A 922,746-nucleotide genomic window follows, 5' to 3' on the forward strand; every position below is an offset into this window, starting at 1 on the left:
GACGCCGTCGGTGCGGTCGTAGACCGGGCGCAGGACGTCGCAGGCCCAGCGGATGTCGTACGTCGTGATCGCGCGCACGGCCTCCTCGAGGTCGACGCCCCGGGCGGCGAGGTCGCGGTTCTGTTCGGCGTATTCGTCGGCGTTCCCCACCGCCTTGGCAAAGATCGTCGGGTTGCTGGTCACCCCGACGACATGCTTGTCGGCGACGAGGTCGGCGAGGTTGCCGGTGGAGAGGCGGCCACGCGAGACGTCGTCGATCCAGACGGCCACGCCCGCGTCGGACAGTGCGGCAAGTCGGTCGTTCATCGAGTCTCCTTAGCTGTGTGGGTGTCGGGCCTCAGCCGCGAACCGCCGCCAGGCTCTCCCTGGCGGCCTGCGCCACCGTGCCCGCCGTAAACCCGAACTCCTCGAACAGGGTCTGGTAGTCCGCCGACGCCCCGAAGTGCTCGATCGAGACAATCCGGCCGGCGTCGCCGGCGAAGCGGTACCACGGCTGTGCGATGCCGGCCTCGACGCACACCCGGGCGCGCACCGTCGGCGGGAGCACTGTGTCCCGGTAGGACTGGTCCTGCGCGTCGAACCACTCCACGCACGGCATCGAGACGACCCGCGCGGCGACGCCCTCCTCGGCGAGAAGCTCGCGGGCGGCCACCGCCATCTGCACCTCGGAGCCGGTCGCGATCAGGATCACGTCGGGCACCGCGTCGCCCGGTGCGTCGATCAGGACGTAGCCGCCGCGGCCGACCTCGCTGGCCGGTGCGAACCCGCTGCCCTCCGAACGGTCGAAGGTCGGGAGGTTCTGCCGGGACAGCGCGAACCCCTTGGGGCTCTCGGGCCGGGAGAGGGCGAACTGCCACGCCGCCGCGGTCTCGTTGGCGTCACCGGGCCGGACCACGTCCAGGCCCGGAATCGCGCGCAGCGCGGCGAGGTGCTCGATCGGCTGGTGGGTGGGCCCGTCCTCGCCCAGACCGATCGAGTCGTGCGTCCAGACGTAGATGACCGGCAGCTGCATCAGCGCCGCCAGCCGCACCGACGGGCGCATGTAGTCGCTGAACACCAGGAACGTCGCGCCGTAGGGGCGGGTGCCGCCGTGCAGGGCGATGCCGTTGAGGATCGCGCCCATGCCGTGCTCGCGGATGCCGAAGTGCAGCACCCGGCCGTACCAGTCGCCGGCGAACTCCTTGGTGGCGTACTCCGGCGGGATGAACGACGGCTCGCCGTCGGGCGTGGAGTTGTTGGACTCCGCGAGGTCGGCCGAGCCGCCCCACAGCTCCGGCAGCACCGGGGCGAGCGCGGAGATCACCGCACCGGACGCCTTGCGGGTGGCGACGGCCTTGCCCGCCTCGAACGTCGGGATCCGGTCGGTCCAGCCCTCTGGCAGCCGGCGCTCGCGCATCCGGTCCAGCAGCTGGGCACGCTCGGGGTTCTTGGTCCGCCAGGCCGAGAAGGTGGTGGTCCAGTCCCGGTGCGCCTGCCCGCCGCGCTCGCGCAGCTTGCGTACGTGGTCGAGAACCTCGTCCTCCACCACGAACGTCTTGTCCGGGTCGAAGCCGAGGATCCGCTTGGTCGCGGCCACCTCGTCGCCGCCGAGCGCGGCGCCGTGCGCCTTGCCGGTGTTCTGGGCGTGCGGCGCGGGCCAGGCGATGATGGTGCGCAGGACGATCAGCGACGGACGGTCGGTCTCGGCGATCGCCTTCTCGTAGGCGCCGTACAGCGCCTGGACGTCCTCGACGTACTCGTCGGTACGCTTCCACTCCACGGTCTGCACGTGCCAGCCGTAGGCCTCGTAGCGCTCGGCGACGTTCTCCGACAGGGCGATCGTGGTGTCGTCCTCGATGGAGATCTTGTTCTCGTCGTACAGCGCGATGAGGTTGCCGAGCTTCTGGTGGCCGGCCAGCGAGCTGACCTCGTGGCTGATGCCCTCCTCGATGTCACCGTCACTGACGATCGTGAAGATCCGGTGGTCGAACGGGCTCGTGCCGGCCGGGGCGTCCGGGTCGAGCAGGCCGCGCTCGCGGCGGGCGGCCATGGCCATGCCCACGGCGTTGCCCAGGCCCTGGCCCAGCGGACCGGTCGTGGTCTCCACCCCGGCGGTGTGCCCGTGCTCGGGGTGACCCGGGGTGCGGCTGCCCCACTTGCGAAAGTGCTTGAGGTCTTCCAGGTCGAGCAGGCCGGCGAAGAAGAGCTGGATGTACAGCGTGAGGCTGGTGTGGCCGGCGGAGAGCACGAACCGGTCGCGGGCGACCCAGTCGGGGTCTGCGGGGTCGTAGCGCATCAGCCGCTGGAAGAGGAGGTACGCCGCGGGCGCCAGGCTCATCGCGGTGCCGGGGTGGCCGTTGCCGGATTTCTCGACCGCGTCCATGGCGAGCGCGCGGATCGTGTCCACGGCCCGCTTGTCCACGTCGGTCCAGTCGAGGGGGGCAGGTGCGTCGCTGGAAGTCATACGGCTGATCGACTCCTGTCAGAAGATGCGGAAGCCATCGTTTGCGAGCCTACCCACGTGCGGATCTGCTCGCGCGGCGGTGCCGCCCACCGCGTGGGCCGGGATCGATCCGGTATCGACCGGGGATCGATCCGGAAGCGATCCGGGATCACCGGGGGCGATCTCGGGGGGATCATCGGGGCGCGGTGCGGCGCAGTCGTGGGGCGTACCCCGTCCGGGCCGCCGGAACCGTGCCGCCCGCGGGAAGTGTCCGGACTGTGGGGGTATGCGTCCCCGGTAACGCGGCACCGTAAGCCCGGGGAGGGCCCGCCGGGGAACGGCTCCTAGACTTGCCGCGATCGTGCGGCCGGATCGTCCGGCCGACAGGTACTCCCGGTGACGAGGTGTTCGTGGCGGCAGTCGACTCCGGCCCCATCGCTTCCGGCCCCACCACCTCGGGGCGGCGCACCTCGGGCCACCGAACCGCCGGGCCGAACGCGGGACACGGACATAGCGCCCCGCCGGGCCGGGCGCACTGGCGGGACGTCGTGGCGGCATACGTCGCGCTCACCAAGCCCCGCATCATCGAGCTTCTCCTCGTCACCACCGTGCCGGTGATGTTCCTCGCCCAGCGAGGTGTCCCGCCGCTCGGCCTGGTGCTCGCCACGATGGTCGGCGGCATCGCCGCCGCGGGCAGCGCCAACACCCTCAACTGCGTCCTCGACCGCGACATCGACGAGCGGATGCGCCGCACCCGCCGGCGGCCCCTGCCCCGTCACGCGGTGGGCCCGCGCAACGCCGCGATCTTCGGCCTCGTGCTCGGCCTGGTCGCGACCCTGTGGCTGGGCTTCGTCGTCAACTGGCTGTCGGCCGGGCTCGCGCTGGCCGCGAACGCGTTCTACATCCTCGTCTACACGCTGGTGCTGAAGCGGCGTACGTCACAGAACATCGTGTGGGGCGGCATCGCCGGCTGCTTCCCGGTGGTGATCGGGTGGACGGCGGTGCGCGGCTCGCTCGACTGGGCACCGCTGGCCCTGGTGCTGGTGGTGTTCTTCTGGACGCCGCCGCACACGTGGACGCTGGCGATGCGCTACCGCGAGGACTACGCCGAGGCCGGTGTGCCGATGCTGCCGGTGGTCGCCACCGAACGCGCGGTCGCCTGGCAGGTGGTGGCCTACTCCGCCGCCACCGTGGCGGCCTCCCTGGCCCTGTGGCCGATCGCGCCGACCGGCTGGCTGTATCCCGTGGCCGCCGCCGTGCTGGGCGCCGTGGTCATGGTGGAGGCGTTCGCGCTGGTACGCCGGGTGGCGCGCGGCCAGTCCGGTCCGGCGCTGAGGCCGATGCGCTTCTTCCACTGGTCCAACCTCTACCTCGCGCTGTTGTTCGTGGCGGTCGCGCTGGACCCGCTGGTGACGCGCTGAGCCCGTCGGTTCCGCGGTACTGATTCGCGGGCCTGACCGTTCCCGAACACTCCCGTCACGCGTGCGTTTCGGCTGCGTAGGCTGGAGGCCGGTCGTCGCGCGCCGGGTGCGACGAGGCGGTAAACGGGCAGTGAGGAGTGCACCGCACAGATGGCTGGTTCGGCAGCGCACGGTCCACGAGACGATTCCCACGACGGCCCCGGGGGCACTTCCCAGGACAGCCCGCGAAACGACGTCGGGGTCGCCCTCGACCTGGACGGCCTGCCGTCCCGCCACCTCGACTGGCCCGACTGCCGTAACGCGCGAGACCTCGGGGGTTTGCCGACCACCGACGGCCGGGCGATCCGGCACCGCGCGTTGATCCGCACCGACAGCCCGCACCGCCTCACGGACCAGGGCGTGGCCGCCGTCCACGAGTACGGCGTGAGCCGGGTCGTCGACCTGCGCCGGGACGCCGAGTGCGAGCGGTCGCCGAGCCCGTTCCACGGTACGCCGCTGCACTGCCACGTACCCGTGCAGAACCCCGCCGACCCCGACCACGAGTGGCTCACCCTCGCCGAGATCTACGTCGCGATGCTCGACCTGCGGCCGCAGTTGTTCGCGACGGCCGTGGCCGCGATCGCCGACGCCCCGCCCGGCGGCGTCGTGGTGCACTGTGCCGGCGGCAAGGACCGCACCGGGATGGTGGTCGCGATGGCGCTGCACCTCGCCGGGGTGGAGACGGCCACCATCGCCGCCGACTACGCCCTGACCGAGGGCCGGCTCGCGGAGGAGAACGCCGCCACCCTCGCGGCCGTCAGCGACCCGCGGGTGCGGGAGATCATGCGCGGGCTCCAGCCGACGCCGCCGGAGGTCATGCTCACCACGCTGGGGCACCTGGACAGCAGGTACGGCGGAGTCGCGAACTACCTCGACCGCGGCGGGTTCGGAGCCGACCGGGCACAGGTGTTGCGGGACCGACTGGTCGGCTGACTCTGGTCATCCCGCCCGGCCGGCGCCGCCCGGAGGGTCAGCGGGCGGCCCGCTCCTCGTTCGCGCAGCGGGTGGCGGGGTCGCCGCAGCACTGCTGCAGCCCGGCCAGCGGGTGGTGTTCGACCGGCGTTCCCCGGCGTACGGTCGCCCACGCGATCAGCCCGCCGGCGGCGCACACCACCGCCGCGATCACCATCGCCCGCACGTAACCCGGCCCGAGCGGACCGCCGCCCATGCTCACGCCGGCGGCTGGCGGCAGGATCGCCACCGCCAGCAGCCCGGCGGTGCGCGCCACCGCGTTGTTGACACCGGACGCCGTGCCCACCCGGGCCTCCGACACCGAGGCGAGCACGGTCGAGGTCAGCGGCGCCACGGTGATCGACAGGCCCAGCCCGAACACCACGACCGACGGCAGCACCACCGTCCAGTACGACGCACCAGGCACGATCCTGGCCATCAGCGCCAGGCCGGCCGCGGCGGCCAGCGGCCCGATCGTCATCGGCAGCCGGGGCCCGATGCGTTGCGCGAGGTCGCCGATCCTGGGGGAGAGCAGCAGCATCAGCACTGTCAACGGCAGGTTGGCAACGCCCGCGGCCAGCGCGGAGTAGCCGAGGGACTGCTGCAGTTGCAGCGCCAGCAGGAACAACGCGCCGCCCAGCGCGGCGTACACCGCGAGCGTGGTGAGGTTGGCGCCGGTGAACTGCCGGGAACCGAAGATGTCCAACGGGAGCAGCGGATCTGGGGAGCGCCGCTCCACCAGCGGGAACCCGACCAGGCCCGCGACGCCGAGGGTCAGCGCGACGACGGTCGCCGGAACCCAGCCGCGGGCGGGCACCTCGATCAGCGTGAACGTCAGGCCGGCGAGCCCCGCCGTCACGCAGACCGTGCCGAGCACGTCCAGCCGGTGGGACGTGGGCGCGCCACGGCTCTCCGGCACGTGTCGTACGGTCAGCGCCAGCGCGACCACGGCGATCGGAAGGTTGATCAGGAACACCCACCGCCAGGACGCCGCGACCACCAGCCAGCCGCCGACGAACGGGCCGACCGCCGCGGCGACGCCGGTGAGCCCGGCCCAGGCGCCCACCGCCCGGCCACGGTCGTCCGGGTGGATCGAGGCGTCGATCAGGGACAGGCTGCCAGGGACGAGCAGGGCGCCGCCGACGCCCTGGGCGAGCCGGGCCGCCACGAGCACCGGCCCGGTGGGCGCCAGCCCGCAGGCCAGCGAGGCCAGCGTGAACACGACCAGACCGAGCGTGAACACCCGCCGCCGGCCGTACCGGTCGCCGAGGACCCCGCCGAGCAACAGCAGGGCACTGAGGGTGAGCAGGTAGCCGTCCAGCACCCACTGCTGGACCAGCAGCCCGCCGCCGAGGGACCGTCCGATGGCGGGCAGCGCGATGGTGACCACGGTGCCGTCCAGCAGGGCCATGCCGGAGCCGAGGATCGCGGCGGTCAGCACCCACCGTCCGGTGGGGGAGGCGAGGGACACCCGGTGACCGTCGGTGGTGGCTCCGGAACTGCCGGAGCTGCCGCCGGGGGCGGTACTGCTCATGGTGTCGAGCCTACGGAACCCGAATGTGGCCGCGACGGGCCAACTGGGTATGATTCCTCCGCGACGGCGTCCGCCGTCTCTCCTGTGGGCGAGCCGCCCGCATGGTCGCCCTCCGAGCGTTGTTCCGTTTCCGCCTGCCAGGCCCATCTCGCGTGCCGGCCGGGCGTGCGCGCACCGCGGACCGGAAGTCGCGGCCGCAGTCATTTCACGGAGCTGTCCTTCTTCATGCCCCAGTACTCCGAGGCGGAACACTCCCGCCGCGTACGTCGTACCACCTCTGATTTCAGCAGTGCCTCCCGTTCCTCCGGCTCTTCCTTCGGTTCCGGCCGTTCCGCCGGCGCCTCCCGTTCCTCCGGCACCTCGGGCGCCAACGGGCCGCGCCGTCGTGGTGACGCAGCGCCCGCGGGCCGTTCCCGGGGCCGGGCCACCCGCCCGCCGCGCGGTGGGCGGCCCACCTCCGCGCCCGCCCAGGACGGACTGGACGCGTACGAGCGCGAGCTCGACGCCGCCCTGGACGCCGCCGCCGTCACCGAGCCCGCCGACCTGCTCGGGAGCTTCGCCGACACCGGCCTGCCCGAGAAGCTGGTCGAGGCGCTCTCCCGGCGGGGAATCGACCGCCCGTTCGCCATCCAGGCGCGCACCCTGCCCGACACCCTGGCGGGCCGCGACGTGCTGGGCCGCGCCCAGACCGGCTCGGGCAAGACGCTGGCGTTCGGTCTGCCGATGCTCGCCCGGCTGAGTGCCGGCGTCGACACCCGTCGTCCGGGGACGCCCCGCGGCCTGGTCCTGGTGCCGACCCGGGAGCTCGCCCAGCAGGTCGCCGACGTCCTGACCCCGCTCGCCCGGCGGCTCAACGCCTCGCTCACCACCGTGTACGGCGGCGCCTCCATGCGGCGCCAGGTGATGGCGCTGCGCGGCGGTGTCGACATCGTGGTCGCCACCCCCGGCCGGCTGATCGACCTGATCGAGCAGGGCGAGTGCTCGCTCGGCGAGGTCGAGGTCACCGTGCTGGACGAGGCCGACTACATGGCCGACCTCGGGTTCCTGCCCGCGGTCACCAAGCTGCTGGACATGACGCCCGCCGGCGGGCAGCGGATGCTGTTCTCGGCCACGCTGGACCGCGGTGTGAGCCGGCTGGTCCGTATGTACCTCACCGACCCGGCCGTGCACGCCGTCGCGCCGGCCGCGGCGCCGGTGGAGTCGGTCGAGCACCGGGTCTTCACGCTGCGCCCGGACGACAAGGTGGCGGTGGCCGCGGAGATCGCCGGCCGCCCGGGCCGGACGCTGTTCTTCGTCCGCACCAAGCACGGCGCCGACCGGCTGGTCCGCCAGCTCGGCCACGCGGGCGTCGACGCGGCCGCCATCCACGGCAACCTCAAGCAGGGTGCGCGGCGACGGGCCCTTTCCGGGTTCGCCTCCGGAGCGCCCCGGGTGCTGATCGCCACCGATGTGGCTGCCCGCGGCATCCACGTCGACGACGTGGACCTCGTGGTGCACTACGACCCGTCCGCCGACCACAAGGACTACCTCCACCGGTCCGGCCGTACGGCCCGCGCCGGCGCATCCGGCATGGTCATCTCGCTGGTCCAGCCCGATCAGCGGCGCGACGTCGCCAAGCTGCACAAGCTGGCGAAGGTCACGCCCAACGCGGTGGACGTCGGGCCCGGCCACGAGGCCGTCCGGGACGTCGCCACCTCGGGTACGCCGATCGTGGTGACCCGGCCCGCGCCGGTCGAACCCTCCGGTGCGCGGGGCGGGCACAGCCGCGGCGGGCGGGGCGGTTCCGGCGGACGCCGGCCGCGTCGTCCCGGTGCCGGCCGGCCCGGCCGTACCGACCACGGTGGCCGCCGGGGCGAGGGGCGCACCAGCCGCGCCTCCTGACCCATCCGCCCCGAGGGGCACAAGCAGTACGAGGACCCGCGGTGGCCAGGTGCCACCGCGGGTCCTCGGTGTATGCGGGGTTTGCCGCCTACTGCGGGTCTGTCGCGGAACGCAGAGGGCTGGTCAGGCCCGCCGGCCGGGCCGGTGCGACGCCGCCGACGGTGAGCGCCCCGGACCTCTCCGACGCCTCCCGGGCCCCGGGTACCTCGTCCGCGGTCGCCGCCGGTCCGCGCGTACCGACGAGCAGCCAGGTCGCGACCGCGAGCGTGAGCGCCGCGCCGCCGACGTGGATGCCGACCAGCGCGGCGGGCAGGCCGGTGAAGTACTGCACGAACCCGACCGCTCCCTGGCCCACCTCGACCAGCAGCAGGGCGAGTGCGGCCCGCCGGGCACGAGCCGGTGCGCCGGTGGCCCATACCGCCGCCAGCATCCCGACCGTCAGGCCGATCAGGAGGAGCACCACGTCGGCGTGCACCTGGCTCACGGCGGCCGGATCCAGGCCGTTGCGCCGGGCCTGCAGGTCACCGGCGTGCGGCCCGCTCCCGGTGACCACCGTGCCGAGGTAGAGCACCGCGACCGCGGTGGCGAACAGGCCGTACACCAGGCCCCGGACCGGCCGGGGGACGGTCGGCGCCATCGGCCCGCCGGGTTCGCGGGTGCGCCGGGCGAGCACCACGGCCACCGCCACCAGCGCCGGGGACACCATGAAGTGCGCGCCCACCACCCACGGGTTCAGGTGGGTCAGCACGGTGATGCCGCCCACGACGGCCTGGGCGGGAATGCCGAGCAGCAGGATCCCGGACAGCCACCGCAGGTCGCGGCGGCGCGGCAGGTAGCGCATGGCGGCGAGCCAGGTCAGTCCCACCACGATGGCCAGGACGAACGTCAACAGCCGGTTGCCGAACTCGATCGCGCCGTGCCAGCCGAGCTCGGGGTGGGCGACGAACGAGGTGTCGGTGCACCTCGGCCAGGTGGGGCAGCCGAGCCCCGAGCCGGTCAGCCGGACGGCGCCGCCGGTGACCACGATGCCGAGGTTGGCGACCAGCGAGGCGACGGCCAGACCGCGGATGTGACCGAGAGTGGGACGAGGGACCTGCACGCGCCAAGGGTAAGCGGCCACTCCCGGACGCCTGTCGGCTCCCCTCGAGCACCCGGGCCCGCCGAGGCCGGGATGTCCGGCATGGGCAGCTCGGGCGGGAATCACCGGATCGGGGCCCGGCTCACTCCCAGCGGAACGTACGCGAGGTGGCCAGCGCCGCCGCGAGCAGCCAGGCGGCCAGAATGCCCACGGAGCCCGCCACGGCACCCCAGGAAGGGCCCGCGGAAGCGCCGGCCACGCCGGCGACACCGAACGTGTGCCGCAGCCCCTCGGCCAGCGCCGCCGAGGGCAGCCAGCCGATCAGCGGCTGGATCGCGGCCGGATAGGACGCCACCGGCACCAGCGTCGCGCCGCACACCACCAGCAGCAGGTAGACGAGGTTGGCCCCGGCCAGGGTCGCCTCCGCCCGCAGCGTGCCGGCCATCAGCAGTCCCAGGGCGGCGAACGCGCTCGTACCCGCGACCACCAGGACGACGACCGCGCCGACCGTGCCGGCCCCGAGGTCGGGCCGCCAGCCCAGGGCGTACGCCACGGCGCCGATCAGGACGACCTGCACGACCTCCACCAGCAGGACCGCGAGCACTTTCCCGGCCAGCAGCCCGGTGCGGGGCAGGGGAGAGACGCCGAGCCGTTTGAGCACGCCGTACCTGCGCTCGAAGGCGGTGGCTATGGCCAGGCTGGTGAAGGCCGTGGACATCACCGCCAGGCCGATGACCCCGGGCGCGAGGACGTCGATGCGCCGCTGCGGGCCGAGGGACAGCCCGGGTGCGAGCGTTCCGGCGGCCAGCAGCAGCAGGGGAATGACCAGGGCGAGGACGACCTGTTCGCCGTTGCGGAACAGCAGCCGCGCCTCCATCAGGCCCTGGGCGAGCACCATCCGGGGCAGGGACGCCGCGCCGGGGCGGGGGGCGAAGGTGGCGGCACTCACGCGCGCAGCTCCCGTCCGGTGAGTTCGAGGAAGACGTCCTCGAGAGTGTGGCGTTCGACGGCGAGGTCGTCGGCGAGGACGCCGTTGGCGGCACACCAGGCGGTGACGGTGGCCAGCAGTTGGGGGTCGATCTCACCGAGGACGAGGTAGCTGCCGGGCGCGGGTTCGCGGACCTCGCTCCCGACGGGCAGGGCGGCCCGCAGCGACCGTACGTCCAGACCCATCGGCCCGCGGAAGCGCAGCGAGTTGGCGGCGCCGCGCGAGGTCAGCTCCGCGGGGGAGCCGGAGGCGATCACCCGGCCGTGGTCGATGACGTACACCTGGTCGGCGAGGCGCTCGGCCTCCTCCATGTAGTGCGTGGTGAGGACCAGCGACACGCCGTCGCGGCGAAGCTCCTCGACCAGGTCCCAGGTGGACCGCCGGGCGAGCGGGTCGAGTCCGGCGGTGGGCTCGTCCAGTACGACGAGCTCGGGGCGGCCGACCAGGGCGGTGGCCAGGGCCAGGCGCTGCTTCTGCCCGCCGGACAGCCGGCGGTACGGCGTACGGCCGCAGCTGCCGAGGTCGAGCCGGTCCACCAGCAGGTCGACGTCCAGGGGGTGCGCGTGCAGCCGGGCGACGTGCCGGATCATCTCCCTGGCCCGTGCGCCGGACCACGCGCCGCCCTCCTGGAGCATCACGCCGAGGCGGGGCATCAGCGCCCGCCGGTCGGCCACCGGGTCCAGGCCGAGAACGCTCACCCGGCCACGGTCGGGGCGGCGGTAGCCCTCGGCCGTCTCGATCGTGGAGGTCTTGCCGGCGCCGTTGGGGCCGAGGATGGCGGTGACGCTGCCCTGCCGGACGGTGAGGCTCAGCCCGTCCACCGCGGTGACGGCGGAACCACCCCGCCCGTAGCGCACCACGAGGTCCTCGATCTCGATCACCAGATCGCCCACTCTGGGAGTCTAGGTCTGTCACCTGGAAGGTCCGACCGCCGGGACTGGCGCGGGATCGGCGCCGGATCGGCGCGGGTGAAACGTCCGGTTCGTACCCGAACGGGGCCCGATGTGACCAACGTCGCAGCCGGATCCGAGCGCCACGCCCGGGGACTTAGGGCCGCCTCACTAGCCTGCTCGGACGAATAACAGCACAATGGCGTTGTGAAAAACACCCGGACGACTCCGGTGGCTCCGGCCCCGCCGGCGCCGCACTCCGCACCCCCGGGCACAGCGCCCGCAGGGGTGAGTGGTGCTGCGCATGCGGACGCCGAGTCCGGGCATGAATCCACCCGGGAACGGGTTGCCCGGGTGATCCTCGAGCGCGGACCGCAGACGGCGGCCGCGCTGGCCGACCAGCTGGGCGTCACCCCGGCGGCGATCCGCCGCCACCTGGACGCGATGGTGGCCGAGGGCGTCGTGGCGGCCCGTGAGCAGCGGATTCGCGGACCTCGCGGTCGCGGTCGCCCGGCCAAGGTCTTCGCCATCACCGACGAGGGCCGCAGCGCGTTCCACCAGGCCTACGACGACCTGGCGGTCAGCGCACTGCGTTACATCCGCGAGACCGGCGGGGAGGACGCGCTGGAAGCATTTGCCCGGCGGCTCGTCGGCCGGCTCGAGGAGCGCTACCGCTCGGTCGCCACGTCCTTTCCCGCCGACGAGGGAACAACCGCGCTCGCCGAGGCGCTGTCGGAGGACGGGTACGCTGCCTCGGTCGAGCCGGCGGGTGCGGGCGAGCAGCTGTGCCAGCACCACTGCCCGGTGGCCCACGTGGCCGAACAGTTCCCGCAGTTGTGCGAGGCGGAGACGGAGGTGTTCTCCCGGCTGCTCGGGCGACACGTCCAGCGCCTCGCCACCATCGCGCACGGGGACGGCGTGTGCACGACCCACGTACCCCGTCCCGGAGGGGCCGGCCGGCCCGACGCGCCGCAGGCTCCCGAGCGCACCACGAACCCGCACCAGACGAACGACCGCACGACCCACAGTGTTCGATCCCGGACTGGGAGGAATTCTTCATGAGCACGACCGCGCATCCCGAACTCGAGGGGCTGGGCCGCTACCAGTACGGCTGGGCCGACTCCGACGCCGCGGGCGCGACCGCCAGGCGCGGCCTGTCCGAGGATGTCGTGCGCGAGATCTCCGCGCTCAAGGACGAACCCGAGTGGATGCTCGACCTGCGGATGCGGGGACTGAAGTTCTTCTATCGCAAGCCGATGCCCACCTGGGGCGCCGACCTGTCGACGATCAACTTCGACAGCATCAAGTACTTCGTGCGGTCGACGGAGAAGCAGGCGACCACCTGGGACGAGCTGCCGGACGACATCAAGAACACCTACGACAAGCTGGGCATCCCCGAAGCGGAGAAGCAGCGGCTGATCGCCGGTGTCGCGGCGCAGTACGAGTCCGAGGTCGTCTACCACAAGATCCGCGAGGACCTCGAGGAACAGGGCGTCATCTTCGTCGACACCGACACCGGGCTGCGTGAGTACCCGGAGCTGTTCAAGGAGTACTTCGGCACGGTGATCCCGGCCGGCGACAACAAGTTCGCCGCGCTCAACACCGCTGTCTGGAGCGGCGGCAGCTTCATCTACGTGCCGCCGGGCGTGCACGTGGAGATCCCGCTGCAGGCGTACTTCCGCATCAACACCGAGAACATGGGTCAGTTCGAGCGGACGCTGATCATCGTCGACGAGGGTGCCTACGTGCACTACGTCGAGGGCTGCACCGCGCCGATCTACTCCACCGACTCGCTGCACTCCGCGGTGGTCGAGATCATCGTGAAGAAGAACGCCCGCTGCCGTTACACCACGATCCAGAACTGGTCCAACAACGTCTACAACCTCGTCACCAAGCGGGCGACCGCGGCCGAGGGCGCGACGATGGAGTGGGTCGACGGCAACCTCGGCTCGAAGATCACGATGAAGTACCCCGCGATCTACCTCATGGGCGAGCACGCCAAGGGCGAGACGCTCTCCATCGCGTTCGCGGGCGAGGGACAGCACCAGGACGCGGGCGCCAAGATGGTGCACTGCGCGCCGCGTACGTCCTCCTCGATCATCTCCAAGTCGGTGGCCCGCGGCGGTGGCCGCACCTCCTACCGCGGCCTGGTCGAGGTGCAGGACGGCGCCGACCACTCCAAGAGCACGGTGAAGTGCGACGCGCTGCTGGTCGACCAGGTGAGCCGGTCCGACACCTATCCCTACGTCGACGTACGCGAGGACGACGTGGAGATGGCGCACGAGGCCACGGTCTCCAAGGTGACCGACGACCAGCTCTTCTACCTCATGAGCCGCGGGCTCAACGAGGACGAGGCGATGGCGATGATCGTGCGCGGCTTCGTGGAGCCGATCGCGCGTGAGCTGCCGATGGAGTACGCCCTGGAGATGAACCGGCTGATCGAGCTGCAGATGGAGGGGTCCGTCGGCTGATCCCCGAGGTGGAGGTGCGACCGGCGGCGGCTTCGGCCGCCTCGGCCGCACCGCCCCGCGCCGACGACCTGTTGGTACGACGAGAAGGTGAGAGCGACACCCGACATGCCCGATCACGACCAGACCCACACCGGTGCCGAGGCCGCGCAGGAACGCGCAGCCGTGGCCTCCCAGGTGCTCTCGCCCGACACCGGTGCCGCCGCCGGCCCGCCGCCGACCCCCGCGGGCTCGGCCGGTCAGGCGCACTCCCACGGCGCCGGCGCGGACGCCCAACCGGCGTCCCACCTGCACCCGGAAGGCTCCTTCGACCTGGCCGACCACCCGGTTCCGACGGGCCGGGAGGAGGTGTGGCGGTTCACCCCGCTGAAGCGGCTGCGCGGCCTCGCCGACGGTTCGGTGGAGGCCACCGGCAAGGTGGTCGTGGACGTCTCCGCGGGCCCGGAGGTGCGGGTGGAGACCGTGGGCCGCGACGACCGGCGGCTCGGTTCGGTGCACAAGCCCGGTGACCGGGTGAGCGCCCAGGCGTGGACGTCGTTCGGCCAGGCCACCGTGGTGACGGTCCCGGCCGAGGCGCGGCCGGCGGACCCCGTGGTGGTGACCGTGCGCGGCGAGGCGGTCGAGGGTGCGAGCTACGGCCACACCTTCGTCGACGTCCAGCCGTACGCCGAGGCGGTCGTGGTCCTCGACCACGTGGGCTCGGCGACCTACGCCCACAACGTCGAACTCTCCGCCGGCGACGGCGCCAAGGTGACGCTGGTGTCGGTGCAGGACTGGGCCGACGACGCCGTGCACGCCGGGCACCAGGCGCTGCGGATCGGCCGGGACGCCCACGTGCGGCACGTCGTGGTGACCTTCGGCGGCGACCTCGTACGCCTGCACACCCATCTCTCCTATGCCGGTCCGGGCGGTGAGGTCGAGGCGCTCGGCCTGTACTTCGCCGACGCCGACCAGCACCTGGAGCACCGGCTGTTCGTCGACCACAACCAGCCGCACACCCGCAGCAACGTCGAGTACAAGGGCGCGCTGCAGGGCGCGGGCGCGCACACCGTGTGGGTCGGCGACGTGCTGATCCGCAAGGTGGCCGAGGGAATCCAGACGTACGAGCACAACCGCAACCTGATGTTGACAGACGGCTGCCGGGCCGACTCCGTACCCAACCTGGAGATCGAGACCGGTGAGATCGAGGGCGCGGGACACGCCAGCGCCACCGGCCGGTTCGACGACGAGCAGCTGTTCTACCTCCAGTCGCGCGGTGTTCCGGCCGACGAGGCTCGCCGGCTGGTCGTGCACGGCTTCTTCGCCGACCTCATCCGGCACATCGGCGTCCCCGAGCTGCGCGAGCGGCTGATGGGCCACGTCGAGGAGGAGCTCGAGCGCAGCGTCGGGCTGCCGCCGGCCTCCTCCACCGCGGTGCCCGCGTCGGCCGGTGCCGGGCAGGAGGTGGGAGCGTGACCGACTACCTGCGCGCCTGCCCGCTGGCCGACCTGCCCGAGACCGGTGCGGTGCCCGTCGTCGTCGACGGCGTGCCCGTCGCGGTCGTACGTAGCAGCGAGGGCGACGTCCACGCGATCCACGACGTCTGCTCCCACGCGGAGGTGGCGCTGTCGGAGGGAGAGGTCGAGGACGGCGAGATCGAGTGCTGGCTGCACGGCTCGCGGTTCGACCTGAACTCCGGCGCCCCGACCGGACTGCCGGCCACCGAGCCGGTGCCGGTCTACCCCGTGAAGATCGACGGCGACGACGTGCTGGTCGACGTCCACCACCCGCTGAACTCCCAAGCCTGACCCCGCAAGAACTGGAGCCTGAATCCGTGAGCACCCTCGAGATCCGCGACCTGCACGTCTCCGTCGAGACCGAGGCCGGCCCGAAGGAGATCCTGCGCGGGGTCAACCTGACCGTGAGGTCGGGGGAGACCCACGCGATCATGGGTCCCAACGGCTCGGGCAAGTCGACGCTGGCCTACTCCATCGCCGGCCACCCGAAGTACCAGATCACCCGTGGCTCGGTCACCCTGGACGGTGAGGACGTGCTGTCCCTGAGCGTGGACGAGCGGGCCCGCGCCGGCCTCTTCCTCGCCATGCAGTACCCCGTCGAGGTGGCCGGGGTGTCCGTGGCCAACTTCCTGCGTACGGCCAAGACCGCCGTCGACGGCAAGGCGCCCAACCTCCGCAGCTGGGTGAAGGACGTCAACGGCGCCCTGGAGAAGCTCGGTATGGGTACGGACTTCGCCCAGCGCAACGTCAACGAGGGCTTCTCCGGCGGTGAGAAGAAGCGCCACGAGATCGCGCAGCTGGAGCTGCTCGACCCGAAGTTCGCGATCCTGGACGAGACCGACTCGGGTCTCGACATCGACGCGCTGAAGGTCGTCTCCGACGGCGTCAACCGCTTCCACGGCAAGGGTGACAAGGGTGTCCTGCTGATCACCCACTACACCCGCATCCTGCGCTACATCACCCCCGACCACGTGCACGTCTTCGTCGACGGCCGGGTCGCGGAGGAGGGCGGCCCCGAGCTCGCCGAGAAGCTCGAGGCCGAGGGCTACGCGAGCTACCAGAAGGCGGGCTCGTCGTCGTGACCGCCGACCGGACCGGCCTGGACGTGGAGCGGATCCGCAAGGACTTCCCGATCCTCGAGCGGGTCATGCCCGGTGGCCGGCCGCTGGTCTACCTCGACAGCGGGGCCACCTCGCACAAGCCGCGCCAGGTGCTCGACGCCGAGCGGGGCTTCTACGAGCAGCACAACGCCGCGGTGCACCGGGGCGCGCACCGGCTCGCCGAGGAGGCGACCGACCTCTACGAGTCCGCGCGCGCCCGGATCGCCGCGTTCGTCGGTGCCGGCGTGGACGAGGTGGTGTTCACCAAGAACTCCACCGAGGGCATCAACCTCGTGGCGTACGCGATGAGCAACGCCGCCACCTCCGGGCCGGAGGCGGAGCGCTTCCGGATCGGGCCGGGCGACGAGGTCGTCGTCACCGAGATGGAACACCACGCCAACCTCGTGCCCTGGCAGGAGCTCTGCCGGCGCACCGGCGCCACGCTGCGGTGGTTCGGCCTCACCGACGAGGGCCGGCTGGACCTGTCCGGCCTCGACGAGCTGATCAACGAGCGCACCAGGCTGGTGGCGCTCACCCACCAGTCCAACGTGCTCGGCACGGTCAACCCGCTCGACCTGATCGTGCGCCGTGCGCACTCGGTCGGCGCGCTGGTCGTGCTGGACGCCGCGCAGTCGGTGCCGCACCAGCCGGTCGACTTCGCCGGCCTGGACGTGGACTTCCTGGTGTTCTCCGGCCACAAGATGCTCGGGCCCACCGGCATCGGCGTTCTGGTCGGCCGCAACGAGCTGCTGGCCGCGATGCCGCCGTTCCTCACCGGCGGGTCGATGATCGAGGTGGTGCGGATGGAGGGGACGACGTTCGCCGCGCCGCCGCAGCGGTTCGAGGCCGGCGTACCCAACATCGCGCAGGCGATCGGGCTGGGCGCCGCGGTCGACTACCTCCAGGCCGTGGGCATGGAGGCGGTCGAGGCGCACGAACGCGACCTCACGGCGTACGCGCTGGAACGCCTGCCGGCGATCCCCGGTGTGCGGATCATCGGGCCGCCCACCGCGGAGGCACGCGGCGGCGCGGTGTCCTTCGTCGTCGACGAGATCCACCCGCACGACGTCGGGCAGGTGCTCGACGAGCTCGGCATCATGGTGCGCGTCGGGCACCACTGCGCCTGGCCGATCGTGCGCCGCTACCGGATTCCGGCCACCACCCGGGCGACGTTCTACCTCTACAACAACCGCGCCGAGATCGACGTGCTCGCCGACGGGATCGAGCAGGTGCGGCGGTTCTTCGGCGTCGCCGACACCAGCGTGGGGACGAGCGGACGGTCCGGCGCGACCACCACGAGCTGACCAGCAGAGGAACGACAGGACGGTGCTGACCTGATGCAGGTCGAGGCGTTGTACCAGGACATCATCCTGGACCACTACAAGAACCCGCACGGCAAGGGCCTGCGGGAGCCGTTCGAGGCCGAGGTCTACCACGTCAATCCCACCTGCGGTGACGAGGTGACACTGCGGGTGCACCTGGAGGGCGAGGGTGCCGACGCGCGGGTCGCGGACGTGTCGTACGACAGCATGGGATGCTCGATCAGCCAGGCGTCGGCGTCGGTGATGTACGACCTGGTGCACGGCAAGACTGTCAAGGAAGCCTTGCGGCTGCACGACGAGTTCCTCACGCTGATGCAGTCCAAGGGGCAGCTCGAACCCGACGAGGACGTGCTGGAGGACGGCATCGCGTTCGCCGGCGTGTCCAAGTACCCCGCCCGGATCAAGTGCGCGTTGCTGTCCTGGATGGCCTGGAAGGACGCGACCGCGAAGGCCCAGGTCGACCAGCCGAACGGTGCGGGCACGCTGGACGTGTCCGGCACCACGACGGCGGCCGGCGCCGAAGACCACCCAGGCGACCACACAGGCGACGAGGACAACGACGAGAAGGGAGCTGGCCGATGAGCGAGGCCGTGAAGACGAGCGAGGACGACCTGCTCGAGGCGATGAAGGACGTCGTCGACCCGGAACTTGGCATCAATGTCGTCGACCTCGGCCTGGTCTACGGCGTGAGCCTGGACGACGAGGGCGTGGCGACCATCGACATGACCCTCACCTCGGCCGCGTGCCCGCTGACCGACGTGATCGAGGACCAGACGCAGGTCGCCCTCGACGGGATCGTGCAGGCGTTCCGGATCAACTGGGTCTGGATGCCGCCGTGGGGCCCGGACAAGATCACCGACGAGGGTCGGGAACAGCTGCGTGCCCTCGGCTTCAACGTCTGAGCCGGCCTCCGGGCATGATCCCGGACCTGCTTCCGGCGCAGGGGAAACCACCCGCGAGCTGACGATCGGGCCGGCGCGGCTCGACCGTTGGCTGGCGGGTTTTCTCACCCGGCACGGCGGCCCGGCCGACAGGTCGGTCGAGGTGCCGGCCGACGGCACTTCGGTGACGGTGTACGCCGCTGACGGCGCTCGGGTGGAGGTCGCCGTACCCTTCCCGCCGCTCGCTCCACAGGTCGGTTCCCAGCCCCCGCTTCCGTACGCGGGACTGGTCGCGCACGTGACCCGGGACCGAACGGTGGGCGTGGTGCTGGTGCGGATGGGCGGGTACGCCGCCGGGGTGTTCGACGGCGAGGTGCTGCGTACGTCGAAGGTCGGTTCGCGCCTGGTGCAGGGCCGCACCGCCGCCGGCGGCTGGTCACAGCAACGCTTCGCCCGGCGCCGGGAGAAGCAGGCCCGGGAGGCGTTCGCCGCGGCGGCGGACGTGGCGGCCCGGGTGGTACTCCCGCACCTGTCCGACCTCGCCGCCGTGGTCGTCGGCGGTGACCGGCGGGCCGTGGGTCAGGTGCTGCAGGACCACAGACTGGCGCCGCTGCGCGACCTGGTGACCGGCCCGCACCTGGACGTGCCCGACCCGAAGCTCGCCGTGCTGCGCTCGACGCCGGAGCGGTTCCGTGCCGTACGGCTGCGGCTCTCCGAGCCGGCTGGTCCGGCTCAGGCAGCTCAGCCGGACCAGCCCGCCTGAACCCGCCGCGCCGGGCTACCGCGCCCGCGCGGGAGCGTCGGTCGTACGCCCGGCGTTCTCGCGATAACGTGCGCAGGCGTCGGCGATCAACGTCACCGAGTCGGCGTCGGCCGGGTCCGGCGAGCAGATCAGCTCCGACACGCCTTCGGCCTCCCAGGCGGCGAACGCCGCGGCCACATCGTCCACGTCGCCGCGGATCAGCCGCTCCGGCTTCTCCTCGGCGTTGGCGGCCGTCGGCGCGGCCACCTGCACACCTGCGGTGCGGGCCAGCGTTGCCGGGTCGCGGTCGACGTCGCGGCAGGCCTGGTCGAGCGCGGCGTTGGCCTGGCGGAAGCGGTCGCCGGGCAGCCCGAACCACGCGAGGTTCCACAGGTCGGCGTACTGCGCGGCCAGGCCGAGCATCCTCGGCCGCACGCCCGCGACCAGCACCGGCGGCACCGGCCGGTCGGGTCGGTCGCGCACGGGCGCGTCCTGCACCCGGTGGTACTCACCGCCGAAGGTGGCCCGCCCGGTGCGCAGCATCGTGGTGATGATCTGAAGAGCCTCGTCGAACCGGCCCACCCGGTGGTCGAAGGGCAGGTCGAACGCCTGGAACTCCGGCTCGTGCCAGCCCGCACCGAGCCCGAGGACCAGCCGGCCGCCGCTGACCTCCTGCAGGGTGTCGGCCATCCGGGCCAGTACGCCTGGCGGACGGAACGCCGTGCACAGGACCAGCGCGCCCAGGCGGACGGTCGAGGTGGCCTCGGCCAGCGCGGTGAGCATGGTCCAGGCCTCCCACGGAGAACCCGCACCGTCGTCGGTGGAGTCACCGACGAGGTGGTCGTAGACCCAGATCGAGTCCAGGCCCTGCGCCTCGGCCCGGACGGCGAGGTCGCGGATGCCGGGGTAGCCGCGCGGTACTCCGGGCTCCTGCTCGTCACCGATCGGGAGAATCAGACCTACGTGCACGCCGGCTCCTCTCACCGCCCGCGGGGCTTCGCGGAGTACGCGCTCGCAGGTTATCCGCTGCCGGGGTCGCGAGCGAGACACGCGACCCGGCCGGTTCGAGCGAGCCGCCGCGTACGGCCCGGCAGGAGGCGGTCGCCGCAGGTGATGTTCATCGCTGGAAACGATGGCGGTAATGCCGCCAAGTGGGATAATCGCTCGCAATTCAGGACCACGCGACCTACGCACCGCCGGAAGGGTGAGGTCAACGAATCGCGACGAGTCGCCGAACGAGCCGGTCGGGACGTCCGTGACCCCCGAGACGTCCATGCCATCCGGGCGACGCCGCGGTGTACAGTCCATCGACCGCGCCGTCACGATCCTGCGGTGCTTCGACACCGCGCATCCCGAGCTCGGCATCAGCGACCTGGCACGCCGAACCGGCCTGTCGACGAGCACCACTCACCGGCTGCTCAGCGCGCTGCAGGACAACGGTCTCGTACGCCAGTCCCGCGACCGCCGCTACGCACTCGGCCCGCTGCTGCTGCGGCTGGCCAGGGTCGGCGCCGCGCCGGCCAGTGTGCTCGACGCCGCTCGCCCGGTGATGACCCGGCTGCGCGACGAGGTGGACGAGACGGTCGGCCTGCATGTGCTCCTGCCCACCCGCGAACGCGCGGTCATCGACCAGGTGGAGAGCCGCCAGCCGCTGCGGCGCACCTACACCGAGTTCGGCGCACCGATCCCGTTGCCGCTCGGTGCGCCCGGCAAGGTGCTGCTCGCCGCCCTGCCGTACGACGTGCAGGAGGCGGTGCTCGCCCGGCCGGTCACGGCACCGGCAGCCGGCACCTCACCGGACGGCCTGGCCACCCCCGCCAACTCCTCCAACTCCTCCAACTCTGCCGAGCCGGACGTGCTGCGCAAGCAACTGGTCGGCATCCGCCGGCGCAACGTCGCGTTCTCCCGGGCCGAGCGCACGTCCGGCATCCGCACGGTCGCCGCGGCCGTCTTCGACGGTGCCGACCTGCCGGTCGCCTCGCTCAGCGTGTCCGCGCCGGCCGGGCGGATGCCGGAGGAACGGATGGAGGAGTACGCCCCGCTGGTCGTCGCCGCCGCGTGGTCGATCTCCGAACAACTCGGCGCCACCCGGGAGGGCGTCGCGGCCTACCTCACCAGGGCGGAGCCGCCACCCACCTGAGCCTGCCTGCCCTGCTGACAACGGGAGGGCGTCATCGGCGCGGCCGGTCGGCTGTGTCGTCGGGGTCGTCGGGGTGGTCGGGGTCGTCGTCGACACCGCGGGCGGCCAGTGCCTCACCGATCGCGTCGGCCCGCTTGAGCAACCGGATGACCAGCGGGACGACCAGCGCCGCCGGGTTGCGTTCCAGGCCGCGCGCCCGCTGCGCCTCCCGGGTCTCGGCGAAGGTCTGGGCGACCAGGGGTACGCAACGCACCGTCAGCGCGAGCACCAGCGCCACCCGGGCCGGGCTCACTCCCACCCGCCGCAGCGGCCGCAGGCACGCCTCGAACGCGTCCAGCATCGCCGACACCCGGGTGGTCAGGGTGACCAGCGCGGCCAGCGTGACCATCAGCAGCAGCTGCCCGACGACCAGCACCGCCCGATGCGGCCCGGCGGTCACCCACTGGAACGCCAGCAGCGGCAGCGCGAACCACAGCACCGGCCGCAGCTGGGCGAGGCCGACCCGCCAGGGGATTCGGGCGAGCCCGGCGGCCAGCAACGTCACCGCGAACGCCAGCGCGAGGTTGGGCACGGTGGTGATCCGGAGTACGCCTACCGCGGCCACCGCCAGGCCGGCGAGTTTCGCGCCGGCGGGCGCGCGGTGCAGCAGCGAGCCGCCCGGCTGGTACAGCCCGAGCCCGGACGCCGAGGCGCCCGCGGCCGAGGACGCGCTCACGCCAGCAGCTCCTCGTACGCCGCGACCGCGGTGTCCGGGTCGGTGTCGGCGGCCACCCGGCCCTCGTGCAGCACCAGCACCCGGTCGAACCCGGCCAGCAGCTGCAGGTGGTGGGTGACCAGGACGACCCGCTGGGGGAGCGAGGCCAGCAACTCGGTGACCATCCGCGCGTTGCGCAGGTCGAGCAGCGTGGTCGGCTCGTCGCAGACCAGCGTGCCGGGCTCGGTGACCAGGACGCCGGCCAGCGCAAGCAGCTGGGTCTGCCCGCCGGAGAGCAGGTGGGCCGGGTGGTCGGCGTACTCCGTGAGTCCGTACGCCGAAAGCGCCGCCTCCACCCGCTCGGCGATCTGCGCCCGGGACAACCCCGACCGGCGCAGCCCGAACGCGACGTCCTCGGCCACCGTGGGCATCACCACCTGGGCGTCCGGGTCGGTGAACACGAACCCGACCCGGCGGCGGACCTCGCGGCCTGCCGTCCGCGTGTCGTAGCCGTCCACCAGCACCTGCCCGCGGCTCGGCAGCACCAGGCCGTTGAGCAGCCGCGCGAACGTCGACTTGCCCGAGCCGTTGGCGCCGACCACGCCGATGCGCCGCTCGGACAGTTCGAGGTCGAGCCCGGACAGCACGGTCCGCGAGCCGTACCGGTGGGAGACGCCGCGAAGCTCGATCACGGCCGGCCCCCGGTGGGCGTGCCGGCGGGCACCTTGGCCACCAGCGCCGCGAGGCCCATCCCGCCGCCGACGGCGACCGCGGCCAGCCCGAGGTCGGGACCGTCGGCCCGCACCATCCGCGAGAACAACCGCACCAGGACCACCGCGCCGCTCGCACCCCACGGATGGCCGAGCGCCAGCGCGCCGCCGTCGGGGCAGATCCGCTCCGGGTCCAGGTCGAGGGCGTCGGCGCAGGCGAGCACCTGCCCGGCGAACGCCTCCACGAACTCGATCGCGCCGATGTCGCCGAGCTTGAGCCCCTGCCGGTCCAGCAGCGCGCGTACGGCGGACACCGGTCCCAGACCGGGCCGGCCGGGATCGGTGCCGGTGCACACCCAGTCGACCAGCCGCAGTCCGGGCCAACCGTGGGCAGCGCGCACGCGTTCGGAGACGACCGCCACCGCGGCCGCCCCGTCGTTGACGCCGCAGGAGTTGCCGGCCGTGACGGTCCCGCCCTCGCCGATCGGAACGAACGCCGGCCGCAGCCGGGCCAGCCGGGTCACGTCCAGCCCGGCCCGGGGACGGTCGTCGCGGTCGCACCCGGCCAGCGGGACAATCTCGGCGGCGAACCGCCCGGCCGCCGCGGCCGCGACCGCCCGGGCGTGGCTGCGCGCGGCGTAGGCGTCCTGGCGTTCCCGCCCCACCCCGGCTTCGCGGGCCACCAGGTCGGCGGCCGCGCCCATGTCCGGGTCGGCGTACGGCGGGGGAGCGAACGGTGCTCGGTCGTACGGGCGTGGTGCTTTGCCCGGGGTGTCCGGCCGCCACGCCCGCACCGGCGCCGTGGACGCGCTCTCCACCCCGCCTGCGAGGTACAGGTCGCCCAGGCCCGCACGCACCTGACCGGCCGCCAGCGTCACCGCCTCCAGGCCGCTGCCGCACTGGCGGTCGACCGTCAGGCCGGGCACGCCCGGGCCGAGCCCGGCACGCAGCGCTGCCACCCGGGCGACGTTGCCGCCGGGGCCCATCGTGTTGCCGAGGATCACGTCGGCGACCCGGCTGCTCTGCTCGGTGCTCTGCTCGGCGCTCGGCTCGGCGTCCCGCGCAGGGTCCGGCTCGGCGCGGATCCCGAGGTCGGCCAGCAGCGCCCGCAGCACCGGTGCGGCGAGTTCGTCGGCGGACAACTGGGCGAGCCCGCGGCCGGCGGTGGCCAGCGGCGTGCGCCGGGCGGCCACCAGGACCGGGGCGCAGCCGGCGAGCGGGTTCACGACAGCACCCGGGCGCCGAGCGTTCCGTCGCGCAGGCTGGCGCCGACCTCGGCCCGCGCCACCTTGCCGCCGGGGGTACGGGGGAGCCGGTCCACGGCGTACCAGAGCCGTGGCCGGTCCGTGGCCGGCAGGCCTGCCGCCGCGGCCGCTCGTAGCTCGGCGAGCGTGGCCGCGTGGTCCGGCCGGGGCTCGACGACGGCGGCGACGACCTGGCCCAGCCGATCGTGCGGCGTGCCGACGCAGGCCACCTCGGCCACGCCGGGCACCTGCCGCAGCACGTGCTCGACCGCCTCGGCCACGACGGTCGCACCACCGGTGGTGATCGCCGCGTCGCCGCGGCCGTGCACCGACAGTGTTCCGTCGTCGTGGCGTACGCCGTGGTCGCCGACCGTGGCGAACCCGTCGGAGTCGCGGTCCAGCCCGAGCGCGAGGTAGGGGCCGCGGGCCCAGATCACGCCGTCGCGGACGTCGACCTCCACCTCGGGGAATGGCCGCAACCTGTCCGGTGGCAGGCCCGGCCTGCGGATGGCGACGAAGGAGAGCTCGGCCGCGCCGTAGTAGTCGACGACCTCCACTTCCGCAGCCGCGGCCGCCGCGCGTACGCCGGGGTCGAGGTGGGCGCCCCCGCACACGACGGTGCGCAACCGGCCGGCCGGGTCGAGCCGGTCCAGGAGTTCGGTGAGCATGCTCGGCACCAGGTGCACGGCGGTGCAGGCTTCGCAGGCCCGGGCCGCGTCGGCGGGCGACCACGACGGCAGGGCGTGCACTGCGGCGCCCATGGTCAGCGCGTGCAGGGCGCCGTACAGGAACAGGCTTCCGGACAGCCGGCCGGGCACCAGTACCGTGTCGTGCGCACCGACGCCGGTGAGCGCGGAGAACGTCGGGAAGCTGAAGGTCCACGACCGGCGGGTACGCGCCACCGGCCGGGGAGTGCCGGTGCTGCCGGAGGTGAACACCACCAGGCTCACGGCACTGCCGTGCCGGTCCACCAGCGCGCGGGCGGCGTCCGTGGCCGGCTTGCGTACGGCGTCCGGCCAGTCCGCGTCGGCGACCACGGCGGCCGCCTCCAGGAGGTCGGCCGCGAGTACGCCGGCCAGCAGGTCGGCCGGGTCCGGCTCGGCGCAGAGGACCGCGTGCCCGGCGGCGACCCCGGCGGCGGCCAGCGCCTCCGCCCGGCGTTCGGCGCGAGCCGCCAGTTCGCCGTAGCTGACCGTCCCGGACGCACCGACCAGCGCCGACCGGTCCGGCTCGGCGGCCGCCCGGCGGCGTACGTCGCGGGAGATGGGCATCGAGGCGAACGTTATCGCCGGGCTCGGCGCCCGGACCCGGTCGGCTTCTCGCCCGCGGGATCGGCGGTCTCGTCCGCGGGGTCGTCCGTGCCGTCCATGCCGTCCATGCCGCGCTCCGCCTCTGCCGTACCGAGCGTCGGGTAGCCCGCGTGGACACCGCGGGCGACCAGCGTCGCGAGCACCGCCTTGATCAGGTCGCCGGGCAGGAACACCGCCGCCGCGACCAGCGTGGCGACCAGCCCGGTCGTGCCCGACCGCCACGCCTGCACCGGGATGCCGACGGCGTACACCACCACGATCCCGCCGACGACGTTGGCGACCAGCCCGGCAGGCAGGTTGTACGCCCGGTAGCGGGGGAGCAGGTGCTCGGTCAGCCATCCGGTCACCCAGGCGCCCAGCGGGAAACCGACGAAGTAGCCCGCCGACGCGCCGGCCAGCACGCCGAGACCGCCCCGGCCGCCGGCCAGCAGCGGCAGCCCGGCGAGGACGAGCGCGCAGAACGTCAGCGTGGCCAGCAGACCGCGGCGCGCACCGAGGATCGACCCGGCCAGCATCGGCCCGAGCGACTGCGCGGTGATCGGTACGGCGCTGCCGAACAGCGTGATCGACCCCGGCAGCCCGAGCGCCGCGATCATGGCCGCGAACAGCGCGATCAGCGCCAGGTCACGGGTCGGTAGCCGGCGGACGGGTGCCGGTGCTGCCATGGTGAAACTCCTCGTGGTTCGGTCGGGCCCGGCTCGGGGCCGCATCGAGGGTATGCGGCCCGCCCGCGAGTCCGACCTGCCCGCACCACCAAGGTCAGGCCGTGCCGGTTGGTGTGACCCCACAACGGACCCCGCGGCCGTGGCCCGGAGCCGTGACCCCGAGCGGGGGCCCGTAACCGGGTCGCGGGCACCCGGGACCGCCCTCTACACTGGCGGGCATGCTCATCCGGATTGCGTGACTGGACACTCCGTTGCCCACGTGCCCCCTGTGTCCGTTCGACTCCGGAGTGTTCTCTCGTGATCACCGTCAGCAATCTCGAACTCCGCGCCGGCGCGCGTCTTCTCCTCGCCGGCCTCTCCTTCCGCGTCGCCGCCGGCGACCGGGTGGGCCTGGTCGGCCGTAACGGCGCCGGCAAGACCACCCTCACCCGGATCCTCGCCGGCGAGGGCCAACCGGCCGCCGGCACCGTCACCCGGTCCGGCACGGTCGGCTACCTCCCGCAGGACCCCCGTACCGGAGACCTCGACATCACCGCCCGCGACCGCGTGCTGTCCGCGCGCGGCCTGGACCAGGTGGTCGACCAGCTGCGCAGCGCCGAGCTGGAGATGGCCGGCGTCGGCGCCGGCAGCGGCGGTGGCACCGACCGCGCGATGCGGAAGTACGCCCGGGCCGAGGAGGAGTTCCTCGCCCGCGGCGGGTACGCCGCCGAGTCCGAGGCGGCCCAGGTCACCGCGAGCCTGGGCCTTCCCGAACGCGTTCTGGCCCAGCCGCTGCGTACCCTCTCCGGCGGTCAGCGGCGCCGGATCGAGCTGGCCCGGATCCTGTTCTCCGGCTCCGACACCCTGCTCCTCGACGAGCCGACCAACCACCTCGACGCCGACTCCGTCACCTGGCTGCGGGAGTACCTCCGGTCGTACAAGGGCGGCCTGGTGGTGATCAGCCACGACGTCGGCCTGCTCGAGGCGACTGTCAACCGCGTCTTTCACCTGGACGCCAACCGCGCCGAGCTGGACGTCTACAACGTCGGCTGGCGCACCTACCTCGAGCAGCGCGAGACTGACGACCGGCGGCGCAGGCGCGAACGCACCAACACCGAACGCAAGGCGAACGCGCTGATGGCCCAGGCGGACAAGATGCGGGCCAAGGCGACGAAGGCGACCGCGGCGAAGAACATGGCCCGCCGGGCCGAGCGGATGGTCTCCGGGCTGGAGGCCGAGCGCAAGGCCGACCGGGTGGCCAGGATCCGGCTGCCCGAGCCCGCTCCCTGTGGCAAGACGCCGTTGACAGCGCGCGAGCTGTCGAAGTCGTACGGCTCGCTGGAGGTGTTCAGCGACGTCGACCTGGCCGTGGACAAGGGCAGCCGGGTGGTCGTCCTCGGGCTGAACGGCGCGGGGAAGACGACCCTGCTCCGGGTCCTGTCCGGGGTCGAGCCGTCCGACACCGGCGAGGTGGTGCCGGGCCACGGCCTCCGGCTCGGCTACTACGCCCAGGAACACGAGACGCTCGACACCAGTCGTACCGTCCGGGAGAACATGCTGGCCGAGGCGCCCCACCTCACCGACACCGAGGCGCGCAAGGTGCTCGGCTCGTTCCTGTTCTCCGGCGACGACGTGGACAAGCCGGCCGGGGTGCTCTCCGGTGGGGAGAAGACCCGGCTGGCGCTGGCCAGGCTGGTGTGTTCGAGCGCCAACGTCCTGCTGCTGGACGAGCCGACGAACAACCTCGACCCGGTGTCGCGGGAGGAGATCCTGGGCGCGATCCGGTCGTACAAGGGTGCGATCGTGCTCGTCACCCACGACGAGGGCGCGGTGGCAGCGCTCGAACCCGAACGCGTCCTGCTGCTCCCCGACGGCGTCGAGGACCTGTGGAACGCCGACTACGCCGACCTGGTCTCGCTCGCCTGAGCCTGGGCTGCGTCTCGTCCCCCCGCGCCTTCCGTGGGGGACGAGACGCCCGATTTCCGTACCGATTTCAACGATTCGAACGACATCCGCCGGATTGCGAATCGGTAATCGGGCCGATCAGGTCTTGCCGACGCGCATGGTCCGGCCGATCATCGGGCATTGGTGGGTTGATCGAATGCCGTGCGGCTCTGCCATGTGAGCCCAGGGCAACCGCCAACTCGCCAGCGGAGGCAAGCGTGGTCGAGACATTGAAGAAGGGCGTTCGGGTCACCGGACCACAGCGGGACAAGCTCGCCGCGGATCTGAGACGAAAGTACGACGGAGGAAAGAGCATCCGTACGATCGCCCAGGAGACCGGCCGGTCCTACGGGTTCGTGCACCGGTTGCTGAGCGAGTCCGGGGTACGGCTCCGCAGCAGGGGCGGAGCGACCCGGGCCAAGAAGGTGCGGGCCTGAAGCCGCGCCGCCGTACGCCCCCCGTCAGACGCGAGGAGCACACGTACGGAGGCAGGCCACGGCCTTGGGACCGCGGGGGTCACCAGGGAGCTGGGCCGGTCGCTGCGAGATCATGACGCCCTGACGAACGAACCCCCTGGCCGGGAAGACATTCTCCGGCCAGGGGGTTCACCTGTGCGGACCGGTCGCCGACGAAGGGAAACCGCGCCTTGAGCATGCACGGTGGTGGCTGGGGCACCATGCGTTCCTTCACCCGGGACCGGTCGGCCGCCCGCCGGCGGCTTGCACCCGGGACGATCCGGCGGATCGTGTCGTTCGCCCGGCCCTACACCGGGTTCGTCGTCTCGCTGACGCTGCTGCTGGCCGTGGACGCCGCCGCGGGTGCGGTCACCCCGCTGATCTTCCGGGAGATCATCAACGAGGGCGTGCTCGGCAAGGACTCCGGACTGGTGGTCCGGCTGGCCCTGGTGGTCGCGGGCATCGCGATCCTGACCGGCGCCCTGGGCCTGGTCGAGCGCTACTGCGGCTCCAGGATCGGCGAGGGCCTGATCTTCGACATGCGTTCGCGGGTGTTCGCGCACATCCAGCGGATGCCGCTGGCGTTCTTCACCCGTACCCAGACCGGCGCCCTGGTGTCCCGGCTCAACAACGACGTCCTCGGCGCGCAGCAGGCGTTCACCTCCACGCTGTCCAACGTCGTGAGCAACCTGCTCACCGCGGTGTTCACGCTGAGCGCGATGTTCGTGCTGTCCTGGCAGATCACCCTGGTCTCCCTGGTCATGCTGCCGCTGTTCCTGCTGCCGGCGCGCTGGCTGGGCCGCAAGCTGCAGGCGATCACCCGGGAGTCCTACGACCTCAACGCGCAGATGAACGCGATGCTGACCGAGCGGCTCGGCGTGTCCGGCGCCCTGCTGGTGAAGCTGTTCGGCCGGCACGAGGTGGAGGACGAGGCGTTCGGGCAGCGGGCCGCTCGGGTGCGCGACATCGGCGTCACCCAGGCGATGTACAGCCGGGTGTTCTTCACCGCGCTGATGCTGGTCGCCTCGCTGTCGGTGGCGCTGGTCTACGGCTGGGGCGGCGTCCAGGCCGTGGCCGGTGCGCTGAGTGTCGGAACGCTGGTCGCGCTGACGGCGTACCTCACCCGGCTGTACGGCCCGCTCACCGCACTGTCCAACGTCCACGTCGACATCATGACCGCGCTGGTGAGCTTCGAGCGGGTGTTCGAGGTGCTCGACCTGGAGCCGCTGGTGAAGAACCTCCCCGGCGCCCGCGAGCTGCCGGCGGACGTGCCGGCGAGCGTCGAGTTCGACCGGGTGAGCTTCGAGTACCCACGCGCCGCGGACGTGTCCTTGGCGTCGCTGGAGACCGTCGCCGTCCTCGACCAGACCGCGTCCACCCAGGTGCTGCACGAGGTGTCGGTGCGGGCGGAGGCCGGCCGGCTGGTGGCGCTGGTCGGGCAGTCCGGTGCGGGCAAGACGACGATGACCCACCTGGTCACCCGGATGTACGACGTCACCGCGGGGGCGCTGCGCGTGGGCGGGATCGACGTACGCGACCTCACGCTGGAGTCGCTGCGGGACGCGATCGGCGTGGTCACCCAGGACCCGCACATGTTCCACGACACCATCCGGGCCAACCTGCTGTACGCAAAGCCGGACGCCACCGACGACGAGCTCGTCGAGGTACTGCGGGCCGCGCAGATCTGGACGCTCGTCGGCGGACTGGCCGACGGGCTGGACACCGTGGTGGGCGAACGTGGCTACCGCCTGTCCGGCGGGGAGAAGCAGCGGCTGGCGATCGCCCGGCTGTTGCTCAAGGCGCCCCGGATCGTCGTCCTGGACGAGGCGACGGCGCACCTGGACTCGGAGTCGGAGGCCGCGGTGCAGAAGGCACTGGCGACAGCGCTGGCCGGCCGGACGTCGCTGGTGATCGCGCACCGGCTGTCGACGGTACGCGACGCCGACCTCATCGTCGTGCTGGACGAGGGCCGGATCGCCGAGCGCGGCACGCACGAAGAGCTGCTGGCCGCCGGTGGGCTCTACGCCGAGCTCTACCGAACCCAGTTCCGTCCTCAGGCGGAGGCGCAGGGAACGCTGTAGCGCGGGCGACCGTCGGCAGCTGCCGGCGGAGCGCTTCTCAGATCGCGCGGGTGGCGCCGCCGTCGACGGATACAGTCGTGCCGGTCATGTACGACGCCACCGGGGCCAGCACGAACGCCGCCACCCGGCCGAACTCCAGCGCCGCGCCGTACCGCCGCAGCGGGATCTCCGCCTCCCGCCGGCGGCGGTAGGCCTCCGGGTCCGGGCTCTGGTCGGCGATCTCGCGGGTGCGCTCGGTGTCGAAGCTGCCCGGCAGCAGGGCGTTGACGCGGACGCCTGCCGGCCCGAGCTCGTCGGCGAGGGTCTTGGCCAGCCCGGCGAGCCCGGGGCGCAGGCCGTTGGAGATCGCCAGCCCCGGGATCGGCGAACGCACCGAACTCGACAGGACGAACGCGATCGAGCCGCCGTCGCGGCAGGCCGTGGCGACCGAGCGGGCCAGCCGCAGGCCACCGAGGAACACCGACTCGAACGCCGACCGCCACTGCTCGTCCCCGGCGTCCATCGCGGTGCCGGGTGCGGGGCCGCCGACGCTGATGAGCGCGCCGTCGAGACGTCCCCACTTGGCCATCGCGGTGGCGACGAGGCGTTCGGCCGAGGCGGGTTCAGCGTTGTCGGCCGCGACGCCGACGGCACGCGCGGTGCCCAGGCTCGCGGCCGCGCGCTGCACGCCCTCCTCGCTGCGCGCGGAGATCACCACGTAGGCACCCTCCGCGACCAGCACCTCCGCCGCTGCCCGGCCCAGTCCACGACTCGCACCACTGAGGAGGAACACTCGGTCCCGTACGCCAAGATCCACGATGCCTCATCTTTCCTCATGACGGTCACGCCATGCGCACTGACACGCTGGGTGGTCCGACCAGTGTGCTGATCCCGGAGCATTGGGCCGGGGTCCGTCACGCCGGGTGCGCTTCGGGGCGGCGGCGGGGGAGGGTCCGCTGCGGCCGGTCGCCGAAACGTCGGTGTTCTCGCGTACGGTCGGTGGCATGTCTGGCGGGATGTCCGGCGAAGACCGCTCCGTGGGCGCGTGGCTGCGTACGGCCGGCGCGGTCACCGTCCTCACCGGCGCCGGGATCTCCACCGACTCCGGCATCCCGGACTTCCGCGGCCCGAACGGCGTGTGGACCCGCGACCCGAAAGCCGAGCGCCTGTCCACCCTGCAGGACTACCTCGCCGATCCGGAAGTACGCGCCGAGGCCTGGCGACGGCGACTCGACCACCCGGCCTGGTCGGCGCGTCCCAACTCCGCCCACGAGGCGCTGGCCCGGCTGGAGGACGCGGACCTCGTGACCGCGGTCGTCACGCAGAACATCGACGGCCTGCACCAGCGCGCGGGATCGCGGCGGGTGATCGAGATCCACGGCACGATCTGGTGGGTCACCTGCGTGGACTGCGGACTTCGTACGCCGATGCGCGACGTCCTCGCCCGGGTCGAGGCCGGCGAAGCGGACCCGCGGTGCCTGCGCTGCGGCGGCATCCAGAAGTCGGCCACCATCTCGTTCGGAGAGGCGCTGGACCGCGCGGTGCTGCTGGCCGCGCAGGAGGTGGCGCGCGCCTGTGACCTGCTGCTCGCGATCGGTACGTCGCTGCAGGTCCATCCGGCGGCCGGCCTGTGCGACGTCGCGTTGCGGGCGGGTGCCCGGCTGGTCGTGGTCAACGCCCAGCCCACGCCGTACGACGAGGTGGCCTCGGCGGTCCTGCGTACTCCCATCGGCGAGGTGCTGCCCCGGCTCGCCGACGAGGCGACCGCTACCGGGATGCCCTGAAAGACGTACTGAGGAAGTCCTGGGACGTCCTGGAACCAGCCTGTCGGAGGCATGCCCTAGGGTTCGACGCGCCTGAACAGATGCAGCAGAAGAGACCCCGGAGCCGGACCCCCTGGGAGCCCCCATGACGCACGCCGTGTCCTCGAGCCGACGCCCGAGGCCCGCGCAGCTTGTGTGGCAGCACGCAGGGATGGGGATGTTCTGCCACTTCGGCATCAACACCTTCTTCGACAAGGAGTGGAGCGACGGCACGCTGCCGGCTTCGGGGTTCGCACCGACCGACCTCGACGCGCGGCAGTGGGTGGACACCGCGGCCGACGCCGGCATGCGTTACGTCGTGCTCACCGCCAAGCACCACGACGGCTTCTGCCTGTGGCCGACCGACACCACCGACTACTCCGTCCGGTCCTCGCCGTGGCGGGGCGGGCGCGGTGACGTCGTCGAGGAGCTCGCCCAGGCGTGCCGCGACGCGGGGCTCGGCCTCGGGCTCTACCTCTCACCGTGGGACCGCAACGCCGCCTGCTATGCCGACCCGGCCGCCTACGACGACTTCTACGTCCGCCAGCTGACCGAGCTCTGCACGAGGTACGGCCCACTGTTCGAGGTGTGGTTCGACGGCGCCGGCTCCGAGGGCCGGGTCTACGACTGGGGCCGGATCATGGACGTGGTCGACGAGCACCAGCCGGACGCGATGGCGTTCAACATGGGCCGCCCCACGATCCGCTGGGTCGGCAACGAGGACGGCCTGGCCGCCGACCCGTGCGACTACGTCGTCTCCGCGGTCGACGGCGACACCGGCAGCGAGGGCGGTGACCGGGCGTGGCTCGGCGAGGGCCGCTACCTGCCGCCGGAGTGCGACGTACCGATCCGGCGGCACTGGTTCTGGCAGACCGACGACCTGGCGACGCTGAAGAGCCTGGAACACCTGCTGGCGATCCACCACCGCTCGGTGGGGCTCGGCGCCGGCCTGCTGCTGAACGTCCCGCCGGACCGCCGCGGGCTGCTGGACGACCACGACCGCGCCCGGCTGGCCGAGTTCGGTGCGGAGCTGCGGCGCCGGTTCGGGTCGGGTCGGCCGGGCGTGCTGACCGCCGAGCCGGACCCGGCGACCGGTCCGGGGACGCCCACCGACGCGGGGACGACGGTGGTCCGGGTCGACCTCGGCGCGCGGACGCCGTTCGACCACGTGGTTCTCGGCGAGGACCTCGCGTCCGGACAGCACGTCACCGGACACGAGGTGCTCGTCGACGGCGAGGTGGTAGCTGCCGGCGGCACCATCGGAGTACGCCGGATCCACGCCTTCGACGAGGTGACCGCCGACCGGCTGGAGCTCCGGCTCACGGGAGCGGGTGCGGCTCTGGCCGGAGTCACCGCGCACCGGACCGGAGCGACCCGGGCGCCGGTCCTGGAGGAGCAGCCGGACATCTCCGCGCAGAAGGTCGACGCGCCGGCGACCTGACCGGCGGAAGTTGCCCAAAACCCGCTGGAGCCGATCGGCAGGGCTCGGCATACTGGGCACGGACGAGAGCCGTCCGCGGGATCGGTGCACGCACCGACCGGGCGGCAGGAGCCCCACAAGGGCACCGACACGAGCAACGACGTGAGCGAGAAGGGTCGACGATGCGGGTCGGACAGCGAGCTACGTGCGCCGAGCTGGGCGCCGAGGTCCGTCTTCGCTGACTCCTCGACCGGCCCTCGGTCCGGCTCGGCGTGAACGCGATTCCCGTTCGCTCCGCCGATCTCCCAAGAACCGAGGACTTCTCGTGCGCACCGTCGACATCCGCCGTACTTTCCTGAACTTCTTCACCGACCGCGACCATCAGGTCGTGCCGTCCTCCTCCCTCGTCACCGACGACCCCTCCATGCTGTTCACCACCGCCGGCATGGTGCAGTTCAAGCCGTACTTCCTCGGCACCTCCACGCCGCCCGGGTCCCGGCTCACCTCGGCGCAGAAGTGTGTGCGGACCGTCGACATCGACGGAATCGGGCATACCGACCGGCACACGACCTTCTTCGAGATGCTCGGCAACTTCTCCTTCGGCTCCTACGGTCCGGACGAGGTGGTGCCGTGGGCGTACGAGTTCCTCACCGAGCGGCTCGGCCTGGACCCCGGCCGGCTGTGGGCGACCGTCTACCGCGACGACAACGAGACACCGGCCCGCTGGCAGCGGCTCGGCATCCCGTCCGAACGCATCCAGCGGCTCGGCATGGCCGACAACTACTGGTCCACCGGCGGGCCCGGGCCGTGCGGGCCGTGCACGGAGATCTTCTACGACCGCGGCCCGGAGTTCGGCCGGGACGGCGGCCCGGCAGCGGGCCCCGACCGGTTCTTCGAGGTCTGGAACCTCGTCTTCATGCGGCACGTGCGCGGCGAGGGCGGCACCGACGACGACTTCCCGATCGTCGGTGACCTGCCGCAGGCGTGCGTGGAGTCGGGGCTGGGAGTCGAGCGGGCGGCGGTGGTGCTGCAGGACGTACCCCACATCCACCGCACCGACGCGCTGCTGCCGGTGCTGTCGAGCGTGCTCGGCCGGGCGTCGGGGTCGCGCACCCGGTCGCCGGAGCTGTCCGCGCGGATCGTCGTCGACCACGTGCGGGCGGCGGCGTTCCTGCTCGCCGACGGCGTACTGCCCGGCCCCGACGGACGCGGTTACGTCCTGCGCCGGCTGGTGCGCCGGGCGGTCCGGCACGTGCGCCTGCTCGGGGTCGACTCGCCCCTGCTCGCCGACCTCGCGGACCAGGTGGTCGACACGCACGTGGAGTCCTGGCCGGAGCTGTCCGGGCACCGTGCGCTGGTCCGGCAGGCGCTCGCGTACGAGGAGGAGGCGTTCGGCCGGACGTTGACGCACGGCACCCGGCTGCTGGACACAGCGATCCGGCGGGCGCGGGCGGAGTCCGGGTCCTCGGGTTCCCCTGAGTCATCCGGGCGGCCCGCGCTGTCCGGGCGTACGGCGTTCGAACTGCACGACACGTACGGGTTTCCGGTCGACCTCACCGTCGAGGTGGCGGCGGAGGCGGGCCTCACGGTCGACACCGACCGGTTCGCGGCGTTGATGGAGGACCAGCGTGAGCGCGCGCGGCAGGCGCGTGCCTCGGCGCCGGGCGACGTCGACGTCCCCTATCGCGCGCTCGCCGAGCGGCACGGGCCGACCCGCTTCGTCGGCTACGACCATCACCAGGCGGACGGCACAGTGCTGGCGCTGGTACGCGAGGGCCGCGAGCTCGCGGTGGCGACCGAGGGGGAGCGGTGCACGCTCGTGCTGGACCGCACGCCGATGTACGCGGAGTCCGGTGGCCAGGTGGGTGACACCGGGACGATCCTCGTGTCGGGTGGGTCGTCGGGGTCGAGTGACGAGGCGCGGCTGCGGGTGCTGGACACCCGGCGCGGACCTGGTGGCCTGCACATTCACGAGGTCGAGGTGGTCCACGGTGAACTCCGGCCGGGTGAGCCGGCGCGGACGACCGTCGATCTGCAGCGGCGGCAGGCGACCGCGCGTTCGCACAGCGCGACGCACGTCCTGCACGCGGTTCTTCGCGAGTACCTCGGCGACCACGCGCGCCAGCAGGGTTCGCTGGTGGCGCCGGGACGGCTGCGGTTCGACGTGTCGCACTTCGCGCCGCTGGACCCCGACCAGGTGCAGGCCGTCGAGGACGAGGTCAACCAGCGCCTGCTGGCCGATCCGGAGGTCCACGTGTGGGAGACCGGCCAGGACGAGGCGCGGGCCGCGGGCGCGATCGCGTTGTTCGGCGAGACCTACGGCGACGTGGTCCGGGTCGTCGACATCGGCGACTTCTCCCGCGAGCTGTGCGGCGGCACCCACGTCGGGCACGCGAGCGCGGCCGGCCCCGTGCGGATCGTGGGTGAGTCCTCGGTCGGTGCCGGGGTGCGCAGGCTGGAGGCGCTGACCGGCGTGGACGCGCTGCGGTACGCAGACCACGAACACCGGCTGCTGGAACAGATCCAGGACCTGCTCGGCGGGTCCGGCCGGTCGGGGTCCGGTCGCTCGGGGTCCGGTGGGCCGGGACGGTCGGCGGACCGGATGCTCGACCAGCTCCGGCGGAGGCTCACCGACCTGGCCGACGCCGAACGCGAACTCGGCCGACGCCGGCGGGCGGACCTGCTGGTGGGTGCGGACCGGCTGCTGAGCCGGCGCCGCGACACCGCGTCCGGCGGCTGGTTGGTGGCGAGCCGGCTGGACGAGTCCGGTGATGGATCCGGCGGAGGCGTGAACCTGGGTGACCCGAACCTGGGTGACCTGGACCTACGCGAACTGGCCCAGGCGGTACTGGAACGCGGCCCGCGGGACCGGCCCGGCGGCGTCGTCCTCGCCCGCGCGCTCGACGGCAAGGCCCAGCTGGTGCTGACGGTCGACCCGTCGTCCGCGGGTCGCGGCACTGCCAAGGAGCTGTTGACACCGGCCGGCCGGGCGATCGGCGGCGGCGCTGGCGGCGACGGTTCGTTCGCGCACGCGGGTGGCCGCGCCGTCGACCGGCTGGACACCGCGCTCGCGCTGGCGGTCGACCGGCTGACCGAGCACCTCGACGGGACCAACGGCGGCTGACCGCTGCCGGGTCCTCTGCGGTTCGGACGAGGTGGGAAGACCTACGGGTGTCACCGGCCCGACAAGTCTTCCCACCTCGTCGCGATCCCAGGAATCGGGAGGAGATCGCGGTCGAGGTGGGCGCACCTGTTCGGGGGAGCGGGCATTCATTCTTCCGCGGAAGAATGCTGGACGCCGTACTGACCGGTTCCCGGCGCGCGGGACCGTCCCGGCCGAAGTGTGGAAGCCGCGGGTGGCCAGCACCTCCGTGATGCTTCACACTTCCGCCTCGACCTGGCCGGCCTCGGCGAAGTGTGAAGACCTCCGGGGCCCATGACCACCGCAGGTCTTCACGCTTCCCCGCGCTGGCCGGGCACCGTCCCCGGCCCCGGCGGTCGAAGGGTCCGGCGTCCCTAGGTTCGGGTTTCCGCGGGAGCCCCGACCCGGACCTCAGCCCGGCGGACCGGTGTGGTTCGGGTCGCCGCGCACCGGGGTGCTGCCGTCCAGGTGCAGGGCCGAGTTGATCAGCGCGATGTGGCTGTACGCCTGCGGGAAGTTGCCCACCATCCGGCGGTGGCGCGGGTCGTACTCCTCCGAGAGCAGGCCGACGTCGTTGCGCAGGTCCAGCAGGCGGCCGAAGAGGTCACGCGCCTCTCGCGTACGCCCGATCATGGCCAGGTCGTCGGCAAGCCAGAACGTGCAGGCGAAGAAGGTGCCCTCGGTGCCCGGCATCCCGTCGCTGCCCGGCCCAACTCCCTCGTTGCCGGGGTAGCGCATCACCAGCCCGTCGCGGGTGAGTTCGCGCTGTACGGCCTCGATGGTGCCCACGACGCGCGGGTCGTCCGGCGGCAGGAAGCCGACCTGCGGGATCAGCAGCAGCGCGGCGTCGACGTCGCGGGACCCGAACGACTGGGTGAAGGTGTTGCGGTCGGCGTCGTATCCCTTCGCGCACACCTCGCGGTGGATCTCGTCCCGGACGGCCCGCCACTTCCCGACTGGGCCGCGCAGCCCGTACTCCTCGACCGCCTTCACCGCGCGGTCCATCGCCACCCAGGCCATCACCTTGGAGTGGGTGAACGGCCGGCGCGGGCCGCGTACCTCCCAGATCCCCTCGTCGCGGTCGTGCCAGTGCTCGCTGAGGTGGGAGATCAGCACCGCCTGCAGCGACCACGACTCCTCGTGCGGGTCGAGTCCGGCCTGCCGGGCCAGCGCGAGGGCGTCGATCACCTCGCCGTAGACGTCCAGCTGGAGTTGGTCGACCGCCTTGTTGCCGACCCTGACCGGGCGGGAGTTCTCGTAGCCGGAAAGCCACGGCAGGTCGTACTCCAGCAGCCGGCGTTCACCGGCCACGCCGTACATGATCTGCAGGTCGGCCGGAGATCCGGCGACCGCGCGCAGCAGCCACTGGCGCCACGCGGCCGCCTCGTCGTCGTACCCGCTGCGGATCAGCGCGGACAGCGTCATGGTGGCGTCGCGCAGCCAGCAGTAGCGGTAGTCCCAGTTGCGGCTGCCGCCGATGTCCTCGGGCAGCGAGGTGGTGGCCGCGGCGACGATGCCGCCGGTCGGCTCGTACGTCAGCGCCTTCAACGTCAGCAGCGAACGCTGCACCGCCTCCCGCCACGGGCCGTCGTAGGTGGACTGCCCCGACCACTCCTTCCACAGCGCCTCGGTGTGGGCGAGTTCCTCGTCGGCGTCGACCGGGGTGGGCGGCGGCAGGTGGGACGGATGCCAGGTGAGCACGAACCGCACCCGGTCGTTCGCACACACGTCGAAGTCGGCGTACGTCGCGAAGTCCCGGCCGTACGTGTGAACGTCGGAGCGCAGCCAGACCGCGTCCGGACCGGCGACCGCGGCGATCTGCTGGTCGATCTTGCGGACCCACGGGATGACGGCGCCGTAGTCGAACCGCAGCCGCAGGCAGCTGCGCATCGGCACCCGCCCGGAGATGCCTTCCACGATCCGAACGATGTCGGGCGCCTGGTGCCGGGGCGGCATGAAGTCGATCACCCGGACCGCGCCCTCGGGGACCTCCCACTCGGTCTCCAGGATCAGCGTGTCGCCGCGGTAGCGCCGCCGCGCCGCGCGCCTCGAGCCGCCGCGGGGCCTGATCGTCCAGTGGCCGTTGTCCTTGTCACCGAGCAGGGCGGCGAAGCACGCGCCGGAGTCGAAGCGGGGGAAGCACAGCCAGTCGATGGAGCCGGACCTGCTGACCAGGGCGGCGGCCTGCATGTCGCCGACGATGGCGTAGTCCTCGATGGGTGCCGCCATGCCCCACGCTCCTCAAGAGCCGTCAGGTGGAACGCCGCGCGCTGTCCTCGTCCTCCAGTGTCGCGCTGCTACCCGAGCGCCCGCGAGTGCCCGTCGGACCGGGCTGGCCGGGGCGGTCGGGCGGCCCGGGGCTTCGCGCCGGGGGTGTACCCCCGGGCGGCGTGCGTCCGGGGGATTGCCGGGGTTGGCGGGGTTCGTTGGGTTCGACCCGCATGTTCCGGAGGCGTTCGCGCAGCCGGCCGTCGTGTGCCTCGTCGTACGCCAGGAAGATCGCGCCGCCGACCGCGATCAGCGCGAACATGTACCACTGGAACGCGTACGCCAGGTGCGGCCCCTCCGACAGTTCCGGCGGCGGCAGCATGTGGGGGAGGTCGGAGCGCTGGGCGGGGATCTGGCGGGCGAGTTCGACGTAGTCGCCGAGCAGGGGGTACGGCACGACCGCCGAGATCGCCGGGACCTGGATGAACCGGACCTGCCCGTCGATCACCTTCTCCTGCCGGTCCGGTGCCTCGCTGGCCCGGACCCGCGCGATCACCGTGACCTCGCCGCTGGGTGGGGTGGGCGCCTTCGGTGCACTGGTGGACCGAAGGCTGGGGATCCAGCCCCGGTTGACCAGGACGGCGTTCCTCGACCCGGCAAGCCGCAGCGGGGTGAGGACGTTGAAGCCGGGCTCGCCCTCCAGGGGGCGGTACCGGACCAGGATCTGGTGCCCGGCGTCGTAGGTGCCGCGGGCCTTCACCTGCGCGTACTCCCTGCCCGGGCCCACCGACCGGCCCGGCGTGAGCACGTCGCCGACGGGGCGAGCGGACACCCCGGAGTTGCTGGTGATCAGGGCGTTCTGTGCGCGGCGCGCCTCCAGGCGGTGCAGCTGCCAGCCGGCGAGTTCGACGCACACGGTGGCAGCGATCACGACCGCGACCATCATGGCGAGCCAGCGTGGCCGCAACAGGAAGCGGTACACGATGAACGACGCTAACCGAACCAGCCCGGCGGCCCTCCCATCGGGGTGGCGGCGGCCGACTTCTGGTGGGGCTGCGGGTGAGGCTTCGGGTGCGGCTGCGGGTGCGGCTGCGGGTGCGGCTGCGGGTAGGGCTTCGGGACGGGAGCGATTGTCGGAGGTGTGTCCTAGGCTGGGCGAATGGTCGCGCAACTACTGGACTCCTTCGGCCGGGTGGCAACCGACCTGCGAGTCTCCCTGACCGATCGCTGCAACCTGCGCTGCACCTACTGCATGCCGGCCGAGGGCCTCGCCTGGCTGCCCGGGCCGGAGCTGCTCACCAACGACGAGGTTGCCCGGCTGGTCGAGGTCGCGGTGTGCCGGCTCGGCGTGCGCGAGGTCCGCTTCACCGGCGGCGAGCCACTGGTCCGGCGCGGCCTGGTCGACATCGTTTCCCGTACGGCACGACTCTCGCCCCGCCCGGAGATCTCGCTGACCAGCAACGGGATCGGGCTCACCCGGCTGGCGGCACCCCTGCGCGAGGCCGGGCTGGACCGGATCAACGTCTCCCTCGACACCCTGAGCCCGGACACCTTCGCCCGGCTGACCCGCCGCGACAGGTGGAACGACGTGGTCGCCGGGCTGGCCGCCGCGGCCGAGGCCGGGCTGACCCCGGTGAAGGTCAACTCCGTGCTGATGCGCGGCACCAACGATCACGAGGCGCCCGACCTGCTGGCCTGGTGCCTGGAGCGTGGGTACGAGCTGCGGTTCATCGAGCAGATGCCGCTGGACGCCCAGCACGGCTGGGACCGGAAGACCATGGTCACCGCCGACGAGATCATCGAGCGGCTGGAGGCGCGGTTCAGCCTGGTGCCCGACGATCCGAGCCGGCGGGGCAGCGCGCCCGCCGAGTCGTTCCTGGTCGACGGCGGCCCGGGCCGGGTCGGAGTGATCGCGTCGGTGACCAGGCCCTTCTGCGGCGACTGCGACCGGGTGCGGCTCACCGCCGACGGACAGGTCCGCAACTGCCTGTTCGCCCGGTCGGAGTCCGACCTGCGCACCGCTCTGCGCGCAGGTGCCGACGACGCCGAACTCGCCCGGCGCTGGCAGGCCGCGATGGCCGGCAAGCTGCCCGGACACGGCATCGACGACCCGAGCTTCCTGCAACCTTCCCGCCCCATGTCCGCCATCGGCGGGTAGCACGCTGCCCCCGCATCCACCCTGGCGGCGTTGTCGTCGTCTCGCGTAGAACCCCGCTACGCGTTCCTCCTCCGCCTGGCCAGGGCGGCGCGGGAACACCGTGCCGGCGCTGCCCCGGCATCCGCGCTGGCGGCGTTGTCGCGGTCATTCGGAGAAGGGTTCCACCTCGCGCAGGAAGCCGCGGGCGGACAGGAAGTCGGACAACTGGGCGCGGTGAAGGTCGCACGCGAGCCAGGTCTTGCGACGTTCCTCGGTGTGAATGCGCGGATTGTTCCACCGCAACGCCCACTCGGCGGGTGCGGTGCACCCCCTGGCCGAACAGATCGGCTCGGGCTCGACGTCGGGCTCGGTCACGACCTCACCTCATCGCGCGACCGCCGCTGCCGAGCAGCCGGGTCGGCATTCCTGGCCCGGGAGGACCGGTGAAGGCCCCGAGCGACCCGACTGCGCGGAGTAGCTGATAGTGGCCACATTCGGCAGATTGGCTCACGCTGAGTCATAATTAACGGTCCGTAGATGACAAGAAGCGATGCCGGGCAGCCACGGGGGAAGCCGCCCGGCATCGCATCACGTCGCACTCCGACGGGGGAAGCGGAGCGCGCAGAACGAGTCTGGCACGAAGGCCCCAGGTAGGTCTAGCCGGTCCTCGCGTTATTTTGCGGCGGGACAGGGTGCTCCGGAGGTGCCGGAAGCTGCAGCCGATGATCAGGCAGGTAGGCAGGTGGCGGGGTCTTGGTGCGCTCCCGACCGGCGTTTGCGATCACGACGGCGACATACGGGAGGATGAACGCGGCCACAATGAGCAGCCATCGGATGATGCCGTGAGTGACGAACGCGCCCACGAAGCAGAGCGTTCGCACCCCCATGGAGATCAGATATCGCACCTCCCGGGACCGGACGTCAGCCTTCAGACTGCGCGGAGCTCCCGAGATCCGGAATACGTCCTGATCCGACTTCTGGCTCATTCCACCTCCCGCACCTGATCCACGGTACGCGTGCCCACCGACAGGTCCCACCGGCAAGCGGCATTCCGATGGCCTCGATGGTCATCCATCGCTCGTCGGTGGACAACTCGGCGGGCCCCGCCGCTGTGCACCTACCCCCTCAAGACCGCCCCGCGAGCGCAAATGTGACACGGGCGGGGACGTGACGGATGTCATGCCCGGACCAGGATCTCCGGCGCAGGCCCGGGCGCCGCCCGACCGGCACCGTGGACTCCGTGCAGACGACACCATCCCGTACGGCACGGTCCCGTACCTCCTCCCGTACGAATTTCTCCCGTACGTCACGCCGGCGTACGGCATCCTCGAGTTCGCCCCCGGCCACGACCGGCATGGCGGTCCACCTGTCCGGACTGGTGAAGAGCTACGGAGAGGTCCACGCCGTGCGCGGTGTGGACCTCGACATCGCACCCGGTGAGGTGGTGGCGCTGCTCGGCCCCAACGGCGCCGGCAAGTCCACCACCGTCGACATGCTGCTCGGGCTGGCCCGGCCCGACCAGGGCTCGGTCGCGGTCTTCGGCGCCGAACCCCAGCAGGCCGTGGCGCAGGGCCACGTGGGCGCGATGCTGCAGGCCGGGTCGCTGCTTCCGGACGCGACCGTCGGCGAGTTGGTCGCGATGTTCGCCGCTCTGCACCGCGCGCCGCTGCCGGTGGAGGAGGCGCTGGAGCGGGCAGGCATCAGCGAACTCGCCGACCGGCCCACCGGCAAGCTGTCCGGCGGCCAGGCCCAGCGGGTGCGGTTCGCCCTGGCGGTCGTACCCGATCCCGACCTGCTCGTCCTGGACGAACCCACCGTCGGGATGGACGTGGAGTCGCGGCGCGCCTTCTGGGCGGCGATGCGCAACCTCACCGCGGCCGGCCGGACCGTGCTGTTCGCCACGCACTACCTCGACGAGGCCGACGACTACGCCGACCGGGTGGTGCTGATGCGGTCCGGCCGGATCATCGCCGACGGGACCGCCGACGCCATCAAGAACCAGGTGAGCGGCCGGCGCATCGGCGCCCGCATCCCGGGCGCGGACCCGGCCCGGCTGCGTGCCCTGCCCGGCGTCTCCGACGTCGCGGTGCACGGTGACCGGGTGACGCTGGACTGCACCGACGCGGACGCCGCGCTGCGCGCGCTGTTGTCGGCGTACGAGCAGGCCAGTGACCTGGAGGTCCGCAGCGTCGACCTCGAGGACGCCGTGGTGGCCCTCACTTCCGCGGCCGACGATCAGAGCGACGAAGCGCGCACCGGCGCAGCCCATGACGACGCAGCCCACAGCCGTACCGACCAGGAGAGCCGGCCATGACCACGCGTTACCTCATGCTGGAGGCGCGCCGCGCCTACCGGAACAAGCGGTTCCTCATCTTCACCCTGGCGATGCCGGTGGTGCTGTTCCTGATCTACGTCCAGATGTACGGCAAGGGGCACATCAACGGCGTGAGCGTCCAGGCGTACCTCATGGTCTCGATGGCGGCGTTCGGCTCGATGAGCGCCGCGATGTCGGCCGGCTCGCGGATCGCACTGGAACGGCAGAGCGGCTGGAACCGCCAGCTGCGGCTGACGCCGCTGAAGCCGCTCTCGTACCTTCTGGCCAAGGCCGCGGTGGCCATGATGGTGGGCGTGCCCGCCGTCGTGTTCGTCTACGGCGCGGGTGCCCTCGTCGCGCATGTCCGGCTCGGCGCGGGGGAGTGGGCGGTGTCGGCCGTCGGGCTGTGGCTGGCACTGATCCCGTTCGCGGTGCTCGGGATCCTCATCGGGTACGTCGCCTCGCCCGACAGCGCCCAGGCCATCTATCCGGCGACCTTCATGGTCCTGTCGCTGTTCGGCGGCATCTTCATCCCGGTCGAGGCGATGCCGAAGCTGATGGCCAACCTCGCGCAGCTGCTTCCGTCGTACTGGCTCGGGATCATCGGCCGCAGCCCGCTCGGCCTGGCCGGGTTCGAGTGGAAGGCGGTGCCCGTGTTGCTGGCCTGGACCGTGGTGCTCACACTGATCGTGGTGCGGCGGTACCGCGTCGACACCGCCCGGGCGTGACGAACGGACCGGATCCGACACCGGCCGAGCCGCTGTCGAACACCTATCGGAAACTAAGGTCGATGAGCGTGACTCCGAACGCCGTGCACGGCGAGGACGCGGCCCCGGACGGCTCCCGGGGGCCCGCGGTCGTGCAGCGGAGCCGCCTGGGGCGGTGGCGGGGCATCTTCGGCGCCGCCCTGTGGCTGGTCTTCCTCGCCTCGCCGGTGTCGACGGCGCTGGGGCGGAGTCCCGCCTGGGAGTGGCAGTTTCTCGTCGTCGTGGTCACCGCGGCGTTCTGTGCCACCTATGTCGCGATCTTCCGGATGGTGCGCCGGGACTCCGACAGCCGGCACGCGATGGTGTGGCTGGTGACCCTCGCGGTGCTCTGCGGCGCGTTCTGCCTGCTGGCCGGCGAGGACGGCATGTTCTGCCTGGTCTACCTCGCCGCGGGTGGAGCCGCCGCGCTCCCGGCGCGCACGTCGGCATTGTGTACCGGGGGATGTGTCGGGCTGACGATCGCGCTGCCGCTGGCCGTGCCGGGGTGGAACATCACCCCGGAGGGCACGATGTCGGTGCTGCTGGGTGCGCTTGCCTCGTCGGCGTTCGTCAGCCTGCTGCGGCGCAACTGGGAGTTGCGCGAGGCCCAGGGCGAGATCGCCCGGCTGGCCGTCGCGGACGAGCGGCTGCGCTTCTCCCGCGACCTGCACGACATCCTCGGGCACAGCCTCACCGTCATCACTGTCAAGGCGGAGTTGGCAGGCCGGCTGGTGGAGCAGGTGCCCGAACGCGCCGCCGTCGAGATCGCCGACGTGGAACGCCTGGCACGGGAGGCGCTGGCCGACGTGCGGGCAACGGTCGCGGGATACCGGGCCACCAGCCTGGCGGCCGAGCTGAGCCAGGCCCGCCACGCACTGGAGTCCGCCGGGATCACCGCCGTGCTCCCGAACTCCGCCGACGAGGTGACCGGCCCGCCGCGTGAGGTGTTCGGGTGGGTGGTGCGCGAGGGCGTGACCAATGTCGTACGGCACAGCGGGGCGGCGACCTGCACCGTACGGCTGACGCCCACGAGTGTGGAGGTCGTCGACGACGGGATCGGGCGGCGTTCCGGCAGGAGTTCGACCGGCAGGGATGGGAACGGCAGGGGCGGGAACGCCCACGCGAAGGCCGGCCCCACGCCGCTGGATCCGCCGCCGTTCAACCTCTCCGACGGCTTCGACGAACCCGCCTCCTCCCACGGGCTGGTCGGCCTGGCCGAACGCGTCCGCGCCGCCGGTGGCGACCTGACCGCCGGCCCGTTGCCCGGTGGCGGGTTCGCGTTGCGGGCGAAGGTACCCGCGTGAGCGAGCAGATCCGGATCCTGCTCGCCGACGACCAGCACCTGGTACGCGGCGCGCTCGCCGCCCTGCTGTCGCTGGAGGCCGACCTGGAGGTGGTCGCCGAGGTGAGCCGCGGCGACGAGGTCGTGGACCGCGCGCGGGAGACCAGACCAGACGTGGCCTTGCTGGACGTGGAGATGCCCGGCGCCGACGGCATCACCGCCACCCGCGACCTGCGGACGGCGCTGCCGGACTGCCGGGTGCTCGTGGTCACGACGTTCGGCCGGCCCGGCTACCTTCGCCGGGCGCTCGCCGCGGGCGCGAGCGGGTTCGTGGTCAAGGACACTCCCGCGTCCCAGCTCGCCGACAGCATCCGGCGGGTGCACCAGGGGCTGCGGGTGGTGGATCCGACGCTGGCGGTGGAGTCGCTCACCGCGGGGGAGAGCCCGCTGACCGCGCGGGAACGCGACGTGCTCCTGGAGACCCGCGGCGGCGGGACGGTGGCCGACATCGCCCGGGCGCTGGTGCTGTCGGAGGGGACGGTACGCAACCACCTGTCCAGCGCCATCGGGAAGACAGGTGCTCGTACGCGCGCCGAGGCGGTCCGGATCGCCGACTCCAACGGCTGGCTGTGAAGGGGCCGACGGCCTCCTAGGAAAGCGTTCCGGCGTACGTGGGAAGGACGATCCGCGACGCCGCCCGGCCGCCGCGGTGGACGGTCTGGTCGCCCGCCGGGCACAGGTCGAACCTCGGATAGTTCGACGACGCGATCTCCACCCGGATCCGGTGCCCGGCCCGGAACGTCATGGCGGTCGACCCGACCGTCACCTCCACCTCCGTACCGTCTCCGGAGGTTCCCCCGGCCGGCGTCGCCACCCGGCGAACCGAGTCGACCACCGACATCGCGGTGCCGTCCGGGTGCACGTCCACGAGCTTCACCGCCACGTCGGCGACCGCTGCCGTCGACTCGAACACCACGTGGGCACGGACCGTGCCGAGCACCGTCAGGTCCTGGCTGAGCACGTCGCCGGTGTAGACGAGGACGTCGGGGCGGCGCTCCACGTCGCGCTGGTCGCGCGGACCGGCCTCGGGGAGTACGGGATGCAGGGTGCGCCCGCCGTTGGTGGGCACCGGGTCGGCCGGGTCGTGGCGGTAGCGGTCGGTGCCGGACTCCTGTGGTGTGGGCCGGTCCAGCCGGCCGTCGGCGGCGAGGTAGAACGCCGTCTCGTGCGCAGGGGGCGGCCAGGCCTCGAGGTCGAGCCACCGGTTGGTGCCCATGACGTGGACCCGTACGCCGTGCGGCACCTCACCACCGGCCAGGCCCGCGCTCAGGAAGCCGGCCTGCTCCTCGTACAGCCCGTTGAAGTCGCCCATGGCGGCGACGCCGAAGTCGAGCTGCCCGGTCGTCCGCCGCAGCATCGACCCGTGCGACCACGGGCCGACGACCAGCCGCTGGCGGTGGGCGGCCCGCCTGTCGCCGCCGGCCAGCAGCGAGTAGCCGGCGATGGTGTTCTCGCAGAACAGGTCGTGCCATCCGGCGAGGTGGTAACCGGCGACGTCGGTGCCGGCCCCGTCGAGGGCGGGGGTGGCGTCGAGCTCGGACCACGGGCCGTCCCCGGCCGCGCCAGATCGATCCCCGGCCGCCCCGCCCGAGCGGTCGGCGGTGCCGCCGGAGCCCAGCCAGCGCTGCCAGTCCGGACTGATCGCGGTCAGGGTCTTCTCGGCCAGGGGGATCGAGGCCGGCCAGGTGTCCAGCGCCTCGATCGACTCCTGGCGTACACCGTCCTCGAGGTTGCTGCCGAGCGCGCCGAGACCCAGCGTCCAGGAGGAGAAGACGCCGAGCTGGAGCGCGCCTCCCTCGTACGCCACTGACCGGATCGAGGGCCCGGCGACCGCCGGAGCGACCACCCGCAGGCCGGCGGGCCGCTCGGCCAGGGCGAGCCACTGGGTGAAGCCGTTGTAGGAGGCGCCGATCATCGCGACCGCGCCGGCCGACCACGGCTGGGTGGCGCACCAGGCGACGGTGCGCGCGCCGTCGTCGCGTTCGGACCGGAACGGCGTGAACTGGCCGGCGGAGTCCCAGCGCCCGCGTACGTCCTGGGTGACGACCGCGAAACCGAGCCGGGCCAGGCCGACCGCGTCGTGCGCGGCCCGGGCGGACGCCCGGCCGTAGGGGGTGCGGACCAGCACCACCGGGTGCTGCTGCCCGTCGTCGGCGACCGTGACGTCGGTCGCCAGCGCGGTCCCGTCGGCGGCGGTGACGGTGGTGTCGAGGGTGAGGACGCGGGAGGCCGAGATCACGTGGCGAGCCTACTTTCGCGGCGCCGGATGGGCGGTGGCTCGGCCGCCTGCGCCGCCTGACTGTCCGGCCCTGGCCGCTCGCCTCGCGCCCGCCTCGCGCCGGCCTCCGGGGTGGCCAACTGGCCGGGTGACATCGAACTGGCGCCGCTTGACGCCGGAACGACGTTGACATGACGTCTTAGTGACGCCATGATGCCGTCATGACGTTGGCCGAACGAGTTCGTGCGCTTCCGCGCCGTTGGCCCGGTTTCGAGTCGATCCGGGGCATTCCGATCCTGTTGCGCCTGTTGCCGTCGGTGAGTCGCCGGCAGTCCGCCCTGCTCGGAGCCGGGGTCCTGCTGGCCGCCGCCCTCCCGGTCGCGGCCATCGCCCTGACCGGCCTGCTCGTGGGCTCCATCCCGGACGCGGTCCGGGGCGGGCTCGAATCCGCCGCCGGCCACCGGACCCTCGACCTGCTCGTCGCCGTCGGCGCAGTGGTCGTGGCGCAGCGCTTCGTCTCCCCGATGCTGGGCGCGGTGTCGATGACGCTCGGCCGGGAGACCGACCGCTACCTGCAGGACCGGGTGCTCGCCGCGGTCGGCCGGCCGGGTGGGATCGCCCACCTGGAGGACCCCGACGTCCTCGCGCACGTGCGCCTGGTCAAGGGGCTCGGCGCCGACGCGCAACGCCCCGGCCTCGCGGTCGAGGGACTCGGGTACGTCCTGCCGTCCTGGCTGCAGGCGCTGGGCTCGGCCGTGGTGCTGTTGATCTTCTCCTGGTGGGTCGGCCTGCTGTGGCTGGTCGTCTGGCCGATCGTGGTGTTCGCGATGCAGCAGGAGTACCTCCGCGTCGGCGAGGTCGGCTACGGCCGCAGTGACGCCCTGCGCCGCGCGGAGTACCTCCGCGACGTCGCGCTCGGACCCGCCGCCGGCAAGGAGGTACGGGTGTGGGGGATGCTCGGCTGGCTGGTCGCCGCGTTCGAACGCGCGTGGTACACAGCGATGGCGCCGGTGTGGAAGGTACGCAGCCCGCGGGGGAACGTGCTGTTCGGTGCCAGCGGGGCGGTGCTGGCGGTCAACGCCGTGTCGTACGGCCTGCTGGCCTGGGCCGCGACCCGAGGTGACCTGTCCGTCGCGGCGGTGGCGATCTACACCCAGGCGCTGGCCGGGGTGAACTCCTACACCGCCTTCGACGACCGCAACGTCTACCTGTCCTACGCGGCGGTGACGGTGCCGAAGGTGCTCGCGCTGGACGGCCGGCTGGGCGGCTCGGGCGGCTACTCCGGCGCGGTGTCCGCAGCACCCGTGTCCGTCACAGAGCCGTCGAAGCCGGCGGCCGCACCGGACCTGCCGCGTACCGACGTCCGGTTCGACGGCGTGACGTTCCAGTACCCACGCAGCGAGCGCACCGCCCTGCGCGGGCTCGACCTCACCATCCAGGCCGGCCGGTCGCTGGCGATCGTGGGGGAGAACGGCGCCGGCAAGACCTCGCTGGTCAAGCTCCTGTGCGGCCTGTACGCACCGACCGATGGGCGGCTGCTGGTGGACGGTCGCGACCTCGCCGAACTGGACCCCGCGGCGTGGCGGGACCAGGTGGCCGTGCTCTTCCAGGACTTCGCGCGCTACCACCTGCCCGTACGCGACAACATCGGGCTCGGCGCGCCGGCGTACGCCCACGACGAGGACCGGCTGCGGCTGGCCGCGCAGAAGGCAGGCGTACTCGACCTGGTGGAGTCGCTGCCGCACGGCTTCGACACCGTGCTGTCGCGGGAGTACACCGGCGGCGTCGACCTGTCCGGCGGCCAGTGGCAGCGGATCGCGCTCGCCCGGGCGATGTTCGCGGTGGAGGCCGGCGCCCGGCTGCTGATCCTGGACGAACCCACCGCCGCGCTGGACGTTCGGGCGGAGGCGGAGCTGTACGAGCGGTTCCTGGAGCTCACCGAGGGCCTGACGACCTGCCTGATCTCGCACCGCTTCTCCACCGTGCGCCGGGCCGACCGGATCGTCGTCCTCGCCGACGGCGGCGTGGTCGAGGACGGCAGCCACGAGGAGCTGATGGACCTCGACGGCCGGTACGCCGAGATGTTCACCCTGCAGGCTTCGCGGTTCCTCGACCATCAGGCCGCGCCGGCCGCGCTGCCGGGCGACGGACAGGGCACCGCCGCCACCGGAGAAGGGATGGAGACCCATGCGTGAGGCACTGCGCGCCTACCGGATGACGATGGCGATCGGGTTCCGGGCGGCACCCTGGCGAGCGACGTTCCAGCTGGTCACCGGCGTGGTCATGGCGCTGGTGCCGGTGGTGCTGGCGTACGGCGCGAAACTCGTGGTGGACGCCGCGCTCGGCCGCGACCTGGGGCTGGGCCTGTGGGCCGCGGGCCTGCTCGCCGGCGTCGTCGCGGTCAGCCTGGTCAACGTCTTCTACTACTGCGACTGCGTGTTCGGCGTGATCGAGCGGGCCCAGGCGTACGCGGAGCGGCGGCTGATGGTGCTGCTCGGCGGGGTGGACGGCCTGGCGCACCACGAGCGGCCGGAGTACCTCGACCAGGTGCAGCGGATCCGCGAGGAGAGCCGGTCCCTCGGCACGATGGTGAACGCCACCGCCGGGATGGGGCGGTCGCTGGTGTCCCTGGCGGCCACCGGGGTGCTCCTCGGCCGGGTGCACCCGGCGCTGCTCGCGCTGCCGCTGGTCTCCGTGGTGTCCATCGTGATCGGCCGGCGGGCCCGCGACCTCGACGTCGCCGCGCAGGAGGTGACCACCGAGCCCGAACGCCTGCGCCGGCACCTGTTCGACGTCGGCACGTCCGCCTCGGCCGGCAAGGAGCTGCGGGTCTTCGGGCTCACCGGCGAGCTGCGCGCCCGTCACAACGAGGTCGCCGGGCGGGTCGTCGCCGAACGCAACCGAGCCACCTGGCGTGGTGCTGTGCTCGGCGCGGTGGACGCTCTGGTGGTGGCCGCGGCGTACGTCGCCGCGATCGCGTTCGTGCTGGTCCTCGCCGTGCGCGGGCAGGCCGGGCCCGGCGACGTGGTGCTGGCCATCGGCCTGGCAGCGCAGCTGACCTGGATCGTGTCCACCGCCGTGGCGTACGGCACGAGCCTCATGCACGTGCTGAAGCTCGGCCGGCGGCTGCTGTGGCTGGAGGACTACGCCGAGGCCGAGGCGTACGTCCCGGCTCATCCGGCGCCGGTGCCGGACCGGCTGCGCGAGGGCATCGAGGTGCGCGACGTGTCGTTCGGCTACCCCGATACCGGCGGGAAGGTGCTCGACCGGTTGTCGCTGCGGCTGCCGGCCGGCAAGGTCGTCGCGCTGGTCGGCGAGAACGGCGCCGGGAAGACCACGTTGGTGAAGATGCTGTGCGACTTCTACCGCCCGGACGCCGGACAGATCCTGGTGGACGGTACGCCGCTGGCCGACTTCACGGTGGAGGAGTGGCGGTCGCGGCTGAGCGCGGCGTTCCAGGACCACGTGCCGTTCGAGTTCACCGCCCGGGAGGCGGTCGGGGTGGCCGACCTGCGCCGGGTCGACGACGACGCGGCCGTGCTGGCCGGGCTGGAGCGGGCCGGCGCGAGCGGCGTACTGACTGCGTTGCCGAACGGCCTGGACACCCAGCTCGGCAAGTCCTGGGACGGCGGCGTCGACCTGTCCGGCGGCCAGTGGCAGCGGCTGGCGCTCGGGCGCGGGCTGATGCGCACCGACCCGCTGCTGGTGGTGTTCGACGAGCCCACCGCCGCGCTGGACCCCCAGACCGAGCACGCGATGTTCGAACGCTTCGCCGCCGCCGCCCGCAGCGGAGCACGCCAGGGCACCGTCACGTTGCTGGTCTCGCACCGGTTCTCGACCGTACGCATGGCCGACCTGATCGTCGTGCTGTCGCGCGGGCGGGTGCTGGAGCAGGGCAGCCACGCCGAGCTGATGGAACACGGCGGGTTGTACGCCGAGCTGTACGACCTGCAGTCGCGCGCCTACCGCTGAGCCGAGTGGCTCCCACCTGCTGCGCCCGCCCAGTCCCCGGGATTGGCCGAGCGCAGCAGGTCGGGCGTGACGTCGGCGAGCGACGCGCATCCGCACAGCGCGAGCGTCTCCTCCAGGTCCGCGCGCATCGTCACCAGCAGGTCGCGTACCCCGGCCGCACCGCCGGTGGCCAGCGCCCACACGGCGGGCCGCCCGACGAACGCCGCGGTGGCGCCGAGGGCCAGCGCGCGGACGACGTCGCGCCCGTTGCGGATCCCGCCGTCGACGTACACCTCCACATCGTCGGGCAGGGCCGCCCGCACCTCGGCCAGGCCACGCGCGGTGGGTACGGCGCCGTCCAGCTGGCGCCCGCCGTGGTTGGACACCCACACCGCGTCCGCGCCCGCGTCGACACAGGCGCGGGCGTCGTCGCCGCGCACGACTCCCTTCACCACCAGCGGCAGCCGGCCGGACACCTCGGCCAACCAGGCGAGGTCGGCGAACGTCACGCCAGGGTCCTGCCACACGCCCTCGTCCCCCCGGGCGCGCAGCTCCGGGACGAGCACGGGCGAGACCTCGGCGGGCGGGAACGCCGTGGACCTCGCCTTCTTCGCGACGTACGGCGTGTCGACGGTCAGCACCAGCGCCCGGGCACCGGCGGCCGCGGCCCGCTCGACCACGGTCGCGGTGAGGTCGCGGTCGCGGAGCACGTACAGCTGAAGCCACCACGGGCCGGCCGCGCCCGCGAGCTCGTCGAACGTCGTGGTGGCCCGGGTGGACAGGGCCAGCAGGGAGCCCGCGTGTGCGGCACCGGTGGCCATGCCGAGCTCCCCGTCGGGATGCACCAGCCGCTGGTAGCCGGTCGGGGCCACCTGGACCGGTGAGCTGACCGGCGTACCCAGCACCGTCGTCGACACGTCCACGCGGCTCACGTCGCGCAGCACCCGCGGCGCCAGCGCCAGCTCGCGCCAGGCGGCCAGGTTGGCGGCCAGCGTCTCCTCCACCCCGGAGCCGGTGGCGATGTAGTCGTACACCTCCGCGGGCAGCGCCGAGCGGGCCGCCTCCTCGAGGTCGCGCGGCTCGACCGGCGGGGCGGTCACGGCGGGAGAAGTGGGCGGCACGGAGGTCATGGGGGCCATTGTCCCGTCCGGAGTCGTCCCCGAACGTCCGAAGTCCCGGTGCTGTCCGGATGGCGACACTGTCCGGATAGCGACGCCCACCGTGCCTGACCCGGTGATCGACACCCGGGCTGCTAGCGTGCCTGGGATCGAAGGACGGCAGCTGACCAGGGAGGCGTACGTGGGTCGATCGGTGCTGGTGACAGGGGGGAACCGCGGCATCGGGCTGGCTGTCGCGCAGGCGTTCCGCGAGGCCGGCGACGACGTCGCGATCACCTATCGCGGCGGTGAGCCCCCGGAGGGCTTCCTGGCGGTGAAGTGCGACGTGACCGAGCCGGAGACGGTGGAGACGGCGTTCGCAGAGGTCGAGGAGAAGCAGGGACCGGTCGAGGTGCTGGTGGCCAACGCCGGCATCACCCGCGACACCCTGCTGATGCGGATGAGCGACGAGGACTGGTCCAGCGTCATCGAGACCAACCTGACCGGCGCCTTCCGCTTCGCCCGGCGGGCCGCCAAGGGCATGCTGCGGATGCGCCGCGGCCGGATCGTCCTGGTGTCGTCGGTGGTCGGGCTGTTCGGCGGCGCCGGCCAGGTCAACTACGCGGCCAGCAAGTCCGGCATGGTCGGCATGGCCCGGTCCATCGCCCGCGAGCTGGGTTCGCGGGGAATCACCGCCAATGTCGTGGCCCCGGGTTTTGTGGAAACCGCCCTGACGGCCGAGCTTTCCGAGGAGCTACAAAAGCAGTACCTCAAGCAGATCCCGCTCGGCCGGTACACCAGCACCGAGGAAGTGGCGCGGGTGATCCGCTGGGTGGCAAGCGACGAGGCGGCATACATCACCGGGGCCGTCATCCCGGTGGACGGCGGACTAGGGATGGGGCACTGAGACATGGGCGGGATCCTCGAGGGCAAGCGCATCCTGGTCGCGGGCGTGACCATGGACACCTCGCTCGGCTACGCGGTCGCGAAGGTCGCGCAGGAGCAGGGCGCGCAGGTGGTCATCACCAACTTCGGCCGGGCGCTGTCGATCACCAGGCGGATCGCCAAGCGGCTGCCGGTCGAGCCGGCGGTGCTCGACCTCGACGTCACCAACGAAGACCACCTGGCCGGGCTGGCCGACGCGCTGCGCGCCCACGTCGACGGGCTGGACGGCGTGGTGCACTCCATCGCGTTCGCTCCGCAGGAGGCCCTCGGCGGCAACTTCCTGAACACCGCCTGGCCGGACGTCGCCACCGCGCTGCAGGTCTCGGCGTACTCGCTGAAGTCGCTCACCACAGCCGCGCTGCCCCTGATGAAGGAGGGGTCGTCGGTGGTCGGGCTCACCTTCGACGCCACGGTGGCCTGGCCGGCGTACGACTGGATGGGGGTGGCGAAGGCCGGGCTGGAGTCCTGCGCCCGCTACCTCGCCCGCGACCTCGGCCCGAAGGGCATCCGGGTCAACCTCGTGTCCGCGGGCTACACCAAGACGATCGCCGCGGGCGGCATCCCCGGCATCGAGAAGGTGGAGAACGTCTGGAGCGAGCGGGCGCCGCTCGGCTGGGACCCGACCGACAGCAACGCCACCGGCCGCGCGGTGGTCGGGCTGTTGTCGGACTTCTTCCCGAAGACGACCGGCGAGATCATCCACGTCGACGGCGGCTACCACGCGATGGGGGCCTGACCGTCCTCGGCGCGTAGGCCGACAGTGCTCAGGTGGGCGCCACGCATGATGCGTGGCGCCCACCGGTGTGTTCGGAGGAGATTCGGAGGAGAACGGAGGCGGTCGCCTCCGTTCTCAGGAGGTGGTCGCCTCAAGCCAGGACCGGGCGATCACCGCGTGCCCCTCGTCGGTGGGGTGTACGCCGTCGGCGGCGAGCTCGGTGGCGTCCTGGCCGGCGGCCGCCTTCGCCATCAGCCCGTCGAGCGGGACCAGCGTCGCGCCGTACTCCATGGCCAGCCGGCGGACGACCTCGAGCTTGGGGTCCAGGTCCTCCCGCCAGCCGTGCTGGCCCGCGGTCACCGGCAGCACGAACGGCTCGACCAGCACCAGCCGGGCGGCCAGCGCGTCGGTGGTCCGGGCCAGGATGTGGTCGTAGTCGCGGGCGAAGTCGTCCGCCGACGTGGGGTCGCCGCTGTCGTAGCGGCGCCAGGTGTCGTTGATCCCGATCAGGATCGACACCACGTCCGGAGTGAGATCCAGGCAGTCCTCCTGCCACCGGGCGCGCAGGTCGCGCACGCGGTTGCCGCTGATGCCGCGGTTGAGAAACCGCACGCCGTCGCCGGGCCGGGTTCGGGAACAGGTCTGCGCGACCTGCCGGGGATAGCCGTTGCCGAGGCTGGTCGGGTCGGAACGGTCGCGGCCGGCGTCGGTGACGCTGTCGCCGATGAACAGAACCGTCGAGTTCGGGGTCAGTACGCTCACGCGTTCGAACCTAGGCCGACTCGCCCCGTTCGGCGGGTCCGGGGTCCGGTCCTGGACTGCAGTCGCACCGCGTCGACCTCGTCGCCGACCCTGGCCACAGGCACGGGTACGCCGGTCAGGGCAGGAGCAGGTTGACGTCGCCGAACTCGTGCCACAGGTAGCCGTTGTCCACGGCGGCGGCATAGCAACGGCGTACGAGATCGGGACCGGCGATCGCCTCCAGCATCAGGAGGTGGGACGCCTGCGGCTCGTGGAAGCCGGTGAGCAGTCCCGACACCACCGCGACCCCGCGTTCGGCGGTGATCACCAGCTCGGTCCAGCCGGACGCTGCCCGCACCCAGGGCCCGTGCGCCGCGGACTCCAGCGCACGCACCACGGTCGTACCGACCGCCACCACCCGGGCGCCTCGCTCGTTGGCGTCGTTCACCACAGCCGCCGTCGCCGCCGGTACCTCGAACCACTCCGCGTACGGCGGTTCGTGGAACTCCGCCGACGCCACGCCGGTGTGCAGGGTGATCGGCACCACGAGGATGCCGCGCGCCACCAGTTCGGTCACCACCTCCGGCGTGAACGGCCGCCCGGCACTGGGCATCTCTGCACTTCCGGGCGTGGTGGCGAACGCGGTCTGGTAGGCGTGCAGCGGCCAGTCCCGGCCGACGTAGCCGTACCGGATCGGCCGGCCGTGCCGGGCGAGATAGGCCGGTACGTCGGGATCGGTGGGTACGGCGTGCCACAGCCGGCCGGACCGGTGCCGCTCGCGGAGTACCAGCGCGGCCTCGCCCGGAAGGTCGATCCGCTGGCCCGGGTGGCCGCCGGGATCCGGGCCGTCGCCGCGACGGAGTTCGACCAGCCACGAACCATCGGCGGCGAGGGTGGAGAAGTGCACGCTCCGCCGGCCGTCCGCCCCGGCGCCGGCCCCGACGGGCAGGTCCACGGCGGCGGGCCGGGTTCCGGACCGGTTGACCACCACGACGTCGCCGGGCTCGAGCAGGTGCGGCAGGTCGACGAACCGGTGGTGGGCGACCTCGTTGGCCGGCCCGTCGCCGGACCCGTCGCCCCGGCCGAGCAGCAGTCGTACGCCGTCCCGGGTCAGGCCGCGAGCCTCCGGCGGCTCGTGCGCCTCGAGTTCGGGCGGGAGAACGAAGTCGACCGTCGGCGCCGGGAGGACGGCGGGGAAGGACCGGGTCGCCTGGACCGCGGTCTTCGTACCGGTGCTCATGCCGCCACCTCGGCGAGCAGGTCGGCTGCCCGGTAGCGGCCGCTGCCGGGGCGCTCGCTGACCAGCCGGACGAACGCCGGCACCACCGTGCCGGGCAGCGGCCGGTCGGAGATGTCCTCACCGGGGAAGGCGTCCTGGTGCATCTGGGTGCGCAGGTCGCCCGGGTCCACCCACCACACACGTACGTCGTCACCTGCCTCGGCGAGCTCGACCGCGAGCACCCGGGACCAGTGCTCCAGCGCCGCCTTGGCCGAGCCGTAACCACCCCAGCCGGGGTAGGCCTCCACGGCCGCGTCGCTGGTGACGTTCAGCACTGCCCCGGACCGCTCGCGCAGCAGCGGCAGCGCCAGTTGGGTGAGCGCCAGCGGGGCGACGGCGCCGATCTCCAGTACCTCCCGGTATGCCGGACCGCCGAGCGACGCCAGCGGCGGCAGCGGGCTGGGGCCGAGCACGCCGGCGTTGTTGACCAGCAGGTCGAGCCCGCCGAGCTCACGGGCGGCCGCCACCAGGTCGGCGCGGTGGGCGGCGTCGCCGACCGAACCGGCGCGGGCCTCGACCCGCGCACCGGGCCCTGCCCGGCTGGTCAGCTCGGCCACGGCGTCGCGCAGCGGGGCGTCGTGGCGGGCGTCGACGACGAGGGACCAGCCGCGGTCGGCGAGCCCGCCGGCGAGGGCGAGCCCGAGGCCGCGGGAGGCTCCGGTGACAAGGGCGACAGGCATGGCGTACCTCCGGATGGAACGGCGGATGGAACGGCGGATGGAACGGCGGATGGAACGGCGGACGGGCAGGTGCTTCCGGCGCTTCTGCGGTGGCCGGGAACCGCGTGCTTCGAGGTGCTGCTCTCGACGTTAGGAGCGCGGGCGGCCCCGGCCATCGGTCACCGGATCGGACCGGTCTGCGTCGATGGACCTAGGACCAGCGGCGGGGCGGTGTGGCCGGTCCCGTGAGCTCTGCCGGCGGGTAGCGTTCGGAACGTGTCCACCTCCGACCAGGGCCCCGACCACGCCGGCAGTACCCGCGACGGCAGCCGCCGGGACGATCTCGAGGCGCTGTCGCGCGCCCTGCTCGCGATCACCGAGCAGACCGCGACCCGCGAGGTGCTGCAGATGATCGTGGAGTCGGCGCGCTCGCTGGTCCGGTCCGAGTACGCCGCGCTGGGGCTGCCGGACGAACGCGGCCGGTTCGCGGAGTTCTACGCCAGCGGGATCAGCCCCGAGCAGTGGCGGGCGATCGGCCCACTCCCGCGAGCGCACGGCCTGCTGAGCGTGATGATGGCGCAGGCCAAGCCCTACCGCGCCGATGACGTCCAGGCCGACCCGCGCTTCTCCGGCTGGCCCGACGCGCACCCGCCGATGCGCGGTTTTCTCGGCGTACCCATCGTCGACCGGGGCGAGATCATGGGCGCCATCTACGTCGCCAACGGGCCGGACACTCCGGTGTTCGGCGACGAGGACGAACGCCTGCTCGGCATCCTCGCCGCGCACGCCGCGATCGCGCTCACCCGCGCCCGGATGTTCGAACGCGACCGCGAGCTCACCCTGGTGGAGGAACGCGCCCGGATCGCCCGCGACCTGCACGACGCTGTGGCGCAGAAGCTGTTCAGCCTGCGCCTCACCGTGGGTGCCGCGGAAGCCCTTACGGTGAAGGGAGATCGCGACCGCGCGCGTGAACAGTTCGCCCGGGTGAAGGAGCTCGCCGGCTCCGCGCTGGACGAGTTGCGGGCCGTGGTGACCGAGCTGCGTCCGCCGGCGGTCCGCGAGGACGGCCTGGTGCCCGCGCTGCGCAAGCACGTCGCGGTGATCTCCCGCGCCCACCCGGTCCGGGTCAGCTTCAACTCCGACTGCGACGGCCGCTGCGAGCTTCCCGGCGAGGTGGAGGACGTGGTGTTCCGGGTGGCCCAGGAGGCGCTGCACAACGCGTTGCGGCACGCCGAGCCGTCGACGGTGGACATCGACCTGAGTACGTCCGGCCACGAGGTGGTGCTGGTCGTCGCCGACGACGGTAAGGGATTCGACGGCGACCCGGCCCGCGTCGGCGGCCACCACCTCGGCCTGGCGTCGATGCGCGAACGCGCCCGGCAGGCGGGCGGACGGCTCCGGGTCGAGTCCCGTCCCGGCGCGGGAACCACACTCCGGCTGGAGGTGCCGCATGAGTGACAGTGCGCCTGGGAGCGCCCAGGACGCCGCCGGGCCGGCCGGGCCGATCCGGGTGCTCGTCGTCGACGACCACCAGGTCGTACGCCACGGACTGCGGACGTTCCTCGACATCCAGGACGACATCGAGGTGGTCGGCGAGGCCGGTGACGGCGGCGCGGCGGTGGAGCTGGCCGAGACCCTGCGGCCGGACCTCATGCTGCTCGACCTGCAACTGCCCGGCGTGGACGGCGTGTCGGCGCTGCGCATGCTGCGTGACCGGGGGAGCACGGTGCGCGTCCTCGTACTCACCTCGTTCACCGAACCCGCGACCGTGGTGCCGGCGCTGCGGGCCGGCGCGTCGGGCTATCTCTTCAAGGACGTCGACCCCGAGGCGCTCGCGCAGGCGATCCGGGCCGTGCACGCCGGCCAGGTGCTCCTCGAACCCGAGGTGGCCGACGCGCTGCTCCGCGGGGACGATCCGGCCGAACGCGCCGGCGGCGCCCTCACCGAACGCGAACGTGAGGTACTGGTCGAGATCGCCCAGGGTCGGTCCAACCGGGAGATCGCCCGCGCGCTGGTGCTCTCGGAGAAGACCGTGAAGACGCACGTGTCGTCCATCCTGGCGAAGCTGGGCCTGGCCGACCGGACCCAGGCGGCGCTGTACGCGGTCCGCCGGGGGCTGGCCTGATCCGCGGGCAGAGGGCGGCCAGGGGCGGGATTTCGCCCGCCTCTAGGCTTGGGCGCGTCCACGTACGTCAGTACGCCTGTACGCCACCCGATCCCAGGAACCCACTCGGATGAAGACGTTCGACGAGTTGTTTGCCGAGCTGGCCGCGAAGGCCGCCACCCGCCCGGAGGGCTCGGGCACGGTCGCGGCGCTGGACGCGGGCGTCCATGCCATCGGCAAGAAGCTCGTCGAGGAGGCGGCGGAGTCCTGGATGGCCGCCGAGCACGAGGGCCGCGAGCGGGCCGCGGAGGAGATCTCCCAGCTGCTCTACCACGCCCAGGTGCTGATGCTCGCCTGCGACCTGAAGCTCGAGGACGTCTACGCGCATCTGTAGGGGTGAGCGGCCCTCACCCCCGACCGACGACCGAGTACCGCCAGGAATCCCAGGATCCGCCCAGGTTTCCTTCCAGGCTTGAGGAAAGAGCGTCCGACATGTTGCGTGTGGCCATTCCGAACAAGGGTCAGCTGGCCGAGCCCGCCGCCCAGATGCTGCGCGAGGCCGGCTACCGCCAGCGCGGCAGCTCCCGCGAGCTGGTGCTGATCGACCCCGACAACCAGATCGAGTTCTACTACCTCCGCCCGCGCGACATCGCGGTCTACGTCGGCGAGGGCACCCTCGACGCCGGCTTCACCGGGCGGGACATGCTGCTGGACTCCGGCGCGCCCGCCGACGAGGTCCTCACCCTCGGCTTCGCCCGGTCGACGTTCCGGCTGGCCGCCCGGCCGGGCACCGCGAAGTCCGTCCACGACCTGGCGGGCCTGCGGATCGCCACGTCGTACGCCGGCCTGATCAGGAGCTACCTCGCCGACAACGGCGTCACCGCGCACGTGACCCACCTCGACGGCGCGGTGGAGACCGCGATCCAGCTCGGCGTCGCCGACGCCATCGCCGACGTCGTGGAGACCGGCGCCACGCTCCGCCAGGCCGGGCTGGAGCTGTTCGGCGACCCGATCCTGCGGTCGGAAGGGGTGCTGATCCGCCGCAACGGCACGGCCGACCCGGAGGGTTTCGACCTCATGGTGCGCCGGCTGCAGGGTGTGCTGGTCGCCCGCGACTACGTGCTCATGGACTACGACATCGCCGCCGACCAGGTGGACGAGGCGTCCAGGATCGCGCCGGGGCTGGAGGGACCGACGGTCTCGCCGCTGCATCGGTCCGGCTGGGTCGCGGTGCGGGTGATGGTGCCGCGCGCGGACGCCCAGCGGTTGATGGACGAGCTGTGGAACGCCGGTGCGCGTGCGATCCTGGTCACCAGCATCCACGCCTGCCGACTGTGAGCGGATCGGGGCACTCGATGTCCGTACGCCAGCCTGATCCGGGCGACGCCGGTGACCGCGGTGGCGACCGCGGTGGTGCTGGTGCCGGCGCCGGGCCGGACGTCCCGCGGCTGCCGCACACCTGGCGTTCCCAGCTGGGCCTGGTGGTCGCGGTGGCGATGGGGGTTCTGCTGGCCGCCGCGGCGGCGGGGCTGTGGATCGCGTTCCCGGCGGAGATCCGCGCGAAGTTCAACTGGCTGCAGACGCTGACCCTGCTGGCGTTCCTCGCCGTGCTGTTGTTCGGGCTGTACCGCCTCGCGCGGATGCGGCTGCGCGCGGACGAGTCCGGGCTGACCATCGTCAACCTCACCAGTACGCACACCCTGGAGTGGGCCCAGGTGGTGCGGGTCAACCTGCGCCGCGGCGACCCCTGGGTGCAGCTCGACCTGGATGACGGGACCACCGTCTCGGTGATGGCCATCCAGTCCGCCGACGGCGACCGGGCGCGGTCGGCGGCCCGGGAGCTAGCCCGCCTGGTCGTCGCGCGCACCAGCACGAGCCGCGACGACTGAACCTCCGGAGCGCTCTCCCGAACTCCTCCCGTTCAACCGTGTCCGGAGCGTGACCGTCGGGCCGGTGGCTCCGGGCCGAGCGGCGTCGTTCTTCACCGCGGGTGTGCGATGGGCTCGTGCCCGCTCGCCGTGGTCCACCGCCGCTACCGGACAGGCGCGATCGAAGTCGGTGTGGGATCCCAGCTTGCGTTCGAACACGCGTTCGATACCCTGGGGATACTGGGTATGGGAGGGCAGCTGGTGAGCGAACGATTCGAGGTACGAGAAACCGAGTACGGCTACGGTATCTGGGACGCGAAGGCGGGCGACTGGTGGATTCGGCGGCTGGACATGACCCAGCGTGACGCCGAGCAGATCGTCGCCGAGCTTCGGCGCGGTGAGGCAGAGCTTTAAGGGCACTGACGGTATCGACGGCGCTGACGGCACTGACCGGTGCCCACGGGTGGAGGTGCGGGCGTGACGCGGGTGGCGGCTGGAACGCTTCCCGCGCCGCCCGCATCGTCGCGTCCGGCGCCGGCGACGGTGTTCGCGGTGGCCGTGGTGCCCGCCCTCGGCGCGCTGGTGCTGTACCTCTTCCGGATCGGCACCCCGGCGCTGTGGCTGGACGAGGCCGCCACCGCCGGTGAGTCCGGCCGATCGCTGTCCGGGCTGCTCAGGTTCCTCGCCGAGCGCGACGCCGGGCTGGGTGCCTACTACCTGTTCATGCACGGCTGGACGTGGTTCGGCGACGGCGAGGCCTGGCTGCGGCTCCCGTCGGTGGTGGCGATGGCGGCGGCGGTCGGGCTGCTGGCCGACCTCGGCCGGCGGTGGTGGGGGAGCGGCGCCGGGATCGCCGCGGGCCTGCTGCTCGCGGTCTCGCCGATGGCGTCGCGGTACGCCCAGGAGGCGCGGCCCTACGCGTTCGCCGTCCTGGCCGCGGCGGCCGCGGCGTGGTGTCTGTGGCGGGCCGCCGAGTCCGGCTCGCGAATCGGGGTGCGGTCGGAGCGGCGTTGGTGGATCGGGTACGCCATCGCGGTCGCCGCGCTCGGGGTCGTGCACGTGGTCGCGCTGGCGGTGCTCACCGCACACCCGTTGCTGCTGCGAGCCGCCTCCGGCCGATCCGGCCGATCCGGCCGATCACCGTGGCGGGCGTACTTCCTCGCCACCGGCGCCGGACTGGTGCTGCCAGCTCTGGTCGCGCTCGCGGCGTTCGGTCAGCGGGCGACGGTCTCCTGGATCCCGCCCACCAGCTGGTCCGCCCTCCTCGACGGCTTCGTCGCGCCGGCCGGGAGCGGTGCGTACCTCCTGCTGCTCGGCGCACTCGCGGTGGCCGGTGTGCTGAGGGCGGTACGCGGCACGCCGCGCGCCGACCGCGGCCGGCTCCTCGCCGCATCGGCGTGCTGGCTGGTTGTCCCGCCGCTGGCGCTGGCCGTGCTCGGCCTGCTCACGCCGGTTTTCCTGCCGCGCTACCTGCTGGGGTGCGCGCCGGCCCTGGCGCTGCTGGCCTCGTCCGCGTTCGCCGCCCCGGACGGTTCGCGGCCGGCGAGTCCGCCGGCAAGGAACGCGACGGCCGTGACGGTCGCGGGAGTCGCTGTGGCCGCCGCCCTCGCCGCCGCGGTCGCGTGGCCCTCGCTCGCGCAGGTACGCGGCGTCACCGGCCACGGGCCCGACATCCGGTCCGCGGCTGGAGTGGTCGCGGCCGGCTGCCGCCCGGGTGACGGGGTGCAGCGCACGGTCTCCACCGTGCAGACGCTGCCGTACTACCTGCGGCACGCCCGGTGCGTCCCGCGCTGGCTGGACGGCCGGCTGCCCGACGACGTACGCCGGGTGTGGGTGGTGCAGCCGGACTGGCAGCACGGTGACTCGTCAGGCGTGACCGGCCTGCGCCACCTGCGGACCGTGGACGTACCCGGCCTGCGCGTCAGCCTGTGGAGCCGGACCAGGCCCGCGGGCTGACCTCCCGGGGTCCGTAGGAGGTCAGGACTCCGGGGCGTCCGGCAGGGTGAGGATCTGGGCACCCTGCTCGGTGACCAGCACGGTGTGCTCGAACTGCGCCGACCGCCGGTGGTCCTTGGTGACGACCGTCCACCCGTCGTCCCACATGTCCCACTCGTGCGTGCCGAGAGTGAGCATCGGCTCGATGGTGAAGGTCATCCCGGCCTCGATCACGGTGTCGAACCGCGGCTCGTCGTAGTGCGGGATGATCAGCCCGGAGTGGAACGCCGTGCCGATGCCGTGGCCGGTGAACTCCTCCACCACGCCGTAGCCGAACCGCCTGGCGTACGACGCGATCACCCGGCCGATCACGTTGACCTGGCGACCGGGGCGAACCGCCTTGATGCCGCGCATCATCGACTCGTGGGTGCGCTCGACCAGCAACCGGCTGTCCTCGTCCACGTCACCGACCAGGAACGTCCCGTTGGTGTCTCCGTGCACGCCGTCGAGGAAGGCGGTGATGTCGACGTTGACAAGATCGCCGTCCTGCAGCGGACGGGAGTCCGGGATCCCGTGGCAGATGACCTCGTTGACCGAGGTGCACAGCGACTTCGGAAAACCGCGGTAACCGAGCGTGGAGGGGTAGGCGCCGGCCGCGCACAGGAACTCGTGCCCGATCTGGTCGAGTTCGTCGGTGGTGACGCCCGGCTTCGCGTGCCGGCCCACCTCCTGCAACGCCTGGGCGGCGAGCCGGCATGCGACCCGCATCCGGGCGACGGTGGCGGCGTCCTTGATCTCCGAGCCGGTGAACGGGCTCGGACCGCTCCGGTCGACGTATTCCGGGCGTTCGATGGTGCCGGGTACGGAACGTCGCGGTGAGATGGTGGCCGGTGCGAGATTGCCCATGATTCCCGGAGTCTACGACGCCTCGGGGCACGCACCGTCAGGAGTTGCCGGGGCCGCCCGGCTGCGGAAAGCTCAGGTCATGAGCACCGAGCAACCGGAATGGTTCTTCTGCCTGCGGCACCACACCGTCGAGCCCGAGGAGGGCTGCAAGGCCGCCGACCGGCTCGGCCCCTACTCCTCGCGGGCCGAGGCGGAGCGGGCGCTGGACAAGGTGGCCGAGCGCAACGAGACCTGGGACAACGACCCCAACTGGTCCGACGACGACGAGGACAAGTGACCGCCGCCGGACGCTGACTCCGCGCTGACCCTCGGCCGAGTCGGCGAAGGAGCCCGCACCCGCGCCGATGGGTGTGCCGATGGGTGTGGTGGCGTGCCAGCAGTCACGCCTCCACACCCAGGCAGCGGATTCAGCCTCGACGCGTTGAGCGGGGCGAACTCGTCGGCCGCACCATCGGCATGGTGGTGTCGGTGTCGACGGGCATGTCGATGGGCATGGCAGTGTCCATCGATGCCGCCCGGGTGCGTCGGCGCGTCGCCATCTTCCGGGTCCCGGTGGTGGTCCGCCGGGCCGTGGTGCGCTTCGCGGTGGCCCGCTTGGCCGTGGTCCGCTTGGCGGCCGCCTTCTTCGCCGGCGCGCGCTTGGCGGTCGACTTCTTCGCGGGCGCCCGCTTCGCCGTCGACTTCTTCGCCGGTGCGCGCTTGGCAGCAGCCTTCTTCGTGGTGCGCTTGGCCGTGGCCTTCTTCGCGGTTGTCCGCTTGGCCGTGGCGCGCTTGGCGGTGGTCTTCTTCGCCGTCGTCTTGCGAGCCGTCGTCTTCTTGGCCGCGGTCTTGCGAGCCGTGGTCTTCTTCGCGGTCGTCCGCTTGGCCGTGGCGCGCTTGGCGGTGGTCTTCTTCGCCGTGGTCCGCTTCGCCGCGGTCCGCTTGGCCGGTGCGCGCTTCGCCGTCGTCCGCTTGGCGGTGGTGCGCTTGGCCGGAGACTTCCTGGCCGTGGTCTTGCGGGCCGCGGTGGTCCGCTTGGCTGTGGTCCGCTTCGCTGTCGTTCGCTTGACCGCCGGCGAGGTCGACTTCCCCGTGACCCGCTTGGTGACCTTGCGCGCGACCGTCGAGGCGGTCCGCTTGGCAGCCGTGGTCCGCTTCGCGATGGACCGGGCCGCGGTCTTTCCTGCTGATGTCGCTGTGGTGGGCACCGCACTGCCTCCCTCTGAGGGGACATCCGGTATCTACCGGACCGTTGCTATGGCAAGGACGTGACCCCGCCATCTGGAGGGGATCTGCAACATTCGGCGGCTTCCCAAACCACGAAGGACACAGCAATTTCTCGACTACCGGTCCCGCACTCGTGCTTTCTTGAGGATTAACGAATTCTGCCCGACAAAGCTTTGCTGTATTTCTCGGCGCGCTCGGGATTCTCGTTCCTCGAACGCCGGTCATCGCATGGTGTGCCGACGTCTGGAGAAGGTGAACTCAGGAACTCGGCCCGGAGATCAGGTCGAGAAGTCTGGCCAGGCGTGAGCGCATTCCCTTGCCGTCCGTACTACCCGCGCTCGCAGCCCGGGTTCCGCCCGCATCACGCGGGCCAGAGGCGGATTCGGCGGCCGCGATGCTGAGCAGATGCTGCGCACTGTCGAAGGAGACCGGTGAACCGGTCGGAGATTTCCACGCCGATTCGGAATTGGCGGCACCGGTCGGATCGTCCGGAGGAAAGCCGAACGTCCCGTCGTCCACAGGTACTGTGTCGGTAATTGTCGAGTCCACGGAAAGGATTTCGTGGGCGAGACCCGCGAGTTCGGTCCGGCCGGTGTCGAGGGCGAAGATGGTCGCCCCCGCGCGGCGTACGTCATGGACGCGTTCGAGCAGGGACTCGGGTGCTGTCTCGGCGACCACGAGCAGGGACTCGCCACGACGGGCGGCGGCCAGTCGGTCCAGCCCGACCGACAGGTGCCGCGGCGCGTTCGGCGGAGGGTTCCAGCGCACCAGGGTGGGCGAGAGTTCGGGGAGTTCGGCGTATCTCGCCTCGTCGTCCAGGTGCGCGGTGAGGTGCCACGGCTCGGCGGCGGGCGGACCGACGAGAAGCAGGCCGCCGGGGCTCCTGGTCGACGTACGCAACGCGGCACCGAACGCCCGGGTGCGGTCCCACCATCGGGTGTCGGCAAGGAGGTCGCGGAGCACTCTCGCCTGCTGAAGGTCCATTGGCTCTAGCGTGCCAGACTGGCGAAGGGGTATCACGCGGTCCGCGCACGCCGCGGCGACCGTGACCGCGGAAGACGACCGTGAACGGCGGAAGGGGAGCCCAGTGAAATACGGCTACAAGGCGTCGGCGGAGCAGTTCGGCACCCGTGAACTACTCGACTACGCGCTGCTGGCCGAGCGACTCGGCCTGGACATCGTGGCGGTCTCCGACCACTTCCAGCCCTGGCGCCATCACGGAGGGCACGCACCGCTGGTGTTCAGCTGGCTCGGCGCCCTGGCCCAGGCCTCGGAGCGCATCACGATGGGGACCAGCGTGCTCACCCCGATCCTGCGTTACCACCCGTCCGTGGTCGCCCAGGGATTCGGGACGATCGACCAGCTCGCGCCCGGCCGCGTCTTCCTCGGCGTGGGCACCGGCGAGGCGATGAACGAAGTACCCGCCACCGGCACGGCGTGGCCGGGCGGCAAGGAGCGGCGCGCCCGGCTGGCCGAGGCCGTGACGCTGATCCGGAAGCTGTGGACCGAGGACCGGGTGACGTTCGAGGGCGACTACTACCGGACCGACAAGGCGTCGGTGTACGAACGCCCCGACGTGCCGCTGCCCATCTACGTCGCCGCGGGCGGCCCGCTGGCCGGCAAGCTCGCCGGCCGCATCGGTGACGGCGTGATCGCCACCAGTGGCAAGCCGCCGGAGCTGTACGAGAACGTCCTCGGTCAGGTGGCCGAGTCGGCCAAGGCGGCCGGCCGCGACCCGGGCAAGTTCCCGCACCAGATCGAGATCAAGGTGTCGTACGACACCGACCTGCAGGCCGCGAAGGAAGCCTGCACCTGGTGGGCGGCGCTGGGGCTGAGCGCGGAGCAGAAGCAGGGCGTCGACGATCCGCTGGAGCTGGAACGCCTCGCCGACGAGGACCCGCTGATCGCGACGAAGCGGTTCATCGTCACCGACGATGCCGACGAGGTGGTCGAGCGGGTCGCGCCGTACGTCGACCTCGGCTTCAGCGAGCTCGTCTTCCACGGGCCCGGCAACGACCAGCGGCGGTTCCTCGAGCTGTTCACCCGGGACGTCCTGCCGAAGCTGCGGGATCGCTGGTCCTGACCGCACATCCGCTCCCGGGAGTGACGCGCGGACCGCGCGGGACGGCTTGGGTATGCGGGTCCGGGTACCCACCCGGACCCGCCGGGTCGTTTCGCCCGTCCCGTCCCGTCGCGCTCGTCCCGTCGCGTCCGCCGGACACGGTTCGGTCGTACAGGCTGATTCCGGTTGACCTTGACACGGTGACAACGTCTTCACTGTGGCGGGGAGGTGGTCCCGATGACCATGTCAGAACGTCGGCCGGGCCAGGAGCACGAACAGGGGCCGGGCCAGGAGCACGAACAGGGGCCGGGCCAGGAGCCGGAGCAGGGGCCGGGCCAGGAGCCGGAGCAGGGGCCGGGCCAGGAGCCGGAGCAGGGGCCGGGCCAGGAGCCGGAGCAGGAGACGTACGCGGCACGGGCCTTCCGGGCGCTGGAGGCCGCCGGCCCGTCGGCGCGGGTGCAGGCGGCGCTGGCGGTGGGCACGAACCCGGAGCCGCGGTTCGTCGGCAGGCTGGTCGAGCGGTGCGCAGTCGAGCCCGAGTTCCACGTACGCGAGATGCTCACCTGGGCGCTCACCCGCCACTCGCCGTCGCTCACGGTGCCGAAGCTCGTCGGCGAACTCCGTTCGGAGCGGGCCCAGGCCCGAAGCCAGGCGTTGCACACGCTGTCCAAGATCGGGGACCGGCAGGCGTGGCCGGCGATCACCCGGGCGCTGCTGACCGACGCCGACGACGAGGTGGCGCGCGCCGCCTGGCGGGCTGCGGTCGTTCTCGTGCCCGAAGGTGAGGAACCCGCCCTGGCCGCGGTGCTGGCGACCCAGCTCGGCCGCGGAGACCGGGAGACGCGGTTGAGCCTCAGCCGGGCGTTGATCGCGCTCGGGGAGGGGACGATGCCGACCCTGCGGGCCGCGATGACGGACTCCGACCCCAGGGTGCGCCAGCACGCGATCGCCACGGAGCGGCTGTGGTGCGACCCGGATGCCGGATTCGAGTTCGCGGTCGAGGAGGCTAAGCGGGTGGCGGTCCTGGGCACGACCAGCCAGGAGGGGTGACGGCAGGGGAGAGTGACAGCGGTGCTGATCGGTGACGTGGCTCGACGATCCGGGGTCAGCGCCCGCATGCTCCGGCACTACGAGTCGCTCGGTCTGGTGCGGCCGACCGGTCGTACGGAGGCCGGCTATCGCGAGTACTCCGGCGAGGACATCCAGCGCATTCTCCATGTCGAGATCCTGCGGTCGCTGGGGCTTTCGCTGCGCGAGGTCGGGCGGGCGCTGGACGATCCCGGCTTCAGGCCCGCCGGGCTGGTCGACGATCTCGTCCGCCGTACGCGGGAACGCATCGCCGCCGAGATGGAGCTCCTCACGCGACTGCGGCGGATCGGCGCCGCGGAACCCGCCGGCTGGGAGGACGTACTCCAGATCGTCGCGCTCCTGCAGGGGCTGGGATCCGACAGCGCCGGTAAGCGCCAGCGCGCGGCCCTGTCCTCGGCCGGGGAGGTTCCGGTGTCGGTGGAGGCTCTGGTCGAGGCGGCGCTCAACGAGCCGGACCCGAACGTCGCCGGCGCCCTTCGATGGGCGCTGGCGCGGTCGGGCGAGGGCGGGGGCGATCGCGCACTGGCGCTGCTGGCCGAGGGACTCGGCTCGCCGGCGGCCGAGGTACGAAAGCGGGCCGTCGAGGCCGTCGCCGAGCTTCCGAACGCCGAGGCGACCGCACTGCTGACGGACGCGCTCACGAACGCCGACCTCACGGTCCGCAGGAGCGCGGCCCTGGCGCTCGGGGCACGCGAAGTGGCCGATGCGGTTCCGACGCTCGTCGACATGATCGTCGAGGAGGCGAACGACGTCGACGCGGCCGACGCGCTGAGCACACTGGCGAGCGATCCGGCGCTGGCGGAGCGGATCGTCGCCAGACTGGTGGACAGCCTCGTCGGGGGTGGGGTCGATTCGCCGGCTCGTCAACGGCTGACGCAGGCGCTCGCGGATATCCCGGGAGACGCGGCGTCACGCGCCCTGGCGGAGCTGTCGTACGACGCGGACCGGGTCGTCGCGCTCACCGCGTCGTACATCCTCAGGCTGCGCGACGAACGGTGACGAGACCCTCGGGTCCCTCCGGCCCGAGCCTGATCGGCGGGCGGGCGGGCGGGCCGGGTCGAGCTGGGCTGGGGGTCAGGCGAAGCCGGCGACGCCGGGCAGCCAGGACTCGCCGTCACAGGTGTCGCAGGGGCGGCGGACCAGGCCGGTCCCGGTGCGGTCGCCGTGCAGCTCGATCGCCGAGCGTTCGACCGTGACGACGCCGGTTCCGCCGCAGCGCGGGCACAACACCCGCACGGGTGCGCCCTCGGGGAGCTCGGTCACGGCTTCGACCTTCCGGGATCTGTGCCGGCCACGTTGGGGACGGGTTCGGCGGTCCGCGTCGCCGCTGACGCCGGCCCGGCACGGGTGACGCCGACGCTGGCGACGACCACCAGCGCGACCGCGAGGAGTTGCCAGCCGCTGAGCCGCTGCCGCAGGACGACGAACCCGACGAGCGCGGCCACCACCGGCTCCAGGCTCATCAGCACCCCGAACGTCCGTGGCGGGATCCGGCGCAGCGCGGCCAGCTCCAGGGAGTACGGCAGCGCCGAGGACAGGACGGCGACGCCGAGCCCGAGGAGGAGCGTGGTCGGCTGCACGAGGTCGGGCCCGGAGGTGAACGCGGCCGCCGGCACGATCGCGACGCTGGCGACGGCGAGCGCGACCGCCAGGGCGTTCGTACCGCCGAGGCGCCGGCCGGCCTGCGCGCCGAGCAGGATGTAGCCGGCCCAGCACACGCCGGCGCCGAGCGCGTACGCGACGCCGACCGGGTCCAGCGGCTCGAACCCGGTCTCGCCCAGCAGGAAAACCCCGGCGCCGGCCAGCCCGACCCAGAGCAGGTCCCGCCCCTGCCGTGACGTCGCCACCGCGAGGCCGAGTGGGCCGAGGAACTCGATGGTCACCGCGGCGCCGAGCGGCAGCCGGGCCACCGCGGAGTAGAAGCAGGTGTTCATCAGCACCAGGACCAGCCCGAACGCGACACCGACGAGCAGGTCACGCCGGTCGAGGTGACGCAGCCGCGGCCGCACCAGTGCCCACACGATGGCGGCGGCGAGGACCATCCGCAGAGTGACCGCGCCGACCGGGCCGACCCGGCCGAGCAGGACCACCGCGAACGCCGCACCCACCTGCAGCGAGACCGCGCTGCCGAGCACCAGGCCCACGGAGCGGGCCTCACCGCCGGGTGCGGGTGAGCCGCCGCGGGTGCCAGGACCGCGGACCTCGGTGACGTCCCGGGTCGCCACCCCTACGCCTGCGGACCCTCGCCGGGCGGGGCGGTGCGTTCGGGTGCCTGCGGCCGGTGGCCCGCGATGACCGCCTCGCGCCAGCCGTTGGTGATCGGCAGCCGCCGGTCGCGACCGAACGCCTTGAACGTGATCTTCGGGCCCGGGGGGTACTGCCGGCGCTTGAACTCCGCGGCGTCCACCATCCGGATGATGCGCTCGACGAGCTCGGGCTCGAAGCCCGCGGCCACGATGTCGGCGGCGCCGGCGTCCTCCTCGACGTAGTCCTCCAGGATCTGGTCGAGCAGGTCGTACGGCGGTAGCGAGTCGGTGTCGCGCTGGCCCGGGCTCAGCTCGGCCGACGGCTCCTTGGTGATGGAGTTCTCCGGGATCGGCGGGGTCTCGCCGAGGTCGAGGGCGGCCTGGTTGCGCCAGCGGGCGAGCGCCCAGACGCGGGTCTTCGGCACGTCCTTCAGCGGTGCGAACGCGCCCACCGCGTCGCCGTACATCGTGGAGTAGCCCACCGCCAGCTCGCTCTTGTTGCCGGTGGCGATGGTCAGGTGGCCCTCCTGGTTGGCGATGCCCATCCAGATCATGCCGCGGATGCGGGCCTGGAGGTTCTCCTGCGCGATCCCTGTCAACTCGAGGTTGTCGGCGAAGGCGGCCACCATCGGCTCGATCGGGATGACGCGGTAGTTGAGGCCGGTGCGGGTGGCGAGGTCGGCGGCGTCGTCGCGGGAGTGGTCGCTGGAGAAGCGGCTGGGGTTGGACACGCCGTATACGTTCTCCGGGCCCAGGGCGTCGCAGGCGATGGTCGCCGCGAGTGCCGAGTCGATGCCGCCGGACACCCCGAGGACGACGCTTTCGTAGCCGTTCTTGTGGATGTAGTCGCGCAGGCCGGTGACGACGGCCGTGTAGATCTCGGCCTCCTCGTCCAGCCGCGGCGCCTCACCGGACGGGGTCGCCTCGTAGCCGGGCAGCGGGGTGTCGCTCACCACCGTGCGCTCGATCCGGATCCCGGCGTACTCGTCGGCTCCCCGGGTGGTCGTGGCGAGGTCCAGGTCGACGGTCAGCAGGCCCTCGGTGAACTGCGGCGCGCGGGTGAGCACCGTGCCGGTCTCGTCGACGACGAGGGAGTCCCCGTCGAAGACCAGCTCGTCCTGGCCGCCGACCAGGTTGACGTAGGCGAGCGGGCACATGGCCTCGCGTGCCCTCCGGGTGACGAGGTTGAGGCGGTCGTCGTCCTTGGCCAGCTCGTACGGCGAGGCGTTGATCGTCAGCAGCAGCCCGGCACCGGCGGCCCGTGCCGCCCGGACCGGCCCGCCCTCCTGCCAGAGGTCCTCACAGATCGTCACCGCGATGTCGACGCCGTGCACGGTCACGACCTGCAGGCTGTCGCCCGGGACGAAGTAGCGGAATTCGTCGAACACGCCGTAGTTGGGCAGGTGGTGCTTGACCGCACGGGCGACGATCCTGCCCCGGTGGATGACCGCGGCGGCGTTCTGCGGCGAGCCCTTCGGCCGGCCGGTGCGTTCGTAGCCGTCCTCGGCCCGGTCGAGGTAGCCGCAGACGACCACGAGGTTGCCGAGCCCGGCCGCGGCGAGCTTGCCGGCGAGCTCTTCCACGGCGGTCCGGCTGGCCTCCACGAACGACGACCGCAGGGCGAGGTCCTCGACGGGATAGCCGGTCAGAGCGGTCTCGGGGAACGCGACCACATGGGCACCCCGGTCGGCGGCGTGCTGTGCCCACCTCTGGATGGCCTCGGCGTTCCCCGCGATGTCCCCGACGGTGACGTTGAGCTGCGCGAGCGCCAGACGGATTTGTGCCACGTTCGAAGCGTAATGGGTGAGAGGTGATCTGACCGAGCCAGCCGGTGCGGCCTCGCACGTTACCGGGCGGACCCAGGCGGTAACGTGCTAACAGCGATCCGGTGGCGGCCGGCACCCCGCAATCCGAGCGGAGATGTGACCAGTGGACAAACAGCAAGAGTTCGTACTCCGTACGCTCGAAGAGCGAGACGTGCGGTTCGTCCGACTGTGGTTCACCGACGTGCTCGGCTTCCTCAAGTCGGTCGCGGTCGCGCCCGCCGAACTGGAGGGGGCGTTCGCGGAGGGAATCGGGTTCGACGGCTCGGCTATCGAGGGTTTCGCCCGTGTCTACGAGGCCGACATGGTGGCCCGTCCGGACCCGTCGACGTTCCAGATCCTGCCCTGGCGGGGCAACTCCCCGGCCACGGCGCGGATGTTCTGCGACATCCTGATGCCGGACGGTTCGCCGTCGTACGCCGACCCGCGCTTCGTGCTCAAGCGCACGCTGAGCCGGGCGGCCGAGCTGGGCTTCACCTTCTACACCCACCCCGAGATCGAGTTCTTCGTCTTCAAGGACCCGCCGGAGAAGGGCCGGGTGCCGTCGCCGGTCGACCGCAGCGGCTACTTCGACCACACCGCGCACGGCATGAGCCAGGACTTCCGCCGCGAGGCGATCACCATGCTGGAGGCGATGGGCATCTCGGTGGAGTTCAGCCACCACGAGGGCGCGCCCGGGCAGCAGGAGATCGACCTGCGCTACGCCGACGCGCTCGCCACCGCCGACAACATCATGACCTTCCGGGTGGTGGTCAAGGAGGTCGCGCTCGGCCAGGGGATCTACGCGTCGTTCATGCCGAAGCCGTTCACGCAGTGGGCGGGGTCGGGCATGCACACGCACATGTCGTTGTTCGAGGGCGACCGCAACGCGTTCTTCGAGTCGGGGTCGGAATATCACCTGTCGAAGGTCGCGCGGTCCTTCATCGCCGGACTGCTCCGCCACGCCGGGGAGATCACCGCGGTCACCAACCAGTGGGTCAACTCCTACAAGCGGCTGTGGGGCGGCGGCGAGGCGCCGGCCTACGTCTGCTGGGGGCACAACAACCGCTCGGCGCTGGTCCGGGTGCCGATGTACAAGCCGGACAAGGGCCAGTCGACCCGGATCGAGTTCCGTTCGCTGGACTCCGCGGCCAACCCCTACCTCGCCTACGCCGTGCTGCTGTCCGCCGGCCTGAAGGGCGTCGAGGAGGGTTACGACCTGCCGGCGGAGGCCGAGGACGACGTGTGGTCGCTGACCGAGGGCGAACGCCGGGCGATGGGCATCGACCCGCTGCCGCAGAGCCTGGACGAGGCCATCCGCACCATGGAGAACAGCGAGCTGGTGGCCGAGACCCTGGGCGAGCACGTCTTCGACTTCTTCCTGCGGAACAAGAAGGCCGAGTGGGAGGAGTACCGCCAGCAGGTGACGGCGTTCGAACGCGACCGGCTCCTCCCGGTGATCTGAGGCACGTTGACGGAGCTGCGAACCCCCGAAGAGGGCCGGCTTCCCGGCGAGGGACAACTGGTGCGGTGGGGGTTCGCCGAGCCGGAGGCGGCCCTGCGCCGCATCGGTGAGCTTCCGGCCGCGCTCGTCCCGGCGCTGGACGCGACCGGCGCGGCCGCCGACCCGGACCAGGCGGTGGCGTTCCTGGTCGACCTGGTGGACGACGAGCGCGAGGGTTCCGCGCTGGTCGCCGCGCTCGTGGACGACGAGACGCTGCGGCGCCGGCTCCTCCGCCTGCTGGGTGCCAGCACGGGGCTCGCCGAGCACCTGATCCGGCACCCCGAACACTGGCGCGACCTCGCCGACCCGAACCTGTCCACCACCCGCCCCACGACCAGGGCGCTGCGCGCCGACCTGCTCACCGCGGTGGGCGCGGACCCGGAGGTGGAGGTGCCGGTCGCGGCCGCCGGCGACCAGGGCACCGCGGACGCCCTGCGGGTGGCCTACCACCGGCTGTTGCTCCGGCTCGCCGTCCGCGACCTCGGCAACGAGGTGCGGGTCGACGACGCGGCCGCCGAACTCGCCGACCTCGCCGCCGCCGCGCTGGAGGCCTCGCTCGCGGTGGCCCGGGCCAGGCTGCCGCACAACGCCACAGCGTGCCGGCTCGCGATCATCGGGATGGGCAAGACCGGTGGGCGGGAGCTCAACTACGTCAGCGACGTGGACGTCCTCTTCGTCGCCGAACCAGCCGAGCAGGCAGGGGAGGGCGACGCGACCCGGACGGCGGCCCAGCTCGCCACCCAGGTGATCCGGATCTGTTCCGAACACAGCGGCGAGGGCACCCTGTGGCCGGTCGACGCCGGGCTGCGGCCCGAGGGCAAGGCAGGCCCGCTGGTCCGGTCGGTGGCGAGCTACGACGCCTACTACCAGCGCTGGGCGAAGACGTGGGAGTTCCAGGCGCTGCTCAAGGCCCGAGCGGTGGCCGGTGACCGCGAACTCGGCGCCCGCTTCCTGGAAGTCGTCGACCCGCTCGTGTGGCGTGCGGCCGAACGCGACGGCTTCGTCGCCGACGTGCAGGCCATGCGGCGCAGGGTGGTCGACCACATCCCGGCCGCACAGCTGGACCGGCAGCTGAAGCTGGGGCCGGGCGGGCTGCGCGACGTGGAGTTCGCGGTTCAGTTGCTGCAGCTGGTGCACGGCCGCTCCGACCCGTCGCTGCGCCGTGCGTCGACTCTGCGGGCGCTGGACGCGCTCACCGCGGGTGGCTACGTCGGCCGCGACGACGGCGCCGCGCTCGCGGAGGCGTACCGCTTCCTGCGTACGCTCGAACACCGGATCCAGCTGTCCCGGCTGCGGCGCACCCACCTGCTTCCCGAGGACGAGCAGGACCTGCGTGCGCTCGGCCGCTCGCTGGGGCTGTGGGCGGAGCCGGTCAAGGAGCTCACCCAGGAGTGGAAGAAGCACGTCCGGGAGGTACGCCGGCTGCACGAGAAGCTCTTCTACCGCCCGCTTCTCGCCGCGGTCGCGCGCATCCCCACCGCCGAGACCCGGCTCACCCCGGATGCCGCCCGGGCCCGGCTCACCGCGCTCGGCTACACCGACTCCGCGGCGGCTCTGCGGCACATCGAGGCGCTGGTGGCCGGTGTCTCCCGGCGGGCGTCCATCCAGCGCACGCTGCTGCCGGTGATGCTGGAGTGGTTTGCCGACGCGCCCGACCCGGACGGCGGGCTGCTGGCCTTCCGCCAGGTGTCGGAGGAGCTGGGGTCCACGCCGTGGTACCTGCGGTTGCTGCGTGACGAGGGCGTCACCGCCGAACGCATGGCCAGAGTGCTGGCCTCCAGCAAGTTCGTCGTCGACCTGCTGCGCCGGGCGCCGGAGGCGGTGGCGATGTTCGGCGACGACCGGGAGCTGCGCCCGCGCACCCGCGAGCAGGTGGAGACCGAGATGCTCGCCGCTGCCGGGAGGTACGACGATCCGGCGACGGCCGCCGCCGCTGTCCGGGCGATCCGGCGCCGGGAGCTGTTGCGGGTGGCCGCGGCGGACGTCCTGGAGATGATCGACGTGGACGCCGTGGGGGAGGCGCTCACCGACATCACCGCCGCCACCCTCAGCGGCGGTCTGGTCGCGGCGGTGCGTTCGGTCGCCGCCCAGGGCCGGCCCACCATCCCCACCCGGCTGGCGGTCGTGGCGATGGGGCGGTTCGGCGGCCACGAGATGAGCTACGGCAGCGACGCCGACGTGATCTTCGTGCACGAGCCGTACGACGGCGCGGACGAGAAGGAGGCCGCCGACGCTGCCACCGCGGTGGTCAGCGAGCTCAGGCGGCTGCTCGCCGCGCCGGCCCCCGACCCGCCCGTCGGGGTGGACGCCGACCTGCGCCCCGAGGGACGGCAGGGCCCGCTGGTGCGCACGCTCGCGTCGTACACCTCCTACTACGCGCGCTGGTCGCACGTCTGGGAGGCGCAGGCCCTGCTGCGGGCCGAATCGGTGTGCGGCGACCCCGGACTGCGCGAGAGGTTCATGGAGCTCGTGGACGGGCTCCGCTGGCCGGACACCGGGCTGACCGACGACGACGAGCGGGAGATCCGCCGGATCAAGGCGCGGGTGGACGCCGAGCGACTGCCCCGCGGCGCGGACCCGACGACGCACACCAAGCTCGGCCGGGGCGGCCTGGCCGACGTGGAGTGGACCGTCCAGCTGCTGCAGCTGCGGCACGGGGCGGAGGTGCCGGGCATGCGCACCACCCGCACCGTGCGGGCGCTGGAGGCGGCCACCGACGCCGGGCTGGTGGCCCGCGAGGACGCCGACGACCTGCTCGCCGCCTGGCGGCTGGCGACCCGCGCCCGCAACGCGATGATGCTGGTGCGCGACCGTCGCTCCGACTCCCTGCCCCGTGACCCCAGCGACCTCGCCGCGGTGTCGCGCCTGCTTGGTTACGAGCCGCTGGAGTCCGGGTTGTTCCTCGAGGACTACCGCCGGATCACCCGGCATGCCCGGTCCGTCGTCGAGCGGATCTTCTGGGAGTGAGCCCCGTGCCGGTGTCGGCCGGCTCGTCACGAGGCGGCCCGGCCGACTCCTCGCCGCGCGCCCAGGTCGGCAAGGTCGGCAAGGTCGGCGGCGAGCTTCCCCGCCGCCCACCCGGCCGGGTTGGACGTCGACACGGCCGCGCTCCGGATGCGGGGGAACAGCTCGGTGACCAGCTGCTGGACGGCGTGGTCGCGGGCCTTCAGTGCCGGTAGCAGCCGGCCGGAGGTGTCGGCGTCGTACTCGGCCATGGAAGTCTGGCTCGCCTCGCCGAGCCGCTGGCCGATCCGGGTCGCGTACGACACCAGGAACGACTGCCGCCAGGAACGGGTGCGGCTGTGACCGCCCGCTCGGGCCGACGGTGACGCCGCGAGCATGGCGCGGTCGGCCTGCAGGAGCAGTGAGGTGAGAAGCAGTTCCACCAGCTGCAGGTCGGCCTCGGCGCCGACGATCGTGACGAATCCCATCTCGGTGCAGGCCACCACGCGGGAGCGGTTGGCTTCGGCGACGAGCTGCGCCAGCAACGCCTTGGCGTTGAGGTAGGGCGCCCGCAGCCAGACCCGGCGGGCGTTCGCGTGGGCCTCAGCCGCGCCGACTGAGGAACCCGCCGAGTCGGCGGCCACCATGGCTTGATCCAGGGAGAACTTCGTCATCAGCGCCTGCGCCTTGCTGCTCAGCGCCTCGGCTTCCTCGGGGAACTCGGTCGACTCGGCCTTGGCGAGCAGCGCCCGGATCCGGTGGAGCACCTTCCCACCGGCGTCGCCGTTCTGACCACGCCCTCCAGCCTCGTGCGCCCCGGACCGGCCGGGTGGGGGAAGCACCGAAGCGAGCGCCGGCGCGGCGTACAGGAAGGTCAGAACCGCCAGCGCCAGCCTGAGCGCCTCCACCCGGTCGAGCCGTCGGCGCATTGCCCACGGTGTCAGCCGGGCGGCGTCGGCCGCCCAGTGGCGCGAAGTCTCCAGCTCCTCCAGCTGGGATCGCCACCGCGGGTCGAGCGTGGACCTGGGATAACGCGCGGCCTGGCTTGCCGCCACGTCGAGCGCAAGCTGCCGGGCCGGGAGGGACAGGCGCCGGGCCGCGAACTCCGCCACGTCCTGTGGCTGCCAGCCACGCTCCCAGAGTCTGCCGACGGCGCCGGTGAGGCAGTCGTCGACCACCCCGTCGATCACCTGTGGGGGCAGGCCCGGATCGGCGAGCTCGCAGGCGGCGTGCTCCCATCGGTAGCGCGCTCCCTCGGCCGCCCGCTGCGCCGTCTCCCACAGCAGCGCCTGTGCCCATGTCGTCAGATCCTGGTGTCGCACGTGACCATCTCCCCGTGAGTGCCGGACCTCGATGTCGTCGAGGGCCGTGAGGATGCCAGGGCCCACCGACAACACCGACAAACGCCGACAACCCTGCCGCAGCCCGCGTAGGGGGAGATCCGCGACCCCGCGGAGGACGCGGAAAGGTCAGTTCGTACGCGCGACCGAACGACGGGCACGCACCCCGGCCGCAAGCTCCCGCAGCACCTCGACCGTGGGCTCCCAGCCCATGCAGGCGTCGGTGATGCTCTGGCCGTACCGAAGCTCGTCGGCCGCACCCTCGACGAGGTTCTGCCGGCCCGGCTCCAGGAAGCTCTCCAGCATGACGCCGACGATTCCGCGCTGGCCGCCGGCGACCTGCGTGGCGACGTCCGCGGCGACGACGGGCTGGCGCAGGTGGTCCTTGCCGCTGTTGCCGTGGCTGGCGTCGACCACCACGTGCTCGCGCAGGTCCGCCTTGGCCAGTCGGCCGAGGGCGTCGGTGACGTTGGAGGCGTCGTAGTTGGGACCGGTCTGCCCGCCGCGCAGGATGACGTGACAGTCGGGGTTGCCGCTGGTGGTGAGGATCGCGGCCACGCCGTCCTCGGTGACGCCGGTGAAAACGTGACTGACCGCGGCGGCGCCGATCGCGTCGATCGCGCCCTGCACGTCGCCGCCGGTGGAGTTCTTGAAGCCCACCGGCATGGACAGGCCGCTGGCGAGGTGCCGGTGCACCTGGCTCTCGGACGTACGCGCGCCGATCGCGCCCCAGCTCACCGTGTCGGCGATGTACTGCGGAATGATCGGGTCGAGGAACTCACAACCCGCCGGCAGACCGGTGGCCAGCACGTCCAGCAGCACCTTCCGAGCGGTACGCAAGCCCTTGTTGACGTTGTAGCTGCCGTCGAGGTCCGGGTCGTTGATCAGGCCCTTCCAGCCGAGCGTCGTACGCGGCTTCTCGAAGTAGACCCGCATCACCACGCACAGGTCCGCGGCCACCTCGGGCACGAACGCCGCCAGGTTCCGGGCGTACTCCAGCCCCGCCTCGGGGTCGTGGATCGAGCACGGGCCCACGACGACGAGCAGCCGGTCGTCCTCGCCGGCCAGGATGCGCGTGACGTCGTCGCGGCCGCGGACCACGACCTGCGCGGACTCGTCCGGGAGCGGGAGTTCGTCGCGCAGCAGCGCGGGGGAGAGCAGGGGACGGGACCGGGTGATCCGGACGTCGCTGAGGGCCCGCGGCGAGCCGGGCACGGCGTCGGAAGCAGGACCTGCGGACGGGGCGGGAGCGGCTGCGGGGGTGGAACTGGCGGGACTGGCGGGACTGGCGGGACTGGCGGGACTGGCTGACCTGGAGGGATTGGCGGGACTGGCAGACACGGCGGTCGTCCTTCCTCGGATCTCTTCGGGAACCGCCCCGCGTCACCTCGGGCCGGCCCCCCTTGGTCGGGGCACGAAAAAAGGGCAGGTCCTCTGCGGACGCTGCCCTGCCGGCTCTGGGTGGTGGATGTCAGCGGATGCGGTCGCCGCCGTGCCCACCCAGGGCCGGCTGGCTAAACCGATAGCACCACTGCATGCGGAGTACCTTAGCCGCCGGCCCCCACGAGCGGCAACGCGGTGTCAGGATCCGATGGCAGGACGCGTCGCATCGGAGGGCAGTCCGGGCGAAGCCGGACAGGTCCGGCAGGCGGTCCGACGCCGGGCCGGCCGAACGGCCGCACAGCCTCACGGCGTGCCTGTGCCGGGACCTTCTCTGCGAGGGCGTTCGAGGTACGACGGGTCCGGTGGCGCGAAGCCGAACTTCCCGTACAGTCCGTGGGCGTTGGCGGTGTGCAGCATCCACCGGAAGTCCGCGCCGGGTCCGTCCTCGACCATGGCCTCGACCAGCCGGGTGCCGAGGCCCTTGCCCCGCAGGCCGGGGAGTACGTACACGTCGGCGAGGTAGGCGAGGGCCACGCCGTCGGAGACCGCCCGCGCGAACCCCACCATCCGCCCGCTCGCCGACTCGTACACGCCGACCACTCGCCAGGCCGAGGCGACCTGGCGGCGAACGTGGTCGCGGCTTCGCCACTTCCCCCAGTAGACCTGGGTGGACAGCACCTCCCACAGGGCGTCCAGGTCGACTCGGCCGGGGTCGTCGTCGAACTCGAACTCGCCGCCAACGCTGCTGTTCACGCTGCCCACGCCATCCACGCCGTTCACCTTAGGCAGGCCCTCCGTTCGGCCGCCTCGGAATTTCTTCCGCGGAAGAATCCCCGGCCGGCGCGGGAAGCTCGCGGCGGCGGTCGACGTCAGCGGTAGCCGCGTGCCTGTAGTTCGTAGAGTTCGGCGTAGTGCCCGCGGGCTGTCATGAGTTCGGCGTGGCTGCCGATCTCGGCGATCCGGCCGGCGTCGAGGACGACAACCAGGTCGGCGGCGGCCACGGTCGAGAAGCGGTGGGTGACCAGCAGGGTGACTGCGCCGCGGCCGCCGGCGGCCCGGGCGGCGGCGGCGTAGCGTTCGAACAGCGCGTGCTCGGTGGCGGCGTCGAGGGCGGCGGTGGGTTCGTCGAGGAGGAGGAGTAGCGGGTCGGTGCGCATCATGGCGCGGGCGATCGCCAGCCGCTGCCACTGTCCGCCGGATAGTTCCACCCCGTCCGGCCAGGACGTGCCGAGCTGGGTGCCCAGACCCTGCGGCAGGGCGGTGAGGACGTCCTCGCCGGCACCCTCGCGCAGCGCGCGGCGTACCTCGCCTTCGTCGTCCACGCTGGTCAGGTCACCGACGCCGATCGACTCCTGTGCGGTGAACTCGACCCGCGCGTAGTCCTGGAACGCGCCGGAGATCCGGGCCCGCCAGGCGGGCAGGTCGAGGTCTGCGAGGTCGGCGCCGTCCACCAGCACCCGGCCGGCGGTCGGGCGGTAAAGCCCGGTCAGCAGCTTCACCAAGGTGGACTTTCCGGCGCCGTTCTCACCGACCAGCGCCACGACGGAGCCCGCGGGAAGGTGCAGGCTGACGTCCCGCAGCGAGGGTTCGGCTGCTTCCGGGTAGGCGTAGGCCAGATCTTCGATCGTGATCCCGTGGCGAAGGCTCGCCGGCGGCGGCTGCGTCCCGGCGTGCGCGGCGCGTACCTCCTGGTCGTAGTCGCGCAGCCACAGGAACCGTCCGGTGGTACGGGTCAGCCGGGAGACGTTGTGGATCGACCACCGCAGGACGTTGGCGGTGCTCTGCAGCCGGCCGACCAGCATCACCGCGAGCACCAGAGCGCTGACCGGCACCTGACCGCGGATCGCGTCGTGCACCATCCAGGCGAGCACGGCGCCGGCGCTGGCGAAGAAGAACGCTTCGCAAGCGGCGTTGACGAGTTCGGTACGCCGGGCCAGGTCGACCGTTGGTGCGCGCCAGCCGGCGACGGCACTGTCCAGCCTGGCTCGCACCACCTCGCGCAGCCCGAACACGCGGACCTCCGCGCCCGGCCCGGCGGTCGTGCTCAGCTCCAGCAGGTGGGTGGCGAGCCGGCCAGGTTCCGCGGACTCCTCCTCAGACCGCGCCTGCCACCGGATGATCCACCGGGTGGCGACGACGCCGGGGACGCCGGCCAGGACGAGCAGGAGCAGCCGGAGGTCGGCGCTCGCGGCGAGCAGCAGGGTCCCGCCGGCGAAGACGACGTTCTTGAAGGTGTTGAGGACGTTGTTGAGGGCCATGCCGAGGGCGCCCTGCTGGTCGCGCAGTGCCTGTAGTTGGTCGAGGTACTTGCTGGATTCCAGGTGGTCGAGGGTGGGGATGGAGGCGGTGATCCGGGCGATCTCGGTGTCGAAGGCGAACCCGACGCGTTCGAACTGCCGGATCCGCGCGTCGCAGCCGGCCATGCCGAGGCCCCAGCTCAGGCCGGTCGAGGCGGCGAACGCCGCGACTGCGACGGCCATTCGTGCCGTGTCGTGGTGGAGTACGCCGTCCACGAACCACGCGAGATAGAGCGGCTGCAGCAGCGAGATGACGCTGCCCAGTGACTCGGCCAGGCAGAGGACGCTCTGCCAGGGGCTGACCCGCACCGACATGGACAGGACCAGCCAGATGCCGCGCAGTGACTTTCTCATCGCGGGTCCACCACCGTCTCGCTCGCGCCGGCCGCGGCGAACCGTGCGGCCTGCAGTGAGAACATCCGGGCGTACGCGCCGCCTGCGGCCATGAGTTCCTCGTGGCTGCCGTCCTCGACGATGCCGGTGCCGGTTCCGGTTCCGGTGCCGGTGCCGGTGCCGGTGCCGGTCGGGTCGGCGGTGGGACCGATCACCACGATCCGGTCGGCGTGGCGCACGCTGGACAGCCGGTGGCTGACCAGCAGGGTGGTCATCCCGCGGGTGACCTCCAGGAACCGGTCGAACAAGGCCGCCTCGGCCCGGACGTCGAGGGCGGCGGTTGGTTCGTCCAGCACGAGGACGCCGGCGCCACCGGCGACCGCGGCCAGTGCGCGGGCCAGCGCCACCCGTTGCCACTGGCCGCCGGACAGGTCGGTGCCTTCGGCGTACTCCGCGCTGAGCACGGTGTCCCAGCCGTGGTCGAGCCGGTCCAGCAACGCGCTGCCGCCGGCGTCGCCCAGCGCACGGGCAAGCACCGCCTCGTCGTCGTGTCGGGTGTGCGCACCGAACCCCACGTTGTCGCGCAGGGGAAGCTGGTAGCGCACGAAGTCCTGGAAGATGACCGCGACCCGGTTGCGGGTCGCCTCCTCCGCCGACGGGTCACCGCCGTCGATGCGGATGGTCCCGGCGTCGGGGGGGTACAGCCCGCACAGCAGCTTGATCAGCGTGGACTTTCCTGCCCCGTTGACGCCGACGACCGCGACCGACTGCCCGGCGGGGATGTGCAGGGACAGCCGATCGAGCGTCGGCTCGGTGCGGCTCGGGTAGTGGAAGGTCACCTCCCGCAGGTCGATCTTCGCGGCCGCGGAACGCACCGACGGAACGGGCTCGGGCTTCGCCGGCTTGACAGGCTCGGCCGGTTTGGCGGTGGGGAAGTGTGGAGGTAGGCCGGACAGTCCGAGCCGTCGGCGCAGCGCGACCAGCATGGTCGCCGTCGATGTGTTGCGGCCCAGAGCGGACTGGTTGTCACCGAGCGGGCCGAACGCCTCCAGCGCGAGCAGTGCCTGCACCACCGTGACCAGCGAGGCCAGCGAGACCGTGCCCGCCGACGCGTCCCGGGCCAACAGGGTGAACACGCCCGCGTTCACCACCAGCGTGATCGCCGAGGCCGCGAGGATCGGCCGCAGATTGTGGTAGCGGTTGCGCCACACGACCGTCATCGCGTCCCGCCAGGCGGTCGAGTAGCGGTGCACCAGCCAGTCGGCCAACCCGAACAACCGGAGCTCTTTCGCCGCCGGCGCGCCCGTCAACAGGTCACGCACGTAGCTCGCCTGCCGCCGCTGGTTGCCCGTCACCTCCAGCAGGTCGTCGAAGATGGTCCCGAGCCAGGCGACGAGCACCTTGGCCATCAGGGCGTACGACCCGGCGGCGAGCAGCGCGGCCCACCAGTTCCAGGTCGCCGCCACCGCCAGGGAGCCCACTCCGCTGAGGCGGGTGGCCAGCAGGTTCCAGGTCTGTTCCACACCCGTGACGAACGTCCAGTCCCGCATGGCCCGCTTGATCGCGTCGAGACGGCCGGCGACCTCCGGGTCCTCCAGGTGCGCGATCCCGTACGGCGCGGTACCGACCTCGGCGACCATGTCGAACACCAGCCGCAGGTAGCGGGCGGAAACCACCTGCGCGACCGCGTTCTCTGCCGCATGGATGAGCGGGCCGATGATGTACGCCGCGGCCGCCGCCGCCAGCCACCACCATGCCCGGTCCGCGGCCGGTGAACCGACGCCGGCCTTCACCGCCGCCGGCAAAGCGCCGACCAGGTGTCCGGTCGCGACGATCCCGAACGTCACGGCAGCCGCGCTGGCCAGCACCAGGAACAGGGCGAGCGCGGAGTGCACCGGCGCGGCGCGCCACAACAACCGAGCGTGCAGGGCGTACCGCCGAGTGGTCTCGGTGTATCGGTGCACGTGTCCCTCCCCGTGTCGGCGACAGTGCCTGCGCCGAACCCGGGCGCCGAAGAAAGCTCGCAGGTACGCCCGGCCGGGTCAAGGATGTGCGGACCTGATCGCCTGGGCTGGCCGGTCCCGGACACCGCTGCTCGATCCGACGACAGGTGCGTACGCAAGAGATCGCGAACGACCGATGAGCCGGCGCCCGCAGGTCGGTCTACTCCGCGAAGAAACGACTCGAACTCTTCACGGAGGCAGGAATCATGACCACGTTCACCCGCACCGTCGACGGCCGGGAGCTTCCCGTGCCGGGCACGTACGCGATCGACGTCATGCACAGCAGTGTCGCGTTCGAGGTGAAGCACCTCGGCTTCTCCAAGGTGCGCGGCCGCTTCACCGACTTCGAGGGAACGATCGCCGTCGCCGAGGAACCGCAGCACTCCTCGGTGGAGGTGACCATCCAGGCCGACAGCGTGGACACCGCCCAGGCGCAGCGGGACGCCCACCTGCGAAGCACCGACTTCTTCGGGGTCGAGGACCATCCCACGTTCACCTTCTCCAGCACCGGCGTGGAGTTCGGTGACGAGTCGCTGCAGGTCCACGGCGATCTCACGATCCACGGCAAGACTCGCCCGGTCGTCCTCGACGCGGAGTTCGACGGAGCCTGTCCGGACCCGATGGGCGACGCGTCCCGGCCCCGCATCGGTTTCTCCGCGGCCACCACCATCGACCGCTACGAGTTCGGCATCACGTTCAACCAGCCGCTGGAGACCGGTGCCCTGCTGCTGAGCAAGCTGATCCGCGTCGAACTCGACGTACAGGCGGTTCGTCGGTGACCCGGCCGGCGTCGGCGAGCGACGGCCGGCGTCGCGTCAGCGCTTGGGCCACTGCCAGGGTGGGTGGTCGAACCGTCCCTGGCCCTCGACCTTGGTCTCGCCAAGGTCCTTGACCAGTTCGATCCTCGTCGCCTTGTCATCCCCGGTGAGCGCGTCGATCAGGGCGCGTGAGTGGCTGACAACCACCACTTGCGTACGCTCCGCACTGGACGCGATCAGGTCCGCCAGCGGCCTGACCAGCTCCGGATGCAGGCTGGTCTCCGGCTCGTTGAGTACGAGCAACGCCGGCAGGCGCGGGGACAGCAGCGCGGCGGTCCACAGCAGGTAGCGCAGTGTCCCGTCGGACAGCTCGGCCGCGCCGAGCGACCGGAGCATCCCGGGCTGGCGAAGCCGGACCTCGAAGCGCGTGCCCTCGATCCCGATCTCCAGCGCACTGCCGGGGAACGCGGCGTCGATCGAGGCGGCGAGTGCGGCCTGGTCGCCGATCTCCAGGATCGTCTGCAGCGCGGCGGCGAGATCGGCGCCGTCGTGGGCGAGTACCGGCGTACGGGTGCCGATGCGTATCTGCCTGGCGGGCGCTCGCTGGTCCGTGCGGATCTGGTCGTAGAACCGCCACGACCGCACCCGCTCGCGAAGCGTGAGCAGCTCCGGCGCGCGCTGCGGGTCGGTGTACTCGCTGAGCATGCTGTCGAACGGCCCCACCGAGTCGGGGAAGGTCGACCACGAGCGGCCGTCGCGGATGCGCAGCATGGTGCCGGCTCGTTCGGCCAGCAGGGTCGCCGGCCGCAGGACTGGCCCGGCCCACACCGCCTCCCGCTTCACCAGCGGGTCCAGCTGGAACGCCGAAAGTGCCGGCTGTGGCAGGCCGAAGTCGATCGCGTACCCGAGGTCGTCGTCGGCGAAGCCCAGACGCAGGGCGACGGGTCCGCGGCGTACCGTTCCCTGCACCGGATGATCGCCGGCACGCACCGCCTTGCCGATCGTCTCCGGCCCGGCCCACAGCGTCGAGGGAAGCCCACCCTCCCGGGCCAGCGCGGCCACGGCGCCGTTACGCGCGGAGTCAGCCAGCAGCCGCAGCGCGCGGTAGAGGCTGGACTTGCCGGTGCCGTTCGCTCCGGTCACCACGGTCAGCTGGTCGAGTTCGACGACCAGGCTGCGCAGCGACCGGTAGTTCTCCACGGCCAGACAGCGAATCACCCCGGCTACGCTACCCAGCCGGCCGGCGGCTCGCCGGGCGCCGGCCGAAGTCGGCGGCGAGAGCAGGAGCCGAGCACTCTTCCGCGGAGGAATCCGCGTGCTTCTCGCTGCCTGACCGCGCCCGCCGAAGCCTGTCGAAGTGTGAAGCGTTGAGGGGGTCAGGGCCACCGTGGAACTTCACGCTTCGACTCGGCTTGATCGGCCCGCAGCCAAGTGTGAAGACCGGTTCCGGTACTCGCGAGTGGGATCCTCTTCAGCATCACGCCCGTCCGGTGGGCTGCCCGAAATCCGCAGTGCTCGTAGAACCTGTGGGCCGCACCATGCCGTTCGGTGAGGAGGTACACCTGCTTCACGTCGATCAGACGCGCCTCCAGGGCTTCGAGCAGCGCGGTGCCGACCCCCTGCCGTTGCAGGTCGGTACGTACGCACATCTGCTGCAGAAGGAAGTGCCTACCTGTGAACCACTGCTCGGTGTGGCCGATCGCGAAGCCGCAGAGGTTCTGGTCGTCCATGCGGCCCAGCATCCCAGAGCCCCGTGAGCCGGTGACCGCTCTCCTCGAGGGCATCTAGAGTGCATCGCATCCGCAGGGATGAGGGGGTCCACGAACTTGGACGACGAAGCGACGTGCTCTCCACTCAACCCGTTCGCTGTTCGAGAGGCCGACCGCGGCGATGCGACCGCGATCGGAGAGATTCATGCTGCCGCGTGGATGGCCGGCTTCGCCCACCTGCTCGACCATGACTACCTGACCGCCGCGGCGGATCGGCGGCGAGGCATGTGGACTGAGTTGATCGGGGATCGGAGGATGCGGCGTTCGACTGTGCTCGTGGCCGTGCCTGAAGCAGACGGTCAGCCGGTCGCGTTCGCCCATATCGGGCCCGCAGGCGTCTGGAACGACGGCAAAGAGCTTTCCACCGACCTCGGGGAGATCTACGGCTTCTACGCGCATCCGTCGGTATGGGGGAGCGGCGTGTCCACGATGCTCATGTCCCACGCGTGGATCAGCCTCGCCGGACAGGCGTTCGCCAAGGTCTGTCTGTGGACGCTCGAGGGCGCCTGCCGCGCTCGCCGGTTCTACGGCAAGTCAGGATTTCGCGAGACCGGTAACGCCAGGGACCACGACTTCGGTGGCGGGAGACAGCTGCGCGAGGTCGAATACGGCAGCTCGCTCGTGGCAGTCGACAAGGAGCGTCATGGGGCCGGCTGAGGGCATGTTCGCGACGGGTAGCACCGTCGTACGTCGCGACGTCTTCCGCGGCAAGGTGTGGACGGCTACACCGTTCCGGGTCGTGAGCGACAGCGATGACATTCTTTCACTGGCCCTCTGGCCTGGGGTGGCCAGGCTCGCTCCCACCCACCAGGCAGCCCTCTCGTCGTCTCGGAGGTACGAGACGGTTCGCGACATCGCGCTTCCCAACCTGGCCTTCGGCAAGTGGGAGTTGACGGCGTGGACCTGGCGGACCAACTCGAAGCTGACCCTCGTGCAGCCGGGTGCCTACTTCAGCGTCAACCTCTTCTTTCGCGAGGCCGGCGAGCTGGTGATGTCGTACGTCAACTTCGAACGTCCTGTCCGGCGTACTCCGATCGGTGTCGACACCTTCGACCTCCTGCTGGATCTGGTCATCGAGCCGGACGGGGCCTGTCGGTGGAAGGACGAAGACGAGTACGAGCAGGCCCGTCGGCTGGGCATCGTCACCGACGACGAGCACCGCCATGTACAGCAGGCCCGTGAGGAGGTACTCGCCTTGTTCGCCCAACGCACGGGGCCGTTCGACGAACGCTGGAAGTCCTGGCGCCGGGAGGCCCACTGGGAGCGGCCGGCCCTGCCCGCCAACGCGACGGACCTGCCCGCCGGGAGAGTGGAGTGAGCAGAGTGACCGACATCTTCGACTTCTCGCCGTTTCCGACGCTCACGAGCAAGGGCGTGGTGCTCCGGGAACTAGACCCCGAGGACGCCGCCGATCTGTTCGTCTGGCGTAGCGATCCGGAGGTTCAGAGGTACAACTCCGAGCCGATGCGGGAAGTGAGGCAAGCCTCGGAGCTGATCGCGGATCTGCGGCGCGAGCACTCAGCACAGAAAGGCATCCACTGGGCGGTCACGCTCTCCGGCGACAACCGTGCCATCGGACTCTTCGGGTTCGTCTCCTGGGAGAGGTTCCACCATCGAGCAGAAGTCGGTTACGACCTCCGTCGAGATCACTGGGGGCGCGGGATCGCAACAGAGGCGCTCGGCGCGATGCTCCGCTTCGGGTTCACCAGGATGCGGCTCAACCGTGTCGAGGCACATACGATCGCCGACAACCACGGCTCGGTACGCCTTCTGCGGCGACTCGGATTCGAGCGAGAAGGCCTACGCCGGGCGTACTCCCTGGAGGAGGACGGCACCTATCACGACGGCGCCATCTACGGCTTGCTCCGGCGTGACCACGAATCATCCGGCCAGTCGTGAGGCTCCCGTCGGCGGGTTGGCGACGATCAGGGCGGCGTGACATGCTCCCGCAGTGCCAGCCGAGCTCACCGCACGCGGCGCGTCGGTGGTCGGGATCGAGGGAAGCCCGCGACTCCTCGAACACGCCGCGGTCCGGCTCGCAGGACGTGCCGAACTCCGTCAGCACGATCTGGAGATGCCGTTGGCGTTCGCCGCCGATGCCAGCTTCGACGGAGCCGTCATGGCACTGGTGGTTCACTACGTGGACGCGCGCCGTCAGCTCCTGGCCGAGCTTGCCCGCGTGCTGCGACCTGGTGGCTGGCTGGTGGTGTCCACGATGCATCCGACCGCCGACTGGAACCGCTTCGGTGGTTCGTACTACGCCGTCGAGAAGGTCGACAGGCCTGTGGCACAAGGGCGTTGCCACACGCACTACTGGCGAATGCCGTTGGAGACCTTCCTCGCCGAGCTGCTCGGCGCCGGATTCGTTCTGGAACGACTTGTCGAACCTCGCCCCGCACCGGAGCTTCGCCAGATCGATCCCGAAGCACACGACAAGCTGCACACCGCTCCGTGTTTCCTCACCGTCAGGCTTCGGCGGCCCTAGACATCCCACGGCTCTAAGCTGTCAAGCGGCGATGGCTTCTTGGGTTGGCCAGGCGGTGGCTTCGTTGTAGCTGGTGCCGTGGGTGAGGCATCCGTGGAGGATGCCGACGAGCCGGTTGGCCAGTGTTCGTAGCGCTTGGTGGTGAGTTGCTCCGCGGTCGCGGTGGCGGTCGTAGAAGGCGCGCGCTCCGGGTGAGGTCGACAGTGCGGCGAAGGCTTGCAGGTAGAGGGCGTCGGCGAGCCGGCGGTTGCGGGCGTGGCGGGCGAGGACGACTCGTCTGGTGCCGGAGGCCTTGGTGATCGGGCTCATGCCGGAGTAGTTCTTTCGTGCCCGGGCGTCGGGGTAGCGGTGGGGGTCGTCTCCGAACTCGGCGAGTACCCGGGCGGCGAGGATCGGCCCGAGGCCAGGCTGGCTCAGGTAGATCTCAGCGTCCGGGTGCCGGCCAAAACCCGCCTTCACCTGCTCCTCCAAGGCAGCGATCTGGCGGACCATCTCGGCCGTGACCGCGACCAGCGCGGACAGGCTGGCCGCGTAGGCATCGACTACCTCCGGCCGGGTGGGCAGCTGCTGGCCGCGCAACGCCGTCGCGATCTGTTCGGCCCGGGCAGCCACGTTGCGTTGCCGACCGGCCCGGGCCAGCAGCCGCTGGATGCGGGCTGGGGTCAACGCCGCACCCTGCTGCGGTGTCGGTGCCGCAGCAAGGACCGCGAGGGCGTCCCGGCAGGCCAGGTCGCCGAAGGCGACCAGCGCGGCGGGGTAGTACTCCCGCAGCATCGACCGCATGGTGTTGGTGTTGCGTTGCCGGGTCCAGATCATCGTCTGGTGCGCCCGGGCAGCGACCTTGATGTGCTCGGCCAGCCCGGAATCACCCGCGACGGGGCGGTGATGTGCTCGGTCCAGGCGGACGATCTCGGCCAGCACGTGCGCATCACCGGGATCTGACTTCGCCCCGGCGGTGCCGTGCCGTTCTCGATAGCGCGCGACCTGCAGCGGGTTGATCGCATAGACGGTGTAGCCGGCCGCGATCAACGCCTGCACCCACGGGCCGCGGTCGGTCTCGATTCCCACCACCACCCGATCCGGCTCGTCCTGCACACCGAGGTGATCTCCCACCAGCCCGTGCAGCGCGGCGATGCCCTCGATTCCCTCAGGCAGGCGGCGCCGGGCCAACACCGTGCCAGCCTCGTCGACCAGCTCAAGGTCGTGATGAGCCTCTGCCCAGTCATCCCCGATGAAGAGCACCGCTGGTATCTCCTCTCCTTCCAGCCATCAGGGCGAGCTTGCGGAGAAGATCCAGGCGACCTAATGGATCAGTGCTCAACCCGGCACGACATCCCACCAGCCCTACGACCTCCTCACCAGCCGCCGGGGGCACGATCTAGGCCTAGACCTGAACGGCCAGGGACTGAAGAGTGCTCACCCGACGGCGGCTCGGCGACCAGCCTCACGCCCAACAGCCCTAGCCTTGGGCGCGAAACGCCGGTCGAACCCCATTAGGGTCTGTCCTGCGGATCAGGGTCGAGTGGTGAGCGGGTCATCCGCGCCCGGTCGGCAAGGCGGAGGAGGAGTCGCGTAGCGGTGTTCTACGCGCGACGACGACAACGCGGCCGGGCGGGATGCGGGGGCACGCGAACCGGCCATGATCCGCAGGACAGACCCTAGGTGCGGGGCTGGCCCGGGGTGCAGCACCGGCCCGAGGTGCAGCGCTGATCGCACCGTAGCCTGCACTGGTGTTCCGGAAGGTCCTCTTTGGGACGGCCGCCGTACTCGTGGGGCTCGTGGTGGTCCTCTTCGCGCCGGTGGCCTGGCTGGCTGTCGACGAGGCGGCGGTGCCACCCCGCTCGGACGTGCCCGCGCTACCGGCCGGCGTGCGGGTCGCCGACGAAGCCGTGAAGTGCGGATCCGGTGGCTGCTGGCGCGAACTGACGCTGACCGGGCCGGCGAACGAGTCACCCTCGCAGATCGCGGCCGACCTTGGCCTGCCGCGGGAAACGTGCGGCCCACGCAGTCTGTTCGACAGGCGTGAGGTCTGCAGGGGTGTCAACGTGGCCGACGGGAAGGTGCGCTTGTACGTCCAGTTCCACCGGCCGTTCTAGCGACACGGTTCTGAGTGCCGCGCTGTCGTCGCAAGCCACCGACGGACCTGCCGGCGGCTGGTGAGCCTGACGATGTCCGCGTTGCCGGCGAGGTCGTCGAGCTTCTGCAGCACGCGTGGCCGCATCTTTCGCCGGTACGTCGCGACGTAGCGCAGGAAACCAAGGTCGACGCGGTTGAACACCCCGTGGGTTCGGTTCTGCCCGTGACCATTCGCGGCCCGGCGAGCGAGCACGCCCCAAAGGCATTCACGAGTGGGGAGGTCCATGAAGATCACCGTGTCGCAAGCGCGAAGCCGTACGTGCAACGTCGTGTTGTAGTTGCCGTCGATGACCCAGGTGGGGAGCCTGACCAACTCGCGCTGTGCCGCTTCGAACTCGTCCATGGGCAGTTGGTTCCACGCGTCGTCGTAGTAGACGGCATCCAGGTGAGTAACCGGCACGCCGAGCGACTGCCCAAGCTGTCGGGCGACGTGGGACTTTCCACTTCCTCCGCAGCCGATCACCGCGACTCTCCTCACGATGTCACAACCAGTCCGGCGTCCGGGAGAGGAAGTGCAAGCTGCCCTTGTCGTCGTGTTCGGTACGGTCGAGCTTCATTCCGATCCGGTCGAGGACACGCATGGACGCCACGTTGGCCGGTCGTACGGTCGCCCACAACCGACGGAGCTGGGCTCTGTCGCATTCGAGGATGACTGCCGACGCTGCCTCCGAGGCGTACCCGCGGCGCTGGCTGTCGTGCCGAACCATGTAGCCCAGCTCCGGTTCGGCGGCGCCGGTGCGGCCGACGAACAGGCCACAGTTGCCGAGTAGACGACCCGTGGACTTCAGTCGTACTCCGTACCAGCAAAGACCAAGGTCACGGTGAGCAGCGATCCGGCGTTCGATCCAGGCCGTCGTCTCGTCGATGTGGCTGAAGGGTCCGCTGCCGATGGTGTGCGTCGCCGGGTCGCTGAAGATCTCGTGCAACTCGGATGCGTCCTCGATCCGGAACCCCTCGAGCTTCAGCCGCTCCGTCGACAGAGTGCCGTCCATGCCGGCGAAGGACCTCGGGATCTCGGCCATTCAGGGAGCCTAGCGAGACTCGACTCGGGTTCGGTCACGAAGATGCGGCCGCGAGAACGGCCGCAGCCACCTCCGCCGGAGGCAGGCGGCCGTCGACGATCGTCGCGCCGAGACGGCGATAGGTGGACTCGACTCCCTTGTTCTCCTCGAACACCGCCGCGAGTTCCTCCGGGTGCTGACCGAACGTGTTGCCGGTACGGGCCTTGAGCCGGCCGCGGAGCGTCTTGAAGTCAGCCACCAGGCAGACGACCAGATCGAACAGGTCCCGCACCTCCGCCTCGTTCTCGGCACTTCCGCACAGGAACGCGGTGCTGTCTCGTGCCCGCGCCGCGAGGGCCTCGACAGCCGCCCGGTCGATCTTCCAGCCGAAGTTGTCCAGCCAGCCGGCCGGCACCGGATAGGGCGGGTCGGTGACGACCTGTCCGCCCGTACGCCCGACCCAGTGGCTGTAGCCCTCCCAGTCGGCGTCGACCGCAAGCGCGCCACGGTCCTTCAGCAACCCGCAGACCGTCGACTTGCCGACCCCTGAGTTGCCGGTAACCCACACCAACGTCACCTGCAGAGGTTCGCACAAGGTGCCTCGAGTAGTCATGCGACGGCGTTCCACTCGAGGCGGCCGAAGATTGATCAGCCGCGCACACGGACGAGGGGCAACTCAGCCATTCCGCGTACGGCGGGCGTGCCCGCTGTCAAGCGCAGATTGTCGGCGTTGGGCCACGGTGGGGTCATCGAGGAGCTCGTCCGTCTCCGGGCCGACGGTGCGCAACGACGATCAAACGCGGCGGCCTTCGGCGCCGGCAGGATGGGGGCATGCCAGCAGCCGACCACTTCCTCGGGTTCGTCGACGTCCTCGCGTCCGTGCTCGACGACCACCACGCCACCGCAGCTGACCTGGCCGCACGCCTGCACCTGTCCCGGTTCCACCTCGATCGGATCGTCTCCTCGGCGGGTGGGGAACCGCCGGCGGCTCTGCGCCGCCGGGTGCTGCTCGAGCGGGCGGCGTACCGCCTGCTGTCCACCGAACTGACGATCCTCGACATCGCGGTCGAGGCCGGCTACGGCTCGCACGAGGCGTTCACCCGGGCCTTCACCCGGGCCTACGGGGTGGGACCGGGCCGGTACCGGGCCCGGCCCACGCGGCTACGCCTCGACGGGCCGAGCAACGTGCACTTCCACCCACCCGGCAGTCTTCGGCTGCCTGCCCAGAAGAAGGTGACCTCGATGGACCTGCTGACCAAGATGGTCGAGCACCACGTCTGGCTCGTCGGCGAGATGGTCGAACGCGCCGCTCGGCTCGATGACGAGCGGCTCGACGCCGTGATCGAACTGTCGGTCGATGAGGACCGGCAGACGATCCGATCCCTGCTGTCACGCCTGGTGGGGCAGATGGGCATGTGGAACGCGGCGATAGCCAACCGGCCATATGACTGGTCGGTCGAGGAGCACGAGTCGGTGGACTCGCTGCGCCGTCGGCTCGCAGAGGAGGGCCCGACCTTCCTGGCGCACGTCGTCGAGGCCACCGATCACGGCAGGCTCGACGACACTTTCGTCGACGCGCTGTGCGAGCCCGCCGAAGTGTTCAGCTACGGCGGCATGATCGCGCACGTCCTGACCTTCGCCGCACACCGGCGCACCCTGGTCGCGCTGGCCCTCGACGCGGCTGGAATCTCCGACCTCGGCTGGGGCGACCCGATGCGCTGGGTCGCGCAAAGCGCCTCCTAGCCGTCAGGTACACACCTGGTACGCATAGCGTCATCGCCAGTTGGCGCAGCGACAGTATGTGACCGCATACACGGCCCCGGGAGTCCCCACCGGGAGCGCGGTGCCTCAAAGCCGAGAAGTTGACACGACCAGCCGCCCGCAGGCAACCGACTGGCATCCGGCGTCAGCACCCCGCCTCGCCGTCGTGGCTGGCCGACACTTCGATGCCGACCTGTGATGCTGACTCCATGGACGAGGTGCTGCGGCAGGCGCTGGAACCGGTGCAACGGGATCTCCAGGGCACTGGCATCAGTTTGCCGTCGGTAGTGGACGGCTGGACAGGGAGCGGCGAGGCGACGGTATTGGATCCGAACGGCATCAGTGCTACCGGCATCTCGGTCGACGGTTCGGCCCCCGAGTTCGAGCGCATCGCGGCGGTCGCTGATCAGATTCAAGAAATCGCGATCGAAGGTCGGTGGGCGCCCACGAACTGGCCGCCGTGCCCGCATCACCCCGATCGCCATCCACTCGTCGTCTCCACACGCGACCGCCAGGCGGTGTGGGTCTGCCCGGCAGACGAGGCGCTGATCGCACCGATCGGCAGGCTGTAGTCCACAAGCTGGCCGCCGGCAAGCTGCCCTACGGACGGGATAGCGAGCCTGGCTCTTCTCGCCGGGCGGCCGTCACCCTGGCTGCGTGGCCATCACGACGATGATCGTCACCGCGATGCCGGCGCCCGCAGCGGTGAGAAGGAGCCATCGGGCCCGTGGGATCGCTCGCGTAAGGAGCGTGACTCCGGCCGCGAGGAGCAGGACAGCGCCGGTCATGGATGTGGTGGCGACGGTCATCGACGGGAGAGCTGCTCGCAGGCAGGCCTTCTTGTCAGTCGTGATCTGTGCGTCCGAACGTGGCTCGCCCTCGTGGTAGAGGCCCTCCTTGAGGTTGAACATCTCCTCCAGGACGGTGCGCGGGCAGCCTTGATTGTCGCCGAGCATGACGTACCTGTTCGCTTGCTCCAGGAACAGGGTTCCCATCGCGACAGCCAGCGCGAGCAGCAGGGCGGCCGCGGTGATGGTCCGCACGCGAGAGTTGAACCGCAAATCCTGGGTCGTGGTCACGGCGAGAGAATGACAGGTCAGCGGGAGGGCGTGCGGCCAAATCGGAACCAGAGCCGATCCGGTTTCTTTCGGATACGAGGATCAGGCGGACGCGGCCGCTTTCAGTGAGAGCGCTGTTGCGGACCCGCGCCGGGGAGTGAGCAGGCGCCGGTACAGATTCGGTACACATGATCATGGAAAACGGCGGCCGACCCGCATTTCGCCACCAGGGGCGAGTGCGGGTCGGCCGCCGTCGTCGGATCCGTCGGCCGGCAGGCCGGGTGGATCAGATGTCGTAGTACAGCTCGAACTCGTGCGGGTGCGGGCGCAGACGCACGGGGTCGATCTCGTTGGTGCGCTTCCAGTCGATCCAGGTCTCGATCAGGTCCGGGGTGAACACGCCACCTTCGAGGAGGTAGTCGTGGTCGACCTCGAGCCGGTCGAGGACCGCCCCCAGGGAACCCGGGACCTGGTTGACCGACGCGTGCTCGTCCGGCGGCAGCTCGTAAAGGTCCTTGTCGATCGGCTCCGGCGGCTCGATCTTGTTGCGGATGCCGTCGACGCCGGCCATCAGCATGGCCGCGAACGCGAGGTACGGGTTGCAGGACGGGTCCGGCACCCGGAACTCGATCCGCTTGGCCTTCGGGCTCGTACCGGTGACGGGGATCCGCACCGCGGCAGACCGGTTGCGCTGGCTGTAGACCAGGTTGACCGGAGCCTCGAAGCCCGGGACCAGCCGGTGGTAGGAGTTGACCGTCGGGTTGGTGAACGCGAGCAGGCTGGGCGCGTGCTTGATCAGCCCGCCGATGTACCACCGGCCCATGTCGGACAGGCCGCCGTAGCCGAGCTCGTCGTAGAACAGTGGCTGGCCGTCCTTCCACAGGCTCTGGTGGCAGTGCATGCCCGAACCGTTGTCACCGAACAGCGGCTTCGGCATGAAGGTCGCGGTGTGGCCGGAGTTCCAGGCGACGTTCTTGATGATGTACTTGAACAGCATCAGGGTGTCGCCCGCGTGCAGCAGCGAGTCGAACTTGTAGTTGATCTCGGCCTGGCCCGCGGTGCCCACCTCGTGGTGCGCGCGCTCGACCTCGATGCCGGACGCCAGCAGCTGGGCGACCATCTTGTCGCGCAGATCGGCGAAGTGGTCGGTCGGGCCGACCGGGAAGTAGCCGCCCTTGTAGCGCGGCTTGTATCCCTTGTTGCCGCCCTCCTGCTCCTTGCCGGTGTTCCACGCACCCTCGATCGAGTCGATGTGGTAGTAACCGGCGTTCTGCTTGGTCTCGAAGCGCACGTCGTCGAAGACGTAGAACTCGGCCTCGGGTCCGAAGTAGGCGGTGTCGGCGATGTTGCTCGCCTTGAGGTAGGCCTCGGCCTTGGCGGCGACGTTGCGCGGGTCGCGGCTGTACGGCTCGTCGGTGAAGGGGTCGACGATCGAGAAGTTGATGGCGATCGTCTTGTGCTCCCGGAACGGGTCGACGAACGCGGTCGCCGGGTCCGGAACCAGCTTCATGTCGGATTCGTGGATGGCCTGGAAGCCGCGGATCGACGACCCGTCGAACATCAGGCCGTTGGCGATGTCGTCTTCGGTGAACGACCCCGCCGGCACGTTGAAGTGCTGCATGACCCCCGGCAGGTCACAGAAGCGAACGTCGATGAACTCGACGCCCTCGTCACGTACGAATGCCAACAGCTCGTCGGCGCTTTCGAACATTCGGCCTCCTCCGTCTCTTGGCAGGCGACGCTAGGAGCTGGCCGTTTCCCTGCCGTATCGCGAATGTTGCGCGCGTGTTACGGCCAGTTTGGCGCACTCGGACCCGGCGCGGGGCACCGACCCTGCACCTCGTCGGGGGCTTCGGAGAGCCGCGCCGAGGGCCTTGTCAGACCCGCAGACAGCCTGGTCGGACCGGCCAACGGTCCCGTAGGACCTGAAGTGTCAGAGGATAACCTCGGGGCATGCCCGAGCAGGAGAGGTCTCGTCGGGGTCCGGTTGCGGCCACGGATCAGCAGTACGCCGGCTACCGGCTGGGCCTGCCCGAGGAGGGCCGCGGCGCGCTGGCCGGCTGGGGTGCGCGGATCACCGCCCTGCTCCTGGACTGGCTGCTGGCCAACCTGGTGGCGATCGCCCTGGTCCGCGACGCGAGCGTCTGGCAGCCGCCGATGACGGCCGTCGATTTCGTCCCGCTGATGGTGTTCGGGGCGGAGATCTGGCTGATGACGGCGTTCGTCGGCGCCAGCATCGGGCAGCGGATGCGGCACCTGGTGGTCGCCCGCCTGGACGGCCGGCCGGTGGGCTTCGCGCGTTCGCTGATCCGTGCGGTGCTCGTCCTGCTCGTGATCCCGCCGCTGGTCGTGGACGCCGACGGCCGCGGCCTGCACGACCGGCTGGCGGGCACCGTCCTGGTCCGCGCGCGCTGAGCCCCGGAAACGCTGAGCCCCGGAGACACCGGGGCGGGGCGCGGCGGGCTACCGCGGGCGGGACGCGCCCGGGGGAAGCTTGGCGTTGCGAGGGAGCGGGCCCTTCGGGATCGGCAGCTGGCTCCGGTTGGCCGACAGCGCCTTCAGCCGGTTGAGCACCTCGGTGACCTCGGCCGGGCGGAGGTTGCGGGGAAGCTTCATGACATGGCCGGACAACCTGCGCAGCGGGACCTGACCCTCACCGTCGCCGACGACCACGTCGTAGATCGGGGTGTCGGGAGCGACCCGGGCGTGCTTGCGCTTCTCGTTGGCGAGCAGGTTGCCGACCCGGTTGGGCGCGCCCTCGGCGACCAGCACGATGCCCGGCCGGCCCACCACCCGGTGTACGACGTCCTGGTTGCGCGTCACCGCGACCGCCGGGTCGACCGTCCAGCCCTTGCGCAGGGTGGACAGGGCGTTCGCCCCCGCACCGAGCTGGCCCTCCAGGCGGGAGTAGGCCGCCTTCTCCACCCGCCGGCCGAAGAAGATCACCGTGAGCAGGACGGCGAACGGAATGCCCGTGACGCCCCACAGGACGGGGTTCTTCAGCACGAAACCGACGGCGACGAACACCACGATCACGGCGAGGAAGATGCCGGCGAGCATCAGCCCGATCCGCGGCTGCACTTCCTTCGTGATCGAGTAGGCGGCGCGGACCTGGGCGACACGGCCTTGTTTGTTCTCGGGAGTCTCGTCGCGCTTGGCCATGGTCGGCTGGTGGGTCCTTCCTCAAGGTGTACGGGGTCGGCTGCCCCGGCACGGGTGGTTGCTCAGGTGGACGACGCCGGCTGCTCCCGGGACTCCAGCGCCTGGCGGTAGAGCCGGCCGGCGCGGTAAGAGGAGCGGACGAGCGGTCCGGACATCACTCCCGCAAAGCCTAGTCCACTCGCCTCCTCGGAGAGTTCGACGAACTCCTCCGGCTTCACCCAGCGCTCGACCGGGTGGTGGCGGATGGAGGGGCGGAGGTACTGAGTGATCGTCAGCAGCTCACAACCCGCGTCCACCAGGTCGCGCATCGCCGCGCTGATCTCGTGGCGTTCCTCGCCCATGCCCAGGATGAGGTTGGACTTGGTGACCAGGCCGTACTCCCTGGCCTGCCGGATGACGTCCAGCGACCGCTCGTACCGGAAACCGGGGCGGATCCGCTTGAAGATCCGGGGCACGGTCTCGACGTTGTGGGCCAGCACCTCCGGCCGGGAGTCGAACACCTCCCGCAGCAGGTCGGGCTTGCCGTTGAAGTCCGGGATGAGGTTTTCCACCCCGGTGTCGGGGTTGAGCTCGTGGATGACCCGCACCGTCTCGGCGTACAGCCAGGCCCCGCCGTCGGGCAGGTCGTCACGGGCTACGCCGGTGATCGTGGCGTAGCGCAGACCCATCTGGCGGACGCTCTCGGCCACCCTGCGGGGCTCGTCGCGGTCCAGGTCGGCCGGCTTGCCGGTGTCGATCTGGCAGAAGTCGCACCGCCGGGTGCACTGGTCGCCGCCGATGAGGAACGTCGCCTCGCGGTCCTCCCAGCACTCGTAGATGTTGGGACAGCCCGCCTCCTGACACACCGTGTGCAGCCCCTCACGTTTGACCAGTGAGCGGAGCTCGGTGTATTCCGGACCCATCCGGGCCCGGGTCTTGATCCATTCGGGCTTCTTCTCGATCGGCGTCTGGCTGTTGCGCGCTTCGAGGCGCAGCAGCTTGCGTCCGTCCGGGGCCAGCGCAGTCACCCCCTCAGCGTACGGTGCGGTGACGGGTCGTCCGGAAGTGCGTGCGTACGCCGCCCTCCTGTGACCCGGGTTTGCTGCCCGGGGTTAGGTTGTGCCTCGTGTCTATGTGTGTAGTCATCGCCTCGGGCAATCCGGTCAAGCGCCGCGCCACGCTCGAAGCAGTCAAGGTCGCCCTTGGTCAGGACGAGGTGGACTCCGTCACGGTCGACGTCGCCTCGGGAGTGGCTCACCAGCCGGTCGGCGACGAGGAGACCCTGCGCGGCGCCCGCAACCGCGCCGAGGCCGCCCGTCAGGAGCGCCCGGACGCCAGCCTGTGGGTCGGGGTCGAGGGTGGTGTGATCGAACGCGACGGTGCCCTGGACTGCATGGCCTGGATCGTCGTCCTCGGTCGCCGTGAGCCCGACGGCCCGGTCATCCGCGGTGAGAGCCGGACCGCGACCTTCACCCTTCCGGCGGAGATCGCCGACCGGGTTCGTGCGGGCGTGGAGCTCGGAGCCGCCACCGACGAGGTGCTGGGCGGCATCGACACCAAGTCCACGACCGGCACGGTCGGCCCGCTCACCGGCGGGGTCATCGACCGGGTGGCGTTCTACGCCCACGCGCTGGTGCTGGCGATGGTGCCGTTCCGGAACGTCGAGCTGACGTTCCCGTCGGCGGAGCCGGTCCTCGACGGACGCCCCGAGTAGACGGCCCCGAGTAGCCGTCAGGCCACCTGGTCGGCGACCGGGGCCAGGGCGTCGGTGAGCCGACGCTCGACGGTGTCGAGCACGTCGGCCACCCCGACCGGGCGGCCGAGTTCGACCGACAGCGAGGTCGTACCCGCGTCGGTGATGCCACACGGCACGAACCGGTCGTACGCCGACAGGTCGCAGTCGCAGTTGAGCGCGAAGCCGTGCATGGTCACGCCCTGGGCCACCCGCAGCCCGATGGCGGCGATCTTGCGGGCGGGACCGCGCTCGTCGGCGGGCACCCACACCCCGCTGCGGCCCTCGATCCGCTCCGTGTGCACGCCGGTGTCGGCGCAGACCGCGATCAGCGCGTCCTCGAGCCGGCGGACGAACGCCACCACGTCGATCGGCTCGGTCAGCCGCACGATCGGGTAGCCGACCAGCTGACCCGGGCCGTGCCAGGTGAGCTTCCCGCCGCGGTCCACGTCGATGACGGGAGTGCCGTCGACCGGGCGCTCGTGCGGCTCGGTCCGCTTGCCGGCGGTGAAGACCGCCTCGTGCTCCAGCAGGAGCACCGTGTCGGGGGCCTGGTCGGCGACGCGCGCGGCATGCAGCTCACGCTGGCGTGCCCAGGCGGTGGTGTAATCGACTGCCTCCGACCCGAAGCCGGCCCGGACGAACCGCAGGGAATCCATGACCGCAGCTTAGAACGCTCGCGGACCTCCACCGCGGAACGGGTCTCGCCGCGACGCGGTTACGCCCGATCACCGCGCCTGATCACCATGGAATCATTGGCCCATCATGCAGGGTGACTTCCGCGTCGACGGATACGACATCGAGGGACTGCTGGGCGCCGGGCCGGCGGGTGAGGTCTGGCTGGCCCGGGAGCTGTCCTCGGGTGCCCAGGCGGCGCTGAAGCGGGTCCGCCCCCGCGACGCCGGCGCGCAGGACGAGGCCGGCCGGATCGTCTCCGCCCTCGAGTCCCTGGACCACCCGCACGTGCTGCGGATCCGGGAGATGCTGCCGTACGAGCGTGAGGTGGTGTTCGTCCTCGACTACGCCGAGGGCGGCAGCCTCGGCCAGTTGCTGCTCGCCCGGCCGACGCTGGACCCGGGTGAGGTCGTCACGGTGGCGACCGCCATGGCCGGCGCGCTGGAAGAGGTGCACCGGCGCGGCGTCGTGCACGGGGACGTGACGCCGGAGAACGTACTCTTCACCGCCGACGCCCGCCCGCTGCTCGCCGACGCCGGGCTGCTGCGACTGGTGGAGGGCGGCGAGGCGGGGACCGTCGGCTACTCCGACCCGGCCGGTCACGACGGAACGCCGCCGACGCCTGCCGGTGACGTCTACGGCCTGGCCGCGGTCTGCTACGCCGCGCTGACCGGGACGACCCCGGAGCCCGGGCTCGGTCACCGCCCGCTGCACCAGGTGGCGCCGGGGGTCCCGTCGGCGCTGGCGCACATCGTCGAGGCGGGCCTGCAGACCCAGCCCGCGCAGCGCCCGGCGATGGCGCAGTTCGGCGCCCAGCTCGCCGCGGCCTGCCCGAGCGTGCCGGTCCGGTTCCCGGCCGGCCTGGGTGGCGAGGACTCCGCGCAGTTCGGGCCGAACCTCGGCCCGGGGACGGGGACCGGGACTGGGACCGGCTTCGGCATCGGCGCCGGCCCGACGGCCGGCCACGCCTCCAAAACGGGCACCGGCTCGGGCTCCGCGGGTGAGGCCGCCGCGGGGTGGGGCGGATGGGATCCGACGCGGGGGAGCGGGACCGGTCCGCGCGCCGGTGCGCCGACTCCGCCACCGGACTTCCCCAGTGCGTACGGCGACACCGACACCGCCACCGGCGGCGCGGGCGATGCGACCACGGCCCAGGACTTCGCCGAGGACGAGTCGACCGGTCGCTCCGGACGTTCCTGGCGCCCCCGCCGGTCCGGTCGCTCCGGGCGGGCCGCGACTCCCGACTCCGAGGACGCCGACGAAGGCGAGGACTCCGAGGAGGCCGACGACACCGGCGACGCCGGGCGTTCCGGCCGGGCTCGGCTGCTGCTGTTGGTCGGCATCCCGCTGCTGCTGGTGGTGGTCGCGGTCTCCGGCGTACTCGGGTGGCGGGCCGTCCGCGAACCCGGCCCCGACCCGACGCCGACCTCGACCATGGCGGCCATGTCGCCGGAAGAGGCCCGGTGGGCGAAGGTGCTGGACGAGCTCGACATCCGCAGGGCCAGGGCGTGGAAGGAGTGGAACCGCGCGCTGCTCGCGCAGGTCTACACGCCCGGGTCGCCGCCGCTGAACGACGACCTCGACAGGATGCGGGACTACGAGCGGAAGGGCGGCGTCACCAGCGTGGACGGCCTTCGCACGCCGATCCGCTCCCTGCACGTGGTGTCGCAGAGTTCGGACCGCGTTGTCGTGGACACCGAGAGCCAGCTGCAGCCCTACCGGATGCGGGTCGACGGCAACTACTATCCGCACGACGGCGGGCCGCCGAAGCGCTTCCGCATCACGCTCGAACGCTCCGGCTCGGGCGGGTGGCTGATCGCCGCCAGTAGGCAGCTCACCGGTACGACGCCTGCCGAGCCGTCCCGCTAGGGTTTCGGCCCACTGACGAGACTGTTCGAGACCGTCCGACCGCGCACGAGAGGCGACCATGGGGGCGCAGTTTCGCGTACAGGGTTACGACCTGGGTGCGCTGATCGGCGCGAGCGCCACCGGTGAGGTGTGGGAGGCCCGCCGCCACGGCACCGGTGAGCAGGTGGCCCTGCGACGGATCCGTCCGCGCACGCCGGACGCGCGGGAGGACGTACGCCGGCTGGCGTCCGTCCTCGACATGATCGACCATCCGCACCTGGTACGGGTCCATGAGGCGCTTCCCCTCGGGGACGAGATCGTCCTGGTACTCGAGCACGCCGACGGCGGCAGCCTCGACCAGCTCCTGCACGGGCGCGGCCGGCTGGATCCCGGCGAGGTGGTCACCACGGCCGCACCGGTCGCCGAGGCCCTCGCCGCGGCGCACGAGCGCGGTCTCCTGCATGGTGACGTGACGCCGGAGGCGATCCTCTACACAGCCGACGGGCGGCCGCTGCTCGCCGACGTGGGCGTACTTGCGCTGGTCGAAGGCGGGGAGTCCCTCGGCACGCACGGCTACACCGATCCCGACGGCCCACCCGGACCGGCGACCAGCCCCGCCGGGGACGTCTACGGGCTGGCCGCGGTCTGCTACACCGCCCTGACCGGTGTGGTCCCGCGGCCGGGTCAGGCCCGCCCGCCGCTGGCCGAGTCGGTCCCGGATGCGCCGTCCGGCCTGGTGCACGCCGTCGGAGCGGGGCTGCAGCCGGTGGCGGCTCGCCGCCCCACCGCCGCGCAGTTCGCCGACCTGCTCTACGCCGCGTGCCCTCCGGCGCCGGTTCGCTTCCCGGTCGGGCTGGTACTCACCGACGCCGACCTCGCGGCGATGACCGGCGCGCCCGCGGCCCCGGACGTCCCGGCAGCGCAGGCGGACGGATCGCCGCCGGCGAGCCCGCCCGGCGAGCGCGTGGCGGCCGAGCACGAGTCGGCCGATCCGGGCGGGTTCACCCTGCCGGGTGCTCCCGGCGGTCCGGACGACGACCTGGACCTGGACGACGACGACCGCGGCCCGCGGATCGGCCTGATCGTCGCGGTGGCGGCCGCCGTGGTGCTGGTCGCCGGTGCGGTCGTCGGCGGGATCGCCTGGGCGAAGCGTTCCGACAACGCTCCGAGCGCCGCGCGGACGGGCGCACCGAGCGCCACGGCGACCACCTCACCGAACCCGAGCGCGACCGGCCGCCAATCCACGAAGCCCTCCACGAAACCCTCGACACAGCCCTCGACGAAGCCGAGCACGTCCGCCCCGCAGGCTCCACCCGGCCCGGCCGGCCCGGCCGGCGCGGAGGCCAGGTGGCGAAACGTGCTCGCCGTCCTGGACGCCCGCCGCGCGCAGGCGTACGCGAAGAACGATCCGGCCGTGCTGGCACGGGTCTACTACCCGGCCGGCTCCGACCTGGCCGCCGACGACCGCACCGAGATCGACAAGTGCGTGCGGGTCGGCTGCCACGTGGAGGGCCTTCGCTTCGCTGTCCGGACGCTGCACGTGGACAGCGAACGCCGCGACCGGGCGGTGCTGCGGGTCGTCGACCAGTTGCAGGCGTACTCCGTGGTGTCCGACGACGGGGAACGCGTGCCCCGCCCGGCCGGCGAGTCCAAGCACCGCCGGATCACGCTCGTACGCACCAGCCAGGACTGGCTGATCTCCCGGATCGAGGAAAGCTGAGCCGACGCCGAGCGCCCGGACGCGCCTGAGCTCAGCGGCGGTGCAGCGCGCTGTCCACCAGCGCGGTGACGTCGGGAGCGGCGAAGGTGAACCCCGCGTCCAGCAGCCGGCGTGGCATCAGCCGCACACTGCCGAGCATCTCCGCGGAGAACTCCCCGAGAGCCGTGCGCAGCGCCACCGCGGGCACCGGCAGCAGCGTCGGCCGGTGCAGCGCCGCGCCGAGCGCCTTGGTGAACTCGGCGTTGGTCGCGGGCTCGGGGATCGTGAGGTTGTACGGACCGCGCGCGTCCGCCCGGTCGACCAGGAACTGCACCGCCGACAGCCAGTCGTCCAGCGCGATCATCGGGAGGTACTGCCGGCCTGACCCGAGCCGCCCGCCCGCACCGAGCCGGAACTGCCGCTCCATCAGCTTGAACACCCCGCCGGAACGATCGAGCACCGGTGACGTACGCAGGTGCACGACGCGGACGCCCGCGCGGTCGGCGGGATCGGTGGCGGCCTCCCAGTCGCGGCACAGCTCGGCGAGGAAGCCGTCGCCCGCGGGGGAGTCCTCGTCCAGCAGCAGGTCGCCGCGGTCCTTGCCGTAGTAGCCGGTGGCGCTTCCGGACACGAACACCGGTGGGTCGGGCAGCTCGGCCAGTGCGCGGGCGAGCGTCGAGGTGGTGCCCAGCCGGCTGGTCCGGATCGTCTGCCGGTACGACGAAGTCCACGGCACCCGGCCCAGGTTGGCTCCGGCGAGGTTGACCACCGCGTCGGCGCCCGCGAGCACCTCGGCGTCGACCTGGCCCCGGTCGGGGTCCCACCGCCTCTGGTCCGCGGCCTGCGGCGGGCGGCGCACCAACTGGGTCACCTCGTGCCCCTCGCCGGTGAGCCGCGTGCGCAACGCCTGTCCGAGGAACCCCGAGCCACCCGCCAGAACGAATCTCATGCGGCCAGCATGCCCTGCGAGGCGGACGGCATGCTCGACCAAGATCAGGTCGCGGACACGCGAGGGGACGCCGAAGACGCGCGTCGGCCCGTCCCCGGTGAGTCCGGGAACGGGCCGACGTGCGTTCTGCTCAGTCGCTACGAACGGAACGCGGTGATCACGCGGAGAGAACTCAGCTGCTGAACTCCGCGGCCACGCTGCCGTCCTCCAGCCGGGTCTTGACCGCGACCAGGAACCTCGCGGCGTCCGCCCCGTCGATCAGCCGGTGGTCGTAGCTCAGCGCGAGGTAGACCATGTGCCGGATGGCGATGGTCTCCCCGAGCGGGGTGTCGACCACGACCGGCCGCTTCACCACCGAGCCGGTGCCCAGGATGGCGACCTGCGGCTGGAAGAAGATCGGCGTGTCGAACAACGCGCCCCGGCTGCCGGTGTTGGTGATGGTGAACGTGCCGCCGGAGATCTCGTTCGGCGTGATCTTGTTGGTGCGGGTGCGCTCGGCCAGGTCGGTGATCCGCTTGGCGAGCCCGGTGACGTTGAGGTCCCCGGCGTCGTGGATGACCGGCACCATCAGGCCGCGCTCGGTGTCGACCGCGATCACGAGGTTCTCGTTGGCGTGGTAGGTCACCTCGCCCTTGTCCAGGTCCAGGCTGGCGTTGAGCTTCGGGTGCTCCTTGAGGGCCTCCAGCGCCGCCTTGGCGAAGAACGGCAGGAAGGACAGCTTGATGCCCTCCCGCTGCTGGAAGCCGCGCTTGGCCCGGTCGCGGATGCGGGCGATGGCCGTCACGTCGACCTCGACCACGGTGGTGAGCTGGGCGGTGTTCTGCAGCGACTCGTGCACTCGCTGGGCGATCACCTTGCGCGGCCGGCTGAGCTTCTCGGTCGTCCCGCGCAGCGGGCTGGGCTGGGCTGGCGCGGACTGGACGGCCGGTGCCGCACCAGGCAGCCCCTGCGCGGCCGCGCTCTCCTGGCTGGCGGCCTGCTCGGCCTCCTGCCGGGCCTTCGCCGCGTCCAGCACGTCCTGCTTGCGGATGCGCCCGCCGACGCCGGAGCCGGTCACCGAGGACAGGTCGACCTGGTGCTCGGCGGCCAGCTTGCGTACCAGCGGAGTGACGTACTGCGCCGATCCCTCCTCGGTGGCCGTGGAGGCGGCGGGACGCTGCGGCTGGGCGGCCGGCTTCTGTGCCGCGGGCTGAGCCGGCTCCTGGCGGGCCGCCGGCTGTTCGGGCTCGCGCCTCGGCTCGGGCTTGGCCTCGGGCTTCGGCTCGGCCTTCGGGGCGGGCTTCTGCTCCGCCTCCGCCGGCTCGCTGGGCTTCGGCGCGGCGTGCCGGGGTGCCGCCGCGGCGCCGGTGGAGATCACGCCCAGCTCGGCGCCGACCTCGACGGTCTCGTCCTCGCCGACCGTGATCTGGACCAGGGTGCCCGCGCTCGGGGCCGGGATCTCGGTGTCGACCTTGTCGGTGGAGACCTCGAGCAGCGGCTCGTCGGCCTCCACCTTGTCGCCGACCTGCTTCAGCCAGCGGGTGACGGTGCCCTCGGTGACGCTCTCGCCGAGCGCGGGCAGGGTGACCGAGGTGCCCTCGGCCGAACCCCCGCCCGAACCGTTCGCGGACACCGGCGCGGGCTCCTGCTCGGCGGCGGCCGGCTCTTCCTGCTCCTGCGCGGGTTCGGGCTCGGCCTCCTGCTCGGCCTGGGCCGAGTCGTGCGCGCCGCCGCCCTCGGCCTGCTCGCCCTCCGAGCCGATGACGGCGAGTTCGGCGCCGACCTCGACGGTCTCGTCCTCACCGACGGTGATCTGCAGCAGAACGCCCGCGCTCGGCGCGGGGATCTCGGTGTCGACCTTGTCCGTGGAGACCTCGAGCAGCGGCTCGTCAGCCTGGACGGTTTCGCCCACCTGCTTCAGCCACCGCGTGACAGTTCCCTCGGTGACGCTCTCCCCTAGGGCGGGAAGGGTGACGGAGACCGGCATGCTTGCTCCTTGTCGTGGTTTGCCGAACCTGGGCCTTGGGGGTGAGGCGCCTCAGCCGTGCACGTGCAGCGGCTTGCCGGCGAGGGCCAGGTGAGCCTCGCCGATCGCTTCGCTCTGGGTCGGGTGCATGTGGACCAGCTGGGCGACCTCCTCGGGGAACGCCTCCCAGTTGTAGATCAGTTGGGCCTCGCCGACGAGTTCGCCGACGCGGGCACCCACCATGTGGATGCCGACGACCGGGCCGTTCTTGGCCCGGACCACCTTCACGAAGCCCTGCGTCTTGAGGATCTGGCTCTTGGGGTTGCCGGCCAGGTCGTAGGTGAACGTCTCGATCCCGTCCGCTCCGTACTTGTCAGCGGCGGCGGACTCGGTGAGGCCCATCGAGGCCACCTCGGGGTCGCAGTAGGTCACCCGCGGGATGCCGGTCTCGTCGATCACCGCCGGGTCGAGCCCCGCGATGTCCTCGGCGATGAAGATGCCCTGCTGGAAGCCGCGGTGGGCCAACTGCAGGCCGAACACGATGTCACCGGCCGCGCGGATGCCCGGGACGGTGGTGCGCAGCCGCTCGTCGACACGGACGAAGCCGCGGTCGATCGCTACGCCGACGTCCTCGTAGCCGAGGTCGGCGATCGCCGGGCCGCGGCCCACGGCGACCAGGAGGAGGTCGGCGTCGTAGGTCTCGCCGGACTCGGCGGTCAGGCGTACGCCCTGGTCGGTGCGTTCGACGCTCTTGTACGGCGTGTTGGTCCTGTAGGTGATGCCGCGCTTGCGGAAGGCGCGTTCGACGGCCTTGGAACTCGCCTCGTCCTCGGCGGCCAGCAGCCGGGGGAGCGCCTCGATGATGGTGACGTCGGCGCCGAAGGAACGCCAGACGCTGGCGAACTCCACACCGATCACGCCGCCGCCGAGCACGATGACCGAGGAGGGTACGTCGGTGAGCTGGAGGGCGTGGTCGCTGGTGATGACGCGTTCGCCGTCGATGTCGAGGCCCGGCAGGGTGCGGGAGTAGGACCCGGTGGCGAGGACGATGTGGGGTGCTTCGTAGCGCGTGCCGTTGACCTGGACGGCGTTGGGCGCGACCAGCCGGCCCGCACCCTCGACGACCGTGACGCCACGGGCCTTGAGCAGTCCGCCGACGCCACGGAACGCGCGGTTGACGACGCCGTCCTTGTACTTGTTGACCCCCGCCATGTCGACGCCCTCGAACGTCGAGCGGATGCCGAAGTCGGCGCCGTCGCGGGCGTTGTCGGCGATCTCGGCGGCGTGCAGGAGCGCCTTGGTGGGGATGCAGCCGCGGTGCAGACAGGTGCCGCCCAGCTTGTCCTTCTCCACGAGCGCGACCCGCATGTCGAGCTCGGCCGCGCGCAGTGCGCACGCGTACCCGCCGCTGCCTCCGCCGAGGATCACAAGGTCGAACGAGGTGCCGGCGTCATTGTCCGCCACGGGGTCCTCCGTGCCGCTGGTCTGATCCTGCCTGCCTGAACCTGTCTGAACGTGGTGTCGGCGGCCCCTGCGCCGGTGTGGGCCGGCCCGGGGTCGTCACGCCAACGTCATCTTTCCACCCTCGGTGCCCAAGTGCCCAAAGGGTCCGTCCCGGCCGCGTCGGCGTGGTATCCGGACCGGCGAATCGTGCGGGTTCGTACGGGCTTGGGCGGGTCTGTGCCCGGGTATGGAACGTCCGTCGGCGGGCTGTCGGCAGCAAGGTGTCAGAGCCTTCCAGACGTCTGGAACCTGCGGCACACTTCGTGCGTTCGATCGACAAGTCAGCGTCCGCTGTGAAGGAGGTCGCGATGCCGCGGTGGTTCCGGTGGCGCGCCGGCTCGCCCCCTGCCCGCGTCCGGGGATCCGGTGCGAGTGAGGACCTCGCCCACCTCACGGAGTTCGCCCGCACCCGCCGCGGCGTCGAGGGTTTCGTCGAGCCGCGGACGACCGTGACGGAGACCACCCTGCTGCTGGTCGCCGACGACGGGGAGTGGACCCGGCGCCGGGTGCCCGACGCCGCGAGGGCACACGAGTTCGCCAACCGGCTGGGCATCCCCAGCTACGACGCGCAGGTGGTCGGCTACCCCCAGCGCATGCGGGCGTGGAACAGCCGGCGGGCGGCCGCGGAGAAGCAGGCGAAGTCCCTCGGACCGACCGCTCCCGGCGAGGCGGGTTAGCCCACCACGCCGGGAGCGCGCCGACGTCGTGCGAGCGCTACGCGCTTCGAACTCCGGCCGGGCTACAGCTCACCCGCCGCCGCGGCCTCGGCCAGGCCGACCAGCGTGCGCACGCTGCTGCCCGTGCCGCCGACCGGGGTGTAACCCCAGGCGGCGCTGTCGTTGTACGACGGTCCGGCGATGTCCAGGTGCGCCCACCGGATCCCCTCGCCGACGAACTCGTTCAGGAAGCTCGCGGCCACCAGGGCGCCGCCCAGCCGGCCGCGGGCGACGTTGGCGAGGTCGGCGACCTTGGAGTCCAGGCTCTCCCGGGTGCCCTCGGGGATGGGCAGCGGCCAGCCCTCCTCACCGGCGCGGCCGGCGGTCCGGCGTACGAACGAGTTGAAGTCCTCGTCGTTGCCCATGATCCCGAACGTCCGGCCGCCGAGCGCGACCATGCAGGCGCCGGTGAGGGTGGCCACGTCGACGATGACGTCGGGCTTGTCCTCGCTGGCCCGGGCGATGGCGTCGGCCAGGACGAGCCGGCCCTCGGCGTCGGTGTTGAGCACCTCCACCGTCTTGCCGCCGTAGATGCGGAGCACGTCGGAGGGCCGCTGGGCGGACCCGGACGGCATGTTCTCAGCCATCGGCGCCCAGGCCGTCACCGCGACCGGGAGCTGCAGGTCGGCGACCGCGGTGACCGCGGCCAGCACCGCCGCCGCACCGGCCATGTCGCTCTTCATGGTGAGCATGCCCTCGTTCGGCTTGAGCGAGATGCCGCCGGTGTCGAACGTGATTCCCTTGCCGACGAAGACCAGGTGCTTCTTGGCGCGGGCCGGCTTGTAGCTCAGCCGGACGACGCGCGGCTCGCGTTCGGAACCCTGGCCGACGCCGAGCGTTCCGCCGTAGCCCTTGGCCTCCAGCGCCTTGCGGTCGAGCACCTCGACGGTGAGCCCGGCCCGCTTGCCGGCCGCCTTGGCCTCGTCCGCGAACACCTCGGGGTAGAGGTCGGACGGCGCGGTGTTGACCCAGTCGCGGGTGAGGTTGACCGCCGCCGCCACCGCCTCGGCTCGTGTCAAGGCGGCCTTGACGGCCTTGTCGCGGGGCTTGCCGGTCAGCACGGTGACCGCGGAGATCGGCGCCGGCCGCTTGTCGGCGTTGGTGCGGTAGCGGTCGAAGGCGTACGACCCGAACAGGGCACCCTCGGCGAGTGCGCCGACGCTCTCGGCGGTTCCGTCGCCCACCGCGAACGCCACGGTGTCCGCCTTGCCGGCCAGCCGGCGTACGACCGCACCGGCGGCCCGGCGCAGCGCCTCGGCCCCGGGCTCCTCACCGCCCAGCCCGACCGCCGCGACCAGGGTGGCGTCCACCCCGGAGGGGGAGGGGAGCAGCGTCACCTCCTCCGCCTTGCCCTTCGCGCCCAGGGAGGCGAGGGTCGAGGCGAGCCGGCCGCCGAACGCCTTGTCGAGCTCGCGCGCTCCGGAGTCGAGCGTCACTTCCTGGTCACCCGGCGCCACGCCGACGACCAGCGCGTCCACCTTCACCGAAGGGGCGGACGCCTTGCGGACGGAGATGCTCGGACTTTTCACACTCACGCTTGATCTCTCCTCGTGCCGATTCGGTGCTGACTCTGGGCTGACTGGGCTGACACGGTGCCGGCTCGTGCGACTGGTTGCCGGTTCCCGTGCGGGTGAACAGTGCGGGTGAACGGATGTGACAACTTCACCAAGCCTGTCCCGGCGGATGCTACGCCGTCCCCGGAGGGCCGGTTCGGTAGGTTCGCGGTCATGAAACGTTCGCCGCTGCACGACCGGCACCAGGCCCTCGGTGCGAAGTTCGCGGAGTTCGGTGGCTGGGAGATGCCGCTGGAGTACGCCGGGGGAGGCGTCCTGCGCGAGCACGCGGCCGTGCGGTCCGCCGCCGGTGTGTTCGACGTGAGCCACCTGGGCAAGGCTCGGGTCAGCGGCCCCGGCGCGGCGGACTACGTCGACTCCACCCTCAGCAACTCCCTGTCCAGGATCGAGCCGGGCAAGGCGCAGTACACCCTGTGTTGCGACGAAGCCTCCGGCGGAGTGGTGGACGACCTCATCGCCTACCTGCGCGGCCCCGACGAGGTGTTCCTCGTGCCGAACGCCGCCAACTGCGCCGAGGTCGTCCGCCGGCTCGCCGCCCAGGCGCCGGGCGGGGTCGAGGTCGTCGACCTGCACGACGACTTCGTGGTGCTCGCCGTCCAGGGCCCGCGCAGCGACGACGTCCTCGCCGCCGCCGGGCTCCCCATCGGGCACGGGTACATGTCGTTCGTGCAGGCCGACTGGCAGGGAGCGCCGGTCACCGTCTGCCGTACCGGCTACACCGGCGAACGCGGGTACGAGCTCGTGGCGCCTGCGCACGCCGGGCCGGAGCTCTGGGACGCGATCCTCGCCGCCGGCGAGGCGTACGACATCGCGGCCTGCGGACTCGGCGCCCGCGACACGCTGCGCACCGAGATGGGCTACCCCCTGCACGGGCAGGACATCTCCCTCGACATCACCCCGGTGCAGGCCCGCCTCGGCTGGGCCGTCGGCTGGAAGAAGCCCGCGTTCTGGGGCCGGTCGGTGCTGTCGGAGGAGCGCGCGGCCGGGCCGGCGCGGCGGCTGCTCGGCCTGGAGGCACGCGGGCGGGGCATTCCGCGGCCGGGCATGTCCGTGGTCGGCGCCGAAGGCTCGCCCGTGGGCGTGGTGACGAGCGGGACGTTCTCCCCGACCCGGCGGGTGGGGATCGGGCTGGCCCTGCTGGACGCCGGGGTGAGCGAGGGCGACGAGGTCGCGGTCGACGTACGTGGCCGGCGGGAGGCCTTCTCGGTCCGCCGCCCGCCCTTCGTCGAGGCCTCTCCCACTGCCTGACAGCGCCTGAGACGCTGGCGGCTATCTCGTTTGCGAGATAGCGTTTCCGGTATGGCGAACGAGCCGTCTCCGTCCTCGCCGTCCACTCCGTCCTCCCGGGCCGGTGACGACGACCTGCCGGTGATGCCCGGTTTCCGGGAGATGGCGCAGCGGCGGCGGGCACTGGCCGAGTCGCTGGTCGACCTGCGCCGCCGGTCCGGGCTGTCCCAGACCCAGGTGGCCGCGCGGATGGGTACGTCCCAGTCGGCGGTCGCCCGGCTGGAGGCCGGCGAGGCCGACGTACGCCTGTCCACCCTGGAGCGCTACGCCGCCGCCGTCGGCCACCGGCTCGACGTCCGGCTCGGCGGCGATGCCCGACCAGTCGCAGAGGCATGACCAGCCGCAGCGGCCAGATCACACCGGAGGAGCCGTCATGAGGGACGACCGGGCGATGACCTTCGACTCCTACGTCGCCGAGCAGTTGTTCGAGCGCCGGGTCGTACTGGCCCGGGGCTTCCTCGACGAGGAGCGCGCGACCCGTACGGCCGCCCAGCTGCTCACCCTGGAGGCGCTGGCCCCCGACCCGATCCAGCTGCACCTGTCCTGCCCGGACGGCACCCTGGGCGCCGCGCTCAGTCTGGCCGACACGGTGCACGTCCTGCGCGCCGAACTCACCGCGGTCGCGGTCGGTGAGGTGAGCGGCCCGGCGGTCGCGGTGTTCGCGGCGGCGCCGGTGCGGATCGCCTACCCCCACGCGCGGTTCCGGCTGGCCGAGCCGAAGGCACCCGAGCGGACCGGCACGGCCACCGAGGTGGACACCTACGCACAGGAGTACCTCCGTCAGCGCGACGACCTGGTGGGCCTGCTGGCGGAGGCGACCGGACGGCAGGCCGAGTCGGTCGCCGCCGACCTGCGGACCGGCCGGTTCCTCACCGCCGAGGAGGCCGTCGGCTACGGCCTCGCCCAGCGGGTGTCCGCCGGCCGATCCGTCCGCTGAGCCGGCGGCAGCTGACCCGTGGACTGCTCCGCCGGCGCCCCGAAGTTCGCTGGTGCGTCGACGTTCACAGGTGCGGTGACGTTCACAGGTGCGTCGAAGTCCACCGGAGCCTCGAACGCCGCCCGCCTGGCCGCCCGGCGCAGGGTGCCGAGCACCACCCGGCCGGCGAGCAGGATCAGGGCGGCGTTCACCACTGCGCGAACACAGTCCCAGCCGAACGACGTGGTGACGTAGAACGCCGCGTAGTGGCGGAGGTTGGTGAGCACCGGCTCGCCCGCGGCGTAGCTCATCCCGGCCGGCAGCGAGGTGGAGAACGGCCAGAAGGACAGGTTGAGCAGCGCGCCGAACGCGAACCCCGCCACGCTCGCGTACCCCGCGAGCAGCACCCGCTCGGCCCGGCCGGACGCACGCGGCAGGAGTCCGGCCGCCAGCCCGACCCAGGCGAGGCCGACCATCTGGAACGGCAGCCACGGACCCACGCCGCCGGTCGCCAGCCCGCTGGCAAGGATCACCACCGAGCCCAGCGCGAACCCGAACCCCGCACCGAACACCCGGGCGGCCAGGATCACCAGGAACAGCGTCGGCTCGAACCCGCCGGTGCCCGGGCTGAGCGCCCTCAGCGCGGTCCCGGCCGCGGAGAGTACGCCGAGCATGGCGACGGCCTTGGCGTCCATGCCGCCCTCGGTCAGCTCGGCCAGCACGACCGCGATGACGAGCGGAAGCAGGACGAGGAAGAGGTACGGCGCGTTCGGGCCGGCGCCCCGAGCCGCGGCGCCTGCGTCGCCGGCACCGGTCAGGAACGGCCAGCCGAAGCCGAGCACGCCGACCAGGCCGGCCACCGCGAGGGCCGCGACCGACCGCGGCCGCAGGCGTACGACCTGGGTCACGGCCTCGGTCGCGCCCTCGGTCACGACGCGGGTTCCAGCGCGGCGGCCACGTCGGCGACGGTGAGCCAGGGCAGCGGCCGCAGGATCTTCGCCACCTGCGGGGCGAACGTCGGCGACGCGGCCACCACCGAACCCACCGGCCCGTCGGCGACCACCTCCCCGTCGGCGAGTACGACCACCCGGGTGGCCACCTCCGCGACGAGTTCGACGTCGTGGGTGGCGAACACCACGCCGTGCCCAGCGGCGGCGAGGTCCCGGACGATCCGCGTCAACCGTGCCTTGGCGGTGTAGTCGAGCCCTCGGGTCGGCTCGTCCAGCAACAGCAGCGGCGGCTGCCCGGTGAGCACGACGGCCAGCACCAGGCACAGCCGCTGCCCCTCGGACAGGTCGCGGGGATGACGGTCGGGGGATACGCCGGGAGCCAGCCGCTCCAGCAGCCGGGCACAACTGCCGGCCGGCGCGTCGAAGTCCCGGTCGGCCTGGGCACACTCCTGCGCCACCGTCTCCGCGTACAGCAGGCTGCCCGGGTCCTGCGGCACCAGCCCGACCGCCCGAGCGATCGCGCGCGGCTTCGCGGTGGCCGGGTCGACCGGGTCCGCCTGGCCGACCTGGACCGTGCCCGCCACCGGACGGACCAGGCCCACCAGCGAGCCGAGCAGCGTGGACTTGCCCGCGCCGTTGCGGCCCATCAGCGCGACCACCTCGCCCGCCGCGACGTCGAGGTCGAGGTCGCGCACCGCGGGCGGCTGGGCCGACCGGCGGCCGCCGTACCGCACGGTCAGCTCGTGCACCGTGGCCACTGTGTCCACCGTGTTCACCGTGTCGGCCGGGGCCTCTCCCGTGGCCGCCGAACGACGGCCGTTCGATGCCGGCTTCCGGGGTACGCCGGCCCGCACCGGCGGGCGCAGTGGCGCGAGGCGTTCGCGGAGCGGACCGGCCATTCGCCGGGCGTCCCGGACGCTGAGGGGGAGGGGTTCCCACCCGGCGAGCCGGCCGAGCGCGACCACCGGCGGCGCGACCGTGGAGCGGGCCATCATCTGCGCGGGCGGGCCGACCTCCAGCGCGTGGCCGGTGCCGTGCACCAGCACCACCCGGTCGGCGTACTGCACGACGCGTTCGAGCCGGTGCTCGGCCAGCAGCACCGTCACCCCGAGGTCGTGCACCAGCCGCTGCAGCGCGGCGAGCACCTCCTCGGCGGCCTGCGGATCCAGTGCCGACGTCGGCTCGTCCAGCACCAGGATCCGGGGATGGGTGGTGAGGACCGCGCCGATGGCGACGCGCTGCTGCTGCCCGCCGGACAGCGAGGCGATCGGCCGGCCGCGTACGCCGGCCAGGCCGAGCAGGTCGAGCGTCTCCTCCACGCGGGTACGCATCACCTCCGGCGGCAGCCCCAGCGACTCCATGCCGTACGCCAGCTCGTCCTCCACCGTGTCGGTGACGAACCCGGCGAGGGGATCCTGGCCGACGACGCCGACCACGTCGGCGAGGTCGCGCGGCCGGTGGGTGCGGGTGTCCCGGCCGTCGACGAGGACGCGCCCGGCCATCGTCCCGCCGGTGAAGTGCGGCACCAGCCCGTTGACCGCCCGCAGCAGCGTGCTCTTGCCGGCACCGGTCTGCCCGACGACCAGGCACAGCTCGCCCTCGGCGACCTCGAAGGTGACGTCCTGTAGCACCGGAGACGCGGCACCGGGATAGCGCACGGTCACCGACTCGAACCTGATCACGCGAGCACCTCCGAGGAAGGGTCGGACGAGCCTGACCGGGTGGACGAGCCCGACGGGCCCGACGGGCCTGACGGGTCTGACGGGCCGATCACCGGCTGCGGCGGCGGCGAGCACCAGGCGGGCAGCAGGCCCAGCAGGGCGCCGGCCGTGGGGAGCACCGGCAGGCCGGGCAGGGTCAGGGGAGAGGCCGAGACGACCACGTCGGGTACGCCGGTGGACGCGGCCCAGGTGAACGCCGCCGCGACGGCCACCCCGCTGGCCGCGACCAGCCACTCCGGCAGCGCCCACGGGTCGGGGCGGTACCGCGTGCGAACGGCCCGCCGCCCGGCCAGCGCCAGCCCGGCCACCGCGGCCGCGCCACCGGCCAGCAGCATCGGCGCTCCGAACAACGGTCCGCCGTCGGCGGCGAGCAACCCGTAGGCTCCCGCGCACAGACCGACCAGGCCGCCGAGGACGAGCGCCGCGGTCACCACCCGGGTGGCCCGCGGCACCTGGCCCACCCGGCCGTACCCGCGTGAGTCCATCGCCGCGGCCAGGGCGAGCGAGCGTTCCAGCGCACCCTCGAGGAGGGGTACGGCGGTGGCGCGCAGCGAGCGCAGACCCCGGTCGGCCCGGCCGCGCAGCCTGCGCGCCGCCCGGGCCCGCGCGGCGTCCCCGACCAACTGGGGGGCGAACGTCATCGCGACCACCACGGCCACGCCCAGCTCGTACAGCGCACCCGGCATCGCGGCCAGCAGCCGCTTCGGGTTGGCCAGCGCGTTCGCGGCGCCGATGCAGGCGAGGACGGCGGCCAGCCGGAGCCCGTCGTACGCCGCGGACGCCAGCGCCTCGGCGGTCACCGCGCCGCCGATCCGGATCCCCTCCAGCCAACCGGGCAGCGGCACCTGCGGCAGCGTGAAGAGCACGGTCCGCCCGGTGACGGCCGCGCCGAACAGCGACTGGAAGACCACCCGGATCGCGATCACCACCAGCCCGAGCCGCAGGAACGCGGCGTACGAACGTGCCCACGGCGCGGAGGTACGACGGGCCGCCACCACGTAACCCGCGACGGCGAGCACCAGCACCAGCAGCAGCGGGTTGGTGGTGCGGCTGGCCGCCGTCGCCAGGCCGAGCGCCCACAGCCACCACGCACCCGGGTGCAGGGTGCGCGGCAGCGTGGGACGGTGGACGGCGCGCATCGGCTCAGGCGCCCTGGTCGGCGTTCCGTCGCCGGCGAAGGAGCAGCAGCCCGCCGCCCAGCAGGACGACGATGACCGCGACCACGGGGAGGACGGGCAGCCCGCCGGAGCCCGCGTCGACGGCGCGGTCGCCGGCACCTTCGCGGGGTTCGCCGGCGCCGGCCTTCTTGCCGGCCGCCTTGGCATCGGTGTGGCTCGCGGGCAGCGCCAGCGCCACGGTCGGCTCCGGCGAGGCGACCGCCGGAGCCTTCTTCACCGGGTCGCCGCAACCAGTGGACGGGAAGCCGTCGATCGCGCAGATCATGCTCTTCTGCTCACGGACGTCGCCGACCGCGGCGAGCACCTGCGCGGACGTCGCCTTGGCGTCCACGAGCGCGCACGCGCCCCGGGCCTTCGCGGGCTGCTGCCCGCCGGGCGCCTCGTCGGCCAGCCCGTAGTCGAGGACGACCCCGACCCGCTTCTTGCCCGCCTGCGCCTTGGTGCCGCCGCACAGCTCGGCGAAGTCGGCGGCCGCCCGCGGCAGCCGGGGCGGCGACTTCTCACCGGACACCGCGAACCGCCAGCCGTCGACCGCGCCGTCCTTCGGGGTGACTGAGCCGGGCCCGACCGAGGCCATCTTCCAGGCGTTGTCCTTCCACTGGAAGAAGCCCCAGTAGCGGTACGCGGACGCCTGTGCGACCCCCGCGCCGAGGGTCGTGGCGAGCAGGCCGGCGGCCAGCACGGTCGCCAGGGTGGTCAGGAGGAAGGCGGCGGCGGAGCGCCGGGCGGCCTTCGGAACGAACCTCATTCGGGTGTCCTCTTCTCATGGTGCGGTCACGGCCATGGGAACCGGGACCACACATGAGAACGCCCCCGGCTACGTGCGGCGTGGAACGCCGGTAGACGAGGGCAGGGCTCGGGTGCGTGACCCGCGCTCCGCCCGCAGACCTCGACGGGTGTCGTGGAGCCGGTCGTCGTCGGCAGGTGCTCCGGCTCGCCGCGGGCACCCGGTGAGTTCGCGCGATCCCGGCTCGGGGTCGAGTCAGGTCGTACGGACGTGCGGGCACGCGGCCTACGGTTGCGGGTCAGCGCCGGATTCGGACCGGCTTTCCCTGCGTGCGGGACCTGGTGGGTCTCGCCCGACGACGTCGTGCAGGACGGAGGCTCTCACGGCCGGCCCGGGAAGTCAAAGATGTCCGGAACTCCGCGAGACGCTCCGTTGGGAGGCCAGTACCGGGTCCTGTGCCGGGTCCTGTGCGGGGTCGCACCGGCCTGGCCGCACGACCGGCCCCGGCCGTGCCCGACCAAGCTGCCCACGACGAACCCCGGGAAACCTCTAAGCTCGGCTTTCATGACCTGGACGTGGCGACTCGAAGATTCCGAGGGCAACCCCGTGGACGCCGGCGAGCTAGCCCGCAGTGAGTTCCCCTCGCAGAGCGACGCCGAGAGCTGGATCGGCGAAACCTGGCGCGAACTCTCCGGAAGTGGTGTCGACCAGGTGACGCTGCTCGAAGCCGGGCGCGAGGTCTACGGCCCGATGAGCCTGCACCCGGCCGACTGAAGTACCGGCGTCCGGGGGACCGACGGCCGGGCTGACCCGAAGGGCCGGAGCCGATCCGGCCCGGACGGTCGTACGGCCCAGGGCCTGTCCTAGATCTTCTCGCCGCCGGGCTTGACCTGCGGCTTGGGCATCCGCAGCCGGCGGATCTGGGTCGAGCGCATGATGCCGTACGACAGCGCGCCGCGGTGGCTGTCGTTGGGGAACTCCTCGCGCAGCTTCTTCTTCAGCCGTCGTCCCAGCAGGAGCAGGTCCAGCGGCACGATGATGATCGCCACCAGCCAGAGGTAGGTCGCCACCACCCGCACCTGCGGCATCGGCAGGGTCATGAAGATGAAGATGACCAGGAAGTACGGCAGGAGGTACTCCGCCGGGGTGCGGCGGGAGTCGACATAGTCGCGGACGAACCTCCGCACCGGTCCCTTGTCCCGGGCCGGGAGGTAACGCTCGTCGCCGGTGGCCATCGCCTGCTGCATCCTGGCCCGCTCGGAGCGGGACTTCTCCCGCTGCTGGCGGACCGCCTCCTTGCGGTCGCGGGGCGCGCTGACCCGGGTCTTGCGGGCCTGCTCGGCTTCGCGGCGCTTGGGCGTGGGGCGTCCCTTGCCGCCGGTGCCGCCGGCCTTCTCGGACGGCGTCGGCTCGGTGGCCGTCTCGGCGGGGGCCTCGGTTGTCGTACGGCGTCGGAACACGCCCACAGAGTAACGGTCCGGCAAATCCGCGCCCAAGCCCGCCCGGGCCGTCACCGGCGGTGCGGTCCCCGGCGGCATCCGACCGTGATCCGACCGCCGGCTCCGCCGGGAATCTGCCAGGAATCTGCGGGGACATCAGCCTGGACATCTGCCGGAGACTCTTCCGAAAACACGCCGGGAAATCCGCTGAGAGACTCCGCCGGGAACTCTTCGCGATCGCGGCTCGTCTAGGGGAAATGTCCGGGGGAGGTGGGGTCGCCCTTGTACGTTCGTCGGCATAGGGTGAACCCACACACGACGCCGTCCCGTGCCATCCGCGGCAGGGAGGCACGACCGGCCTGGAGACGAAGGGGGCGGCCGACCTCGATGGGTATTCTCAACCGCTTCGCGATGATCTTCCGCGCGAAGGCCAACAAGGCGATGGACCGCGCCGAAGACCCGCGCGAGACGCTCGACTACTCCTACACGAAGCAGCTGGAAATGCTCCAGAAGGTCCGGCGTGGTGTGGCTGACGTCGCGACCAGCCGCAAGCGGCTCGAGCTGCAGATGAACCAGCTCAACCAGCAGTCCAGCAAGCTCAAGGACCAGGCGCAGAAGGCGCTGTCGATGGGGCGTGAGGACCTCGCCCGCGAGGCGTTGACCCGGCGGTCCGGCGTCGAGCAGCAGATCGGCGACCTCAGCACGCAGCACGCAACGCTGCAGGGCGAGGAGGAGAAGCTCACCCTCGCGGCGCAGCGCCTGCAGACCAAGGTCGAGGCGTTCCGCACCAAGAAGGAGACCATCAAGGCCACCTACACGGCGGCCGAGGCGCAGACCCGGGTCGGCGAGGCGTTCACCGGCATCTCCGAGGAGATGGGCGACGTCAACCTCGCCGTTCAGCGGGCCGAGGACAAGACGGCCGAGCTGCAGGCCCGTTCCGGTGCGATCGACGAGCTGCTGGCCTCCGGCGCGCTGGACGACGTCACCGGCACCAGCAAGGACGACATCTCCCTGGAGCTGGAGCGCATGGCGTCGGGCAACGACGTCGAGAGCGAGCTGGCCGCGATGAAGGCCCAGCTCGGCGGGGGCTCGACACCGGCCCGGCAGATCGAAGGACAGGCAACTCCGGGCGAGCAGGCGTCGCCGTCCGCGACGCAGCAGTCCGCCCAGCCCGCACCGGACCAGCCACAAAGGCAAGGTGAGGGATCGTGATCGTCCGCATTCTCGGCGAGGGGCAGCTCCGGGTTCCCAACGAGCACCTCGACGCGCTGAACGAGCTCGACGCGCGACTCGAGGCCGCGGTCAACGCCGGGGACGAGGAAGGTTTCCGGGGAGCGCTGACCGCTCTCCTCGAGCAGGTACGCGCGGTGGGCACGAAGCTGCCGGACGACTCGCTGGAGGAGTCCGACCTCTTCCTCCCGCCGGAGGACGCCACGGTCGACGAGGTGAAGGAGCTTCTGGGGGAGGAAGGCCTCATCCCCGGATAGATCGGGTGGTCTCCACCAACCCGACCACAGCAGGTGACTGAACTCATCCGCCACACGCGCGAGCGCCGGGAACATTCTGGTGCTCGCGCGTCGTCGTATGGGTGACCCTTCAAGGAGCGGTGAAACACATGGCTCGCACACGATTCCAACCCGACCGGGGCCTCACGTCGCGGATGGTCCTGGTCATGTTCCTGCTCGGCCTGCTGTACGTCGCGGCCGTCGGCGGGCTCATCGCCGCCGGACTGAACTTCGCCTGGGTGATCATCATCGCCGGCGGGTTCCTGCTGGCGCAGTGGTTCTTCTCCGACAAGATCGCGCTCATGGCGATGGGCGCCCGCGAGGTGTCCCCTGACGAGGCGCCGGAGCTGCACGCGGTGATCGACCGGCTGTGCGCGCTTGCCGACATGCCCAAGCCGCGGGTGGCGATCGCCCCGACCGAGATGCCGAACGCGTTCGCCACCGGCCGCAACCCGAACAAGGCCGTGGTCTGCGTCACCACCGGCATCATGCGCCGGCTCGACCGGACCGAGCTGGAGGCCGTGCTCGCCCACGAGCTGTCGCACGTCGCGCACCGCGACGTCGCGGTGATGACGATCGCGTCGTTCCTCGGCGTGCTCGCCGGGCTGGTCGCGCGGTTCGGGATGTACTCCGGCATGGGCCGCGGCAGCCGGGACAACAACGCCGCGCTGGTGTTCGCGGTGGTCTGGCTGGCCAGCATCGCGGTCTACGTGATCAGCTTCCTGCTGACCCGGGCGCTGTCCCGCTACCGCGAGTTCGCCGCCGACCGGGCCGGTGCCTACCTCACCGGCCAGCCCTCGGCGCTGGCGTCCGCCCTCACCAAGATCTCCGGCGACATCTCCGCGATCCCGACGCGGGACCTGCGCAGGGCCCAGCCGGCCCAGGCGTTCTTCTTCGCCCCGGCCGCGGTGGGCAAGTCGCTGGGCAACCTGCTGTCCACCCACCCCTCGACCGAGCAGCGCCTGGCCCGGCTGGCGCAGGTGAGCGCCGAGCTCGGCAAGCCGATGCTGTAGAAGAAGTGACGCACCACGTGGGCGCCCGCACCTGAGGGGCGCCCACGGCCACGCTCCGAACTCCGCGGAACCGAAAGGCTGCAGGCATGAAGTTCCTCGACGCGATCCTCGGGCGTAGCCAGCCGAAGAGGCCCGACCTCGACCAGCTGTTCGGGCTTCCGCAGGCGGCACTGACGCTGCAGGCAGCTGCGGACTTCCGGCCCACCGGCGTGGGTTCGGTGTGCTACCGCGCCGCCGAGGGCGGGGCGTTCGCGACCACCCAGGCCGACATCCAGGAGCTGCTGGACGCCGACGAGGGGCCGAAGGTCGAGCGGGTCAACGACGACTACGGCTTCACCTGGCTGGTCGTACGCCACGATCCGGAGGACTCCTCCGGCCTGGTCACCGACCTGCACGCGGTCAACTCATCGCTGGAGGCGGCCGGGTTCGGCCCGTCCCTGTTGTGCTCGCTGGTCACGTTCGTCAACGGCGACGGCCGCCGGCTGGCGCTGGTCTACCTCTACAAGCGCGGCGCCTTCTACCCCTTCGCCCCGTTGTCCGGCGAACGCCGGGACAACGCGCTGGAGCTGCAGACCCGTGGGCTGGTGGCCAACGACCTGAAGATCGAGGAAGACCTGTCCCGCTGGTTCCCGGTGTGGGGCGCACCCGGCATGTGAGCCGGGCGCTTGTGAGTCCTCTGACCGCCCGCGGGCGGTCAGAGGAACGCGCCGGAGGGCAGGTACGGCGCGGGCGGGCGCAGGTGGCGCAGGCACAGGTAGCCCTCGGTCCGCAGGGACAGCCCAGCCGCCAGCGCCACGTCGACGGCCCACTCCTGGTCGGCGGTGAGGTAGTCGATACGTACGTCCGCACCTTCGGGTGACACCGCCAGCGCGGCCCACAGCAGCCGCTGGGCGATCTTGCGGTTGGTGGCGGCCAGCTGCACCGGCGACCCGGACGAGTCGACGAAGCAGTAGCCGCTCCCGGTGAACGTGTCCGACACCAGCAGGCCGTACTCCGCGCACAGGAACTCGTGGTCGACGCCGTGCGCGGCGCCGCGTACCCGCCGGTCCACCGAGTCGCAGAGGTCCTGGTCGCCGGGCCCGCCGGTGCGCACGCCGTCCACCACCGGCAGCGCCGAACGGTCGACCGTACCGGCGACCCGGATGGTGGGGTGCAGCGTGAAGCCGGCGAGTCGGTAGCGGCGGGCGGCTCGCGGGTCGGCGGTGGAGATGACGATGCCGCGCAGGCAACCCTGGCTGTAGCCGAGGGCGGCGTCCAGCAACGCCGTGCCGACGCCCGCACCCTGGGCCCGCGGGTGGACGAAGAAGGCCGACAGCCCCCACAGCTTCTCCCGGCGCAGCGACATCGCCACGCCGATCACCTCGCCGCTCCCGCCGTCGGTCTCGATCTCGGCCACCCAGCACCCCTCGGCGTCGTGTCGCAGGAGGTGCTTGGCGCGGCGTTCCCAGCGGCCGCTCCAGTCCGGTGCCGGTGGTCCGGACGGCGGGGCGGGCAGGGCGGCCGGCCTGGTGGCCGCACGGCTGCGCTGCAGCGCCTCGTGGGTCAGCGCGCGCGCCGCCCCGATGTCGTCGTCACGCATCGGCCTGATCAGCACGATGCGACCCTATTACGCGCGATTCGCCACCCCCGGTGGTCGGCGTTCGGGCGGACCACGAAGCACCCCGAAGCGCCCCGAAGCACCCCGAAGCACCCCGAAGCGGTGTGGGCCGCGCCGACCCGGAAGGATGGCGCCCGTGCGCGTGTTGATCGCTCCCGACAAGTTCGCCGGCACCCTCACCGCGGTCGAAGCCGCGCAGGCGATGGCCGCCGGCTGGCACGACCAGGCGCCGGACGACGAGGTGGTGACCGTCCCGATGTCGGACGGCGGGCCGGGCTTCGTCGACGTCCTGTCCGCCGCGCTGGGGGGCGAGCTGCTCGCGGTCACGGTCACCGGCCCACTGGGTGAGCCCACGCCGGCGACCGTCCTGCTGCACGAGAAGACCGCCTACATCGAGACGTCGCAGGCCTGCGGGCTGGACCTGGTTCCACCGGAGCGCCGGGACCCCGAACGCGCCACGACGTACGGCGTGGGCGAACTCGTCGCGGCGGCCCTGGAGTCGGGTGCCCGCCGACTCGTCCTCGGCCTCGGCGGTAGCGGTACCAACGACGCGGGCGCGGGCCTGCTCGCCGCCCTCGGTGCGACCGCGCAGCCGGCGGGCGCCCTGGCCTCCGGAGGTGCGGCCCTGGCCGAGGTGACGGACCTCGACCTGGAGCCCGCCCGGGCGCGGCTGGCCGGTGTCGAGGTCCTCGCCGCCAGCGACGTCGACAACCCCCTGCTGGGGCTGCGGGGCGCGACCAACGTTTTCGGCCCGCAGAAGGGCGTCGCGGAGGAACGCCGGATCCCCCTGGACGCGGCCCTGGAGCGTTTCGCCGACCAGGCCGACCGGTCGCTGGCCGACGCCAAGGGGGCCGGCGCCGCCGGTGGACTCGGCTACGCACTGTTGTTGCTCGGTGGCACCCGGGTGCCCGGCATCGAGACGATCTCGGCCGCCGTGGGGCTGCCGGACCGCGCGCGGGCGGCCGACCTGGTGCTCACGGGGGAGGGGTCCTTCGACTTCCAGTCCGCCAGCGGCAAGGTGGTCTCCGGCGTGGCGTCGGTGGCCGGTGAGGCGATCCGGCCGTGTGTCGTACTGGCCGGGCAGGTGCTGGTCGGGATCCGGGAAATGCGGACGATGGGCGTCGAATCCGCCTATTCGCTGGTCGATCTCGTGGGCCGCGAGCGGGCGCTCGGCGCGCCGCGGGACAGCCTGGTCGACCTGGCCCGGCGGGTGGCGCGAACCTGGTCGCGCTGAGCCCCGATGAGGTCCCGAGGAGCGTCGTACGGTCCGAACTATGCGACCATGGACCGGTGCATCGGAATGTACGGTGCCCCCACAGGCGTTGAGCCTGCGACATCTATCTCCGGGACAACCACGGGAGTCCGAAGGATGACCATTCAGGGCGACGTGACCCAGCAGGACCAGCAGGCCGACGGCGTGGTGCTCACCGACGCGGCCGCGTCGAAGGTCAAGAGCCTCCTCGAGCAGGAGGGTCGGGACGATCTTCGACTGCGACTCGCCGTGCAGCCCGGTGGCTGTTCGGGCCTGCGTTATCAGCTCTTCTTCGACGAGCGCGACCTGGACGGCGACACGGTCCGTGAGTTCGGCGGCGTCGGTGTGGTCGTCGACCGGATGAGCGTTCCCTACCTGCAGGGTGCGGTGATCGACTTCGTCGACACCATCGAGAAGCAGGGCTTCACCATCGACAACCCCAGCGCCACCAGCTCCTGCGCCTGCGGCGACTCCTTCCACTGAGTCGACCCGCGCGACCTGCCCCTGATGGCGGGTCGGCGTAGCAGAGGGCGAAGAAGCATCGACGGCCCCACCGGAGCGGACACTGCGTCCGCCCCGGCGGGGCCGCCGTCGTTGTGCGCCGGCCGCGCCGGGCTCCCGGTGGGTGGGCTCAGCGCTGCTCCGCCGGGCAGTCCTCCGCGTCCAGGAAGATCGGGTTGGTGAACGCCGCCATGCCCTCGAAGACGGTCGGCTGGGGGGAGGTGTGGCGTACCTCCACGCGGACGTACTTCGAGACCGCCGCGGTGGTGGCCCAGGTGATCCGACCGGCCTCGATCCCAGCCTCGACCTCGACCTCAGCTTGACCGTCGACCTCGGCTCGAGAGTCGCCGCTCGAGGCGAGGCCCGAACCCGTCCCGGTGGGCTTCGGCAGCGGAAGTTGGGCGAGGGTGCCCTCGTCGGAGACGAACCGGACGAACCCGCTCTGGACGCCGCGTACCGTCACCACGAGTTCCACCGGTACGTCGGACCCGACCGGCAGTCGCTCACCGATGCCGGCGGTCCGCCCGGCAGCGCTCGCCTCGAACGTCACCTCCACGGCGGCCGACTCCGCGACGTAACTGCGGCCCGCGCGCACGCCGGCGAGGATCGCGTCCCGGGTCAGGTCATCCGCCCACACCACCGTCTGGCCCAGGCCCACCGCATCGTCGTGGGCGTGGGTGTCGCTGCTGCCGACGGCCGGCAGCCAGCGTCCGCCGGCGCCGCTCGCGACCAGCGCCGCGTCCCACTGCCGCAGTGACACCTCGTCGTCGGGAGTCCACGGGCCGTTCCACACCTCCACCGCGTCCACGTCGGCGAAGCCGAACTTCCAGGCGCAGCCGACGTACGGGCAGAACGGATGCGCCGCGATCGCCAGTCCGCCGAACCCATGCAGCCTCCTGGTGACCCGGGGGAGCACGCCGTCGACGGCCCGGAACCGCCAGTCGATCCAGGTGCCCGCAGGCAGGCCCGCCACCACCAGGTGGCCGTTGCGGGTGGTGACCTCCTCGCCGTCGACAACGAGCAGGTCGTCCGGCACGTGGTGGCCCCAGATGCCGTGGGCCGAGGTCGTGTTGTGCTCGGTCGAGACGACGAAGTCCAGCCCGGCCGACCGCGCGGCGGCGACGAGTTCGGCCGGCTCCCGTACGCCGTCGGAGTGGACGGTGTGCGTGTGCAGGTCGCCGCGGTACCACGTCGGCCCGCGGCCGGTCGCCCGCAGCGGGGCGGGGTTCGGGACGAACGGCTGCCCGGGCTCGCCGGGACGCAGCGTCACCTCGACCCGGTAGGCGAGACCCTGCGGTGCGACGGTGTAGGGGCCGAGCGCGATGTGCCAGGTGCCGGGCCGGATCGGTCCCGGCAGGTAGCCGGGGGTGGCGTCGGAGGCGGAGATGACGAACGCGTCGCGTGCGCCGCCGGACCAGCCGCGGAAGCCGGCCGGGTGCTCGACGCGGTGCCCGCGCGGGTCGAAGACGCCGATGTCGAGGGAGTTGCCGGGTACGCCGGACGGTGTGGCGGGCCGGTCGTAGTCGTAGCGGACAGCGAGTTCGGCCACGCCGGGCGGAACGTCGACGGGCAGGTAGACCCAGTCGGGTGCACCGGGTTCCAGCCGGCCCTCGAGGATCTGGGTGAGGTCGTCCCGCCGGGTGGTGGCGGCTTCGGGCTCGGGAGGGGTGTCGGGGGAGAACGTCACGCCTTCGAGTATGGCCGCGCAGTCCTCGGCCTGTCCTGCGGATCATGGCCGGTTCGCGGGGCCCGGGGTTCAGGTGGGCGAGGAGGTACGCCGGCCGAAGCCCGCGATGAACCGGCCGATCCGGGTGGCCGGCACGGAGTCCGGCCGCGACGGCTGCGGATCGGCCGGGAGTTCCTCCGGTCCGGACGCCGACGCGACGCCACCGCGGCGGGCGTGCCGGCGGGCCAGCGTGAGGTAGTGCTCGGCCACCGCGGTCGGCGGCCCGCTGCGCAGCCGCCGGCTGCGTTCCAGCCAGACCTGCGCCTGCCGGGCCGCGGCCACCTCGTCGTGCGGGCGGCGGCGTTCCTCCAGCAACAGGCCGGTCAGCTCGGGGGCAACCAGGACCGCCGAGCCCAGGTGTTGCAGGCACCTGGCCTGGCCGGCGGTGTCGGCGAGCTGGCGGAACCCGGTGAGCGCCCGCTGCCAGCGAACGACCGCCGCCGGCGAGCGGCCCTGCATCCAGGCGGCGACGCCGCGGAGTTCGTGCGTGTACGCCAGGCCGCTCGGGTCGGCGCTGTCGGCGGCGCGGATCTCGGCCAGGTCCAGCCGGTCCAGCGCCCGGTCGGGCAGTCCCTGGCGCAGGTGGACCTCCGCCATCGTCAGCAGCGTCGTCACCTCACCGGACACGTCCCGGACCGGCAGAGCGGCCCAGCACAGGTAGAGCTCCTGCTCGGCGTCGCGCAGTCGTACGCCCGCGGCGGTCGGGTCGTCGGTGGCGGCGGCCAGTGCCAGCAGGTGCAGGGCGGTCTCGTGGTGCCGGCGCGCCTGCAGCGCGGAGGCGTACTTGCGGTTGCGGACCGGCAGCCGGGTGTACGCGGCGCGGGTGAGCTCGGTCTCGGCCTCTGTCAGCCGTCCCGCCTGGCGCAGTGCGGCGGCGTGCCGGATGTCTGAGAGCTGGGCGAGGTCGGGCCGGCGGGACTGTCGGAGTACGCGGACGAACTCCGCGGGCTGTCCTCCCGGGTCGCCGGGCCGGCCGGTTCGGGCGTGCCAGCGGTCCAGGGCGTCGGCGAGGGTGCAGAGGTCGTCGACCAGCCCGGCACCCAACCCGGCACCCGGACCTGTCCCCGGACCGGCCCCCGGACCGGCACCGAAACCGAAACTGCGGCCGAACCCCGCGCCGGATCCTGTCGCCGATGCCGCGTCGAACTCGGGCCCCTCGTCCCGTGGGGCCCCTGCCAGGAGTGCGTGCATCAGCGGCTCCGTCGTCTGGAACCAGCGGGCCGCCGCCGCGGCACCACGGGTGGAGTCCAGCGCGCGCATCCAGGTGCGGGCCGACGTGGCGTAGTGCCGGACGAGTGCCTGCCGGGCCACCGCCGCGCTCGCGGCACCCTCGGCGGAGCTTCCCGGTGCGCGGATCACCGCGCGGATCTCGTCCGGCAGGCGGTACCTCCCGGCCGCGGTCTCCCGGATGAGCCGGCGGTCGCGCAGCTCGGCGACCGGATCGGGTGACGGCTCGACCTGCCCGCCATGGACGGGGTCCTCGCCGCGTTCCAGGATCTGGATCAGGTCGTCCAGGCTGCCGCGTACCGCCTCGATGGCCTCCACGGTGAGCTCGGTGACGGAGAGTTCGGCCAGCGCGCCCAGCAGGAGCCTGCCGCGCCGGGACAGGCTGCCCCCGGTGCGTTCCAGGATCGCGGTCCAGACCGCCTCCATCCCGGGCCGACCGGTCCTGGCGTCGAGCGCGCGGAGCAGCTCGTCCGGCGTCCACGGCCCGCCCGGGCGGACGTACTCCCGGGCGAGGTCGTGTGCCGCCTTGGGCAGGCCGCCGCAGTGGGGGAGTACGCCGTCCAGCCAGCCACCGGGCGGGTCGTTCGGGCCGCCCGCGGCCACCCAGACCGCACGGAGGGCCTCGGTGCCCACGGGCGCCAGCGTCACCACTTCGTACGGCCGTACGACCGCTGCGCCGCCGTCGGGATCGGCATGCTCGGCGTGCTCGGCGTGCCCACCGGACCCGTCGGCCTGGTCCGGCGGACCGGGCTCGGACCCCTCGAACGGCTCGAACAGCTCGGCCAGCCCCGGCCGCCCGACCACGAGCAGCCGGGGTTCGCGCGGCCGCGCCGACAGCACCGGCGCCAGCCACTCCAGCTGTCCGATCGCGGTGAGGTTGTCCAGCACCAGCAGCACCCGGCGTTCGGCGAGTACGCCGTGCAGCCGGCGGGCCGCCTCCGGCAGGTCGGCGTCCGACGTCGGCCCGGTCAGCCCGAACGCCGGCAGCAGGTGGCTCGCCAGGGTCAGCGGGCTGTCCGGCTCCCACGCCCAGCCCCGCAGGTCGAACGGCGCGACCTGGCCGGCCCGGATGGTGCCGCTCTCGAGGAGCGCGTGCACGACGCCGGCGGCCACCGCCGAGGTGCCGGTGCCGGGCTCGCCGACGATCGCGGCGACACCATGCTCACGCAGTGCGCGGACCCCGTGCGCGACGGCGGCGTCCCGGTCGTCCAGCACAGGCCCGGCCCGGTGCCAGGCCGGCCTGATCGGCGTACCCGGAGCGACCAGTGCCGGCTCCCTGCCTCGGCCGGCGGCCTGGGCGCGCCGCCGCTCCAGCACCCGAAGCGCCACGGCGACCAGCACCACGCCGGCGAGCACCACCACCAGCCCGGCCCGCACCGCGCCGTTGAGGTCGGTGCCGAGGGGGCTGGAGTTCCACACGTCGGTGAGGACGTTCACCGCCACGCCGCTGAGCAGGGCCAGGGCGATCGCGCTGGTGCTGCGCAGGAGGAAGTGGAGCGGACCCGAACGCGGGCGGCGCAGCACCCACGGCTCCGGGCCGCCGAGGTCGGTGACGTCGGCGGGGGCGGCGCGTTCGGATTGCCGCACCGGTCCCGGCTGCTGGTAGCCGGGACCGGTCGGCGCACCGCCCGGGCGCCGGCCAGGCCCGCCGGACCCCGCGCCGGACCTGGCGCCGGACCTGGCGCCGGACCCAGCGCTGGTCACTGGGGTAGCGCTCGGCGGCCGGTGGTCGTCGACCGGCGGCGTACTCATCGCGGCACCCCGCTCACCGCGTACGAGCCACTCATCGCAGCACCCCGCCGGTCAGGCCGGGTACGACCCAGCGCCGCCAGGTCAGCAGCAGCAGGATCGACGGCACCGCCGCGGAGACGACCGCCGCCGCCGCGACCGGTCCGGTCGACGTGGCGAACTGCCGGGCCTCGCCCCACAACACCAGGGTGAGCGGGCTGGCGCCCGGGCCGCTGACCAGGAAGCTCACGATGAAGTCGTCCCACACCAGAACGAACTCCACCACCGCCACGGCCACCAGTGCCGGCCCGGTGGTACGCCAGACCCGGGTCGCCCCGGTGCGGTAGCCGGTCAGCCCGCCGAGTGCGTCGGCGTAGCGGCCCTCGTTGCCGGCGGACAGTGCCGCCCGCAGCAGCAGGATCGCGAACGGCAGCCCGGCCGCGGCGTGCATCAGGACCAGCGGCAGGCGGGAGCCGGACAGGCCGACCGCGGTGAACGCCTGGCGCAGCGGACCGACGTACATCTGCACCGGTAGCACCGCCAAGACGCTGAGGACGGCCAGGACGACGGTGAGCGCGCGACCCCGTACGACACCTGCGGCCAGCGCGTGCGCGGGCACCACCGCCACGCTCACCACGAGCAGCGCGGAGCCGGTGGCCACGCCGAGGGTTCCGAGCAGCGCCCCGGGCAGTCCGGCGTTCCACACCTCAGCCAGCGAGGCGAGGCTGAGCAGGTGGCGCGCGGGCTGCCACCAGCCGAGCATGCCCGCGTCGCCCGGAGCGCGGATCGCGGTCGCCAGGAGTACGAACAACGGGAACGCCCACAGCAGGCTGACCGCGATCCCGACGATGGCGCTCAGCCACGGGACGCGCCGCCGCCAGCCGGCCAGCAGTTGGCGCCGCCACCAGGGCGGAGGCGGCTGGGGCACGCCGTGCGGGATGCGCATCCCCTTGCGGGCGCCCAGCGCGGCGGCGGCCACCACGGCGAGCAGGACCAGCGCGATCGCGGCGGGTTCGCCCTGCTCGGTGGCCGACGTGGTGAGCCGCCACCAGCGCACCGACACCACGTCCACCTCGTCCTGCATCGGCACCGGTACCACGATCAGCACCAGGTCGAAGATCCGGGCGGCGGCGACGAGGAGGGTGAGAACGACGACCGCGGTGACCGGGCGGAGCATCCGCCACTGCAGCCGCCACACGCCGTCCAGCCGGCCAGTCGGTCCCTGCAGCCGGGCGCGGCGGATGAGTTCGGGCGGGATCGCCTCCAGCCCGGCCCGGAACAACGAGACCACGAAGCCGAGCCAGGTCCACGCGAACGCCGACACCAGCACCCACCAGACCCACCAGGGGCCGAGCCAGACCGGACTGCCGCCGAAGAGGTACGTCAGCAGGGCGGTGGCCGTGCCGCGTTCGGGCGCGGGGTCGAAGATGATCCGGAACGCCGCGCCGGAGGCCAGCGCGGACAGGCCGAACGGCAGCATGAGTACGTTGACGAAGGCCACCGACCAGCGGCCGAGCCGGCGGCTGAGCAGCGCGATCCAGAAGCCGACGAGCACCAGCCCCAGGGCCACCACCAGCCAGCCGATGGTGTTGAGGAACGCTCGCCGGGAGTCCCCGTCGGCGAACACCTGGGCGAGGTACCCGAGGTGCAGCCGGGGCGACCCGAACGCCGAGCCGGCGGTGAGGAGCGTCGGGACCACCAGCAACGCGACGAGGAGCGCGGCCGCCGCGACGAGCAGGGCGACGTACAACCCGGCGAATCCGCGACCGCCGGGTACGAGCGGGCCGGACATCGGCCGGCTGGTGACCTCCAGCCGCAGGCCCCGGTGACTGTGGATCACCATCAGCCGCCCCCGGTCCCGACGGCGGCGTCGGACGCCCGCTCGCGCTCCTCGGCCAGCCGCATCCGGGCGACGAACCGTTCGACGGCCGCGTCCACGGTCCGGCCCGCGCCGCCGTCACGCTCGGGCGCCACGTCGACGAGGAAGTCCTTCAGCGCTCGCCACATGCCCTCCCGGGACCCGACCGCGCCGAGCTGGTCGGACAGGTCGAAGTGGAAGGTGCCGGTGCGCAACTCGGCCGCGAGCGCGGCGGCCTGCGGGGAGTAGGACGTGGCGGGGGTGTCGTGGTCCGCGGCGATGAAGCCGCCCGTGCTCGCGATCCACGGCAGCGGGGCGCGCGGGTGGGCGAGCCGGCGGAGCAGGTCGACCGCCTCCGGACCGGCCGGCCGGGTGAGCACCATCACGTCGCCACCGGCGACGAGCGGGGCGGGCAGCTCCGGCGACATCCGCGGGAAGCGGAACACCCCGATCCGGCCCGGCCCGTTCTCGCTGTCGTCGGTGGCGAACCGGCGTACGTACGGCTCGGCGTAGTCGGCCACGACCACCATCGCCGCACGGTGGTAGCCGAACACCTCCAGCACCGCCTCGGGGAACTGCCGGACCAGCGACCCGGTCACACCACCGGCCAGCGTCCCGGCCGGGCCCCACAGGTCGGCCAGGCGGCGCAGGCACGTGCGCACGGGTGCGCTGCCCCACAGGGCGGGCCGGTGCGCGGGGTCGCCGGCCAGTCGCTCGTACGTCGACGGCGAGGTGCCGACCAGGACGTTCTCGAAGAAGTCGGTGAGGGACCACCCGTCGGCCACGCCGAGGGCGAGCGGGCACACGCCCGCCGACCGCAGGGTCTGGTTGAGCCGCAACCACTGGGCCCAGGTGCCCGGCGGTCGCAGGCGCAGGCGACGGAACAGGTCGCGGTCGTACCACACCGCCGACTTGTTCGACATCTTGAACGGCAGACCGTACGCCCGGCGGCGCTCGGCGTGCGGTCCGCCCGCGCGCGGGTCGGCGGCGAACAACAGCGACCGCCACACCGGCGCGTACCGCGCGGCGGACCCGGCGGACCCGGCGGGGGAGGCCGGCCACAAGTCGGTGGGGATCGGTGCCAGCGTGTCGAGGTGGCGGCGCAGCTCACCCGGCAGCGGCAGCATCACGAGGTCCAGCCGCCCCGCGCCGCGCGCCGACGGCGCGGTCCCGATGTCGTCCCCGAACGGCACCGGCGTCACGTCGTAGGTCATCGGCCCGAAGCCGGGCAGGTGGTTCAGCCCGGCCAGCACGCTGCGGAACGCCGCCAGCTCACCCGCGCTCCAGCTCACCGCGACGCGCACCGTGGGGCGCTCGCCGAGGACGGTGGACGCGCCGCATCCGGTCGCGGCGCCGGCCAGCGGGGCCAGGGCAGCCGCGCGCAGCAGAGTTCGCCGCGTCGGGACCGGCGACTCAGGCATGGCGGCTGCCGCTGCCGGTGTCCCGGGACTCGCCGCTGCCGACGCGCTCGCCGGCCCGCCCGGACGTCTCGCCGCCGCCCTCGCCGCCGCCCTCGCCGTCGCCCTCGCCGTCGCCCTCGCCGTGCGAGTCCCCGTCCTCGGTTCCGCCGTCCCCGTCTCTGTCCTCGCCTTCGCCCCGCTCGCGATCCGTCGCCCGCTCCGGCGAGTCGCCCGCCGGAGCACTCGCGGGCTGTACGCCAACCGGGTCGGGGTCGAGCAGTCTGGTGCGGGCCGGATCGGTGGTGAGCACCAGCCCGGCCACCTCGTCGAACAGCCCCCTCGGGCCGGGCACACCCGCCGGGTCCAGCCGCAGGCGTTCGAACTCCAGCGCCGCGTCCCACGTGGGCAGGTCGGGGGAGTCCTCCACCACCAGCGCGCACGGCCGCCAGCACAGCGCCAGCGCGAACCCGGCGAGCTGACGCTGGCCCACGGTGAGTTGTTCGGGGTAGCGGCCCAGCAACCGGCGCAGCCCGAGCCGGGTCGCGGTCTCCCGGGCCTGCGCGGCCGCCCGGCGGTGAGCCACCCGCACGGTGGGACAGCTCGCACGGGTGAGGTTCTGCAGCAGAGTCAGCCCGGGTTCAAGTCCGCCCGACGCCGGGACGTAGCGCACCCGGCACTGGTCGTCGTTGCCGGCCCGGTGCCGGCGGCGCCGGTGGTGGTCGTCGGGCTGCTCCAGGGCGTTCACGTCGTCGACGAGCACCCGACCGCCGGTCGGCGCGACCAGCCCGAGAACCACCTCGAGCAGGTCGCGCACCGACTCCTGGTCACGGACGACGGCCGCACGGACGGCACCGACGGGCACGGTCAGCGACCAGGACGCACACACGCCCTCGACGCTGAGATCGTCCAGTCGCAATCCGGCCATGCCGCTCCCCGTACCGACAGCCGACAGATAGCCCACCCGGCAGGCAGGTAGACCACCTTAGGTGATCATGCCCACACCGGTCCCTACCCGAAGATCACCGGAGTCAGGTCGGGGTCGGCGAGGTCGGCGTCCAGCGGGTGCACCGGCCGGACGACGTGCTGGTGGCCCAGCCGGAGCAGGTCCTGGTCGACGCCGCCTGGGGTCAGCGCCAGCACCCAGCCCTTGGCGGCCTGGTAGAGGTCGGGCTGGAGGTAGCCGATCTTCACCGCGGTCAGGTCGTGGTCGGCCGGCTCCAACCCGAGCGCCTGCAGGTGGGCGACGTAGTGGAACGGCTTGCGCCTGCTGGTGAGCACCGCGGACACGCCGCCGGAACACACCACCGCGATGTCGCCGCCCACCTGGTCGTCCCGGGTGACGTGGGTGACCTCGCCGCTCATCGCCACCGGCTCGCCGCCGCCGAAGACCCCGCCGACCTCGACGTCGACCCGCGCGCCGACACCGGCGTCCACGCAGGTGCGTACGGCGTCGGGGGCGACGCAGCTGGCCCAGATCGCGGTGCGCTCACCGGAGGCCAGCGCCGGGGTGGCCAGCAGGTGGCCGAGCAGCCAGGCGACGTCGTTGGACCCACCAGCGGTGGGGTTGTCACCGGAGTCGCTGACGAAGAAGGGCCGCCGGCCGGACTCGAACGCCTGCGCCACACACCAGTCGGCGGGTCCCGCCGGGGCGCAGAACTCGAAGTCGGCCCGGGCGTCCCACCAGGCCCGGGCGATCCGCTCCGCCTGGCCGCCGACCACGTCCTGATCGGTGCCGTACACGACGACGGTCGCCGCCGAGCGCGGCTCGTCCGCCCAGGCGTACCCCACCCACAGCGAGGCGTCCATGATGCCGTCCAGGCGTTCGGCCTCCTCGACCGAGGCGTAGACCGACCGCGCGGGCTCCACCCGGGTGCTGGTCTTCTCGCCCGGGAGCAGCACCGGCACCCGCACCCACGCGCGTACCGGCCGGATCTCCTCGACCAGGCACCGGACGAGGTTGCGTACGGCGCGCTCGCGGGTCTCGACGTAGTCCAGGTGCGGTGCCGTGCGGTAGGCCGTGAGCAGGTCGACGGTCTCCGCGAGGTCCTCCGACACCTGGCCGTGCAGGTCCATCGACGCCGAGATCACGCAGTCCGAACCCACCAGGGACCGGATCCGGTGCGCCAGCGCGGCCTCCGCGTCACGTCGTCCCTCGACCGCCATCGCGCCGTGGATGTCGAAGTAGAACCCGTGCAGCTCACCCTCGTCCAGCGTGGCCCGCAGCCGCTCCAGGATCTCCGCCTCGATCGTGTCGTACACCTCCGGCAGCACCTGACCGCCCGGCAGCGCGGACGCCTGCAGCAGCGGAACGAACTCCACCTCGGGGTGCTCCGGCAGCCGCCAGTCGGTCAGGAACGGGTAGCGGTCGGCGAGCTCCTCACCCCGGCCGACGCGGAAGTCGTCCAGGCCGGTGCGGTGGGTGGTGAACGTGCTCGACTCGGTGGACATGCCGGCGATGGCGATGCGGTAGGTCATGTCGGAGGTTCTACACCAGGGTGGGGACGGCCCGCGTTTCGGAGTACGGCGGTGAGTCCGGGGTCAGTCCAGGGCGTACACCCGGCGGGCGGTGCCGCCGAACACGTCCGCGCGTTCGGCCGGGGCCAGGTGCGCGGTCAGCTCCCGGGCGGCCGCCACCCAGTCGGCGTACGACGAGGCCAGCAGGCACACCGGCCAGTCCGAGCCGAACATCACCCGGTCCGGGCCGAACGCCTCCAGCACCACGTCGACGTAGGACCGCAGGGTGGCGACGTCCCAGGACGCCCAGTCGGCCTCGGTCACCAGCCCGGACAGCTTGCAGGTGACGTTGGGGTGAGCGGCGAGCCGGCGGATCAGCCCGGCCCACGGCTCGTCCCGGCCCGCGGCGATTTCCGGCTTGGAGCAGTGGTCGAGCACGAACGACGCCTCCGGCAGCGCCGCCACCGTCTCCACCGCCGCCGGCAACTGCACCGGCAACGTCAGCAGCTCATAACGCAGCCCGGCGCCCGCCACCGCCGCGAGACCACGCCGGACGTCGGGCCGGGACAGCCAGGCCGGGTCCTCCTCGCCCTGCACCCCGTGCCGGATGGCGCGCAGGTACCGTCCGCCCGGCGCGGCGGCCAGTTCGGCGAGGTCGTCGGCCACGGAGTCCGCGGTGAGATCGACCCAGCCGGTCACCGCGCCCACGAGGTCGCTGCCCTCGGCGAGGGCGAGGAAGTCCCGCGTCTCGTCGACGTCCGGCACCGTCTGCACCAGCACGGTCCGGGTCACCCCGGCCGCCTTCGCATGCGGCGCGAGGTCGGACAGGTGGAACGTCCGGTCGATCGGGGCCATCTCCGGCCCCGCGATCCACGGCTCCGGGCGGACGGACAGGTCCCAGACGTGGTGGTGGGCGTCCACGCCGCCAGGGTCGGCCGCCGCCCCGGCACCGCCGGGAGCGGCCGGGCCGGCGCCGGCGTCAGGCGCCATGCCGATTCACCCCCGCGTCGGCGAGGTCGTCCCACAACGCGTCTGGGACGTCGTACTCCATCATCGCGAGGTTCTCCTCCAGCTCGGCCACGCTCCGGGCGCCGGTGAGGACCGTGGCCACCGCCGGGTGCCACAGCGGGAACTGGATCGCCGCCGCCTTGAGGGGTACGCCGTGCCGCTCGCAGATCCCGGCCAGCTCCTGTGCCCGGGCGATCAGGTGCGCCGGCGCCTCCGCGTAGTTGTACGTCGCACCCGGCCGGGGGTCGGCCAGCAGGCCGGAGTTGTAGACACCACCGATCACGATCGAGGTGTCCCGCTCCAGGCAGGCCGGCAGCAGGTCCTCGGCGCCGGGCTGCTCCAGCAGCGTGTAGCGCCCGGCCAGCAGCACCGCGTCGACGTCGGTCTCGCGCACGAACCGGGTCGGGATGCGGGACTGGTTCATGCCCACGCCGATCGCCCGCACCACGCCCTGGTCGCGCAGCTCGCGGACCGCGGGGTAGGCGACCGTGAGGGCCTCCTCCTCGTGGTCGTCGGGGTCGTGGATGTAGAGGATGTCCACCCTGTCCAGGCCGAGGCGTTCCAGGCTCTCGGTCACCGACCGCAGGATGCCGTCCCGGGTGTAGTCGAACGTCGCCTCCGAAGGGGGTGCGTCGGCGTACCCGTTGGCGTTCGGCCCGCCGTCGCCGTCCGCGCCCTCTATGGGCACGATCAGCCGGCCGACCTTCGTGGACAGGACGTACCCGGAACGGCCGATCCCGGACAGCGCCGCGCCCACCCGGCGCTCGGCCGTCCCGTGGCCGTACAGCGGAGCGGTGTCGAGGTAGTCGAGGCCGGCGTCCAGCGCGGCCGTCACCACCGCGGCCGCGGTTTCGTCCGCGACGGAGGTGAACAACCCACCCAGGGGTGCGGTTCCCAGCCCCAGCCGGGTGACTTCCACGTCGCTCGTGCCCAGCCGGTGCCGCTGCGTGGCCCGCTTGCCCATGCTTCGCCTCGCTTCGCGTTGCTTCGCACACGGCAGGGGCGTGGCGTACGGTCCGACGGCCGCTCGCCGCGATCAGTCGACCGGCCCCGCCCGGCCACGTGGCAAGCTGACTCCGGATCCTAGTGGTCGTCTGACGGTTCGGGTGGCCGCGTGTGCGGCCGTCTCCGGTAGTCCCAAACCCACCCTCCGGACCGCCAAGTCTGAGCAGCCAAGCCCGAGAAACAGCCCCGAGAAGAAGCCCCGAAAAGCCAAGTCCCCAGAACATCCAGAACGAGGAGACCCGGTGGCGAAACTGGTCGCGGTCGACGTACACGACGTGCGGTTCCCGACTTCCCGGGAGCTGCACGGCTCCGACGCCATGAACCCCGACCCCGACTACTCCGCGGCGTACGTCGTCCTGCGCACCAGCGACGGACCCGACGGACACGGCTTCGCCTTCACCATCGGCCGGGGCAACGAGGTGCAGTGCGCGGCGATCCGGGCGCTCGCCCCGGCCCTCGTCGGCAGGGACGTGGAGGAGATCTGCGCCGACCTCGGCCGCGTCTACTTCGACCTCGTGGACGACTCGCAGTTCCGCTGGCTCGGTCCCGAGAAGGGGCTGATGCACATGGCCATCGGCGCAGTCGTCAACGCCGTCTGGGACCTCGCCGGCTGCCGCGCGGGCCTGCCGGTGTGGAAGCTGCTCGCCGAGATGACGCCGGAACAGATCGTCGGCCTGGTCGACTGGCGCTATCTCCGCGACGCGCTCACGCCGGAGGAGGCGCTCGACCTGCTCCGGGCGGCCGAACCCGGCCGCGCCGCCCGCGAGGAACGCCTGCGCGCACGTGGGCTCGCGGCGTACACCACCACGCCGGGCTGGCTCGGGTACGACGACGAGACCGTCGACCGGCTGTCCCGGCAGGCCGTCGCGGACGGGTTCGGCCAGATCAAGCTGAAGGTGGGCCGGGACGTCGACGACGACCGGCGCCGGCTCGGCGTGGCCCGCAGGGCGGTCGGCCCGGACGTCCGGATCGCCGTGGACGCCAACCAGTGCTGGGACGTCGCGGAGGCGGTGCGCTGGGTGGAGCGGCTGCGCGAGTTCGACCTGTGGTGGGTGGAGGAGCCGACCTCACCCGACGACGTGCTCGGCCACGCCGCGATCCGGCGCGAGGTCGCGCCGATCCGGGTGGCGACCGGCGAGCACGCCCAGAACCGCGTCATCGTCAAGCAACTGTTGCAGGCTGGTGCGATCGACGTCCTGCAGCCGGACGCTGCCCGGGTCGGCGGGGTGAACGAGAACGTCGCGATCCTGTTGCTGGCCGCGAAATTCGGCGTACCCGTGTGTCCGCACGCCGGAGGAGTCGGCCTGTGCGAACTCGTCCAGCACCTGGCGATGTTCGACGAGGTGGCCGTCGCCGGGCACCGGCCCGACCGGGTGGTGGAGTACGTCGACCACCTGCACGAGCACTTCGCCGACCCGGTGCGGATCGTGGAAGGCGCCTATGTCGCGCCGACCGCGCCCGGCATGTCGGCGGAGCTCCGCCCGGAGACGCTCGCCGACTACCGCTACCCGGACGGTCCGGTGTGGGCGGGCTCGCCGACACCCGCGGGCACCGTGGGCGACGAGGGCGGCAGCGGGCCCTGGCCCGCCGGCGTCGCGGTCGGCGGCTGAGCGTCCGGAAGCGAACGGCTCTCGCGAGGGCCGCCTGCCGCCACGGGCGGTGAGGATCGTCAGCCGCGTAGCTTGACCACCCGGCCGGAGGATCCGTCGACCAGCGGCCGGTCACCGACCGGCGCGTCCAGATGGACGTCCACGGCGTGCTCCTTGATCACCTGGGCGCAGATCACGTCGCTCCTACCGGGCGGGTCGCGGTGCAGTTTGACCACCACCGCGTCGGCGCGTTCGGTGACCTCGGCGCGCCGCAGGCCGGGCGAGCACGGCGTCGGCAGGGTGTAGTGCACCTTCAGAGTTCGGGCGGTGGGCGTGCCGTCGGCCGCGTCCACCCGGATCAGCGGCTGCCAGTTGTCGTCGGGCGGCCTGGCCGGCGGCATGCCGGGCCGGTCGTCGCCCTTACCGTCCTTCCCGCCCGGTGGCCGGGTCGGGCCGGGGGAGGAGGTCTTCGACGGGGCGGTTGAGGGGGTGGCCGAGGGTGTGGGCTGGGCCGAGGCGGTGGCCGACGGCGTGGGCGAGTCCGGCTGGTCTCCGGACTCGGCGGTCGTACCGGCTCCGCACGAGGTGAGCAGGGCGAGCACGGCCAGAACGGCCAGGGTGGCCGGCATGCCGGCTGTGCGTACGGGACGGACGGGACCCGCGGACGGTGACCTCATGTGTTCCCCCGGGGACGTCGAGGTGCCTGGCTCTGCCGGCGTACCGGCGAGGACCGGTGGTGCCAGATGACCACGGCGAAGCCGCGACCGGGGCGAACACCTGCCCGCCACATGGACGCGGTCCCGCCGCCGCCGGTTCCGGCCGCGGGCCGGGCCCTGGCGACGCGCCGCACCGGGGCTCAGGGGGAGGGGAGGCCTACGGGGAGGCGCCCGGCCCGGCCGGACTCGCGGGGCCGAGCGCGACGCGGACGGGGCCGCCCTCGGTATGGTGAGCTGCCGGTTCGCCGTCCGACCATTCCGTAAGGGGAATTCTTCGTGCCAATCGCGGTTACCGGGTCGATCGCCACCGACCACCTCATGACGTTCGGCGGCAAGTTCCGCGACTCGCTCGTGGTCGACCAGCTGGACAAGATCTCGGTGTCGTTCCTCGCCGACGACCTCGAGGTGCGCCGGGGTGGCGTCGCCGCCAACATCGCGTTCGGCATGGCCTGCCTCGGCCTGGACCCCGTCCTCGTCGGTGCGGTCGGCCACGACTTCGCCGACTACCGCTCGTGGCTGCAGCGGCACGGCGTCGACTGTGGGTCGGTGCACACCAGTGACGAACACCACACCGCGAGATTCGTGTGCACGACCGACTCCGCACACGCCCAGATCGCCACGTTCTACCCCGGCGCGATGAGCGAGGCCAGGAAGATCGAGCTCGCCCCCGTGGCCGAACGCGTCGGTGGGCTCGACCTCGTGGTGGTCGGCGCCAACGACCCCGAGGCGATGCGCCGGCACACCGACGAGTGCCGGGACCGCGGCTACGCGTTCGCCGCCGACCCCTCCCAGCAGCTCGCCTGGTCCGACGGCGAGCTGATCCGTGAGCTGATCGACGGCGCCACGTACTTCCTCTCCAACGAGTACGAATCCGCGCTGACCGAGCAGAAGACCGGCTGGAACACCGAGGAGATCCTGACCCGGGTCGGCGTGGTCGTCACCACGCTCGGATCGGAGGGTGTCCGCATCCACCGCAAGGGCGAGGCGCCCATCCACGTGGGCGTCGCACCCGTGCACGGCCTGGTCGACCCCACCGGCGTCGGCGACGGCTTCCGCGCCGGTTTCCTGGCCTCGGTCGGCTGGGGACTCGACCTCGAGCGGGCCGCGCAGGTCGGCTGCCTGCTCGCCGCGCACGTGATCGAGACTGTCGGCCCGCAGGAGTATCACCTCACCCGGGAGACCTTCCTCGGCCGGCTCGCCGAGGCGTACGGCGACGACGCCGCGGCCGACGTCGAGCCCATGCTCACCCGCGTCCAGGAGCAAATCACCTCTTCCTGAGCCGGCCGGCTGTCCGCCGGGGCGTCCGTCGCTGTGCCCTGATCGGGACCGTCCGCCCGCCGGGAGGGTGCGGACGGTGCGGACAAGTCCTGCGAGTAGGGTTTCTGTCGCTGATACGAGGTTGCGCCGCTGTGCACCCGGTGGGTCTGTGTAATCGCCGGTGCGGAGGGTCTGAGGGAGAAAGGCATCCCGTGAGGTCGAACGCTGGCGAACGCGCTCCGCGCCCGATTCTGCGCAGGGCGTCCGTGGCGTCGCTCGTAGGCATCGCCCTGCTCGTGGTGAGTGGATGCTCCACCGAGCAGTTGGACACCTGGAAGCGGGGCGGCATGCCCCCGCCGGCGAGTGACCGGGCCACCCACACGCTGAGTCTGTGGCAGGGCGCCTGGATCGCCGCGCTCGCGGTCGGCGTGCTGGTCTGGGGCCTGATCATCTGGGCGGTGATCGCCTACCGCCGCCGGGACGACTCCGTTCCGCCGCAGGTCCGTTACCACCTGCCGATCGAGATCCTCTACTCCGCGGTGCCGTTCGTGATCATCGCGGTGCTGTTCTTCTTCACCGTGCGCGACCAGAACGCCATCCTCAAGGTCGACAAGAACGACCCGCCCACCAACGTCGTCAACGTCGTGGGCCAGCAGTGGAGCTGGACGTTCAACTACGAGAACGCTCCCGGTGTCGGCACGGTGTGGGAGACCGGGAACCCCGAGCACCTTCCGACGCTCTACCTGCCCGTGGGGGAGAAGGTCGGTTTCAAGCTCAACTCGCCCGATGTGGTCCATTCGTTCTTCATCCCGGCGTTCCTGTTCAAGATGGACGTCTTCCCGGGCAAGACCAACTACTTCGAGCTGACCCCCACCAAGGAGGGTGAGTTCGCCGGCAAGTGCGCCGAACTCTGCGGCGTCTACCACTCCCGGATGCTGTTCACCGTGCATGTGGTGAGCCAGGAGAAGTACGCCGCGCACCTGCGTCAGCTGAAGGCCAAGGGCCAGACGGGCCTGAACCTCGGCGGCGCGGCCGCACGGACCCAGCAGGGGCTGCAGACGGAAGGCGAGGGAGGGACCAAGTGACCATTCTCAGTGAGCGCCGGCAGGCGTCCGACTTCCCGACCGAGCCGGTACGCCGCCGCAGTACGGGCGCGAAGATCGTGTCGTGGATGACCACCACCGACCACAAGGTGATCGGTCACCTCTACCTCGTCACGTCGTTCGCGTTCTTCCTGGTCGCCGGCCTGATGGCGCTGATCATGCGGTCCGAGCTCGCCCGCCCCGGCATGCAGATCCTCGGCAAGACCAACGGCGAGCTGCTCTACAACCAGCTGTTCACCATGCACGGCACGATCATGCTGCTGCTGTTCGCGACGCCGCTGTTCGTCGGGTTCGCCAACGTGGTCATGCCGCTGCAGATCGGTTCGCCGGACGTCGCGTTCCCGCGGATGAACATGCTCAGCTACTGGATGTTCCTGTTCGGTGGCCTGATCGTGCTGAGCTCGTTCCTGACCCCGTCCGGGGCGCCGGACTTCGGCTGGACGGCGTACACCCCGCTCTCCGACGCGGTGCGGACCCCGGGCGTCGGTGGTGACCTGTGGGTGATGGGGCTCTACATCGCCGGTCTGGGAACCATCCTCGGCTCGGTCAACTTCGTCACCACGATCTTCTGCATGCGGGCGCCGGGCATGACGATGTTCCGGATGCCGATCTTCACCTGGAACGTCCTGGTGACCAGCGTGCTCGCGCTGATCGCGTTCCCGATCCTGGCCGGCGCCCTGCTGATGCTGGAGGCAGACCGGCAGTTCGGTGCCCACGTGTTCGACCCGGGCAACGGCGGTGCGGGTCCGCTGCTGTGGCAGCACCTGTTCTGGTTCTTCGGTCACCCCGAGGTCTACATCATCGCGTTGCCGTTCTTCGGGATCATCACCGAGATCATTCCGGTGTTCAGCCGCAAACCGCTGTTCGGCTACGTCGGCATGGTGATGGCCACCATGGGGATCGCCGCCCTGTCGGTGGCGGTCTGGGCGCACCACATGTTCGTGACCGGCCAGGTCGACCTGCCGTTCTTCTCGTTCATGACGTTCCTCATCGCAGTGCCGACCGGAATGAAGTTCTTCAACTGGATCGGCTCGATGTGGCGCGGCTCGGTCAGTTTCGAGACGCCGATGCTGTGGTCGATCGGCTTCCTGGTGACCTTCCTCTTCGGTGGGCTCACCGGCGTGATCCTCGCCGCCCCGCCGCTGGACTTCCACGTCAGTGACACCTACTTCGTGGTCGCCCACTTCCACTACGTCGTCTTCGGCACCGTGGTGTTCGCGATGTTCGCGGGCTTCTACTTCTGGTGGCCGAAGATGACCGGCCGGATGCTGAACGAAACGCTCGGGAAGATCCACTTCTGGACGCTGTTCTTCGGCTTCCACCTGACCTTCCTGGTCCAGCACTGGCTGGGCGTGGAGGGCATGCCCCGCCGGTACGCCGACTACACCGTCCAGGACGGCTTCGCGACCCTCAACACCGTCTCCACCATCGGCGCCTTCCTGCTGGGGATGTCCACGTTGCCGTTCCTGCTCAACGTGATCTTGTCCTGGAAGGCGCCGAAGGTCGGGGTCGACGACCCGTGGGGCTGGGGCCGTTCGCTCGAGTGGGCCACCTCGTCCCCGCCGCCGCGGCACAACTTCACCTCGATCCCGCGGATCCGCTCCGAAAGCCCGGCGTTCGACGTCCACCACCCGGAGATCGCTCTGCTCGAACTCGCGCAGAACGACCCGCACGGTGTCGCCGACGTGCCCGAGCACAGCGGCCGCGACAGCCAACTCCACTCCAGCTCGCAGCAGAACCGGAAGGACCGCTCGTGAAGGCCGAGGGATACATCTTCGCGATCCTGACCGGATTCTTCATCATCGTCACGCCCATCTACTGGTTCCTGTCCCACGACCCGACCGGGACCAGCGCGCTGGTGATGACCACGCTGCTCGCCGCGCTGGTGGCGTTCTACGTGCTCCTCACGGCCCGCCGGGTGGGCCCGCGGCCGGAGGACCGCAAGGACGCCGAGATCGCGGAGGGGGCCGGCGAGCTCGGCTTCTTCAGCCCGCACAGCTGGTGGCCGCTGGCCTGCGCGGCGTCCCTGTCGGTGATCGTGCTCGGCATCGTCTTCGGCTGGTGGCTCTTCATCATCGGCGCCGGGGTCGGTGCGATGTCCGTGCTCGGCATGGTCTTCGAGTACTACCGCGGGGAGCACGCGCACTGATCACCGCTAGCTGAACGCCGGGTCGTAGCGCGTCCAGCCTGGTCGAGGGGCCGGTCCACCTGGACCGGCCCCTCGTCCTGTGTTCGCTTGATCCGGTTCAGTATTCTTTGTTCGGACACACCTACTCACGTGCAACTTTCCGGGGGATCAGAACGTCTTCCACCCGGAGGTCCCTGCAGGGGGGATCGACCTGACCTGAGTAGGTCCGCCGGGACAGGAGCATTCATGGGGAATCGGGGGCGCATGCGGTCAGCGGTGCGTAGAGCAGGGGTGTTGGCAGCGCTGCTGGCGATGGTGCTGGTGGTCGGATGCCAGTCGAAGTCCACGAGCGAGCCGATCGAGGCGAACGCCAATCCGGGCAAGCACTCGGCGGCGACTCCCAAGAAGACGACCCCGCCGGTCAAGATCGCGCTTTCGGGGAAGAAGTCGGCGAAGGTGGCACTCAGCGACCCGGTGAAGGTCTCCGCCAGTGGAGGCAAGCTCGAGAAGGTCACAGTCACCAGTGAGGGCGTCGACGACCTCCAGGGGACGCTGAACGCCGCCAGGACGGTCTGGACCGCCAAGGCCGGCGCACTCCTGCCCGGCCGGACCTACAAGGTCACGGCGAGCGCGAAGAACGCCCACGGGCGGGCGACCGACCTCAGCCAGAGCTTCACCACCGCGCCGCCGGCCAAGGTACTGGGCACCGACGTCACTCCGCTGAACGGCTACAACGTCGGCGTGGGGATGCCGATCATCGTGAAGTTCACCGAGCCGGTCACGGATCGCGCCGCGGCGCAGAAGCGGCTCGTGCTGGAGACGTCCAAGCCGGTCGAGGGGGCCTGGCACTGGTTCAACGACTCCGAGGTCCACTACCGTCCGAAGACCTACTGGCCGGCGCACACCAACGTGACACTGAAGGTCAACACCAAGGACTTCGACGCCGGCAACGGGGCGTGGGGGATCAGGGACAAGGTCCGCACGTTCAGCATCACCAACTCGGTGGTCACCAAGGTCGACCTCGACCGCACCCACACCGCCAAGGTCTACATCGACGGGAAGCTTGCGCGCACCATCCCGGTGACCGGCGGCAAGAAGGGCTGGCGGACCCGCAGCGGCACCAAGGTGATCCTGGAGAAGCGGGAGAAGGTCCTCTTCAAGAACGAAGCCATCGGGGAGAAGGAGCATTACCGCCTCATCGGTCGGTGGGCGCTCCGACTGACCTGGAGCGGTGAGTTTCTGCACACCGCGCCCTGGTCGGTCCACTCGCAGGGCCACGCAAACACCAGCCACGGCTGTGTGGGGATGAACCTCAAGAACTCCGGATGGCTGTGGCACGTGTCCCACGTAGGTGACCCGGTGGAGGTGTCCAGCAAGGACGGCTCCCCGATGCAGACCACCGGCAACGGGTACGGCGACTGGAACGTCTCCTGGAGCGACTGGAAGGCCGGCAGCGCGCTGTAGTGAGCGAGGCCGAACACGGAGAACGGACCCCACGTCCACGAGGACGTGGGGTCCGTTCCGTGTTCGTGGGACCGGCGATCAGGTGGCGTGAGTGGCACGGACCGCGGTCGTCGCCAGGGTGGTGAAACGCATCGTGAACCGCCCGCCCAGCCCGTCGATGGCAGTACTACGGCCCTCCCGCGCGCAGCACCTGTGCGGCCTTCACGGTGCTGGCCACCTGGTCCACCCGGCGCCGGGCCTGGGCCGCGATCACCGTGTCGAACGTCCGGCCGACCGGCTGCCAGGCCTCGAACGTCGCCACCTCGACCCGCAGCCGCGCGCTGTCGCGAACGCTGCCATCTGCGCATCGCGCTCGACGCCGAGCACGCTGCACCCGACGGCGTGGAACTGGCGAGCCGCGATGCCGGTACCACAGCCGACGTCGAGTACGTCAGGTCCGGGCCTCCCGGCGACGAATTGCGCCACCAGGGCGTCCGGGTAGCCGGGCCGGGCCCGGTCGTGAGTGCCGACCGGGGTGCACCTTCGTGACGCGGCAGCAGGCGTTCGACGCGGCCGAACGCGTGCTGCTGCGCGAGGGACCGAGCGGGCTGACCAGCAGGGCGGTGGCCGACGAGGCGGGCTGCGCCAGGGGCGTGCGGCATCGGCACTTCAGCGACCTGGACGCCTTCCTGGCAGACCTGGTGCTCGACCGGGCCGCACAGCTGGAGACCCGGGCGAACGCTCTGCTGGAGTCGGCGGGCACCGGCACCGTGGCCGGAAACCCCACCAGCGCGCTGATCTGCCTGCTCGGGCCGGTTCCGATGGCGATCATCCCGTTGATCACCTTCCGGGACAGGCTGCGCGCCCGGCTCCGGGAGGCCGGATCGGGCGGAGGTGTCGGGATTCTCGCCCAGGCGCGTGATGCAGGGACCTGCAAACCGGCCCTGAACAGCACTGTGCCGCGGCCACCAGGTGGTGGACCGCGGCACAGGTGCTGAGTGGGCTGGTGTCTGCTCAGTGCTCGGAGCGGGAACTCCCGCCGCCGGCGCCGACCTGCTTCGTACCGTCGGCGTGACCGTTGCCGTCGGCCAGCTCGCGGGCGTGGCCGTTGCCGTTGGCCAGCTCGTGGCCGTGGCCGTTGCCGTGAGCGGCCTCCAGCTCGGCCTTCGTCGGCACCTGCATCTGGTCACTGAAGTAGAAGCGGGACGCACGCGCCCGTAGCTTCCGCCGCCGGAAGTGGGGGTCTGCCACGCCGTGGGCGTCCACCCCCGAACCGACCTCGAGCGGCTCCTGACGGTCGTGGCTGGAGATCGTCCAGGCCTCCTCCGGGTCGAGGGGCGCGTGGATCTCGCTGACCTCGCCGTTGGGGGCCCGCATGACGATGCCCGTCTCCCGGCCGTGGAGCAGCCGCTCCCGGTCCCGGCGCTGCAGGCCGATGCAGGTCCGTTTGGTGATCAGGAACGCGATCACCGGCCCGATGAACACCGCGAAGCGGAGGAACCAGGTGATGGAGTTGATCGACAGGTGGAACGTGGTGGCGATGATGTCGTTACCGCCGCCGATCCACAGCAGGCCGTAGAACGTCATCCCGGCCACACCGAACGCGGTCCGCACCGGCTGGTTGCGGGGCCGGTCCAGCAGGTGGTGCTCGCGTCGGTCACCGGTCACCCAGGACTCGATGAACGGGTAGAGCGCGAGGACGACCGCCATCAGCCCGAGCAGGCCGAAGCCCGGGATGAAGATGTTCCAGCTGATGGTGAAGCCCGCTACGTGGGTCTCCCAGTTGGGCATGATGCGCAGCCCGCCCTCGACCCAGCCCATGTACCAGTCGGGCTGAGTGCCGGCACCGACCTGGGACGGGCTGTACGGCCCGTACACCCAGACCGGGTTCAGCTGGAAGAGCGCGCCCATCAGGGCGGTGACGCCGAAGACGATGAAGAAGAAGCCACCGGCCTTGGCCATGTACACCGGAAGCAGCGGGTAGCCGACGACGTTCTGGTTGGTCCGTCCGGGACCCGGGAACTGGGTGTGCTTGTGGTAGACGACCAGTGCCAGGTGTGCCGTGATGAGCGCCAGGATGACTCCGGGCAGCAGCAGGATGTGCACGGGGTACAGGCGTGGAATCACGACGTCACCCGGGAACGCCCCGCCGAACACGAAGTACGACAGGTATGTGCCGACCACCGGGAACGCCCGCAGCAGACCCTCGATGAACCGCAGACCGGTGCCGGAGAGCAGGTCGTCGGGGAGGGAGTAGCCGGTGAAGCCCTCGACCAGGCCCAGCTGCAGCAGGATGGTGCCGAGCAGCCAGTTGAGCTCCCGCGGCTTGCGGAAGGCGCCGGTGAAGAACGTCCGCAGCATGTGCAGCGTCATGGCGCCGATGAACAGCATCGCCGCCCAGTGGTGGATCTGCCGCATCAGCAGCCCGCCGCGCACGTCGAAGGAGATGTGCAGCGTCGAGGCGAACGCCTCGGACATGTGGACGCCGCGCAACGGCAGGTAGGGGCCGCTGTAGACGACCTCCTGCATGCTCGGCTTGAACCACAGCGTCAGGAAGGTGCCCGACAGCAACAAGATGATGAAGCTGTAGAGCGCGATCTCACCGAGCAGGAACGACCAGTGGTCGGGGAAGACCTTGCGGATGTTCTTCTTGACCAGCTTGGCCAGGCCGATGCGGTCGTCGAGGAACTCCAGTGGCTTGCCGAGGGGGTGTGGTGTCGCGCTGCTCATCCGCGCTCCCAATAACTCGGTCCGACGGGCTCGGTGAAGTCGCTTTGGGCGACCAGGTATCCCTCGGCGTCGACCATGATCGGCAGCTGTGGCAGCGACCGCGCAGCCGGCCCGAAGACGACCCTTCCATTGTCGGCGAGGTTGAACGTCGACTGGTGGCAGGGGCAGAGGACCTGGTGTGTCTGCTGTTCCCACAGGTTAACCGGGCAGCCGACGTGAGTGCACACCTTGGAGTAGCACAGAATGCCGGAAACGCCCCAGTTGCGGCGGTTCGGCAGGGCCCGGATGTCGTTTTCCTTCATCCGGACGACGATCACCGACGACTTCGCCCGGGCGTCCTGGCGTTCGACGCCTTCGGGCACCTTCTCCAGCGTGATGGGTACGCCGTTGACCAACTGGCCGAGCTCGAGGTCCTCGGCCTTGATCGGCTCGAAGGTCACGTCGTTGGCGATCCGGGTGCCGCGCCGCCAGATCGTGTGCGCGGAGGCGTTGCCGGGCAGCGGGCCGAGGTCACGCAACAGCACGATCACGGGCAGCCCGAGCGCGGCCAGCGCACCGATCAGGGAGTTGCGGATCAGCTTGCGGCGGCCGATCCCGCTCTCCTCGGCGCCCTGCCGGACGGTCGCGATGGCCTCGGCGCGCTCCTCGTCGTTCGACTTGGCCGGGTGGCGCTCCTCGACCATCTCGTTGTCGGACATCAGCTTGCGGGCCCACTGGACCGCGCCGATCCCGATCAGCAACAGTGCGAGGCCGAGTGTGCAGCCCATGATGAAGTTGGACGCGCCGAAGCCGAGGAAGGACGCGTCGGTGGGGACGGCGAAGTAGGCGACCACGAAGCCGAGCGTCAGCAGCGTGGCCAGGCCGAACATCGTGGCGACCTGACGCTCCGCGCGCTTGGCGGCGCGCTCGTCTACGTCGGTGGGACGCGGCTCGTGCGCCGGCAGACCGGGATTGGGCACCGGGTGGTCGTACCCGGTGCCGGTCTGGCCGGTCGGGACGGGAACCTCGCCACGAGAGCTCTCGTCGCTCATTTGCCCTGTGCTCCCTTTCCGTTGGTCCGTGCGGTCTTGGCCGCGATCCACACCGCGAGGGCGACGCAGGCGGCCAATCCGGCCAGCCAGGCGGCGATGCCCTCGCTCACCGGGCCCAGGCCGCCGAGGCCGAACCCGCCCTGGCTCGGCTGGTGCTTCAGCTCGTCGAGGTAGGCGATGATCTGCCGCTTGTTCTTCGGGGTGATCACCTGGTCGGAGAACACGGGCATGTTCTGCGGGCCGGTGAGCATGGCCTCATAGATGTGCCTGTTCGTGGTGCTGTCGATGTTGGGGGCGTACTTGCCCCACGTGAGCGCGCCGCCCTTGCCGGCCACGTTGTGACAGGAGGCGCAGTTGGTGCGGAACAGCTCACCGCCCTGGGCGATCTCGGCATCGCTGAGGTCGGACGTGTTGAGGTCCTGCTTGGAGGGCACCGACGGGCCCGGCCCGAGCGAGGCGACGTAGGCCGCCAGCGCGGCGATCTCCTGGTCGCTGAAGGCGACCGGCTTCTTCGGGATCTGGGCGCCCGGCTGCTGGGCCGGCATCCGCCCGGTGGCGACCTGGAAGTCGACCGCGGCGGCGCCGACGCCGATCAGCGGCGGACCGGCGTTGGTCCCCTGCGCGTTCATGCCGTGGCAGGAGGAACAGCTCACCGCGAACAGCTTGCGACCCTGATCGACCTGTGTCGACTGGGCGGCGTCGGCGGACGCCTTCGACGACGGGGAGGCGACGGCGTAGACGCCGCCGAAGACCGTCAATGCCAGGGCCACGACGACCAGACCGGCGAACCGGTTGCGACGTCGCGCGCTGAGGATGGTGCTCAACCGGGGACGAGCCCGGAACCCGACCGTGTGGAACCGGGGGCGACCCCGGACGCCGAAAGGCACGTCTTCCAGCTCCGTCCTACTTGATGAGATAGATGGTCGCGAAGAGTCCGATCCACACGACGTCGACGAAGTGCCAGTAGTACGACACCACGATGGCGCTCACCGCCTGCTCATGCGTGAACCGCTTCGTCATGAACGTACGACCGAGGACCAGCAGGAAGGCGATCAGGCCGCCGGTCACGTGCAGGCCGTGGAAGCCGGTGGTGAGGAAGAACACCGAGCCGTACGCCGTGGAGGAGATCGAGACACCCTCGTGGATCAGCTCGGAGTACTCGTAGGTCTGGCCGCCGATGAAGAACGCACCCATGAGATAGGTGAGGACGAACCACTCCCGCAGGCCCCACTTGGCGGGGTTCAGGATGCTGCCGGCGCGTCCCACCTGGCCGCGCTCGGCGGCGAAGACGCCCATCTGGCAGGTCACCGACGACAGCACAAGCACCGTCGTGTTGACGAACGCGAAGGGGACGTTGAGCTTCGCCGTTTCCTGCGCCCAGAGGTCCGGGGATACCGCCCGAATCGTGAAATATGCCGCGAAGAGCGCGGCGAAGAACATCAGCTCGCTCGCGAGCCACACGATCGTCCCGACGCTGACCATCGAGGGGCGGTTCGGGTGGCCGTGGAAGCGCGCGGTGGGTTCTACGGTTGCTGTCGCCACGTGCGCCATTATGTCGGTCGATCCCCGCCGCCTTCGGGCGGCCCCCGGCGCCCGCGGGTCGGGCAGGCGGAGGCGAGCCGGGTAACATCACCGCCGTACGCCGACAGGCGTCCTGACCGACGCCGCCCGCCAGTGACGAACTCTCGCCGAGGACACCCCGATGAGCGCTGAAGCCACCGCGTCCCAGTCCGGTTCGACAGCCGGCTCGCCCCCGGGCTCCCTCCGGATTCTCGTCTACTCCGACGACCGGACGACCCGCGACAAGGTGAGGTTCGGCATCGGCAAGCGGCCCGAACGCGATCTCCCCCCGGTGGAGTTCGTCGAGTGCGCGACGCAGTACGCCGTCCTCAAGGCGCTCGACGCCGGCGGCATCGACGTCGTCATCCTCGATGGGGAGGCGGTCCCGGCCGGCGGCATGGGCATCGCCCGTCAGCTCAAGGACGAGATCTTCAACTGCCCGCCGATCCTGGTGCTCACCGGACGGGTCCAGGACGCCTGGCTGGCCACCTGGTCGCGGGCCGAGGCGGCGGTGCCCTACCCCATCGACCCGGTGGCACTGTGCCGGGCGACGGTCGCCCTCGCCCGGCAGCGCCTGGCCGCCACGTCCGGTCGATGAGCCGGCCGTCATGGTGCAGCAGCCGGCCCTGACCTGGTCGCGACTCCTCGGCCTGCTCCTGCGCGGGGAGGACCTCACCTCCGAGCAGGCGTCCTGGGCGATGGGCGAGATCCTCGACGGGCAGATCACCCCGGTGCAGGTGGCGGGATTCGCCGTGGCCCTGCGCCTCAAGGGGGAGACCGTCGACGAGGTCGACGGCATGGTCCGTGCGATGTACGCCCACGCCCGCACGATCGAGGTGCCCGGGCGCGCGGTCGACGTGGTGGGTACCGGCGGGGACGGTGCGCACACCGTCAACATCTCCACGATGGCCGCCCTGGTCGCCGCCGGTGCGGGTGCCCGGGTGGCCAAGCACGGCAGTCGCAGCGCCTCGTCCCTGTGTGGTGCGGCCGACCTGCTGGAGTCCCTCGGCATACCGCTGGACCTCCCGCCCGCCCGGGTCGCGGAGATCGCCTCCGAGGTGGGCATCACGTTCTGCTTCGCCCCCCACTTCCACGCCGCGATGCGCCACGCCGCCCAGACCCGGCGCGAGCTCGGCGTGCCCACGACGTTCAACCTCCTCGGGCCGCTGTCCAACCCCGCCCGGCCGCAGGCGCAGGCGGTGGGTGTTGCCGACCCGAGGATGGCGCGGATCGTCGCCGGCGTGTTCGCCGCGCGCGGCGTGGACGCTTTCGTCTTCCGCGGCGACGACGGGCTGGACGAACTCACCACCACGACCACGTCGTCGGTGTGGGTCGTGCGCGCGGGCGAGGTGAACGAGGAGAAGCTGGACCCGGCCGACCTGGGGATCGCCCCGGCGCCGGCGGACGCACTGCGCGGTGGCGACGTGACGTTCAACACAGACGTCTGCCGGCGGGTGCTCGCGGGCGAACGCGGGCCGGTGCGGGACGCGGTGCTCCTGAACGCCGCCGCCGCGCTCGCCGTGCACGAGCCGTCCTCCGAGCCGCTGCTGGACCGGATCCGCGCGGGCTACGCGCGTGCCGTGGGCTCGGTGGACGAGGGACGGGCCGAGGCGACCCTCAAGCGCTGGGTGGCCGCGGCCCGCAGTTAGCCCGCCCTACTCCGGACTTCCCAGGCTGAACGCCGCCTCCAGGTCGTGCTGGGAGTAGGCACGGAACGCGATGTGGGTCTCGGTGGACAGCACGCCCGGCACTTTGTTGAGCCGGTCGGCCACGACGTCGGCCACCTGGTCGTGCTCGCGCACGCGGACCAGCGCGATCAGGTCGATGTCACCGGTGACGGAGTAGACCTCGCTCACGCCGTCGAGCTCGGCGATCTCCTGGGCCACCTCCGGGATGCGCGCGACATCTGCCTGGACGAACACGATGGCGGTGATCAAGGTGCCTCCTCGGGGCGCCTGGGGTCAGGCTGGGATCGGTCGGGGCCGGGCACCTTCATCGGGCCGGCCGGTGGGTCGGCCGCAGGCGCCTGCGGTCCTGGCAGGGTACGACGTCGTCGCGGGCGGCGTACGCGGTGTCCAGCCACTCGGTGTGGGCCTGTGCGCCTCCGACCGGGCAGCTCCACTCGCCGGCGAGCTCGACCAGGCGTACGCCCGGTTGCTCCAGCCAGGCGAGGATCCGCTCGGTCTCCTCGGCGGTCGCGGCCGGGGTCGGCGGAGGTGGCGGCTCGACCGTCTCCGCGGTGGTCACGATCTCGTCCACGCCGGCGCGCGCGGGCGTGCTGCGGGGAACGACACCGGCGGCGGCCAGCCGGCCGTACCGCACGACGTGTGCCTCCCAGCCACCCTCCTCGGTGCGCTTCGCGGCGACCAGCTCGGGACAGCGGGCCAGCGCGCTCATCCGCTGGAAGCGCGCCGCGGCGCGGACGAAGGCGGCCATCCGGTCGCGGTGGACGCTCGCCTCCTCGAATCTCGACTCCACCACCAGCCGGCCGATCCGGCGGGTGGCCGCCTCGATCACGGGGGTGGGATCGGCGGCGACGGCATGCCGGATGGCGTCGACGTGGGTGGCGTACGTCTGTACGTCGACCGCACCGACGCACGGAGCCACGCACCGGTCCATCTCGGCCAGCGCGCACGCGGAGCCCGAGCGCGGGGTGCGGGCGAGCCGCTGGGTGCACTGCCGGATGGGAAACGCCTCGTGGATCGCGGCGACGGCCCGCTCGGCCACCCGCCGCGAGCCGAACGGGCCGAGATAGGTCGCCGCGTCGGCCTTCACCTCACGGACCAGGGACAGCCGCGGGAACGGCTCCACGGTGACCTTGAGCCAGGTCGCGCGCTCGGGGAACCGCGAACGGCGGTTGTATCTCGGCTTGTGCACGGCGATCAGGCGCAGCTCGCGTACCTCCGCCTCCAGCGGGGTGGCGCACTCGATGCCGGTCACCTTTGCCGCGAGGCTCACCATCTCGCCCATCCGCGAGCGGGTCTCCGACGCGGTGAAGTAGGTCCGCACCCGGGTGCGGAGGTCCTTGGACTTGCCGACGTAGAGCACCCGGCCGCGGTCGTCGGTGAAGACGTAGACCCCCGGCGCGTGCGGCAGCTGGTCGGCGAGGTGGCGCTTGCGGCGCTGGGCGGGGGTGACCCGCGAACTGAACGCGGCCAGCTCCTGCAGTGAGTGCACGCCCAGCGGGCCGAGGCGTTCGAACAGCCCGTGCAGCACGTCGACCGTCGCCCGGGCGTCGCCGAGCGCACGGTGCTGGGGAACGGTGCCGGATCGAAAGAAGCGGGCCAGCGTGGCGAGCTTGCAGTTGGGCGCGTCGTCGCGGGTGAGCACCCGCCGGGCCAGGCGCGCGGTGTCCAGGACCTCGAACGACGGCCAGGGCCGGCCGTGCTCCTGCGCGGCGGCCCGGAGGAATCCCACGTCGAACGGCGCGTTGTGCGCGACCAGCACACAGCCGTGCGCGAATTCCAGGAACGCGGGCAGCGCGGCCCCGAGCGGCGGGGCGGAGGACACCATCGAGTCGGTGATGCCGGTGAGCACGGCGATGAACGGCGGGATCGCCGAGCCCGGGTTGACCAGCGTCTGGAACTCCCCGAGCACCTCGCCCGCCCGGACCTTCACCGCACCGATCTCGGTGATCGCTGCCTGCTGCGGCGAACCCCCGGTGGTCTCCAGGTCGACCACACAGAAGGTCACCTCCCGCAACGGGGTGCCGAGCTCGTCGAAGCTCGCCTGGACGGGCAGGGAAGGTTCCGCGACGGTCATGGGCCAGACGCTACGGGCGGCCACCGACAACCGGACGAAACGACGCGCCCCGCGGTCCGGTCAGGCGTGGCCGAGGCGGATCTTGGACTGGCCGTGCGGCCGCTTCTCCCAGTCGGCCATGAACCGCCCGCGCAGGCCGTGCCGCTGGGCCAGCTTCAGCAGCGTCTCGGTGCGGTAGTAGAAGTCCTCGCGCAGCACCTGGTGCTCTCGCCCCTCGGTGCGGTCGAAGGTGAAGTCGAAGAACCCGCGCGGTGCAAGGACACGGCCCACGTGGGCGAAGCACTCCTCGATCACCGGCAGCGGGGAGTGCGAGAAGACGCTGTGTGCGTGCACGACGTTGAAATAGGCGTCGGGCAGGAACTCGAACCTCAGGTCGCGCACCGGCGTGAGGTGCGGGACCTTGTTCTGCAGACCGTCCTCGACCAGCGTCTGCTGGGCGGCGATCAGGATGTCGGGGGAGATGTCGAGCCCGTAGTAGTTGCCGGCGTCGAGGTAGTCGACGAACAGCCGGCCGGCGCGGAGGTTTCCGCAGCCGATCTCGAGCATCCGGTCGCTCGGCCGCAGGCCGTGTTCGACGAGGTAGTCGAACTGCATCCGGCCCAGGGCCAGCCAGCGCGCGTGGGACTTGCTGCCCACCGCGGCCTCGGCGCTGCGGGACGCGTCGGACTTCATCACCGCCCGGTAGTAGTCCACGTGGTCGCGGTTGCGCAGGCGCAGCACCGTGTCCCGGGCGAGCCGCCGGGCATAAGGGGGTACTTTCGCCGGGTTTCGCATGGCGTACCGCAGCTGGTAGAGCAGGTTTTCGCGGTCCTTCGTCGTCACGCTGGCGAAGTTAACCACGCCTGGGCCGAGCGGTCCGAGCCACCTCGCCGTGCGCGCCGCACTCCCCGCCTGCTCCCGCCTGCTCCGGGCCTCACTTCCGCCTCTCTGCCTTACTCCGGCCCTTACTCCGGCCAGGCCGCGGTCGCGGCCGCGCGCCTTGCCCACTGCCGAGCTCCCTCGCCGCCGGGTTCCCACCGGGTGCAGAACGCCTCGAGGGCGTGACACCGCGCGAGCATCACCGCCCGGCGGACGGGCCAGTCGGGCATCGGGCCGCCGTACGCGCCGAAGAACGCACCGAGCAGCGGCGTCCGGTCGGGATGGTGCGTCCGGACGATCCACTCGCACCAGGCCAGGTCCTCGACCGCGGACCCGAGGTGGGCGAACTCCCAGTCGAGCACGGCGGTGACGGTGTGCTCGGCGGGGTCGAGGAGCAGGTTGTTCGGCCCGTAGTCACCGTGCACCAGGACGTATCCGCCGGGCACTTCCGGAACGTCCGTCGGCCGGTCGGACAGGGGCGGCAGGTCGGAAAGCCGGGCCGGGTCGACCGCGTGGATCTCACGCAGGGTGTGCCCGCAGGCGGCGAGTACGGCGGCGGCCCGGTCCGGTGACTCGGCCGGCGCGAGGAGCTCCTGGCCGTGGGTTCCGCCCACGAAGCCGGTCGTCAGCCGGAGATCGCCGGCGTCGACCAGGGGCGGCAGCGGAATCGTGCCGGCCAGCCGGTCGAGCACGACCTGCTCCCGGCGCCGCCGGTCCGGGGCGTCCGGGCCGGCGTACTCCTTGACCACCACCGCTCCGTCGCCGACGGTGCGGTTGGTGTAACCGTGTGGCAGACGTCGCATGCCGGACATTCTCGCCGACGTGTTCCGGCCGGGGGCCGCGCCGGGAGTCGGGCCCGAGTCGGCCGGTGCGCCGATACGCTCGCAGCCGTGAGCAACGGAGCAGCGGCGCCGCAGGACCCGCCCGACGACCTGGGCCGGCCGCTGCCTGAACCCGTGCGACAGCGCGTCGTCGGGATGGCCTCGGACACCCTCGGCGAGCTGACCGCCGACGAGGTGCCTTCTGCACTACGGCCGTTCGCCCGGTTCGCTCCGGGCCGGCGCGCCCGGCTGGCCGCTATCCCCATCGCGGCCGCCGTCGACGCCGACGCCGACTTCCGTGCCCGGGTGGCCGACCGCATCCGGACCCTGGTGCCCGACCTCGCCGCGGCGGTGGCCGAGGGACGCCGCCCGTCCGCGGTCGATCCGATGGACGTGGCCGCCACGGCGTACGTCCTGCGACCGCAGGGCTGGGAGAGCGTCGTCGGTGAGGTACTCGACCAGCTCGAGCGCGAGACCGCCTCGCTGGCCGGTGAGCGCGAGTCCGAGTCGCTCACCCGGTTGCGGGAGCAGGTGGCTGAGGCGCGCGCGGGAGTACGCCAGGAACGCGACCGGCGGCGGCACGAACTCGCCGCGCTCAAGGAGGAGAACGCCACCCTGCGGCGCACCCTGCGTCAGGCGCGCGAGCGTGCGCGGGTGGCGGAGGAGGAGGCGGCCCGGCAGGCGGAGCTGGCCGCCCGGGCCCGGGAGGAGGCCGCTGCCGACAGCGCCCGGGCGGACGCCGAGCTGCGCCGCCTGCGAACCCGCATCGCGGACGCGGAGGCCGCGATCGAGGTCAGCCGCCGTTCCGCACGGGAGGGCCGCGACCTGGCCAGCGTCCGGCTGCGGTTGCTGCTGGACACGTTGGTGGACGCCGCGCAGGGACTGCGCCGCGAGCTCGCACTGCCGCCCACGCAGTCACGCCCCGCCGACTCGGTGCCGGCCAGGGAGGCGGCGGCCGGTGGCCTGCCGTCCGGTCCGGAGGGTGTCATCCCGCTGGAGACGTTGCTCACCGTGCCCCAGGTCCACCTGGTCGTCGACGGCTACAACGTGACCAAGACGGCCTGGCCGACCCTTCCGCTGGAGACCCAGCGGACCCGGCTGGTGACCGCGCTCGGCGGCGTGGCCGCCCGCACCGGCGCCGAGGTGACCTGCGTCTTCGACGGGGCGAAGCTCGCCGTGCCGCCGCCACTGAACACTCCGAGAGGCGTGCGCGTCCGGTTCAGCCCGGCCGGGATCAGCGCCGACGACGTGATCCGCCAACTGGTGGCGGCCGAGCCCGAGGGGCGTCCCGTCGTGGTCGTGTCGAGCGACCGGGAGATCGCGGACGGGGTACGCCGGTCCGGCGCCCGACCGGTCGCCTCGGACGCGTTGGTTCGCCTGCTCGCGCGCTGACCGCGGTGCCGCTCCGAGGGGCTGCTCCCGGGGCGGCCCGAAAGCTGGTCCGAGGGCACTGTCGGTGGTCGTGTCTAACGTTTCCGCCAACGGCGAGGCCGGACGCGAGACAGGCGCCATCAGGTGCCGGGCGAACGGCCGCCGAGAAGACGGACGGAGGGCAGCATGCGGATCCATTGCGATCGCTGCGCGGTGCGGGAGCGTCACTGTGAGGACTGCGTGGTCGCGGTCGTTCTCGGTGGGCCACCCGCGTCGATCGAGCCCGTGGGCGTCGAGCCCGTCGGGCCCGCGCCGGCGGAGGTGGAGCCGGTCGCGGTCGACGCGGCGTGGCTGGAGGCATCGGGAGTCGCCCCGCCGGAGTTCGGCGAGGTGGGGTTCGATCTTGACGAGGCGGACCGGAAGGCCCTGCGGGTGCTGGCCGAATCCGGCCTCTGGTCACCGGACCACCCGCCATGGCTGGCCGGGGAGGAAACACCGCACCGGGGCGGTATGTCGGCCGCCCGGTGACGGTCCGGACGCGGCCGGAAGCGAGGAGTGTGGAAATCGCCACGATCGGCGGCCACCGCGTGGCGACGTGACCGGTCCCGCGGCGCCCTGTTCCCGTGGGACCCGCACGGAACGGGTCGGTCGGATTTGAAACCTCCGGGTGCGGTTCACTACAGTGCCGCCCGAAGTGTCCGTTCTGCGTAAGTCGGCCACCCGGTCGGCGCGGGCACCCGCTTAATCTCCGACGGCCAGACCGGAGGAGAGCCGGGGACCCAGGTTTCCCGGGGTGAATCGGCGGCCTCGGCGGTCACGTGGACCGGCGGGACCACCGTAGGGCGGCTTCCCGGCCCGAACCCGTCAGCTGACCCGGTAGGCGTCTGAGGAGAAGGGGCTCACCGCCCGATGTCCAACCGCCGCACCTGCCCATCCGGGCGCGCGCTGCTCGCCGTCGGCACCGCTGCTGCCGCGCTCGTCGCCGCGGTTCCTGGGGCCAGTTACGCCGAACCCCGCCGCGACATCGGCCAGGTTCGCAAGCAGGTCGACGACCTGTACCAGCAGGCCGAGAAGGCCGCCGAGCAGGCGAACGAGCTGAACGACCAGACGAAGGTCATCGACCGCCGCGTCGGAAAGCTCGACAGCGACGTTGCCCGGCAGCAGAAGCGGCTGGACTCGCTGCGTGGCCAGATCGGCCAGTTCGCCGCCGCCGAATACCGTGCGGGGTCCGTCGACAGCACGGTGCAGCTCCTGGTCGCCAAGGACCCGAAGGAATACATCGCCCAGATGAGCACCGCGCAGGCGTTCGCGGGCCAGCAGGGCGATCTCCTTCTGCAGCTGCAGTCGGAGCAGAAGCGCCTGTCCGAGCAGAAGGCGGCCCGGCAGGCGGAGCTGAACCGCCTCCGCGAGGCCCGCGACACCGCGAAGGCCCGCAAGAAGCAGGCCGATGCCAACGTCGCCGAGGCCAAGTCCGTGCTCAGCCGCCTCACCGCCGCCGAGCGGCGCCGGGTGCAGGCCCGCGAGCAGGCGGCGAGCCGGCCATCCCGCGGGCAGGAGGAGCGCATACCGCTTCCGTCCGGCAGCGGCCGGGGCGCGACCGCACTCGCGTTCGCCCGTGCCCAGCTGGGCGAGCCCTACGTCTTCGGTGCCGCGGGTCCGAGCACCTGGGACTGTTCCGGTCTGACGATGATGGCCTGGCGGCAGGCGGGGGTGTCCCTTCCGCACTCCTCCAGGGCGCAGTACGCCATGTCGGCCAAGGTGTCGCGTTCGCAGCTTCGCCCCGGTGACCTCGTGCTCTTCTACTCCGACATGCACCACATCGGGATCTACGTCGGAAACGGCATAGTCCTCCACGCTCCCCGCCCGGGCAAGAGCGTCGAATACCTCCCGATGCGCTACATGCCGTACGCCGGTGCGGTGCGACCCGGATAAGGTCCCGCACAGACCTCGGTCGGCCCAAAGCTGTTCACTCGCCGCCTCTCCTCGTTCGGCGGGATAGGCGGCGACCTTTTTCCGTACGATGCGGATGTGATCGGCGACTCTGCGCAGCGGGTGCGCCGTCGGCCCGCTCCACGCCGACGGTTCGTTGCCCGGACCCTCGCCGTCCTCGTCGTCGGCGTTCTGCTGCTGTCCGGGGTGTTCGCGTCCGCCGTGGCGGTGCTGACCGGATCGGCCGTTCCGTCCGCGGTCGGCACACTGAACTCCGGCGGATCCGCACATGCTGCCGGCGGTCTCACTCCGGCAGCCCTGCCCACGGTCGCCGCGCGGAGCGGCCACCTCGCCGCCCAGCGCGTCGCGGTGGCAGAGGAACTGCTCGCCCGCCAGGCCGCCGCGATCCGGGCGGACGACCGGCGCGCCTACCTCGCCACGGTCGACCCGCGAGCACGCTCGTACGCCGCGACCGCCGCCCGCACCTTCGACAACCTCCAGCGGATGCGGGTGCGCCAGGTGCGGTTCGGCACACCGGTCGTCGACTCGCGCGGGCTCACGCCGGCCCGGCGGGCCGCGCTCGGACCGTCCGCCTGGGTCGCCTCGGTCGAACTCTCCTTCCGGCTGCAGAGCGGTGACCCCCAGCCGTGGCAGACCACCCTGCGCATGGTGTTCGTGAACCGCGAGGGAGTCGGCTACGTCGCCGGCGACCGGGAAGGGCAGAGCCCCGGCTCGTCGCTGCCGCTGTGGCTGACCGAACGGCTCGACGTCGTCCACGGTGAGCACAGCATGGTGGCGGGATCCGGTCACCGGGACGAGCTTCGCCAATTCGCCCACACCGCCGATCTCGCCGTACGGCGGGTTTCGGAGGTGTGGGGGAGCAGCTGGGACCAGTACGTCGTCGTGCTCGTACCGCCCAGCCAGGCGCAGATGGAACGACTGATCGGGGTCGACTCGCACACCCAGAGCGCGGTGGCGGCGGTGACGACCTCGGTCGGGCGGCCGGATCCGGCCCTCGCATCGCACATCGTGGTCAACCCGCACACGTTCGACCAGATCGGCAGCCTCGGCCGGCTCGTCGTCCTCACCCACGAGGCGACCCACGTCGCTGCACACGCCACAGTGAGCGCCATGCCGGTGTGGCTGTCGGAAGGCTTCGCCGACTACGTGGGCTTCCACCGCTCCGGGCTGCCGTCGCAGGTGATCGCGCACGAGTTCCTGCGCGACGTGCACCGTCGCGGGCCGCCGAGCGCGTTGCCGGGCGGCACGGAGTTCGACCCGCGGGCCAAGGCCCTGGACGAGGCGTACGAGTCGGCGTGGACGGCGTGCCGCTACATCGCGCACCGCTGGGACCAGGCAACGCTGCTGCGGTTCTACGTCGCGATGGACGGTGCCCGGACGAAGGTCGACCAGGAACGCGTCTACCGGCGCGTCCTCGGCACCTCCTCCGACCGGTTCATCCAGGGCTGGCGTGCCTACGTGCGAGAACGCAGCGCCGACGACTGACGGCATACCGACGACCGACCGACCGACGACCGACTGGCTGACGACGGACTGGCTGACGACGGACTGGCTGACCGCTGGGTGACTGACGACGGGGTGAGGGTTGTGGCGAGACCGCGGGCCGCAGGGACGTAGCCGGCCGGGCTCGAAGCGTGCGTTGGGGGGAACGTGCGTCGACGGGGAATCGTGCGGTTGCCGGATTCCGTGCCTCGGCCGGATTCCGAACGTACACAGGAGATCGGGCGCGCCCGGGAGACCGAGCGCCACCGGACGGACGGTTGTCACCCGGAACATGGGCCGGGGCGTCGACCGAAACGTCAACCAGGGCATCCGTCCGGATGTCAACCCGGAATTGACAGGCGATCGGCGATGGTCGCTCTGGTCGCCCTGCTGGCCGGGCTCGTCGTACTGGTCCTGGTCACCACGCCATGGAGTCCGTGGGCTCGCACGAGTGCGCTGCTGCCGACCTCGACCGCGCCGCTGACCGAGGACTTCGACAAGACCGAGATCGCCAGCAGCGTGGCGTTCCAGCAGCTGATAGGTGCACCTGCGTACCTCACCGGAGCGGCCGGGGTGGTGATCTCGGCCTGGCTCGGCCTCACCAGGACCGGCGCCCGGATCGCCGGCGGCCTGCTGCCCCGCGTACGACGGTGGTGGCTTCGGGTGGTGCTGGGGACCTTCGCGGTGACGCTGGCGATCCGGATCCTGGTGCTGCCGTTCGACCTCTGGCTGGAGATCGTCCGCCGGGACAGCGGGGTGTCCACACAGAGCTTCGCCGGCTGGGCGGGGGACACAGCGATCGCCGCCGCGGTGACGTTCGTGGTCACCGCCGCGCTGATGGTCGGGATGCTGGCCCTGGTCCGGAAGTTTCCGCGCTGGTGGTGGGCTCTGGGCTCGGCGATCGGCGCGGGGATGGTGGTGGCCGGCTCGTTCGTCTATCCCGTCCTGGTCGAACCTCTCTACAACCACTTCACCCCGATGCCGCCCGGACAGCTGCGCTCGGCGCTGCTCGACCTGGCCGCCCGCGACCACGTCCCCGTCAACGATGTCCTGGTCGCCGACGAGTCCCGGCGCACCACCCGGCTGAACGCCTACGTCTCGGGGTTCGGCTCCACCCGCCGGATCGTGGTGTACGACACGCTGCTGGCCGACGCCACGCCGGACCAGGTGCGGCTGATCGTCGCGCACGAACTCGGGCACGCCAAGCACAACGACGTGTTGCGGGGGACCGTGGTGGGCGCGGTCGGCGTGGCGTCCGGGATGGTCGCGCTCGCGTTGTTGCTGGACTCCGCCCGGCTGCGCCGCCGGGCCGGTGTCAGGTCGGCCGCGGACCCACGGGTGGTGGCGCTCGTCCTCGCCCTCACCGCGATCGGCATGCAGGCCACCCTGCCGCTGCAGAACGCGATCTCCCGCCGGATCGAGGCCAGCGCGGACGTGCATGCCCTCGACCTCACCCGGGACCCGCGGGGGTACGCCGAGGTGCAGCGCTGGCTCGCGGTGTCGAACCGCAGTGACCTGACTCCCGCGCCGGTGCTGTACGTGTTCTACGCCACGCATCCGACCGCGCCGGAGCGGATCGCGCTGATCCGGTCCTGGTCGCGGCGCCAGGGCTTGCCGGCCGTTCCCGCGATGGCCACCACCGAGTGAGCGCCGAACGACAACCGAGTGTGTACCGGCCGGCGCCCGGACGCCGGATAGGGTCGGTCCCCGTGGCCCGCACTCTGGTGGTGACGAACGACTTCCCGACCCGGCAGGGAGGCATCGAGGCGTTCGTGCTCGCCCTGTGCCAGCGGATGCCGCCGGCGGAGGTGGTCGTCTACACCGCGTCGATGGCCGGTGGCAGGGAGTACGACGCGACCCTGCCGTTCCCGGTGATCCGCGACCGCACCTCGACGCTGCTGCCGACTCCGGGGCTGGCCCGGCGTACCACCCAGGTGCTGCGCTCGGAAGGCTGCGACCGGGTGCTGTTCGGGGCCGCCGCGCCGCTCGGCCTGCTCGCGCCGACGCTGCGACGGGCCGGGGCGAAGCGGATCGTGGGGCTGACCCACGGCCACGAGACGTGGTGGGCGCGGGTGCCGGGTCCGCGCGGGCTGTTCCGCCGGATCGGGCGTTCCACCGACTCGCTCACCTACCTGGGGGAGTACACCCGTTCGGTGCTGGCCCGCGGGCTCGCCCCCGAGGACGCGGCCCGGATGACCCGCCTCACTCCCGGTGTGGACACGGAGACGTTCCGGCCGGGCACCGGCGGGGAGGTGGTCCGCAAGCGGCTCGGCCTTCCCTCCGACCGGCCGGTCGTGGTGTGCGTGGCGCGACTGACCGAGCGCAAGGGCCAGGACACGCTGATCACGGCCTGGCCGCACGTGCTGCGCGAGGTGCCGGGGGCGACGCTGCTCGTCGTCGGCGACGGTCCCTACCGCACCGATCTGGAGCGGCTGGCCGACGAGACCGGCGTACGCGGGGACGTCGTCTTCGCGGGCGCGGTGCCGTGGACGGACATCCCCCCGTACTTCGACGCCGGTGACGTCTTCGCGATGCCGTGCCGCACCCGACTGGCCGGCCTGGAGCCGGAGGGGCTCGGGATCGTGTTCCTGGAGGCGCAGGCCAGCGGGCTGCCGGTGGTCGTCGGCGACTCCGGCGGTGCGCCGGACGCCGTACGCCACGGGGAGACCGGCTACGTCGTGGATCCGTACAACCCGGTCGCGGTGGCGGCGAAGGTCGTCACGCTGCTCAGGGACCCGGCCGCCGCGCGGGCGATGGGGGAGCGGGGCCGCGCGTGGGTTCGGGAGAGCTGGACGTGGGACGCGTCGGTGGCCAGGCTGCGCGGTCTGCTGGGATATCCCGACGCGGGTGCCTGACCGGGTTCGGCTCGCCGCCCGGTCGCCGCGTCGTACGGCGGCGGACCCAGGCTGCCGCTACTCCCGCGGCGATGAGCAGTGACGCGACCGTGCCGAGCGCCGCCGCGGTGCCGTACACGGGTACGCCGTAGCCGAGACAGCTGCCGAGCAGCAGCCCGGCGGCCAGGTGGGCGGCGGTCTGGGTAGCGGTGCGCGCGGGGTCGGCGGTGACCGGGCGGTCCCGGCGCGCCGGGCGGTGCCGGCGTGCACTCACGGTCGCGCCGAGCAGGACGACGGCGACGCTCACGCCGAGGACCAGGGCGGGTACGCCGGACCGGATCGGCCACCCCGGCCCCACCCGCACCGCGGCCCAGCCGGTGACGACCAGCCCGGCGACCCAGACGGCGGCACCCGAACCCACCAGGGCCGCACCCGTGAGCCGGTCCGTACTCACGATGCGGTCCGGTCCCGCCGGCCGGCTTCTCCGCGTGCCACGTCGCGACCAGCCGAGCGCGGCGGCGGCGGCGACCACGAGGAGCGCGAGCGCACCGGCGGTCTGCCCCGACCAGGGCTGTCCGTGCCTGCTCAACGCAGGCCGGTCGTCGGTGAGCGGCGCCCCGCTGTCGGTGAACGGCGTTCCGGCGGCCGAGGCCGCCTCGGCAGTGAGGGGTACGCAGGTACGGGTGGCGGAACGCGCGCCGACCACCGCCAGGATGACCCGGCCGCCGTCCGCCGGCCCCACCCGGCAGGCCGGCCGGTCGAACGCCGCCGCCAGGGTGGTGGCGATCCGGCGTGCGGCAGGCGAGTCGGTGCTGCCTTGCCTGCCTGCACGGCCTGAGCGGCTCTCGCCGCCGCCTCCGCTGCTGACGGCGGCCTGGTCGTACTCCACCGCGACCGTCCCGCCGGGTGCGAGCAGTCGCCGGGCCTGGCCGAACGCCTCGGTGGTCAGCGCGTACGACGAACCCGGCGTACCTGTACCCGGCAGGACGTCCCGGCCCACGGCGGCGGTGACGAGCACCAGGTCGTAGCGGCCGGTCGCCCGGTCGAGATAGGCGCGCGGGTCGGCCAGGTGGACGGTGACCCGCGAGTCGGCGTACGGGTGGTCGGGGTGGCGGTTCCCGGCGAGCCGGACGAGTGCCGGATCGACCTCGACCGCGTCGACGTGCTCGGCGCCGCGGCCGAGCGCGAAGGCCGTCTCGTTGCCGATCCCCGCTCCGAGCACCAGCACCCGCCGCGGGTGGCCGCCGGGCACCAGGTCGAACGCGGCCAGCCTGGCCGGCTCGTCGCGCGCCACCTCCCGGGCCTCGCGCATGTCCGGCAGCCGGACGCCGTTGTGCACCGCCGAGGTCACGTTGGCAAGCGAGGTGCGTTCGGTGACCTTGCCGTACGCCGACCAGGTGGTGCCGGCCGCCATCGCCTGCCCGCCCAGCACCAGCGGCGGCACCGCGAGCACTCCCACGAGGACGACCGGAACCGCCGGGCGCGCCCAGGTGACGGCCGAGGCGAGGGCGAGGAGCAGTGCCCAGCCCACCGGCGGGGTAGCCGCCGAGGACAGTGCCGCGTCGGCGCCGAACCCGAGCAGGCCGCCCAGGCCGAGAACGACCAGGACGCCCGCACCGGTGAGTCGTCCGCGCTGACGGAGGGCTTCGCCGTGCAGTTCTGCGTGACCGGCGGCGGTGATCGCGGCGACCAGGGCGAGAAGGGGTACGGCGACCCGGACCGGCGGCGACGGGAGTACCGGCCACGCGGTGAGGAGGACAACCAGGACCGCGAACCCGACCGGCCCGTACGCGCCCGAAGACAGCGGACCGGGCTGTCGTCCGGACTGCCGGTCGGACCGTCGAGCCGACCGGGCGAACCCGGCCACCGCTCCGAGCAGGCAGGCGGCGCCCACCGCGGTCGGCAGGCGTTCCAGGGTCAGGCCGGACGTGCCGACCCAGCGGGGGAGCCAGACCAGCAACAGGGTGAGCTGGGCACCGGTGAGGACGATGCGTACGCCGCCGCCTCTCATCGGTCCCTCCGCCTCCTCGCCCCCGCCCGGCCGGCGTCCGCGCGATCGGCACGGCCTCCGCCCCGCCCGGCGCGGAGACGAATGTATCCGCACGGCCGGCCGACGGAACCAGGTCGAGGGAACCGGGTTCGCGGCGGCATCACTTCGCGGCATCACTGTGCGGCATCGTGTCGCGGCGCCGGGGTGATGGCGCCCGAGGTGACGGGACCGAGCCGGTAGCGTGCCGACGACGTAGGAACTCCCGCGGAGGTGGGCCGATGCCCCTGGTGGACCTGGCCGACGACACGTTCGTAGTGGCCGAACCGGCGCGGCTGGCGCGGCGGCTGACCGCTCCGGAGTTCTGGCGTGCCTGCTGGCCGTCGGTGCGGCTCGAGCCGTACCACGACCGAGGTGCCGAGGGCGCGCGGTGGTACGTCCGGGGCGAGTTCACCGGCACCGCCGAACTCTGGCTGGAGCCCTGTCGGGACGGCACTGTCGTGCACGTGTTCCTGCGCGCCGATCCGGCGCGCGGGCCGTTGGCCGGGCGGCGGCTGGCGCGGGTGCGGCGGGAGTTCGCCGTGGCGGTGAAGTCGGCGATGTTCGCGGTCAAGGACGAGATGGAGGCGGAGCGGACGGTGGGGGTCGGTTCGCAGCCGCTGCCCGGACCGGCCGAGCACGCGGCCGAACCCGAGCCGGCGATCGAGCCCGAACCCGAGCCGGCGATCGAGCCCGAACCCGAGCCGACGGTCCACTCCGAGTCGCCGGCTGAACAGGCGCGGTCAGCCGAGCTCGCGGGCGACGACCCGCAGGTCGTCGACGAGCCCGACGTACATGTCGTCACGGTCGTGGGCGCGCAGGACCGCCGACGGGTGGATCGTCGCGACGACGGCCGGCCCGGACCTCGCTGAGGAATTGTCCGCGGGGCTCTCGCGGTCGTCGGTGGTTGCCAGGTCCGCCAGGCCCGCCAGGTCCGCGGGCGGCGGCAGCACCTGTCCGCGTTGTCGGCTCACCCGGAACTCCGGACCGAACACCGCCTTCGCGGCCGTCGCGCCGAGGCAGACCAGCACCGGTGGGCGTACGGCGGCGAGTTCGGCAACCAGCCACGGCCTGCACGCGACGATCTCGGTACGCCCGGGGGTCTTGTGCAACCTCCGCTTGTCCCGCTCGGCGGGGATGAACTTGAAGTGCTTCACCGCGTTCGTGACGTACGCGTGCCGCCGGTCGAGGTCGGCGTCGGCGAGCGCGCGTTCGAGCACGCCACCCGCCGGACCGACGAACGGCTCGCCCTGGCGGTCCTCGACGTCACCTGGCTGCTCACCGACCAGCATCACCCTCGCGCGCGGGTCGCCGGCGCCGAACACCGTCTGGGTGGCGTCGCGATACAGGTCGCAGCCCTGGCAGGTCTGCGCCGCGGCACGCAACTCGGCCACGTCGGTGGAGTCGGGAACGTGGTCGGCGGCGGTGCGGACCGTACGGCGGGCCATCCGGGTGGACTACCCGTCCCGGCGCCGGCCAAGCGTGCGGGCCCGTCGCGCCCGAACCCCGGCCAGCCGCCACCGAACGCGACCCTGCCCGGCCGATGCGGGACAGCGTGCCCGAGCGGGCCGGGGTCTGTCGGTGGGCACGGCTAGCCTGACTCGGGTTGCTGGTCGGCGAAAGTGGAGGACAGATGCCCGCATCCCAGGCAGGTACGACGGCACGGATGGTCACGGCGGCGACAGCCTTCCTGTCCGCGCTGACACCGGACCAGCGGGCGGCCGCCACCGCTCCGTTCGACACCGACGACCACCGGACGTGGACCTACCTGCCCGGTCCGCGGCCGGGGCTCGCCCTGGCGGACATGTCCGAGGAGCAGCGCGGCCTGGCGGCCGCACTGCTGGCGACCGGCCTGAGCGACGAGGGCAGCGGCCGGGCGAAGGCGATCATGACGCTGGACGGCATCCTGCGCGACATCGAACGCGAGGCCGGTTCGGAGATGTGGAAGCAGCGCAACTCCGGGTTCTTCTGGGTCCGCGTCCTCGGCGACCCGGCCGGCTCCCGGCCCTGGGCGTGGCGGGTCAACGGCCACCACCTGGGCATCCACTTCGCCGTGGTCGGTGACCAGGTGGCGGCGACTCCGCAGTTCTTCGGCGCCAACCCGGCCATGGTGCTGTCCGGGCCACACACCGGGCTGCGCACACTTCCCGAGTCTGAGGACCTCGGCCGGGCTCTGCTGGCCTCCCTCGATCCCGACCGGCAGGCGCGGGCCGTGGTCGACGCGGAGGCGCCCGACGACATCCTCACCCGCCGTGACCCGGTGGCCGACGCCGGTCGGCTTCCCCGCGGGCTGGCGTACGCCGACATGACCGACCCACAGCGCGGGCACCTCGAGACGTTGGTCCGGCACTACCTCGGCCGGTCGGCCCCGGAGGTGGCCGAGGCGTCCTGGCACGACCTGGAGAAGGCCGGCCTGGAGCGGGTCACTTTCAGCTGGGCGGGTTCGCTGCGGCCGGGCGTCGGCGAGCGGCACTACTACGCCGTGGCCGGCCCGACGTTCGTGCTGGAGTACGACAACACCCAGAACGACGCCAACCACGTCCACACTGTGTGGCGCGACCTGCGCAACGACTGGGGCGAGGACCTGCTGGCCACGCACTACGCCCAGCAGCACCGCTGAGCCGAGTCAGCGACACCGCTGAGCACTGAGCTGACGCCGGCCGGCACCGGCCGACGCCGGGCTGTTAATGGTTCGCGACCGGAACGGCTCGCCAGCACACTGGGCTGACATGGGCCATGTCGACGTGGTGAACGTCCGCTACCAACTGCCCGACGGGCGGCCGCTGCTGACCGACGTGAGTTTCCGCGTCGGCGAGGGAGCGAAGGTCGCCCTGGTCGGAGCGAACGGTTCGGGCAAGACCACCTTGCTCGGCATCGTCGCCGGTGACCTCGAACCCGCCGCCGGTGCGGTGTCCCGCAGCGGCGGCCTCGGGGTGATGCGCCAGTTCGTCGGCACGGGACGGGGCACGGAGACCGTGCGGGACCTGTTGCTGTCGGTGGCCCAGCCGCGGATCCGGGCCGCGGCGGCCAGGCTGGAGCGCGCGGAGCTCGCCATGATGGACCGCGACGACGAGCCGACCCAGGTGGCCTACGCCGCCGCCCTCGCGGAGTGGGCCGACGCCGGAGGGTACGACGCCGAGGTGGTGTGGGACATCTGCTGCACCGAGGCGTTCGGGCTGCCCTACGACCGGGCGTCCTGGCGGCCGGTCACCACCTTGTCCGGCGGCGAGCAGAAGCGGTTGGTGCTCCAGGCCCTCCTGCGTGGACCCGATCAGGTGCTGGTGCTGGACGAGCCGGACAACTACCTCGACGTACCCAGCAAGCGCTGGCTGGAGGGCCGGTTGCGGGAGACCGGCAAGACGGTGCTGTTCGTCTCCCACGACCGCGAACTGCTGGCGGCGACCGCCGAGCGGATCGTCACCTTGGAAGGCGGCCGGGACGGCAACTCCGCCTGGGTTCACGGCGGGGGGTTCCGTTCGTATCACGAGGCTCGCCTGGACCGGCATGCCCGGTTCGACGAGCTCCGGCGCAGGTGGGACGAGGACCGGGCGAAGCTGCAGACCCTGGTCGACACGCTCCGCGCGGCCAAGTCACCCAAGACGCAGGCGGCAGTGAGCAGGCTGGCGCGGTTCGACGCCGCCGGACCCCCGCCCGCCCCGCCACGCCGCCAGGACATCCGGATGCGGCTCACCGGCGGGCGTACCGGCGTTCGTGCGCTGACCTGTGAACGCCTGGCGCTGTCCGGCCTCACGTCGGCGTTCGACCTGGAGGTGTTCTACGGCGAACGGCTAGCGGTGCTCGGCGCCAACGGCACGGGCAAGTCGCACTTCCTGCGGCTGCTCGCCGGGTGGCCACGTGAGGACGCGGTCGCGCACGAGGGAAGCTGGAAGCTCGGCGCCCGGGTCGTACCCGGCCACTTCTCCCAGACCCACGAGCGACCGGACCTGACCGGCCGCACTTTGCTGGAGATCCTCTGGGAGGACCACGCGGTCGCGCTCGCGGCGGCCGCACCCGCGCTGAACCGCTACGAGCTGACCGCGGCCAGGGACCAGCGGTTCGAGACCCTGTCCGGTGGTCAGCAGGCGAGGTTCCAGATCCTGCTTCTGGAGTTCGGGATCCGCCGCGAGGGCGCGCGTACAACCGGGCCCGTGTCCGCGCGGTCGTCCGCGGGTACGTCAGGGGGTGCCCCGGCGGCCACTCCCGCGGGCATGGTCAGGGGCAGGCCAGGGGACCCGCCGGTGGGCACCGACCGCGCGGCCGCCACGATGCTGCTGCTCGACGAGCCGACCGACAACCTCGACGTGGCCTCGGCGGAGGCGCTGGAGTCGGCGATCGGCTCCTTCGGCGGCACGGTGGTCGCGGTGACCCACGACCGGTGGTTCGCCAGGTCGTTCGACCGGTTCGTCGTGTTCTCCGCCGACGGCACGGTCACCGAGGTGCCCGAGCCGGTCTGGGATCATTGACCGAACGCCCGGTCGCGTGGCCGGTTGAGCCCTGCCGGGGCGGGTGCCGGGACCCGGCACCCGCTTTTCGATAACCTGCCAAGGCGGGGACACGTAGCGTTCAGGCGGAGGGCAGGACACAGTGGCAGAGCAGACGAGCTCGAGCGTCACCATCGCGGCGGAGCCGGCGCAGATCATGTCCGTCATCGCCGACTTCGAGTCCTATCCGAGCTGGGCGGCGGCGGTGAAGGAGGCGGAGGTCCTCTCCGTCGACGACCGGAGTGGCCGGCCGGAGCGGGTCCGCTTCGTCCTGAACGCCGGCGCGATCAAGGACGAGTACACCCTCGGCTACACCTGGGACGCCGACCGCGAGGTGCGGTGGACCCTGGTGGAGGGCAAGGTCGTCAAGGCGATGGACGGCGCCTACACCCTGCGCGACAAGGGCCGCGGCAACACGGAGGTCACCTATCGGCTGGCCGTCGACGTCACGTTCCCGATGATCGGCCTGATCAAGCGCAAGGCGGAGAAGGTCATCATCGACACCGCGCTGAAGGAGCTGAAGAAGAAGGTCGAGCAGGGCCAGGACCCACTCTGAGGTAGGTCCGGGCCGTTCCGGTGGCCCGGCCCGCGGTAGGCCGACCGGTGACATCGACGGGTTCGGTGCGTGCGTGACCCGATAACCTCTGCCGGAAGCTCGGGTCCGCTCCTGGTGCCCCGGCCACCCGACGGACCTGCCCGGGAGCATCGCTTCGGCATCAGCAACAGACGGTGAGAGGGGCACACTGGCGTGAGTGACGTGCGCGAGGCCGGTCAGGACAGTCCGGCGAACACGCCGACGGTGGCGAAGGCCGCTTCCGGCGTCGAAGGCTCGTCCGGGCTGACCATCGGAGTGGACGTCGGCGGCACCAAGATCGCCGCCGGGCTGGTCGACGGCACCGGAAAGATCGTCGCCGAAGGTCGCCGGGAGACCCCCGCCACGAGTCCGCCCGAGATCGTCGCCGCGATCGTCGAGGTCGTGAAGGAGCTCCGGAGCCGTGCGGAGGGCCGCGAGGTCGAGGCGATCGGGGTCGGCGCCGCCGGCTTCGTCGACGCCAGCCGCTCCGAGGTGCTGTTCGCGCCCAACCTCGCGTGGCGCAAGGAGCCGTTGAAGGAGGCCGTGCAGGCCCGCACCTCCCTGCCCACCGTGGTGGAGAACGACGCGAACGCCGCCGCCTGGGCGGAGTTCCAGTTCGGCGGTGGACACGACGTCGACGACATGATCCTGCTCACCGTCGGCACCGGGCTCGGCGGCGGGCTCGTCCTCAGCGGCGAGCTCTATCGCGGTGCGTTCGGCGTCGGCGGCGAGGTCGGCCACTTCCGGGTCGTTCCCAACGGCCACCTGTGTGGTTGCGGCAACCGTGGCTGCTGGGAGCAGTACGCCAGCGGTCGCGCTCTGGTGCGGGAGGCCCGCGACTTCGCCCGGTCCAGCCCGTCCCAGGCCGACGCGCTGCTCGAGCTCGCCGGCGGCAAGGCCGACCGCATCGAGGGCCCGATGGTGACCAAGGCCGCGGCAGCCGGGGACACCGCGGCGACCGAACTCGTCCAGGACCTCGGCCGCTGGCTCGGTGAGGGCATCGCCACCCTGGCGGCCGTCCTCGACCCGGCCGTCGTGGTCATCGGCGGTGGCGTCTCCGAGGCGGCCGACCTGCTGCTGGAGCCCGCCCGCAACGGCTTCTGGCGGCAACTCACCGCGCGCGGCCACCGGCCGACCCTGGAGATCCGCCCCGCGGTGCTCGGGAACGAGGCCGGCATCATCGGCGCGGCCGACCTCGCCCGGCGGCGATGATGGCGTTCATCCAGGCGCTGACCGTCGGGGTCGACATCGGCGGGACCAAGGTCGCCGCCGGGGTGGTCGACCCGGAGGGCAACATCCTCGAACGCGTCCGGCGGGACACGCCGTCGACCAGCCCGCAGGCCACCGAGGACACCATCGCCGACGTGGTGGCGGAGTTGCGGAGCCGGTACGAGGTGACCGCCGTCGGCATCGGCGCCGCCGGCTGGATCGACGTGACCGGTGCCTCGGTGCTCTTCTCGCCCCACCTGGCGTGGCGGCACGAACCCCTGCGTGACGCGGTACGCCGCCGGGTCCGGCTGCCGGTGATCATCGAGAACGACGCGAACGCCGCCGCCTGGGCGGAGTGGCGGTTCGGCGCCGGCCAGGGGGAGAGCCACCTGGTCTGCGTGACGCTCGGCACCGGCATCGGCGGCGCGGTGGTGACCGACGGCGTGATGCTGCGCGGGAAGTACGGCGTGGCGGGGGAGTTCGGCCACATGACGATCGTTCCCGGCGGACACCGGTGCGAGTGCGGCAACCGCGGCTGCTGGGAGCAGTACGCCAGCGGCAACTCCCTGGTCCGCGAGGCCCGCGAACTCGCGGCGTCCGGCTCACCGGTGGCGCAGAACCTCCTCGACCGGGTGGGCGGTGACCCGTTGCGGATCACCGGGCCGTCGGTGACCGAGGCGGCCAAGGACGGTGATCCGGTGGCGGTCGAGCTACTGGAGGAGGTCGGCCGCTGGCTCGGAGTGGGGCTGGCCAACCTCGCCGCTGCGTTCGACCCCGGCACGTTCGTGGTCGGCGGCGGAGTGTCCGAGGCCGGCGACCTCTTCCTGGCACCGGCGCGGGACACGTTCAAGCGGTCGCTGACCGGGCGTGGCTTCCGCCCGGAGGCGCAGATCCAGCGCGCGGCTCTGGGCAACGAGGCCGGGCTGGTCGGGGCCGCCGACCTGGCCCGGGAGAACATCCGGCTGTTCCGCCGGCGCCGTCGTCGCCGCCGCCCCGCGAGTGAGCGACTGCGCGAACGCGTCGACAGGCTGGCCGACATCTAGGACGCGGCGTCCAGGAGCCAGTCGTAATCGGGGGCGGATTTCCCTGTGTACGCGGGGAATCCGCGGCCGCGCGGACCCTTCGATCAGTGCTCGACCAGCGCTCGGTCTGGGTGAGACGTACTCCACCGCGCCGGCCCTCTCAGGGGCGGAGGATTCGTCGTTGCGGGTCGGTCCATTCGGGGGGTACGTATTCGGGGTGGCCGTGGGTGCCCATGCGGACGTGCCAGCCTTTGTGGTGGACGGTGGTGTGGTGGTAGCGGCAGAGCAGCACCCCGTTGGCGAGGTCTGTGGGTCCGCCATCGTCCCAGGCGGTCATGTGGTGCGTAATACAGCGCGGTTCTGGAATCTGGCAGCCGGGGAAGTGGCAGTGGCTCCCGTCGCGGATCGCCAGCGCACGCCGTTGATGTTCTTGGAAGAACCGGTCCGAACGGCCCAGGTCGAGGACTTGCCCGTCTCCGCCGAGGACGACGGGGATGAGGTCGGCCTCGCACGCCAACCTGCGCACGGTCGTGGCGGAGATGGGTTTGCCGTCGGTGCCGAGGTAGCGGGCTGACCCGCCGCCTCCGCACTTTGGGCAGCCGTCGTGGGGGTCGATGGGGTCAGTGGGATCGATGGCAGCCCCAAGCCCCGCCACACCCTCCTCGGGTTGAGCGTCGTCCTCCGGGTCCGTTCCGGTACGGGGTTCGGGGTCGGTGTTCGGATGTGGGTGCTGCCCGGGTGATCGCGGTGGGGGTATCCCGTCCGCGAGTGAGCCGGTGCCGGGTGATCGCCGTTTCGATGGTTGCGGTGTCGTCGATGGTTCCGGCACCGGTGCCCTTCAGCATCGCCTCCAGCGGGATGGTGACGGCGACCTGTGGTGGTCTGCCGCCGCGGACGGGTGCGGTCGCGGCGGCGGCGAGCAGGCCGAGGGCTTCGGCGAACGCGTCACCGCGGCGCTGGTCGATCGGCCGCCGGTCCGGCTCGGCACCCTTGACGGGTTCGGCGAGGGGTTCGATGATTTTGCGGAGCAGTTCCATCTCCCACGCCGGCAGGGTGATGTGCACCGACTCCGACTGCGGGATCCCGTTGGGCACATACCGAAGCGACCGTTTCTGCTCGGCCTTTCGGTCCTTGCGTTCCAGCTCCTCCCGCATCCGCCGGTCGTACTCCTCCGGCGCGATCCGTTCCAGCAGTTTCTCGCCCAGCACCCGTAGCTCGTCAGGGTTCGCGAACCGGGCCGTCTCGATCAGGAACTCCTCGGCCCGGTGGCGTTCGTCCAGGCCCACATACTCGGGCAGCTTCTTGATCGCGTCGGCGATCACCTGCGCCTGCCGCACCGACACCACACCAGCAGCGAGAGCCTCCCCGGTCAACCGCGCCTCATTGTCCAGGTCACGGGCCAGGCCGACGGCCGCGGAGGACTCGTGCTGACTCATCCGCTGAGCCGTCCGCAGATACACCGTCGCGTTCGGTGCACCGGTCAACTTGCCGATGTCACAGGCCTCGGCCTGACGCACCAACGCCAACTCCAACGCTTCGAGGCGGGCCTTCCTCGCCCGCACCTGCGCGATCAGCGAACCAACCTCGCCAGCATCCAGGGAGCCCTTCGGCGTCACCCACGCTGAGTCGAGAGCCGGGTCCAACAGGTCGAGCGCAGCCCAAACCCGACCAGCGGCACCACCACCAGTCGAAGAACCCCAGTCACTCGAAGACATGACCCTCTCCTCAGGTTTGTGTGGGGAGGTTGAGGGTGATGCCGCCGAGGCAGAGGTAGATCATGGCGGTGAGGGAGTCTGGGCCTGGGTGTCCGTAGCCGCGGCGTTGGATGACGCGGATTTTGCTGTTGATGCCTTCTGCTCGTGAGTTGGACAGGCCGAGTTCGACGGCTGCGACGGTTTGGTGGAAGTACTTGGTCAGGCGGGTGGCCAGTTGTTGCATCGCGGGGATCTTGGAGCGTATCGCGCGGGTGATCCACCTTCTGAGGTAGCGGCGGGCCTGTTCGGGTGGGATGCGGTAGAGGTCTCGTAGTTGTTCTTTGAGGGTCCAGGCCCGGAAGAGCTGGTAGTTGTGGCGGCGCAGGGCGTTGATCAGGGCGCGGCGTTCGTCGGTGAGGTTCTCAGCGCCAGAGCGCAGCGCTGTCTTCAGCCGCCGCCACGCCTTGGCGGGGGCGTTGACCTGCGCCACGGTGGCCGGCCCTGACCGCTTGGCCGGGGTGGCCGGGGTGGGTGGGACGGCTGGGTTGGCCTGGCGGGCTTTGTCGAGGGCTTCGTTGGCCCATTTGATGACGTGGAAGGGGTCCAGACACACCGTGGCCTGGGGCGCGTTGTCCGCCGCGACGGGCATGTAGATCGGGGAGCCGTCCATGGTGATCGCGGCCAGTTGTTCGCTGCGGTCAGGGCCCAGGGCGGTGAAGAAGTCTTCGAAGGCTTTGCGGGTGCGGTCCTTGGCCACCCACACCACGCGGCCGGTGTCGTGGTCACAGACGATGGTCAGGTAGTGGTGGCCGCGTTTGTAGGAGATCTCGTCCACCCCGATCCGATACAGCCCGTCCAGCCGGTCGGTGGGCAGGTGGTCGGCCACCAGCATTCTCACCGCCCGGTCCACCGCTTCCCACGAACACCGCAGCAGCCGGGCCACGCTCGTCTTGTCCATACGCTGGGCCAGCCAGCCGATCACGTCCTGGAAGTCGCGGGTGTGCCGGGCACCGGGCCGCGCCCACGGCACTGTCTCGGTGCGGATCCCACACGCCGGGCAGGTGATCCGGGCGATGTCGGCTTCCATCCACACCTTGGTGGACCCGAAGTCCAGGTGGCGCCAGCGGCGGCGGGACAGGTCATAGCGGGCCCGGGTCGAGTCCCCGCACTCACACCGGTAGCGGCGGCCCCGCCGGCGGCGAAGACCAAGAACGAGACCGTCGGTGGACAACTCCACCGAGCACACCGATGCCCCGGGCAGACCCAGAATGCGGTTGAATACCGTGGTGACGCGCACGTGCGTTGCTCCAGACGGTTAAGGATTCGACACCCAGAACCTAAGGGCAACCACGTGCGCGTCTTCTCATACCCCGCACCGCACCCCACACGCCAACCCAGCCACACCAACCACCCCTCCCGGCCCGGTCACAAACCCACACCAAGCCGAGGAGAGGGAGACATGATCGAATGCTATCGGCCACTACCGACAACCTCCTTGTTCACAAGGGGTAGTCGACACGAGGGGCGGCGAACGGCGGGCTTTCGCCCGGCGCTCGATCAGCGCTCGATCAGGGTGAGCTCGAACGCATACCGCGCGGCCCGATAGACGTGTGAGCCGTACTCCACCGCCCGGCCCACGTCGTCGTACGCGGTCCGGGTCATGGTGAGCAGAGCGGCGCCCTTGTTCTCGTGCAGGTCCTTCGCCTGTGCGGCCGAGGCGGCGCACGCCCCGATCGTCTGCCGGGCTACGCGGAGCTGGATGCCCGCGCCCCGAAGTACGGCGTACAGCCCGTTCGCCTGCAACTGCTCGGCGGTCACCTCGACCAGCCCGGGCGGGAGATAGTTGGTCATCAGGGCCAGCGGCTCGTCCTGGGCGTACCGCAGCCGGCGGATCCGCAGCACCTCCGCCTCGGCGGGCAGGCCCAGCGCAGCCGCCACGTCCTCCGGCGCCGGGCACAGTCGCAGGTCGCGCACCACCGTCGTGGGGTGCTGGCCGGCGCGGGCCAGGTCGTCGTACAGGCTGGAGAGTTCGATCGACCGGCGTACCTGGGACTGGACCACCTGGGTGCCGACACCGCGCTTGCGGACCAGCAGCCCCTTGTCCACGAGGTACTGGATGGCCTGCCGCATCGTCGGCCGGGACAGCGACAACTGGTCGGCCAGGACGATCTCGTTCGGCAGTTTGGCGCCCGGTGCGAGCCGGCCGGCGACGATCTCCCGCTCGATCTGCTCGGCCACCTGGAAGTACAGCGGCACCGGGCTGCGCCGGTCCACCGTCACCGCGAGTGGCGTCACGCTCGCTCCTAGGCTGGGTCGCTGAGGCTGGAATTACTGAGGCTGGACCTGCTGGTCGGGAGGTCTCTGGCTGGAGGTGAGTCGGTCGGTGTGGCGTCGTGGGCGGTCACTGTCGGCGTCCAGTGTGCCGTACGGCCACCCCGACAGCCTAACGTCATAATGTCCTGACAAACTATTGACACGGTCGTAACAGGAGAGAACACTCTCCCGAGAACTCCCCGGACGAGAGGGCGGGCATGAAGGTCGGACTGGTCGGCGTCGGACGGATCGGGGCGTTACACGCCGGAACCCTGTGTGACCTGCCCGGCATCGACACCGTTCTGGTCGCCGACGCCGATCCCGGCCGGGCGAAGGTCTGCGCGGACCGCTTCGGGCTCACCCCGGTGGGAAGCGTGGACGACCTGTTCGCCGCCCGGCCCGACGGGGTGGTGATCGCCGCACCCACCGCCGCGCACGCCGAGCTCGTGGGCCGGGCCGCCCGGGCCGGGGTCGCGGTGTTCTGCGAGAAGCCGCTCGCGCCCGACGCCGCCGGCACCCGCGCGGTGCTCGCGGAGGTCGAGGCCGCGGGCGTTCCGTTGCAGGTGGGCTTCCAGCGCCGCTTCGACCCCGGCTACCAGGCAGCGAAGGAGCGGCTCCGGTCAGGCGAACTCGGCCGGCTGCACTCGGTGTGGGCCTGCACCCTCGACCCCGCGCCGCCGCCCGCCGCATACCTGCCCACTTCCGGCGGAATCTTCCGCGACTGCGGCGTGCACGACTTCGACGCGGTGCGCTGGGCGACCGGTGCGGAGGTCGTCGAGGTGCACGCCACCGGTGCCAACCGGGGAGCGGGCTTCTTCGCGGCCGCCGACGACGTGGACACCGGCCATGCCCTGCTGACCCTGGACGACGGGACGCTGGCGTCGGTCGCGGTGTCGCGCTACAACGGCGCCGGGTACGACGTACGGCTGGAGCTGCACGGGTCCCTGGGAACGGCGGTCGCCGGGCTGGACGCCCGCGCGCCGCTGGCGTCGGCCGAACCGGGGACGCCAGGGCCGGGCGGTGCGGCGTACGCCAACTTCGCCGAACGTTTCGCTGCCGCCTACGTCGCTGAACTCGCCGCGTTCGCCGACGTCGCCGCCGGCCGGATCTCGTCGCCGTGCGGCGGCGAGGACGCGCTGGAGGCGTTCTACGTCGCGGACGCCGCTGAACTGTCCCGCCGGGAAAACCGTCCCGTGCGGATCGAGGAGGTACGCCGGTGAGCTATGACCTGATCACCATGGGCCGGGTCAGTGTCGACCTGTATCCCAACGACGTGGGTGTGCGCCTGCCAGAGGTGACGTCCTTCGCGAAGTTCCTCGGCGGCAGCGCCACGAACGTCGCGGTGGCCGCCGCCCGGCACGGCCGGCGGTCGGCGGTGATCACGCGAACCGGCGCAGATCCCTTCGGCGACTACATCCACCAGGCGCTGCGCGGCTTCGGTGTGGACGACCGCTTCGTCACGCCGGTGCCGCACCTGCCCACGCCGGTGGTGTTCTGCGAGATCTTCCCGCCGGACGACTTCCCGCTGTACTTCTACCGCTTCCCCAAGGCGCCCGACCTGGAGTTGTACGAGTCGGAGCTGGACCTCGACGCCATCCGCGCCGCAAGGATCTTCTGGGTCACCGGCACCGGCCTGTCCGAGGAGCCCAGCCGGGCCACGACCCTGGCCGCGCTGCGGGCCCGCGAGCATCGTTCGCACACCGTGCTGGACCTCGACTACCGGCCGATGTTCTGGAACGACGTGGAGACCGCGCGGTCGGTGATCGGCGCCGCCGTCGAGCACGCCACGGTCGCGGTCGGCAACCTGGACGAGTGCGAGGTTGCCGTCGGAACCCGTGACCCGGACAAGGCCGCGCAAGCGCTGCTTGACAGGGGCGTCGAGCTCGCGGTGGTGAAGCAGGGACCGCGTGGTGTGCTGGCGCGCACGCGTACCGAGGAGACCGTCGTGCCGCCGGTTCCGGTGGACGTGGTGAACGGCCTCGGTGCCGGTGACGCGTTCGGAGGCGCGTTGTGCCACGGGCTGTTGTCCGGTTGGGACCTGACCCGGGTGATGCGGTTCGCCAACGCCGCCGGGGCGTACGTCGCTGCCCGGCTCGCGTGCGCGGACGCGATGCCCGACGAGGCCGAGGTCGACGCACTGCTGGCGAAGGTCACCCCATGACCGTGAACGTGGAGGCCTTGACCACAAGGCGGTTCACCGACCCCGGGGCGATCGCCCGTGCCTACGCCGGCCGCCGTCGCCGCCCGCTGGTCGGGCCGAGCGGCCGGCTGATGATCGTCGCCGCCGACCACCCCGCGCGCGGAGCCCTGGGCGCGGGCAGGCGCGACCTGGCGATGGCCGACCGGGCCGAGTTGCTCGGCCGGTTGCTGGTCGCGCTCGACCGGCCCGGCGTGGACGGAGTGCTCGCCGCACCGGACGTGATCGAGGACCTGCTGCTGCTCGGCGCGCTGGAGGACAAGGTCGTCATCGGCTCGATGAACCGCGGCGGCCTGCCCGGTGCGGCCTTCGAGGTGGACGACCGCTTCACCGCGTACGACCCGGCGAGTATCGCCCGGCACGGGCTGGACGCGGGCAAGATGCTGTTGCGCATCGACCTGGCCGACCCCGCCACCGCCGCCACGCTGGAGAGCTGCGCACGTGCGGTGAGCGCGCTGGCCGAGCAGGGCCGGATCGCGCTGGTCGAGCCGTTCCTCTCCCGGCGGCGCGAAGGGCGGCTGACCAACGACCTGGGTGGCGAGGCGGTGCTGCGGTCGGCGGTGATCGCCGCCGGTCTCGGGACCACCAGCGCCTACACCTGGCTGAAGCTGCCGGTGGTGGCCGACGCCGAGGAGATGGAACGCGTGGCCGCGGCGACCACCCTGCCGGTGATGCTGCTCGGCGGCGAGGTCGCCGCCGACCCGGACGCGGCGTACGCGCGGTGGGCGAAGGCACTCGCCCTGCCCACGGTGCGCGGGCTGGTCGTGGGGCGCTCCCTGCTCTACCCGCCCGGCGACGACGTGGCCGCCGCGGTCGACACCGCCGTGAGCCTGCTCCCGACGGATCTGGAGGCATCGTGAACCACCACCTACCCGCCGGGTCGCTGGCGGAGGACGGCTGGAGCCTGCGGCTCACGCCCAAGCAGGCCGGCTGGACCTACAGCGGGCTCTACAACCTCGACCTCGCCGCCGGCGCGTCGCACACCTTCTCCACGGGCGAGGAGGAGCTGGTGGTGCTTCCGCTGTCCGGGCAGGACGTACGCGTGGAGTGCGAGGGCGCGGCGTACGACCTGACCGGCCGGGCGGACGTGTTCTCCGGTGTGAGCGACTTCGTCTACGTCCCGCGCGACGCCGAGGTCACCGTGTCCTCGCGTACCGGCGCCCGGGTGGCCCTGCCGTCCGCGCGCTGCGAACGCCGGCTGCCCGTGCGGTACGGCCCGGCCGACCAGGTGCCGGTGGAGCTGCGCGGCGCCGGGCAGTGCAGCCGCGAGGTGCACAACTTCGCCGCCGCGGGCGTCTTCGAGGCCGACAGGCTGATCGCGGTGGAGGTGCTCACTCCCGGCGGCAACTGGTCGTCGTACCCGCCGCACAAGCACGACGAGGACCGGCCCGGGCAGGAGTGCCCGCTGGAGGAGATCTACTACTTCGAGGTCGCCGACGGTCCCACCGGTCCCGGCGTCGCCTACCAGCGCGTCTACGGAACGCCGGAGCGCCCGATCGACGTGCTGGCGGAGGTACGCACTGGCGATGTGGTGACGATCCCACACGGCTGGCACGGACCGTCGATGGCGGTGCCCGGCTACGACCTGTACTACCTGAACGTGATGGCCGGACCCTCGCCCGACCGGGCCTGGCTGATCTGCGACGACCCGGCCCACGGCTGGATCCGCGACACCTGGACCGACCAGCCGGTCGATCCACGGCTGCCGATGACGAACCGATGACGACCCTGATGACGGAACCGACGAAGAACAACGGAGGGTAGCGATGAGCGACGGCGCATCCACGGTCCGGCTGACGGTGGGACAGGCCCTCGTCAGGTTCCTGGCCGCGCAGTGGTCGGAGCGCGACGGTGTGGAACAGCGGTTCTTCGCCGGCTGCTTCGGCATCTTCGGGCACGGCAACGTCGCGGGGGTGGGCCAGGCGCTGGCGCAGGCCGCGCACGCCGACCCCGAGGAGCTGCCGTACTACCAGTCGCGCAACGAGCAGGCGATGGTGCACGCGGCGGTCGGTTTCGCCCGGCTGCGTGACCGGCTGCAGACGTTCGCGTGTACGACGTCCATCGGGCCAGGTGCCACCAACCTGGTGACCGGTGCCGCCCTGGCCACGATCAACCGGATCCCGGTCCTGTTGCTGCCCGGCGACATCTTCGCCACCCGGGTCGCCAACCCGGTGCTGCAGGAGCTGGAGGACCCGCGTTCGTACGACGTCTCCGTCAACGACACCTTGCGCCCGGTGTCGAGGTACTGGGACCGCATCAACCGCCCGGAGCAGCTGATCCCTGCAGCGCTGGCGGCGATGCGAGTGCTGACCGACCCGGCCGAGACCGGTGCGGTGACGCTCGCGCTGCCCCAGGACGTCCAGGCCGAAAGCCACGACTGGCCGGTGGAGTTCTTCGCCCGCAGGGTCTGGCACGTCGCTCGCCCGGTGCCGGAGCCGGCGGCTCTGGACCGCGCCGTGGAACTGATTCGCTCCGCCCGGCGGCCGTTGCTGGTCGCGGGTGGCGGGGTGATCTACTCCGGCGCGACGCAGGCGCTGGCCGACTTCGCCGCGGCGACGGGTGTCCCGGTCGCGGAGACCCAGGCGGGCAAGGGCTCGTTGACGTGGGACCACCCGGCCGCCGTCGGCGCGATCGGCGCGACCGGCACCACCGCGGCCAACGAGTTGGCCGCGCAGGCCGACGTGGTGATCGGGGTCGGCACCCGCTACAGCGACTTCACCACCGCGTCCAGGAGTGTGTTCGCCAACCCCGACGTGCGGTTCGTGAACGTCAACGTGGCGTCCTTCGACGCGGCCAAGCATGCGGGGCTCGCGGTGGTCGCCGATGCCAAGGCGACGTTGACAGCGCTGGGCGAACGCCTGGCCGGCTGGCAGGTCGACCAGGACTACCGCACCCGTACGACCGAACTCGCCGGCAACTGGCAGCGAATCGTCGACGACGCGTACGCCGCGACCGCGCCCACCAACCTCGCCCAGACCGCGGTGCTCGGTGCGGTCAACGAGGCGGCCGGCGAGCGCGGCGTGGTGATCAACGCCGCCGGCAGCATGCCGGGTGAGCTGCACAAGCTGTTCCGCGCCAGGGACCCGAAGCAGTACCACGTGGAGTACGGCTACTCCTGCATGGGTTACGAGATCGCCGCCGGGCTCGGCGTGCGGTTGGCGGCACCGGACCGGGAGGTGATCGTCCTGGTCGGCGACGGCTCCTACCTCATGCTGGCGCAGGAGATCGTCACCGCGGTGCAGGAGAACGTCAAGCTCACCATCGTCCTGGTGCAGAACCACGGCTACGCCTCGATCGGCTCGCTGTCGGAGTCGGTCGGTTCGGAGCGCTTCGCCACCAGCTACCGCTACCGCAACCCGAAGACCGGTGCGCTGGACGGCGACGTGCTTCCGGTCGACCTGGCCGCCAACGCCGCGAGCCTGGGCGCCGACGTCATCCGCGCCGGCAGCCTGGACGAGCTGCGCTCCGCGCTGGCGAAGGCCCGGGAGGCCACCCGCACCACCCTCGTGCACGTGGAGACCGACCCGCTCACCGGTGCTCCCGACTCGCAGGCGTGGTGGGACGTCCCGGTCGCCGAGGTCTCCACGCTGGAGGCGACGCAACGGGCGCGGGCGGAGTACGACAAGAACAAGCCCAGCCAGCGGCAGTACCTGTAGGACGTTCGGCAGAAGGCGTTCGGCAACTACCCAAGAAGAAGGTTCGGTCAATGTCCACCAGCGACTCCACCAGCACCGGCAGCACCACGCCCGGCCCGGCCACGTCCGGGGAGGGCCGCCTCACCGTCGTCGAACACTGGATCGGCGGCGCGCCGACGCCCGGCACCTCGACCCGCCGCGGGCCGGTGTGGAACCCCGCGACCGGCGAGCGGCAGGCCGAGGTGGTGCTGGGCACGCCCACCGACGTCGACCTCGCGGTGCAGACCGCGGCCAAGGCGTTCGCGGGCTGGCAGGAGGTGTCGGTCAGCAAGCGCGCGAAGGTCCTGTTCTCGTTCCGCGAGCTGGTGAACCGGCACGTCGACGACCTGGCCAGGATCGTCACCGCCGAGCACGGCAAGGTGCTCTCCGACGCGCGCGGAGAGGTGCTGCGCGGGCTGGAGGTGGTGGAGTTCGCCTGTGGGATTCCCCAACTGCTGAAGGGCGAGTTCTCCGAGCAGGTCTCCTCCGGGGTGGACGCGTACTCGTTCCGGCAGCCGCTGGGCGTGGTGGCCGGCATCACGCCGTTCAACTTCCCGGTCATGGTGCCGATGTGGATGTTCCCGATCGCGATCGCCTGCGGCAACTCGTTCGTGCTCAAGCCGTCCGAGCGTGACCCGTCGGCGGCCCGGCTGATCGCCGAGCTGTGGCAGCAGGCCGGTCTGCCCGACGGCGTGTTCAACGTCGTGCAGGGTGACAAGGAGGCGGTCGACGCGTTGCTCGAGCACCCCGACGTGGCCGCCGTGTCGTTCGTCGGGTCGACCCCGATCGCGAAGTACGTCCACCAGAACGCCGCGAAGACCGGCAAGCGGGTGCAGGCGCTCGGTGGCGCGAAGAACCACGCGGTCGTGCTGCCCGACGCCGACCTGGACTTCGCCGCGGACCACATCACCGCCGCCGCGTACGGCTCGGCCGGCCAGCGCTGCATGGCGATCTCGGCCGTGGTGGCGGTCGGCGCCGCGGGCGACGCCCTGGTGGAGAAACTGCGCGAGCGCGCCGCGACGGTGAAGGTCGGCCCGGGCGTGGACGACTCCGCCGAGATGGGCCCGGTCGTCACCCCGCAGGCCCGTGACCGGGTGGTCGCGGCCGTCGAGCAGGGTACGGCGGAGGGCGCGAAGCTGGTCGTGGACGGCCGCGGCCTGCGCGTCGACGGGCACGAGGACGGCTTCTTCGTCGGCCCGAACCTCCTCGACCAGGTGACGCCGGCGATGAGCGTCTACCAGGAGGAGATCTTCGGTCCGGTCCTGGTGGTGCTGCGGGCGGAGACGGCGGCCGAGGCGATCGCGGTGGTGAACGCCAACCCGTACGGCAACGGCACCGCGATCTTCACCGACAGCGGCGAGGCGGCGCGGACGTTCCAGCGGCAGGTCACCGTGGGAATGATCGGCGTCAACGTGCCGATCCCGGTCCCGATGGCGTTCTACAGCTTCGGCGGCTGGAAGGACTCGCTGTTCGGCGACCGGCACGTCCACGGCCCCGAGGGTGTCGGCTTCTACACCCGGGGCAAGGCGGTCACCGCCCGGTGGCCGCACGTGGAGCACGTCTCCGACGCGGCGTTCCACTTCCCGACGTCGGGCTGACGTAGAGCGGAGAACCCCACCCGGCAGGCCGGAACGACCGACCTCGGCGTGACCCGCAAGTGCAGCAGTGCAGCAACGCAGCGACGCAGTACGGCGACACCGCAACGCAGCAACGCAGCTACGCAGGTTTCGAAGCGAAGGCCCGGTTGTATCCGACCTTTCGAAGGGGAGGACCGATGAGATTCGTCCGTGGGCTTGGTGTGCTCGCCGTGGCGGCGATGCTCACCCTTGCCGGCTGTTCCAACTCCGCGCCGCAGCAGTCCGGCACCGACGCGGGTGGCGGTGGCGGTGGAGGTGCCGCCGCCGGAGGTGGAGGGGGCAAGGGCGGTGGCGACAAGGGTGGTGCGGCGAAGTCCGACCTCACCGTCGCGGTCGTCACTCACGGCCAGGCCGGCGACGCCTTCTGGGACATCGTGAAGTCCGGTGCCGACCAGGCCGGTAAGGACGAGAACGTCAAGGTCACCTACAACGGGGACGGCGACCCGGCCCGGCAGAGCCAGCTGATCGACAACGCGGTCGCTTCGAAGGTGGACGGACTGGTCGTGTCGATGGCCAACCCGGACGGAGTGAAGGAGAGCGTCCGCCGGGCGGTCAAGGCAGGCATCCCCGTCGTCACGATGAACTCCGGCCTGGAGAAGTACAAGGAGTTCGGCGCGGTCACCCACGTCGGGCAGAGCGAGGAGCTGGCCGGCGAGGCGGCCGGCCGCAAGCTCGCCGAGGCCGGGGTGAAGAAGGCGCTGTGCGTGGTGCACGAAGCCGGCAACGTCGGCCTGGAGGCCCGCTGCGACGGCGTACGCAAGACCCTTGGCGGCACGGTCCGCAATCTTCAGGTGGACGTGTCCAACGTCGCCGACGCACAGAACACCATCAAGGCCCAGCTCCTTGCCGACAAGAGCATCGACGGCGTTCTCACCCTCAACCCGGTGATCGCCAAGGCCGCCATCTCCGCCCGTCAGGAGGCCGGGAGCAAGGCGAAGTTGGCGACGTTCGACGTGTCCTCCGACATCTGCGCGGCGATCGCGCGGGGCGACATGCTGTTCGCGGTCGACCAGCAGCCCTATCTGCAGGGCTATCTGCCGGTGGTGTTCGTGGCGCTGAAGGTCCGCAACGGCAACGACGTCGGCGGCGGGCAGCCGGTCTACTCCGGGCCGGGTTTCGTCACCAAGGCCAACGCCGAGCAGGTGCGGAAGTTCGCAGAACGCGGGACCCGGTGACGCCATGACCACCGAACCCGCACGCACGCGGGGCGCGCGAAGTACCGGGCCCACCGAGCACACCGAGGACCCGACGAGTGCGGTGAGCACGCTCACGCGGGTACTCCGCCGGCCCGAGGTGGGTGCGGCCGTCGCCGCGGTGGCGGTGTTCGTGTTCTTCGCCGCGATGACCCGCACGTTCCTCACTCCGGGCGGCGTCGCCACCTGGCTGGACTCCGCGGCGCTGTTCGGGATCATGGCGATCGCGGTGGCGCTGCTGATGATCGGCGGCGAGTTCGACCTGTCGGCCGGCACGATGGTCGGGTCCACCGGCCTGATCGTGGGCATCCTCACCACGCACTCCGGTGTCAACGTGTGGTTGGCGGTGGTGCTGGCGCTGGCGTTCGCCCTGCTGGTGGGCGCGGGCAACGGCCTGCTGGTGATGCGCACCGGGCTGCCGAGCTTCATCGTCACGCTCGGCACGTTCTTCGTGCTGCAGGGCCTCAACCTCGCGGTCACCAAGCTGCTGATCGGGCAGGTGGCCGTGCAGGGTCTGGACCAGGTGCCGGGCTTCTACGACGTGAAGTGGATCTTCGGCTCGACGGTCGCGGCGTTCGGCACGGTGTTCCAGGTCTCCATCGCCTGGTGGATCGGGCTGACCGCGGTCGCCACGTGGGTACTGCTGAGGACCCGCGCCGGCAACTGGATCTTCGCCGTCGGTGGGGCACAGACCAGCGCCCGCCAGGTCGGCGTACCCGTACTGACCACCAAGGTCGGACTGTTCATGACGACCGCGGCGGCGGGCTGGCTGGCCGGCATGCTGCAGCTGTTCCGTACGTCGACCGTGCAGGCGTCCACCGGGGTCGGCCAGGAGTTCATCTACATCATCTGCGCGGTGGTGGGCGGCTGCCTGCTGACCGGTGGGTACGGCTCGGCCATCGGCGCGGCGCTCGGCGCGCTCATCTACGGCATGACCTACCAGGGCATCGTCTTCGCCCAGTGGGACAACAACTGGCTGAAGACGTTCCTCGGCGTGATGCTGCTGGCGGCGGTGCTCGTCAACACCTACGTACGCAGGCGGGCGGAGGTGAGCCGGTGAACGCCGCGGAGGAACGCGCCACTCCGGCCGCCGCGGGCACACCGCTGCTCGAGGCGGACCGGATCGGCAAGTCGTACGGCAGTGTCGTCGCGCTGCACGAGGTGAGTGCCACCGTGCGGGCCGCCGAGGTGATCTGTGTGCTCGGCGACAACGGAGCGGGCAAGTCCACGCTGATCAAGATCCTGTCCGGCGCGCACGCGCACAGCTCGGGGGAGCTGCGGGTGGACGGCACACCCACGACCTTCGCCAGTCCCCGGCAGGCGCTCGACGCCGGGATCGCCACGGTGTACCAGGACCTCGCGGTGGTGCCGCTGATGCCCGTGTGGCGGAACTTCTTCCTCGGTTCCGAACTCACCAGGGGCAAGGGCCCGTTGCGGCGGCTGGACGTCGGCCGGATGCGGGCGACCACCCGGGAGGAGCTGGCCCGGATGGGGATCCACCTGCGCGACGTCGACCAGCCGATCGGCACGCTGTCCGGCGGCGAGCGGCAGTCGGTCGCGATCGCCCGAGCGGTGTATTTCGGTGCGAGGGTACTCATCCTGGACGAACCCACCGCCGCTCTCGGGGTGAAACAGTCGGGGGTCGTGCTGAAGTACGTCGCCGCCGCCCGGGACGAAGGGCTCGGCGTGGTGTTCATCACGCACAATCCGCACCACGCCTACCTCGTCGGTGACCGCTTTGTGCTGTTGAAGCGGGGGAGGATGGCCGGGAGCCACGCACGCGCGGACCTGGGCGTCGCCGACCTCACCCGGGAGATGGCCGGCGGTGCGGAGCTGGAGGCCTTGAGCCACGAGCTCGACGAGAGGTGACGAGGCAACACCGAGAAACAAACGGCAACACGGCAACACAGAGAAGCAACACGGCAACACCACGAGATACGCAACAAGGAGTTGACACGTATGGACCTGGGACCTCTGACCGGCAGGGTTGCCGGTGCGCCCATCTCCTGGGGAGTGTGCGAGGCGCCGGGCTGGGGCCACGAGCTGCCGGCCTCGCTGGTGCTCGCGCAGATGGCCGAGCTCGGGCTGGCGGCGACCGAGCTCGGTCCCACCGGGTACCTCGGCGCGGACACCGACGCGGTCCGGGCCACGCTGGACGCGCACGGGCTGAGTCTGGTCGGCGGATTCCTGCCGGTGACCCTGCACGTCGGCGCCGAGGTCGACCTGACCGAGGCGGACGCGGCGATCCGCACCCTCGCCGCGGCGGGGTCGGAGGTCGTGGTGCTGGCCGCGGACGCCGGGCCGGCGGGCTACGACAGCAAGGTGGTCCTGGACGAGGACCAGTGGACCCACCTGGTGCACAACCTCGACCGGGTACGGGCCCTGGTCGCCGGACTGGGCATGCGCACGACGCTGCACCCGCACGTGGGCACGGCGATCGAGTCCGCCGAGTCCGTACGCCAGTTGCTGGCGCGCACCGACGTACCGCTGTGCCTGGACACCGGCCACCTCGCCGTCGGCGGGGCGGACCCGCTGGAGCTGGCGAAGTCCGCGCCCGAGCGGGTGGGACACGTGCACCTGAAGGACGTCCGCAACAACGTCGCGGCGCAGTTCAACGCCGGTGCCTTCAGCTGGGTGGACGCCGTACGCCGCGGGCTGTTCGCGCCGCTGGGCGACGGCGACCTCGACATCACCGGTGTGGTGGTCGAGCTGGAACGGGCGGGGTTCACCGGGTGGTACGTCCTCGAGCAGGACACCGCGCTGGGCGGCGCGCCCGCTGCCGGCGAGGGCCCGGTCCACGACGTCCGCCGCAGCATCGAGTACCTCCGCGACGCCGTCGTACCGGCACTGGGCGCGGAGGTGAACCACCGTGGCTGACCGCGAGCTCGACAGAGAACTGCGCGTCGGCGTGATCGGCACCGGGATCATGGGTGCGGACCACGTACGCACCATCGCCACGTCGGTCGCGGGCGCGAGGGTGAGCGCGGTCACCGACCTCGACACCGAGCGGGCGCGGGCCGCGATCGCCGGGATCGACGGTGCGCGCGTACTCTCCGACCCACTCGGCCTGGTGGCCGACGACGAGGTGGACGCGGTGCTCGTCGCCTCCGCCGACGCGACGCACGAGGAGCTGGTCCTCGCCTGTGTGCGGGCGGGCAAGCCGGTGCTGTGCGAGAAGCCGCTCACGCCGACCCCGGACGGCTCGCTGCGCATCGTGGAAGCGGAGGAGAGGGCCGGCCGGCGGCTGGTGAGCGTGGGCTTCATGCGCCGCTACGACCCGGGCTACGTCGATGTCAAGGACAGCTTGCGCGAGGGCAAGGTGGGCGCCCCGCTGCTGCTGCACTGCGTTCACCGCAACGCCTCGTCCCGACCGAACACCCCCAGTTCCGGGCTGATCACCGGCTCGGCCGTGCACGAGTTCGACGTCATCCGCTGGCTGCTGGGCGAGGAGATCACCCAGGTCACGGTGTTCCGGCCGCGCTCGTCCTCCCTGGTCGTCGGCGACACCACCGACCCGCTGCTGGTGCTTCTCACCACGGCCGGCGGGCTGCTGGCCGACGTCGAGGTGTTCGTCAACGCGCAGTACGGCTACGACGTGCGCTGCGAGCTGGTCGGTGAGCTCGGGTCGCTGTACCTCGACGAGCCGGTCCAGGTGCGGCGCCGGGCAGAACGCGCCCGGACGAGCACGGTGTCGCTGGACTGGCGGGACCGGTTCGCCGAGGCCTACCGCCGCGAGCTGCAGGACTGGGTGACCGGTGCGGCTTCGAAGGAGCAGCGCGGGGCGGACGCCTGGGACGGCTACGTCGCTACGGTGGCGGCCGCCGCGGGAGTGGCGGCCCTGGACAGGCCGGGCACCCCGGTGCCGGTGGAGCTGCCGCCACGTCCGGAGCTCTACGCGTTCCGGTGAATCCCGGCTGGTGCGCCGGTGGCGAGAGAGCGACCGGCGCGCCACGGGTCAGGGCGTTCGCGCCGACTCCCGGCCGGCGGCCGGCACGAGAGCCTCGCCGCGGCCTTCGGTGTCCCGAACACGGCGGCGGCGTACGTAGCGACCCGCCTCGACCAGCGCGGTGACCCCCAGCGCGAGCCCGACGCCGAGCACGACGCCCTTGATCGGGTCGTTCTCGAACGCCATCCCGCCGACGTACCCGACGAGTACGGAGTACACCGCCCACGACAGCGCGGCGAGGACGTCGAAGTGGGTGAACCGGCGGCGGGGGTACCCGAGCGCGCCCATCGTGACGGTGACCGCGGTCCGCCCGCCGGGTACGTACCTCGCCACCACCAGCACCAGTCCGCCGCGTTCGGCGAGCGCGTCGGCCGCGCGGTCGAACGCCCTGCGCTGCCTGGACCCCGGCCGTGCCCTGGCGAGCAGCCGGCCGCCCGCGCCGCGGCCGATGGCGTACGAGATGTGGTCGCCGGCGAATGCTCCGGCGGCGGCCGCGAGCACGACCAGCGCGAGGTTCGGCGAACCGCTCGCCGCGGCGAACACCCCCGCGGTGATCACCACGCTCTCGCTCGGCACCGCGGGCAGGAACGCGTCCGTGGCGGCGAGCAGGAACAGCGCGAGGTAGATCCACGGCGAGCTCATCGCGTCGTGGACCACCTGCAGGATCGAGTCGGTCACGGCTGGTCCTGCCCGTCGGTGGTGGACCTGGTCGAGGAACTCATGCGTTCGACCCTTCCGGATGCGGACGCGGCAGAAATCGGCCTGTGGTCGAGCGCGATCTCATCCTTAGGTAGTGGGTGCGGTGTCGATCGGCGGAGGCGCCCGGCCGGACGGCTCACCTAGGCTGCCGAGGTGGACAGGACCGAGGTGGTCGGCGAGCGGGTGCGGCGCTGGGTGGCCCGCGCGTACGATCTGGTCGCGCCGTGGCTGCTCGGTGTCGCCGTGTTCCTGCAGTCGATCGCGACGGTGCGGGACTGGAACGCGCCCCTGGTGCTCGTGCTGACCGCACTGACGGGCGTGGCCGCCTGGATGGCCAGACGGCGTAGGTGGCCGTTGTTCGCCACGACGGCGGCCGGGGTGCTCCTGCTCGGCCTGTGGCCGGGCCTGCTGGTCTCCGCCTACTACGCCGGTACGACCCTGCGCCGCCGCCGCGAGCTGGCGGTGTTCATGGCCGGCTGCCTCGCCGTGCTCCTCCCGGCGTACACCTTCTTCACCGACTTCGGGGTACGGATGGTGGGGTGCCGTCAACCCTGCCTTGGCACCGGTGCGCAGCTGGACGGCCTTGCCAACAAGGGATCCGCACTCCTGTTCGTCGGAATGGGCCTGATGCTGGGGTTGTGGGTGCGGGCGCGCCGGGAGGTGCTCGCGGGACTGCACGAGCGGGCCGAACGGCTGGAACGCGAACAGGCCGCCCGGGCAGAACAGGCGCGCGGGCAGGAGCGGGCCAGGATCGCCCGGGAGATGCACGACGTGGTGGCCCACCGCGTGTCGTTGATGGTCCTGCACGCGGGTGCGCTGGAGGTGAACGCACCGGACGAGCGGACGGCAAGGGCGGCCGAACTCATCCGGGGGACCGGACGGGAGGCGCTGGAGAACCTGCGGGAGGTGCTCGGGGTACTGCGCGCCCCGTCCGGTGGGGCACCGGCTCCGTTCGCGCCGCAACCCGGGCTTGACGACGTGGCCAGGCTGGTCGAGCAGTCGCGGGCAGCGGGCATCGAGGTCACCCGCCGGGACGAGGGCGTGCCGAGGGAGCTGCCGGCGATGGTGGTGAGTACGGCGTACCGGATCGTGCAGGAGGCGCTGACCAACGTGCACAAGCACGCACCCGGCGCGACCGTCGAGGTCGTGGTCGGCTACCGCGACGACGAGGTGGCGGTGACGGTTCGCAACGAGGCGGCCCGGCGACCCGCGGCCGGGCCGAGCGGAGGATTCGGGCTGGTCGGCCTGCGTGAACGCGTCCTCCTGCTGGGCGGCGACTTCCGGGCCGGGCCGACCGGACGCGGTGGATTCGAGGTGTTCGCGCTGCTGCCCGCGCGGGCGTCCCGTACCGACACCGAGCCGGCCATCGCCGAGCCCGCCGACGCCGAGCCGGCCGACGCCGAACCCGACAGGGGAGCAGCGACATGATCCGCGTTCTGGTGGTGGACGACGAGGCGCTGGTTCGGTCCGGGCTGCGGATGATCCTGGAGGCCGCCGACGACGTCGTGGTCGTGGCCGAGGCCAGGGACGGCCGGGCCGCGATCGCCGCCGTCGGCCGGCACCGGCCCGACGTAGTGCTGATGGACGTGCGCATGCCGGAGCTGGACGGCGTACGGGCGGCGGAGGAGATCGGACGCGCGTCGGCACCACCGAGGGTGATCATGCTGACGACGTTCGACCTGGACGAGTACGTCCACGCCGCGTTGCGTGCCGGTGCGGTCGGCTTCCTGCTCAAGGACACCCCGCCGCGTGACCTGGTGGCCGCGGTCCGGACCGTCGCCGCCGGCAACGCGATGCTGGCGCCCGAGGTGACCAGGCGCCTGATCAACTCGTTCGCCGAACGCGGTGCCGGCCGGGCGGAGGCTGCGCGGGAGCGGCTGCGGGTGCTGACCGGACGGGAGCGCGAGGTCGTGAGCGCCGTCGCGCGCGGTCTGTCGAACGCCGAGATCGGCCGGGAGCTCGCGATGAGCGAGGCGACCGTCAAGGCACACGTCAGCAGGTCGCTGGCCAAGCTCGGCCTGGACAACCGAGTGCAGGCCGCGATCCTGGTCCACGACGCGGACCTGACCTGACCTGGGCCCCCGACGAGAACGAGTCCTTGACCTGACCCGGCCTGAGCCGCGCGTTTCGCGGCAGCCTGGTCGGCTACGGTCGACCGGTGACGACGGTGCGACTCATGACCTACAACGTGCACGGCCTGCGCGACGACGTGTCCGCCCTGACGGCGGTGGTCGAGGACCTTCGGCCCGACGTCCTGGTCGTGCAGGAGGCGCCGAAGCTGCTGCGCTGGCGGGCCCGGTGCGCCGGGCTGGCTCGCGCCACCGGCCTGCTCTACGTCGCCGGCGGCCGGACGGCGGGCGGCAACCTGCTGCTGGCCCACCAGCGGACCTTCGTACACGGGCACGCCGAAGAACGCATCCCGCAACGGCTGCGCGACCCGATCCGTGGCGTCGTGTCGGCGACGTTCGCCGTGGGCGGGACCAGGTTCGGCGTGGTGGGCGTGCATCTCAGCCTGGCCGCGGCCGGCCGGGCGCGCGACCTCGACCGGGTGCTGGAGACGGTGCGGTCGTTCGGTGACCTGCCGGTCCTGGTGGCCGGCGACCTGAACGAACACCCCGGCGGGCCGAGCTGGCACGCGCTCACCGGCGCCGGCCTGCACGACGTGGCCGGCGCGGAAACCCCGACGTTCCCGGCGGGCGAACCACGGGCCCGCATCGACGCGGTGTTCGCCTCCGGTGGAAGCGTGCGCGGCCGGGTCGTCGACCTGCCCACCGACGACGAGGGACGCGCCCGGCTGGCCCGTGCCTCCGATCACCTCCCGGTCGTTGTGGACGCCGATCTGGACGCTGCCCTCGACGTCCGGCCCGACGCAACGACGGCACGCAACCCGGACGGAGCCGCATGAGCCACGTGAGTACACCCAACCTGGGCGGGAACGACCTGCTCGCCCGGCGCCGGCTCGGCGCGACCGGGCTCGAGGTGACCCCGGTCTGCCTGGGCTGCGGGGTGCTGGGCGGAATGCCGGGGATCTTCGGGTACGACGTGGCGGCCGAACGCGGTGTCGCGACCGTACGCAGGGCGCTGGCAAGCCCGCTCAACTTCCTCGACACCTCCGCCGGCTACAGCGACGGCGAGAGCGAACGCCGGGTGGGCGCGGCGATCGCCGCGCACGGCGGGCTGCCGCCCGGGTTCGTCCTGGCCACCAAGGTCGATCCGGACCCGAAGACCGGTGACTACTCCGGCGAGCAGGTGCGGCGCAGCGCCGAGCAGAGCCTGGAACGCCTGGGCCTGGACAGCTTCGACCTGCTCTACCTGCACGATCCGGAAGTGATCGGCTTCGAGGCGGCGACGGCGTCCGGGGGAGCGGTGGAGGCGCTGGTCGACCTGGCCGAGCAGGGCGTCGCGCGCCACCTCGGCGTGGCCGGAGGCCCGGTCGACCTGCTGGGCCGGTTCGTGGGCACCGGTGCGTTCGAGGTGGTGCTCACCCACAACCGCTACACGCTGGTGGACCAGTCCGCCCGCGGCCTGCTCGAGCAGGCGAAGGCCGCGGGTGTCGCGGTCGTCAACGCCGCACCCTTCGGCGGCGGCCTGCTGGCCAAGGGCCCGGACGCCCTGCGCAAGTACGCCTACCGCGAGGCCGACGCCGACCTGCTGGCCCGGGTGCGGGCGATGGCCGACGCCTGTGCGGCGTACGACGTGCCACTCGGCGCTGCGGCCCTGCAGTTCTCCCTGCGGCAACCGCTGATCACCTCCACGGTGGTCGGCATCTCCGCGCCCGAACGCGTGGACCAGACCCTCGCCTGGGTGACCTGGCCGATCCCGGACGAGCTGTGGGCATCCCTGGCAACGCTCGCCGAAGCCGGCAGGCCCGGCGACACGGAAGGTGGATCATGACGGACGCGACACCGGTGCGGTTCCCCGCCGGCTTCTCCTGGGGCGTGGCGACCGCGAGCTACCAGATCGAGGGCGCGGTCGAGGCGGACGGACGCCGGCCGTCCATCTGGGACACGTTCTCGCACACGCCGGGCAACGTCAGCGACGGCTCCAGCGGTGACGTCGCCTGCGACCACTACCACCGCTACCGCGAGGACGTCGACCTGATCGCCGGCCTCGGCGTCGGCACGTACCGCTTCTCGCTGGCCTGGCCGCGGCTGCAGCCGGACGGGCGCGGACCGATCAACCAGGCGGGCCTGGACTTCTACCTGCGGCTGCTGGACGCCCTGCAGGAGAAGGGGATCCGGCCGTGGGTGACGCTCTACCACTGGGACCTCCCGCAGACGCTGGAGGACGCCGGGGGCTGGCCCGCGCGGGACACCGCGTACCGGTTCGCCGACTACGCGGTGGCGGTGTACGAACGCCTGCACGACCGGGTCGCGGACTGGACGACGCTCAACGAGCCCTGGTGCTCTGCGTACCTGGGCTACGGCATCGGCCAGCACGCGCCCGGCGTCCGCGACTCCCGTGCCGCCCTGCACGCCGCGCACCACCTGCTGCTGGGTCACGGTCTCGCCGTCCAGGGCATGCGGGCGGCCACCCCGGACACCACCAACAGGTTCGGCATCACGCTCAACCTGTGGCCGGTGTCAGCTGCCACCGACACGCCCACCGACGTGGATGCCGCCCGCCGGGTGGACGGCATCAGCAACCGCGCGTTCCTGGACCCGTTGCTGCGTGGCAGCTACCCCGACGACGTGCTCGCCGACGTCGCGGGCATCACCGACACCGCGCACATCCGGCCCGGCGACACCGAGACGATCGGCACGCCGATCGACGTCCTCGGCATCAACTACTACAGCCCGACGTACGTCCGGGCGCGCGAGTCGGCCGGGCCCGCGGGCAGCACGCCGTGGATCGGCTGCGACGACGTGGAATCGGTCCCGCAGGGTTTCCCCACCACCGACATGGGCTGGGAGATCGAGCCGGACGGCCTGCACCGGCTGCTGGTGCGACTGCGCGACGACTATCCGCCGATCCCGTTGTACGTCACCGAGAACGGCATGGCGGTCGCGGACGTCGTGGACGACGACGGCAAGGTCCACGATCCCGAACGCATCGGCTACCTCGACGGGCACCTGCGCGCCTGCCGGCAGGCGATGGACGAGGGGGTCGACCTGCGCGGCTACTTCGCCTGGACGCTGTACGACAACTTCGAGTGGGCCTTCGGGTACAGCAAGCGGTTCGGCGTGGTCTACCTCGACACCGGCACGCAGGTACGGATCCCGAAGTCGAGCGCCGCGTGGTACGCCCAGGTCGCCCGCACCGGGGAGCTGCCGTGAGCATCGAGGGGGCGCTGGACCCGGTCGCCGACTCGGCGGTGCCGCACGCGGGGCGCTCGGTGGTGGTGGTCGGCGGTGGAGGCGGCATCGGTGGTGCCGTGGCCAGGCGCTTCGCCGCGCTCGGTGCACGGGTGGCGGTCGCCGACGTCGCGCGTTCGGACGTACGCCCGAACGGCGCGGACGGTGCCGACGGACCCGACGCGATCGCGGAGTACGCCGCGGTGGACGTGACGCGGCCGGACGAGCTCGCCGACTTCCTCTCCGGGCTGGAACGCCTGGACGTGCTGGTGAACAGCGCGGGCATCATCCGCCGCCGCGAGGAGTTCCGGATGGAGGTCTTCGAGCGGGTGCTCGACGTCAACCTCACCGGGACGATGCGCGCCTGCGTGGCCGCCCGGCCCCTGCTGGCGAAGTCGGCCGGCTGTGTCGTCAACGTCGCCTCGATGCTGAGCTACTTCGGCGGCCCGCTGGTGCCGGCGTACACCGCCAGCAAGGGCGGCATCGTCGCCCTCACCCGGTCACTCGCGGTCGCGTTCGCCGAGGACGGGATCCGGGTCAACGCCGTCGCACCCGGCTGGATCAGCACCGAACTCACCACCGCGCTCCGCGAGGACCCCGACGCCGAGCGCCGCATCCTCGACCGCACGCCGCTGCGCCGCTGGGGTACGCCCGACGACGTGGCCGGCGTGGTGGAGTTCCTCGCCTCCCCGGCGGCGGGATTCATGACCGGTGCGGTCGTACCCGTTGACGGCGGCTACCTCGTCGCGTGAGTGTCGTCGCGTACCCCAGATCGCGTACCCCGGATCGCGTAACCCCGAGACGTACGTATCGCCGAAGCGAAAGGACCACCCATGAGTGAGGCCAGCACCCACGACGTGGTGTTCGGCAAGGTGACCGAGTCGTTCGGAGTGCAGCCGGAGATCGCGGTCGCCGCGATGCCGGACGACGAGCGGCTCTGGGTCGAGCAGGAGAACGGCGTGTTCTTCCGCCCGCTGCTGTTCAACACCGTGGTCGGCCAGTGGTGCAACCTGCTGCGCGTCACCCGGTCCGGAGTGGTGTCGCGGCACCGTCACCCGGCCGCGGTGTTCGGCTACGTGATCAGGGGGAAGTGGCACTACTATGAGCACGACTGGGTGGCCGAGGCCGGGCACTTCGTGTTCGAGCCGCCCGGTGAGATCCACACCCTCGCGGTGCCGCCGGACTGCGAGGACATGGTGACGTTCTTCAACATCACCGGCGCGATGATCTACCTCGACGAGGACGGGCACCAGATCGGGTACGAGGACGTCTGGACCAAGATCGAGCTGTGCCGCGCCCACTACGAGAAGGTCGGCCTCGGTGCCGACTACGTGGACCAGTTCATCCGCTGATCGGATCAGACGATGGCGCCGTCGTCGTCGTCCGGCGGGCCGCCCTTCATCCGCACCACCAGGGTGACGAACCCGCCGATGAACGCCAGCACGCCGAACGCGGCCGTCCAGCCCGGGAGGTAGCCGCCGACGAACACGGTGAGCAGGAGGAGCGCGGGCCCGCCGAGCATGGCCGCCCAGGCGGCCTTGGTCACCGGATCCAGGTGGGGCAGTGGCGGGGGAGGCGGCGGTACGAAACGCTCCTCGGCCGGGTGCGACCCGGACCGCGCCGGGCGCCGGGCGGCGGGGCCGGACTCCTCGGACGTGCTACCGGGAGCCGGGTCGCTCCCGGGTTTCTCCTGATCGCCGCGGCCGGCTTGTCGCCTGTCGTCGTCGGCAGCCTTGCCGTCGCTGCCGCCGTCCCGGCCGGGCGTCTGGAGGTCCTCGATCGCCGGCCACCGGGGTACGGCATCCTCGGGTACCCGGTCGTACCCGGCCACGATCTCGGCCCAGAGCCGGTCCTCGTCGAAGGTCGTCATCCGGGCCGCGTCGGACCTGCGGTCGCCGTCGCCGGCGCCGGTTCCGGACGGAGCGGCGTCGGCACCGGAACCGTCGGCCACCGAACCGTCGGGGGACGCGTCGCCGTCCGGGACGTCCTGCCCGCCGGCGGCGGTCTCACCTTCACGGATCTTCGCCAGCTGCTCGCCGAGCAGTGCCCTGGCGCGTTCCTGCGCTTCCTCGTCGACGTAGAGCCGGTCACACGGGGTCGGTGGAAGCCGGATCTCGCGGCACGGCTCGGCGACCGGAGGGCACGGGTCGGCGTAGGCGGCCACCCGCGCGCCGGCCAGGATCGCCAGCATGGTGTCGGCGACCTCCGGGGCGAGGTCGGCGATGGCGACGTACGACGGGGCGCGCAGACCGTTGTCCCGCATCGCTACCTCCCGGAGTCGTTCCGAGCTGCCAGGTCCGGGCCTGCGCCGCGCGGTCCCGAAGCGGATCGCCCGGTCGGCTGACCGGACGAGCTCCGCCCGGTCAGGGTCCGGCACAGACGTTCGACGAAACCGGCCGTCTCGGTGAAGATCGTCGGCGCGTCGTAGTCGAGTGTGGCGACATGGTAGCTGTCGGGGAGCGAGTGTTCTTCGATCTCGCGAGAGCCGACCCTGGCGCGCAGCAGTCGCAGGCTCGACCCGTCGACCACATGGTCCTGCGGCGAGCGGAAGACGAGCATCGGCGCCCGGACCGACGGCAGGTCGGCGGCCACCACCCGCCACAGCCGGGTGAGGGAGTGCATCGCGGTCAGCGGGGTGCGGTCGTAGGCGCCCTCGTGGTCGCCGGGCTTGTGGATGTCGCCGCCGATGGCCGGGACCGAGGCGAGGAAGTGACGCAGGACGGGCAGCGCCGGCAGCCGCGGGTCCCGGCTGCGCAACGCCGGATTGACGAGCACGATCCCGTCCACGTCCTCGCCGTACACCTGCGCCAGGCGCAGGGCGAGACAGCCACCCATCGACTGGCCGCCGACGACCACCACCTCGCACTCCTCGCGCAACCGGAGGAAGTCCCGCTCCAGCGCGGCGAACCAGTCCGGCCAGCCGGTGCGGTCGAGGTCGGTCCAGGTGGTGCCGTGACCCGGCAGCCGGGGTACGGCGACCCGGAAGCCGCGTTCGGCGAGATGGGCGGCCCACGGCCGGATCGAGGCGGGCGAGCCGGTGAAGCCATGGGACAGGAGTACGCCGACGGTGCCGGTGCCGGCGTACAACGGTTCGGCGTACGGCTTCACTCGCACAGGCACGCTCCTGGGGGTCGCGCGACGGGACGCTGGAGGTCCGGTCGGAATCGTGTCACGGACTGTTGCTCGGTGCAGACCCGGCCGGTGGTCGGCCCGTAGAGGCGATACCCCGCGTGCGTGCCGGCATTACTCGGCAACTGTCCGGTGACGACCCGGTGGGAGGGTCGGCGTTGCTCCGGGCCCGGACGAGGCCTAGGGTTCTCGGGCAAAGACGGAGGTGGGGTTTGTTCTACTGGTTCCTCAAGGTCTTCGCCCTGGGGCCGTTGCTGAAAACGGTGTTCCGCCCCTGGGTCGAGGGCCTGGAGAACGTCCCCCGCGAAGGTCCAGCCATCTTCGCGAGCAACCACCTGTCGTTTTCCGACTCCGTGTGGCTTCCGCTGGTCCTCCCGAGGCGGATCACGTTCCCGGCCAAGATCGAGTACTTCATCGGTACGGGCATCAAGGGCCGCCTCACCGCTCTGTTCTTCCGCGGAATCGGCCAGGTCCCGATCGACCGCACCGGCGGCCGGGCCAGCCAGGTGGCGCTCGACGCCGGCCACAAGCTCCTGCAGAAGGGCGAGCTGTTCGGGATCTATCCCGAGGGCACCCGCTCGCCCGACGGCCGCCTCTACAAGGGCAAGACCGGCGTGGCCCGGCTGGCGCTGGCCGCCGGCGTCCCGGTCATCCCGGTGGCCATGATCGGCACCGACAAGATGCAGCCGCCGGGCAAGGCGCTGCCGAAGCTGATGCGGCCCGGCGTGCGGATCGGCAAGCCGCTGGACTTCTCCCGCTACGAGGGCATGGAGGAGGACCGGTTCGTCCTGCGCTCGGTGACCGACGAGATCATGTACGAGCTGATGGAGCTGTCCGGCCAGGAATACGTCGACATGTACGCCCAGAAGGCCAAGGACGAGCTCGGCCGGCGGCGCGCCGGCGACGCGGGCGAGCGGTCGGTGGGCTCCTCGGGCGGCAACGGCTCGGGCAGCACCAACTCGGGTGGCACGGGCCAGTCCGGTAGCGGTGGCACGGGCCAGGCGGGCGGCTCCGAGGCTGGCCAGGGCACTGACAAGCCGGGCGCCGACGGCGGCGCCGTCCGCAGGGCGAGCTGAGAGGGTCCGACCATGGGGGCGGGCGACCGGTTGCCGGTGCTGCCGGGATCCGGACGTACGCACGCGAACGCCGGCGCCGACGGCACCGCCTCGCTGTGGAAGGCGCTGGCCGTGCTGCGGTTCGTCGTCCTCGCCCAGGCGCTGGCCGTCAACTTGTTCCGTTGGGAGCGATTCGACCATCCGCTGACCGGGTGGTTCGTCCTCACCGCCATCTCCGCCTGGACGCTGGTCGTCACCTGGGCCTACGACGCCCCCGAACGCCGGCGGTGGCCGCTGCTGTCCGCCGACCTCGCGGTCGCGGTCGGCTCGATCCTGATCACACCGTACGTCCTCAGCCCGGAGATGCTGAACCGCCACGACTTCACGCTGCCGACCTACTGGGTGACGGCTGCCGTGCTGGCCTGGGCGATCAGGTACGGCTGGGTCGGCGGCGTGCTCGCGGCACTGGTGATCTCCCCGGCCGACATCGCCACCCGGGCACACGTCACCTCCACCACCTTCAGCAACCTCTTCCTCCTCCTGCTGGCCGGTGCGATGGTCGGCTACGCCTCCCTGCTCGCCCGCAGCGCCGCGGCCGACCGCGCCCGGGCCACCGAGCTCGCCGCGCGGACCGCCGAGCGGGAACGCCTCGCCCGCGCGGTGCACGACGGCGTGCTTCAGGTCCTCGCGTACGTCCAGCGGCGGGGGAACGAGCTCGGCGGTGAGGCCGGCGACCTCGCCCGCGCCGCCGGCGAGCAGGGCGAACTGCTGCGTGCGCTGGTCAACGGCCAGCCGATGCCTGCGGGGGGTGGGCGCGGGCAGTACGCGCTGTCGGGGCAGCTGTCAGGGCAGGGCGTCCAGGACGTCCGGGCAGAACACTCCGGGCAGGCCGTGGACGAGACGGACACCGGCATGATCGACGTCGGTGGGCGGCTCACCGGCCTCGGCGCGGCGGGCATCTCCGTCGCCACCCCGGCCGACCCGGTGCTGCTCCCGAGCGAGGTCGCCACCGAGCTGGTCGCCGCCGTCCGCGCCGCGCTGGACAACGTCGCCTGCCACGCGCCGGGCGCCAGGACGTTCCTCCTGCTCGAGGACGACGGCGAGGCGGTGACGGTGAGCGTGCGCGACGACGGCCCGGGGATCCCCGCGGGCCGGCTGGACCAGGCCGAGGCCGACGGCCGGATGGGCGTGAGCCGCTCGATCGTGGGCCGGCTGACCGAGCTCGGTGGCACCGCCACGCTCTCCACCACCGCGGGCGGCACCGAGTGGGAGCTTCGGGTGCCCCGCAGTGCCACCGACGTGCCTTCCGGGTCCACCGGACTCCGGTGGGCGCGGCCGGGCTGGCTGGCGGGCAGACGGTCGGCCAAGCCAGCAGCCGAACCAGCAGCCGAACCAGCTGCCGAACCAGCTGCTGAACCAGCTGCCGAACCCGGCGCCGAACGCGATGCCAAAGCGGATATCGGGTGACGAACCCGCCCGCACGTTGCGTAAGGTCAGAACATGATCCGGGTGATGGTGGTCGACGACCATCCGATGTGGCGCGGTGCCGTTTCCAGCGACCTGCAGCAGGCCGGATTCGAGGTCGTCGCGGAGGCCGGCGCCGGTGACGAGGCGTTGCGGCGCGCGGAGGCGACCCGGCCCGACGTGGTGGTGCTCGACCTGCAGATCCCGGTGCTCGGTGGAGTCGAGGTGACCCGCCGGCTCGCCGAGGGCGACTCCCGCACCCGGGTGCTGATCCTTTCCGCCAGCGCAGAGCAGCTGGACGTCCTGGCCGCGGTCAAGGCCGGCGCCGCCGGCTACCTCGTGAAGTCCGCGTCGCGGGAGGAGCTTCTGGACGCGGTACGCCGTACCGCCGCCGGCGACGCCGTCTTCACCCCCGGCCTCGCCGGGCTGGTGCTGGGGGAGTTCCGCCGCCTGTCGGGCGCGTCCCGCGCGGCCGAGCCCGTCGCCCCGCAGCTCACCGAGCGGGAGACCGAGGTGCTGCGGCTGGTGGCCAAGGGCCTGAGCTACAAGGACATCGCCGACCGTCTGGTGCTGTCCCACCGAACCGTGCAGAACCACGTACAGAACACCCTGCGCAAACTTCAGCTGCACAACCGGGTCGAACTCGTCCGGTACGCCCTGGAAAGCGGACTCGACGGCGCCGACGAGACCTGACCAGCGGCCCTGCGAAAGCGCGCGAACCCGGCAGGGCTAGGCTCGACAGGACCTGTTCTTGCAGTCTTGGAAAGGACTGTCAATGCGCGTTGGTGTGCTCACTGGTGGTGGCGACTGCCCAGGACTGAACGCGGTCATCCGGGCCGTCGTCCGCAAGGGAGCGTCCGAGTACGGCTATGAGTTCCTCGGGTTCCGGGACGGCTGGAAGGGCCCACTGGAAAACGTCACCTGCGAACTCGGCATCCCGCAGGTTCGGGGCATCCTCCCGCGCGGCGGCACCATCCTCGGATCGTCGCGGACCAACCCGTTCAAGGTGGACGGCGGCGTCGAGCGGATCAAGGAAAACCTGGCGAGCAACGGCGTCGACGCCCTCGTCGCGATCGGCGGTGAGGACACCCTCGGTGTGGCGACGAAGCTGTCCGAGCTCGGCGTCAACGTCGTCGGCGTGCCGAAGACCATCGACAACGACCTCGGCGCCACCGACTTCACGTTCGGTTTCGACACCGCGGTCAACATCGCGACCGAGGCGATCGACCGGCTGCACACCACGGCCGAGTCGCACCACCGGATCGTCGTGGTGGAGGTCATGGGCCGGCACGCGGGCTGGATCGCGCTGCACTCCGGCCTCGCCGGCGGTGCCAACGTCATCCTCATCCCCGAGGTGCCGTTCGACCTGGAGAAGATCGTCGAGCACGTCGAGAGCCGCTTCCGCACCAACTTCTCGCCGATCATCGTGGTCGCCGAGGGTGCCACGCCGAAGGAGGGCACCCACGCCCTCCACAACGAGGAGCTGGACGCGTTCGGGCACGTCCGCCTCGGCGGTGTGGGTGACATGATCGCCGCGGAGCTGGAGAAGCGCACCGGCAAGGAGGCCCGCGCGGTCGTCCTCGGCCACACCCAGCGCGGCGGCACGCCCACCGCGTTCGACCGCTGGCTGGCCACGCGGTTCGGCCTGCACGCGATCGCCGCGGTGCACGACGGCGACTTCGGCAAGATGGTCGCGCTGCGCGGCACCGACATCGTCCGGGCGCCGCTGGCCGACGCCACCCGCGAGCTGAAGGTCGTCACCCCCGAGCTGTACGCCGAGGCCGGCGTCCTGTTCGGCTGAGGCTCGCCCTCTCGAGATCGTCCTCCGGGGTCGGCGCGTCCGCGCGCCGGCCCCGGTCATACTCTCGTGACGTGAACTCTCTCCAGGCCTGGCGTGCCCTCCCGGCCGCCCAAAAGCCGGAATGGCCCGACGCGGGCGCGGTGCAGGCCGCCGCCGCACAGCTGCGGACGTTCCCCCCGCTGGTCTTCGCCGGCGAGTGTGACTCGCTCAAGGCGCGGCTCGCCGACGTCGCGGCGGGGCGGGCGTTCTTCCTGCAGGGCGGTGACTGCGCGGAGACGTTCAACGGCGTCGGCGCGGACGCGCTGCGCAACAAACTCCGCACGATCCTGCAGATGTCGGTGATCCTCACCTACGCCGGTAGCATGCCGGTGGTCAAGGTCGGCCGGATCGCCGGTCAGTACGCCAAGCCGCGGTCGAAGCCGACCGAGGTGCGCGACGGTGTCGAACTGCCTGCCTACCGCGGCGACGCGGTCAACGGCTTCCCCTTCACCCCCGAGGACCGTACGCCCGATCCGGACCGGTTGGTGCGGATGTACCACTCCTCGGCGGCCACGCTCAACCTCGCCCGGGCGTTCGTCGTCGGTGGCGAGGCCGACCTCCGCCAGGTGCACGCGTGGAACACCGACTTCGTGCGCGACAGCCCGGTCGGTGAACGCTACGACCGGATGGCCCGCGACATCGACCGGGCGATCTCCTTCATGCACGCCTGTGGTGCGGACCCGGCGGAGTTCCATTCCGTCGACTTCTACGCCAGTCACGAGGCCCTGCTGCTCGACTACGAGGAGGCCCTCACCCGGATCGACTCCCGGACCGGCCTGCCGTACGACACCTCCGGCCACTTCCTGTGGATCGGCGAGCGGACCCGTCAGCTCGACGGCGCGCACCTGGAGTTCGCGCGGCACGTCCGCAACCCGATCGGGGTGAAGCTCGGCCCCACCACGACCCCGCAGGACGCGCTCACCCTGATCGAGCGGCTCGATCCCGACCGCGAGCCGGGTCGGCTCACGTTCATCACCCGGATGGGTGCGGGCCGGATCCGCGACGCGCTGCCGGAGCTGGTGGAGAAGGTCACCGCGAGCGGGGCCTCCGTCGCCTGGGTGTGCGACCCGATGCACGGCAACACCTTCGAGGCGCCGAACGGCTACAAGACGCGCCGCTTCGACGACGTGCTGGACGAGGTGGAGGGCTTCTTCGAGGTGCACCGGGCGCTCGGCACCGTGCCGGGCGGGCTGCACGTCGAGCTCACCGGCGACGAGGTGACCGAGTGCGTGGGCGGCGGTCACGCCCTGGCCGAGGCCGACCTGGTGCACCGGTACGAGACCGTGTGCGACCCGCGGCTCAACCGCGCGCAGTCGCTGGAGCTCGCGTTCCTCGTCGCGGAGATGCTGCACCGCGCCTGACGGTCTCGCGTTCGTCGGAACGTACATGGAAACGGCAACCGGGCCGGGCGGTCCCGCAAGGGGGACGCCCGGCCCGAGTTCGTTCAGCGAACGTCGCGAACGGTCGTGGTCAGCTCCACAGCCGGTCGCGGCGGATCTCTGTGTCCCAGACCTCCGACGGTTCGAAGAACCCCGGGAAGGCCGGGTCGAGGTGCTCGCGGAACAGTTCCTCGTTGATGTTGTCGAAGCCCAGGCCCGGCTTGTCCGGCACGGTGATGTGGCCGTCCTCGATCAGCGGGTTGGGCAGCCCGGTCACCAGGTCGTTCCACCACGGCACGTCCACGGCGTGGTGTTCCAGCGCGAGGAAGTTGTGCGTGGCCGCGGCGATGTGCGCACTCGCCAGGGTCGCGATCGGGGAGGCCGCCATGTGCAGCGCCATCGCCACCCCGTGCTCCTCGGCGAGGTCACCGACCCGCTTGGTCTCCAGGATGCCGCCCGACGTGGCCGGGTCGGGGTGGACGATCCGGATCGCCTCGGCCTCCAGCAGCGGCCTGAAGTTCTCCGCGAGGTAGATGTCCTCCCCGGTGCAGGTCGGGGTGGCCAGCGCCGTGGTGAGCTCCCGCCACTGCGCGGTGAACTGCCACGGGACCAGGTCCTCCAACCAGGCAAGCGCGAACGGCTCCAGCGCCCGGCCGACCCGAAGGCAGGAGTCGACGCCGATGTGGCCGAAGTGGTCGACTGCCAGCGGGATGTCGTACCCCACCGCCTCCCGCACGGTCGCGACGTGCTCGGCCAGCAGGTCGACACCCTTGTCGGTCACCCGGATGCCGGTGAACGGGTGCATCGTGGTGGTCTGCTCGCGGGCGCCCGGCGGTGCGATCAGCGCACCGGGCACGTCCCACAGCAGGTTGATGCCCACGTCCATCTTCAGGAACTGGTAGCCCAGCTTGCGCCGGCCGATCAACCGTTCGGCGAGCACCTGCGGGTCGGGGGAGTTCGGGGTGTCGGCGTAGCAGAGCACCCGGTCGCGGAACTTCCCACCTGCCAGGGCGTACGCCGGAACGCCGTACGCCTTGCCGGCAAGGTCCATCAGCGCCATCTCCACGCCGCAGACCCCGCCACCCTGCCGGCCGTGGTGGCCGAACTGCTTGATGGCGCGGAACAACCTGTCGACGTTGCAGGGGTTCTCGCCGATCAGCCGGGCCTTCAGCAGCAGGGCGAAACTGCGGCTGGCACCGTCGCGTACCTCGCCGTACCCGCTGATGCCCTGGTTGGTGTCGATCCGGACGATGGTGGACCGGAACGGCACCCCGACAAGGGACGCGACCCGCAGGTCGGTGATCCTCAGGTCGCTGGGCCGGGAGTGGGTGTTCACCCGGTCCAGCATCCGATCGCTGGTCAGCTCCTGTTCGCGGCCTGTTCCGCCTGTTCCGCCTGCTCCTGCTCCTTGCGCCATCGCTGGAAGTCCTCCTCGATGTGGCTTTCCCACGTGCCGACGTCGATCTCGGCGCTGTTGTAGACCTGCTCTGCCAACCGGAGCTTGCCGAAGACGTCGCGGGTACGGATGTCCGCACTGGACTCGGCGACCATCGCCGCCAGGTGCGGTGGGATGAAGATGAGTCCGCTCGGCGTTCCGAGCACCACGTCGCCGGGGAGCACGGTCGCGTCGCCGATCTTGACCGGGATGTTGATGCCGGCCAGTGTCACGTCCCGGATCGCGGTCGGGTCGACGTCGCGAAAGAAGAAGTTGACACCGCCGTCGAGCTTGCTGATTCCCTGGTAGTCGCGGATTCCGCCGTGGATCACCGCGCCGACACCGGTGCGTGCCGCGACGGCGGTGCTGAGGTTGTCACCGACGACCGTGCCGTCGCGGACCTTGCCGAAGATGTCGGTGACCATCACGTCGCCGGACACCAGGGTGGAGATGATCCAGGAGTTCTGCTTGTCGGGGGTGAGGTGACCCTCGCGGGCACCGGCGGCGACGACGGCACTGTCGAAGTCCGGGCGGTGCGGCAGGAACGCCGAGGTGACTGCCCGGCCGACGAGGATGGTGTCGGGGTGCGTCTGGCGCCAGCCACCGGCGAACTGGCGTTCGTAGCCCTGCCGGCGGAGGACACCCCATGCCTCCTCGGTGGTGGCCAGCCGGAGCTCGTTCAGCACCTCGTTGGGGACCTTCGGCCGCCCGTCCGGAAAACGCTCGCCCTGCCAGGAGGACGTCAGTTCGATCAGGTCCTCGGGAGTGGGTTGGATTCGCATGAGTGAAGGGAACCTCCGCCGTCGGTGGATCTTCGGCGATCGTAGGAGGGGTGCCGGTCGCGAGACAACGCGTACGTCCTGTGCCGGTTACCTGTGCCCGGATGTGGTTGCGGTCGTGGCGACCGGATAGTCAGGACGGTAACTAGGTGAGCGCGGCGAGGTACGGACTCATGTCCATGCCGGGATAGCGGGCGCCGACGTTGGCGACGGTGGACTTGTTCCAGTACGCGTCGCCCACCCGGGGGAAGCCGACGAACTCGCGCTGGCGCGGGGTGGCGTGCTCCAGGAAGTGGTTCATCTCCGGGCTGCCGCCGTCGTGCTGGAACGTCACCTGGCCGCACCACTGGGTGTCCACCCGCTTGAAGCCGATGTTCTGGGCGTACCGCAGGCCTTCGGAGGCGGTGAGCGCGGAACCGCGGTGGAAGGTGTTCATCGAGTAGATCAGCACCGATCCGGCCGGAACGACTACCGGCACCTCGTGTGCGTACAGCTCCTGCGACCCCTCGCGGGTGTGGAAGCGCGGCTCGCGGGGCAGGTCGCGGGTGAACTTCTGCGAGACCACGTAGGTGGGACTGAGGTCCACGGTCACGTCGGTGTAGTAGATGATCGCCGGCAGGTCGACGATCTCCTCGTCCGGCGGCGGGCACACCAGCGTGTTGTTGCCGTAGTCAAGGTGGAGTTGCTGTTCGAAGTCTCGCGTACGCGCGTACTTACCGCCCAGCTGGCCGTGGCTGAGCATCAGCCGGTCGGTGCCGATGACCCTTTCGGCGAACGCGATCAGCTCCGGATGCAGCGTCGTCTCGTTCAGCGCGTCACCGACGAAGGGGAACGTGGCGTGCGTACGCAGCCGTCCGCTCCGCGCGGCGACGGACTCCTCGTACCACCGCGGGTGCCGGGCGTACTCCTCCCACGGCGGCATGTACTCGTGGATGTTCTCGACGGTTGCCCGCACCTGCTCGTCGTCGAGCAGGGGGACGATGACGTACCCGTGCTCCCGCCAGTGCTGGTAGTCCGCTTCGCGAATGGTGCCCATGTACCTGAGGTTCCCTTCGGTGTGCGATTCGTCCACCTTAGGTTTGCGACCGCCGGCCCCGGCCGACCGTGTCTGCTATCGGTCTGCGATCGGGCTGCGATCGGCCGGAGCCGGAGGACCCGGAGGGGTCGGCTACCGTGCTGGTCGTGGCTGAGGTGGAGAACACAGATCGCGACCGTCCGGTGGACCTGCGCAGTGACACCGTGACCACGCCGACGCCGGGAATGCGTGCGGCGATGGCCCGGGCCGACGTCGGGGACGACGTGTACGCCGAGGACCCCACCTGCCGGGCCCTGGAGGAACGCGTCGCCGACCTGCTCGGCACCGAGGCGGCGCTGTTCACCGTCACCGGATCGCTGGCCAACCTGCTCGGCGTACGTGCCCTGGTGAAGCCGGGCGCCGAGGTGCTGTGCGAGGCCCGGGCGCACATCGCCCGTGCCGAGCTGGGCGCCCACGCCGCCGTGTTCGGCGTGACCAGCCGCACCTGGTCCCACCCGCGCGGCCTGGTCGACCTGGCGGCGGTGCGGGAGCTGCTGGCGCCGGACGCCGGGCCTTACTTCGTGTCCACGGCGGCGGTGTCGGTGGAGAACACCCACAACTTCGGCGGCGGCTCGGTCCAGCCGCTGGACTCCCTGCGCGCGCTGCGCGAACTCACCGCGGCGAGTGGTGTCGGCGTGCACCTGGACGGCGCCCGGCTGTGGCACGCCTGCGCCGCGACCGGGGTGGCCCCGGGCACCTACGCCGCCTGCGCCGACCTGGTGTCGGTGGCCCTGTCGAAGGGGCTGGGCGCGCCGGTGGGTTCGCTGCTGGCCGGACCGGCGGCAGCGATCGCCGACGCCCGGGTCTGGCGCAAGCGACTCGGTGCCGGGTGGCGGCAGGCGGGGGTGCTCGCCGCCGCCGGGATGTACGCCCTGGACCACCACCTCGACCGGGTGGCGCAGGACCACGCGAACGCCCGCGCCCTGGCCGACCGGCTGGCCGAGGTCGCGCCCGGCATCGTCGAGCCGACCGGCGTACAGACCAACATCGTGGTGCTCGACCTGGCCGCCGCCGGGATCCGCACCGGCGCGACCGAGGTCGCCGAGCGGGCCCGGGCGGCCGGCGTCCTGGTGTCCGTCCTCGGGCCGACCGCGTTGCGGCTGGTCACCCACCTGGACGTGGACGAGGCCGGCTGCCGGCACGCCGGCGACGTGCTGGCCACCGCCCTGAAGTAAGGGGCCCTCAGGACGAGGGCGAGCCCAGGCGTACGGAGCCGGCACCCTCGCCACGTGGCAGGGCCGGCCTGCGGCCGAGCATCGGCGGCAGTTGGCGTACGGCACTGGCGAGCTCGCGCAGCTCGGCGCCGGCCAGCGCCTGCGCGCCGTCCACCAGGGCGTTCTCCGGGTCGGGGTGCACGTCGATCAGCAGGCCGTCCGCCCCGGCGGCGATCGCGGCCCGGGCCAGCGGCACGATCAGGTCCCTGCGGCCGGCGGCATGGGTCGGGTCGACCACGACCGGGAGGTGGGACAGCCGCTGGACGAGGGGGATCGCCGCCAGGTCGAGGGTGGCGCTGGTCGCGGTCTCGAACGTCCGGATGCCGCGTTCGCAGAGCACGATCTCGCAGTTGCCGCGCTGGGCGACGTACTCCGCTGCCATCAGCCACTCGTCGACACTGGCCTGCAGCCCCCGCTTCAGCAGGATCGGCTTGTTCTGGCGGCCCACGCTGTCCAGCAGCGCGTAGTTCTGCATGTTGGTGGCGCCGATCTGGAGCATGTCGGCGTACGACGCCACCAGGTCGACGTCGGCGGGGTCGATCACCTCGGTGACGACGTACAGCCCGGTGGCTTCGCGGACGTCGGCGAGGATCCGCAGGGCGTCCTTGCCCAGGCCCTGGAAAACTCCGGGAAACGTGCGCGGCTTGTACGCCCCGCCGCGCAGCAGGGTGGCCCCGGCTCCGGCCGCCAGCCGGGCCGCACCGAGGGTCTGCGCGGCACTCTCCACCGCGCACGGGCCGGCGATCAGGGTGAACGTGCCCGGGCCGACCGGCACTTCGCGGCCGCCGGAGCCGACCCAGACGACGGAGCGGTCGGTGCGGGCCTGGCGGTTGACGAGTTTGTACGGTTCGCTGACCCGGAGCACCGTGGTCACGCTCGGCATCCCCGCGAGAGTGAGCTCGGCCATCCGGGAACCATCGCCGATGACCCCGACGATGGTGCGGTCCAGGCCACGGCTCACGAACGCCTTCGCACCCGCCGACTCGATCCGGGCCACCACCGCGGCGAGGTGCTCCGGCGGTGCGCCAGGACTCATCACCACGACCATGTGAGGCGCACCTCCGTCCCCGCACCGGCCATACTCCGGCCGGCGAGAGGGTGAGCGTAACCGGCGGACTCGGCTCCGTTTACCGAAACGTCCGGCATGTGGACGCGGCCGAGGTCTCAATCAGGTTGCGGTTGAGACCGTGGGCTAGTTGGGGCCCGTGGCGGCGCTTTCCTGGTAGGCGTACCGCTCTCCCGACCAGGGGTCGGCGGAGTTGTGGTAGCCGCGCTCCTCCCAGAAGCCGCGCCGCTCCTCGGTGAGGTACTCGATCGCGCGGAGCCACTTCGGGCCCTTCCAGGCGTACAGGTGCGGGAGCACCAAACGGAGCGGCCCGCCGTGCTCGGGGGAGAGGTCCTCGCCGCCCACGCCGGTCGCCAGCAGGGTGCCCTCGGCCTGCAGGTCGGCGAGCCGAAGGTTGGCGGAGTAGCCGTACTGCGCCCAGGCCATGACGTGGCGTACGTCCTCCCGTGGCGGTGCGAGCTCAAGCAGCGCCTGGGTGGGGATGCCCGTCCAGGTCAGGTCGAGCAGGCTGAAACCGTTCACGCAGTGCAGGTCGGCCAGCACGTTCACCCGGGGGAGGGTGGCCAGGGTCGCGAAGTTCAGGATGTGCTCGGTGCCGCTGGCGGTGGCCCCGATGACCCGGAAGTCCCAGCCCTGCGGATCGGTCGAGCGGGGAACCCGGCCGTAGTGCATGACCTTCCACGTGGACACACAACTCTGCCCTGGCGGTACACCCCGGCGGGCGTCGATTCGCGCCAGGCGCTCCGGGGTTACGTCCGCTCCGAAGTGCCGACCCTGCACGCAAACATGGTCGCAGATCACCGCCGCCGGCGTGCGCCGAGGTCGGAACCAGCCCGGAAACGGTCGGTCTCGGGCCACGCACCGTGCGGCGAACGGTGGCGAACAGCGGCGAACGGCGAACAGCAGCGGACGCACGGCGGGGCGGTCGGACCATGCGCCCGACCGCCCCTTCGTCCTCCGCTGTGTGGTTCCTCGCCGACGGGATCGCCGTCCGCGAGGATGTTCGCGGGTTACGCCGTTCGGCTACTCCGGGTGAGTGGGCAGCTTGAACGGACAGAACTGCTTCATCTGCGGACCTGCCCGGTTCTGCGCGATCGACAACGCTTCCGCCGGCGTGGAGTCGCCGAGGAGCACCGCCTGCTGTGCGGCGTCCATGGAGTCCGAGATCTGCGCACCCACCGGCAGCGGCGGCCGCGAGGTGGTGAACTTCACCATGCTCGGGAAGATTCCCTGGTCGCCGGTGACGCTCTTGTCGTTCACCAGGCTCTGCCACGTCGGGATCTTGCTGGCCGACTTGGCGTAGATGCGCTGGCCCTGCTCACCGGCCATGAACTTCATGAACTTCCAGGTGAGGTCCTGGTTCGGTGCGCCCTTGGGCATGGTCAGGGCGAAACCACCGGCCCAGGTCAGCGGCTTGTCGCCCTTCTTCGGCACCGGTAGGTAGGTCACGCCGTAGTCGAGTTTCGGGGCGTACTCGTTGATGCTGCCGACCGACCAGTTGCCGTCGACGGCCATCCCGATGTGGCCGGTGTAGAACGGCGACTGGGTGGGCGGCTGGTTCGGCGGCCGGTAGGTCGCGAGGAACGTCTGCACCCGGGTGTAGTCGAACTCCTTGGCCCAGTCGGCGAAGTCCTGCATGGCCTTGGTCCACCCCGGGCTGTTCAGGGTGAGCTCGCAGGTCTTGTCGTCGAACCACTTCGCCCGGTTGATGATCGCCCAGGTGGCGTGGAACGCCTGGCCGTCCCAGGGGATGAACCCCATCCGGGTGTAGTTGCCCCGCTTGTCCTTCTTGTCCATCTTCTTGCCCAGGGCGATGACCTCGTCGATGGTCGGCGGGCCGTTCTTCGGGTCGAGCACCTCCGGGTCGATGCCGGCGTCGCGCAGGACCGTCTTGTTGTACATCAGTCCGCGCACGTCGGTGTCGAACGGCAGCGCGTACATGTCGCCCTTGTACGTCGCCTCGTCCGCGGCGTACGGGAGGTACTTGCTGCGGAGGTTCTCCCCGTCCTTGTCAATGCGCGGTTGCAGGTCCTCGAACAACCCGACCGAGGCCGCCTGCGCGGTGGTGAACCGGTCGATGATGTAGACGTTCGGCGGGGTGTTGCCGCGCACCGCGGCGATCAGCGCTGCCGAGTCGCCGGTGAACTGTCCCGACTTCGGCACGATCTGCACCTTGACGCCGGGGTTGGCCTTCTCGAACGCGTCGATGACGAGGTTCTGGGCCTTGAGCTCGCGTTCGCCGCCCAGCTGGGTCCACACCAGCAGCTTGCGGTCGGAGGAGCTCCCCGAGCACGCGCCCGCCGTACCGGCCACCAGGAGCATGGCGAGCATGGCGAGGACGACCCTTCGGATACGGCGCGGTCGCGACCTCATGTCTGCCCGTCCTCTCGGAGTCTTCTCGTTCAGCGTCTTCTCGCTCACTTGAAGCTCCCGAGGGTGATGCCGCGGATGAAGTACTTCTGTGCGGCGAAGAAGAGAATCACCAACGGCGCGAGAATCATCAACGACGCCGCCATCAGCAGGTTGAACTGCACGTCGTGGGTGCTGCGGAACGCCTGGATGCCGATGGCCAGCGTCTGCTTGGCCTCGTCCTGGAGGTAGAGCAGTGGTCCCAGGAAGTCGTTCCAGGCGCCGACGGCGGTGAAGATGGCCACCGCCGCGACCGCGGGCCGGGCCATCGGGAACACCACCTGCCACAGGATCCGCGCCTCGCTCGCACCGTCGATGCGCGCCGCGTCCAGGTGCTCACGCGGAATCTGCAGCAGGAACTGCCTGAGCAGGAAGATGAAGAACGCGCTGCCGAGGAAGTTCGGGACCACCAGCGGCAGCAGGGTGTTGATCCAGTGCAGCCAGGCGAACAGGTCGAACGTCGGGATGAGCGCGATCGGGAACGGAATGAACAGCGTGGCGAGGACGACGTAGAACACCTTGTCCCGTCCGCGCCAGTCGATGCAGGAGAAACCGTAGGCGACGATCAGGTTGGAGATGATCGAGCCGATCACGCTGAGCACGGTGATGAGCAGGGAGTTGCCGAAGTACGTCGCGAACGGGAACGCCCTGAACGCCTCGATGTAGTTGCCCCAGTGAAGTACCTTCGGGAACAGCGTCGCGGGCGTGATGCCGAGTTCCTCGTTGGACTTCAGGGACGTGATGATCATCCAGTAGATCGGCAGCAGGAACAGCAGCGACATCGCGACGAGGAAGACGCGGACGCCGATGCGGTCCCCGAGAGTGCGTGCGGTGCGCTCGCGGGCCGACATCACTGGACCGCCGGTGCCGCCGTAGCGCGCACCGGGTGTATCGGTCTGTGTGGTCATGGTGAGTCCTTCGCAGCTTCGGAATTCGTGATGGTGAGCCCGCGGTCAGGAGACGACTTCGTAGTTCACGAAGCGCCGCGAGACCTGGTAGACGAGCAGGGCCAGCACGACCCCGATGAGGAAGAGCGCGACCGCGAGCGCCGACGCGTAGCCGAGATCGGCGTAGCTGAACGCGTTGCGGTACAGGTAGAGCATGTAGAACAGGGTGCCGTTGTTCGGCCCGCCCCCGGTGAGGATGTAGGCCTGGGTGAACACCTGCAGGCCCGCGCTGATCCCGGTGATGAGGTTGAAGAGGATCGACGGGGTGAGCAGCGGCAGGGTGATGCGGAAGAACGACTGGGCCGCACTGGCGCCGTCGATGCGGGCGGCCTCGTACAACGTCTGCGGGATGTTGTTCAGGCCGGCGAGGTAGATCAGCGCGGCGTTGCCCGCACCGAGCTGGGCCATCGCCACGATGACGAGCTTCGCCGTGGTCGGGTCGCCGAGGAAGTCACGCTCCTGGCCGCCGAACAACGAGATGGCCTGGTTGACGATGCCGGTGCCCGGGTTGACCAGCACGATGAAGATGAACGACATCGCGAAGATCGGGGCGAGCGAGGGCAGGTAGAGCGCCGTGCGGTAGACCGCGACCTCGCGGACGCTGCGGTTCATCGCCAGCGCGAGGAGCAGGGCGACGACGAGCCCCACCGGCACCGCCCACCCGGAGTAGAACAGCGTGTTGAGGATCGACGTCCAGGCCAGCGGGTCCTGGAACATCCGGGTGTAGTTGCTGAGTCCGACCCACTGCGGGGTTTGCATGCCGCTGTACTTGGTAAGACTGATGATCAGCGAGTAGAAGATCGGGAAGACCACGAACGCGATGGTCCCCAGGATCCACGGGCTGATGAAGATCAGCCCTTTCTTGAGATTCGCCTTGTCGCGCGGTGTCCAGGCCGACCGCGACGAGGTGGTGCTCCGCTGGCCCGGTGAGCCGGTGTCCAGCGCGTCTTGGGTGCTGACTGACAAGGTGGTGCCTCCGGTGAGTGGGGATGACGCCGAACCGTCGACCTCCTTCCGGACACGCCCCGGCGGGCAATCTGGGAACGTTCCCAGGTGATGATCACGCAGATGCTGGCGCAGATGCTAGGGCACCGGAACGCGTTTACCGACCCGGCCCTGTAACACCTCGGTCTCAAACCGGCAGGTGAGGGGTCTCCGCTGGGAGTCGGCGCCTCGGTGCGAGTTCGGCGGTGTACATAGCGGCCAGAATGAGTCCGCCACCGGCCACCATTCGTCCGGTCAGGGACTCCCCGCCGAACAGCAGCGCGAACGCCGACGCCCACACCGGTTCCATGCACATGATGACCGCGGCCCGGGTCGGCGGCAGGTGTGCCTGCGCCCACGTCTGGGTCACCAGGGCGAAGGCGCCGGCGATCAGCGCCATGTAGAGCAGGGCGAGCCAGTCGCCGGTCCGGTCCGGCACGGTGATCCCGCCCGGAGCGGCGGCGACGCCGCACACCACGGCGATGACGCCGAGCTGCACGACGGACAGGCCGAACGCGTCCCGCTGGTTGGTCCACGCGCCGAGCGCGACGATGTGCAGGGCGTACAGCCCCGCGGACAGCAGGGTCAGCAGCTCGCCGGGCCCGAACGCCAACCCACGCAGGGCAAGTACGGCCAGCCCGGCGGTTGCCAGTGCGACCGCGAGCCAGGTGGCGCGCCCGATCCGGTGGCGGAGCAGCACCCCGGCCAGAACCGGCGTGAGTACGACGTACATCCCGGTGACGAACCCCGACACCGACGCGGAGGTGTGCGCCAGCCCCTCGGTCTGAAGGATCTGGGCCAGTCCGTAGAGCAGGCCGAGCACGGCACCTCGCCGCCACGCGGCGGCACCGAGCCGGGCGAGCGTCGGTGCGGCGAAGACACCCAGCACGACGGCGGCGACGGCGAACCGCACCGCGAGGAAGTCCGGCACCGGAACCCGGGTGACCACGTCCTTGATGAGGAAGAACGTCGAACCCCAGGAGGCGGTGACCGCGAGCAGTCCGAGCACGGCCAGTTTCGGCACCGCACCCGCCGAACCGCTTCCGGACGTCCCGCCGAGTCCGCCGGGTCGATCAGGGTGGGACGACGGCGCGGTGTTGTCCGTGCTGCCGTCGCCGCGGTCTGCGCTACCGGTGCCGCGGTCTGTGCTGCCGGTGCGGCCGCTCACCGCCCCCTCGCACGTTTGAGCGCGGCGATGTCCTCACGGGACGCCTCGACCCCGCCGGGAGTCTCCACGACGACGGGAACGCCCGCGACGGCCGGATGACGCAGCAGTTCCTCGAACGCTTCCGGGCCGATGTGTCCCTGCCCGATGCGTTCGTGCCGGTCGCGGAAACTGCCGCGGGGGTCCTTGGAGTCGTTGGCGTGCACCAGCCGCAGCCGATCGGGGCCGGCCTGCGCGACCAGCCGGTCCAGGGTCTCGGTCGTGCCGCCCGGTGCGTCCAGCGGCGCTCCGGCGGCGAACACGTGGCAGGTGTCCAGGCAGACGCCCAGCCGGGGATGGTCGTCGAGCGCGGCGAGGTAGGCCGGCAGGTCCTCCACCCCCGAGCACAGCGACTGGCCCTGGCCGGCGGTGGGTTCCAGGAGCAGCGGGGGAGCGTCGTCGGGCAACGCGTCCAGGATCGGCAGCAGCGCCTCGCGTGCCTGCCGCATCGCGACCTCGCGGCTGCCCTCGGCGACGCACGAACCGGTGTGCACGACGACACCTTCGGCGCCGATGGCGTACGCGCGGACGAGGTTGTGCGCCACGATGTCGACCGAGCGTTCCAGCGTGGCGGGGGTGGGGGAGCCGAAGTTCACGAGGTACGGCGTGTGCACGAACGCGCGGATCCCGGCATCCGCGCACAGGGAACGGAACGCCTCGTCCTGCTCGGGATCTCCGGCGGCGCGTGCCCAGCCGCGCGGGTTGCCGACGAAGACCTGCAGCGCCTCCGCGCCGATGTCGACGGCCGTACGGAAGGCACCCCTGGCCAGCCCGGCGCCCACCGGAAGGTGGCTGCCGATCGGCGGGACGGGTCGCCGGGCGCGGGCCCGGGGACCCCGCGCGGTCGCGGCGGCGCGGGCCGGTGCGCCCGGGGGAGCTGAGGATGCCACCGGCCCACCATCTCAGACGTCTGCGTCGCTCCGAGTGCCCAGGTCACGCCCCTGGCCCGCATCCCATGCCAGCGTGCGGGTGCGCGCCAGAGTGGAGAAGCCGAGGGTCCGGTAGAGCCGCCGCGGCGCCGGGTACGCGTCGTCGCCGCGCGGACCGACGACCGCCTGCGTGGCGCCCAGGTCCCGAGCCTTCGTCATCACCGCGACGCAGACAGACTGGGACAGACCACGCCGGGCATGCTCCGGGCTCGTGCCGACCGGCTCGAAGAGAACGCTTCGGGAGTGATCGTCGTACCAGCCAAGTGCGAACGCGGCCGGGCTGCCGTCCGGTGCCACGACCACGAGGTCGAGTTCAGGCCGATAGAGGGAGACGGCCTTCATCGCTCTGTACTTGTCGAGCGTGAAGTTGCTCTGCGGCTCCTTGCCGGTCACCGGCAGGCCGAGTAGTTCCCTGATGCGAGCAGGTGCCCAGGCGAGGCGGTGTGCGTCGACGCGGGCGTGCTCTCCGGCTTCCTCGGCAGCCAGGAGGCTGTACCCCGGTGGCAGGGGCAGGCTCGGCAGCTGGTCCAGACCACGATGCTGGAGGAGGAAGAACGGCCCGCCGAGATCGTGAGCGCCGGCCGCGCGAAGCGTGCTCGCCATCGGTGAGTCCGTCACCAGACTGATCGACCCGTGAGGCGCATGCGAGCGGATCCTGTCGAACGCGAGGCGCCGTTCGTCCGGTGACAGGTCGGGAGAGAAGTGCCCCTCGGCCTCCGCCTCATCGTCGTGGTGCCACATCTCGGCGAACCAGCCGTCGCCGTCGAGGGTCGCGTCGGCGGGTGGGGCGCCGTCGCACCCACTGCCGTGCCAGGCCACATTGCCCGGATGCAGCTGCTGGGTAGGGACCCAGGTGCGGGTGACGAGAGCGATACGGGCGTCGAGATCCATGGGCACACCCAAGCAGTCAACCTGTCGTTGGCGCACTCGCGTTGCCGGAGCCGACGTGGAGAGCGGCGTGCCGGCCGGTGGCTCGTGGTCGGCTCAGACGATGTCCAGTACGACGACCGAGCCGACGCGCGCCGGAGCGTTTGCGGCCGGCGTCTGGGTCACCACGACGTTCAGCCCGACGAAGACGGGGTTGCGCTTCACCTGCACCTGGAAACCGGCGTCGGCCAGCTTCTTCTGTGCGTCGGCCACCGGCATCCGGGCCACGGACGGGACGGGTACGAACTCCGGCCCCTTCGACACCGTGACGCGCACTGTGTCGCCGCGGAAGACCCGGCCCGGCTGCGGCTGCTGCCCGATCACCGCGCCGGGCGGCACCTGGTCGGAGAAGGCGTCCGTACGGGTGACCTTCAGCCCCAGCGCGGTGAGTGTGGAGTCGGCCGCGGCGTACGGCATCCCGGCCACCGGCGGCAGGTCGACCGGCTCCCGGCCCTTGCTGACGATCAGCGTCACCTCGCCGTCCCGACGCAGCGGCGTGCCGGCCTCGGGGGAGGTGGAGATGATCCGCCCGGCACCGACGGTGTCGCTGAACGCCGTCTGCACCTCCTCGACCCGCAGCCGGGCCTCACCGAGCAGTTGCCGGGCGCGGTCCTCGGACGTGCCGGTGAGCCGGGGTACGTCGTGCACCTCCGGCCCCAGGGACATCCAGACCTGGACCGGCCCGCCCCGCCAGGTGCGGGCGCGAGGTGCCGGCGCGGCCCGGACGACGTGGCCCTTGCGTACGTTCTCGCTGTAGACCTGGCCGGCGACGACGAACTTCACCCCGGACTCCTCGGCCAGGCCGGGCAGCTTCTTCTGGGCCACGTCGACCACCGGCGGCACCCTGGTGAACGGCCCGATGCCGGCGAGCCAGCTGGTCACCCCGCCGGCCAGCAGGACGGCCGCGACCAGGCCGGCGACGACCGGTGCCCGAAGCCACCACGCCCGCGGTGCCGGAGCCGGCTCGTCGGGATCGGGTACGTCCGCGTTGTCGGCCGGCTGCCCGTCGTCGAGCCGGTCCGGGCGGAGGGCGACCGACGGCGACAACGCGGCCGCCGAGGCCGCGCGGATCTGTTCCAGCGGTGCGATCAGGGTGTGCTCGGCGGCCGGCTGCTCGGGCCGCCGGAACGCCCTGAGGTCCTGGGTCAGCTCCGGGTCGTCCACGCCGTCGCGCAGCGCGGCGCGCGCCCGGCGGACGTGGCGGAGGAAGACCCGGGCGTCGGCGGGCCTCACCGCGGGGTCGCGAGCGGTAGCCCGCAGCACCAGCGCGTCCAGGAACGCCGGGATGTCGGACGCGGACTTCGACGGCTCCGGTACGTCCTTGTTGACGTGCTTGTACGCCACCTGGATCGGCGAGTCGCCCTCGTGCGGCTTGGAGCCGACCAGCATCTCGTACGTCATGATCCCGGCGGCGTAGACGTCCGCGCGCGCGTCGGCGGTGCCGTGGGTCACCTGCTCGGGTGCGAGGTAGGAGACCGTGCCCATCAGCAGGCCGTGGGTGGAGGTGTTGGTGGCCGCGGACACCGCCCGGGCCAGGCCGAAGTCCGCGACCTTCACCACGTCGCCGTGGTCGTCGCGGCCGAGCAGGACGTTCTCGGGCTTGACGTCGCGGTGCACGATGCCCGCCTCGTGGGCCGCGGCGAGCGCCTGCAGCACCTGGTCGAGCAGCTCCAGCGTCCGCTCCGGCGGCATCGGCCCCTCGTCGTACAGCGCGTCCCGCAGGGTGCGGCCGGCGACGTACTCCATCGTGAGGTAGGGCGTGCCGTCGTCGGCGCCCTGGTCGAACACCGCCACCACGTTCGGGTGGGACAGCCGCGCGGCCGACCGAGCCTCGCGCTGGAAACGCCGGACGAAATCGGCGTCCTCGACCAGGCCGGCGTGCAGAATCTTGACGGCGACGGTGCGGTCGAGCCGGGTGTCGACGGCCACGTAGACAGTGGCCATACCGCCTCGTGCGACACGTCGCCCCACGCGGTACCTGCCGTCGAGCAGGCGACCGACCAGGGGATCGCTGACCGTGACGTCCACGCAGGGGCCTCGCTGGGATGGCGGTTGGGACGTCACGAGTGTAAAGACCTCAGGTGAGAAGGGCGGCAGGCCGCGCCGACTGCCCGCAACACCCGGCCTCGCCCGGGCTCGCCCGCCATCGCCCCGTCGCGCCCGTCATCTCCCCACGTTGTGTCGTACGTCACGGCAGTGTTCAGAGCGACTTCGGCGCGATTCGGTGCGACCGGTTGCCGGACCGACAGCATCGGAGTACGACCCGCCTGCAAACGCTCAGCCGTCAGGCGACGGCGGTCAGCATCCCGGTGTGGCCGGTGATCACGAACGCGCCGAACCGGTCGACCTCGGCCTGGATTCGGTCGGACGCGGCGGACCGGAAGTCCGCCCAGGTCAGGCCCTTCGGCAGCGCCCGGGCCTGTCGCCCGCGGGTGCTGTGCAGGTAGGCGAGAACCGGCCCGGCCTCGGGTACGGCGATCTCGTGCCGGTGGTCGTGCACCTCGACCGCGCCGAACACCTCCCGCACCAGCTCGGCACCCCGCTCGAGGTCGAAGCGGGAGTCGCCCCGGTCGTACGGCGGCGGGTCGGAGACGCCCAGGTCCCGCAGGGTGTCCGTCCACAGCCGCGCCCACTGCGGCTTGTCGGCGGCGGCGTTCGTACCGGCCACCAGCCGCCCGCCCGGGCGCAGCACCCGCCGCAGCTCGCGCACCGCGTTCGCCGGGTCGGTCGCGTAGTAGAGCATGTACATCGCCAGCACCGCGCCCACCGAGCCGTCGGCGAACGGCAGCCGGTCGACCTCGCCCACCACCTCCGGGCGCAGCCCGGCCGAGAGGTCGACGGGGACCACCCGCAGGTCGGGCCGGTCCGCGCGCAGCCGGCGGGTCAGCGCGCCGGTGCCCCAGCCCACGTCCAGCACCGGTCCCGGCCCGGGCAGGTCGCGCAGCAGCTCCAGGACAGCCCCGCCGAGATCGAGCCGCGGCCGTTGCCAGGCGTAGATGGAGATGCGGTCGGACAGCCGGGAGGTGTCGGCGTACTCCTCGCCGGTGAGTAACCCCTGGTCGACGGACATCGGTCCAGGGTAGGCCAGACGCTCGCCCGCACAGGCGCTCTTCCTCGCGCGTCCGGGCGATCACGAGGGCGACGCTAGGGTCGGTCGGGTGGAACGAGTCGTGGTGGTGGGAGCCGGGCTGGCCGGGCTGCGCACGGTCGTCGGGCTGCGCGAGCAGGGGTACGCCGGTGAGCTGACCCTGGTCGGTGCGGAGTCGCGGGGACCCTACGACCGGCCGCCGCTGTCGAAGGCGATCCTGTCCGGGAAGTCCGACGACTCGGCGCTGCCGTTCGACCCGGACGAGCTGCGGGTGGACTTCCGTCCCGGCGTACGCGCGACCCGGCTGCGCGGCGACGTCGTGGAGACGGCGGGTCCGGGCGAGGTGTCCGGCCCGGACCTCGACTTCGACGGGCTGGTGCTCGCCACCGGCGCCGAGCCGGTCGTGCTGCCCGGCGAGGGCGCCCGCTACCTGCGTACTCACGACGACGCCCACGCACTGCGGGCGGCGCTGCGGCCGGGAGCGGCCGTCGTCATCGTCGGCGCCGGCTGGATCGGGGCGGAGGTGGCGACCGTCGCCCGGACGGTCGGCTGCCGGGTCACCGTCGTGGAGCAGGCGCCGACCCCGGTCGCGCACGCGTTGCCACCGCAGGTCGGCCGGCACCTGGCGCCGTGGTACGCCGAGGCCGGGGCGGACCTGCTCCTCGACCACCGGGTGGCCGCCGTCGGGCCGAACACCGTCGACTTCGCCGACGGCACCACCCTGCGCGCCGACGTCGTGATCGTCGGTGTGGGGGTGCGACCGGCCACCGGCTGGCTCGCCGACTCCGGACTGGAACTGGACCGGGGCGTGGTGGTCGGCGCCGACCTGGCGGCCGGCCGGCGCGGCGTCTACGCGGTGGGTGACGTCGCCGCCCGCTGGTCGCCGCGGTACGGGGCGCGGGTGCGCGGCGAGCACTGGGACGACGCGCTGCGCGCACCGGCGGTCGCGGTCGCCAACCTGCTCGGCGGAGCGCAGACCTACGACCCGGTCCCTTACGTCTGGAGTGAGCAGTTCGGGCGGATGGTGCAGTACGCCGGGCTTCCCGCCGCGGGACTTCCCGCCTCGACCCCTGCTGCCGGTCCGCCCGGCGCCGAGCCGGACGTGCCGGGCACCCAGCTGGTGTGGCGCGGTGACCCGGCCGCCGACGACCGGTGGTCGGTCTTCTGGCTCGACCAGGACGCCCGGGTGGCGGCCGTCCTGGCCGTCGACCAGCCGCGCGACTTCGTTGCCGGCCGCCGGATCGCCGAATCCGGCGCAGCCGTCGATCCCGCGCTGCTGGCGGACCCAGCGGTTAGCGTCAAGTCGTCCGTGGCAGGCTCTGCAGGGTGAGCAAGAACGAGTCGATCACGCAGACGGAGCCGTCGGAGCGTACCGCGCAGCAGCCGGAGGGGGCTCCGCAGTCGGGCCGGCCGGATCCGGCCGGGCAGGAGAGTCCGGCCGACGTCGACACCCTCGTGCAGGAGTGGCTGAACATCCCCGAGGTGGCCGAGCGCCTCGGCGTCAACGTCAGCCGGGTCCGCCAGTTGCTGCGCGAGGGCGAGCTTCTCGCCGTTGCGCACGGCGAGCGCGGGGCGCTGCACGTGCCCGCGGCGTTCCTCGACGGCGGCCACATCCTGAAGGGCCTCACCGGCACGCTCACCGTCCTGCACGACGGTGGCTTCGACGATGAGGAGACCGTGCGCTGGTTGTTCTCCGTCGACGACGGTCTGGGGACCCGGCCGATCGACGCGCTGGCCGACAACCGCATCAAGGAAGTACGCCGGCACGCGCAGGTGCTCGCGTTCTAGCGGTGCGTCTCGAGACATGCCCACACAGTCGGGTCGCGCCCAGGACCGAGGTGACCGGGCCCGGGAGACACGCAGGCCACGACCTGCAGCAGAGCGCGAAAGGAGTCGCCGATGTCGCAGCTTGACCTGCTGCTCGCCGGTGAGCTCACCCCAGGTGTCTACCGCTGGCCGGCGGCACCGCCCACCGTCAAGGCGAAGGCCGTCGTCGACCAGGAAGGCTGGCACTTCGTCGACCTGGACACCACGACGGTCGTCGACAAGGCCGGCCTGCTGGACGCGGTGGCCAAGAACCTGGGCTTCCCGGCCTACCTCGGCCGCAGCTTCGACGCGTTCGCCGACCTGCTCGCCGAAGTGCGCGACGAGCACGGCGTGGTGTTGTGGTGGCAGGGCTGGGCGGGTCTGGCGGAGCTGAACCCGCAGGCGACCGAACTCGCGCTGGCGGAGTTCGCGACCCGTGCCGCCGACCGGGAGCAGGGCGTGCTGGCCGTGGTGGTCGCCGGTCCGGGCCCGGTGCTCGACGTACCGACCTGGGAGTGACCGGCCGCGGGAGTGGTCCGCGCCGACGCGTCAGCCTGTGCGCTGGGTGGCGGCTCTGGCCAGCCCGGAGAGCGCGGCGCGGGCGTCGTCGGCTGTCAACGGCGCCTTGTCGAGGGCCAGCGACGCTTCCGCGGTGAGCTCGGCGATGAGGCGTTCGACCGCGGCCAGCGCACCGGTGGAGACGATGATCTCGCGGAGTTCGGCGACTCCCTGTGAGTCCAGCTCCGGGTCGCCGAACCAGCGCTGGAAACGTTCCGCCTGGGCGGGGGTCGCGGTCTCCAGGGTCTTGGCGACGAGCGCGGTGCGCTTGCCCTCGCGCAGGTCGTCACCGGCCGGCTTGCCGGTGACCGCCGGGTCGCCGAACACCCCGAGAACGTCGTCGCGCAACTGGAACGCCGCACCCAGCGGCAGGCCGTACGCGGAGTACGCCGCGAGCAGGTCCTCGTCGGCACCGGCGAGCGCACCGCCGAGGTGGAGGGGGCGTTCGATGGTGTACTTCGCGCTCTTGAAGCGCACCACGCGCATCGCCCGCGCCATCGTCGTGTCGGCCGCGGACTGCGTCACCAGGTCGAGGTACTGCCCGGCCATCACCTCGGTGCGCATCGTGTCGAAGTAGCCGAGCGCGGGGATCAGCCGCTCCGGTGGCAACCCGCACTTGCGCAGCATCTCGTCCGCCCAGCACAGGCACAGGTCGCCGAGCAGCAGCGCCCCGCCCAGGCCGAACCGCTCACCCGCTCCCTCCCAGCCGCGTTGGCGGTGCAGGGCGGCGAACTGCCGGTGGATGGAGGGCCGGCCACGCCTGGTGTCGGAGGCGTCCATCAGGTCGTCGTGCACGATCGCGGCGGCCTGCAGCAACTCCAGCGACGCCGCGGCCACCATCATCCGCGGATCGTCGGGGTCGCCGCCGGCACCGCGCCAGCCCCAGTACGCGAACGCCGGCCGGAGCCGCTTGCCGCCCGCGACGAACTCCGCCACGAGATCGCTCTGGATGCGAAGTTCGGCGTCCACGTCGTCCAGTTCGGCGGCCCGCTCGGCGAGGAAGACCTCCAGAGCCCGGTCGACCCCGGCCCGCAGCGCGGCCAGATCGGCCTCGGCACCCGGCGGCATGGGCGGCACAGCAAGATCATCGGCGGGCGGGTCGGGGACCGCACCGGTCTCGGCGTGGTCACGATGCGGCTGGGTGATGTCCGGCACGCGCGCCAGCCTAGACGGGGCCGGGTGCGGCACCGCTAGCCTGGGCGCATGGCTTCTGGACCAGCGTCCACCAGTCCCCGTCCGCCCCGATCCGTCCGTGAGCTGCTCACGGGCGGCGATCGTTCGTTTTCGTTCGAATTCTTCCCGCCCAAGACCGACCAGGGCGAGCAGCAGCTGTGGCGTGCCATCCGCGAGCTCGAGCCACTGGCGCCGACGTTCGTCTCGGTCACCTACGGTGCCGGCGGCAGCACCCGCGACCGCACGGTCCGGATCATCGCCCGGATCGCCAGTGACACGACGCTGACGCCGGTCGCCCATCTCACCTGTGTGGGGCACTCCCGTGCGGAGCTGCGTTCGGTGATCGGTGCGTACGCCGACGCCGGAGTCCGCAACGTCCTGGCGCTGCGCGGCGACCCCGAAGGAGGTCCCAACCAACCCTGGATCCGGCACCCGGAGGGGCTCGACCACGCCGACGAGCTCGTCTCGCTCGTCCGCGAGCTCGGCGACTTCTGCGTGGGTGTGGCGGCGTTCCCCGAGGGGCACCCGGAGGCGGTCAGCCTGGACTCCGACGCGGAGTACCTCGCCGCCAAGGCGGCCGCGGGTGCGGACTTCGCGGTGACGCAGTTCTTCTTCGACGCCGACGACTACTTCGCGCTGCGTGACCGGGCGGAGCGGCTGTCGTGTGACATGCCGCTCATCCCGGGCATCATGCCGGTCACCAACGTCCGGCAGATCCAGCGGTTCGCGGCGTTGTCCGGTGCGGCGTTCCCACCCGCCCTCGCCGAGCGGTTGCTGGCGGTCGAGGACGACCCGGCGACGGTCCGCGCGATCGGGGTGGAGGTCGCCACCGAGCTGTGCCAGAAACTGCTCGACGGAGGAGCACCGGGCCTGCACTTCTACACCCTCAACCGGTCCACGGCGACCCGCGAGATCTACGCCAACGTGGTCGGCCCGGTCGCCCGCGTGTCCTAGGGTCGCTCCCGGGCGATCGCCCGGGAGCGCTCGTCAACCGGTGCTTGCGTACGGCGGACGTCCGTACGCAAGCACCGGTTGACGGCCAATGTGGTCCACGCACCGGCTCACTGCTCGACCCCGATCCGGGGGGACCCTAGGCGCGGCCGATCTCCTGGGCGACCGTCGCGGCTCCGAGCAGCACCAGCGGCACTCCTGGTCCGGGATGCGCCGTCCCACCGACGACGAACAGCCCGCCGACGCCGGTGCGGTTGGCGGGTACGCCGAGGCCGCGCCACGCGCCGCGCCAGGTAGGCCCGTACGACGGGACCGGGGACTCGACCCGGGTGACAACCCGGTCCCGCAGGTCGAGGCCGCGCTCGGCGAGCAGGTCCAGCACCTCCGGCGTACCCTCCCGGGCGCCACCGCCGACCTCACCGCCGACCTCACCGGCAGGGTGCACACTGAGCGCCTGGTGCCCCTCGGGCGCGGCCTCCTCCACGGGGGCGGCACGGACCACGACCGGCGGACCGGCCGAGCCGGGCGCCGGGTGCAGGACGGTCTCGTACGGCAGGGCCGAGCCCGCGTCGGTGCGAACACCGAGCAGCAACCGTGGCCGGGGCGGCGGAACCCGCAGTGAACGCGCGCCGCGCCGCAGCGACCCGGGCGGCCGGTCCAGCATCCGGTCGGTCAGCGTGCGCACGTCGACGTCGGCGACCACCACCTGTGCGGGCAACGTCTCACCGTCGGCCAGGCGTACGCCGGTCACCGAACCCCGCGCGTCACCGGCCGCCTTCGGGTCCGTCGTCACCGCGACGACCTCGGTGCCCAGCCGCACGTTCACCCCGCGCTCGGCCAACCGCTCGCCGAGGGCCGTAGCCAACTCCGTGAAGCCGCCCGGGAAGTACCAGGACCCGAAGGTGCGCTCCACGTAGGCGGCCACAGCGGTGAACGCGGGCGCCCGGGAGGGTGGGACGCCGCCATCGGGCAGTGCGGCGTACTCCAGCACCTGCCGCAGCCTCGGCTCGGCCAGCCGGGCACGTGCGAACCCGCGCAGCGATCGCCCGTACCCCAGCGTCCGCAGCCCGGCGGCACCCAGCGCCCGCCCACCGGTGAACGGCACCTCAAGCGCCCGGGTACGCAGCACCTCCCACACCGGGGTCAGGTCGTCGACGGTGGTCTCCCAGGCCGTGGCCGCGGCCGGGCCCAGAACCGCCTCGAGGGCGTCGCGTTGGCCCGACCGGCTCTCCACCGGCAGGTCGAGGGTCGATCCGTCGGCGAAGACGTGCCGGCGTGGAGTGGACACCGGCAGGAGAGTGCGAACGCGTTCGAGAGGGCGGCCGGACTTGCGGAACAGGTCGCGCATCGTCGCCGGCAGGGTCATCGTCGCCGGCCCGAGGTCCCACCGGAACCCGCTGCGCTCCACGGTCGCCACGGCGCCGCCGAGCCGGTCCGTCGCCTCGCACAGGCAGACGTCGTGGCCCAGCTTGGCCAGCCGGGCCGCCGCCGCGAGTCCGCCGACGCCTCCACCGACCACCACCACCTGTGCCACGTCGCCAGACCCTAGCGTCCGGTGGCGTCAGGGCCGTCCAGGACTCGGGGGATCGTTCGAGACTCGGGGATCGTTTGCGGACTCAGGGTTGCTCGAGGATCTGGTGCCGGCGTTCGCGCCATCGGCGGTAGCCGCGGCGGACCCGTCGGGTCAGCACCAGCGTGAGCAGCCCACCGCCCGCCAGGGTGCCGAGGACCAGCGTGAACGCCGTCCACGGCCAGGTCACCGCGAGGGTCAGGGCGCCCGCCACCGACAGGTCCTCGCCCAGGCTGACCGCGACGTTGCTCGCCGGCTCCGGTGAGGTGTTGACCGCGAACCGCAACCCCGTCTTGACAGCGTGGCTGGCCAGCGCGGTCGTTCCCGCCACGGTCGCCGACAGGGCCTGGTCGAGGTCGCCGGTGTGCCCGGCGATCAGCAGCCCGAGGATCGCGCCGACCGTGGGCCGGATCGCGGTGGAGACGGCGTCCCAGCCGGAGTCGACGTACGGGATCTTGTCGGCCACGAACTCCAACCCGTACAAGCCTGCCGCGGCCAGCAGCACGTCGGTGCGTTCCAGGGCCGCCGGGATGCCCTCGACGCCGAGGAACCGGCCGAACAGGCCGAGGAGCAGGACCGTCGCGTAGGCGTTGACGCCGCTCGCCCAGCCGCTGGTGAACACCAGCGGAAGCAGTTCCACCTCGCTCGTCCTCCCGTCTCGTCGTGTCCCGTGGCGCACCCTCGCCGCCGGCGCCTTCGCGCGGTCGCCTGCCGGGGACGACGTGTCCGCGCCAGGACTCCGCGCCAGGACTCCGCGCCAGGCAAGTGTCACCCACGACCATGGCCGAACGCGGACGCCGGGCCGCCGTGTCGGCGCCGCGTACCCGTGGGGGACTGGTGTCCGGCCCTCAGTGGACACCCGACACAGGAGTGGTGAGTACCTACGTGGGAATGAGTACGACGCCGGATGCTGGCGTCGGCCGGTCCGAGACAGGATCTTTCCAACGCGTTCGGCGGCCGTCAGGGCCGCGAACGCCCGCCACGGCGGTGGTCCTGGGCCCGGACCGATTCGCCGCCGAGGCGGGACGGCGCGGGTGGGCCCCCACGGGGGTGGGGCTCACCCTGCCGGCCGATGCTCCGCCTCCCGTCCGGCCAGCAGCCCTTCGGCCGGCTGTACGTCCGCCGGTCGACCTTCAGCCGGTCGCATTCCCGCCGGCTGCGCTCCCGCCGGGCCGGGCACGCGCGGCGCCACGGGACCGCCGCTCGGCAGGCCGTCCGCGATCACCGGCTCGGGTCGGCTCTCACGTCGCGCGACGGGATCCCGGCCGACCACCGCGGCCGCCGCCATCCCGGCGGCCACACCGGCCCCGACCAGCACCCCACGACTCGACGTCGCCTGGGCGATCACCCCGGCGAGCAGAAGGGCCAGGGCCTGGCCGAGTTGGAGTGCGGTGTTGGCGAGGCCGACCACCCGGCCCCGTGCGCCGGCAGGCACCAGCCCCACGATGGCGGCCTGAAGCTGGGCGACGTGTCCCATCGCCAGGCCGGCCAGCAGCAGCGCGGCCACCACGAGCACCGCCGGCCCCGCCAGTCCCGCCGCCGCGACGCACAGCCCGACCGCGACCGAACCCGGGGCCACCAGGCGTTCCCGTCCCCGCGTCGACATCCGCCCCACCGCGAGCAGGCCGACCGCACTGCCCAGCGGCGGCGCCGCGAGCAGGATGCCCGCGCCCTGGTCGCCGAGCCCGAGTTCGGCGGCGAGCGGCAGGGCGAGGCCCTCGGCGGTGGCCAGGACCGTCGGTCCCAGGAACAGGAGGCAGAACAGGCTCGGCATCCGCGCGGTGTCCCGGACGACTCGCAGGCCCTGCCAGGTGTCGCGCAGGATCGGGTGGCGCGCGCCGCCGGCGGGCCGTGCCGGTGCCGGCCGGGACACGACGAACACCGCCAGCAGCACGGCCGACACGGCGTACGCCAGCGCGTTGACACCCAGCGCCGCGGGCGAGCCGATGAGGACGACGACGAACCCGCCGGCCGCGAAGCCGATCACCTGGACGGCCTGCTGGCTGGTGGCGACCAGAGCGTTTCCGGCGGCGAACCGCTCGGCGGGCAGGACGTCGGCCAGGATCGCCGTCCGCGCGGCTCCGAACGGCACCCGGAAGAACTCCGCGAGCAGGAGCAGGGCGAGCGCCAGCGGGATGTTGTCGCCGAGGAGGGCGATCAGCGCTGTGACCACGGCTCGTACGACGTCACAGGTGATCAGCAGCCCGCGCCGGGGCAGCCGGTCGGCCAGGGTGGACAGCACCGGACCGCCGAGCAGGCCGGGCAGGTAGGTGACGGCGAACGTCACCGCGGCCAGGGCGGCCGACCGGGTGCGTTCGTAGACGAGGGCGGCCAGGGCGAACTTCCCCAGCTGACTGCCGATCCGTGAGGCGACGTCCGCGACGAACAGCCCCGAGAACTCGTGGTTTCGGAGCAGACCGCGGTAGCCGGTCCGGGCCGGCCCGTCAGCACGCCTCACGTTTTGCATCCTGCCGCAACATAGACACCGTGCGTACGACTTTCCTCACAGAAAATCACCAAAGTTCCTCGCTGCCCGGATTCTGCGCTTGGCGGTGGCCCACTGATCTCTGCGCTGTCGGCGTGGTCGGTGGCGTCGTCGGCCCTGGGAATCCGCCTGCCTGGTCGCTGCCGGCCGGGATTGTCGGTGGTCACCGCAAGACTGGCGACATGGCAGTACGTGAGTGTTACACGAGGTCCCGCGCCACCCCGCCCGGATGGCCGTGCCGTGTCCGGTTGACGGCGCCGGCCGGGTGGGTTAACTTCTCTCGTAGGTCGAACGTATGTTCGACCTACCGATTCGGGGGAGCCGAGCGATCTCCCGAGTCGGGTCGCGAAGTCCGACGGGGGAGGCTCGTCCCTGCCCCCGCCGGATCGCCGTTGGCCCCGGGCGGGACGCGCAGGGGCAGGGGAAAGCGTCCCGCCCGGTTCGGCTGCCGGCGAGCTCGGTGCCACGTCGGCGCCCGCGCCGACGAGCAGCAGGCAGGCTCCGTCCCGGCCACGGCCGGGATGCTCTGAGGCAACGGAAGGGCCAACCCATGCGCACACAGTCGAGTCCGTCGTTCCAGGCTCCGCTCGGCCCGAGTGTCTTCGAGGCGCTCGACCGTGCCCGGGCCTCCCTGGCCGAGGCCCGGATGGCCGAGCTCGCGACCGAGCGCTACTCCGCCGCCCACGTCGCCGCCCTGCGCACCGCGGCGGCCGTCCTGGCCGCACGCACGGGGCCGACCGTTCGCCGAGGTCGTCGCGACGCGTGGACGCTGCTGGCCCGGGTCGCCCCGGAGCTCGCCGAGTGGGCGGCGTTCTTCGCCGCCGGCGCCGGCAAGCGCGCGGCCGCCGAGGCCGGACTTCCCAGGGCGGTGACCGACCGGGACGCCGACGATCTGGTCCGCGACGTCGAGCGCTTCATCGCGGTCGTGGAGGCGATGCTGGAGTTGCCGCACCAGCCCTCGCTGCCGCATCAGTCCGACCCAGCCGACGGCGATCGTCTGGGCCGGACGAGCCTGCGGGTCCACGGCCCGGGCGCGGCCGCCTGACCCGGTGACGGCTTCGCGGCCGGGTCCGCACGGCAGCCTAGGCTGGTGACGCCTGTCACCCAGCCCAGAGGAGGGCCGTTTCGTGCCCGAGCGCAGCCTGGACGCCGAAGGTGGTACCGGTCAGCGGGCCGCCGACTCCTTCAGCGGTTCGGCACCCGGACGCCGCCGGTCGCTTCGTGACGAAGTGGTCGGACGCCTGGTCCGAACCGCCCTGGACGACCAGGTGGCCAAGTCCGGTCGGTCCGCCCTCCGGGTGGTCGACGCAGGCGGTGGCACCGGGCACCTCGCGGTCCCCATCGCGCGGATGGGCCACCAGGTCACGGTCGTCGACCCCAGCCCGGACTCCCTCGCCGCGCTCGAACGCCGGGCCGCAGAGGCGCAGGTCACCGAGCGCGTCCAGGCGGTGCAGGGTGACGCGGTGAGTCTGCGGGAGCTTCTCGGCGAGGCGACCACCGATCTGGTGCTCTGCCACAGCGTGCTGGAAGTGGTCGACGACCCGCAGGTGGCCGTGCACGCGATGGCGAGCGTGCTGCGGCCAGGTGGCGCGCTGAGCCTGGTGGCGGCCAACCGCTACGCCGCCGTTCTGGCCAAGGTGCTGAGCGGCCACCTCGACCAGGCGCGGGCGGCACTCGCCGCCGCCGACGACCCGGTGGAGGCCGGCCGGACACCACGTCGCTTCACCCCCGAGCAGCTGCGCGGGCTCGCCGAGAACGCCGGACTCGTGGTGGTCGACGAACGCGGCGTCCGGGTCTTCGCCGATCTGCTGCCGGCCGGCCTGGCCGACGAGCCGGGGGCGACCGCCGCCCTGCTCGATCTCGAGTCCCAGGCCTCGGCACATCCGAAGTTTCGCGTCCTGTCCGCCCAGCTCCACCTGCTTGCCCGCAGGCAGTGATCCCGGCCGACGCGCCTGAAGCCGCCGGCTCGGGTACGGTGTCGGTGGGAAGCATCGCTTCGAACGTCGCCATGCGGACAGAGGTCGTCGTAGCCGACTTTTACCCGCCGGTACCGTCGAACGTGCAAGGTCGGCTACCGTGCCGTTCCGAGCCTGCCTAGACTTTCATCTAGGCTCATTGAAGATCGAACACGGCAGTGTCCCGTTGGAGGTCAGGTGCCTCTCTCTGACCACGAGCAGCGACTGCTCGAGCAGATGGAGCGGGCCCTTGCCGCCGAGGACCCGAAGTTGGCCTCGGCGTTGCGGGGGGTCGATCTGCGCACGCGCCAGCGCCGGCGTGCCGTGATCGGAGCCGCTGTCTTCGTCGTCGGCATGGTGTTGATGCTCGGCGGTGCGATCATGATGACCACCGGGCAGAGCGGGTTCGTCGCGGTGAGCGTGCTCGGCTTCCTGGTCATGCTGGTCTCCGCCTACTACGTCGCCACCAGCCTGCGGCACATGCCCGCGGCCGGCGAGTCACCCAAGGTGGTGCCGCTTCGCGGGCGTGGTCAGCGACCACGCGGCGGACAGGCCAAGCCGAGCGGGCAGGCCAAGCCCAGAGGCCGTCGTCCCAAGCCCAGCGGCACCTTCATGCAACGCGTCGAAGAACGCTGGCGGCGCCGCCGCGAGTCCGGGTTCTGACGTTCGGCCGGCCCCCGACCTTCGGGCCACGACTGAGGCCGCACCCACCTCGGTGACCGACGCTCCGCGGCTGGTGCCCACTCGGACACTGGTGTGCCAGCGGTCGGTGCTCGACGACCCGCGTTCAGGGGCTGGTGCTCAGCGGCTGGTGCCGGCCATCCGGCCGCGTCGCCACCGCCGGGCAAGTCGCGGCCCGAGCGTGTCCACCCGGTCGAGCAGGCCGCTCACCGGGGACCACAGCGCCGGCAGCCGACGCCACAACGAGACCGGGGCCAGCCATGCCCGCAGCCGGCGGGCCAGGGTCACCTGGCCGGACAGCGCCCGGGTCACCGTGACCACCGCCGCGCGCACGTCGCCGACCTCGCCCGGAGACGGGGCGTACCGTCCGCGTTCGACCGCGTCGACCACGGTTCGCAGCGCCTGGTGCGCCGACGCCGGTAGCCGGTCGGCCAGCCGAACCCCGGCCGTACGCGGCGTCGTGGCGTTGTCCCAGGGCACTCCGAGGTCGGCCGTCACGTCGGCGAGCTCCCGCCAGGCGGCCTCGACCAGTCGTTCCGGGCTCCGCTGGGACAACCGGGTCCGGCGAATACCGACCCGCGCCAGCATCGGCATGGCCACGATCAGGAGCGCCGCCAGAACGACCAGCACGGGCAGGACGTCGAACCCCGGGCGGGTCGGCGCGGTGGGTACGGCGTTGATGTGGTCGTTCCGGTTCGGCAACGGCGTCGGCGACGACGACGGGTTGCGGTTCTGCCGCGGGTTCTCGGGGTTGTCGCGCTGGTCGGGGACCGGCGTGCTCGGCGTGGTGGTGTCGGGGACGGTCCACACCGGAGCGACGCCCGTCTGTGACTGCGGAGTCGGCTCGAACCGCACCCATCCGTATCCCGCGAAGTACAGCTCGGGCCAGGCGTGGGAGTCGTGGGAGGTCACCAGCCAGCGCCCGTCGGCCTGCCGGGTGCCCGGCATGTAGCCGACGCTCACCCGCGCGGGGATGTCGAGCGAGCGCGCCATGATGGCCATGGTGGCGGCGAACTGCTCGCAGTAGCCGCGCCGGTCGGCGAGGAACTCGAGCATCGCCGACCCCCCGTGGCCGGGCTGGACCTCGAGGTCGTAGATGAAGTCGTTGCGGAACCAGGTCTGCAGCGCCACCGCCTTGTCGTAGGCGGTCCGCGCCTTCGCGGTCTTGGTCCGGGCCAGCCGCAGGACCTGCTTCGGGATGTTCGGCGGGAGCTTTGTGTAGCGGTCGAACACCGCGGCCGGCGGCGGCCCGGCGTCTCGAAGCTCGGCCGGGGTGTAGTCGACGTTGAGCGTGCGTACGTCGTAGGAGAGCCCGGCCGACTCCTGACCACGGAGCACGATGTCCAAAGTCTCCGGGTCGTACCCCCAGTCGGCCGTCGTCTTCACCGCGGTCGCGGGGTACGGCGTCGGCAGCCACCTCGACTGCAGCGCGTCGGTCACCTGGAACTTCGTCGTCACCAGGGTCTTCGCGACGTTGCTGCGCAGTCCCGGCGGATCGGGGAGCCGCGCGTAGTCCGTCTTGTCGGGGGTGACGTTGCTGACGCTGCGGGGGGAGGGCCGCCAGCGGTCGCCGTCGAACTCGTCCAGCGTGACGAGCTTGATGTAGTCGGGGGAGTTGGATCCGGTGGTGTACGTCATCACCGGGAAGTCCTGCGGACGCTTCAGGTCGCGTTTGAGGTCGACGATGGGGTTGTTCACCTTGATCGTGCGGCTGGCCGGCCCGATCCCGCCGCCCTCCCCGCGCCCCAGCACGCTCTCCGGAAGCGTCGGCACGACCGCTGGTACGACGACCGCGAGCCCGATCACCGCGGCGCTCACTCGCCGGCCGGTCTGGCCGAGCAGGGAGGTCTGCACGGTTTCCTGCGGCCCGGCGACCTCGTCGGCGAGGCCGATCACGCGTCCCCATCTGCCGAGGCGTTCGCGGCCCTCGCCGAGCAGCAGGACGACGTAGCCGATCGCGGCGGGGACGAACGCGAGCGCGGAGATGCCGCCGGAGACGGTGGTGGCCGGGATGCTGTAGACGAGCAGCAGCGGCAGGCCGGCCCACGGGGTCAGCCGGTACGTCGCCGCCAGCAGGTCGACGGCGATCGCGACGAGGCCGATGCCGATCGCGGTCACCATCACCAGGTCGGCGTCGTAGGGGACCGGTGCGGCGTAGCGCACCACGATCAGCAGGCCGTCGTTGATGCGGTGGGCCAGCGCCAGCACCGACTCGCCGGTGGGCAGGAACCCGAACCGCAGGTCGTGGGGTGCGTAGACCAGCACGAACGCCCACCCGAGCGCGGCCAGCTGCCCGAGGGGTACGAGCAGCCGCGGCGTTCCGACCTGGCGGAGGACGAACCCGATCGTGGTGACGAACAGCGCGGCCAGCACGGCCGACCACAGCCACTCGGTGCTGGCGTAGGCGGGGAACAGCGCGAGCGAGGCGAAGACGGTGGCGAGGAAGGCCGTGAGGCTCCGCCGAAGTGCGCTGCTCATGACGCCTGACCTCCCCAGGTCTCCTCACGAGTGATGGTCGGTGTCGTGGCCGCGCCTGGCGGGGCCGCGGAGTCGTTCGCCACCACGGCCGTAGGCCCGGTCGCGGCGGCCGGCGCCGGCGAGTACGTGGGAGACGTGGGCGGCCGGGACTCGGCGGCGGCCTCCTCGCCGAGCACCAGCTGGGCCCAGGCCGCCGGAACGGTCGTGCCGTGCCTGACCACCGTGACCCGCCACCCGCCGCGGCGCAGCATCCGGACGCTCTCGGCGAGTTGTTCGGCCATCGCCTGTGGTGCGCGTTCGTTGCCCGCCGCCCAGGACGGGGTGTCGACGACGATCGCGAACGCCGCACTGGACCGCTGCCGTGCCTGCACCAGTGCCTGGGCCTCGGCGGGGGTGACGACTCCGAGCACCGCCACCAACAGGCCGTGCGAACCGTCGTTGGCCGCCGTCAGGGACGTCTGGGACAGGTGCCCGATCGACGACGGCGCGACCACGGCGAGGGCGTCCAGGATCTGCCCTTCGGACTCCACCGACGGGCCCGACTCACGCGCGGTCGCCAGCACCGAAGCGCCGGCGTCGGTCAGCAGGCGTACGGAGAAGCCGCGGCGCAGCAGGTGCACGCCGACCGAACCGGCCGCGCTCACCGCCCACTCGAACGACGACGTCGCGCCGCTTCCGCGATGGCCGATCCGGCGGGTGTCGAGGAACACGGTGGCGCGGCTCTGCCAGGGTTGCTCCTCCCGCCGCACCATGAGCTCTCCGCGGCGGGCGCTGGACCGCCAGTGCACCCGGCGCAGGTCGTCGCCGTCGCGGTACTCCCGGACGGTGACGTCCTCCTCGCCGTCGGCGGACACCGCGCGCTGGTTGTGCTCACCGTTGCTGGACCACTCGCCGGCCGCCTTCGCCGACGGGAGGGCGTACACCCGCGGCGTGACCAGGAAGACCTCCTGGGACCGGAACGACCGGGACAGCTCCACCAGGCCGAACGGATCGGTGACGCGCAGGGTCAGCGGACCGACCGTGAACCGGCCGCGGGCCTCCGACCGCACGGGGTAGGTGACGTCGCGGCGCCACCGGGCCGACATCCGGTCCAGGACGAACCGCGGCTTGGAACCGAGGAGATAAGGCACCTGGTCCTCGAGGAGGAGCAGGCCGGTGGGCATCCGGCCGACGTTCTCCAGCCGCAGGCGTACGGTGGCCTGCTCGCCGACCTGCACCCGCACGGGTTCGATCGTCCGGGAGGCGGCGATGCGGTAGCGGGTGCGGGTGACCACGAGGACGGTCACCACCGGCATGGCGAGGAGGAACACCGCCACCCGGAGGAGGTCCTTCTGCCCCAGGGCGACGGCGCAGACCGCGGCGGCGACACCCGCGGCCAGGAAAGCCCGGCCGCGGGTGGTGAGGGAAGAGAACCGTCCCCCCATTCGGGTCACCGAGAGCGGCGGTGCGGGTCGGGGACCGGAACGGTCCGCACCAGGTCGGTGACGACCTGCTCCGCCGAACGCCTGGCGATCTGGGCCTCCGCGGCGGGCAGCAGCCGGTGTGCGAGGACCGGGACGGCGAGCGCCTGCAGGTCGTCAGGCAGGACGTACTCCCGGTCGTCGAGCGCGGCCGCCGCCCGGGCCGCCCGGACGAGGTGCAGGGTCGCCCGCGGCGAGGCGCCGAGCCGCAGGTCGGGGGAGTTGCGGGTGGCGGTCACCAGCGCGATGGCGTACTCCTTGACCGCCGGGGAGACGTAGACGCCCTGCACGATGTCGACCAGCTTGGCGACCTCGCGGGCGTCGGTGACCGGCTCCAGGTCGTCCAGCGGCGAGGCCGCCCCGTGCGCGTCGAGCATTTCCAACTCGGCCTGCGGGCTCGGGTAACCCATCGAGACGCGGGCCATGAACCGGTCGCGCTGCGCCTCGGGCAGCGGGTAGGTGCCCTCCATCTCGATGGGGTTCTGCGTCGCGATCACCATGAACGGCGCCTCGAGATGGTAGGTCGTGCCGTCCACGGTGACCTGGCGCTCCTCCATGCACTCCAGCAGCGCCGACTGCGTCTTGGGCGAGGCACGGTTGATCTCGTCACCGACCACGATGTTGGCGAAGATGCCGCCCGGCCGGAACTCGAAGTCGTGCGTCTCCTGGTTGTAGACCGACACGCCCGTCACGTCACTCGGGAGCAGGTCGGGAGTGAACTGCACGCGGCGTACGGAACAGTCGATCGAACGCGCCAGCGCCTTGGCGAGCATCGTCTTGCCCACGCCGGGCACGTCCTCGATGAGCAGATGACCTTCGGCGAGCAGGACCGTGAGCGCTGTCCTGACCACGTCGGGCTTGCCCTCGATCACGCGCTGGACCGCGTCGCGGACGCGGCCCGCGGTCTGTGCGAGATAGGGAAAGTCCGCCGCCGGAGCCCAGCGCGGCTCCTCCGGTCGCCTCGTCGGCTCGAACGTCGGGCCGGTCGACACCATGGCCTCCCTCACCAATGGGGCCGCTGCCGAAGCGGCGTGTTGGTCGAGTGTCTCAGGTTCGGGTCCTGCCGGGGATGGGGGATCGCATCTGATGTCCATGCTTGGCTGGCGTTGCTGATGACGATCCTCCTGTCGGACATCCCGCCGGTCTGAACCGAGCCGGACGACTCCTGGCATCGACCGTACGTCGGCGGAGCCACGGAATCCTCGCTCGGCGAGAAATTCCCAGGCTCCTCTCTTTCTGTCCTCTCTATTGGTGCGTCGTCCGACGTCTCTTCGGGTGCTCCGTCACCTTGACCTGGATACCCGGCTGGTCCCTGACCTTGTCGCGTCACCTGCTCGCGGAACGGACGACGTGCCGGTCGCTCACCACATCGCTCCACCGGGTCACGTACGTCGCTCACCACTCCGCTCCACCGGACCCACCACTCCGCTCCACCGTGTCGCCGAACCGCGTCATGACGCACCTCGTGGTGCACGACATCCCCGTACTTCGCACGCGCGGAACGCGACGCCGGTTCGACAGAAGGCGGCTCGGCAGCCCGGACCGACGGTGCGCCGGGCGACACGCCGAACGACACGCCGAACGACACGCCGACGCTCACCTTCGGATGCCTCCATCCGCTCCACCTGCTCCACCGGTGCCGCTCCACCGCTCCCTTTTCCTCCGCTGTTCGCCAACGCCGCTCTGACCTGCGGAGATGTCGACAGTCATCGAGACGAAGAAGCGCCGCGCCGAGGCAAACGCTGGTTGACGGTGGAGGGTGGTGGGGTAAAGTGGCGCGCAGTGGTGGACAGCGGTACCCAGGAAGCCTCACGGGGAGGTGGCGGCCACGTTTCTCGGCACCCACACCCCGCGTCTGGACGAGAAGGGACGGCTGTTCCTACCGGCCAAGTTTCGGGACGAGCTTGCGGAGGGCCTTGTGGTCACACGGGGACAGGAGCGTTGCCTCTCCGTCTGGCCGCTGGCTGAGTTCGGTCGGCTGACCGAACAGATGCGACAGGCGCCGGTCACCAACAAGGCGGCGCGCGACTACCTCCGGATGCTGTTCGCCGGAGCCTCCGACGAGAAGCCCGACAAGCAGGGGCGGATCACTCTTCCGCCGATGCTGCGGGAGTACGCCGGACTGCGGCGCGACTGCGTCGTGATCGGCGCGATGAACCGCGTCGAGATCTGGGACGCCGAGGCCTGGGGCAGCTACTCCAGCGACCAGGAGCAGGCGTTCTCCGAGCTCAGCGAGGAGGTGCTGCCAGGAATCCTGTGACGTTCCGCCCTGTAACAAGCCCCGTCACATGCCCGTCCACCGGTCGTTCCGGCGGACAGTCCAACCGATCGAGCAAGCAGTGGTCGTGCGGTGAGGTCTCCAGCCCGCTCCCTGCGCCTTCTGACGCACCTTCCCCGGCGCCAGACGGCGGTTTCCCCAGCGAGCGGGCGGGGACCTGGCCGCACGGCGACGACACGCAGCACCAGCAGTGGGGGTCGAGGTGAAGGAACCGGCACGCCGGCACGGCGCGGACCGCTCCGGTCACGTGTCCGGTGCGACCGACCCCGCCGCCCGGTCGTTGCCGCTCGACCCGGGTCAGGAAGCGTTGCGCCCGTTGCTGCGCGCGCGGTTCGTGGCGGCCGGCCTCACCCTTCTCGTCTGCACCGCCGTGTCGTTCGCCCTCTCGACCCTGCTGAGCCTGCCGGGCTGAGAGGACAGAATCTCCATGAACCCACGTGCCGGCGAGCCGACCCACGTCCCCGTCCTCGCGGCACGGGTGGTGGCGCTGCTCGCTCCCGCACTGACCGAGACCGGCTCCGTGGTGGTGGACACCACGCTCGGCCTGGGTGGTCACGCGGAGGCGCTCCTGGAGGAGTGCCCGCAGGCCAGCCTGGTCGGCCTCGACCGCGACCCGCAGGCGCTGGCCGCCGCCGGGAAACGCCTGGAGCGGTTCGGTGACCGGGCGACCTGCGTCCACGCGGTGTACGACCAGCTTCCGGACGTCCTCGCCGACCTCGGTCACCGCCGGGTGCAGGGAGTTCTGTTCGACCTCGGTGTGTCCTCCCTGCAGTTGGACGAGGTGGAGCGCGGATTCGCGTACAGCCGGGACGCGCCGCTGGACATGCGGATGGATCCCACCCGGGGCCCGACCGCCGCCGACGTCCTCAACACCTACTCCGCCGCGGACCTGGCCCGGATCCTTCGGGTGTACGGCGAGGAACGCTTCGCCCGGCGGATCGCCGACGCGGTCGTACGGCAACGTGAGAGCACGCCGCTGACCACCAGCAGGCAGCTGGTCGACCTGCTGCGCTCGGCCATCCCCGGTGCCGACCGGCAGGTCGGCGGCCACCCGGCCAAGCGCACCTTCCAGGCGCTGCGGATCGAGGTCAACGGCGAGATCGCCGCCCTGGAACGCGCGCTGCCGGCCGCGGTGGACCGGCTGGCCGTCGGCGGCCGGGTCGTCGTTCTGGCCTACCACTCGCTGGAGGACCGCCTGGTGAAGCAGACGTTGGGCGCCCTCGCGCGCCCGGACGTCCCGCCGGGCGTCCCGGCAGTACCACCCGGCCACGAAGCCGTACTCCGTCTGCTGACCCGCGGGGCCGAGAAGGCCACGCCGGAAGAGGTGGAGTCGAACCCACGCGCCACGTCGGTGCGGATGCGGGCAGCGGAACGGATTCTTGACAGTCGCCGTACGGCGAGCAGAGGGGGAGCGGCATGAGTGCCCTGGAGAGTCTCAACCGGCCGGTACGGGAGGTGGCTCCGCGGCCACGGCTCCGGGTGGTGCCGAAACCGGAGCCCCAGCAGTCCAGGGCGCCGTTCGTCATCCTCGTCGTGGCGATCCTCAGCGCGGGCCTGCTCGGGCTGCTGTTGCTCAACACCACGGTCCAGCAGGGTTCGTTCACCATCCACGACCTGTCGCGCCGGACGACTCTGCTGGAGGACCGCCAGGCGGCGCTCGAGCAACAGGTCGCGGTGATGCGGGCGCCCGAGCACCTGGCCGGACAGGCCGAACGCCTCGGCATGGTGCCCAACACCAACCCGGTGTTCCTGCGCCTGCGCGACGGGGCCGTGCTCGGCGACGCGGTGCCCGCGAAGGCCCGCGTGACGCCGGCGCCGGCCCCGTCGGCCCCGTCGGCCCGCGCCGGCGGCTCGCCCCAGGTGGCGACCGGCCAGTTAGGCACCCAGTCCGGCGCCCAGCAGAACACTCAGCAGGGCACCCAGCCGGGCCAGGAGAGCACACGGACCGATCCCGGCGCGGGCACGACCGCCGGCCAGGGCACCCAACCGCAGTCCGGAACCAACCAGTCGCAGGCGGAGCAACCGCGGACGGAGCAACCCTCGGGCTCGGCGCCCCTGGTGACGCTGGAGCCGCCGACGTCGGGCGGGGGTGACCAGTGAGCGGAGAGCGTCCGCGCAAACCGTCCGAGCGCGCCACCGGCTCCGGGCGTTCCGGCTCCGGGTCCGGCCGCGGCACCGGTGGCACCTCCGGCGAGCGGCAACCCGGTCGGCCGGCGCGTTCGTCGACCGGTCGGCCCGCGCGCGGTGCCAACCGAGCCGCCACCGGCCGGTCCGGCGGCACCTCGCGTACGGGCGGCACCTCCCGCTCCAGTGGCACCTCGCGTTCCACCGGCACTTCGGGCTCGGCGAGCAGCACGCGCCGGTCGTCCCCGGCGGCGAGCGGTGTGCCTGTACGCCGCCGGCGGCCGGCCACCCAGGCCCGGGTGGTCCGGCCCTCGCCCAAGCGCCCGGGCCGGACCCTGCGGCTCGGGCACACCGAACGCCGGCTCCGTGTGGGTTTCCTGCTGGTCGCGTTCGTGATGTCGGTGTTCGCCGGCCGGCTCGTCCAACTGCAGGGCTTCGACGGCGCGGCGTACGCCAACGCGGCCGTGAAGGAACGCATCAGCCGGGTCACCCTGCACGCGACCCGCGGTGAGATCACCGACGCGACGGGCGTACCCCTCGCCACCACCGTGGACACGCTGGCGGTCACCGCCGACCCGACGATCACCCGGCCCGACGCCGGGCAGATCGCCGAGACGCTCGCTCCGATCCTGAAGGTCGACCAGCAGGAGCTGACGACGAAGCTGCGCACACCGAAGACGAGGTTCGTCTACCTCGCCCGCAAGGTTCCGACGCAGACCTGGAAGAAGGCGCGCGACGCCCTGCGGGCCGAGGGCTTCGGCGGGGTGCTGACCGAGCCCGACCCGATGCGGACCTATCCGTCCGGGCAGGTGGCGGCGAACATCGTCGGGTTCACCGGCTCCGACGGCGGGGGACTGTCCGGACTCGAGTACGCCCTGGACGGCAAGCTGCGCGGCAAGGACGGCCACATGGTCTACGAGCGCGGTCTGAACGGCCAGCAGATCCCCCTCGCGCACAGCTCGGAGGAGGACCCCGTACCCGGCACCAACGTGCAGTTGACGATCAACCGGGACGTCCAGTGGGCGGCCCAGCAGGCGATCGCCGCTCAGGTCAAGGCCACCGAGTCCCGCAGCGGTGACATCGTGGTGATGGACACCCGTACCGGCGAACTCGTAGCGGTCGCCACCGCGCCGACCTTCGACCCCAACCACCCGACGAAGTCGCCTGCCGAGGACCGGGTCAACCGGCCGTTCCAGGAGGTGTACGAGCCGGGCAGTGTGGAGAAGGTGCTCACCGCCGCCGCACTGGTCGACAGCGGCTACGTCACCCCCTCGACGAAGATCCGAGCACCCGGCTCGCTGATCCGCGACGGGCGCAGGATCGGTGACTGGTGGGGGCACGGCACGATCAACCTCACCTTCGCCGGCGCCCTGGCGAGGTCGTCCAACATCGGTGTCGTGCTGGCCGCGGAAGGCATGCCGAAGAAGCTGCAGGCCTCCTACCTCCGCAAGTTCGGGATGGGCAAGCCCACCGCCGTCAGGTACCCGGGCGAGTCGGGAGGCACCATCGGCAAGGCGTCCGACTGGTCCGCGCTTCGCCGGGCGACGATCTCGTTCGGCCAGGGCATGTCGGTGACCGCGGTCCAGTTGACGGCCGCGGTGGCCGCGGTCGCCAACGGCGGCGTCCGGGTCGACCCCAGCCTGGTGAAGGGGTTCGTCGACGACGACGGCAAGCTCACGCCGAACCCCACGCCCAAGCGGACCCGGGTGGTGAGCAAGCAGGCGGCGGCCACCGTGGCCCGGATGATGGAGCAGGTCGTCCAGGGCCCCGACGCGCTGGCCACGAAGGCCGCGATCCCGGGCTACCGGATCGCCGGAAAGACCGGAACCGCCCAGCGCGCGGACTCGAGCTGCGGCTGCTACCGGGGCTACACCGCGTCGTTCGCGGGGTTCGCTCCGGCCGACGACCCCCGCTTCGTGGTCTACGTCGACCTGCAGGACCCCAAGAAGGGCGGCAACAGCGGAAGCGGGCTCGCCGCACCCGTCTTCCACGACATCATGGCGTTCACCCTGCAGAAGTACGGCGTCCCGCCCACCGGCACCAAGTCGCCCGTGCTGCCCCTGTACTGGTGATCACTGGTGACGACAGGTGACCACCGGTGATCACTGGTGGCCGAGCCCCTCACCGGCACTGCCCCGGTCAGGGCACGTGACGTGCCCGCGACGTGGCCGGAGGCGATCACCGGTGTGACGCTGTAACCTCACGCCCCAGACAGTGGCGCGTGGGGGACGCGCGACCGGCCACATCCCGGGCCGCACTGCGCCGGCCCGCCCCGGACAGGGGTGGGCGAAGATTCTCGACATCGAGGGAGGAAACCCCGTGGCCGTCCCCGCCACCGGCGCGGTGACCCCGCGTCCGACACGTCCGCTCCGCCGGACGCTGCCGGAGGTCGTCTCCTTCCTCTCCGCGATGCCGGGGGCCGAGCTGGCGCCGGCCGAGGTGTCGTACGCCGAGCGCTCCGACGCCGGATGGGCCGACGTGGTGATCACCGGCATCAGCCAGGACTCGCGCGCGGTCGTACCCGGCGACCTGTACGTCGCCCGGCCTGGCGACCGCTCCCACGGAGCGACGTACGCCCGGACGGCCGCGGACGGCGGCGCCGTGGCCGCCCTGACCGACCCGGCCGGCCGGGGCCGGTGCGAGGAGGCCGGGCTGGCGACGCTCGTGGTGCCCGACCCGCGGGCAGTGGTGGGTGAGCTGTCCGCCTGGGTGTACGGCAACCCCTCCCGTGACCTGCTGATGCTCGGGATCACCGGCACCAACGGCAAGACCACCACGGCGTTCCTGCTGGAGGCCGCCCTTCGGTACGCCGGACGGCGGACGGGGCTGCTCGGCACCACCGGCACCCGCATCGGCGCCGAGACCCTGCCCAGCGCCCGGACCACTCCGGAGGCGCCGGACCTGCAGGCGCTTCTTGCGGTGATGCTCGAGCGCGGCGTGCAGGCGGTGTCGATGGAGGTGTCCAGCCACGCGCTCGTCCACGGCCGGGTGGACGGGACGATCTACGACGTGGCCGGGTTCACCAACCTCAGCCAGGACCACCTGGAGTTCCACGGCGACCTGGAGTCCTACTTCAGGGCCAAGGCGAGCCTGTTCACCCCCGCGCACGCCCGCGTCGGCGTGGTCAACCTGGACGACGAGCACGGGCGGCGGCTGGTCCGCGAGGCGCCGATCGAGGTGGTGACGTACTCCGCGGCCGGTGACCCGGCGGCCGACTGGCGGGCCGAGGAGGTCGAGCCGGCCACCGACGGCGGCAGCGCCTTCCGGGTACGCGGCCCCGGCGGGATCGACGTCGCCGTCTCGTTGTCGCTGCCCGGGGACTTCAACGTCGCCAACGCCCTGCTGGCGACCGCCGTGCTCGCCACCGCGGGGCTGTATCCCGAGGAGTTCCTCCCGGCGTTCGCCGAGGTGGCCCTGCCCGGCCGGATGGAACGCGTGACCGCCGCCCAGGACTTCGTGGTCCTGGTCGACTACGCCCACACCCCGGACGCGATCGCCCGGGCACTGGACACCATGCGGGCGCGCACACCCGGCCGGCTGGTCACGGTGCTGGGCTGCGGCGGGGACCGCGACCGGGGCAAGCGGCCGCTGATGGGCGCCACCGCTGCCCGGCACGCCGACCTCATCGTGATCACCGACGACAACCCGCGCTCGGAGGACCCGGCGGCGATCCGGGCGGCCGCTCTCGCCGGTGCCCGGGAGGTGCCCGCCGCCGACCGCGGCGAGGTGCGCGAGGTCGCCGACCGGCGGGAGGCGATCCGTTACGCACTTGGGGCCGCTCGGCCCGGCGACACCGTGCTCGTCCTGGGCAAGGGTCACGAGCAGGGCCAGGAGATCGCCGGGGTGGTGCACCCCTTCGACGACCGGTTCGTCGTCACGGAGGAACTGGCGCGGATGTCCGGCCGCCACGGCGTCGCCCTGGCCGCAGGGCACGAAGCCGGTCAGGGAGCCGGTCACGAGGCCGGTCAGGAAGGGGCGCAGCGATGATCACGATGACGTTGGCGGAGATCGCGGCCGCGGTCGGCGGGGAGCTGCACGAGGCCGACCCCGACTCGACCGTCACCGGGGGAGTGGCCGCCGACACCCGGAAGCTCTCGCCGCGCGGGCTGTTCGTCGCCGACGGGCGCGGGCACGACTTCGCCGCCGAAGCCGTCCACAAGGGGGCCGCGGCGGTGCTGAGCAGCCGGCCGCTGCCGGGCCTGCCGTGCGTGGTGGCCCCGCCCGCGCAGGGCCACCGGGATGCCTCCGTCGCGGCCGCTGGCCGGCTGGCCCGGCACGTGCTCGACCGGCTTCCCGACCTCACCCTGGTGGCGGTCACCGGTTCGGCGGGCAAGACCACGACCAAGGACCTGCTCGGGCAACTGCTCGCCGGAGCCGGTGAGACGGTGGCGCCGGAGGGGTCGCTGAACGACGAGCTGGGCATGCCGCTGACCGTCCTGCGCGCGGACGAGCAGACCCGCTACCTCGTGCTCGAGATGGGCGCGAAGAGGGTCGGGCACATTCGCTACCTCACCGAGCTGGCGCCGCCCGACATCTCCGTCGTACTCAACGTCGGCCTCGCCCACGTCGGCGAGTTCGGCGGCAAGGAGATGACGGCCAAGGCCAAGGGCGAGCTGGTGGAGGCCCTCGGCGAGGATGGCGTCGCGGTCCTCAACGCCGACGACCCGCTGGTCGCCGCGATGGCCGGGCGAAACCGCGGCCGTACCGTCCTGGTGGGCGAGGGGCCCGACGCCACCGTCCGTGCCGAGGGTGTACGCCTCGACGACGCCGGCCGCGCGGCGTTCGAGCTGGTGACCGCGGCCGGGAGCGCCAAGGTGGCGCTCGGCCTGGTCGGGCGGCACCACGTCGCCAACGCGCTGGCGGTGGCCGCCGTCGGCCTCGCGGTCGGCCTGGACGTCGCCGCGGTCGCCGAGAGCCTGTCGGCCGCGGTGGCGCTGTCGCGCTGGCGGATGGAGGTGAGCGTCCGCTCCGACGGCGTGACCATCGTCAACGACGCCTACAACGCCAACCCGGACTCCATGCGGGCGGCGCTGGAGACGTTGCCGGTGCTGGCGAGGGGCGGCCGCTCGTGGGCCGTGCTGGGTGAGATGCTCGAACTCGGGGAGGCCGCGGACGAGGCCCACGAGGGGATCGGCAGACTTACGGTGCGGCTGGGTGTGTCCCGGCTGCTGGTGGTGGGCGCGGGCGCCCGTGCGATCGAGCGCGGAGCCCGGTCCGAGGGATATTCGGGAGAGGAGTCGGTCTTCGTGCCGGACACCGATCAGGCGCTCGCGCTGCTGCGGCGGGAGCTCCGTGCCGGTGACGTCGTACTCGTCAAGTCCTCGCGAGACGCCGGGTTGCGTCATCTTGGTGACACCCTGAGTGAGGATGCGGGCAGCCGTGCGGGCGGCCTGGGAACCGGGACCGTGGAGGGCGGCGCGTGAAGGCAATCCTCCTCGCCGGTGGGGTCTCGCTGCTGATCTCGCTGCTGGGCACCCCTGTCGCGATCCGGATGCTCGCCGCCCGGGGGTACGGCCAGATCATCCGCGACGACGGACCGACGTCGCACCACACCAAACGGGGTACGCCCACGATGGGCGGCGTCGTGATCATCGTCGCCGCGGTGCTCGGCTATTTCGCCGCGCACCTGTTCGTCTGGCGGCTGCCGTCCGCGTCCGGCGCGCTGGTGCTGATGCTGATGGTCGGGCTCGGCCTCGTCGGGTTCCTGGACGACTACCTCAAGGTGTCCCGGCAGCGCAGCCTGGGCCTTCGGGCCAAGACCAAGCTCGCCGGGCAGACGTCCGTCGCGGTGATCTTCGCCATCCTGGCGCTGCAGTTCCCGGACGAGCGCAACGTCAGGCCGGGTTCGACGTTCATCTCCTTCATCCGCGACATCAGGGTCCCCTGGCTGGAGCTCGGCTCGATCGTCTTCGTGCTGTGGGTGCTCTTTCTGATCGCGGCGACGTCCAACGGCGTCAACCTCACCGACGGCCTGGACGGCCTGGCCACGGGCGCCTCGGTGATGGTGTTCGCGGCGTACACCCTGATCTGCGTCTGGCAGTTCAACCAGGCGTGCTTCAACCAGCCGGCCGCGAAGTGCTACGAGGTCCGTGACCCGTACGACCTGGCGGTGGTGGCGTTCGCCGTCACCGCGGCCTGTTTCGGCTTCCTGTGGTGGAACGCCTCACCGGCCAAGATCATCATGGGCGACACCGGCTCGCTGGCACTGGGCGGCGGGGTGGCCGCGATGGCGGTCTTCACCCGCACCGAGCTGCTGCTGATCGCCATCGGCGGCCTCTTCCTCATCGAGGTGGCCTCGGTGATGCTGCAGACGGGCTTCTTCAAGTTCACCCGATGGCGCACCGGCACCCCGCGCCGGATCTTCCGGATGGCCCCGATCCACCACCACTTCGAGCTGAAGGGCTGGAACGAGGTCACCATCGTGATCCGGTTCTGGATCATCTGCGGGATCTGTGTGGCGGGCGCGATCGGGATCTTCTACGCCGAGTGGGTGTCCGGCGCATGAGCACGCCTGACGCCCCCGCGGGTCCGGACTGGCTGGACACCGCCGACCGGCACTCGCCCTGGCCGCAGCTGTCCGCCCTCGTCACCGGGATCGGCGTGTCCGGCTACTCCGCCGCCGCCGGCCTGCTGGGCGTCGGCGCGCGGGTGGCCGTGGTGGACGAGCGCGACGGGGACGACGAACGCGAACGCGCCACGATCCTTGAGACACTCGGCGCCGACGTCCGGCTCGGGCCCGGCTCGACCGACGCCATCCCCGGCTCGTTCGGCTCCTCCCGGTCCGGCCTGCCCGACGTCGTGGTGACCTCGCCCGGCTGGCGGCCCGACGCCCCGATCCTGGCCCAGGCGGCGGCCGCCGGCGTCCCGATTCTCGGCGAGGTCGACCTCGCGCTGCGCCTGCGCGACCCCGAGCACGCCGCACCCTGGCTCACCCTCACCGGCACCAACGGCAAGACGACCACGGTGGGGATGCTGGCCTCGATCCTGTCCGCCGCCGGGCTGCGGACCGCGGCGGTCGGCAACATCGGCGCACCGGTCGTGGACGCCGTGCTCGACCCCGAGCCGTACGACGTCCTCGCCGTGGAGCTGTCCAGCTTCCAGCTGCACTGGTCGCGCCGGCTGTGGCCGCGGGCGGCGGCCGTGCTGAACGTCGCACCCGACCACCTCGACTGGCACGGCACCCTGGACCGCTACGCCGCCGACAAGGGCAAGATCTACGAAGGCTGCGAGATCGCCTGCGTCTACAACGTCGCCGACGCCGCCACCGAGGAGCTGGTCCGGGCGGCCGACGTAGTGGAGGGCTGCCGCGCGGTCGGCTTCAGCGCCGGCATCCCGGCCGCCGGCATGCTCGGCGTGGTCGACGGGGTGCTCGCCGACCGGGCCTTCGTCGAGCAGCGCCGCACCTCCGCCGCCGAGCTGTGCAACGTCCGCGACCTCCCGTCGGCGGCGCCGCACAACGTCGCCAACGCGCTGGCTGCGGCGGCACTGGCCCGCGCGCACGGCGTCCGGCCGGGCGCGGTCCGGGCCGGGCTGACCGACTTCACGTTGGAGCCGCACCGCATCCAGCGGGTCGCGGACGTGGACGGGATCCCCTACGTCGACGACTCCAAGGCGACCAACGCGCACGCCGCGCTGGCCTCGCTGCTGTCGTACGACTCGGTGGTCTGGGTCGCGGGCGGGCTTGCCAAGGGCCAGGATTTCGACGACCTGGTACACGCCGTGAAGGACCGGCTGCGGGCCGTCGTCCTGCTGGGCCGCGACCGGAGACTGATCTTCGAGGCACTCTCGCGACACGCGCCCGAGGTCCCCGTCGTGGAGGTCGCCGACGGCGAGACTGAGGTAATGGATCGCGTCGTGGCGCACGCGCGGCACCTGGCCCGGCCAGGCGACACCGTGCTCCTCGCGCCCGGGTGCGCGTCCTTCGACCTCTTCGCGAGCTACGGCGCGCGCGGTGACGCGTTCAGCGCGGCGGCGCGGCGGCTCGCCGGAGGTGCACCGCACAGCAGCTGAACGGGAGGCCGCGCTTGCGCACAGGGACGGGAGTCTCGTGACCACCGCCGAGGAGACCGGGGACGCCCGGGCGGAGCGCCGGTCGAGCTGGCTGGCCGACCTGCGGGGACTGCTGGACCGGCCGCTGACGTCGTACCACCTGATCTTCGGGGTGAGCGGGCTGCTGCTGGCCCTGGGCATCGCGATGGTCCTGTCGGCGTCCAGCTACGACTCGCTGGAGACCTACGGCAACTCCTACACGATGGCCGTGCGCCAGCTGATGTGGGTGGCCGCCGGCATACCGCTCGCGTTCGTCGCCACCAGGCTGCCGCTGCGGCTGCTGCGGGCGTTCACGTACCCCATGATGATCGTGGCGTTCGTCCTGCTGGCGCTGACCTTCACCCCGATGGGTGTGGAGGTCAACGGCAACCGCAACTGGCTGTCGTTCGGCGGGCCGTTCATGCTGCAGCCCAGCGAGGCGGCCAAGCTCGCGCTGGTGCTGTGGGGCGCCGACGTCCTGGCCCGCAAGGAGAAGCTGCTCCAGCACTGGAAACACCTGGTCATCCCGTTCGTGCCCGGGGCGGGGCTGGTGCTCGCCCTGGTGCTCGGGCAACGCGACCTCGGCACGTCGCTGGTGCTGTTCTCGCTGGTGCTGGTGCTGCTGTTCGTGGTGGGTACGCCGCTGCGCTACTTCGCGATGTTCGTCGCCGTCGTGGGCGTACTCGTCACGTTCCTCGCCATCAACAGCGCGTACCGCATGCGCCGGCTGGTGAGCTTCCTGGACCCCTTCGCCGACTACAGCAACACCGGCTGGCAGGCAGCGCACTCCCTGTTCGGCCTCGGCACCGGAGGGTGGTGGGGCGTCGGAATCGGCAACAGCCGGGAGAAATGGGGCTGGCTGCCCGAGGCGCACACCGACTTCATCTACGCCGTGATCGGGGAGGAGCTCGGCCTGGTGGGCACCCTCGTGGTGCTCGGAATGTTCCTCACCCTCGCCTATGTCGGCATCCGGGTCGCCCTGCGCACCGAGGACACGTTCACCCGTCTCGCCACGGCCGGGATCGTGGGATGGATCACCGCCCAGGCACTGGTCAACATGGGCGCCGTCCTGGGTCTGCTACCCATCACCGGCATACCCCTGCCGCTGGTGTCATACGGTGGGTCCGCCATGCTTCCGACTCTGTTCGCCCTCGGGCTGCTCGTGTCGTTCGCGCGGCGTGAGCCGGCCGCTCGCGCCGCGCTCGACGAGCGGGCCGCCAACCGGGCGGCGTCCAGGGCAGCCGCGCGTGCCCGGCGGAAGAGTTCGGCCCGCAACGACGAAGGGTGAGTCTGTGCACGTTGTTCTCGCCGGCGGTGGTAGTGCCGGCCATATCAGCCCGGCACTTGCCCTCGCCGCCGCGCTCCGGCGCACCGACCCCGAGGTGGGCCTCACCTTTCTCGGTACGGAGGAGGGCCTGGAGGCTCGGCTGATCCCGGCCGCGGGCTACGACCTGGCCATGATTCCCCGGGTGCCGCTGCCCCGCGAGCTCACTCCGCGGCTGCTCACCGTGCCCGGCCGGCTGGCCGGTGCCGTGCGGGCCTCGGCCGCGGTGATCGAACGCACCGGCGCGCAGGTGGTGGTCGGTCTGGGCGGCTACGTCGCGATGCCGGCCTACCTCGCCGCCCGGCGGATGAAGCTGCCGGTCGTGGTGCACGAGCAGAACGCCCGCCCGGGGATTGCCAACCGGTTCGCGGCCCGGTTCGTCACCTCCGAGGTGGCGGTGAGCTTCCCGGCGACGCCGCTGCGGCACGCGAAGTTCGTGGGGCTGCCGATCCGGCGGGAGATCGCCGCCCTGGACCGGCCCGCTCTGCGCGCCCGGGCCCGGGCGGAGTTCGGGCTGGACCCCGAGCGTCCGACCCTGCTGGTTACCGGCGGGTCCCAGGGCGCCCAGCGGCTCAACCAGGCCGTCTCCCAGGCCGCGCCGGCGCTGGCCGCCGCCGGGGTCCAGGTGCTGCACGCCACCGGGCCGCGCAACACCGTCGAGGTGCCCCCGCCGGGACCGGGCGACCCGCCGTACGTCGTGGTTCCGTACATCGAGCGGATGGACCTGGCCTATGCTGCCGCCGACCTCGCGGTCGCCCGGGCCGGTGCCAACACCGTGACCGAGCTCGCCGCGGTCGGGCTGCCCGCCGTGTTCGTCCCGTACGCGGTCGGTAACGGCGAGCAGCGACTCAATGCACAACCCGTGGTGGACGCCGGCGGCGGCCTGCTCGTCGACGACGCCGACCTCACCCCCGACTGGGTGCGCGAGCACGTGGTCGGGCTCGCGACAGACCCCGCCCGGCTGACCGCGATGGCCAAGGTCGCCCAGGACCTCATGCCGGCCGACGCCGACGAACGGCTGGCCGACATGGTCCGGGCGGCGGCCGCGCGTTCACAGGGCAAAGCCGGAAAGGTTGGCCGATGATCGTTCCTCCTCCCTCGGAGCTGATCCCCGCGGAGAAGCTCGGCCGTGTCCACTTCGTGGGGATCGGCGGGGCCGGCCTGTCCGGTATCGCGCGCATCATGATCGCCCGGGGCATCACCGTCACCGGCAGCGACGCCAAGGACTCCCGTACCCTCACCGCCCTGCGCGCCCTCGGCGCCACCTGCTACGTCGGGCACGACCCCGCCTACGTCGCCGACGTGGACACCGTGGTGGTGTCCACCGCGATCAAGGAGAACAACCCCGAGGTCGTGGAGGCCCGGCGGCGCGGGCTGCTGCTGTACTCCCGGGCAGCCGCGCTGTCGGCGGTGATGGAGGGCCGCCGGGTGGCGGCGGTGTCCGGCGCGCATGGCAAGACCACCACGTCGTCGATGCTCGCGGTCGCGCTCCAGCACTGCGGTGCGGACCCGTCGTTCGCGATCGGGGGCAACTTCAACGACACCGGCACCAACGCCCACGACGGCACCGGCGACATCTTCGTGGTGGAGGCGGACGAGTCCGACCGGGCGTTCCTGCAGTACTCACCCGAGGTGGCGGTGGTGACCAACGTCGACCCCGACCACCTCGACATGTACGACTCACCGGAGGACTACCACCGGGCCTTCGACGCCTTCGTGGACCGGATCGTGCCGGGCGGGTGCCTGGTCGCCTGCGTCGACGATCCGGGTGCGCGCCGGCTCGCCGAGGCGTCACGCGCCCGCGGGGTCGACGTACACACCTACGGCGAGGCCGAGGACGCCGACATCCGGATCGACAACGTCCATCTGCAGCCACTCAGCTCCAGCTTCGAGGTCGTCGTGCAGGGTCGTCGGGAGGGCACCATCGACGTGCACGTCGCCGGCCGGCACCACACCTGGAACGCCGCCGCCGCGTACGCCGCCGGGCTGGCGCTCGGCTTCCCGTCCGGTGAGCTTCGCGAGGGACTGTCGAGCTACGCCGGCACCCGGCGCCGGTTCGAGTACAAGGGCATGGTCGGCGGCGTACGCGTCTATGACGACTACGGCCACCACCCGACCGAGATGCTGGTCAACCTGCGTGCCGCGCGCGGGGCGGTGGGGGACGGGCGGGTCGTCGTCTGCTTCCGCCCCCTTCGGCACACCCGGACGCAGTTCTTCTACCGCGAACTCGGCGAGGCCCTCGGGCTGGCAGACGAGGTGGTCGTGATGGATCCCACCGGCGACGACCCGATCCCGGGCGTCACCGGCGCGCTGATCATCCCGCACATCCCGCTCCCGCCGGAGCGGATCGTGTACGAGCGATCCTGGTCGGCGGCCCCGGTGCGGGTGGCCGAGCGGGTGCAGCCCGGCGACCTGGTTCTCACCCTCGGTGCACCCGACGTCGCACTGATCGGCCCGGAGGTCCTCGAGATCGTGGGCGACCGGCTGGCGGCGGAGAGCGAGCCGGGAGCGCGCTGATGCCGACGGGGGTCTCGGGGGTCTCACGTAATTCGGCACGCGGTTCGGCACGCGGCTCGACACGTAGTTCGGGTCGCAGTTCGGCGCGCGGTTCTGCATCCAGGTTCGGCCGTCGGCGTTGGACGCGCAGGCTGCTGCGGATGCGACCGTTCTTCGTCCTGGTCGCGATCCTGCTCGTCGTCGGCGCGGGCGTGTGGGCGGTCGCCCTCTCCAGCCTGCTGGACACCCGGTCGGTCGCCGTGCAGGGCCTGACCTCCGCATCCGGACTCACCCCGGAACAGGTGCGGTCCGCGGCCGCGGTGCCGCTGCACAGGCCGCTGGCCCGGGTCGACCTCGCGGCCGTGCGCACCCGGATCGTGGCCCAGTTGCCGCCGGTCAAGGACGCGGAGGTGACCCGCTCGTGGCCGCACGAGGTGACGGTGCGGGTCGCGGAGCGCAAGGCCGTCGCCGTATGGCAGGAGGGATCGGCGTACCACCTGGTCGACGCCGAGGGCGTTCCGTTCCGCGCGGTGCCGGACGCGGCCGGGTCCTATCCACTGGTGCGGTTGCGGGCAGGGAACCCGAGCCCGGCAAGGGCGGACGAGTTGCGCGTGGCCGGTGCCCGGGTGGCCGCGGCGCTGCCCAAGTCGCTTCTGCGCAGCCTCGACACGATCGAGGTGAAGACTCCGGACGCGGTGACGTTGCGGATGAGGGGCGGAGTGACGGTCGTGTGGGGGAACGCCGAGAAGTCCAGGCTGAAGGCCCGCGTCCTCGCAGAACTCCTTCCCCGCAAGGCGAAGGTCTACGACGTGAGCGTGCCCAGCTTCCCGACCACCCGGGCCTGAGCACCGGCCGAGCACTGCCTCCGCACCGCATGGGGGCGCCGCCCGAACTCCGCCGCGTACGTCTCGCGAGTCGCCGTCGGCGGGCACTTGACGGGCGCGTGACGAGAGCGGTGGGCGAGTGGTGAGGTGACCGATTTTCGACCGGCGTACCGAAGAACTCGCCGGCTCGGCGTGTTGCGTTGAATTCGTCCGTGACCGCTCCGTACCTTCATGTCAGGCCGAGGTTGACATAACTATAACCCTCTACTTGAGCGTGAGGGTTGATGGTTGGGGTTGCCTTTCCGGGCCGGGGAAGAATGTCTACCGAGAGGGCGAGCGTCGTGGCGGCACCGCAGAACTACCTAGCGGTCATCAAGGTCGTCGGTATCGGCGGCGGAGGTGTCAACGCGGTCAACCGGATGATCGAGGTCGGCCTCAAGGGCGTCGAGTTCATCGCGATCAACACCGACGCGCAGGCGCTCCTGATGAGCGATGCCGACGTCAAGCTGGACATCGGGCGGGAGCTGACCCGCGGTCTGGGAGCGGGCGCGCAGCCCGACGTCGGCAACAAGGCGGCCGAGGACCACGCCGAGGACATCGAAGAGGTAATCAAGGGCGCCGACATGGTGTTCGTCACCGCCGGCGAGGGCGGCGGCACCGGCACCGGCGGCGCGCCCGTCGTCGCGCGGATCGCGCGGTCGCTCGGCGCGCTCACCATCGGCGTCGTGACCCGCCCGTTCGCCTTCGAGGGCAAGAAGCGGGCGAGCCAGGCCGAGGAGGGCATCAACGCCCTGCGCGACGAGGTCGACACCCTCATCGTCATCCCCAACGACCGGTTGCTGTCGATCAGCGACCGGCAGGTGAGCGTGCTGGACGCGTTCAAGCAGGCCGATCAGGTGCTGCTCCAAGGTGTGTCCGGCATCACCGACCTGATCACCACGCCCGGCCTGATCAACCTCGACTTCGCCGACGTCAAGAGCGTGATGTCCAACGCCGGTTCGGCGTTGATGGGCATCGGCTCCGCGCGGGGGGAGAACCGCTCCGTCGCCGCGGCCGAGATGGCGATATCCAGTCCGTTGCTCGAGGCTTCCATCGACGGTGCGCACGGCGTCCTGCTGTCCATCGCCGGTGGCTCCGACCTCGGGCTGTTCGAGATCAACGAGGCCGCCCAGCTGGTCTCCAGCGCCGCGCACGCGGAGTCCAACATCATCTTCGGTGCGGTCATCGACGACGGTCTCGGCGACGAGGTGCGCGTCACCGTCATCGCCGCCGGCTTCGACGGCGGCATGCCCCGCCGCCGCGGTGCGCAGGAGGCTTCCGCGGGCAACGGTGCGCCCCAGGCCGCCCCGCCGCCCCCCGCGGGGCGCCGTCCCGGTGAGCTCGGCCGGCCGCAGTCCGCGCCGGTGGGTGAACAGGCGCCGCAGGGCACGCCGGCCGGCACGGGCTTCTCCGGCAACGCCGGCTCCGACCAGCCGGCGTACGGTCAGCCGGCCCCCGGCCAGTCGTTCCCGCCGGCCACACCCTCGTCGACGCCGCCGGCAGCCACTCCGGCGCAGTCGTCCCCGGCACCTCAGTCGCAGCCGGCACAGTCGCCGGGCTCCTCGTCGAGCCAGTCCGACCTCGCCGCGCAGACCCAGGAGCTTCGTCAGCGTCTGCTCGGCGGCGGCCGCACGGGCGGCGAGTCCGGCGCGGGTGGCGCTTCGGGTGGTGCGGCCAACGGCTCCACTCCGCAGAGCCCTCCGCCTTCGCCGGCCTCGACTCCGCGGCCGGCCCGTCGCCCGATCGACGACGACGAGCTCGACGTACCAGACTTCCTGAAGTGAGAGGGCGGTCGGTTCTCCACGGACCGGGTGCGGGCGGTTGAGCCCGGGCAGCGACGAGCGCCGGGCTCAGCTCGCCGCCAACCTCGCCGCTGTCCGCGCCCAGATCGAGCGAGCCTGCGAACGTGCGGGTCGGTCACCGGAGGACGTGACGCTGATCGCGGTCACCAAGACCTTCCCGGCCGACGACGTACGCCTGCTCGCCGAGCTCGGTGTCCGTGACTTCGGCGAGAACCGCCACCAGGAGGCGAAGGACAAGGTGGCCGCGGTGGCGGACCCGACGCTGACCTGGCACTTCGTCGGGCAGCTTCAGGCCAACAAGGCACGTGCGGTGGCGGAGTACGCCGCGGTGGTCCACTCCGTCGACCGGGTTCGGCTGGTCACCGCGCTGCGGCGGGCGGCGGCCGCCCGCGAGCACCCGCTGCGGTGCCTGGTGCAGGTCGACCTCGGCGACGTCGAGCACCCCGGTGGTGCCGGCGGGCGTGGCGGGGTGCCACCGGACCAGGTCGCCGAGGTGGCCGACGCCGTGGCGGCTGCGCCGGGTCTGGTCCTCGGCGGGGTGATGGCGGTCGCGCCGCTGGGTGCGCCACCGGGCCAGGCGTTCGCCCGGTTGGCCGAGACCGCTGCCGAGGTACGCGAGAAGTATCCGGAGGCCACCTGGGTCTCCGCCGGAATGAGCGCGGATCTCGAGGACGCCATCGCTCACGGCGCGACACACGTACGGCTTGGGCGTCGGTTACTAGGTGAGCGCGGTTACGACAGGTAGCGTCGACGCCGGACGGGGCTGCATGCTCGGCCCGGCGCAGCTGACAGCAGAAGGCGAGAGGTCACATGGCAGGCGCGATGCGCAAGGTCGCGGTGTACCTCGGTCTCGTAGAAGACCAGGGCCGTTACGAAGAGGACTACGACGGAGCCTACGAGGGCGACTACATCGACGACGGTGACGACCGCGACACCCGGGAAGCTCGGGGCACCCGTCCTGCTGCCCAGTCGCCGGCCGAGACCGACGAGGACAAGGGCGGCACCGTGGCAGCATTTCCCGACCGACGTCAGGTCCAGGTGGCACCGGAGGTGGAGATGTCACGGATCACGACGCTGCACCCGCGCACCTACAACGACGCCCGGTTGATCGGTGAGCACTTCCGCGACGGTACGCCGGTGATCATGAACCTCACCGGGATGGACGACTCCGACGCCAAGCGGCTGGTCGACTTCGCCGCCGGTCTGATCTTCGGGCTGCGGGGGAGCATCGAACGCGTGACGGCGAAGGTCTTCCTGCTCTCCCCGGCCAACGTGAAGGTCCGGGCCGAGGACAAGGAGCGCATGGCCGAGGCGGGTTTCTTCAACCAGAGCTGAGGCGTGCCCAGGACCCTCCGGTCGCACGAGCGCCCGTGCGATCTCAGGGGTCTGCCCGGGCGATCCCCGAGGGTCGGCCCGGCCGCGGTGGCGAGCCGGCGGGATAGGCTCGAGATCCGGCGGCAAGGCCACCCCAAGGAGTGTGCGTGCAGATCATCGGCGAGATCCTGTACTCCGTACTTTGGATCTTCCTCGTGTTGCTTTTCGTCCGACTGGTGGTGGACTGGGTGCAGTTCTTCGCCCGGTCCTGGGAGCCACACGGGTTCCTGCTCGTCATTCTCGAGGGCGTCTACACCGTCACCGACCCGCCGCTGAAGGCGCTCCGCAAGGTCATTCCGCCCCTTCGGCTGGGCGGCTTCGCGCTGGACCTGTCGTTCCTGCTGCTGATCGTGATCATCTACGTCCTGCAGGCTCTGGTCCTGGCGATCTTCGGTCGGTGATCATCGGCCGGGCCGCGTACCATCGTCCGACGCCACCCGATGATCTGTTCGGTCGGTGACCAGATCATGCCGAACAGGTAGTTTCCGGAGCCCCCTCGGTCTTTGTCACCCAAACCGGGTACGGTTGCTCCGATATCCACGTAAGTCGAGCCCTGCGAGCCTGAGGTGAGGTCATGCCGTTGACACCCGAGGACGTGCGCAACAAGCGCTTCACGCCCGTCCGTTTGCGGGAGGGTTACGACATGGGAGAGGTGGATCAGTTCCTCGACGAAGTCGAGTCCGAACTCGAGCGCCTCAACCACGAGAACGAAGACCTTCGGCAGAAGCTCTCCTCCGCGCAGCGTGGCGACGGAGACCGTGACCGCGGCCGTGACAGCGGCTACGGCAAGCCCGAGCAGCCCGAGCCGCAGCCCCCCGTCCGGCAGGCGACTCCGCAGCCGGGGCCCTCCAGCATCGCCGAGGCGTCCAGCGCCGCGGCCCGCCTGCTGGAGATCGCCACCCAGAACGCCGACCAGCTCGTCGCGGAGAGCAAGGAGCAGGGCAACCGCATCCTGAGCGACGCCCGGGCACGGGCCGAGCGACTGGAGAACGAAGCCCGCGGGCTGGCCAGCAGGCTGGAGTCCGAAGCGCGGTCGAAGTCGGAGCAGCTCGACCGGGACACCGCCGAGCGCCGCACCCAGCTCTTCGGCCAGCTGGAGAAGGAGAAGACCCGGCTGCAGCGTGAGGTCGACGAGCTGCGCACCTACGAGCGGCAGTACCGCAGCCGCCTGAAGGCCTACTTCGAGAGCCAGCTGCGGGTGCTCGCGGGCCAGGGAAACCTGGAGAACGGCCTGGAGTCCGGCAACGGCCCGCGGTCGATCAACTCCCACAAGCCGGCGCTCGCGAACGGCGGCGACCGGGAGGAGCGCGGCGAGCGTGAGCGCGGTGGACGCGGTGACCGGATGAACTCCGGTGGCGGCACGCCTCGCCTCAACGCCCTGCTCGAGGACGACGACGAGTCCTCGCTGTAGCGCACCTTTCACGCACGAACCGAAGGCCCCCGGGACTCCTCCCGGGGGCCTTCGGCGTTCTCCGGCGAGTGCCGGTTGCGACCACGGGAACCGGGCCCGGCCGCCCGGTTGGCCCGTTCCGTCGGCCCGTTCCCGTCGGCCCGGAGTCTCCCGACCGCTTTCGTACGTCTCGTCCGGGCTCGGCCGGCCTGGACCCGCCTCGACCGGTCTGTGCGGGCCTCGGTCGACGCGGCCGGCCTCGGCCGTCTGGCGGGAACGCGTGCATACTCAGCGGACGCGTGCACACTTGCAGCATGTGCGGGACGGTCTCGTCGTACGTACGCCGGGCGGAGGTCGACGTGGTGGAGCAGGCAGGCGACACGGGCGAGGAGACGGGCGTGCCGGCCCGCGGGCGGCCGGGCGCGCCGACCACGAAGGCGACGTCGGCGAAGAAGGCGGCATCGGCGAAGAAGGCTCCTGCGCGGAAGGCCGCGTCCGCGAAGAAAGCCACGTCCGCGAAGAAAGCGACCTCCGCGAAGAAGACCACCACCTCGGGAAGGAAGGCGCCGGCGAAGAAGACCACCTCGGCCGAGAGGGCGGCACCGGGGCCTGAGGCGGGTACGCCCGGTGAGCAGGTCGCACCCCCGGCGCCGGCCGAGCCTGAGCCGACCGACCTCGCCGGGCGCGCCGCGCGGCTGGTGGTCCGTCCGGACGAGGAGCCGTGGACACCGGCCGAGCTGGACGGGGTCTACCAGGAGCTGACCGGCGACGTCGCCCGCCTGGAGGAGGAGCTGCACTCCGCCGCCGACGACATCGCCGACCTGCTGCGCGACAGCGGAGACGGCGCCGGTGACGACGAGGCCGACACCGGCTCGAAGACCTTCGAACGCGAGCACGAGATCTCCCTCGCCAACAACACCAGGGACATGCTCGCCCAGACCCACCGGGCGCTGGCCAGAATCGACGACGGCACCTACGGCGTGTGCGAGGGCTGCGGCCAACCCATCGGCAAGGCTCGGTTGCTGGCGTTCCCTCGTGCGACACTGTGCGTGTCATGCAAACAGAGGGAAGAGCGTCGCTGAACGACGCCGACACAGCAGACCGCCGCCTTCGTCGCCGCCAGCTCGGGCTCTTCGCCGCTGTGGCGCTCGTCGTGCTGGCCGTCGACGTCGTGACCAAGATCATCATCATGTCCCAGCTGGCCGACCGGGAACCCATCCGCCTGGCCGGCGGGTTGCTGACCCTGGTGCTGGTCCGGAACTCCGGAGCCGCCTTCGGCCTGGCCGAGGGCTACACGATCATCCTGTCCCTGGTGGCGCTGGCCGTCGTGGTGGTCGTGCTCCGGCTGTCCCGCACGCTCCGGAGCACTCCGTGGGCGATCGCGCTCGGACTTCTGCTGGGTGGAGCGTTCGGCAACCTCACCGACCGGATCTTCCGGGAGCCGGGTTTCCTGCGCGGCCACGTGGTCGACTTCCTGGCGCTGCCGCACTGGCCGGTGTTCAACGTCGCCGACGCCTCGATCTGCGCGGCTGCCGCGCTGATCATCGTGCTGGCGATGCGGGGCCGCCGCTGGGACGGCACCATCGAGGAGTCCGGCAGCCGCCGAGCCGAATCCGAGAAGCCGGACGGTAGCGCCCGGCAGGCGCACGAGCCGCCCGGCTCGCCCGGGGTGGCCGCCGACCAGCCGGCGCTGAGGAAGGCGGAGTGAGCGCGACGGCCGCCACCGGAGCGGCGGACCGGCGCGGGCTGCCGGTGCCGGAGGGACTGGAGGGCGAGCGCCTTGACGCTGCTCTGGGACGACTCTTCGGGCTGTCCCGGACCAAGGCCGCCGAACTCGTCGAGAACGGCCTGGTCCGGGTCGACGGCGAGGCGGTGCCGAAGTCGGAGCGGGTGAGCGCGGGTGCCTGGCTGGAGGTCGAGCTTCCCCGGCCGCAGGAGCCGGTCGCGCCCGTCCGGGTCGAGGGGATGCGGATCGTCCACGACGACGCGGACATCGTGGTCGTCGACAAGCCGATCGGCGTGGCGGCGCATCCCAGTCCGGGGTGGCGGGGCCCGACCGTGATCGGCCACCTGGCCGCCGCCGGCTTCCGGATCACCACGTCGGGTGCGGCCGAACGCCAGGGTGTGGTGCACCGGCTCGACGTCGGCACCAGCGGCCTGATGGTGGTGGCGAAGTCCGAACACGCCTACACCGTCCTGAAGCGGGCCTTCAAGGAACGCGAGGTGGAGAAGATCTACCACGCGCTCGTCCAGGGCCACCCGGACCCGAGTCGCGGCACGGTGGACGCGCCGATCGACCGGCACCCGACCCACGACTACAAGTGGGCGGTCGTCGCCCACGGCAAGCCGTCGGTGACCCACTACGAGACGCTGGAGGCGCTGCGGCACGCGTCGCTGCTGGAGGTGCACCTGGAGACCGGGCGTACCCACCAGATCCGGGTGCACATGAGCGCGATCCGGCATCCGTGTGTCGGGGACCTGACCTACGGCGCGGACCCGGTGCTGGCCGGTCGGCTGGGGCTCACCCGGCAGTGGCTGCACGCGGCGCGGCTGGGGTTCGAGCACCCGGCGACAGGGGAGTGGGCGACGTTCGAGTCGCCGTACCCCGACGATCTCGAGCAGGCACTGGAGCGCGCCCGTCAGGACTCCGAACGTCCCAGGTGACGAGACGATCGTCTCGCCATGTTGAACGCCGCCCGGCGCGCTACGTAGCGTGGACGGGTGCACCGATCCGTGACGGACCAGCCGGTCGCCGCCCTGACCGCCCGCCCCCTGCCGGCGTCGCTACCCGAGGCCCGGGCCGCGATCGACGAGGTGGACGCCGCCCTGGCCGCCCTGCTGGAGTACCGCGCCGGGCTGACCGAGCGGGTCCAGCAACTGAAGCCGGTCGGCGGAAGCGCCGGGCGTGATCCCGACCGAGAGACGGAGATCGTCACCGGCATGGCCCGGCGGGCGCCCAGGCTGGGCGCGGAGCGTCTCCGCCGGATCATGACGGCGGTGATCGAGGAGTCCCTCGATCTTGCCGAGCGTGGCGCCTCGACGACTCGTTGATCACCGTCGGCGACCGGTCGCGGCCGCTAACAGAGGTTGATCACGAACTCTTCGGCGGGGCGCCGTTGCCCTTACGTGCAAGGGCAATAGAGTCGGACTCTCACTTGTTGGCGAAGCGCCGCCGCCCTTCCCCCGGCCGGCGCCCAACGCCTTCGGCGTCGGCGCAGACAGGAGGCGCTTCTCTCTGATGTCGGACTCGTTCGTCCACCTGCACGTCCACACCGAGTACTCCATGCTCGACGGCGCGGCGAAGCTCAAGGACATGTTCGCCGAGGCCCAGCGGCTCCAGATGCCGGCCGTCGCGATCACCGACCACGGCAACCTGCACGGGGCGTACGACTTCTACACGCGGGCGACGGCGGCGGGGATCACGCCGATCATCGGTCTGGAGGCCTACGTCGCCCCGACCTCCCGCTTCCACAAGGCGCCGGTCCGCTGGGGCCAGCAGCACCAGAAGGGCGACGACGTCTCCGGCGCCGGTGCGTTCACCCACATGACGATCTGGGCGCGGGACGCGGTCGGCCTGCACAACCTGTTCAAGCTGCAGACCAGGGCGTCGATGGAGGGCTTCTTCCGCAAGCCCCGGATCGACCGGGAGCTGCTCGCGGAGCACAGCCAGGGCCTGATGGCCACCACCGGCTGCCCGTCGGGGGAGATCTCCACCCGCATCCGGCTCGGCCAGGAGAAGGAGGCGCTGGACGCCGCGGCGGACTTCGGCGACATCTTCGGCCGGGAGAACTACTTCGTCGAGTTGATGGACCACGGCATCGACATCGACAAGCGGGCCCGGGCCGGCCTGGAGAAGATCGCGGGCGAGCTCGGCCTGCAGTACGTCGTCACCAACGACTCCCACTACACCTACGAGCACGAGTCGACCGCGCACGCCGCGCTGCTGTGCGTGCAGACCGCGTCCACCCTGGCCGCGCCGACCTTCCAGTTCGAGGGGTCGGGCTACTACCTCAAGCCCGCGGACGAGATGCGGGCGCTGGACGACTCCGAGGCCTGGCAGTCCGGTTGCCGCACGACCCTCGCGATCGCGGAGCGGGTCGACTCCACGGGGATGTTCGAGTTCCGCAACCTGATGCCGCGGTTCGACGTTCCGGAGGGCCACACCGAGGAGTCGTGGCTGCGCGAGGAGACCTGGCGGGGCATGGACCGCCGGTTCACGCAAGGGTACGACGAGACCTACCGCCAACAGGTGGAGTTCGAGCTCGGGATCATCCTGCAGATGGGGTTCCCGTCGTACTTCCTGGTCGTCGCGGACTTCATCATGTGGGCCAAGAACAACGGCATCGCGGTGGGCCCGGGCCGTGGTTCCGCCGCGGGCAGCATGGTGGCGTACGCACTCGGCATCACCGACGTCGACCCGCTCCGGCACGGCCTGCTGTTCGAGCGGTTCCTCAACCCCGAACGCGTCTCGATGCCCGACATCGACATCGACTTCGACGAGCGCCGGCGGGGCGAGGTCATCCGCTACGTCACCGAGAAGTACGGCGAGGACAAGGTCGCCCAGATCGCGACGTTCGGAACGATCAAGGCGAAGGCCGCGATCAAGGACTCCTCCCGGGTCCTCGGTTACCCCTATGCGCTCGGTGACAAGATCACCAAGGCGATGCCGGCGGCGGTGATGGGCAAGGACATCCCGCTCACCGGGATCTTCGACTCGGCCCACCCCCGCTACAGCGAGGCGGGTGAGGTCCGGTCGCTCTACGACCAGGACCACGACGTCAAGAAGGTCATCGACACCGCGAAGGGCCTGGAGGGCCTGATCCGCCAGACCGGCGTGCACGCGGCCGGCGTGATCATGTCGGCCGAGCCGCTGGCCGACCACGTGCCGCTGATGAAGCGCGAGGCCGACGGTGCGGTGATCACGCAGTTCGACTACCCGACCTGCGAGACGCTCGGCCTGCTGAAGATGGACTTCCTCGGGCTGCGCAACCTCACCATCATGGACGACGCGGTCCGCAACATCGAGATGAGCCGCGGCGAGCGGATCAACCTGCTCGAGCTCCCACTGGACGACAAGCCCACGTACGAGCTGCTCAGCCGCGGCGACACGCTCGGGATCTTCCAGATGGACGGCGGCGGGATGCGCTCCCTCCTGCGGCTGATGCGGCCGGACAACTTCGAGGACATCTCCGCGGCCAGCGCGCTCTACCGGCCCGGCCCGATGGGCGCCAACTCCCACACCAACTACGCGCTCCGCAAGAACGGCCAGCAGGAGATCACGCCGATCCACCCCGAGCTGGGGGAAGCCTGCGAGGAGATCCTCGGCCCGACGTACGGCCTGATCGTCTACCAGGAGCAGGTGCAGCGGCTCGCCCAGAAGGTCGCCGGCTACTCCCTGGGCCAGGCCGACCTGCTCCGCAAGGCGATGGGCAAGAAGAAGAAGGAGGTCCTGGACAAGGAGTTCGGGCCCTTCAGCGAGGGCATGCACTCCCGCGGCTACACCGACGCGGCCGTCAAGACGCTGTGGGACATCCTCGTCCCGTTCTCCGACTACGCGTTCAACAAGGCGCACACCGCCGCGTACGGCCTGGTGTCCTACTGGACCGCCTATCTCAAGGCCAACTACCCGGCCGAGTACATGGCCGCCCTCCTCACCTCGGTGCAGGACGACAAGGACAAGATGGCCATCTACCTGAACGCCTGCCGGCGTTCGGGCATCAAGGTGCTGCCACCCGACGTGAACGAGTCCGCGGCCAACTTCACGCCGATCGGCACCGACATCCGGTTCGGGCTGACCGCGATCCGCAACGTCGGCGCCAACGTCGTCGAGGCGATCATCGCCGCGCGCGAGGCGAAGGGCCGGTTCGCCGACGCGAGCGACTTCATGGCCAAGGTGCCCGCCACCGTGTGCAACAAGCGGGTGCTGGAGTCACTGTCCAAGGCGGGCGCGTTCGACTCGCTCGGCCACCGCAGGCGCGCGCTGGTCGCCTGGCACGAGGACGCGGTGGAGTACTACATCGACCAGAAGCGCCAGGAGGCGATCGGCCAAGACTCGCTGTTCGGTTTCGGCGGCGACGACCAGGCCGACGTGGCCGCGCTGATGTCGCCGCAGGTGCCCGAGATCGGGGAGTGGGACAAGCAGACCCTGCTCGCGCACGAGCGGGAGATGCTCGGGCTGTACGTCTCCGACCACCCGCTCTTCGGCATCGAGCACGTGCTGACGAACGCCTCCGACTGCACCATCGGCACCCTGCTCGCCGACGAGGACCGACCCGACGGCTCCATCGTCACCGTCGGCGGGTTGATCACCTCGATCACCCGGAAGATGACCAAGCGGGGCGACCCGTGGGCCATCGTCACCCTGGAGGACCTCGAGGGTGGCATCGACGTGATGTTCTTCCCGTCGACCTACCAGCTCACCGCCCTGCAGCTCACCGAGGACGCCGTGGTGGTCGTGAAGGGCCGGCTGGACCGGCGCGACGACGTGCCGCAGCTGATCGCGATGGAGCTGTCCGTACCCGACATCAGCAGCGACCAGCAGACCGGGCCGTTCGCGATCTCGCTGGCCCGGGAGCGGTGCACGCCGCCGGTGGTCGACCGGCTCAAGGAGATCTTCTCCACCCATCCGGGGATGACTCAGATCCACCTGCACCTGCGGTCGGAGACCAAGACGATGGTGATGAGGCTGGAGGACCGCTGGCGCGTCACGCCGTCGACGGCGCTGATGGGCGACCTCAAGGCACTGCTCGGGCCGGGGTGTGTCCGTTCCTGAGACTGCCGGTACGCCCCGGCACCCAGCGCTGACCGGGCGCCGGGGGAGCGTGCGTAGGATCTGGGGCGGTGAACACCACGTACCCGCCTGACGCAACCTCTCCCGGCCCTCGGACTCCGCCCGACCGGGCGCCCGGTGCCGGGCGCGCGTTCTGGGTGATCGCCGTCGTGCTGGTCGCGGCGGGAGCGATCGCCGGGCTGGTGTGGGCGTGGACGGCCCCGTCGCCGCACGTGGCGATGACCATGACCGAGCTCGGCCCCTTCCCGAACGACGAGGAGGAGGCCGCCCGGCTGGTCTCGATGGACGGTTGGTACGCCGCGCTCGGCGCCGGCACCTCTCTGGTCCTCGGGACCGTGCTGGCCACGCTGTTCCTGCGGCACGGCCTGGTCACGGTGGCCGGACTCCTCGTGGGCAGCGTGCTGGCGGCGTTGGCCGCGGTCGTCGTCGGCAGCCTGGTGGCCAACGGCTCGCTGATCTGGTCCTGGGATCCGCACGCCTCGCCGGGCACCCCGCTGTCGGCGCCGCTCACGTTGCACGCGTACGGCGTGCTGGTGAGCTGGCCACTGGCCGCGCTGGCCCCCGTCATCCCCCTTGTCTGGCTGGGTTCTGGCCGGGACGGAGAGCCGTCCCGAGTTATCCACAGCCGGCGCGGCCGGAGCCGGACTCCCGAAGCGCCGATGCGCTAGTTTGGCGTCCGAATCGGCCACGTTCGTCCGGCCGAGTACTTCTCTGCACAGCTCCAGCCAAGGTCTCGCGGCCTCAGTTCCGTGACCTCGGTTCCGTCACCTCCGGGGGTGCCCATCATGTCCGACGACCGCACGCCACCTCGCGATCCCGACCGCCCGGGTCCGCCCGGCGCGGGCGGGCCATCGCCTCAGTGGCGGCCCACCGGCCGGCCGCCGGCACCGCAGCAGGGGCAACAGTCGCCGCGCGGACCGCATCCGGGTTACCAGGGACAGCCGGGTCCTCAGGGGCAGCAGGGACAGCAGCCGCCGCGCGGGCCGCAGCAGGGTCAGTACGGCCAGCCGGGTCCCCTGGGGCAGCAGCCTCGCGGACCGCAGCAGGGTCAGTACGCCCAGCAGGGTCAGTACGCCCAGCAGCCGCCGGGTGCACCCCAGCCTGGTCAGGGCGGACCGGGCCGGCAGGCCCCATACGGCCAGCAGGCCGGTGCCGCTGATGCCGCTGGTGGGTACGCCGGCGGCGGGCAGGGCGGCGGCGGTGTTCCGTGGACGCCGAGCGCCCAGGGTGGGCCGGGTGGACCCGAGGTGGCCGAGCAGGACCGCCGTGGTGGCGGTGGCCGCCGGTGGCTGATCGCGGTGCTCGCGGCGGTGCTCGTTCTCGCGGTCGGCGGCGGTGCGTGGGCGTTCTCCCGCATCGGTGGCGGTGGAACGCAGCCGGAGGAGGTGCTGCCGGGCAACGCGGTCGCCTACTTCCGCATCGACCTCGACCCGTCGGTGCAGCAGAAGGCCGCGATCTTCAACGTCGTCCGCAAGTTCCCCGACGCGCGTAAGCGAGTGGGCGAGGGCGACGACCTCCGCAAGGCGCTGTTCGACGCGATCAAGAAGGATGACGCGGATCTGCGCGACGCCGACTACGCCAAGGACGTCGAGCCGTGGCTCGGTGACCGGGCCGGGGTGGCAGTGCTGCCCGGCGCCGACGGCAAGGACACCGAGACAGTCGCCGCGATCCAGATCAAGGACGAGGACAAGGCCCGGGTCGGCATCAAGAAGCTCGGCAAAGACGACGACAAGAGCGGCTACGCGTTCGTCGACGACTACATGCTGGTGGCCGACTCCCAGTCCCGCGCCGACGCGCTGGCCTCCTCGGTGAAGGACAACCCGCTGTCGGCCAACGAGACGTACAAGGGCGACGTCGGCGAGGTCGACAAGGGCGTCCTGTCGTTCTGGGCCGACCTGCCCAAGCTGAGCCGGCTGTCCGGCGGGCAGACCGCGCAGCTGCCCAGGATGTCGACCCAGGGCCGCCTGGTCGGTGGCCTGAGCTTCACCAGCGACTCCGTCCAGCTGGTGGCCAAGACGCGTGGCGCGAAGCTCCCGTCCCTGCAGGGAACCGGCATCAAGCTGGGTGAGCTGCCCTCGAGCACCGTCGCGGCGTTGTCGGTCTCCGGAGCGGGTCCCGCGCTGGAAAAGAGCTGGCCCGACCTTCGCAGGACTCTGGAGGCCAGCGGCCAGGCCGCGCAGCTGGACTCCTTCGTCCAGGCGGCGCAGAGCCAGTTCGGGATCCGGATTCCGGCCGACCTGAACACCCTGCTGGGCAAGGAGTTCACCCTCGCCATGGACGAGCGCGGCATGGAACGCCTGACCGCGCAGGGGTCGTCGAGCCAGGACGGTTCGCCGCAGCTTCCGCTGGTCGGCTTCCGATCCACCACCGACGTCGCCAAGGCCAGGCAGCTGCTGCCGAAGATCGACCAGCTGCTCGGCGCGACCGGTGCCGGCGTTCAGCTGGGGAAGGCCACCGGTTCGGACCAGGTCGCCCTCGCGACCAGCCAGGCCTACGCCGACGAACTCGTCAAGGGCGGCGACCTCGGCAGCGACGACACCTTCACCAAGGCCGTGGAGGGCGCCGACAAGGCGCAGTTCGGTGCGTTCGTCGACCTGAACAAGCTGGAGAAGCTCTACCTCCCCAGCATGCCGGCGAACGACCGGGCCAACCTGCGGGTGCTGAAGGCGGTCGGCATGTCCGGCACCACCAGCGCCGACGGCGGCACCTTCACCCTCCGGGTGCTGGTCGACTGAGTTCTGCCGTACGGAAGTTCTGCCGTACTGACGTTCTGCATGTACGAAGGGACTCGCGGGCTGCACAGGGCGCCCGCGGGTCCCTTCTCGTTTCAGGCTTCTCGTTCTTCCGGTTCTCGTTTCCCGGCTGACCGCGATCAGGTGGCGATCTGGGCCGTGGCGGCCGCGCACTGCTCCACCAGATCGGCGGGTGCGAGCTCGACCTGCAGGCCGCGCCGGCCGGCGGACACGTACACCGTCGGATGGTCCTTGACGCTGGTGTCGACGACGGTGCGCAGCCGGCGACGCTGGCCGAGCGGGCTGATCCCGCCGACCACGTAACCGGTGGCCCTCTCCGCGGCCGCCGGCTCGGCCAGCTGCGCACGCTTGCCGCCGAGCGCGGCGGCGAACGCCTTGAGGTCCAGCGACGCGCTCACCGGCACCACCGCCACGGCGAGTTCGTCGTCGACCTGGGCGAGCAGCGTCTTGAACAGCCGTTCCGGCGGGACGCCGAGCGCCTGGGCCGCCTCCAGCCCGTAGTGCGGCCGTTCCTTGGTGGCCTTGCTGGCCTTGGTGGCCTTGCCGGACCGGCCGGCCTCGGTGTGTTCGTGGTCGTAGGGGTGGACGGTGTGCGCCACGCCAGCCCGCTGCAGCGCCACCACCGCGGGCGTTCCCTGAGGGGTCTTCTTCTTCGCCACGGCTCCCACCTTTTCAGACGGCAGCCGAAGCCACCGCCGGGAGCAGTGCGGCCAGCCGGTCCAGCCGGCGGAGTACCTGCGCGGGCTCCTCCGCGGGCAGGAAGAACAGCACCCGGTGCACTCCGAGGTCCGCGAACCCCGCCAGCTCGGCCGGGTCCTCGTCGAACGTGGTCGCCGTGACCGTCGGCTCGGGACGGCCCGCGTCGGCCGCGAGCTCGCGCAGGGTCTGCACCCCCGGGGCGAGATCGTCCGGGCCGGCTCCGAACGGCGCCAGCCAGCCGTCGGCGTGGTCGACCACCCGGCCCAGCGTGGTCGGCCCCCAGCCGCCGAGCAGGATCGGCGGATGGGGCCGCTGAACCGGCTTCGGCCAGGAGAAGATCGGGTCGAAGTCGACGAACTCGCCGTGGAACTCCGCCTGCTCCCGCGTCCAGATCTCCCGGATGGCGAGCAGGCGCTCGCGCAGCAGGCGGACACGGGTCCGAGGGTCGGTGCCGTGGTTGCGCATCTCCTCGCGGTTCCACCCCGCGCCGGCGCCGAACTCGATCCGGCCGCCGGACAGGTGGTCGAGCGTGGCGAACTGCTTGGCCAGCACGATCTGGTCGTGCTGCGCGACCAGGCTCACCGCCGTGCCCAGCCGCAGGGAGGTGGTGACGGCCGCGGCGGTGGCCAGGGTGGAAACGGGGTCCAGGACGCGGTAGTAGTCGCGGGGGAGCTCACCGCCACCCTCGTACGGCGTCTCCCGCGAGGCGGGGATGTGGGTGTGTTCGGGGACGAAGAGCGACTCGAACCCGCGTTCCTCGACCGCACGAGCCAGGCTCGCCGGGTCGATCGTCTCGTCCGTCATGGAGCTGAATGTCCCGATCTGCACGACTCGACGCTAAAGCCCGACATCGGTGTGAGAGTCAAGACCGGATCAAGGCCGGACTCCGGCCGGAGGAAGGCCCGGACTCGGTCCGGAGGCGGGTCGCGGGCCGATCACCCTTCGCCGCTGCCACTCGGCGCAGGTCCTAGACTCGGTGAGGTGATCCGTCGCATCGACCTGCGCGGCCGCGCCGCAACCAGCGCCGGCCTCGACTACAGCGCTCTCGTCCCGCGTGCTCCGTTCGACGTGGAGGCGGCCGTGGAGGCCGTCCGCCCGACGCTCGCCGACGTACGCCATCGTGGGGTCGAGGCGCTGCGCGACTACGCCGCGCGATGGGACGACGTGGAGCTCACCGACATCCGGGTGCCGAAGGCCGCCCTGGAGCAGTCCCTGCGCGACCTCGATCCCGACGTACGAGCGGCGTTCGAGGAGTCCATCCGCCGGCTCCGCGCGGTCAGCGAGGCCGAGCTGGAGCGCGACTCCGAGGTCCGGGTCGTCCCCGGCGGCACCGTGTCCCAGCGCCTCGTGCCGTTCCGCCGGGTCGGCGTCTACATCCCCGGCGGGGTCGCTCCGCTGGCGTCCAGCGTGGTGATGAACGTCGTGCCCGCCCAGGTCGCCGGCGTGGAGTCGGTGGCCCTGGCGTCCTCGCCACAGAAGGAGTTCGGCGGCCTGCCGCACCCGACGGTGCTGGCCGTGGCCGCGCTGCTCGGTGTGGACGAGGTCTACGCCGCCGGTGGTGTGGCCGCGGTGGCGATGTTCGCGTACGGCGTGCCGGCCGGGGTCGGCGCCGACGACAGCCGGCTGCTGTGCCGCCCGGTCGACTTCGTGGCCGGCCCGGGCCGGATCACCACCACGGCCGCCAAGCGCCTGGTCAAGGGAACCGTCGGCATCGACTCCGAGGCCGGACCGACCGAGATCGCGATCCTGGCCGACGACTCCGCCGATCCCGCCTACGTCGCGGCCGACCTGATCAGCCAGGCCGAGCACGACACCGTGGCCGCGAGCGTCCTGGTCACGCCGAGCGAGGACCTCGCCGCGGCGGTGGAGGGCGAGCTCGCCCACCAGGTGCCGGCCACCAAGCACGTCCAGCGCATCACCGAGGCACTGAGTGGTGAGCAGTCCGGCATCGTCCTGGTCGACGACCTCGAGCAGGGACTCGCGGTCGTCGACGCCTACGCCGCCGAGCACCTGGAGATCCACACCGAGAACGCCCGGGAGTGGGCCGGGCGGGTACGCAACGCCGGCGCGATCTTCGTCGGGCCCTGGTCTCCGGTTTCCCTGGGGGACTACTGCGCCGGGTCCAACCACGTGCTCCCGACCGGTGGCTGCGCCTGCCACTCCTCCGGGCTGTCGGTGCGCAGCTACCTCAAGGCGGTGCACGTCGTCGACTACGACCAGGCCGCGCTGCGCGACGTGGCCGGGCACGTCACCGCCCTCGCCGAGGCGGAGGATCTTCCCGCGCACGGCCAGGCCGTCCGGGCGCGGTTCGGATCCGCGTCCGACGGGTATGCCTGATGGCCCGCCGCCCCACCGGCGAGCACGCTGCGGCCCACCTCGACGAATCGAGCCAGTCATGACCAGACCGGTACACCCCGGGCGGCCGGACGATCCGGCATCCCTGGACCAGGATCTACGCGATCTCGCGCTGGCGGCCGCGAACGCGGGCTCGCACGCGATCCTGCGCGAGCTGCGCGGCGGCGAGCTGCGGATCGACACCAAGGCACACGCCGCCGACTTCGTGACCACCGCCGACAAGGCCGCCGAGAGCGCGATCCTGCGGCTGGTCAGCGCCGCCCGTCCCCGCGACGCGGTGCTGGCCGAGGAGTCCGGCGTGCACGAGGGCGACAGCGGCGTGCGCTGGCTGGTCGACCCGCTGGACGGGACGATGAACTTCGTCCACCGCCGCCGCGACTACGCCGTGTCGGTAGGGGTCGAACGTGACGGGCGGATCGTGGCCGGCGCGGTCGTCCGGCCCGCCGACGGCGACTGGGCGGCAGCCGGTGGTGCGGAGGTGTTCGGCCGGGACGGCACGCCCCGGGTGTCCTCGGCCGTCGAACTGTCCGACTCCATAGTCGGGATCGGCCTGCCGGGCGTGCTGGACCACCGCGCCCGGGTGCACACGTTCCTCGGCGAGCTGATGCAGCAGGCCCGCGACTACCGCCGTACCGGCTCCTCGGCCTGCGAGCTGTTGTCGGTGGCGCTCGGAGCGCAGGAGGGCTACCTCGGCTTCGGCGTCAACATCTGGGACGTCGCGGCCGGCATCGCGCTGGTCGACGCCGCGGGCGGCTCCAGCGAGTTCGTCACCACCTCGAGCGGGCTGGAGGTCCTGGTCGCCGGTACGCCGGAGGTCACCAAGACCCTGGTCGGCATGGTGAAGGTGATCTGAGTGGGGCAGACGCTCGCCGACCTGCCACTGCGTGACGACCTGCGCGAGGAGGAGCCCTACGGCGCCCCCCAGCTCGACGTGCCGGTGATCCTCAACGTCAACGAGAACCCCTACCCGCCGGACGAGGACGTCGTGGCCGACATCGCCTCGTCGGTCGCGGCGGCCGCGCGTACGCTCAACCGCTATCCCGACCGGGAGGCGCTGGGGCTGCGCACCGACCTCGCGGCCTACCTCGGCCACGACCTGACGCCGGCGCAGGTGTGGGCGGCGAACGGCTCCAACGAGGTGATGCTGCAGATCCTGCAGGCCTTCGGCGGTCCCGGCCGCACGGCACTGTCGTTCGCGCCGACGTACTCCATGTATCCGGAGTATGCCCGCGACACCTGCACCACCTGGGTGACCGGGCGCCGCGCCGACGACTTCACCGTCGACCCCGAGCACGCCCTCGCCCAGATCGAGCAGCACCGGCCCGCGGTGATCCTGCTCGCCTCGCCCAACAACCCGACCGGCACCGCGCTGCCCCTCGACGTGGTCGAGCGCATCTGCGCGGCCGCACCGGGCATGGTGGTGGTCGACGAGGCGTACGGCGAGTTTCGCCGCGACGGCACCCCGAGCGCGCTGAGCCTGCTGCCCGGCCACCCGCGGCTGATCGTGACCCGCACCATGTCGAAGGCGTTCGCGTTCGCCGGTGGCCGCCTCGGTTACCTCGCGGCCGACCCGGCGGTGGTGGACGCACTGCGGATCGTGCGGCTGCCGTACCACCTGTCGGCGGTGACCCAGGCGGTGGCGCGGGCGGCGCTGCGCAACGCCGGCTCGCTGCTCGCCCGTGTGCAGGAGCTGCGGGCTCGGCGGGACGAGACCGTCGAGTGGCTGCGCGAAAACGGCTACCGGGTCGCCGACTCCGACGCCAACTTCGTGCTGTTCGGCACCTTCGCGGACCGGCACGCGGTCTGGCAGGGCCTGCTGGACCGCGGCGTACTCATCAGGGAGACCGGGCCGGACGGCTGGCTGCGGGTGTCGATCGGGACCGAGCAGGAGATGGCGGCCTTCCGGGCCGCCCTGCAGGAGGTGACGGCGTGACCGAACCTGCGCGCAGCGCGCGGATCGAACGCGAGACCAAGGAGAGCAAGGTCGTCGTCGAGCTCGACCTCGACGGCCGCGGCCGGGTCGACGTGTCGACCGGGGTGCCGTTCTACGACCACATGCTCGACCAGCTGGGCCGGCACGGGTTGTTCGACCTCACGGTCCGGGCGCAAGGTGACGTTGACATCGACGTGCACCACACCGTCGAGGACACCGCGATCGTTCTGGGACAGGCGTTCCGGCAGGCGCTCGGCGACAAGCGCGGCATCCGCAGGTTCGCCGACGCGACGGTGCCGCTGGACGAGTCGCTGGTGCACGTCGTGGTCGACGTGGCCGGACGGCCGTACTGCGTGCACACCGGCGAGCCGGAGGGTCAGGCGTACGCGATGATCGGCGGCCACTTCACCGGCTCGCTGACCCGGCACGTCCTGGAGACGCTGGCGTTCCACGCCGCGATCTGCCTGCACGTGCGGGTGCTCGCCGGCCGCGACCCGCACCACATCGTCGAGGCGCAGTTCAAGGCGCTTGCCCGGGCGCTGCGTGACGCGGTGGCGCTGGACCCGCGCGAGAGCGGCGTGCCGAGTACGAAGGGTGCGCTGTAGTGGAGAGGGCGCTGTAGTGGAGTACGTCTACTTCGCGTTCGCCGGCCTGCTGGTCGGCGGCATGATCGCCAGCCGGCAGCAGAAGCGCTCGATCTGGCTGACGGTGGTTCTCGGTGTGCTCGCCGGGGTGTTCCTGTGGGCGGGACTGCGGGAGTCGACACCGTGAGTGCGGCCAGGCCATCCGTCGTGGTGCTCGACTACGGGTCGGGCAACCTGCGCTCGGCGCAGCGCGCGCTGGACCGTGCCGGCGCGGCGGTGGAGGTGACCGCCGACTTCGACGCCGCCTGTGAGGCCGACGGACTGGTGGTGCCCGGCGTCGGCGCGTACGAAGCCTGCATGCAGGGCCTGCGCGCGGTGCGCGGCGACCAGGTGATCGGCCGGCGGCTGGCCGGCGGCCGCCCGGTGCTCGGCATCTGCGTCGGAATGCAGATCCTGTTCGACCGTGGCGTCGAGCACGGCGTGGAGACCGCGGGATGTGGTGAGTGGCCGGGCACCGTCGAGCGGCTGAAGGCCCCGATCGTGCCGCACATGGGCTGGAACATCGTGGAGGTTCCGGACGAGTCGGCGCTGTTCGCCGGGATCACCGGTGAGCGGTTCTACTTCGTCCACTCCTACGCGGTGCGCGAGTGGGAGCTACGGGCCACCGGTAAGTTCCGGCAGCCGGCCGTGACGTGGACGCCGTACGACGGCGACCGGTTCGTCTCGGCGGTGGAGAACGGCCCGCTCGCCGCCACGCAGTTCCACCCGGAGAAGTCCGGCGACGCCGGCGCGGCGCTGCTCACCAACTGGATCGGCACGCTGCGCTGAGGCCGGCGCCTGACCTCGCGTCCTGACCTCGTCCTGGCTCGTCCTGACCTCGCCCAAGGCCTGGCGGCGGGCCGCCGGTAGCCTCGGCGCCCATGAGCCTCGCGTTGCTTCCCGCGGTCGATGTCGTCGACGGCCAGGCCGTCCAGTTGGTGCAGGGCAGGGCCGGTACGGGCGGCCAGTACGGCAGCCCGCTGGAGGCCGCCATGGCCTGGCAGCGCGCCGGTGCGCAGTGGGTGCACCTGGTCGACCTGGACGCGGCGTTCGGCCGGGGTGACAACCGCGCGGTGCTCGCCGACATCATCGGCCGGCTCGACGTGCGCGTGGAGCTGTCCGGCGGGCTGCGCGACGACGACGCGCTCTCCTGGGCGATGAGCACCGGCTGCGCCCGGGTCAACCTCGGCACCGCCGCGCTGGAGAACCCGCAGTGGTGTGCGCGCGCCATCGCCGAGTACGGCGATCGGGTGGCGGTCGGGCTGGACGTACGCGGCCGCACCCTCGCCGCGCGCGGCTGGACCAGGGAGGGCGGCGACCTGTTCGAGACCCTCGCCCGGCTGGACGCCGAGGGCTGCGCGCGTTACGTCGTCACCGACGTCAACAAGGACGGCATGCTGCAGGGCCCGAACGTCGACCTGCTGCGCGACGTGTGCGCCGCGACGGACCGGCCGGTGGTCGCCTCCGGCGGGGTGGCCAGCCTGGACGACCTGCGCGCGATCGCGGCCCTCACCCCGCTGGGGGTGGAGGGCGCCATCGTCGGTACGGCGTTGTACGCGGGCGCGTTCACCCTGGAGGAAGCACTCGCCGCGGTCGGCTGACCCTGCGGGGTGAGTGATCCAAGCCGCCGCGGGCCGGCTGATCGCGACTTCCGGACGGGCTGGGCCGGTGCCCGCGGGCGTGCGGATAGGGTGTTGCGAAACCAGCCAGGGTGACCCGCTGGACGCGTCATCACCATGTCGACGGAGGGGAAGAGTTGAGGCTCAGGGAGCGACTCGACGGGAAGCGGATGCTTCTCACCGGCGTCACCGGCTTCGTCGGCGAGGCACTGCTGCACCGCATCCTCCGCGACCTCCCCGGCACCCACGTGGTGGCGCTGGTCCGGCCGAAGGGTTCGCTGACCGGGCGGGCCCGGATGGAGCAACTGCTCAACAAGCCGATCTTCGAACAGGCCCGGTCCCGTTACGACGGTGACACCGCGGCCCTGCTCGACGCCCGGATGAGTGTGCTCGAAGGCGACCTGTCCGACGTTCCGGAGTTGCCCGCCGATCTCGACGTGGTGATCCACTGCGCCGGCGACGTGTCGTTCGACCCGCCGATCCACCAGGCGTTCCAGACCAACGTGCTCGGCACCGAGATGCTGCTGCGCCGCATCCTCGACAGCGGCAGCCAGGCCCACTACCTCCACGTGTCCACGGCGTACGTCTCCGGCCGCCGTCGCGGCGCGATTCCGGAGGGGCCGGTCGACCACACCGCCGACTGGCGCACCGAGGCCCGCTGGGGCCAGGCCATGCGGGACCGGATCGAGGAGACCTCGCGGGCGCCCGGCGTCCTGTCCAAGCTGCGCCGGGAGGCCGAGCGGGAGCACCGCCGGGCCGGGCCGATCACCTCCGCCCAGGACACCGAGCGGCGCCGCAAGGAGTGGGTGGACACCAAGCTGGTCGAGGCCGGTGGAGAGCGGGCACGGTCTCTCGGCTGGACCGACGTCTACACGTTCACCAAGGCCCTGGGCGAACGCGTCGTGGAGGAGATCGGTGCACCGCTGCCGGTCACCATCCTGCGGCCGAGCATCATCGAGAGCGCACTCGAAACCCCGCACCCGGGCTGGATCGAGGGCTTCAAGATGGCCGAGCCGCTGATCCTGGCCTACGGCCGGGGTGAGCTGCCGGAGTTCCCGGCGAGCCCGGACTCCCAGTGCGACATCGTGCCGGTCGACCACGTGGTCAACGCCACCCTGGCCGCCGCGGCGGAACGACCGGAGCCGGGCAGTCCGGCGTACTTCCAGGTGACCTCGGGCCTGCGCAACCCGCTCACGTTCGCGATGGTGTTCGAGCTCGTCCACGAGTACTTCGACGCGCACCCGTTCGACATGAGCGAACGCGGCGCGGTACGCCTGCCGACGTGGCGGTTCCCGGGCGGTGAGCAGGTCGAGCGCACGCTCGCGCTCGGCGAACGCGCCCACAAGGCCGCCGACTTCCTCATCACCCACGCACCGCGCGGCGAACGCGTCCGCAAGTTCGCCCGTGACCTGGACCAGCAGCGGCGCCGGCTGGACTTCCTGCGCCGCTACCACGACCTCTACCGCCCCTACCTCGAGACCGAGCTGGTCTTCACCGACGACCGGACCGTCGCGCTGTACAACGGCCTCGACCTGGAGGACCAGCGGGAGTTCTCCTTCGACATCACCTGCTTCGACTGGCATCACTACTTCGTCGAGGTGCACTGCCCGGCCGTCACCGAGGCGATGCGCAAGTACGACGTGATCCGCCGCCGGCGCGGGCGCTCCACCCCGGCCGTGGCGTCGCAACTGCCGGCGGGTGAGGACATCGTGGCGGCCTTCGACATGGACGGCACGCTGTTGTCGTCCAACGTCGTGGAGACCTACCTCTGGCTGCGGATGCCCGAGCTGGACCGGCAGGGCAGGGCCCGCGAGCTCGGCGCGCTGATCCGGCGGATGCCCGGCTTCCTCAACGCCGAACGCAAGGACCGTGGCCGGTTCCTGCGCTCGGTCTACCGCCGCTACGCCGGTGCCGACCTGGCCGAGCTGGAGCACATCGTCGACGAGATGCTGTCCCAGCACGTGCTCGAACGCGTGTCCGCGGCGGCCCTGCGTCGCGTGCGCGCCCACCAGGCGGCCGGCCACCGCACCGTGCTCATCACCGGCGCGATCCGTCCGCTGACCCGTCCGCTGGAGCCGTTGTTCGACGAGATCGTGGCGGCCGACCTGGCTGTCGACGACCGCGGCCGGTGCACCGGGTTCCTGTCTGGCCCGCCGCTGGTGGGTGAGGCGCGGGCGGCCTGGCTGAAGCGGTACGCCGCCCAGCGCGACCTCGACCTGTCGAAGTCGTACGCCTACGCCGACAGCCACTCCGACCTGCCGATGCTGCGCGTCGTCGGCCGCCCGGTCGCGGTCAGCCCCGACGTCCACCTGTGGCGGGAGGCCCGCAAGGGCCGCTGGCCGGTGGAGGAGTGGAAGACCTCGAGTGCGGTGTCCCGACTGGCCCTGCCCGGCGCGACCTCCGGGAGCAGCTCATGATGCTGGCGTTGGAGATGTACCGCTCGCTGCCCCGCTACATCGCGGCCCGGGCGGTGGGCGGCCGGGTTCCGGGCATCCTCACCGGCCCGGCGGCGCCGGTGCGGCTGGTCAACCGTGAGGAGCCGCGCACCGCGGCGGCCGGCTGGGCCCGGGTCAAGCCGATCCTGTCCGGTATCTGCGGCTCCGACCTCGGCGCGCTGTTCGGGCAGACCAGCATGTACTTCTCCGCCCTGGTGTCGATGCCGTTCGTGCCCGGCCACGAGGTGGTCGGCGAGCTGGTCGACGACTGCGAGGACCTCCCCGCCGGCACCCGTGTCGTGCTCGACCCGGTGCTGTCCTGCGCGGCCCGCGGGGTCGAGCGCTGCCAGTCCTGCGCGAACGGGCAGACCAACCGTTGCGACCGGGTCACGGTCGGGCACGTCTCGCCCGGCCTGCAGACCGGCTACTGCGCCGACACCGGCGGTGGCTGGGGCGGGCAGTTGGTGGCCCACCGCAGCCAGTTGCACGCCGTACCCGACGGACTGTCCGACGAGCGCGCCGTGCTGGTCGAGCCGCTGTCCTGCGCGGTGCACACGGCGATGCGGGCCCAGGTGCCCGACGGCGGGTCGGTGCTGGTGTCCGGTGCCGGCGCGGTCGGGTTGTTCGCGACGCTGGCACTTCGCGAGCTGACCCCGGCGGGCCGGATCAGCGTGGTCGCCAAGCACCCCCGCCAGCGCGAGCTGGCCAGGGCGTTCGGCGCGACCGACGTGCTGGCGCCCGACGAGGTGCCGGCCCGGGTGCGGCGGGCGACCCAGGCGTTCCGGCTGACCCCCGAACGCAGCGGTGAGTTCCTGCTCGGCGGAGTGGACGTCGGGATCGACGCCGTCGGCAGCAAGGACTCCCTCAGCACGACTCTTCGGGTCACCCGGGCCGGCGGCCGGGTGGTGCTGTCGGGCATGCCGGCGGCCGGAGCGGACCTGTCGCCGGTGTGGTTCCGGGAGCTGGAGGTCGTGGGCACCTACGCCACCCAGGGCCGCGAAGCCTTCACCCGGGCCTTCGACCTGGCCGCGAGCGCGCCGCTGGACGGCGTGGTCGGCGGCCGATACCCCCTCTACCGTTGGCGGGAGGCGCTCGACCATGCCCACTCGGCCGGGCGGCTGGGGACCGTCAAGGTGGCGTTCGACCTAAGGAGCAGCAGGTGAGCCGACCAGGATTCGTACTCGAGGTCGACGACCGTACGCCACCCCTCATCGTCCACGAGGGCGAGGGGTTCCGGCTGGAGAAGTTCCCGCTCGGCACCCGGGTGGTCTACTCCCCGGAGTCGCTGCCGGGGTTGCGTGACGTCGACGGCGCGATCAGGCACGCCCTGGAGCAGCCGGAGAACTCCGAGCCGCTGCGGGCGCTGCTGCGGCCGGGCATGAAGCTCACCATCGCCTTCGACGACGTGTCGCTGCCGCTGCCCCCGATGAAGCGGCCGGACATCCGGCAGCGGGTCATCGAGCAGGTGCTGACGATGGCCGCCGAGGCCGGCGTCGACGACGTGCAGATCATCGCGGCGCTGGCCCTGCACCGGCGGATGACGCCGAGCGAGCTCCAGCACGCCCTCGGCGAGCGGGTCTACCGTTCGTTCGCGCCGGACGGCCTGCTCTACAACCACGACGCCGAGGACCCCGACAACCTCGAGTTCATCGGCACCACCGACCAGGGCGAAGAGGTCGAGATCAACAAGCGGGCGGCGCAGTCCGACCTGCTGGTGTACGTCAACATCAACATCGTGCCGATGGACGGCGGGCACAAGTCGGTGCCGATCGGCCTGGCGTCCTACCGCTCGCTGCGCCACCACCACAACAGCCGCACCATGGTCCACTCGCGGTCCTTCATGGACCACAAGAAGTCGGCCATGCACCACTCCGCCTGGCGGATGGGCCGGCTGCTGAAGGACCACCTGAAGATCTTCACGATCGAGACCACGCTCAACAACGACGTGTTCCCCGCGCCGTACGAGTTCCTCAACAAGCGCGAGTGGGAGTGGAACGTCCGCGACCAGGCCACCATGCTGGCCGCCAAGCGCGGGCTGGCGGTGGCCCCGTCGAAGCTGAAGCGGAAGATGTTCCAGGGGATGCAGGCGCCCTACGGCATCACCGGCGTGCACGCGGGTGAGACCGAGGCCGTGCACGAGAAGACCCTCGAGAACGTCTACCGCCAGCAGGCGGTGGAGGTGCAGGGCCAGTCCGACGTCCTCATCATGGGCGTGCCCTACCTCTGCCCGTACAACGTCGACGCGGTGATGAACCCCATCCTCGCCACCTGCATGGGGCTGGGGTACTTCTTCAACTCCTACCGCAACAAGCCGGTGGTCCGGCCCGGCGGCGCGGTCATCCTCTACCACCCGGTGCCGTACGAGTTCAGCCAGCTGCACCACCCGAGCTACGTCGACTTCTTCGAGGAGGTGCTGGCGGAGTCGACCGACCCGGCGACCATCGAGCAGCGCTTCGAGAAGCAGTACGCCACCGACCCGTGGTACATCCACCTCTACCGCACGTCGTACGCCTACCACGGCGTGCACCCGTTCTACATGTGGTACTGGGCGGCGCACGCGATGGACCACGTGGGCGACGTCGTGTGGGTGGGCGCGGACCGGCGCGCGGTGGAGCGGATGGGCTTCCGGGCCGCGTCCACGCTGGCCGACGCGCTGGAGATGGTGAGCGGCACGGTCGGGCGTTCGCCGTCGATCACCTACACGCACAACCCGCCGCACCTGATCTCGGATGTGCGGTGAGGGTGGGATGAGCAGCAAGAACCCCGTGCGCTTCGTCCGGGAGACCGCGCAGGACGTGCGGACCGTGGCGCGGGGCTGGCGGTGGGGCCGGCGGCCGCTGGTGCCGTTGTCGGCCCAGCCGTTCCAGCCGCCCAAGCAGCCCTCGGTGTTCCCCACGGCCTGGGCTCGTACGCCCACCGCCAACGCCGTCCGCGACGTGGTGCAGCGGTTCGGGCTGCATCCGTTGCTGAGCTCCACCATCACGCCGCAGACGGCCGGGCTGGACGTCCTCACCACGCTGAAGCCGCCGGTCCTGTTCGTGGCCAACCACACCTCGCACCTGGACACCCCGCTGATCCTGTGCTCGCTGCCGGACGAGTGGCGCCGCCGCACCGCCGTCGCGGCCGCGGCCGACTACTTCTTCGACACCTGGTGGCGGGCCAGCGGCTCGGCGATGGTGTTCAACACCTTCCCGATCGAACGCCGCGGCGGCACCCTGTCGACCACCCCGGGCGACCTGCTCGACCAGGGCTGGAACGTCGTGGTGTTCCCCGAGGGGACCCGTTCGGTGGACGGCTGGGCCAGCAGGTTCCGCCTCGGCGCGTCCTGGCTGGCCGTCGAGCACGGCGTCCCCGTCGTCCCGATCGGGATCCGCGGCTCCTACGCCGCGATGCCGCGCGGGCGCGGCTGGCCCCGTCCGGGCCGGCTGCCGGTGCGGATCCGCTTCGGTGCGCCGATCTGGCCGGCCGAGGGCGAGGCGCCGCGCACCTTCGCGCCCCGCATCCAGGCGGGCGTGGCGCGACTGCTCGACGAGGACGCGACCTCCTGGTGGGACGCCACCCGGCGGGCCGCACGGGGCGAGACGCCCGACCCGTCCGGGCCGCCGGTCGCGTCGTGGCGGCGGATCTGGGCACAGACCGCACCGCCCGCCGAGGGCCGCAAGCGCGGTGCGTGGCGCTAGCGTACGAAGCAACCGTACGAAGGAACTACCGGCTGAGGGAGGATCCATGAGCTCGGCACCCAATCCCTACGACGCGCTGCCGAAGGTGGCGGAGTTCACCCTGACCAGCGACGACATCGCCGACGGTCAGACGATGGCGACGCCGCATCTGTCCGGGATCTTCGGTGCGGGCGGGTCCGACACCTCACCGCACCTGGCCTGGTCCGGCTTCCCCGAGGAGACCCGCGGCTTCGCCGTCACCGTCTACGACCCGGACGCGCCGACCGCGAGCGGCTTCTGGCACTGGGCCGTCTACAACCTCCCGGTGACCACGACCGAACTGCCCACCGGTGCCGGTGAGACGGACGGCGCCAAGCTGCCCGACGGCGCGGTCACCCTCACCAACGACGGCGGCGTACGCCAGTACCTCGGCGCCGCTCCGCCGCCCGGGCACGGTCCGCACCGGTACTACTTCGTGGTGCACGCCCTCGACGTGGACTCACTCGACCTGCCCGAGGGTGCGAGCCCGGCACTGCTCGGCTTCAACCTGTTCGGGCACACCGTCGGCCGGGCGATGCTCGTCCCGACCTTCGAGGCATGAGCAGCAGCAGCCTCGCGGTCCGGGTCATTCCGTGTCTTGACGTCGACGCCGGCCGGGTGGTGAAGGGCGTCAACTTCGCCGACCTCCGCGATGCCGGCGACCCGGTGGAGATGGCCAAGGTCTACGACGCCGAGGGCGCGGACGAGCTCACGTTCCTCGACGTCTCCGCCTCCGCTCAGGGCCGGGAGACCACCCAGGACGTCGTACGCCGTACCGCCGAACAGGTGTTCATCCCGCTGACCGTCGGCGGGGGCGTGCGGTCGGTGGAGGACGTCGACCGGTTGTTGCGGGCCGGCGCGGACAAGGTAGGGATCAACACCGCGGCGATCGCGCGGCCGGACCTGGTGGCCGAGATCGCCCACCGGTTCGGCTCGCAGGTGCTGGTGCTGTCGGTGGACGCGCGCCGGGCCGAGGGGATGCCGTCCGGGTTCGAGGTGACCACGCACGGCGGGCGCCGCGGTGCCGGACTCGACGCGGTGGAGTGGGCGCGGCGCGGAGCCGAGCTGGGGGCGGGGGAGATCCTGCTGAACTCCATGGACGCCGACGGTACGAAGGCGGGTTACGACGTGGAGATGATCGCCGCCGTACGCCGGGTGGTGGACATCCCGCTGATCGCCAGCGGCGGTGCGGGGCGGCTCTCGGACTTCCCGCCCGCGATCGACGCCGGTGCCGACGCGGTGCTGGCGGCGAGCGTCTTCCACTTCGGGGACCTGCGGATCGGCGATGTCAAGGAGACCTTGCGCCAGGCCGGCCACGTCGTCCGCTGAGCTCGCGGCCCGACCGGCCCTGTCGGCGAGCCGGGAAGGCTTGTTCGCCCGCCGGTCTCAGCTGAACGGCGTCTCCGGTCGCGGAAGGTGGCGCCCGTCGACGTGCAGATCGACGAACTCGTTGTAGAACGCGACGTAGCCCGCGATCTTGGCGCTCTCCAGTGTGGGGTGTTGGTACCACCAGGCGAGGTTCTCGTGCCGGTTGCCGTCGACCACGACCGTGTAGTAGTTCGCGCTTCCCTTGTAGGGGCACTGCGTCCGGTGGTCGGTGGGCTCCAGCAGGTCCAGCCGGACGTCGGTCTTGGGGAGGTAGTAGCGAGGCGGAAGGCCGGTCTCGAACAGGATCCGCGGCCGCGTGGTCTCCGCCACGGTGACTCCGCCGACCTCGACGCGTACGTGCCGGGAACTCGCCAGCACGTCCACCCGCTTGTACGGGTCGCGCGGGTGGACGTACACCTCCTCGTCCTCCTCGAACCACGCGTCCATCGCGTTCCAGTCCAGGCGGACCGTGTCCCTGACCTCGGCGACCGGTGAGTCGCGGTACCACCGGGCGGCGTCTGGCGCCTCGCGCTCGCCCACGACCACCGTGTGGATCTCGGCGTCCCCCAGACCGGGGGAGTGGTCGCGCTCACCGGTCGCCCGGAACGCGTCGGTGCGCACGTCGCGGGCGGGCAGGAAGTACGTCGGATAGTACGGCTTCTCCCAGACCAGCAGCGCATGCTCGCTGTCGGCCACGGTCCGGCCGCCGAGCATCACCCGCACCCGCTTGGGGCTGGGCTCCACCCGGATCCGGGTCGTCCGGTCCCGGCGGTCCCGGCGGTCCCGGCGGTCCCGGTTGTCCTGGTTGTCGCGGTTCTCGGTGCTCATGGCATCTCCCTTGCTCGGACCGAACCGGTGCAAACCTGGAGTGGTCGGTAGCCTCCCGCCATGACCCAGTCCATGGAGTCCATGGTGACCGAGGCGCTGGCGGCCATCGACCTGCCCGCCGACGCGCGGATCGAACCTGCCGGCGGCGCGACCGGTGAGACGTGGAAGGTGTGGTACGCCGACACGCCGTACGCCCTGCGTTGCACCGCGCCCGGCTCGGGCATCCCGGCCCAGCTCGCGGCGATGCGGGCGGCGGGTTCGGCCGGACTCCCCGTGCCGGAGGTGGTGCGGCACGCCGGCACGGCTCGGCTGGAGGTCGTTCTGCTGCGCTGGCTTCCGGGCCGGACCGTCGCGGACGTGCTGCGCGCCGGGCTCGGGTCGGCCTACCACCTGGGTGAGCTGATGGGCGCCGCGCAGCGGGAACTGCACCGCGTCCCGGCGCCCGCTGAGGTGATGGACGCGATCGACGCGCGCGCCGCGGCGCCGGCCGGCCTCGTCGGTGCGGGGGAGTCCGGCGACCAGTCGACCGGTGCGCTGCTGCACCTGGACTGGCATCCGCTGAACGTCCTGGTCGACGGGGACGAGGTGAGCGCCATCGTGGACTGGGTCAACGCCCGTCGCGGTCATCCGCTGCTGGACGTCGCCCGTACGTACGCGCTGCTGACCGTCGATCCCGCCCTGGCCGCGTTGTCTACGGCCGAGCGGGACCTGCTGGCCGAACTCGCCGAGGGCTGGGCGGCGGGCTACGGCCCGCAGGCGGCGTCCATCCCGGCCGACTGTCTGCGCTGGGCCGGGCAGATGATGCTGGCCGACCTGGCCGGCAGGTACGCCCACGACCCGGACGCACTGAAACCCCTGCGCCGCTGGACCAGCCGCTGGGCCGACCAGGCCGGGGACGAAACCAGCGGCGAAGCGACCGGCGTGGCCGCCGATCGATCCGCCGGCTGACGGATTCTGCCGCGGAGGATCAGCGCCGGCTCACGAGGACGGTTCGCGATACGGCCGCTCGCCGGCAAGCTCGCCCGCCGTGGCGCCGGCCGGCGCCCTGGACATGCTGGGCACCGCGGCCAGCAATCCTTGCGTGTAAGGGTGTTCGGGCCGGGTGAGGACGCGCTCGGCCGGGCCAAGCTCCACCAGCTCACCCGCGTGCAGGACGGCGACGGTGTCGCAGACCCGGCGTACCACCGACAGGTCGTGCGACACGAACACCAGCGTCAGCCCGAACGAGTCCGCCAGCGACGCGAGCAGGTCCAGCACCTGACCTCGGACCGAGGCGTCCAGGGCGCTGACCGGTTCGTCGGCCACCAGCACCTTCGGGGCGGGCGCCAGCGCGCGGGCGAGGGAGATCCGCTGCCGCTGCCCGCCGGAGAACTGGTGCGGGTAGCGGTCCGCCGCGTCGGCGGGCAGGCCGACGGCGGCGAGCAGGTCGCGCACGCGGGGCAGGTGCGTACGCCAGGCCCGGCCGCGCAGCGCGACCAGCGGCTCGGCGACGATCTCCCCGACCGGCATTCTGGGGTCGAGCGAACCCGTCGGGTCCTGGAAGACCAGTTGCAGGTCCTCGCGCAGGAACCGCAGCCGGCGTTCGGGTACGCCGTCCACCCGCCGACCGGCGAAGTGGACGGTGCCGGCGCTCGGCTGGTCGAGCCCGGCCAGCAGGCGTACCAGCGTCGACTTGCCCGAGCCGGACTCCCCGACAACCCCGAACCGCTGCCCGGCGGCGATGTCGAAGCTCACGTCCCGCAACGCGGGCACCGACGGCGGCGTACGCAGTGACGTACGAGCCCGGCGGTAGGTACGCGACAGTCCGGACACCGACACCATCGGAGGCGACCCGGACTCCCCGCCAGACTGCCCGGCGGCCTCCGGACGCGGCGGTGGGGTGGATCCGCTCAGGTCGGCGGCGTCGACCAGGGCACGCGTGTACGGATGGCGCGGCCGGTTGAACACCTCCGCGACCGGGCCGGTCTCCACGAGTTCGCCGTCCCGCATCACCAGCACCCGGCTGCACACGGTGGCCACCACGGCGAGGTCGTGGGTCACGAACAGCAGCCCGGTGCCGCGGGTCGCGGTGCCGGCCACGATCAGGTCGAGCACCTGCGCCTGAACGGTGACGTCCAGTGCGCTGGTGGGTTCGTCGCACAACAGCACGGCGGGATCGTTGGCCAGTGCGATCGCCAGTACGACTCGCTGGCGCTGGCCGCCCGACAGCTGGTGTGGGTACGCCCGGGCGGCCTCGGCCGGGTCGGGCAGGCGTGCGGCGGAGAGCAGCTCCACCGCCCGGGCCGCCGCCCCCGACCGGCCGAGTTCCGGTCGGTGGATGCGCAGGACCTCGGCCACCTGGTCCCCGACGCGCCGCACCGGGTTGAGCGCCGACATGGGTTCCTGGAACACCATGCCCATCGCCTGCCCGCGCAGCCGCGACATCGCGCGGTCGTCGCGGTCCAGCAGGTTTCCGGGCGTTCCGGCCAGCGCAACCTCGCCTTGCGCGGTGAGCCCCTCGGGCAGCAGGCCCATGACGGCCAGGGTGGTCAGCGACTTCCCGGAGCCGGACTCGCCCACCAGGCCGACGCGTTCGCCCGGCGCGATCGTGAAGCCGACGTCGCGGACGAGTGAGCGGCCGCCGGTCCCGATCCGCAGGCCGGCCACCGTCAACGCCGGCTTGTCAGCGGTCATCGGCTCACCGACCTGGGGTCGTAGCGGTCGCGGAGTCCGTCACCGGCGAGGTTGAAACCGAGTACGGCGAGCATGATGGCCAGGCCCGGCCACAACGCCAGCAGCGGATGCACGAACAACAACTCCTGCGACTCCTGCAGCATCCGGCCCCACGAGGGCGTCGGCGGTGCGGTGCCGAAGCCGAGGAACGACAGCCCGGCCTCGGCGAGCACGGCGATCGCGAACGACACCGACCCCTGCACGATGACCAGCCCGGCGACGTTCGGGAGAACGTGCCGCACCGCGATACCCGGCCCGCGGCGACCGGCGGCGCGGGCCGCGAGCACGTACTCCCGGGCCAGCACCGACAGCGTGCCTGCCCGCACGATCCGGATGTACGCGGGTACGGTCGCCAGGCCGATCGCCACCATCGCGGTGAGCGTGCTGGCCCCGAACACCGCACCGAACATGATCGCCAGCAGCAGTGCGGGAAACGCCATCGCCAGGTCGGTCACCCGGGCGAGCAGCCCACCGACCAGGCCGCGGGACATCCCGGCCCAGATGCCGAGCGGGGTACCCAGCAGGGCGGCCACGCCGACCGCGACGACGCCGACGAACAACGTCGTCCGCGCACCCACCATCAGCCGGCTGGCGATGTCCCGGCCGAACTTGTCGGTGCCCAGCCAGTACGTGCCGTCCGGTCCGAGTAGCCGGTGCGCGGCGTCCACCCGGCTCGGGTCGTGCGGGGTCCACAGGAACGACACCAGGGCAAGGGCGACGACGAGCGCGACGAGGACTCCGCCTGAAAGCAAGGACGGGTTGACACCGCGTCCGCGCTGGTTGACAGTGCCTTCGCGCCGGTCGGCGGCGGTCTCGGGCGCCTCGGGTGCCTCGGTCATGCCGCCCTCCGCAGCCGCGGGTCGAGCACGGCGTACAGCACGTCGACGACGTAGTTGACCACCAGCACCGCGACGACCAGCACCATCACCACTCCCTGGACCAGCAGCAGGTCGCGGTTGGCCACTCCGTCCAGCAGCAGGCTGCCCAGGCCCGGGATGACGAACACGCGTTCCACCACGATCGCCCCGACCAGCAGCGTGGCCAGTTGCAGGCCGAGGACGGTGGTCACCGGGATGGCGGCGTTGCGCAGCCCGTGCCGCACCAGCGCCCGGCCCAGGGTGAGGCCCTTCGCGCGCACCGTCCGCAGATAGTCCTCGCGCAGCACGTCGAGCACGGCCGTGCGGACGTAGCGGGCGAGGATCGCGGCCTGCGCCAGGCCGAGCGCGCCCGCCGGCAGGACGAGCTGCCGGACGAACTGCCCGGGGTCCTCCGCCGGTGGAGTCCAGCCGCCCGCCGGCAGCCAGCCCAGGCGTACGGAGAAGATCGCGACCGCCAGCACCCCGGTCAGGAACGCCGGCACCGCGATGCCGAGCTGGCTCAGCGCCGACAGTGCCAGCCCCCGCAGCCGCCGGTGGTGGACGGCCATCACGGTGCCGACGGGTACGGCGACCAGCACGGCGACCACCATGGCGGCGCCGACCAGCCACAGCGTCACCAGCAACCGGTCGAGCACCTGCGGTCCGATCGGCGTCCGGGTGACGTAGGAGACGCCGAAGTCACCGACGAACAACCCGCGCGCCCAGTCGGCGTACTGCGCGACCAGCGGCCGGTCGGTGCCGAACTCCCGCCGCAGCGCAGCGACCGCCCTCGGGGTGGCGTTGACGCCGAGCGCGACCCGAGCGGGGTCGCCGGGCAGCACCGCCATGAACGCGAACACCACCACGCTGGCGGCCACGACGCTGCCGGCGAACACCCCGGTCCGGGTCAGGAGGCGGAACAGCACGACGTCAGGACCGCGCCCAGGACACGGCGGTGAGGTCGAACGCCTCCGACACGACGTTGGTCGGCAGCCCGCGCACGGCGGGGTCGGCGACCATCAGGTTGGGCAGCAGGAACAGCCAGTCCGCGGCCGCGTCGTCGGTGATGGTGCGGGCGACCTGCTTCATCCGGGCGACCTGGACGGCGGGGGTGCCCGCGTCGGCCTGGTCGAGCAGCTCGCGCACCCGCGGGTTGTCGTACCGCCAGTAGTAGTCCGGGTTTCCCCACGAGGTGATGTCGCGCGGCTCGACGTGGGCGATGATCGACAGGTCGTAGTCGGCCTTGGTGAAAACCACGTCCAGCCACCGGGCCGGAAACTCCAGCTCGTCGATCTTCGCGGTCACCCCGACGTCGGCGAGCTGGCTCTTCACCACCTGTGCGCTGGCCACCGCGTAGGGCAGGTTGGGGATCCGCAGCCGCAGCGTCAGCTTTGGATGCCCGGCCTGGGCGAGCAGCCGCCGCGCCTTCGCCGGGTCGTACGGATAGGTGCCGGACAGGTTCTCGTACCACGGGTCGGTCGGCGGAACCATCGACCCGATCAGCGTGCCGTGCCCGGCCCAGGCGGTGTCAAGGACGGCTTTACGGTCGATCGCGTACGACAGTGCCTGCCGGACCCGGCGGTCCGTCAACGGCGGCCTGGCGTTGTTGTACGACAGCACCACCTCGGCGTTGCTGGTGCCCTCGATCACGTGATATTTCGAGCGATCCTTGAACTCCGCCAGGCTTTCCGGCGCCTGCACCGTGCTCACCACGTGGATGCCGCCGGTGCGCATCGCGTTGTTCATCGCGGTGGGATCCTTGAAGTACTTCAGCGTCACCTGGCGCATCGCCGGCTTGGTGCCCCAGTAGTCCTTCCTGGCCTTCAGCACCAGTTCGTCGCCGCGGTCCCAGTGGTCGAGCACGTACGGCCCCGTGCCCACGGGTGTGGTGGCGAGCTTCGACACGCCGGTACGCGAGAACATCGCGCCGATCCGGGTGGTCATCGCGAACAACCACTGGTTGCTCGGCCGCTTCAGCGTCACCACCAGGGAGGTGGGGGAGGTGGCCCGCGCGTCCTGCACGACGTCCATGCCGGCCTTCAGCGAGGTTGTCCAGCCGGTCTTGACACGGTTGATGCTGAACGCCGCGTCCTGCGCGGTGAACGGCCTGCCGTCGGAGAAGGTCACACCCTTTCGCAGGGTGAACGTGTAGGTGCGCCGGTCCGCGCTGACCTTCCACCCGCCGGCCAGCAGGGGAACGATCCTGCCGTGTGCGTCCAGCTTGACCAGGCCCTCGTAGACGTTGACCAGCAGCGCCTGCGGGATGGCCGCGCCGTCGTTGCGGGTGAAGTCCAGGCTCACCGGCTCGGCGATGAAGCCGACCGAGAGCGTGTCGCCCTGGTCCTTACGGTCGCTGTCGCCGGTCGTGCGGCTGCCAGCCGAGCATGCCGCCGTGAGCGTCAACGCGACGAGGGCGCCGATGATCGCCGAGCGCCGGGGGATCCTCCCCATCGCCTACCTCCTGTGGGTGTGCCCTGCATGCCGTGGGGTCACGCGGGCGGTCACCCCGATCATGCCCCGTCGGCCACCGAGATGGTGAGGCCATCGCCGTCAACCTCGACCCGGACGTTCTGTAGGTCCCCGACAACCACGTCGGCGTCGAGCTCGGCCCGCTCGTAGTGGGTGGTCACCGCGACGGTCGCCATTCCGGCGGCGCGCGCGGAGGTCAGGCCCGCGGGTGCGTCCTCCACGACCACACAGCGTTCGGGTGCGATGCCGAGGCGCTTGGCGCCGAGGAGGTACGGCTCCGGGTCGGGCTTGCCGTGGCGTACGTCGTCCGCGCTGACCAGGGTGTCCGGCACCGGGAGGCCGGCAACCCGCAGGCGGGCCCTCGCCACAGCGCGGTTACCGGACGTGACGATGGTCCACCGCCCGGCCGGAAGCGAGGAGACGAACGCCTGTGCGCCCGGCAGTGCCACGATCCCGGTCACGTCCTCGACCTCGAGCTCGTCGATCCGGGCCTGCGCGGCCGCGATCCGATCCGGCGGGACCAGCGCGGCGACGATCGCGGACGAGGTGAGGCCGTGGCCGAGGACCTGGGCGAAGTCCTGCTGGGTCAGCTCCTGCTCGATGGCCCAGGTCGTCCACGAGCGGCGAAGGGCCTCGGTGGAGTCGACCAGGGTGCCGTCCAGGTCGAGCAGGACGGCTTCGGCGCGCAGGGCCGGGGCGCTCGCGGGTTCGCGGTCGATGTGGGGATGAGTCACGTCGACCGACCGTACCTCGCCCGCTCGGCGGGGCGTTCCCCGGTTGCGTGCCCGTGCCGGGTGCGTCACTGTCGCTGGAACGGGACGTACGGCGAGCGAGGGAGCGGCCACGATGCGGGACACCGGGGCAGACATCGGGGCAGACACCGAGGCAGACACCGAGGCAGACATCGAGGTCGGCACACCGACCGGGACGGAGACCGTCTTCACCTGGGGCGGGCCCGCGCTGAAGTTCGGCGCCGGTGCGGTGGCCGAGATCGGGTACGACGTCGCCCAGCTCGGCGCCTCCCGCGTCCTGGTGCTCACCGACCCCGGCGTCGCCGCCACCGGCGTACCCGACCGGGTGGTCGACTCCCTGCGCGCCGCCGGCCTGGCCGCGGAGCTGTTCACCGGCGTCCACGTGGAACCCACCGACCAGAGCATCGCGGCCGCGGTGGACTTCGCCCGCGACGGCGGCTGGGACGGCTTCGTCGGCGTGGGCGGCGGCTCGGCGATCGACACCGCCAAGGCGGTCGACCTGCTGACGTCCCACCCGGCCGACCTGGCCGACTACCTGAACGCGCCGATCGGCAAGGGGCTCGCACCGGCCGGGCCGCTCGCCCCGCTGGTGGCGGTCCCCACCACCGCCGGCACCGGGGCGGAGAGCACGGCCGTCTGCGTCCTCGACGTCCTCGACCTGCGGGTGAAGACCGGCATCAGCCATCCGCGGCTGCGGCCCGCGCTCGCCGTCGTCGACCCGGAGGTGACCCTCACGCTGCCACCGGGAGTCACCGCGGCCACCGGGTTCGACATCCTCTGCCACGCGCTGGAGTCCTACACCGCCCGCCCGTACGACGCGTACCCGAAGCGCCGCCCGGAGGAACGCGTCGCCTACTGCGGCGCGAACCCGGTCTCCGACGTGTGGATCCGGCAGACCCTGCCGCTGCTCGCCCGGTCGTTCCGGACCGCCCACCGGGCAGGCGACGACCTCGCCGCGCGCACCGACATGCTGCAGGCCGCGTTGTTCGCCGGGCTGGGGTTCGGGAACGCGGGGGTGCACATCCCGCACGCCTGCGCCTACCCGATCGCCGGCCGGGTGCGCGACTTCCGCCCGCCCGACTACCCCGACGCCGAGCCGATGGTCCCGCACGGCATGTCGGTGGTGCTGACCGCGCCGGCGGCGTTCCGGCGTACGTACGAGGCGAACCCCGAGCGGCACCTGTGGGCGGCACACGTCCTCGACCCCGAGACCGACGCGGTGGCGGAGCCGTGCGAGCGGCTGCCCGCGGCGGTCACCCGGCTGATGCGCGACACCGGCATGCCGAACGGTCTGTCGGAGGTGGGGTACGCCGAGGCCGACATAGCCGACCTCGTGGACGGGGCGAGCCGTCAGCATCGGCTGCTGTCCATCGCCCCGATCGACGTCGGCGACCACGTGCTCGCCGACGTCCTGAAGGACTCGCTCACCCTGTGGTGACCAGTGACCAGTGACCAGTGACCAGTGACCAGTGACCGGTCACGTCGTACACCGCCTTCCCCGCAGCCCAGGGTCAGCAGCGCAGGCGACGGGCGGGGCGCCGGTGGCCGGTGCCCCGCCGCGAGGGGGTCAGAGGCGCCAGATCCGGCCGGAGCAGCGGTGGCCCAGCCAGGCGAACTGGCCGAACGACGTCACGCTGAGCCCGAACCGCTCGAACGTCGGCCGGCCCTGTTCGTCCCACCACCGCAACGCCGACTCGACCTCCCGCCACAGAAGGCGCGGGCCGTGTTGTTCGACCCGGACCTCGCCGGAGGGCAGCCGCAGGGCCGACGCGCAGGAGCTGTCGTCGTACACCCAGTGCCGCGTCGTGGCGGTGTCCGGTGCGGTGCCGGCGGTGGCGCATCCTTCGTGCCGGCCCGGTCCGGTCCGTGCCCAGCGCAGGTGCGGCAGCCGGATCCCCAGCCCGAACAACGCCGCCGGGTCCGCCCAGATCGCCTCCGGGTCGAGCGTGGTCGTGGTGTGGTACCACGGCACCGCGCCCTCGGCCTCGGCCACGACCGATGCCTGCGCGCAGGCATCGGGTGCGCCGCTCCAGCCGACGAAGTGCCCGGTGGCCCGGCCGTCCTCGGTGACGGTGAGGTGCGCCTCGACCGAGCCGGCGAACGGGTTGCGCCACGACACGACCAGCCGGCCGCCCGGGCGTACGAGCTGAATCCAGGCGTACGGAACTCTCGGGACCGGCTCGACCGCCACCACGCTGTCGTAGGACGCGAGGTCGGCGTCCGCGGGGACGGGCTGGTCCGGGTCGATCCGCAGCGTGCGCGGTGCGCGGTGCGGGGAGTCCTCGTGCCCCGGACGTGAACGCGAACCCGAACGTGTACGCGAACCCGAACGCGCATGCGAACCCGAGGACGAACCGGTGGGGGTGCCGGCGCGCGGGCCGGTGGCGGTGGCGATGGTGCGCTCCTCCTCGGTGGCTGCACCGAACACGGGCGGAGGGGTGGACATCAGGGGGCCTCCTGGCTGGGGTGCTCGGGGGCGGAGCACCTGGGGGTGGACAGCTGGGCGTGCGCCCACGCGGCGGGCGGACACAGCCACGGCCGGCGGCAGAAGACGCACAACGGCGGGCGGTCGTGCCCGAGCCAGGGGAGCGAACCCCAGCGGAGCTGCCAGCGGAACGGGTCCCGGTCCGGTCGGTGGATCGACGCGAGATCGCTCGCGCGGTGATCCAGTTCGGTCAGTGCCTCGGTGAGAGCCTCGGGGTCGACGTCGGTGATGACCTCGGTGCCGACCTCGGTTTCCGGCCGCGGAGGCCGGTCATGCTGGGGTAGGAGGAAGCCGACATCGGGGTACGACGTCGGCAACCAGCCCGAATGCCCCAGCCTCTCGGGTGTCGTTGCCATCGCACGAACCTCCCCCGTGGAGTGATGGCTCTGGGTACACGAACCTGAGTCGACCGTAATCCCGAGCAACGCCACCTACAACATCAATGCGTAAATTTGCACTTGTGTCGTGCGGTACGGGTTGGGCTGAACCTGGTGCGAAGACGGACTATTTCCCGCAATATCGAATGACAAAACATCTGCTGGCCACGCCAAACGGGGAAAGACGCATGCCGAGTACGAAACCTCCCACGATCCAGCGCCGCCGGCTCGCCGCGGAGCTACGGATGTTCCGCGAACGCGCCCAGGTGACGTTGGAGGAGGTCGCCGCGAAGACGGGCTGGTCGGTCGCCAAGATCAGCCGAATCGAGACCGCGGTCGTCGGGGTCGGCCTGAAGGACCTCAACCTGCTCCTCGACCTCTACAACGTCGAGGAGGGCCGCCGCACGGCCATTCTCAGCAAGACCCGGACCGCACGGACCAAGGGCTGGTGGGACGCCTACGCGGAGTTCCTGCCCAGCGACTACGTCGACTACATCGAGCTCGAGGCACAGCTCGCCGGCATGCGCTCGTACAGCGCGCACGTGATCCACGGCCTGATGCAGACCGAGGACTACGCCCGCGAGATCATCCGCGGCGCCACGATGGGCCTGTCCTCGCCGTCCGAGATCGACCGGCGGGTCGAGGCACGGATGACCCGGCAGCGCCTGTTGGCCCGCGAGGCGGACCCATTTCGCTTCTGGCTGGTCATCGCCGAGCCCGCGCTGACCTGGATGGTCGGGTCGGCCAAGGTGATGGCCGAGCAGTACGACCGGCTGCGCGAGTACGCCGAACGCGGCACCGTGACGGTCCAGGTGCTGCCCGCCTCGGCGGGCGCGCACCCGGCCAGCGCCGGCTCGTTCGACATCCTCGAGTTTCCCAACCCGCACGAGCCGGAGGCGGTGTACGTCGAGACGATGACCGCCAACCGCTACGTCGAGAGCCACGCCGAGGTCTACCGCCACAGCCTGGCGTTCGACCACCTGCGGGCGATGGCGCTCAGCCCCGCGGACTCGGTTACCTACTTCGTGCGAGCCGCCGAGCGCGTGCTCGACGAGGCCACCGACGAGTGACCTCTCAGCCGTCGGAACGGTCAGGCGACCGAACGGTCGGCCTCCGGCTGGTCGGCGGGCCGGACCAGGAACGGCGTCAGCAGACCGGGCACGGCGGCGTCGGCCACCCGGACCGCCTCGGAGGTGTCGACGTCCGGGATCTCGTAGTGCTGGCGTCCGGCCGCGGTGGTCGCGACCAGCGTCGTCAGCCCCACCCGGCGCTGGAAGTACGACTGCCGGAGGTTCCACCCCAGTACGCCGTCGCAGGTCAGCACGTTGCGCCGGCGTACGAGCGAACCGAACCGGCAGACCAGCACACCGTCCCGTAGCGCGTGACCGAGGCTGCGCGCCCGGTCCACGGCGACCAGCGCGGCGCAGGGGAGCAGCACCAGCGAGGCCTGCCACACCCATGAGGGAAGCCCGGCGACCCGGTGCAGGACGGCCAGGACGGCGACCAGCAGCGCGGTCGGCCAGAGTGCGCGGGTGAACCTTCGCCGTACGGCCTTCGGCCCGTGCGGGAGGAGTGGCGTGGCGTACGGCTCGACTCCGCCGAACACGTCACCGGCCACCCGCAGGGCGACCTTGCGCGGTGCCGGGGGAAGCAGCAGCGAGCCGCCGCGTTCGGCGCCCCGGCCGACCCGCAGCCCGGTGGCGATGGCGATGCACCTTGCCCCGCCGACGAGCCGCAGGGACAGCGGCTCGCTGAGCTCGACGCCGCGCATCCGGCGCTCCTCGATGCTGGTGGCGCGGGTGGTGATCAGGCCGCGGTTGACATGCAGGGTCCCGCCCGGATGCCGGGTGAGCCGGTAGTTCCAGAACGCCAGGACGTAGGCCAGCGTGGACGCGAGGACGCAGACGGCCAGCAGCAGGACGACCACCTCGACCGCTCCCACCAGCCAGCCCGCGCCGCGTACCTGGTCCAGCAGCTCGCGGACCGGGCCGACCTTGCCCAGGTCGATCTTCGCCTCCGACACCGCGCGGGAACCGAAGCCGACGACCACGCCGACGGTCAGCAGCCCGGACAGCGTGAACGGCCCGTACCTCACCCATCGCGGGTCGAGGGTGGCCAGCCTGATCTCCCGCCCCGAGGCGCTCGCCGATGCCGGCGTTGGTCGCGGTGCCGATGCCGGCGTTGGTCGCGGTGCCGATGCCGGCGTTGGTCGCGGTGCCGATGCCGGCGCTGGTTCGGGTGTGGCTGCGCCTTCGGGCGCGGTGGCGGGCACGGGCGTGGCTCCCGCCGGGAGCCGGTGCAGGAGCTCCTCGCGCAGCCGGTGGGCGTCCGGGCCGGCGAGGGCGTCCAGCTTCAGCCCGCTCTCGCCCTTGCGGTCCGAACGGCCGGTGCCGATCTCGACCCGGGCCAGCCCCACCACCCGGTGCATCGCGTTCGCGGTGACGTCGACGGTGCGCACCCGGTCGCGGGGGACGGTCAGCACCCGGCGGCGCAACAGACCGCGGCGGACCTGCACGTGTGTGGGAGAGATGCGGTAGGTGGTGGTGAACCACCGCAGCGTTCCGAGGGCGACCACGAGGACCAGGCCGACCAGGCCCCACAGCGGGCCGTGCCCGCTGGTGCTCCCGGCCACCACGGCACCGATCAGGGCGGGGAAGGACCGGACGAGTTCCTGCACGGGGTGGACCGCGAGCATCCGCGGGCTCAGCCGCCGCCAGCCCGCGGTGTCGGTCGCGTTCGCCGCGGCGGGTGGGGCGCCGGTGTGCTCGGCGTGCTCGGTGTGGTCCGCGCGTTCGGTCTGGTCGCCGTCCACCGCCGCCGGTCGCTCCGTCACGTCGCGTCCCCCTGGTTGGCCTGGGTGGTGCGGGTGAGCTCGTCGACCAGCCGCTCGGCGGTGTCGCGGTCCAGGCCGTGGATCTTCAGCGGGCCGGCGGCCGAGGCGGTGGTGACGGTGACGTTCGACAGCCCGAAGAGCTGCTCCAGCGGGCCGCGTTCGCTGTCCACCGTCTGGATCCGGGACACCGGTGCGATCCGGCGTTCCTGGTCGAACCATCCGGACTGGGTGTAGACGGCCTCGCCGGTGGCCTCCCAGCGGTGTACGTGGTAGCGCCAGCGCGGCATCACCGTCACGTGGGCGGCGCCGAGGACGACGGTCGCCACCACACCGGTCACCCGCCAGCCGGTGGCGCCGCCGCCGAGGATCCACCACCCGACCTGTACGGCGAGCAGCAGCACCCAGCCGGCACCCGCCCGGGCGGTCCAGTACCGCCTGGCCCGAGGAGCGACGCGGTGCCGCGGTGGACGGAGCTCGAGCTCGGGCTGGCGTTCGTCGGCGATCGTCACCCGCTCAGTGTGACGAAGGTGCGACGGCCGGTCCTGTGTGGGTCGGGCGGGCCGGACCCGTGACAGATGTCAGGGGTCCAGGAGTGCCCGCTACCAGAACAGGAACCGCCAGGTGCCCAGGACGACACTGACCGCGGTGGCGCCCGCGACGACCGCGACCGTGGCGGCGACGAACACCCAGTCCGCGCGCCGCAGCGGCCGGGGCCGGGCGAGCGTGCGGTCCGGCCGGTCGGTGAAGCCGCGCGACTCCATCGCGGTCGCCAGCCGGACCCCACGCCGGATCGCCACCACCAGCAGGGCGAACACACCGGAGGCGAACAACCGCGCCCGGCGTACCGGCGACCGGCCGGCGTCCAGCCCCCGCGCGCGGCGGGCGAGCAGCAGCGTCCGCCACTCGTCGCCGAGCACCGGCAGCAGCCGGAACGCCGCCAGCGCGCCGAACGTGAACCGAGGTGGCGTACGGAAGTGCTGCACCAGCGCGTCGGCGAACTCGGTCGGGTCGGTGGAGGCGAACGCCACCACCCCCGGCAGCGCGATGGCGAGCACCCGGGTCACCACCGAGACGGTGGCCAGCACGCTCTGGCTGGACACCTGCAGCGGACCGGCATCGAGCCACACCGTTCCGCCGGTCTGGTCGGTGAACAGCAGGGTGGACAACGCCAGCCCGGCGACGGTGACGAACAGCAGCACTAGCCGGCGGAGAAGGATCCGCCAGCGCAGGCCGGCCGCCGCGATGGCCGCCAGTTCGGCGCCGAGGACGAGGGCAGGCGTCACCGCATCGGCCGTGACCAGCAGCCCGGCCAGGATCACGAACGCCGCGACGATCTTGGTGACCGGATTCAGCCGGCTGACCGGTGCGTTCGGGTCGGTGACGATCGGTTCGGCGAGGACGCTCACCCGATCACCCGCCCGGACCGCACGCGGATCTCCCGGTCCGCGAGCACGGCGATCAGGTCGCGGTCGTGGCTCACGCAGCAGATCGCGTGACCGTCCTCGCGCAGCTCGGCGAGCAGGTCGACCAGCTCACCCCAGGTACGCCGGTCCTGCCCGAACGTCGGCTCGTCCAGGACGAGGACCCGCGGCCCGGTCGCCAGCGCGGTGCCCACCGACAGCCGGCGCTTTTCCCCGCCGGACAGAGTGAACGGGTTCGCGTCGGCCAGGTGGTCCAGGGCGAGCCGGTGCAGGAGCTCGTCCACCCGGCGGCCGGCGTCCTCGGGGGAGAGGCCGGCGAGCCGGGGCCCGAGGGCGAGCTCGGCCCGCACGCTCGCGGCGAGAAACTGGTGTTCGGGATCCTGGAACACCGTGCCCACCACGCGTACCAGCTGCGCCGCGCGCCAGCGGTGCAACGGCCGGCGCCCGGCGGCGAGCCCGGGTGACAGGTCGGGGGAGACGGTCACCTCACCCGCCGACGGTGCGAGCAGGCCGGCCGTGAGCATGGCGAGGGTGGACTTGCCGGAGCCGTTCGCGCCGGAAACGGCGACCACCTCACCGGCGGACAGCCGCAGGCCGGCGTCGGAGAGTGCGGGCCGGTCCGCGGCCGGATAGGTGTAGCCGAGCGACGTGGCGGTGAGCAGGCCGGTCGGGGTGGTCGGCGCAGTCGTGGTGGCCGCTGAGCTCGCCGGCTCGAGTGCGGGCGCGGGTGCGGACGCGGGCAGGCGGGGCGACGGGACCTCGCCCGGGATCCACACTCCGGCCGCGGCCAGCGACCCGTGGTCGGCGGCGAAGACCTTCTCCGGGGTTCCGTCGGCGAGCACGCCGCCGCCGGAGCGGAGCACCACCACCCGGTCCATCTGCGGAAGCCAGTCGCCGACCCGGTGGTCGACCACGACCAGCGTCGCTCCGGTGGCCGCGACCACCTGGTCGACGGCCCGGCGTACGAGTGCCGCCCCGTCGGGGTCGAGGTTGGCGGTCGGCTCGTCCAGCAGGATCAGGTCCGGGCGCAGCGCCACCACTCCGGCCAGGACGAGCCGCTGCTTCTCCCCGCCGGACAGCCGCCCGGTCGGGTGGTCCCGGCCGTACGGGAAACCGGTCAGCGCGAGTGCCTCGTCGACCCGCGACCAGATGCGCTCGGTGGGCACGGCGCGGTTCTCCAGGCCGAACGCCACGTCGTCGCCGGCCCGGGCCATCACCAGCTGCGTCTCCGGATCCTGGAACGCCAGGCCGATCCGGTCGCGGACCTGCTGCGGAGGCGAGCCGCCGACCAGCAGGGTCCCCTCGACGTCGCCGGCCTGTTCGGCGTCGAGCAGGCCGGCGAGGCCGGTGAGCAGGGTGCTCTTGCCGCCGCCGGACGGACCGGCGAGCAGCACCCGCTCGCCCGGCTCCACGGCGAGGTCGAGGTCGCGGACCGCCCACGTGTGCCGCCCGGCGTACCGGAACGACCACCCGCGGGCCTGGATCGACAGTGCGGAGCCGGGCCCGGACGCGGCCTGCAGGGACGCCGTCGCCGACGCGCTCACCGGGGTGTCTGCTCCCGGCCGGACGCGAACGGCGCCAGGACGCCGGTGGCGGCAAGTGCCCGGACGAGCGCGAACGAGCCGGCCCCGGCGATGACGACGGAGCTCACCACGACGAGGACGCCGTACACGAGCTGCCAGGTCGGCGCCCACGCGACGTTGTAGAGCACGTTGTCCATCACGGCCGGGACGAGGCCGGCGACCGCGCCGGCGAGCAGCGCCACCGGCAGCCGCCACCTGCGGTAGCGGAACGCCGCGAAGACGAGTTCCGCGCCCAGGCCCTGGACCAGGCCGTACAGGATGATCGCCAGTGGGCTGTCCACGCCGAGCAGGACCGAGACGACGGCCGCGACGAGTTCGGTGAACACCGCGGCGCCCGGCTTGCGGATCAGCAGCCCGCCGAGGACGCCGGGGAGCAGCCACATGCCGTAGATCACCGCCTGGGCCGGCTTGAAGCCGACGAAGACGGGGGTGACCGCGTTGTACAGCACGCCCCACGCGACGAACACCACACCGAAGGCCACCGCGACCACGGCGGCGACGATGATGTCGACGGTGCGCCACCGTCGGTTGACGGGCTGCTGACCGCGCGTCGCGGTCGAGGTCGCATCCTGGGTCATGAACGTCCTCCCTGCACCGGGGAGGAGACGCGGCCGAGTGCCACAGGTCCGGCTCGCCGCGCGGAGCTCCGCGCCCGATCGGTCGATCGGCCGGGAGCGGGCCCGGTGACGAACGGACAGACCGACTTCCTGCGCTGGCATTACCCAGATCAGGTTCGAGGGTCTGCGGGCGTCGCCATCGCTGGCGGCCCGCACTCTCAGCGCTTCCGCGCTCCCCTGTCGTCTGCTGTTGTCTTGCTGCTGCCTTGCTGACAATTCCGCCCGCAGGCTACACCGGGCCGCCCGGACTCGCCGTGGCCCGGGCAGGTGCCGGCCTCGTGGTCCGCCGAGGCGGGACGCGGCTCGCCCCGAGGACGGGCCTGTCAGGGCGTTGGGTCGTCGGCCCCGTCAGACCCCGAGCGGGGCGTGGGCCAGTGCCTGGACCGCCGCCGGCGGCCCGCCGACCTCGGCCCGGGACACGCCCCTGCGCCCGAACATGTACAACGTGATCTCGCTGGGGAGCCCGGACAGCACGGCGGTCGGCTCGCCGTTGCGAACCCGGGCCGTGGCCCCGTCGGGTCGGGCCACCAGCACTCCGGCGGCGGACCGGCGGAACAGCATCCGGCCGGCACTGCCGACCCGCCGCCACAGGAGGTCCTCGAAGTCGGCCGGCAGGTCGCGCGGAGTCCAGTCCGGCTGGGCTCGCCGTACGTCCTCGTGGTGGACGAAGAACTCCACCGTGTTGGCGGCGCGGTCCACCGCCGCCAGCCGAGCCGGCGACCACGACGGCGGGCCCTGGCGGAACCGGTCGACCAGTTCGGCGTAGCCGAGTCGCCCGACCAGCCCGGTCATGCGTTCCTTCGTCTTACCGGCGAGGGGCGACAGCAGGATGCCCGCGGCGCCCAGCGGGTCACTCTCCCGGATCACCAGGTGGGCGGCGAGGTCGGATGTCGTCCAGTCGGCGCACAGGGTGGGTGCGTCCGGGCCCAGTGCGTCCAGCAGGTCGGCGAGCGCTCGGCGTTCGGCGCGGGCGTGATCAGTCATGCCCCCGATCGTAGGACGCCGGGGCAGGTGCCGAAGCGGCCCGCCGGACGCGTGTCTCGTGCGGCCGGCGGTCCACTTCGCAACGCACCCTAGGCCAGCAGCTCCACCTGGGCGAGGGACACCGGTGTGCCGCCCGCGGTGGTTTCGGTCGCCGGCGCGAGGCCGAGCCGGTAGTGGGTGTAGTCGCCCGGCGCTGCGACCTGGAACGGCCGGGTCTGCAGCGGCCACCCGAACTCCTCCCCGCTCCTGGTGTCCAGCACCTCCCAGCTTGTCCCGTCGCGGGAGCCGGCGAGCACCCACGCTTCCGGGGCCGCACCGGCGTTGTCCACGGGGGACGTGAGTGTGTAGAAGCCGACCCGGGCCGGCGCCGCCAGCTCGTACGACACCCACCGCCGGGTCCCGGCGAACGCCACCGAGCCGGCCGAGGTGTCGTCGAACAGGGGCTCCGCGTCCACTCCCTCACTTGCCCGGGCGGTGCCGGAGCTGGGCCGGGTGACGTCGACGAGGGGTGCGGGCGCCTCGCCGGGCTCGGTGACCGACGGCGGAGCGGCATCCGGCCCGCTCGCCCAGCCGGACGGCTCGGGTCCCATGGCGAACTCCAGCACGCCGCCCTTGGCGAGCAGGTCGTGCGGCAGCCACGCCCGGTCGTAGGGCACGCCGTCCACGGTGAGGCCCTGCACGTAGATGTTGTCGGCACTGTTGTCCGGCGCGCTGATCACCAGGTCGGCACCCGACTCCAGGTGCACCGTCGCCCGGGTGAACAACGGCGAGCCGATCGCATAGCGGGGGCTGCCCATCTGCAGCGGGTAGAACCCGAGCGCGCTGAACACCTGCCACGCCGACATCTCGCCGTTGTCCTCGTCGCCGCAGTAGCCCTGGCCGAGCTCACTGCCGACATAGAGCCGGGTGAGCACCTCGCGCACCTTCTCCTGCGTGCGCGCGGGCTGTCCGGCGTAGGTGTACATGTAGGCGATGTGGTGGGCCGGCTGGTTGCTGTGGCCGTACATCCCCATCCGGACGTCGCGAGCCTCGATCATCTCGTGGATCACGTGATGGTAGGAGCCCTTGAACCGCTCCTCGCCGGTCTCGGGGGTGGCGAAGAACTCGTCCAGCCTGCGCGCGAGTGCCTCCCGTCCGCCGTACAGCCAGGCGAGCCCGGCGCCGTCGTGCGGAACGTGGAACGCCATGTTCCACGCGTTGGTCTCGGTGTAGTCGAAGCCCCACATCCGCGGGTCGAACTCCTGGGGAGACAGCCGCCGCGAACCGTCGCCGTGCCGGCCCTGGAAGAACCCGACCGCCGGGTCGAACAGGTGGACGTAACCCAGCGCACGGCGGCGGAAGTATTCCTCCTCCTCGCGCAACCGGGCGTAGCGGGCGTCGTCGGGCCCCACGTCCCGCGCCAGCTGCCCGGCCATCATGGCGATGCCGAAGTCGTTGATGTAGCCGTCCATCGACCACGACATCGCCTCCTCGGTCGCCTCCTCCGGCGTGTAGCCGAGGAAGGGCGAGCGTTCCATCCCCTTGCGGCCGACGAACGGGTTGGGCGGGCGGACAGTGGCGTTCTTCACCGCCGACTCGTAGGCCGCCCAGGCGTCGAAGCCCTCGATCCCCTTGCAGTAGGCGTCGGCGAAGGCCACGTCGGAACTCGTGCCGACCATGCAGTCGGCGTAGCCGGGGGAGGACCACCGGGCGATCCAGCCGCCGTCGCGGTACTGCTGGACGAACCCCTCCACCAGCTCGCCGGCCAGCGTGGGGGTGAGCAGTGCGTAGGCCGGCCAGGTGGTGCGGTAGGTGTCCCAGAAGCCGTTGTTGACATAGGCCTTGCCGGGAACGACGTCGGCGCCTGTCCGGGTGGGGCCGCTCGACGGCGAGGACGTCGCGGACTGCACGGCATGCGCATAGATGGGCCGCTGTACGGTGCCGGTGTTCTCGTAGCCGGAGTTGGGATAGAGGTAGAGCCGGTAGAGGTTGGAGTACAGCGTGGTGAGCTGGTCCTCGCTCGCCCCCTCCACCTCGAGCACGCCGAGGGTGTCGTCCCACTGCCGCTGGGCGCGCTCGCGAACGTCGTCGAAGGTGTCGTCGGCGCCGATCTCCAACGCCAGGTTGTGGCGGGCCTGGTCCAGGCTGATCAGCGAGGTGGCGATCCGCATGGTGACCGTACGGTCGCCGGTCGGGTCGAACCGCGCGTACGCCGCCGCGTGCGCACGCTCGCCCACGCCGTCGGGCCGGCCGGACTCGACCACGGGCCGGTCGAACTCCGCGTACACGAACATCCGGCTCGCGCCGTTGGAACGCTGGCTGCCGACGTCGGTGTAGCCGGTCAGCACGCCCGTCTCGGGATCGACACTCACCCCCGCGTCGGCGTCGACGTTGTCGAAGAGCAGCGTGGACGTCGGCCCGGTGAACGTGAACCGGAACATCGCCGCGTGGTCTGCCGGGGCTATCTCGGCGACCAGGCCGTCGTCGAAGGTCACGGAGTACCAGTGCGGGCGGGCGATCTCGTTGTCGTGGCTGAACGACAGCGCCCGCGCGGTACGGTCGGCGTCGGGGGTGCCCGCGGCGCTGGACGGCATCACCTGGAACGTCTGCCGGTCGCCCATCCACGGGCTGGGCTGGTGGCTCAGTCCCAGCGCCTGCAGCCGCGGCCGGTTTTCGTCGTCGTTGCCGCCGTGGTACTCGTACTCCCAGCGCAGCGTGCCCGCGTCGGTGACCGGCGTCCAGAAGTTGAAGCCCAGCGGCACCGCCGCGGCCGGGACGTTGTTGCCCCGGGAGAACGCCCCGCTCGAGTGCGTGCCGCGGGTGGTGAGCACGTGGTCGGACAGCCGCCGCGGCTCCCCGGCGGGACGGGCGCGCTCGGCCAGAACGATGTCGTCCACCCAGCCCCGGAACGGCACGGTGCCATCGGTGTCGACCGGACCATCGGGCTGGTGGTGGGTGAGCAGCACGGCGGTGACCCGGCGGCCGGCGGCGACCGCGCCGACCGCGATCCGCCGGAGGTTCCACTGGTCGGCGTAGAGCATGCGGGCGGCGCCCTGGGCGGCCGCGTCCGCGGGCTGGTCGTACTGGTCGCGCGCGCCGAGCTCGCTGAGCCGGGTGCCGTCGGCGAACTCGAGGTCGACCGCGGCGTAGGTCGCGGCGTAGGTCAGGTCACCGGAGGTGAACTCCGGGAACAGGACGTAGGACAGCTCGGTGTCGGGTCCGACCTCGACGTCCACCGCGAACAACGCCACGCTGCGCGGAGCCGCGCTCGCCCGCTCGGCGGCGTAGCGGAGTGCGTGCCGGCCGGTGAAGCCGACGCCGGGTTTGGCGGCCGGTGCATGGGCAGGCCCACCCGCGACCTCGACGGTGAGCCCGTCGACGGCCGGGCCGTCGCCGCCCGCAAGGTCGGGACGGGGCTCGCCGGGTTCGAACGAGGACCGGAAGTGCACCACCGAGTTCGCCATGGCGGGCAGACTGCCACGGCCCACCGACAGGCCGATCACCGGCTCCGCTCGCCACCAGGGCTCGGCGGAGCGGGGGCGAATTCGCGCCGGATCCATGCCGGCTCCATGAAGGATCGGCGTTCGTACCGCTATGCCCGGGTCGCCGACCGCGGTCAGGGAGCGGGCACGACCCGTCGCGCCCGCTGTCGGTGGCACCGGGAACAATGGCGGGCATGCCCAGCGCCGACCCCAGTGCCCACCCCGCACTCGCCCCCGAGGTCGCAGACCGGCTCAAACGCGACGACCACGGCCTGGTGGTCGCGGTGGTCCAGCAGCACGACACCGGCGAGGTGCTGATGGTCGGCTGGATGGACGACGAGGCCCTGCACCGCACGCTCACCACGGGCCGGTCGACGTTCTGGAGCCGCAGCCGCCGGGAGTACTGGGTGAAGGGCGAGACCTCCGGCCACCGGCAGTGGGTGAAGGAGGTCCGGCTGGACTGCGACGGCGACACATTGCTGGTCCGGGTCGACCAGGAGGGCCCGGCCTGCCACACCGGCACCCGCACCTGCTTCGACGACGGTCTGCTCACCGCGAAGGTGGGCGAGCCGGCCGCCGCGGACGAGGAGGTCCGGCCGTGACGTCCCTCGGCACCACCACCCCCGACCTCCCCGGCTTCCGTGACCTCGCGCCCGGGCGGCGGGTGATCCCGGTGACCCGCAAGCTGCTCGCCGACGCCGAAACCCCGCTCGGCGTCTACGCCAAGCTGGCCCGCGACGAGCCGGGCACGTTCCTGTTCGAGTCGGCCGAGCACGGCGGGGTGTGGGGGAGGTACTCCTTCGTCGGCGTCCGTTCCGCGGCGGTGCTGACCGAACGCGACGGCGAGGCGCACTGGCTCGGCAACCCGCCGGTTGGGTTGCCCGAGGGCGGCGACCCGCTGGCCGCGGTGCAGGAGACGGTGGCCCGGCTGCACACCCCTCATCTGCCCGGCCTGCCGCCGCTGACCGGCGGGCTCGTCGGCTACATCGGCTATGACGCGGTACGCCGGCTGGAACGGCTGCCCGACCTCACCACCGACGACCTCGGGCTACCGGAGCTGGCGCTGATGCTGGCCACCGACCTCGCGGTCCTCGACCACGTGGACGGCACGGTGCTGCTGATCGCCAACGCGGTCAACTGGGACGACACCGGCGAGCGCGTCGACCAGGCCTGGTCCGACGCCGTGCAGCGGCTGGACGCGATGACGAAGGCGCTCGCCCAGCCCACGCCGTCGTTCGTGGCGGCGGCCGACCTGCAGGCCCCGCCCGGCTACGAGCGCCGGCGTTCCGCCGAGGAGCACATGGCGGCGGTCGAGCAGGCCAAGGAGGAGATCCACGCCGGCGAGGCGTTCCAGGTGGTCGTGTCGCAGCGGTTCGAGCGGGCGACGACGGCCCGGGCGTTCGACATCTACCGCGTGCTGCGTTTCTCCAATCCCTCGCCGTACATGTACCTCCTGCGCTTCGGCGACTTCGACATCGTGGGTTCCAGCCCGGAGGCGCTGGTGACGGTGACCGGTGAGCGGGCGCTGACGCACCCGATCGCGGGCACCCGGCCGCGCGGCGCCACTCCGGAGGAGGACCACGCGCTGGAGCAGGAGCTGCTCTCCGACGACAAGGAGCGCGCGGAGCACCTGATGCTGGTCGACCTGGGCCGCAACGACCTCGGCCGGGTCTGCGCGCCGGGCAGCGTCGAGGTGGTCGACTTCATGACCGTACGCAGGTACAGCCACGTCATGCACCTGGAGTCCACGGTGGTCGGCCGGCTCGCACCGGGCCGGACTGCCTTCGACGCCCTGTGTGCCTGCTTCCCGGCGGGCACCCTGTCCGGTGCGCCGAAGCCGCGGGCGATGGAGATCATCGAGAAGCTCGAACCCACCAGACGCGGGCTGTACGGCGGGGTCGTCGGCTACCTCGACTTCGCCGGCGACCTGGACGCCGCGATCGCGATCCGCACCGCGCTGCTGCGCAACGGTGTGGCGTACGTCCAGGCCGGCGGGGGAATCGTGGCCGACTCCGACCCGGCGGCCGAGGACGCCGAGACCCGCAACAAGGCCGCCGCGGCGCTGCGCGCGGTCGCGGTGGCGGAGACCTTCCGGACCCCGTGATCCCCATGACCTCCACGACTCCCGCGACCTCAGTGACCCCGAAGCGGACCGCCCGGCGGCAGTTCTTCCTCGCACTCGCCCTGGTGCTCGCGGGCGCGGCCCTCGTCCTGTGGGCCGCCGGGCGCACCTGGCTCGCCGCCCGGTGGGCGATTCCCAACTACCCCGCGGTGCACACCGCCGTCACCGGAGCGCAGGCCGCGCCGCTGGTCCGGTCCGCCGGTTTCCTCGGGCTCGCCGGAGTGCTCGCCCTGCTGGCCACCAGGGGACGCGGCCGCCAGATCGCCGGGGTGCTGGTCGCGCTGGCCGGAGTCGCCGCGGTCGCCTCGTGCGTGACCTTCTGGACCCGCACCGGCTCCGTCGCGGACGCGGCGGTACGCCGGGCGATCGCCGGCGGGGCGGGAAGTGGAGGCGGCGGAGGCGCCACCCGGGCGTCCACGATCACGGTGGAGGCCTGGCCCTGGCTCGCGGTGGCCGGCGGCGCACTCGTCGTGGCCGGCGGGGTGTTCGCGGTGGTACGGGGCCGGACGTGGCCGGCGATGGGCAGCCGGTACGACGCCCCGGCGGCCAGGCGTACCGACGACGACCCGTGGGCGGCCCTGGACCGCGGCGAGGACCCCACCCTGCGTGACTGACCGGCGGCCCCGCGACCGGGCGACCCCGGCTCACCGGTGATCGGGGCCCGCGACACAATGAGGCACGGCACGGAAAGAGAGGGTCGGCCATGAGCGACATGAGCGACATGAGCGACACCAGCGACAAGTACCGCCGCGAGAACACCACGCAGGCTCACCACGGCAACACTCCGGCTGCCTGGACGACCGTGGGACTCCTGCTGGTCACCTCGGTGGTCGCCGGCCTGGCGATCGTGATCGGCAACTGGTGGCTGTTCTTCGCCAGCGCGGTCGGAGGAACGCTGGTCGCCCTGCTCGTCGGCAAGATCCTGCACGTCATGGGCTTCGGCGGCCCCCGGGTGCCCCGGCACAGCCCGGCAGAGGTGCAGCAGATCGCGGACACCTCCGCCGAGGAGAGCAGCAGGGTCTCCTGACCGCCGCGCCCGTTCAGCCGATAGCCCGGACTGCGCAGGACAGCGCAGGACGGCCCAGGTGAGCGGAGCTCAGCCCAGGTAGGGCGCGAAGTGGTCGGCGACCTCGGTGGCCACCTGTTCGGCGTCCCTGCTTCCGTCCACGCCCATCACGCGTATCCCGCGTTCGCGGGCGGCCTCGGCGGCCGACTCCGCGAGCAGCCGGTCCCGGTCCACCCGGTTGGCCTGGGCACGCCGGGGATCACTGACGTGTAGCCCGAACTCCCGGGCGCGGGGGAGGTCGCGCAGCTGGCGTTGCCGGAACTCCTCCGTCGGCACCATCACCAGCATCCGGCCGGGCGACTCCAGCAGCGGCGCGACGAGTTCGGGGCGCAGCCCCCACCCCTCGGCGAGGATCGGCCGCCCGGACACCAGCCCCCGCAGGTCGTCCAGCGTCCACTCGAACCTCCGGCCGAACTCCGCCAGCGCGTCCTCGGCCATGTCGCCGGGCGTACGCCGGACCCACATCTCGTCCGGGTCCGGTCCGGTCAGCGGCTCCCCGCGGGTGGCCCGGCCGGCGATGCGACGGGCGTCGTGCCCACGGGCGTCGTGGTAGTCGTAGTGGTACGCCGTGATCCCACAGCGGCCGGCGAGGATGCGGGCCACCGTCGACTTGCCGGCCCACTGCCCGCCGCCGAGCCACAGCGTGTTGGCGATCGTCCCGAACGGATCCCAGGTCATGAGCAGCGATTCTGCTGCCCTGGCAGGAAAAACTGCAGTCTTGTTCTGACCCTGCCCGGGATGGTTGATTGGGAGTACGGGGCGTGCACCGGCTACGCCCGGCCCTACGCCCACCCCAGTTCCGTACGACACCAGGCGGTCAGCGCGTCGACGTCGACCGGCCCGGTGGTGTCCACCCGCCGCACCGGCCCGAGCGCGAGCGGCCGGCCGTCGGCGACCATCGCCGTCCACTCCGCCGCCGAGATCCGGGCACCGTGGATCCGGTGCTGGCTCGCCCACCGGATCCGGTCGCGGTCGTAGGAGACGTCGGCGGGTACGTCGCACCAGATCTCGACGGTCCGTGCCACGTTCGCCTGGGCCAGCCCGGCCTGGACGAGCGGGCGTACGTCGGCCCGCCACGAACTCTCCAGCACCGCTCCGAGCGGTGCGTCGGCGAGCAGCGCCCACATCGTCTCGCTGGCGGCCCGCCCGAGGGCGGCGTTCCACGCCCGCTGCGGCCGGTCGTCGGGAGGGTGCACGCCGAGGACGTCCGCGTGGGTTTCCTTGATGACGTCCTTGGCGAACAGCGGGAGGCCGAGCGCCCGGGCGAGCCGCGGGGCGAGTGTCGACTTGCCGGAGGCGGGCAGACCGTTGACGAGGATCGCGACCCGGCCGCCGACCCGGGCGCCGACCAGCCCGCCGACCAGGCCGGTGGCCGTCGTGCCGGCCGGAGTGGCGTTCTCGGTGGGGTCGGATGCGCGGAACCCGGTCACGGGTGCACAGTTTAGGGCGGTTGTACGAGCAGGTGGCGAGGAGTGAGCCGGGCACCCGCACCCGGCGCCGGACGAAGCCAGGAGAAGGAGCGAGCGTGCGGCTGGACCCCGTGGACGAACGCATCGTCGCCCTGCTGCTCGACGACGGCCGGGCGAGCTTCGCCGAGATCGGGGCACAGGTGGGGCTGTCCGCGCCGGCGGTGAAGCGCCGGGTGGACCGGCTCCGGCAGGCGGGTGCGGTCACCGGGTTCACCGCGAAGGTCGACCCGCGCGCGCTCGGCTGGACCACCGAGGCGTACGTCGAGCTTTTCTGCCAGGGCAAAACCTCGCCGGCGACCATCCGGGCCGGAGTGGCGCGCTTCCCGGAGGTGGTCGCGGCCTGCACGCTGACCGGTGAGGCGGACGCCCTGGTGCACATCCTCGCCGCCGACATCGGGCACTTCGAGCGGGTGCTGGAACGCATCAACGCCGAGCCGTACGTCGCCCGGACCAGGAGTTCGCTGGTGCTGTCCCGGTTGCTGGAGCGGCCCGGGCTGACCGGCCAGGAGACCCCGGGCTGAAGCCGCCTGCGGCAGGCGTCTGCCGGGCACAGAGCGCCCCTTCAGGCCCCCGAGGCGAGCCGCGCAACGATCCGCCGCGATCGGCGCAGAGCACGCAACGAACCGCCGGCCACGCGCAGTCCGAACGCATTGGGTCGCGGGTAGATGGCTACCTAGGCTCGACATCGGGAAGGTCGCGGCGGCCGCTCGCGCCCCCGTTCGTACTCCAGCGGAGGTTTCTCGATGCCCACGACCGCCAGTCACGGCAACCACGACAACGCCGGCAACGCTCGCGAAAGCGTCCGTACCGCCACCCGCCGGCACTACCTCATGTGCCGGCCGACGTACTTCACCGTCGCGTACGCGATCAACCCGTGGATGCACCCGGAGAAGGCGGTCGACACCGATCTCGCCATCGCGCAGTGGGAGCGCCTGCGGCAGACCTACCTCGACCTCGGCCACGAGGTGAGCCTGATCGACCCCGCGCCCGGCCTGCCGGACATGGTGTTCGCCGCGAACGGTGCGGTGGTGGTGGACGGGCTGGCGTTCGGCTCGCGGTTCCGCCACCTGGAGCGGATGCCCGAGGCCACCCGCTTCCTCGAGTGGTTCAAGACCCACGGTGTCGAGCACGGCGTCCGCGACGCGTACCTCCCGCTGGCCGTGGCCGAGGGGGAGGGCGACCTGCTCACCATGCCGGACCGCATCCTCGCCGGCACCGGCTTCCGTACCGACCCGGCGGCCCACCGCGAGCTGGCGGAGTACGTCGACCGGCCGGTCGTCACGCTGCACCTGGTCGACCCGCGCTTCTACCACCTGGACACCGCACTGTCGGTGCTGGACGAGCACAACGTCGTCTACTACCCGGAGGCGTTCGCGCCGGAGAGCCGGCAGGTGCTGCGTGAGCTGTACCCGGACGCGGTGCTCGCCGACGAGGCGGACGCGGTGGTGCTGGGCCTGAACGCCGTGTCGGACGGCCGCAACGTCGTGCTGCCCGTGCAGGCGACGGGGCTGGCGGGCCGGCTCGCCGAACGCGGGTACGAGCCGGTGCCGGTGGACCTGTCCGAGCTACGCAAGTCCGGTGGCGGGCCGAAGTGCTGCACGCTGGAGATCCGCCCGGGCTCCGTCGACAGCGGCATCGAGGGAGGCTCGGATGCTCGGTGACGTGACGATCCGGACCGTGGACCGGGCTGTGGACCGGACCGCCGAGCAGATCACGCTCGCGGAGCGGTACGCCGCGCACAACTACCACCCGCTGCCGGTCGTCGCCGCCGAGGCCGAGGGCGCCTGGGTGACTGGCGTGGACGGGCGTCGCTACCTCGACTGCCTGGCGGGGTACTCCGCGCTCAACTTCGGGCACCGCCACCCGGCCATCCTCGCGGCGGCACGGGACCAGCTGGACCGGCTGACATTGATCAGCCGGGCGTTCCACCACGACCAGTTCGGGGCGTTCTGCGCCGAGCTCGCCGGCCTGGTCGCGGCGTCGAGCCCGGCGTCGAACCCCGCGTCCGGCGCCGACGCCGACGCGTCCCCGGACGTCATGGTGCTGCCGATGAACACCGGCGCGGAGGCGGTGGAGACCGCGCTGAAGGTGGCCCGCAAGTGGGGTTACGAACGCAAGGGCGTCCCCGACGGGCAGGCCACCATCGTCGTTGCCGCCGGCAACTTCCACGGCCGCACCATCACGATCGTGAGCTTCTCCGACGACCCGGACGCCCGGGACCACTACGGCCCCTACACCCCGGGCTTCGTGACCGTGCCGTACGGCGACGCGGGAGCGATCGCCGACGCGATCGACGACACCACCGTCGCCGTGCTGATCGAACCCGTCCAGGGCGAGGCCGGGGTGATCGTGCCACCGGAGGGCTACCTGCGCGACGTCCGCCGCACGTGCACCGAGCGGGGCGTTCTCATGCTCGCCGACGAGATCCAGGCCGGACTGGGGCGGACCGGCTCCACGTTCGCCTGCGACCGCGAGGGTGTCGTACCCGATCTCTACATCCTCGGCAAGGCGCTCGGCGGCGGGGTCGTTCCGGTCTCGGCGGTGGCCGGATCGCCGGACGTGCTGGGCGTCGTCCGCCCGGGCCAGCACGGCAGCACGTTCGGCGGCAACCCGCTGGCGTGTGCGGTCGGCCGGGCGGTGGTGGGCCTGCTCGCCGACGGCAGCTACCAGCGCCGGGCCGCGGCCCTGGGTGCCGTTCTCGCCGAGCGCCTGAACGGCCTGATGGGCAAGGGGCTGGTGGGCGTACGCACCGCCGGTCTGTGGGCCGGCATCGACATCGATCCCGCGCTCGGCACCGGCCGCGACATCTGCGCCGCGCTGGCCGAGCGGGGCGTGCTGGCCAAGGACACCCACGGTTCGACGATCCGGCTGGCGCCGCCCCTGGTGATCGAGCAGGCGGACCTGGAGTGGGCCGTGGACCAGCTGGCCGAGGTGCTGCGCACTCGGTAGGGCCCGTCCCGCGCACCCCTTCGGCACCGCTGAGCCGTCCACCTCACTGGCCGGAGCGGACCGCGTCAACGCGGCCTGCTCTGGCCAGTGATCTTGTCCGCGCACACCCGCGCCCGCGACAATCGCTAGCGCCCGGGGTGGGCATCTGCTCGTCGTTTCTCGGCACGTCAGCTCTCGTTCGTGGTTCCTCCGCACGTCGGCCCTCCCCGAGCGCCCGTTCGTCACGTACGTCTGTTGCTCACGTACGTCTGCAACTCCGGCACGCCCGCTCCTTCCGTACGCCAGTACTCCCGTATCTGCCGCAACTCCCGCAACTCCCGTACGCCGATCGCGCCGTGGAGGCAGCTCTCCCGAGTTCGTCGCCGCGGTGGCCGGGTGTGCCCGGATCCCTTTCCCCAGCGCGCGGACAGCGCTTACCACCAGGCGGTGCGACGACCGATGACATGGAACAACCAGTACTCGCGGCGGACCTTCGGCCGGATGGTCGTGGCCGGACTCGGTGCGGCGACGTTGCCGAACGTGCTCGCCCAAGGGACCGCACAGGCGGCGACCGGCAGCCCGGCCACCGGCGTCACCACGACGGCCACCCAGGTGCGGTCGGGCATCAGCTGGCCGGACGGTCAGGCACTGCCGCACTTCGCGCCCGTACGTGCCCTCGACGTCGTCGACATCACCGGCCTGTCGGGCGACGAGAAGCTGATGCTGGGAACGCTGCAGGGGTTGGTGAACCGGGTTCGCCCGCAGATCTACCTCATCGGCGACGACGCCACCAGCGGCGAGGGCCGGCTGACCTGGCTGCGCGACCTGGACGTGTCCTACACCGTGCACGACGACTTCTGGAAGCTGGTGGCGAAGTATCGCGGCGCGATCCGGGGCAGCGTCGTCTACGACCCCGAGGTGCCCGACTCGCTCAACGTCGCCACCACCCTCGCCGGCCTGCGCAACCTCGTCGCCGTCGGCCCCGACCTGGCGAAGTCGCTGACGGCGAAGTACGGCGTGAAGGTGGTCGAGGACCTGCGCGGACGCTTCACCAGCCGGATCGACGCCTACCGCTGGCAGTTCGAGAACCTCTGGTCGCAGACCACCCACCGGATGCTGATCGGCCTGCCGCCGCTGAAGGACGTCAGTCTGCCGCCGGGCCTCCCGTCGTACTACACGACGATCGCCAAGGTGGACACGCACCTCCACGACGCCTCCAACCGGCAGGTGTACGAGTTCGACCTCACCGGCCAGCTCGGCGGCAAGGGCGTGTGGGTGCGCTTCGACGACGCGTTCACCAACGACGGCTGGGGTCCCGCGGTGCACCAGGTGACGTTGCGCGCGGACGACAAGGTGGTTGCCGACTTCGTGCCGGGCACCGACGCGGAGGACCCGTACCTCTTCGACGACAGCAACTCCCAGACCAGCCTGGGCCCGCCGCTGCACCGGTTCGCCGACGGCAACCGCTACTTCGTGTACGGGTTCGCCCCGCCCGCCGGGACGTCGAAGCTGACGCTGTCGGTGGAGATGTGGAACGAGTACGAGGTGTCGGTGAGCAAGACCGAGCCGGCCCGGCCGACGAAGGTGGCCTTCGCGTACCTGCGCGACTACGCCGTGGCCAACGGCGCGATGACGTTCTGGCTGGACCCGAACGTCGACGCCGAGCGCGAGCTGTTCGAGCGGATCATGTCCGAGGTCGAGCCGTACACGCCCTATCTCGGGTGGTTCGCCCAGGACATCGCCGGCGAGTTCGGCGGCACCGAACTGTGCTCGAAGCACGGCGTCTACGTGCTCGCCGCGGACTGGTTCGAGAACCTCACCGTGCACTCCGGTGCACAGGCGCCGATCTCCGACCGGCAGAAGCCCGCGCCCACACTCAAACTGGAGAACAAGGTCTACGTCACCTTCACCATGTCCGAGGGCGACAACCTGCAGTACAACGAGCACCGGCTGCGGGTTCTTTGGGACAACCCGGGCCGGGGCAGCGTGCCGGTCAACTGGACCACCAACCCGCTGCTGGCCGACGCCGCGCCGAACTTCCTCAGCCACTTCCAGCGCACCGCGACCGACAACGACCTGCTGGTGGCCGGGCCGTCCGGCGCGGGCTACATCTACCCGACCCCGTGGCCGGACGGCACGTTCGGACGATTCACGGAACAGACCGGGAAGTACATGCACGCGACCGGGATGGGGATCGTGTACGTGCTCAACCGGGTCGACGGCCGCGACGTGGATTTGTCTGCGGACAAGACGCGGGCGTACGTCTCCGACGCCGAGCCGCAGGGGATCTTCCTGAACTGGTCCGGCACGACGACCACCAGGCTCGTCGAGGGCGGTACGCCGCTGGCCACCATCCTCGGCGTCGGCGGAGTGCAGGAGACCAAGGACGCCATCGCCCGCTCAGCGAAGGGCTGGGACGGCACATCGCCGAGGTTCGTCGCGATCGGCGTGAACGCCTGGGCGATGACGCCCCAGGACCTGGCGGAGGTGACCGCCTCGCTCGGCGCCGACTACCGCGTGGTGCGCGGTGACCAGTACTTCGACCTGGCGCGGAAGGCGCTCGGGTAGGTCGGCGCTCGCATGCCGATCGGGCGTGCCGGTCGGTCAGACGGGCCGGTCGGTCAGACGGGCCGGTCGGTCAGACGTGCAGGGCGGTGAACGGCGGCCAGGGCAGGTTGCGAAGCACCATGAAGAGCACGGCCGCCGCCACCACCGCCGGGAGGAGCGCCGACCGTGCCCGCGGGCCCAGCGCGGGGCGGGGGAGGCGTACGCGGACGCCCAGGCGCTCGAGCGTCCAGCTCAGCCAGAGGTAAGCCACGACCAGGATGGCGAGGAGGGCCGGCGCGTTGAACCCGAGCGCGCCGGCCAGGTCGCCGTGCAGTACGGCGGCCGCCATCCGGGTCGTACCGCACAGCGGGCAGTCCAGACCGGTGAGGGAGTGCAGCAGGCACGGGACGCCGAACCTGCTGCCCGAGAAGGCGTTCGCCGCCGCCAGTCCCAGCCCGGCTGCCCCGAGGACGGCGATGCCGGCCAGCGTGCTGTCCGGCGGCAGCACGTCCGGGCGGGCGGCGGTCCCGGCGGGCGGACCGCTCGGACCACTCGGACCGCCCGGACCACTCGGTCGGTTCAGGGTCGGATGCGACACGGATTCACCGTAACCCCAACCCGTGATCCCAAGTTGGTTCCAGGTGTAGGTGGTGACCGCTAACCTGCTCGGATTCGTACCCACCTTCACTTGTGACTTCCAGAACGGAGACGGTTGTGAGTACACCGACCCCGCCGGGTTCCGACGCGCGCGATCAGGGCTCATCCTCGGGACGGCACGGTGCTCCGCAGCCTCAGGATCCTTACGGCCAACAGGCCCAGGGACACGGCGGCCAGCAGGGCTACGGCCAGCAACAGCAACCGGGCCAGTACGGGCAGCAGTACGGCCAGCAGCAGGGTCATGGCCAGCAGCCGGGCTACGGCCAGGCGTACCCCCAGGGCCAGGAGGGGTACGGCCAGCAGTACGGCCAGCAGCAGAACCAGTACGAACAGAGCCAGTACGGCCAGCCGGGGCAGTACGGGGAGTACGCCGGTGCTCCCCAGATCGACCGGGACATCCTCGCCCCGTGGGTCCACCGTCTCGGCGCCTACCTCATCGACGGGGTGGTGGCCTGGATCCCCGGCGCCATCGGCGCGGCGCTCATGGGCGGTCTGCAGTCCGGCGGCCAGCCGTCCGGGGCCGCCACGGCGATCGGCTCGATCCTCTACCTCGTGAGCCTGGGCATCAGCATCTGGAACATCGTCTTCCGGCAGGGCCGAACCGGCCAGAGCATCGGCAAGCAGGTGCTCAACATCAAGCTGGTCCGTGAGTCCGACGGGCAGCCGCTGGGTCCGGGTACGACGTTCGTCCGTGCGCTCGCGCACATCCTGGACGCGCTGCCCTGCTACGTCGGGTTCCTCTGGCCCCTGTGGGACAAGAAGCGCCAGACCTTCGCCGACAAGGTGATGTCCAGCCTGGTCATCAAGCTGTGAGCTCCGTGGGGCCGGGCTCGAAGTAGCCCGGCCCGGCGGGTGGCGGACAGGGCTCCGGGGTCGTGACCCGGGGCCCTGTCCGCCGTTCCGCTCGGTTTTGGCACTGATTCCGGGCCTGTTCCGTACCCCCTCCGCCGTGCACGCGACCCTGCACGGACAGGCCCCCGACCGCCAGCCGGTGTCGGGGTGGGGGGAGGTCGTCGTTACTCTGAGCAGGTCTCTGGAAGCGAGAGCGGGTCGTTCGCCGAAGACCCGCGCCTGCGCTTAGGTCGCTCAGGAAGGACTGACTGCGTGAGTGTTCTCGACGAGATCCTCGACGGGGTCCGCGCCGACCTTGAGGAGCGGCAGGCGAGAGTCTCGATCGACGATCTGAAGAAGCGGGTCGCCCTTCTTCCGTACGCCATCGATCCCGTGCCGGTTCTGCGGGGCGACGGCGTGGCCGTCATCGCGGAGGTCAAGAGGTCGAGTCCCAGCAAGGGCGCGCTCGCCGCGATCGCCGATCCGGCCGCGCTCGCCACCGACTACCAGGCCGGCGGGGCCGCCGTGATCAGCGTGCTCACCGAGCGCCGTCGGTTCGGCGGCTCGATCGAGGACCTCCGGGCGGTGCGCTCCGCGGTGGACGTTCCGATCCTCCGCAAGGACTTCGTGATCACCAGCTACCAGCTGTGGGAGGCCCGGGCCTACGGCGCCGACCTGGTGCTGCTCATCGTGGCCGCCCTACAGCAGAACGCCCTGGTCTCGCTGATCGAGCGCGCGGTGTCGATCGGCCTCACCCCGCTGGTCGAGGTGCACACCGAGGAGGAGGTCGAGCGGGCCGTCGACGCGGGCGCGAAGCTGATCGGCGTCAACGCCCGTGACCTGCGCACTCTCGAGGTCGACCGGGCCGCCTTCAGCCGGCTCTCGCCGCGGGTCCCGGACGGTATCGTCAAGGTGGCGGAGTCGGGCGTACGCGGGCCCCACGACGTGATCGAGTACGCCCGCGCCGGTGCCCACGCCGTTCTCGTCGGCGAGAGCCTGGTCACCGGGAAGGACCCCCGGTCCGCGGTGGCCGATCTGGTCGCGGCCGGTGCCCATCCGGCCCTGCACCATGACTGAGCCCACGACCGGGCGCCCGACCCACTCGCAACCGATCCCGGAACCGAAGTGACTCGATGACTGACGTGGCCGCTGCCAACACCGACCGGAGCGCGCTCGGTCAGGGACTCGACGGACATTTCGGTCGCTTCGGCGGCCGGTTCACCCCCGAGGCTCTGATCAGCGCGCTCGACGAACTCGAGCAGGCGCACCGCGCCGCACAGGCCGACCCGGCGTTCACCGCCGAGCTGGACCGGATGTTCCGGGAGTACGCCAACCTGCCGAGCCTGCTCTACGACGCCACCCGGCTGTCCGAGGCGGCCGGCGTCCGGATCCTGCTCAAGCGGGAGGACCTCAACCACACCGGCGCCCACAAGATCCGCAACGTCCTCGGCCAGGCGCTGCTGGCGGTCCGGATGGGCAAGACCCGGATCATCGCCGAGACCGGGGCCGGGCAGCACGGCGTGGCCACCGCCACCGCCTGCGCCTACCTCGACCTGGAGTGCGTGGTCTACATGGGCGAGGAGGACACCCGCCGGCAGGCGCTCAACGTCGCCCGGATGGAGTTGCTCGGCGCCAAGGTGATCCCGGTGACCACCGGCAGCCGGACCCTGAAGGACGCGATCAACGAGGCGCTGCGCGACTGGGTGGCCTCCGTCGACGACACGCACTACCTCCTGGGCACCGCTGCCGGGCCGCACCCGTTCCCGGTGATGGTGCGCGACTTCTGCCGCGGCATCGGCGACGAGTCCCGGGCGCAGACGATCGAGTTGACCGGCTCCCTTCCACACGCGGTGTGCGCGTGTGTGGGCGGCGGGTCCAACGCGATCGGCATGTTCACCGCGTTCGTCCCCGACGAGTCCGTCCGGCTGTACGGCTTCGAGGCAGGCGGTGACGGCGTGGACACCGGCCGGCACGCCGCGACGATCACCTCCGGTCAGGTCGGCGTCCTGCACGGCACCCGGTCCTACCTCCTCCAGGACGAGGACGGCCAGACCATCGAGAGCCACTCGATCTCCGCCGGCCTGGACTACCCGGGCGTGGGGCCCGAGCACGCCTGGCTGCACGACACCGGGCGCGCGACCTACCTCCCGGTGACCGACGCCGAGGCGATGGACGCGCTGCGGCTGCTGACCCGGACCGAGGGGATCATCCCCGCGATCGAGTCCGCGCACGCGGTGGCCGGCGCGCTGCGGGTGGCCAAGGACCTCGGCCCGGACGCGACCGTGCTGGTGTGCCTGTCCGGCCGCGGTGACAAGGACGTCGACACCGCCGCCACGTGGTTCGGGCTGCTCGACGGCAAGCCCGGGGTGGAGACGGCCGGCACGGAGCGGGAGAACGCCGTGCAGGCGGACTCCGCGCGGGAGAGCACGGAGGAGAAGGCGTGAGCACCTCGACGTCGGCCGGGGTCGGCCCGGCCTTCGCCAGGGCGAAGGAGGAGGGCCGCGGGGTTCTGGTCGGCTACCTGCCGGCGGGGTTCCCGAGCTACGACGGTGCGATCGCGGCGTTCGAGGCGATGGCCGAGGCGGGGGTCGACGTCTTCGAGGTCGGCCTGCCCTACTCCGACCCGACGATGGACGGACCGACCATCCAGGCGGCGGCCGACCAGGCGCTGCGTGGCGGCACCCGCACCAAGGACGTTCTCCGTACGGTCGAGGCGGTTTCCGGCTTCGGCGTCCCGACCCTGGTGATGACCTACTGGAACCCCATCGAGCGCTACGGCGTTGAACGCTTCGCACGAGACCTCTCCTCGGCCGGCGGGGCGGGGCTGATCACGCCCGACCTGATTCCGGAGGAAGCCGAGGAGTGGATCGCCGCCAGCGACGCGACCGGCCTGGACCGGGTCTTCCTGGTCGCGCTGTCGTCGTCCACCGAGCGGCTGCGGCTCACCGCGCAGGCCTCCCGGGGATTCGTCTACGCCGCGTCGGTGATGGGTGTGACCGGCGCCCGTGAGCAGACCAGCTCCGGTGCCCCCGGACTGGTCGCCAGGCTGCGCGAGGTCACCGACCTGCCCGTCGGTGTCGGGCTCGGTGTGTCCAACGGCGACCAGGCCGCCGAGGTGGCGGCGAGTGCGGACGCGGTGATCGTCGGCTCGGCGTTCGTACGCCCGTTGCTGGACGCGCCCGACGAACGCACCGGCGTCGAGCGGGTGCGCGAAGTCGCCCGCGACCTCGCCGACGGCGTACGCCGGCGAGCGTAGTGAGGCACCACCAGCATCCGGCGCCGCGACGTGGCGGCGCCGGTGGACAGACGAGGCGGAGAGCGGCATGAGCAAGAAGTCGGCCCGGGAGCAGTTGCGCGCCGAGCGTGCCCGGCAGGCGGCGCAGGCCAAGCGGCGCGAGAACATGATGCGCATCGGCGTAGCCGTGGCCGTGGCCGTGGTGATCGTGGCCATCGCCGCGGTCGTCCAGTGGCAGCGTTCCAAGGTCGACACCACCGCCGCCTACCCCGAGGGCGTCGTCGCGCCGTACAAACCGACCTCCAAGAGCGACCCAACCCCGGTCGCCGGCAAGGCGGGCGGCCAGGGCGACGGTGTCGGCTTCGGCAAGGCCGGTGCCCCCGTCGTGGTGGAGATGTTCGAGGACTTCGCCTGCCCGCACTGCCGGGACTTCGAGAGCGATGCCGAGCAGACCCTGAACCAACAGGTCGATGCCGGCAAGGCGCGGGTGATCTACTACCCCCTCACCCTGCCCGGCTTCGGCCGGCCGACCGAGCTCGCCGCCAACGCCTTCGGGTGCGCCGTCAACGCCGGCAAGGCCCGCGAGATGCACGACGCGCTGTACGCCAACTACAGCCAGAGCTGGACCAACGCCCAGCTGGTCGACCTCGGCAAGGGGATCGGGCTCACCTCCGGTTCCTTCCGTACCTGCGTCAACGGCGACAACTTCGCCAACTGGGTCAAGGCGGTCGACCAGACCGGCACCGACCGCGGCGTGCAGGGAACCCCCACGGTGTTCGTCAACGGCAAGCAGCTCGACCCGGGCGACACCAGCGGGACCGGGCTCAAGCTCGCGATCGACTCCGCGGCTGCCAAGACCAACAAGCAGTGAGCGGGTAAGGTCCGACCGGTAACCATCGCCCGCAGGAGTTATCACAGGCCATGCAGATTCTCGCGTCCATACCCAGCCCTCCGCAGGGGGTGTGGCATCTCGGGCCGCTCCCGATCCGGGCGTATGCGATATGCATCATTCTCGGCGTCATTGCGGCGGTCTGGCTGGGCAACCGCCGCTGGATCGAGCGCGGCGGCCGGCCCGGGACCGTCGCCGACATCGCCGTCTGGGCGGTCCCGTTCGGCCTGGTGGGTGCCCGTCTCTACCACGTCATCACCGACTACCAGCTCTACTTCGGCCCGGGCCGGGAGCCGATGCGGGCGTTCGCGGTGTGGGAGGGCGGCCTCGGGATCTGGGGGGGCGTGGCGTTCGGCGCGCTCGGCGCCTGGATCGCCTGCCACCGGCGCGGTATTCCGCTGCCGGCGCTGGCCGACGCGCTGGCGCCCGGAATCGTCCTCGCCCAGGCGATCGGACGGTGGGGCAACTGGTTCAACCAGGAGTTGTTCGGCGCTCCCACCACCGCGTGGTGGGGCCTGCGGATCGACCCGGCGCACCGTCCGATCGGATATGAGCAGTACGCCACGTTCCAGCCGACCTACCTGTTCGAGAGCATCTGGGACGTCGGCACCGCGCTGCTGGTGATCTGGGCCGACAAGCGGTTCCGGCTCGGCCACGGGCGGGCGTTCGCGTTGTACGTCATGTGCTACACGCTCGGCCGGGGCTGGATCGAGTACCTCCGCGTCGACCCGGTCAACCACATCCTCGGCCTGCGGCTGAACGTCTGGACCTCGGTCCTGGTGTTCCTGCTCGCGATGCTCTATTTCATCCTTTCGGCCACCCTTCGCCCGGGCCGCGAACGGGTCGTCGAGCCGGCACCGCCCGCGCCTGGTGACGAGGTGAGCGCCACCGCCGACACCGTCGGCCGCGGCGGGGTCGCCGCCGCGACGGGCACCGCAGGAGCCGGCTCCGACTCGACCTCCCGTGCTGCGGCCGATCGCCGGACCGCTGCGGAGGACGATCGGCCCACCGCTGACCAGGGCACCGACACCGCCCGGGGGACCGGCGAGCGTGGGCGCGCCACGGGCGATCCCGCCCAGGACCCCGCTCAGGACCCCGCCCATCCGCGCGGCTTCGGCGACCCGGACGAGCCCGGCCGACCTGACGACTCCGACGTTTCCGCCGGGCGCGGCGACTCCGCCGACCCCGACGACTCGTCCGGCCCGGACGATCCGGATGATCCCGATGATCCGGACGGGGATCCCGCCTCGGCGGCCGAGCGGCACCTCGTGGTCGACCGCGGCCGGCTGGCGGACCAGAACACCCAGATCGAGGAGGGGGCCCGCCCGTCGCAGCCCCGGCCGCAGCGCGGCGGTGAGACGGCTCCGCGGCAGGCCACAGGGCGGCAGGAAACGCCGAAGGAGGCGCCCGGAGGGTCCGACCACCCCGCGGACGCCGAGGAACGCTTTCCCGCCGAGGACCGCGGTGTGTTCGCCGACGAGCGCTACCCGGGCGACGACCGGTACACCCCGGAGGAGAAGTACCTCGCCGACCAGCGCAACCGCGCCACCGAGCCCGACCAGGACCCCCGCCGGGGAGGGGCCGGCCGGCCGCAGGTGTCCGAGGAGCGAACACGTTCGACAGAAAACCCCCCGGAGGGGTCACAATGACCGAAGTACGATCGAACGCGCGTCTCGGCTAGTACGTCACACCGCCGTGACCTGCCACGGCCCCGCGGCCTATGCTGTCGCGACCTGTGGCGTTGCCGGCTACCGCCGAAGTTCGCTCACAGCGGACACCACGACGAGGTGGTGCGCCCGGGACCATCGTCCCTGGGGCTCGCCGTCAGGTGTCCGCTACCCTGCATGCAACCGCCGGGGCCAACGTCGTCCCTTGAGCGTGTCCCAACGCGAGTTGACGACGGGAGTATTCACATGCTCGGAACGCCCCCGCCGCCGCAAGGCCTGTACGACCCTCGGTTCGAGCACGACGCGTGCGGCGTGGCGTTCGTGGCCACCCTGAGCGGCGAGCCCAGCCACCAGATCGTCGAGCACGCGCTCACGGCGCTGCGCAATCTCGATCACCGCGGCGCGTCCGGCAGCGAGCCGGACTCCGGCGACGGCGCCGGCCTGCTGCTCCAGGTGCCTGACAGTTTCCTTCGTGCGGTCACCGACCTGGCCCTGCCGGCTCCCGGCGAGTACGCCGTGGGCACGGCTTTCCTGCCCGACGACGACGCGGCCGACGCCGCCACCGTCGCCCGGATCAGCGACATCGCCGCCGAGGAGGGCCTCGACGTCCTCGGCTGGCGCGACGTTCCGGTCGTGCCCGAGCTGCTCGGGCGCACGTCCCGCGCGGTGATGCCGCGGTTCCGCCAGCTTTTCCTGACCGCGCGGGGGACCGACGACACCGCGCTGAGCGGCGTGGACCTGGACCGGCGCGCGTTCGCCCTGCGTAAGCGGGTCGAGCACGAGACCGACGCCTACTTCCCTTCGCTGTCGTCGCGGACGATCGTCTACAAGGGCATGCTCACCACCGAGCAGCTCGAGCCGTTCTTCCCCGACCTGTCCGACCGCCGGATGGAGAGCGCCATCGCGCTGGTCCACTCGCGGTTCTCCACCAACACGTTCCCGTCGTGGCCGCTGGCCCACCCGTACCGCTATGTCGCCCACAACGGCGAGATCAACACCGTCATGGGCAACGAGAACTGGATGCGGGCCCGCGAGGCGCTGCTGGAAAGCGACCTGCTCGCCCAGCCCGCCGGCGCCGACTCCGGCCGGGGGATGGACCGGCTCTACCCGATCTGCACGCCTGGTGCGAGTGACTCGGCGAGGTTCGACGAGGTGCTCGAGCTGTTGCAGATGGGCGGCCGGTCGCTGCCGCACGCGGTGCTGATGATGATTCCGGAGGCGTGGGAGAACCACGCCGAGATGGACCGCGCCCGGCGCGCGTTCTACGAGTTCCACTCCTCCCTGATGGAGCCGTGGGACGGTCCGGCATGTGTCGCGTTCACCGACGGCACCCAGGTCGGCGCGGTCCTCGACCGCAACGGCCTGCGCCCGAGCCGGTACTGGGTGACCGACGACGGCCTGGTGGTGCTGGCCTCCGAGGTCGGCGTTCTCGACATCGACCCGAAGTCCGTTGTCCGCAAGGGCCGGCTGGAGCCGGGCCGGATGTTCCTGGTGGACACCGCCGAGCACCGGATCATCGAGGACGAGGAGATCAAGGGTCAGCTCGCCGCCGAGCACCCGTACGACGAGTGGCTGCACGCCGGGCTGATCCGGCTGGAAAACCTTCCACCGCGTGAGCACATCGTGCACACGCACAAGTCGGTGACCCGCCGCCAGCAGACCTTCGGCTACACCGAGGAGGAACTGCGGGTCATCCTGGCGCCGATGGCGCGCACCGGCGCCGAGCCGATCGGGTCGATGGGCAGCGACACCCCGGTGGCCGCGCTGTCGGACCGTTCGCGGCTGCTGTTCGACTACTTCACCCAGCTGTTCGCGCAGGTCACCAACCCGCCCCTGGACGCGATCCGGGAGGAGCTGGTCACCTCGCTGGCCGGGAAGATCGGGCCGGAGGGCAACCTCTTCACGCCCGGGCCCGCCTCGTGCCGGCAGATCGTGCTGCCGTTCCCCGTACTCGACAACGACCAGCTGGCGAAGATCATCCACGTCAACCGTGACGGGGACTTCCCGGGTTACGCCTCCCACACGGTGCAGGGTCTCTACCGCGTCGACGGCGGCGGCACCGAGCTCGCCGCCCGGCTGGACGAGATCTGTGCCGAGGTGTCGGAGGCGATCGCGTCCGGCGCCCGCGTCCTGGTGCTGTCCGACCGGCACTCCAACGCCGAGCTGGCGCCGATCCCGTCGCTGCTGCTCACCGGCGCTGTGCACCACCACCTGATCCGGGAGAAGACCCGGTCCCAGGTCGGCCTGGTCGTGGAGGCCGGCGACGTGCGCGAGGTGCACCACGTCGCACTGCTGATCGGGTACGGCGCGGCCGCGGTCAACCCCTACCTCGCCATGGAGAGCGTGGAGGACCTCGTTCGGGAAGGCATCTTCCTGGAGGGGATCGCTCCGGAGAAGGCCGTCCAGCAGCTGGTGAAGGCGCTGGGCAAGGGCGTGCTCAAGGTCATGAGCAAGATGGGTGTGTCCACCGTCGCCTCCTACACCGGCGCGCAGATCTTCGAGGCGGTCGGGCTCGGCCAGCAGGTCGTGGACAGGTACTTCACCGGCACCACGTCCCGGCTCGGCGGCGTCGACCTCGACCTCATCGCCGACGAGGTGCGCCGCCGGCACGAGACCGCCTACCCGCGTGACGGCATCGCGCCGGCACACCGCCGGCTGCCGATCGGCGGGGAGTACCAATGGCGGCGCGAGGGTGAGCCGCACCTGTTCGACCCGGAGACGGTGTTCCGGCTGCAGCACTCCACCCGCAGCCAGCGGTACGACATCTTCAAGCAGTACACCGCCCGGGTGGACCAGCAGGCCCAGCGGCTGATGACGCTGCGCGGACTGTTCTCGCTGAAGTACGGCCAGCGGGCCCCGATCCCGGTCGAGGACGTCGAGTCGGTGGAGAGCATCGTCAAGCGTTTCTCCACCGGTGCGATGTCGTACGGCTCGATCTCGGCGGAGGCGCACGAGACGCTCGCGATCGCGATGAACCGGCTCGGCGCCCGGTCCAACACCGGCGAGGGCGGCGAGGACACCGACCGGCTGCACGACCCGGAGCGGCGCAGTGCCATCAAGCAGGTGGCCAGCGGGCGGTTCGGGGTGACGTCGGAGTACCTCACCAACTCCACCGACCTGCAGATCAAGATGGCGCAGGGTGCCAAGCCCGGCGAGGGCGGCCAGCTTCCGGGCAACAAGGTCTACCCGTGGATCGCACGCACCCGGCACTCAACACCGGGCGTGGGTCTGATCTCCCCGCCGCCGCACCACGACATCTACTCGATCGAGGATCTCGCCCAGCTGATCCACGACCTGAAGAACTCCAACCCGGCCTCGCGTGTGCACGTGAAGCTGGTCGCGGAGGTCGGGGTCGGCACGGTCGCGGCCGGGGTGTCGAAGGCGCACGCCGACGTGGTGCTCATCTCCGGGCACGACGGCGGCACCGGCGCCGCGCCGCTCACCTCGCTCAAGCACGCGGGTGCGCCGTGGGAGCTCGGGCTCGCCGAGACCCAGCAGACGTTGCTGCTCAACGGCCTGCGTGACCGGATCGTCGTGCAGACCGACGGCCAGCTCAAGACCGGCCGGGACGTCGTGATCGCGGCGCTGCTCGGTGCGGAGGAGTTCGGTTTCGCGACCGCGCCGCTGGTGGTGTCCGGCTGTGTGATGATGCGGGTGTGCCACCTGGACACCTGCCCGGTGGGTGTGGCCACGCAGAACCCCGAGCTGCGCAAGCGGTTCAACGGCAAGCCGGAGTTCGTGGTCACGTTCTTCGAGTACATCGCGCAGGAGGTGCGGGAGTACCTCGCCGAGCTCGGCTTCGCCAGCATCGACGAGGCGGTCGGGCACGCCGAGATCCTGGACGTCGCGCAGGCGGTGGAGCACTGGAAGGCGGCCGGGCTGGACCTGCGGCCGATCCTCACCGTGCCCGAACTGCCGGACGGCACGCCGCGGCGGTGCGTGACCAACCAGGACCACGGCCTGGAGAAGGCGCTCGACAACCACCTCATCGAGATCTCCCGCGACGCCCTGGACCGGGGCGAGCCGGTGCGTGCGCAGTTGCCGATCCGCAACGTCAACCGCACCGTGGGGACGATGCTGGGCCACGAGCTCACGAAGAAGTACGGCGGTGAGGGCCTGCCCCACGACACGATCGACCTGACCCTGGTGGGTTCGGCCGGTCAGTCGCTGGGCGCGTTCCTGCCCCAGGGCATCACCCTCCGGCTGGAGGGCGACGCCAACGACTACCTCGCGAAGGGGTTGTCGGGCGGGCGGATCATCGTCCGGCCCGACCGCGCCGCCACGCTGGTGGCCGAGGACAACATCATTGCCGGCAACGTCATCGCGTACGGCGCGACCGCCGGCCAGGTGTTCCTGCGCGGCAAGGTGGGCGAGCGGTTCTGCGTCCGCAACTCCGGCGCCACCGCGGTCGTGGAGGGAGTCGGCGACCACGGGTGCGAGTACATGACCGGTGGTGTCGTCGTCGTACTCGGCGCGACCGGACGTAACTTCGCGGCGGGCATGTCGGGCGGTGTCGCCTTCGTGCTCGACCTCGACCAGCGGCGGGTCAACTCCGAGATGGTCGAACTCGAGCCGCTGACCGAGGAGGACCGCGACCTGGTGCACTCGCTGGTGAGTGCGCACCAGGAGGAAACCGGCTCACCTGTGGCCGAGGCGTTGCTCTCCGACTGGGAGGCGACGCTGGACCGGTTCGTGAAGGTGATGCCGAAGGACTACAAGCGCGTTCTGCAGGCGCGGGCCCGTGCCTTCGCCGAGGGACGTGACGTCGACCAAGCGATCATGGAGGCCGCACATGGCTGACCCGAAGGGCTTCCTCACCACCCCCCGCGAGGGAGCACACCGAAGGCCGGTCGAAGAACGGCTGCGCGACTGGAACGAGGTCTACCCGGGCGAGGGGATCGGCACGTCACTGTTGCCGATCATCAGCAAGCAGGCCGGGCGCTGTATGGACTGCGGCATCCCGTTCTGCCACCAGGGCTGCCCGCTCGGCAACCTCATCCCGGAGTGGAACGACCTGGTCTGGCGCGACGACTGGCGCACCGCCATCGAACGCCTGCACGCGACGAACAACTTCCCGGAGTTCACCGGCCGGCTGTGCCCGGCGCCGTGTGAGACGGCCTGTGTGCTGGCGATCGACGAGTCCATCTCCGGTGGTCCGGTGACCATCAAGAACGTCGAGGTCTCGATCATCGACCGCGCCTGGGCGCAGGGCTGGGTGACTCCGCAGCCGCCGGAGTGGCTGACCGGCCAGCGTGTGGCCGTGGTGGGTTCGGGACCGTCGGGGCTGGCCGCCGCGCAGCAGCTCACCCGGGCCGGGCACACCGTCGCGGTGTACGAGCGGGCCGACAAGGTGGGCGGTCTGCTGCGGTACGGCATCCCCGAGTTCAAGATGGAGAAGCGGGTCGTCGACCGGCGGCTGGACCAGATGTCGCGCGAGGGCACGATCTTCCGGTCCGGCGTCAACGTCGGTGTGGACGTGACCGGCCAGGATCTCCGCGCTCGTTACGACGCGGTCGTGCTGGCGATGGGGTCGACGATCCCGCGTGACCTGCCGATGCCCGGGCGGGAGCTCGGCGGCATCCACCAGGCGATGGAGTTCCTGCCGCAGGCCAACCGCGCCGCCCACGGCGAGGAGGTGCCGGGCCAGATCTCCGCGCACGGCAAGAACGTCGTCATCATCGGCGGTGGCGACACCGGCGCCGACTGCCTCGGCACGGCACACCGGCAGGGTGCGGCGAACGTCGTACAGCTGGAGATCATGCCGCAGCCGACGGAGATGCGGCCGGTGCACCAGCCGTGGCCGACGTACCCGATGCTGTTCCGCGTCTCCAGCGCGCACGAGGAGGGCGGCGACCGCAAGTACGCCGTGTCGACGACGGAGTTCCTCGGCGACGACCAGGGCAACGTGCGCGCGCTGCAGCTGGTCGAGGTGAAGTTCGAGAACGGTCGCTTCGAGCCCGTCCCGAACACCGAGGTGGAGGTCCCCGCCGAGCTCGTGCTGCTGGCGATGGGGTTCGTCGGTCCCGACCGTGGCGGCCTGCTCGAGCAGCTCGAGGTCGAGCTGGACGAGCGGGGCAACATCAAGCGGGACGCGTCGTACGCGACGAACGTCGAGGGCGTGTTCGTGGCCGGTGACGCCGGGCGCGGCCAGTCGCTGATCGTCTGGGCGATCGCCGAGGGCCGTGCGTGTGCGGCCGGAGTCGACGCGTGGCTGCGGGAGGGGCAGACGTCCCTGCCGTCGCCGATCAAGCCGACGGACCGGCCGCTGGTGGTGTGAGGTCGGGCGGTCCGCCCTGCGTTCGGACCGCGTGTAGACAGCAGCAGGGGACCCCTGTCGCGGTGCTGAGAGCCGCGGCAGGGGTTCTTTGCGTCCGTGCCGCGGTCGGATCGGCCTGTGGACAGAGATCACCCAGGTTTGCGACGGGTTCGCTACGGTATGCGAACTATGAAGATTCGCAGATCAGCGCTGCTCCGTGGAGCACTCGCCGGCGCGGTTGCCGTCGGCTTGGGTGTGTCCGGGTGCAGCAAGAACATCGAATCCGAGGGCGGTAAGACGCCGACCCCAACAGCGTCCAAGTCCACCAGCCCCACCCCGTCGGAGACCCCAACACCTACGCCGACGCCAACTCCCACGCCGACCGCGCCCACCGGTTCGGTCGAGGAGCAGCTCCACGCCGCCACCATCAACTTCTACGCAGTCATTAACGAGGCGTACAAGACCCTTGACACGCGTCCGGTTGATGACGTCCTGCTACCTGGTTCAAACGCTGCGAGTGGCTACACCAACTTCATCGAACGGGTGAAATCAAAAAATCAGCGTTTCGTATTCGAGGGTGGATACGAAGTAACTGACTTCAAGCTTCGGGGTAGGGCTTCGAAAAGTGACACAAGAGTGGAGTTCGACCTTGCTCACGAGCCAGGTCAGGTGATCGATTCTTCAGGAAAGCTCGTGAGGAAAATTCCTCCGACGCCACCCTCGCCCACCTGGATCGTCTTCGCGAAGAGAGGGAACAGATGGTTCGTTGTAGGGCAAGGATTTCTCGATTAATAGTGAAAGGTGCGATCACATTTCTCGCCTCGCTCGCTTTGATTACCGGCGTTTTGGGAAGTCCAGTATGGGCGGGGGCAGGCGACGGATGTGATGGGTTCAGGTGTACACCTGATGACCCTCCGGATCCGATGCCTGGGCCGCCGCCGGATGGCGGCGATGGCAGATTCACCGGCCAAGCCGCTTTGCTTACTAAAGACGGAAAAGTCTTGGACTCCGGCAGAGGTTCTTCCTGTGTGGATTGCAGATGGTACCTACGGAGGTCGTGTGAGGCGGGTGGACGCACCGTCTGTCGTGAGATCTTGCGCTGTGGAGTGAAGCCTGACGGCACCCTGAGGTACCTCTACGACGTGTATCTACGGAGGACCGGTACATCTTGGCAGTTGCGCGGGATTGTCTGCCTCGGCGATCCATCTGACGTGGTGACGACGGCGGACGTGGGGGAGGAGGTTCGCAAGAACTGGGCGGTGTGGGTGCCGCCACAACGTCTTTCGGTGCAACCTGCGAACGCTCGCACGCTTGTCAATCTGCCGACGTACTTCCAGTCCGGTCAGCCTCAACAGATGCCGGAGAAGACCGTTCACGTGTTCAACTTCGACGTCACAGTCGCGGCTGAGGGTGAGTGGGAGTGGACGTTCGAGCCCGGCGTCACGAAGAGCTTCGACACGCCCGGTAGCAGCTACACCGACTCCAACCCACAGGTCAGCTATACCTACGACACTGCGGGGCCGCGGTCGGTGGAGCTGAACACCAGTTGGCACGGCCGGTTCCGCGTTGGATCGTTTGGTCCGTACGACATCGCACAACCTGCCGTTCAGGGGCCTGGCCAGATCGACTTGGAGGTCGTCGAGTCCGGCCCTGTCCTCGGCCGCTGAGCCGACAGGTCCGAGGGGGAACTTCAAAGGTAATTGATCGCTGACGGCTGAAGGATTCCTGGGCGCGCCACCACACGGCGTGGAATCGTTCAGCCGTCAATGGCGTAGAGACGGCGGGCGTTGTCGGCGCCGACCATCACAGCAACACGTTCGACGTCGCGCGCGGTCAGGTCGCCGTCCCGCCACCAGTCGCGAAGGAGCCGGCCAAACGAGTGCCGGAACTGCGCCGCACCGACGAGATAGCGCTCGGCCAGACGGTACGCGTCGGTGGAGAACATCAGCTTGCCGAACGGCGCGAGTTCGCAGAACTCCGCCAGTACTGCGCCCGCCTGAGCACCCACCTGTCCGACAGTGAGCCCGACGTCGACGTAGACGTGCGGGTAGACCGCGGCCAGCCAGCCCGCCTCCCGCTGGTACGGATAGCAGTGCAGCAGAACCAGCGGCGTCCCAACCGCCTCTACCGCCTCGACCATCGGCTGAAGCAAGGCGGGGTTGACGGACGGCAGGCGCAGGTCGCGGTCACCGAACCCGGTGTGCAGCTGAACCGGCAGCCCACGGTCGACACCGCTCCACAGCACGAACCGCAGCAACGCCTCGTCGCTTAACCGAGCGCGGCTTGCGATGCTCTGCGCCGCCCCGGCCTCCTGCCGCCTTCGCAGCCAGTCCCGCGCCGCGACCGTCACCTCTGCCCGCGACGGTCGTCGCGGGTCCACGTCGAAGCCGTGCCGGTATCCCAGGATCGACTTCACCGCGGCCGCGTTCCGGGTGGCCTTCGCGAGCGCGTCGACGTACGCATCGGCGAAGTCAGCGGCCGCGACACCAGAGTCCGCCAACCCCTCGGCGACCGACTCCAGCCGGACAACCTCCCGGCCAACGGCGTCCGCCGCCGACGCGAGCCCTTGTACCGACCACCAGTCCGAGTCGGCACCGTCGGCCCCGCCGATCCCGGTGTCGACCAGCAGGTACGACAAACCGGCCGCGCCGAGCAGGCGCCGAGCCACCTCCACAGGCCCGAGGTCGGCCCGCCGGTCGAGGTACCTGTCCAGGGGAGCACCGGCCGGCAGCCCGAGCGGGGGAGCGCACCAGCGACGGACCGCGGCTCCGAGCAGACTGTCGGCGTACGACACACCAACCGGTGCGGGCCGGTCGGCCTCGCCCAGCATGCGTTCGAACTCGCCGCGATCCACCGACCCAGCCGACCCAGCCGACCCAGGCGACCCGACGAACACCGGGTGGCAGTGGGCATCCACGAGCGGGAGGTCCCCCAGCGGGAGGTCCCCCAGCGGGAGGTTCCCCAGGGGGAAGTCGGAAGGCATCAGTACCTCCACCGGGTGGCGGCGACGACCTCCTCCTCGTCCTCCCCGGCGAACAGGTCGGCCTCGGCCCGCCGGACGGTGGCGAACGTGTCCAGCATCGGCGCGCCCAGCGCCTCACCCAGGACTTCGTCCTCCTCCAGCCGGTCCACCGCGGCGAGCACCGACTGCGGCAGCCGGGGCGGCCGGCGTTCCTCCGGCAGGGTCGCGGGGTCGACGGTCACCTCCGGCGGCAGCGGCCGGCCGGCGTCGACACCGGCCAGGGCGATCGCGAGAACGGCGCCGACGACGAGGTACGGGTTCGCGCTTCCGTCGACGCACTTGAGTTCGGCGTTGGCCGCCCGGGGCTCACTGCCTCGGGTTCCGGTGACCAGCCGCAGCGCGGCCTCGCGGTTCTCCCTGCCCCAGCACTGGTAGGGCGCGGCCCACTGCTGCGGAACCAACCGCAGGTAGCTGGACACGCTGGGGGCGGTCAGAGCGCACAGCGCGGGCATCCGGGCGACGAGCTCGGCGAGGATCGACTCGCCTCGGTCGGTGAGCCCGTGCGGCCCGTACCCACCGGCGAACAGGTTCTTCCCCTGCGCCCAGGCCGAGAAGTGCAGGTGGGCGCCGTTGCCGACCGCACCGGCCTCGACCACGGGGGCGAACGACGCGCGCAGCCCGTGCGCCCGCGACACCGCGCGGATCGTCTCCCGGACCAGCACGTAACGGTCGGCAGCACCGACCGGATCGGTCGCGGCGACGGACAGCTCGAGCTGCCCGGGCGCGTACTCCGGGTGGAACTGGTCGACCGGCACTCCCTGCGCGTCCAGCGCCGCGAGCAGCGCGGGCACGTAGTCGGCCAGGTAGGGGAGTCGCGACATGCCGTACGCCGGACCCGGCGCGCCCGGCTCCATGTCGCCCTCGGACCCGATGACACCGATGTACCACTCGATCTCGAACGCGCACCGGAATCCGACCTCGCGCTCGGCGGCGGCCACCGCCATCCGCTGGGCGAAGGACCGCTGGCACATCGGGTACGCCTCGCCCTCCTGGGTCAGCCGGTCGACCGGCGCCCACGCCCAGCCCGGCTGCGCCGACAGCGCGTCCACCCGGTGCAGGTCCGGGTACAGGCGAAGGTCGCCGACCGGGCCGCCGGCGTGCCGGCCCGCGGTGATCGAGTCGTCCACCAGGAAAACGTCGAACACCGGTGACATTCCGACGCCCCAGCCGGCGACGTCGGGCAGCCGATCCACGGGGACGGTCTTCACCCGCGTGATCCCGGAGTTGTCGATCCAGGTCAGAGCCAGGACGCGTACGTTGTCGTCGGCGAGCCGGGAGGCGAGCTCCTTCGCGTACGCGATCCGCCGGGTTCGCTGGTCCGGGTCTGCCACGGATTCCATGACCGATTCATACCCCGATCAGCGTCGGGCCGTCTTCCCGGTCCCGGCTCCACGCTTCGCGGCGCCGGTTCGCAGCGCTCCTTCACGGCGCGTTCTGGTAGAAACCCGTTGTGCGACTGGTGGACGTGCACGCCCGATACTCAGCGGGGGACGACTGGGTGTTGCGCGGCGTCGAGGCCGAGCTGCGACCCGGCGACACGATCGTGGTGACCGGTCACAACGGCGCCGGCAAGTCGACTCTGCTGCGCGCACTCGCCGGCCTGACCCCGATCGGCCGGGGCCGGGTCCTCGACCGGCCCGCCGTGGTGGGCTGGCTGCCCGACAGGTTTCCCACCGACCAGCGGTTCACCGCGGCCGGCTACCTGCGCGCGATGGGGCAGGTACGCGGCCTGGCCCGCGCCGACGCCGACGCCGTGGTCGCCCGGCTGGCCGAACGCCTGCAGCTGACGCCGTACCTCCCCGTCCCGCTCGTCGAACTCTCCCAGGGCACCGGCCGCAAGGTCGGCCTGGTCCAGGCGCTGCTGACCCGGCCCGGCCTGCTGGTTCTGGATGAGCCGTGGGAGGGCCTGGACGCGCCGAGCCAGGCGGAGCTGCCCGCGCTCGTCGGCGAGGTGACCGAGGCGGGCGGCATCTGCGTGATCACCGACCACCGTGGCCGTTCGGCAGACCTCGGCCCGACCCGACGGTGGTCGGTACGCGACGGCCGGGTCCAGGAGCAGCCGCTCGCCGAGTTGTCACCTGACCCGGGCGAGTCGGTGGACCCGGTGGAGTCGTGGCACGTGATCGAGGTGGTCGTCCGGGCGCACGACCCGGCCGCCGAGGTGGCCCGGTTGCGCGCCGCCGGCTACGACGTACGCCGGGTGCGAGGTGAGGCATGACCGGCCGGGAGGGTGCCGCCGGTGCCGCCGGTGTGGTCGGCGCTCCCACCGGGTTCCGCCGTACGCTCGCGCTGGCCTGGATGCGGCTGGTGTCGTACGTCGTCAGCCAGCGGGCCTGGCCCCCCTGGGTGGCCGGCCTGGCGCTGGTCCTCGGCGCGCATGCGGGCGGGCGGTCCGTGCCCAACCAGGCCTACGCGTTCTCCGCCGCGCTGCTGTTCGCGGTGTTCGGGTGGCAGGCCAAGACGGTGCTGGACACCGAGCCCGACGGACAACGGCTGCTGTCCCGGGCCGCTGTCGGCTCCGGGCCGCGGGAGGTCGCCGCGGGGCTGCTGGCGGCGCTGGCCGCGGCGGTGCCGGTTGTGGTCATCGCGGTCGTCGTTCCGTACGCCATCGGCGCGCTGAAGATCCGCGGCCCGGCGCTGCCCTGGCTCGGGTTCGGGGTGTGGATCCACCTGCTCGCCGTACTGGCCGGGCTCGGGGTGGGCGCGCTGGCCAGCCGGGTGGTGGTCGCGCGGATCGGCTGGTCCGCGCTGATCCTGGTCGGCGCCCCGGTCGCGGTGCTCGTACTGGGATCCCGCCACGCCCTCGCGGCCCAGCTGCTCGTACCCCCGCTGATCTCCTCCGCGCGCCTGCAACCCGCCGCTGACCTGGGCGGACTCCTCACCGCCACGCTCCACGCCACCGTCTGGGCGGCGGTCCTGCTGGCCGTCTACGGGGCCCTGCGCCGCACCCGATGGTGACGCCGGACGAAGCGGGCATAGGCTCGGGACCGTGCGTCGCGCAAAGATTGTCTGCACCTTTGGTCCTGCTACCTCCACGCCGGAGCGGATTCGTGAGCTGGTCGACGCCGGCCTCGACGTCGCCCGGCTCAACCTGAGCCACGGCACCTACGCCGAGCACGAGCGGATCTATCGCATGATCCGCGAGGCGGCGGAGGAGTCCGGTCGTGGGATCGGGGTCCTGGTCGACCTCCAGGGGCCCAAGATCCGCCTCGGGAAGTTCGCCGAGGGCTCGGCGAACCTCGTCTACGGTGACCGCTTCACGATCACCACCGACGAGTGCCCCGGCGACGCGGCCCGCGCCTCCACCACCTACGACGGCCTGCCCGGCGACGTCGGCGTCGGCGACCGGATCCTGGTCGACGACGGCCGGCTCATGCTGGAGGTCGAGGAGGTCAAGGGCGCCGACGTGGTGACCCGGGTCCTGATCGGCGGGAAGGTCTCCGACCACAAGGGGCTCAACCTCCCCGGTATCGGCCTGTCCGTTCCGGCCATGTCGGAGAAGGACCACGAGGACCTGCGGTGGGCGCTGAACCTCCGCGCCGACATGATCGCGCTGTCGTTCGTACGCTCCGCCCGCGACGTCGAGGACGTCCGCCGGGTGATGACCGAGGAGGGCGTACGGCTCCCGGTCATCGCCAAGATCGAGAAGCCGCAGGCGGTCCAGAACCTCGAGGAGATCATCGACGCGTTCGACGCGTTCATGGTGGCCCGCGGCGACCTCGGCGTGGAGATGCCGCTGGAGGACGTCCCGCTGGTCCAGAAGCGCATCGTCGAACTCGCCCGCACCAACGCCAAGCCGGTGATCGTGGCGACCCAGATGCTCGAGTCGATGGTCAACGCCGCCCGGCCGACCCGCGCGGAGGCCTCCGACGTGGCGAACGCCGTCCTGGACGGCACCGACGCGGTGATGCTGTCGGGGGAGACCAGCGTCGGCATCTATCCGATCGAGGCCGTACGCACCATGGCCCGCATCGTGGAGACCACCGAGGAACACGGCCTGGACCGGATGGCCGGGATCGACTGGGAGCCGCGCACCAAGGGCGGTGTGATCGCCAAGGCGGCCGCCGAGGTGGCCGAGCGGCTCGGCGCGAAGTTCCTGGTGGCCTTCACCCAGTCCGGTGACACCGCGCGCCGGCTGGCCCGCTACCGCTCCCGGGTGCCGCTGCTGGCGTTCACCCCGGAGGAGATCGTCCGGCAGCAACTGGCCCTCACCTGGGGCGTGGAGACGTTCCTCGTGCCCACCGTGTCGCACACCGATGAGATGGTGAAGCAGGTCGACCGCGCGCTGCTGGCGGTCGGACGCTGCCGGCGCGGCGACAGCGTGGTGATCGTGGCGGGCAGCCCGCCCGGGCTCCCCGGCTCGACCAACGCGCTGCGGGTGCACCGCATCGGCGACGCGGTTGCCCAGGCGGCACCGGCCTACCGGGTCTGAGTCGGCTGATTCGGCTGAGGCAGCCGAATCATCGGCCTACCGGGTCTGGGTTTCGGACTCGAACGTGAGTGTGGAACCCAGGCACGGACCAGCCGGGCAACAGGCAGGAGAACGAGGCGGAAAGAAAGGGCCTCGGGATCGACGGAACCGCCGACGAAACCGCTGGTGCCGGGTGTGGGATTCGAACCCACACGCCCTTTCGGACAATGGCTTTTGAGGCCATCATGTCTACCATTCCATCAACCCGGCAGGTCGCGGGATGAATCTTACCCGGTCCGGTCCGGCGATCGGCGGCAGCCGCCGAGGGGTACGCTGTCGGCGCTGCAAGGCCCCCCCACACCACCCTGTAAGCCATCCGTCCGCAGGAGGACCGCGCCGTGAGCAACCCCACCGAGCGTGCACCGCGCCGGGTCGTCGTGGCCGAGGACGAGGCACTCATCCGGCTCGACCTCGCCGAGATGCTGGGTGAGGAGGGCTACGACGTCGTAGGGCAGGCCGCCGACGGTGAGCACGCGCTCAACCTCGTGCGGGAGCTTCGGCCCGACCTCGTGATCCTGGATGTGAAGATGCCCAGGCTGGACGGCATCAGCGTCGCCGAGGCGATCGGCAACGAGAGCATCTGCCCGGTCATCATTCTCACCGCTTTCAGCCAGCGCGAGCTGGTCACCCGCGCGAGCGAGGCCGGCGCCATGGCGTACCTCGTGAAGCCGTTCACGAAGGCCGACCTGGTGCCGGCGATCGAGATCGCGGTGTCGCGGTTCACCGAGCGCGCCCAGCTCGAACGCGAGGTGTCCGGCCTCACCGACCGGCTGGAGACCCGCAAGCTCGTCGAGCGGGCGAAGTCGATCCTGCAGCAGAAGTTCGGGCTGTCCGAGCCGGACGCGTTCCGCTGGATCCAGAAGACCGCCATGGACAAGCGGGTCGCGATGCGCCGGGTCGCCCAGCTCGTCGTGGACGAAGGTGACGGGACGGCGACGGAAAGTGCCGAAACCGGGCCTTCGGACCCCTCTGATCAGTAATTTCGTCCATTTCGCTCTCGTCTTGGGTTACGAAGCGATAAGAGGCTCGCGAGGTTCGTTCACCGACCGTGCCCGACCGGCTAGTCTCTCTCCACTGCGGGCCAGGCCTGGCCTGCCGCAAGCATGACCTGACGTTGCTTTGCAATGGAGGATTTCGTGTACAGAACACGACTCGTTCGTGTGCTGGCGTTGACCGCGGCCCTGTCGCTCGGGGTCGCCGGATGCGCGCAGAACACCGACAAGACCGGTGAGAAACAACAGAGTGGGGGCGGCCAGGCCAACGCACCGGCGATCAAGGCCGACCCGGCACCGCCGCTGCCCGACAACGCCGCCCTGCCGGCCGGCGACGGGAAGGGCAAGTGCGGCAAGGTCTCCATCGCCTACATCGGGACCATCGCCGGGGCCAGCGCCGCGCTCGGCCTGAACATCCTCAACGGCGTGAAGCTCGCGGTGAAGGAGCACAACGACGCCAACCCCGGCTGCCAGGTGACCCTGAAGCAGTTCGACTCCGAGGGCAGCCCCGACAAGGCGCCGGGTGTGGTGACGCAGGCGATCAACGACAAGTCGATACTCGGCGTCGTCGGCCTGGCGTTCTCCGGTGAGTCCAAGGCGGTCGGCAAGGCGTTCAACGACGCCGGTCTGGTGACCATCACGCCCTCGGCGACCAACCCCAACCTCGCCAAGAACGGCTGGAAGACCTTCTTCCGCGCTCTGGGCAACGACGCCGTGCAGGCACCGGCGGTGGCCGCCTTCATCGGCGACCAGCTCAAGGCCAAGAAGGTCTGTGTCGTCCGCGACGACTCCGAGTACGGCATCGGACTCGCCGACCTGGTGACCCAGTCGCTGGGCTCCAAGGCCACCTGCCAGCAGAAGGTCAAGACCGGCCAGAAGGAGTTCTCCGCCGTGGTCGGCGCGATCGACTCCCAGAAGCCGGACGCGGTGTTCTACTCCGGCTACTACCCCGAGGCCGCGCCGTTCGTGCAGCAGCTGCGCGACGACGGCTTCGAGGGCTCCGTGGTCGCACCCGACGGCGTGCGCGACGACGAGTTCGTCAAGAACGCCGGTGGTTCGGCGGAGGGTGTCTACCTCAGCTGCCCGTGCCTGCCCTCGGCCGGTTTCACGAAGTTCAGCAAGGACTTCCAGGCGCTGGCCAAGCGTGCGCCGTCGACGTACTCCCCGGAGGGTTACGACGCCACCACCATCCTGCTCAAGGGGCTGGACAAGGGGCTGAAGACCCGGCCGGCGATGCTCGACTACGTCAAGAGCTACCAGGGCCAGGGCCTCACCAAGCAGTTCAAGTGGAACGGCGACGGTGAGCTCACCCAGACCCCGGTCTGGATGTACGAGGTCAAGGACGGCAAGATCGTCCAGCTGAAGGACATGAGCAAGGCCACCTCCTGATCGTTCGGCCCTGATCGTCTGACGCAGGCGGGCTCCGGGTACGTCGCCTCCTCCGGGGGCAACCAAGGCGACGTACCCGGAGCACTCGCGGGAACGGCCCCGCGCTCACGTCACCAGGGAACGCGCCTCCGCCGGACGCGCCCAAGGAAGACAGGTCGCCCCTTTTGACGTATCACCTAGCGCTCACCCTCGCCCAGACCGAGAGCCACTGGATCGACTTCAACGTCGGGCTCCTTCGGGACGAGTTCTGGTCCAACACCATCGACGGCCTGGCGTACGGCAGCATCTACGCGCTGGTGGCGATCGGCTACACCCTCGTCTACGGCGTACTCCGCCTCATCAACTTCGCACACTCCGAAGTGTTCGTGGTGGGCGCGTTCGGCGCCTACTTCACCTTCGTCGGACTCGGCTACGAACCCGGGCCCACCCTCGAGTCCGGGCTCGTCCCGCTCATCGTCAACCTGCTGTTGGCAGGGATCGTGGCGATGATCGCCTCGGGCGTCATCGCCCTGGTCCTCGAACGCGTCGCCTACCGCCCGCTTCGCAAACGCAACGCGCCACGGCTGGTCTTCCTGATCACCGCGATCGGCGCGTCGTTCGCCATCCAGCAGGCGCTGCTGATCTGGCGGGGCGGCAACCCCGAGCCAGCGATCCGGCTGCTGAGCCCGGAGGCGGTGTTCGAGTTCGGCACCACCCGGATCACCAACATCCAGATCATCGTGTTCGTCGCCTCGCTGCTGCTGCTGGTCGTGGCGGACGTCTTCGTCGGGCGCACCCGCCTCGGCCGCGGCATCCGCGCCGTAGCCCAGGACCCCGACACCGCGGCGCTGATGGGCGTCAACAAGGAACGCGTCATCATGTTGACGTTCGTCCTCGGTGGCGTCCTGGCGGGCGCGGCGTCGTTGTTCTACGTCATGCAGATCCCGCAGGGCGTGCTGTACAACGGCGGATTCCTGCTCGGCATCAAGGCGTTCACCGCCGCGGTGCTCGGTGGCATCGGCAACCTGCGCGGCGCGCTGCTCGGCGGGCTGCTGCTCGGCGTGGTGGAAAACTACGGTCAGTCGCTGTTCGGCGGGGAGTGGCGCGACGTCGTGGCGTTCGTTCTCCTCATCGCCATCCTGATGGTGCGGCCCACCGGAATTCTCGGTGAGTCCCTCGGGAAGGCCCGCGTATGAGCGCCGGCGTCGGTACGCAACGAGACCCGGGCACAGCCAGGGCGCCGTTCGGTCAGCGGGTGCGCGACTGGTGGAACTCCCGCAGCCGAGCCGAACAGTGGATGATCACCATCCCCGTGGTGGTGCTGGTCTACCTCCTCCCGATGCTGAACGTCTTCCCGCTCACCACCGAGCCGTGGACCGACTACGAGCTCGCGCTGTTCAACGCCGCCCGGCTCGGCCTGATCGCTCTCGGCCTCAACGTCGTGCTGGGCCAGGCGGGACTGCTCGACCTCGGCTACGTCGGCTTCTTCGCCATCGGCGCGTACGTCGCAGCCATCATGACCAGCCGGGACTCCTTCCTGCACAACCCGCACTACTCGTGGCTGGTGGTCGTCCCGGTGGCGATGGCCGTCACGATGATCTCGGGTGTGCTGATCGGCACGCCGACCCTGCGGTTACGCGGCGACTATCTGGCGATCGTCACGCTCGGGTTCGGTGAGATGGTGCGGCTGCTCGCGGACAACCTCGACCCACTGCGGGGCAACCGGGGCTTCCAGGACGTCGGCCGCCCGCCGGGCACGCACGCCGACGGGTCGCCGTTGTTCACCCAGACCGACGGCAAACCGTGGTACTGGCTCACCGTCACGTTCATCATCGTGATCCTGCTGCTGATCGGAAACCTCGAACGCAGCCGGGTGGGCCGGGCCTGGGTGGCGATCCGAGAGGACGAGGACGTCGCGGAGCTGATGGGCATACCGACGTTCCGGTTCAAGGTGTGGGCGTTCGTGATGGGCGCCGCGATCGGCGGGCTGTCCGGTGTGCTGTACGCCGGCCAGGTCGGCTTCGTCAACAACCAGCGCTTCGACGTGGTGACGTCCATCCTGTTCGTCGCCGCGGTGGTGCTCGGCGGTTCCGGCAACAAGGTGGGCGTACTCCTTGGTGCGCTGGTGATCTCCTACCTGCCCGACCGGTTCCAGCTCGCGCCGCAGTACCGCTTCCTGGCGTTCGGCATCGCCCTGATCGTGTTGATGATCTTCCGTCCGCAGGGCCTGCTCGGCGCCCGTCAACGGCTCCTTGCGCGCGGGCGGCAGGCCTACCAGCGGCTGGTGGGAACTCCGGAGCCGGTGTCGGCCGACAGCGCCCTCACCGAACAGGGCAAGGGAGGCGACCTGTGAGCGACACCCAGCCCGGCACCGAGCCCGAGACCCAGCCCGAGAGTCAGGCCGGCGCTCAGGCCGGCGCCCCGCCCGACGCGGAAGGCCTGTCCGCCGAGGTCCGCGAGATGACCGAGGAGGAACGCGCGGCCCACTTCGCCCAGGTCGCGGACGCGGTCGCACCCGACCGGGAGATCGCGGTCGGAGTCGGTGACACCCTGCTCGAACTCCGTGACGTCACCCTGCGGTTCGGTGGCCTCACGGCGCTGGACTCGGTGTCGTTCGAGCTGCGGCGTGGCGAGATCCTCGGCCTGATCGGCCCGAACGGCGCCGGCAAGACGACCTGCTTCAACGTGATGACAGGCGTCTACCGCCCGACCTCGGGCCAGGTACGGCTGGAGGACCGGCCGCTGGGCCGGCTCAAGCGGCACCGGATCACGAGGCACGGCATCGCCCGGACGTTCCAGAACATCCGGTTGTTCGACGAGATGACGGCGCTGGAGAACGTCGTGGTCGGCGCCGATGCCCGGCACCGCACGAGCGTGGTCGGCGCGCTGTGCCGGCTGCCGCGGCACTGGCGGGAGGAACGCGAGGGCGTCGAGCGGGCGATGGCGCTGCTGGAGTTCGTCGGCATCGCCGACCGCGCGGCCGACCGGGCCAAGAACCTCCCCTACGGCTACCAACGCCGGCTGGAGATCGCCCGCGCGCTCGCGACCGAGCCGAAGATCCTCTGCCTGGACGAGCCAGCCGCCGGCTTCAACCCGGCCGAGAAGGACGACCTGATGTCGTTGATCCGCCGGATCCGCGACGACGGCTACACCGTCCTGCTCATCGAGCACGACATGCGGGTGGTGATGGGGGTGACCGACCGGATCGTCGTACTCGAGTTCGGCAAGAAGATCGCCGACGGCACACCGGCGGAAGTTCGCGACGACCCGGCCGTGGTGGCCGCCTACCTGGGGGTGCCCGACGATGGCGCTGCTTGAGATCGCCGGCATGTCCGTCCACTACGGCCGGATCGAGGCGCTGCGCGACGTCTCCCTCACCGTGGACGAGGGCGAGATCGTCACCCTGATCGGGGCCAACGGCGCCGGCAAGACGACCACGATGCGCGCGGTCTCCGGGCTGATCCCGTTGTCCCGGGGCAGCATCAGGTTCAACGGCGAGGACATCACCCGGCTGCGGGCCGACCTGCGGGTCCGGCGCGGGATCTGCCAGTCGCCGGAGGGACGCGGAGTCTTCCCCGGCATGACAGTGCGGGAGAACCTCGACATGGGGTGCTACGCCCGCAAGGACCGCAAGGGGATCGACGCCGACTTCGAGCGCGTGTTCGAGTTGTTCCCGCGGCTGAAGGAGCGTATCTCCCAGCAGGGCGGCACCTTGTCCGGTGGCGAACAGCAGATGGTGGCGATCGGCCGGGCGCTGATGGCGCGGCCGCGGCTGCTGCTGCTGGACGAGCCCTCGATGGGGCTGGCTCCGCAGTTCATCCAGCAGATCTTCGCCATCATCACCGAGATCAACCAGCAGGGCACCACGGTGCTCCTGGTCGAACAGAACGCCCAGCAGGCGCTCAGCCGGGCACACCGGGGCTACGTGCTGGAGACCGGTTCGGTCACCCGTTCCAGCGCCGCCAACGAGCTGCTCGCCGACCCGGCGGTGAAGGAGGCCTACCTCGGCATCGCCTGAGGACGTGTCCTGAGGGCGCGTTCCGAGGTACGTCCGAGCGGCGGGCGGATCGGTCGTAGGGCCACGAACCGGCCCGAAAGCGATGGCGCGTACTTCGCGATCGGTGCATGCGCGTTCCCCCGAACCGGAACACTGGTGGCCATGGAGTGTCGGAGCAGGCGGCTGCTCATCCGGGACTTCGTCGAGACCGACCGGGGTGCTGTCCGGCTGTGGCGAAAGGACCCCGAGGTCACGCGGTACCTCGACAAGCAGGCCGGTACCAGCCCGGACGCGTGGTTCGACGCGGTGCTGCGGTACAACGCGCAGGCGCCGCGTACGTCCCACGACGCGGCGATCGTGCTGCGGTCGACCGGCGTGGTGATCGGCTGGATCGGAGTCGCCCGGTCGTTCGACCCGAGCACCGGTGAGCTGACCGTCGGGTACGCGCTGGACCGGTCGGCGTGGGGCCACGACTACATGACCGAGGCCCTCGTCGCCGTGCTCTCCTACGGCTTCGGCAAGTTGGGCGTCCGCAGCATCTCGGCCCAGTGCTACACCGCCAACGGGGCGTCCGCGCGGGTGATGGAGAAGGCGGGGATGCAGCTCGCCGGTCCGGCGCTGTCGGCCGACCCGGGCCTTGGCCACAGCGTGCGTTACGTCGCCGAACGCGACACCTGGCGGCGGCCCGGCCGGCGCCGGTTCGGCCTGGCGGTCGCCATCGCGCTGGTCGCCCTCGTCGGTTTCCCGCTCGGAGCGGATCCGGTGCTGCGTGCCCTCAACCCGCCGGAGCCGCCCACCGACGCCCGGTTGGTGCGGTGGGTCCCACGCGGAGACCTGGCCGACAACCGGGACTTCATCGCCGAGGCCACCCGGGTGTGGCGGGATTCGACGGGGCAGACGATGCCGGGCGCCCTGAGCAAGGTCTACGCCGTGTGGGCCGGCCGGATCGGCGCGGGCCGGGTGGCGCTGCTGCAGGGAGTCGGTCAGGACGGTCACGCGTACGTCGCCCAGATCGCCGACCGCGGCCGGCCGCCGGCGCTGCGCCTCGACCGTCAGGAACAGCTGGGCGTCCCACCACCGAAGGCGCTGGTGATCAACTATTCCGGCGACCTCACCGGGTCCAACGGCTCCGGCCGTTCAGGCCGTTCAGGCGGTTCCGGCGGTGAAGCGGCGGTCCTGCGGCTGGTCCTGGCACCGGCCGACTTCACCTCGGGCGCCCCGGCCAGCGACGCCGGGACCGCGGGGGCCGCCGGAGCCGTGCCGACCTCCCGGCTGCAGATGTGGCGCCGGGTGGGGGACAAGCCGCTCGGCCGGGACTCGGAGTGGGCCGAGCTCCCACCGGCCGGAGACGGCCTGAGTGCCTCCTGGCGCCACGACGACCGCCGCTCGCCATACGGCAGCGTCGTGGTCTTCGCCCGTCCGCTGACCGACGGCACGCACTCGGTGGACACCATCGCGGCCTCGCCCGAACACCTCGCGGTCCGGCAGCCCCCGGTGCAGTTGGAGAACCCCACCTGGGGAGGCACCCGGCGGCTGGACCTCGCGGCCTACGACGACGGCCGGGCCGTGCTGGCGGAGTCGGCCGCGATGACCGTGGCCCGCGGCCTGGACATCTCGCTGCTGGCCGAGGTGCACGACCAGGCCGGCCGGATGGCGGTGGTCGAACTACGCGGCCGGCAGGGCCACAAGGTTGCCGTGGTCGCCTGGCGGGGGCGTCGCCTGGACTGCGTGGCCACCATGGACGTGCCGCGGCTGTTCCGCCGGCGGGCGGTCGCGCTGGGATGTCTCAACCCGCGCACCGGGCTGCTCGTGGTGGCCGCCGTCCCCGGCCCGGGTGCCAGTCAGGTGGTGCTGCGGGACGCCCGCCGGCGCCTGGTGCTGCCCGTCGAGGGCGAAGCCGGCCGGTTGGTACGCCTGGCTGTCGGAGCCGAACCGCTCCCGCTGTCGTGCACCGTCGTCAGCCCCAGCGGCGGACGCGAACGCGAGCCGGTGGACGTCATCCCCACGCTGACACCAAGGCGGTGAACAGCGGCGCCAGCACCAGGGCGGGAAGCAGGTCACCCACCGGCAACTGCTTGATCCGCAGCAGCCGCAGCGCGACCCCGACCAGCAACAGCCCGCCGGTGGCGGTGAGCGCCGAGACCTGCCCGGCGGAAAGGAACGTCCCGGCCAGTGCGCCGACGACCGTGAGCCCACCCTGGACCACCAGGACGGTGAGAGCTGCCGCCGCCACGCCCCAGCCGAAGGACGCCGCGAACGCCACCGAGGTGATCCCGTCCAGCGTCGCCTTGAGCGCCAACTGCTCCGAGCCGCGCCCGAGACCGTCGGAGATCGAGCCGAGGACGGTGAGCGGGCCCACGCAGAACAGCAACGACGCGGCCACGAACCCCTCGACGAACCGGCGGCGCTCGGGCGAGGCCGCCCGCCCGGCCAGCCGGGACTGCAACCGGTGACCCAGGCCCTCCAGCCGGAGTTCGAGCCGCAGCAACGACCCGATCACCCCGCCGGCGACGAGCGAGGCCAGGACGATCAGCATCGGTGCGTTCGGGCCGACCAGGCCGACCAGGGCCGGGTCGCGGACGGCGTAGGCGGCGAACGCGGCGATCAGCAGGGTGACCAGCCCGATCGCGTCGGTCACCACGTCTCGGGTGCGGCCGGGGAGGCGGTGGCCGAGCAGGACGCCCAGACCGGTGCCGACCAGGATCGTGGCCACGTTGAGCAGGGTGCCGAAGCCGCGGAACACCACCCGGACACTACCGAGCCCACCGGCCCGCCTCCCGCGGCGGCTTCCTGCCCGCTCCGCCCGCTCCGTCCGTTTCGCCCGGCCCGTCGACTTCGCCCGGTCCGGACGGAGCGGAAGGATCTGAGGGATAGCGAGGGATACGGGAAACACACTGGCGCGTCTCGGTACTCTTGGCGTACAGGCGTCGACCCGGCCATCACCGGCGAGCCTCCGGAAGAACGGAGCCACCCGGCTCCTACTAGACCCGGACGGGTCCGGCCCGTGACAGCCGGCCAACGAGCGGGCTCGACCGCGACTCCCCGTCGCGACCGGGCCAAGCGAGGTGGTACCGCGGGCACGCGCCGACCGGTGGCGCGGGTTCGTCCTCGCACGACCCGCACGGCACGAGCGCACAGCTCGAGCTGCGACCCGAGGACGCCTGCGAGATGAGCTACCCCCGACACCGCGACGACGCGAAGGTGCCCGCCTCCCCGTCGTTCCCCGATCTCGAACGCGAGGTGCTCGACCACTGGGAGGCCGACAAGACCTTCCAGGCCAGCGTCGACCAGCGCCCGGCGGGTGAGCGTGGCGACAACGAGTTCGTCTTCTACGACGGGCCGCCGTTCGCCAACGGCCTGCCCCACTACGGCCACCTGCTGACCGGCTTCGTCAAGGACGTCGTTCCCCGCTTCCAGACCATGCGCGGCCGCCGGGTCGAGCGCAGGTTCGGCTGGGACTGCCACGGCCTGCCGGCCGAGGTCGAGGCCGAACGCGAGCTGGGCATCTCCACCAAGCGCGAGATCGTGGAGCTCGGTGTCGAGCGGTTCAACGAGGTCTGCCGCACGTCGGTGCTGCGCTACACCTCCGAGTGGGAGAGCTACGTCAACCGCCAGGCCAGGTGGGTCGACTTCGGCAACGACTACAAGACGCTCGACCTGTCCTACATGGAAAGCGTCATGTGGGCGTTCAAGACGCTCCACGACAAGGGGCTCGTCTACCAGGGCTTCCGCGTGCTGGCGTACTGCTGGCGGTGCGAGACGCCGCTGTCCAACACCGAGACCCGGATGGACGACGTCTACCGCGACCGGACCGACCCGGCGAGCACGGTGTGGTTCCAGCTGGAGACCGGTGAGCGGATCCTCGCCTGGACGACGATGCCGTGGACGCTGGTGCCCAACGTCGCGCTGGTTGTCGGACCCGACATCGACTACGCCGTCCTCGAGCACGAGGGGCACCGCTGGATCCTCGCCGAGGCCCGGCTGGACGCGTACGCCGCGGAGTTCGAGGGCGCCACCCGGGTGGGCACGCTCAAGGGCAGCGAGCTCGTCGGCCGTAAGTACACCCCGCTGTTCGAGTTCCTGACCGACGCGATGGCGGAGGTGCCCGCGGCGTTCACCGTGCTGGCCGGGGACTTCGTCTCCACCGAGGACGGCACCGGCGTCGTCCAGGTCGCCCCCTCCCACGGTGAGGACGACTTCAACGTGTGTACGGCCGCCGGCATCCCGGTGATCGTCACTGTCGACGACCACACGCGGTTCACGTCCGTCGCGCCGAGGTTCGAGGGGCTGCAGGTCTTCGAGGCCAACCGGCCGCTGCTGCGCGAGCTGCGCGAGCGGGGCGTCCTGGTCCGCCAGGACAGCTACACCCACCCCTACCCGCACTGCTGGCGCTGCGACACACCGCTGGTCTACAAGGCGGTGGACAGCTGGTTCGTGGAGGTCACGCGGTTCCGGGACCGGATGGTCGAGCTCAACCAGCAGATCGAGTGGACGCCGGCGCACGTGCGCGACGGGTCGTTCGGCAAGTGGCTGGCCAACGCCCGCGACTGGTCGATCAGCCGGAACCGCTTCTGGGGTTCGCCGATCCCGGTGTGGAAGTCCGACGACCCCAACTACCCGCGGACGGACGTCTACGGCTCGCTGGACGAGCTGGAGCGCGACTTCGGCGTACGCCCGACCGACCTGCACCGCCCCGGCATCGACCAGCTGACCCGGCCCAACCCCGACGACCCGACCGGGCGCTCGACCATGCGCCGGGTGCCGGAGGTGCTGGACTGCTGGTTCGAGTCCGGGGCGATGCCGTTCTCGCAGGTGCACTACCCGTTCGAGAACACCGAGTGGTTCGAGAACCACTACCCGGGCGACTTCATCGTGGAGTACGTCCCGCAGACGCGCGGGTGGTTCTACCTCCTGCACGTGCTGGCGACCGCGCTGTTCGACCGGCCGGCGTTCCGCAGCTGCGTGGTGCACGGCATCCTGCAGGGCGACGACGGGCGCAAGCTGTCCAAGAGCCTGCGCAACTATCCCGACGTGCGCGCGGTGTTCGACTCCTACGGCGCCGACGCGATGCGGTGGGCGCTGATGTCGTCGCCGGTGCTGCGGGGCGGGGACGCGATCGTGGCCGACACGGCGTTCCGGGAGGCGGTTCGGCAGTCGATCAACCCGCTGTGGAACGCCTACTACTTCTTCACCCTGTACGCCAACGCCGAGAACGCCCAGGCCCGTTGGCGTACCGACTCCACCCACGTGCTCGACCGCTACGTGCTCGCGAAGCTGCACGACACGGTGGTGGAGACGACCGCGGACCTGGACAGCTACGACATCTCCGGCGCGTGCGCGGCGGTCCGGTCGTTCCTCGACGTGCTGACCAACTGGTACGTCCGGCGCTCGCGGGACCGCTTCTGGTCCGGGGACCAGGACGCGTTCGACACCCTCTACACCGTGCTGGAGGTGCTGTGCCGGGTGGCGGCGCCGCTGCTCCCGCTGGTGACCGAGGAGGTGTGGCGCGGCCTCACCGGCGAACGCTCGGTGCACCTGACCGACTGGCCGGACGCCGGCAGCCTGCCGGCCGACCCCGACCTGGTGGCCGCGATGGACGGCGTACGCGCGGTGTGCTCGGCGGCGCTCGCCCTGCGCAAGGCGAAGGGCCTGCGGGTCCGGCTGCCGCTGGCCAGCCTGACCGTGGCCGCGCCGGAGGCCGAGCGGCTGCGCCCGTTCGTCGATCTGGTCCGCGACGAGGTCAACGTCAAGGAGGTCCGGCTGGACGGCGACGTGGCCGCGCACTGTCAACGCGTGCTTTCGGTGGTCCCGCGGGCGCTGGGTCCGCGCCTCGGCAAGGACGTGCAGCGGGTCATCCGCGCGGTCAAGGGCGGCGACTGGTCGGTCGGCGACGACGGCGTGGTGGCCGGAGGTGTGACGTTGGCCGAGGGGGAGTACGAGCTGCGGCTCGTCCCGGCGCGGCCGGAGTCCTCGGCCGCGCTGCCCGGCGACGTCGGTGTGGTCGACCTGGACACCGAGGTGACACCGGAGCTGACCGCGGAGGGCGTCGCGCGGGACGTGATCCGGGCGGTGCAGCAGGCCCGGCGCGACGCCGGCCTGGACGTGTCCGACCGGATCGCGCTGACGGTCACGTCCCCGGACGAGGAGGTACGCCGGGCGGTCGACACCCACCGCGAGCTGGTGGCGGGGGAGACGCTCGCCCGGCAGCTCGAGGTCGGGGCCACAGCCGACGGCGAGCCGGGACCCGCGGTCGAGGTCGGCGAGGGCTGGACCGTCCAGGTGTCCGTACGCCGGGAGGCCTGAGCTCCGGGCACCTCGGTCCGCGACGTCTCGGCCGGGGTTTCGGCCGAGAGTCAGGCGTCACGGAGGTGACAGGTGAGGCGGGCGGTGCACACGCGCCGCCCATCCTCGTCGCTGATCACCACCTCGTACGTCGCGGTGGTCCGGCCGCGGTGCAGCGGGGTGGCCACCCCGGTGACCGATCCGCCGCGCACCCCGCGGTGGTGGGTGGCGTTCAGGTCGACGCCCACCGCGATCCGGCCCGGTCCGGCCCACAGCACCGCGGCGATCGAGGCCAGGCTCTCCGCGAGCACGCAGGACGCGCCCCCGTGCAACAGGCCGAACGGCTGGGTGTTGCCCTCCACCGGCATCGTCCCCACGCACCGGTCGGGGTCGGCCTCGGTGATCGTGATCCCGAGGCGTTCGTGAATGGGCGCGTCCGGCAACTGCGACATACGACCAGTTGACCAGACGACCGGTCGGCCCGGGCTGTCGGTGGGGACTACTAGAGTCGCCTGCGTGGCAGACGCACCCCGCACCGACCGACCACGGCTCCTGCTCCTCGACGGCCACTCGCTGGCCTACCGGGCGTGGTTCGCCCTGCCGGCGGAAAACTTCTCCACCGCGACGGGCCAGACCACCAACGCGGTCTACGGCTTCACCTCGATGTTGATCAACATGCTGCGCGACGAGCAGCCGACCCACATCGTGGTCGCGTTCGACGTCGGGCGGCAGACGTTCCGCAGCGAGGCCTACGCGGAGTACAAAGCCGGCCGGCAGAAGACGCCTGACGAGTTCCGCAGCCAGCTGCCGTTGATCAAGGAGGTGCTCGGCGCCCTCAACATCCCGTTCGCGGAGGCGGAGGGCTACGAGGCCGACGACGTGATCGCGACGCTCGCCACGGCGGCGGTCGCGCAGGGCCACGAGGTGCTCGTCGTGTCCGGCGACCGCGACTCCTTCTCTCTCGTCAGCGACGACCTGACGGTGATCTACCCGACGCGCGGGGTGTCGGAGGTCGCCAGGATCACGCCGGCGGAGGTGGAGCGCCGCTACGCCATTCCGCCCGCGCGCTACAGCGACCTCGCCGCCCTGGTCGGCGAGACCAGCGACAACCTTCCCGGCGTTCCCGGCGTGGGGCCGAAGACCGCGGCGAAGTGGCTCAACCAGTACGGCTCGCTCGACGACCTCGTGGCCCACGTCGACGAGGTGAAGGGCAAGGCCGGTGAGTCGCTGCGGGCGCACCTCGGGCAGGTGCTGCAGAACCGCCAGCTCAACGAACTCGTACGCGACGTGTCCCTCCCGGTGCAGCCCGGCGACCTCGTCCTGCGGCCGTGGGACCGCGACGCCGTGCACCGGGTGTTCGACGCGCTGGAGTTCCGGGTGCTGCGTGAGCGGCTGTTCGCGACCCTGCACACGGCCGAGCCCGAGGCCGAGGAGGGGTTCGAGGTCACCGGCACCGCCCTGGAGGCGGGGCAGCTCGCCGGCTGGCTGGACAAGCACGCCAAGGGAGAGCCGGGCACGGTGCGCACCGGGCTGCACGTCCAGGGCAGCTGGGGGAGAGGCTCCGGAGACGTCGCCGGGGTGGCGCTGGCCTCCTCCGACGGCACCGCCGTCTGGCTCGACCCGACCCTGATGACTCCTGAGGACGAGCAGGTGCTCGCCGACTGGCTCGCCGACGCCGCGCACGAGAAGGCGCTGCACGACGCGAAGGGCCCGATCCTCGCCCTCGCCGCCCGGGGCTGGACCCTGCGCGGACTCACCAGCGACACCGCGCTCGCCGCCTACCTCGTCCGTCCCGACCAGCGCTCCTACGACCTGTCCGACCTCACCCTGCGCTACCTCCGCCGGGAGCTGCGCACCGAGACGGCCGACGACGGTCAGCTCAGCCTGGACGGTGTGGACGACTCCGGCGGCATCGCCGAGACCGCCATGGTGGCCGCACGCGCGGTCATCGACCTCGCCGCCAAGCTCGACGAGGAGCTGTCCCAGCGAGGCGGCGCCCGGCTGCTCGGTGAGGTCGAGCTGCCCCTGGTGAGCGTGCTCGCCCGGATGGAGCAGGTCGGCATCTGCGTCGACGCGGACCGGCTGTCGGAGCTGGAGGCCCACTTCGCGGGCCAGGTCAAGCAGGCCGCCGACGAGGCCTACCGCGTGATCGACGAGGAGATCAACCTCGGCTCACCCAAGCAGCTGCAGGTGGTGCTGTTCGACAAGCTCGGCATGCCGAAGACCAAGCGCACCAAGACCGGCTACACCACCGACGCCGAGGCGCTGCAGCAGCTGTTCGTGCAGACCGAGCACCCGTTCCTCGCCCACCTGCTGGCCCACCGCGACGCGTCGAGGCTGCGGTCCACGGTCGAGGGCCTGCTCAAGACGATCGCCCACGACGGGCGCATCCACACCACGTTCAACCAGACCATCGCCGCAACCGGCCGGCTGTCGTCCACCGATCCCAACCTGCAGAACATCCCCATCCGCACAGAGGAGGGCCGCCGCATCCGGGAGGCGTTCGTCGTCGGGCCGGGGTTCGAGCGTTTGGTGACCGCCGACTACAGCCAGATCGAGATGCGGATCATGGCCCACCTGTCCGCCGACGCGGGGCTGATCGACGCGTTCAACTCCGGCGAGGACTTCCACGCGGCCACCGCCTCGCGGGTCTTCTCCGTTCCGCCGGCCGAGGTCACCCACGAGATGCGGGCCAAGATCAAGGCGATGAACTACGGCCTCGCCTACGGCCTGTCGGCGTACGGCCTGTCCCAGCAGCTGCGCATCGACACCGCCGAGGCGCGCGGACTGATGGACGAGTACTTCGAGCGCTTCGGCGGGGTGCGCGACTACCTGCGCGGCGTCGTCGACGCGGCCCGCAAGACCGGCTACACCGAGACGATCCTGGGCCGCCGTCGCTACCTTCCCGACCTCACCAGCGACAACCGCCAGCGCCGGGAGATGGCCGAACGCATGGCGCTGAACGCGCCGATCCAGGGATCCGCGGCCGACCTGATCAAGGTCGCGATGCTCGGCGTCGACGAGGCGCTGCGCACCGCCGGGCTCACGTCCCGCGTCCTGCTGCAGGTGCACGACGAGCTCGTGGTGGAGGTGGCGCCGGGGGAGCGGGCCCAGGTCGAGGAACTGCTCCGCGCGCAGATGGGTGGGGCCGCCGACCTGACCGTCCCCCTCGACGTCTCCCTCGGGGAAGGCCGCACCTGGCACGAGGCCGGCCACTGACCGGTCGCTGACCCGGCCTGAGACGGGCTACCCGCACTACGTCGTGCGTTCACAGACGAAGATCGCCGTGCCGGGCAGCAGCCGGCCGCGAAGCGGGCTCCAGCCGCCCCACACGTTGGTGTTGCCCGCCGGCCACTCGGGCTCCACCAGGTCGCTGACCACGAAGCCCGCCGTGGTCAGCGCACGTATCCAGTCGCCGAGCGTGCGATGGTACTCGGCGTACGCCGGCCGTCCGGCCCGGTCGGCCTCGACGTACGGCGTCCGGTCGAAGTAGGACCGGTCGGCCACCAGCCCCGCCGGGCCCGGATCGTCCGGGAACGCCCACCGCAGCGGGTGGCTGACGCTGAACACCCAGCGGCCCCGCTTCCGCAGCACCCGGGCCACCTCCCGCAGCACCCCGTCGAGGTCGGCGACGAACGGCAGCGCGCCGTACGCCGAACACGCCACGTCGAACGCCGCGTCGGCGAACGGCAGCGCCCCGGCGTCCGCGGTGACCACGGGCACCTCCACGCCGGTCTGCTCGTCCAGCCGCCGAGCGTGCTGCGCCTGCCGGAAAGACACGTCGACCCCGACCGGGTGGGCGCCGGCCGTGCGCAGCCAGCGGGCGCACTGGGCGGCACCGCATCCCACCTCGAGCACCCGAAGTCCGCGTACGTCGCCGAGCAGTCCCGCGTCCGCCTCGTCCAGCCCCTCCGGTCCCCACACGAAACCGGTGTCGCGCAGGAAGTCGCCATGCTCGAGCTGGTAGTCGTCGGCGTTGGCGTCCCACCAGCGCCGGTTGGCCGCGCCGGGCACGCCGGGCACCTCGGGGCCGGGCGCACGTCCGCACGGTCCGGTCGCGCCTGAGCGGTCGGCCACGCCGCGCACCTTCCCTTCCTCCGGTCCTTCTCCCGGTCGCCCTTCCGGACGACGCCGGTCGCCGCTCCGGAACAGCACCGGTCGCTGCCCGACGGTCCTGTCGGACCAGCGCACTAGGATCCTCCGCATGTCCACTGAGCCCTCGACCGACACCCCCTCCGTGCCCGAGCGCTTCGCCGAGGCAGCCGGCCTGTGTGAGTTCATCGACGCCGCGCCGTCGCCGTTCCACGCCTGCGCGGAGGTGGCCGCCCGGCTGGAGGCGTCCGGGTTCACCGCGGTGGACGAGGCAGCCCGCTGGCCGCGCGAGCCGGGTCGCTACTACACCGTGCGCGGCGGGTCGCTGGTCGCGTGGAGCACCGAGCAGGCGGCCGGCGCGCACACGCCGTTCCGGGTGGTCGGCGCGCACACCGACAGCCCCAACCTCCGGATCAAGCCGCACCCCGACACGACCCGGGCGGGCTGGCAGGTCCTCGCCGCCGAGCCCTACGGCGGCGCACTGCTCAACTCCTGGCTCGACCGCGACCTCGGCCTGTCCGGCCGGGTCAGCGTCCGCACCTCCGACGGCACCGACGAACGCCTGCTGGTGGTCGACCGCCCGATCCTGCGAGTGCCGCAGCTCGCGATCCACCTCGACCGCGAGATCCGCGAGACCGGAGTGAAGCTCAACCCCCAGCAGCACGTCTTCCCGGTCTGGGGAGTGGGCTCCACACCCGGCGACTTCACCGAGTTCGTCGCCGAGGAGCTGAAGGTCGAGCCCGGTGACGTCCTCGCCTGGGAGCTGATGACCCACGACCTCGCGCCGAGCACCCTGATCGGCCGCGACGGAGACCTGGTGAGCGCACCGCGGCTGGACAACCTCGGCACCACCTACGCCGGAATGCGGGCGCTGCTCGATGCTGTCGACACTCCCGGAGCTGTCCCGCTGGTGCCGGTGCTGGCGTTGTTCGACCACGAGGAGGTGGGCAGCGTCTCCGAACGCGGCGCCGCGTCCACGCTGCTGCCCGCGGTCCTCGAGCGGATCGTGCTCGCCGGCGGCGGCGACCGGGAGGACCTCCTGCGGGCCCTCGCCGGGTCGATCTGCGCGTCCGGTGACATGGCCCACGCGACGCACCCCAACTACCCCGAGCGCCACGAGCCCCACCACCTGATCGCGGTCAACGGCGGGCCGGTGCTCAAGGTCAACGTCAACCTCCGCTACGCCACCGACGCCCGTGGAACCGGTGCGTTCGTGTCGGCGTGCGAGCAGGCCGACGTCCCGCTGCAGCGGTTCGTCAGCCGCGCCGACATGCCGTGCGGGTCCACCGTCGGTCCGATCACGGCCGCCGGTGTCGGCCTCACCACCGTCGACGTCGGCGCGCCGCAGCTCGCGATGCACTCCGCGCGCGAGCTGTGCGGGGCCGCCGACCCGGGAATGTACGTCGACGCCCTGGCGGCGTTCCTCGCCCCCGCGGGCTGAGGGAGCGGCGCCGATGCCACCCACACCCGGCGACGTTCTCGGTGACGACTCCGGCGACGACTTCGGTGCGGGCGCCGGCGACGCGGCGGGACATCCGGTGACCACGGCCGCCAGGCAACTCCTCGGCGCCGAGGCCCGGCCGTTGTCCGGCGGGTACAGCGGCGAGACCTTCCTCGTCGGCGCCCCGGGCGAGGAGGCCGTGCTCCGGCTCTACCTCCGCGAGCCCGGGCGGGCAGGGATCGACGCCGCGCTGCTCGCCCTGGTCCGAGACCTGGTGCCGGTGCCGCGGGTCCTCGACCTGCGCACCCGGGCGACCCCCGACCAGCCCGCCTTCCTGCTCGTGGAACGACTGCCCGGCGAGCCGTTGGACCGCTGGCTCCCGGACGCGTCGCCGCGGCTGCGGAAGGCGGCGGGCGCCGGCGTCGGCAGGGTGCTCGCGCGGTTGTCCGGCATGCCCTTCCCCCGGGCGGGCGAGTTCGTCGACGCCGGCCTGCGGGTCCGGCCCTGGACCGGAGCCGCCGGCGGACTGGAGGAGTGGGTGAACGCCCACCGGGAGTCCGGTGCCCTCGCCGGCTGGAGCTTCGCAGACCTCGCCGGCCTGCGGGAGGTGGCCCGGCAGGGACAGGACCTGCTCGACGAGGTTCGGCGTACCTGCCTGTGCCACTCCGACTTCAACCCCAAGAACCTCCTCGTCGACCCCGAAACCGGGGCTGTGACCGGCCTGGTCGACTGGGAGTACGCCCATGCCGGCAGCCCCTACGCGGACCTGGGCAACCTGCTGCGGTTCGAGACCGACGAGGTGTTCGCCACCGCGGTGGTCGACGCGTTGCGCGCCTACGGCCCGCCGCTGCACCCGGAGTTCCGGCGGATCGCGCAGGCGGTCGATCTGTTCGCCCTGGTCGACCTGGCCGGCAGGACCGAGCAACACGAGGTCACCCGTGCCGCCACCGACCTGCTGCTGCGCTGTGCCCGGGCCAGAAACCTGTCCGGCGGGCGCCCCGACTGGGGCCGGCCCGTGCCCGGCCCGGGCGACGACACCGCGGCCAGTCGGCCCTAGGGTCTGCCCTGCGGATCATGGCCGGTTCGCGTTCGCGCGCCGGTCCAGCCGTGCCGTAGCCTGTGGCGATCGGCCGATAGGCCCCGATAACCGGACAAATCGTCTCTTCGACTCCCGGTGTGCCGCACAGCGGGAACGCTCCGCGAGGTTCCCGCGTTTGGGATGGCCGCTGTCTGCGGGGTTGCGTTGACCCTTGTCGCGGGGCACCCGTATCCTGACATGAGCGTTGTGGGCCTGTGCGACCTCGGACGGAGCAGGCTCGCGCTCGTTCTTGTCGAAATCACCTGGTTCCGGCCCAGGAAAAACGGCCGCGACTTCTCGGCAGTGCGATCAAAGGGTCCACGCGCGCACGTGACGACGACCAACGCCATATCGGAGCCATCAACCAGATGACGAGCAGCATCGAGGCCCCGCTGACCGAATCAGCACCGGCCCAGCAGAAGACGCCGCAGGTCGCGGTGAACGACGTGGGTTCGGAAGAGGCTTTCCTCGCCGCGATCGACGAGACAATCAAGTACTTCAACGACGGTGACATCGTCGAGGGCACCGTCGTGAAAGTCGACCGGGACGAGGTCCTGCTCGACATCGGCTACAAGACCGAAGGCGTGATCCCCGCCCGCGAGCTGTCGATCAAGCACGACGTCGACCCGGGCGAAGTGGTGAAGGTCGGCGACCACGTCGAGGCGCTGGTCCTCCAGAAGGAGGACAAGGAAGGCCGCCTGATCCTGTCCAAGAAGCGGGCTCAGTACGAGCGCGCCTGGGGCACGATCGAGCAGATCAAGGAGGAGGACGGCGTCGTCACCGGCACCGTCATCGAGGTCGTCAAGGGCGGTCTCATCCTCGACATCGGTCTGCGTGGCTTCCTGCCGGCCTCCCTGGTGGAGATGCGGCGCGTCCGCGACCTTCAGCCTTACGTCAGCCGCGAGCTCGAGGCCAAGATCATCGAGCTGGACAAGAACCGCAACAACGTGGTCCTGTCCCGGCGTGCGTGGCTGGAGCAGACGCAGTCCGAGGTCCGGCAGAACTTCCTGCACCAGCTGCAGAAGGGCCAGATCCGCAAGGGCGTCGTCTCCAGCATCGTCAACTTCGGTGCGTTCGTGGACCTCGGTGGTGTCGACGGTCTGGTGCACGTCTCGGAGCTGTCCTGGAAGCACATCGACCACCCGAGCGAGGTCGTCGAGGTGGGCCAGGAGGTCACCGTCGAGGTGCTCGACGTCGATCTCGACCGCGAGCGCGTCTCGCTGTCGCTGAAGTCGACGCAGGAGGACCCGTGGCAGCAGTTCGCCCGGATCCACCAGATCGGCCAGATCGTGCCGGGCAAGGTCACCAAGCTGGTGCCGTTCGGTGCGTTCGTCCGGGTCGACGACGGCATCGAGGGCCTGGTGCACATCTCCGAGCTGGCCGAGCGCCACGTCGAGGTGCCCGAGCAGGTCGTCCAGGTCGGTAACGACGTCATGGTCAAGATCATCGACATCGACCTCGAACGCCGCCGGATCTCGCTGTCGCTCAAGCAGGCCAACGAGGGCGCCGAGGCGATCGGGGATCAGTTCGACCCGACGCTCTACGGCATGGCCGCCGAGTACGACGACCAGGGCAACTACAAGTACCCCGAGGGATTCGACCCGGAGACGGGCGAGTGGCTCGAGGGCTTCGAGAAGCAGCGCGACCAGTGGGAGCGCGAGTACGCCGAGGCGCACAGCCGCTGGGAGGCGCACAAGAAGCAGATCGAGGCCGCGCAGCAGGCCGAGATCGAGGAGGCCGAGGCCCCCGCGGCCGCGGCGCCTTCCTCTTCCTCCTCCTCCTCCGGTCAGTCCTCCTACGCGTCGGCTGAGCCGTCGCGCGAGGCCGAGGGCACGCTGGCCTCGGACGAGGCGCTCGCGGCGCTGCGGGAGAAGCTCACCGGCAACGGCTGAGTCTGGTCCCCGCGTACCGACGCGACGACAACGGCAACGGCCCCGCCATCCGGCGGGGCCGTTGCCGTTTCTCGTCAGGGAGCAAGCCGTCCGGGGTCCGGCTCGCGCAGGCGTACGCCCCTGCGGAGTTTGCCCGCAGGGCGGTCAGTCGTCGCGGCGCAGCCGGCCGAGCGCGTAGGCGAGGTTGACCATGACGATCCCGATCCACGCCACGATCAGGCCGCCGAGCCCGGCCTCGTGAGCGGCGAGTCCGGACACCGGGATCGCCACACCCATGGAGACGATTGCCAGGGCCAGTGCGTGACCGTCGTCCCTGCGCGCCGCGGGCGCGGACTTCCTTGCCCGGCTGACCTCCTGGGCCACCCGCGCCTCGATGGCCGCGTCGATGCGTTCGACGAAGGAGTCGACGACGGCCGGCTCGAAGTCGGGACCGAGTTCCTTGCGGGCGTGCAGGGCGGCCTCGGCATCGTCACGAGGAACGCGCGGTTCGGACATGCCACCGTTATACGGCATCGGTCATCAACGAAGCCACGTAAAACCTCGGACGAGATGATCAGGAACGACCCGACCGGACCGACCCGCCACACCGACGTGGCCGGCCACCAGGGCGAGCGTTCGGTGCCGGGCGGCGCCGGGAGGTGGCGAACCATGCCGACCGACGCGAACCGCGCGGGGCCCGACAGTCCACCGCCAGGCCGTACGGCCCGGACGTTCGCGACCCCGGGGCGAGCCGGACGGGCCGGACAAGACGGGCCGCGGTGATGCGAAAATCCCTGGGCGGCAAGCCCGCCTTGGTCCCCGCGTGGAGCGCCTCACCATCCCCCGGACGGGGTTTGGTCGTGCACTGTCCCGATCTCCTTCCGTCGGCAACACTGGAGGGGTGCACGAGCTCGGATGGCAACCGGCGGGCGTGGGCCTGTTCGTCCCTGGGCGGCGGGACGACGCGCTCGTGACCGAGGTACGCCAGGTCGTGACACGCCTGGACGGGCTGCGCGATCCGGTCGTTCGGCGCTGCTCACCGATGACCTCCCTGGCGCTGCTCGACGCCGACCCGATCGAGGTCGTGGTCGACGGGTCGGCCCTGGAGCGCCCCTACACCGACGAGAAGGCGGCCTTCCTCCTGGGTGACCGGCTACGGGAGCTGCTGGTCGCACTGGCGGTGACTCTGCGGCCGTTGTACGCGTCGGTCGTGCTGGAGGCGCCCTTTCTGTCGCCGAAGGACCTGCTGGTCACTCCGGAGCCGGACCTGTTCCTGGACGCGTGGTTCGACCTGACCCGGTTGCATTCCGGCATCGCCCAGGCGTACCACGGTGCCCACGTCGAGCAGGTGAACGGCGGGCTGTACGTCTCCACCCGGGCGCCGTTCAACCCCGACCGGTTCGACGAGCCGCTGGCGACCAGCCTGGAGCGCGCCCGCCGGGCGATGTCGCAGGTCGTCGCGCACGGCTGACCCGCGTCTCGGCTATCGTCCTCGACTGTGCTGCGGGTGGGGTTGACGGGTGGAATCGGGTCCGGCAAGAGCGAGGTCGCGCGGCGGCTCGCCGCCCACGGGGCCGTCGTGATCGACGCCGACCGGCTGGCGCGGGAGGTGGTGGCGCCGGGATCCGACGGGCTGGCCGCTGTGGTCGAGGCGTTCGGCGAGGAGGTGCTCGGACCCGACGGCGCACTCGACCGCCCGGCGCTGGGGCGCCTGGTCTTCGCCGATGTCGGGGCGCGCCGGCGACTGGAGGCGATCATCCACCCGCGGGTACGCGCCCGGGCCGCCGAACTGGAGCGGGCCGCCGTCGCCGCGGACCCGGACGCGGTGGTCGTCCACGACATTCCCCTGCTGGTCGAGACCGGCCAGCAGGGCGGGTTCGACGAGGTGATCGTGGTCGACGTACCCGAGGAGGTGCAGACCGACCGGCTCACCCGGGTGCGGGGGATCAGCGTGGACGACGCGCGGGCGCGGGCCGGCGCCCAGGCGTCCAGGGACGAGCGGCGGGCCGCCGCCACCATGGTCGTGGACAACTCCGGGTCGCTGACCGAGCTCGACGCCCGGGTGGAGGAGTTGTGGCGGCGGCTGAGGTCGGCCGCGTCGGGCGGCGAGGACGAGCGGCGAGGTCAGGGCCCGGCCTGAGGCCCGAGCCGGCCGCCCCATCCGGCCGGGTCCGGGCCAGATCCGGGCCGATCCGTGCAGACCCCGACCGATCCGACCCGGTGCGTCCGGTTCGCGGTCGGCGCGGGAGAGCCTGTCGGTGGTCGGGCGTACGGTGGTCCTCATGCGTCCGGTTACTGACATTGTCCGCAAGGTCGCGCCGTTCAAGGTGGTCTCAGACTTCGCCCCGTCCGGCGACCAGCCGGAGGCCATCGACGACATCGCCCGCCGGATCGAGGCGGGCGAGCGCGACGTGGTGTTGCTGGGTGCCACCGGCACCGGAAAGACCGCGACGGTCGCCTGGGCGGTGGAGAAGCTGCAGCGGCCCACCCTGGTGATCGAGCCCAACAAGACCCTCGCGGCGCAGTTCGCCAACGAGCTGCGGCACTTCTTCCCCGACAACGCGGTCGAATACTTCGTCTCCTACTACGACTACTACCAGCCCGAGGCCTACGTCCCGCAGTCCGACACCTACATCGAGAAGGACTCCTCGATCAACGAGGAGGTCGAGCGGCTGCGGCACTCCGCCACCAACTCGCTGCTGACCCGACGCGACACGATCGTGGTCGCCACTGTGTCCAGCATCTACGGCCTGGGCACCCCGCAGGAATACGTCGACCGGATGGTCCGGATGCGGGTCGGCGAGGAGATCGAGCGTGACCAGGTGCTTCGCAGGCTGGTCGAGATGCAGTACTCCCGCAACGACGCCGCCGGCACCCGCGGCACGTTCCGGGTGCGCGGCGACACCCTCGAGGTGTTCCCGGTCTATGAGGAGATGGCCGTCCGGATCGAGTTCTTCGGCGACGAGATCGAGCGGCTGTCCACGCTGCACCCGGTGACCGGGGAGATCGTCACCGAGGACCAGGAGCTCTACATCTTCCCGGCGTCCCACTACGTCGCCGGTGCGGAGCGGATGGAGCGGGCGATCACCGACATCGAGGCCGAGCTCGCCGAGCGGCTGCCCGAGCTGGCACGCCAGGGCAAGCTGCTGGAGGAGCAGCGGCTGCGCATGCGCACCACGTACGACATCGAGATGATGCGCCAGATCGGCACCTGCTCGGGCATCGAGAACTACTCCCGCCACATCGACGGACGCGCGCCCGGCTCGCCGCCGCACTGCCTGCTCGACTACTTCCCCGAGGACTTCCTGCTGGTCGTCGACGAGTCCCACGTGACGGTGCCGCAGATCGGTGGGATGTACGAGGGCGACATGTCCCGCAAGCGGACGCTGGTCGAGCACGGCTTCCGGCTGCCGTCGGCGATGGACAACCGGCCGCTGCGCTGGGAGGAGTTCCTGGAGCGCATCGGGCAGACGGTCTACCTCTCCGCCACGCCCAGCAACTACGAGCTGAGCAAGGCCGACGGCACCGTCGAGCAGATCATCCGGCCGACCGGTCTGGTCGACCCCGAGGTGGTGGTGAAGAACACCAAGGGCCAGATCGACGACCTCATCCACGAGATCCGGCTGCGGGAGGTCAAGCAGGAGCGGGTCCTCGTCACCACGCTGACCAAGAAGATGGCCGAGGACCTCACCGACTACCTCCTCGAGCAGGGCATCCGGGTGCGTTACCTCCACAGCGAGGTCGACACGCTGCGCCGGGTGGAGCTGCTGCGCGAGCTGCGGATGGGCGAGTACGACGTACTGGTGGGCATCAACCTCCTCCGCGAGGGGCTCGACCTGCCGGAGGTGTCGCTGGTGGCCATCCTGGACGCCGACAAGGAGGGCTTCCTGCGTTCGGGCACCAGCCTGATCCAGACCATCGGCCGCGCCGCCCGTAACGTCTCCGGCCAGGTGATCATGTACGCCGACTCGATCACTCCGTCCATGCAGATGGCGATCGACGAGACCAACCGGCGGCGGGAGAAGCAGGTCGCCTACAACAAGGAGAAGGGGATCGACCCCACTCCGTTGCGCAAGCGGATCGCCGACATCACCGACATGCTCGCTCGCGAGGACGCCGACACCCAGAAGCTTCTGGGTGGTGCGGGGCGTCAGCAGAGCCGCGGGAAGGCACCCGTGCCGGAGCTGTCCAGCCTCGGCGAGGCCGGACGGCACGCGAAGGACCTCGCGGCCCTGCCGGCCTCCGACCTGGCCGACCTGATCCAGGAGCTCAACCAGCAGATGAACACCGCGGCCGAGCAACTCCAGTTCGAGCTGGCCGCCAGGTTGCGCGACGAGATCCATGAGCTGAAGCGCGAGCTGCGTGGCATGCACGAGGCCGGGGTGAAGTAACCCGGGTGAAGTAACAGGGCGAGGTGGACCGGGGCGGCCGAAGGTGAGGCGCCCCGGGTCGCGTGGCCCCGGTGGAGTGGTTCCCGGTGGAGTGATCCCCGTGTGATGGCCCCGGGTGGAGTGGTCGGGGCGGCAGTGCCAGGATCGTCGGGACCCAGAGCCTGTCAGCGGGGAGGACCACACGTGACCACGGCCATCGCCCACCGCGGCGAGCCACGCGGCAACCGGGAGAACACCCTGCCGGCCATCGAGGCAGCGGTCGCCGCGGGGGCCGACATGGTGGAGATCGACCTGCGGCTGACCGCGGACGACCGCCTGGTCGTACTCCACGACCCCACCCTGGAACGCCTGTGGGACGACCGGCGGCCGGTGTCGTCGGTGCCGTTCGCCGACCTCGCCGCCGCCCACCGCGCACCCGGCGGCGCCTGGTCGCTGCCCACCGCTGAGGAGGCGCTCGACCTCGTTGTCCAGCTCGGCACCCAGGTGATGCTGGACGTCACCTCCGTCGCGATCGGGCTGGCCACGCAGGCGCTGGTGCGCGAGCGCGGACTGGACGCCCACGTCCTCTACGCCGGGGACACTGAGGCACTGGCCCAGATCCGCGAACGGCAGCCCGGTGCCGCGATCGCGCTGTCCTGGGGGCGTCCGACACCGCCGGACGACGAGGTGTGGGACCGGGTGCGACCGCAGTACTTCAACCCGGAGTGGGTCCACCTTGACGAGCCCGGCGTGGCCGCCAACCACGCCGCCGGCCGGCTGGTGTCGACCTGGACGGTGGACGACCCCGAGCAGATGGCGCGACTGGCCGACCTCGGGGTGGACGCGATCATCAGCAACCGCATCGCCTCCCTGGTCGACGTGGTTCGCCGGCCCGCGGACGGCCGGCCCTCGACCGGACGGCCCACGGATTCGCAGACGGAGGCCCGACGATGACGACGTACGCAGACGAGCTGTCCACCGCGCTCGAACTCGCCGAGTGGGCCGCCGGCCGGATGCGGGCCCGGCCCACGTCGGTGACCACGAAGGCCAACGCCGCCGACCTGGTGACCGAGACCGACCGGGAGATCGAACGCCGGGTGCGCGCCGTCGTGGCCGAACGCTTCCCGTCGTACGCGCTGGTGGGTGAGGAGTACGGCGGCCGCCCGGCCGCCGACGGCGCTCCCACGTGGTACCTCGACCCGGTGGACGGCACCACCAACTACGCCAGCGGGCTGCCCTGGTGTTCGTTCAGCCTTGCCCTGGCCGACGCCGACGGGCCGGCGCTCGGTGTGGTCGCCGATCCCTTCCGCGGCGAGGTGTTCAGCGCCGTCCGGGGTGGCCCCGCGCTGTGCAACGGTGACCCGATCCGGTGCTCGGACGCCACCGAGCTGGCCGGTGAGGTGGTGGTCACCGAGTGGGCGGCCTACCGGCCCTGGCCCGGGATGACCGACATGCTCGACCGGCTCGCCGGGCAGTTGTGCACCACCAGGATCATGGGTTCCTCGGCGCTTTCGCTGGTGAGCGTTGCCGCGGGCCGGGCGGCCGGAGGTGTGATCGGTGCGTTCAACCCGATCGACCTGCTGGCCGCGGTGTTCGTCGCCGGCCAGGCCGGAGCCGACGTCCGCGGCGAGGACGGGAAGCGGACGCTGTTCCCGGAGTCCGGCGGGATCATGGTGGCCGCGCCCGCGGTAGCCGACCAGGTGTGGGAGGCGTGGATGGGAGACTCCGCCGGCTGACGGAGAGTGGCCGGCCGCGGGGTTCGCGCGTCGCCCCGCGACCGGCTCGAGTCTCACGCGCTTCTCGCCGCCGAGGCCGGCGCCGGGCGTAGGGACGCGGCCGGATACCAGCTCGCCGCGCCACTGGCGTCCAGGGTGGCCCGGCCGTACCACCCGTCGTTCTCGTGCACCCACCAGTCGAGATGCCCGGGCCACCAGCGCCCGTCCACGAGCACCAGCACCGGCTTGGCCGGCACCACCCGGCGGGAACCGCTGTCGGGGCGGGCCTCCCGGGCCACGTGGCCGGCGTTCATCGTGTTCGCCATCTCCGTGGCCGCGGCCTCGTCGAGGTCCTGCCTGCTGTGCCAGCCATTGACGGCCGCGTCCCACACGCCATGCCCCTGGGGGGTTTCTCGCACCGCAAAGCGGTCGGTCATTCGGGGTCCTTCCGTCCGGTCACCTTGGGCAGGGGATCGAACTCATGTTCGAAGAATAGTTCATCGCCGGGTGCTCGCAAGCCGAACCCCGAGCGTTCGAGGCGACCGGATCGGGACGCCCGGCCTGACCGGAACCGGGCCGCCGCGGAGCCGCCGACAGGAAGGCGCCCACGGTCGGACCGCGGCCGGGCGAGGGCCGATCCGGCCGTGCCCATTGCCGTGATCCATTTCTCACGTAGGGTCGAAACCCCCGCTCGCGCGGGTCGGCCCTGGGGCCTACCGGCAGACGATGGGTCGCTTCCAGACATTCCGGCCACTACCATCTCGGCGTCGAGAGATCGGCTTCGTCTCGCTCGCGGATAGTTTCGTGGGCCGGCGGAACGTCTCCGGCCGAAGGAGAGCACGCCAGGCCGTGTACGGGAGGACGCCAGGTGTCGACGACAACGAAGTGAGGAGCCAGCTCGGAAATGGGAATCGCGGCGCAGTCCGGGACCGAGACCGAGATGACCGAGACCACGTTCGCGGACGACTGGGCGAAGTGGCGCCAGCAGCGCCAGGCCGGCGTCAGCGGTCCGTACGCCATGCTCGCCCTCGTCGGCACCCACTGGGTGGACGGTGCGACCAGCGTCCCCGAGGTTCCGGGCGTGTGGAGCGTGGAGTCCGGGGTGGTGACCGTGCGCAGCGAGTCCGCCGCGGGCCTGGTCGTGGACGGAGTGATCGTCGATGGCGTCGCCCGGCCCCGCTCCGACCGTGACCCCGACCCGTCGACGATCTCCCACGGTGACTGGAAGCTCGCCCTGATCGAGCGCGAGGGCCAGTTCGCCGTCCGGGTCTACGACCCGCACGCCCGCACCCGCACGTCGTTCGTCGGCGTCGAGGCGTACGCCCCCGACGAGGCGTGGGCGCTGCCCGCGACGTTCGTGGCCTATCCCGACGACTCGGCCGACCGCGTGGAACGCGTGGCCAACGCCGACGGGCAGGACCGTGGGCTGACGCTGTCGGGTGAGGTGAGGTTCGACCACGACGGGCAGACGTACACCCTGCGGGTGGGCAACCGCAGGGGAGGCGGACTGGAGGCGGTGTTCGGCGACCGGACCAGCGGCCGGGACGGTCACGACTTCCGCTTCGTCCACCTGCCGGCGCCGGACGACGACGGGCGCACTCTGCTCGACTTCAACCGCGCCCACCTGCCGCCGTGCGCGTTCGCCGACCACTACCTGTGCCCGTCACCGCCGGAGGGCAACACGCTGCCGTTCGCGGTGACCGCGGGGGAGCGAGCGGTCCTCTGGCGGGACTGACCCGAGGAGGTCGGCGCTCGCCGGAAGGTCAGCGCTCGTCGTACTTGTCGGGAATGACCAGGCTCAGCGCGAAGCTGACCACCGTCATGATGATCGCGCCCCAGAAACCGGCCCAGAAACCACTCACGGTGAACGACAGATGCAACTGCCCGGCCAGCCAGCCCACGAGCAGGAAGAGCAGCGCGTTGACCACGAACGAGATCAGGCCGAGCGTCAGGATGTAGAAGCCGCAGCCGACCACCTTGATGATCGGCTTGAGAACGGCGTTGACCAGGCCGAAGATCAACGCGACCGCGATCAGCGTCCCGACCTTGGCGGGGGTGGAACTGCCGCCGAGTTCGACCCCGGACACCCAGGTGGCGGCCCACAGGGCGACGGCGTTGATGGCGACGCGTACGACGATGGGGATCACGGCGCGATCATCCCATGCCCGGCCGGTCGGTGACAGCACCGCGCACGGGGCCGCATCGGCCCACCTGGGGCGCCGGGGGCGCGTCCTGCGGGCCGCACGGAACAGGTCCTAGACTTGTGCGGTTGCCCACTTGGGGCAGTGTCGGTAGTTCGTCAGCTGGTGGGCTCAGCCACTTCGTCAGCTGACGTGGTCAGGTACGTCAGGGGCGGTGCCGGGGTGCACCGCAGGGCAGGGAGAACGCGCACGGTGCAGCCTTCCACCTCGGTCGAGCAGGCCGAGATCAGCCGCGAACAGCAGTACGTCGACCGCGTGTACGCCCGACTGGCCGCGATGGTCGAGAGCGCCTCCGCGGTCCGCCGGGAGGGCCGCGAGCGCGGCCTGCTCGACTACACCGGCCAGATCAAGGAGGAGGACTACCGCAGCCTCTTCGAACGCGACGTGCTGGTCGACCACGCGGTTCGCCGGCTGGCGGTGCTCGACGCCCAGCGCGAGGGCCTGGTCTTCGGCCGGCTGGACCACGTGGGCGGCGAAGTACGCTACGTCGGCCGGATTGGCGTACGCGACGCCGAGCACGAGCCGCTGGTGCTCGACTGGCGGGCGCCCGCCGCGGCGGTGTTCTACCAGGCGACCGCGGTCGACCCGCAGGGCGTGGTGCGCCGGCGGGTCCTGAGGTCGCAGGGCCAGCGGGTGGTCGGCGTCGAGGACGACCTGCTGGACGCCGAGAACGCGCCGGCCGACCTGCACGTGGTCGGTGACGGCGCGCTGATGGCTGCGCTGACCTCCGCCCGCAGCGGCCGGATGCGCGACATCGTGGCCACCATCCAGCGCGAACAGGACCAGGTGATCCGCGCACCCGCGCCCGGCGTCACCCTGATCAGCGGTGGCCCGGGCACCGGCAAGACCGTGGTGGCCCTGCACCGGGCGGCCTACCTGCTCTACACCGAGCGCCGGCGCATCCAGGGCGGCGGTGTGCTGGTCGTCGGGCCGTCGGCGGTCTTCATGAGCTACATCGAGCGGGTCCTTCCCTCGCTCGGCGAACACGAGGCCACGTTGCGTTCGGTCGGTGAGGTCGTCGACGGCGTGGTGGCCGACCGGTCCGATCCTTTCCCGTGCGCGGTGGTCAAGGGATCGGCGCGGATGCGCCAGGTGCTGTCCCGGGCGGCGCGTAGCGCGGTGCCCGGTGCGCCCGAGGAGCTTCGCCTGTACGCCGCGGGCCGCCGGCTCGAGCTCGGCGCCCGGGAGCTGACCGCGATCCGCACCGACGTCCTCCGCAGGGGCGCGCGCCGCAACCGGGCGCGTCCGGAAGCGGTCCGGGCGCTGCTCGGCGCCTTGTGGAAGCAGGCCGGCGGCGCGGCCGGGACCGACGGCGCCGGTGCCGGCGGCCGGCCGATGTCGCGGGGCGAGTTCGACCAGGACGTGCGCGAGCGACCGGCGTTCACCGAGTTCATGGATGCCTGGTGGCCCAACGTCACACCGGCCGAGGTGCTCGGCTGGCTGGCCGACCGCGACCGGCTCGCGCGGGTCGCCCGGGGCGTGCTCCGTCCCGATGAGGTCGACCTGCTCGCCGCCTCGTGGTCCGGCCCGGCCGGGGCCCCCGCCCCTGCGGCGGTCCCGTCGTCCACCGCGCGGGGCAGGATCGGCTACTCCGTCGAGGACGTGCCGCTGCTGGACGAGCTGGACGCCCTCCTGGGGGAGCCGGTGCGGCCGGTGGTGCCGCGCGACCCGTTCGACGAGGACGACGGCGTGCAGGAGGTGGTCACGTCGTACGACCGCGAACGCTCCTGGTCCCGCGGCGAACAGGCCCAGCAGTACGACGGCTACGCCCACGTGCTGGTGGACGAGGCGCAGGACCTGTCCCCGATGCAGTGGCGGATGCTCGGCCGCCGCGGCCGGCACGCGAGCTGGACGATCGTCGGCGACCCGGCGCAGAGCTCCTGGCCGGACGTCGCGGAGGCCGAGGCAGCCCGCGACGCGGCGCTGGGCGTCCGCACCCGGCGTACGTTCCATCTGGACACCAACTACCGCAACTCGGCGGAGATCTTCGACCTGGCCGCGGAGGTGATCAGCACTGCGCTGCCCGACGTGCGGTTGCCGCGGGCGGTGCGCGAGACCGGCCACCCGCCGACCCACCTGACGACCAGCTCCGACGGCCGTCCCGACGCGGTGCGGGCGGCGGTCGGTGAACTCCTCGACGCGGTCGCCGGGAACGTCGGCGTGGTGGTCGCCGGGCCACGGGCGGACGAGGCGGCGCGTTGGCTGGCCGAACTCGGGGACGATGCGGCCGCACGGGTCGTTGTCACCACGGGGTTGGCGAGCAAGGGTCTCGAGTACGACGGGGTGGTCGTGGTCGAGCCGGCCGAGATCGCGGCGGAGAGCCCGGTGGGTGTCCGCACGCTGTACGTCGTTCTCACCCGGGCGACCCAGCGGCTGGTCACCGTGGGTGCCGACGGTGGCTGGCGGGCAGGCCCGACCACGCCGGACGGCACGACCGGACCGGCCGCCGCGACCGATCGCCCGGCGTGACCGAGCGAGACGTCAGGGCGACGTCCCGGCCGGCCGGGCCGTGTCAGCGCGGCGGGGGACGTGCCCGGCGACCGGGGTAATACTGTTTGAGCAGGACATTCAGCAGGACTCAGGCAGGACCTGCTGTGGCCCCAGAGGGGGATTCGTTGGTGGCGGAGCCGGTCGACGCGCGTAAGGACGCGGGGGTACTGACCCTGCCCAACCTGCTGAGCTTCGCCCGGCTCGCCGGTGTGCCGCTGTTCCTGTGGCTCGTCCTCGGCCCGCGTGCCGACGGCTGGGCGATCATCGTGCTCGCGGTCTCCGGCTTCACCGACTGGCTGGACGGCCAGCTGGCGCGCAGGCTGCACCAGACCAGCACGCTCGGCAAGCTGCTCGACCCGTTCGCGGACCGGCTCTACATCCTCGCGGTGCTGCTGGGCCTCGCGGTGCGTGAGGTGATCCCGGTCTGGCTCGCGGTCGCGCTTCCGTTGCGGGACGTCCTGCTCGTCGGCCTGCTCGGCTATCTCCGGATCCGCGGCTTCGGCCCGCTGCCGGTGCACTTCCTGGGCAAGGCGGCGACGTTCTGCCTGCTGTACGCCTTCCCGCTGCTGTTCCTTGGTGAGGGCAGCAGCACCTTCGCGTCCCTGGCACAGATCGTGGGATGGGCCTTCGTGGTGTGGGGTACCGGCCTGTACTGGTGGGCCGGAATTCTCTACGCCTACCAGGCCTACCAGCTTCTCCGGAGCGAAGCGCCGGCGACACCCGCACGAGAAGAAGGTCGGCTCCGCACCTGAGGTGACCCTCGCGGTGCGGGCTGGCGGAGAGGAGCCACGTGAGAGCCGTCGTCATGGCCGGTGGCGAGGGCACCCGCCTGCGCCCGATGACCACGAGCATGCCCAAGCCGCTCCTGCCGGTGGTCAACCGCCCGATCATGGAGCACGTGCTGCGGCTCCTGCGCCGGCACGAACTCACCGAGACCGTCGTGACCGTCCACTTCCTCGGTTCGATGGTGCGCGCCTACTTCGGTGACGGCGAGGACCTCGACATGGACCTCACCTACGCCACCGAGGAGAAGCCCCTCGGCACTGCGGGCAGCGTCAAGAACGCCGCCGCCGCGCTGTCCGACGACACGTTCCTCGTCATCTCCGGCGACGCCCTCACCGACATCGACCTGACCTCGCTGGTCGAGCACCACCGGCGTACCGGCGCGCTGGCCACCGTCTGCCTGACGAGGGTGCCCGACCCGCTGGAGTTCGGGATCACGATCCTGCGGGAGGACGGCCGGGTCGAGCGCTTCCTGGAGAAGCCCACCTGGGGCCAGGTGTTCTCCGACACGGTCAACACCGGCATCTACGTCATGGAGCCGGAGATCCTGGACAGCGTGGGCGAGGCTGAGAACGTCGACTGGTCCAGCGACGTCTTCCCCCGCCTGCTGGCCAAGGGCGCTCCGCTGTACGGCTACGTCGCCGACGGCTACTGGGAGGACGTCGGAACCCACCGCAGCTACCTCAAGGCCAACTACGACGCGCTCGACGGCCAGCTCGACATCGACATCGACGGCTTCGAGGTGTCCGCCGGCGTCTGGGTGGGGGAGGGCGCCGACGTCGACCCGGAGGCCACCCTGAAGGGCCCGGCGTTCGTCGGCGCGTACGCCAAGATCGAGGGCGGCGCGGAGATCCGCGACCACACCGTGGTGGGCGACAACGTGGTGGTGCGCAGCGGGGCGTTCCTGCACCGCGCGGTGGTGCACGACAACGCCTACGTCGGCGGCCACACCAACCTGCGCGGCTGCGTGGTCGGCAAGAACACCGACGTGATGCGCGGTGCCCGCATCGAGGACGGCGCCGTGGTCGGGGACGACTGCGTGATCGAGGAGGAGGCCGTCCTCCATCCCGAGATCAAGGTCTACCCCAGCAAGACCATCGAGGCCGGTGCGGTCGTCAACCAGAGCGTGATCTGGGAGTCACAGGGCCGCCAGGCGCTGTTCGGTGCCCGCGGGCTGAGCGGGATCGTGAACGTCGAGATCACCCCCGAGCTCGTCGTACGCCTCGCCAGCGCGTACGCCACCACGCTCCGCAAGGGGTCGACCGTGCTCACCGCCCGCGACACCTCGCGGTCGGCCCGGGCGCTCAAGCGGGCGGCCATCGCGGCGTTCACCTCCAGTGCCCTGAACGTCTGCGACCTGGAGGTGGCGCCGAACCCCGTGGCCCGGCTGGAGACGGCGCGCAGCAGCGTGGGTGGCGGCCTGCTGATCCGTACCACCCCCAACCGTCCGGACTCGGTCGACCTGATCTTCCTCGACGAACGCGGCGCCGACCTGTCCCCGATGGCCCAGCGCAAGGTGGAGCGGGTGCTCGGCCGGCAGGAGTTCCGCCGCGCGTTCCCGGGGGAGATCGGCGACCTGACCTTCCCGTCCCGGATCGCCGAGAGCTACGTCCGCGACCTGCTTCGCAGCGTGAACACCTCACACGTCGCCGAGGCGCGGCTGAAGGTGGTGGTGGACGCCGGGCGGGGCACCGCGAGTCAGCTGCTCCCGAACCTCCTCGGCCGGCTGGACATCGAGGCGTTCCTGGTCAACGCCGGGCTGGACGACCGCAGGCCCACCGAGACCGCCGAGCAGCGGATGGCGGCGGTCGCCAACCTCGCCGAGCTCGTGTCGTCGTCCCGGGCGGCGTTCGGTGTCCGCTTCGATCCGCTCGGTGAACGCATCTCGCTGGTGGACGAGACCGGCAACGTGATCTCCGACGAGCGCGCCCTGCTGGTCTTCGTCGACCTGGTGGCCGCCGAGTCCGGCCGCGGGCGCAACGTCGCGCTCCCGGTGACCACGACCCGGGTCGCCGAGCAAGTAGCTGCCTTCCACGGCGTCCAGATCCGCTGGACCACGACCTCACCCGACGCACTCGCCACCGCCTCGGCCACGGAGGGGCTGCTGCTCGCGGGCGACGGCCGGGGCGGTTTCATCCTGCCGGAGTTCTCCAACGCGGTGGACGGGTTCGCGGCGTTCGTCCGGCTCGTCGGGCTGATCGCCCGGACCGGTCTGCGGATGTCGGAGATCAACGCGCGGATACCGCGGGCACACGTCGTCCAGCTCGCCGTGCCCACTCCGTGGGCGAGCAAGGGCGCGGTGATGCGGGCGGCCGTGGAGGCGGCTGACGGCCGGGAGCTGGACACCACCGACGGCGTCCGCGTGGTGGAGCCGGACGGGTCCTGGGGCCTGGTGCTGCCGGACCCGACCGAGGCGGTCACCCGGGTCTGGGCGGAAAGCACCAGCACCGAGCAGGCGACCACCCTCGCGCACCGCTGGGCCGACCTGGTGACCCGCGCCGGCCGGTGAAGGTCGTCGGGGGCGCGCCGTGACACCATGGCCGGCATGGCTCGAGGGGAGTCGGTGACCACCGCGGCGGACGGGAAGAAGCCCACCGCCGGCAGCGACCGTTCCACCAGCTCCACCGGCTCCACCGGTGCCCGGAGCGGCGCGTGGACCGACTCCTACCCCGAGTTCCGGCGCAACGACTCCATGTCACTGATGCGCGAGCTGGTGACCCACGCGCTCGACGACGGATACGCCGCGGCGGCGGCCCGGCGCGGGCCCAACCGGTCCCGCCCCCGGCGCGGCATGGGAGCCACCGTGGTGGTCCTGGTGGTGTTCGGGCTGATGCTGGCCGTCGCGGCCGTCCAGACCCGGCACTTCGCGCCCGAGGTCGAGAAGGAGAAGGCCGACCTGATCGTCCGCATCCGCGCCGAGGCCGCGCGCAACGACCGGCTGCGCGCGAGGGCCGGCTCGCTCCAGGAGGAGGTGTCCGGCCTGCAGGGCGACATCCTCGCCAGCACCACCAGCGGCAAGAACCTCAGCGCCCGCCTGGGTGCCCTCGACGTGATCGCCGGCACCGGCAAGGTTCGCGGGCCCGGACTGCGGCTGACGATCGACGACGCGCCCGACGACCAGGTGTCCGGCCCCGACGGCGCCGAGGGGCGGATCCTGGACATCGACCTGCAGCAGACGGTCAACGGCCTGTGGGCGGCGGGCGCGGAGGCGATCGCGGTGAACGGCGAACGCCTCACCGCGCTGACCGCGATCCGCGGCGCCAACAAGTCGATCACGGTCGACTACCGTCCGCTGGCCCGCCCCTACGTCGTGGAGGCGATCGGTGACCCGGCCACCCTGGAGGCGAGGTTCACCGAGAGCCCGGGTGGCGAGTGGCTGCTCAATCTCAAGGCAGTGCAACATATACGTCTGGACAGCCAGACGGTCGACGAGCTGAACTTGCCGGCCGACTCTGGTACCACGCTCAGGTACGCGCGGACGGAAGGCGCCCAGTGATCGCGACGATCGGCCTCGTCATCGGCATCGTCGCGGGGCTCCTGCTCCAGCCGTCGGTGCCGCTGCCGCTGCAGCCCTACCTCCCGATCGCGGTGGTGGCCGCCCTGGACGCGGTCTTCGGCGGTCTGCGCGCGCTGATCGACGGCATCTTCGACGACCGCGTGTTCGTGGTGTCGTTCATCGGCAACGTCCTGGTGGCCGCCGTCATGGTCTACCTCGGCGACCAGCTGGGAGTCGGCGCGCAGCTGTCGACCGGTGTGGTCGTCGTCCTCGGCATCCGGATCTTCTCCAACATGGCGGCCATCCGGCGGCGGCTCTTCAAGGCCTGAGGCGACGATGGCCGACGAACCCGAAATCACCGGGACCGAGAGCTCCGGGACCGAAGCCCCCGAGCCCACGTCCTCCGGCGCCAAGAACGCCGGGACGAACGCCAGGACGAACTCCGGGGCGAACTCCGGGACCGAGCCTGAGACCAAGCCGACCGCGGCCGGCGATGCCGCACCGGCCGGGAAGATCGCCACGAAGCCGACTCCTGCCAGGCCCCGCGACACCGCCTGGCGCCGGCTGGCCGGGGCGTTCCGCCCGCACAGCTCCCGTGCGCAGGTCGCCGCCGCCGTGCTGCTGGCGGCGCTCGGCTTCGCGGCCACGGTCCAGGTGCGGGCATTGCGCAACACCGACGAGTTCACCAACGCCGACCGCACCCAGCTCATCCAGATCATGGACGGCCTGCAGCAACGCTCCCGCCGCCTGGAGACCGACATCGGTGACCTGCAGCGGTCCAAGGCCGACCTCGTTTCCGGCGCCGACCGCCGCCGCTCCGCTCTGGAGCAGGCGCAGACCCGCGCCCAGACGCTCGGCATCCTCGCCGGTACGCTCCCGGCGACCGGGCCCGGCATCCGGCTCACGATCACCGACCACCAGGCGGCGGTCAACGCGTCCCTGGTGCTCAACACGATCGAGGAGCTGCGCGACGCGGGTGCGGAGGCGATCGAGATCAACGACCAGGTCCGGGTCGTCGCGTCGAGTTACGTCCTGGACGGCCAGGGCGGGATCATCGTCGACGGCAAGCTGCTGCCGGCGCCGTACACCATCGACGCGATCGGCGACGCGCGTACTCTCGCCACGGCGATGCGCATCCCGGGCGGCGTCGTGGACGAGGTGAGCCAGAAGGGCGGCCTCGCCTCGGTCCTGGAGCGACAGACCATCCAGGTCAATTCCTTGCACAGCGTGGTGAGCCCTCGCTACGCTCACCCGGCCCCGGACAAATCGCCCGGGTCCTCCTCTCGATGAGGCCCCGAGGCAAGAAGTAGGAGACGCGCGTGTTCCCGGACGACCTCAGCTACACCAGCGACCACGAGTGGGTCCGCGATCCCGGCGGCGCCGACAGCACGGTCCGCATCGGTATCACCGACTACGCACAGGGTGCGCTCGGTGACATCGTTTACGTCAGCCTGCCGGAGGTCGGCACCGACGTGGAGGCCGGCGCGGCCTGCGGTGAGCTCGAGTCCACCAAGAGCGTGAGTGACCTCTTCTCGCCCATCAAGGGCACGGTGGTGGCCCGCAACGACGCGCTGGACGAACGCCCCGAGCTGGTCAACTCCGACCCTTACGGCGACGGCTGGATGATCGAGGTCCGCCCGGCCGACCGGAGCGAGCTCGACGGCCTGCTCGACGCCGACGCCTACCAGGCGCAGGTGGAACAGTCCTGACCTGCTGATCTCCGACCGCCGGGGCAACCGCGACCCCCGGCGCCGGAGGCGGCGAACACACCCGGAGCGGGCCGGTCGGCTTATCGTCCGACCTGCCCACCTCCAGCCCAGATCAAGGGTTAGGGTGTGTGCGGTGGAAGTGTCCAACAACAGTCGCGCCGATTTCCGCCACGGGAGGGTCGTCGATGCCTTTCTGCACCCAGTGCGGGCATGACAATGCCGAGGGCAGCAGGTTCTGTTCGCAGTGCGGTAAGGCGCTGGTGGGCGAGCGGCCGGTCGAGCAGACCGCCACGATCTCGTTGAGCGGTGAAGCCGCCGAAGAACGCGCCGAGGCGGAGCTTCGTCCACACGAGCAGGCCGCGGTGGACGCACTGCCGTTCGACAGCGCGCTGCTCATCGTCCAGCGTGGTCCGAGCGCGGGAAGCCGGTTCCTGCTCGACTCCGACGTGGTGACAGTCGGACGTCATCCCGACAGCGACATCTTCCTCGACGACGTGACCGTGTCCCGTCGGCACGCGGAGTTCCACCGCCAGCCCCAGGGTTTCGCGGTGCGCGACGTGGGGAGCCTGAACGGCACCTACGTCAACCGCGACCGCATCGACGAGGTGATGCTGGTCGGCGGCGACGAAGTGCAGATCGGGAAGTTCCGCCTCGTCTACTTCGCCAGCCAGCGTGGGTTCGGCCGTGGTGCGCCCGGTGAGCGCAGCGCGGCGGGTGTGGACGGAGGGTCCGAGGAGGAGACAGGGTGAACCCCGGTGTTCGCCGTCGCGGTCACCGCGGACGGCGGAGGCACCTGCGGTGAGCGGGGCGGCGTCGGCGCGATCCGGCAGTTTCTCCATCGGTGAGGTGCTGGCCCGGCTGCGCCCGGAGTTCCAGGACGTCACCATCTCCAAGATTCGGTTCCTCGAAGCCGAGGGGCTCATCGAGCCCGAGCGGGCACCCTCGGGATACCGCAAGTTCGGTCACGACGACATCGAACGGCTGCGGTTCGTGCTGACCGCGCAACGAGACCACTACCTCCCGCTGCGGGTCATCAAGGAGCACCTCGCCGCGCTGGACGCGGGCCTGACGCCGCCGAACCTTCCGGCCGGTGAGGGACGTGTCCAGCCCGCACCGCGGATCGTCGACGACGAGGGCACCGTACGCCCGTCGGCGTTCCGGCCGAGTCGTTCGGACGTGCGGTGGGACCGACGTGAAGTCATCGAGCTCGCCGGCATCAAGCCCGAGCTGTTCGAGCAACTCGAGTCGTACGGCCTGGTCACCGCCCGGCACGGTCGCGACCAGTTCGACGAGGACGCACTCGCCATCGCCAAGGTGGCGGGTGAGCTGGCCGGCTTCGGCCTGGAACCGCGTCACCTGCGCGCCTTCCGTACGGCAGCGGACCGGCAGGTGGGTCTGATCGAGCAGGTGACCGCACCGCTGGTCCGGCACCGCGCGGCCGACTCGCGAGCACGGGCGGAGGAACGCACCCGCGAACTCGCCGCCCTGTCGGTACAGCTGCACGCCCTGTTGGTGAAGGCCGGACTGCACGGATAGGGCGTCACCTGACCTTCTGGGTGCCGAGCGGGGTACTGTGGACGAGTGCGCGAGCTCGACGTCGTTGGTGTCCGGGTAGAGATGCCTTCCAACCAGCCGATAGTCCTGCTCCGGGAGGTCGACGGCGAACGCTTCCTGCCCATCTGGGTGGGGCCCGCTGAGGCGAGTGCGATCGCCCACGCCCAACAGGGCATCGTCCCTGCCCGGCCCCTCACCCATGACCTGTTCCGTGACGTCCTCGTGGCGATCGGGCAGGAGTTGAGCGAGGTCAGGATCACCGATCTGCGCGACGGGGTGTTCTACGGCATCCTGGCGTTCGCCAGCGGCGTGGAGGTGAGTGCCCGGCCGTCGGACTCGATCGCGCTGGCTCTGCGCCTCGGCGTCCGCATCGTCTGCTCCGACGAGGTGCTGGCCGAGGCGGGCATCGCGATCCCGGACGAACAGGAGGCCGAGGTCCAGAAGTTCCGGGAGTTCCTGGACCAGGTCACACCCGAAGATTTCGACACTCCCGGCTGACCGCCGACCAGCCCCGTCCTCGTCCGACCCGTCCCCATCCGACTGCGCGTGGACTGGCGTCCACCGCCACCCTGGGCGAGCTCTCGACCTCAGGTCGAGGTTTCGGTGCGACACGCCGCCCGGCGCGTTGACCCCCTCCCGGCCCCGGCCTACCGTGACGAACAAACCTCGTTGATGTAACTCGAAATCCACAGGTTCCGAAGCACGCGACTCCGGTCGTGTGGCCATAGACGTCGGCCATGCAGGGAATGGGCGGGGTCAGGATGGTGTCGCCAGGCGACGCCGTAGACGTGGAGGCGTGCGGTGACGAGCACGGGTGACCAGTCGGGGGGCGGCGCTACCGGCGCCGTTCCGAGTGAAGGCCCCGAACGCGCGGAGGCACGGCGTTCGGCAGGTGAGCAGGGCCTGCTGTTCGGACCGAGCGACGGCGTTCCGGAGCCGCCCGGTGACGACCTCGGCTACCGCGGAACCACCGCGTGCGCGGCGGCGGGCATCACCTACCGCCAGCTCGACTACTGGGCCCGCACCTCCCTGGTCGAGCCCACCATCCGGCCCGCCGCCGGCTCGGGCACCCAGCGGCTGTACTCCTTCCGCGACATCCTGCTCCTCAAGGTGATCAAGCGGCTGCTCGACGCGGGGGTCTCGCTCCAGCAGATCCGCACCGCCGTCACCCACCTGCGCGAGCGGGGCGCCGGCGATCTCACCGAGATCACACTGATGAGCGACGGTGCCAGCGTCTACGAGTGCACCTCGCCGGACGAGGTGATCGACCTGCTCCAGGGTGGGCAGGGCGTCTTCGGCATCGCGCTCGGCCGGGTGTCCCGCGAGGTCGAGGGATCCCTCGCCCAGCTTCCGGGTGAGCGCCTCGACGGCGCCGGCGCTGGTGACCACCCCGGCGACGAGCTGTCCGCCCGGAGGCAGGCCCGGCTCACCGGCTGAGCCGTCCGCCCACGTCCCACTTCCTCCCACCTCCGCCCGCCCGCGCCTCCGCGGCGCGGGCGGTTCGGGTGAGTCGTCCCGAATCGCTGCACTCGTACGGACTGGGTCTCCGAGGGCGCTGGTAGCGTTGGGGGCGCTGACTACCCCGCGTGGGAGAGTCCTGCCAGCTCCACCGCATCGCGCCTCGCCGTATCCCCGGCGACCGGCCGGCGGAGGTGGCGGGCGCCGAAGGGGCAACCCTCCCCGGAACCTCTCAGGCCAACGGACCGCGCGGGCGAGGCGACTCTGAAGCGTCGGTGGTGACGTGACAGAGGGGGACCGCCAGGCGAGCAGCCTCGACTTGGGAGCCCCCACATGACCGTCTCCACCTCCGGATCCGCGCCCGGCCCCGAGCACCCGCCGCGGCCGGCCACCGCAACCCTCGCCGAGGGCCTGCGTGCACACGCCCGGCTGGGCGAACCCATCTCCGCGGACGTGTTCGCCGAACGGCACATCGGCCCGGACGCCGAGGAACGCGCCAAGATGCTGGCGGCCTGCGGGTTCGGGTCGCTGGAGGAACTCGTCGCCGCCGCGGTCCCAGGCGGCATCCGCGCGGACTCCCCGCTCGACCTGCGCCCCGCGGTGACCGAGGGGCAGGCACTGGCCGAGCTGCGTGAGCTCGCCGGCCGCAACAGGCTGATGGTGTCGATGATCGGGATGGGGTACGCCGACACGGTGACCCCGCCGGTCATCCGCCGGAACGTGCTGGAGAATCCCGCCTGGTACACCGCGTACACGCCGTACCAGCCCGAGATCAGCCAGGGCCGGCTGGAGGCGCTGGTCAACTTCCAGACCATGGTGGGCGACCTGACCGGCCTGCCGGTCGCCGGTGCGTCCCTGCTGGACGAGGCGACCGCCGCCGCGGAGGCGATGACCCTGCTCCGGCGTACCAACCGCAAGTCCACGAGCGCCCGCTTCGTCGTCGACGCGGACTGCCTGCCGCAGACGGTTGCGGTGCTCGCCACCCGCGCGGAGGCGCTCGGCATCACCGTCGACGTCGCCGACCTGTCCGCCGGGCTGCCGGACGGGGAGTTCTTCGGCGTCCTGCTGCAGTACCCCGGTGTGAGCGGCGCGCTGCGCGACCACCGCGGCCTGATCGGGGACGCGCACGAGCGCGGTGCGCAGGTGGCGGTTGCCGCCGACCTGCTGGCCTGCGCGGTGGTCCGCCCGCCGGGTGAGATCGGTGCCGACGTCGCGGTCGGCAGCGCGCAGCGGCTCGGCGTGCCGATGATGTACGGCGGTCCGCACGCCGGCTACATGGCTGTCCGCAAGGGCCTGGAGCGCAACCTGCCCGGCCGGCTGGTCGGGGTGTCGGTCGACGCGGCCGGCAGGCCGGCGTATCGGCTGGCGCTGCAGACCCGTGAGCAGCACATCCGGCGGGAGAAGGCGACCAGCAACATCTGCACCGCCCAGGTGCTGCTCGCGGTGATCGCCGGAATGTACGCCGTCTACCACGGCGCCGACGGGCTGCGGGAGATCGCCGCCCGCATCCACCGGTCCGCCGCGGTGCTCGCCGGCGGCCTGCGCGCCGGCGGCGTCGAGGTGGTCCACGACGCGTACTTCGACACGGTGCTGGCCCGGGTGCCGGGGCGGGCCGCCGAGGTGGTCGCCGCCGCCCGCGAGCGGGGCATCAACCTCCGGCTCGCCGACGACGACCACGTGGGGATCGCCTGCGACGAGGCGACCACGCCCGACCACCTCGCCGCGGTGTGGGCGGCGTTCGGCGTGGGTCCGTACGACGTCGGCCACGTCCGCGACCTCGACGCGAGCACTTCCGACGCGGTGCCCGCCGACCTGGTGCGGACGTCGGCGTTCTGCACCCACCCGGTGTTCGAGCGGCATCGTTCGGAGACCGCGATGCTGCGCTACCTGCGTGGGCTCGCCGACGACGACTTCGCCCTCGACCGGGGGATGATCCCGCTCGGCTCGTGCACCATGAAGCTCAACCCGACCGCGGCGATGGAGCCGATCAGCTGGCCGGAGTTCGCCGGCATCCACCCGTTCGCGCCGATCGAGGACGCCCAGGGCTACCTCACGCTGATCCGGCAGCTGGAAGACTGGCTGGCGCGGGTCACCGGATACTCCGCGGTGTCGCTGCAGCCGAACGCCGGCTCCCAGGGCGAGCTCGCCGGTCTGCTGGCGATCCGCGCCTACCACCGGTCGCGCGGCGAAGGCGAGCGCGACGTGTGCCTCATCCCTTCGTCGGCGCACGGGACGAACGCGGCGTCGGCAGTGCTGGCCGGCATGCGGGTCGTGGTCGTCGCGGCCACCGAGGACGGCACCGTCGACCTGGCCGACCTGCGCGCCAAGCTCGACACCCACCGCGACCGGGTGGCCGCGATCATGGTCACCTACCCGTCCACGCATGGCGTGTACGAGGAAGACATCACCGAGCTCGCCGACCTCGTGCACGAGGCGGGCGGGCAGGTCTACGTCGACGGCGCCAACCTGAACGCCCTGCTCGGCCTGGCCCGGCTGGGTGAGTTCGGCGGCGACGTGTCGCACCTCAACCTGCACAAGACGTTCTGCATCCCGCACGGCGGCGGCGGCCCGGGCGTGGGACCGGTCGCGGTCCGCGAGCACCTCGCGCCGTACCTCCCCAACCACCCGCTGCTGCCCGAGGCCGGTCCCGAGACGGGGGTCGGGCCGGTGTCGGCGGCGCCGTTCGGTTCGGCCGGGATCCTGCCGATCTCCTGGGCGTACGTCGCGATGATGGGAGAGCCGGGGCTGCGCCTGGCCACCGAGTCGGCCGTACTCGCCGCCAACTACGTCGCCACCCGGCTGGCCCCGCACTACAACGTCCTCTACACCGGCCGGCACAACCTCGTCGCGCACGAGTGCGTGATCGACCTGCGGCCGCTGGCGAAGGAGGCCGGGGTCAGCGTCGACGACGTGGCCAAGCGGCTGATCGACTACGGCTTCCATGCGCCGACGATGAGCTTCCCGGTGGCGGGCACGTTCATGGTGGAGCCCACCGAGTCGGAGAACCTCGCGGAGCTGGACCGCTTCTGCGCGGCGATGATCGCCATCCGGGGCGAGATCGCGAAGGTCGCGTCGGGGGAGTGGCCGGCCGGCGACAACCCCCTGGTCAACGCGCCGCACACGGTGGAGATGCTGGCCGGGGAATGGGACCACCCCTACACCCGGGACGAGGCGGCCTACCCGATGCCGAGCCTGCGCAGGCGGAAGTACTGGTCTCCGGTACGCCGCATCGACCAGGCCTACGGCGACCGCAACCTCGTGTGCGTCTGCCCGCCGCCGGACGCGTTCGCCGAATAGGGTCCGGCCGAGACCTCGGGTCGTCGCGGCGGCCCGAGGTGTCGGCGACATGTCGGTCGGCTGTGCCATAGTGACCCGATGACGAGCGTCGGCGCGATGTTTCCGTGTGCGGTAGAGCCGGAGGCCCTGCCCTCCTACGCCCACCAGGTCGAGGCCCTCGGCTACCAGGAGCTGTGGGTGGTCGAGGACTGCTTCTTCGCCGGCGGTATCGCCGCGGCGACCGCGGCGCTGGCGGCCACCGAGCGGCTGGCGGTCGGGATCGGTGTCCTGCCGGCGGTGATGCGCAACCCCGCGACCGCCGCCCTGGAGCTGTCCACCCTGCTGCGGATCTTCCCGGGCAGGGTGCTGCCCGGGTTCGGTCACGGTGTGGCGAGCTGGATGGAGCAGATCGGCGCGCTGCCGCCGTCGCAGCTGGCCGCGCTGGGGGAGTCTGTGTCGGCGGTCCGGGCACTGCTGGCCGGTGAGACGGTGACGACGGCCGGCCGGCACGTGCGGCTGGACGACGTACGCCTGCGGTATCCGATCGCCGCGCCGCCGCCGATCTCGCTGGGCGTCCGCGCGGAGAAGTCGCTGCGGCTGTCGGGGAAGGTCGCCGACGGCACCGTCCTGTCGGAGCTGTCCGCGCCGGCCTACCTTCGCTGGGCACGCGAGCAGGTGGACGCCGGTCGTGCCGAGGCCGGGCGTACCGACCCGCACCGCTACACGGTCTACGCCTACCTCGGGCTGGACGAGGACGGCGAGTGGGCTGTACGCCGCAGCATCGCGCGAGTCCTGCGCGGCGGTGACTGCTCGGTGCAGCTAGGACCGCTGGGCATCGCCGAGGAGGCGGCCGAGCTCGCCCGAAGCCACGCGGAGGAGGACGAGCTGGCGCAGGCGTTGCCCCGGGAGTGGGTGCACCAGCTGGCGGTGACCGGTACCCCCGACGACGCGGCGAAGGCCCTGCGGGAGTTCCACGACGCCGGTGCCGACTCGGTGGTGTTCGTGCCCGCGGGCGACCCGACGCAGGCGTTGTCCCGACTGGCCCAGGCGGCCGCTGTCGGGCTGACCGATCCTGTGGTCACCGAGTCCTGGCCGGCATAGCGCCCTCGACCTTCGCGCGTCCCGCCGGGCCTGGTCAGCGTGCGGGTGAGTCATGCCGAGGCGGTCGAGCAGTTGGCCCCCACGATGGGGGACGTCGCCGGGTGGTACGTCGACGGGCTGGCCACGCTGGCCGAGCACCCGCAGGCGGTCGTCCCGACCGTGGAGAAGGTCTCCGGCCGGCCGGGCACGACGTTCGCCTCCTGGGCGCGGGCCAAACGTGGCCGCGTTCTCCTGACGAGCAGTCAGGAAGCCGAGCCGTTGGCATCCTCCTGCCGCGCCTGAACACCGGCCAGGCGTTCGAGCGCCTTGATCAGGGCGTGATTGCCCTCGCCGCCGAGCCCCTCGCGCTGCAGGGTGCGGTAGAGGTGGAAGATCGTGCTGGTGGCGAGGGCGGGTACGCCGAGTTCGTCGGCGGCCTCGAGGACCAGTCGCAGGTCCTTCTGCTGCAGGTCGACGGTGAAGCCCGGCCGCCAGTCGTCGCGGATCACCTGCGGGCCCCGGTTGGCCAGCATCCACGACCCGGCGGCTCCACCCTTGACCGCGGCGATCGTCTTCTCGAGGTCCAGGCCGCCGGCCTTCGCCAGCACCAGCGCCTCGGACACCCCGAGCATCGAGGTGACGACCAGGATCTGGTTGACCAGCTTGCAGGTCTGGCCGGCGCCGACGACACCGACGTGGGTGACCGTGGACCCCATCGCCTCGAGGTAGGGGCGCGCCCGTTCGACGTGCGTGTCGTCACCGCCCACCATGATCGACAACGTGCCCTTGGCGGCGCCCTCGCTGCCACCGGACACCGGCGCGTCCAGGAAACCGACGCCGCGCTCGGCGAGCCTGCCCGCCCACTCCCTGGTGGCCGCCGGGCTCACCGTGCTGGAGTCCACCACCAGCGCGCCGTCACCGATTCCGGCGGCGATGCCGTCCTCGCCGAACAGCACGTGCTCGACGTCGGGGGTGTCACTCACGCAGATGAACACCACGTCGCACCGCTGCGCCACCTCCCGCGGGGTGGCGGCGGCCTCGGCGCCGTCGGCGACGAGAGGCTCGGTCCTGGCGGCGGTGCGGTTGTAGACCACCACGTCGAAGCCCTTGCGCACCAGGTTGCCCGCCATGCCGGCGCCCATGATGCCCAGGCCGACGAAGCCGACGCGTTCGTTGTGCTCGCTCATGCCACTCCTTCTCCGCTGTCACTGGGGTCACCGGGCCGCTTGGCCAACTGCTCGGCCAGGAACGCGCACGCGGCGGGGTAGGCGTCCAACTGGTTCGCCCGCTTGGCCAGCCCGTGCCCCTCGTCGGCGTACACCCGCAGCTCGCACGGCACGTTCCGGGCCCGCAGCGCGGCGACGATCTGCTCGGCCTCCGACAACGGCACCCGCGGGTCGTTCGCGCCGTGGATGACGAACAGCGGCGCCCGCATCGCGTCCACCTGGGTGAGCGGGCTGGCCTCGTGCAGGAAGTCGCGATCGTTCGCCAGCGAGCCGTACTCCCGCTCGCGGTGCGCGCGCCGGTAGTCGGAGGTGTTCTCCAGGAACGTCACCAGTGAGGCGATGCCCACGATGTCCACCCCGGCGGCCCAACGCGCCGGCTGGAACGCCAGGCCGGCCAGCACCATGTAGCCGCCGTACGAACCGCCGTAGAGGGCGACTCGGTCGGGGTCGACGCCGATCGTGGGCAGCCAGTCGTGCAGTGCGGCCAGGTCGGCGACCGAGTCCAGCCTTCGGCGTACGTCGTCCAGCGCGTACCACCGCTTGCCGTAGCCGGTCGACCCGCGCACGTTGGGGACGAGCACGGTGTGGCCCTGCGCGACCAGGCCCGCGACCATCGGCTGCCACTGCCGCACCGACTGGCCCTCGGGCCCGCCGTGGACGACGAGCACCGCCGAACCGTCGCCGCCGTCGGCCGGACGGTAGACGAACGTCGGGATCTGCTCGCCGTCCGGCGCGGTGACGCGGTGGGACTCCGGTGCGACCAGCCCGCCCGGAAGGTCGGGCCGGTCCGGCGGACGAACGGGTCGTGCGGTGCCCGAGGCGACATCCAGGCGAAGGGCGTACGGCGGCTCGACCGGCGAGCTGTACGTCACCGCCACGGCGTCACCCGCCTGCGACCACACCGGATCCGGATGCCGGTGCAGCGCGGCGCAGCCACCCGTCGGCAGGTCCAGGTCGCGAACCAGCTCGCCGTCGGGAAGGGAGTGCAGGGCCAGCGACACGGCTCCGTCGTCGTTGGTGGCGACCAGGACGTGCGTCCCGGCGGGGGAGACCCAGCCCACCAGGTCGTGCGCTGCGTCGGCCACCACCTCCGACCAGGTTCGGGCGGCCAGGTCGTACCTCAGCACCGCGGTCATCTCCCGGCCCGGGTTGCCCGACACGAGCAGGGCCGAGGAGTCCGGCAGCCAGGACGGGGTGGTCAGGTAGGCGTCGTCGCCCCACGGGGTGAGCGGCTCGACCCGGCCGTCCTCGGTGGAGACCAGCAACAGCTGCAGGGAGTTGGCGGGCGTGTTCGGCCGGGTGAGCGCCACCCAGCGCCCGTCGGGGGACGCCTCCACCTCGGCGACGTAGCCACCGCCGTCGTAGAGCACCGTCTCCTTGCCGGACCCGATCTCCCGGCTCACCAGGTCGAAGTCGACGCCGTTGCGGCGGTTGGTGAGATACAGCACCCGTCCGGGTTCGACCCCGGCCAATCGGTGCACGTACGCCGGATCGTGGACGAAGGGTACGAGCGGGGGCAGCGGCCCGTCGCCGGAGACGTCGGGGGAGTCGAGGTCGACCAGGGACAGCTGGCCGCGTTCGTTGCCGCCGGCGTCGTGCTGGACGACGACCGCCCGGGTGCCCGGCAGGTAGCGGCCGGCGGCGACACCGTCCAGGTCGGTCAGCCGCCGCCAGCCTCCGTCGGCGCCGACCTCGTACAGCTGGGCCGAGCCGGTGACGTCGTAGCTGACCAGCGTGCGGCCTTCGGTGTCCACGTCGCGGGCGGCGACGGAGGGGATCTGCAGCAGCGAACGCAGGAAGTCGTTCGGTGGCGGGGCGGCAGTGGGCATGCATGGACGGTAACAGCGCCGTGATCGCCGGTGCCGGGAGGTCGCCGTGGCGGGGCCGGGCGACAATGGAAGGGACCAAGCGAGACCAGGCAGGACCGAAGGCAGGTCCAGACAGCGCCGGACGGCAACCGGAGCAGCGGGTCCGGCAGCCGGACGGCACACGACAGGGGAGTGGTCACGGATGGCGGAACCCACGTTCACCGGCGTCGGGGTCGCACTGTTCACGGTCTTCGGCGACAACGGCGAGGTCGACGTTGCCGGCACCGTCGCGCACGCCAACCGCGTGGTGGAGGCAGGGGTACGCGCGGTGCTGGTGGCCGGCACCACCGGAGAGGCGGAGACCCTGACCGACGCCGAACGCGAGGACCTCATCGCGGCCGTTCGGTCCGGTCTGCCGGCCGACGTCACCCTGATCGCCGGGTCCGGCGCACCCTGGCCGCGGGCGGCGGCGGACCGGGCGATGGCCGCTCGCAAGGCCGGTGCCGACGCTGTCCTGGTGAGCCCGGCCCGCGGCGGCGTGGACGCGGTGGAACTTTTCGGCGCGGTGACGGCGGCGGTCGGTGGTGCGGACCGGGTGATCGGTTACCACAACCCGGGGCCGCTCGGCGTGCCCGGCATCGAGGTGGACGCCCTGCCCGGCCTGCCGATCGGAGCGGTCAAGGACTCCTCGGGGGACCCGGTGCGGTTGCTGCGCGAACTCGACGAATGGGGCGGCCGCACCTACGTCGGGTCGGCGGCGCTGCTGGCCCTGGCCGGGCCGCTGGGCGCGCCCGGTGCTCTGCTGGCGTTCGCGAACATCCGGCCGGAAACGTGCATCGCGGCGTTCGGCGGCGACGCGGACGCCCAGCGCGCGCTCACCGAGCTGGTCGTGACCGGACGCACCGGCGGTGTTCGGGCGCTGAAGCGGGCGGCCGGCGAGAGGTACGGCATCTCCACGGTGAGCCGGCTCGGGTTGCGCTGAGCCGCGCTTGCCCGCACTGATCTGCGCTGACTCGCACTGACCGAGGGTGTCGCGGCCCGGGTCGACCTACGACCCGGGCCGCGTACCCGCCGCGCTCAGCTGGCCTGGCTCACGCTGGACATGTTGAAGTCGGGCACCCGCAGCGCCGGCATCGCGACCCGCGGGAAGTAGTCGCCCCACTCCCGGGAGAACGCCGGCACCGTCGTCCCCGACTCGGTGAACCGCCCGAGGAGGTCGACCGGGCTCTCGTTGAAGCGGAAGTTGTTGACCTCGCCGACCACCTCGCCGTTCTCGACGAGGTAGACGCCGTCGCGGGTCAGCCCGGTCAGCAGCAGGGTCTGCGGGTCGACCTCGCGGATGTACCACAGGCAGGTGAGGAGCAGACCTCGTTCGGTGCGGGCGATCATGTCGTCCAGGGACGCGCGCGCGTCGGGCACGTCGAGGACGAGGTTGTCGACGTAGGGCGTCGTGGACAGCCCGGTCAGATCGGCGGAGTGCCGGGTGGTGGCCAGCGACGTCAGCCTGCCGTCCCGGATCCAGTCCGTCGGGCCGAGCCGGGTGCCGTTGTCGAACACGCTCTGCGCACCGGAGGAGGACTTCGCGACCACGAACGGCGCGCATTCCAGCCCGGCGTAGGCCGGGTCGGACCGAAGGGCCAGCGGCACCGGGGACAGTTGCTCACCGACGCGGGTGCCGCCGCCCGGCTTGGAGTAGACGGTCTGGCCGTCGTGGGCGTCGCGGCCCGACATCGTCCAGTACGCGTAGATCATCAGGTCGGCGACCGCGGTCGGCGGCAGCAGTGTTTGGTACCTGCCGGCGGGCAGGTCGATCCGGTGCTGCGACCACCGCAGCCGCCGGTCGAGCTCGGCGCTCAGCACGGTCGCGTCGACGTCGTGGAAGTCCGGGGTGGCCTGTCCCACCCACGCCGACCGCCGCAGGTCGTCGGACTTGCCGGTCATCGTGACGTAGCCGGTCGGCTGGACGTGCCGCAGCCGCAGGCCGGAGGAGGAGCCGAGGTAGGTCGTGGTCACGTCGTGCTCGACGAAACCGTAGTGGTGGGTGCCGTCGCCGCGGGCCCGCCCGAACGCCTCGCCCAGCGCCGGTGCGAACGTGTCGAAGACCCGGATCGAGGTCTGCGCGGGCGGCTCGTCCCAGTCGGCGGCCGCGTCGCCCTCGACCAGTGGACGGGCGTCCTCGGCCGGCACGCTGTCACGGGCGGCGTCCTCCGCCGACCGCACCACGGCGTCGATGTCGTCGCCGGTGGTCACGCTACGGGTGACGACACCGGAGGCGGTGCCCTCGGCGCCCTCGACCGACGCGATCACCGTGAGGGACCGGGTGAGCATGACGCCGTTGGTGGTCAGGGTGTTGTTGGCCCAGCGCAGGTTGGCGCTGGAGGACTCGGTGGCGATGACGACACACCCGTCGGCCTTCGACCGGGCCAGCGCACGCTCGACCGTCTCCTGCAGAGTGAGGTCGCTGCTCAAGGGACCGCTCACCGTCCTGACTCCTGGGTGGTGTTGAGGATGCGTACGCCGCGGAACAACGCCGAGGGGCAGCCGTGGCTGACGGGTGCGACCTGGCCGGGCTGGGCCTTGCCGCAGTTGAACGCCCCACCGAGGACCCATGTCTGCGGGCCACCGACCGCCTCCATCGAGCCCCAGAAGTCGGTGGTCGTGGCCTGGTAGGCGACGTCGCGCACCTGGCCGGCGAGCCGGCCGTGGTCGATGCGGTAGAACCGCTGCCCGGTGAACTGGAAGTTGTAGCGCTGCATGTCGATGGACCACGAACGGTCGCCGACGACGTAGATGCCGCGCTCGACCCCGGCGATCAGCTCCTCCGTCGAGGGGCCGTTCGCGGCCGGCTGCAGCGAGACGTTGGCCATCCGCTGCACGGGGATGTGGGACGGGGAGTCGGCGAACGCGCAGCCGTTGGAGCGGTCGTAGCCGAACGACCGGGCGATCCGCCGGTCGAGCTGGTAACCGACGAGGATGCCGTCCTTCACGATGTCCCAGGACTGGCCGGCCACCCCCTCGTCGTCGTAGCCGACGGTCGCCAGGCCGTGCTCGACGGTGCGGTCACCGGTGATGTGCATGTGCTCGGAGCCGTAGCGCAGGGTGTTGAGCTTGTCGGGCGTGGCGAACGACGTGCCGGCGTAGTTGGCCTCGTAGCCGAGCGCCCGGTCGAGCTCGGTGGCGTGCCCGATCGACTCGTGGATCGTCAGCCAGAGGTTGGACGGGTCGACCACCAGGTCGTAGCTGCCGGCCTCCACCGAGGGCGCCTTCAGCTTCTCGGTGAGCAGGTCGGGCAGCTCGGCCAGGCGAGCGTTCCAGGCCGGGTCGGTGAGGTATTCGTACCCGCGGCCGACCGGCGGCGCGAGCACTCGCATCGAGTCGAACCGGCCCGAACCGGGATCGGTGCCGTAGGCCTCGACGTCGGGGTTGAGCCGGACCCGCTGCTGGGTGGTCACCGTGCCGTGGCTGTCGGCGTAGAACTTCTGCTCCTTCACCTGCCGCAGGGTCGCGCCGACGTGGGCGACGCCGGTGCCTGCGAGGAGCCGCCGGCTCCAGTCGGACAGCCGCTCCACCTTGTCGGCGGTGGCGACGGTGAACGGGTCGACGTCGTAGGCCGAGACCCAGGTGACGTCACCGTGCACCGGCTCGGGCGCGAGCTCGATGCGCTCGGCGTTCATCCCGGCGGCGACCCGCGCCACCTCGACGGCGCGCTCGGCGACCCGCGCCGCCTCCTCCGGGGTGAGCACGACGCTCGCGGCGAAGCCCCACGTCCCCTCGTGGACGACGCGGACCGCGAACCCGGTGTCCTCGCCGTCGGTGCTGCCCTGCAACTGGGCGTCGCGCAGCGAGAGGTTCTGCGTCCGGATCCGCTCCAGCCGGAAGTCGGCGTGCTCGGCGCCCAGCTCGCGGGCGCGGGCGAGGGCGGCGTCGGCGAGCGTGCGGAGCGGAAGGCTGAGGAAGTCCTGATCGATCTTCTGCGGCACGCGCCCGAGCCTAGGGCATGCGACCGACAGGTGGCCGTCCATTTCCCGGTGGGTTCCGGTGGTTCAGGAGGGTTCCGGGTGCCCGCGCCGGTCCGCTTGCCGGTGCTTCTAGGTCGTACGGTCGGTGCGGTCGAGCCGGGCGACCCCGATCCGGGCGTCGGCCATGCCGTAGAAGACGTAGGTGCGGCCGGCGATCGTTTCCACCGCCGTGGGGAAGACGACGTTGGCGACGGTGCCGGTGCGCTCGTCGTCGGTCTCCGGCGTGAGCAGCGGCTCCGGGGTGCGGGCCAGCACGCGGGTGACGTCCAGCGCGTCCAGCAGCATCGCGCCGGCGCCGTAGGTGACCCGCTGGCTGCTCGGGTCCCAGCCGGGCGGGATGTGACCGGTGACACCGTGGTGAATCACCAGCCAGCCCTCCTCGACCCGCATCGGTGGCGGCCCGGCACCGATCTTCAGCTCCTCGTAGGGAAACTCCGGCTGGGCCACCTGGCGGTGGTCGTGCAGATGGGTGAGCGCACGGATGTCCTGCTCGACCGCGGCCACCGATACGTACGACACCCAGATGCTCGGGCGGTCGTCGTCGATTCCGGCGGGCAGGTGGACGCCCTCACCGGGACGGAACCAGCCGAGGTCCCACATCGGGCGGTGCAGCATGGCGTAGCAGGGCTCGCCGTCGGGCCCGGGCACCGGCTCGGGAAAGAACACCGCGTCCTTGTTGGGGAAGAGGTTGAGGTCGGTGTCCAGGTCGGGTTGGTACTCGAAGTGCACCGGGCCGAGGCGCCGCCAGGTGGTGAGGTCGTCGGAGACGGCGATGGCCAGCTTGGGCCCGAGCGGGCCGTACGCGACGTAGGTCATCACGTGCACGCCCAGGTCGGGCACCCAGGTGACCCGGGGGTCTTCCACGCCGGCGTTGTTGAGGCCGCGCTCCCAGCCCTCGTCGGGAGCCAGCACGACGCCGCGCCGGTCGACACTCACGGGTACGCCGTCGACGCAGTTGACCTCCGCGAGCCCCACCCGCGACACGTTGCCGGTCGCGACCATGCGCGGCAGCAGGTGCAGCCTCCCGTCGGGGGTGTGCCCGCTGGCGGGGTTGAGGACGCCCTCACTTTCCAGCTCGTTGTCCGGCTCCGGCGTCATCACCACCCCAAGCCGGGTGAGGGTGTACGGAACCTGCGCGTGCGAAACCTCTGTCGCCTGTGTGCCCAACGGATCGGCCCTCCCGAGATAGCCCCGCCGAACCCTAACGTGAGCGTATCCGGGGGCACCGACAGGCGTCAGGCGAGCGGGACGGCCGCGACCGGAGTGGTCGTCGGCGCCTTCGACCCGCCCTTCGGTTCCACCGAGATGCCGAACGCGTTGGCGCCGCCGACACCGGACAGAACCTCGCTGAGCCGCCCGGATCCGGTGACGTCGACGACGCCGGCGGAGCGGGCGTTGCTTCCGGCGATGAACCACAGCTGGTACGTACGGCCCCGCGGCGGCTGGGACAGCCCGTCGAGGAGGACGACGGCCTGGTCGAGCCGGTGGGACACCACGACGGTGACCCTCCCGCCGCCGCGGACGTCGCCGCGTACGGTACGCGAGTCGGGGGCGGCCAGAACGGTCTCGATCCGCTGGCGTTCCTGGACGGCCTGGGTGGCCCGTTGCTCTGCCTGTTGGTACTGCACGACGCCCGCGCCGACACCGATCCCGGCGAGGATGACCAGCGCGGCGGCCAGGGCGAACAGGCCCCGTCGGCGAGATCGCCGGCCGCGGTGTCCGTGTCCGCTGGTGCCCGGCTGGTGGCGCCCCTCGGGTGCGGGCGCGGGTGTGCCGGCGGTCCCGGAACCGGTCCCGGAATCGCCGGCCCGGCCATTGTGTCCGGTGGCGGTACGCCCGTTGCGGGCGTCGGGAGCCGCCTCCTGGCCGGTGGCCCGAACCGCGGCCAGGACCCTGGCGCGCAGTTGCTCCGGTGGCTCGGCGGCGGTCGCGGCGGCGAGCTCGGCCGTGACGGCGGCCAGCTCGCGTACCTCGTTCCGGCAGGACGCGCAGGTGGCCAGGTGGGCCTCGAACTCGCGCAGCTCCGGCTCGGGGAGCGCGTCGAGGACGTACGGCGCGGCCAGCGAGTGCAGGTCGGGCACGCCGGGAAGATCGGGAGCCGTCATCGGGGCGCCCCCAGCTCCAGGCCGCCGATGCAGTCGCGGAGCCGGATCAGCCCGTCACGCATGCGGGTCTTGACCGTGGCCAGGTTGGCGCCGAGGACTTCGGCGACCTCGCGGTAGTTGTACCCCACGTAGTAGGCGAGGGTCACCGCCTGCCGCTGCAGGTCGGTGAGGGAGCCCAGACAACGGCGGACCTGTTCCTGTTCCAGGCTCGCCGTCACCTCCTCGACCACCTGGTCGTAGGCGGGGGACTTGTCGCCGGCCGCTGCCCGGCGTTCGCGGTCGGTGGAGGCCTGCTCGGACCGGACACGGTCGACGGCCCGGCGATGGGCCAGCGTGGTCGCCCAGGTGCGCACCGAGCCGCGGGAGGGGTCGAACCGGGACGCGGTACGCCAGATCTCGACGAACACCTCCTGACTCACCTCCTCCGCGTGCGAGGGGTTGCGCAGTACGCGGCAGACGACACCGAACACCTGCGGTGCCACCAGATCGTAGAGCGCACCGAAGGCGTCCTCGTCGCCCCGGGCCACCCTGGGGAGGAGGTCGTCGGCGGTCGGCGACGTGTCACCCACCCGTCTCGGTGGTCGGGGCGCCTCGTTCATCGGGTCCATCTTCGCGTGCACCCTCGCCCGCGCGACGCGGAGGGGGCGGAGGGGCCGTTGCGAGCACCGGAACCGGCCCGCTCAGGCGGCATACCGTCCGACAGAGCCTGCGAAGACGACATACCGAGCGATCTACCGGGCGGTGACATACCGGGCAACGTACCGTGCGACAGCGGACCGGATGACCCGAACGGCTGACAAGGGCGAGCGCCCCGACCGCGACAGGCGGTCGGGGCGCTACACCAGGGTGAAGCGGGGAGGGCTCAGCCGAGGCGGAGCTTCTCGTGGGGGAAGATCAGGTTGGGGTTGCTCCCGACCAGCTTCCGGTTGAGCTTCCACAGCGCGCGCCAGCCGCCGTCGACGCCCTGCGCCTGCGCGATGGTCGACAGTGTGTCGCCCGAACGAACGACGTACCTGGCGCCGCGGACCGAGTGCCGGGAGTGCGTGGACTTCGCCACGATCTTCGGCCGGGAGGTGCCGCGCGAGGAGCGGGAGCTGTGCTGCCTGCGCTCCTGCGTCTGGCTACGCGTGTTGGGGCTGCCGCCCTTGTCACCGGAGCCGAGGCCGAGCTTGGCCGAGCATGCCGGCCAGGCGTTCCAGCCCTGCACGTCCAGGACCTTCTCCGCGATGGCGATCTGCTGCCACTTGCTGGCGTAGTCGGCGCGGGAGGCGTACTTGCCGCCACCGAAGCCGGTCCAGGTCGAACGGGTGAACTGCAGGCCGCCGTAGAAGCCGTTGCCGGTGTTGATGTGCCAGTTGCCGCTGCTCTCGCACTGGGCGAGGCGCTCCCACGTGTCGGTGCTGGCGGCGTGGGCCGGGGCAGCCATCCCGACCATGGGGACGGCGGCGGCGATACCGGTGACGGCGGCGGTCTGGGTGACGCGCTTGGCGACGGTCTTCGAACGACTGGCGCCGCGATGCTTGGCGGAATAGGGCATGGAGATCAGTTCCCTCCCGTCGCCTGCGGAGTTAGCTGTCGGATTCGGGCGAGAGGAAGTGCCCGGCCGCCGAGGCGGCTTCACCCCAGGACCCGTTGCCGGGTCCGTATGTGGTTCCTCCGTCTCCGCCCGATGGAAAGACCGGGTCTGACGACAACCGCCGGGCGGAGCTAGGCGAAGCGGGTCGTAGCCGCCCCCCTGTCGGCGCGACCGGCAATGACTGTACGGCGTGATCGTTTCGTTGCCAACCTGATCCAAAAGATTCACCGAAGTCGCGACCAGGCTTGGTTTACCACGATGAAGTGTGTACGCACCGGGCTGTGGCCTGCTGAGGATGGGCCGATGGCGAGCTGACAATGCCACCGGCGGAGGCGGCTCGATTGCTGTGCCACAAGGCAAAGTTGCTGGTGACAGCGTTGCCGACGATGCGGTGACGACCGTGACGACCGCGCCGACGATGGTGGCGGGGCTTGTGACCGGGCTGCCGATCGGGCTGCGACGAGGTCGGCTACGCGGTCCGCGTCGAGGTCGCTGCGCCGCCGAAAAATACCGCCGCGGTTGGCAAAATCGCCCCCGAAGTCGCGGGCTTTGGTCGTCTCCGCGTGGCGAACGGGTGTTCGGGCGCGGGTCTCGCTAGCGTTCGGCACACGATGCCCGACACCACCATCAGGTTCCTGCATTCCGGCGACTGGCAGCTCGGGATGATGCGCCGGTTCCTCGGTCCGGAGGCGCAGGCGCGTTACGGCCAGGCGCGCGTCGACGCGATCGAACGCATCGGCGCGGTGGCCGCTCGTACCTCCGCGGCGTTCGTCGTGGTGGCCGGCGACGTGTTCGACGCCAACCAGGTCGACCGGAAGGTCGTCCTGCGAGCGTGCGAGGCGCTGCGGGCCGTCACCTGCCCGGTCTACCTGCTGCCGGGCAACCACGACTCGCTGGAGCCGGGTTCGGTGTGGGCGAGCCCGATGCTCGCCGCGCACCTGCCGTCCCACGTCGAGGTGTTGCGCGACTCAGTCCCCCGCACGCCCGCGCCGGGTGTCGAGGTGGTCGGTGCACCGTGGCGCACCCGCCGGCCGCTGCGCGACCCGGTGGCCGACGTGGTCGGCGCCGATCCGCCACCGGAGGGTGTGGTGCGGGTACTCGTAGGCCACGGACAGGTCGACAGCCTCGCCCCCGATGTCGGCGAGCCCGCGCTGGTTCGCCAGGGCCCGCTGGAGGAGGCGATCGCCGCCGGCCGGATCCACTACGCCGCGCTGGGCGACCGGCACTCGCGTACGTCCGTCGGCGAGTCGGGCCGGATCTGGTACGCCGGCACTCCCGAGCCCACCCGTCCCGAGGAGGAGCACCCCGGCGACGTGCTGCTGGTCGAGCTGGCCGCCGGCCCCGCCGGCTCCACCTGCACCGTCACGCCCGAACGCGTGGGCACCTGGCGGCTGCTGTCCCGCGTGGTGGAGGTGGACGGCGACACCTCACTCGACGCGCTCGACCGCTGGCTCGGCGAGCAGCCCGACAAGACGCGCACCGTCGTACGCCTCGGCGTCCGCGGCGCGCTGTCCGTCGCCGGGCTGACCCGCCTGGAGGTGCTGCTGGACGCGCAGACCGAGGTGTACGCCGCGATCCAGCGCTGGCGCCGGCACTGGGACGTCGGTGTTCTGCCCGACGACCAGATGCTGGACGACCTCCCGGTGACCGGTCCGGCCCGGGCCGCGCTGGAGGAGTTGCGGCACACCGTCGCCAGCGGCAGCGACGACGCGGCCGAGGCCGCCGACGCGCTCGCCCTCCTGCACCGGCTGGCCGGGGGAGCGGCATGAGGGGAGCGGCGTGAGGCTGCACCGGCTGACGTTGCGCGACTTCCGCGGGGTGGCCGCGCGCGACCTGGACTTCGACGAGGCCGGTGTCACCGTCGTGCTCGGCGACAACGAGACCGGCAAGTCCAGCATCCTGGAGGCGCTCAGCCTGTTGTTCGAGCTGCCGGACGACTCCAAGGCCGGGAAGCTGAAGGCGGTCCAGCCGGCCGGCCGCGACGTGTCCAGCGAGGTCGCCGCGGAGCTGACCCTCGGCGGGCAGCGGGTGCACTACCGCAAGCGGTGGTTCCGCCAGCGGCTGACCGAGCTTCGGGTCGACCCGGGCGGGCACACCTGGACCGGGCGGGAGGCGCACGACGAGGCCGCGAGGCTGTTCGCCGCACACGTCGACCAGAGCCTGTGGGCGGCGCTGGTCGTCGGCCAGGAACACGCGCTCGCGGTGCCGGCCGCGGGTTCGGTGGCGGCGGTGCTCACCGCGCTCGACGAGTCCGCGGGTGGTGAGGTCGACCACGGCGCGGCGGTGCCACTGGTCGCGGCCGTCGAACGCGAGTACCAGCGCTACTTCACCCGCACCGGCCGGCCCAGCGGCGACTACGCCGAGGCGATCCACGCGCTCGACCAGGAACGCGCGCGGGTGGAGGAGGCGCGGGCGCGGCTGGCCGAGGTCGAGCAGGACGTCGCCTCGGCCGAACGCCTGACCCGCGACCGGGCCACGATGAGTGCGCGGTCGCGCGAGCAGGAGGCGCGGGTCGCGAAGCTCGCCGACCGCAGGCAGGCCGCGGACAAGCTCGTCGGTCAGGTCGAACGCCTGCGCCGCGACGCCGAGTTCGCCGCCGCGCAGGTCGAGTCCGCCCGGGCGGATGCCGAACGCCGCACCGCCCTGGTCGACGAGGTGAAGGAGCGCGACCGCGCGTCGACCGAGGCGGAGGAGGTCCGGCTGCGAACGACTGCGGCGCTTCGGGGTGCGGAGCAGGAGTGGGAACGCGCCACCGCCGCGCTGCGGGTGGCCAGGGACGACCAGGCCGCGCGGCGGGCGGAGGTCCGCCGGCTCGACGCGCACCTGTCCCGGCTGCGCGACCGCGCCGACCTGGCCGATGTGCGGAAACGCCTCGCGGCGGTGGAGGAGGCCCGCGAGCAGGAACGCCGCGCCGCCGCCGCACTCGAACGCACGAACGTAGACGACGCCGCGCTGGAGGCCGCCGAGGCCGCCCACGTGGACGTGCTCGCCGCCCGGGCCGCGCTGGCCGCCGGTGCGCCGACGATGGTCGTCCGCCGACTCGGTGACGCCGACGTGGAGCTGTCCGGCATACCCCTCGAGGAGGCCGACGAGGGCGTGACGGTCGACCGGGAGGTGACGGTCGATCGGGACACCACCGTCCGGGTGCCGGACGTGGTCGAGGTGACCGTACGACCGGGCACCGGCGCGACCGAACTCGCCGCCACCACCGCGAGTGCCGAGGACGTTGAGCGGCGGCTTCTCGCGGAGCTGGGCCAAGCCGACATCGGCGCGGTCCGGCAGGCGGCCAGGGCCAGGGTCGAGGCGGAGCGCGCCCTGACGATCGCTCGCGACGACCTCGCCCGCCGGCTGGAGGGCCGCACGTTCGCCGACCTGATCGCCGCCCGCGACCAGTTGCTGGCCAGGGTCACCGACGACGACCACCTCGATGACGTTGCCGATGACAGCGCCGACGACCTGCCTGACAACGTGCCTGACGACCTGGTTGGCAGCCGCGTTGAGGAGGCCGCCACGCTCTTCGACGCGGAACCGTTGCCCGCAAGGGAATTCTCGGTTGTCAAGGAGGCCTTGCGTGTCAAGGAACACTTGCCGGCCGAGGAGTCCCCGCCCGTCAAGGCGAGCTTGCCGGCAGAGCAGCCGTTGCCGACAACGCAGGAGAGCACCCGAGAGGCGCTCGCCCACGCCCAGGCCGAGGATGTCGCCGCGGCGAAGCTGCTGGCCCGCGCGGAGGCCGCCGGGGCAGGCGTTCGTACGGCGTTCGAGATTGCGCGGGACGAGGCGACCGAGGCACGCGTACGCTCCGAACAGGCGACCGAACGCCGTACCGACGCACTCGCCACCCTGGATCGCGCCCGTGCGCAGCAGGGCGACGAACTCCTCGCCGCCGCGATGTCCAAGGCGGCGGAGGAGGCGGCCGCTATCGCCGCGGATCTCGCCGAGGCGGAGGACGCGGTCGCGCGCAGCGGAGTCGGCGAGCTCGGTGAGCGGTTGGCGGAGGCGACGACTCTGCGCGCGCAGTTGGCCGAGCAGGTCGAACACCTGCAGGACGAGCTCAGCCGGGTCGAGGGTGCGCTGGAACGCGCCGGTGCTCAGGGCCTGGCCACCGCGGCCGAGAAGGCCCGGGCCGAACTCGCCCACGCCGAGGAGCACCACTCCACGCTCGAACGCCGGGCACTGGCGGCCGCCAGGTTGCGGGAGACGCTCGAACGCCACCGCGCGGAGGCCCGCCTCCGGTACGCCGCACCGCTGCGGGACCGCATCGAGGCGCTCGGCCGGGTGGTGCACGGGCCGTCGTTCGGCGTGGGCCTGGGCGCGGACCTGGAGGTGGAGGCCCGTACGGTCGACGGGATCCGGCTTCCGGTGTCGTCCCTGTCCACCGGTGCTCGCGAACAGCTCGCCACGCTGGTCCGGCTCGCCATCGCCGGCCTCACCGCCACCGACGGCAGCGGCGTCCCGGTCGTGCTCGACGACGCGCTCGGCTGGTCCGACCCCGGCCGGCTGCAGGCGATGGGTGCGCTGCTGGCCCGCGCCGGCGCCACCGGTCAGGTGATCCTGCTGACCTCCGCGCCCGACCGCTACGTCGGGACGGTCCCCGGCGCCCGGGTGGTACGGATCTGAAGTCGCCAGGCAGCCGCCAGCTCACCACTCGACCCTGATCCGCAGGACAGCCCCTAGGCTGGCCGGGTGAACGACGCGGTCAAGTTGGTCCGGGTGACCGAGCCCCACAAGTCCGTCCTCGCCAACCTGCTGCAGCTCTACCTGTACGACTTCAGCTCCATCAGGAACCTCGAGCTGTCCACGCACGGGACGTACTCCTACCGCTTCCTTGACCACTACTTCGTCGAGGCCGGCCGCGAGCCGCTGTTCATCCTCGTGGGTGACCGGCTGGCCGGGTTCGCGCTGGTGCGGCACGAGGACGGGGTCAACCTCCTCGCGGAGTTCTTCGTCGTTGCGAAGCACCGAAGGCTCGGAGTCGGCCGGTCGGCGGCGCACGCGCTGTTCCGCCGTTATCCGGGGAAGTGGAGCCTCGACTTCTACGACGCGAACGACGCCGCCCGGCAGTTCTGGCCCGACGTGGTGCGGGCGGTGGCGGCCGGTGAAGTCGGCCGGCGGCGGTTCGGCCCGCCCGAGACCGACCTGCCGGCCACGCAGTTGACGTTCACCGTCGGCTGACGAAATCGGCAGGTGCGCGCACCGACTCCACCACAGGTGAGTCCGCTGCCGCGGGATCAGCCCGTTACTACCCCTCCACCGAAGTACGACCAAACCAGAACGGCTGCTGGGAGGACGAGGGCCGCCGGGTCGGATACCAGGGTGCGCGCGGCATCACCGATGTCTATTACTTGGTGCTTGTGACGCGTTCGCAAGCGGACGACTTCGTGAGGCGCAGGGCGGCCGCGCGCAAATGGGACGGGATATCCGGATACGAGTGGAAATCCCTCCAGATCCCCAACGTGATGAGTTTCGAAGTGCCGACCGGTTGATCGTGCCCCGTGTTTTCGGATCGGCCGGGCGGGAGGTTCAGCGGAGTTCGGTGAGGCGTTCGGGATGGGTGTAGGCGACATAGCGTTCACCGCGCAGGAAGCCGACCAGCGTCATCCCGAACCGCTCGGCCAGGTCGACCGCCAGGCTGGACGGCGCGCCGACCGCCGCCACGAAGGAGATGCCGGCCGCGAGCGCCTTCTGGCAGATCTCGTATCCCGCCCGGCCGCTGGTGACGAGCACGTGGTCGGCCAGCGGCAGCCGGCGTTCGAGGAACGCCCAGCCGACCACCTTGTCCACCGCGTTGTGCCGGCCGACGTCCTCCCGGGCGCGCACCAGCGTTCCGTCGGCGGTGAACAGTCCGGCCGCGTGCAGGCCACCGGTCCGACTGAACACGTTCTGCGCCTCGCGGAGCCGGTCGGGCAGCGCGCACAGCAGGGCGGAGTCCAGCACTGGGCCGGGCGCGACGGGGGAGCAGCCGCGGAGTTCGAGTTCGTCCAGGCTCTCCTTGCCGCACACGCCGCAGGCCGAGGTGGCCGCGCCGTACCTCGCGGTCGGCGCCTCCGGCAGCGGGCGGGCCAGGTCGACGGTGACGACGTTGTAGCGCTGCTCGGCGCGCAGCGCCGGATCCGTGCAGTACGCCAGTCGTACGACGTCGTCGGGATCGGTCAGCAGCCCCTCCGACCGCAGGAAGCCGGCGGCGAGCTCGAAGTCGGCACCCGGCGTGCGCATGGTGACCACCAACGAGCGAGGAACCGCCCCCGGCCAGCCGACCCGGATCTCCAGCGGTTCCTCGGTCGCCACCACGTCGGCGCGGCCGCGGACCGTGCCGCCGTCGACCTCGCGGACGCGTACTCGCACCGTGCTGCCCGGCCGCCGGGTGGGGAGACTCATGGCCCCATCCTCGCCCCGCGCAAAACCGGATGACCCACCGGCACACCCCGGCCTATGGTCGGGGACGTGGAGATGCGCCGCGGGTAGCGCCCGCGTGACCGCTCGGCCGTAACGGCCGACAGCTCGGCCGTGACGGCCGACACCCCCGGACGGACCCGTCCCGGCGTCGAGCCGGTGTCACCGGTCCGCCCGAACTTCCTCCGTCTCTCCACCTTCGTGACCGCGCGTCGTCGCGGCCACCAGCCCCGGGAGCATCGCGATGGCGCCGCAACGCGTCGGTCTCCACCACCCCTGTATGCGTCCGTTCCTGGCCGCCGCGCGGAACACCGCGCCACCCGACGAGGACCACGTGGTGGTCGAGGGAACGTGGGCGCACGAAATGCTGCTGGCCGCGCGCACGCCGGTGGAGACGTTCCTGTGGTGCCCGGAGCTGGTTCGTACGCCGGAGGCGCGACGATGCGCGGACGTCCTGCGCGCCCGTGCCGAGACGGCGTACGAGATCGGGCCCAAGGTGCTCACCCGGCTGTGCGGCCGGGCCCGCTCCGACGGCCTGCTCGCCCTGGCCAGGTTGCCGCGCCGGACCGCCGCGGAGCTGGACTTCGGCGACCGGGCGCTGGTGCTGGTGGCCGACGGCATCGAGTACGCCGGGAACCTCGGCACCCTGATCCGTACCGCGGACGCGTGCAGCGCCGACTGCGTCGTGCTGGTGCGCCGGCAGGTCCGGCCCAACCATCCCCGGGTGTTCGTGGCGAGCCGGGGGACCGTGCTCACCGTGCCGGTGGTGGAGTTTCCCGACCCGGTGGCGGCCGCGGCCTGGCTGGCCCGGCGCGGGTTCACCGTCGTGGTGGCCGAGCCCGGCGCGACCCGCGACTACCGCACAGGCGACCTGTCCAGCCCGCGTACGGCCGTCGTCGTCGGCTCGGAGGGACGCGGCGTGTCCTCCGGGTGGTACGCGGCACGGGTCCGGCCGGTGTCGATCCCGATGTTCGGGACCGCCGACTCGCTGAACGTCTCGGTGTCGGCCGCACTGCTGCTGTACGAGGCGCGCAGAACCCGCGCACAGCCAGGACAGGACCCTAGTTGCAGGTCGCCCCGCACTGGCGGCGCAGCAGCGCGTCGATGACGATGCCCTCCATGTCCTGGGGGTCGCGCGCGCGGTAGGCCCGGCCACCGGTCGCGTCCGCGATCTTGCCGAGCGCGGCGAGGTCGGCCTGCGGGCCGATGCCGACCAGGATGACCGAGATCGGTCGGGCCGGGTCGGCCTCGTTCTTCAGCGTGTTGAGCAGCTGGGTGAGGGAGACACCCGTACGGTCCTCGTCCTTGCCGTCGGTGAGCAGCACCACGGAGTTGACCCTGGCGTCGTCGTAGCCGTTCTGCGCGGTGCGGTACGCGGCCAGGAACGTGTCGTAGAGGCCGGTGCCGCCGCTGACCTGGCTGGGTAGCTTCGCCAGCACCTTCGCCAGCTCGGCGCGGTGCGTGGCGGACAGCTCGGCGGTCTTCGCCAGCTCGCGGTAGTCGCGGGTGCCGTCGCGGAGTTCGGAGAACTCCCACAGCCCGACCTCGCCCTTGTCGGGGAAGTAGCTGAGCGCGGTGCCGGCGGCGTCGCGGGCGAGCTCGATCCGGCTCCGGCTGCCGGCGGCCGCGGCCATCGAGCCGGACACGTCGACGACGGCGAGCAGCCGTGACTCCAGGCTCAGTGCGGCCCAACTGCGCAGCACGTCGTCGGCGTCGTGCAGCGTGACCGGAGGGAGCACCTTCACCGAGCCGACGTCTGAGTTCTTGGCGGGTGGGGCGAGGTCGCGGTAGTCGCGGAACCCCGCCTTGCGGAACGTCTCCCGGCCCTGTGGAGCGTCGGCGAACCGGGCCAGCGCGGCACCGGCGGCGGCGATCCGGTCGGTGCGGGCCGAGCCGTGGCGGATGGCGACCAGGGGGTAGTCGAGGAGGACCGTGCCGTTCTTCGGCGCGACCGCCACGACGTCGGTGTCGGAGTGGTCGCGGGTGAAGCTCAGCACCTGTTGCTCGCTGGCGGGAACCCCTCGTTGCAGACCGGTCTGGGTGTCTGCCTGGGCGAGCTCTCGGCCGAGGTCGTCGACGTGGTCCTTGGCCAGCTTGATGAGCACCGTGCCGAGCTTGGACCGGGCCTCCTCGGCCTCGCCGGTCACCGAGCGCCGCACGCCGAGCAGCGCGCTCAGGGCGACGCCGGACCGCTCCGCGTCGGCCACCGCCATGTGGCCACTGGTGGCCAGCGTCGACCAGTTGTCCGCGTCGCCGCCGAGCTTCTCCACCTCCGCCTGGGTGGTGGCGAGGACCATCGGGGACGCGGCCAGCGACGGGCTCAGCGCGAGCACGCGGGACGGCGGGATGCCGGTGCGGGCCACCCACTCGAACGTGTCCGGCACCCACAGGTCCGGGGTGTTCGCGTCGTCGCTGCCGTGCTCAGTGGACAGCCGGGTGAACATGTCGCGCGGGCTCACCGCGGTGACACCGAACGTCAGACACGCTCCGCCGACCGGGACCTTGTCCTTCTCGACGCGGGCGGTCACCGCCTTCAGCGGCGCGACGATCTCGGGCGCGGCCGCGACCCGGATGCGCACGGTGCCTTCGCAGGAAGCCGACTTGCTGCCCGCGGACGCACCGAGCTCGCGGACACCGAGGAAGGCCGCCGTCGGAATGATCAGTGCCAAGGCGACGACGAGTACGAGCAGACCTCGACCTCGGCCGTGGTGACGGCGGGGTCGCAGGTCTGCGGCGGCATGACGACCGGGCATAGCGCTGCTCCCTCTCCACCCCGAGTGGGCGGGACATTACCGGAAAACCCGGCCCGACCGGTGACCGTCATCCGCAATGGGACGAAGCGCTACCAGGTGTGTCGAAGCGGGCGCGTACGGCCACCGGACGTGGTCGGGACGGGTGTGCCGAGTGCCGTTCAGGTCCCGCTTCAGGTCCGCTTCACGACTCGCCGGCGGCGTACATCCGGGCGATCACCGACTCGATCGCCGGCTCCTGGATCGACAGGTCGGCCACGGGGTAGCGCGCGGCGATCGCCGCCACCAGGGGAGCGGCACTGGTCGACGCCGGGAAGGCCAGCCACTGCCGCGGGCCGTCCACCCGGACCACGTTCGCGCCGTCCACCTCGATCGGCGGACCGGGGTCGGCGAGGTCGACCACGAGGGTGCGCTCGCTCTCGCCGAGGCCATGCAGGCCGTGCAACCCCGTCAGGCTTCCGTCGTACATCACCCGCCCGTGGTCGATCACCATCACCCGCGAGCACAGTTGCTCGATGTCGGTGAGGTCGTGGGTGGTCAGCAGCACGGTGGTGCCGCGTTCGCGGTTGAGGTCGCGCAGGAACTCCCGCACCTTGGCCTTGCTCACGATGTCCAGCCCGATGGTGGGCTCGTCGAGGTAGACGACCTCCGGGTCGTGCAGCAGCGCGGCGGCGATGTCGCCCCGCATGCGCTGGCCGAGGGAGAGCTGGCGTACGGGTACGTCGAGCAGCGGTCCGAGCTCGAGCAGGTCGACGTAGTGGCCGAGGTTCTCGCGGTAGCGCGCGTCCGGGATCTTGTAGATCCGCCGCAGCAGGCCGAAGCTGTCCCGCAGCGGGAGGTCCCACCACAAGGTGGTGCGCTGGCCGAACACGACACCGATCCGCCGGGCCAGCCGGATCCGGTCGCGCGACGGCTCGATGCCGGCGACCCGCAAGGTGCCGGCGGTGGGTACCAGGATGCCGGTGAGCATCTTGATCGTGGTCGACTTGCCGGCGCCGTTGGGCCCGATGTAGCCGACCATCTCCCCGGCGGCCACCTCGAAGGACAGCCCGGCGACCGCGTGCACCTCCGAGCGGGTGCGCCGCAGCCGGCCGGTGCGACGTCGTACGGAGAAGGTCTTCCGCACGTCCCGCACCTCGATCAGCGGTTCGGCGCCGTTGCGCTCGGCCGGAGGGGCGGCGGAGGGCTCGGCGGTGGGCTCGGTGGCGGTGGTCGTGAGGGACGGCTGGTTCGAACGTGTGGGCTGTGTCGTCATGGTCAACTCCCGGTGCTGCGGTAGCTGCGCAGGCCGGCCCGCCAGGCCAGCGCGGCGACGAGGGCGAGGACGGCCGCGGCCAGCGGCGAGGCGAACTGGAAGGCCTTCGGCAGGCCGAGCGGATCCGGATGGCCGAGAATGTGCAGGGCCGGCAGCCAGTTGACGAACGCCAGCGGGATGCCGAACGTCGCCGCGCGGAGCAGGTCCTTGGCGAAGATCGTCGGTGGGTACTGCGTGAGGAAGTTGCCGCCGTAGGTGAAGGCGTTTGCCACCTCGGCGGCGTCGGTCGCGGCGAACTGGAACGCCGCGCCGAGGACGAAGATCGCGGCGAAGATGACGGTGCCGCTGACCAGCATGACCGGGATCAGCGCGATCCGGTCCCACGTCCAGTGCACGTCGACCGCGACCACCGCCCAGCCGAACACCAGCGCGCTCTGGGTGATCCGCCCCAGCCGGCGCAGTGCGAAGTCGTCGGCGGCGGCCTGCACGAACGTCGGCACCGGCCGGATCAGCATCACGTCGAGGGAGCCGTCCCGGATCCGCCGGCCCAGTCGTTCGATGCTGCCGACCAGCAGGTCGGCGGTCCCCATCGCGACTCCGGAGGTGGCGTAGAGGAAGGCGACCTCGGGCAGGTCGAACCCGCCGAGGCTGTCGGTGTGCACGAACATGATGAAGATCGCCACGAAGTCGAAGCCGGTCACCACGAACTGCCCGACGGTGAGCATCGCGAACGACGCCCGGTAGACCATCGTGGACCGCACCCACATCGCGACGATCCAGCCGTACGCCCGCAGTGCGTCAGCCACCCTGGACCACCACCTTCCGCGTGGCGAGCTGGGTGAGTGCCCGCCCGGCCAGCCAGAGCACCAGCGCCCAGCCCGCCTGGAAGGCGAGTACGGAGACCAGCGCCGAGCCCTGGCGCTTGCCGAGGAACACGTCCGCCGGGATCTGCAGCGCCGACGACCACGGCAGCGCCCGGGCCAGGTCGCCGAGCCAGCCGGGGAAGACGTTCAGCGGCAGCAACATGCCGGAGAAGAACATCGCCAGCACCCCGGCGAGCTGGTGCACACCGCGGGCGTCCATCAGCCAGAAGCCGGCCAGGGTGAACAGGTAGTTGAGGCTGAAGCAGACCACGGCGCCGAGAACGACCGAGAGCAGGAACGCCAGCCAGGTCGCCAGGTCGCCGGGAAGGTTGAGGGTGAACGCGAACGCGCCCACCAGGGTCGGGCCGATGCCCCGGCCGAGCAGGTGGAACGCGGCCCGGCCCAGGTCGCTGGCCAGCCACCACGCCTGCAGGTCGACCGGGCGGTACAGGTCGACGGCGATGTCGCCGGTGCGGATCCGCTCGGCGAGCTCCTCCCGGAACCCACCGCCCCACAGGGCGCCGACCATGCCGAGGGACTGGCCGAGCCAGACGTAGGTCACCGCGTCGGTCACGTCGTACCCGCCGAGAGACGGCCGGGCGCGCCACAACGCGATGTAGGTGAACGCCATGATGAAGCCGAAGACGGTGTTGGTGAACACGCCGGCGGCGGTGGCGGCGCGGTAGGTGGAGTATCGGCGGAAGGTACGCCACGCGATCGCGGCATAGACCCTCATGCTGGAAGGCTCCCTTCGACGAACGGCATGCGTCTGTGGCGTGCGCGGCAGGCGGGTGGCAGGCCGGTGACACGGATGCGGCAGGCAGAGCGCGCGGGGTTGCGCGTCTTGGGCACGCGGGGAGCAGCGCGGGGAGGGTGCTCGCGCTTGGGTGGACCTTGGACGGCGCGCGGCCCGCGGGGGATGTGGGCCGGGTGCCGCGCACGTCGAACTTCCCCCGCATCGGTGCTGACCGGGGGTGGAGGTGGGAGCGATATGCCCGGCCGCCTGCGTTGATCAGCTGGGCTGACCGTGCCAGACCGGGATTTTGGTGGCCAGACAGCATAACCGGCACCGGACGTGACGGGAAGGGATTTTCCTGCGGCCATCGTGGTGGCCCGGGCACACGGCATCCGGCGCGCTTCCCGGGGCGCCCGCCCGAGGCGGTGGGGCCGGCGGCGGGGTCCGCGTGATATGCAGTCAGGGTCCCGTTCGTGTGCGGTGCGTCCCCCGGCCGCCGCGAGCCACCAGCTCACGAAGGTTCCGCCATGCCGCTGCTGACTGTCTACCGGGTCATGTCCTACGTCACCGGTGTCGTGTTGCTCGCGCTGGTGCTGGTCGCGATGCCGCTGAAGTACTTCGCGGACACCCCCGGCCCGACCATGGTGGTCGGCCAGCTCCACGGCTTCCTCTACATGGCCTACGTCGTGGTGGTGCTGCTGCTGGGATTCTCGCTGCGGTGGCGGCCCGTGCGCATGCTGCTGGTGATGCTGGCCGGGACGATCCCGTTCGCCGCGTTCTTCGCCGAGCGCAGGATCGTCGCCGACGTCCACCGCAGCCGGGGCACCGGCGGCCGTGAGGGCCGAGAGGGCGACCGGCGAAGCGAGCGGGTCGGCGCGGGTGACTGACCCGGCAGAAGCCGCGGACCCGATGGCGACTGCGCGTACGCACGCGCGGGCGCTGGTGGAGGTGAAGGGCGTCGTCGCGGTGGTGGTGGGCGGCAGCCATGCCGGCGGAACCGCCGACGCCACCTCCGACCTCGACCTCGGCCTCTACTACCGCGAGCCCCTCGACGTCCCCGCGCTGGCAGACCTGGCCACCTCGCTGACCGGGCGGCCCACCGAGGTCGCCGCACCGGGCGGGTGGGGGCCGTGGGTGAACGGCGGCGCGTGGCTGTCCACCGACGCGGGACCCGTGGACTGGATCCTGCGCGACCTGGACCGGGTCACCCAGGAGTGGGAACGCGCGACGCGCGGGGAGTTCGGGCTGCACCACCAGCCGGGTCACCCGTTCGGATTTCTCAGTACGACCTACGTCGGCGAGCTCGTGACCGCGGTCGTCGTCGCCGACCCGGACCGTGAGGTGGGCCGGCTGCAGCAGGCCGCCGCGCGGTATCCGGAACCACTGCGGGACGCACTCGTCGGCTGGCTGTGGGAGGCGGGGTTCAGCCTCGCGGTCGCGCGCAAGGCGACCCGGCGCGGCGACGCGGCGTACGTCGCGATGTGCGTGCTGCGGGCGGTCGGCATCATGGCGCACGCGCTGCACGCCCGCGCCGGCCGGTGGGTGCTGAACGAGAAGGGCCTGGTCGCCGCGGCCGGCCGGTTGCCGGGCGCACCGGCGGAGTTCGCGGCCCGCGCCCAGGCGCTGTGCGGCGCGATCGGCACCACCCCGGCGGAGCTGACCGCGCGGCTGGACGACGCCGAACGCCTGCTCGCCGACGTCCGCGGCGACTGACGCCGGCCCTCCATGACTCCGAAGTCCCCGAAGTCCCCGAAGTCCCCGAAGACCCCGGCTACCCCGGCGACCCCGGCCTCGGCTGCTGCGGCCACCGCGGCGCAGGACGCGCTCGACGCGGCGTACCGCGCGGCGTTCGCCGCCGAGGAGCGGGTTCGCGCCGTGCTCACCTACGGCTCCCGGCCGGCTGGGCTCGGCGACGCGTGGTCGGACGTGGAGTACTGGGTGTTCGTCAGCTCCGACCTGCTGCCGGACCAGGCCCGGACGAACCCTCCCGTCCCGCCGGACTGGCTGCGCGAGGTCGGTGAACCGGCGCTGCTGGTGCGCAACGAGTTCGGTGCCTGGGTCGCGGTGCACGCCGGGCTGGTGCGGGTGGAGGTGCACCTCTGGCCGGCCTCCGGCGTCGACGTCGTACGCGGCTGGCCGGCGCGGGGTGCGCCGGTGGAGTCGATGGTGGTGCTGGACCGGGACGGAACGCTCACGCCCGCGGTGGCGGCGCTGCCGGAGCATCCGCGCGTCCCGCGCACCGCGGCGGAAGTGGCGGAGGTCTGCGGACGCTTCGCCAACTGGTGGGTGCTCGGCCACAACGTCGCGGGCCGAGGTGAGTGGGAACGTTCCCAGGACGCGCTCGCCCACGTACGCCGCGAGCTGCTCTGGATGGCCCGGCTGGCCGAGGCCGGCTCGGAACCCGAAGTCGGCGAGGCGACGAAGCGGTGGCTCACGCCGTCCCGGCTGGCCGAGCGGGACCTGTCCCCGGAGGTGATCGAAGCCCTGGCGCGGGTCTCCGCCCGCACCGAGCCGGCAGACCTGGCCCGGGCGTACGGCGCCGCGTGGGAGCTGGGGGAGCGACTGTGGCGCGCGCTCGTCGCGACCTGGGGCTTCGACCCACCCGACCGGCTGGCCGAGTGGGTCGAAGCCCAAGTCGAAGCCGAAGCCCAAGCCCAGGTTCAGGCCTGAGCTACCGGCTCGGGGCTCACCAGCTCCCGACGGTGCCGTCCACCCGGCGGCTGACCGGCAGGTAGCCGCGCTGGTACTCGTACTTCGCGGCCAGCCCCTCGTCGATGTCCACGCCCAGCCCCGGCGCCTCACCCGGGTGCAGGTAGCCGTCGGCGAACGACCAGGCCCGCGGGAAGACCTCGAGGGTCTCCTCGCTGTGGTGGCCGTACTCCTGGATCGCCGCGTTGTGGGTGGCCAGGCCGAAGTGCAGCGCCGCCGCCATCGACACCGGCGACAGGTCGGCGGCGCCGTGGCACCCGGTGCGGACGTGGTACGGCTCGGCGAAGTGCGCGATCTTGCGCAGGTGGGTGATCCCGCCCGCGTGCACGACGCTGGCCCGGATGAAGTCGATCAGCTGTTCGCGGATCAGCTGGTGACAGTCGTACAGCGAGTTGAACACCTCGCCCACCGCGAGCGGGGTGGTGGTGTGCTGCCGGATCACCCGGAAGCTCTCCTGCAGCTCGGCGGGTACGGCGTCCTCCAGCCAGAACAGCTGGTGGTCCTCCAGCCGCCTGCCCAGCCAGCCCGCCTCGGCCGGGGTCAGCCGGTGGTGCGCGTCGTGCAGCAGGTGGACGTCGAAGCCGACCGCCTCGCGGACCTTGCCGAACAGTTCGGGCGCGAAGCGGAGGTACTTCTCACTGGCCCAGCCGTCCTCGACGAACGGCAGGTCGGGCCGTTGCCCGGACACGTCGCCGCGCGGCGTGCCGTACATGTTGTCGATGCCGGGCACCACGCACTGCGCCCGGATCGCGCGGTAACCCTCCTCCCGCAGCCGGAGCACCTGTTCCACGGTGTCCTCGATCGTCCGGCCGGAGCCGTGGGCGTAACACAGCACGCCACGCCTGGACCGGCCGCCGAGCAGGTTGTAGACCGGGGTGCCGAGCACCTTGCCCTTGATGTCCCACAACGCCATGTCGACGGCGGCGATCGCGGCCATCGTCACCGGGCCGCGCCGCCAGTACGCACCCTTGTAGAGCAGTTGCCAGGTGTCCTCGATGTCGGCCGGGTCGCGGCCTTCCAGCATGGGCACGACGTGGTCGGCGAGGTAGGACGCGACGGCCAGCTCGCGGCCGTTGAGGGTGCCGTCCCCGATACCGTGGACGCCCTCGTCGGTCTCGACCTTCAACGTGACGAAGTTCCGCCCGGGTGAGGTCACGATCACCCGGGCACCGGTGATCCGCATGCCGGCCCCTACCAGGGCTCGGCGCCGAGGAGCTTGCGGCCGAGCGGGCCGGCTGCCTCCAACTGGCGGGCGCCGTACCGGCCCGGCGCCGGCGCCCTGCCCGCGCCGTGCGGCTGGTCCTCGCGTACCCACCGCAGGAACTGCGCCACCCGCGGCGTGGACCGGCGGTTGTGCGAGGCGCCGTGCGGCATCAGGTGGTGCAGCAGCGCGAAGTCGCCGGCCTCGCCGGTCACCTCGACGCTTTCCAGGTGGGTGATGCGCTTCCAGTTCTGGTGCAGGTGCCGGCCCTGCGGGGTGGCGCGGGCCTCCTCCTCCACGATCCGGTGCCCGCCGGGCACGACGTGGATGCCGCCGCCGTCGGGGAGTACGTCGGTGAAGTAGAAGCAGCCGCCGATCTGCACCTCGGCCAGCGAGAACAGGAACTGGTCGACGTCGGTCGGCACCGACGCGTCGATGTGCAGCGTCTGGCTGAGCGCACGGTCCCGGTCGCTGTCGTTGCGCAGGGTGATGCCGAGCGAGCCGTCCATCACCCGCAGCCGCGTCGACTCCAGCAGTTGCGCCGCGACGTGGTACAGCTTCTCGTTCGCCCACAGCGGCAGGAGTTCCGGTGTGTCGAAGGTGTGGTCCTTGGCGGTGCGCATCGGCTTGATCCGGCCGGCTGCGGAGTGCCAGTGGTCGGGCAAGGCGAGGTTGCGCGGGATCAGGTCGAGGATGTGGTCGCGGTAGTGGGCCGCCTCCTCCCGGGATATTGCTCCGCGCACGAGGAGATAGCCCTGCTCCCAGAACTGCGTGATCTCTGCGTCACTCAGAATCTGGGGTGTTTCCACGACGGTGGTCACGATGCCTCCCTGGCAGCGTTCGGGGATCCCTTCCACCGTACGAAGGTGGGCCGGGAGTCGCACCTCGCTAGCCAGGTTCGGTCAACCGACTCTCACCGGCAGGGGAGCCGGCCTGGCTGTGCGGGGCGTCGCGCTCACCGAGTAGGGCGTCGCCCTGCCCGAGCAGAGCCCGCACCCGGCCCGGGCCGAGCGCCAGCAGCAGGGTGGGCAGCCGCGGTCCGCGGTCCGCGCCGACGAGCAAGCGGTACAGCAACCGGAAGAATCCCCGTTGAGCGCGCTTGACCTCCGCCGTCGCCGGGTCGTCCACCGTGAGACCCGCCCGCAGCTTCGGAACGCCGTACACCAGGCGGGTCAGTCCGGACAGCGTCCAGTCGTCGGTCAACCGGGTGGTCAGCTCGCGCAGCGATACCGCGTCCTCGGCGGTGAGCGAGGCCAGCAGGTCGCTGTCGGGTTCGGTACGTACGTGGGTGCGTTCCTCGGCGGGCACCTGCTCGGCCAGCCAGGTGCGGGCCAGGCTCAGCCGGGGCTCGACGTCGGCGACGGTGATGCCCTGTGAGCCGGTGTCGGGGGCGCCGTCGCCCGCGGTGGCGTCGTCGAACCCGGCGAGGATCCGGCCGACCTGGGCTGTGTCACCCGCGGTGACGTCAAGGAGGGAGGCCAGGACGCGGAACGACACCCGGCGGCGCGGGCCGGCGACCCGGCCGCGGCTGGTCGTGGTCGCCCGGTCGGCGACGTCGCGCTCCCACGGCTGCGCCTGCCCGGCCTCGATGCGCGCCGCGAGCCGGTCCCACTCGTCGTACAGCCGGCTCACCTCCGCCCCGAAGTCGATGGTGAACGACTGGGCCGGCAGCCGCCGGGCGTACAACCAGCGCAGCACCGCGGGCTCCAGGATCCGCAGGCCGTCCGCCGGGGTCGGTACGCCGCCGGCCGAGCTCGACATCTTCGCCATGCCGCGGATGCCGACGAAGGAGTACGGCAACGGGACCGGCGGCTGCCCGCCGAACACCTCGCGGACCACCTGCGCGCCGACGGTGAAGGAGGAGCCGGGGGCGGAGTGGTCGGCGCCGAACGGCTCGAACATGACCCGCTCGTGGGCCCAGCGCATCGGCCAGTCGACCTTCCACACCAGCTTGCCGTGGTTGTCCTCGCGCAGGTGCACGCGGTCGCGGTGGCCGCAGGCGGCGCAGGCGTAGTCGACCAATGCGCCGGTCGCGTCGTAGGACGTCACCTGCGTGGTGTCGCGACCACACCGGTGGCAGTACGGCCGGTAGGGGTAGTAGAGGCCGGCCGCCGAGTCCGTGGGTCCGGTGTCCCCGGTGTCCTCGGTGCCCTCCGCGTCACCGACTCCCGGCCGGGTGCGGTAGCGGGCCAGGATCGAGTCGATGCGGGCACGTTCGTCGAGGGCGTGCAGGATTGCGTCGGCGTACGCCCCCGAGGCGTACATCGCGGTCTGGCTGATCTCGCGTACCTCGATGCCGAGCGCGTCCATCGCCGCGCGCACCGGAGCCTTGAAGCGTTCGGCCCAGCTGTCGTAGGCGTCGTCGGGATCGGGTACGGCGGTCAGCGGGCGGCCGACGTGCTCGGTGAACGAGGGCGGCAGCCCGGCCGGAACCCTTCGCAGCCGGTCGTAGTCGTCCCAGGACAGCAGGTGGACGCACTCCCGGCCACGGCGGCGGATCTCGTCGGCGACCAGGTGGGGGACCATCAGTTCGCGGAGGTTGCCCAGGTGGATCGGGCCCGACGGGCTGAGCCCGGAGGCGCACACGACCGGCGCGCCGGGTGCGCGGCGGTCGGCCTCGGCGATCACCTCGTCGGCGGTACGGCTCACCCAGTCACTGCCCTCGGTGTCGGTCACCGGGCACCTCCTGTCGTCTCGGGCGCGGGGCCGGTCGGCGTGCCCAGCACCTCGCGTACCCACGCGGCGACCTCGGCAGCCACCGCGGCCGGACCGGATCGGTGCGTGTCGAACCGCCGGCCGACCTGGGAACGATGCCAGTCGGCGAAGCCGAGCTGGCGAGCGACGAACTCGTCATCGGATCCGCGCCAGGCCGGTCGGTCGCGAAGACGCTGGACCAGTACGTCGTCCGGACAGTCCAGGGCGGCGTGATGGATCGGACCGACCAGCATCCGGGCAGGCAACTCGGCCAGTTGGTCGGGAACGATCGTCCCGCACAGCAACGTGGCCAGGCCGTTGCCGGCGAGGCCGTGCGCGAGCTGCAGCCAGGTGTTGCGCCAGACGTCATAGCCCAGTGCGGCGACGTGCAGGGTGAGGTCGACGTCGAACACCGCGCAGCCGGGCAGCCCGCCATCGTCGGCCAGCCGGGTGAGCGCCTCGGTGACGGTGGTCTTCCCGGCGCCGCTCGGGCCGGTCAGGAGCAACAGGGGACGCCGGGTGAAGGGACGCTCCCATCCACACCGGGGGCAGCGGGCCCCGGATGCGGCGCCGTCCGCGGTGTCGTCGGGACGCAGAGCGGTCTCAGGGCCGCAATCGATGCAGAACTCCGCTCCGGGCGGTCTGGACGGAGTGGGATCGCCGGCCGAGGTGGGGGAGCTCATGACCTCGAGACGTTATCCGCGCTCGGCCTGGGGTGTCACCACCTTTTCGCTCCCGGTGTCGGCCGGTGGTTCGCCCGCTGGTTCGCCCGGTGGTTCGGCCCGGTTCGCGCGCTCGGACCACGTCCGGGCCGTGTGCAGCAGTTGTGTCAACGGCAGGTTGGCAAGGGAGTCGACCCGAAGGTCGGCCGCCGCAACGTCGAGTTGACGGGTCAGTGGGTTCGGCACCACGACGCAGAACATTCCGGCCCGCTTGGCGGCCGCCACGCCGTTGGGGGAGTCCTCCAGCGCGACCGCCCGTGCCGGCTCGACGCCGAGGTCGGCCGTCGCCAGCCGATACAGCGTCGGGTCCGGCTTGGTGCGCTCCACCTCGTCACCGGTGCGGATGGTGTCGAAGTGGTGCAGCAGGCCGCGTTCGGCCAGATGGCCGTGCACCCAGTCGCGGGACGAACTGGACGCCAGGCCGACCCGGAGCCCGCGATCGCGGGCCTGCCGGAGGTAGTCCTCGACGCCGGGCAGAACGGGCTGGTCGCTGAGGAGTTCACGGATCCGGGCCCGCCGCGCGGTGCGGATGGCGTCCCGGTCGACGGTGCGGCACGAGGCGTGTTCGAGTGCGGTGTAAGGGTCGAAGTGGTGGTCGGTCGTACCGATGACGCCTGCCCACGTCGCCAACTCGAGCACCGCGCCGTGGTCGACGAAGATCTCCTGCCAGGCCAGGAACTCCGGCGTCTCCGTGTCGACCACCAGACCGTCGAAGTCGAACACCAGGGCGCGGATCGCGCTGTGCTGCCCCGACTGCTGCCCCGACTGCTGCCCCGACTGCTGCCCCGACTGCTGCCCCGACTGCTGCCCCGACTGCCGGCCCGACTGCCGGCCCGGCTCTTCGAACTCGTCGTCAGCTGCGATGGACATGCCGTACAACCTAGCGGTGTCGGTCAGCCGCCTCGGCCGGCTCGGGTTTCGGCTCAGGTGCGGCCGTTCGGGTCGGGTCAGCCACGAACGAGTTCCTTGAACCTGCGTCCGCGTTCGGTGAAGTTGCGAAACCATCCGTAGCTCGCGCAGGCCGGTGACAACAGCACCGTGTCGCCGGGACGGGCCAGCGCACGTGCCCGGGCGACCGCGTCCTCGAACGACGTCGCTCGGTGGATGCCGATCCAGTCGGCGGCGCCGTCGCTCTCCTCGCCCGCGCCGATGGCGTCGGTGAGCGCGTCGGCGGTCTGCCCGAACACCACCGCGGCCCGGCAGCGTTCGCGGACCCGGGCGCCGAGCGTGTCGAACGGCAGTCCTTTGTCGTACCCGCCGAGCAGGATCACCAGCGGCCCGGGCAGGGTGGCCAGGGCGGCCATGGTGCGTTCGGGCGTGGTGGCGATCGAGTCGTCGTAGAAGGCGGCACCGTCGACCTCGCCGACGAACTCCAGCCGGTGCTCCACTCCGGGGAAGCTCACCATGACCTCGCCCGCCGCCCGCGCCCAACCGGGGAAGGTGTCCGCGGTGACGGCCGTCGCCGCGGCGAGGTTGTGCAGCTGGAACCTTCCGGGCAGCCGGCGGCCACGGACGTCGAGCCGGTGCCCGGCGTGCTCGATCACCTCGTCGCCGATCCGGGTGCCGCCGTCCGCGGTGTTCACCCCGAACCAGCGCACGAAAGGCCCGCCCTCGGTGTGCTCACCGGCGAACTCCCCGGCGAACGGGTCGTCGGCGTTCAGCACTCGTACGTCACCTTCGCGCTGGTGGCGGACGATGGTCTGCTTGGCCTCGACGTAACGCGCCATGGTGCCGTGCCGGTCGAGGTGGTTGGGCGTGATGTTGGTGACGACCGACACCTGCGGGCTCCACCGCAGCGGAGCCAGCCGCTGTAGCTGGAAGCTGGAGAGCTCGAGTACGACGATGTCGTCCGGGCCGATCTCGTCGAGGTGGTCCAGGAGGGACACTCCGAGGTTGCCGCCGACCCATACCCGGCGGGGTCCGCTGGCGAGGATCCGGCCGATCAGCGTCGTGGTGGTCGTCTTGCCGTTGGAGCCGGTGACGCCGTAGACCGTGCGCGCCGGGCAGAGCTTGACGAACAGGTTCAGCTCCGTCTCCAACGCGTTGGCGAGTCCGAGCCAGGGCGACTCGTCCGGCACGCCCGGGCTCACGACCACCAGGTCGGCGCCGGTGAAGTCCTCCTCCCGGTGCCCGCCCAGACGGAGGTCGACCGGCCAGCCGTCGAGTGCGGCCACCGACTCCCTGAGCTGGTGCGCGTCGTGGAGGTCGGTGATTGTGACCCGCGCTCCCGATCGGCACAGGAACTTCGTCACTCCCACACCCGCGCCGAACAGGCCGAGTCCCATCACGGTGACCCGCGCACCGGCGAGCTTCGGAACGTCGGTCAGCATCGGGCCATTGTGCCCGACGCCGATCGACGTTGCCCGGAATTGCCGATGCTGAACGAGGTTGCCCGGGTGTTTGATTGACGTTCGCCGTTGCTTGTCAACGCTGACTTGACAGTTGCCCCGGGCGGTCCGTCGCCCGGCAGTCGTCGGTGCTCAGTCCGTCGGTGAGCAGTCAGGCGACGGGTCGTTCAGCGCCTGCCGTGGTGTGGATCTCGTCCCTGATGACGGTCCAGCACGTCTGCAGGTGCGCGAGCCGGCGTTCGACCCGCCGGCCGTGCTCCTCGAGGAGGGAGAGCCGCTCGGCGAGCCCATCGGGGCCGGCGCGGTGGAGTTCGGCGTAATGGCGCATCTCGGCCAGCGGCATCTCGGTGTCGCGCATGCATCGCAGCAGACGTAGCCAGGTGACGTCGTCGTCGGTGAACCGGCGTTGCCCGGACTCGGTGCGGTCGATCCCCTTCAGCAACCCGATCCGTTCGTAGTAACGGAGGGTGTCGATGCTGAAGCCTGATCTTTCCGCCGCCTGGCCGGAGGAGTAGGAGTTCACGCAGGAAGGATCGCATCATCCCAGCGGTCAGGGTCAAGACCTTTCGACCGGAAATGTCTGATTTGCGCTCCGTCTGGCCAGTTGTGTTTCGCCCTGTGTACCCGGGTCTGTGCAGGCAGCGACTCAGCAGTCGCAGGTCGGGCTCGCCTGCGGGGCGGTGAGCGGGTCCACCGGCCGGACGGTCCGGCCCTGTGCGGTCTCGACCGCCAAGCCTTCCCGCACCCAGTACTCGAACCCGCCGAGCATCTCCTTCACCCGGCGGTTCAGGCGGGCGAACTCCAGGGCGGCCCGGGTCGCGCCGTTGCATCCGGGTCCCCAGCAGTACGTCACGACGAGAGCGTCGGCCGGAACGATGCGGGGTCCGTCGGTGGAGATCCGGTTGGTGGGCAGGTGGATCGCACCGGGCAGGTGGCCCTGCTCCCAGGCCTCGTTCGAACGCACGTCGACGACGACGAGGCCGGCCGCACCCGCCTCGAGGTCGGCGTGAACGTCACTCACGTCGGTCTCGACGCTCAACCGGGCGGCGAAGTGGGCGAGGGCGGTCGCGGGCGGCGCGGCAGGTGTGCCGGCTACGGCGGACGAACGGGTGCCGCCGGCGGTGATCGGTGGGTTGCTCATGGCCCCGATCCTGGGGTGCCGTCCGGTCTGGCGACAGTGGCCTGAATGCCGTACTGCACTAATATCGCGCCATGCCTACAGCGGACCTCCGCGCGCCGACCGCGGTGCCGGTCCGGCGCAGTCGACGGGTCGCGGCCGAGGGCCGACGGGTCGTGGTGGTCGCTTACGACGGGATGTCGGCCTTCGAGACTGGGATCGTGACCGAGGTGTTCGGGTTGGAGCGGCCCGAGTTCGACCTGCGGTGGTACGACCTGCGGATCTGTGCCGAGCGGAACCCGGTCCGGCTGGTCGGCGGGGCGGAGCTGTCGGCGGCGTACGGTCTGGCGGAGATCGCGCACGCCCACACGGTGATCGTTCCCGGTGTCCCCGACGTGCACGGCGACCCCTCGCCTGATCTGGTGACCGCGCTGCGGGCCGCCCACCAACGCGGCGCGCGGATCGTGTCCATCTGCTCCGGCGCGTTCGCGCTGGCCGCGGCGGGCCTGCTCGACAACCGGCCGGCGACGACGCACTGGCAGTACGCACCCCTGCTCAGGCAGCGGTTTCCACTGGTGCGGGTCGATGCCGACGTGTTGTACGTCGACGACGGGAACGTTCTCACCAGCGCCGGCAGTGCGGCCGGCGTGGACCTGTGTCTGCACCTGGTGCGGCAGGACTTCGGCCCGTCGATCGCCAACGCGGTCGCCAGGCGGATGGTCGTCCCGCCGCACCGCGACGGCGGCCAGGCGCAGTACGTCGAGACCCCGGTGCCGGGCGAGCTCGACGACGACCGGATCGCGGCCAGCATGACGTGGGCGCTGTCCCACCTCGACGAGGACCTCACGGTGTCGGCGCTGGCCGCCCAGGCCCACATGTCGCGGCGGAGTTACCTGCGGCACTTCCAGCGCTGCACCGGGACCAGCCCCATCAGGTGGCTGATATCCCAACGCGTACAGGCAAGTCTGGCGCTGTTGGAGCGCGGCGACGCCCCCGTCGAGCAGGTGGCCGCCACGGTCGGCTTCGCCACGGCGGTCACCTTTCGCCACCACTTCACGAGGATGATGCGGACGTCGCCGTCGGCGTATCGGCGAGCGTTCCGTACCGCCGCGAGGGCTGACGGGTGAGCATTCGTCGGGCAGTATGAGTCGGAGCTGAGTCGGAGCTGGGTCGTTAGGCCGGACGGGTGGTGGGGCATGGCGGGTCGATCGAAGGAGTACACGCTGCCGCGATGGTTGCGGCCGATGAACAGGCTGCTCGTCACGGTGCACCGCGCGGGTCTGCGTACCGGCCCGGTGCACACGCTGACGGTCAGGGGGCGCACGTCCGGTAAGGACCGCACCACGCCGGTGACGCCGTTCGAGTTCGAGGGTGGGCGGTACATCGTGGGTGGCTTTCCCGGAGCCGACTGGGTGGCGAACGCGCGGGCGGCCGGAGTGGGAGTGTTCGGTGCTGGTCGCCGGAGGCGGCGGGTCCGACTGGTGGAGTTGTCACCTGAGGAGTCCCGTCCGGTGCTGGCGGCGTTCCCGATGAAGGTGCCGAGGGGCGTGCCGCTGATGCGGCAGGCGGGGATCGTCCGGGAAGGCACCCCGGAGGAGTACGCGGCGCTCGCCGGTCGGCTCGCGGTGTTCCGGATCGAGCCGACCGACGGCTCCGGTGTGGCACGGTCCTGAGGATCTCCCTCTCGGCTGGCGATCTTGCCCTGCTCTCGCGCCGACCGCCGTCATGGCCGTTGGACTTTCTGGTGCACGTCCACCCATTCGGGTGGGATGTACTCGGGGTGTCCGTGGTCGCCCATGCGTACCTGCCAGCCTTTGTGGTGGACGAAGGTGTGGTGGGTCTTGCAGAGCATCACTCCGTTGGAGAGGTCTGTCGGTCCGAAGTCGTCCCAGGCCGTCATGTGGTGGGCGACACAGCGCCGCTCGGGAACCTGGCAGCCCGGGAAGTGACAGTGGGACCCGTCCCGGATCGCCAATGCGCGGCGCTGCGCCTCGGTGAAGAACCGGTCGGCCATTCCGATGTCGAGGATTTCGCCGTTGCCGCCGATGACGACGGGGATGATGTTGGCGTCGCACGCCATCCGGCGGATGGTGGCGACTGAGAGCGGTTCGCCGCGCAGGCCGAGGATCCGGGCCGACCCACCACCGCCACACTTCTGGCAGCCGTCGTGGGGGTCGATGTGGTCGGTGGCAGCCTCCGGCCCCGCCGCACCCTCCTCGGTCTCGGCGTCGGTGTCGGCATCGGTTGCCGGATCCGTCTCACCTGTTGGATCCGCTTCGGTCTCGCTGTGTGGTTGTGGGCGTTGCCGTGGTTCTCGCGGTTCGGGTATCCGGTCCGCGGCCCCGCCCGGATCGGTTGGATCAGGTGGTCGATCTTCATTGTCTGATTGAGTTTTCCGGCCAGTCGTCGCACTACCGCCGTGAGTCTCGTCCAGGTCGGCGACACCGTCACCTGTGCCAGCTTCGGGCTGGGTGTCGCCTGCGTCCTTGCTGTGCTTGTCTTTGATGGGCTTGGCACCCGTGGCGCCGTTCGTGCTCGTGTTCTGTTGTCGGGTCTTGCGCTGGGTCTGGCGTTGGGCGTCGGGGTTTGGCAGTGGCAGGGCGTGGGGCGGACGGGGTTGAGGTCGTCGATGGTGCCGTACCCGAGGCCGGTCAGTAGCTGGTCGACTCCAACGGTGACGGTGACGCAGTCCCTGCCCCGGCCGCGGTTGGGTGATGCCTGCTGCTGCGCCCACTGGGCGAGGAGTTCGGCGAATGCGTCACCTCGGCGTTGGTCGAGGGGGCGGTCGTCGGGGTCGGGGCGGGTGTCGGAGGCGCTCAGCGCCTCGATCAGCTTGCGGAGGGTCTCCATCTCCACCACCGGCAGTTTGATCACCACGGTCTCCGACCCGGGAATGCCGTTGGCCAGGTAGCGCAGGGACCGTTTACGTTCCGCGGCACGTTCGGCGTCGCCGAGCTCCTTGCCCAGGCGCCGTTCCCACTCTTCGGGTGCCAGCACCTGCAGCAACGCCCGGCCCAGCAGGCGCACGTCGTCGGGGTTACGCCGCCTCGACCAGGCGATCAGGTACTCCTCGGCCTTCACCCGCTGTTCGGGACCGATCCAGGTGGGCAGGTCCTTGACCGCGAACGCGATCACCTGCGCGTGCTTCAACGACAACTCACCACGAGCAAGAGCCCGCGCGGTCATGGTCACCGTACGATCCAGGTCACGCGCCAGGCCGACGGTGGCGGAGGCCTCGGTCTTCGACATCCGCTGCACGGTGCGCAACCACGCCGCCGCGGTCGCCGCACCGGTCGTCTTGCCGATGTCGCCGGCTTCGGCCTGACGGACCCAGGCCAGGGTGAGCGCGTCGGTCCGCGCCTTCTCCGCCTCCAGTTCACCGATCAGCTCACCGAGATCACCGACCTCTACACAGGTGGTCGGCGTCGACAAAGCCTCGTTCACTCCGGCGCGGATCGTGGCCAGCGCTGCCTTCAACCGGACGGCGGCTCCACTGCCGCCTGCGCCGGGAAGGCCCTGCGTGGTCGAATGCATGTTCGAAGTCTAGAGGCGACGACCGACACGAAGATCGTTGTCCACAAGGAGACCCGAGGCACAACCGATCCACTACCTGTGGACAAAAACCTGGTGCCACCTCGCTCCGGAGGGCGGCGCCAGGCAGGGGAGTCAGTGGCGGATGCGGTACCGGATGTGGGTCGCGTCCGGCGTGTCGATCACCCGCACGATGTCCAACTCGATCCGCGTCGGCAGCACGTCGAACAGGCGGCGCCCGCCGCCGAACAGCAGCGGGACCTGGTGGATCTGCAACTCGTCCAGCACCCCGGCCTCCAGCGCCCGCTGAGCGGTGTACGCGCCGTGCACCATCACGTCCCGATCACCGGCCGCGGCCTTGGCCTGCTTCATCGCGCTCTCGATGCCGTCGGTCACGTACGTCACCAACGGATAGTGCGCGACCGAGGGTCCGGGTGGGCGATGGCTGGGCACGAAGATCGGGACGCCGTCATGGTGGTCACCGCCCCAGTGGTCGACCTGCTCCACGGTACGCCGGCCGACGAGCACCGCACCGGTCGTGGACCATTCGTCGACCAACTCCCCGGCAGGCCCGGACGGACGGAAGAACTCGCCGTCGGGCGTGACGAACCACCTGTGCAACGGGGCGAAGCCGTCGCCGCCCGGATTGCCCGGACCGTCGTTCGGCCCCGCGATGTACCCGTCGAGCGACATCGACATGTAGAGCACGGATGTGGACACCACTGCCTCCTGCGGTTGCGATCGAAGTCGGCTCCGGTCACGGCCGTACCCACTCAGGACGTTCTCCGTGGGCCGAACTCATCGCTCGCCGCCCAACTTCGGGTCATGGCCTAGCATGCTGGGATGTCCTTCCAGGTGATCGTCCTGAACGGCGGTTCGAGTACCGGCAAGTCGTCGATCGCCGCGTGCCTGCAAACGATCCTGCCCACGCCGTGGCTGACGTTCGGAACCGACACCCTGGTCGACGCGATGCCTCCCTCCCTGACGGACGCGGAGAGCGGAATCGGGTTCGGAGCCGACGGGGAGGTCACCACCGGAGAGGTGTTCAAGGCACTCGACGTCGCGTGGAGCCTGGGGATCGCCGCGATGGTGCGGGCCGGCGCGCGGGTGATCGTCGACGAGGTGTTCCTCGGCGGCGCGGCATCGCAGCAACGCTGGCGGAAGGCGCTGGACGGACTTCCCGTGCTGTGGGTCGGCGTGCGCTGCGACCCCGATGTGGCCGCGGCCCGGGAGGCCGCCCGCGGTGACCGTACCGTCGGGATGGCGGCGTCCCAGGCACTGCTCGTGCACGAGGGAGTGAGCTACGACCTCGAGGTCGACACGTCCACGACCAGCGCGCTGGAGTGCGCCCGGGTGATCGCTGCCAGGGTCGCCGAGGCAGACGAGCCTCAGGGGCGCCGAAAGACCAGGCAGTAGTCGTTGGTGTACCAGTCCTCCGGATCGTCCCAGTCGAGGACGACCTCCTGGTCGAACGCGAGTACGCGCGACAGTGCGGCACCCACGTCCCACGCCAGCGGCGAGACGCCGGTGTCGGTGCGCAGGTTCGACACGTTGACCACCGCCCGCGACTCGGGTCCGCGCAGGAGCCGGCCGATCGCCGAGTACACCGCGGTCAGCTCGTCGAGGTAGCGGCCGTAGTCGCCGTCGTCGGTGCGGTACCCGTTGAGCGGGTTCTCCGGATGGTCAGATCTCGTCATGTACGGCGGGGAGGTCATGGTGAAGTCGACCGGCGGCAGGTCGAGCTCCCCGAGCCGGCGGGCGTCGGCCTCGATGATCGCCGACGGGTCACGCAGACGTTCTCGTACGTACGCGACCCTGCTCGGCAGGATCTCCAGCCCGACCGGCCGCCGGCCCAGCTTCTCCGCGACGACCAGGGTGGTCCCGAACCCGGCGAACGGGTCGAGAACGACGTCGCCGGGAGAGGTGTACGCGGCGAGGAACGCCTCGACCAGTTCCTCGGAGAAGCGGTCGTCGTCGTCCTCGTCGGAGGCGCTGTCGGTTCGGCGAACCCTGGCGGACAGCGGCAGGACGGGCTGCATGCGCTCAGATTCTCACAGCGCCGGTCGTCCCCGCACCCGCCCGGACCCGCCCGGGTCCGGCCCGCGCGGCCTGCGGCAGACTGAGGCCGTGTCGGCGATCGTACGGCTGGAGTCGGCCGATGACCCTCGGCTGGGCGACTACGCCAACCTCAAGGACGTGACCCTGCGGCGGAGCCTGGAGGTCGAGCACGGCCTGTTCCTCGCCGAGGGCGCGAAGGTGATCCGCCGGGCGGTCGCCGCCGGCTATCCCGTCCGGTCGTTCCTGCTGAGCGAACGCTGGCTGGACGGCCTGGCCGACGTCGTCTCCGCCAGCGGAGCTCCCTGCTACGTACTGCCGCCGGACCGCCTGGAAGCGGTCACCGGCTTCGCCGTGCACCGCGGCGCGATCGCGTCCGTGGAACGCCGGCCGCTGCCGTCGGTGGCCGAGGTGATCACGCACGCGCGCCGGGTCCTGGTCCTCGAGGACGTCGTGGATCACACCAATGTCGGAGCGATCTTTCGGGGCGCGGCGGCGTTCGGGGTGGACGCGATCGTGCTCGCGCCGCGGTGCGCGGACCCGTTGTACCGCCGGTCGGTGAAGGTGTCGATGGGCACCGTCTTCAGCTGTCCGTACGCCCGGATGGACAACTGGTACGGCGGGCTGGAGGAGTTGCGCGCGGCCGGGTTCAGGCTGGTCGCCCTCACCCCGGCCGACGATGCGGTCGACCTCGACACCCTCGCGACGGGGAGTGAGAGCGGCAGCACCGAGCGCGTGGCCCTGCTGCTCGGCACCGAGGGGGACGGGCTGTCGGCGCGGTGGCAGGGCCAGGCCGACGTACGCGCCCGGATCCCGATCAGCGCGGCCGTCGACTCACTCAACGTCGCGGCCGCCGCGGCGGTCGCCTGCTACGTGCTCACTCGGGACGTTCCACCGCGGCCGGCGTGACCAGCGCTCAGGTGTCGGCGTCGAAGTCGCCGCTGACCCAGCCGACGTAGCGGTCGGCGGACCGGCGTACCGACTCCTTCGCGTCCGCCTCCACGACGGCTCCGAAGTTGCCGTACAGCCGCTCGAAGTCGTACGGCTCCACCCGGCTGACGATCCGGCGGACGGCGGCCGCGGACAACGGGATGGTGTTGGGGTAGCTGCGCATGAACGTCACCCACCCGCGGTCGGTCACCGGGGCGATCGTGTCGCCGCTGAGCAGGACGCCCCGTCCGCCCGCACCGGCCGCCCAGATCGCGACCGAACTGCCCGGGAAGTGCCCGCCCGCCTGGACGAACGTGATGCCGGGCAGCGGTTCGTGGGTGCCCGACCACAGCCGCACCACCTCGTCGGTACGCCCGAGCCAGCGCTGGTCGGCCTCGTTGACGTACACGGGTACGCCGCCGAACGCGTGGCTCCACTCCACCTGCACCCCGAACATGTGCGGGTGGCTGGCCGTGATCGCGGCGAGCCCGCCGAGCGCGGTGATGGCGTCCACCGCGTCCTGGTCGACGAACCCGGTGGGGTCCCACAGCAGGTTGCCCGCCTCTGTCTGCACCAGCAGGGAGACCTGGCCGATGCCGACCGTCGGCTGCACGCTCACCCGGTGCAGGCCGGGCTCGTGCTCCCCGACGGGCTCGACGTGGGTGCGGTGGCCGGCCGCAGCCCGTTCCTTGGTGGTGGTCCACGTCTGCCCGGTCGGCGGGACGTACTGCCGCTCGTCGGTGCAGATGGGACAGGAAGGCGGGGGCTCGGGGGTGTCGGCGTACTCCACCGAACAGGTGCCACAGATCCAGTGCGTCATGGGCTCCACGATAGGAACCGGAGCGGCCCCGCGGCATCGTTCCGCCGACCGGCCGGGCATGAGTCTTCGGTCCTACGACTGCCGACGGGTGCGCAGCGAGGCGCCGACGCGGTGCAGGTGCCGCAGCGCCTGCGCGTAGGAGTCGACCAGGCCGGACTCCTGGTAAGGGATGCCGCGTTCGGCGCAGTACGCACGCACGATCGGCTGTGCCCGGCGCAGGTGCGGCGACGGCATGCTCGGGAAGAGGTGGTGCTCGATCTGGTAGTTGAGCCCGCCGAGCGCGACGTCGACCAGCCGGCCGCCGCGGACGTTGCGGGAGGTGAGCACCTGCCGGCGCAGGAAGTCCTTCTGTTGTTCGGGAGTGGGCGCCGGCATCCCCTTGTGGTTCGGGGCGAACGTCGACCCGAGGTAGAGGCCGAACACCGCCTGATGCACCAGGCAGAACGCGATCGCGAGACCGGGGGAAAGGGTGAGGAACAAGGCCGCGACGTACGCCACGGTGTGCACGGTGAGCAGGACCGCCTCCGCCCGGCGCATGCGCAGACCGGGGCGGAGGACCGCGCGAACCGCGGACACGTGCAGGTTGAAGCCCTCCAGGCTGAGCAGCGGGAAGAACAGGAACGCCTGCCGGCGACCGATCATCCGGGTCACGCCACGGCTGTGCCGCGCCTGCTCGTCCGACCACACCAGGATGCCCGGTGCCACGTCCGGGTCGAGGTCCTCGTGGTTGGGGTTGGCGTGGTGGCGGGTGTGCTTGTCCATCCACCAGCCGTAGCTCATCGCGATGCCCAGGTTGCCCGCGATCAGCCCGGCGATCTCGCTGGGCCGGCGGGTGCGGAAGATCTGCCGGTGCGCCAGGTCGTGCGCGACCAGGGCGACCTGGGCGAACACCACGCCGAGGAACGCCGCAACCGGCAGTTGCGCCCAACTGTCGCCGAGAAAGCCGAACACCACCCAGGCGCCGACGTAACAGGCGGTCACCACAGCGATCCGGGCCGCGTAGTAGCCCGGCCGTCTGGTGAGGAGCCCGGCCTCGCTCACCCGGCGGCGGAGTTCGGCGAATTCGCTACCAGCGTTGGGTTTTCCGCCGGTACGGGTGGTGGCGGCGTCGTCTCGTTCGAAGGCGATGTCTGTGCTCACCTCGCAGAGTCTGTACGGCGTCGCCCCGGAGGGACAGCCCGGGTGCCCCCCCGGCCGGAGGTGGGGTCAGCCCTACCCTGGTGCCGGTCCGCGGGCAGGCCGGGGCAGAACCCCGAAGGTCAGCGGGCGAGCGCGCAGTCTCCGCACAGCCCGCCGCCGGGTACGCGGTAGTAGAGGCAACAGCTCCTGCGTACGAACGCCTGCGTCCTCGACCCGCCCGCGGAAGACTTTGTGGGACTGAGGAATCCGGTGTCCGCAAGCGGAGGTTGACGCAGGGCCACCTCGGTGAACACGGCCACCTCGTAGGCGAGTTCGGGTCTGGCCCGGGCGAGAACACCGAGCGTTCCCACGAGTGCGGACGCCGCGTTTCCCCACAGCAGCGCGTCCGGCAGCGAGGCCTCGGCGCGCACGGCGTCCTTCAACGGTGTCAGGTGCGTGATGACGACGGTGCGAACGACCAACCAGGCAAGGAGCTCCGCGTCGGATCCGGCGGTATGCCCATCCAGGTGCTCGTCCGGGTCGAGCAGGACGACCTGGGCGGGATCGGTACGCCACGGCGCGGCCGAGGCGCCGAGGTCCGGCCAGGTCGAGCCGGGGGCGAGCACCGGCACCCGCCGATGGAGCAGCGCCACCGCTACCACCGGTGACCACAGGCGCGCGGCCATTCCCTGGAACAGGATCGAGGCACCGACCCGGGCCTCGGTGGTGCCGAGCTGGCCGGAGGTGTGCCTGATCCGGTCCCGCAGCGCGGCGTGGCCGGCGTACAGCCGCGCCAGCGACACCTGGCCGGCACCGTGGGGAAGTTCGCGGGGGAGCTCGGTGGAGACGGTGAAGTACGCCCCGACCGCGCCGACATCCGCCAGCAGGTCCCCGCCAACTCCGCCGCTCACCACACACACCTCACCACGGGCACCTCACCGCGTACGTCCTATCCCGTCCACCACGGCACGATTCCATCAGGTCGGCGGTGAGAACTCGGCTGCCGGGGGAGAATCGGCCCATGACGGAGCCGAGTTCCCCGGCCGCGCCCGGCGGCCTGCCCGCGACCATGCGGGCGTGGGTGGTCAGCGAGCCGGGCAGGCTGGAAGCGGTCGAGCTGCCGGTCCCCGAGCCCGCTCCGGACGAGCTGCTGGTGCGGGTACGCGCGTGCGGGGTGTGCCGTACCGACCTGCACGTACGCGACGGCGACCTGCCGCCGCACCGCTCCCCGGTGGTGCCCGGCCACGAGATCGTCGGCGAGGTGGTGGCGACCGGCACCGAAGTAGCCGAGGTAGCCGAGGTGGCCGCGGGGGCCGCCACGAGCGGCGCGAACGCCGGGGACCTCGTTCCCCACATCGCTGTCGCCCGGACCGGAAGCCGGGTCGGCGTGCCCTGGCTCCGGCACACCTGCGGTAAGTGTAAGTACTGCCTGCGCGGCCAGGAGAACCTCTGCCCGAACTCTCGCTACACCGGCTGGGACGCCGACGGCGGATACGCGGAGTACGCCACCGTCCCGGCCGCCTACGCCTATCCGCTGCCGGGCGACCGGTTCGCCGCGTACACCGAGCAGGAGCTCGCGCCGCTGCTGTGCGCGGGGATCATCGGCTACCGCGCCCTGCGCCGAGCCGACCTGCCCGCCGCCGGCCGGCTCGGCGTCTACGGCTTCGGCGGCTCGGCCCATCTCACCGCCCAGGTGGCGGCGGCCGAAGGTGCGACGGTGCACGTGCTCACCCGGTCCGCGGCCGCCCGCGAACTCGCCCTGGAGCTCGGTGCCGCCTCCGCACGTGGGGCCTACGACGCGCCGCCGGAGTTGCTCGACGCGGCGATCCTGTTCGCCCCGGTGGGCGATCTCGTCCCCGCCGCGCTGAGCGCCCTCGACCGTGGCGGGACGCTGAGCATCGCCGGGATCTACCTGACCGCCGTACCCTCCCTGGACTACGTGCGGCATCTGTTCCAGGAACGCACGGTGCGCAGCGTCACCGCCAACACCCGCGAGGACGGCCACGCGTTCCTCGCGGCCGCGGCCGCGCACCGGCTGCGAATCTCCACCACGACCTACCCGCTGGACCGGGCCGACGAGGCACTGGACGACCTGGCAGCGGACCGGGTGAACGGCGTCGCCGTCCTGGTGCCCTGACCGGCCCGCGGGAACTCAGGCCGCCGGACCGTCCACGTCGCTGTCGTCGCTGTCGTCGCTGTCGTCGTTCTCGCGTACGAGCAACGCCACTGGTCGCCGGGCCAGCAACTGGTCCAGCCGGACCTTCCCGCCGTCGACCCGCTGGCCGGTGAACTGGTCGGTCCAGGTGCCCGCGGGCAGGTCCACGGTGGCAGAGCCCCAGCCGTCCGCTGCGGCGAGCCCCGCCGATAGCCGGGTGACCACGGTGGCGGCAGCGCCCCCGCGCAGGAAACCCAGCGCGTACGGGCTGCTGGTCTCCAGCGGCGTGTAGGTCGCCTCCGGCCCGACGAACCAGTCCGGATGCGCTGCCCGGCACCGCAGCGTCGCCGCGGTGACCAGCAGCTTCTCCGCGTCCAGGGGGTCGGTGCCGAGCTCGGCGACGCCGGCGACGTCGCCGACCCCATCGCCCCCGTCGAGCCGGTCCAGCAACCGGACGCGGTGGTCGAAGTCGACCGGGCGGCGGTTGTCCGGGTCGACCAACGTCAGCGACCGCAGCTCGGTGCCCTGGTAGACGTCGGGCACGCCGGTGCAGGTCAGCTGGACGAGCTTCTGCCCGAGGACGTTGGCCCGGTCGTACGGCGCGATCGTGTCCACGAACGCACGGACCAGACGTATGACGTTCTCGTCGGCCACCACAGCGCGGGCGAACCCGGTGACCGCCTCGTCGTACGCCTTGTTCGGCTCGGTCCAGGTGGTGTGCCGCTTCGCCTCTCGGGTGGCCTTGGTGACGAACTCCACCAGCCGGTCGGCCTCGATCGGCCAGGCGCCGACGAGGATCTGCCACAGGAGGTACTCCGTCGCCGGGTCCAGCGGCCCGGGCCGGTAGCCCGCGGTCGCCTCGCGCAGCGCGGACACGGTGTGCTCCCAGACCGAGGGCAGCTCCGACAGGACGCCGAGCCGGGCGCGTACGTCCTCGGTCCGCTTGGTGTCGTGGGTGGACAGGGTCGTCATCGCGGCCGGGTGCCGGGCGGTCGCGCCCGCGGCCCACTCGTGGAACGTGTCCGGCGCGATCCCGAACCGGTCGGCCGGCGCGCCCACCTCGCACAGGGAGACGAGTGGGAACCAGCGGTAGAACGCGGTGTCCTCGATGCCCTTGGCCATCACCGGCCCGGTGGTCTGCTGGAAACGTACGCAGAACTCGTCCTGCTGCGCCCGGGCGGCCGAGCTCTCGTAGCTGTCGAGCGCGACGCCGACCAGGAACTCGATCTCGTCGGCCAGGTCGGGCGCGGCGCTGGTGGCCCGGGCCGCCGCGGCCCGCACAGTTTCCTCCGCCTCCGGCGCGACCGGCTCGCCCGGGTGGACGTAGGCGCGGTAGACGTCGAACGCCACCAGCAGCTCACCCAGCGCGCGGGTCAGCCGGCGCCGGGTGAAGTCGCGCAGCCTGATGTCGTGCTCGCCGATCGCCATCAGCAGTTCGACCAGCCGAACCACCTCGGCGGCCAGCACCTGGTCGGCGATGTAGCGCTTGGCCTCGTCCACGACGGGTGGGAGGGCGTCCGGCTCGCCGGTGAGAGAGGTCCACAGGCCTAGCAGGGGAGCGGCGCCGTCGGGGTCGACGAACAGCGACTGCACCCGCCACAGCGCGTCGTACCCGGTGGTGCCCGCGCACGGCCAGTCGGTGGGCAGCGGCTCCTCGGCCTCGAGGATCTTCTCCGCCGCCACCCAGGAGTCACCGGTGGCCGCGGCCAGCCGGCGAAGGTAACCGCGCGGGTCGGCCAGTCCGTCGGGGTGGTCGATGCGGTAGCCGTCGACCTTGCCCTCGCGGTGCAGCCGGATCAGCAGGTCGTGGCTGGCGGCGAACACAGTGGGGTCCTCGACCCGGATCGCGGCCAGGGTGTCGATGTCGAAGAACCGCCGGTAGTTGAGCTCCTCGTCGGCGATCCGCCAGAACGCCAGCCGGTAGAACTGCATGGCGAGAAGCTCGTCCAGCGGCAGGTGCTCGGTGCCGGGGCGGACCGGGAATACATGGTCGAAGTAGCGCAGGATCGGGGAGCCTTCGTGCTGGTCGAGCCGGATCTCGCCGCGCTCCAGGCACTGGCCGATCCGGTCGCCGAGTACGGGCATGAGGATCGCCCCGTGGCCGGTGCCCGACTGCAGCGACCAGTCGACGTCGAACCAGCGGGCGTACGGCGAGCTCGGCCCGTCGCGCAGCACCGCCCACAGCTTGGCGTTCAGGTGCAGCGGCGTCGGCACGGCCATGTGGTTGGGCACGACGTCGACGACGATGCCGAGGCCGGCCCCGTGGGCCGCCGCCACCAGCCGGTCGAACGCCGGCTGTCCGCCGAGGTCGGCCGACAGCCGGGTGTGGTCCACCACGTCGTAGCCGTGGGTGGAGCCGGGCGTGGCCTGCAGGATCGGCGAGAGGTAGAGGTGGGTCACGCCGAGCCGGGCGAGGTACGGCACGGCGGCCGCCGCGGCGTCGAAGTCGAACTCCGGCTGCAGTTGCAGGCGGTACGTCGAGACGACGTTCGCGCGCGAGTGCCCGGACGCGGGAGAGGGCTGCTCGAGGTCGTGCGCGGCGGCGCTCAAGGCCGCAGCCCGACGATGGCGAGGGAGTGGCCGGGCAGCTGGATCTGGGTCACGTCGTCCTTGTCCGCGGAGGTGGGGGTGCCGTGCGTGGTGGTGCCGGGGGTGGTGTGGGTGTCGTCGGGATGCCAGGCGAGCACGACACCGTCGCGGCCGACCGTTTCGTCCACCACCGCTCCGAGCGGAACCGTCGCCTGCGCGCCGGCGAGGTTGGCGACCACGCCGAGGTCACCGCGGCGGATCATCACCCAGCGCGCGTCCTCGTCGTAGGTCACCTCGACACGGTACAGGCGGGGGTCGGCGAGGCCGGGCAGCTCCCGGCGCAGCCGGATCAGGGTGGTGTACCAGTCCAGCAGCCGGGCGCCGGACTCCTTCTCCGGCTCGTTCCAGTCCAGCCGGGAGGCGCGGAAGGTGCCCTCGTCCTGCGGGTCGGGCACGTCGTCGGGGTCCCAGCCGTGGTCGGCGAACTCGTTGCGGCGGCCGTTGCGGACGGCCTCGGCGAGGTCGGGGTCGGCGAAGTCGGTGAAGTACTGCCAGGGCGTCCGCGCGCCCCACTCCTCGCCCATGAACAGCATCGGGGTGTAGGGCGAGGTCAGCAGCAGCCCGGCGGCCACGGCGAGCTGGTCGTCGGACAGGGTGGCCGACAGCCGGTCGCCGGCGGCCCGGTTGCCGATCTGGTCGTGGTTCTGCAGCGCGGCGACGAACCGCCAGCCGCCCGTGCGCTCGACGTCGACCGGCCGGCCGTGGACGCGGCCGCGGAACGACGACCAGGTGCCGTCGTGGAAGAACGCCCGGGTCATCGTCTTGGCCAGGCACGGCAGGCTGCCGAAGTCGCCGTAGTAGCCGTCGCGTTCGCCGGTGAGCAACGCGTGCAGGGCGTGGTGGACGTCGTCGTCCCACTGCGCGTGCACACCGAGCCCGCCGCTCTCGCGCGGGGTCACCGTGCGCGGGTCGTTGCGGTCGCTCTCGGCGATCAGCCACAGCGGCCGGCCGAGGGTCGCGGCGGCCGAGTCCACCTCGTGCGAGAGCTCCTCCAGGATCGGGACGGCGCGCTCGTCGTGCAGGGCGTGCACGGCGTCCAGGCGCAGCGCGTCCACGTGGAAGTCGCGGAACCAGCCGAGGGCGTTGCCGACGACGAACCGCCGGACCTGGTCCGAGCCGACGTCGTCGAGGTTGACCGCCTGTCCCCACGGGGTGGCGTACTTGTCGGTGAAGTACGGCCCAAACTCGCTCAGGTAGTTGTGTGCCGGGCCGAGGTGGTTGTACACGACGTCCAGGCAGACCCCGATGCCGCGCGCGTGGCAGGCGTCGACGAACGTCTTCAGGCCGTCGGGTCCGCCGTACGCCTGATGTACGGCGTACAAGCCGACCCCGTCGTAGCCCCAGCCGTGGTGGCCGGGAAAGGCGGCGAGGGGCAGGAGTTCGACCAGCGTCACGCCGAGGGCGGCGAGGTGGTCCAGCCGGTCGACGGCCGACTGCAGTGTCCCCTGTGGAGTGAACGTGCCGACGTGGAGTTCGTAGATCACCGCACCGGACAGCGGCGTGCCCCGCCAGCCCTGGTCGGTCCAGGCGAACAGGTCGTGGTCGTAGACCGCGCTCGGCCCGGGCACGCCGTCGGGCTGCCAGCGAGAGCGGGGGTCCGCCCGGGGCTCGCCGCCGTCGAGCCGGAAGGAGTACGGCGTGCCGTGGGTGGCCTGGTCGACCCGTGCCCGCCACCACCCGTCGCCGGACCTGGTCATCGGGACGGTCGACCCGTCGACCTCGACCTGGACCTGCTCGCGGGCCAGCGGGACCCAGACCTCGAACGTCGTCGCCATGCCTCGCATTCTGCAGGGTGCGCCCAGTAGTCGCACACGCGCTGTGCTGCCGGTGGTCCGGAGTCGGACCACCGGAAGTTTTGGGCGATCGACCAACTATAGTCTACGGTGGTCGCTCGGCCCCGACGGTGTCGCCGGTGCCGCCGGTGTCGCCGGTGCCGCCGGTGCCGCCGGTGCCGCCGGTGCCGCCGGTGTACGGGTCACGCTCACCGACGGCTCCTCGGTGGACGCCGACCTGCTCGTCGGTGCCGACGGCATCCACTCCGTCGTCCGCCGGCTGGTGTTCGGTGAGGAGGCGCGGTTCGTCCGGTATCTCGGCTTTCACACCGCCGCCTGGGTCTTCCACGACCCGGACGTCCGGGCGCGCGTGGGCGCTCCGGACGCAGTACGGATCCCTGGGCTGGGTCACGCTCGCCGGCGACGCCTGCGGTGCGGTCTCCTTGCTCGCGGGTCAGGGCGCCTCCCTGGGGATGGCCGGTGCGTACGTGCTCGCCGACAACGTCGCCGCCGCGCCGGACGTCGAGGCCGGGCTGGCGGCGTACGAGCGGGCGTGGCGGCCGCTGACCGAGGAGAAGCAGCGGTCCGCGCGCAACCTCGCGCGGTGGTTCCTGCCGAGGTCGCGCGCGGAACTGGTGGTACGCCGGGTCGCGTTACGGCTCCTGGCCCTGCCGGGCACCGACCGGCTGCTCGCCGGCGCGCTCACCGGTAAGCCGGCGCCCGTCCCGACCGCCGCGGTGACCTCCCCATCTTGTTCGGGGCGGGCGCGGCGGTCAGGATCGCGGCCCGAATCGTGGTGAGGACAGCAAGGTCAGTCCCTCACCGGTCCCGGTTCAGTCCCAGGTGAGCGCCCCGCCGCTTTGGTACTCGATGACCCGGGTCTCGAAGAAGTTCTTCTCCTTCTTCAGGTCCATCATTTCCGACATCCACGGAAAGGGGTTCTCGGTCTCGGGAAAGACCGGTGTCAACCCGATCTGGACACACCGCCGGTTGGTGACGAACCGCATGTACTTCTCGCACAGCCCGGCGTTGAGGCCGAGCATGCCGTGCGGAAGGGTGTCGCGTCCGTAGGCGACCTCGAGTTCGCACGCCTGGGCGAGCATCCCGCGGATCTCCTCCTGGAACGACGGGGTCCACAGGTGCGGGTTCTCGATCTTGATCTGGTTGATCGTGTCGATGCCGAAGTTCAGGTGGATCGACTCGTCCCGCAGGATGTATTGGTACTGCTCGGCGACGCCGACCATCTTGTTGCGCCGGCCGAGGGAGAGGAGTTGCGCGAAGCCGGTGTAGAACCACATCCCCTCGAAGACGACGTAGAACGCCACCAGGTCACGCAGGAACGCCTGGTCGCGTTCGGGCGTGCCCGTACGAAACGACGGGTCCTCCAGGTGCCGGGTGTACTCCAGTGCCCACGCCGCCTTGTCGGTGATCGAGGGCACCTCGCGGTACATGTTGAACAGCTCGCCCTCGTCCAGGCCGAGACTTTCGCAGACGTACTCGAACGTGTGCGTGTGCACGGCCTCCTCGAACGCCTGGCGCAGGAGGTACTGCCGGCACTCGGGGTTGGTGAGGTGCCGGTAGACCGCGAGCACGATGTTGTTGGCGACCAGCGACTCCGACGTGGCGAAGAAGCCGAGGTTGCGTTTGACCATCAGGCGCTCGTCGGCGGTCAGCGCGTCCGGCGACTTCCACAAGGCGATGTCGGCCTGCATGGACACCTCGGTGGGCATCCAGTGGTTGTTGCAGCCGGCGAGGTACTTCTCCCACGCCCACTGGTACTTCAGGGGCAACAGCTGGTTGACGTCCGCCCGCGCGTTGATCATCGCCTTGTCGTCCACGCGTACGCGGGCCGCGTGCCGGTCGATGTCGCCCAGACCGGTCGGGTCACTCTTGTCCATGTTTCTCCACACCTCGCGGGGACGCTTACTGGCAGGCTTCGCAGTCGGGGTCGCTGATCACACAGAACGCGGTGTCCGACGGTGGAGGCACCGTGATGCCGGCCGGGGTGAGGTTGGGCGTCGGTGCGACGACCGGCGCGACGGCCGTGCCCGCCACTCCCGGCCCGCCGGTCACGCCGGCCCCCGCCAGTGGGCCTACTCCCGCCATCGGGGCCACTCCCGTCGGCGACACGGCGTTCAGCTTCCCGTCGGTGCCGCGAAGGGTGCTCTTCTCCACGTGCGTGGCGCTCTGGGACCGCAGGTAGTACGTCGTCTTCAGGCCCCGGCGCCAGGCCAGCCGGTAGAGCGCGTCCAGTTGCAGCCCGCTCGGCGAGGCGACGTAGAGGTTCAGCGACTGGGCCTGGTCGAGCCACTTCTGCCGGCGTGCCGCCGCCTCCACCAGCCAGGCCGGGTCGACCTCGAACGCCGTCGCGTACAGGGCCTTCAGGTCGGCCGGCACCCGGTCGACGGGGGTGACGCTTCCGTCGTAGTACTTCAGGTCGCTCACCATCACCTCGTCCCACAGTCCACGGGCCTTGAGGTCACGGACGAGGTGGGGGTTGATCGCGGTGAAGTCGCCGGACATGTTCGACTTGACGAAGAGGTTGCGGTACAGCGGCTCGATCGACTGCCCGACCCCGCAGATGTTGGAGATCGTCGCCGTCGGCGCGATCGCCATCACGTTGGAGTTGCGCATGCCGGTGGTGCGGACCTGGCGGCGCAGGCTGTCCCAGTCCAGCCGGCTGGAGCGATCCAGGTCGAGCTTGCCGTCACGGGCCTGGGCGAGCAGGGACAGCGAGTCGATCGGCAGGATTCCCTTGCTCCACAGGGATCCCGGGAACGACTCGTAGGTCCCGCGCTCGGCCGCGAGATCACTGGAGGCGGCGATGGCCTCGTAGCTGAAGATCTCGGTCGTGGTGTCGGCGAACTCCACCGCGGCGTCGGAGGCGATCGGGATCCGCAGCGTGAACAACGCGTCCTGCACACCCATCAGGCCAAGGCCGATCGGCCGGTGCCGCCGGTTGGACTCACCGGCCTGCGGGATCGTGTAGAAGTTCACGTCGATCACGTTGTCCAGCATGCGCACCGCGGCGCGCACCGTCCGCGCCAGGTGCTTGTGGTCGACGCCGTTCGCGTCGACGTGGTTGGCCAGGTTGACCGAGCCGAGGTTGCACACCGCCACCTCGGCGGTCGAGGTGTTCAGGGTGATCTCGGTGCACAGGTTGGACGAGTGCACCACGCCCGTGTGCTGCTGCGGGGAGCGCAGGTTGCACGGGTCCTTGAACGTGATCCACGGGTGCCCGGTCTCGAACAGCATGGTGAGCATCCGCCGCCACAGCTCGACCGCCCGAAGCCGGCGGAACACCCGGATCTCGCCGCGGTCCGCACGTGCTTCGTACTCGACGTACCGCTCGGCGAACGCCCGCCCGTACAGGTCGTGCAGGTCGGGCACCTCGTCGGGGGAGAACAACGTCCACTGGGCGTCGGCCTCGACCCGCTGCATGAACAGGTCCGGTATCCAGTTCGCGGTGTTCATGTCGTGCGTACGCCGGCGTTCGTCGCCGGTGTTCTTGCGCAGGTCGAGGAACTCCTCGATGTCGACGTGCCAGGTCTCGAGGTAGGCACAGGCCGCGCCCTTGCGCTTGCCGCCCTGGTTGACCGCGACCGCGGTGTCGTTGGCGATCTTAAGGAACGGCACGACGCCCTGGGACTGGCCGTTGGTGCCCTTGATGTAGGCGCCCATGCCGCGCACCGGTGTCCAGTCGTTGCCCAGGCCGCCGGCGTACTTCGAGAGCATCGCGTTGTTGCGGATGCCGGAGAAGATGCCCTCCAGGTCGTCGGACACCGTGGTGAGGAAGCACGACGACAGCTGGGCCCTGGTGGTGCCGGAGTTGAACAACGTCGGCGTGGAGCACATGAAGTCGAACGACGACAGCATCTCGTAGAACTCGATCGCCCGCCGCTCCCGGTCGTCCTCGCGCAGCGCGAGCCCCATCGCCACCCGCATGAAGAACGCCTGCGGCAGCTCGAACCGCGTACCGTCGCTGTGCAGGAAGTAGCGGTCGTAGAGCGTCTGCAGCCCGAGGAACTGGAACGCCGGGTCCCGGTCCGGGCGCAGTGCGGCACCCAGCCGGTCGAGGTCGAACCTCCCCAGCTCGGGGTCCAGCAGTTCCAGTCGCACCGCGCGCTCGACGTACTCACGGAAGTACGCCGGATAGCGCGGGACCATCTCCTCCTGACTCGCCTCGTCGGGCGCGCCGCGCAGAAACGACAGGGCCTCCCGGCGCAGCTTGTCCAGCAGCAGCCGGCCGCTGACGAGTGAGTACTCCGGATCGGTCTCCACGAAGGTACGGGCGGCCATCACCAGCGCCAGTTCGAGTTCGTGCTGGCTCATCCCGTCGTAGAGGTTGCGGGACACCTCGGTGAGCACCGACTCGGCCGAGGTGGCCGGCAGCCCGTGGCAGGCCTCCTCGACGATGCGGGTGAGCCGGAGGTCGTCGAGCGGGTGGAGCTCGCCGTCGGCACCTTTGACGTGCATGGGGACCTCGGCGGGCTCCACCTCGACGACGGGTTCGCGTTCCAGCCGGGCGCGGGTGTGCTCCTCGCGGTACAGCACGTACGCCCGGGCGACGCGTTGGTTGCCCGACCGCATCAGGGCGAGCTCCACCTGGTCCTGGATGTCCTCGATGTGGAAGATCCGGCCCAGGTCGGGATGCCGGGTCAGCGAGGCGACCACCTGCCGGGTGAGCAGGTCGACGGTCTCGTGGACGCGGGACGACGCGCCGGCGTCGGGTCCCTCGACCGCGAGGAACGCCTTCGACATTGCCACCGCGATCTTCGCCGGGTCGAACGGCGAGACGCTGCCGTCGCGGCGGACCACCTGGCGTTCGTCGGTGTCGGGAGCAGGCGGCGGCGGTGCGCCCTCCGCCGGGGAGCCGATCGGGGAATCGGCGACGGCGTCGTGCGACGCGTACGTGGTGTCGTGCGTGTCGTGCGTGGAGTCGGTGGCGGATCGGGTCACGCCGGATCCGGTGGCTTCGGTGCCGAAGTGGGTGGACACGGGCTCTCTCTCCTCGCGAGCGGAATGACGTCAGCCTCCGGCCGCGAAAGGCGAGCGAGGTCAACCGGCGCCGGTGGTACGGCGTCGGGTCGACCCAGGCCTGTGCAGGTCACGCGGGGGGCGTCGGGCTCACTGCGCCCGTACCCGCCCTGCATGACCATTTACCCTCGCGGACGTCGGATCGGCGTACGCCCGGACGGGGGCGTGCGCCGACGGCAGGTCATGAGATGTGCCGGCAGCCACGGAGCACGCGTCGCGCGTCACGCACCCGCCGCGGTCACCAGCACGGAGAGACTACATGTTGTGGTCCGAAATCCGGTGCAACCCAACATCCGGTGTGTCGCGCCGTTTTGGCCGTCCTACATGGGACGAAGGCTGGTGGCCCCGGAACGAAGATCATTACTGTGCGAGCACCCGACCTGAGGCGACGAAGGGAACCGCTCGCGATGACCGAGGCACGGTCCGGGATCTCCCGGCGGCAGGCGATGAGTCGGATGGCATGGGCGGGCGCCGGTGTCCTGGGCATGGGCGCGGTCGACCTGGTCCGGCCACGCGCGGCGCGAGCGGCCGCCGGTCCACGCAGCCTCTTCCCGAAGGGCGTACGGCCGACCCGGTTGCACGCCGTGACCGAAGGCAGTCTGAGTCCGGCCGAACGCGTGCTCGTCGCGACGTTGCAGGGCCAGCTGGCGCGCCGCCGGCCGCAATCGGGTACCGAGGGGACCGCCGAGGGGGTCTACGTCGACGTGCCCGGCGTGGGCTATCCGGTGTGGCTGGCCGATCTCGCCGACCGCTACGACGTGGAGGTGGTCGAGGCGGCCGGCGCGTGGGAACTGGTGGACCGCTTCGGCGCGCCCGGCGCCGGCGCGCCCGACCAGCCGGTGAACCGCTACGTCCTCTACCGCGACGGCGACGGGTCGGTGAACGTGGCCACCAGCGTGGCCGGACTGGTCGGGGCCGTGGCGGTGGAGGAGAGTCTGGAGCCGACGGCGCGTGCCCACCGGATGCGGCGGGTCCTCGACGTCCGCGGCCGGGACGACCGCTGGGTGAAGAACACGTTCTGGAACCGGCTCCGGCACGACGTCGCGGTCGAGCAGAAGCCGGACTTCGCCAACCAGCTGCGCGACTACGCCACCATGGCCGGCGCGTTCGTGTTCTTCGACGGCAACTCCGACTTCCGCGCCGAGGTCGTGGCCGACCTGGACCCGGACGCGGCGGTCATCGGCTGGGGCGACGCGTCCGCGGGGGAGGACGCGTTCGTCTCGGTCTCCTCCCGTGCCGGCGTGCGGACGATCGCCGCCGACCACGCCCGCAACCTCGCGCCACTGTCCGGAATCACCCTCGACACTGTGCGTCAACACCCGCTTGACGACGTGCCGACACCGGCGCAGGGAACCCACCACGTGGCGTTCCTGATCACCGACGGGGACAACGTGCAGTGGCTGCTCGGCGACTTCCAGAGCGATCGGAGATGGTACGGCAGCCCGTCGCGCGGGTCCCTCGACCTGGGCTGGGCCGTCGCGCCGGGACTGGTCGACCTCGCGCCGTCGGTGCTCCGGTGGTACTACGACCACGCGGCCGACGGTACGCACCGTGACCGGTTCGTGGTCGGCCCCTCCGGTAGCGGATACCTCTATCCCAGCAGGTATCCGAAGGCAGACCTCGACCTGCACACCGAAAGGCTCGCCGGCCAGATGCGCCGCGCCGACCTCGGCGTCGTGCAGATCCTCGACTTCGAGTCGATGGAAGACACGTCGCTCTGGTCGAGTTACCTACGGCACGACCAGATCGAGGGACTGGTGTACCTCGAGTACTCCCGCTACGACGCCGGCCGGGGCCGGGTGGTGTGGGTGAACGACAAGCCGGTCGTCGCTCCGCGTGCCATGTTGTGGCAGGGACTGTCCGGTGCCGACGAGACCAGTGTGGCCGCGACGGTCAACGACGCCGGCCGCGATCCCACCGGCGTCGACGCGTACTCGTTGGTGATCTGGCACGCGTGGAGCAAGAGTGTGGACGACGTGCGGTCGGTCGTCAACCAACTGGCGCCACACGTACGCGTGGTGACGCCGGACGTACTCGTACGGATGATGGCCGCGAACGTGCACCGCTGAGCTGCCCGTTCGGACGCCGCCGGCCGGCCGGCGGCGTCCGAAAACGGAAGCGCGGGGGGCAATCGTCATCAGGGGATTGCGCGATCGTGTCGGCTATAGGATCGTGTATCCACGATCGAGGGCTCTCCTCGAACGCGCGTCTTCCTTCTTGTTTATCGGCCCTTTGCGGGCCTACCTGAATATCTCGTTGCTCCTTACCTGAAAAGAGCGCGGCATGGGCGCACGTGGACGGGTGTCACTGGGTGGGCGCGGTGGAAACATCGCGCTGCCCAGGCGGCAGAACCTCGCCGAGGGCGTCTACGAAGCGCTCAAGGAAATGATCATGGACGGCGTCTTCAGCCAGGGCGCCCGGATCAACATCGACGAGGCGGCACGGGCCCTGGAGGTCTCCCAGTCGCCGGTGCGAGAGGCGCTGGTCCGGCTGGAGTCGGAGGGGCTGGTCCTCAAGGAGCCCTTTCGGGGCTACTCGACCGCACCCCTGCTCAGCAAGGCGGAGTTCGAGGACCTCTTCGAGTTCCGGTTCGTGGTGGAACCCTGGGCGGCCACCCGCGCCGCCGCCGCGATCGACGACGACAAGGCCGCACTCCTTACCAAGGAGCTGGCCTCGATTCCCACCGCACCCAAGGGAACGTCCTACCAGGACTACCAGCGGATGGCGGCGCACGACCATCGGCTGCACGACCTCGTCCTGCAGCTCGGCGGCAACGTCCGGATGCGAACTGCGTTCGCCCGGACGCACTGCCACCTGCACATTCTTCGGCTCAACTACCAGAACACCATGGGTACTGCCGCACTTCGCGAGCACCACAGAATCGTCGACGCAATCGCCAACGGTGATCCCACCGCCGCGGACAAGGCGATGCGGGCACATCTGGAGGCATCTCGCTCCAGGCTGTTGCCGGTCTACGACTCGTGAGGCGGGAAAGCGCTTTTCAAGAAATGAGGTAACGATGGTGGAAAGTCCCGGACAGACACCCGCCGACGGCGCCGGCGCGACTATCTCGCGAAGAAAGCTTCTTGGTGCCGCGGGTTTTCTCGGGGTCGCCGCCCTGCCGGGCGCCGGCGTGCTGGCGGGGTGTTCAGGTGGCACCAAGAGCTCAGGCTCCGGTTCTGGATCGGGGGCGGTCAAGGACTCGCTGGCGATCCCCGGCGGGCCGAAGACCACGCCTCGCGGCGACATCCTCTACCCGTCCGGCTACGTGGGGCCGCGTGCGGCCACGAAGGGGCCGGTTACCAAGGGCGGTAAGAAGGTCACCCTCAAGGTCGTGGTGCAGCAGAGTCCCGAGGCGGGGAACTGGACCAACAACGCGTTCACCAAGTGGTACGAGGAACAGACGCACGTCCACATCGACTGGCAGGTGGTGGCCAGCGGTGACGACACGATGACCAAGGTGAACGCGATGATCGCCTCGGGCGATCTCCCGGACGCCTTCATGAGCATCCCGTTCACGCCCTCCCAGCTGTACGTGTATGGCCAGCAGGGCCTGTTCATCGACCAGAAGCAGATCCTCAAGACCTACTGCCCGGAGACGCAGCGGGTCTTCAAGGACTACCCCGAGACGGAGAAGTTGCTGACCGCTCCGGACGGCAACATCTACTCCTCGCCGTACGTCAACGACTGCTACCACTGCAAGTACTCGCCGTCGGTCTGGCTGTACCGCCCCTGGCTGGACAAGCTCGGCCTGAAGGAGCCGGAGACGACCGACGACTTCGTCAAGGTGTTGCAGGCGTTCAAGACCCGCAACCCCAACGGCAAGGGCGACGTCATCCCCATGAGCGGGTCGTCCGGTGACCTGATGAGCGACTACTTCATGGGCTCGTTCCTGTACAACCCCGGTGACCCGTGGCTGTTCCTGAACAACGGCAAGGTCGACATCGCGGTCAACAAGCCGGAGTGGCGGGAGGGCTGGCGATACATCCGCAGCCTGGTGAAACAGGGCCTGATCGACGAGCGGGCGTTCACCCAGACCTCCGAACAGTTGCAGCGGCAGGGCAACAAGTCCGGGCCACCCACGATGGGCGTCGTGCGGGGCTACTACTGGGCCAGCTTCATGAACATCAACGACGACGACCCGAAGGCGAGCTTCCGCGACTACCACTCGATGGCGCCGTTGCAGGGGCCCGGAGGCGTGCGGGTGTCGGCGTGGAACTACTACAACTGGCTGGGCGTCACCAACTTCGTCATCACCAAGAGCTGCAAGAACCCGGCCGTCGCGGCCATGTGGGCCGACTCGCAGAAGGAGCTCGGCAACATGCTGCGTGCCTACAGCGGCGTCGAGGGCAAGGACTGGCGGTACGCGAAGAAGGGCGAGAAGGGCATCGACGGCAACCAGGCGCTGTGGACGACGCAGGGCACCTGGCCGCCGCCGAACGGTCAGTGGTGGGCGCAGATGGGTGTCGACTACCGCTCCATGGACTTCCGCAACGGCGAGCTGGTCGATCCCAAGGCGCCGACCTTCGAGAAGCAGTTCTACGACGACACCAAGAACGCCTACTACCCGCACCGGGTGGACAAGAAGAAGCAGCTGCCGCCGCTGTCGCTCGACAACGACCAGGCCGCGGTGGTGGCGGACTCCAACGTGCCGATCACCAACAAGGTGAAGCAGATGGAGTCGCAGTTCTGCCTCGGCAAGTCCGACATCGATGACGACAAGCAGTGGAACGCCTACGTCGAGGAGATCAAGAAGATCGGCGTCGAGCGTTACCTACAGGCCTACCAGGACGCCTACGACGCCTGGACCAAGGCGACTGAAGGCAAGTAAGGCGGAGGCGGGCCGGCGCGTGAACCGGCCCGCCCTCCCTCCCTGGTCGAACGTGCGGAGGATGAAATGTCAGACGTTGCGACACGCAAGATCGCCGAGACCCGGGGCGACCGGATCTTCGATGCCGTCAACGTGATCCTGCTGACGGCGTTCCTGCTCGCCGTCCTGTATCCGGTGATCTACGTCGTGTCCGCGTCGTTCTCCGACGCGAACCGGGTGGTGGCAGGCGACGTCATCCTGTGGCCGGTCAAAGCGACGCTCGAGGGCTACTACGCTCTGTGGGCCTATCACGCGATCGTCATCGGCTACCTCAACTCGGTGTTCTACTCAGTGGTCGGCACCGCCGTCAACCTGGTCCTGACAGTGCTGGCCGGCTACGCACTGTCGCGGAAGGATCTCTACGGCCGCAACTTCATCATGGCGGCGTTCGTGTTCACGATGCTGTTCGAGGGCGGCATCATCCCCACCTACCTCGTGGTGCACGACACGGGGCTGCTGAACACCCGGTGGGCGCTGATCGTGCCGACAGCGTTGAGCGTCTTCAACGTCATCATCACCCGCACCTTCTTCCAGGTGACGATCCCGGACGAGCTGCTCGAGGCCGCACGGGTGGACGGCTGCGACGACTTCCGTTTCCTGTGGAAGATCGTGCTTCCGCTGTCCAAGCCCATCATCGCCGTCAACGTGCTGTTCTACGGTGTCGGCCACTGGAACGAGTTCTTCAACGCTCTGATCTACCTCACCGACGAGAAGCTGTTCCCCCTGCAGCTCGTCCTGCGCGAGGTGCTGATCCAGAACAAGGTCGACCCCCAGCTCGTGACGGAGGCCTCGGAGCTGCTGCGGCGCCAGGAGCTGCAGGAGCTGCTGAAGTACTCCCTGATCATGGTTGCGATCATCCCGCCGTTGATCGCCTATCCGTTCGTGCAGAAGCACTTCGTCAAGGGCGTGATGATCGGCTCGCTGAAGGGTTGAGGCCACGACGTACCCGACCGTCAGACCGGCACGACCTTGCAGGACCTGGAGGCTTTTCGATGGCACAGACGCGGTTGAGCGACGACACCACCGCTGCAGGGGTGCCCGCCGTCACGCCGGCGGGGGATTCGGTCCCGGCGGCCCGCCCGGGATGGCGCCGGCGCCAGATCAGGCAGGGATGGCAGCTGTACGTCATGCTGGCGCTGCCGGTGCTCTACCTTGCGATCTACAAGTACGGGCCGATCTACGGCGTCCAGATCGCCTTCCGCGACTACAACCCGGTCGACGGCATCACCGGGAGTCCGTGGGTGGGACTCGAGCAGTTCGTGCGGTTCGTCCACTCCTACCAGTTCGTCCCGATCATCAAGAACACGGTGGTCCTGCACGTCTACGAACTCGCCGCGATGGCTCCGCTGCCGATCGTGCTCGCGCTTGCTCTGAACTACGTCAGGACCCGGTGGTTCGCACGTGTGGTGCAGATGGTCACGTACGCGCCGCACTTCATCTCGACCGTGGTGATCGTCGGCATGATGCTGCTGCTGTTCGACCCCCGGGTCGGCGTCTTCAACCAGGCGCTCCAGTTCCTCCACCTGCCGACGGTCGACATTCTCGGCGGCGAGACGTGGTTCCGGCACATGTTCGTGGCATCGAGTGTCTGGCAGAACCTCGGGTTCGACGCGATCATCTACCTCGCGGCCCTCGCCGGCGTCGATCCCGAACTACACGAGGCCGCGATCGTCGACGGTGCCTCGAAGCTCAAGCGGATATGGCACATCGACCTCCCGAGCATCACCCCGGTCTTCGTGATCCTGATGATCCTCAACGTGGGCAGCATCATGTCGATCGGGTTCGAGAAGGCCCTGCTGATGCAGAGTCCGCTCAACCTCGACATCTCACAGGTCATCAACACCTACGTCTACCAGGTGGGTCTGAAGTCTCCCGTTCCGCAGTACTCCTACGCCGCGGCGATCGGGCTCTTCCAGGGAGTCATCGGGCTGATCATGCTGGTCCTGGCGAACTGGGCGGCGCGCCGGTTCAGCCGTACGAGCCTCTGGTAGGCACCGCGCGGATGTCACGAGCATCCCGTCCCCGGCCGTAGGTCCCTTCGTCACGGACGTTGTGCCCTGGCCAGGGTGGCCACGAGCTGGTCACCCTGGTCGGAAGTCCGTGCTCCGGCGTGGAGGTGCGGCCCGCGGGGGAGAGGGATGCCATGCGCTATCGCCGTACCTCGCCCCGGCTGCCGGACGAGGTGGCTGTCAACCCTCTCTTTGCACGACTGGGTGAGCGGCGGGTGCCGCGTTACTCGCTGGGCACCGACGAGATGCTGCCGGAGACGGCGTACCAGCTGATCCACGACGAGATCCTGCTGGACGGAAACGCACGGCAGAACCTCGCGACGTTCGTGACCACCTGGATGGAGCGGGAGGCCGGCGAACTCTACGCCGAGGCGGCGGACAAGAACATCGTCGACAAGGACGAGTACCCCCTCACCGCGGCGATCGAGAACCGCTGCGTCCACATCATCGCCAATCTCTGGCACGCCCCGGACAGCCACGCGGCGATGGGCACCTCGACGGTGGGGTCGTCGGAGGCGTGCATGCTGGGCGGGCTGGCGCTCAAACGCCGCTGGCAGCGGGCCCGGGCCGCCGAGGGCAAGCCGGCCGATCGGCCGAACATCGTGTTCAGCTCCGCGGTGCAGGTGGTGTGGGAGAAGTTCGCGAACTACTGGGAGGTGGAGCCGAGGTACGTACCGGTCACCGCCGACCGGCCGGCCCTCACCCCCGAGGGCGTGCTCGACGCGGTGGACGAGAACACCATCGGCGTGGTGGCCATCCTCGGGGTCACCTACACCGGGGCGTACGAGCCGGTGGCCGACATCGCCGCCGCGCTCGACGACCTGCACGAACGCACCGGGCTCGACGTACCCGTGCACGTGGACGCCGCCTCCGGCGGTTTCGTGGCGCCGTTCCTGCATCCCACGCTGCGCTGGGACTTCCGGCTCAACCGCGTGCACTCCATCAACGCCTCCGGCCACAAGTACGGCCTGGTCTACCCGGGAGTGGGCTGGGCGGTGTGGCGGACGAAGGAGTGCGTGCCGGAGGAGCTGGTGTTCAAGGTGGCCTACCTGGGCGGGGAGGAGAGCACCTTCAACCTGAACTTCTCCCGGCCCGGCGCGCAGGTGCTGCTGCAGTACTACAACTTCCTGCGGCTGGGCCGGCGCGGTTTCACCCGGGTGCAGCAGGCCGCGTACGACGTCGCCGAGACCATCGCCCACGGCCTCGCCGCGATGAAGGCGTTCGAGGTGATGTATCCCGGCACCGACCTCCCGGTGGTCTGCTGGCGGCTGGCCGACGGACACACCGGGAACTGGGACCTGTACGACCTGTCCAACCGACTGCGCGCCCGCGGCTGGATGGTGCCGGCGTACCCGCTGCCGAAGAACCGCGAGGACGTGGTGGTGATGCGGATCGTGGTACGCAACGGCCTGTCGGGTGACCTCGCCCACCTGCTGCTGGAGGACATCGCCGACGCGCTGAAGTTCCTGGAGAGGCTGCGCGAGCGGCTGCCGACCGAGGGCCGTACGACGTCCTCCTTCCACCACTGAGCGCGGCAGATGTCCCTGCGTGTTCCGGGCCTGGGTGCCGGGCTGGTGTCCGCGGTGCCTCGCCGGGGCCGGACCGCCCGCCGGTGGTGGGTGGGCAACGGCCGGGCGCACGTCGAGGTACGCGGGGTCGACCGGCCGGGCAGCGGGCGCCTGGCCGAGGAGTTCGAGCACGCGGTGGTGGTGCTGCCGGGCGTCCACCGGGCGTGGGTGAACGGGGTGCTGGGCCGGGTCGTCGTGGAGTACGCCGAAGGCGACGTGCCCGACGTTCTGCCCGACGTTCTGCCCGAGGTCCTGAGCGAGGTCCTGACCGCCGTCGCGGCCGTGGAGCGGCGGCACGGGCTGGCCGGTGACCCCTTCCCGCCACGCCCGGACCACCCCGGTGACGTGGAGCCGCGCCGGCGGCAGCTGCTCGCGTTCGGCGCGGACGTCGCGGCGCTCGGCTTCAGCGTCGCCGGCCGGGCACTGCGGATCGCCCGGCTGCCGGCGGAGGTGCCGACCCTGGTCAGCCTGATCGACTCCACGCCGCGGCTGCGCCGGGAGTGGGAACGCCTCCTCGGCCGGGCCGCTGCCGACCTCACGCTGGCCGCCGGCAACGCGGTCGCGCAGGGCCTCGCGCAGGGACCGCTCGGGTTGCTCGTCGACGCCGCCCAGCGGCTGGCGCTGGCCGACGAGGCCGGGCGGCGCTGGCAGGTCTGGGCCGGTCGGGAGGCGGAGCTGAGCGCGGCCGACGACGGCCAGCGGACGACGCCGTTGTCGTTGCCGCCGCGGCCGGCGCCGCTGCCGCCGGGTCCGGTGGAACGGCTGGCCGACGTCGCCGGGCTGGCGTCGGTGGTGGGCGCAGGTGCGACCATGCTGGCCACCCGTGATCCGCGGCGGACCATCGCTCTGGTCGGTGCCGGGATTCCCAAGGCCGGGCAGGTCGCCCGGGAAGCGTTCGCGACCGGTGTCAACCGGGCGTTGGCAGCGCGGGGAACGCTGTGCCTGGACCCGGAGGCGCTGCGGCGGCTGGACCGGGTCGACACCGTGGTGCTGGACGCGGCCGTTTTGCGTACCGACGGGTTCGTCCTCGGGCCGCTGACGGTGTGCACGCCGGCCCCGGCGGAACCCGCCGGACGCCCGAGGACCAACGGGCACGGCGGGAACGGGCACAGCGGGAACGGGCACCATCCCGACGGCACTGTGCCGGCGGTCGAGGCCCGGCTGCGGCTGCGCGCCGAGTCGCTCTTCGACCCGGCCCTGCCGCGAACCGTGCACCGGCAGGGCGAGTGGACGCTCGGGCCGCTGGCGGACCTTGCTCACCGACTTGGTTCGGTTCCGGCGGCGGTACGCGCGGCGGCACGTCGGCTGGCCGGCCAGGGTGCGGTGGCGCTGGGGCTGGTGCGAGCGGGCGAGCTGGTCGCGGTGCTGGCAGCGGAGCCGGAGTTCGCGCCGCTGGCGGACGCCCTGGTGGCGGCGTCAGGCGGCGCGGGTGAGGTGATGATCGCCGGGCGGGGGAGCGGCGTGGCCGGCCGGCTCGGCGTCGAACGCGTGCTGCCGGCGGGGAACCGGCTGCCCGGCGCGGTCCGTGCGTTGCAGGCCGAGGGCCGGGTGGTGGCGCTGGTCGGAGCCGGGCCGGGTGCCGCGCTCGCGGCCGCCGACTGCGGCATCGGCGTACCGCTGCCCGGGCACCGGCCACCGTGGGGCGCCCACCTGCTGAGCGGACCGGGTCTGTCGGACGCCTGCCTGCTGCTGGACGCGGCGACCGCGGCGAAAACGGTGTCCCGGCGCGGAGCTCTGCTGGCGGGGTACGGCTCGGTCACCGGCGCCCTGCTCGCCGCGCTCGGCCCCGCGCGCGGTGCCACCGAACGCGCCCTGGTCGGCGTCAACGTCGCAGCTGCCGCGGGCTTCGTGTCCGGCACCTGGTCGGCCGCCGCGCTGGCCCGCCGGCCGGAGCCGGTACGCACCGATCGCAACCACTGGCACGCCCTGGACCCCTCGGCCGCACTGCGCCGGCTGCGCAGCACTCCGCGGGGGCTCACCGAGCACGAGGCGGCTGCCCGGCTTCCGGCCGCGTCGGCGGACGGCGACGAACACCCCGCGAACCTTCTCGGCGCCAGCCTGGAGGAGCTGGCGAACCCGCTCACCCCCACTCTTGCCGCCGGAGCCGGGGTCGCGGCGGTGAGCGGCTCGGTGTCCGACGCGGCGCTGATCGGCGCGGTGATGGGCGTGAACGCGGTCATCGGCGGCATGCAGCGGGTGGGCACCGACCGGGCGGTCCGGCGGCTGGCCGACACCAGTGCGGCCCGGGTGCGGGTCCGGCGCGACGGCCAGGAGGTGGAGGTGCTCGCCGACCAACTGGTGCCCGGCGACGTGGTGGTACTGCGCGCCGGTGACGCCGTGCCCGCCGATGCCCGCATCCTCACCGAGCGGGCGCTGGAGACCGACGAGTCCAGCCTCACCGGTGAGTCGCAGCTGGTCGCCAAGACGGCCGAGCCGTGCGCCGCCGCGGATGTCGCCGACCGGTTCAGCATGGTGTACGACGGGACCGTGGTGGCCGCCGGGCGTACGTCCGCGGTCGTCGTCGCGACCGGCGCGGAGACCGAGGCGGGCCGGGGTACCCGCGCGATGGCGGCTCACCGTCCGGTCGGCGGGGGTGTCCAGGAACGCCTGAACCGCCTTGTGCGGTTGACCGTTCCGGTGTCGCTGGGGAGTGGCGCCGCGCTGGTCGGCGTGGGCCTGCTGCGCGGGCGCAGGCTTCGCGACACCCTCGGCACGGCGGTGAGCCTGGCTGTGGCGTCCGTACCGGAAGGGCTTCCGGTGGTGGCGACCGTGGCGCAGCTGGCGTCCGCGCGCCGGCTGTCCACCCGGAACGCGCTGGTCCGGCATCCCCCGACGGTGGAGACGCTCGGCCGGGTGACGACCCTGCTGATGGACAAGACGGGGACGCTCACCGAGGGGCGGATCCGGCTGCGGCGGGTCTCGGACGGCGTCGACGAGGAGTCCCTGGACCGGCTCAGCGACCAGGGCGCCCTGGTGCTGGCGGCCGGACTGCGGGCCAGCCCCGAGCATGTCGCGGGCGAGGTGCCGGCACACCCGACCGACCGCGCGGTGGTGGACGCCGCGCTGGAGGTGGGCGTTCGGGCGGACACCGGCGCGGCCGGCTGGACCCTGGTCGACGACGTGCCGTTCGAATCCGGTCGTGGCTACCACGCGGCGCTCGGCGCGACCGACCACGGGCAGCGGCTGGTGGTGAAGGGCGCGCCGGAGGTCGTGATGCCGAAGTGCAGGCGTTGGCGTCGTGGCGCCGACGTACGTCCGCTGGACGAGGCCGAGCGGGCGAAGGTGGAGCAGGAGGTGCATCGCCTTGCCGGGCAGGGATTCCGGGTGCTCGCGGTCGCCGAACGGGCCGCGTCCGGCCGCCGCGACCTCACCGAGGACAGGGTGGAACGCCTTGACCTGCTCGGGTTCCTCGCCCTCGCCGACCAGGTGCGGCCCACCTCCGCCCAGGCGGTCGCGTTGCTGCGCCGGGCCGGGGTAGGCGTGGTGATGCTCACCGGCGACCACCCCACCACGGCCAGCTCGATCGCGGCCGAGCTCGGCATCCTCGACGGAGGGCGCGTGCTCACCGGCACCGACCTGGACGGTCACGACGACGCCTCGCTGGCCGCCGTCCTGCCGGAGGTGTCGGTGGTCGCCCGGGTGACGCCGGCGCAGAAGGTACGCGTGGTCCAGACGTTGCAGTCCATCGGCCGTACGGTCGCCATGGCCGGCGACGGCTCGAACGACGCGCCGGCGATCCGGCTCGCCGACGTCGGCATCGCGCTCGGCCGGCACGGCACCACCGCAGCCCGGGAAGCCGCCGACCTGGTGGTCACCGACGACCGGCTGGAGACCATCACCGACGCGATCGTCGAGGGCCGGGCGATGTGGGCGTCGGTACGGGACGCGATCGCGGTCCTGGTGGGCGGCAACCTCGGGGAGACGGCGTTCACCCTCGGGGCCGGGCTGCTCTCACCTTCGGGGTCCCCGCTGAACGCCCGGCAGCTGTTGCTGGTCAACCTGTTCACCGACGTACTGCCCGCGATGGCACTGGCGATCCGGCCACCCGCCGACCTCACCCCGGAGGCGTTGCTGCACGAGGGCCCCGACGCCTCGCTCGGACAGCGGCTGGCCCGGGACGTCGCGATTCGGGCAGGCGCGACCGCGGCCGCGGCCTCGGCGGGGTGGGGAGTCGGGAGGATGACCGGAACGCCTGGCCGGGCCGGCACCATCGCTTTGGTGTCGATGGTCGGCGCCCAGCTGGGACAGACCATGGTCACCGGGTGGCGCAGCCCGCTGGTCGTCGGCGCGGGTGCGGCATCCTGGCTCGGCCTGGCCGCCGTGGTGCAGGTGCCCGGACTCAGCCACTTCTTCGGTTGCCGGCCGCTCGGCCCGGTCGGCTGGGCCACCGCGCTCGGCGCCGCGGGTGTCGGGACAGCGCTGGGCACCTCGCTGGAGGGAATGACCGAGATGGCCGTTCGCCGGTTTTCGGGTGACTTCGCCGGTCCGCTCACCCAGCCTGGGTGAGGTCGCCGGGGCACCGCGCTGCCTACTGTTTGCAGCAACCCGTACGCGACGGAGGTGAGGACCGTGACCGCTGCGCCGACGACAGCCGGCACCGCACCGAGCGCCCGGGCCACCCGGAAGACCGCTGCGAGGAAGGCCACTGCGAGAAAGTCCGCGGCGAAGAAGACCACCACGAAGAAGACCGCTGCGAGGAAAACCGTCGCGAAGAAGACCACCGGGAAGGAAGCCACGGCCGCGAAGGCGCTCACCCCTGCGCGTCGTACGCCCCGTTTCAACCGGCTGGGTGCGGCCGAACACGCCATCCACAAGCACACGGTGAGGATGACGCTGCCGCTCTTCGGTCCGGTCACCCTGCCGGCGACGGAGAAGCTCGCGTTCTTCGCCGGCCTGGCCGTGGTCGCCGCACTGGGCATCGTGGACTGGCCGGTGGTGGCGGTGATCTCGGTGGGGCACCTGTTGGCAGAGGACCAGCGCAACCAGTTGGTGCGCGACTTCGGCCGGGCGCTGGAGGAGGCGGTCTGAACGCCTGTCGCGGATTCTCCTGTTCTCAGAACGGCGGTAGGTCATCGTCGGCCGTTCTCGTGCCGGTGGTGGCGGGTGCCGGTTCGGGTGGTACTGGGTCGGTGAGGGATGGCGCTCCGCTTCGGTGGTGCCGGCCGTAGGGGTCGGTGAGCCTGTGCTCTCCCGGCCCGGTCTGCTGGAGTTTCCAGTCCCTCTCGGTTTTGGCTTTGTGGTGGCGTGGGCACAACGGCGCGATGTTGTCCACCGAGGTTTCCCCGCCGCGAGCGTGTTCGGTGTTGTGGTCCAGGTGACACGTCGCTGCCGGTCTGCGGCAGGTGGTCCACACACACCGCTGGTCGCGGGCATGCACGAGCTCTGCCTGTAGCCCGCGCAGGAACCGGGCCGGTATCGGATGCAGACTGAGTAGGCGTCCGGTGACCGGGTGGGTGACCCCGACACTGAAGCGGGCTTCGGGGTTGGTGAGGTTGTTCGCGACCAGGCGTTCGGCTACCTCGGTGATGACGGGTCCGAACCCGCCGAGTTCACCGGGCTGGGTGGACAGTCCCATCAGGGTGGTGAGCGGGATGTTCAGCTGGATCTTCGCCCGCGTTCGTATCCCACCCCAGCTCGGCTGCGAGGAAGACCAGGGCGGCGTGACTTCTGGTGGTGTTGTTGTCCCGCCTGGCGGCGGGTCCGCCGACTCGTCGGGTCGCCGGTTCTGGCGCGGGATCTGACCCGCGGCGGGATGACCGGTGGCTGCGTCCTCTGCGGCAGTGGTGCGCTCGGCGGCGTCGTGGGCTGCGGTGTCGTGCGCGGTGAAGCAGTGGCAGGGGGTGTAGTGGGGCGTGGTGTTTCCGGTCCCAGCGGGAGCGCAGTCGGCGCAGTCACAGTCGGCACTGTGCAGGTCGTGGTCGGGGAACCGGTGAATGTCGCAGTGCCCCTGCTCGGTCTCACCCTGTCCCTTCGGCGCGCCGCTTTCCGCGTTGCCCTGCCCGGTCTCGCCCTGCTCGGCCTGATCCTTTGCCGCCTTGTCCTGCTCGGTCTGGTCCTGCTCGGTTTCGCCGGGGGTCTGGTCGGCTTGCCTGGGGGTGGAGCAGTCGGTGATGTGGGCGGTGCCGGTGAGCAGGGCGGCGGCGACGTCGGCGCGGAGTTGGCTGAGGGTGCGGGAGTCGCCGGTGGATTTGACCGCGCGGGCGATGGCGTCGATGTAGCCGTACGCCTCAGCAGCCTGGTCGGCGGACAGTCCGCGGATGGCGAGGTCGGCGACTCCGTCGACGGCGGGCCACATCGCCGGGTTCCGCCCGGTCCGCGCGGTCCGGTGCCGTTTGGCGGCTGCTTCGGGGTCGGCCTTGAGGACCTCTGCCTCGACCTTCGCCCGCAACAACCCGCCGCGCAGGTCCAGGACCTTGGGGAAGATGGCGTCCTCGATGGCTCCCCACAGGTCGGGTTTGGCGTCGGTGATCCGGTCCACGATGGTGCGGACCTCGTTGAGCTCCAACTGGCCCGACGCCAACGCCTGCTGCACCCGTGGGAGGCGGGGCAGGGTGGTGGCCAGAAAGACGTACTGGTGTGCCCGGTAGCCGGTCCACCCCAGCAACGGTTCGAGGACCTCCGGGGTCATCGGGTCCGGCGTGACGGTCCGTTCGGCCGGCTCATCACGCACGCCGGGCTCGGCGTAAGTCAGCTCGTTCACCGCCGCCAGACACTGAGCATCCACCCAGCAGACCAACCGCCGCTGGGCCTTGATCAGCTCCTCCAGCTCCCACCCGTTGCACTCACGGACGTCGACCGAAGCCACCGCCGCCGCCAACTCCGGCCCGCCCGGCAGATCAGCGAACCCGGCAGGCAGCACCCGACGACCACCGGACCCATCGCCCAGGTCGCCGTCGAAGCACTCACCGCCATCGCTCATGCGTTCGATTCTACCGAACAAGATCCACTACTGCTCGCCGGAAACCCCTTACCCACAAGAAGAATCGACGTCAACTTCAACCTGCGCGAAAGTCGGACGAGCTCGACGTGCACGTGGGGTCATGAGTCCGGAACAAGCCCTCGAGTCCGGGCGTACGAGTGTCGAACCCCGCCTGTCAAGCTGGCCTTGTCAGCCGGCAGTCAGGTGCCGTCAGGTCCGCAGGTCGGACACCGGTGTCGAGCGGCCGAACACCTCCGGGCCGGCGAGCACCGCGTTCCGTCCCAGATCGTGCTCGAGTTCGAGGAGGCGGTTCCACTTCGCGGTGCGTTCGGACCGCATCGTCGAGCCCACCTTGATCTGCCCCGCGCGCCAGCCGACCGCGAGGTCGGCCAGCCAGGTGTCCTCGGTGTCACCGGAACGGGCGCTCACGACGGTTCCCAGACCGGCGCGCTGCGCCTCGCGGACGACGCTTTCGGCGCGGGTGAGTGTGCCGGCCTGGTTGGGCTTGACCAGAACGGCGTTCGCGGCCTTGCGGGCGATTCCCTCCTGGACGCGTTCGACGTGCGTCGCGAACAGGTCGTCACCGAGGAGTTGGCACTGCTCGGGCAGGACGCTCACCGCCTCGGTCCAGCCGTCCCAGTCGTCCTCGTGCAGGACGTCCTCCAACGAGACGATCGGGTACCGCCCGCACCAGTCGGCGAGCCGGGCGAGCCAGTCGGCCCGGTCGAGTTCGCGGTCCTCACAGCGCAGGTGGTAGCGCCCCTCCGCGGTGCCGAACTGGCTGGCGGCGAGGTCGACAGCGACCGCGGCGTCGGCTCCGGGCCGCAGGTTTGCCGCCTCGATGCCTTCGCAGACCACGCCGACGGCGGCCTCGTTGTCCGACATGGGTGCGGACAGCCCACCCTCGTCGGCCACCAGCGCCGACGACAGCCCACGCCGTCGGAGAACGCCCGCGGTCGCGGCGCGTACGCGGGCCACGATCTCCAACGCGTGCGCGAAGCTCTCCGCACCGACCGGGACCGCGAGCACGTCCTGGATGTCCACCGCTCCGGCGGCGTGTGCCCCGCCGGAGAAGATGTTCACCATCGGCATCGGCAGCAAAGTCCGGCGGGACGGGACTCCTCCGGAGTCGGTGGTGGCGAGCACCTGCCACAGCGGCCGGCCCAGCGCCTGCGCACCCGCCAGCGCCGAGGCCAGCGACACCGCCAGGACGGCGTTCGCACCGGTGCGGGCGAGGTCGGGCGTACCGTCGACCTCCTCCAGCCGGGCATCCACCCGCGCTCGGTCGGTAGCGTCGAGACCGGCGACCGCGGGGCCGAGTTCGCCGGTGACCGCGGCGATCGCCGACCGCACGCCCCAGCCGTCGTAGCGTTCGCCGCCGTCGCGGCGTTCGACCGCCTCGTGCGCGCCGGTCGACGCGCCGGACGGCACGATCGCGCGGGCGACTGCGCCGCCGCCGAGCTGGACGCGACACGCGACCGTGGGCCGGCCCCTGGAGTCCAGGGCCTCCCAGGCCACGACGCTGGCGATGGCCGAGGCTTGGCGAGCTTTCACGGGGGGTTTCCTCTCGTGCGTCGACCTGACAGGTGACGACCCGAGGTCTGGGCTGCCGCGCTCCGCCACATCGAGGAGAGTACGTACCTTAGCCAGCTTCGCCGAAGATCGCCGCGCACCCCTGGCCGGGACGGTCAGGTGTTCGCCTGGCAGGCAGCGTGGGAGCGCCTCACGGCGTAGGAGCCGTAGAGAACTCCCTGGCGTACGAGCAGGATTCGACCTACCAGACTGATGGCTGCGATCAGGCCCAGCACGAGGACCAGCCACGACGAGACTTTCGCCGCGAACGACGTCCTCGCAGTGTCCTTTTCTTTGAGAACTTCTCGAGCAGCCAGTGCAGCAGCCGGAGCAGCCAGAGTGTTCCGATCGAACGGACGAAAGCCCTTACCTGCTTGGGACGCCGGCGGGCACAGGTGATTCGCCAAGGTCAGACCGAACGAATCACCGGCCGCGAACCGGAGCGGCGCGGCCGGAGCGGCGCGGTCAGGTGCGCGGTTGCGCCGGTACGGTCGCCACGGTGAGTACGGCGGCCGCGAGCCACACGCAGGCCGCGGCCGGGCCGAGCAGGTGCAGTCCGCCGAGGAACGCCCGCACGTGCGCCGGGCTCCCGGCCACCGCGCCGAACACCGCGACACCGAGCGCACCGGTGGACTGGCGGGCGGTGTTGTTCACGCCACCGGCGAGGCCCGCGCGGTCTCGGGGTACGGCGTTCATGGCGGCGGTGACCACGGCCGCGGTGAGCAGCCCCATGCCTACCCCGAGGCCGAGCAGCGCCGGCAGGAGCACGCCGTACTGGCTGCTCGCGTCCGGCAGCAGCAGGCCGACGAGACCCGCGGCGCCGACGCACAGCCCGGCGACCATCGGCGGGCGTGGGCCGAACCGCGCGGTGAGGCGGCCGGTCAGCGGTGACAGCGCCGCGAGCGGAACGAACAGCGGCAACAGCTCCAGGCCCGCGCGCAGCGGGCTGTGCTGGCGGACCTCCTGCAGGTACAGCGTCGTAACGAAGATCGTGCCGATGCCGACGAAGTTCATCGCCGCCGCCACGAGATTGGCGCCGACGAAGGCACGCGAGCGCAGCAGAGCCGGCGGGAGGAGTGGCCGCGCCGCCCGGTGTTCGGCGTACCCGAAGGCGACCAGCGCACCCGCGGCGAGCCCGGCCGCGCCACCCACGACCGGCACACCGGTGCCGCGCCCCCACTCGATCACCGCGAACACCACCGCGGCGAGGGCGACGGTGCAGGTGAGCGCACCCGTACGGTCGACGTCGCCTCGCTGGCCGTCGCGGTTCTTCGCACTCCCTCGCTCGTGCCGCACCGGCGGGACCAGCCGTGCGCAGGCCACCATGGCCGCGACGACGACCGGAATGTTGACCAGGAACACCGCCCGCCACCCGGCCGCGGTGACCAGCAGGCCGCCCAGCACCGGCCCGGCCGGGAGGGCGAGGGAGGAGACTCCGGCCCAGACGCCGAGCGCGCGGGCCCGCGCATGCTGGTCGGGGAAGGTGTCACTGATGACCGCCATCGTGCAGGGCAGCAGAACCGCCGCGCCGACGCCTTGGGCCGCGCGGGCACCGACGAGGAAACCGAGTGAGGGTGCCAGTCCCGCGGCCGCGGACGCGGCGCCGAACAACGCCAGCCCCGCCAGGACCATCCTCGAATGACCGCGGAGATCGCCCAGTGTTCCGGCGGTCAGAAGCAGTGCGGCCAGGGCGACCGTGTAGCTGTCAACCACCCATTGCATTCCTGCCACATCGCTGTGCAGCTGGGCGCCGAGCGTGGGCAAGGCGACGTTGACAACGGTGACGTCGAGGAGGACGAGGAACATCCCCACGCACATGGTGGCGAGCACGAGCGCCGGACGTGCCGAAGATGCCCGGCGGGGAACCGCGCCGGTCGGTGCGGACCTGTCGGTGTCAGGCGTTCGGTCGCGGGTGGACTTCGCCATCCCGACAGGATGCCACGGGAACACTTCGGCACCCGTCGAACCGTGCGCGTCCAGATCTCGCGGCCGGGCCAGACGTCCGAACGACGCGGCGGATCCGGTCAGCCGGTGAGCGCCTGCGTACCGAGCACCGTGAGCAGCGCGAGGCGTTCGGCGTCCTCGGTGTCGGGCTCTGCCGTGTAGACCATGATGTGCAGGTCGGCGCCGGCCACGCTGAGCACGTCGCAGTCCAGCGTCACCGGACCCACCTGCGGGTGGTCGATGGTCTTGCGGGCGGCCTCGTGGTGTCCGACCACGCCGGCTTCCCACAGTTCGGCGAACCGGTCGCTGTTCGCCCGAAGCTCCGCCACCAGGCGCCGAAGGTGCTGGTCGGACGGGTAGCGGGCGGTCGCCGCCCGCAGGTCGGCGACCAGGGCTGCCTCGAGCTCGGAGCGGGACTGGCTCGTGTGCCGAACCCTGGTGCCCTCGCCGAGAAACTGGCGCCAGACGCCGTTGCGCTGGTTGCCGTGCAAGTGCGACGGATCGCCCATCAACGCCGCGTACGGCGGATTCGCGACGAGCAGCGTCCAGGAGGCGTCGTACACCGCGACCGGTGTCCCGGTCAGTCTGTCCAGCAGGCGCTGGACGCTCGCGGTGATGTACGCGGGAACCGTCTCGGGTCCTGGTGGTGCGAGCCCGGCCAACTGGAACAGGTGTGCCCGCTCGGCCCGAGACAGCCGCAATGCCCTGGCCAGGGCCTCCACGACCTGAACCGACGGGTTGTCCGCTCGACCCTGTTCGAGGCGGGTGACGTAGTCGACGGAGATCCCGGCCAGCAGGGCGAGCTCCTCGCGCCGCAACCCGGCCGCGCGGCGGTTCCGACCGGCAGGGAGCCCGGCGGCCGCCGGCGGGACCCGGTCGCGCCAGCGGCGCACGGCCACACCGAACTCGCGACTCGCCATGGCTCCCAGTGTGCACCGCGGCCCATGGACCAGCCTGGTACCAGCAGTCCCAGGAAGACCGGACGGCTGGCTGGAGCCGTCGCGGGTCGGCAACCTGGAGGACATGACGACAACGACGAGAACACTGATCACCGGAGCGAACAAGGGTCTGGGCTTCGAGACCGCACGGCAACTGCTCGCGGCGGGCCACACCGTCTACGTGGGCAGCCGGGACGCGGAGCGTGGGCGTCAGGCCGCCGAGCGACTGGGCGCGAGAATGGTGCTCCTCGACGTCACCGACGACGCGTCCGTCGCGGCCGCGGCGAAGGTCATCGAGGACGACGGGGGACTGGACGTACTCGTCAACAACGCCGGTATCGAGGGACGGCTCCCCGACGGCGGAGTCGTCGGCGCCGCGGACACCACCGCCGACACGATGCGGTCGATCTTCGAGACCAACGTCTTCGGAACGGTACGCGTCATCCACGCGTTCCTGCCGCTGCTGGACCGGTCGGCCGCGCCCGTCATGGTCAACGTCAGCAGCGGACTGGGCTCGCTGAGCCTGAGCACCGACCCCGCCGCGCCGGGGTACGCGTACCCGGGCGTCGCCTATCCCGCGTCCAAGACCGCGGTCAACATGATCACCGTGCAGTACGCCAAGGCGTTCCCGCGCGTGCGGATCAACGCGGTGGAGCCGGGCTACACCGCGACCGACCTCAACCACCGCACGGGTACGCAGACCGTCGAGGAGGGTGCCGAGATCATCGTCCGCATGGCGCAGGTCGGCCCGGACGGCCCCACCGGTGGCTACTTCGACGCCGACGGACCTCTGACCTGGTGAAAAAGATCTTCTTTACGCGGACTGACCCCTTGAGTACTCTGCGACGGCATCGGCGGTGTGGTCGGCGGATCCGGGGGGATTTCGATGTCGGGTGTGCTCGCGTTTCCTTCACACACGACGCCTGTGCCGAAGGGGTACCGCGCCGGCACGGATCGGGTCTGCCCGCCGGCGCAGACCCTGGCGCGGGTCCGTCCGCACCTGTCACGCATGGGCATCACCCGAATCGCGAACGTCACCGGTCTGGACCACATCGGGATACCGGTCGTGATGGTCTGCCGGCCCAACTCGCGCGCGCTGGCGGTGGCCCAGGGCAAGGGGACGACACTCGACGCGGCCAAGGCGTCCGGGGTGATGGAGTCGATCGAGACCTACCACGCCGAGCGGGTGCACCGGCCGCTGTTGTACGGCAGCCTGCACGACCTCGAGGCGGACCACCGTCTGGTCGACGTGACCCGGCTGAACCAGCCCAGGGACAGCGCGTTCCACCCTGACCTTCCGCTGCTGTGGGTGGAGGGATTCGACCTGATCGCGCAGCATCACGTGTGGGTGCCCTTCGAGATGGTGCACGCGAACTTCACCACCCCGCGGCCGAGCGGTAGCGGGTGCTTCGCACAGACGAGCAACGGGCTGGCTTCGGGCAACCATCTCCTGGAGGCCGTCACCCACTGCCTGACCGAGGTCGTCGAACGCGACGCCGCGACGTTGTGGTCGCTGCGCGGGGAGGCGTACCAGCGTTCGACCAGGGTCGACCTGGACACGGTGACGGACCCAGAGTGCCGGCGAGTCCTCGACCTGCTCGAACAGGCCGGGATGGCGGTGGCCGCCTGGGAGCTGACCTCCGACGTCGGCATACCCGTGTACATGAGCATGTTCTGCGACCGTGCGAACGCCTCCATCGGCCTGGTGGAGAACTACCGCGGCTACGGCTGCCACTCGACCCACGAGATCGCACTGCTACGCGCCCTGACCGAGGCTGCGCAGATGCGGCTCACGATCATCTCCGGGTCCCGCGACGACCTGGACCCGGCGCACTACCGCGGCCGCGCGGCGAAGGGTGCCCCGAGACAGAGCGTCGAGTGGCTCGACCACGACGGAACGCTTCGTACCTTCGGGGACGGCGACCGTCAGGACTTCGCGACGTTCGACGAGGAGATCGACTGGCAGCTGCGCCGGCTGGAGGCGGCCGGTATCGAGAGCGCCGTGGTGGTCGACCTGACCAGGCCGGAGTTCGGGTTGCCGGTGGCCAGACTCGTCGTACCCGGACTGGAGATGGCGTTCATGGAGTGGAACTACTTCGCCACCGGCGAGCGGGCCCGGCACGCCCAGCGGACCCGCGGCGCTCAGCCGACAGGGGTGAGCGCATGAGCGTCTTCGTTTTCACCGGGCCGAGCCTGTCCCCGGAGGAGGGCCGAGCCGTCCTGGACGCGACGTACCTGCCGCCGGTGTCCCAGGGCGACCTCTTCCGGCTCGCTCGCCGGGGACCGCGAGCGATCGCGATCGTGGATGGCTACTTCGACCACGTGCCCGCGGTCTGGCACAAGGAGATCCTCTGGGCGATGTCGCAGGGGATCCACGTGTACGGCGCGGCCAGCATGGGCGCCCTTCGCGCCGCCGAACTCGACGTCTTCGGGATGCGGGGAGTCGGCCGCGTCTACGAGTGGTACCGCGACGGTGTGCTGGAGGACGACGACGAGGTCGCCGTCGGACATGACGACGCCGAATCCGGCTACCGCCGCCTGTCCGAGGCGATGGTGAACATCCGTGCCACGCTCGAACGCGCGGTGGGGGATTCGGTGGTGTCGGCGGCCACGGGCGGCCGCCTGGCCGAGCTCGCCAAGGCCATCTTCTACCCCGAACGCACCTACGGCCTGCTGCTCAAGGTCGCCGAACGCGAGGGCGTACCGACACCGGCGCTGGACGCGTTGCGTGCCTGGCTGCCCGCCGGGCAGGTGAACCAGAAGCGGGACGACGCCGTTGCCATGCTGGCCCGCATCCGCGACGACCTCCGCGACGGCACACCGGCCACCGTGTCCTACCGGATGGAGAAGACCGACTTCTGGTCCCACGTCATGCGTTCGCAGACCGAAGGCGGCGTGGACCGGGACGGCTCACCGGACCGGCTGCCCGGTGACGGCGTACTGGAGGAGTTGCGTCTGCAGGGAGCCGCCTACCAGCGCGCCGTGGACCAGGGTCTGCTCCGCGACCTCGCCGAGGCAGAAGCGCAGGCGTTGGGTCACGGGGCGGGCCAGGAGGCGATGGCTGCGGCCCGCGAGCGGGTCCGGCGGCAACTCGGAATCGACGACGACGACGAGCTGGCGCAGTGGCTCGCGGACAACGACGTCACCGCCGAGCGCTTCGACCGGCTCGCGGCCGGCGAGGCCGGCCTGGACAAGCTGCGCTGGGCGCGCGGCGGCGGCGGGCATCTGCTGGACCACCTCCGTGTCGACGGCCGTTACCAGACGCTGCGGGAACGCTGGGCCGACAAGGAGCGCAGGCTGCGGTCCGCGGGCCTTGCGGACGCCTCGGCCGAGGACGCGGGGTTGTCGGTCCCCGAACTGATGCGGTGGTACTTCTCCCGGCTCGGCCCCTTCTACTTCCTGAACCCGCGCGAGCACGCGAAGGTGCACGGGTTCCGTACGTTCGAGTCGTTCGTGGCCGCGGTGACGAGGGAGTACCTCTACACCCGGCTCACCGCGCAGAGCGACGAACGGTCCGGCGAGCCCGAGAACGTCGACCGGACCGACGAAGTGCGCCAGCCGTGACGACTGCCGTGACGAGTGTCGAGACCACCGGAGGGGGCGGGGATGGTTCATCCTTCGCAGCTTGAGTTCTGCCGGCTGTGGGGCCGGCTGATGGCCAGGGCCTGGGACGACCCGGAGTTCGGGAAACGGCTCGCGGAGGATCCGGCCGGCGTACTCGCCGAGCACGGCTACGTGGTGCCGGAGGGCATGGACGTCCGGCTCCAGGTCGTTGCCAGCGACGAGGAGACCGTCTACCTGTACGTTCCCTCTCCAGGTGAGCTCACCGAGGTGTCCGGCGCCGGTGCCGGTGACGTGGCGGCCGAATGCGTCAACAACCGGCTCGCGCTCGACCGGCTCGGCGATGCCGTCACCGGCAGCTGAGGACGGCACCTGTGGCTGCCGGACACCAGTTCGCCATTGGTCTGCGCGCGGACACGCAGCTGCGCCAGGACCGCACCTCGCTTTCGGTCTGCCTGCACGGGCAGCCGGTACTGCGCCTCGATCGCCCGAGCCTCGGCGTCGCCGCGGCCGTCAGCGCGATGGCCGCGGGCGGCGACACGGAGAGGGCCCTCACCGCTGTCGTACGCGAACGAGACGGGCTGGACGGTCTCGCGCGGTTCTACTACGTGCTCGGCCGGCTGGCGAAGCTGAACCTGTGCGCGTGGTCTGTTCGGGGAACGCGGGGACGGCTCGCCACGCTCACGTCAATGTCACCGGGCCACCGTCCGCGTGCCGTCGAGCCGGATCCGGCCACCAGCTACGTGCTGTCGCGCTTCGCCTTCACTCGCCGTCACGAGCGCGGCCACGTGCTGGAGTCGTCGCGTACTCCCGTACGGATGCTTCTGCACGACCACCGCGGCGCGCTGGTGGTGCACGCGGCGGCGACGCCGGGCGACCCCAAGGACATCGCCGCCCGATGCATCGACGTCGCGGCCGAGGAGGTCCACACGCTGCTCGCGGCGTTGGTGGGCAGCGACCTGCTCGTGCCGGCGGCCGCCGAGGGCACTGTGGACACCGCGGGCACCGCGGGCACCGTGAGTACGGCGGACGCCGTGTGCACGGCGGAGGACGAGGATCCGGCGCTGGCGATGTGGGAGTTCCACGATCTGTTGTTCCACACCCGCAGCCGCAACGGCCGGCACGACCAGCCGGTCGGCGGCACCTATCCCCACCTGGGCAGGTGGCCCGCACCGCCCGCACTGGCGGCCCGTCCGGAGCCAGGCGATCCTGGGTCCGGCGGTGCTGAGCCCGGCGATGCCGACGCCTCCGTACCTCTTGTGGTTCCGGACCTGGAAGCCTTGTCACACAAGGATCCACCGTACGTCCGGGTGCAGGAGGATCGCAGGTCGGTCCGCCGGTACGGGCCCACACCGCTCCGACTGGACCAGCTCGGGGAGTTTCTCTACCGCGTGGGACGTGTCCGGGAGCAACACCGCGTTGACATCCCGGGCCCGGAGGGCCCCAGCCCGCTGGCCGTCGCCACTCGCCCGTACCCGAACGGCGGGGCGCTCTACGAGCTGGACCTGTACGTCGTCGCGGCGACGTGCGAGGGCCTGCCCGGAGGCCTCTACAGGTACGACGGTGCCGGCCACCGGCTGCTGCCCGTGTCCGGCGACGCGGACCCCGCTCCGCTGCTGGACTACGCCGCGCGTTCGATCCATGGGCGGGTGGAGGACCTGCACGTCCTGGTGACGATCGCCGCCAGATTCGGCCGGATGACCTGGAAGTACCAGTCCGTCGCGTACTCGCTGATTCTCAAGGACGTCGGCGTTCTCATGCAGACGATGTACCTCGCGGCGACCGCGATGGGTCTCGCGCCGTGCGCTCTCGGTGGTGGTGATGCGGACCTCTTCGCTCGCGTGGCAGGCGTCGACTACTTCACCGAGACGTCGGTGGGGGAGTTCCTGCTCGGTGGTTCGCCGGCACCTGTCCAGAAACTATTGACGCCGCCATGAGGCAGTTCTAGTTTTCGCGATAAGCCTTACGCAGAAGGCCAGGGGGATGGGGGTGCGGGGCCGACGCGCATTCGACTCCTCGACGCACACGCACTCGTTTCGACCAGTGTTGCGACACCAGCGTTTCGACCAGCGGTTCGATACCGATGCCCGGACAGCGTTTCGACAGGTTCCTCACTGAACGGCCTTCCGAAACCTTCCGGCGCGGTGCTGGGCGCGGGTGCGTCAGGAGCAGATGCTCGGGTGGAGCCCGGACCGGCCGTACTCGTCTGGCCCCGTGGAGAGGGACGGGTAGATGTCGAAGGACGAGAAGCAGAAGGCACCGGAGGGCGACTTCAACGAGCTGTGGGCTCAGTTGGTCGCGCGGGCGTGGGACGACGAGGCTCTGATGAAGCGGCTGAAGTCCGATCCCAGGTCGGTGATGGAGGAGAACGGCCTTCCGGTGCCGCACGGTTTGAAGGTGAAGGTCGTACAGAACAGCGAGGACACCATCTACCTGCCGTTGGCCAAGAAGCCGACGTTGGCGGAGCTGTCCGAGGACGACCTCTCGCAGGTCTCCGCCGCGGCCCGGCCGATCGGTGGCTACTGCGGCAACGACACCTGCAGCGTCACGTACTTCCCGCTCAGGGCAGAAACGACGCCCGACCAGTGACAAGCGGACGTTGACGTGGCGTTGAACGCCATCGGGCCGACGTGTCCACGTTTCCGGTCGGACGTGGCCGTCACCCTGCTTGAGTCCGACGGCGTTGTGCTGTCCTGGACCGGGCGTGACGTGGGGCTTTCCGGTGACTGCTACCGGTCGCTTGTCCCACTGATCGACGGGCAGCACACGCCGGCGCAGATCGCCGCCGCCATAGGGCCGCGGCACTCGCCGGAACTGGTCTTCCACGCTCTACGGCGGCTTCACGACCTGGGTTGTCTGGCCGACTCGCAGGTCCCGGAGCCGCAGGGAGACCACGAGCGTGCGCGCGGCCTGTCCGTGGCGGCGACGGAGACGGTGGCGGTGGCGGTGGCCTCGGTCGGGGCCGCCGGCGGGTGCGACCTGCCGGCGGCCCTCCGGGCACGCGGCCTGGAAGTGGCCGACGGCGGATCGCCGCTCGTCGTTCTTACCGACGACTACCTGCGGCCCGAGGTCGGTGAGCTGTACCGACGGTGCCGGACGGCCGGCGTGCCGATGCTTCCGGCCAGGACGGCCGGGCTGGACGTCTGGGTCGGTCCGCTGCTGGTTCTCGACGAGCCGCTGTGCTGGGAGTGCCTGGCCGGGCGGCTCAGAACCAACCGACCGGTCCAGGGCTTCGTGGAGGCGAGACTTCCGGCGGGGCACGCGCCCGTGGTGCCGGCGGTGGCGCGGACGCAGGCGACCGCGAACGTGGCCGCGGAGTACGTCGCGGGGCACGTCGCCCGGTACGCGAGGACCGGGGGCGCCGACCTGCGCCACACGCTGCACACCCTCGACCTCGGCGAGTGGAGCACGAGCCGCCACCACGTCGTGGCCCTACCCGAGTGCCGTGCCTGCGGTTGCGGTGAGCCGTCCAGCCCCGCGGGAAGGCCGGTCCTGCTACGCCCGGCGCCGGTGGCGTTCGACCTCGACGGCGGCCACCGGACCGTCACTCCGGAGCAGACCCTGGACCGCTTCGAGCGTCTGGTGAGCCCGCTGACAGGAGTGGTCACCTCGCTGGTCAGGACCGGCCCGCCGAGCCCGGCCTTCCACGTCTACGCCTCGACCCAGAACCTCGAGCCACCGCGCGACGTGGAGGAGTTGCGCAGAGCCCTCGGCGGCGGCAAGTCCGGCAAGGGTGCGTCGGACGTGCAGGCGCGCACCAGTGCGCTGTGTGAGTCCCTGGAGCGCTACTCCGGCTCCTTCCGTGGCGACGAGCCCCGCGTGCTCGGGCGCTACGCGGATCTTGCCGCGGATGACGTCGTCCATCCCAACGACCTGATGCTGTTCAGCGAACGGCAGTACGCCGAACGCGAGCGCTGGAACCGCCGCGAGACCCGCTACAACTTCGTGCCCCGCAGGTTCGACCCGACGGCCGAGATCAGCTGGACTCCCGTCTGGTCGCTGTCGTCGGAGGCGTTCCGCCTGATCCCCACGGCGCTGTGCTACTACGGGTTCGCCGACGCCGGTGGCCCGAACTTCGCCATCTCTTGCAGCAACGGCTGTGCCGCCGGCAACACCGTCGAGGAGGCCATCCTGCAGGGCTTCCTCGAACTCGTGGAACGCGACAGCATCGCGTTGTGGTGGTACCACCGGGTCTCCCGTCCGCTCGTCGACCTGGACAGCTTCGGCCTGCCCTACCTGGACCGGGCGCGCGCGTTCCTCGCCGAGCGCCACCGCGACCTGTGGGTGCTCGACCTCACCGCGGACCTCGGCATCCCGGTGTTCGCGGCCTTCTCCCGGCGCCTGGACAGCACACCGGAGCGGATCCTGCTGGGCTTCGGCGCGCACCTGGACCCGAGGATCGCGCTGCTGCGGTCGGTCACCGAACTGCACCAGATGCTCAGCTGGGTGGGTGCGATGGAGGAGAACCCGGAGCGTGTTCTCGCCGACTCCGAGACCACCCAGTGGCTGCTCGGCGCACGTCTGGCGGACAACCCCTACCTCGTCGGCGACCCGGGCCGCAGTCCCCGTACCGCCGCCGACATCGCCAACCTATCCTCCGGTGAGCTGGACAAGGATCTCTCGCTGTGCCGCCGGCTCGTGGAGGAGCGCGGCATGCAGATGATGGTGCTGGACCAGACCCGCCGCGATGTCGGCCTGGCCGTGGTCAAGGTGTTCGTGCCCGGTCTGCGGCACTTCTGGGCGCGCTTCGGGCCCGGTCGCCTGTACGACGTGCCCGTACGGCTGGGCTGGATGAGTACGCCCACGGCCGAAGCCGACCTGAACCCCACACCGATGTTCATCTAGGACCGGCGACCGTGGACACCATTCACGCCGAACGCACCGGCGCGTCGACGACGACCCTCTTGCTCGGTGACACTGTTTTCCTGCGCCTGGAGGGAGTCCGGGCGCGCACGTGGACGGATGTCAACCTGGGGTTGCGCGGGCGCTTCGTACTTTCCCGTTTCAGCTACGTACGCTGGCTCGACCGGCCCGTGCTCGCCTCGGCGTACCACCGGGCGCTTGCCGCCCTGGCCGACCCGCTTGCCGTCGCGATGGTCGCGGCGTTCGGTGCTCCCTCGACGGTGCGGGACGTCTGCGCCGGCGTGCCCGGACTGGACCGCGACGTGGCCGAGACCGCGGTCGGGCTGCTGGCCGGCGCGGGCCTGCTGGACTCCGTTCCGGACGGCGCTGACAGTGCTGACAGCGCTGACGACGCAGGCAGCCGGGGAGACGCTGCCGTCACCGCAGGCTGGTCGTTCGCCGACCTGTTGTTCCGTACCGCCGGGGAGTCGGACCGCCGGTCGGATGCGACCCGATCAGCCGAGCCGCCGCCTGGGGCCGTGACCGCCTCACCTCACGGCGAGTACCTCGGGCTGGCGCGCTGGACGCCCCGGGAAGGCCGCGTTCTCGACGTCGACGCGCTTCTGGACCGACGTACCTCTGTCCGTACGTACGGCGAGGTGCCGCTGAGCCGGGCAGACCTGGGGGCATTCCTCGACCTGGCGCAGACGCCACAGGACACCGGCCTGCTCGAGCCGGCCGTGGTGGTCCGCGCCTGTACCAGCCTCCCGTCTGGTCTGTACCGATACCGGCGCGCCTCCCACGCACTGACCACGCTCGCGCCGTGGTCACCGGAGCTCGACCGCCTGGCGGGGGACGCCACCCGGTCGGTCGACGGGACGTCCTCGCCGGTGCAGGTGCTGGTGGTGCTGTTCGCCACCGGGCTCACCGCCGGGACGTACGCCGACGTGCTCGTCGACGTGGGTCGCCGGATGCAGCAGATGTATCTCGCGGCCGCGATGCTCGGCCTGGCCGGCTGCGCGCTCGGCGCGGGGGACTCCGGCGCGTTCGCGCGGGCCTCCGGTCTGGACCCGCTCACCCATCCCTCGGTCGGTGAGTTTCTGCTGGGCAGCAAGGCGGAGGAGACGACATGATCGGCAGATTCGGCCTCGACCGGCTCCTGGCGCCGGTGACCGGCAAGGAGTTCCTCGAGGAGCACTGGGAACACACACCCCTGCACGTGAGCCGACAGGACTCGTCGTACTTCGCGGAGTTGTTCACCGCCCACGACGTCGACGACCTCCTGTACGGGGGTGGCCATGTCTTCACCAACCTGGCCGCGGTCGAGGGATCGGCGGGCACCGAGCGGGTCCTGCGAGGCGTGCCGGCCGACGACCGGAGCCATCGGGACGGGCGGGTGTCCCTGGCCCGGATCCGTGCCCTGCAGGCACAGGGCGGCACCGTGCTCCTGCACAGCGTGCACCGCAACGTACCCCGGGTCGGCGCGCTCGCGCGGGAGGTCGAGTCGGCACTGCAGTGTCCGGTGAATGTCAACATGTACTTGACACCGGCACACGCACAGGGATTCAGCGCGCATTTCGACGACCACGACGTGTTCGTCGTCCAGATCGGGGGACGCAAGCGCTGGCGTCTGTACCCGACCGTCCGGGAGCTGCCGTTACGGTTCGAGACGCTGACGCGGGACGCCGAGGACCATCAGGAGCCTTCCGCGGAGTACGAGCTGTGCGCGGGCGACACCCTCTACCTCCCGCGCGGGACGATCCACGAGGCGTTCACCGACAGCGACCAGCCGTCCCTGCACCTGACGATCGGGCTGGAGGTGTTCCGCTGGGCCGACGTGCTCGCCCGAGCGGTGCGCGACTGTGCCCGCGACCATCTGCCCCTGCGCAGGGCGCTGCCACCCGGCTGGGTGAACGATCCGGCCGGGACCCGGGCCGCGTCCGTCGTACCGGAGTTGCTGCGGGCGGTTGCCGACCGGGTGGAGGCGGAGGCTGCCGTACGAGCCCTCGGCGGGGGGTTCGTGGAGTCCCTGCCCGAGCTGCCCGACGGGAGCCTCGTCCACGGACACGACGCTGACGACCTGCGAGCGGAGACCCTGCTGGTACGGCGTGCCGACGCGCTCTGCCAGGTGGACACGAGCGACGGGACCGCCGTCATCCGCTATCCGGGCAACGATCTGCGCGGCCCCGCGAGCATCGGGCCGGCGCTGCGGTTCGTCGCCTCGACCGGCTGTGCCTTCCGGCCCGGCGACCTTCCCGGCCCGCTCACAGCCGAGGCCAAGCTGGTGCTGGCTCGTCGGCTGACCCGGGACCGGTTGTTGCGCGTCGTCCGCGACGGTGCCGGCACGGGGCAGACCGACGAGATTCCGGACGAGGGTGGGGACTGAAATGGAACGTCCGCAGATCGCTCCCCACCTCGACGCCCGCGTGGTGGACGGCGACGGCGCCTACCTCTTCACCGAGCGCGGGGACACCGCGTTGCGCGGATCGATCTACGCCGCGCTGGTTCCCCTGCTGGACGGAAGCCGCACCGTCGGCGAGATCGTCGCGGGGCTGCGGGGGCGCGTCAGCGCACCGGCGGTGCACTACGCCCTGGCCCGTATGGAGCGTGCCCGGCAGGTGGTCGAGCACTATCCCGAAGCCGAGCGTGCATCCCGGGCGGCGTTCTCCGTCCATGGCCTCGACCCGGCCGAGGCGGAACGGCGCCTCGCGGCTGTCACGGTGAGCGTCGAGTCCGCCGGAAGCGGCGCAGCGGACCTACTGGCCGAGCGGCTTGCCGCACTGGGCCTTTCGGTCGGCGCCGACCCGGGCGTGGCGGTCGTCCTCGTCGACGACTACACCGACGCGAACGCCCGCGAGGTGGCCCGGGCGCGCCGCCGCGACGGCCTGCCGGTACTGCCCGTACGCGTCACCGACCAGACGGTGTGGTGCGGGCCGATGCTTCGCCCGGACGGTACGCCGTGCCTGGACTGTGTGGCGGAACGGATCCGGGGGAGCCGGCCGGTGCTGGCCCTGCTGGACACGGGGACCCGCGTCCGGGACGGCCGAACCGGCCCGGACGCCTCCACGATGACGCTCGCGGCAGGTCTGGTCACACACGACCTGCAGCGGTGGTTGCTCGGGGTCGGCGACACGGTGGAGGACGGCGTCCTGGTGTGGGACGTCGCGGCGAACGACGTACGCAGGCACCATGTCGCCGCCCGCCCCACGTGCGAGGTGTGCGGCGATCCAGGCACGCCGGTTCCGGTTCCTGCGTCGCGGCACCTTCTGCGCGCACCGGAGGACGTCGAGGAGGCGACGACGCCCGACCCCCGGGAGACGCTCGACCGGTTCGGGCGGCACGTCAGCGGCGTGACCGGCATCGTCACCCGGCTGGACCGTGCCGACCTCGATCCCGCGGGTGCCGATCACCTGTACCAGAGCGCGTACGCCCTGCCGCCGCCGCGCGGACTGGCCGATCTTCGGAACGGCCTGCGCCGCACGTGTGTGGGCAAGGGAGCGACCGATGTGCAGGCCCGGGCGAGTGCGCTGGCGGAGGCGCTGGAGCGCTTCTCCGCGACGTTCACCGGTACCGAGCGGCCGTTGCGCGCGTCCTACGACGAACTCGGCGCCGCCGCCGTGAACCCCGCCACGTGCACGCTCTTCAGCGACCGGCAGTACGCCGCCCGCGCCGGGTGGTCCGCGGACGCCGGCTACTTCGCCATGGTGCCCCCGCGCCACGGCGTGCGGACGCCGATCGACTGGACGCCCGGGTACTCGCTGACCGCCGGAGAGACGAGGTACGTACCCACCGGTCTGTGCATGCTGGGTCATCCCCGGGACGGCAGTCCGGCGTACTTCCCCGAGTCGTCCAACGGCCTGGCCGCGGGTCCGTCCGCGGAGTCGGCGACGCTGCACGCCCTGCTGGAGTTGGCCGAACGCGACGCGGCCGCGATGTGGTGGTATCACCGGCTGCGACGACCGGGCGTGGACTGGGCGAGCTTCGGCGAGCCCTACGTGGCCCGGGTGGCCGACTCGCTCGGCCGCGCCGGGCGGGAACTGTGGGTGCTCGATCTCACCCACGACCTCGGCCTGCCGGTGATGGTCGCCGTCTCCCGGCGGGTCGGGCAGGGACCCGAACACGTGGTGCTCGGCTTCGGCTGCCATCCCGACCCGGGCGGCTGCCTGGTCAAGGCCGTCAGCGAGTTGACGCAGATGCTCGCCTGGCTCGGCGCCGTGGGCCCGGCGGAGAAGGTGCCGCGCAGCGACCTCGCGCGGCCTGCCCGCCGGTGGCTTTCGGAGGCGAACGTGGCCGGCCACCCGTACCTGCTGCCTGCCGGCACCGAGCCGGTACGCCGGGCCGAGGGCAGGCCCTCCGGCGGTGCGGACCGCCTGGGGGAGATGCTGACGAAGGTACGGGAGCGGATCGAGGCAGCCGGACTGGAGATCGTGGCCGTGAACCTCACTCGGCCGGAGGTCGGGATGCCGGTCGTCCGCGTCGTCGTACCGGGCCTTCGGCCCCTGTGGCCGCGCTTCGCCCCAGGCCGGCTGTACGACGTTCCGGTCGCGCTCGGCTGGCTCCCGTCGGTCCCGGGCGAGGAGGACCTCAACCCGTTTTCCATGTTCCTGTGAGCTCTGTTCCTGTGAGCTCCGGTGTCCTCGCGAGGGGAGGGGTTGTGCCGTTCACCACCTGCCTTCGGCTCCTGCGTGGTGTGTCGGTGGAGGAAGGGCCGGCCTTCCTGTCGCTGTGCGACGAGGAGACCGAGGTGCGGGTGTCGCATCCGTCGGCCGCACTGCGGCGGACGGCCGGCCTGCTGCGGGCGGGTGCGCCGGAGACCGCGATCGACCCGCGGTTGTGCGCCCCGCTCGACGAGTACGCGATGCTCGAACGGCTCGTCCTCGACGGCCGGCGTCTCGTCGCCTCGCTCACGCCGACCGTGCGTCCGTTCGGGTTCGGCACGGAGGCCGGTCCGGAGCGGAGGCTCCGCCTGTGCACTTACGCGTACTCCCGGGTCTGCGACGGCGTACTGGTCCTGGAGTCGCCGCTGGCCACCGGGCGGATGGCGCTGCACGACCCTGGGCTGGTGACCGGGTTGTCCCGGCTCCGGACCCCGGCGACCCGCGCCGAGATCTGTTCCGGCGGTACCGGACTCGACCATGCCACGGCACGCCTGCTCGTGGGCGGTCGCCTGCTCCGGTGGGTGGGGACCGCCGAAGCCGAGCAGCACCTCACCTTCGCCGAGGCCGTCGTGCACCGGTCGAGCCGGATGGGCCAGGCGGGTCGGCGGGTCGGCGCCACCTTCGCAGGCCTGGCGGAGGGAGCGGCGCCGGATCCTGCGGTGGCTCCTGCGGGGGCTCCTACGCCGACTCGCGCGCCGGAGGGCCGGGCCATCGCGTTGCCCCGCGCCGCCGTCGCCGCTCCGCTCGGTGACGCGGACCCGGCGCGGGTGCTCACCGGACGCCGGGCGGGCTTCGGGACCGCACGGCCGTTGGACCTGGCCGACGTCGGCGCGCTGCTGTACCGCGCCGCACGGGTTCGGGCCTCGCGGACGGTCGAGGTGCCGGCCCCGCACAGCCCCGTCCGGGTGCTGGTCAGTTCGCGCCCGCATCCCAGCGGTGGCGCCCTGCACGAGATCGAGATCCACCTCGTCACCGACCGTTGCCGGGGGCTGGCGTCCGGTGTCTACCGGTACGACGCCTTCGCGCACGGCTTGGAGGTCGTGCGGGCGCGGCCCGGCACCGTCGAGGACGTCCTGGCCGCCGCCCGGTCGGCCGAGCCACGTGCTCGTGCCGTACTGGTGCTGACGGCGCGTTTCCAGCGCCGGTCGTGGAAGTACTCCGGCACCGCGTACGTCAACTGCCTGAAGAACGCCGGCGCCCTGCTGCGAACACTGGAGTTCGCAGCGACCGCGATGGCGATGCCGTTCGCGACCGGACCCGAGATCGTGGGGTACGCCGACCGGATGGGTGCCGACAGCCTGGACCAGGACGCCGTGGCCACCTGCGTACTGTGACGGCACCTGCGGCGGTGAATGCGAAGATCGATCTCGCTCGATGGGTTGTGTCCGAGGGGGGACTCGAACCCCCAAGCCCTTGCGGGCACTAGCACCTCAAGCTAGCGCGTCTACCTATTCCGCCACCCGGACGCGGCACAGGTCTACCACCCCTGCGCGCGGCGCTCACTGTAGCAAACCGCCCGGGTCGGTCGCGCCTCAGCACCCAGGCTGCAAAATCGGGCGAATACCGGCAGGATGAGGGAATGAGCGACGACGCCCAGCAGCCGACGTCCGCACCCGGTGCAGCCGACCGCCGGTCGGCCCCCGACGCCGACGTGGTGGAGATCTGTCGTGACCTGATCAGGATCGACACGTCCAACTACGGCGATGATCACGACGGGCCGGGGGAGCGGGACGCGGCCGAGTTCGTCGCCGGGCTGCTGTCCGAGGCCGGGCTGGAGCCCCAGGTGTTCGAGCCCGAGCCCCGCCGCACCTCGGTGGTGGCCCGCTGGGAGGGCACCGACCCCGACGCCGAGCCGCTGTTGGTGCACGGTCACCTCGACGTCGTGCCCGCGATGGCCGCCGACTGGAGCGTCGACCCGTTCGCCGGCGAGATCAAGGACGGCTGCCTGTGGGGGCGCGGCGCGGTCGACATGAAGGACTTCGACGCGATGGTGCTGTCGGTGCTCCGGGCCCGGGCACGCGACGGCCGGCCGCCCCGCCGTCCGGTCGTGCTGGCGTTCACCGCCGACGAGGAGGCCGGCAGCCGCAAGGGCGCCCACTGGCTGGTCGAGAAGCACCCCGACCTGCTGGAAGGGTGCACCGAGGCCATCGGCGAGGTCGGCGGGTTCTCCCTGACCGTACGCGACGACCTGCGCCTCTACCCCGTGCAGACCGCGGAGAAGGGCATGGCCTGGCTGCGGCTGCGGGCCAGGGGCAGGGCCGGGCACGGGTCGGTGCGCAACGACGACAACTCCGTGACCGAACTCGCCGCCGCGGTCGCCCGGATCGGCGCCCACAAGTGGCCGGTCCGGCTCACCCCGAGCGTCCGGGCGTTCCTGGCCGAGGTGTCCGAGGCGCTCGGGGTCGACCTGAACGCCGACGACCCGAGCGCCGTCGAAGCGACCCTGACCCGCCTGGGCACGGTGTCCCGGGCGATCGGTGCCACCCTGAGCAACACCGCCAACCCCACGATGCTGGACGCCGGCTACAAGGCGAACGTCATCCCGGGTGAGGCCACCGCGACGATCGACGGGCGGTTCGTGCCGGGCGGTGAGGACGAGTTCCTGGCCACCATCGACGAGCTGATCGGCGACAAGGTGACCCGGGAGATTCTCAACTACGACGTCGCGACGGAGACGGAGTTCGCCGGGCAGCTGGTCGAGGCGATGAAGTCGTCGCTCGTGGCCGAGGACCCGCAGGGCCGCGCCGTTCCGTACCTCATGTTCGGCGGCACCGACGGCAAGGCCTGGACCCGGCTCGGCATCCGGTGCTTCGGGTTCGCGCCGCTGAAGCTGCCGCCGGACCTGGACTTCGTGGGGATGTTCCACGGGATCGACGAACGCGTGCCGACCGACGCGCTGGAGTTCGGCGCCCGGGTGGTGGACCGTTTCCTCGACCAGGCCTGACCCGGCCTGACCGGCGCCCGGGGCTGCCGGGTCAGGCCGTGAGCGCGCCGGGCAGCGGCCCGGTCTTGGTGACGCGGATGATCTTGCGCCGCAGGGTGACGGTGCGCCGGCCGTCGGGGTAGACCCGGACCCGGGCGAGTTCCCAGCCGCCGTACTCCGCTCGCTCCACAAGAAACTGCCGCACCACTCTGCGGGACAGAGAGCGCGGCAGCTGCAGCTGATGCGTTTCGTACTCCGCCATCGGACCATCGTTGCACGCGGCGGCAGGGGTGTGGCACACGACGGGCCGAACATCCCGGTTTCGGCGGCCGGCGGCGTTTTCAGGGTCGTTCAGCGGCGTTCGGGGTAGCCGAGTGGCAGGGCGGACACGTCGTCCAGCGCGGCGCTGATCTCCGGCGGCAGCTCGATGTCGTCCACCGTCAGCGAGCCGCGCAGCTGCGCGGCCGTGCGCGCCCCGACCACGGGCGCCGTGACGCCCGGCCGGTCGCGTACCCAGGCCAAGGCGACCTCCAGCGGCGACAGGCCGAGTCCGTCGGCGGCGCGGCAGACCGCGTCCACGATGCGGTAGCTGCGCTTGTCGAGGTAGACCCCGACGAACCGCTCGAAGTGCGGCGACGCGGCCCGGGAGTCCGCGGGGGTGCCGGCGCGGTACTTGCCGGTGAGGACGCCGCGGCCGAGCGGGGACCACGGGAGTACGCCGAGCCCGAGCGCCTCCGCGGCCGGCAGCACCTCGCGTTCGATTCCGCGTTGCAGCAGGGAGTACTCCACCTGGGTCGAGGCCAGGCCGGCCCGCCCCGGCCAGGCCTGCTGGTACGTCGCGGCGTGCGCGGTCTGCCAGCCGGTGTAGTTGGAGATGCCGACGTACCTCGCCCGGCCGCTGCTGACCGCGAAGTCCAGCGCGGACAGGGTTTCCTCCAGCGGTACGGCCGGGCTCCAGGTGTGCAGCTGCCACAGGTCGACGGTGTCCACGCCGAGCCGCCGCAGCGATCCGTCGAGCTCGGCCAGCAGCGTCCGGCGGGAGACGTCGACCACCCGGTGGCCGCCGCGCCGGGAGACCCCGCCCTTGGTGGCCAGTACCAGGTTCTCGCGGGGGACGACCTCGCCGAGGAGGCGGCCGAGGACGCGTTCACTGTCGCCGTCGGCGTACCCCGCCGCGGTGTCGACCATAGTGCCGCCCGCGTCGACGAACGCGGTGAGCTGCTCGCGCGCCTCGTGCTCGTCGGTGTCGCGGCCCCACGTCATGGTGCCCAGCGCCAGCCGGGAGACCCGCAGGCCGGTCCGGCCGAGGTGGCGCTGCTGCATCGACGATCCCCCATCCTGTGCCGCCCCGGCCGCGAGGCGCCGAACTGTCACAGACCCTAGGGCATGCCGGGCCGACACGGACGTGCCTGCCGTCCCGTACCCCGGAATCGGCCAGTAAGCTCGCCGCGGCCGTCGGTCCGCGACGGTGAGACAGTGACGAACGGTACGGACCCCGCGGGCGGCGGACCGGCAGCGAACGTACGAAGGGTGACAGCGCGTGCGACTGGGACTCACCCTGAGCGCCTGGGACACCGGCGACCTCGCCGACACGATCCGGCTGGCGGTCGAGGCGGACCGGCTCGGCTACTCCGTGTGCTGGGCGCCCGAGGCGTACGGCACGGACGCCGCCACCCTCCTCGCCACCGTCGCGGCCCGCACCGAGCGGATCGGCATCGGCTCCGGAGTCTTCCAGATCCCGGCCCGGGCGCCCGCGATGACCGCGATGACCGCCGCCACCCTCGACGCGCTGTCCGGCGGGCGGTTCCGGCTCGGGCTGGGCGTGTCCGGTCCGCAGGTGTCGGAGGGGTGGTACGGCGTACGTTTCGACCACCCGCTGGCCCGCACCCGCGACTACGTCCAGGTGGTTCGGCAGGTGCTGCGCCGGCAGCGGCTGGAGTACGCCGGCAGGCACCTCACGCTCCCGCTGCCGGACGGTCCGGGCAAGCCGCTGCGGCTGTCCGTACGCCCACTGCGCGCCGACGTCCCCGTCTACCTCGCCGCCGTCGGCCCGCGCAACCTCGAGCTCGCCGGTGAGATCGCCGACGGCTGGCTGGGCGTCTTCGTGGCGCCGGAGTTCGTGCCGGACTCCCTCGCCCACCTGCGCGCGGGCCGCGCCCGCGCCGAGAGCTCGCACAGCCCCGACGGTTCCGACGGCACCGACAGCACCGACAGCACCGACAGCCTGGCCGGTTTCGACGTGGTGGCCTGCGCCCCGGTCGTGACCGGCAGCGACGTCGAGGCCTGCGCGCTGCCGGTCCGGGGATACGCCGCGCTGTACCTCGGCGGGATGGGCAGCCGTACGCAGAACTTCTACAACGCGCTGGCCGCCCGGATGGGATACGCCGAGCAGGCCGCGCGGGTACAGGACCTGTACCTCGCCCGGCAGCACCGGGATGCTGCCGCGGCCGTGCCCTTCGAGTTCGTCGACAGCACCTCGCTGCTGGGCCCGGCCGACCGGATCGCCGGGCGGCTGCGTGCCTACGCCGACGCCGGCGTCACCACCGTGGCCGTCTCGCCGTTCGGCGACACGGTCGAGGACCGGATCGCGACACTGCACACGACGGCGGAGGCGTTCGCCGCCGCCGGAGTAGGGGAGTAGATAGGCGTGGAACACACAGTCGGCTGGTTCGGGGCCCTGGTCTTCGGGATCGTGCAGGGGCTCACCGAGTTCCTGCCCATCTCCTCCAGCGCCCACCTGCGGATCGCGGGCGGCCTGGTGCCCGGCTGGGGCGACCCCGGTGCGGCGTTCACGGCGGTCATCCAGCTCGGGACCGAGACCGCCGTGGTGGTCTACTTCCGCCGGGAGATCTGGGCGATCATCCGCACGTGGACGCTGTCGTTGTTCCGGCCGCAGCTGCGCCGCGAACCCGACGCGCGGATGGGCTGGTACATCATCGTCGGCACGCTGCCGATCGCCATCCTCGGCTTCCTCTTCCAGAAGACCATCGAGACTTCGCTGCGGTCACTGGTGTTCGCCGGGGTCACGCTGATCGTCTTCGGCGTCATCCTCGGGCTCGCCGACGCCATCGCCGTCAACCGCAAGCCGCTGACCCGGCTGCGGATGCCGGAGGCGCTGGCGTTCGGGTGCGCCCAGGCGCTGGCGCTGATCCCCGGTGTGTCGCGTTCGGGCGGGACGATCACGGCCGGCCTGCTGATGGGCTACACCCGGGAGGCGGCCGCGAAGTACTCCTTCCTGCTGGCGATCCCGGCGGTGTTCGCGTCCGGGCTGCTGGAGATCCTCGACATCGGCGGCAACAAGGCACCCGCCTGGGGGCCGACGATCCTGGCCACGATCGTGAGCTTCGTGGTCGGTTACGTCGTGATCGTGTACTTCATGCGCTACATCTCCCAGCACAACTTCATGCCGTTCGTGATCTACCGCGCGGCGCTGGGTGCGCTGGTGCTGCTGTTGCTGGCGTTCGGGGTGCTGCAGCCGTACGTCTGACCGGCTGACCGGGCGTACGGCTGACAGCTACAGCCAGCCGGCCCGCCGCAACCGGAGGTACAGCAGTACGCAGATCACGGCCATCAGCCCCAGCACGGCGTAGTAGCCCCACCACCAGCCGAGCTCCGGCATGTGCCGGAAGTTCATGCCGTAGATCCCGGCCAGCAGCGTGGGGACGGCCGCGATGGCGACCCACGCGGAGATCCGCCTCGCGTCGTCGTTCTGCTGGACGCCGACCCGCGCGAGGTGGGCGCTCAGCACCGAGCTGAGCAGGTCGTCGAGCGACTCCACCTGGTCCGACAGACGCAGCACGTGGTCGGCGACGTCCCGGAAGAACGCCGTCTCCTCCTCGCCGACGCCGGCGATCCGGCCGCGTACGAGCGGGTCGAGCTCGGCGCCGAGCGGGCGGACCGCGCGGCGGAACCCGATCACGTGTGACTTCAACCGATAGATGGACTCGGCGTCACTGGTGCGCTCGTTGGAGAACACCGACTGCTCCACGTCGTCCACCGCGTCCTCAAGCATGTCGGCCACGTCGGCGTAGCCGTCGACCACGTGGTCGCAGATCGCGTAGAGCACCGCGGCCGGCCCGTGGCCGAGCAGTCCGGCCCGCTCCTCGAGGTCGTGCCGGGCATGCTGGAGGTCGATGTTCGGCCCGTGACGGACGGTCACCACGAACCGGGGGCCGACGAAGATGTTCAGCTCGCCCACCCGCAACGGCGCCCGCCGGTCGGGGCAGGTGAGCGTCTTCAGCACCACGAAGGTGACCTCGCCGTATGCCTCCAGCTTCGGCCGCTGGTGCGCCTTGAAGGCGTCCTCCACGGCGAGCGGGTGCAGCCCGAACGCGTCGGCGGCCGCCTTGAGTTCGTCCTGGCCGGGCTCGTGCAGTCCGAGCCAGCAGAAGGTGTCGTCCCGCGACCGCAGGGCGGCGACGGCGCCGTCGATGTCGGACGGGCTGTCCACCCGACGGCCGTCCCGGTAGATACCGCAGTCCACGATCATCGCGCCCTATTGTCCGCGCTACGCCTGGTAGCCGCCCGGCGCCACCACTATTGGCGCCGGCTCGTAGGCTCGACGCCATGGCGACCCTCTTCCTGGTCCGGCACGGACGCACCAAGGCCAACGCCGACGGCATCCTCGCGGGCTGGACCCCGGGGCTCGGCCTGGACGAGGTGGGCAGGGGGCAGGCCGAGAAGCTCGGCACCCGGATGACCGGCATCCCCGTCACCGGCGTCGTCACCAGCCCACTCGACCGCTGCCAGGAGACGGCAGGAGTGGTGAGCGCCGCCGACGGCCGGCCCACACCGGTGGTCGATGCCCGGCTCGGCGAGGTGCGGTACGGCGACTGGGAGGGCAAGGAGCTCAAGAAGCTGGCCAAGGAGCCGTTGTGGAAGGTCGTCCAGCAGCATCCGAGCGGGGTGCGGTTTCCCGGTGACGGCGGGGAGTCGCTGCGGGCGATGGCCGACCGGGCGGTGGGCGCGATCCGGGAGTGGGACGCCCGGATCGAGACCGAGCACGGCCCGGACGCGATCTGGGTGGCGGTCAGCCACGGCGACGTCATCAAGGCGATCCTGGCGGACGCGCTGAGCCTGCACCTGGACCAGTTCCAGCGGATCGTGGTCGACCCGTGCTCGGTGTCGGTGATCCGCTACACCCCGCTGCGCTCGTTCGTGGTGCGGTCCAACGACTCAGGTGGCGACCTGGCCGCGCTCGTCCCGCCCGTCCGCAAGCGCCGGCGCACCCGGCGCGGAACCGCCGACAGCGACGCCGCGGTCGGCGGTGGCGCGGGCTCCGGGACCTCGACCGGGTCGCGCTCCGCGTCCTCCGCCGACTCTGCTGCCGACTGAGGCCGTGCCGGGACGACCCGGCCGTCCAACGCGTCGTCCGCCTGACCGCGTAGGGTCTGAGGAATGGCCCGTGTCGTTCACCACCACGAAGCTCCGGAACGCTTCGTCGCTGGCACGGTCGGACAACCCGGCCAGCGCAGCTTCTTCCTGCAGGCCCGCTCGTCGGACCTGCTCACCACCGTCTCGTTGGAGAAGGAACAGGTCTCCGTCCTCGCCGAGCGTGTCGACGCGATGCTCGACGAGGTGCTTCGCCTGTCCGGCGGAGACGCCGTGATTCCGGCGATCGCGCCGACGGAGCTCTCCGACGACGAACCCCTCGACCAGCCCATCGTGGAGGAGTTCCGGGTCGGCACCCTGCGCCTCGCGTGGGACACCGAGCAGGAACGCGTGGTGATCGAGGCGTACGAAGTCACCGACGAGGAGGCCGACCCGCCGCCACCGGTGGACGAGGAGCCCGAGGCCGAGGGACCGGAGACGCTGGTCGTCCGGATCACCGGCGCCCAGGCCCGGGCGTTCGTCGCGCGGGCCATGGCCGTGGTGTCCCAGGGGCGCCCGCCGTGCCCGTTCTGCGGCAACCCACTCGACCCGGACGGGCACCTGTGCCCGCGGCTCAACGGCTACCGGCGTTCGGCCTGACCGGTGGCGCCGACGCGGGGAACGGGCGACGTGAACACTCCGGGCGAGGTGACCCCGGGCGACGTGGCTCCGGATGACGCCGCGCCGGACACCCCGGAGGATTCCGTCGACGTGCTCGAGCTGCTGCGCGAGGGCCGGCTGAACGTCGAGGGCCGGCTGGTGCAGGCGTCGAACGCGACGTTCTACTGCTCGATAGAGCTCGACGGGGTCACCGCGGCCGGCGTCTACAAGCCGGTACGCGGTGAGCGCCCGCTGTGGGACTTCCCACACGGCAGCCTGGCCAGGCGGGAGGCGGCGACCTACCTGCTCTCGGTCGCGTCGGGCTGGGACCTCGTGCCGCCGACGATCCTGCGGGACGGGCCGTTCGGCGAGGGCATGGTCCAGCTGTGGATCGACCACGACCCCGAGGACGGGCTGATCGACGTCGTCCCCCGTCGGCAGGTGCCGCCCGGATGGCTGACCGTGCTCGACGCGTTCGACGCCGACGGCGACGAGGTCAGCCTCGTGCACGCCGACGACGAGCGGCTTCGCAGGCTCGCGGTCTTCGACACGGTGGTCAACAACGCCGACCGCAAGGGTGGCCACATCCTCGTCGGGGAGGACGACCGGGTGCGCGGCGTCGACCACGGGTTGTGCTTCCACGAGGACGACAAGCTGCGCACCGTGCTGTGGGGGTGGGCCGGCGACCCGCTGCCCGACGACTACCTCGCGGTGCTCGAACGCCTCGACAGCGACCTGGACGCCCGCGTCGGCGAGGCGCTGGCGATGCTGCTGGAGCCGGCCGAGATCGTCGCGCTGCGCTTCCGGCTGACCGGGCTGCTGGCCAGCCGGACGTTCCGCGAGCCCGGTGAGGGCTGGCCGTCGGTGCCCTGGCCGGTGTTCTAGAGCCCAGGGCGACCGACGTACGGTCCCGGTGGATGCTCAGTTTCCCGGGGCCGGGCCGGCGCCCCGCGGGGGCGGCAACGGGATGGCCGCCAGGGTCGGGACGAGCGCCTCCTCCTCGTAGTTGAGGTGGCCGAGCAGCACCGTGGTGAGGCGGTCCAGCTCCGCCCGGAACCGCTCCGGGTCGCCGACGGTGATGTCGGCCAGCAGGTCCGCGAGTTCGGCCCGGATGGCGGCGACGTTCTCGTGCTCGGCGCGCAGCCGGGCCAGCGCGGGCCGCAGGTCCGGGTGCTCGCGTTCCAGTGCCGGGAACGCCGCGGCATCCTCGGTCACGTGGTGGCCGTGCATCGACTCGCAGAACGCCAGACAGTGCCGGCGAAGCTGCAGGCTGATCCCCGGTGCCGGCGGGCCGCCCGGTCCGTGCGACGCAGCGTGCGCGGTGCGCGCGGCGAAGTACGTCTCCGCCTGTGCGCGTACCTGCTCCAACTGCGCACGCAGCCAGCTGTGGATCTGCACCAGTTGGTCGGCCAGGGTCCGCACCGCGGTCGTGGGCGTGCCGGTGCCGGTGCCGGAGATGGTGTACGAGGGCTCCAGCGCCACCACCGGCAGCACCCGGTCGGTGCCTCGCTGGTAGTCGGCGTAACCGGGAGCCGCGGCCACGGCCAGGTCGAAGAGGCGGTCGCGTTCGGCGCCTTCGGCCGGCACCGCGACGGCGGCGAGCACCTCGGTGCCGATCTCCACTCGTACCAACGGGTTGGCGAGCAGGTTGTGGTACCACGCCGGGTGGCGGTGCGAACCACCGGCGGAACCGACGACGAGGAGCCGGTCCCCGTCGCGGAGGTAGCCGAGCGGAACGGTGTGTTCGGCGCCGGTGCGCGCACCGACGGTGGTGAGGAGGAGCAGCGAGGATCCTTCGAACGGGCCACCGACCACGCCGGCGTTGGCACGGAACTCCTCGATGACGGACTGCTGGAAGTCTGCGGGCATGCGGATCTGCTTTCGTATGAGCTGAAGCATCGGGAAAGTGAGATCGCGCGCGGCCCCACGCAGATGGATACGAGAAGGTCACCCGTCGCGGATGGATCGGCCAGGGCAGGCCAGGGCGGCGCCGGACCAGACCAGGTCAGGGGCGCAAGCGTGCTCGGACGAGCGGGGGTGGGGACCCGATGCACCACCGGCGCGGGGACGACGCGCGGTGCGTGGGTCAGGCACTGCCTGTGGAGTGAGTACTCATGGCATCGTCCCCTTAGGCGTCGGGTGCCGTCGGCCGCCCGGGGGAACCACCCAGCCGGGGCCTTACGGCACGGCCACAGTGAACCCGCCGGGACCCTCCGCTGTCAACGAGCTACACCGATGCAGCGGACCGGGCCCAGGGCCTGTGAGTTGTGCCGACCGCTAGGCTCGAACACCATGAAGGCTTGGTCGGCTCCCGAGGTTCCCCAGCTTCCCGGACCCGGGCAGGTGCCCATGGTCCACGACCACGCCAGCGGCGGCCGCCGGCTCAGCGCGCGCGGACCCGACGCGCGCCTGTACGTCTGCGGCATCACGCCCTACGACGCCACCCACCTCGGCCACTCGGCCACCTACGTCGCGTTCGACCTGCTCGGCCGGGCCTGGCGCGATGCCGGGCTCGCGGTCCACTACGTCCAGAACGTCACCGATGTCGACGACCCCCTGCTCGAGCGTGCCGAGCAGACGGGGGAGCCGTGGCAGGCGCTGGCGCAGCGGCAGACCGATCTGTTCTGCGAGGACATGGCCGCCCTGCGGGTGCTCCCGCCGGAGGAGTTCGTCGGCGCGGTGGAGGCGATCCCGTACATCGCCGAGGCGATCGAGGTGCTCCGCGGGCGCGGCGGTGCGTACGACCTGGACGGTGACGTCTACTTCCCGGTGGCGGCCGACCCGGCGTTCGGCCAGGTGTCCCGGCTGTCGGCCGCGCAGATGCGCGAGCTGTTCGCGGAGCGCGGCGGCGACCCTGACCGGCCCGGCAAGCGCGACCCGCTGGACTCCCTGATGTGGCGGCACGAACGCCCGGGCGAGCCGGCCTGGGACACCGCCGTCGGCCGCGGCCGGCCGGGCTGGCACGTGGAGTGTGCCGCGATCGCGTTGAGGTACCTCGGCATGGGCTTCGACGTGCAGGGCGGCGGCTCGGACCTGATCTTCCCCCACCATGAGATGTGCGCCTCGGCCGCGCAGGTGCTCACCGGTGAGGCGCCCTTCGCGCACTCCTACGTCTACCAGGGGATGGTCGCCCTGGACGGCGAGAAGATGTCGAAGTCCAAGGGCAACCTCGTCTTCTCCTCCCAGTTGCGCGGCGAGGGAGTCGACCCCAACGCGATCAGGCTGGCCGTGCTCGCACACCACTACCGCGACGACTGGGAGTGGACGCCCGCCGGCCTGGCCGCGGCGACCAGCCGGCTGAACCGCTGGCGTACGGCCGCTATCCGGCCGGGCGCTGCCGACGCCGGGAAGGTGTTGCTGGGCGTACGCGAGGCGCTGGCCGCCGACCTGGACGCTCCGGCCGCGCTGGCCGTGGTCGACGCCTGGGCGGACGAGACCCTGGCCGGCGATGGCACCGACGAGGTCGCGTCGGCCCTGGTCCGCGACGTGTGCGACGCCCTGCTCGGCGTCCTGCTCTGACGCAGCCGGCTCAGCCGGCGAGGAAGTCGGCGAGTACGCCGGTCAGCCGGCCCGGTGCGTCCTCCTGCACCAGGTGACCGGCGCCCTCGAACAGCTCCGTCCGGGCGCTCGGGATCGCCGCGGCCAGCCGGTGCGCGTGCGCCGGCGGCAGCCACTGGTCCTGCGTACCCCATCCGACGAGCACGGGCAGGTCGAGGTCGGCGTAGCGGTCCTCGATCTCCGCGGTGAGCCGCTGGTCGGCCTGCTCGATCTGCCGGTAGAACGCAGCCTGGCCGAGGTCGCCGAGCCAGGGGCCAACCACGGCGTCCAGCACCTCCGGAGCGAGCGGACGCGCGCTGCCGGAGGACACGTAGCTGCGGACCAGCGCCTCGTGCTGGGTTCGCGGCAACCGCGCGAACACCTCGCCGTGTGAGCCCATCAGCCGGAAGAACTCGCTGCCCCACGGGCGTAGTGCGACCGCGTCCAGCAGCGCCAGCCGGTCGTACGGCACGCCGTCGAGCAGCGTCGTGCGCAACGCGACCGCGCCGCCGATGTCGTGCGCGACCACTGCAGGCCGACCGTTGGCGGAGTCCAGTCCCCAAAGCCGGAGCAGCCCGGTGAACACCTCCTGCTGCGCGGCCAGGGACACGTCCTGTCCGGCCCGCATCTCCGACCGGCCGTAGCCCGGCATGTCCCAGAGGTACACCGTGTGGCCGGCCGCGACGAGACGCGCGGCGACGTCGCGCCAGACGTAGGAGGAGAACGGCGTTCCGTGCAGCAGGACGACCGGCGGGCCCGCGCCCAGGCGGGTCCAGCGCACGACGCCGTGCGGGCTGCGGTACTCCTCGCTGAGCTCCGGGGCGAGGTTCAGGGCCAGGTTCGCAGCGGCGATCATCTCGGCTCCTTCGTGTTACCGGTAGGGTGTCGATGACGGTAACAGGCAGGAGTTACCAGTGCAACACCTCATGGGGTAACGTCACCGCATGTCGTACGACCGACCGGCAGCGCCGGAGCCACTCGCCCGCGTCGAGGAGTTCTGCAACTCGGCGAGGTTCCTGTACGACCAGGACGCCTGGGCCGACCTGACGGGCGCCCGGGAGTGGCTGGCCGCGCATGCCGGCCCCGCGACCGCCGGGGAGATCGACGACCACGGACTGGCCGAGCTCGTCCGGCTGCGGGAGGCGATCCGGGACCATCTGGACGGCTCGACCGCCGCGCAGGTGCACGACACGCTGAACACGCACGCCGAGAGGTCGCTGCGGCCGCCGCGGTGGAGCCCGGACGGCATGCCGCTCATACCGCCGGCCGGTGGGTCCGCGCTCGGTGAGTTCGTCGGCGGCCTGCTCGCGACCCTCGCTCTGGAGGAGGTGGCCGGCCGGCGCGACCGGCTCAAGGTGTGCGGCTCACCGGACTGCCGATGGGTCTTCTACGACCGGTCGCCGGGCAACAAGGGCGTGTGGTGCAGCATGCGCACCTGCGGTGCCCGGCACAAGATGCGGGCGATGCGCGAACGTCGGAGCGGGGGAAGCTCCGGGGGCCAGGCCTGAGCCGGGGCCTAGATGTTGCGGGTCGTGACGTTGGTGACGGTCTGGTGGAGGCGTGAGGCGGGTGGTTGGTCGCCGGCGGCGGTGTGGGCTCGATGGTAGTTGTAGTGGATGTTCCACACCTGGATCGCTCGTGCGCGTTGGCCTTCGCTGGTCCACACGCGGGCGTAGAGGAGTTCCTCAGCCAGGGTGCGCTGGTAGCGCTCGGCCTTGCCGTTGTGGCGGGGTGTGTAGGGACGGGTGCGCTGGTGGCGCGAGGCGAAGGCTGTCGCTGTGCGCACGAACGCCCCGGCCCGGTAGTTCGCACCATTGTCGGTGACCAGGCGAGTGATCCGGACGATGCCGTGGGCTGCGAAGAACGCTCGTGCCCGGTGGAAGAAGCCGATGGTCGTCTTGGCGGTCTCATCGGTTAGGTGCTCGGTGTAGGCCAGCCGGGAGAACCCGTCGACGGCTGAGTGCAGGTAGACGTAGCCCGCCTTGGCACCACCCTTCTTCTTGGCTTTGGCGCGTTGGGCGGCCCGGTCGGCGTCACTGCCGCGCCCGTGGGCCCGCCAGCCGCCACCATCGGGGATCCGGCCGACCTTCTTCACATCCAGGTGCACCATGTGCCCCGGATAGCGGGCAGTGATCCGCTCCGGCCGCCGGTTCGACGCACCGGACGGGTCCAGGTCACGGCGCCGGTTGATGCCCAGGCGGACCAGCCACCGGCCTACGGTGGCGACCGAGACCCGGTGGCCGCGGTGGGTGAGCTCGGCGGCGATCGTGCGGGCGGACCACTTGTGCTCTCGCCGCCAGCTCTCGATCAGCTCCACCACCTCATCCGGTGTCTGTGACGGGGAGGAATGCGGGGCCGAGGAGCGGTCGAGCAGGCCGGCGTCGCCGCTGGACCGGTAGCGGTTCACCCATCTCGACAGGCACTGACGTGACACACCGGCCTCCGCAGCCACGTGTGCGATCGGACGGGTCTGGCACCGGGTAACAAGACGCAGCCGGCCGGCAGGAGTCAACGGGGCGCTAGCGTGGGACACGAGGGGTAGATCCCTTTCGGTGAGCAGGACGGTTGGTCGCACTTCCATCCTGCCGTCGGGCGATCTACCCCTCGTTCACACCCTGGCTACCGTCAACAACCTCATGAGCCACAACACCTAGACCGGGCCCTGCTCGCCGCTGCCCCGGTCCGGGCGCCGGCGGAGGTACCGCTCGAACTCCTTGGCGATCGCCTCGCCGGTGGCCTCCGGCAGGTCGGCGGCGTCACGGGCCTGCTCCAGCGACTGGACGTACTCCGATACCTCGGTGTCGTCGCGGGCCAGATCGTCCACGCCACGCTCCCAGGCACGGGCGTCCTCGGGCAGGTCGCCGAGCGGCACCGTCAGGTCGAGCAGGTCCTCGACCTTGCGGAGCAGGGCGAGAGTGGCCTTCGGGCACGGGCTGGACGCGACGTAGTGGGGGACCGCCGCCCAGAACGACACCGCAGGCAGGCTCTCGCTGTGGCAGGCCTCCTGCAGCACACCCAGGACACCGGTCGGGCCTTCGTAGGTCGGCGCCTCCAGGCCCAGCGCCGATGCGAGCTCGGGATCGGTGGCGCTCGCGGTGACCGGGATCGGCCGGGTGTGCGGGCTGTCGGCCAGCAGCGCGCCGAGCAGGACCGCCATCTCCGCGCCGAGGCTGTCGGCGACGTCCAGGATCTCCGCGCAGAACTGCCGCCACCGCATGTTGGGTTCGATGCCGCGGACCAGGATCACGTCGCGGGGCGCGTCCGGCGGCCGGGCGACCAGGACCCGGGTGGCGGGCCAGGTGATCCGGCGTACGCCCTGCGCGTCGGCGCCGACCGAGGGCCGGTTGACCTGGTAGTCGTAGTAGTCGTCGGAGCCGAGCTCACCCAGTGGCTGGGCCTTCCACACCTTCGCCAGGTGGTCGAGCGCGGAACTCGCCGCGTCCGCGGCGTCGTTCCATCCCTCGAAGGCCGCGAGGAGGACCGGGTCTTCCAGTTCCGGCGAGCCTTCGAGCTCGAGCACGTGGATCGTCCTCCCTGTCGTCGGTGTCCGACGCCGCACGGAGCCGGACCCGCCAACTATGCCGGACCCTCCGGACACCGCCTCCGATAGCCTACGTGGCTTCGCCGTCACGCACGTCGCGACGTGCCGGGCGCCACCCGCCGGTGATCTCGGAGGCTGATGATCTCGGAGTCCAAGAACACCGTCCGGTGGGTGGACGCCCGGGTACGCTGGTGGCGGTCTGTCCCGATCAGCCGATCAAAAGGAGCGACCCTCGTGAGCCACACCTCCACCTTTCGCCAGGCACTTCGTGAACGCGTTCTTGTGGCGGACGGTGCGATGGGAACGATGTTGCAGGCCCACGACCCCACTCTGGACGACTTCGAGGGCCACGACGGCTGCAACGAGGTCCTCAACGTCACCCGCCCCGACATCGTGCGGTCTGTGCACGAGCCCTACTTCGAGGCCGGCTCGGACTGCGTCGAGACCAACACCTTCGGCACCAACTTCGCCGCGCTGAGTGAGTACGGCATCGCGGACCGCGTCCACGAGCTGTCCCTGGCCGGTGCCCGGCTGGCCCGTGAGGTCGCCGACGCCTACTCCACCCCCGACCGCCCCCGGTGGGTGCTCGGTTCGATGGGGCCGGGCACCAAGCTGCCCTCGCTCGGGCACGTGCCGTACGCCGTCCTGCGCGACGCCTACCAGCTCAACGCCGCCGGCCTGATCGAGGGCGGCGCCGACGCGCTCATCGTGGAGACCTCCCAGGACCTCCTGCAGACCAAGGCGGCGATCCTGGGCGCCAAGCGGGCCATCGCCGAACTGGGCGCCGACGTGCCGGTCATCGCCTCGGTCACCGTGGAGACGACCGGCGCGATGCTGCTCGGATCGGAGATCGGCGCCGCGCTGACCGCGCTGGAGCCGCTCGGCGTCGATGTGATCGGGCTCAACTGCGCGACCGGTCCGGCGGAGATGAGCGAGCACCTGCGGTACCTCGCGCAGCACTCCGGCACCCTGTTGTCCTGCATGCCCAACGCCGGTCTGCCCGAGCTCACCTCCGACGGCGCGCGCTACCCGCTGTCGCCGCAGGAGCTGGCCGACGCGCACGAGAGCTTCGTCGCCGACTACGGCCTGGCGCTGGTGGGCGGATGCTGCGGCACCACCCCCGAGCACATCCGCCAGGTCGTCGAGCGGGTCGGCGGGCGGGAGCTCTCTTCCCGCACCCCCCGCCGGGAGCCGGGCACGTCCAGCCTCTACCAGCACGTGCCGTTCCGGCAGGACACGTCGTACCTCGCCATCGGTGAACGCACCAACGCCAACGGCAGCAAGGCGTTCCGTGAGGCGATGGTGGCCGGCCGCTGGGAGGACTGCGTCGACATCGCCCGGGCGCAGATCCGGGACGGATCGCACATCCTCGACCTGTGTGTCGACTACGTCGGCCGCGACGGCGTGGCCGACATGCGCGAGGTCGCGTCCCGGTTGGCCACCGCCTCCACGCTGCCGATCATGCTGGACTCCACCGAGCCGCCGGTGCTGCAGGCCGGCCTGGAGGCGTTCGGCGGCCGGTGCGCGATCAACTCCGTCAACTTCGAGGACGGCGAGGGACCGGACAGCCGGTTCGCCAAGATCATGCCGCTGGTGCGCGAGTTCGGCGCCGCGGTGGTCGCGCTCACCATCGACGAGGAGGGCCAGGCGCGTACGGCGGACACGAAGCTCGCCATCGCCGAGCGCCTCATCGACACCCTCACCGGGCAGTGGGGGATGAACGAGTCCGACATCCTGGTCGACTGCCTGACGTTCACCCTGGCCACCGGGCAGGAGGACAGCCGCAAGGACGGCATCGAGACCATCGAGGCCATCCGCCGCCTGAAGGAGGCTCACCCGGACGTCCAGACGGTGCTGGGACTGTCGAACATCTCCTTCGGCCTCAACCCCGCGGCCCGGCAGGTGCTCAACTCCGTCTTCCTGCACGAGTGTGTGCAGGCCGGACTGGACGCCGCGATCGTGCACGCCAGCAAGATCCTGCCGATCGCCCGGATCCCGGAGGAGCAGCGCGAGGTCGCCCTGGACCTGGTCTACGACCGCCGCCGGGACGGATACGACCCGCTGACCCGGCTGCTCGAGATCTTCGCCGGGGTGAAGACGTCCGACACCAAGGAGAGCCGGGCGCAGGAGCTGGCGGCGCTGCCGCTGGGCGAACGCCTGCAGCGGCGCATCGTCGACGGCGAGGCGAACGGCCTGGAGGCCGACCTGCAGGAGGCGCTGGACTCCGGCCGGCCCGCCCTGGAGATCGTCAACGACGAGTTGCTCTCCGGCATGAAGGTGGTCGGTGAGCTGTTCGGCAGCGGCCAGATGCAGCTGCCGTTCGTGCTGCAGTCGGCCGAGGTGATGAAGACCGCGGTCGCCTACCTCGAGCCGCATATGGACAAGACCGACGACGAGGGCAAGGGCACGATCGTGCTGGCCACCGTCAAGGGCGACGTCCACGACATCGGCAAGAACCTCGTCGACATCATCCTTTCCAACAACGGCTACAACGTCGTCAACCTCGGCATCAAGCAGCCGATCAACCTCATCCTGGAAGCCGCCGAAGAACACCGCGCGGACGCGATCGGGATGTCCGGCCTGCTGGTCAAGAGCACCGTGATCATGAAGGAGAACCTCCAGGAGATCAACACCCGCGGGAAGGCGGACGCGTGGCCGGTCCTGCTGGGTGGTGCGGCGCTGACCCGCAGCTACGTCGAGCAGGACCTCGCCGAGATGTACGACGGGGAGGTCCGCTACGCCCGGGACGCCTTCGAGGGGCTGCGGCTAATGGACGCCGTGATGGGCGTGAAGCGCGGCGTTCCCGGCGCGGAGCTGCCCGCCCTGCGCAAGCGGCGGGTGAGCTCGGCGAAGGTCAACGAGACACCGCCCGAGGAGATGCCCGCGCGCTCCGACGTGAGCACCGACAACCCCCTCCCCACCCCGCCGTTCTGGGGTGACCGGGTGGTCAAGGGCATCCCGCTGGCCGACTACGCGTCGATGCTGGACGAGCGGGCGCTCTTCCTCGGCCAGTGGGGCCTCAAGCCCGGCCGCGGCAAGGACGGGCCGAGCTACGACGAGCTGGTGGAGACCGAGGGGCGGCCGCGGCTGCGGGCGCTGCTGGACCGCGTGCAGACCGAGGGGCTGCTGGAGGCCGCGGTGGTCTACGGCTACTTCCCCGCGGTGGCCAAGGGTGACGACCTGGTGGTGCTCGACGACGCGGGCGGCGAACGCTGCCGGTTCACCTTCCCCCGGCAGAAGCGCGACCGGCACCTGTGCCTGTCGGACTTCTTCCGGCCGGAGGAGTCGGGGGAGACCGACGTGGTCGGCTTCACCGTGGTGACCATCGGCTCGCGGATCGGCGAGGAGGCGGCGAAGCTGTTCGCCGGCAACCACTACCGCGAGTACCTCGAGCTGCACGGCCTGTCGGTGCAGCTGGCCGAGGCGCTGGCGGAGTACTGGCACGCCCGGATCCGGGCCGAGCTGGGGTACGCCGGAGACGACGACAGCACCGACCTGCAGGCGATGATCCACAAGCTCGGCTACCGCGGCGCGCGGTTCTCGCTGGGGTACGGCGCGTGCCCCGACCTGGATGACCGGGCCAAGATCGTGGAGCTGCTGCGGCCGGACCGGATCGGCGTCACGTTGTCGGAGGAGTTCCAGCTGCACCCGGAGCAGTCCACCGACGCGATCGTCGTCCACCACCCCGAGGCGAAGTACTTCAACACCTGAGCACGGCTCTGACCGGCTCCGATCAGTTCTGATCAGTTCCGAAGATCGTCTCCGACTGTCACGATGCGGTCGGGTGCCGTTCACGCTCAGGCGTCGGCACCCGACCGTTTCGTAGTGATTCGGTAACACTCGCTCGTAGTCAGCCGACGAGGAGCTTCACGGGGTGACGACGTAGATCCCGCGCCCGCGACCCCGGCTACCCGCCGTACTTCCTGCGTACTCTGCGTAAATCCAAGGATTTGTTGTGCAATCGCGACGCCAACGTGAGACGTCTGACATTCCGTAGCTGGTCACCGACGGCTATGGTGCGGGGCGGGCCGCTCCAGGCCCTCCCTGACGATGAGGTGGAAAATGCGACCATTCACCAGCCGGATGGTGCGGGTGCTGGCGGCGGGCGGTGCGTTGGCCCTCGCCGTCACCGCGTGCGGCGGCCAGTCCGGCAGCGACACCCAGAGCGGCGGCGGTGCGGGCAAGGCGCCCCTGGTCTTCGGTACGACCGACGCCTTCGGCACGGTGGACCCGTCCGGCTCCTACGACAACCCGGGCTGGGAGATCCTCTACAACTCGGCGCAGACGCTGCTGTCCATTCCGCCGGGCGGGACCACCCCGAAGCCCGACGCTGCCGAGAAGTGTGAGTTCACCGACCCGAAGACCTACACCTGCACCCTGAAGAAGAACCTCAAGTTCTCCGACGGCAGCCCGCTGACGAGCAAGGACGTGAAGTTCACCTTCGACCGGATGCTGAAGATCGCCGACCCCAACGGGCCGTCGAGCATCTTCGCCGACCAGCTCGCCTCCACCGAGGCGAAGGACCCGCAGACCGCGGTCTTCCACCTGAAGTTCCCCGACGCGACCTGGCCGTTCCGGCTCACAACCGCGGCCGCCTCGATCGTGCCGGACGAGAAGTACCCGGCCGACAAGCTGCAGCCGATGGGCAACGACAAGATCATCGGCTCCGGGCCGTACAAGGTGACGAAGTACGACCCGTCGCAGCAGATCGTGCTGGAGCCAAACGACCAGTACAAGGGCGACAAGAAGCTGTCCAACAGCAAGGTCCTCATCCAGGTCTACAAGGACGAGAAGAGCCTGAAGAGCGCGGTGGAAAGCGGCGAGGTGCAGGTGGCCTACCGCACCCTCACCCCCACGCTGCTGAAGGACCTGGAGGACAACGGCGCGGCCAAGAAGGTCAAGGTCGTCAAGGGTGCGGGCACCGGCATCCAGTACCTCGCCTTCAACAACAAGAAGGGCCCCTTCGCCAAGAAGGAGGTGCGCCAGGCCGCCGCCAGCCTGCTGGACCGGCAGTCCATCGCGAGCCAGGTCTACAACAACACCGTGACCCCGCTGTACACGATGGTGCCGAAGGGCCTGCCCGGGCACGAGGACAAGTTCAAGTCCGCGTTCGGTGACAAGCCCGACCAGGCCAAGGCGAAGAGCCTGCTCCAGAAGGCGGGCGTGACCACCCCGGTCAACGTCCAGCTGTGGTACAGCCCCGACCACTACGGCGAGGCCTCGGCCGACATGTTCGCCGAGATCAAGCGCCAGCTGGAAGCCGGCGGACTGTTCAAGGTCTCGCTGAAGTCGGCGTCGTGGGAGCAGTACAAGAAGGACTATGCCGCCGGTGCCTACAACGGCTGGCAGCTCGGGTGGTACCCCGACTTCCCCGACACCGACAACTACCTGTCGCCGTTCTACGCCAAGAACAACTTCATCGGCGCGGGCTACGGCTACTCCAACCCGCAGATGGACAAGCTGCTGACCCAGGAGAAGTCCACGTCCGACCAGCAGAAGCGGCAGCAGGCGTTCTCGCAGATCCAGACGATCGCCACCGAGGACGTCCCGCTGATCCCGCTGTGGCAGGACAACATGATCGCCGCCGTGCGCGACGGCGTGACCGGCGTCAAGGACACCTTCGACCCGCTGTACACCTTCCGGTTCTGGTTGGTCGACGCGAGCAAGGCGAAGTAGGGCCAGGTAGGGCAACTCAGGGTTCGCCGGTGCGCGTCACGCGCACCGCATCCGGTGGGTCCGCGCCACGCAGGTACGTACTGCGGGCCCACCGGATGCGGTCCGTCGCACCTACGTGTGTGTACGTGTGCGTACGGACCCACCGGAGCCCACTTGTCAGGACCGGGTTGACAGCACGCTCGTCGTGACCGCGCGGGCGGAACGCACCGAGGTGACTCCTCGGTGCCCGCCGAGTCGTTCGCACGGAAAGGTTAGGTGGCATGGCCGGCCGATCAGGGTCGTTGCGGAGGTATCTCGCCGTCCGCCTGCTCCTGGTGATTCCCAACGTGTTCGTCCTGCTCACGTTGGTGTTCCTGCTGCTGCGGGTCGCCCCGGGCGACCCGGTCTCTGCGGCCCTGGGCGGCCGGTTGCCGGCGGCCGAGCTCGCCAAGCGACGTGCCGCGGGCGGGTACGACGACCCGATCCTCGTGCAGTACTGGCACTACCTCAGTCGCATCTTCACCGGCGACTTCGGTACGGCGGTCAGCGACAACCGCCCGATCACCAACATCCTGCTGGTCAACGGCGCGGCCACGTTGAGCCTCACGCTGTCGGCCCTGGTGGTCGCCTGCGTGATCGGCATCCCACTCGGCCTGCTGGCCGCGCGCTATCGCGACTCCCTCGGCGACGTCGCGATCCGGGTGTTCGGTGTCTTCACCTACGCAGCACCGGTCTTCTTCGTCGGTGTGGTGGCGATCATCATCTTCACTGGCAAGCTCGGCTGGCTGCCGTCCGGGCAGCAGGCCAGCCCGATCGCGCAGCTGACGGTCGAGCCGGTCACCCACATCTTCCTGCTCGACGCGTTGCTGGCCGGTGACTCCAGGTCGTTCGTCGACGGGCTGAAACACCTGGTGATGCCGGCGGTCACGCTGGGGCTGCTGATCACCGGAGTCTTCATCCGGCTGATCCGGGTCAACGTCGCCCAGACGCTGCGCGACGACTACGTGGAGGCGGCCCGGGCCCGTGGCATCGCCGAACGCCGGGTTGTCTTCCAGCACGCGTTCCGCAACGCCATGGTGCCGTTCGTCACGGTGCTCGGCCTGCAGGCGGCGCTGTCGCTGGGCGGTGCGATCCTCACCGAGACGACGTTCAGCTGGCCGGGCCTCGGATCGCAGCTGGTGCAGTACATCAACGCCCGCGACTACGTGGCCGTACAGGGCATCATGACCATCTTCGCCCTCGTCGTGGTGGGGATCAGCCTGCTCATCGACCTGATCAACGCGTTCATCGACCCGAGGGTGAGGTACTGATGGCGATCACCCCGACCGTCCAGTCGGGCGGACCGATCACCTCCTCGCGCCGTTCGCTGCCCGGCCGTGTCGCCGCAATGATCGCCACGCCGTACCGCCAGTCCGCCGGCGTGGCCCGGGCGATGCTGGTCGTCGGCACGGTGCTCACCGTGCTGATCGCGCTGGTGGCGGTCTTCGCGCCGCTGGTGGCGCCGTACGACTTCGACCAGGTGAGCGACGCCGGCGGCCGTTTCCCCAAGCAGGCGGCGCCTTCGGGCACCCACCTCTTCGGTACGAGCGTGCAGACCTTCGACGTGTTCTCCCGCGTGGTCTGGGGTGCGCGTACCGAACTCAAGGTCGTCGTCCTCTCCCTGGTGCTGACGATCGTGATCGGCGTCGTGCTGGGCCTGGTGGCCGGTTTCGTGGGCGGCTGGCTGGACCGCGTGCTGGTGCTGGTGATGGACGCGTTGTTCGCGTTCCCCTATCTGCTGCTGGCGATCGTGGTGGCGTTCCTGCTCTCGGACTCCCTAGGCGGCGGGGTCACCACGGCGGCCGCGGCGATCACCGCGGTCTACATCCCGCAGTACTTCCGGGTGGTGCGCAACAGCACCGTGAGCGCCAAGCAGGCGACCTACGTCGAGGCCGCCCGGGCGCTGGGCGCGCCGCCGCGCACGATCATGTCCCGCTATCTGTTCACCAACGTCGTGCAGAGCGTGCCGGTGATCGCCACGCTGAACGCCGCGGACGCGGTGGGAACGCTGGCCGCACTGGGCTTCCTGGGGTACGGCATCCAGCCGACCGAGGCCGCCGAGTGGGGATACGACCTCAACCGTGCCATGGACGACGCGGCGTCGGGCATCTGGTGGACCGGGGTGTTCCCCGGACTCGCGATCGTGGTGCTGGTGATGGCGCTGACGTTCGTCGGCGAGGGGCTGAACGAAACGCTGAACCCGACGTTGCGGGTACGCCGGCTGGTGCCGGTGGTGCTGCCGCCGCGCAAGCCCGGCACCAGTGCGCCGACCCCGGCCGGATCCGAGGCAGGTAAGGGCGCTCGGTCGGGTGACGGGCCGGTCGACCGGCCGGGCGAGGAGCTCGCCGGCTCGGAGGAGGGTGCCAAGTGAACGCAGCGACGACCAACCCGGGCAGGGGACGCCGTACGCATTCGCCCGCGGACTCGGACGCACCGGTTCTGTCCGTACACGACCTGCGGGTCTGGTACGGCACCGAGCGCGGCGCGGTGCGCGCGGTCGACGGCGTCTCGTTCGACCTGCGTCCGGGGGAGACGCTCGGCCTGGTCGGTGAGTCCGGCTGTGGCAAGTCGACTCTCGGCCGCGGCGTGCTCGGGCTGCTGCCGCCCGGCGCCAAGGCCGACGGCGAGATCGAGTTCGCCGGCCGCGACCTGCTCAGCTGCGGCCGGCGGGAACTCGAACGCCTGCGCGGGCCCGAGCTCGGCATGATCTTCCAGGAGCCGCTGACCCGGCTGAATCCGCTGATGCGGGTCAGCGAGCATTTCGAGGAGACGCTGCGTACGCACGAGCCGGGCCTGGGCAAGGAGGAGATCCGCCGGCGTTCGATCGACACGCTGCGCCGGATGGGGATCCCGCCCTCGCGGTATCGCGCGTACCCACACGAGTTCTCCGGCGGCATGCGGCAGCGGATCATGATCGCGCTCGCGCTGGTGCTGCGGCCGGCGTTCGTGGTGGCAGACGAACCCACCACCGCGCTGGACGTCCTGGTCGAGGCGCAGATCATCGGCATCCTCGCCGACCTGCGGCGCAACTTCGACACCGCGCTGCTGCTGATCACCCACAATCTCGGCATCGTGGCTGAGGCCTGCGACCGGGTGGCGGTGATGTACGCCGGGCACATCGCCGAGGAGGGCGACGCCCGCGAGGTGTTCTCCCGGCCGCGTCACCCCTACACGCGGGAACTGCTGCGCTCGACGATCTCGCTGCAGACCACCGGGCTGCACTACATCCCGGGCGCTCCACCGGACCTGGTCGAGCCGCCCAGCGGATGCACCTTCCACCCCAGGTGCCCGGACGCGATGGTGGCCTGCCCGCGCCAGGACCCGGTGGAGGTCCGTACGCCGGAGGGCACCCGGGTCGCGTGCTGGTTGCACGGACCTTCGGAGCTGCTGACCGAGGAGGGCACCGCGCCCCTGGTCCGGGAGGAGATCAGCGTTGCCGACGAAGCCTGAGTCCACGAACGGGGCCGGTGTCGCCGCGCCACCCGCCGCCGAGCGCGAGGTCCTGATGGACGTCCGCGACCTCGAGGTGCACTACGCCCTGCAGGGCAGCTCGCTGGGCCGGATGTTCGGCGGAGGTGGCGACGTCGTCAGGGCGGTGGACGGCGTCTCGTTCCAGCTCCACCAGGGCGAGGTCCTCGGGCTGGTGGGGGAGTCCGGCAGCGGGAAGACCACCCTCGGCCGGGCGCTGCTCGGCCTGGTCCGCCCGACCGGCGGCTCGATCCACTACCGCGACCACGACATCGGTGAGCTGTCCGAACGCCGGCTGCGCCCGTTGCGCCGCAAGCTGCAGATGGTGTTCCAGGATCCGAGCGCTGCGCTCAACCCGTCCATGGACATCGAGACCGCGGTCGGGCACCCGCTGAGCATCCACAAGCTGGCGAACGGGAAGGCCGAACGCCGGGCCAGGGTGGTCGAGGCGCTGGAGGCCGTCGGCCTGGCACCGGTCGAGCGGTTCCTGTCGAAGTACCCGAGCGACCTGTCCGGCGGGCAGAAGCAGCGCGCCGTGATGGCGCGGGCGGTCATCCTCGACCCGGAGCTGCTGGTCGCCGACGAGCCGATCTCGATGCTGGACATGAGCGTGCGGGCCAAGATCCTCGAGCTGATGCTGGAGCTGAAGGCCCGGCTCGACCTCACCTACGTCTACATCACCCACGACCTGGCGACGGCGAAGTTCTTCTGCGACCGGGTGGCGATCATGTACCTCGGCCGGGTGGTCGAGATCGGTCCCACCGAGGAGATCTTCGCAGCACCCAAACACCCGTACACCAAGGCGTTGCTGCGCGCGATCCCCGAACCCGACCCGAGCAGCACGGTGCCGCGTGACCTGCCGCGCGGGGAGATCCCGGACGCCGCCGCACCACCACTGGGATGTTCGTTCCACCCGCGGTGCCCGGCGGCGTTCGACCGGTGCGGCTGGGAGAACCGCGACCTGCGCACCCTGCTCGAGCAGCACTGGCTGGGCCTGGACGAGGAGACCTACGCGGCCGAGCGTGACACCGTGGGCAACCTCGAGGAGCTCGCCCTGCCCGGGCACCGGGCCGTCCTGCGTCCCGGCCGGGGGAGAGCGCCCGAGGACGTCGCGGCGTTGCTGGACCGCGTGCGCTCCGCCGACCCGGACGAGCCGCTGTGGCGTGGCGTGCGAAGCGTCGAGGTCGAGGGAGATGGTGTCGTGGTGGACTTCCACGACGGTGAGGATCCGCGGCTGCGCCGAGCCGACGGCGTCGACGTGGCCTGCCACCTGTACTGAAGCCTCTGCCGTACGACCGCCGTACGACTGTCGGATGACTGTCGTACGGCGGCCGGGTGACCGCCGTACGACGGTCACCCGTGCACTGTCGGTCGGGCGCCCTAGGCTCTGCGTCGTGTCCGCGTCCGAACCCGACTCCCTCCGTCCTGGCAGGTTCGGCGCATCCGCCGTCGAGCCGGTCACCAACCCAGCCGACCCGGCCGATCCAGCCGCCCCCGTCGACCCGGACGATCCGGCGGGCGCACCCCGGCTGCCCGACGTGGGCACCCGGCGCAGGTCGACGATCGCGCTGGTCACCGGTGTCGTGCTGATGAACGTCTCGATGGTGCCCGCCGGCACCGTCGGCAGCCTGCTCGCCAGCGACAGGTACGGCCCCGCGTGGAGCGGCGTGCCCAGCGCTTCCGGCGTGATCGGCACCGCGCTGGGTGCACTGGGGCTGTCCGCACTCATGCGCAGCCGCGGCCGGCGCGCCGGGCTGCGCACCGGCTACGCGATCGCTGCCACCGGTGCTCTGGTCGGTGCCGTCGCGGTCGGGATGGCGGTACTTCCCCTGCTGGCGGTGGGCATGGTGTTGCTCGGTATCGGCAACGGCGGCGCCCAGCTGTCCCGCTACGCCGTGGCCGACCTGCACCCGGCCGACCGCAAGGCTTTCGTCCTCAGCCTGGTGGTCTGGGGCAGCACCGTCGGCGCGCTCGTCGGGCCTGGCCTGATCGCGCCGGCCGCACACCTGTCCGCGCGTGCCGGGATTCCGGAGTACGCCGGCACCTACGTGCTGGCGATCCTCACCACCGGTGCGGCTCTGGTGGTGGCCGGCCTACTGCCCCGGGCCGGTAGCGGCGACCCGCGCACCCGGGAACGCCCGCGATCCGGTGAGGTCGGCCGCGTCCTGCGGCTGCCGGCGGTGCGGGTCGCCCTGGCGGGCATGGTGTCGGCCCAGCTGGCGATGGTCGCGGTGATGACGATGACCCCGCTGCAGCTGCACCGGCACGGGCAGGGCCTGGATGTCGTGGGCTGGGTGCTGAGTGCTCACCTGGCCGGGATGTTCGCGCTGTCGCCGCTGTCCGGACGGCTCACCGACCGGCTCGGCGGCCGGACCGTGATCAGTGCCGGCGCGGGTGCGCTGATCGGGTCCGCCGCCCTCGCCATGGCGGCGCCCACGTCCCACACCGTGGGGATTCCACTGGCGTTGTTCCTGCTCGGGTACGGCTGGAACCTCTGCTTCGTCGGCGGCAGCGCGATCCTGAGCCGGGAGCTGCCGGCCGGGGTGCGCAGCCAGGTCCAGGGCACGGTGGACGCGGTGGTGTGGGGCTCGTCGGCGTCGGCCGGCCTGGCCTCCGGAGCGGTGTTCGCCGGCGGGGGATACGTCCTGGTCGCGTTCGTCGCCGGGCTGATCGCCGTCGCACCCCTGGTGGTCCTCCTGGCCTCGCGCCCGCGTCTGGCGAGCCCTCAGGGTGTTGCGAACGCACCCTAGCGACCGCCGGGGCGCACCAGCCCGCTCTCGTAGGCGAACACCACCGCCTGCACGCGGTCCCGCAACCCCAGCTTGGCCAGCACGTTGCCGACGTGGGTCTTCACCGTCGTCTCCGAGACGTACAGCTCGCCGGCGATCTCGGCGTTGGACATGCCGCGCGACATCAGCCGCAGCACCTCGCGTTCGCGTTCGGTGAGGTGTGCGAGCTCCTGCGCCGACTCCGTGTTCGTCGACGGCAGTACGGTCGCGAACCGGTCGAGCAGCCGCCGGGTCACGGTCGGCGCGACGACCGCCTCGCCCCTGGCCACGATGCGGATGGCGTCGGCGAGGTCCTCCGGTGGTACGTCCTTCAGCAGGAAGCCGGAGGCGCCGGCGCGCAACGCGTCCACGACGTACTCGTCGAGGTCGAAGGTGGTGAGCACCAGCACCCGGACGGTCCCGCCGCGTTCGGTCCCGGTGATCAGCCGGGTCGCCTCCACACCGTCCATCCGGGGCATCCGGATGTCCATCAGGACGACGTCCGGTTGCAGGGCCCGGGCCTCCGCGACCGCCTTCTGCCCGTCACCGGCCTCGCCGACCACGACGATGTCCGGCTCGGACTCGAGGATCATCCGGAAACCGGTCCGCAGGAGCGGCTGGTCGTCCACCAGGAGCACGCGAACCGGCGTACCCGGCGACACCGGTCGCTCCTCGGCCGCCGTCACGACGGCACCTCGTTCACCGTCGCGGGGCTCGGGTGGGTGCCGTTCCACGGCGCACCGGAGCCGTCGTAGCCGCTCGGGCCGGTGGAGCTCGAGCCGCCCGATCCGTTCGAGTCGCTCGAGTCGTTCGAATCCGGTGTGCCGCCCTCGGTCAACGGCAGGGTGGCGAGGACCTCGAACCCTCCGACCATCCGGGAACCCGTGTACAAGGTGCCTCCGTTCAGCGTCACGCGTTCGCGCATACCGACAAGTCCGTGCCCGAGTCCGTGGTCGAACCGATCGGCGTCGTCGGCCCTCTGTGACGGCCCGCGCCGTGGGCTGCCGTCGTCGGTGATGCCCACGACGACGGCCTCGGGGTCGTACCGCAGCAGCACGGCGGCCCGGGTGGGGCCGGCGTGTTTCAGGGTGTTCGTCAACGACTCCTGGACCACCCGGAAGATCGCCAGGTCGACGCTGGACGTCAGCGGGCGCGGCTCGCCGACCACGGTGAGATCGACCTGCAGGCCGGCCTCCCTGGCCCGGTCCAGCAACGGCCCGAGTTCGGCGACCCCGGCACGTGGGGACAGCTGGACGCTGCCGTCCGGCTCGTCCTGGTCGGCGGCGCGGAGCGCACCGACGATGCGGCGCATCTCCTCCAGTGCCTCCCGACCGGTCTCCTCGACCGCCCGCATGGCCTCTACGCTGCGCTCGGGTGCCCGGGCGATCGTCCGTCGCGCGGCGGCCGCCTGCACCGTCATCACGCTCACGTGGTGGGCCACCACGTCATGTAGTTCCCGGGCCATCCGGGCGCGTTCCTCCGCCAGCGCCGCGCGGACCTCCGCGGAGGCGGCGCGCTCGAGCCGGCTGGCGCGGTCCTCCAGCGCGACCAGGTAGCGACGGCGGGCACGCAGGGCCCGGGCGATGCTCCACATGCCGCCGTAGACGAGGACCTGCAGGCCGACCGTGATCGCGTCGAACGTCATGCCGATCGAGGCGTAGGTGTCCCGCTGGACGTAGAGGAAGACGATGGAGGCGATGGTGGTGGCAACGGTGACCACGAGGCTGCGGGCCGCGGTGCTGTGCGCGCCGACGGAGTACATCACCAGCAGGGCCGCCACCGAGCCGACGGAGGAGCTGTAGCCGGCGAACCCGAGGGTCATGTATGCCGAGATCACGATCACCGCGACCGTCACGGGGAACCGCCGGCGCAGGGCGAGCGGTGCCGCGACCAGGACGGCGAGCACCACTCCGCAGGCGTCCGCTGGGCGGAACGTGATCCCGCCGTAGGAGCGGTAGTTCAGTCCGGCGACGCTGGCGATCACGAGCACGAACGCGACCGCCCCGTCCACCAGGTCGGGGCGGTCGCGAAGCCAGTCTCGGACAGCGGCACCGCGCACGGTCCGAGCGTAGGCGGCCGGGCTCACGGCGCCACTTCCAGGCTCCGGGGGTGGCTGGGCACGGGCTACAGGTCGACCGCGGAGGCGTGCGGTGACGGGGCCTCGGAGGTGTCCTGGGTCGGCATCGGGTCGGTGTCGGCGGGCGCGGGCAGCGGGGGAGGCGTGCCGCCCCACGCGGGGCACCGCGACTTGTGGTCGCACCAGTCGCAGAGCGGGCCGGGGCTGGCGCGCCACTCGCCGGTGGTGTGCGCGCGTTCGATGGCGTTCCACAGCGCCTGCAGCTTGCGTGCGGTCGCGCGCAGGTCGGCCTCGTCGGGGGAGTAGCGCAGCACGTCGCCGCTGCCGAGGTAGACCAGCTGCAGCAGCCGGGGTACGACACCGCGCAGCCGCCATAGCATCAGTGCGTAGCAGCGCATCTGGAACATCGCCCGCTGCTCGTAACCGGGCCCGGGCGCCCGCCCCGTCTTGTAGTCGACGACGCGCAGTGCCCCGTCGGGCGCGACGTCGAGCCGGTCGATGTAGCCCCGCAGCCGCAGGCCGGAGTCCAGTTCGCACTCGACGTACATCTCCCGCTCGGCGGGCTCCAGCCTGGTCGGGTCCTCCAACGTGAAGTAGCGGTCGAGCAGCCCCCGCGCGCCGGCGAGGAAACTCTCCAGCCGCTCGGGGTCGAACCCGCCCTCGTCGTCACCGAAGAGCTCCGACAACTCGGGCTCGGCCTCGACCAGCCGGTCCCACTGTGGGCGGACCAGCGTGCACGCCTCGTCGATCGTGCGCCCACCGGCGGGCAGGTCGAACAGCCGCTCCAGAACGGCGTGCACCACCGTGCCGCGGGCGGCCTCCGGGCTCGGCCGCTCCGGTAGCCGGTCGATCACCCGGAAGCGGTAACGCAGCGGGCAGGTGAGGAAGTCGCTGGCCCGTGAGGGTGACAGCACCGCGAGCGGGATCGCCGGTCGGGCGTTCCCGTCCGCGTTCGGGCTCGGATCCGCGTTCGTGGTCACCGTCGTGGTCGCCGCCTCGCTCGCTGTCGCCATGGCCCGAAACTGTAGGACACCCCACCGACAGGTCCGCGGAGGAGCGGGTGTCCGATCTGCGCCGCTCCGACCGCGACCGCGCCGCCGGGTGGGGTCAGGCGGTAACGTGTCCCCTCGCCCGCGGCGCGACGACTTGGAAACCTCTGCACGGCACCGCGCCGGCACCGGCCGGGCCGGGGCCGTTGCCGGGCCGGGGAGGATCCCTCGGGAACATCCCACGTGACCTGGTCGTTCGCCGGACGTCGAGTCCGCGCACCCCGACGGAAGCAGGCTGAGACAGGCGATGGTGCACGACGTGGAGAAGAACAACCCGCCCCGAGAGGCGCAGCGCCGACCCGGCGCGGTCCAGATCGCGCGGGTTGTCGGGGTTCCCGTCTACGTCAACCTCTCCTGGATCCTGGTCGCACTGCTGATCGCGTACGTCTTCCGGCCGGTCGTCGACGAGCAGGTGCCCGGTCTCGGTGTCTGGTCGTTCGTGGCGGCGCTCGGGTTCGCCGTGCTGCTCTACGCCTCGGTCCTGGTGCACGAGATCGCCCACGTCCTGGTGGCCAGGAAGTTCGACCTGCCGGTGCGGGCGATCACCCTCCAGTTCCTGGGCGGCCTGTCCGAGATCGAGAGCGAGCCGCAGACGCCGTGGCGGGAGTTCGCCGTCGCCGTCGTCGGGCCGCTGACCTCGCTGGGCATCAGCGGCCTGGCCGCGCTCGGCCACACCGCGGTGTCCGGCCCCGCACTGCTCGAGCTCGCGTTGTTCCAGCTCGCCTGGGCAAACCTGCTGGTCGGCCTGTTCAACCTGCTGCCAGGGCTCCCGCTGGACGGCGGCCGGTTGCTGCGCGCGGGAGTGTGGGCGGTGACCAAGCAGCCGCATCTCGGCACCGCCGTCGCCGGCTGGGCCGGCCGCGTGGTCGCCGCCGTCGTGCTGCTCCTGCCGTGGACGGTCCTCGCCAGGACCGGGGGATCACCGAGCCTGCTGTACATCGTGTGGAGCGTCTTCCTGGCGATGTTCATGTGGGCCGGCTCCAGTCAGGCGCTGATGAGCGCGAAGATCAGGCGGAAGCTCCCGGCCATCCACGCCCGCACGCTCGCCCGGCGCGGAGTGCCCGTGGCCTCCGAACTTCCCCTGTCGGAGGCGGTCCGGCGCGCCCAGGAGGCGCACGCGGGTTCGTTGGTGGTCGTCGGCAGCGACGGCCGTCCGACCGGCCTGGTCAGCGAGGCCGCGGTGCTGGCCACACCCGAGCACCGGCGGCCGTGGATCTCGGTGGGTGACGTCGCCCGCCGGATCGAGCCGGGACTGGTGCTCGACGTACGCCTCACCGGCGAGGCGCTGGTCCGGGCGATGGGTGGCACCCCCGCCACGGAGTACCTCCTGGTCGAGCCCGACGGACGGGTCTTCGGGGTGCTGGCCACCGCCGACGTCGACGGGGCGCTGGCCCGCACCTGAGCTGGTCCGAACCCCTGGTTACGCTGCCCGTCATGTCCCCGACCGATCCCTCCGCCGAGCACCTTCCCGCCTCCCCGCCGGACCTCACCGGCGACCCGGCCGACCTGCCCGGCGAGCCCGGTGCGTCCGAGTCCGGCGAGCTGACCGAGGACACCGCCGGCGCCCGGCCGCTTCTGGCCGGTGAGCAGGTCCGGCTGGAGGACCACAAGGGACGCAAGCACCTGGTCACGCTGGAGCCGGGAAAGACGTTCCACACCCATCGCGGCGGAATCGTCCTGGACGACCTGATCGGTCAGCCCGAGGGTGTCGTGGTCAAGTCGACAGGAGGTGTCCCGTATCTCGCGCTGCGGCCGCTCCTGTCCGACTACGTCCTTGCTATGCCGCGCGGAGCGGCCGTGGTCTACCCCAAGGACACCGCCCAGATCCTGGTCGCCGCGGACGTCTTCCCGGGCGCCCACGTGGTCGAGGCCGGTGCGGGCTCAGGCTCGCTGACCTGTGCGTTGCTGCGCGCGGTCGGCCCGGAGGGCCGGGTCTCGTCGTACGAACGCCGGGACGACTTCGCCGCGATCGCCCGCCGCAACGTGGAACGCTTCTTCGGCGGGCCCCAGCCGACGTGGGATCTCACCGTGGGCGACGTGGTGAGCGCTCCCACCCGGCCACGGGTGGACCGGATCGTGCTCGACATGCTCGCGCCCTGGGAGTGCGTCGACTGGGCGGCCCAGGCGCTGGTGCCCGGTGGCGTGCTGTGCTGCTACGTCGCCACCACCACCCAGCTCGCGCGGACTGTCGAGACGGCACGGGCCCACGGCGGCTTCACCGAGCCCCAGGCCAGCGAGACGATGGTGCGCACCTGGCACGTGGAGGGGCTGGCCGTCCGGCCGGACCACCGGATGATCGGTCACACCGGCTTCCTGGTGACCACCCGCAGGCTCGCTCCCGGCGTCAGCGCACCCGGCCGCCGTCGCCGCCCGGCACCCGGCGCCTACGGCGAAAACTACGACGGGCCGCGGCCCGCGGGCCAGCAGGTGGACTGACCCGAGGTGGGCGTACACGGGCGGACCCGGACACCGGATGTGCCGGCGAACGTGGTGGCGAAGATGGCCCTGGCCCGTACTGTGGAAGGCCGTAGGCCCCTGGCGTGTAAGAAACGGCCACGATTCGCCATCGGTTTGTGACGTTCTGACTTGTGGGCGTGACCTGTCGGTGGTGAGGAGATATAAGGTCAGAGGCGTCGGCGCACCGGCTCGGCGCGGACACCAGCGGGATCCGCGTTCATGCGGTTGCATGGGCGCGGACAAGCACAGTGACTGGGGAGGTGAGGGACGTGCCCGCACCAGACGACCGACGCGAGGCGCGCTCGCCGGACGAGCTCGCCAGCCAGGTCACCTACCTCGAGGAAGAGGTCGCGGCACTGCGCCGCCGGCTCGCGGAGCAGCCGCGTGACAGCCGGCAACTCGAGCAGCGGCTCGCCGAGGCGCAGGCCATGCTGGCCAACGTCACCGCACAGAACGAACGCCTGGCGGGGACATTGCGGGAAGCCAGGGAGCAGATCGTCACCCTCAAGGACGAGGTGGACCGACTCGCCCAGCCGCCCGCGAGCTTCGGAATCTTCATCAACCGAAACGACGACGACAGTGCCGACGTCTACACCGGTGGCCGCAAGCTCCGGGTGACGGTCAGCCCCAGCATCGACCTCGACGAGCTCCGCCCGGGCCAGGAGGTCATGCTCAACGAGTCCTTCAACGTCGTCCGCGCGCTGTCCTACGAGCAGGTCGGCGAAGTCGTCATGCTCAAGGAACTGCTGGAGGACGGCGACCGCGCGCTGGTCATCGGGCACACCGACGACGAGCGCATCGCCCGGCTCGCCGAGCCCCTGCGGGACACCCCGATCCGGGCCGGCGACTCGTTGCTGTTCGAGCCCCGCTCCGGCTACGTCTACGAGCGGATCCCCAAGACCGAGGTCGAGGAGCTGATCCTCGAAGAGGTCCCCGACATCCAGTACGAGGACATCGGCGGTCTGCGCAACCAGATCGAGCAGATCCGCGACGCGGTGGAGCTGCCCTACCTCCACGCCGACCTGTTCCGCGAGCACGAGCTGAAGGCGCCGAAGGGCGTGCTGCTGTACGGTCCGCCCGGGTGCGGCAAGACGCTCATCGCCAAGGCCGTCGCCAACTCCCTCGCCAAGCAGGTGGCGATGCGCGACGCCAAGACCGAGGGGAAGAGCTACTTCCTCAACATCAAGGGCCCCGAGCTGCTCAACAAGTACGTCGGTGAGACCGAGCGGCACATCCGTCTGGTGTTCCAGCGGGCCCGGGAGAAGGCCGGCGAGGGCACGCCGGTCATCGTGTTCTTCGACGAGATGGACTCGCTCTTCCGCACCCGCGGCTCGGGCGTGTCCTCCGACGTCGAGAACACCATCGTCCCGCAGCTGCTGTCGGAGATCGACGGTGTGGAGGGGCTGGAGAACGTCATCGTCATCGGCGCCTCCAACCGCGAGGACATGATCGACCCGGCGATCCTGCGGCCGGGCCGGCTGGACGTGAAGATCAAGATCGAGCGCCCCGACGCCGAGGCCGCCCGGGACATCTTCGCGAAGTACCTCACCGCCACCCTGCCACTGCACGAGGACGACCTCGGCGAGTTCGGCCGCAACCGGGACGCCTGCGTCAGCGGCATGATCCAGCGCACCGTGGAGCGGATGTACTCCGAGCTGGAGGAGAACCGCTTCCTGGAGGTCACCTACGCCAACGGCGACAAGGAGGTCCTGTACTTCAAGGACTTCAACTCCGGCGCCATGATCGAGAACATCGTCAGCCGGGCCAAGAAGATGGCCATCAAGGACTTCCTCGAGTTGCAGCAGAAGGGCGTGCGCGTCCAGCACCTGCTGCAGGCCTGCGTTGACGAGTTCAAGGAGAACGAGGACCTGCCCAACACGACCAACCCCGACGACTGGGCGCGGATCTCGGGCAAGAAGGGCGAGCGGATCGTCTTCATCCGTACGCTCATCCAGGGCAAGGAAGGGGCCGACGCCGGTCGCTCGATCGACACGGTCGCCAACACCGGCCAGTACCTCTGACGGACCACCGGACCGACCTCCGCCGGCCGCCTGCCGGCGGACACGACGAGTACCCAGACCCGCGGGTGTCCCGCTCGACCGAGTGGGACACCCGCGGGCGTCATGACCGGTATCTCCGGCGACAATCGGCTAACCCTGCCCTACACACACGGCTTGTCCGCGTACGCTCGTAAGAGGAGCCGGGAGGGGGCGGGAGCCGTCCGGCTCGTGGCGACGCGGGCGATGCCACCCAGGCGACGAGGAGTCCCATGAGCGTGCACCGGGTAATGGGCGTGGAGACCGAGTACGGCATCTCCGTCGCCGGGCAACCGACCGTCAACCCGATGCTGTCGTCCTCCCAGGTCGTGAACGCCTACGCGGGCAAGGTGATCCGTGCCCGCCGCGCCCGGTGGGACTTCGAGGAGGAGAACCCGCTGCGCGACGCGCGGGGCTTCGACCTTGCTCGTGACGTGGCCGATGACAGCCAGCTCACCGACGAGGAGGTGGGGCTCGCCAACGCGATCCTCACCAACGGGGCAAGGCTCTACGTCGACCACGCACACCCGGAGTACTCCTCGCCGGAGGTGACCAACCCGCGCGATCTCGTCCTGTGGGACAAGGCGGGTGAGCGGGTGATGCTGGAGGCCTCCCGGCGGGCGGCCGAGCCGCCGCTGTCGACCTCGATCCTGCTCTACAAGAACAACACCGACAACAAGGGCGCTTCCTACGGCTGCCACGAGAACTACCTCATGGCGCGGTCGACCCCGTTCGCCGACATCGTGCGCAACCTCACGCCGTTCTTCGTCAGCCGGCAGGTCGTGTGCGGGGCCGGGCGGGTCGGGCTCGGCCAGGACGGCAGCCGACACGGCTTCCAGATCAGCCAGCGGGCCGACTTCTTCGAGGTCGAGGTGGGCCTGGAGACCACGCTGAAGCGCCCGATCATCAACACCCGCGACGAGCCGCACGCCGACGCCGACAAGTACCGCCGCCTGCACGTCATCATCGGCGACGCCAACCTGTCGGAGGTGGCGACCTACCTCAAGGCCGGCACGACGGCGCTGGTGCTGGCGATGATCGAGGACGACTTCCTCACCACCGACCTGAGCGTCGAGCACCCGGTGACCTCGTTGCACGAGGTTTCGCACGACCCGAGCCTGCGCCATCTCCTGACCCTGAAGAGCGGCCGCAAGCTGACCGCGGTCCAGCTCCAGATGGAGTACCTCGAAAACGCACGCAAGTACGTCGAGGACCGCAGCGGCGCCGACACCGACCCGCAGACCAGGGACGTCCTGGACCGCTGGGAGTCGGTGCTGACCCGCCTGGAGTCCGACCCGATGTCGCTGTCCCGCGAGCTGGACTGGGTGGCCAAGCTGGCCGTCCTGCAGCAGTACCGCGAGCGGGACGGGCTGGACTGGAGCCACCCCAAGCTCCAGTTGGTCGACCTGCAGTACGCCGACCTGCGGCCCGAGCGCGGCCTGTATCCCCGGTTCGTCGAGCGCGGCCGGATGGCCCGGATCCTCACCGACGCGGAGATCGAGCGCGCCGTGCAGCAGCCGCCGGAGGACACCCGCGCCTACTTCCGCGGCCGGTGCCTGGCGCAGTACTCCGAGCACGTGGCTGCCGCATCGTGGGACTCGGTGATCTTCGACCTCCCGGGCAACGAGTCGCTGCAGCGCGTTCCCACCCTGGAGCCGCTGCGGGGGACCCGCACCCACGTCGGCCGGCTGCTGGACCGCTGCCGGACAGCGGAGGAGCTGGTCCGCGCCATCACGGGTGGCTAGGGCCCGTCCGGCCTGTCCCGCGGACAGACCATAGGAGATGGGCCGGATCCGGCCCCTGAGCCCGGTCCTCAGGACCTACGGGAGACTGCCGTTCGTCCCGTTTTGCCCGGCAAAGCCCGTAGGGTGTCGAGTCTGGTGCGCTGGGTACCTGCCCCTAGTCGGTATGCGCTTGTAAGGTCCAGGTAGGCGGTACCAAAGCAACCCCTGTGGAGTAGGTCGGGGAGGGGCGAGATGGGAACACGAGACGGCGGCGCGGGCGGTCAGCAGCACCGCACCACGCGCAAGGGCTCCGAGGAAGAGGAGCTCACCGACGTCCAGGCCGACGAGGCCACCAAGGAACGCAAGGACCAGATCGACGAGGACGTCGACTCGATCCTGGACGAGATCGACGAGGTGCTGGAGGAGAACGCCGAGGACTTCGTGCGTAGCTTCGTCCAGAAGGGCGGCCAGTAGCACCTGGCCGGCCGGTTCCTCGACGGCAGGTTCGCGACCGCGCGGCCGGTCCGCGGCACACCGGGCGTCCGCCTGGTGCTCGCCACGCTCGACCGGCCGTCGCGGTCACACAGGTTGCCGGTTGAGGCCGCACGGACCTCAGGTCTCATGCCCCGTATGTCGCCGCGCCCCGGTAGGTTTCCGGATGAGCCCGGTGACGATCCGCCGGGGACACCACGACACACCCAGCAGGACTGGAAGGAGAGGTGTGGGCACCGATCGAGCAGGCGCCGGGCGTCTTCCCGACGCTCTCTTCGCCACCGGGACCTCGTCGTTCGCCGAGTTCCTGGGCGCGCACGCGCCGGAGATGCTGCCCGGTGGTCGGACACCACCCGGCGCGGCGGTGGGCGACGAGGTGCCACACGGCACCACCATCGTGGCCGCGACCTACGAGGGCGGCGTGGTGATGGCCGGTGACCGGCGGGCGACGATGGGCAACGTCATCGCGGTCCGCGACGTGGAGAAGGTGTTCCCCGCGGACGAATACTCCGTGGTGGGTTACGCCGGCAGCGCGGGCGTCGGCGCTGAGCTGGTCAGGCTGTTCCAGGTGGAGCTGGAGCACTACGAGAAGCTCGAGGGCACAACGTTGTCCATCGAGGGCAAGGCCAACCGGCTGGGCCTGCTGTTGCGGTCCAACCTCGGGCTGGCCATGCAGGGTCTCGCGGTGGTTCCGCTCTTCGCCGGCTACGACCTGGAGACCGGCCACGGCCGGATCTACTCCTACGACATCACCGGTGGCCGCTACGAGGAGCGTGAGTTCCACTCGATCGGTTCGGGTTCGGTGTTCGCCCGTGGCGCGCTGAAGAAGCTCTACCACTCCGAGGCCGGCCGTGACGACGCCGTCGGCGGATGCCTGCAGGCGTTGTACGACGCCGCCGACGACGACTCCGCGACCGGCGGACCGGACGTCTCCCGCCGCATCTACCCCATGGTCGCGACAGTCAGCGACGCGGGCTTCCACCGGTTGCCCGACGACGAGGTGGCCGCGTTCGTGGAGCGCCTGCTGGCCGGGCGGATGCGCCGCCCCGACGGTCCGTCCGCACCGGTGTTCCCCCACGACGAGAGCGGTGACGCCCGATGACGATGCCGTTCTACGTCTCGCCCGAACAACAGATGAAGGACCGGGCGGACTTCGCCCGGAAGAACATCTCCCGCGGTCGCGGTGTGGCCGTGCTGCAGTACGACAACGGCATCGTGCTGGTCGCGGAGAACCGCTCACCAGCGCTGCACAAGATCAGCGAGATCTACGACCGGATCGCGTTCGCCGCGGTCGGCCGCTACAACGAGTTCGAGAACCTCCGCGTGGCCGGTGTCCGCAGCGCGGACATGCGCGGATATTCGTACGACCGACGTGACGTCACCGCCCGCGGCCTGGCCAATTTCTACGCCCAGGTGCTGGGCACGATCTTCTCCAGCGTCGCCGAGAAGCCCTACGAGGTCGAGTTGTTCGTCGCGGAGGTCGGTGAGTCCGCGGAGCAGGACCAGATCTACCGCCTGACCTACGACGGGTCGGTCGCCGACGAACGCGGCTTCGCGGCCATGGGTGGTTCCGCCGAGCAGATCAACGCCTTCCTGGAGCGCCGCTACCAGCCGGGCCGGTCATTGTCGGTGGCCCTCGCCCTCGCGGTGGAGGCACTCGGCCAGGACGGCAACGGCAACCGCCGGCTCGACGCCAACCAGCTCGAGGTGGCCGTGCTCGACCGCACCCGCGTCCAGAAGCGGAAGTTCCGCCGGCTGGTGGGTCCGGCCCTGGAGCGGCTGCTCACCGCAGGGGAGTCCGCTGCACCTGGTTCGGCCCCGGCGCAGTCGTCGGACACCACACCCGGCGGTGCGTCCGGTGAGACCCCGGACAGCCCGCCTGGCGGGACATCCGGCGACACGCCGCCCGGCGAGCAGCCCGGGGGACCTGCGTAGCCGCATCGTGACCAGATCAACTTCGCTCGCTCCGCCCCTGCGACGCCACGACGACATAGTGTGGTGACCATGGACCGTCGCATCTTCGGCCTCGAGAACGAGTACGGCGTCACCTGTACCTTCCGCGGTCAGCGGCGGCTTTCGCCCGACGAGGTGGCCCGTTACCTCTTCCGGCGGGTCGTGTCCTGGGGGCGGAGCAGCAACGTCTTCCTGCGCAACGGCGCCCGGCTCTACCTCGACGTCGGCAGCCACCCCGAGTACGCCACTCCCGAGTGCGACTCGATCATCGACCTGGTGACGCACGACAAGGCGGGGGAACGGATCCTCGAGGGCCTGCTCGTCGACGCCGAGCGGCGGTTGCGCGAGGAGGGCATCGCCGGGGACGTCTATCTGTTCAAGAACAACACCGACTCCGCCGGCAACTCCTACGGCTGCCACGAAAACTACCTCGTCAGCCGGCACGGCGAGTTCTCCCGGCTGGCCGACGTGCTCATCCCGTTCCTCGTCTCCCGGCAGATCATCTGCGGCGCCGGCAAGGTGCTGCAGACACCACGCGGCGCGGTCTACGCGGTCAGCCAGCGGGCCGAGCACATCTGGGAGGGCGTCTCCTCGGCCACCACCCGGTCCCGCCCGATCATCAACACCCGCGACGAGCCGCACGCCGACGCCGAGCGTTACCGTCGGCTGCACGTCATCGTCGGCGACTCCAACATGTCGGAGACGACCACCCTGCTGAAGGTGGGTGCCACCGACCTGGTGCTCCGGATGATCGAGTCCGGGCTGGTCCTGCGCGACCTGACGCTGGAAAACCCCATCCGCGCGATCCGCGAGATTTCCCACGACATCACGGGCCGGCGCAAGGTGCGGCTCGCCAACGGCCGCGAGGCCAGCGCGCTGGAAATCCAGGAGGAGTACTTCACCAAGGCCCGCGACTTCGTCGAGCGCCGCGAGCTCGCCACGCCGCTGGTGACCAAGGTGCTCGACCTGTGGGAACGCACGCTGAAGGCGGTCGACTCCGGCGACCTGACTCTGGTGGACCGCGAGATCGACTGGGTGGCGAAGTACCGCCTGGTCAACCGCTACCGCACCAAGCACGGCCTGTCGCTGAACAGCCCACGGGTCGCCCAGCTCGACCTGGCCTACCACGACATCCACCGCGACCGCGGGCTCTACTACCTGCTCGAGCGCCGCGGCCAGATGGTGAGGTTGACCAACGACCTCGAGGTGTTCGAGGCGAAGTCGGTCCCGCCGCAGACCACCCGGGCCCGGCTACGCGGTGAGTTCATCAAGCGTGCCCAGGAGCGCCGCCGTGACTTCACCGTCGACTGGGTGCACCTCAAGCTCAACGACCAGGCCCAGCGCACGGTCCTGTGCAAGGACCCGTTCCGCAGCGTCGACGAGCGGGTGGAAAAGCTCATCCAGAGCATGTGAAATCATCCGCGACCCCCGGATTTGTCACGTTCCGTACGCCCGCGGGTCGCTCAGGGACGTCTAAGGTTCCCGGTCTAGTGTGGTCGACTGTTTGTGCCGTCTCCCGATTCCGAGGTGTTCCCAGTGCGTCGTGGCCTGATAGCCGCCCTACTGACGTCGTTGCTCGTCGTCACCGCCGCGTGCGGCTCGTCCGACTCGACCGACTCGTCCGGTTCGTCCGACAAGGCCACCAAGTCGGCCGAGGCGACCGCACCCGCCAAGCAGAAGACCAGCACGATCGACGCGGTCAAGGTCGCCGGTGACCTGGGCAAGAAGCCCACCGTCACCTTCGACAAGCCGTTCAGCGTCGCCTCCACCCAGTCCAAGGTGATCAAGGAGGGCTCCGGCGCCAAGCTCGCCGAGGGCCAGGAGGTCGTCGTCGACTACGTGGGCATCAACGGCCGGGACAGCAAGGAGTTCGACTCGTCCTGGAAGAACGGCGGCCCCACCTCGTTCGGGCTCGCCAAGGGCAAGCTGATCAACGGCTTCGTGACCGGCCTGGTCGGCAAGCCGGTCGGCAGCCGGGTGCTCATCACCATCCCGCCGAAGGACGGTTACGGCGCCAACGGCCAGCCGCAGGCCGGCATCAAGGGCACCGACAGTCTGGTGTTCGTGATCGACGTGAAGAAGGCCTACAAGCCGCTGAGCAAGGCCGAGGGCACGAAGGTCACCCCGCCGAAGGGCCTGCCCACGGTGAAGACCGACGCCAAGGACATCCCGACCGCGATCACCATCCCCAAGGGTGCGACCGCCCCGAAGAAGCTCGTCTCGCAGCCGCTGATCAAGGGCAAGGGCCCGAAGGTCACCGCCAAGCAGACGATCAACATGCACTACATGGCCGTCAACTGGCGGACCGGCAAGCCGTTCGACTCCTCCTGGCAGCGCGGCAGCTACGAGAACCTCCCGCTCACCCGGACTCCGGTGAAGGGGCTCACCGCGGGCCTGGTCGGCCAGACCGTCGGCAGCCGCGTGCTGCTGGTCCTGCCGCCGGACCAGGGCTTCGGCCAGGCCCTTCCGCAGACCGACGTGAAGAAGACCGACACGGTTGTGTTCGTGGTGGACATCCTCGGCGCCAACTGACGCCGGCCAGCCACGGCGGGCCACCGCCGAACCCACAACGGCACGAACAAACGAAGAACCGAACAACCGGCGCCGCCCGGCCTCTCCTCAGCCGAGGAGAAGCCGGGCGGCGTGGCGTCCGGCGGCCGCGCAGCCGACGAAGTAGGCGCCATCCTGCTCCGGCCCGCGACCCATCGACGACAACGCGACCGGGCTGCGGGCCAGCGCGGTTTCCAGGCCGTGGACGGGAGTCCTCACCAGTCGGTGCCGATCGCGCAGCGGCTCCACGAGTGCGCGCACCTGGTCACCGAAGTCGCCGGGCAGGTCGGGCACCGCGAGGTCGGCGGCGGCCAGCGCGACCCGGCCGTACGCAGTAAGGCTGTGGTGGGAGACCACCTGGTGTCGTACGCGCTGATCGGCCTGGGACAACCGCAGCGCGCCCACCGCCCGGCCGCCCAGGGCGGCCACCGCGTTGACCACCTCGCCCACCGCCACCCCGGTGAACCCCCAGCGGGTGCCGGTGCCGAGATTCCCGGGCCCCTGGGTCACGACGGCGACGTCCGCGCCGAGCACCAACCGGGCCGCGAGCAGGCCGGTGTGGACCGTGGCCGCCTCGAGGTCGCCGCCGAACGACTGGCCGACGGTGACCGTGCCGGCGGGTAGCCAGCCCGCCCGTGCCAGCCCGGCCACGGTGCGGGACAACGCGAGTGGAAGGGCCGCGCCGTCGGTCATGACGTACGCCACCGACGCCTCCGGCGCGGCGTCGTACAGCCCGGCGAGTACGGCCGGCAGCGCGGAGTGCAGATCGGCCACCACCACCGGCATGCCGGCGAGGTCGTCGGCGTCGGCCAGCAGGTCGTGCGCGGGGGAGTCGGGTTCGTCGATGCCGAGCACCGTGGTCTGCAGCGGTGTGTAGCGGGCCTTGACCAGATGCCCGGGCCCGTCCGGGTCGGCCGGGAGCCGGTCGGGTACGGCCACGACCAGGGCGAACCCACCGGTGCCCAGGCCCAGGTGGTAGGCGGTGGTGTTGAGGAGGACACGGTCGCCGGGCTCGGGCCGGCCCACCAGATCGACGTACGCCAGCGCGGGCAGCACCCCCTCGCCGGTGTCCACGTCGAGTTCCACCACTCCGGCCCACGACCGGCGGACCTGGCCGGCGACACCTTCCCGCCATCGGATCACAGGGGGCGACGCTACCGGCTCGGTCCTGGTCCGGAGTGGTTCGGAGCGCTTCGGAGTGCTTCGGCGTGCCTGTGCACTTTCGCGCCGTGTCGCACTTCGGGTGCGATAGCCTCACGTCGGTGGTCGCTAGTCTGTTCGAAGTGGCTCGAGTGCACCAGCCGCGCGGAAAGGGGTGACGCGCGTGGCAGCGCCCCGCAAGTCCGAGCGGTTGATGAATCTCGTCATCTGCCTGCTGGTCTCGCACCACTTCGTGCCCAAGGCCCGCGTACGCCAGCTGGTGGAGGACTACCGCGAGCAGACCCCTGAGGCGTTCGAGAAGATGTTCGAGCGCGACAAGGACGAGTTGCGCGACCTCGGCATTCCGATCGAGGTCGGCTCGGTGGCCAGCGGATTCGACGACGAGGTGGGCTACCGCATCCGCCGGAGCGAGTTCGAGCTGCCGCCGTTGACGTTCACCGCCCAGGAGGCCGCCGTGCTCGGCCTGGCCGCCCGGGTGTGGGAGCACGCCAGCCTGGCCGAGGCCACCTCCCGGGCTGTGCTCAAGCTCGGTGCCGACGGATTCGTGGCGGGCGCCGCCGCTGCGCCGGGCAGTTCCGCGTCGCCTTCGGCAGCTTCATCGACCGCGCAGGCTTCCTCAGCGGTGCCTGGGCAGGTCCCCGACGCGGGCGCCGACGTGCGTGCGGACACCGGCGCCGACACGGGCCCGGTGACCACGCTGGAGCCGCGGCTTCCGGCCAGCGAGCCGGCGTTCGAGCCGTTGTGGCGGTCGGTGCAGTCGCGCACGGTCGTCTCCTTCGACTACCGCCGGCCCGGTGCCGGCGGCGCGCAGCACCGCACGCTCGAGCCGTGGGGGATCCTCAACTGGCGCAGCCGGTGGTACGTCCTGGGGCACGACCGCGACCGGGCGGCGACCCGGATGTTCCGGTTGTCCCGGATCGCCGGGCCGGTTCGGCCGGTGGGCCGTCCGGGCGCGTTCACCGTTCCGGAGGGGGTCGACATCCGCGCCGAGGCGGCCCGGATGTCCCCGCAGGAGGAGTTGCGCCGCACCGCCCGGATTCGGGTGCGCGCCGGCGCGGGGCACGGCCTGCGCAGGCGGGCGTCGTCGGTCAGTCCCGACGGCAGCGGCTGGGACGTCCTCGAGGTCGGCTTCTCCGACCCGGTGACCCTCGCCGAGGAGATCGCCGGGTACGCCGCGGGCGCGGTCGCCCTCGACCCGCCCGACCTGCGCGAGGCGGTGATCCGGCACCTCAAGGGGCTGCTGGTGGAGGTGGCCCACGATGGTTGAGGCCACCCGCACGGCCGGCCCCGGTGGCGCGAAGGAGCAGGTGCGCCGCCTGCTCGCGTTGTTGCCGTACCTCCTGGCCCATCCCGGCGCCCGGGTCGCCGACGTGGCCCGGACCTTCCACATCAGCGAGAAGCAGCTGGTGTCCGACCTCGGTGTGCTGTGGTTCTGTGGTCTGCCCGGCATGATGCCCGGCGACTACATCGAGGTCGACATGGACGCCGTGGAGGGCGAGGGCGTCATCCACGTGTCCAACGCCGAGTTCCTGGCCCGGCCGCTCCGGTTGACCGCGGACGAGGCACTCGGGCTGCTGGTGGCGCTGCGCGTCCTGCGGGAGTCCGGCGGCCAGGCGGAGCGGGCGCTGCTCGATCCGGTGATCGACCGCCTGGAGCGGGCCGCGGGGCAGGTCGACGCGGGCCTGGACAAGGTGGCCGTCCGGGTCGACGCCGCCGAGGACCCGAAGGTCCGGCAGATCCTCCAGGACGCCCTGGCCCGGGGCCGGCGAGTCCACCTCCGCTACTGGGTGCCCTACCGCGACGAGACCACCGAACGCGACGTCGACCCGATGCGCCTGCTGCAGGCGGAGGGGTGGACCTACCTCGAGGGCTGGTGTCACCGGGCCGAGGACGTCCGGCTGTTCCGCCTGGACCGGGTGAGCGACGTGCGGGTGCTCGACCAGCCCGCCGCACCGCCGCCGCAGGCCCGGCCACGTGACCTGTCGGAGGGACTGTTCCGCTCCTCGCCGGACTACCCCGTGGCCACGCTGGAGCTGGAGCCGTCGGCGGCCTGGGTGGCGGAATACTACCCGTGCGAGCAGGTCACCGAGCTGCGGGACGGCTCGCTGCGGGTCCGGCTGCGGGTGGCCGACCCGCGGTGGCTGCGGCGGCTGGCTCTCCGCCTGGGCGGCGGGGCCCGGGTGGTGGAGCCGCCCGAGCTCGCCGAGGCCGTCCGCCAGGACGCGGTGGACGCGCTCGCGGCGTACGAAACAACCGGGGTGACCGGTGCCGCCGACGCCGCCGAGCCCCGCCAGGGCATGCGTTAGTCTGCTCCGCGTGATGTGGGTCCTGATCTTCGGGGGAATCGCCGTGTTCGCGGTGGTTCTCTATTCCCTGCTCGGTGTCTGGTTGTGGCGCCGGGCCAAGGGAGTGCTCACGGAGCTGGCCGCGGCCGAACGCAAGCTGCAGATCGCCGCCGAGCGGTCGGGCGACGAAGACGCCGAAGCCGCACCGGCGAGGCCCCGGCCGACACCGGGTAGGGGTCGACGTGAACCCGTACGCGGGGCCGGCAGACACCGGGAACGCCTCACAGAACGTCGTGGTCCGACCTCATCGCGTCGGCGCGCCACGGCCGGGGCCGGTCACGGAGGCTGAACCGACCTGACCCCTCGTTCGGGGGATCAGGGCGTACCATCGAGCGAGAATCACCGACTGAGAGGCTAATCATGGGATCTCTTGGACCGACCGAGCTGATCATCATCGGGGTCGTCCTGGTGTTGCTCTTCGGTGCGACCCGTCTCCCGCAGACCGCCAAGGGCCTCGGCCAGGCGCTGAAGATCTTCAAGTCGGAGGTCCGCGACGAGGAGAAGCCGCAGGAAGTCGCAGCGCCTCCGCAGCACCAGCAGCCGGTCTACCACCAGCCCAACACCACCAACGGTGTGCAGCAGCCCTACCAGCAGCCGGTTCAGCAGCCTGGGCAGCAGCCGGTCCAGCAGCCCGTCGAGGACCCCCAGCACACCAACAGCACCAACAGGTGAGCCAGTCCGCGCCGGCCCGCGGTGAGCGGGACGGCGCCTAGTTGGGAGTGTCGTGAGCCTGTCCCTCGGCCGGTTGCGAGTCCGGCGTCCTTCCAAGCCGTCGCCGGACCCCGAAGGCCGGATGGCGCTCGTCGAGCATCTCCGCGAGCTTCGGTCGCGGCTGTTCAAGGCCGTGGGCGCGATCCTGCTCGGGATGATCCTCGGCTGGATCTTCTATCCGCAGCTGTTCGACCTGCTGCGCGAGCCGCTCGACATGGCCATCAAGAACCTCCAGGCGCAGCGCAACGTCGACGTCAAGCTGGTGTTCGGCGACGTCGCCGGCCCGCTGATGCTGCAGCTGAAGGTGGCCTTGATCGCTGGGCTGGTGATTTCTTCACCGGTCTGGCTGTACCAACTGTGGGCGTTCATCCTGCCCGGGCTGCACCGCAACGAGCGCAAGTGGACGATGGTGTTCATGGGCTCGGCCGCGCCGCTGTTCATCGGTGGTGTGGTGGTCGGCTACTACGCGATGCCCAAGGGCCTGAACGTCCTGATCGACTTCACCCCGAGCGGGGTGTCCAACTATCCGAGCGTCGACGTCTTCTTGTCGTTCGTCCTGCGGCTGTTGCTGGTCTTCGGCGTCGCGTTCGAGATCCCGGTCTTCGTCGTCATGCTCAACCTCGTCGGTGTGCTGTCCTCGGCGACCCTGGCCAGGGCGCGGGCCTGGATCATCTTCGGCATCTTCGTCTTCGCCGCGGTCGCCACACCCTCCACCGACCCGGTGACGATGCTCATCCTGGCCATCCCGATGACGATCCTCTTCCTGGCATCGGAGCAGATCGCCCGCCTGACCGACCGGCGACGGAAGGCCAAGCTGATCGCCCAGGGCATCGACATCGAGGGGATCGAACGCGCCGGCCGCGACGACTGACGACCGGCCGGCCGAGGCGCCGGCCGCCGTCAGGTCACGCCGACCTGTGAGTTCGAGACCGCCGCTGCCGCGGGTCGGCGGGGGCGCTACGCTCGCCGCGTGCTCCGAGAGATCGCGGTTCTGGTCAACCCCACCTCCGGCCGCGGCCGCGGTGCCCGGCTCGCCGAGCCGGTCACCGAACGGCTGACCGAGGCGGGTATACGTGCCCGCTGGGAAGCCGGACGGGACGCCGACGAGGCGGCCGATCTCGCTCGCCGGGCGGTCGCCCGGGGCGTCGACGGCCTGGTGGTGATCGGCGGCGACGGCATGGCGCACCTTGCCCTGCAGGCGGTCGCCGAGTCCGGCACTCCGCTCGGCGTGATCCCGGCAGGCACCGGTAACGACCTCGCCCGGTCCGTCGGCGCACCCGTCGGCGACCCGCTGGCGGCCGCGGACATCGTGGTGGCGGGATTCACCCGGGCACAGGATCTCGGCCGGGTCGGCGACGAGTTGTTCTCCACGGTGCTCTGCGCCGGTTTCGACTCCCGCGTCGCCGAGCGGGTGGCCGGGATGACCTGGCCGCGCGGCCGGCTGCGGTACGACCTCGCGGTGGTCGCGGAGCTGGGCAGTTTCCGCCCCCAGCGGTTCGTCCTCGAACTCGACCAGGAGGAGGAGCAGGCGGACGCGCTGCTGGTCGCCGTCGGCGTGACCCCCTCCTACGGCGGCGGGCTGCGGATCTGTGCCGGCGCCGACCCCGCCGACGGGCTGCTGGACGTCGCGGTGATCGGACCGGTCTCCCGGCACGAACTCGTACGACTCTTCCCGAAGCTCACCAAGGGCACCCATGTCGGGCATCCGGCCGTGACGATGTACCGCGCCAAGACGGTGAGCGTCGCCTCGGCGGGGATCACCGCGTACGCCGACGGTGAGCGGGTGGGCCCGCTGCCGCTGACTGTGGAGTGCGTGCCGGGCGCGCTGCAGGTGTTCGCCCCGCCGCCGCGCTGAGGCCGTACCTGCCGCCGCGCTGTGGGCCCGACCCGGCCCGGCGTGAATGCGGGCGGGACACCGTAGCCTTGAGGCCATGAGCTCCCCGGCGGAGCGGTACGCCCGGTTCCAGGCTGCCAACGGCACCTCGTTCCAGGCGTTTCGACAGCTCTACGACTTCGAATTCGACCCGTTCCAGATCACTGCCTGCGCCGCGTTGGAGGACGGCAAGGGCGTGCTCGTGGCCGCACCGACCGGCTCGGGCAAGACGGTGGTGGGCGAGTACGCCGTCCACCGTGCGCTGGAGACCGGCGGCAAGTGTTTCTACACCACGCCGATCAAGGCACTGTCCAACCAGAAGTACGCCGAACTCGTCCAGCGCTACGGCCTGGAGCGGGTGGGCCTGCTGACCGGCGACAACACGATCAACGGCGAGGCACCGGTGGTGGTGATGACCACCGAGGTCCTTCGCAACATGCTCTACGCCGGCTCCTCGACGCTGCGTGGCCTGTCCTACGTCGTGATGGACGAGGTGCACTACCTCGCCGACCCGTTCCGGGGCGCGACGTGGGAGGAGGTCATCATCCACCTTCCCGACTCGGTGCAGCTGGTGTCGCTGTCGGCCACTGTGTCCAACGCGGAGGAGTTCGGCGAGTGGCTGGCGACGGTGCGCGGGCACACCGAGATCGTGGTGGAGGAGCGCCGGCCGGTCCCGCTGTTCCAGCACGTGATGGTCGGCCGGCGGATGTACGACCTGTTCGCCGACACCGGGCAGCCAGGCGACAGCGCGAAGGTCAACCCGGAGCTGGCCCGGATCGTGCGCGACCACTGGCGGTTCGCCCGCCGCGACGACCGCGGCCCTCGTCGCGGCCGCCAACCGCGCGGCGGAAGCCGGATCGCGTTCACCCCGAGCCGCGCGCAGGTGGCGGAGAAGCTGGAGGCCGAGGGGCTGTTGCCGGCGATCGTGTTCATCTTCAGCCGGCAGGCCTGTGATGCGGCCGTGCTGCAGTGTCTGTACGCCGGCATCCGGCTCACCCGGCCCGACCAGGCGGCGCAGATCCGCGCCTACGCCGAGGCCCGGACCGCCGACATGCCGCCGGAGGACCTCGCGGTGCTCGGCTACCACGAGTGGCTGGAGGGCCTCGAACGCGGGATCGCCTCGCACCACGCCGGGATGCTGCCCACGTTCAAGGAGATCGTGGAGGTGCTGTTCGCGCGGGGGCTGGTGCGGGTGGTGTTCGCCACCGAGACGCTTGCGCTCGGCATCAACATGCCGGCGCGGTCGGTGGTGCTGGAGAAGCTGGTCAAGTGGAACGGCCACACCCACGCCGACATCACGCCGGGGGAGTACACCCAGCTCACCGGGCGGGCCGGCCGGCGCGGCATCGACGTCGAGGGGCACGGCGTCGTTCTGTGGCAGCCCGGACTCGAGCCCGCCTCCGTCGCGGGTCTCGCCTCCACCCGCACCTATCCGCTGCGGTCGAGCTTCCGCCCGTCGTACAACATGGCCGTCAACCTCGTCCGCCAGTTCGGACGGGAGCGGGCCCGGGAGCTGCTGGAGTCGTCGTTCGCGCAGTTCCAGGCCGACCGGGCGGTGGTCGGGCTGGTCCGCCAGGTCCGTCGCAACGAGGAGGCGATGGACGGCTACCACGAGGGGATGGAGTGCCACCTCGGCGACTTCATGGAGTACGCCACGATTCGCCGGCGGATCAAGGAGCACGAGAACTCCCAGTCCAGGCGTCGGCGTGCCGACCGGCGCGCGGAGGTGGTGGACTCCCTCGGCCGGCTCCGGTCCGGTGACATCATCGCCGTCCCCGCCGGGCGGCAGGCGGGCATCGCGGTGGTCCTCGACCCCGGTCACGCGGCCGGCGGCGACGGTCCGCGGCCGACGGTGCTGACCGAGGACCGCCGGGTGCGCAAGCTGTCGCTGGTGGACTTCCCCCAGCCGGTGGAGTCGCTCACCCGGATGCGGCTGCCGCGGTCGTTCAACCCGCGCAACGCCCAGCACCGCCGCGACCTGGCCTCGACCCTGCGGCAGAAGTCGCCCGACCACGCCGACCTCCCCAGGCGGCGCCGCGGCGGCCTGCCCGCCGAGGACGACCAGCAGCTGCAGGACCTGCGCGCGGCGATGCGGTCCCACCCCTGCCACGGCTGCTCCGACCGCGAGGACCACGCCCGCTGGGCAGAGCGCTACTTCAAGCTGGCCCGGGAGACCGAGGGGCTGCAGCGACGGGTGGAGTCGCGCTCCAACACCATCGCCCGGCAGTTCGACCGGGTGTGTGAGGTGCTGGACGAGTTGGAGTACCTCCACGGCGACCGCACCACCGAAGCCGGTGACCGGCTGTCGCGCATCTACAGCGAGCTCGACCTGGTGGCGGCCGAGTCCCTGCGCCAGGGCGTGTGGGACGACCTCACCCCACCGGAGCTGGCGGCCTGCCTGTCGGCGCTGGCGTACGAGTCCCGCACACCCGACGACGTCGGGCCCCCCAAACTGCCCGGCGGCGCGGCCCGCGAGGCGCTCGGCGCGGTGGTGCGGATCTGGGGAGACCTGGACAGCCTGGAGGACTCCTTCCGCCTGGACTTCCTGCGCGAGCCCGATCTCGGTTTCGCGTGGGCGGCCTACCGCTGGGCGGCCGGTGCGCCGCTGGCCGACGTGCTCGACGAGACCGGGTTCGCGGCGGGCGACTTCGTGCGCTGGGTCAAGCAGATCGTCGACCTGGCCGACCAGGTGGCCGACGCGGCCGGCGGCGGCGTGCTGCGCAGGACCGCAAGGGCGACGGTGGAGGCGCTGCGCCGCGGGGTGGTGGCGTACGCCTCGGTGGCCTCCGACGCCGACTGACCGACGGCCGACTGCGCACCTGACCGCGCACCTGACTGGCCACCGGACCATCTGACTGCGCAGCCTCCCGGGCGGGTGATCCTGACCGCGTGCGGTCAGGATCACCCGCGACGGTGGCCCGGGCACCGCCGATCCGGTTGGCTTGCTGCGCAAGCAGGAGTTGACGCCACCGGAGGAATCGTGCCCGACTTCAACGGCCTCGGCATGCACCTGGGCAACCTGAGCCGGCTCTCGTCCGCACAGACCAGGTCGATCAGCGCGGAGAACCCCGACGGGTCACGCGCAGGCGGTGCGCGCGCCACCCAGGGGGAGGGCGCCGCCCGCGAACTCGGCCAGGGCTGGAAGGTCCGTCCCTGCATCGAGATTCCCGGCGAGTCGGTGGTGACGCTGGCCGACGTCGACGGCCCCGGCGCGATCCAGCACCTGTGGATCACGGTCACGCCGACGGCATGGCGCCGGCTCGTCCTCCGGTGCTACTGGGACGGCGAGGAGAACCCCTCGGTCGAGGTGCCGCTCGGCGACTTCTTCTGCCACGGTTGGGGAGAGTTCGCACAGATCAACTCGGTCCCGGTGGCGGTCAACCCCACCGGCGGCTTCAACTCCTACTGGGAGATGCCGTTTCGCGGGCACGCCCGGATCACCGTGGAGAACCTCGACCCCGAACCCGTGCGCGGGTTCTTCTACCAGATCACCTACGCGCTCACCGAGGTCGAGCAGGACCGCGCGTACTTCCACGCCCAGTGGCGGCGCAGCGACCCGCTCCCGCACGGCGAGGTGCACACGCTGCTGTCCGGCGTGCGCGGTCAGGGCCACTACGTGGGGACCTACATCGCCTGGGAGTCCCACCACGACGGCTGGTGGGGCGAGGGCGAGCTGAAGTTCTACCTGGACGGGGACGAGGAGTTTCCCACCATCTGCGGCACGGGCACCGAGGACTACTTCGGCGGGGCGTGGGCGTTCGAGCACCCCAAGGGCGCATACGGAGCGTTCAGTACGCCCTACCTCGGCATGCCGCAGGTGCTCGTGCCCGACGGGTTCATGCGGACCCAGCAGAGGTTCGGGTTGTACCGCTGGCATGTCCAGGACCCGATTCGCTTCACCGGCGACCTGCGGGTGACCGTTCAGGCGCTCGGCTTCAAGTCGTCACTCCGCGGTCAGGCACGCTTCCGGCCGCTGGAGGACGACATCGCGTCCACGGCGTTCTGGTACCAGACAGAGCCGCACGCCGCCTTCTCGGCGCTGCCGGAGCGGGACCTGCTGGAGCCCTGAGCCGCTGGACCCGGCCCCGGTCTCGGCGCGAGGCAGCGAGCAGCCGGGGTCGCCGCGGTCAGCCGCCCCGCTGGGCGAGTGCGGTCACCACCCGCTCGGCCGACCCGCCGAGTCCCCATTTCCGTACGAGCTCGGCCCAGCCGTCCGGATCGACCGGTGCGCCGGGGAGGGTGGCGTCGGCCTCGGGCAGCTCGGCGTCGGGCAGCACGGCCACCACGGCGCGCGCGGCGGTGAGATAGTCGCCCGACTGGCGCAGCTTCAGCCGCAGGCCGGGCGCCAGGCCGCTGGTCTCGTCCTCGACCGCGGCGAGTACACCGTCGAGGTCGGTGTACTTGGAGATCAGTCCGGCCGCGGTCTTGTCGCCGACGCCGGGCACGCCGGGCAGCCCGTCGGAAGGATCTCCCCGCAGTACGGCGTAGTCGGCGTAGGCCCGGCCCGGAATGGAGTATTTCTTTGCCACCCAGGCCTCGTCGACGATGTCCAGCCTCCCCACGCCGCGTGCGGTGTAGAGCACGCGGACGGCGCGGGAGTCGTCGACCAGCTGGAACAGGTCGCGGTCACCGGTCACCACGTCGACCGGCCGGGGCGAGCGCGCGGTGAGAGTCCCGATCACGTCGTCGGCCTCGCAGCCGGGTGCGCCGACCACCGCGATGCCCAGCGCAGCCAGAGCGGCACGGATCACCGGCACCTGGGTCTCCAGCGCGTCCGGGGCCTCCTCGACGTCGGGACCGCCCGGCACCTCCTCGGCCACCCGGTGGCCCTTGTAGCTCGGCAGCAGGTCCACTCGCCACTGCGGACGCCAGTCGTCGTCCCAGCAGGCGACCAGATGGGTCGGCTGATGGTCGGTCACCAGGCGGGCGATGAAGTCCAGCAGCCCGCGGACGGCGTTGACCGGCGTGCCGTCGGGGGCGCGCATGGAGTCGGGCACGCCGAAGAAGGCGCGGAAGTACAGGGACGCGGTGTCGAGAAGCAGCGTCTTCTCGCTGGCGGCGCTCGGCATGGCGACAACCTAGACGACTTCACCGACACCCCGCCGGAAGCGTGACCGCGGAACGCTGACCGGCGCCCGCCCGGGCCGCTCCGGTCAGCGACCGAGCTCCTTCTCCAGCGGCGTACGGAACCTCGGCACCACCCGGGTCGAGCCCAGCCAGGCGTGCACCCGCGCGGCGTGCTCCTCGACCGCCCGGGCGGTGTCGGAGCCGACGTCCTCCAGCAGGCGGTAGGTCACCTCCCCGTCGGGACGCTGGGCCCAGCCGCCCACGACCCGGCCGTCGGCCCACACCGTGGGACCGACGTTGCCGGACCGGTCGAAGAGCGCGGATCGGTGTGCGCCGAGGTACCAGGAGCGTTCGGACCAGCCCATGGCGGTGGGGTCCAGGCCGGGAAGGAAGGACACCCACGGGTCCGGGTCCTGCGTCGGCTCGAGGTCGTCGGCCAGGACCAGTCCGGTCTGCCCGTCCAGGTCGACCTCCGCCGGCCCCACCCGCGTCAGGGCCGCCTTGACGTCGCGGGCCGTCCAGCCGGTCCACCAGCGCAGGTCGGCGACCGTGCCCGGGCCGAACGCCGCCAGCCATCGCCGCACCAGCTCCGCCCGCGCGGCCTCGACCGCCAGCTCGGGCATGCCGCCCGGCAGCCACGACTCGGCCGGTGCCCAACGCCACTGGGTGCTCGTCCACGAACCACGCGGTCGGCCCCGGACGATCCGGCCGTCGGCGGCGAGCAGGAGCAGCACCCAGGTGGTGATGTTCTGGTCGCCGCCGTACGACTTGCCCTCGGCCATCCTCACCCGCGACCGCAGCCGCGGCTCGTCGGCGGCGAGCTCGGCGCCGGTGGCCTCGCCCCGCACGGCCAGTGCCCGCGCCGTGGACTCCTCGACGTCCTTCAGCCAGGCGCCGTCACCGAGGCCGGCGGCCTCGATCAGCTGGGTGTACCTGCGCCGCTGCTGCGCGGCGACCGCGCGGGTGCAGGACGCCTGCAGCACCGGCGCCGTCGCGGTCGGGACCACGAACATCGTCCGCCGCATGGCGAGCATCCGCAGCAGCGTGCGGTCGGCGTACAGCGCCTGCTCGACGTCCTCGACCGAGGCCGGACCGGCTGGGCCCGCGGAGCCGGTCCGTGCCACGACAGACAGGAAGACGGTGGCCGGGTCGGTGGCGTGCAGCGCCACCACCGCCTCGGCGGCCTCGACCGGCCCGGCGCTGGACCCGGTGCCGTCCAGACGGTGGCGGCGGCCCAGCCGGGCCCGGCGTTCCTCGACGCTGATGCTTCGCACGCGAACCTTCTACCACCGGCCGCCGACAGCGCGAGCAGGCCGGCCGCGCGGGCAGCGCCGTCAGATCCGCTCGCCGCTCAGGGCGCGACCTCGGCGGGTGTTCCTCCGGTGAGCCGGACGAGCTCGGCGTAGCTGGTGGGGAACATGCTCAGGTGGTCGCCGGCGCCGGCCCACACCGGGTCGTACTTCTCCAGCCAGAGGTCGACGACCGTACGCAGTGGAGCGGGGTGGCCGACCGGCGCGACGCCGCCGACCTGCTGGCCGGTGGCGGCGAGGACCTGCTCGGGGTCGGCGCGGCGGATCTTCGGCAGGTCCAGTGTGCGGGCGAGGTACCTGGTGTCGACCCGGTGAGCACCGCTGGTGAGAACGAGGAGGGGTTCGTCCCCGGCCACGAAGACCAGGCTGTTGGCGATCGCTCCGACGTCGCAGCCGAGCTGGTCGGCGGCCGCGGCGGCGGTGGGCACCTCCTGGTCGAAGACGTGCACCGTGCCGGTGGCGCCGAGGCGGCGGAGCGTCGCCGCGACGTGCTCGGACTGTGGGCTCATGGTCTGAAAAGCTAGCCGGTCCGGACGTGCGGCCGCACCCCGGAAACGCCGGTGCGCGGGATGTGGTGGGGAGGCGGAGCGGGTTGTCGGAGGTGCGTCCTAGGCTGGCCCGCGTGACGACCTCCGTGCCTCCCGCCGACCTCCGTCTCCGCCTCGATCGTGCCCGCGCGGCCGCGGCCGCCGCCGGCGTCGGCGCCCTGCTGGTCTCGCCGGGTCCCGACCTGCGCTATCTCACCGGCTACGACGCCAAGCCGCTGGAGCGGCTCACGTGCCTGCTGCTGCCCGCCCAGGCCGCGCAGGCCGAGCCGGTCCTGGTGGTCCCGGGCCTGGAGCGGGCCGCGGCCAGGGCGTCCGGTGTCGAGGAGCTGGGGCTGGAGATCGTTCCCTGGCAGGAGACAGAGGACCCCTACGGCCTGGTGGCCAAGCTGCTGCCCGGCGGCGTCGGCTCGGTGGCGCTGGACAACCACATGTGGGCGGAGAAGGTGCTCGCCTTCCGGGCGTCGCTGCCCGGGGTGGAGCAGAAGCTCGCGGGGGAGATCCTGCGCGAGCTGCGGATGCGCAAGACGCCGGCCGAGGTGGCCGAGCTGCGGGCCGCGGGCGCGGCGATCGACCGGGTGCACGCCCGGGTCGGTGACTGGTTGCGCCCGGGCCGCACGGAGGCCGAGGTGGGCCGCGACATCCACGACGCGATCCTCGCCGAGGGGCACGTGCAGGTCGACTTCGTGATCGTCGGCTCGGGCCCCAACGGCGCCTCGCCGCACCACGAGGTCTCCGACCGGGTGATCCAGGCCGGTGAGCCGGTGGTCGTCGACATCGGGGGCACCACCGCGGCCGGCTACTGCTCCGACGAGACCCGCACCTACGCGGTCGGGGGCCCGCCTCCGGAGGAGTTCCGGCGCTACTACGACGTCCTCCAGCGTGCGCAGGAAGCCGCCTGCGCGCACGTGCGGCCGGGCGTCACCGCGGAGTCGGTGGACGCGGTCGCGCGCACGATCATCACCGAGGCGGGCTTCGGCGGGGAATTCATCCACCGCACCGGCCACGGCATCGGCATGGAAAGCCACGAGGAGCCCTACATCGTGGCCGGCAACACCCTTCCGCTGGAGCCGGGCATGGCGTTCTCCGTCGAGCCCGGGATCTACTTCGAGGGCCGGCACGGTGCCCGGATCGAGGACATCGTGGTGGTCACCGACACCGGCGTGGAGGCGGTCAACCTGCGCCCCCGCGACCTGGTGGTCCTCGATGGCTGAGGCGGTGACCGAGCCTGCCGCCGAGAAAGCGTTCCCAGGGGTGAGATCGCGGACTGACCACGCCATGGTTCACGCGGTACGGTGACCGGCGTGGAGGACCTCGACCGTCAGATCGTCCGGCTGCTCGCGTCCAACGGCCGGATGTCGTACACCGAACTCGGCAAGCTCACCGGCCTGTCCACCTCGGCGGTGCACCAGCGCGTACGCCGGCTGGAGCAGCGCGGCATCATCCAGGGATACGCCGCGGTCGTCGACTACGAGGCGCTCGATCTGCCGCTGACGGCGTTCATCTCGATCAAGCCGATCGACCCCAGCCAGCCCGACGACTCACCCGACCTGCTCCAGGACGTGCCCGAGATCGAGGACTGTCACTCCGTCGCGGGCGACGAGAACTACCTGCTGAAGGTCCGGGTCACGAGTCCCCGTGCGCTGGAGGAGTTGCTGGCCCGGATCCGGTCCAAGGCCAACGTCTCCACCCGGTCGCTGGTCGTGTTGTCCACGCCGTACGAACACCGCCCGCCGGCAGTCTGAGCCGCGCCCGCCTGTACGGTTCGCCCACGCCGCTCTGCTCCCGGCTATGCTAGCCGCACAACGTTAGGCAGCTAACGAAGGAGTTCGCCGGTGCGCATCAGCCTGTCCATCGCCAACTTCACCTGGCCCGACGGCCCGGACCGGATCGGCCGGCGCGTCGGCCGGCTCGCCCGGATCGCGGACCAGGCCGGCTTCCACACCCTCTGGGTGATGGACCACCTGTTCCAGATCGGCATGAACGGCCCCGCCGAACTGGACATGCTCGAGGGCTACACCACGCTCGCGTACGCCGCGGGCCAGACCGAACGCATCCGGCTCGGCACCCTGGTCACCGCCGCGCCGTATCGGCATCCGGGTGTTCTGGTGAAGACCGTGACCACGCTCGACGTCCTGTCCGGTGGGCGGGCCTGGCTGGGTATCGGCGCGGCCTGGAACGGCCGCGAGGCCGAGGGCCTGGGCATCCCGTTCCCGCCGACGAAGGAACGCTTCGACCGACTGGAGGAGGTGCTCCGGATCGCGTTGCGGATGTGGCGGGGCGACCGGACGCCGTACGACGGCGAGCACTACCACCTCGCCGACCCGCTGAACTCGCCCAACGCCCTGACCCGGCCGCACCCGCCGATCCTCGTCGGTGGAATGGGGGAACGGCGGACGCTGCGGTACGTCGCGAAGTACGCCGACGCCTGCAACCTCTTCGACATCCCGGACGGCGAGGCGATCCGCAAGCACAAGCTCGCGGTCCTGCGCGAACACTGCGAGGGCGAGGGGCGCGACTATGACGAGATCGAGAAGACGATCGCCATGTCGGTGGCGATCTCCCGCGACGGGCGCGACGACACCGACTCGCCGGCGCGGGTGCTCGAGCGGCTGGCCGAACTCGCGGCGTCCGGCATGGACCACGCGATCGTCGCGCCGCCCGGACCGTGGGACGAGGAGTCGCTTCACCTGCTGGGCGAACTCGTGCCGGACATCGAGGCGATCGTGCCCGCAGGCCGCTGACCGGCAGAACCCGACCTTCGTGCTGTGCCTTACCGCGGCCGTGACCGGGCACAACGGCTGGTGAGGGAGGGGCGACCGTTGGGGGAGGGCGCGCCACGTGGTCCGCGGACGAACAGCCGACCTGGTGGGCCTCACCGTGCTCGCGCTGCTCCTGCAGGGCCCGCGGCACCCCTACGAACTGCACCGCCTCATCGTCGACACGCACAAGGACTACATCACCGGTCTGCCGCACAGCCTCCACCACGCCGTCGACCGGCTGATGGACGACGAGCTGGTCGTCCCGGCGGAGACCAGCCGGGAGGGCCGGCGACCGGAGCGGATCATCTACCAGATCACCGCCGAGGGCCGCGCGGAGCTCGCCGCCCGACTGCGCGGCCTGCTGGAGCGGACCGACGGGGACCGGCCGACGTTCACCGCGGCCGTGTCCCTGCTGGGCTGCCTGCCGGTCGAGGAGGCCGTACGTAGCCTCGGCACCCGGGTGGCCGGCCTGGAGGGCGGCATCGCGACCCTCGACGGGGTGATGGGGACCCTGCGCGCCGGTGGGCTGCCGCGGTTGCTGCTGCTGGACCTGGAGTACGCCCGCGCCGCCACTGCCGCGGAGCTGCAGTGGGTACGCGGCCTGCTCGCCGACATCAGGGTCGGCGACCTGACCTGGACGTCACCGCTGACCGATGCCGACCTGGTAGCCCGTCGCGACTCCGGGCGGACGGGCGACGGCGAGGTCGAGTCCGGCCGGGGCATCTGACCGGCGAATCGCTAGGCTGACCGGCCTATGACACAACGTTTCGGCACGGGCGGGCAGTCGGCGAGCCGGGCCGGCCGTACGAGTGGGACAGCCAAGCCGCGCCGCCCCGGCGACCGTGGCCGCCCGCGCCAGGAGAACGAGCCCGAGCGGCACGAGCGGCGTCGTTCCGGACCAAAGCGCTCCGAACCAAGGCGTCCTGAACGGGACCGTTCCGAACGCCCGGAGCGGCCGCAGACAGCGGGCCCGCAGGGTACGAGCCGGATGTTCGTGCTCGCCGCCCCGGGACTCGCCCCGCTGGTCCAAAGTGAGCTGTCCGACCTGCCCGGTGTGGAGGTCACCGACGTCGGCAACGACGGCCGTGCGGATGTCGTTCTGTGCACCGTCGACGCCGGACGCGAGGCCGCCCTGCTGCGGTTGCGCACGGCCGACGACGTGTTCGTCGAACTCGGCCGGACCTTCCGGTCCGAAGGGGACAAGCCGCCCTGGATCGTGCGCCGGGTCCTGCGTCCGGGCCGGCTGGAGGCCGCCACCGGCCTGTGGCGGTCGACGAATCCCGGCCCCGGAAGCCGTGGCCGGGGTGGCCGGGCCGGGCGGCAGCGGCTGACCTACCGCGTCGTGGCCCGGGTCTTGCAGGAGCGCACCTGGAAGCGCACCGAACTGCGCCGGGCGCTGGACGCCGGGGTGAGTGACGCCGAGCCGAGCTGGCGGGCCGACGATCCCGCCCAGATCGAGGTGTGGGCGCTGGAGTACACCAAGGGCCGGTTCGTAGCCGGTCTGCGGCTGACCACCGTACGGATGCGCCAGCACGGCGGCCGGGAATCCGAACGCCCCGGCGCGCTGCGCCCGCCGGTCGCCGCGGCGATGGTGGCGCTGGCCGGCTCGCCCCCTGATCACCGTCCGGGCAGGGCCGGTAGGCCGGACAGTCCCGGCAGGTCCGGGAAGTCCCGCTCTGCCGGCCTGTCCGGCACTTTGCTGGACCCGTGCTGCGGCTCGGGCACCATCCTCGCCGAGGCCAAGGCGGTGGGCTGGGAGGTCGAGGGCCGCGACATCGACGCCAGCGCGGTCTCGGCCAGCCGGCGCAACGCCGACACCCCGCACGTGCAGGACGGCGACGCCCGAGACCTCGACCTGCCGGACGCGTCCGTGGACGCCGTCGTGTCCAACCTGCCGTTCGGGCGTCAGTACGCCGTGCAGGGCGACCCCGCCGTGTGGATCGCCGACGTGATGGCCGAACTGGCCCGGGTGACCAGGCCCGGCGGACGGGTCGTTCTGCTGGTGCCGGAGCTGCCCAGGTCGGCGGTCCCGTCGGCTCTCCGGTTGCGGGACCGCCACCAGGTCCGGCTGCTCGGCACGACCAGCACCATCTGGGCGTACGACCGGCGATGATCGAGGGGTGACCGAACACCCCGGACTCCCCGGACTCCCCGGACTCCCCGAACTCGCCGGGTTGCCGCAGGTCGCGCCGATGCTGGCGACGCCCGGATCGCTGCCACCGGCCGCCGACCAGCACCGTTGGGCGTTCGAGATGAAGTGGGACGGAGTCCGGGCGGTCGCCTACGTCGCCGACGGGCGGGTCGTGCTTCTCGGGCGGTCCGGCCGCGACTTCACCGGTACCTACCCGGAGGTCGGGGCGCTCGCCGACCTGTTGCCGGGCCGCCGGTGCGTGCTGGACGGTGAAGTGGTGGCGCTGGACGAGCGCGGACGGCCGAGCTTCGAGCTGCTCCAGGCCCGCATGCACGGCCCGGGGTCGGGCTCCGGACGGGGACGCCGCCGTGCCTCCGGTGCCGGTGGCACCGCGAGACCGCCGGTCGTCTACCTCGTCTTCGACCTGCTGGCCCTGGACGGCACCTCGATGCTGGCCAGCCCCTACACCGCCCGGCGGGAGGCACTGGACGCGCTCGGCCTGGCCGGTCTGTACTGCCAGGTCCCGCCCGCGTTCGTGGGAGCCGGGGACGCCGCGCTGCGCACCAGCCGGGACCAGGGTCTGGAGGGCGTGGTCGCGAAGCGTCTTTCCTCGCCGTACGAACCCGGCCGGCGCAGCGCGTCCTGGGTGAAGGTCAAGAACCTCCGCACCCAGGAGGTGGTGATCGCCGGCTGGCGGGTCGGCGAGGGTTCGCGGGCCGATACGTTCGGCGCCCTGCTGTGCGGGGTGTACGACGAGGGCCGGCTGGTGTACGCGGGGCGGGTCGGCACCGGCTTCAACCAGGACAGGCTCGCCGACCTGACCGCCCGGCTCGCACCGCTGGAGCAGCGCGCCCAGCCGTTCGACGAGCGGCTGCCCACGGCGGAGGCGCGCGGCGCCCACTGGGTCCGGCCGGTGCTGGTCGGCGAGGTGGCGTTCTCGGAGTGGACGCGGGACGGGCGCCTGCGCCACCCCGTCTGGCGCGGGCTGCGACCGGACAAGGACCCGGACGAGGTGGTCCGCGAGTCCTGACCCCGGGGCGGACGAGCCACCGAGCGCTACTCGTCCTCGGATTCGAGCTCGGGCGGAACGTCCGAAGCCGCGGACCTCGACGTACGCCTACGGCGTCCGGTCCCGCTCCCGCTCTCGGTCCGGATCGCGCGGGTGCCCGGTGGGAGGTCGTTCGCGTCGGCGGCCCTGGTCAGGTAGTCGACCAGCACCCGTTGCAGCTCCCGGGCGGCGCGCGGCGGCTCGACGTCGTTGCGGCGGCCGAGCCCGATGGTGCGGTGCAGCCCGGGGTCGGCGAACCGGGTGACGCGTACGGTGTCGCGCCGGTCGGCCACCATGCGTGGCACCACGGCCAGGCCGAGGCCGGACTCCACGAAGCCGAGTACGGCGTCCATCTCCCCGCCCTCGACGGCGAACGTCGGCTCGAACCCAGCCGCCCGGCAGGCGCCGAGGGTGAACTCGCGCAGGTCGTACCCCTGGCGGAACATCACCAGCGGCTGGTCGCGCAGGTCCTCGATCCGCAGCCGTCCGCCTTCCCACAGTGGCGGCTCCGAGGCCGGCGAGACCACCACCAGCTCCTCCCGCAGGAGTGCGGTGGTCGCCAGCGCCGGGTCGTGGCTCTGCAGCGGCAGGATCAGCAGGGCGAGGTCGAGGTTTCCGGTGGCGACCTCGCGGACGAGATCTCGCGAGCCGGCCTCCTCGATGATCAGGTGGATGCCGGGGTACTGCAGGTGGTACGCCCGCAGCACGTCGGGCAGCAGGCCGGTGCACAGGCTCGGCGTGGCGCCCAGGCGGACCCGGCCGCGGCGCAGCTGGACGAGTTCCTGGACCTCCAGCCGGGCGGTGTCGGTGTCGGCGAGGATCCTGCGGGCCAGGGGGAGCAGGGCCTCCCCGGCGTCTGTCAAGGCGATGTTGCCCCGGGCCCGGCGGAACAGCTCGGCGCCGAGTTCGCGTTCCAGCGCACGGATCTGCTGGGACAGGGACGGCTGGGCAACGTGCACGCGCTCGGCGGCCCGGGTGAAGTGCCGGAGTTCGGCGACCGCGACGAAGTAGGCGAGTTGCTGCAGCTGCACTCCGTTACCATAGCGGATAGCTATCGAAACAAGCCAAACCATGTCTTGGACCTGTCGCCAACCGGCTTCTACCGTGGGGACTCATGGCATTGGCGACAGGTGTGGCGCGACCGTCGGTGGTCCGAACGCTGTGGTCCTCGACCATCGGTAAGAAAGCGGTCATGGCCGGCACCGGCGTGATCATGCTGGCCTTCCTGGTCGTCCACATGCTCGGCAATCTCAAGATCTTCTTCGGTGCGGCGGAGTTCAACCACTACGCCGGCTGGCTGCGGACCATCGGTTCGCCGGCCGTTCCCTCGTCGGGCTTCCTGTGGGTGCAGCGCGCGGTCCTGGTCGGCGCCGTCGTCGCCCACGGCATCGCGGCGTACCAGCTGAGCCGCCGCGACGTGTCCGCCCGGCCAAGCAGGTACCAGCACCGCCCGCCGGTGCGCACCAGCTACGCCACCCGCACGATGCGCTGGGGAGGAGTCATCCTCGGCCTGTTCATCGTGTGGCACATCCTCGACCTGACCACCCTCACCATCAACCCGCTCGGGCGCGCGCACCACCCGTACCAGAACGTCGTCGCCGACTTCCGCGTGTGGTACGTCAACGTCGTCTACATCCTCGCCATGCTCGCCCTGGGACTGCACGTCCGGCACGGCTTCTGGAGTGCCGCCCAGACCCTCGGCGCCAACAACCGTGCCCGCGACCGCGGCCTGAAGGCCACCGCGAACATCCTCGCGGTGGTGCTCACGGTCGGTTTCCTGGTCGTCCCCGTCGCGGTCATGACCGGAGTCGTGAGCTGACATGAACTCTGAAATCGACACCTCCCGGATCGGCCTGCCGTACGTCCTCGGCGCCCCGATCATCGACCACAAGGCACCCGACGGCCCGATCGAGCAGCGGTGGGGCCGCCGCCGGTTCGAGGCGAAGCTGGTCAACCCCGCCAACCGCCGCAAGCACACGGTGATCGTGGTCGGTACCGGCCTGGCCGGCGGTTCGGCCGGCGCCACATTGGCCGAGCAGGGCTACCGGGTAGTGCAGTTCTGCTACCAGGACTCTCCGCGCCGGGCGCACTCGATCGCCGCCCAGGGCGGGATCAACGCCGCGAAGAACTACCGCAACGACGGCGACTCGGTGCACCGGTTGTTCTACGACACCGTGAAGGGCGGCGACTTCCGCTCCCGCGAGTCGAACGTGCACCGGCTGTCCGAGGTGTCGGTGGAGATCATCGACCAGTGCGTCGCCCAGGGCGTGCCGTTCGCCCGGGAGTACGGCGGCCTGCTGGACACCCGGTCCTTCGGCGGCGTCCAGGTCTCACGCACCTTCTACGCCCGCGGCCAGACGGGCCAGCAGCTCCTGCTCGGTGCGTACCAGGCGCTGTCCCGCCAGATCGACGCCGGCACCATCGAGATGCACTCCCGCACCGAGATGCTGGACCTGATCGTCGTCGACGGGCGCGCCCGCGGCATCGTGGCGCGCGATCTGGTGACCGGCCAGATCTCGATCCATCTCGCCGACGCGGTGGTGCTCGCCTCCGGCGGCTACGGCAACGTGTTCTACCTGTCCACGAACGCCAAGAACTCCAACGCCACGGCGATCTGGCGGGCGCACCGGCGCGGTGCGTACTTCGGCAACCCCTGCTTCACCCAGATCCACCCCACCTGTATCCCGCGCTCGGGCGACCACCAGTCCAAGCTCACGCTGATGAGCGAGTCGCTGCGCAACGACGGCCGCATCTGGGTGCCGAAGGCCAAGGGCGACAACCGGCCGCCGGAGCAGATCCCCGAGGACGAACGCGACTACTACCTCGAACGCATCTACCCCTCGTTCGGGAACCTCGTGCCGCGCGACATCGCCTCCCGCGCCGCCAAGAACGTCTGTGACGAAGGGCGGGGCGTGGGTCCCGGTGGCCAGGGCGTCTACCTCGACTTCGCCGACGCGATCGCCCGGATGGGCCGGGAGAAGGTCGCCGAGCGCTACGGCAACCTGTTCGAGATGTACGAGCGGATCACCGCCGAGGACCCCTACACCCGGCCGATGCGCATCTATCCCGCGGTCCACTACACGATGGGCGGGCTCTGGGTCGACTACGACCTGTCCACCACCGTGCCGGGGCTGTTCGCGATCGGCGAGGCCAACTTCTCCGACCACGGTGCCAACCGGCTCGGTGCCAGCGCCCTGATGCAGGGGCTCGCGGACGGCTACTTCGTCCTGCCCGCGACGATCAACGACTACCTCGCGACCGCGCCCAACGAGAAGGTGGCACCGGACCACCCGGAGGTCTCCGCGGTGGTCGCCGATGTCAACGACCGGTTGCGCAGGCTGCTGGCCGTCGACGGTGACCGTACGCCGGACTCCTTCCACCGTGAGCTCGGCGAGCTGATGTGGGACGAGTGTGGAATGGCGCGCAACGAGGCGGGCCTGCGCAAGGCGCTGGACCGCATTCCGCAGCTGCGGGAGGAGTTCTGGCGCCGGGTGAAGGTGCCGGGCACCGGCTACGAGCTCAACCAGTCGCTGGAGAAGGCGAACCGGGTCGCGGACTTCCTGGAGCTCGCCGAGCTGATGTGCCTGGACGCCCTGCACCGTTGGGAGTCCTGCGGCGGGCACTTCCGCGAGGAGAGCCAGAGCCCCGAGGGCGAGGCGCTGCGCGACGACGACAACTTCACCTACGTCGCGGCGTGGGAGTGGTCCGGAGCGGGCGCCGAACCCGTGCTGCACAAGGAAGATCTGAGCTTCGAGTACGTCCACCCCACCCAGCGGAGCTACGCATGAACCTCACCCTGCGCATCTGGCGGCAGCGTTCCGCCGACGACAAGGGCGCCATGGTCACCTACCGGGTCGAGGACGTCAGCCCCGAGATGTCCTTCCTGGAGATGCTGGACATCCTCAACGAGGACCTCATCCTGCGTGGTGAGGAGCCGGTGGCCTTCGACCACGACTGCCGTGAGGGCATCTGCGGCGCGTGCGGCATGGTCATCAACGGCCAGGCGCACGGACCCGAACGCACCACCACCTGCCAACTGCACATGCGCCACTTCAGCGACGGCGACACGATCGACGTGGAGCCCTGGCGGGCGTCGGCGTTCCCGGTGGTGAAGGACCTCGTGGTCGACCGCTCGGCGTTCGACCGGGTGATCCAGGCGGGCGGCTACATCACCGCGCCGACCGGCAGCGCGCCGGACGCGCACGCCACCGCGGTTCCCAAGGAGGCGGCCGACTACGCCTTCGAGCACGCGGAGTGCATCGGCTGTGGCGCCTGCGTGGCGGCCTGCCCGAACGGCTCGGCGATGTTGTTCACCAGCGCGAAGGTCAACCACCTCAACGCGCTGCCGCAGGGTGCTCCCGAACGTGAGGGCCGGGTCATGGACATGGTGTCGGCCATGGACGAGGAGGGCTTCGGCGGCTGCACGAACGTCGGCGCCTGCACCTCGGCCTGTCCGAAGGGGATTCCGCTGCAGAGCATCGCCGACATGAACCGCGAGTTCCTGCGGGCCTCTACCAGACGCCGCCGCTGATCCTCCCGTAGTCGATGTCAAGGCGCCGCGGAAGCTGTCAGCGGCGCCTTGACGTGTGCGAGAAGGCGTTCACGAACTGCCTCCCCGTTCGTCGTCGTGCCCGGTGTCAGGCCCGCTGTCGTGCCCGGTGTCGGGCATCGTGTCGAGGTGGCGTTCGAGCGCGTCGAGGTGGTGCTCCCACAGCCGGCGGTAGGGCGCCAGCCAGGCGTCCACCTCGGCCAGGGGTTCGGGCCGGATCTCGTACCACCGGCGTTGCGCGTCCTGGCGGACCCGGACGAACCCGCTGTCGCGCAGCACCCGCAGGTGCTTGGACGTGCCGGGCTGGCTCAGCCGCAGGTGGTCCACCAGCTCGCCCACCGACCGCGGGCGTTCCAGCAGCAGGTCCAGGATGCGCCGTCGGGTGGGCTCGGCCAGCACCTCGAAGCTCGTCGCCATGCAGCTATATAACCACTCGGGCATGTACGCCGCAACCGCCACCGCGAGGACGCCACACCCTACGGCGAGGACGCCCTCCGGTCGGTACGCCGAGGGCCGGATCGCGAACACCGAGCGCTGGCCCCACGCGGCGACGATGTGGCGGAGCGATGTGGCAGGGCGATGTGCCAGCATGGGCCGACCCCTTCACAGGAAGCTCGAGGAGGAACCAGTGCCCGATCCGCGCGTGCGGCGTGTCCGCCGGTCCGACGTCGACGCGGTGGTGAAACTGGTGCACGAGCTCGCCGCGTACGAACGCGCCTCGGACGACTGCACGCTCACTTCCGAGGACCTCGAGGCAGCCCTGTTCGGTGGTCAGGCCGGCGGTCACGCCGACTCGGGCGCACTACCGTCGGACGACGCGCGGCCGGCGTTGTTCGCGCACGTCGCCGAGGTGGCTGGCGAGGTCGTCGGCTGTGCCCTGTGGTTCCTGAACTTCTCCACCTGGCGGGGCACGCACGGCATCTACCTCGAGGACCTCTTCGTCCGGCCGCAGCATCGGCAGGCAGGCCTGGGCAAGGCGCTGTTGACAGCGCTCGCGGAGGAGTGCGTGCGGCGCGGCTACGCCCGGCTGGAGTGGTCCGTGCTGGACTGGAACGAGCCGTCGATCGGCTTCTATCGTTCCCTCGGCGCCGTGCCCATGGAGGAGTGGACGGTGTTCCGGCTGACCGACGACGCGCTGACGGTGCTCGGCGGCGGCTGACGCGCCTCGTCGTGCCGGCGGCGGTAGGCGCCGGGTGGCTCCCCACATGCGGCGGTGAAGCAGGAGTAGAACCTGCTCTGCGAGCCGAAACCCGCGGCGTGGGCGATCTCGGCCATGCCCGCCCCGGTGGTGAGCAGCAGACGCTGCGCCTCCGCCACCCGGCACTGGGTGAGGTAGGCGCCCAGCGTGGTGCCGACGACGTTCCGGAACACCCCCATCGCGTGGTGGGGATGAACGTGCACGGCGGCGGCGACGTCGGCGACCGTGAGCGGGTCGCGGAAGCGCTCGGCGATGAACCTCGCCATCGTCGCGGCTCGCTCCACGGCTGACTCGCCTCCGGGTACCGCGTCGGCATGAGCGACCGTCTCGACGGGGCTGGCGCCCCGCGCCAGCCGGCGGATCCAGGCCTGGATCTCCAGCAGGGCGATGTCCCGCAGGTCCGGGTCGCCGGTGGACAGGTCGGCCGACCAGCGCCCGAAGCCGCTCGCGTCCAGGGTGCCGGCGCTGGTCGCCGCGACCAGTGGCTGTCCCTGCAGCAACCGGCCGACCAGGCCGTCGGTCAGCCCCCAGCGCAGGAAGCGGTCCAGCGGAATGGTGATCCAGTGCACCCGGGTGTGTGCGGGCGCGTGCACCAACTGGTGGGGGACCGCCGCCCAGAACGCCGCGGCCGTACCCGGTGCGATCTCCACCGGCACACCGCCGAAGAGGTACGTCAGCGCTCCGCCCTCGGCGAGGTTGACCTCGATGTCGTCGTGGCGGTGGGCGCACTCCATCACCGACGAGAGCCCGCTCCAGCAGGCCAGCCCGATGTGTTCGTCCACCGGCAGGTCGATGCCCGGCCCGGTCGCGGCAGCACGCCGCGCACGCGTACGCGCGTGCGGCGGGGTGACGCCAGGAGAACGTACGGAGGAGATCACCGCGCCACCGTAACCCCACGGGGTAGGGGTCACGGCGGCGCGGAACCTGTTTCCTGCCTGGCTACTTGACCGCCCCGGCCAGCATCCCGGCGATGAAGTGTCGCTGCAGGAACAGATAGACGATCACGACCGGCGCGGCGACGATCGTCGCCCCGGCGGCCAGCAGGGAGAACTGCGAGGTGTGCTGGCCCTGGAAGAACGCCAGGCCCAGCGGTGCGGTGCGGAGATTCTCGCTGGTGATCATCACCAGTGGCATCAGGAACTCGTTCCACGTCCACATGAACACGAGCATCGCCATCGTCAGCAGCGCCGGCCGGCTGATCGGCACCAGGATCCGCCACAGCACCGACCACCTGGTGGCGCCGTCCAGCTTGGCCGCCTCGATCAGGCTGGTCGGGATGCCGCGGAAGAACGACCGCATCCAGAACGTGCAGAACGCCAGCGACTGGGCGACCTGGGGGAAGATCAGCGCCCAGTAGGTGTCGGTGAGCCCGATGCCGCGCAGGTCGTAGTACAGCGGGATGATCAGCGCCTCGCTCGGCACCATCAGGCCGAGCAGGAGGACGTAGAACAACACCGACTGCCCCCGGAAACGCATGGTGGCGAAGGCGTATCCGGCCAGCACGGCGAGGATCGCGGAGATCACCACCACGCTCACCGTGACGAGCACGCTGGAGCGCATGTAGGTGCCGAAGTGCCCCTCGTTCCACGCGGTCAGGAAGTTCTCGAAGTGCGGCGAGGTGGGGAACGACAACGACGCCGACGACTCAGACGGGTCGGTCAGCGCCGAGGTGAGTACCCCGAGCAACGGAAACAACGCGATGATCGCGAAGACCCCGAGGATGAGGTAGTTCAGTGTGGCTTCCCGCTTGGAGATCACGCGCGCTCCCCGGGGTCGATCCGCTGGATCAGGGTGGTGACGATCAGGATGACGACCGTCAGCAGGATGCCGACGGCGCACGCCGAACCGACCTGGTTGAGGTCGAAGGCGCGGTGGTAGACCTCGAAGCCGGGCACGGTCGTGGACGTGCCGGGTCCGCCGCGGGTGGCGACGAAGATGAGGTCGAAGCTCTTCAGGCCGGCGACCACGGTGAGCGTCATCGCCACCGCGATCTGCGGGCGCAGGCCGGGCAGCGTGACCGCGAAGAACTCCCGGATCGCGCCGGCGCCGTCCAGCCGGGCGGCCTCGTACAACTCCGGCTCGATCTGGGACACCCCGGCCAGGAACAGCACCAGGCACAGGCCGATCTCGATCCAGGTGCCGATCAGCCCCACCGCGGGCAGCGCCCAGGAGAAGTCACCCAGCCAGGGCCGGGCCACCGCGTCCAGGCCGACCAGGGACAGCGCCTTGTTGAGCACGCCGTCCGGTGCGTAGATCGCCGTCCAGGTGGTGGCCACCACGACCGACGCGACCACCTGGGGAAGAAAGATGACGACCCGGAAGAACGACAGCCGCTTCAGCTTCGTCGCGTGCGTCATCACCCCGGTCAGCAGCAACGCCAGCAGAATCGGGATGACGGCGTAGAAGACGATCAGCACCGCGGAGTGCGTGAACGCCTTGCGCAACATGGGATCGCCGATGGCGCTGGTGTAGTTGCCCACGCCCACCCACGTGGCCGGCGTCAGGCCGTCCCAGTCGTACAGCGAGATCCACACACCGTGCAGCAGCGGGTAGAGCAGGAAGATCCCGAACACCACGTACGCCGGAATGAGGTAGAGGTATGCGGCCCGCTCCGAGCGGTCCCTGGACTTCTTCTTCTTGGCGGTGGGCGCGCCCTTGGGAGCGCCCACCGCCGTCGTCGTCGTCATCTGTGCGGACACCAGTGAGTACGGTCCTTACGGTGGATTACTCGGCGGACTACTTCGACTGCTTCTGCTTGAACGCGTCGTAGTCGGAGTCGAGGCTGCCGGTGAACTGCTTCACGTTCTGCTTCCCACCCAGCAGCTGCTGCAGGTTGGAGGTCAGCGTGTCGTAGAACGTCGGCGTGGTGTAGTCGAGGTACGGGACCAGACCGTCGTTCTCGCTGATCTTCTTCCACCCCGAGAAGATGTCGGCTGTCAGCGTGCCGGCCTTGGGCTGGTAGTTCGGCGGTGCCACGGCCGGCAGGTTGCCGGTCTGGGCGAGCACGTCGTCGGCGTGGGCGTTGCTGATGAAGTTGATGTACGCCGCGGCCACGTCGGGCTTCTTCGCCTTGGAGGTGACCGCCCACGCGAGGCCCTCACCGCCTTCGGTGACGCTGGGCTGACCGGCCTTGACCGAGGGCGGGTTCATGAAGCCGACGTTGGACCCCATGGCCTTCTCCAACTCGGCCAGGCGCCAGGTGCCGTCGATGCGGAAGACGCCCTGTCCCTTGGCGAAGTTCGCCGAGGCGGCGTCGCCGCTCAGGCCGTTGAAGCCCGGCGACAGGTACCCCTTCTTCGCCCAGCTCTGCACGGTCTCCGCCGCCTTGCTGGTGCCGGCGTCGGACCACTCGCCGCCCTTGGACGTCACGAGGTTTCGCACCGCCTGCTTGCCCGCGGTGGCCGCCTGCACGACACCGAACAGGTGGATCGACGGCGACTTGTCGGACGTGCCGAACTGAATCGGCAACAGGCCCTTCGCCTTGGCCTTCGGCAGCGCGGCCTCGAAGTCCGCCCAGGTCTTCGGAGCGGCGATGCCGGCCTGCTTCAGCAGCTTCTTGTTGTAGTAGATGCCGACGATCTCACCGGTCTGGGAGACGCCGTAGAGGCTGCCGGTCTGCCAGTCCTTGCCGTTGGTGGAGAACTTGTTCAGGTCCAGCAGCTGCTTGGGGAACTTCTGGTCCCACTTGTAGACCTTGTTGTACTGGTCGAGCGGGGTGAGCAAGCCGGCCTTGACGAAGGCTCCCATGTCCGGGTAGCCCTGGTTCGCCTGCACGACGTCGGGCGGGTTGTCACCGGACAGTGCGAGCTTCAACGTCGTCTTGGTGTCGTTCAGCGTGCGCGACACCCGGTTGATCTTGACGTTGGGGTACTTCTTCTCGAACTCCTGGTTGAGCTTGACCATCGCGTCGTTGGCTCCGCCGGAGGTGTTGATGTCCCACACCGTCAAGCTGACCTTGCCGGCCTTCGCCGGGTCGGTGGCGATCTTGCTGCTGGGCTTGACCGACGGCCCGTTGGAGTCGCTGGTGCTGCCGCCCGGAGCGCAGGCGGCGGCAAGGAGGATCGGCACCGTCGCCAGACCGACGCCCACGCGGGCGAGGATCCTGTTACGAGAACTGCTCATCAACACACCTTCTTGCTGGATTGTTATGAGGTCGAGCGGCGTCGAGCCAGCTCGGGTCCCAGGAAGCCGAAGGCAGCGCCTTGTGTCGGCTGGTCGGTTGCGTCGAACCAGGCGCCGAGGTCGTCCCATGTCGGCGCGCTCACCGCTCCGCCCAGGCCGCGTACGGACTGGCCGGCGCAGAGATTTGCAAAGAGTAACCGCTGTCGCAGTGGCCATCCGGCCAGGGTGGCGTAGGTGAATCCGGCGAAGAACGTGTCGCCCGCACCGGTCGGGTCCGCCGCCTGGGTCGCGACGGCCGGTGCGGTCACGAACTCACCGGACGTACCGTCGACCGCGAGTGCGCCCCGGTTACCGTCGGTCACCACCACCAGGGGTACCCGCTCGGCGAGCCGGCGGATGGCGCCGTTGGCTGAGTCGGTGCGGGTGTAGGCCATGGCTTCGGTGGTGTTGCAGACGAACGCGTCGAACTGCGCGAGGCTATCAAGCACAGCTGCGGACCACCGGCCGCTCGGATCCCAGCCGACGCCGCCGAAGAGCAGCGTCCCTTCCGCGCGCAGGTGACGCGCCCAGTCGGGGATGCCGGCCTCCAGGCCCACCTGCGCGGCCCGGGCACGGGGAAGCCGCTCGGGAGTGAGCATCGTCTCACCGGGCCAGGTGGGTTCGCCGTGGCTGAGGAAGCGCCGGTCGCCGTCGAGGGCGACGGAGACGGTGAGCGTCGTCTGCACGTCGGGAGAACGGGAGGTCCAGCGCAGGTCGAGGTTGCCGACCTGGTGAAGGGTCTGCCACAGATGGTCACCGAACAGATCGGTGCCGACCTCGCCGGCCAGGCCGGTCCGCAAGCCCAGCCGGGCAGCGGCCACGGCGCGGTTGGCCACGCCGCCGGGGGAGACGGCGCGCTCCTTGGCCCAGACCTCCGCGCCCGCCGCGGGCATGGCGTCCATCCCCGCGAGCACGAGGTCGAAGAACAGCGTGCCAACACAGAAGAGGTCGACCTCGGGGCGCTCGAAAGCCTCGCCGTTCCTCACCGATACGCCTCCAGTCGCTCACTTCTGTGCAGCGAGTGTGCTTCAGGTGAGCGAGTTTGACAAGTAGTGGATGACCCTGAGCGGGTTTGCCGGTACGATCGCCGCGTGCTGCAGCGCGAAAGAGACCGCCGGATCATCCGCGCCCTACGTGTTCGGGGCACGGCGTCGGCTGCCGAGCTCGCCGGCCTGCTGGGTGTCAGCGCGGCCACGATCCGTCGCGACCTACAGCGGCTGGACCGCGACGGCGCGCTCACCAGGGTCTACGGCGGCGCCGTCCTGGACGGCGGCAGGGTGCTCGACGACGGCACCGTGGAGGCGCCGTTCGAGGTGAGCGAGGACGCGGAGGGCCGGGCCAAGGACTCACTGGCCGCCCTCGCGGTCGCGGAGCTCGTCCGCGACGGCGACGTCCTGCTGCTGGACATCGGCACCACGACGCTGCGGGTGGCGCGCCACCTGCGGGAGCGGGATGTGACCGTCATCACCAGCAGCATCGCGGTCTTCGACGAACTGCGTGACGACCCCAAGGTCGAGCTGGTGCTGCTCGGTGGCGTGGTCCGCCGGCACTACCGCTCCCTGGTCGGCACGCTCACCGAGTCCGCGCTCGCCCAGGTGAGTGCGGACCGGCTGTTCCTGTCCTGCACGGGCATCCGCCGGGACGGCCAGGTGCTGGACAACATGCAGGTGGAGGCGGCCGGCAAGCAGGCCATGATCGCCGCGGCGGAGTCGGTCGTCCTGGTGGCGCCGCCGTCGAAGTTCCCCGGCAAGGGGTCCTTGCGCATCTGCGGGCTGGCAGACATCGACGTCCTCGTCACCAACGAGGACGCGGACCAAGAAACAGTGGAGATCTGCCGGCAGGCAGGTGGAGAGGTGCTCACATCGTGAAACTCGCAATTCTTGGCGGTGGGGGATTCCGCGTTCCGCTCGTCTACAAGGCACTCCTGAACGACACCGGGTCGCCCCGGGTCACCGAGGTGGCGTTGTACGACCAGTCGGCGCAGCGGCTCGAGGTGATGAAGTCCGTGCTGGCGCAACTCGCGGCCGGGCACGCCGACGCGCCGCGGGTGCACGCGACCGACGTGCTCGACGAGGCGGTCGAGGGCGCCGACTTCATCTTCTCCGCCATCCGCGTCGGCGGCCTGGAGGGCCGCACCCGCGACGAGCGGGTGGCGCTCGACCTCGGCGTGCTGGGCCAGGAGACGACCGGCCCGGGCGGCATCGCCTACGGTCTGCGGACGATTCCGGTGATGCTGCACATCGCCGAGCGGGTGCGCGCCCTTGCGCCGAAGGCGTTCTTCATCAACTTCACCAACCCGGCCGGCATGATCACCGAGGCCCTGCAGCGGGTGCTCGGCGACCGGGTCATCGGCATCTGCGACACCCCGGGCGGACTCGGCCGGCGGATCGCGCGCTCGATCGGCCTGGACTCCTCCCGCGTCCAGGTCGACTATGTGGGCCTGAACCACCTGGGCTGGATCCGCCGCCTGGTCAGCGACGGCGAGGACCACCTGCCCCGCTTCCTCGCCGACGAGCACGCGATCGCGGGCCTGGAGGAGGGCGAGATCTTCGGCCCGTCGTGGATCCAGGCGATGGGCGTGGTCCCGAACGAGTATCTGTACTACTACTACTTCAACCGGGACGCGGTGCGCTCGATCGTCGCCCAGCCGTCCACCCGCGGTGAGTTCCTGGTCGCCCAGCAGGGTGAGTTCTACGCCGCTGCCGGCAACGACCCCGACCACGCGCTGGACCTGTGGAAGCGCACCATCGCGCACCGCAAGGCGCTCTACATGGCCGAGGCGAAGGGCAAGCGCGCCGAGGACGAGGAGCCGGAGCCGCTGGACTTCGAGGAGGAGGCGGGCTACGAGGGCGTCGCGCTCGCGGTGATGGCGGCCATCGCCCGCAACGAGAAGTCGACCATCATCCTCAACGTCTGCAACGGCGCGACCCTGCCGGGCCTGCCCGCCGACGCGACCGTGGAGGTGCCGTCCCTGGTCGACGCCAACGGCGCCCACCCGCTGGCCACCACCTCGCCCGACCTGCACCAGCTCGGCCTGATGCAGCAGGTGAAGGCCGTGGACCGGTTGGTGATCGAGGCCGCGACGACCGGTTCGGCCGACGCCGCGCTGAAGGCGTTCGCGCTGCACCCGCTGGTGGACTCGGTGACCGTCGCGCGTGACCTGCTGCGCGGTTACGTCGACGCGCTGCCCGGCGTGGCCGAGGTCCTGCACCGCTGAGCCGTACCGCCTTCGCCGTCAACTCCTGCCTGACACCCTCGTACGAAGTGGTGTCGGGCAGGAGTTCCGCCCGGGCGCCGTTACTCTGCCGGCACCGACGTCAGTGGGTGTCAAGCAGCACTTGACGCCGCGCCTCGTCGCGTGACTCCTCGGCCCGCTGGGCGGCCAGCCGCAGGTGGTCGTCGCCCTGTTCGCGCCACCAGGCCTGGCCCTGCTCGGGCAGCACGTCGATCGGGTCGTAGTACTCGTACGTCCGGTCCAGTGCGTCGTCCCCGGCGCGCTCGATTCCGGTGCGGTAGTTCTTCTTCCAGTAGCTGATGCCGCGCACCTCGTCGTAGTCGGCGACCTGGTGCACCCACCGCTTGCCGACGTACGGCACGTCGCAGACGATCCGCGGGGTCGCGAAGCCCGGCAGGTAGCCGAGGATCGCGTGCTGGAGCCGCTGCGCCTCACGCACCGAGACCCGCCAGTGCTCGCTGAACGGGATCATGTCGCACATGTAGAAGTAGTACGGAGTGATCGTCGCCCCGTCGAGCAGGGCGAAACACAGGTCGAGCAGCCGGTCCGGAGCGTCGTTCACCCCGCGCATCAGCACGCCCTGGTTGCGCACGTCGCGCACCCCGGCGGACAGCATCGCCTTCGCCGCCCGGGCCACCAGGGGCGTCACCGACTGCGCGGCGTTGACGTGGGTGTGGATCGCGAGCATCACCCCGCGCGAGCGGGCGGTGGTGGCCAGGCGTTCCATGCCGGCGCGCACCTCGTCCTGCAGCCAGTGCTGCGGCAGCCCCATCAACGCCTTGGTGGCCAGCCGGATGTCGCGGATGTTCTCGATCTCCAGCAGGGCTGCGACGAACGCCTCCAGCCGGGGCCAGGGGAGGTTGGCGACGTCGCCGCCGGAGACCACCACGTCGCGTACGCCGGTGTGGGTGCGCAGGTATTCCAGCATCGCGTCAAGGCGACCTTGCGGGCGCAGCGAGAACCGCAGCTTGTCCACCTGTGGGGTGGAGTTGCCCACCAGGTCCATCCGGGTGCAGTGGCCGCAGTACTGCGGGCAGGTGGGCAGCAGTTCGGCCAGCACCTTGGTCGGGTAGCGGTGGGTCAGCCCCTCGGCCACCCACATTTCGTGCTCGTGCAGGGAGTCCCGGGACGCGCGGGGGTGGGACGGCCAGTCGGTGCGGCGGTCGGAGAAGACCGGGAGCATGTACCGGCGGACCGGATCGGCGTAGAACGCATCGGTGCCGGGCACCTCGTCGGGCACCATCGTGTTCAGCATCTGCGGGGGCAGCAGCATCGACATCGTGGCGCGCTCGGCCTGGTCGCGTTCGAGGTCGGCGTAGAACTCCTCGGCCACGAGGTCGCCGAGGACCGATCTGAGCTGTTTGACGTTCTTCACGCAGTGTGCCCGCTGCCACTGCGCGGACTCCCACTCGGCCGGGCTGACGTCGCGCCAGCCGGGCAGCCGGGTCCAGTCCGGCTCGCGGAGTGGGCGAGCGCGGTAGTCGTACGGCTGCTCCTGGGCTTGCTGCGACACCGATAACACCTCCGACCAAGCGGCCATTTTACGGATGTCGTACTGTCGGACCGGCATCGTACAGAAGAATCTGTAGCAGGCACGACTCTAGCCCGCAGGATCTGAAGATGGGAGCCTGATCGGTGTCCGACCAGAGGTCCACCCGGTCCGTCCCGGTTCGAGAGTCGACTGCCCGCCCGGCCGGCTCGCCGATCGGCCTGCACCGCGTGCTCGAGCCCGCGGGCGCGCTGCCCCAGGCCGCCATCCGGCTGGACACCCGGCGTGAGCTGTGGCCGGACGAGGTGCGGGTCCGGGTGGAGCGGCTCAACCTCGATGCCGCCTCCTACCGCCAGTTGCGGGCGGCCCATGACGACGACGGCACCGCCGTCCGCCGCGCGGTGGCCGAGATCGTCCGCGCCCGCGGCAAGATGCACAACCCGGTCACCGGCTCCGGCGGGATGCTGGTCGGCACCGTGGAGGAGGCCGGGCCGGCCTCGCCGCTCGGGCTGGCGCCGGGGGACCGGATCGCCACCCTGGTCTCCCTCACCCTGACGCCGCTGGTGATCGAGGACGACCTGGCCGGCTGGGACGGCCTCGGCGAACAGGTGCCCTGCTCGGGGTACGCGATCCTGTTCGGCCGGTCCATCGCCGCGAAGCTGCCCGCCGACCTGCCCGCGCCGCTGTCCCTCGCCGTCCTGGACGTGTGCGGCGCGCCCGCGCTGACCGCCCGGGTGGTCGCCGAGTACGCGAACCGGGCCGCCGTCCGCGTCGGTGACGGCCGGCCGGGCCCCACGGTCTGCGTCGTGGGTGCCGCCGGCAAGTCCGGGTCGCTGTCCCTGGCCGCCGCCCGGCGGGCCGGGGCGGCCCGCACCATCGGTGTCGTACCGGTGGAGAGCGAGGCGCGGGCGCTGGAACGCGCCGGGCTGGCCGACGTGGTGACGATCACCGACGCCCGCGACCCGGTGGCGCTGGCGGAGGCGGTGGAGAAGGCCGGTGGCCCGGCCGACGTGACGGTCGTCTGCGTGGACGTGCCCGGCTGCGAGGGCGGCGCCGTCCTCGCCACCGCGTCCGGTGGAACGGTGATCTTCTTCTCCATGGCCACGTCCTTCAGCGCGGCCGCACTGGGCGCGGAAGGGCTGGCCGCCGACGTGACGATGCTGGTCGGCAACGGCTACGTGCCCGGGCACGCCGCGTACGCGCTCGACCTGCTGCGCGCCGAGGACGGCGTGCGGACGCTGTTCGAGGCCAGGATGGACGCATGACCTTCCTGCCTCGCGACCCCCGCCCGCGCCGAGTCCTCCTCCGCGGCGGACCGATTCTCGCCGCTGGCTCCGGCTCTGGTTCCGGAGTCGGCTCCGGCGTCAGCTCCGGCCCGCCCACCGCCATCGGGATCGAGGGCGGCACGGTCCGGTTCGTCGGCAGCGCCGCGGAGGCGGACACCTGGGCGGCCGGCGCGGACGAGATCGTCGAGCTCGCCGGACGGCTGGTCACGCCCGCGTTCGTCGACGCGCACGTGCACGTCTCCCAGACCGGACTGCGCCTGTCCGGGCTGGACCTGGCCGCTGCCAGGTCGCGTACGGACGTACTGGACGCGGTGTCCCGGCGCGCCCGCACCAGTACCGACGCGGTGCTGCTCGGCTTCGGCTGGGACGAGACGTCCTGGGCCGACCCGCGACTGCCGACGGCCGCCGAACTCGACCGGGCGGCACCCGGCCGGCCGGTCTACCTCGCCCGGGTGGACGTGCACTCCGGCCTGGTGTCCGGTGCGTTGTGCGACCGGGCCCCCGCCATGGCCGCCGAGCCCGGCTGGGACGGCTCCGGCCGGGTCGAGCGCGAGGCGCACCACGTCGCCCGCGACGCCGCGGCGGGGCTGGTCACCGACGCCCAGCGGACGGCCGCGATCGAGGCCGCCCTGGCCGCCGCGGCCGCCGCGGGGCTGGGCAGCCTGCACGAGATGTCCGCACCACACGTCAACGCCGCCGGCGACCTGGCCGTCTGCGCGCGGATCGCGGCCGAGCGGTCGTCCGTCCGGGTGGTGCCGTACTGGGGTGAGCTCGCGCGCACCGGCGGGGTGGACCGCGCCCGGGAGCTGGGCTGCCGGGGCGCGGCCGGTGACCTGTGTGCCGACGGCGCCTTCGGCTCGCGTACCGCCGCGTTGTCCTCGCCGTACGCCGACCAGCCCGGGCACACCGGGCACGGCTACCTCGACGCCGACGAGGTGGCCGCGCACGTGGTCGCCTGCACCGAGGCCGGGCTGCAGGCGGGCTTCCACTGCATCGGCGACGCGGCCGTCACCGCGGTGGTGGAGGGCTTCCGGCTGGCCGAGAAGCGAGTCGGCGGCGACCGGCTGAACAGCGCGCGCCACCGGCTCGAGCACGTCGAGCTGGTCACCGCCGAGCAGGCGCACGAGCTGGCCCGCTGGGGCGTGGTGGTCAGCGGCCAGCCGGCGTTCGACGCGGCGTGGGGCGGCACCGACGGCATGTACGCCGCCCGGCTGGGCACCGACCGGGCGCTCGCCGCCAACCCGTGGGCGACGTTGCGGCGGGCGGGGGTGACGCTGGCGTTCGGGTCGGACGCGCCGGTGACGCCGCTCGACCCGTGGGGCGGGGTCCGGGCGGCGGCGTGGCACCACAACGAGGCCGAGCGGATCAGCGTCGCCGACGCGTTCGCCGCGCACACCCGGGGCGGCCACCACGCGGCCGGTGACGAGGGCGGCGTGCTGACGCCCGGAGCCGAGGCGACGTACGCCATCTGGGACGGCGCCGTCCGGGAGGGCGACGCCACCCTGCCGGACCTGCGTCCCGGCACGCCGCTGCCCACCTGCGTCCGCACGGTCGTGGCGGGTGAGGTCGTGTTCGACGCCGAGCAGCCGGCCGGAGGGCAGCCGGCCGGGGTGCACGCAGACAGGGAGCATTTAGACAGGGAGCAGGCATGAGTACGACCGCGTTCCGCCGTCACCTCGACCTCGATCCGGTGACGGTCCGGAAGGCGCGCACGCTGGCCCGCCGCGCCGGCCGGCCGATCGTGAAGCTGGCCAGGGCGCACACCACCGTCTCGGTCGAGCGGGCCGTGCTCCGGCTGGCCGGACTGAGCGGTGCCGACCCCGACGGCACGCCGTGGGTCAACCGGCTGGTGGACGCCGTACGCGCCGACGTCGGCCTCGAACACGGCGTCGCCGGACCGGTCTGGGCGGCACTGTCCCGGGGCGCGGCGGAGGACCTGGCGGCGCTCGCGCAGAAGGCCGCGGCGGGTTCGGTCCGCTTCCACGTGCCAGAGGGGGCCGAGGCCCGGCGGGCCGAACGCTCCTCCCGTCGCGCGGTCGGCGCCGGACTGCGGGCGATCGACGCCCGGCGGCGCGAACGCGACCGGCTGATCCGCCGGTGGGGCGACCCGCCGCACCGGCCGTGGATCTACCTCATCGTGGCCACCGGCGACATCCACGAGGACATCCCACAGGCGCAGGCGGCCGCCCGCGAGGGCGCCGACGTGATCGCGGTGATCCGGTCGACCGGCCAGTCGCTGCTGGACTTCGTGCCCGAGGGCGCGACCCGGGAGGGGTACGCCGGGACGTACGCCACCCAGGAGAACTTCCGGCTGATGCGCGCCGCCCTGGACGACGTGAGCCGGGAGCTGCGCCGCTACGTCCGGCTGACCAACTACGCGTCCGGTCTGTGCATGCCCGAGATCGCCACCCTGGCCGGGCTGGAACGCCTGGACATGATGCTGAACGACTCGATGTACGGCATCCTCTTCCGCGACATCAACCCGGTGCGGACGTTCGTCGACCAGCGGTTCTCCCGGCAGGTGCACGCCCGGGCCGGAATCGTCATCAACACCGGCGAGGACAACTACCTCACCACCGCCGACGCCGTGGACGCCGCGCACACCGTCACGGTCTCCCAGCTGCTGAACGAGTTCTTCGGCAAGGAGGCCGGCCTCGCCGACTGGCAGCTCGGCCTCGGGCACGCGTTCGAGATCGACCCTGACCGGCCGGAGTCGTTCCGGCTGGAGCTGGCGCACGCCCTGCTGGCCCGGGAGCTGTTCCCGAAGGCGCCGCTGAAGTGGATGCCGCCGACCCGGCACATGGACGGCGACATCTTCCGCGGCTACCTGCTGGACGGCTTCTTCAACCTCGCGGGTGTGCTCACCGGCCAGCAGATCCTGCTGGTGGGAATGATGACCGAGGCCGTGGTGACGCCCTGGCTGTCCGACCGCGACCTCGCGCTGCGCAACGTCCGCTACGTCATGAACGCCGCCGGCAACCTGCACGAGGACTTCCGTCCCGCGCCGGACGGCTTCATCGCGCAGCGAGCCCGCCAGGTGCTCGTCGAGGCGGTCGACCTGCTGGAGCGGATCGGCGACGACGGCCTGCTGGACGCGATCGCCGACGGCACGTTCGGGTTGATGCGCCGGCCGGCCGACGGCGGCAAGGGCCTGGACGGCGTGGCACGGAAGTCGCCCGCCTATCTCAACCCGGCCACGGACCTGCTGGAGGAGGCCCGGACATGAGCGGTTCTGTGAGCAGTCCGGTGAACGGTTCGGTCGCGAACGGTTCGGTCACCAGCGGGCCGGTCGTCCGCCCGTACGGCGACACCACCGGCGACGGGATGGTCCAGCTGTCGTTCACCCTGCCGATCCCGCACGACCGGCGGGCCGAGGGTGCCGCCCTCCAGCTCGCCGGGCGGATGGGGATGGACCCGGCGATGGTGGTGCACGCCAAGGCGATGGGGCCGGACTTCACGTTCTTCGTCGTCTACGGCCGGGTGAGCCACCTCGTCGACCTCGACCAGGTGGAGGTGGTCGAGCGGGAGTTTCCCCTGCTCGGCCCGAAGGAGGCCAACCTCGCCATCCGCCGTGGCCTGCGCCGCCGGCTGGTCGTGGTCGGTGCGTGCGTCGGCACCGACGCGCACACCGTGGGTATCGACGCCATCCTGAACATCAAGGGATTCGCGGGGGAGAAGGGCCTGGAGTACTACCGGGAGATCAAGGTGGTCAACCTCGGTGCCCAGGTGGCGGTGCCCGATCTGGTGGCGCGTGCGCTCGCCGAGCGCGCCGACGCGATCCTGGTGTCCCAGGTGGTGACCCAGCGGGACGCCCACATCCACGGGACGCAGGAGATGTCGGCCGCCTTCCGCGAGGCCTACGACGAGGCGGACCGGCCGCTGCTCGTGGTGGGTGGGCCGAGGTTCGCCGAGTCGATGGCCGCCGAGCTCGGCGTCGACCGGGTCTTCGGGCGGGGCACCACGCCCGGCGAGGTGGCCAGCTACCTCGTGCACGCTCTCGTCACCGACCGCGCGGTACCCACCCGGGGCGCGGGCACGGCGGACACCACGATCGAACCGACGGAGAGGACCGCATGACCGACCAGAACGCCGCCGGGACGGACCCACGCCTGGGGCTCACCGTCACCCATCGCCGGTACGTGTCGTACGCCGAGGCCCACTACGCGGGGCACCTCGTCGCGGGCGGCTACGTGCTCGGCCTGTTCGGCGACGTCGCCACCGAGGTCTGCATCCGTACCGACGGCGACGAGGGGCTGCTCGCGTCGTACGCCGAGGTGCGGTTCCTGGCGCCGGTCCGCGCGGGCGACGTGCTGGAGGTGAGCGCCACGGTCGTCCGGGTGGGCAACCGCAGCCGGGACCTCGACCTCGCCGCACGGGTGGTGGCCAGGGGCGAACCCGAGCGCGGCGAGTCCGCCGCCGGTGTGGTCGAGCCGGCGACCGTCGTGGTGACCGCCAGGGCGACGGTGGTCGTCCCTCCCGGCAGTTGAAGTCCGGCGGCTGAGTGTTCAACGGTTGGGTTCAGGTCGATCGGGGAGTGCGGTAGCCTCTAGCCGCTCTCGGCGAGGACCCTCGCGGTCCCGACACGCCCAACATGTCGACACGCCGTACGCCAGGAAAAATCTGGGCCTCGCGCGGGTGACCAGCAGATACCTGCTGACCTGCGCGTTTCGTCCGTCTTCGCAGGTCAGAGGGCGGTTGACACGTGCCTGTCCGGATCGCCATGGTCGTCTCCTGTCCACCGCAGGCCAGGCTCGGTTCGGTTCGCTCTCCGGCGCGATAGGTGAGGAGTCCGGCGCCAGTTCTCTTGTCACGCGTCGACCCGGAGTTCGATCCGTGCGGTGGGGTGGCCACGGAGCGGTCCGCCGCCCAGTAGACAACGGTCACGCGGCACGCAGCCTGCGCGTCGCGGGTCGGTCCGAAGGGCGGGCGGGCCGTTCCGTCTTTTCTGCCCTTTTCCAGGGCTCGGGGCAATCGCGATTGTCCGCAATGCCGGGTCCGTCACCGGCCCGGGCACCCCAGCCGCGGTGTGCGCGTTGTACGGTCCTGACATCTGCGTGAAGCGACCCGTCCAGTGCGTCCCCGGGTGCGTCTTCGGCGTTCGCGACCAGTGCCCCGCCAGGCGCGCCGGTCACCCACCTCGCGGAAGGGCGGTGCGTTGAGGCTCGAGGACGGCATAGCGTCCCGCTCCCAGCCGGACACGACCACCACGGCCGAGCCGGATGGTCGTGCGACCCGCTGGCTGCGGTTCCTGCTCGCGGTGGCGTCCGGAGTGGCGCTGGCGGCGGCGTTCCCGCCGTTCGGCTGGTCGTGGACCGTTCCGTTCGCGGTGGCCACCCTCACGCTGGTCTGCAAGGGAACCCGCATGCGCACCGGCGCGCTGCTGGGACTCGGCTTCGGCCTGGGCTTCTTCGTCCTGCTGCTGCAGTGGGTCCGAGTGATCGGCGCCGACGGGTGGCTCGTCCTCAGCCTGGTGGAAGCGTTGTTCGTCGCCGTCCTCGGCGCCGCGCTCGCCCTCGTCACCCGGCTGCGCTGGTGGCCGCTGTGGGCGGCGACGCTGTGGGTCGGCATCGAGTTCGCCCGTTCCTCGTTCCCGCTCGGCGGATTCCCCTGGGGCCGGCTCGCCTACGGCCTGGCCGACACGCCGCTGGCGGCGCTGGCCAGCGTCGGCGGGGTCCCGTTCGTCACGTTCGTGGTGGTGCTCGCCGGCAACCTCCTGCTGTGGGCAGTGGTCGCCAGTGGCCGGCCGATCGTCGTCCGGCTGGGCGCCGTGGCCGTGGCCGCGGCACTGGCGTTCTGCGGCGCGCTGGTCCCGCTGCCCACCGACGGCAACGGCACGGCCACCGTCGCGATCGTCCAGGGCAACGTGCCTGCCCGCGGAATCGAGGCGCTGGGCCGGGCCCGCACCGTGACCCGCAACCACCTCGCCGCCACCGAAGACCTGATGCGGGAGGTACGCGCCGGCAAGGTCGCCAAGCCCGCGTTCGTTCTCTGGCCGGAGAACTCCACCGACATCGACCCGTTCCACGACCAGCCCACCCGCGCGATCGTCGACCGGGCCGTGCGGGACGCGGGGGTCCCGATCCTGGTCGGCGCCATCCTGGACGGGCCCGGGCCCAACTACCGGCGTACGACCGGAGTCGTCTGGGACCCCACCACCGGGCCGGGCCAGATCTACGCCAAGCAGCACCCGGTGCCGTTCGGGGAGTACATCCCGTTCCGGCGTGAGCTGCTGCCCTACATCGACCGGCTGAAACTGGTCGGACGGGACACCTACGCCGGCAAGGAACCCGGCAAGATCAGGATCGCCGGCTACCACGCGGGCCTGGTGATCTGTTTCGAGATCGCCTACGACGGGATCGTCCGGCAGGTGGCCAACGGCGCGGCGTCGCAGTTCCTCACCGTGCAGACCAACAACGCCACCTACACCGGGACCGGCCAGCCGCAGCAGCAGTTCGCCATCACGCGACTGCGCGCGGTCGAGTACGGCAAGGCTGTCCTGGTGGCCTCACCCAACGGCATCAGCGGCTACATCGCCCCCGACGGCCGGGTGGTGGCGCAGTCGAAGGAGGCCACCCGGCAGGTGTTCGTCGAACGCGTTCCGCTGCGCACCCAGGCGACGCTCGCGGCCCGTCTCGGACCGGTGCCGGAGTGGGTGCTCGCCCTGGCCGGGCTCGCGGGGCTGGCCGTGGCGGTCGACCGCAGACGGCGCGGGGTGGAGGCGGACGACGAGGAGTTCGCCGGGTCGACGGGCGGGGGAACGCGGTGACCGGAACCAGCGAGCAGCACGTCGCCGGGCTCGGTTCGATCCTGGTGGTGCTGCCCACCTACAACGAGGCCAGGAACCTCGAGCGCACCGTCGGCAGGGTGCGCCGTGCGGTCCCGGCCGCGGACATCCTCGTCACCGACGACGCCTCACCGGACGGCACCGGGCAGATCGCGGACCGGCTGGCCGCGGAGGACCCGCAGGTGCACGTCCTGCACCGCGCGGCGAAGGAGGGGCTCGGCACCGCCTACAAGGAAAGCTTCGCGTGGGGCCTCGCCCGCGGCTACGACGTCCTGTGCGAGATGGACGCCGACGGCTCCCACCAACCGGAGGAACTCGCCAAGCTGCTGGCCGGCCTGGCCGACGCGGACCTGGTGATCGGCTCGCGCTGGGTGCCCGGCGGCCGGGTGGAGAACTGGTCACAGTCGCGCGAGTTGCTGTCCCGCGGCGCCAACCGCTATGCGCAGCTCGCCCTGGGGGTCCCGTTGCGGGACGCGACGGCCGGGTTCCGGGCGTTCCGCCGCGCTACGTTGGAGGGCGTTGGCCTGGACGACGTGGCCTCGCTCGGCTACTGCTTCCAGATCGACCTCGCGTGGCGGGCGCTGCAGGCGGGCTTCCGGGTGACCGAGGTGCCGATCGTGTTCCGCGAACGCGAGTTCGGTGACAGCAAGATGGACCTCGCGATCATGATGGAGTCCTTCCGCCGGGTCGCCGTGTGGGGTATCCGGCACCGGCTCCAGCAGGTACGCGGCCGGGCCGACGGGGCCCGCGTGTTGTCCCAGAGGCGGAGGTGAGCTCATGGTGGTGCTCATCGTGCTCGCCCTGATCGCCGTACCCGCCCTGGAGATCTACGTCGCGGTACAGGTCTGGCAGCTCATCGGCTGGTGGACCCTCGCGCTGCTGCTCGCCGGCAGTGGCCTGGGCGCCTACCTCGTGAAGCGGGAGGGCCTGCGCACCTGGGCGGCCCTGCGGGCGGCGGTCGAGGACCGCCGGGTCCCCGACCGTGAGGTGCTGGACGCCGGGCTGGTTCTCACCGGCGGAGTGCTGATGGTGCTGCCCGGGCTGGTCACCGACGTGGTGGGCTTCCTTCTGCTGGCGCCGTTCCTGCGGCCGGTGTCCCGGCGCGCCCTACGGTGGGGCGTCGGGCGAGGCGTCAGCCGCCGGGTCGGCGTCGTTTCCGGCCAGAGCTGGCAGGTGAGCCGGTACCTCCGAGGCGGGCCGGGCGGATCCGGTACGTCAGGCGGGCCGGGCGCTTCCGGTGAGGCCGGCCGTGGGCGCCCGCCGGTCATCGAGGGTGAGGTCGTGTCCGGCGACACCGGTCACGGCGACGCCCGGGATCGGCCGCACTAGGCCCTGCCCGGGCCGGCCGAACGGCCCACCTGCCCCCGGACAGCGTCGAACCGTGCCGCCGGGGGTGCGGCACGGTTCGACGTACGTACGGGTGATGCAGGTGATGGCCGGTACCGGCCGGGCGCGGGGCTCACGCGTCGTTGCGCAGCAGCCCGCCCGGACCGGTCTCAGGCGCCCTTGCGCTGGCGCGGCGGCTTCGGGGTCTTGCCACCCGCCGATGCCTCGCGGTGCAGGTGCTCCGGGCCGATCTGGCCGGACCGCAGCAGCTCCAGGCGCTCGGAAAGGAGCTGCTCCAACTCGTCGATGCTGCGGCGTTCGAGCAGCATGTCCCAGTGGGTGCGCGGGGGCTTCACCTGCTTGGACTCCGGACGGTCACCGTCGACGCGGACGGCCTCGGCGCCGCATCGCGGGCACTCCCACACCGCCGGCACCTCGGCGTCAGCGGCGAAAGGCAGGTCGAAGTGGTGGGAATGCGGGCAGTCGTAACTGACCAGCTGGCGCGGCGCGGGAGCGATCTCCCGGTCGTCCTCGTAGCTCGCCGCCCCGAGCCTCGAGCCTCGTAGTGCTCGCTCCGACATAAGCTCTCCATCCCCCTCCATCGTGTATGGACCTCGATGGGCCTAACGTCTGGGCCCCCACCCAGGATTCCCCGCACGGGTAGGAGTGAATCTTCGTACCGGTTCGTCCCTTTCGGGTCAACCCGTCGTGACCGGTTCGTGCCCGTTCGGTGTTCGGCCGGTGACCGGCTGGTGCCCATGGTGACCGGAGAGACCTCCCGGTGACCGGCCAGAATACTCCGCCGGCCTCAGATCACCGCGGGTGACTCGTTGCCGGCGTCCCGGACCGCCCGCTGCGGATCGACCTTCGCCAGCAGCACGAACCCGACCACGAAGAACACCGCGAGGGCGATGATCGCCGGCCGGTAGGAGTGGGTGACCTGGTGGACGACGCCGAAGACCAGGGTGCCGAGCCAGCTCGTCCCGCGTTCGCAGGCCTGGTACAGGCTGAAGTACTCCGCCTCCCGGCCGCGCGGGACGAACTGGCTGTAGAGCGAACGCGACAACGCCTGGGTCCCGCCCAGTACGATGCCGATGAGCACACCGAGGATCAGCAGCGGGGCGACCTGACGGACGGGCAGGAAGTACGCCGCGACGACCACGGCCACCCACACCCACAGGGCGGCGAGGATGGTGCGGCGGCTGCCGACCCGCGCGGCGATCCGGCCGAACAGCAGCGCGCCGCCGAACGCCACGAACTGCACCAGCAGGATCGTCGCGATCAGGACGCTCTCCCCGAGCCCGAGCTGGCTGGAGGCGTAGACCGAGGACGCGTAGATCACCGTCTGCACGCCGTCGTTGAAGAACAGGTACGCGAGCAGGAACAGCAGCGTCATCGGGTAGGCGCGGGCCTCGCGCAGGGTGGTGAACAGCTGCCCGACGCTCTGGCGTACGAACGTCCCCCGCTCCGGCACGACCGCGACCGGCGGCCGGTTGTGCAGTCCGAAGTACGGGATGAGCGTGAACGCCCCCCACCACAGCCCCGCCGACAGCAGGCTGATCCGCACCGCGGTCGAGGTCGAGATGCCCAGCACGGTGTGGCCCTCGACGATGACCAGATTGACCAGCAGCAGCAGGCCCCCGCCGAGGTAGCCGAGCGCCCAGCCGCGGGACGAGACGCGGTCGCGTTCGTCGGGGGTGGAGATGTCGCACAGCAGGGCGTCGTACACCACGATGGAGGAGGCCAGGCAGAGGTTTCCCACGAAGAGCAGGCCCACGCCGAGCTGCCAGTTGGTCCCGGTGACGAACACCATCGCGGTCGCGGCGGCCGCGCCGGCCCAGGCGAACCCTGCCAGCAGCTGCTTGCGATGCCGGGACCGGTCGGCGGCGGCGCCCACCATCGGAAGCACCAGCGCCGACAGCAGGGTGGTCGCGGTGATGACGTACAGCGGCAGCGACCCGGGGGACACCGGGATGCCGAGGACACGCAGGTTGGCCGTGCAGGGGTTCTCCGGCGTGCCGGGCGCACCGCAGGCCGCGGTCTCGGCGATCGAGGCGAGGTACGGGCTGAACAGCACGGTGAGGACCGTGGTGACGTACGCGGAGTTGGCCCAGTCGTAGAAGTACCACGCGCGCTGCTCACGTCGCCGGGCACCCGCGTCCGGGACCGGTGTCGCCGCAGTCGTCGTCGCCATACGACCGATCATGACGCCCAAAGGCCCCGGGCGAGGAGCACTTCGCGAAGAGTGTCGATGCGGTCGGTGATCAGCCCGTCGACACCGAGGTCGAGCAGGGCTGTCATCTCGTCGGCGTCGTCGATCGTCCACACGTGCACCTGCTTGCCGAGCGCGTGTGCGCGGTCGACGAACCCCTCGGTCACCACGCGCAGGCCGCGGTATCCGACCGGGACCTGGACGCAGGGCGCCGGGCCGACCAGGAGGGAGCCGAGGAAGGCCGGCAGCGGGAGTTTCAGCAGGCCGACCCCGAGCGGGGCCAGGCCGGTGGCCACCCGCGGGCCGAGCAGGCGGCGGGCGGCGGCCAGCCGGGCACCGGAGAACGACGAGACGCACACCCGGTCGTGCGCGGCGGTCCGGGCGACCACCTCCGCCAGCGGGCGGACGGCGTTGGCGTGCTTGACGTCGATGTTCACCCGTGCTGACGGCCAGGTGCCCAGGATCTCCTCCAGTTGGGGGATCGGCTCCCGCCCGCCGATCCGGGCCCTGGCGACCTCCGCGTAGGGCAGCTCGTCGATCCGGCCGGTTCGGTCGGTCACCCGGTCGAGGAGGTCGTCGTGGAACGCGACCAGTACGCCGTCGCTGGTGGCGTGCACGTCGGTCTCGAGGTAGCGGTAACCCAGCTCGACCGCGTTGGCGAACGCGCGCATGGAGTTCTCGATCCCCTGGTTGGGGGCGTACTTCGCTCCGCCGCGGTGGGCGAAGGCGAGGGGCAACTCCGAGTGGAGGTACGGGTAGGAACGCGGCGGCGTGGCTGGCACGCCGGAAAGGGTATGCGGTGCCGGCCGGTCCGGTACGGCATCGACGATCACGAGCCGATCACGAGGCCGTCGCGGGTGGCCGGTAGGCCCTCCGAGGGCTGCGAGCCGGGGCGCGATCGTCACTTTCTGCCATCAACCCAGGGTTGACGCTGGCATCGGGTCAACCTAGGGTTGACGGCATGACACCCGCACCCAGCCTCCAGGACCTCATCGAGACCGTCCGCCGCGACGCCGGGGACGACGAACTCGACCAACTGGCCACCGCCCGCGCGATGGTCAACGACCTCAGTGAGACCGGCGACGCCCTGCTCGGGCACTACGTCGACCGGGCCCGCCGCAGCGGCCGGTCGTGGACCGAGATCAGCAACATGCTCGGCGTCACCAAGCAGGCCGTGCACAAGCGGTTCGCCGGGCCGTCGGTCGAGGGCTTCGAACGCTTCACCACCCGGGCCCGCGCCTGTCTTTCCGCCGCCGGCGACGCGGCACGGGCGCTGGGGCACGGCTACGTCGGCACCGAGCACCTGCTGCTCGGCCTGTACGCCGAGCCGGAGAGCATCGCCGCCCGGATCCTCACCGAGGCCGGCACCGGACCGAAGGCCGTCCGCGCCGCCGTCGTGGCCCGGCTCGCGGCGATCGCCACGCCCGGGGCGACGGAGAGGGCCGCCCCTCCGGCGGGGCAGGAGCTGCCGCGCACGCCCAGGGCGAACGCCGCCCTCGGCGCTGCGGTCACCGAGGCCCTGGAACTCGGCCACAACTACATCGGCACCGAGCACCTGCTCCTCGGGCTCTACCACGACGCCGGCTCGATCTCGGCCCAGGTGCTCGCGGAGCTCGGACCGGACAAGCAGACCGCACACGACAAGGTCGTGGAGATCCTCGCCGACTTCACCAACCCGCCGAGTGATCCCGCCAACTGACCTGACCGTACGACGCGACCGTGGGTGGCCGGGGAGTACCGGCAACCCACGGTCGCGGACCGCTTCGGCGTTGGTGGGTCCGGGCTACGGCGCCCACAGCTCGAGTTCGGTCAGGCCGATGTAGACCCCGTAGTTGACCGGGTTCTGGTTGGTGCCGACCAGCCGGAACCCGGCAGCGCGGACGGGAGTGAAATCGACCGCGTTGAACCCGGCCGCCGGCTGCGCGGGGGAGCGGCCCGTCTCGTGCACCGGGGTCCAGCCGGAGCCGTTCCAGTACTCGATCGTGTAGTCCTTCGGCGGTTTGACACCACCGTTGTCGTTGTAGAAGTGCAGCGTGATCCGGCTCGCCGTGACCGCCCGGTCGAAGCGGACGGCGTACCAGTCCTGGGCGTTCTTGGAGTTCCACGACGTCCAGCGCGGTGAGTCGGCGTAGGAGCCGTCCAGCGGGCCGAGCACGGTGTCGCCGGGATAGGTGTACGACGCGGTCGGGGTGACCGTCAGGCCGAGTGCGGAGGCGTCGGAGAGCAGGTTGGCGTTGCGTACCTCCACCTCGCGCACCTCGACGCTCCCCCCGGCCGGGGCTTTCAGCGTCAACCTGAGCTTGCGCGTCTTCACCGTGTCGAACCGCACCGTGGTGCGACCGGCCGCCGGCGGTGCCGGGCTGACCGTGGTGTTGGAGACGTCCAGCCAGTCGCTGCCGGTCCAGGCCTGCACGCGGATGCCGGCCGGCGCGGTGTCGGCGGATCCCGCGTACAGCGTGACGGTGTTGACCGGGCGGGCCCGCATCAGGTCGACCGCGACCCAGGGGGAGGTGCCGGCGGCCGAACGCCAGGCACTGTCGGCGCGCACCGACCCGTCGACCAGCGACCACGCGTCACCGGTCCCGGTCGAGGCGGACGGCACCGGTGTACCGAACGGCGCCTTCGCACCGAGCGCGTTGCCGGCGAGGTTGCCGGTCGACACCGGGGCGAACTCGGCCAGGCCGACAGCCTTGCCGCCACCGGGGTTGCCGATCACGACGCGAAGCCGCTGCGTGCTCACCGGGTCGAACGCGATCTCGTCGTGCCCGGTCGCCGGAGTGGCGGGGGACGGGCGGGCGTTGTCGACCGGCTGCCAGTCCTGGCCGGTCCAGTACTCCACGGTCGCCTTCGTCGGCGCGGCGAATCCGTCGCCGGAGCTCAGGTCCAGCCGCAGGGCGTCGACCGTACGCTCCACCTCGAAGTCCACGCCGTAGAAGTCGGTGGCGTTCGGCGAACCCGCGGTGGACCAGGCGGCGCCGTCGGTCCGGCCGTCCAGCGGAGCCCACCGGGACGCGTCGTCGCCGGTGGACGCCAGCGGCGACGGCTCACCCTGCGCGGCCGGGTTGAGGGCCAGGTCGGGCGCGACGTCCGGGGTGACCGGTGCGGTGGTGAAGGCGAGCGCGTCCAGCCACACGCGGTACGGACCGCCGGTCGCCGACGTGCGTACCTCCACCGCGTGTACGGCGCCGAGGTCGGGGTGGCCGGTCACCTTGCGGGTCCACGCCTTGTCCCCGGCCAGCGGTACGACGACCCGCTGCCAGCCGCCGCGCGCCTCGGCGTAGTCCAGCGACCACGGGCTGAGGTAGTTCTTCGCCGGGGTGTACTCGACGTAGTTGCCGTCGTCCTCCACCAGCCGGATGGTCGGCTGGTTGCCGTCGAAGCCGTCGCGTACCTCCTGCTCCGACGCCATCCAGAACTCCAGCCGGTCCGCCTTTCCGGTGTCGATCGCACGGCGCGGCTGGTAGCGCCAGGTGACGTCGTGCGCGGTGCCGGACAGCCGGATCGAGGACCGGCCGAGCAGTGCGCGCGTGGGATCGGGGGCGACGGCAGCGGTGGCGCCGGGGTCACCGGCGTCGTCGGAGGTGACGCGTGCGGACCAGGCCCCGCGGTCGGACACGTCGGTGCCCTGCTCGCCTCCGGGTGCCAGCACGTAGACGTCGCGATGGTCCAGGCCGGCCAGCCCGCCGTCGTCGACGGTCAGCCCGACCCGGTGGAAGCCCGGGTCGAGGAAGCGGTGGGTGACCGTGGCGTCGGTGGCGACGTCACCGTCGCCGAACTCCCAACGGTAGGAGAGCTTTCCGCCGTCGGCGTCGGTGGAGCCGGACGCGTGGAAGGTCACCTCGTCGCCGGCGTGCACGACGGTCGGCGTCATCGCGGCCTTGGCAACGGGCGCGTTGGCGCTGGCCGCGCCGTCGAGGGTGAAGACGCCGGACACGTGCGCGTCCTGCTTGATCGCGCCGGAACCGTTGCCGGTGATGGTGTTCGCGCCAAGGGTCAGCCAGCGGGCGTCGCGCATGTAGATGCCGTACGTCGTGTTGTTCTCGATGCGGTTGCGCTGGATCACCCAGTGGTAGGCGGGGTAGTCCGGGAGGTAGCCGATCGCCACCCCGGCGGAGGTGTTGTCGTGGACGTGGTTGCCGTCCAGCACGAAGTGGCTGGAGGAACCGTTGACCACGGCGATGCCGGCGTTGCCGAACGGCTCGGGCGCGTTCTTGTTGTCCCGGCCGTTGTAGGCCGCCTCGTTGCCGACAAGGACCGTGTCGTCGGAGCTGCCGAGCCAGAAGCCGTAGCTCGCGTGGTTTCCCTTGTTGCGTACGTAGGTGTTGCCCGGAGACCACGACTCCCACGCGTTGTTGTGCGCCCAGGAAGCGTCGTTGCCCTCGAAGTAGTTGCCGGTGGAGACGACGCCGTTGAGCGGGCGCAGGAAGACGCCGTCGCCGCCGTAGGTGAAGTCGTTGCCCAGAACGCGGTTGTCGTTCGAACCGGTCTCGATCAGGGCACTCGTGGAGTCACGCGCGTGCGTCTCGCCGGGGGCGATCCGGATTCCCCAGCTGAAGTTGTTGTCCTCGATCCGGTTGCGGGAGGCCGACCACATCTTCAGGCACACGTTGGAGCAGTGCGAGAAGTCGTTGTGGCGTACGAGATTGTCGTCGGCGTAGTGCAGAGCCAGGCCGTTCCAGTTCTCGTGCGCGGTGTTGTCCTCGATCCGGGAGTTGCTCACGTGCTCCAGCAGGACCGCGCCGGCGAGCTTGCCGTCGCCCCAGCCGTACTCGGGATCGGTGTAGTTGCCGGAGAACGTGTTTCCCCGGATCGTCCAGTCCCGCCCGGAGCGTACGTGCAGGGCGGTCTCGAACCCCGACACCGACAGGCCGGTCAGGGTCGCCCCGGACACGCCCGTCGCGGAGACGCCGGTGCCGGTGAAGCTGTCCGGCTTGCCCTTCTGGCCGGGTCCGCGCAACGTCACGCCGGTGGCGTTCACGTGTACGTCGTCGGCGCCGATGACGATGCCCTTGCCCGAGGTGAAGTCGTACACGCCGGGTTTGAACGTGGTGTCGTGCGTGATCACCATGCCGGGTTCGGGTTCGACCAGCGGTGCCGCGGCCGAGGCGGGCAACGCGTTCGCGGTGGCGAGCAGGAGGGCTGCCCCCACTGCTACGACCACATGGCGGGATGCGGGCACTGTCGGACTCCCTCGAAGGCATGGGCGAGCGGCGGGAAAGAGCGACCGGTGAATCAAGATCGACAAGCGATTCCGGCACGTTCTAGTCCGCCGCTCGCCGCGACGTCAAGGTGCGGTTGCCGAATTAACCGTTGTTGGCTGCGTATTCGGATGAGAAACCTGTTTCCCTTGGTGCTGCAGCCTGAATTTGGGAAAACGTTTCCCAAACTCAGTTGTGGGCTCCGCGTGTGGGTGTACGCAGGACCGCGAACGCCACGAGGAACGCGGCCGCCAGGAGTCCGGCACCGACCGCGAAGGCGAGGTGGTAGCCGCCGGTGAGTGCCACGGACTCGTGCGCGCCGGCGTCGCGCAGGTCGGCGGTGCGGGCGGCGGCCAGAGTGGACAGGACGGCCACCCCGAGTGCCATGCCGATCTGCTGGGTGGTGTTGAACAACCCCGAGGCCAGCCCGGCGTCGTCGTCGCTCGCGCCGGACATGCCCAGCGAGGTGAGGGCCGGCAGGGCGAGGCCGAAGCCCGCGGCGAGCAGCATCACCGGCAGCAGGTCGGTGAGGTAGTGCGGATGCACGGGTACGCGGGTCAGCAGCGCGAGCACCCCGAACAACAGGGCCAGGCCGGTGAGCAGAACCGCGCGCTCACCGAAGCGGGCGTTGAGCCGCGCCGAGACCCCGAGCGAGACCGCACCGATCGCGACGGCCGCGGGCAGCATCGCCAGGCCGGTCGCCGCGGCGCCGTACCCGACGACGCGCTGGAGGTACTGCGCGACCAGGATCTGGAACGCGAAGCACGCGGCGACCATCAGGACCTGAACGAGGTTGGCTCCGCTGACGGCGCGTGAGTCGAGGATGCGTAGAGGCATGAGCGGGGTGACGGCGCCGGCCTGCCGGCGTACGAACGCGGCGAGCAGCGCGACCGAGAGTGCGCCGAGCGCCAGCGTGGTCGGCGAGCCGGCACCGTGGCGTTCGATGGTGACGACGGCGTAGATGCCCACCGTGAGTCCGGCGGTGACCAGCAGCGCACCCGCGACGTCGGCTCCGGCCCGCAGGCCGAGACCGCGCTCGCCGGGAAGCACCCTCACCGCCAGCGCCAGGGTCGCGAGGCCGATCGGCAGGTTGATCCAGAAGATCCAGTGCCAGCTGAGAAAGTCGGTGAGGACGCCGCCGAGAACCTGTCCGATCGAGGCCCCCGCGGCGCCGGTGAAGCTGAACACCGCGATGGCCGAGGCGCGCTCGCGCGGCCGGACGAACAACGTGACCAGGATTCCCAGGCTCACCGCGGCTGTCAGGGCGCCGCCCACGCCCTGGGCGAAGCGGGCGGCGACGAGCACCGCCGGCGTCTGTGCCACACCGGCCACGACGGAGGCTGTCGTGAACGCGGCGAGGCCCGCGACGAACACCCGTTTGCGGCCGAGCAGGTCGCCGAGCCGGCCGGCCAGCGGCAACAGGCTGCCGAACGCGATGAGGTACGCGTTGACGACCCAGCTCAGGCCGGCAGGGGAGAAGCCCAGGTCGTTCTGGATCGCCGGCATCGACACGGTCACGATGCTGCCGTCGAGGACGTTCATCAGCATCCCGGCGGCGAGAACGACGAGGGCGAGTCGGCGGCGGGATGTGTCGGGAGCCGTGGGCTCTGTCGGCGGAGGCGGCGGGGAGGACGGGTGTGATGGCGAAGCTGCGGTCACGGACATGCGTGGTCCCTTTTGTCGTACGAGGCTGATGTGCGGACTGAAGAGACCGTAGCAGATAGTTCTGTTACAGACTATCTGTCTCGGGTGTGATGCGGGATGGCCGCTTGGGCGGGATGGGCAAGACGGCATTTTCACTGGGCGTGAACGGGATTCCACCCTGTGGGCAAAGGCTTCTTGTCGGTGGTGGCCGATAGCATTCGATCATGTCTTCGAGCAGCTGGGATGTCCCGACCGGTGGTGCCGCCGGTCGGGTCCAGGCTGCGCTCGACCAACTCGACGCTTCTCTCGACGACGCGTGGGTGACGCCGAGGGGCTTCCTGGGCGCGGAGGAGGTCGGGTCGCTGATCGCGCAGGTGCGGGCGAGGAAGGCCCGCCTCGAAGCGCTGGAGTTGGCGTTGGTGCGCCAGGCCGAGGCCTGTGACATCGGCAAGTTGACCGGTGCACCGAACGCGACGGTCTACCTGCGGACGGCTCAGCGGATGAGTCAGCACGAGTCCTCCGCCGCGGTCGGCCTGGCCCGTGACTTGGCCAAGGAGGTGCGGTTGACCGGGGAGGCGCTGGCGGCCGGTGTGGTGTCGGTGCGGCAGGCGCAGGTCATCGCCGACGCCGTCAAGAAGCTCCCCGAGTACGTGGGCCTGGACGAACGTCACCGGGCCGAGGAGTTCCTGATCGCCAAAGCCCGGTTCGCCAACCCCGACGAGCTACGGGTGCTGGGCGAGTCATTGCTGGAGCGGATCGCCCCGGAAGAGTACGACCGGCTCATGCGGGAGGAGCTGGAACGCAAGGACCGCAAGGCCGAGCAGAAGCGGTCACTTCGGTACGTGCCGAACGGCATCCCCCAGTCGGAGTCGGTGCACATCACCCTGCCGGCGTGGGAGATGGAACTGCTCCGCAAAATCATCGAACCACTTGCGGAGCCGGTCAAGGGGACCGAGCCGGACCGGCGGCCCATCGACCAGCGCCGCGGTGACGCGTTCGCCGAAGCCCTCGGCCTGCTCGCGGCTGCGGCGACCGCACCCGTCCGCGGCGGCAGACCGCCCCAGGTCGCGGTCACCATCCCACTGGAAGCGATGCTGAAAGGCACGGGCGCGGGAACGATCGACGACACCGCAACCGTGATCCGGCCCAGGCCGTGCACCTGCCCCTGCACAGACCCCAAATACGCCACCACCAAGAAAACTAACGTCGGGGAGCCAAAGCCGGAGGAGGCAGGAGGTCAGGAGGAACGTCAAGCAGGTAAGGAGAAACGGCGATCACCTGGTACCGGCTCCCTGGCGGACGGGACACCACCACCGCGAGCACCCGGGCAGCCACCACAACCGAACACCGAAGCGGAGCAGGAGCCCGGGACTGGCGCGGCGGGGCCGGAGGATGCCGTCGGGCCGGAGGGTGCCATCGATCCCCACGATGGGTGCCCGACGTGTGGAGGCGGCGGATCAGCCCGATACCTCGGCAGCGACGGACAGCCGATCTCCGCCGCCACCGTGCGCCGGTTGGCGTGCGAGGCCGACCTGATCCCCGTGGTCCTCGGTGGGGATGGGCAGGTGCTCGACCTGGGCCGTTCCGACCGGTTCTTCCAAGAACACCAACGCCGTGCCCTCGCCATCCGCGACGGGAGCCACTGCCACTTCCCCGGCTGCACCATCCCCGAACCACGCTGCGTCACCCATCACATGACCGCCTGGGACCACGGCGGTCCGACGGACCTGGCGAACGGGGTGCTGTTGTGCCGCTACCACCACCTCGCCGTCCACCACAAAGGCTGGCACGTCCGCATGGGCACCCACGGCCACCCCGAGTACGTACCCCCGGAATGGTCGGACCCGCAGCGGCGGGTACTCCGCCCGTGAGACCGGGCCGCGGCGGAGCTCTCACAGCAATCTCACGGCTGGCACAAAGGAGGTTCTCAACCCGCGAACGCACGCTCGAAGTCAACCGGCCGCACCAGAAGCGACCGGACGAGCTTTCGGGCGGATGCGATGGATCAGATGAGATCACCGGGCGGGGGCGCCCCGACGGCCCGGGACCGAGGTCTGGGGCGGATCAGGGCGCTCACCCTGTGGGTGGGCGTCGGCGCGACCGCTCTGGCGGCCGGAGTCGGGGTGGCGCTTGCGAACAACTCCGCCGCCGAAACGGGCGGTACGACGAACACCAACTCCTCGACGGACGGCTCGACCAGTGGGTCCACCGGTGACGACTCGGTGCAGGCTCCGGACACGGCCCCGCAGGCGCCGCAGCAGGACTCCGGCCAGGGTTCCGACCAAGGCTCGGGCCAGGGCTGGAGCCAGGGAACGGACCAGGGCTCCGGCCAGCAGCCCGGCGTACGGTCCGGTGTGTCGTGACCGGAGGCCGAGGGCAAGGCACGGCGGGACAAGGCACGGCGGGACAAGGCACGGCGGGACAAGGCGCGGCGGGACAAGGCGCGGCGGGGCGGCTGGAGTTCGCCGCGCTGGGCACGACCGCGACCCTCCTGGTCACCGACCCGCTCCGGCTGACGGCGGCGGGGGAGGTGCTGCGTTCGGAACTGAACGCCCTCGACCAGGCCTGCAGCAGGTTCCGTCCGGACTCGGAGATCCGCGCGGTCGAGCGTTCGGCCGGCCGGTGGACGCCGGTGAGCCCGATCCTCACCGACGTCCTCGCGGCGGCACTACGGGCGGCCAGGATCAGCGGCGGGCTGGTCGATCCCACCGTGGGCCGTGCCGTCGAAGATCTCGGCTACGACCGCGACTTCGCCGCCGTGCCCGCCGACGGCCCGGAGCTGCCGCAGCAGCCCACACCCGCGCCCGGTTGGTGGCGCGTACGACTGGACGTGGCACGCGGGCGGGTGCTGGTGCCGCCCGGTGTCCGGCTGGACGTGGGCGCCACCGCCAAGGCGTGGGCAGCCGACCACGCCGCCCGTTCGGTCGCCACCGACCGGTGTGGCGCGCTGGTCAGCCTCGGCGGTGACATCGCGCTGGCCGGACCCGCACCGGAAGGCGGCTGGCTGGTCATGGTCGGCGACGACCACGCCACGGCCGGAAGTCCGTTCGGCGAACAGGCGATCACCCTCGTCTCCGGCGGGCTGGCGACCTCCGGCGTCACCCGGCGGACCTGGCGGCGCGGGCACCGCACACTGCACCACATCGTCGACCCGCGTACCGGCGACGTGGCGCCGCCGTTCTGGCGGACCGTCACGGTGGCCGCGGCGTCCTGCCTGGACGCCAACACCGCGAGTACGGCAGCGGTGGTCCGCGGCGCCGGCGCACCCGGCTGGCTGGCCACGCATCGGCTGCCCGCCCGGCTGGTCGGGCGCGAGGGGCGAATTCTCCTCACCGCCGGCTGGCCCGCGGCGCGCCGATCGGAGGTAGGAGCATGAACGTCAACGTGCTGTGGTTCGTCAGCCGGGCGACCGGACTGGTGGCGCTTCCGCTGCTGACCATGAGGTTCGTCCTCGGCATCCTCGGCCCCCTGCGGGTGGGTGAGCGGCGCCGGCAGCGGTTCGTCGTGGCCGGCCTGCACCGCAACGTCTCCCTGCTGTCGGTCGGCCTGGTGGCGGTGCACGTCGCGAGCACGATCATCGACGGGTACGTCCCACTGAGCTGGGCCGACGCGGTCGTGCCCGGCATTGCCGGCTACCACACGTTCTGGACCGCCCTCGGCACGCTGGCCCTGGACCTGATGTTGCTGCTCATCGCCACCAGCCTGCTCCGGCCGCGCATCCCGTACCGGCTGTGGCGTGGGGTGCACTGGGCGGCCTACGCCTGCTGGCCGCTCGCCGAGGTGCACGGGCTCGGTGTCGGCACCGACAGCCGCGCCGGCTGGCCGCTGGTTCTCGCGCTCGGGTGTCTCGTCGCGGTCCTCACCGCCGCGGTCGTCCGTTGGCTGGCCGCACCCAGGGCCCAGCCGGCACCCGCGCACACCTCCACTTCTTCCGTGACGGCAGGCGTTCCGGTGTCGCGGGTGCGCGCCGTTCCCACACCACGTGAGGTACGACCATGACCACGAGCACCACTGCGACGGGGCAGACCGGCCAGCCACCGGACGGCACCGCGAGCACCTCGGAGCCTCCGCCCTCCCTGCCGCGGCTGACCTCGGGCTGGGCAGGCGCCGCCGGCACGGTGTCGCTCGCCGACCACCTGAACCGGCACGGCGGCCCGCTGCGGCCCGAGCCCGGCCACGTTCTGGACGTCGTACGCCGATCCGGGCTGCGCGGCCGCGGCGGTGCCGGCTTTCCCACCGGGCGCAAGCTGTCGGCCGTGGCCGCCGAGGGACGCCGGCCCGGGCGATGGCGGCGGCCGGTCGTCGTGGTGAACGGCTGCGAAGGAGAACCCGCCAGCGGCAAGGACCGCACACTGCTGGCGTACTCACCGCACCTGGTCCTCGACGGAGCCGCCTACGCCGCCGCCGGCGTGGGCGCGGACGAGGTGTTCGTCTGCGTACACCGGCACACCGCGACCGAGGCCGGGCTGCGCACCGCCGTCGCCCAGCGCCGGGACGACCCGGTGCGCTGGCACGTGGTCGGCGTACCACCGAGGTACGTCGCCAGCGAGGAGTCGGCGCTGGTCCACTTCCTCGACACCGGCGACGCCCGGCCGACGAGCACGCCGATACGGCCGGCCGAGCGGGGGGTAGACGGCCGGCCGACGCTGGTCGACAACGTGGAGACCCTGGCGCACCTGGCGCTGGTCGTGCGCCACGGAGCGGAGTGGTTCAGGTCGGTCGGCACGCCCACCGACCCGGGCACGACCCTCGTCACTGTCGGTGGAGCGGTCCGCCGGCCGGGGGTGTACGAGATCGTGCTGGGCACGCCGCTCGGGTCGGTGCTGGCCACGGCCGGTGCTGTACCGGGCGAGCCGATCGGTGTGGGCGGCATCGGCAGCAGTGGAGGCCTGGGCAGCAGTGGAGGCACCGGCGACGTGGCCGGCACAGGTGATGCGGTCGTGGCGGCGCTGGTCGGCGGATACTTCGGCGGCTGGGTGCCGCTGCCCCGCGACGCCGGCGTGCCGCTGGGCCACGACCCGGCCGGGCCGCACGCCACGCGGCTGGGTGCCGGCGTGGTGGTCGCGTTGTCCGGGCACTCGTGCGGGCTGGCCGAGACCGCCCGGGTCGTGCGGTACCTCGCGGAGGAGTCGGCGGGGCAGTGCGGACCCTGCGTCTTCGGTTTGCCCGCGGTGGCGGCCGACCTGGAGGCGCTGGCCGCCGGACGAGCCGACCGGGACCTGCTCGACCGGCTGCACCGGCGACTGGAGGTGATACCCGGCCGCGGCGCGTGCCGGCACCCCGATGGTGCGGTGGGGTTCGCGCGCAGTGCGCTGCGGGCGTTCGCCGCGGACGTGGAGCGGCACGCGGCCGGTCGCCCCTGCCGGGGAGTGGGGCACGCGCCCGTCCTGCCGGTGCCGGCGGCCCCACGCCACCTGGTGGGAGGACCTCGATGAGCGCCAGGCGGGAGCTCGCCCGCGCCGTCGGCGGGAACACGGTGGCACTGCGGGTCGACCCGATCGCCTGCGAGGCGCACGGGCTGTGCGCCGAACTCCTGCCCGAGGCCGTCACGCTGGACGAGTGGGGTTACCCGATCGTGGACGGGCGGCGGCTCACCGCGCAGGAGGTACGCCATGCCCGGCGGGCCGCGGCCGCGTGCCCGACCCTGGCGCTGCGGCTCGAGCGGCTCGCCGTCAGCCCGGTCGAGCCGCCACCCGTCTGATGCGTGTCAGGTAGTGCCAACCGGGGTAGAACACCCGAGCTTTGCGATCAAGTGGACCCCGACCGCGAGGAGGACCCGTTGCGCACCGAGGAAGAGGTCTCCGCCGAGCTCGCGGAGGTCAGGACCCGCCGGGAGGAGTTCTTTCCCACCGAGGGGGAGCCGCTGGCCAAGGGCGCGCCCGAGCCGACGGAGTACTGGCCGGGCGGCCCGGGAGGAGAGATCACCGAACTGCTGGAGCGCGAGGCGAAGCTCGTACTCGAACGCGCGGAGATCCGGCGGGCAGGCAGCGGGTCCGGCGAGACGCCGCCTGCTGAGACCGACGAGGAGGAGGCAGCCGCCCGGCGGATCCTCCGGCGCATCGAGGACGCCCGGAAGACCTAGGTCTGTCCAGCACTGTCGTACCAACCTCCCCGAGACCCCGGAGGTGAATGATCGGTCTGCGAAGTGCCCTGGAGCCGGTCCGATCGGGGATCGACCTGGTGCGAGCCCGGATCCCGGCGGCCCGCCCGGCCGTGCGCGGGCACCGCTCCACGATGCTCGCCCAGTCGGCCAAGGCAGCTCTCGCCGGCATCCTCGCGTGGCTGGTCGCGGGCTGGTGGCTGGACTCACCGCTCGCGGTCATCGCGCCCTGGGTGGCGATCGTCACCGTACAGACGACCGTCTACCGCTCCGTTCGCGACGGGCTGTGGCAGCTCGGTGCGATGACGATCGGCACCGTCCTGGCCACCGCCGTCCACGTCCTCGTCGGCAACACGTTGGTGGCCATGTGCATCGTCCTCCCGGCGACGCTGGCGCTGACCCTGTGGTCGCGGGTCGGTGACCAGGGCGTCTACAGCGCCACGACCGCGTTGTTCGTCCTGGTGTACGGCGCCGTGTCCTTTGGCGCGGTGGTCGACCGGCTGCGCGAGGCCGCGATCGGGGCCGCCATCGGAGTGGCCGTCAACGCCGTGATCCTGCCGCCCGTCTACCATCGCCGCGGCCTGGACGCCGCGCACGCGGTGAGCTGGGAGACGGGTGAGCTCCTCGCCTCGATCGCCGACGGACTGCGGTCCGGCGTCGACCGCGACGCCGTTCTCCGGTGGGACGAACGCGGCGGCGAGCTGACCCGGATGGCCGACCGGACCCGCGACCTCAGCGGATGGAGTTCGGAGAGCCGGCGGTGGAACGTCCGGTTCGAGCCCGTACGCCGGGAGTCGGCGGGGCCCGATCCGGAGGACGTCACCGGGGTGGTGAGCCGGCTGGTCGGTTCGGTGAACGGCCTGGTGCGGGTCCTGCTGGAGGGGACCGACGAGGCGTACCGGAGCGAGTTGCCCGACCCCGAGAGCGCTGGGCCGTACGCCGACCTGTGCGACCGGCTGGCCCAGGCCTGCCGCACCTACTCCGATCACGTGGCCGGGCGCTGCACCGACGAGGACCGGGGCGGCTACGCCGAGGCCATCGGCGCCGCGGGCTCGCTGAGTGCGGAGCTCCAGGCCGACCTCGACGCCCGCGCCGCGGCGGACCCGTCGGCGCTCGGCATGTTCCTGCTGGAGGTCAAGCGGCTGCTCGTCGGCCTGCCGGCGGCGGACGAGGTCTGCCCGTCGGCTTCGGGGCGGCTGGAGGCCGAGCCCACCAGAGTCGACGCGTAGGGGTCGGTCGACACGTAGGGGTCAGTCGACACGTAGGGGTCAGTCGACGCGCAGCCCGGCCTGGTTGTCGCTGTCGTCGAGGTAGGTGCCGTGCCCGTGGGTGACGAGAGCCCCGCCATCGGGGTCGTCTCCGCCGAACGTCAACACCTCGTTGACGACTCCGCCCACCTGGTTTCGGTAGTTGATGACGAGGGTGCCGACACCGACGTAGACGCCGAGCACCTCGAAGCGCAGGTCGGGGATGCGGGCCAGGCCCTCGGTCCAGTACGCCCGCAGGGCCTCCTTGCCCCGGATGACCCCGTCGCCGCCGAGCAGCCGCGCCGCGACCGGCGAGGTGAACACCACGTCGTCGGCGAAGTGCTCCAGGAGCGTGTCGAGGTCGTGGGCGTTCCAGGCACGGACCCACCGGTCGGCGAACGCTCGGGCGTCGTCGTGGCGCATCAGGCCGTGCATCCGGACGTGCATCCGGACATCATGGCCGACGCGCGCGCCGCCGGCAGCCGGGATCTCACCGGGCGGGATCACCGGCCAGCCGCAGGGACGTCTCCAGGAACATCGCGTGGACGAACGCCTGCGGGAGGTTCCCGCGCAGCTGCCGTTGGCGTACGTCGTACTCCTCGGCGAACAGCCCCGGCGGCCCGCACGCCGCGCGGTTGCGCTCGAACCACCGCCCGGCCCGGTCGACCTGCCCCTGGTGCCAGTAGGCCAGCGCCAGCTCGAAGCCGCAGAGCAGGAACGCGCCCTCGTTCTCCCCGAGCGGTACGTCGCCTTCGGGCGCGAACCGGTAGGCGTAGCCGTCCTGGGTGAGCTCGTTCTCCACGGCGGCGATCGTCGCGCGTACCCGCGGGTCGTCGTGGGGGAGCGCACCCCGCACCGGGGGCAGCAGCAGGGCCGCGTCGGTGCCGTCGTGACCCGGGCTGCGCCGCCACGCCTGGTCCGGTCTCGTACAGCGCTTCGAGGTCTCCCGCAGGATGGTGTCGGCGAGCTCGGTCAGCCGGCCCGCCTCACCGCGGGTGACGGCACCGGCGGCAGCCCGCAGCCCGGCGACGCAGGCGAGCCGGGAGTGCGCCCACCAGTCGTCGCGCAGCTCCCAGATCCCCGCGTCCGGCCGGTCCCAGCGACGTTCGATCACGTCCACGGCGAGGTGCATCGCGCGCCGTGCGTCGTCGTCGAGCCGGTCGTGGTGAGCCGCGACGGTCAGCAGCTGGAGGATCTCGCCGAAGGCGTCGAGCTGGAACTGGCCGTTCACCCAGTTGCCCACGACGTCCGCGCCGCCGGGATAGCCGGGAAGGTGGAGCTTCCGCTCTCGCGGGATGGCCGAGCCGTCGGTCCGGTAGCCGGGCGCGAGCCGGTCGCCGTGTTCGAGCAGGCGCGCGGTGGTCACCTTCACCGCGTCGTCGAGCAGCGGGTGCGGGCCGTCGACGCCGACCGCGATCCCGGCGTAGCACTGGTCGCGGATCCACGCGTAGCGGTAGTCGTAGTTGCGGCCGGCCTCCGCCCGCTCGGGCAGTCCGAGCGTGGCGGCCGCGACCATGGCGCCGGACCCGGCGGTCAGCCCGCGCAGGATGGCGTACGCGTGGCGGGTGTCGCGTGGCGCCACCGAGTTCGTGAACGCGGGCACCGCCGCGCGCCACTCCTCCTCGGTACGCGCCCACGCCTGGTCCGGGTCGACCGGCTCGGGAAGCTCACGGTCGCTGACCTCGAGGATCAGGTCGCGGTGGTCACCGCCGGGCACCGTGAGCTCCAGCTCCAGCCGTCCGTCCTCGTCCGGCCGGGCGGCTGGGGCCCCCGTCCAGCGGATCCACAGCGGTCCGGTCCGAGCCGTCCACCGGCCGTCGATCGTACGGCGTACGTCGCGCATGGGCTCCTGGCCGAAGTGGGCGCGCAGGTCGAGCACGACCCGGACCCGGGCAGTGCCCTCCGGCGACTCCACCCGGCGCAGGACGACGACCCGGTGCGGATCACCGGGGAAGGCGAGCGCGTCCCGGCACTCCACGATGCCGACGGTGGTGACCCAGCGGTTGCGCCAGACCAGCGAGCCCGGCTCGTAGTGGCCGCCCCAGACATGGCGTTCGGTCGGGGTGACGGCGTAGACGCCGCCACCACCAACCAGACTGGACAGGACCGCCTCGTCGTCCCAGCCGGGCGCGCACAGCCAGGTGAGCTCACCGCGAGGCCCGCACAGTGCACCGCGCTCACCGTCGGCGATCAGTGCGTACTCGCGGAGCACGGTCGGTTGGAAGTCGTTCGTCATGGGCGACATTTGCATAGGCGCAACTATTCCGCGGATACTTGCCGGATGGGCTCAGGGGATGCCGGCCACGGTGACCACGACGTCGGAGCCGAGGAGCGCGGCGTGGCCGAGGAGAAGGTCGGGGCCGACGAGCGGGTCGAGCCGAAGGAACGCGACGACCGCGACGAACGCGACCGGCAGGTCGACTCCGTGCTGCAGGCCGCGCGGGTATGGGTCGCGGTGGTGGCGCGCTCGGTCGCCGAGGTCGGGGACACGGTGACCCTCAGCCAACTCCGGGTGCTGGTGATGATCGCCACCCGCGGCCCGGTCAACCTGGGCGCCGTCGCCCGCGAACTCCAGGTCCACCCGTCCAACGCGACCCGGATCTGCGACCGGCTGGTGGCGGCGAGACTGCTTCGGCGCGGCGAGGACCCGAACGACCGGCGGCACCTCGCGCTCACCCTCACCCCGAAGGGCCGGCAGCTGGTCGACCAGATGATGCGGCACCGGCGGGCCGCGGTCGCGGACGTCGTGGCGCGCATGCCGGAGGCACAGCGCCGGCGACTGGCCGGTGCACTGGACGCGTTCGCGTCGGCGGCGGGTGAGGTCACGGACGTGGAGACCTCGATGCTGGGCTGGCGGGAGAGCTGACCACCTGGCCGGCGCCGCCTGCCTGGCTTGCCGACCGGCCCTTGCCGGCCCGGCCCGCGGCGTACAGGCCGGCGAGCGCCATCGCCGAGGCGGTCACCGTCTCGGTCAGCGCGAGCCGTCGGCGCCGGCGGTCGACCGCCGCCAGCCCCACCATGCTGAGGGCGTGCAGGGCGTCGACGCCCGCGCCGAGGCGGTAACAGGTCGGGGAGGCCAGCGCCGTGGTGGCGCCGGCCTGGACGATGTGGCGTACCCCGAGCACCCGCGCGGCGAGGCGTTCGTGCCGGTCCAGTCGGCGGCCGGCCAGTCGCAGGGCCACCACGTCGGGGACCGTCGCCTCCGCCGTGCCGTACGTGAACCGGACCGCGCTCAACGCCGTCTCCGCACCCAGCGCCGTCGCCGCCTTCTTCGCCGACCTCGCACACACGCCACCGACGGTGCTCACCACGCTCACCGCGCTCACCGCCGGACGACCTTCGCCGTCAGGGCAGCGAGCCCGGCGAGCCCGCCGGCCGCCGCGGCCGCCGCGGCCGCCGACAGCCGGGGATGGTGCGACGCCCACTGCTGCACGCTCTGCCCGGTCGCCCGCGGGTCGAAGGGCCCGTGCGCGCCGAAGTCCTGTCCGTCGGCGCCGTCGGCGGGTTCCCACAGGTTGGCCGGCTGATCGGGGTCGCGGGGCTGGTCGGTCTGCTGGGAGCCGAAGCCGGTGCGCCCGAGGTAGCGGTCGAGTATGCCGGGCACCACGGCGTTGGCCATCAGCGTGGCCACCGTGCTGCCGCCCACCCAGTACTCGCGGCGGCGCGGGTGGTCCGCGGCGTACACGACACCGCGCGCGGCGACCTCCGGCTGATAGATCGGGGGGACCGGCTGGGCCCGGCGCGGCAGCCGCGACAGCACCCAGGTGAACTGCGGGGTGTTGACCGCCGGAAGCTGCACCATCGTCACGTGCACGTTGCTGCGGTCGTGCAGCAGCTCGCAGCGCAGCGACTCGTTGAAGCCCTGGATCGCGTGCTTGGCGCCGCAGTACGCCGACTGCAGCGGGATTCCCCGGTAGGCCAGCGCGGAGCCGACCTGGACGATGGTGCCCTCGTCGCGGGTGCGCATCCGCCGCAGCGCCGCCATCGTGCCGTAGACGAAGCCGAGGTAGCTGACCTCGGTGACCCGCCGGAACTCCTCCGCGCCGATCTGGTGGAACGGGGCGAACACCGAGGTGAACGCGACGTTGACCCACACGTCGATCGGGCCGAGCTCGTCCTCGACTCGGGCGGCGGCCGCCTCCACCTGGTCGGCGTCGGCGACGTCGACGGGGATCGGGAGCGCCTGCCCGCCGGCCTCGCGTACCTCTCGGGCGGCACCGGCCAGCCCGGTCTCGCCCCGCGCGAGCAGCGCCACCTTCGCTCCGCGCGCACCGAACGCCTTGGCGGTGGCGCGTCCGACTCCGGCGCTCGCACCGGTGACCACGACTACCTGAGGACTCATGGGTTCCTCTATACCTGCAATCGTTGCGTTTACGCAAATGATCGCGTGTCCGGTGGCTCTCCTACCCCCGGGTCAGCCCAGTAACCAGAGCACCCGCTCGGCCTGCCGCTCCGACGTCCCCGGCGGGTTGCGGCGTACCGAGGGGCCGCCCGGCAGCAAGGTGTACAACCACAGGGCCGCGGCCAGCCGCCGGCTCTCCAGGAAGCGGTCCCGGTCCACGTCGAAGCGGGTCCAGAACCCGTCCCAGTCGGTTCTCTGCGCCGACAGGTGCTCGACCAGCGAGGCGAGTTCGTACGACACGTCGGACCGGCCCGCGTCCTCGAAGTCGACGATCCGCACCCGGGTGCCGTCCCACAGGTAGTTGGCGAGGTTCGGGTCGCCGTGGCCGAGCACCTTCGCCGCACCTCCGGGCAGCCGGACGTCGACCAGCCACTCGCGTACGGCGTCGACGGCCCGGCCGAGCGGTCCGGCCGGCCGGGAGGCGCGCGCGTACCGCGTCCGGGCCACCGACAGCGCCTCGCGCGGTGCGAACCTTCGGCGGGGCATGGAGGAGGCCGGCACCGACCACAGAATGCGCAGCGCGGCTTCCAGGCCGTCGAGTTCGGGGCCGGTGAGCGCGCCGCCGAGGGGACGACCGGGCAGTTCGCCCACCGTCAGGCTGGGGACGCTCGCCTCCAGGTCGGCCGCCAGCGGGGCCGGTGCCAGGTCGACGGTGTGCGCGTGCAGCAGCCGCAACGCCGACCACTCGCGCAGGTGCTCGCCCCGGTCCCAGGAGCGGTACCGCTTGTGCACCACCCCTCCGAGGATCGACAGGTCGTGGGTCTGGGTGACCGTCTCCCCGGCGGCAGCCGTCGGGGACGCCATCGAAGACACTGTGGTGGACATCGAACGGGCAGCCCGCGGTCTCAGCCGACACCGTTGGCGGCGTCGGCTCCGCCGTCTCCGGCGGGGCGGCTACCGACGGGCTCGGCGACCCTGGTCGATGCGGACGGCAGCACCTTGCCTTTCGCCGGTCGCGGCACGTCGTCGCCCGCCGGGCCGGCGTAGCTGTAGCTGTAGCTGACGCCGTTCGGGCCGCGGTGAGGGCACATGTTCAGGACGCTGCCGGCGATGTGCGCGTGGACCGAGCCCAGGCGTTCGACGCAGGCACGAATCTGGTCGCGGGTGGTCTTGCCGTGCCGTACGACCAGAAGTGCGCCCTCCGCCTGGGCGGACAGGATGGCCGCGTCGGCCACGGGAAGCAGCGGTGGCGCGTCGATCAGCACGATGTCGAACGCCCGTCGCAGGTCGTTCAGCACTTCGGCCATCGCACGTGACTGCAGCAGCTGCGTCGGATCGGGCGGCATCGGCCCGCTTGCGAGGACGGCCAGCCCGTCCGTACCCCAGTCCTGGATCGCGTCGACCAGGGCAACCCGCCCGATCAGAGCGCTGGTGAGCCCGACCTTGGCTTCCAGGCCCAGACTGTCGGCGACGCCGGGGCGGCGCAGGTCGCCGTCGACGAGCACTACCCGCTGTCCGGACTGGGCGAGGGCGATGGCGAGGTTGGTCGCCGTCGTCGTCTTGCCCTCGCCGGGCAGGGAACTGGTGACGACGAAGACCTTGCTGCGCTGGTCGACGTTGATGAACTGCAGGTTGGTCCGCAGTACGCGAAACGCCTCCACCCGAGGGGCGTGCGACCGATAGTCGGTGAGCAGCCGCTTGCTCACCTTCGTGTCGTAGCTGAACGAACCCAGCACTGGTGCGGAGGCGAGTTCCGCGACTTCTTCAGGCTTGCGCAGTGTGGAGTCGAGCGCCTCTCGTACCCCGGCCGCACCGGCTCCGAGAAGGAGGCCGACGGCAACGCCGGCGGCGACGTTGCGGATCGGTTGCGGGCTCACCGGTGCCCGGGGGGTGATCGGCGGTCCGAGAGAGGTGACCTTGATCGGCGTTCCCGACTTGGCGGAACTGGACTCCAGCCGCTTGACGAAGCCGGTGAACTCGACGGCCAACGCCTGGGCGATCCGGCCGGCAGTCTGTGGATTCCGGTCTGTCACCTTGATCGCGAGGATGACCGTGTTCGGCACCACGCTGGCACTGATCTGCTTGCGCAGGGCTGCCGGACTGCGTTCGAAGCCGAGCCTGTCGACCACGCGCCGAGCGAGTTCGGGACCTGTCACCAGGTCGGCGTACGACGCGACCCGTTGCTCGGAGAAAAGGCCGCCCTGGTAGGCGGAGGCGAGGTCAGGCTGTGAGGTGGACACGAACAGCCGGACCGTGGAGGTGTACTTGAGCGGGCTGGCGAGAGTGACCAGGGTCGCTGCGGCGACGGCGACGAGCGCACAGGCCAGGACCAGCCGCCACCGGCGTCCGAACACCTTGAAGTAGTCGCGAAGATCCACGAAGCCTCATCTCGTTCTCGGACAGGGGCGAGGTCCAGTTGCCATGGCGGATAGCGTGCGCACGGCGAAGAATGCCGAGGCCGCAGGTTGAACGTGCGGAACCGATAGTGGCATCTTCGTCCCTTAATTTCGAGGACATCCGCGAAATAACTCGGGAACCGGATCTTGTTTCGCGGGCGACCTCGAATTCTTGATCTTGTCGGCCGTCCGACTCTGCGCGACACGAATTTCGGAAGGCCCGTCGGCTTTGTTCGGATGCGTACACTGCCGTACCGAGGAGCCTATGAGAATCGGTGTTCTGAGTCAGTGGTTCGATCCCGAACCCGGGCCGGCGAGCCTGCCCGGGGTGCTCGCGCGGGGTCTTGCGGACAGAGGTCACGACGTACAGGTGCTGACTGGCTTCCCGCATTATCCGGACGGTCACGTCGCTGCGGGGTACAGAATTCGACGGCGCCTCGACGAAACATTAGAGAATGTCCATATCAGGCGGGTGGCGTTGTATCCGAGTCACGACTCCTCGGCAGTCAAGCGCACATTGACCTACGGCTCGTTCGCCGCCTCGGCCCTGTTGTCGGGGGTGGAGCGGCTTCGTGGGATGGACGCCGTATGGGTCGGCAACTCGCCCATCACGGTGGCGGCGCCGATGTGGTGGATTCGGCATCGCTACCGGATACCTGTCCTCCTGCACGTACTCGACCTGTGGCCGGACAGCGTGGCCGCGAGCGGGTTCGTCGGCGACGGGAGGGCCCGAGCCGTCGAGGGCGTCCTGGGTTCCTGGTGCGGGCACATGTACCGCTCCGCGAGCAGGATCGCCCACATCTCTCCAGGGGTGGGGGAGTTGCTGCGGAGTAGAGGCGTACCCGCGGACAAGCTCACCTACATTCCGCTGTGGGCAGAGGAGCAGTTCACGCGCGCCCAGGTGGAGAACCTGCGTGCCGAGCTCGGTCTGGCCGAGAACCACCTCGTGCTGGTCTATGCGGGCACGCTCGGCAGGACACAGGGGCTGGAGTCGCTGGTCGACGCGTGCGCGAAGGTGGACGATCCCAACTTCCGTTGCCTGGTTGCGGGTTCGGGGGTGGCCGACGCGGAGCTGCGCCGGCGCGCGCAGGAGGTGGGAGCCGGCAACGTTCGCTTCCTCGGTCGCGTACCGAAGGACCGCATGCCCGCGCTGATGGCGACCGGTGACATCCACTATGTGAGTCTTCGCCCCTCGCCGATGGCCGCGTACACCATGCCGAGCAAGGTGCAGGCGATCCTGGCCGCGGGCAGGGCCATGCTGGTCGCCGCGGACGGCGACGTCGCCGCCGTGGCACGTGAGAGCGGAGCCGGGATCCCGGTCGGGGCCGCCCACGCCGCGGGGGTGCAGGACGGGATCCGGCGCGCGACCGCACTGGGGCGGGACAACCTGCGAGTCCTCGGCGAGCGCGGACGCGACTACTACCACCGCACGTTCTCCGCGGAGACAGGCGTGGCCCGCGTGGAGAGTGCACTGGCTGAGATCGCCCGGCCGGAGGTGGCCCATGTCTCCGGGTGACCCGGCAACCAGACCGGCCACCGACATGGACGGTGCCGTCGTCGGCATCACCGGCGGGACCGGTTCCTTCGGGGCGACGATGGTCGAGCGGCTGCTGTCGCGGAACGTTCACGCCGTGCATGTTCTGAGCCGGGACGAGGCCAAGCAGGACGCCATGCGGCGGCGCTTCGCCGACCACCGGCTGAAGCTCTTCCTCGGTGACGTCCGGGATCCGCGAAGCGTACGGGAAGCGGTGTCCGGCACCGACTACATCTTCCACGCCGCGGCCCTCAAGCAGGTGCCCTCGTGCGAGTTCTTCCCACAGCAGGCGGTGAGCACCAACGTTCTCGGCAGTCGGAACGTCGTCGAGGCCGCGGCCGCGGCCGGAGTGCGGTCGGTGGTCTGCCTCAGTACGGACAAGGCGGTTTACCCGGTCAACGCGATGGGCATGTCCAAGGCCCTGATGGAGAAGACCGCGCAGGCATTCGCGAGAAACAACCCCGGCTCCGCGACCGTCGTCTCGGTGACGAGGTACGGCAACGTGATGTACTCCCGCGGCTCGGTCATCCCGATGTTCGTGGAGCAGTTGCGGGCGGGCCGGCCGTTGACGATCACCGAGCCGACGATGACCCGCTTCATGATGACGCTGGCAGAGTCGGTGGAGTTGGTGGAGCACGCGTTCGTCCACGCCGAGCCCGGTGATCTCTTCGTACGCAAGGCCTCCGCCTGCACCGTCGAGACCCTCGCCCGCGCCCTGGCGAAGCTGCTGGGCTACGGCGAACCGGAGGTCAAGGTGGTGGGACCGCGACACGGGGAGAAGCTCCACGAGACCCTGCTCAGCAGGGAGGAGATGGTGCGCGCCACCGACCAGGGTGACTACTACCGCGTGCCGTTGGACACGCGGTCGCTGGAGTACGAGGTGTACTTCGACCAGGGTGCCCCGGAGGCCGCGGTGGTGGAGGACTACTCGTCCGACTCCACCGACCAGCTCGACGTCGGCCAGGCGATGGCTCTGCTCGCGACGATTCCGGAGATCAGGTCGATGATGGAACGGATGCCGCTGTGAAGGTCGTTGTCACGGGAGGGCACGGATTTCTCGGCTGGCATCTCCGGGTGCGCCTGCGAGCGTTCACCGACCACACTGTCGTGGCAATCGGCCGCGCGGAGTGGGACCGGCTGGACGCCGAGCTGAAGGATGCCGACGCCCTGATCCATCTGGCGGGGGTCAACCGCGGGACGGACCACGAGGTCGAGCACGGCAACGTCCGGCTGGCGCAGATGGCCGGCCGGGCGGTTCGCGACAGCGGACAGTTGTCGTGCGTCGTCTTCGCCAACTCCGTCCATGCAGAGGCCGACACGCCGTACGGACGTGGGAAGGCCCAGGCCGGGATCCTGCTGGCGGACAGCGCGACGACCTGCGGTGCTCGTTTCGTCGACGTGGTGCTGCCCAACCTGTTCGGCGAACACGGCCGGCCCAACTACAACTCCTTCGTCGCGACCTTCGCACATGCCGTGGTGGACGAACAGAACCCGACCGTGCAGGACCGGCAGGTCGAGTTGCTGCACGTCCAGCAGGCGGCGGCGGCGCTGATCGACGTGCTGGGCCCGGAGCACCCGGAGATGGTGCGCCCACGAGGCGAGTACACCTCCGTCGGCGAGGTGTTGGAAGCCCTTCGCGACATGCATCATCTGTACCGGGGCGGTGAGTTTCCGGCGCTGACCACGCAACTCGAGGTCGACCTGTTCAACACGCTCCGGGCGGCCATGTTCCCCCGGGCCTATCCGATGCGGCCGGCGTCCCATCATGACGAGCGCGGAAGGCTGGTGGAGTGCGTCCGGGCACACGGCGGCACCGGGCAGACCTTCGTGTCCACGACCAGGCCGGGGGTGACGAGGGGAGAACACTTCCACCTGGAGAAGGTCGAACGCTTCCTCGTCGTGCGTGGGCGTGCGCTGATCAGTCTCCGCCGGCTCTTCCACGACGAAGTGATCTCCTTCGCGGTGTCCGCCGACGCCCCCGCGATCGTCGACATGCCGACGATGTGGGTCCACAACATCGTCAACACCGGCGACGACGAACTTGTGACGCTCTTCTGGACACACACGCTGCACGACCCGCTCGCCCCGGACACCTTCGCCGAGCAGGTCCGGCCGGAACTCGGGGGCCCGGGGTGAGCTACCCGGGCGTCCGGGAGAGTGACACGGCCTGTCCGGACGTGGGCGCGCTGCGGTCGGACGATGTGGTCGCCGCCGCCCGTCTGCACGCTCGATCCTTCTCGCGCTTCTTCCTGACCAGTCTCGGTGAGCGGTTCCTCCGGGAGTTCTACCGCGGTTTCGTGGAGGACCCTGCCGCGGTGACGATGGTGGCGCGAGATGCCGCCGGCGCGGTCGTCGGTGTGGTCGTCGGGACGGTGGTACCCGATCAGTTCTTCCGTCGCATGCTGCGCAGGCAACTGGGACCCCTGCTGGTGGCCAGTCTGTTGGCAGTGCTCCGGCGTCCGACCGCTGTGGTGCGCCTGCTCCGTGGGCTGAGGTATCGCGGCGGGCTCCCGATCCTGGTACGGGGTGCGCTACTGAGCTCCATCTGTGTCGATCCCGACCTGGAGGCCTCCGGCATCGGGCGCCAACTGCTGGGGGCCTGGTGGTCCGCCGTACAGGCCCGTGGCGGCACCCACGCCTACCTGTCCACCGACGCCGACGGAAACGATCGGGTCAACCGCTTCTACCAGCGGGCCGGCTGGGAGTTGCTCGGTAGTTATCGCGTTTCTGGGGGACGACGGATGAACTGCTACGGGATCTCGGCGCCCTCCGGCTGAGACACGGCTTTCCGAGTACGGTTTCGCCGACAAAGGCGTGCGCGGATTTCTGCCGTGCGATCCGACGCCGAATTGGGATTTTCTCAGATCGCCCCGTCTGGCGGCCGGGCTCATGTTCTTCGGCTTAACTGGCCCACGGAGGGTCGTGTCCCATGGGAGCTCACTATGACGCGGCCGGATACGGGGGGATCAGGGTGAAGCGTGAGCTGAGAACTCTCGCCCGGCGGCCGGTTGTACTCGTCGGCCTGGACGGTGCTGCCTGGCTGCTTTCGATGGCGACGTTCGCCGCACTTCGGATGGATGTCGCGGAGGGAAACGGTCCCGTTCCGTGGGGCGGCGTGATCACGCTCGGTCTGGCCGCGACCATGTTGGAGGCCGCTTTTGGCTGGGTGGTGCGTCTGCACCAGGGGCGCGCGACGATGGGCAGCTTCGAGGAGATGCTGCTGCTCGGCGGGGTGACCGGATCCGTCGGGATCGTCATCGTGATCGCCAACGCGGTAGCCTCCGAACCGCTCGTCCCGAGGTCGGTTCCGGTCGCAGCCTCCTTCATGACCTTTGCCCTGGTGGCCTGGTGGCGTGCCGGATGGCGGCGGTACCGGGAGATCGGAGGACGGAACCACGCTGACACCGGGAGCACGCCCGTTCTGATCTTCGGTGCCGGGGACGGTGGCAGCCAGCTTGTGGACTCGATGCTGCGGGACTCCAAGCGGACCTGGCGACCGGTCGGCCTGTTGGACGACGATCCGCACAAGCGATTCCGACGACTGCGCGGGGTACCTGTGCTGGGCACCTTCGGCGACCTTGCCGGCGTGGTCGCGCAGACCGGCTGCCGCAAGCTGGTGGTGGCGATCCCCAGCGCCGGTGCGCAGTTGATGCGTACGGTCGAGAGTCGCGCGACGGCCCTCGGCCTGGACCTCAAGGTTCTGCCCGGCGTCGCCGAGTTGCTCAACGGCCAGGTGGCGGTCTCGGACATGCGCAGCCTGGAGATGGGCGATCTGCTCGGCCGGCATCAGATCGACACCGACGTCGGTGCGGTGGCGGGTTACCTCACCGGCCAGAGGGTTCTCGTCACCGGGGCGGGCGGCTCGATCGGGGCGGAGCTGTGCAGGCAGATCCACCGCTTCGCTCCCGCGCAGCTGATCATGCTGGACCGGGACGAGTCCGCCCTGCACGCCGTCCAACTGTCCATCCAGGGCAGGGCGATGCTGGACACCCCGGACGTCGTTCTGGCCGACATCAGGGACACCCAGCAGATCCTCGACATCCTGGAGAAGCGGCGCCCCGAGGTGGTGTTCCACGCCGCGGCGCTCAAACACCTGCCCATGCTGGAGCAGTATCCGGCCGAGGCGGTCAAGACCAACGTGTGGGGGACGCTCGCGGTCCTCGACGCGGCGAAGGCCGCCGGCGTACGTCGTTTCGTCAACATCTCGACCGACAAGGCCGCGAATCCGGTCAGCGTGCTGGGCTACTCGAAAAGAATCGCCGAGGGGCTCACCGCCGCCGCCGCCCTGGACACAGGCGAGACGTTCCTCAGCGTCCGGTTCGGCAACGTGCTGGGAAGCAGGGGATCGGTCCTCACCGCATTCACTGCCCAGATAGCGGCCGGCGGCCCGGTGACGGTGACCGACCCCGAGGTCACCCGCTACTTCATGACCGTGCAGGAAGCCGTGCAACTGGTCATCCAGGCGGCCGCGATCGGTGAGGCGGGCGAGGCGCTCGTCCTGGACATGGGCGCTCCGGTACACATCGACGACGTCGCCAGACGGTTGATCGAGATGTCCGGGCGACCTATCGAGGTCGTCTACACCGGACTCCGTCAGGGCGAGAAGGTGCACGAGGAACTCTTCGGCGCCGGCGAGCCCGACCGCCGGCCCGTTCATCCGTTGGTCTCACACATCGCGGTGCCGGCGGTGGAGCCGGCCACCGTCCAGGCCATCGACCTGTGGAGTGGTCCTGAGGCGGTGATGGAGACGCTGCGGGAGACCTGCGAGAAGATGAGTGCCGGCGTGAGCACGCGCTCCGTGCCGTCGTCGGTCAGCCGGTGAGCACCGCGCGCACGGTCTGGGTGAGGATGCGGAGGTCCCCGGCAAAGCTTCGGCTCTCGACGTATGCCAGGTACATCTCGACCTTGCGGGGGAGTACGACGTCGAGATAGTGGCTTTCGGGGTCGGCCGCCAGGGCGAGCTCAGCGGACTCTCGACGGTAGGCGATGGATGCCGGGTCGGTGATGCCGGGGCGCACGGACAGGATGCGTTCGCGGGCTTCGGGCGGCCAGCACTCGACGTACTTCGGCACTTCCGGTCGTGGCCCGACCAGGCTCATGTCACCGGCGAGGACGTCGAGCAGCTGCGGAAGCTCGTCCAGCTTGGTGGCCCGTAGGACGCGGCCCAGGCGAGTGATTCGCGCGTCGGTGTCGGAGGTCACGGCCGGGCCGGCGGAACCGGGCCGGCGAACGCCGTCCGCCTCCCGCATGGTGCGGAACTTGTGGATGCGGAACCGCTCCCCGCCTTTCCCGACCCGCTCCTGGCGGAACATCGCCTGCCCGCCGTCCAGCCTGGCCGCGATGGTGAGGACGAGCAGCAAGGGAGAGGCTACGACGAGCATCGTCGCCGCAACGCTCAGGTCCAAAGTACGTTTGAGCAACTTCGCTCCGGATCACCGCAGGACGTCGTGGACCGTCCCGACCACCCGGTCGACGTCCTCGTCGGTCATCCCGGAGTACAACGGGATGCTCACCACCCGGTCGAACTCGCTGCTGGCGACCGGGAACATCTCGTCCCGCAGTCCGTACCGCTCGCGCCAGTACGAGTGCATGTGCAACGGAATGAAGTGGACGCTGCAGCACACCCCGCGGCGCGACATCTCCGCGATGAACTCGTTCCGGCCCAGCGAGGCGTCGGGCCAGAGCCGGACGACGAACAGGTGCCACGAGTGAACGTCACCGACCGGCGCCTCCAGCGGCAGATCGAGCGGGAGATCGGCGAACGCGGCCCGATAACGCTCGGCGATCCGCTCGCGTCGCAGGTGCATCTTCTCGGCCCGGTCGAGTTGGACCAGCCCGATGGCAGCAGCAGTGTCGGTGAGGTTGTACTTGTATCCCGCTGCCGCGATGTTGTAACGCCAGGCGGGACGGTCGCTGCGGTACCTGTCGAAAGCATTGCGGTCGATGCCGTGCAACCTGGTCATCCGGACGCGGTTCGCCAGGCCGCTGTCTCGGGTGACCAGCATCCCGCCCTCTCCCGTCGTGATCGTCTTCGTGGCATAGAAGCTGAAGACAGTCGCCGCACTGTGCCCGCCGCCGACGGGTATGCCCTCGCTCGCACTGGGAAACGCATGCGCCGCATCCTCGACGGCGTGCAGGTGATGCCGGGCGGTGAAGTCGTGAAGCTGAGACGGTGACATCGCCCTACCCGCGAAGTGGACCGGGAGAACGGCCCGCGTGTTTCCTGTGACCTTGCGCTCGGCGTCGGCCAGATCGAGATTGAGGGTCACCGGGTCGCTGTCGACGAACACGACCCTGGCACCCAGGTGAACGACGACCTCCGCGGTCGCGCTGAACGTCCACGTGGGCACAAGAACCTCGGCGCCGGGACCGATCCCGAGGGCCTCCAGTGCCAGATGCAGACCGGCGGTGGCGGAGTTCAGAGCGACCGCCTGCACACCGCCACCAAAGAGGGCGGCGAACCGGCGCTCGAATTCCTCGACGCGGGGTCCGCTGGACAACCAACCGGACCGCAGCGCGTCCGAGACCGCCTGGATCTCCTCCTCGCTTATGTCCGGTAGCGCGAAGGGGAGAGTGCGATCGGCCATGCCAGCCCCCACGAAACGTTGTGAGCGAATAGGTGAAGAAGTCACGGTTCCCTGTGTTCGGTACGTTCCCCTTCCCGGAATACGGCTAATCAGAGACTGGTGAGAGTTCCCCCAACTCCACCGTTTCCTGTCTGGATGGGCACCCGGCTCGTGGACGTTATGAAAATCTCACTCTGCGGTGCCGTGCCGACGGTCCGACAAGAATGCCCCTGATGTCCGTAATACTCGGGCACGTACGGTTGGGCGCACCAGGATTCGCCCACGTTTCCAGCGCCGGCTGCGCGGCGGGTGAGGAGTTGTGCGTGAAGGTCATGACGGTTGTGGGAACGCGTCCGGAGATCATTCGACTTTCCCGGGTCATTCCTCGCCTGGACTCCGCGTTAGGTCACGTGCTCGTCCATACCGGCCAGAACTACGCCTATACATTGTCGGACATATTCTTCGACGAGCTTCGGCTACGACGACCGGACCACTATCTCGGAGTCGACACCTCCACTTTGGGCCGGATGCTCGGTGACACGCTGGCCAAGGGCGAGGAGATTATCGTGGCCGAGAGGCCCGACGCCCTGTTGGTCCTCGGTGACACCAACAGTTCGATCGTGGCGCTGATAGCGAAGCGACTGCGTGTTCCGGTATTCCACATGGAAGCCGGCAACCGGTGCTTCGACGAGAACGTGCCGGAGGAGACCAACCGTCGGCTCATCGACCACATCGCCGACTTCAATCTGGTCTACACCGAGCATGCGAGGCGCAATCTTCTCGGCGAGGGCATCCATCCCCGACGTGTCCTCCTCACCGGCTCCCCGATGAAGGAGGTCCTCGACCACTACCGTCCGCGCGTCGAGGCGTCGACAGTGCTGGACCGCCTCGGCCTGACTGCCGGGGAGTTCTTCCTGGTGAGTGCCCACCGCGAGGAGAACGTGGACGACCCGCGGCGCTTGGGCGCACTCCTCGACTGCATCACCGGCCTTCGCGATGCCTGGGGCCTGCCGGTGGTCGTGTCCACCCATCCGCGGACGAGGAAGCGCATGGAAGCGCTCGACGACTGGTCGCCGCCGGAGCGGGTGAACTTCTGCGAGCCGTTCGGCTTCTTCGACTACATCAGCCTGCAACTGGCCGCGCGATGCGTCGTGTCCGACTCGGGAACCATCTCCGAGGAGGCGTCGATTCTGGGGTTTCCCGCGGTCACCCTGCGTACCTCCGTCGAAAGACCGGAGGCGCTCGACGCCGGCGCCGTCGTGACGGTCGGACTCGACTCCCGCACGATGCTCGCCGCTGTGGAACTGGTGACGTCGGGCTCGCAGAACACCGCGCCGAGCGCAGCCGTCCCGGAGTATCTCGTGGACGACTGCTCGGAGCGGACTGTTCGTTTCATCCTGGGGACGACCCACGCGTACCACGAGATCACCGGCATCAGGGACGGGGCCGCCGACCATCTCCGATAGCGCGTCGACAGGCGGGAAGCCGCGGTGCGCACGGTCGTCGGGCCGAGGCACGCCGCGCCGGTTGGTGGCGAGGAACGCGGCGCTGATGATCTGCGGGCCGGGCGCGTAGAGTCGAGAAGGACACCGCCACCACAGGCCGGGGGGTCCCGATGGAATACGAGCGGTTTCTCACCGTCGTGGACGCTACGGGTGGACTCGGCCGGGACGGCGCCGAACGCGCCACCACGGCGACCCTGCAGACGCTGGCCGAGCGTGTCTCCCAACAGAAGGCCCGCGAGTTGGCGAGCGCGTTGCCGCCGCAGTTGGGCCCGCTGGTGACCACCGAGGCTCCCCCCGAACGCTTCGACGTGGACGATTTCCTGCGCAGGGTCGCCGAGCGGGAGGGAACCACCCCAGAACCCGCCGAACGCGACGCCGAGGCGGTGTTCACCGCCCTCGCGCAGGCGCTCGGAGATCGCGAGTTCGCCAACCTGGTCGCCCAGCTGCCCAAGGACTACGCCTGTGTGCTGCCGGGCGGCCCGCCGGTCGTTCCGGCGCAGGAACTGGTGGCGAAGGTGGCCGAACGCACCGGCCTGGACGAGCAGGCCGCCCGCCGGTCGATCGACGCCGTACTCGAGACGCTGGCCGAGCGCGTCTCGGTGGGAGAGGCCAACCACCTGGTCGGCCGGCTTCCCGTCGCGTTGCACGAGCCGCTGCGCCGGGGTCTGCGCCACAACCCCGGCCCGGGCCGGCGGATGTCGCTGGCCGAGCTCCTCGCCCACATCGCCGAACGCGACGGCGTTCCGCCCGACCAGGCGCTGGAGCATGCCCGGGCGGTGTTCATGGTCGTACGCGAGGCGGTGGGCGAGGAGTTCTTCGACTGCGGCGTGCACCTGCCGCCGGACCACACGGTGCTCTGGGCGCGGGCAGCATCGTCCTGAGGTTCCTGCCCCGCTGGGACTCCGGGGCTCAGGGGAGCAACGGCAGGAAGACCCGCATCGGCCCGGCCTCCCGGTTGGCCCATGCGTAGTAGGGCACCGCGGTGACGTCGGCGGCCCGGCTCGGCAGCCGGCCGGCAGGGACGTACGGCCGGTGCAACGGCTCGTCCTCGTCCACCTTCAGCGCGGTGGCGGTGCTGTGCAGCGTGACCACCCCGCCGAGCAGGTCGGCGGCGAACTCCGGCCGCCAGGTCTCCTCGCCCCTTACCCGCAGGTCGGCGACCGCGACGTCGGCGTGGTCGGTCTGCTCGACGCAGTAGACGAGCGGACCCCTGGTGAGGGCCACCCGCTGGTGCCCGGCCGCCACCCGCGGGTGCGTGCCGACCAGTCGTACGGGCATGGCGAAGTCCAGCCGTACCTCGTCACCGGGCTGCCAGGTGCGGGTGAGCACGAGGTAGCCGGAACGGTGTTCGGGGGTGACGACCTCCTCGCCCACCCGGACGGTCACCTCGCCGGCCCGCCCGGGCACCGGCAGGAACACGCTGAACTCCCGCGGCTCCGCCGGTGTCAACCGCAGCTGGACAGTGCCCTCCCAGGGCAGCCCGCCGGTGAGCTCCACACCGACCGAGCCGCCGCCGGGCAGGGTCACCCGGGCCGAGTTCCCGACGTACAGCTGAACCCACAGGCCTTCGTCGGAGGTGGTGTAGACGTAGCCCGGCAGCGAGGCGAGCAGCCGGGCGATGTTCGGTGGGCAGCAGGCACACGTGAACCACGGCGAGCGGCGGTGCCGGCCCTCGTCGGCGAGCGGGTTCTGGTAGAAGAACTCCCGGCCCGACTGGGAGAGGCCGGGCAGCACGCCGTTGTAGAGAGCGGTCTCCACCGCGTCGCGGTAGGCGCCGTCGCCGGTGCGCAGCAGCAGCCGCCAGGCCAGGAAGATGTGCGCGATCGCCGCACAGGTCTCGTTGTACGCGCGGTCCGGAAGCTCGTACGCGTCACCGAACGCCTCGCCGTCCCAGCGTGCGCCGACACCTCCGGTGACGGCCGTCTTGTGCCGGGACAGGTCGGCCCACAGCCGGTCCACGACCGCCGTCAGCTCCTCGTCGCCGGTCTCGAGTACGACGTCGGCGGCCGCGGCGTAGAGATAGAGCGCGCGGACCGCGTGCCCGGTGACGAACGACTGGTCCCGCAGGCGTGCGTGGTCGAGGAGATACTCGCTGCCGTTGAGAACGCCCACACCGCGGGAGTCCAGCTGCCAGACCGCGAGCCGCAGCCACCGCTCGTCGCCGGTGGCGCGGTACAGCTCGACCAGCGCCATCTCCAGGCACGGGTGCCCGCACGTGCCGGGAACGTTCCCAGGTGTGAACCTCGCCTCGATGTGACCGCAGGCGCGTTCGGCCACGTCGAGCAGGGCCCGGCTGCCGGTGGCCCGGAAGTGCGCGACGGCGGCCTGGGTGAGGTGCCCGACGCAGTACATCTCGTGGCGTACGACGAGATCCGTCCAGCGTTCGGCCACCCGGTCCACCGAGAAGTAGGTGTTCAGGTAGCCGTCGTCGTCCTGGGCGCCCTCGAACAGTGCGATCACCTCGGCCAGCCGCTCGGCCACCGCGCGGTCGTCGGTCGAGGCCAGGCTCCACGAGGCCGCCTCGGCCCACTTGTAGACGTCGGAGTCGGAGTAGTACATGCCGTGGAAGGGCTCACCCGGCGCGTCTCCGGCCGCCCGGCGGAAGTTCGTCAGTGCACCGGTCGTCTCGCACTGCTCGTGCTGTGCCGGGATCGTCTGCTCGCGGTTCCTGTCAAGGCGGGGTTGCCAGAAGGCGTCGCGCACCTCGACGTCGCCCACACCGACCGGGCGAAGCCGGGCGTGCGGGCTGCGGGTCGTGTCGACGACTGGGGCGTGCGGGCTGGGTGTCTCGGCGGTCATCGGAGTACTCCGTCGTTCGGCTGTATCGGGTGTGCGTGAAGTGTGGTGGGGAGGGTGTCTCAGGCGTCGGGCACCAGCGGGGCGTCGCTCGTCGCACTGGAATCAGGCATCGGGCACCAGCGGGGCGTCGCTCGTCCACACCGGGTCGTCGCCGGTGGGCGCGGGGCAGGACGCGCGGACGGCGATCGAGCACGGAAGCCGGCTGATCCCCGGAGTCACCGTGCCGTCGATCGACGCCAGCAGCGTCTCCCCGACGACCCGGCCGAGCCGGTAGAGGTTCATGTCGACCGACGCGACCGCCGGCCTGGTCGAGGCCGCGAGCAGGGTCCAGTTGTCGAAGCCGACCAGGGCCACGTCGTCGGGCACGCGGCGGCCGATGGCCGCGAGGCCGTCGGCGGCGCCGCGGGCGATCTGGTCGTTGCCGCAGAAGATCCCGTCGATCTCGGGGTCCCGTTCAAGTAACCGGCGTACGTGGGTGAACCCCATCTCCTCGCTGAACGGCCCGTAGACCACGCGCGAGTCGGGCAGGTCCAGGCTCTCCTCCGCCAGTGCGGCCCGGGCGCCGGTGACGCGGTCGCGGACCGCGGCGTAGGACGGCGGCCCGGTCAGGTGCGCGATCCGCCGGCAGCCGTACCGCGCCAGTTGCCGGACGGCGAGCCGCCCGCCGTGCTCGTCGTCGACCGTGACGCTGGTGTCGGCCGGATCCGCGGACACGGTGTAGGCGTAGACGACCGGGAACGGCAGGTCACGCCCCACCCGCGGTGCCGGGTCGGTCTCCCGGCCGGTCACGATCAGCCCGTCCACGCGCCGGGCGGCGAGCGCGTCGATGTAGTGGCGTTCGCGTACGGCGTCCCGGCGGGCGTCGCACAGCAGCAGGCTGCAGGTGTCCGCGGACAGTGCGTCCTCGACTCCGCCGAGCAGGGCAGGTGTGAACCGGCCGTAACCGTTGCGGGTGAGCAACCCGACCGTGTAGGTACGGCCGCTGGTGAGCGAGCGGGCGTTGCGGTTGGGCCGGAAGCCCAGGTCGCGGGCCGTCTGGACGATGCGTTCCCGGGTCTCCGGGCGCATTCGGCCCTTGCCGTTGAGGCCCTTGGACGCCGTGGCGACGGAGACGCCGGCGACGCGGGCGATGTCGCGGATGGTCGGGGCCACGGCTCCTCCGGCTCGCGAATGGAAAAACGGTTAGTCAAAGGTGTGCTCAGAGCATGCCTGCCGGAAAGCCATACTGGCAAGGCGTCAGGTGGCTGGAAGTGGAGTGTGGCGCAGTGTGGCCACTCAGTTGCGCCATCTCAGAGAAACAGGTTTCTCGGATGTTGAACCGTTGACGTGTGTTCGGCGCGAGGTCTAGCGTCGCTCGTCGTCCACATGTTCGCGCGGCGCTACTTCGTGGCGGGGATCGCCCTGTCCGGTGTGAAGGGATGAGGTGGCGATGACCCAGGTGTCGTTCCCGGTCGACGACTACACGCCGTACGGCTATCTCGACGTTCCCGAGCACACCCGGCGGCTGACCCCGAAGGGTGTGCTGCGTTCGCGCGACGTCGGCTTCGGCTGGCACTTCCCGGCGCTGGCGACGTCCTACGGCGGCCGCCGCGAGACCTACCGCACCAGCGTCCGCGTCGGGGTGGACGGCGCGCTGGCGATGGCCGACTTCGACGAGGTGCGCTCGCCGTACCACTCCAAGGACCTGGTGCGGTTCGTCGCCGAGCGCGGACCGGCCCGCTGCGAGGCCGACTTCGTGGTGGTGGGCTCGGACGTGGTCGCGGCGTTCGTCGGCGCGACCGCGCAGCGGCACACCACCGTCCGGGTCGACTACACCCGGCTGGTCGGCGCGGACCACGGCTGGGGCGAGTCGGGTCTGGTGGGCCGCCGGGACGGGACTGCCGCGAATGTCGTTGTTCTGCAGGGATTCGAGGACGGCGAGGCGTTCGCGCTGACGGTCGTGCCGATGGGGAGCACCGACGGTGAGACCACCGAGGACGTGCTCGAACTCGTCGCCGGAGTGACCGCGGACAGTGCCGAGGCGGACCGGTGGACCGCCGGCGGCGCACAAGGCACGCTTGCGGCGCCGGTGACGGTGCTGGGCGAGCCGGGGCGCGAGGTCACGCTGTCGGCGGTCGTCAGCGTTCCGGCGAAGGGACGGCACGATCTCCTCGTGCTGCTTTCCCGCGGCCGTACCGCGGACGAGGCCATCACCCGGTTGGCCGAGGCGCGAGAGTCCGCCTCGCGGGTGCGGGCCACCCGGGTTCGCTCCGACGACGCGTTCTGGTCGCGGGCGCCGCGGTTGACCGGTGACTGGCCGGCCCACTGGCGGCGGGGCCTGGTCTACGACCTGGAAACCCTGCGGATGATGGTGAAACCGCCGGTCGGGATCTATCACCACGTGTGGGACGGCATGCAGATCCAGGCACCGCGAGTGGTGCTGGGCGAGGCGGCGATCGACGCGCTGCTGTTGTCGTACGCCGATCCGAGACTGGCCCAGGAGCTGCTGCTCGGCGTGTTCGCGGACGCGCCCCTGCCCAACGTGCCGTGCTCGCGGGAGGACGGCACGTACAACATGGTGTCCGCGGACGGGACGGTGTGCGGCACCGGACCGCAGTGGGGATACCCGTGGCCGGTCGTCAGGCACCTGTTCGCGGCCCACCCCGACGACGCCTGGCTGGCGCGGATCTACCCGCCGATGGCGTCCTACCTCGACTGGTGGCTCGCCCACCGCCGGGACGCCGACGGCTGGCTGGTGCACGCCTGCAGCTGGGAGTCCGGCCAGGACCTGTCGCCGCGGTTCGGCGACCAGCCGCTCGGCGGCGGGCATCCCACCTGGTCCGTCCGTCCGGTGGACCTGCAGGCGACGTTCGCCGACGCCGCCGCGACGATGGCGGACCTGGCCGGCGTGCTCGGCCGGGACGAGGACGTGCGGCGGTGGCGGGACCTCGCCGCGGAGTTCTCCGACCGCACCGCAAGGATGTGGACCGGCGAGCGGTACGCCGACGTCGACGCCCGCACCGGGCAGTCGACCGAGGTCGACGACGTGATGCTGCTGGCTCCGCTGGCGCTCGGCCAGTCCGGCGCGGATCAGGTCGAGACCCTGCGCGGGACCGTGCGCGCCGCCGACCCGGACACCACCGTGTGGCCGATGTTCGCCTGGACCGCGGTCGACGCGGCCGAGGCGGCGGGGGAGTACGACACCGCGGCCCGGGTGGCCGGGAGAGTGGTGGACCGGGCGTACGGGTTCTGGGACGCGCGCCGGCACGAGCCGGGCCGCACGCTGCCGGGCGTGGCCTGTGAGTACTGGCCGTTGTCGGGCCGGTGCGGCGGCGAGGGGTACGGCTGGGGCGCGTTCACCACGCACCTGCTGCTGGGCACGCTCGCCGGCCTGCGTCCGGAGGCCGACGGGTTGCGGGTGCGCCCCAACCTCCCGGCCGACCTGCGCGTGCCGGGCCGCGCCTACCGCGTGGAGCTGACCGTGCGGGACAGCCTCGTGCGGGTTCGGCTCGAGCCGACGGCGGACGGCGTCGAGGTCACTGTCAACGACCGGTTGGCGAAGCTCACGTGGGGCGAGGAGGCCCGATGGAACTGGCTCGAACTCACCAGCGGCTGAGCGACGGCTGGCAGGTACGCCGGGTCGGCACGACCGACTGGCACCCGGTGCGGGTGCCGGGATGCTGGGAGGACACCGGCATCGCCAAGGACGACCCGGGGCCGGTCGACTACCGCACGAGCTTCGTGGTTCCCGACCTCGCGCCCGGGGAGCGGCTCTGGCTGCGGTTCGGTGCCGTGAGCTACGCCTGCACGGTGTATGTCGACGAGCAGCCGGTGGGTGAGCACGTCGGCATGTGGGACGCCTTCGACGTGGAGGTCACTACCGAGGTGCGGGCGGTACGAACCGGCGCGAGGTGCACGCTGCGGGTCCGGGCGGAGAAGCCCGCCAGCCTGACTGGTGGGCCGGACGCGCCACCAGTACCCGGCAGCTATCCCACCCGGGAGACGCTGGCCGGCTTCCTGCCGTACGTCTGGGGCCATGTCCACGGCGGCATCTGGCAGGACGTTTCCCTGGTGGTGACGGGGCCGGTGGTGTTCGACGACGTGCACGCGTTGGGCACACCCGACGGTGCGCTGTCGGTGCAGGCTTCGCTGTCCGGTGAGAGGCCTGGGGGCAAGGTCGCGTTGACAGTGACCGATCCGGACGGTGCCGTGGTGGCCGAGGACGTACTCGGGGCCGATGGCTCTGCCGACGGCGACGCAACACCCGCCGTGCGGTTCGACGTCCGGCTGCCGGATCCCCGGCCGTGGTCGCCGGAGCAACCCGACCTTTACACCGTGCGGGTGCGGCTCCTCACCGACGACGGGTTCGGCGACGCGCCTTCGGACGAGCGGACCGTCCGGGCCGGGCTGCGGACGGTCTCCGCCGACGGTGCCCGCCTGCTGCTCAACGGCGCACCGATGTATCCGCGGATGATCCTTTCCTGGGGCTGGTATCCCGACGTGCTGTACGCCAACCCCGGGCCCGACCGCGTCCGCGCGGACCTGCTGGAGCTGCGCCGGCTGGGATTCAACGGCGTCAAGCTCTGCCTGTGGTTTCCGCCCGACTACTACTTCGACCTGGCCGACGAACTCGGCATGCTGGTGTGGGTCGAGCTCCCGATGTGGCTGCCGCACCCCACCGAGCACTTCCGCGGCCAGCTCGACACCGAGGCCGAACGCCTCGTCCGGGCGGCGCGGACGCATCCTTCCGTCGTGCTCTACACGCTCGGCTGCGAACTGAGCGCGGTGGTCGGCGACGACGTTCTCGGGCCGCTCTACGCGAAGGTGAAGGCCCTGGTCGGTGACGCACTCGTCCGCGACAACAGCGGTTCCGGTGAGGCGTACGGCGGTCTGCTCACCGAGTACGCCGACTTCTACGACCATCACCTCTACTGCGAGCTCCAGCACTTCCGGGAGACGCTGGAACACTTCGCGCCCGGGTGGCGGGAGCCGAAGCCCTGGCTGTTCGGGGAGTTCTGCGACCTGGACACCTTCCGCGACCTGCGCCGGATCGACGCGGCCGGCCCGCGACCGTGGTGGACCAGCGACGACCCGGCGGTCAACCCGCAGGGCGCCCGCTGGCAGTACGACTCCCACCTGCACGAGGCCAGGCTGCGTGCGAACGGCTTCTGGGACAGGGGAAACCAGCTCGAGGAGATCTCCCGCAAGCAGGCCCTGCTGCACCGCAAGGTGACCCTGGAGACCGTGCGGCTGCGGGCCGACACGTCGGGCTACGTCATCACCGGGGAACGCGACACCCCGATCAGCACCGCCGGGCTGTGGGACGACCTCGGTGAGCTGAAGGTGGACCCGGAGGAGTTCCGCGGCTTCAACGACAACCTCGTCGTGGGGCTCGGCTGGGACCGGCGGCGGACCTGGCTGGCCGGCGGTGACCGGCCGGCGTACGGCGACCCGTGGTGCCACCCCGAGGGTGCGTCGGTCCGGGCACACCTCGTGCTCGCCCACCACGGTCGCGAGCATGCCACGGTGACGGGGGAGTGGTCGGTCGCCTTCGAGGGCGAAGCACCGTTCGCGCAGGGCACGTACGCGTCGGCGGGCGTTCGATCACCCGGCACTGTGGGCGAGCTCGCCGTCGCGGAGTTCACCGCGCCGGCGGTGGACCGCCCGCGCCAGGCGGTCCTGTGCAACCGGACCCGGGTGGGCCGCATCGGCGCGGGTGCGGAGGGCACGGCCGAGGAGACCGCCAACTCCTGGCCGCTGTGGTTCTTCCCGGCGCGGCCCTTCGACGACGCCGGCCTGCTCACGCTGGCCGACCCGGGCGGACGGCTGGCCGACCTGCCGAAGCCGGCGCCGGAGGTGGGCACGAACGTCGCGGCCCTGTCACCCACGGCGGTGGTGGTCGCCACTCGCTGGAGCGGCGAACTCGACGACCACGTGCGCTCCGGCGGCCGGGCGGTGCTGCTGGTCGACGCCGCGACCGGCGGCCCGTTCCGAACGGTCTCCTTGCCGTTCTGGCGGGAGGCGGTGAAGGTGCCCGAGCCCCACCCGGCCTGGGGCGACTTCCCACACCAGGGCTGGGTGTCGCTGCAGTTCGCCGGCTGCGCCACCGACCTCGCGCTGGCCTGGGACGTGGAGGTCAGCCCGATCCTGCGCCGGGTGGACGCGCGTACGGCCGAGGTGCACGACTACGCCGCCGAAGTCCGCTGGGGCGACGGCCGGCTGATCGTGTCGACCCTGCGGTTCGAAGGTTCGGCCGGGGACCAACCACGCGGCCTGGCCCGCAACACCGGTGCGGCGTACCTGCTCAGCCGGTGGGTGCGGCACCTCCGGTCGGCCTGACGGTCAGCACCGGCGCCTTAGTAGTAGCCCTTCTCACCGTCCAGCAGCTCGCGGATGGTGTCCAGGTGACCGACGTGGCGGGCGGTCTCCTCGAGCATGTGGAGCACCATCCACCGCAGGCTCGCCCGGGCGGCGTCGAAGTCGGGGTTGGTGCCCACGTCGTCGAGGGAGTGCGCGGCGATGATGTCGTTCGACGCCGTGCACTGCCGGTCGTACTCCGCCAGCAGCTGGTCGAGCGGCACGGCCTGGTCGACGATCATGTCCGCGTCCTCGGGGTCCTCGATGAACTGCGGCCCGTCGGCCGGTCCACCGGCGAAGATCACCTCGAACCACAGCTGCTCGGTCCAGCGCAGGTGGGACAGGACGCCGGCCACCGTCATCAGGGGCGAGTCCGGCAGCACCGACCGGTGCAGGTCGTCGTGACTCAGGCCCTCGCACTTGTAGTGGACGATCGCGCGCTGGAGGTCGTACCACCCCATCAGCTGGGTGCGCTCGTCGGCGACGTGCGGGGGCCTGATTCGAGCAGGGGGATTGGTCATGGCGGCCGAGCGTACTGGTGATCTCGCCGAGTGCCACCGGGGCCCGTACGGGCTCGGCGGAGGGAGCCCTCGGGGCAGCCCCGGGATAACGAGGTGTCGTAGTTGGCGGCGTTGCCTATCCTTGACCACCGTATGGACACGCCGTCGCGATCATCGCTCGCCCAGCTGCAGGCCCGCCTCCCGGAGTTGATGCACCTCGACCGGCGCCGGCTGCAGCGCCGCATCGACGGCGTACGCAACCGGCGCGGCCGCGCCGACCAGCAGGTTTCCGGCGAGGTCCTCGACCAGATCGCCGCCGACATCGACGCCGCCGAGCAGCGCCTGGCCGCGCGGCGGGCCGGCGTACCGACCGTCAGGTACCCCGACGAGCTGCCGGTCAGCCAGCGCAGGGACGACATCCTCGCCGCGATCCGCGACCACCAGGTGGTGATCGTCGCCGGCGAGACCGGTTCCGGCAAGACGACCCAGCTGCCCAAGATGTGCCTGGAGCTCGGCCGCGGGGTCAGCGGACTGGTCGGGCACACCCAGCCCCGGCGGCTGGCGGCGCGGACGGTGGCCGAGCGGATCGCGGAGGAGCTGGACACCCCGCTGGGTGAGACGGTCGGCTGGAAGGTGCGGTTCACCGACAAGGTGGGCGACAACACCCTGGTCAAGGTGATGACCGACGGCATCCTGCTGGCCGAGATCCAGTCCGACCGGATGCTGCGGCAGTACGACACCCTGATCATCGACGAGGCGCACGAGCGCAGCCTCAACATCGACTTCATCCTTGGCTACGTCAAACAGCTGCTGCCGCGCCGGCCGGACCTGAAGGTGATCATCACCTCGGCGACGATCGACCCCGAACGCTTCTCCCGGCACTTCGGCGACGCCCCGATCGTGGAGGTGTCCGGCCGGACCTACCCGGTGGAGGTGCGCTACCGCCCGATCGTCGAGGACGCCGAGGACCGCGACCGGGACCAGACCCAGGCGATCCTGGACGCGGTGGACGAGCTGTCCGCGGAGGGCGACGGCGACATCCTGGTGTTCCTCAGCGGCGAGCGGGAGATCCGGGACACCGCCGACGCGCTGGAGAAGCAGAACCTCCCGCGGACCGAGATCGCGCCGCTGTACGCCCGGCTGTCGGCGGCCGAGCAGCACCGGGTCTTCCAGCGGCACAGCGGGCGGCGGATCGTACTCGCCACCAACGTCGCGGAGACCTCGCTCACCGTGCCGGGGATCAGGTACGTCATCGACCCCGGCACCGCCCGCATCTCCCGCTACAGCCAGCGGCTGAAGGTGCAGCGGCTGCCGATCGAGGCGATCTCGCAGGCGTCGGCCAACCAGCGCAAGGGCCGCTGCGGGCGTACGTCCGACGGCATCTGCATCCGGTTGTACGCCGAGGACGACTTCCTCGCCCGGCCGGAGTTCACCGACCCGGAGATCCTGCGGACCAACCTCGCGTCGGTCATCCTGGCGATGACGGCGGCGGGGCTGGGCGACCTGGCGGCGTTCCCGTTCATCGACCCGCCGGACAGCCGCAACGTCAAGGCCGGCGTGCAGCTGCTGGAGGAGCTCGGTGCGCTGGCGACCGGGCCGGCCGAGGACGCCGAGCAGGGCGGGGCCGCCAGGCCGGTCGAGGACGCCGGCCCGGGCAGGCCGGGCAAGGGTGGCCGCAGGTCCCGTGGACGCGGTGAGCGCGGCGACGGCGGCAACCGCCTGACCCCGGTCGGACGTACGCTCTCGCAGCTGCCGGTCGACCCGCGGCTGGCGCGCATGGTGGTCGAGGCCGAGCGCAACGGCTGCCTGCGCGAGGTGATGGTGATCGCCGCCGCGCTGTCCATCCAGGACCCGCGCGAACGCCCGACGGGCAAGGAGGAGGCGGCCACCCAGCAGCACGCGCGGTTCGTGGACAAGACCTCCGACTTCCTCACCTACCTCAACCTCTGGGACCACCTGCGCGAACAGCAGCGCGCCCTGTCCTCCAACCAGTTCCGCCGGCTGTGCCGCAACGAGTTCCTCAACTACCTGCGGGTGCGGGAGTGGCAGGACGTCGAGAGCCAGCTGCGCCAGGTGGCCAAGTCGCTCGGCATGACCGTCGGCAAGCGCGCGGAGAACCTGGACTCCGACCGCATCCACCAGTCCCTGCTGGCCGGGCTGTTGTCCCACATCGGCCTGAAGGACAGCGAGAAGAAGTCGGAGGAGAACGCCCGTGGGTCCGGCCGCCGCTCGGCCAACGACTACCTCGGCGCCCGGGGTGCCCGGTTCGCGGTCTTCCCCGGCTCCGCGCTGTTCAAGAACCCGCCCCAGTGGGTGATGGCCGCCGAGCTCGTGGAGACCTCCCGGCTGTGGGCGCGGATCGTGGCCAGGATCGAGCCCGGCTGGGTGGAGGAGCTGGCCGGGCACCTGGTCAAGCGCAACTACAGCGAGCCGCACTGGTCCAAGAAGCAGGCCGCGGTGCTGGCGTACGAACGTGTCACGTTGTACGGCGTGCCGCTGGTGGCGCAGCGGGTCGTCAACTACGGCCGGATCGACGCCGAGCTGTCCCGCGAACTCTTCATCCGGCACGGCCTGGTGGAGGGCGACTGGGAGACCCGGCACGAGTTCTTCCACGCCAACCGCGCCCTGCTGGACGAGGTCGAGGACCTCGAGGACCGTGCCCGGCGGCGCGACATCCTCGTCGACGACGACGCGCTGTTCGACTTCTACGACGAACGCGTCGGCAAGGACGTGGTGTCCGGAGCGCACTTCGACTCCTGGTGGAAGAAGACCCGCCGGCGCGAGCCGGACCTGCTCACCTTCTCCATCGACATGCTGGTGAACGAGTCGGCCGAGCAGGTCGACGAGACCGACTATCCGGACTTCTGGGAGGTGCCGGGCGCGAAGCTGCGGCTCACCTACCAGTTCGAGCCCGGCGCCGACGCCGACGGCGTGACCGTGCACATCCCGCTGCCGATCCTGAACCAGCTGCGCTCGGACACCTTCGACTGGCAGATCCCCGGCCTGCGGCAGGAGCTCGTCACCGCGCTGATCCGGTCGCTGCCGAAGCCGTTGCGGCGCACGCTCGTCCCCGCACCGGACTTCGCCCGGGCGGCGCTGGAACGCATGCAGCCCCACCGTCAACCGTTCCTTGACAGCCTGGAGGCGGCGCTGCGGCAGTTCACCGGCATCCTCGTACCCAGGGAGTCCTGGGACCTCGACCGGGTGCCGGACCACCTCAAGCCGACGTTCCGGGTGCTCGACGGCCGGGGACGAACCCTCGGTGAGGGCAGGGACCTCGCCGCCCTGAAGGAGAAACTGCGCGGTGAGCTGAAGGTCACCCTGGCCAAGGCGGCCAGCGGGGTCGAACGCGCGAACCTCCGCAGCTGGGACTTCGAGGAGGTGCCGGCGGAGTTCGCCAAGCAGCGGGCCGGCCTGTCGGTGCGGGCCTACCCCGCTCTGGCCGACGCCGGCGACTCGGCCGCGATCCGGTTGTTCGAGTCCGAGGCCGACGCCCGGCGGGCGATGTGGGCGGGCACCCGCCGGCTGCTGCTGCTCAACCTGCCGTCGCCGGTGAAGTACGTCCTGGATCGCCAGTCCTACCAGACGAAACTCGCACTGAGCCACAGTCCGCACGGCAGCGCCGCCGCGCTCTTCGACGACTGCCTGGCCTGTGCGGTGGACAAGCTGATGGCGGACAACGGCGGCCCGGTCCGCGACCGCGCGGGGTTCGACCGGCTGAGGGACGCCGTACGCGCCGACCTGCACGACACGGTGGCCGACACCGTTGCCAGGGTGGCCGACATCCTGGCCGTCGCGCACGAACTCGACACCCGGCTCCGGCGTACGTCCAACCCGCTGCTGCTGCCGGCCATGACCGATGTCAAGGCGCAGTTGGCAGGGCTGGTGTTCCCGGGTTTCGTCACCGAGACCGGCTGGCGCCGGCTGCCCGACGTGGTGCGCTACCTGCGGGCGATCGACCGCCGGCTGGACAAGGTGGGCGCCGAGACCCATCGCGACGCCGAGCGCATGCGGTCGGTGCAGCAGGTGCAGGAGGCGTACGAGCAGGCCCGTGCCCGGCTCTCCCGCGACGCCCGGGTGTCCGGCTCGCTCAGCGCGGAGGCGGAGGAGGGGCTGCGGGAGATCCGCTGGATGATCGAGGAGCTTCGGGTCAGCTACTTCGCGCAGGTCCTGGGGACACCCGGACCGATCTCCGACAAGCGCATCCTGAAGGCGATCGACCGGCTCACCGGCTGAGGTTCACCGGCTCAGGCTCAGCTGCTCAGGTTGGCCGCGGCGTCGGTGAAGGCTCCGTCGGCGAGCAACGGGACGCTCGTACTCACGTCCACCTCGGCGGCCACGGCGACGTCGCCGGCGAAGCCGCCCGCGCGGAGTTCCCGTCCGGACGAGCACTCGGCGAGCGCGGCGACCGGGTCCATGGCCAGGTAACTCGCCCTCGCGGCGTTCGCCTCCGGTGACAGCGGCCCGGCGCCGAGGTTGGCCAGTGCCGCGGCGACCGCCCCGGCGCCGAGCAGGTCCTCCAGGGCGGGACGCAGGCTCGCGTCCGGCCAGCGTTCACCGGCAGGCACCAACAGCACCGGCTGGTTCGGGGTGCCCGCGCCCTGACCTGCCAGCCACCGCGCGACCGCTCCCGCGTTGCGCAGACAGGCCGCGACCACCCGTGAGCCTCGGGCGGTCGCCGCGGCCGCGATCGAGGAGCCGTTGGGGGAGGGGAGCACCAGCCGGGGCACGAACGGTGCGTCCCGCAGGGCCGCCGGTGACAGCGACCACGGTGCGTCGGCGGTGACCTGCCGCCGCCCGACGGCCGGCGCGGCCTGGTGCCGGGCGGCGAAGGTGGCGGCCGTGTCGTCGCGCCACGGGTACGGAAGCACCCGCGTTCCGCGTGCGGTGGCGACGTCCACCGCCGTGGTGAAGGACAGCACGTCGACCACCACCAGCCAGCCGGAGCGCTCGCCCGTCAGTCGCTCCGCGCCGGTCGGGCCCCACTCCAGGCGTACGCCGGACGGCTCCTGCGCCCACCAGCGTTCACCGTGCACGACGGGTGATTCCTACGGTTCGCGGCGGGAGTTGGCGATGATCGCGGCCAGCGGGGGCATCAGCGCGGCCACGACGGACATCACGACCGCCGCCACGAGCGAGAAGTGCCGGACGACGACCCAGGCGAGAACGAACAGTCCGACGCAGGTGCCCATCAGGAGAAGGTAGGTCTTTCTGCGTCCCATCGTGCATCCAGCATGGCACACGCGAGCAGCCGTTCGGAACCGTCCTGCGCACACTCGCCCACCATCGGCCGGATGCGCCGCGGAAGCGTTCCCAGCGACTGATCCGCGGCACATACTGGCCCGGTTTGCTCGGAACAGGGGGATCGTGGGCGCTGACCGTACGTCAGAAGACGAGAAGACCGTCAGCCTGCGCCGGCGGCTCGCGGACGACCTCCGGCTCGGCCGGCTCGCGGTCGGCCTGGCCTGGCGGGCAAGCCCGAAGGCACTGGTTGGCGTGGCGGTGCTGTTGTGCGCACAGGCCGCCCTGACGCCTCTGCAACTCGTCCTTGCCCGCGAGGTCGTGAACGCCGTCGCGCGGCACACGCCGGCCGCACACCTCGCGGCGGCGCAGAGTGAGGTGCCACTGGTCGGCTGGATCGCGGCGATGGCGGCGACGTTGGGACTGGGCACGCTGCTCGAACCCTTCTCCAGGACCTGCCAGAGTCTGGTCGGCGACCGACTGGTCGGCTTCGTCACCGGTGAACTCGTCCGGGCCGCCAACCGCTGGCAGGGTCTGGCGAGGTTCGAGGATCCGACCTTCGCCGACGACCTGGAACGCGTGAGCAACCAGGCGGCCCGCTCCGGCCTGGACCTGATGGCCTACGGCACCCGCGCGGTGCTGATGGCCGTCTCCCTCATGGCCCTCTGCGTGCCGCTGATCCGGCTCAGCCCGCTCGTACCCTTCCTGCTGGCCGCCGCGTGCCTTCCTTTGCTGGCACGGCAGTTCGACTTCCAGACGACCATGGGAAGCAAGCTCTACCTGCTGACCCCGCAGGCCCGGACCCTCACCTACAGCAGAGACGTCATGGTGGGCACGGACGGCGCCGCCGACGTGCGGTTGTTCGGGTTGGGAGCGTTCTTCCGGCGCCGCTACGACGATGCTTTCGCGTCGTCGGTCGCCGAGCTGAACCGGCTGCGATGGCGGCTCACCCTGCCGATGTGCGCGAGTGCCGGCCTCGCCGCGGCCGCCGTCGGCGGAGTGTTCGGCTACGCCACCTGGCAGGTCGCGACCGGCCGGGGCAGCGTCGGCGACCTCGTGCTCTACGGCGGGACGTCGGCCGCCGTACTGTCCACGGTCGCCTCGCTGGGTTTCCACATCGGCTTCCTGCCGATGGTGTTCGCGTTCCTGCCCAGCCTGGACCGGGTGCTGAACGCGCCACCGGACCTGCCCGAATCACCTGACCCGTTGCCCGCGCCCCGGCCGATCCGGACCGGAATCGTCTTCGAGGACGTGCGCTTCGGTTATCCGGGGCGGGACGAGCCCGTGCTCGACGGGCTGTCCCTGCACCTGCGGCCAGGGGAAAGCTGTGCGCTGGTAGGACCGAACGGGTCGGGCAAGACGACCCTCGTCAAGCTGTTGTTGCGGTTGTACGACCCGATCGCCGGGCGCGTTCTACTGGACGGGCGCGACCTGCGCGACTACGACCTGACCGACCTGCGCCGCGAGCTGGGCGTGTTGTTCCAGGATTTCGTGCGGTACGAGTTCACCGCCGGGGACAACATCGGCTTCGGCGACGTCGCCTCGCCCGACCGGCGCGAGGACCGTCGCTCCCACCTGCTGGCCGCGGCCGAACGCGCGGGCGCTGCCGACCTGCTCGATCGGCTGCCGGACGGGCTGGACACCCAACTGGGCTTGAGTTTCGGCGGCCGTGAGCTGTCCGGCGGGGAGTGGCAGAAGCTCGCGCTGGCCCGGGCGTTCGCCCGCGACTGCCAGGTGCTCGTACTCGACGAACCGACCGCTTCGCTGGACACGCGTACCGAGTACGACATCTTCCAGCGCTTCGCCCAGTTGACGAAGGGGCGGACCGCGGTGCTGGTCAGTCACCGGTTCTCCACCGTCCGGATGGCCGACCGGATCGTGGTGCTGCGAGCGGGACGTGTGGCCGAGGACGGCACGCACGAGGAACTGATGGCCGCCGAGGGGGAGTACGCACGGATGTACCGCACCCAGGCGGCGCAGTACCTCGACGACCTCGAAGACTCCGGCGGAGGCGCCGCCGACCTCGACATCCCGAGCGGGGAACGACGGTGAGTACCGTGCCGAGGTCGACGCGGAATGCCCGGTCCACCGTCCTTCTCTACGTACGCGGGGCACGGCTGGTCTTCGCCCATCGTCCGTCGCTGGCCGTCGTCACCCTGGTCCTGCTCGGTGCGACCAGCCTGCTGCCCGTCCTGCAGCCCTGGCTGCTCGGCCAGGTCGTCGACCGGTTGGGCCGTGGTGACGTGGACGGCGGCCGGGCAGGCACTGTCGCGCTGCTGGCCGTCGGCTATGCGCTGACGCTCGTGTTGCCCGCGCTGCTGATGCCGGTACGCCAGTCCCTGGACTCCTCACTGGACGCCCACGCTGTCGGGGCGGTGGACCGGAACGTTCTCGACGCGGGTGGCCGGCTGGCCGATCTCACCCGGCTCGAACGACCGGCCTTCCACGACGAGGCTCAGCAGGCCGTCTCCTCGGCCGGATGGGTGTCACGGTTCGCGGTCTTCACCCAGCAGGCCGCCGGCCAGTGCGTGACGGTGCTCGGCCTGCTCCTACTCGTCGCCGGTCTGTCGCCGTGGGTCGCCGCGGCGCTGGCGGTGACAGTCGTGCCCCACCTGGTGGCGTACCGGCGAATGCACCGGCGACAGTTCGAGACGATGGCCGACCAGTCCCGTCCGGCGCGCGAGATGGACTACTGCGTCCGTCTCACCACGTCGGCCGACGGCGCCAAGGAGGTCCGGGTCTTCGGGCTCGGCGGCTGGTTCCTCGACCGCTACCAGCGCTTGTTCGCCCGGGCGTACGCGGAGGTGCGCGCCCTGCGGCTTCGCTCCCTGCTCGTCTCGGCGGTGTGCGGTCTCCTGCCCGCGGTCACGTTGGGCGGCGGGTTCTGGTACGTCGCGTACCAGGCCGGCGCGGGCCTGCTCACCGTCGGCGCCGTGGCGGTGTACGTCAACGCGGTCGTGCAACTGGAGGCTGGACTGTTCGGCCTGTCGGTGTCGCTCGGCCTGATGTTCGAGGTGGGGCTCCACCTGCGGCAGTTGTTCGCCTTCACCGACGGCGCGTCACCGGGAGTCGCCCTGCCACCGGCCGGTGCCGCTCTGCCGGCGCCGGCCAGAATCCGGCAGGGCGTGGAGTTCGCCGACGTGGCGTTCGCGTATCCGAACGACCCTGCCGGGAGCAGGCCGGTCCTGCGCGGTGTCAACGCCGTCCTGCCTGCCGGCACGGTGACCGCGGTGGTGGGCGACAACGGCGCGGGCAAGACCACGTTGGTCAAACTGCTCACCCGGATGTACGACCCGACCACGGGGCAGGTCCGACTCGACGGGCGCCCGCTGGCCGCGTACGACCTCACCGCCCTGCGCGCCGTGAGCGGGGGTGTCTTCCAGGACTTCGCCCGCTTCGCGCTCACCGCCGGTGAGAACATCGCGGTCGGAGCCGACGACGGTACGGCCACGCCCGAGCGAGTACGCCACGCCGCGCGAGCCGCCGGTGCGGACGCGGTGGTCTCCTCCCTGCCCGACGGCTACGACACGCCACTCACCCGGAGGTTCGACGGCGGTGTCGACCTGTCCGGCGGTCAGTGGCAGAAGCTCGCCACAGCGCGCGGCCTGCTGCGAGACGCGGCCCTGGTGGTGCTGGACGAGCCGACCGCCGCACTCGACGTGGACGCGGAGCGCCGCCTGTTCGACACCTTCCGTGCGCTGCTGGCCGGGCGGACGGGAGTACTCGTCAGCCACCGCTTCTCCACGGTCCGGATGGCCGACCAGATCCTCGTCCTCGAGAACGGCGTGGTGGTGGAGGCGGGCGGCCACGCCGAGTTGCTGGCGCTCGGCGGGAGGTACGCCACGATGTTCGAGATGCAGGCGGGCCGCTACCGCTGACCGCTCGACGGCCGCCCCACGGTGGCCCGAACGGTGGCCCCAACGGGGGCCTGCACAGGGGGTAGCAGTGCTCGGACAGACCAAAGCGGTGGCGGCGGTTCCGATTCGGGAGGGTATGAGTAGTATCTTCCGGCGATGATTCGAATTCGCGGCGACGAGCAAGCCGGTTACCACACGATGGTGACCTGCGACGAGTGCCAGACCAGCATGGTGTTCCGGCCGGACGACCACGGGCTGTGGGTCGGGTCGTCCCGCCAGGTGCGGATGTACCTCACCGACCACAAGGGCTGGGTCTGGGATCACGACTCCGACTCGTTCTACTGCCCGCAGCACTTTCGCTGAGCGTTCACGCACCCGCCCGCTACGGTGGTCGCCAGTACGTCCCGCGGTCGCGTGGGCGCATTGTCCACTGCGCCGGGAGGACATGGGTGAGGACCGACGATCCGGTCGAGGCTGTCGAACGCGAGCTCGCGGTGTTGCTGCGCCGCGCCCGGTCGACCTCGGGCACCATCGCCCGTGAGCTGCATCCCGACCTCGGTGCCGCGGCGTACGGCATCCTGTTCAACCTCCAGCAGACCGGCGGCGCCCGAACGACCGACATCGCCGCCTACTTCGGCGTCGGCAAGCCCACCATCAGCCGTCAGGTCGGACTGCTGGAGCGCCTGGGCTTCGTCGAACGCGTCGAGGATCCCGGCGACCGCCGGGCGGTGACGTTACGGCTCACCGACGAGGGCTCGGCGCGGCTGCTCGAGGCCCAGGAAGCCCGCAGGGCACGGTTGCGCGCGTCCCTGGACTCCTGGCAGAGCGAGGACCTGGAGACACTCGGCCGGCTGCTGCACCGGTTCAACGACCAACAGGTCTGAGCCTGCGTACCTGCACTGGCTCGCCGCAAGCTGACCTTGCGCCGAGTAAGTAAAGATTGACAGTAGGCAACTGCCCGTTGACGGGTCAGCTTCGACCCGCCGGCGGCCACGCCACCGGCGTCACCGGGACCGAAGGTCGGCCGCCAGCCGGAACCGTTCGAGCACCACGGGAGTGGAGTCGCTCACGGTGAAGTCCGGGTCACCGAGTGCCTCACGGGCCTCCGCGCTGTGCCAGAACTCCTCGTGGTCGGCCCGCCACGCCTCGACGGTGGCGTGACCCTCACCCTCGCCGGCTGCGTGCTCCTCGTCGACGGCCTCCAGCGGAACCACCTGGACGTCGGTCGTCTCGATCACCGCCACCGGTTGGTCCGCGGAGTCGATCACGGCCGACCGGTCGCCGACCGCGGGTAGCGGCTCGCGGGCTCGTGCGTACTCCACGAGCAGGCTGGTGGTCGTGGTCTTCGTGCCGTCCAGGATCGCCGCGACCAGTCGGTCGCGCAGCGGCCCGGGGAAGGCGAAGAGCGCCCGGGGCAGTCCGGAGGGGTCCACGGGTTCGTGGGGCGCGGCCTGGTCGGTCGTCACGTGAAGGAACCCTACGACGCCGGCGTCCGGACCGACAGCCGCCCGGCCGTGCAACGACCCGGCCTTACCCGGTGCGCCTGGCCCCGGTCGGCCCGGCTCGGTGGGTTAACAACGAGTCACCCCAAGATGGTTGCTTAGGGCAGCTAATAGGCATATAGTTGCCCGGGGCAACGATGGGGGTGAACATGGATGTGACCCGCACCCAGCTCGAGGAACTCATCCGGGCGATCCACGACGTGGTACTCATCCGCAAGGACATCTCGCGGCTGGCGGCGAGCAAGAGCTGCCACTTCGGCGCGCTCAGCGTGCTGGCCACGCTGGCGGCATCCGGTGACGCGAGGGTGAGCCAACTTGCCGAGACGCTGATGGTCGACGTGTCGGTCGCCAGCAGGCAGCTCGCCCAGTTGGAGGCTCACGGGTACGTCGGCCGCCGGGCGGATCCCGCGGACGGCAGGGCGCACCTGGTCTTCGTCACCGAGGCGGGGCGGCACGAGCTGGAGTCCGTTCGTTCGGACGTGGTCGACCACTTCGAGTCCGCACTGCACCGGTGGCAGGGCGCGGACGTCGACACCCTGACCTCGCAGCTGCGCCGGCTGCGGAGCGACCTCGGCCTGAGCCGGCCGGAGGCCCCGCCCGACGCCCAGGTTCAGCCCCCAGGCCCGAACCACTCCAGGGCCCGCTCCGGCCAGGCATCCGGCACGGACACCGAAGTCCGCGTCGGGCCCGATCACCCGAACCACCAGCAGCACCGCACAGGAGTTGAAGCTCTCTCATGACGACCCAGACCGCTCCGGCAGCTGCTCCGGCAGCCCCCGCGTCCGAGGGGATGACGCACCGGCAGGTTCTGGAGGCGTTGTCCGGCCTCCTACTCGGCATGCTCGTCACGATCCTGTCCTCGACCGTGGTGTCCACGGCGCTGCCGCGCATCGTCAGCGAGCTCGGCGGCAGCCAGTCCGCGTTCACCTGGGTCGTCACCGCGTCCCTGCTGGCGATGACGATCAGTACGCCTATCTGGGGCAAGCTCGCGGACCTGTTCAGCCGCAAGCTTCTGGTGCAGATCGCGCTGGTCGTGTTCGTCGTCGGCTCCGCGCTGGCAGGCCTGTCCCAGAACGTCGGCGAGCTGATCGGCCTGCGGGTCCTGCAGGGCCTGGGTGCCGGCGGCCTCACCGCGTTGTCGCAGGTCATCCTCGCCGACATCATCAGCCCCCGCGACCGCGGCCGCTACATGGGCTTCCTCGGCGCGACCATGGCCGTGGGCACCGTCGCCGGCCCGCTCATCGGTGGTGTGCTCACCGACTCCCCGCTGGGCTGGCGCTCGACCTTCTACGTGGGTGTGCCGTTCGCCGTGATCGCCATCGCCGTCCTGCAGAAGACGCTGCACCTGCCGCGCATCCGCCGCGAGGTGAGCATCGACTACGTGGGCGCGGTCCTGCTCAGCGCCGGCGTGGCGACCCTGCTGATCTGGGTCACGCTGGCCGGCAACCAGTTCGACTGGGCCTCCAGGACCACCGCGGTCATGGTGGGCGGGGCCGTCGTGGTCCTGATCCTCGCCATCGTGGCCGAGCACCGCGCGAAGGAACCCATCCTGCCGCTGTGGCTCTTCCGTAACCGCACGTTCGTGTTCGCGGTGATCGCCAGTGTCGCGGTCGGTGTGACGATGTTCGGCACCTCGGTGTTCCTCAGCCAGTACATGCAGATCGCCCGGGGCAAGTCGCCCACGGTCGCCGGTCTGATCAGCATCCCGATGGCGGTCGGCAGCCTCGTCGCCGGCACCGTGATCGGTCAGATCATCACCCGTACCGGCCGGTGGAAGCGCTGGATGGTGCTCGGTGGCGTGCTGCTGATCGCCGGTTCGGTGGCGATGGGCACGATCGACTACCACACCAGCTTCGCCCGGATCGGTGTCTCGCTGCTGCTCCTCGGTCTCGGCGTCGGCATGGTGATGCAGAACCTCGTGCTCGCCGTGCAGAACACCATCTCCATCAGGGAGATGGGCGCGGCCAGTGCGGGCGTGGCGTTCTTCCGGAGCATGGGCGGCGCGATCGGCGTCGCCGCGCTCGGCGCCGTCCTCGCCCACCAGGTGACCACCGACATCGCCTCCGGCCTGGCGCGGCTCGGCATCAAGGCGGCTCCCGGCGGTGACGCGGTGCCGGAGGTGGCGAAGCTGCCGCCGCCGGTGCGCGAGCTGGTGGAGAAGGCGTACGGCCAGGGCGTCGCCGACATCTTCATGGTCGCCGCACCGATCGCGGTGATCGCGCTGATCGCGATCCTGTGCATCAAGGAGATCCCGCTCGGTACGAAGAGCGGCATCCAGCAGACCCTCGAGGCCGAGCGGCTCGCCGCGCAGGGCGTCCAGGGTGCTGAGGCCACGCTCGGCGGGCAGCCCGACGAGTCCGACCAGGTGCCCGTGCCGGTGTCGGCGGGCGAGAGGCTGGAGCCGGTCGGCATCCGGAACGGCAACGGCCACCCGGCCTCCGCCGGCTCCCGGCTCGCGGCCGACGCCGCCGACTGGGCCGGCATGGACGCCGACGGTGCGGGCGGCAAGACCGTCTCGCAGCGGGATCTGGAATCTCTTGTCGGCGTGGGTGGCCCGGGCAGGGAATGGCAGGCCAACGGCTCGCACCGGCTGGACAACGGCCGTCCCGAGAACGGCCGTCCCGAGAACGGCCGCCCCGGTTCGTCCGTACGTCCCGGCGTCTTTCCGCCCGCTCACCTGGCCCGCTCGCCCGAGGGGACCGGCGAGGGCGAGGCCGGGTACGGCCCCGGCGGCGACAACGGCCCCGGCGGCGACAACAGCCCCGGCGGTGACAACGGGTTCGGCGGCGGTGGCTTCGGCAACGGCGGTTCCGGTGGCGGTGACTTCGGCGGCTTCGGAGGCCGCCCCGCCGGACAGTCCGCCGCGGTCGTGGGTGTCGTCCGGCGTTCGGACGGAACCCCCGTCGCCAACGCGGCCCTGACGCTGATCAACCTCGGCGGCCACCAGGTCGGGCGTACGGCCAGCGGTTCCGACGGCCGCTACCAGCTCGCCGCCGACCCGGGAGGAACCTACGTCCTGATCGCGTCGGCACCGGCCAGCGAACCGCGCGCCTCGACGGTCTCCGTCGGCGAGACGCCGGTCACCGTCGACGTCGAGCTCTCCGGTGTCAGCGGGCTCGTCGGCGAGGTGCGCTCGGCCGAGTCCGGGCTTCCGGTCGCCCAGGCGGTCGCGGTGCTCACCGACGCTCGCGGTGAGGTGGTCGCCTCCCGCATCGCCGGAGCCGACGGCGGTTTCCGGTTCGACGACGTGGGTGCCGCGGCGTACACGCTGGCGGTACGGGCCGAGGGGTTCCAGCCGGTGGCGTTGCCGGTCAGCGTGGCCGAGCTCGGTGAGACCCGGCGCGACGTCGAACTCGTCGCCAAGGCAGCCCTGCGGGGGATCGCCCGCGACCGGCACGGCCGGACGCTGCGCGACGCACGGGTCACGCTGATCGACGCGAACGGCGACGTCGTACGCACCGTCTTCACCGGCGACGACGGCGGCTACGCTCTCGACGACCTCGCGGCCGGCGACTACACCGTCGTGGCCACCGGCTACCCGGCGGTGACCAGCTCGGTGCGGCTCGGCGGTGGCGACGTCAGCGCCCACGACGTCGAGCTGGGCCACCCGGAGGTGTGAGGAGCCGCATGCGAACGCACTCAGAGGACCGCCCCGTGCTCACCGCGGACCTGCGTACGCCCGACGGCTGGCCGGTACCCCACGGCGTCGTCACGGTGACCGACCTGCGCGGCCAGCAGGTGGCCCGGGCCGAGGCCGACGACGAGGGCGCTGTCGTCACCAGGCCGCTGCCGGCCGGGACCTACACCGCCATCGTCACCGCGGCCGGGCACACCCCGACCGCGCGGACCGTCGTCGTCGGCGGCAGCGGCGCCACACTCGGTGTGGTGACGCTGCCGCGGACGGGCGGCATGCCGCTGCCGGCGGAGGGTCCGTGGGTGATCGACCCGGACCACTCCAACGTCGAGGCGACCGCGCGGCACCTGGGCTTCTCCAGCGTCAAGGGGCGGTTCACCCACTTCGGCGGCCGGATCCACATCGCCCGGCCGATCGAGGAGTCCCGGGTCCACGCCGTCATCACCGCCGACAGCATCGAGACCGGCAACAAGATGCGCGACGACCACCTGCGTACGCCCGACTTCCTGGACGTCGCGCGCCATCCGACGATCGAGTTCCGCAGCGAGCGGCTGTCCGCGACCGGTGAGAACCGCTGGACGATGGACGGCACGCTCACCATCAACGCGATCAACCGGCCGGTGAGCCTGGACCTGCGCTACCTCGGCGCGGGTCCGGACACCTTCGGTGGCGTGCGGGCCGGCTTCTGGGCCACCACCGAGCTGAAGCGGGACGACTTCGCGATCAGCTACAACCAGTTGGTACGAGCCGGCGTCGCGGCGGTCGGCGCGACGATCCGGGTGGAGCTGAACATCCAGGCCGTGCAGGGCGAGGAGCTCCCGTCGTTCTGACCGGCTCGGGACGGCTGGTCAGAACGTCCGCAACCGGACGCGTGGGCCGTCCGACGCACCCCTCACGACCTGCCGCGGCCCGCGGTCTTCCCGATAGCGTCGTCGCGTCGGTCCGGACTCGCTCCTGACGGGCTCGCTCTCAGGGGCGAGGACGGAACGACTCGACGACGAACATCTGCGGAAGGGCGTGGCGTGAGCGGTAATTCGGGTCTCGTGAGTGGCCTCGGCGATCTGGCGCACCTGTCCGGTGCGGTCACCCGGTCGATCAGCGCGGAGAACCCCACCGGTGAGAAGGGGCGCGGCGGCGCGGCGACCGAAGGTACGGGTGCCAGGGCGGCCCGCGACCTCGGCCTGGGCTGGAAGGTCTCGCCCTCGATCCGCATCGGAGCGGGGGAGACGGCGAGCCTCGCCGAGATCGACGGCCCCGGTGCGATCCAGCACATCTGGCTGACCACGCACGTGTCGAACTGGCGCCGGCTGCTGCTGCGCTTCTACTGGGACGACGACACGCGCCCCGCGGTCGAGGTGCCGGTGGGTGACTTCTTCGGCCAGGGGTGGGGGAAGTTCGCCCAGCTGAGTTCGATGCCGGTGGCGGTCAACCCCAACGGCGGCTTCAACTCGTACTGGACGATGCCGTTCCTGCAGAACGCGCGGGTCACCCTGGAGAACCTCGCCGACGAGGACGTCATCGTCTACTACCAGGTGGACTACACGCTCACCGAACTCGGCGCGCAGGGCGACCAGGTGGCGTACTTCCACTCGCAGTGGCGGCGGAGCAACCCGCTGCCCAGCAAGGACGTGCACACCATCCTGGACGGCGTGACCGGCGCGGGCCACTACGTCGGCACCTACCTCGCCTGGGGCGTCAACAGCGTCGGCTGGTGGGGCGAGGGCGAGCTGAAGTTCTTCCTGGACGGGGACGAGGAGTTCCCGACGATCTGCGGCACCGGGACCGAGGACTACTTCGGCGGGGCGTGGAACTTCGACGTGCCCGGGCAGGGTTACACGGCGTTCTCGACTCCGTTCCTCGGGCTGCACCAGATCATCGCGCCGGACGGGCTGTACCAGAGCCAGCAGCGGTTCGGGATGTACCGCTGGCACGTCCTCGACCCCATCCGCTTCGCCTCCGACCTGAAGGTGACGGTGCAGGCGCTGGGCTGGCGTTCGGGCGGGCGGTACCTCCCGCTGCAGGACGACATCGCCTCGACGGCGTTCTGGTACTCCGGGGAGACCTCCCACGCGGGTCCGGCGACCCCCGACCTGGACACCCTCGAAATCCTCTGACGCTCAGAGCGCTTCTGAACGAGGTGGGAAGACTTGTCGGGCCTTATGACACCCGTAGGTCTTCCCACCTCGCCACTCGGCAGGGCGCGGTCAGGCGCGGCGGCGGGTCCGGGCGTCGTCCTCCGCGGCCCGGGCGCGGGCGGCGGAGGACGCGGCCGCCAGTGCGGCGGTGAAGTCCTCGGTCTCCTGCAGATGCTCGTCCATCAGCACCCCGGCCGACCGCCGAGCCTTCCGGCGTACGGCACTCATGATCTTGGCGTGGTAGTCGATCGCACGCTCGGCGAGCTCGGCGTTCTCCTCGACGGTGCGCCGGCGGACCGAGCGCAGCGCGCCATCGACGGAGTGGAACAACGTCAGCGCGAACGCGTTGCCGGCCGCCCGCAGCAGCGCGTCGTGGAAGTCGACGTCGGCGGAGCTGAACGTGTCCAGGTCCTGCGCCGCCCAGGCCTCGCGCATGGTGGCCACGGCGGCCTCCATCCGGTCCAGATCCTCGTCGGCACGCCGGACCGCGGCGAGCTCGGCGATCCCGCGTTCGACGATGCGGCGTAGCTCGGTGAGCTCGTGCGCCAGCTCGTACCCCGACTCCAGCAGCGCCCGCGCGTTGAGCACCGTGCTGTCGAACGGCGCCCAGGTGTCGGGCTGGTTCACGAACGTCCCGCGCCCCTGCTGGACCCGCAGCACGCCTCGCTGGCGGAGGTCCTTGATGGCCTCGCGCAGCGTCAGCCGGCTGACGCCGGCGCGTTCGGCGAGAACGGGTTCGGGTGGGAGCCGGCTGTCGGGCGGGTAGACGCCCTCGACGATCTCGTCCAGCAGGCGTTCGGCCAGCTGGTCGGCGAGCCCCGAGCGGCTGACACCGGTGAGCGCGCCCCCAGCGCCAGTGACCCCAGAGCCGATAACGCCTCCCGCGGCCCCGTCGCCTCCGGGTCCGCGCCCGTCGCGGCCGGTCGTGACGCGGGCCGGCTTCCTCGGTCGTGGTTTCCGGTCGGTCATGTCCGCCGTGCCTCCCAGGGTGCCCGCCAAGGTGACCACCATCGGACAGGCTGGTGGGTCGACTGCGGCCCAACCCTAAGGCACCCGCCTGACGGCCCGCCCGAACACGCCCTACGGCGGTCCGCAGCCGCTTCGGAGCGGGTACGATTCCCGACATTGAAACATCAGATGACTTGGAAGGTGACACAAGTGACGCCAGCGACGCCAGGGACGCCAGCCACCGACCAGCCCGCGCTCGCTGAGGTCACGCTGCGGCTGCACGAGACCGACAACGTCGTGATCGCGATGGGCGACCTCGCCCCCGGCAGCTACGCGCTGCCCACCGGCGGGACGCTGCAGGTCGCCGACGCCGTGCCCCGCGGTCACAAGGTCGCCGTGGCGCCGGTCGCCCCTGGCGAGCCGGTCCGCAAGTACGGCCAGGTCATCGGTTTCGCCAGTGAGCCGATCACGCCCGGGCGGCACGTGCACACGCACAACACGGTGTTCCAGATGTTCGAGCGGGAGTACGACTTCGGCGTCGACGCCCGGCCCACGAAGTACGTACCCGAGAACGCCCGGGCGACCTTCCAGGGAATCGTCCGCCCCGACGGCCGGGTGGCGACCCGCAACTACATCGGCATCCTCACCACGGTCAACTGCTCGGCCACCGCGGCCAAGCTGATCGCCGAGCGCTTCAAGTACGACGTCCTCGACGAGTTCCCGAACGTCGACGGCGTGGTGTCGCTCACCCACAGCACCGGCTGCGGCATGGCCGGCCCGGGCAGCGAGGGCTTCGAGGTGCTCCGGCGTACGCTCACCGGCTACGCCAACCACCCGAACTTCGCCGGATTCCTCGTCCTCGGCCTCGGCTGCGAGGTCAACCAGGTCTCCTCCCTGGTCGAGCACTGGAACATCCCCGAGCACAAGATCACGGTGCCGATGACGATCCAGGAGCTCGGCGGCACCCGCAAGACCGTGGCCGAGGGAATCGCCCGGATCAAGGAGATGCTTCCCGAGGTCGACGCCGTGACCCGGCAGACGGTGCCCGCCAGCGAGCTGATCCTGGCGATGGAGTGCGGTGGCTCCGACGGCTACTCCGGCATCACCGCCAACCCGGCGCTCGGTGCGGCCGCCGACCTGCTGGTGGCCCACGGCGGCACCGCGGTCTTCGGTGAGACGCCGGAGATCTACGGCGCCGAGCACCTGCTGGCCCGGCGGGCCGTCAGCCGCGAGGTGGGGGAGAAGCTGATCCGCCGGATCCACTGGTGGGAGGACTACACCGCCAAGCACTCCGGCTCGATGGACAACAACCCCTCGCCGGGCAACAAGGCGGGCGGGCTCACCACGATCCTGGAGAAGTCCCTCGGCGCCGCGGCCAAGGGCGGCACGACCAACCTGGCCGACGTCGTGGAGTTCGCCGAGCAGATCACCGCGAAGGGCCTGGTCTTCATGGACACGCCGGGGTACGACCCGGTGAACGCGACCGGCATGGTCGCGGGCGGCTCTCAGGTGCTGTGCTTCACCACCGGGCGCGGTTCGGCGTTCGGATGCAAGCCCACGCCGTCGATGAAGCTCGCCACCAACTCCGACGTCTACCAGCGGATGACCGACGACATGGACGTCAACTGCGGGGTCGTCGCCGACGGAGAGGCGTCCGTGGCGGAGGTCGGCAGGCAGATCTTCGACCGGGTGCTGGCCACCGCGTCGGGAGAGAAGACCAAGAGCGAGGAGCTCGGCTACGGCGACGAGGAGTTCGTGCCGTGGCAGCTCGGTGCGGTGATGTGAGCTCGTACGCCATGCGACTCAGGTCGCGATCCAGGGAGGACACGCCGTGAGCGACGCCACCAGCCCGACCGGGCTCGGCCCCTTCGAACGCGTACGCGAGCTCAGTCCGCACACACCGCTGCCGCGGCTGATCCCGGTCCGCCAGCACTACGACGTGCCGGCCGAGCCGGACGTGGCCGCCGCGACGGCCCGGGAGCTGGAGGCGCTGCGGACGCGGATCCGGCCGGGGATGAGCGTCGCCGTCACCGCCGGCAGCCGGGGCATCCACGACCTGGCGACGGTGGTCCGGGCGGCGTGTGACTGGCTGCGCGCGGCCGGGGCCGAGCCGTTCGTCGTACCGGCGATGGGTTCCCACGGCGGGGCCACCGCGCAGGGCCAGGTCGCTGTCCTCGCGTCGTACGGCGTCACCGAGGAGACGATGGGCGTACCCATCCGGGCGACCATGGACACCGTCGAACTCGGCCGGGTGCCCGACGGCCCGATGGTCCACCTCGACGCCAACGCCGCCCAGGCCGACGGCATCCTGCTGGTCAACCGGATCAAGCCGCACACCGACTTCCACGGCGAGATCGAGTCCGGGCTGGGCAAGATCGCCGCCATCGGCCTGGGCAAGCAGCGCGGCGCGGAGGGCATCCACGTCTACGGCTCGACCGGCCTGGCCCGCTGGATTCCCGCGGTGGGCCGGCACATCGTCGAGACCGGCCGCGTCCTCGGCGGCATCGGCATCGTCGAGAACGCCCACGAGCGGACCGCCCGGATCGCCTTCGTCGAACCCGACGGCATCGCCGGCCCGGCCGAGACCGCACTGCTCGCCGAGGCCGGCCGGCTGCTCGGCCGGCTGCCGTTCGACGAGCTGGACGTGCTGGTCGTCGACGAGCTCGGCAAGGACAAGTCCGGCTCCGGCATGGACACCAACGTCATCGGCCGGATGTGGATCGCAGGCGTCGACGAACCCGAGCGTCCCCGGGTCACCAACATCACCGTGCACGGGATCAGCAAGGCGTCGTACGGCAACGCGGTGGGCGTGGGGCTCGCCGACTTCGTGCCGTTCCGGGTGCTGGAGGACATCGACCTGCACGCGCTCTACGTGAACGCGATGACGTCCGGCATCGGTGGCGTGCGCCGGGCGAAGCTTCCGATCGCGCTGCCCACCGACGACGCCACGGTGGCCGCGGCGATCCTGATGTGCGGGCGGCCCGACCCGGAGAACGTCCGGCTGGTCCGGGTGCACGACACCCTGGACACCGTGCACCTGCTCGTTGCGGAGAGCCTGCGCGCCGAGGTGGAGGCACAGTCGCAGCTGGAGATCGTCGGGGAGCCGGTGGCGTTCGACTGTACGCCGGACGGTGCGTTGCCGGCCTGGCCGCCGCTGGAGGCGTGACTCTCCGGACGTTCCCGAAATTCCGGTGTTGCTGAACCACCCGGTTCCTCGCCGCGTGTCGTGGGAGAACATCGCTCAGTACGACGCTCCTGCGACCCGCCTGACCGACGGAGGACACCGTGGACACACCCGAGCGCCGCGACGAGGCACAGATGACCCGCCGGCACGCCCTGGGCGGGGTGGCCGCAGCGGCCGCCGCGTTCCCCCTGCTCGCCGCGTGCGGCGGTGACTCATCCGGCAATGGCGGCGCCGGCGACTCGTCCGCCCGGAAGGCCGACGACAAGACGCCGGGCAAGGCGGAGAAGACGCCGAAGTCCGGGGACGACACCAAGAAGTCCGGCGGCGACGACGCGGCCAAGGGCGGCGGCGGTGGCGACTCCCTCGCCTCGACCAGCCAGATCCCGGTGAAGGGCGGCAAGATCTTCGCCGCGCAGAAGGTCGTGGTGACCCAGCCCCAGAAGGGGACGTTCAAGGCGTTCTCCGCGAGCTGCACCCACCGGGGCTGCACGGTGGGCGACGTGACCGACGACACCATCAAGTGCCACTGCCACGGCAGCGCCTTCAGCGCGCTCGACGGTTCGGTCAAGCAGGGTCCGGCGACCAGGCCACTGCCGCCGGTGAAGATCGAGGTCAAGGGCAGCTCGATCAAGCTGGCCTGAGCGGTCGGTTCGGGTCGTTTACCCGATCCGGTACGGCAGGCACCGGGGCGGCCCGGCGCCCGTATGGGGGTGCCGTCGCCTAGGCTCGGAAAAGTGGCAGATCCCGCGACCTATCGACCCACACCCGGCTCGGTTCCCGACCAGCCGGGCGTTTACCGATTCTCCGACCCTCGGGGCCGGGTGATCTATGTCGGCAAGGCCAAGAGCCTGCGCTCCCGCCTCGGGTCGTACTTCCAGGATCTGGCCGCACTCCATCCGCGCACCCAGGCGATGGTGCAGACCGCCGGCAAGGTCGAGTGGACGGTGGTCAACACCGAGGTCGAGGCGCTGCAGCTGGAGTACTCCTGGATCAAGGAGTTCGACCCGCGGTTCAACGTCAAGTACCGCGACGACAAGAGCTACCCCTGGCTGGCGGTCACGCTGGACGAGGAGTTCCCGCGGCTGCAGGTGATGCGCGGCTCCAAGCGAAAGGGAGTCCGCTACTTCGGGCCGTACTCCCATGCCTGGGCGATCCGGGAGACACTCGACCTGCTGCTGCGGGTGTTCCCGGCGCGCACCTGTTCCAAGGGCGTGTTCAACCGCGCCGGCCAGATCGGGCGTCCCTGCCTGCTCGGCTACATCGGCAAGTGCTCCGCGCCCTGCGTCGGCCGGGTCACCCCGGAGGAACACCGGCAGATCGTCGAGGACTTCTGCGACTTCATGGCCGGGCACGCCGCGCCCTACATCCGCCGGGTCGAGCGCGACATGCGCCAGGCCTCCTCGGACCTGGAGTTCGAACGCGCCGCCAAGCTGCGCGACGACCTCAAGGCACTCGAGCGCGCGCTGGAGAAGAACACCGTGGTGCTGGCCGACGGCACCGACGCCGACGTGGTGGCGCTGGCCGAGGACCAGCTCGAGGCCGCCGTCCAGGTGTTCCACGTACGCGGCGGGCGGATCCGCGGCCAGCGCGGCTGGGTCGCCGACAAGACCGACGACGCCGAGACCGGTGAGCTGGTGGAGCGGCTGCTCATGCAGCTCTACGGCGGGGAGGGCGGGGAGTCCGTACCCCGCGAGGTGCTGGTGCCGGCCCTGCCCGCCGAAGACACGGCGCTGGCCGACTGGCTGTCCGAACGCCGGGGTGCCCGGGTCGACCTGCGGGTTCCCCAGCGCGGTGACAAGAAGGCGCTGATGGAGACCGTGGCCCGCAACGCCCACCAGGCGCTCGGGCTGCACAAGACCAAGCGGGCCAGCGACCTGACCACCCGCAGCCGGGCGCTGCAGGAGATCCAGGACGCGCTCGGGCTGCCCGAGGCGCCGCTGCGGATCGAGTGCTACGACGTGTCCAACCTGCAGGGCTCGGACGTGGTGGCGTCCATGGTGGTGTTCGAGGACGGCCTGCCCCGCAAGAGCGACTATCGCCGGTTCACGGTGCGGGCCCGCGGTCGCGGCGACGGCTCCAACGACGTCGCGTCCATCCACGAGGTCATCACCCGGCGGTTCCAGCGTTACCTCGACGAGCACGCCGAGACCGGTGACGTCGGCGCGGCCTCGCCCACCGACGCCGAGGGCACGCCCGCCGAGGCCGCCGGCGGAAACGCCGCCGGCAGGTCGAACGGCACCGGTGGTGCCGCCGGCGCCGGCAGGTCGAACGGTTCCGGGACGGCGGCCGCCACGTCCGGCGTGCCCGCGGGTATCGACCCGGAGACCGGCCGGCAGCGCAGGTTCTCGTACGCGCCCGGGCTCCTGGTCGTCGACGGCGGCCCGCCGCAGGTGGCCGCGGCCGCCCGCGCGATGGACGAGCTGGGGATCGACGACGTGCCCGTCTGCGGCCTGGCCAAGCGGCTCGAGGAGGTGTGGCTCCCCGGCCAGGAGGATCCGGTCATCCTGCCGCGTACCAGCGAGGGCCTCTACCTCCTCCAGCGCGTCCGCGACGAGGCGCACCGGTTCGCGATCACGTTCCACCGCCAGCGCCGGTCGAAGTCGATGGTGGAGAGCCTGCTGGACGACGTTCCCGGGCTCGGCACGACCCGGCGCAAGGCGCTATTGCGGAAGTTCGGGTCACTCAAGCGGCTGCGCGCCGCGACGGCCGAGGAGGTGGCCGAGGTGCCCGGCATCGGCATGCGTACGGCCGAGTCGGTGGTGGCGGCCCTGCACCAGCCCGAGCGGGCAGGCGGCCGGCCGGCGGTCAACACCGCGACCGGTGAGATCCTCGACGACGCACCGGACCCGGTGCGGTCCCGGCCGGCCGAGCTGCCCGATCGACCCGAGCAGAACGATCAGGCGGAGCAGGACGAGCAGGACGAACGTACCGACCCGCCGTCGCCGGTCGCCGACGACGACGCGATGATGCGAGATCTCGCACCTACCAGGGGAGCAACCGATGACGACAGACCCTCCTGAGCTGGTCCTCGTCTCCGGCATGTCCGGAGCCGGGCGCAGCGCGGCCGCGCACGTCCTGGAGGACCTCGGATGGTTCGTCGTCGACAACCTCCCGCCCGAGCTCCTTCCCACGATCGTCAAGCTGGTCGGTGGCGGCGACCGGTCCGTCTCCCGGATCGCGGTGGTGGTCGACGTCCGCGCCGGCTCGTTCTTCGCCGCCCTGCAGGGTGCGCTGGAGGCGCTGCGGGCCCGTGACGTACGCCCGATGTTGTTGTTCCTGGAGGCCGGCGACGAGGTGCTCGTCCGCCGGTACGAAAGCGTGCGCCGGCCGCACCCGCTGCAGGGCGACGGCCGGGTCCTGGACGGCATCGCCCGCGAACGCGATGCACTGCGCGAGCTGCGCGCCGACGCCGACCTGGTCATCGACACCTCGAACCTCAACGTCCACCAGCTCGCGGCGAAGATCGTCAACGCGTTCGGCGGCGCGGACGACCAGGCGCTGCAGGCCACGATCGTGTCGTTCGGCTACAAGTACGGCATCCCGGTCGACGCCGACCTGGTGGTCGACTGCCGCTTCCTGCCCAACCCGCACTGGCAGCCGGAGCTGCGGCCACGGACGGGTTTGGACGCGGAGGTTCGGGAGTACGTCCTGAAGCAGGAAGACGCGTTGCCGTTCCTCGACCAGTACGAAGGCCTGGTGACCCTGCTGGCGCGGGGCTATCTGCGCGAGGGGAAACGGTTCGCGACGATCGCGGTCGGATGCACCGGCGGCAAACACCGGAGTGTGGCGATGGCGGAAGAACTCGGCGCAAGGCTGCGGGAGCGTGGCATCGGCAACCTCGTCCTGCACCGCGACCTGGGGCGCGAATGAGTTCGCCCCAGGTGTCGCCCCAGACGCCGGGCGGGCCGAAGGTCGTCGCCCTCGGCGGCGGGCACGGCCTGTCCGCGTCGCTGTCGGCGCTGCGCCAGGTCACCGAGCACCTCACCGCGGTGGTGACGGTGGCCGACGACGGTGGCTCCTCCGGCCGGTTGCGCTCGGAGTTCGGCGTGCTTCCGCCCGGTGACCTGCGGCAGGCGCTGGCCGCCCTGTGTGGCGACGACGAGTGGGGACGTACGTGGGCCGAGGTGCTGCAGCACCGGTTCGCCAGCGACGGTGAGCTGTCCGGGCACGCGGTCGGGAACCTGCTGATCGTGGCGCTGTGGGAACGCCTGGCCCAGCGCTCGCCCGGCGTCGTGCCCGGGACGTCGGACGCGGCGGCCGCCGCGGGAGCGGCCACCGACCGCCACGTCGCCGGTCTGGACTGGGTGGCCCGGCTGCTCGGTGCCCGCGGCCGGGTGCTGCCGATGTGCGCTGTCCCGTTGCGGATCACCGCCCAGGTCGAGGGCCTCGATCCGGAGAACCCCGCCCTGGTGCGGACGGTGCGGGGCCAGTCGGAGGTGGCGAGTACGCCGGGCCGGGTCCGCAGCGTGGCACTGGAGCCGCCCGACCCGCCGGCCTGTCCGGAAGCGGTAGCGGCCGTGCGCGAGGCCGACGGCGTGGTGCTCGGGCCGGGCTCGTGGTTCACCAGCGTCCTCGTCCACCTGCTGGTGCCGGAGCTGGCGACCGCGTTGCACGAGACGAAGGCCCGTCGCATCCTCACCCTCAACCTCGCACCGCAGGCGGGGGAGACCCGCGGCTTCTCGCCCGAGCGGCACCTGGAGGTGCTCGCCGCGCACGCCCCTGACCTGCGCGTGGACGTCGTGGTGGCCGACGACGCGTTCGTCGCGGACCACCCGGCGCTGGTCGACGCGACCACCCGGCTCGGTGCCGAACTCGTGATGGCCGACGTAGCCTGGACCGACGGTTCGCCGAAGCATGATCCGCAGCGGCTGGCCCGCGTGTATGCCAAAGTGTTATCGTCGTGACTCTGGGTAGCGTAGATGATCCTGAGAAGCCTCACCGGCTCGACCCATTCGCGGTACGAATTCCGCATTCGTGGCAGGATCGGGCCATGGCGATGACGGCGCAGGTCAAGGCGGAGCTCACCAGTGCGACGGTGACAAAACCCTGCTGTCGCAAAGCCGAGGTGTCCGCGACCCTTCGGTTCGCCGGCGGCCTGCACATCGTCAGCGGCCGGATCGTCATCGAGGCAGAGCTGGACACCGGCGCCTCGGTCCGGCGACTACGCAGAGAGATCGCCGAGGTTTTCGGGCACGTCAGCGACGTGCTGGTGCTCGCTCCGGGCGGGCTTCGCAAGTCCAACCGGTTCGTCCTGCGCGTGGTCCGGGAGGGCGAGGCGCTCGCCCGCCAGACCGGTCTGCTCGACGGTCGCGGCCGGCCGGTTCGAGGGCTGCCGCCGCAGGTGGTCAACGGCTCGACGTGCGACGCCGTGGCGGCCTGGCGCGGAGCGTTCCTCGCCCATGGTTCGCTGACCGAGCCGGGTCGCTCCGGTGCGCTGGAGGTCACCTGTCCCGGCCCGGAGGCCGCGCTCGCCCTGGTCGGTGCGGCCCGGCGGATCGGCATCGTGGCCAAGGCCCGTGAGGTGCGCGGCATCGACCGGGTGGTGATTCGAGACGGTGACGCGATCGGCGCTCTGCTCACCCGGCTGGGCGCGCACGAGAGCCTGATGGCCTGGGAGGAACGCCGGATGCGCCGGGAGGTGCGCGCCACCGCCAACCGGCTCGCCAACTTCGACGACGCCAACCTCCGGCGTTCGGCCCGCGCCGCCGTGGCCGCGGGCTCCCGGGTCCAGCGCGCACTGGAGATCCTGGGCGAGGATGTGCCCGAGCACCTGCAACTGGCCGGCAGGTTGCGCCTGGAGCACCGGCAGGCCTCACTGGAGGAGCTCGGCCAGATCCACGAGCCGCCCCTGACGAAGGACGCGATCGCCGGTCGCATCCGGCGGCTCCTGGCGATGGCCGACAAACGAGCGGCCGACCTCGGAATTCCCGGGACCGACGCCAACCTCACCGCGGAGATGATGAGTTCCTGACCGCTTCCCGGCCACCTTCGGGCCGGGTGCCTCACCTGGTTCCTGACCAGCGGCTCCGTCCGTCGCGGGCCGGGTCGGGGGAGGGTGGGGCAGACCAGATAGTCTCCGCGGTGAGAATGCCTCGGCGCACACCCAGGGAATCGCCGCCAGGCAACGAGGCCAGGCCCCTGTCCGCAGCGCAGATGCACGACAAGCAACGACCCATGCGAGGGAGCGTCCTGTGACCATTCGGGTTGGAATCAACGGCTTCGGCCGGATCGGCCGCAACTTCTTCCGGGCCGCACTCGCCCAGGGTGCGGACGTCGAGATCGTCGGTGTGAACGACCTCACCGGCAACGACGTCCTGGCCCACATGCTGAAGTACGACTCGGTTCTTGGCAAGCTCGACGCCGAAGTGACGTACGACGACACGTCGCTGACCGTCGACGGCAAGTCCTTCCGCGCCACCGCGGAGACCGACCCGGCAAAGCTGCCGTGGGCGGAGCTCGGCGCCGACGTCGTCATCGAGTCGACCGGCCGCTTCACCAAGGCCGAGGATGCCCGCAAGCACGTCGAAGCCGGCGCCAAGAAGGTCATCATCTCCGCGCCGGCCACCGATGAGGACATCACCATCGTGCTCGGCGTCAACGACGACAAGTACGACCCGGCGAAGCACTCGATCATCTCCAACGCGTCGTGCACCACCAACTGCGTGGCGCCGATGACGAAGGTGCTGCTCGACAACTTCGGGATCACCAAGGGTCTGATGACCACGATCCACGCCTACACCACCGAGCAGCAGCTGCTCGACCAGATCGCGGTGACCCGCAAGGGCTCGGTCAACCTGCGCCGTGCGCGGGCGGCCGCCATCAACATCATCCCGACGACCACGGGTGCGGCGAAGGCGACCAGCCTGGTCATCCCCGAGGTCAAGGGCAAGCTCGACGGCATGGCGTTCCGCGTCCCGGTGCCGACCGGCTCGGTCACCGACCTCGTGGTCGACCTGGAGCGGGAGACCACCAAGGAGGAGGTCAACGCGGCGTTCAAGGCGGCCGCCGAGGGCCCGCTGAAGGACATCCTCGTCTACACCGAGGACGAGATCGTCTCCTCCGACATCGTCAACACCGCGCCGAGCTGCACCATCGACGCGTCGCTGACCATGGTCAACGGCAACCAGGTCAAGGTCGTCGGCTGGTACGACAACGAGTGGGGCTACTCCAACCGTCTCGTCGACCTCGCCGCGCTCGTTGGTCGGTCGCTGTGACCCTGTCGACCATCGACGACCTGGGTGACCTCCGTGGCCGGCGGGTGCTGGTCCGCTCCGACCTGAACGTCCCACTGGACGAGGGACGGATCACCGACGACGGCCGCATCCGGGCCAGTGTCCCGACCATCCGCGCGCTCGCAGACAAGGGCGCGCGGGTGGTCGTGACCGCCCACCTCGGCCGGCCGAAGGGCGCACCCGAGCCGAAGTACTCCCTGGCGCCGGTGGCCGAGCGCCTCGGTGAGGTGCTCGGCGCCCCGGTGGCGTTCGCCTCCGACCTGGTGGGCTCGAGCGCGCAGGAGACGGTGGACAGCCTCACCGACGGGCAGGTCGCCCTGCTGGAGAACGTCCGGTTCGACCCCCGCGAGACCAGCAAGGACGACGCCGAGCGCGGCGCCCTGGCCGACGAGCTGGCGAAGTTCGCCGACGCGTTCGTCTCCGACGGGTTCGGTGCGGTGCACCGCAAGCACGCCAGCGTGTACGACGTGGCGCAGCGGCTGCCGCACGCCGCCGGTGGCCTGGTGGTCGCCGAGGTCGAGGTGCTCCGCCGGCTGACCGACCAGCCCGAACGCCCCTACGCCGTGGTGCTCGGCGGCGCGAAGGTCTCCGACAAGCTGGGCGTCATCGACAACCTGCTCGGCAAGGCCGACCTCCTGCTGATCGGTGGCGGCATGGTCTTCACCTTCCTAGCCGCCCAGGGCCACGAGATCGGCAAGAGCCTGCTCGAGGCCGACCAGATCGAGACCGTCAAGGGCTACTTGTCGCAGGCCGGTGACCGGATCGTGCTGCCGGTCGACGTGGTGGCGGCGACCGCGGTGTCCGGAGATGCCGAGCATGACGTCGTGTCCGTGGACGCGATCCCGGCCGACCGGCTCGGCCTGGACATCGGCCCGGAGTCGGCCCGTTTGTTCGCGGAGAAGCTGTCAGGTGCGCACACGGTGTTCTGGAACGGCCCGATGGGCGTCTCGGAGATCCCCGCGTTCGCGGAGGGCACCAGGGCGGTTGCGCAGGCGCTGACCGAGACCGACGGTCTGTCGGTCGTCGGCGGTGGTGACTCCGCGGCGGCAGTGCGTTCGCTCGGCTTCCCCGAGGACGCCTTTGGACACATCTCGACCGGTGGCGGTGCGAGCCTCGAGTACCTCGAGGGCAAGACGCTGCCGGGTATCGCGGTCCTGGAGGACTAGACAGTGGCGACGAAGCAGACCGGCCGCAGGGTCCTGATGGCCGGCAACTGGAAGATGAACCTCGATCACCGCGAGGCCGTCCACCTGGTCCAGAAGCTCACCTGGATCCTGCAGGACAAGAAGCACGACTACGAACGCGTCGAGGTGGCCGTGCTGCCGGCGTTCACCGCGATCCGGTCGGTGCAGACGCTGATCGACGGCGACAAGCTCCACCTGGTGCACGGTGCGCAGGACGTCAGCCAGTACGACAAGGGCGCCTACACCGGGGACGTCTCCGGTGAGATGCTGTCGAAGCTGGGCTGCAAGTACGTCCTCGCCGGGCACTCCGAGCGCCGGCAGTACCACAACGAGGACGACCAGCTCGTCAACGCCAAGGTGCAGGCCGCGTGCCGGCACGGCCTGGTGCCGATCCTGTGTGTCGGCGAGGGCCTGGAGGTCCGGCGCGAGGGACGCCAGGTCGAGCACGCCGTCGGCCAGGTGCAAGCCGCGCTTGACGGGCTGAAGGCCGAGCAGGTCGCCGACATCGTGATCGCGTACGAGCCGGTGTGGGCGATCGGCACCGGTGAGGTGGCCACGCCCGAGGACGCGCAGGAGGTGTGCGCGGCCATCCGGCAGGCGGTCGCCGACCGCTACGACGCCAATGTCGCGGACGCGGTGCGGGTGCTCTACGGCGGTTCGGTGAAGGCTGCCAACTCGGCCGGCATCATGGCACAGCCCGACGTCGACGGGTGCCTCGTCGGCGGTGCGAGCCTGGACCCGGAGGAGTTCGCCGGGATCTGCCGCTACCACGAGCTGCCCAACCTGCCTTCCTGAGCAGGTGATCGGCGTACCCGAACACCCGTACGTCGTCGCCAGCGCGGCACAGTCGGTCGACGGTTACCTCGACGACTGTTCCGGCGCCCGGCTGGTCCTGTCCGGTGAGGCGGACCTGGACCGGGTGGACGACGTACGGGCGGGGTGCGACGCGATCCTGGTCGGTGCGCACACCGTCCGGCGGGACGACCCGCGACTGCTGGTCCGTTCACCCGAACGCCGGCAGGCGCGGGTCGCGGCGGGTCTCCCGCCGAACCCGGCGAAGGTGGTGCTCACCCGGTCCGGTGATCTCGATCCCGGTGCGGCGTTCTTCACCGCCGGTTCGGCACTCCGGCTCGTCTACGCCCCAGGAGGCTCGGCGGCGCGGTTGCGCGCCCGCCTGGGCTCCTCGGCCACGGTCGTCGACACCGACGAGCTGTCCGGCGACCGTCCCGGCGAGGTGGATCTCCTCGCGGTGCTCGGCGACCTGCGCCGGCGTGGCGTGCGCCGCCTGCTGGTCGAGGGCGGCCAGAGGGTGCTGACCGCGTTCCTGACCGCGGGGCTGGTGGACGAGCTGCACCTGGTGGTCGCGCCGTTCTTCGTGGGTGACCCGGACGCGCCCCGCCTGGCCGGGCCGGGCGACTTCCCCCACGGGCCGGACCACCGGATGCGACTGGTCGAGGTACGTCAGGTGGGCGACGTGGTGCTGGCCCGTTACCTCCTCGCCGCCGCCGACGACTACTGGCTGCGGCAGGCGATCGAGCTGTCCCGCGCCTGCCCGCCCACCGAGTCGGCGTACTCGGTGGGCGCGGTCGTGGTCGACGACACCGGACACGAGATCGCCAGCGGCTACTCCCGGGAGACCGGCCCGCGTGAGCACGCCGAGGAGGTCGTGCTGAGCCGGATCGCCCCGGCCGACCCGCGGCTCGCCTCGGCGACGATGTACTCCAGCCTGGAGCCCTGCAGCGCCCGTGCCTCCCACCCCGTGCCCTGCGCGGACCTGATCATCGGCGCGGGCATCCGCCGGGTGGTGCTCGCCTGGCGCGAACCCGCGCTGTTCGTCGACTGCCACGGCGTGGAACGCCTGCGCGACGCGGGCGTCGAGGTGGTGGAGCGGCCCGAGCTGGCTCGGCTGGCCCGCGACGTCAACGCCCACCTCCTCGGCCAGGGCAGACCCTAGGAGAATGCCTTCCGGGCGTCCTGATGCACGGGGTGGAGGTACTGAACGGGCTTGCCGATCGTGGTGGCATAGGCGATCTCGCGGCTGGTGGACTCTCCGACGTAGCCGCCGATGTTCAGCACCAGCACCTCGTCGGCCAGGTCGATCTTCCGAAGGTGCAACGCGTCGAGCCGCGCCTTCAGTTCGTTCAACTCGCCCACGTCGTCCGACTCGTCCCTGCCGCCCATGCCGAACAGGTCGCCGTCGGACCTGGTGTCGCAACCGATCGACAGGACGATTGCACCGTCCAGGGTGAGACGAAGGTTCTGCCGGCGGAACTCCTCGTAGAACCTCGTGGAGCCGCACAGGACCACGATGCGCGGTCGGTCCCCGCCGAAGTCGCGCACCAGGTCGTGATGCCCGGTGCACTCGGCCGTGTCGTGGGGAGAGCTCATTGCTAGTCGTCCTTTCCGTACGGCCTGCCGTGCCGTCGCCACAGCATGAGGCCCCGACGCGTCGGTGGTCCGGTGAATCATGACGATCCACGTTCGCCACCGCGTGCTCCCGATTCTTCCGCGGAAGAATCGGGAGCACGCCAGGACTCCTCCTTCGGCGCTGTCCGTCGCGGTGCGAGACCGGTACCCCCGCACTATCGCCGGTCGGTGTTCGCAGCGGGTTTCCGGACGCTCCGGCCGAGGGCCATTCGCACCACGACCGCCGTGTACGCGCAGAGCAGGGCGAGCCCGGCCCACCACGGGAGCGGAAAGTACCCGGCCGACGGCGCGTAATGCGCGGTCACCTGCGGATACTTCACCATCGTCTGCATGACGGCGAAGCCTGCGGCCGGGGTGAGTCGCAGCAGCCACTCCGACACCGTGTCGGGCAGCAGCGGGAGCGCCGTGACGGCGTAGGGCACGGCGATCAGCGACGTTCCGATGAGGATCGCCGCCCAGCCGCGCCGTAGCAACACACCGAGCCCATACGTGAGCACGGCGCACAGCGCGAGCACTGCCGCGACTCCGACGATCACCCGCGCGCCGGTCGGAACGGACACCGGCTGCACGGGGATGCCGTTGCCCTTGAGGGCCGCCAGCCCCACCGGGAGGGCGACGCCGGCAGCGACCAGACCGGTGACGAAGATGGCCGCCCCGACGATGGCCGCCCGGGCGGCCATCACCCGCCGGGAGTCCGTGTCACGAGCCGTACGACCCCCGTATCGGCCCGCGACCACGATCGCGACGATCAGCGCGACCGTCAGGCCGACCAGCGTCAGCGCGACGGATGGCACGCCCTCCTCGCTGTGTGGTCCGATGTCGCCCGTGCCACTGACCGTGAGGACACCGTCGTGCTGCACTGCTCCGGACGCGTTGTGGTCCTTCTCCCAGTCCGTGTGGTTCATCTGGCCGACCGGGTCGCTGTCCCACGAGCCGGTGGCACTGCCCTCGACGGTGATGTTGTCGAAGGTACCCACGGCCTGGGTGAAACGGACCTCCTCGATCGCGCCGCCGAGGCCGACCTTGCGGAGGGTGAGGTCGCCGGGGGAGGTGGCGAAGAGCCCGACCTGCACGGTGTTCGGCAGCCCGGCGAGTTTCACCGTCCCGACGGTGTGCCACCGCCGGCCGTCGGTGGACTCGGCGCCGGTGATGGTGTCGGCCGAGCGTGACAGGCGCAGCCAGCGCGGGGACTGCTCCGACACGCCGCCCACGCTTCCGGCGATGTCGTGCTTGTAGTCGTACTGGAAACGCACACCGTGGCTGCCGGTCATCATCAGCGCGGCGTACTGCGAGCCCTGCCGCAACCCGTCCTTGACGATGATCCCGGCCTTCGCCCACGGCACCAGGCCGGACACGATCTGGTCGTGGTTCGGCGGGGGGTAGGTGATCGTCCCCGTCATCGAGGTCATCCGGACCGTGATGCTGCCCTCGGGGGCCAGGTCACGGTGCAGAAACCAGAACCTGTCGCTGACGGTGGAACCGTCGCCGGCGATCGGAACGGCCGGGCACCGGCCAGGGTCGCAGGACGAGCGGTTGCCGAGGCTGAACAGCAGGGCGAGGGCGATGACGGTGAGAGCTGCAGCAGCCAGGGCGATCAGCCGGCCAGGGCGGCGGAACGCGGTCCATTCCCGCTGAAGGAGTTCGGTGGTCGACATGCCGTCGGTTCTACGGATCGGCAGGTGACACGGCCCGAACTGGTGTTGTCATGCCTTTGTTAGGTTCTGCCGGGCATCCTGGAGGCATGACCAGGCTGCGCAGCGGAACGGTAGGCGTGCGCTTCACGATCTTGTATGCCGTGGTGTTCCTCCTGTCCGGCATCGGGTTGCTGGGCCTGACCTTTCTCCTCTCCGACGTCAGCATGAGCAGGTCGGTCCCGGCCGGGAATGCCCCCGCCCAAGACAGCCTGGCCGTGGCGCAACAGCGCATCCGGGAACTGGAAGACCAACTGGGCGCGGTGCACACGCAGCAGTCCCGCCAGTTCCTGGCGGGCTCGCTGATGGCGCTGATCGTGATGGCGGTCGCCGCATTGCTACTCGGTCGGATGCTGGCCAGGCGCGTTCTGCGGCCGCTGCGACTCCTCACGAGCGTCACGCGGCGCATCTCCGCGGACAGCCTGGATCGGCGGCTGGGCGTGACCGGACCGGCCGACGAGGTGAAGGAGCTCGCCGACACCATCGACGAGTTGCTCGGGCGGCTCGAGGCGTCGTTCACCGCGCAACGTCGCTTCGTCGCCAACTCCTCCCATGAGCTGCGTACGCCGCTGGCGACGATGCGGGCGTCGCTGGACGTCGCGGTCGCCAAGCCGGACCCTCCCGCCTCGACGGTGGCCCTCGCGGACCGTCTGCGTACGCAGCTCGACCGGGTCGATCACCTGCTCGACGGCTTCCTCGTACTGGCGCGGGCTCAGCACGGCCCGCTGCCCGACACGGCCTCGGTCGACCTCGGCGGTCTCGTCGACGGGGCACTGAGCGAGAGGTCCGCCGACGCACAGGCGAAGGGGCTCCGCGTGACGGTGGACGTCCAACCGGGGACGGTGACCCAGGGCAGCCCGGCGCTGCTGGCGCGGCTGGTGGGTAACGTCGTCGACAACGCCGTGACGCACAACGAGGACGGCGGGTGGATCGCGATCACCGGGTGCGCCCGCGAGCAGGAGACAGCGCTCGTCGTCGAGACCGGCGGGCGAGCCCTCGACCAGCGGGAGGTCGACCGGCTGGCGCACCCCTTCGAGCGGCTCGGCGGCGAGCGTACCGGCTCCTCGGGCCTGGGTCTGTCGATTGTGGCCGCTGTCGCCGCCGCCCACGGTGGCCGGCTCGCCCTGTTCGCCCGGCCGGAGGGCGGTCTGCGCGTGTCGGTCACACTCCCGGCGAGGCCGGCCGACCACGACGCGACACTTCCGGCGAGCATCGCGGGGGTTCCGGCGGCATGAGGATCCTCGTCGTCGAGGATGAGCACGCGCTCGCAGACGTCGTCGTGGAAGGGCTCCGCGACCAGGGGATGGCCGTCGACCTCGCGCGCGACGGGCTGGCCGCCGCCACCAAGCTCGACCTCACCGCGTACGACGTGGTGCTCCTGGATCGTGATCTGCCCGGCTTGCACGGCGACACGCTGTGCCAGCTGATCAACGAGCGAGTGGCCCGGCCGATGGTGCTCATGCTGACCGCGGCGAGCGCCCCCGGCGACCGGGTCAGCGGGCTGACCATGGGCGCGGACGACTATCTCGCCAAGCCCTTCCACTTCCCGGAGCTGATCCTGCGCATCCGGGCGCTGGCCCGCCGCAAGCCGGATGCGCGGCCGAGGAACCTGCACGCGGCCGGGATCGAGCTGAACCCGGTCCGCCGTACCGCCGTCCGCGACGGGCGGGACCTCAACCTCTCGGTGAAGGAGTTCGCCGTGCTGGAGGCCCTGTTGCGGGCGAGTCCGGGTTTCCTGAGCGCCGAGGCCCTGCTGGAGCAGGTCTGGGACGAGAACGCCGACCCGTTCACCAATACGGTGGCGGTGACGGTGGGCAGGCTTCGGCGCAAGCTCGGCGACCCGCCAGTCATCACGACGACGCCCGGAGTCGGCTACCGGATCGGGTGATCCGACGAACCCATCGGCGCGCAGGCGAATGGATGAGGCCCGCGTTCGGGTTGGACGGTCCAGGGTTGTTCAGCCGGCGGACTCGCCACCGGAGGACTCGGGCCCGACGGACCGCGCGTGTTCCTCCACGACGTCGGCGAGGGTCTGGGCCAGCAGCCCGGCGACCGGCATGGCCACCCCCGCGACCCGGCCGGCGGCGACCACCTCCCACAGGTCCTTGCTCCACGGCCGGGACCGGACGGGCACCTCCGACGCGTCGTAGGCCTGCGCCGTGCGGTCGAAGAAGCCCCACTCACGCGCCGACCAGGAGTCGCCGGTGCTGGTGCGGGCGACCTCCAGGACGGTCTCGACCGGGACCTCGTGTGCCTGCGCCAGGCGCAGCGCCTCGTGGGTGCCGGCGAGGGAGGCGAACATCATCAGCTGGTTGGCGAGCTTGACCGCGGCACCCGCCCCGGGCGGCCCGGCGTGCACCACCTGCTCGGCGATCGTGTCGAGGTAGGGCCGCGCCGGGTCCAGCGCCCCCTCGTCCGCACCGACCATGACCGTGAGCGCCCCTCGTTCAGCACGTTCGGCCCCACCGCTCACGGGCGCGTCCAGGAACGCCAGCGAACGCTTCCGGGCGCGCTCACCGAGCTCCCGTGCCGTCGCGGGCAGCACCGTGCTGTGCACGGCGAGCACCGCGTCGTCGGCCAGCTGGCCGAGCAGCTTCGGGGTGTCCAGTACGGCGGTCACGGTGTCGTCGTCGGGTACGGCGAGAGCGAGCACCTGGCAACCGGCGAGGTCGCCGAGGGAGTCCGCGCCGTCCGCACCACGCTCGGCCATCGTGGCGACCGGGCCCGGGTTCACGTCGTACGCCGTGACCGACCACCCGGCCCGAACCAGCGCGGTGGCCATCGGGAGTCCGAGGTTGCCCAGCCCGACGAACCCGATCCGGGCCGATTTCGGTAGCGCGGCCATGGGCGGTCTCCTCTGGTCGGCGGTGATCTTGGTGACTATTGTCTACAACAGGCAAGCGCCTTCCACAATCGCCGAAGGGAACGCTTCGTGGCCGGACGTCGCCGCATCGACCCGCCGAGCCTGGTGCAACTCGCCGCCCAGGAGCTACGCCGGATGATCCTGGCCGGTGAGCTGGCGCCCGGTGAACGCCTGATCGAGGAGCGGCTCACCGAGGAGCTCGGGATCAGCCGGCCACCGCTGCGCGAGGCGATGCGGACGCTGCAGCACGAGGGCCTGGTCGAGATCACTCCGCGTCGCGGTGCGTCGGTGACCCGGTTGGCCGACAGCGACGTCGTGGAGATCCTGACGCTGAGGTCCGCGCTGGAGCGGCTGGCCGTCGAGATGGGCGTACCCGTGACCGATCCGGCCAGGCTCGCCCGCTGCCATGCGGCGCTGGCCGAGATGGAGCGCTGCGCCGAGCAGGCCGACCGCGCCCAGCTGGTCGAGCGGGGCTATGAGTTCCACCGCGCGATCGTCGGCCTTGCCGGCCACCGGCGGCTGGAGGGGACCTACGACTCGCTGCACCAGCAGCTCCTGTGGTGCATGGCGATGAACCTCCACACCCGCGAGCACTACTACGAGGATCTCGCCACCCACGTCGCCCGTCACCGTGACCTGCTCGACCTGATCGAGGCCGGCGACCCGGACGCCGTACTGGAGTCGCTGGCGCACCACGGCGAGCGGTCGTTCACCCACGGCTTCCACCAGCCACAGCAAGGCGCAGGAACCGCAACAGACGCAACAGACGCACCAGACGCAGTGAGCAGGTGACAACGGCTACGCCCGACCAGCACCCCGAGAGAGGTGGACCGTGCACGGTAGCTCCGCACCTCACGATGTCGCTCGTCCCGACCTGTCCCGGCGAGGCTTCCTGGCCCGTGCCGGATTCGCCGCCGCCGGCCTCGGCTCCGTGGCCGCGGCGTGCTCACCGTTTCGTGGTGAGGTGGACGACGAGAAGTCCGGTTCCACCACGATCCGGTTCATCACCCCGGCCGACCTGGGGCTGGAACGCACGCTCTACAAGCGTTATCTGAGGGACTTCGAGAAGGCTAACCCGGGCACCAAGGTCTCCGTGACCTTCGAGGCCTGGGACGACTACATGACCAAGCTGCCCACGTTGCTGGCCGGCGGTGCCGTACCCGATCTCATCCACCAGCACCAGAGCATCGTGCAGGACTACGGCCACCGCGATGCGCTGCTCGACCTCGCGCCGTTGATGAAGCGGGACGGCATCGACCGGTCCGCGTTCGTGCCCGCGCTGATCGACGACTTCAGCGACGGCGGCAAGATCTACGGCATTCCCAAGGACTCCGCGGCGTGGGGCGTCTACTACAACAAGGACATGTTCGACGCGGCCGGCGTGGCATATCCGAAGGACGACTGGACGATGGACGACCTTCGCGAGACCGCGCGGAAACTGACGCGGGACAAGCAGGGCCGCGGGCCGGGCGACCCGGGCTTCGACGGCAGGCAGATCAAGCAGTGGGGGCTGAACTGGCTGGCCCCGACGCCGACCGACTCCGAGACCAGCCGGGCGTTCGTACGGGCGTTCGGCGGTGACTGGTACGACGCGAAGTACCAGAAGACACTGGTCGACCAGCCTCCCGCGCTCGCCGACTTCGAGTTCTTCCGGTCGATGCGGTGCGAGGACCGCAGCACGCCCTCTCCGTCGCAGGAGCTCGGCCAGGGTGACCCGTTCCGGTCCGGGCTGACGGCGATGTCGGTCAGCTTCCACTCCCAGGACTTCTTCCTGCGGCAGGAGAAGGCGAAGTTCTCGTGGGGGATCACGTTCGTGCCGAAGGGGCCGGGCGGGCAGTTCGTCGCGGTCGGCTGCAGCGGCTGGGCGATTCCCAAGCAGGCCAAGAACAAGGAGGCCGCCTGGAAGCTGCTGAAGCACCTCACCAGCCCGCCGGTGCAGCAGGGTTTCGCCAAGCAGCACAGGTGGGGGCCGAGCGTGCGGGCGGCACTTGACTCGCTGGTGCCGAAGGACCCGACCGACGGGTTCGTCAGGGTGCACGTCGACCCGTTGCTCGACCGCAGCGACCGTACGGTCATCAGCTTCAAGTTCCCGGCCAACCAGTCGCGGATCAAGGAGATCTACGCCACGCAGTTCGATCCGCTGTGGACCACGTGTGCCACCAAGGATGTTCGTGGTGCCGCCGCGCAGACCAGGGCGCAGGTGGACTCGATCCTCGCGCAGGGGTGATCGGCGATGGTCACGCAGACGGCGAACCCGCGGGAGGAGCCGGCGACCCGCGGACGGGGCGGCCTCGGCGGCCTCGGCGGGAGGCGCGGGTCACGTGGCCCGCTCGGCACCCGGCGCCGGGAGGCGATCGACGGCTACCTGTTCATCGCGCCCTGGCTGGTCGGGTTCGTGTTCCTGGTCGCGGGTCCGATGCTCGCCTCGCTGGTGATGGCCTTCCTGAACTGGGACCTGTTCAGTCCGCCCACCTGGGCGGGCCTCGGCAACTTCCGGTTGCTGCTGCACGACCGGCTGGTGGGGATCTCGTTGTGGAACACCGCGTTCTTCACCGTGATCAGCGTCCCGCTCAACCTGGTGACCGCACTCGGCGCGGCGATGCTGCTCAACCAGCGGGTGCATTTCCGCTCGGTGTTCCGGACGTTGTTCTACCTGCCCGCGGTGATGCCGGCGGTGGCGAACGCGATCCTGTGGTTCTGGATCCTCAACCCCGAGGTGGGCCTTGCCAACTCGCTGTTGCGCATGGTCGGGCTGCCCGAACTCCAGTGGCTGCAGGACCCGCACACCGCCAAGCCGTCGTTCATCCTGATGAACCTGTGGGGGATCGGCAACACCATGGTGATCTTCCTGGCCGGCCTGCAGGGCATTCCGCAGACGCTGCACGACGCCGCCCAGGTGGACGGCGCGAACTGGTGGCACCGGTTCTGGGCGGTGACCGTGCCAATGCTCTCGCCGGTGATCCTGTTCAACCTCGTGCTCGGCGTCATCGCGTCGTTCCAGATCTTCACCAGCGCGTTCCTCCTTGCCGGGAACGGCGGACCGGAGCAGTCCACGTTGTTCTCGGTGCTCTACCTGTATCGCCTGGGGTTCGAGCAGTTCCGGATGGGCTACGCCGCGGCGTACGCGTGGGTGGTCTTCCTCGTCATCCTGGTCTTCTCGCTGGTGCAGTTCCGGCTGTCGCGGTCGTGGGTGCACTACGAGGGTGAGGACGCACGATGAGCGCGACGAGGGTGAGCGCGACGAGGGTGACCGCGACGAGGGGCGGTGCGCGGAGGGGCCCTGCGATCGCTCGGCAGACGGTTCTGTACGCCGTGCTGGCGGCCCTCGCGGCCGTCTTCTCCATCCCGATGATCTGGCTGGTGTCCACGTCACTGAAGGCCCAGGGGCAGGTGTTCGCCTATCCGCCGGTGTGGGTGCCGAGCCCGGTGCGGTGGGTCAACTACCTGGAGGCGATGGACCGGGCACCGCTCCTGGTCTGGCTGGCCAACACCGCCATGATCACCATCCTGGCGATGGCGGGGACCCTGCTGTCGAGTTCGCTGGTGGCGTTCGGCTTCGCCAGGTTGCGGTTCCCGGGCCGGCGGCTGCTGTTCTACCTGCTGCTGTCCACGATGATGCTGCCGGACGTGGTGACGCTGGTGCCGCAGTTCGTGTTGTTCCGGTCGCTGGGCTGGGTGGACACGTTCGCGCCGCTGGTGGTGCCGGCGTTCCTCGGCGGCGGAGCTTTCAACATCTTTCTGGTGCGCCAGTTCTACCTGACGATCCCGCGTGACTTCGACGAGGCGGCCCGGCTCGACGGCGCCTCGAACCTGCGGATCTGGTGGCACATCCTGCTGCCGCTGTCCCGGCCGGTGCTGGTCGCGGTGGGCATCTTCTCGTTCGTCTATCACTGGAACGACTTCCTGCTGCCGCTGATCTACCTGCAGAGTGAGGGAAACAAGACGCTGGCGCTCGGGCTGCGGGCGTTCATCTCGCCCACGGACGCGTCGTGGAACATCAGCATGGCGGCGTCGATGTTCCTGGTGGTCCCGGTGCTGATCGTGTTCTTCGTGGCGCAGCGGCAGTTCATCCGGGGCGTGGTGATGACCGGCATCTCGGGCAGGTGAGGGGAGCGCACATGGACCAGGCGAGCCTTTCGGGGGTACGCGTGGTGGAGGTCGGCGTCTTCATGGCCGCGCCGTTCGCCGGGATGCAACTCGCCGACCTCGGCGCCGACGTGGTGAAGGTGGAGCCGCCCGGGCGGGGAGACCCGGCCCGCCAGGTCGGGCCGTACCTGCGGGGTGAGGGGTCGGCGTTCGTCCGGCTCAACCGCAACAAGCGTTCGGTGGCGGTCGACCTGAAGCACCCGGACGGCAAGGTGGTGTTGACACGGTTGCTCACGACCGCCGACGTGTTCCTGCAGAACCTCCGCCCGGGGGCGATGGACGCGCTCGGCTTCGACTACGAGAGCGTGCGGGCGCTGAACCCGCGGCTGGTGTACGTGTCGCTGTCGGGATGGGGACAGGACGGCCCGCGGGCGAGCCTGCCCGGCCTGGACGTGATGACGCAGGCGCGGGCGGGGCTGATGAGCATCACGGGGGAGCCGGACGGCCCGCCGGCGAAGGTGGGCGTACCGCTGTGCGACCTCACCTGTGGGCTGTACGCCGCGCTGGCGGCGCTGGCCGCGTTGCGTGCGCGGGACGCGAGCGGGGAAGGGCAGCACGTCGACGTGTCGCTGTTCGAGTCGGCGGTGTCGATGGGCATCTGGGAGGCCGGGAGGTACTTCGCCACCGGCGAGGTCGGCGGCCGGCTGGGCTCGGCGCACCAGAGCACCGCCCCGTACCAGGCGTTCGCCACCGCCGACGGATGGGTGACGTTCGGCGCCGTCACGCCGCGCTCCTGGGTCGCGGCCTGTGACGTGCTGGGCCTGGGCGAACTGGCCGACGACCCGCGCCTTGCCGACGCCTACCAGCGACAGCTGCTGCGGGCCGAGTTGTCCCCGGTGATCGAGCGCGCAACCCGCGGTTGGCGAAGCGACTACCTGGTGCGGGCGCTGGAGAAGGCCGGCGTTCCGTGCGCTCCGATCGCCGACTACGCCGAGGTGTTCACCGACGACCACCTGGGGGAGCGGGGCTACTACTGGGACGCGCCGCACCCTACGCTCGGCGAGGTCCGCCAGCTCGGCTCGCCGATGCGGATGTCGGCGACCCCGCCGGTGCGCGGCCGAGCCGGCCCGTCGCTGGGCGCCGACAGCCGAGAGGTCCTGCGCGAGGCAGGATTCGCGATGTCGGAGATCGAGCGACTGGAAGCCGCCGGCGCGGTGCGGTGCGGTGCGACGGACCGGGAAGGACGTACCGAGTGAGTGACGACGGAGCCGCGGCGGAACTGCTCGTCGAGCGCGACGGTCCGGTGCTGCGGGTGACGTTCAACCGGCCGAAGCGGCGCAACGCCATGACCTGGGCGATGTACGACGGGCTGCTGGCCGCCTGCGACCAGGCCGAGTCCGACTCCTCGATCCGGGTCATGGTGCTGCGGGGCGCCGGTGACGAGGCGTTCGTCGCGGGCACCGACATCGGGCAGTTCGGGGAGTTCACCGACGGCGACTCCGGCGTGGCGTACGAGCGGAGGATGACCCGGCTGCTGGAAGCGGTGGCAGGGGTACGGGTGCCGACCGTCGCGGTGCTCACCGGCTACTGCGTCGGCGCGGGTCTCGCCATCGCCGCGTCGTGCGACCTGCGGATCGCCGCGCGCGGCACACGGTTCGGCGTACCGATCGCGCGGACCGTCGGCAACTGCCTGTCCACGGCCACGGTCGCGTTGCTGGTGGACAACCTCGGTCCCGCCCGCACGCTGGACATGGTGTTACGGGCCAGGCTGCTGGACGAGACCGAGGTCGCGGCGGCGGGATTCCTGTCGCAGGTGTGCGAGCTCGAGGACGTCGACGATGCCGCCGAGGCGCTGGTCGCCAGGCTGGTCGAGCACGCGCCGCTGACGATGTGGGCCACCAAGCAGGCCGTACGCCGGATCATGGCCGCGCGCGTTCCCGACGGCACCGATCTCGTGCACCGCGTCTACGACAGCGCGGACTTCCGGGCGGGCGTGGCGGCGTTCGTGGCCAAGCGGCGCGCCTCTTGGACCGGCACCTGAAGTCTGTCCGCGGATCGACCTAGGGCGTGTTGCGACGGGGACGTCCTCAACGGGCGCGCCGCCCGCGGTGTAGGAGCTGAGACCGTCCCGCCAGGACTTCGGCAACCAGGGCAGCGAGGTCGTCAACCGTTGCTTCCTTCACGAACGCGAGCGGTGGCCGGGCCCACCGGGCCCGGCCACCGTGTCTCACCGTCGACTTCACGGTGTTGCTGTCAGAGCCGAGCCTTGCCGGCCGCCTTGGCCTCGGCCTGCGCGTCGGCCCGACGCTCCTTCACCTCACCGGACAGTTCGGCCTTGCGGTCCTGCGGCGCGGCCATCCGCATGGCGGCCGGAGCCTTCAGGTCCACGAACTGACCCGACACCGTGCCACGTACGCGGTTGTTCTCCCCGGTCGGCGCCGGGTCGTTCCCGGTGCCGGACAGGTTGCCGCGCACGATGTTGTTGCTCACCACGACGGTCCCGGAGTTGTTCGAGACGTCGACGTTCCCACCCCAGTAGCTCGTGCCGGAGCACGGAGCCAGCGGCCCGTCGGCCCCCAGCTGCAGGGTGTCGGAGTTGCCGGTGTAGCTGGCGTCCCCGTACACCTCGCTCTCGCAGAAGACCGAGCCCTCCTCGTTGTCGGCGACCATCAGCTTGCCGTCGATCGAGGAGTTGTAGACGTCCAGGTAACGCGTGCCCTGGCCGGTGAGCGCGCCACCGATCTGCGAGCCGTCCACGACGACCTCGCCCGGGACCGAGGCGTTGACCCGGCCGGTGACCTTGGAGTCGACGGCGTAGACGAAGCCGTCGTACTCAGAACCCTCGTCGGACTTGGCGTTGACCGCGCCACCGAGGTTGCTGCCGTAGAAGTACGATCCGAACGCGTTGTCGGCCGTGACGTTCTTGATGATCGTGGTGTTGGAGGTGTCGACGTAGCCGTTCTCCGCCACGGTGACGGAACCCTTGAACGTCGCACCGTCCACGATCAGGTCGGCACCGGCCATGACCCGCACGTTGCCCTCGATGGTGGTGCCGTTGAGCCAGCAGGCCTTGCCCGCCGGAACAACCAGGTCACCCGGAACGGTGACGGCACCGCCCTCGCCGACGCAACGAGTCACCAGGTCGGCGTTGGCCGGCATCGCGAACGCGATCCCGCCGGCTGCGACCAGAGACGTCGCGGCGATTGCGCTTCGTAGCTTCATATGGTGCGGTCCTCCCCTGTGTTGGTGGTCGGCCCGCGAGGAGGAACACGTGCAGATTCAAGAAAGTCCCCCCGTACGGACAAACATCATCTTTCACGAAAGGTCCGCTATGTGAAGCTTGGTTCCATATGCTTCCGGAATCGGACGTCCGTTCCGAATCGAACGGACACCCGCCGGCCATTTCCCCGCGTCGGCGAAATGCACTCCGTCCGCCCCGGCGCGTTGGTGGATTCGTGAGAACGCAGCCGTCAGGGGATGCGCGCGGTCCACTCGGGGGTGGCGAACTTCGTCGCCGCCAAGGCCGCCGCGGCGTGCTGCTCGCCTGTCGTCAAGGTGTCGTTGACAAGGCCGTAACGCCGGCGGAAGTGCCCGACCATCCTGTCGACGATCTCCTCCCGCGGCAGTCCGGTCTGGCGCCGCAGCGGGTCCACCCGCTTGCCCGCGCTGGTCGTGCCCTTGTCGGACAGCTTCTCCCGGCCGATCCGCAGGACCTCCAGCATCTTGTCGGCGTCGATGTCGTACGCCATCGTCACGTGGTGCAGGACCGCTCCGGTGGCCAGCCGCTTCTGCGCCGCGCCGCCGATCTTGCCGCCGTCGGAGGTGATGTCGTTCAGCGGTTGGTACCACGCACGTACGCCGAGGTCCTCGTTGAACGCACCGAGCACCCAGTCGTCGAGGTAGGCGTAGGAGTCGGCGAACGACATCCCGTCGATGAGCGACGTTGGGGCGTACAACGAGTACGTGATCGTGTTGCCCGGCTCGATGAACATCGCGCCGCCACCGCTGATCCGGCGGACCACCTCGATGCCGTGCCGGCGCGCGCCCTCGGCGTCGACCTCGTTGCGCAGCGACTGGAAGCTGCCGATCACCACGCAGGGCTTCGCCCACTCCCAGATCCGCAGCGTGGGCGGACGGCGCCCCGCGGCCACGTCCACGGCCAGCACCTCGTCGATCGCCATGTGCATGGCCGGGTCCTGTGGACCCTCGTGGACCAGGTGCCAGTCGTGGTCGTGCCACTCGGTGGCCCGGGCCAGAGCGCGGCGGCAGGCGATCGCCACCGCCTGGGCGGAGAAGCCGAGGAGTACGGCGTCCGGACCGAGCCCCGCGTCCACGCGTTCGGTCAGCACCCGGGTGTCGGCGGTGGCCGGCAGCCCGGTCAGCGCGGCGTTGATCGCGTCCAGGGCCTCGTCGGGCTCGAGGAAGAAGTCACCGCTGACCCGGACGTCCGCCAGCAGGCCGTCGGCGACGTCGAGGTCGACGACCACCAGCTTGCCGCCCGGCACCTTGTACTCACCGTGCACTTCGCCACCTGCCTGTCCAGTTCGCGGTCGGCGCCACGACCGACGTGGTGTCAACGCCTGCGGACGCCGAGGTCCTTCCCGCCTCAGGCGCCCTCGAGGACCGCGTCGACGACGGCGCGTGCCTCCTTCTGCACCTCTGCGAGGTGCTCGGGCCCCTGGAACGACTCGGCGTAGATCTTGTAGACGTCCTCGGTGCCGGAGGGCCTGGCGGCGAACCACGCGCTGCGGGTCGTCACCTTGAGGCCGCCGATCGGCGCGTCGTTGCCCGGAGCCCTGGTGAGCTTGCCGATGATCTCCTCGCCGGCGAGTTCGGTGGCGGTGACCTGTTCGGGGGCCAGCCTGCCCAGGGCCGCCTTCTGCTCGCGGTTGGCGGGCGCGTCCACCCGGGCGTACGCCGGGTCCCCGAACCTCGCCGTCAGCTCGGCGTAGTGCTCGCTGGGGGAGCGGCCGGTGACCGCCTGGATTTCAGAGGCGAGCAGGGCGAGCAGGATGCCGTCCTTGTCGGTCGTCCAGACCGTTCCGTCGGTACGCAGGAACGACGCGCCGGCGCTCTCCTCGCCACCGAAGCCCACCGAGCCGTCGAGCAGCCCCGGCACGAACCACTTGAAGCCCACCGGGACCTCCAGCAGCGTGCGGCCGAGGTCGGCGGCCACCAGGTCGATCATCGACGAGCTCACCAGCGTCTTGCCGACGGCCGCGTCGCGCGGCCAGCCGTCCCGGTGCCCGAACAGGTAGGAGATCGCCACCGCGAGGTAGTGGTTGGGGTTCATCAGCCCGCCGTCGGGGGTGACGATGCCGTGCCGGTCGGCGTCGGCGTCGTTGCCGGTGGCGATCTGGTACGCCTCGCGCTGGCCGATCAGCGAGGCCATCGCGTGCGGCGAGGAGCAGTCCATCCGGATCTTGCCGTCCCAGTCCAGCGTCATGAACCGCCACGTCGGGTCCGCGACCGGGTTGACCACGGTGAGGTCCAGCCCGTACCGCTCACCGATCTCACCCCAGTAGGCGACGCTCGCCCCGCCCAGCGGGTCCGCGCCGATCCGCACCCCCGCCGACCGGACCGCGGCCAGGTCCACGACAGCCGGCAGGTCGCGCACGTAGGCGTCCAGGAAGTCGTACCGGTCGGTGGTGTCGGCGGCGCGCGCCCGGGCGAACGGGATCCGGCGCACGTCGGACAGCCCGGCGCCGACGATCTCGTTCGCGCGGTTCTGGATCCACTTGGTGACGTCGGTGTCGGCCGGCCCGCCGTTCGGCGGGTTGTACTTGAAACCGCCGTCCGCGGGCGGGTTGTGCGAGGGGGTCACCACCACGCCGTCGGCGAGGCCGTCGGTGCGGCCGCGGTTGTGGGTGAGGATCGCGTGCGACAGCGCAGGCGTGGGGGTGTAGCCGTCGCGAGCGTCGATCAGCACGGTCACGTCGTTGGCCGCGAACACCTCCAGTGCGGTGGTCCACGCCGGCTCGGACAGGGCGTGGGTGTCCCGGGCGAGGTAGAGCGGCCCGCTCACGCCGGCGTTCGCGCGGTGCTCGCAGATGGCCTGGCTGACCGCGGCGATGTGGTCGTCGTTGAACGCGAGGTTCAGGCTCGACCCGCGGTGGCCGGACGTACCGAAGGACACCTGCTGGTCGGCGACACCGGTGTCGGGGTGGCCGGCGTAGTAGGCGGTGACCAGGTGGGCGACGTCCACGAGGTCGGATTCCTCGGCGGGCTGCCCGGCACGTGCGTCGACACTCATCGGCTCGTCCCTCTCCTCGAACGCGGGGGGTCAGCGGAGTCGCGCTCCGGCTGCTCGGGTCCAGCCTGCCAGCCTGCGGCGCCGTACAGGTGGCGACCCGTCCTCGGGTGTGGCGACCTGCGGCCACGGTGCCGAATCCCGGTGGCGACCGGTCGGTGCACCCCGCAGAATGGCACCTTGTGACAGGTCCTCGACCCACCGAGGCGGCACCGGGTGGGCAGGACCCCACGGGCTGGCGCCGCCGACTCACCGCGCTGTGGCCCGACCTCACCCCGCTGCGCACCTCCCGTGACTTCCGCCTGCTGTGGATCGCCGGAACGGTGTTCTACCTGGGCGGGATGGTCAGCTACGTCGCCTTGCCGTACCAGCTCTACCACCTCACCGGCTCCAACTTCGCCGTCGGAGCGCTCGGCCTGGTGCAGCTGTTCCCGCTGGTGGTCTGCGGGTTGTACGGCGGCGCGCTGGCCGACCGCGCGGACCGGCGCAAGGTGCTGGTCGGCACCGGCCTCGGGCAGTGTCTGCTCACCGCAGTCCTCCTCGCCAACGCAGCCCTCGACCACCCGTCGGTGGCGGTGATCTACGCCGTCGGCGCGCTGCTCGCGGTCGCCCAGGCCCTGCAGCGGCCGAGCCGGGAGGCGCTCATCCCGCGGGTGGTCGGCCACGACCAGCTTCCGGCCGCGGTCGCGCTCAGCTCGATCGGCGTGCAGGTCTCCATGCTGGCCGGACCCACGCTCGGCGGGCTGATCCTGGCCTCCGGGGGAGCGGCCTGGGCGTACGCCGTGGACGTGACGGGGCTGGCCGTCGCCACGGCGATCTTCACCGGGCTGCGGCCCTGTCCGCCGGTGGCGAGGGCGATCAGTTCCGGGATCGCGGCGACCGTACGCGAGATCGGCGACGGACTGTCGTACGCCGTACGCCGCCGTGACCTGCTCGGCACCTACATCGTCGACCTGACCGCGATGTTCCTGGCGATGCCGACCGTGCTGTTCCCTGCGTTCGCCGCCGACGTGCTGCGCGAGCCGGCCGCGCTCGGGCTGCTCTACTCCGCCGGCACCGTCGGGTCGCTGCTGGCCACCGCGACCAGTGGCTGGGTCGCGCGGGTCCACCACCACGGCCGGGCGGTGGTGCTCGCGGCGGCGACCTGGGGCGCGGCGGTGGTGCTTGCCGGACTGTCCCCGTCGGTGTGGCTCGCCGTGGTCGCCCTGGCGGTGGCCGGCGCGGCCGACATGGTGAGCGGGTTGTTCCGCAGCGTCATCTGGAACCAGACCATCCCCGACGAACGCCGGGGCCGGCTCGCCGGGATCGAGATGCTGTCGTACTCCATCGGGCCGCTCGGAGGTGAGGCGCGCGCAGGCCTGGTCGCCGACGCCACCAGCGTGCGGACCGCGATCGTGAGCGGTGGCGCGCTGTGTGTCCTCGGTGTGGGGCTGGTGGCCGCCTGGCTGCACGACTTCTGGCGCTACGACGACCGCACCGACGAGCACGCCGTCCAGGAACGGGAGGTGCGTGCCGCCCGAGCCGCCGAGGAGGCGCGGGTCGGCTGAGGCAGTCCAAGGACCCTGCAACCCCGTGCAAAGCAGCCCAAGGCCGCCCCGCAAGCGGGCCTTGCCGGTGACGGAACACGGTGACGGAACGGACACGCAAGGCGGCCTTGTCATCGCGCACGGGCGCCGGGACGAGCGTGAAGATCGTCGGGGTGCCGGGTCACGGTCCGTACCGCGGGACAGATCCTGGTGGTGCCGGGGGCGGCAAGCTGCCCTGGTGTGTCGTAGTCTGGTTTCCTCAAGGAGCCGGTCACCGGCTCGGCTGACAATCGGCGTCGTCTGACAAAGGGGTTCACCGGAACGTGGTCACCGCGCTCTCGATCCTGTTGATCCTCACGAGCCTCGTGCTCGTGCTGCTGGTCCTGCTCCACAAAGGGCGGGGCGGCGGCCTGTCCGACCTGTTCGGCGGAGGGGTGACGTCGAGCCTGGGTGGCTCCTCCATCGCCGAGCGCAACCTCGACCGCATCACGGTCGGTATGGGCATCATCTGGTTCGCCTGCATCGTGGCGCTCGGTTTGTTGCTCAAGTTCAGCTAGTCTCCTCACACCCGATTCCAGCCAGTTTTCACAGCTTCACCAGACCGTCGACGTAGCGCCCGACCGTTTCCTCGAATCCGATATAACGCCGATGTCAGCATCCATCGGTCGGCACGTCAGTCATTCCGTACGAGGGAGATCGTCCGTGGCAAGTGGCAGCGCCATTCGAGGAAGCCGGGTCGGTGCCGGTCCGATGGGAGAGGCCGAGCGGGGTGACACCGCTCCACGCCGCCGCGTGACCTACTGGTGCGCCAACGGGCACGAGACCCGGCCGAGCTTCGCGATCGAGGCGACGATTCCGGACTCCTGGGACTGTCCGCGCTGCGGTCTGCCGGCCAGCGTCGACTCCGGCAACCCGCCGCCGGTGCCGCGCAACGAGCCGTACAAGACGCACCTGGCCTACGTGAAGGAACGCCGCAGCGACGAGGAGGCCCGCCAGATCCTGGAGGAGGCCCTTCAGCAGCTGCGCGCCCGGGTCAGCCGGGGCGAAGTAATTCTCTGATCCACCTGGGCTGACCTGAGCCCGGTCCGCTCGCCTCCGGCGTTGATCGCTCGATGTCGCGGCCGGGTCTCCTCGTTCGATGCGCCGTCCGATGGCCGGCCGCGTGAACCACGCGGCCGGCCATCCGCTGTTTCCGGGCTCCCGTTGCGCGTCGTCCGTCCGCGGCCAGATCGGCACCCACCTCCTTGTGCGGTGGCTCGCGTGCCAGGTCTACTGGGCCAGCAGACATCCCATGTCCCACGTCCGATCTCCTTCGTCGTGTGCTTGTACGCGGCGCCGAGGTTTGGCCGACGACGTTCCGAGGAGCCGCCATGCCCACCGCAGCAGATCCCGAACGCCGCCGGGTGTTCCGCATCGGCTCCCGTGGCCGGAGCCGGCGGCACGTCGTTCTGGCCAGCCTCTTGGCCGCCGCCACCTGCCTCGGCCTGGCCGCGGGCCCGGCTCGGGCGGCGCAGCCGGCACCGGTGAGCGCCGCCGCCGACGTGCCGGAGTTCGCCGAACAGGTGCTCTACCAGGCAGGGACCGACGGCTACTCGTGCTTCCGGATCCCCGCGATCGTCACCACGAACGACGGCACGTTGCTGGCGTTCGCCGAGGGGCGGGTGCGCACGTGCTCGGACACCGGTGACATCGATCTCGTGCTCCGCCGGTCCCACGACGGTGGACGAACCTGGGGGCCGCTGCAGGTCCTCGTCCAGGGCAACGGCGACACCCGCGGAAACCCCGTGCCGATCGTGGACCGGAAGTCCGGCCGGATCGTGCTGTTGTCGACGTACAACCCGGGCGAGAACCAGCAGATCCGCCATCCGTTCGTGCAGTACAGCGAGGACGACGGCGCCACCTGGACCGCGCCCCGCGACCTCACCGCCCAGATCAGCCGGCCCGAGTGGGAGTGGTGGTACGGCACCGGCCCGGTACACGGCATCCAGCTTCGGCGCGGGCCACACGCCGGCCGGATGGTGGCACCGGCGTACTTCAACGAACCCGGAGGCAGTCCGGGTGGCGTGGTGCTGGCGCTCAGCGACGACGGCGGGCTCACCTGGCGGCGCGGCGCGGTCGACCGGCGGGACAGCCAGACGATGATCCCGGGCGAGAACACCGTCGTGGAACTCACCGACGGCCGGATCTACGACTCCGCCCGCGAAGGGGGCGCCGACCCCGACCCGGGCAACCGGGCATACGCGATCAGCAGCGACGGCGGCGAGACCTTCGACGCGCCGTTCGTGACCGACCCGCGGATCGAGGTGCCGACCGTCCAGGGCGCATTGCTGCGGCTGTCGGCCACCGACGAGGGTGACGCCCGCAACCGGCTGCTCTTCGCCGCGCCGGCGCACCCGGCCGCCCGGGAGGTGATGACGGTCCGCTCCTCCTACGACGAGGCCGCGAGCTGGGACACCTGGGAGCAGGGGAAGGTGATCCACTGGGGGCCGTCCGCGTACTCCGACCTGACCGAGCTGAGCCCCGGCGTCATCGGGCTGCTCTACGAGGCGGGTGGCTTCAGCCCGTACGAGGAGATTCGCTTCGCCCGCATGAACGAGGCCTACCTCGACACGCCGAACGGCACTCGGCCAGGCATCCCCGGCCCGCCGGCTCCCGGCCCGACGACGCCGAACCTCGCCACCGGCGACCGGTCCGCCGTTGACCGTGCGACGGCGTTCGTGCGCGGAGGCGCGAGCCTGACCTCAGGCCGGTTCGGGAAGGCTCTGAACCTCGACGGGGTGGACGACCGGGTGGAGGTGCCGTACGACCGGTCGATCGACCTGGGCGCCGGCGACTTCACCTGGTCGACGTGGTTCCGCTACACCGCCACGTCCGGCACGCACACGCTCGGCTGGGCCTACCGGCTGGGGCCGAACACCACGCCGCAGGTCTGGTTCCGCGCCGAGCCGGGCAGCAACCGGCTGCGTGCTCTGCTGGGCACGGGCTTCGGCACGGCCACCCTCACCGCGTCCGGCGCCCACAACGACGGCGAATGGCACCAGGTGGTGCTGCAGCGGGTCGGGCGACGCTTCCTGATGTGGGTGGACGGTGCGCAGGTCGCGGCCGCCAACTCGCCGTCGGGGTCGGTCACCGAGGGAAAGGAGTTCGGTGTCCAGGGCATTCACGTCGGTGAGCGGGTGGACGGAACCAGCCGGTTCCACGGCTCGCTGGACGAGGTGCGGGTCTACCGGCGCGCCCTGGCTCCGGCGGAGATCACCCGGCTGTACGAGCACAACCTGTCCGGCCGCCGCGGCCTGGCGTTGTGGCTGCCGTTCGAGCGCATCGACCCGAACTGACGCGGCCGACAGGACATTGATCAGACGTCCGTTCAGTGAGGTGGGGAGACTTACGGGGCCCCGAACCCCCGTAAGTCTCCCCACCTCGGTCCGTTCAGCCTCGAAGTAGGTGGTCCAGTGCGGAGGGCAGGTCGTCGGCGATGTGAGTGGGCTTGAACGGCAGGTCGGCAGGCCACTGCCGGCCCAGGTGCAGCCACACGCTGGGCAGGCCCAGCCGGTCGGCTCCGGCGATGTCGGCATGCGGGGAGTCGCCGACCACCCAGCCGCCATCCTCCAGCCGGGCGCCCACCGACGCGGCGGCCGCGGCGAAGATCTCCCGCTCCGGCTTGCGGTGCCCGACCGCCTGCGAGACGGCCCAGCCCGAGACCTCGCGGTCCAGGCCGCTCACCGCGAGCTTGCGTTCCTGCTGACGCGTACGCCCGTTGGTGACGACGACGCACGTCCAGCCGGCCTCCGTCGCCCGTCGCAGGGCGCGCCGAACCCGATCCGCCAGCCGCACGTGCTCCGCCGCGCCGTTGTCGAGGAACCTCTGCACCTCTTCGGCGGACAGCGAGGGATGGCGTTCCAGCAGGGCATCCCCGACGACCGAGCGGAGGGTGTACCCACTGGCGTCGACCGACGCCAGCCACTCGACGTCGGCGGAAGGCAGCCCGTGCTCGGCGAGGAACGCCACCGCGGCGGATCGGAAGGCGCCGTCGCGGTCGAGAAGAGTGTTGTCGAGGTCGAGGAAGAGCAGGGCCATGTCAGCGCCGGACGGTACGGCTGCGGCTCGGCTCGCTCTCGTGCTGGATCCGGTCGAGGGCGGTGACGACGTAGGTGTAGGTCCGTCCCTTGCTCGCCGAGGTGTCCACGAACGTCTGCCTGCCCGATCCGGTGTCCCGCACCGTCGCCACCAGGCCGTGCGCGTCGGCGAGGTCGCAGGTGCCCACCGTGACTCGTCCGTCGAACCGGTACACGGCGTACGACGTGGCGCCCAGCCCGTTGGCCGGCCGGCTCACCCAGCTCAGCCGAACACCGTCCGCGACCGGCTCGGCGGCGCTCAGCACCGGCTGGGCCGGCGCGTGCCCGCCGAGTTGCTCGGCCACCGGAATCAGTGCGGGCCGGGTGTAGTGCTCGGCGAGCACGATATTCATGTGCTCGAGCCGGTTGGCCCGGACGTCCTTCGCGCTGAAGTACACGTCGCCGAGCACCTCGGGGTAGTCGCGGTTGAAGGTGAGGTGCCGGCTCATCTCGTTCGGATCGGACCACTCCGGCGACTGCGTGGAAGTGCCTACCTTGTACGTGGCCTGGCCGATGAAGAGCTGGACGTTGGTGCCCGCGACCTGCTCCGACCACCAGGGGATCAGCACGGCGTAGTCGGCCGGCGCGAAGCCGATGCTCCAGTAGACCTGCGGGACGATGTAGTCGATCCACTCCTCCCGCACCCACTTGCGGGTGTCGGCCGCGAGGTCGTCGTAGGTCTGCACACCCGCGGTGGTGGCCGAGCCCTCCGGGTCGGTGGCCTGGTTGCGCCAGACGGCGAACGGGCTGATGCCGAACTTCACCCACGGCTTGGCGTCCTTGATCCGGGCGCCCAGCTCCTGGATCAGCAGGTCGATGTTGTGCCGCCGCCAGGACGCCTTGTCGGGGAAGCCGTCGCCGTACTGCTCGTACGTCGCGTCGTCGTCGAACGGCTTCGTCCCCGACGGGTAGGGGTAGAAGTAGTCGTCGAAGTGCACGCCGTCGATGTCGTACCGCCGCACCGCGTCCATGATCGCGTCCTCGACGAAGCGGCGCACCTGCGGAATGCCGGGGTTGTAGTAGAGCTTGGCGCCGTAGGCCACGATCCAGTCCGGGTGCACCCGGGCGGGGTGGTCCGGGGTGAGGACGGACGGGTCGGTTCCCATGCTCACGCGGTAGGGGTTGAACCACGCGTGGAACTCCAGGTTGCGCGCGTGCGCCTCCCGGACCGCGAACTCCAGCGGGTCGTAGCCGGGGTCGCGTCCCTGCGTGCCGGTGAGCCAGGCGGACCAGGGCTCGTACGGCGACGGCCAGAACGCGTCGGCGGTGGGCCTGACCTGGACCACGACCGTGTTGAACCGGTTGCGCTCCGCGTCGTCCAGCAGGGCGTGGTATTCCGCCTGCTGCTCGGCGACGCTGAGCCCGGGACGGGAGGGCCAGTCGATGTTGGCCACGCTCGCGATCCACACGGCACGGAACTGCCGCTTGGGGGTGGCCGGATCCGGCGCCGGGCAGTTCGCGGCGGCGTTGCTCGTCACTCCGGTCACCGGAGCGGCCGCGGCGGGGGAGGCGCCGAGCGCGAGTCCTCCGGACACCGAGGCGAACGCGGCGGACAGGCCCACGCCCAGGACGCCGCGGCGGGACACCTCGCGCGCCGGCTGCCGACCACGGGCCTCTGCGGACGACTCAGCGAACGACGGTGCGGACGACTCTGCGAACCCGGACTCGTGGACCACGGGAACCCCCTCGGGCGACGGCGTTTCGAAGGAATTGTGCCGGTGAGTGCCGTGACGCGTCTATCGTTTACGGCGACCAATCCAGCTCCTTGAACGCGACGTCGGTGAGCTCTGCCGACCGCTCCCACAACCGGGCGGCGGTCTCGGGGTCGTATGCCTTCGCGGAGGCCTTCACCCTGGTGGGATGGCCGCGAGAGCCGCCGAAGGAGTCCGGGCCGAAGAACTCCCCACCGCGCACGTCGGGCATCGTCGCGGCGTACAACGTGGTCAGCGCACCCTGGGCGGCGGGCTGGGCGACCAGCCGGGTGACCGCGGCGCTCGCGTGCCGCACCCAGGCCCGGCGACGGGTCTGCGCGGCGGCGTTCTGCAGGTTGGTGGCGGCGTATCCGGGATGGGTGGCCACGCTGGTCAGTGGCACGCCCGCGCGGTCGGCCCGGCGCTGCAACTCGAACGTGAACAGCAGGTTGGCCAGCTTGCTCTGGCCATAGGCCCGCCATGGGCCGTACCGGTGCTCGGACATCAGGTCGTCGAAGTCGATGGCGCCCATCGCGTGCATCTGGCTGGAGACGGTGACCACCCGCGGCTCCTCCTGAGCGGCCCGAAGGGCGGGCAGCAGCAGGCCGGTCAGTGCGAAGTGGCCGAGGTGGTTGACGCCGAGCTGGCGCTCGAACCCGTCCGCGGTGAGCGCGCGCGGGAGGGCCATGATGCCCGCGTTGTTGACGAGCAGGTCGAGCGCCGGGTGCTCGGCGGTGACGTCGTCGGCGAACCCGCGCACGCTGCTCAGGTCACCCAGGTCGAGCGGGCGCAACTCGACCGCGGGGCGCGCGAGCTCGCGCCGGATCCGGGCCAGCGCGGCCTCGCCGCGCCGGGGGTCGCGGCAGGCCAGCACCACGGTGGCGCCGTACCTCGCGAGCTCGAGCGCGACGTGGTAGCCGAGGCCGGCGTTGGCTCCGGTCACCACGGCCGTGCGGCCGGTGAGGTCGGGTATCTGGTCGGCGGTCCAGGACGGGGAAGCCATGCGCTCATCATCGCGGCCGGCACCGACATCCGGCCGAACGGGGCCGACCGCGGCCGAAGGGGACCCAACGGGGGAGGAACCGCCACCAACGCGGCCCGCGGCGGTGCCCAGGTCGCGGCCGACTGGCGATGTCACGGCGATCAGGCATACTCGGGACCTGTGAAGCTCAGGAACAGTCCCGCCGGCAAGGCCTCCGACGTCGCGGTCGGCTACCTCATGCGGGCCGGCATCGACGGCGGCGGCGACCTCGCCTCGGCCAGCAAGGCCGCCGAGCGGGCGCTGGCCGCCACCGACGACCCCGAGCAGGCCATCGACCGGATCGTCGCCACGCACACCAGGCTCGCCGCGGCCGGCGGGTTCGTCACCGGTCTGGGCGGGTTTCTGACCCTTCCGGTGGCGCTCTCGGCCAACGTGGTGGGCTTCTACGTCGTGGCCACCCGGATGGTCGCGGCGATCGCCGCGGTGCGCGGCCACGACGTCAGCCACGACGCGGTCCGCACGACCGTGCTCCTCACCCTCACCGGCAACGACTCGGGCAAGGTGCTGTCCAGGGCGGGGATCGGCATGAACGGCATCGCCGCCGCCGCCCTGCAGGGAGTGTCCCCGGCGGCGTTGATGATGGTCAACAAGGCGGTGGCGTTCCGGTTGTTCGCCCAGGTCGGCCAGAAGAGCCTGGCCCGGCTCGGCCGCGCGGTGCCGGTGGTGGGCGGCGTCGTCGGCGGTGCCTTCGACGCGATGCTGATGCACCGGATCGCCTCACACGCACGGATGCACTTCCCGCAGGCCCCGCGTGAGCTGCGCGCCGACCAGTCCGCCGAGCGCGGCTGACGATCGGGTCACTCCTTCGCCGCGTCCGCGGCGAAGGAGCCGACAGCGTTCTCGGCAGAGCTGTCAGCGGAGTCGTCAGCAGATCAGGCCGCGCTTGCTGGCCGCTCCGTGTGCCGTAGGGCTCGCGCCCACCCAGCGCGGGTCGGCGGGCTCGCTCGCCCGTTGGTACCTCAGGTCGCACGAGAGGCGCACCCGGGTCGAGGTGTTGTCCAGGCTCCCGTGCAGCGTGTACATCGGGAACGTCACCACGTCGCCAGCGGCGTACTCCCCGGTGACCCAGCGCAGGCCGAGGTCGGCGCGCAGCGCCACCGGGTCGGGGGAGTAGACGCCGTTCCAGCCCCAGCGTCCCTCCCGTGCCAGTGCGGCCGCCTCCTCGTCGTTCTCGCAGAAGGCGTCGACGTCGCGGGTGTGGTAGTCCCGCCGTACGCTCTCCAGCCGGTTCGACCCCTCCAGCAGCATCAGCCCGCCGAGTCTCAGGTCGACGTCACCGAGCGGCACCCACGCGGTGAGCAGGTTCGGCGTACCGCGGTTCATGAACACGCTGTCGCCGTGCGGTGCCGTGCCCCGGCCCGGGCGGACCGCCCGCAGCCAGGTGTAGTCGTAGTGGCGTACCTGCTCGCCGAACAGCCGCTCGTACAGCCGGACCATCGCGCCCGCGTACAGCACCCGTCGCAGCGGCTTACTCGCCGTAGCCAGGTCGTCGAAGATGCGGTTGTGCTCGCCCGGACCGGGCACGGCGAGCATCGGGTCGGCTTTGGGGTCGAGGATGCCCTCGCCCGCCAGCGAGGTCGCGATGTCGCGCCGGGCGGCGAGCACCTCCTCCCGGTCGAGGTACCCGGGGAGGTACAGATAACCGTCGGTGTCCAGGCGGCGCCAGAGTTCGTCCGGGTCGTTCACCGCGTCGTAGGAACGCCGCAGCGGGCCGAGCGCGTCCGGGCTCGGTTGCAGGGTGCGGTCCTGGGCGACCAGCGGCGGTAGCTCCGCGGTCGCGAGGGTCGAGGTGGTCGAGGCGGTCGCCATGCCGGCTCCTCCGTTGGCCAAGAGACGGGCACTCCCGGACGTGCGGGTTTCCCGCCGCGGGTGCCAGCACCAGAATGGTGGGGACCGACGGCGAGCGGCAAGGCTCGGCAGCGATGCGACCGGCTGTGGTCGCGCGAGGAGGCCGGATGGGCAGGGCCCGGGTGTGTGTGCTCGGCAGCGCCAACATGGACCTGGTGGTGTTCGCCGAACGCGTACCGGAGCTGGGGGAGACGGTCGCCGGGCGGCGGTTCGTCACCGTGCCCGGCGGCAAGGGCGCCAACCAGGCCATCGCAGCCGCGCGCGCCGGCGCCGACGTCGCGATGGTCGGGTCGGTCGGCGACGACCCCTACGGCCGGGAGCTGCGTGCGGTGCTCGACGACGCCGGCGTGGACACCCGTGCGCTGGCGGAGGGGGCCGAGACCACCGGCACCGCACACATCCTGGTCGAGGACGGCGGCGACAACTCCATCGTGGTCGTACCCGGCGCGAACGGCACGGTGCACGGGCTGGCCGCCGGACTGGACGAGGCGCTGAACGGTGCGCAGCTCCTGTTGCTCCAGTTGGAGTTGCCGCTGGACGCGGTGGTCGCGGGCGCGAAGGCGGCACGGGAACGCGGTGTCAAGGTCGTCCTGACACCGGCGCCGGCTCGTCCGTTGCCGGCGGACCTGCTGACGTGTGTCGACCTGCTGGTGCCCAACGAGTCCGAGGCACGGGTGCTGTCCGGAAAGGACGACGCGGAGTCCGCCGCGCAGGCGCTGGCGGAGGTGGTGCCCGAGGTCGTGGTCACCCTCGGTGCGGAAGGAGCGCGCTGGCTGCGCCGGGACGGAGCCGGCGAGCACGTGCCCTCACCGTCGGTGCGGGTGCGCGACACCACCGCGGCCGGCGACACCTTCGTGGGGACACTGGCGGTCGCACTCGGCGAGGGCCGGCCGATGGAGCAGGCCCTGCGGTGGGCGACCGCCGCGGCCGCGTTGTCGGTGGGGCAGGAGGGCGCGAGCACCTCCATGCCGACCCGGGCGCGGATCGAGGACTTCGGTGCCGAGACGTTCGGGGCCGGGACGTTCGGGGCCGGGACGTTCGGGGCCGGGACGTTCGGGGCCGGGACGTTCGGCGCCGACGAACCCCTTGACGGCGAGGCGTCCGGGCGGTGACCCGGAGCTCTCAGGCCCGGGCTCAGGCTCAGGCCCGGCCGCGGACGACCAGCCCGTCCAGCAGGTCCTGGGTAGCCCGGGCGACCGCCTCGACCGCCGCGTCGAAGGCCTCGGCGTTGTGCGCGGCCGGGGCGCGGAACCCGGAGATCTTCCGGACGTACTGCAGCGCGGCGGCGTGCACGTCGGTGGGCGTGGCGGTCTCGACGTACGGCGCCCGCAGGGTCTTGATGCTTCGGCACATCGGCTTCTCCTCGTACTCGACACCGATCAGTCAACCACCGACCACCCCCGGAGCCGGAGTCTGGCCCGGCCGCCGGCGACGGGCGGTTGCGGCATGAGTACCGGCGACGACCCGTACGACCCGCGCGATCCGGATGATCCGCGCGTCACCCCGCCACTGCTGGACTTCGTACTGGCGAACGCGCAGATCCGGGCCGTCGGAGCCATGGGTTCCCGGCAGGTCCGGGACAACGGCTACACGCTGGTACGGCGCACGGTGCCCGACTACAACCTGATCTTCCTGCGGCAGGGCAGGGTGACCTGGGTCCTCGGCGACGAACCCGTTCCGCTGGCCGCCGGTGACCTGCTGGTGGTCCCACCCGGCGTGCCGCACCACGCCACGCCGGTGAGCCGGCACGTGGTGATCGGCTCGCTGCACGTGGAGGCCACGCTGGCCGGCGGCCAGGACGTGTTCGACCTGCTGCGCCCACCTCGCGTGCGGACGGTGCGGCCCGGTACCCGGCTGGCCGCGCACCTGCGCTCGGCGGTGGCCGAGTGGGACCGCGACGCCCGGCTGACCCGGCTCACGCTGCCGGCCTGGGCGCAGCTGGTCACCCTGGAACTTCTGGTGCACGACGCCGAACTCGGTCTGCTGCGGCCCCGCCCGGTCGACCCGGTGGTGGCCTGGGTGCTGGACGAGCTCACCGAACGGATCGGCCGGCGGACCACGCTGGACGACCTGGCCGGCAGGTTCGGGTTCAGCGGGCAGCACCTGAACCGTGTCTTCGGCCGGGTGCTCGGCGTCACGCCGCTGCAGTACCTCACCCGGCTCCGGCTTGACCGGGCCGCCGCGATGCTGACCGACCGGCAGCTGACGATCAGGGCGGTGGCCCGGGAGGTCGGCTACGACGACCCGTACTACTTCAGCCGGGCGTTCCGGGCGAGGTTCGGCCGCAGCCCGTCGGAGTACCGCCGTCACCTCGACCCGGTGAGCCACTCCGGCTGAGCCGGCCGGGGCTGGTCGAGGTTCAGATTGTCCAGCCCGGCGTTCACCGCCTCCATTCCGTCCCGCGTGATGCGGACCTAGCGTGAGCGCAGTGCCGGAGAACCGGAACGAAGCCAAGGAGTGCAATGACTGACCTGGCCACCACGGTCACCGCCGAGCAGTGGGACTTCTACGAGGAGAACGGCTACGTCGTCCTCGGCCGCGTCCTGTCCGACGACGACCTGTCGGGACTGAGCGACCGCATCGACGACATCATGCTCGGCCGGGCCGCCATCGACTACGACCGGCTGCTCATGCAACTCGACAGCCGCAACGGCGCGTATGCCGACGCCGGCAAGCAGTCCAAGGGCTGGAAGGGCGCGACGCTGGACTACCGCAAGATCCAGGACCTCGAGTTCGACCCGCTGTTCCTGTCGTACCTTCGGCGGCCGTTGTTCGAGGAGCTCTGCCGGCAGACCTACGGCGACGCGCCGGTCTCGGCGTTCCGGGCGATGTTCATGAACAAGCCGGCCCGCCAGGGCACCTTCCTTCCCTGGCACCAGGACCGCTGGGCGTTCCTCGACCGCGACCCGCTGATCACCGTGTGGACCGCGCTCGACCCGGCGACGGTCGCCAACGGTTGCGTCCAGGTGATCCCGGGCAGCCACAAGCTCGGCCTGATCAACCCCGAGCACGGGTCCGGCTTCCTCACCGAGGACCAGGCGAAGGAGCACTGCCTGCCGGAGAAGGTGCACCACCTCGAACTCCAGCCCGGCGAGGCCGTCCTGCTGCACAACTGGCTGGTGCACTCCTCCGACGTCAACGCCACCGACATCCCGCGGCGGGCGTTCAGCGTCTGCTACATGGACGCGCGGACCCAGCACACGAAGGGGCGCGAGGAGTACTCCCTGGTGTTCGGCGAGGGCGCGCTGACCCCGGAGGATCTGAAGCCCGGCAGCCCGGTCGCCACCGGCTGAGTCCCGCCACCGCCACGCGCGTCCCGCCGACCGGGGCCGTCACAGGTCCCGGACGGACACGCGGACGAACCTGATGCGTTCGTACGCCGACCGCTCGCCCGCCTCGTGCAGCACCCCGGCCTCGGCGCCGCGCCGTCGGTCGGGGCCGCTGCCGAGGTCGGCGAGGTCGGAGTACGCCGCCGGCCCGGGCCACACCACCAGCGAGCGTGCCCAGGTGTGGCCCGCGTCGGCGCTCACCCGCAAAGTGAGGTTGCGCCGCTCGCGTACGTCGTCCGGGCCGGCGAACACCAGCAAAGCCGCCCGTCCGCCCGTTCGGTCGTTGCTGCTGTTGTTGTTGTTGTCGTCGGCGTAGTCGTCGCCTGCTGTGTCGAGGACCGGGTTCGGGCACGCCAGCACCGAGCACTGCACGACCGGGGCGACCAGGCCGGCCACCGGGGCGTACGGCCGGTCGAACTCCTCCCCGCCGGACGAACTCCACGCGTGCGCCCGGGTCGCCGCGCGGGAAGTGCCCTGACCGGCCTGGTTGCGGGTGGCGGCGTAGACCCTGCCGTCGGGGAGTTCGGCGACGGCGGTCTCGTTCGGCCTGATCTCCTCACCGGCCGAGCCGCCGGGACTACCGGGGTCGACCGCGCCGATCCGCCACGACCGGCCGCCGTCGTCGCTGAGCAGCAGGTGCCCGCCGTAGCCGGTGCCGGGCGCGGAGTGGTTCGCGGGCACGACCAGTCGGCCGGTGAACGGCCTCGACCGCAGCGTCACCCCGTGCCCAGGTCCGGTGGCGTACCACCGCCAGTCCGGTCGCTTCGTCGTCTCGGTGACGTCGACGGGTGCGCTCCACGTGCGGCCGGCGTCGGTGCTGCGCTGAACGCGTACCCGGCGCCCCTCGTGCGGCCCGACCCGGCCGGCGAGGATCCGCTCCTCGCTCGCGTCCGCGGCCGCGCAGGTGCTGAGCACGACGACGTCACCGGTGGCCGGATCCACCACCGGGCTGGGGTTTCCGACCGTGAGGTCGCGGCCGGTGCCGACGACCGTCAGCGGATCCCACGTGCGGCCCCCGTCGGCCGACCGGCGGAGTACGAGGTCGATCCGGCCGGCGTCGCCGGTACTGTCCCGCCGTCCCTCGGCGAACGCCAGCAGCGTCCCGTCGCCCGCGAGCAGGAGCGCCGGGATCCGGAACGTGTGGTAGCCGTGGGTCCCGGCCTCGAACACCGTCGCTTCCTCCAACACCGTGGCATCCACCGTGTTCGTCCCCGTCAGCACAGGCCGGCGCGTTCGAGGTGGCCGAGGACGGTGGCCCTCTCGGTGTCGTTCAGCCCGATCATCGGCCGGCTCGTGGTGCCGGAGGTGATCACGCCGCGGTGGACGAGTGCGGACTTGAACGCCCCGATCGCGGAGGAGTACCGCCCCATCCGCGCCGGGTCGCCGGCACCGATCATCGCGAACAGCGCCCGGAGGCGTTCCTGCTCCGCGGTGGCGGCCGCCCAGTCGCCGCGGCGGGCCGCGTCGTACAGCCGGACGTACCCGTGCGGGTCGACGTTGCCCAGTCCGGGGACGATGCCGGCCCCGCCGGCCAGCAGGGCGAGGTCGGCGTGGGTCTCCGAGCCGGTGAACGCCACGAACCCCGGCACCCGCGCGGTGGCGGCGCACGCGGCCCGGAACCCGTCGACGTCACCGCTGGAGTCCTTCAGCCCGGCCAGTACGCCGTCCGCGGCGAGTTCGGCCACCAGGTCGGTGGGCAGTTTGGTGTGCACCGCACTCGGGATGTCGTACGCCAGCAGCGGTAGGTCCACCGCCTCGCGGACGGACCGGAAGTGGACCGCGATCTCGGCCGGATGGGTCGGTGCGTAGAACGGCGCGGTGGCAACCAGAGCGTCGGCGCCGAGCCGGGCCGCGGTGCGGGCGTGGCCGAGCACCCGGTCGGTGCTCAGGTCGATGGTGCCGGCGACCACCGGGACCTGACCGGCGACGATGCCCACGACCGCGGCCAGCACGCGGGCGCGGCGGTCGTCGGTGAGGTAGGCCGTCTCGCCGGTCGACCCGCCCACGAACAGGCCGGCCACGCCGCCGTCGAGCAGGAAGCCGCAGAGGCGTTCGAGGGAGGAGAGGTCGAGTTCGCGGTCGGGGGTGAGCGGGGTGCACACGGGCGGGATGACGCCGCCCGTGACCGGTCGAGCCGACTGTGCGGGCCGGATCGAGGCGGGCTGGACAGGCGAGGACTGGATGGGTGAGGGCTGGGCGGGCACGGGACTCCTATGGACATAGGACGTGGGATGTCTGGACGGCCGAGCGCTACGCTAGCCGAGGTTCGTTTCGATCCGAAAGGCGTGTACTCCATGGCGGACAGTGGCCGGCGCAGGCACCTGGAGGAACGCATCGTCGACCTGATTCTCGAGCGGGGCCTCCCGGCCGGCTCACCGCTCCCGGCCGAACCCGCGTTGGTCGACACGCTGGGCGCGAGCCGCAACTCCGTGCGCGAGGCCCTGCGCGCGTTGCACACGCTGGGCATCGTGGACATCCGGCACGGCTACGGCACGTTCGTGGGAAGCGCGCCGCTGACCGCGGTGACGCCCGGCCTGCTGTTCCGTACGCGGCTGCGCGTGCGCGACGACCCCGGCGCACTCGCCGACCTGGTGGAGGTCCGCGAACTCCTCGAGCTCGGCCTGATCGAGCAGGCCGCCACCAGGGTCGACGAGGCCCGGCTCGCGTCCCTGGACCGCGCGGTGGAGGCGATGGCCGAGGGTGATCTCGCCGCCGCCGACCGCCGCTTCCACGAGGTGCTGTACGCATCGGTGGCCAACGAGCTCGCCACCCAGCTGATCTCGGTCTTCTGGGACATCTATCACCAGGTGGCCGAAGAGCTGGAACAGTCGCCGGTCGACCGGGTCCGGGTGGTCCAGGGGCACCGCCGGGTGGTGGAGGCGCTCCGTTCGGGCGACCCGGCGCAGGCCCGGCAGGCGCTGCTGAACCACTTCGCCGACCTGCGCGAACGCGTCCGGCGGCTGGTGACGGCGAGCGCCGAGCCTCGCTGACCCCACGGGCCGGTGGAAGCGCGGATCCGGCGCCGCCCTCCGGTCCGACCGGCCGGCCCTCGGCAGCCGCCCGAGGTGGGGCGACGGTCCGGGCAACTGGCACGATGTGGCCGTGCCCCGATCCCTCGACGAACTCCGCGACCTCCTCGACCTCGAGAAGATCGAGGACAACCTCTTCCGCGGCCGGCAGCCCGAAACCAGGCTCCAGCGAGTGTTCGGCGGCCAGGTCGCCGGCCAGGCCCTGGTGGCGGCCAGCCGGACCATGGGACCCGACCGGGCGGTGCACTCGCTGCACGCGTACTTCCTGCGCCCGGGCGACACCAGCGTCCCGATCGTCTACGACGTCGAGTGCACCCGCGACGGCCGGTCGTTCAGCACCCGCCGGGTGGTGGCCCGCCAGCACGGCCGGACGATCTTCTACATGAGCGCGTCCTTCCATGTTCCCGAGCCCGGCTACGAGCACCAGGACGCCATGCCCGACGTGCCCGACCCGGAGCGGTGCCCGACCCTGGGTGAGGTGCTGGAGAAGGTGTCCGGCCGGCCAAGCGCCGCCTGGGCGGAGGAGTGGGCAGCGCTGGACGTGCGGTACGCCGGGGACTCCGCGCGTGGCGGCGTACCCGCCGACCCCGAGCACCCGGCCCGCGCCCGGGTGTGGCTGCGGGCCGCGGGCACCCTGCCGGACGACCCGGTGCTGCACAGTTGTGTGCTCGCGTACGCCAGCGACCTCACCCTGCTCGGCGCCACGCTGGTGCCGCACGGCACCCACATCGGCGCACCAGACCTGCAGACGGTGTCGCTGGACCACGCGATCTGGTTCCACCGCGACTTCCGGGCCGACGACTGGCTGCTCTACGACCAGGTCTCCCCGTCGGCCGCGGACTCCCGTGGCCTGGCCACCGGGCGGTTGTTCACCCAGGACGGATCACTGGTCGCCTCCGTGGTCCAGGAGGGGTTGATCCGGCAGGTTCCGCGTAGGGAAAAGTAGGACCCATGATTGTGGCCTTCAGCATCAGTCCCACCAGCGGAGCCGACGACGGCAGCGTGAGCGAGGCGGTCGCCGAGGCCGTCCGGGTCGTCCGCGAGTCCGGGCTGCCGAACGAGACCAACGCGATGTTCACCAACATCGAGGGGGAGTGGGACGAGGTGATGGCGGTGGTCAAGCGGGCGGTCGACGTGGTGGCCGCGACCTCGCCGCGGGTCGGCCTGGTCCTCAAGGCCGACATCCGTCCCGGCCACACCGGCGAGCTCACCGGCAAGGTCGAACGCGTCGAGCGACTGCTCGCCGACTGACCCGAACCTACGCTACGCGCGGGCTACGCGTCGAGCACCAGGACGTACTCCGCGACCTCCGCTGCCCGGCCGTTGGCGAATCCCCGGTCCTGCCCGCACACGCGGAACCCGCACCGCTCCAGCACCTGCAGCGAGGCGGCGTTGTCCTGCACCGCGCGGGCGTGCAGAGGCCGGATCGTCACCTCGGCCAGGAACTCCCGCAGCGCGCGGGTCGCGACACCGCGGCCCCAGTGCTCGCGGCCGAGCCAGTACGTGACCTCGGTGTTGCCGGCGTAGTCGAAGCTCGCCACGTGCCCCGCGACCTGCCCGTCGGCGAGGACCGTCCGCACAGTGCCGGTCGGGTGGGTCCGGATGCGCTGCCAGCGAGCTTCGAACCCGTCGCGGTCACTGGGGTCGGCCGGGGTGAACGCCGCCATCTGGATGGCTTCGGGGTCCTGCAGGTGGGCGAAGAAGAACGGCAGGTCGGCGTCCTCGACGGTACGCAACCGAACGTCTGGTGGCGTCATGCCGGCCGGCCCTCCGTACGTCGTTGTGCCTGCTCGCCCTCGGCGTCGCTGTCCCCGGCGTCGTCGGGTTCGTCGCGTTCGACCGGCTCGGACGGGTCGCGCAGCGGCCGCAGACCGGCCACGAGTTCGGCCACCCGGTCCGGCAGCACCAGCCGGGCCCGGACCGCGCCGGAGGCCAGCCGACGGGTGAGTCCGTCCAGCGGCAGCTCGCCGTTGGAGGCCAGCAACAGCACGTTGCCGTACCTGCGGCCGCGCAACTGCGACGGCTCGGCGATCAGCGCCACGTGTGCGAACACCTCCCGCAGGGTGGCCGCCTCGGCGCGGGCGTGCCGTTGCTCGGTGCGGTCGGCGACGTTGGCGACGTACACCCCCGAAGGTTCCAGCACCCTCACCAGCTCGTACGCGAACTCCAGCGTGGTCAGGTGGCCGGGCACCCGGTTGCCGGTGAACGCGTCCCGGATCACCACGTCCTGGGAGCCGTCCCGCAGGGACGCAAGGCCTGCCCGGGCGTCGCCGGTGCGCACCCGGATGCCGCGGTCGCGTACCAGCCCGAAGCCCTCCCGCACCAGGTCGACCAGAGCGCCGTCGATCTCGAACACCACCTGCCGCGAACCGGGCCTGGTGGCGGTGACGTAGCGGGCGAGGGTGCAGCCGGCCCCGCCGAGGTGGGCGACCCGCAGGGGCCCCGGCGGCAGGTGGTCGAGGATGTCGCCGGTCCAGCGGACGTACTCGAAGTCCAGCCGGGTCGGATCGCCGAGATGGACGTAGGAGCTCGGGACGCCGTTGACGATCACGAACCAACCACCCGGGTCGCCCGGGTCGGCGGTGAGGATGACCTCGCCGGTGTCGATGGGGTGGGTCCCTGCGGGGACGGCGGGCTGGGCGGAACCGGCCGGGCCGCGGTTGGTGGCACGCCGGGTCCGGGCGGGTGGTCGGCGGTCGGGCACACCTCAGCCTCGCACGCCGGTCGGCGGCTCGCTGGAGCGGGCCGCGACAGGCGCCGGTGTTCGAACGCAAGCCGACCTTGACAGCGCCGCCGGACGGTTACGATCGCGCCATGGGCAGGATCTGCGTCCTGGACGCGCCGTCCAACCTCGGTCTGGCGATGCCCGCACCCGGTGTCGTTCCCGGCTGCTACAAGCTGGCCGGAGCCCTGCGCGACAACGGCCTGGTGGCCCGCAGCCGCGCCACCGACGTCGGTTGTGTCGTTCCCCCGCGTTACGACGCCGCGGGCTGGGAGCCCGGTGACGGAGTGATCAACGCCGCGGCCATCGCCGACTTCACCCGCCGCCTGGCCGACCGGGTGAGCGTACGCCTGGCCGACGGCGACTTCCTCGTCGTGCTCGGCGGCGACTGCAGCATCCTGCTGGGTCCCGCGCTCGCCCTGCGCCGGCACGGCCGGCACGGCCTGGTGTTCGTCGACGGCCACTCCGACTTCCGCCACCTGGGCGGCGACGCGGACTACGTGGGAACCGCCGCGGGAGAGGACCTCGCGCTGGTGACCGGGCGGGGGCAGGACGACCTGGCCGACATCGACGGCCTGGCGCCGTACGTCCGCGACCGGGACGCCGTGGTGCTCGGGATCCGCGACAATGACGTCCACCTCGGCGAGCTGGCCGACCTCGGGGTGCCGGTCCGGACCGCCCTCGCCATCCGGGCCGAGGGCGCCCGCCGGATCGCCAGCCAGACGGTGCGCTACCTGCGCGAACTCGACGGTTTCTGGGTGCACGTCGACGCCGACGTTCTCGACCCGTTGGTGATGCCGGCGGTCGACTCGCCCTGCCCGGGCGGGCTGGAGCACGCAGAGCTTGCCGCGCTGCTCGGTCCCATGCTGGCCGACCCGCGCTGTCGCGGCCTGGACGTCACGGTCTTCGACCCCGATCTCGACCCCGGCGGCACCCTCGCCGCCAGGTTCACCGAGACGATGGTGGAGGCGCTCGCGGGCCGGGTGCAGGCACAGGACTGAAACCGTCCGCCGTGGGACACTGCCGGTAGCCGATCAGCGGAGGTGGGCCACGTGGCCGGCAAGGGAAAGTTCAGCAGGACCGTGATCAACTACGCCGTGAAGTACGGCCCGCTGGCCTACGAGGCGGTCAAGCACGGACGCGAACCCGCCCAGCGCGCCGTCACCAACGCGCTCGCCCGCCAGGGCAACCGCCGGCAGGCCCTGCGGCACGCCGGAACCGTCGTCGACGGCTCGGTGCTCCGGGTCTTCCACCGGGGCGAGCAGGTGTGGGTGGTGTTCGCGAGAGATGCTCCGATCGCTGCCTATCCGGGCGTCGACCGGCCGCTGCCCGAGCTCCTCGAGCACGCCGACCTGAACCAACGAGTCCGGCCGGGTGAGGAGCCGGCGAAGCGACTGCCCACCGGGCTGCCCGTACGCGTGCCGGACGCCGTACGCAAACTGCTTCCGCGCCGGCGCGGCTGACACCCGGCGGCTCGCAACGCGCCGACACCCGCTGCCGGCCGGCCCGTCAGCAGTCGGCCCGTCAGTAGTCGGCCCGTCAGTAGTCGGGCCGTCAGTAGTCGGGCCGGCGGCGCATCCGCTTGACGTCGCTCTGCCGCTTCTTCGACGAGAGCCGGCGCTCCACCGAGCCGCGGGACGGGCGGGTACGCCGGCGTGCCTTCGGCGGGGGCGCGAGTGCCTGCTCCAGCAGCATCCCCAGCCGGGCCAGCGCCGCGCGCCGGTTGGCCAGCTGGGACCGGTGCTCGGACGCGGTGACGGTGAGGACGCCGTCCACCAGCCGGTCACCGAGCCGGGCCGTGGCGCGTGCTCGGGCCGTCTCGCTCAGCGCGGGCGACCGCGCCAGGTCGAACGACACGCTCGACCGGGAGTCGGTGGTGTTGACTCCCTGCCCGCCGGGACCGCCGGCTCGGGAGAACCGCCAGGTCAGCTCGCCCGGGTCGAGGTCGAGCGGTCCTACCCGCAGGGAGCCCGGCGCCATCAGCGTTCCCTCAGTTCGTCGCCGTCGAGGAGGCGGTGGCGGCCGTGACAGCGGCCATCGTGGCGGCGTTCACCGCGGCGACCGCCTTCTTCACCGCGTCCGCGGCCCAGGCACCTTCGGAGATCTCCCTGGCCCGCCGCCGGACCGCGCGCCGGTCGGGGGCGTCGACGACCTTCGGCACGACGTCGATCGCCGCCAGCAGCGACACCAGCGCACCGGTCCGGGCGTCCGGGGTGAGGCCCTGGACCAGCACGCCCGACAACGTGGCGCGCACGGAGTTCTCGTGCGAGGAGTCCTCGGCGGGCCAGCGCGTGGTCGGGAAGATCCCGAGCACCCGGCCCTTCTCCTGCCGGAGTACGCCACGGTCGGCGAGGCCTGCCAGCAGGCGTTCCCGCAGGCCCTTGGCGAGTTTGCCGAGGACGTTCGCGGGCTTGCTGCCCTCCCGGTCGTCCAGGATCGACAGGCCCCGGTCGAGGACCGGCTCGCCCGTCGGGCTCTCGTCGCGTACGACCAGCCGTCCCTTGCGCACGTCCTCGCCCGGACCCGCGACGTCGACCTTCCCCCGCAGCGTCAGCTCGAGCAGGACCGCGCCGGCGAGGGCGTGGTCGAGTTTGGTGCCGTCGGTCACCGGCCGTCCGGTGCTGTCGTCCAGGAGCAACAGCAGCAGGTCCTCCGCCAGGAGCATGGTCAGGCCCCCCGTCTGGGTCGTGATGGGTAGTGCCGGCTCGCGGTCAGTGCCGGTTCGTGACCAGTCGTGCTGATCGAGTCAGGGTCGCCCCCAGCATAGGAGGTGCGGTGGCCACCACCGGTAGCTCGCCGTCGGGCCGTCAGGCGGGCGTGGAAGACTCCGCGGACATGGGATACAACGCTGCCGACGACCGTTACGACACGATGCAGTACCGCCGCTCCGGTGCGAGCGGCCTGCACCTGCCTGCCGTCTCACTCGGGCTGTGGCACAACTTCGGTGACGACGTGCCGCTGGAACGGCAGCAGGGCATCCTCAGGCGGGCCTTCGACCTCGGGATCAACCACTTCGACCTGGCCAACAACTACGGCCCGCCGGCAGGGTCGGCCGAGCTCAACTTCGGGAAGCTGTTCAAGCAGGACTTCACGCCCTATCGCGACGAACTCGTCATCTCCACCAAGGCGGGCTACCTCATGTGGCCGGGCCCGTACGGCGAGTGGGGATCGCGCAAGTACCTCCTCGCCAGCCTGGACCAGAGCCTTTCGCGGATGGGCCTGGACTACGTCGACGTCTTCTACTCTCACCGGTTCGACCCGGAGACTCCGCTGGAGGAGACGATGGGCGCGCTGGACACGGCGGTGCGCCAGGGCAAGGCGTTGTACGCCGGGATCTCGTCGTACTCCCCGGAGGACACCCGCAGGGCCGCCGCGATCCTCGCGGACCTCGGCACGCCGCTGCTCATCCACCAGCCCTCCTACAGCATGCTCAACCGCTGGATCGAGGAGGCGCTGCTGGACTCGCTGGAGGAGGCCGGGTCGGGCTGCATCGCCTTCTCCCCGCTGGCGCAGGGGATGCTCACCGACAAGTACCTCAACGGCATTCCGGAGGGCTCGCGGGCCTCGCAGGGCAAGTCGCTGTCACCGGACCAGCTGTCGGAGAAGAACCTCGGCCACATCCGCGCCCTGAACGCGATCGCTCAGCGCCGGGGCCAGTCGCTGGCCCAGATGGCGTTGGCGTGGGCACTGCGCGACCCGAGGATGACGTCGGTCCTCGTCGGTGCGAGCAGCATCGGCCAGCTCGAGGACAACGTGGCCGCGCTGAACCGGCTCGATTTCACCGAGGCCGAGCTGGACGAGATCGACAAGCACGCGGTGGAGGCCGGGATCAACCTGTGGGCGAGGTCCAGCCGGATCGAGACCTCCTGACCGGTGTTTCTCAGGGAGGATTCGGGGTCGGCTCGGGGATGTCGCCGAAGCGCCTGGGTCTGCTGCCGGGCATAGGCTGTGCGACAGGGAGGTAACCATGCTTCGGATCCTGTTGATCATCGCGATCGTCTGGCTGGTACTCAGCATCCTCGGCTTCCTGGTCAAGGGCCTGCTGTGGTTGGGCTTCGTCGCCCTCGTGCTGTTCCTCGCCACGGCTGCGTGGGGGTGGGTCAAGCGCAACTCCGCAAGCTGACGTGAGCGCGAGGACCACCTGAAGGCTCAGCGGACGCGGTAGGAGGTGCCCGCCGTCACGGGTGGCACCCAGGCGGCGTACGGACGCGGTGGTGACGACATCTGGTCGTTGCCACCGCGTCGTCGCGTTCACTGTCCTCCACCGTCCGTCCTTCACGGTCCGACTTCCGCGGCCCGCGTTCCGTCCTCCGTGGCCGCGCCGCGGCCACGGAGCGAACCGGTGCGCAGGCCGGAGTTGACGTTCCTTTGCCATCGTCGCCCTAGCGTCCTGAGCTCAGGCACCGGCATCGGTCCGGTTCGACGCGAACCCCGAGGGCTCTCGTCCGTACGAGCTCCGTGGGTTCTTCTCGCCGGCGCGTGACGCCGGCAGGTCCAATGGGGGGACAATCCAGATGCGACTTCGGTCGACCGTGGCCGCCTTCGTGGCGGCGCTGAGTGTGGCGATGACGGGCGTGGCGGTGCTGAGCGCCCCGGGGCCGTTCGTGGGCAGCGCGGACGCGGCCACCGTGATCCGCTTCGGCAAGATCCAGTACGACTCGCCCGGCACCGACAACCGCAGCAACAAGAGCCTGAACGCGGAGTACGTCGTGGTCCGCAACATCGGTACGACCTCGGTCAACCTGCGCGGGTGGACGGTGCGCGACGCGCAGCGCCACGTGTACACCTTCGGCAGCTTCACGCTGAAGCGAGGCACCTCGGTCACCCTGCACACCGGGCAAGGCACCAACACCGCGAGCCACCGCTACTGGGGTTCGCGTGCCTACATCTGGAACAACACCGGCGACACGGCCACGTTGCGGTCGGGTTCGGGCGCGACCCAGGACACCTGCCGCTGGACCCGGAGCGGCAGCGGCGCGACCAACTGCTGACGCCCGTCACGAACGTCTGCCCGCCGGTTCACCGCCCGGCGGGCAGACTCTTTTCCAGCTCGGTTTCCAGCTCCGCTTGGGGTTTCGGCTTACGGCTCGACGCCGTCGGTCTGGAAGCCGATGGTCGCGCTGGCCCGGCGTACCGCGCCGACCGGGTCGTGCGGCACCACCTCGTCGAGGAACGCGTAGTCCTTGGCGACGTCACCGAGGCCCGGCACCCGCTTGGCCACCTGCCACCAGCCGGCGATGTCGGCCCAGCCCGGCGCCGACAGCGAGCCGCCGAAGTGCTGTACGGACAGCGCGGCGCACAGGTTGGCGAACCGCAGCCGGTGCAGCAACGGCCAGCCGGCCAGCGTGGAGGTGACGAACCCCGCGGCGAAGACGTCGCCGGCGCCGGTCGCGTCCATGGCCTCCACCGGCAGCGCGGGCACGTCGGCGTGTTCCCCGGTCTCGTTGTCGACCGCCAGCGCACCCTTGCTGCCCCGGGTGACCACCGCCACCGGGACCAGGTCGCCGAGCTTGGCGAGGGCGGCCTCGGGGGTGTCGGTGCGGGTGTAGGCGAGGGCCTCCGGCGTGTTGGGCATGAACGCGTAGCAGGCGTTGAGGCGCTCCAGCAGCTCCTGCGACCACTGCTCGGTCGGGTCCCAGCCGGTGTCGGCGAAGACCCTGGTGCCCTCGGCGGCCGCCTTGCGGGTCCAGTCCTCCATCTCCGGGGCGAGGTCGACGAAGCAGGCCCGGCTGCGCGGCAGCCCGCTGTGGGCGATCATCTCGTCGGCGGACAGCGGCGGCTCGTGCGCGTGGGTGATCAGGCTGCGGTCGGCCTGGTAGGCGAGGGACACCGTGACCGGCGAGTGCCAGTGGGGGAACTCCCGCGACGCCGTCAGGTCGACGTCCTCCTGCTGCTCGAGGGTGCGCCGGCAGAACGTGCCGTACACGTCGTGACCGAACGCCGCGGCGAGGGAGGTGCGCAGCCCGAGCCGGGACAGCGCGATCGCGAGGTTGGCGACGCCTCCGGGGGAGCAGCCCATGCCGTCGGTGTAGATCTCGGTTCCGCTGGTGGGCGGGCCGGCCAGGCCGGTGAAGATGATGTCGAGGAACACCGTGCCGGACAGGAAGACGTCGAACGGCGGGTCGTCGGGGCGGCGTACGGCGGCCAGCGGGTCGTGAGCCGGCCCTCGGCCGACGACCCGGCCCAGCTCCCACGGGGTGGTCGGGCCGTTGGGGCCGGTGGGGTGGGTGGCCGCGTCCGGACCCGGCCTGCCTTCCGCCGTGTCCATGGGTGTCTCCCTCGTTCTTCTCCGGGCGTTCTTCTCCGCGCAAACGGATGTGGGGACTTACCGTAGCGCGCGAACCGGCGGCGCCGGCTGTCCGGGGGCGGTCAGTCGTACGGATGTCAGGACAATGTTCGGGGCCCGCGGGAGTTCCGGCGCCGGTCGCATGGCCGCGCGGACATGGTCGTGCCCCGGACGACCGGGTCGTCCGGGGCACGGGGGCCAGGGCTGCTTCGAGCCGTGGGCAGAGCTGACTACGGAGGGTCAGGCCGCGTTGGGTCCCACCAGGTCGGGCTCGGCGATCTTGCGGAGGCGGTGCAGAGCGTCGCGCTCGAGCTGGCGGACCCGCTCGCGGGAGAGTCCGAACCGGTCGGCGATCTCCGCGAGCTTCCACGGGCGGCCGTCGTCGAGGCCGTACCGCAACCGGACGATCTCCGCGGACCGGCTGTCGAGCGTCTCGATCAGCGCGGCGAGCCGCGAGCTGGACTCGGCGGCGACCACCGTCTCGTCCGGGCCCGGCATGACGTCACGGGCGACCAGGTCGCCGAGTGAGGTCTCGCCGTCGTCGTCGACGGTGACGTCCAGGGACACGTGGTCGCGTCCCCAGCTGACCAGCTCCTCCACCCGGTGCTCCCCGACACCGAGCTGGGCGGCGAGCTCCGCGGTCTCGGGATCGCGGCCGAGCTCACGCTCCAGCGCGCGGCGGGCAGCGCCGAGGGCGTTCAGGTCCTCGACCACATGCACCGGAAGCCGGACGACCCGCGCCTGCTGGGCGATTCCTCGCGTGATGGCCTGGCGGATCCACCACGTGGCGTAGGTGGAGAACTTGTAACCCTTGGTGTAGTCGAACTTCTCGATCGCGCGGATCAGGCCGGTGTTGCCCTCCTGCACCAGGTCGAGCAGCGGCAGCCCGGATCGTCCGTAACGGCGCGCGATGGAGACGACCAGGCGAAGGTTGGCCTCGAGGAAGTGACGCTTGGCCCGGCGGCCTTCGTCGCTGATCCAGGTCAGCTCGTCGAACGTCCCACCGGCCGACCTCTGCGCCGGAATTCCGGTGCGGGTTCCGTCGAGGAGTTGCTCGGCAAACTGACCGGCCTCGATGGCCTTCGCGAGCTCGACTTCCTGCGCCGCGTCGAGCAGCGGCGTTCGCGAGATCTCGTCGAGGTAGCGACCAACGAGGTCGCGATCTTCGACGAGGTCTTCGGCGTGGCGGCGGCGCACTGGCAAGATAACTTCCCTCCCGGCTCGGGACGCGGACCCGGTGGCAGGCCCGTGAGACGCCCGAGATCTCGCTCACCCAGGTCAACGTCCCGGACGGTCGGACGAATTCCCGACACGGGGAGTGTTCATCGCGAGGACATCGCCGGCTTCGCCCCGGTCACGGGGTTTTCGTGTCGTTCGTGCCGAATCCGGTGTGGATGTCGCGTACGGTCTGCACGGTGTCCGCCTCCGCGGCGGGCTTGTCCTCGCGGTAGCGCAGCACCCGCGCAAATCGCAACGCCATCCCTCCCGGATAGCGGGACGAGGTCTGGATGCCGTCGAAGGCGATCTCGACCACCAGCTCCGGCCGCACGTGGACCGTCCAGCGGTCACGGTGCGTCTCCAGCTCCAGCAGCCGCTCGGTCTGCCACCGCAGCAACTCGTCGGTGAGGCCCTTGAACGTCTTGCCCAGCATCACGAACCCGCCGGTCTCCGGATCACGGGCGCCGAGGTGGAGATTGGAGAGGAGACCGGTGCGCCGTCCGTGCCCCCACTCGACGGCCAGCACTACCAGGTCGAGGGTGTGCCTCGGCTTGACCTTGATCCACGCCGATCCCCGTCGGCCGGCGTCGTAGGGCGCGATCAGCGACTTGACCACCACGCCCTCATGACCGCGGCGTACGGCGTCGGCGAAGAACTCACCCGCCTCGTCCGGATCGGCGGTGACCAGGCGCGGCACGACCAGCTCGTCCGGAAGGACGCTCTCCAGCACCGACCATCGCTCCGCACCCGGCGCGGTGAGCAGGTCGGTGCCGTCGTGGTGCAGGACGTCGAAGAAGAACGCGTTCAGCGGCACCCTGGCCCGTGACTGCCCGGTGTCGGTGCGCGAACCGACCCGGCTGGCGGTGACCTGGAACGGCCGGGGCCGCCGGGCCTCGTCCAAGGCGAGCACTTCGCCGTCGAGGACGAGCGACGTGGCCGGCAGGGCACGCACCGTGGCGACGACCTCGGGCAGCCGGTCGGTCACGTCGTCCAGGGTGCGGGTGAAGATGCGTACGACGTCTCCGGCCCGGTGCACCTGGATGCGAATCCCGTCGAGCTTCCACTCCAGTGCCGCCGGCCCGGCCAGCTTGTCGAGAGCCTCGGCCACGCCGGGAGCGGGGGAGGCGAGCATCGGCCGCAGTGGCCGGCCCACCTCCAGCCGGAACGCGTCGAGCACGGCGACGTCGCCACCGCCGGCGACGGCCGCCCGGGCCACCGGGGCGATCGCGCCGGCGACCATGATCGCCCGGCGCACCTGTGCCGCGGGCAGGTCACTGGCCCGGATCACCGCGTCGACCATCACACCGTCCAGCGCGCCCTGCCGGAGTTCGCCGGTCACCAGGCCTGCGAGCAGGCGCTGCTCGGCGCCGGTCGCCCGCGCCCACAAGGCGGTGAGCAGGTCGCGCCGGCGCTGTTGGGATCCGCTGCCCGCCACCTCCGAGATCTCGGCGAACGCGGCGTCGACCTCGCTCACGCCGAGTGTCGGCCGGTCTGCCGGAGAGGGCAGGTCGCGCAGGGCGGCGTAGCCCACGCCGGTGCGGCGCTGGCGGAGCTCACCGGCGAGGTAGGACACCACCAACGGCACCTCGTCGGGGTCGGCTGCCCGCAGGCAGTCGGCGATCCGGCGGACCTTCTCCAGCCGTGAGGACGTGCCGGAGACGGCCGCGGAGGCCTGCGCGAGGTCGTCGAGGAGCATGAAAGCATTCTGGCGGCGACCACCGACAAGACCACCGACAGGCGGCACGACCGCACGCCGTCAACCGCGCTCGCACTGGTGCGGTCGAGGGCCGGACGCAGAGCACAGACGCAGAGCACAGCACACGAGCCGGGACGGAGACGCCGGGACCGACATGTACGAACTGCTGTACAGAAGAGTGCTCCAGCACATCCCGGCCGAGACCGCTCACCGGCTGGCGTTCGCGGCCATCCGGTTCGCCGGTGCCGTGCCCGGGCTGGGTGCCGGGATGCGGCGCGTCCTCGGTCCGGCCGACCCGGTGCTGAGGGTGCGAACGCTCGGGATGGACCTGCCGGGGCCCCTTGGCCTCGCGGCGGGGTTCGACAAGGACGCGGAGGGCGTGGACGGGCTGACCGCGCTGGGTTTCGCGTACGTCGAGGTCGGTACGGTCACCGCCCAGGCCCAGCCGGGCAACCCACGGCCGCGGATGTTCCGGCTGCCCGCAGACCGGGCCCTGGTGAACCGGATGGGCTTCAACAACCACGGAGCGGCGGCCGCGGCGGAACGGCTGCGCCGGCGGGTGGAAGGCGGCCGGGCGGGCAGTCGGCGCCGGACGGCGTACGTCGGCGTCAACATCGGCAAGACGAAGGTGGTCCCCGAGGCCGAGGCCGTCGGCGACTACGTGGCCGGCGCCCGGCGGCTGGCGCCGTACGCCGACTACCTCGTGGTCAACGTCAGCTCGCCCAACACGCCCGGCCTACGTGACCTGCAGGCGGTGGAGAGGCTGCGTCCTCTGCTGGCCGCCGTACGCCAGACCCTGGACGAGGCGCCGCAGGCAGCCCAGGCAGGTCACGCCGGCGCACCCGAGCCGAGGCGGGTGCCGCTGCTGGTGAAGATCGCGCCCGACCTGAGTGACGCCGACGTGGACGCGGTGGCCGACCTGGCGCTCGACCTCGGACTGGACGGCATCATCGCCACCAACACCACGATCGCCCGCGACGGTCTGCGCACCGACGCCGCGGAGGTCACCGAGCTCGGAGCAGGCGGGCTGTCCGGCGCGCCGCTGAAGGAGCGCGCCCTGGAGGTGATCCGCCGCCTGCACGCGCGGGTGGGTGACCGGCTGGTGCTGGTGGCGGTCGGTGGCATCGAGAACGCCGACGACGCGTGGGAACGCATCCGTGCGGGCGCGACCCTGGTGCAGGCGTACACCGGTTTCATCTACGGCGGGCCGGCCTGGCCGCGGAAGGTCCACCGGGAGATAGCCCGCCGAGCCAGGGCGGCCGGCTACAGCTCCGTCGCAGAAGCCGTAGGCACGTCCGGCCGTCCGGGCCCGGGGGCACACCGCTGAGTCGCTCCGGAAGGGAGTGACCGGAGGGGCCGCCGCCGGGGGTTCGAGGTGGCGGCCCCGGGAGCTCAGCGGGACCAGGGGAAGGGCAGTCCGTTGCCGTTGTCGTTGCCCTGTCCGTTGTTCGGGTCGTTCGGGTTCTGGTTGTTCTGGTCCTGTTGCTGGTTCTGCTGCGGCTGCTGGGTCTTGCCGCCGTCGGTCCCCAACGTCACGTCGGCGGTGTGCGACTTGCCGCCCCGGACGTAGGTCACCGTCACCTTGTCGCCGGGCCGGTAGGAACGAACCGCCGCGATCAGGCTGTCCGGGTCGGAGATCTGGCGCTGGTCCACCTTGGTGATGACGTCGCCCTTGCGCAGGCCCGCGGTGCTGGCCGCGCCGCCCGCGTTCACCGCCTGCAGCGAGGCGCCGCTGCTCACGCCGGTGTTGCCGGAGGTCGCGGTGACCGAGACGCCGAGCTGGGCGTGTTCGGCGCGGCCGTTGGCGATGAGCTCCTTCGCGATCGGCCTGGCCTCGTCGATCGGGATGGCGAAGCCGACGCCGATGTTGCCGCTCTGCCCGCCCATGGAGCTGCCAAGCGTCGCGATCGCGCTGTTGATGCCCACCACCTGGCCGGACATGTTGACCAGCGCGCCGCCGGAGTTGCCGGGGTTGATCGCCGCGTCGGTCTGGATCGCGTCGATGACAGTGTTGGAGCTGGACTGGTCGCTGCCGGAGTCGCTGCTGCGCACGGGGCGGTCCAGCGCGCTGACGATGCCGGAGGTCACGGTGCCCGACAGGCCGAGGGGAGACCCGATCGCCACGACGTTCTGGCCTACGTTCAGGTCGGAGGACCGGCCGAGCTGGGCGGGATGCAGGCCCGACTTGCGGTCGGCCCGGATCACGGCGAGGTCGGTGGTCGGGTCGGTGCCGACGACGGTCGCCTTCACGGTCTTTCCGTCGCTGAACGTCACGCTGAGCTGGCCGCCCTGGCTGCCCGCCGCGGCGACGTGGTTGTTGGTGAGGATCAGGCCGTCGTCGCTGAGGACGATGCCGCTGCCGTTGCCGGTGCCCTGCGAGGTCGAGATCGTGATCGACACCACGCTCGGCAGCACCTTGTTGGCCACCTGCTGCACGCTGCCCACCGGGGCCGAGGCGGCGTTCTGTGAATGCGGCGACTGCTCGTCCAGCGCGGTCGAGGAGCTGCTGGCCTGGTCATGACCGAGGTAGTCGGTCGCGGCCGCTCCGACTCCGCCGCCGAGCAGTCCGGCGACGAGGGCGAGGGCGGCGACCCCGACGGCGGAGCGCCGCCGCGGGCGGCCCGAGCCGGTTCCGGTCGTCCGGCCCTGGTCGGTGGGCGGCTCGCCGAAACCACCGGAGTAGGAGCCGGCGTAGGAGCCGGGCTGGGCGGAGGGGCCGTACGCCTGGCCGTAGGGATTCGGGCCGTACGCGGTGTGCCCGGCGAACGACTGTCCGTACGACGGGCCGCCCTGCGTCTGGCCACCCTGCGTCTGAGTGCCCTCGGCGTTGCCGCCCTGGGGCTGGCCGCCCTGGGACTCACCCTGGGGCGGGCCGCCCTGGGTCTGGCTCGCGTACGGCGGGGGCAGGGGCGTGGTGTCCTCGCGTCCGCCCGTGGACGAGACCGGCTGGCCGTCCGGGCGCGCGGCAGCCGGCTCTTGCGCGGGGGATGCGGGAGCCGTCCTGTCGGTGCGGTCCGGCTGACCCGACGTGGGTGTCGTCTCGTTCATAGTCCCTAGGTTTGTCCCGATAGCTGAGAGCCGACTGAGAGCCCCCCGTGAGCGGGCGAAGAAACGTTGGCGTCAGCGGTTGCGGCGGGGCTGGTCGACATGTGGCGGGCTCTGCGGGGTCGGGTGAACAGGTGGGGTCTGCGCCGGCGCGTTCATCCCGGGCAGGGCGAGAGTCATCAGCGTCCCACCGTGCCGGCTGCGCCCGACGCTGACCGTACCCCCGTGCCGGTCGGCGGCCTGCTTGACGATCGCCAGGCCGAGGCCCGATCCCGGCATCGTCCGCGCCTCGGTGGACCGGTAGAAACGCTCGAAGACGTGCGGAGCGTCGGATTCGGCGATTCCTGGACCCTGGTCGGCCACGGTGAGGACTCCGCCGCGTAGGCGCACCGTCACGGTGGCGTTCGGCGGGCTCCACTTCGCGGCGTTGTCGAGCAGGTTGGTCACCGCCCGCTCCAGCGCCTGGGCGTCACCGAAGACCGTCCACGGCTGCGTCTCGACGTCGAAACGCACGGCGGGAGCCCGGCGGCGTACCCGCTCGGCGGCGCCGGCCACGACATCGGCGAGGTCGACCGGTGCGTGCGCGGTGGCGGGCGGGTCCTCGCGGGACAGCTCCACCAGGTCGCCGACCAGGACGGACAGCTCGGCCATCTGGGCGCGTACGTCGGCCATCAGCGCGAGCCGGTCCTCCCGGGATAGCCCGGGGCGGTCCTCGCTCTGGGCGAGCAGGTCGAGGTTGGTCCGCAGGCTGGTGAGAGGGGTACGCAACTCGTGGCCGGCGTCGGCGATCAGCCGGCGCTCGCGGGCACGGGCCGCGGCCAGCGCGGACAGCATCGAGTTGAAAGCGTGCGCCAGCCGGGCGAGTTCGTCGTCGCCCTGGACCGGGATGGGGCGCAGCTCACCGGTGCGGGCGACGTGTTCGGCGCCGGCGGTGAGCCGCTCTACCGGGCGCAGGCCGGTCCGGGCGACGGCGACCCCGGCGTACGCAGCGACGGCGACTCCACCCGCACCGACCAGGAACAGGACGAACCCGAGCCGGGACAGGAGGTCCTCTGTGCCGGCACGTGACTGGCTGAGAACGAGCGCCCAGCCCGGTCCGCGTCCGGCCGGCACCGCCACCACGCGGTAGCTCTGGCCGCCCATCGCCGCGGTGCGCACGCTCTCGGGTGCTTGACCCCTCGCCACGGCCCGCTCCGGCGCACCGAGCGGCGGAGCGATCGGGTTGCCCGCGTGGTCGTTCGCGGAGATGTATCTGTCGGTCGCGCTGAGCAGCGCGATCCGGACGTCGGCCGCGCCGAGCGCCTCCGACGGCACCCGGGCGAGAAATCCCTGCTCGGCAAGCGGACCCGCCGCCGCGGCGCGGGCGCGGTCGAGCAGGTTGGCGTCCACCTGGTCGAGCAGGGACACCCGCACGGTGATGTACGCCGCGAGCGAGATGAGGACCACGATGATCCCCACCCCGAACGCCGCCAGCAGGCCGACCCGGTTGCGCAGGCTGACCGAGCGCAGGCGGTTCTGGGCCGTCGTCCGCGCCGCGGCTCCCTCCGGGGCGCCGCCACCGCCGCCGGCGAAAGGTGTTCTCGGGTCGTTCCGGCTCATGGTGGGGTGTCGCGGAGTACGTAGCCCACGCCACGCACGGTGTGCAGCAGCCGGGACTCGTCGTCGGCCTCGGTCTTGCGGCGGAGGTACCCGACGTACACCTCGAGGGAGTTGGCGGAGGTGGGGAAGTCGAACCCCCAGACCTCCTCGAGGATCTGGGACCGCTCCAGCACCTGCCGGGGGTGGCGCAGGAAGAGTTCGAGCAGGGAGAACTCCGTGCGGGTCAGGCTGATCTCCCGGTCGGCGCGGCGTACTTCCCGCGTCGCCGGGTCGAGGGTGAGGTCGGCGTACGACAGCACCGAACTGTCCGCGCCCGGGGTGGAGCGGCGCATCAGCGCGCGCAGCCGGGCCAGCAGCTCCTCCAGCGCGAACGGCTTGCTGAGATAGTCGTCGGCGCCCGCGTCGAGGCCCGCCACCCGGTCGGCGACGGCATCCCTCGCGGTGAGCACGAGAACCGGCACGTCGTTGCCGGTGGCACGAAGCGCGCGGCAGGTGGCGATCCCGTCGAGCCGGGGCATCATCACGTCCAGCACCACCGCGTCGGGACTGGACGCCGCGACCCGGCGGAGCGCCTGCTCGCCGTTCTCGGCGAGGTCGACGTCGTAGCCGTTGAAGACCAGGGATCGCCGCAGGGAGTCACGGACACCCTGGTCGTCGTCCACCACGAGAATACGCACGAGATCAGTCTGCCCCGCGCACCTGAACAGAGGCTGAGTGCGCGCTCACGACACGGCCGCCGAGGTCAACGGCGGATCTCGAACCCGGTGAGGCCTTCGGGCGGTTCGGGAAACTCCTCCACCTTGTCGACCCTCGCCGCCGGCGGGCCGGACCGGCACCAGTCGACCAGTGCGCGCACCTGGTCGTGACCGCCCTCGAAGGCGGCCTCCACCGAACCGTCGGGGCGGTTGCGTACCCACCCGGCGACGTGGCGCCTGCCGGCGGTGCGCCGGCAGGTGTCGCGGAAGAAGACGCCCTGGACGGCGCCGTGGACGACGACGCGGACCCGGGCCGAGGGGACCGAAGCGGACATGGGACCAGCTTGCCCTGCCGGACCGGCACTCAGGCGGTCAGGGCCGGAACCGAGCCTGCCGCGGCGCCCGTCCGGCAGCGCCAGCCGTGCTCGGTGAGCAGGAACGTCTCGGCGACCGGCAGCCGGTGCCGCCCGGCCTCCGCGGCCAGCGCGGACACCCACGCGTCGTCCGTGGGCAGCCAGACCACCCGGCCGCGGCGGCAGCGCACCATCGCCACCGCGTGGGTGGGCGGGATGGCCGGTCGTGGTGGAGCCAGTGGGGCCAGGCAGGCGAGAACGGCCGCGTGCAGGTCGGCGGCGGGCACCGGGCCGGTGGCCGCCGCGCACCAGCCGGCGCGTTCGACGTAGCCACGGGAGAGGCGGACCACGCCGACCAGTACGCGGTCGGTGCCGAACGGGACGTGCCGGCCGAGCCGGCGCAGCAGCGTGGCGGGGTCGCGCGCGGTTCCGCGAGTGAGAGCGGAGTCCGAAGGGGTTTCCGAGGCGGTGCCCGGGGCGGTGTCCGGCGCCGGAACGGCCGGCTCGTGGTCGGTGACGGGGGTCATCGGCACAGCGTGCCGTGCACGCGTCGTGGCGCGCCGTGGTTGTCCACAGGTGGCGCCCTGTGGATGACCGGTCGCACGCCGTGTCGATCTTCGGCATGCTCGCGGGGTGACGGCCTAGTCCTGAGGTAGTCCCGATCAACCGGACCCAGCGCGGAGGAGCGACGACGGATGAAGCGTGGCAGCGGCACGGTCGGGAAGGCCGGGACGGGCGACATGGCTCCGGATGGACCGGAGGCGTTCCGCATCGTCGGGCGCGTGCTCGTCGAGCCGCCCCTGGGCGCGGAGGAGTTCGAGTATCTGGCCGCGTTCACCGAGTCCCGTCGCTGGCAACGCCCCGACGGCCCGTACGCCGTCCCCGGCAACCCGCTCGCCGAATGCCTGGATCCCGGGCTGGACCTCACCCGTTACGTCGTGCCGGCGCCGGGCCAGCCGGGCCTGTGGTGCCCGTGGCGCCTGTCCGACGGCGGTCGCGCCCTGGTGCCGGTGTTCGAGCCCGCGTTCGGTGACGGATCGCCGCCGGAGGAGGCGGCGTCCTGGCTGGCGTACCTCTGCGACCACTTCCTGCGCGCCGACGCGGTGGCGAGCAGGGATCCCGGGGACCGGGCGGGGTGGTTCGGTGAATTCGGCTTCGACCACGTGCTCGACGGCGCGGCGGTGGTGTGCAGTGAGTGGTCCGGGCAGCTGACGCTGATCGAGATGTCGGCCAACTCCCTGTCCGTACGCCCGCTCGCGAGCTGACACCGGCGCGTTTCGTCCGCGCACTCGGCGCTCGCGACAGAACGCGTTCGACCATTTCCGTTAACTCAACGTGGCTGTCCGTCTCGCCGGGTGGACGTAATCTCTGCCCCGGATCCTCCTGGCGCCCTCCCCACCGATCGACCTTCACCGTGTCCGATTTAGGTGGTACCTTCCGGATGTTCTACGTGCGCAGGCGCTGCCCGGTCAGGTGGGCGAGTGTCTGCCGGTTGCTGCGCAGTCGGTTGGGCGGGTAGTCGTGCGACGCGTCATAGCGGGGTTGGTGGTTGGTGCCGCCGGACTGACTGTTCTCATGGGATGCGGTGGCAACTCTCCGCAACCGTCCGATCTCTCGAAGAAGTCGAGCACGCCCACCGCGACGGCGACGCCGACCGCTTCTCCCTCTCCCACCACAGCCGCGAAGCCCGCCGCCTTCGTCCGCCAGTACATCGCCGCGGCCAACCAGGCAGTCGGCAACGGCGATGTCGCCCGGATGCGGGCGATGAGCGCGCCTGGCTGCGACTTCTGCCAGAGCACCGCGAAGTCACTCGCGACGTTCCATGCCGATGGCGGTTCCTACGTCGGCGACGCGAACTGGCACGTCACCGAGGTCGGCAAGCCCACCGGGACCAACCCGGTGAAGCTGTCCGCCTACGTCAAGGTCAACCCGCACAAGGTCGTCTCCAAGCGCGGCGCGAGTCCCGAGCCGGATCCGGGCCGCCTGATGTTGTTCGACTTCACGCTCGCGAAGGGACAGGGCCGGTGGACGGTCAAGAACCTCGTCGTCAACTGAGACCGCCGGAAGGCGGTCGCCGCGGGGGTGCGGCGATGCGGTTGGCCTGCACCCTGGTGCTCGCGCTGGGCATCACCCTGCTCGCTGGTCCGGTGCTCACCGGAACCGCCTATGCCGAATGCGGGATCGGGACCGACGGGAAGTGGCACTGCGGCGGCGGTGACCCCGGCGGACCGGGCGGTCCCGGAGGCCCTGACGGTCCTGGTGGGCCGGGCAACCCGGGCCCTGCGCCGAAGCAGCCGTACGACACCTATGCCACTCCCGCGTGCATGGTCAACGGGCCGCCGCCGGGCGACCCGAACGCGATGTGCATGAACGCCGCGCAGGCCTGCAAGACGCGTGGCGAAAAGGGCATCATGATGCGCTACTACGTCCAGTGGGATCAGAACGGCCCGTGGGAGCTCGTGCGGACCGGCTGCTCCGGCGCCACCAACCCCAACAACCCGCCCCCGCCGGTGACGCCGCAACAGGTCGAGCGCTGGCTGGTCAACGGCTGGCTGCCGAAGTCCAACGTGGGGGTCAGTCCGGGCAACGGCCACACGCTGATCAACTTCCCGACCATCTTCTATGCCAACCAGACGGTCGACTACGACGCCGACCGCTACGTGCCGGACGGTTCCGGCCGCGTGATCCACGTGACGGCCGAGGCGACCGGGTTCGACTGGCACTGGGGCGACGGCAGTGCGGCCACCCACACCGACAAGCCCGGGCAGAAGTACGCGGACTCGGTGCCGCAGGACGCGTACGTCACGCACCCGTTCGAGAAGCCGGGCCGCTACACGGTCAGCGTCGACGTGCAGTGGAGCGGGCGGTTCGAGGTGCCGGGCGAGGGGCAGCAGACGTTCGGCCCCGTCACGGTGCCCCGTGGCCGGCCGGCGCCGGTCACCGTGCTGGAGAAGCAGGACGTGCTTTCGGACTGACCCGCAGGCCCGGGTCCCAGGTGAGCGGGGTGTAGGGGGCGAGGTCGGGGTCGTCGGTCGCGAAGGTGCGCACCGGCCCCGGCCCGGTCGCGGCGGTCTCGAACCGCACGGTGACCCGGCGCAGACCCGTACCCCACACCCAGCCCGGGCCGTGTGCAGTGTGGATGACGTCCTGGCCCGGCGCCCAGCGGGGCGGCTCCGGCTCGCGAGGGACCCGCTGTTCACTCGTGGGTCCGTCCCCGGGTCCGTCCCCGGTGCCAGGCCCCGTCGGGGCCGTCCGGTGCTCCCGGGCGGCCGGCGGTCGGCCCACCGCCTCCACCAATTCGACGTCGGAGGCACCCCTGGGGCGGGGGTCCACCAGGTCCACGTCGGCAGCCGAGCCGAACAGGTCCTCCTGCACCCAGTCGGCGAGGCCGGACACCCCGACGCCGAGCAGGCGTACTCCTGCGGAGGTGTCCACCTCGGCCAGCAGGCGGCGGGCGAGCCGGTTGACCACCCGGACGTCGTCGGTCGGCCCGGCCAGCGTCGCCGACCGTGTGTAGGTGGTGAAGTCGAACAGCCTGATCTTCACCGTCACGGTCCGCCCGGACAGGCGTTCGCGGGTCAGGCGTTCGGACACTCTCGTGCCGAGCCGGTCGATGATGGCCGCCAGCAGGGCCGGGTCGACGATGTCGTGTTCGAAGGTGTCCTCGGCGCTGATCGACTTCGACTCCCGCAGCGGAACCACGGCCCGGTCGTCCTCGGCCATCGCGAGCCGGGCGAGCCCGTGCCCGTGCGCCTGGCCCAGCGCCGCCACCAGGTCGGGCTCGCCGGCACGGGCGAGTTCGCCCACCGTGTGTACGCCGATCCGGCGGAGCCGCTCGGCGGTGGCCGGGCCGACGCCGGGGATCCGGCCCACCGGCATCGGATGGAGCAGGTCGGTCTCGGTGCCGGGCTCGACGACCAGCAGGCCGTCGGGTTTGCGCAGGTCGCTGGCGATCTTGGCGACGAGCTTGGACGTGCCCGCCCCGACGGAGGCGGTGACCCCGCCGGTGACCTCGCGTACCCGCTCCTTCAGCGCCGTGGCCAGCTCCTCGACGCCGGCCGTGGACAGGTCGCGGGTCGCGTCGCCGGCCAGGTCGACGTAGGCCTCGTCCAGGGAGACCGGCTCGACCAGCGGAGAGATCTCCCGGAGTACGGCCATCACCGCCCGGCTGGTGATCCGGTAGGCGGCGAACCGGCCGGTGAGGTACGCCGCGTGCGGGCAGCGTGCCCTGGCCTCGGCGGTGCGCATGGCCGACCGGACCCCGAACACCCGCGCCTCGTAGGACGCGGTGGCCACCACGCCGCGGGTGCCCACCCCGCCCACGATGACCGGCTTGCCGCGCAGCGAGGGCTTGTCGCGCTGCTCGACCGCGGCGAAGAACGCGTCGAGGTCGAGGTGGACGATGCTGGGCACGCTGCGCACTCCGCCATCCTGCCAACCCGCGAGGACAGCCGGGCCGGCCCGGTCAGGGCGTGAACACCACGGGCAGGTGCTTCAGGCCGTTCTGGAAGTTCGAGCGCAGGCGTACCAGATCCCCGGCCGGTTCGGCGGTGGCGAAACGGTCGAGCAGGGCGGCGTACATCGCGGTGATCTGCCGCCGGCCGAGCGCCGAGCCCAGGCAGAAGTGCGGGCCGTGGCCGAACGCGAGGTGGTCGTTGGGCCGTCGGCCGACGTCGAAGGCGTCCGGCCGGTCGAAGGCCCGGGGATCGCGGTTGGCGCTGGCGAAGTACACCACCACCTTGTCGCCGGCACCGATCCGGACACCGCCGAGGGTGGTGTCGGCGGTGGCGGTACGCCGGAAGTGGATGACCGGTGTCCACCAGCGCAGCATCTCCTCGGCGGCCGGCTCGAGCAGCGCCCGGTCACCGACCAGCCGGAGCCACTGCTCCGGGTGCGCCAGCAGGCCGGCCATTCCGCCGGGAACGCCGTTGCGCAGCGTCTCGTTGCCGGCGACCGCGAACAGCCAGAACAGGTTCTCGAACTCCTCGACGCCGACTCGCCCGCCCGCGTCGTCGACCTGGGCCAGCAGGATGGACACCACGTCGTCACCGGGGTGGGTGCGCTTGAAGGCGGCCAGCTCGTGTGCGTAGGCGTACAGGTCGGGGATGCCGGCACGGGTGCGCGGGTCGGGCATAGTGCCGTCCGAGCCGGGACGCGGGGGCACCGACAGCGCCGCTCCGGCCATCGGGGTGGCACCGGAACGGCTGGAGGCGAGGTCGCTGGCGGCGTAGTCGGGATCCTGGTACCCGATCACCCGGTTGGCCCAGTCGAAGAGCAGGTACCTGTCGGACGCGGGCACGCCGAGCACCTCGGCGAGCGTCCACACGGGGAGCTCGCCCGCCACCGGGACGAAGTCGGTGACCTCGCCGGGGTCGATGCCGGCGACCAGATCACGTGCCCGTGCGTCGATGCGCTGCCCCAGCCGCGCGACGGTACGCGGCGTGAACGCCCGGGTCAGCAGGCCGCGCAGCCTGGAGTGTTCCGGCGGGTCCATGTTGAGCATCATCCGCCGCACGTAGGCCAGGTCCGCGGACGACGGGTCGCGGATCTGGGTGGCGCCGAGGTGCGAGCTGAACAGCCGCGGGTCGCGCAGCACCGCCCTGACCTCCGCGTGCCGCCACACCGCCCAGTAGCCGGGTCCTGCGGCCCGGGCCCCGGTCGCGGTCTCGTCGACCCAGGACACCGCGGCCGCCTCGCGGAGCCGGCCCAGCTCCTGGTACGGCATCCGCCGCGCGTAGGTGTCCGGGTCGTACACGGTGCGGCTGTCCTGCGCGGCCTGCGCGGCCTGCGTGTCGTGGGTGGCGTGTGTGTCCGGACTGCGGTCCACGCGATGGTCTCCCCGTCTGCCGTCCCACCCGCCGAACGTCGGAAAAGGGGTGAGTTCGTGCTGCCCAGTGTTGACGAACTCCGGCCGGAACCGAAAGCGTGCGGCCCGCATCTCCCGTGAGCGGGCCGGGCCAGTGACGGAACACCCGGACCCTCCCGGCCGGCGGCTGCCGGGTTCTCGTCCACAGCCGCTGGATCGGCGCGGCTGTCCCCAGGGCGGTCGCTGACCGCGCCGAGGCCGCCTCGCCGCTGACACGCTCGACGGCATGAGCACACCAACCGGTACCGACCGGCTCACGTTGCGTGGCCCGGAGGACGTCCTCGCCAAGATCCCGTTCCTCGTGGGGTTCCATCCGGAGGAGAGCCTGGTCACCCTGACCTTCGACGAGGACCGTGAGCTGACCCTCACCGCCCGGGCCGACCTGCCCGAGCCGGATCTCACCCCGCAGGAGCTGCGAGCCGCGGGTGACAGGCTGGCGTGCCTGGTCTTCGGCCGCGAGGTTCGGTACTGCCTCCTGGTCGCCTACACCGCCTCGAGAGCGCGGGCCACCCCGGCCCTGCGGGCTGCGGTCACGGCGTTCGCCGACGTGGACGTGACCGTCCTGGACGCCATCGTCGCCGACGGGCGCCGCTGGTGGTCCGACGTCTGCGCCGACCCCGCGTGCTGCCCGCCGGAGGGGAAGCCCTATGACCTCGCCTCCCATCCCCTGACCGCACGGTCGATCTACAGGGGAGAGGTCGCGCTCGCCGGGCAGGAGGAGTTCCGTCGCACGGTCGCACCGCCGGCGGGCGCCGCGCGGGAGGCCGCCGAGCTGGCTGTGGCGCGGGTGGTGTCCGCCGGGTCGGCCGTTCCGGCGGGAGCCGGCGTGGCGGCCGGGCTGTTCGCCAGGGCCGGAGCGGGTGACCGGCTCACCGACGAGGATGTGGCGCGGGTCGCCGTCGAGGTGGGCGATGTCGCCGTACGAGACGAATTCTGGTCACAGATCACTAGGGAGTCTGCGGACCGCCATGTCGAGTTCTGGTCCGATGTCGTCCGGCGGACCGTCCCGCCCCACGACGTCGCGCCCGCGGCGCTGCTGGCGTTCGCCGCCTGGCTGCAGGGACAGGGAGCGCTGGCCCGCTGTGCCCTCGAGCGGGTCCACTCCGTCGACCCCGACTACTCCATGGCGCGGTTGATCGAGCAGGTCCTGCGGTGCGGCATCCCGCCAGAGGCGTGGGAGCCGCCCTCGGTCGGGCCATGAGCGTCCCGGGCGACGTTCCCGCTGCCCCGCCCACGCCCGACGGGGGTTCGCGCTCCTGGGTGCGCGGCAGGTCCCAGCGGCAGATAGGTTTCGGTACGAGGCTCCGGCGAGGCCGGCCCCCTTGGGAGAGGAAATCGATGGGCCAGGACATCAAGCCCCGCTCTTTCAGCCCTGAGGACCGGGCGTTGTTCCGCGACAAGCTGCGGAGATGTCTGCGCGCGTTCGTCCGAATGTCCGAGGAAGGCCGATTCGAGGTACGCCGGCCCTTCACCGGGTTCGAGATCGAGTTCAACCTGGTCGACGAGCGCGGTGATCCGTCTCTCACCAACAGCGAGGTTCTGGCCGCGATCGACGACGAGTCGTTCCAGACCGAGCTCGCGCAGTACAACGTGGAGATCAACGTCGAGCCGCGCCGGCTTCGCGGCAGCGCGCTGCGGGAGTTCGAGGACGACCTGCTGGCCCGCCTGGACACGGCCGGCGCCAAGGCCAGGGCCGTCGGCCCGGAGGTGGTGATGGTCGGGATCCTCCCGACGGTCACCCCGGACCACATGGGCGCGGAGACGCTTTCACCGAAGGTGCGGTACCGGCTGCTCAACGAGCAGATCATCGCCGAGCGCGGAGAGAACATCCACATCGGCCTCGAAGGTATCGAGAAGCTCGAGCTGACCTCCGACTCGGTGGTGCCGGAGTCGGCGTGCACGAGCACCCAGCTGCACGTGGAGGTCAGCGAGGGCGCCTTCCCCGTCTACTGGAACGCCGCCCAGGCCATCGCGGGCCCGCAGGTGGCCGTGTGCGCCAACTCGCCGTTCCTGTTCCAGAAGGAGTTGTGGCGCGAGACCCGGATCAAGCTGTTCGAGCAGTCGATCGACACCCGCAGCGTCGAACTGACCGAGCAGGGCGTCCGGCCGCGGGTGTGGTTCGGCGAACGCTGGCTCGAGTCCGTGACCGACCTCTTCGAGGAGAACCAGCGCTACTTCTCGCCGCTGCTGCCCGACCTCGACGACGAGGACCCGCTGGAGGTCCTCGACCAGGGCGGCACCCCGCGACTCGCCGAACTCTCCCTGCACAGCGGCACCATCTACCGCTGGAACCGCCCGGTCTACGACGTTGCCGACGGCCGCCCGCACCTGCGGATCGAAAACCGCATCCTGCCGGCCGGGCCGACCGTCATCGACACGATGGCGAACGCCGCGTTCTACTTCGGCCTCGTCCGGCGACTGGCCGCGGACGAGCAACCGGTGTGGTCACGGCTTTCCTTCGAAGCAGCCGAGGACAACTTCCTGCGCGGCGCTCGCGAGGGCATCGGCGCCCGGCTGTACTGGCCCGGACTGGGCGAGGTCGGCGCGGCCGAGCTCACCCTGGACACGCTGTTGCCGCTGGCGTACGAGGGCCTGGACCGTTGGGGCGTCGATCCCGCTGACCGCGACCGGTTGCTCGGCGTGATCGAGCAGCGGTGCCGGACGGGCCGAAACGGCGCGGAGTGGCAGGCGGCGGTGTTCCACCGGCTCTACGACGGCAGCGGACTCTCCCGGCTGGACGCTCTGCGGGCGATGACCACCCGGTACGTCGAGCACATGCGTTCCAACGCACCCGTGCACACCTGGCCGATCGACTGACGGCTACCTCACCCGGACTCCGAGAAGCTCACGTCCGGTTCGGCAGACGTACGCCCTGATCGTTCCCCTGACGTACCGGTCGGGCGAGTCGCGGCCGGCTCGCTCGTCCGCCGCCCCGGCCGCTGAGGTCACCGCCCAGTCGGCGACTGCCGTACGGGCCGACCGAGGTTCGCAACATGCCCTGACCCCGTCCCGCCTCGCCCCGTCCCCGCCGTATCCGCGCACGGGGCCGGTCGGTGATTCGGGGCCGGCGGTCCGGTGTGTGAGCGGCCACCACCGTCTTCGCGTACTCCGATTTTGTGCTGCGCACAGAAAATCGACGAGATCTCCCGGGCAGGCAACCGTCGAGTGTTGTGAGACGTCACAACTCGGAGAAGGAGGTGACCATGCCCATCAGACAGCGATCAACTCGTCCAGGCGGCCGCCGTCTCATCGTCGTCGAGCCGTTCCTGGAGTGGCACGAACAAGCGGCATGCGGTGACGAGCCGTCCGAACTCTTCTACGGACCCGAAAGGGAGTCCCAGCACGAACGGCTGGTCCGCGAGGGCCGCGCCGTTGCCATCTGTGACCGGTGCCCCGTGCGCACACCCTGCCAGAAGCACGCCCTGAAGCGTCCTGAGCCCTACGGCGTCTGGGGCGGCACCACCGAGTCGTCGCGTTCCGCCGCTCGCCGGTCGAGCGCCGAGGTGCCGAGCCGAAGGCGGCTCGCGGCCGTCGACCAGTCGTCCTGACCCCGGACCTTCGAGTACTCACCGGCCCGCGACCCGCAACACCGGTCCGGCAAACCACCAACCGCGTCTCCGTCAGCCCGTCGGCCCCAGCCCTCAGCCCCTCAGTCCCTCAGCCTCGTCAGTCTCGTCAGCGCGGGTCGCGGCCGAAGTCCCGTGCGCGGGGCCCCGAAGGCGCGGCACGACCACCGGGGCGGATGGTGCGGACAGGTCGAACCATCCGATCCGGGTCGCCACGTAGACCGGATCCGGGAGCGCTCCCACGATCTCGCAGGCGACCAGCCATGCGCGCGACCAGGCGTGGTCGCCGTCGAGGCTCTCCAGTGGGCCGGGCCGGAGGGTCACGAGGGCTGCTCGCCGACGGGGCCGCGGTCGGTGCGGGTCCACCGTCACCTCGGCACCCGCGTCACCGGACAGCACCTGGTCCAGCCCGGCCACGGCCAGGTCGACTCGCAGGGCATGGTCGGGCTCTCCCGCTGCGGCCGCCAGCAGGTTGGTGGAGGGGTCGCCGACCGGTGCTCCCACGGAGTCCAGCAGCACGACCCGAGCAGTCGGCGCGAACGCTCGTCTGCGCGTCTGCCCGCGCTGGATCCACACCAACGCGGTGACCAGTCTGGCCAGATCCGGGTGTGCAGAACCCGGCCGCGAACTGTCCGGGACCGGCGCGGATGGCGGCGTTGCGGGCGACGGGGGAGTCATGGTGGCAACCTTGCCCGTACGCCATGATCCCCGGTTGCCGTCATCCACAACGTCGCTGTAGTAGCGTCCGGCACCAGGACAGATCGCTGGTTCAGCCGTCGTACGGCCAAGGTCCAGCCGTCGCACAACCTGATCCAGTTCCGCCCCACCCGGTCCTCGGAGGTGCCCCGATGTCGGCGATCGTCGTCGGATACGTCGACAAGCCGGAAGGCCGTGCCGCCCTCCGCCGTGCCGCCACCGAGGCCAAGCTCCGCCAGGCCAGACTCGTCGTCGTGAATGCCCAGGGAGCAGGCTCCGAGGGCACTCCGGAGGCCGACGAGGCCGTGGCCGGCGTCCGGGCCGAGCTGGACGCGCACGGGCTGGGCTACGAATACCGCGAGCTGGGGCAGGGAGCCGAGCCGGCCGAGGACCTGATCGCCGTCGCCGACGAGGTGGCCGCAGACTTCATCGTGATCGGTCTGCGCCGGCGTTCGCCGGTAGGAAAGTTGATTCTGGGCAGCAACGCCCAGCGAATTCTTCTGGACGCGTCCTGCCCGGTGCTGGCGGTCAAGGCAGACCCCGACGTGTGAGGAGCACGGAGCCGATCCCGCCGGTCGGCACCCGCCTGCTCGCCCCGTCTGTCGGACATCACACCAGCAGAGTCACCCCGGGGCGGATTTCCCGTGCCGAGGCGCGGGCATACAGTCTGCGAGCACCCACGGCCCGGGGAGTGCGGGGGAAATGTGTCATTTGGAGGCCGACGTATGCTGGAACATCGAGCATCCGGGCCCGACCGCGTGAGGCGCACTCGTGCCACAAAGTCATCCTGATAATCCCTACCAGGTGCCGTGCGTGCATCTGGCCGAGGGCATGTCAGAATGCTCTCTTGCGCAAATGCCCGGTGTCCCGGTCACTCTCACCACTAGTACGACGAGAGGAAGGTCGTGTCGTCCCGCACGTCCCGGAATGCCCAGCTTCTTGACAGCCCGGAAGTCCAGCGACTCGTCGACCAAGGTCGCGAGCGTGGGCACGTCACCGCCGAGGAGGTGCGTGGCGCGTGTGAGGAAGTCGGTATCGACAAGACCCAATGGGCTCACCTGCTTCGGTACCTCGGTGAGGAAGGTGTGACCGTGTCGGTCGACTCCACAACTCAGACGACCCGCAAGCGGGTGGCCGCAGCCGCTTCGCGCCGGGCCGCCGCTGTCACCCAGAGCGCTGCGGCTCCCGCCAAGGCGGCCGCTCCGGCCCACAAGACCCGCAAGGTCAAGGAAGCCCCCACGACGCCTCCGGCCGCCGCCAAGGTGGCCCCTGTCGGCGACGTGTCCCAGCCCACCGAGAGGCTCGCCGATGCGGCCGAGCCCACCGAGGCCGAACTCGCCGCAGAGGTTCCCGTCGAGGCCGAGGCCACCGCGGCGGCTCGTCCCGCGGCGAAGCGCGCCGGCGCCAAGACGGCGAAGAAGGCCGCCGGGGCCAAGGGCAAGAAGGCCGCGTCCGGTAAGGCCGGTGGCGAGGCCGCCGGGACCGAGGCCGAGGGCGACCTCGAGGTCGAGTTCAACGCCGAGCTGGAGGAGGAGGGGTTCGTCCTCTCCGAGGGCGACGACGCCGACGAGCCCGAGCAGCAGGTGCTGGTCGCGGGTGCCACCGCCGACCCGGTGAAGGACTACCTCAAGCAGATCGGCAAGGTCCCCCTGCTGAACGCCGAGCAGGAGGTCGAGCTCGCGAAGCGGATCGAGGCCGGCCTGTTCGCCGAGGAGAAGCTGGGCGGCGAGTCCGGCGCGCCGCCCGCGGAGCTGGTGACCGAGTTCGAGTGGATCGCCGAGGACGGCCACAAGGCCAAGAACCACCTGCTGGAGGCCAACCTCCGCCTCGTGGTGTCGCTGGCCAAGCGCTACACCGGCCGCGGCATGCTTTTCCTCGACCTGATCCAGGAGGGCAACCTCGGCCTCATCCGGGCCGTGGAGAAGTTCGACTACACCAAGGGCTACAAGTTCTCCACGTACGCCACCTGGTGGATCCGGCAGGCGATCACCCGCGCGATGGCCGACCAGGCCCGCACCATCCGCATCCCGGTGCACATGGTCGAGGTGATCAACAAGCTCGCCCGGGTTCAGCGGCAGATGCTGCAGGATCTCGGCCGCGAGCCCACCCCGGAGGAGCTGGCCAAGGAGCTCGACATGACCCCGGAGAAGGTCGTCGAGGTCCAGAAGTACGGCCGGGAACCGATCTCCCTGCACACCCCGCTCGGCGAGGACGGCGACTCCGAGTTCGGTGACCTGATCGAGGACTCCGAGGCGATCGTTCCGGCCGATGCGGTCTCGTTCACGCTCCTGCAGGAGCAGCTGCACGCCGTTCTGGACACGCTCAGTGAGCGTGAGGCCGGCGTGGTCTCCATGCGGTTCGGTCTCACCGACGGCCAGCCCAAGACGCTGGACGAGATCGGCAAGGTCTACGGCGTGACCCGTGAGCGGATTCGCCAGATCGAGTCCAAGACGATGTCCAAGTTGCGGCATCCGTCACGTTCGCAGGTGCTCCGCGACTATCTCGACTGACGCGCGATCGACGCTTGTGGGGACCCGGGCCGGTGGCGGCCCGGGTCCCTGCGTTGTGCGTTCCGGCGCCGTAGCCGGTAGACTCTGCGATCTTGGACGCTCTTTCGCCCCGTACTTCGATCAGGAGTACGGGGCGTTCGGCTAACTGGCCACCGTCGTATCCGCGTCAGTCCATCGCCGAGGGCCCCAGCGGGCGCCGGCTCGACCGAAGGAGGAACGTGGTCGCGCAGAGCAGGACCGAGGTCAAGAACAGCGCCGAGAGCAGCCCGGAGAGCGCCGACGCCGGCCCCGAGGCGGGCGCTGGGACCAGCAGCGACACCGGGCAGCCGCCACCGGAGGAGGGGTTCGTCCTCGCTGAGGGTGACGACGCCGACGAGCCCGAGCAGCAGGTGCTGGTCGCGGGTGCCACCGCCGACCCGGTGAAGGACTACCTCAAGCTGATCGGCCGGGTCTCCCTGCTGAACGCCGAGCAGGAGGTCGACCTCGCGAAGCGGATCGAGGCCGGCCTGTTCGCCGTGGAGAAGCTCGGGGGTGAGTCCGGTGCGCCTGCCGAGGACCTCGTCGCGGAGTACGAATGGCTGGCCGAGGACGGCCGCCAGGCGAAGAACCATCTGCTGGAGGCCAACCTCCGCCTCGTGGTGTCGCTGGCCAAGCGCTACACCGGCCGCGGCATGGGGTTCCTTGACCTGATCCAGGAGGGCAACCTCGGCCTCATCCGGGCGGTGGAGAAGTTCGACTACTCCAAGGGCTACAAGTTCTCGACGTACGCCACGTGGTGGATCCGGCAGGCGATCACGCGTGCGATGGCCGACCAGGCCCGCACCATCCGGATCCCGGTGCACATGGTCGAGGTGATCAACAAGCTCGCCCGGGTTCAGCGGCAGATGCTGCAGGACCTCGGCCGGTCGGCCACCCCGGAGGAGCTGGCCAAGGAGCTCGACATGACCCCGGAGAAGGTCGTCGAGGTCCAGAAGTACGGCCGGGAGCCGATTTCCCTGCACACCCCGCTCGGCGACGACGGGGGTTCGGAGTTCGGTGACCTGATCGAGGACTCCGAGGCCGTGGTGCCGGCCGACGCGGTGGCGTTCCGGCTGTTGCAGGAGCAGGTCTACTCCGTCCTCGAAACGCTGTCCGAGCGCGAGGCGGGCGTCGTGTCGCTGCGCTTCGGCCTGGGCGACGGCCAGCCGAAGACGCTGGACGAGATCGGCAAGGTCTACGGCGTGACCCGCGAGCGGATCCGCCAGATCGAGTCCAAGACGATGTCGAAGTTGCGGCACCCGTCGCGCTCGCAGGTGCTCCGCGACTACCTCGACCTCACCTGAGGGGACGACCCCACGTCCGTGGGGTCACCTCCCACCTCACCTCTCCTGCCTCATCTGCCCGTGCCGGCGGAGCGCCCGGCGCCGAAGCGTTCCCGTGCCAGCAGCGGCCGGATCGCGCGTTCCACCTGCCCTCGGGAGAAGTACCCCCGGATGTCGTCGTGGCTCAGCGCGTTGCCGATCGGGCCGAGAACCATCGCCTGGTCCAGGGCGAGGTACCTCCGCGCGACGGTGCCGCTTCGTACGGCCACGGCGTCGTAGAAGCCGCCCGGCCCGTAGGAGTCGAAGTCGCGCTCCAGCCGGACCAGGTTGTCCACCGCCGCGTGCTGGGCGTACGGCAGGGCGAGGAACGACGCGTGCGGCGTCACCACGCCGTCGCCGAAGGGCTTGGCCGGCTGGGCGGGACGGCAGCCCTCGTACCCGAGGTCGACGTCGGTGCCCTCCAGGTCGGAGGGGTAGCCGGTGGGGTCCATCCCCATGGCGTCCACTCCCCACGCCGCGTATCCGCCTCGCGGGTCGCTGGCGGGGGAGAAGCCCCAGTAGCCGTACTTCGCGTCGTTCAGCCCGTGTTCGATCTGTCCCTGGACATACGCGGGGTGGTTGAGGCCCCAGCTACGCGGTCCCCAGCGCTCCTCCGGCACGAACATCGCCGGCATCAGCGCCTCGAACATGTCGCCGCCCCAGGTCGGCACGAACCGCAGCCCGCGGTACTCGAAGGAGCCCTCGAACACCGGCACCCCGAGGTAGCTGGTGGAGAAGCCGACGGGCCGCTGCTCGAGCCAGCTCCAGTCGCAGCTGGCCGGGAAGGTGCGGTAGGGGGCGTAGTAGTGCTTCGCGGGGATCTGCCCCATCGCGATGCCGATGTAGCTCGCGATCCGGGGCTCGGTGTTGAGGATGTCGTAGTGGTTGCACGTGTACCACACGTCCGGGCCGCGGTCGCGGTAGTTGCCGGTCACCGAGCACCCGGGTGGCTCCTTGTCCCAGAAGCCCCCGCGGAGCAGCCCCGCCGGGAAGTCGGCGCCCCTGCCCTGCGGGTCGTAGAAGAAGCCGAAGTCCATCCGGTCCAGCAGGTGCTGGGCCTGTGCGGCACGGGACGGCATCGCACTGCGTACGACCATGAGGGCGGCGGCGAGCCAGCCGTTGTCCACCGAGGACAGGAACGGGTGGACGACGCTTCCGTCCTCGGGCCACTCGCGCAGGACGGCGCCGGTGGCCGGGTCGTACCAGTTGTAGAACATGCCGGACGGCTCGTGGAAGGACAGCCGGCCGAGGGTGTCCAGCGTCTGCCGTACCCGGCTGTCGGCCTCCCGGGCACTGACCACGCCCAGGTCCCGGGCGGCGACGGTGCTCCACAGATAGCCGCCGACGTTCGTCGGCGAGGTGTAGCCGCTGCGGGTGGCGGGGCTCAGGTCACCGCCGATGTAGTCCGCCGGCAACCCGGTGGACGGGACGACCATCGCGTCGAAGGACCGCCAGGTGTCCCGGGCGTAGCGCAGGAGGGTCTGCCGTTCGGCCGGAAGGTTGGCGTCGCTCACGGACTGCTCCCCAGCCTGGGCGGCGGCGTGGTCGGAAGGCTGGACAGCGGTCTGAACGGCGGTCCGTACGGTCCGGCTGGTAGCCGGTTCGGCGGCCAGTGCGGGGGTGGCCCCCGCGACCGACAGGGCCAGGAGGAGGGGGACGGCGGTGCGCTTCCAGCGAGCCATGGCGGCGTCCTCTCCGGGCCGCGCGGGCGGACCGACCACCGGAGCGCTCCGCGCCGATCGACGCCGAGTATGGCCGCAGAGCCGCGGCCGGAGAAGAGGCTGCGCGGGACCGGAGGCGACCGGTCCCGGACGGGAGGCGGCCGCGGCAACCTTCCCTGGACACGAAACGGCCGGTCACCAGGTGGTGACCGGCGCGTTCACGTGTGTGGGTGGTGTGCGGCCTCGTCGCCGCACACAGCACGGTTTCCTAGTTGGGATTGTCCGCCGCGAGCCGGTTGGTCTCGTCGTGGATGTCGGACGCGACCTCCCGGAGCTTCTCCGAGTGCTCGCGTCCGTGGTGTCCGCAGAACAGCAGCTCACCGCCGGACGCAAGGGACACCCGGACGTAAGCCTGGGCGCCACAGCGGTCGCAACGGTCCGCGGCCGAGAGCGGTGTGGCAACTGCAGCAGTCACGTGATCTTCACTCCGATCCGTCGGGGACTCCACTCCAGCAACATCAAACCAGGTGCATCGTGTTCCCGTTCCCGCAGATCTGCCCCCCAGAGGCGGGCGACCTCACCGGCCAGGACACGTGCCATGTGGTCAACGTACTGCGGGATCGGCGCATGCGCCCGGCCCGGTCCCGCGAGGTACGGGACCTTTGGCAGCGGCATCGGGCCGTTTCGCCCCTCGGTGGTGTGGTCAACGTCACAGTGGCGTACGCGGGGACCCGGCGGCACGGAAACGGACTTTCCTCCGATCGGAGGATCATTCGGACACGCGAAGATCACGTCCCATGGGTCGGCGGCGTGGGAGTGGGCCACTGTCGGAGGCCCTCGGTAGCCTGACATTCGCATCGGCGGCCATTTCCAGCACGGCGGCCGGATGCCACTGAAAGCAACTGTATCGACACGGAGAGGAGTCGTCGGTTGACTCGGCCCGCGGATCTGGACCACTCCGGCTACACCGCCCAGCACCTCACGGTTCTCGAGGGCCTCGAGGCGGTGCGCAAGCGGCCGGGGATGTACATCGGGTCCACCGACACCCGTGGTCTGATGCACTGCCTCTGGGAGCCGATCGACAACGCCGTCGACGAGGCGCTTGCCGGCGCCTGCACCCGTATCGACGTCATCCTGCACGCCGACGGGTCGGCCGAGGTACGCGACGACGGCCGCGGCATCCCGGTCGACATCGAGCCGCGCACCAAGCTGTCCGGCGTCGAGGTCGTGTTCACCCGGCTGCACGCCGGCGGCAAGTTCGGCGGCATCTCCTACACCGCCTCCGGCGGCCTGCACGGCGTCGGCGCCTCGGTGATCAACGCGCTGTCCGCCCGCCTCGACGTCGAGGTCGACCGCTCGCCCGCGAAGTGGGGGATGAGCTTCCGGCGTGGCGTGCCCGGCACGTTCGCCGGCGACGGGCCGCGGGCGTCCTTCTCCAAGGGCTCGGGCCTCGCCAAGATCGGCCGGGTCAAGCGGGGTACGACCGGTACGCGGGTGCGCTTCTGGCCCGACCGGCAGATCTTCACCAAGGACGCCACGTTCGTCTTCGACGAGCTCGCCACCCGGGCCCGGCAGACGTCCTTCCTGGTGCCCGGCCTGGAGGTGGTGGTCCGGGACGAGCGCGAAGCCGAGGTCCGGGAGGAGAGCTTCCGGCACGACGGCGGCATCGCGGAGTACTGCGAGTACCTCGCCACCGACGAAGGCGTGACCGACGTGCTCCGGCTGCAGGGCGGCGGTCACTTCACCGAGACCGTGCCGGTGCTCGACGACCAGGGCCACCTGACCCCGCGCGACGTCGAGCGCGACCTCGCGGTGGACGTCGCGATGCGGTGGGGCACCGGATACGAGACGGAGATCCGGTCGTTCGTCAACGTCATCTCCACGCCCAAGGGCGGCACGCACGTGCAGGGCTTCGAGCGCGCGCTCGGCAAGACGTTCAACGACGCCCTCAAGACCACCCGCGTCCTGCGGGCGAGCGAGCCCGACGTCACCAAGGACGACATCCTGGAGGGGCTCACCGCGGTCGTCACGGTCCGGCTGGCCGAGCCGCAGTTCGAGGGCCAGACCAAGGAGGTGCTCGGCACGCCCGCGGCGGCCAGGATCGTGTCCGACGTCGTACGCAGGGAGCTCAAGACCTTCCTCACCTCCTCCAAGCGGGGCGAGAAGCAGCAGGCTCGCGCGGTGCTGGACAAGGTCGCCTCCGCCGCCCGGGCCCGGCTCGCCGCCCGCCAGCACCGCGATGCCCAGCGACGTAAGAACGCGCTGGAGTCGTCGGCGTTGCCGGCCAAGCTCGCCGACTGCCGTTCCTCCTCCGCCGACAACACGGAGCTGTTCATCGTCGAGGGCGACTCCGCGCTCGGCACCGCGAAGCTGGCCCGCAACGCGGAGTTCCAGGCACTGCTGCCGATCCGCGGCAAGATCCTGAACGTCCAGAAGGCGTCCGTCTCGGACATGCTGAAGAACGCCGAGTGCGCGGCCATCATCCAGGTGGTCGGTGCGGGTTCGGGTCGCACCTTCGACCTGGACGCCGCGCGCTACGGCAAGATCATCTTCATGGCCGACGCCGACTCCGACGGCGCGCACATCCGCTGCCTGCTGGCCACGTTGTTCTGGCGCTACATGCGGCCCCTGGTCGAGGCCGGCCGGGTCTACACCGCCGTTCCGCCACTGCACCGGTTCGAGCTCACCAACCCCAAGAAGGGGCAGAGCAAGTTCCTCTACACCTACTCCGACGCGGAGTACCAGCGCACCTGCGTGCAGCTGGAGAAGAAGGGCGTCCGCTGGAAGAACCCGCCTCAGCGTTACAAGGGCCTGGGGGAAATGGACGCCGACCAGCTCGCCGAGACGACGATGGATCCCCGCCACCGCACCCTGCGCCGGCTCACCATGGCCGGGGCCGAGGAGTCCGACCGGGTGTTCGACCTGCTGATGGGCAACGACGTGGCGCCCCGGCGGGAGTTCCTGGTGGCGAACGCCTATGAGCTGGACGACGCGCGTATCGACGCCTGACGTCGACACTCGCCATCGACGCCTGATGTCGACGGCCGACATCGACGGCTGATCCGGCGGCGAGGCCCTTTACCGCGTGCGACCGATCGGGCACGGTGGTCATCCGACAAGAAGGGGGACCACCGTGCCGGACTCTGCAAGTCGGTACGCCCCAACGTCGTGCTGACCTGTGTCGAGGTGTCCGGGCTGCTGTTCATCATCGTGATCGGTGCGATCGCGGTTCTTCGGGGAGTCGGCGACCCGGGCAGGTCGTTCGAGTTCAGCTCCGACGGCAACCCGTTCGGGCTGGTGGTGAGCGGCGCGGCGCTGGCGTTCTTCGCCCTGGTGGGGTTCGAGGACTCGGTCAACATGGCGGAGGAGACCCACAACCCGCAGCGGGTCTTTCCCCGGGCGCTGTTCCTCGGCATCTCCATCACCGGCGTCATCTACATGCTGGTGGCGTTCATCGCGACCAGCCTGGTGCCGCTGGACACCTGAGCGCGTCCGACGGCCCGTTGCTGGAGGTGGTCCGCGTCGGTGCCGACTGGCTGCCGCTCGCGGCGTTCTCCTTCGTCGCGTTGTTCGCGGTGACGAACTCCGCCCTCATCAACATGCTGATGGCGTTCGCGCCTGGTCTACGGCATGTCCCGGGAGCGGATCGTTCCCCGGGCGCTCGGCGTCGTGCACCGGACCCGGCGCACTCCGTGGGCGGCCATCGTGTTCACCTCGGTGCTCGCCGTCGGCCTGGCCGCGTGGGGTGGGGTCAGCCAGCTTGGCGGCACCACCGCGCTGCTCCTGCTGTGTGTCTTCACGCTGGTCAACGCCGCGGTGCTGGTCCTGCGCCGGGGCCAGGTGGAGCACCGGCACTACCCCGCGCCGACGGTGTTCCCGGTGCTCGGGATCGTCTGCTGTGCCTACCTGGCCACACCGTGGAGCGGGCGCGACCCACAGGAGTACACCATCGCGGGCGTGCTGCTCGCGATCGGTCTGGTCCTGTGGCTGGCCACCTGGGCGGGGCGGAGGTTGGGCAGCGCCTCGGCCCGGTCCTGACCACCCGGTCCTGACCATCGGCTGGGGTCAGACGAGCGGGCCGCCGACGGCAGCGATCGGCTTGGTGGACGGCTCGCCCGAGCCGTCCCGCCGCCCGGTCGCGGCCGGCAACGGCACCGCCGCTCCGGCGGCGGTGGCCGCCCGCGCGGGCGCCGGCCCGGCCCAGGCCAACTGGATGACCTCCTCGCCCTTGAGGAACCGGTGACAGCGCACCCCTCCGGTCGCACGTCCCTTGGCCGGGTATTCGCTGTAGGGGGCGACCTTGAGCGAGCCGCCGTCCATCCCTGGCAGCGCGGACGTCGAGCCGGCCACGGTGACCACGACGGCCTCCTGGTCGGCGGGCACGGCGCCGAAGAAGACCACCCGGGCCTTCGCGCCGAGCCGGATCCCGCTCACCCCGCCGGCGGTCCGGCCCTGCGGGCGTACGGCACCGGCGGAGAAGCGCAGCAGCTGGGCGTCACTGGTGACGAAGACCAGGTCCTCCTCGCCGGTGCGCAGCTCGGCCGCGCCGACCACCTCATCGCCGGCCTTGAGGGTGATGACCTCCCAGGCGTCGCGGTTGGCCAGGTGATCGGGTGCGAGCCGCTTGACCACGCCGGCGGCCGTGCCCAGTGCCAGGCCGGGGGAGTCGGGGTCGAGGGTGGTGAGGCACAGGCCGCGTTCACCCTTGTCCAGGGAGACGAACTCGCTCAGCGGCGCGCCGCCCTGGAGGTTGGGGACGTGGGCGGTCGGCGGGAGTGCCGGCATGTCCAGCACGTTCAGCCGCACCAGCCGCCCGCTACTGGTGACCAGGCCGACCTGACCTCGCGCGGTGCCGCGTACGGCGGACACCACGACGTCGTGCTTGGCGCGCGAGCCCTCGGTGGGCAGCGGGTCGGCACCGGTGGTGCGGGCCATCAGCCCGGTGGAGGACAGCAGCACCCAGCACGGGTCGTCGGCCACCTCCAGCGGCACCGTGCTGGTGACCGCGTGCCCGGACGACTCCAGCAGCACGGTGCGGCGTTCGGTGCCGTAGGCGTTGGCCATCTCGGTCAGCTCACCAGACACCAGCCGCTTCAGCAGGCGCTCGTCCTCCAGGATCGCGGAGAGCTCCTCGATGTCCTTCTCCAGCGAGGACTTCTCCTTCTCCAGCTCGATGCGGGAGAACTTCGTCAGCCGGCGAAGCTGCATGTCGAGGATGTACTGCGCCTGGATCTCGGTGAGGTCGAAGACGTTCATCAACCGGTCCTTCGCCTGGCCGGCGTCGTCGCTGCCGCGAACGATCTGGATGACCTCGTCGATGTCGATGATGGCGAGCAGCAGGCCCTCGACCAGGTGCAGCCGGTCGGAGGCCTTGGTCAGCCGGAACGTCGTGCGCCGCCGGGTGACGTCGTAGCGGTGGCCGAGGTAGACCTCCAGCAGCTGCTTGAGCCCGAGCGTGCGCGGCTGGCCGTCGACCAGGGCGACGTTGTTGATGTTGAACGACTCCTCCATCGGCGTGAGCTTGTAGAGCTGCTCGAGGATCGCCTCTGGGTGGAAGCCGTTCTTGATCTCGATGACGAGTCGGAGCCCGTGCGCGCGGTCGGTGAGGTCCTTCAGGTCGGCGATGCCCTGCAGCTTCTTGGACTGGACGAGCTGCTTGATGCGCTCCATGACCCGCTCGGGGCCGACATTGTAGGGGAGCTCGGTGACGATCAGGCCCTTGCGCCGGGGCGTCACGTTGTCGATCCGGACCGTGGCGCGCATCTTGAACGCGCCCCGCCCGGTCTCGTAGGCGTCCCGGATGCCGGCCAGGCCCACGATCTTGCCGCCGGTGGGCAGGTCGGGGCCGGGGATGTAGCGCATCAGGTCGTCGAGGCTCGAGCTCGGCTTCTTGATCAGCTGCCGGAGCGCCTGGACCACCTCGACAAGGTTGTGCGGCGCCATGTTGGTGGCCATGCCCACCGCGATCCCGGAGGCGCCGTTGACCAGCAGGTTGGGGATCGCCGCCGGCAGGACCTGCGGCTCGCTCTCCTGGCCGTCGTAGTTGGGCTTCCAGTCGACGACGTCCTCGTCCAGGGACCCGGTCATCGCCAGCGCCGGCGCGGCCATCCGGCACTCGGTGTAGCGCATCGCGGCGGGGCTGTCGTCGTGGGAGCCGAAGTTGCCGTGGCCGTCGATCAGCGGCACCCGCATCGCGAACGGCTGGGCCATCCGGACCAGCGCGTCGTAGATCGCGCTGTCGCCGTGCGGGTGCAACTTACCCATCACCTCACCGACCACCCGCGCGCTCTTGACGTGTGCGCGGTCGGGGCGCAGCCCCATGTCGGACATGGTGTAGAGGATCCGCCGCTGCACCGGCTTGAGGCCGTCACGGGCGTCGGGCAGCGCCCGGGTGTAGATCACCGAATAGGCGTATTCGAGGAAGCTCGTACGCATCTCGTCGCCGACGTCGATGTCGCTGATCTGCTCCTCGAAGTCGTCCGGGGGCGGCAGCTCGGTCTTGCTACGGGCCATACGGGCGTGCACTCCTCAGGGTCAGGCGAGGTCGAACCAGGTGGCTGGGGTCCACTCGGAATGGTCCCACCCACCACCGACAGTGCCACACAGCGACTCGCGGGCGGCGGCGCCCGCTCTGGTCAGGGCGCCGGCCGGGGGAACGGCGCGGCCGCCGCGACGAGCTCGGTGACCAGCACGATCGAGGCTGCCTCCACCGCGAGCAGGCACACCAGCACGACCAGCTGGAACGCCGCCGCCCGCAGCGGCGAGGCGCCGCCGAGGACCATCCCGACGAACGTGCCGGGCAGGGTCACCAGGCCGACCGTACGGGTCTGGTCGAGCGCGGGCAGCAGGGCGTCCGCCCCGGCCCGCCCGGCGATCTCGCGGTACGCCTGCCGCGGGGTCAGCCCGACGGTCATCGCCGCCTCGACCTCGCCCCAGCGGCCGCGGAGCTCGGCCAGCACCCGCCGGCCGGCCAGGGTGGTGGCCGACATCGCCCCGCCGACCAGGATGCCGCCGAGGGGGAGGAGGGTGGCCGGGTTCGCCGGGACGCTGCGGGTCAGCAGGAGGAGGACGAGGACCGGTGTCGCGGGTACGACGATCGCGGCACCTGCCCGTGCCCAGGCGTCCGGCAGTCCGCGCAGCCGCCGGCCGCTGGTGAAGGTCGCGACCCCGGCCATCAGGACGAGGAATGCCAGCGTCCCGGCGTACGACGAAAGCGCGAAGCCGACCACGAGCCCGACCGCGGCGAGCTGGACGATCGCGCGGCCGACGGCGAGCGGGAGGGCGCGCTGGTGGCCGAGGCCGCCGAGCCTCGACAGCAGTGCGGCGAGACCGGCCAGGACCGGGAGGAGCACGAGGGTCGCGGGACCCAGGCCGACGGAGCGCATGGGACAGGATGGACCCGTGACTGCGGACACCCGGCCACCAGGTCCCCCGAGACGACGGACGGACGGACAGGGAGGCCCCGCGCTGGCCGACCTGCTGGCCCGGGTCGAACGGGCCGAGTGGCCACCGCCCGACGGCACGTTCCGCGTACTGCCGCAGCCCCCCGGACGCGTCGCGGCGGTGGTCGCGTTCACCGCGCACACCGTGGTCGCCGCGGACGTCCCGCAGGAGTGGGTTCTCTCCCTGCTGGACCGCGCCGACGCCACCCACGCCACCGGTGCCACCGACCTCGGCGCGCCGATGAAGCCGGCATTCCTGTCCGCCCTGGCCGCGCGCACGGGCCGCCGGATCGGCGCGCTCGACCAGGTGATGCTGGCAGGCCGGCTACCCGGCCCGCCGCCGCTGGAGCTGACGGAGATCACCGACTCCGGCCATCCCCGCGTACGCCGGGCGCATCGGTACCGGGACGACGTACGCGTGTACGGCGCCGACGGCGGACTCGTGCTGGTCGGCAGAGGACTGGCCGGCCGGTGGGAGCTGGCGTTCGAGGTCGAGCCTGACCGGCAGGGCCGCGGACTCGGCCGGACGCTGGCCCGCGCGGCGCGCCATCTGCTGCCACCCGGCGCGGGCGCGGTGTGGGCGCAGGTGTCGCCGGGCAACGCCACCTCGGTCCGCGCGCTGCAGGCGGCCGGCTTCCGCCCGGTCGGCGCCGAGGTGCTGCTCGTCGCGCCGTGAGCACCGGGTGCGGGCACGGGCACCGAGATGTGCGCCCGGGTACGACGTCCGAACGTGGGCGGGACCGCCCCGTGGCCGGACACAATTCCGCCGCCCGCCCGGCCTTCGAGTTTCCGGCCGGGTGGGTGAGGCCCACCGGTAGTGTGGGCGCCGAAACCGTCAGGGAGGCAGTGCATGTCCGGCTCGAGTAGGCGCGCCTTCTTGCTGCGTTCGCTGGCCCTCGGTGTGTCCGCTCCCACGATCGCGTCCGTCCTCGCCGGCTGCACCGGTGACGACGGCCAGCCGTTCGGCAATCCCGCGACCCGGCAGCGCGCCGACGACGCCGCGCGCTACCGCGGGCACATCACCGTTGCCCCGTTGGAGAATCCGCCGAAGGCGGCGCAGGAGGCGCTGACCCGGGCCTACCGCGAGCACCAGCCGGACGTGCAGATCTCCTGGCAGACCAGGGACTACAGCGACACCAACGCGTACGGACAGTGGCTGGGCACGCAGTTGTCGGCCAACCGGGTCGGGCCGGACATCGTCACCAGCGGCTACGCGCAGGACTTCCGCGGCTTCGTCGACTTCAACGAGTACCGCGCGCAGGTCAACCCCTACACCGGTCAGGCCTGGGAGAAGGACTACGACTTCGGGAAGTACCGCGAGCTCACCGCCGAGGGCACCCGGCCACAGCTCGGCACCGACCAGCTACACCTGTTGTGGTACTACAACAAGGAGATCTTCGCCGCGGCCAACGTCAGCCCGCCGAAGAACTGGCGTGAGGTCGTCGAGGTCAGCGCCAAGCTCAAGAAGGCCGGGCACATCCCGCTGTCCACCAACTTCGACTACATCCTTCCCGGCTGGATCTGCTCGGTCTACTTCGACCAGTACCACCCCTCCTGGTCCACCTCCGCGCGCTCCCAGCCGGGCGACTGGAACTGGAACCCCGAGCTCGACGGCGACTTCGACTACGACGCCAACGACCCGGCGCTGCACGCGAAGTACACCTACAGCGCCCAGCGGTTCTACCAGGCGCTGAAGGCCAAGACGCTGCGGTACGACACACCGGCGATGGTCGAGCTGGTCACCAACCTGATCAGGGTCTTCCCGCAGTACTCCAACGGCGACTTCTTCGCCTACACCGACCAGTACCTCCCGTTCGTACAGGGCAAGGCCGCGATGCTCGTGGACGGCTCGTGGTCGCTGACCCTGCTGCACAAGGATCTTCAGTCACTGACCGAGAGCCGGGCCAAGAAGCTCGGGATCAAGGAAGGCAAGCTGCAGCCGTTCGACTGGGACGTCTTCGAGTTTCCGCCGATGGAGGGCCCGCTGGTGGAGTCGCGGCCCCGTCCGCCCGAAGGCACCACCGGTTATCACCTCGGGGTGGTGGAGAAGGAACCCGCGCACACCGAGATGGTGATGGACTTCCTGATGTTCTGGCTGTCCAAGCCGGGCTACACCGCGTTCCTGCAGGGCACCTCGGACGCGCACGAGCTGGCGCCGGCCGGCCCGCCGATGGTCAACGGCATCGAGTACCCCCGGGACATCGCCGACCTGCTCGGGAAGATCCAGCAGAAGGGGATCGTCGGTCCGGCGTACGGCAGTTTCTGGGTCAACGGTCCCGGCGGCGGACGCACCACGCAGATCCTGCAGGCGTTGTTCACCAACGTCCTGCAGCGCCGGACGCCGCCGCAGGAGTACGCCACCCAGGTGCAGAAGACGATCGAGACGCACTTCGCCGACATCCTGGCGAACTCCGGCCTCACCGAGGACGACGTGGCCAACCCGGCGCGGCGGCCGCGTTCGGTCTGACGCGGGGCGCCGCGAACTGCGTTCGGGTGCTCGGGCGGTCCGACGTGTGGAGAAGTCAGGGACTGTCAGGGGCGGTCCGGGGCGAGGTTCACGAACTGGTCGCGCGGCTCGCCCGCGGCCGCGCTCACGGCGGAGGGGGCGGGTCCCGGCCGGCGTGGCTCGCGTACCCCGGCCGGCGGCGGCCCCGCGTCCGGCGGCCCACCCGGACCGTTCGGCCCGGCCGGTCCCGGAGGCAACGGTGTCCGTCCCCTGCGCAGCCGGGAGAGCAGGCCGCCGCGCCGGCGCGACGGATGACCCACGCCGCGGGATCGTGGTCGAGGTCGTCCGGGCATCGTTCCCCTACTTTCGGTTGCGTCTGAGCAGACCGGTGCGGCCGGCGAACCGCTTGTGCACCGCCTGGCGGCTGACTCCGAGCGCGGCGGCGATGACCTCCCAGGAACAGCCCTGGACGCGGGCGCGGCGGACCTGGATCTCGGTCTCGGCGTCGAGTTGGCGTTCGAGCTCGGCGATCTGGCCCAGCGCCTCGAGTGGGTCCTTCGCCCGCAGGGTGTCCACGAGTGTGTCCGGCACTCTGTCAATCTAGGTTGACAGGGTGCCGTTGTCAACCAAAGTTGGCAACGCGCCTGAGGGGATCGTGGGACCGGACCTACGGTGAGACGCGTCCCAGCTCGCCGCGTGAGCTGATGCCGAGCTTCGGGTACGCCTTGTAAAGGTGGTACGCGACGGTCCGCGGGCTGAGGTAGAGCCGGGCGGCGATGTCGCGGTTGGACAGACCGGAGGCGGCGAGCTCGGTGATCTGCAGTTCCTGCGGTGTGAGACGTACGCCGGCCTCGCCGGCACGGCCGGCCGAGTTGCCAGGCCTGGCGTCCCGGTCGCCGCCTGCGTTTACTGCGTGCCCGGCGTGCCCGGCGGCACCGAGCTCCGCCCGCGCCCGCTCCACCCACGGCCGCGCGCCGATCTCCTCGAACGTCCTCAGGGCGCTCGCCAGCCGTCCGCGTGCGTCGCTTCGCCGCCGCCCTCGCCGCAGCCACTCCCCGAACGACAGCTCGGTACGCGCGCGGTCGAACGGCCGGTGCCGCGGGTCGTGCAGGTCCAGAGCGCGCAGGAAGTGCCGCTCGGCGTCGGGGCCCGGTGTGGTCAGCGCCCGGCAGCGGGCCAGCAGGGCGTCGCTCCAGGGCCGGCGGACCGCGTCGGCCCAGGTCGCGTAGGTGGCCAGCGGAGCCGCGACGTCGTCCGGGCGGCCCAGTCGTACCGCCGCCTCGGTCAGGTCCGGGACGGATCGCACCGGGACGTTCTGGTGGCCTTGCGGTCCCTCGACCAGGGAGACCAGCCGGTCGAAGGCGGCCTGGACCCGGCCGTACCCGAGGTCCAGCAGCGCCAGGGCCGCCTGCGCCGTCGCCAGCCCGGCCAGCGAGCCGGCCGGTGAGCCGCTCGATGCGGAGCGGCCGGCCCCGGCGGTCTCGGCGAACTCCCGGCAACCCGCCTCGTCGCCACGGACGGCGGCGAGGTGGGCCAGGGCGCCCGCGGTGTAGCTCTCCCAGAGCGGCTGGTCGGTGTCGCGGGCGATCCGCATGCCCTCGTCCCCGCTCACCAGCGCGTCCCGGTGCCTCCCGAGCAAGGCCTGGGTCAGCGTGGCGTAGCCGAGCCCGGCGGGCAGCGCCGACAGCATCCCCCGGGCCCGGGCGTCGGTGACCAGCCCGGCCGCGATGTCGGCGACCTCCTCGTCGCGGCCCAGGACGAAGGCCCGGGAGGCCACCTCGACCAGCGCGCGGGGACCGGCCTCGGTCCCGGCCGACCGGGCGCGGGCCAGGACCGTGTCCAGCGGCGGGAAGCCGGCGGTGTCGCGGCGCAGCGGCACCGCCATCGCCCATCGGGCCAGCCAGAACACCGACGTGAGCGGGTCGTCCGCGGGCAGGTCCAAAGTTTCGAGCTCGTCCACGCTCGCGGCGATCAGCGCCCGGTCGGTCGGGGTCGCCCAGGCCGCGTGCACCGCGCGCATCAGCATCCAGCCGGCCCGGCCGCGGTCCCGCGGCGCGACCAGCGCGGCTCCCTCGGCGAGCAGGTGGTGGGCGCCGCGCAGGTCGCCCTGCCCGAACGCGGCCGCCGCGCGTACCTCCAGCAGCCGAGCCCGCAGGGACGGCTCGTCGACGTGCGGGGCGGCGTGTTCGGCGCGGACCCGGGCCCACTGTGGTTGGCCGCTGTGTACGCCTGCCTCGCAGGCGAGGGCGGTTCGCAGGGCCGCCGCGGCGGGGTCGGCGCTCAGCCGGGCCGCCCGCTCGTACCCTGTCGCGGCGGCGTGGTGGCCACCTCGTGCGGCGGCGCGCCCGGCCGCCGCCGCCAGCGCTTCGGCCACCGCTTCGTCGGGTCCGGTGGCCGCCGCCGCGAGGTGCCAGGCCCGCCGGTCGGTGTCGTGTTGTGCGGAGTACGCCGCGGCCAGCGCGGTGTGCGCGGCGAGCCGTTGGGCGAGCGGCGCGCCGTGGTAGGCGGCGGCCCGGATGAGCGGGTGCCCGAACGCGAGGACGTCCCCCGCCAGCGAGACCAGCCGGTGCTCCTCGACGGCCTGCAGGTCGTCGAGGCCCGCGCCGAGCTCAGCCGCTGCCCGGAGTACGACCGCCACCTCGCCGGTGTCGTCGGCCGCGGCGGCGAGCAGGAACGCCCGGGCGCTCGCGGGCAGTGCTCTGATCCGGTGGTGGAAGGCGTCGAGTACGCGACTGGTCAGCGGCATCGGCCCGGGCAGCCGGCCGCGCGCCGACCGCATCAGGGCCGGCAACTCACGCAGGGCGAGCGGGTTGCCGCCGGTCTGGGCGAGCAGCTCCTCCCGGACCGCGCCGGGCAGCTCCGCGTCGACCGAGGAGAGCAGGCCGAGCGCGCTGTCGTCGTCGAGCCCGGTGAGGGGCAGCTCGGGCAGGCCGGTGCGGGAGAACACGTCGGAGTGGTCGCGTACGGCGAACACCGCGACGACACCCTCGCGGTCCAGCCGCCGGGCGGCGAACACCAGTGCCTGCGCCGACGTCGGGTCCAGCCACTGGGCGTCGTCGACGAGGCACAGCAGCGGACCGTCCTCGGCCGCCTCGGCGAGCAGCGACAGCACGCTCGCACCGAGCAGGAACCGGTCACCGCCACCTGGAGCACCCGGGTCCGCGGCAGGGGTCGTGCCCAGGATCGTGCCCAGGATCGTGCGCAGCCCGAAGGCGCCTTCCAGTGCCTGCCGCTGTGGCCCGGGCAGCGCGGGCAGCCGGCCGAGCACCGGCCGCAGCAACTGGTGCAGGCCGGCGAACGGAAGCTCCGCCTCCGACTCCACCCCCGCCGCCCGCAGCACCCGGAGGCCCGCGGCGCGTTCGGCCGCGTGGTCGAGCAGCGCCGTCTTGCCGATGCCGGGCTCGCCGCGCAGGACCAGCGCGGCGCTGACGCCGGCGCGGGCATCGTCGAGCAGAGCGTCGATCCGCGCGCGTTCCGCCTCCCGGCCCACCAGCACGCGCCCGACCCTACGTGCCGCGGGCGGGCCGGCATGCCGTGGGCGCGCCGACGCGGCCGGCGTGACCGACGTGACCGACGGCCTGGGGACGTACTGGAGTACGGAAGTACTGATGCCGGTACGGATTCCGCGGCACGCGTACGTCCCTAGTGTCGGTGCCAGTCGGGGAACCCCCGCCGACATCCCACGAACACCCCACGAACACCGAACGTACGAAACGGAGCAGGCACATGCTGCTGGAGAACAAGACCGCGATCATCTACGGCGCCGGCGGGTCGATCGGCTCGGCGACGGCCACCACCTTCGCCCGCGAGGGTGCCCGGGTCTTCCTGGCCGGGCGTACCCGCGACAGTCTCGAGCGGGTCGCCAAGGAGATCACCGCCGCCGGCGGTCAGGCGGACGTCGCCGTTCTCGACGCACTGGACGAGAGCGCGGTCGACGAGCACGTTCGGGCCGTGGTGGCCCAGGCCGGTGGCGTGGACGTGTCGTTCAACCTCGTCCCGGGAGGCGACGTCCAGGGAATCCCGCTGGTCGACATGACGACCGCCGACCTGCTGCGCGCTGTCAACACTCGGTTGACGACGAACTTCGTCACCGCCCGCGCGGCCGCCAGGGCCATGATCGCCCAGGGATCCGGCACGATCCTGGCGCTGAACAGCGGCTCCTCCCACGGCAGCCCGATGATGGGCAGCACCGGCCCCGCCGACGCGGCCACGGACACGTTCGTCCGCAACCTCGCCGCGGAGATCGGACCGCAGGGCGTGCGGGTGGTCGGCATCTGGACGGCCGGGCTGCCGGAGACGTTCAGCCGGGAGAAGCTGAACGCCGTCAACTCCGGCATGCAACTGGACGAGGAGGCGTTCGCCGGCCTGCTCGCACAGCTGGACCAGATGCGGATGACCCGCCGCTCCCCGCGGCTGGCCGAGGTGGCCGGTACGGCGGCGTTCCTGGCCTCGGACCTGGCCGGCGCGATCACCGGCACGTTCGTCAACGTCACCAGCGGGATGTTCATGAGCTGACCCCGACGCACCGGGGCCGGACCGGCACCGAAGGCGCCGCGGCTACATTCGTCCCTGTGACCGCCGAGTTGCCGTACCCCGCCCGCTGGGAGGCCGACGTCGTGCTCCGCGACGGCGGCACGGCCCTCCTGCGGCCGATCCGGCCCGACGACGCCGAGCGGCTGGTGTCCTTCTACGCACGCGTGTCCGAAGAATCGAAGTACTACCGGTTCTTCGCGCCGTACCCCCAGCTGTCCGAACGCGACGTCGAACGCTTCACCCGGGTCGACCACCGCGACCGGGTGGCGTTCATCCTCACCGTCGGCGACGAGATGATCGCCGTCGCCCGCTACGACCGCACCGGTCCGCGGGAGGCGGAGGCGGCGTTCCTGGTGCAGGACGCCCACCAGGGCAGGGGAGTCGGCAGCGTCCTGCTCGAGCATCTCGCCCAGGCGGCCCGGGAGAACGGCATCGAGAAGTTCACCGCGGAGGTGCTCCCGGAGAACCGCCGGATGGCCGTGGTCTTCCGGGAGGCGGGCTATGAGGTGACCGGCGACGTGGAGGACGGCGTCGCCACCTTCGCCCTGGAGATCGAGCCCACCGCGATGAGCATGGCGGTGATGGGCGCGCGCGAACACCGGGCGGAGGCGCGCTCGGTGGAGCGCCTGCTCACCCCGGGCTCGATCGCGGTGGTCGGCGCCAGCCGGTCGCGGGACAAGGTGGGCCAGGCGCTGGTCCGCAACCTCGTGCTCGGCGGCTTCACCGGTCCGGTGTACGCCGTGAACCCGACCGCGCGCGCGGTTGCCGGCGTACCCGCGTACGGCAGCCTGCTCGACGTCCCCGGCGAGATCGACCTCGCGGTGGTGGCGGTGCCCGCGGACGCCGTTCGCGACGTGGTGATCGACTGCGCCGCCAAGGGCGTGCACGGCCTGATCGTCGTCTCCAGCGGGTTCGCCGAGACCGGACGGGAGGGCCGCGAACGTCAACGCAAGCTTGCGCGGCTGGCGAGGGCATACGGCCTGCGGGTGATCGGCCCGAGCGCACTCGGCGTCATCAACACCGCGCCCGGCCTGTGCCTGAACGCCTCCCTGTCGCCGGTGGTGCCGGCGCGCGGCGCGGTCGGCTTCTTCTGCCAGTCCGGCGAACTCGGTTCGGTGATCCTGGAGACGGTCGCCCGGCGCGGGCTAGGCCTGTCGACGTTCGTGTCCGCCGGCAACCGCGCCGACGTGTCCGGCAACGACCTCATGCAGTACTGGGGTGAGGACGCGGCGACCGAGGTGGTGCTGCTGTTCCTCGAGTCGATCGGCAACCCGCGCAAGTTCAGCCGGGTGGCCCGCCGGCTCGCCCAGACCAAGCCCGTGGTGGCTGTGCGGTCCGGCCGGTTCACCCAGGGCGTGCCGATCGGCCACACGGTGCATCGTACGAGCGTGCCGCAAGCCGCGGTTGACGCGATGTTCCGCCAGGCCGGGGTGATCCTCGTGGACACCCTGGACGCGATGCTCGACGTCGCCCAGATGCTCGCGTACCAACCGCTGCCGGCCGGCGGCGACCTCGCCATCGTCGGCAACTCCGACTCCCTCGGCATGCTGGCCGCCGACGCCGCCGCCGAGGCCGGACTGACCGTGGTCCGCCAGGCCGGTGCGCTGCCGCCCGACGCCACCGCCGAGGATTTCGAACGCGCGCTCGGCGAGGTGATCCACGACGAGACGGTCGACTCCGTCCTCGCCGTGTGGGTCTCGCCGGTCGACCGAGACGGCGCCGACGTGGCGGAGGTGATCGCCCGGGTGGCGGGGGAGTGCACCAAGCCGGTGGTGGTGACGTTCCTCGGCAGCCAGGGCGTACCCGAGCCACTGCGCCGCTACGACGAGGACGGAGTGGCGGTCCGCGGCTCCGTACCCTCCTATCCGTCGCCGGACGGCGGGGTGCGCGCGCTGGCGAAGGTGACCGCGTACGCCCGGTGGCGGGCCAGCCCGCGTGGGCGGATCCCTCCGTTGCAGGGCATCGACGACGACCGGGCCCGGTCCATCGTCGCGGGCGTGCTGGCCGACCGTCCCGACGGTGGCGACGTCGAGGGCAAGGACCTGGACGATCTGCTGGCCTGCTACGGCATCGACATCTGGCCGGCCTACCCCGTCGGATCCGCCGACGAGGCGGTGGCCACAGCCGGGCGGCTCGGCTGGAACGTCGTCCTCAAGGCGACCGCGCCCCACCTGCGCCAGCGCCCGGACATGGCCGACGTGTGGCGCAACATCGACACCGAGGCGGAGATGCGGGACGCCTGGGCGACGATGGCCGGCACCATGGGCGGGCCGGAGCGGGCCGGGTTCGTGGTGCAGCAGATGGCCGCGCCGGGCGTACCCGTGGTGATCGGCTGCGCGGAGGACCAGATGTTCGGCCCGATCGTGTCGTTCGGCCTGGCGGGCGTGGCCACCGACCTGCTCGGCGACCTCGCCTACCGCATCCCGCCGCTGACCGACGTCGACGCGGCGGAGATGGTCCGGGAGGTGCGCGCGGCCCCGCTGCTCTTCGGCCACCGTGGCGGCGAGCACGCCGACGTCGCCGCGCTGGAGGACCTGCTGCACCGGGTGTCCCGGCTGACGCAGGACCTGCCGGAGGTGGTGACCGCCTACCTCCAGCCGGTGCTGGCCCGGCCCAGCGGGCTCACGGTCCTCGGCGCGCGGGTGCAGGTGGTGCCGGTCGAGCCGCAGGCCCGCACCGACTGGTACGCCCGGCGGCTCACCCGGCTCTGACGAGGCTCTGAGGAGGCCCTGAGGAGACCCCGCACGCGACGAGGCCCGGCACCGCGTCGCCGCGGGCCGGGCCTCGTTCGGTCCTACGTTCCGTACCTCGGTCGGTACGTCGTTCGCCTCACAGGTCGGCGAGGGTGACGACCCGCTTCTCCTTCACCGAGGCGTACGCGCCGAGGATGACCTTCAGCACGTGCACGCCCTCGACCTCGGTGTTGATCGGCCGGCGCTTGTCGGTGACGCAGGTGATGAAGTCGGCGATCTCCGCGGAGAACGCGTGCACCTCCGGGAACTCCACCGTCGTGAGCTGGCCGTCGATGGTGCGGTGGTTCAGGGTCTTGCCGTCGCTCCACAGCGTGCCCTTCTCCGCCACTACGGAGAACTTCTCGGTCACCGCCGCCGGCTGGTAGGCCCAGCTGGTGACGATGGTGCCCACGCTGCCGTCGGCGAAGCGCACCATGACCTGCGCGGAGTCCTCGCCCTCCATCTCCAGCCGGTGCCGGCTGGTCATCGCCACGACCTCCGACGGCTCGGCGGTGGCCAGGTGGAGCAGGAGGTACGTCGGGTGGTAGCCGGTGTCGATCAGCTCGCCGCCGCCGGCGGTCTGCAGGCTGCCGCGCCAGCCCATGTCGGAGTTCAGGCCGCGGTTGAAGAAGCTGTCGGTGGTCCGCAGCTCGTAGACCTTGCCGAGCGCACCGTTCTGGATGAGCTCGCGGGCCTTCGCCACCGGCGGCATGAACAACTGGTTGTGCGCGCACATGAGCGTCACGCCGTTGTCCTTGACCGCCTGGGTGATCTTGGCGGCCTCGTCGGTGGTGATGCACAGCGGCTTCTCGCACAGGATGTGCTTGCCGGCCTCGGCGGCGGCGAGGATCGCGTCCGCGTGCAGGTGGTGGGGGAGACAGATGTCGACCGCGTCGACATTTGCGGTGGCGATCATGTCGCGGTAGTCGGAGAAGACCTGCGCGCCGCCCACCTGCTCGGCGCGGGTGCGGGCGTTCTCCTGGACCACGTCGGCGACCGCGGTCACCTTCGCCCGGTCGGGGATTTCGAGGTAGCCACGGACGTGCGGGTTGGAGATGCCGCCACAGCCGATGAGCCCGACGTTCACGGTCATTGGGGAGATCCTCCTGGTTGCAACTGCGGGTTGACGCGTGGTCCCGGCCGGTCCGGGGGTTTCCGGCGACCGGGATGTACGGGATCTCGGCGACGTTGCCGATCTCCGCTCGTCCGGACGGTCGTCCGGGTCAGCTCGGGGTCAGGGGAAGGTCGTACGGGTGCTCAGCCGCTCAGCCGGTCACGCTGTCGATGCGTACCGGCCCGTCGACGGCGACGGAGTGGTTGGCGGCCTCCATCAGCCGGGTGAGGTCGACGCCCATCTCGACGTTGGCGGTCGGCCGGGTGCCCTGCTCGACGTGCTCCACCCACTGGGCGAACGCGTCCGGCTGGTTGTCCGGCACGGGGAGCTCGACCCACTTCTCGCCGCCCTCGTGTGCCGGGCTGCGCACCAGCAGCTTCTGGTCGGGCGTACCGAACAGCAGGCTGCCCTTCGTGCCGTGGATCTCGATGCTGAACGGGGAGTACGTCGTGGCGAACCCGGCCTCGACGACACCGAGCGCGCCGTTGGGGTAGCGGAGCACGGCGACCGCGTTGTCCTCGACCTGACGGCCGGTGACGTGGCCGTAGCTCGCGCTCACCGACTCGGGCATCGCGCCGAGGAACAGCCGGGTGAGGTACATCGGGTGGCAGCCGAGGTCGACCAACGCGCCGCCGCCGCACTGCTCGGGGTCGTAGAAGTGCTCCGGCAGCCAGCCCTCGCCGACCGCCCCGCCGTGGGAGAGCCGGGTGCGGACCACCGCGAGGTCACCGAGAGCGCCGGAGTCCAGCACTTCCCGGATCGCCTGGGTGTAGCCGTGGTACAGCCTGGGCAGCGACAGGATCAGCGCCACGCCCGCCTTGTCGACCTCGGCGAGGATCTCGTTGCACTCGCGCACGGTGAGGGCGAGCACCTTCTCGGTGAAGATGTGCTTGCCGGCCCGGGCGGCGGCGCTGATCACCTCGGGGTGGATGTTGGTCGGCGTGTCCACGATCACCGCGTCCACGTCGTCGCGGGCGAGGACGTCGGCGAGGTTCTCGTGGAAGGGGACACCCAGCTTGTCCGCCTCGGCCCGGCCGCGTGTCGGGTCCTCGTCCCAGGCGGCCACGATCTCCGTGCCCGGGTGTTCCTGGGCCTGGTGGGCGTAGCCGAGGGCGTGGACGTGCCAGAAGCTGAGCATGGCGATACGAATCATCGAAACCCATTCTGTACGGGGACGAGCAGGCCGAGCCGAGCGCGATCCGGATCTTCGACCCGTGACGGGGAATCGGAACCGATGCGACGGCGCGGCGGTTTCCCGACCATTCTTTCGGGGTGCGCCGGGGGCAAGTCCAACCCGCAGGGGGATACCGGCCCCGTGTGGCCGCACATGGCCAGGCGAGGAAGACTCGGGGTGAGCGGGTGTGACGGAACGAGGCGGCCGCGAGGGCTTGTCGGAGGGCTTGTCGGTGGGCGGGGCTAGCATGGCCAAGCCCTGACAAAACCCATCTGCCGACGGGCTGGGAAGGGCCCTCGCCGGGCCGCTGACCTGCTCGTTCGATCACCAGCAACCGCTCCAGCACGCCGGATCGACCCCAGACCGGCTCAGCCCGACCACTGCCCACCAAACCCGCTGCCGAGGACGGAACCACCACGTGTCCGACCAGCTGATCATCCGCGGTGCCCGCGAGCACAACCTCAAGGACGTGTCCCTCGAGTTGCCGCGTGACGCCCTCATCGTCTTCACCGGCCTGTCCGGGTCGGGCAAGTCGAGCCTCGCGTTCGACACGATCTTCGCCGAGGGCCAGCGCCGCTACGTCGAGTCGCTGTCGGCCTATGCCCGGCAGTTCCTCGGCCAGATGGACAAGCCCGACGTCGACTTCATCGAGGGCCTCTCGCCCGCGGTCTCCATCGACCAGAAGTCCACCTCACGCAACCCCAGGTCCACGGTCGGCACGATCACCGAGGTCTACGACTACCTCCGCCTCCTCTACGCCCGGATCGGCCACCCGCACTGCCCGGAGTGCGGGCGTCCCATCGCGCGGCAGACACCGCAGCAGATCGTCGACCGGGTGCTGGAGTTCGACGAGGGCACCCGCTTCCAGGTGCTCGCACCGCTGGTGCGCGGCCGCAAGGGCGAATACACCGACCTGTTCCGCCAGCTCACCACCCAGGGCTACTCCCGGGTCCGGGTCGACGGCGAGGTCCACCCCCTGGGCGAGGTGCCCAAGCTCGACAAGCAGCGCAAGCACACCATCGAGGTGGTGGTCGACCGGCTCGGGCTGAAGAGCTCGGCCAAGCGGCGGCTGAACGACTCCATCGAGACCGCGCTGCACCTGGGCGGCGGGCTCGTCACCCTCGACTTCGTCGACCTGCCGGAGAACGACCCCCACCGCGAGCGGGTCTGGTCGGAGCACCTGTACTGCCCTGACGACGACCTGTCCTTCGAGGAGCTCGAGCCGCGGTCGTTCTCGTTCAACTCTCCCTACGGCGCCTGCCCGGACTGCACCGGCCTGGGCACCCGGATGGAGGTCGATCCCGACCTGGTGGTGCCCGACCCGACGAAGAGCCTGGACGAGGGCGCGCTGTCACCGTGGGCGGGTGCGCACGTGACCGACTACTTCGGGCGGCTGATCGAGGCACTGGCCACCACCATCGGGTTCCGCACCGACACACCGTTCGAGCGGCTCCCGGCGAAGGTCCGCAAGGCGCTGCTGCACGGCTACGCCGACCAGGTGCACGTCAGCTACCGCAACCGCTACGGCCGTGAGCGCTCCTACTACACCACCTACGAGGGCGTGATCTCCTACGTCTCCCGCCGGCACGCGGAGGCGGAGTCCGACTCCAGCCGGGAGCGGTTCGAGGGCTACATGCGCGAGGTGGCCTGCCCGAGCTGCCAGGGTTCGCGGCTGAAGCCGATCTCGCTCGCGGTGACGATCGGAGACCGGTCCATCGCCGACGCGTCGTCGCTGCCGATCGGCGACATCGCGGAGTTCCTGCGCGGCCTGGAGCTGAGCCCGCGGGAGAAGCAGATCGCCGAGCGGGTGCTCAAGGAGATCGGCGAGCGGCTGCGGTTCCTGCTCGACGTCGGCCTGGACTACCTCACGCTCGACCGGCCCTCCGGCTCGCTGTCCGGTGGTGAGGCGCAGCGCATCCGGCTGGCGACCCAGATCGGGTCCGGACTGGTCGGCGTTCTGTACGTCCTGGACGAGCCGTCGATCGGCCTGCACCAGCGCGACAACCACCGGCTGATCGAGACCCTGGTCCGGCTCCGCGACATCGGCAACACCCTGATCGTGGTGGAGCACGACGAGGACACCATCCGCACCGCCGACTGGGTGGTCGACATCGGCCCCGGCGCCGGCGAGCACGGCGGCCAGGTGGTGCACACCGGCTCGGTCCAGGAGCTGTACGACCACCCCGACTCGATGACCGGGCAGTACCTCTCCGGCCGGCGGTCGATCCCCATCCCCGACCTGCGCCGCCCGATCAGCCCGAAGCGGCAGATCACCGTGCACAAGGCGTGGGAGCACAACCTCCGCGACGTCACGGTGTCGTTCCCGCTGGGCACGTTCATCGCCGTCACCGGCGTCTCCGGCTCGGGGAAGTCGACCCTGGTCAACGACATCCTCTACACCTCGCTCGCCAAGCAGATCTACGGCGCGCGTGAGGTGCCCGGCCGGCACCAGAAGATCACCGGCACCGACGACATCGACAAGGTGATCCACGTCGACCAGTCGCCGATCGGGCGTACGCCGCGGTCCAACCCGGCCACCTACACCGGCGTGTTCGACCACATCCGGCGGCTGTTCGCGGAGACGCCGGAGGCGAAGATCCGCGGCTACCTCCCGGGCCGGTTCTCGTTCAACGTCAAGGGTGGGCGCTGCGAGGCGTGCTCCGGCGACGGCACGATCAAGATCGAGATGAACTTCCTGCCGGACGTCTACGTCCCCTGCGAGGTGTGCCACGGCGCCCGCTACAACCGGGAGACCCTGGAGGTCCACTACAAGAGCAAGACGATCTCCGAGGTCCTCGACATGCCGATCGAGGAGGCACTGGAGTTCTTCGAGGCCATCCCGGCGATCTCGCGGCACCTGCGCACCCTGGTCGACGTGGGTCTGGGCTACGTCCGGATGGGCCAGTCCGCACCCACCCTGTCCGGAGGCGAGGCGCAGCGGGTCAAGCTCGCGTCGGAGCTGCAGAAGCGGTCGACCGGGCGCACGCTGTACGTCCTGGACGAGCCGACCACCGGTCTGCACTTCGAGGACATCCGCAAGCTGCTCGGCGTTCTCGGCCGGCTGGTCGACCAGGGCAACACCGTGATCGTGATCGAGCACAACCTCGACGTGATCAAGACCGCCGACTGGCTGATCGACCTCGGTCCCGAAGGCGGAAACCGCGGCGGTGAGGTGATCGCGGAGGGCACGCCGGAGGAGATCGCCGCCGACGACAACAGCTACACCGGGCAGTTCCTGCGGCACGTGCTGCCTGCCTCGTCGGTCGGCTCGGGCACCGGATCGGGGCGAGCCGCGTCAGCGGCGAGCCAGTCCATCGGTGCCTCGCGGGGGACCACCACGTCGACCGCCACCAAGTCGGCCGCTGGTAAGGCGACCGCCACGAAGGCGACCGCTGGAAAGGCGGCCGCCGGCAAGTCGAGCGCTACCAAGGCGACCGCTACCAAGGCGGCCGCCGGCAAGGCGGCCGGCGCCCGCAAGGTGACGAAGAAGGCGGCTCCGGTCGCCAAGTCGGCGGCAGGTGCACGGAAGACGGCAACCGCGAAGAAGGCGCCGACGGCGAAGAAGGCGGCAAAGACGAGGAGTGCGTAGGGCACACCCGGCCGGGTGATCGGCCGGCCGTCGGTAGTGTCGAACGCATGTCTTCGCCGATCGACACCCAGGCCACCGACCACCTGCTCACCACCACCCGGGCGGTCCGCAAGCGACTCGACCTCGACCGCCCGGTGCCGCGGGAGGTGCTACTGGACTGCATCCGGCTCGCCGTCCAGGCACCGACGGGCAGCAACCAGCAGGGCTGGCGCTGGGTGATCGTGACGGATCCGGACAAGCGTGCCCGGCTGGGTGAGCTCTACCGCTCCGGTGGTGCCGCCTACATGCGCGCCGCCGGCCAGGCGGAGTCCGGCGGCGCCCAGCAGGACCGCGTGCAGGATTCGGCCCGTTACCTCATGGAGGTCATCGACCGGGTCCCGGCGTTGGTCATCCCGTGCATCGAGGGGCGCATCACCGACGTCCGGTACGCCGCCGGCTTCTTCGGCTCGATCCACCCGGCCATCTGGAGCTTCCAGCTGGCGTTGCGCTCGCGCGGGCTCGGCTCGGCGTGGACGTCGTTCCACCTCGCCCACGAGGAGGAGGCCGCCGAACTCCTCGGCATCCCGCCGGACGTCACCCAGGCCGCTCTGCTGCCGGTCGCCTACACCATCGGCACCGACTTCAGGCCGGCCAAGCGGCGACCGGTCGAGGAGATCACCTACTGGGACAGCTGGGGCCACGTGGAGAAGTGAGCGTCGGTCACGCCGCGGCGGCTGTTGCCCAACGTGTTGCCCGGTGCTCGCGCGGCGTGACAAGGTGGCTGGGTCGCCGGAGTCGGGACGGACACCGGTAGCTCTGACTCGTCCGACAGGAGTGGTCGACGTGCCCCGGTTCACCCCGGGCCCGACGTTCTATCCCTCGCCGCGAGACGCCGCCGCCGCGCCGGCGGAGAAGCTCGCCTACGTCGCGGCGTTCGCCCGTCCGGCCGACAGGCCCGACGCGCTGGCCGTCCTCGACGTCGACGAGACCTCCGCCACCTACGGCGAGGTGGTCGGCTGGACGGAGTTGCCGAACGTCGGTGACGAGTTGCACCACTTCGGCTGGAACGCCTGCAGCACTGCGCTGTGCCCGACGGCAGCCCACCCCCACGTCGAACGCCGCTACCTCGTCGTCCCCGGAATCCGCTCGTCACGGATCTACGTCATCGACACCCGCGACGACCCGGCCAGCCCGCGGATCGTCAAGGTGCTGGAGGCCGACGAACTCGGCAAGCGGGCCGGCTACTCCCGCCCCCACACCGTCCACTGTGGTCCGGAGGGCATCTACGTGTCGGCGCTCGGCGGCCACGGCGAGGAGGGCCCGGGCGGGGTCGCGATCCTTGACCACACGACGTTCGAGGTGCGCGGAGCGTGGGAGGCCGACCGCGGCGACCAGTACCTCGCCTACGACCTGTGGTGGCACATCGGCCACGACGTCGCGGTGACCAGCGAGTGGGGCACGCCGTCGATGCTCGAGAACGGCGTGGTGCCCGAGCTGCTGCTGGCCAACAAGTACGGCCACCGGCTGCACTTCTGGGACCTGCGCAAACGACGCAACATCCAGACCGTCGACCTCGGCGCACAGCACCAGATGGTGCTGGAGTTGCGCCCGGCCCACGACCCGAGGAAGCAGTACGGCTTCGTCGGCGTGGTGGTGAGCACCGAGGACCTGTCCGCGTCGGTGTGGCTGTGGACCCGCGAGGGCTCGGAGTTCGCGGCGCGGAAGGTGATCCAGATCCCGGCCGAGCCGGCGGACGCCGCCGACCTGCCGCCCGCCCTGCAGCCGTTCGGTGCGGTCCCGCCGCTGGTCACCGACATCGACCTGTCGGTCGACGACCGCTTTCTGTACGTCTCGGCGTGGGGGACAGGGGAGTTGCTGCAGTTCGACGTCACCGACCCCGAGCATCCGCGGCAGACGGGGTCGGTCCGGCTCGGCGGCATCGTGCGGCGGACACCACATCCCGCCGCGCCGGATGTCGCGTTGTCCGGCGGTCCGCAGATGGTGGAGGTCAGCCGCGACGGCGCCCGGGTGTACGTATCGAACTCCCTCTACGGCGCCTGGGACGACCAGTTCTACCCCGACGGGGTGGGCGCGTGGGTGGCCAAACTCGACGTCGACCCCCAGGCGGGTGGCCTGACCCCGGACGAGCGGTTCTTCCCGCACGACGCGGACTTCCGGGGGCGCCGGGTGCACCAGATCCGGCTCCAGGGCGGCGACGCCTCGTCGGACTCCTACTGCTTCCCCTGACGGCCGTCCTGCTCCGATGACAGTCCAGTTCCGTTGCCCGTCTCCGCTGCCGAACGTCCCGACGAGCAGTCCCAACGACGACCGTCGTGACGCGCGGGGTGTCCTCGTTCCGATGACCAGATGACCCTGGGAACGACGCTGGCCCTGGCAGGCCTCGGCGCCTTCCACGGGCTCAACCCCGCCATGGGGTGGCTGCTGGTGGTGGCAATCGGTCTGCAGGAACGCGGCCGATGGGCGATGGCACGCTCGCTGGCACCCATCGGAGCCGGCCACTTCGTCTCGATCGCCGTGGTGGCGGTTGCGGTGACGGTCGGTGCGTCCGCGTGGACGACCCGGCTGGTGGCCGTCGTCGGCGGGGTGGCGCTGGTGGGCATGGGAACGTGGCGGCTGCTGTCCAAACGTCACTTCGCGTGGGTGGGGATGCGGCTGTCCGCCTGGCAGCTGGCGGCGTGGTCGTTCCTGATGGCCTCGGTGCACGGCGCGGGCCTGATGCTCGTACCCGTCCTGGCCTCCGGCGGCCGCGCGGGCCCGGCTGGGCATTCGGGGGACGTTACGTCGACGGAGCCGGTGACCGCGACGAGCGGATCCGGTCACGGTGCCACCGGCCTGGGCGAGGCCGCGGTGCACGGCCTGCTCGCCGCCGGTGTGCACACCCTGGCGATGGCGGCGGTCGGGGCGGCGATCGCGTTCGTGGTCTACCAGTTCGTCGGCCTGGCCATCCTGCGTACGGCCTGGATCAACCTCGACCTGGTCTGGGCGGTCGTGCTGCTGGCCGCGGGCCTCCTCACCCTGGTCGGTGTGCTCGTCTGAGGCCCGGCCCGTCGGTCTTGCGCCATTCGGTCTTGCCCCGCCGGCCCTTCCCCCGCCCGACGGGACCACCCCGGGCGGGGGCAGGGCCGGTGGGTCAGCGGCGGGCGGGAAGCGGCGGCAGCGGTTCGGCCTTGCCGACCACGAACGCGTACGTGAACGCGCCGACCACGGCGATGATGGCCGCCACCAGGAACGACGGCAGGTAGTTGCCCTCGTACATGTCCAGCAGGACGCCCATGACGTACGGGCTGATGATCCCGGCGATGTTGGACGCGAAGTTCTGGATGCCGCCGATCGAGCCGACGTGCCGGGAACTCGGCGCGACGTCGCCGGGCAGGGACCAGATGCCGGTCGCGGCGACGGCCAGGCTGGTGTAGGAGATGGCCAGGAACGCCAGGGCCAGGTAGATCGAGGTCGCCATCGCGGCGAACACGATGACCGCCCCGCCGAGCAGGCCACCGACCATCACCGTCTTGCGCACGCGGGTGACGTCGGCTCCCCGCTGGACAGCCCGGTCACCGAGCCGGCCGGCCAGCCAGCCGAGCAGCACCGCACAGATGCCCGGCACCATGCCGAGCGTGCCCATCTGCGCCAGGTCCATCCCGCGGGCGTCCTTGAGGTAGGTCGGGAACCACGTGAGGAAGAAGTAGATGACGAAGTTCAGGCAGAAGAAGCCGAGCATCATCCCGCGCACCGTGCGGTAGCGGAACAGCGAACGCCACTTGACCTGCGGTGCGTCCGCGTCGTCGGTCTCGTCCAGCCGGGCGCCGTTGGCCAGGATGTACTCGCGTTCCAGGTCGTTGGCGCGGGGATGCTCGGCGGGGTCGCGGTAGAAGCGGTACCAGATGCCCGCCCAGATCACTCCCAGCACACCGAGCACGATGAACGAGAAGTGCCAGCTCACCAGGGCGATCAGGCCGGTGACGATGGGCAGCGCGAGAGTGTTGCCGACCCGCGACCCGGAGTCGACGACCGCGGCGGCGAAGGCGCGTTCGTGCCGGGGAAACCAGCGGGAGTTGGCCTTCGTCGCCGCCGGGTACGCCGGGCTCTCACCGGCGCCGAGCAGGAAGCGCACCGCGAACAGCGACCAGAAGCCGCGGGCGAGGGAGGTGAGGATGGTGAAGACCGACCACCACACCGCGGCGAACGTCAGGGCGCGGCGAGGTCCGGACCGGTCGGCGAACCAGCCGGCAAGCAGCATGAACCCGTCGTACGCCCAGAAGAACGCCCCGAAGATCAGTCCCTGCTGTGCGTGGCTGAGCTCGATGTGCATGCTGTCCTGCATGAACGGCAGCGCCACCGCGAGGTTCGCGCGGTCGAGGTAGTTGAGCGTCAGGCCGGCGAACGCGATCCACAAGACCATGTAGCGCGCCCGGCTGGCTCCCGCGGGCGGCTTGGGAGCCGTGTCCGTTCTCTGTTGCGAAGACGTGGCCATGCATCCTCCGAACTCCCGTGCGGACACTCGAGCGCTGTCGCCACAGATTCAGCTGACCATCAGATGAATCAACGCAAAGCGGCGGCCATTCTGGAGCCTCTCGCGGGGCGGCCGTCAACCAGGCGACGCCGGGCCGGAGGCAAACCTGGCCGAACCTGGACGAAAAGTGGTCAACGGGAGGTAAAAGAAGTATCTCCCCCGGCGATCCGCGCGGGGGGAGGTACGACGACCGGACCGGCTCGAACCTCGTGGGATCCGGACAAGCCGTGGGGCCGGGTTCAGTCCTGGCCCCAGGTCACCTTCTCCACCTGGCCGGACACCACCGAACGCGCCGCCGCCTCGGCCAGCGCGAGACTGGCGACGTTACGGCGGCCGGAGCTCTCCGGTTCCTCACCTGCCTCGACGGCCCGGGCGAACTCGGCCAGTGACCCCGCCCGGCCGATGTAGGGAACGTCGAGCATCGTCACAGGCTCGGCGACCGGTCCCTCGTCGCCGCGCCGGGTCACCCGGATGTCGTCACCTTCGGCCGAGCCGGCGGGCCCGTCCCGGCCCGTCCAGTAGATCTCGCCGTCCTCGCACTCCAGGTGCCACGCGCCCGACCAGGCGGTCGGTTCGCCCGAGCTCACCCAGCTGCCGCGGTAGCTGACCACGCTGCCGCCGTCGAAGGTGACCGTGAGAACGGCCGACGCCTCCTCCTTGAACCGGCTCCACGGCGGATCGCTGACCTGGGTGTAGACCGAGACCGGTTCCTGGCCGAGGACCATCCGCATCAGGTCGAAGTGGTGGATCGCCATGTCGTACAGCAGTGGGTGGACGAGCCGGTAGTGGCGGTGGCCGGCTTCCGGCGCGCTGTTGGCCCACTTGCGGAAGTCGATGTGGACCGTGCCCAGCCGGCCGAGCGCCTGGTCGGCGACCAGCCGGGCGGCGGTGCGGGCAGCGGGGAAGAAGCGGTAGTTCTGGCTCACCATCACGGTGCGGCCGGCCTCGTCCGCGGCGGCGAGCACCTCGTGCGCCTCGGCCACCGTGGGAGCGAACGGCTTCTCCACCAGCACGTGCTTTCCCGCGTGCAGCGCCTCGACCGCCAGCGGGACGTGCGCCCCGACCGTCGCGGTGACGAGCACGGCGTCCGCGGACACCTTGTCCATCGCCTCACCCAGCGAGGTGAAGCACTGCTCCTCGGGTATGCCGGCCCGCTTGCGTCCCTTGGCCAGCGCGGCCGGATCGGCGTCGACGGCCGCGACGCGTTCGATGGTGGGTACGCGCGGAACGGCGTTGACCGCCCAGTCGCCGCCCCAACCGCCGATGCCTACATGGATCAACCGCAGTGCCACGGTGATGCGCTCCTCGTGTCGTCCGTCCGTCGGACGGAGAACCGCCCGACCGGTCAGCTACGAGCCTGACGAGGAGTCGGCGTCCGGGCGAGCCGATGCCCGATGGTGGCCAGCCGGGATGTCGTGAGGAGGCCGGGGTCAGCCGCGGTGGTACGCCCTGAGCACGCGCAGTGCCGCGAGCGTGACGATCGCGCGCCACTCCCGGGTCGCCGTCTCACCGGGCGCGTCCCACGAGATCGACCAGCCGCCGTCGGCCCGCTGCGCGGCCGCGAGCGCGTCCAGGTGCGCCTCCACCGCGTCGTCGGGGAAGAACCGGCGGCGCGGGCTGTCCGGGTGCGGTGCGAACTGCAGCGGGGTGAGGCCGTAGCCGCTGCCCGGCCACAGTTGGAACAGTGCCAGCTCACCCAGTCGGGCCCCCAGGGCGTCGTAGGCCGGCTCGGCGCGCCCGCGGTCGGGGTCGGTCTCCAGGAACCGGAGCACGCACAGGGCGGTGTGCGCGTCGGCCACCGCGTCGGGGCTCTCCAGTTGTCGCCAGCAGAACGCGGCGGCCTCGTCGACCCAGGGATGGTCGATCCCGAGGGCGCGGAACCGCCCGGCCAGCGCGGCGGTGGGATTGAGCCCGGCCGGGAACTCGCCCTTGCCCCAGTGCTCGGCCCGCGCGTGGGCGGCGATCGAGGGCAGGACGATGGGTACGCCGCCGCCGTCGGTGGCCGCGGTCGCGAGGTAGTCGCCGGTGCCGGCGAGGAGCTCGCGAGCCGGGCCCGGATCTCCGGTGGCGGCCGCGAGGTCGTCCAGCACGTCGAGGGCGAAGTCGGCGAACAGCGGCTGGCTGTGCGGGGTGCGGGCATCGGGTTCGAGGGCGTGGCCGAAGCCGCCGTCGGCGTTGCGATGTGCGCGCAGGGCGGCCAGGACCGCGGGCACGGCGGACCGGTCGGCGTCGAGGTGTACCTGGGCGAGGCGGCGTTCGAGGATCCGTCCCTCGGAGCCGACGAAGGCCCGGGCGCGGTCCACGTCTACCGTGGCCGAGGTGCCGGCCGGGGCGTTGGTTGGCGAACTCATGCCGCCGACGCTATCCACGGCCACCGACACCCTGCTTGTACGAAACGGACGTCGCGTTCGGGGCCGGGCCGGGGGACCGGTGATCAGGTCCGGCACGCCGATCGGGCGGCGGTTCGGGATCCTGGCCGGCTCGAAGGAGCGCGCTCGGCGTGGCGCCGGTCAGGTCCCGGCAGTCCCGGGCGAGGTGGGCCTGGTCGGTGTAGCCGGCCGCGGCGGCGAGGTCGGCGAGCGTCGCCCGCGGATGCCCGCGGGCGAGGTCGCGGACGCGGACCAACCGGGCGATCCGGGCGAACGTGGCCGGTCCGTAGCCCACGGCGGCACTGAACCGCCGCCGGAACTGCCGCTCACCCAGGGGGACCTCCGTCAGTGCTTCCCGCACTCGCCCGCCCCCCGCGGCGAGGACGCGCACCACCCGGTCGACCTCCCGGTCCGCCTCGCGGGTTCGGGTCCGGTCGAGCCGGCCGGTGACCAGGGCCGCGAGGTGGTCCGGTCGTTCGACCAGTCGGCGGGTCGCTCGCGCACCGGCGGCGCCCCACAGGTCGGCCAGGTCCACCCGCTGGTCCCGCAGGTCCTCCGCGGAGACACCGAGCACCCGGGCGGCTCGCCCGATCCGGAACCGCAGCCCGTGGATGGGCACGCCGAGGTCGTACGGGGAGAACCACGGGCCGGTGTCCGGACCGGCCACGAACACCCGGTCCGGCGCGACCACGATGTCCAGGCACCCGTCGGGCAGGATCGGCGCGCTGCCCCCGAACGACGACCGCCACAGGCAGCGCACATCGCCGGCGAGGGCGGCCGGTGCGGGAACCTCGGCGTACGTCGTGCTCACCTCACCACGCTAACCCGGCCCACCCCCGGGCCGGCCGATCCGGACAAGCCCGCGCGGACCGGGCGAGCCGGCCGTACTCCGCGGACGCCCGGCTCTACGACGCCTGCGGGAATGAACCACACTGGGGCCATGGCTCTCCCCGGCTGGCTGTCCGACCTGCTCCGAGGCCCGGGCGGACGCGGCGATCGCGCGCGGCCACCGGACGCCCACACCCGATCGGCGGCGCTGGCCGCGCTCGGCGGCGACGGATGCGCGGTGTGCCGGATCGCCTCCGAGGCAGGCCAGCGGTGGTTCTTCGCGTACGAGAACGACACCCGTGTCGATCTCGGCCTCCGCGAACGCCTGGAACGCTCGTTCGGTTTCTGCGCGCCGCACACCCGGCACCTGCTCGACCTCGGTGCATCGACGTCCTGGCTGGCCCGCTGGGTGTTCGCCGACGTCGCCAGGGCCGCGGTGGGCGCGCTGGCCGCGCCGGAGCCGCCCACGCCCGGGCCCTGTCCGGCGTGCGAGGCGGTCGAGCGGGCCGAGCGGGACGCGGTGCGCAATCTCGCGTCCGGGCTGTTCGACCAGGACGTCCGTGACCTGCTGGTCGCCGGCGACGGCTTCTGCCGCACACACGGCCTGGCCGTGCTCCGCCGCACCGGACGCGACCAGGCCCGGCTGGTGGCGATGATGCTGGACGAGCGCCTGACCAAGGACCCGGTGACCGCCCGCGACGTGCTGGTCGGCGTACAGCCCGACGCCCCGAGGCGGCGCAGGCTGCGCGAACAGACCGCCGCGAGCGTGCTCGCCGCGGAGGAGGCGGCCAGGACGGCTCGGCCACTGGGCGACGCCGACCTCGTACTGGACTGGCCGTGCTGCCCGACGTGTGCCGCCGGCCACCTGGTCGAGTGGCGCTACCTGCACTGGATGGTCGACCTGTCCGCGGAGGACGCGGCGGAACTGCGCGGCGGGGCGACCCTGTGCGCGGAACACCTCGCGGACCTGGCCGGTGTGCGGATCACCTCCGGCGACGTGGGCGCGGTCCGGCTCACCGAGGACGGCCTGCTCGCTCCGGTCGCCCAGGTGATCGAACACGTGGCGCAGCTGTGGAGCAAGGACCTGCGTACCTTCGTCGGCCGGCTGGACGGTGCGTCCGCGGGTGCGGCGCGGGCCGCGGCCGCCGACGTCGGCCAGTGGATCCGTTGCCACCTGTGCGAACGCCGCGCGGCCGCGGTCCAGCGCACCGAACGCCTGCTCGGGCTGGTCGCCGCCGACCCCGCGGACGCCGAGCGGTTGCGCGACGCACACGGGGTCTGCCTGCGGCACGGCCTCCGCACCCGGCTTCCGGCGCCCTGGCAGCAGCTCCTGCGGGCCCGGACCGGCCTGCTGTGCTACGAACTCGACGAGGCCGAACGCAAAGCGGGCTGGGACGCGCGGTGGGAGATCCGCGGCGCCGAGATGGCCGTCTGGCGGCGCGCTCCGTACCTTCTGGACGGCCAGGTGCTCGGGCCCGCGGTTCCGAACGCCGACGACGGCGCCCACCCGTAAGGACGTGCCGTCACCGCCGGAACCGGCGGGTCAGAACATCCCCTTCGTCGCGCACACCCGGATGCGGCGGTAGTCGGCCCACCAGGTGCCGTCGCGGTGGAGCCGTGGGCGCAGGGTCTCCTCCAGCCGGGCGAAGAACGCGTCCTGGTCGGGCACGTCGGCGATCAGGTCGGCACAGAACATCCGCACCCAGTTGACCAGGCCGTCCGGTCCCTCCAGCGGCGTGGGCCGGTCGAACAGCCAGGCGGCGTCGACCCGGAACCGTCCCGCCTCCTCCAGCAGGGAGGTGTACTCGCCGATGGTCGGGAAGTAGAACTTGTGCAGGACCATTGGCAGCCCCAGCTCGGACCGGACCCGCCAGATACCGCTGTCGATCCGCTGGATGTTGCCGGAGCCGCCGAACTCGGTGACGAACCGGCCGCCGGTGCGCAGCGCGTTGGAGATCGCCTCCGCCGCGCCGTGACTGTCGTCCACCCAGTGCAGGGTGGCGTTGCTGAAGACCGCGTCGAACTCCTCGCGGTAGCCGAGGTCGCAGACGTCGGCCACCTCGAACGGATGGTCGGGGTACTTCTCCCGGGCACGGGCGACCATCTCGGGACTGGCGTCGACACCGATCGCGTCGACGCCACGGGCGCGTAGCGCGGCCACGTGGTCACCGGTGCCCGAGCCGACGTCGAGCACGCGTTCGCCGGGCTGGGCCTCGAGGAGGTCCAGAGCCTCGCCACCCCGGGTGGCGACGAAGCCGTGCTTGCCGTCGTACAGGTCTGCGTTCCACTTCACTGTGGTCATGGGGAAACCTACTCCTGGAAGTCCATCATACGAGATTCAAATCTCGCTATTCGGTCAAGATTGAAAGCCGGGAGCTCTCAACGGCTCAGGCGGCGCAACGCGGGAATCGCCAAGCCCACTTGGCGATCCGCGTGGAGATTCGCCAGCGGGTGCCAGGCGACGGCTGTGATCACCTGGGCGTCCGCGGCGAGTTCGGGATCGAAGCCCGTCGTCGCGACCGCCGCGGGATCCACCTTCACCAGGAAGCAGGTCTCCGCCGCCGGCACGCCGTCGGGTGTTCGATGGCGCCGAAGGTAGAGCAGCCCGCCGACAGTCCCGGCGAGCCCGGTTTCCTCGCGTACCTCACGGAGCACGGCCTCCTCGAGGGTCTCGCCGTCCTCGACCCCACCGCCGGGCAGCGTCCAGTACTCACGCGTGTTCTCGACATGCCGGACCATCAGCACCTTCGCGTCGCGGAGGATCACCGCGCACACCCGCCTGCGCGTGACGTCGGGGCTTCGCGGCTGGTCGTCGGGCACGGCGGGACAGACCCTCAGCCGGGCCAGACCAGGCCGCCGACGGCGAAGCCGAGGAACGCCGCGCCCAGCCCGGCCAGCAGGTTGGCGCCGACGTTCGCGGCGGCCGGGAGGAACGCGCCGTCCTCGACCAGGCGCAGGGTCTCGAACCCGAACGTGGAGTACGTCGTCAGCGCGCCGCAGAAGCCGGTGGCCAGCAACGCGTACGTGATCGGGCCGAGGCTGTGCGACGCGCTGCCCGCGGCGAGCACGCCGAGCACCAGGCTGCCGAAGACGTTGACGGTGAGCGTCCCCCAGGGGAAGCCGGACGCGTGCCGCTCCTGCACCAGCCGGTCGAGGTGGTAGCGCAGGGGAGCGCCCACCATCCCGCCGGCCAGTACGGCGAGCACCACCCTCATGCGTCCGGCCCGTCCGCGGAGTTCTCCGCCTCGCGCCCGACGTACCTCACGACCTCGACGTCCTCGACGATCACCAGGCCCTCGGTGACCAGTTCGTCCAGCTGGGGGAGGAACGCCTCGATCCGCTCCGCCGAGTCCACGACGACGATCGAGAGCGGGAGGTCCTCGGACAGGCTCAGGAACCGGCCGGTGTGCAGGTGCCGGGACGCGCCGTACCCCTCGATGCCGCGGATGACGGTGGCGCCGGCGAGCCCGGCCCCCCTTGCCCGGTGGACGATCTCCGCGTAGACGGGCTTGTGGTGCCAGCGGTCGTCCTCACCGACGAAGACCGTGAGCCGCTTGGCCGGGCCCTTGAGCGGGTTCATCGGGAATCACCTCGCTGGTACGTGGTGGGCTGGGACGGAGGCTGCGACGGGGACTGGGGCTGGGCCGGGGACCGCGACGACGTGGTGTCCGCGGCCTGCCCCTCAGGCGACGACTCGTGCGCGCGGCTCGCGCGGCCGGACCGCGTCCGCCGCGGATACGCGCGGACGGCGAGCCGGGTCAGGTGGGTGCCGAACCACACCGCGACCAGGGCGACGGCGACCGTGCCGAACAGGTAGAGGAGCCCGGTGGCCGCCCGCCCGGCGTCCAGCAGCCCGCGCGTCTGCACGGCGTACGTCGAGAACGTCGTGAAGCCCCCGAGGAAACCGATGCCGAGGAACGGCCGCCACAACCGGTGCGCCACCCACACCTCGAGCAGGAGTGCCATCAGCACGCCGATCAGGGCGCAGCCGGCGATGTTGACGAAGAACGTTCCCCAGGGAAAGGACCCCGGCCCGTCCGGGACCAGCACGGTCAGGCCGTACCGGGAAAGGGCGCCCAGAGCGCCGCCCACGGCGATCGCCGCCGTGGTGCCGGGATGTCCGGTCGTGGTGCGCCTGCTCATCGTTCCTCCCATTGCGCGCGGGTATTGCGCAACAGGGACCGTTGGCGGCGCCGGTGCCGCGGTTTGTGCCGGCGAGCCCCACCGCCGGTTGAACCGGTCCTCAGGATAGGGCACGCCGGCACACCCGCGTCACCAGCCGGGTCACCGGCTCCAGAGCACCGCCGACGGCGAAGCGGCGGTCAGCGTCACGTCGCCGGACCAGGACAGGAACGACGGCTGGGGGAGATAGTCCTGCCCCAGCAGGAAGCCGCGCTGGATGCCGGTGACGTGGACCGTGGCACCGGAGTCGGTGCCGACCACGACGCGGTGGGCAGTGATCTCGGCGATGTCGTCCTGCGTCGTACCGGCCGGCAGCTCCACCGTGGTCGCGGCGGGGTCGTCGCGCTGCAGGGACCAGCTCGGCTCCTCGTGGTGGGACAGGTAGACCGTGTCACCGGACTTCAGGCGTACGCCCAGCGCGACGCCCACCCACGACGAGCCGGAGTTGGGTCCGTCGGTGGACTTCTTCACCACGGCGTACAGGTAGTTGCGCTGGTCGCTGACCTCCGGGGTGGAGGGCGTGTTCGGTGCGGGCGCCTCGATCTTGCCTTCGCGGATCATCTCCTTGGCCATCACGAGGTACGTCCAGGGGTTGGCGTCCATGACCGCCTCGCGTGCCTTGCCGGCCGGCCTGGTCTGCAGCGCCGACGGGAAGAACCGCATCGGGTTGTCCACCTCGTCGCAGACGTTGTTGTTCGAGGTGCACGTCTGCAGTTGCGGGTGGTCGCCCTCGTAGTCGCCCTGGAAGTGAAGCGTCTGGTGGTTGGGCGCCTGGTAGGTGTCGCTGCCGGGCACCCGCTCACCGTTCTCGTCCAGTTCGACCGCGTAGATCCACTCGATGTCGGTCGTGCGTCCCCAGCGGGCCATCAGCGCCGGAGTGTTGGTGCCGCCGTCCTCGTTGCTCCAGATGATGGAGTACGTCAGCCGGGTGTGCCCGGGAGCCGACGCCGACGAGGACTCGTGCCAGGCGATGAGCGGGGTGTCGGTGGTGGCGTTCTGGTTCGCGTCGCCGTACTGCGCGAGGTCGCGGCCGTGCAGGATCGGCGCGAACCGCAGGGCGGAGTAGTCCGCGTCGGAGCGGCCGTGCACGTCGAAGGCGAAGTGGGACACGTCGACCTGTTGCGCGGCGGGCGCCGACCGCTCGTCGGCGAACCTCAGCTCGACGAGATGCGGTCCGCTGTTCAGGTGGCCGAGGGCGATCTGCTGCGCGACGGGTGCATCGCCGGTGACCACGACGTCGGTCTCGTACCTGCGGTCGACGTACACCGACAGCACGGCCGACTCCTTGCCGCGTACCGCCCAGTCGGTGCCCGGCGCGGCGACGGTCAGGTCGAGGAGCGCCTCCCCGGAAGCGGCCGCCCGGACGGGGACCCGTACGGACGGCCCGTCCCGGTGAACGGCGAACGACGACCAGTGCCGATCGGTGCCGGCTTTCGGCGCGAGCGTCGAGCCCGCCCCGGCGGGCGGGCCGGCCAACGCGCTCGCGGGCGCGGCGAGGCAGGTGAGAGCGGCGAGGGACGCTGCTCCCACCGCCGCGGTGAGGGCACCGGAACGACGAACACGCATCTGTTTCCTCCAAGCCGGGGTTTCGAAGCCCGGGTTCCAAGCAGGGAGTCCATGCCGGTTGATACGGAGATCAGGCGAGGGCCCCAGCTTGGTTGGAATCCTTCGGCGGGAACAGCGGACGCGGGACGAACTTCTGGCCAACTTCGGTTGCCGTACGGCTACACCGGGTTCGGACTGCCTTCGGACCAGGTCCGACCCGTCCGGAGCCCCCGAAGACCTAGGCCGGGAGGCGGAGAGGGATCGGACCGATTCCCGATGGGCGTTGGGGGTGGTGCCGGATAGCGTGGCTCCTCGTGAGTGCATCCAGGACCCCGCCCGCAGCCGTCACCGACACCCCCGACGACCAGACCACTCCCGCCGCGTCGAAGGGCGGCATCCTCCGTCCGCCCTACCGGGCACTCACCATCGGCATCGTCGCCTTGGTCCTGCTGGTCGCGTTCGAGGGGATGGCGGTCGGCACGGCCATGCCGGTGGCGGTCAAGGACCTCGACGGCCTGGCCTTCTACGCCTGGGGTTTCTCCGGCTTCATGACGGCCAGCATGTTCGCCACCGTGATCTCCGGCGAGTTGTGCGACCGGCTCGGCCCGCGCATCCCCTTCGTCGTGGGCACGGTGCTGTTCGGCGCCGGCCTCCTGGTGGCCGGCGGGGCGCCGACGATGACACTGTTCGTCCTCGGGCGGATGATCCAGGGACTCGGCGGCGGCGCGGTCGTCGTCACGCTCTACGTCATCGTCGGCCGTGCGTTTCCCGCGCAGCTTCGGCCCCGGGTTTTCGCCGCCATCTCCAGCGCCTGGGTGCTCCCGTCGCTGATCGGGCCGGTGATCGCGGGCACGGTCACCGAACACTTCACCTGGCGGCTGGTCTTCCTCGGCCTGGTGCCGCTGACGCTGCTGCCGCTCGCCCTGGTGATTCCCAGCCTGAGCGGGTTGCCGACGGTGGAGCCGTCGGCCGCGCGTTCGGGCCGCAAGCGGCGCGCGCTGGGGGCGGCGGTCGGTATCGGCCTGCTGCAGTACGCCGGCCAGGAACGCACCTGGTGGAGCCTGCTCCTGGTCGTGGTCGGCGTCGCCACCCTGGTGCTGAGCCTCCCGAGGCTGCTCCCGCCGGGAACGCTCCGGTTCGCCCGCGGCCTGCCCGCCGTGGTCGGGATGCGCGGCATCTTCGCGGGCGCCTTCTTCGGCTGGCAGTCGTTCGTCCCGCTGATGCTCGTGGAGCACCGCGGGCTGTCCACCACCATCGCCGGCCTCACCCTCTCCCTCGGCTCGTTCGGGTGGACGGCGGGCTCGTGGTGGCAGAGCAGGCCGTCGTTGCGCGCCACCCGGCCCAGCCTGGTCCGGGCCGGCGCGGTGTTCGTCACCTGCGCGATCGGCGTGTGGATGTTCATCGTGCTGCCGTTCGTCCCGGCGTGGCTGGCCGTGATCAGCTGCATGCTCGGCGGCCTCGGGATGGGACTGGCGACGGCCAGCCTGTCGGTGCTGGTCCTCGGATACTCCCGGCCGGAGGAGCACGGCGCCGCCGGTGCCGCCGCCCAGATGGCGGACTCCTTCGGCAACGTCGCGCTCGTCGGGCTCGGCGGCGTCATCTTCGCCACCTTGCACGGACACGCGTCACCTGGTGTGGTGTACGGCTCGATCTACGCCGTGATGATTGCCGTCGCGGCAGGCGGGATCGTGCTGAGCCGGCAGGTACGCGCGGACACGAACACCGTCCGGCCGAACGACTGAACCGACCGGCTGCGCGACTGAACTACTGTCCGGCCGACGGCCGGCGACGGAAACTGTCCCACCGGTGGCCACCGGCAGAAACGAACCGACTCACCGACCTGCCATGGCGTTGTGCCGAACCACCTGCCCCGGATGAGGAGTCGGGCTGCCAGCCCCGGACGCCCGTGCGATCGTGGGAGTTCCGGGGGGTTGCCGATGAGGCTCAGAACGGCGGTGCAGTTGGCCGCGGCGGCTATCGCGGTGTCCCTGATCCCGGCTGCCTCCAGCCAGCCGTACAACAGTTTCGCCGCCACCGAGGGCACCCAGTCGGCCGCCAACGGCCAGCGAACGGCGATCACCAGCGTCGAACCGCCAGGGGGTTACACGGGAGCGGCGCCGCCGCCGGAGTTCGGTATCCCGGGGGTGGTGCTGCAGGCGTACCGCTCGGCCGCCCTGCGGCTCGCCGGGTCCGCACCAGGATGCCGGCTGACGTGGCAGATGCTGGCCGGCGTCGGCAAGGTCGAGACCGACCACGCCCGTGCCGGCGCGGTCGACAGCGCGGGTACGACACTGCGGCCGATCCTCGGCCCGGTGCTGAACGGACGCAGCTACGTCGCGGTCGCCGACACCGATCGCGGCAGGCTGGACGGCAACGTCATCTGGGACCGTGCGGTCGGCCCGATGCAGTTCATCCCGGCGTCGTGGGCGCGCTACCGCGCCGACGGGAACGGTGACGGCGTGGCCGACATCAACAACGTGTTCGACGCGTCGCTGGCCACCGCCAACTACCTCTGCACCGGCCAGCGGGATCTGTCCAACCGAATGGAGCTGGCCACCGCTCTCTACAGCTACAACAACTCCACGAAGTACGTGCAGAAGGTCCTGTCCTGGATCGACGCGTACACGGCCGGCCGATCGGCGCCGCTTCCCGGCAGCACCGACCAGAGTCCGCTGGCCGGTGCGCAACTGCCGAATCCCGCGCCGGTGCCGGTACCCGCGCCAACCGCCTCCCCGCCTGCCGCGCCGACAGTGCCTGCTCCCGTTCCGGCGGTTCCGGCACCGCCACCGGTACCGGTACCCGCGCCGACCGCTGCCCCGACTGCCGCGCCGACGGCGCCGGGCGCCCGGCCGTACCCCTATCCGTATCCGTACGGCTATCCGAACTATCCCGGCTATCCGAGCTATCCCGGCTATCCGTACCCGTACCCCTACCAATATCCGTATCCCCCGGCGCCGGGCCAGACGTACCCGCCGGCTCCCACCGCGGCACCTCCCACCGCGGCGCCGAATCCGGGGCCGACCGCGCCCGTGCCCGTCCCGACCGTGCCGGTGCCGGCACCGGTCCCGACCTCGACGGCGCATCCGCGACCGACAGCCACGTCCGATCCGACGCCCACGCCACGCCCCACCGCCAAGCCGACCAGGCGCCCCACAGCCAATCCGACGTCGATGCCGAAACCGAGCCGGAAACCGACCGCGCGCCCGAGCCGAACGCCCTCGGCCACGCCGAAGCCGAGCCGAACGCCGAGTCCGACCGCGAAGCCCGAGCCGGACCCCACGGCGAAACCGAAGCCGACACGCACGCCGACACCGACGCACACCCCGACACCGACGCCGAGACCGACGTGTACGCCGGACCGGAGTCCCGCTCCGGCAGCGACGCCACGACGAACGCCGACGGCGCGACCGACACTACGTTCCACCGCCACGCCGAGGCCCTCGCACCCGAGCGCGAAACCGACACCGAAACCGACACCCAAGCCGAAACCGAAAATACCGACACCGACCGCACACGCCTGTGCTCGAGGACGGTGACGCCTCCGGTCAGGGAGTCCGCGCGCGGACCTCGTTGACGATCTTCTGCAGCGTCTTCGTGTTCTCCGGTGCGCCGGTCAGGCGTACCGCCACATGCTGGTCGACCGGTCCACCGCGAGTCGCGGCGAACACGTGGCTCATCGCCACCGAGACCTGAAGCTGGTTGCCGGCGCCCACCGACCACTCGGCGTAGGTCGTGCTGTCGTCGGTACGCCGCCAGTCGGTCTGTGGACGGGGCAGCTGGTCACGCAGTTTCGCCCAGGCCGTTCCGTCGCACGGTGCCGGGCATCGGCTGACCTCGATGATCCCTCCGGGCGGGGTCCCGGGCTTCCCCGACAGGGCGTAGGAGTCGTCGACGCACACCCAGCGCACCACGTCCTGTCCGCCGCGGGTGCTGCGCAGGCAGCCCCACGAGCTGGGCACCCGGAACTGGAACGGCAGCCCGGCGAGGTTCATGGTGACCGTCGGCTCGCCGACCCCGAAGGTCGGTCCGGCGACCGGTCCGTCGGGGCCGTCCGCCCCGGTCCAGGTCGGTTCCGGCGTCCGGGGCCACATCGTGGGAACGGCGCTGGGAACGGCAGTGGGGACGTCGGCGTCCGGCGACTCGCCCGGGTACGACGGCGCCGGGGCAGTGCCGGCGGAGCGGTCGTCCCGGCCGGCCAGCCAGAGGTTCGCGGCGAGCGCGCCGCCGACGACCACGGTGAGGGCCGCGGCCACCGCGACGGCGAGGATCGCCAGTGAACGCCGCGTGTTCGCCGGGCGTACGGTATCGGTCGGGCCACCGGGCGCCATGGGTGCGTGGCGACCGGCGGGGCGCCCCGCGGCGGAGGCAACCGTGTCCGCAGCGGAGGCAACCGTGTCCGCAGCCGTCGTGCCGGTCCAGTGGGGCGCGAACTCCGGCCCGCTGTGCCGGTCCCACGCCGCGGTCGTGGGGGCGCCGCCGGGCAGCGCCGCGGCGTCCAGCAGTCCGAGCGCGGCACCGTCCGCCGCACCGGGGCCGCCCGCCGCACCGGGGCCACCGTCGGCAACCGCCGCCCACGGCAGCTCCGCAACGAGTTCGGCGGCGAGCACCCGCCCGGGCTCGCGCAGGGCAAGACCGTCCACAGCACGGGCGAACCGTGTCCGGACCGCCGGGTCGGCCGCCGCCCCCGCGTGCAGCACGGTGACCGCCACCGGGCGCCCGGCCGGGTCGTACGCCGCGAACACCACGCCTGCCGCGTGCTGCGCATGTCGGCCACGTACCCCGAACGGCCCGAACTGCCGCGGGTCGGTGGGGCGCAGCGGGTCGGTCATCGAAACCCCCGTGGTGATCGAGGCCGCCTGGGAAGGGAGTGGAAAGGGAGCGGGCCGGGTGTGGTCCGCGAAGTGATGGCACGCTTGGTCGCGTGGCAGACGATACCGACGTCCCCGCGCCCGGAGAGGAATCGCCACATGACGACGCCTGACCGCAGCGAGGCCGAAAGCCGGCCAGAGTCCGACGCCGCGCACCCAACCGGGCACACGACCGGACCTGCGACCGGGCACCCAACCCCGCACACAACCGGCCAGGACACCGCGCGCGACCCAAACCACCGAAGTACGTACGACCCAGCCCACACCGGGAACGGCGCGGTGCCGCAGGCCGCCGGCGTCCCGGCCGCCGAGGCGTCACTGGTCGCGGACGCCCTGGCGGAGATCAAGCGGGTCATCGTCGGCCAGGACCACATGGTCGAACGCCTGATGGTCGCGCTCCTCGCCCGCGGGCACTGCCTGCTGGAGGGTGTGCCGGGGGTGGCCAAGACCCTCGCGGTCCGTACCTTCGCCACTGTGGTCGGCGGCGACTTCGCCCGGCTGCAGTTCACTCCCGACCTGGTTCCGTCCGACATCGTGGGCACCCGGATCTACCGCCCGAGCAAGGAGTCGTTCGACGTCGAGCTCGGTCCGGTCTTCGTCAACTTCGTGTTGGCGGACGAGGTCAACCGCGCGCCGGCCAAGGTGCAGTCGGCGATGCTGGAACTGATGGCCGAACGCCAGGTGTCGGTCGGCGGGCGGACCTTCCCGCTGCCCTCGCCGTTCATCGTCATCGCCACCCAGAACCCCCTCGAGTCCGAAGGCGTGTACCCACTGCCGGAGGCGCAGCGCGACCGGTTCCTGGTCAAGGTCGACGTGCACCTGCCCGACGCCGAGCAGGAGTTCCGGATCCTGGAACGCATGAGCGTCGACCCTCCGAAGCCGCGCAGGGTGCTCGACCCCGAACGCATCATCGCGCTCCAGCACGCCACCGACCAGGTCTTCGTGCACCGGCTGGTCGCCGACTACATCGTGCGGCTCGTGCTGGCCACCCGGCGCCCGGTGGAGTACCACCTGCCCGAACTCGCACCGGTGATCGACGTGGGCGCGAGCCCCCGGGCCACGCTCGGGCTGGTCTCCTCCGCGCGGGCGCTGGCGCTGATGCGGGGACGCGACTACGTACTCCCGCAGGACGTGCAGGAGGTGGCCTGCGACGTGATCCCGCACCGGCTGGTGCTGGGCTTCGACGCTGTCGCCGACGGGGTACGCGCGACCAGCGTGGTCGAGCGGGTCCTGTCCGTCGTACCCCCTCCTCGGCCGGTGTGGCGGCAGGAACCCGGCGAAGCCGCGGAACCGGACCAGCCCGGTTACGCCCAGCCCAGCCCGGCCGGCCAACCACAGAGCCACCCAGGCCAACCGGGCCAGCAAGGCCAGCCAGGCCAGCCAGGCCAACCGGGCCGGCCCGGTGACGACGGTGGTCCCGGTAACGGCGGCACGCGGCGGCCGGAGTTCCGGTGATCCGGCAGGTTCCCACCAACCACCGGGGTGAGCTCAGCCTGGCCCACCTCGCGCCCGAACGCGCCCTGCGCCGGCTGGAGCTCACGATCGTCCGGCGGCTGGAGGGGTTCCTACACGGTGAGCACCTCGGCCTGCTGCCCGGTCCCGGCACCGAACTCGCCGAGGCGCGCGTCTACCGGCCGGGGGAGGACGACGTACGCCGGATGGACTGGTCGGTCACCGCCCGCACCACCACTCCGCACGTGCGCGACGTCATCTCCGACCGGGAGTTGGAGACCTGGACGCTGGTCGACATGTCGGCGTCGATGGACTTCGGCACCGCCGCCCTGGAAAAGCGCGAGCTGGCGGTGGCCGCGGTCGGCACCGTCGGGTTCCTGACCCACCGGCTGGGCGACCGGTTCGGCGGGGTGGTGCTGCGCGGCGGGCGGGTGCGGCGGTGGCCGGCGCGCTCGGGCCGGCTGGCGCTGTACGGCCTGCTGCGGTCGCTGCTGACCGAACCGCGCACCGCCGTCCACGAGGCCGACGACGACTTCTCCTCCGCGCTGGACAGGTTCTCCCGCACCAACCCTCGGCGCGGTCTGCGGGTCGTGGTGTCGGACTTCCTGGACGGCTCGGGCGATGATCCCGGTGCACCGCTGGCGTGGGAACGCCCGATGCGGCTGCTGTGTGCCCGTCACCAGGTGCTGGTCGTGGAGGTGCTCGATCCGCGCGAGCTGGAGATCCCCGACGTGGGCGTGGTGTGGCTGACCGACCCCGAGACCGGTGACGTGCAGGAGGTGAACACCGGCGACGTCACGCTGCGCGCGAAGTACGCCGAGGCCGCCGCCGCGCACCGTGCGCGCGTCCGCACCGCGCTGCGCCGGTCCGGTGCGGCCCACCTCACCCTGCGAACCGACCGCGACTGGGTCTCCGACACGGCCCGCTTCGTCCTGGGACACCGGCGGGTGGCCCAGCGGCTGCACGCCCCGCCCGCGAGAGGAGCAGGCGTATGACGTTCCTCGCCGGCGAGCGGCTGTGGCTGCTGCTGATCGTGCCGGTCCTCGTCGTGGCGTACCTCCTGCTGCAGCGGCGCCGGCGCCGGTACGCCCTGCGGTTCACCAACCTCGCGTTGCTGTCCCGGGTGGCGCCGCGGCGCCCGGCCTGGCGGCGGCACGTGGCGCTGGGGCTGACCCTGGCGAGTGTGGGGCTGATGGTCACCGCGTTCGCCCGGCCGGAGGCCACCGTGCGCGTGCCCCGCGAACGCGCCACGATCGTGGTGGCGGTCGACGTGTCGATCTCCATGCGCGCCGACGACGTCTCACCCACCCGGCTGAAGGCGGCGCAGGAGGCCGCGAACGCGTTCGTCTCGGACCTGCCGGAGAAGTTCAACGTCGCTCTGGTGTCGTTCGCGGGTACGGCGAACATCCTGGTCCCGCCGACCACCAACCGCGACGACGTGGAGCGGGCCGTGAACGGCCTGCAGCTCGCCGAGTCGACCGCCACCGGCGAGGCGATCTTCACCTCGCTGGACGCGATCAAACAGGTGCCGCCCGACCCCGCGCACCCTCGTGAGCCGCCACCGGCGCGGATCGTGCTGTTGTCCGACGGCTACCGCAACGTCGGCCGCGGCGTGGACGAGGCGGTGGCGGCGGCCAAGGCGGCGAAGGTGCCGATCTACACCATCGCGTTCGGTACGCCGTTCGGCACCGTCGACATCGAGGGCCAGCGCACCCCCGTCCCGGTCGACGAGGACACCATGCGCCAGATCGCGCAGGACACCGGTGGGCGCAGCTACACCGCGGAGTCCGGGCAGGAGCTGGAGCAGGTCTACACCGACATCGGATCCTCGGTCGGCTACACCCAGGAGAAGCAGGAGATCACCTCCTGGTGGACCGGGGTGGCCCTGCTGATGGCGTTGTGCGCGGCCGGGGCGTCGATGTTCTTCCTCGGCCGGCTGCCCTGACCCGCCACCCGCGCCACCCCGCCACTGGGAAGCCGGTGCCCTGGCGTCGGGCATGACGGTTCGGAACCCTCCTGAGGGGAGTGCGCGCGGATGCCGATCCTGGTGGGGACCTGCGGCTGGATGTACCGCGACTGGCGGGCGAGGTTCTACCCGGAGAAGCTGCCGCAACGGCTGTGGCTGGAGCACTACGCCGAACGCTTCGCCACGGTGGAGCTCGACAACGCGTTCTACCGGCTGCCGTCGTACGAAACCTTCGAGGCGTGGAACCACCGGCTGCCTGCGGACGTGACGGTGGCGGTCAAGGCGAGCCGGTTCCTCACCCACTTCAAGCGCCTGCGCGAGCCGGCCGAACCCGTCCACCGCCTGATGGACCACGCCCGCGGCCTGGCCGGGAACCTCGGGCCGATCCTGGTCCAGCTACCGCCCAACCTGCGCGCCGAGCCCGGGCGGCTGGACGAGTGCCTGTCCGCGTTCCCGGCCGGCGTCCGGGTCGCGGTCGAGCCGCGGCACGAGTCGTGGTGGACCGACGACGTACGCCGCCTGCTCGAACGCCACGGCGCGGCACTCACCTGGACCGACCGCCTGGGCCGCCCGCTCACCCCGCTGTGGCGTACGACGGACTGGGGGTACGTCCGCTTCCACGAGGGGAAGGCACGCCCGTGGCCGCGCTACGGCCGGGCCGCGCTGAAATCCTGGGTGGAGCGAATCGCGGACGTCTACGGCGATGGCACCGACGTGTTCGCGTACTTCAACAACGACCCGGGCTGCGCGGCGGTGGTGGACGCCGCGGCGTTCGCCAAGCTGGCCGCGGCCGCCGGCCGAACCGTCACCCGCACGCCCGATCCGCGTTCCCTGACTGGGATCTGAGCGTTCGGGCCGTCGCCGCGGACGCGACTGTGGGCGGCCGCCCCATGCCTTCGGCAGGACGGTCCGCCGGGTGCGTGGCGGAGCCGGCGCCGCGACGCGCCGAGAACGCGACACGCGGGGGCGGATGGCGTACGCCGGGAGCTTCCGGCAAACTGACCCGGTATCGGACTGCTGCTTCGTGTGTCGAGGACGCTGGGGAAGGCGCTCGCTCGACCAGGAGAGGTGGTCCCGGTGACGACACGAGGTGTGCTGTACGTCCACTCGGCGCCGTCGGCGGTATGTCCCCACGTGGAGTGGGCAGTCGCCGGCGTTGTTGGCGTGCGCGTGACCTTCGACTGGACGCCGCAGCCTGCCTGCGTCGGCGCCCAGCGAACCGAGCTGTCCTGGCAGGCCAACCCCGGCACCGCTGCGGCGATCGCTTCAGCGCTTCGTGGATGGCGCCAGCTGCGCTACGAGGTGACCGAGGAGCCGAGTCCCGGCTGCGAGGGCGCTCGTTACTCCTACACCCCGACGCTGGGCCTCTTCCACGCTGTCACCGGTCCGCACGGCGACATCCTTGTCCCCGAGGACCGGCTGAAGGCGGCGATGGTGAAGGCCCGGCTGGGAGAGTCCCCACTCGAGCACGAGCTGGAGCGGGTGCTGGGCAAGCAGTGGGACGACGAGCTGGAGCCGTTCCGGCACGCGGGTGAGGGCGCCGCTGTGCGTTGGCTGCACCAGGTCGTGTGAGGTCCGCGGGGCTGTGGCCAAAGGTTTGCGATATTACCGATTGGTTGGGGTTGACCGGACTGCCATGCGTACGGGTAATCTTCCGGTGACGCAAAGCTGCGAGACACAAACACTCGTCATCGCGGCTGAACATCTCTACTGTGCTTGACAAAGAGGCGTGTGCCTGACAAAGACGTGGCCGCGCGGCGGGCCGACTGGGCGACCTCGGCAGCCGAGCAACGCGGCCGCACCACGTGGGGCGTGACCACTCCCGAGTGGTCACGCCCTCGTTTTTGTCCGCGACTTTCGCCCCCTTCACCGACGGCGTCGACGCCACCGACGCGTGCGTGCCGGCGTGGCACAGCCGTCAGGACACCTCGGCGCCGCGGGAGACGAACACCGGCGTGACGGACACCGGAACCACCACCTCGTCCGGCCGCGCCGCCACCGCCACGGCGGCACCGAACGCGTCCACGGCCTTCACCGTCCCTACCGCCTCCACCGTCGCGCCCTTGTCGAGTCCCGGCCAGGGCACCTCCACCGACCGCGCCGGAAGGTCCTCGCCGGCGAACAGGTCCGGCTGCTCGTCCCAGACGACCAGCAGGGGGTGAGCCTGCCCGCGGTCGACCTCGAACGCCGCCACCTCCGGCCGCCCCGGCACCGGCCGGCGGGTGATCGTCCGGGCGCCGGTGAGCAGCCTGGCCAGCAGGGCGAACGTCTCCGCCTCCGGGTGGCGCACGCTCAGCTTCGTCCCCTCGTACTCCAGCAACGGGAACGTCGCGTACATCAGGTGGGCCATGGTGAGGTGGTCGACGCGACCGGGCACCTCCGGGGCGAGATCCCAGCAGATCGTGCGCCACACCCCGGCCGACAGGGCCAGCAGGTTGCGCATCACCAGGTCCCGGCAGCCCATCCGGCGCCGCCTGGCCTCCAGGTCCGGCGGGCAGTCCGCCAGGAACATCGCCAGCTCCGGCGGCAGGTCCGGCCTGGCGTACAGCGCCCGCATCGCCCTGCGTTCGGGAGTCTCCCGGCCCGCCTGGGCACGTAGCTCGGCGGTGCTGAGGTCGGCTGCGGCCTCGGTCGCGCCGGCGAATGCGGACATCATCGTCTCGGTGATCACGGCCATAGCCTCCGGGAACCAGAACGGCGTCGGGCCGCGGTACTCACCGACCACGACCGGCTTCTCGTAGCCGTGTGCGCGCATCAGCGACCGCGCGGTCGCGAGGTGGTCGGGGATCCGGGCGGGCTGGTCGTAGAGGTGGACGTCGAAGACGTCGAAGTGGTCGCGGCCGTCCCGGGCGAGGTGACCGAAGAACTCCCTGGGCGGGCTGCCCGGCTCGCTCGCGAGCACGTCGTAGCCGCAGCCACCGAGCACGACGGTGGCCATCGGATCGACCTCCTTCACCGCGGCGTACATCGCCTTCAGCTGGCGGACGTACTCCGGCGCGGTGCCGGCCCACAGCAGGCCGGTGTTGCTGGGCTCGTTGTCGCACTGCCAGTAGTGCACCCGGCCCGCGCAGTGCGTCACCAGCCGGCGTACGAAGTCGGCGTAGGCGGCCAGGTCGTGGGCGGGGGAGGGCGGCAGGAAGTCGGTCGGCTGCCGGGTCGCCCACGAGGAACTGGAGCAGACCGTGACCCAGACCTCCTCGGTGCCGTCGAGCTGGTCGAGGAACGCGTCCACCACCGACCAGTCGTCCTCACCGGGGGTGCGCTCGACCTGTCCCCAGTAGACGTAGACCCGGACCAGCCCGGCGCCGAGTCCACGGGCCTGCGGAACGAACTCGTCCGGCGGCCCGAACAGCCCGTAGCTGATCCCGCGGACGATTCCCAGCCGGATGTCCGCCGGATTCGGGAAAGTGGCCGGGGACTGAGAGGTATATGACATAAACCCGAAGTGTATGACGTAAACTCCGCGGGTGGCCACCTCTTTTTCGGACTCCATAGCGACGATCTGGACCCGGCCGCTTCCCGAGGGGCGACGCGGACTGCGCAGGGAGGAGATCGTGCGCGCCGCGGTCGAGGTCGCCGACGAGGGCGGCCGGCACGCGCTGACCATGCAGGCGGTGGCCGCACGGCTCGGCCCGGTCACGCCGATGGCGCTGTACCGGCACGTCGGCAGCAAGGACGGATTGACGGACCTGATGCTCGACGCCGCCGTGGCCGAGGTGGAGGTGCCCGACGCGGCCGGCTCGGACTGGCGTTCGGACCTGACCGGGCTGGCGGCCCGCACCTGGCAGATGATCGTCCGGCACCCGTGGTGGGCCGAACTCGTGCACACCAGGCCGCCGGCCGGCCCGCACCTGATGCGGCGGACGGAGTTCATGCTGACAGTGCTGACCGGACAGGGCCTGTCGGTCGGCCAGGCCATGACGTACGCCGCCCTGCTCGACCGGCACCTGGTCGGCGCGGGCCTGCAGGCGGCCGAGGAACACCGGATGCGGGTGAGGTACGGCCTGGAAGGCGCCGGCGACTTCGTGGCCGCGATCCGGGCGATGAGTGACCTGGCCGACGAGGCGCGGTGTTCGCTGCTGCGCGACTGGTTGTCGGCACCGACCGGGCCCAGCGACGACGACAGCGTGGCACTCGGTGTGGAGTTCCTGCTGGACGGCGTCGCCGCCCGGCTACCTGGTCGCCAGGACAGGCCCTAGCCCGCCGGCAGGCTGGCCGTGAACCGCTTCCCGGTCGCGCGTCACCGAGCAGTCGGGTTCGCGGTGGAGCGAAGCGGCGACTCGCCTCGGATCGACGCGTCCACGAGCTCGACCGGGTGTAGCAGCGGCGGCGCCTGCTCGCCGAGGTGCCGGCGGATCTGCAGCAGGCAGCCGGGATTGGCGGTGGCCACCAGGTCGGGCTCCACCGAGCGGACGTTGGCCACCTTGCGTCGGCCGAGCTCCGCTGCGGCGTCGGGTTCGAGCAGGTTGTAGACCCCTGCCGATCCGCAGCACAGCTCCGCCTCGGGCAGGTCGACGACCTCCAGCCCGGGAATCGTCGCCAGCATCGCCCGCGGCGCGGACCGCACCCGCTGCGCGTGGCCCAGGTGGCAGGCGTCGTGGTAGGCGACCCGGCCCTCGATCGGGTTGCGCGGTGCCCGCGGCTCCAGCTCGGCGAGCACCTCGGTGACGTCGCGCACCTTCGCGCTGAACGCGGCCGCCCGGTCCGCCCAGTCGGGGTCGTCGCGCAGCAGTGTGGAGTATTCCTTCATCGACGAGCCACAGCCGGCGACGTTGACCACGATCGTGCCCACGTCGTACCGCTCGAACGTCGCGATGGTCTGCCGAGCCCGGGCGAGCGCCTCGGGTTCGCGGCCGGTGTGCATGCTGAGCGCCCCGCAGCAGCCCTGCTCGGGCGGGATCAGCACCTCGCAGCCCTCGGCGGCGAGGGTGCGCACGGTCGCGGCGTTGACCCCGGCGAAGAAGACCCGCTGCACGCAGCCGGTGAGCACCGCCACCCGCCGGCGCGGTGTGCCGACCGCGGCCACGCGTTCGGGCGGGTCGGCCACCAGGTCGCGGGCCCGGATCGGCGGAAGCAGCGACTCCAGCGCACGGAGCCTGGGCGGCAGCCGGTCCAGCAAACGACCCCGGCGCAGCAGCCCGGGCAGGCCGCTGCGTTGGTAGGCCAGCCCGCCGATCGCGGCGAGGCGCAGCCGGCGAGGGTGCGGGAAGAGCGCGAAGATGAGCTCGCGGAACGTACGGTCGGCCCACCCGCGCGCGTGGTGGCGCTCGATCTGTGGCCGCATCGACTCCAGCAGCTTGTCGTACTGCACACCGGAGGGGCACGCCGTCACGCAGGCCATGCAGCCCAGGCAGGTGTCGAAGTGCCGGACCAACTGGTCGTCGAAGGACGCCGAGCCCTCACGCACGAGGTCCATGAGGTAGATCCGCCCGCGCGGGGAGTCCATCTCCTCACCCCACAGGGCGTACGTGGGGCAGGTGGGCAGGCAGAACCCGCAGTGCACGCAGTCGTCGAGGAGGTCCTTGTCCGGCGGGTGGTGCGCGTCGAAGTTGCCGGGTCCGTCCGCCCGGCCTTCACCGGTGGAGGGGTGAAGGTGGCCGAAGATGTCCTCGGACCCGGCGTCGCCCGCGGGGGCGGGCTGGGCGAGATGGTCGGTCATCGCGAACGTCCTCCCGGTTGCGGCGAGCAGGGCACGGAATGCGGCGAGCAGGGCACCGGATCCGCAACGCCAGGCGCTAGAACCATGGTGTGAACCGCCCCGGAGCCAGCCGGTGGTCTGCATCCAGCTTCTGCTTGATCGCCCGCAGCAGCGGCGCCGTCGCGGGCGCGGGGCCCCAGGCGGGGGCGACCTCGAACGTCCCCTCCACCGCGCGGTGCACGGTGACACTGCCGCCGGCGGCCAGCACCCGTGCCCGCCACGCGTCGAGCACCGCGCCGTGGCCGGTCGGACTCCCGCCGGTGAGGGCGACGGTCGAGACACCCACCCCGACCCCCGCGGTGAGGGCGGCCGACACGCCGTGCCGGTCGGCGAGGGAGTCGAGGAGCGTGGCGAGCTCCGCGAGCTGGTCCGGGCGGGTGCCGGCGCGCAGCACGGTTCGGCCCTCCTCGCCGCGGACCAGCGCCGCCAGGCTCGACCAGGCGGCGTCCTCGGCGCCACCACTGAGGACTTCACCGCGCCCGAGCAGCTCACGCGCCTTGTCCGCCCGGGTGGCTGCACCGGCGGTCGTACCTTCGAAGCGCATCAGCAACCGGCCGTCGTGCCAGTCGACCGCGACGGGTTCCAGCGGTGAGGACCGCACGACGCCGGCCACCGCCACCGCCTCGGTCACCGGGCAGGTGACGGCGAGCGTGCGGCTCGCCTCCGGCCTGGGGTGCACCCGAAGCACCACCTCGGCGACCAGCCCGAACGACCCCAGCGAACCGGCGAACAGCTTCGTCAGGTCGTAGCCGGCGACGTTCTTGATCACGTGCCCGCCGCTGCGGGCCACGGTGCCGTCGGCGAGCACGACCGTGACGCCGATGACCAGATCGCGCAGTGTGCCGTAGGTGGCTCGCAGCGGTCCGCCGTCACCGGTGGCCAGCAGGCCCCCGACGGTGGCACCGTCCGGGATCCGCGCGGCGTCCAGGGCGACCCGCTGGCCCTCCAGGCGGGCCTGCAGGTCGGCCATCGCCATGCCGGCGCCCACCGCGACGGTCATGTCCGCCGGGTTGTACGCCACCAGCTGGTCCAGCCCGGTGGTGTCCACCACCACGTCGACGGGCCCGACCGGCGCGCCCCACGACTGGGCGGTGCCCGCGCCGCGCACGAGCACCCGGTGACCGCCCCGAGCGGCGTCGCGCATCGCGTCCCGGGCCTGGGCCAGGTCGGTGGGGCGTACGGTCGGCAACTCGCCGGTCGAGGTGCGGTCAGAGACGCTCGATGACACCGTCGGCCTCCAGCGGATGGGGTCGGTAGGGTCCCGGCTTCTCCCCGCACAGTCGCGGCGTGGGCAGCACCTTTCCGGGGTTGCACAGCCCGTCGGGGTCGAACGCCCGGCGTACGCGGTCCATGGTCGCGAGGTCGTCCTCGCCGAACATCACCGGCATCGAGCAGGCCTTGTCGGTGCCGATCCCGTGCTCGCCGGACAGCGACCCGCCGAGGTCGACGCACAGCTCGGCGATCGCCTTGGACAGCTTCTCGGCCCGCTCGTGCTCGCCGCGCGCGTCGTCGTACAGCACCAGCGGGTGGAGGTTTCCGTCGCCGGCGTGGAAGACGTTGGCCACCCGCAGCCCGGCCTCGGCTCCCATCGCCGCGATCGTGCCCAGCGCCTCGGCCAGCCGGGTGCGCGGAACCACGCCGTCCTGGACGAAGTACTGCGGGCTGATCCGGCCGACCGCCGCGAACGCCGCCTTGCGGCCGGTCCAGATCCGGGCGCGTTCGGCGTCGTCGGCGGCCACCCGGATCTTCGTCGTGCCGTTGCGGTGGCACAGCTCCTGCACGGCTTCGAACAGCTCACCGCACTCGTCGGCCGGGCCGTCCAGCTCGATCACCAGCGCGGCCGGCGTGTCCAGGGTGTAGCCGGCACCGACCGCGGCCTCCGACGCCTCGATCGCCAGCTGGTCCATGATCTCCATCGCCGCCGGGACGATTCCCGCGCCGATGATGTCGGTCACGGTGTTGCCGGCCTGCTCGATGGACGGGAAGTCGGCCAGCAGGGTGTGCACCGCCTCCGGCTTGCGCAGCAGGCGCACGACGACGCTGGTGACGATGCCGAGCGTGCCCTCCGAGCCGACCATCAGCCCACGCAGGTCGGGCCCGGCGACCTCCGGTGACGGGCCGCCGAGCCAGACCACGCTGCCGTCGGGCAGCACGGTCTCCAGGGCGAGCACGTGGTTGGTGGTGAAGCCGTACTTCAGGCAGTGGGCGCCGCCGGAGTTCTCCGCGACGTTGCCGCCGATCGTGCAGACCTGCTGGCTGGACGGGTCGGGGGCGTAGTAGAGGTCGTACGCGGCGACCGCCCGGCTGATCGCGAGGTTGGTGACCCCGGGCTGGACGACCGCCCGGTGGTTGGCCGGGTCGGCCTCGACCAGCGCACGCATCCGCTGCAGGGAGATCACCACGCCCTCGGCCACGGGAAGGGCGCCGCCGGACAGTCCGGTGCCGGCGCCCCGGGCGACGAACGGCACCTTCGCCCGGTGACACGCGCGTACGACCGCCGCGACCTCGGCGGTGGTGGTCGGCAGCAGCACCAGCGAGGGGACCACGCGGTAGCCGGCGAGCCCGTCGCACTCGTAGGTGCGCAGCTCGACCGGATCGGAGATCACCCCGGCCGGGCCGAGGACCGCCGTGAGCGTGTCGCGCAGGTCCGTGATGGGCGTCATGTCGCCTCCCCGTCCGCGATCGACATCGTGTCCCCGGATCCTACGTGGCGGCGCCGACCACTGTGGCGGGCGAGGGCGAGCAGCAGCAGGACGGCCGCGACAGCGGTCATCAGCCAGCCGACGTGGTGCAGGCCCCTGGTGCTCAGGTCGCGTTCGAACACGATGCCGAGGACGCTGGTGGACAGAATGGCGCCGAGGTAGCGGAACGTCTGGAACAACCCGCCCGAGGAACCCATCCGCTCCGGCGGGCTGGCCTCGTACAACGCGGTCTGGAGGCCGAGGTTGTTGAACCCGCCGGGGATGCCGAACAACAGCGCGGCCACCACGATCACGATCATCGGGCTGGACGCGTGCAGCAACTGCACAACCAGCGTGCCCGCCAGCAGCACGGCCGAGCCGAAGACCAGCGTCGCCCGTGACCCGCGCAGGCTCACCACCCGGGCGGCCACCGGTGTCATCAGCACGCCCATCAGGGCCAGCGGCAGGATCAGCAGCCCCACGGTGTCCGAGCCGAACCCGCGCACCGAGCCCAGCCACAGCGGCAGGCCGAAGAAGACGCAGTAGAACACCAGGTTGACCCCGCACTGCTGGCCGAGCACGGACGAGAGCGCGCGGTTGGCGACCAGGCCGCGGATGTCCAGGAACGGCGCCGGGGCGGCCAGTTCCTGACGTACCAGCACCGCCGCCAGGACGACGACGGCGGGCACCAGCCACCACTGCGGCCGGTCGGCCAGCGACAGCAGGAACACCAGCAGCCCGGTCAGGGTGGCGCTGAACAGCAACAGGCCGGGCAGGTCGACCGTACGCAGGAACGGCTCCGAACCCGCGGAGTGCGCCGGCGGCCTCGGCAGCAGCCGGACGGCGAGCAGGATGCCGGCGGCGGTGAACGGCACGTTGACCAGGAAGACGGCCTGCCAGCCGGCGAACGCCACCAGGAACCCGCCGAGCACGGGCCCGAGCGCGGCGCTGGTCGAGGCGGCCACCGTCAGCGCCGCCAGCGCGGCAGACGGGGGACGCGACCCGTTACCGGGGCTCCCGGCCGACTTCTGTCCGGCAACCCGGTCGCCACTTTCCACCGCGGTGCGGATGAGGACCAGCGCGGCGGGGAATGCAGTCGATGTGCCCACCGCCATCAGCACCCCGATGCCCACCAGCCACCAGAAGCCGGGGGCGAAGGGAGCGGCGGCGCAGACCGCGCACATCAGCGCTAGCCCGCCCACGAACAACCGGCGGGCGCCGAGCAGGTCCACCAGCCGTCCCATCAGCGGCTGGCCCACGGCCGCCGCGAGGTAGAAGCCGGAGACGAGCCAACTGGAGGTCGCCACGCCGACGCCGAACTCGCGTTGGAGCGGGACCAGCGCGACCGCGATCATCGAGGAGTTCAGCGGGTTCAGGACGGTGCCGAACGCGAGGGACGCGAGCAGTCTGGTGGGTACTCCGAACCTCGGTGTCGGCACGCGGCGGCTCCCTCCGGTTCGTCCCACTGGCCCTGTCAACTGGCTCTGTCAATCCTCGTCGCCTCCCGGACCGGCCGGGGCACGGGGTGGTACGCACCGGTCACCGGCGGGCGACCGTCGGTGGCATGTGCTAGACGTTGCACTGGCCGAAGATCGGGAAGAAAGGTGCACATCGTGGTCGACATCACCGTCGCGGGCGGACAGGTCGAACGAGGCGAGGAGATCCTCACCGACGAGGCGCTTGCCTTCCTCGCGGAGTTGCAGCAGCGCTTCGGCGCCCGCCGCGACGAGTTGCTGGCCGCTCGCCGGGAGCGCCGGGCGGAGGTCGCCCGCACCGGGCGGCTGGACTTCCTGCCGCAGACCCGCGAGGTCCGTGACGACCCGAGCTGGCGAGTGGCGCCGGCACCTGCGGACCTGACCGACCGGCGGGTGGAGATCACCGGCCCGACCGAACGCAAGATGACGGTCAACGCCCTCAACTCCGGCGCCAACGTCTGGCTGGCCGACCTCGAGGACGCCAACACACCGCACTGGGCCAACGTCGTCGGCGGCCAGGTCAACCTCGCGGACGCCGTACGCCGGAAGGTGTCGTTCAGCGCGCCCGGCGGCAAGTCCTACTCCCTGCGCGACGACGCCACGCTTGCCACGATCGTCGTCCGCCCCCGCGGCTGGCACCTGGACGAGCGGCACCTGCTGGTCGACGGCCGGCCGATGGTGGGCGCGCTGGCCGACTTCGGCCTGCACTTCTTCCACAACGCCGCCGAGCTGCTGGCACGGGGGAGCGGGCCCTACTTCTATCTCCCGAAGATGGAGAGCCACCTCGAGGCGCGGCTGTGGAACGACGTGTTCACCTTCGCCGAGGAGCGCCTGGGCATCCCCGCCGGGTCGGTCCGGGCGACCGTGCTGATCGAGACGATCCCCGCGGCGTTCGAGATGGAGGAGATCCTCTACGAGCTGCGCGAGCACGCCTCCGGCCTGAACGCCGGCCGCTGGGACTACCTCTTCAGCCTGATCAAGTACTTCCGCGACGCCGGGCGCGACTTCGTGCTGCCCGACCGCAACGCCGTCACCATGACCGCGCCCTGCATGCGCGCCTACACCGAGCTGCTGGTGCACACCTGCCACAAGCGGGGCGCGTTCGCGATGGGCGGCATGGCGGCGTTCATTCCGAGCCGGCGAAACCCGGAGGTCAACGAGACCGCGCTGGCCAAGGTCCGGGCCGACAAGGAACGCGAGGCCGGCGACGGGTTCGACGGCTCCTGGGTGGCCCACCCCGACCTCGTGCCCGTGTGCAAGGAGGTCTTCGACGCGGCACTGGGCGACCGGCCCAACCAGCTGGAACGCCTGCGCGAGGAGGTCGACGTCACCGCCGCGCAGCTGCTGGACGTGAGGTCGACGCCGGGTGAGGTCACCGAGGAGGGGCTGCGCAACAACATCTCGGTGGCCCTGCAGTACCTCGCCTCCTGGCTCGGCGGCAACGGCGCCGTCGCCATCTTCAACCTGATGGAGGACGCCGCCACCGCGGAGATCTCGCGTTCGCAGATCTGGCAGTGGATCGCCAACGGCGTCCGCCTGGACACCGGCGAGGTGGTGACCGCCGACCTGGTGCACCGCATCGAGGACGAGGAGCTGGCCAGGATCCGCGAGGCGCTCGGTGCGGAGGCCTTCGACGCGGCGCCGTTCCAGGCGGCCCGCGAGCTGTTCGAGACCGTCGCGCTCGCCGAGCACTACGCGGACTTCCTGACCGTCCCGGCGTACGAACGCATCGACTGACCGCAGGGCGGGCCCGCCGGGCTCAGAAGAGCGTGAACCCGCCGTCGATGACGACGACCGAGCCGGTCATGAAGCTGGACGCGTCGCTGGCCAGGAAGACCACGGCCGGCCCGAGCTCGTCCGGCAGGCCGTAGCGCTTCATGGCGGCGGGTTCCACGCACCACTGCTGGTACTCCGGCTGGTCGACCGGTGAGGCCTCGGTCAGGAAGTAGCCGGGGGCAAGCGCGTTGACCCGGATGCCGTGTGGCGCCCACTCGGCGGCCAGTGCCTTCGTGAGCTGGTGGACGGCGGCCTTGGAGGCGAGGTAGGGCGGCTGCCAGCGCGGCTGGTTGACGATCATCGCCGACATCGAGCCGATGTTGACGATCGTGCCGGACCCGCGTTCGACCATGCCCGCGCCGACCGCCCGGCTGCACCGCCACACGCCGTCCAGGTTGGTGGCCAGCACCTCCCGCCAGGACTCCTCCGAGGTTTCCAGCGCCGTGCCGGGGACACTGATGCCGGCGTTGTTGACGAGCACGTCGACCGGGCCCAGCTCGCGGGTCACCTCCCCGACCATCCGGTCGACGTCGGCGGGGTCGGTGACGTCGGCACGCACTCCGTACGCCCGGATGCCCCGCGCGCGAAGCTCGTCCGCGGCCCGGCGTACGCCGTCGGCTCCACGGGCGGTCACCGCCACCGACGCGCCGGCCTCGCCGAGGGCCTGCGCCATCGCCCGGCCCAGGCCGCGGCTAGCCCCGGTGACCAGCGCCACCTTGCCCGCGAGGGAGAACCTCTCAAGCACCGTGGTGGAATCGGGCGTCCGCCCGGTCGGTTCGTTCGTGGTCATCGGGTCACTCCTTCGGCATCGGGGTTCAGGCCGGCGAAACACAGGGCAGCGGCATGCCGAAACCCGGGGAGTCCGGCAGGTGCAGCGCGCCGTCCACCAGCCGGTAGCCGGACGCGTCGACGCCGTCGGTCTGCCCCAGGACACCCTCCACGATCGGCACTCCGCCCAGGCCGGCGGCCAGGTGCGCGGCGTAGCGCGTCTTCAGCGGCTGACCCCACGCGTGCGGCGAGATCTGCACACCGAGCGACCGCACCTGTGACCACAGCCGGCGCCAGGCGGTGAAGCCGAACGACACCACGTCCATCAGCAACACGTCGACCAGGCCGTCGGCGGCGAGGTCGAGCAGGTGGGGTACGTCCGGCTCGTACTCGCCGTCCGCGACCAGCGCCGTGGAACCCAGCCGGGTGAGCTCGGCCCGCAGCCTGGTCAGGTCGGTGCGGTTCTCCGGAAACGGCTCCTCGATCCAGTACAACCCGCAGTCGGCGACCGCCTCCAGGTAGGCGAGCAGCCCGTCGGGGGAGTAGCCGTCGTTGGCGTCGACGAGGATCCGGGCGCCGGGGTGCTGCGCGCGAACGGCCCGGGTGACCTCGATGTCCCGGCGCAGGCCGTCGCCGGCGGACATCCAGCGGTGGCCGCGGCCGATCTTCAGCTTGAACGACCGGTGGCCGGCCAGCTCGTCAGCGCGGCAGTTGGCCAGCACCGCCTCCACCCCGCGAGGAGCGTCGTCGGGGTCCAGGTCGTCGAGGTAGATGGCCGCGTCGTAGCAGGGCACAGGTCGCGGTCCGGCGGCACCGAGCAGCTCGTACACGGGCAGGCCCAGTAGTTGTCCGGCGAGGTCGTGCAGCGCGAGGTCGAGGGGAAGCGCGGCCGGTTCGGTGACGCCGACTTCGGGGTCGAACAGTTCGCCGACCGTTCGCCCGGTGAGCGACCGGGCCGCCGCCTCCACGCCGGCCGGACCTCCCAGAGCGAGCCCCCAGCCGTGTGCGCCGCCGTCGGTGGCCAGGCAGACCGCGGTGACCGGTCCACCGTCACCGTGCGATCCCAGCCTGGCGTTGCGGCCGATCGTGCGTGGGTAGCGGTCGCGGGTCCGGACGATCCGGATCTCGGTGACGCGCTGCTCGCCGAGCGTCGGCATCAGGACCTCCCGGAATTCGGCCGACGGTCGCGAAAAGTGGCCGCGACGATTCGGTTCGTGATTTCGGAGCTGGCGATTTCGGGCTTTCCACAATTCTTCGGGCCGAACATTTCGTCGCTTTTCCCCTCCGGGTCGCCAGGGTGGTGAATCCGCTTTCCGGGCTGTCCGCGGGTCGTTCGGCGCTGAACGAAAGGCCGCCGGAAGCCAACCCAGGAAGGGATGTCACCATACGGGCTTCGCCGCGCCGGCGGTGATTTCGTACGGAGAGTCGTACGGCCGGAAAAGGCCAGTTTGCGATAGCGACCAGGAAGGATCGGCCGGCGCTGAAAGGACCTCGAACCGAGCAAGGAAAGTGGTCGGTCACCGTGCGCGGACGTACCTACCTGATCGCCCTGGCGGCCCTGGCGATCACGCTCGCCGGCTGTACGTCCCTCGGCATCGGCGGCACCCGGAACACCTCCGCCGGTGGGCCCGCGGAGCGCCGGACCGCCTCCGCGTCACCGCCTCCCACCTCACCGGCGGCCACCCCGCACACTGCGAAGCCGTCTCCCACGGCGACCGTGCCGTCGCCGACCCCGACGAGGTCCGCGACGCCTACCCACCGGAAGACCGCCCGGCCCACGCCGCCGAAGCGGCACCGTGCGTCCCCCGCGGGCGTCGCGAAGCCCGCGAGGCCTGCCAAGGCCGCCAAAGCCGCCCAGCGCGTCCGGCCGAGCAAGGTCCTCGTGGTCGTGGAGGAGAACGAGGAGTACGACTCGGTGCTGAACGGCGGTAACGCGCCGTATCTCGCCAAGCTCGCCCGTACCTACGGCACGGCGACGAACTACCAGGCCGGCTACTCCACCGGCTGCCCCTCCCTGCCCGGCTACCTGTTGCTGACCAGCGGCTCCACCCACGGCATCTGCGACGACGCCGACGCCTACGCCCACCAACTCGACGGGCCGAGCATCTTCTCCCAGGTGCAGGCGTCCGGGCGGCAGTGGCGGGTGTACGCGGAGTCGATGCCGCAGGCGTGCGCGAAGGGCAACTCCGGCACGTACGCACCCCGGCACGCCCCCGCGCCCTACTACAGCTCGCTCGCCGGCCGGTGCGCGGACTGGGACGTGCCGCTCGGCACCACCGGCTCCGGCGCGCTGCGGCACGGCATCGACAACGGCCTGCCGGCGTACTCCTTCGTCGCGCCGGACCTGTGCCACGACATGCACGGCGCGTCCGGATGCGACAGCGGCCGGATCGGTGCCGGTGACGACTGGCTGGCCCGGTGGGTTCCGCACATCCTTGCCGGACCCGACTACCGCGCCGGCCGCCTCGCCGTCGTGATCACCTGGGACGAGGGCTCCTCCTCGTCCAACCACATCCCGACGATCGTCATCTCCCCGCACACCAAGCAGCTGTCCAGCGACCGCGCGTTCACGCACTGCTCGCTGCTGCGGACCACGGAGGAGATCCTCGGGGTGTCAAGGCTGGGTTGCGCGGTGGACGCTCCGTCGATGCGCTCGGCCTTCGGCCTCTAGAAGTCTCAACTGGCGGATGCGGCGGGAGCGGTTAGACTCCCGGTGTGGAGCGTCCGGCGGTTGCCCGAGAGCTCCACCTCGATCGTTTCGATGGAGAGGCTGCACATGTCCTACGGCATCTGGGGTCGGGTGCATCGCGACCTACCCGGCCGGCGGGGCACGCGCTGACACGGTAGGTACGGACGTGTCGTCGCGTGCTGCGCAGGTATGCAGCAGTGCGATGCTGCCGGGAGCTTCCTGATCGCGGAGAGCCTTGCCCCGGTGGCAGTTGGTGGGCATGGCAGTCGTGAGAAACGCTGCCGGCTATGCCGAGGCATCCCTGATCCTGCCGTGTCGCAGAAGGTCATTGTCAGCTTCGACAGCGGCCGCGGACCGCCGCCGTTCTCCTGTAGTCGAACCTGGCATCGCTGCGACCCTGCGAAGGTGCGATGTACCCCCACGAAGCTCAGCTCCTGCTGCGGATCGATGTCCCGGATACGTTGACCGCCCACCATGACCGTGCCTTCCGGAACCCCGCGGGCAGCATGGTCCGCATCCATGACGGATCCAGATTCGAGGGTGAAGATGTCTGACGTCACGCGTGCGATCGCTGCTGCGACTTCGGTCGCCGTATCGCTCGGCCTGCCGGCCAACGACGCGATCGTTCTGCACGACTCCAACAAGCTGGCGCTGCGGCTGACGCCGTGCGACGTCTTTGCCCGGGTCGCCCCTGTGGGGCAGGAGGTTGCACAGTTCGAGGTCGAGCTCGCGCAACGGCTCGCGGCGGTCGGATGCCCGGCCGGCACCCTGGAGTCTCGGGTGGACCCGCTTGTGTACACCCACGACGGCTTCGCGGTGACGCTGTGGACCTACCACGAGCCCGTGACACCGCACGTCTCACCAGTCGACTACGCCAAGGCGCTCGAGCGGCTGCACGCCGGCATGCGCGAGATCGACGTGCCGAGCCCTCGGTTCACGGATCGAATCGCGGAGGCGGAAGAACTCGTCGCAAACCCTGATCTCTCGCCTGAGCTCGCCGACGCAGACCGCGTGTTCCTCAGCAGCAGACTGGGAAGCCTGCGACGGGCGATCGAGGACCGCGGCGCCGTGGAGCAGCTGCTCCACGGCGAGCCGCACCCGGGCAATGTGCTCAGCACGAAGAACGGGCCGTTGTTCATCGACCTCGAGACGTGCTGCCGTGGACCCGTCGAGTTCGATCTCGCCCATGTTCCGGAGGCGGTCAGCGAGCACTACCCCGGCGTCGACCGAGGACTGCTGGACGAGTGCCGGCAACTCGTTCTCGCGATGGTCGCAGCGTGGCGCTGGGACCGTGGCGACCAGTTTCCGAACGGGAGGCGGTTCGGAGAGGAGTTCCTGCGCTTGCTACGCGAGGGTCCTCCCTGGCCGACACTCGACACGGTGCGGCTGGAAGGTCCGTAGAGATCGCGATCACAGCGGGATGTTGCCGTGCGCACCGCGCTTGGCCGGCGCCTCGGCAAGTGCCGCGGCCAGCCGGCTACGGGTGAGCGCGGGCTCGACCACCTCGTCGATCACGCCGATCGACAGCGCCTTGTCGAGTCCGCCGACGATCTGGTCGTGCTCGGCGGCGAGCTCGGCCTCGACCCGCGGCCGGACATCCGGCTCGACCTCGGCCAGCCGGCGCCGGTGCAGGATGCGGATGGCCGCGATCGAGCCCATCACCGCGATCTCGGCGGTCGGCCAGGCGAACACCTTCGTCGCGCCGAGCGAACGGGAGTTCATCGCGATGTACGCACCGCCGTAGGCCTTCCGGGTCACCAGCGTCACCCGCGGGACCACGGCCTCGCCGAACGCATGCAGCAACTTCGCACCCCGCCGCACCACACCGTCCCACTCCTGGCCGACGCCGGGCAGGTAGCCCGGCACGTCCACGAGCACCACCAGGGGTACGCCGAACGCGTCGCACATCCGCACGAACCGCGCGGCCTTCTCCGCGGAGGTGGAGTCCAGGCACCCGCCGAGCCGGAGCGGGTTGTTGGCGATGACGCCGACCGTGCGCTCGGCGAACCGGCCCAGCGTGGTGACGATGTTGGGCGCCCAGCGCGGGTGGAGTTCGAGCGCGGTGCCCTCGTCGAGAAGGTGGTCGATCAGGGGGTGGACGTCGTACGCCCGGCGCGGTGAGTCCGGCAGCAGGTCGGACAGGTCGGTGTCGACCACGGAGGAGGTGTCAAGCTCTCCTTGCGCGCCGAGCAGACCGGCCAGCCGGCGGCCCTCGTCCAGTGCGGCCCGCTCGGAGTCGGTGACGACGTGCACGACGCCGGACCGCCGCCCGTGCGGCTCCGGGCCACCGAGCCGGAGCATGTCGACGTCCTCGCCGGTGACCGAGCGGACGACGTCCGGGCCGGTGACGAAGATGCGTCCTTCCGGCCCCAGCACCACCACGTCGGTGAGCGCCGGACCGTACGCCGCACCACCGGCGGCCGGGCCGAGGACCACCGAGATCTGCGGGATCCGGCCGGACGCCCGCGTCATGGCGTGGAAGATCTGGCCGACCGCGTGCAGGGACAGCACGCCCTCGGCGAGCCGCGCCCCGCCGTTGTGCCACAGGCCGATGACGGGTACGCCGTCGGCCAGCGCACGGTCGTACGCCCGCACCACGACGTCACAGCCCTCGTGGCCCATCGCGCCGCCCTGGATGGTCGGGTCGGAGCAGAAGGCGACGACGGGGCTGCCGTCGACGGCGCCGGTGACGGCGAGCATGCCGCTTCGGTCCTCGGGTGTGAGGAGTTCGAGAGTGCCCGGGTCGAGCAGGGCCGCGAGCCGGTTGCGCGGGAAGCGCGGGTCCTGCTCGCGGGGCGGCTTGTCTCGCGTGCTCGGTGTCTTCGGCTCGGCGGCGGGGTTGCCGGCCGCGTTCGAGCCGGGGGAGTTCTCGGTGACGGTTGCGTCCCTTCTGCTCACACGCTCCGGACGGCGATCGTGAGGTTGTGCCCACCGAACCCGAACGAGTTGTTCAGGGCGGTGAGCGTACCGTCGGGAAGCTTGCGCGGCTCCACGGCGATGTCGAGGTTCACCCGCTCGTCGACGTCCACCAGGTTCGCGGTGGGCGGGACGACCCGGTTGTACAGCGACAGCACGGTGGCGATGCACTCCGCGACGCCGGCCGCGCCGAGCATGTGCCCGAGCGCTCCCTTGGGCGCGGTCACCACCACGTTGTCGGCCGCGTCACCGAGCACGGCGCGGATCCCGGCCGCCTCGGCCAGGTCGCCGGCGGTGGTGGAGGTCGCGTGCGCATTGATGTGGGTGACCTCGTGGGGCGCGATGCCCGCGTTCTCGAGGGCCTCGGCCATGGCGGCGGTGTTGCCCTTGGCGTCGGGGTCGGGCTGCACGATGTGGTGACTGTCGGCCGACGCGCCGGCGCCGGCGATCTCGGCGTACACCCGCGCGCCACGTCGCTCGGCGTGCTCGGCGGACTCGAGCACCATCACCGCGGCGCCCTCACCGAGCAGGAAACCGTCGCGGGCCTTGTCGAAGGGCCGCGACGCGTGCTCGGGGTCGTCGTTGCGCCGCGACAGCGCCATCATCGCTCCGAACGCCGCCATCGGCAGCGGATGGATGATCGCCTCGGCGCCGCCGACCACCACAACGTCGGCCTTGCCGGAGTGGATGAGGTCCAGCCCGTGCCGGATGGCCTCGTTGCCGGAGGCGCAGGCCGCCACCGGCGTCTGCACGCTGGCCTTCGCGCCGAACTCCAGGCCCACCAGGGCTGCGCCGCCGTTCGGCATGAGCATCGGGATGGTGAACGGCGTGACGTGACGGGGCCCCTTGGTGCGCAGCACGTCGTAGGTGTCGAGCAGGCTGATCAGGCCGCCGATGCCGGACGCGACCGAGACGGCCAGCCGCTCACCGGGAACCTCGTCCTTCGCGAGGCCGGCGTCGGCCCAGGCCTCGCGGGCGGCGATCACGGAGAACTGCTGGTAGCGGTCCATCTTGCGGGCCTCGACCCGGCTCAGCACCTCACCGGGCTCCACCGCGGCCGGCGCGGCGATTCGGGACGGCAGGTCGGCGTACTCCGGCGCGGTCAGGGCCTTCGCGCCCGTCCGTCCGGCCAGCAGGCCGTCCCAGGTCGAGGCGACGTCACCGCCGAGCGGCGTGGTGGCGCCCAGGCCGGTGACGACAACTTTGGTGCTCATCGGGTTCTCCTCTGTCTCCGCGTCCTACGCCGGGGATGGGTGACCGGGGCGGCCAAGCCACCGGCCACCCGTCGTCCTCAGCCCTGCGCACGCTCGATGTAGCCGACCGCGTCTCCGACGGTCTTGAGGTTCTTCACCTCGTCGTCGGGGATCTTGACGCCGAACTTCTCCTCGGCGGCGACGACCACCTCGACCATCGACAGGGAGTCGACGTCCAGGTCGTCGGTGAACGACTTGTCCATCTGCACGTCGTCGGCCGGGATGCCAGCGACCTCGTTGACGATCTCCGCAAGCCCGGCGCGGATTTCCTCTGTAGTGGCCATGCCTTGGTGCTCCTTCTTCTCGTGGATGCCGCTTTTCAGGTGCCGCGCCCGCGCGGGACGAGGGCGGGGTCGCTGGGTACTTCAGGGAATTCGGATGACCTGAGCGGCATACACCAGCCCGGCTCCGAAACCGATGACGAGCGCGATGTCGCCGCTCCTGACCTCCGACGCGGCCAGCAGCCGGTCGAGTGCGAGTGGGATGGACGCCGCCGAGGTGTTGCCCTGCTCGGCGATGTCCCGTGCGATCACGACGTGGCCGGGCAGCTTCAGGGCCTTGACCATCGCGTCGGTGATGCGGTTGTTGGCCTGGTGGGGGATGAACGCGTCCAGGTCCTGCGCGGCCACGCCGGCCCGGTCGAGCGCCTGCTGGGCGACCTTCGCCATCTCGTACGACGCCCACCGGAAGACCGGGTTGCCCTGCATGACGAGGTGCGGGAAGTCGCCGTCGGACACGGCGTCGTCCCAGGTCTCCTTCTGGCGGATGACCTCCGCCTGGGCACCGTCGGAGCCCCACACCACCGGGCCGATGCCAGGCTCGTCGGCGGGGCCGACCACGGCGGCGCCCGCGCCGTCGCCGAACAGGAACGCCGTGGAGCGGTCCTCGGGGTCGGTGAGGTCGGACAGGCGTTCGACACCGACGACCAGGACGTACGTCGCTGTGCCGGAGCTCACCATGGACCGGGCGAGTTCGAGGCCGTAGCAGAAGCCCGCACAGGCGGCGGAGATGTCGAACGCGGCCACGCCCTGCGCGCCGAGCTCGGTGGCGATGATCGGCGCCGCGGCCGGTGTCTGGGACAGGTGGGAGACCGTGGCCACCAGCACGCAGCCGAGCTGGTCGGCCTGGATGCCCGCGGCGGCCAGTGCCTTGCCGGCGGCCGCGACCGACATCGCCGCGACCGTCTCCTCCGGGCCGGCCCAGCGCCTGCTCACGATGCCCGAGCGGGTGCGGATCCACTCGTCGGAGGAGTCGATCCGCTCGCAGATCTCGGCGTTGGTGACGATCCGGTGCGGTCGGTACGAGCCGACGCCGAGCACACCGGCGTGTCGGGTGCCGTCGGGGGTCCGGATCGCACTCGTCACTGGGCGCTCACCGGGTGCAGGCGTACCAGCGGCTGGCCGGGGGAGACCGGGTCGCCGTCCTCGACCAGCCATTCGACGATCGTCCCGCCGTGCGGCGCGGCGACCTGCAGGTCGTCGCGCAGGCTCTTCACGCTGCCCACCACCGCGCCCGGGGCCAGCGCGGCACCTGTGGGCTGCTCGGTGGCCAGGCTGAACACGCCCTTCGCCGGTGCGACCAGCAGCCGCCAGGTCGGGTTGCCCTCCAGCGGGCCGCCCTCGCCGTGCTTCTCCACGAATGCGCGCGCGTCGTCGAGCTGGTCCGGAGTCTTCAGCGCGAACGTCTCCACCCCGCGCAGGGCGCGGCGGGCGATCCCGGTGAGGGTGCCGGCGGGCGGCATCTCCAGCATGCCGGTGACGCCGAGGTCCTCCATCGTGCGCATGCACAGGTCCCACCGCACCGGAGAACTCACCTGGGTGACGATCCGGTCGAGCACGTCCCGGCCGTCGTGGACGACGTGGCCGTCGCGGTTGGACAGCAGGCGGGTGCGCGGGTCGTGGGTGGTGATCGCCCGGGCGTAGCCGCCGAGCAGGGGGACCGCGTGTGCGACGTAGTTGGTGTGGAAGGCGCCCGCGACCTGCAGCGGGACCAGCCGGGTGCGGGCCGGTGGGTCGGCGCTGAAGGCCTCCAGGGCCTCCAGGGTGCCGGCGGCCACCACCTGGCCGGGGCCGTTGTTGTTGGCGGCCACGAGGTCGTGACGCGCGATCGCGGCGAGCACCTCCTCGGGGTCGCCACCGAGGACGGCCATCATCCCGGAGCGGTGCTCCGCCGCGGCGGCGGCCATCGCCCTGCCGCGCTGGCGGACGAACACCATCGCCTGCTCCGCACTGATCACGCCGACACCCGCGGCCGCGGTGATCTCGCCGACGCTGTGGCCGGCGGCGAGGTCGATGACGCGGAACGCGTCGGCGGGGTGGGGGAACAACGCGAGCGCCGCGACGAGTCCGGACGCGACGAGCAGGGGCTGGGCGATCGCGGTGTCGCGGATGGTGTCCGCGTCCGCGTCGGTGCCGTAGTGGGCGAGGTCGGTGTCGCAGACCGCGGACAGCCAGTTGATGCGGTCGGCAAAAGTCGGGTCCTCGAGCCACGGTGCGAGGAATCCAGGCGTTTGCGCCCCTTGTCCAGGCGCGACGATGACGAGCACGAAATCCACCTTGACGGCTGAACGGTTCCGAAGGGCGCCCCGGGTGGACGAAAGTTTCGCGAACTTCTCTGTAGGAACCCTACAAAGTCAGTGTGCGGTCGCCGCCTGATGGGCGTGCAGGCGGCCCAGGGTGAGTGCGATCCGAAGCGTGTACGCATGGCGCGGGTTCGACGGAGAGTAACCGCTGAGCTCAGTGATCCGCCGCAGCCGATAACGCACGGTGTTGGCGTGCACGAACAGCATCCGGGACGTGGCCTCCACCGAGCCGCCGTTCTCGAAGAACGCCGCCAGCGTCTCCAGCAGCACCGGGCCGGCCTGGGCGAGCGGGGTGTAGATGTCCACGACGAGCTGCCGGCGGGCGGTCTCGTCCGCCGACAGCGCCCGCTCCGGCAGCAGCTCCTCCGCGCCGACCGGGCGCGGCGCGTCCAGCCACGCCGGCGCGGCGAGGTAACCCGCGATCGCCGCGCGGGCCGCCCGGGACGCCCCCATCAGGTCGGTCACCACCGGGCCGTAGACGACCGGGCCGGGGCCGAAGTGGGCCGCGAACCGGCTGGTGGTCTTCGCCGGGTCGGTCTCGCCGCCGAGGATGACGATCAGCCGGTCGCCCTGCACCCCGGTCAGGACGTCCAGCCTGGCCTGCCGGGCGTCCCGGCGGATCAGCTCCACGCCGGCCTCCGGGTCACCTTCCGGAGTACTGCCCACCACCACCAGGACCGGCGCGGACTCCGACCAGCCGAGAGCGGCCACGCGGGAGCGCACCGCGTCGTCGGTCTCGCCACGCAGAACGGCGTCCACGATGAGCGCCTCCAGCCGGGCGTCCCACGCACCGCGCATCTCCGCGGCCCGGGCGTACAGCTCGGCCGCGCTGAAGGCGATCTCCCGGGAGTACAGCAGGACCGCCTCGCGCACCCGCGGCACGTCCTCCTCCGGGACGATCTGGTCGACCCGCTCCTCGGCGACCTCGATGCCGATCCGGATCATCTCCACGGTCTGGTGCAAGGTGACCTTGCGGGTCAGCTCACGGGGCGCGGTGCCCAGGACGTCCGCGGTGAAGATCGGGCCCCGGCCGGGATCGCGGAACCACGCGACGAACGCCGCGAAGAACGTCTGCGCGACCAGGCCGATCCAGGATCGGTCCTGCGGATTCATCCCGCGGAACCACGACAGGCGTTCCTGCATCCGTTCGATCGTGGCGGAGGCGAGCACCCCGCTCGCGCGCTCCAGATGTCCCGCGGTGGACGTTCGGTGAAGACTCGGCACCTGCGAAGTGTCCCACGCACCGTGTCCTGGCACCCACGCTCGTGGTGACACATGGTGAGCGCCGGCCAGGCCGGCAGGGGACACCGCTACGAGGTCGTACGCCAATCCGGCCTGACCGGAGGCTTTTGTCCGATCTGCTGGGTTCGCAATACTTTCGGACTGTTCTGCCCGGTGACCGTTCCCGGAACCGGCCGAAGTGAAGGCTCTAGTGTGTGCTCGTGACCGCGACCGAGGCGATCGACCAGCTGCGCCGCATCGCGTTCCTGCTCGAACGCGCACGCGCCGAGACCCCACGCGTGCGGGCGTTCCGGAGGGCCGCGCAGACCCTTGCCGAGCTGCCCGGCGAGGAGTTCGCCCGGCGGGTCGGGGACGGAACGCTCACCGAGCTGTCCGGCATCGGGCCGTCGTCGGCGAAGGTCGCCACCGAGGCGTACGCGGGGGAGACCGCCGGCTACCTCGCCCGGCTGGAAGACGAGCACGGGCCGCTGGTGGCGGGTGGGGAGTCCCTGCGCGCGAAGCTGCGCGGCGACCTGCACACCCACTCCGAGTGGTCCGACGGCGGCAGCCCGATCGAGGAGATGGCCCGCACCGCACGCGACCTCGGGCACGAGTACGTCGCGCTCACCGACCACTCGCCCAGGCTGAAGGTTGCCAACGGGCTGTCCGCCGAGCGGCTGCGCCGCCAGCTCGAGGTCGTCCGCGAGCTGAACGCCGAGCTCGCGCCGTTCCGCATCCTCACCGGCATCGAGGTGGACATCCTCGAGGACGGCTCGCTGGACCAGGACCCCGAACTCCTCGCGTCCCTCGACGTCGTGGTGGCCAGCGTGCACTCCAAGCTGCGGATGCCGGCCGCGGACATGACACCCCGGATGGTGGCCGCGATCGCCAACCCGCTGGTGACCGTGCTGGGCCACTGCACCGGCCGGCTGGTGACCGGCGGGCGCGGGACCCGGCCGGAGTCGTCGTTCGAGGCCGACATCGTGTTCGAGGCCTGCCGGAGGTTCGGGGTCGCGGTGGAGATCAACTCCCGGCCCGAACGCCTGGACCCGCCCCGGCGGCTGCTGCGGCAGGCGGTCGAGCAGGGCTGTGTGTTCTCGATCGACACCGACGCGCACGCACCCGGGCAGCTGGACTGGCAGCCGTACGGCTGTGCCCGCGCGCAGGAGTGCGAGGTCCCCGCCGACCGGGTGATCAACACGCTGCCGGCGGACGAACTGCTGGACCGCATCCGCGAGCGCCGCGAACGCCGTACGGCCAGATCAAGCGCTGGTTGACAGTGACAGCGCCCGGTTGACAGCGCCTGGTTGACAGCCGCGGTCGTCTCGTCCCGGCCGGCGTTCAGAGCAGGTTCCACATGCGAAGGTCCCCGGCTCGTGAGCCGGGGACCTTCTTTGTTCTCGCCAGACTGCGGGAGCTGTGACGCCTACGCGTCGCCGCCTTCCTGGGCCACGTCGGCGACCGCGGTCGGGTCGGTGATGGCGTACCGGTCGGCCGCCTCGCGTACGGTCGACTGCTTGACCTCACCGCGGCGGGCCAGCGCGGCCAGCACCCCGACGACCACCGAGGCGGCGTCGACGTTGAAGAACCTCCGCGCCGCCGGCCGGGTGTCGGCGAAGCCGTAGCCGTCGGTGCCGAGCGAGGAGTAGTCGCCGGGCACCCAGCGGGAGATCTGGTCCGGCACCGCCCGCATCCAGTCGCTGACCGCCACGAACGGACCCGCCGCACCCGCCAGCTTCTGCGAGACGTACGGCACCTTAGCCTCGCTGTCGGGGTTGCGGAGGTTCCACTTCTCCGCCTCCACCGCGTCCCTGCGAAGCTCGTTCCACGACGTGACCGACCACACGTCGGCGGCCACGCCCCAGTCCTGCGACAGCATCCGCTGCGCGTCCAGCGCCCACGGCATGCCCACACCGGAGGCGAGGATCTGCGCCCGCGGCGTGCGGTCGTCGACCTCGCCGGCGTGCTCGGCGTAGCGGTGGACGCCGCGCAGGATGCCCTCGACGTCGGCGTTCTCCGGCTCGGCCGGCTGCACCTGCGGCTCGTTGTAGACGGTGAGGTAGTAGAAGACGTCCTCGCCGTTGGGGTGTTCCTCACTGGAGCCGTACATCCGCCGCAAGGCGTCCTTGACGATGTAGGACAGCTCGAACGCGAACGCCGGGTCGTAGGCCACACAGGCGGGGTTGGTCGAGGCCAGCAGGTGCGAGTGCCCGTCGGCGTGCTGCAGCCCCTCACCGGTGAGCGTGGTGCGCCCGGCGGTCGCGCCGATCAGGAAGCCGCGGGCGAGCTGGTCGCCGAGCGCCCACATGAAGTCGCCGGTGCGCTGGAACCCGAACATCGAGTAGAAGATGTAGACCGGGATCATCGGCTCGCCGTGGGTGGCGTAGGCCGTGCCCGCCGCCGTCACCGAGCCCATCGCGCCGGCCTCGCTGATGCCCTCGTGCAGCAGCTGGCCCTTCTCCGACTGCTTGTACGACAACAGCAGCTTGCGGTCGACACCTTCGTACGTCTGCCCGTGCGGGTCGTAGATCTTCGCCGTCGGGAACATCGAGTCCATGCCGAACGTGCGGAACTCGTCCGGGGCGATCGGCACGAACCGCGCGCCGATGCCCTTGTCGCGCATGAGGTCCTTGAGCAGCCGTACGAACGCCATCGTGGTGGCCACCCGCTGCTTGCCCGATCCCTTGCGCAGCTCGCTGTACACGGCGTCGCCGGGCAGCTTCAGCGGCGTCGGGCTCACCCGGCGCTCCGGTGCCGGCCCGCCGAGCTGGCGGCGGCGTTCGAGCATGTAGGCGATCTCGTCGGAGTCCTTGCCCGGGTGGTAGTAGGGCGGGAGGTCGTTCTCGTCGATCTCCTTGTCCGAGATCGGGAGATACAGCCGGTCGCGGAACTTCTTGACGTCGTCCTTGGTGAGCTTCTTCATCTGGTGGGTCGCGTTGCGGCCCTCCAGCGCCTCGATCGTCCAGCCCTTGATGGTGTGCGCCAGGATGACCGTCGGCTGGCCGACGTGCTCGGTCGCCGCCTTGAACGCGGCGTAGACCTTGCGGTAGTCGTGGCCGCCCCGGGACAGCTTGCGCAGCTCGTCGTCGGACAGCCCCTCGACCATCTTGCCCAGCCGCCGGTCACCGCCGAAGAAGTGCTCGCGGATGTACTCTCCGCTCTCCACGGAGAACGTCTGGAACTGCCCGTCCGGAGTGGTGTTCATCTTGTTGACCAGGGCGCCGTCGACGTCCTGGGCCAGCAGCGGGTCCCAGTCGCGGCCCCAGATCACCTTGACGACGTTCCAGCCGGCGCCCCGGAAGTAGGACTCCAGCTCCTGGATCACCTTGCCGTTGCCGCGTACGGGACCGTCGAGCTGCTGGAGGTTGCAGTTGATGACGAACGTGAGGTTGTCCAGCTCCTCCCGGGACGCCACGCCGATCGCGCCGAGGGACTCCGGCTCGCTCATCTCGCCGTCACCGAGGAACGCCCACACGTGCTGCTGGCTGGTGTCCTTGATTCCGCGGTTGCGGAGGTAGCGGTTGAACCTCGCCTGGTAGATCGCGTTGACCGCGGTGAGCCCCATCGAGACGGTGGGGAACTCCCAGAAGTTCGGCATCAGCCGCGGGTGCGGGTAGCTCGACAGACCGTTGCCGGCGCCCTGCGACACCTCCTGGCGGAAGGCGTTCAGCTGGTCCTCGCTCAGCCTGCCCTCCAGGAACGCGCGGGCGTAGATGCCCGGGGACGCGTGGCCCTGGATGAAGATCTGGTCGCCGCCGCCGGGGTGGTCCTTGCCGCGGAAGAAGTGGTTGAAGCCCACCTCGTACAGGCTGGCCGCGGACTGGTAGGTGGCGATGTGCCCGCCGACCTCCAGGCCCTTGCGGTTGGCGCGCGACACCATGATCGCGGCGTTCCAGCGGATGTAGGCCCGGATGCGGCGTTCCACGTGTTCGTCGCCGGGGAACCACGGCTCGCGGTCAGGCGGGATGCTGTTGATGTAGTCGGTGCTCCGCAACGCGGGGACGCCCACCTGCCGCTCGCGCGCGCGTTCCAGCAGGCGCAGCATCAGGTAGCGCGCACGCTCCTGTCCGCGCTCGTCGAGCACCGCGTCGAGCGACTCGATCCACTCACGGGTCTCGTCCGGATCGATGTCGGGGAGCTGGGTGGGAAGGCCATCTGTGATGATGGGCCTACGCTCTGCTCCGGAAGCCACGGCGATCCCTTTCTCGGGGGTGTGGGGGTGCTCCCACCAGGTAGTGCATTGTCGTCCTGACTCTCATAGTCTCTCGCGGGCGAGCAGGAGTCGTCCCCGGTCCCGGTGGTGCCGTTCCGGGGGCCGAACGCCGACACCGGGCCATGGTGGCGGCCCGTGGCCTCGACCCGGAGCCCGCACCGCGGCGTCAGGGCGAAACCGGGAGCCAACCTTACGTCGTCCCACTCGCGGGCGGGTACCAGTGTCTGGTCTGTTTCCGGACTCGGGCACCATGCCGGAAACCATCGTGATGGTGTGCCCTCGCCCGAATTGCTCCTCTGGCAGCCCGTTCTGGACCGTTCTCCCCGCAGAAAGGCCGATATGCGCAGTGAGATGGTGGATGTCCGTACCGGCTCCGGCGAGGTGGTGTACGACCTCACCGACGAGTGCGAGCGGTTCGTCGCGGCGGCCACCCAGGACGGCGACGGGCTCCTGCACGTGTTCGTCCCGCACGCGACGGCCGGCGTCGCCGTGATCGAGACCGGCTCCGGAAGCGACGACGACCTGCTCGCAGTGCTCGGCGCGGTGCTGCCCGCCGACTTCGGCTGGCGGCACCGGCACGGCTCGCCCGGGCACGGTCGCGACCACGTGGTGCCCGCGTTCGTTCCGCCGTATGCAACGCTTCCTGTCGTGGCCGGTCGGTTGGCGCTCGGCACCTGGCAGCGGGTGTGCCTGGTCGACACCAACCGCGACAATCCGCGGCGAAAGGTCCGGTTGTCACTGCTCCAGGGCTGAGACTGCCTGAGACTGTCTGTATGAGCGACAAGTCGCGACAGGTGGACGCGGGGTACGACACTCCGTGGGCACTTGCGTACGACGCGCCGGGGCGCTGGACTACCGGCCAACACGTAACACTTTCGAGAAATGGAGGGCGGGACTCGTGAGCGCGACCGCAGGCGAGGCCGAAGGCCAGTCTGGGCCAGCAGAGCGGCTGGGCCTACAGCCCGGCATGGTGGTGCAGGAGCTCGGTTGGGACGAGGACTGTGACGAAGACCTGCGCCGGGCGATCGAAGAGCACACCGGAAACGACCTCGTGGACGAGGACTACGACGAGGTGGTCGACGCGGTCATCTTGTGGTGGCGGGAGGACGACGGCGACCTGGTGGACGCGCTGGTCGACACCAAACCCGACCTCACCGACGGCGGTGTCATCTGGCTGTTGACACCGAAGGTCGGCCGGGACGGCTACGTCGAGGCCAGCGACATCTCCGAGTCGGCGCCCACTGCGGGTCTGTCCACGACGACGAGCAAGTCCGTGGCGCGGGACTGGCTCGGCACCCGGCTGGCCACGCCGAAGAGCCGACAGCGCTGAGGACCTCTGGCGCTGAGGAACCGGCGGCGCTGGTTCGTGTGGCGGCGTTCGCCGGCCGTGGGGGGCGGCCGGCGGTCGCCGCACGCGAGGCCGTGTTGCACGGGGGGAGCCGGAGGAACGGGGAGAGGGAGGGACGTGCCGTGGACGCGGCTACGACGCAGGACCCGCACCCGCCGCTGGTGGGTGCCCAGGCGCCGGACTTCGCGCTGAACGACCAGCACGGCGCGGAGGTACGACTCCGTGCCGGCGACGTTGGCGACGGTCCCGCCGAGCCCGGCCGGGCGGGGACCGCGCACACGGTCGTGGTCTTCTACCCGTTCGCCTTCACCGGGGTGTGCACCGGCGAGCTGAGGGTGCTCCAGGAGGCCCAGCCGCGGTTCGCGGCCCTGGACGCCCGGGTGCTCGCGATCTCCTGCGACTCGATGTTCTCGCTCCGGGTGTTCGCCGAGCGTGAGTCGCTGACGTTCCCGCTGCTGTCGGACTTCTGGCCGCACGGCGAGGTGGCCCGCCACTACGGTGTCTTCGACGCCGACCGTGGCTGTGCTCTGCGCGGCACCTTCGTGATCGACCGCGCCGGGGCCGTCCGCTGGCAGGTCGTCAACGCCATCCAGGACGCCCGGGCGGTCGACGACTACCTCACGGCGCTGGAGCGGCTGTAGGTAGGAGGCCACACGGTATGCCCTGGTGCGGGGTTGATCGCCGGACCGGGTAATCTGTCGCCTCGACCCGGGGGTCGTAGCTCAGTGGTAGAGCATCGCGTTTACACCGCGAGTGTCGGCGGTTCGATCCCGTCCGGCCCCACCGTCTGATCCCGCCCGGCCATCCGCACGCCGCGGCCTGACCGCCGGCCCGATCCGGGTCGGCGCCGCGCCCGGTCCCGGACGGTGGTGGCCGTCTCCGGCACACCGGCCCACGCACCGCGAAGACAGGATCATGCTCGGCGACGTCGGCGAAAGCTCGCGCGCGATCGTGGAGGCCGGGGATGACGACGTCGGAAACGAGCACCGAAGGCGACCAGGAGCCACTACGGGTGGGGATCCTGGGCACCGGCATGATCGCGACCACCGGAGTGGGCGTACTCCCGAACCTGCGGTGGATCGCGGAGAAGGTGACCGTCGCGGCGGTCGCGGACGTGGTCTTCGAACGGGCCCAGGCGGTGGCCAAGGAGTTCGGCGTCCCCGCCGCCTACCCGAGCCTGGAAGCCATGCTGGACGGCACGGACCTGGACGCGGTGGTCAACCTGACGCCGATCGGGTTCCACGGCCGGACGTCGCTCGCGATCCTGCGCGCCGGCAAGCACCTCGCCACCGAGAAGCCGCTGGCCAACACCATGGACGAGGCGGACGAGATCATCGAGCTCGCGGCCGCAGCCAACCTGACGGTGGTGTGCGCGCCGCCGGACGCGTTGTTCCCCACCTACCAGGAGGCGCGCCGGCTGCTCGACCTGGACGCGATCGGGAAGGTCGCGTTCGCCCGGGTGCGCAGCTCGCACGCCGGACCGGGTGGCAGCCCGTACGGCTGGCCCGCCGACCCCAGCTGGTTCTACCAGCAGGGCTCGGGTCCGCTGCTGGACATGGGCGTGTACGGCATCCACGAGATCACCGCACTGCTCGGCCCGGCGAAGCGGGTGGTGGCGTTCTCCGGCATCACCGAGCCCACCCGGACGGTCCGCGGCGCCGGGCCGTTCGGCGGGACGGTGATGGACGTGACCGCCGACGACAACACGCTGTTCATGCTGGACTTCGGCGGTGCGACGTTCGCGGTCGTCGACGGCACGTTCAACGTCCACGCGGCCAGGAGCCCGAAGGTCGAGATCTTCGGCCGCCGGGGCACGCTGAACATCAAGGACGGCGGTGGCGGCGACTCACCCCTGGAGGTCTACCGCGTGGACGCGCTGCCCGGCATGGACGGCTGGGTGCAGCCGACCGGATGGGGACACCTGCGGCAGAGCCAGGCGCGGCACGACCTGCTGCACCGCGCGGTGGTCGTCGAACACCTCGCCGACTGCGTGCGGACAGGAGAGCGGCCCACACTCAGTGCCGAACACGGCCGGCACGCGCTGGAGATCATGTTGAAGGTCGCCGAGTCCGCCCGGACCGGCCGCGCGGTGGAGCTGACGACGACGTTCTAGTTGCTACGCCCGGGCCGCTGAGTTCGCGGCTATGCCCGCGATACCGCGACACCTCGGGGTCTCAGCTCGCCACGCTGCTGCCGTCGGCGGGTGCCAGGACCCGAGCGCCCCGGGCGCGGAACCTCGCCAGCCGCCCGGCGGTCAGCAGGTAGAGAAGGCCGGAGACGAGTGCCGCCGCGGGCGGTCGTACGGCCGAGTGCGGCATCCGGTGCCGTCCTGGGTCCAGCGACGCCGGGGGAACCCGGATGGCGAGCGCGCCCGGACCCATGCCGGGTTCGTGCCGGAGCGCCGGCGGCGAGGCCTTCTCCGTCGCGGGCGTGGCGTGCGCTTCGGCCTCACCGGTCGCTGCGGGTGCGCCGACGAGGGGAGGCAAGGAGGTCATGTGCCGGGCTCCTGGGAGGTCGGCGTCGCCGCCGAGTCCGCAGCAGGCGAGTGCGGTCGACGACGACGCGGTGCGCCAGGGGCCGGGGCAACGCTTGGGGAATGTCGCAGGCATCCACCTGCCGTAGTGCACTACCCAGGACGAAGCGCACCCAATCAGTCCGACTGCTCCGTCTCGGCCGAAAACACGCCAGAGGGGCCGTCCGAGCGGACGGCCCCTCTGTGACGCCGGGTTGGACTCCGGTCGCCGGCCCGGGCTCAGCCGGTCAGTTCGGTGAGCGTCCGGCGTACGCCGGCCACCAGCTCCGCGTCGTCGGCCAGCGCCGGGTCGAGGACGGCGAGCACCCGGGGTACGGCCTCCTCCACCGGGCCGCCGGCCAGGCCGACGAGTTCCTCCCCGCGCGGGTCGCGTACGCGCGTCCCGTCCCGCAGGTGGGCGAGCCAGCCGGCCAGAGCCACGACCCCGCCCTCGGGCAGTACGCCGTCCGCGCGTTCGCGGGCCACCACCGGCAGCACCCGGATCGGCAGCTTCTGCGAACCGTCCATCGCGATCTGCGCCAGCGCGTGCCGGATGCGCGGGTTGGCGAAGCGTTCCACCAGGTCGTCGCGGTACTTCGCGATGTCCGCGGCCTCCAGCGCCAGGTGTCTGGCCGCCGCGTCCCACCAGGCGTCCACCCAGCCCCGGCACACCGGGTCGGCGATCGCCTCGGCCACGGTCTCGTGGCCGCGGGCCGGACCCGCGTACGCCAGCAGGGAGTGCGCGCCGTTGAGCAACCACAGCTTGCGCTGCTCGAACGGCCGCACGTCGTCGACGAAGCGAGCGCCCCCGTGCTCCCAGGCGGGCCGGCCGGCCGGGAAGTCCCCGGCCAGCACCCACTCGGTGAACGGCTCGGTGACCACCGGCGCCTGGTCGGCGAACCCGCACAGGGAGGCGACGACGTCGCGGTCTCCCGGCGTGGTCGCGGGCGTGATCCGGTCGATGGTGGTGGAGACGAACGACACGTTCGCGCGTACCCACGCGGCGAGGTCCGCATCGACCGCGTCCGCGACCCCGGTCAGCACCCGGGCGACAGTGGCGCCGTTGTCCACCAGGTTGTCGCAGGGTACGACGGCGAGCGGGCCGGCGTCGGCCGCCCGGCGCGCGGCCAGCCCGGCCAGCAACCGTCCCGGTGCCGTGGACACCGCGGAGTCCCCGGCGCGCAGCCGCTCCAGGTCGCCGGCCAGTCGCGGGTCGGCCAGGTCGGGCGCGCCGTCGGCGGCCCGCACGTAGCCGGCCTCGGTGATGGTGAGGGTGACGGTGCTGACGGCCGGGTCGGCGAGCGTGCCGTCACGCCGCTTCGCGTCGGCACCGTCGTACGCCCCGGACAGGCTGGTGACCAGCTCGGTCCGGTCGCCGTCGCGGTCGCGGACCAGCAGGTGGTAGAGCCCGTCCTGGTCCGCGAGCGGCCGGGCGGCGTCGGGCCGCCGCCCGGTGAACGCCGCGATGCCGGCGGGCTCGGTCCCGTCCGCGGTGTTGGCCCGGTGGGTGTACCACGCCTGGTGTGCCCGGAAGAAGGCGCCGAGGCCGAGGTGGACGACCCGGACCGTGGCCGCCTCGCCGCCTCCGGCCTCCGCCCTCGTGAGCCGCCTCATGCGACGCGGAAGGTCGAGGCGGGCAGCCGGTACGCGAGGTCGGCGGCGGTGTCGGCCGCCTCGTCCTCGGGCAGCCGGTGCTCGGCGACCAGTCGGGCGAGGAACCCACAGTCGAGCCGGCGGGCCATGTCGTGGCGCACCGGGATCGAGCAGTAGGCGCGGGTGTCGTCGACGAAGCCGGCCGTCTTGTGGAAGCCGACCGAGTCGGTGACCGCCTCGCGGAACCTCCTGATGGCGTCCGGGGTGTCGATGAACCACCACGGCGCGCCGACGAACACCGACGGGTAGAAGCCCGCCAGTGGCGCGATCTCGCGGGAGAACACGTCCTCGTCCACGGTGAACAGCACCATCCGGAAGTTCGGGTGGGTGCCGAACCGCTCCAGCAGCGGCCGCAGCGACCGGGTGTACTCCGTGGTCATCGGGATGTCGCCGCCCACGTCGCGGCCGTACCGGTCGAAGGTGCCGGTGTGGTGGTCGCGGAGCACGCCCGGGTGCAGCTGCATCACCAGTCCGTCCTCGGATGCCATCCGGGCCATCTCGGTGAGCATGTGCCGGCGGAACGCCGTGGCCTCCTCCGGCTTGGCCGCGCCGGCGAGCGCCGCCGCGTAGATCCGGTTCGCCTCGGCCGGCTCCAGCGGCCGGCTGCCCGCGTCGGCGTGGCCGTGGTCGGTCGCGGTGGCGCCGTTCCGCTTGAAGTACGCCCGCCGCTGCTCCAGCGCGGCGATGTAGCCGGCGTAGCCGGTGGTGTCCTCACCGGTCACCTCGCCCAGCTTCGCCACCCGGGCGGGCCAGTCCGGCCGCGCGGGCTCGAGGTAGGGGTCGGGGCGGAAGGTCGGCACCACCCGGCCCTTCCACGCCGCGTCGTCGGCGAGCTGCCGGTGTGCCGCGAGGTCGTCGGCCGGGTCGTCGGTGGTGGCGAGGACCTCGATCCCGAACCGCTCGTACAACGCGCGCGGGCGGAACTCCGGCGAGGCCAGCCGCTCGCTGAGCTGGTCGAAGATCTCGTCGGCGGTGTCGGCGGAGGGCCGCAGACGTACGCCGAACACGTCCACCAGCTCCGCCTCCAGCCAGTACCGCGAAGGAGTGCCGCGGAACGCCCACCAGTGCGAGCAGAACGTCCGCCAGATCTCCCGCGGCGACGCGTCACCCTTCGGCGCGCCGGGCGGGACGCCGAGGCTGTCGAACGACACACCGTGCGCGTGCAGGAGGCGGGTGACGTAGTGGTCGGGTACGACGAGCAGGTTGGCCGGGTCGCCGAACGGCTGGTCCTCGGCCAGGATCGCCGGGTCGACGTGGCCGTGCGGGGAGATGATCGGCAGCCCGGCCACCTCGTCGTACAGGCGGCGGGCGATCGACCGCACGCTCGGGTCGGTCGGGAACAGCCGGTCCGGGTGAAGTTCGATGTCGGTCATCCGGTCCCTTCTCCTGGTTCGCTCGGAGCTCACCGGCTCGCGGGAGCTCGTTGGCTCGGGTGGTCGGTGGACGTCGGGTGGTCAGCGGGTGGCCGGGACGAGCTTGCGCATGTACTCCGCGTACTGCGGGATCGCGACCTCCGGCTCCTCGATCTCGGGGTGCCAGGCCTTCTCCCACTCGAAGCTCAGGTAGCCGGTGTAGCCCTCGCGGTCCAGCAGCCCGACGAACTCGCCGATCGGCATGGTGCCCTCGCCGGTGAGCCGGAAGTCGAAGTCGGTGGGGGAGTACGACCCGGAGTCCTTGAGGTGGACGTGCCGGATCCGCTCGCCCAGCGCCTGCCAGGTCTGCTCCAGCGGCTCGCCGTGGCGGTAGGAGTGCAGGACGTCCCACAGGATGCCGAGGTCGTCGTTCGGCGCGTACGACAGGAGTTCGCCGACCTGGGTGGAGGTGCAGAAGCTGTCGTGGGTCTCCAGCACCGCGGTGACGCCCTCCGCGCGGGTGGCGGCGGCCGCCTCGGCGAGCCCCTCGGCGATCCGCTTGGTGGTCTCCGTGCGCTCCGGGCCCTCGTCGGGGACCGCGCCGCCGAAGACGCGGATGTAGCGCGAGCCGAGCTCGGCCGCGATCCGGGCGTAGGTGCGGGCCGCCTCCAGTTGCTGCGCGCGTTCGTCCTTGTCGGGTGAGGTGAACCGGACGCTGGTGTCCAGGCAGGCGAGCTCCACCCCGGCCTGCTCGAACCTCGCCCGGGTGCGGGGCAGACCCTGCGCGGAGAACTCCTCCAGCTCGTGCAGGCCGACCTCGCCGCGCAGGAAGCGGAGTTCGACACCGTCGTAGCCGTTGTCGCTCGCGGTGGAAAGAACCTGGTCCAGGGTGTACTTCGGACAACCGAGCGTGCTGAAGCTGAGTTTCATCACGTACACCTTCCGGTGGTGGGTGGGTGTGGTCGTCGAGCTGGATTGCCGGTTGGTTCGTCGGACAGTCGTCGGGTCGGGCGGGGCGGGGCGGTCAGCGGGTGGCGCCCACCGCCCTCGCGGTACGCCGGTCGGTCGCCGCCCGCTGGCGCGGGGACCGACCACGTGCGCGGCCGGACGCCGGTGCGGGGCCGGTGCTCTCCCGGATCGTCAGCCTGGTGGGTAGTACGACGTCCTCGGTGTCCTCGGTGCGCGGCCGGTCCGGCCCGTCCGCGAGCAGGCCGAGCAGAAGATCGACCGCGGACCGGCCGGCGGACTCGATCGGCGCGGCCAGAGTGGTCAGCGACGGGTGGCAGAAGTCGGCACCGAAGATGTCGTCGCAGCCGACCACGCTGATCTGGCCGGGCACGTCGATGCCGCGGTCGCGCAGCCGGCGGAGCACCCCGATGGCGAGCAGGTCGTTGAACGTCACCACCGCCGTCACGTCGTGCAGCACCGCGGAGTCCGCGGCGGCCATGCCGCCCTCGACCGTGGGGGCGAGCGGGCCGATCCGGACCACCTCGAGGTCACGGTGGCGGGCCAGCGCCTGCAGCGTCCGCCACCGGCGGGCGTCGGACCAGGAGGCGCGCGGCCCGGCGAGATAGGCGATCCGCCGGTGGCCGAGCGAGGCGAGGTGCTCGGCGGCCTGCCGGGTGCCGTGGGCGCTGTCGATCAGGACGCCCGGCAGCGGCCGGACCCGGCGGTTGACCACCACGACCCGGGTCTTCGCGTGCACCTCGCGCAGCCGCTCGTCCGACGCCCGGGAGGAGGCCAGCACGAACCCGTCCACGGCGCCGGTGAGGCGTTCCACCACGGTCGTCTCCTGCTGGCTGGTCTCCTCGGTGTCGGCCAGCACCAGGGTGTAGCCGGCCACCGCCGCGGCGCGTTCGGCACCGCGGATCAGGTCCAGGAAGAACGGGTTGGTGATGTCGGGGACCAGCAGGCCGAGGGTGCGGGTGCGCCCGGACGGCAGGGCCCGGGCGATGGCGTTCGGCCGGTATCCCATCTCCGCGGCGATCGCGAGGATCCGGTCCCGGGTGGCCGGGCTGACCCGTTCGGGCTTGGTGAAGGCCCGTGACACCGTCGAGGCGTTCACCCCGCAGCGGGCGGCCACGTCGTGGATCGTCGGCGTCCGCTCCCTCACAGGTCGCTCCCTCCCACATCGCGGTTCACCGCCGCGTCGCCGGTCGGTGACGGGTGCCGTTGTCGGACGGCCTAGTCTCGCCCCTCTTGACAAAGTTTGGCAACCGGTTGCCATAGTTGCCACAACCGGTCGTGCGCCGTCCGCGCTGCGTGGGCGACCGCTCACCGGCTGTCCGCTCACCGAACGGGCGGACAGCAACGACAGGGAACGACCCGGACGATCCGACCACCGCAAGGAGCACGACGCCACGATGTGGACCCTCTCCGGATTCGCCGACGAGATCGACTCCGACCCGCACGTCCAGTTCCGGACACTCAACGACCTCGGCATCCGGTATGTCGAGTTCCGCAGCGCCTGGGGCACCAACGTCCTGGACCTCGACGACGACCAGATCGGTGAGCTGAAGCGGCTCCTCGCGCAGTACGGCATCGGGTTGTCCGCGGTGGGTTCGCCGATCGGCAAGGTCGGCATCCACGACGACTTCGACGAGCACCTGGCACGGTTCGACCGGGCGCTGTGGGTGGCCGAGGAACTGCAGGCGCCGTACATCCGGATCTTCTCGTTCTGGATGCCCGACGGCGAGGACCCCGCCAAGCACCGCGACGAGGTGCTGCGGCGGATGTCGGCGCTGGCGGACCGGGTGGGCGAGCGGGAGGTCGTCCTCGCCCACGAGAACGAACGCAAGATCTACGGCGACGTCCCGTCCCGCTGCCTGGACATCGTGGAGTCGGTGGGCTCGGACAAGCTCCGCCTGGTATGGGACCCGGCCAACTTCGTCCTGTGCGACGTGGCGCCGTTCACCGACGGGTTCGCCGACCTGCGCCCCTACATCGACTACCTGCAGATCAAGGACGCGGTCGCGGCGGAGGGCCGGGTCGTCCCCGCCGGCGAGGGCGACGGCCAGATCCCGGAGACGATCCGCGCGCTGAAGGCGGACGGCTTCGACAGCTACTTCTCGATGGAGCCGCACCTCGCCTACATGGGTGAGTCCGGCGGGTTCTCCGGGCCCGACCTGTTCACCACGGCGACCCGGGCGTTCACCGGGCTGCTCGACGCCGAGGGCATCTCGTACCACTAGGCACATCGGGGTCCGGCGGCGGACGGAAACGCGCCGCGGGCCTCATCAGCACAGCGCGACAGAACGCCACCAGCAGAGCGCGACAGCAAGCTCGACAGAAGGGGTACTGATGCGATTCGCAGTAATCGGCGCCGGGGTGATCGGTCGCACCCACGCCCAGACCATCCAGTCCTTGCAGCCAAGGGCGGAGCTGGCCGTGGTGGCCGACGTCGTGCCCGAGCGCGCGCAGGAACTGGCCACCAAGCACGGTGTCGACGCGGCGAACTCCATCGAGGAGGTGCTGGGGCGTTCCGACGTCGACGTCGTGACGATCGCCACCCCCAGCGGTCTGCACGCCGACGGCGCGGTCGCCGCTCTCGACGCCGGCAAACACGTCATCATCGAGAAGCCGCTGGACATCACGCTGGACGCCGCCAAGCGAGTGCTGGAGGCGGAGAAGCGTTCGGACCGGACAGCGATGGTGGTCAGCCAGCACAGGTACGACCCGGCCAGCCAGGTGGTGCACCAGGCCGTGCGGCAGGGGAAGTTCGGCCGGATCACCTCCGGCAACGCGATCATGTCGTGGTGGCGCAGCCAGGGCTACTACGACTCCGGCGACTGGCGCGGCACGTGGGAGCTGGACGGCGGCGGCGCCCTGATGAACCAGGGCATCCACACCATCGACCTAATGACGTGGTTCCTCGGCGACCCCGTCGAGGTGTACGCGTGGGCGGACTGCCTGGCGCACGAGCGGATCGAGGTCGAGGACACCGCTGTCGCCACCGTCCGGTTCGCGAGCGGCGCGCTCGGCGTGGTGCACGGCACGACCGCGGCCTACCCGGGCCTCACCACCAAGGTCCACGTGCACGGTGACCAGGGCTCGGCGGTCATCGACGCCACCAAGCTCACCTACTACCACTCCGCCGGCGACAGCGACGAGGACTTCGCCTACGGCGCCGGCTCCTCGGCCAACCAGGCGGAGTCCGCGCTGGCCGCGGCCGGGTTCGCCCCGGCCGCGAAGAACGAGGAGGAGCCCACGGTCGCCGGGCTGACGGCGACGTCGCACACGACGCAGTTCCGGGACTTCCTCGACGCACTGGACGACAAGCGTCCGCCGCTGGTCACCGTCGCCGAGGGCACCAAGACGCTCGCCCTCATCCGCGGGATCTACGAGTCGGCGCGGACGAAGGGGCCGATCCGGATCGAGGAGCTGACCCGATGAGCGCAGCCGGCTCGTTCAAGTTCGCCGTCTTCACGGCGAGCCTGCCCGAGTGGACCCCGGAGGAGGCGGTCGGCAAGCTCGCCGAGCAAGGCTGGGACGGCATCGAGTGGCGGATCGTCGACCAGCAGCCGCCGGCGGGCGCGTCCAGCTTCTGGCAGGGCAACCGGTGCACCTGGCCGCTGTCGACGTTCACCGAGGACGTACCCCGGATCAAGGAGATCACCGAGAAGGCCGGCCTCGGCATCCCGTCCCTCGGTGCGTACGCCCGCAGTGACGAGATCGAGGACGTCGAACGCCTGATGCGTGGTGCGGCGGCCCTCGGCGTGACCCAGATGCGGGTGCCGGTCGGCAAACCCGGGCCCGAGGGGTACAACGCGGCGTTCGCCCAGCGCCGCGAGGAGTACCGCCGGGTCGCCGAGCTCGCCGAGCAGTACGGCGTGAAGGCGCTGATCGAACTGCACCACCAGTCGCTGACGTCCAGCGCGTCGTCGGCGGCCCGGTTCGTGGAGGGCTTCGACCCGCGCCACGTCGGCGTCATCCACGACATCGGCAACATGCTCCAGGAGGGGTACGAGTACGACCCGTGGAGCCTGGAGATCCTCGGCGAGCACCTGGCGCACGTGCACGTGAAGAACGCCGCGCCGGTGGCCACCCCGGTCGACGGGGCGAACCGTACGGACTGGAAGTGGGGCTGGGCGCCGATGCGGCACGGCGTCGGCAACCTGCCGAAACTGTTCGCGGCGCTGCGCGAGCACGGCTACTCCGGCTGGGTGTCGGTGGAGGACTTCTCCACCGAGGTCCCGCTGGAGGAGCGGGTACGCGACAATCTGGCGTACCTGAAGGAGATCGCCGGCTGACATCGGCGTCCCGCGCACCCGGCAGGACGCCGGTGCGCGGGGCGCCCCGGTCGCCGGTGGGACCGAACGCTGGGGCCGAACGCAGGCGCCGAACGCAGGGGAGTTACACGTGAGCGCTGACCTCATCGGCGGACCGGGCGGCACCGACGCGCCGGGCACCACAGTCCCGGCCGAGCAGGCCGCGGCGTTCGTCGCCGAACGACTCGCCGGCGTCCCGCTGGAGGGACGCAGCCTGTGCGTGGTCGTCCCCGACTCCACCCGCAGCTGCCCACTGCCGCTGCTGCTCGGCGCCGTACACCAGGCGGTGCACGGCCGGGTCAGCCACCTGACCGTGCTGGTCGCGCTGGGCACCCACCCGGCGATGCCGGAGGAAGCGCTGGCCGCCCACCTCGGCTACCGGCCCGGTGAGCTGGAGCGGACCTATCCGGGCACCACCGTGGTCAACCACGAGTGGTGGATTCCGGAGGCACTGGTCTCGCTCGGGGACATCCCGGCGGCCGAGGTGGCGGAGGTGACCGAGGGCCGGTTCGAGGAGCCGGTGACGGTACGCATCAACCGGCACGTCGTCGACTCCGACGTGGTGCTCGTGCTCGGTCCGGTGTTCCCGCACGAGGTGGTCGGCTTCTCCGGCGGCAACAAGTACTTCTTCCCGGGCGTGGCCGGCCGGGAGATCATCGACCTGTCCCACTGGCTGGGCGCCCTGATCAGCAACGTCGAGATCATCGGCACGCCCGGCGTGACGCCCGTGCGCGCGCTGATCGACCGGGCCGCCGCGCGGATCCCGGCGGAGCGGCTGTGCCTCGCGGTGGTGGTCGCGTCCGGCACGAAGGACCTGCACGCGCTGGCGTTCGGCACGCCGGAGGAGGCCTGGGCGGCCGCGGCGGAGGTGTCCGCGCAGACGCACGTGCGCTATCTCGACCGGCCGGTGCGCCGGGTGCTGTCGCTGGTGTCGCCGCGCTACGACGAGCTGTGGACCGCGTCCAAGGGCATGTACAAGGTCGAGCCGGTGGTCGCCGACGGCGGCCAGGTGGTGCTGTACGCGCCGCACGTGCACGAGGTCAGCCGCACGCACGGCACGCTGATCGAGAAGATCGGCTACCACTGCCGTGACTACTTCACCGGCCAGTGGGATCGGTTCGCCGACATGCCGCGCTCGGTGCTCGCGCACTCCACCCACGTCCGCGGTGCCGGGCGTTACGACGCCGAGCACGGCGAGCGGTGCCGGATCACGGTGACCCTCGCCACCGGCCTGGACGAGCAGCGCACCCGCGGGCTGAACCTCGACTACCTCGACCCGGCCGCGGTGGACGCGGAGGAGTGGGCCCGCGACCCGGAGACGCTGGTGGTCCCGAATGCGGGCGAGGTGTTGTTCAGGCTGCGATCCTGAGGGGACGGCGATGACTTCCACCGAGAGCGGTACCCGTACCGGGGCCGATTCCGAGTCCGGCACCGACCTTCCGGCCGGCCGGCTGGCCGTGCCGGAGGCGGAGCTGTCCGTTCCCGGCGGCTTGCCCGACCCGCTGGTCTGTGCGGACGGCACGCCGGTGCGCACACCGGCGGACTGGTGGGAGCGCCGCCGCCCGGAGTTGCTCGCGGCGTTCGAGCAGCACGTGTACGGGCGTACGCCGGGCGGCGCGGTCGAGGTCGGCGTGGAGGTGCTCGCCGAGGACACCGTGCTGGACGGGCGCGCGACCCGGGTGGAGACGCGGCTGACGTTCCGCCGCCCGGCCGCCGCCGCCGACGCGCCGGACTCCCAGGGCACCGCCGCCGATCCGGTGGCGGTGACCGTCCTGACGTACCTGCCGGTGTCGGCAGCGGCCACGGCGCCCGCGCCGGTGTTCCTGGCGCTGAACTTCCGCGGCAACGAGATCGTGGAGAACGGCTCGGCCGCCGACGCGGATCCGGTGCAGCACCCGTGGCCGCTGGCGGAGCTGGTCGACCGCGGCTACGGCGTGGCCACCGCCTGCTACCAGGACCTCGACCCCGACGTGGACGACTTCGGCAACGGCGTACACCCGCTCTTCTACGCCACCGGCCAGACCCGTCCCGGCGAGCACGAGTGGGGTGCGCTGGGCGCCTGGGCCTGGGGCCTGTCCCGCATCCTCGACCACCTGCGCGAGGACCGCCGCGTGGACGCCGACCGGGTGATCGTCGCCGGCCACTCCCGGCTCGGCAAGGCCGCGATCTGGGCCGCGGCCCGTGACGAACGCTTCGCCATGGCGGTGTCGAACAACTCCGGCTGCGGGGGCGTGGCGCTGTCGCGGCGGAGGATCGGGGAGACGGTCGAGGCGATCACCAGCACGTTCCCGCACTGGTTCTGTCCCGCGTTCGCCGCCTACGCCGGGCGGGAGGAGTCGCTGCCGGTCGACCAGCACCAGCTCGTCGCGCTCGTCGCCCCGCGCCCGGCGTACGTCGCCAGCGCGCAGGACGACACCTGGGCCGACCCGTACGGCGAGTTCCTCGGCGCGAAGTACGCCTCGCCGGTCTACGAACTGCTCGGCGCGGAAGGGCTCGCGGCCACCGAGCAGCCGTCGGTGGACCGGCCCGTCGTACCCAGCCGGCTCGGCTACCACATCCGGCCCGGCGGTCACGCGATGACCGACGGCGACTGGGCGCGGTTCGCCGACGCGGCGGACCGGCACCTGGGGCAGCTGTCCGGCCGCCCGGCGGACCGGTCCGGGCCCGCCGACGACTGACGCTAGGGTTGCCGGGTGGTGACGCTGGCGCGGGTGGTGGAGGTCCTCGACGGGTTGTACGACCCGCGCTGGGCAGCCGACTGGGACGCGGTGGGCCTGGTCTGCGGTGACCCCGACGCGGAGGTACGCCGGATCCTGTTCGCCGTCGACCCGGTGGCCGAGGTGGCCCGGGAGGCGCTGGACTGGCCGGCCGACCTGATCGTCACCCACCACCCGCTCTTCCTGCGCGGCGTGCACGGCGTGGCCGCGACGACACCGAAGGGCCGGCTGGTGCACTCGCTGATCCGCGCCGGCATCGGCCTGCACGTCTGCCACACCAACGCCGACGCCGCCGATCCAGGGGTCTCCGACGTCCTGGCCGGCGCGCTGGGCCTGACCGACCTGCGACCGCTCGACCCCCGCCCCGACACCCCGTGGCTCGGGGTCGGCCGGGTCGGCGTCCTGCCCGAGCCCGAGCCGCTGGCGGCGTTCGGCCGCCGGGTGGCCGGCGCCCTGCCGTCCACCGCACACGGCGTACGCGTCGCCGGTGACCCGGAGCGGACCGTGGCCACGGTCGCGGTCTGCGGCGGTGCGGGCGACTCCTACCTCGACACGGTGCGGGCCCTCGGCGTGGACGCCTACGTCACCGCCGACCTGCGCCACCACCCGGCCTCGGAGGCCACCGAGCACCCCGGCGCGCCCGCTCTGCTGGACGTCGCCCACTGGGCCAGCGAGTGGCCCTGGCTGGACGACGCCGCTGCCCGGCTCCGCGCCGTACTCGCCGAGCGGGGCACTACGGTGGAGACCCGCATCTCGACGCTATGCACGGACCCGTGGGCGAGCCACGCCGACCAGGGAGGGACCCTCTGAACGCCGACCCGTTCATCCAGTTGCGGCTGCTCGACGTCCAGGCGCTCGACCTGCGGCTCGACCAGCTGGCCCATCGCCGCCGGACGGTTCCCGAGGTCGCCGAGGGCGAACGCCTGCGGGCCGAGCGCGCCAAGCTCGGGTCCGAGCTGGCGACCGCCCAGGCACAGGTGAGCGACCTGACCCGTGAGCAGCGCAAGGCCGAGACCGACGTGGAGCAGGTGCGCACCCGGCGAGCCCGGGACGAGCAGCGGCTGCAGTCCGGCCAGGTCGGTTCGGCCCGCGACCTGCAGAGCCTCCAGAGCGAGATCGAGTCGCTGCAACGCCGCCAGTCCGACCTGGAGGACGTCGAGCTGGACGTGATGGAACGCCTCGAGGCCGCCACCGCCCACGAGCAGGAGCTGTCCGCCCGGGAGACCGAGCTTGGCTCGAAGCTGGCCGAGGTCGACCAGGCCCGCGACCGTGCGTACGCCTCGATCGACGCCGAGGCCGAGCAGGCGCGCCGCGAGCGCACCGACACCGCCGCCGGGGTGTCCGACGACCTGCTGAAGCTGTACGAGAAGCGGCGCGCGCAACACGGCGGCGTCGGTGCCGCGGCGTTGCGGCAGCGCCGGTGCGAGGGCTGCCGGATGGAGCTGGACGCGCGGTACCTCGGCCAGATCGCGGCGAAGCCCGACGACGCCGTGCTGAGCTGTGAGGAGTGCGGCCGGATCCTGGTACGCACGCTGGAGTCCGGTGTCTGACCGGCTGTTCGAGCACTCGTCGCAGGGAGTTTCCGGAGGCTCGCCTGGCTCGGGCAGGCGGCTGGTCGTCGAGGCGGACGGTGGTTCGCGCGGCAACCCCGGCCGAGCCGCCTACGGTGCGGTGGTCCGCGACCCGGCGTCCGGCGAGGTGCTCGCCCGGGCCGCGGAACGGATCGGCACCGCCACCAACAACGTCGCGGAGTACAACGGCCTGATCGCCGGACTGAAGCTGGCCCGCGAACTCGACCCCGAGGCGGCGGTCGAGATCCGGATGGACAGCAAGCTGGTCATCGAGCAGATGGCCGGCCGCTGGAAGGTCAAGCACGCCGACATGCGCCGGCTCGCCGAGCAGGCCCGGGCGCTGGTGCCGGCGAAGCCGACCTGGACGTGGGTGCCGCGCGAGCGCAACAAGACCGCCGACGCCCTGCTCAACGCCGTACTCGACGGTGGGCCGGCGGTGTGGGAGGTCGGCGCCTCGGCGCCGGCCGAGGAGTCCGTGGCCGAGGAGTCCGCGCCGGACGAGGAGTCCGCGCCTGCTCGCGGCTGGGGTGCGGACGTGGGCGCCGTCACCACGCTGTTGCTGTTGCGGCACGGCGAGACCGAACGCTCCGTGGACAAGAGGTTCAGCGGGTCCGGCGGGGCGGACGTTCCCCTCACCGAGCAGGGGCGCGCCCAGGCCGTGGCGGCCGCACGATCCCTGGCCGACCGGCTCGGCGTCGCCGCGGTGGTGAGCTCGCCGCTGCGCCGGACGCGGGAGACCGCCGACGTGGTCGCGGACGCTCTCGGCCTGCCCGTCGAGGTGGAGCCCGGCCTGGCCGAGACCGCGTTCGGCGAGTGGGACGGCTTCACGTTCGCCGAGGTCGGGCAGCGGTGGCCGGCCGAACTCCAGGCCTGGCTGGCGGACACGTCGGTGGCGCCGCCGGGTGGTGAGTCGTTCGACCAGGTGCTCACCCGGGTGCGGGCCGCCCGCGACCGGCTGATCCGGACCTACGGCGACAAGACCGTCGTGGTGGTCACGCACGTGACGCCGATCAAGCTGCTCACCTGCCTGGCGCTCGACGTGCCGGTCCGGGCGGCGTACCGGATGGAACTCCCACCGGCCGCGCTCACGGAGGTGCGGTGGTTCGCCGACGGTGCGGCGTCGCTGCGGTCGTTCGGCGTGCCGGTGGACGTGTCCGGGAACGCCGAACCGCTCCACGGCTAGGTTCCCGATCGCTGCCGGCCGCGGCTATGGGGAGAGCTGCTTCCAGCGCCCCTCGGAGACGACCTCGGTGGTGCGGTCGGTGACCTTGATGGCCGTGTGGTCGTCGATGGCGTACGCCGGTCCGGCAATCTCGGCGGCCCATCGCTCGGCCTCGGCCATGGTGTTATCCGGGAAGACGTCCAGGTGCGGGAAGATCGAGAAGTCGACGATCCCCAGCGTCCTGTCGTCCGGCGCCGACTGCCACTTCACGAAATCGGCGCCAATCCGGGGAGTCATCACCATGCTGCCGGCGCTCACCCCCACCCAGACCGTCTCCTGCAGCGACGGCAGGAGGTCCGCCAGCCCGGACTGCCGCATCCAGTGGCACAGGTACGTCGCATCGCCGCCGTCCACCAGGAGGACGTCAGTCTCCCGGACCCACGGGACCCAGCGCTCCTCGCCGATGCTGGGGAGTGCGGTGAGCTCGAGAACGCCCACCGACTTCCAGCCCAGATCGCACATGGGTGAGGGGGACCGGCCGGCGATGAAGCGCCACGCCGAAGCCGGCGTGCACCTGGGGTGGCCGTATTCCGCCGTGGGGATGCAGAGGGCCGTGGAGTCGGCGATCGGCTTGTCCAGCAGGTCGACCAGCGCATCGCGGATGCTCGGGTTCGTGACGCCCCCGGACGTGAGAAGAAGTTTCAAGATGCCTCCGGATTCGAGTACGACGGATCGTGGCGGTCGCCCGTCGACCAGTCGTCGAACGGGACCAGGTACTGCGTCATCGCGGTGACTCCCTGTCCCGGCGACCTCGTGCCGCCTGTCACCTGTTCCACGAACGCCTCGTCCAGGATCCGACAATCCGCCGGAAGAAGTTCTGCGGGACTTTCGGCCGCGCCGTGCAGTGCGGAGGGAAGTGTGAAGACCGGCGGGGCGGCTCGGAGCTCCCCGTCAGGGCTCACCTTCGTGGCCGTGGCCGTGACCGTGCCCGTGCCCGTGACCCGGCGGGGGCGGCAGCGTGGAGAGGTCGGGCGCGGCGCCCGGCCACACCAGCAGGACCGCACAGGGCGCGTGGTCGACGACGAACCTCGTCGCGTGCCCGAGGCTGCCGGGCCCCAGCCGGTCGGTGTCGCCGGTACGCGCACAGACGAGAAGCCGAGCCTGTCCGGCCAGGTCGACGACCTCGCGCTCGACCCGGCCCTGGCGTTCGACCGTACGCACCGGACCGGGGCGCGGGCCGATCCGCTCCGCGGCGGCGGCGAGGAGTTCGCGGGCGCTCTCCCCGGCGAGGTCGTCGATGCGGGTGGCCGGGTCGCGGTCGTGGTGGTGCCGGCCGAGGAGCGCGCCGAACGCACCTTCGGCCGCGCCGTGGAGTTCGGCCGGGGTGACGTGAGCGAGCACGACGGGCTCGGCCGGGTCGGCGAACTCACCGGCCGCGGCCACGCAGGCCGGCCAGGTGTCTTCGGTCACCCAGACGAGTACGGTCATCGTGGTTGCCTTCCCGGACCACCGAGCGCCGGGACCCGCGGGTTGAGCTCAGAGCCCGGCGACGACGAGTGAGCACCAGAGTGCCACGACCGCGAGCACCAGCGTGAGCGGAACGCTCGCCACTCCCAGGGTCAGGAAGTCCCGCAGCGCGGGCTCCACGCCTCGCAGCCGCAGCGTCCGCCGCCACAGCAGGGTCGCCAGGGAACCCACGTAGGTGAGGTTGGGGCCGACGTTCACCCCGATCAGCGCGGCGAGCACCGGACCCGGCCCGGCACCGGCCAGCAGCGGCAACAGCAACAGCACCGCGGGCAGGTTGTTCACCAGGTTGGCGAGCAGGGCCGCCACGGCCGCGACCCCCAGCAGGGCCGGCAACGACGTTCCGCTCGGCAGCACCGCGCCCACGGCGTCGCCGAGGCCACCCGCCGCCACCGCGCTGACCACCACCCCGAGCCCGAACACGAACACCGCGAAGTCCAGACCGGCGGCCCGGACCACCCGGCGCGGTGACACCAGCCGCTTCCGCAGACCTCGTACGGCGAGAACGACCGCACCGGCGACCGCGAACCACACCGGTTCCAGTCCGAGCGGCTGGGCCACGGCGAAACCGAGCAGGACGACGCCGACCACGACCAGCGGAACCCGAGGGAGCGCCACCCGGTCCGGTCGATCCTCGGGATCCGGCGTCGCCCGGGCGGCCGTACTGGTCCGCGCCCGCGCCCCCGGCCTGCGCAGGTCGGCGGCGAAGAAGCGGCGGAACACGACGTACTCCGCGACGATCGCCACCAGCCACGGCCCGGCCATCAGCCCGGCGAAGGCGAGGAAGGACAGCCCGGACGCCTTCAGCGCCAGCAGGTTGGTGAGGTTGGAGACCGGCAGCAGCAACGACGCGCTGTTGGCGAGGTGGGTGCACGCGTACACGTGCGGTCGGGCCGGCGCCCTCGTCCGCAGTGCCGCCGCGACCACCACCGGAGTCAGTAGTACGACCGTGGCGTCCAGGCTGAGCACCGCCGTGGTGAGCGAGGCGACCACGAACACCTGGGTGAGCAGCCGCCGCGGCGAGCCCCGCGACGTCGTGGTGAGGATTCCGCCCAGCGCGGTGAACAGGCCCTCGGCGTCACAGGCGTCGGCGATCACCAGGATCGCCACCAGGAACACGACCACCGGGGCGAGGTCGAGGATCTGGTGCCAGGCCGCGGCCGCCGACAGTCCGCCGGTGAGGACGACCAGGACCGCCGCCGGAACGGCCGCGACCGCCTCGGGGTAGTCCCGCGGCCGGGCGACGGCGAACGCCAGGACGCCGGCCAACGCCAGGACCGCGACCACCTCGGGCCAGTTCACGACCACGCCTTGCCGGCCGCCGACATCCTCACGGCCGAAGCGTAGAAGACCAGGCCCCGCGCCACCTCGTCGCCGGTCCCGACGGCGAGGTGCGGCGCCGGAACCGGCGGGAACCTCGCCGGAAGCCCGCGGGCGGAAGGCTGTTGCGGCCGGGGGCCGGATCGCCGAAGCTTTGCGCGTGCCCCGACGCCAGCTTCGCCTCGCCGCGGCGGACGGGGCCGACGTACGAGCCGGTTTTGTACGGATCCGTACCGAACTCGACCTGCCCGACGGTTTCCCCGAGGCCGTCGGTGCCGCCGCCCGCGAGGCCGGGGCGACCGCCCACCAGGCCGGGGCCGGACGCGCCGACCGCACCGAGCTGCCGTTCGTGACGATCGATCCGGCCGACTCCCGCGACCTCGACCAGGCCGTCCACCTGGAACGCCGGCCCGGCGGCGGCTACCGCGTCCACTACGCGATCGCCGACGTGGCGGCCTTCGTCGTACCCGGCGGCGCCGTGGACCAGGAGGCCCACCGGCGCGGCGTCACGCTCTACGCACCGGACCGGCGGATTCCCCTGCATCCGGAGGTGCTCTGCGAGGACGCCGCGAGCCTGCTGCCCGGGGTCGACCGCCCGGCCCTGCTGTGGACGATGGACCTCGACCCCGACGGGGAGGGCATCGGTGTCGACGTACGCCGGGCCGTGATCCGCAGCCGCGCCAAGCTCTCCTACACCGGTGTGCAACGCGCGCTTGACGACGGCCGGGCCGACGAGCAGGCACTGCTGCTGCGCGAGGTCGGCCGGCTGCGCGAGGAACGCGAACACGACCGCGGCGGCGTCGACCTGCCCAGCCCCGACCGCGAGGTGGTCCAGGACGGGTCGGGCTGGACGCTCGTCCTGCGCGCGCCACTGCCGGTCGAGCGCTGGAACGCCCAGATGTCGCTGATGTGCGGCATGGCCGCGGCCCACCTGATGCTGTCCGGCGGGGTCGGCGTGCTGCGTACGCTGCCACCGGCCGACCCCCGCGATCTTGCCCGGCTGCGGCGCTCGGCGCGGGCGCTCGCGGTGCCCTGGCCGGAGGAGACGTCGTACGCCGACTTCATCCGTACGCTCGACCCCTACCAGCCTTCGCACGCGGCGCTGCTGGCCTCCTCCACGGTGACCCTGCGCGGCGCCGGCTACACGGCGTTCGAGGGCGGGGCACCTGACCAGCCGCTGCACGCCGCCCTGGCCTCCGCGTACGCCCACGTCACCGCGCCGCTGCGCCGGCTGGTCGACCGGTACGCCGCGGAGGTGTGCGTCTCCCTGTGCGCCGGCCGTGAGGTGCCCGAATGGGTTCGGGCCGGCCTGACCGTGGTGCCGAAGGAGATGGCCGAGGCCGATCGCCGCGCCCACCAGTACGAACGCGCACTCGTCGACCTGGTGGAGGCGGCCCTGCTGCAGAACCACGTCGGGGCTGAGTTCACCGGCGTGATCACCGAGGTGGACGAACGAGCGGCGAAGGGCACGGTCCAGTTGCGCGACCCCGCGGTGGAGGCGAGCGTGGCGGGGGAGCGGCTCCCGCTGGGCGAGGTGGTCCGGCTCCGGCTGGTCGAGGCCGACGTCACCCGCCGCCGGGTGCACTTCGAACTGGCGTGACGCGGCCGGGTGCGTCGCCGCTAGGCTTGACCCGGACGAGCCGGCCGGGCGGCCGCGTCGAGCGTCTCGCGACGTTCGTCGAGGAAAGTCCGGACTCCGCAGAGCAGGGTGGTGGGTAACACCCACCCGGGGCGACCCGCGGGACAGTGCCACAGAAAACAGACCGCCAGCGGCCCCGGCTCCATGAGCCGGGGTGCGGGTAAGGGTGAAACGGTGGTGTAAGAGACCACCAGCACCTGGGGTGACCCAGGTGGCTCGGTAAACCCCACCCGGAGCAAGGCCAAGAAGGGACCGGCACTTTCGGGTGCCGGTCTCGCGCAGGCGTTCGAGGGCTGCTCGCCCGAGGCCTGCGGGTAGGCCGCTGGAGGTCGCCGGCAACGGCGACCCGAGAGGGATGGCCGCCGATCACAGAATCCGGCTTACAGGCCGGCTCGTCCACCCGCCTCCTCCCGATCAGCGCCCGGGGGCCACGTCGCCATGCCCGCCATGTCAACGCCGGCTTGCACAGGTGCTTCGAGGCCAGTGATCGCACGTATCGCGGACGTATCGGGAATCGCATACGGGTCCACAACAGCCTCCCGGCTTCAGTGGACGCATGGAATACCGCACATCACGGCCGGCGCCGCCCCACCCCGCGGGCAGAGTCACGCTCGTCGGCCTGGCGATCCTCGGCGTAGTGGTCGCCGCGTTCCTCATGCGGCGGTCGCTCGTGGCGGCGTCCGTCCCGCCGCGACCGTCAATAACGGCAAGTACGGCGAGTACGGCGAGTGCATCGACGGCGCCGAGTCCGTCGAAGGCAACGGGCGCTTCGGCCGAGGTTCCCCGGCAGACCGGTCGGCAGACCGCACTGGGCGAGGCTGACGGCGTCGTTCCCGACGGGGTGGCGCTCTCGGTGTTCGACGAGGACACACCGGCGGTTAACAGGCTCGCCCCGGATCTCCTCGCCGCCCTGCGCCGGGCGGCGACGGACGCCGGGGCCGACGGCATCAGGATCCGGGTCAACAGCGGCTGGCGGTCGCCTGCGTACCAGACGCGGTTGCTGCAGGAGGCTGTCGCCGAGTACGGCTCGCAGAAGGAGGCCGCGCGGTGGGTGGCCACGGCGACGACGTCCGCCCACGTGTCGGGTGACGCGGTCGACGTCGGCCCGTTCGACGCCGTGGCCTGGCTGTCCGAGCACGGTGCCGCGTACGGGCTGTGCCAGATCTACGGCAACGAGTCCTGGCACTACGAGCTACGTCCCGATGCCGTCGGCGACGGGTGCCCGCCGATGTACGCGAACCCGACCGAGGACCCGCGGATGCGGCAGTGAATCCGGCGACATCGGGTAACCGGTCACATTCTCGGCGTACGACGAGATCGTTTCGGCCCGCGGAGGAACCTCCCCGGCGCGCGTCCGGTTCGGATATGCCGGCGATATGCCGTGGACCCTAGGCTTCGGTCATGCGTGTGCTGGTCGTGGAGGACGAGCCCTACCTGGCCGAGGCCGTCCGGGACGGTCTCCGGCTGGAGGCGATCGCGGCCGACATCGCCGGCGACGGCGACGCGGCCCTCGAACTGCTCGGCACCAACTCCTACGACCTGGCGGTCCTCGACCGGGACATTCCCGGACCCTCCGGCGACGAGGTCGCGCGGCGGATAGTCGCCTCCGGCAGCGGCATCCCGATCCTCATGCTCACCGCCGCCGACCGGATCGACGACAAGGCCTCCGGGTTCGAACTCGGCGCCGACGACTACCTCACCAAACCGTTCGAGCTTCGCGAGCTCGTCCTGCGCCTGCGGGCGCTCGACCGCAGGCGTGCGCATGCCCGCCCTCCGGTCCGCGAGATCGCGGGCCTGCGGCTGGACCCGTTCCGCCGGGAGGTCTTCCGCGACGGACGTTACGTCGCGCTCACCCGGAAGCAGTTCGCCGTGCTGGAGGTCCTCGTGGGCGCCGAGGGCGGTGTCGTCAGCGCCGAGGAGCTACTGGAGCGGGCCTGGGACGAGAACGCCGACCCGTTCACCAACGCCGTCCGCATCACCGTCTCCGCCCTGCGCAAGCGGCTCGGCGAACCCTGGCTCATCGCCACCGTGCCCGGTGTCGGCTACCGCATCGAGACACCTCCCGGCACCGCGGCTGGGGGAGCCGACAGTGGATAGGCCGCCCGGGTTGAGCGTCCGGCTCAAACTCACCCTCAGCTACGCCGGGTTCCTCATGCTCGCCGGTGGCCTGCTGCTCGCCGTCGTGTGGGTCTTCCTGCTGCGCTACGTTCCCGACCACCAGCTGATGACGTTGGGCCCGCACGCTCCCAACCGCACCGACCTCCAGCGTGCCTTCGCCCCGCGGGCAGGCCAGGCGCTGGTGTTCCTGCTGATGTTCGGCCTCGTGGGTGGGTGGATTCTCGCCGGCCGAATGCTCGCTCCGCTGACCCGCATCACGAACGCCACCCGCCGGGCCGCGACCGGATCGCTGTCCCACCGGATCCAGATGGAAGGCCGCAGCGACGAGTTCCGCGAACTCGCCGACGCCTTCGACACCATGCTGGCCCAGCTCGAGGCACACGTCGAAGAGCACCGGAGGTTCGCCGCCAACGCCTCCCACGAGCTGCGTACTCCGCTGGCGATCACGCAGACCCTTCTGGAAGTGGCCCGCAGCGATCCGAACCGCGACACCGGCGAACTCGTCCGCATCCTGCATGCCGTCAACACGCGGGCGATCGACCTCACCGAAGCGCTGCTCCTGCTCAGCCGGGCAGACCAGCGGGCCTTCACCCGAGAACACCTCGACCTGTCCCTGCTGGCCGAGGAGGCCACCGAGACCCTCCTTCCGCTGGCGGAGAAGCACGGCGTCACGATCGAGACGTCCGGCGACATCACGCCCACGGTCGGCTCATCGGCACTCCTGCTGCAGATGACCACGAACCTCCTGCACAACGCGATCGTCCACAACCTCCCCGCCGACGGCATCGTGTCGGTCCACACCGAGTCGCGGTACGACGCGAGCGTGCTGCGGGTCGAGAACACCGGCGATCGGCTTTCGTCGCACCTGGTACCGACCCTCACCGAACCCTTCCAGCGCGGAACGAAACGCGTCCGCACCGGCGAGCACGCCGGCGTCGGCCTCGGGCTGGCCATCGTGCGCAGCATCGTCCGGGCACACGACGGGACCCTCGACCTCACGGCCCGCCACACCGGCGGCCTCGTCGTCACGGTTCGCCTTCCACCGCTGTCCGACCAGCGGCTTCCCTCGTGATGTAGGGACCCGACCACGCCGCTTCGCGACGACGACAGCCGCGCCGCCGTCGCGCCCGACTTCTCGACGACCGCGGACGAGATCGGGCCGGTCAGGCGTGCGAGCGCGCCTGCATGGCGTACAACTCGGCGTACAGTCCGGCCCGCCGCATCAGGTCCGCGTGTGTCCCCGCCTCGGCGATCCGGCCCCGGTCGACCACCAGGATGAGGTCGGCCGACCGGACCGTCGAGAACCGGTGGGACACCAGTACGGTCACCGCGCCGGTCGCCCGGCCCGCCCGGGCGGTCGCGGCGTAGCGCTCGAACAACGCGTGCTCGGTCGGGGCGTCCAGGCTGGCGGTCGGCTCGTCGAAGCAGACGACCAGCGGGTCCGGCCGCATCAGCGCCCGGCCGAGCGCGAGCTGTTGCCACTGTCCGGTGGACAGGTCCACACCATCCGGCCAGGTCGAGCCGAGCTGGGTGGCCGGTCCGCGCGGAAGCGCGCCGAACAGGTCGGCGGAGGTCGCCCGGGCGAGCGCCGCCCGCACGGCCCGGTCATCGTCGCGACGGGGCAGGTCGCCCAGCCCGACGGCGTACGCCGCGCGGAACTCCGGCCGGGCGAAGTCCTGGAACGCACCGGACACCCGTCGCCGCCAGGCGTCCGGTGACACCTCGGCCAGATCGGTGCCGGCCACCAGCACCCTGCCCCGCGTGGGTTCGTACAGCCTGGTGAGCAGTTTGACCAACGTCGACTTCCCGGCGCCGTTCTCGCCGACGACCGCGACCACCGTGCCGGGCGGGATCCGCACCGACACGTCCCGCAGCACCCACGTGCCGGCGCCGGGGTAGCGGAAGGACACCTCCGACAGCTCGATGCCCTCGCCCAGGCTCTCCGGCGCCGGCCGGTCGCCCAGGCCGGCGGTGACGGCGGCCGCGTGGGCGCGCAGCCAGCGCAGCCGGCCGGCGGCACGGAGCACCCGGCCCATCCCGGCCAGTCCGTACGCCGGTCCGAGCACCTGGTTCTGCACCTGCTGGCAGACCACTACCGCGGTGACCACGTCACCGGCGCCCGCCTGTCCGCGGGCGGCCCGCCACAGGACGAACCCGACCGCGAGCCCGAAGCCCACCGCGAAGACGACGGAGCGTACGGCGGAGATGCCGAACGCCACCACCTGCGCCCGGTGCAGCGGCCGGCGAGCCGTCGTCCAGGCCCGGTCCAGGCGGTCCAGCACCTCCTGCCCCAGGCCGAAGACGCGGAGCTCTGGTGCCGCCCTGGGATCGAGAGCCAGGCCGCGCAGGTGGCGAGCCAGCCGGGCGGGCGCGGCGGAGGTCTCCTCGGCGCGCGCGTGCCCTCGCTGCTGCAGCGCCGCGAGCGGCAGCGCCGGCAGGGCGAACACCACCAGCAGCAGGACCAGCGGGTGCACCAGCACCAGGACGACCGCGGTGCCGAGCGCACCGACCAGTGCGTTGGCGGTGGCGACCACGTGGTTGAGCGACTGGCCGAGGGCACCCTGGCTCTGGCGCAGCAACTCCAGCCGGTCGCGGTAGCCCGCGTGCTCCTGGTGGGCCAGGCCGGGCAGCCCACCGGCCAGCCGCGCGATCTCCTCGTCGAACGCGAACCCCACCCGCTCGGCCAGACCGGTGCGGATCGCGGTGCCGACGTACGCCGCGACGTAGCGCAGGGCGATCGTGACCAGCAGACCCACGACGGCGGTCGTCAGCCGGGTGCCGTCGTGGGTGAGCAGGCCGTCCACCGCCAGCCCGAGAAACCACCCGAACAGCGGGAACATCAGGCTGCCCAGGGGTTCCAGCAGGCTGCCGAGAGAACGCCACGGGTCGGTGCGCACGGCGGTCCGTACCAGCAGCGCGAGTTCGGCCCAGCGCTCACGCATCGGCGGCTCCCGTCGCTCCGGCGGAGTCACCCGCACTGTCCGCACTGCCCGTGTGGTCGGTGTGGTCGGTGTGGTCGGCGTGGTCGGCGTGGTCGGCGAAACGTTCGGCCTGCAACCTGAACATCCGCGCGTACCTGCCCCCGCTCGCCAGCAACGTGTCGTGGTCGCCGTCCTCGGCCACCCTGCCGTCGGACAGGACGACGATCCGGTCCGCGTGCCGGACACTGGCCAGCCGGTGGGTGACGAGAATCGTCGTGGTGTCCCGGGTGAGGGACAGGAAACGGTCGAAGAGTTCGGTCTCCGCGCGGACGTCCAGGCCGGCGGTCGGTTCGTCCAGGATCAGCAGCCCGGCCCCGCCGCGAACCGCGACCAGCGCGCGGGCCAGCGCGACCTTCTGCCACTGTCCGCCGGAAAGGTCGACGCCACCGTCGTAGCCGCGCGCCAGAACGGTGTCCCATCCGGCCGGGAGGTCGGTGAGGAGCTCCGTGCCGCCCGCGTCGCGAAGCGCCTCGCCGAGGGCCCGCTCGTCGCGCAGCAGCGGAAGGCTGCCCAGTCCCACGTTGTCGCGCAGCGAGAGTTCGTACCGCAGGAAGTCCTGGAAGACCACCGCCACCCGACCAGCGGGGCCGTCACTTCGGTACGCCCGCGGGTCGGCACCGTCCAGGCGGATGCTCCCATCGCTGGGCGGGTACAGCCCGCAGACCAGCTTGGTCAGCGTGGACTTGCCGGCACCGTTCGCACCCACGACAGCCACCGACTGGCCGGGCGGAATCCGCAGGTCGAGCTCACGCAGCACCGGCGTGTCGCGGCCGGGATAGCGGAAGGACACGCCGCGCAGGTGTACCTCCACCGGTCCCGGTCCGCGCGGGACCGACGCCACCGCCGGCGGGGCCGGGCGCAGGACGGCCGGGCCCAGGCGTTCGGACAGGTCGAGGGCCTGCCGTGCCAGCGCCGTCGCGCGGGCGACCCGCCACTGCGGCGGGCCGAGGAAGCCCAGCTCGCCGACCCCGATCACCGACAGCCCGTAGACGGTGAGCGCCCCGGCGCCGAGTTCGCCCCGGCCGGTCCGCTGCACCAGTGTCGCGAGCACCACGCCGTGGCAGGCCAGCAGCGCGGCGGTTCCGAGAACGAGCGACCACGCGTTGCTACGCCGGGCCCGCCACACCACCTCCATCGCCGCGCGCCACGTGCGGGTGTACTCCTCGCCGAGCCAGCCGGCCAGGCCGAAGACGCGTACCTCCGCAGCCACCGGCGGGTCGACCAGCAGGCCGCGCAGGTAGTCGGCGCGCCGCAGCGCCCCGCCGCCCTCCTCGCGTACGGCGGTGAAACCGCGGCGCATCCAGCGGTGGGACGCCACGTTGGTGACCGACCACCCGGCCACCAGCACGACCGGCGCCCACCAGGCGAAGGTGGCGAGGATCCCGGCCGCGCACAGCCCGGCCGTGCGCATGGTGAGCAGCATCCGCACCGACCAGGCGGTCTGCAGGTGCAGGTCGGAACGCTCGAACTCCTCGACCGCGGCGAGGTCGGCGCTCACGCCGGGGTCGGCCAGCCGGGTGAGATCGCCGGCGCCGAGGGCGGCCCGTCCCACGGTGTCGCCGAGGGCGAGGGTGAGCCGGGTGTTCATCAGCTCGCACAGCAGCCGGGAACCGGCCAGGCCCACTCCGCCGGCGAGGAAACCGAACGACACCAGGCCGAGCCAGGTCAGCGCCTGCCGACCTGACGGGGACGCCAGACCGTGGCCCACCGCACCGGGGACGGAGCCGACGAAGGCCCCGCTCGCCACCGCCGTCGCGTTCGGCAGCAGGCCGAGTACGACGGTCAGGAACGCCAGCCAGAAGGTGAGCCGGCGGTCGGCCCGCCAGAACAGGACCGCCAGCGCGCAGGCGTTTCGCAGCGGCGTTCGTACGCGCTCGAACGCTCGCTCATGGAGCCATCCGAAGACTTGTCGAAGAAATCGCGAAAGTGATCGCGCCAAGCCGAAACTCTCCGTTTCGCTCGTCCCACGCCGCGGGCAGATGCCCTGCGGCGGCTCGGATCCCGAACCAGGATTGAAGAATCGGATGCCGGATACGGAATGGCCAGATGGTGCCAATTCCTTCGTACGAGGTGCACCCGATGATGTGCTGCGGACTGAGCCCGGGCCAGGAATGCGAAGCCGGCCGGAAATCGAGCCGGCCAGAAATGCGAAGCCAGCCGGAATGCGAAACCGGCCGCTGGGAAGCAGGACCGGTCGAGCCCGTCCACGACGGCGACCCGCCGCAAACGCCGCAGACAGGAGCCGCCGATGTACCGCAGGTGCAGCATGGCAGACAAACCCGGGCGCGAACACCCCTTCGCGGCTGCGCTTTCCCGCGGGCCGGCGTCGTGAGCGGCCCGCTCGACGGCGTTGTGGTCGTCGACCTGTCCCGGGCGCTGGCCGGGCCGCACGCGGCGATGATGCTGGGTGACCTGGGCGCGCGGGTCGTCAAGGTCGAGCACCCCGACGGCGGTGACGACTCACGCGGGTGGGGGCCGCCGTTCGTCGGCCCGCCCGACGCGACCGAGGCGACGTACTTCCTGTCCTGCAACCGCAACAAGGAGTCCGTCGTCCTCGACCTGAAGTCCGAGGAGGGGCGGCGCGACCTGGGCCGGCTACTCGCCCGCGCCGACGTCCTGGTGGAGAACTTCCGTCCGGGCGTGCTGGACCGCCTCGGCTTCTCCGTCGAGGCGATCACCGCCGCCAACCCACGGCTGGTGGTGCTGTCCATCACCGGCTTCGGCCACGACGGGCCGGAGGGCAACCGCGCGGGGTACGACCAGATCGCCCAGGGCGAGGCCGGCCTGATGTCGGTGACCGGGCCCGGACCGGGCGAACCGGTGCGGGTCGGCGTACCGATCGCGGACCTGCTGGCCGGGATGTACGGCGCGTACGGCGTCGTCGCCGCCCTGCACGAACGCCACACTACCGGCCGCGGCCGCGTCGTGCGTACCTCGCTGCTGGCCGCCGTCGTCGGCGTGCACGCCTACCAGGGAACGCGCTACACCGTCGCCGGCGAGGTGCCGCGCGCGCAGGGCAACCACCATCCCTCGATCTGCCCGTACGGCCTGTTCCACTGTGCCGATGGGCTGGTGCAGATCTCGGTGGGCAGCGAGCAGTTGTGGCGGCGGTTCGCGCCGGCGTTCGGACTGCCCGTGGACGAGCCCGGGTTCGCCACCAACGCCGAGCGCGTCGGTGCCATGGATCAGGTCGTCGCCGCGGTGGAGACGGCGTTCGCGTCCTGGCCGGTGAGCCGGCTGCTGCCGCGGCTGGCCGAGGTGGGCGTACCGGCGGGTGAGGTGAAGACCCTCGACCAGGTGTACGAGTGGGAACAGACCCGGTCCCAGGGGCTGGTGATCGAGGTCGACCACGCCACGCTGGGCCGGATCAGGCTGCCCGGCCCGCCGATCCGGCTGGACGACGAACCCCAGGCAGGCGGGCGGGACACCCATCTGGCGCCGCCGACGCTCGGCCAGCACACCGCCGAGGTCCTCGCCTGGCTGGACGATCTCGACCGCGACCGCGGTCAGACGTAGGCGCCGGACACTCCGTCGATACGAACGTCGGCGCGGCGCCGGGTGTCCTCCGCGGCGAAGTGGTTCCGCTCGGCCCGGGCCCACGCGTCCCAGAACGGCTCGAACGCCCCGCCGTCGCGGGCGGCGGCCCGGGCGCGGCGGACGTCCTCGAGTGCCTCCACCCACAGCTTCGAGGTGGCCAGGCCGTCCACCACCCGGCTCGCCGAGCCGACGCCCTCGACCACGAGCGCGGGACCGACCGGCACCTCGTGCCATTCGGCGTACTCGCCGCGCGGCCAGTCGTAGCGCCGGTACCGTCCGGGCCGTCCCGCGCTCAGCGGTTCCAGCAGCCACGTGCGCAACCTGCCGGCCACCGAGGGCAGGCCGTCCCAGCCCTCGTACAGGTCGTCCATGTGCACGGTCGGAACGTCGCCCAGCGCCGCCGCCAGCCGGGCCGCAAGGGTGGTCTTGCCCGAACACGCCGGCCCGTCGACGCACACCAGCCGGACCGGCCCCAGTCGTGGCGGCGCGGCGAGCACCTGCGCGGCGAGGTCGGTTGCCGGGTCGGTGGCCTGCGTGTGCAGCCGCGTTCGCGGGGGCCGGGGCGGGGGAGTGGAGGGCAGCACGCGAGCAGCGTAGGGCTTTCGCGTACGCCCACCTCGTGCAGCCGCATTCCCCGGCCGCATTCGTCCGGCCGCATTCGTCCGACCACAATCCCGTCCGACCACAATCCCCGGCCACAGCCGTTAGGGTCGCGCCATGCCGAGTCGCCGACGCGTTCGCCTGGCCGCCCTCGTGTCCGGCGTCCTCACGCTGGCGGCGACGGCCCTCGGCGGTTGTGCGGGTCCCGGCGGCGACGGTCGCGACCGGGCCGCCGAGGCCAGGGTCGGTACGCCCACGACCGGTGCGACTCCGGCGTCGCCCGCCACCGCTGGGCCGCCCGGCGCCCGGCAGGCGAGCGCCGCGCTGCCCGGCCAGGTCCGGCTCGCCAGTGGCCGCGAGTACGTCCTCCCCAGGCCGGCACCGGCTCGCCTGGGTGCCCGCCGTCCACTGCTGCTCGTCCTGCACTCCTTCGGCGGCACGTGGCGCCGGATGGAGCACCTCGGGCAGTTCCAGGAGCGGGCCGCCCGGCGCGGTTACGTGGTGGCGTACGGCATCGGCGCCAGGCGCTCGTGGGACGCCGCGGGGTGCTGCGGCTGGAGCAACGCCCACCGCGCGAAGGACGTGGAGTACCTCACCGACGTGGTGGCCGACGTCCGCCGCCGGGTGCCGGGTATCGATCCCCGGCGCATCTACCTCACGGGCTTCTCCAACGGCGCAATGATGACGCTGCACGCCCTGTGCGAGCGGCCGCGCCTGTTCGCGGCGGGAGTGGGCGTGGCCGGTGCGCTGGTCGGCCGGTGTCGGGGCGGCGCGCCCATCCACTACCTGGAGATCCACGGGACCTCCGATGCGGTCGTCCCCTACGACGGTGGCCGAACCGACTGGCTGCACGCGACGTTTCCGCCCGTTTCGGACCTTCCCGGTACGATCGCGGACCGGGCGCCCGGCTCGGTGGTGAAGATCCGTTCCCACCCCTGCGGCCACGTGTGGCCGGTGGGCGGGCGGTGCCACCTGGACGCCGCCGCGATCGGGTGGGAGTTCCTCCGGCGGTACGCCCTGCCGTCGCCGCCTCACCACGCGTACCGAACCGGGACCGGCCGGTAGGCGGCTCGTCCGAGGGCCTGGTAAGGTTGCCGATGGCCGATCCGGTAGGCGAGACACTCACCAGGCCGGGTCACAAGCGGAGGTCCATCTCCCACCCGCATCGATCGTCAGATCGTCGGGTTCCGGCCGGCCGCCGAAGGCGCTGATCTCCGGATCTTCCTCGGTGTCCAGTGTGACGTACCCGCCTGGCGGGTCAGGTCGCGCACCGGATCGATGGCTTCCGCGAGTGGTAGACGCGGGAGCCTTTTTCGCGTCCGCGGCCACCGTGGAGGCCCCGCATCCGGCGGTGCCTGACGAAGAAGTCGTACCACACCACAGGAGGGTCCCATCGCCACAGAGCTTCGCATCAACGAGCGGATCAGGGTTCCCGAGGTCCGGCTCGTAGGACCGAACGGCGAGCAGGTCGGCATCGTGCGCATCGAGGATGCGCTGCGGCTGGCTCAGGAAGCCGATCTCGACCTGGTCGAGGTCGCCCCGACAGCCCGTCCGCCGGTCTGCAAGCTGATGGATTTTGGGAAGTTCAAGTACGAGACCGCGCAGAAGGCCCGGGAGTCGCGACGCAACCAGGCCCAGACGGTCATCAAGGAAATGAAGCTCCGGCCGAAGATCGATCCGCACGACTACGACACCAAGAAGGGTCACGTCGTCCGGTTCCTCCGGCAGGGAGACAAGGTCAAGATCACCATCATGTTCCGTGGCCGCGAGCAGTCGCGTCCCGAGCTGGGCTTCCGGTTGCTGCAGCGGCTGGCCGAGGACATCGCGGACCTCGGGTTCGTGGAGTCCGCGCCGCGCCAGGACGGCCGCAACATGATCATGGTCGTGACCCCCCACAAGCGAAAGTCCGAGGCGCGCGCCGACGTCGAGGCCGACAAGGCTCGACGCGCCGCCGAGCGGGAGGCCGATCGGGAAGCCGAGCGGGCCGAACGCGTCCAGCCCGCTGCGACTGCCGGCAACGTTCCCGGCGGCGAGGGCTGACCCGGACGACCCGGACAGTTCGGGCACTTCGGGCGGGTGACCGTCCGGGTGGCCGGTCTGCCGTGACCGACGCGCGGCACCGCATGACAGACTGCGGCGCCGCGCGTGTGAACCGGCGCTGACCCGTCGCGGGGCAGCGCCAAGACAGCTGTCAGGTGTGCGCGACGCACCCCTGCACCGTCGAACCAAGGGACGACTATGCCGAAGATGAAGACCCACAGCGGGGCCAAGAAGCGCTTCCGCGTCAGCGGGTCCGGGAAGCTCATTCACAAGAAGGCCAACCGGGGTCACATCATGGAGAAGAAGAACTCCAAGCGTGCCCGTCGCCTGGCCGCTCCGAGCGAGGTCGCCCCGGCCGACAGCAAGAAGGTCAAGCGGCTGCTCGGGATCTGAGCCGACCGTTCCGAGTCCGGCTCACCCGGTCCCACCGCACCACACGGTCCGTACGCGGACCCGTCCCAGGTCCCGATGAAGTTTTCCCCCGCCCGGTCGTCCGAGGCGGGGCAGTCTGAGCAAGGAGTTCGCCAGTGGCACGCGTGAAGCGGGCGGTCAACGCCCACAAGAAGCGTCGCGAGGTCCTCGAGAAGGCCAAGGGGTACCGCGGCCAGCGATCGCGCCTCTACCGCAAGGCGAAGGAGCAGGTCACCCACTCGCTGGTCTACTCCTACCGCGACCGCCGCGCCCGCAAGGGTGACTTCCGCCGGCTGTGGATCACCCGGATCAACGCCGCGGCCCGCCAGAACGGCATCACCTACAACCGCCTGATCCAGGGCCTGAAGGCCGCCGGGGTCGAGGTCGACCGCAAGGTCCTCGCCGACCTGGCCGTCACCGACGCCCCCGCGTTCGCGGCGCTGGTCGAGGTCGCCCGCAAGGCGCTGCCGGCCGAGACCGAGGCCGCGGCCTGACGACGGCGAGGCAGGCGCCCACCGACCGCCGGGCCGACCCCGTCACCACAGCCAACTCCACACCGAACGTGTCGCTCTCCACTCGCCTGACAGGGCCCGAGCTCACCGACACCCGCTCCAGCCGGGTGACGGCGGCTCGGCGCCTGGTCAAGCGTGCCTTCCGGGCGCGCGGCCGTCAGTTCCTGGCGGAGGGTCCGCAGGCGGTGACGGAGGCGCTGGCGCTGCCCGATGTGGTCCAGGAGCTGTTCGCCACTTCGCCCGCGGCCGAACGCAACCCGGACGTGGTGGCGGCCGCCGTGGCCCGCGAGGTGCCGGTCCGGCTGGTCTCCGGTGAGGTGTTCGACTCGCTGGCGCAGACGGTCACCCCGCAGGGTGTGCTGGCGGTCTGCCGGTTCGTCGACGTGCCGTACGCCGAGGTGCTGGCCGCCCGGCCCCGGCTGGTCGCCATGCTGGCGCAGGTGCGTGACCCCGGCAACGCCGGCACGGTCCTGCGCTGCGCGGACGCCGCCGGTGCCGACGCGGTCGTCCTGTCCGACGCGTCGGTCGACGTCTACAACCCCAAGTGCGTGCGCGCCTCGGCGGGCAGCCTGTTCCACCTGCCGGTCGCCGTGGGCGTGCCCGCCCCGGCCGGGGTGGACGGACTCCGCGAGGCGGGCGTCACGGTGCTCGCGGCCGACGGCGCCGGCGAGATGGATCTCACCGAGGCGGGTGAGCGCGGCCTGTTGTCCGGGCCGACCGCCTGGATCTTCGGCAACGAGGCGTGGGGCCTGCCCCCGGCCACCCGGGCGCTGGCCGACGCGGTGGTGCGGGTGCCGGTCTACGGCCGGGCCGAGAGCCTCAACCTCGCCACCGCCGCCGCCGTCTGCCTGTACGCCTCCGCCCAGGCCCAGCGGGCACCGGGCGGCTGCCGTTCCGGCGGGGACGAGGCTTCCCAGGGCACTACCTAGACTTTCCCGGGCGTACGGCCTGGTTGCCGGTCGTACCCCACCTCGGCGTACGACTGGATGAGGGGAACTCCGCGGAAGATGTCGGGCCCGAACACCAACTACGACCCGGTCGAGGTCACACCGCTGCACGCCGACGAGGTGGAGCGGATGCGGGCCGAGGCGGTCGCCGCGATCGAAGCCGCCACCGACCTGGACGCGCTGCGCGCCGCCCGCCTCGCCCACGCCGGCGACCGCAGCCCGCTCGCGCTGGCCAACCGGGAGATCGGCGCCCTGCCACCGCAGGCCCGCAAGGACGCCGGCATGCGCGTCGGCGCCGCCCGGCGCTCGGTCAACGAGGCACTGACGGCCCGCCAGGCCGAGCTCGAGGAAGAGCGCGAGGCCCGGATCCTGGTCGAGGAGGCCGTCGACGTCACCGTTCCCTGGGACGTCGAGCCGCGCGGCGCCCGGCACCCGCTGACCACCACCCAGGAGTTCGTCGCCGACGTGTTCGTGGCGATGGGCTGGGAGGTCGTCGAGGGTCCCGAGCTCGAGGCCGAGTGGCTCAACTTCGACGCCCTGAACATCCCGCCGGACCACCCGGCGCGCACCACGATGGACACGTTCTTCGTCGACCCGCCCGAGGCCGGGCTGGTGCTGCGCACGCACACCTCGCCGGCCCAGGCCCGGACGATGCTCACCCGCACGCCGCCCATCTACGTCGTGGCGCCGGGCCGGGTCTACCGCACCGACGAACTCGACGCCACGCACACGCCGGTCTTCCACCAGGTCGAGGGCCTGGTCGTCGACGAGGGCATCACGATGGCGCACCTGAAGGGCACGCTCGACCACTTCGCCGAGGCGATGTTCGGGCCGGGCCTCTCCACCCGGCTGCGCCCCTACTACTTCCCGTTCACCGAGCCGAGTGCCGAGCTCGACCTGCAGTGCTTCGTCTGCCGGGGCGAGTCGGTCGGCAACCCCGACCGTCCCTGCCGCACCTGCTCCAGCGAGGGCTGGATCGAGTGGGGCGGCTGCGGCATCGTCAACCCGCGGGTTCTCACCGCGTGCGGCGTGGACGCCGAGCGCTACTCCGGTTTCGCGTTCGGCATGGGCATCGAGCGGACGATGATGTTCCGCAACGGCATCGAGGACATGCGCGACATGGTGGAGGGTGACGTGCGGTTCACCCGTCCGTTCGGAGGGGAGATCTGATGCGGGTCCCGATGTCGTGGCTGCGCGAGCACGTCGACCTGCCCGCCGGGGTGAGCGCCCGCGAGGTCGCCGACGCGCTGATCCGGGCCGGCTTGGAGGTCGAGTCCGTCGAGCCGATCGGCGGCGACGTGAAGGGCCCCCTGACGGTGGGCCGGGTGCTGGAGTACGCCGAGGAGCCGCAGAAGAACGGCAAGACGATCCGCTGGTGCCGGGTCGACGTCGGCGAGGGCGAGCCGCGCGGCATCGTCTGCGGCGCGCGCAACTTCGCGGTCGGCGACCTGGTGGTGGTGGCGCTTCCGGGCACCACGCTGCCGGGCGACTTCACCATCACCGCGCGCAAGACGTACGGCCACGTCTCCGACGGGATGATCTGCTCGGCCAGCGAGCTCGGCGTCGGCGACGACCACGACGGCATCATGGTGCTCGACCCGGCCGAGGGCGCACCGGGCGACGACGCCGCGCCGATCCTGCACCTGCGCGACGACGTGCTCGACATCGCCGTCACGCCCGACCGCGGCTACACCATGTCGGTCCGCGGTGTCGCCCGTGAGGCGGCGACCGCGTTCGGGGTGGCCTTCTCCGACCCGGTGCACACCGACCTGTCGGTACGCGCCTCCGACGCCGGGTATCCGGTGCGGGTCGAGGATCCGGCCGGCTGTTCGGTGTTCGCGGCGGTGACCGTACGCGGCTTCGACGCCGCGGCACCCAGCCCGCGCTGGCTGGCCCGGCGGGTACAGCTCGCCGGCATGCGCCCGATCTCCGCGGCCGTCGACGTCACCAACTACGTCATGCTCGAACTCGGCCAGCCCATCCACGGTTACGACCGCTCCCGGCTGGCCGGGCCGATCGTGGTCCGCCGGGCCGAGGCGGGGGAGAAGCTGCAGACCCTCGACGGCGCGACCCGTGAACTCGACCCCGAGGACCTCCTGATCACCGACGACTCCGGGCCGATCGGCCTGGCCGGGGTGATGGGCGGGGCGACCACCGAACTGTCCGGGGACACCCACGACGTGGTGATCGAGGCGGCTCACTTCGACGCGGTCGCTGTCGCCCGCACGTCCCGGCGGCACCGGCTGTCCAGCGAGGCGTCCAAGCGCTTCGAGCGGGGTGTCGCCCCTGGGATGCAGGCGTACGCCGCGCAGCGGGTGGCCGAGCTGCTGGTTGCCGTCGGCGGCGGGCAGGTCGAACACGACGCGACCCTGCTGGGCACGCCGCTCGCGCCGCCTCGGGTCACGCTGCCGGCCGACCACCCCGCGCGGGTGGCGGGGTACGCGATTCCCGCCGACACCACGGTGCGCCGGCTGCGCGAGGTGGGCTGCGAGGTCGAGGGCGCGGGCGAGGTGCTGGTCGTGACACCACCGTCGTGGCGGCCGGACCTCACCGACCCGAACGACTTCGCCGAGGAGGTCATCCGCCTCGAGGGGTACGACGCGGTGCCGAGCGTGCTTCCGGTAGCGCCGCCGGGACTGGGGCTGACCGCCGACCAGCGGCTGCGGCGCGGCGTCGGCCGGCTGCTCGCCGGAGCGGGATACGCCGAGGTGCTCGCGTACCCCTTCCTGGGTGAGGCCGACCTCGACCGGCTTCGGCTGCCCGCCGACGACGCCCGCCGCCGGGCGCTCGCGCTGGCCAACCCGCTGTCGGAGGAGGAGCCGCTGTTGCGCACAACGCTGCTCCCCGGGCTGCTGGCGATCGCCCGGCGCAACGTCGGGCGGGGTACGACCGACCTGGCGCTGTTCGAGCTCGGCGCGGTGTTCCGCCCGCGTCCGGACGCGACCCCCGCGCCCCGGCTGCCGGTCGACCGCCGCCCGGCCGACGAACAGCTCGCCGCCCTGAACGCCGCGCTGCCCGACCAGCCCCGCCGGGTAGCGGTCGTGCTCACCGGCGACCGTGCACCGGCCGGCTGGTGGGGCCCCGCGCGCCCCGCCGGGTGGGCCGACGCGATCGAGGCCGCCCGAACCGTCGCCCTCGCCGCCGGCGTCGAGCTGACCGTGCGCGCGGACGACCACGCACCCTGGCACCCCGGCCGCTGCGCCGCGCTGTACGCCGGCGACACGCTGGTCGGGCACGCGGGCGAGCTGCACCCGAAGGTCGCCGAGGCGTACGGCCTGCCGGCCCGGGCCGCGGCGATGGAGCTGGAGATCGACCGGCTGCCGGGGGAGCGGGCGACGGTCACCGCGCCGAGCATCTCCGCCTACCCGCCGGCCAAGGAGGACGTCGCCCTGGTGGTGGACGCCGCCGTGCCGGTCGCCGAGGTCGCCGCCGCGCTGCGCGAGGGCGCGGGCCCGCTGGTCGAGTCCGTCCGGCTGTTCGACGTCTACACCGGTGAGCAGATCGCGGCGGGCACGAAGTCGCTGGCGTTCGCGCTGCGGTTCCGGGCGCCCGACCGCACCCTCACCGAGGCGGAGGTGGGCGCCGCCAAGCAGGGCGCCGTCGACGAGGCCGCCCGGCGTACCGGCGCGGTGCAACGCGGCGCCTGAGCAGGGGCGGACCGACCGACAGACCCTGAGCACGTACGACGGAAAGGATCCGCCGCCGATGCCCGAGCACGCACCAGACACCCGGACCGAAAGCCGCGTCGCCCTGGTCACCGGTGCCACCCGGGGGATCGGGCGGGAGGTCGCGCTGGCGCTCGCCCGGTCCGGGCTCGCCGTGGGGGTGACCGCGCGGTCGGCGAAGCCGCTAGAGGAGGTCCGCGAGGAGTGCCTCGCCGCCGGGGCCCCGGCCGCGGCGGTGGCGGCCGCGGACGTCACCCGACCGCCCCACGTCACCGCCGCCGTCGAGCGGATCAGCTCCGAGCTCGGGCCGGTCGACCTGCTGGTCAACAACGCCGGCCGGATCGAGTCCGCCGAGGTGCCGGTGTGGGAGTCCGACCCCGACGAGTGGATGTCGGTCGTGGAGACCGACCTGTTCGGGCCGTACCTCTTCTGTCGTGCCGTACTCCCCGCCATGGTCGAGGCCGGCCACGGCCGGGTCGTCAACGTCACCTCGGGCGCCGCGGTGCGTGACAGCGCGATCTACTCCGCGTACGGCGCCGCCAAGACCGGCCTGCTCCGGCTCACCGGTTCGATCGTGGCCGCCGGGGCGGACGCCGGCATCACCGCGTTCGACCTGTCGCCGGGGCATGTCGCGACCGACATGACCCGATCCATGGCGATGCACGACGACCGGACGTCGTGGACGCCGGTGGAGGAGTTCACCGACCTGGTGGTCGCGGCGGCGAAGGGACGGCTGGACCCGCTGTCCGGGCGCTACCTGCGCGCCGGCACGGACAACCTCGACGACCTGCTCGCGGCGGCCGGCGACCTCGCCCGAGCTGACGCGCGCACCCTGCGGCTGCGCCCCTACGGCACCGACGATCCGCTGGCCTGAGCACCACCCGCCTGGATTTCGACCGACCAAACCACCTCCGCGCCGGGCTTGAAATGAGGGACTTCTCATCAACGCGAGGCGGCCGGACGCGGCCGAGTTGTGATCGCCACTAATCCCCGGTAGTCGATCGGGGGTGCCGGTACTTTCTGAGAAGCACCTCATCCATGGGAGACCAGCGGGGGAGTTCTCATGAAGGTCACCTCGGTCGGGCATGCCGGTTTCTACTTCGAGACCGCGGCGGGCACGGTTCTGTGCGACCCGTGGGTCAATCCCGCGTACTTCGCCTCCTGGTTTCCGTTCCCGGACAACTCCGGCCTGGACTGGGCCGCGTTCCGCAACCCCGACTACCTCTACGTCTCCCATCTGCACCGGGACCACTTCGACCCCGACCACCTGCGCGAGGGTGTCTCCCACGACACGACGGTGCTGCTTCCGGACTACCGCACCCCGGACCTCGAGGACACCCTGCGCGGTATCGGCTTCAGCCGGTTCGTGACGGTGCCGAGCGGGCAGCCGGTCGAGCTCGACAGCGGCCTGCGGGTGATGATCGTGGCGCTCACCTCGCCCAGCGACGGCCCGATCGGCGACTCCGCGCTGGCGCTGGACGACGGCACGGCGCGCATTCTCAACCAGAACGACGCCAAGCCGGGCAGCCTGGAACAGCTGCGCGCGTTCGGCCCCTACGACGTGCACTTCCTGCAGTTCTCCGGCGCCAACTGGTGGCCGATGGTCTACGACCTGTCCGACGCGGCGAAGGTCGCCTTCGGCACCAGCAAGCGCGCCAACGGGCTCGCCCGGGCGTTCCGCTACGTCGAGGAGGTCGACGCCAGGTACGTCGTCCCCTGCGCCGGCCCGGCGGCGTTCCTGGACGCGGAGCTGATGGCGTACAACGACCTCGACGACTCACCGGCCAACCCGTTCCCCGACCACCCGGCGTTCGTGGAGTACATGCACGAGCAGGGCCGCGACAACGCGAAGCTGATGGTCCCGGGCAGCGTGCTGACCATCATCGACGGCAAGGTCGACGTGGTGCACCCGGGCGAGGACGCGTTCCGGCCCTACCACGAGAAGGCGAAGTACCTCCGTGCCTACGCCGAGCGCCGGCGCGCCCAGATCGAGGCGGAGAAGGCCTCCTGGCCGGCACCGGGGATCGATTTCCTGCCCGCGCTCAAGGAGTGGTTCGAGCCGCTGCTGGCGATGGCCGACCACATGTGTGCCGGTGTGGGCGCGATGCTGCTGCTGGAGATCGGTGACCACACCCAGCTCGTGGTCGACTTCGTCGAGCGGGAGGTGCGGCCGTGGGCGGGCGAGCGCTGCCGCTACCGCTTCCGGTTCGCCCAGCCGATGGTCGAACGACTGATCGCCGACCACGAGATCGACTGGGTGAACAGCCTGTTCCTCAGCATGCGGTTCGGTGCCGCCCGGGTCGGCCCGTACAACGAGTTCGTCTACACGTTCTTCAAGTGCCTCTCTCCCGAACGCATGGCCTACGCCGAGCAGTGGTACGCCACGCAGGAGGACGAGCTGGAGGAGATCCAGCTCGGCGGCTGGCTGGTGCAGCGCACCTGCCCGCACCGGCAGGCCGACCTCGGGTACTTCGGCGAGGTGGAGGGCGACACGCTGCGCTGCTCCATGCACGGGTACGAGTTCGACCTTCGGTCGGGCAGGTGCCTGACCGCGAGCGACCGGCCCATCCGGGCGCGGCGGGCCGCGCCGGACGCCGACCCACTGCACGACGAACGCCACGAGGTGCCGGAGGACTGACCGGCCCACACCACACCTACCGGCCCCGGAACGACCGGACTCCCCGGCACCTCCTCAGGGTCCACTCAGCCCGGCGGGCTACGGTCGCGCCATGGCGGCAGCGGACGACCTCGGTCAGGTGTGGCAGGACGTGCTGGGCACCCAGCCACGGCTGTCCGACACCGCGCTGCTCGCCTGCGCCGCGGTCGCCCTGGTGGCGGTCTGGGTCCGCCGGGCGTGGCGGGTGACCCGGCAGGTGGTCACCATCGCGCACGAGGGCGGGCACGCGCTGGTCGCGCTGCTGGTCGGCCGCCGGCTGGCCGGGATCCGGCTGCACTCGGATACCTCCGGGGTCACGGTGTCGCGGGGGCGCCCGACCGGGCCCGGCATGGTGGCCACCGCGGCCGCGGGCTACCTCGCGCCGTCGGTGCTCGGACTGGTGTACGCCGCCATGCTCGCCGCCGGCCGGATCACCGCCCTGTTGTGGCTCAGCGTCGCGTTGCTGGCCGTGATGCTGGTGGCGATCCGCAACGCCTACGGCGTGGTCGCCGTGCTGGTGACCGGCCTCGGCCTGTTCGTGGTGTCGTGGTACGCCCCGGCGCGCCCGCAGGCCCTCGTGGCCGGTGCGTTCACGTGGTTCCTGCTGCTGGCGGCCTTCCGCCCGCTGGCCGAGCTTCAGCGCAAGCGCGCCACCGGGCGGGCACGGGACTCAGACGTGGACCAGTTGGCCCGGCTCACCCGGGTGCCGGCCGGGATGTGGGTCGCGACGTTCGCACTGGTGGCGGCAGGGGCGCTGGCACTCGCCGCCACCTGGCTGCTCCCGCTGGCGTCCGTACGCGCCTTCGCCACCGGCGGCTGACCGCGCCGCGAGGGCCGTAGGTCTTTCACGTCCAGTTGTGGACGTATGGCGGTAGGCAAACGGACGTAACTGTTGTGCGGGTGCGGCCCGTCCCATATGTTCCTCGGACCGGCCTCACCCAGCATCGCGATGCCCGGCTCCCGCAGCCGTGGTCTGGTCTCGGGCCGATGTAGTGCGCGCAGTCCGGACAGCCCAGTTCCCTGCAGTCACAGCCTGGGAGAGCGCTTACCTGGCGTTTCGAGGTGGCGTTCCCCGAGGCCTGAATCATGGAGGTGCGCGATGACGCCACCCGAAAACCCCCGTCCCAGCCGTAGAGACCTGCTGACATGGGGAGGCGGGACGCTTGCCGCGGTCTCGCTGTCCGGATGTTCGTTCCTGTCCACGGATCCGAGCGACAAGAAGCCCGCCAGCGCCGGAGGAGGAGCCGCGCAGAAGGCGAAGGGCAAGGAAGCCCCGATGCTGGCGCAGCAGGTGAAGGCCGGGAAGCTGCCCAAGGTCGGGGAACGGCTCCCGAAGACCCCCCTCGTCGTGCAGCCGACGGAGAAGGTGGGCACCTACGGCGGGACCTTCAGGGCCGTTCTGGTAAACGCCGCGGACACCTCCTGGCTCGGCCGCACGATGGGGTACGAGGCACTGATGCGGTTCGACCCCACCGGGCGGAAGGTCATCCCGAACATCGCGGAGTCGGTCACTCCCAACGACAGCGGTGACGAGTACACCATCAAGCTCCGCGAGGGTATGAAGTGGTCCGACGGCAAGCCGTTCACCGCCGACGACCTCGAGTTCGGATTCAACGACTGGCTGCTCAACTCCGAGCTCAGCCCGGTGGTGCCCGACTGGATCAGCAGCGCAGGTAAGCCGGCGAAGCTCACCAAGGTCGACGACGTGACGGTGAAGGTGACCTTCCCGCAGCCGAACGGCCTCTTCCTCTCCAAGCTGGCGTACAACACCTTCTTCGCGCCCAAGCACTACCTCCAGCAGTTCCACAAGAAGTACAACCCCGACGCGCAGAAGCTCGCCAAGCAGCAGAAGATGACGGCCTGGACCGACCTGTACGGCTCCAAGAACGACCACTGGGGAAACCCGGAGCTGCCGACGTTGTGCGCGTGGGTGACGAAGAATCCCCTGGGCACCGGAAGCCGGGTGACGTTCGAGCGCAATCCGTACTACTTCAAGACCGACCCCGACGGCAGCCAGCTGCCCTACCTGGACCGGGCCAACTTCGACGTCACCTCCGACGTCCAGGTGATCCTGCTCAAGGCCTCCGCCGGCGAGCTGGACATGACGACGCGGCACATCAACACGCTGCCGAACAAGCCGGTCCTTGCCCGCGGGCGCGCGAAGGGGCAGTACCACTTCATCACGCTGGAGAACACCGTGATGAACGACATCGTGATCTCGCTGAACCTCAACCACAAGGACCCTGTACTCCGGAAGATCTTCCAGGACAAGAACTTCCGCGTCGGGCTCTCGCACTCGATGAACCGGCCGGAGATGATCCAGTCGGTCTTCCAGCGTCAGGGTGTGCCGTGGCAGGCGGCGCCGGACGAGCGGTCGGAGTTCTACGACGAGGAGTTCGCCAAGCAGTTCACCGAGTACGACGTGGCGAAGGCGAACTCCTTCCTGGACAAGGCCGGCCTGACGAAGAAGGACTCCGCGGGCTTCCGGCTGCGCCCGGACGGCAAGCGGCTGAGCTTCCAGGTCGAGGTGGCGAGCCCGTCCCTCACACCGTCCTGGGTCGACGGCACCCAGCTGGTGGTGCAGTACTGGCAGAAGGTCGGCGTCGACGCCAAGATGAAGAACGAGGACCGCACGCTCTTCTACGAGCGCAAGGACCCGACCGCCAACGAGCACGACGCCGGGGTCTGGATGGGTGACGGCGGCCTGCTGATCGAGAAACTCGAACCCCGGTGGTACTTCCCGTTCAGCAGCGAGTCCATCTACGCCGAGCTGTGGCAGCAGTGGTTCAACACCTACGGCAAGGAGGGTGAGGAACCGCCGCCGGAGACGCGCAAGCAGATGGAGCTGTACCGCCGGCTCATCGACACCATCGACGAGAACGAGCAGAACACGATCTACAAGCAGATCCTGCAGATCGCCAAGGAGCAGTTCTACTGCATCGGCTGCGTCCGGATTCCCAACACCTACGGCATCGTGAAGAACAACTTCCACAACGTGCCGGACAAGATGCCGGAAGCGTCGATCATGGCGACGCCCGCGCTGAGCAATCCCGAGCAGTGGTACAAGTCCTGACCCACCCGACGACTGCCCACGTGAGCGCGGTGCGAGGAGGTAGCCGGACGTGTTGACGTACATGGGGCGGCGGATCCTGTTGATGATCCCGACCGTCTTCGCCATCTCCGTGGTGGCGTTCATCATCATCCAACTGCCGCCAGGTGACTACCTGACGACGATCGTCTCCCAGCTGCAGTCGCAGGGTGACCAGATCGACAAGGCGCAGTTGGCGGCGCTGTCGGCGAGGTACGGTCTCGACCAGCCGGTGTACGTGCAGTACCTGAAGTGGATTGGCGGCATCCTGCACGGCGACTTCGGCATGTCGTTCGCCTGGAACAAGCCGGTGTCCGCGCTGCTGAGCGAGCGGCTCGGACTCACCGTCGTGCTGGCGATCACCACACTGCTGTTCACCTGGGCGGTGGCGTTCCCGATCGGCGTCTACTCCGCGGTGCGGCAGTACTCCGCCGGCGACTACATCGCCACCACGCTGGGCTTCCTCGGCCTGGCGGTCCCGAACTTCCTGATCGCGCTGGTCCTGATGTGGGTGGGCCTCAACTACTTCGGCCTCAGCGTCGGCGGGTTGTTCTCCCAGGACTACGTGGACTCGGCGTGGAACCTCGGGAAGGTGATAGACCTGCTCAGTCACCTGTGGGTGCCGGTGGTCGTCCTCGGGGCGGCCGGCACCGCGGGTCTGGTCCGGGTGCTGCGGGCGAATCTCCTGGACGAGCTGCACAAGCCCTACGTGGTCGCCGCCCGCGCCCGGGGGATGCCCGAACGCCGGCTGACGGTGAAGTATCCGCTGCGCGTCGCGCTGAACCCGTTCGTGTCCACGATCGGGTGGGTGCTTCCCGGGCTGGTGTCCGGTGAGGTCATCGTGGCGCAGGTGCTGTCGCTGCAGACGACCGGACCGCTGCTCCTGGACGCGCTGAAGAGCCAGGACATGTACCTCGCGGGATCGATCATCCTGATCGTGAGCGTGCTCACCGTGATCGGCACCCTGATCTCCGACATCGCCCTGGCCTGGTTGGACCCCCGGGTCCGGCTCAGCCACCGATAGGCGGGAGCGACGATGACACAGCAGACACTTCCCGCGGACGAGGGAACCGGACCGGTCGTCGAGCCGGACGCGCCGGTCTCCGAGGCGGGCGTGAGCGGCGACACCGCGATCGCCGTCGCACCACAGTGGAAGCTGGTGTGGTGGGGCTTCAAGCGGCACAAGCTCGCCATGGCCGGGCTGGTGGTGACGCTGGTGATCTACGTGCTGGCGATCTTCGCGGAGTTCCTCGCGCCGTACTCCAGCGGGCACTACAACCCCGACTACGCCTACGCCCCGCCGCAACGGCTGCACTTCGTCGACGACGGCAAGTGGGGCATGTACGTCTATGGCTACAAGTCGAAGCAGGACCCCACCACGCTGGAGCTCACCTGGACCACCGACGAACGCAAGAAGGTGCCGGTCAGCCTGTTCGCCAAGGGCGAGTCGTACAAGCTGTTCGGGCTCATCCCGGGTGACCGGCACCTGATCGGGCCCGCCAACGGGGCGAAGGGTCCGCCGATGTACCTCATCGGCGCCGACCGCAACGGTCACGACCTGCTGTCCCGGATCATCCACGGATCACGGGTGTCGATGTCCATCGGCCTGGTCGGGGTGGCGTTCGCGTTCGTGCTCGGTGTGGTGCTCGGAGGGGTGTCCGGCTTCTTCGGCGGCGTCGTGGACACGGTCATCCAGCGCGCGGTGGAGTTCTTCATGTCCGTGCCGACGCTGCCGCTGTGGCTCGGTCTGGCCGCCGCGGTGCCACCTGGCTGGGGTCCGCTCAAGCGGTACTTCGCGGTCACCGTCATCTTGTCGATGATCGCCTGGACGCACCTGGCCCGGGTGGTACGCAGCCGGTTCCTTTCCCTGCGGGAGGAGGACTTCGTGACGGCGGCGACGATCGACGGCGCCAGTCAGCCGCGGATCATCTTCCGGCACATGCTCCCGTCGTTCTCCAGCTATCTGATCGCCTCGCTCACGCTGTCGATCCCGGGCATGATCCTCGCCGAGACGTCCCTGTCGTTCCTCGGCCTGGGCCTGCAGGCGCCGGTGGTGAGCTGGGGCGTACTGCTCCAGGAGGCGCAGAACATCCGCGCGGTGGCCACCGCACCCTGGCTGCTGCTGCCCGGTGCGACGGTCGTGGTCGCCGTCCTGGCGCTGAACTTCCTCGGTGACGGCCTGCGTGACGCGGCGGACCCGTACAAGCACTGACATCCGTGGTGGAGGCCCGAATGAACCAGTCCAGTCGCTCCGAGGTCGCCGAGGGCGGCGGCCGGCGTGACCGTGCCCGTGGGCGTGGCCGCGGCCGTCGCCCGGGTGGCGCGCCGGCCGCCGCGCCGAGTCCGGACACCGACCAGTCGACACTGCTGCGCATCACCGACCTGCACACGCACTTCACCAGCCGGGAGGGCGTCGTCCGCGCGGTCGACGGCGTCGACCTGACGGTGCCCAAGGGCCGTACGGTCTGCGTGGTCGGTGAGTCCGGCTGCGGCAAGTCGGTGACGGCCCGGTCGATCCTGCAACTCGTCGACCGGCCCGGCGCGATCGCCGGCGGCCGGATCGACTGGCGGCCCAGCCCGGACGCGGACTGGACCGACCTCGCCGGGCTCGACCCGCGCGGTGAGGAGATCCGGCGGGTACGCGGCGCCGAGATCGGCATGGTGTTCCAGGAGCCGATGGCCTCGCTGTCGCCGATGTACACGGTGGGCGACCAGCTCATCGAGGCGATCCAACTGCACCTGCCGCTGTCCAAGGAGGAGGCGCGCGAGCGAGCCGTCGCGCAGCTGCGCCGGGTCGGGATCCCGCAGCCGGAACGCCGGATGGACGCCTATCCGTTCCAGCTGTCCGGCGGCATGTGCCAGCGGGTGATGATCGCCATCGCGCTGTCCTGCGACCCCGCCCTGCTGATCGCGGACGAGCCGACCACCGCACTGGACGTCACCACGCAGGCGCGCATCCTCGACCTGCTGAAGGATCTGCAGGACCAGACCGGGATGGCGATGGTCTTCATCACCCACGACCTCGGTGTGGTGGCGGAGATCGCCGACGAGGTGACGGTCATGTACCTCGGCAAGGTCGCCGAGCACGGCACCGTACGCGAGATCTTCGACGAGCCGAAGCACCCGTACACCCAGGCCCTGCTGCGTTCCATCCCCACCATGCGCGGCTCGGGCGAGCGGGAGCGTCAGCGCCTGGCCGCGATCCGCGGCATGGTGCCGCACCCGCAGAACCGCCCGGCCGGCTGCCCCTTCCACACCCGGTGCGACCACGTGATCGCCGGGGTGTGCGACCAGCAGGACCCGCCGCTGGTGCAGTTCGGGCGCGAGCACCTGGCCCAGTGTCACCTGTACGACGAGCAGGGCGAGCTGACCGCCGTGGGCGCCGGCACGACAGGTGGCGGGCACGCGGCCAACGGCGAGGCGGCACCGAAGGGATCGGTGGCGCGGGAGACACCGGCCGGCGGTGCCGCCGGTACGGGCGGTGCGGGTGGCGCCCCGGTTCAGGTTCGGGAGCGTCCGGCCGCCAACGGATCCCGGCCGCACGACGCCTCGGGCGCGCCGCTGGTCGAGGTGCGCGACCTGTCGATGCACTTCCCGATCAAACGGGGGATGTTCGGCCGCACCACCGGCGCCGTGCGCGCGGTCGACTCGGTCGACTTCACCATCGCGCCGGGGGAGACCCTCGGCCTGGTGGGTGAGTCCGGGTGTGGCAAGACGACCCTCGGTCGCTGCCTGGCCCGGGTGCTCCAGCCCACCTCCGGGGAGATCCGGTACCGCCGGGACAACGGCGAGACGGTGGACCTGGCCCGGCTGCGCAACCGCGAACTGGCTCCGTTCCGCCGGGAGATCCGGGTCATCTTCCAGGACCCGTTCTCGTCCCTGAACCCGCGGATGACGTTGCTGCAACTCGTGGGGGAGCCGCTGCGGACGAACAACCTCGCCACCGGGTCGGAGCTGCAGGACCGGGTGGCGGACATGCTGCGCCGGTGCGGCCTGCGGCCGGAGTACATGCGGCGCTACCCGCACGCGTTCTCCGGTGGTGAACGCCAGCGGATCAACATCGCCCGCGCCCTGATCACCGAGCCGCGGCTGGTGATCGCGGACGAGGCGGTCTCGGCGCTGGACGTGTCCGTGAGGGCGCAGATCCTGAACCTGCTGGCCGACCTGCAGGCACAGTTCGACCTGACGTACCTGTTCATCTCCCACGACCTCTCCGTGGTGGAGCACCTGTGCGACCGGGTGACGGTGATGTACCTCGGCTCGATCGTGGAGACCGCGGACACCTCCTCGCTCTACACCCAGCCGCACCACCCCTACACCGAGGCGCTGCTGAACGCCGTGCCGTTGCCAGACCCGCACAACCGGCGGGCGCGGCACGAGCACGGTCTGCCCGACGACCTCCCGGACGCGGCCAACCCGCCCTCGGGGTGCCTCTTCCACACCCGGTGCCCGCACGTGCAGCCGGATCGCTGCGTCACGGAGGTACCGGCCCTGCGGGAGACCGAGCCGCAGCACCTCGCGGCCTGTCACTTCGCGGAGGAGCTCACGTTGAGCGGCGCCACCCGAAAGTGACTCCGCGTGCCGGGATGCGGTGCCTGGAGGCGGTGCGGGAGGTGCGGCGGGTTCGTGTGAACATGTGAAGGTCACCGGGCAGTCGGTTGCATGGGCATGCATGATGGGGCATACTCATGCAGAACCAACCGAGGGGTGACGTGACCATGGGTTTCAGCGCGGCGGTGGCAGGTGCGAGCGGCTATGCCGGTGGCGAGCTGTTGCGCCTGCTCCTCGCCCACCCCGAGATCGAGATCGGCGCGGTGACCGCCGGCTCCAACGCCGGCACGCTGCTGGGGCAGCACCAGCCCCACCTCACGCCACTGGCCGACCGGGTGCTGGCGGAGACCACCACCGACACGCTGACCGGCCACGACGTGGTCTTCCTCGCCCTCCCGCACGGGCAGTCCGCGGCCGTCGCTGCGAGCCTGCCCGACGACGTGCTCGTGATCGACTGCGGCGCCGACTTCCGGCTCACCGAGGCCGCCGACTGGCAGCGGTGGTATTCCGGTGACCACGCCGGCACCTGGCCCTACGGCCTGCCCGAGCTGCCCGGCCAGCGCGAGCTGTTGCGGCCGGCTCGCCGGATCGCGGTCCCCGGCTGCTACCCGACCGTGTCCACCCTCGCGCTGCTCCCGGCCGTCGCCGCCGACCTGGTGGACGCCCGCGACGTCGTGGTGGTCGCCGCCTCCGGCACCTCCGGCGCCGGCCGGTCGCTCAAGCCGCACCTGCTCGGCAGCGAGGTGATGGGCGCCATGTCCGCCTACTCCGTCGGCGGCGCCCACCGGCACACCCCCGAGATCGAGCAAAACCTCCGGCAGGTCTCGGCCTCGCCGGTCACCGTGTCGTTCACGCCCACCCTGGCGCCGATGTCGCGCGGCATCCTGGCCACCTGCACGGTGCACGTCCGCGAGGGTGTCGACACCGCCGCCGTACGCGACGCCTACGCGCGGGCCTGGGCCGACGAGCCGTTCGTCCACCTGCTTCCGGAGGGCAGCTGGCCCAGCACGGCGGCGACCCTCGGCTCCAACGCCGTGCACGCCCAGGTGGCGGTGGACGACCGGGCCGGGCGGCTGGTCGCGGTCGCGGCGCTGGACAACCTCACCAAGGGCACCGCCGGCGGCGCCGTCCAGTGCATGAACCTCGCTCTCGGCATCGCCGAGACGACCGGTCTGGGCACGGTCGGGCTGGCGCCATGACGAGCCGGTGCGAGACCGCCGCGAGCGCCGGACAGTGGTGCGGGCACCGCTACAGGCGACGACGAGGCCAGTCCCGCCGATAGCCCGGCACGCCATCGTCGCCGGGCGGTCTCGTCGGACACACGTCGTCCGTACCCGATCCTCGCCCCGAAAGGCACTCCCTTGTCCGTCACCACTCCCCTCGGCTTCCGGGCATCCGGCGCGACCGCCGGGCTCAAGCCGAGCGGCAACCCCGACGTCGCCCTGGTCGTCAACGACGGTCCCTCGTTCACCGCCGCCGCCGTGTTCACCGACAACCGCTGCAAGGCCAACCCGGTGCTGTGGAGTGAGCAGGTCTGCAAGGACGGCCAGGTTCGGGCCGTCGCCCTCAACTCCGGCGGGGCCAACTGCTACACCGGCCCGGAGGGCTTCCAGACCACCCACGCCAGCGCGGAGCACACCGCGCAGCAGCTGACCGCCTCGGCCGTGCCCGGCGCCGCCACCGCCGCCATCGACGTGGCCATCTGTTCGACCGGCCTGATCGGCGAGCTGCTCGACCGCGACAAGCTTCTTACCGGCCTCACCGAAGCTGTCGCGAAGCTGTCCGACGACGGCGGCCAGGCGGCCGCGACCGCGATCATGACCACCGACACCCGGGCCAAGCAGGCGAAGCACGCCGGGGCGGGCTGGTCCATCGGCGGCATGGCCAAGGGCGCCGGCATGCTGGCGCCCTCGCTGGCGACCATGCTCGTGGTGATCACCACCGACGCCGCACTCGACCCGGTGGCCGCCGACCTCGCTCTGCGCGCGGCCACGTCCGCGACGTTCGACCGGCTCGACTCCGACGGATGCATGTCCACCAACGACACGGTCCTGTTGATGGCCAGCGGCGCGTCCGGCGTCACTCCCACCCACGAGGAGTTCACCGCCGGGCTGACCGCCGTCTGCCACGACCTCGGCCAGCAGCTGATCGGCGACGCCGAGGGGGCCGAGCACGACATCGCGATCGAGGTGGTGCACGCCGCGACCCAGCAGGACGCGCTGGACGCGGCCCGGGCCATCGCTCGTAACAACCTCTTCAAGTGCGCCGTCTTCGGCAAGGACGCCAACTGGGGCAGGATCCTCGCCGCGGTGGGCACCACCCGGGCGGCGTTCGACCCCGCGACCCTGGACGTCGCCTTCAACGGCGTGTGGGTGTGCCGCGACGGCGGAATCGGCGAGTCCCGCGACCTGGTCGATCTCTCCCGGCGCCAGGTCGAGGTGACCGTCGACCTCAAGGCGGGGCAGGAGTCGGCGACCATCTGGACCAACGACCTGACCCATGCCTACGTCCACGAAAACTCCGCGTACTCCACCTGAGCCAACCCACCGACCAGTACACCACGAGCCACGCATGGGACGTGCCGACGCATGAGCACCACACCGACCACACCGAACGCACCGAGCGGGGCCAAGCCGGCGAAGGGGCCCGCCCAGGTCCAGACCAGAGATCGCCTGCAGGCGCAGCGCAAGGCCGAGACCCTGATCGAGGCGCTGCCGTGGTTCGAGCAGTTCCACGGTTCGATCGTCGTGATCAAGTACGGCGGCAACGCGATGACCGACGACGTGCTGAAGCGAGCCTTCGCCCAGGACATCGTGTTCCTGCGCTACGCCGGCCTGCGGCCGGTGATCGTGCACGGCGGCGGCCCACAGATCAGCGAGATGCTCAACCGGCTCGACATCCACAGCGAGTTCCGGGGCGGTCTGCGGGTGACCACACCGGAGGCGATGGAGGTCGTCCGGATGGTGCTCGTGGGCCAGGTCGGGCGGGAGCTGGTCGGGCTGGTCAACTCCCACGGTCCGTTCGCGGTCGGCCTGTCCGGTGAGGACGCCGGCCTGTTCACCGCCGAACGCCGCACGGCCACCGTCGACGGCGACGCGGTCGACATCGGCCTGGTCGGCGACGTCGTGTCCGTACGCGCCGAGGCGGTCCGCGACCTGATCGAGGCCGGTCGCATCCCGGTCGTGTCGAGTGTCGCGCCCGACGTCGACGGGCAGGTGCACAACGTCAACGCCGACACCGCCGCTGCCGCGCTCGCCACCGCGCTGGGCGCCCGCAAGCTCGTCGTGCTCACCGACGTGGAAGGCCTCTACCGCGACTGGCCGACCAGCGACGAGGTGATCAGCGAGCTGGACGCCACCGAGCTGGCCGGGCTGCTGCCGTCGCTGGCATCGGGCATGGTGCCGAAGATGGAGGCGTGCCTGCGGGCCGTGCGTGGCGGGGTGCCGCAGGCGCACGTGATCGACGGGCGGGTCGCGCACTCGCTGCTGCTGGAGATCTTCACCGACGAGGGCATCGGCACCATGGTGGTGCCGGTGCAGCAGGAGGGAACCTACGCATGAGTGTCTGGCCGCAGTACGACACCTGGGCGCAGCGGTTCTCCGCCGCCCTGATGCCCAACTACGGCGTCCCGCCGGTGGCGCTCGCCCGCGGTGAGGGATGCACGGTCTGGGACCTCGACGGCAACAGCTACCTCGACTTCATCGCCGGCATCGCGGTGTCCTCCCTCGGGCACGCGCACCCGGCACTGGTGGAGGCCGTTTCGAGCCAGGTCGCCACCATCGCGCACACCTCCAACCTGTTCCTCCACCAGCCCGAGGTGCTGCTCGCCGAACGCCTGCTCGCCCTGCTCGGCCACGACGGCCGGGTGTTCTTCGCCAACAGCGGGACCGAGGCCAACGAGGCGGCGCTCAAGCTGGTGCTTCGCAACGCCACCGGCACCGGACGTCGCTACGTCGTGGCTGCCGACAACGGCTTCCACGGTCGCACCCTGGGCGCCCTCGCGCTGACCGGCAAGGCAGCGATCCGCGAGCCGTTCGGGCCGTTCGGCATCGACGTGCGGTTCGTCCCCTACGGCGACGCCGACGCGTTGAAGAACGCCGTCACCGACGAGTGCGCGGGCGTCTTCCTCGAACCCACCCAGGGGGAGGCCGGCGTGGTCCCGCCGCCGCCCGGCTACCTCACCGCCGCCCGGGAGATCTGCGACGCGACCGGCGCTCTGCTGGTGCTCGACGAGATCCAGAGCGGCGTCGGCCGGACCGGCACGTGGTTCGCCCACCAGCACGAAGGCGTACGCCCCGACGTCCTCACCCTCGCGAAGGGGCTCGGCGGCGGGCTGCCGATCGGCGCCTGCATCGGCGTCGGCCGGTTCGGCCAGACCTTCGCCAAGGGCGACCACGGCTCGACCTTCGGCGGCAATCCCGTCGCGGTCGCGGCCGCTCTCGCCGTCCTCGACACCGTCGAGGCGGAGGGCCTGCTCGACCACGTGGCGAAGGTCGGTACCGAGCTCGCGGACGCCATCTCCGCGCTGCCGCACCCGCTGGTGTCCGGGATCCGCGGCCGGGGGCTGTGGCTCGCGGTCCTGCTCGCCGAGCCCAGGGCCGCACAGGTGCAGGCCGCCGCCCAGCGGGCTGGGTTCCTCGTCAACGCCGTGCAGCCGGACGCGATCCGGCTGGCACCGCCCCTGATCGTCACGTCGGAGCAGGCTCGATCCCTGGTCGACGCGCTGCCCGGCATTCTCGACACCGCCTCGACCGAGGAGTCCTGATGGTGCGGCACTTCCTGCGGGACGACGACCTGAGTGGCGCCGAGCAGGCGCAGGTGCTCGACCTCGCCGACACGATGAAGAAGGACCGCTTCGCGTTCCGCCCGCTGGAAGGGCCGCGTGTCGTGGCCGTGCTGTTCGACAAGTCCTCCACCCGCACCCGGGTCTCCTTCAGCGTCGGCATCGCCGAGCTCGGCGGCTACCCGATGGTGATCGACGCCCAGAGCGCCCAGCTCGGACGCGGCGAGCCGATCGCGGACACCGCCCGGGTGCTCGACCGTCAGTGCGCGGCGATCGTCTGGCGCACGGCCGGCCAGGAACGCATCGAGGAGATGGCCGCGGCCAGCGCGGTGCCCGTCGTCAACGCGCTGACCGACGAGTTCCACCCGTGCCAGATCCTCGCCGACCTGCAGACCGTCCGCGAGCACAAGGGGCGGCTGGCCGGCCTCCGGCTCAGCTACCTCGGTGACGGCGCCAACAACATGGCGCACTCCTACCTCCTCGGCGGCGCGACCGCGGGCATGCACGTCCGCGTTGGCACCCCGCGCGGCTACCAGCCGGACCCGGCGGTGCTGGCCTGGGCCACCGAGCTCGCCACCGCCAGCGGTGGATCGGTCGCGGTGGTCGGTGACCCCCGGGAGGCGATCGAGGGTGCGGACGTGGTGGCGACCGACACCTGGGTGTCGATGGGTCAGGAGGAGGAGGCGGCCAGCCGGTCCGCACCGTTCGTTCCGTTCGCCCTGACCGAGCAGGCGATGAGTCACGCCGCATCCGACGCGATCGTGCTGCACTGCCTGCCCGCCTATCGAGGCAAGGAGATCGAGGCCGGCGTCATCGACGGACCGCGCAGTGTCGTCTGGGACGAGGCCGAAAACCGCCTGCACGCGCAGAAGGCCCTGCTCACCTGGCTGCTGGAGCGGACGCGGGAAGAGCGCCCGGGTGAGGAGGTGCGATGAACCACGAGACGACCGGGCAGGCCTCCGCCAAGGGGGCCCGTTCCCGGTCCACCAGGGAGGATCCCTCCGTGACCGGTGACCAGGCGCCGTCGAGGACCGGCCGGAAGGCAGCGCGGTCCGCTGCGCCGAAGGTGACCGACGTCGACCTGACCACGCCTCGCCATGGCACGGACGTGCCCCGCGTGGCGATGACGAAGACCGCCCGCCACCAGTACGTCGTGGAGGTGCTGTCGCGTACGGAGGTGCGGTCGCAGGCCGAGCTGGCCGACCGGCTGGCCCAGGAAGGGATCGCGGTGACGCAGACCACCCTGTCCCGCGACCTGGACGAACTCGGCGCGGTCCGGGTGCGCACCGCCGGCGGCGCCCTCGTCTACGCCCTGCCCGGCGAAGGCGGCGACCGCACGCCACGGGCCACCCCGGACGCCCCCTCGGTGGCCGAGGCCCGGCTGGCCCGGGTCTGCGGCGAACTCCTCGTCTCGGCGGTCCCGTCGGCCAACCTCGTGGTGCTGCGCACGCCGCCCGGGGCGGCTCAGTTCTTCGCCTCCGCCCTCGACCACGCCGAACTCCCCGGTGTCATCGGCACCATCGCCGGGGACGACACTGTGCTCGTGGTCGCCCCCGAACCCGACGGCGGTGCCACCGTCGCCGACCAACTGCTTGCGCTCGCTCGCAAGAACCAACCCACGAAGGAGCAATGACATGACCGAGCGCGTGGTGCTCGCCTACTCGGGCGGGCTCGACACTTCCGTGGCGATCGGCTGGATCGCCGAGCAGACCGGTGCGGAGGTCGTGGCCTGCGCGATCGACGTCGGCCAGGGCGGCGAGGATCTGGACACGATCCGCAAGCGGGCCCTGGAGTGCGGCGCGGTCGAGGCCGTCGTCGTGGACGCCAAGGACGAGTTCGCCGACGGCTACTGCCTTCCGGCTCTCGCCACCAACGCCCTGTACATGGAGCGGTACCCCCTGGTCTCCGCCCTGTCCCGGCCGCTGATCGTCAAGCACCTCGTCGGGGCGGCCCGGCAGCACGGTGCGAGCGTCGTGGCGCACGGCTGCACCGGCAAGGGCAACGACCAGGTCCGGTTCGAGGTCGGCGTCGGCGCGCTGGCTCCCGACCTGAAGGTGCTGGCTCCGGTCCGCGACTTCGCCTGGACCCGGGAGAAGGCGATCGCCTACGCCGAGCAGCACGGGCTGCCGATCGACGTCAGCAAGAAGTCGCCGTTCTCCATCGACCAGAACGTCTGGGGCCGCGCCGTCGAGACCGGGTTCCTCGAGGACCTGTGGAACGCCCCCACCGAGGACGTCTACGACTACACCCAGGACCCCGCCGCTGCCCGCGAGGCCGACGAGGTGGTGGTGACCTTCGAGTCCGGTCGTCCGGTCGCTCTCGACGGCCGGCCGGTGACGATGCTGGAGGCGATCCAGCAGCTCAACGCCCGCGCCGGGGCACAGGGTGTCGGCCGGCTCGACCTGGTGGAGGACCGCCTGGTCGGCATCAAGAGCCGGGAGATCTACGAGGCGCCGGGTGCGATCGCGCTGATCACCGCGCACCAGGAGCTGGAGAACGTCACCGTTGAGCGCGACCTCGCGCGGTTCAAGCGCCAGGTCGAGCAGCGCTGGACCGAGCTGGTGTACGACGGGCTGTGGTTCTCGCCGCTGAAGCGGGCCCTGGACAGCTTCGTGGACGCCTCGCAGGAGCAGGTCTCCGGTGACATCCGGATGACCCTGCACGGTGGCCGCGCGGTCGTGAGCGGTCGCCGGAGCGCCGCCTCGCTCTACGACTTCAACCTCGCGACCTACGACGAGGGCGACGTGTTCGACCAGTCGCTGGCCCGCGGGTTCGTGGAGCTGTGGGGACTTCCCAGCAAGATCGCCGCCAAGCGTGACCTCGGGAAGTCCTGAGTCACCGCACCACGACGAGGAAGGAACTCCGTGATCGAGCAGCACCCGCCGGGTGGGCAGCCCACCCGGCTCTGGGGCGGCCGCTTCGCCGCCGGTCCTGCCCAGGCACTGGCCGCTCTGTCGAGGTCGGTGCACTTCGACTGGCGGCTGGCGCCGTTCGACCTAGCGCAGACCCGTGCCCACGCCCGGGTGCTTCGCCGAGCGGACCTGCTCACCGATCCGGAGCTGGCCCGGGTCGAGGAGGCGATCGACGTGCTCGTCTCAGAGGTGGCGGCCGGCATGTTGGCGCCTCAGCCCGACGACGAGGACGTCCACACCGCGATCGAACGCGAACTCCTGGACCGGCTCGGCCCGCTCGGGGGCAAACTGCGGGCCGGCCGGAGTCGCAACGACCAGGTGGCGACGGATTTCCGGCTGTACCTCCGCGCGCAGGCGCGGGTCCTCGTCGCCCTGGTGGCCGACCTGCAGGAGGCACTGCTGGAGCAGGCCGAGCAGCACGCCGCCTCGCCGGCCCCCGGTTTCACCCACCTCCAGCACGCGCAACCCGTCGCCTTCGGCCACGAGCTCGCCAAGCACGTGCACGCGCTGGCCCGTGACGTCGACCGGCTGCGTGACTGGGACGACCGGGCGGCCACCTCACCACTGGGGGCAGGCGCGCTCGCCGGCTCCTCGCTGCCGCTCGACCCGGAGGCCGCCGCCGCCGACCTCGGATTCGTCCGGGCGGCCGAAAACTCCCTGGACGCGGTGTCCGACCGGGATTTCGTGGCGGAGTTCCTCTTCTGCACGGCGATGCTCGGCGTCCACCTGTCCCGGCTGGGCGAGGAGTACTGCCTCTGGGCGTCCACCGAGTTCGGCTGGGTTCGGCTCGACGACGCGTTCGCCACCGGCTCGTCGATCATGCCGCAGAAGAAGAATCCCGACGCGGCCGAACTCGTCCGCGGCAAGTCCGGCCGGCTGATCGGGCACCTGACCGGAATGCTCGCCACGTTGAAGGGCATGCCGTTCGCCTACAACCGTGACCTGCAGGAGGACAAGGAGCCCGTCTTCGACACGGTGGACCAGCTCGTCCTCGTTCTGCCCGCGATCACCGGCATGGTGGCGACCAGTACGTTCGACACGGAGCGGATGGCGGCGGCCGCCCCGCTGGGGTTCGCGCTCGCCACCGACGTGGCGGAGTGGCTGGTACGCCAGGGCGTGGCGTTCCGTGACGCGCACGAGATCGCCGGCGCCTGCGTACAAGCGTGTGAACGGCGCGGCGTCGACCTGCCCGACCTCAGCGACGACGACCTGGCGGCGATCTCGCCCCATCTCACACCGCAGGTCCGCACCGTGCTGAGCGTCCAGGGCGCGCTGGACGCGCGCTCGGCACTCGGCGGCACCGCGCCGGCTCGGGTGCGCGACCAGTTGTCCCGGCTCCGGCCGGGCACGGAAGAGGCTCGGGAGTGGGCACGCGGGGGATGACCGACGATCTGCGCGCCCTGCTCACCCGGCCGGTGCTAGAGGTGGCACCGGCCCTGCTCGGCCGCGTGGTCGAGCACCGGACAGCGGAGGGGCTGGTCGCCGTCAGGTTGACGGAGGTGGAGGCGTACGACGGCCCCAACGACCCGGGCTCGCACGCCTACCGCGGCCGGACCGCACGCAACGCGGTGATGTTCGGCCCACCGGGCCACCTCTACGTCTACTTCACGTACGGCATGCACTGGTGCATCAACCTCGTGTGTGGCACGAACGGGCACGCCAGTGCGGTCCTGCTCCGGGCCGGCGAGGTGATCGCGGGGGAGAAGCTCGCCAGGTCGCGACGGCCGGCGGCCCGTTCGGCCCGCGACCTCGCCCGCGGACCGGCCCGGCTCGCCCAGGCACTGGGCGTGGACCGCGCCGGAAACGGTCTGGACGCCTTTGCCCCGTCCTCGCCCGTACGCCTCACACCGGGCGAGCAGGTGCCCGGGACGCGAATCCGCCGCGGTCCGCGGATCGGGTTGGCGGCCGCCGCGGACTGGCCGTGGCGATTCTGGGTGGACGCCGAGCCAACAGTCTCCGTCTACCGCGCGCACGCGCCCAAGCGTCGCCGGACGGCCGCAGAACCACCCGCCCCCACCAGCGCCGCACCCGACTCGGGCACTCTTGGAGTCGAGGCAGCCACCGCTGAACCATCGATTCGACCGAGGAAGGAACCACGGTGACCGGTCCCGGGGACAAGACAGAGCAGCCGGCGCAGGCAGCGCACTCGGCACAGTCGGTGCTGGACGACCTGCGCTGGCGCGGCCTGCTCGCTGAGTCGACCGACGAGGACGCGCTCCGCGCCGCGCTCGCGGAGGGACCCGTCACCTATTACGTCGGTTTCGACCCGACCGCACCGAGCCTGCACCACGGCAACCTCGTCCAGCTCGTGACCGCTCGGCGGCTGCAGCAGGCCGGCCACACGCCCCTGCTCCTGATCGGCGGGTCCACCGGCCTGATCGGGGATCCCAAACCGGACGCCGAACGCACCCTGAACGACCCGGAGACGGTGGCCGGCTGGGTCGAACGCCTGAAGCGGCAGGTCACGCCGTTCGTCGACTTCGACGGCCCGAACGCCGCACAGATCGTGAACAACCTCGACTGGACGGCACCGGTCAGCGTTCTGGAGTTCCTCCGCGACATCGGCCGGCACTTCCGGGTCAACAAGATGATCCAGAAAGAGGTCGTGAAGGCGCGCCTGGACACCGAGCAGGGGATCGGCTACGCCGAGTTCAGCTACCAGATCCTGCAGGCGTTCGACTACCTCGAGCTGTACCGCCGGTACGGCTGCACCCTGCAGACCGGCGGCAGCGACCAGTGGGGCAACATCACCGCCGGCGTCGACCTCATCCGCAGGGCAGAGGGCACCACCGTGCACGCGATGGCGACGCCGTTGCTCACCCGGTCCGACGGCACGAAGTTCGGCAAGAGCGCGGGCGGCCTGACCGTCTGGCTGGACCCGGAGATGATGTCGCCGTACGCCTTCTACCAGTTCTGGTTCAACACTGCCGACGCCGACGTCGGCCAGTACCTCCGGGTCTTCAGCTTCCGCTCCCGGGAGGAACTGGAAGTGCTGGAGAAGACCACGGCCGAACGCCCGGCCGCCCGGGAAGCCCAACGGGTCCTGGCCGAGGAGCTCACCACGCTCGTGCACGGCGCGGACGAGTGTGCCCGGGTGATCGCCGCGTCCGGAGCGCTGTTCGGCCGCGGCGCCCTCACCGACGTCGATGCCCGAACCCTCGACGCGGCGCTGCGTGAGGCCCCGCACGTTCGCGTCGAACGCGACACCGGGGGTGCGCTGCCACCGCTGGTCGATCTCCTCGCCGACACGGGTCTGGTGGCCAGCAGGTCCGCGGCACGGCGAACCATCGACGAGGGCGGCGCCTACCTCAACAACGAGCGGATCACGTCGGTCGATTCCGTGGCATCCACCGGCGACCTGCTCCACGACCGCTGGCTGGTCCTGCGGCGCGGGAGACGCAACGTCGCCGGCGTCGAGGTGGCCCCCTAGGTTCCGTCCACGCGCGCTCCCGGCTGTCGGGGCTCTCGGGTCTGTCCTGCGGAGGTCCGCTCGGGCGGGAACGGATCCGAGTGCCTGCCAGGAGCAGCTGGCGAGGTCGGCAGTTCGTGGAGGGGCCCGATTTGACGGGCCCCTCGTAGATCCGTATAGTCCTACTCGCTCCGCACGGGTCGCGGGACGCCACCTGGCGGCCGGTCCGGCGGGGATCCTCTTCGAATCGACACCGTTCGTTCGGTGCACTGCTTTGTGCGCGTCGAGTGGATCGAGACGAGGGACCGACTTGCGAAGGGCCCGATTTGCCGGGTTGCGAAGAGGTCGGTAAGATTTACCGGGTCGCTGAGAGCGCGGGACACCGAGAGGTGGCCGGTCCGGTGACAACACCCCGAACGAAACAAAGCCTGACGCCGGAGTCCGTTCTCCCGGAAGAGGGTCATGCTTCATGGGGTGAATCGGTTCGAAATCACCCGATTTGCCTGGGTGAGAGCGAATCGATAAGCTAAGCGAGTTGCCTTGGAGCCGGGCTGGGAGGTCTGGTTCTGGTGTGTGTCTGATCCTTGAGAACTCAACAGCGTGCCGAAAGTCGATGCAGTGTTTTTTGCCCCGTTGGCAAGGTGCTGTGCGTGCCTGATGGCTTTGGTCTGATGGTGTGTGTGGTGTTTTGTCGCGGATTCCTTTGGTGACAGGCAACCTGTGGGTTGTTTGTTTGCTGGGGTGGCTTTTTGTTGGTTTTCAACGGAGAGTTTGATCCTGGCTCAGGACGAACGCTGGCGGCGTGCTTAACACATGCAAGTCGAGCGGAAAGGCCCTTCGGGGTACTCGAGCGGCGAACGGGTGAGTAACACGTGAGCAACCTGCCTTCAGCTCTGGGATAAGCCTGGGAAACTGGGTCTAATACCGGATATGACCTCTGCCTGCATGGGTGGTGGTGGAAAGATTTATTGGCTGAAGATGGGCTCGCGGCCTATCAGCTTGTTGGTGGGGTGATGGCCTACCAAGGCTTTTACGGGTAGCCGGCCTGAGAGGGCGACCGGCCACACTGGGACTGAGACACGGCCCAGACTCCTACGGGAGGCAGCAGTGGGGAATATTGCACAATGGGCGGAAGCCTGATGCAGCAACGCCGCGTGAGGGATGACGGCCTTCGGGTTGTAAACCTCTTTCAGCGGGGACGAAGCGTGAGTGACGGTACCCGCAGAAGAAGCGCCGGCCAACTACGTGCCAGCAGCCGCGGTAACACGTAGGGCGCGAGCGTTGTCCGGAATTATTGGGCGTAAAGGGCTCGTAGGCGGTTTGTTGCGTCGAAAGTGAAAATCCGGGGCTTAACTCCGGACTTGCTTTCGATACGGGCAGACTAGAGGTAGGCAGGGGAGAGTGGAATTCCTGGTGTAGCGGTGGAATGCGCAGATATCAGGAGGAACACCGGTGGCGAAGGCGGCTCTCTGGGCCTTACCTGACGCTGAGGAGCGAAAGCGTGGGGAGCGAACAGGATTAGATACCCTGGTAGTCCACGCCGTAAACGTTGGGCGCTAGGTGTGGGGGACTTCCACGTTCTCCGTGCCGCAGCTAACGCATTAAGCGCCCCGCCTGGGGAGTACGGCCGCAAGGCTAAAACTCAAAGGAATTGACGGGGGCCCGCACAAGCGGCGGAGCATGTTGCTTAATTCGATGCAACGCGAAGAACCTTACCTGGGTTTGACATGCAGAGAAATCTCGTAGAGATACGGGGTCCGTAAGGGCTCTGCACAGGTGGTGCATGGCTGTCGTCAGCTCGTGTCGTGAGATGTTGGGTTAAGTCCCGCAACGAGCGCAACCCTCGTCCTATGTTGCCAGCGGGTAATGCCGGGAACTCATAGGAGACTGCCGGGGTCAACTCGGAGGAAGGTGGGGATGAGGTCAAGTCATCATGCCCCTTATGTCCAGGGCTGCAAACATGCTACAATGGTCGGTACAATGGGCTGCGAAATCGTAAGGTGGAGCGAATCCCTAAAAGCCGGCCTCAGTTCGGATCGGGGTCTGCAACTCGACCCCGTGAAGTTGGAGTCGCTAGTAATCGCGGATCAGCAACGCCGCGGTGAATACGTTCCCGGGCCTTGTACACACCGCCCGTCAAGTCATGAAAGTCGGCAATACCCGAAGCCGGTGACCTAACCCCTTGTGGGATGGAGCCGTCGAAGGTGGGGCTGGCGATTAGGACTAAGTCGTAACAAGGTAGCCGTACCGGAAGGTGCGGCTGGATCACCTCCTTTCTAAGGAGCTTTTCTGGCGGCCGTCGTGGTGGTTTCACTGTGGTGGTTGTTCAGGGCGCCGTTGTCCGGCCGAGTGTGTCGGAGCGGTGAGCTCATTTAGTGGAGCATCGGCTAGTGGGTGTTTGCCCATGGTTTCTGCGTGGCCTAGTACTGCTCTCGCTGCCTTTGGTGGTGGGGTGTGGAACGGGGCGTGGGCTGTGGGTGGCGCTGAGGCACGTTGTTGGGTCCTGAGGGATCAGGCCCACCACGCAACGGTTGTTGTGTGGTGGTTTTGGTTTCCTTGGGTTGTCGGGCCGTTCCTTCACCGAACGGCCACCCGGGTTTCGCCGGCGGGATGTTGTTCTCGTTTCGGGGTTGTTCGTGGTGGTGTGCGGTGGTTGTGGGGTGGTGTCCGTTCGTTTCTTGAGAACTGCATAGTGGACGCGAGCATCTTTGTTTTGCCGAGAACTGTGTGTCTGTTTGTTGTGACAAGTTAGTAAGGGCACTCGGTGGATGCCTTGGCACCAGAAGCCGATGAAGGACGTAGGAGCCTGCGATAAGCCCCGGGGAGTTGGCAACCGAGCTGTGATCCGGGGGTGTCCGAATGGGGAAACCCGGCTGGAGTCATGTCCAGTCACCGGCGCCTGAACACATAGGGCGTTCGGAGGGAACGCGGGGAAGTGAAACATCTCAGTACCCGCAGGAAGAGAAAACAATTGTGATTCCGTGAGTAGCGGCGAGCGAAAGCGGAAGAGGCTAAACCGTGTAGGTGTGATAGCTGGCAGGTGTTGCCTATGCGGGGTTGTGGGATCGTCTTGTCGGAGCTGCTGATCCGGCGAGGAGTTATAAACCGCTGCGGAAGTCGAAGGGTCTGGAAAGTCCCGGCATAGCAGGTGATACCCCTGTAGACGTAACGTGGTGGCTCCTGGACGTGTTCCCAAGTAGCACGGGACCCGTGAAATCTCGTGTGAATCTGGCGGGACCACCCGCCAAGCCTAAATACTTTCTGGTGACCGATAGTGAACCAGTACCGTGAGGGAAAGGTGAAAAGTACCCCGGGAGGGGAGTGAAATAGTCCCTGAAACCGTGTGCCTACAATCCGTCGGAGCGTCTCCTTTGTGGGGTGTGACGGCGTGCCTTTTGAAGAATGAGCCTGCGAGTTAGTGGTGCGTGGCGAGGTTAACCCGTGTGGGGGAGCCGTAGCGAAAGCGAGTCCGAACAGGGCGTGTGAGTCGCGTGCTCTAGACCCGAAGCGGAGTGATCTACCCATGGGCAGGGTGAAGCGCGGGTAAGACCGCGTGGAGGCCCGAACCCACCGGCGTTGAAAAGCCGGGGGATGACCTGTGGGTAGGGGTGAAAGGCCAATCAAACTCCGTGATAGCTGGTTCTCCCCGAAATGCATTTAGGTGCAGCGTCGCGTGTTTCCTACCGGAGGTAGAGCACTGGATGGTCTAGGGGGCCGACAAGCTTACCGAAATCAGCCAAACTCCGAATGCCGGTAGGTGAGAGCGCGGCAGTGAGACTGCGGGGGATAAGCTTCGTAGTCGAGAGGGAAACAGCCCAGATCACCAGCTAAGGCCCCTAAGCGTTCGCTAAGTGGAAAAGGATGTGGAGTCGCAGAGACAACCAGGAGGTTGGCTTAGAAGCAGCCACCCTTGAAAGAGTGCGTAATAGCTCACTGGTCAAGTGATTCTGCGCCGACAATGTAGCGGGGCTCAAGCGAACCGCCGAAGCTGTGGCATTCACGTATTGTTCGGCTCTGCCTTTCGGGGTGGGGTCCAGACGTGTGGATGGGTAGGGGAGCGTCGTGTGGCGTGTGAAGCGGCGGGGTGACCCAGTCGTGGATGCTACACGAGTGAGAATGCAGGCATGAGTAGCGAAAGAGGAGTGAGAAACTCCTCCGCCGAATGACCAAGGGTTCCAGGGCCAGGCTAATCCGCCCTGGGTAAGTCGGGACCTAAGGCGAGGCCGACAGGCGTAGTCGATGGACAACGGGTTGATATTCCCGTACCGGCTTTGTCGCGCCCATGCTGAGCCCGGTGATGCTAAGCGCCCGAGCCTGGTTCGACCTTTCGGGGTTGTTCTGGGTGAGCGCGTGAACCGATCCGGTAGTAGGCAAGCGATGGGGTGACGCAGGAGGGTAGCTCTACGCGGCGATGGTAGGCGAAAGCTGATCCGCGGGCAAAGGTGTAGGACGAGACGTTGGTAAATCCGCGTCTTTTATGTCTGAGACCTGATGCCGAGCCGATTGAGGCGAAGTGAGTGATCCCATGCTGCCGAGAAAAACCTCTAGTGAGTGACAAGGCCGCCCGTACCCCAAACCGACACAGGTGGTCAGGTAGAGAATACCAAGGCGATCGGGCGAACCGTGGTTAAGGAACTCGGCAAAATGCCCCCGTAACTTCGGGAGAAGGGGGACCGGATCCGTGAGGGGACTTGCTCCCTGCAGCGGTGAAGGTCGCAGAGACCAGGCCCAAGCGACTGTTTACTAAAAACACAGGTCCGTGCGAAGTCGCAAGACGATGTATACGGACTGACGCCTGCCCGGTGCTGGAACGTTAAGGGGACCGGTTAGACCTCACGGTCGAAGCTGAGAACTTAAGCGCCAGTAAACGGCGGTGGTAACTATAACCATCCTAAGGTAGCGAAATTCCTTGTCGGGTAAGTTCCGACCTGCACGAATGGCGTAACGACTTGGGCGCTGTCTCAACCACGGACCCGGCGAAATTGCACTACGAGTAAAGATGCTCGTTACGCGCAGCAGGACGGAAAGACCCCGGGACCTTTACTACAGCTTGGTATTGGTGGTCGGTTCGGTTTGTGTAGGATAGGTGGGAGACTGTGAAGCCTGGACGCCAGTTCGGGTGGAGTCAACGTTGAAATACCACTCTGATCGTATTGGCTGTCTAACCTCGGTCCGTTATCCGGATCAGGGACAGTGCCTGGTGGGTAGTTTAACTGGGGCGGTTGCCTCCCAAAATGTAACGGAGGCGCCCAAAGGTTCCCTCAGCCTGGTTGGCAATCAGGTGGCGAGTGCAAGTGCACAAGGGAGCTTGACTGTGAGACCGACAGGTCGAGCAGGGACGAAAGTCGGGACTAGTGATCTTACGGTGGCACGTGGAAGCGCCGTGACTCAACGGATAAAAGGTACCCCGGGGATAACAGGCTGATCTTGCCCAAGAGTCCATATCGACGGCATGGTTTGGCACCTCGATGTCGGCTCGTCGCATCCTGGGGCCGGAGCAGGTCCCAAGGGTTGGGCTGTTCGCCCATTAAAGCGGTACGCGAGCTGGGTTTAGAACGTCGTGAGACAGTTCGGTCCCTATCCGCTGTGCGCGCAGGAGACTTGAGAAGGGCTGTCCCTAGTACGAGAGGACCGGGACGGACGAACCTCTGGTGTGCCAGTTGTTCTGCCAAGAGCACCGCTGGTTGGCTACGTTCGGAAGTGATAACCGCTGAAGGCATCTAAGCGGGAAGCACGCTTCAAGATGAGGTCTCCCACCGGGTTAACCGGGTAAGGCCCCCAGAAGACGACTGGGTTGATAGGCCAGATGTGGAAGCGAGGACTAAAGACTCGTGAAGCTGACTGGTACTAATAGGCCGAGGGCTTGTCACACACCACACCCCCTACGGGGTGTGAGCATCACACGTGACGAACGCAAAAACGAAGACTGTGCGTCCACTATGCGGTTCTGAAGACACGAACCACCCACCCCGCCACACAACCCCGGCGGGCCGGCAACGGCCCAGGGTGTGTGTGGGCCCGGCAGTTGTGGTTGCTGGTTCATATCTTCACAGCGTTACGGCGGTCATGGCGAAGGGGAAACACCCGGTCCCATTCCGAACCCGGAAGTTAAGCTCTTCAGCGCCGATGGTACTGCAGGAGGGATCCTGTGGGAGAGTAGGACGCCGCCGGACATACATTGGTTGAGGGCCACCCCACACGGGGTGGCCCTCAGTCATGTCCGGCACCGATTTTCTGGGCGGGCCCAGATCCTGATCGAACGGCCCCCACGACACCGGGCGACAACCCGGTTCGACCCACGCGGCAAGATGGGGACGTCAGCCGTCCCCCAGAGGAGCACGATGAGCGACAGTTCGAGGCGCGGCCAGGATCGGGACCGCGATCGACGTGACCGTGACAGCCGGCGTTCGACCGAAGGGCGGCCCGAGCGAGCCGGCGGCCGTGGAGACGCGTCCGGATCGCGATGGTCGTCTGGAAGCCGTCGGTCGGAGCAGGGAGCTCGTGGGGCCGGCAACGGGCGCGGACGTTCGGGTGACGACCGGGCCTCCGGCCGTGGAGAGCGCTCCGGAACGGATCGGACATCCCGCGGACAGGGTTCGGGGAGCGGATTCAAGCCGAGCCGACGGACTGGTGATCAGCGCGACGGCGATACCGGGCGCGGCCGGCCGGCCGACGGCGGCTGGTCCTCGCGGCCCCGACGTGACCGCGATGGCTCCGAGGGCGACCGTGCTCGTACCGGTCGTGGCAGCGGTGGGAGGTTCGGTTCGGACCGCGGCCGTTCCGGGGTCGACCGTGGTGGGCAGGGCCGCAGTTGGCGTTCGGACTCTCCAGGTCGAGAGTCCGCTGGACGGGGATCGGAGCGTCCGCGGAGTGATCGACCGTCCGGAGGCTACGACCGATCGTCCCGCTCTGAACGCCCGGACCGCGGAGACCGTCGTTCGGACGCAACGCGTGGCGGAAGGTACTCCCAAAGCGATGATCGCAGGGGGCGTGACCGCGGTTTCGGTGACCGCGACCGTGAGCGGTCTCGGGGTGAGGCGTCCGGTGGTAGGGGGCGTGACCGGAGTTTCGGTGACCGCGACCGTGAGCGGTCTCGGGGTGAGGCGTCCGGTGGTAGGGGGCGTGACCGGAGTTTCGGTGACCGCGACCGTGAGCGGTCTCGGGGTGAGGCGTCCGGTGGTAGGGGGCGTGACCGGAGTTTCGGTGACCGCGACCGTGAGCGGTCTCGGGGTGAGGCGTCCGGTGGTAGGGGGCGTGACCGGAGTTTCGGTGACCGCGACCGTGAGCGGTCTCGGGGTGAGGCGTCCGGTGGTAGGGGGCGTGACCGGAGTTTCGGTGACCGCGACCGTGAGCGGTCTCGGGGTGAGGCGTCCGGTGGTAGGGGGCGTGACCGGAGTTTCGGTGACCGCGACCGTGAGCGGTCTCGGGGTGAGGCGTCCGGTGGTAGGGGGCGTGACCGGAGTTTCGGTGACCGCGACCGTGAGCGGTCTCGGGGTGAGGCGTCCGGTGGTAGGGGGCGTTTCCAGCAGCCGCGTTCCTCGGGACACCCCGGCGGCCGGTACGAACGTCCGAGCCGACCTGCGGACGCCGATCGCCCGGCGCGGGACACCCGTCCCAGTGGCGACGACCGCCGACGGGGAGGAACCCGTGACCGGAGCCGTCCGGTGAACGAGCCCGTCGGTCCTGAGCTACCCGCGGACGTCACCGGGCTCGAGCTGGACTCGGACATCCGGCGGCAGCTCGGCACCCTGAGCAAGGCCACGGCCGACCGGGTGGCCCGCCATCTCGTGATGGCCGGTCAACTCGTCGACGAGGACCCGGACGAGGCGCTCGAACACGCCCTGGCGGCGCGCCGCGAAGGATCCCGCCTGGGCGTCGTACGTGAGGCCGTCGGCTACACCGCCTACGCGGCCGGGAAGTACGAACAGGCGCTGGCCGAGTTTCGCGCCGCCCGCCGGATGACCGGCTCGGCGGAATACTTCCCCGCGATGGCCGACAGCGAGCGTGGACTGGGTCGCCCTGAGCGCGCACTGGATCTCATCGCGACGGTCGACCGGTCGGAGCTGGACCCGGTGGCACGGGTCGAGTTGCTGATCGTCGAGGCCGGAGCACGACGTGACCTTGGCCAGCCGGCCGCGGCGCTGGCACTCCTCGACGTACCCGCTCTGCACGGCCGGGCGTCGGCCGCCGCGGTCACCCGCGTGCGATACGCCTATGCCGACACCCTGGAGGAACTCGGCCGACGTGAGGAGGCCGCGCAGTGGTTCGCGCGCGTCGTTGAGGTGGACGTCGACGCCGAGACCGACGCCGAGGATCGGTTGGCCCGGCTCGCCGAGGCTTGAGGGAGCGGGTCGAAGGACCTGACCCCGGGTGGTTCCTCGCGCTGGTGCCCATTAGTTGTCCACAGCCGCCGGATCGGCGACGTCGTCCACAGGCCGGAGGTCTCACCTGGTCGCTCGTGCCGGAACGGAGGAGATTGGGGCTGCCAACCCGCGACGACGGACCTTCCAGAGAGGGAGGCAGCCCCGATGACAGATTCCGACGCGCAGAAGCCGCCGATCCCGTGTCCCGATCACCGCAACGAAGTGAGGCTGGTCGGCCGGGTGTCGGCGCCGGTGACGCGACGGGAGCTTCCCAGCGGCTCGACCGTCGTCAGCGTCCGGCTGGTGGTGCAGCGAGATCCGAAGACCCTGCCTCCGCGCTCGGCTGTGGTGGACACGATCGAATGCGCCTCCTGGTCGGCCGAATGCCACGCGGAGATGGAGCGGTGGAGTTCCGGCGACATCGTCGAGGTGGCAGGCGCGCTGCGACGCCGGTTCCGTCGCAGTGAGTCCGGACCGATCAGCCGGTACGAGGTGGAGGCGGCCAGCGTGCGCCTGCTCGTCGACAGGGAGACGGTCAGTGCTGGTCGAACATCCGCATGACGAACCCGGTGCGCGGCTTCGGGCCGAACGACGTCGACTTGCGCGGCATCCGGCCGCCCTCCCGGGCGACGGCCTGGACGGTGGACACGTCGACCGGGTTGAGCAGCACGGCGACGCCGTTGCTGTCCCGGGCATGCTCGACGGCGGCGCGTTCACTGTGGGCATAGCCGATGTGCTCCTCGGCCAGGCCGAGAGTCCCCCCGAACAACCGTTCGTGCAGCACCTCCGTGTCCAGCCGGAACCGCCCGGTGGTGGTCTCGGTGGGGACGCTCAACAGTTCCCAGCGGAGCCCGTCGGTGACGACGAAGGCGTTCCGGCGGCCATGAGCCGCGGCGAGCGCGTCGTGTGCGCGGTCGGCGTCGTCGAACGACTCGACGGTGAATTCGGCCCCCGCCCGGGTCACCAGGTCCTCCAGCGTGATCCCCGCGACCGTCCGGTGGATCGCTGTGAGCTGCAGCGGGTGGGCACGCTGGTCGACGAGCAGCGCGAGTCCGCTGTCCCACGGACCCGGACCGGCGCCCGTGGCCCGCATCTGGCGTTGGAGCTTCAGGTAGGTCGCGTACCTGTGGTGACCGTCGGCGATCAGTGCCTGGCGGGGAGCCAGGTCGGCGGCGATGGTGCTCAGCGCATCCACGTCGGTGATTCGCCACAGCAGGTGATCGACTCCGTCCGCTGTGCGGGCATGCACCAGTGGCTCGCCTCGAACGGTCACCTCCACCAGGTCGCTGGCCGGCCCTCCGCCGTCGTACACCAGCAGGATCGGTTCCAGGTTGGCCTCGCACGCGCTCATCAGGGCCAGCCGGTCCGCGACCGGACCGGGCATCACGTCCTCGTGCGGAAGTATCACCCGCTCCTCGGGCTCGCGCAGTTCCACGGCGCCGAACATCCCCCGCAGCACGAAGGGCCGGCTGCCAGGCTCGCCCGATTCGGGCACCCGCTGCTCGTAGACGTAGAGCGCGGCCTCGGTGTCGGCCCGGAGGATGCCCTCGGCCCGCCAGCGGTTGAGCAGGTCGGCGGCTCGCCGGTAGTGATCCGTGTCCGACAGGACCGCCGGACCAGCCTCGCCGCTGCTGCCGGCGGTTCGGGACGAATCGTCCCTTCCCACGGAGTGGTCACCTTCGCCGGGGGACCGGTGGTCGGAGGTCCAGTCGGCCGGCCCCGCCGGCCGGGGGAGAACGACCCGGACGATGTTGTGTGGCTCCTCAGCCGTGAGCGCCGCCACGCTGCCGGGATCGAGTACGTCGTACGGCGGAGAGGTCACGGCTGCCAGGTCGCTGACGCGTTCGGGGTCGTAGCGGACGCCCGGAAAGGGCGACAGCACCAGCGGCCGGGTACCGGAGTCGGGCGTCGGGGAGGGGTCGGTCACGCTGGGCATGTTAGGTGTCCACCCCGTCCGGGCGAGGTGCCCGGGGCGTCCTCGGGCAGGTGTCCGTGCGAAACCGTGGTCGGCAGACTTGGTGGAATAGCCCGGCCCGGCCTCCGGTTGAGGGCGCCGAGGAGGGAGGACACCATGATCAACGGCGACGCGAACGTCGGCACGCCCGGCGGTGACGTCTACGAGTGGTACCGCAGGGGCCTCGCCCTGCTCGAGGGCGGTGACTCCGCGGCCGCGGCGCAGCTGCTCGCGCGCGCCCGGGAGGCCGAGCCCGGTTCCAGGTCGATCCGGGAGGCGCTCGCGCGGGCATTCTTCAACAGCCGGCACTACGCGGACTCCGCCGAGGCGTTCGAGGGACTCGTCGACGATAATCCCTCCGACGATTACGCACATTTCGGCCTCGGTCTGGCTCTGAGCCGAATGGGCCGACACGACGCGGCGGCGCCCCACCTCGCGATGGCGGCGGCCATGCGACCCACCGTCGACCACTACAACAACGCACTTCGGCAGGTCAGAGCGACCCTCAGGGCCCGGGAGGACATGAAGTGACCGACAAGACCACGACCGACGAGGACACGGCCCCCGAGCCGTTGTCCGAGGCCGACCGGCCCCTGGTCGAGCAGTACGACACCGGACTGTTCGACCTCGACGGCGTGGTCTACGTGGGCGCGGACGCGGTACCCCGCGCCCCTGAGGACCTGGAGCGGACGCGGGCAGCGGCCATGCGGGTCACCTTCGTGACCAACAACGCCTCTCGCACCCCCGACTCGGTGGTCGAGCACCTTCGCAAGGTCGGGGTCCGCGCCGAGGTCGCCGACGTGGTGACCTCGGCGCAGGCCGCGGCGCGGCTGGTCGCCGAGCGCGTGCCCGCGGGATCGCGGGTGCTGGTGGTGGGTGGCGAGGGCCTGCTGGTCGCCGTCAGGGAGCGCGGACTGGTTCCGGTCCAGACGGCTGCCGAGGACCCGGCCGCCGTCGTTCAGGGGTTCCATCCGGAGGTCGGCTGGCGACAGCTCGCCGAGGGCGCCTACGCCGTGAGCCGAAACGTCCCGTGGATCGCGTCCAACGTCGACCGGACACTGCCGACCGACGGGGGCCTGGCGCCGGGGAACGGCACCCTCGTGGAGGTGATCCGGATGGCGACCGGCCAGACACCGGTGGTCGCGGGTAAGCCGGCGCCGCCGCTGTTCCACGAGACGGTGGAACGCGTAGGGGCCGAACGACCCCTGGTGATCGGCGACCGGCTGGACACCGACATCGAGGGAGCGAACGCGGCCGGCATGCCGAGCATGCTCGTCCTGACCGGCGTGACAAAGCTCGCCGACCTGCTGACCGCTCCGGCAAACCAGCGTCCGACCTATCTCGCCCGGGACCTCGCGGGGCTCTTCGCTCCACACCCGGCTCCCCAGGTCGGCGACGGCAGCGCCACCTGCGGGGAGTGGACCGCCGCGCTCGAGCACCAGGACGGGACAGGTGCCGGCGACCGGCAGGGGCAGGTCATTGTTCGGCTGTCCGGGAGCGGGGATCCGCTGGACGGTGCTCGCGCGCTGCTTGCCGCTGTCTGGTCTGCTCCCGAGCCCGCTCGGGTCGACGCGTCGGAGGCCCTCGCACTACTGCGCGGCCAGGACGCGGCGATGGGTTAGTGTCAAGTGGCGGCCCAGGACTGGTCAGCGGCCGGCTCGTTGACCACCACGTACGCAGCGACCGGAGCGACTCGTTCGCGCGGCCGGTGTCGCGGCGAGCAAGCTCAGACCAAGGAGACGTGGGCACTGTGGAAGACGACACTCCGGTGCGTGAAGCCACCACTGTCGAGACGGTGGCCGCCGAGGAGCACACGCCCGAGTACGACCCGACCGGCCGACCTGACGTCGACGCCGTCCTCGACCGGCTCGGCGAACTCGCCGGTCTGGGACCGAGTGACCACATCGACATCTACGAAGACGCCCACCGTCGCCTGCACGAAACCTTGCTGGCTGCCGGTGAGGATCATGGGGACGACACTGGCCGGCCGTGACCAGGGCCTGCCCGGCGACTCGGCCCACCGGGCCCGTCTCGACGCCGAACTCGTCCGGCGTGGACTGGCAAGGTCACGCGAGCACGCGGTGGATCTCATCACGGCAGGAAATGTCCGCGTCGACGGGCGGCCGGTCGCCAAGCCGGCCCGCCGGGTCGCCGCCGACGAGGTGTGCGAAGTGGACTCCCCGGGCCCGGAGTTCGTCTCCCGTGGCGGGCACAAGCTGGCCGGGGCGCTGGCGGCGTTCGGGCCGCTGGGACTGACGGTCGACGGGCGGCGCTGCCTGGACGCCGGCGCGTCCACCGGCGGGTTCACCGACGCGCTCCTGCGCGCGGGGGCACGGCAGGTGGTCGCGGTCGACGTGGGCCGCGACCAGCTCGTGGCCGAACTCCGAGACCACCCGGCGGTCGACGTCCACGAACGCACGCACGTGCGCGACCTCGACCCCGCACAGGTGGGCGGCGCGGTGGACCTCCTCGTCGCCGACCTGTCGTTCATCTCCCTCACCACCGTGCTGCCTGCGCTGTCCGGCCTGGTCCGGCCCGGCGGCGACCTCGTGCTGTTGGTCAAGCCACAGTTCGAGGTGGGTCGTTCGCGGCTGGGCAAGGGGGGCGTGGTCCGCGAGCGCGCGCTGCGCCACGACGCGGTACGCACGGTCGCCACAGCCTCGGGTGCGGTGGGCCTGGGGGTGGCGGGCGCTACGGTGAGCCCGCTTCCCGGACCGGCCGGCAACACCGAGTACTTCCTCTGGCTCCGTGCCGACGCACCACTGTGGGACGACACGATCCTTGCCACTCTGGATCCGCCCGGATCGCCGAAGGAGACCTCGCTGTGACCGAAGACCGCACGGTGCTCCTGGTGGTCCACACCGGACGAGCCGAGGCGACCCAGCTGGCGAGGGAGGCGGCCGCCCGGCTCGCCGACGCCGGCGTCGGCGTGCGCCTGCTCGCCCCCGACGCTGACGACATCGGCCTGGACAAGGCCGAGGTGGTCGACGTCTCGCCGGCCGCGGCGGAAGGCTGCGAGATCGTCATGGTGCTGGGCGGCGACGGCACGATCCTGCGTGGCGCCGAGGTGGCGCACGCTTCGGGCACTCCCGTCCTGGGCGTCAACCTCGGCCACATCGGCTTCCTGGCGGAGTCCGAGCGCGACGACCTGGACGTCACCATCGACCACGTGGTCCACCGCAAGTACGCCGTCGAGGAACGTATGACTCTCGACGTGACCGTCCTGGTCGACGGCGCGGTCGCCGCCACACAGTGGGCACTCAACGAGGCGAGCGTGGAGAAGTCCGCCCGCGAGCGCATGATCGAGGTCGTCGTGGAGGTCGACGGCCGGCCACTTTCGCGGTGGGGCGGCGACGGTGTCGTCGCCGCCACGCCGACCGGATCCACCGCCTACGCGTTCTCCGCCGGCGGGCCAGTGGTGTGGCCGGAGCTGGAGGCGATGTTGGTGGTGCCGCTGAGCGCACACGCGTTGTTTTCCAGGCCTCTGGTCGTGTCGCCACGCTCCGTGGTGGCGGTCGAGCTCATGCAACGCAATCCAGGGCCGGGAGTCCTGTGGTGCGACGGCCGGCGCACCGAGGAGCTTCCGCCGGGTGCTCGGGTGGAGGTACGCCACGGTGCGCGGCCCGTGCGGCTCGCCCGGCTGCACCAGGGCCCGTTCACCGACCGTCTGGTGGCGAAGTTCGACCTACCGGTGCACGGGTGGCGTGGGCGGCGGGAGGTCCGTGCTCGACGGGCCGCGGCGAGGACGACCAATGCTCGCCCGGAAAGCGCCCGTGGACCCGACTCCGCGGCGGCCGTCGACCACTCCTCTTCCGACTACTCACCTGACCGTCACGAGCGTGCCACGGGCGAACGGCCCGGCGGTGTCGGCGAGACCCCGTAGAGTTCCGGCGATGCTGGAGGAAATCCGGATCCATGGGCTCGGCGTCATCGACGACGCCGTGCTCGACCTCGACGCGGGCCTGACCGTCGTCACCGGCGAGACCGGCGCCGGAAAGACCATGGTGGTGACAGGCCTGTCCCTGCTGCTCGGCGGACGCGCCGACGCGGGGCTGGTCCGTCGCCAGACCGAGCGTGCGGTCGTGGAGGGCAGACTCCGACTCGACTCTGGTTCTGCCGCCGCGCGGCGCGCGGTCGAGGCCGGCGCGCAGCTCGAGGACGACACCCTGATCGTGATGCGGACCATCGCCCGCGACGGCCGGTCCCGCGCGTACGCGGGCGGTGCGGGAGTCCCCGCGGGGGTGCTCGCGGAGCTGGCCGAGGAGCTCGTGGCCCTGCACGGCCAGTCCGACCAGCTGCGGCTGCTGCGGCCCTCGCGGCAGCGGGAGATCCTCGACCGCTACGCCGGATCAGCGGTCCAGGAGCCGCTCGCGGCCTATCGGATCCGCTACTCCCGGCTCGCCGAGGTCGACGCCGAGCTGTCCAGTCTGGTCGCGCGAGCCCGTGACCGTGCCCAGGAGGCGGACCTGTTGCGGTTCGGGCTGGCCGAGATCGAGTCGGCCGACCCGCAGCCGGGTGAAGACAAGGCGCTGACGGTGGAGGAGGACCGGCTCGCGCACGCCGACTCGCTGCGAGCCGCCGCCAGCCTGGCGCAGACAGCCCTCACCGGCGACGAGGACCTCGCCGGCGCGCCGGTCGACGCGCTGTCCCAGGTGGCGAGCGCACGCAAGGCCCTCGACACGGCAGGGATGCACGATCCCGAGCTCGCGGGGGTGGCCGACCGGTTGGCGGAGGCGGCCGCACTGCTCGCCGACGCCGGTTCCGACCTGGCCTCCTACGCCGCCGGTGTGGACACCGATCCCGCGCGGCTGCAGGCCATCGGCGACCGGCGGGCGGTGCTCGGTGCGCTCACCCGCAAGTACGGCGAAACGATCGACGACGTCCTGGCCTGGGCACGCCGATCGGCGATCCGGCTGGCCGAGCTGGACGGATCCGACGACACGATCGGCGCCCTCAGGGCCGAGCGCCAGGAGCTGACGACCGAACTCGGCATGCTTGCTCACGAGGTGAGTTCGGCTCGCATGGCGGCCGCCGAACGCCTCGGCAGCGCCGTCACGGCCGAGCTCGGCGATCTCGCGATGCCGCACGCCGAACTCACCGCCGACGTGGCCCAGACCGAGGTGCGCACCGCCGAGGTGTCGGAGCCTGCCTCGGCGGGGGAGCGGAAGCCGAACCGCGGCAGACGTGTCGAGTCTGCCCATCCGGACACCGCCACCACAGCCGGCCACGGCACCGGAGGCGAGACCGAGGACCAACGTGCCCTGCTGGTCGACGGTCGATGGTTGGCGTACGGCGCGCACGGCGTCGACGAGGTCGAGCTGCGGCTGCGACCGCACCCGGGTGCGCCCGCCCGCGCGGTTCAGCGAGGTGCGTCCGGTGGGGAGCTCTCCCGGGTGATGCTCGCGGTCGAGGTGGTCTTCGCCGGTGTGGACGGCGTACCCACGTTCGTGTTCGACGAGGTGGACGCCGGTGTGGGCGGCCGCGCCGCGGTGGAGATCGGCCGCCGGCTTGCCCGGCTCGCGGCCAACTCGCAGGTCGTGGTGGTCACCCACCTTCCGCAGGTGGCCGCGTTCGCCGATCGGCACTACGTCGTACGCAAGAGCGACGACGGCTCGGTGACCCGCAGCGGACTCACCTGGCTGGACGACGAGGGCCGGGTGGCAGAACTCGCTCGGATGCTCGCCGGTCTGGACGGGTCCGCCAGTGCGCGGGCACATGCGGAGGAGCTCCTCGCCACCGCGGCCGAGGCACGCAGGGACGCGGCAGGGTCCCGGTCCGGCAGAAAGAAGGCAGTCGCGGCCGCGGCGGGCAGAAAGGCCGCGACTGCGACCACGGGAGAGAGGACCTCGCCGGTAGCGCCCAGGAACGCCGCGTCGGCGAAGAGCGCCAAGGCCGTGCGGGAGGACTCCAAGGACGCCGCTGTTGTCGGCGGCGACCCGGAAGAGCCCATCAAGCAGTCCGCCAAGGCGTCCACCAAGGAGCCCCGGAGCGCTGCCAAGGCTGTGCGGGGAAACACGAAGGACGCGAAGCTCGACGAGGACGCCGCGAGCAGCAAGGCGAGGAAGGCCACGAAGCCGGCCAGGTCCCGCGGCGGTTCGAGCTGAGGCATACGTCGAAGTAAGGCTGCCGGCAACCGGGTCGTCCACCGCGCGTAGACGACCGGGCGGCGGAGAAGCACGTAAGCAAGTCGCCCGCCGTGCGTTGACGGCCAGGCCGGCGGAGAAGCCCGTAGCGGAGTGACCGCACTGCGCCACGCCCACATGACAACATGCGCCCACAGGCGGTACTCGCGTGGCAGTATCTGGTCTGCGATGAGACTTCCTACTTTGCGCCGTCCACGACCGGTGGCTCTGCCCGGTGTCGTCGGCGTGGCGCGACTCGACTCGCGGACGAAGAACCTCACCAAACGACTTCGTCCCGGTGACATCGCCGTCATCAACCATGTCGACCTCGACCGGGTGAGCGCGGAGGCACTGGTTGCCGCGCAGGTCGCCGCTGTCGTCAACGCCGCCCCGTCCATCAGTGGGCGCTATCCCAACCTCGGCCCGGGCATCCTGATGGCGGCCGGGATCCCACTGGTCGACGACGTCGGCGCCGACATCTTCGCGAAGGTCGGCGAGGGAGACGCGGTACGCCTGAACGGCGCGAGCCTGTACCGCGGCGACACCGAGGTCGCCTTCGGAGCGGAACAGACCGGGGAGACCGTCGCCAAGGCCACCGAGGAGGCACGGTCAGGGCTGGCCATCCAACTCGAGGCGTTCGCCGCCAACACGATGGAGTACCTCCGGCGCGACCGCGACCTGCTGCTGGACGGCGTGGGCGTACCCGACGTCAGTACCCAGATGGAGGGGCGGCACGTCCTCATCGTGGTGCGCGGCTACGACTACCGCGAGGACCTCGTCGCGCTCAAGTCCTACATCCGGGAGTACCGCCCGGTCCTCGTCGGCGTCGACGGCGGCGCCGACGCGCTGCTGGAGGCCCGGCTCAAGCCGGACATCATCGTCGGTGACATGGACTCGGTGTCCGACACCGCGCTGCGCTGTGGCGCCGAACTCATCGTGCACGCCTACCGAGACGGTCGCGCTCCCGGCGCGGACCGCCTCGACCGACTGGGCCTGGAGTCACGGGTCTTCGCCGCCACCGGCACCAGCGAGGACATCGCGATGCTCCTCGCCGACTCCAAGGGCGCTGCGCTCATCGTCGCCGTCGGCACGCACCTTTCGCTGGTGGAGTTCCTGGACAAGGGCCGCTCCGGTGCGGCCAGCATGTTCCTGACCCGGCTGCGGGTGGGCGGCAAGCTGGTCGACGCCAAGGGAGTCAGCCGGCTCTACCGTTCCCGGATCCAGACCTGGCAGATCGTGATGCTGCTGGTCGCCGGCCTGCTCGCGTTCCTGGTCGCGCTCGCGGCCACGCCCGCCGGACAGGCCTGGCTGGAGGTTGTCGGCATCCGGTGGAACGACCTGGTCTTCTGGATCCGAGGAATGTTCACGTGATCGACTTCCGCTACTTCCTCGTCTCCATCGCCGCGATCTTCCTCGCACTCGCCGTCGGGGTCGCGTTGGGCGCCGGCCCGCTGAAGGGCGAGCTCGACCAGCAGTTGCGGGGCACCATTTCCGCGGTGAGCAAGGAGAAGGACGGACTCCGCAAGCAGATCGCCGACCTCCAGGAGGGTGACAAGTACCGCGACTCCTTCGCCGCGGACATCGCGCCCGACCTGGTCAAGGGCCGGCTCAACGGCCAGAAGGTCGTGGTGGTCGCCCTCCCGGACGCCGACAACGGTGTGGTCAAGGGCGTCGAGCAGAGCCTGACCAGTGCGGGCGCCACGGTCACCGGCACCGTCTCGATGACCGACAAGTGGTCCGACCCGAGCCAGCGGCAGTTCCTCGAGGAGCTCGCCACGAGGCTGGTCACCGGTGACGTACGGATGCCGGACAACGGTTCGGCGTACGACCGGGCCGGCGTGGTGCTCGCGCGGGCTCTGGTCACTCGTGACGCCGCCGCCGCGGGCCGCAAGGACAGCGCCACCCCGACCATCATGGGCGCGTTCGGGGAGGGCGACCTGGTCAACTCCGACAGCGACCTCCCGCAGGCGGACCTCGCCGTGGTCGTCGCTCCACCGGTGCAGGCCAAGGCGAAGCCCACCCCGGATTCCGACGCCAACCAGGCATGGGTGTCGCTCGCCCGTTCACTGGATTCGGCCAGCCGCGGTGCCGTGGTGGTCGGCGACCCGTCCGCCGCCGGCGATGGCGGTGTGCTGGCCAGCCTGCGTGCGGACAAGCAGGCCCGCGGCGCGGTCTCGTCCGTCGACGTCGCCGACCTCGCCAGCGGACAGGTGGCGACGGTGTGGGCGCTGGCCGAACAGGCCACCGGCGGCGTCGGCCAGTACGGCGCGGTGGGTACGACCGACGGAGCGCTGCCCAAGCGGCCGACCGCCGGCTCATGACCGGCTCACCCGCCGAGGGACCACGCGCGGGCCGGTGGGCTCGGCGCGGTTTCCGGACACAATCCCGGACTCCCGAGCCGGCCACGCGGCTCGTCGTCGCCACCGGTGCGGCGCTCGCCGCCCGGCTGGCGTTCCGGCGCCTTCGGTCGCGCACCGGCGCCGGTGCCGACCGCTGGAGCCGTACCAACCATCGTGGTGAACAGGTCAGCCTGCTGCTCGGTCCGGCCGCGGTCGCCGGGACCATCGCGGCGACGATGGCGGTACCCGGTCTCACGACGGCGGAGCGGCTGGCCGCGGCGGCCGCGGTCGTCGGCAGCGGCGCCGTCGGAGCATACGACGACCTGGCCGGTACGGCGGCGGAGAGAGGGCTGCGGGGTCACCTGGGCGCATTGCGGCGAGGGCAGGTGACCAGCGGCGCGGTCAAGGTCGCCGGCATCGGAGCCAGCGGACTTCTCGCCGCGGCGCTGCTCGGCCGCGTCGGCCCCGGTGGACGACTCGGCCCCGGTGGACGACTCGGCCCCGGTGGACGGCCCGGACGACCCGGGCCGGGTGTGGCGACCATCCTCGCCGACGGCGCACTGGTCGCCGCGTCCGCCAACCTCGTCAACCTCCTGGACCTACGGCCCGGACGCGCGCTGAAGGTCGTACTCGCCAACGCGCCGTTCGTCCTGACCTCGGCCGGTCCCGCGCTCGCGGCGCCAGTCGGGGTGGCGGCCGGTCTGCTCGCCGACGACCTCGGCGAGAACGGCATGCTCGGCGACTGCGGTGCGAACGCACTCGGCGCGGGCCTCGGCGTGGCCATGGCCGCGCGGCTGCCCCGGCCCGCGCGGCTCGGGGTTCTCGCCGGACTGGTCGGGCTGATCCTGGCCTCCGAACGGGTATCGTTCACCGCCGTGATCGAGCGACACTCGCCGTTGCGCCGACTGGACGAGCTCGGCCGGCGCCAGCCGCGCCGATGACCGCGGCGCGGGAGCCGACGGCGGCCGGCCCGCGCGCCTGGGGGAGCGGCCTGGCCCGCGCTGCCGTACTGGTGGCCGCGGTCACGGTCGCGGCCCGGGTGGTGGGGTTCGGCCGGTGGGTCGTGTTCTCCAAGACCGTCGGTGACACCTGCCTGGGCGACGCGTACAACACCGCGAACCAGTTGCCGAACGTCGCCTTCGAGATCGTCGCCGGCGGGGCACTGGCCTCGGTGGTCGTTCCGCTGCTCGCGGGCCGCACCTCCCGTGCCGCCGCCGGCGAGGCAGCCAGGACGCTCTCGGCAATGTTGACGTGGACCCTGCTCGTCCTCACCCCGGTGACGGTTCTCGCTGCGGCCCTGGCCCGTCCGTACGCCCACCTCATGCTGGCCGGCCACGCCGGTTGCGGTGAGGCCGCCGCCGACCTCGCCGGCCGGATGTTGGTGATCTTCGCCCCGCAGATGTGGTTCTACGGCGTGGCGGTGGTGGTCTCCGGTGCGCTGCAGGCTCAGCGCAGATTCCTGGCGGCCGCGCTCGCCCCGCTGGCCAGCAGCGTGGTGGTGATCGCGGCGTACGTGGGCTTCGCGGCCGTCGCGGGCGGTGCCCTCGGCGCGCAGGCGGTCTCCGGCCGCGCGGTGGCCGTGCTCGCCGGTGGCACCACCCTCGGGGTGGTGGCGATGGCGCTCACCGTGTTCGTGGCGTTCGCGCGGGCGAAGGGGGCCGCCGCACCCATCCGGCCGGCGCTGCGGTTCCCGCCCGGTGTCGCGGCCAGGGCGCGCCGGCTGGCGGCGGCCGGAATGCTCGCCCTGGTCGCCCAGCAACTGGTCGCGCTGGTGCTCACCTGGCTGGCCAACCACCGTGGCGAACCGGGGACGCTGACCCTCTACACCTGGGCGTTCGCGCTGTTCACCCTGCCGTACGCGGTGCTCGTGGTGCCGGTCGCGACCACGGTCTTCCCACATGCCGCGGCGCTCGCCTCGGCAGACCACAGCGCCGCGGCGCGTCCGCCCGACTCGTCGGCGCCGGCACGCTCGTCGGTCGAGACCGACCCGGCCGACCTGGCCGAGCTGCGCCGGCTCACCGCCGGTGCGGTCCGGGCGGTCGTCCTGCTCGGTGCGCTCGGCGGCGCCCTGCTCGCCGGTACGTCGGCTCCGCTGGCCAGGTTGCTTGTCCTCGGACCCGGCGCCGGCACGACGTCGGCACTGGCCGGTGCCCTCACCGCGTTCGCGCCGGCGGTGCCTGCGCTCGGGCTGGTGACCCTGGCCGGCCGGCTGCTCTATGCCCGCGGACATCCGGCCTGGGCGGCGTGGGGAACGACGGCGGGGTGGCTGGCGGTAGCGGTCGCGGCTGTCGCCATCACCGCCGACCTGCCGGCCTCGGCCACCGCGAGCGGACTGGGCGCGGCGACGTCCCTCGGGCTGGTTCTGGGTGCCGTCGCGCTGCTCGCCGGGGTTCGCCGCGCGACCGGACCGGGAGCGCTGCGCGGACTCGGCCTGTCAGTGCTCGCGGGTAGCGTCGCCGCGACGGCTTCGGCGGCGGCCGGCCGGTGGACGGGACGGGGGTTCGCGGACGGTGACATCGTGCGTGCGGTGACGGGGGCGGCGGTGGCCGGGCTGGCGGTGGCGGCGGTGTTCGCCGCGCTCGTGGCCCTGCTCATGGCGTTGACCGACCGCGAGGACCTGCTGTCGGTGTCCCGGCGGATCACCAGGGTCGCGCGCCGGCGTCCCGCGGACACCACCGCCCACACCGCAGCGGACGCGACTCCGGGCGCGGCGACCGACGCGACCTCCGACGGCACCACGGCCGGTCGACGGTGAGGGCACCGCGCGTCGCCCTGCTGCTCGGGCCGAGCACAGGCGGCATCGGACGGCACGTCCGCTCACTCGCCACGAGGCTGGTCGAGTCCGGTCACACCGTTCGGATCGCCGGGCCGGCGGCGACCGACCGCAGGTTCGGGTTCGGCCGGGTGGCGCAGTTCGTGCCACTGGAGGTCCCGGCGCCCAGCGCCGTCCGACGGGGGAGGGCCGTCCTTGCCGGCGCCGACGTGATCCACGCGCACGGGCACGCCGCGTCGGTGGTCGCGGCGCTGGCCGGTGGTAGCCCGACGCCGCTGGTGGTGAGCTGGCACAACACCGTGTCGGCCACCGGCCTGCGGCGACTGCCCCTGCACCTGGCGCGCAGGTGGGTCGTCCGCCGGGCAACCGTCGTGCTCGCCGCATCGGCCGACCTGGCCGAGGAGGCCGTCCGGCTCGGCGCCCGCGACGCCCGGCTCCTTGCGGTGTCCGCGCCGGCGCTCGCGCCGGCCACCCGCAGCCGGGAGGACGTACGCAGGTCGCTCGGGCTCGCGTCCCGGCAGCTGGTGCTGGCGGTGGGCAGGCTCGCCCCGCAGAAGCGGTACGACGTCCTGTTCGACGCTGTGGTCCGGCTGCGCGAGCGCGACGCGCTCCCGCCGCTGGTGCTGGTCGCCGGCGAGGGCCCCCTCCACGCGGGGCTGGCCGAACGCGTCGAGCGCGAGCGGCTGCCGGTGCGGCTGGCCGGGCACCGCACCGACGTCGCCGATCTCCTCGCCGCGGCCGACGTCGCCGTGCTCACCAGCCAGTGGGAGGCCCGGGCCCTGGTGGCGCAGGAGGCCCTGCGGTCCGGCGTACCCCTCGTGGCCACCGCGGTGGGCGGCATCCCCGACCTGGTCGGTTCGGCGGCCCTGCTGGTCCCGCCGGCCGATCCGGGGGCGGTCGCCGCCGCGCTCGCGGAGGTGCTCGACCGCCCGGAGGTCGCGGCGCGACTGCGTGCGGCCGGTCCGCGACAGGCCGCTACCTGGCCGGACGAGGAGGAGACCGCTCGGCAGATCGCCAGGATCTACCAGGAGGTCATCACACCCGGATGAGCCGGGCATCGGCGGCGGATCGGGCGTCCCGCCGGCAGCTTCGCGTACGTCCGCCCAGCCTCGGCCCAGCCTCTTTCCGGCGTCGCCACAGCCTCTCCGGCAGCGTGTCTGCGGGCGGGTCCCGGGCGTGTCCAGGTGTCGCCGCATGGGTGTAACGTCCGACCATCCGCCCGGTCCCGCGGACCGGCGTGGTGTGTGGCGGGCCGATCGGCTGTTGCTAGGCTGAAAGCCCGTGGACATGCTGGATTCCGCCCGGGTTTCCGGCCCCGACCGACCACGGGGAGTAGCTTTGGCCGCCTCTTCGCCGACTAGGCACGTGTTCGTCACAGGGGGCGTCGCCTCCTCTCTTGGTAAGGGCCTCACCGCCTCGAGCCTCGGCAACCTGCTGAAGGCACGCGGGTTGCGGGTCACGATGCAGAAGCTCGACCCCTATCTCAACGTCGACCCCGGCACCATGAACCCCTTCCAGCACGGTGAGGTGTTCGTCACCGGCGACGGGACCGAGACCGATCTCGACATCGGTCACTACGAACGGTTCCTGGACGTCGACCTCGGCCGCAGCGCCAACGTCACCACCGGTCAGGTCTACTCCAGCGTGATCGCCAAGGAGCGACGGGGCGACTATCTCGGCGACACCGTGCAGGTCATTCCGCACATCACCAACGAGATCAAGGCCCGCATCAGGGCGATGGCCGCACCCGGCATCGACGTCGTGATCACCGAGATCGGCGGCACGGTCGGCGACATCGAGTCGCTGCCGTTCCTGGAGGCCGCCCGGCAGGTACGCCACGACGTGGGCCGCGACAACGTGTTCTTCCTGCACGTGTCCCTGGTGCCCTACCTCGGACCGTCCGGCGAGCTCAAGACCAAGCCCACCCAGCACTCCGTCGCGGCCCTGCGCAGCATCGGTATCCAGCCCGACGCGATCGTCTGCCGGTGCAACCGCGAGCTTCCGTCCAACGTCAAGCGCAAGATCTCGTTGATGTGCGACGTGGACGAGGAAGCGGTCATCGAGAATCCCGACGTCCCGAGCATCTACGATCTGCCCAAGTTGCTGCACGGCGAAGGTCTGGACGCCTACGTCGTACGCCGGCTGAACCTCCCGTTCCGCGACGTCGACTGGACCGAGTGGGACGAGCTGCTGCGGCGGGTGCACCATCCGGCCGACGAGGTGACGGTCGCCCTGGTCGGCAAGTACATCGACCTGCCCGACGCCTACCTCTCGGTGACCGAGGCGTTGCGCGCCGGCGGTTTCCAGCACGACACCCGGGTCAACATCCGCTGGGTGCCCTCCGACGAGTGCACGACGCGCGAGGGCGCGGCTCGCCATCTCGCCGACGTGGACGCGGTGTGCATTCCCGGCGGGTTCGGGGTGCGGGGCGTCGAGGGCAAGGTCGGCGCGGCGGCGTACGCACGCGAACACCAGCTGCCCGTCCTCGGCCTGTGTCTGGGCCTGCAGTGCATGGTCGTCGACGTGGCCCGCAACCTCGCCGGGCTGGACGACGCCAACTCCAGCGAGTTCGAGGCAACCTGTGCCCACCCAGTGGTGGCCACGATGGAGGAGCAGCGCGAGATCGTGGCCGGGTCCGGTGACCTCGGCGGCACGATGCGGCTCGGGCTGTATCCCGCCAAGCTCGCCGAGGACTCACTGGTGCGGCGCGCCTACGCCGAGCCGTACGTCGAGGAGCGCCACCGGCACCGCTACGAGGTCAACAACGCCTACCGCACGCAGCTGGAAGACGCGGGCCTGGTCATTTCCGGTACGTCGCCGGACGGCCGGCTGGTGGAGTTCATCGAGCTGCGCCGCGACCTCCACCCGTACTTCGTCGCCACCCAGGCCCACCCCGAGCTGCGGTCCCGGCCGACCCGTCCGCACCCGTTGTTCGCCGGGCTGGTCGAGGCCGCGCTGGCCCGTCAGCGGGAGATGCAGCTCCCGGTCGGTGACCTCGGGTTGGTCCACGCTGAGGACGGCGACGGCATCGCTGCGAGGCGCCCCGAGCACGGTGACTCCGATGGTGACCACGCGGGCGATGCGATCGACGTGGACGGTGTGGACGGTGCGGCCGAGGCGGTGCCGCTGCGGCAGCGGGACGGCAGGCTGCGCACCGGAGTACGCCGGTGAGCGGCGCGACCGTCGACGGTCGATTCGGTAATCCGGATGGGGACGGAGCCGCGCCGCGCGACGTACCCGAGCGGTGGCCGGTCGTCTCCTCGTCGTACACCCTGCGCACCGGCCGGGTGATCGACGTCCGCGAGGACGTCGTGGACGGCGGCGGCGACCGGGAGTTCACCCGCGACGTCGTGGTCCACTCCGGTGCGGTCGGCATCATCGCGCTGGACGACCACGACCGGATGCTGCTGGTGCACCAGTACCGCCACCCCGTCGGCCACCGCCTCTTCGAGCCTCCCGCGGGTCTGCTGGATGTCGAGGGGGAGGACTACCTCGCCGCGGCCCAGCGGGAGCTGTACGAGGAGGGGCACGTTCGCGCCCGCGACTGGCGGGTGCTGGTGGACGCCTTCACCTCACCGGGAATGACCACCGAGTCGTTGCGGATCTACCTCGCCCGCGGTCTGTCGGAGGTGCCGCACGACGAACGGCACAACGGCGTCGACGAGGAGGCGGACATGACCGTCTCCTGGACGCCGCTGGCCGACGTCGTGGCCGGAGTGCTGACCGGAGACCTGCACAATCCCTCACTGGTGATGGGTGCGCTCGCTGCCTGGGCGGCCCACAACGGCACCGGCTTCGACTCCCTCCGCCCCGCGGACGCGCCGTGGCCGGCCCGCGAAGCGGTGCCCTACGAGCCGCCTCGGCCGATGTAGGTCCAGAAGTCCCGCATCACCGGCGGCGCCTCCGGGCTGTCCATCGCCACCTGCGTGAGCAGCAGCGAGATCGTGCCGCTCGCGGGGGAGATGTAGGCCGAGGTTCCGCTGCCGCCGGTCCAGCCGTAGCGCCCGGGTTGGTTCCACGGCCGGGTGGGCGCGAGGTCGACCGAGCCGCCGTACCCCCATCCCTGTCCGTCCAGGAACAGCTCACCGAGGTCGCGCTGGGCCCGCGTCAGGTGGTCGGTCGTCATGTGCCGTAGGGACTCGGTTGACAGCACCCGGCGGCCCTCGTGCGCGCCGCCGGCGAGCAGCATCCGCGCGAAGCGGAGCCAGTCGTCGGCGGTACTGACCAGGCCCCCGGCTCCGGACGGGAACGCGGGCAGGCTGCTCCACTGCCCGTCGGGAGCGTCCGCCAGCGCCGGCCCGCCGCCGTCGGGAGCGTTGCGGTACATGCTGGTGAACCGACCGAGCTTGCCGGCGGGCACCGCGAACCCGGTGTCTGCCATGCCGAGTGGCTCGAACAGCCGCTCGGCGAGGAAGTCCGGCAGCGACTGGCCGGTGACCCGGCTGATCAGCAGGCCCTGGAGGTCGGAGCAGGTGTTGTACAGCCATGCCTCACCCGGCTGGTAGAGCAGCGGAACGCGCGACAGCGCTGCCAGCCAGGCGTCCGGGGGGTCGACGTGCTGCGGGTCGAGGCCGCTCTTCTGCACCTCGAAGATCAGGCCGATCGCCGGCAGGGTGAAGTCGGATGGGAATCCCCAGCCGGCTCGGGAGCTGAGCACGTGCTCGACGGTGATCGGCCGCACGGCCGGCACCACGTCGTCGACGGGACTGCCCGGCGTACGCACAACAACCGGCTCGGCGAGCTCGGGCAGCCACTTGCCGATCGGGTCGTCCAGGCCGACCTGGCCGCCCTCCAGCAGCAGCATCATGCCGGCGGCTGTGACCTGCTTGGTGAGCGAGGCGATCCGGAAGATCGTGTCCCTCGCCATCGGCGCGGTGCCCTCGACGTCGACCGAGCCGGCGACCGCCAGCTCCAGGTTGTCGCCCCGGGCCACGACGGCGACGGCGCCCGGCACGGTGCCGTTGCCGTTGCCGACATGCGTACTCAACAGGTCGTTCAGGTCACCACTCATCGGTCCGCCTTCTCCTGGCTCTCGGTGAGCCGTCGACCGAATGGTCGGTCCCGGCTGGAAGAAAGACTGGCCCGGCCGCCGGAACTCATCGGCGCCGACACGCCGGAGGAGCCGTCGACGGGTGGTCAGCCGACGGAGGTGTTCAGGGACGGATGGTGCCGCCGCAGCGCCAGTAGACGCCGTGGTTGTCGCGGGCGAGCAGGCCCTCGTCGACGAGATACCTTCGCAGCGCCGCCTGGTCGTCGTACACCCGGAGCAAGGTCTCGTTGACGACGGGTTCGGGGTAACGAACGCCGGGCTCGAACAGCTGGGCCACGTGGTCCAGCAGCCGCCGGCGCCGGCCCGACCTCGCCGGCATCGCGGTGATCCGCCCTTCCCGGACGAAGGCACGGAACAGCTTCTCGGTGTCGGGATCGGCGTCGGCAGGGAGGGCCAACCTGCCGTCGGTCGTCGGTTCGGTTCCCACGAGGCACCACCTTCCGGCCACTGACGGTACGACGTCCAGCCGACAACCAGCCACCAGCTACCGGCCAGGCACCACCGCGCCACCCGACGGCGCCGTCCCCGCGTCCCGACCCGCCTCCCCGCGTGACCCTAGTGGGAGCGACCGTCGTCGAGCACGGTGATGGACAACAGGACTCCCGCGTGGTCGGTGTGGGGGAAGTAGAGGTACCCATCGGCGTCGGCGAACTTGAAGTGCGCCACGGAGGTGCCCGGGATGACGTGCGCCTTGCAGGGAACGCTGATGTCGACCTCCTCGCCGGGCTGGGTGTCCGGGATCGGGGTCAGCCGCGGGGTGGCCACCTGCCCGGCCGCGACCAGCGTGCCGAGCCGCATCAGGTAGCGGGCGGTCCAGCGAACCGAACCCGCGTTGCGGAGCCGCCAGGTCTTGGTGAACGTCTGCGAGGGCCGCATCAGGGTGCCGTCGGGAACGGTGACGTCGGCGACCCATTCGCTGCGGTCTCCGGGAACCGGCCTGCTCGGCACGGGCCTGCTCGGCGCGCGGCGCTGCGGGGAGGTGAGCCGTCTGTGCCGCTCCTCGTGCCGCATGTCCTCGTAGTAGGCGTTGAGAATGTTGTTCGCGTTGAGCACGGTGTCCCAGGTGTGCACCAGGGCCTCACCTGGTATCTGGACCCCGCGCTCGGCCTGCCCGATCGTGGTGACCGAGCAGTTGGACAGGGCCGCCATCGCGGCCAGCCCGATTCCGTTGATGTGCCGGAGCTCGCGCAGCTGCGCGCCGAAGCGTTCCTTCGCGTTCGTCGGCGCCGGCAGCGGCTTCTCCGGCCGGCCACGACGGCCAGTCATCCCATCCCCCCGGTGGAATTGATTAGCTCTCGCCGCATAAATACACCTCGATCTACCGTTACGTCCATCGGGTGTGTGGGGTGGGGACAGCAACGACACCCGACAGGGGGGAGAGGGTGGGCCTGGCCGCCGCGGTGGCCGGGCCCCCGCCCACCGGCCGGGACCCCGCCGGCGTAGGGCCGTAGGGACGTACGGTAGGTCGGCATGACCGACACCACTCCCACCTCGGCACCAGCAGGCGCAGCAAACACGGCGCCGTCCGGCGGCGGCATCGACCTGTCCGGCCGGACGGCCGTGGTCACCGGCGGCGCCAGCGGCATCGGCCGGGCCTGCGTCCGCCGGCTCGCCCTCGCCGGCGCCCACGTGGTCGTGCTGGACCTCGACGCCGACGGTGCCACGGCGGCGGCTGCCGAGGTGGGCGGACAGGCGCACCCGGTCGACCTCGGCGACCCGGCCGGGCTGGACGCCCTCGAACGACTGGACGCGCTCCGCGAGGCCGACATCCTGGTCAACAACGCGGGCCTGCAACACGTCGCGCCGGTGGAGGAGTTCCCGGTGGAGAAGTTCGCGCTGATCCAGCGGGTGATGCTGGAGGCGCCGTTCCGGCTGGCGCGGCTCGTCCTCCCCGGCATGTACGAGCGGGGGTGGGGACGGCTGGTGCACGTCTCCTCCGCGCACGGCCAGCGGGCCTCGGCGTACAAGTCTGCCTATGTCGCGGCCAAGCACGGCCTGGAAGGCCTGTCGAAGGTGCTCGCGCTGGAGGCCGCCGGTCGCGGTGTCACGTCCAACACGATCTGCCCGGGGTACGTCCGAACACCGCTGGTGGAAAAGCAGCTCGCCGCCCAGGCCCAGGCGCACGGCGTGCCGGAGGAGCAGGTGCTCGAGGACGTGCTCCTGGCCCGCACACCGCTCAAGCGCCTGGTCGAACCCGACGAGGTGGCCGAGCTGGTGGCGTTCGTGTGCGGACCCGCCACCACGTCCCTGACCGGTGTGGCGCTCACCCTCGACGGCGGCTGGACCGCCTCCTGACGGATGCCCGTAGGGTGCCCGGGTGTCCTCGCGCCCAGATGTGGCTCTGCGCCCCCTGGAGCCAACCGACTGGCCGGCCGTCCACTCCTGGTCCAGCCTGCCCGAGGTCTGCCGCTTCCAGCCGTGGGGCCCCAACTCCGAGGCCGACGCGGAGGAGTTCGTCCGGGCGGCGGCCGACGCGTGGTCCGCGCGACCCCGGCTACGGGAGCCGTACGCCGCGCTGGTCGACGGCGAGGTGCTCGGCATGGGCGAGCTGCACCTCGGCCTGGCCGCCCGGCACCGGCAGGGCGAGATCTCCTACATCGTCCATCCCAGGGTGTGGCGCCGCGGCGTGGGTACGGCGATCGGCGCGGCCCTGCTGCGGATCGGGTTCGCCGAACGCGGGCTGCACCGGATCGCCGCCACCTGCGACCCGCGTAACGCGGGGTCGGCCGCGGTCCTGCGCCGGCTCGGCATGGCGTACGAGGGCAGGCTCCGGCACACCACGCTGCTGCGCGACGGGTGGCGGGACTCCGAGACGTTCAGCATCCTCGAGGAGGAGTGGCGCGGGATGCCCGCGGCCGACGCGTGACGACGGCCCGCGCCACACTCGATCTAGATGTCGCGGAACGACTCGATCTGCGCGCCGAGCTGGTTGAGGCGTTCGGCGAGGTCCTCGTACCCGCGGTTGATGACGTAGATGTTGCGCAGCACCGAGGTGCCCTTGGCGGCCAGCATCGCCAGCAGGATGCACACCGCGGGGCGCAGGGCCGGCGGGCAGATGACCTCCGTGCCCGACCAGTGGGTCGGCCCGTCGACGTAGATCCGGTGCGGGTCGGCCAGCCGGACCCGGCCGCCGAGCTTGTTCAGCTCGGTGAGGTGGATCGCGCGGTTCTCGTACACCCAGTCGTGGATCAGCGTGGTGCCGTTGGCGGCCGCGGCGATCACCGCGAAGAACGGCACGTTGTCGATGTTCAGGCCGGGGAACGGCATCGGGTGGATCTTGTCGATCGGCGCACGCAGCGTGGACGGGTAGACGGTCACGTCGACCAGCCGGGTCCGGCCGTTGTGGGAGGCGTACTCCTCGCTGCGGGTGAAGTGCAGGCCCATCTCCTCCAGCTGGGCCAGCTCGATCTCCATGAACTCGATCGGGACCCGTCGGACGGTGAGCTCGGAGTCGGTGACGATCGCCGCGGTGATCAGGCTCATCGCCTCGATCGGGTCCTCCGAGGGCGCGTAGTCGACGTCGCGGTCGATGGCCGGCACTCCGTGCACGGTGAGGGTGGTGGTGCCGATGCCGTCGATGCGGACGCCGAGCTCGGCCAGGTAGAAGCAGAGGTCCTGGACCATGTAGTTGGGGCTGGCGTTGCGGATGACGGTGACGCCGTCGTGGCGGGCCGCGGCGAGCAGGGCGTTCTCGGTCACGGTGTCGCCGCGCTCGGTCAGCACGATCGCGCCGGGTGAGACGGTGCGGTCGACCTCGGCGTGGTAGTAGCCCGAGGTCGCCTTGACCTCCAGGCCGAACTTCCGCAGCGCGACCATGTGCGGCTCGACCGTGCGGGTGCCGAGGTCGCAGCCACCGGCGTACGGCAGTTGGAAGCGGTCCTCGCGGTGCATGAGCGGGCCGAGGAACATCAGCACGCTGCGGGTGCGCCGGGCGGCCGCGACGTCCATGCCGGCCAGGTCGAGGGTGGCGGGCGGGACGATCTCCAGGTCGTTGTTCTCGTTCAGCCAGCGGGTGCGGACGCCGATGCTGTGCAGGACCTCGAGGATGCGGTTGACCTCCTCGATCCGGGCCACCTGGCGCAGCGTCGTCCGGCCGTGGTTGAGCAGCGACGCGCACAGCAGGGCCACGCAGGCGTTCTTGCTGGTCTTGACGTCGATGCTGCCGGACAGCTCCCGCCCACCGACGACCCGCAGGTGCATGGGACCGGACGTGCCGAGCGACACGATCTCGCTGTCGAGCGCGTCTCCGATGCGGGCCAGCATCTCCAGGCTGAGGTTCTGGTGGCCGCGCTCGATCCGGTTGATGGCGCTCTGACTGGTGCCCAGCGTCTCGGCGAGCTGGGCCTGTGTCCAGCCGCGGTGCTGGCGTGCGTCCCGGATGAGCGTGCCGATGCGGCGTAGGTAGTCCTCGGTCATGGGGCGAGACCGTATCTCACATGTGATGTCCTCGCATGTCGCGTCCCGGCGTGTCGCGGTATGAACTGCCTCACGCCCGGTTGGAAATTGCGGCTCGTGACGTCACGAGGCGTCAGTGACCTCACCGCGGCGACTAGCCGACGCTGACGGCCGAAGCGCCTCGACCGCCCTGTCAACGTCGTCCACGGTGGAGTAAAGGTGGAACGATACGCGGACCTGACCGTTCCGCAAGCCGGCTCGGATCCCGGCGGCGGCCAGCCGTTCCTCGGCGCCGGGCAGGTCGACCGACACGATCGCCGAGTCACCCGCGGGCAGGCCGAGCCCCTCCCGGAACCGGTTCGCCAGCGCCACGTCGTGGGTGTGTACGCGGTCGACGCCGAGGTCGAGCAGCAGGTCCAGGGCGGGTGCGGCGCCGACGTAGCTGAACCACGCGGGCGAGATGTCGAGCCTCCGCGCGTCCCGCGCCAGCCGCAGCGGCGGCCCGTAGAAGGACGCCCCCACATCCTCCCCCGCGAACCATCCGGCCTGGATCGGGCGCAGCCGCTCGCGGACCGCCGGCGCGAAGTAGCCGAACGCGGCACCTCGCGGCGCCATCAGCCACTTGTACGCCGAGGCCACCACCACGTCGGCACGGGTCCACGCGCGGGGCAGCCACCCTGCCGCCTGACTGGCGTCGACGACCACCAACGCGCCGGCGTCGCGGCCCACCTCGACCAGCCGGTCGAAGTCGGCCACCTGACCGGTCGCCGACTGGACCGCGCTGAAAGCGACCACCGTGGTCCGCCGGTCGACGGACTGGACGAGCTCCTCGACCGGCACCGTCACCACCTCCACGCCCCGGTCGGCGTGCACCATCCAGGGGAAGAGGTTGGAGGTGAACTCCACGTCCGGCACGACCACCCGCGACCCCGCCGGGAGGGCCGCGGCGACCGGGGCGATCAGGCCGGACGTCGTACTCCCGATCGCGACGTCGGCGACCGGGGCGCCCACCAGCCGGGCGAACCCCTCCCGGGCCCGCCGGGTGGCGTCGTACCAGCACTCGGAGCCGTTGGTGCCGCGCCGCCACACCTCCAGCGCCTCCTGCAGGGCGTCCCAGGCCGGCCGGGGCGGGAGACCGAAACTGGCGGTGTTCAGCCAGCCGGGTTCGGCGTCGAACAGGTCCTGGGCGGCGGCGATGTCCATGGCCCCATCCTGCCGGGGACGGCCCGCCGGACCGCCGCCACCGGGGCCCGGCGGACCCGCGGGATCGGCCGCGATCCAGCGCCACGCCTGTGGACGAAGCGGTGCGCCCACCCCGCCCGGTTTACACTCGCCCCGCCGCGACAGGTGCTCCCAGCCCCGTCGGCGGCGTACAGGCGGTACGGCAACGGAGCCGTGCCGCGTGAGCCAGCGGAAGGCGACGAGCGAGCGTGAAGATCGGTGTCCCCAAGGAAGTCAAGACCCACGAGTACCGCGTCGCACTGACGCCGGCGGGTGCTCACGAGCTGGTTCGGCACGGTCACCATGTGGTGGTCGAACGCGGCGCGGGTGAGGGGTCGTCGATCCCGGACCAGGAGTTCGAGCGGGCCGGCGCCAAGATCATCGACGGCGCCGACGACGTGTGGGCCGAGAGCGATCTGGTGCTCAAGGTGAAGGAGCCGATCGCTTCGGAGTACGCCCGGCTGCGCAAGGGCCAGGTTCTGTTCACCTACCTCCACCTCGCGGCCTCCCGGCAGCTCACCACCGCGCTGCTGGAGTCCGGCACGACCGCCATCGCGTACGAGACGGTGCAGTTGCCCGACGGCTCGCTCCCGCTGCTGGCGCCGATGAGCGAGGTGGCCGGCCGGCTGGCGCCGCAGGTGGGTGCGTACCACCTGATGAGCCAGGGCGGTGGGCGCGGCATCCTGATGGGCGGGGTCTCCGGCGTGTACGCCGCGAAGGTCGTGGTGATCGGCGCCGGCGTGTCCGGGCTGAACGCCGCCGCCATCGCGCTCGGCATGCAGGCCGAGGTCCTGCTGCTGGACAAGAACATCGAACGCCTCCGCCAGGCCGACCGCGTCTACCGCGGCCACCTGCAGACCGTGGCGTCCAACGCCTACGAGGTGGAGCGGGCCATTCTGGACGCCGACCTGGTCATCGGCGCCGTCCTCGTCCCCGGCGCGAAGGCGCCGACGCTGGTCAGCACCGAACAGGTGTCCCGGATGAAGCCGGGCAGCGTGCTGGTGGACATCTCCATCGACCAGGGCGGCTGCTTCGAGGACTCCCGGCCCACCACGCACGACGAGCCCACCTACCGCGTGCACGACTCGGTGTTCTACTGCGTGGCGAACATGCCCGGTGCGGTGCCGCACACCTCGACGTACGCACTGACCAACGTCACGCTGCCCTACGTCCTCGAGCTCGCCGACCGGGGATGGCAGGAGGCCAGCCGGGCCGACCTCGCCCTCGGCCTCGGCCTGAACACCCACGAGGGGCACCTGGTCAACGCCGCGGTCGCGGAGGCGCACGGCCTGCCGCACACCGACTTCGCCGCGGTGGTGGCCTGAGGTGACCGCCACGGGGGTGGAGCGGGCGGTCACCGGCTACCTCAACCACCTCAGCGTCGAACGCGGGCTGGCGGCCAACACGCTGGCGTCCTACCGCCGGGACCTGCGCCGGTACGCGGAGTTCCTGGCCGCGAGGGGGCTCGACCGGCCCGACCGGATCGGGCCCGCCGACGTCAGCGCGTTCCTCGTCCGGTTGCGGGAGGGCGACCCCGACCATCCGCCGCTCGGCCCGAGCTCGGCAGCGCGCACCGTGGTCGCCGTACGGGGGTTCCACAAGTTCGCGCACCGGGAGGGGCTGACCGGGGACGACCCGGCCCGGGAGGTGCGCCCGCCGGTGCCGCCGCGCCGGCTGCCGAAGGCGCTGCCGGTCGCCGACGTCGAACGCATTCTGGAGGCGTCCGGCGCCGGCGACACCCCGCTGGCACTGCGCGACCGGGCGCTGCTCGAACTCCTCTACGGCACCGGCGCGCGTATCTCCGAGGCGGTCGGCCTGGACGTCGACGACCTCGACCTGGAGTCCGGTGCGGTGCTGCTGCGCGGCAAGGGCGGGAAGGAACGGATCGTGCCGGTCGGTTCGTACGCCGGCAGGGCCGTCACCGCCTACCAGGTGCGGGCCAGACCCGCGCTCGCCGGCGGCGGCAAGGGCACCCCCGCGCTGTTCCTCAACGCCCGCGGCGGCCGGCTCTCCCGGCAGAGTGCGTGGACCGTCCTGCGGCACGCCGCCGAACGCGCGAACGTGCCCGCGGAGGTGTCGCCACACACGCTCCGGCACTCCTTCGCGACCCATCTGCTCGACGGCGGCGCGGACGTCCGGGTGGTGCAGGAACTCCTCGGGCACGCGTCGGTGACGACCACGCAGGTCTATACGCTCGTCACCGTCGACAAGCTGCGCGAGGTGTATGCCGCGACACACCCCCGGGCACGGGCGTGAAACCCAGGGTTGGCACTACGGTCGTATGCAGTACGGCGCATGTGCCGCCGGGATCGCTCGAGGACCGGCGGTGGCTCGGTGCCCCTGGCCTCCCCGCCGGGTCCACCGGCAGGTGAGACTAGAGTTCCCAAACCGCAGAGTCGCTGCCCGAGAAGGTGGGCCCGACGTGGCAGGAGGTTACGCGAGCCGTGAACGACTCGACGAACGGTGCCGGAACCGAGTCTGCCCAGCTGTCGCCTGAGTCCGGCTACGCAGCGACAAGCTCCATGCCCACCGACCTTGTCTCCGACACGCCCCCGGTGGCGACCAGCCCCACGATCGGCCCCTCCACGCCCGCGGACCCGTCGGTGGTGCCGCCGCCGTCGGTGCCGTCCGCGCCGTCTGTGCCGGTCGACCCCACCGGGCCCGCTGAGCCCGTCGTACCCTCTGTACCCACCGAGCCCGTCGTCGACCCCGCGGAGCCGGCCGAGATCGAAGAGCCCGACCTCACGCCGGTCGCGCCCGCGCCCGCAGTCAACGGCGGGGGCAATGCTTCCTCACCCAAGCCGCGCCCCCAGTTCCCCGACCCGCCGCCGCTGGAGAGCCACGGGCCGGCCCGCATCCTCGCGATCGTCAACCAGAAGGGTGGCGTCGGCAAGACGACCACCGCGATCAACCTCGGTGCATCGCTGGCCGAGCTCGGCCGCCGGGTGCTGCTGGTCGACTTCGACCCGCAGGCTTCGCTGACGATCGGGCTCGGCATCGACCCGCTCTCGCTGGAAGCCACGACGTACGACATGGTCATCGACCGCGACGTGACCGCGGAGGACATCCGGGTCAAGACCGCGATCGACGGCATGGACCTGCTGCCGTCGGACATCTCGCTGTCCGGTGCGGAGATCCAGCTCGTCACCGAGGTCGCCCGGGAGACCACGCTGGCCCGCCAGTTGGAGGCGCTGCGTCCGGAGTACGACCTGATCCTGATCGACTGCCAGCCCTCGCTGGGTCTGCTCACCGTCAACGCGCTCACCGCCGCCGACGGCGTGATCATCCCGCTGGAGTGCGAGTACTTCGCCCTGCGCGGCCTCGGCTTCCTGGTCGACAAGACGATCAAGACCGTGCAGGAACGCATCAACCCGCGGCTGAAGATCGAGGGCATCCTGGCCACGATGTTCGACATGCGGACGCTGCACGCCCGGGAGATCCTGGAGGAGGTCGTCGGCCGGTTCGGCGAGACGGTGTTCCACACCGTGATCTCGCGTACGGTCCGCTTCCCCGAGACCAACAAGCTGGGCGAGCCGATCACCACGTACGCACCGAACAGCGTCGCCGCCGAGGCCTACCGCCAGCTTGCCCGCGAGCTGGTCGGCCGGCTCGGCTGATCCGGCTGCCTCGGCTGACCACCACAGCACAGACCTACGTGACCGACCACGTGAGCGTGCCCGGAGACGAACCGGCGCCCGGAGACCCAGGTGAGGCCGAGGGGGAGCCGGCGGCGATCGGCCGGCGGAACACGTTCACCGTTCGGCTGGACAACTTCGAGGGCCCGTTCGACCTGCTGCTCGGGCTGATCTCCAAGCACAAGCTGGACGTCACCGAGGTCGCGCTGTCGGTGGTGACCGACGAGTTCATCGCCTACATCCGGGCGAAGGGCCCGGAGTGGGACCTCGACCAGACCACGGAGTTCCTGCTCGTCGCGTCCACCCTGCTCGACCTCAAGGCCGCCCGGCTGCTGCCGCAGGGAGAGGTCGAGGACGAGGAGGACCTCGCGCTGCTGGAGGCCCGGGACCTGTTGTTCGCCCGGCTGCTGCAGTACCGCGCGTACAAGCAGGTGGGCGGGCTGCTGGCGGAGCGCATGACGCGGGAGGCGCGCCGGTTCCCACGCGCCGTGGGCCTGGAGGACCGCTTCGCCAGGCTGCTGCCCGAGGTGCTGATCGGCCTGGGTGTCGACGACTTCGCCCGGCTCGCCGCCCGGGCGATGCGCCCGCGCCCGGAGCCGGTGGTGTCGCTGACGCACATCCACGCGCCCCGGGTCAGCGTTCGGGAGCAGGGCACCATCCTGGTCGAACGCCTGCGGCGGATACGCTCGACGACGTTCCGGGCGCTGGTGGCCGACTCGCCGAACGTCGTCACGACGATCGCGCGGTTCCTCGCCCTGCTGGAACTCTTCCGCGAGGGCGCGGTGACCTTCGAGCAGGCCGAGGCCCTGGCCGAGCTGACGGTGCGCTGGGCGGGCAGTGACGAGGGCTCGGTCACGGTCAGCGACGAGTTCGACGAGCAGGACGGCGGCGACGGCGAGGACGGCGGCGACGAGCAGGAGCCAGGCGGAGAGCAGGAGCCGGACGGCGAGCAGGAGCCGGACGAGCAGCCCGAGCCGGAATCGACAGGAGACAGCACATGAGCGGTGCCGACGACGCGCCCGAGATCGAGCGCCCGGCGCCGTCCACCGACGAGCAGGCCGAGCCCACCGACGAGCAGGCCGAGCCCACCGAGGCCGCGCAGCCGACCGAGCCGACGGAGCAGGCCGAGCCGACGGAGATCAGTGAGGACGGTACGACGTCCGAGGCGGTCGAGCCGGCCCCGTCCGCCGAGGAAGCCGAACAGACTGAGGACTCGGCCGAGGAGACCCTCGACGTCGTCGTACCCGGTGACCTGCACGGGCCGATCGAGGCGATCCTGCTGATCGTCGACGAGCCGATTTCACCGGTCACGCTGGCGCAGGTTCTCGGGCGGCCCCGGCCCGACATCGACGAGGCGCTGCGCACGCTGTCGGCGGAGTACACCGAGCAGGAACGCGGGTTCGACCTGCGCGAGGTCGCGGGTGGCTGGCGGCTCTACACCCGGGAGGAGTACGCCGACGTCGTTCAGCGGTTCGTGCTCGACGGGCAGCAGGCCAAGCTCACCCAGGCCGCGCTGGAGACGCTGGCGGTCGTGGCGTACAAGCAGCCGGTGAGCCGAGCGCGCGTGTCGGCGATCCGCGGCGTCAACTGCGACGGCGTGATGCGCACGCTGGTGACGCGCGGGCTGGTGGAGGAGGCCGGCGCGGAGGGGGAGAGCAACGCGACGCTGTACCGCACCACGTCGTACTTCCTCGAACGCCTCGGCGTCCGGTCGCTGGAGGAGTTGCCGGACCTCGCGCCGTACCTCCCGGACATCGACGAGATGGAAGCCGAGCAGGTGAGCATGCCCGCGGAGGTGGCGCCGGCGGTTCCCGCGCAGATGCCGTTGGGTGACGCGGAGGACGAGGCCGAACCGGCCGTCGAGCCCGGGCAGGTGGAGGAAGAGCCGCCGTCGGAGCCCGAGGACGAGCCGGCGGAGGACGAGCCGGCGGAGGACGAGCCGGCGGAGGCCGAGTCCTCCGAGACCGACCAGACTGACGTGAGTACGGAGCGGAGGACGGACGCCGATGGGTGAGTCCGAGGGCGTTCGGCTGCAGAAGGTGCTCGCCCAGGCCGGGGTCGGCAGCCGGCGCGCCGCCGAGGAGCTCATCGTCGACGGCCGGGTCGAGGTCAACGGCCAGGTGGTGACGACGCTCGGCACCCGGGTCGACCCGACCCGCGACTCGGTACGCGTGGACGGCCGGCGGATCGCGGTGGACGAGACCAAGGTCTACCTCGTCCTGAACAAGCCGCGCGGCGTGGTCAGCACGATGAGCGACCCGCAGGGCCGCCGGTGCCTCGGCGACCTCGTCCGCGACCGGCCGGAACGCCTTTTCCACGTCGGCCGGCTGGACACCGACACCGAGGGACTGATCCTGCTGGTCAACGACGGGGAGTTCGCCCACCGGCTGGCCCACCCGTCGTACGGCGTGCAGAAGACCTACGTCGCCGAGGTTCCCGGTCCGGTCCCCCCGCGGGTCGGCCGGGCGCTGCGGGAGGGCGTCGAGCTCGAGGACGGCCCGGCGCGGGCGGACGCGTTCCGCGTCGTGCAGCAGTCGGGCGCCAAGGCCATGGTCGAGATCGTCCTGCACGAGGGGCGCAAGCACATCGTCCGGCGGATGCTCGCCGAGGTCGGCCACCCGGTCCGCCGGCTCGCGCGTACGTCACTGGGCCCGGTGAAGCTCGGCGACCTGGCCCCCGGACAGGTCCGGCCGCTCAGCCAGCAGGAGCTCGGCACTCTCCTGGACACCGTCGAACTCTGACCCCGGCAGGCCCGCCCACCCGGGACGCTCTACCGCGGCGCGGCCTCCAGCACGTCGACGGTGCCGTGCCCGCCGTCCACCCGGATCCGGTCGCCGCTCCGCAGCCGGACCGTGGCGTTGCCGGTGCCGACCACTGCCGGGATGCCGAGTTCGCGGGCGACGATCGCGGCGTGCGACAGGGGAGCGCCGATGTCGGTGACCACCGCGGCCGCCCGCGGGAACAGCGGCGTCCAGCCGACGTTGGTGACGGAGGTGACGAGAATCTCGCCCGGCCGCAGCTGCGCGCCGTCCTCCGGGCCGGCGATGACGTGGGCGATGCCCTCCACGACCCCGGCCGCCCCGGCGAACCCGGTCACCGTCTCGGCCACCGGAGCGTGCTCGGTGGTCGCGTCGCACAGGTCGAGGCGGCGGTTCGGGCCGGCGGCCCAGCGCACCGGGTCGAACGCGCCGCGGACCAGCGTGGGATACACCGGCAGCGCGCGGTAGCGGTCGTACGCCGCCCGGCGCTCCGGCACCGCCGCCAGCGGAGCGTCGTCGCCATCGAGGACCCGGACGATCTCCCGGATGTCGCAGAAGAAGAGGTCGTCGCCGCGGCCGGTCAGCTCACCGGCCCGCAGGACGAAGATCCGCATCGCCCAGAACGCCCGGATCACCTCCGACCGGGCGGCCTCGCGTGCGCGGGCGGCGTGCGCCGCGCGGTCGACGCGGCGCCGCAGGGCGGTGACCTCACGCGGCCGGAGCCGGGCGCGTACCCGTTCCCAGGCCGCCTCGCGCGCTCGTTGCTGCCGGGCGAGCAGGTCGGTCGCGTCCTCCCGGGCGCCGTCCATGGCGGCTAGCTCCCGATCGACCCAGTCGGGGTCCTCGGCCGGGCGTGGCACCGACACCTCGAACTCGTGCGGCCCGCGGTGGCCCCACTGCCGGAGGTAGGTGTCCCGGTCCAGCTGCCCATGGCGTATCTGAGCCAGGCCGACCAGCGGGCCGAGGCTGGCGAGCTCGCCACCGGCGGCGTGCAGCCCGGTGAGCAGGGCGTTCGCGTCGCTCTCGCCGGCCACCTTGCGGACGCGGGTACCGATCGTCGCCAGCGCGTTGCCGTCCATCCGGGCGCCCGCGGCCAGCATCCGGCTGGTGTCGCGAAGGTACGGCTCACCCTCGGCGTCCCACACCTTCGCCAGCGCCGCCGTGGTGTTCGCTGCGCGGATCGCGGCGGTGACGCGTTCGAAGCGGGCGGGCGCGTCGGCGACCAGGGCCGGAAAGTTCTTCTGGTACGTCCGCAGGCGGCGGTAGAACGGCACGACCTCGCCGAGCACGCTCCCGACCAGCCGCCACCGTGACAGCGGCAGCGTCGGGATCGTGACGCCGTCCGGGATCCGGCCGAAGATCTCCGGGATGCTCGAGTAGAACAGCTTGGACAGGCCGAACGCCTGGGCGGAGGCCGCGGCGACACTGAGGTTGAGGTAGAACCTGCCGCCGATGTTGCCGGACAGCCGGTGCTCCCCGACGGCCGACAGCGCCATCGTCTCCGCCATGAAGATGCGGATCAGCGACCAGGTGCAGGGCGTCATCACGTCCGGGATCGCCTCGCCGAGGTTGCCCGACGTCCACAGGTAGTCACCGCGCAGGCTGTCGTTCCACTCCTCGTCCGCGGTGGCCGGCCCAGTAGGAAGCGCGGTGACCGGCCGGGCCTGGACGAGGAAGAACCGTCCGTCGTGCCGGGCCCACTCGACGTCCATCGGGCAGCCGTACAGCTCCTCGATCGCGACGCCGAGCCGGGCCAGCTCGCCGGCCTGCCGGTCGTCCAGCACCGGGGCGTTCCGGAGGTTCGGCGGCACGGGTTCCTCGTGCGTGCCCAGCTCGGTCCGTACGGTCCGTACGGTCCGTACGGACTTCTCGCCGGTCGCCCGGCGCGCCACGGCGAAGGTCTCCCGGTCGACGAGCAGGGAGTCGGGGGTGACCTGGCCGCCGACGAGTGCCTCGCCCAGCCCCCAGGTGGCGTCGACGTGGACGTACGCACGGTCACCGGTCGTCGGGTCGACGGTGAACATCACGCCGGCGGAGTCGGCCGGGACGAGTTCCTGCACCACGACGGCGAGTGCGACGGAGTCGGCGGGGATGCCGTGCCGGATCCGGTAGGCGATCGCGCGGGCGGTCCACAACGAGGCCCAGCACCGGCGTACCGCGTCGAGCACGAAGTCGCGACCGCGGATGTTCAGGTAGGTGTCCTGCTGCCCGGCGAACGACATCCCCGGCAGGTCCTCCGCGGTGGCCGACGAACGCACCGCGACCGGGAGGTTGCCGTCGTCGAGACCCGCGTACGTCCGTTCGATCGGCTCGGCGACCTCGGCCGGTACGACGCCTTCGGCGAACAGCCGGCCGATCTTCTGCGCCGCCTCCTCACACCGCTCGGGCTGGTCGGCACGCAGGCCGGCAACGGCGGCGAGGATCTGGTCCTGTCGTCCGTCCCGCCCCACGAACGCGAGGTACGCCGCCGTCGTCACCTGGAAGCCGGTCGGCACCGGCAGGCCGGCGCGGGCGAGGCGGGCCAGCGAGGCGCCCTTGCCGCCGACCTCGGCGATGCCGGCGGTGGGGTGGTCGAGAGGTACGACGTACGGGAGAGCGGTCTCGGGGGGTGCGGAGTTGAGGTTGGCCTGGTCGGTGGGATCAGCCTGGTCGGTGGGATCGGCGTTCACCGGAACAGTGCTCCCTTCGTGGAGCATCCAGCGTGCGCGGCGCACGAAGTCATTGACCAGATGAACTCATCTGGTCATCGTGGAAGCTACTCCCGGCCGATCCTGCGGTCAACGACGAAACAGGGGTCGTGACGAACGCCACTTCCCCCGCTCCGGAACGACGAAGCGCCCGCCGCCGTACCGGCCGATGAGCCGGGTCGGGCGACGGGCGCGTTCATCGCGAAGGCCGGGCGCCGGAGAGGTCCCCCGCCCCGCCGTGACGGAGGTCAGCCGCGGACGCCGCCTCCGGCGGGCGCCACCTCGCGCGAACCGGCGCCGCCATCGTGGCCGTCACCGGCGTCAGCGGCGTCCCTGGCGTCCCTGGCGTCACCGCCGTCTGCGTGGTCGTCGACCATCGTGGCCTCGTCGAACGGCACCCGGCCCGCGAACACCTCCCGCGCCCGCTCCCGGTCGTACTCACCTGTCCAGGTGCCCACCAGCACCGTCGCGACGGCGTTCCCGGCGAAGTTCGTCAGCGCCCGGGCCTCGGACATGAAGCGGTCGATGCCCACGATCAGGCCCACGCCGTCGAGCAGGTCGGGCCGGTGGCTCTGCAGGCCGCCGGCCAGCGTCGCGAGTCCCGCTCCGGTGACTCCGGCCGCCCCCTTGGAGGCCACCACCATGAAGACCAGCAGGGAGATCTGCTCGCCGATCGAAAGCGGCTTGCCGAGGGCGTCCGCGACGAACAGCGAGGCCATCGTGAGGTAGATCGCGGTCCCGTCGAGGTTGAAGGAGTAACCCGTCGGCACGGTGATGCCGACCACGGACCGGCTCACCCCCAGGTGCTCCATCTTGGCGATGAGGCGCGGCAGGGCCGACTCCGACGACGACGTGGACACGATCAGCAGGAACTCCCGGGCCAGGTAGCGCAGCAGGGAGAAGATCGACGTCCTCGCGACCAGGCGCAGCAGCAGGCCGAGGACGACGACGACGAAGATGAGGCAGGTGACGTAGAACCCGAGCATGATCTGGGCGAGGCTGATCAGCGCGTCCACACCTGTCGCGCCGACCACCGCGGCGATCGCGCCGAACGCGCCGATCGGCGCCAGCCACATGATCATGGACAGGATCCGGAAGACCAGGCGCTGGATCACCGCGATCGCGCCCAGAACGGACTGGCCGGGCCGGCCGAGCCCCTGCACCGCGAAACCGACGAGCAGGGCGACCAGCAGCGTCTGCAGCACCTGCTCGCCGGTCAGGGCCGACAGGAGCGTGGTGGGGATGATGCCCAGCAGGAAGTCCGTGGTGGACTTCGCCTCCGCGGACACCTGGTCGTGTCCGGCCGAGCGCAGCGCCTCGGTCAGGTGCAGACCGGAACCGGGGTGGATCAGGTTGCCGATCACCAGGCCGATCGCCAGGGCCACCGTCGACATGACGAGGAAGTAGCCGAGGGCGAGGCCACCGACCCGTCCCACCTTCGCGGCCTGGCGTACCGAACCGACGCCGAGCACGATCGTGCAGAAGATGATCGGGCTGATCATCATCCTGATCAGGGCCACGAAACCGTCGCCGATCGGCTTCAGCGACGTGCCGAAGTCGGGGAACAGCAGCCCGACCGCGGCGCCGAGCACCACCGCCACGATCACCGCCGGATACAGGAAGTGGATCCGGTCGCGGCTCTTCCCGCCGGAGTTGCCGTCGGAGTTGCTGTTTCGGGCCTTGGCCGACCGCTCGGTCTCGCCGTTGCCGGCGGTGACGTCCGTGCTGCCGTTGCCGCCTGTCCCGTCGTTGCGGCGCGGCGCGTCCGGCCGGTCCGCGGACGGCGTCTGACCTGTCATGGGCTCTCCTGAACTTCCGGCGGAGGAGGACGACCATCCTGGTTGCCGAGGGCGGGCGCCGGCACGGACAGTCTCCTGGTGAACACGCCGACGGTTCGGCGCGCGGCGAAATCTACCGGCCGGGCGGCTGTCCGCACCCCCGGCTGCCGATCATGGGCCGAATTTCTCCGGCACCGAAGGTGGACGACGAGCCGCTGTCCGGGTACGACTGACGTGCGACCGGACGGCCGACCGAACGTGCGGTCACCCGGACGCTGAGTGAGAAACGCGCGGGCCGCGGCACGCCGGGAGGCGGTGTGCGTGCGCTTCCCCGCGCGGCATGCGTACGCTGCTGCGGCGGTGGAAATGAAGATCTGCAACGAATCCGTCGGCTGAGGACTGGTGAACGTGAGTGCGGTGAGGGCCGGTACAACCCTCGGGCGTTACCGCCTCGAGGAGCTGCTGAGTCGCGGCGGCATGGGCGAGGTGTGGCGGGCACACGACTCCACCCTGGGCCGGCCGGTCGCGGTCAAACTGCTTCATGCGGGCGTCACCGAGGCCGGTGACCGGGAGCGCTTCGTGCGCGAGGCGCGGGCCGCCGCCCAGCTCAGTCACCGCAACGTCGTCGCGGTCTTCGACGTCGGTGAGTGGTCGGGCCGCCCGTTCCTGGTGATGGAGCTGCTGGACGGACGCACTCTCGCCGCCATCCTGGCCGAACGCGGCCCGCTGCCCCCCGACGACGTACGCGACCTCGGCGCCCAGGCGGCCGCCGGGCTGCACGCGGCGCACCAGGCCGGGGTGGTCCACCGCGACGTGAAGCCGAGCAATCTCGTCCGCACCCAGGACGGCTCACTGAAGGTCGTCGACTTCGGCATCGCCCGGGTGCTCGACGAGGCCTCCACCCGGCTGACCCGCACCGGGACCATCGTCGGCACCGCCTCCTACCTCGCCCCCGAGCAGGTACGCGGCCGGTCCGCCGACGCCCGCAGCGACCTGTACGCCCTGGGCTGCGTGCTCTACCAGCTGCTGACCGGCCGGACGCCGTTCGTCGGTGGTTCGACGGAGGTGGTGTACGGCCACCTGCACAACGCGCCCACGACCCCGTCCCGGCTCCGCCCGGGCGTTCCCGAGGACCTGGACGAACTGGTGCTCGGCCTGCTGGCCAAGGAGCCCGCCGACCGTCCGGCCGACGCGGCCGCGGTCCGGGCCGCGCTGCTGGCCACGCCCTCGAACTCGACCGGGTCGCCCCGATGGGCCGAGCCGGACCCCGCGGAGGCGGCGACCGCGCTGACGCCGGCGATGGCCGCGGCCGCCGGGCCGCTGTGGGCCTCGGCCGCGCAGTCCGGCGTCGAAGCACCCATCGGACCGCCCGGCGTATCCGACCACGCCACCCGGACGTTCGCCGTCCCCGACCTGGGGCACGACGCCGCCGCCGATGGGCTGGACGCCGGCCCGCGGGACACCGGCGGTGGAGGAGACGCCAGGTCGGTACGCCCCGCCGCGCGGCCTCGTCCCCGGTCGGGCGACCTCGCGGTCCTGGTGGTCGCCGCCGCGCTCGCCGTGGCGTTGCTCGGCGCGTCGTTGTGGGTCTGGAAGAACACCGCGCACTCCGGTGACGCCCCGGTCGCGAGCGGCCGGAAACCCGCGCCGTCGGCCACCGCACATCGCAGCCCGAAGCCGAGCCCGCAGCAGACGAAGAAGGCCACGTCCGCGCCACGCTCCAGCGCCCGGGTGTCCGACTCCGGCAACTCCGGGGACGCCAACACTCCCGCCGTCGGCTCGCCGGCCTGGCTGAACCGCCTCGACGCGGCGCTGGCGTTCCTGTCCTCGACCGGGCGGATCGAGCCCAAGGTCGCGGACCGGCTGGGCGAGTCGGTGGACAAGGCCCGGGAGGCGTACGCCGACGGTGACGCCGAGAAGGCCCGCGAGCGAATGCAGAAACTGCGCCAGGACTTCGCGGAGGCCTACCGCAAGAATGACCTCCCGGCGGGCGGGACGCTGGGCAGCATCCTCGGTTCCGGCCTGCAGGGTGAACAGGTACCGTCCGACGGGAACGCGAACCAGAACGCCGACGGCCGGGGCAACAACGGGAACGGCAAGGGTCACGGCAACAACCACTGAGGTGCCGCGGCCGGCCCGCGGCGAGAGGGGACCCAGATGAGCGTCGTCCGATGGCAGGCACAGACCCGGGACCAGCTGACCGCGTTGCTGCCCGAGGCGGTGGTCGTACTCCCCATCGGCGCGACCGAGCAACACGGCCCGCACCTGGCGACCGGCACCGACGCGCTGCTGGCCGAGACCGCGGCCACCCGGGCGGTCGAGTTGGCCGCCGCGTCCGCGTCGCGCACCCTCGTCCTCGCCCCGACCCTGCCGATCGGTGCCTCCGACCACCACCTGCCGTTCGGGGGCACGCTGTCCCTGCGGCCGGAGACGCTGCTCGCCCTGCTCCTGGACGTGGCCCGCTCGGTCGCCGACTGTGGCGGCCGCCGGCTGGTCATCGTCAACGGCCACGGCGGAAATCGCGGCATCTGCTCGGCCGCGGCCGCCGCCGCGTCCGTCCGGTCGCCGATCACCGTGGGCTACCTCGACTACTGGGACGGTGCCGCGGGCGCCGATCTCGGCGGTACGCCGCTGCCCGGGCACGCCGGTGGGTTCGAGACCTCCCTGGTGCTGGCCGTCGACCCCGAGCTGGTCGACGAACGTGCGCCCCGTACGCACGTACCCACCATCCCGGCAGTGCCCGGGGTGGAGATCCAGCGGCAGGCGTCCTGGCACGAGCAGGACGGCTACACCGACGACCCGGCCAAGGCCGACGCCGCCCAGGGCCGGGAGTGGCTGGACCACCTGGTCCGCAGGCTGGCCGGCCAGCTGGTCGACCTGGCCGCCTCGATCTAGTTCGCATCCCAGACCCAGACCCAGACCCAGACCCGCACCTGCGCCGCGACGGTTGACCTTGTCGCGGCGTCAACCTGTGCAATGGGTGCATGCGAATCGGGGAACTCGCCACCCTCGTCGGGGTGTCCACACGTACCGTCCGGCACTACCACCACCAGGGGCTGCTGCCCGAGCCCGAACGCCTGGCCAACGGCTACCGGGAGTACCGCCTGCGGGACGCCGTCGTCCTCGCCCGCGTACGCCGGCTGACCGAGCTCGGGCTGTCCCTGGACGAGATCCGCGACGTGCTCGCCGACGAGCGGGGCCGGGACCTGCGCGAGGTGCTGGCCGAACTCGACGCCGACCTGGCCAGGCAACAGGAGGCGATCGGCGCCCGCAGGGCCCGGCTCGCCGTGCTGCTGGCCCAGGGCGAGCTGGATCCGGACTCCACCGTTTCCCCCGAGCTGGCGGCCGTCCTGCGGGACCTCCCCACCGAGGGGTCGGCGTTCGGGCAGTTCGACCGTGACCTGCTCACGGTCTTCGACGCGGGTGCGGACCCGGCCGACCGGGCGTGGTTCGCCGAGCTGTTCCGGGGCCTTCCGGAGGAGACCGGCGGCGGTGGAGCGCGCGACATCTACCGCAAGCTGGACGAGCTGGCAGGTGCCGAGCCGGTGGACCCGCGCGTCGGCGCGCTCGCCGACGAGCTGGCCGCCTACCTGCCGGCGGAGATTGCCTCGGCGATGGTCGGGAGCGTCGAGGATCCCGAGACCGGTCGGTGGCTCGCGACGATGACCCGGGAGTTGTCCGCGGCCCAGACCGAGGTCTTCCGGGCGCTGGTGACCAGGCTTCGGGAGCGCGGACCATGCTGAGCGCCGTCCGGTCGGCGATCCCGGTGCCGGTACGCCGGCTGATGGGCTTCGACCTGCGGGGCATGGTCAGCATCGCGCTGTGGATCGCGCGCCGCCGCCACGGCGTACCCACTGGTGCCGTCGCGGTCTCCTACGCCCGCGCGCAGACGCCGGTGACGGCGCTGTTCCTGTTCTTCATGGTGGTCGAGTTGTTCGCGCTGGAGGTCGTGTTGCGGGCGCTGCACGCGCCGGTGGTCCTGCGTACGGTGATCCTGCTGGTCGACGCCTACACCGTCGTGGCCGTGCTGGCGATGCTCGCCGCGGCGATCACCCGGCCGCACGTGGTCACCCCGGAGGAGGTACGCGTTCGGTACGGCGCGTTCTTCGACCTGCGGGTGCCGCGGGACCGGATCGCCGATGTACGCCGGGTCGGCAACCACAACGAACGCGGCATGGTCACGGTGGTCGACGACCGTCTCGCGGTGGCGGTCTCCTCCCAGACCAACCTCGTCCTCGACCTGACCGAACCCGTCACCGTCGTCCGACCGCTCGGCCGGCAGGCGCGGGTACGCACGGTCCGCTTCTTCGCCGACGACCCGGCGGCCGCGCACGCCGCCCTGCGCCCGGCCACCGAACCGGCTCAGGGCCGTCAGTGCCGTCAGGGCCGCCGGTAGACGCGCACGTAGTCGACGTCGAAGCTGTTCGGGAACACCGTGCCGGCGTCGGGCGGGCCACCGCGGTCGGCGTTCATCCACACGCCGCTGTTCATGACGACGTACATCGGCTTGTCCGGCACGAAGTCACCCTCGAACGCCGCGGTGACCCGCCCGTCCACGTAGAACGTCGCGCGCCGCGGCTCCCAGCGCAGGGCGTACGTGTGCCAGCCGGTCGTCGGTGCGGCGTCGTAGGTCCAGTGGCCGTCCCACCGCACGTTCGGCCAGGCACCCGAGGCGATGCCCTGGAACATCCCGTCGATGCCGCCGAACCACTCGGCCACGTCGAACTCCGGCGGCCAGGTGCGGTCCTGGGGAACCAGCCAGAACGCCGGCCACAGCCCGCGACCGGCGGGGTAGCGCGCGCAGATCTCCCAGTAGCCGTACGCCTGGGCGAACTTGTCGTGGGAGGAGACGAAGCCCTCGGAGTAGGCGTACGTGCCGGGCGGGTCGTCGCCGACCACGGGCTCGTCGTCGGTGATCAGGTGCAGCCGGCCCTGGCCGAGCACGATGTTGGCGTCCAGCGCGTAGCTGCCGTAGGAGCTGTTGTGGTAGTGCCCGCCGGCCCGGCCGGGGAAGTCCATCACGGTGTTCCACTTCGCCCGATCGAGGGTCGGCGCGCCGAACTCGTCGTGCCACGCCAGCGGCCACCGCGGTGCGGCGGGGTGCTCGCGGGTGCACGTACGCGCCGCATCCGTGCTCGTCGTCTTCGTGGTCGTCGTGCTCGCGGTCGTGCTCGCGGTGGTCGCTCCGGCGGCGGTGCCGGTGCCCGCCAGGATCGGCGCGAGGACGAGACATCCGGCCGCCGCGAGGAGGGCGGCGGGCCTGGCCGGTCGGTTGCGCATCGACACCTCCGGTGTCCGTCGTACGGAAGCCGTCGTGATCTCGGTGTCGCCGAGTGAAGTCGGGTCCGCCCGCGCGGTCAACGCCGCTGACCGACAGCGGCAGGAGTCGGTCTGATCATGGTTTGTGTACGTCTGGCCCGGGCAGGCTGGCAGCGGACGTTCACGACTGGGAGGCCGCCATGACCGCCGGAACGGCCGCGACGGACACCGCCGGCCCCGCGGGCACGGGTACGACCGGGCCGACAGTGCTGGACGACGCCGAGCTGGCGCTGATCGACGCCTACTGGCGGGCCGCCAACTATCTGTCCGTCGGCCAGATCTACCTGCTCGACAACCCGCTGCTGCGCCGGCCGCTGGAACCCGCCGACATCAAGCCCAGGCTGCTCGGGCACTGGGGCACCACGCCCGGCCTCAACCTGGTCTACGCGCACCTGAACCGGCTGATCCGCGCCCACGACGTGTCCGCGATGTTCGTCACCGGGCCCGGCCACGGCGGCCCCGGCCTGATCGCCAACACCTACCTCGAGGGCACCTACAGCGAGGTCTACCCGCACATCAGCCAGAACGCCGTAGGTATGCGCCGGCTGTTCAGGCAGTTCTCGTTCCCGGGCGGGGTGCCGAGCCACGTCGCGCCGGAGACGCCGGGATCGATCAACGAGGGCGGCGAGCTCGGCTACTCCCTGGTGCACGCGTACGGCGCGGCGTTCGACAATCCCGACCTGCTGGTCTGCTGCGTCGTCGGCGACGGCGAGGCGGAGACGGGCGCGCTGGCCACGAGCTGGCACTCGAACAAGTTCCTCGACCCGCGGCACGACGGTGCGGTGCTGCCGGTCCTGCACCTGAACGGCTACAAGATCGCCAACCCGACGGTGCTGGCCCGGATCCCCGAGCGCGACCTGTGCAGTCTGCTGGAGGGGTACGGCTACCGCCCGCTGGTCGTCGCCGGCGACGACCCGGCATCGGTGCACCGGAAGCTGGCCGCGGCGATGGAGACCGCCTACGACGGGATCCGGACGATCCAGGAGGCGGCGCGTTCGGGCCGGGCGCCGGCGACAGGTGACGGCGAGCAGCCGCGGTGGCCGATGATCGTCCTGCGTACTCCCAAGGGATGGACGGGTCCGCGCGAGGTCGACGGGATCCGGATCGAGGGGACGTTCCGGGCGCACCAGGTCCCGTTGAGCGAGGTACGTACCAACCCCGCCCACCTCGAGCTGCTCGCCGAGTGGATGCGCAGCTACCGCCCGGAGGAGCTCTTCGACGCCGACGGCCGGCTGCGGCCCGAGCTGGCCGCCCTCGCGCCCACCGGCACCCGGCGGATGGGGGCCAACCCGCACGCCAACGGCGGCCTGCTCCTGAAGGGCCTGGACCTGCCGGACTTCGCGGCGTACGGCGTGGACGTGCCCGCGCCCGGCGCCACCACCAGTGAACCGACGAGGGTGCTCGGCACCTGGCTGCGCGACGTGATCCGCGACAACCCCACGACGTTCCGGATCTTCGGGCCGGACGAGACCGCGTCCAACCGGCTGTCGGCGGTGTTCGAGGCGACCGACCGTGCGTGGGACGCCGTGGTCGAGCCCGGCGACGACCACCTCGCCCCCGACGGGCGGGTGATGGAGGTGCTGTCGGAGCACCTGTGCCAGGGCTGGCTGGAGGGCTACCTGCTCACCGGGCGGCACGGGCTGTTCAACTGCTACGAGGCGTTCATCCACATCGTCGACTCGATGGTCAACCAGCACGCCAAGTGGCTGAAGGTGACCCGGCAGATCCCGTGGCGGGCGCCGATCGCCTCGCTCAACTACCTGCTTTCCTCCCACGTCTGGCGCCAGGACCACAACGGCTTCTCCCACCAGGACCCGGGGTTCCTCGACCACGTCGTGACCAAGAAGGCCGAGATCGTGCGGATCTACCTGCCGCCGGACACCAACACGCTGCTGTCGGTGTACGACCACTGTCTTCGCAGCCGCGACTACATCAACGTCGTGGTGGCCGGCAAGAACCCCGCACCCAACTGGCTGTCGATGCCGGCCGCGGTCGCCCACTGCACCCGCGGCATCGGGATCTGGGAGTGGGCGAGCAACGACCACGGTGAGGTGCCCGACGTGGTGCTCGGCTGCGCCGGCGACGTACCCACGCTGGAGACTCTGGCCGCGGTGGACCTGTTGCGCCGGCACCTGCCCGAGCTGAAGGTCCGGGTCGTCAACGTGGTCGACCTGATGCGGCTGCAGCCCGCGTCGGAGCACCCGCACGGCCTGCCCGACCGGGAGTTCGACGCGCTGTTCACCACCGACCGGCCGGTGATCTTCGCGTTCCACGGCTACCCGCTGCTGATCCACCGGCTGACGTACCGCCGGACCAACCACCACAGCTTCCACGTCCGCGGCTACAAGGAGGAGGGGACCACCACCACGCCGTTCGACATGGTGATGCTGAACGACCTGGACCGCTACCACCTGGTCATCGACGTGATCGACCGGGTGCCGGGACTCGCGGTCCGGGCGGCGGGGCTGCGCCAGCAGATGGTGGACGCCCGGCTGTGGGCCCGGCGCTACACCCGGGACAACGGCGAGGACATGCCCGAGGTCAGTGACTGGACCTGGCCCGGCGGCCACCCGGCCGAGCCGGCGGACTCAGGTCACGCACCGGCCCCGGCCCGGGCACCGGAGCGTGCGTGATGCGGGTACTCGTGGTGAACGCCGGGTCGGCGACGCTGAAGCTGTCCCTGCTCGACGACGACAAGCTGCTGGACAGCCGGCACGTGGAGACCTCCGACACCGAGTCCGGCCGCAAGGCGCTGGCCGAGGCGCTGGAGGCGATGGAGCACCCGGACGCGGTCGGACACCGGGTGGTGCACGGCGGTCCGGCGTACACCCGTGCGGTCCGGATCGACCCCCGGGTGCGCGAGCGGCTGGGGGAGTACACCTCGCTCGCGCCGCTGCACCAGCCCGCCGCGCTCGCCGGGATCGACCTGGTGTCCGAGCAGCTCCCGGACGTGCCGGCGGTGGCCTGCTTCGACACCGCGTTCCACTCCACGCTGCCGCCCGCCGCCTCGACCTACGCGGTGCCGGCGCGGTGGCGGGAGGAGTACGGCCTGCGCAAGTACGGCTTCCACGGGCTGTCCGCCGCCTACTCCGCTCGCCGCGCCGCCGAGATGGTGGACCGCCCGGTGCAGGAGCTGCGGACGGTGGTCTGCCACCTCGGCGCCGGCGCGTCGGCGACCGCGGTCCGGGCCGGCCGCAGCGTCGACACCACGATGGGGTTCACGCCGCTGGCCGGACTGGTGATGGCCAGCCGGCCCGGCGACGTCGACCCCGGCCTGCTGGTGTGGCTGCTGCGCAACGGCGTGGTCGACACCGAGGGCCTGGACGCCGCGTTGGAACGCGAGAGCGGGCTGGTCGGCCTGGCCGGCACGCCGGACATGCGGCAGGTCGTCGAGCGGGGACAGGCGGGAGACGCGCAGGCCAATCTTGCGATCGGGGTGTACGTCCACCGGCTGCGCGGGCTGGTCGCCGCGATGACCGCGAGCCTGGGCGACCTGGACGTCCTCGTCTTCACCGGCGGCGTCGGCGAGCACGCCCCGCTGGTCCGCGCCCGCGCCGTGGAGGGTCTGGCCTTCCTCGGCCTGGCGCTGGACAACGAGGCGAACTCCCGGGCCGACGGCGACACCGACGTCACCGCGCCGACGGCCCGGGCGCGGACGCTGGTGATCGAGGCCCGGGAGGACCTCCAGATCGCCGCGGAGGTACGCCGGCTCTGCCCGTGAAGGTTTCAGCCCTTCCTGGTGGTCAACCCGGTGTACAGCGCACGCAGGTGCTGGGTCCGGTCGGAGGCGCTGAGCACGTCGGTGGAGTCGACGAACTGGTCCACCGACCCGACCAGCGGCAGCTCCCGCAGCCAGGAGTCCTCGATCCTGCTCCGGCACGCCTGCGCGAAGCCGTCCGCGTCCGGCACGCGGAAAGGCCGGCTGAAGTACGGCCGCACCCGCGGGTCCACCGGCTCGCTCACCCCGGACTCGTTGTGCCGCCGACCGAGCAGTTCGTACGCCTCGACCAGTGCCTGCTCGCGGCTCGCGAAGTCGGTGGCCGCGACGGCCCGCCGCAGCGGAGGGACGAGTTCGTCCGCCTTCGGCAGCCGTGCGAACGCGGTGCCCACCCACTTGGTGTACGGGCGGTACTCCCGGGCGAGCAGGAACGCCAGCCCCATCAGGTCGCGGACCAGCCGGGCGGCGAGCACCGCCGAGCCGAGGTCGTCACCCACCTCGGCGGTCCGGCCCACGAACGCGACCTCCTGCGCGATCCGGCCCCACTGCGCGGCCACCAGCCACCGCCACACGTCCGGCGGGTACCACGCCAGCGCCTCCCGGGTCGCCGCCAGCTCACCCGTCGGGTCGGCGTACACCGCGCCGCGAACCACCCCGAGCAGCTGCTGCTGCGGCACGGTCAGCCAGTCGAGGTTGCTCATCCCGTCCAGCGGTTGCACGCCGAGCTGCCCCTGCAACCAGTCGCGCCAGGTGAGCACGTCGACCCGGTGCTGCTCGGGCGCGTCGTCCCAGCCGAACCGGACCGGCCAGCCGCGAAACTCCGCCGGCAGCCCTTCCTCGACCCGTCCGCGTACGGCGTCCACGTCGGTCTCGGCGACGAACACCTGCAGCCGCGGCCCCCAGCCATGGTCGGTGGAGCGGGCCGTGTCGTAGCCGAGCACGTCCGACCCCCAGCCCAGCAGCGCGGCGGCGTGCCCGGCCGGGCGTATTAGAGGAGCCACGACCTCGGCGTAGAAGGCTGCGTTGAGTTCGAGGGAGGGAACGAAGGTGGAAGACACGAGATCCATCCTGGCGGTACCGGCCCGGGCGTACGCAATCGGTTTAGGGGTCTGTCGCAGGACAGACCCCGGGGGCGTGGCAGCCAGTCGATCACGCAGCCGACGGACGACACGAGGGGATCACCGATGACCGGCACACCGGACCGCGGGAGCGCCCGGCAGTTCTACTACCGCTTCCTGGTCGAGCTGTGGGGCGCCGAACCCGCCCGCCGTGCACAGCTCGCTGCGGAACTCGTGACCGACGACTTCGCCATCCGCCGCGGCGGGCACGACGACCCGGCCCGCGGCCCGAGGGCCCTCCTCGGGCTGGTCGAGCACAGCGCCGCGCTGTTCGACGACATCGACGTACGGATCGACCAGGGGCCGATCGCGGACGGTGACATGGTGGCCGCGCGCTGGACATTCACCGGCAGCTACAGCGGCGGACTGCCGGGGGCCCGGGCACCGGAAGGGGCACGGGTGGCATTCTCTGGACTTGACCTGGTGCGGCTGGCAGACGGCCGGGCCGCTGAGTACTGGGTGTCCTCGGACGCCGACCATCTGATGCGGCAGCTCCAGGTCGAGGGCTGAGCCGGAAGTTCCGGACGTGGTTCGGAGTCGGAGGAGGACGTGCGTGAGTGAGCTGGACGCGGCCGCGGTGACGGCCTGGCTGGGCGGCGGCGAGGAGTACGCCACCTGGGTGAGCGAGCTGGACCGAGTGGGTCCGCCCGAGACCGAGGTCACCCTGGCCGAACCCGCGCAGGTGCAGGCGCTGGCCGAGCCCCTCGGGCTGCACTCCGACGACGCGGCCGACATCGTGGCCACGAGGTTCACCGCGGCGGAGGACCCGCAGCTGTGGTGGCTGCTGCAGCGGTGTCACGAGCATCTGGTCTCCGGCGTGGGCACCCTGGACACGCCGTGGCTGCGCTGGCCGACCCTGCCGGCGGAGCTCGGTGCGAAGGGGCGGCTCTTCTACGTCCACGTCTTCCTCGCCTCGATCCCGTCGCTGCTGCGCTACCACGAGAGCCGCGGCATCCCGGCGTCGGAGAGCTGGGCGATCCTGGCCGACCTGGGCCGCCAGATCGCGATCTACCGCCGGATCCACGGCGTCGGCGGCCTGGACGTGCAGGGCTGGTTCTCGCTGCACTTCCGCGGCCTGATCTACGACTTCGGTCGGCTGCAGTTCAACCGGGCGCTGGTCAACTTCGACGACGAGACGATCTCCGCCGGGGGAGCGCCGTTCCGTAAGGGCGATCCCGTGCTCGGCGTACACATCCCGGAGTCCGGGCCGATGACGCCCGAGGCGTGCGACGAGTCGTTCCGCCGGGCCCGGGAGTTCTACGACCGGTACTTCCCCGAGGACAAGTACCGCTACGGAGTCTGCTCGTCCTGGCTGCTCGACCCGCAGCTGGCCGACTACCTGCCCGAGGACTCCAACATCATCCGGTTCCAGCGGCGGTTCGAGATCCTGCCGGGCGGCCACGAGGGTGACCGGGACGTGTTCCAGTTCGTGTTCCGGTTGATCAACCCGACGGTCGACCAGCTTCCCCGGCGCACGACGCTGGAGCGGGCCGTGGCCGCGCACCTCGAGGCAGGCAAGCACTGGCAGGTGCGCTCGGGCTGGGTCGCGCTGTAGGGAGTACCCCGGGAGTACGTCAGGAGTACGTACGCAGGTGAACGGCGTGGTGGCCGTCCTCACACGAGGGCGGCCACCACGCGTTCGCAGCGCGGCGGGTCGATGGTGAGGCCGACGCCCAGGCCCCACAGCCAGTAGTCGACCGCGCGGACGATCGCCCAGGCGCGGGCCCGGTCGGGGTCGAGGTCGCCGGCCGCGGTCAGGACGCCGAGCAGTTCGCGGATCGCCCACGCGTCGGGCGCCTCGTCGACCCGGGTCCACATCAGTTCCGGCACGGCGAACTCCGGGTCGCCCGCGACCGGCTTGGGGTCGATCGCCAGCCAGGGTTCGCGCTCTGCCGCCAGCACGTTGCCGTAGTGCAGGTCGGCGTGCACCAGGTCGCTGCCCGCGTCGGCGGCGAGGTCGCGGGCGGCGGTGGCGACCCGGTCGATCCACCGCGCCGGCACCGGAAAACCGAGCCTTCGCTGCCGCTCGTGCACCGTGGCGGCGATCTCGGCGCCGAGGTCGGCGAGCCTCGGGGTTCCGGCGGGCAGCGGCTGGTCCGCCGTGCGCGGCACCGTGAGCCGGCGCAGGAGGCCGCCGGCGATTCCGGCCGCCTCGTACAGCTCGACGTCGCCGAGTGACCGCCCCGCGTCCAGGCGTTCCAGCAGCAGCGCGCCCTCCTCGGGTCGGGCCGCAAGCAGCCGGACGATGCCACGTCCGTCCCATGCCCGCAGCGCGTCCGCCTCCATCGCCGTGCTCGCCGGATCCCAGCAGACCTTGAGTACGCAGGGCTGGGCGCCGCGCCGGGCGGCGAGAACGAGGCTGTGCGCGCCGTGCCGTGGCGGGTCGGGCAGCACCTCCACCGCCCACTGCCGGGCCAGCTCCGCCACGAAGTCGGGCAGCCGTTCCAGCCACGCGTGGGCGTCCGGTCCGGCGAGCCGGACGCGCTCCTCCACGAAGCTCGGGGGTACGACGATCCGCATGCTGCTCCCTGTCCCAGGCTGTCCCGTCCCCGGCGGGGACCATACCGGCGGCCGGTCGCGGCCGTCACGGCGGTTTTCGTCCGCGACGCCCGTATCGCGTACGTCCGATTCGCGCCTTCCGTCCCGGAACGCGGCGCCGCCCGAGGTGCGCCCGCGGCGGGCGCCGTGGGGCGCGTCGATAGGCTGACCCGGAACCCCGTACGGAAGGAAACCACGGTGGCTGTCCGGGCAGTGCGTGGCGCGACCCAGCTCGAGGTCGACGAACGCGAACACCTGCTGGAGCGGGTCGCGGAGCTCGTCCGCACCGTCCTGCACAGCAACGACCTCACCAACGACGACCTGATCAGCGTCATCTTCACCGCCACCTCCGACGTGCAGTCGGAGTTCCCCGCCTATGCCGCCCGGCTGATGGGGATGACCGACGTCCCGCTGCTGTGCGCCCGGGAGCTGGAGATCGGCGGCGGGATGCCGCTGGTGGTGAGGTTGCTCGCCCACGTCGAGACCGACCTCACCCGAGACGAGGTCACCCACGTCTACCTGCACGGTGCGGCCGCGCTGCGACGCGACCTGGCCCACGTGCACGCCGTACCCGACGAGACACAGGCATGACCGAGCCGCCGTTCCGCCGGGTGGTGGTGATCGGGGCCGGCCTGATGGGCACCTCGGTCGCGCTGGCGCTGCGCCGGTTCGGCGTGGAGGTCCTGCTGGAGGACGCCGACCCGGGCAACCTGCGGGTCGCGGTGTCCCTCGGCGCGGGTGTCCCCGTCACCCCGGGCGATGCGCCCCGGGCTGAGCAGGCAGACCTGGTGGTGGTCGGCGTACCCCCGGCGGCGCTCGGCACGGTGATCGCCGACGCTCTGGCCCGCTTCCCGTCCGCCGTCGTCACCGACCTCGGCAGCGTCAAGGCCGCCGCCCTCGCCGACACCCGGGCGCACGCGCCTGCGGGGGCGGGACTGGACCGCTACGTCGGCGGGCACCCGATGGCCGGCAGCGAGCAGTCCGGTCCGCTGGCCGCCCGCGCCGACCTGTTCGACGGCCGGGCCTGGGCGGTCACTCCGCACGCCGACAGCCGGCCGGACGCGGTGGCCGCGGTGGAGCGGTTGGCACGTACGTGCGGAGCGTTGCCCGTCCAGCTCTCACCCGGTGAGCACGACGAGGCGGTCGCGCTGGTGTCCCACCTTCCCCAGGTCGCGTCGACCGTGGTCGCCGGCCTGCTGACCACGGCGGCGGAGGGGCATCTCGTCCTCGCCGGTCAGGGGCTGCGGGACGTGACCCGGATCGCCGGCGGCGACCCGGACCTGTGGACGCAGATCCTGTCCGCCAACGCCGAGCCGGTCGCCCGGCTGCTGCACGAGGCGGCCGACAACCTGCACCGGGTCGCGCACACCCTGGAGAAGCGCGACGCGGCCGAGGCCGGGCTGGCCGACCTGCGCAACTCCCTGGAACGCGGCGCGACCGGCGTACGCCGGCTGCCCGGCAAGCACGGCGCGCAACCGGAGGCGTTCAGCGCGGTACCCGTCCTGCTGCCCGACCAGCCGGGGGAGCTGGCCCGGTTGTTCGCCGACGTGGGTGCCGCCGGGGTCAACATCGAGGACGTACGGATCGATCACAGCCCGAACACCCCGGCCGGCCTGGTGGAGTTGTGGGTCCACCAGGACACCGTTCCCGCCCTGCTGGAGGCCCTGGCTCACCACGGGTGGGACGTGCACGGGTAGCCTCCCCAACGAGCACCCGGAGGGAGACGACAGGTGGAGCGAGCCGACCAGGCCGACCAGGCCGGCACGGCGGGGATCGTGGTGGCCATCGACGGGCCGTCCGGTTCCGGCAAGTCCAGCGCCGCCCGCGGCACCGCACGCCGGCTGGGACTGCGCTACCTCGACACCGGTGCGATGTACCGCGCGGTGACCTGGTGGATGATGCGCGCCGGCACCCCGGTCGACGACGCCGACGAGGTGGCCGCCCGCTCCGGCGAGCCCGAACTGCGGGTCGGCACCGACCCCGACCTCCCGACGATCACCGTCGACGGCGTCGACGTGTCCGGGCCGATCCGGTCCCGTGAGGTGACCAACGCGGTCAGCGCGGTGTCCGCGGTCCCCGCCATCCGGCAGCGACTGGTGGCGTTGCAGCGCGAGCTCATCGGGGCCGGCGGGATCGTCGTCGAGGGACGCGACATCGGGACGACCGTCGCACCCGACGCGACTGTCAAGGTCTACCTGACAGCGCACGAGCAGGAGCGTGCGCGCCGCCGGGCCGCCGAGGGTCTGGGTGGTGCGAAGGTCGAGATGACGCTCACCCAGCAGGAGCTTGCCCTTCGGGACAAGAAGGACTCCACGCGGACGGCCTCGCCGCTCAACCAGGCGCCCGACGCGATCGTGCTCGACACCACCGAGCTCAACCTCAACCAGGTCATCGAGCGCATCTGCGCCCTCGCCGACGAGCGCGCCGGCACGCCCGGCCGACGCTGACCGAGCGACAGATGGGTTGCCGACGATGAGTGAGCCGGCTGTGACTCCGTACTGGCACGACGTGCCCGGGCCACCACGGCGCGGTCTGGTGGCGTCGCGTCCCGTCGTGGAGCGGTTGGTGCGGGCGACGTGGAAGGTACGCGTGCACGACGACCACCACGTGCCCTCCACCGGCCCGGTGATCCTCGCGTCCAACCATGTCGGCATCCTCGACGGCCCGCTGCTGTGCGCGGTAGCCCGCCGGCCGGTGCACGCCATCGTCAAGAAGGAGATGTTCCGCGGCGCGGTCGGCCGCGCGCTGCGCGGGATGGGGCAGATCCCCGTCGACCGGCGGGCCACCGACCCGGCCGCTGTCAAGGCGGCGTTGGCGGTGCTGCACCGCGGGGACGCGCTGGCGATCTACCCCGAGGGCGCCCGCGGCGCCGGCGACTTCACGGTGATCAAGTCCGGCGTGGCCTACCTCGCGCTGTGCACGGGTGCGCCGGTGGTGCCCGTCGTGTGCCTGGGCACTCGGTTGTCGGGTGCGTCGATCGGTTCGGTACCGCCCGCGCGGTCGCCGGTCGACCTGGTGTTCGGCCCGCCGGTGACGTTGCCGCGTACGGACTGGCCCCGGCGTCAGGACGTGGTTCGCGAGCAGGCCCAGTGGCTGCAGAAATGGCTGGTGGGTCATCTGCGTTATGCCTGCGAACTGACCGGCCGGGGACTCCCCGGACCGGCCGCCCGCCCGGAGCCCGAACCCGGTCCGGTGGTCACGCCGTAGCCTGGGACACCGGTGCGCGCCGGCCACCCCCACGCGGGCTGAGCCGGAGGCGGGCCGGCCGTACGGCAGTTCGACCGTTCGGCACCATCGCGGGCTCCACCCACGCGCCCGCGACCGAGGCCTGGGACACCCAGGCCCGACATAGAGGACTTTTTGTGAGCAACGAGGAGTATGGCCGCGTCGAGGACTACGTCGATGATCTCGACGGGTTCGAGGAGTTCGACGGAACGGCCTTCGAGGCTGAGGGCGAAGCAGCCGAGAACGTACCCGTGGTGGCCGTCGTCGGGCGGCCGAACGTCGGCAAGTCCACCCTGGTCAACCGCATCCTCGGGCGGCGCGAGGCGGTCGTGGAGGACCTGCCCGGCGTCACCCGCGACCGGGTCGCCTACGACGCCGACTGGCGCGGACGCCGGTTCACGCTGGTCGACACCGGCGGCTGGGACCCCGACGCGAAGGGCTTCATGGCGCGGGTGTCCGCGCAGGCCGAGCTGGCCGTGGACGCCGCCGACGTGGTGCTGTTCGTGCTCGACGCCAGCGTCGGGGCGACCGACGTGGACGAGACTGTCGTGAAGATCCTGCGGCGGTCGGGCAAGCCGGTCGTGGTGGCCGCCAACAAGGCCGACGACCACCGCGGTGAGGCCGATGCCACCGCCTTGTGGTCGCTCGGGCTGGGCGAGCCGCTGGCAGTGTCGGCGATGCACGGGCGGGGGACCGGTGACCTGCTCGACGCGGTGTTCGAGGTGCTGCCGGAGGCGCCGGCCGAACGCGAACCCGGCACCGGCGGGCCGCACCGGATCGCCCTTGTCGGCAAGCCGAACGTCGGCAAGTCCAGCCTGCTGAACCGGCTCGCCGGACAGGAGCGCGTGGTCGTCGACTCCGTGGCCGGCACCACCGTCGACCCGGTGGACGAGCTGGTCGAACTCGGCGGCAAGACCTGGCGGTTCATCGACACCGCCGGGATCCGACGCCGGGTCCGCGAGGCGTCCGGGCACGAGTACTACGCGAGCCTGCGTACCTCCGCCGCGATCGACCGCGCCGAGGTGGCCGTCGTACTCCTGGACGCCTCCCAGCCGCTGTCGGAGCAGGACCTGCGGATCATCACCACCGTCGTGGAGTCGGGCCGCGGCCTGGTGCTGGCGTTCAACAAGTGGGACCTCGTGGACGAGGACCGCCGGCTGCGGCTGGAGAAGGAACTCGACCGGCAGGTACGCGTCCAGTGGGCGCCACGGATCAACGTCAGCGCCCGTACCGGTTGGCACGTCGACCGGCTGGTTCGCGCGATGGAGACGTCGCTGGCCGGCTGGCAGACCCGGATCCCGACCGGGCAGCTGAACGCGTTCCTCGGCCGGCTGGTCGCCTCGCATCCGCACCCGGTCCGCGGCGGCAAGCAGCCCCGCATCCTGTTCGGCACCCAGCCGCAGACGTCGCCGCCGAAGTTCCTGCTGTTCACCACGGGCTTCATCGAGGCGTCGTACCGGAGGTTCGTCGAGCGGCGGCTGCGGGAGGAGTTCGGCTTCGCCGGTTCGCCGATCATGATCTCGGTGAAGGTACGGGAGAAGCGGAAGAAGGCCTGACTTCTCAGCGTGGGAAGCGACGGGGAGCCGGGCTTCGGCCCGGTCCCGTCGCGTAGTTCGGGGGAGTGGAGCCGGTGGCGTACCGCCGGCGGTCCATGCGGTAAGGTTTCCGACGGTTCGGCGGACTCGCCGGCCACGGGCTGTAGCGCAGTTTGGTAGCGCACTTGACTGGGGGTCAAGGGGTCGTGGGTTCAAATCCCGCCAGCCCGACACACGAATGTGCAGCGCGTCTGGACGTCCCTGGCGCCAAGCTCGATCTCAAGAAGGACCTCGACGCCTATCAGGCGAAGCGAGACCAGTTCCGGGTCGTGAGCGTGCCAGACCTGCAGTACCTCATGATCGACGGCCATGGCGACCCGAACACCGCGCCCGCCTACGCAGGTGCGGTCAAAGCGCTCTATCCGGTGGCCTACAAGCTGAAGTTCGCCAGCAAGCGAAACCTCGGGCGCGACTGTCGGCTCGTACGACGACGAGGCTGACATCCTCGCACGGATGCACCATGACTTCATTCCTGATCACGGCCTTCGCGTGGTCGGCAGGCACCACGAGGTCTACCTCAGCGACCCCCGGAAGGTCGCACCTGAGAAGCTGCGCATCATCCTCCGTCAGCCGGTCCGCGAGACCACCGAAAGCGGTCTCTGACCTGTGGCCTTGGACGAGTCCGGGAAGGCGGGTCGGTTGTCACTCGGTCGCCGAGACCTGACCGCCGATTCCGGTTTCGTTGCCGTCGCTGTCGTGGAAGACGTACTTCCAGACCGAGCCGTGCTTCTCGACGTCGACCGGCTCCAGGCCCCGCCCGGAGATTCTCGCAACCTCGGCCGTCGGGTCGTCGACCCAGATCATGCTGACGGCCCCGCCTGCTCTGCCGGGATCCTGAATGATGTACATGTACCGGTCTTCGGCCAACTGCCAGACCGCCTCGATGTCGTTCGGACAGAAGGCCGGTTCAGCGCCGAACAGCCGCTTGTACCACTCCAGCGCGCTGACATAGTCGCGTACCGGGATGCCTGCGAACACTCCTACCGCCATGCCTGTCTCCCACTCGATGTCGAACCCGACCGGTTCGGGCGCTGAAAGACAGACCGGCGCACGCCTCGAAACTCAGCGGAGTTCCGTTGGAGACTCCCGCCCAGCCCACACGACCGGCCCCGGATCTTGTACCGGGAACGGCCACACGGATAGCTTCAACCTTCTATGCAGCATCATGAGGACACGCTGGAAATGTACGTCCGAAGGGTGAAGGCCGACCCGAACGCGATCGCGGTCATCCTCGTGGGATCGGTGGCTCGTGGTACGGAGCGACTCGACTCGGACGTGGACGTGTATCTCGTCGTCCCCGACGACGTGTTCGATTCGGCCATCGCCGCGCATCGTGTGATCTTCGATGAACGCTTCGACGCGACGTATCCAGGCGGCTATGTCGACGTCAAGCTCGCCACCGTCACGTTTCTGGATGCTGCCGCCGAGCGTGGAGACGATCCGGTTCGCGCATCATTCGAAGACGCGCGGGTAGCCTGGGTCCGCGATGGCTACGACATCGCCGATCGGGTCGCCGCCATCCCCGTGCTTCCGCCGGACGTGTGGGAAAGCCGGGCCATCTCGTTCATGTCCGAGGTTTGGTGGCACGGAACCGACTTTCTGCCACAGGCTGTCGCGTCGGACAACACGTTCTTGCTGCATCACGCCGCTGTACACACGGTGAGCGCCGGCGGGCGCGCCCTGCTCGCGTTGAACCGGACGCTCTTTCGCGGGCCGAGGTATCTCGACGCCACGCTCGCCGCGCTGGATCGAATACCGGACGGATACAGCACCCTCGCTCGGCAGCTCCTCACCCAACCCGGCCGGGAAAGCGCTGACGCATACGTGCAGGCACTGGAATCCATCCACCCCTGGCCAGTGGATCGGGCGGCGAGTGCTTCGATCTTCATTCGGGACAACGAACTTTCCTGGCTCACCGGGATACTCCCGCCTGAGCTGAGTTGACTGGCAGGAGCCGAGCCGCCTCGGGCCGCGAGACCTACCCTCCCGCCCCTACAATGATCGGCGGTCAATGCTGCCAGCGCAGGATTCGACTCCACTACCCCCACCGCCGACGAAGGACTGGAGATGAGCCCCACGAGAGAAGCGGCGGGGGTGGCCGTGTTCTCGCCCGATGGGCATCTCCTGCTGGGCCGCCACGCGCACGACGGTCGCTGGGCCACCATCGGGGGAGCCGTGGAGCCCGGTGAAACGCCACGCGAACCGCCGTACGCGAGGTGCGTGAGGAAGTCGGCCTCCATCTGCAGTCCCTCGACTCGCTGGGGCGCTTCGCCGGCTCGCAATCTACGACGTCCGGTATCCGAACGGAGACGTGGTGAGGTATGCGGTCACCAGCGGCCGAACCACTGCTCGGGCCGTACTCCTCGAACCTCTCCACCTCGGTGAACCCCAACTTCGCGGCGAGGCGCATCGAGGCGACGTTGGCGGTTTGAGTGCACAGCACCACCGGCTCGCCGGGTAGTGCGCCCGCGAACCAGTCGAGTACCGCAGCGCACGCCTCGGCGGCGTAACCGCGCCCCCACGTGTGCGGCAGGAACATGTAGCCGAGCTCGGCCTCACCGGCATTCGTACGGACGTGACCCGGACGCTCGGAGTCGCGCCGATCGAGCGTGATGAAGCCGATCATCGCTCCGTCGAGATCGACCACGAACAGGCCCGGGCGCCGCCTGGGCACCTCCGGCACCGCGCGCTCGAGATCCTCACGCGGTTGAGGGCCGCCGACGTAGGTGCCGACCTCCGGCGAGGCCAACAGCTCGATGACCGCCGTACGGTCCGTGGCCTCGGGTTCGCGGAGCACGAGCCGCTCGGTCCTGATCGGGGCGGGTGGCCAGGCGACGGGTCCGAGGTCAGACATGGCGGGCAACCTATCGCACGCCCTGCGGGACAGGGAGCCTCCGACAACCGGTTCAGGCGCGGGCGCGCCGGAGACGTTCCTCGCCCTGCGCCAAGGTCTCGGCCAGCGCAACGGCCGGTTGACACCACAGGATCTCGGCTCGCGCGTTGTGCACGGCCGGCCACAGGCTCGCTGCCCAGGCCACCTCCCGTTCGTCGGCGGTGAACCGCCGTCGGCGTGCCTCTTCGTACGCCGCGATGAATGCCTCCGAGCTGTCGAGCGGGGCGAGCGTAGGAATCTCGGTGCTGGCGAAGGCGCCGCAGGCCGCGCCGACAAGCGCGGCTTCGGGCAGCCACGCGATGCTGTCCCAGTCGTACACGGTATGGATACCGTCGGGGCTCCACCGCAGGTTCTGCGCCTCCCAGTCGGCATGGCCGAGGACGCGCCGCCCTTCGGCCTTCGTCAGCCGGGCACGAGCGCGGGCGGCGACGTCTACCAGCTGCCCGGGAAGATCATCCGCGCCCGGCCGTGAGTCGTGACGTGGATTGGGCGGCCAGATGCCGGGACCTGTGTGATCCCAGTGCACCCATTCGGGATTCGGTAGCGGGGGCGTGAGTTCGATGCGTGCCGTGATCGCGGTGAGGTCGGCGAAGAGCTGAGCCGAGCGCTCCGCGATGGCCGGGCTGTCGCCTCGCAGCATCTCGCCACCCGGCCGCCACTCCTCGGCATGGACCGCGTACCTGTCCACGTAGGTGGCGTCGGTGAGTGGGCGAGCACAGGGGAAGCCCGCGTCGGCCACCTGCTGCTGGACCTCGACACAGGTGGTCGTCCGCCTGGTCGGGTCCGGGCGAGCCTTGATGAAAACGGTCCGCCCGTCGTCGAGGCGTGTGCCGTTCACCTGCGGCAGTCCAGGCGTGGCAACCGTGCCGACGGGCAGGGCACCCAGCTCTTGCCTGCACCACGCCGCGATCCGTGGACCAACCTCTGCCTCGATCACCCGAGCGATCCAACCACACCGCCAGACAATGGCCGACCCCCGCTAGTCGAGCCGGGGAAGGAAGCTCCGGCGGGCGAGGGCGATTGCGGTCTTGGTGACGAGAGCGGCGATGAAGACTGTGATCGCGAGGAGTACGAGCCAGCTCCACACGGTGCGCCCGACGGGTCTTCCATAGCTGATCCAGTGCAGGGCGAATGTGGCGACCGCGGCGTAGGGGAACGCGAACGACCAGAACGCTGGGCCGAAGGCAAGCCGGCGATACACCGGGATCAGCCGGAGCTGGACGATGACGGCGAGCGTGGTGAACCCGCCGAATGCCAGGACGAGTACGTCGACCCTGCCGTGGGTGATGGCCAGGAATGCGAGGCCGGCGAGAGCCGGAGGTGCGATGTCGATGGCCAGCGTGGGCATCAGCGGCGCAGGCAACCGGGGCCGGAAAAGCAGCCGGGCCATGATGACGGAACCGATGAGCAGCCACGACAAGACGCCGAGGCCCATGAACGCGTGAGCAAGGGCGGTCCAGCCCGCGAGGGCGGCACCGATGGATGCGATGAGGCCGCCGGCAACGGCGGGGAGGACGTATCCAGGGTGCAGCCGCTCCAGGTCGAGACCTTCGACGATCCACTGGCCGACCATCCACCCAGCCAGGAGGGTGGTGGCGACGGCGAAGACCCCGAACAGCCACTTGCCGGCCAGCGGGGCGTGCGGCATCAGTCCGATCGCGAGGAGCATGCCGACGATCGGTATCAGCGACACGAACGGCGCCATCACAGGATCCTGCAGTTCGGCGCGCCAGCCGCCGGGCCGGCGCGGCACCTGAACCAGGAAGCCGACGACAAGCACCAGCCATACGGCGGCGGTGAGGATGAACAGGACGTCGGCCACCAATCCGGGTGCCATCCCCAGCATGGCCGCGTATCGCCAGCAGATGGACAGGCCCGCCATTCCGTAGGAGATCCCGAACATGTTCGGGGTGATTCCCGCCTTGGGCTGCGCCGTGGGCGTGTTCATCCGACTCCTTCACCGCAGGAACCGCGGACCGGGTAGTTCTGTTGCGAACTACCCGGCCGTGCCGTGATTCAAAATCGGTGGGCTCTCAGGACGAAACCAACGCGGGCGTCGTTCCCGCGCGCCGGAATGTCAGCCGTAGTCCCCCTGGTCAGCAGGCGCGGGAAGGCACAGGTGTCTGATGGCGGAGCTGAGGAGCACCGCGGCGGTGATGGCCGCGGACACGGACGTGAGTACGACGAAACGTCACGCGCACGCCGAGATCCTGGAGCAGCCATCCGCCGGCGAGCGGACCCAGCGGCGCGGCAAGGCCGGCCACGAGCATCACCGCGCTCAGCACCCGTCCCTGCAGCTCCGGTGGAGTGATGCTGATCTGGACGGCGGCGAGCATCCCGTTGGCAGGGGCAGAGGTGAAGTACGTCAGGGCCAGCAGGGCGCCGACCAGGAACGGGTCGTACGCGAACATCAGGGCGCCCAGAGCGAGCGTGGTGGTCGTACAGAAGAGGTACACCAGCACCGGCGGAGGGAGCCACCGCTGAAGCTGCGGGGACAGCCAGGCCCCGAGGATCCCGCCGATCCCGGCAAGGGAGAGGGCCGCGCCGATCTCGACGGCCGGCGCCCCCCGTGCCCTGGTCGACGCGATCACCACGAGGACGACGGCGGGGAAGATGAGCGAGTATCCCGCCGCGCTCAGCAGGGTGACTCGCAGGAACGTGTTGGTCCACACCATCCGGATCCCGGTGAGAAGGTCGTGGCGCAGCGGCCGGAAGTTCGCCTGTCGCCCTTCCTCCCCGTGCGGTCTCTCCTCGCCGAACAGCCTCCGCCTGATCGAGCCGATGAGGAGACCGCTGGTCACGAAGCTCGCGGCCTGCACCGCGATCGGCAGCGCGGCCGCGACGCCGAAGAGAAGGCCACCCAGAGGCGGCCCCCCGAGAGCGGCCAGGTGACCGCGCGCCTCGTTCTGCGCCATGGCGTTCGGCAGTTGCGTCGTAGGCACGACCTGCCGGACAGCGACCATCTGGGCAGGATCGAAGAACGCGTCACACGCGGCGCTCACGACGGCCACGACGACGAGGTGCACCATGCTGAGCCGGTCGGCCACCACAGCCAGGGCAACCGATGCCGTGGCCACCGCCCTGATCGCGTCGCACGTCACCAGGAGCGCCCTGCGTGGGAGCCGGTCCACGAACACTCCGGCAGGCAGCCGCAGAATCGCTCCGGCCGCCATTCCCACGAAGGCGATCAGACCGGCTGTGCGCGCCGAACCGGTCGCCAGCAGCGCCAGCAGGGGATAGGCGATCATCGCGATGCTGGTTCCCAGGGACGAGATCGCGTGCCCGGACCACAGCACCATGAAGTCGCGGTTCCTGCGCAGGGGAGTCACTGCGTCGGGTACACGCACAGGCCCTCCGGTGGTTGCCGCTCGGCTTCGGTTCGCTGAGTTTGATCAACGTCCCGCAAGTCTTGGGATAGGCACCGGCCGATGTCCATCACGTGCGCTGACAGCTGATCGTGTGTGTGCTGACAGCGGAACGCCGCCGCCCGGGGAAGCTGTCGAGGAGGATGGTGCTTGTCGGTGGCGTCTGCCATTCTCACCGCCATGAATCACATCGGCGTACGAGAGGGCGGATGATGAACAACCTGTTCGACGAGGAAATCCGCGGGCACCACAGCATGCGTGACCACCTGCTGACCGTGGTGTCCGATGCCGACCTCGGCTACAAGCTTCCGGGCCACAACCCGACGCTGGGCGAGTTGCTGGTCGAGCTGGGTGACCTGCAGGGCGTCTACACCCACTCATTCGAGAAGTTCACCCTCGACTGGACGCACCGCCGGCTTCCACCCCCGGCGCCGATCACGATTGCCGGCCTGCGCGCGTGGTTCCAGGCGCAGGACGAGGCCATGAAAGGCGCGCTTGACAGCTTCACCGAAGAGGAGTTGCACATCGACCGGATCGACCGCGGGGGCGGCTTCATCGCTTCGCCGTTCGTCCAGCATCAGATCTACCGCGAGGCTGTGTACATCTTCTACGGCAAGCTGAGCGTTTACCTCAAGGCGCTGGAGCGCGACGCCGGCAAGCACTGGGCGGCCTGGGTGGGCTGATGGTTCGCATCAGCCGTGGGCCTGCTGCCGACGCTCGTGCTCGTCCTACCAGTTCAGGTGTTCGTCCCACGGGACGTCAGCCAGGGGGACCTCCACCACGGCCCCGGCTTCTTCCAGGTGGGGTGCCACGTGCGCAACGTAGTGGCGGCTGGCATGGATCTCGATCACCCGCCCCTTCAGGTCACCTGCCAACAGCCTCAACCGCGTGGTGACCCACAGCCCCCAGGCCTCCTGGTACCACTCCGGGGTGTCGGGCAGAGCTCGGTCGTACGGCGCCATCCACTCCTCCGGCTGCACGAGTCCGTGTTCACCGGAGAGGATGAACCACGGTTTGGCCTGCCGGCCCACATAGCGCCGTAGCCGCGCGAAGTACGGGCCGACGTAGAGATCCTTCGCGGCGCGAGGGCCGTCAGCCTTCTCATAGACGCAGGTGACCAGGAGCAGATCGGGAGACGCCACGATTGCTTCAGCGTCCGAACGCCCAGGCCACCATCAGCGGGAACTCGGCCTGCCAGAACGGGTCGCCGTGGTTTCCGGCCCGCTCGGTCATCACGATCTCCGCACCGGCATCGCGCAGCGCGGCCGCCCACCGGGTCGCGTTCTCGAGGAAGAACGGCTCCTCCGTGCCGGCGACGAGGTAGGTACGAGGAAGCGGATTCGGCATCACCTCAGGCGGGCGGTAACCGCCGCCCGGTGAGGCGGAGAAGACCGCGCCGTAGATGTCCGGATGGCGCAACCCCATGGCGAGCGAGAGCTCCCCACTCGCCGACACGCCGCACACAGCGGTGCGTTCGGCCGGCAACTTGACGCCGAAGCGGGTCCGGACCCAGCTGGCGACGTCCTGGACGAAGAACCTTTCATGGGCCGCGAACCGGTCCTCGTCGAACGACGGTGAGTACTCCCGGATGCGTACCATCTCGTCCTGATCGTCGGTCCGAAAAGCGCCGACGATCATCGTCGGCGGTACGTCGGCCGACTCGAGGTCTGCGCCCCACTGGGAGATCAGCTGGCCGTCACCGGCGAACACGACGGCCTCCGGCGGATCCGGCGGCACATAGACGGTGACCTGCCGCCCACCGTCGTACTCGAACGTCTCGGTGACGAACTCACCCGCTGTTCTGTCAGCACGGGATGGCTCCGGCACCGCTTCGGCACTACCAGGGCGGACGGCAGCGTGGTCATCCATTGGTCGCACCTCGATCCGGGGTCGTGTCTGGTTGCCGGAGAAGCTGACCACGATAGAACACTCCACGCGGCCGACGCCGCTCTGCACCGTCGGTGTGCCCCACGTACCCTCCTCATGTGAGCGGACTTCCCAGTGAAGTGATCCGGCTGAACGACGCTGATGCCGGTGAGTTGCTGACTCTCCAGCGGGCCGCGTATGTCAGCGAGGCCCAAGCACACCACGACCTCACCCTGCCGCCGTTGTCGGAGACTCTCGATCAGCTACGCGCCGCTCTGGCCGACCCGGCATGCCATCCGTGGGGCACCCGCGAATCCGGTCGCCTGGTGGCCGGCGTGCGCGTCAGGCTGGTCGAGGAGTCCACCGCGGAGATCGGCCGGCTCACGGTCGCACCCGACCGGCAGGGCAGGGGCCTGGGCACGACGCTCCTGCTCACAGCGGAGGACCGCCTACCAGCCGGCATCAGCTCGGTCCGACTGTTCACCGGCGAGCACAGTCATTCCAACCTCCGTCTCTACCGGCGACTCGGCTATCAGGAGACGGGACGAACGCAGGCAGGCAGCTATCAGCTCGTCCACCTCGAGAAGACTCGTCTTCGGACTGACGCCGTACGCCGTTGAACGCGGCGAGATTCAGCGCACCAGGTCAACGCTTCGGGGCTTGACCGGCAACGACTGTCCGAGAATGATCACGTTCTCCTCGCGTCACGCCATCGATTATCGCGTTGCCGGTCGAGGGCGGGCCGGTCATGCTCGGTGGTCATGTCCGAGTTCGACGGCTGGCTGCACGACCTGCACTCCGGCATGCGCACGCCGACCGCGCTCATCCGGTCCGTCGTACGTAAGGCCACGGGGTCGACGCCCCCGAGCCTGGAGCCGATCGTCGCCGGGCAGGTCTGTGAGGTGTACGACGCGGGCGAGGTCGTCGTACGGATCTCGCACGAGGAGGAGCCGCGGTTCGAGGGGGAGCGGTGGGCGCTCGATGTGGTCCGGGAACTCGGCGTACCGACGCCACGGGTGCTGCTGATCGAGTCCACGGATGGCGTCGCCTTCTGTGTGGAGGAGAGGCTTCCGGGGGAGCGGCTCGATGTGCTCCTCGGCCGCGGCGAGCGGCCAACCCAAGCGGTCGACGAGCTTGGTTCGCTGCTGGCGCGGATCCACAGCGTGCCCATCGAAGGGTTCGGCTATCTGCAGGCGGACGGACGCGGCTGGCCGGTCGACTTCGCCCTTCTCGACGTGGTCGCGGAGCGACCCGCCCTGACGGCTGCGGCGAGATGCCTTGGAGTCCCGGCCACGCTCGTCGATCGCGCGGTCGCGACGCTTGCCGAATACGCCCCGCGCTACCCGTGGACCACGCCACGACTCGTACACGGCGATTTCACGATGGACAACATCCTCGTCGACGGCGGCCGCATCTCCGGGATCATCGACATGGAGAGGGCTGCTGGTAGTCACCCCGGCGAGGACCTGATGAACTGGGACCTCTGCCACGGTGATCGGATCCCGCTCAAGAGGCTGCTGGCGTCGTACGGTGACAGCGACATCTTCGACGCGTCGTACGAGCCGCTCTTCCACCTCATGCTGCTGCGACGATGCCTGTGGATGCTGATCGTGCACCACACCACCGGCAACCCCGGCAGCGCCGATCACTACCGGGCCGGAATCGACCGGGCGGTTCGCTTCTTCGACTAAAGGTGAGAGCTCAGCCGCTCGAGTTCGTCAGCTCGTCGGTGATCCTTCACCCGTCCGGCAACTCGCCGCATCCGGATCAGGTCAGCGCGATGCAGGTAACGGATCTCGAACCCGTCGGCCCTCGCAACCTCGCACCGGGTAAGGAAGTCGGCTATCGGCAGGTCCTTCCAGGGCAGGGCCGGGGTGCAGCAATCTCCGCTTGCGCCAGGAGAACGGAACAGCACCTTCGGCAGGTCGAACGCAGCGGCATTACAGCGCAGGGGAACGCCGTCATCGTCGGTGAGCTCAGCCGACACCGATGCGAAGCCCGCGGCCAACGCGTCCGACCTTCCGGCCTGACCGTCCCAGAGGAGGTCCAGGTCCCCGGTCAGCTCACGGGACCCATGCATGATTCCGGCGACCTGTCCGATGACGACCACCTGCGCACCGAACTCGTGCAGTGCCCGCAGCAGCGGCAGCGGATCGAAACCCATCGCGTCGTCAGTACCGAAGGTGCCAACGGTTTCGTCGGCGTCGTGATGCGTGAGGCCGTTGCGCGGCCGAGCGCGAGTCTCCTGCGCCAGACGCGACAGCGCATCGCGAAGCCGCTGAACCGCAGCATCACCTGAGCCGAGGCGCCCACCCTGCGATGCGGGCGCATCCATCAACGGTGCGGCCTCGGCGCTCTCCACGCCGGCCAAACTAGTACCTCGTCAAGGAACGTTGGCGTTGTAATCGTTTCGGGTGGAGGTGTGTCGGCGATACGGCCACGGATCCTTGGGTGGCCCGAGCCCGCGCCGATCCGAGGTCGGGTATTCAGCGCCTGGTCTGGTACCTGGTCAGGAGCACGCCGTCGGGAAACGTCCGGGTCTCCACCAGGTTGAGGTTCACCCAGTTGTCCAGGGCTGTGAAGAACGGCGTGCCGCCGCCCACCAGGACCGGGTGGGTGACGATCAAGTACTCGTCGATCAGCCCGGCCCGCATGGCCGCCGCGGCGAGGGTGGCGCCGCCGACGTCCATGGGACCGCCATCCTCGGTCTTGAGCCGGGTGATCTCGGTGACAGCGTCGCCGGTGACCAGGCGGGCGTTCCCCTCGACCGCGCTGGTCGTGGAGGAGAACACCACCTTCGGCATGTCCCGCCAGCGGCGGGCGTACTCGATCTGCGCCGGTGTGGCGCCAGGCTGCTGGTCGGCGGTCGGCCAGTGGGAGCTCATCGTCTCCCACAGTTTGCGCCCGTACAGCGCCAGGCCCGTCGCCCCCACCCGATCGGACCACCACTGGAACAGTTCGTCGCTCGGCACGCTCCAGCCGAGGTCGTCGCCGGGCGCGGCGATGTAGCCGTCCAGGCTCAGGCTCATCCCAAAGGTCAGGTACCGCGTCATCTCATCACTTCCTTGTCTCGGCGGCCTCCTCCGGCCAACCTCTCACCCCTGCTACGAACGCCTCGCTCCGAATCCGACAGGCTGCCGGCAGAAAGTTCTCACGGGGTCTCCGCCCGACAGCGGTCGCCGTCACGTGCTCGGCCAGTCAACGGCAGCGACTACCCAGCCACGTCGCCCAAGAAGCCGCCGTCTCCCGCTACATCCGATGGACCAACCAACGCGCCCAACCTAAGACCAGGTTCGCCACCGGATCCAAGATCCGCCAGCCCGATACCTACCCAACGTTGCCTGACGAGGCACTAGAATCTCGCGCACCGGGCCTGTCCCGCATGCGGCCAGTACGCAGGTAGGTCGGTCACGAACTGACCTGTCATGAGGGTGACCCGGGCGGGGACGTGCTCAGTCTCCGCCCGGGCCCACCCGCGGGCAACGAACCTCAGGTTCCGGTCGCAGCCTCGTTCAAGGCATCGCGTATGCGACGAACGTAGTCGGCAGGCTGGTCGCCAGTCTGAAGATCTGGCATGTCGAGTACGTATCGGAGTTGGTCGAGCGGCATGTGCCGTACGAAGGATCGCGGATCCTCGATCAGCTCCGTGAGCAGGTCGTCGCCCTCCACGAAGAACAGGTCGATGACCTTGGCGTCTCCGTCAGCGGAGAACAGCACGTGACGGTCACTCATGTCGACCCGCGGGCCCCACCACCGAACGTTCTCGCGGCCCCACTCGTCCATGGTGTCGACCTCGTGCCGGAGAGCGCGCAGGTCGGCATCGGCTTCCTCCGGATGCTTCCAGTGCCGCAGGAACTCCTCGACGACACCGGTGTTCCCGACGGTCAGGTACTCGAGTACGGCCAGGTGCCCGCCGCCATTGAGTCGAGTCGCCAGCTCTATCCGTGGAACGTGGCGATTGCCCGCGCAGCGTACGCAGAGATCGACGAAGTACGTGTAACCCGGCTCGAACGGACTGACCCGGGCGGCGAGACGACCATGCGGAGATCGATACACGTACGCCCAGTCGCCCTGACCGCACATCGCCCAGCCCAGGCGTTCGAGATGTTCCCGCACCCAGCGGTGATCCTGCTGGGGCCATCGCACATCACGCAGGAGAACAAGATCGGGATCGTGCACCAGGCGAACCTAGTCACTGGACGGCTGGCACCGCCAACGACTTGACGCCCCGCAGTGCACACCGCTGAATCAGGTGAGGATGGCGCCCTCGGCTGCGGCGAGCGCTGCGTCGGTGTCGGCGACGGCGAGGTGGGCGTTGATGTGGGCGCCGGCAAGCGCGCCCGCCGCAGCCGAGGCGCCCACGTGGGCGGTCAGGTCGGTGGCGTTGCCGGCCACCCACACCCCGGGCACGTCGGTGACGCCGGCCATGCCGGAGGCGAAGCGACGCCCCATGCCTGTGGGCAGGTCCTCCATCGGCAGTTCCAGACCGTCCAGGCCCTCGGTGCGGGCCAGCATCGTGGTCGCGACGGCGAGGACGTTGCGGGCCACGACCTGACCGTCGGCCAGTCGTACGCCGGAGATCTTCCCGTCGGCGGCCGTGACGACCTCGTCGACCGGGGTGTCGACGACGCGAACGTCACGTGCGGCGAGCCGCGCGCGAGTGTCGGCATCGAGGTCGGTGCCCAGGGTGAAGTAGACGAGGTCCTCGGTCAACTGGCGGAACAGCAGCGCGTGGTGGATGGAGGCGGGGCCGACGGCGAGGATGCCGATGGGTTCGTCGCGCACCTCCCAGCCGTGGCAGTACGGGCAGTGCACGACGCCGTGTCCCCAGTGCTCCGCCAGACCGGGAACATCCGGCAGCAGGTCGCGCAGGCCGGTGGCTACCAGCACGCGCCGCGCGGTCAGAGTGCGGCCGCCGGCCAGGGCGATGCCGAAGCGCAGGTCGCCGTCGACGGACGGGGCGGCGGGCACGGCGGAGGTCATCTCGTCGAAGACGACCAGGCCCCCGTAGCGGCGAACCTCCTCGCGTCCCCGGTCGTACAACTCGGCAGGCGGGGTGCCGTCCAGCCCGAGGAGGCCGTGCACGCCCTCGGCAGGGGCGTTGCGTGGAGTGCCGCTGTCGATCACGACGACCGAACGGCGGGAGCGGGCGAGCATCAGCGCGCCGTTCAGGCCGGCGGCGCCGCCGCCGATCACCACGGCGTCGACGGTCTCGGCCGGCAGCGCGTCACTCACGGAGGGATCGGTCTTTACTGGCATGGTTCGTACCTTTCGTCCTGCCGTGGCCCCACCGATCGGGCTCTCTACACCCGACGCTAACCCGGAGCTTGCCCTGAAAGCATAGGATCTTGCGTATGACGCAAGGAGACGACGAGCTGGAGAGCCTGGTACGCAAACGCATCCGTGCTCTACGGGTGGCTCAGGGCTGGTCCCTGGAGGAGCTGGCGAGACGAGCGAGCGTCAGCCAGTCCACGCTTTCCCGGATCGAGAACGGCCAGCGCCGCCTGGCGCTGGACCAACTCGTCACCCTCGCCCGCGCTCTGGACACCACCTTGGACCAGTTGGTCGAGACCGCCTCCGACGACATCGTCACCAGCCCGGTGATCGACGGTGCGCACGGGACGATGCGCTGGGCCATGAAGGCCGAGCCGGGCACGACCGTCGTACGCCAGCGCCTGACCGAGCCACCGCCGGACAATCCTGCACGCATGCGAGCACACCCCGGCCGCGAATGGCTCGTGGTCCTGTCCGGCACCGCGATCCTCATGCTCGGCCACGGCCGCTACCGGCTCGAGACCAACCAGGCCGCGGAGTTTCCGACCATGCTTCCGCACGCCATCGGCGCTGAGCGCGGACCCTGCGAGGTCCTCGGCATCTTCGACCGCGAGGCGCGGCGCAGCCATCAACGAGCCGAGAGCGACTGAGTGATTGCCGTTTCGCGTCGCCGGGCAGGGCGATTCGGCGGCGCTTGCGTGTACGGCTGCCCGTGACAACCATCGCTTGCGTGTACGGCAAGAGCTCGTGCTCTCACGGCATCGTGCGCCCTACGGTGAGGGCATGTCGTACGCACCTCACCCCGGCCCCCACCACGGCGAGCCGCACCATGACCAGGACCAGCACCGACACCAGGATCAGCCTGGCTCCGACGATCATGCGCGGATGCTCGACCTGGAGGCGGAAGCCCTTGCCGAGCACCTTGCCGCCATCACGGCGTGGCTGCCCGTCGCCTCGCCTCCTCGCCAGATCGTGGACCTGGGCTGCGGGACCGGGGCGGGCACCTTCGCCCTTCTCGATCGCTTCCCAGACGCGAACGTAACCGCGGTCGACTCCTCGGCCACACATCTGCAGCGGTTGTGGGAGAAGGCGAGTGCTCGCGGTGTGGAAGCGCGGGTGAGCACGGTGCAAGCCGACCTTGACGCCCCGGCCTGGCCCGACCTCGGTTCGCCGGATCTGGTGTGGGCCTCGGCTTCGATGCATCACCTGGCCGATCCCGAGCCCGCGCTGCGTAAGGTCCTCAGCATCCTCGCGCCCGGCGGGCTGTTCGCCCTCGTGGAGCTCGCCGGCTACCCACGATTCCTGCCCGACGACGCCCCTGCGGACCGCCCCGGCCTGGAAGAACGCTGCCACGCCGCGAGCGACCGCCACTTCGCCGAGCACCTGCCCCACCGCGGCATCGACTGGGGGCCGAAGCTGACCACCGCCGGATTCACGCGCGACGGCGAACGCACCTTCACCGTGAACGTCGACGGCGCCCACAACAAGGCGTTCGGCGCCTACGCCCTGGGAAGCCTGCAACGCCTGCGCGGCAGCAGTGCCGAAGGAGTCCCTGCCGAGGATCTCGCCGCGCTCGACCGGCTCCTCGACCCCGAGAGCCCGGACAGCGTTCTGCGCCGCGACGATCTTGCCGTACGTACCGAACGCGTCGTCTGGGCAACTCGTCGCACCAGCTGACTGCGCCCGAGGCGAGGTCTCTACGAGCCGACGCGCTCGGAGAGCTCCACGAGACGGTTCGAGAATCCCCACTCGTTGTCGTACCAGGCGAAGATCTTGATCTGGTCCCCGACTGCCTGGGTGAGGGGCGCGTCGAAGATTGCGGAGTGGGGGTTGCCGACGATGTCGGCGGAGACGAGCGGCGCCTGCGAGTAGGCAAGGTAGGTCGACATCCCCGGAGCCTCGGCCGCGCTGCGGAACGCCGCGTTGACCTCCTCGACGGTCGCCGGTCGCGAGAGCTTGACGGTGAGGTCCGTGATCGACCCGACGGGCACGGGCACACGCAGCGCGAGGCCGGTGAGCTTGCCGTCGAGCTCGGGGATGATTCGTCCGATCGTACGAGCGGCACCGGAGGACGTCGGGATCGTGGACAGGGCGGCCGCCCGTGCTCGGCGGAGGTCACCGTGCGGGGCGTCGTGGAGGCGCTGGTCGCTGGTGTAGGCGTGGACGGTCGTCATGAGACCGGACTCGATGCCGAACGCGTCGTGCAGCACCTTCGCCATCGGGGCGAGACAGTTCGTGGTGCAGGAGCCGTTGGAGAACACGTCTTCCGTCACGTCGACGGCATCATCGTTGACACCGAGCACGATCGCTGGGACATCGCCGTCGGCGGGCGCGGAGATGATGACCTTGCGCGCTCCCGCGGTCAGGTGCCGGCGGGCGCCGGCCGAGTCCGCGAACCGGCCGGTCGACTCGATGACGACATCCACGCGCTCGTCGCCCCAGGGGATGCGGGCCGGCTCGCGCTCGGAGGTGACGCGGATGCGCGCCCCGGCAACGACAATCGCGTCCCCGTCGACCTGCACGCCGTCCAGATGCCCGGACAGGGAGTCCCACTCCAGGAGCGAGGCGAGCGTCGCGGCATCGGCGATGTCGTTGATCGCGACAACCTCCACATCCGCATCGCTGCGCAGAACGGCGCGCAGGTAGCTGCGGCCGATGCGGCCGAAGCCGTTGATTCCGATCCGAACGGTCATGGGTGTCTTCTCCTTGTGGGGTTGGTCAGTGATCGGTAGCGACGGCGGAGTGAGCGGCGTCGAGCAGGGCGACGGCTCCCCGGATCGCCGCGTCCATCGGCCCCTGCTCGCCCTTCGCGCGGGCGAGCACGTAGCCGCCCTGGACGACCGCGGCCAGCGTGCGGGCGAGCTCGCCCGGGACGATGCTCGCCGGGAGTTCCCCAGCAGCGACTGCCTCGGTAATCGCCTGCTCCCAGCGGCCCAGCATCGTGTCGAAGGCGTCCGCGACGATCGTGATGAGCTCCGGATCCCTGACGACCTGCGGGTCCTGGGTCATCCGGCCCACCCGGCATCCCCGCGTCCCCGGGCGTGGCGAGGAGAGGTAGCGCTTCATCCGTTCCAGCGGCGAGCCCTCTCCCTCCAGTGGCGACGACTCGCCCGCCATTTCAGCGGTGACCGCCGACAGCGCCTCGATCGCGAGCTCGTGCTTCCCGCTGAAGTGGTGGTACATGCTGCCCTGGCCGACCCCGGCGCGCGCCATCACGTCACGCGGACTCGTCGCGGCATAGCCGCGCTCCCACAACAGGTCCGCCATCGCCCCCGTCAGCTGGTCCCGTGAGTTCATGCGACCACTGTAACAACTAGTATGTACGACGCAGTGTCGAGCCGGAACGCGTCGTGAAGAAGCGGGACCGAGGTGTCGAGATACGGTCGGCCTGTTCGTCATCCTCTCCGGCAGACCCTTTCCGGAAGACCTCTCCGGGTGAGTGGAGGACACATGCAGTACATGCTGTTGGTCTACGACTGCAAGCGGCCCGAGCCGGACGACCCGGGTTTCGCGGAGGCGCTCGCCAGGGTGAACGCGTTCGCCGACGAGTGCCGCCGGCGCGGTGCGTTCGTCTACGGGCATCCGCTGCAGGCAGAGCACACCGCCACCACCGTCAGCGTGCGCGACGGCCGGACGCTGATCACCGACGGCCCGTACGCCGAAACCCACGAGCATCTCGGCGGCGCCTACGTTCTGGACTGCCGCAACCTCGACGAGGCCCTGGAACTCGCCGCGATGTGCCCTATGGCCGAGCAGGGTGGGATCGAGGTACGGCCGATCGCCGGTGTGCCTGGCCTGGACCACCGCCGTTCGGACCTGGCGGCCACCGGCGAATGAACGCCACGCCGGCAGCCGCGCCGGTATTGGAACAGGTCTACCGGGCTCATCGGGCAACGATGCTCGCCGCCCTGATCCGCGTCCTCGGTGACTTCGAACTCGCCGAGGAAGCTCTGCAGGACGCATGCACCGTCGCGCTGCGCACCTGGGGCGAACCACCGCCCGACGACCCGGTGGCGTGGCTGCTGACCGCGGCCCGCAACAGCGCGATCGACCGGTTGCGGCGTGCCCGGCTCGGCCGGGAGAAGCTCGCCCAGCTCGGCGCGGCGCCGGAGGCGGTGACGACGATGACGGACTTCGGCGAGGACACGCTCCGCAGCATGGGGGACGAGCGGCTCGCGCTGATCTTCACCTGCTGTCACCCCGCCCTGGCCGAGGACGCGCGGGTCGCCCTGACCCTGCAGGCCGTCGCGGGGCTGACCGCCGGTCAGATCGCCCGGGCTTTCCTGGTCGGTGAGCCGACGCTGGCCCAGCGTCTGGTGCGCGCGAAACGGAAGATCCGCGATGCCGGCATCAGTCTGGAGGTCCCGGCCGACGCGCTGCTGCCCGAGCGGCTCTCCAGCGTTCTCGCGGTGATCTATCTGATCTTCACCCAGGGCTACACCGCCGCGTACGACCGGCCCGAACGCCGTACGTTGCCGGAGGAGGCGATCAGGCTCGGCAAGCTCGTCGCCACCCTGATGCCCGACGAACCCGAAGCGCTCGGCCTGGTCGCGTTGCTGCTGTTGCACGACTCGCGTAACACCGCGCGCTACAGCGCCTCCGGCGACGTGGTGTTGCTGGCCGACCAGGACAGGTCCCGCTGGGACCAGAAGGAGATCATCGAAGCCGTCGGGCTACTGGATCGGGCGCTGCGCATGGGCAGGCCGGGTCCGTACCAGCTGCAGGCCGGGATCGCCGCGCTGCACGCCCAGGCCGACTCCGACCAACGTACGGACTGGCCGGGGATCGCCGCTCTCTACGCCCGACTGCTCATGCTGACCCCGTCGCCGGTGGTGGCGCTCAACCATGCCGTCGCCGTGGCCGCGGCCACCAACCCGGCCGAGGGCTTGGCGCTGATCGACCGGATCGACGGGCTCGACCGCTACCACCTGCTGCATGCGGCCCGAGCCGACCTCCTGCGCCGTCTCGGCCGCACCACGGAGGCGGCATCGGCGTACCGGCGTGCCCACGAACTCGCCACCAACCCCGCCGACCGGCGGTTCCTCGCCGGCCGGCTACACGATCTCGACCTCACGGAGTCCCGATGAGACTGTCGATTCTGGACCACGGCCACCGCCGTCGCGTGAAGATCTTCCTGACACTTACCTCCGTGACGTCGCGGGTGGACAGTCCGGACATCGTGAAGATGCTGCTGTATCGGCCCGGCTTCCTCACCCGTCCGCTGCTGGAGCTCACCGCCGACGCGATGCGGGGGCCGTCGTACTGGACGGCGGGGGAGCGGGAGTACCTCGCGATGTGCACCGCGCAACTGCACCGGTGCCCGTTCTGCATCGACTCCCACGCCGAGCTCACCCGGATCGCCGGCAACGGCGAGATCGACCCTGACGACCCGGCCTCGGCCCGGCCACAACTGCGGGCCGTCCGGGAGTTCCTCGACCTGATCAGCGATACGCCGGACGGTGTGAACACCGCGGCGGTCGCCGGCCTCCCGGACCTCACCGATCTCCCGGACGGCGCGGTGCTGGAAGCGCTGCGCGTCAACCTGGTGTGGAACATCGTCAACCGTCTGGCCAACGCATTCGGCTTCGACCTCCGCGAAGGCCAGTTGCACAGCGGCACCCGCGCTCTGCACCGGTTCGGCTACCGCTTCCCGTCCTTCCTCCTCGCCGACGGACCTGTCACCGATCTCGGCGACGACGTGGCCAACCTGCGCCACGCGGTGCTGGACGCGCCCGCCACCACGGAACCGGCGTTGCGGGCCGCCGCCGCGACGGGTGAACTGGTCCCCGAACCATGGCAGCCCTACGCCCAGGCCGTCCGCGACGCGTCGTACCGGATCACCGGCGCCGACATCGACCGGCTCATCGCAGCCGGGTGCTCGCAGGACCAGATCTTCGAGGTCACCGTCGCGGCGGCACTCGGCGCCGCGCTCCGCGGCTTCGACGCCGGCCGGAAGGCACTGGAGCAGAAAACCATCCGCTGAAGTGTCGAGGAGTGTCGAGAACGGCCGCGGCCGTTCGTCCTCCGGTGCGTCAACCGACGCTTGCACCGAAAGGACCGGCAATGCCGACAACGCACGGACAGATCAACTGGATCGAACTACCTGCCGCCGATACCGCCAAGGCTCGCGCCTTCTACGGCGGTCTGTTCGGCTGGGAGACCAGCGAGTTCCCCGGCGACTACCACGTGATCGGCAACGGACCGGAGGGCGCGATCGTGCCGCGGGAGGATGGGTTCAGCCACCCCCGGGTCTACTTCGCCACCGAGGACATGGACGCCTCGGTCAAGCAGGTCCACGAACTCGGCGGCGCAAGGGCGGAAACCCAAACGGTTCCCGGGATCGGGCGAATCGCGCACTGCCACGACGATCAGGGCACGCCCTTCAGTCTTTTCGAACCCGCGTAGCACAGCTGACCGGCCGGGTGTGGGAGAGGCGGGCCGGCTTCTCCCACACCCAGCATCGCCCGGAGCAGATCCTTGGTAGGTGAAGCAGCGAGTACTCCAGGCGATTCATCGGTTCAACCGCGCTCATCCGTGGGAGCACAACGCCCACTACCACCCGTGGATCATGCGGCGACTGCCCAGACAGTTTGGTGCTGCCCTGGACGTCGGCTGCGGCAGCGGTGACCTGGCCAGGCTGCTGGCGACACGCGCCGAAGTTGTGGACGGCTTCGACGCCGACCCACAGATCATCGCTGTCGCTCGGGAGCGCACCTGTCCGAGCGCCCGAGTGAGCTTCTTGGTCGGGGATGCACTCACCGACATCCCGCCCGGTTCCTACGACGACGTCATCACCTGCGTCGCGGCCGTCCACCATCTGCCGTTCACCGACGCGATCGATCTCTTCCGCCGGCGGCTCGCTCCCGGGGGGACGCTGGTGATCGTCGGCCTGTACGACGAATGCACGTTCGGCGACTACCTGTTCGGCGCGGCGTCCGTTCCGCTGAACCTCGCTATGGGATGGCTCAAGAACACGCCTCGCCGGGCACCGAGGCCGGCATCGGTGGCCGCCAGATCCCGGCCGGCGGAGATGACCTTTTCCGAGATCGCGAGTGATGCCCGGACCGCACTGCCCGGCGTACGCCTTCGTCGTCGGCTGTTCTGGCGCTACACGCTGGTCTGGCACCAGCCCCTCCTGGACCCATAGGTAATGGACAGCTTCCGGACTTCACAGTGCTTTCACGGGCCGGTCCTCTCGTAGTGAGGGACCGCGGCAGCGGCCGACCGCCTCGATGGCCGCATGGTCGCGACCAGGACGGCGAGCCCGGCGAAGATGACCGCGACGAGCACGCCGGTGACGTGCAGGCCGGCGGTGAACGCCTCCCGCGCGGCGTGCAACAGGTCCGCGCCCTGACCGGCGGGGAGCTGTCGGCTCTCGGCGACCGCACCGGCCAGCGAGTCCGACGTACCGCCCATCCGTGAGCGGTAGACGACCGCGGCCACCACGCCGAGCACCGCGAACCCGAGCGAACCGCCGAGGTAGTTGCCGGTCTCCGACATCGAGGCCGCCGAGCCGGCGCGCTCCGGTGGCACGGATCCCACGATCAGCCCGGTGCCCAGCGCGAACAGCGGGCCGGTGCCCAGCGCCAGTACGGCGATGCCGGCCATCACCAGCGGCAGTGAGCCCGCACCGCCGACGGCAACCAGGAGCACGGCACCCGACGACGACACCACCAGGCCGCCGGCGATCGCGGTGGTCCGGCTCACCCGCCGGGCCAGCGCCGGCGCGGCCAGGGTGCCGACCGCGACGGCCAGGCCCATGGGGGCGAACAACACCGCCGACGCGAGCGGGGAGAAGCCCAGCACGCTCTGCAGGTACTGCGTCACCACCAGGCCCGTGCCGGCCATGGCGACGCCGGCGAACACCAGCGCGAGGAGAGCGGCCGTCAACGGCCGGTTGCGCAACAGCCGCAGGTCCAGCAGCGGCGCGTCCAGCCGAAGTTGCCGGCGTACGAACACGTATCCGGCGACGGCTCCGACGACGACAGCTACCACCGGTACGGCTCGAACGCCCTCCACAGCCACTTGCTTGCCGCCGTACACGATCGTCAGCACCGCCAGGAGGGACAGCCCGACGCTGGTCGGGTCCGGCCGCCCGGCCCGGTCACTGCGGAACTCCGGCAGCAGGGACGGTCCGGCCAGCGGCAGCAGCACCATCGCCGGCACGGCGGCCAGGAACACCGACCCCCACCAGAAGTGCTGGAGCAGCAGCCCGGCGAGCACGGGCCCGAGCGCGCCGCCGGTGAACTGGCACGCCGCCCAGATCGCGATGGCCTGTCCGCGCCTGCGGTCGTCGCCGAACATGTTGGTGATCAAGGCCAACGTGGACGGCGCCAGGGTCGCACCGGCCACGCCCAGGAACGCGCGGGCGATGATCAGCGTCAGGGGACTGGTCGCGAAGGCGGCCAGGACCGACATCACCGCGAATGCCGCTCCACCGATCATGAGCAACCGCCTGCGGCCGATCCGGTCCCCGAGGGTGCCCATCGTGATGACCATGCCGGCCACCAGGAACCCGTAGCTGTCGCTGATCCACAGTTGCTGGACGTTGGTGGCACCCAGGTCGGCGCTCAGCTGCGGCAGCGCCAGGAGCAGTGCCGTCTGGTCCATGGCGACGAAAAGTGCCGGCAGCACGAGGACGAGCAGCCCCAGCGCCGCCCGGTTGAATCGCATCCCGATGACTCCGCGTTCTCTCGGTGTTCCATTCGACGGTTCGCCGGTCTGTCGGAGCGGCCGTCGGCTTCTTGACATCGACGCGACGGAAGGATCGGGTTGGTTTCGGTTCGGGGCGTGGCCCGGAGCGTGGTTCGGGCCATGGCCCGGAAGGGACGAACCTCGTGATCCGGGCGCACGACGTCGCGAAACTCGTGCCAAAGTTCTGTCCGGGGGATGTCAAGACAGCCTTTGCGGCTCCGACCAACCGGTCGAAGGGCCCCGCCGGGGCTCGCGAAGCACGAGGGAGAACGACATGAAGTTCCTGATCAGCATGCACATCAACCCGGCTGTCCTGGAGTCGCTGACCGACGAGGAGAAGGAGGCGATCGGGGATGGCCACGGCAGGTTCATCCAGGGGCTGAAGGAGTCCGGAGAGCTGATCAACACGCTGGCGCTGGTCGATCCGTCCCAGGCGGCCGTGGTGACCGTACGAAACGGCCAGCCGGCGGTGACCGACGGGCCCTTCCTGGAGTCGAAGGAGTTCCTCGGCGGCTTCTACCTGATCGACTGCGAGAACAAGGAACGGGCGCTCGAACTCGCCGCCCGGATCCCGGACACTGCGATCGAGGGACTGGGAGTCGAGGTGCGGCAGGTGATGTTCGCCGACGGAAACCTGGACGCATGACCGCACCGGCCGTCGAGGACCTGCTCCGCGAGCTGACGCCGCAGGTCCTCGGCGCGCTGGTACGCCGGCACGGCCAGTTCGAGGACTGCGAGGACGCCGTACAGGAGGCCGTCCTCGCCGCCACCGCGCAGTGGCCGGCCGACGGTGTGCCGAACAACCCGCACGGCTGGCTGGTGACCGTCGCGTCCCGTCGGCTGATCGACCACATGCGTAGCGACCACGCGCGCCGGGAGCGGGAGTCGGCGGCCGCCACCGAGGTGGTGCCCGAGGACGTGCCGGACACCGACGACACGCTCGTGTTGCTGTTCCTGTGCTGCCATCCGGCGCTGACGCCGTCCTCGCAGACCGCCCTGACGCTACGGGCGGTCGGCGGCCTCACCACGGCCGAGATAGCCCGTGCGTTCCTGGTGCCCGAGGCCACGATGGCGGCCAGGATCAGCCGTGCCAAGCAGCGCATCAGGGTTGCCGGAAGCTCGTTCACGTTGCCGTCGGGTGCGGAGCGAGAGGATCGGCTACGGGTGGTCCTGCACGTGCTCTACCTGATCTTCAACGAGGGCTACACCGCCTCCTCCGGCAGCGAGCTGCACCGGGCCGACCTTGCGTACGAGGCGATCCGGCTGGCGAGAATGGTGCGCGCACAGCTCCCGGACAACAGCGAGGTGGCCGGCCTGCTCGCGCTGATGTTGCTCAACCACGCCCGCCGGGAGGCGCGTACGACAGCCTCCGGTGACCTGGTGCCGCTTGGGGAGCAGGACCGGACGAGCTGGGATCGGGACCTGGTCGAGGAGGGAACCGAGCTCGTCAAGGCCTCGCTGGCCGGCCCGGAGCTCGGGCCCTACCAGCTCCAGGCCGCCATCGCCGCCACCCACTCCGACGCGGACACGGCCGAGGAGACCAACTGGGCGCAGGTGCACGCGCTGTACCTCATCCTGGAACGCATCGCGCCCAACCCGATGGTCACCCTCAACCGCGCGATCGCGCTCGCCGAGACCGAGGGCCCGCCGGCCGGCCTGGCCCTGCTGGCCACCCTCGACAGTGACGAACGGATGGCCGGCCACCACCGGCTGTTGTCCGTACGAGCACATCTGCTGGAGAAGACCGGTGACCTGGCCGGGGCGTACGAGAACTACCGCCGCGCCGCGAAGGCCACCGCCAGCCTCGCCGAGCAACGTCATCTACAGGCACGTGCCGCCAGGCTGAGGCCGTAGATCAAGGGCGCTTCGCCGACAGCGGTCCGCCTTCGCCGAAGGCGATGCCGGCGAAGCGTTCCCCGATGAGGCGATGCGTGGCGGCGTCCGGGTGAACCTCGTCGGGCAACGGGAGTTCGGCGAAGTCCTCTTCACCGTAGAGCTCCCGGCCGTCGAGGTAGTACAGGTTCGGGTCGTCGACCGACCGTTGCGCGACGACGCGGGCCAGCTCGTCCCGGATCACTGTCAAAGTCAGCTTGCCGACTGCGCGCTCGGCCGGATCGCCGGTGGCCCGGAATCGCAACTCTCCCGCACCGAGGGATTCGAAGTCGAACGCCAACGGGCCAGGTGTGTCCTCCTGGATCGGACAGTAGATGGCGGAGACGACCAGCAGGGGAGTGGTCGGGTGACCCTCGCGGACCGTGTCGAGAAACCCGTGCACGGCAGGGGTGAACGCGCGCAGCCGCATCAGGTCGGCGTTGACGACGTTGATACCGATCTTGACGCTGATCAGGTCGGCACGGCTGTCCCGCATCACCCGTGCGGTGAACGGGTCCAGGAGCGCACCGCCGCCGAAGCCCAGGTTGGTCAGCTCCACACCACCGAGGGAGGCGGCGAGTGCCGGCCAGGTGGTGCTGGGGCTCGTGGCGTTGGAGCCGTGGCTGATGGAGCTTCCGTGGTGCAGCCACACCGGACGCTCCTTGTCCGGCGTGGGCTGGACGGGCGCGTTCGTACGCAGGGCGACGAGTTCGGTGGTCTCGTTGTGGGGCAGCCAGATCTCGACGTTCTTCGTCCGCGCGGGCAGGCCGTCGAAGGCGACCGTGCCGACAGGTCCGGGCCGGTGCTCGGCGGTGCCGGTGGCCAGGTCGACGGTGATGGTGTCACCACCGGTCGCGACGGCCTGGCCGGCAAGGTGTCCGTCGACCAGCAGGTCGTGGACGCCGTCCGGGCGAGGTGGTGCGCCCGGATAGATCCGCCTGGTGGGCAGCACGTCCAGTTCGACGGACGTCGCCTCGGTACGGAAGACCAGTCGCACGCCGGACGGCTGGGACTCCGCCATGGCCAGCTGCGGGTCCGTGTTCTGTGCGCGAGCCCATGCGGGAAGCCGGTGCGGCAGCAGGCCGCGTTCGGTCCGCTCCCACTCCGCGGCACCGCGCAGGAGGTCGGGGCCGATGGGCACGGCGATCCAGTCGTTTCGATCGGGCATGGTTACCTCGGGTTTCTCGGCCAGTTGCGCAGCAGGGCGTCGAGAGCGTCCAGAAGCCGTTCCCAGGTCTGCTGGGAGTCGGGGGAGCTGTGGTCGAATCCTCCGCCCGCCTCCAGGGCCACGTAGCCCCGGAAGAAGCTGCCCAGCAGGCGAACGGCGTGCGTCTGGTCCGGTTCGGTCAGGTCGTAGGCGCGCAGGATCGCGCGGGTGAACTCGGCGTGCCGAACTCCGGCACTCGCCGCTGCCGTCTCCGGATCGAGCCGATGCTGTGCGGCGGCGTAACGGCCGGGGTGTTCGCGGGCGTAGTCGCGGTAGACGTTCGCCAGTGCTGTCAACGCGTCCTTGCCCGCCCGGCCGGCCAGTGCGGAGGCGGCCCGGTCGGCCATCTCCTCCAACGCCAGCAGGGCGATCCGGGTCTTCAGGCCCTCCGAGCTGTCCAGGTGCCAGTACAGGCTGGCGACCTTCACGTCGAACCGCCTGGCCAGCGCCGAGACGGTCACCTGGTCGAAGCCCTTCTCGTCCGCCAGCTCGGCTCCTGCCCGAACGAGCCGCTCGGCAGTCAGTCCTGCGCGCGCCATGATCGCGATCATCCTCTCGCTTCCCGAAAGATGCTACACCTGTCCCTAAACGCCTTAGGGGCAGGTGTGCGCTCTCGGTGGCCACGACCCAGGCGGCCATTCCCCGGCCATTCCCCGCCCAATGGCGCGACTCCTGGCCGCCGCGAAGTTTGCTCCGCGGTCGGACAGGTGAGATTTCCCTTCACCATGGGAGTAAAGGTGAGCGTGATCGTCCCGGTCTACAACGGCCGGGCGTGCCTCGACGAGTGCGTGGAGTCCGTGCTCGCGCAGACGATGCCGCGTGCCGACTACGAGGTCGTGTTCGTCGACGACGGGTCCACCGACGGGACGCCGGAGATGCTGGACGCCCTCGCCGGGCAGGAGCAGGTGGTGCGCGTCGTGCGCCTACCCCGAGGCGGTGGGCCGGGTGGCCCGCGCAACACCGGCGTCGTCCGGGCACAGGGGGAGTACGTCTATTTTCTGGACCACGACGACCGGCTGGCCCCGCCTGCCCTCGAACGCATGTACGCCATGGCGGCGCGGTGCGACTCCGACATCGTGATCGGCAAGGTGGTCGGCCATGGCGGCCGCGGCGCACCGAGAAGCATGTTCGCCGCCTCGCGCGACCGAGCGGACATCCTCACCGACCATCTGCTCGGGTTCCTCACACCCCACAAGCTGTTCCGCAGGAGTTTCCTGCTCCGGCACGACCTCCGGTTCGCCGAGGGCCCGGCCTGGCTGGAGGACCACCGCTTCGTCGTCGAGGCGTACTTCCTCGCACGGACCATCAGCGTGCTCGCCGACGAGGTGTGCTGCCACTGGGTCAAACGCGCCGGGCGCGCCCACTACTCGGCCCGCCGGTTCGACCCGGTGGCGTACTACCAGGCCCTGCGGGATGTCCTCGACATCGTGGACGCCCACACCGAGCCGGGCGACGAGCGAGACCAGATGTACGCCTACTGGTACCACTCGAAGATGCTGCGGCTGCTGACCTGGCGGGCGTTCCTCGGCAGGCCGCTCCTCCACAGCCGGCGTCGCTGGTACCGCCAGGTCCGCCGGCTGGCGCTGGAGAGGTTCCCCGACTCGGTGGACGACTGGCTGCCGATCTCCATGCGCGTCCGGTCGAGTCTGCTGCGCCGAAACGCCTACGCCGACATCGTGCGCCTGGCCGCCGCCGAGCGCGGGCTCACCGTCGCCGCCGAACTCGAGCACGTCGGCTGGGACGGCGACACCCTCGTGGTCCGGGTGTGCGGCCGGCTGACCTACGCCGACGGGCATCCGGTGACCTTCCGGCGAATCGGTGACCGTCTGGTGTGGGAAGCGCCCTGTGATCTTCGGACGCGGCTGCCCGACGACACCTTCGACGTGTCCAAGCTGGTCGGGGACAGCACGCTGGAGATCCACCTGCAAAAGCGCGAGGACAAGGGTGTCTATCCCGTTTCGACCCGCAGCGAACTCCACCTCGACGCCGACGTGGGCACCGTGGAGGACATCCGGCACCTACGGCTGGTCGGCACCGCCAGAGTGAACCCCGCGACCGGCAAACTCGGCCGACCGCTCGACGTCGGGACCTGGGACTTCTTCGTACGCGTCGAGACGTGCGGCTGGGGTCCGCAACGCCGGCTTGGCAGGAGCACCGAGCACGCTTCCGGCGGTCCGCCCGCGAGCGGGTCCCGGGACTTCGACGGATACGACGGCAGGTTCGTTGCCGAGCCGTACTGGACCGACCTCGGCAACCTCAGCGTGCGGATCAGCCGTCCACGACGCTGATCGGCCTTTCCCTCGGGAGCGGATGCCGATCCTTCCCAAGGCCTGTTCGGTGGCTTCCCGGACGCCTCGACTGATCACAGTCGCCGGTGAAGTCAGCTCCTGGTTACGCGGGCCAGGGCGGACTCGGCGCCGGCGACCATGGCCCGCACCACGTTGGCCGCGGGCAGGAGGCCGTCGACGAGGTCGACGCACTCGCCGGCCCACACCGGCAGCGGCGGCAGCTCGCCTCGGGTGACCTCGGCCTGGTATGCCTGGATTGCGGAGGTGTCGCCGGCCAGTTCGGCCTCACGGCCGCGCCACCGGTCGAGGTACGGGTGGCCGAGAGTGCGGGCTGCGTAGTTCGAGGGCCACCGGGACCCACGGGCGATGTCGAGGACGCGGCTGCGCTCGGTGTCGTCCCCTCGCCCCTCCACGATCGCCTTCGCGATCGACGGGTCGACCAGGGCCTCGAACGTGGCCTGGAAGCGGGTGCCGACCAGTGCTCCGGCCGCACCGAGCGTCAACGCTGCGGCCAGCCCGCGTCCGTCGGCGATCCCACCCGCCGCCAGTACAGGCAACGGTGCCACCAGGTCGGCCACCACGGGCACGAACGTCAGCGTGGACCGCCCGCGCCGAGCTCCATGTCCGCCGGCCTCGGTGCCCTGCGCCACGATGACGTCGGCACCCACGTCCACCGCTTGCCTGGCCTCCTCCAGATCGGTGACCTGGACGATCAGCTTGACGCCTGCCGCGCGGACACGTTCGGCGAACGGAGCAGGGTCGCCAAAGGACAGCATCACCGCGGCCGGTCCGCGTTCCAGCGTCCACTCGATCACGGCGGCGTCGACCGCCCACGTGAGAAAGCCGACGCTCCACGGCCGGTCGGTTGTCTCCGCGACGATCGACAGCTCGCGATCCAGCCATTCCCGGTCGCCCTGCCCGCCCCCGAGGATCCCCAGCCCGCCGCCCTCCGAGACTGCCGCCGCGAGCGCACCACCGGCCGATCCGCCCATCGGTGCCGGTGCGACCGGGTGCCGAATGCCGAACATCTCCGTGAACACCGTCGACAAAGTCATGGCCATCATCATCGTCTCCGGTCGGCGAACCCGGCGGGTCACCCGCCGAGGTGCCCCCGTTTTCTCGGACTCTCGGGCATGTCACCCTTCATCGCGTCCCGGAGCCGGCCGAACGTGGCGGCCGGGTCGGCGCTGCGCATCACCCCACCCATCAACGCAACGCCGTACGCGCCGGCTGTCCGCATCGCGACCGCGTTCACCGCCGTCACCCCGCCGAGGGCGAACACCGGCGTGCCGTCGGCCTCCTTCACCATCCGGCGCACGCCGTCCACGCCGAGGGCGGGACCGTAACCAGGCTTGGACTCCGTTGGCGCGACGGGGGAGACCGTGACGTACGCCGCACCCTCGGCAACCGCCCGGCGTACCTCCTCGTGGTCGTGACACGAGCGCCCGAGCAGCTCCCCGGACTGACTGGCGAGGCCGGGCTGGGTGGACGACTGGTGCACCCCGTGGGTGTACGCAAGCCGGCGACGCGCGGAGATCACGAGGACGTCGTAGCCGTGAGTGCGGCGGCGGATCTCCTTCGCCAGTAAGGCTCGTTCAGTGTCGGGCAGGTCGAGCTCACGCAGGACCACCGCACGAAGACCGGCCCGCACGCACCGGACGACCGCCTCGATCAGGCCGGCTCCGGGTGGAAGCTGGGACCGGTCGGTGAGCAGCAGGATCCGCGGCAGCGGGGGCTCCGGAAAGGTCACCCGGTCACCCGGTCACCCGGTCACCCGGCCGGCCATCGGTGAGGAGGGGCGGGCGCCGGCGAGCCGCGGTATCCGTCCGGCCGCGCGGGCCAGGTGGCCGGCCCGTACGCCGAACCGGATCGCCTCCGCCATCGCGACCGGATCGTCGGCCCGGGTGATCGCGGTCGCGGCAAGCACGGCGTCGCACCCGAGCTCCATCGCCTGCGCGGCGTCGCTGGCGGTGCCCACTCCGGCGTCGAGGACGACCGGCACGGTGACCGCCGCGCGGACGGCCTCGATCGCGTGCGGGTTGCGGATGCCCAGGCCCGAGCCGATCGGGGAGCCCAACGGCATCACCGCGGCACAGCCGACGTCAACCAGCCGTTGCGCCACGATCGGGTCGTCGGTGGTGTAGGGGAGTACGGTGAATCCCTGTCCCACAAGGGTTTCCGCCGCGTCCAGTAGCTCGACCACGTCCGGCATCAGGGTACGTTCGTCACCGATCACCTCCAGCTTCACCCAGTCGGTACCCAGCGCCTCCCGGGCGAGGTTCGCGGTGAGGACGGCCTCCCGTGCGCTGAGGCAGCCGGCCGTGTTGGGCAGCAGGCGGGCGCCGGTCTCGGCGAGCACGCCCGCGAGCGCGTCCAGCAGCGAACCCTCACCCTGGTCCGACGTACGCCGCATCGACACCGTGACGAAGCCCGGTGCAGCGGTCCGCACGACGTCGACGATCGTGCGGAGATTGTTCAGTCCACCGGTGCCGATCCACAGCCGGGAAGCGATCTGGGCACCGTTCACTGTGAGGCCGTCCAGGCCGGTTACCCCGATCCTGACCGTCCCGTCGACCACCTCGGCCTGCTCAGCCATCTCAGCCTCCCTGCCGGGCGGTGACGATCTCGACGGTGTCGCCCGGACCGACCTGGGTGCGTTCCCAGTCACCGGCGCGTACGACGGCGCCGTTGACGGCCACCGCCACACTCCTCGGGTCGGGCAGTCGCCGGCGCACCAGTTCGGCGACACTGAGCCCGGGTGGGACCTGTGTCAGCTGGCCGTTGACAGTGACGTCCATCGGCTCCTCCTGTCCAATGCGTCGAACCGGTTGGGAGAGAACGCGTTCGCGGCATCCGGGGTGCTCACCGACGACGCTTCGGCGGCAGGTGACCGTCGTGGTTGTCCAGCGGACTCGATGTGGGTACGCAGGATCCGTGCCGTGACCGGAGCCAGCAGCACCCCGCCTCGGTGGTGGCCGGCGGCGAGGAAGAGACCGGCGACACCCGTCGGGCCGAGCAGGGGGCCGTTGTCGGGCGTGCCGGGACGGTGCCGTGCGAGAACCTCGAGGATCTCGGCGCGTTCCAGGCCCGGCACCAGCGTGCGCGCCGCGTCGAGCAGCCGTGCGACCCCGCCGACCGTCGGCATCGGCTCGCCGGCGTGCTCCTCCTGGGTCGCGCCGACGACCACCTCCCCGTCGGCGCGCGGAACGACGTACACGGGTTCGCCGTGCACGACGGCGCGCACAGTCCTGATAGGCACCTGCCCGGTAGGCAGCCGTATGCGCAGGATCTCGCCGAGTACGGGCCGGACGTGGCGGTGCTGCGGCACCTGCGGGGGAAGCCGGTGGCCGGTCGCCACCAACACGGCATCGGCGGGCACCAGCCGCCCGTCCTCGGTGCGTACGCCGTCCACTGAGCCGGCAGAGGCGTCGCCTGACGCCGGGGTGGTCGCCGGGGTGGTCGCCGGGGTGATCGACGGGACGGCTCGGCAGCGCTCGACCCGGTCGCCGAGCAGGGCGAGCAGGGCCGTGGCGACCCTGCGCGGGTTGACGCTGTGGTCACCCGGGAGGTAGGCCCCGCCGACGACCCGGGTGGAGAGTTCGGGTTCGCGCTCGCGCATCTCGCGCCGTCGCAGTTCCTCGTACGCGATGCCGTGCGCGGCAAGCACGTCGAGGATCCGGTGGACCACCTGAACGTCGTCGTGGTCGCGGCCGACCAGCAACGTGCCGGCGCGGCGGTGGCCGACGTCCACGCCGGTCGCGAACTCCAGCCAGGCGGCGTATTCCGGCCACAGGCCGGCGCTCTCCACCCCGAGGCGGAGGAGGTTTCCCTCGCCGTGCCAGGCCTCCCCTGCGGGGGAGAGCATGCCCGCGGCGGCGTGCGTCGCGCCGGAGGCCGGAGCGGGATCGAACACGTGGACGTCGTGCCCGGCGCGCAGGAGCTCGGCCGCGCAGGCCAGCCCGATGACGCCCGCGCCGAGTACCGCGACCCTCATCGTTCTCGGTCCGGAGAAGGCACTGCTGGCACGGTCGGCTCCTCACTTCCTTCGCCGGCATGACCCGGATCAGGTTCGGCGGTCGGAGCGGTGTCAGCTCCCTCTCAGCCCGCTGCCGGCGGGCACCCGCGTGGAGGTTCGACCGTAACACGGGATCCGTGTGCGCCTGGGCGATCGAGCCGGATCCGGGCATGCGACACGTAAGGGCTTCGAAGTCGGCAACCAGAGTGCGGCCATGCCCGCCGAAGAGCGAGACGCCTACCTGGACTCGGTTCACATCGGCTCCGTGCGCCCGAGCGGGTCGTGCACGTTCATGTCTACGAGCCTTCCGATCGGGCCGTCGACGACTACCTGGACTTGGGCGGCCGGCTGCGGATCGACGAGTCCGACCGCGCCCGCTACGCGGCGACGAAACGCGACTGGCCAGGCAGGCCCGGGTTGACGTGAACGAATACGTCGACGCGAAATCGGACGTGATCGAGCGGATCCTCGCCAGGGCTCGGACGTGGCGGTCGTCCCGCCGGGCTGATTCCTGAGAGCGTGTTGTCGAGCTTCCACGAGCCCCATCGGCGGATGGTACGTGAAAGGCCCGACGGCATGCTCCTCAGAAGGTGAGACAGCAGAGACTCCTGACGGGAGCCGTCTCGATGAGCGCAGGCCGAAAGACGCGTAGATTTCCCTTGCAGGTAAGGGGTTTCCCGCGAGCGTGAGGTGATCTTGTTCGGTAGAATCGAACGCATGAGCGACGGCGGGGAGTGCTTCGACGGCCACCTGGGTGAACAGCCTGGTGGTCGTCGGGTGCTGCCTGCCGGGTTCGCTGATCTGCCGGGCGGGCCGGAGTTGGCTGTTGCGGTCGCTTCGGTCGACGTCCGTGAGTGTAACGGGTGGGAGCTGGAGGAGCTGATCAAGGGCCAGCGGCGGCTGGGCTGCTGGGTGGAGGCCACCTGCCTGAGCGCGGTGAACGAGCTGACCTACGCCACCGATGGCATGCCCGAGGATCCTGCCGAACGGAGTGTCACACCGGACCCGATGACCCCGGAAGTCCTCGAACCGCTGCTGGGGTGGACCGGCTACCGGGCGCACCAGTACGTGTCTTTGGCCGCCACGCTGCCCCGGCTGCCGCGGGTGCGTGAGGCGTTGGCGTCGGGCCAGTTGGAGCTCAACGAGGTCCGCACCATCGTGGACCGGGTCGCCGACGCCAAGCCCGACCTGTGGGGTGGCATCGAGGACGCCATCTTCCCCAAGGTCCTGGAGCTGAGGGGCGGGCTACTGCGGGCGAAAGTCGAGGCAGAGGTCCTCAAAGCCGACCCCGAAGCCGCATTGAAGCGGCATCGGGCCGCGCGGACCGGGCGGAACGTGGCGATGTGGCCCGCCGTCGACGGCGTCGCCGACCTCGCCATCCGCGGCCTCTCGGCCGATCAGGCTGCTGAGGCGTACGGCTACATCGACGCCATCGCCCGTGCGGTCAAGTCCACCGGCGACTCCCGCACCCTCAGCCAACTCCGCGCCGACGTCGCCGCCGCCCTACTCACCGGCACCGCCCACATCACCGACTGCTCCGCGCCCAGGCAGGCCGACCAGACCCCCGGCGAGACCGAACAGGACGAAGCCGAGCAGGACGAGACCGAGCAAGACGAGACCGAGCAAGACGAGACCGAGCAGGGCAACACGGAGAACGATGTCCCGCAAGAGCGGGCCGACACCGAGTCCGCGCAGGGGCACTGTGCCGTTCACCGCTTCCCTGACCACGACCTGCACTACGACTGGTGCGAGTGCCGTGACTGCTCCCCGGTTCCTGTGGCCAGGTGCACGGTGTGCGGGTCGGCGGCGAATGGCACCCCGGTCCACGACATCGCCGCCCACGACGCCGCCGAAAGCAGCGCCGCCGAAGAAGATGTGGCCGCCGACGCTCCCATCGCCGGTCAGCCCGCCGCGGGTCACATCCCACAGCAGAAGCGCCGACCCGACGAGTCGACATTCCCACCGCCTGGCGACACCGGCCCGCCGACAGATAGGACGACCGCACCCCCACAAGCCGGGCCGCCCTGGTCTTCCTCGCAGCGGAGCTGGGGCGGGATACGAACGCGGGCGAAGATCCAGCTGAACATCCCGCTGACCACCCTGATGGGACTTTCCACCCGGCCCGGTGAACTCGGCGGGTTCGGACCGGTCATCACCGAGGTCGCCGCGAGGCTGGTGGCGAACAACCTCACCAACCCCGAAGCCCGATTCAGCGTCGGTGTCACCCACCCGGTCACCGGACGGTTACTCCACTTGCATCCCATCCCGGCGAGGTTCCTGCGCGGACTACAGGCAGAACTCGTACACGCCCGCGACCAGCGCTGCGTATGGACCACCTGCCGCAGGCCCGCAGCAACCTGCCACCTGGACCACAACACCGAACACGCCGACGGCGGACCGACGTCGGTGGACAACATCGCACCGCTGTGCCCCCGGCACCACAAGGCGAAGACCGAGCGGGACTGGAAACTCCAACAGACCGGCCCCGGCGAACACAGGCTCACCGACCCCTACGGCCGGCACCACCGAAGCGGAGCACCATCCCTCACCGACCCAGCACCACCCGAGCCGACACCCGCCGCCACCGGCGCGAGAACGGCCGAGGATGACCTACCGCCGTTCTGAGTTGGGCGGCGGTCAGCCGGCGCCGACATTCGCCGACTCGGTGCACTGGAGTTCGACTGGGCCCCACCTCGCCGGCCGTAGCCAACAGCGCCTACTCGGTGGGTGGGCCCTGCTGTGCGGCGACCGGGTCCATCCAGAAGACGTCCCAGTAGTGGCCGTCGGGGTCGAGGAAGGTGCGGTTGTACATGAAGCCGAGGTCCCTGGGCTCACGCGCAACCGAGCCACCGGCCGCAAGTGCCTTGTCGACAAGGGAATCCACGGCCTCGCGGCTGTCCACACCGAGCCCGAACATCGCCTCGGTCACCTTGGTCGCGTCGGCGACCTCGGTCGAGACGTACGTCTGGAAGTAGGGCCGGACGAGCAGCATCGCGTAGATGGTTTCGCTGATCACCACGCAGGCGGACTGGTCGCCGGTGAAGTTCGGGTCGGTCAAGTAGCCGAGAGCCTCGTAGAACGCGACCGATCGGTCCAGGTCCTCGACGGGCAGGTTGAGGAACATCAGTGTGGGCATGGTTGTCAGTCCTCCACTACGGAGGCGAGCACGTCCAGCATTTCGCGGGTGCCGCGTTCGCGTTCGGGCGTGTTGTCCAGGCCGTCGAAATAGACGCCCTGCTCGGTCAGGGTCAGCCGGGTGCCGCCCTCGACCGCATTCAGCTCGATGGAAGTGAGGGAGACCGACAGGCGGGTGGAGTCCACCCGCATCTCGTAGCTGTAGACGAGACGGATGTCCGGCACGATCTCGTGGTAGTACGCGTCGAACCGCGACACCGGCCCGTCCTGTCCGAACCGGCTCTCGCTGTGCTCGCGGCCGCCCTCGCGGAAGTCGAGGGCGGAGCTGATCGGCCGCCACTCCTCGGTGGGCGCGTCGAACCAGCCCGCCTTGGTCTGCGGGTCGGCGAAGGCGTGGAAGATCTTCGCCGCCGACGCCTTGTAGTCGCGTTCGATGGTGAAGGTGGAGTGGCTGAGGCTTCGGTCGTTCACTGGAGTTTCTTCCTGTGGGTGGTGAGTGGGGAGCGTTCTGGGATCGCCGGTCGCGGTGGGCGGTCAGTCCTCGCCGAGCAGCTTGTCCAGGCGGTCGAGGCGGGCCTCCCAGGTGGCCCGGCGCTCGAGGATCCACTTCTCGGCGTTGCGCAGGGTCTTCGGCTCGATGCGGCACATGCGAACCCGTCCCTCCTTCTGGGTGTGCACGAGTCCGCTGGCCTCCAGCACCTGTACGTGCTGCAGGGCCGCCGCGAGGCTCATCGGAAGCGGACGCGCCAGCTCCGACACCGACACCGGGCCGGAGGTCATGCGCTCCACCATGGCCCGGCGGGTCGGGTCGGCGAGGGCATGGAACACGAGGTCGAGCTCGTCCACTTGGTCAAGCATGTGCTTTAGTAAAGCAGATGCTTGAGTATCTGACAAGGGCTCGCGCAGGGCCGGTTTCTCGTGGGATCCGATCGGACGGCGCGGCCGTCAACCAGGCCTTGCGTACGTCAATGCCGGGTTGCGCGGGTCAACCGGAGGTGATGCGCAGCAGGATGCGCCCGCCGCCCTTCTTCCGGAAACGCTCCAGGGCCATCGCCAGACGAAACTGAACTCCGTGTTTCGAACGGAACGCCGACATGACCTGCTCGGTGACCTCCGGGTCGGTGACGATCTCCGCGACCGCGGACACCGACGGCGCGTCCTCGCCGACCCGGCCCAACCGGGAGCACGGCCGCAGGGCGACCCGAGGGTCCCGGCGGACACGGCGGGCCTTCCCGGTGGTCGCGCCCGTGGTGACATACAACGCGTCGCCGTCGCGGACGATCCACACCGTGGTGGCGACCGGTTCGCCCGAGCGGCGGTACGTCGTGAGGGAGACGAACGGTTCGTCGTCGAGGAGCGCGAGGCCAGGAGCGTCCGCCACGGTTCGACCGTAACAGCCCAGGGAACAGCGTCGCCTCCGTCCTCGGCTCAACTGTGTCCGGCCGGGCCGGAGGACGGTTCAGGGTCGGCCCGGCGGCCTCGTCGTCGAGCCCACGCCGGAAGCGCAACTAACGCTTGACGACGCGGAGGTACTCCCTGCGGTCGAGCGGGTTCTGGTCGGTGCGGGCGCGGGTGGGAGCCGGCCCCCGCACCGGCTGGTACCGCTCGAACGTCGAGTCCAGCATCCCCTCGCCGCGGGTCAGGCCCGGCAGTTGCTGCTGCAGCTCGTGCACCCGGGCAGCCGGGACCTCGCCCTCCACGACAGCACCAGAACCCCTTACCTGCTGGGAGTCCGGCACCCCGCCGAGTCGTACCAGCGCGGGCACCACCGCGGCCAACGTGTCCGCCGGGCACTCCAGGTGGAAGCGGTGCGCCGGCTCGTACACCGTGGTTCCGGCCTGCCGCAGCGCGGCCATCAGCACCAGGGGAGTGAGGTAACGGAAGTCGCCCGCGGTGCTCGACATGCTCTTGTCGAACGTGCCGTGGGAGTGGCTCTGCCGGGCGTAGTAGCCGGAGTGCGTCATGAACACCACGATGTCGCCGACCTCCCACCCGTACAGCCCCTGACGCAAGGTGTCCTTGACAGTCTCCTCGACCGCGGTGAAGAACGCCGGTGGCATCGATCCCAGCTCGACGTCCAGACCGAAGGACACACCCGATCCCGGCCGAGCGGGTTCGACCCGCAGGCCGACGGTGGCGAAGTAGGGGTTGGCGTCGGTGCCGATCAGGTCGAACGCCGCACCCTTGCCGCTTGGGCGCTCGACGCAGATCACCGACGTCCTCGCGAACTCCACCTCGATTCCGTACTCCTCGGCCAGCGTGGTCGCCACGACCTCCTTCTGCACCTCGCCGTAAAGGGAGACGTAGATCTCCTGACGTACGTCGTCCTGGCGCAGGTTGATCAGTGGGTCCTGCTCGGCGAGCTGGGTCAGCGCGAGATGCAGGGCGCCCTTGTCGGACCGCCGCACGGGTACGACCACGGTCTCCAGCGTCGGTGGGGCGAAGTGGTGGGCACCCCCACCTGGCCGGGGTACGCCGATGGTGTCGCCGATCCGGACGTCGGCGAGGCCGGTCAGCCGGCCGATCTGGCCGGCGCGGACCACCGGCCGGACGGGTGCCGCGCCGTGTTCGAAGACACTGATCCCGGTGACCTTGCTCCCGGTGCCGTCGGCACCATCGGCACCATGCACTCGGTCGCGCAGGTGTATCGCCCCGTCGAACATGCGGACGTAGGCGATCTTCTCCCCGCCCGGGCCGCGGTCGACCTTGAACACCGCGCCGGACGCGGGTGCGTCCGGATCCCCGCCGGCGGTGGGAAGGAAATCCCGGATCCCCGCCACCAGAGCCCGGATCCCCGCACCGGTGATCGCCGAGCCCGCGAACACCGGATGCACGCGCGCTCGCGCGGTCCGGGCGGCGAGCTCGTGCCGCAGATGCCCGTCGGTGAGGACGTCGCCGTCGCCGTCGACGTAGGCGGCGAGGAACGTGTCGTCGGAGTCGGCCAGCACCTCGGCCGCCGCGGTGGCGAACGCCTCGTCGTCTCGTCCGTACGGCACGAAACCGGCAAGGGGGGTGCCCTGGTCGTACGCCCGCCCCATCGCCACCACGGCAGGAGTGAGCTTCTCGGCGATCTCGGCGTACACCCGATCGGCGTCCGCGCCACGACGGTCGAGCTTGTTCACGAAGAGCAGGGTGGGGATGCGGAGCCGGCGCAGAGTGCGCATCAGCACCCGCGTCTGGGCCTGAACGCCCTCGACGGCCGACACCACGAGCACCGCGCCGTCGAGCACGTTCAGCACCCGCTCCACCTCGGCGATGAAGTCCGGGTGGCCGGGTGTGTCGATCAGGTTGACCGTCACGCCGTCGAGCACGAACGACACCACCGCGGACTTGATCGTGATGCCGCGGCGGCGTTCGAGGTCGAGGGAGTCGGTCTGGGTGCTGCCGGCGTCGACGCTGCCGATCTCGTCGATCACCCCGGCGGTGTGCAGCAGCCGCTCGGTCAGGCTCGTCTTACCGGCGTCGACGTGTGCGAGGATCCCCAGGTTGAGGAGTTTCACGAGGCGTCATGTCCTTGGAATAGAAAGCGATCTTCCGCTGGGAGGACACGAACGCTGGACGCATCGGGGGGCTCGCCTTTCCGCTGACAGGACTGCCGGTCGCGGTGAGTGAAACAGACCGGCGGGGTCCGAGACAACCGATTTCTGGGGCCTGCAGCTCAGTCCCTACAGCTCGCGGGACCAGTTCTGCCCGACGAGGTCGCGGCCGAAGCTGTGGTGGGGTTCCTCACCGTCGAGCCGGAAGCCGGCGCGCTCGTAGATCCGGCGGGCGGAGGCGAGGACGTCGTTGGTCCACAACGTGATCCGCCGGTAGCCCGCGCGGCCGGCGAACCGCAGGCACTCCTCGACCAGTCGCGCGCCGACGCCCGCACCCCGTGCCGACGGCTCGACCAGCAGCAGCCGCAGTTTCGCGGTCGTGTCGTTCTCGGCCACACAGAAGACGCACCCGGCCGGCTCGCCGTCCACCTCGGCGATCCACGCCGCCTGTCGCCGTTGGTCGCCGGCGGCGGCGAAGTCGGCCACGATCTGCGCGACCATTCCCTCGAACCGGGCGTCCCAGCCGTACTCCGCCGCGTACAGCGCGCCGTGGCGGGCCACCACCCAGCCGAGGTCGCCGGGCTCGGGCGGCCGCAGGACGAAACCCGGGCGCCCGGGGGAGTCGCCCAGGGTCTGCCGGATGGTGTCCATCGCGGCCAGCATGCGCCGGCCCTCGGTGTCGGCGAGCGGTGCCAGCAACCGCTCCACTGCGGCGACCTGCGCGGCGTCGAGGGCGGCGAAGGCGGACCTGCCGTCCCCGGTCAGCCGGACGAGCTGCCGCCGGGCGTCAGTGGCGGAGGGTTCCCGCGTGACCAGGCCGGCGGACTCGAAGCGGCCGAGGATGCGGGACAGGTAGCCCGCGTCGAGGCCGAGGAGCCGCCGCAGCCCGGCGACGTCGACCGCGCTGCCGTGATCAGCGCTGCCGTGATCAGTGCTGCCGTGATCAGTGCTGCCGTGATCTGCGTGAGCGAGCTCGTACAGCACCCGTGCCTCGGTGAGCGTGTGCGGAGTTCCGGCCAGTCCGGACTGCAGTACGCCGATGACCTTGGTGTAGAAGCGGTTGAACGTACGCACCTGCGCCACCTGCGTGGACTCGACGGCCATGGTCGTTACTCCCTCCGCGGCAGACGGGGCTTCCCCGACGGTTCCCGACAGGCTAGTTGACGACGGCCACGATGTCTTTGACTTCGTCAAACAACGCTCACACCGAGTCGGTGACCCAACACGCCTAGGGTGGGGCGATGGGGCAGCTTCACGCGATCGGTCTGGTGCTTCACCCCGAACGCGACGCCAAGCCGGCGATCGACGCCGTGGTCGGGTGGGCGCGCAGTCGGGAGGTCGCCGTCCTCGGGCTGCCCGAGGAGGTCGACCGACTGGTCTGCGACGCCGTGGCCGTCCCGCCCCACGAGCTCGTCGAACGCGCCGACCTGCTGATCAGCCTCGGCGGCGACGGCACGATGCTGCGCAGCATGCGCCTGGTCGCCGGCCACTCCACCCCGGTGCTCGGCGCCAACCTGGGACGCCTGGGCTTCCTCGCCGAGATCGACGTCGGGGAGCTGCCGACGGCGTTGTCCGACATCGACGCCGGGAAGTACTCGGTCGAGCCGCGGATGGCGTTGCGGTCCGTCGTCCCGGACGGCCCTGGGCTGCCGGAAGGCAAGCCGGTGCTCGCGTTCAACGACATCGCGCTGGTCCGCATCCCCGGCCAGGCCTCGGCGGCCATCGCCACCTCGGTGCTGGGGCGGGAGTTCGTGCGCTACGCGGCCGACGCGGTGCTGGTGGCCACCCCGACCGGTTCGACGGCGTACAGCTTCTCCGCCGGTGGTCCGATCGTCTCGCCCACCGTCGACGCCGTGCTCGTGGTGGCCGC

803 protein-coding genes, 4 tRNA genes, 3 rRNA genes, 1 other RNA gene, 6 pseudogenes and 5 riboswitches (2 of these 822 only partly in view) are annotated in these 922,746 nt (G+C 71.4%); of the genes and pseudogenes, 495 read left to right on the forward strand and 322 right to left on the reverse strand.

Features of this window, described 5'->3' with window-relative positions; genetic code table 11:
- Both tal and tkt read right to left on the reverse strand, forming a co-directional pair.
- A protein-coding gene (gene tal / locus F4554_RS11015) for a transaldolase (protein ID WP_179787295.1) crosses the window boundary here: on the reverse strand, window positions 1-306 show its start. It extends 807 nt beyond the left edge of the window; only the first 306 of its 1,113 coding nucleotides appear in the window; the start codon lies at window positions 304-306; its stop codon lies beyond the left edge, outside the window.
- A gap of 31 nt (window positions 307-337) precedes the next feature.
- Window positions 338-2,443, reverse strand: a complete 2,106-nt coding sequence (tkt, locus tag F4554_RS11020) for a transketolase (RefSeq protein WP_179787296.1) — start codon at window positions 2,441-2,443, stop codon at window positions 338-340.
- A gap of 389 nt (window positions 2,444-2,832) precedes the next feature.
- Here tkt and F4554_RS11025 point away from each other — a divergent pair, with 389 nt between their 5' ends.
- Window positions 2,833-3,843 (forward strand): heme o synthase, encoded by a 1,011-nt coding sequence (locus F4554_RS11025; protein WP_337795966.1) that lies wholly within the window; start codon window positions 2,833-2,835, stop codon window positions 3,841-3,843.
- Window positions 3,844-3,993: 150 nt separating this feature from the next.
- Complete coding sequence (locus tag F4554_RS11030) at window positions 3,994-4,815, forward strand: tyrosine-protein phosphatase (protein WP_179787297.1); 822 nt, start codon at window positions 3,994-3,996, stop codon at window positions 4,813-4,815.
- Window positions 4,816-4,852: 37 nt separating this feature from the next.
- On the opposite strand, the gene F4554_RS11035 is transcribed toward F4554_RS11030, so the two are convergent.
- Window positions 4,853-6,367 (reverse strand): MFS transporter, encoded by a 1,515-nt coding sequence (locus F4554_RS11035; RefSeq protein ID WP_179787298.1) that lies wholly within the window; start codon window positions 6,365-6,367, stop codon window positions 4,853-4,855.
- 225 nt (window positions 6,368-6,592) lie between these two features.
- On the opposite strand from F4554_RS11035, the gene F4554_RS11040 reads away from it, so the two are divergent.
- The gene (locus F4554_RS11040; RefSeq protein WP_179787299.1) at window positions 6,593-8,248 is read left to right on the forward strand and encodes a DEAD/DEAH box helicase; all 1,656 of its coding nucleotides are present in this window, start codon (window positions 6,593-6,595) and stop codon (window positions 8,246-8,248) included.
- A gap of 88 nt (window positions 8,249-8,336) precedes the next feature.
- Here F4554_RS11040 and F4554_RS11045 read toward each other — a convergent pair whose 3' ends face one another.
- The 3 genes from F4554_RS11045 to F4554_RS11055 form a co-directional block, all read right to left on the reverse strand.
- On the reverse strand, window positions 8,337-9,347 hold the full coding sequence (locus F4554_RS11045; protein WP_337795967.1) for a COX15/CtaA family protein: 1,011 nt from the start codon (window positions 9,345-9,347) through the stop codon (window positions 8,337-8,339).
- Between the two features lie 121 nt (window positions 9,348-9,468).
- A complete protein-coding gene (locus F4554_RS11050; protein WP_179787300.1) occupies window positions 9,469-10,275 on the reverse strand; it encodes an ABC transporter permease in 807 nt (268 codons plus the stop codon).
- Window positions 10,272-11,207: an ATP-binding cassette domain-containing protein gene (locus F4554_RS11055; RefSeq protein WP_179787301.1), complete on the reverse strand. Its 936-nt coding sequence runs from the start codon at window positions 11,205-11,207 to the stop codon at window positions 10,272-10,274. The genes F4554_RS11050 and F4554_RS11055 overlap by 4 nt, the downstream gene beginning before the upstream one ends.
- Window positions 11,208-11,492: 285 nt before the next feature.
- Here F4554_RS11055 and F4554_RS11060 point away from each other — a divergent pair, with 285 nt between their 5' ends.
- The 9 genes and pseudogenes from F4554_RS11060 (at window position 11,493) to F4554_RS11100 (ending at window position 19,234) form a co-directional block, all read left to right on the forward strand.
- Entirely contained in the window at window positions 11,493-12,266 is a 774-nt protein-coding gene (locus F4554_RS11060) for a helix-turn-helix domain-containing protein (RefSeq protein ID WP_179787302.1), read from the forward strand.
- Complete coding sequence (gene sufB, locus F4554_RS11065; protein ID WP_179787303.1) at window positions 12,263-13,675, forward strand: Fe-S cluster assembly protein SufB; 1,413 nt, start codon at window positions 12,263-12,265, stop codon at window positions 13,673-13,675. Before F4554_RS11060 ends, sufB begins: the two co-directional genes overlap by 4 nt.
- 87 nt (window positions 13,676-13,762) lie before the next feature.
- Window positions 13,763-15,127: a Fe-S cluster assembly protein SufD gene (gene sufD / locus F4554_RS11070; RefSeq protein ID WP_337795968.1), complete on the forward strand. Its 1,365-nt coding sequence runs from the start codon at window positions 13,763-13,765 to the stop codon at window positions 15,125-15,127.
- Window positions 15,124-15,459, forward strand: a complete 336-nt coding sequence (locus F4554_RS11075; RefSeq protein WP_179787304.1) for a non-heme iron oxygenase ferredoxin subunit — start codon at window positions 15,124-15,126, stop codon at window positions 15,457-15,459. The genes sufD and F4554_RS11075 overlap by 4 nt, the downstream gene beginning before the upstream one ends.
- 26 nt (window positions 15,460-15,485) lie before the next feature.
- Window positions 15,486-16,250, forward strand: a complete 765-nt coding sequence (gene sufC, locus F4554_RS11080) for a Fe-S cluster assembly ATPase SufC (protein ID WP_179787305.1) — start codon at window positions 15,486-15,488, stop codon at window positions 16,248-16,250.
- Window positions 16,247-17,572 carry a SufS family cysteine desulfurase gene (locus F4554_RS11085; RefSeq protein ID WP_179787306.1) on the forward strand — a complete coding sequence of 442 codons (1,326 nt, stop codon included), beginning with the start codon at window positions 16,247-16,249 and terminating at the stop codon, window positions 17,570-17,572. The genes sufC and F4554_RS11085 overlap by 4 nt, the downstream gene beginning before the upstream one ends.
- A 33-nt stretch (window positions 17,573-17,605) precedes the next feature.
- Window positions 17,606-18,043 (forward strand): annotated as a pseudogene (sufU, locus tag F4554_RS11090) (Fe-S cluster assembly sulfur transfer protein SufU); the annotation flags it as partial.
- Between the two features lie 125 nt (window positions 18,044-18,168).
- On the forward strand, window positions 18,169-18,492 hold the full coding sequence (locus F4554_RS11095; RefSeq protein ID WP_092882996.1) for a metal-sulfur cluster assembly factor: 324 nt from the start codon (window positions 18,169-18,171) through the stop codon (window positions 18,490-18,492).
- Window positions 18,470-19,234, forward strand: coding sequence for an acVLRF1 family peptidyl-tRNA hydrolase (locus tag F4554_RS11100; RefSeq protein ID WP_337795969.1), 765 nt, complete (start codon window positions 18,470-18,472; stop codon window positions 19,232-19,234). Before F4554_RS11095 ends, F4554_RS11100 begins: the two co-directional genes overlap by 23 nt.
- 15 nt (window positions 19,235-19,249) lie before the next feature.
- Here the strand turns inward: F4554_RS11100 and F4554_RS11105 are convergent, their stop codons facing one another.
- The gene (locus F4554_RS11105; protein WP_179787308.1) at window positions 19,250-20,182 is read right to left on the reverse strand and encodes an LLM class flavin-dependent oxidoreductase; all 933 of its coding nucleotides are present in this window, start codon (window positions 20,180-20,182) and stop codon (window positions 19,250-19,252) included.
- A 304-nt stretch (window positions 20,183-20,486) separates the two neighbouring features.
- On the opposite strand from F4554_RS11105, the gene F4554_RS11110 reads away from it, so the two are divergent.
- Complete coding sequence (locus F4554_RS11110) at window positions 20,487-21,353, forward strand: IclR family transcriptional regulator (RefSeq protein WP_238341268.1); 867 nt, start codon at window positions 20,487-20,489, stop codon at window positions 21,351-21,353.
- Window positions 21,354-21,384: 31 nt separating this feature from the next.
- On the opposite strand, the gene F4554_RS11115 is transcribed toward F4554_RS11110, so the two are convergent.
- From F4554_RS11115 to F4554_RS11135, 5 genes are read right to left on the reverse strand one after another with little or no spacing between them, the layout of a single operon-like run.
- A complete protein-coding gene (locus tag F4554_RS11115) occupies window positions 21,385-22,068 on the reverse strand; it encodes an energy-coupling factor transporter transmembrane protein EcfT (RefSeq protein WP_179787310.1) in 684 nt (227 codons plus the stop codon).
- Window positions 22,065-22,739, reverse strand: coding sequence for an ATP-binding cassette domain-containing protein (locus F4554_RS11120; protein WP_179787311.1), 675 nt, complete (start codon window positions 22,737-22,739; stop codon window positions 22,065-22,067). The genes F4554_RS11115 and F4554_RS11120 overlap by 4 nt, the downstream gene beginning before the upstream one ends.
- Complete coding sequence (locus F4554_RS11125; protein WP_337795970.1) at window positions 22,736-23,983, reverse strand: thiolase family protein; 1,248 nt, start codon at window positions 23,981-23,983, stop codon at window positions 22,736-22,738. Before F4554_RS11125 ends, F4554_RS11120 begins: the two co-directional genes overlap by 4 nt.
- Window positions 23,980-25,272, reverse strand: coding sequence for a class I adenylate-forming enzyme family protein (locus tag F4554_RS11130; RefSeq protein ID WP_179787312.1), 1,293 nt, complete (start codon window positions 25,270-25,272; stop codon window positions 23,980-23,982). Before F4554_RS11130 ends, F4554_RS11125 begins: the two co-directional genes overlap by 4 nt.
- An 11-nt stretch (window positions 25,273-25,283) precedes the next feature.
- Window positions 25,284-25,976, reverse strand: a complete 693-nt coding sequence (locus F4554_RS11135; RefSeq protein ID WP_179787313.1) for a biotin transporter BioY — start codon at window positions 25,974-25,976, stop codon at window positions 25,284-25,286.
- Between the two features lie 297 nt (window positions 25,977-26,273).
- On the opposite strand from F4554_RS11135, the gene F4554_RS11140 reads away from it, so the two are divergent.
- From F4554_RS11140 to F4554_RS11150, 3 genes are all read left to right on the forward strand, one after another.
- Entirely contained in the window at window positions 26,274-27,881 is a 1,608-nt protein-coding gene (locus tag F4554_RS11140) for an ATP-binding cassette domain-containing protein (protein WP_179787314.1), read from the forward strand.
- Window positions 27,882-28,117: 236 nt separating this feature from the next.
- Window positions 28,118-28,336, forward strand: coding sequence for a helix-turn-helix domain-containing protein (locus F4554_RS11145; protein ID WP_092655998.1), 219 nt, complete (start codon window positions 28,118-28,120; stop codon window positions 28,334-28,336).
- A 215-nt stretch (window positions 28,337-28,551) separates the two neighbouring features.
- Window positions 28,552-30,435: an ABC transporter ATP-binding protein gene (locus F4554_RS11150; protein ID WP_179791445.1), complete on the forward strand. Its 1,884-nt coding sequence runs from the start codon at window positions 28,552-28,554 to the stop codon at window positions 30,433-30,435.
- A 37-nt stretch (window positions 30,436-30,472) separates the two neighbouring features.
- On the opposite strand, the gene F4554_RS11155 is transcribed toward F4554_RS11150, so the two are convergent.
- Window positions 30,473-31,231 (reverse strand): SDR family oxidoreductase, encoded by a 759-nt coding sequence (locus F4554_RS11155; protein ID WP_179787315.1) that lies wholly within the window; start codon window positions 31,229-31,231, stop codon window positions 30,473-30,475.
- Between the two features lie 187 nt (window positions 31,232-31,418).
- Between F4554_RS11155 and F4554_RS11160 the strand changes: the two genes are divergently transcribed.
- From F4554_RS11160 to alaS, 3 genes are all read left to right on the forward strand, one after another.
- A complete protein-coding gene (locus F4554_RS11160; protein WP_238341269.1) occupies window positions 31,419-32,198 on the forward strand; it encodes an SIR2 family NAD-dependent protein deacylase in 780 nt (259 codons plus the stop codon).
- 190 nt (window positions 32,199-32,388) lie between these two features.
- On the forward strand, window positions 32,389-33,657 hold the full coding sequence (locus tag F4554_RS11165; protein ID WP_238341270.1) for an alpha-L-fucosidase: 1,269 nt from the start codon (window positions 32,389-32,391) through the stop codon (window positions 33,655-33,657).
- A 304-nt stretch (window positions 33,658-33,961) separates the two neighbouring features.
- Window positions 33,962-36,760 (forward strand): alanine--tRNA ligase, encoded by a 2,799-nt coding sequence (gene alaS, locus F4554_RS11170; protein ID WP_179787317.1) that lies wholly within the window; start codon window positions 33,962-33,964, stop codon window positions 36,758-36,760.
- A 429-nt stretch (window positions 36,761-37,189) separates the two neighbouring features.
- Here the strand turns inward: alaS and F4554_RS11175 are convergent, their stop codons facing one another.
- Window positions 37,190-39,007: a glycoside hydrolase family 15 protein gene (locus F4554_RS11175; RefSeq protein WP_179787318.1), complete on the reverse strand. Its 1,818-nt coding sequence runs from the start codon at window positions 39,005-39,007 to the stop codon at window positions 37,190-37,192.
- A gap of 22 nt (window positions 39,008-39,029) precedes the next feature.
- Window positions 39,030-39,968: an SURF1 family cytochrome oxidase biogenesis protein gene (locus tag F4554_RS11180; RefSeq protein WP_179787319.1), complete on the reverse strand. Its 939-nt coding sequence runs from the start codon at window positions 39,966-39,968 to the stop codon at window positions 39,030-39,032.
- A gap of 177 nt (window positions 39,969-40,145) precedes the next feature.
- On the opposite strand from F4554_RS11180, the gene moaA reads away from it, so the two are divergent.
- On the forward strand, window positions 40,146-41,144 hold the full coding sequence (gene moaA, locus F4554_RS11185) for a GTP 3',8-cyclase MoaA (protein WP_179787320.1): 999 nt from the start codon (window positions 40,146-40,148) through the stop codon (window positions 41,142-41,144).
- A 144-nt stretch (window positions 41,145-41,288) separates the two neighbouring features.
- On the opposite strand, the gene F4554_RS11190 is transcribed toward moaA, so the two are convergent.
- Both F4554_RS11190 and F4554_RS11195 read right to left on the reverse strand, forming a co-directional pair.
- The gene (locus tag F4554_RS11190; RefSeq protein ID WP_179787321.1) at window positions 41,289-41,498 is read right to left on the reverse strand and encodes a hypothetical protein; all 210 of its coding nucleotides are present in this window, start codon (window positions 41,496-41,498) and stop codon (window positions 41,289-41,291) included.
- A 281-nt stretch (window positions 41,499-41,779) separates the two neighbouring features.
- The gene (locus F4554_RS11195) at window positions 41,780-42,109 is read right to left on the reverse strand and encodes a DUF3099 domain-containing protein (RefSeq protein WP_179787322.1); all 330 of its coding nucleotides are present in this window, start codon (window positions 42,107-42,109) and stop codon (window positions 41,780-41,782) included.
- A 254-nt stretch (window positions 42,110-42,363) separates the two neighbouring features.
- Between F4554_RS11195 and F4554_RS11200 the strand changes: the two genes are divergently transcribed.
- The 4 genes from F4554_RS11200 to F4554_RS11215 all read left to right on the forward strand — a co-directional run bounded on the left by F4554_RS11200 (window position 42,364) and on the right by F4554_RS11215 (window position 46,098).
- The gene (locus F4554_RS11200) at window positions 42,364-43,437 is read left to right on the forward strand and encodes an ABC transporter ATP-binding protein (RefSeq protein ID WP_337795971.1); all 1,074 of its coding nucleotides are present in this window, start codon (window positions 42,364-42,366) and stop codon (window positions 43,435-43,437) included.
- Window positions 43,434-44,165, forward strand: coding sequence for an ABC transporter permease (locus tag F4554_RS11205; protein ID WP_179787323.1), 732 nt, complete (start codon window positions 43,434-43,436; stop codon window positions 44,163-44,165). Before F4554_RS11200 ends, F4554_RS11205 begins: the two co-directional genes overlap by 4 nt.
- 62 nt (window positions 44,166-44,227) lie before the next feature.
- Window positions 44,228-45,487, forward strand: a complete 1,260-nt coding sequence (locus F4554_RS11210) for a sensor histidine kinase (RefSeq protein ID WP_179787324.1) — start codon at window positions 44,228-44,230, stop codon at window positions 45,485-45,487.
- Complete coding sequence (locus tag F4554_RS11215; RefSeq protein ID WP_337795972.1) at window positions 45,484-46,098, forward strand: response regulator; 615 nt, start codon at window positions 45,484-45,486, stop codon at window positions 46,096-46,098. The genes F4554_RS11210 and F4554_RS11215 overlap by 4 nt, the downstream gene beginning before the upstream one ends.
- A gap of 16 nt (window positions 46,099-46,114) precedes the next feature.
- On the opposite strand, the gene F4554_RS11220 is transcribed toward F4554_RS11215, so the two are convergent.
- Window positions 46,115-47,764 carry a CocE/NonD family hydrolase gene (locus tag F4554_RS11220; RefSeq protein WP_179787325.1) on the reverse strand — a complete coding sequence of 550 codons (1,650 nt, stop codon included), beginning with the start codon at window positions 47,762-47,764 and terminating at the stop codon, window positions 46,115-46,117.
- Between the two features lie 200 nt (window positions 47,765-47,964).
- Between F4554_RS11220 and F4554_RS11225 the strand changes: the two genes are divergently transcribed.
- Both F4554_RS11225 and F4554_RS11230 read left to right on the forward strand, forming a co-directional pair.
- Window positions 47,965-49,938, forward strand: a complete 1,974-nt coding sequence (locus F4554_RS11225) for an ABC transporter ATP-binding protein (RefSeq protein WP_179787326.1) — start codon at window positions 47,965-47,967, stop codon at window positions 49,936-49,938.
- The gene (locus F4554_RS11230) at window positions 49,931-51,715 is read left to right on the forward strand and encodes an ABC transporter ATP-binding protein (protein WP_179787327.1); all 1,785 of its coding nucleotides are present in this window, start codon (window positions 49,931-49,933) and stop codon (window positions 51,713-51,715) included. Before F4554_RS11225 ends, F4554_RS11230 begins: the two co-directional genes overlap by 8 nt.
- Here F4554_RS11230 and F4554_RS11235 read toward each other — a convergent pair.
- A complete protein-coding gene (locus tag F4554_RS11235) occupies window positions 51,706-52,824 on the reverse strand; it encodes an alpha-hydroxy acid oxidase (protein WP_179787328.1) in 1,119 nt (372 codons plus the stop codon). The two genes, F4554_RS11230 and F4554_RS11235, sit on opposite strands and share 10 nt — an antisense overlap.
- A gap of 169 nt (window positions 52,825-52,993) precedes the next feature.
- Here F4554_RS11235 and fabG point away from each other — a divergent pair, with 169 nt between their 5' ends.
- Both fabG and fabI read left to right on the forward strand, forming a co-directional pair.
- Entirely contained in the window at window positions 52,994-53,698 is a 705-nt protein-coding gene (gene fabG, locus F4554_RS11240) for a beta-ketoacyl-ACP reductase (protein ID WP_197681563.1), read from the forward strand.
- A 3-nt stretch (window positions 53,699-53,701) separates the two neighbouring features.
- Entirely contained in the window at window positions 53,702-54,472 is a 771-nt protein-coding gene (fabI, locus tag F4554_RS11245) for an enoyl-ACP reductase FabI (RefSeq protein WP_179787329.1), read from the forward strand.
- A 114-nt stretch (window positions 54,473-54,586) separates the two neighbouring features.
- On the opposite strand, the gene F4554_RS11250 is transcribed toward fabI, so the two are convergent.
- The 3 genes from F4554_RS11250 to F4554_RS11260 form a co-directional block, all read right to left on the reverse strand.
- Entirely contained in the window at window positions 54,587-55,213 is a 627-nt protein-coding gene (locus tag F4554_RS11250) for an SGNH/GDSL hydrolase family protein (protein WP_337795973.1), read from the reverse strand.
- Between the two features lie 115 nt (window positions 55,214-55,328).
- Window positions 55,329-56,432 (reverse strand): S-adenosylmethionine:tRNA ribosyltransferase-isomerase, encoded by a 1,104-nt coding sequence (locus F4554_RS11255; RefSeq protein ID WP_179787331.1) that lies wholly within the window; start codon window positions 56,430-56,432, stop codon window positions 55,329-55,331.
- The gene (locus F4554_RS11260) at window positions 56,429-57,151 is read right to left on the reverse strand and encodes an SDR family NAD(P)-dependent oxidoreductase (protein WP_179787332.1); all 723 of its coding nucleotides are present in this window, start codon (window positions 57,149-57,151) and stop codon (window positions 56,429-56,431) included. Before F4554_RS11260 ends, F4554_RS11255 begins: the two co-directional genes overlap by 4 nt.
- 255 nt (window positions 57,152-57,406) lie before the next feature.
- Here F4554_RS11260 and F4554_RS11265 point away from each other — a divergent pair, with 255 nt between their 5' ends.
- The 7 genes from F4554_RS11265 to F4554_RS11295 all read left to right on the forward strand — a co-directional run bounded on the left by F4554_RS11265 (window position 57,407) and on the right by F4554_RS11295 (window position 63,058).
- A complete protein-coding gene (locus F4554_RS11265) occupies window positions 57,407-58,588 on the forward strand; it encodes a GAF domain-containing protein (RefSeq protein ID WP_179787333.1) in 1,182 nt (393 codons plus the stop codon).
- Window positions 58,581-59,255, forward strand: a complete 675-nt coding sequence (locus F4554_RS11270) for a response regulator (RefSeq protein WP_179787334.1) — start codon at window positions 58,581-58,583, stop codon at window positions 59,253-59,255. The genes F4554_RS11265 and F4554_RS11270 overlap by 8 nt, the downstream gene beginning before the upstream one ends.
- A 109-nt stretch (window positions 59,256-59,364) precedes the next feature.
- A complete protein-coding gene (locus F4554_RS11275; RefSeq protein ID WP_179787335.1) occupies window positions 59,365-59,628 on the forward strand; it encodes a phosphoribosyl-ATP diphosphatase in 264 nt (87 codons plus the stop codon).
- 98 nt (window positions 59,629-59,726) lie between these two features.
- Entirely contained in the window at window positions 59,727-60,572 is an 846-nt protein-coding gene (gene hisG, locus F4554_RS11280) for an ATP phosphoribosyltransferase (RefSeq protein WP_179787336.1), read from the forward strand.
- A gap of 17 nt (window positions 60,573-60,589) precedes the next feature.
- Window positions 60,590-61,123, forward strand: a complete 534-nt coding sequence (locus F4554_RS11285) for a PH domain-containing protein (RefSeq protein WP_179787337.1) — start codon at window positions 60,590-60,592, stop codon at window positions 61,121-61,123.
- 240 nt (window positions 61,124-61,363) lie between these two features.
- Complete coding sequence (locus tag F4554_RS11290; RefSeq protein WP_157728788.1) at window positions 61,364-61,516, forward strand: hypothetical protein; 153 nt, start codon at window positions 61,364-61,366, stop codon at window positions 61,514-61,516.
- 63 nt (window positions 61,517-61,579) lie between these two features.
- The gene (locus tag F4554_RS11295) at window positions 61,580-63,058 is read left to right on the forward strand and encodes a glycosyltransferase family 39 protein (RefSeq protein ID WP_179787338.1); all 1,479 of its coding nucleotides are present in this window, start codon (window positions 61,580-61,582) and stop codon (window positions 63,056-63,058) included.
- 21 nt (window positions 63,059-63,079) lie between these two features.
- Here F4554_RS11295 and map read toward each other — a convergent pair whose 3' ends face one another.
- On the reverse strand, window positions 63,080-63,943 hold the full coding sequence (map, locus tag F4554_RS11300) for a type I methionyl aminopeptidase (protein WP_179787339.1): 864 nt from the start codon (window positions 63,941-63,943) through the stop codon (window positions 63,080-63,082).
- 79 nt (window positions 63,944-64,022) lie between these two features.
- On the opposite strand from map, the gene F4554_RS11305 reads away from it, so the two are divergent.
- Window positions 64,023-64,220, forward strand: coding sequence for an SPOR domain-containing protein (locus tag F4554_RS11305; RefSeq protein WP_179787340.1), 198 nt, complete (start codon window positions 64,023-64,025; stop codon window positions 64,218-64,220).
- A 130-nt stretch (window positions 64,221-64,350) separates the two neighbouring features.
- Here the strand turns inward: F4554_RS11305 and F4554_RS33995 are convergent, their stop codons facing one another.
- Both F4554_RS33995 and F4554_RS11315 read right to left on the reverse strand, forming a co-directional pair.
- Window positions 64,351-65,130, reverse strand: a complete 780-nt coding sequence (locus F4554_RS33995) for a histone H1-like repetitive region-containing protein (protein ID WP_179787341.1) — start codon at window positions 65,128-65,130, stop codon at window positions 64,351-64,353.
- A gap of 277 nt (window positions 65,131-65,407) precedes the next feature.
- Complete coding sequence (locus F4554_RS11315; RefSeq protein WP_179787342.1) at window positions 65,408-66,133, reverse strand: hypothetical protein; 726 nt, start codon at window positions 66,131-66,133, stop codon at window positions 65,408-65,410.
- 103 nt (window positions 66,134-66,236) lie between these two features.
- On the opposite strand from F4554_RS11315, the gene F4554_RS11320 reads away from it, so the two are divergent.
- From F4554_RS11320 to F4554_RS11330, 3 genes are all read left to right on the forward strand, one after another.
- The gene (locus F4554_RS11320) at window positions 66,237-67,232 is read left to right on the forward strand and encodes a TIGR03557 family F420-dependent LLM class oxidoreductase (RefSeq protein ID WP_179787343.1); all 996 of its coding nucleotides are present in this window, start codon (window positions 66,237-66,239) and stop codon (window positions 67,230-67,232) included.
- A gap of 216 nt (window positions 67,233-67,448) precedes the next feature.
- Window positions 67,449-68,261 (forward strand): HEAT repeat domain-containing protein, encoded by an 813-nt coding sequence (locus tag F4554_RS11325; RefSeq protein ID WP_238341272.1) that lies wholly within the window; start codon window positions 67,449-67,451, stop codon window positions 68,259-68,261.
- Between the two features lie 21 nt (window positions 68,262-68,282).
- Complete coding sequence (locus F4554_RS11330; protein WP_179787344.1) at window positions 68,283-69,299, forward strand: MerR family transcriptional regulator; 1,017 nt, start codon at window positions 68,283-68,285, stop codon at window positions 69,297-69,299.
- Between the two features lie 75 nt (window positions 69,300-69,374).
- Here F4554_RS11330 and F4554_RS11335 read toward each other — a convergent pair whose 3' ends face one another.
- Genes F4554_RS11335 through F4554_RS11345 form a run of 3 tightly spaced genes read right to left on the reverse strand, consistent with a single transcriptional unit; the run spans window position 69,375 to window position 72,333 of the window.
- Window positions 69,375-69,563, reverse strand: coding sequence for a hypothetical protein (locus F4554_RS11335; RefSeq protein ID WP_179787345.1), 189 nt, complete (start codon window positions 69,561-69,563; stop codon window positions 69,375-69,377).
- Window positions 69,560-70,525, reverse strand: a complete 966-nt coding sequence (locus F4554_RS11340; RefSeq protein WP_179787346.1) for an EamA family transporter — start codon at window positions 70,523-70,525, stop codon at window positions 69,560-69,562. The genes F4554_RS11335 and F4554_RS11340 overlap by 4 nt, the downstream gene beginning before the upstream one ends.
- Before the next feature lie 2 nt (window positions 70,526-70,527).
- On the reverse strand, window positions 70,528-72,333 hold the full coding sequence (locus F4554_RS11345) for an NAD+ synthase (RefSeq protein ID WP_179787347.1): 1,806 nt from the start codon (window positions 72,331-72,333) through the stop codon (window positions 70,528-70,530).
- A 142-nt stretch (window positions 72,334-72,475) separates the two neighbouring features.
- Between F4554_RS11345 and F4554_RS11350 the strand changes: the two genes are divergently transcribed.
- Window positions 72,476-73,813 carry a glutamine synthetase beta-grasp domain-containing protein gene (locus F4554_RS11350; protein ID WP_179787348.1) on the forward strand — a complete coding sequence of 446 codons (1,338 nt, stop codon included), beginning with the start codon at window positions 72,476-72,478 and terminating at the stop codon, window positions 73,811-73,813.
- Between the two features lie 6 nt (window positions 73,814-73,819).
- Window positions 73,820-76,819 (forward strand): bifunctional [glutamine synthetase] adenylyltransferase/[glutamine synthetase]-adenylyl-L-tyrosine phosphorylase, encoded by a 3,000-nt coding sequence (locus F4554_RS11355; protein ID WP_238341273.1) that lies wholly within the window; start codon window positions 73,820-73,822, stop codon window positions 76,817-76,819.
- A 26-nt stretch (window positions 76,820-76,845) separates the two neighbouring features.
- Here the strand turns inward: F4554_RS11355 and F4554_RS11360 are convergent, their stop codons facing one another.
- From F4554_RS11360 to F4554_RS11380, 5 genes are all read right to left on the reverse strand, one after another.
- Entirely contained in the window at window positions 76,846-78,117 is a 1,272-nt protein-coding gene (locus F4554_RS11360; RefSeq protein WP_179787349.1) for a DUF2786 domain-containing protein, read from the reverse strand.
- Window positions 78,118-78,264: 147 nt separating this feature from the next.
- Window positions 78,265-79,350: a 3-deoxy-7-phosphoheptulonate synthase gene (locus F4554_RS11365; RefSeq protein WP_179787350.1), complete on the reverse strand. Its 1,086-nt coding sequence runs from the start codon at window positions 79,348-79,350 to the stop codon at window positions 78,265-78,267.
- Between the two features lie 471 nt (window positions 79,351-79,821).
- A complete protein-coding gene (locus F4554_RS11370; protein WP_337795974.1) occupies window positions 79,822-80,289 on the reverse strand; it encodes a GNAT family N-acetyltransferase in 468 nt (155 codons plus the stop codon).
- Between the two features lie 98 nt (window positions 80,290-80,387).
- Window positions 80,388-82,169, reverse strand: a complete 1,782-nt coding sequence (locus tag F4554_RS11375; protein ID WP_179787351.1) for an ABC transporter ATP-binding protein — start codon at window positions 82,167-82,169, stop codon at window positions 80,388-80,390.
- Window positions 82,166-84,112 (reverse strand): ATP-binding cassette domain-containing protein, encoded by a 1,947-nt coding sequence (locus tag F4554_RS11380; protein WP_179787352.1) that lies wholly within the window; start codon window positions 84,110-84,112, stop codon window positions 82,166-82,168. The genes F4554_RS11375 and F4554_RS11380 overlap by 4 nt, the downstream gene beginning before the upstream one ends.
- Window positions 84,113-84,357: 245 nt before the next feature.
- On the opposite strand from F4554_RS11380, the gene F4554_RS11385 reads away from it, so the two are divergent.
- Complete coding sequence (locus tag F4554_RS11385; RefSeq protein ID WP_179787353.1) at window positions 84,358-84,930, forward strand: YceI family protein; 573 nt, start codon at window positions 84,358-84,360, stop codon at window positions 84,928-84,930.
- A gap of 36 nt (window positions 84,931-84,966) precedes the next feature.
- Here the strand turns inward: F4554_RS11385 and F4554_RS11390 are convergent, their stop codons facing one another.
- Together F4554_RS11390 and F4554_RS11395 are read right to left on the reverse strand one after the other, a co-directional pair.
- Window positions 84,967-86,127 (reverse strand): AAA family ATPase, encoded by a 1,161-nt coding sequence (locus F4554_RS11390; protein ID WP_179787354.1) that lies wholly within the window; start codon window positions 86,125-86,127, stop codon window positions 84,967-84,969.
- Window positions 86,128-86,285: 158 nt separating this feature from the next.
- A complete protein-coding gene (locus tag F4554_RS11395; protein ID WP_337795975.1) occupies window positions 86,286-86,693 on the reverse strand; it encodes a GNAT family N-acetyltransferase in 408 nt (135 codons plus the stop codon).
- Between the two features lie 42 nt (window positions 86,694-86,735).
- On the opposite strand from F4554_RS11395, the gene F4554_RS11400 reads away from it, so the two are divergent.
- Genes F4554_RS11400 through F4554_RS11415 form a run of 4 tightly spaced genes read left to right on the forward strand, consistent with a single transcriptional unit; the run spans window position 86,736 to window position 89,163 of the window.
- Entirely contained in the window at window positions 86,736-87,335 is a 600-nt protein-coding gene (locus F4554_RS11400; RefSeq protein ID WP_179787356.1) for a GNAT family N-acetyltransferase, read from the forward strand.
- Window positions 87,322-87,996: a ribonuclease FAU-1 family protein gene (locus F4554_RS11405; protein WP_202889250.1), complete on the forward strand. Its 675-nt coding sequence runs from the start codon at window positions 87,322-87,324 to the stop codon at window positions 87,994-87,996. Before F4554_RS11400 ends, F4554_RS11405 begins: the two co-directional genes overlap by 14 nt.
- A 5-nt stretch (window positions 87,997-88,001) precedes the next feature.
- Window positions 88,002-88,577, forward strand: coding sequence for a GNAT family N-acetyltransferase (locus F4554_RS11410; protein ID WP_179787357.1), 576 nt, complete (start codon window positions 88,002-88,004; stop codon window positions 88,575-88,577).
- 52 nt (window positions 88,578-88,629) lie between these two features.
- Window positions 88,630-89,163 (forward strand): methyltransferase domain-containing protein, encoded by a 534-nt coding sequence (locus tag F4554_RS11415; protein WP_179787358.1) that lies wholly within the window; start codon window positions 88,630-88,632, stop codon window positions 89,161-89,163.
- Between the two features lie 21 nt (window positions 89,164-89,184).
- On the opposite strand, the gene F4554_RS11420 is transcribed toward F4554_RS11415, so the two are convergent.
- Window positions 89,185-90,405, reverse strand: coding sequence for an IS110 family RNA-guided transposase (locus F4554_RS11420; protein ID WP_179786580.1), 1,221 nt, complete (start codon window positions 90,403-90,405; stop codon window positions 89,185-89,187).
- A gap of 488 nt (window positions 90,406-90,893) precedes the next feature.
- Here F4554_RS11420 and F4554_RS11425 point away from each other — a divergent pair, with 488 nt between their 5' ends.
- Complete coding sequence (locus tag F4554_RS11425) at window positions 90,894-91,259, forward strand: hypothetical protein (protein ID WP_179787359.1); 366 nt, start codon at window positions 90,894-90,896, stop codon at window positions 91,257-91,259.
- Here the strand turns inward: F4554_RS11425 and F4554_RS11430 are convergent.
- The 3 genes from F4554_RS11430 to F4554_RS11440 are packed head-to-tail and all read right to left on the reverse strand — an operon-like array spanning window position 91,256 to window position 92,913.
- Window positions 91,256-91,762, reverse strand: a complete 507-nt coding sequence (locus tag F4554_RS11430; protein ID WP_202889251.1) for a P-loop NTPase family protein — start codon at window positions 91,760-91,762, stop codon at window positions 91,256-91,258. The two genes, F4554_RS11425 and F4554_RS11430, sit on opposite strands and share 4 nt — an antisense overlap.
- 19 nt (window positions 91,763-91,781) lie before the next feature.
- Complete coding sequence (locus F4554_RS11435) at window positions 91,782-92,321, reverse strand: GNAT family N-acetyltransferase (protein WP_179787361.1); 540 nt, start codon at window positions 92,319-92,321, stop codon at window positions 91,782-91,784.
- A 34-nt stretch (window positions 92,322-92,355) separates the two neighbouring features.
- Entirely contained in the window at window positions 92,356-92,913 is a 558-nt protein-coding gene (locus F4554_RS11440; protein ID WP_179787362.1) for a DEAD/DEAH box helicase family protein, read from the reverse strand.
- A 218-nt stretch (window positions 92,914-93,131) separates the two neighbouring features.
- Here F4554_RS11440 and F4554_RS11445 point away from each other — a divergent pair, with 218 nt between their 5' ends.
- Together F4554_RS11445 and F4554_RS11450 are read left to right on the forward strand one after the other, a co-directional pair.
- A complete protein-coding gene (locus F4554_RS11445; protein WP_179787363.1) occupies window positions 93,132-94,043 on the forward strand; it encodes a helix-turn-helix transcriptional regulator in 912 nt (303 codons plus the stop codon).
- Window positions 94,044-94,270: 227 nt separating this feature from the next.
- Complete coding sequence (locus F4554_RS11450; protein ID WP_179787364.1) at window positions 94,271-94,633, forward strand: hypothetical protein; 363 nt, start codon at window positions 94,271-94,273, stop codon at window positions 94,631-94,633.
- Between the two features lie 72 nt (window positions 94,634-94,705).
- Here the strand turns inward: F4554_RS11450 and F4554_RS11455 are convergent, their stop codons facing one another.
- Both F4554_RS11455 and glnA read right to left on the reverse strand, forming a co-directional pair.
- Window positions 94,706-95,140 carry a hypothetical protein gene (locus F4554_RS11455; RefSeq protein ID WP_179787365.1) on the reverse strand — a complete coding sequence of 145 codons (435 nt, stop codon included), beginning with the start codon at window positions 95,138-95,140 and terminating at the stop codon, window positions 94,706-94,708.
- A 265-nt stretch (window positions 95,141-95,405) separates the two neighbouring features.
- The gene (glnA, locus tag F4554_RS11460) at window positions 95,406-96,830 is read right to left on the reverse strand and encodes a type I glutamate--ammonia ligase (RefSeq protein ID WP_179787366.1); all 1,425 of its coding nucleotides are present in this window, start codon (window positions 96,828-96,830) and stop codon (window positions 95,406-95,408) included.
- Window positions 96,831-97,072: 242 nt separating this feature from the next.
- Between glnA and F4554_RS11465 the strand changes: the two genes are divergently transcribed.
- Window positions 97,073-97,534, forward strand: a complete 462-nt coding sequence (locus F4554_RS11465) for an RDD family protein (RefSeq protein WP_179787367.1) — start codon at window positions 97,073-97,075, stop codon at window positions 97,532-97,534.
- Window positions 97,535-97,582: 48 nt separating this feature from the next.
- Here the strand turns inward: F4554_RS11465 and F4554_RS11470 are convergent, their stop codons facing one another.
- Window positions 97,583-98,281, reverse strand: a complete 699-nt coding sequence (locus tag F4554_RS11470) for a DUF4191 domain-containing protein (protein WP_179787368.1) — start codon at window positions 98,279-98,281, stop codon at window positions 97,583-97,585.
- 62 nt (window positions 98,282-98,343) lie between these two features.
- Window positions 98,344-99,288, reverse strand: coding sequence for a lipoyl synthase (gene lipA / locus F4554_RS11475; protein WP_179787369.1), 945 nt, complete (start codon window positions 99,286-99,288; stop codon window positions 98,344-98,346).
- A 104-nt stretch (window positions 99,289-99,392) separates the two neighbouring features.
- Here lipA and F4554_RS11480 point away from each other — a divergent pair, with 104 nt between their 5' ends.
- Window positions 99,393-99,974, forward strand: coding sequence for a DUF84 family protein (locus tag F4554_RS11480; protein ID WP_238341854.1), 582 nt, complete (start codon window positions 99,393-99,395; stop codon window positions 99,972-99,974).
- Window positions 99,975-99,991: 17 nt separating this feature from the next.
- Here the strand turns inward: F4554_RS11480 and lipB are convergent, their stop codons facing one another.
- Window positions 99,992-100,651 (reverse strand): lipoyl(octanoyl) transferase LipB, encoded by a 660-nt coding sequence (gene lipB, locus F4554_RS11485; protein WP_179787371.1) that lies wholly within the window; start codon window positions 100,649-100,651, stop codon window positions 99,992-99,994.
- A gap of 106 nt (window positions 100,652-100,757) precedes the next feature.
- On the opposite strand from lipB, the gene F4554_RS11490 reads away from it, so the two are divergent.
- Window positions 100,758-102,536, forward strand: coding sequence for a serine/threonine protein kinase (locus F4554_RS11490; RefSeq protein WP_179787372.1), 1,779 nt, complete (start codon window positions 100,758-100,760; stop codon window positions 102,534-102,536).
- A gap of 58 nt (window positions 102,537-102,594) precedes the next feature.
- Window positions 102,595-104,235, forward strand: a complete 1,641-nt coding sequence (locus F4554_RS11495; RefSeq protein ID WP_179787373.1) for a serine/threonine-protein kinase — start codon at window positions 102,595-102,597, stop codon at window positions 104,233-104,235.
- Between the two features lie 31 nt (window positions 104,236-104,266).
- Here F4554_RS11495 and F4554_RS11500 read toward each other — a convergent pair whose 3' ends face one another.
- The 3 genes from F4554_RS11500 to lpdA form a co-directional block, all read right to left on the reverse strand.
- A complete protein-coding gene (locus tag F4554_RS11500) occupies window positions 104,267-105,163 on the reverse strand; it encodes a TIGR01777 family oxidoreductase (protein WP_179787374.1) in 897 nt (298 codons plus the stop codon).
- A gap of 172 nt (window positions 105,164-105,335) precedes the next feature.
- Entirely contained in the window at window positions 105,336-107,129 is a 1,794-nt protein-coding gene (sucB, locus tag F4554_RS11505) for a 2-oxoglutarate dehydrogenase, E2 component, dihydrolipoamide succinyltransferase (protein WP_179787375.1), read from the reverse strand.
- Window positions 107,130-107,180: 51 nt separating this feature from the next.
- Entirely contained in the window at window positions 107,181-108,572 is a 1,392-nt protein-coding gene (lpdA, locus tag F4554_RS11510; protein WP_179787376.1) for a dihydrolipoyl dehydrogenase, read from the reverse strand.
- A 347-nt stretch (window positions 108,573-108,919) separates the two neighbouring features.
- On the opposite strand from lpdA, the gene F4554_RS11515 reads away from it, so the two are divergent.
- Window positions 108,920-109,288 (forward strand): hypothetical protein, encoded by a 369-nt coding sequence (locus F4554_RS11515; RefSeq protein ID WP_179787377.1) that lies wholly within the window; start codon window positions 108,920-108,922, stop codon window positions 109,286-109,288.
- 62 nt (window positions 109,289-109,350) lie between these two features.
- Here the strand turns inward: F4554_RS11515 and F4554_RS11520 are convergent, their stop codons facing one another.
- Window positions 109,351-110,862, reverse strand: a complete 1,512-nt coding sequence (locus F4554_RS11520) for a leucyl aminopeptidase (RefSeq protein ID WP_179787378.1) — start codon at window positions 110,860-110,862, stop codon at window positions 109,351-109,353.
- Window positions 110,863-111,054: 192 nt separating this feature from the next.
- Here F4554_RS11520 and gcvT point away from each other — a divergent pair, with 192 nt between their 5' ends.
- Genes gcvT through F4554_RS11535 form a run of 3 tightly spaced genes read left to right on the forward strand, consistent with a single transcriptional unit; the run spans window position 111,055 to window position 113,125 of the window.
- Window positions 111,055-112,149 carry a glycine cleavage system aminomethyltransferase GcvT gene (gene gcvT / locus F4554_RS11525; protein ID WP_179787379.1) on the forward strand — a complete coding sequence of 365 codons (1,095 nt, stop codon included), beginning with the start codon at window positions 111,055-111,057 and terminating at the stop codon, window positions 112,147-112,149.
- A 51-nt stretch (window positions 112,150-112,200) separates the two neighbouring features.
- Complete coding sequence (locus F4554_RS11530; RefSeq protein WP_202889252.1) at window positions 112,201-112,524, forward strand: helix-turn-helix domain-containing protein; 324 nt, start codon at window positions 112,201-112,203, stop codon at window positions 112,522-112,524.
- 37 nt (window positions 112,525-112,561) lie between these two features.
- Window positions 112,562-113,125, forward strand: a complete 564-nt coding sequence (locus F4554_RS11535; protein WP_179787380.1) for an ATP-dependent Clp protease proteolytic subunit — start codon at window positions 112,562-112,564, stop codon at window positions 113,123-113,125.
- Here F4554_RS11535 and F4554_RS11540 read toward each other — a convergent pair.
- Genes F4554_RS11540 through F4554_RS11555 form a run of 4 tightly spaced genes read right to left on the reverse strand, consistent with a single transcriptional unit; the run spans window position 113,080 to window position 117,701 of the window.
- Window positions 113,080-114,036 (reverse strand): ECF transporter S component, encoded by a 957-nt coding sequence (locus F4554_RS11540; protein WP_337795976.1) that lies wholly within the window; start codon window positions 114,034-114,036, stop codon window positions 113,080-113,082. The genes F4554_RS11535 and F4554_RS11540 overlap by 46 nt on opposite strands.
- Window positions 114,033-115,736: an ATP-binding cassette domain-containing protein gene (locus F4554_RS11545; protein ID WP_179787381.1), complete on the reverse strand. Its 1,704-nt coding sequence runs from the start codon at window positions 115,734-115,736 to the stop codon at window positions 114,033-114,035. The genes F4554_RS11540 and F4554_RS11545 overlap by 4 nt, the downstream gene beginning before the upstream one ends.
- Window positions 115,733-116,914 carry an energy-coupling factor transporter transmembrane component T family protein gene (locus F4554_RS11550; protein WP_179787382.1) on the reverse strand — a complete coding sequence of 394 codons (1,182 nt, stop codon included), beginning with the start codon at window positions 116,912-116,914 and terminating at the stop codon, window positions 115,733-115,735. Before F4554_RS11550 ends, F4554_RS11545 begins: the two co-directional genes overlap by 4 nt.
- 4 nt (window positions 116,915-116,918) lie before the next feature.
- The gene (locus F4554_RS11555) at window positions 116,919-117,701 is read right to left on the reverse strand and encodes an SCO2322 family protein (protein WP_179787383.1); all 783 of its coding nucleotides are present in this window, start codon (window positions 117,699-117,701) and stop codon (window positions 116,919-116,921) included.
- Between the two features lie 543 nt (window positions 117,702-118,244).
- Between F4554_RS11555 and F4554_RS11560 the strand changes: the two genes are divergently transcribed.
- A complete protein-coding gene (locus tag F4554_RS11560; RefSeq protein ID WP_179787384.1) occupies window positions 118,245-118,454 on the forward strand; it encodes a hypothetical protein in 210 nt (69 codons plus the stop codon).
- An 89-nt stretch (window positions 118,455-118,543) separates the two neighbouring features.
- Here the strand turns inward: F4554_RS11560 and F4554_RS11565 are convergent, their stop codons facing one another.
- Window positions 118,544-119,140: a DUF3043 domain-containing protein gene (locus F4554_RS11565; protein WP_179787385.1), complete on the reverse strand. Its 597-nt coding sequence runs from the start codon at window positions 119,138-119,140 to the stop codon at window positions 118,544-118,546.
- 366 nt (window positions 119,141-119,506) lie between these two features.
- Between F4554_RS11565 and F4554_RS11570 the strand changes: the two genes are divergently transcribed.
- The 4 genes from F4554_RS11570 to pspAB all read left to right on the forward strand — a co-directional run bounded on the left by F4554_RS11570 (window position 119,507) and on the right by pspAB (window position 122,293).
- Window positions 119,507-120,331, forward strand: coding sequence for a PspA/IM30 family protein (locus F4554_RS11570; protein ID WP_179787386.1), 825 nt, complete (start codon window positions 119,507-119,509; stop codon window positions 120,329-120,331).
- Complete coding sequence (gene pspAA, locus F4554_RS11575; RefSeq protein WP_179787387.1) at window positions 120,328-120,606, forward strand: PspA-associated protein PspAA; 279 nt, start codon at window positions 120,328-120,330, stop codon at window positions 120,604-120,606. The genes F4554_RS11570 and pspAA overlap by 4 nt, the downstream gene beginning before the upstream one ends.
- 128 nt (window positions 120,607-120,734) lie before the next feature.
- Entirely contained in the window at window positions 120,735-121,637 is a 903-nt protein-coding gene (gene htpX, locus F4554_RS11580) for a zinc metalloprotease HtpX (RefSeq protein ID WP_179787388.1), read from the forward strand.
- A gap of 86 nt (window positions 121,638-121,723) precedes the next feature.
- On the forward strand, window positions 121,724-122,293 hold the full coding sequence (pspAB, locus tag F4554_RS11585; protein ID WP_179787389.1) for a PspA-associated protein PspAB: 570 nt from the start codon (window positions 121,724-121,726) through the stop codon (window positions 122,291-122,293).
- Window positions 122,294-122,331: 38 nt separating this feature from the next.
- Here the strand turns inward: pspAB and F4554_RS11590 are convergent, their stop codons facing one another.
- The gene (locus F4554_RS11590) at window positions 122,332-123,231 is read right to left on the reverse strand and encodes a GNAT family N-acetyltransferase (protein WP_179787390.1); all 900 of its coding nucleotides are present in this window, start codon (window positions 123,229-123,231) and stop codon (window positions 122,332-122,334) included.
- 130 nt (window positions 123,232-123,361) lie between these two features.
- On the opposite strand from F4554_RS11590, the gene F4554_RS11595 reads away from it, so the two are divergent.
- Both F4554_RS11595 and F4554_RS11600 read left to right on the forward strand, forming a co-directional pair.
- The gene (locus tag F4554_RS11595; RefSeq protein WP_202889254.1) at window positions 123,362-124,468 is read left to right on the forward strand and encodes a glycerate kinase family protein; all 1,107 of its coding nucleotides are present in this window, start codon (window positions 123,362-123,364) and stop codon (window positions 124,466-124,468) included.
- A gap of 135 nt (window positions 124,469-124,603) precedes the next feature.
- A complete protein-coding gene (locus tag F4554_RS11600) occupies window positions 124,604-124,969 on the forward strand; it encodes a HesB/IscA family protein (RefSeq protein ID WP_092655922.1) in 366 nt (121 codons plus the stop codon).
- A 148-nt stretch (window positions 124,970-125,117) separates the two neighbouring features.
- On the opposite strand, the gene F4554_RS11605 is transcribed toward F4554_RS11600, so the two are convergent.
- From F4554_RS11605 to F4554_RS11640, 8 genes are all read right to left on the reverse strand, one after another.
- Window positions 125,118-126,674, reverse strand: a complete 1,557-nt coding sequence (locus F4554_RS11605) for a CehA/McbA family metallohydrolase (protein WP_179787392.1) — start codon at window positions 126,672-126,674, stop codon at window positions 125,118-125,120.
- Between the two features lie 69 nt (window positions 126,675-126,743).
- A complete protein-coding gene (locus F4554_RS32995) occupies window positions 126,744-129,692 on the reverse strand; it encodes an ATP-binding protein (protein ID WP_179787393.1) in 2,949 nt (982 codons plus the stop codon).
- 31 nt (window positions 129,693-129,723) lie between these two features.
- The gene (locus F4554_RS11615) at window positions 129,724-131,511 is read right to left on the reverse strand and encodes a sugar ABC transporter permease (protein ID WP_179787394.1); all 1,788 of its coding nucleotides are present in this window, start codon (window positions 131,509-131,511) and stop codon (window positions 129,724-129,726) included.
- Window positions 131,511-132,947 (reverse strand): extracellular solute-binding protein, encoded by a 1,437-nt coding sequence (locus F4554_RS11620; protein WP_179787395.1) that lies wholly within the window; start codon window positions 132,945-132,947, stop codon window positions 131,511-131,513. The genes F4554_RS11615 and F4554_RS11620 overlap by 1 nt, the downstream gene beginning before the upstream one ends.
- A complete protein-coding gene (locus F4554_RS11625; RefSeq protein WP_179787396.1) occupies window positions 132,940-133,851 on the reverse strand; it encodes an ATP-binding cassette domain-containing protein in 912 nt (303 codons plus the stop codon). The genes F4554_RS11620 and F4554_RS11625 overlap by 8 nt, the downstream gene beginning before the upstream one ends.
- 83 nt (window positions 133,852-133,934) lie before the next feature.
- Window positions 133,935-135,401 (reverse strand): M81 family metallopeptidase, encoded by a 1,467-nt coding sequence (locus F4554_RS11630; protein ID WP_179787397.1) that lies wholly within the window; start codon window positions 135,399-135,401, stop codon window positions 133,935-133,937.
- Between the two features lie 63 nt (window positions 135,402-135,464).
- Window positions 135,465-136,370: an amidohydrolase family protein gene (locus F4554_RS11635; RefSeq protein WP_179787398.1), complete on the reverse strand. Its 906-nt coding sequence runs from the start codon at window positions 136,368-136,370 to the stop codon at window positions 135,465-135,467.
- The gene (locus F4554_RS11640) at window positions 136,360-137,352 is read right to left on the reverse strand and encodes an aldo/keto reductase (protein ID WP_179787399.1); all 993 of its coding nucleotides are present in this window, start codon (window positions 137,350-137,352) and stop codon (window positions 136,360-136,362) included. Before F4554_RS11640 ends, F4554_RS11635 begins: the two co-directional genes overlap by 11 nt.
- Before the next feature lie 283 nt (window positions 137,353-137,635).
- Here F4554_RS11640 and F4554_RS11645 point away from each other — a divergent pair, with 283 nt between their 5' ends.
- A complete protein-coding gene (locus F4554_RS11645; RefSeq protein WP_179787400.1) occupies window positions 137,636-139,003 on the forward strand; it encodes an enolase C-terminal domain-like protein in 1,368 nt (455 codons plus the stop codon).
- 59 nt (window positions 139,004-139,062) lie between these two features.
- Here the strand turns inward: F4554_RS11645 and F4554_RS11650 are convergent, their stop codons facing one another.
- The gene (locus F4554_RS11650; protein ID WP_179787401.1) at window positions 139,063-139,611 is read right to left on the reverse strand and encodes a hypothetical protein; all 549 of its coding nucleotides are present in this window, start codon (window positions 139,609-139,611) and stop codon (window positions 139,063-139,065) included.
- A gap of 363 nt (window positions 139,612-139,974) precedes the next feature.
- Here F4554_RS11650 and F4554_RS11655 point away from each other — a divergent pair, with 363 nt between their 5' ends.
- The 5 genes from F4554_RS11655 (at window position 139,975) to F4554_RS11675 (ending at window position 145,650) form a co-directional block, all read left to right on the forward strand.
- On the forward strand, window positions 139,975-140,976 hold the full coding sequence (locus tag F4554_RS11655) for a PfkB family carbohydrate kinase (protein ID WP_179787402.1): 1,002 nt from the start codon (window positions 139,975-139,977) through the stop codon (window positions 140,974-140,976).
- 245 nt (window positions 140,977-141,221) lie between these two features.
- Window positions 141,222-142,040, forward strand: a complete 819-nt coding sequence (gene ctaC, locus F4554_RS11660) for an aa3-type cytochrome oxidase subunit II (protein WP_337795977.1) — start codon at window positions 141,222-141,224, stop codon at window positions 142,038-142,040.
- Window positions 142,037-143,815 (forward strand): aa3-type cytochrome oxidase subunit I, encoded by a 1,779-nt coding sequence (ctaD, locus tag F4554_RS11665; protein WP_476495313.1) that lies wholly within the window; start codon window positions 142,037-142,039, stop codon window positions 143,813-143,815. Before ctaC ends, ctaD begins: the two co-directional genes overlap by 4 nt.
- Complete coding sequence (locus F4554_RS11670) at window positions 143,812-144,207, forward strand: aa3-type cytochrome oxidase subunit IV (RefSeq protein WP_179787403.1); 396 nt, start codon at window positions 143,812-143,814, stop codon at window positions 144,205-144,207. The genes ctaD and F4554_RS11670 overlap by 4 nt, the downstream gene beginning before the upstream one ends.
- A gap of 270 nt (window positions 144,208-144,477) precedes the next feature.
- Window positions 144,478-145,650 (forward strand): L,D-transpeptidase, encoded by a 1,173-nt coding sequence (locus F4554_RS11675; RefSeq protein WP_337795978.1) that lies wholly within the window; start codon window positions 144,478-144,480, stop codon window positions 145,648-145,650.
- 166 nt (window positions 145,651-145,816) lie between these two features.
- Here F4554_RS11675 and F4554_RS33000 read toward each other — a convergent pair whose 3' ends face one another.
- A complete protein-coding gene (locus tag F4554_RS33000; protein ID WP_272956195.1) occupies window positions 145,817-145,951 on the reverse strand; it encodes a hypothetical protein in 135 nt (44 codons plus the stop codon).
- A pseudogene (locus tag F4554_RS34000) lies at window positions 145,900-146,133 on the reverse strand (class I SAM-dependent methyltransferase); the annotation flags it as partial. The gene F4554_RS33000 and the pseudogene F4554_RS34000, both read right to left, overlap by 52 nt.
- A gap of 41 nt (window positions 146,134-146,174) precedes the next feature.
- On the opposite strand from F4554_RS34000, the gene F4554_RS33005 reads away from it, so the two are divergent.
- On the forward strand, window positions 146,175-146,627 hold the full coding sequence (locus F4554_RS33005; RefSeq protein ID WP_202889256.1) for a TetR family transcriptional regulator: 453 nt from the start codon (window positions 146,175-146,177) through the stop codon (window positions 146,625-146,627).
- A gap of 16 nt (window positions 146,628-146,643) precedes the next feature.
- On the opposite strand, the gene qcrB is transcribed toward F4554_RS33005, so the two are convergent.
- The 4 genes from qcrB to ctaE all read right to left on the reverse strand — a co-directional run bounded on the left by qcrB (window position 146,644) and on the right by ctaE (window position 150,941).
- Window positions 146,644-148,359 carry a cytochrome bc1 complex cytochrome b subunit gene (qcrB, locus tag F4554_RS11690; RefSeq protein ID WP_179787404.1) on the reverse strand — a complete coding sequence of 572 codons (1,716 nt, stop codon included), beginning with the start codon at window positions 148,357-148,359 and terminating at the stop codon, window positions 146,644-146,646.
- Entirely contained in the window at window positions 148,356-149,390 is a 1,035-nt protein-coding gene (gene qcrA, locus F4554_RS11695; RefSeq protein WP_179787405.1) for a cytochrome bc1 complex Rieske iron-sulfur subunit, read from the reverse strand. The genes qcrB and qcrA overlap by 4 nt, the downstream gene beginning before the upstream one ends.
- A complete protein-coding gene (gene qcrC, locus F4554_RS11700) occupies window positions 149,387-150,214 on the reverse strand; it encodes a cytochrome bc1 complex diheme cytochrome c subunit (protein ID WP_202889257.1) in 828 nt (275 codons plus the stop codon). Before qcrC ends, qcrA begins: the two co-directional genes overlap by 4 nt.
- Before the next feature lie 79 nt (window positions 150,215-150,293).
- Window positions 150,294-150,941 carry an aa3-type cytochrome oxidase subunit III gene (gene ctaE / locus F4554_RS11705; RefSeq protein WP_179787407.1) on the reverse strand — a complete coding sequence of 216 codons (648 nt, stop codon included), beginning with the start codon at window positions 150,939-150,941 and terminating at the stop codon, window positions 150,294-150,296.
- Between the two features lie 151 nt (window positions 150,942-151,092).
- Between ctaE and F4554_RS11710 the strand changes: the two genes are divergently transcribed.
- Both F4554_RS11710 and trpD read left to right on the forward strand, forming a co-directional pair.
- Complete coding sequence (locus F4554_RS11710; RefSeq protein ID WP_179787408.1) at window positions 151,093-151,548, forward strand: response regulator transcription factor; 456 nt, start codon at window positions 151,093-151,095, stop codon at window positions 151,546-151,548.
- Between the two features lie 10 nt (window positions 151,549-151,558).
- Window positions 151,559-152,599, forward strand: coding sequence for an anthranilate phosphoribosyltransferase (trpD, locus tag F4554_RS11715; protein ID WP_179787409.1), 1,041 nt, complete (start codon window positions 151,559-151,561; stop codon window positions 152,597-152,599).
- Between the two features lie 6 nt (window positions 152,600-152,605).
- Here the strand turns inward: trpD and F4554_RS11720 are convergent, their stop codons facing one another.
- The 4 genes from F4554_RS11720 to F4554_RS11735 form a co-directional block, all read right to left on the reverse strand.
- The gene (locus tag F4554_RS11720) at window positions 152,606-152,887 is read right to left on the reverse strand and encodes an Lrp/AsnC family transcriptional regulator (protein ID WP_179787410.1); all 282 of its coding nucleotides are present in this window, start codon (window positions 152,885-152,887) and stop codon (window positions 152,606-152,608) included.
- 55 nt (window positions 152,888-152,942) lie between these two features.
- Window positions 152,943-154,712: a DEDD exonuclease domain-containing protein gene (locus F4554_RS11725; RefSeq protein ID WP_179787411.1), complete on the reverse strand. Its 1,770-nt coding sequence runs from the start codon at window positions 154,710-154,712 to the stop codon at window positions 152,943-152,945.
- Window positions 154,713-154,772: 60 nt separating this feature from the next.
- Complete coding sequence (locus tag F4554_RS11730) at window positions 154,773-155,534, reverse strand: class I SAM-dependent methyltransferase (RefSeq protein ID WP_337795979.1); 762 nt, start codon at window positions 155,532-155,534, stop codon at window positions 154,773-154,775.
- A 122-nt stretch (window positions 155,535-155,656) separates the two neighbouring features.
- The gene (locus F4554_RS11735) at window positions 155,657-156,373 is read right to left on the reverse strand and encodes a phosphotransferase (RefSeq protein ID WP_179787412.1); all 717 of its coding nucleotides are present in this window, start codon (window positions 156,371-156,373) and stop codon (window positions 155,657-155,659) included.
- An 87-nt stretch (window positions 156,374-156,460) separates the two neighbouring features.
- Here F4554_RS11735 and F4554_RS11740 point away from each other — a divergent pair, with 87 nt between their 5' ends.
- The 6 genes from F4554_RS11740 to F4554_RS11765 all read left to right on the forward strand — a co-directional run bounded on the left by F4554_RS11740 (window position 156,461) and on the right by F4554_RS11765 (window position 164,049).
- A complete protein-coding gene (locus F4554_RS11740) occupies window positions 156,461-157,783 on the forward strand; it encodes an NYN domain-containing protein (RefSeq protein ID WP_337795980.1) in 1,323 nt (440 codons plus the stop codon).
- Between the two features lie 165 nt (window positions 157,784-157,948).
- Complete coding sequence (locus F4554_RS11745; RefSeq protein ID WP_179787413.1) at window positions 157,949-158,290, forward strand: hypothetical protein; 342 nt, start codon at window positions 157,949-157,951, stop codon at window positions 158,288-158,290.
- 200 nt (window positions 158,291-158,490) lie between these two features.
- A riboswitch (cyclic di-AMP (ydaO/yuaA leader) is annotated at window positions 158,491-158,661 on the forward strand.
- 10 nt (window positions 158,662-158,671) lie between these two features.
- The gene (locus F4554_RS11750) at window positions 158,672-159,694 is read left to right on the forward strand and encodes a C40 family peptidase (protein WP_179787414.1); all 1,023 of its coding nucleotides are present in this window, start codon (window positions 158,672-158,674) and stop codon (window positions 159,692-159,694) included.
- A gap of 96 nt (window positions 159,695-159,790) precedes the next feature.
- Window positions 159,791-161,197 carry a gluzincin family metallopeptidase gene (locus tag F4554_RS11755; protein WP_179787415.1) on the forward strand — a complete coding sequence of 469 codons (1,407 nt, stop codon included), beginning with the start codon at window positions 159,791-159,793 and terminating at the stop codon, window positions 161,195-161,197.
- A 366-nt stretch (window positions 161,198-161,563) separates the two neighbouring features.
- Window positions 161,564-162,841, forward strand: a complete 1,278-nt coding sequence (locus F4554_RS11760) for a M48 family metallopeptidase (RefSeq protein ID WP_179787416.1) — start codon at window positions 161,564-161,566, stop codon at window positions 162,839-162,841.
- A gap of 62 nt (window positions 162,842-162,903) precedes the next feature.
- On the forward strand, window positions 162,904-164,049 hold the full coding sequence (locus tag F4554_RS11765; protein ID WP_179787417.1) for a glycosyltransferase: 1,146 nt from the start codon (window positions 162,904-162,906) through the stop codon (window positions 164,047-164,049).
- A 2,748-nt stretch (window positions 164,050-166,797) separates the two neighbouring features.
- Here the strand turns inward: F4554_RS11765 and F4554_RS11770 are convergent.
- Window positions 166,798-167,502 carry a UdgX family uracil-DNA binding protein gene (locus F4554_RS11770; protein ID WP_179787418.1) on the reverse strand — a complete coding sequence of 235 codons (705 nt, stop codon included), beginning with the start codon at window positions 167,500-167,502 and terminating at the stop codon, window positions 166,798-166,800.
- 185 nt (window positions 167,503-167,687) lie between these two features.
- Here F4554_RS11770 and F4554_RS11775 point away from each other — a divergent pair, with 185 nt between their 5' ends.
- The 5 genes from F4554_RS11775 to F4554_RS11795 all read left to right on the forward strand — a co-directional run bounded on the left by F4554_RS11775 (window position 167,688) and on the right by F4554_RS11795 (window position 173,361).
- Window positions 167,688-168,674: a DUF3500 domain-containing protein gene (locus F4554_RS11775; protein WP_179787419.1), complete on the forward strand. Its 987-nt coding sequence runs from the start codon at window positions 167,688-167,690 to the stop codon at window positions 168,672-168,674.
- Window positions 168,675-168,783: 109 nt separating this feature from the next.
- Entirely contained in the window at window positions 168,784-170,517 is a 1,734-nt protein-coding gene (locus tag F4554_RS11780) for an ATP-binding cassette domain-containing protein (protein ID WP_179787420.1), read from the forward strand.
- Window positions 170,518-170,638: 121 nt separating this feature from the next.
- The gene (locus F4554_RS11785; protein ID WP_179787421.1) at window positions 170,639-171,091 is read left to right on the forward strand and encodes an SRPBCC family protein; all 453 of its coding nucleotides are present in this window, start codon (window positions 170,639-170,641) and stop codon (window positions 171,089-171,091) included.
- 192 nt (window positions 171,092-171,283) lie between these two features.
- Window positions 171,284-172,321, forward strand: a complete 1,038-nt coding sequence (locus F4554_RS11790; protein ID WP_420360720.1) for an ROK family glucokinase — start codon at window positions 171,284-171,286, stop codon at window positions 172,319-172,321.
- Window positions 172,321-173,361: an ROK family glucokinase gene (locus F4554_RS11795; RefSeq protein WP_179791461.1), complete on the forward strand. Its 1,041-nt coding sequence runs from the start codon at window positions 172,321-172,323 to the stop codon at window positions 173,359-173,361. Before F4554_RS11790 ends, F4554_RS11795 begins: the two co-directional genes overlap by 1 nt.
- A gap of 139 nt (window positions 173,362-173,500) precedes the next feature.
- Here the strand turns inward: F4554_RS11795 and F4554_RS33540 are convergent, their stop codons facing one another.
- From F4554_RS33540 to F4554_RS11815, 4 genes are all read right to left on the reverse strand, one after another.
- Window positions 173,501-173,995 carry an HNH endonuclease signature motif containing protein gene (locus F4554_RS33540; RefSeq protein WP_337795981.1) on the reverse strand — a complete coding sequence of 165 codons (495 nt, stop codon included), beginning with the start codon at window positions 173,993-173,995 and terminating at the stop codon, window positions 173,501-173,503.
- Window positions 173,961-175,055, reverse strand: coding sequence for a DUF222 domain-containing protein (locus tag F4554_RS11805; protein ID WP_179787423.1), 1,095 nt, complete (start codon window positions 175,053-175,055; stop codon window positions 173,961-173,963). Before F4554_RS11805 ends, F4554_RS33540 begins: the two co-directional genes overlap by 35 nt.
- A 10-nt stretch (window positions 175,056-175,065) precedes the next feature.
- Entirely contained in the window at window positions 175,066-176,271 is a 1,206-nt protein-coding gene (locus F4554_RS11810) for an ISL3 family transposase (protein ID WP_179787424.1), read from the reverse strand.
- Window positions 176,272-176,591: 320 nt separating this feature from the next.
- Window positions 176,592-177,329: a UTRA domain-containing protein gene (locus F4554_RS11815; protein ID WP_179787425.1), complete on the reverse strand. Its 738-nt coding sequence runs from the start codon at window positions 177,327-177,329 to the stop codon at window positions 176,592-176,594.
- Window positions 177,330-177,565: 236 nt separating this feature from the next.
- Here F4554_RS11815 and F4554_RS11820 point away from each other — a divergent pair, with 236 nt between their 5' ends.
- The 11 genes from F4554_RS11820 (at window position 177,566) to F4554_RS11870 (ending at window position 189,955) form a co-directional block, all read left to right on the forward strand.
- On the forward strand, window positions 177,566-178,567 hold the full coding sequence (locus F4554_RS11820; RefSeq protein WP_179787426.1) for a Gfo/Idh/MocA family protein: 1,002 nt from the start codon (window positions 177,566-177,568) through the stop codon (window positions 178,565-178,567).
- Entirely contained in the window at window positions 178,564-179,508 is a 945-nt protein-coding gene (iolC, locus tag F4554_RS11825; protein ID WP_420360721.1) for a 5-dehydro-2-deoxygluconokinase, read from the forward strand. Before F4554_RS11820 ends, iolC begins: the two co-directional genes overlap by 4 nt.
- Entirely contained in the window at window positions 179,505-180,404 is a 900-nt protein-coding gene (locus F4554_RS11830; protein WP_179787427.1) for a Cgl0159 family (beta/alpha)8-fold protein, read from the forward strand. Before iolC ends, F4554_RS11830 begins: the two co-directional genes overlap by 4 nt.
- The gene (gene iolB / locus F4554_RS11835) at window positions 180,401-181,267 is read left to right on the forward strand and encodes a 5-deoxy-glucuronate isomerase (RefSeq protein ID WP_179787428.1); all 867 of its coding nucleotides are present in this window, start codon (window positions 180,401-180,403) and stop codon (window positions 181,265-181,267) included. Before F4554_RS11830 ends, iolB begins: the two co-directional genes overlap by 4 nt.
- A gap of 43 nt (window positions 181,268-181,310) precedes the next feature.
- Window positions 181,311-183,200: a 3D-(3,5/4)-trihydroxycyclohexane-1,2-dione acylhydrolase (decyclizing) gene (gene iolD, locus F4554_RS11840; protein ID WP_179787429.1), complete on the forward strand. Its 1,890-nt coding sequence runs from the start codon at window positions 181,311-181,313 to the stop codon at window positions 183,198-183,200.
- A gap of 50 nt (window positions 183,201-183,250) precedes the next feature.
- Window positions 183,251-184,816: a CoA-acylating methylmalonate-semialdehyde dehydrogenase gene (locus F4554_RS11845; RefSeq protein WP_179787430.1), complete on the forward strand. Its 1,566-nt coding sequence runs from the start codon at window positions 183,251-183,253 to the stop codon at window positions 184,814-184,816.
- 176 nt (window positions 184,817-184,992) lie between these two features.
- A complete protein-coding gene (locus F4554_RS11850) occupies window positions 184,993-186,030 on the forward strand; it encodes a sugar ABC transporter substrate-binding protein (RefSeq protein ID WP_179787431.1) in 1,038 nt (345 codons plus the stop codon).
- Window positions 186,031-186,034: 4 nt separating this feature from the next.
- Window positions 186,035-187,108, forward strand: coding sequence for an ABC transporter permease (locus F4554_RS11855; RefSeq protein ID WP_179787432.1), 1,074 nt, complete (start codon window positions 186,035-186,037; stop codon window positions 187,106-187,108).
- Complete coding sequence (locus F4554_RS11860; protein ID WP_179787433.1) at window positions 187,105-187,917, forward strand: ATP-binding cassette domain-containing protein; 813 nt, start codon at window positions 187,105-187,107, stop codon at window positions 187,915-187,917. Before F4554_RS11855 ends, F4554_RS11860 begins: the two co-directional genes overlap by 4 nt.
- 90 nt (window positions 187,918-188,007) lie before the next feature.
- Window positions 188,008-188,925, forward strand: a complete 918-nt coding sequence (locus F4554_RS11865) for a TIM barrel protein (RefSeq protein ID WP_179787434.1) — start codon at window positions 188,008-188,010, stop codon at window positions 188,923-188,925.
- Window positions 188,918-189,955 carry a Gfo/Idh/MocA family protein gene (locus tag F4554_RS11870; protein WP_337795982.1) on the forward strand — a complete coding sequence of 346 codons (1,038 nt, stop codon included), beginning with the start codon at window positions 188,918-188,920 and terminating at the stop codon, window positions 189,953-189,955. Before F4554_RS11865 ends, F4554_RS11870 begins: the two co-directional genes overlap by 8 nt.
- A 48-nt stretch (window positions 189,956-190,003) precedes the next feature.
- On the opposite strand, the gene F4554_RS11875 is transcribed toward F4554_RS11870, so the two are convergent.
- Window positions 190,004-190,672: a VTT domain-containing protein gene (locus tag F4554_RS11875; protein WP_179787435.1), complete on the reverse strand. Its 669-nt coding sequence runs from the start codon at window positions 190,670-190,672 to the stop codon at window positions 190,004-190,006.
- A gap of 174 nt (window positions 190,673-190,846) precedes the next feature.
- On the opposite strand from F4554_RS11875, the gene F4554_RS33545 reads away from it, so the two are divergent.
- From F4554_RS33545 to F4554_RS11910, 7 genes are all read left to right on the forward strand, one after another.
- Window positions 190,847-192,121 (forward strand): histidine kinase, encoded by a 1,275-nt coding sequence (locus F4554_RS33545; RefSeq protein ID WP_202889258.1) that lies wholly within the window; start codon window positions 190,847-190,849, stop codon window positions 192,119-192,121.
- Window positions 192,118-192,765: a response regulator gene (locus F4554_RS11885; RefSeq protein WP_179787436.1), complete on the forward strand. Its 648-nt coding sequence runs from the start codon at window positions 192,118-192,120 to the stop codon at window positions 192,763-192,765. The genes F4554_RS33545 and F4554_RS11885 overlap by 4 nt, the downstream gene beginning before the upstream one ends.
- An 86-nt stretch (window positions 192,766-192,851) precedes the next feature.
- Window positions 192,852-193,598: an endonuclease/exonuclease/phosphatase family protein gene (locus F4554_RS11890; RefSeq protein ID WP_179787437.1), complete on the forward strand. Its 747-nt coding sequence runs from the start codon at window positions 192,852-192,854 to the stop codon at window positions 193,596-193,598.
- On the forward strand, window positions 193,595-194,587 hold the full coding sequence (locus F4554_RS11895) for an aldo/keto reductase (protein ID WP_179787438.1): 993 nt from the start codon (window positions 193,595-193,597) through the stop codon (window positions 194,585-194,587). The genes F4554_RS11890 and F4554_RS11895 overlap by 4 nt, the downstream gene beginning before the upstream one ends.
- The gene (locus tag F4554_RS11900) at window positions 194,584-195,969 is read left to right on the forward strand and encodes a GH1 family beta-glucosidase (protein ID WP_179787439.1); all 1,386 of its coding nucleotides are present in this window, start codon (window positions 194,584-194,586) and stop codon (window positions 195,967-195,969) included. Before F4554_RS11895 ends, F4554_RS11900 begins: the two co-directional genes overlap by 4 nt.
- Complete coding sequence (locus tag F4554_RS11905) at window positions 195,966-196,739, forward strand: SDR family NAD(P)-dependent oxidoreductase (protein ID WP_337795983.1); 774 nt, start codon at window positions 195,966-195,968, stop codon at window positions 196,737-196,739. Before F4554_RS11900 ends, F4554_RS11905 begins: the two co-directional genes overlap by 4 nt.
- Window positions 196,740-196,820: 81 nt before the next feature.
- Window positions 196,821-197,339 (forward strand): 2,4'-dihydroxyacetophenone dioxygenase family protein, encoded by a 519-nt coding sequence (locus F4554_RS11910; protein ID WP_179787440.1) that lies wholly within the window; start codon window positions 196,821-196,823, stop codon window positions 197,337-197,339.
- Between the two features lie 5 nt (window positions 197,340-197,344).
- Here F4554_RS11910 and F4554_RS11915 read toward each other — a convergent pair whose 3' ends face one another.
- Both F4554_RS11915 and F4554_RS11920 read right to left on the reverse strand, forming a co-directional pair.
- Window positions 197,345-198,250 (reverse strand): hypothetical protein, encoded by a 906-nt coding sequence (locus F4554_RS11915; protein WP_179787441.1) that lies wholly within the window; start codon window positions 198,248-198,250, stop codon window positions 197,345-197,347.
- 2 nt (window positions 198,251-198,252) lie between these two features.
- A complete protein-coding gene (locus tag F4554_RS11920) occupies window positions 198,253-199,101 on the reverse strand; it encodes an alpha/beta fold hydrolase (protein WP_179787442.1) in 849 nt (282 codons plus the stop codon).
- 227 nt (window positions 199,102-199,328) lie between these two features.
- On the opposite strand from F4554_RS11920, the gene F4554_RS11925 reads away from it, so the two are divergent.
- The 5 genes from F4554_RS11925 to F4554_RS11945 all read left to right on the forward strand — a co-directional run bounded on the left by F4554_RS11925 (window position 199,329) and on the right by F4554_RS11945 (window position 204,836).
- Entirely contained in the window at window positions 199,329-200,192 is an 864-nt protein-coding gene (locus F4554_RS11925; RefSeq protein WP_179787443.1) for a lysophospholipid acyltransferase family protein, read from the forward strand.
- Window positions 200,193-200,204: 12 nt separating this feature from the next.
- Complete coding sequence (gene macS, locus F4554_RS11930; RefSeq protein ID WP_179787444.1) at window positions 200,205-201,638, forward strand: MacS family sensor histidine kinase; 1,434 nt, start codon at window positions 200,205-200,207, stop codon at window positions 201,636-201,638.
- Between the two features lie 33 nt (window positions 201,639-201,671).
- Window positions 201,672-202,328 (forward strand): response regulator, encoded by a 657-nt coding sequence (locus F4554_RS11935; RefSeq protein ID WP_179787445.1) that lies wholly within the window; start codon window positions 201,672-201,674, stop codon window positions 202,326-202,328.
- Between the two features lie 82 nt (window positions 202,329-202,410).
- Window positions 202,411-203,436: a 6-phosphofructokinase gene (locus tag F4554_RS11940; protein ID WP_179787446.1), complete on the forward strand. Its 1,026-nt coding sequence runs from the start codon at window positions 202,411-202,413 to the stop codon at window positions 203,434-203,436.
- A 71-nt stretch (window positions 203,437-203,507) separates the two neighbouring features.
- Window positions 203,508-204,836: a class II 3-deoxy-7-phosphoheptulonate synthase gene (locus F4554_RS11945; RefSeq protein ID WP_179787447.1), complete on the forward strand. Its 1,329-nt coding sequence runs from the start codon at window positions 203,508-203,510 to the stop codon at window positions 204,834-204,836.
- Between the two features lie 109 nt (window positions 204,837-204,945).
- On the opposite strand, the gene F4554_RS11950 is transcribed toward F4554_RS11945, so the two are convergent.
- From F4554_RS11950 to F4554_RS11960, 3 genes are all read right to left on the reverse strand, one after another.
- Window positions 204,946-206,190: a mandelate racemase/muconate lactonizing enzyme family protein gene (locus F4554_RS11950; protein ID WP_337795984.1), complete on the reverse strand. Its 1,245-nt coding sequence runs from the start codon at window positions 206,188-206,190 to the stop codon at window positions 204,946-204,948.
- Between the two features lie 23 nt (window positions 206,191-206,213).
- A complete protein-coding gene (locus F4554_RS11955; protein ID WP_179787448.1) occupies window positions 206,214-207,071 on the reverse strand; it encodes an RraA family protein in 858 nt (285 codons plus the stop codon).
- A gap of 142 nt (window positions 207,072-207,213) precedes the next feature.
- Window positions 207,214-208,104, reverse strand: a complete 891-nt coding sequence (locus F4554_RS11960; protein WP_179787449.1) for a phytanoyl-CoA dioxygenase family protein — start codon at window positions 208,102-208,104, stop codon at window positions 207,214-207,216.
- Window positions 208,105-208,250: 146 nt separating this feature from the next.
- Here F4554_RS11960 and F4554_RS11965 point away from each other — a divergent pair, with 146 nt between their 5' ends.
- Window positions 208,251-209,318: a threonine aldolase family protein gene (locus F4554_RS11965; RefSeq protein ID WP_337795985.1), complete on the forward strand. Its 1,068-nt coding sequence runs from the start codon at window positions 208,251-208,253 to the stop codon at window positions 209,316-209,318.
- Between the two features lie 7 nt (window positions 209,319-209,325).
- On the opposite strand, the gene aroF is transcribed toward F4554_RS11965, so the two are convergent.
- The 10 genes from aroF to F4554_RS12015 all read right to left on the reverse strand — a co-directional run bounded on the left by aroF (window position 209,326) and on the right by F4554_RS12015 (window position 220,893).
- Window positions 209,326-210,393, reverse strand: coding sequence for a 3-deoxy-7-phosphoheptulonate synthase (gene aroF, locus F4554_RS11970; protein ID WP_238341276.1), 1,068 nt, complete (start codon window positions 210,391-210,393; stop codon window positions 209,326-209,328).
- Between the two features lie 156 nt (window positions 210,394-210,549).
- Entirely contained in the window at window positions 210,550-211,113 is a 564-nt protein-coding gene (locus tag F4554_RS11975; protein WP_337795986.1) for a molybdopterin-dependent oxidoreductase, read from the reverse strand.
- A gap of 333 nt (window positions 211,114-211,446) precedes the next feature.
- Window positions 211,447-212,796 carry an ABC transporter substrate-binding protein gene (locus F4554_RS11980; RefSeq protein ID WP_179787451.1) on the reverse strand — a complete coding sequence of 450 codons (1,350 nt, stop codon included), beginning with the start codon at window positions 212,794-212,796 and terminating at the stop codon, window positions 211,447-211,449.
- Window positions 212,797-212,840: 44 nt separating this feature from the next.
- The gene (locus tag F4554_RS11985) at window positions 212,841-213,740 is read right to left on the reverse strand and encodes a carbohydrate ABC transporter permease (RefSeq protein ID WP_179787452.1); all 900 of its coding nucleotides are present in this window, start codon (window positions 213,738-213,740) and stop codon (window positions 212,841-212,843) included.
- Between the two features lie 45 nt (window positions 213,741-213,785).
- Window positions 213,786-214,745 carry a carbohydrate ABC transporter permease gene (locus tag F4554_RS11990; RefSeq protein ID WP_238341277.1) on the reverse strand — a complete coding sequence of 320 codons (960 nt, stop codon included), beginning with the start codon at window positions 214,743-214,745 and terminating at the stop codon, window positions 213,786-213,788.
- A gap of 166 nt (window positions 214,746-214,911) precedes the next feature.
- Window positions 214,912-215,931 carry a DMT family transporter gene (locus F4554_RS11995; protein WP_337795987.1) on the reverse strand — a complete coding sequence of 340 codons (1,020 nt, stop codon included), beginning with the start codon at window positions 215,929-215,931 and terminating at the stop codon, window positions 214,912-214,914.
- Window positions 215,928-216,857, reverse strand: a complete 930-nt coding sequence (locus F4554_RS12000; RefSeq protein WP_179787453.1) for a deoxyribonuclease IV — start codon at window positions 216,855-216,857, stop codon at window positions 215,928-215,930. The genes F4554_RS11995 and F4554_RS12000 overlap by 4 nt, the downstream gene beginning before the upstream one ends.
- Window positions 216,858-216,869: 12 nt before the next feature.
- Window positions 216,870-217,787, reverse strand: coding sequence for a GNAT family N-acetyltransferase (locus tag F4554_RS12005; RefSeq protein ID WP_179787454.1), 918 nt, complete (start codon window positions 217,785-217,787; stop codon window positions 216,870-216,872).
- 93 nt (window positions 217,788-217,880) lie between these two features.
- Entirely contained in the window at window positions 217,881-219,887 is a 2,007-nt protein-coding gene (gene pknB, locus F4554_RS12010) for a Stk1 family PASTA domain-containing Ser/Thr kinase (protein WP_337795988.1), read from the reverse strand.
- Between the two features lie 220 nt (window positions 219,888-220,107).
- On the reverse strand, window positions 220,108-220,893 hold the full coding sequence (locus F4554_RS12015) for a class I SAM-dependent methyltransferase (RefSeq protein ID WP_179787456.1): 786 nt from the start codon (window positions 220,891-220,893) through the stop codon (window positions 220,108-220,110).
- Window positions 220,894-220,981: 88 nt separating this feature from the next.
- Here F4554_RS12015 and F4554_RS33550 point away from each other — a divergent pair, with 88 nt between their 5' ends.
- The 3 genes from F4554_RS33550 (at window position 220,982) to F4554_RS12030 (ending at window position 223,236) form a co-directional block, all read left to right on the forward strand.
- Window positions 220,982-222,241, forward strand: coding sequence for an FAD-dependent oxidoreductase (locus tag F4554_RS33550; RefSeq protein ID WP_179787457.1), 1,260 nt, complete (start codon window positions 220,982-220,984; stop codon window positions 222,239-222,241).
- Window positions 222,238-222,699, forward strand: coding sequence for an Rv2175c family DNA-binding protein (locus tag F4554_RS12025; protein WP_337795989.1), 462 nt, complete (start codon window positions 222,238-222,240; stop codon window positions 222,697-222,699). The genes F4554_RS33550 and F4554_RS12025 overlap by 4 nt, the downstream gene beginning before the upstream one ends.
- Before the next feature lie 111 nt (window positions 222,700-222,810).
- A complete protein-coding gene (locus F4554_RS12030) occupies window positions 222,811-223,236 on the forward strand; it encodes a barstar family protein (RefSeq protein ID WP_179787458.1) in 426 nt (141 codons plus the stop codon).
- Between the two features lie 30 nt (window positions 223,237-223,266).
- On the opposite strand, the gene F4554_RS12035 is transcribed toward F4554_RS12030, so the two are convergent.
- Window positions 223,267-224,430 carry a polyprenyl synthetase family protein gene (locus tag F4554_RS12035; protein WP_337795990.1) on the reverse strand — a complete coding sequence of 388 codons (1,164 nt, stop codon included), beginning with the start codon at window positions 224,428-224,430 and terminating at the stop codon, window positions 223,267-223,269.
- 48 nt (window positions 224,431-224,478) lie between these two features.
- Between F4554_RS12035 and metF the strand changes: the two genes are divergently transcribed.
- Entirely contained in the window at window positions 224,479-225,402 is a 924-nt protein-coding gene (gene metF / locus F4554_RS12040; protein WP_179787459.1) for a methylenetetrahydrofolate reductase [NAD(P)H], read from the forward strand.
- Between the two features lie 136 nt (window positions 225,403-225,538).
- On the opposite strand, the gene F4554_RS12045 is transcribed toward metF, so the two are convergent.
- The 3 genes from F4554_RS12045 to F4554_RS12055 all read right to left on the reverse strand — a co-directional run bounded on the left by F4554_RS12045 (window position 225,539) and on the right by F4554_RS12055 (window position 229,427).
- Window positions 225,539-226,933, reverse strand: a complete 1,395-nt coding sequence (locus F4554_RS12045) for an FAD-dependent oxidoreductase (RefSeq protein ID WP_179787460.1) — start codon at window positions 226,931-226,933, stop codon at window positions 225,539-225,541.
- A gap of 82 nt (window positions 226,934-227,015) precedes the next feature.
- Entirely contained in the window at window positions 227,016-227,609 is a 594-nt protein-coding gene (locus F4554_RS12050) for a DUF4126 family protein (RefSeq protein ID WP_179787461.1), read from the reverse strand.
- Window positions 227,610-228,026: 417 nt separating this feature from the next.
- On the reverse strand, window positions 228,027-229,427 hold the full coding sequence (locus F4554_RS12055; protein WP_179787462.1) for an MFS transporter: 1,401 nt from the start codon (window positions 229,425-229,427) through the stop codon (window positions 228,027-228,029).
- 577 nt (window positions 229,428-230,004) lie between these two features.
- Here F4554_RS12055 and F4554_RS12060 point away from each other — a divergent pair.
- The 3 genes from F4554_RS12060 to F4554_RS12070 all read left to right on the forward strand — a co-directional run bounded on the left by F4554_RS12060 (window position 230,005) and on the right by F4554_RS12070 (window position 232,072).
- The gene (locus F4554_RS12060) at window positions 230,005-230,499 is read left to right on the forward strand and encodes an SAV_6107 family HEPN domain-containing protein (RefSeq protein ID WP_179787463.1); all 495 of its coding nucleotides are present in this window, start codon (window positions 230,005-230,007) and stop codon (window positions 230,497-230,499) included.
- Window positions 230,500-230,581: 82 nt separating this feature from the next.
- The gene (locus F4554_RS12065) at window positions 230,582-231,391 is read left to right on the forward strand and encodes a methyltransferase domain-containing protein (RefSeq protein WP_337795991.1); all 810 of its coding nucleotides are present in this window, start codon (window positions 230,582-230,584) and stop codon (window positions 231,389-231,391) included.
- 216 nt (window positions 231,392-231,607) lie between these two features.
- Complete coding sequence (locus F4554_RS12070) at window positions 231,608-232,072, forward strand: DUF3040 domain-containing protein (RefSeq protein ID WP_179787464.1); 465 nt, start codon at window positions 231,608-231,610, stop codon at window positions 232,070-232,072.
- Window positions 232,073-232,210: 138 nt separating this feature from the next.
- Here F4554_RS12070 and F4554_RS12075 read toward each other — a convergent pair whose 3' ends face one another.
- Genes F4554_RS12075 through F4554_RS12085 form a run of 3 tightly spaced genes read right to left on the reverse strand, consistent with a single transcriptional unit; the run spans window position 232,211 to window position 237,023 of the window.
- The gene (locus F4554_RS12075) at window positions 232,211-234,568 is read right to left on the reverse strand and encodes a transglutaminase TgpA family protein (RefSeq protein WP_179787465.1); all 2,358 of its coding nucleotides are present in this window, start codon (window positions 234,566-234,568) and stop codon (window positions 232,211-232,213) included.
- Window positions 234,565-235,992: a DUF58 domain-containing protein gene (locus F4554_RS12080; protein ID WP_179787466.1), complete on the reverse strand. Its 1,428-nt coding sequence runs from the start codon at window positions 235,990-235,992 to the stop codon at window positions 234,565-234,567. Before F4554_RS12080 ends, F4554_RS12075 begins: the two co-directional genes overlap by 4 nt.
- A gap of 5 nt (window positions 235,993-235,997) precedes the next feature.
- Window positions 235,998-237,023: an AAA family ATPase gene (locus tag F4554_RS12085; protein ID WP_179787467.1), complete on the reverse strand. Its 1,026-nt coding sequence runs from the start codon at window positions 237,021-237,023 to the stop codon at window positions 235,998-236,000.
- 824 nt (window positions 237,024-237,847) lie between these two features.
- On the opposite strand from F4554_RS12085, the gene mraZ reads away from it, so the two are divergent.
- From mraZ to F4554_RS12210, 25 genes are all read left to right on the forward strand, one after another.
- Window positions 237,848-238,288 (forward strand): division/cell wall cluster transcriptional repressor MraZ, encoded by a 441-nt coding sequence (gene mraZ / locus F4554_RS12090; RefSeq protein ID WP_179787468.1) that lies wholly within the window; start codon window positions 237,848-237,850, stop codon window positions 238,286-238,288.
- A 220-nt stretch (window positions 238,289-238,508) separates the two neighbouring features.
- On the forward strand, window positions 238,509-238,718 hold the full coding sequence (locus tag F4554_RS12095; RefSeq protein WP_179787469.1) for a hypothetical protein: 210 nt from the start codon (window positions 238,509-238,511) through the stop codon (window positions 238,716-238,718).
- A 15-nt stretch (window positions 238,719-238,733) separates the two neighbouring features.
- A complete protein-coding gene (gene rsmH / locus F4554_RS12100) occupies window positions 238,734-239,726 on the forward strand; it encodes a 16S rRNA (cytosine(1402)-N(4))-methyltransferase RsmH (protein ID WP_179787470.1) in 993 nt (330 codons plus the stop codon).
- Window positions 239,723-240,406 (forward strand): cell division protein FtsL, encoded by a 684-nt coding sequence (gene ftsL / locus F4554_RS12105; RefSeq protein ID WP_179787471.1) that lies wholly within the window; start codon window positions 239,723-239,725, stop codon window positions 240,404-240,406. Before rsmH ends, ftsL begins: the two co-directional genes overlap by 4 nt.
- Complete coding sequence (locus tag F4554_RS12110; RefSeq protein WP_337795992.1) at window positions 240,403-242,502, forward strand: peptidoglycan D,D-transpeptidase FtsI family protein; 2,100 nt, start codon at window positions 240,403-240,405, stop codon at window positions 242,500-242,502. Before ftsL ends, F4554_RS12110 begins: the two co-directional genes overlap by 4 nt.
- Window positions 242,503-242,839: 337 nt before the next feature.
- A complete protein-coding gene (locus tag F4554_RS12115; RefSeq protein ID WP_179791476.1) occupies window positions 242,840-244,417 on the forward strand; it encodes a UDP-N-acetylmuramoyl-L-alanyl-D-glutamate--2,6-diaminopimelate ligase in 1,578 nt (525 codons plus the stop codon).
- Complete coding sequence (locus tag F4554_RS12120; protein ID WP_179787472.1) at window positions 244,414-245,853, forward strand: UDP-N-acetylmuramoyl-tripeptide--D-alanyl-D-alanine ligase; 1,440 nt, start codon at window positions 244,414-244,416, stop codon at window positions 245,851-245,853. Before F4554_RS12115 ends, F4554_RS12120 begins: the two co-directional genes overlap by 4 nt.
- Window positions 245,850-246,935 (forward strand): phospho-N-acetylmuramoyl-pentapeptide-transferase, encoded by a 1,086-nt coding sequence (gene mraY / locus F4554_RS12125; protein ID WP_179787473.1) that lies wholly within the window; start codon window positions 245,850-245,852, stop codon window positions 246,933-246,935. The genes F4554_RS12120 and mraY overlap by 4 nt, the downstream gene beginning before the upstream one ends.
- A complete protein-coding gene (gene murD / locus F4554_RS12130) occupies window positions 246,932-248,440 on the forward strand; it encodes a UDP-N-acetylmuramoyl-L-alanine--D-glutamate ligase (protein WP_179787474.1) in 1,509 nt (502 codons plus the stop codon). The genes mraY and murD (F4554_RS12130) overlap by 4 nt, the downstream gene beginning before the upstream one ends.
- 37 nt (window positions 248,441-248,477) lie before the next feature.
- On the forward strand, window positions 248,478-249,746 hold the full coding sequence (ftsW, locus tag F4554_RS12135) for a putative lipid II flippase FtsW (protein ID WP_337795994.1): 1,269 nt from the start codon (window positions 248,478-248,480) through the stop codon (window positions 249,744-249,746).
- 4 nt (window positions 249,747-249,750) lie between these two features.
- Complete coding sequence (gene murG, locus F4554_RS12140; protein ID WP_179787475.1) at window positions 249,751-250,866, forward strand: undecaprenyldiphospho-muramoylpentapeptide beta-N-acetylglucosaminyltransferase; 1,116 nt, start codon at window positions 249,751-249,753, stop codon at window positions 250,864-250,866.
- Complete coding sequence (gene murC / locus F4554_RS12145) at window positions 250,863-252,299, forward strand: UDP-N-acetylmuramate--L-alanine ligase (RefSeq protein ID WP_179787476.1); 1,437 nt, start codon at window positions 250,863-250,865, stop codon at window positions 252,297-252,299. Before murG ends, murC begins: the two co-directional genes overlap by 4 nt.
- A 140-nt stretch (window positions 252,300-252,439) precedes the next feature.
- Window positions 252,440-253,123 (forward strand): cell division protein FtsQ/DivIB, encoded by a 684-nt coding sequence (locus F4554_RS12150; protein WP_179787477.1) that lies wholly within the window; start codon window positions 252,440-252,442, stop codon window positions 253,121-253,123.
- 320 nt (window positions 253,124-253,443) lie between these two features.
- Window positions 253,444-254,925, forward strand: a complete 1,482-nt coding sequence (ftsZ, locus tag F4554_RS12155; RefSeq protein WP_179791478.1) for a cell division protein FtsZ — start codon at window positions 253,444-253,446, stop codon at window positions 254,923-254,925.
- Between the two features lie 37 nt (window positions 254,926-254,962).
- Window positions 254,963-255,688, forward strand: coding sequence for a YggS family pyridoxal phosphate-dependent enzyme (locus F4554_RS12160; protein ID WP_179787478.1), 726 nt, complete (start codon window positions 254,963-254,965; stop codon window positions 255,686-255,688).
- Window positions 255,689-255,753: 65 nt separating this feature from the next.
- Complete coding sequence (locus F4554_RS12165) at window positions 255,754-256,278, forward strand: cell division protein SepF (RefSeq protein WP_179787479.1); 525 nt, start codon at window positions 255,754-255,756, stop codon at window positions 256,276-256,278.
- Between the two features lie 146 nt (window positions 256,279-256,424).
- Window positions 256,425-256,718 (forward strand): YggT family protein, encoded by a 294-nt coding sequence (locus F4554_RS12170; RefSeq protein ID WP_179787480.1) that lies wholly within the window; start codon window positions 256,425-256,427, stop codon window positions 256,716-256,718.
- 173 nt (window positions 256,719-256,891) lie between these two features.
- On the forward strand, window positions 256,892-257,728 hold the full coding sequence (locus F4554_RS12175) for a DivIVA domain-containing protein (protein ID WP_179787481.1): 837 nt from the start codon (window positions 256,892-256,894) through the stop codon (window positions 257,726-257,728).
- 293 nt (window positions 257,729-258,021) lie between these two features.
- Window positions 258,022-258,789: a TraR/DksA C4-type zinc finger protein gene (locus F4554_RS33555; protein WP_179787482.1), complete on the forward strand. Its 768-nt coding sequence runs from the start codon at window positions 258,022-258,024 to the stop codon at window positions 258,787-258,789.
- Window positions 258,762-259,415, forward strand: coding sequence for a signal peptidase II (lspA, locus tag F4554_RS12185; protein ID WP_179787483.1), 654 nt, complete (start codon window positions 258,762-258,764; stop codon window positions 259,413-259,415). Before F4554_RS33555 ends, lspA begins: the two co-directional genes overlap by 28 nt.
- Window positions 259,412-260,371 (forward strand): RluA family pseudouridine synthase, encoded by a 960-nt coding sequence (locus F4554_RS12190; protein WP_179787484.1) that lies wholly within the window; start codon window positions 259,412-259,414, stop codon window positions 260,369-260,371. Before lspA ends, F4554_RS12190 begins: the two co-directional genes overlap by 4 nt.
- Before the next feature lie 57 nt (window positions 260,372-260,428).
- On the forward strand, window positions 260,429-260,758 hold the full coding sequence (locus F4554_RS12195; RefSeq protein ID WP_337795995.1) for a chorismate mutase: 330 nt from the start codon (window positions 260,429-260,431) through the stop codon (window positions 260,756-260,758).
- A 187-nt stretch (window positions 260,759-260,945) separates the two neighbouring features.
- Window positions 260,946-264,479, forward strand: a complete 3,534-nt coding sequence (gene dnaE / locus F4554_RS12200; protein WP_179787485.1) for a DNA polymerase III subunit alpha — start codon at window positions 260,946-260,948, stop codon at window positions 264,477-264,479.
- A 68-nt stretch (window positions 264,480-264,547) separates the two neighbouring features.
- Entirely contained in the window at window positions 264,548-265,165 is a 618-nt protein-coding gene (locus F4554_RS12205; RefSeq protein WP_179787486.1) for a hypothetical protein, read from the forward strand.
- A 117-nt stretch (window positions 265,166-265,282) separates the two neighbouring features.
- Window positions 265,283-267,232, forward strand: coding sequence for a DUF3352 domain-containing protein (locus F4554_RS12210; protein ID WP_179787487.1), 1,950 nt, complete (start codon window positions 265,283-265,285; stop codon window positions 267,230-267,232).
- Between the two features lie 137 nt (window positions 267,233-267,369).
- On the opposite strand, the gene F4554_RS12215 is transcribed toward F4554_RS12210, so the two are convergent.
- Window positions 267,370-267,909 (reverse strand): YbaK/EbsC family protein, encoded by a 540-nt coding sequence (locus F4554_RS12215; RefSeq protein WP_179787488.1) that lies wholly within the window; start codon window positions 267,907-267,909, stop codon window positions 267,370-267,372.
- A gap of 13 nt (window positions 267,910-267,922) precedes the next feature.
- Complete coding sequence (locus F4554_RS12220) at window positions 267,923-268,753, reverse strand: LLM class F420-dependent oxidoreductase (protein WP_202889260.1); 831 nt, start codon at window positions 268,751-268,753, stop codon at window positions 267,923-267,925.
- A 177-nt stretch (window positions 268,754-268,930) separates the two neighbouring features.
- Between F4554_RS12220 and hisD the strand changes: the two genes are divergently transcribed.
- The 13 genes from hisD to hisF all read left to right on the forward strand — a co-directional run bounded on the left by hisD (window position 268,931) and on the right by hisF (window position 281,941).
- Window positions 268,931-270,286 (forward strand): histidinol dehydrogenase, encoded by a 1,356-nt coding sequence (gene hisD, locus F4554_RS12225; RefSeq protein WP_179787490.1) that lies wholly within the window; start codon window positions 268,931-268,933, stop codon window positions 270,284-270,286.
- A gap of 58 nt (window positions 270,287-270,344) precedes the next feature.
- A complete protein-coding gene (locus F4554_RS12230) occupies window positions 270,345-271,157 on the forward strand; it encodes an inositol monophosphatase family protein (RefSeq protein ID WP_179787491.1) in 813 nt (270 codons plus the stop codon).
- Window positions 271,158-272,237 carry a histidinol-phosphate transaminase gene (locus F4554_RS12235; protein ID WP_179787492.1) on the forward strand — a complete coding sequence of 360 codons (1,080 nt, stop codon included), beginning with the start codon at window positions 271,158-271,160 and terminating at the stop codon, window positions 272,235-272,237.
- Window positions 272,234-272,842: an imidazoleglycerol-phosphate dehydratase HisB gene (hisB, locus tag F4554_RS12240; protein WP_179787493.1), complete on the forward strand. Its 609-nt coding sequence runs from the start codon at window positions 272,234-272,236 to the stop codon at window positions 272,840-272,842. Before F4554_RS12235 ends, hisB begins: the two co-directional genes overlap by 4 nt.
- 16 nt (window positions 272,843-272,858) lie before the next feature.
- Complete coding sequence (locus F4554_RS12245) at window positions 272,859-273,008, forward strand: hypothetical protein (RefSeq protein WP_179787494.1); 150 nt, start codon at window positions 272,859-272,861, stop codon at window positions 273,006-273,008.
- Window positions 273,005-273,649 (forward strand): imidazole glycerol phosphate synthase subunit HisH, encoded by a 645-nt coding sequence (gene hisH, locus F4554_RS12250; protein ID WP_179787495.1) that lies wholly within the window; start codon window positions 273,005-273,007, stop codon window positions 273,647-273,649. The genes F4554_RS12245 and hisH overlap by 4 nt, the downstream gene beginning before the upstream one ends.
- A 92-nt stretch (window positions 273,650-273,741) precedes the next feature.
- Window positions 273,742-274,461, forward strand: coding sequence for a bifunctional 1-(5-phosphoribosyl)-5-((5-phosphoribosylamino)methylideneamino)imidazole-4-carboxamide isomerase/phosphoribosylanthranilate isomerase PriA (priA, locus tag F4554_RS12255; RefSeq protein WP_179787496.1), 720 nt, complete (start codon window positions 273,742-273,744; stop codon window positions 274,459-274,461).
- Between the two features lie 155 nt (window positions 274,462-274,616).
- Window positions 274,617-276,896, forward strand: a complete 2,280-nt coding sequence (locus tag F4554_RS12260; RefSeq protein ID WP_179787497.1) for an HAD-IB family hydrolase — start codon at window positions 274,617-274,619, stop codon at window positions 276,894-276,896.
- Window positions 276,893-278,077, forward strand: a complete 1,185-nt coding sequence (locus F4554_RS12265; protein ID WP_179787498.1) for a zinc-dependent alcohol dehydrogenase — start codon at window positions 276,893-276,895, stop codon at window positions 278,075-278,077. Before F4554_RS12260 ends, F4554_RS12265 begins: the two co-directional genes overlap by 4 nt.
- Window positions 278,074-279,654 carry an NPN-dependent hydroxyacid isomerase, LarAH14/15/16 family gene (gene larAH, locus F4554_RS12270; RefSeq protein WP_179787499.1) on the forward strand — a complete coding sequence of 527 codons (1,581 nt, stop codon included), beginning with the start codon at window positions 278,074-278,076 and terminating at the stop codon, window positions 279,652-279,654. Before F4554_RS12265 ends, larAH begins: the two co-directional genes overlap by 4 nt.
- A gap of 7 nt (window positions 279,655-279,661) precedes the next feature.
- Complete coding sequence (locus F4554_RS12275) at window positions 279,662-280,594, forward strand: lysophospholipid acyltransferase family protein (protein WP_179787500.1); 933 nt, start codon at window positions 279,662-279,664, stop codon at window positions 280,592-280,594.
- Window positions 280,595-280,640: 46 nt separating this feature from the next.
- A complete protein-coding gene (locus F4554_RS12280) occupies window positions 280,641-281,174 on the forward strand; it encodes a YbhB/YbcL family Raf kinase inhibitor-like protein (protein WP_179787501.1) in 534 nt (177 codons plus the stop codon).
- Window positions 281,171-281,941 carry an imidazole glycerol phosphate synthase subunit HisF gene (hisF, locus tag F4554_RS12285; protein WP_179787502.1) on the forward strand — a complete coding sequence of 257 codons (771 nt, stop codon included), beginning with the start codon at window positions 281,171-281,173 and terminating at the stop codon, window positions 281,939-281,941. Before F4554_RS12280 ends, hisF begins: the two co-directional genes overlap by 4 nt.
- Window positions 281,942-281,998: 57 nt before the next feature.
- Here the strand turns inward: hisF and F4554_RS12290 are convergent, their stop codons facing one another.
- Window positions 281,999-282,808 (reverse strand): DUF427 domain-containing protein, encoded by an 810-nt coding sequence (locus F4554_RS12290; RefSeq protein WP_179787503.1) that lies wholly within the window; start codon window positions 282,806-282,808, stop codon window positions 281,999-282,001.
- Between the two features lie 60 nt (window positions 282,809-282,868).
- On the opposite strand from F4554_RS12290, the gene F4554_RS12295 reads away from it, so the two are divergent.
- The gene (locus F4554_RS12295; RefSeq protein ID WP_179787504.1) at window positions 282,869-283,756 is read left to right on the forward strand and encodes a phosphotransferase enzyme family protein; all 888 of its coding nucleotides are present in this window, start codon (window positions 282,869-282,871) and stop codon (window positions 283,754-283,756) included.
- Window positions 283,757-283,786: 30 nt separating this feature from the next.
- On the opposite strand, the gene F4554_RS12300 is transcribed toward F4554_RS12295, so the two are convergent.
- The 5 genes from F4554_RS12300 to F4554_RS12320 are packed head-to-tail and all read right to left on the reverse strand — an operon-like array spanning window position 283,787 to window position 289,580.
- Window positions 283,787-285,481 carry a dipeptide ABC transporter ATP-binding protein gene (locus F4554_RS12300; RefSeq protein WP_179787505.1) on the reverse strand — a complete coding sequence of 565 codons (1,695 nt, stop codon included), beginning with the start codon at window positions 285,479-285,481 and terminating at the stop codon, window positions 283,787-283,789.
- Window positions 285,478-286,359 (reverse strand): ABC transporter permease, encoded by an 882-nt coding sequence (locus tag F4554_RS12305; RefSeq protein ID WP_179787506.1) that lies wholly within the window; start codon window positions 286,357-286,359, stop codon window positions 285,478-285,480. The genes F4554_RS12300 and F4554_RS12305 overlap by 4 nt, the downstream gene beginning before the upstream one ends.
- Window positions 286,356-287,303, reverse strand: a complete 948-nt coding sequence (locus tag F4554_RS12310) for an ABC transporter permease subunit (protein WP_179787507.1) — start codon at window positions 287,301-287,303, stop codon at window positions 286,356-286,358. The genes F4554_RS12305 and F4554_RS12310 overlap by 4 nt, the downstream gene beginning before the upstream one ends.
- 4 nt (window positions 287,304-287,307) lie before the next feature.
- Complete coding sequence (locus F4554_RS12315; RefSeq protein WP_179787508.1) at window positions 287,308-288,828, reverse strand: ABC transporter substrate-binding protein; 1,521 nt, start codon at window positions 288,826-288,828, stop codon at window positions 287,308-287,310.
- A 59-nt stretch (window positions 288,829-288,887) separates the two neighbouring features.
- Window positions 288,888-289,580 carry an HAD-IA family hydrolase gene (locus tag F4554_RS12320; protein WP_337795996.1) on the reverse strand — a complete coding sequence of 231 codons (693 nt, stop codon included), beginning with the start codon at window positions 289,578-289,580 and terminating at the stop codon, window positions 288,888-288,890.
- A 112-nt stretch (window positions 289,581-289,692) separates the two neighbouring features.
- Between F4554_RS12320 and F4554_RS12325 the strand changes: the two genes are divergently transcribed.
- Window positions 289,693-291,036, forward strand: coding sequence for a hydroxyacid-oxoacid transhydrogenase (locus F4554_RS12325; RefSeq protein ID WP_179787510.1), 1,344 nt, complete (start codon window positions 289,693-289,695; stop codon window positions 291,034-291,036).
- Window positions 291,037-291,165: 129 nt separating this feature from the next.
- On the opposite strand, the gene F4554_RS12330 is transcribed toward F4554_RS12325, so the two are convergent.
- Together F4554_RS12330 and F4554_RS12335 are read right to left on the reverse strand one after the other, a co-directional pair.
- The gene (locus F4554_RS12330) at window positions 291,166-292,044 is read right to left on the reverse strand and encodes a hypothetical protein (RefSeq protein ID WP_179787511.1); all 879 of its coding nucleotides are present in this window, start codon (window positions 292,042-292,044) and stop codon (window positions 291,166-291,168) included.
- Window positions 292,044-292,439 (reverse strand): hypothetical protein, encoded by a 396-nt coding sequence (locus tag F4554_RS12335; protein ID WP_179787512.1) that lies wholly within the window; start codon window positions 292,437-292,439, stop codon window positions 292,044-292,046. The genes F4554_RS12330 and F4554_RS12335 overlap by 1 nt, the downstream gene beginning before the upstream one ends.
- Window positions 292,440-292,648: 209 nt before the next feature.
- Here F4554_RS12335 and F4554_RS12340 point away from each other — a divergent pair, with 209 nt between their 5' ends.
- Window positions 292,649-293,530 (forward strand): helix-turn-helix domain-containing protein, encoded by an 882-nt coding sequence (locus tag F4554_RS12340; RefSeq protein ID WP_179787513.1) that lies wholly within the window; start codon window positions 292,649-292,651, stop codon window positions 293,528-293,530.
- Between the two features lie 20 nt (window positions 293,531-293,550).
- Here the strand turns inward: F4554_RS12340 and F4554_RS12345 are convergent, their stop codons facing one another.
- From F4554_RS12345 to F4554_RS12375, 7 genes are all read right to left on the reverse strand, one after another.
- Window positions 293,551-295,293 (reverse strand): PH domain-containing protein, encoded by a 1,743-nt coding sequence (locus F4554_RS12345; RefSeq protein ID WP_337795997.1) that lies wholly within the window; start codon window positions 295,291-295,293, stop codon window positions 293,551-293,553.
- Window positions 295,290-295,802 (reverse strand): PH domain-containing protein, encoded by a 513-nt coding sequence (locus tag F4554_RS33560; RefSeq protein WP_337795998.1) that lies wholly within the window; start codon window positions 295,800-295,802, stop codon window positions 295,290-295,292. Before F4554_RS33560 ends, F4554_RS12345 begins: the two co-directional genes overlap by 4 nt.
- Before the next feature lie 90 nt (window positions 295,803-295,892).
- Window positions 295,893-296,699, reverse strand: coding sequence for an energy-coupling factor transporter transmembrane protein EcfT (locus tag F4554_RS12355; RefSeq protein ID WP_179787514.1), 807 nt, complete (start codon window positions 296,697-296,699; stop codon window positions 295,893-295,895).
- On the reverse strand, window positions 296,696-298,258 hold the full coding sequence (locus tag F4554_RS12360; protein ID WP_337795999.1) for an ABC transporter ATP-binding protein: 1,563 nt from the start codon (window positions 298,256-298,258) through the stop codon (window positions 296,696-296,698). The genes F4554_RS12355 and F4554_RS12360 overlap by 4 nt, the downstream gene beginning before the upstream one ends.
- Window positions 298,255-298,875 carry an ECF transporter S component gene (locus F4554_RS12365; RefSeq protein ID WP_179787515.1) on the reverse strand — a complete coding sequence of 207 codons (621 nt, stop codon included), beginning with the start codon at window positions 298,873-298,875 and terminating at the stop codon, window positions 298,255-298,257. Before F4554_RS12365 ends, F4554_RS12360 begins: the two co-directional genes overlap by 4 nt.
- A 109-nt stretch (window positions 298,876-298,984) precedes the next feature.
- Window positions 298,985-299,103: riboswitch (TPP riboswitch) on the reverse strand.
- A gap of 159 nt (window positions 299,104-299,262) precedes the next feature.
- On the reverse strand, window positions 299,263-299,898 hold the full coding sequence (locus F4554_RS12370; protein WP_179787516.1) for a TIGR03085 family metal-binding protein: 636 nt from the start codon (window positions 299,896-299,898) through the stop codon (window positions 299,263-299,265).
- An 89-nt stretch (window positions 299,899-299,987) separates the two neighbouring features.
- Window positions 299,988-303,437 carry a GH92 family glycosyl hydrolase gene (locus tag F4554_RS12375; protein ID WP_179787517.1) on the reverse strand — a complete coding sequence of 1,150 codons (3,450 nt, stop codon included), beginning with the start codon at window positions 303,435-303,437 and terminating at the stop codon, window positions 299,988-299,990.
- Between the two features lie 116 nt (window positions 303,438-303,553).
- On the opposite strand from F4554_RS12375, the gene hisI reads away from it, so the two are divergent.
- The 4 genes from hisI to F4554_RS12395 all read left to right on the forward strand — a co-directional run bounded on the left by hisI (window position 303,554) and on the right by F4554_RS12395 (window position 306,508).
- Window positions 303,554-303,961 carry a phosphoribosyl-AMP cyclohydrolase gene (hisI, locus tag F4554_RS12380; RefSeq protein WP_179787518.1) on the forward strand — a complete coding sequence of 136 codons (408 nt, stop codon included), beginning with the start codon at window positions 303,554-303,556 and terminating at the stop codon, window positions 303,959-303,961.
- A complete protein-coding gene (locus F4554_RS12385; protein ID WP_179787519.1) occupies window positions 303,958-305,463 on the forward strand; it encodes an anthranilate synthase component I in 1,506 nt (501 codons plus the stop codon). The genes hisI and F4554_RS12385 overlap by 4 nt, the downstream gene beginning before the upstream one ends.
- Before the next feature lie 5 nt (window positions 305,464-305,468).
- Window positions 305,469-306,095: a Trp biosynthesis-associated membrane protein gene (locus tag F4554_RS12390; protein WP_179787520.1), complete on the forward strand. Its 627-nt coding sequence runs from the start codon at window positions 305,469-305,471 to the stop codon at window positions 306,093-306,095.
- 89 nt (window positions 306,096-306,184) lie between these two features.
- Window positions 306,185-306,508, forward strand: coding sequence for an HGxxPAAW family protein (locus F4554_RS12395; protein WP_179787521.1), 324 nt, complete (start codon window positions 306,185-306,187; stop codon window positions 306,506-306,508).
- Window positions 306,509-306,577: 69 nt separating this feature from the next.
- Here the strand turns inward: F4554_RS12395 and F4554_RS12400 are convergent, their stop codons facing one another.
- Window positions 306,578-307,225, reverse strand: coding sequence for a hypothetical protein (locus F4554_RS12400; RefSeq protein ID WP_179787522.1), 648 nt, complete (start codon window positions 307,223-307,225; stop codon window positions 306,578-306,580).
- A 104-nt stretch (window positions 307,226-307,329) separates the two neighbouring features.
- Window positions 307,330-307,977, reverse strand: coding sequence for an AAA family ATPase (locus tag F4554_RS12405; protein WP_202889261.1), 648 nt, complete (start codon window positions 307,975-307,977; stop codon window positions 307,330-307,332).
- 95 nt (window positions 307,978-308,072) lie between these two features.
- On the opposite strand from F4554_RS12405, the gene F4554_RS12410 reads away from it, so the two are divergent.
- The 4 genes from F4554_RS12410 (at window position 308,073) to F4554_RS12425 (ending at window position 313,512) form a co-directional block, all read left to right on the forward strand.
- The gene (locus F4554_RS12410; protein WP_179787523.1) at window positions 308,073-308,537 is read left to right on the forward strand and encodes an AsnC family transcriptional regulator; all 465 of its coding nucleotides are present in this window, start codon (window positions 308,073-308,075) and stop codon (window positions 308,535-308,537) included.
- Window positions 308,538-308,759: 222 nt separating this feature from the next.
- Window positions 308,760-309,677 carry a dimethylargininase gene (gene ddaH / locus F4554_RS12415; protein WP_179787524.1) on the forward strand — a complete coding sequence of 306 codons (918 nt, stop codon included), beginning with the start codon at window positions 308,760-308,762 and terminating at the stop codon, window positions 309,675-309,677.
- Window positions 309,667-310,965, forward strand: coding sequence for an ornithine--oxo-acid transaminase (rocD, locus tag F4554_RS12420; RefSeq protein ID WP_179787525.1), 1,299 nt, complete (start codon window positions 309,667-309,669; stop codon window positions 310,963-310,965). The genes ddaH and rocD overlap by 11 nt, the downstream gene beginning before the upstream one ends.
- A gap of 438 nt (window positions 310,966-311,403) precedes the next feature.
- Window positions 311,404-313,512: a GxGYxYP domain-containing protein gene (locus F4554_RS12425; protein ID WP_179787526.1), complete on the forward strand. Its 2,109-nt coding sequence runs from the start codon at window positions 311,404-311,406 to the stop codon at window positions 313,510-313,512.
- Between the two features lie 70 nt (window positions 313,513-313,582).
- Here F4554_RS12425 and F4554_RS12430 read toward each other — a convergent pair whose 3' ends face one another.
- Window positions 313,583-314,089 (reverse strand): DUF2752 domain-containing protein, encoded by a 507-nt coding sequence (locus tag F4554_RS12430; protein ID WP_337796000.1) that lies wholly within the window; start codon window positions 314,087-314,089, stop codon window positions 313,583-313,585.
- A gap of 116 nt (window positions 314,090-314,205) precedes the next feature.
- On the opposite strand from F4554_RS12430, the gene F4554_RS33565 reads away from it, so the two are divergent.
- From F4554_RS33565 to F4554_RS12480, 10 genes are all read left to right on the forward strand, one after another.
- Window positions 314,206-314,961, forward strand: coding sequence for an RDD family protein (locus F4554_RS33565; protein ID WP_179787528.1), 756 nt, complete (start codon window positions 314,206-314,208; stop codon window positions 314,959-314,961).
- Between the two features lie 291 nt (window positions 314,962-315,252).
- Window positions 315,253-316,056 carry an indole-3-glycerol phosphate synthase TrpC gene (gene trpC, locus F4554_RS12440; protein WP_179787529.1) on the forward strand — a complete coding sequence of 268 codons (804 nt, stop codon included), beginning with the start codon at window positions 315,253-315,255 and terminating at the stop codon, window positions 316,054-316,056.
- 56 nt (window positions 316,057-316,112) lie between these two features.
- Window positions 316,113-317,423 (forward strand): tryptophan synthase subunit beta, encoded by a 1,311-nt coding sequence (gene trpB, locus F4554_RS12445; protein ID WP_179787530.1) that lies wholly within the window; start codon window positions 316,113-316,115, stop codon window positions 317,421-317,423.
- Window positions 317,420-318,235 carry a tryptophan synthase subunit alpha gene (gene trpA / locus F4554_RS12450; RefSeq protein WP_179787531.1) on the forward strand — a complete coding sequence of 272 codons (816 nt, stop codon included), beginning with the start codon at window positions 317,420-317,422 and terminating at the stop codon, window positions 318,233-318,235. The genes trpB and trpA overlap by 4 nt, the downstream gene beginning before the upstream one ends.
- 67 nt (window positions 318,236-318,302) lie before the next feature.
- Window positions 318,303-319,085 (forward strand): DsbA family protein, encoded by a 783-nt coding sequence (locus F4554_RS12455; RefSeq protein WP_179787532.1) that lies wholly within the window; start codon window positions 318,303-318,305, stop codon window positions 319,083-319,085.
- A 50-nt stretch (window positions 319,086-319,135) separates the two neighbouring features.
- Complete coding sequence (gene lgt / locus F4554_RS12460) at window positions 319,136-320,752, forward strand: prolipoprotein diacylglyceryl transferase (RefSeq protein ID WP_202889263.1); 1,617 nt, start codon at window positions 319,136-319,138, stop codon at window positions 320,750-320,752.
- 264 nt (window positions 320,753-321,016) lie between these two features.
- The gene (gltB, locus tag F4554_RS12465) at window positions 321,017-325,570 is read left to right on the forward strand and encodes a glutamate synthase large subunit (protein WP_179787533.1); all 4,554 of its coding nucleotides are present in this window, start codon (window positions 321,017-321,019) and stop codon (window positions 325,568-325,570) included.
- Window positions 325,563-327,047, forward strand: coding sequence for a glutamate synthase subunit beta (locus tag F4554_RS12470; RefSeq protein WP_179787534.1), 1,485 nt, complete (start codon window positions 325,563-325,565; stop codon window positions 327,045-327,047). The genes gltB and F4554_RS12470 overlap by 8 nt, the downstream gene beginning before the upstream one ends.
- Window positions 327,048-327,215: 168 nt before the next feature.
- On the forward strand, window positions 327,216-327,818 hold the full coding sequence (locus tag F4554_RS12475) for a hypothetical protein (protein WP_179787535.1): 603 nt from the start codon (window positions 327,216-327,218) through the stop codon (window positions 327,816-327,818).
- A 314-nt stretch (window positions 327,819-328,132) separates the two neighbouring features.
- Entirely contained in the window at window positions 328,133-328,693 is a 561-nt protein-coding gene (locus F4554_RS12480) for a hypothetical protein (RefSeq protein ID WP_179787536.1), read from the forward strand.
- Window positions 328,694-328,782: 89 nt separating this feature from the next.
- Here F4554_RS12480 and F4554_RS12485 read toward each other — a convergent pair whose 3' ends face one another.
- Complete coding sequence (locus tag F4554_RS12485; protein ID WP_179787537.1) at window positions 328,783-330,009, reverse strand: amidohydrolase family protein; 1,227 nt, start codon at window positions 330,007-330,009, stop codon at window positions 328,783-328,785.
- Window positions 330,009-331,388: a type I glutamate--ammonia ligase gene (locus tag F4554_RS12490; protein WP_179787538.1), complete on the reverse strand. Its 1,380-nt coding sequence runs from the start codon at window positions 331,386-331,388 to the stop codon at window positions 330,009-330,011. Before F4554_RS12490 ends, F4554_RS12485 begins: the two co-directional genes overlap by 1 nt.
- A gap of 110 nt (window positions 331,389-331,498) precedes the next feature.
- Here F4554_RS12490 and F4554_RS12495 point away from each other — a divergent pair, with 110 nt between their 5' ends.
- The 3 genes from F4554_RS12495 to pyk are packed head-to-tail and all read left to right on the forward strand — an operon-like array spanning window position 331,499 to window position 334,480.
- Window positions 331,499-332,266 (forward strand): ATP-binding cassette domain-containing protein, encoded by a 768-nt coding sequence (locus F4554_RS12495; protein ID WP_179787539.1) that lies wholly within the window; start codon window positions 331,499-331,501, stop codon window positions 332,264-332,266.
- Window positions 332,263-333,006: a hypothetical protein gene (locus F4554_RS12500; protein WP_179787540.1), complete on the forward strand. Its 744-nt coding sequence runs from the start codon at window positions 332,263-332,265 to the stop codon at window positions 333,004-333,006. Before F4554_RS12495 ends, F4554_RS12500 begins: the two co-directional genes overlap by 4 nt.
- A 31-nt stretch (window positions 333,007-333,037) precedes the next feature.
- Entirely contained in the window at window positions 333,038-334,480 is a 1,443-nt protein-coding gene (gene pyk / locus F4554_RS12505) for a pyruvate kinase (RefSeq protein WP_179787541.1), read from the forward strand.
- Between the two features lie 163 nt (window positions 334,481-334,643).
- On the opposite strand, the gene F4554_RS12510 is transcribed toward pyk, so the two are convergent.
- Window positions 334,644-334,729, reverse strand: a tRNA-Leu gene (locus F4554_RS12510).
- 128 nt (window positions 334,730-334,857) lie between these two features.
- On the opposite strand from F4554_RS12510, the gene F4554_RS12515 reads away from it, so the two are divergent.
- The 7 genes from F4554_RS12515 to F4554_RS12545 all read left to right on the forward strand — a co-directional run bounded on the left by F4554_RS12515 (window position 334,858) and on the right by F4554_RS12545 (window position 342,901).
- Window positions 334,858-335,499 (forward strand): ANTAR domain-containing response regulator, encoded by a 642-nt coding sequence (locus tag F4554_RS12515; RefSeq protein WP_337796001.1) that lies wholly within the window; start codon window positions 334,858-334,860, stop codon window positions 335,497-335,499.
- A gap of 156 nt (window positions 335,500-335,655) precedes the next feature.
- On the forward strand, window positions 335,656-336,900 hold the full coding sequence (locus F4554_RS12520; protein ID WP_337796002.1) for a branched-chain amino acid ABC transporter substrate-binding protein: 1,245 nt from the start codon (window positions 335,656-335,658) through the stop codon (window positions 336,898-336,900).
- 164 nt (window positions 336,901-337,064) lie between these two features.
- On the forward strand, window positions 337,065-338,075 hold the full coding sequence (locus F4554_RS12525; protein ID WP_179787543.1) for a branched-chain amino acid ABC transporter permease: 1,011 nt from the start codon (window positions 337,065-337,067) through the stop codon (window positions 338,073-338,075).
- Window positions 338,072-339,232, forward strand: coding sequence for a branched-chain amino acid ABC transporter permease (locus F4554_RS12530; RefSeq protein WP_179787544.1), 1,161 nt, complete (start codon window positions 338,072-338,074; stop codon window positions 339,230-339,232). The genes F4554_RS12525 and F4554_RS12530 overlap by 4 nt, the downstream gene beginning before the upstream one ends.
- A complete protein-coding gene (locus tag F4554_RS12535) occupies window positions 339,229-340,197 on the forward strand; it encodes an ABC transporter ATP-binding protein (protein WP_337796003.1) in 969 nt (322 codons plus the stop codon). Before F4554_RS12530 ends, F4554_RS12535 begins: the two co-directional genes overlap by 4 nt.
- A complete protein-coding gene (locus tag F4554_RS12540) occupies window positions 340,184-340,897 on the forward strand; it encodes an ABC transporter ATP-binding protein (protein ID WP_179787545.1) in 714 nt (237 codons plus the stop codon). Before F4554_RS12535 ends, F4554_RS12540 begins: the two co-directional genes overlap by 14 nt.
- Before the next feature lie 141 nt (window positions 340,898-341,038).
- The gene (locus F4554_RS12545) at window positions 341,039-342,901 is read left to right on the forward strand and encodes a GNAT family N-acetyltransferase (RefSeq protein ID WP_179787546.1); all 1,863 of its coding nucleotides are present in this window, start codon (window positions 341,039-341,041) and stop codon (window positions 342,899-342,901) included.
- Here the strand turns inward: F4554_RS12545 and F4554_RS12550 are convergent.
- Complete coding sequence (locus F4554_RS12550) at window positions 342,873-343,619, reverse strand: DUF554 family protein (protein ID WP_179787547.1); 747 nt, start codon at window positions 343,617-343,619, stop codon at window positions 342,873-342,875. The two genes, F4554_RS12545 and F4554_RS12550, sit on opposite strands and share 29 nt — an antisense overlap.
- Window positions 343,620-344,044: 425 nt before the next feature.
- On the opposite strand from F4554_RS12550, the gene ileS reads away from it, so the two are divergent.
- On the forward strand, window positions 344,045-347,179 hold the full coding sequence (ileS, locus tag F4554_RS12555; RefSeq protein ID WP_179787548.1) for an isoleucine--tRNA ligase: 3,135 nt from the start codon (window positions 344,045-344,047) through the stop codon (window positions 347,177-347,179).
- Between the two features lie 50 nt (window positions 347,180-347,229).
- Here ileS and F4554_RS12560 read toward each other — a convergent pair whose 3' ends face one another.
- Window positions 347,230-347,610, reverse strand: coding sequence for a PaaI family thioesterase (locus tag F4554_RS12560; RefSeq protein WP_179787549.1), 381 nt, complete (start codon window positions 347,608-347,610; stop codon window positions 347,230-347,232).
- Window positions 347,611-347,674: 64 nt separating this feature from the next.
- On the opposite strand from F4554_RS12560, the gene polA reads away from it, so the two are divergent.
- Window positions 347,675-350,377, forward strand: coding sequence for a DNA polymerase I (gene polA / locus F4554_RS12565; protein WP_420360722.1), 2,703 nt, complete (start codon window positions 347,675-347,677; stop codon window positions 350,375-350,377).
- Between the two features lie 36 nt (window positions 350,378-350,413).
- On the opposite strand, the gene F4554_RS12570 is transcribed toward polA, so the two are convergent.
- The gene (locus F4554_RS12570) at window positions 350,414-351,235 is read right to left on the reverse strand and encodes a class I SAM-dependent methyltransferase (protein ID WP_337796004.1); all 822 of its coding nucleotides are present in this window, start codon (window positions 351,233-351,235) and stop codon (window positions 350,414-350,416) included.
- 127 nt (window positions 351,236-351,362) lie between these two features.
- On the opposite strand from F4554_RS12570, the gene F4554_RS12575 reads away from it, so the two are divergent.
- The 3 genes from F4554_RS12575 to rpsA all read left to right on the forward strand — a co-directional run bounded on the left by F4554_RS12575 (window position 351,363) and on the right by rpsA (window position 355,661).
- Window positions 351,363-352,691: a M18 family aminopeptidase gene (locus tag F4554_RS12575; RefSeq protein WP_179787552.1), complete on the forward strand. Its 1,329-nt coding sequence runs from the start codon at window positions 351,363-351,365 to the stop codon at window positions 352,689-352,691.
- Window positions 352,692-352,704: 13 nt separating this feature from the next.
- Entirely contained in the window at window positions 352,705-353,748 is a 1,044-nt protein-coding gene (locus F4554_RS12580) for a phosphotransferase family protein (protein ID WP_179787553.1), read from the forward strand.
- A 389-nt stretch (window positions 353,749-354,137) separates the two neighbouring features.
- Window positions 354,138-355,661: a 30S ribosomal protein S1 gene (gene rpsA / locus F4554_RS12585; RefSeq protein ID WP_179787554.1), complete on the forward strand. Its 1,524-nt coding sequence runs from the start codon at window positions 354,138-354,140 to the stop codon at window positions 355,659-355,661.
- A gap of 144 nt (window positions 355,662-355,805) precedes the next feature.
- On the opposite strand, the gene F4554_RS12590 is transcribed toward rpsA, so the two are convergent.
- Entirely contained in the window at window positions 355,806-356,156 is a 351-nt protein-coding gene (locus F4554_RS12590; RefSeq protein WP_179787555.1) for a hypothetical protein, read from the reverse strand.
- A 385-nt stretch (window positions 356,157-356,541) separates the two neighbouring features.
- On the opposite strand from F4554_RS12590, the gene F4554_RS12595 reads away from it, so the two are divergent.
- The 5 genes from F4554_RS12595 to F4554_RS12615 all read left to right on the forward strand — a co-directional run bounded on the left by F4554_RS12595 (window position 356,542) and on the right by F4554_RS12615 (window position 361,746).
- Complete coding sequence (locus tag F4554_RS12595) at window positions 356,542-357,111, forward strand: hypothetical protein (RefSeq protein WP_179787556.1); 570 nt, start codon at window positions 356,542-356,544, stop codon at window positions 357,109-357,111.
- A gap of 30 nt (window positions 357,112-357,141) precedes the next feature.
- Window positions 357,142-357,780 carry a dephospho-CoA kinase gene (gene coaE, locus F4554_RS12600; RefSeq protein WP_202889894.1) on the forward strand — a complete coding sequence of 213 codons (639 nt, stop codon included), beginning with the start codon at window positions 357,142-357,144 and terminating at the stop codon, window positions 357,778-357,780.
- 142 nt (window positions 357,781-357,922) lie between these two features.
- A complete protein-coding gene (gene uvrB, locus F4554_RS12605; RefSeq protein WP_179787558.1) occupies window positions 357,923-360,031 on the forward strand; it encodes an excinuclease ABC subunit UvrB in 2,109 nt (702 codons plus the stop codon).
- Window positions 360,032-360,214: 183 nt separating this feature from the next.
- The gene (locus tag F4554_RS12610; protein ID WP_179787559.1) at window positions 360,215-360,964 is read left to right on the forward strand and encodes a glycerophosphodiester phosphodiesterase family protein; all 750 of its coding nucleotides are present in this window, start codon (window positions 360,215-360,217) and stop codon (window positions 360,962-360,964) included.
- Window positions 360,961-361,746: an inositol monophosphatase family protein gene (locus F4554_RS12615; protein ID WP_179787560.1), complete on the forward strand. Its 786-nt coding sequence runs from the start codon at window positions 360,961-360,963 to the stop codon at window positions 361,744-361,746. Before F4554_RS12610 ends, F4554_RS12615 begins: the two co-directional genes overlap by 4 nt.
- A 53-nt stretch (window positions 361,747-361,799) precedes the next feature.
- Here the strand turns inward: F4554_RS12615 and F4554_RS12620 are convergent, their stop codons facing one another.
- A complete protein-coding gene (locus F4554_RS12620) occupies window positions 361,800-362,162 on the reverse strand; it encodes a hypothetical protein (RefSeq protein WP_179787561.1) in 363 nt (120 codons plus the stop codon).
- A gap of 467 nt (window positions 362,163-362,629) precedes the next feature.
- Between F4554_RS12620 and F4554_RS12625 the strand changes: the two genes are divergently transcribed.
- Window positions 362,630-363,460 carry a DUF1684 domain-containing protein gene (locus tag F4554_RS12625; RefSeq protein ID WP_179787562.1) on the forward strand — a complete coding sequence of 277 codons (831 nt, stop codon included), beginning with the start codon at window positions 362,630-362,632 and terminating at the stop codon, window positions 363,458-363,460.
- A gap of 28 nt (window positions 363,461-363,488) precedes the next feature.
- Here F4554_RS12625 and F4554_RS12630 read toward each other — a convergent pair whose 3' ends face one another.
- Window positions 363,489-363,872 (reverse strand): phage holin family protein, encoded by a 384-nt coding sequence (locus F4554_RS12630; RefSeq protein WP_337796005.1) that lies wholly within the window; start codon window positions 363,870-363,872, stop codon window positions 363,489-363,491.
- Between the two features lie 246 nt (window positions 363,873-364,118).
- On the opposite strand from F4554_RS12630, the gene F4554_RS12635 reads away from it, so the two are divergent.
- The 14 genes from F4554_RS12635 to F4554_RS12700 all read left to right on the forward strand — a co-directional run bounded on the left by F4554_RS12635 (window position 364,119) and on the right by F4554_RS12700 (window position 380,075).
- The gene (locus tag F4554_RS12635) at window positions 364,119-366,395 is read left to right on the forward strand and encodes a UvrD-helicase domain-containing protein (RefSeq protein ID WP_179787563.1); all 2,277 of its coding nucleotides are present in this window, start codon (window positions 364,119-364,121) and stop codon (window positions 366,393-366,395) included.
- Window positions 366,396-366,544: 149 nt separating this feature from the next.
- Complete coding sequence (clsA, locus tag F4554_RS12640; RefSeq protein WP_179787564.1) at window positions 366,545-367,168, forward strand: cardiolipin synthase ClsA; 624 nt, start codon at window positions 366,545-366,547, stop codon at window positions 367,166-367,168.
- Window positions 367,169-367,206: 38 nt separating this feature from the next.
- Window positions 367,207-369,708, forward strand: coding sequence for a sugar phosphate nucleotidyltransferase (locus F4554_RS12645; RefSeq protein ID WP_179787565.1), 2,502 nt, complete (start codon window positions 367,207-367,209; stop codon window positions 369,706-369,708).
- A 36-nt stretch (window positions 369,709-369,744) separates the two neighbouring features.
- A complete protein-coding gene (locus tag F4554_RS12650) occupies window positions 369,745-370,695 on the forward strand; it encodes a DUF881 domain-containing protein (RefSeq protein ID WP_238341281.1) in 951 nt (316 codons plus the stop codon).
- Window positions 370,692-371,024 carry a small basic family protein gene (locus tag F4554_RS12655; RefSeq protein ID WP_092655757.1) on the forward strand — a complete coding sequence of 111 codons (333 nt, stop codon included), beginning with the start codon at window positions 370,692-370,694 and terminating at the stop codon, window positions 371,022-371,024. Before F4554_RS12650 ends, F4554_RS12655 begins: the two co-directional genes overlap by 4 nt.
- 7 nt (window positions 371,025-371,031) lie before the next feature.
- Window positions 371,032-371,985, forward strand: a complete 954-nt coding sequence (locus F4554_RS33025) for a DUF881 domain-containing protein (RefSeq protein WP_179787566.1) — start codon at window positions 371,032-371,034, stop codon at window positions 371,983-371,985.
- A gap of 29 nt (window positions 371,986-372,014) precedes the next feature.
- A complete protein-coding gene (gene gcvH, locus F4554_RS12665) occupies window positions 372,015-372,404 on the forward strand; it encodes a glycine cleavage system protein GcvH (protein ID WP_179787567.1) in 390 nt (129 codons plus the stop codon).
- Between the two features lie 185 nt (window positions 372,405-372,589).
- Window positions 372,590-373,153 carry an FHA domain-containing protein gene (locus tag F4554_RS12670; protein ID WP_179787568.1) on the forward strand — a complete coding sequence of 188 codons (564 nt, stop codon included), beginning with the start codon at window positions 372,590-372,592 and terminating at the stop codon, window positions 373,151-373,153.
- A gap of 49 nt (window positions 373,154-373,202) precedes the next feature.
- A complete protein-coding gene (gene ftsR, locus F4554_RS12675) occupies window positions 373,203-373,940 on the forward strand; it encodes a transcriptional regulator FtsR (RefSeq protein ID WP_179787569.1) in 738 nt (245 codons plus the stop codon).
- Between the two features lie 45 nt (window positions 373,941-373,985).
- On the forward strand, window positions 373,986-374,456 hold the full coding sequence (locus tag F4554_RS12680) for a bifunctional nuclease family protein (protein ID WP_092655753.1): 471 nt from the start codon (window positions 373,986-373,988) through the stop codon (window positions 374,454-374,456).
- A 303-nt stretch (window positions 374,457-374,759) separates the two neighbouring features.
- The gene (locus F4554_RS12685) at window positions 374,760-375,395 is read left to right on the forward strand and encodes a MerR family transcriptional regulator (RefSeq protein ID WP_179787570.1); all 636 of its coding nucleotides are present in this window, start codon (window positions 374,760-374,762) and stop codon (window positions 375,393-375,395) included.
- A 140-nt stretch (window positions 375,396-375,535) separates the two neighbouring features.
- Window positions 375,536-375,674: riboswitch (glycine riboswitch) on the forward strand.
- Window positions 375,675-375,749: 75 nt separating this feature from the next.
- Entirely contained in the window at window positions 375,750-378,713 is a 2,964-nt protein-coding gene (gene gcvP / locus F4554_RS12690) for an aminomethyl-transferring glycine dehydrogenase (protein ID WP_179787571.1), read from the forward strand.
- A gap of 78 nt (window positions 378,714-378,791) precedes the next feature.
- A complete protein-coding gene (locus tag F4554_RS12695; protein ID WP_179787572.1) occupies window positions 378,792-379,793 on the forward strand; it encodes an LLM class flavin-dependent oxidoreductase in 1,002 nt (333 codons plus the stop codon).
- 45 nt (window positions 379,794-379,838) lie between these two features.
- Window positions 379,839-380,075 (forward strand): hypothetical protein, encoded by a 237-nt coding sequence (locus F4554_RS12700; RefSeq protein WP_179787573.1) that lies wholly within the window; start codon window positions 379,839-379,841, stop codon window positions 380,073-380,075.
- On the opposite strand, the gene F4554_RS12705 is transcribed toward F4554_RS12700, so the two are convergent.
- Window positions 380,036-380,959, reverse strand: a complete 924-nt coding sequence (locus F4554_RS12705; RefSeq protein ID WP_179787574.1) for an NAD(P)-dependent oxidoreductase — start codon at window positions 380,957-380,959, stop codon at window positions 380,036-380,038. The genes F4554_RS12700 and F4554_RS12705 overlap by 40 nt on opposite strands.
- Entirely contained in the window at window positions 380,956-382,827 is a 1,872-nt protein-coding gene (locus tag F4554_RS12710; protein WP_179787575.1) for a S9 family peptidase, read from the reverse strand. Before F4554_RS12710 ends, F4554_RS12705 begins: the two co-directional genes overlap by 4 nt.
- 181 nt (window positions 382,828-383,008) lie before the next feature.
- Between F4554_RS12710 and F4554_RS12715 the strand changes: the two genes are divergently transcribed.
- Complete coding sequence (locus F4554_RS12715; RefSeq protein WP_179787576.1) at window positions 383,009-383,788, forward strand: dihydrodipicolinate synthase family protein; 780 nt, start codon at window positions 383,009-383,011, stop codon at window positions 383,786-383,788.
- A 95-nt stretch (window positions 383,789-383,883) separates the two neighbouring features.
- Here the strand turns inward: F4554_RS12715 and F4554_RS12720 are convergent, their stop codons facing one another.
- From F4554_RS12720 to F4554_RS12745, 6 genes are all read right to left on the reverse strand, one after another.
- Entirely contained in the window at window positions 383,884-385,287 is a 1,404-nt protein-coding gene (locus F4554_RS12720) for a metallopeptidase TldD-related protein (protein WP_179787577.1), read from the reverse strand.
- On the reverse strand, window positions 385,284-386,786 hold the full coding sequence (locus F4554_RS12725) for a metallopeptidase TldD-related protein (protein WP_179787578.1): 1,503 nt from the start codon (window positions 386,784-386,786) through the stop codon (window positions 385,284-385,286). Before F4554_RS12725 ends, F4554_RS12720 begins: the two co-directional genes overlap by 4 nt.
- A gap of 108 nt (window positions 386,787-386,894) precedes the next feature.
- The gene (locus F4554_RS12730) at window positions 386,895-387,992 is read right to left on the reverse strand and encodes a glycoside hydrolase family 130 protein (RefSeq protein ID WP_238341282.1); all 1,098 of its coding nucleotides are present in this window, start codon (window positions 387,990-387,992) and stop codon (window positions 386,895-386,897) included.
- Between the two features lie 68 nt (window positions 387,993-388,060).
- Entirely contained in the window at window positions 388,061-388,930 is an 870-nt protein-coding gene (locus tag F4554_RS12735; RefSeq protein ID WP_179787579.1) for an anti-sigma factor, read from the reverse strand.
- Entirely contained in the window at window positions 388,927-389,529 is a 603-nt protein-coding gene (locus F4554_RS12740; RefSeq protein WP_202889266.1) for a sigma-70 family RNA polymerase sigma factor, read from the reverse strand. The genes F4554_RS12735 and F4554_RS12740 overlap by 4 nt, the downstream gene beginning before the upstream one ends.
- 263 nt (window positions 389,530-389,792) lie before the next feature.
- Window positions 389,793-390,467, reverse strand: coding sequence for a LysM peptidoglycan-binding domain-containing protein (locus tag F4554_RS12745; RefSeq protein ID WP_179787581.1), 675 nt, complete (start codon window positions 390,465-390,467; stop codon window positions 389,793-389,795).
- A 6-nt stretch (window positions 390,468-390,473) separates the two neighbouring features.
- Window positions 390,474-390,624, reverse strand: a riboswitch (cyclic di-AMP (ydaO/yuaA leader).
- A gap of 493 nt (window positions 390,625-391,117) precedes the next feature.
- Between F4554_RS12745 and F4554_RS12750 the strand changes: the two genes are divergently transcribed.
- The 3 genes from F4554_RS12750 (at window position 391,118) to F4554_RS12760 (ending at window position 395,678) form a co-directional block, all read left to right on the forward strand.
- Window positions 391,118-392,275, forward strand: a complete 1,158-nt coding sequence (locus tag F4554_RS12750; protein ID WP_179787582.1) for a metallophosphoesterase family protein — start codon at window positions 391,118-391,120, stop codon at window positions 392,273-392,275.
- 10 nt (window positions 392,276-392,285) lie between these two features.
- Entirely contained in the window at window positions 392,286-395,123 is a 2,838-nt protein-coding gene (locus tag F4554_RS12755) for an AAA family ATPase (RefSeq protein WP_179787583.1), read from the forward strand.
- A gap of 66 nt (window positions 395,124-395,189) precedes the next feature.
- On the forward strand, window positions 395,190-395,678 hold the full coding sequence (locus F4554_RS12760) for a GNAT family N-acetyltransferase (RefSeq protein ID WP_179787584.1): 489 nt from the start codon (window positions 395,190-395,192) through the stop codon (window positions 395,676-395,678).
- Window positions 395,679-396,026: 348 nt separating this feature from the next.
- Here F4554_RS12760 and fdhD read toward each other — a convergent pair whose 3' ends face one another.
- Entirely contained in the window at window positions 396,027-396,881 is an 855-nt protein-coding gene (fdhD, locus tag F4554_RS12765) for a formate dehydrogenase accessory sulfurtransferase FdhD (protein WP_179787585.1), read from the reverse strand.
- Window positions 396,882-397,176: 295 nt separating this feature from the next.
- Here fdhD and F4554_RS12770 point away from each other — a divergent pair, with 295 nt between their 5' ends.
- Entirely contained in the window at window positions 397,177-398,004 is an 828-nt protein-coding gene (locus F4554_RS12770) for a TrmH family RNA methyltransferase (protein ID WP_238341283.1), read from the forward strand.
- On the opposite strand, the gene F4554_RS12775 is transcribed toward F4554_RS12770, so the two are convergent.
- The 4 genes from F4554_RS12775 to F4554_RS12790 all read right to left on the reverse strand — a co-directional run bounded on the left by F4554_RS12775 (window position 397,958) and on the right by F4554_RS12790 (window position 402,500).
- Entirely contained in the window at window positions 397,958-399,649 is a 1,692-nt protein-coding gene (locus tag F4554_RS12775; RefSeq protein WP_179787587.1) for a substrate-binding domain-containing protein, read from the reverse strand. The two genes, F4554_RS12770 and F4554_RS12775, sit on opposite strands and share 47 nt — an antisense overlap.
- Window positions 399,650-399,830: 181 nt before the next feature.
- Window positions 399,831-400,901: an ABC transporter ATP-binding protein gene (locus F4554_RS12780; protein ID WP_179787588.1), complete on the reverse strand. Its 1,071-nt coding sequence runs from the start codon at window positions 400,899-400,901 to the stop codon at window positions 399,831-399,833.
- A gap of 2 nt (window positions 400,902-400,903) precedes the next feature.
- The gene (locus F4554_RS12785) at window positions 400,904-401,707 is read right to left on the reverse strand and encodes an ABC transporter permease (protein ID WP_337796006.1); all 804 of its coding nucleotides are present in this window, start codon (window positions 401,705-401,707) and stop codon (window positions 400,904-400,906) included.
- Complete coding sequence (locus F4554_RS12790) at window positions 401,700-402,500, reverse strand: ABC transporter permease (RefSeq protein WP_179787589.1); 801 nt, start codon at window positions 402,498-402,500, stop codon at window positions 401,700-401,702. Before F4554_RS12790 ends, F4554_RS12785 begins: the two co-directional genes overlap by 8 nt.
- A gap of 527 nt (window positions 402,501-403,027) precedes the next feature.
- Here F4554_RS12790 and F4554_RS12795 point away from each other — a divergent pair.
- The 3 genes from F4554_RS12795 to F4554_RS12805 are packed head-to-tail and all read left to right on the forward strand — an operon-like array spanning window position 403,028 to window position 405,170.
- Window positions 403,028-403,387, forward strand: coding sequence for a DUF3817 domain-containing protein (locus F4554_RS12795; protein ID WP_179787590.1), 360 nt, complete (start codon window positions 403,028-403,030; stop codon window positions 403,385-403,387).
- Window positions 403,380-404,213, forward strand: a complete 834-nt coding sequence (locus F4554_RS12800; protein WP_202889267.1) for a nucleotidyltransferase domain-containing protein — start codon at window positions 403,380-403,382, stop codon at window positions 404,211-404,213. The genes F4554_RS12795 and F4554_RS12800 overlap by 8 nt, the downstream gene beginning before the upstream one ends.
- Window positions 404,214-404,225: 12 nt before the next feature.
- Complete coding sequence (locus F4554_RS12805; protein WP_179787591.1) at window positions 404,226-405,170, forward strand: hypothetical protein; 945 nt, start codon at window positions 404,226-404,228, stop codon at window positions 405,168-405,170.
- A gap of 16 nt (window positions 405,171-405,186) precedes the next feature.
- On the opposite strand, the gene manD is transcribed toward F4554_RS12805, so the two are convergent.
- The 8 genes from manD to F4554_RS12850 form a co-directional block, all read right to left on the reverse strand.
- Window positions 405,187-406,392, reverse strand: a complete 1,206-nt coding sequence (manD, locus tag F4554_RS12810) for a D-mannonate dehydratase ManD (protein ID WP_179787592.1) — start codon at window positions 406,390-406,392, stop codon at window positions 405,187-405,189.
- An 8-nt stretch (window positions 406,393-406,400) separates the two neighbouring features.
- Window positions 406,401-407,231, reverse strand: a complete 831-nt coding sequence (locus F4554_RS12815; protein ID WP_179787593.1) for a phytanoyl-CoA dioxygenase family protein — start codon at window positions 407,229-407,231, stop codon at window positions 406,401-406,403.
- Between the two features lie 67 nt (window positions 407,232-407,298).
- Complete coding sequence (gene lysS, locus F4554_RS12820; RefSeq protein ID WP_202889268.1) at window positions 407,299-409,086, reverse strand: lysine--tRNA ligase; 1,788 nt, start codon at window positions 409,084-409,086, stop codon at window positions 407,299-407,301.
- Entirely contained in the window at window positions 409,083-409,787 is a 705-nt protein-coding gene (locus tag F4554_RS12825) for an AAA family ATPase (protein ID WP_179787594.1), read from the reverse strand. The genes lysS and F4554_RS12825 overlap by 4 nt, the downstream gene beginning before the upstream one ends.
- 12 nt (window positions 409,788-409,799) lie before the next feature.
- Entirely contained in the window at window positions 409,800-410,696 is an 897-nt protein-coding gene (locus tag F4554_RS12830) for an HAD family hydrolase (protein WP_238341284.1), read from the reverse strand.
- Between the two features lie 77 nt (window positions 410,697-410,773).
- Window positions 410,774-412,156 carry a UDP-N-acetylmuramoyl-L-alanine--D-glutamate ligase gene (gene murD, locus F4554_RS12840; protein ID WP_179787595.1) on the reverse strand — a complete coding sequence of 461 codons (1,383 nt, stop codon included), beginning with the start codon at window positions 412,154-412,156 and terminating at the stop codon, window positions 410,774-410,776.
- A 169-nt stretch (window positions 412,157-412,325) separates the two neighbouring features.
- Window positions 412,326-412,697 carry a MerR family transcriptional regulator gene (locus tag F4554_RS12845; RefSeq protein WP_179787596.1) on the reverse strand — a complete coding sequence of 124 codons (372 nt, stop codon included), beginning with the start codon at window positions 412,695-412,697 and terminating at the stop codon, window positions 412,326-412,328.
- A gap of 123 nt (window positions 412,698-412,820) precedes the next feature.
- On the reverse strand, window positions 412,821-413,315 hold the full coding sequence (locus F4554_RS12850; RefSeq protein ID WP_179787597.1) for a rhodanese-like domain-containing protein: 495 nt from the start codon (window positions 413,313-413,315) through the stop codon (window positions 412,821-412,823).
- Between the two features lie 71 nt (window positions 413,316-413,386).
- Here F4554_RS12850 and F4554_RS12855 point away from each other — a divergent pair, with 71 nt between their 5' ends.
- On the forward strand, window positions 413,387-414,418 hold the full coding sequence (locus tag F4554_RS12855; protein WP_179787598.1) for a helix-turn-helix domain-containing protein: 1,032 nt from the start codon (window positions 413,387-413,389) through the stop codon (window positions 414,416-414,418).
- A gap of 69 nt (window positions 414,419-414,487) precedes the next feature.
- The gene (locus tag F4554_RS12860) at window positions 414,488-414,964 is read left to right on the forward strand and encodes a PNPOx family protein (RefSeq protein ID WP_179787599.1); all 477 of its coding nucleotides are present in this window, start codon (window positions 414,488-414,490) and stop codon (window positions 414,962-414,964) included.
- A gap of 50 nt (window positions 414,965-415,014) precedes the next feature.
- Here F4554_RS12860 and F4554_RS12865 read toward each other — a convergent pair whose 3' ends face one another.
- The 3 genes from F4554_RS12865 to F4554_RS12875 form a co-directional block, all read right to left on the reverse strand.
- Window positions 415,015-415,191: a hypothetical protein gene (locus F4554_RS12865; RefSeq protein WP_179785438.1), complete on the reverse strand. Its 177-nt coding sequence runs from the start codon at window positions 415,189-415,191 to the stop codon at window positions 415,015-415,017.
- The gene (locus F4554_RS12870) at window positions 415,188-416,825 is read right to left on the reverse strand and encodes a DUF222 domain-containing protein (RefSeq protein ID WP_179787600.1); all 1,638 of its coding nucleotides are present in this window, start codon (window positions 416,823-416,825) and stop codon (window positions 415,188-415,190) included. Before F4554_RS12870 ends, F4554_RS12865 begins: the two co-directional genes overlap by 4 nt.
- 132 nt (window positions 416,826-416,957) lie before the next feature.
- The gene (locus tag F4554_RS12875) at window positions 416,958-417,542 is read right to left on the reverse strand and encodes a dihydrofolate reductase family protein (RefSeq protein ID WP_337796007.1); all 585 of its coding nucleotides are present in this window, start codon (window positions 417,540-417,542) and stop codon (window positions 416,958-416,960) included.
- 123 nt (window positions 417,543-417,665) lie between these two features.
- On the opposite strand from F4554_RS12875, the gene cpt reads away from it, so the two are divergent.
- Window positions 417,666-418,238, forward strand: a complete 573-nt coding sequence (gene cpt / locus F4554_RS12880; protein ID WP_179787601.1) for a chloramphenicol phosphotransferase CPT — start codon at window positions 417,666-417,668, stop codon at window positions 418,236-418,238.
- On the opposite strand, the gene F4554_RS12885 is transcribed toward cpt, so the two are convergent.
- A complete protein-coding gene (locus F4554_RS12885; protein WP_179787602.1) occupies window positions 418,211-418,861 on the reverse strand; it encodes a DNA methyltransferase in 651 nt (216 codons plus the stop codon). The two genes, cpt and F4554_RS12885, sit on opposite strands and share 28 nt — an antisense overlap.
- 88 nt (window positions 418,862-418,949) lie before the next feature.
- Between F4554_RS12885 and F4554_RS12890 the strand changes: the two genes are divergently transcribed.
- A complete protein-coding gene (locus F4554_RS12890) occupies window positions 418,950-419,786 on the forward strand; it encodes a TrmH family RNA methyltransferase (RefSeq protein ID WP_337796008.1) in 837 nt (278 codons plus the stop codon).
- Window positions 419,787-419,793: 7 nt separating this feature from the next.
- Here F4554_RS12890 and F4554_RS12895 read toward each other — a convergent pair whose 3' ends face one another.
- The 3 genes from F4554_RS12895 to F4554_RS12905 form a co-directional block, all read right to left on the reverse strand.
- Window positions 419,794-420,627 (reverse strand): MBL fold metallo-hydrolase, encoded by an 834-nt coding sequence (locus F4554_RS12895; protein ID WP_179787604.1) that lies wholly within the window; start codon window positions 420,625-420,627, stop codon window positions 419,794-419,796.
- A gap of 72 nt (window positions 420,628-420,699) precedes the next feature.
- Window positions 420,700-421,767 (reverse strand): fatty acid desaturase family protein, encoded by a 1,068-nt coding sequence (locus F4554_RS12900; RefSeq protein WP_337796009.1) that lies wholly within the window; start codon window positions 421,765-421,767, stop codon window positions 420,700-420,702.
- A 119-nt stretch (window positions 421,768-421,886) separates the two neighbouring features.
- Window positions 421,887-422,657 carry a (2Fe-2S)-binding protein gene (locus F4554_RS12905; RefSeq protein ID WP_179787605.1) on the reverse strand — a complete coding sequence of 257 codons (771 nt, stop codon included), beginning with the start codon at window positions 422,655-422,657 and terminating at the stop codon, window positions 421,887-421,889.
- 110 nt (window positions 422,658-422,767) lie between these two features.
- Here F4554_RS12905 and F4554_RS12910 point away from each other — a divergent pair, with 110 nt between their 5' ends.
- Complete coding sequence (locus tag F4554_RS12910) at window positions 422,768-423,883, forward strand: zinc-dependent alcohol dehydrogenase family protein (protein WP_238341285.1); 1,116 nt, start codon at window positions 422,768-422,770, stop codon at window positions 423,881-423,883.
- 15 nt (window positions 423,884-423,898) lie between these two features.
- Here F4554_RS12910 and treY read toward each other — a convergent pair whose 3' ends face one another.
- The 3 genes from treY to F4554_RS12925 all read right to left on the reverse strand — a co-directional run bounded on the left by treY (window position 423,899) and on the right by F4554_RS12925 (window position 428,590).
- Window positions 423,899-426,451 carry a malto-oligosyltrehalose synthase gene (treY, locus tag F4554_RS12915; protein WP_179787606.1) on the reverse strand — a complete coding sequence of 851 codons (2,553 nt, stop codon included), beginning with the start codon at window positions 426,449-426,451 and terminating at the stop codon, window positions 423,899-423,901.
- Window positions 426,448-428,265, reverse strand: coding sequence for a malto-oligosyltrehalose trehalohydrolase (treZ, locus tag F4554_RS12920; protein WP_179787607.1), 1,818 nt, complete (start codon window positions 428,263-428,265; stop codon window positions 426,448-426,450). Before treZ ends, treY begins: the two co-directional genes overlap by 4 nt.
- A gap of 103 nt (window positions 428,266-428,368) precedes the next feature.
- Window positions 428,369-428,590, reverse strand: a complete 222-nt coding sequence (locus tag F4554_RS12925; RefSeq protein WP_179787608.1) for a hypothetical protein — start codon at window positions 428,588-428,590, stop codon at window positions 428,369-428,371.
- Window positions 428,591-428,705: 115 nt separating this feature from the next.
- Here F4554_RS12925 and F4554_RS12930 point away from each other — a divergent pair, with 115 nt between their 5' ends.
- Window positions 428,706-429,062 carry a Rossmann-fold NAD(P)-binding domain-containing protein gene (locus F4554_RS12930; protein ID WP_179787609.1) on the forward strand — a complete coding sequence of 119 codons (357 nt, stop codon included), beginning with the start codon at window positions 428,706-428,708 and terminating at the stop codon, window positions 429,060-429,062.
- A 33-nt stretch (window positions 429,063-429,095) separates the two neighbouring features.
- Here the strand turns inward: F4554_RS12930 and F4554_RS12935 are convergent, their stop codons facing one another.
- Together F4554_RS12935 and F4554_RS12940 are read right to left on the reverse strand one after the other, a co-directional pair.
- Window positions 429,096-430,160, reverse strand: coding sequence for a ribonucleotide-diphosphate reductase subunit beta (locus F4554_RS12935; protein WP_179787610.1), 1,065 nt, complete (start codon window positions 430,158-430,160; stop codon window positions 429,096-429,098).
- A 25-nt stretch (window positions 430,161-430,185) separates the two neighbouring features.
- Entirely contained in the window at window positions 430,186-433,260 is a 3,075-nt protein-coding gene (locus F4554_RS12940; RefSeq protein ID WP_337796010.1) for a ribonucleoside-diphosphate reductase subunit alpha, read from the reverse strand.
- Window positions 433,261-433,706: 446 nt separating this feature from the next.
- Here F4554_RS12940 and F4554_RS12945 point away from each other — a divergent pair, with 446 nt between their 5' ends.
- From F4554_RS12945 to F4554_RS12980, 8 genes are all read left to right on the forward strand, one after another.
- Window positions 433,707-435,368 carry a GxGYxYP domain-containing protein gene (locus F4554_RS12945; protein WP_179787611.1) on the forward strand — a complete coding sequence of 554 codons (1,662 nt, stop codon included), beginning with the start codon at window positions 433,707-433,709 and terminating at the stop codon, window positions 435,366-435,368.
- A gap of 214 nt (window positions 435,369-435,582) precedes the next feature.
- Entirely contained in the window at window positions 435,583-436,284 is a 702-nt protein-coding gene (locus tag F4554_RS12950) for a GntR family transcriptional regulator (RefSeq protein WP_179787612.1), read from the forward strand.
- 34 nt (window positions 436,285-436,318) lie between these two features.
- On the forward strand, window positions 436,319-438,130 hold the full coding sequence (locus F4554_RS12955; protein ID WP_179787613.1) for a type 2 periplasmic-binding domain-containing protein: 1,812 nt from the start codon (window positions 436,319-436,321) through the stop codon (window positions 438,128-438,130).
- Between the two features lie 66 nt (window positions 438,131-438,196).
- Window positions 438,197-439,102 (forward strand): carbohydrate ABC transporter permease, encoded by a 906-nt coding sequence (locus tag F4554_RS12960; RefSeq protein WP_179787614.1) that lies wholly within the window; start codon window positions 438,197-438,199, stop codon window positions 439,100-439,102.
- A 59-nt stretch (window positions 439,103-439,161) separates the two neighbouring features.
- Window positions 439,162-440,160 (forward strand): ABC transporter permease, encoded by a 999-nt coding sequence (locus tag F4554_RS12965; RefSeq protein WP_179787615.1) that lies wholly within the window; start codon window positions 439,162-439,164, stop codon window positions 440,158-440,160.
- Between the two features lie 152 nt (window positions 440,161-440,312).
- Complete coding sequence (gene gad / locus F4554_RS12970; protein ID WP_179787616.1) at window positions 440,313-441,707, forward strand: glutamate decarboxylase; 1,395 nt, start codon at window positions 440,313-440,315, stop codon at window positions 441,705-441,707.
- Between the two features lie 9 nt (window positions 441,708-441,716).
- On the forward strand, window positions 441,717-446,252 hold the full coding sequence (locus F4554_RS12975) for a cation-translocating P-type ATPase (RefSeq protein WP_179787617.1): 4,536 nt from the start codon (window positions 441,717-441,719) through the stop codon (window positions 446,250-446,252).
- A 63-nt stretch (window positions 446,253-446,315) separates the two neighbouring features.
- Window positions 446,316-446,774 (forward strand): hypothetical protein, encoded by a 459-nt coding sequence (locus tag F4554_RS12980; protein WP_179787618.1) that lies wholly within the window; start codon window positions 446,316-446,318, stop codon window positions 446,772-446,774.
- Window positions 446,775-446,799: 25 nt separating this feature from the next.
- On the opposite strand, the gene F4554_RS12985 is transcribed toward F4554_RS12980, so the two are convergent.
- The 4 genes from F4554_RS12985 to F4554_RS13000 form a co-directional block, all read right to left on the reverse strand.
- Window positions 446,800-448,665 (reverse strand): HNH endonuclease, encoded by a 1,866-nt coding sequence (locus tag F4554_RS12985; RefSeq protein WP_238341286.1) that lies wholly within the window; start codon window positions 448,663-448,665, stop codon window positions 446,800-446,802.
- A gap of 210 nt (window positions 448,666-448,875) precedes the next feature.
- Window positions 448,876-450,219 (reverse strand): phosphopyruvate hydratase, encoded by a 1,344-nt coding sequence (gene eno, locus F4554_RS12990; protein ID WP_179787619.1) that lies wholly within the window; start codon window positions 450,217-450,219, stop codon window positions 448,876-448,878.
- Between the two features lie 483 nt (window positions 450,220-450,702).
- Entirely contained in the window at window positions 450,703-452,163 is a 1,461-nt protein-coding gene (locus F4554_RS12995) for an MFS transporter (protein ID WP_202889269.1), read from the reverse strand.
- A gap of 98 nt (window positions 452,164-452,261) precedes the next feature.
- A complete protein-coding gene (locus tag F4554_RS13000) occupies window positions 452,262-453,101 on the reverse strand; it encodes a helix-turn-helix transcriptional regulator (protein ID WP_179787620.1) in 840 nt (279 codons plus the stop codon).
- 103 nt (window positions 453,102-453,204) lie between these two features.
- On the opposite strand from F4554_RS13000, the gene F4554_RS13005 reads away from it, so the two are divergent.
- The 11 genes from F4554_RS13005 to F4554_RS33570 all read left to right on the forward strand — a co-directional run bounded on the left by F4554_RS13005 (window position 453,205) and on the right by F4554_RS33570 (window position 467,514).
- Complete coding sequence (locus F4554_RS13005) at window positions 453,205-453,921, forward strand: SDR family NAD(P)-dependent oxidoreductase (protein ID WP_179787621.1); 717 nt, start codon at window positions 453,205-453,207, stop codon at window positions 453,919-453,921.
- Window positions 453,922-454,005: 84 nt separating this feature from the next.
- Window positions 454,006-455,286 carry a YcaO-like family protein gene (locus F4554_RS13010; RefSeq protein WP_179787622.1) on the forward strand — a complete coding sequence of 427 codons (1,281 nt, stop codon included), beginning with the start codon at window positions 454,006-454,008 and terminating at the stop codon, window positions 455,284-455,286.
- A complete protein-coding gene (locus F4554_RS13015; RefSeq protein ID WP_179787623.1) occupies window positions 455,283-456,683 on the forward strand; it encodes a TfuA-like protein in 1,401 nt (466 codons plus the stop codon). Before F4554_RS13010 ends, F4554_RS13015 begins: the two co-directional genes overlap by 4 nt.
- Window positions 456,684-456,725: 42 nt before the next feature.
- A complete protein-coding gene (locus F4554_RS13020) occupies window positions 456,726-457,043 on the forward strand; it encodes a hypothetical protein (RefSeq protein ID WP_179787624.1) in 318 nt (105 codons plus the stop codon).
- Between the two features lie 11 nt (window positions 457,044-457,054).
- Window positions 457,055-458,617, forward strand: a complete 1,563-nt coding sequence (locus F4554_RS13025; protein WP_179787625.1) for a SagB family peptide dehydrogenase — start codon at window positions 457,055-457,057, stop codon at window positions 458,615-458,617.
- A gap of 295 nt (window positions 458,618-458,912) precedes the next feature.
- Window positions 458,913-459,269, forward strand: coding sequence for an NHLP leader peptide family RiPP precursor (locus F4554_RS13030; RefSeq protein ID WP_179787626.1), 357 nt, complete (start codon window positions 458,913-458,915; stop codon window positions 459,267-459,269).
- Window positions 459,270-459,284: 15 nt separating this feature from the next.
- Window positions 459,285-461,525, forward strand: a complete 2,241-nt coding sequence (locus tag F4554_RS13035) for a TOMM precursor leader peptide-binding protein (RefSeq protein ID WP_179787627.1) — start codon at window positions 459,285-459,287, stop codon at window positions 461,523-461,525.
- Between the two features lie 11 nt (window positions 461,526-461,536).
- On the forward strand, window positions 461,537-462,655 hold the full coding sequence (locus F4554_RS13040; protein WP_179787628.1) for a nitroreductase family protein: 1,119 nt from the start codon (window positions 461,537-461,539) through the stop codon (window positions 462,653-462,655).
- A complete protein-coding gene (locus F4554_RS13045; RefSeq protein ID WP_179787629.1) occupies window positions 462,652-463,908 on the forward strand; it encodes a cupin domain-containing protein in 1,257 nt (418 codons plus the stop codon). Before F4554_RS13040 ends, F4554_RS13045 begins: the two co-directional genes overlap by 4 nt.
- A 1-nt stretch (window position 463,909) precedes the next feature.
- Window positions 463,910-466,132 (forward strand): TOMM precursor leader peptide-binding protein, encoded by a 2,223-nt coding sequence (locus F4554_RS13050; protein ID WP_179787630.1) that lies wholly within the window; start codon window positions 463,910-463,912, stop codon window positions 466,130-466,132.
- Between the two features lie 44 nt (window positions 466,133-466,176).
- Window positions 466,177-467,514 carry a SagB family peptide dehydrogenase gene (locus F4554_RS33570; protein WP_179787631.1) on the forward strand — a complete coding sequence of 446 codons (1,338 nt, stop codon included), beginning with the start codon at window positions 466,177-466,179 and terminating at the stop codon, window positions 467,512-467,514.
- A 48-nt stretch (window positions 467,515-467,562) separates the two neighbouring features.
- Here F4554_RS33570 and F4554_RS13060 read toward each other — a convergent pair.
- A tRNA-Leu gene (locus F4554_RS13060) sits at window positions 467,563-467,646 on the reverse strand.
- A 113-nt stretch (window positions 467,647-467,759) separates the two neighbouring features.
- On the opposite strand from F4554_RS13060, the gene F4554_RS13065 reads away from it, so the two are divergent.
- Complete coding sequence (locus F4554_RS13065; protein WP_179787632.1) at window positions 467,760-469,124, forward strand: M20/M25/M40 family metallo-hydrolase; 1,365 nt, start codon at window positions 467,760-467,762, stop codon at window positions 469,122-469,124.
- A gap of 31 nt (window positions 469,125-469,155) precedes the next feature.
- Here F4554_RS13065 and F4554_RS13070 read toward each other — a convergent pair whose 3' ends face one another.
- Both F4554_RS13070 and F4554_RS13075 read right to left on the reverse strand, forming a co-directional pair.
- Window positions 469,156-469,365 carry a DUF5703 family protein gene (locus tag F4554_RS13070; protein ID WP_179787633.1) on the reverse strand — a complete coding sequence of 70 codons (210 nt, stop codon included), beginning with the start codon at window positions 469,363-469,365 and terminating at the stop codon, window positions 469,156-469,158.
- An 89-nt stretch (window positions 469,366-469,454) separates the two neighbouring features.
- Window positions 469,455-470,426, reverse strand: a complete 972-nt coding sequence (locus F4554_RS13075; protein WP_179787634.1) for an aldo/keto reductase — start codon at window positions 470,424-470,426, stop codon at window positions 469,455-469,457.
- 217 nt (window positions 470,427-470,643) lie between these two features.
- Here F4554_RS13075 and F4554_RS13080 point away from each other — a divergent pair, with 217 nt between their 5' ends.
- On the forward strand, window positions 470,644-471,744 hold the full coding sequence (locus F4554_RS13080; RefSeq protein ID WP_179787635.1) for an LLM class F420-dependent oxidoreductase: 1,101 nt from the start codon (window positions 470,644-470,646) through the stop codon (window positions 471,742-471,744).
- Between the two features lie 6 nt (window positions 471,745-471,750).
- Window positions 471,751-472,590: an undecaprenyl-diphosphate phosphatase gene (locus F4554_RS13085; RefSeq protein ID WP_179787636.1), complete on the forward strand. Its 840-nt coding sequence runs from the start codon at window positions 471,751-471,753 to the stop codon at window positions 472,588-472,590.
- Window positions 472,591-472,617: 27 nt separating this feature from the next.
- On the opposite strand, the gene F4554_RS13090 is transcribed toward F4554_RS13085, so the two are convergent.
- Window positions 472,618-473,592 carry a magnesium and cobalt transport protein CorA gene (locus F4554_RS13090; RefSeq protein ID WP_179787637.1) on the reverse strand — a complete coding sequence of 325 codons (975 nt, stop codon included), beginning with the start codon at window positions 473,590-473,592 and terminating at the stop codon, window positions 472,618-472,620.
- A 77-nt stretch (window positions 473,593-473,669) separates the two neighbouring features.
- On the opposite strand from F4554_RS13090, the gene F4554_RS13095 reads away from it, so the two are divergent.
- The 3 genes from F4554_RS13095 (at window position 473,670) to F4554_RS13105 (ending at window position 475,958) form a co-directional block, all read left to right on the forward strand.
- Window positions 473,670-474,437 carry a histidine phosphatase family protein gene (locus F4554_RS13095; RefSeq protein WP_179787638.1) on the forward strand — a complete coding sequence of 256 codons (768 nt, stop codon included), beginning with the start codon at window positions 473,670-473,672 and terminating at the stop codon, window positions 474,435-474,437.
- A 63-nt stretch (window positions 474,438-474,500) separates the two neighbouring features.
- Window positions 474,501-475,073 carry a DUF3090 family protein gene (locus F4554_RS13100; RefSeq protein WP_179787639.1) on the forward strand — a complete coding sequence of 191 codons (573 nt, stop codon included), beginning with the start codon at window positions 474,501-474,503 and terminating at the stop codon, window positions 475,071-475,073.
- A gap of 30 nt (window positions 475,074-475,103) precedes the next feature.
- Entirely contained in the window at window positions 475,104-475,958 is an 855-nt protein-coding gene (locus tag F4554_RS13105; protein WP_337796011.1) for an SCO1664 family protein, read from the forward strand.
- A 36-nt stretch (window positions 475,959-475,994) separates the two neighbouring features.
- Here F4554_RS13105 and F4554_RS13110 read toward each other — a convergent pair whose 3' ends face one another.
- A complete protein-coding gene (locus F4554_RS13110; protein ID WP_179787640.1) occupies window positions 475,995-476,942 on the reverse strand; it encodes a nitroreductase/quinone reductase family protein in 948 nt (315 codons plus the stop codon).
- A 423-nt stretch (window positions 476,943-477,365) separates the two neighbouring features.
- Between F4554_RS13110 and mshC the strand changes: the two genes are divergently transcribed.
- Entirely contained in the window at window positions 477,366-478,592 is a 1,227-nt protein-coding gene (gene mshC, locus F4554_RS13115; RefSeq protein ID WP_179787641.1) for a cysteine--1-D-myo-inosityl 2-amino-2-deoxy-alpha-D-glucopyranoside ligase, read from the forward strand.
- A 10-nt stretch (window positions 478,593-478,602) separates the two neighbouring features.
- Here mshC and F4554_RS13120 read toward each other — a convergent pair whose 3' ends face one another.
- Window positions 478,603-479,466 (reverse strand): alpha/beta fold hydrolase, encoded by an 864-nt coding sequence (locus F4554_RS13120; RefSeq protein ID WP_179787642.1) that lies wholly within the window; start codon window positions 479,464-479,466, stop codon window positions 478,603-478,605.
- An 88-nt stretch (window positions 479,467-479,554) separates the two neighbouring features.
- On the opposite strand from F4554_RS13120, the gene F4554_RS13125 reads away from it, so the two are divergent.
- The gene (locus F4554_RS13125; protein ID WP_179787643.1) at window positions 479,555-480,118 is read left to right on the forward strand and encodes a CGNR zinc finger domain-containing protein; all 564 of its coding nucleotides are present in this window, start codon (window positions 479,555-479,557) and stop codon (window positions 480,116-480,118) included.
- 8 nt (window positions 480,119-480,126) lie between these two features.
- Here the strand turns inward: F4554_RS13125 and F4554_RS13130 are convergent, their stop codons facing one another.
- Entirely contained in the window at window positions 480,127-481,143 is a 1,017-nt protein-coding gene (locus F4554_RS13130; RefSeq protein ID WP_179787644.1) for an IS481 family transposase, read from the reverse strand.
- 117 nt (window positions 481,144-481,260) lie between these two features.
- Window positions 481,261-482,130, reverse strand: coding sequence for a PAC2 family protein (locus F4554_RS13135; protein WP_179787645.1), 870 nt, complete (start codon window positions 482,128-482,130; stop codon window positions 481,261-481,263).
- A 255-nt stretch (window positions 482,131-482,385) separates the two neighbouring features.
- Here F4554_RS13135 and metH point away from each other — a divergent pair, with 255 nt between their 5' ends.
- From metH to F4554_RS13170, 7 genes are all read left to right on the forward strand, one after another.
- The gene (gene metH / locus F4554_RS13140) at window positions 482,386-485,862 is read left to right on the forward strand and encodes a methionine synthase (protein WP_337796012.1); all 3,477 of its coding nucleotides are present in this window, start codon (window positions 482,386-482,388) and stop codon (window positions 485,860-485,862) included.
- Between the two features lie 351 nt (window positions 485,863-486,213).
- Entirely contained in the window at window positions 486,214-487,827 is a 1,614-nt protein-coding gene (locus F4554_RS13145) for an ABC transporter substrate-binding protein (protein WP_179787647.1), read from the forward strand.
- Between the two features lie 260 nt (window positions 487,828-488,087).
- Window positions 488,088-489,116, forward strand: a complete 1,029-nt coding sequence (locus tag F4554_RS13150) for an ABC transporter permease (protein WP_179787648.1) — start codon at window positions 488,088-488,090, stop codon at window positions 489,114-489,116.
- The gene (locus F4554_RS13155) at window positions 489,116-490,216 is read left to right on the forward strand and encodes an ABC transporter permease (protein WP_179787649.1); all 1,101 of its coding nucleotides are present in this window, start codon (window positions 489,116-489,118) and stop codon (window positions 490,214-490,216) included. The genes F4554_RS13150 and F4554_RS13155 overlap by 1 nt, the downstream gene beginning before the upstream one ends.
- Entirely contained in the window at window positions 490,213-491,295 is a 1,083-nt protein-coding gene (locus tag F4554_RS13160; protein WP_179787650.1) for an oligopeptide/dipeptide ABC transporter ATP-binding protein, read from the forward strand. Before F4554_RS13155 ends, F4554_RS13160 begins: the two co-directional genes overlap by 4 nt.
- Window positions 491,279-492,592, forward strand: coding sequence for an oligopeptide/dipeptide ABC transporter ATP-binding protein (locus tag F4554_RS13165; RefSeq protein ID WP_238341289.1), 1,314 nt, complete (start codon window positions 491,279-491,281; stop codon window positions 492,590-492,592). The genes F4554_RS13160 and F4554_RS13165 overlap by 17 nt, the downstream gene beginning before the upstream one ends.
- Before the next feature lie 115 nt (window positions 492,593-492,707).
- Entirely contained in the window at window positions 492,708-494,063 is a 1,356-nt protein-coding gene (locus tag F4554_RS13170) for an MFS transporter (RefSeq protein WP_202889272.1), read from the forward strand.
- Here the strand turns inward: F4554_RS13170 and F4554_RS13175 are convergent.
- The 3 genes from F4554_RS13175 to F4554_RS13185 all read right to left on the reverse strand — a co-directional run bounded on the left by F4554_RS13175 (window position 494,060) and on the right by F4554_RS13185 (window position 497,171).
- Window positions 494,060-494,767: a response regulator gene (locus F4554_RS13175; protein ID WP_337796013.1), complete on the reverse strand. Its 708-nt coding sequence runs from the start codon at window positions 494,765-494,767 to the stop codon at window positions 494,060-494,062. The genes F4554_RS13170 and F4554_RS13175 overlap by 4 nt on opposite strands.
- Window positions 494,764-496,140: a histidine kinase gene (locus F4554_RS33575; protein WP_179787651.1), complete on the reverse strand. Its 1,377-nt coding sequence runs from the start codon at window positions 496,138-496,140 to the stop codon at window positions 494,764-494,766. Before F4554_RS33575 ends, F4554_RS13175 begins: the two co-directional genes overlap by 4 nt.
- 65 nt (window positions 496,141-496,205) lie before the next feature.
- A complete protein-coding gene (locus tag F4554_RS13185) occupies window positions 496,206-497,171 on the reverse strand; it encodes a RecB family exonuclease (protein WP_179787652.1) in 966 nt (321 codons plus the stop codon).
- A 283-nt stretch (window positions 497,172-497,454) separates the two neighbouring features.
- On the opposite strand from F4554_RS13185, the gene F4554_RS13190 reads away from it, so the two are divergent.
- The 9 genes from F4554_RS13190 to F4554_RS13230 all read left to right on the forward strand — a co-directional run bounded on the left by F4554_RS13190 (window position 497,455) and on the right by F4554_RS13230 (window position 508,401).
- Window positions 497,455-498,609, forward strand: coding sequence for a site-2 protease family protein (locus tag F4554_RS13190; RefSeq protein WP_179787653.1), 1,155 nt, complete (start codon window positions 497,455-497,457; stop codon window positions 498,607-498,609).
- A gap of 32 nt (window positions 498,610-498,641) precedes the next feature.
- Entirely contained in the window at window positions 498,642-499,643 is a 1,002-nt protein-coding gene (locus tag F4554_RS13195) for a tRNA (adenine-N1)-methyltransferase (protein ID WP_179787654.1), read from the forward strand.
- Window positions 499,644-499,933: 290 nt separating this feature from the next.
- On the forward strand, window positions 499,934-501,685 hold the full coding sequence (gene arc / locus F4554_RS13200) for a proteasome ATPase (protein WP_179787655.1): 1,752 nt from the start codon (window positions 499,934-499,936) through the stop codon (window positions 501,683-501,685).
- A 248-nt stretch (window positions 501,686-501,933) separates the two neighbouring features.
- Window positions 501,934-503,445, forward strand: coding sequence for a depupylase/deamidase Dop (gene dop / locus F4554_RS13205; RefSeq protein ID WP_179787656.1), 1,512 nt, complete (start codon window positions 501,934-501,936; stop codon window positions 503,443-503,445).
- A 231-nt stretch (window positions 503,446-503,676) separates the two neighbouring features.
- Window positions 503,677-503,898 carry a ubiquitin-like protein Pup gene (locus F4554_RS13210; protein ID WP_179787657.1) on the forward strand — a complete coding sequence of 74 codons (222 nt, stop codon included), beginning with the start codon at window positions 503,677-503,679 and terminating at the stop codon, window positions 503,896-503,898.
- Window positions 503,899-504,145: 247 nt separating this feature from the next.
- Entirely contained in the window at window positions 504,146-505,018 is an 873-nt protein-coding gene (gene prcB, locus F4554_RS13215; protein ID WP_337796014.1) for a proteasome subunit beta, read from the forward strand.
- On the forward strand, window positions 505,015-505,851 hold the full coding sequence (prcA, locus tag F4554_RS13220; RefSeq protein WP_179787659.1) for a proteasome subunit alpha: 837 nt from the start codon (window positions 505,015-505,017) through the stop codon (window positions 505,849-505,851). The genes prcB and prcA overlap by 4 nt, the downstream gene beginning before the upstream one ends.
- Before the next feature lie 69 nt (window positions 505,852-505,920).
- Window positions 505,921-507,282 carry a Pup--protein ligase gene (pafA, locus tag F4554_RS13225; RefSeq protein WP_092658074.1) on the forward strand — a complete coding sequence of 454 codons (1,362 nt, stop codon included), beginning with the start codon at window positions 505,921-505,923 and terminating at the stop codon, window positions 507,280-507,282.
- Between the two features lie 123 nt (window positions 507,283-507,405).
- Entirely contained in the window at window positions 507,406-508,401 is a 996-nt protein-coding gene (locus F4554_RS13230) for an FKBP-type peptidyl-prolyl cis-trans isomerase (RefSeq protein ID WP_179787660.1), read from the forward strand.
- Window positions 508,402-508,488: 87 nt separating this feature from the next.
- Here F4554_RS13230 and F4554_RS13235 read toward each other — a convergent pair whose 3' ends face one another.
- On the reverse strand, window positions 508,489-509,562 hold the full coding sequence (locus F4554_RS13235) for a DUF3866 family protein (protein WP_179787661.1): 1,074 nt from the start codon (window positions 509,560-509,562) through the stop codon (window positions 508,489-508,491).
- Between the two features lie 181 nt (window positions 509,563-509,743).
- Here F4554_RS13235 and F4554_RS13240 point away from each other — a divergent pair, with 181 nt between their 5' ends.
- The 8 genes from F4554_RS13240 (at window position 509,744) to F4554_RS13275 (ending at window position 518,578) form a co-directional block, all read left to right on the forward strand.
- Window positions 509,744-510,847, forward strand: coding sequence for a helix-turn-helix transcriptional regulator (locus F4554_RS13240; RefSeq protein WP_337796015.1), 1,104 nt, complete (start codon window positions 509,744-509,746; stop codon window positions 510,845-510,847).
- A complete protein-coding gene (locus F4554_RS13245) occupies window positions 510,840-511,886 on the forward strand; it encodes a helix-turn-helix transcriptional regulator (RefSeq protein ID WP_179787662.1) in 1,047 nt (348 codons plus the stop codon). Before F4554_RS13240 ends, F4554_RS13245 begins: the two co-directional genes overlap by 8 nt.
- A gap of 10 nt (window positions 511,887-511,896) precedes the next feature.
- Complete coding sequence (locus F4554_RS13250; RefSeq protein ID WP_179787663.1) at window positions 511,897-512,214, forward strand: hypothetical protein; 318 nt, start codon at window positions 511,897-511,899, stop codon at window positions 512,212-512,214.
- Between the two features lie 71 nt (window positions 512,215-512,285).
- Window positions 512,286-512,597, forward strand: a complete 312-nt coding sequence (gene tatA, locus F4554_RS13255; RefSeq protein WP_179787664.1) for a Sec-independent protein translocase subunit TatA — start codon at window positions 512,286-512,288, stop codon at window positions 512,595-512,597.
- Window positions 512,598-512,649: 52 nt separating this feature from the next.
- A complete protein-coding gene (tatC, locus tag F4554_RS13260) occupies window positions 512,650-513,507 on the forward strand; it encodes a twin-arginine translocase subunit TatC (protein WP_337796016.1) in 858 nt (285 codons plus the stop codon).
- A 99-nt stretch (window positions 513,508-513,606) separates the two neighbouring features.
- A complete protein-coding gene (locus F4554_RS13265; RefSeq protein ID WP_179787665.1) occupies window positions 513,607-514,491 on the forward strand; it encodes a diacylglycerol kinase in 885 nt (294 codons plus the stop codon).
- A gap of 76 nt (window positions 514,492-514,567) precedes the next feature.
- Window positions 514,568-517,309 (forward strand): DEAD/DEAH box helicase, encoded by a 2,742-nt coding sequence (locus tag F4554_RS13270; RefSeq protein ID WP_179787666.1) that lies wholly within the window; start codon window positions 514,568-514,570, stop codon window positions 517,307-517,309.
- Window positions 517,310-517,489: 180 nt separating this feature from the next.
- Window positions 517,490-518,578, forward strand: coding sequence for a DUF2961 domain-containing protein (locus F4554_RS13275; protein WP_179787667.1), 1,089 nt, complete (start codon window positions 517,490-517,492; stop codon window positions 518,576-518,578).
- A 58-nt stretch (window positions 518,579-518,636) separates the two neighbouring features.
- On the opposite strand, the gene F4554_RS13280 is transcribed toward F4554_RS13275, so the two are convergent.
- The 3 genes from F4554_RS13280 to F4554_RS13290 all read right to left on the reverse strand — a co-directional run bounded on the left by F4554_RS13280 (window position 518,637) and on the right by F4554_RS13290 (window position 521,395).
- Window positions 518,637-519,578, reverse strand: coding sequence for a 5'-3' exonuclease (locus F4554_RS13280; RefSeq protein ID WP_179787668.1), 942 nt, complete (start codon window positions 519,576-519,578; stop codon window positions 518,637-518,639).
- A gap of 84 nt (window positions 519,579-519,662) precedes the next feature.
- The gene (locus tag F4554_RS13285; RefSeq protein ID WP_179787669.1) at window positions 519,663-520,850 is read right to left on the reverse strand and encodes a DNA glycosylase AlkZ-like family protein; all 1,188 of its coding nucleotides are present in this window, start codon (window positions 520,848-520,850) and stop codon (window positions 519,663-519,665) included.
- A gap of 77 nt (window positions 520,851-520,927) precedes the next feature.
- Window positions 520,928-521,395 (reverse strand): YbaK/EbsC family protein, encoded by a 468-nt coding sequence (locus F4554_RS13290; protein ID WP_179787670.1) that lies wholly within the window; start codon window positions 521,393-521,395, stop codon window positions 520,928-520,930.
- A gap of 113 nt (window positions 521,396-521,508) precedes the next feature.
- Between F4554_RS13290 and F4554_RS13295 the strand changes: the two genes are divergently transcribed.
- The 6 genes from F4554_RS13295 to ligD all read left to right on the forward strand — a co-directional run bounded on the left by F4554_RS13295 (window position 521,509) and on the right by ligD (window position 527,354).
- A complete protein-coding gene (locus F4554_RS13295; RefSeq protein ID WP_179787671.1) occupies window positions 521,509-522,645 on the forward strand; it encodes a M24 family metallopeptidase in 1,137 nt (378 codons plus the stop codon).
- Window positions 522,646-522,735: 90 nt separating this feature from the next.
- Complete coding sequence (locus F4554_RS33580; protein WP_179787672.1) at window positions 522,736-523,176, forward strand: AsnC family transcriptional regulator; 441 nt, start codon at window positions 522,736-522,738, stop codon at window positions 523,174-523,176.
- Between the two features lie 90 nt (window positions 523,177-523,266).
- Window positions 523,267-524,175, forward strand: a complete 909-nt coding sequence (locus tag F4554_RS13305) for a TIGR03560 family F420-dependent LLM class oxidoreductase (RefSeq protein WP_179787673.1) — start codon at window positions 523,267-523,269, stop codon at window positions 524,173-524,175.
- Window positions 524,176-524,272: 97 nt separating this feature from the next.
- Window positions 524,273-524,920, forward strand: a complete 648-nt coding sequence (locus tag F4554_RS13310; RefSeq protein ID WP_179787674.1) for a helix-turn-helix transcriptional regulator — start codon at window positions 524,273-524,275, stop codon at window positions 524,918-524,920.
- Between the two features lie 261 nt (window positions 524,921-525,181).
- Window positions 525,182-526,306 carry a methyltransferase domain-containing protein gene (locus tag F4554_RS13315; protein ID WP_179787675.1) on the forward strand — a complete coding sequence of 375 codons (1,125 nt, stop codon included), beginning with the start codon at window positions 525,182-525,184 and terminating at the stop codon, window positions 526,304-526,306.
- A 7-nt stretch (window positions 526,307-526,313) separates the two neighbouring features.
- Window positions 526,314-527,354: a non-homologous end-joining DNA ligase gene (gene ligD / locus F4554_RS13320; protein ID WP_337796017.1), complete on the forward strand. Its 1,041-nt coding sequence runs from the start codon at window positions 526,314-526,316 to the stop codon at window positions 527,352-527,354.
- 26 nt (window positions 527,355-527,380) lie between these two features.
- On the opposite strand, the gene F4554_RS13325 is transcribed toward ligD, so the two are convergent.
- Complete coding sequence (locus tag F4554_RS13325) at window positions 527,381-528,403, reverse strand: LysR substrate-binding domain-containing protein (RefSeq protein WP_179787676.1); 1,023 nt, start codon at window positions 528,401-528,403, stop codon at window positions 527,381-527,383.
- Between the two features lie 83 nt (window positions 528,404-528,486).
- On the opposite strand from F4554_RS13325, the gene F4554_RS13330 reads away from it, so the two are divergent.
- The 3 genes from F4554_RS13330 to F4554_RS13340 are packed head-to-tail and all read left to right on the forward strand — an operon-like array spanning window position 528,487 to window position 531,903.
- Window positions 528,487-529,191, forward strand: a complete 705-nt coding sequence (locus F4554_RS13330) for a succinate dehydrogenase cytochrome b subunit (protein ID WP_179787677.1) — start codon at window positions 528,487-528,489, stop codon at window positions 529,189-529,191.
- 1 nt (window position 529,192) lies between these two features.
- A complete protein-coding gene (locus tag F4554_RS13335; protein ID WP_179787678.1) occupies window positions 529,193-531,160 on the forward strand; it encodes a fumarate reductase/succinate dehydrogenase flavoprotein subunit in 1,968 nt (655 codons plus the stop codon).
- Window positions 531,157-531,903, forward strand: a complete 747-nt coding sequence (locus F4554_RS13340) for a succinate dehydrogenase/fumarate reductase iron-sulfur subunit (RefSeq protein ID WP_179787679.1) — start codon at window positions 531,157-531,159, stop codon at window positions 531,901-531,903. Before F4554_RS13335 ends, F4554_RS13340 begins: the two co-directional genes overlap by 4 nt.
- Window positions 531,904-531,972: 69 nt before the next feature.
- Here F4554_RS13340 and F4554_RS13345 read toward each other — a convergent pair whose 3' ends face one another.
- Window positions 531,973-532,512 (reverse strand): ArsR/SmtB family transcription factor, encoded by a 540-nt coding sequence (locus F4554_RS13345; protein WP_337796018.1) that lies wholly within the window; start codon window positions 532,510-532,512, stop codon window positions 531,973-531,975.
- A 37-nt stretch (window positions 532,513-532,549) separates the two neighbouring features.
- On the opposite strand from F4554_RS13345, the gene F4554_RS13350 reads away from it, so the two are divergent.
- Window positions 532,550-533,080 carry a GNAT family N-acetyltransferase gene (locus F4554_RS13350; RefSeq protein WP_179787680.1) on the forward strand — a complete coding sequence of 177 codons (531 nt, stop codon included), beginning with the start codon at window positions 532,550-532,552 and terminating at the stop codon, window positions 533,078-533,080.
- On the opposite strand, the gene F4554_RS33585 is transcribed toward F4554_RS13350, so the two are convergent.
- The 5 genes from F4554_RS33585 to F4554_RS13375 form a co-directional block, all read right to left on the reverse strand.
- The gene (locus F4554_RS33585; RefSeq protein ID WP_179787681.1) at window positions 532,993-533,997 is read right to left on the reverse strand and encodes a helix-turn-helix domain-containing protein; all 1,005 of its coding nucleotides are present in this window, start codon (window positions 533,995-533,997) and stop codon (window positions 532,993-532,995) included. The genes F4554_RS13350 and F4554_RS33585 overlap by 88 nt on opposite strands.
- A gap of 61 nt (window positions 533,998-534,058) precedes the next feature.
- A complete protein-coding gene (locus F4554_RS13360) occupies window positions 534,059-534,877 on the reverse strand; it encodes an ABC transporter permease subunit (RefSeq protein WP_179787682.1) in 819 nt (272 codons plus the stop codon).
- Complete coding sequence (locus F4554_RS13365) at window positions 534,874-535,818, reverse strand: carbohydrate ABC transporter permease (protein ID WP_337796019.1); 945 nt, start codon at window positions 535,816-535,818, stop codon at window positions 534,874-534,876. Before F4554_RS13365 ends, F4554_RS13360 begins: the two co-directional genes overlap by 4 nt.
- Before the next feature lie 37 nt (window positions 535,819-535,855).
- Window positions 535,856-537,241 carry an extracellular solute-binding protein gene (locus tag F4554_RS13370; RefSeq protein ID WP_179787683.1) on the reverse strand — a complete coding sequence of 462 codons (1,386 nt, stop codon included), beginning with the start codon at window positions 537,239-537,241 and terminating at the stop codon, window positions 535,856-535,858.
- A 23-nt stretch (window positions 537,242-537,264) separates the two neighbouring features.
- A complete protein-coding gene (locus F4554_RS13375) occupies window positions 537,265-538,266 on the reverse strand; it encodes a PfkB family carbohydrate kinase (RefSeq protein ID WP_179787684.1) in 1,002 nt (333 codons plus the stop codon).
- A gap of 105 nt (window positions 538,267-538,371) precedes the next feature.
- On the opposite strand from F4554_RS13375, the gene F4554_RS13380 reads away from it, so the two are divergent.
- Both F4554_RS13380 and F4554_RS13385 read left to right on the forward strand, forming a co-directional pair.
- Window positions 538,372-539,148, forward strand: coding sequence for a DeoR family transcriptional regulator (locus F4554_RS13380; RefSeq protein WP_179787685.1), 777 nt, complete (start codon window positions 538,372-538,374; stop codon window positions 539,146-539,148).
- A complete protein-coding gene (locus tag F4554_RS13385; protein ID WP_179787686.1) occupies window positions 539,145-540,497 on the forward strand; it encodes a 6-phospho-beta-glucosidase in 1,353 nt (450 codons plus the stop codon). Before F4554_RS13380 ends, F4554_RS13385 begins: the two co-directional genes overlap by 4 nt.
- Window positions 540,498-540,597: 100 nt before the next feature.
- Here the strand turns inward: F4554_RS13385 and F4554_RS13390 are convergent, their stop codons facing one another.
- Window positions 540,598-542,028 (reverse strand): KamA family radical SAM protein, encoded by a 1,431-nt coding sequence (locus tag F4554_RS13390; protein ID WP_420360723.1) that lies wholly within the window; start codon window positions 542,026-542,028, stop codon window positions 540,598-540,600.
- Between the two features lie 122 nt (window positions 542,029-542,150).
- On the opposite strand from F4554_RS13390, the gene kdd reads away from it, so the two are divergent.
- From kdd to F4554_RS13430, 8 genes are all read left to right on the forward strand, one after another.
- The gene (gene kdd / locus F4554_RS13395; protein WP_337796020.1) at window positions 542,151-543,269 is read left to right on the forward strand and encodes an L-erythro-3,5-diaminohexanoate dehydrogenase; all 1,119 of its coding nucleotides are present in this window, start codon (window positions 542,151-542,153) and stop codon (window positions 543,267-543,269) included.
- Complete coding sequence (locus tag F4554_RS13400) at window positions 543,266-544,942, forward strand: amidohydrolase (protein ID WP_179787687.1); 1,677 nt, start codon at window positions 543,266-543,268, stop codon at window positions 544,940-544,942. The genes kdd and F4554_RS13400 overlap by 4 nt, the downstream gene beginning before the upstream one ends.
- Window positions 544,939-546,516 carry a lysine 5,6-aminomutase subunit alpha gene (kamD, locus tag F4554_RS13405; protein WP_179787688.1) on the forward strand — a complete coding sequence of 526 codons (1,578 nt, stop codon included), beginning with the start codon at window positions 544,939-544,941 and terminating at the stop codon, window positions 546,514-546,516. The genes F4554_RS13400 and kamD overlap by 4 nt, the downstream gene beginning before the upstream one ends.
- Window positions 546,513-547,367 carry a lysine 5,6-aminomutase subunit beta gene (kamE, locus tag F4554_RS13410; protein ID WP_179787689.1) on the forward strand — a complete coding sequence of 285 codons (855 nt, stop codon included), beginning with the start codon at window positions 546,513-546,515 and terminating at the stop codon, window positions 547,365-547,367. Before kamD ends, kamE begins: the two co-directional genes overlap by 4 nt.
- The gene (gene kal / locus F4554_RS13415; RefSeq protein ID WP_179787690.1) at window positions 547,364-547,777 is read left to right on the forward strand and encodes a 3-aminobutyryl-CoA ammonia lyase; all 414 of its coding nucleotides are present in this window, start codon (window positions 547,364-547,366) and stop codon (window positions 547,775-547,777) included. Before kamE ends, kal begins: the two co-directional genes overlap by 4 nt.
- Window positions 547,778-548,445: 668 nt before the next feature.
- Window positions 548,446-550,056, forward strand: a complete 1,611-nt coding sequence (gene lnt / locus F4554_RS13420; RefSeq protein WP_179787691.1) for an apolipoprotein N-acyltransferase — start codon at window positions 548,446-548,448, stop codon at window positions 550,054-550,056.
- The gene (locus F4554_RS13425) at window positions 550,053-550,847 is read left to right on the forward strand and encodes a glycosyltransferase (protein WP_179787692.1); all 795 of its coding nucleotides are present in this window, start codon (window positions 550,053-550,055) and stop codon (window positions 550,845-550,847) included. The genes lnt and F4554_RS13425 overlap by 4 nt, the downstream gene beginning before the upstream one ends.
- 4 nt (window positions 550,848-550,851) lie before the next feature.
- Window positions 550,852-551,403 carry an FxsA family protein gene (locus tag F4554_RS13430; protein WP_179787693.1) on the forward strand — a complete coding sequence of 184 codons (552 nt, stop codon included), beginning with the start codon at window positions 550,852-550,854 and terminating at the stop codon, window positions 551,401-551,403.
- Between the two features lie 167 nt (window positions 551,404-551,570).
- Here F4554_RS13430 and F4554_RS13435 read toward each other — a convergent pair whose 3' ends face one another.
- The 3 genes from F4554_RS13435 to F4554_RS13445 all read right to left on the reverse strand — a co-directional run bounded on the left by F4554_RS13435 (window position 551,571) and on the right by F4554_RS13445 (window position 554,394).
- Window positions 551,571-551,981 carry an RNA polymerase-binding protein RbpA gene (locus F4554_RS13435; RefSeq protein ID WP_179787694.1) on the reverse strand — a complete coding sequence of 137 codons (411 nt, stop codon included), beginning with the start codon at window positions 551,979-551,981 and terminating at the stop codon, window positions 551,571-551,573.
- 227 nt (window positions 551,982-552,208) lie between these two features.
- The gene (locus tag F4554_RS13440; protein WP_179787695.1) at window positions 552,209-553,594 is read right to left on the reverse strand and encodes an MFS transporter; all 1,386 of its coding nucleotides are present in this window, start codon (window positions 553,592-553,594) and stop codon (window positions 552,209-552,211) included.
- A gap of 8 nt (window positions 553,595-553,602) precedes the next feature.
- Entirely contained in the window at window positions 553,603-554,394 is a 792-nt protein-coding gene (locus F4554_RS13445) for a glycerophosphodiester phosphodiesterase (RefSeq protein ID WP_179787696.1), read from the reverse strand.
- A gap of 179 nt (window positions 554,395-554,573) precedes the next feature.
- Here F4554_RS13445 and F4554_RS13450 point away from each other — a divergent pair, with 179 nt between their 5' ends.
- Window positions 554,574-555,311 (forward strand): Clp protease N-terminal domain-containing protein, encoded by a 738-nt coding sequence (locus F4554_RS13450; RefSeq protein WP_179787697.1) that lies wholly within the window; start codon window positions 554,574-554,576, stop codon window positions 555,309-555,311.
- Between the two features lie 84 nt (window positions 555,312-555,395).
- On the opposite strand, the gene F4554_RS13455 is transcribed toward F4554_RS13450, so the two are convergent.
- Window positions 555,396-558,761 carry a galactose-binding domain-containing protein gene (locus F4554_RS13455; protein WP_179787698.1) on the reverse strand — a complete coding sequence of 1,122 codons (3,366 nt, stop codon included), beginning with the start codon at window positions 558,759-558,761 and terminating at the stop codon, window positions 555,396-555,398.
- 238 nt (window positions 558,762-558,999) lie between these two features.
- A complete protein-coding gene (locus tag F4554_RS13460) occupies window positions 559,000-560,475 on the reverse strand; it encodes an MFS transporter (RefSeq protein WP_179787699.1) in 1,476 nt (491 codons plus the stop codon).
- A 203-nt stretch (window positions 560,476-560,678) separates the two neighbouring features.
- Here F4554_RS13460 and F4554_RS13465 point away from each other — a divergent pair, with 203 nt between their 5' ends.
- The 8 genes from F4554_RS13465 to F4554_RS13500 all read left to right on the forward strand — a co-directional run bounded on the left by F4554_RS13465 (window position 560,679) and on the right by F4554_RS13500 (window position 567,783).
- Window positions 560,679-562,325 carry an HNH endonuclease signature motif containing protein gene (locus tag F4554_RS13465; protein WP_179787700.1) on the forward strand — a complete coding sequence of 549 codons (1,647 nt, stop codon included), beginning with the start codon at window positions 560,679-560,681 and terminating at the stop codon, window positions 562,323-562,325.
- Window positions 562,326-562,463: 138 nt separating this feature from the next.
- Complete coding sequence (locus tag F4554_RS13470) at window positions 562,464-562,817, forward strand: hypothetical protein (RefSeq protein ID WP_179787701.1); 354 nt, start codon at window positions 562,464-562,466, stop codon at window positions 562,815-562,817.
- On the forward strand, window positions 562,814-563,830 hold the full coding sequence (locus F4554_RS13475; RefSeq protein WP_202889275.1) for an FAD:protein FMN transferase: 1,017 nt from the start codon (window positions 562,814-562,816) through the stop codon (window positions 563,828-563,830). The genes F4554_RS13470 and F4554_RS13475 overlap by 4 nt, the downstream gene beginning before the upstream one ends.
- Window positions 563,827-564,453, forward strand: a complete 627-nt coding sequence (locus F4554_RS13480; RefSeq protein ID WP_179787702.1) for a ferric reductase-like transmembrane domain-containing protein — start codon at window positions 563,827-563,829, stop codon at window positions 564,451-564,453. The genes F4554_RS13475 and F4554_RS13480 overlap by 4 nt, the downstream gene beginning before the upstream one ends.
- Window positions 564,450-565,889, forward strand: coding sequence for an NADH-ubiquinone oxidoreductase-F iron-sulfur binding region domain-containing protein (locus F4554_RS13485; RefSeq protein ID WP_179787703.1), 1,440 nt, complete (start codon window positions 564,450-564,452; stop codon window positions 565,887-565,889). Before F4554_RS13480 ends, F4554_RS13485 begins: the two co-directional genes overlap by 4 nt.
- On the forward strand, window positions 565,886-566,155 hold the full coding sequence (locus tag F4554_RS13490) for a ferredoxin (RefSeq protein WP_179787704.1): 270 nt from the start codon (window positions 565,886-565,888) through the stop codon (window positions 566,153-566,155). The genes F4554_RS13485 and F4554_RS13490 overlap by 4 nt, the downstream gene beginning before the upstream one ends.
- Window positions 566,156-566,233: 78 nt before the next feature.
- Window positions 566,234-566,536 carry a hypothetical protein gene (locus F4554_RS13495; protein WP_179787705.1) on the forward strand — a complete coding sequence of 101 codons (303 nt, stop codon included), beginning with the start codon at window positions 566,234-566,236 and terminating at the stop codon, window positions 566,534-566,536.
- A 47-nt stretch (window positions 566,537-566,583) separates the two neighbouring features.
- Window positions 566,584-567,783, forward strand: coding sequence for an FUSC family protein (locus F4554_RS13500; RefSeq protein WP_179787706.1), 1,200 nt, complete (start codon window positions 566,584-566,586; stop codon window positions 567,781-567,783).
- Window positions 567,784-567,822: 39 nt separating this feature from the next.
- Here the strand turns inward: F4554_RS13500 and F4554_RS13505 are convergent, their stop codons facing one another.
- Together F4554_RS13505 and F4554_RS13510 are read right to left on the reverse strand one after the other, a co-directional pair.
- The gene (locus F4554_RS13505; protein WP_238341291.1) at window positions 567,823-568,248 is read right to left on the reverse strand and encodes a YybH family protein; all 426 of its coding nucleotides are present in this window, start codon (window positions 568,246-568,248) and stop codon (window positions 567,823-567,825) included.
- Window positions 568,249-568,291: 43 nt separating this feature from the next.
- On the reverse strand, window positions 568,292-570,037 hold the full coding sequence (locus F4554_RS13510; protein WP_202889276.1) for a glycoside hydrolase family 15 protein: 1,746 nt from the start codon (window positions 570,035-570,037) through the stop codon (window positions 568,292-568,294).
- A gap of 45 nt (window positions 570,038-570,082) precedes the next feature.
- Between F4554_RS13510 and F4554_RS13515 the strand changes: the two genes are divergently transcribed.
- Entirely contained in the window at window positions 570,083-570,667 is a 585-nt protein-coding gene (locus tag F4554_RS13515) for a MarR family winged helix-turn-helix transcriptional regulator (RefSeq protein ID WP_179787708.1), read from the forward strand.
- On the opposite strand, the gene F4554_RS13520 is transcribed toward F4554_RS13515, so the two are convergent.
- The 4 genes from F4554_RS13520 to F4554_RS13535 form a co-directional block, all read right to left on the reverse strand.
- Window positions 570,624-571,127, reverse strand: coding sequence for a hypothetical protein (locus F4554_RS13520; protein ID WP_179787709.1), 504 nt, complete (start codon window positions 571,125-571,127; stop codon window positions 570,624-570,626). The two genes, F4554_RS13515 and F4554_RS13520, sit on opposite strands and share 44 nt — an antisense overlap.
- On the reverse strand, window positions 571,124-572,143 hold the full coding sequence (locus F4554_RS13525) for an SDR family oxidoreductase (RefSeq protein WP_179787710.1): 1,020 nt from the start codon (window positions 572,141-572,143) through the stop codon (window positions 571,124-571,126). Before F4554_RS13525 ends, F4554_RS13520 begins: the two co-directional genes overlap by 4 nt.
- Window positions 572,144-572,215: 72 nt before the next feature.
- A complete protein-coding gene (locus F4554_RS13530; RefSeq protein ID WP_179787711.1) occupies window positions 572,216-573,007 on the reverse strand; it encodes a phosphotransferase family protein in 792 nt (263 codons plus the stop codon).
- Between the two features lie 41 nt (window positions 573,008-573,048).
- A complete protein-coding gene (locus F4554_RS13535) occupies window positions 573,049-574,521 on the reverse strand; it encodes a polysaccharide biosynthesis tyrosine autokinase (RefSeq protein WP_179787712.1) in 1,473 nt (490 codons plus the stop codon).
- 283 nt (window positions 574,522-574,804) lie between these two features.
- Between F4554_RS13535 and F4554_RS13540 the strand changes: the two genes are divergently transcribed.
- From F4554_RS13540 to F4554_RS13560, 5 genes are all read left to right on the forward strand, one after another.
- Window positions 574,805-576,055, forward strand: coding sequence for a glycosyltransferase family 4 protein (locus F4554_RS13540; RefSeq protein WP_179787713.1), 1,251 nt, complete (start codon window positions 574,805-574,807; stop codon window positions 576,053-576,055).
- A complete protein-coding gene (locus F4554_RS13545) occupies window positions 576,042-577,100 on the forward strand; it encodes a polysaccharide biosynthesis protein (protein WP_238341292.1) in 1,059 nt (352 codons plus the stop codon). Before F4554_RS13540 ends, F4554_RS13545 begins: the two co-directional genes overlap by 14 nt.
- Window positions 577,097-578,209 (forward strand): polysaccharide biosynthesis C-terminal domain-containing protein, encoded by a 1,113-nt coding sequence (locus tag F4554_RS33590; RefSeq protein ID WP_179787714.1) that lies wholly within the window; start codon window positions 577,097-577,099, stop codon window positions 578,207-578,209. Before F4554_RS13545 ends, F4554_RS33590 begins: the two co-directional genes overlap by 4 nt.
- Window positions 578,206-578,850 (forward strand): GNAT family N-acetyltransferase, encoded by a 645-nt coding sequence (locus F4554_RS13555; protein ID WP_179787715.1) that lies wholly within the window; start codon window positions 578,206-578,208, stop codon window positions 578,848-578,850. Before F4554_RS33590 ends, F4554_RS13555 begins: the two co-directional genes overlap by 4 nt.
- Window positions 578,851-579,002: 152 nt before the next feature.
- Window positions 579,003-580,895 (forward strand): nucleoside-diphosphate sugar epimerase/dehydratase, encoded by a 1,893-nt coding sequence (locus F4554_RS13560; protein ID WP_238341293.1) that lies wholly within the window; start codon window positions 579,003-579,005, stop codon window positions 580,893-580,895.
- Here the strand turns inward: F4554_RS13560 and F4554_RS13565 are convergent.
- Both F4554_RS13565 and F4554_RS13570 read right to left on the reverse strand, forming a co-directional pair.
- A complete protein-coding gene (locus F4554_RS13565; RefSeq protein ID WP_179787716.1) occupies window positions 580,885-581,493 on the reverse strand; it encodes a sugar transferase in 609 nt (202 codons plus the stop codon). The two genes, F4554_RS13560 and F4554_RS13565, sit on opposite strands and share 11 nt — an antisense overlap.
- Window positions 581,494-581,505: 12 nt before the next feature.
- Window positions 581,506-582,660 carry a DegT/DnrJ/EryC1/StrS family aminotransferase gene (locus tag F4554_RS13570; protein ID WP_179787717.1) on the reverse strand — a complete coding sequence of 385 codons (1,155 nt, stop codon included), beginning with the start codon at window positions 582,658-582,660 and terminating at the stop codon, window positions 581,506-581,508.
- A gap of 212 nt (window positions 582,661-582,872) precedes the next feature.
- Here F4554_RS13570 and wecB point away from each other — a divergent pair, with 212 nt between their 5' ends.
- Window positions 582,873-584,105, forward strand: coding sequence for a non-hydrolyzing UDP-N-acetylglucosamine 2-epimerase (gene wecB / locus F4554_RS13575; protein WP_202889278.1), 1,233 nt, complete (start codon window positions 582,873-582,875; stop codon window positions 584,103-584,105).
- A gap of 149 nt (window positions 584,106-584,254) precedes the next feature.
- Window positions 584,255-585,025, forward strand: a complete 771-nt coding sequence (locus F4554_RS13580; RefSeq protein WP_179787718.1) for a DUF2267 domain-containing protein — start codon at window positions 584,255-584,257, stop codon at window positions 585,023-585,025.
- A 28-nt stretch (window positions 585,026-585,053) separates the two neighbouring features.
- Here the strand turns inward: F4554_RS13580 and F4554_RS13585 are convergent, their stop codons facing one another.
- A complete protein-coding gene (locus F4554_RS13585) occupies window positions 585,054-586,943 on the reverse strand; it encodes a glycoside hydrolase family 127 protein (protein WP_179787719.1) in 1,890 nt (629 codons plus the stop codon).
- A gap of 102 nt (window positions 586,944-587,045) precedes the next feature.
- Entirely contained in the window at window positions 587,046-588,095 is a 1,050-nt protein-coding gene (locus F4554_RS13590) for a substrate-binding domain-containing protein (protein WP_202889279.1), read from the reverse strand.
- A 277-nt stretch (window positions 588,096-588,372) separates the two neighbouring features.
- Between F4554_RS13590 and F4554_RS13595 the strand changes: the two genes are divergently transcribed.
- Together F4554_RS13595 and F4554_RS13600 are read left to right on the forward strand one after the other, a co-directional pair.
- Window positions 588,373-590,538 (forward strand): MGH1-like glycoside hydrolase domain-containing protein, encoded by a 2,166-nt coding sequence (locus F4554_RS13595; RefSeq protein ID WP_179787720.1) that lies wholly within the window; start codon window positions 588,373-588,375, stop codon window positions 590,536-590,538.
- On the forward strand, window positions 590,508-593,261 hold the full coding sequence (locus F4554_RS13600; RefSeq protein WP_179787721.1) for a glycoside hydrolase family 2 protein: 2,754 nt from the start codon (window positions 590,508-590,510) through the stop codon (window positions 593,259-593,261). The genes F4554_RS13595 and F4554_RS13600 overlap by 31 nt, the downstream gene beginning before the upstream one ends.
- A gap of 17 nt (window positions 593,262-593,278) precedes the next feature.
- Here the strand turns inward: F4554_RS13600 and F4554_RS13605 are convergent, their stop codons facing one another.
- On the reverse strand, window positions 593,279-593,800 hold the full coding sequence (locus tag F4554_RS13605; RefSeq protein WP_179787722.1) for a DinB family protein: 522 nt from the start codon (window positions 593,798-593,800) through the stop codon (window positions 593,279-593,281).
- 132 nt (window positions 593,801-593,932) lie between these two features.
- Between F4554_RS13605 and hrpA the strand changes: the two genes are divergently transcribed.
- Complete coding sequence (gene hrpA, locus F4554_RS13610) at window positions 593,933-598,015, forward strand: ATP-dependent RNA helicase HrpA (protein WP_179787723.1); 4,083 nt, start codon at window positions 593,933-593,935, stop codon at window positions 598,013-598,015.
- Window positions 598,016-598,032: 17 nt separating this feature from the next.
- Here the strand turns inward: hrpA and F4554_RS13615 are convergent, their stop codons facing one another.
- Both F4554_RS13615 and F4554_RS33055 read right to left on the reverse strand, forming a co-directional pair.
- Window positions 598,033-598,815: a 2-phosphosulfolactate phosphatase gene (locus F4554_RS13615; RefSeq protein WP_179787724.1), complete on the reverse strand. Its 783-nt coding sequence runs from the start codon at window positions 598,813-598,815 to the stop codon at window positions 598,033-598,035.
- Window positions 598,816-598,827: 12 nt separating this feature from the next.
- Window positions 598,828-599,115 (reverse strand): DUF3099 domain-containing protein, encoded by a 288-nt coding sequence (locus F4554_RS33055; protein ID WP_179787725.1) that lies wholly within the window; start codon window positions 599,113-599,115, stop codon window positions 598,828-598,830.
- A 31-nt stretch (window positions 599,116-599,146) separates the two neighbouring features.
- On the opposite strand from F4554_RS33055, the gene F4554_RS33595 reads away from it, so the two are divergent.
- The 4 genes from F4554_RS33595 (at window position 599,147) to F4554_RS13640 (ending at window position 603,761) form a co-directional block, all read left to right on the forward strand.
- On the forward strand, window positions 599,147-601,072 hold the full coding sequence (locus F4554_RS33595) for an ATP-binding cassette domain-containing protein (RefSeq protein ID WP_179787726.1): 1,926 nt from the start codon (window positions 599,147-599,149) through the stop codon (window positions 601,070-601,072).
- A 5-nt stretch (window positions 601,073-601,077) separates the two neighbouring features.
- Entirely contained in the window at window positions 601,078-602,898 is a 1,821-nt protein-coding gene (locus tag F4554_RS33600) for an ATP-binding cassette domain-containing protein (protein ID WP_179787727.1), read from the forward strand.
- Window positions 602,899-603,033: 135 nt separating this feature from the next.
- Complete coding sequence (locus F4554_RS13635; protein WP_179787728.1) at window positions 603,034-603,240, forward strand: hypothetical protein; 207 nt, start codon at window positions 603,034-603,036, stop codon at window positions 603,238-603,240.
- Window positions 603,241-603,326: 86 nt separating this feature from the next.
- Window positions 603,327-603,761, forward strand: a complete 435-nt coding sequence (locus tag F4554_RS13640; RefSeq protein WP_179787729.1) for a MarR family transcriptional regulator — start codon at window positions 603,327-603,329, stop codon at window positions 603,759-603,761.
- Window positions 603,762-603,881: 120 nt separating this feature from the next.
- Here the strand turns inward: F4554_RS13640 and F4554_RS13645 are convergent, their stop codons facing one another.
- On the reverse strand, window positions 603,882-604,343 hold the full coding sequence (locus F4554_RS13645) for an ASCH domain-containing protein (RefSeq protein ID WP_337796021.1): 462 nt from the start codon (window positions 604,341-604,343) through the stop codon (window positions 603,882-603,884).
- 185 nt (window positions 604,344-604,528) lie between these two features.
- Between F4554_RS13645 and F4554_RS13650 the strand changes: the two genes are divergently transcribed.
- The 4 genes from F4554_RS13650 (at window position 604,529) to F4554_RS13665 (ending at window position 610,127) form a co-directional block, all read left to right on the forward strand.
- Window positions 604,529-605,119, forward strand: coding sequence for a MarR family winged helix-turn-helix transcriptional regulator (locus tag F4554_RS13650; protein ID WP_179787730.1), 591 nt, complete (start codon window positions 604,529-604,531; stop codon window positions 605,117-605,119).
- Window positions 605,116-607,998 (forward strand): MFS transporter, encoded by a 2,883-nt coding sequence (locus F4554_RS13655; RefSeq protein WP_179787731.1) that lies wholly within the window; start codon window positions 605,116-605,118, stop codon window positions 607,996-607,998. Before F4554_RS13650 ends, F4554_RS13655 begins: the two co-directional genes overlap by 4 nt.
- 8 nt (window positions 607,999-608,006) lie before the next feature.
- The gene (locus F4554_RS13660; RefSeq protein WP_179787732.1) at window positions 608,007-608,843 is read left to right on the forward strand and encodes a YceI family protein; all 837 of its coding nucleotides are present in this window, start codon (window positions 608,007-608,009) and stop codon (window positions 608,841-608,843) included.
- A 192-nt stretch (window positions 608,844-609,035) separates the two neighbouring features.
- On the forward strand, window positions 609,036-610,127 hold the full coding sequence (locus F4554_RS13665; protein ID WP_179787733.1) for a DUF2961 domain-containing protein: 1,092 nt from the start codon (window positions 609,036-609,038) through the stop codon (window positions 610,125-610,127).
- A gap of 90 nt (window positions 610,128-610,217) precedes the next feature.
- Here the strand turns inward: F4554_RS13665 and F4554_RS13670 are convergent, their stop codons facing one another.
- Window positions 610,218-611,117: a FadR/GntR family transcriptional regulator gene (locus F4554_RS13670; protein ID WP_179787734.1), complete on the reverse strand. Its 900-nt coding sequence runs from the start codon at window positions 611,115-611,117 to the stop codon at window positions 610,218-610,220.
- 189 nt (window positions 611,118-611,306) lie between these two features.
- On the opposite strand from F4554_RS13670, the gene F4554_RS13675 reads away from it, so the two are divergent.
- The 11 genes from F4554_RS13675 (at window position 611,307) to F4554_RS33605 (ending at window position 624,650) form a co-directional block, all read left to right on the forward strand.
- Entirely contained in the window at window positions 611,307-612,881 is a 1,575-nt protein-coding gene (locus tag F4554_RS13675) for a UxaA family hydrolase (protein ID WP_337796022.1), read from the forward strand.
- Between the two features lie 46 nt (window positions 612,882-612,927).
- Window positions 612,928-614,262 (forward strand): nickel pincer cofactor-dependent isomerase, group 22, encoded by a 1,335-nt coding sequence (locus F4554_RS13680; RefSeq protein ID WP_179787736.1) that lies wholly within the window; start codon window positions 612,928-612,930, stop codon window positions 614,260-614,262.
- Window positions 614,263-614,381: 119 nt separating this feature from the next.
- The gene (locus F4554_RS13685) at window positions 614,382-614,921 is read left to right on the forward strand and encodes a Rieske (2Fe-2S) protein (RefSeq protein WP_337796023.1); all 540 of its coding nucleotides are present in this window, start codon (window positions 614,382-614,384) and stop codon (window positions 614,919-614,921) included.
- Between the two features lie 93 nt (window positions 614,922-615,014).
- Window positions 615,015-617,300, forward strand: coding sequence for an excinuclease ABC subunit UvrC (gene uvrC, locus F4554_RS13690; RefSeq protein WP_179787737.1), 2,286 nt, complete (start codon window positions 615,015-615,017; stop codon window positions 617,298-617,300).
- On the forward strand, window positions 617,281-618,150 hold the full coding sequence (gene rapZ, locus F4554_RS13695; protein ID WP_179787738.1) for an RNase adapter RapZ: 870 nt from the start codon (window positions 617,281-617,283) through the stop codon (window positions 618,148-618,150). The genes uvrC and rapZ overlap by 20 nt, the downstream gene beginning before the upstream one ends.
- A complete protein-coding gene (locus F4554_RS13700) occupies window positions 618,147-619,184 on the forward strand; it encodes a gluconeogenesis factor YvcK family protein (RefSeq protein WP_179787739.1) in 1,038 nt (345 codons plus the stop codon). Before rapZ ends, F4554_RS13700 begins: the two co-directional genes overlap by 4 nt.
- An 86-nt stretch (window positions 619,185-619,270) precedes the next feature.
- The gene (gene whiA, locus F4554_RS13705; RefSeq protein ID WP_179787740.1) at window positions 619,271-620,251 is read left to right on the forward strand and encodes a DNA-binding protein WhiA; all 981 of its coding nucleotides are present in this window, start codon (window positions 619,271-619,273) and stop codon (window positions 620,249-620,251) included.
- A 220-nt stretch (window positions 620,252-620,471) separates the two neighbouring features.
- Complete coding sequence (gap, locus tag F4554_RS13710; protein ID WP_179787741.1) at window positions 620,472-621,494, forward strand: type I glyceraldehyde-3-phosphate dehydrogenase; 1,023 nt, start codon at window positions 620,472-620,474, stop codon at window positions 621,492-621,494.
- Between the two features lie 2 nt (window positions 621,495-621,496).
- The gene (locus F4554_RS13715) at window positions 621,497-622,678 is read left to right on the forward strand and encodes a phosphoglycerate kinase (protein ID WP_202889936.1); all 1,182 of its coding nucleotides are present in this window, start codon (window positions 621,497-621,499) and stop codon (window positions 622,676-622,678) included.
- Window positions 622,679-622,714: 36 nt separating this feature from the next.
- Window positions 622,715-623,491, forward strand: coding sequence for a triose-phosphate isomerase (gene tpiA / locus F4554_RS13720; RefSeq protein WP_202889937.1), 777 nt, complete (start codon window positions 622,715-622,717; stop codon window positions 623,489-623,491).
- 4 nt (window positions 623,492-623,495) lie between these two features.
- Window positions 623,496-624,650 (forward strand): dihydrofolate reductase family protein, encoded by a 1,155-nt coding sequence (locus F4554_RS33605; RefSeq protein ID WP_337796025.1) that lies wholly within the window; start codon window positions 623,496-623,498, stop codon window positions 624,648-624,650.
- On the opposite strand, the gene F4554_RS13730 is transcribed toward F4554_RS33605, so the two are convergent.
- Window positions 624,647-625,084 carry a hypothetical protein gene (locus F4554_RS13730; RefSeq protein ID WP_238341296.1) on the reverse strand — a complete coding sequence of 146 codons (438 nt, stop codon included), beginning with the start codon at window positions 625,082-625,084 and terminating at the stop codon, window positions 624,647-624,649. The two genes, F4554_RS33605 and F4554_RS13730, sit on opposite strands and share 4 nt — an antisense overlap.
- 194 nt (window positions 625,085-625,278) lie before the next feature.
- Entirely contained in the window at window positions 625,279-626,778 is a 1,500-nt protein-coding gene (locus F4554_RS13735; RefSeq protein ID WP_179787744.1) for a DUF1349 domain-containing protein, read from the reverse strand.
- An 86-nt stretch (window positions 626,779-626,864) separates the two neighbouring features.
- Here F4554_RS13735 and F4554_RS13740 point away from each other — a divergent pair, with 86 nt between their 5' ends.
- Both F4554_RS13740 and F4554_RS13745 read left to right on the forward strand, forming a co-directional pair.
- Window positions 626,865-628,049: a sensor histidine kinase gene (locus F4554_RS13740; RefSeq protein ID WP_179787745.1), complete on the forward strand. Its 1,185-nt coding sequence runs from the start codon at window positions 626,865-626,867 to the stop codon at window positions 628,047-628,049.
- The gene (locus F4554_RS13745; protein WP_179787746.1) at window positions 628,046-628,702 is read left to right on the forward strand and encodes a response regulator transcription factor; all 657 of its coding nucleotides are present in this window, start codon (window positions 628,046-628,048) and stop codon (window positions 628,700-628,702) included. Before F4554_RS13740 ends, F4554_RS13745 begins: the two co-directional genes overlap by 4 nt.
- 69 nt (window positions 628,703-628,771) lie before the next feature.
- Here F4554_RS13745 and F4554_RS13750 read toward each other — a convergent pair whose 3' ends face one another.
- The gene (locus F4554_RS13750; protein ID WP_179787747.1) at window positions 628,772-629,659 is read right to left on the reverse strand and encodes an NAD(P)-dependent oxidoreductase; all 888 of its coding nucleotides are present in this window, start codon (window positions 629,657-629,659) and stop codon (window positions 628,772-628,774) included.
- A gap of 87 nt (window positions 629,660-629,746) precedes the next feature.
- Here F4554_RS13750 and F4554_RS13755 point away from each other — a divergent pair, with 87 nt between their 5' ends.
- From F4554_RS13755 to F4554_RS13780, 6 genes are read left to right on the forward strand one after another with little or no spacing between them, the layout of a single operon-like run.
- Window positions 629,747-630,469, forward strand: coding sequence for a GntR family transcriptional regulator (locus tag F4554_RS13755; protein WP_337796026.1), 723 nt, complete (start codon window positions 629,747-629,749; stop codon window positions 630,467-630,469).
- A gap of 40 nt (window positions 630,470-630,509) precedes the next feature.
- On the forward strand, window positions 630,510-631,904 hold the full coding sequence (locus F4554_RS13760; protein WP_179787748.1) for an extracellular solute-binding protein: 1,395 nt from the start codon (window positions 630,510-630,512) through the stop codon (window positions 631,902-631,904).
- A 6-nt stretch (window positions 631,905-631,910) separates the two neighbouring features.
- On the forward strand, window positions 631,911-632,897 hold the full coding sequence (locus tag F4554_RS13765; RefSeq protein WP_179787749.1) for a carbohydrate ABC transporter permease: 987 nt from the start codon (window positions 631,911-631,913) through the stop codon (window positions 632,895-632,897).
- Window positions 632,894-633,784 carry a carbohydrate ABC transporter permease gene (locus F4554_RS13770; protein ID WP_179787750.1) on the forward strand — a complete coding sequence of 297 codons (891 nt, stop codon included), beginning with the start codon at window positions 632,894-632,896 and terminating at the stop codon, window positions 633,782-633,784. Before F4554_RS13765 ends, F4554_RS13770 begins: the two co-directional genes overlap by 4 nt.
- Before the next feature lie 11 nt (window positions 633,785-633,795).
- Window positions 633,796-635,019: a CaiB/BaiF CoA transferase family protein gene (locus F4554_RS13775; RefSeq protein WP_179787751.1), complete on the forward strand. Its 1,224-nt coding sequence runs from the start codon at window positions 633,796-633,798 to the stop codon at window positions 635,017-635,019.
- Window positions 635,016-635,804, forward strand: coding sequence for an enoyl-CoA hydratase (locus F4554_RS13780; RefSeq protein ID WP_179787752.1), 789 nt, complete (start codon window positions 635,016-635,018; stop codon window positions 635,802-635,804). Before F4554_RS13775 ends, F4554_RS13780 begins: the two co-directional genes overlap by 4 nt.
- Before the next feature lie 212 nt (window positions 635,805-636,016).
- Here F4554_RS13780 and F4554_RS13785 read toward each other — a convergent pair whose 3' ends face one another.
- The 3 genes from F4554_RS13785 to pgm form a co-directional block, all read right to left on the reverse strand.
- Window positions 636,017-636,985: a hypothetical protein gene (locus tag F4554_RS13785; protein WP_179787753.1), complete on the reverse strand. Its 969-nt coding sequence runs from the start codon at window positions 636,983-636,985 to the stop codon at window positions 636,017-636,019.
- Window positions 636,986-637,233: 248 nt separating this feature from the next.
- A complete protein-coding gene (locus F4554_RS13790) occupies window positions 637,234-638,286 on the reverse strand; it encodes a lipoate-protein ligase LplAB (RefSeq protein ID WP_179787754.1) in 1,053 nt (350 codons plus the stop codon).
- 83 nt (window positions 638,287-638,369) lie between these two features.
- A complete protein-coding gene (gene pgm, locus F4554_RS13795) occupies window positions 638,370-640,016 on the reverse strand; it encodes a phosphoglucomutase (alpha-D-glucose-1,6-bisphosphate-dependent) (protein ID WP_179787755.1) in 1,647 nt (548 codons plus the stop codon).
- A gap of 179 nt (window positions 640,017-640,195) precedes the next feature.
- Between pgm and F4554_RS13800 the strand changes: the two genes are divergently transcribed.
- The 4 genes from F4554_RS13800 to F4554_RS13815 all read left to right on the forward strand — a co-directional run bounded on the left by F4554_RS13800 (window position 640,196) and on the right by F4554_RS13815 (window position 644,874).
- Entirely contained in the window at window positions 640,196-641,560 is a 1,365-nt protein-coding gene (locus tag F4554_RS13800; RefSeq protein WP_179787756.1) for an MFS transporter, read from the forward strand.
- A 302-nt stretch (window positions 641,561-641,862) separates the two neighbouring features.
- Window positions 641,863-642,096, forward strand: a complete 234-nt coding sequence (secG, locus tag F4554_RS13805) for a preprotein translocase subunit SecG (protein ID WP_092655586.1) — start codon at window positions 641,863-641,865, stop codon at window positions 642,094-642,096.
- 145 nt (window positions 642,097-642,241) lie between these two features.
- The gene (locus F4554_RS13810; protein ID WP_179787757.1) at window positions 642,242-642,598 is read left to right on the forward strand and encodes an RNA polymerase-binding protein RbpA; all 357 of its coding nucleotides are present in this window, start codon (window positions 642,242-642,244) and stop codon (window positions 642,596-642,598) included.
- A gap of 311 nt (window positions 642,599-642,909) precedes the next feature.
- Window positions 642,910-644,874 carry a sialidase family protein gene (locus F4554_RS13815; RefSeq protein ID WP_202889283.1) on the forward strand — a complete coding sequence of 655 codons (1,965 nt, stop codon included), beginning with the start codon at window positions 642,910-642,912 and terminating at the stop codon, window positions 644,872-644,874.
- 94 nt (window positions 644,875-644,968) lie between these two features.
- Here F4554_RS13815 and F4554_RS13820 read toward each other — a convergent pair whose 3' ends face one another.
- The 3 genes from F4554_RS13820 to F4554_RS13830 all read right to left on the reverse strand — a co-directional run bounded on the left by F4554_RS13820 (window position 644,969) and on the right by F4554_RS13830 (window position 648,348).
- On the reverse strand, window positions 644,969-645,616 hold the full coding sequence (locus F4554_RS13820; protein WP_179787758.1) for an HAD family hydrolase: 648 nt from the start codon (window positions 645,614-645,616) through the stop codon (window positions 644,969-644,971).
- A gap of 1 nt (window position 645,617) precedes the next feature.
- Window positions 645,618-647,330 (reverse strand): glycoside hydrolase family 10-like protein, encoded by a 1,713-nt coding sequence (locus tag F4554_RS13825; protein WP_337796027.1) that lies wholly within the window; start codon window positions 647,328-647,330, stop codon window positions 645,618-645,620.
- A 67-nt stretch (window positions 647,331-647,397) separates the two neighbouring features.
- On the reverse strand, window positions 647,398-648,348 hold the full coding sequence (locus tag F4554_RS13830) for an oxidoreductase (RefSeq protein ID WP_179787759.1): 951 nt from the start codon (window positions 648,346-648,348) through the stop codon (window positions 647,398-647,400).
- 159 nt (window positions 648,349-648,507) lie between these two features.
- Between F4554_RS13830 and F4554_RS13835 the strand changes: the two genes are divergently transcribed.
- Complete coding sequence (locus F4554_RS13835) at window positions 648,508-649,176, forward strand: EcsC family protein (RefSeq protein ID WP_337796028.1); 669 nt, start codon at window positions 648,508-648,510, stop codon at window positions 649,174-649,176.
- Between the two features lie 75 nt (window positions 649,177-649,251).
- On the opposite strand, the gene F4554_RS13840 is transcribed toward F4554_RS13835, so the two are convergent.
- Complete coding sequence (locus F4554_RS13840) at window positions 649,252-650,196, reverse strand: phytanoyl-CoA dioxygenase family protein (RefSeq protein ID WP_179787760.1); 945 nt, start codon at window positions 650,194-650,196, stop codon at window positions 649,252-649,254.
- Window positions 650,197-650,342: 146 nt separating this feature from the next.
- Between F4554_RS13840 and rbsK the strand changes: the two genes are divergently transcribed.
- Window positions 650,343-651,347 (forward strand): ribokinase, encoded by a 1,005-nt coding sequence (rbsK, locus tag F4554_RS13845; RefSeq protein WP_179787761.1) that lies wholly within the window; start codon window positions 650,343-650,345, stop codon window positions 651,345-651,347.
- A 28-nt stretch (window positions 651,348-651,375) separates the two neighbouring features.
- On the opposite strand, the gene F4554_RS13850 is transcribed toward rbsK, so the two are convergent.
- On the reverse strand, window positions 651,376-651,588 hold the full coding sequence (locus F4554_RS13850; protein WP_179787762.1) for a DUF2277 domain-containing protein: 213 nt from the start codon (window positions 651,586-651,588) through the stop codon (window positions 651,376-651,378).
- 93 nt (window positions 651,589-651,681) lie between these two features.
- On the opposite strand from F4554_RS13850, the gene F4554_RS13855 reads away from it, so the two are divergent.
- Both F4554_RS13855 and F4554_RS13860 read left to right on the forward strand, forming a co-directional pair.
- On the forward strand, window positions 651,682-652,572 hold the full coding sequence (locus F4554_RS13855) for a helix-turn-helix transcriptional regulator (protein ID WP_179787763.1): 891 nt from the start codon (window positions 651,682-651,684) through the stop codon (window positions 652,570-652,572).
- A gap of 125 nt (window positions 652,573-652,697) precedes the next feature.
- Window positions 652,698-653,528 carry a phytanoyl-CoA dioxygenase family protein gene (locus F4554_RS13860; RefSeq protein WP_179787764.1) on the forward strand — a complete coding sequence of 277 codons (831 nt, stop codon included), beginning with the start codon at window positions 652,698-652,700 and terminating at the stop codon, window positions 653,526-653,528.
- A gap of 39 nt (window positions 653,529-653,567) precedes the next feature.
- Here F4554_RS13860 and F4554_RS13865 read toward each other — a convergent pair whose 3' ends face one another.
- Both F4554_RS13865 and F4554_RS13870 read right to left on the reverse strand, forming a co-directional pair.
- A complete protein-coding gene (locus tag F4554_RS13865) occupies window positions 653,568-654,752 on the reverse strand; it encodes an exo-alpha-sialidase (RefSeq protein ID WP_179787766.1) in 1,185 nt (394 codons plus the stop codon).
- Window positions 654,753-654,778: 26 nt separating this feature from the next.
- Complete coding sequence (locus F4554_RS13870; RefSeq protein WP_337796029.1) at window positions 654,779-655,768, reverse strand: dihydrodipicolinate synthase family protein; 990 nt, start codon at window positions 655,766-655,768, stop codon at window positions 654,779-654,781.
- Between the two features lie 90 nt (window positions 655,769-655,858).
- Here F4554_RS13870 and F4554_RS13875 point away from each other — a divergent pair, with 90 nt between their 5' ends.
- The 3 genes from F4554_RS13875 to F4554_RS13885 all read left to right on the forward strand — a co-directional run bounded on the left by F4554_RS13875 (window position 655,859) and on the right by F4554_RS13885 (window position 657,844).
- Window positions 655,859-656,554: a FadR/GntR family transcriptional regulator gene (locus F4554_RS13875; RefSeq protein WP_179787767.1), complete on the forward strand. Its 696-nt coding sequence runs from the start codon at window positions 655,859-655,861 to the stop codon at window positions 656,552-656,554.
- A 112-nt stretch (window positions 656,555-656,666) separates the two neighbouring features.
- Complete coding sequence (gene tesB / locus F4554_RS13880) at window positions 656,667-657,539, forward strand: acyl-CoA thioesterase II (protein WP_179787768.1); 873 nt, start codon at window positions 656,667-656,669, stop codon at window positions 657,537-657,539.
- A 5-nt stretch (window positions 657,540-657,544) separates the two neighbouring features.
- Complete coding sequence (locus F4554_RS13885; protein ID WP_092655575.1) at window positions 657,545-657,844, forward strand: thiamine-binding protein; 300 nt, start codon at window positions 657,545-657,547, stop codon at window positions 657,842-657,844.
- 23 nt (window positions 657,845-657,867) lie between these two features.
- On the opposite strand, the gene F4554_RS13890 is transcribed toward F4554_RS13885, so the two are convergent.
- Window positions 657,868-658,350 (reverse strand): GNAT family N-acetyltransferase, encoded by a 483-nt coding sequence (locus tag F4554_RS13890; RefSeq protein ID WP_179787769.1) that lies wholly within the window; start codon window positions 658,348-658,350, stop codon window positions 657,868-657,870.
- Entirely contained in the window at window positions 658,347-659,297 is a 951-nt protein-coding gene (locus F4554_RS13895; RefSeq protein ID WP_337796030.1) for a spermidine synthase, read from the reverse strand. Before F4554_RS13895 ends, F4554_RS13890 begins: the two co-directional genes overlap by 4 nt.
- 110 nt (window positions 659,298-659,407) lie before the next feature.
- Between F4554_RS13895 and F4554_RS13900 the strand changes: the two genes are divergently transcribed.
- Complete coding sequence (locus F4554_RS13900; protein ID WP_179787770.1) at window positions 659,408-660,316, forward strand: arginase family protein; 909 nt, start codon at window positions 659,408-659,410, stop codon at window positions 660,314-660,316.
- A gap of 51 nt (window positions 660,317-660,367) precedes the next feature.
- Window positions 660,368-660,778, forward strand: a complete 411-nt coding sequence (locus F4554_RS13905) for a hypothetical protein (RefSeq protein WP_179787771.1) — start codon at window positions 660,368-660,370, stop codon at window positions 660,776-660,778.
- Window positions 660,779-660,869: 91 nt separating this feature from the next.
- Here the strand turns inward: F4554_RS13905 and arfB are convergent, their stop codons facing one another.
- On the reverse strand, window positions 660,870-661,295 hold the full coding sequence (gene arfB, locus F4554_RS13910; RefSeq protein ID WP_179787772.1) for an alternative ribosome rescue aminoacyl-tRNA hydrolase ArfB: 426 nt from the start codon (window positions 661,293-661,295) through the stop codon (window positions 660,870-660,872).
- A gap of 10 nt (window positions 661,296-661,305) precedes the next feature.
- Window positions 661,306-661,980: a GOLPH3/VPS74 family protein gene (locus tag F4554_RS13915; protein WP_179787773.1), complete on the reverse strand. Its 675-nt coding sequence runs from the start codon at window positions 661,978-661,980 to the stop codon at window positions 661,306-661,308.
- A 170-nt stretch (window positions 661,981-662,150) separates the two neighbouring features.
- Here F4554_RS13915 and mgrA point away from each other — a divergent pair, with 170 nt between their 5' ends.
- The 3 genes from mgrA (at window position 662,151) to F4554_RS13930 (ending at window position 664,306) form a co-directional block, all read left to right on the forward strand.
- Entirely contained in the window at window positions 662,151-663,185 is a 1,035-nt protein-coding gene (gene mgrA / locus F4554_RS13920) for an L-glyceraldehyde 3-phosphate reductase (protein WP_179787774.1), read from the forward strand.
- A 97-nt stretch (window positions 663,186-663,282) separates the two neighbouring features.
- The gene (locus F4554_RS13925) at window positions 663,283-663,438 is read left to right on the forward strand and encodes a hypothetical protein (protein WP_175542530.1); all 156 of its coding nucleotides are present in this window, start codon (window positions 663,283-663,285) and stop codon (window positions 663,436-663,438) included.
- Window positions 663,439-663,829: 391 nt separating this feature from the next.
- Window positions 663,830-664,306 carry a lamin tail domain-containing protein gene (locus tag F4554_RS13930; protein ID WP_179787775.1) on the forward strand — a complete coding sequence of 159 codons (477 nt, stop codon included), beginning with the start codon at window positions 663,830-663,832 and terminating at the stop codon, window positions 664,304-664,306.
- An 89-nt stretch (window positions 664,307-664,395) separates the two neighbouring features.
- Here the strand turns inward: F4554_RS13930 and F4554_RS13935 are convergent, their stop codons facing one another.
- From F4554_RS13935 to F4554_RS13945, 3 genes are all read right to left on the reverse strand, one after another.
- Window positions 664,396-665,583, reverse strand: a complete 1,188-nt coding sequence (locus F4554_RS13935; protein WP_179787776.1) for a carbohydrate kinase family protein — start codon at window positions 665,581-665,583, stop codon at window positions 664,396-664,398.
- A gap of 258 nt (window positions 665,584-665,841) precedes the next feature.
- A complete protein-coding gene (locus F4554_RS13940) occupies window positions 665,842-666,798 on the reverse strand; it encodes a sigma-70 family RNA polymerase sigma factor (RefSeq protein WP_179791526.1) in 957 nt (318 codons plus the stop codon).
- A gap of 157 nt (window positions 666,799-666,955) precedes the next feature.
- A complete protein-coding gene (locus F4554_RS13945; protein WP_179787777.1) occupies window positions 666,956-668,515 on the reverse strand; it encodes an ATP-dependent DNA ligase in 1,560 nt (519 codons plus the stop codon).
- A 154-nt stretch (window positions 668,516-668,669) separates the two neighbouring features.
- On the opposite strand from F4554_RS13945, the gene F4554_RS13950 reads away from it, so the two are divergent.
- The gene (locus F4554_RS13950) at window positions 668,670-669,842 is read left to right on the forward strand and encodes a quinone-dependent dihydroorotate dehydrogenase (RefSeq protein ID WP_179787778.1); all 1,173 of its coding nucleotides are present in this window, start codon (window positions 668,670-668,672) and stop codon (window positions 669,840-669,842) included.
- 65 nt (window positions 669,843-669,907) lie between these two features.
- Here the strand turns inward: F4554_RS13950 and F4554_RS33060 are convergent, their stop codons facing one another.
- The 5 genes from F4554_RS33060 to F4554_RS13980 form a co-directional block, all read right to left on the reverse strand.
- Window positions 669,908-671,563 carry a S1C family serine protease gene (locus tag F4554_RS33060; protein WP_179787779.1) on the reverse strand — a complete coding sequence of 552 codons (1,656 nt, stop codon included), beginning with the start codon at window positions 671,561-671,563 and terminating at the stop codon, window positions 669,908-669,910.
- A 72-nt stretch (window positions 671,564-671,635) separates the two neighbouring features.
- Window positions 671,636-673,159, reverse strand: a complete 1,524-nt coding sequence (locus tag F4554_RS13965; RefSeq protein ID WP_179787781.1) for a sensor histidine kinase — start codon at window positions 673,157-673,159, stop codon at window positions 671,636-671,638.
- The gene (locus F4554_RS13970) at window positions 673,156-673,836 is read right to left on the reverse strand and encodes a response regulator (RefSeq protein ID WP_179787782.1); all 681 of its coding nucleotides are present in this window, start codon (window positions 673,834-673,836) and stop codon (window positions 673,156-673,158) included. Before F4554_RS13970 ends, F4554_RS13965 begins: the two co-directional genes overlap by 4 nt.
- 65 nt (window positions 673,837-673,901) lie before the next feature.
- The gene (locus F4554_RS13975; protein WP_179787783.1) at window positions 673,902-674,189 is read right to left on the reverse strand and encodes an acylphosphatase; all 288 of its coding nucleotides are present in this window, start codon (window positions 674,187-674,189) and stop codon (window positions 673,902-673,904) included.
- Window positions 674,190-674,218: 29 nt separating this feature from the next.
- A complete protein-coding gene (locus tag F4554_RS13980; RefSeq protein WP_179787784.1) occupies window positions 674,219-674,734 on the reverse strand; it encodes a hypothetical protein in 516 nt (171 codons plus the stop codon).
- Between the two features lie 168 nt (window positions 674,735-674,902).
- Here F4554_RS13980 and F4554_RS13985 point away from each other — a divergent pair, with 168 nt between their 5' ends.
- From F4554_RS13985 to F4554_RS13995, 3 genes are all read left to right on the forward strand, one after another.
- Window positions 674,903-675,472: a hypothetical protein gene (locus F4554_RS13985; RefSeq protein WP_179787785.1), complete on the forward strand. Its 570-nt coding sequence runs from the start codon at window positions 674,903-674,905 to the stop codon at window positions 675,470-675,472.
- Window positions 675,473-675,782: 310 nt separating this feature from the next.
- A complete protein-coding gene (locus tag F4554_RS13990) occupies window positions 675,783-676,262 on the forward strand; it encodes a hypothetical protein (RefSeq protein WP_179787786.1) in 480 nt (159 codons plus the stop codon).
- Between the two features lie 35 nt (window positions 676,263-676,297).
- The gene (locus F4554_RS13995; protein ID WP_179787787.1) at window positions 676,298-677,182 is read left to right on the forward strand and encodes a hypothetical protein; all 885 of its coding nucleotides are present in this window, start codon (window positions 676,298-676,300) and stop codon (window positions 677,180-677,182) included.
- Here the strand turns inward: F4554_RS13995 and F4554_RS14000 are convergent.
- Both F4554_RS14000 and F4554_RS33610 read right to left on the reverse strand, forming a co-directional pair.
- Complete coding sequence (locus F4554_RS14000) at window positions 677,145-678,629, reverse strand: DNA polymerase IV (protein WP_179787788.1); 1,485 nt, start codon at window positions 678,627-678,629, stop codon at window positions 677,145-677,147. The two genes, F4554_RS13995 and F4554_RS14000, sit on opposite strands and share 38 nt — an antisense overlap.
- A gap of 43 nt (window positions 678,630-678,672) precedes the next feature.
- Window positions 678,673-680,034, reverse strand: a complete 1,362-nt coding sequence (locus F4554_RS33610) for a cytochrome P450 (protein WP_337796031.1) — start codon at window positions 680,032-680,034, stop codon at window positions 678,673-678,675.
- A gap of 265 nt (window positions 680,035-680,299) precedes the next feature.
- On the opposite strand from F4554_RS33610, the gene F4554_RS14010 reads away from it, so the two are divergent.
- From F4554_RS14010 to F4554_RS14020, 3 genes are all read left to right on the forward strand, one after another.
- Window positions 680,300-681,274 (forward strand): DUF4192 domain-containing protein, encoded by a 975-nt coding sequence (locus F4554_RS14010; RefSeq protein WP_179787789.1) that lies wholly within the window; start codon window positions 680,300-680,302, stop codon window positions 681,272-681,274.
- 137 nt (window positions 681,275-681,411) lie between these two features.
- Window positions 681,412-682,890, forward strand: a complete 1,479-nt coding sequence (locus F4554_RS14015; RefSeq protein WP_179787790.1) for a glutamate-cysteine ligase family protein — start codon at window positions 681,412-681,414, stop codon at window positions 682,888-682,890.
- A gap of 386 nt (window positions 682,891-683,276) precedes the next feature.
- Window positions 683,277-683,621, forward strand: coding sequence for a WhiB family transcriptional regulator (locus F4554_RS14020; RefSeq protein WP_179787791.1), 345 nt, complete (start codon window positions 683,277-683,279; stop codon window positions 683,619-683,621).
- A 93-nt stretch (window positions 683,622-683,714) separates the two neighbouring features.
- Here the strand turns inward: F4554_RS14020 and F4554_RS14025 are convergent, their stop codons facing one another.
- Window positions 683,715-684,317, reverse strand: coding sequence for a hypothetical protein (locus F4554_RS14025; protein ID WP_179787792.1), 603 nt, complete (start codon window positions 684,315-684,317; stop codon window positions 683,715-683,717).
- A 170-nt stretch (window positions 684,318-684,487) separates the two neighbouring features.
- Here F4554_RS14025 and F4554_RS14030 point away from each other — a divergent pair, with 170 nt between their 5' ends.
- The 3 genes from F4554_RS14030 to F4554_RS14040 all read left to right on the forward strand — a co-directional run bounded on the left by F4554_RS14030 (window position 684,488) and on the right by F4554_RS14040 (window position 688,167).
- A complete protein-coding gene (locus F4554_RS14030; RefSeq protein ID WP_179787793.1) occupies window positions 684,488-684,886 on the forward strand; it encodes a universal stress protein in 399 nt (132 codons plus the stop codon).
- Window positions 684,887-685,240: 354 nt separating this feature from the next.
- Complete coding sequence (locus F4554_RS14035) at window positions 685,241-686,845, forward strand: RNA polymerase sigma factor (RefSeq protein WP_179787794.1); 1,605 nt, start codon at window positions 685,241-685,243, stop codon at window positions 686,843-686,845.
- Window positions 686,846-687,063: 218 nt separating this feature from the next.
- Complete coding sequence (locus F4554_RS14040) at window positions 687,064-688,167, forward strand: RNA polymerase sigma factor (protein ID WP_179787795.1); 1,104 nt, start codon at window positions 687,064-687,066, stop codon at window positions 688,165-688,167.
- A gap of 50 nt (window positions 688,168-688,217) precedes the next feature.
- Here F4554_RS14040 and F4554_RS14045 read toward each other — a convergent pair whose 3' ends face one another.
- Together F4554_RS14045 and F4554_RS14050 are read right to left on the reverse strand one after the other, a co-directional pair.
- Complete coding sequence (locus tag F4554_RS14045; RefSeq protein ID WP_179787796.1) at window positions 688,218-689,867, reverse strand: DUF3131 domain-containing protein; 1,650 nt, start codon at window positions 689,865-689,867, stop codon at window positions 688,218-688,220.
- Between the two features lie 247 nt (window positions 689,868-690,114).
- Window positions 690,115-690,321 (reverse strand): DUF7455 domain-containing protein, encoded by a 207-nt coding sequence (locus F4554_RS14050; protein WP_092655548.1) that lies wholly within the window; start codon window positions 690,319-690,321, stop codon window positions 690,115-690,117.
- A gap of 455 nt (window positions 690,322-690,776) precedes the next feature.
- On the opposite strand from F4554_RS14050, the gene F4554_RS14055 reads away from it, so the two are divergent.
- Window positions 690,777-692,855 carry a DNA gyrase/topoisomerase IV subunit B gene (locus F4554_RS14055; RefSeq protein WP_202889286.1) on the forward strand — a complete coding sequence of 693 codons (2,079 nt, stop codon included), beginning with the start codon at window positions 690,777-690,779 and terminating at the stop codon, window positions 692,853-692,855.
- A 159-nt stretch (window positions 692,856-693,014) separates the two neighbouring features.
- Window positions 693,015-693,884 (forward strand): annotated as a pseudogene (locus tag F4554_RS32165) (APC family permease).
- Window positions 693,885-693,911: 27 nt separating this feature from the next.
- On the opposite strand, the gene F4554_RS14065 reads toward F4554_RS32165, so the two are convergent.
- On the reverse strand, window positions 693,912-696,359 hold the full coding sequence (locus F4554_RS14065; RefSeq protein ID WP_179787797.1) for a DNA gyrase/topoisomerase IV subunit A: 2,448 nt from the start codon (window positions 696,357-696,359) through the stop codon (window positions 693,912-693,914).
- 122 nt (window positions 696,360-696,481) lie between these two features.
- A complete protein-coding gene (locus F4554_RS14070; RefSeq protein WP_179787798.1) occupies window positions 696,482-697,231 on the reverse strand; it encodes an ABC transporter permease in 750 nt (249 codons plus the stop codon).
- A 16-nt stretch (window positions 697,232-697,247) separates the two neighbouring features.
- On the opposite strand from F4554_RS14070, the gene F4554_RS14075 reads away from it, so the two are divergent.
- Complete coding sequence (locus F4554_RS14075; RefSeq protein ID WP_337796032.1) at window positions 697,248-697,964, forward strand: GNAT family N-acetyltransferase; 717 nt, start codon at window positions 697,248-697,250, stop codon at window positions 697,962-697,964.
- Between the two features lie 174 nt (window positions 697,965-698,138).
- The gene (locus F4554_RS14080) at window positions 698,139-699,755 is read left to right on the forward strand and encodes an ABC transporter substrate-binding protein (protein ID WP_179787799.1); all 1,617 of its coding nucleotides are present in this window, start codon (window positions 698,139-698,141) and stop codon (window positions 699,753-699,755) included.
- Between the two features lie 65 nt (window positions 699,756-699,820).
- On the opposite strand, the gene F4554_RS14085 is transcribed toward F4554_RS14080, so the two are convergent.
- From F4554_RS14085 to F4554_RS14095, 3 genes are all read right to left on the reverse strand, one after another.
- Window positions 699,821-700,054 (reverse strand): hypothetical protein, encoded by a 234-nt coding sequence (locus F4554_RS14085; RefSeq protein ID WP_179787800.1) that lies wholly within the window; start codon window positions 700,052-700,054, stop codon window positions 699,821-699,823.
- Between the two features lie 40 nt (window positions 700,055-700,094).
- The gene (locus tag F4554_RS14090) at window positions 700,095-700,325 is read right to left on the reverse strand and encodes a hypothetical protein (RefSeq protein ID WP_179787801.1); all 231 of its coding nucleotides are present in this window, start codon (window positions 700,323-700,325) and stop codon (window positions 700,095-700,097) included.
- 76 nt (window positions 700,326-700,401) lie between these two features.
- Window positions 700,402-703,230: an AAA family ATPase gene (locus F4554_RS14095; protein WP_202889289.1), complete on the reverse strand. Its 2,829-nt coding sequence runs from the start codon at window positions 703,228-703,230 to the stop codon at window positions 700,402-700,404.
- Between the two features lie 230 nt (window positions 703,231-703,460).
- On the opposite strand from F4554_RS14095, the gene F4554_RS14100 reads away from it, so the two are divergent.
- Window positions 703,461-704,249 (forward strand): SDR family NAD(P)-dependent oxidoreductase, encoded by a 789-nt coding sequence (locus tag F4554_RS14100; protein ID WP_179787803.1) that lies wholly within the window; start codon window positions 703,461-703,463, stop codon window positions 704,247-704,249.
- Window positions 704,250-704,305: 56 nt separating this feature from the next.
- Entirely contained in the window at window positions 704,306-706,978 is a 2,673-nt protein-coding gene (locus tag F4554_RS14105) for a GNAT family N-acetyltransferase (protein ID WP_179787804.1), read from the forward strand.
- A gap of 118 nt (window positions 706,979-707,096) precedes the next feature.
- Here the strand turns inward: F4554_RS14105 and F4554_RS14110 are convergent, their stop codons facing one another.
- The gene (locus F4554_RS14110; RefSeq protein ID WP_179787805.1) at window positions 707,097-708,092 is read right to left on the reverse strand and encodes a Gfo/Idh/MocA family protein; all 996 of its coding nucleotides are present in this window, start codon (window positions 708,090-708,092) and stop codon (window positions 707,097-707,099) included.
- Window positions 708,093-708,264: 172 nt separating this feature from the next.
- Window positions 708,265-709,266, reverse strand: coding sequence for a Gfo/Idh/MocA family protein (locus tag F4554_RS14115; protein ID WP_179787806.1), 1,002 nt, complete (start codon window positions 709,264-709,266; stop codon window positions 708,265-708,267).
- Window positions 709,267-709,705: 439 nt separating this feature from the next.
- On the opposite strand from F4554_RS14115, the gene uvrA reads away from it, so the two are divergent.
- The 4 genes from uvrA to F4554_RS14135 all read left to right on the forward strand — a co-directional run bounded on the left by uvrA (window position 709,706) and on the right by F4554_RS14135 (window position 715,912).
- Window positions 709,706-712,876, forward strand: coding sequence for an excinuclease ABC subunit UvrA (gene uvrA, locus F4554_RS14120; RefSeq protein ID WP_179787807.1), 3,171 nt, complete (start codon window positions 709,706-709,708; stop codon window positions 712,874-712,876).
- A 47-nt stretch (window positions 712,877-712,923) separates the two neighbouring features.
- The gene (locus F4554_RS14125) at window positions 712,924-713,568 is read left to right on the forward strand and encodes a nitroreductase family protein (protein WP_179787808.1); all 645 of its coding nucleotides are present in this window, start codon (window positions 712,924-712,926) and stop codon (window positions 713,566-713,568) included.
- Window positions 713,569-713,698: 130 nt separating this feature from the next.
- Complete coding sequence (locus F4554_RS14130) at window positions 713,699-715,102, forward strand: selenium-binding protein SBP56-related protein (RefSeq protein WP_179787809.1); 1,404 nt, start codon at window positions 713,699-713,701, stop codon at window positions 715,100-715,102.
- Window positions 715,103-715,222: 120 nt separating this feature from the next.
- The gene (locus F4554_RS14135; RefSeq protein ID WP_179787810.1) at window positions 715,223-715,912 is read left to right on the forward strand and encodes a hypothetical protein; all 690 of its coding nucleotides are present in this window, start codon (window positions 715,223-715,225) and stop codon (window positions 715,910-715,912) included.
- 94 nt (window positions 715,913-716,006) lie between these two features.
- Here F4554_RS14135 and F4554_RS14140 read toward each other — a convergent pair whose 3' ends face one another.
- The 4 genes from F4554_RS14140 to F4554_RS14155 all read right to left on the reverse strand — a co-directional run bounded on the left by F4554_RS14140 (window position 716,007) and on the right by F4554_RS14155 (window position 720,566).
- On the reverse strand, window positions 716,007-717,275 hold the full coding sequence (locus tag F4554_RS14140) for an MFS transporter (RefSeq protein WP_202889290.1): 1,269 nt from the start codon (window positions 717,273-717,275) through the stop codon (window positions 716,007-716,009).
- 350 nt (window positions 717,276-717,625) lie between these two features.
- Complete coding sequence (locus tag F4554_RS14145; RefSeq protein WP_179787812.1) at window positions 717,626-718,678, reverse strand: Gfo/Idh/MocA family oxidoreductase; 1,053 nt, start codon at window positions 718,676-718,678, stop codon at window positions 717,626-717,628.
- Between the two features lie 138 nt (window positions 718,679-718,816).
- The gene (locus F4554_RS14150; RefSeq protein ID WP_179787813.1) at window positions 718,817-719,737 is read right to left on the reverse strand and encodes a hypothetical protein; all 921 of its coding nucleotides are present in this window, start codon (window positions 719,735-719,737) and stop codon (window positions 718,817-718,819) included.
- Between the two features lie 10 nt (window positions 719,738-719,747).
- Complete coding sequence (locus F4554_RS14155; protein ID WP_202889291.1) at window positions 719,748-720,566, reverse strand: helix-turn-helix domain-containing protein; 819 nt, start codon at window positions 720,564-720,566, stop codon at window positions 719,748-719,750.
- 129 nt (window positions 720,567-720,695) lie between these two features.
- Here F4554_RS14155 and F4554_RS14160 point away from each other — a divergent pair, with 129 nt between their 5' ends.
- Window positions 720,696-722,096: a hypothetical protein gene (locus F4554_RS14160; RefSeq protein WP_179787814.1), complete on the forward strand. Its 1,401-nt coding sequence runs from the start codon at window positions 720,696-720,698 to the stop codon at window positions 722,094-722,096.
- 30 nt (window positions 722,097-722,126) lie between these two features.
- On the opposite strand, the gene F4554_RS14165 is transcribed toward F4554_RS14160, so the two are convergent.
- The 6 genes from F4554_RS14165 to F4554_RS14190 all read right to left on the reverse strand — a co-directional run bounded on the left by F4554_RS14165 (window position 722,127) and on the right by F4554_RS14190 (window position 726,331).
- Window positions 722,127-722,885, reverse strand: a complete 759-nt coding sequence (locus F4554_RS14165; RefSeq protein WP_179787815.1) for a class I SAM-dependent methyltransferase — start codon at window positions 722,883-722,885, stop codon at window positions 722,127-722,129.
- A gap of 77 nt (window positions 722,886-722,962) precedes the next feature.
- Window positions 722,963-723,403, reverse strand: a complete 441-nt coding sequence (locus F4554_RS14170; protein WP_337796033.1) for an NUDIX domain-containing protein — start codon at window positions 723,401-723,403, stop codon at window positions 722,963-722,965.
- A 14-nt stretch (window positions 723,404-723,417) separates the two neighbouring features.
- Window positions 723,418-723,798, reverse strand: coding sequence for a fluoride efflux transporter CrcB (gene crcB / locus F4554_RS14175; RefSeq protein WP_179787816.1), 381 nt, complete (start codon window positions 723,796-723,798; stop codon window positions 723,418-723,420).
- Entirely contained in the window at window positions 723,795-724,163 is a 369-nt protein-coding gene (locus F4554_RS14180; RefSeq protein ID WP_179787817.1) for a DUF190 domain-containing protein, read from the reverse strand. Before F4554_RS14180 ends, crcB (F4554_RS14175) begins: the two co-directional genes overlap by 4 nt.
- Window positions 724,160-724,726, reverse strand: coding sequence for a fluoride efflux transporter CrcB (gene crcB / locus F4554_RS14185; protein ID WP_202889292.1), 567 nt, complete (start codon window positions 724,724-724,726; stop codon window positions 724,160-724,162). Before crcB (F4554_RS14185) ends, F4554_RS14180 begins: the two co-directional genes overlap by 4 nt.
- 141 nt (window positions 724,727-724,867) lie before the next feature.
- On the reverse strand, window positions 724,868-726,331 hold the full coding sequence (locus tag F4554_RS14190; RefSeq protein WP_179787819.1) for a hypothetical protein: 1,464 nt from the start codon (window positions 726,329-726,331) through the stop codon (window positions 724,868-724,870).
- A 293-nt stretch (window positions 726,332-726,624) separates the two neighbouring features.
- Between F4554_RS14190 and F4554_RS14195 the strand changes: the two genes are divergently transcribed.
- Together F4554_RS14195 and F4554_RS14200 are read left to right on the forward strand one after the other, a co-directional pair.
- Window positions 726,625-728,052 (forward strand): MFS transporter, encoded by a 1,428-nt coding sequence (locus tag F4554_RS14195; RefSeq protein WP_337796034.1) that lies wholly within the window; start codon window positions 726,625-726,627, stop codon window positions 728,050-728,052.
- A gap of 195 nt (window positions 728,053-728,247) precedes the next feature.
- Window positions 728,248-729,846, forward strand: coding sequence for a lytic transglycosylase domain-containing protein (locus tag F4554_RS14200; protein WP_179787820.1), 1,599 nt, complete (start codon window positions 728,248-728,250; stop codon window positions 729,844-729,846).
- 9 nt (window positions 729,847-729,855) lie between these two features.
- Here F4554_RS14200 and F4554_RS14205 read toward each other — a convergent pair whose 3' ends face one another.
- Window positions 729,856-731,139: a hypothetical protein gene (locus tag F4554_RS14205; RefSeq protein WP_179787821.1), complete on the reverse strand. Its 1,284-nt coding sequence runs from the start codon at window positions 731,137-731,139 to the stop codon at window positions 729,856-729,858.
- A gap of 138 nt (window positions 731,140-731,277) precedes the next feature.
- On the opposite strand from F4554_RS14205, the gene F4554_RS14210 reads away from it, so the two are divergent.
- The 5 genes from F4554_RS14210 (at window position 731,278) to F4554_RS14230 (ending at window position 736,168) form a co-directional block, all read left to right on the forward strand.
- Window positions 731,278-732,633, forward strand: a complete 1,356-nt coding sequence (locus tag F4554_RS14210; protein WP_238341297.1) for an AAA family ATPase — start codon at window positions 731,278-731,280, stop codon at window positions 732,631-732,633.
- Window positions 732,630-733,625, forward strand: a complete 996-nt coding sequence (locus F4554_RS14215) for a DUF58 domain-containing protein (protein WP_179787822.1) — start codon at window positions 732,630-732,632, stop codon at window positions 733,623-733,625. Before F4554_RS14210 ends, F4554_RS14215 begins: the two co-directional genes overlap by 4 nt.
- On the forward strand, window positions 733,622-734,575 hold the full coding sequence (locus tag F4554_RS14220; RefSeq protein WP_179787823.1) for a VWA domain-containing protein: 954 nt from the start codon (window positions 733,622-733,624) through the stop codon (window positions 734,573-734,575). The genes F4554_RS14215 and F4554_RS14220 overlap by 4 nt, the downstream gene beginning before the upstream one ends.
- A gap of 90 nt (window positions 734,576-734,665) precedes the next feature.
- On the forward strand, window positions 734,666-735,442 hold the full coding sequence (locus tag F4554_RS14225; RefSeq protein WP_179787824.1) for a DUF72 domain-containing protein: 777 nt from the start codon (window positions 734,666-734,668) through the stop codon (window positions 735,440-735,442).
- Window positions 735,443-735,673: 231 nt separating this feature from the next.
- The gene (locus F4554_RS14230) at window positions 735,674-736,168 is read left to right on the forward strand and encodes a DUF3145 family protein (protein WP_179787825.1); all 495 of its coding nucleotides are present in this window, start codon (window positions 735,674-735,676) and stop codon (window positions 736,166-736,168) included.
- A gap of 346 nt (window positions 736,169-736,514) precedes the next feature.
- Here the strand turns inward: F4554_RS14230 and F4554_RS14235 are convergent, their stop codons facing one another.
- Window positions 736,515-738,032 (reverse strand): glycoside hydrolase family protein, encoded by a 1,518-nt coding sequence (locus F4554_RS14235; RefSeq protein WP_179787826.1) that lies wholly within the window; start codon window positions 738,030-738,032, stop codon window positions 736,515-736,517.
- A 31-nt stretch (window positions 738,033-738,063) separates the two neighbouring features.
- Between F4554_RS14235 and F4554_RS14240 the strand changes: the two genes are divergently transcribed.
- Window positions 738,064-738,795 carry a TetR/AcrR family transcriptional regulator C-terminal domain-containing protein gene (locus F4554_RS14240; RefSeq protein ID WP_179787827.1) on the forward strand — a complete coding sequence of 244 codons (732 nt, stop codon included), beginning with the start codon at window positions 738,064-738,066 and terminating at the stop codon, window positions 738,793-738,795.
- Window positions 738,796-738,836: 41 nt separating this feature from the next.
- Here the strand turns inward: F4554_RS14240 and F4554_RS14245 are convergent, their stop codons facing one another.
- From F4554_RS14245 to F4554_RS14260, 4 genes are all read right to left on the reverse strand, one after another.
- On the reverse strand, window positions 738,837-740,255 hold the full coding sequence (locus F4554_RS14245; RefSeq protein WP_179787828.1) for a (Fe-S)-binding protein: 1,419 nt from the start codon (window positions 740,253-740,255) through the stop codon (window positions 738,837-738,839).
- 76 nt (window positions 740,256-740,331) lie between these two features.
- The gene (locus tag F4554_RS14250; RefSeq protein WP_202889293.1) at window positions 740,332-741,522 is read right to left on the reverse strand and encodes an FAD-binding protein; all 1,191 of its coding nucleotides are present in this window, start codon (window positions 741,520-741,522) and stop codon (window positions 740,332-740,334) included.
- Window positions 741,503-742,957 carry an FAD-linked oxidase C-terminal domain-containing protein gene (locus F4554_RS14255; RefSeq protein ID WP_179787829.1) on the reverse strand — a complete coding sequence of 485 codons (1,455 nt, stop codon included), beginning with the start codon at window positions 742,955-742,957 and terminating at the stop codon, window positions 741,503-741,505. Before F4554_RS14255 ends, F4554_RS14250 begins: the two co-directional genes overlap by 20 nt.
- A complete protein-coding gene (locus F4554_RS14260) occupies window positions 742,954-744,414 on the reverse strand; it encodes an MFS transporter (RefSeq protein ID WP_179787830.1) in 1,461 nt (486 codons plus the stop codon). The genes F4554_RS14255 and F4554_RS14260 overlap by 4 nt, the downstream gene beginning before the upstream one ends.
- Before the next feature lie 174 nt (window positions 744,415-744,588).
- On the opposite strand from F4554_RS14260, the gene aceB reads away from it, so the two are divergent.
- Window positions 744,589-746,187 carry a malate synthase A gene (gene aceB, locus F4554_RS14265; RefSeq protein ID WP_179787831.1) on the forward strand — a complete coding sequence of 533 codons (1,599 nt, stop codon included), beginning with the start codon at window positions 744,589-744,591 and terminating at the stop codon, window positions 746,185-746,187.
- A 22-nt stretch (window positions 746,188-746,209) separates the two neighbouring features.
- Here the strand turns inward: aceB and F4554_RS14270 are convergent, their stop codons facing one another.
- Window positions 746,210-747,016, reverse strand: coding sequence for an SDR family NAD(P)-dependent oxidoreductase (locus F4554_RS14270; protein WP_179787832.1), 807 nt, complete (start codon window positions 747,014-747,016; stop codon window positions 746,210-746,212).
- 25 nt (window positions 747,017-747,041) lie between these two features.
- Window positions 747,042-748,151, reverse strand: coding sequence for a mandelate racemase/muconate lactonizing enzyme family protein (locus F4554_RS14275; RefSeq protein ID WP_179787833.1), 1,110 nt, complete (start codon window positions 748,149-748,151; stop codon window positions 747,042-747,044).
- Between the two features lie 365 nt (window positions 748,152-748,516).
- Between F4554_RS14275 and F4554_RS14280 the strand changes: the two genes are divergently transcribed.
- Both F4554_RS14280 and F4554_RS14285 read left to right on the forward strand, forming a co-directional pair.
- The gene (locus F4554_RS14280) at window positions 748,517-749,665 is read left to right on the forward strand and encodes an alkaline phosphatase family protein (RefSeq protein WP_179787834.1); all 1,149 of its coding nucleotides are present in this window, start codon (window positions 748,517-748,519) and stop codon (window positions 749,663-749,665) included.
- Between the two features lie 564 nt (window positions 749,666-750,229).
- A complete protein-coding gene (locus tag F4554_RS14285) occupies window positions 750,230-751,084 on the forward strand; it encodes a phosphotransferase (protein ID WP_179787835.1) in 855 nt (284 codons plus the stop codon).
- 9 nt (window positions 751,085-751,093) lie between these two features.
- On the opposite strand, the gene F4554_RS14290 is transcribed toward F4554_RS14285, so the two are convergent.
- The 6 genes from F4554_RS14290 to F4554_RS14315 all read right to left on the reverse strand — a co-directional run bounded on the left by F4554_RS14290 (window position 751,094) and on the right by F4554_RS14315 (window position 757,657).
- The gene (locus F4554_RS14290) at window positions 751,094-752,581 is read right to left on the reverse strand and encodes an acyl-CoA carboxylase subunit beta (protein WP_179787836.1); all 1,488 of its coding nucleotides are present in this window, start codon (window positions 752,579-752,581) and stop codon (window positions 751,094-751,096) included.
- Window positions 752,578-753,813, reverse strand: a complete 1,236-nt coding sequence (locus tag F4554_RS14295) for a beta-ketoacyl-[acyl-carrier-protein] synthase family protein (RefSeq protein ID WP_179787837.1) — start codon at window positions 753,811-753,813, stop codon at window positions 752,578-752,580. The genes F4554_RS14290 and F4554_RS14295 overlap by 4 nt, the downstream gene beginning before the upstream one ends.
- Before the next feature lie 77 nt (window positions 753,814-753,890).
- Window positions 753,891-754,136: an acyl carrier protein gene (locus F4554_RS14300; RefSeq protein ID WP_092883728.1), complete on the reverse strand. Its 246-nt coding sequence runs from the start codon at window positions 754,134-754,136 to the stop codon at window positions 753,891-753,893.
- A gap of 81 nt (window positions 754,137-754,217) precedes the next feature.
- Complete coding sequence (locus tag F4554_RS14305) at window positions 754,218-755,216, reverse strand: beta-ketoacyl-ACP synthase III (RefSeq protein WP_337796035.1); 999 nt, start codon at window positions 755,214-755,216, stop codon at window positions 754,218-754,220.
- On the reverse strand, window positions 755,213-756,397 hold the full coding sequence (locus F4554_RS14310; protein ID WP_179787839.1) for an acyltransferase domain-containing protein: 1,185 nt from the start codon (window positions 756,395-756,397) through the stop codon (window positions 755,213-755,215). The genes F4554_RS14305 and F4554_RS14310 overlap by 4 nt, the downstream gene beginning before the upstream one ends.
- Window positions 756,398-756,484: 87 nt before the next feature.
- On the reverse strand, window positions 756,485-757,657 hold the full coding sequence (locus F4554_RS14315; RefSeq protein ID WP_337796036.1) for a PucR family transcriptional regulator: 1,173 nt from the start codon (window positions 757,655-757,657) through the stop codon (window positions 756,485-756,487).
- Window positions 757,658-757,875: 218 nt separating this feature from the next.
- On the opposite strand from F4554_RS14315, the gene F4554_RS14320 reads away from it, so the two are divergent.
- The gene (locus tag F4554_RS14320; protein WP_337796037.1) at window positions 757,876-758,931 is read left to right on the forward strand and encodes a PHP domain-containing protein; all 1,056 of its coding nucleotides are present in this window, start codon (window positions 757,876-757,878) and stop codon (window positions 758,929-758,931) included.
- A gap of 149 nt (window positions 758,932-759,080) precedes the next feature.
- On the opposite strand, the gene aceE is transcribed toward F4554_RS14320, so the two are convergent.
- Window positions 759,081-761,846 (reverse strand): pyruvate dehydrogenase (acetyl-transferring), homodimeric type, encoded by a 2,766-nt coding sequence (gene aceE, locus F4554_RS14325; RefSeq protein ID WP_179787841.1) that lies wholly within the window; start codon window positions 761,844-761,846, stop codon window positions 759,081-759,083.
- A 360-nt stretch (window positions 761,847-762,206) separates the two neighbouring features.
- Here aceE and F4554_RS14330 point away from each other — a divergent pair, with 360 nt between their 5' ends.
- The 5 genes from F4554_RS14330 to F4554_RS14350 all read left to right on the forward strand — a co-directional run bounded on the left by F4554_RS14330 (window position 762,207) and on the right by F4554_RS14350 (window position 765,328).
- Complete coding sequence (locus tag F4554_RS14330) at window positions 762,207-762,620, forward strand: YjbQ family protein (RefSeq protein ID WP_179787842.1); 414 nt, start codon at window positions 762,207-762,209, stop codon at window positions 762,618-762,620.
- Window positions 762,621-762,765: 145 nt separating this feature from the next.
- Complete coding sequence (locus F4554_RS14335) at window positions 762,766-763,197, forward strand: DUF3052 family protein (protein ID WP_179787843.1); 432 nt, start codon at window positions 762,766-762,768, stop codon at window positions 763,195-763,197.
- Window positions 763,198-763,337: 140 nt separating this feature from the next.
- On the forward strand, window positions 763,338-763,856 hold the full coding sequence (locus F4554_RS14340; RefSeq protein WP_337796038.1) for a peroxiredoxin: 519 nt from the start codon (window positions 763,338-763,340) through the stop codon (window positions 763,854-763,856).
- A gap of 70 nt (window positions 763,857-763,926) precedes the next feature.
- Window positions 763,927-763,998, forward strand: a tRNA-Val gene (locus F4554_RS14345).
- Between the two features lie 181 nt (window positions 763,999-764,179).
- A complete protein-coding gene (locus tag F4554_RS14350) occupies window positions 764,180-765,328 on the forward strand; it encodes a Gfo/Idh/MocA family protein (protein WP_179787844.1) in 1,149 nt (382 codons plus the stop codon).
- Window positions 765,329-765,389: 61 nt separating this feature from the next.
- Here F4554_RS14350 and F4554_RS14355 read toward each other — a convergent pair whose 3' ends face one another.
- The 5 genes from F4554_RS14355 to F4554_RS14375 form a co-directional block, all read right to left on the reverse strand.
- Complete coding sequence (locus F4554_RS14355) at window positions 765,390-765,824, reverse strand: hypothetical protein (RefSeq protein WP_179787845.1); 435 nt, start codon at window positions 765,822-765,824, stop codon at window positions 765,390-765,392.
- Between the two features lie 143 nt (window positions 765,825-765,967).
- On the reverse strand, window positions 765,968-767,341 hold the full coding sequence (locus tag F4554_RS14360) for a mannitol dehydrogenase family protein (RefSeq protein WP_179787846.1): 1,374 nt from the start codon (window positions 767,339-767,341) through the stop codon (window positions 765,968-765,970).
- Complete coding sequence (uxaC, locus tag F4554_RS14365) at window positions 767,338-768,753, reverse strand: glucuronate isomerase (protein WP_179787847.1); 1,416 nt, start codon at window positions 768,751-768,753, stop codon at window positions 767,338-767,340. Before uxaC ends, F4554_RS14360 begins: the two co-directional genes overlap by 4 nt.
- A gap of 81 nt (window positions 768,754-768,834) precedes the next feature.
- Entirely contained in the window at window positions 768,835-769,662 is an 828-nt protein-coding gene (locus F4554_RS14370; RefSeq protein ID WP_179787848.1) for a sugar phosphate isomerase/epimerase family protein, read from the reverse strand.
- 94 nt (window positions 769,663-769,756) lie between these two features.
- Entirely contained in the window at window positions 769,757-770,845 is a 1,089-nt protein-coding gene (locus F4554_RS14375) for a LacI family DNA-binding transcriptional regulator (RefSeq protein ID WP_337796039.1), read from the reverse strand.
- Between the two features lie 250 nt (window positions 770,846-771,095).
- Between F4554_RS14375 and F4554_RS14380 the strand changes: the two genes are divergently transcribed.
- The 8 genes from F4554_RS14380 to F4554_RS14415 all read left to right on the forward strand — a co-directional run bounded on the left by F4554_RS14380 (window position 771,096) and on the right by F4554_RS14415 (window position 779,470).
- A complete protein-coding gene (locus tag F4554_RS14380) occupies window positions 771,096-771,923 on the forward strand; it encodes a sugar phosphate isomerase/epimerase family protein (RefSeq protein ID WP_179787850.1) in 828 nt (275 codons plus the stop codon).
- 109 nt (window positions 771,924-772,032) lie between these two features.
- Entirely contained in the window at window positions 772,033-773,124 is a 1,092-nt protein-coding gene (locus F4554_RS14385; protein WP_179787851.1) for a Gfo/Idh/MocA family protein, read from the forward strand.
- Window positions 773,121-773,981: a sugar phosphate isomerase/epimerase family protein gene (locus tag F4554_RS14390; RefSeq protein WP_179787852.1), complete on the forward strand. Its 861-nt coding sequence runs from the start codon at window positions 773,121-773,123 to the stop codon at window positions 773,979-773,981. The genes F4554_RS14385 and F4554_RS14390 overlap by 4 nt, the downstream gene beginning before the upstream one ends.
- Before the next feature lie 109 nt (window positions 773,982-774,090).
- Window positions 774,091-775,368 (forward strand): lactate racemase domain-containing protein, encoded by a 1,278-nt coding sequence (locus F4554_RS14395; protein ID WP_337796040.1) that lies wholly within the window; start codon window positions 774,091-774,093, stop codon window positions 775,366-775,368.
- 10 nt (window positions 775,369-775,378) lie between these two features.
- Window positions 775,379-776,677 (forward strand): alpha/beta hydrolase family protein, encoded by a 1,299-nt coding sequence (locus tag F4554_RS14400; RefSeq protein ID WP_238341298.1) that lies wholly within the window; start codon window positions 775,379-775,381, stop codon window positions 776,675-776,677.
- 15 nt (window positions 776,678-776,692) lie between these two features.
- Window positions 776,693-777,526 carry a Nif3-like dinuclear metal center hexameric protein gene (locus F4554_RS14405; protein ID WP_179787853.1) on the forward strand — a complete coding sequence of 278 codons (834 nt, stop codon included), beginning with the start codon at window positions 776,693-776,695 and terminating at the stop codon, window positions 777,524-777,526.
- A complete protein-coding gene (locus F4554_RS14410) occupies window positions 777,490-778,266 on the forward strand; it encodes a zinc ribbon domain-containing protein (protein ID WP_337796041.1) in 777 nt (258 codons plus the stop codon). The genes F4554_RS14405 and F4554_RS14410 overlap by 37 nt, the downstream gene beginning before the upstream one ends.
- On the forward strand, window positions 778,259-779,470 hold the full coding sequence (locus F4554_RS14415; RefSeq protein WP_337796042.1) for a bifunctional RNase H/acid phosphatase: 1,212 nt from the start codon (window positions 778,259-778,261) through the stop codon (window positions 779,468-779,470). Before F4554_RS14410 ends, F4554_RS14415 begins: the two co-directional genes overlap by 8 nt.
- 24 nt (window positions 779,471-779,494) lie before the next feature.
- On the opposite strand, the gene F4554_RS14420 is transcribed toward F4554_RS14415, so the two are convergent.
- From F4554_RS14420 to F4554_RS14430, 3 genes are all read right to left on the reverse strand, one after another.
- Entirely contained in the window at window positions 779,495-780,154 is a 660-nt protein-coding gene (locus F4554_RS14420; RefSeq protein WP_179787854.1) for a Type 1 glutamine amidotransferase-like domain-containing protein, read from the reverse strand.
- 246 nt (window positions 780,155-780,400) lie between these two features.
- Entirely contained in the window at window positions 780,401-780,937 is a 537-nt protein-coding gene (locus F4554_RS14425) for a universal stress protein (RefSeq protein WP_179787855.1), read from the reverse strand.
- 48 nt (window positions 780,938-780,985) lie between these two features.
- Window positions 780,986-782,275, reverse strand: a complete 1,290-nt coding sequence (locus F4554_RS14430) for an SLC13 family permease (RefSeq protein WP_179787856.1) — start codon at window positions 782,273-782,275, stop codon at window positions 780,986-780,988.
- Between the two features lie 178 nt (window positions 782,276-782,453).
- Here F4554_RS14430 and F4554_RS14435 point away from each other — a divergent pair, with 178 nt between their 5' ends.
- From F4554_RS14435 to F4554_RS14455, 5 genes are all read left to right on the forward strand, one after another.
- Window positions 782,454-783,893, forward strand: coding sequence for an RNB domain-containing ribonuclease (locus tag F4554_RS14435; protein WP_179787857.1), 1,440 nt, complete (start codon window positions 782,454-782,456; stop codon window positions 783,891-783,893).
- Between the two features lie 36 nt (window positions 783,894-783,929).
- Window positions 783,930-784,331: RNase P RNA component class A (gene rnpB, locus F4554_RS14440), an RNA gene on the forward strand.
- Between the two features lie 157 nt (window positions 784,332-784,488).
- Window positions 784,489-785,202, forward strand: coding sequence for a M15 family metallopeptidase (locus tag F4554_RS14445; RefSeq protein WP_238341299.1), 714 nt, complete (start codon window positions 784,489-784,491; stop codon window positions 785,200-785,202).
- 131 nt (window positions 785,203-785,333) lie between these two features.
- Window positions 785,334-786,029, forward strand: a complete 696-nt coding sequence (locus F4554_RS14450; protein ID WP_179787858.1) for a response regulator transcription factor — start codon at window positions 785,334-785,336, stop codon at window positions 786,027-786,029.
- A 10-nt stretch (window positions 786,030-786,039) separates the two neighbouring features.
- Complete coding sequence (locus F4554_RS14455) at window positions 786,040-787,122, forward strand: sensor histidine kinase (protein WP_238341300.1); 1,083 nt, start codon at window positions 786,040-786,042, stop codon at window positions 787,120-787,122.
- Window positions 787,123-787,213: 91 nt separating this feature from the next.
- Here F4554_RS14455 and F4554_RS14460 read toward each other — a convergent pair whose 3' ends face one another.
- Both F4554_RS14460 and F4554_RS14465 read right to left on the reverse strand, forming a co-directional pair.
- The gene (locus F4554_RS14460; RefSeq protein WP_179787860.1) at window positions 787,214-788,992 is read right to left on the reverse strand and encodes an ATP-binding cassette domain-containing protein; all 1,779 of its coding nucleotides are present in this window, start codon (window positions 788,990-788,992) and stop codon (window positions 787,214-787,216) included.
- Window positions 788,985-790,970, reverse strand: coding sequence for an ABC transporter ATP-binding protein (locus F4554_RS14465; RefSeq protein ID WP_238341301.1), 1,986 nt, complete (start codon window positions 790,968-790,970; stop codon window positions 788,985-788,987). Before F4554_RS14465 ends, F4554_RS14460 begins: the two co-directional genes overlap by 8 nt.
- Window positions 790,971-791,359: 389 nt before the next feature.
- Between F4554_RS14465 and F4554_RS14470 the strand changes: the two genes are divergently transcribed.
- Window positions 791,360-792,547 carry a CoA transferase gene (locus tag F4554_RS14470; protein WP_179787861.1) on the forward strand — a complete coding sequence of 396 codons (1,188 nt, stop codon included), beginning with the start codon at window positions 791,360-791,362 and terminating at the stop codon, window positions 792,545-792,547.
- On the opposite strand, the gene F4554_RS14475 is transcribed toward F4554_RS14470, so the two are convergent.
- Window positions 792,538-793,152, reverse strand: a complete 615-nt coding sequence (locus F4554_RS14475) for a nucleoside/nucleotide kinase family protein (protein WP_337796043.1) — start codon at window positions 793,150-793,152, stop codon at window positions 792,538-792,540. The genes F4554_RS14470 and F4554_RS14475 overlap by 10 nt on opposite strands.
- A gap of 133 nt (window positions 793,153-793,285) precedes the next feature.
- Between F4554_RS14475 and F4554_RS14480 the strand changes: the two genes are divergently transcribed.
- From F4554_RS14480 to F4554_RS14625, 30 genes are all read left to right on the forward strand, one after another.
- Window positions 793,286-794,233 carry a CE1 family esterase gene (locus tag F4554_RS14480; RefSeq protein ID WP_179787862.1) on the forward strand — a complete coding sequence of 316 codons (948 nt, stop codon included), beginning with the start codon at window positions 793,286-793,288 and terminating at the stop codon, window positions 794,231-794,233.
- 345 nt (window positions 794,234-794,578) lie between these two features.
- Window positions 794,579-795,208, forward strand: a complete 630-nt coding sequence (gene infC / locus F4554_RS14485; RefSeq protein WP_420360751.1) for a translation initiation factor IF-3 — start codon at window positions 794,579-794,581, stop codon at window positions 795,206-795,208.
- Between the two features lie 198 nt (window positions 795,209-795,406).
- Window positions 795,407-795,601, forward strand: coding sequence for a 50S ribosomal protein L35 (rpmI, locus tag F4554_RS14490; protein WP_179787863.1), 195 nt, complete (start codon window positions 795,407-795,409; stop codon window positions 795,599-795,601).
- A gap of 134 nt (window positions 795,602-795,735) precedes the next feature.
- Window positions 795,736-796,113 carry a 50S ribosomal protein L20 gene (rplT, locus tag F4554_RS14495; RefSeq protein WP_092655458.1) on the forward strand — a complete coding sequence of 126 codons (378 nt, stop codon included), beginning with the start codon at window positions 795,736-795,738 and terminating at the stop codon, window positions 796,111-796,113.
- Window positions 796,114-796,181: 68 nt separating this feature from the next.
- Window positions 796,182-797,060: a TrmH family RNA methyltransferase gene (locus tag F4554_RS14500; protein ID WP_337796044.1), complete on the forward strand. Its 879-nt coding sequence runs from the start codon at window positions 796,182-796,184 to the stop codon at window positions 797,058-797,060.
- 78 nt (window positions 797,061-797,138) lie between these two features.
- The gene (gene pheS / locus F4554_RS14505; protein ID WP_179787864.1) at window positions 797,139-798,248 is read left to right on the forward strand and encodes a phenylalanine--tRNA ligase subunit alpha; all 1,110 of its coding nucleotides are present in this window, start codon (window positions 797,139-797,141) and stop codon (window positions 798,246-798,248) included.
- Window positions 798,248-800,725: a phenylalanine--tRNA ligase subunit beta gene (pheT, locus tag F4554_RS14510; protein ID WP_179787865.1), complete on the forward strand. Its 2,478-nt coding sequence runs from the start codon at window positions 798,248-798,250 to the stop codon at window positions 800,723-800,725. The genes pheS and pheT overlap by 1 nt, the downstream gene beginning before the upstream one ends.
- 58 nt (window positions 800,726-800,783) lie before the next feature.
- Window positions 800,784-801,617: an SDR family NAD(P)-dependent oxidoreductase gene (locus tag F4554_RS14515; protein ID WP_179787866.1), complete on the forward strand. Its 834-nt coding sequence runs from the start codon at window positions 800,784-800,786 to the stop codon at window positions 801,615-801,617.
- A gap of 189 nt (window positions 801,618-801,806) precedes the next feature.
- Window positions 801,807-803,381 (forward strand): Rieske 2Fe-2S domain-containing protein, encoded by a 1,575-nt coding sequence (locus F4554_RS14520; RefSeq protein ID WP_179787867.1) that lies wholly within the window; start codon window positions 801,807-801,809, stop codon window positions 803,379-803,381.
- A gap of 91 nt (window positions 803,382-803,472) precedes the next feature.
- On the forward strand, window positions 803,473-804,219 hold the full coding sequence (locus tag F4554_RS14525; RefSeq protein WP_179787868.1) for a M50 family metallopeptidase: 747 nt from the start codon (window positions 803,473-803,475) through the stop codon (window positions 804,217-804,219).
- 279 nt (window positions 804,220-804,498) lie between these two features.
- Window positions 804,499-806,472 (forward strand): ABC transporter substrate-binding protein, encoded by a 1,974-nt coding sequence (locus F4554_RS14530; RefSeq protein WP_179787869.1) that lies wholly within the window; start codon window positions 804,499-804,501, stop codon window positions 806,470-806,472.
- A 49-nt stretch (window positions 806,473-806,521) separates the two neighbouring features.
- Window positions 806,522-807,511 (forward strand): ABC transporter permease subunit, encoded by a 990-nt coding sequence (locus tag F4554_RS14535; RefSeq protein ID WP_179787870.1) that lies wholly within the window; start codon window positions 806,522-806,524, stop codon window positions 807,509-807,511.
- Window positions 807,512-807,523: 12 nt separating this feature from the next.
- Complete coding sequence (locus F4554_RS14540; protein WP_179787871.1) at window positions 807,524-808,699, forward strand: ABC transporter permease; 1,176 nt, start codon at window positions 807,524-807,526, stop codon at window positions 808,697-808,699.
- A 20-nt stretch (window positions 808,700-808,719) separates the two neighbouring features.
- Window positions 808,720-811,059 carry an ABC transporter ATP-binding protein gene (locus tag F4554_RS14545; RefSeq protein ID WP_179787872.1) on the forward strand — a complete coding sequence of 780 codons (2,340 nt, stop codon included), beginning with the start codon at window positions 808,720-808,722 and terminating at the stop codon, window positions 811,057-811,059.
- A 146-nt stretch (window positions 811,060-811,205) separates the two neighbouring features.
- The gene (gene argC / locus F4554_RS14550; RefSeq protein ID WP_179791546.1) at window positions 811,206-812,237 is read left to right on the forward strand and encodes an N-acetyl-gamma-glutamyl-phosphate reductase; all 1,032 of its coding nucleotides are present in this window, start codon (window positions 811,206-811,208) and stop codon (window positions 812,235-812,237) included.
- Window positions 812,238-812,399: 162 nt separating this feature from the next.
- Window positions 812,400-813,575, forward strand: coding sequence for a bifunctional glutamate N-acetyltransferase/amino-acid acetyltransferase ArgJ (argJ, locus tag F4554_RS14555; protein WP_179787873.1), 1,176 nt, complete (start codon window positions 812,400-812,402; stop codon window positions 813,573-813,575).
- A gap of 51 nt (window positions 813,576-813,626) precedes the next feature.
- Window positions 813,627-814,598: an acetylglutamate kinase gene (gene argB, locus F4554_RS14560; RefSeq protein WP_179787874.1), complete on the forward strand. Its 972-nt coding sequence runs from the start codon at window positions 813,627-813,629 to the stop codon at window positions 814,596-814,598.
- Window positions 814,595-815,803 carry an acetylornithine transaminase gene (locus tag F4554_RS14565; RefSeq protein ID WP_179787875.1) on the forward strand — a complete coding sequence of 403 codons (1,209 nt, stop codon included), beginning with the start codon at window positions 814,595-814,597 and terminating at the stop codon, window positions 815,801-815,803. Before argB ends, F4554_RS14565 begins: the two co-directional genes overlap by 4 nt.
- Complete coding sequence (gene argF, locus F4554_RS14570) at window positions 815,803-816,756, forward strand: ornithine carbamoyltransferase (protein ID WP_179787876.1); 954 nt, start codon at window positions 815,803-815,805, stop codon at window positions 816,754-816,756. Before F4554_RS14565 ends, argF begins: the two co-directional genes overlap by 1 nt.
- Window positions 816,753-817,454 (forward strand): arginine repressor, encoded by a 702-nt coding sequence (locus F4554_RS14575; protein ID WP_337796045.1) that lies wholly within the window; start codon window positions 816,753-816,755, stop codon window positions 817,452-817,454. The genes argF and F4554_RS14575 overlap by 4 nt, the downstream gene beginning before the upstream one ends.
- Window position 817,455: 1 nt before the next feature.
- A complete protein-coding gene (locus F4554_RS14580) occupies window positions 817,456-818,655 on the forward strand; it encodes an argininosuccinate synthase (RefSeq protein WP_179787877.1) in 1,200 nt (399 codons plus the stop codon).
- Window positions 818,656-818,685: 30 nt separating this feature from the next.
- Window positions 818,686-820,116, forward strand: a complete 1,431-nt coding sequence (argH, locus tag F4554_RS14585) for an argininosuccinate lyase (RefSeq protein ID WP_179787878.1) — start codon at window positions 818,686-818,688, stop codon at window positions 820,114-820,116.
- Window positions 820,113-820,835 carry a DNA-3-methyladenine glycosylase gene (locus F4554_RS14590; protein ID WP_179787879.1) on the forward strand — a complete coding sequence of 241 codons (723 nt, stop codon included), beginning with the start codon at window positions 820,113-820,115 and terminating at the stop codon, window positions 820,833-820,835. Before argH ends, F4554_RS14590 begins: the two co-directional genes overlap by 4 nt.
- Window positions 820,832-822,163, forward strand: coding sequence for a tyrosine--tRNA ligase (gene tyrS, locus F4554_RS14595; RefSeq protein ID WP_337796046.1), 1,332 nt, complete (start codon window positions 820,832-820,834; stop codon window positions 822,161-822,163). Before F4554_RS14590 ends, tyrS begins: the two co-directional genes overlap by 4 nt.
- A gap of 738 nt (window positions 822,164-822,901) precedes the next feature.
- Window positions 822,902-824,418 (forward strand): 16S ribosomal RNA (locus F4554_RS14600).
- Between the two features lie 465 nt (window positions 824,419-824,883).
- A 23S ribosomal RNA gene (locus tag F4554_RS14605) occupies window positions 824,884-828,013 on the forward strand.
- A gap of 185 nt (window positions 828,014-828,198) precedes the next feature.
- A 5S ribosomal RNA gene (gene rrf / locus F4554_RS14610) occupies window positions 828,199-828,315 on the forward strand.
- Together the 16S, 23S and 5S rRNA genes form the textbook arrangement of a ribosomal RNA operon.
- A gap of 214 nt (window positions 828,316-828,529) precedes the next feature.
- Complete coding sequence (locus F4554_RS14615; protein ID WP_179787880.1) at window positions 828,530-829,810, forward strand: hypothetical protein; 1,281 nt, start codon at window positions 828,530-828,532, stop codon at window positions 829,808-829,810.
- Entirely contained in the window at window positions 829,807-830,484 is a 678-nt protein-coding gene (locus tag F4554_RS14620; protein ID WP_179787881.1) for a tetratricopeptide repeat protein, read from the forward strand. The genes F4554_RS14615 and F4554_RS14620 overlap by 4 nt, the downstream gene beginning before the upstream one ends.
- A 186-nt stretch (window positions 830,485-830,670) precedes the next feature.
- A complete protein-coding gene (locus F4554_RS14625; protein WP_179787882.1) occupies window positions 830,671-831,066 on the forward strand; it encodes a single-stranded DNA-binding protein in 396 nt (131 codons plus the stop codon).
- Here the strand turns inward: F4554_RS14625 and F4554_RS14630 are convergent.
- On the reverse strand, window positions 831,041-832,432 hold the full coding sequence (locus F4554_RS14630; protein ID WP_337796047.1) for a DUF1015 domain-containing protein: 1,392 nt from the start codon (window positions 832,430-832,432) through the stop codon (window positions 831,041-831,043). The genes F4554_RS14625 and F4554_RS14630 overlap by 26 nt on opposite strands.
- A gap of 144 nt (window positions 832,433-832,576) precedes the next feature.
- On the opposite strand from F4554_RS14630, the gene F4554_RS14635 reads away from it, so the two are divergent.
- From F4554_RS14635 to F4554_RS14695, 13 genes are all read left to right on the forward strand, one after another.
- Window positions 832,577-832,990 (forward strand): tetratricopeptide repeat protein, encoded by a 414-nt coding sequence (locus F4554_RS14635; protein WP_179787884.1) that lies wholly within the window; start codon window positions 832,577-832,579, stop codon window positions 832,988-832,990.
- Window positions 832,987-834,081 carry an HAD-IIA family hydrolase gene (locus F4554_RS14640; protein WP_179787885.1) on the forward strand — a complete coding sequence of 365 codons (1,095 nt, stop codon included), beginning with the start codon at window positions 832,987-832,989 and terminating at the stop codon, window positions 834,079-834,081. Before F4554_RS14635 ends, F4554_RS14640 begins: the two co-directional genes overlap by 4 nt.
- A gap of 119 nt (window positions 834,082-834,200) precedes the next feature.
- Window positions 834,201-834,452: a hypothetical protein gene (locus F4554_RS14645; protein ID WP_202889297.1), complete on the forward strand. Its 252-nt coding sequence runs from the start codon at window positions 834,201-834,203 to the stop codon at window positions 834,450-834,452.
- The gene (locus F4554_RS14650; protein WP_179787886.1) at window positions 834,427-835,287 is read left to right on the forward strand and encodes a TlyA family RNA methyltransferase; all 861 of its coding nucleotides are present in this window, start codon (window positions 834,427-834,429) and stop codon (window positions 835,285-835,287) included. The genes F4554_RS14645 and F4554_RS14650 overlap by 26 nt, the downstream gene beginning before the upstream one ends.
- Entirely contained in the window at window positions 835,284-836,342 is a 1,059-nt protein-coding gene (locus F4554_RS14655; protein WP_179787887.1) for an NAD kinase, read from the forward strand. The genes F4554_RS14650 and F4554_RS14655 overlap by 4 nt, the downstream gene beginning before the upstream one ends.
- Before the next feature lie 10 nt (window positions 836,343-836,352).
- Window positions 836,353-838,563 carry a DNA repair protein RecN gene (gene recN, locus F4554_RS14660; RefSeq protein ID WP_179787888.1) on the forward strand — a complete coding sequence of 737 codons (2,211 nt, stop codon included), beginning with the start codon at window positions 836,353-836,355 and terminating at the stop codon, window positions 838,561-838,563.
- 207 nt (window positions 838,564-838,770) lie between these two features.
- Window positions 838,771-839,952, forward strand: coding sequence for a putative cytokinetic ring protein SteA (gene steA, locus F4554_RS14665; protein ID WP_179787889.1), 1,182 nt, complete (start codon window positions 838,771-838,773; stop codon window positions 839,950-839,952).
- Window positions 839,949-840,902, forward strand: a complete 954-nt coding sequence (locus F4554_RS14670) for a copper transporter (protein WP_179787890.1) — start codon at window positions 839,949-839,951, stop codon at window positions 840,900-840,902. Before steA ends, F4554_RS14670 begins: the two co-directional genes overlap by 4 nt.
- Window positions 840,899-841,861 carry a hypothetical protein gene (locus F4554_RS14675; protein WP_238341302.1) on the forward strand — a complete coding sequence of 321 codons (963 nt, stop codon included), beginning with the start codon at window positions 840,899-840,901 and terminating at the stop codon, window positions 841,859-841,861. The genes F4554_RS14670 and F4554_RS14675 overlap by 4 nt, the downstream gene beginning before the upstream one ends.
- Window positions 841,858-843,675: a murein biosynthesis integral membrane protein MurJ gene (gene murJ, locus F4554_RS14680; RefSeq protein WP_179787891.1), complete on the forward strand. Its 1,818-nt coding sequence runs from the start codon at window positions 841,858-841,860 to the stop codon at window positions 843,673-843,675. The genes F4554_RS14675 and murJ overlap by 4 nt, the downstream gene beginning before the upstream one ends.
- On the forward strand, window positions 843,672-844,742 hold the full coding sequence (locus F4554_RS14685) for a glycosyltransferase (RefSeq protein WP_179787892.1): 1,071 nt from the start codon (window positions 843,672-843,674) through the stop codon (window positions 844,740-844,742). Before murJ ends, F4554_RS14685 begins: the two co-directional genes overlap by 4 nt.
- Window positions 844,743-844,980: 238 nt before the next feature.
- Window positions 844,981-846,864, forward strand: a complete 1,884-nt coding sequence (locus tag F4554_RS14690) for a CTP synthase (protein ID WP_420360752.1) — start codon at window positions 844,981-844,983, stop codon at window positions 846,862-846,864.
- A gap of 101 nt (window positions 846,865-846,965) precedes the next feature.
- Window positions 846,966-847,565: an NUDIX domain-containing protein gene (locus F4554_RS14695; RefSeq protein ID WP_202889972.1), complete on the forward strand. Its 600-nt coding sequence runs from the start codon at window positions 846,966-846,968 to the stop codon at window positions 847,563-847,565.
- On the opposite strand, the gene F4554_RS14700 is transcribed toward F4554_RS14695, so the two are convergent.
- From F4554_RS14700 to F4554_RS14710, 3 genes are all read right to left on the reverse strand, one after another.
- Window positions 847,541-848,704, reverse strand: a complete 1,164-nt coding sequence (locus F4554_RS14700; RefSeq protein ID WP_179787894.1) for a serine hydrolase domain-containing protein — start codon at window positions 848,702-848,704, stop codon at window positions 847,541-847,543. The genes F4554_RS14695 and F4554_RS14700 overlap by 25 nt on opposite strands.
- Before the next feature lie 142 nt (window positions 848,705-848,846).
- Entirely contained in the window at window positions 848,847-849,170 is a 324-nt protein-coding gene (locus F4554_RS14705; RefSeq protein WP_337796048.1) for a DUF2087 domain-containing protein, read from the reverse strand.
- 128 nt (window positions 849,171-849,298) lie between these two features.
- Complete coding sequence (locus F4554_RS14710) at window positions 849,299-850,009, reverse strand: NBR1-Ig-like domain-containing protein (RefSeq protein ID WP_179787895.1); 711 nt, start codon at window positions 850,007-850,009, stop codon at window positions 849,299-849,301.
- A gap of 204 nt (window positions 850,010-850,213) precedes the next feature.
- Here F4554_RS14710 and F4554_RS14715 point away from each other — a divergent pair, with 204 nt between their 5' ends.
- Window positions 850,214-851,038: a 3-hydroxybutyrate dehydrogenase gene (locus F4554_RS14715; RefSeq protein ID WP_179787896.1), complete on the forward strand. Its 825-nt coding sequence runs from the start codon at window positions 850,214-850,216 to the stop codon at window positions 851,036-851,038.
- Between the two features lie 22 nt (window positions 851,039-851,060).
- Window positions 851,061-851,609 (forward strand): GNAT family N-acetyltransferase, encoded by a 549-nt coding sequence (locus tag F4554_RS14720; protein WP_337796049.1) that lies wholly within the window; start codon window positions 851,061-851,063, stop codon window positions 851,607-851,609.
- A 23-nt stretch (window positions 851,610-851,632) separates the two neighbouring features.
- Here the strand turns inward: F4554_RS14720 and F4554_RS14725 are convergent, their stop codons facing one another.
- Entirely contained in the window at window positions 851,633-853,159 is a 1,527-nt protein-coding gene (locus F4554_RS14725; protein ID WP_179787897.1) for a helix-turn-helix domain-containing protein, read from the reverse strand.
- Window positions 853,160-853,261: 102 nt separating this feature from the next.
- Window positions 853,262-854,341, reverse strand: a complete 1,080-nt coding sequence (locus F4554_RS14730) for an aminotransferase class V-fold PLP-dependent enzyme (RefSeq protein ID WP_179787898.1) — start codon at window positions 854,339-854,341, stop codon at window positions 853,262-853,264.
- 227 nt (window positions 854,342-854,568) lie between these two features.
- Here F4554_RS14730 and ald point away from each other — a divergent pair, with 227 nt between their 5' ends.
- The 6 genes from ald to F4554_RS14760 all read left to right on the forward strand — a co-directional run bounded on the left by ald (window position 854,569) and on the right by F4554_RS14760 (window position 860,735).
- On the forward strand, window positions 854,569-855,684 hold the full coding sequence (gene ald, locus F4554_RS14735) for an alanine dehydrogenase (protein WP_179787899.1): 1,116 nt from the start codon (window positions 854,569-854,571) through the stop codon (window positions 855,682-855,684).
- Window position 855,685: 1 nt separating this feature from the next.
- On the forward strand, window positions 855,686-856,615 hold the full coding sequence (gene xerD / locus F4554_RS14740) for a site-specific tyrosine recombinase XerD (protein WP_179787900.1): 930 nt from the start codon (window positions 855,686-855,688) through the stop codon (window positions 856,613-856,615).
- A gap of 266 nt (window positions 856,616-856,881) precedes the next feature.
- On the forward strand, window positions 856,882-857,976 hold the full coding sequence (locus F4554_RS14745) for a ParA family protein (RefSeq protein ID WP_272956058.1): 1,095 nt from the start codon (window positions 856,882-856,884) through the stop codon (window positions 857,974-857,976).
- Window positions 857,977-858,014: 38 nt separating this feature from the next.
- Window positions 858,015-858,995 (forward strand): segregation and condensation protein A, encoded by a 981-nt coding sequence (locus F4554_RS14750; RefSeq protein WP_420360724.1) that lies wholly within the window; start codon window positions 858,015-858,017, stop codon window positions 858,993-858,995.
- On the forward strand, window positions 858,992-860,008 hold the full coding sequence (scpB, locus tag F4554_RS14755; RefSeq protein WP_179787901.1) for an SMC-Scp complex subunit ScpB: 1,017 nt from the start codon (window positions 858,992-858,994) through the stop codon (window positions 860,006-860,008). The genes F4554_RS14750 and scpB overlap by 4 nt, the downstream gene beginning before the upstream one ends.
- Window positions 860,001-860,735 (forward strand): pseudouridine synthase, encoded by a 735-nt coding sequence (locus F4554_RS14760; protein WP_179787902.1) that lies wholly within the window; start codon window positions 860,001-860,003, stop codon window positions 860,733-860,735. Before scpB ends, F4554_RS14760 begins: the two co-directional genes overlap by 8 nt.
- Window positions 860,736-860,764: 29 nt before the next feature.
- Here the strand turns inward: F4554_RS14760 and F4554_RS14765 are convergent, their stop codons facing one another.
- Together F4554_RS14765 and F4554_RS14770 are read right to left on the reverse strand one after the other, a co-directional pair.
- Complete coding sequence (locus F4554_RS14765) at window positions 860,765-863,422, reverse strand: PEP/pyruvate-binding domain-containing protein (protein ID WP_337796050.1); 2,658 nt, start codon at window positions 863,420-863,422, stop codon at window positions 860,765-860,767.
- A 266-nt stretch (window positions 863,423-863,688) separates the two neighbouring features.
- Complete coding sequence (locus F4554_RS14770; RefSeq protein WP_179787903.1) at window positions 863,689-865,239, reverse strand: cation:dicarboxylate symporter family transporter; 1,551 nt, start codon at window positions 865,237-865,239, stop codon at window positions 863,689-863,691.
- Between the two features lie 387 nt (window positions 865,240-865,626).
- Between F4554_RS14770 and F4554_RS14775 the strand changes: the two genes are divergently transcribed.
- The 4 genes from F4554_RS14775 (at window position 865,627) to F4554_RS14790 (ending at window position 869,614) form a co-directional block, all read left to right on the forward strand.
- Window positions 865,627-867,339, forward strand: a complete 1,713-nt coding sequence (locus F4554_RS14775) for a protein kinase domain-containing protein (protein ID WP_179787904.1) — start codon at window positions 865,627-865,629, stop codon at window positions 867,337-867,339.
- 36 nt (window positions 867,340-867,375) lie between these two features.
- A complete protein-coding gene (locus tag F4554_RS14780; RefSeq protein ID WP_179787905.1) occupies window positions 867,376-868,113 on the forward strand; it encodes a creatininase family protein in 738 nt (245 codons plus the stop codon).
- An 89-nt stretch (window positions 868,114-868,202) separates the two neighbouring features.
- Window positions 868,203-868,961, forward strand: a complete 759-nt coding sequence (locus F4554_RS14785) for a MerR family transcriptional regulator (RefSeq protein ID WP_179787906.1) — start codon at window positions 868,203-868,205, stop codon at window positions 868,959-868,961.
- Window positions 868,955-869,614 (forward strand): hypothetical protein, encoded by a 660-nt coding sequence (locus tag F4554_RS14790; protein ID WP_179787907.1) that lies wholly within the window; start codon window positions 868,955-868,957, stop codon window positions 869,612-869,614. The genes F4554_RS14785 and F4554_RS14790 overlap by 7 nt, the downstream gene beginning before the upstream one ends.
- On the opposite strand, the gene F4554_RS14795 is transcribed toward F4554_RS14790, so the two are convergent.
- Window positions 869,599-870,498: a glycoside hydrolase family 16 protein gene (locus F4554_RS14795; RefSeq protein WP_179787908.1), complete on the reverse strand. Its 900-nt coding sequence runs from the start codon at window positions 870,496-870,498 to the stop codon at window positions 869,599-869,601. The two genes, F4554_RS14790 and F4554_RS14795, sit on opposite strands and share 16 nt — an antisense overlap.
- A gap of 179 nt (window positions 870,499-870,677) precedes the next feature.
- On the opposite strand from F4554_RS14795, the gene F4554_RS14800 reads away from it, so the two are divergent.
- Both F4554_RS14800 and F4554_RS14805 read left to right on the forward strand, forming a co-directional pair.
- Window positions 870,678-873,170: a phosphoketolase family protein gene (locus tag F4554_RS14800; RefSeq protein ID WP_179787909.1), complete on the forward strand. Its 2,493-nt coding sequence runs from the start codon at window positions 870,678-870,680 to the stop codon at window positions 873,168-873,170.
- The gene (locus F4554_RS14805; RefSeq protein WP_179787910.1) at window positions 873,170-874,258 is read left to right on the forward strand and encodes an acetate/propionate family kinase; all 1,089 of its coding nucleotides are present in this window, start codon (window positions 873,170-873,172) and stop codon (window positions 874,256-874,258) included. The genes F4554_RS14800 and F4554_RS14805 overlap by 1 nt, the downstream gene beginning before the upstream one ends.
- 5 nt (window positions 874,259-874,263) lie before the next feature.
- Here F4554_RS14805 and F4554_RS14810 read toward each other — a convergent pair whose 3' ends face one another.
- The gene (locus F4554_RS14810) at window positions 874,264-875,313 is read right to left on the reverse strand and encodes a DUF4037 domain-containing protein (RefSeq protein WP_179787911.1); all 1,050 of its coding nucleotides are present in this window, start codon (window positions 875,311-875,313) and stop codon (window positions 874,264-874,266) included.
- Window positions 875,314-875,439: 126 nt separating this feature from the next.
- Between F4554_RS14810 and F4554_RS14815 the strand changes: the two genes are divergently transcribed.
- Both F4554_RS14815 and F4554_RS14820 read left to right on the forward strand, forming a co-directional pair.
- Entirely contained in the window at window positions 875,440-875,883 is a 444-nt protein-coding gene (locus F4554_RS14815; protein WP_179787912.1) for an ester cyclase, read from the forward strand.
- A gap of 43 nt (window positions 875,884-875,926) precedes the next feature.
- Window positions 875,927-876,928 carry an acyltransferase domain-containing protein gene (locus F4554_RS14820; RefSeq protein WP_179787913.1) on the forward strand — a complete coding sequence of 334 codons (1,002 nt, stop codon included), beginning with the start codon at window positions 875,927-875,929 and terminating at the stop codon, window positions 876,926-876,928.
- A 59-nt stretch (window positions 876,929-876,987) separates the two neighbouring features.
- Here F4554_RS14820 and F4554_RS14825 read toward each other — a convergent pair whose 3' ends face one another.
- Window positions 876,988-877,893, reverse strand: coding sequence for an aminoglycoside phosphotransferase family protein (locus F4554_RS14825; RefSeq protein ID WP_179787914.1), 906 nt, complete (start codon window positions 877,891-877,893; stop codon window positions 876,988-876,990).
- Between the two features lie 216 nt (window positions 877,894-878,109).
- On the opposite strand from F4554_RS14825, the gene aroH reads away from it, so the two are divergent.
- The 8 genes from aroH to F4554_RS32175 all read left to right on the forward strand — a co-directional run bounded on the left by aroH (window position 878,110) and on the right by F4554_RS32175 (window position 883,334).
- Complete coding sequence (aroH, locus tag F4554_RS14830) at window positions 878,110-878,502, forward strand: chorismate mutase (RefSeq protein WP_092655379.1); 393 nt, start codon at window positions 878,110-878,112, stop codon at window positions 878,500-878,502.
- Entirely contained in the window at window positions 878,499-879,608 is a 1,110-nt protein-coding gene (locus F4554_RS14835; RefSeq protein ID WP_179787915.1) for a prephenate dehydrogenase, read from the forward strand. The genes aroH and F4554_RS14835 overlap by 4 nt, the downstream gene beginning before the upstream one ends.
- A 33-nt stretch (window positions 879,609-879,641) precedes the next feature.
- Complete coding sequence (cmk, locus tag F4554_RS14840) at window positions 879,642-880,358, forward strand: (d)CMP kinase (RefSeq protein ID WP_337796051.1); 717 nt, start codon at window positions 879,642-879,644, stop codon at window positions 880,356-880,358.
- A 25-nt stretch (window positions 880,359-880,383) separates the two neighbouring features.
- Window positions 880,384-881,118, forward strand: coding sequence for a lysophospholipid acyltransferase family protein (locus F4554_RS14845; RefSeq protein WP_179787916.1), 735 nt, complete (start codon window positions 880,384-880,386; stop codon window positions 881,116-881,118).
- A 155-nt stretch (window positions 881,119-881,273) separates the two neighbouring features.
- The gene (gene der, locus F4554_RS14850; protein WP_179787917.1) at window positions 881,274-882,692 is read left to right on the forward strand and encodes a ribosome biogenesis GTPase Der; all 1,419 of its coding nucleotides are present in this window, start codon (window positions 881,274-881,276) and stop codon (window positions 882,690-882,692) included.
- A gap of 136 nt (window positions 882,693-882,828) precedes the next feature.
- Window positions 882,829-882,902: transfer RNA gene (locus F4554_RS14855), tRNA-Pro, on the forward strand.
- A 98-nt stretch (window positions 882,903-883,000) separates the two neighbouring features.
- Window positions 883,001-883,171 (forward strand): hypothetical protein, encoded by a 171-nt coding sequence (locus tag F4554_RS32170; RefSeq protein ID WP_238341304.1) that lies wholly within the window; start codon window positions 883,001-883,003, stop codon window positions 883,169-883,171.
- A 13-nt stretch (window positions 883,172-883,184) separates the two neighbouring features.
- Entirely contained in the window at window positions 883,185-883,334 is a 150-nt protein-coding gene (locus F4554_RS32175; RefSeq protein WP_238341305.1) for a GyrI-like domain-containing protein, read from the forward strand.
- A gap of 39 nt (window positions 883,335-883,373) precedes the next feature.
- Here the strand turns inward: F4554_RS32175 and F4554_RS14865 are convergent, their stop codons facing one another.
- Window positions 883,374-883,721: a VOC family protein gene (locus F4554_RS14865; protein ID WP_179787918.1), complete on the reverse strand. Its 348-nt coding sequence runs from the start codon at window positions 883,719-883,721 to the stop codon at window positions 883,374-883,376.
- 165 nt (window positions 883,722-883,886) lie between these two features.
- Here F4554_RS14865 and F4554_RS14870 point away from each other — a divergent pair, with 165 nt between their 5' ends.
- Window positions 883,887-884,675: a nucleotidyltransferase domain-containing protein gene (locus F4554_RS14870; RefSeq protein ID WP_179787919.1), complete on the forward strand. Its 789-nt coding sequence runs from the start codon at window positions 883,887-883,889 to the stop codon at window positions 884,673-884,675.
- A 123-nt stretch (window positions 884,676-884,798) separates the two neighbouring features.
- Window positions 884,799-885,116 (forward strand): NUDIX hydrolase, encoded by a 318-nt coding sequence (locus tag F4554_RS34005; protein ID WP_420360753.1) that lies wholly within the window; start codon window positions 884,799-884,801, stop codon window positions 885,114-885,116.
- A gap of 55 nt (window positions 885,117-885,171) precedes the next feature.
- On the opposite strand, the pseudogene F4554_RS34010 reads toward F4554_RS34005, so the two are convergent.
- The 4 genes and pseudogenes from F4554_RS34010 to F4554_RS14895 all read right to left on the reverse strand — a co-directional run.
- Window positions 885,172-885,585: pseudogene (locus F4554_RS34010) on the reverse strand (GNAT family N-acetyltransferase); the annotation flags it as partial.
- A 52-nt stretch (window positions 885,586-885,637) separates the two neighbouring features.
- A complete protein-coding gene (locus tag F4554_RS14885; RefSeq protein WP_202889300.1) occupies window positions 885,638-886,462 on the reverse strand; it encodes a phosphotransferase in 825 nt (274 codons plus the stop codon).
- A gap of 141 nt (window positions 886,463-886,603) precedes the next feature.
- Window positions 886,604-887,572, reverse strand: a complete 969-nt coding sequence (locus F4554_RS14890) for an SLAC1 family transporter (RefSeq protein WP_179787920.1) — start codon at window positions 887,570-887,572, stop codon at window positions 886,604-886,606.
- Window positions 887,573-887,720: 148 nt separating this feature from the next.
- Window positions 887,721-888,971 carry an MFS transporter gene (locus F4554_RS14895; protein WP_179787921.1) on the reverse strand — a complete coding sequence of 417 codons (1,251 nt, stop codon included), beginning with the start codon at window positions 888,969-888,971 and terminating at the stop codon, window positions 887,721-887,723.
- Between the two features lie 227 nt (window positions 888,972-889,198).
- Between F4554_RS14895 and F4554_RS14900 the strand changes: the two genes are divergently transcribed.
- Window positions 889,199-889,672, forward strand: a complete 474-nt coding sequence (locus tag F4554_RS14900) for a DinB family protein (protein WP_179787922.1) — start codon at window positions 889,199-889,201, stop codon at window positions 889,670-889,672.
- 45 nt (window positions 889,673-889,717) lie between these two features.
- Here the strand turns inward: F4554_RS14900 and F4554_RS14905 are convergent, their stop codons facing one another.
- Together F4554_RS14905 and F4554_RS14910 are read right to left on the reverse strand one after the other, a co-directional pair.
- Window positions 889,718-890,131: a DUF6884 domain-containing protein gene (locus F4554_RS14905; protein WP_179787923.1), complete on the reverse strand. Its 414-nt coding sequence runs from the start codon at window positions 890,129-890,131 to the stop codon at window positions 889,718-889,720.
- Window positions 890,132-890,138: 7 nt separating this feature from the next.
- A complete protein-coding gene (locus tag F4554_RS14910; protein WP_179787924.1) occupies window positions 890,139-890,858 on the reverse strand; it encodes an alpha/beta hydrolase in 720 nt (239 codons plus the stop codon).
- A 116-nt stretch (window positions 890,859-890,974) separates the two neighbouring features.
- Here F4554_RS14910 and F4554_RS14915 point away from each other — a divergent pair, with 116 nt between their 5' ends.
- Together F4554_RS14915 and F4554_RS14920 are read left to right on the forward strand one after the other, a co-directional pair.
- Window positions 890,975-891,475, forward strand: a complete 501-nt coding sequence (locus tag F4554_RS14915; protein WP_179787925.1) for a GNAT family N-acetyltransferase — start codon at window positions 890,975-890,977, stop codon at window positions 891,473-891,475.
- 141 nt (window positions 891,476-891,616) lie between these two features.
- A complete protein-coding gene (locus tag F4554_RS14920) occupies window positions 891,617-892,546 on the forward strand; it encodes a phosphotransferase family protein (RefSeq protein WP_179787926.1) in 930 nt (309 codons plus the stop codon).
- On the opposite strand, the gene F4554_RS14925 is transcribed toward F4554_RS14920, so the two are convergent.
- Both F4554_RS14925 and F4554_RS14930 read right to left on the reverse strand, forming a co-directional pair.
- On the reverse strand, window positions 892,543-893,217 hold the full coding sequence (locus F4554_RS14925) for a hypothetical protein (RefSeq protein ID WP_337796052.1): 675 nt from the start codon (window positions 893,215-893,217) through the stop codon (window positions 892,543-892,545). The two genes, F4554_RS14920 and F4554_RS14925, sit on opposite strands and share 4 nt — an antisense overlap.
- A 124-nt stretch (window positions 893,218-893,341) precedes the next feature.
- Window positions 893,342-893,908, reverse strand: a complete 567-nt coding sequence (locus F4554_RS14930) for a dihydrofolate reductase family protein (protein WP_179787927.1) — start codon at window positions 893,906-893,908, stop codon at window positions 893,342-893,344.
- A gap of 306 nt (window positions 893,909-894,214) precedes the next feature.
- Between F4554_RS14930 and rpmF the strand changes: the two are divergent.
- Window positions 894,215-894,274: pseudogene (gene rpmF, locus F4554_RS34015) on the forward strand (50S ribosomal protein L32); the annotation flags it as partial.
- A 70-nt stretch (window positions 894,275-894,344) separates the two neighbouring features.
- Here the strand turns inward: rpmF and F4554_RS14940 are convergent.
- Together F4554_RS14940 and F4554_RS14945 are read right to left on the reverse strand one after the other, a co-directional pair.
- Window positions 894,345-894,971 carry a hypothetical protein gene (locus F4554_RS14940; protein ID WP_179787928.1) on the reverse strand — a complete coding sequence of 209 codons (627 nt, stop codon included), beginning with the start codon at window positions 894,969-894,971 and terminating at the stop codon, window positions 894,345-894,347.
- A gap of 132 nt (window positions 894,972-895,103) precedes the next feature.
- Complete coding sequence (locus tag F4554_RS14945; protein WP_179787929.1) at window positions 895,104-896,114, reverse strand: NAD(P)/FAD-dependent oxidoreductase; 1,011 nt, start codon at window positions 896,112-896,114, stop codon at window positions 895,104-895,106.
- A gap of 95 nt (window positions 896,115-896,209) precedes the next feature.
- Here F4554_RS14945 and F4554_RS14950 point away from each other — a divergent pair, with 95 nt between their 5' ends.
- On the forward strand, window positions 896,210-896,779 hold the full coding sequence (locus F4554_RS14950) for a helix-turn-helix domain-containing protein (protein WP_179787930.1): 570 nt from the start codon (window positions 896,210-896,212) through the stop codon (window positions 896,777-896,779).
- Between the two features lie 103 nt (window positions 896,780-896,882).
- Here the strand turns inward: F4554_RS14950 and F4554_RS33065 are convergent, their stop codons facing one another.
- The gene (locus F4554_RS33065) at window positions 896,883-897,008 is read right to left on the reverse strand and encodes a hypothetical protein (protein WP_272955880.1); all 126 of its coding nucleotides are present in this window, start codon (window positions 897,006-897,008) and stop codon (window positions 896,883-896,885) included.
- Between the two features lie 6 nt (window positions 897,009-897,014).
- On the opposite strand from F4554_RS33065, the gene F4554_RS14955 reads away from it, so the two are divergent.
- Window positions 897,015-897,806, forward strand: a complete 792-nt coding sequence (locus F4554_RS14955) for a class I SAM-dependent methyltransferase (RefSeq protein ID WP_202889301.1) — start codon at window positions 897,015-897,017, stop codon at window positions 897,804-897,806.
- 20 nt (window positions 897,807-897,826) lie between these two features.
- Here the strand turns inward: F4554_RS14955 and gap (F4554_RS14960) are convergent, their stop codons facing one another.
- A complete protein-coding gene (gene gap, locus F4554_RS14960; protein ID WP_179787932.1) occupies window positions 897,827-898,822 on the reverse strand; it encodes a type I glyceraldehyde-3-phosphate dehydrogenase in 996 nt (331 codons plus the stop codon).
- Between the two features lie 25 nt (window positions 898,823-898,847).
- Window positions 898,848-899,426, reverse strand: a complete 579-nt coding sequence (locus F4554_RS14965; protein WP_179787933.1) for a TetR/AcrR family transcriptional regulator — start codon at window positions 899,424-899,426, stop codon at window positions 898,848-898,850.
- Window positions 899,427-899,579: 153 nt separating this feature from the next.
- On the opposite strand from F4554_RS14965, the gene F4554_RS14970 reads away from it, so the two are divergent.
- The 5 genes from F4554_RS14970 to F4554_RS14990 all read left to right on the forward strand — a co-directional run bounded on the left by F4554_RS14970 (window position 899,580) and on the right by F4554_RS14990 (window position 903,276).
- Window positions 899,580-899,966 carry a YciI family protein gene (locus F4554_RS14970; RefSeq protein ID WP_179787934.1) on the forward strand — a complete coding sequence of 129 codons (387 nt, stop codon included), beginning with the start codon at window positions 899,580-899,582 and terminating at the stop codon, window positions 899,964-899,966.
- The gene (locus F4554_RS14975) at window positions 899,963-901,216 is read left to right on the forward strand and encodes an RNA polymerase sigma factor (protein ID WP_179787935.1); all 1,254 of its coding nucleotides are present in this window, start codon (window positions 899,963-899,965) and stop codon (window positions 901,214-901,216) included. The genes F4554_RS14970 and F4554_RS14975 overlap by 4 nt, the downstream gene beginning before the upstream one ends.
- Window positions 901,213-902,112, forward strand: coding sequence for a carboxymuconolactone decarboxylase family protein (locus F4554_RS14980; RefSeq protein ID WP_179787936.1), 900 nt, complete (start codon window positions 901,213-901,215; stop codon window positions 902,110-902,112). Before F4554_RS14975 ends, F4554_RS14980 begins: the two co-directional genes overlap by 4 nt.
- 80 nt (window positions 902,113-902,192) lie before the next feature.
- A complete protein-coding gene (locus tag F4554_RS14985; RefSeq protein WP_179787937.1) occupies window positions 902,193-902,534 on the forward strand; it encodes a VOC family protein in 342 nt (113 codons plus the stop codon).
- A 79-nt stretch (window positions 902,535-902,613) separates the two neighbouring features.
- On the forward strand, window positions 902,614-903,276 hold the full coding sequence (locus tag F4554_RS14990; protein ID WP_179787938.1) for a methyltransferase domain-containing protein: 663 nt from the start codon (window positions 902,614-902,616) through the stop codon (window positions 903,274-903,276).
- 32 nt (window positions 903,277-903,308) lie between these two features.
- Here F4554_RS14990 and F4554_RS14995 read toward each other — a convergent pair whose 3' ends face one another.
- Complete coding sequence (locus F4554_RS14995; RefSeq protein WP_179787939.1) at window positions 903,309-904,802, reverse strand: MFS transporter; 1,494 nt, start codon at window positions 904,800-904,802, stop codon at window positions 903,309-903,311.
- 295 nt (window positions 904,803-905,097) lie between these two features.
- Here F4554_RS14995 and F4554_RS15000 point away from each other — a divergent pair, with 295 nt between their 5' ends.
- A complete protein-coding gene (locus tag F4554_RS15000) occupies window positions 905,098-905,469 on the forward strand; it encodes a YciI family protein (protein ID WP_179787940.1) in 372 nt (123 codons plus the stop codon).
- Window positions 905,466-906,677 carry an RNA polymerase sigma factor gene (locus F4554_RS15005; RefSeq protein ID WP_179787941.1) on the forward strand — a complete coding sequence of 404 codons (1,212 nt, stop codon included), beginning with the start codon at window positions 905,466-905,468 and terminating at the stop codon, window positions 906,675-906,677. Before F4554_RS15000 ends, F4554_RS15005 begins: the two co-directional genes overlap by 4 nt.
- Before the next feature lies 1 nt (window position 906,678).
- On the opposite strand, the gene F4554_RS15010 is transcribed toward F4554_RS15005, so the two are convergent.
- Both F4554_RS15010 and F4554_RS15015 read right to left on the reverse strand, forming a co-directional pair.
- Window positions 906,679-907,863, reverse strand: coding sequence for an SGNH/GDSL hydrolase family protein (locus tag F4554_RS15010; RefSeq protein WP_179787942.1), 1,185 nt, complete (start codon window positions 907,861-907,863; stop codon window positions 906,679-906,681).
- Between the two features lie 2 nt (window positions 907,864-907,865).
- The gene (locus tag F4554_RS15015) at window positions 907,866-908,441 is read right to left on the reverse strand and encodes a TetR/AcrR family transcriptional regulator (protein WP_179787943.1); all 576 of its coding nucleotides are present in this window, start codon (window positions 908,439-908,441) and stop codon (window positions 907,866-907,868) included.
- A gap of 198 nt (window positions 908,442-908,639) precedes the next feature.
- Here F4554_RS15015 and F4554_RS15020 point away from each other — a divergent pair, with 198 nt between their 5' ends.
- Entirely contained in the window at window positions 908,640-910,190 is a 1,551-nt protein-coding gene (locus F4554_RS15020) for a glycosyltransferase (protein WP_179787944.1), read from the forward strand.
- Window positions 910,191-910,282: 92 nt separating this feature from the next.
- Here F4554_RS15020 and F4554_RS15025 read toward each other — a convergent pair whose 3' ends face one another.
- The 5 genes from F4554_RS15025 to thiO are packed head-to-tail and all read right to left on the reverse strand — an operon-like array spanning window position 910,283 to window position 914,184.
- Entirely contained in the window at window positions 910,283-911,245 is a 963-nt protein-coding gene (locus tag F4554_RS15025; protein WP_179787945.1) for an NAD(P)H-dependent flavin oxidoreductase, read from the reverse strand.
- Window positions 911,246-911,283: 38 nt separating this feature from the next.
- Window positions 911,284-911,940, reverse strand: a complete 657-nt coding sequence (locus F4554_RS15030) for a thiamine phosphate synthase (protein WP_179787946.1) — start codon at window positions 911,938-911,940, stop codon at window positions 911,284-911,286.
- Window positions 911,941-911,952: 12 nt separating this feature from the next.
- The gene (locus F4554_RS15035; protein WP_179787947.1) at window positions 911,953-912,786 is read right to left on the reverse strand and encodes a thiazole synthase; all 834 of its coding nucleotides are present in this window, start codon (window positions 912,784-912,786) and stop codon (window positions 911,953-911,955) included.
- A 1-nt stretch (window position 912,787) separates the two neighbouring features.
- Window positions 912,788-912,988 carry a sulfur carrier protein ThiS gene (gene thiS, locus F4554_RS15040; protein WP_179787948.1) on the reverse strand — a complete coding sequence of 67 codons (201 nt, stop codon included), beginning with the start codon at window positions 912,986-912,988 and terminating at the stop codon, window positions 912,788-912,790.
- Window positions 912,961-914,184 (reverse strand): glycine oxidase ThiO, encoded by a 1,224-nt coding sequence (thiO, locus tag F4554_RS15045; protein ID WP_179787949.1) that lies wholly within the window; start codon window positions 914,182-914,184, stop codon window positions 912,961-912,963. The genes thiS and thiO overlap by 28 nt, the downstream gene beginning before the upstream one ends.
- A 29-nt stretch (window positions 914,185-914,213) precedes the next feature.
- Window positions 914,214-914,324, reverse strand: a riboswitch (TPP riboswitch).
- 160 nt (window positions 914,325-914,484) lie between these two features.
- Between thiO and F4554_RS34020 the strand changes: the two are divergent.
- Together F4554_RS34020 and F4554_RS32180 are read left to right on the forward strand one after the other, a co-directional pair.
- Window positions 914,485-914,631: pseudogene (locus F4554_RS34020) on the forward strand (hypothetical protein); the annotation flags it as partial.
- A 291-nt stretch (window positions 914,632-914,922) separates the two neighbouring features.
- Window positions 914,923-916,830 carry an HNH endonuclease signature motif containing protein gene (locus F4554_RS32180; protein WP_238341308.1) on the forward strand — a complete coding sequence of 636 codons (1,908 nt, stop codon included), beginning with the start codon at window positions 914,923-914,925 and terminating at the stop codon, window positions 916,828-916,830.
- A 91-nt stretch (window positions 916,831-916,921) separates the two neighbouring features.
- On the opposite strand, the gene F4554_RS15060 is transcribed toward F4554_RS32180, so the two are convergent.
- From F4554_RS15060 to F4554_RS15085, 6 genes are all read right to left on the reverse strand, one after another.
- The gene (locus tag F4554_RS15060) at window positions 916,922-917,341 is read right to left on the reverse strand and encodes a VOC family protein (protein WP_179787951.1); all 420 of its coding nucleotides are present in this window, start codon (window positions 917,339-917,341) and stop codon (window positions 916,922-916,924) included.
- Between the two features lie 5 nt (window positions 917,342-917,346).
- A complete protein-coding gene (locus F4554_RS15065) occupies window positions 917,347-917,811 on the reverse strand; it encodes an SRPBCC domain-containing protein (RefSeq protein WP_179787952.1) in 465 nt (154 codons plus the stop codon).
- A 63-nt stretch (window positions 917,812-917,874) separates the two neighbouring features.
- Window positions 917,875-918,198: an ArsR/SmtB family transcription factor gene (locus F4554_RS15070; protein ID WP_179787953.1), complete on the reverse strand. Its 324-nt coding sequence runs from the start codon at window positions 918,196-918,198 to the stop codon at window positions 917,875-917,877.
- A 127-nt stretch (window positions 918,199-918,325) separates the two neighbouring features.
- A complete protein-coding gene (locus F4554_RS15075; RefSeq protein ID WP_179787954.1) occupies window positions 918,326-918,721 on the reverse strand; it encodes a PPOX class F420-dependent oxidoreductase in 396 nt (131 codons plus the stop codon).
- A 127-nt stretch (window positions 918,722-918,848) separates the two neighbouring features.
- On the reverse strand, window positions 918,849-920,840 hold the full coding sequence (locus tag F4554_RS15080) for a GTP-binding protein (RefSeq protein ID WP_179787955.1): 1,992 nt from the start codon (window positions 920,838-920,840) through the stop codon (window positions 918,849-918,851).
- A gap of 165 nt (window positions 920,841-921,005) precedes the next feature.
- Entirely contained in the window at window positions 921,006-921,980 is a 975-nt protein-coding gene (locus tag F4554_RS15085) for a bifunctional helix-turn-helix transcriptional regulator/GNAT family N-acetyltransferase (RefSeq protein ID WP_179787956.1), read from the reverse strand.
- A gap of 137 nt (window positions 921,981-922,117) precedes the next feature.
- Here F4554_RS15085 and F4554_RS15090 point away from each other — a divergent pair, with 137 nt between their 5' ends.
- Window positions 922,118-922,746, forward strand: partial view of an NAD(+)/NADH kinase gene (locus F4554_RS15090; protein ID WP_179787957.1) — the 5' portion only. The gene runs 253 nt beyond the window's last position; 629 of the gene's 882 nt are visible here — the first part of the coding sequence; it begins with the start codon at window positions 922,118-922,120; its stop codon lies beyond the right edge, outside the window.

It is taken from the genome of Actinopolymorpha rutila (assembly GCF_013407855.1).
In the GTDB taxonomy this organism is placed as follows: Bacteria; Actinomycetota; Actinomycetes; order Propionibacteriales; family Actinopolymorphaceae; genus Actinopolymorpha; species Actinopolymorpha rutila.

Excerpts from the sequence above, each read along its gene's own strand:
- tkt (WP_179787296.1), bottom strand. The coding sequence starts at position 2,443 with ATGACTTCCAGCGACGCACCTGCCCCCCTCGACTGGACCGACGTGGAC.
- F4554_RS11030 (WP_179787297.1), top strand. The coding sequence starts at position 3,994 with ATGGCTGGTTCGGCAGCGCACGGTCCACGAGACGATTCCCACGACGGC.
- F4554_RS11035 (WP_179787298.1), bottom strand. The coding sequence starts at position 6,367 with ATGAGCAGTACCGCCCCCGGCGGCAGCTCCGGCAGTTCCGGAGCCACC.
- F4554_RS11040 (WP_179787299.1), top strand. The coding sequence starts at position 6,593 with ATGCCCCAGTACTCCGAGGCGGAACACTCCCGCCGCGTACGTCGTACC.
- sufB (WP_179787303.1), top strand. The coding sequence starts at position 12,263 with ATGAGCACGACCGCGCATCCCGAACTCGAGGGGCTGGGCCGCTACCAG.
- F4554_RS11095 (WP_092882996.1), top strand. The coding sequence starts at position 18,169 with ATGAGCGAGGCCGTGAAGACGAGCGAGGACGACCTGCTCGAGGCGATG.
- F4554_RS11110 (WP_238341268.1), top strand. The coding sequence starts at position 20,487 with ATGCCATCCGGGCGACGCCGCGGTGTACAGTCCATCGACCGCGCCGTC.
- F4554_RS11130 (WP_179787312.1), bottom strand. The coding sequence starts at position 25,272 with ATGCCCATCTCCCGCGACGTACGCCGCCGGGCGGCCGCCGAGCCGGAC.
- F4554_RS11135 (WP_179787313.1), bottom strand. The coding sequence starts at position 25,976 with ATGGCAGCACCGGCACCCGTCCGCCGGCTACCGACCCGTGACCTGGCG.
- F4554_RS11150 (WP_179791445.1), top strand. The coding sequence starts at position 28,552 with ATGCACGGTGGTGGCTGGGGCACCATGCGTTCCTTCACCCGGGACCGG.
- F4554_RS11160 (WP_238341269.1), top strand. The coding sequence starts at position 31,419 with ATGTCTGGCGGGATGTCCGGCGAAGACCGCTCCGTGGGCGCGTGGCTG.
- F4554_RS11165 (WP_238341270.1), top strand. The coding sequence starts at position 32,389 with ATGGGGATGTTCTGCCACTTCGGCATCAACACCTTCTTCGACAAGGAG.
- F4554_RS11175 (WP_179787318.1), bottom strand. The coding sequence starts at position 39,007 with ATGGCGGCACCCATCGAGGACTACGCCATCGTCGGCGACATGCAGGCC.
- moaA (WP_179787320.1), top strand. The coding sequence starts at position 40,146 with ATGGTCGCGCAACTACTGGACTCCTTCGGCCGGGTGGCAACCGACCTG.
- F4554_RS11195 (WP_179787322.1), bottom strand. The coding sequence starts at position 42,109 with ATGAGCCAGAAGTCGGATCAGGACGTATTCCGGATCTCGGGAGCTCCG.
- F4554_RS11205 (WP_179787323.1), top strand. The coding sequence starts at position 43,434 with ATGACCACGCGTTACCTCATGCTGGAGGCGCGCCGCGCCTACCGGAAC.
- F4554_RS11210 (WP_179787324.1), top strand. The coding sequence starts at position 44,228 with ATGAGCGTGACTCCGAACGCCGTGCACGGCGAGGACGCGGCCCCGGAC.
- F4554_RS11225 (WP_179787326.1), top strand. The coding sequence starts at position 47,965 with ATGACGTTGGCCGAACGAGTTCGTGCGCTTCCGCGCCGTTGGCCCGGT.
- F4554_RS11230 (WP_179787327.1), top strand. The coding sequence starts at position 49,931 with ATGCGTGAGGCACTGCGCGCCTACCGGATGACGATGGCGATCGGGTTC.
- F4554_RS11235 (WP_179787328.1), bottom strand. The coding sequence starts at position 52,824 with ATGACCTCCGTGCCGCCCACTTCTCCCGCCGTGACCGCCCCGCCGGTC.
- fabI (WP_179787329.1), top strand. The coding sequence starts at position 53,702 with ATGGGCGGGATCCTCGAGGGCAAGCGCATCCTGGTCGCGGGCGTGACC.
- F4554_RS11255 (WP_179787331.1), bottom strand. The coding sequence starts at position 56,432 with ATGAGCACCGGTACGAAGACCGCGGTCCAGGCGACCCGGTCCTTCCCC.
- F4554_RS11260 (WP_179787332.1), bottom strand. The coding sequence starts at position 57,151 with ATGCCTGTCGCCCTTGTCACCGGAGCCTCCCGCGGCCTCGGGCTCGCC.
- F4554_RS11270 (WP_179787334.1), top strand. The coding sequence starts at position 58,581 with ATGAGTGACAGTGCGCCTGGGAGCGCCCAGGACGCCGCCGGGCCGGCC.
- F4554_RS11275 (WP_179787335.1), top strand. The coding sequence starts at position 59,365 with ATGAAGACGTTCGACGAGTTGTTTGCCGAGCTGGCCGCGAAGGCCGCC.
- hisG (WP_179787336.1), top strand. The coding sequence starts at position 59,727 with ATGTTGCGTGTGGCCATTCCGAACAAGGGTCAGCTGGCCGAGCCCGCC.
- F4554_RS11285 (WP_179787337.1), top strand. The coding sequence starts at position 60,590 with ATGTCCGTACGCCAGCCTGATCCGGGCGACGCCGGTGACCGCGGTGGC.
- map (WP_179787339.1), bottom strand. The coding sequence starts at position 63,943 with ATGGGCAATCTCGCACCGGCCACCATCTCACCGCGACGTTCCGTACCC.
- F4554_RS11305 (WP_179787340.1), top strand. The coding sequence starts at position 64,023 with ATGAGCACCGAGCAACCGGAATGGTTCTTCTGCCTGCGGCACCACACC.
- F4554_RS11315 (WP_179787342.1), bottom strand. The coding sequence starts at position 66,133 with ATGGACCTTCAGCAGGCGAGAGTGCTCCGCGACCTCCTTGCCGACACC.
- F4554_RS11325 (WP_238341272.1), top strand. The coding sequence starts at position 67,449 with ATGACCATGTCAGAACGTCGGCCGGGCCAGGAGCACGAACAGGGGCCG.
- F4554_RS11375 (WP_179787351.1), bottom strand. The coding sequence starts at position 82,169 with ATGAGAAAGTCACTGCGCGGCATCTGGCTGGTCCTGTCCATGTCGGTG.
- F4554_RS11385 (WP_179787353.1), top strand. The coding sequence starts at position 84,358 with ATGACCACGTTCACCCGCACCGTCGACGGCCGGGAGCTTCCCGTGCCG.
- F4554_RS11395 (WP_337795975.1), bottom strand. The coding sequence starts at position 86,693 with ATGCCCTCGAGGAGAGCGGTCACCGGCTCACGGGGCTCTGGGATGCTG.
- F4554_RS11405 (WP_202889250.1), top strand. The coding sequence starts at position 87,322 with ATGGGGCCGGCTGAGGGCATGTTCGCGACGGGTAGCACCGTCGTACGT.
- F4554_RS11435 (WP_179787361.1), bottom strand. The coding sequence starts at position 92,321 with ATGGCCGAGATCCCGAGGTCCTTCGCCGGCATGGACGGCACTCTGTCG.
- F4554_RS11440 (WP_179787362.1), bottom strand. The coding sequence starts at position 92,913 with ATGACTACTCGAGGCACCTTGTGCGAACCTCTGCAGGTGACGTTGGTG.
- F4554_RS11445 (WP_179787363.1), top strand. The coding sequence starts at position 93,132 with ATGCCAGCAGCCGACCACTTCCTCGGGTTCGTCGACGTCCTCGCGTCC.
- F4554_RS11450 (WP_179787364.1), top strand. The coding sequence starts at position 94,271 with ATGGACGAGGTGCTGCGGCAGGCGCTGGAACCGGTGCAACGGGATCTC.
- glnA (WP_179787366.1), bottom strand. The coding sequence starts at position 96,830 with ATGTTCGAAAGCGCCGACGAGCTGTTGGCATTCGTACGTGACGAGGGC.
- F4554_RS11465 (WP_179787367.1), top strand. The coding sequence starts at position 97,073 with ATGCCCGAGCAGGAGAGGTCTCGTCGGGGTCCGGTTGCGGCCACGGAT.
- F4554_RS11470 (WP_179787368.1), bottom strand. The coding sequence starts at position 98,281 with ATGGCCAAGCGCGACGAGACTCCCGAGAACAAACAAGGCCGTGTCGCC.
- F4554_RS11480 (WP_238341854.1), top strand. The coding sequence starts at position 99,393 with ATGTGTGTAGTCATCGCCTCGGGCAATCCGGTCAAGCGCCGCGCCACG.
- lipB (WP_179787371.1), bottom strand. The coding sequence starts at position 100,651 with ATGGATTCCCTGCGGTTCGTCCGGGCCGGCTTCGGGTCGGAGGCAGTC.
- F4554_RS11490 (WP_179787372.1), top strand. The coding sequence starts at position 100,758 with ATGCAGGGTGACTTCCGCGTCGACGGATACGACATCGAGGGACTGCTG.
- F4554_RS11495 (WP_179787373.1), top strand. The coding sequence starts at position 102,595 with ATGGGGGCGCAGTTTCGCGTACAGGGTTACGACCTGGGTGCGCTGATC.
- F4554_RS11500 (WP_179787374.1), bottom strand. The coding sequence starts at position 105,163 with ATGAGATTCGTTCTGGCGGGTGGCTCGGGGTTCCTCGGACAGGCGTTG.
- sucB (WP_179787375.1), bottom strand. The coding sequence starts at position 107,129 with ATGCCGGTCTCCGTCACCCTTCCCGCCCTAGGGGAGAGCGTCACCGAG.
- F4554_RS11515 (WP_179787377.1), top strand. The coding sequence starts at position 108,920 with ATGCCGCGGTGGTTCCGGTGGCGCGCCGGCTCGCCCCCTGCCCGCGTC.
- gcvT (WP_179787379.1), top strand. The coding sequence starts at position 111,055 with ATGAAACGTTCGCCGCTGCACGACCGGCACCAGGCCCTCGGTGCGAAG.
- F4554_RS11530 (WP_202889252.1), top strand. The coding sequence starts at position 112,201 with ATGGCGAACGAGCCGTCTCCGTCCTCGCCGTCCACTCCGTCCTCCCGG.
- F4554_RS11535 (WP_179787380.1), top strand. The coding sequence starts at position 112,562 with ATGAGGGACGACCGGGCGATGACCTTCGACTCCTACGTCGCCGAGCAG.
- F4554_RS11550 (WP_179787382.1), bottom strand. The coding sequence starts at position 116,914 with ATGCGCGCCGTCCACCGTCCCACGCTGCCGCGCACCCTGCACCCGGGT.
- F4554_RS11555 (WP_179787383.1), bottom strand. The coding sequence starts at position 117,701 with ATGAGGTTCGTTCCGAAGGCCGCCCGGCGCTCCGCCGCCGCCTTCCTC.
- F4554_RS11560 (WP_179787384.1), top strand. The coding sequence starts at position 118,245 with ATGACCTGGACGTGGCGACTCGAAGATTCCGAGGGCAACCCCGTGGAC.
- F4554_RS11570 (WP_179787386.1), top strand. The coding sequence starts at position 119,507 with ATGGGTATTCTCAACCGCTTCGCGATGATCTTCCGCGCGAAGGCCAAC.
- htpX (WP_179787388.1), top strand. The coding sequence starts at position 120,735 with ATGGCTCGCACACGATTCCAACCCGACCGGGGCCTCACGTCGCGGATG.
- pspAB (WP_179787389.1), top strand. The coding sequence starts at position 121,724 with ATGAAGTTCCTCGACGCGATCCTCGGGCGTAGCCAGCCGAAGAGGCCC.
- F4554_RS11595 (WP_202889254.1), top strand. The coding sequence starts at position 123,362 with ATGGCGCCCGTGCGCGTGTTGATCGCTCCCGACAAGTTCGCCGGCACC.
- F4554_RS11600 (WP_092655922.1), top strand. The coding sequence starts at position 124,604 with ATGACCATTCAGGGCGACGTGACCCAGCAGGACCAGCAGGCCGACGGC.
- F4554_RS32995 (WP_179787393.1), bottom strand. The coding sequence starts at position 129,692 with ATGAGTACGCCGCCGGTCGACGACCACCGGCCGCCGAGCGCTACCCCA.
- F4554_RS11615 (WP_179787394.1), bottom strand. The coding sequence starts at position 131,511 with ATGGTGATCCACAGTCACCGGGGCCTGCGGCTGGAGGTCACCAGCCGG.
- F4554_RS11620 (WP_179787395.1), bottom strand. The coding sequence starts at position 132,947 with ATGCCTGAGTCGCCGGTCCCGACGCGGCGAACTCTGCTGCGCGCGGCT.
- F4554_RS11625 (WP_179787396.1), bottom strand. The coding sequence starts at position 133,851 with ATGGCCGGATTGCGACTGGACGATCTCAGCGTCGAGGGCGTGTGTGCG.
- F4554_RS11630 (WP_179787397.1), bottom strand. The coding sequence starts at position 135,401 with ATGACCTACCGCATCGCCATCGCCGGCATGTCCACCGAGTCGAGCACG.
- F4554_RS11635 (WP_179787398.1), bottom strand. The coding sequence starts at position 136,370 with ATGGCGCCTGACGCCGGCGCCGGCCCGGCCGCTCCCGGCGGTGCCGGG.
- F4554_RS11640 (WP_179787399.1), bottom strand. The coding sequence starts at position 137,352 with ATGGGCAAGCGGGCCACGCAGCGGCACCGGCTGGGCACGAGCGACGTG.
- F4554_RS11650 (WP_179787401.1), bottom strand. The coding sequence starts at position 139,611 with ATGCCGGCCACCCTGGCCGTTCTGGCCGTGCTCGCCCTGCTCACCTCG.
- qcrB (WP_179787404.1), bottom strand. The coding sequence starts at position 148,359 with ATGAGCAGCGCGACACCACACCCCCTCGGCAAGCCACTGGAGTTCCTC.
- qcrA (WP_179787405.1), bottom strand. The coding sequence starts at position 149,390 with ATGAGCGACGAGAGCTCTCGTGGCGAGGTTCCCGTCCCGACCGGCCAG.
- ctaE (WP_179787407.1), bottom strand. The coding sequence starts at position 150,941 with ATGGCGCACGTGGCGACAGCAACCGTAGAACCCACCGCGCGCTTCCAC.
- F4554_RS11710 (WP_179787408.1), top strand. The coding sequence starts at position 151,093 with ATGAGCGCTGAAGCCACCGCGTCCCAGTCCGGTTCGACAGCCGGCTCG.
- trpD (WP_179787409.1), top strand. The coding sequence starts at position 151,559 with ATGGTGCAGCAGCCGGCCCTGACCTGGTCGCGACTCCTCGGCCTGCTC.
- F4554_RS11725 (WP_179787411.1), bottom strand. The coding sequence starts at position 154,712 with ATGACCGTCGCGGAACCTTCCCTGCCCGTCCAGGCGAGCTTCGACGAG.
- F4554_RS11735 (WP_179787412.1), bottom strand. The coding sequence starts at position 156,373 with ATGCGACGTCTGCCACACGGTTACACCAACCGCACCGTCGGCGACGGA.
- F4554_RS11745 (WP_179787413.1), top strand. The coding sequence starts at position 157,949 with ATGCGGATCCATTGCGATCGCTGCGCGGTGCGGGAGCGTCACTGTGAG.
- F4554_RS11750 (WP_179787414.1), top strand. The coding sequence starts at position 158,672 with ATGTCCAACCGCCGCACCTGCCCATCCGGGCGCGCGCTGCTCGCCGTC.
- F4554_RS11760 (WP_179787416.1), top strand. The coding sequence starts at position 161,564 with ATGGTCGCTCTGGTCGCCCTGCTGGCCGGGCTCGTCGTACTGGTCCTG.
- F4554_RS11770 (WP_179787418.1), bottom strand. The coding sequence starts at position 167,502 with ATGGCCCGCCGTACGGTCCGCACCGCCGCCGACCACGTTCCCGACTCC.
- F4554_RS11775 (WP_179787419.1), top strand. The coding sequence starts at position 167,688 with ATGCCCGCATCCCAGGCAGGTACGACGGCACGGATGGTCACGGCGGCG.
- F4554_RS11780 (WP_179787420.1), top strand. The coding sequence starts at position 168,784 with ATGGGCCATGTCGACGTGGTGAACGTCCGCTACCAACTGCCCGACGGG.
- F4554_RS11795 (WP_179791461.1), top strand. The coding sequence starts at position 172,321 with ATGGCGTTCATCCAGGCGCTGACCGTCGGGGTCGACATCGGCGGGACC.
- F4554_RS11805 (WP_179787423.1), bottom strand. The coding sequence starts at position 175,055 with ATGTCTTCGAGTGACTGGGGTTCTTCGACTGGTGGTGGTGCCGCTGGT.
- F4554_RS11820 (WP_179787426.1), top strand. The coding sequence starts at position 177,566 with ATGAAGGTCGGACTGGTCGGCGTCGGACGGATCGGGGCGTTACACGCC.
- F4554_RS11830 (WP_179787427.1), top strand. The coding sequence starts at position 179,505 with ATGACCGTGAACGTGGAGGCCTTGACCACAAGGCGGTTCACCGACCCC.
- iolD (WP_179787429.1), top strand. The coding sequence starts at position 181,311 with ATGAGCGACGGCGCATCCACGGTCCGGCTGACGGTGGGACAGGCCCTC.
- F4554_RS11845 (WP_179787430.1), top strand. The coding sequence starts at position 183,251 with ATGTCCACCAGCGACTCCACCAGCACCGGCAGCACCACGCCCGGCCCG.
- F4554_RS11850 (WP_179787431.1), top strand. The coding sequence starts at position 184,993 with ATGAGATTCGTCCGTGGGCTTGGTGTGCTCGCCGTGGCGGCGATGCTC.
- F4554_RS11855 (WP_179787432.1), top strand. The coding sequence starts at position 186,035 with ATGACCACCGAACCCGCACGCACGCGGGGCGCGCGAAGTACCGGGCCC.
- F4554_RS11865 (WP_179787434.1), top strand. The coding sequence starts at position 188,008 with ATGGACCTGGGACCTCTGACCGGCAGGGTTGCCGGTGCGCCCATCTCC.
- F4554_RS11885 (WP_179787436.1), top strand. The coding sequence starts at position 192,118 with ATGATCCGCGTTCTGGTGGTGGACGACGAGGCGCTGGTTCGGTCCGGG.
- F4554_RS11895 (WP_179787438.1), top strand. The coding sequence starts at position 193,595 with ATGAGCCACGTGAGTACACCCAACCTGGGCGGGAACGACCTGCTCGCC.
- F4554_RS11900 (WP_179787439.1), top strand. The coding sequence starts at position 194,584 with ATGACGGACGCGACACCGGTGCGGTTCCCCGCCGGCTTCTCCTGGGGC.
- F4554_RS11910 (WP_179787440.1), top strand. The coding sequence starts at position 196,821 with ATGAGTGAGGCCAGCACCCACGACGTGGTGTTCGGCAAGGTGACCGAG.
- F4554_RS11915 (WP_179787441.1), bottom strand. The coding sequence starts at position 198,250 with ATGCGGGACAACGGTCTGCGCGCCCCGTCGTACGTCGCCATCGCCGAC.
- macS (WP_179787444.1), top strand. The coding sequence starts at position 200,205 with ATGGGGGCGGGCGACCGGTTGCCGGTGCTGCCGGGATCCGGACGTACG.
- F4554_RS11935 (WP_179787445.1), top strand. The coding sequence starts at position 201,672 with ATGATCCGGGTGATGGTGGTCGACGACCATCCGATGTGGCGCGGTGCC.
- F4554_RS11940 (WP_179787446.1), top strand. The coding sequence starts at position 202,411 with ATGCGCGTTGGTGTGCTCACTGGTGGTGGCGACTGCCCAGGACTGAAC.
- F4554_RS11955 (WP_179787448.1), bottom strand. The coding sequence starts at position 207,071 with ATGCGAATCCAACCCACTCCCGAGGACCTGATCGAACTGACGTCCTCC.
- F4554_RS11960 (WP_179787449.1), bottom strand. The coding sequence starts at position 208,104 with ATGGGCACCATTCGCGAAGCGGACTACCAGCACTGGCGGGAGCACGGG.
- aroF (WP_238341276.1), bottom strand. The coding sequence starts at position 210,393 with ATGAGTCCTGGCGCACCGCCGGAGCACCTCGCCGCGGTGGTGGCCCGG.
- F4554_RS11980 (WP_179787451.1), bottom strand. The coding sequence starts at position 212,796 with ATGAGGTCGCGACCGCGCCGTATCCGAAGGGTCGTCCTCGCCATGCTC.
- F4554_RS11985 (WP_179787452.1), bottom strand. The coding sequence starts at position 213,740 with ATGACCACACAGACCGATACACCCGGTGCGCGCTACGGCGGCACCGGC.
- F4554_RS12005 (WP_179787454.1), bottom strand. The coding sequence starts at position 217,787 with ATGGATCTCGACGCCCGTATCGCTCTCGTCACCCGCACCTGGGTCCCT.
- F4554_RS12015 (WP_179787456.1), bottom strand. The coding sequence starts at position 220,893 with ATGTCCGTCGACCAGGGGTTACTCACCGGCGAGGAGTACGCCGACACC.
- F4554_RS12030 (WP_179787458.1), top strand. The coding sequence starts at position 222,811 with ATGTCGCAGCTTGACCTGCTGCTCGCCGGTGAGCTCACCCCAGGTGTC.
- metF (WP_179787459.1), top strand. The coding sequence starts at position 224,479 with ATGGCTTCTGGACCAGCGTCCACCAGTCCCCGTCCGCCCCGATCCGTC.
- F4554_RS12060 (WP_179787463.1), top strand. The coding sequence starts at position 230,005 with ATGCGCACACAGTCGAGTCCGTCGTTCCAGGCTCCGCTCGGCCCGAGT.
- F4554_RS12075 (WP_179787465.1), bottom strand. The coding sequence starts at position 234,568 with ATGAGCAGCGCACTTCGGCGGAGCCTCACGGCCTTCCTCGCCACCGTC.
- F4554_RS12080 (WP_179787466.1), bottom strand. The coding sequence starts at position 235,992 with ATGGGGGGACGGTTCTCTTCCCTCACCACCCGCGGCCGGGCTTTCCTG.
- F4554_RS12085 (WP_179787467.1), bottom strand. The coding sequence starts at position 237,023 with ATGGTGTCGACCGGCCCGACGTTCGAGCCGACGAGGCGACCGGAGGAG.
- rsmH (WP_179787470.1), top strand. The coding sequence starts at position 238,734 with ATGAACCCACGTGCCGGCGAGCCGACCCACGTCCCCGTCCTCGCGGCA.
- ftsL (WP_179787471.1), top strand. The coding sequence starts at position 239,723 with ATGAGTGCCCTGGAGAGTCTCAACCGGCCGGTACGGGAGGTGGCTCCG.
- F4554_RS12115 (WP_179791476.1), top strand. The coding sequence starts at position 242,840 with ATGCCGGGGGCCGAGCTGGCGCCGGCCGAGGTGTCGTACGCCGAGCGC.
- F4554_RS12120 (WP_179787472.1), top strand. The coding sequence starts at position 244,414 with ATGATCACGATGACGTTGGCGGAGATCGCGGCCGCGGTCGGCGGGGAG.
- murD (WP_179787474.1), top strand. The coding sequence starts at position 246,932 with ATGAGCACGCCTGACGCCCCCGCGGGTCCGGACTGGCTGGACACCGCC.
- murC (WP_179787476.1), top strand. The coding sequence starts at position 250,863 with ATGATCGTTCCTCCTCCCTCGGAGCTGATCCCCGCGGAGAAGCTCGGC.
- F4554_RS12150 (WP_179787477.1), top strand. The coding sequence starts at position 252,440 with ATGCGACCGTTCTTCGTCCTGGTCGCGATCCTGCTCGTCGTCGGCGCG.
- F4554_RS12165 (WP_179787479.1), top strand. The coding sequence starts at position 255,754 with ATGGCAGGCGCGATGCGCAAGGTCGCGGTGTACCTCGGTCTCGTAGAA.
- F4554_RS12175 (WP_179787481.1), top strand. The coding sequence starts at position 256,892 with ATGCCGTTGACACCCGAGGACGTGCGCAACAAGCGCTTCACGCCCGTC.
- F4554_RS33555 (WP_179787482.1), top strand. The coding sequence starts at position 258,022 with ATGTGCGGGACGGTCTCGTCGTACGTACGCCGGGCGGAGGTCGACGTG.
- lspA (WP_179787483.1), top strand. The coding sequence starts at position 258,762 with ATGCAAACAGAGGGAAGAGCGTCGCTGAACGACGCCGACACAGCAGAC.
- dnaE (WP_179787485.1), top strand. The coding sequence starts at position 260,946 with ATGTCGGACTCGTTCGTCCACCTGCACGTCCACACCGAGTACTCCATG.
- F4554_RS12210 (WP_179787487.1), top strand. The coding sequence starts at position 265,283 with ATGTCCGACGACCGCACGCCACCTCGCGATCCCGACCGCCCGGGTCCG.
- F4554_RS12220 (WP_202889260.1), bottom strand. The coding sequence starts at position 268,753 with ATGACGGACGAGACGATCGACCCGGCGAGCCTGGCTCGTGCGGTCGAG.
- F4554_RS12230 (WP_179787491.1), top strand. The coding sequence starts at position 270,345 with ATGACCAGACCGGTACACCCCGGGCGGCCGGACGATCCGGCATCCCTG.
- priA (WP_179787496.1), top strand. The coding sequence starts at position 273,742 with ATGAGCCTCGCGTTGCTTCCCGCGGTCGATGTCGTCGACGGCCAGGCC.
- F4554_RS12265 (WP_179787498.1), top strand. The coding sequence starts at position 276,893 with ATGATGCTGGCGTTGGAGATGTACCGCTCGCTGCCCCGCTACATCGCG.
- F4554_RS12275 (WP_179787500.1), top strand. The coding sequence starts at position 279,662 with ATGAGCAGCAAGAACCCCGTGCGCTTCGTCCGGGAGACCGCGCAGGAC.
- F4554_RS12280 (WP_179787501.1), top strand. The coding sequence starts at position 280,641 with ATGAGCTCGGCACCCAATCCCTACGACGCGCTGCCGAAGGTGGCGGAG.
- hisF (WP_179787502.1), top strand. The coding sequence starts at position 281,171 with ATGAGCAGCAGCAGCCTCGCGGTCCGGGTCATTCCGTGTCTTGACGTC.
- F4554_RS12290 (WP_179787503.1), bottom strand. The coding sequence starts at position 282,808 with ATGAGCACCGAGAACCGCGACAACCAGGACAACCGGGACCGCCGGGAC.
- F4554_RS12295 (WP_179787504.1), top strand. The coding sequence starts at position 282,869 with ATGACCCAGTCCATGGAGTCCATGGTGACCGAGGCGCTGGCGGCCATC.
- F4554_RS12300 (WP_179787505.1), bottom strand. The coding sequence starts at position 285,481 with ATGACCGCTGACAAGCCGGCGTTGACGGTGGCCGGCCTGCGGATCGGG.
- F4554_RS12305 (WP_179787506.1), bottom strand. The coding sequence starts at position 286,359 with ATGACCGAGGCACCCGAGGCGCCCGAGACCGCCGCCGACCGGCGCGAA.
- F4554_RS12315 (WP_179787508.1), bottom strand. The coding sequence starts at position 288,828 with ATGGGGAGGATCCCCCGGCGCTCGGCGATCATCGGCGCCCTCGTCGCG.
- F4554_RS12325 (WP_179787510.1), top strand. The coding sequence starts at position 289,693 with ATGCGGGACACCGGGGCAGACATCGGGGCAGACACCGAGGCAGACACC.
- F4554_RS12330 (WP_179787511.1), bottom strand. The coding sequence starts at position 292,044 with ATGTCCACCCCTCCGCCCGTGTTCGGTGCAGCCACCGAGGAGGAGCGC.
- F4554_RS12335 (WP_179787512.1), bottom strand. The coding sequence starts at position 292,439 with ATGGCAACGACACCCGAGAGGCTGGGGCATTCGGGCTGGTTGCCGACG.
- F4554_RS12340 (WP_179787513.1), top strand. The coding sequence starts at position 292,649 with ATGCCGAGTACGAAACCTCCCACGATCCAGCGCCGCCGGCTCGCCGCG.
- F4554_RS12365 (WP_179787515.1), bottom strand. The coding sequence starts at position 298,875 with ATGACCCAGGATGCGACCTCGACCGCGACGCGCGGTCAGCAGCCCGTC.
- F4554_RS12370 (WP_179787516.1), bottom strand. The coding sequence starts at position 299,898 with ATGACTGATCACGCCCGCGCCGAACGCCGAGCGCTCGCCGACCTGCTG.
- F4554_RS12375 (WP_179787517.1), bottom strand. The coding sequence starts at position 303,437 with ATGGATCCGGCGCGAATTCGCCCCCGCTCCGCCGAGCCCTGGTGGCGA.
- hisI (WP_179787518.1), top strand. The coding sequence starts at position 303,554 with ATGCCCAGCGCCGACCCCAGTGCCCACCCCGCACTCGCCCCCGAGGTC.
- F4554_RS12390 (WP_179787520.1), top strand. The coding sequence starts at position 305,469 with ATGACCTCCACGACTCCCGCGACCTCAGTGACCCCGAAGCGGACCGCC.
- F4554_RS12395 (WP_179787521.1), top strand. The coding sequence starts at position 306,185 with ATGAGCGACATGAGCGACATGAGCGACACCAGCGACAAGTACCGCCGC.
- F4554_RS12400 (WP_179787522.1), bottom strand. The coding sequence starts at position 307,225 with ATGACCTGGGATCCGTTCGGGACGATCGCCAACACGCTGTGGCTCGGC.
- ddaH (WP_179787524.1), top strand. The coding sequence starts at position 308,760 with ATGCCCACGACCGCCAGTCACGGCAACCACGACAACGCCGGCAACGCT.
- rocD (WP_179787525.1), top strand. The coding sequence starts at position 309,667 with ATGCTCGGTGACGTGACGATCCGGACCGTGGACCGGGCTGTGGACCGG.
- F4554_RS12425 (WP_179787526.1), top strand. The coding sequence starts at position 311,404 with ATGACATGGAACAACCAGTACTCGCGGCGGACCTTCGGCCGGATGGTC.
- trpB (WP_179787530.1), top strand. The coding sequence starts at position 316,113 with ATGACTGACGTGGCCGCTGCCAACACCGACCGGAGCGCGCTCGGTCAG.
- F4554_RS12455 (WP_179787532.1), top strand. The coding sequence starts at position 318,303 with ATGAGCAAGAAGTCGGCCCGGGAGCAGTTGCGCGCCGAGCGTGCCCGG.
- lgt (WP_202889263.1), top strand. The coding sequence starts at position 319,136 with ATGCAGATTCTCGCGTCCATACCCAGCCCTCCGCAGGGGGTGTGGCAT.
- gltB (WP_179787533.1), top strand. The coding sequence starts at position 321,017 with ATGCTCGGAACGCCCCCGCCGCCGCAAGGCCTGTACGACCCTCGGTTC.
- F4554_RS12470 (WP_179787534.1), top strand. The coding sequence starts at position 325,563 with ATGGCTGACCCGAAGGGCTTCCTCACCACCCCCCGCGAGGGAGCACAC.
- F4554_RS12475 (WP_179787535.1), top strand. The coding sequence starts at position 327,216 with ATGAAGATTCGCAGATCAGCGCTGCTCCGTGGAGCACTCGCCGGCGCG.
- F4554_RS12485 (WP_179787537.1), bottom strand. The coding sequence starts at position 330,009 with ATGCCTTCCGACTTCCCCCTGGGGAACCTCCCGCTGGGGGACCTCCCG.
- F4554_RS12490 (WP_179787538.1), bottom strand. The coding sequence starts at position 331,388 with ATGGAATCCGTGGCAGACCCGGACCAGCGAACCCGGCGGATCGCGTAC.
- F4554_RS12500 (WP_179787540.1), top strand. The coding sequence starts at position 332,263 with ATGACCGGCCGGGAGGGTGCCGCCGGTGCCGCCGGTGTGGTCGGCGCT.
- F4554_RS12530 (WP_179787544.1), top strand. The coding sequence starts at position 338,072 with ATGAGCGCCGGCGTCGGTACGCAACGAGACCCGGGCACAGCCAGGGCG.
- F4554_RS12540 (WP_179787545.1), top strand. The coding sequence starts at position 340,184 with ATGGCGCTGCTTGAGATCGCCGGCATGTCCGTCCACTACGGCCGGATC.
- F4554_RS12545 (WP_179787546.1), top strand. The coding sequence starts at position 341,039 with ATGGAGTGTCGGAGCAGGCGGCTGCTCATCCGGGACTTCGTCGAGACC.
- ileS (WP_179787548.1), top strand. The coding sequence starts at position 344,045 with ATGAGCTACCCCCGACACCGCGACGACGCGAAGGTGCCCGCCTCCCCG.
- F4554_RS12560 (WP_179787549.1), bottom strand. The coding sequence starts at position 347,610 with ATGTCGCAGTTGCCGGACGCGCCCATTCACGAACGCCTCGGGATCACG.
- F4554_RS12575 (WP_179787552.1), top strand. The coding sequence starts at position 351,363 with ATGTCCACTGAGCCCTCGACCGACACCCCCTCCGTGCCCGAGCGCTTC.
- F4554_RS12580 (WP_179787553.1), top strand. The coding sequence starts at position 352,705 with ATGCCACCCACACCCGGCGACGTTCTCGGTGACGACTCCGGCGACGAC.
- rpsA (WP_179787554.1), top strand. The coding sequence starts at position 354,138 with ATGACGAGCAGCATCGAGGCCCCGCTGACCGAATCAGCACCGGCCCAG.
- F4554_RS12590 (WP_179787555.1), bottom strand. The coding sequence starts at position 356,156 with ATGTCCGAACCGCGCGTTCCTCGTGACGATGCCGAGGCCGCCCTGCAC.
- uvrB (WP_179787558.1), top strand. The coding sequence starts at position 357,923 with ATGCGTCCGGTTACTGACATTGTCCGCAAGGTCGCGCCGTTCAAGGTG.
- F4554_RS12615 (WP_179787560.1), top strand. The coding sequence starts at position 360,961 with ATGACGACGTACGCAGACGAGCTGTCCACCGCGCTCGAACTCGCCGAG.
- F4554_RS12620 (WP_179787561.1), bottom strand. The coding sequence starts at position 362,162 with ATGACCGACCGCTTTGCGGTGCGAGAAACCCCCCAGGGGCATGGCGTG.
- F4554_RS12625 (WP_179787562.1), top strand. The coding sequence starts at position 362,630 with ATGGGAATCGCGGCGCAGTCCGGGACCGAGACCGAGATGACCGAGACC.
- F4554_RS12650 (WP_238341281.1), top strand. The coding sequence starts at position 369,745 with ATGGCTCGAGGGGAGTCGGTGACCACCGCGGCGGACGGGAAGAAGCCC.
- F4554_RS33025 (WP_179787566.1), top strand. The coding sequence starts at position 371,032 with ATGGCCGACGAACCCGAAATCACCGGGACCGAGAGCTCCGGGACCGAA.
- F4554_RS12670 (WP_179787568.1), top strand. The coding sequence starts at position 372,590 with ATGCCTTTCTGCACCCAGTGCGGGCATGACAATGCCGAGGGCAGCAGG.
- gcvP (WP_179787571.1), top strand. The coding sequence starts at position 375,750 with ATGACCGTCTCCACCTCCGGATCCGCGCCCGGCCCCGAGCACCCGCCG.
- F4554_RS12695 (WP_179787572.1), top strand. The coding sequence starts at position 378,792 with ATGACGAGCGTCGGCGCGATGTTTCCGTGTGCGGTAGAGCCGGAGGCC.
- F4554_RS12705 (WP_179787574.1), bottom strand. The coding sequence starts at position 380,959 with ATGAGCGAGCACAACGAACGCGTCGGCTTCGTCGGCCTGGGCATCATG.
- F4554_RS12710 (WP_179787575.1), bottom strand. The coding sequence starts at position 382,827 with ATGCCCACTGCCGCCCCGCCACCGAACGACTTCCTGCGTTCGCTGCTG.
- F4554_RS12715 (WP_179787576.1), top strand. The coding sequence starts at position 383,009 with ATGGCGGAACCCACGTTCACCGGCGTCGGGGTCGCACTGTTCACGGTC.
- F4554_RS12735 (WP_179787579.1), bottom strand. The coding sequence starts at position 388,930 with ATGACGGCTCCCGATCTTCCCGGCGTGCCCGACCTGCACTCGCTGGCC.
- F4554_RS12740 (WP_202889266.1), bottom strand. The coding sequence starts at position 389,529 with ATGAACGAGGCGCCCCGACCACCGAGACGGGTGGGTGACACGTCGCCG.
- F4554_RS12745 (WP_179787581.1), bottom strand. The coding sequence starts at position 390,467 with ATGCCCTATTCCGCCAAGCATCGCGGCGCCAGTCGTTCGAAGACCGTC.
- F4554_RS12750 (WP_179787582.1), top strand. The coding sequence starts at position 391,118 with ATGCCCGACACCACCATCAGGTTCCTGCATTCCGGCGACTGGCAGCTC.
- fdhD (WP_179787585.1), bottom strand. The coding sequence starts at position 396,881 with ATGAGTCTCCCCACCCGGCGGCCGGGCAGCACGGTGCGAGTACGCGTC.
- F4554_RS12770 (WP_238341283.1), top strand. The coding sequence starts at position 397,177 with ATGCGTCCGTTCCTGGCCGCCGCGCGGAACACCGCGCCACCCGACGAG.
- F4554_RS12775 (WP_179787587.1), bottom strand. The coding sequence starts at position 399,649 with ATGCCCGGTCGTCATGCCGCCGCAGACCTGCGACCCCGCCGTCACCAC.
- F4554_RS12780 (WP_179787588.1), bottom strand. The coding sequence starts at position 400,901 with ATGACGACACAGCCCACACGTTCGAACCAGCCGTCCCTCACGACCACC.
- F4554_RS12790 (WP_179787589.1), bottom strand. The coding sequence starts at position 402,500 with ATGAGGGTCTATGCCGCGATCGCGTGGCGTACCTTCCGCCGATACTCC.
- F4554_RS12795 (WP_179787590.1), top strand. The coding sequence starts at position 403,028 with ATGCCGCTGCTGACTGTCTACCGGGTCATGTCCTACGTCACCGGTGTC.
- F4554_RS12805 (WP_179787591.1), top strand. The coding sequence starts at position 404,226 with ATGACTCCGAAGTCCCCGAAGTCCCCGAAGTCCCCGAAGACCCCGGCT.
- manD (WP_179787592.1), bottom strand. The coding sequence starts at position 406,392 with ATGCGGATCACCGGTGCCCGGGTGATCGTGACCTCACCCGGGCGGAAC.
- F4554_RS12825 (WP_179787594.1), bottom strand. The coding sequence starts at position 409,787 with ATGAGCTCCCCCACCTCGGCCGGCGATCCCACTCCGTCCAGACCGCCC.
- F4554_RS12830 (WP_238341284.1), bottom strand. The coding sequence starts at position 410,696 with ATGTCCATCGCAGCTGACGACGAGTTCGAAGAGCCGGGCCGGCAGTCG.
- murD (WP_179787595.1), bottom strand. The coding sequence starts at position 412,156 with ATGCTGACCGACGTTCCGAAGCTCGCCGGTGCGCGGGTCACCGTGATG.
- F4554_RS12850 (WP_179787597.1), bottom strand. The coding sequence starts at position 413,315 with ATGAGCAACCCACCGATCACCGCCGGCGGCACCCGTTCGTCCGCCGTA.
- F4554_RS12855 (WP_179787598.1), top strand. The coding sequence starts at position 413,387 with ATGCCTACAGCGGACCTCCGCGCGCCGACCGCGGTGCCGGTCCGGCGC.
- F4554_RS12860 (WP_179787599.1), top strand. The coding sequence starts at position 414,488 with ATGGCGGGTCGATCGAAGGAGTACACGCTGCCGCGATGGTTGCGGCCG.
- F4554_RS12865 (WP_179785438.1), bottom strand. The coding sequence starts at position 415,191 with ATGACGGCCTGGGACGACTTCGGACCGACAGACCTCTCCAACGGAGTG.
- F4554_RS12870 (WP_179787600.1), bottom strand. The coding sequence starts at position 416,825 with ATGCATTCGACCACGCAGGGCCTTCCCGGCGCAGGCGGCAGTGGAGCC.
- cpt (WP_179787601.1), top strand. The coding sequence starts at position 417,666 with ATGTCCTTCCAGGTGATCGTCCTGAACGGCGGTTCGAGTACCGGCAAG.
- F4554_RS12885 (WP_179787602.1), bottom strand. The coding sequence starts at position 418,861 with ATGCAGCCCGTCCTGCCGCTGTCCGCCAGGGTTCGCCGAACCGACAGC.
- F4554_RS12895 (WP_179787604.1), bottom strand. The coding sequence starts at position 420,627 with ATGACGCACTGGATCTGTGGCACCTGTTCGGTGGAGTACGCCGACACC.
- F4554_RS12910 (WP_238341285.1), top strand. The coding sequence starts at position 422,768 with ATGACGGAGCCGAGTTCCCCGGCCGCGCCCGGCGGCCTGCCCGCGACC.
- treZ (WP_179787607.1), bottom strand. The coding sequence starts at position 428,265 with ATGGCGACGACGTTCGAGGTCTGGGTCCCGCTGGCCCGCGAGCAGGTC.
- F4554_RS12935 (WP_179787610.1), bottom strand. The coding sequence starts at position 430,160 with ATGGACAAGAGTGACCCGACCGGTCTGGGCGACATCGACCGGCACGCG.
- F4554_RS12945 (WP_179787611.1), top strand. The coding sequence starts at position 433,707 with ATGACCGAGGCACGGTCCGGGATCTCCCGGCGGCAGGCGATGAGTCGG.
- F4554_RS12950 (WP_179787612.1), top strand. The coding sequence starts at position 435,583 with ATGGGCGCACGTGGACGGGTGTCACTGGGTGGGCGCGGTGGAAACATC.
- F4554_RS12955 (WP_179787613.1), top strand. The coding sequence starts at position 436,319 with ATGGTGGAAAGTCCCGGACAGACACCCGCCGACGGCGCCGGCGCGACT.
- F4554_RS12960 (WP_179787614.1), top strand. The coding sequence starts at position 438,197 with ATGTCAGACGTTGCGACACGCAAGATCGCCGAGACCCGGGGCGACCGG.
- F4554_RS12965 (WP_179787615.1), top strand. The coding sequence starts at position 439,162 with ATGGCACAGACGCGGTTGAGCGACGACACCACCGCTGCAGGGGTGCCC.
- gad (WP_179787616.1), top strand. The coding sequence starts at position 440,313 with ATGCGCTATCGCCGTACCTCGCCCCGGCTGCCGGACGAGGTGGCTGTC.
- F4554_RS12975 (WP_179787617.1), top strand. The coding sequence starts at position 441,717 with ATGTCCCTGCGTGTTCCGGGCCTGGGTGCCGGGCTGGTGTCCGCGGTG.
- F4554_RS12985 (WP_238341286.1), bottom strand. The coding sequence starts at position 448,665 with ATGAGCGATGGCGGTGAGTGCTTCGACGGCGACCTGGGCGATGGGTCC.
- F4554_RS12995 (WP_202889269.1), bottom strand. The coding sequence starts at position 452,163 with ATGGCGAAGTCCACCCGCGACCGAACGCCTGACACCGACAGGTCCGCA.
- F4554_RS13000 (WP_179787620.1), bottom strand. The coding sequence starts at position 453,101 with ATGGCGAGTCGCGAGTTCGGTGTGGCCGTGCGCCGCTGGCGCGACCGG.
- F4554_RS13005 (WP_179787621.1), top strand. The coding sequence starts at position 453,205 with ATGACGACAACGACGAGAACACTGATCACCGGAGCGAACAAGGGTCTG.
- F4554_RS13010 (WP_179787622.1), top strand. The coding sequence starts at position 454,006 with ATGTCGGGTGTGCTCGCGTTTCCTTCACACACGACGCCTGTGCCGAAG.
- F4554_RS13015 (WP_179787623.1), top strand. The coding sequence starts at position 455,283 with ATGAGCGTCTTCGTTTTCACCGGGCCGAGCCTGTCCCCGGAGGAGGGC.
- F4554_RS13020 (WP_179787624.1), top strand. The coding sequence starts at position 456,726 with ATGGTTCATCCTTCGCAGCTTGAGTTCTGCCGGCTGTGGGGCCGGCTG.
- F4554_RS13030 (WP_179787626.1), top strand. The coding sequence starts at position 458,913 with ATGTCGAAGGACGAGAAGCAGAAGGCACCGGAGGGCGACTTCAACGAG.
- F4554_RS13045 (WP_179787629.1), top strand. The coding sequence starts at position 462,652 with ATGATCGGCAGATTCGGCCTCGACCGGCTCCTGGCGCCGGTGACCGGC.
- F4554_RS13050 (WP_179787630.1), top strand. The coding sequence starts at position 463,910 with ATGGAACGTCCGCAGATCGCTCCCCACCTCGACGCCCGCGTGGTGGAC.
- F4554_RS13065 (WP_179787632.1), top strand. The coding sequence starts at position 467,760 with ATGAGCGACGACGCCCAGCAGCCGACGTCCGCACCCGGTGCAGCCGAC.
- F4554_RS13070 (WP_179787633.1), bottom strand. The coding sequence starts at position 469,365 with ATGGCGGAGTACGAAACGCATCAGCTGCAGCTGCCGCGCTCTCTGTCC.
- F4554_RS13075 (WP_179787634.1), bottom strand. The coding sequence starts at position 470,426 with ATGCAGCAGCGCCACCTCGGCCGGACCGGCCTGCGGGTCTCCCGGCTG.
- F4554_RS13090 (WP_179787637.1), bottom strand. The coding sequence starts at position 473,592 with ATGATCGTGGACTGCGGTATCTACCGGGACGGCCGTCGGGTGGACAGC.
- F4554_RS13095 (WP_179787638.1), top strand. The coding sequence starts at position 473,670 with ATGGCGACCCTCTTCCTGGTCCGGCACGGACGCACCAAGGCCAACGCC.
- F4554_RS13100 (WP_179787639.1), top strand. The coding sequence starts at position 474,501 with ATGGCCCGTGTCGTTCACCACCACGAAGCTCCGGAACGCTTCGTCGCT.
- F4554_RS13110 (WP_179787640.1), bottom strand. The coding sequence starts at position 476,942 with ATGCCCGCAGACTTCCAGCAGTCCGTCATCGAGGAGTTCCGTGCCAAC.
- mshC (WP_179787641.1), top strand. The coding sequence starts at position 477,366 with ATGAAGGCTTGGTCGGCTCCCGAGGTTCCCCAGCTTCCCGGACCCGGG.
- F4554_RS13120 (WP_179787642.1), bottom strand. The coding sequence starts at position 479,466 with ATGATCGCCGCTGCGAACCTGGCCCTGAACCTCGCCCCGGAGCTCAGC.
- F4554_RS13125 (WP_179787643.1), top strand. The coding sequence starts at position 479,555 with ATGTCGTACGACCGACCGGCAGCGCCGGAGCCACTCGCCCGCGTCGAG.
- F4554_RS13145 (WP_179787647.1), top strand. The coding sequence starts at position 486,214 with ATGCGACCATTCACCAGCCGGATGGTGCGGGTGCTGGCGGCGGGCGGT.
- F4554_RS13150 (WP_179787648.1), top strand. The coding sequence starts at position 488,088 with ATGGCCGGCCGATCAGGGTCGTTGCGGAGGTATCTCGCCGTCCGCCTG.
- F4554_RS13155 (WP_179787649.1), top strand. The coding sequence starts at position 489,116 with ATGGCGATCACCCCGACCGTCCAGTCGGGCGGACCGATCACCTCCTCG.
- F4554_RS13185 (WP_179787652.1), bottom strand. The coding sequence starts at position 497,171 with ATGGCGACAGCGAGCGAGGCGGCGACCACGACGGTGACCACGAACGCG.
- F4554_RS13190 (WP_179787653.1), top strand. The coding sequence starts at position 497,455 with ATGGTGCACGACGTGGAGAAGAACAACCCGCCCCGAGAGGCGCAGCGC.
- F4554_RS13195 (WP_179787654.1), top strand. The coding sequence starts at position 498,642 with ATGTCCCCGACCGATCCCTCCGCCGAGCACCTTCCCGCCTCCCCGCCG.
- dop (WP_179787656.1), top strand. The coding sequence starts at position 501,934 with ATGAGCGTGCACCGGGTAATGGGCGTGGAGACCGAGTACGGCATCTCC.
- F4554_RS13210 (WP_179787657.1), top strand. The coding sequence starts at position 503,677 with ATGGGAACACGAGACGGCGGCGCGGGCGGTCAGCAGCACCGCACCACG.
- prcA (WP_179787659.1), top strand. The coding sequence starts at position 505,015 with ATGACGATGCCGTTCTACGTCTCGCCCGAACAACAGATGAAGGACCGG.
- pafA (WP_092658074.1), top strand. The coding sequence starts at position 505,921 with ATGGACCGTCGCATCTTCGGCCTCGAGAACGAGTACGGCGTCACCTGT.
- F4554_RS13245 (WP_179787662.1), top strand. The coding sequence starts at position 510,840 with ATGGTTGAGGCCACCCGCACGGCCGGCCCCGGTGGCGCGAAGGAGCAG.
- tatA (WP_179787664.1), top strand. The coding sequence starts at position 512,286 with ATGGGATCTCTTGGACCGACCGAGCTGATCATCATCGGGGTCGTCCTG.
- F4554_RS13270 (WP_179787666.1), top strand. The coding sequence starts at position 514,568 with ATGAGCTCCCCGGCGGAGCGGTACGCCCGGTTCCAGGCTGCCAACGGC.
- F4554_RS13280 (WP_179787668.1), bottom strand. The coding sequence starts at position 519,578 with ATGCCGAGCGCCGCCAGCGAGAAGACGCTGCTTCTCGACACCGCGTCC.
- F4554_RS13290 (WP_179787670.1), bottom strand. The coding sequence starts at position 521,395 with ATGAGCCCACAGTCCGAGCACGTCGCGGCGACGCTCCGCCGCCTCGGC.
- F4554_RS13315 (WP_179787675.1), top strand. The coding sequence starts at position 525,182 with ATGTTCGTGCTCGCCGCCCCGGGACTCGCCCCGCTGGTCCAAAGTGAG.
- F4554_RS13330 (WP_179787677.1), top strand. The coding sequence starts at position 528,487 with ATGGCATTGGCGACAGGTGTGGCGCGACCGTCGGTGGTCCGAACGCTG.
- F4554_RS13335 (WP_179787678.1), top strand. The coding sequence starts at position 529,193 with ATGAACTCTGAAATCGACACCTCCCGGATCGGCCTGCCGTACGTCCTC.
- F4554_RS13340 (WP_179787679.1), top strand. The coding sequence starts at position 531,157 with ATGAACCTCACCCTGCGCATCTGGCGGCAGCGTTCCGCCGACGACAAG.
- F4554_RS13345 (WP_337796018.1), bottom strand. The coding sequence starts at position 532,512 with ATGCTGGCACATCGCCCTGCCACATCGCTCCGCCACATCGTCGCCGCG.
- F4554_RS13370 (WP_179787683.1), bottom strand. The coding sequence starts at position 537,241 with ATGAGCAGTTCTCGTAACAGGATCCTCGCCCGCGTGGGCGTCGGTCTG.
- F4554_RS13400 (WP_179787687.1), top strand. The coding sequence starts at position 543,266 with ATGACCTTCCTGCCTCGCGACCCCCGCCCGCGCCGAGTCCTCCTCCGC.
- kamD (WP_179787688.1), top strand. The coding sequence starts at position 544,939 with ATGAGTACGACCGCGTTCCGCCGTCACCTCGACCTCGATCCGGTGACG.
- kamE (WP_179787689.1), top strand. The coding sequence starts at position 546,513 with ATGAGCGGTTCTGTGAGCAGTCCGGTGAACGGTTCGGTCGCGAACGGT.
- kal (WP_179787690.1), top strand. The coding sequence starts at position 547,364 with ATGACCGACCAGAACGCCGCCGGGACGGACCCACGCCTGGGGCTCACC.
- F4554_RS13430 (WP_179787693.1), top strand. The coding sequence starts at position 550,852 with ATGGTGGTGCTCATCGTGCTCGCCCTGATCGCCGTACCCGCCCTGGAG.
- F4554_RS13435 (WP_179787694.1), bottom strand. The coding sequence starts at position 551,981 with ATGTCGGAGCGAGCACTACGAGGCTCGAGGCTCGGGGCGGCGAGCTAC.
- F4554_RS13440 (WP_179787695.1), bottom strand. The coding sequence starts at position 553,594 with ATGGCGACGACGACTGCGGCGACACCGGTCCCGGACGCGGGTGCCCGG.
- F4554_RS13450 (WP_179787697.1), top strand. The coding sequence starts at position 554,574 with ATGACACCCGCACCCAGCCTCCAGGACCTCATCGAGACCGTCCGCCGC.
- F4554_RS13460 (WP_179787699.1), bottom strand. The coding sequence starts at position 560,475 with ATGTCCGTGACCGCAGCTTCGCCATCACACCCGTCCTCCCCGCCGCCT.
- F4554_RS13465 (WP_179787700.1), top strand. The coding sequence starts at position 560,679 with ATGTCTTCGAGCAGCTGGGATGTCCCGACCGGTGGTGCCGCCGGTCGG.
- F4554_RS13470 (WP_179787701.1), top strand. The coding sequence starts at position 562,464 with ATGAGATCACCGGGCGGGGGCGCCCCGACGGCCCGGGACCGAGGTCTG.
- F4554_RS13480 (WP_179787702.1), top strand. The coding sequence starts at position 563,827 with ATGAACGTCAACGTGCTGTGGTTCGTCAGCCGGGCGACCGGACTGGTG.
- F4554_RS13485 (WP_179787703.1), top strand. The coding sequence starts at position 564,450 with ATGACCACGAGCACCACTGCGACGGGGCAGACCGGCCAGCCACCGGAC.
- F4554_RS13490 (WP_179787704.1), top strand. The coding sequence starts at position 565,886 with ATGAGCGCCAGGCGGGAGCTCGCCCGCGCCGTCGGCGGGAACACGGTG.
- F4554_RS13500 (WP_179787706.1), top strand. The coding sequence starts at position 566,584 with ATGATCGGTCTGCGAAGTGCCCTGGAGCCGGTCCGATCGGGGATCGAC.
- F4554_RS13505 (WP_238341291.1), bottom strand. The coding sequence starts at position 568,248 with ATGCACGTCCGGATGCACGGCCTGATGCGCCACGACGACGCCCGAGCG.
- F4554_RS13510 (WP_202889276.1), bottom strand. The coding sequence starts at position 570,037 with ATGACGAACGACTTCCAACCGACCGTGCTCCGCGAGTACGCACTGATC.
- F4554_RS13515 (WP_179787708.1), top strand. The coding sequence starts at position 570,083 with ATGGGCTCAGGGGATGCCGGCCACGGTGACCACGACGTCGGAGCCGAG.
- F4554_RS13525 (WP_179787710.1), bottom strand. The coding sequence starts at position 572,143 with ATGAGTCCTCAGGTAGTCGTGGTCACCGGTGCGAGCGCCGGAGTCGGA.
- F4554_RS13530 (WP_179787711.1), bottom strand. The coding sequence starts at position 573,007 with ATGGCGTCCCCGACGGCTGCCGCCGGGGAGACGGTCACCCAGACCCAC.
- F4554_RS13540 (WP_179787713.1), top strand. The coding sequence starts at position 574,805 with ATGAGAATCGGTGTTCTGAGTCAGTGGTTCGATCCCGAACCCGGGCCG.
- F4554_RS13545 (WP_238341292.1), top strand. The coding sequence starts at position 576,042 with ATGTCTCCGGGTGACCCGGCAACCAGACCGGCCACCGACATGGACGGT.
- F4554_RS13560 (WP_238341293.1), top strand. The coding sequence starts at position 579,003 with ATGGGAGCTCACTATGACGCGGCCGGATACGGGGGGATCAGGGTGAAG.
- F4554_RS13570 (WP_179787717.1), bottom strand. The coding sequence starts at position 582,660 with ATGGCCGATCGCACTCTCCCCTTCGCGCTACCGGACATAAGCGAGGAG.
- wecB (WP_202889278.1), top strand. The coding sequence starts at position 582,873 with ATGTCCGTAATACTCGGGCACGTACGGTTGGGCGCACCAGGATTCGCC.
- F4554_RS13580 (WP_179787718.1), top strand. The coding sequence starts at position 584,255 with ATGGAATACGAGCGGTTTCTCACCGTCGTGGACGCTACGGGTGGACTC.
- F4554_RS13585 (WP_179787719.1), bottom strand. The coding sequence starts at position 586,943 with ATGACCGCCGAGACACCCAGCCCGCACGCCCCAGTCGTCGACACGACC.
- F4554_RS13595 (WP_179787720.1), top strand. The coding sequence starts at position 588,373 with ATGACCCAGGTGTCGTTCCCGGTCGACGACTACACGCCGTACGGCTAT.
- F4554_RS13600 (WP_179787721.1), top strand. The coding sequence starts at position 590,508 with ATGGAACTGGCTCGAACTCACCAGCGGCTGAGCGACGGCTGGCAGGTA.
- F4554_RS13605 (WP_179787722.1), bottom strand. The coding sequence starts at position 593,800 with ATGACCAATCCCCCTGCTCGAATCAGGCCCCCGCACGTCGCCGACGAG.
- hrpA (WP_179787723.1), top strand. The coding sequence starts at position 593,933 with ATGGACACGCCGTCGCGATCATCGCTCGCCCAGCTGCAGGCCCGCCTC.
- F4554_RS33055 (WP_179787725.1), bottom strand. The coding sequence starts at position 599,115 with ATGTGCCGCGGATCAGTCGCTGGGAACGCTTCCGCGGCGCATCCGGCC.
- F4554_RS13635 (WP_179787728.1), top strand. The coding sequence starts at position 603,034 with ATGATTCGAATTCGCGGCGACGAGCAAGCCGGTTACCACACGATGGTG.
- F4554_RS13650 (WP_179787730.1), top strand. The coding sequence starts at position 604,529 with ATGGATGTGACCCGCACCCAGCTCGAGGAACTCATCCGGGCGATCCAC.
- F4554_RS13655 (WP_179787731.1), top strand. The coding sequence starts at position 605,116 with ATGACGACCCAGACCGCTCCGGCAGCTGCTCCGGCAGCCCCCGCGTCC.
- F4554_RS13660 (WP_179787732.1), top strand. The coding sequence starts at position 608,007 with ATGCGAACGCACTCAGAGGACCGCCCCGTGCTCACCGCGGACCTGCGT.
- F4554_RS13670 (WP_179787734.1), bottom strand. The coding sequence starts at position 611,117 with ATGACCGACCGGAAACCACGACCGAGGAAGCCGGCCCGCGTCACGACC.
- rapZ (WP_179787738.1), top strand. The coding sequence starts at position 617,281 with ATGACGACAGACCCTCCTGAGCTGGTCCTCGTCTCCGGCATGTCCGGA.
- F4554_RS13700 (WP_179787739.1), top strand. The coding sequence starts at position 618,147 with ATGAGTTCGCCCCAGGTGTCGCCCCAGACGCCGGGCGGGCCGAAGGTC.
- whiA (WP_179787740.1), top strand. The coding sequence starts at position 619,271 with ATGGCGATGACGGCGCAGGTCAAGGCGGAGCTCACCAGTGCGACGGTG.
- tpiA (WP_202889937.1), top strand. The coding sequence starts at position 622,715 with ATGGCCGGCAACTGGAAGATGAACCTCGATCACCGCGAGGCCGTCCAC.
- F4554_RS13730 (WP_238341296.1), bottom strand. The coding sequence starts at position 625,084 with ATGAGCTCTCCCCACGACACGGCCGAGTGCACCGGGCATCACGACCTG.
- F4554_RS13735 (WP_179787744.1), bottom strand. The coding sequence starts at position 626,778 with ATGTCGACCACCGAACTCCTTCAGCGGGAATGGACCGCGTTCCGCCGC.
- F4554_RS13740 (WP_179787745.1), top strand. The coding sequence starts at position 626,865 with ATGACCAGGCTGCGCAGCGGAACGGTAGGCGTGCGCTTCACGATCTTG.
- F4554_RS13745 (WP_179787746.1), top strand. The coding sequence starts at position 628,046 with ATGAGGATCCTCGTCGTCGAGGATGAGCACGCGCTCGCAGACGTCGTC.
- F4554_RS13750 (WP_179787747.1), bottom strand. The coding sequence starts at position 629,659 with ATGGCCGCGCTACCGAAATCGGCCCGGATCGGGTTCGTCGGGCTGGGC.
- F4554_RS13765 (WP_179787749.1), top strand. The coding sequence starts at position 631,911 with ATGGTCACGCAGACGGCGAACCCGCGGGAGGAGCCGGCGACCCGCGGA.
- F4554_RS13770 (WP_179787750.1), top strand. The coding sequence starts at position 632,894 with ATGAGCGCGACGAGGGTGAGCGCGACGAGGGTGACCGCGACGAGGGGC.
- F4554_RS13775 (WP_179787751.1), top strand. The coding sequence starts at position 633,796 with ATGGACCAGGCGAGCCTTTCGGGGGTACGCGTGGTGGAGGTCGGCGTC.
- F4554_RS13785 (WP_179787753.1), bottom strand. The coding sequence starts at position 636,985 with ATGAAGCTACGAAGCGCAATCGCCGCGACGTCTCTGGTCGCAGCCGGC.
- pgm (WP_179787755.1), bottom strand. The coding sequence starts at position 640,016 with ATGAGTGTCGACGCACGTGCCGGGCAGCCCGCCGAGGAATCCGACCTC.
- F4554_RS13815 (WP_202889283.1), top strand. The coding sequence starts at position 642,910 with ATGCCCACCGCAGCAGATCCCGAACGCCGCCGGGTGTTCCGCATCGGC.
- F4554_RS13820 (WP_179787758.1), bottom strand. The coding sequence starts at position 645,616 with ATGGCCCTGCTCTTCCTCGACCTCGACAACACTCTTCTCGACCGCGAC.
- F4554_RS13830 (WP_179787759.1), bottom strand. The coding sequence starts at position 648,348 with ATGGCTTCCCCGTCCTGGACCGCCGACCAGATACCCGACCTCACCGGC.
- F4554_RS13840 (WP_179787760.1), bottom strand. The coding sequence starts at position 650,196 with ATGGCGACCGCCTCGACCACCTCGACCCTCGCGACCGCGGAGCTACCG.
- rbsK (WP_179787761.1), top strand. The coding sequence starts at position 650,343 with ATGGGCAGGGCCCGGGTGTGTGTGCTCGGCAGCGCCAACATGGACCTG.
- F4554_RS13850 (WP_179787762.1), bottom strand. The coding sequence starts at position 651,588 with ATGTGCCGAAGCATCAAGACCCTGCGGGCGCCGTACGTCGAGACCGCC.
- F4554_RS13855 (WP_179787763.1), top strand. The coding sequence starts at position 651,682 with ATGAGTACCGGCGACGACCCGTACGACCCGCGCGATCCGGATGATCCG.
- F4554_RS13860 (WP_179787764.1), top strand. The coding sequence starts at position 652,698 with ATGACTGACCTGGCCACCACGGTCACCGCCGAGCAGTGGGACTTCTAC.
- F4554_RS13875 (WP_179787767.1), top strand. The coding sequence starts at position 655,859 with ATGGCGGACAGTGGCCGGCGCAGGCACCTGGAGGAACGCATCGTCGAC.
- F4554_RS13885 (WP_092655575.1), top strand. The coding sequence starts at position 657,545 with ATGATTGTGGCCTTCAGCATCAGTCCCACCAGCGGAGCCGACGACGGC.
- F4554_RS13890 (WP_179787769.1), bottom strand. The coding sequence starts at position 658,350 with ATGACGCCACCAGACGTTCGGTTGCGTACCGTCGAGGACGCCGACCTG.
- F4554_RS13900 (WP_179787770.1), top strand. The coding sequence starts at position 659,408 with ATGGGCAGGATCTGCGTCCTGGACGCGCCGTCCAACCTCGGTCTGGCG.
- arfB (WP_179787772.1), bottom strand. The coding sequence starts at position 661,295 with ATGGCGCCGGGCTCCCTGCGGGTAGGACCGCTCGACCTCGACCCGGGC.
- F4554_RS13915 (WP_179787773.1), bottom strand. The coding sequence starts at position 661,980 with ATGCTCCTGGCGGAGGACCTGCTGCTGTTGCTCCTGGACGACAGCACC.
- mgrA (WP_179787774.1), top strand. The coding sequence starts at position 662,151 with ATGGGATACAACGCTGCCGACGACCGTTACGACACGATGCAGTACCGC.
- F4554_RS13925 (WP_175542530.1), top strand. The coding sequence starts at position 663,283 with ATGCTTCGGATCCTGTTGATCATCGCGATCGTCTGGCTGGTACTCAGC.
- F4554_RS13930 (WP_179787775.1), top strand. The coding sequence starts at position 663,830 with ATGCGACTTCGGTCGACCGTGGCCGCCTTCGTGGCGGCGCTGAGTGTG.
- F4554_RS13935 (WP_179787776.1), bottom strand. The coding sequence starts at position 665,583 with ATGGACACGGCGGAAGGCAGGCCGGGTCCGGACGCGGCCACCCACCCC.
- F4554_RS13945 (WP_179787777.1), bottom strand. The coding sequence starts at position 668,515 with ATGCTCCTCGACGACCTCGCGCAGGCCTCCGCGGCCGTCTCCGGCACG.
- F4554_RS13950 (WP_179787778.1), top strand. The coding sequence starts at position 668,670 with ATGTACGAACTGCTGTACAGAAGAGTGCTCCAGCACATCCCGGCCGAG.
- F4554_RS33060 (WP_179787779.1), bottom strand. The coding sequence starts at position 671,563 with ATGAACGAGACGACACCCACGTCGGGTCAGCCGGACCGCACCGACAGG.
- F4554_RS13965 (WP_179787781.1), bottom strand. The coding sequence starts at position 673,159 with ATGAGCCGGAACGACCCGAGAACACCTTTCGCCGGCGGCGGTGGCGGC.
- F4554_RS13975 (WP_179787783.1), bottom strand. The coding sequence starts at position 674,189 with ATGTCCGCTTCGGTCCCCTCGGCCCGGGTCCGCGTCGTCGTCCACGGC.
- F4554_RS13980 (WP_179787784.1), bottom strand. The coding sequence starts at position 674,734 with ATGACCCCCGTCACCGACCACGAGCCGGCCGTTCCGGCGCCGGACACC.
- F4554_RS13985 (WP_179787785.1), top strand. The coding sequence starts at position 674,903 with ATGAAGCGTGGCAGCGGCACGGTCGGGAAGGCCGGGACGGGCGACATG.
- F4554_RS13990 (WP_179787786.1), top strand. The coding sequence starts at position 675,783 with ATGGGATGCGGTGGCAACTCTCCGCAACCGTCCGATCTCTCGAAGAAG.
- F4554_RS13995 (WP_179787787.1), top strand. The coding sequence starts at position 676,298 with ATGCGGTTGGCCTGCACCCTGGTGCTCGCGCTGGGCATCACCCTGCTC.
- F4554_RS14010 (WP_179787789.1), top strand. The coding sequence starts at position 680,300 with ATGAGCACACCAACCGGTACCGACCGGCTCACGTTGCGTGGCCCGGAG.
- F4554_RS14015 (WP_179787790.1), top strand. The coding sequence starts at position 681,412 with ATGGGCCAGGACATCAAGCCCCGCTCTTTCAGCCCTGAGGACCGGGCG.
- F4554_RS14020 (WP_179787791.1), top strand. The coding sequence starts at position 683,277 with ATGCCCATCAGACAGCGATCAACTCGTCCAGGCGGCCGCCGTCTCATC.
- F4554_RS14025 (WP_179787792.1), bottom strand. The coding sequence starts at position 684,317 with ATGACTCCCCCGTCGCCCGCAACGCCGCCATCCGCGCCGGTCCCGGAC.
- F4554_RS14030 (WP_179787793.1), top strand. The coding sequence starts at position 684,488 with ATGTCGGCGATCGTCGTCGGATACGTCGACAAGCCGGAAGGCCGTGCC.
- F4554_RS14045 (WP_179787796.1), bottom strand. The coding sequence starts at position 689,867 with ATGGCTCGCTGGAAGCGCACCGCCGTCCCCCTCCTCCTGGCCCTGTCG.
- F4554_RS14065 (WP_179787797.1), bottom strand. The coding sequence starts at position 696,359 with ATGGCCCGTAGCAAGACCGAGCTGCCGCCCCCGGACGACTTCGAGGAG.
- F4554_RS14070 (WP_179787798.1), bottom strand. The coding sequence starts at position 697,231 with ATGCGCTCCGTCGGCCTGGGTCCCGCGACCCTCGTGCTCCTCCCGGTC.
- F4554_RS14080 (WP_179787799.1), top strand. The coding sequence starts at position 698,139 with ATGTCCGGCTCGAGTAGGCGCGCCTTCTTGCTGCGTTCGCTGGCCCTC.
- F4554_RS14100 (WP_179787803.1), top strand. The coding sequence starts at position 703,461 with ATGCTGCTGGAGAACAAGACCGCGATCATCTACGGCGCCGGCGGGTCG.
- F4554_RS14110 (WP_179787805.1), bottom strand. The coding sequence starts at position 708,092 with ATGACCGTGAACGTCGGGCTCATCGGCTGTGGCGGCATCTCCAACCCG.
- F4554_RS14115 (WP_179787806.1), bottom strand. The coding sequence starts at position 709,266 with ATGATTCGTATCGCCATGCTCAGCTTCTGGCACGTCCACGCCCTCGGC.
- F4554_RS14125 (WP_179787808.1), top strand. The coding sequence starts at position 712,924 with ATGTCTTCGCCGATCGACACCCAGGCCACCGACCACCTGCTCACCACC.
- F4554_RS14135 (WP_179787810.1), top strand. The coding sequence starts at position 715,223 with ATGACCCTGGGAACGACGCTGGCCCTGGCAGGCCTCGGCGCCTTCCAC.
- F4554_RS14140 (WP_202889290.1), bottom strand. The coding sequence starts at position 717,275 with ATGGTCTTGTGGATCGCGTTCGCCGGCCTGACGCTCAACTACCTCGAC.
- F4554_RS14150 (WP_179787813.1), bottom strand. The coding sequence starts at position 719,737 with ATGAGTTCGCCAACCAACGCCCCGGCCGGCACCTCGGCCACGGTAGAC.
- F4554_RS14160 (WP_179787814.1), top strand. The coding sequence starts at position 720,696 with ATGGCTCTCCCCGGCTGGCTGTCCGACCTGCTCCGAGGCCCGGGCGGA.
- F4554_RS14165 (WP_179787815.1), bottom strand. The coding sequence starts at position 722,885 with ATGACCACAGTGAAGTGGAACGCAGACCTGTACGACGGCAAGCACGGC.
- crcB (WP_179787816.1), bottom strand. The coding sequence starts at position 723,798 with ATGAGGGTGGTGCTCGCCGTACTGGCCGGCGGGATGGTGGGCGCTCCC.
- F4554_RS14180 (WP_179787817.1), bottom strand. The coding sequence starts at position 724,163 with ATGAACCCGCTCAAGGGCCCGGCCAAGCGGCTCACGGTCTTCGTCGGT.
- crcB (WP_202889292.1), bottom strand. The coding sequence starts at position 724,726 with ATGAGCAGGCGCACCACGACCGGACATCCCGGCACCACGGCGGCGATC.
- F4554_RS14190 (WP_179787819.1), bottom strand. The coding sequence starts at position 726,331 with ATGCGTGTTCGTCGTTCCGGTGCCCTCACCGCGGCGGTGGGAGCAGCG.
- F4554_RS14200 (WP_179787820.1), top strand. The coding sequence starts at position 728,248 with ATGAGGCTCAGAACGGCGGTGCAGTTGGCCGCGGCGGCTATCGCGGTG.
- F4554_RS14205 (WP_179787821.1), bottom strand. The coding sequence starts at position 731,139 with ATGACCGACCCGCTGCGCCCCACCGACCCGCGGCAGTTCGGGCCGTTC.
- F4554_RS14210 (WP_238341297.1), top strand. The coding sequence starts at position 731,278 with ATGACGACGCCTGACCGCAGCGAGGCCGAAAGCCGGCCAGAGTCCGAC.
- F4554_RS14220 (WP_179787823.1), top strand. The coding sequence starts at position 733,622 with ATGACGTTCCTCGCCGGCGAGCGGCTGTGGCTGCTGCTGATCGTGCCG.
- F4554_RS14225 (WP_179787824.1), top strand. The coding sequence starts at position 734,666 with ATGCCGATCCTGGTGGGGACCTGCGGCTGGATGTACCGCGACTGGCGG.
- F4554_RS14235 (WP_179787826.1), bottom strand. The coding sequence starts at position 738,032 with ATGTCATATACCTCTCAGTCCCCGGCCACTTTCCCGAATCCGGCGGAC.
- F4554_RS14245 (WP_179787828.1), bottom strand. The coding sequence starts at position 740,255 with ATGACCGACCATCTCGCCCAGCCCGCCCCCGCGGGCGACGCCGGGTCC.
- F4554_RS14255 (WP_179787829.1), bottom strand. The coding sequence starts at position 742,957 with ATGACGCCCATCACGGACCTGCGCGACACGCTCACGGCGGTCCTCGGC.
- F4554_RS14270 (WP_179787832.1), bottom strand. The coding sequence starts at position 747,016 with ATGACCACGAACGAACCGACCGGGCGGACGCCCGATTCCACCACGGTG.
- F4554_RS14275 (WP_179787833.1), bottom strand. The coding sequence starts at position 748,151 with ATGCCGACGCTCGGCGAGCAGCGCGTCACCGAGATCCGGATCGTCCGG.
- F4554_RS14285 (WP_179787835.1), top strand. The coding sequence starts at position 750,230 with ATGTCTGACGTCACGCGTGCGATCGCTGCTGCGACTTCGGTCGCCGTA.
- F4554_RS14295 (WP_179787837.1), bottom strand. The coding sequence starts at position 753,813 with ATGAGCACCAAAGTTGTCGTCACCGGCCTGGGCGCCACCACGCCGCTC.
- F4554_RS14300 (WP_092883728.1), bottom strand. The coding sequence starts at position 754,136 with ATGGCCACTACAGAGGAAATCCGCGCCGGGCTTGCGGAGATCGTCAAC.
- F4554_RS14330 (WP_179787842.1), top strand. The coding sequence starts at position 762,207 with ATGCGCAGTGAGATGGTGGATGTCCGTACCGGCTCCGGCGAGGTGGTG.
- F4554_RS14350 (WP_179787844.1), top strand. The coding sequence starts at position 764,180 with ATGACGACGTCGGAAACGAGCACCGAAGGCGACCAGGAGCCACTACGG.
- F4554_RS14355 (WP_179787845.1), bottom strand. The coding sequence starts at position 765,824 with ATGCCTGCGACATTCCCCAAGCGTTGCCCCGGCCCCTGGCGCACCGCG.
- F4554_RS14360 (WP_179787846.1), bottom strand. The coding sequence starts at position 767,341 with ATGAGGCGGCTCACGAGGGCGGAGGCCGGAGGCGGCGAGGCGGCCACG.
- uxaC (WP_179787847.1), bottom strand. The coding sequence starts at position 768,753 with ATGACCGACATCGAACTTCACCCGGACCGGCTGTTCCCGACCGACCCG.
- F4554_RS14370 (WP_179787848.1), bottom strand. The coding sequence starts at position 769,662 with ATGAAACTCAGCTTCAGCACGCTCGGTTGTCCGAAGTACACCCTGGAC.
- F4554_RS14380 (WP_179787850.1), top strand. The coding sequence starts at position 771,096 with ATGTGGACCCTCTCCGGATTCGCCGACGAGATCGACTCCGACCCGCAC.
- F4554_RS14385 (WP_179787851.1), top strand. The coding sequence starts at position 772,033 with ATGCGATTCGCAGTAATCGGCGCCGGGGTGATCGGTCGCACCCACGCC.
- F4554_RS14390 (WP_179787852.1), top strand. The coding sequence starts at position 773,121 with ATGAGCGCAGCCGGCTCGTTCAAGTTCGCCGTCTTCACGGCGAGCCTG.
- F4554_RS14400 (WP_238341298.1), top strand. The coding sequence starts at position 775,379 with ATGACTTCCACCGAGAGCGGTACCCGTACCGGGGCCGATTCCGAGTCC.
- F4554_RS14425 (WP_179787855.1), bottom strand. The coding sequence starts at position 780,937 with ATGACCGTACTCGTCTGGGTGACCGAAGACACCTGGCCGGCCTGCGTG.
- F4554_RS14445 (WP_238341299.1), top strand. The coding sequence starts at position 784,489 with ATGGAATACCGCACATCACGGCCGGCGCCGCCCCACCCCGCGGGCAGA.
- F4554_RS14450 (WP_179787858.1), top strand. The coding sequence starts at position 785,334 with ATGCGTGTGCTGGTCGTGGAGGACGAGCCCTACCTGGCCGAGGCCGTC.
- F4554_RS14460 (WP_179787860.1), bottom strand. The coding sequence starts at position 788,992 with ATGCGTGAGCGCTGGGCCGAACTCGCGCTGCTGGTACGGACCGCCGTG.
- F4554_RS14480 (WP_179787862.1), top strand. The coding sequence starts at position 793,286 with ATGCCGAGTCGCCGACGCGTTCGCCTGGCCGCCCTCGTGTCCGGCGTC.
- rpmI (WP_179787863.1), top strand. The coding sequence starts at position 795,407 with ATGCCGAAGATGAAGACCCACAGCGGGGCCAAGAAGCGCTTCCGCGTC.
- pheS (WP_179787864.1), top strand. The coding sequence starts at position 797,139 with ATGTCGGGCCCGAACACCAACTACGACCCGGTCGAGGTCACACCGCTG.
- pheT (WP_179787865.1), top strand. The coding sequence starts at position 798,248 with ATGCGGGTCCCGATGTCGTGGCTGCGCGAGCACGTCGACCTGCCCGCC.
- F4554_RS14515 (WP_179787866.1), top strand. The coding sequence starts at position 800,784 with ATGCCCGAGCACGCACCAGACACCCGGACCGAAAGCCGCGTCGCCCTG.
- F4554_RS14520 (WP_179787867.1), top strand. The coding sequence starts at position 801,807 with ATGAAGGTCACCTCGGTCGGGCATGCCGGTTTCTACTTCGAGACCGCG.
- F4554_RS14525 (WP_179787868.1), top strand. The coding sequence starts at position 803,473 with ATGGCGGCAGCGGACGACCTCGGTCAGGTGTGGCAGGACGTGCTGGGC.
- F4554_RS14530 (WP_179787869.1), top strand. The coding sequence starts at position 804,499 with ATGACGCCACCCGAAAACCCCCGTCCCAGCCGTAGAGACCTGCTGACA.
- F4554_RS14540 (WP_179787871.1), top strand. The coding sequence starts at position 807,524 with ATGACACAGCAGACACTTCCCGCGGACGAGGGAACCGGACCGGTCGTC.
- F4554_RS14545 (WP_179787872.1), top strand. The coding sequence starts at position 808,720 with ATGAACCAGTCCAGTCGCTCCGAGGTCGCCGAGGGCGGCGGCCGGCGT.
- argC (WP_179791546.1), top strand. The coding sequence starts at position 811,206 with ATGGGTTTCAGCGCGGCGGTGGCAGGTGCGAGCGGCTATGCCGGTGGC.
- argB (WP_179787874.1), top strand. The coding sequence starts at position 813,627 with ATGAGCACCACACCGACCACACCGAACGCACCGAGCGGGGCCAAGCCG.
- F4554_RS14565 (WP_179787875.1), top strand. The coding sequence starts at position 814,595 with ATGAGTGTCTGGCCGCAGTACGACACCTGGGCGCAGCGGTTCTCCGCC.
- argF (WP_179787876.1), top strand. The coding sequence starts at position 815,803 with ATGGTGCGGCACTTCCTGCGGGACGACGACCTGAGTGGCGCCGAGCAG.
- F4554_RS14575 (WP_337796045.1), top strand. The coding sequence starts at position 816,753 with ATGAACCACGAGACGACCGGGCAGGCCTCCGCCAAGGGGGCCCGTTCC.
- F4554_RS14580 (WP_179787877.1), top strand. The coding sequence starts at position 817,456 with ATGACCGAGCGCGTGGTGCTCGCCTACTCGGGCGGGCTCGACACTTCC.
- F4554_RS14590 (WP_179787879.1), top strand. The coding sequence starts at position 820,113 with ATGACCGACGATCTGCGCGCCCTGCTCACCCGGCCGGTGCTAGAGGTG.
- F4554_RS14625 (WP_179787882.1), top strand. The coding sequence starts at position 830,671 with ATGACAGATTCCGACGCGCAGAAGCCGCCGATCCCGTGTCCCGATCAC.
- F4554_RS14635 (WP_179787884.1), top strand. The coding sequence starts at position 832,577 with ATGATCAACGGCGACGCGAACGTCGGCACGCCCGGCGGTGACGTCTAC.
- F4554_RS14650 (WP_179787886.1), top strand. The coding sequence starts at position 834,427 with ATGGGGACGACACTGGCCGGCCGTGACCAGGGCCTGCCCGGCGACTCG.
- recN (WP_179787888.1), top strand. The coding sequence starts at position 836,353 with ATGCTGGAGGAAATCCGGATCCATGGGCTCGGCGTCATCGACGACGCC.
- steA (WP_179787889.1), top strand. The coding sequence starts at position 838,771 with ATGAGACTTCCTACTTTGCGCCGTCCACGACCGGTGGCTCTGCCCGGT.
- F4554_RS14675 (WP_238341302.1), top strand. The coding sequence starts at position 840,899 with ATGACCGGCTCACCCGCCGAGGGACCACGCGCGGGCCGGTGGGCTCGG.
- murJ (WP_179787891.1), top strand. The coding sequence starts at position 841,858 with ATGACCGCGGCGCGGGAGCCGACGGCGGCCGGCCCGCGCGCCTGGGGG.
- F4554_RS14690 (WP_420360752.1), top strand. The coding sequence starts at position 844,981 with ATGCTGGATTCCGCCCGGGTTTCCGGCCCCGACCGACCACGGGGAGTA.
- F4554_RS14700 (WP_179787894.1), bottom strand. The coding sequence starts at position 848,704 with ATGAGTGGTGACCTGAACGACCTGTTGAGTACGCATGTCGGCAACGGC.
- F4554_RS14710 (WP_179787895.1), bottom strand. The coding sequence starts at position 850,009 with ATGACTGGCCGTCGTGGCCGGCCGGAGAAGCCGCTGCCGGCGCCGACG.
- F4554_RS14715 (WP_179787896.1), top strand. The coding sequence starts at position 850,214 with ATGACCGACACCACTCCCACCTCGGCACCAGCAGGCGCAGCAAACACG.
- F4554_RS14725 (WP_179787897.1), bottom strand. The coding sequence starts at position 853,159 with ATGACCGAGGACTACCTACGCCGCATCGGCACGCTCATCCGGGACGCA.
- F4554_RS14730 (WP_179787898.1), bottom strand. The coding sequence starts at position 854,341 with ATGGACATCGCCGCCGCCCAGGACCTGTTCGACGCCGAACCCGGCTGG.
- F4554_RS14745 (WP_272956058.1), top strand. The coding sequence starts at position 856,882 with ATGCCCACCGACCTTGTCTCCGACACGCCCCCGGTGGCGACCAGCCCC.
- scpB (WP_179787901.1), top strand. The coding sequence starts at position 858,992 with ATGAGCGGTGCCGACGACGCGCCCGAGATCGAGCGCCCGGCGCCGTCC.
- F4554_RS14760 (WP_179787902.1), top strand. The coding sequence starts at position 860,001 with ATGGGTGAGTCCGAGGGCGTTCGGCTGCAGAAGGTGCTCGCCCAGGCC.
- F4554_RS14770 (WP_179787903.1), bottom strand. The coding sequence starts at position 865,239 with ATGACAGGTCAGACGCCGTCCGCGGACCGGCCGGACGCGCCGCGCCGC.
- F4554_RS14780 (WP_179787905.1), top strand. The coding sequence starts at position 867,376 with ATGAGCGTCGTCCGATGGCAGGCACAGACCCGGGACCAGCTGACCGCG.
- F4554_RS14785 (WP_179787906.1), top strand. The coding sequence starts at position 868,203 with ATGCGAATCGGGGAACTCGCCACCCTCGTCGGGGTGTCCACACGTACC.
- F4554_RS14790 (WP_179787907.1), top strand. The coding sequence starts at position 868,955 with ATGCTGAGCGCCGTCCGGTCGGCGATCCCGGTGCCGGTACGCCGGCTG.
- F4554_RS14795 (WP_179787908.1), bottom strand. The coding sequence starts at position 870,498 with ATGCGCAACCGACCGGCCAGGCCCGCCGCCCTCCTCGCGGCGGCCGGA.
- F4554_RS14800 (WP_179787909.1), top strand. The coding sequence starts at position 870,678 with ATGACCGCCGGAACGGCCGCGACGGACACCGCCGGCCCCGCGGGCACG.
- F4554_RS14805 (WP_179787910.1), top strand. The coding sequence starts at position 873,170 with ATGCGGGTACTCGTGGTGAACGCCGGGTCGGCGACGCTGAAGCTGTCC.
- F4554_RS14815 (WP_179787912.1), top strand. The coding sequence starts at position 875,440 with ATGACCGGCACACCGGACCGCGGGAGCGCCCGGCAGTTCTACTACCGC.
- F4554_RS14825 (WP_179787914.1), bottom strand. The coding sequence starts at position 877,893 with ATGCGGATCGTCGTACCCCCGAGCTTCGTGGAGGAGCGCGTCCGGCTC.
- F4554_RS14835 (WP_179787915.1), top strand. The coding sequence starts at position 878,499 with ATGACCGAGCCGCCGTTCCGCCGGGTGGTGGTGATCGGGGCCGGCCTG.
- F4554_RS14845 (WP_179787916.1), top strand. The coding sequence starts at position 880,384 with ATGAGTGAGCCGGCTGTGACTCCGTACTGGCACGACGTGCCCGGGCCA.
- F4554_RS32175 (WP_238341305.1), top strand. The coding sequence starts at position 883,185 with ATGCACCATGACTTCATTCCTGATCACGGCCTTCGCGTGGTCGGCAGG.
- F4554_RS14865 (WP_179787918.1), bottom strand. The coding sequence starts at position 883,721 with ATGGCGGTAGGAGTGTTCGCAGGCATCCCGGTACGCGACTATGTCAGC.
- F4554_RS14870 (WP_179787919.1), top strand. The coding sequence starts at position 883,887 with ATGCAGCATCATGAGGACACGCTGGAAATGTACGTCCGAAGGGTGAAG.
- F4554_RS34005 (WP_420360753.1), top strand. The coding sequence starts at position 884,799 with ATGAGCCCCACGAGAGAAGCGGCGGGGGTGGCCGTGTTCTCGCCCGAT.
- F4554_RS14890 (WP_179787920.1), bottom strand. The coding sequence starts at position 887,572 with ATGAACACGCCCACGGCGCAGCCCAAGGCGGGAATCACCCCGAACATG.
- F4554_RS14900 (WP_179787922.1), top strand. The coding sequence starts at position 889,199 with ATGATGAACAACCTGTTCGACGAGGAAATCCGCGGGCACCACAGCATG.
- F4554_RS14910 (WP_179787924.1), bottom strand. The coding sequence starts at position 890,858 with ATGGATGACCACGCTGCCGTCCGCCCTGGTAGTGCCGAAGCGGTGCCG.
- F4554_RS14920 (WP_179787926.1), top strand. The coding sequence starts at position 891,617 with ATGTCCGAGTTCGACGGCTGGCTGCACGACCTGCACTCCGGCATGCGC.
- F4554_RS14930 (WP_179787927.1), bottom strand. The coding sequence starts at position 893,908 with ATGACGCGGTACCTGACCTTTGGGATGAGCCTGAGCCTGGACGGCTAC.
- F4554_RS14945 (WP_179787929.1), bottom strand. The coding sequence starts at position 896,114 with ATGCCAGTAAAGACCGATCCCTCCGTGAGTGACGCGCTGCCGGCCGAG.
- F4554_RS14950 (WP_179787930.1), top strand. The coding sequence starts at position 896,210 with ATGACGCAAGGAGACGACGAGCTGGAGAGCCTGGTACGCAAACGCATC.
- F4554_RS33065 (WP_272955880.1), bottom strand. The coding sequence starts at position 897,008 with ATGATCGTCGGAGCCAGGCTGATCCTGGTGTCGGTGCTGGTCCTGGTC.
- F4554_RS14955 (WP_202889301.1), top strand. The coding sequence starts at position 897,015 with ATGCTCGACCTGGAGGCGGAAGCCCTTGCCGAGCACCTTGCCGCCATC.
- gap (WP_179787932.1), bottom strand. The coding sequence starts at position 898,822 with ATGACCGTTCGGATCGGAATCAACGGCTTCGGCCGCATCGGCCGCAGC.
- F4554_RS14965 (WP_179787933.1), bottom strand. The coding sequence starts at position 899,426 with ATGAACTCACGGGACCAGCTGACGGGGGCGATGGCGGACCTGTTGTGG.
- F4554_RS14970 (WP_179787934.1), top strand. The coding sequence starts at position 899,580 with ATGCAGTACATGCTGTTGGTCTACGACTGCAAGCGGCCCGAGCCGGAC.
- F4554_RS14975 (WP_179787935.1), top strand. The coding sequence starts at position 899,963 with ATGAACGCCACGCCGGCAGCCGCGCCGGTATTGGAACAGGTCTACCGG.
- F4554_RS14980 (WP_179787936.1), top strand. The coding sequence starts at position 901,213 with ATGAGACTGTCGATTCTGGACCACGGCCACCGCCGTCGCGTGAAGATC.
- F4554_RS14985 (WP_179787937.1), top strand. The coding sequence starts at position 902,193 with ATGCCGACAACGCACGGACAGATCAACTGGATCGAACTACCTGCCGCC.
- F4554_RS14995 (WP_179787939.1), bottom strand. The coding sequence starts at position 904,802 with ATGCGATTCAACCGGGCGGCGCTGGGGCTGCTCGTCCTCGTGCTGCCG.
- F4554_RS15000 (WP_179787940.1), top strand. The coding sequence starts at position 905,098 with ATGAAGTTCCTGATCAGCATGCACATCAACCCGGCTGTCCTGGAGTCG.
- F4554_RS15005 (WP_179787941.1), top strand. The coding sequence starts at position 905,466 with ATGACCGCACCGGCCGTCGAGGACCTGCTCCGCGAGCTGACGCCGCAG.
- F4554_RS15010 (WP_179787942.1), bottom strand. The coding sequence starts at position 907,863 with ATGCCCGATCGAAACGACTGGATCGCCGTGCCCATCGGCCCCGACCTC.
- F4554_RS15015 (WP_179787943.1), bottom strand. The coding sequence starts at position 908,441 with ATGGCGCGCGCAGGACTGACTGCCGAGCGGCTCGTTCGGGCAGGAGCC.
- F4554_RS15025 (WP_179787945.1), bottom strand. The coding sequence starts at position 911,245 with ATGACTTTGTCGACGGTGTTCACGGAGATGTTCGGCATTCGGCACCCG.
- F4554_RS15035 (WP_179787947.1), bottom strand. The coding sequence starts at position 912,786 with ATGGCTGAGCAGGCCGAGGTGGTCGACGGGACGGTCAGGATCGGGGTA.
- thiS (WP_179787948.1), bottom strand. The coding sequence starts at position 912,988 with ATGGACGTCACTGTCAACGGCCAGCTGACACAGGTCCCACCCGGGCTC.
- thiO (WP_179787949.1), bottom strand. The coding sequence starts at position 914,184 with ATGAGGGTCGCGGTACTCGGCGCGGGCGTCATCGGGCTGGCCTGCGCG.
- F4554_RS32180 (WP_238341308.1), top strand. The coding sequence starts at position 914,923 with ATGAGCGACGGCGGGGAGTGCTTCGACGGCCACCTGGGTGAACAGCCT.
- F4554_RS15060 (WP_179787951.1), bottom strand. The coding sequence starts at position 917,341 with ATGCCCACACTGATGTTCCTCAACCTGCCCGTCGAGGACCTGGACCGA.
- F4554_RS15070 (WP_179787953.1), bottom strand. The coding sequence starts at position 918,198 with ATGCTTGACCAAGTGGACGAGCTCGACCTCGTGTTCCATGCCCTCGCC.
- F4554_RS15085 (WP_179787956.1), bottom strand. The coding sequence starts at position 921,980 with ATGGCCGTCGAGTCCACGCAGGTGGCGCAGGTGCGTACGTTCAACCGC.